We start from the raw sequence: 922,746 nt of genomic DNA on the forward strand, positions 1-922,746 counted from the left end.
TGCTGTTCACGCCCGGAGCCATGTAACCGATCAACTGCCAGCCACCGGCCTTGCTTGCTTCAGAGAAGTATGCCTGCTGCAACTTCACGTAGGTTGTGGCTAAAAAGAGAAATTCACCATTCAAAATGGGGCATTTTAATTACAGCGAAAAATAAGTATATTGTTGAAAAACAAACGAACTCCTTATCAGGCAGGCAAATATGAAAGATTTTCTCTACGCATATAGTGACGCTATTGATGAAAGCTATGAGAAAGGAGTAGAGAAAGAACGTGCTGATAGCAAAAAGAAAAGGGATGATGCTATAAAAGCTTTGCTTGCTCAAAAAGTCCCTCCTGATATTATTGCTAATGCATACGGAATACCTGTTGGAGATGTTCTTGGTATAAAAGAAAAGTAATCCGAAATTTTTTTGCGGCCTCAATTCAATATCACAAATGGAACCCAGCGTTTGTAGAATCGTTCTTGGAATTTTAAGGGCGAGAGAATGGGGTTGTGGTCACCTTGAACGATGAATCTTGTTTCGGGGTGTTTGCTTGCTAAATTAGCGATAGCCTTTAATGTTTGCGTTAATAGCTTTGTGTAGGCGGAATCTATTGCGTTTGCATCGCTATTGTATATGCTTGAAAATCCTGGCAATGGGAATCTTGTATCGCTTGTGGTCCATGCAATAAAGTGCTTTTGTGTTGTGTCTACTAGGATACGGTCTATTTTGTTTGCTATGACGTTGTCGCTTTGGTTGTTCCCGTAAAACACATCGCCAAAGCCTATGTTTGCTATGTATTTGTATCGCCTATGCATTAAACTGTCTTGGCCGGACAGGAATGTGGTTCTGTAGCCGATGTTGGCAAATATTTGGGGCAAAAATGTTGTGTCTTTGCGACCCGTGGAATCGCGAGAAAATGACTGCATTAGGTCTTCGCGCTCGGCGGTACGGGTGCGGCTGTACATGCGATTATGTACACCGGCTTTTGTGATGGTTTTTCCGAAAATATCCAATTGAGAATCGAAACGATTTACATCAAGAGGGGTACCCCAACTTTCGACAAGGATAACGACGTTGTTGCGAGTGGTGTCGACGAAATTTCTTGTAATTGTGACGGAGTCGGTGACAATGTATTTGTTTTTGAAATTTTCACTGATGTTTAAACGAGAAACAGGTTTTGGTGCAATCCGTTCGATATAGTCAATTGTTGGTATTTCAGCAATTGGCTGAGAAGGAAATTGGTTGCTTGCTGCTAAATGAATAAATAAAGCTATAAATAAAATAAAGCAGATTGTGTTGGATTTATAGGGTTTTATTTTCCAGACCATGGCAATAGAAAGTCCGCAGGTTGCAAAAGGAATAAATCCGTACCAACCTGTGCTCCAATTCTTGATAGCAAGCAGATTTTGCAAATCTATCCAAGCCACCGCAAACAATGCGAAAACGTTGATTGCGAGTGATAATATCAGAATGGATTGCTTCGCGTTTTTATAAAACGCTCGCAATGACGTAGTCTCATTTGCTAATTTATTCTTTATGTAAATAATGAATAACAGCAGCGCGAAATATTCAAAGCCGAATAGTCCGCGAACAATGTCTTGGCCTTTTTCGAAGGTGAGCAAAAAGGGAACAATTGTAATGAGTGCGCTTGCTATTAGCGGGTATAGGAGACGTTGCATTATTCGGCCTCCTTTGATTGTTTTTGTTCTGTGTGTACTAGGCGGTATTTGTAAAATGTCATTTCTCCAATGGCATTGATTGAGTCTATGGCTACGCTGTCGTAATAGTGGCGTTGTAAGAAGTCAACCAAATGAGGTTCGTTTAGAACAATGACGTTGTCGTGTACAACATCTTTGATGGGATTGGTTATTCCGTAATCTTTTAGAGTTGCTGTGATTTCTGGCAGGTATGGAGTCCAATAACCAAAAGAAATTGTATTGCGATAGGAACCTGTAGGCGAGGCTAGGTAGGGTGGGTTGCGGTGGTGGCTGAATCGCATAAATGCGTTCATGCTCAGTAGAAATATTTTGTCGGGTTGCGAGTCAATGTATTCAAAGACTTTGTTGTAATCGGTTGTGTCTTCGATGGCGAGGGTTTTTAGTTCGCCTGTTGATGGATTGCGAACAATTTCTCCTGAAGTCGCATATGTGTATATGTTGAATAATGCGATAATCGCCAATACTGCATAAATTATTTTAGGGGGCAACGTAAACTTGAACTGCCCCATTAGGGGAATGGCAAGTACCGCTGCATAAAGCCAAAATCCACTTTCGACGCGGTAAACCAAGCGCCCGATATACATGAGATACGCCATTAACGAAAGAATTGCACCAAAAGAGCACCATAGATAAAAAAGTTTTTTCCGGTTGGTGCAGTATGCGATGATGCAGAATGTAAACCATGCCCAAAACATGGGGGATCGCAAAGAGTTCGATAGTGAGTTTAATAAACTGCGGGGGATTCTCCAAGATTCAATTTTATCTTTGTAAGGTGTGATTATGTCTGTATAGCGTTTGATGCTGTCAACGGAAAATACTTGCGTATCGTAAAAGTTCCAGTCTGTGAGCATGTGAAAATCGTTGCCACTCAGTCCGAATTCCTCGGCATCTTCGTAAACGGCATTTTGGTTGTAACTTTTGTTGTCGGCTAATGCGACTCGTGGCCCTTGAAATTTGTTGAAGGCTTCGTATTCGGGCGCTTTGTATATGCTTTGATCGAATGTGTGTAAGGCAAATGCAGATACAAATAAAATTACTAATCCGGTGATTGTTTTTTGCTTGTTTGCCCAACATTGCTTGAACATAAAAAGTAGGCAAATGCAGAAGAATGGCATGCCCATAAGAAACGCCTGCCAACGCATTACGGAACCCCATAGCATTAGTATTATGCCCAAAATAAACGGGGCTGCAGTTTGAAGTTTTTTCCAAACATCATTGCGAGCCCCGTCAGGGGCGTGGCAATCCATTATTTTTTTCTCCGAAATAACTCCATATGCAAACAAGAGCATTCCTGCCGCGCTCAAAATAGAGGCGCATTGCGTAAATTGCACTACAAGATAAAAATCACTTGCGAATAATGCCGTAAACAGCGTCGCGAGAATCGTTCCCCATCGTTCTCCACAACGTTGCAACAGTACGTAACTGATGACTGTAAATGAGAGGAATACTGAAAACATCTCACCGATGTAGTACCATCCGATTTTGGGGAACAGGTGGTACAAAGGCAACAGTGCGTATCCGTAAATGGCGTTTACGAAAATCAAGTGCGGATTATATTCTGTGCCAAGGGCTCCGGTGAGCCGGGCTGCCATAAAGTAATCATCGATGGCCCCAAATTTAAGGTCACCGAAGATAAGGCAAAGTGCGAGAAAGAATAGATTAATAGCAACTGAAAAAATGAGAGCTCTTTTTATTGGCATGTGGAAAATATATATTATATAATTGAAGTATAGGTATTATTGTAATGTCAAATGTAATCTACACCTTGATAAACAGGGAAACGCCCCTTTGCGACTTCGTGATAGAAGGAGAGGGGGAACTTGAGCTTTGCAAGATTGTAAAGACGTATTCGCTGTTGCCTTTTTGGTGCGAAAATATCGATTCGTGGGTGGCTGAAAGAAGTGCTGCGAAACATCGTGCCCATGTGAACCGAATCTTGGAACTGTGTGGCGGAAAAACGAAGAGTGGTTTTATTGCGCTGACACATTGTCTTTCGCTGACCGACACGCTTTGGGTCAAGAGCGAACGAGAGAATGTTACGTGGAAAGATGTAAACTTGTACGAGAATAAATTTGATGAGGTTATCTCGAAACTCTCGTTCGATGGAAATGGTTTGTTTGGAATGCAGATGACGACCACTTCTCCGGAACTTACAACGGATGGTGCTTATGATAAATGTTGGCTGAATGAACAGGACGGAATTCATCTTATTAAAACAGGAAGTTCTGGAGCAAGGAATGCTGGGCTAGAGCCTTATGGTGAAGTGCTCGCGAGCCAGGTCTTTGAAAAAATTTGCGATTCTGTGAAATATATTTTTAGAAGATTTGATGGTAGGGTTGTTTCGGATTGCAAACTTTTCACATGCCAGGAATTTGGTTATCGTCCGATAGCGTTGTTTTATAAGGAACGTTTGACGCTTCCACGATTGCTTGAAATTTACCGTGAGATGAATTACGAAGATGCGTTTAGGCGTATGGTTGTGGCGGATTGTATTACGCTCAATTCTGACCGGCATTTCGGAAATTTTGGATTCTTAGTGAAAAACGAAACATTCGAGCGAACTGCAATTAATCCATGCTTTGATTTTAATATGGCCTTTGTGCCGTTGTCTGAAGAGGGTTTTGATTTTGGCAAACGAGCTGATGGCTCGGAGTGCAATTTTGACGAATACCTTTCAAAACGGGGGCCTGTAATTGGTAGCGACTACGTAGCTCCAGCTCGCGCGATCTTGACTCCTGAAATCAAGAAATGCGTAGAAGAAATCCGCGAAACATCGCTGACAGTCCCTTGCGATGAACGATTTACCGAAAAAAGGCTCTTGCAGATGAACATGATAAAGAATGTGCAATGTGAGAGAATTTTGGGCTTTGACTCAAAGTGGAAATTCTAATTTAGTATGTCTAATCCATTGGTTTCTATTGTAGTTCCTGTTTACAATGCTGCGCAAACCCTTGAAAAGTGCGTTGGTAGTTTGACTACGCAGACTTTTGGCAAAATAGAGATTTTGCTTGTTAATAATGGATCTACTGATAATAGCTTAGATGTTTGCAAGAATTTTGCTGCTAAAGATTCTCGTATAAAAGTTATAGACCACTATGAAAAAGGGGTGTCTACGGCTCGTAATCGAGGAATTGAAGTCTCTTCTGGCGATTATGTAATGTTTGTAGATGCCGATGACTGGATTGATACGAATGTCTGTGAAGTTTTTGCAAATTTGAATTCAAAGTACAATTATGACTTGTTCTGTTTTTCTGCCCTGTATCGTAAGGAGAATAAGTCTGTAGAGTCCTTCTTATATGCAGAGAATGTTGATTTACTCAGTCCTGAGCAAAAAGAATCTCTTCAAATTAAGGTTCTTTCGCCACAAGCGCCAAAGTTGGATTATAAGGTGAATACGCGTTTTGCTGGTAGCGCATGCGGTAAGTTCTATAAACGAGAAATCTTGCAAAAAAACAATCTTCGTTTTGCTACAGAAACGACTATAAGCGAGGATTGCCTTTTTAATACATTGGCGTTAGATTATTTCTGTCGTATTGGTTATACAAAAGATTATTTCTATTATTATGAACAGCATGACGACTCGGCTCAAAATAGTTATCGTCCGAATAGCGATAAATATTTTGGTTTTGTAATAAATCAAATGCAAAAATGGCTAATGGCAACGCATAAAAGCCAAAGATTTATAGACGCAGCAAATTGCCTTTTTATTCATTATTTGTTTGGGATAATGAAAGAGGATGTATTTCATAAAAACAACAAACTTTCTTTTATTATACGAAAAAATCGTTTGAAAGAAATTTTATCATATAAAGTCTTTTATTACATTATCAATAGCGTAAATACGTTATATTTTTCTGCATCCGAACGAATTGTATTGTATCTGATGAAGAAAAAATGCTACTCTTTGTTGTCTCTTTTATTTTGGTTGTATTGTCGCAATGATTTTTAAAAAGGTGTAATATGCATAATCCTCTTATTTCTGTTGTTGTTCCCGTATACAATGTCGAACAATATATAAGAGAATGCGTTGACAGCATTGTTTCTCAAACATATTGTCATTTGGAAATTGTTCTTATTGATGATGGGTCTCTGGATAATTGCCCTGTGATTTGTGATGAATATGCAAAAAAAGATAGTCGCATCAAAGTGATTCATCAAAAAAATGGGGGACTTGCGAAGGCGAGAAATGTTGGTATTGAAAATTCAAGTGGAGAATATATAACATTTATTGATAGCGATGACTATATTGCTTCAAATTACATTGAAATATTGTATAGGGGAATAATAGAAAACAATGCCGACGTATCAATAGCTTCGTTTCGATCGTTTGAAAAAAATAATACCGCTGTTATTGAAGATTCTTCTTGCCAGTTTGCAACAATATCGAAAAAAAGATGTTTTGAAAATTACACGTCTATTTTTACAAATCCTTTTGTCTCTGCTTGGAATAAATTATACAAAAGAAATTTATTTTCAAATATAAGATTTCCAGAAGGGAAATTGTATGAAGATGCTTTTACGACGTATAAAATATTTGATGTCTCACAAAAAATTGTCTTCACTTCTTCTGTTCTCTATTTTTATCGATTAAACCCTGATAGTATTATGGGACAATCTTTTAGAAAGAAACATTTAGAAATGATAGACGCTTTTCGAAGCGGTTTCGATTATTTTGAAAAAAAAAATGAAAAAGACATATCAGAATTGTTTATTGCGCCATTGTTGATGCGTGAAATTTATTGCTGGTGGGGGGTAAAAAAACTTTTAAAAGATGATAATTTGGCGAAGAAAATATTAGACGATTATAAAAAAGATTCTAAAAATTTAGAATATACAAAGGATATAGGATTTATTTGGTTTTTGATATTCAAAATAATTGCATTTTGTCCGTGGCTATATGTTTGCTATAGAAAAATAAGCCCTAGTTATATGGGGGATAGAAAATGATTCCTAAGGTTATTCATTATTGTTGGTTTGGACACAAGCCCCTTCCTCCATTAGCTTTAAAATGTATTGCTTCTTGGAAAAAATATTTACCAGATTATGAGATAAAAGAGTGGAATGAACAAAATTTTGATGTTGCTCAAATTCCGTATGTAGAACAGGCTTATAAAAATAAAAAATATGCGTTTGTAAGTGATTTTGCTCGGTTCAAAATTATGTATGAATATGGAGGGGTATATTTTGATACCGATGTTGAAGTTATTAAACCATTAGATGATATTATAGAAAAAGGTTCCTTTTTGGGGATGGAGGCTGGAGAATCGGATGGTGCTTTATACTGTAATGTTGGTTTGGGATTTGCATGTGTTCCTAGATTAGGTTTGTGTAAAGAAATGATTGACTTGTATGGTTGTCTGAATTTTTATGAGGATGGTCGTTGTAATTTAAAGACTGTGGTTCAGTATTTTTCAGAGATTCTTATGAAAAAGGGAATTAGACTTTCTTTGGATATTGTAAAATATGAAAATGTATATATATATCCGCCAGAATTTTTTTGCCCCAAATCATACGAAAGTGGAAAAATTCGACTGACAGAAAATACTCGCACTATACATCATTATGCCGCATCATGGCATGGACCTAAAGAAATCCTTATGCGAATTTTAACTCGTTTTTTTGGGACAGAAAGAATTGTTGCTTTTTGGAAACGGTATATGAGTCTGTTTGGTAAATGAGTAATGTTATGAATGAAAAACATAAAATAGGCTTGGTAACATTGTATAGAGAAAATTATGGCTCTATCCTCCAGTGCTACTCTCTTAAGTTTTTTTTGAACTCATTAAACAATGAATGTGATGTATTATATTTGAAAGATGATGAGAATTTATTTCATCTTGATGTAATAAAAAGAAAAATAAGAACCTTAATAAATATTATCTTTAATCCTTCGTTTTTACGCTTTCTTTTTTTCAGCAAACTTGGTTTGAATAAAAGAAATTTGACTAAGGGATCTGAATCTAAAATGGATGTTTTTGTGGACTTATTTTTGCAACCAAAATGTGTTTTGTCTACTGATTTGAAAAAGAAAGAGTGGCTGAATCAGTATGATAACTTTGTCGTGGGAAGTGATCAAATATGGAATGTTTGCCATATTGTCAAACCGTTTTATTTTCTCCAATTTGCTCCAAGAAAAAAAAGGATTGCTGTAGCGGTTAGCTTTGGAATATCAAAGATTCCTTGGATTAATCAGAAAAATTTGCGAACAGCTTTGAATGGGTTTGATTTTATTTCTGTTCGAGAAGAAACGGGTGTTGAAATTGTAAAAAAGTATTCAAAAGCAAATGTTTGTCGTGTTGCAGATCCAACTTTTTTATATGATGCCGATGAATGGCGTGACATTGCTAAAAATACGAAACCGATTCAGAAAAAGTATATTCTTTTTCATTTTTTAAATGAACCAGAACAGGTTGCTGTTGAATCTGTGAAGTGGCTTTCCGAACATCTAGATTTAGATGTGGTTGCTGTTGGCTATTGGCATAAAGTGTTAAACACGGTTGATAGAATAAATTTAAAAGAGGAGGGACCTTTGGGATATGCGTCTCTAATAGACAACGCTGAATATATTTTAACGGATTCTTTTCATACGTGTTTATTTTCCATTAACTTTGAAAAAAAATTTTTTGTATTTAGCCGACGGTATGTTATGTTATCTCAAAATAGCAGAATTTATGATATGCTCAATCGGTTCGCTTTACAGGATCGATTGATTTCTGATATAGAAAATCTAAAAAATAAGTATTTGGAGAATCTTCCGAAACATGTGAAAAATATTATTGAAAAAGAGAGAGCTGATATACGCAATTTTGTAAAGAAGTCGATTCTGAAAAACTCGTAATTTTTTAAAGAGGTGCGATTTGAACTGTAATGTGGTAGAAAAAGGTTGTGTTAGTATTATTGTTCCCATTTATAATGTAGAACGTTTTTTGGATAAGCTGATTTTATCACTTATTCAGCAAACATATAAAAATTTAGAAATTATTCTGATTGATGATGGGTCACAAGATAACAGTGGCTCTATTTGTGATTGTTATGCGAAACAGGATAATCGGATTAAGGTTGTTCATAAGGAAAATGGAGGCGTAAGTAGTGCTAGAAATTTTGGCTTGGATATCTGTTCCGGGGAGTACATTTCTTTTATAGATGGAGATGATTGGGTAGAACCGGATTATATAGAGTATTTACTTTCTGTGATGAATTTTGCCAATGCAGATCTTGCGTTCTCGGATAAAAACTTTACAACACGAGATAGAACGCAAAATACTAAAGATTTTTATGAAGTATGGGATAGAGAGAAAACAGTGGCTTTGTTTCTCTATCCGGGAATTGCGATTGGTTGTTGGAATAAAATTTATAGAAGGAAATTTTTATGCGATCATGATATCCGATTTAAAATGCAACGTTCTGGAGAGGGAATGCATTTTATTGTGACTGCGGCTCAATACGCAAAAAATATTGGTGTTGGCCATCGCAAAATATATAATTATCGCCTCAATAATGAGAATAGCGCTGTTACAAAGTATAATTTAGATATGGGTATATATGCGCAAAAAAGTATTAATGCCATTTCTCGAGAACTAATTTTAAAAACGCCTGTTGTTTTGAATGCTGTGAATTGGCATATATGGAAAAATTATGGTTATATCCAATTTCTTATTGTTGCTACAGATTCCTTGAAAAAAAATAGGAATTTGTTTGACAGATGCCGTAAATACATGCTGTTGAAATTACCTTCTGTTTTGATTAAAAGTAAAGTTAGTTTGAAAATAAAGTTATTTATGGTGTTACAAACTTTTTTCCCCATATCTTGGGTGAAATTTCAAATAAAAGCATCGCAGGATGCTTTGAAAAAAGATGTTATGTTGTAGATGTCTGTTGAAGGTTTTGTATGGACAATCGTTTAGTTATTGCAAAAAACACGTTGTTTCTGTATTTTAGAATGCTGTTGACGATGTTTGTGTCGTTGTATGCAAGTCGTGTTGTTTTGCAAGTTTTGGGAATTAATGATTTCGGAATATTTCAGACGGTTGTTGGTGTTGTTGGTCTGATTTCATTTGCGAATAATGCTCTTTCTGCCGGCTCTTCTCGTTATTTGACTTTTGCTCTTGGAAAAGGAAATTTAGATGAACTGAAGAAAACTTTTTCATCTATTTTTCTAATTCATTTGGCTTTGGCTTTATTAGTTGCTATTGCTGCGGAAACTGTTGGATTGTGGTTTGTTTGCCATAATGCTGAGATTTTACCGGAAAGAATCGATGCCGCTGCTTTTGCATACCATTTTATTGTTGCTTCTGTTTTTTTGTCAATTACTCAAATTCCTTATACGGCGTGTATTATTTCTCATGAAAAAATGGCCGTTTTTGCATATGTTAGTGTTATAGAGGCTTTTTTAAAATTGTTTGTTGTTTATTTGCTTCAAATAGGGGATTTTGACAAGTTAAAAATGTATGCTGTTTTATTATGTATTGTGCAGTTGGGAATAACTTTTTCTTATAGGTTGTATTGCTTGAAAAATCTTCCTGAATCAAGAAGTCGATTTATTGTGGATGAGATAATTATAAAGAATGTATTAAAATATACTGGCTGGAATCTTCTGACTAATACGGCATCGGCTGTTGTTTTACATGGATCAACAGTAATGACCAATGTATTTTTTAATCCAAGTATAGTTGCTGCAAGAGCTATTGCTAATCAAGTGAATGACTCTGCTAATCAAGTTGTTCACAATTTTAGAAATGCAAGTAATCCGCAGATTGTAAAAAAATTCGCTGCAGAAGATTTTGAAGGAAGTAAGCAACTTTTACTTAGTTCTACGAAAATATCTTTTTATCTTATGCTCTTTTTATGTGTTCCAGTCTTTCTCGAAACAGAAATGATTCTAAAAATATGGTTAGGATTTGTTCCCGATTATTCAGCGGCTTTTTTGCGTATTGCGATAGTGACCAGTTTAATCCAGGTATTCAGTCATTCTTTTTATGCCGCCCTTTATGCAAAGGGGACTATTCGTGAGAATGCAATTTTTACATCCATAGTAAATTTCTTGATGTTTTCTGTTGTATATTTGCTTTTTAAGTTAGGTTTTTCGCCATTAGCTCTTGCTTGGAGTATTTTTATTGCAGAGTTTTTCTTGGCTGTATGTGTTAAATCGGTGCTGGTTGTAAAAATAGTTGGTTATAGGTGGAATGATATATTCGCTGTTTATATTCCTTGTATAAAGGTGTTTCTCGTAGCTATTCCAATACCGTTGCTTATGCTTCTTTTGTTAAACTCTATAAATATGAATGAAATTTTGCGATTCATTGTAATGATATTTTTTTCTCTTGCTTCTGTATTTTTTTCTATTTGGTCAATTGGTCTTAATACTGAACAAAGAAATTTTTTACGACAAATGTTTTTACGTTTTCGCCAATAACAAGATTATTTAGCTTCTTTTCTAAGTAAATAGCTTTCGTGTACCAAGTGACTTGACATTTTCCCCAGTTTTACGTTGAGATTGTTTAATCCAATGCTTTCTACGAGTGTTTTCTTGTCGCTAAAAAGGTCTGTTCCGAATCCTAGCCGATTTCTCTCAATGTCAAAATTCATTGAACTTAGAATCGTCGGGAACATGTCGATGTCCGAGAATGCTCTGTTTTCTTCTGATGTTGGCTTTTTTGATGAATTTATAAATATGTCAATCCATTTGCGGTTGGGGAAGTCTTTTACTAAACGTGTTCCCATAAATAGGTGATCTCCGAAGATTACAATGGATGTGTTTTGGTAGAAGGGTTTTGACTTTAATGAGTCTAGGAATTTGTTCAGTTCCCTGGATACGCAGCGAGCTGATGCTTTGAGAAGTTCGTCTTTGTTGTTTTCGTCGTTGGCTTTTATGCAATCAGGGTCGTATAGTCCATGGGGGGAATGGGTGTCGATGGTAAAGAATGTTAGTGAGAATGGCTCAGATAGAGTGTCAAGAATTTGTGTTGCAAATTTAAAGGATTCTTTATCTTGAACATTTTTCCAGCCTTGTTTTACCATATAATCTTCAACATCTAAGTTCATTCGTTCTATCAAATCATCAGGGCCGTAGATTTCGTCCATCTTGTGATCTGTCACGAAATTTCGAAATTCTTTGTAACATCCAGGATTTCCTTGGAAGAATATTTGTCTATACCCGTTTTCGTTTAGAATTTTATAAATGCTTTTGTAATGGTGCAGTATGGGAGTTTTTTGGTAGTTGATGACGTATGGGATTCCCAAAGAACGTGTGTGCATTGCTGCAAAGGTCGCTCCTGAACCATACGATTCAATTCCGCCTCCAATGGAATTTTTATTTCTACCAAAGTTGATGTTTTGTTGTGCTAGTTGGGTAATTTCTGGAATGAGGTTCGTATCCTGATTACCCCCATGTTCTTTGTCGGAGAATGTTGTTTCCATGGATTCTAGATAAATTAGAATTAAGTTTCGCTTTTGTTCTGGGGGCGTAATTTTGACTGAATCAGGATTGACGTAGTTTTCAACAAAAAATTTTGAATATGATGCGCTTTTCTCGGGTTCGTTTTTTAGGATGTGTATGTAATCAGATACGGGAATATCGCTGATAAAAAGCGCAATGGTAGCGGCAAAATAAGCACCGATGAAAATTAGTCTTTTTTTAGTATTGCTAAAAAGGGCGTATAGGAAAATGGTTAGGACTGCAGTTATTATAAGTGCTTGGGGTATTGTTGTTGACAAGTACTGCTTAATCATTGAATAGGCGAAGTCATCGAATGGCTCTTGTAGGGTAAGCATCACTACATTTGCGTCTCTAAGCGGGAATGTGTTTAACGCCCAATAGATGCCAGCCCTAAAATGGATTGCAAAGAAGAGTAGAAGGACTATGAGGGGTATGTGTGATGGTTTGAAATAGTCTTTTTTTTGGAATTGTTTTGTTTTCCAGTTTATTGCGATGAGCCCTAAGATGGCTAATATGAATGTTGGCGATACAGAAAATGGTGTGATTTCAAAAAAATAGTGTTCTGCTATAAAAAAGAGACACGCAACTATTGCGACTGTTTTTACGGCAAAAATGATTATGTTCTTTATTCTGCAGTTTTGCATGTTTTGTAATATAGATTAAAAGCCGTTTTGTGGCGAACCTGTGGGTGTTGACAATGATTGTTTTCTGAATCATATTTGATAGTGAACGAATGTTCTAGTACTCTAAATTTCAAATGTGGCGGTTTTATGATTGTCTGCAGGGAGATGATGATGTTGAAATGGAAAATATTGACGAGTGTACTAACATCCTATATGTTTGTTAGTGTGGATGTCAAATTCTAAAACAACTTGTCGATGCAGGGCAAATCGTAAGGGTGGCGCGAGGTTTATATCAGCCTAACTGATATGGCAAAACACAAGAATGCTGAATGGACTCAGTTGTGCTGTTTTCATGTTCAAAATGCAATATTCCCGAACGGGAAAATTTTGCTTGCTTATACCGGTTAATTTTTGAAAATATTGCACCTCTTGCTTATATTAAAATTTTGAATTATATTATAGGTGTATTGAAATTTTTGAGGTGAAAATGCAAGTTGTGTACGCAGATAGGGAATTGGCTCGCTGTGCAGGTCAATGGGCTTGTGATTTGGACCATCCGTATCGTCTTATTTTCAAACCGGTTATGAATAGTGACGGAAATGTTATCGGATTGATTGTTGAACAAACTGTTTCTATTCTAGAAATTGTAGATTATCATGAGTAGGAGTATTTATGCAGGTTTATAGATGTGATGAATTAGCTGTAGTGACGCCGCCTGGGCGGCATCTTGCTGAAAAAATTGAAGAAATGGGCCTTGATGCCAATGATTTGGCAGCACGCATGGGCTACACGCCCAAGGCGGTGAATGACATTTTGCAGGGAAATTGCCGAATCACGCCCGAATCGGCCCTTTCTCTTGAAATGGTTACGGAAATACCTGCTGGGTTTTGGTTGCGTAGTCAGATGGCTTACGACGAATTTCTTTCGCGTGAGAAAATTAAGGCCTCGCTTATGGATCAGTCCCTTTGGAAAAAGTCGTTTCCGGAGGAGCTTGATGTTCGCAATTGGGTCCGCAAGGGTACTGATAAAGCGGATGATAAATCTTTAATGCCGCTTTTGAAATTCTTTGCGGTGGCATCCCCGAAGGCTTGGGATGGCTACTATAAGAAAGCTCAGTTGAAGGTGGCGTTCCGTATTTCGCTTGCGGAGGTCAAGGATCCGTATGCGACTTCGGCGTGGATTCGCCGTGGCGAGATTCTTTCGGACCAAGATCCGATGGAAAAGCTGGGGCAACCTGCGGTTCGTAAAAAACTTAAGGCGGCGCTTCCCGAAATTATTGCGTTTGCGGCTGCAAATAAGAAATTGCCAAAGCGCGAAAAGCGAATCACTTATTGGACGCCTGAGGCGGAAGTGGTTGACGATTGCATGACGGGTTTGCAGGAGCTTTGCCGCAAGATTGGTATTCGCGTGCTGTTTGTGCAGAATTTCAAGAGCTCGCCGATTCACGGCATGTATCGTTGGTACAAGGATGTTCCGCTAATCCAGTTGCATGACCGCTTTAAAAAGCGTGAAACGATGTGGTTCACGTTTTTCCATGAACTTGCGCATGTGCTTTACCATGGCAAGAAGGGAATCTGTTTGCAAAATATCGAAATTACGCACCACCACCCTGAAAAAGAGGATGAGGCCAACTGCTTCGCGCAGAAGTGCATGATGGAGGCGGGTTTCGAGGTGTAGAATGTAGTCTTGGGGACTCGCAGTTTTTGAATGCTGCGAATCTTGATGACTGCGTTTCTGATAAAGTTGTCCCTAGAACGTCCGCTTGCGTACAACGTATTGCGGCGACTGGTTGATGCTGATGTAGATGCGGCCTACATATTCACCGATGAGTCCGAGCAATAGCATAATCATGCCGCCTATGAAGAGGATGGTGGCGAGCATGCTGGTGTAGCCGAGGGGTACTGCAGGGAACATCAGTTTCTTGTAGATGACAAAGAGGCCTGCAGCAAAGCCGAGGATTGCGCAGAATAAACCGATGAAGGTTGCGGCGCGAAGCGGCTTTACGGAGAATGCGGTGAAGCCGTTAATCCAAAGTCCGAGAAGTCCTGCGATGGTGTAGCCGGATTCACCTTCGAGGCGGCGGCGGTGCTGGACTTCGACGTTGCCTAGATTTTTGGTTGCGCGGAATACAAGGCCGCTGATGTAGGCAAACGGGTGGGGGTAGCGCACGATTTCATCGACGATGAACTTGCGCATGATGAAAAAGCTTGTGGTGCGCAGTGTTTTGGGCTGCCCGATGATTGCTTCGGCCATTTTCTTGTTGACCCATGTTCCGAAGCGGCGGAATAAATGTTGTTTGGCGTGCTTGTAGTAACCGTAAACGACGTCATAGCCTTCTTCTAGCTTGTCTACAAGTTTGAAGGATTCGCTGGCGGGTGTTTGGCCGTCGTCGTCGAGGCTGATGATGTAATCGCCTGTTGCCTGGGCGTAGCCTGCCATGAGGGCGGAGTGCTGCCCGAAATTCTTGGCGAGGCAGATTCCTTTAATGCGCGAATCGGCTGCGGCAAGGCGTTCGATAACGCTCCAAACGTTGTCTGGGCTGCAATCGTTTACGAGAACAATTTCGTAGTTGGTGCCGGGGCGGGTTGCCACGGTGTCATAGATTTCTTTAACGACTGTTTCAATCGTATTTTCGCTACGGTAACAGGGGATTACAAAAGAGAGTTTCATCTAGAACCTTTGTTGAACGGATTCCCACTTGTTGCTTTGGGCTGACTTTGCGGCGGCTTGCATCATGGCGAGGCCTTCGAGCGATGTGCGGATGCCGCATACGTACTGGCTTGTAAAGCTGCCTTTGGCGAAATATTGCCCGAGGCAATCGGCGATGTCTTTGTAGTAGTTCGCGAATGCTTCGATGAATCCGGCGGGGTGGCCTGCCTTGAATCGGTTGTAGCGCTGTTGGTTTGCAATTTTTACATCACCGGTGCGGTCGCGGAGGCTTACGTTTCCGCGGAGGTCACATGTCTTGAGCGTTTCGGGTTCCAGTTGGAACCATTCGGCGCTGCCTTCGCTGCCGTAAACGCGGATGCGGAGGCCGTTACGGTTGCCGAGTGCGGTTTTGCTGAACCAAATTTGGGCGCGGACGTTGTTCGTGTACTGCGCCAGTGCTCCAACGTTATCTACAATTTGCGGGAAAAGTCCAAATGTGGCTTGGTCGGCGACGATGTGTTCGGGGCGTTCGCCGGTTAAAAAGTAAATCATGTTGTGCAGGTGACTCCCGAGGTCTAGGGAAATTTTCGGGATCACGGTGTCTTTGAGTCGCCAACTTTGCGGTTTGGGGGGCTCGTTGTTGGCACCCAGGCGCATAAAGCCTTCTTGCGGCATTTCGACTTGCACTTGCTGGATTTTTCCGAGTTTACCATCGGCGATGAATTGCTTGAGTTCGCGCACCATCGGGTAACCGGTGTAGTTGTATGTAGTGCAGAAGAAACCTTTGGTTTCGGCAACTGCTTTGGCGATTTCTTCGCCTTCGGCAACGCTAGTTGCAAGCGATTTTTCGCAAATGACAGGGAAGCCTGCCTTGAGGGCGTCGATGACAATGTCTTTGTGCAAATCGGTTGGGGCGAGGACCACGACAGCATCGAGTTTGCCTTTTTCGGCATTGAGCAAATCGCGGTAATTTGCATAGGTGCGCTCGGGGGCTACTCCCCAAGTTTTAGCCGTCTGCTGGTTTGTTTCTGTGTGGGTGCTGAAAGCACCTGCAACAAGTTCAAAATGTCCGTCCATTTGGCTTGCTGCCTTGTGGACTTCGCCAATGGCGGAATTTATGCCGCCCCCGATAAATGCAATTTGGTAAGGTTCCTTCTTCATATTATGGAATATAGGATATTTCTTTTTGATTAGATGGCGGATGTGGTCCGCCATGGTGTTTTTAGTTGTCATTCCGGGCTTGACCCGGAATCTCCTTTATTCTACTATGATTTTCGCTAGTTCGACCATTCTTGCTGTTTTGTCTTGCATTTCGGCTAGCGAATTGAACTTGAAGAATACAATACCTGCTTTGTATGTAAGCTTGTCTGTGATGATTTCGCCGGGCTTGTACCACAAGAATTTTTCGATGATGTTCCCTTGGATTTCTGGTGCAAAAGTGACGTCGCGAACTATTCCTTTAATGGTTGCTCCGCATTTCGAGCTGTCGCCGGCTTGGCAATCTGCCATGATGCAGTGGCGTAGCCAAAAGCCTTGTGTCGGAACATCAACGATGCTGGAAATGTCCATGCCGGTTTCGGCCATCACGATGAATTTCGGGTAGTCGACACCTGTCGAGTACTTTACGAATTTGATGTAAAGGTCGCCAGGCGAGCGGCGACAAATTTCAATGATGACAGGCGTGCCGTCAGCTTGTTCGATGTACTGTATGTGCAAAATACCATCGACGAGGTTGAGTTCGCGGGCGATGCGCTCGCTGTAATCGCGGAGTTTTGCGAGAGTTTCGCCGTTAGATGTGCTTGGCGAGTTTGCGCCCGAGACCATGTACTTGTTGATATAGTATTGTTCGTTGTCGGCAAATGCGAATGCAACTTTGCCTTTTACGAGCATGGCGGAAAATCCGTGGTTTGTGCCTTCGACAAATTCTTCGACCACGATGTGGTCTTGCCGAGTGCGGCTTGTGGCGTCGCGGTAGGCTTCATACGCTTCTTCGGGCGTGCATGCGCGGTGGATGCCTTTGCCTCCTGTGAGATCGACCGGCTTCACGATGATGGGGAAGGAGAGGGCGTTGTTGCCTGTAATGGCCGCTTCGAATTCGGCGGTATTTCGGATAACAACTGTGCGCGGCGTCGGGATGCCAAGGCGTGTTGCCAAGGCGCGGTATTTGTCCTTGTGGTGAATTTCAAGGCTTGTCGCGTAACTGTCGTGGCCTGGTAATCCTAGCTTTTCGCAAACGTAGACTGTAGAAAGTAACGCAAAATCATTGCATCCAGAACAAACTGCTTGTACCCCTTCGGACCGCGCGAGTTCGAGCATAGCTTCTTTATTGCTAAAATCTTCAAATACCGTCTTGTCGGCATGGGGGTGGCCAAGTCCTTCGCGGTTGTTGCCTGTAGTTATCACATACCAACCGAGTTCCTGAGCTGCTTTAATTAGCGGAATTTCGGCATGGCTGCCACCTAACAGCAAAAGTTTCTTTTGTTGATTGCTTTGCTCCATTTTATTTCGCTTGTAATGACGTGTGTGTTCTTTTTACTTCCCGAAAAATTCCTTGACCTTGCTGCATACAAATTCGAGATCTTCGGGTTTTAGACCATAGAACATGGGGAGGCGCAAAAGGCGGTCGCTTTCTTTAGTGGTGTAAATGTCTTCGCCATGGAATCGTCCAAAGCGTTTGCCTGCTGGGGCGTTATGCAGCGGCACGTAGTGGAATACAGCAAGGATTCCATTCTTGACTAAGTGCGCGATGAGTGCGGTGCGTGTTTTGAGGTCTGCGACCTTCAGGTAGAACATGTGCGCGTTGTGCGTGCATTCTGCCGGAATGTACGGCAGCTGCAAATCGCCTGCGTCTTCGAGCGGTTGCAAACGTTCACGGTAGGCGTTCCAGCTTGCCATGCGGTTGTCGTAAATCTTTTGTGCGTTTTCGAGTTCCGCGTAAAGGTAGGCGGCGTTCAGTTCGCTAGGCAAATAGCTGGAACCGAGTTCTACCCATGTGTACTTGTCGACTTCGCCACGGTGGAACTGCACGCGGTTCGTGCCCTTCTCGCGGATGATTTCGGCATGGTCGGCGTATTTTTTATCGGTAATGAGAATGGCTCCGCCTTCTCCCATGCTGTAGTTCTTGGTCTCGTGATAGCTGTAGCAGCCAAAGTCACCGAGCGCTCCGAGTGAACGTCCTTTGTATGTAGACATCATGCCTTGTGCGGCATCTTCGATGACGAATAAATTGTGGCGGCGGGCGATGGCGTTGATTGTATCCATTTCGCAGGCGACACCGGCGTAATGCACGGGAACAATGGCGCGGGTCTTTTCGGTAATCGCGTCTTCGATTTTCTTTTCGTCGATGTTCATCGTGTCAGGGCGGATGTCTACGAATACGCATTTGGCGCCACGCATGGCGAATGCATCTGCCGTGGAGACGAATGTGAACGAGGGCATAATGACTTCGTCGCCGGGCTGAATCCCGCACAAAAGTGCCGACATTTCGAGTGCGTGTGTGCAACTTGTGGTAAGCAGTGCTCGTGCGGCTCCAGTTTTCTGTTCTAGCCAAGCATGGCATTTCTGGTTGAATTGCCCGTCACCGCAAATTCGGCCGCTTTCGACGGCTTTACGGACATATTCAATTTCTGGGCCAACAAATGGTGGCTGATTAAATGGAATTTTCATAACTCTATATTTATAATTATTTACATGAGAAATGCATAATTTCTCAAAAAAAAATGCGAAATGCTGTTTTCGCGTTACGGTGCGAAAGGCTATTTGCTTTTATTCACCGGCTTTTGTGATTGGTGTTTCCGTTGTGCTCAATCTGCGGAAACTCGGAATCAAGGAGGCGAGACAGTTGGTTGCATCGTCTGTGGATGCCCAGTATTTCATGTCGTGTGGCGGGTTCAATTTATAGTTGACGAACCACTTTTTGCCTTTTTCGCAGTCGTTCAATGGAACGTTTGCTGCTGCGGTCCAGTTATGCACGGTTTGGTCTGCATCGTATTCGAAATTCGTGGTGCTCGCCTTGCCGGTGGAGTTGCCCGCGGGGGATTTGTAACCGATGTTGAACCAGGTCCCGCCTTGAGTGCGTTCATGGATGTAGGCTTCTTGCATTTTGATGTAAGTCCCTGCGGCCACGGTGATTTCGGAGGCTTTTGATTTTGCCATAAAACCGAACAGTTTTGGAACGGCGACCGCGGCGATGGTGCCCATGATTACGATTGTAACCATCAGTTCAATAAGGGAAAATCCTTGCTTTTTCATGGTACTCCCCTGCTAAGCATTGCCATAAAAATAAGATATTTTTTGACAAAAAAATAGCACTATCTTTTTAAGATAGCGCTATTAGTGGGGCCTCCCGGACTTGAACCGGGAACCAACGGGTTATGAGTCCGCTGCTCTGCCCTGTCCCGCGTAGATACTGGGTTTTCGATTAACGTCTCACAAAAAGCTCACAATTTAAAACCCTGTTTTTGCCTTAAAAAGCCCACTTTTTGTGACCTGGTTTTGAGCTTTTTGCTCATCCCCAGACGTCAAAAATTTACAAAAAATTAACAGGTTGAACCAGGGGGTAAAGACCGTCAAAAATTTTTTTTTACGGCCATTGACAAACCTAACTAAATTAGGTATATTAAGTAGTGAACAAAAGAGCACTAAAACTGTTTAAAAATGACCATAATGTTGACTAGAAATTTGATGATTCCAGACGGGAAAAAACGACTTTCGATTCAATCCATCGAGGCTCGCCAAACGGCGAGCCTCTCTTTTTTTGAGAGGTAAAACCATGAGCTACGACTACCATGAAAACATCAAGGACGACTGCGTGACGGCCATCAAGGAATACCTTGGGTATCACGACGTGAAGGGAATGTCCAAGGAAACGCTGAAAGAAAAATTCCGCGATGCGTTTTGGGTTGACGATTCTGTTACTGGCAACGCTTCGGGTTCCTATACGTTCTCCAGCTATGACGCTGAACAAAACATCGCGGGAAACTGGGACTTGCTTGGCGAGGCCATGACCGAGTTCTGCTGCGAGTGCAACGCCATCGAGAAAGGCGCTGAATGGGCGGACGTGACGATTCGCTGCTACCTGCTTGACGAGGGCATTGAAAAGGCGATGGAGGAACTGGAAGAAGAAATCGAAAAAGCGATTGAAGAAGAACCCGAAGATGAAAGCGCGGAGGCATAGCGATGGAAAGGGCGAATGTGAAAGAACAGCTTGAACGGATGATGAACGAGTTCAATCAGAAATCCGACGAACTTCAAAAGATGGCTGAGAAAAGCGTCAACGGAACCATGGAAAGGTACACGCTGGCGCAGGCCGACACCGCAGCTGCGAAGCTGCTCGCGCTCAAGGAAGTCGCCTTGAGGCTTGGCTTCGCTGTTGTTTACGATGCAATTCAAAACAAGTGGACTCTAACCTAAAGGAAAAAAACAATGAAGATAAAAGCATACCTCATCGACGTTATCAACGAGACCCATAAGGCGGTCGAAATTGAAAACAAGCTCGCGGACTATTACCGCGAATTGCAGTGTACCGTGATTGACATTCAGGAACGGAAAATCGGCAAGAAGGTCTTCGACATTATCTGCGACGATGAAGGTCTTTTCAAGGAGCCTGCGAAAATCAGTGCCATCGACAATCTCGGTTCGCCTATGTTTGTCGGCAATCTCCTGGTCGTAAAAAATAAGGACGGAGAGACTACCACATTGAGCGACGAAGATGTATATTACGTTTCCGAACATGTGGAAAACCTTTGTACCAAGCTGTTTCCGAAAGGCTACCCGATGCTGACGCAGGTCGAATATTGCTAGGAGGGCTGAACATGAATTTGAAAATCGGAGACAAGATTGAAATTCTCGAAATGGTAGGCGAACCCCAGTACACGGGAAAGGTCGGAGTCGTTGATTTTATTGACGACGCTGGTCAAGTGCATGGAAGCTGGGGAGGCTTGGCCGTCCAACCTGAACGCGACAAAGTTCGGCTGCTGGAGGGGTGACGATGGCGGAAGGACAGCTGGATTTCTTTTCCATCCTGGATTCCGCAAGCGAAGCGAACAACGCAAGGCCATGGTGTAAATCATGGCTTTGCGCCCGTAAGAACGATTGCGGAGTCTATGTGGAGAATGTGCAGACATTCAGGCAGGGAGAGGGCTACAGGCGCTATGTGGAGCTGAAATGCGCCCTCGACTATCCGAAAGTCTATTACGCTTGCAGCATCCAGGACAGAATTTCCGGGCGCGGCTCGCCGCTAGATGCCGATGGAGATTACTGCTTCGACGTGTTCGACGGAATCGCGGACGTGGAGAAGAAGGTACGCGGCTATCTGACGCGCTGTGCGTCGGGCTACGAGGTGAACCGTTCCTGGATAGATGGCGTGGTGAACATGCTCAAGAACAGCTTGCAGCAATAGTGCAAAAGCTATTTTTAAAGCGAGGCAAACAATGAATTACAGAACTCTGTGCAGCTTTTACAAGGGCGAGAAGGAATGTCCCTTTGAAGCTGGGAATGGAAACGCTGGGAAATTTTGGATGGCGGAACGGTTCGTCTGTGAGGAATACGCGCAGACCGTCGAGAAGCAGGTCAAGACGGATTTCTTCCGCATGGTTGCAGCCTACATTTCCAAATGGGCGCCCTACGATTATCCCGACCTGATACGCGACTACCTGTCGAAGTCCGATGCCGATGAAAAAATCAAGGCTCAAGTGAAAGCGATGTATCTCTAGTCTTAGGCGGCAGTAGGAGCCGCCTTCGGTCTCTTTTTTGCACAAAATATGATTTGTTCACTTGAAAAAATCCGATTTTTACTATCTTTGCGCTCGGAGCCTTAGCTCAATCGGTTAGAGCGTCGGACTCATAAAAATTGTGGCACCAGCTTGAAAGAGTTGGATGCGAATGGGAAGAAATCGGTGAAACCTAACCAGCGGCAACGCTGCACGGCAACGCCGAGCCGAGCCAGGGGTACACTCCTGGAAGGTGTAGAGACTAGCGGAGCAGTAGAGCCTGCTTAATGACCGCACAAGCCTCCCACGTCTAAACCCGCAAGGGCATGGCGAAGACATAGTCCACGGAGGTGCGAAAGCATCACAAACGTAAACCCGTTGGTTCCCGGTTCAAGTCCGGGAGGCTCCACGAAAGAGGATGAGTTGGAAAACTCACCCTCTTTTTGTTTATCTTTAGGGTTGACCGAATCGGTTATTGGTGTTATATTATAAATAACCGATTCGGTTATTTCGTTGAAAGGCAGGGATCAAAGTGGAAAAATTTTTGGCGCTGACGGAAGAAAAGAAAATGACGATCCTGAACGCAGCACTTCAGTGCTTCGGAAAATTTGGTTATGAAAAAGCATCCGTCAATGATATTGCAGTGGCTGCTCATATCTCCAAGGCATCCATGTTTCAGTATTTCGGAAGCAAAAAACAGCTCTATATTTATCTGCTGGAATACTGTAAAAAGGTCATTGAAGAAATATTTGAAAAAGCACATCTGGATTCCAAAACGGATTTGTTCGACAGGATCCTGGCATCCAGCCGCATGGAAATGGAGAGCTTCCAAAATCAGCCCTTCACCCTGCAGTTTATTACCAGCGTCTGGGAAGAAACTTCTCCCGAAGTAGCCGATGCGCTGGTGATTCTGACAGAGGAAGCCTGCAGCTTCAGAAACGATATGGTTCTTCGGGAGGAGGACGCTTTGAAATTCAAAAACCCGGAGGATGCCCGGCCGGTATTTCAGATGCTGCTTCTGATGGGCGAGGGATATGCGGCCCGGTACCGTGGGGCAAATGCTTTTGACTTTGAGACCGTCATGGATGATTTTGAGAAGAACATCGCAATTCTGCGGAAAAATTTTTATAAGGAGGAGTATCTGAAATGAGCGAGCCAATCATTGTTTTGGAAAAGCTGACCAAGCACTATGGGAAACATCGGGGAATTGACGGACTTAGCTTCTCTGTTGACCAGGGCGAGTTTTTCGGCTTCATTGGCCCAAACGGTGCGGGAAAATCCACCACCATCCGCACCCTGATGGGCCTGATCCATCCCAGCGGCGGCAGCGCATCTATTTTCGGCCTGGACTGCCAGACCAAGGCCAGTGTCATTGCCAGAGATGTGGGCTATCTTCCCAGCGAAAACAGCTATTATGAAAACATGAAGGTGCGGGAACTGCTGCAATACAGCGCAGACCTGTACGGCATGAATTGCGAAACGAAAATGTATGAGCTCTCCGAGCGCCTCAATCTGGATCTGACCCGGAAAATCGCAGACCTGTCTCTGGGCAACAAGAAGAAGGTGGGGATCGTGTCTGCCGTCATGACCTCGCCCAAGCTGCTGATCATGGACGAACCCACCAGCGGCTTAGACCCGTTGATCCAGCAGGCTTTCTACGATATTCTGAAGGAGGAGAACAGCCGGGGAACCACCATTTTCTTCTCCTCCCATGTCCTCAGTGAGGTGCAGAAGCTGTGTGACCGGGTGGCGATCTTAAAAGAGGGCAAGCTCGTGGGCATTCAGTCCATCCGAGAGCTGCGGGAAAGCGGCTATAAAAAGGTCAGCCTTACCGCTGAAACGGCCATCCCCCGTGAGTTCTGGGGCCTGCCCGGCATTGCCAACTACACCGAGAGTCCTGACAAGACCTCTGTTTCCTTTGTGTATAACGGCAATATCACGGCGATCATTGACAAGCTTCACCTGCTGCATTTGGACGATGTGCTTTTGGAAGAACCCTCTTTGGAGGAGATCTTCCTGCACTACTATGCGTAAGGAGGTGTCAGGCATGGTCATTTTGAAATATGAACTGAGAAGGCATCGAACCTATATCCTGGGCTGGGCCATCGCCTTGGCTGCGTGCATCTTTTTCATGACACCGACTTATTACAGCTTTCTGGATGCGGCCTCCGTGGAACTCTTTGAAACCATGGGCACCACGGACTTTTACAGGAGCGTCGGCGTATCGATGGAATACCTGACCTCTCCGCTGGGTATTTACGGGTTCCTGACCAGCTTTTTCATGATTGCCTCCGGCGTTTTCGGGATGCACTTCGGCATTTCCATTCACACCAGAGAATGTACGGAAGGAACCTCGGAATACCTGTTTACAAAGCCCTTTCCCCGGAAAGCAATTTATTGGGCAAAGGCATGGACGGTGTTTGTCGGCGTGGCGATCGTGGGTGCGGCGTATCTGCTGGCTTCCCTTTTCGCCATGGCAACATTCCGTTCCGGAACTCCTTGGGGAGAGTTTTTCCTGATTGCCCTGTCCCTGACCCTTGTGACGCTGTTCTTCGCTGCAATGGGGCTGATGGTGGGAGTTTTGTTTTCCCGCAACCGCAGTCCGCTGCTGACTGCCGGTTTGGTTGTGTTCGTTGAGTATTGCATTACCAGCTTCTCCAACATCGTCAGTAACCGGGCTATCAGTTTTCTGTCTCCCTACTCGTTCTTCGGAGCCGCCGAGATCTCCAAAGCCGGCTTCTATGACCTCCGGTATCTTGGGTGGTGCGTGCTGCTGTTTGCCTTGTTTTTGGTGCTTTCTTACGGTGTCTTTCTGAAAAAAGACATTCAGTTCCGCAGCTAAGGAGGTGTGAACATGAAAACATTGATTAAAAATGAATTCCGCCAAACCAGAAGACTTTTGCTGATCTGGCTGGGAATCATGCTGCTTCTGTGCGGTTTCTGCTATTTTGAGCTTCTGTCCCTACGGGACAGTCTGGATGAAATGGCAGCGATGGTCAGCCAATTTCCGAGACTGATCATGATCATGTTCGGAGTCAAAGGCGACTTGACGACATCCACCGGCTGGTATGTGTGCATCTATTTCTGGGAGGGACTGCTGGCGTTTCCTTATGCCATGTCTTTGGGACTGTCCTGTGTGGCAAGGGAAAAGAAATTCGGAACATCGGAATACCTGTTCACAAAGCCTGTGAAGCGGAAAACCATTGTTCTGGCGAAGGTGATCGTTTCGGCAGTGAACCTGCTGGTGTTCGCCCTGTTCAGCGGCGTGTGTAATTATTTCACGATCGTTCTTCCTTTGGGCGGTCTGGATCAGCCGGGAGCGGTGCTTTCCACAACGATGGGAATGTTCTTTACCCAGACTCTCTTTTTTGCCCTGGGTCTGCTGTTTTCCAGTGTGCTTCGATCCTATAAGGCTGCGGTGCGGACAGGAACAATTTCCATGCTGGCTGCCTATGGGTTGGCCTTTACTGCCGAGTACACAGGAAATCATTTCCTGGACTACCTGACCCCATTGCGTTATTTTGATGTGTACGAGGTAGCACTGCACGGTTTCCACCTTCCCTATCTCGTCTTAACGATCGTTGTGGCAGGTATTTGTGTCGCAGCTGCCCTGGATCAGTGGAAACGGCGGGAATTGTGATGTTACATGAATCGTGTATCTTGAAAACAGCAGCTAACGATATATGGAGGAAATATTTATGTTACGGCCAAAAGAAATAGTATGTAAATGGGTAGATGCCTTTAACAACCATGATGTAGAGGCAATTATGAGCTTGTACCATGATAACGCAACCAATCATCAGGTGACCAATGATCCCGTGATTGGGATAGATGCAATCCGTGAAATGTTTACAGCAGAATTTGCCACTGCCGATATGACTGCCATTGTAGAGAATATCTTTGAAGATGGACAGTGGGCGATTTTAGAATGGAAGGACCCTCTGGGACTGCGGGGATGCGGCTTCTTCCATGTTGTGAATGGTAAAATTCTGTTTCAGAGAGGATATTGGGATAAGCTGTCTTTTCTGAAGCAGCATAATTTGCCTATTGAATCGTTGTGAAAAGGTGAACAGAGCACGAAGTTGAAGGAAGGGCGAAAATGGAGCGAGGAAGAATTATTGTAATTACAGGCCCTCCGGGAACTGGAAAATCGACAGTATGGATGCCATGGAAGGAATATTCTTCTTCGTCGATGCGGGCGGCTTCCTGAAGCCAAACATACAGGTCGTTGCTCTCTGGGTTACAAGGAAGCTCTGAACCACGCCTCTGACGATACAATGCGTACAAGAGAAAAGAGGGAAAGACCGCTGACAGCATTAAAAAAGATGCAATTTTTTCACAGCATACTTTCCGAACCATGTGTGGTGTATGGCACCGCATTTCTCAGCAACACAATATACCAAGTTCGAGGCGGAGAGTCTATTGAAATAAAAAAATCCGAGGAAGAGAATATCTCTCTGCCTCGGATTTTTCGTTTCATCCCTCAATCGGCTGGTGTAGTACCTTCAATTTCAAGATGTCCCTGTGCGGACACGCCCTTCGGTTGTCGCTTTTGATTACAGCAAAAAAATGATAGAATTGGCTAAAAGACGGCAATCACAATATGCAAAACAAATTGAATTTTGTGTGGCGGATGCGACCGATAGAAAAAGTATATTAGAATTAAAAAGAAATCGAGCCTTTACGAAAGCAGTTTCTAATATGGCAATTATGGATATTACGGATATTGAACCACTTCTTATGGCTGTTTATGAACTGTTGCAGGAAAGCGGAATTTTTGTCTTTGCAACGCAACACCCTTGTTTTGTCACGTTGACTGAAAAATATATGACACCGCACAGTTACTATGATATAGCGATTGAAGGGCAACCGAAAGAGCAGATTTATTATCATCGTTCCATACAAGGTATATATGGATAAAGACTTGGAAAAGCTCATGGAAAAATATAACGTTCCATGCAAAGTCAAGAAAGTCAAAAAGCAAACTTTAGACTTGAATCCTCAAGATAAAGTCATTGACTGCGATTATGTTGACCCGGCTGGTTTTCCCCATTGGGACAAAGATTAAATCTTGAATGTCATAAAGGCCCTTTATGCTAAAGAAATTTCTTTCAGTGTATCTCCTTTTATCTGCTTGTCTTTATGCAACGGATTATGAGTGCATAGAGCTTTATGGAGATTATAGAGTTGTAATTGAAGGGACTAAAAATACAGCGAATCAAGTCAGTACAAAACGTTATTCAAGCTATAAATCCTGCAATCGTGATTTGGAAAATTACCTAAATGGTAAAAAGACTCCTATCGCATACGAGTGCATAGAACTTTATGGGGATTACAGAGTCGTGCTCGAAGGAACTAAAAATCCAGCAAATCAAGTTAGCTCAAAACGCTACTCAAGCTATAAATCCTGCAATCGCGATTTGGATAATTACCTAAATGGTAAAAAGACTCCCGTTGAATATGAGTGCATAGAACTTTACGGGGATTTTAGAGTTGTGCTTGCGGGAACTAAAAATCCGGCAAATCAAGTTAGTTCAAAACGTTATTCAAACTATAAATCCTGCAATCGCGATTTGGATAATTACTTAAATGGCAAAAAGACTCCCGTTGAATACGAGTGCATAGAACTTTATGGAGATTTTAGAGTCGTGCTTGCGGGAACTAAAAATCCGGCAAATCAAGTTAGCTCGAAACGCTACTCAAACTATAAATCCTGCAATCGCGATTTGGATAATTACTTAAATGGCAAAAAGACTCCTGTTGCATACGAGTGCATAGAACTTTATGGGGATTACAGAGTCGTGCTCGAAGGAACTAAAAATCCAGCAAATCAAGTTAGCTCATTGCGTTATACCAGCTATGGGTCTTGCAATAAAGCCTTGAATGAATACTTGTCTAAGCAAAGACAATAATCTGCAACTAGAGCTTCTCCAGCTTGCCGTTTTTTATGTAAAAAACCTCTGTTCCGATGGATTTCCACTTTTGGGCGAAGCCTAGATACTTGGACTTCGCCTTTTCTGTTAGGTCGTAAGGGAACGTCAGCGACTCCACGCAATCGACCGTCACATCGCCGTGAAATTGCAGTTCAAGATAGCTGCTGATGTTGTCGCTGCGGAATTTCGTCATGTCGTTCGTCTGCGTTCCCTTCACTGGCAGCTTGCTTTCATACATGTCGTCGTAGGAAACCGCTTTCGGGTCGGTGACGAGACTGGGCTGGTATCTTTCGCTTAGGCTGTCGCCAGCCGTCCATGTGCAGGTCACTTTGTCCTTCTTGAAACGTACCGCGACATTTCCGTATTGGGTGGCGCGGTTGTGCGTCGTCGCCTCACGTAGCTTGTCATGGTCGAGAAGGTTGCCGTACTTTTCGTACTGCGAGATATTGAGCTGGTTCGCCTTTTCCGTTGAACCCAGGTCAAAGAGCTTGTGTGCTGCGGATAGTCTCAAATGGCTCTGCTTGATTGAACCGTCCGCGTTTAGCGACGGGCCGCTATACCCGCCGGAGCTTCCTGTCTCGAAGGTGTTTTTGAAATGGCTGTTGAAAACCTTTTCAAGCAGGTCGTCTTCTATGTGCATCCCCAAGTCGTGCTTCTGGAACAGCTCGCGCATCGTCGCCTCGATTTCTGCGGCGTGTTTCTTTGTCGCCGAGCCGTAGTAATGTCCCTTCTTATATTTCTCGATGGCTGTATCAAGGTGTCCGAGCGTGGGAGGCAACTTGTCGCCCTTGAGGGCGCGAAGGTCGTCGATGCTGATGTTTGTCGAGAACGGGACGCTTGAGCCGGACTTGATGCCAGCCTTGATTTTCTTGAGGCGTTCGAGTCCTTCCTTGTATTCGATTTCCTTCCTTCTCGTTTCCGCTTTCTTGAGCAGTTCCTTGATTTCCGTTTTCGCGGCGTTGTCGCCCTTGGCGATAAGCGCGTCCATTTCGGTCGTGAGCTTCTTGAGGACTGCGGACTTGGGGTGGTTCTTGAGGAATATCTTGATGGAGTCCACGCGGCCAAGTTCCGTTTCCCAGTCGATGAGGCGTTCCACTTCGGCGAGAGCTTTCTTGTAAGCATCCTGTGCCACCTTCCAGCTTGCATACTTCTTGTGTTTTTCAACCCAGTCGATTTCAAATTCCAGGTCGTGCTTTTTGCCAGCGAGCGAGCTGCCCATGCCGTCGAGCTTCTTTCTTACGGATTCGTTGACGGTGATGGCGGTTGAATAGTCGAAGTCCCTTGCCGCCTGGAACGGGTCTGCAAGGTACGTGCAGCCCTTCAATGTGTCCAGACTCGTTTCGAGCTTTCGGGAGAGCTTTTTCATGTCGCTGTACGCCTGTTTGCCGCCCTTCTGCAAGGCTTTTTCCAGTTCGCCCATTTCGGGTAGGCCCTTGATGCCGTTCGCGTCCTGCAAAAGCCTGTGCGCTGTCTGTCGCGTATCGAGCCTTTCCTGCAATTCCTTGCGAATTGCTGCGATTTCCTGCGAAGTCCTGCGGGAATGTCGCTGTTCGGCGGCTTCCTTGAGCCTGCGCCTTGACTTGCGTTCGTCCCAGCGTTTCTGAATGTCCGCGATTTCCTCGGCGCTTCGGACATGGCGCTTTTCTGCCGCCTGTTCCAGCCTTTGACGGCTCAAAAGCTGCATTTGCTCGTTTTTGAGCTGTTGCAGCTGTTTTTCCTGCTCGGCGATAGATTGTTCCACCTTGTGAAGGTTTTCGCCCGTAGAAGCCTCTGTACGCTGTTCTGCGCCCTTTTCCTGTTCGGGACGTTCCTTGACCTCGTATTTTCCGTCGATTTCGGGGTCCCAGGCGACCATGGAGCAGCGGCACTGAAAATCCTCGCCCGGATTTCCGTGGAACATCGAGGCGGTTCTTTCCTTTTCGACCAGTCCGTCGGGCGTTTCCTCGTAATAGACATTCGGATTGTCCAGGCTACAGATGAGACCGTTCAGATGTGTGTGCGTTTCCCTGTCGCGACCATCCAAGGTCGTGAGCCATACATAGTAGCGGATGCCCAGCTGCTTGTACGTCGAAATGCTCGCGGCGGAATTGAGCTTGGCGGTCTCGGTTCTCGCGATGAGTTCTGCACGGTGTTTCGTTTCGGCGGGGAGCTTGGCACGGATGGCCGCTTCCAGTTCCCTCTTGTTCCAGCCCTTCATCTTCGCCTCGGTGGCGATGCGGGAAATGTCCGCCTTGGCGTCGCTCTCCGCACTGATGCAGAGTTGCTGGAAGTTCTTCTTCCAGGCTTCGAAAATCTCGTCTTTCGCTGGTGGCGGGAAATAGGGCTGTCCGACGGTCATTTTGGCGTACTCGCTGAAATTCCAGCCGTTCTTGACGCCGACTGCATCGGCAAGCGAGGAAACCTTCTTGACAAATTCGGGGGGCAGCTCCGCAGCGGCTTTCGTCAGGTCGTCAATGTCGTCCGTGAAGCCCCGGAGTGCAAGCTGGATATTTTCTTCCAGGGCGCGGAGAAATTCTTCCCGCGTTGCGCGTTCAAGGTCCGCCTCGATGGCGCTGGGATAGAACTGGTGCGCGTTGAACACGGGCCTGCGTCCGCGTTTCTTCTGTCCGAGCCGTTCCACGTTCTTGACGAAATTTACGAAGCTGCCAGCCATGTTCTAGTCCTTTACGGAAATGTCCCAGGAATGTCCGTTCTTGAAGATTCCCTCGCGGATGCTCTGCTCGTCTATCGCTCCCATCTGATAGTAGATGTTGAGCATTTCCGCCTGCATCTTCATCGCTTCGAGTTTTTCTTTTACGGACATTGTGGTAACGGCGCCCCATTCAAATTCCGAACAGACGATGCCGCAGTTCCTTTCAGAAAGGTCGGCAATGAGAGAACAGGCGGGGCGGTAGATGTAGCGGGAACGCCAGCTTTCCACAAGTTCCGCGTATGCCTTGGAGTCGCCCTCGTTCGTCTGGGCGAGTCCAGTCGCGCTTTGGCCGAAAAGGATGCTCACGGGGATTCTCGAATCTGCGCAGACGAGGTTCATCGCCTTTTGGAGAACTTCGGGCAGTCCCGAAAAGTTGTGGCTTAGGATTTGAAATTTGTCGTTCGCGCCGGAGAATACGCCACGGAATGAACTCATGGAAACCTTTACGAGGCTTATGAGCTGCTGTGCGTCCTGTATTCCGCAGTCGGGCTTTGAAAGCATTTCGTTGAAGCCCTCAAGCGAGAAAAGCATCACTCCCGTTTCCGTCGCCATGTTGACGATGGACGCGATGACGTTCGCGAGGTTCTTCAAGCTCTGTTCGCACGCTTTCAGCGCAGGCATACCGAAGAACCTTTCCCTTATGGGTGTTCCCTGGAGAATGTCGGGGACAATTTTTCCGTGAATGACCGTGCAGCGCGACGGGTGTATTTCGATGCGCTTGTTATCAAGAAGGACGACTCGGTAAACCTTGGGCGTGTCGCCTTGGAAATCCGTGGGCTGGAACTCCACCTTGCCAGCGCTGTAAACCCGGTATTGCGAAATCTTGCGATTTGAAGGTGCCGGGCGCTTGAGTTGTTCGATGTCGTACTCGTTTTCGTATTCCGAGACAATCAGGGCGCCTCCCGTGAGACGCTGGTATTCGCCAGCGAGCTGTAGCGCCTCGAAAAGCCCGACGGCGGAAGCCTCCTTGAATACCTTGCCCGAACTGTCGCCAGTGATGGTGACGGGTTCCTTGAAAGCCGTTTCGGGGACGCACTCGACAATTCGTGCGGCGATGCCGTCCTGCACCTTTATACGCGCAAGTTCGACAATATCCGTTCCCGCATAGGGATTGACGAAAGTGTTTTCCGTCTTGTCGGTGTCCCTGCGGCCCATTCCCGTTACGAAATTGCCGTAGGCGCCGTCCCTTATCTTTGCAGTTTCCATGATTCATTCTCCTTTTAGATGAAGCTGATAAGGCCCGTCCCCATACCAGTTGCCAAGTAGTTGAGAGCCTGCGTGGTGGAATCCACGCGGTCATCGTGCGGAGCGCTTGGAAAAGAAACCAGTTCGTCGATGTAGTCGCGAACCCAGGGATGTTCTGCATCCTGCTTGGGTATATAGACGTTTCCCGCCTCGAACAGCGGGCTTACCGCAAAGGCTCGCGCTTCCTTTGAACCTTGCGGCGTGAAGGGAACGATGCCGCTAATCTTGTTGCGCAACGCGCTTATGATTGCGGGGCCGTTCGCCTTGTCTTCAATGATTTTTCGGATTGCCTTGGGGTGCTTCTCGCTCATGCGCTGGAAAGCCCGGATGCTCGAAACAAAGTCCATCTTGGCACATACGCAGTCAATGAGGTAGAAACGCGCCCCGACCTTTCCCCAGACTGTTCCCGCTACGTTGTCGCTGGATGCGCTGTCCGTGAAGGTGAAGTCCCAGCTTTGTATAATCTTGTCGAAAACCTTGGGCAAGATTTCGTACTGTTGCAGCCATTCGCGCTTGATGATGCTTCCGCCGACTGGTGCGGGGTGCTGCTGGTAGAGTGCGTTCCAGTCGTAGCTTCCCACGTTGATGCGGATTTTTTCGAGCATTTCAAGCGGGTATCTTTCCGGGTGCAGCGCCTCGCCAATTTTGCGGTGTGGTTCGTCCTTCTCGGCAATCGCTGGATAGTTTATGACCGTCCACTGGTCGCCATCGCCCTGTTTCATTGCGTTGAGCAGGCGCCCCGCAAGGTCGTCTTCATGCCAGCGCGTAAGCGTGACGAGTACGCCTCCGCCCGGAGAAAGTCGCGTGTATGCGGTGGATGTGTACCAGTCCCAAATCCTGTCACGTATGGTGATGCTGTTCGCTTCCTGTCTGTCTTTCAGCGGGTCGTCGATGCCGAGGATTTCGCAGCCCATACCCGTGATACTTCCGCCGATACCCGTGCTTCTGAAACTGCCTTTCCTGTTGGGGATTTCGATTAGGTTTGTCGAGCGCGTGTACTTGCTTCCTCGCGGCGGCAAGGTCGTTCGCGGAAATATGCGGTGGTATTCGTTGCTTTCCATGATGCGCTGCACGTCCTTGTTTACGCGCCTGGAAAGTCCGTCGCTATAGCTGCACGCCATGAAGGAGATGTCGGGATTTACGCCGAAGCACCACGCCGGAAAATGCTTGCTTACAAGTTGGCTCTTGCCATGTCGCGGCGGCATGGTGAGAATGAGACGGGGACTCTTGCGTTCCATTACGTCGGTGTAGAAACGCATGAGGCGTGCGCAGATTTCACGGTGGACCCACCCGATGCTGTAATTCGGCATCGTCGCCTTTACAAAGGCAAGAAGGTTTGTCCTTGCAAGCTGTTCAATCTGTGGTGTCATTCTCGTAAATGCCAAGTTCCCGCGCCTGCCTCTTTATCTCGCTCAATTCGTCGGGCGTGGGGATTTCTCCGTTTGTGTCGATGTTTACTGCGTCGGGGTTGTCAACCATCCTGTCGAGCATCTTGCGCTTTGCGCGTGTCAGCTTGGAATCTTCCGTTTCCTCCGCTATGTCGAACACGAAACGCGCCGCCTTGATGTTGCCGGAAAGAGCCATGCCACTCATAACTGAAATGATTGCAGCGCGAAGCTCGATGGGCTTCTCCACCTGGATTCCGATGCTTCGGAGCGATTCCTTCAAGCGTCCTTCGGACAGACGAAACTTTGTCCCGAGAACATTTCTCGCGACTTCCCGCGCCTCCTTCGCTTTCAGCTTGCTCCTTGAAGACGCCAAGCCTCCGAGCTTGCCGATGGCCCTCATGTCCTGGGAATCTGCCATACATCAGTCGTTCCTCAACTCCTTCCACCAGCGCAGAAAATCGGGCCAGTAAACGGTCATGCGTCCGCGCTTGCAGCTTCTTCTCACGGGCATACCGCGGGTATGCACCCAGTCATAGACAGTGAAGTGGTTGAAGCCGATTTTGTCGGCCACCTCCTTTATCGTGAAGTAGCCCGGTTTAGGCGTGATTAGGTCTTTGTTTAAGATTTTGTTCCCCATACAAAGTTTTTCCTATGTTGTGGATATGGCTATCACGGATTTCGAGGGATTGAGAAAAAGGTTTGACGCTCTAAAGAAGCTGAACGAAAAGACCATTCTATCGGGCTGGATAGATGGAAACGGGACTGCACGGAAAGCGAAGGAAAATCTCGATTACAGAAAAAAGACGGGAAAGCTGACTCCCGCATTGAGGGAACCCGCTTCCAATTCGTTGATAGCGAGAACGCTGAATTACGGCCGTAAGGAAGGGACGACGCTTGAGGGCGTCCACTACCCGGAAATTCCGGCAAGGCCCTTCCTGCGTTTTGCCATGGAACGGTTTCGCGCCATCATGCCGAAACTTGAACGCAAGTATCTCCCGCAGATAATCAACGGCGAAATGACCGTCCAGACGATGTGCGAGGAACTGGGGATGCGCTTGAAGGACTGCATCACGCTCGCGATGCGCGACAGCGAAAAGTACGAGCCGCTGCGCGATGCTACCGTGCAGGCGAGAATCAGGCAAGGACGGCCCAGTGCTACTCCGCTTATCGACACGCATCAGCTTATAGACTCCGTGACATTTGAGGTCAAGTGAGTTTTGAAGGCGCCGCTTGAGAAAAGCGTACGCGTGACCATGTTGCAGTTCTTTGCGCCCCTTGCCGTGACGCAGGCGTGTTTCGCCTCGATGCGAACTTCTACGTCCTTGCTTCCAGTCGCGAGCATAATTACCTCGGCAATGTCGCTGCCGATTTTCTCCTGGAGCTGCAAACGCTTTCCCACCATTTCGGAAATCCTCGCGAACTTGGAGAGTCCGAGAACTTTCCCGTGCGGGATATAGCGGATTGAAACCTTCATGTCGTACATGAGGGCAAGATGGTGTTCGCAGTGGCTGAAAATCGTTATGTCGTCAACGGAAACGATTTGACCGTCCGCATCCTGCTTGAAACACTTGCCGAACTTCTTCGCGAGCTGTGCGTTCGTGTAGTTCTGGCCTTCGAACATTTCGGCGTAGTATTTCGCGACACGGCGCGGCGTGTCCCTTAAACCTTCGCGGTCGGGGTTGTCGTTCAGCGCCTCAAGAAGCTGCCGTACAAGCTGTTCAATCTTCTTCGTCTTTATCATATTGCGCCAGGTTCCCCTCGCTTTCCTGAATAACGACCTTGTGGCAGAACGGCACCTGGTCGCAAATCCATTTCGCCATGTTTTCGGCTGTCGGGTTAAAATCCACCACGTCGTTGATGTAGGCGTGGTCGAGCTTTTCCATGATTATCTTCTTGATGTGCGTGAAGTCGATAACCATTCCGTCATTGTCGAGAGTCTTGCTCTTGCAGAAAATGGTCACAAGCCAGTTATGGCCGTGAAGGTTGCTGCACTTGCTCGGATAAGGGAGTTCCAGACGGTGCGCTCCCGAAATTTCCAGTCTCTTGCATACTCGATACATTGCTTTCTCCTATGGGAATGGGCAGGAAGAAACCCGCCCTTGAAACGAAACAGGCTACTCGATACCGATGAACTTGTGCCATTGAAGCGAGAGAAGCCAGCTGGGATTTTCCTGCACCAGCTTTATGCAGTGATAGAGGTTTTCCTTGACGAGGTTGTCCCCGTCGAAGCATGGGCTAAGGCACATGCGTTTCGCTGTCTTACACGGAGTAGGCAGCGGGTCGCCAGCCTTTATGACGAAACGTAGTTCGTCGATATTGTCCGGCTCGATGCGCGAAGTCTTGGGACTACAGACGATGTAGTCGATGCCCTGCGGAACCTTGTGCGTTCCGTTTGTCTCGATGGACTTGTACCAGCCATCAAAAGCCTTTATGAGTTCGTCGTCCAGCTGCAAGGTGGGTTCACCTCCGCAGAAGGAAACGCTCCTGCAATTTCCCGCGATGGAAAGACAGGTCTGAATAATCTGTTCGGCGGTCATTTCGTCGAAGGGTTCATGGTTTGTGTCGCAGAAGGGACACTTCATGTTGCATCCGCTGAAACGCACGAATACCTGCGGCGTTCCCACGCGCTTTCCTTCGCCCTGGATGCTAAAGAATATCTTGTTTATTCTGTAGATTTTCTGCATGGCTATTTGCCTCCCTGTGCCAAGGCGCGTTCACGCTGCTTGCAGCTGTCGCACTTGCCACAATGTGTCGAGCCGTTCTTGTAGCAGCTCCATGTGTTCCGTTCGTAGTCTATTCCCAGCTTGCGGCCAATCTTGACGATTTCTGCTTTGCTTACTGTCGAGAACGGGGCGTGAATCCTTACCTTGAAATTCGGGGACGTACCGACGTTTGCAGCTTTCTCGAACGACTTGATGAATGCGAGTGTGTCGTCGTAATACTGGCCGCTTGCAAGCCCGTTGAAGCCACCGTAAATGTCGTTTATGCCGTTGACCTCCGCGAACATGACCGCGTAGGAAAGCAGGATGCCGTTTCTGAACTCCACATAGCTTGTGGGAGTCGCGGAATCAATCTGCTCGAAGCTGCGGTTTTCGCTTATCCTGGACTTGGAAATGAGAGAACACTTGCTTCCCGTAAATCCGAGGTCGATGGAAACGATTTTGTAGGGCTGTTTCAGCCGCTTCGCGTTGGATGCCGCCACCGCGATTTCCTTGTGCAGACTCTGCTTGTAGTCGAAGATAAGGCAGAAAACCTTCTTGCCCTGCTTCGTCAGCTGTTCCAGAACAGTCGTGCTGTCGATGCCGCCCGAAAGCAGCAGGATTGCATCACATCTTGATTTTTGCATATTGCATTGCCTTGAACCATTGTTGTTTGTTATGGAAGCCAAGAGTTTTCTTGTTCTTCTTGAATTTCTTGGGGAGCGAGACGACCTTCATTACGCCATCCTGGAACACGAAACACGTCCCGTATCTTTCGCCGAGGCTCCATGTGCTTGAGTCGCTGCTGTAGAAATGGAACTTGCGCAGAAGCCCCCAGTTCGTGCATCCGAGTGCGTGAACCTTGGAGCCGTTTTCTGCTGCCGTGTCGAGGAAGTAGTGAAGCGGTTTCCAGTCGTTCGCCTTGAGCCATTTGCTCGATGCTGTAAATCCGCTAAGCGAGAGCGCGACATAGGGGTAGTTCTTCACCATGTCAAGCCATCCTTCCTTCTTGCGGCCTAGATGCCAAACGGGGATGCTTTGCTTTCCCGTTGCGCGTTCTATGCGGGTTCGGATTTGCTTGACCTTGTCTATGCCGACAATTTCGTCAATGTCCATTTCGATGAAATGGTCGATGTGTGCGCCCTTTATCCATTCGATGTAGCTGTCGATATAGCTGTCGTCAATTTTCTTGCCGCTTGCCATCGCCGTGAAGGCGCCGCTGTCCGCGATGAAGTGGTTGAACTCGCGAACATCGTTTCCCATCAACGAGCTTTTATATTCAAAGGACGTAAGGATATTGAGTTCCTTCTTCGGGAACTTTGTGTAGAAATCTCCTACGAGTCCATCTGTCGCCATGTGTAGAAGCATTATTTCTCGAAGGTCTTTCCGCAGTGGGGGCAGGTGATGGTCTTGGGTTTCTTCTGTGGATTTTCTTCGTCCGTCAGGAAACTGTCGAAATCCACGTTTTCGTTCGGCAAGAACCCGAACTGTTCCAGGTCAAAGGCAGCTTCTCCGAGGAACGAAAGTTCCTCGTTGAGCTTCTGAAAATCCCAGCCGCTAAATTCCGAGACTTTGTTGTCTGCGAGGCGGAATGCCTTAATTTGATTCGGGGTCAGGTCGTCAGCGACGATGCAGGGGACTTTTTGAAGTTCCAGCTTCTGCGCGGCGAGATAGCGTGTGTGTCCCGCGACGATTACGTTTTCCCTGTCGATGATGATGGGAACCTTGAAACCGAACTCGGAAATGCTCGCGGCCACCTTGTCAACTGCCGCCTCGTTGTTGCGCGGGTTATTCTCGTATGGCTTCAAAAGCCCGATTTCGACTTCCCGAATTTCCATAAAATTGAATCCTATGCAAAAGAATTGAATAGAATTTAATACATTTTTGAATAAAATGCAATAAATTTTGCATACAATTCAATTTTTCTTTGATTGTACCTTTACAAAATCGGCAAATAAACCTATCTTGATTAGGTAAAACGGGAGAATCCTATGCCAGCAAGGTGTCCGCATTGCGGAAAAATTCTTACGGACGCGGAAGTGCGTTCAATCCATTCGCAGATGATTGGGAGCCGTCCCAAGCCCACCAGCGCCGAGAACGGCAAGAAGGGCGGAAGGCCCAAGGGTGCGAAAAACAAGCCCAAGGAAAAAGAATAAGAAGCTATTTCTGCGCTTCCATCTTTCCCCTGATAAACGAAACATCGCTCTTTATGTCGGAAAGAGTCCCCTTGAGGATTTCCGATTCCCGTTCCACTTTTGATGTTCGCTGCTCGATAAGCTCAATGCGCGTTTCCATCTTGGCCATGGAAACGGCGTTCCTTTCCGAACCTTCGTTTACTTCGCTGTGGCTCTTGACGTAGGCTGTAGTCGCCGAAGCAAGCGCGATGAGCGCAAGGATGAGGGGCTTCAACATTTCGCGCCATTTGGCGCTGTCCTTTCTAGTTGTCATGCCATTCTACCTAATTCAAGGAAGTCCACACGGGGTAATTGTTCGAGTCCTTACCCCTGTAGATAAACTGTTTGCTGTTTCCGGGCTCAATCGATGCGATATGATGCGACCGCGTTGTATCGCTTGCCTGATAGACGATGATAGGGTGGTTTACGGGTGTTCCGCCTCCGTACTTGCCTGTATTGGTGACAAGTACGACTTCGCCGACTTCATGGCTGGTTGAGTTTAGCGTGAAATCATCGTTTCCTTCGTAGCCGTATGTTCCAGGGCAAACGGCAGTATAGTATTCAGACGGTATGCCGGATGTGCAGTGGCTTTCGCAGTTTGTCATGGAACGATACTGTCCCTGGCTCGCATCCCCGTCAGACTGTTCCAGCGGCGTGAAATTGAGAATAAGCTGGTCTGTGGAGAGCTTCTTTATAGTTGCCTGTCCGCTTATGGACAAGACCTGGGCGGAGATATACTGCGTCGTAAGCGCAATCATCGTAATCTTCGTCGTTCCGCCCGGTCCCTTGATTTCGAGGCCACTTGGCCCAAGCTCCGATGTATAGAGATTGTGCGTTGCGGTGCTTCCACTTTTGGCGATAAATTTTCCGCTAGAGGTAATATCTCCATCAAGATTGATGGAATGGTCTATCACAAGCTCGTTCGTGGAAGCATTGACGGAAAGTGTGACTGTATGATTGGAGTTCCTAAGCGTGAGCGAATAGGCGGAAAGAAAGGTCGTTGTCACCGCCTGTTTCCCTATTTCTGTAGAGCCACCCATGCCGGAAACAGTCACGCCGGAGGGAGTAATGGTTGTAGTGTCGGGGTGGTTTCCTATGCCGACGACGGTGATGTTCTTGAAAACGCTTTGCAGAAAGTCGCGCAGCTTTTCAAGTGTCAGTTTCCTATCCCTGTCGGAGTTCAGACCCTGTATGATGTAGAGAAGGTCGTTGAGGGTGAGATTGTCCGCATCTTCAAGCAGCGGCACCGTGGTAATGTTTTCTTCCAGTTCCATGAAACGCTCCTTGAATTAGACAGTGCTTGCGCCGAACGAGACGAAAGGAATCTTGCTCGCTGTGTTGAAAATGCCGTTCAGCGGGTCAACGAAATAAATCTTGTTGCCGACTGTCGTTTCCAGGTTCTGACGCAGCGTGTAGTCATACTGGTAGTTGTAATTGGTTCTGTCCTTGGCGGCAAGCTGGACTCCTACAGACCAAACTTGAACGATGTAGCGCGTGTTCCGCTTTATCGTCAAGGCGCCCTGCCTCATTTCAATCATGTCGAAAGTGCAGAGCTCCGTCGAGCTGTCGAAATCGACGCCGTAGTGACGCAGCCCCGTGTGTCCGAGCAGGTTTCCTTCCGTGTCGAAAACGCCGATGCAGAGGCAGGCGTTATTCGAAGCAAGCGTTCCTGCAAGCGCGATGGTGCATTTTGAAATGGAACCCTGGGCGTCCGATATTCTCATGCTCTGGTATATCTTGGCGTTGCAGTAGTCGAAAGTTTCGCCCTCAACGTCGCCCCAGACAAGTTCTTCTACGCCCTGCTTGAGCTGGTATGAACCGTAGTTGCTCGTTTCGCTGTCTATGTCCGATTCCGGCAGCGTCGCAAGTTTCGGGTCGCTTTCTCCCGTCAGGTTCACGCCTATTCGTAGAGTGCCGTTTAGGGGCGTGAGCGTGATTGCGTCACCATCGGGAACTAGAACATTGGCGAGAAAACCCGCCTCGTCGCCCTGCTGGACGCAGACCTTGTGGTCGCTTGCTCCGACTCCTTCCAGTTCACTCAAGGCAACCTTGTAGGTATGGCCAAGGATGCTTACTGCAAAGTACCCGCCCTGTTTGAGGGCTTCGAACGTGCTTGTGTCCAGCTCTAGGATGGTGGTATTTTCTTCTGCCATGGATTCTCCTATAAGACGATGCACTTGCCGTCTTCGGTCATTATCCGTTGCCCAGTTTCTGTCGTGAGGTAGTTGTTCTCGATTACGCTTTCCTCAAGCGCGACTGTCACAATCTTCTTTTGCGGATGCTGCACCGTCGCGAGGAATCTGTTTGAACCAGCCAGTTTCAATCCAGCAGCGGGGAGTGCGAGAACGCCAGCAGGCGCCAGCATTTGTAGCACTCGGCGTCGTAGTTGCCTACCACGCGGCGTATAGACGAAAAAGATGGCGGGACATTCGTCAAGGAAATGCGGGTTCGGGTCGCCCGAAAGGTCACGGGCGTTTTCGATGATGTTGTTCGGCGTCCCTGCGGAGTTCTTCTTGAAGGAAATCTTGAGACGCGCCTTGTACATTTCGTCCGTCTCGCCGGGTTGTCGCGGAATGTTGCGGAACTTTCCGATAAGGTCGAGCCATTCACCTTCCGCCTCGTCGATGTTCGCGAAGTTGGAAAGCCTGAACGCACTATCCTCCAAATCCTGAAAGCTGGAAAAGACCTTCCTCAAGAGCGAGAGAAGGTTTGTAGAGTCCCTGTACTGCGTGATTACAAGGTGCTGGATATGCTGCCATAAGTCCGTGATGTGCTGCATGGCGGTTTCCTAGCTTACAAGCGTGACCGTGATGTTTTCTGCCGTGATGGAAACAATCTTGTCTTCGTCTATGGGGATGCGTTCGTCTGTCCAGTGGCGCGGATTGTCCACGCTTGCGACCGTGACCGTGATGGACTCGATGCCCGGAACATCGTTGTAGATGGGGGCGCTGATTCTTTGCGGTATCAAGTCCTTTCCCGAAGTGTATTCCTTCTTGGCCCATTCGCAGACGACATTCTTTATGACCTGTTCATAGTCTGATGGCAGGGTTTCTTCGTCATAGACAGTAAAGTCAATGCGAACGAGGTAGGAAACGCCCTGGATGAAGCTGAACTGGACCTGTTGCAGGAAGCCGCTTACATCGCGTGCCTCGCCGCTGTTGTTTCCGTAGCTCTGTATGCCTGCGGGCTTGCAGTTCCAAATCTTTTGCGCAATAAAGTTCTGGACGGTGTGGGCGCGTGTGCTGTCGTCGAGAATTGCTTGCCAGTCCTTATCGGACGTGTCAATATCCTCGGTGCTGAAAGTGACTGGGACGAATACCACGAAAGAATGGGCGGGGATTCCGCCGACAGTCTCGTTCTTCGTGTTTTCCTTGAAGGTGATGCCGTCCGTGATGTTCTCCTTCAAGTAAGTCGTCATTCCGTCGGGAGTCGCCAACCCGTCGAAGGTCGCCGTCTCTATGCGCTGTCTTAGAGATTCGTCCGTCTCTCCCTCGTTTCGTGCAAGCCCCGCGATAGAGGCGAGCATATCCAGGAAAGTCCCCGTCGCCGTCGAAACGTCGATGTTCGCGCCGACAGTCTGAATCACCTGCGCAAGCTCCGTGTACATGTATGCAAGCAGGTCAACGAACATCCCGTCAGGAGAGGACGGCTCAAGGTTTATGGACGCACCAAACACTTCCGTAAAGCTGGTGGCAATGGCTTGACGGATTTCGCGGTAGCTCTTGATGGAGATACCCGATATAGAGTCCACAATGACTGCGTTTATCGCCATCGCTAGAAATCCCCGTTGATGGTGCTGCCGTCAACGCTCTGGACGCTGAATTTTCCCGTGAGGTTTCTTCCGTCTGTCGCGAGGTCAATCGCAATTACGGATTTTACGCCCTTGACAGCCTCGATTTTCTCTCGGATGATGCGCTGGGCTACATCAAGGTGCGAAATGGGTAAACCGGCTATCTTTTCAAGCCATGGAACGCCATGTTCGATGTTGGTGAACGCTTCCCCTTCTTCCGTCTTTAACAGGCAGAGAACAGCCTGCCGCACCTTTTTGGCGATGTTGCCGATACGGCAGATGTGGTCGCCATCAAGGAAAATGTCGTGGGAATTGTCAAGGGCCATTTCATTCATCAGCCCGTAAACTAGATACGAAAAAGGCGTTGCAGCTTGCAACGCCTAATTATCACAAAAGACACCTAAAAAGTATTAACGCATCTCGTCGTCAACCCATTCAATCTCTTGCTCTATTTCGGGAAGTTTCTTTCCTTCGAAGATTGGTTGTTCGAGAAATTCCCTAGCACATTCGTGCAAAGAGTCCTTGTATGTTTTCCAAAGATAGCCGTCCTTCTCATCGTTTGCAGGACCTTTTACAATGAAACAACACATAAAGTACTTATTAGGTTCTTCGGATTCATGCCAACCTTCGACAAAGTAAATTCTACCCTTGTACTTGAGGTACATTTCTTCGCCGTAATCAAGATTGTCGAGAAATTCGGTGTAATTACCATTTATCATATTTGGGTACTCCTACAAAGTATTTTGAATACTTTTCATAAATTTCTTTTGTCATTGGCGATGCGTAGTCACGGTTAAAATTAGGTTTAAATCGGTGTATATGAAGAACTGGTTTTCTGCTTGGGTCTATGTTTGGCTCAATATGGTATGCAATATCTAATAGAGCTTCAAAAAGTTAATTTTCGGCCAAAATAAGTGTAAAATTTTTGATACAAAACTATGGGCTTGGAGGCGTATAAACGCTCGGCGGCGTGGGTGAGCCTGTTCCTGCGGTAAGGTGCGTATGGCCCAGGAACGAAAGTGTAGGTGTGGCAAAATCCGAACCTTTGACCTTGCCGCTGGCTTCGATTTCCCCATCGCTTGCGATGTTTCCCGCGCTTGAAATGTCCCCGTCCACGTCCAGCTTGCCCGTAATCTTGACATTCTCGGCGTCCAGAGTCACTTCGCTCGCCTTGACTGTCACATTTCCTTCGCGGTCTATGCTTATGACTGTTGCCGCACTTTCCTGGACGCGCCTGAACGGAATCGCGAGAAGGTTGAGCAGGTCGTTTCCCGAAAAGCTCACGGGGTCGTAAGCGGCTTCGTCCCATTTCTCCTTTTTCCAGTTGCGAATGTCCCTGCTTGAGCTGATGCAGAGAACGGTGTCGCCCTGGTCGAGTTCATATTCAATGTGGACGGTCTTTGTTCCAGCCCATAGCACGGGAACATTCTTGATTACCATGAGCTTTCCGTCCTTCATGTTCGGCTCCATTTGCATATTTCGCAGGCAGTTCCTCACGCTGGGACGTACATTGACTGTCCCGTCGTCGTTGACGCTCTCGATGGCGGCGGGAAAGGCCGTCTCGAAATCTTCCATCTTGTTGTCGAAGAAACTGTCCAGCAGTTTCGCGATGCTGTTGGCCATTACCAGTTCACCTCCCTTGCGTCACATTCGACGGTGAAGTCGCTGCCCATGTTTGAGCCTCTGAAAGTACATTCCGTGATGATGAAGTCGCCCTTTATCGCCATCGAACCTACGCTGTCGTAGGAGTCGCCCTTGCTTGAGTCCATGCGCACGAATACGTTCGGCGCATACTTGGGCGATATAAGCGCAGTAAAATGGATTTTGCGCGTGCGGTCTATTTCCTTGCTTGGCTTCTTCTGTTGGCTGGGTTCGTCCGCCTCGTTCTGCGAGAAAAGATAATAGGACGGGTCGTCCGCGAAGTTGACCTTGTTCAGGCTCTCGTCGCGTATTTCTTTTGCCTGGAGCAATCCGCTTTTGAAGTCCAGCGTGATTTCCTCCACCTCGATGCTCTTTTCGTCGCTGTTCACCACAATCATTTCGTTATTGTCGAAATAGAGGTGCAGCCCGAACTTGGGAATAAGTATGTTGTCGCGGAAAGAACAGACCGCCTGCTTGAACGTGCCGGAAATGCAGAACTCCGTCCCGATGGGCTGGGAAAGCTCCTTCTGGTTTCCCGCGCGTAATGCCGTTCCCGCATAGTCGCAAAGCTCCTGCAAGCATTTCTTGACGGTGGCGGAGCTGTCGAACTGGATTGCACAATTCAGCCTTGCAAGCTGGTAGAATGTCCCACGCGCCGAGACGCAGGTAATGACAAGTTCCACGTCGCTGCCGACGCGCCTGGGGACGGCCATGCCGATTTGCCCGACGAATATGTTGCCGACGGTTTCATCCTCGTAGCCAGCCTGGAGCAGTACGCTGTTTCCCTCGCTCATGATGAAGTTTATCGCTTCCGGGGAGGGGTTGTAGATGGTGATGGTCGCCTCGTTGTCGTACCACTCGATTGAGCGCGTCACCTCGAACTCTATGTCGAACTGGGAAAAGTCCTTCGAGTTTTGCGAGGTCAGATTTCCGACGGCGAACTTGCCGACATACAGGTGGATAACGCGTCCGAAAGCCATCAGAGCATCCCCGCCTCTATGAATACGTTTACGTCGTCCTTCGTCAGGTAATGGAGTATATACGCTTTCCCCAGGTTGTCGTGGTTCAGCGGCTCCGCGCAGGTCTTTTCGCGCTTGAAGATTGCAAGCTCGCCGTTTTCGAGTACGTTGTTGTGGGAACGCAGCAGTCGCGAATTGGGAACGAGCCTGATGCCGCAACGCTTGCCGTTGACCGTCTCGAAGTCGCCGTACCAGAAGCCGTCTCGCCAGTTCCACAAGAGACGGATATTGAGCATCGTCCCTTCGATATTCACCTTTTCAACAAGATATGAACAGTTGTTCGTATTCACGGGAATCTTAATCACTGGTAGTCCCTCCCGAGCGATTCGTCCATCTTCGCCGCCGCTTCCTGTGCAGTCTCGCTCGCGTCGCCCGACACGTTGCCAGCGTTCGCCTTCCTTGACATGGCCTGCTCTGCGGCTGTATTCTGTTGTGGCGGCTGCGGCGCGTCCCATTCGCCCGTGATGTTGTCGCTCGCGAAGGTGGCTGTGCGTATCTCGCGCAAGGTCATGGAGAACTTGATTGCCTCGCCGTCCTCTGCGCCCCTGTCCGCCTTGAGGTTCTCAATGACCATTTCCTCATAGACTTCCAGGCTGGTAATGACGCGAACCTTCTTGCGGCTCTTGGCGCATTTCGTCAGCACCTCCCACCTGGAAAGCGCCGTGTTCGTGATGGCGGGGGCGTTGTCGATTTCAACGCGGTTTTCTCGCCACGACTTGCCCGTAAGTTCTCCGTTGTCGTCAACGAATCCGGCGGATGCATTCAGCGGGTGGTTCGTGAACATTCCCGTAATCTTGACCGTGCGGAGCCGCTGCTGTACATGGTCGCTGATGGTGGACCCGTTTTCCACGGCATGGTCTGTAATGTCGAAATCCAGTTCGTGGCTTTCGTCGATGAGCAGGTCGAAGGGGATGTTCGTATAGATGTAGTTGCCGTCCCCGTCCTTCGTGGCAAGGCCAAATTCCTCGTTGCGCATGAACAGCGAGGCGGGAATGGCGCGTGGCGGGTGGCTGTAGCGTGAATACGCCTGTTGGGCGATGTTGAGTATTCCAATCATAGCGCAAGGGCCTTTACGCCCTCGGCGCGTGTCTTGAAGGTCAGCTGGGACTGGAGAAGCGTTCTCAGGTTCTCCTTTATGAGCTTGGCCATCATGTCGGAATCCGTGGTGATGTTGTTCGTGTAGTCGATGTTGGTGATGTTGGTGTCGCCCTTGGCGCTCTTTGCAGCGGCCTGCATTGCTTTCTGTATCTCCGCTTCCATATCGACGGGAGTGAAGTTCACTTCGGGAGCCGTGCCGTTTCCGTAGCCGTCGGCGCCAAGGTCTGCGCCCTTCATCATGTAGGCGTCGTTGAGCTGCTTCTGCGCGTACTTCTTCGCAGCATCCTTGTTCTCGTCGTAATACCGGGCGACATTGTACTTGCGTTGCAGCTCGTGTGCGGCAAGCGGTATTCCGAGCGTCGCGAAGTCGATGGGCTTTCCCTCGCTGTCGATGAAGTCGCCCTTCTCGTTGACGGACATTCTCTGCAATCCGTCCATCTCGACGGGCTGCGTTCCGAGAGCCTGAAAGTCGCGGCGGTATGTGCGCAGAAGGTCGGCGAAGTAGGTGCCGCTTTCCACCTGCTTCTTTACCTCGGAGGCCCCCTCGATTGCGTTCTGCCGTTCATGTTCCTTCCACGCCTGTTTTATGGCGTTTCCCAGCTTGAAAATCTGTTGCAGTCCCCAGATGGTGGCGGTAAACAGTCCCGCCTTGAGAAGGTTCTGCCAGTTCTTTCCGAGACCACCAAGGGCGCCCCCGAAGGCCATCGAGCCTTTCGTCGCTGCGTCGAGCATCGGGACGGCGTACTTTAGCGCACCGGCAAAGGCCATAGTCTTTATGGGCGCGACGGAAAACAGCTGTAGAAGCGACGCAAGCCCGTCCGCAAAGGCCGAAATCGTGCCTATGTTCTCCGATAGGGTCTTGACAAGCGACTTGAGCACGGACGCGAATCCCTCGAACAGCTTCCTGATGGAAGGGATGTTCGCCTTTACCTCGCGGGCGAGTTCCGCGAACACGGGCAGAAGCTCGCGCCCGATTTCCTCCTTCACGTCGCCGATTTCGTTCTGTAGCTGTGCAATCTTTCCTGCGTCGGTGTTCGCCATTTCCCTGGCGAAACCCTTGACGCTCGCGAGTGTCTTTTCCAGCGCCTCCACCTGCATCGTCTCGGTGACGGTTCCGCCCTTCTGCTTGAACTTCTGCAATTCCTTGATGGCGGTGGTGTCGAAACCCTGCTGTTCGAGCGTCATGGTGCCGCGCCCACTCAATGCGGACATGAGCGTCATTGTGTAGCTCTTGAGCTGGTCTGCTCCCACTTCCGCGCCGTTGGTCGTTCTGGCCGTGTAGTCAGCGACAAGCTGCATCATGCGCTTGTTATTGTCCACGTCCTTAATCTTGTTCGACCATACGGAAGCGGCATTGAGAAGCGCCTCGTCGCCGTACATGGAGTTCTTTTGCAGGTTCGCAGCGAATCGCTGCAATTCGCCAAATCTCGCATCCGTGCCGTTGCGCTGCATCTGGAACTTGAGCGCACGCTCGGCCCTGTCCTGCACCTTGAAAAGCTCGACTGTCTGCTTGCCGAACCCGACCATCTTGGAAAGGCCCTGAAACCCGGCGTAGGCGGCGACCGCTGCCGAAATTGTGCCCTTGAGCTTGGAAAAGGCGCCGTCAAGTGCGTCCGTCTGCTTCTTGGCCTCCCTGGATGCGCTCGAAATCTTCTGCGTTTCCTTGGCGGCGCTGGAAGCCTCCTTGCCGATGTTGGCGGTCTCTTTTGCGACCTCGTTGGCGCTGGATGCGGCTTTGGTGAGGCTCTCGTCTATTTCCCTGTTCGCCGTTTCGCCAGCCCTGCCGAGAGCAGCCTGGAAACGGTCAAGGGACGCGGATAGTTCCGTGTCCTCGACCTCGAACCGAACTTTCTGTACGAACTCGTTCTCGTCATTCATTCTTGTTCTTTTCCTTCTGCTTGTAGTACTGGCCCCATGCGCTCCTGTAGTCGTTCTCCATGTCGATGTAGGCGGCAAAGCTCATCATGCGCTCGAAAGTCCAGTTTTTCTCTATGTCGGAAAGCGGAACACGCGCCGTCTTGACGATTCGCCAGACGAGCGCGTAGTCGGCGGCGCCTCCCTTGAGCGTACCTATCTTTCCGAGGGCCTTAATGTCCTTCGCGTCCGCGTCGCTGAACGCATTGACGATTGGGTTGGAGCTGTTCAGGCTCCATTCTGCTCCGTCGCCGGAGCCGTCACGAAAGGGCTTAGCTTTTCCAGTTTCCACACCTGGAGCATGACCGCGTACATCTGCGAACGCTTCTGTTCGAAATGCGCGGCGATTGCGTCGAAGCTGTCGAGCGTGACGAACTTCTGCCCCTTGGTGACGACGGTGACTGCGGAAAGCGTCGTTTCCAGCAGCCACTTGAAATCGGGCGTGGAAAGCTCGGAGAGCGTATTGGCGAGAAGCGCGAAAGCCTCCACGTCGTCGTTTATGTCGAGACCCTGGCGAGCCATCTTGCCGATAAGCCCGAGAACTTTACGGTCGAGGTCTATGGCGTCGAAGCCCGTATGGGGAAGAAGCTGGTATTCGTCGGAGGCTACCTTGAAGTTTATCGCTTCCATCGTTTAGGCTCCTTCAAAAGCGGCTTCCGCCTTGACGCGGAGCGTGACGGTTCGCGTTCCGCCGGAGCGTCCCTTGGTGGCGTCGCCCATGGACTGAATCCAGCACTGGCCGAGAAGCACGTATGCGCCGTTGAGGTCGGTACAGGCGAAGGGATAGGGCCCGACTTTCGTCGTCTCGTCGGCGACGCGCAGCGCTTCCAGCTTGGAGAGCTGGGGGCTGGTCTGCATGAAGGGGAGCGTGACCGTGTAGAGCTTGCGCACCATCTTGGAACGCTGAACGCAGCCGTTGCTGCCTTCGGTAACGTCCCAGTCGTCGCCTTCCTTGGAAATGACGACATCGCCGTTGAAGTGCGTGAGCGCGATGCCCTGGACGGAAATGTTGACCATGGTGTGGTCGTATGTTCCAAGCATTTTCTAGCCTCCTAGAGAGTGACCGTCAGTTCGACGTTCTTTACGGTGTTGATGGAGTTCATGCGCGAGTAGCGACCCTTGACAAGCGGCAGGTTTCGGGCCTGCACGTCCGCGCTGTAGTTTGTCTTGAGGTAGTCGTAGGTCTGCACCTTGACCGTGTAGCCGTCCATGATGTACTGGTGGTCGGTATCTGCGGCCTTGGAGAATACCTGGAGGATTGAGGCGGCGACGGAGTTGATGCCGCTGTCGTCATAGTTGACGCCGAAGCCGTCGTTCGCCTCGCCGAGCAGCGAGTAGATTTTCGTCTGGACATTGAAGCGAATCCAGTCGTCCTTGGCGATGTTGTCGATGAAGCTCGCGGGGGACTGTTCTCCCGTGCTGTCGAGAAGGACTGTCTTTCCCGCAGTCGCTCCCATGAAAAGACGCGCCTCGCCAGCGGCGACCGTATAGACGTTGATGCAGTCCGAAACGAGCGCGTCGTACTGGGACTTGGTATAGGAATCGTATTCCACGCCCTTGACCTTCTTGTGGGCGAAGCTGCCACGCGCCGAGTCCAGTGCGCAGCGGTTCGAGACGAGAGCCGCAGCGAGGTTCCCTGCTCCCGCGTGCTGGTAGAGTGCCACGCGGTCGCTGGTGCTCGCGACAAGCGCCTGGGCGAGCGCCCTGATGGAGGCGAAATCCGTGGAGGTGTCGTTGAGTTCCAGGTGGACAATCTTGAAGTTCGCGCCGAGATAGCCGTTCCAGCCGCCGTTCCCCGTGAAGGCGGATGTTGCGGGGATTGAACCGTCACCGAACTTGGCGACGATGTGGTAGAAGTTGAGCTTGGCGGCTTCCGCAGCCTTTACCGCGTCGAGCGCGTCGGAGAAGGAATCCGCGTTGATGGCGACGATTTTCGCGGGGCAGGCGTCCTGTGCGAACGCGCTCTCGACCATGCCGTAGAGCAGGGAGTCGGTGCCGAAAACTTCCGCATCCTCGGCGGATGAACATTCGAGGAAGTCGGGCGGGTTTTCCGCCTCGCTGGAGGCGGGGCCTACCAGCGCAAGCGTGTTCACGCTTGTCGTCGAGACGGTTGAAATCGCCTCGTTTATGCTTATCTTGACGATTGAGTCGATTATCTGGGCCATTTTGCCTCCTAGATGGGTTGCAGTTCCAGCGGGTGGACGGTTTCAATCCGTTCAATGCCGGAGGGTGTCTTGTCGATGAAGTTGAGCGTTGCCGTGAAGCGCCATTGGCGCACGTAGAAGTCGCCGTCGTAGGTGTCGATTTTCTCGATATTGGTGAAGTCCCAGACCGTGAAGCCGTTGTTCCGGGCGTATTCGATAAATGCGGGGAGCTGCAATTCGTTGCGAATCGCCCTGAGCGTGTCCCCGTCGCCTTCAACCTCGACGAAATGGACTGTCGCGACCTGTGAAAAACGGTAGTGGTGGTTTCCGGGCGGGGGCGTGAACTTCTCGCCATATTGGCGGACGCCGTCAATGCCGACGGAAACGTATTTGCCGACGGGCGCGGGGCTGTTCGTCGGACTCTTGACAAACGGCGCGGAAAATTCCGCGCTGTCGTTGAAGTACTTGCAGATTGCGCCCTTGAGTTCGTCAACGGTCATTGCAGTCCTTTCGGGACTTGTGCCGCAGGAACCTTGCAAGCGATATACTTCCAATGAGTAATCTTAGGAAGGTTTCCAAAGACAAGTTCATCCGTAATTTCATACCAAAAGCCTCCTTGGTTCACGTAGCCGATTGCTTCCGTCCCTTCCTGCGTCCTGGCCGCGAGCCTTTCGCTGGAGTAGATTTTGACGACTCCCGTATTCCTTCCGCCCTCCTGGTAGGCAATCGCTTCTTCGCCCGTGACGGGCTGTATCGTGCCGCGCACCGTGCGCGTCGTGAAGGTCCCTTCGACCATGTTCCCGAAGCTGTCCAGCGTGGGCTTGGACATTTCGTGATAGGTGAATGTCCTAGCGAACAGGGTGGCCACCGCAGAACCCCCGTAGAGGAACGCCGCCCGTGACTTGCGGACGCGGCGAATACTGTTTCTTGAGAAGGAGGAACTGTTGTCCGAAGCTGGTAGAGGAAAGCCAGCCGTCGTCGCCCTCCGATTTCGTGGAACCGAAGGAAACGGAAATGTCGCCCTCGCGCTTGCTCGTTATGGCTCCAGCCTCGCCGTCGCTTCCACGCGCCTCCAGTGCCGCGATGTGCGCAACCATGAGCGAAAGCGCATAGACGTAGGCTTTCTTGAAGTAGCAGGCGCCTACGTGATGCGAAGCGCCGAGAATCCATGCGTCAAGGCGTGGGCTCTGCGCGTATTCCTGTGGCAGGTACGCCACCAGTTCAGCTTTCTGCTGGTCGTCTATGGGAAGCGGAATCATAGGGCCGTTGCCGCCTTTTGCTGTTCCTGCTGTTTCTTTTTCGCTTCTTCCCATTCGGCGTCGAACTCGTCCAGTTCAGTCCGTCTCGCGGCAGCAGCCTTCTTTACGGAGCTGTTGGGCTTCTTCTGCGTCCTTTCAATGTCGTCAACGACCTGTCGCGTGCTTGCCCTGGAAATGGCGTTCGCCGCGACGTTGGCCGTGACTTTATGCTCGAAAACGAGCTTGCCGGAATCGCGCAGCGCCCTAATGACAGGGTGGGTCTCGTCGATGCTGCCGTCCGCGACTATGTTGGAGCCGGGAAGAAGCAGGATAGAGCCGATGTGGACTGTTCGTTTCTGGTTGTTCATTACGAGCATGGTGAGAGCCTCGGAAGTGCGGAAAAAGGAAGCTCCACCGCCCCGCGCAGCAAAGCTACGGGCGTTGCGGGGTGATGGAGCCGTTTGGGGACGGATGGATTCTTACAGGCCGTCGGCGTATGCGACGGCGTTGATGTTCTTGAACGCGACACCGCCGATTCTCGCGTAGCAGGGAACCATGTAGTGCAGCGATTTCTTCTGCGGTTCATCCTGCTTGAACGGGATGGGGATGCAGCGCGTAAGGACGCTGGGACTGTACTTGTAGATAACGGCTCGCGTGGTGCCGCCCTCGCCAGCGTCGTCCAGCTTGGCGCACTCCTTCCAGTTGACGAGTCCCTGGCTCGCGAAAACCTTCTTGAGGTATTCGAGGATGGTGAGGTCGCCGCCAGTTTCGTCCTTGGGCGTGGTGGACAGATAGACGAAAGCGTCATGGGGCAGGAGAACCGTGTCCGCCTTGACTGTGCGCCTGGTGTTGTTGCGGACGGTGTCAATCATTGCCTGGAACGTGGCTATGATTTCGAGCAGCGTCTTGCCCCTAATGGCGGTTCCGCCGCCAGCTCCTGTAGGAACGACGACCATCGGCACGTTGGCGTTGTTGAGGAAGCCCGTGGTGTTCGCGTCCTTGTCGCCGACAAACAGTACCTCGTCCACCTTCTCGTCAATCTTGCGACGGGCCGTTTCCGCCTCGTCACGGGAAAGGTCGATGCCAGCGGTGAGCCACTGCATGAGTTCAAATTCGCTGTAGCCATAGGAAACGCCGTATTCGCGGATTTCGTTGGTCTTGAGTTCCAGTGCGCGGGAAACGGGCGGCAAGTCTTCCGCATAGTCCGAAATGAGCTTGGCAATGCCCATTTCCGAAAGAACCTTGTAGGTCCATGTGCGGAGCCACTGTCCTATTCCAGCCTGGGGCGGGATGAACGAAAGCGCGTCGAGCGATTCGCGTTCAAGCCCGTAGGTTTCGTTTATAATCTGGTTGAACAGACGGGAGAGTTTGTTCAGTTCGCTGTCTTGAAAAATCATGCCTGTTCTCCTTATGCGATTTCCAGTTCAGCGAGTCCGCCGTCGGCAGCGTCGCTCTTGAAGGTTCCGCCCACGATTTGCGTACCGCCCGTGGAAGTGGCCGTGAATGCGTTGTTCGTGTCGTTGACGTAGGCTGCATCGCCCGAAACGACTTCACCCAGGACGCGAACCCAGACGCGCCCCTTCTTGAGCACATTGACGGTCATTCCCGCCCTGTAGGAGTCATTGAACATCGTGCGCTGCGCTATGCCGAGGAACACGCCGTTTTCGGGCTTGTTGACATAGACCTTGCCAGCTTCGCCAGCTGTTCCCGTCTTTGCCCAGAGCGCAAATCCGCCCTCGCTGTCCTTATCCTCTTGGAGGATGCCGGTCTCGATGGAGTGCGTGACGAACGGGAACGCAAGACCGGGGGCTGCTATCGCCCCGAACGGGGTAGTTTCAAATGCCATGTGCTAGCCCTCCTTCTTGATGGAAGCGGAGTTGATTTTCTCGTTCATGGCGTTGAAAGCCGCGTCGGTATCGAGAGCGTCGTTGAGCTTTTCCATGCTGGGAGCGAATGGGGAGCTTTTCTGTGCGGAGTCGCCCAGTTTCTGCATGGCGGCTTCGTAGGCGCCCTGGAGGTAGTCGGCGCTCTTTCCGTCAAGCACCATTTCGGGGTAGGCTTTCTTGATGATGGCGCCCTTGATGGCTTCCACGGAATCCTGGGCCTTAATGTCGATGCCGAGCTTCTGCGCCTTGGCGATAAAGGCGACCTTCTCGTCAACGAGACGGGCGATTTCCTTTTCGTCCTTGAGCGATGCCTTGAGCTGGTCGCGCTCGGTGATGGCTGCATCCCTAGCTGCGGTCATGGCGTCAAGCTGGGATTTGAGGGCCTTGTTGGATTCGATTGCGCTGTCACGCGCCTTTTCAGTCTCGTGGAGCGTGTAGATGACCTTTTCATCGGCCTCGTATTCCGCACCGTCGATAATGAATTTTCTACCCATGGTGTTTTCTCCTGCCCGTTGGCGGGCGTTATCGTTTTCGCAAAAGATTCGGTCGAAGTCGGAGCTGTCGCCGATTCTGAAACGCACACCGTCCCCAGCGCGTCCCTCGCGTACAAGCGCGATATGGTTGCAGCGGATATTCTTCATCACCTCGTCGTAATCGACGCCCTGCCAGTTGCCACTGTCCTTGTAGAGTTCGGCATCGTAGCCGCATGAAACGGCGCGGACATGGCCATCAAGCATTTCCCTGATGGCGTCGGCATCCGTGATTGTCATTGTGACATAGGCGTTCAGCCCGTCCCAGCTCGCATCGTTGGCGGTGAATCCGACCTGGAGCTTCTTCGCGTTCTCCGGGGAAACATCCTCCATCGGGTGGAGCAGGGTGACGGGCTTGCAGTTGAGTGTTGAAATGCTGTCTTGAGCAGAAACTTCCGTGACCGGGCGCAGCCTGCGCTTCAATCCTTCGGCGGTTCTGTAGCTGAACACGCCAGCACCAGTGACGCGGATTTTGCCCGTGAGATACCCTTCGGGGGTACGGGTGAAAACCGTCTGGTCGAAGTCCTTATAGTCGCGGAACGATTCGTTCATGTCGCCAAAACTAGCGGCAGGAACGCTCTACAAGGCGTTTTCGCCTAAAGGCTTATAAACAGCCCCAAAAACACCAAAAAACGCGCTACAAGCGCGGTATGGAAGAAATCGGAGGCATAACAAAAAAGCCCCGCTTTTGAGGCGAGGCGATAGGAAACTTGCTCATTGTTATGCTGAATAAAAGTTCTCTTATTTGGCAATTTTTTTTCGCTAAGAATTTCTCGAAGTTTAGCGCATCAGTTCTCTGTACAGGGTCACACTAGCTTTCCACCAAGTTTGCCAACAAAAGAGAATGTCGTTGAAACCGTTTTCCTTTATGTGTTTATAGTTTCTGACAATAAAGAACACCGCAAAAACGATGCAGAGTTTGATGAAAAGAAGAATGCGAAGCATCCAAACCATAAGCCAAAGTTTGTATTCGTTCATAATGGAATGTAAGCTAGTAAAAAAATAGCTCTGAGCGTGCAAACAGTTGTTGCTTAATAAGTTATATTAACCTAACTTAATTAGGTTTTTATAACCCAAATAGCAATGTGTTACGACAAAGATGAGGGTGATGCGGCAGTGGCGGTGCGACGTCCAGTAAAAAATGAGAAGGGTAAAAAAATGACAAAAAACGGTTTATGCAAAAAGCTATATTGTCAGAAACAAGTATTCTATGTGGTGCAAAAACTGTAATATTGAAACTAAAATGACGAAATGCCCTGTGTGCGGTTCGTCAACTTCTGAAGAAGTTGCTTCTGAAGTTTATTGGTGTGATAAGTGTAAAGCTCCCGTTATTTATGATGCGATGCAGCTAAATAAGGGTGTATGTCCGATATGTCATGGAAAGACAAAATATATGGCTCAGGATGTACGACCTGTTTTTCCTGAAGAACGACTGTTGCTTGAATTACTTCTCGGTTTAACACCTCATTCGCTGCAAGAAAAGTCTATTTGGTGTGAAAACAGTCGGTATTTTATTGATGGAAATCCTAAACCGATTTCATCAAGTGTTTTTCAACATGCAGACACAGATATGCTCAGGGAAGGCATTGAATCGTCTTTGCCGCAACTGAGTTATGCTTATTTCGACAAATTTGTTGAAGCTTTTTGTCGAGCAAATAGAGCGAGACTCGATTTTTTGAAAAATGAGGCGTTTGAATTTGTAAGAAAAGAAGCGTCGAAGTATAAGGAAGAAAAAATAGTTCTTTCATTTTCTGGGGGAAAAGATTCTACTGTAACGGCAGATTTGGTTCAGAAAGCGCTAAGTAATCCTTCACTTGTGCATATATTTGGCAATACGACATTAGAGTTTGATTCTACTGTTGATTACGCAAAACGTTATCAGAAAGACCATCCCTACGCGATTTTTTTGACGGCAAAAAATACTGACCAAGTTTTTGAAGATGTGGTGGAAGATATTGGGCCTCCGGCAAGAATGATGCGCTGGTGCTGCTCTATGTTCAAAACAGGGCCTATAACAAGAATACTGAATAGTTTATACAAAAGCGACCAAATTCTCACCTTTTATGGCATTCGAAAGGTTGAATCTATTAGCCGCAGCAAATATAATCGTGTAGAAAAAGGTTCGGAGTCTGTTAAAATTCAGAAACAGACTGTTGCGTCACCGATTTTCTTTTGGACGGATGTCGATGTGTGGCTTTATATGCTTGCGGAAAAAGTTGATTTCAATGACGCATATAGAAAGGGATATGATAGAGTTGGTTGCTGGTGCTGTCCAAATAATAACCAGCGAGCACAATTCCTGTCTCGTATTTACATGCCCGATAAATCAAAAGCATGGCGGACAAAGCTAATATCGTTTGCAAAAAAAATTGGAAAACCTGACCCAGAAGAGTATGTGGATTCCGGAAAGTGGAAAGCACGCCAAGGAGGAAACGGCCTTGCAGCGGCTAATGATGTGAAAGTAAAATTCACAAACTGTACCGCTGAAGACCATGCAAAAATTTATAGTCTGAAAGAACCATGCTCAGATGCTTTTATCAATTTATTTGTTCCGTTTGGAAAGATTTCCAAGGAACTTGGCCGCAAATTACTGCATGAGGTTCTGGTCTTAGATATAAAGACGAATGTTCCCATTATATCTATACAGCCTTTTTCAAACGATGGCTTTGAATTTGCTGTAAAAATAAAAACCATGAACGTGGATAATCATGATTTTTTACAGACTCAAATATCTTACCAGGTAAAGAAATTCAATGCTTGCAGAAAGTGTCTGAAATGCGAGTCGATATGCAAGGCTAATGCGATTTCAATTACCGTTGACGGTTATCACATAGACCCGTTCAAATGCGTACACTGCAAAAAATGTGTGACAGCCAAGTATTTGGCAGGCGGTTGCCTGATGAACAAGTATTTAAAAACAAAACCAGGAAAGTGAAACGATGAAATTTCGAGCACATGAAACTTTTTTTATAAGAAAAGGCTGGCTTACAAAGGGTATGAAGTATGTGCTGAAGTACCCAAACCTTTTCACAAATAAAGACGAAAAACCCTCAGAAGTGCTTGGCATAGGCGCCAACATGGTTTTGGCTCTAAGATACTGGCTTCAAGCAGTTGGACTTACGGTAGAACGGAAAAACGGGAAAAGAGAACAGGTCCTAACAGATTTTGGAACGCTTGTTTATGACAATGACCGCTATTTTGAAGAATTGGGAACGTTGCATCTACTTCAATATAAGTTGTGCAGCAGCAAGGACGATGTTTCCTCATGGTATTTCTTCTTTAATGAGTTTAATCTGTCTGAGTTCACAAAAGAAGATTTCATTGAGGCTGTTCAAAAATTTGTTTCCATAAATGGTGAGGATGAAGTAGCCCTTCGTTCTCTATCTGATGATTTCGTCTGTATATTAAACACCTATATACCGAAGTATAAAGCGGATATGGACGATTTCTCGCCGGAAAACAATATCGCATGTCCTCTAGGGGAAATTGGACTTCTTGAAAGTGTTGACAAGAAAAAACATATTTACAAGAAAAAAATGCCGCCCTCATCTCTCATTAATCCGTGGGTTGCGTTGGCTATCATAATGGATAATGCGAACGGTGAAAAGGAAATCCCTATACAGGCAATATTAAATGGGCCGTGTAATTTGGGAAAAATTTTCAACTTAGACACTATTTCTCTAATAGATGTATTAAGGTCTATTGAACGAATTAATAAAATTAAAATTATTAGAACGGCAGGACTTGATGTGATTCGTTTGAACGATATTCTATCGTTTGAGGACTGCGTTCGCTCGTTCTATTCTAGTATTTAATTATTGTGGGTTTATCTATGCAAACAATGATTTCTGTGGCCTCTGAATTTCAGCATTCAATCAATATAGCGTATGATTTGAATGATGACAGCAAGTTAAATTCCTTCATCCCGACTTCGTCATTCTTTGAATTGTTAAGGGATATCCTGCTGAGCACGAATAAGAATTCGACTGAAAGAGCGCGGATTCTTATTGGTGCTTATGGAAAAGGAAAGTCTCACATTGTTCTTGCAATAATTACAATGTTAATGGGAAGAAACCTAAAAACATACACCAACGTTCTTCCAAAACTAAAAGAGGATAAAAAACTCTATCAGCAGGTACGAAATTTTTATGATGAAAAAAGAAAGTTTCTTCCTGTAATTATATCTGGAAATAATGGAAGCCTGACGCAAGCCTTCTTGTACAGTTTACAGGTGGCGCTGAAGGAAAATGGTTTGGAAAATGTAATGCCCAAGACGAACTTTGAAGCTGCTGTTAGGGCTATTTCTCGTTGGCAAGATTCCTATCCAGATACCTTAAAGAAATTTGAAAAGCTGCTGGATTGCTCATTGGACGATTATATCGATTCGTTAAAAGCATTTGATGTTGAATCATATAGATTCTTTGAAACAGTCTATCCTGATTTGACTTCGGGTAGTTCTTTTAATCCTTTCTTGGGGTTCGATGTTGTAGAACTCTATGCAAATGTTTCTGCTGAAATCAAGAAAAAAGGTTATAATGGCATTTATGTTGTTTACGACGAGTTTAGTAAATTTCTCGAAGCGAACATCGCCCAAACCAGCGTAAGCGATACAAAAATGCTGCAAGATTTTGCAGAGCGTTGCAATCGTAGTGGCGCAAACCAGTTACATTTGATGCTTATTTCCCATAAGGAAATATCCAATTATATTGACAAATTGCCTAAGGCAAAAGTAGATGGATGGAGGGGTATCTCAGAAAGATTTTCCCATATTCATCTGGATAATGATTCCAGTCAGACTTATGAAATCATTTCTACGGTCATTCAGAAAAAAGCGAAACTCTGGGAATCCTTCCTAAAAGCAAACAAAAGCCGATTTAAAAAGCTTGTTTCGCAATACGGAGAAGATGAAATATTTTCAGATTTAGACCGTTCGGCGATTGAAAGTGTGATAAGTTCTTGTTATCCTTTACATCCAGCGTCGATTTTCATTCTTCCGAGATTGTCCGAAAAGGTTGCTCAAAACGAAAGAACCCTTTTTACTTTCTTATCTGCAAAAGGCGGCGCCTGCCTTTCTTCTTGTCTTGACAAACAAAGGGATAATTCATTCTTCTTGGTAACTCCTGATGTTTTGTATGATTATTTTGAGCCGCTTTTCCAAAAGGAAATTTACGTCGCAGAGATACACGACCAGTATCGTCTCACAAAGCAGATTTTGAATAATCTAAACGCAAAGTCGCTGGAAACAAAGATAGTAAAGTCGATATCTTTGATTTATATGCTAGCACAGTTTGAAAAAATCAAACCATTGAAGGCTACCATAGAGTCAATTTATTCGTCTGAGTACAAACTTGATGAAATTGAAGCGGCGCTTTCAAATCTGATAGAAAAAAAATTCGTCTTGTATTTCAAAAGAAGCAATTCGTATTTGAAGTTAAAGGATTATTCTGGACTTGATACGAGACAGTTGCTGAAAGACGAAATGGAACGTTTAAAGAATGACGTTTCTATTAAGAATGTTCTCAATTCACTGAACTACGACAACTTCGTTTATCCTTCAAGATATAACGACGATAACGAAATGACTCGTTTCTTTTCTTTCATATTTATAAATGCATCCGAGATAAACGACGAATTTGAATATGAAGAAATCATACAGAAAAGAAACGCTGACGGCGCTGTATTCGCAATTTTACTCGATTCTGATGAAAGTATAAAACAGGTTCGACAGAATATATTGTTGTTTAGCAAGAAAATGCAACGATGTGTTTTCGTTTTGCCTAAACATAGAAGCGACTACTTTCCGCAAGTCCTGGAATATTACGCGGCTTCAGTCTTGAAAGACAAGTATGCGGATGACCCTATATTATTCGATGAATTTGACATCATATATGAAGATTTGAGAGATGTTCTCCTTTCTTTTGTTATGTCATATTCTCGTCCAGAGTTGATGAGGAATACAACCATTTATATGGGCGATGAATGGGAGGTCTCTCGTAAAACTGAACTAACCGCTCTATTGTCAGATATCTGCGATGATGTGTTCAAAAAAACGCCTATTATTAATAATGAGGTGATTAATAAAAATGAACCGTCAACAATGGCTTTAAACAGCCGTAATAAAGTGATTAAGGCTCTTCTTAGAAACGAACTTGAACCCAAGCTTGGTCTTACGGGCAATGGACAAGATGTTTCGATTATGAGAAGTTGTCTTATTCGCACAGGAATTCTTGACAATTCTGATTCGTATGCTCAATTATGTTTGACGCCTCCTGATAAAAATCTCAGCTTTGTTTTAGCCACAATTCAATCGTTTGTGGATGGCGCTAAGAAAAAGGGCGACTGTTCTTTTGATGCCCTTTACGCTAAGCTGATGAATCCCGCGGGAAAAATTGGACTTCGCAGGGGCTTAATACCTCTTTTTATAGCAGTGGTTTTCCATGAGTGCAAGAAAGAAATAATTCTTTCTGATAACGATGGAAATCAGCTGCCTATATCCATGGAGTCTCTGGTTTTAATTGATTCGGAGCCGTCAAATTATGTTTTGTCTGCGATGGAATGGGATTCTGAAAAAGAACGTTATGTCCAAGAGTTGACAAAGGTATATGAGGATTTCGTAATTGAGCAGGAAAAGGGCGCTAACAATTATGGCTACATTCTTTCTGCAATAAAAAGATGGTTTGTTTCTTTGCCGAAATACACTAAGACGATTGCGGCAAATGAAACAACCGCATCGAAATTTGTCAAAATCCTTTCATCCAACAAAAGTGATAGCGCGACAATTTTCGTTGAAATACCGGCTCTTTATGGGTTCAAGAAAAACTATTCAAAGGAGCTTATTTCCGCTATTGCAACAACTAAGGCTTTTTTTGATAACTGCCTAAATGAAAAAAAGAATGAATTGGCGGATAAGTTAAAGGAGAAACTTTTCTCGGGCGAGAAGTCTCTTCTAAAAAAGACTTCTTTGAAGTCCGTTTCTAAGGATTGGATAGAGTCCTTAGATGAACAAATTGGGAGGCAAGTTTTTGCTAATGGAACAGATAAGTTTGTTTCTCTTATGAAGAACGACAATCTGGATATATACTCTCTGCTAGACAGACTCGCGAAAATTGCAACAGACTTGCGCATTGAAGACTGGAATGAGTCTTGCGAAGAACTTTTCTTTGAGAGAATTGATGAATATAAAACTACTGCGGAAGAGTTCTCTTGGAAAAAATCAAATGCTTCTAGGGGCAAAAAAAGTGGTAGTTCTTACGAGCTGAACTTTGTTGATGAAAATGGAAAGCTCGTTACAAAGTGCTTTGACAGGGTCCCATTAAGCGGAAGAAGTCAGCTGCTGGCAAATACTGTCAAGTCTGCAATCGAGTCTTTTGGTCAATCTGTTTCTGAAAATGAAATTCGACAGGTTGTGGTTGACATTCTTCAAAAGATGTGCGATAGGTGATTACATGGCGTACTTTGATAATGCAGCAACTTCTTTTCCTAAGCCAGAGAGCGTATATTCGTTTATGGATTCTTTTTACAGAACCTGTGACGGAAGCTATGGTCGAGGAAAGAATGGATTAGGAGCGTTAGTAAAGGAAACAAGATTTCTTTTGCAAAAAATACTCCATTGCGATTCAAAGGCTGTTGTGTTCACTCCATCTGCCACTGTTGCTCTAAACATTGTTATTCATGGATTGATAAACAGAGTAAAGAATGTTTATGTAAGCCCATTTGAACATAATGCTGTCATGAGAAGTCTTTGGCATTTCCAAAAAAAAGGAATCGTTTCCATACGTCTGTTGGACGTAAACAAGGACTTTTCATACGACTTCAATAAGATAAAGAAACAGTTTAATAGCGTAAAGCCTGACCTAGTTGTCGTCTCTCATGCCAGCAATGTATTTGGCTTGATATCTCCGATAGAAGAAATTTTTTCACTGTCGAAAAAATATCAGAGCATAAATATTTTAGACATGTCTCAGAGTGCTGGTTTAGTTGAATGTAATGTGGGTTCGACGGACATAGACGTCGCTGTTTTTGCAGGACATAAGACTTTGTATGGTCCCACAGGCATATCTGGCTTTGTGATGTCTGAACAATTGGATATAGAACCTGTTTTTTTTGGAGGAACAGGCTTTGATTCTGCAAATGAAGATATGCCTAGCGATATACCCCAAAAATTCGAGTTTGGAACGATGAATGTTGCTGGCTTGGCTGGTTTAAATGCCTCTTTGAAGTGGATTCTTGATTATGGGGTGGAAAAACTTTATCAAGAAGAAAACTTGATGAGAACTCGTTTGGTTGAAATGCTCAAAAATTACAACGAGATAAAATTGGTCGGTGATTTCCAAGGTCAGAAATATGTGGGGATAGTTTCTTGCTTAATAAATGGAATAAGTAGTGATACAGCTGGCAGCATTTTTGCTGAACAGGGTGTTAAAATTCGTTCTGGGCTTCAATGTGCTCCTTTGGCGCATAAATTTGCAGGAACTTTCCCATCTGGTACAATAAGATTTTCTATAAATCATTTTACTAAAGATTGTGACTTTGTAGAATTGAAACATGCACTTGATTACATAAATAGCTGTTTGTAGGAGATTGTTCTATGAGTAACGAAATATTAAAAAAGCATCTAAGCGATTTAAAAATTGAGACCCTGAGGAAATTGCTTGGCGAAGATATTGTAGAATCATTACTCGAATGGGAACTAGGAACTATTACAAAAAGCAAGTACAGCGAAATACTTTGTTCTGTACATGGAGTTAAATTATTTAAAAACCCTGAATTTCGCTATCACATATTACTCACATTAAGAGGCAAACAAGCTGATACAGAGATTCCGATTCTAAAAAAACTGGCAAAATCAAAGAAAGACGATAAAAATGAGATAATAAAAGACGTTGCAAAGTGTAAATGGAATAAATCGGAATTATCAAAAGAAATTTTGGGTATTTTTGGCTACACATTGGAAGATGCTTTCCCACAAAAAGAAACTGATGAAAAAAGTATTGTTCAAGTAGATGCAAATGAAAGATTTTATGAATTACTTGATTATCAGTATGTTATAAAGCAAAGAGCTTTGACCAATTTGACAGATGGTGTGGAACTAAAGAGATTCCTGATTCATATGCCCACAGGAACTGGTAAAACCAAAACTGCGATGCATATTATTTGCCATCATATAAATTTCAATTTGCGAAAAAAAGGACTTGTTTTATGGATTGCTAATACCGTAGAACTGTTAAGGCAAGCTGAAAGTACGTTTGAAGCGGTTTGGAGAAATCTCGGTGACGGCTCAATAAATGTATATAAGCTTTGGGGAACAAACGAACCTTCGCTAGGCGATGAAACCTTAAATGGTTTTATGGTGTGCAGCATACAGAAGTTGTTGGCGCTAACAAAAAATTCCCATGGAAAGAATTTGTTTAACAGAATAGTGAATGATGTTCGTCTTGTTGTATTTGACGAGGCACACAAGGCTTTTGCAAAAGAATGGTCTGATATTGTTGACCAGTTAATGATAAAAAAGAGAGGAATGCAAGACCGAGCACTTATAGGCTTAACAGCGACTCCTGGACGCACAACATCGATAAGTGGCGAAAATTCGGCTTTTGTCAACCAGTTTGGTTCTAATATTATTTCGATAGATACTGAAATTATTAATAGGATTAATTTGTCGGAACAAGACGCTGATAATGCAACGGCGGAAATGGATATTATAAAATATTTCCAGCAGCGAGGAGTTTTGTCAAAGATAAAGAAAGAAGAACTTGAGTATCCTGAATGTTTGACAGAAGAAGAAATGAAAGGCATCAGATTAGTCGCCACAGAATATGGCTATGATGATTTTTCAAAGGATGCACTAGAAATAATTGGAAAGAATAGGTTTAGAAATATTCGTATAATTGAAAGAATTAAAGAACTGAATCGAGACGATTTTCCCACAATTGTCTTTGCTTGTTCCTTGAGCCACGCTCAACTTCTTTCTTCTGCTTTGACTTTAGCTGGAGTGCCGAACGCTCTTGTGACGGGAAACATGGATGCGACGGATAGAAAAAACGCCATTGCGTACTTTAAAGACCGTAGTAATCCACTTAATGTCCTTATTAATTATGAAGTTTTAACTACAGGGTTTGACGCGACAAATATTAAGTGTGTTTTTATTACTCGGCCGACCAATTCTGTTGTATTGTATAGTCAGATGTTGGGAAGAGGCTTGCGAGGTCCTCAAATGGGCGGCAACGAAGAATGCTTGCTTATAGATGTTAAGGATAATTTGAAAAAGTATGACGAACATCTAGCTTTTTCTCATTTTAACAATTACTGGAATTATTAATTAAGGAGATAGATAATCATGCCAAATGAAATTTTCGTTATAAGGTCTATGGCCGATGCGTTGCGCAACACTGGCTACAAGAATATTGAAAGCGCTATGGCTGAAATTGTGGATAATTCCATACAAGCAGAAGCGAAAAATGTTTTCATTGTCGTAAAGGAAACCGTCAATCCAAATTCAGGTCGAAAGAATGTAAGTGAAGTTGTTTTTATTGACAATGGAACTGGCATGACGGACTCCGAATTGGGGGGATGTTTGGCTTATGGTTATTCAAGTAGAACCGACCGAAGGGGAATGGGAAGATTTGGCGTGGGCTTGCCTCAGGCATCTATGCACGCCTGCCCCGCAGTGGATGTTTATTCATGGCAAAATGGGTATGAAAACTGTAAAAAAGTATTTCTTGATGTAGAAAAAGTACGTGAAGGCGAACAGAAAAATATTCAGGACCCTGTCTTAGAAAGCGTTCCGCGCGAATATGAACGCTATTTAGAATACACCATATCAAGTACGAAAGAAAAGGTGTCTTTTAAGTCGCATGGAACTGTTGTTATTTGGAAAAATTGTGATAAAGTCGTTCCCAAAACCGTTGGTACACTTTTTGATAAGCTTTTGTTCACTTTAGGACAGAAATTTAGATATTTCATTCTCGAAGAATGTTGCTCTATTGTGCTCATTGAGCACGACAATACAAGCAATTTAAAAAAGATTATGCCCAACGACCCGTTAATGTTGATGCCGAATAATCTTGTATTAGGAAATCCCGAAAAGCCGGGGACAATCGACACAAGTCACGCTAACAAGAAATATTGTGTTCCAGTTTTTGAGCCCTATCATAAGCCAGATACAAAAAATTTTGATGAATCGACAAATTCCATTAAATATCCAGTTAAATACATTGATGTAAAAACAGGAGAGGTTAAGGAATCATTTGTTTATATAAAATTCTCAATCGTAAAAGATGTTTTTTATGCGCAAGATGCGGTTGTTACGGACCCAGGAAGCACTGAAATTGGTAAACATGTAAAAAAACTCGAAGGAATTTCTGTTGTCAGAGCTAATCGTGAAATAGATTTTGGACAGTTTGATTTTTATGATAATGTTAATGAACCTACTCACCGTTGGTGGGGATGCGAAATAAGATTTAATCCAGAGCTAGACGAAGCGTTTGGCGTTGCAAACAACAAACAACATGTAGAACTTCATTATTTAGACCCTGATGATTATAAAGGAAAAGATAATGAAGTCAAACCTATGTGGCTACAACTTTATTCTATAATTCATAATACTATTCGAGCAATGTTTGACAAGAATAAGGTGACGAGAAAAAATTCAAGGGTTAAACCTTCGACTAATCCGCCAGCTTCGCCTACAGAGACGATTATAAATAATGTTGAACAGAATAATGATAATGATTCTCAATCAAAGCAAGCCGCAGAGACGAAGCCCCTTGAAGAGCGAATTGAAGGCGCCAAACAGGTTCTTGAAGAAAATGGCGTGAACAATCCAACAGATGAGGAAATTCGCTCTTATTTGAACAATTCCGTGAACATTTGTCATAAAGCAATGCGAAATGCTCCCTTGTTTGACATGTCTTACGAATTGGGAACATGTTCTGTGTATATAAACATGGACCATCCTTTTTATAAAAACTATCTGGAAAAACCACTTCAGGAAGACCCTGATTTTCTCACGGCTTTTGAACTGTTTATAGCGTCACTTGCTAAAGTAATCGATGAAACTAATGTTTCTTATAAAGATTCCAATGATGATTTGATTGCTCGATGGAATGAACGCTTGAGAGCGTATATTTTTGAACAAATGCACTCGAATTTGACGGGAAAGTAAATTGACTATACTTTTTAAAAATCAAATAAAAGAGCGAGTACTTGAAGAACTTGAACAATGCGAAGACTCTTTGCAATTGGTGTCTGCTTTTTGCAAAGAGTCCGTTGTGAAGTTCTTAGATGATAATTGTAGAATTGCTGTTCCCCAAAAGCGTTTGTTAGTTAGGTTTCGAAAAAGTGATTTGATTTCAAAGGCATCGGATTTGTCGTTGTATGATTATTGTATAGAGCACAATTGGGACTTGTATATCAATTTCAGTCTTCATGCGAAAATATTCATTTTCGATTCTCTTCGTTATGTCATAGGAAGCTCGAATTTAACGGGAAAGGGTTTTCTGTTTGATGAAGGTAATTATGAAGCAGCGACATTCGATTATTTAGATGATGATGACTGTCAGAGAATAAACAATTTGTTTGCTTCTTCGACACTTATGACGCCAGAACTATATGAAAAAATGAAACAAGAAATGAACAGTGTAGAACCGAGCACAAAAATTGAAGGTGCGGGCTGGTCTGACGATATAAAGGAGCTTGTTAAAGATGAATTGTCTGTTTTGTTTGCGGAAGATTTTCCACCAACAGAAGATGTTCGCTCTTTATATCATCAACCTATTTCTTTTTTAAATCTGCAAACTAATCAAAGTCCTGACGATATTAAACAAGCTTTTTTAAACTCCAAATGTTTTTCTTGGCTAAAGAAGATTCTAAAAGAAAACAACTCTGAGATGTATTTTGGTGCTATAACGGCATGCTTACATGATGCATTGATAAATGAACCAAAGCCATACCGTCGAGATGTTAAAATATTACTCCAAAATCTTCTGAGCTGGATAAATTGTTTAAATATCAATGAAGTTAAAATTGACCGTCCTGGTTATTCACAACGGGTACGATTGATGTAAGAATAAAGAAAAGCGAATTTGAACAATTCGCTTTTTCTTTATTGTCTTTTCTCAAGAATTACAACAGTCCAAAAATTCGTTCGAAATTCTGCATCTGTTCTCTCTTTTCGCCGTAAGAGATACAAAAATGGAGGCGCCTCACTTGACTGCCCCTGCAATTCGCAAGCACTCGCAGCCGTTCCCGTCGTTTCGCTTTTGTTCGCTGTGCAAAACGCTGCAAGCGCCTCCTTGCTTCGGGCCGTTAAAATGTCCGCCCGATGGCGCCGGAAAGCGTGCAGGACGCTGCACGTCCTTGCAGGGGGGGGGCTAAAGTTGCGAAAATCCGCATTTTTCGAAAGTGTCACGAATTGACAGAATAATTTTTTATTTTTTCCGCTGTTCAAGTCGGGACGGAAAAAATCCCCTTCGATATCTATATCGCCCTCAAGCTCATTTCCTTTTTTCGTCGCGCTGTTGCGTGAGTTGAGTATGAGGTTTTTATATATCAATATCTCCACAATTACGGAGTGAGTCCTACTCATACTCCTACTGTTAATCATTCTCCTATTACTACTACTGATATAATAGGGTTGCAAGTTTTTGTCGCGACTTGAACCCGTTTGTTATGCCTGGGTTCAAGCGTTTGCAAATCGTTGCGACTTGCAAAAGTTCCCACAAAAAAAGGCCCCGAACAGGGCCAAAGGACTGCTTATGCCTAAGCTAAAGGAACACGGGGAAATTACCCTTGTTGGTCTTCAGAACTTTCATCTTTTAGACGCAGACTGCGAAGCCCGTTGCGTACGATTAGAGCGCATTCCTCGGGAGTCAGCACAACCTCGCCCCGAAACTCCGCAGCGTGACGAGTCTTTATCGCCTCCCAAAGTTCAGGAGTGAAAAGCTCGTCGATTCCCATGCCGATTTCCAGTAGTTTCTGGCAAATGTCGTAGCTGGGAGTCGCCTTGCCTTTCTTCCAAGCGGTGACGCTTGAGGCGTTGAGTCCCAGTTCGTCGGCCAGGGTGCTGGCCGTTTTGTTTGTTCTGTCAAGGTATTTTTCAACGTTCATGCCATAAATTTAATCAAAAATTGCATAGTATTCAATAATTTTTAAAATTTTTTTAAAAAATCCCTTGATTTTTTGCCTAGAATTGAATAGATTTTGAATGTAAGGCAAAAGAAATTGAAAAGTATGCAAAAGAAAATAAACGGTACGCAAAAAATTTGGCAGGTCGGCATAACGGCACGGGCGAAGCAGGCCCTGGAGCAGCTGGCCAGCGAGAACAAGCGAAAGGGTTTCCCGGCGAGCCAGGGACTCATTGCCTCAACCTTGATACTTAGGGCTTTTGAACATGGCGAATCCATATTGGGCTAAGGTTTCGTTCAGTGACTTTATCAAGCACTTCCGAAAAATGACGGATGAACAGATTATCGCCGACGTGAGGGATTCGATGGATGCACTTGAGGATGTTGACGGGACTGGCGACAGTTTCGGGGCGTTCATGGTGAAATGTTCCAGCGAGAGAATCCAGCAGCGCAGCGAGGTCAACAGGGCGAACGCCCTGGCTGGACACGAAAAACACGGACATGAGATTAGGAAAGTACAGCCGCCGCGATTGCCGACGACCGAGGAACTTTACGACTTCTGCGCGGAAAAGCACCTCGACGACGCGCTGGGACGCGAATGGCTGGAGATTACGCTTTCCAGGGGAGGGAAAACCCGTGAGGGCATGACGATTATGAACTGGAAAGGGGCGGTCACGAACTACGTGGCGGCAAGGCTAAAAACCCTGTCGAAGGGACAACAAATGAACAACTACTAACAACAAAGGGAAACCAACAACTATGAATAACGCAATAGCTACACAATCCAATCCGCAGCAGGTCAACGACGCCCTGCTGCTTGACTACCTCACCGCGACGACGCCGGGTCTCAACGACCACCAGGTCAAGCAGTTCCTCGCGGTTTCCATGGCGTTCGGGCTGAACCCGTGGAAGAAAGAAGTTTATGCCGTCACGTACAACAATCGCGACGGCGGAAAGACGATGAGCATCGTCACGGGGTACGAAGTGTACCTCAAGCGTGCCGAAATGAACCCCAACTACGACGGCTACGAGACGGAATGGCGCGGCGAGTTCGTCAGGGGCAAGTCCACCAAGAGTGGCAAGAACGGCAACTACAGCGTGGATGCGCTGGTTCCCAAGGACGGGGACGTGAGCTGCATCTGCCGCGTTTTCCGCAAGGACAGGAAGGTTCCCGTCAAGTGCGAGGTGTTTTTCAGCGAGTACGACCAGGGCAATTCCATGTGGCAGAGCAAGCCCAGGGTCATGCTTGAGAAGGTCGCGATTGCGCGTGCGTTCCGCCTCGCTTTCCCCGTGGAGTTCGGCGGGATGCCCTATGAGAGCGCGGAGCTTTCGCCGGAACAGGGACTTGACCCTGAAAAGGAAATCAAGATTGAGGAAGCGGTGGAAAGGGCGGAAGCCCCGAAGCCGGAACAGCAGCCGCAGGAACACACGGGCGACCGCAAGGCGAAATTCATCGAGGTGTGCAACAAGATGATTCCCGCCGCGATTAAGGACACGCTCAAGGCGTACAACTGCCGCAGTCTTGAAGAACTGGGCCTTGACCAGATTGACGGATTCTACCGCGAGGCGAAGCGCGTGGAGGCCGGAATGATGCAGGAGGTGGAGTTCTAATGGAGGCGACGATGGAAACCGAAGAAGTGATGGAAGAAAAGAATCCCAACGCGCTCGTCCTTATCGACGAGGGAAAACAGTTCGCGGTCAAGACGGACTGCATGGACCCGGAGGCGCTTTTCCTGGACAAGAAGAACTTTGTCCCGATGCTCAACCAGGTCAAGAAGATTGCGCGTGGGCTGGTCGCGGACGTTCACACCGAGGAAGGGTTCAAGGCCCGCAAGGCGATGAACGCCAAGCTCGCGAAGCTCAAGACCGCCATCGAGGACAGGGGCGCACAGGTCGCCAAGGAACTCAAGGCGAAGCCCAAGCGCGTCGATGAAACGCGTCGGCTTGTGAAGGAAACGCTCGAAATGCTCCAGAAGGAGGTCATGGCGCCCATCAGGGAAATCGAGGCTAGACAGCAGGAAATCGTGGAGATTTCCAACATTCCCGCGACGGCCATCGGCTGCAATTCCGAAGGGTGCAGGCAGGTGCTTGAGGCCATCGAAGCACATGTTCACGACGCCAAGTATTGGGACGAAAGCTACCAGGAAGCGATGGACGCCATCAACGACGCGAGGCGCCAGGTCAACGGCATCCTCGCCAGCGCAGAGAAGCAGGAGGCGGAGAAAGCTGAACTGGAACGCTTGAGGGCGAGTCAGGCGGACTTTGAAAAGGCGGCGCGTGAAAAGGCGGAAGCCGAGAAACGCGAAACGGAAGAAAAACTGCGCAAGGCGCAAGAAGAAGCAGAAACGGCAAAACGCGAGGCGGAAGCGGCCAAGCGCGAAGCTGCGGAAGCACAGAAATTGACCAATGTCGATTTCGGGGAGGCTGATGCCAAGGCGACACGTGAGGCGATGCTTTTCCCGGACGACGAACGCCAATACCGACGCATGGCGAATCGGGAAGCACTCGAAGACCTGATGAACTACGGACTTGACGAAGCCGCCGCGAAGCAGCTCGTTACGGACATAGTGCACGGGAAAGTGCGCCATGTGCGGTTTGTTTACTAAGAAAACTCGCAGCTTTTTCTAACCCAAGCTGCGGCGCTGCTGGTGCGCGAATCGCCAGCGTTCTTTCTTTGACTAAAAACAGTTAAGAAAATCAACAACCAATAACCATAAAGGAAAAAACAAATGACATACGAAGCAAGAGGAAGGTTCGAGGAAACCTTCGCAAATGTACCGGGCGTAACCGTTTCGGAACTCAAGATTACCTGCGACGACCATGCACACGTTCTGCGCTGGATGGCGGCTGTCGTAAAGGAATGTACGGGCGTCGCACTTGAGGAACGGATAAAGTTCAGCGTCTATGAAAAGATTGACGACGAACGCGTGAACTCGAAGGAGTATTTCGTTTACGAGGGAGGCGAGAACGTCTCCTGGAACAAGGTGAAGATTTAGCCGACCGCTGCATGGTGCAGGCGGTGGCCTAGATGGATTGAATCGAAGATGGACAGACTGGAAAAGGAACTTGAACAGATAATCGTGATGGAAGATGCAGGGCTTAGCCTACGCTCGCTCTGTCGCATTTATAAGGAAACCGTGCTGGACGATGAGTCCATGAAGGACATTCCGCTTGAGGCGAAGCAGTTCGCCGTTGCGGAGAGCCTTACCAAGGGCTACTGCGGGATAGCACGGAAGTTCGGGTTTAATGATGAAAAGTTCATGTCTGGACTCATGTCAAACTTTATGCTGCCACTTGTGGCCGCGCTGCATTATATCGTCACCAGGAATGGTGAAAGGAGTACCGATGAAGATAATCGCTGATGAAGAATTTCTCGACCGTACCGAGGCTGGGAATTTTATCGGGATGGCGACATCCACTTTCGACAAGCTGTTGGCAAAAAGCCGTCACGGCAAGTTGGTCTATCCGCTGGAGGTTTACCAGCCGGGTGGACGCGGCACTCCGATGTGGTTTAGCAAGTCCAGGTTGAAGGAATGGCTCAATAATGTCATTTCCAGCGGCGGCATCGCCGTTTGTGCGAGAAAGACGCACTTCACGATGGACGAATTTTAGGAAGATACCTCCTTGACGCACGAAGGCCCTGGCTCATGCCGGGGCCTTTTCTATTTTTGGGTCATGGTCGAGATTGAACACGCATTGAGAAACTACCTGGTGAATCCGAACGACTTGGATTTGGGTTTCGCGATGGCTGCTTTGGCTCGAAAGACAAAAGCGCATTATCGCGAACTGGGAGGCAACCTAAAGAAGGAAGCTGTCACGCTCGGCAAGACCTTCGCAGTTGATTTGAAAATCGGCAAATGGCCCGATGTTCTTGACGGAAAGTTTGAAGATAACTTTAAAACCAAGACTGTTTCGTTCTTGAAAAAGATAAACGGCGATGTGCATAAGGCTGCGGAGCTGATGCTAAAACAGTGCTTCGACACCGTTGAAAAGAATGTCAAACGGTGATTTTTTGTAATTTATAAAGAAATGAAAACAAACATTCTTTTTCCCATCCTCTTTGCAATATCTTTAGAACTTCTTGTCGGATGCAGTGATTCCGCATCCAGTTCGTCGGAAGAAAAGAATCCTACGCTATATACTTCGGTGGTTCTTGGAAAGTGTGCGGACGCTTCCTCATCCAGTTCGTCGGATATTGAGAAGATGATTTCGTCGTTAATTGTTGGTTATGGTGAACATTCAGCTGTTTATTTAGGCGATTGCAGAGGTTGCTTTGACTTGACTCTTTACGCTTTAGATTATTGTGACGTTTCCGCTGATGTAGCTTTAGATTTTGTAGATGATACTCTGTTTATTTCTTATGTAAATGTGCAAGAGGCTTCCAAGTGCACCTGTTATTCCTCCCATGATTTCAAGGTTCCATCAGTGAATTATAGGTATGTCAAATTTAATGAACAAGTTTTTAATGTTGTTGCATCGAACATAAGGGTTGTCTGCTCAAATATAGGGGAATATAAAGAAGGTTATTGCGTCGAGAACGGACCGACGCATTTATAGCAAAATAAGCTCGCTTTCGCGAGCCTTTTTTATTTCTTGTTGAGAGCCTTTTCCAGGTCATCTTGCAGCAGGTGACTGTAGGTGTCCAAAGTCTGGCGCACGTCTTCATGGCGCATCAACTGCTGAACGATTTTCGGGCCAACGCCTGAACGGATTAGGTTGGATGCGAACGAGTGGCGCCACTTGTGGTTCGTCGCGTCGTCGCTCTTATATCCCGCGGCTTCCACTGCAATTCGCAGCGTTTCGTTGCACCTGTCCGCATGGTCGAAACGTGCTGTCGCGAACATGCCGTCTTTCAGCTTGCCGTAGCGTTTGATTTCCGCCTTGAGGCGGTCGCTAATAGGGAGGAACGCTTCCTTGTCGCCCTTGCCGACGACGCGCATCTTTCCGTCCTCTTGGATGCACGACGGCCCGAATCGGCAAGCCTCCGCATGACGTAGGCCAGCGAAGGCCATGACCGACCAGAACAGTCTAAATTCCGGGTCGGGCGCGTTGTCGAGAATCCTTTCAATCTGTTCGGGAGTCCAGAACGCCTTGGCGCGTTTCGGAACCTTGGGGAACGCCACGTCGCGGAACGGGTTGTAGTCGCCCAGGTCGTAAATCTTAGCCGCCCACTGGCAGAACTGGCTTGTGCAGCGAACCATTTCGTGCTGGGACTTGGGAGCGTACCTTTCGGACAGCCACACCGCCCAGTTCGTCGCCTGTTCGGCATCGAAGCGCATGAGCGTCTTGATGCCGTTTGCATCAAGCCATTCCTTGAATGTCTTGAGGCGGTACTTGTAAGCGAGGTGGGTCTTGGAGTCGTCGCCCTTGGACGCCGCGACGGAGTCCAGGAACTTCGGGAGCGCCTCGTCGAAGCCCCTGTCCTTCGGCATGAGCTTGCGGCGGATTTCCTCGGGCATGAACCTGGCCGCGTTCATCATGTTCAGCCATTCCTGTGCGTCGCTCTTGCGCTTGGTTTTAAGACTGATGTAGGAGAACTCGCCATCCTCCGCGATTCTCCCGTACCATGTAAGGTTGCCGCGGTACTTGTACCGCTGCGATATGCTGTAGCTTTTCATACAAACAAATCTACTAAAATTTGCCTAAAAGTCGGCTCACAAAAAGCTCACAAATGTCTCACATCATACCCGATTTTTGGCGGTTTCTCCCGTCTTTCGGGAAAAACCATTACAAGCGACGGAGAACCGCGACAGACAGTCCAAATCGCGCCGGAAGCCTTGATTTTACTGATGAAAAAGGCCCGGAGGCTTTTGCCTTCGGGCTTCCAATGGAGTACTTTCTGAAAATTTTTCGGGGCTGGGTTGATAGTCCGCTGCTCTAACCGATTGAGCTAAAGCCCCAACTCACCCAAAGTTAGTAAATATTTTGAAATTGTCTTCGCCCATTCGTAATGGAACCCGCTGTAGGCGTTCACTACGCATTTGTCCCAATCGGCGACTTCCGTGTTGTACACATTGATGGCGTCTTTTATACGACGTAACATCTGGTGCGGTGCGTTTGCGTCGTCAACGAGGAATGCGTTTGCTTCGCCGGCGGTCTCGAGGGTGTAGTCGGTGAGCATGCTTGCTATGCCAACGTTTATTCCGGTGAGCGGGAGCGTACCGGCGGCCATGGCCTTGAGGATAATCGAGGCGGACGGCTCCTGCAGGTTCGCTGCGAATAAAATGTCAGAAGCGGCGAGCGTGTCGCGCAATTTTTCTCTGTTGTTCGCTTCTTCGGAGTCGAACTGGAGGACGCGGACGTAGTTGCTGTACTGGTGCGAAACTTCTTGGTAGTAGTTCCATTCGGGGTGTTCCGGCGAAATGCCCACGATAATAAGGGCATTCTGCTTTGCGATGTCCGAAAGGATTGTCGCAAGCGTCTCGGAGGCATTGCCCGATTCCATGTCCATGTGGCTGTAGATAATCAGTTTGTTCGAAAGATCCATGCCGAACTGGCGCCCGAGGCTCGCTTTCGCTCTGCGCTTTGCTTCTTTGATGGGGAGCTTTGCTTCGTCGTTAAAGTCCCAGAACTTGTAGTTCACGCCGAACTGGATACCGAGGAGTTTGTCTTTGTTGCGGTTGAGGAACCCGCTGAGCCCACCGGGGAGGTTCGTGTTAAGCATGGCGTCGCGGTAGCCCGACGACGGGAACAGCACTTTGTTGGCGTACAGAACGCCAGCCTTGAGGAGACTGACCTTGCCCCAGAATTCGTAGCCGTCCATGTTGAAGTCCTTGCGCGGGAGACCGATTTTTTCGATTTCGCTGGGCTGCACATGGAAGTCGTAGGTAATGTTATGGATGTTGAAGAAAAACGGGATGTTGTGGAATGCCTCTTGATAGACGGTATGGCAGAGAGCGCCGACGAGTGCTCCGCCCCATTCGTGACCGAGGATGGCTTGGAACTGGATGTCGCTTTGTGCGCAGTACGTGAGCACTGCCGAGGCGAACATGGCAAATCTCAGGTGGTTGTCGCTGTAGGGGAGGGAGTGCGGCGGACCATAAACATAGGGGCGCCCGAAATATTCTTCATTATATATATAGGTATGGAGCGGGTCTTCGTCGGAACGCCATACTTCGAACGGCTTGTTCTGCAACGCCTCGACGCCTTTAAAAACACAATGATACTTGTCGGAGTCTATAATATGATCTTTGTAGAACGGCGAACAGGTGACAACTTGAGATCCGGCATTGGCGAATGCGGATGTCATGCAGTTCACTGCGGTCGCGAGTGGACTTGGTACCTTCCAGTTCCCCGCTTCTGGAGTTACGACGAGTATATTCATTGCTTTTTATACACTCCAAATAAAAATTTACCTATAAAAATAGGTATGTATAAATTTATTTATTTAAATTTCAACTGAAAGGGTGAATTTCATTTTTTAACCTGATAAAGAGTCCTTTTCAATATTTTCTGTTAAAAACTTCATCTGAAGGATACAAAATGAAGAAAATTTTCATTGCTGCTTTGGCTACCGCCGTCGCCTTGACGATGACTGGCTGTAAGGGTACGAACGAAAAGCGCGGCGACGAACACCTTAAGGAAGGCCGTTTCCGCAATGCAATCAACTCCTATCTTGAGGCTAAGAAGAAGGGCAAAATGTCCGATGAATTCTTTGACAATTTCACCCTCGCTCTCGTACGTGCCGGTGATATGGAAGCCAAGAAGGATTTGAGCAGCGACCTCATCAACAACTATTTTGAAAAGGCTGCATCGAATATCGGCAAGGTCAAGGAAGACGCTACTGTCGAAGAATATGTCAAGACGCTCGGTGAAATCGGTAAGCGCCAGGCTGCACAGGAAGGCGTAGACTACGCAACGATCATCAATGCATTTGCAAAGATCGACTCTGCAGAATCTGTCGCCAAGACCCGCCACATTGCAGAATCTGCCATCAAGAGCATCCGCGAAGAAACCGAAAAGCTTTATGTTGCTCGTAATTTGCAGGAAGCTACTTCTGAAGAAGATCCGGTCGTGAGCGAATACTTGCTCCTCCGCATGGCTGAAATGGCTCCGAATAACGAACAGGTCAAGGCTGCTTTGAACAAGAGCCGCAAGGCCACTCGTGGTTACTTCCTCATCTTCGGCGAAAACGTTCCGGACTTGAGCGGTAAGCAGCGCGTGGACAAGTGGGGCTACGTGATGGCCATGCCGACAATCAAGATTACCAAGAACTCCCTCTCTGGCGAACTCCAGTTCTGGGCTTCTACGGGTAACAACACGGAACTTGATCCGTCCCTCATCAAGCTTGTTTCTACCGAAGGCAAGGAAGTCTCTGCCAAGGGCAATACGGGCTGGTGCGAAGCTGAAGTTCTCGTGGGCAAGAAGGGTGACGAAAAGATTGAAAAGAAGCAGAAGAAGTTCAAAGGCAAGGGCAAGTTGATGAACGAATTCCAGTGCTCTGTGAACGTAAGCTTCTCCTTCCCGGGCGGCTTTGTTCCGGACTACATCGAATACAAGGACCAGTACGGCATTGGTCGTAAGTACCTCGGTCACTAATTCGTAACGGAATTAAAGAACTTTTAAGGGCTCGCCGCGGATGCGCGGCGGGTCTCTTTTTTTTGTGCAGTGATAGGTTGTTGGTTATCTGAGAAGGTGATGCCGGCACCCCGGAACATGTCCGGGGCAGGCTCCGGCCGGCATGACAGTTGCAAAAAAAACTGTTATGTCTTTCTTGTCATCCTCGACCGAAGGGAGGGGATCCATACAATAAAAAAATCCCCGGCCGCATTGCCGGGGTACTAATTACAATCGTCTAATAGCTATTGACCAATAACCAATGACTATTGACTAACCACTGATTAGAAATCGGCGTGTGCGCTCATACCGAGAGCAAACTTCGTCTTGCCGACGACCGGGTTCTTGTTCTTGCTGAAGTTGTAGCCGAACCAGAAGGTAACGTTCGTGTTTATCGTCGGGTAGAGGTAGAAGTTCATGCCGAGGAATTCGAATTCGTCCTTGCTGATTTCGGAATCCGGATCGTGGTATTCAAAGCTTACGCCCAAGGAGAACTTCTTCGTGATGTTGAAGCTCGGTTCGATGGCGAAGAGCATTTGATCTTCGGTAAAGATTTGCGGTGCAGCGGTGTAGCCTTCGCCTTTGTTAACGATAGCATAGAAGTAGTTGAGGCCCAAGTTGAAGATGCTGTAGTTCAAGCTCGGCTCCACAAGGAAGGAGTGAACGGCTTCGCCCTTGTACGGGTGGATGCCATAAGCGGCATAGACGCTATAGTTGAGGGTTTCGAGGCTCTTGGAGTAGTCGAGTTCTGTACCGAAGAAGTAGGTGTAGCCACGACCGACTTCGGAACCGAATACCCAGTCCACGCTCGGGGTGATGGTCAAGTGTTCGTCCGGGCGGTTCAAGAGCTTAAGGGCGTAGGTACCGAACACGGCAATTGCTGCCTTGCTGTCATCGGTGGCGCCAATGTAGAACTTACCGTCGCCAAACTTGTTGTTGCCGACTTCAACACCGAAACCGCGGAGGCTCTGGTCGCGAGAGATTGCTGCATAGCGGCTCGGGTCACGCCAGAAATAGTAATTGAATGTACCTGCGTTGTAGGTCAAGTCACCGAATACAAGGCTTACGTCTTGGAAAGGCTTCCAGCGGAGTTCGACTCCATCAAAGTTGAAAGCGGTGTAGCGATCATTGTCGCTTGTGATTGCCGTAGAGCGGGCGAGACCGTGACGGATTTCAGCAGCGCCTTCGCCGTTTGTGATATTGCTCTTGGTGTTTGTGAAAACGGTAACGGAAACGTTTTCGTCGAGGTTTGCCGTCACAGACAAGTCGATGTCCTGGTTTGCGGCGTTAGTGGGGTCAAAATCCCTGTTGAAGTAGCTAGCGAAGTCAAAATCGACATTACCGTGGATTTCGATGTCGGCGGCCATGGCAAAACCGGTAGCGGCAAGGGCAATCGGCAAAATGAGTTTACGCATACAATCCTTCCAAAAAAAGATTTGTTTGAATTTTACGTGCAAAAGATAGAAATATCTTTGATTTGAAACCAATGTTTTGTTCCTTGAAGCTCAAAAATACGGTTATGCTTCGTCTTAGTGGCTTCAGTTTTGTAAATTTAGTAGCGTCTTTAAAAGAGGTGGATATGAAATTCTCCCCCCGTTTTTTTGTTCTTTTGTCGCTTGCCTTAGTGCAAGGTGTTTTTGCGTTGACCGCGGACCAGGTTTTAGACAAGTCCAAGGCTTGGTTCAAGTCGGGCAAGGCCTGGAGCCTCAATTTTAGGGCGCAGATGTTTCAAGTGGATTCCCCGGATGTGAATACGCAATCGGGAACGCTTGTTGTCGCCGAAGGGGACAAGTTCAAGCTTGACCTTCTGGGAATCAAGTTTTACAGCGATGGCGAAAGCCTTTGGCAGTGGAATGTTGAACAAAAGCAAGTTCTTATAAAGGCTGTGGAAGACTTGTCGAGTTCGCTCCATCCGTCGGAACTGTTGTTCAAATATCTGAACTGCAAGGCGCTCGAAATGAGCGAAGGCGAATTTGCCGGAAAAAAGCTTTGGGTGCTAAAACTCGACCCTGCAAAGTATGCGGGGCAGTTTACCAAGATGGAAGTTTGGCTATCGAAAACGGATTATTCGCCGGTGAGACTTTTTACGGAAGACCCGTCGGGTAATGCCACGTGGTATGGCATTCTGGACATGAAGGTGGTCAAGAAAATTTCTAATGATGATTTCAAGTACAAGCCTGTTGCAGGTGTTGACGAAATCGATATGAGGTAATCGTGAAATTGGGCAAAATGAAATCAGTCGTCGCGAGTCTCTTTGTCGGGGGCGCCTTGTGCGGGAACGCCTTGGCGGGCGAAACGCTGTTCAGCAACTATGTGTATGCGGTTGCCCCGGCAGGCGAATATGGAAAGTTGTGGGCTTTTTCGCGTGACAATTCTTATAGCGGTGTAACGCTTTTGAATTTTACTGTTTCGGATAAAGGTTCTATTGTAACTGAAAAACCGCAGCAGGAAAAGGTCTCGGATACATTGACTGCCGTGCAGGATGGAATTTTCGAAGATGATCTTGCCGAGCGCAGGCGTATTCCTGCGGTGTATGCGGGCTCAAAGCTTGGTCTTTTGCTCCCGATGGTTGCGATGAACAATGAAGACCGCTACTTGCAACCGGCAGGTTATTTCTCTATACGCGACTTGAGAAATATTGTTGAATATCCGGTCGATGTCCCGTCTGCAGCGGATGCTCTGGAAAAGCCGATGCAGTACGCGATGAGTGGCTTTGCATACGATTCAACGAAGCAGCGTTTGTGGATTGCTCGTGGTGCCTTGGGCGTGATGGTTCACGACATGTCCGGAAAAAACGGTGCAAAAGATACGACGTTTGTCCTGAATGCAACGTCGGGTGAACTTGAGGAATTCAAGAAAGATTCTGAACTGGATTTGAAAAAGAATCCTGAAATTTTCGATGTGCGTCTGCACCCCAAGACGGGCGATCTTTGGCTTGCAACGGCTCAGGGCGTTTGGGTCAAGTCTTCGAGCGGTTTAAAGAACGTTTCGGAATCGTTGAAATCGTCCCGTGTGACGGGCCTTTGGATGGGTGGTGAACCGCTCCAGATTATTGCCGAGACAAACTTTAAAAAGGATGACAACATCAATGGCGGGCTTTGGCGCCTGTATGGCGAAAAGGCAAAAGATTTTTCAAAGGTGGATTTCTTGGATACCGCAGGCAAGGTGCAAAAGAAAGATATCTATGATGAATCGGATTACACCGTAGGCGATGTTGCGTTTATCGGAAAGACCGCTTTTGTGCTTGTCCGTGCCGTTGGCAGTAGAATGATTAGCGGGTTCCTCAAGCTGGATTCGCTTGGTGCGCATGCTTGGGAACAGGATGATGATGGCAAAAATCAATGGCTGTACGGATACGAAACGGGAGCGACCGACCGCAAGATGACGATTATGTCGATGTGTACGTTCCCGCTTTCGAAAAACCGCGTGGGGCTTGCGATTGCGACTGAAGGTAATGGTGTCTCGGTCTCGGCGGATTCTGGAAAAACTTGGAGTGTCATTTTGAATCGCGCAAAGCTGGACAATAACTTGGGCTCTGTTCGCATGGTGCCTTCGGTGATTGCTCCGGGTGACGGTGACAGCGATGTATCGCTGGTTTCGTACAAAGTAGGCCGCGAATCTAAAGTGACGATTGAAGTGTTCAGTTACGATATGCGCAAGGTGCGTACGATTGTGAAAGACGCGGTGCGCAATGCGGACCCTTCAAGAAGCTCGAACCCGAAAGAAGATTTTTGGGATGGTCGTGACGATCACGGCAAGGATTGTACGATGGGTGTTTACTACGTCAGGGTAAAGGATAACCATGGTCATATTGGCTGGGGCAAGGTGATGACGCTTGGAGGTAACTTCAGATGATTAAAATGAAGAATCTTGTAGTTGCTGCTTTGGCCGTTTGTTCGTTGGCGTCTTCTGCATTTGCTGGGCCATTTACAAAGAAGTCTGAACTTGGCGGTTTTGATGGTTTTGTCGAACGTATGGGCGCTGGCGTCCGTGAAATGGGTCGTGGTAACACGGGCTCTGCCGATACGGCATCGATGCCAGGTGCTTACTGGAACCCGGCATTGCTTGGCTTCCGTGAAAATCTTGGCTTTACGATAAATTTTGAAAAGCGTGACTTGGACCGCTTGGGCGGTTCCTTGGGTGTCGAAGGTAAGGTCGGAAAGCGCATGGGCGTGGGCTTTGCGATGCTTTATCGCGGCGATACGGATTTCAAGGTTATTGATAATGATGACCAGACTTTGGGCGAGGCAGAACCGTTCTTTACGATGTTCTACTTGGGCTTTGCTTTCCGTGCAACTCGTCAGGATGCATTTGGCCTTTCACTTTCGATGAGCTACGATAATTTGGATATTGCCGAATTTTACGATGGCGTTGAAGAATCGTTCCGCAGTCCGGTGACCATCAATTTGAGCTGGTTCCGCCAGTGGAATCGCAAGTGGTCTTCGTCCGTGGTAATCCGCAATTTAAGCTTCAGTAAGAATTTGTCTGCAAAATGGACGAAAAACCCGAGCAAGGACAATTCGCTTGCCTCGACAGAAGGCGTGCGCCCGAAGGTGTTGCAAATTGGGCTTGGTTATCGTTCGCAAATTATGGGCAAACCGGTTTATGCCTGGATGGAAGCAATCGATTATCAGGTGGCCGATACGCTTTTGGCGTTTGACCCGCAGCTCCATGTTTGGACGGGTCGCGTAGGCTTTGAATGTGAAATTATTCCAAATGCTACACTTCGCGTGGGTATGGATGATTTGGACTGGATGTTTGGTGCCGGTTACAAGTTCGATATCCACATTGGCCGCAAGAAATATCCGATTGAAGTGAACTATGCGTTCCTTTACGAAACTCGCGCGGGTATCTGGACTCCGTTTACCCTTGGTTTGAGGGGATACCTTCCTTGATTTCTAAGGTGTTCATTTCGAAGGTGCGCAGTCTGGAATCGATGGACTGCAACTTCGATGCTGGCATAAATGTAATTTGTGGGCCTAATGGTTGCGGCAAGACGACGATTTTGGAATCGATTCACTTGCTGGCTCAAGGCTTTTCGTTCCGGTCGCGAGACTTGCGCGAACTTATCACGTGGAAAAATAATGAACTGATTTTGCGTGGCGAGTTTGAAGATGAAGGTCGTTCGAGAACGCGCGCATTGCGTGTTCACTCGCGAGGGAGTGAAGTGCGTGAAAACGGCGAATCGCTAAAGTCTCCGACAGCGTTTTTTGGAACATGTCCGGCAGTGATTATGCAGCCTTCGGATATTGAACTTTTGCGCGGCGGGCCGGATGTGCGCAGGCATTGGCTCGATGAAATTCTCTGTTACCGTTCATCGGCAAATGCGCAAGTGTTGCGCCGCTATAAGCGCGTGTTGCAACAACGTAATAAGTGGCTCAAGGAGTTTAAGCAAAACGGTGCTGCTGTTGGTGGCGAGGATTTGTTCCGCGTTTTGACGCAACAACTGATTGATCTTGGCGCTAAACTTTGGGCGGCGCGCATTATGCTCTCCAAAGAAGTTTCCGAGATTATTACGCGGTATTACCGCAAACTTTCGGGCGGTGTGGATGAAATCACTTGTGCGTACAAGAGTTCGATTCTCAAGTCGCTAGATGCGCTTGATGTTGCGGATTCAATGACGGACGAGATGATGGATGAAATCCCGGCGGATGCGACGAGCGCTGATGCGGGATTGCAGAATGCTGCTGAAAGCGGTGTTGGAATTGCTTGCGGGGAATGCGCGGAATGTTCTGGAAATGTCGCCGAGGATGATGCCGATGGCTCAGATGATGCGCCTAGTGAAGAAATGCTGCGTAATGCGTTTTCGCGTAAGCTTGCGGACTTGGAATTCGTGGAACGCTTGCAGGGCATGACGATGGCTGGCCCGCATCGTGATGATTTGGCTCTTTGCGCTTCGGGTTACGAGATGCGTTCTGTCGGATCGCAAGGGCAGTGCCGCTCGGCTGCGGTTGCCATGCGCTTTGCCGCGGTAGATGTGGCTTCGCGCTACCTGACAAAACCGATTTTGCTGTTGGACGATATCTTTGCAGAGCTTGACGTAAACCGCCGTGATGCGGTGGCATCGCTCATTCGCGAAAAACAATGCCAGGTGGTGATTGCTACGCCGCAGGCGGAAGATCTGCCGTTTAAAGCGGATGCAATGTTTGAGTTGAAAATTTAAATCTTTATGTCATTCCCGCGAAAGCGGGAATCTCCTTTCAAGAAGGTGATGCCCGCTCGGAGGCGGGCATGACAATACAAAAAAACGCGCAACTGGGTTGCGCGTTTTTTGCATCGGGGCGTTACGGCCTTTGACCACTTAGTGCTTTAGCACTTATGTGGGCATGGCCACCTTTAGGTGGTGTGGCCCCGCTAGAGAGGATGATGGAAGACTTGCTCTGGACCCGTTCGACTTCGTGCTTTGCACTTCGCTCAGGGTGACACAAGAGCAAGGCTGCAATCAGGGGGCGACTGCCCCCTCAGTAAACAAAGACTTTTACGATTGCATTTCTGTCTTCTGTCTACTTCCTACCGCCTACTTATTCTTCAAGAGGTCGCGAATTTCGGTGAGGAGCTTTTCTTCGGCGCTCGGTGCCGGAGGTGCTGCCGGAGCTGCGGCTGCTTCTTCAGCTTTCTTCTTGCGCATGTTCTGCATAAAGCCGAGGAACTTCTTCATCATGAGGAACACGGCGAATGCGACAATGAGGAAGTTGAGGACTTCACCGATGAACGTGCCGTACGGAATGGCGATGCCTTCGGAGGTTGTGTAAACGAGGGTCTTGATTCCTTCGCCGGCGTTCTGGCCACCGCACTTTGCAATGACTGCTGTGACGAGCGGCATTACGATGTCGTTCACGAAAGAGTTGACGATTTTACCGAAGGCGGCACCGATGATGATACCGATGGCCATGTCGACGATGTTGCCTTTGAAAGCGAATGCTTTGAATTCTTCAATGAGTGAAGCTGCTTTGTTTTTCAGACCCATTTTAATTCTCCTTGTTGGGTTGTTTTATGTTTAAATAATTAGAAAAACCTTTGAAGTTTGGCATGCAATTTTTAAATTTGGCGCGCTATGTCATGGTTATTATTGGCTTTTGCCTCCGCTGTATTTCTCGGTTTTTACGATTTAGCCAAGAAAAAATCTGTTCAAGATAACGCTGTCCGACCGGTTCTGTTGCTTTGTAGCGTTTTTTATGCGCTGCTGATGCTGCCGGTGCTTTTGACGGGACATTGCGAGCCGCTGACTTTGCATGACCATCTGTTTTTGATGGTGAAGTCGGTGATTGTCGGCGGAAGTTGGCTTTTCACGTATAGCGCGATAGCCCACATGCCTCTCAGTATTTCGACGACGATTCGTGCGCTTGCTCCTTTGTTTACAATCATGATTGCGGTGGGATTCTTGGGCGAACGTCCGCAGGTGATGCAATGGGTTGGTATTGCTGTTTGCATTTGTTCGTATATCGGGCTTAGCCTTGCCGGGCGCAAGGAGATGGGGCACTTCTTTAGCAACGGCTGGGTGGTGGCGATGGTCCTCGGGACGATTCTTGCAGCTTGCAGTGGAATTTATGACAAGTTGATTTTGCAACGCATGAACTTTGAACCTTTGACGGTGCAGGTTTGGTTCAGCATTTACATGTGCGTAGTGCAGTTCTTGACGACAATGTTTACATGGTACCCGACTCGTAAGAAAACGACTCCGTTCCAGTTCCGTTGGTCTTTCTTGGCGGTGGCGGTCCTTTTGATTGTGGCGGATCGTTGTTATTTTTTAGCTGTAAGCGATTCGAGTGCGTTGATTTCTATCATTACAGTGCTGCGTCGTTCGAGTGTGTTCATCAGTTTCTTGGCGGGAATTCTTATATTCAAGGAACGCAAGAGCAAAACGAAGTTTTTTGCGATGTTGGGCGTGGTGATTGGACTTTGCCTGATTTCGCTAGGGCGTTAGCGCTGGTGCAAAAGGCGGGGGCGGTATGCTAAAGATTGGAATTACGGGTTCTATTGGTGCGGGCAAATCCTTTGTAGGGAATTTGCTACGTGCTCGTAATTTTCTGGTGCTTGATGCCGACCGCAAGGTTCATGAACTTTATAGGGATTGTGCGGAACTCCGTGCAGAAATGGCAGCGTTCTTTGGCGAAGCATGTTTAACGCCGACAGGTGTGAATAGTGCGCTGATTGCGGATCGCATTTTTGCGGATGCGTCTGCTCGCGAAAAATTAGAACAGATAGTTTATCCGTATTTGACTCGCTCGGTTGCAGAATTTTTCGCAGGGGATGCTGTGGGCGTTTCTAATGAGAATGCTGCGGACAAGTGCCGTTTTGTAGAGGCTGCGCTTTTTTCACGCGCTCCATCGCTTGTTGAAATGCTGGATGAAATCTGGATTGTCGATGCACCCGAAAGCGTTCGATTGCAACGCCTTGTCGCTCGTGGACTTAGCGAGAATGATGCTACTCGACGTATTGAAAATCAGCGTGGCGCCTGCGCACCGGAACTGTTCCCAGGCAAGCGGATTCGTGCAATTACGAACGATGGGGACCGTTTGCGCGTGGAATCGCAACTGGATAAGTTGATGGAGGTTTTATAATGATGCCTTATATTCACCAATTTGCAAGTTTTTTGCGTGTCCACCTGACCTCTATTTCTGTGGGGTTGGTGGCAACGCTTCTTATTCTTTACGGCTCTTACATTAACGATTATTTCAAACGGATTACAAAAAGCTTACCTTTTGTAGTTCGCTTTGCGTTATTTGTTGTTCTTTGCAGCGTGGGTTACGCTTTTGCGAGTTCGCAACTGGTTCGGCTTTTAAGGCTTGGCTTGCGCCAACTTTCGGATTTTCCGCTGATTTGCGTTGTTATCGGCAGTTTTGTGCTCTTGGCGTTCCTTGCAAAAAGAGAAAAAGATATTTAGGCTGCTTGTTTGTGTAGTGGTATGATTTATATCACTATGTAAAAAAGTATAAAATGATGTTTTTCTTACATCTGAGCGGTACCCTTTTTAAAAATCTATCTTAAGAATCAGAAAAACAGAAGGGTATTACTATGCAGAAAGAAGATATCATTGTATTAAGGCAAGTCGTGATCTTTTCTTTAATAGCCATTGTTCTTGGCTTTGTTTACGGCTAGTATAAAAAAATTGGTGTAATATGGTGTAAAGCTGGTGCGGTATTTACTGCGCCGGCTTTTTTTGTATGCAAAAGATGTTATATTGTTCTTTGCTTGTAAAAGTTTAAAAAGGGATTGAATAATGCCAGCCGAAATTAAAATTCTTGAAAGAGCTGAAATGTATCTGAGAAAGCTTTCTTGCGGAGTGAATCCTCTGACTGAGGAATCCTTGCCAGAAGGGGACGCATGCCGACAGGACCGTATTAGCAAGTGCCTGACTTATGTGGCCGATTATTTAAAGCAAAAAGTGATGCCTGTTATGGAACGTCAAGAAAAGGCTAAGGCTCCGAAACCGCCGAAAATCTTGAAACCGCGCATGGTTCGTGATGCGGCTGATAAAGAACTTGTCTTTACTCCTGAAATGTTGTCTAAGTTTGAAGTCTCGGAAGAACCGGTATCTGTTTCGGGCATTGTTCGTCGCTTGAATTTCTTAATTCCGCAGGAGAGCGGAATGATGCCGCTTGTTTATGCGGATGTTGCCGAAGTGCTTTCGAAAGAGGGCATCCTTTTGAAACAAGAAGGCGATAAGGGTAAAGATTTGAATTTGCCGACTCCGCATGGCGAAGAACTAGGATTTGCAAAGGTGGAAGCCGATATTCGTGGACATCATTCGATTTACACGAAATGTAATGTGGATGCACAGAAGTTTATTTTAAATAATATTGACAAATGTGTTGCTCAGGCAAATGAACGTTTGGCAAAGCGCAGGGAAAGTGCTGAACTTGGTGAAACGGGTCGCGTTGGCAAAGAAAAGTTCCATGTTACAGATGAACAAATCAAGAATTATCCAGCAGATGAAGCTCCGGTGCCGGTAAGCGAAATTGCAAGGCGCTTGAATGATTTGCTCCCGCAAGATTCCAACGTCGAAAAGATTTACTTCAAGACGATTCGCGATTGGTTTGTGTCGCAGAATTATCTCGAAGAAAAGAAGAATGCGCTTGGAAAGATTTTCTTTGTGCCGACAGAAACGGGCTCGCAGAATGGTATTGTGACGGAATCTCGCGTGGGCAAGAACGGTGAAAACTATGACGCGGTCTTGTACAATGGTGTCGCGCAGAAGCTCGTGCTCGACCACGTGAACGAACTCGCGTAATTAGTCATCCTGGAGCCGAAGGCGATAGGATCCATAATATGAAAAGCACCGTCCCTGCTTATTGCAAGGATGGCGTTTTTTTTGTCATGCCTGCCTTGTGCCGGCATCACCATTCACGTCTCGAAATACAGATATTTACCTGAGTCTGCGGAGCCCTCTGGGCATAGGAACTTCCTTACCATCCTCGCCGAGCAAGTAGATGTTGTCGAGGCTGATGAATCCTTTGCCGCTATGGCGGGCGCGGAATGCGAAGTTCTTGATTTTAGTCGGGTCGAGCTGCGGGATTGTCTTGCCCCAACCTTCTTGTTGCATGTTTTCCCAGATGAGTGTGTCGCGAGTCCAGTTGCCATGCGTGTTCTTGAGACGGATCATGAATTCATCATAGTCTTCGACTTGGCTTGACATGATTTGCAGTTCGATATAGCCTTGTGGATTGTTGTGTGTTGTTGCATAATCGAAAACGATGCCGACAGATTTTTTGACTTCTTCCGGAATGGCATAGTATGCACCGGAGTAGTTCGGCCAGCCAAGCTCAGGAGGCTGCTCCACGATAAAATCGTGACGGATATAACCACCGAGTGGCGGATTGCCGTTGATGATTTTTGCATCCATGGATGTGGCGTTGTCGCCATTGACGACCGGGAACCACGATACGTTGTCTAAACCGTTATCGAAGTTCTGCATTACGCTTGTGGTGCGGTAAGCGCCGCGGACGCGGAACGGAACTTTGAAGGTTGCTTTCTTTTTGTTCTTGCCGATAAGCGTAATCTTGAGTTCTTGAGCTTCCTTGATAACTTTATCTGTGACAGGAATTTTGACATGGAAACTTTCGATAGAAGAATTCCACTTGCCATCGTCCGGCGTAGCATGAATTGTGAGCGGTTTCTTTTCCCATTTGTCAATTTGAATGTCGGCTCCTGCGAGTTCCCCGCCATCTTGTACAGCAGTCACGAAGAGGTCGAGCGTATCGCCTGCGGTCATGACCTTCTTTTCGAGCGCTATGGCGAGCACTTCGGGGGCGTTGTTTGCCTGTGCAGGCGGGTTCATGCGGACGACAACTGTTCCGAACGGAGGAATTTCGATGTCGGTGTTTTTGCCTTCGAGACGGCGACCGCTCGGGCCCATTTTCGGATATGGGTATGCGTTTCTTTGATCGCCAATCCACTTGAATTGATCTTCGCCGAATACGTCAATTTCGGTGCGTACGCCGTTTGTTTTTTTCTTATCGCTCTTGCGATTGATTTGCACGACTTGCTTGCTGTCGGTCAAATTTATAAGGAGTGTGTTGCAGTTATTGCCTTTGCAAATGGCGTAAGGAACGACATCTGCGGTAGTGCTCTTGACAGGAACCACTGCGTAGCCGTTTTCGAGGAATCGTTTGAATGCCATGTAGACACCGAAATATTCTGCGGTTGGCTCAAGGCTTGCCCAGCGGTTCCATGAACCTTCTTTCAAAAGTGCGGTCATGCTGATGGTACCCCATGTGTGGTCAGGACCTTCAAATACGTTGCCGAAGGCGTCCCACGGGAGCGCTTGGAAGCGGTCGCCAAAGCGGACGGCGTACTGTGCGAAAATGTTTGCTATGCCGGCAGCTTGCGGGTAGTCCATCCAAATTTGAGAACCCTGTACGGAGGTGCTGAATTCCGAGAGAAACACGCGACGCTTACCTTCGAGGTAGCGGTTCATCCAGGCGTTGAGTGTGTCAGCGTTCCATGCGACATCAAGGCTCGCCTTGAGCATGTCCTTTGCGTTCAAGTTTTCGGGGGCCCAGTACGGATAAGTGTGCAAGTCGACAACATCGAGATAGCGTTTGCCATCGGCTTTTTCAGCATCGCCAACGATGCGTAAGAATTCCGCCATCCAGTATTTGCCATCGTTGAGGCCTGCGCCTTTCTGTAACATTTTATGTGTGCTGAATAGCGGACCATGCAAGATGATACTTGGATCAACAGCCTTCATGGCACGAGCGTATTCGATAAAGCGGGCTGCATATTGCCTTGCCGAAAGTGGACCGGATTCTTCCCATTCGCCGTCAAGTTCGTTACCGATTTGCCATTGCTTGATGTTGTATTTTTTGACTTTATTTGCGTACTTGACCCAAGCGGCTGCTTCTTTGGACGTGCCTGTGCCTGCGTTAACGCAAATCACAGCTTGTGCTTTTTGACCGTTCACCAATTTCGGAAGCTGGTTGATGTAGGTCATGAATTCTTCGAAATGCCACTTGATATTAGTCCAGTCGGTGCGCGGCTTATCGCCGTTGCGGGTGGACATGGCAAAGAACTTGTAATCATTCCCGGCGAGTAAATCGTCAGAACCGCTGTAGAGCTTCATTTCACGAATTTGCACGCCCTTAGACGGCAAGTCGGTTGTCTTGAACTTTACGGCAACGTAACGTGCTCGCGTTGTTGGAAATTTGTACTTGGTTTGGTTACCCGTAACCTTGACGGTGCCCCATCTCTTCAACTTGTTTTCTGCATGCTGATGAACGCCCGGATAATCGGCATAGTCTTCGGTCCAGTACGAGAAATCAAAAGATTTCGGGCGGAGATTGCCCCAGTCGATGACGATGGAATCGAGGTCTTTCTTTTCAGGGAACTCGATGACAATCCAAGGCGGATCTTTCGGGTCGAGGATTTCTCCCCACCACATGGTTTCCATGTTGTTGTCGGCAAGGTGGCTGCGACGAATGAATCCGTAGTTGTCCTTGGTAGTGCCACGGTAAATTGTTTCTCCTAAAAATCCCGGAGCCCAGCTTTCTTCGCTTGGCGTCCAAAGACCAGTGCTGTCGTATTTGCCGGCACCGTTCCAATGGTAGTCATTGCTCAAGCTCCCGTTCGGGAAACGGAAAATCGTGTAGCCGCCATCGACGAGGGCTGGGGTCATGTCGTAATAGCGGGAGGGCGGGTTCCAGATGGCAAGATCTGCGCCCATCATGTTCTGCTTGTTTATGACGATACCGGGATGGGTGTCGTCAATTTCGATGACGTTTTGAGCAGCAAGCGCAGAAGTCGCTGAAATCGCGAATGCCGTGCTGCACAAAAATTTTTTGAATTTCATAAGACCTCCTCGAATATGGGGTAGGGTTCGTCGTAAAAATTTACTGAATTTCTAGCTTGCTAAAAGTTTCGTAATGATCTGCGGTATAGTAAATAATACAGTCGCTTTGATAGACGAGACGCTTGGTGCCGCGATTTTTGGCGGAGTATTCAACATCGGCTTCGTGATAAGAGCCTTCTGGCAAGGTCGCATGATAGTTGCTTGCGTTTGAAGCGTAATTGCTGAATTTGTCGCCACCAATCATCACACCGATGGTTGTCCACGGGTTGAAATTCCACTTTTCGAAAGTCTTGCCTGTTTTCGATTCGTAAAGTTTTTGACCCTCGTTTTTGCCCACGTAATTGCTTGGCAGCTTGTCGAACTTGCACAAGTACGCGGCAACGGAATCACGTGTGGTGTATTTGCCGGATTCTTGAACGGCTTTAAGGATAGAAGTGAAATAGTCTGCTTGGTTAAACGCATCTTGTGCACAAATGATATTTCCGCACTCATCGTGTGAATATTTATAACACTGTATATTGTCGTAAGATACTTCTTTGCAGTTGTCCTCTGGTGCAGACGTTGTGCAGGCAGTTGCAAAGACAGAAATTGCAACTGTGATGTATAGCTTGAAAAATTTCTTTAGATTCATGTTTTAAAATGTAATAAAAGCGGTTTTGCAACACGGACTTCGTGCAACCTCGAATAGCGTCAAGGCCTGATTCTGATGTTGGTTCTTCTTGACAAGACTTTTTTATTGACAATGTACAGTAAGTATGCTGCAAAAAATGAAATGAGCATGGTGAGAATATTCGAAGAATCCTTGTCGAGAAAGTCTATAAAATTAAAAAATAATTTGTATATAAATATGTGGCACAAATACAATTCTAATGACATTAGCCCAAAGACCGTAAATATTTTATCAATAGTTTTGAATTTGTCGAAAAATTTTGCAAGGAGAATGCAAAAAACAGGCGTTATGATAATGTAGGGGAGGTAGGCGAGGGAACAAGTTTGCAATGCGTAGAAAAAATAGGTCTGAAATATAAATAAAATAATTGTTGCGATGAATGTTGCGGCCAATCCTATAGTTTTTAATTTTTTAGTGAGTCTTATATTACATCCGTCCTTTGCCCAGTGACCAAAAATAGCGCCTATGAAAAATATCGGGATTCTTGCGTAAGTCAATATAATGAATCCCCCGTAGTTCTTGTTGTTGTAGCAAAGAATACAAGTTAAGGCGTAGATTAACATTAAAGAAAATCCTGCTCCGATAAAATAGAACGATGCTTTGAACCCGTATTTTTTGAATAGCTTGAAGTAAACAGGGAATATTGCGTATAGGAACACTATGCAAGAAATAAACCACGATTCGTCACGATACCCAATCCAATAGCCCAGTGTCGTTGCCTTGCATATCAATTGGTAAATGGCCCTAGTGCTAAAATCCATTTGCGCCAAAAAGACAACGCCAATCACAACCCAAAATTCTGGAAGAATACGGAAAAACCTGCTCTTGTAATATTTCTTTAAATCAAAATTTTTTCTAGATAGGGAATAGTATAGACCGAAACCGGATAAAAATAAAAAAATGTCCACGCCGCCATAACCCACGGACCTGATAAAATCAATGACTGTTAAATCTGTGGGGACTCGCAAATGAAACAGCATAATCCATAATATGGCAAAGCCCATTATGGCACTTCTGTGTTTTGATATTAATTGAAGTATACTGTTCACTTTATTAATATACTCGTTTTTATGAAATAATGATATCAGTTCTTTTGTGAAAAGTGTAAATAATCTATATTCATGGTATGTTTAACGCTTGTCAAGCAGGTTCTCGGATGGAAGAAATTTTCAATACTAAAGGCACGTGTGCCACGACGATTCAATTTACGCGCGATGGCGATAAAATCCGCAATATCCGTTTTACGGGCGGTTGCAATGGAAACCTCAAGGCGATTGCAAAGCTTTGCGAAGGCATGACCGCCGAAGACATTGCTGCTAAATTGCTCGGTAATACATGCGGTGGCAAGCCTACATCTTGCGCCGACCAGCTTGCTAAAGCCGTTCTCGGTCGAGAACCATAATCTGCCAGTTGGTGGTTTTGCTCGCGTTGGCTCAATGAAACGATGTCGCCAAAAACGTACCCCTATGAACCGCTCGCAGATGATGCAGGCGGTTCATTCCGAAGATACAAAGCCGGAAATTTTGGTACGCCGCGCACTTTTCAAGGCTGGTTTTCGCTACAAATTGCATCGGCATGATTTGCCGGGTTCGCCAGATTTGTTTATTCTAAAATATGGTGTGGTTGTGTTTGTAAACGGGTGCTTTTGGCACCAGCATGGTTGCAAATTTACGAGCCGCCCTAAGAGCAATCCTGAATTTTGGAATGCAAAATTTGACAACAATATCGTTCGTGATATCAAGACGAATTGGGAACTTTCGTTACAGGGCTATCGCGTGGCGACTGTTTGGGAATGTTCTATCAAATACGATTTTGACCGTTCCATAGAGCGCCTCAAGGCGTTTATTGAAAGCGACGAAGAAACGATTGAGATTTAAAACGTCAAAAAAATGCATTTTTTTGACAAATTTTGGCGTTTAAAACAATACAACAAAAAAAACTTTGCATAGAACCAATTGGGATTAGTTGCCTATATCTTTGTTTATAACAAAGAGGAGTACTATGAGGAGTTCAAAGATCATTTCGTTCATGACCGTTTTCGGTCTAAGTGCATTCGTGTATGCAGCGAATGCCAACACCCCAACCCAATTCTTCGACAAGGATGGAGCCTATTATGGCCCGGATTGCGATGAGACCAATTACAAGGGCGCTTATTACACAGGCGATTACACAAGCCCTTTCAAGACGGTCCTAGGCAAAACCGATGAAGATATACAAAAGAAGTTGGACCAATTGTGGAATCACTACTTCGGGGGACAAGCGGATAAAACAGTTTATTACGAAGACCGCGACGGTGGCTACATCGTCGATATCAACAACAACGATATTCGTTCCGAAGGTATGTCGTACGGTATGATGATTGCGGTGCAGACAAACCATAAAGATGAATTCAAAAAACTTTGGAATTGGGCCAAAAGTCATTTGTGGCACGATCCCGCCAGAGGTGGCAACGGCTATTTCTCTTGGCAAGCGAATCGTGATGGTTCTACACGTGATCAGGGAAATGCGCCCGATGGCGAAATCTATTTTATGATGTCGCTTTTGTTTGCTGCAAACCGTTGGGACAATGCTGACTACATGAAGGACGCGCAAACAATTTTGAAAGCTTGTTGGAAAGGCAATGGCAATTCTTTGTATAGCGAACAGTCCTATATTGCTACGTTCCAGCCAACTGATGGCAACAACACTTGGGGCGATGCTTCTTACAGTTTGCCGGCATTCGTTGATTTGTTTAGCCGTTGGTCTGATACCAATAAGGATAAGTGGCTGAAGGCAACAAAGGCTACGCGAGACCACATTTACAATTCCGCAAACTCTAAATCGGGATTGTGCACCGATTACAGCAACTTTGACGGAACGCCGCATTATGCGTTTGGCAATAATTCGAAGCGATATTCGTTCGATGCCATTCGCTGCCCCATGAATTATGGCATGGATTACTATTTGTTCGGTGCGGATGCAGAACGTCAAACGAAAATTGCGAAGCTCATTACAGATTTCTTTGAAAAGGATGATTACAGACATGGCCATTTTGAATGGGACGGCTCTGATCCGACAGGTGCATTCACGATTGGGCAGGCTGGTGCAAATGCCGTGGCGACTTACGCCTTGCTCGACGTACCCGAATATAAGGATTTGGTCAAGAAGGTATTGCAGAAGGCATGGGATGCAAAGCCCATCGTAGGCAACGAACGTTACTATGACGGTTTGGTGCATTACCTGGCTATGCTCCATTTGACGGGAAACTTCAAGATTTGGAAACCCAAGCCAAAGAATGTCAAGGAAAAAACAGAACCCGCGGGTGAATACAATGGCGCTACGTATAAAGAAGGCGATACCATTGACGCATTCGAAGATTGTGAACTTTACAAGATTACGTTTGTCAAGGGCGCTGAAGAGAAAAAGGATTCTACGGATGCTTTGAAAAGCTTGGACTTGCGTGTGGGACAATTCAAGATGGAACGTAATTACAACCTCAAGGGTTGCAAGGTCAATAGTGAAAAGGCTGCTCGTGGTGCTTACTACGGAAGGATTGTTCCGGTAAAGTAAATGTATCGGTGAACTGCGCGCAAAGCAAAGGAAATGTGCGCTGTGCAAGGGAAATGCGCATAGAGCAGGTTTCTGACTGTCGCCCCGGCCCGAGTTTGCCTCGAACATTTTAATTAGTCATCCTCGCGTAGGCGAGGATCTTTTCTTTTATAAAAAGAACTATCTTTTTTAAAAAAGGAGATAGTTGTGCAAGTAAGTTACACTGAATGGGTATGTCCTGAATGTAAAACAAAGAATCGTGAATCCTGCAACACTTGGATGTACGGCAGTCCGATTCGCGAGTGCAAGGCCTGCCGTAGCGAATACCTGGACAGGCGATTCCGCGAAGTAGCGATAGACGGTTTCGATCCGCGCAGCAACAATGCTAAAATCTATGTGAAGGGAGCCCTTATTCTCTTGGCTATAGCCCTTGTTTGCGGCGTGCTGACTTATTTTCAGTATAACGGTGGATATTACTCCATGAAGGTCGTTGTCGCGGGAGCGGCGAGTGCTCTGGTTGCCATTGCCTGTGGAATCAACGCTTTGCGCATTAAGCTCGGATTCCAGAACAAGGACAATGACAAGTACATGGCGGAATCCAAGGCCCGCCTGAGTGACCCGCAGTATGTCGAAAAATTGCGGAAGTACGGGTACAGGGTTCAAAAATAGGTGTAGCGATGCGCTTTCTTGAAAAAATCAGTGAATTTGTGGGTAAGTGGATGGCCGTTGTTGTGCTTGTGATTGCGGCTCTTTCGCTGTTCATTCCGAAATCGACATTATGGATTGAGCTCTCGTGGGTGAATTACCTGCTGATGGTTGTGATGTTTGGCATGGGGCTTACACTCAAGTTGAGCGACTTTGCTCTGGTGTTTATGCGACCCAAAGAAATTACGATTGGATGTGCGGCGCAGTTTATCGTGATGCCGGTGCTCGCGTTTCTACTTTCCAAGATTTTTGGCCTTGATGCAGCGCTGATGGCGGGTGTGGTTCTCGTAGGCACGTGCCCGGGAGGCACTTCGAGTAACGTTATCACTTACCTTTCAAAAGGCGACGTGGCACTCTCTGTGGGTATGACAAGCGTGAATACGCTGCTCGCTCCCGTGCTGACTCCGGCAATTACCTATTTACTGCTCCGCACGACGGTGAACGTCGATGTGATGGCAATGTTCCTTTCCATCGTGAAGGTCGTCATCGTGCCGATTGCGTTAGGGTTTGTTATCAACAAATTCTTTGGCAAATGGACGGCGCGGGCGATTAAAGTTTTGCCGCTCGTTTCCGTGGTTGCCATCGCGATGATTGTTGCGGCCGTCGTTTCGCATAACGCTGCGAAGATTCTTTCGACCGGTTTTATCGTGTTCGCGGTGGTGATTTTGCACAACCTGCTCGGTTACGGCTGCGGCTTTGGCCTTGGAAAATTGCTGAAATTCTCGACGCCCAAGACAAAAGCGCTCTCCATTGAAATCGGCATGCAGAATTCAGGGCTTGCCACAAGCCTTGCGGCGACTGCGTTCTCGGGCCTTGCCATGGCTACAGTCCCCGGTGCCATATTCTCTGTATGGCACAATATCTCCGGCGCAATCCTCGCGAACGTTTATCGTAGAAAAGAATAAAAACTCGGTAGAGTTAAACGTTACGTCCCTCTGTCATGCCCGCCTTGAGCGGGCATCTCCCTTTTATGACTAAAAGTTAAAAAGTTTAAAATTACTTCTTCTTTGCAGATAACTTCTTGAATTCGGCTCGTGCCTTTTTCATATCGGCAAGGAAAGTCTCGTCGTTGTGCAAACTTGCAAACGCTCCTGAAACAAGAACCTTGGAGGCATCAACATCGCTTTGCCAGTGGAATCCAGCAATCACGCGGCTTTGTCCCCATTCATAAGCGTACTTCAACAACGCATCTTGTGCAGCGGGGTTCACCTCGATCAAGAGCAACGCCATTGACCAGGCGCGAACGGTATGTCCCGACGGGTAGGAGCCATTCGTTCTCAGCCGCTCTTCTTCGGCAGGGACAAGAGTCGATTCGTTGAAGCGGTCATAGGGGCGGCGCCTCATGTAATGCCTCTTGGGCAGGCTCCCCACCTGCTTAAGCGTCCGGATTCCGCGTTCGAGCATGTTCATGATGGCGGGCGTCTTCTTTGCCGAAATTTCCATGCCAAAAGGTTCGCTGAACATCTTGGCCATGTCCTCGATCGTTTCTACCGCCTGTGCCACGGCCAGGGCGGCACGTGCGGAATCCGCTCGCATCGCTTTGCCCCACATGTATTGCGAGATGTCGTACATGAACTGGACGGACGTTGTTTCGGGCGGTGCTGGGTAGAAGTTGAGTGCGTTCGGGAGCGCGTCTGCCTTGACGTATGGCTTTGCGTCTGCCGCAAAACTGCAAAGAGTTGCTCCGCAAATGGCAAGAGCGAAAACAGATTTTTGGAGAAGTGTAATCATATTTTAAAGATATATTTTTAAAACGCGTGCGGATTTTTTTTGCCGCTGGGAACGCTTGACTATCGGTCTCCGTAAAAAAGCTGCGTGTTGCGATGCCATGCTACTTTACGATAAGCAGGCTCCAACAGCGAATCGTTTTCGTTCATAAAGAACGTGTGCTTTTTCGTGCACATGGACACCAATTGCACGCAATAACGCGCAGTCGCTTCTGTGTGGTGCTTTCTGTGGAAGCACGAAAGCGTAAGCAAGTGGTCGTTTTCCATCGCTTTTTCAACAGCGCCACGATAAATGCGGGGGAGGCTGCACCCGCGAATCCAGACCGCAAACGCTCCGTTCGCAAGCGCGATATCTAAAATGCGACGCTCCGCATCCGAATGGAACGTGCCCACAAGACATTGATGATATCGTCCCATTTCTGTGGCCCATTGCTCCAGTCGATAATCATCTGCGTCAAAATCTCTCGACGCGAAAACACCGATTTTCGTTTCTGGCCCATACCACAAGCGTTTTGCCCCTGCTGTGTTGATGCCGATAAGTTTGATTCTGTTCATGTTTTTGCTCCCTTAAAAAATAAAGACCGCCCCGCTTGCGCGGACTGCGATCTAATAACATCACCTTTTCTGGTGCTAAACGTAATATACAATTAAAATTTGAGAAAAACAAGTGCTGCAATTTTTTGCAAAACTGTGTGCGAATTTGCGACGCCTCTTGCGCATGCTGTTTGACTTTTGTATGTTATGCCATATGAAGTTTAAGCTCGTTTTGAAAATTGCTATACCTATTTTGCTTATTTTGATTGCAGGAACACTTTTCTTTCTGTACTATAGCAATCGTATTCCTGAAAATGCTTTGGTGTATTATCGCATTAAAGATCACAAGGGCGAAATTTCAGTATGGCGTGCTTCTAACTGCAAGATAAAAGGGAATGAATTTCAGTGCCATGCAGAACTGTGTCCCGATGATAAATTTAAAGGTTATCCACTTTCGCGGAAATATAAACCGGACACAAATACGTATCAAGATACGGCCTACATAAATTTAAATTTTGGTCTGTTTAAGAAAACGAGTTATATCCCTCGTCCTGTATATGCAAAATTTGACACCGCTTATTTTAAAAAACAATTTGCCTCGGTAAAGGAAGCTTTCCCTTGTTCTCATTCAAAAAAGTTTTCGTCTCCTTATGAGTTGACTGCCATTGATTTGCCTAGAGGCGTGACTTTTTATGAACCGGGAAAGAAAAAAGACTCCAAAAAATCTGCAAAGTCAAAAGAAAAAATCGAACGCAAAGATTCCTTAAGCACGAATATCAAGACGGAGTCTGTAATACATTCTGTTTCTATTTCATGTCCTGTGATGCGTATGCATTCGTTTCCGCACTATACGTGTTATTGCGGCAATTATCCAACTTATTGCGGAAATCCTAAATACACGAATATGCCAGCACTTCCAGAATCTCATTTTTATGCGATGGACGTATTGTCTTTGAAGGATAGCTCTTTCACTTGGAAATTGATATACAAGACTCCGTACAGCAAAGCCGATACGCTAGTGGTTACAACGATAGTCAAAAGAGAGTGATGTTAAATTGTATGAAACAGTTTGTTTTTATTTGGCTATTTGTTTTGCTTTTGCCGTTCTATGTGGCTGCAAAAGAACTTACCGCAATTGGGTTTGTGGAAGATAAAAAGGCTTTTGATCTTGATGGAAATTATATCCGTTTGGCGTTTGTCCGGACTGATAAAGGGTGGTTTCCATCGTGTGATTTTTCTGAAGGCGATGATGCAGGTGGAATTTTTAAAAATATAAAGTCCTGTTCGCATAAAATCATGAAGCAATCATGGCAAGTGATAAATGCCGACGGAAACCGCGTAGAGGCGGGAACGTTGGAGTTTATGCGCCGCACATGGCGTGAAATTGGACTTGCAAAAAGTTCGCGTTCAATAGAAAATGAAATTCAATTTGATTCTTTAAATCGTTCCCTAGAAACATGGAAGGAAAATGGAAAAAGGATGCTCCCATTACTGGCGATCCCGCTTGGAACGAATGTTGAAAAAATAGAACCCATTGCAATGAACAGTTCTGCTGAACAAAAAATAAAGGATAAACTTGTAAAGCAGTACTTTAGAAAGAAACGGACTATTTGCAAATGTGATTATAACGAAAATCTTATCTCTGAAAGAGATGCCAAGTCAAGCGATGTCGTTATCAAACCGTTAGTAGGGTATAAGGATAACGTATCTTTTTATGAGGTACTTATCCCGGACACTTCTGGTTGCGGCATCTTGGATGACGGAATGGAATTGATGGCTGTAAAGAATGGCAAAGTTGTAAATCTTACGGAATCATCTGGAATGGCTGATGACCGCCCGACTACAACTGCAATGACCCTATTCAATAGATATGTCATTTCAACGAAAAAAATGCAAGATACCGTATATGTGTTCTTTGCTGGTGGCTATAATTTGGACGGCTACGTTCTGCTGGATTCTGAATTGAACGTGCGCGGAATTAGCACGTGGAATTATCATTAAGAGAAAAAATATGAGCATTACTTATAAAAACACTCACGAATTCACTGAACAGGATTTAAAAGACCTGTTCCTTTCCGTTGAATGGTCATCGGGACATTTCCCCGATAAGCTCGTGGTCGCGATGAAGAATTTCAAAACCGTCATTTCGGCTTGGGACGGCGAAACGCTCGTCGGCATGATTTGCGCTATGGACGACGGCATCATGAACGCCTACGTGCATTACCTGCTCGTGCGCCCCGAATACCAGGGCCAAAGCATCGGCAAGGAACTCGTGGAACGTGTCAAGGAAATCTACAAGAACTACCTGCGCGTAGTCGTGGTCGCCTACAACGAAGAACTCGCCTTCTATGAGCATTGCGGTTTCAAGAAAGCCGACGACGCAAGCCCTATGTTCATTACCAGCTTGTGGACGTAGGTGGAAAAACGTCATTGCGAGGAACCGTAGGTGACGCGGCGATCTATGGATTAAAAAAGGAGAAAATATGCCATTTGATTTTAAAAAAGAATTCAAGGAATTTTATCTGCCGAAGAACAAACCGGAAATCGTCACGGTGCCGAAAGCGAACTTTATTACTGTTCGCGGCAAGGGTGACCCGAATGAAGAAGGTGGTGCTTATCAGCGTGCTTTGAACGTACTTTATGCGGTTGCATACACTCTTAAAATGAGTTACAAGACGGACTATAAAATCGAAGGCTTCTTTGAATATGTCGTTCCGCCGCTGGAAGGTTTCTGGTGGCAAGACGGAGTCGATGGTGTTAATTACTCCGACAAGTCTTCGTTCAATTGGATTTCTGCAATTCGCCTGCCAGATTTTGTAACGCAAAAAGATTTTGATTGGGCTGTAGAAACAGCAGCGAAAAAGAAAAAACTTGATTGCTTGCTCGCAAAATTTGAAACTATAGACGAAGGTCTGTGTGTACAAATGATGCATCTCGGTTCTTATGATGATGAACCCGCTAGCGTAAAGCTCATGGATGATTTTATTGCGAAAAATGGCTACGTGAACGACATAAATGGCGACCGCCTTCATCATGAAATTTATCTTTCCGATCCGCGAAAAACTGCGCCAGAAAAGTGGAAAACTGTGATTCGTCACCCGATCAAGAAGGTGTAAAAATGGACGACAAAAAGATTCTGCTCGACAATATCGAAAAAGTCCACACGACCGAAATGGGCGTGGACCGCATCAAGCGTAATCTAAAGCTTGGTGATGTCGATGTTGTGGAATTTTGCAAAGGCAAAATTCTGGACAGCCGTTGCGATATCTACAAGCAGGGCAAAAACTGGTACTGCGAAATTGACGGTATCAAGATAACCGTAAACTCGTTCAGCTATACGATTATTACAGCCCATAAGGTGTAAAATGAAAAGATTCGCGTTGCTTGGAGTGATTGCTTTTGCAGCTGTTGGGATCGTTGCTTGTGGTGACGATGGAAATGGTGCTGCACCTGTGGGTGGCGAAAATAGTTCGTCATCTGTCGCGGAATCTTCGGCGGCAATGTCCTCATCGGTGGTTGCGAATTCGAGCAGTTCGGTAACGCTATATTCGTCCGCAGAAATCTCGTCGAGTACATCTGTCGATACGCTCAGAATCACATACGCTCTCAAACCTTTTGATGGGCCTCTTGCCAACCCACATAAGGGCTTCACAGTCCCGACGGAAGGTACATGGGTTTTTGTCCCTGAATTTGAATATGGCCCTTACGGTTCCTTGAACAATAGGGCTTGGGACTTGGTTACTTACGGATCCGGTTACCAAAAGTGGAATAAATTAAATCCAGCCAAAGGTGTTTACGATTGGACGGAACTAGACAAGTTGTTGGATGCGCTCGCGGAACATAATATGGGCTACGCCTTGCGTGTGCTTCCGTATTCGCCGTCCTTTGTCAAGGGCAATGACACGCCTGAAGAAGATTACGACTGGACTCCGAAATTTGTTTATGAATCGGGTGCGAAGAAAATTACCGCCACTGTGCAGTGGAACGGCTACCGCGCCACAGTTCCCGTTTGGGACGATCCGGTTTATTTGCAGGCAGCAAAAGATTTTGGAACTGCCTTGGCGAAAAAGTACGATGGCGATCCGCGAATCGAATACATCGACATCCGCTCCTTTGGCGAGTGGGGCGAATGGCACGCCTCGCACCTGAACGGCAGCGAAATGCCTTCGGAAGCGGTTCAAATAGAAATGCTGGACCATTATGCTTCCGTTTTCAAAAAGACCTTGCTGGTCTTGCCATCAAGTGGGATGGGGAATGTCTATACGCATGCGCTTTGCCTCGGCATCACCAAGCGCGATGATGGATTCATCAGCATTCTCGGTAGGCCCGATTCGTTGGTGCGTGCTTATGAGGCCAACTTGCCGACCATCGCCGAGAATCAAGCCGGTTACGCCACCATGCTCAACAACAATGACATCATTCCTGGTGGGTATCTCAAGTGGACGCCGCAGCGTTGGGTGGATGCCATCACGACGGCTCATTTGACCTATTATGTGCTAGATCAGGATAGCGACGAAGGCTACAAATTCTACAAGGAAAACAAGGCCCTCGCCGATTCCATGAGCAAAGTAATCGGGTATAATTTTAGGGTCGTGAGCGCAGAACTTGTGAATGTTACGGGGGCTGCAGGGATCGCCGCTGTAAATGCCGCGAATGCTTCTGTTGCAAGTACTGCCGCGACGAGCACGCTGAACATAACTGTAAAAAATACAGGCGTGGCTCCATGCTTCTTTGATGTGTACCTAGTTGCGGAATTTGTCGATAGTACAGGAACTGCATTGGCACAGCTCGGAAAAACGTTGCGCATTCCTAAGGGAACCTTTAAGGATGGAATGTCGCAGAAATTTTCGTTCTCCGGCAACCTCCCTGCTGATGGTACGGCGTCATCGGATGCGTCTGCGCAAACCACCATTCGCATCGCGCTTTCCCTCTACGAAAGTGAAGATGCCTTTAAGAACGGCAAGAATCCCACCGTTCGTTTCGACAACGACGGCCTTTTGCAGAATGCCAAATTGCTGCTGAAAGAGTGATGTTCAAGGTCACAATTTGTGACCTTAAAGTTTTAGGAAAGAACAACATTCATCATCTTAGATTTGCTAAAATCATGGGAATTAGCGTCTTGGGGGCATCCATCTTGCTAAAGGCAAAGCATTGTTTACCCAAGTCCTTCAGTGAAGCACCGATGAGATAAAGATCCTTGTTGTCGATAATCAAAAAGCGGTCGTGCATCTTTTGGGTATAGTCCATAGATGCTGTCGGATACTGCTTATTGAACTGTTCAACATCAGCCTGCCGTAATTCCGCTTTCGGGTGCGTATAAATCTTGACCGAGACATTCTTTTGCTTTACAGACAATCTCTCCAAAACAGATAAATCTACATATCCGTCAATAAGGACGATTTCTTTTTTTTGCCGTCTTGATGATGTTCTGGAAGAATGCGTAAGCATCGAAAATTTGTCCCTTGAAGAAAACGCCTTCCTTCGCCTTTTGAGGTGACGAATCCAACACATGGAATATCTTCGAAAAGTTTTCGTCAATCTTCCTGAATTTAGTTTCATGCTCCAAAAATTTCGCATCGACCTTATTTTCTACCGCATCCAGGCGACTTGCAATTGCGATGTTCCTATGCAAATAATGGCGCATCTGGACAAAGGCATTCATAATTTCAATGCTGACCTTAATCGCCTTTTCGCTACGAAGAACCGCCGAAAGCATGGCAACGCCCTGTTCCGTAAAGGCATAAGGGGCATAACGTAATCCTTTTTGGTCTGATTTGGAGGTCGCAAATTGCGACCTCCAATGCGCGAACTCCTCGTTATCCAATTGGAACATAAACATTTCAGGAAATCTTTCGCTATTTCGATTTACCTGTTCTTTCAAGCGCTTCGTTTCCACGCCATACAACTCCGCAATGTCTCGGTCAATCATTACTTGAACATCGCGAATAACCACAATTTTGCTCGCAATTTGCGAATTGGCCAATTTGGAGGTCGCAAATTGTGACCTCCAAACGGTTTCAGATTGGACAATATTCTTTTTCATTTTTTATCCTCTCGGATAGCGCAATTTCGTTCCACACTTAGGGCAACGCAGAACAAGTTCCTTAAGCCTTTTGATTTCGGCATCCTTTTCTTCCAGCACCTTGGCAAAATCTCCGATAGCGTTTTGCCCGCCCAAATTCGGCCCGCCATTAAATTTTCCGAAAACATCTTCAAACATGATTACTCCTTATAAATTTTGGTTAAACATCGCCATTGGGCGACATTTTGACAGGCCGTTGCGATTACGCTAAAAAACAGCGCACAACATGCCCTTGCTTATTTGTTATGTATTGAAAATTTCCACGCCCTGCGCGGAATGGGATGATCTTGCAATCCTGTTGGCGGGGGCTTTCCCCGGCGTTACCTGGCACCCGCCTTGGCGAGCGCTCTCGAGTAGGTCATGTTCCTACCAGCTATCCAACAGGACCATCAAGAAAGTTGATGGGCCCCGCCGCGAATGCACGTACGGACCCAAAGGTCTATGTCGACTGTCACGAGGATTATCGAATATCAGCTACAATATATACAAATAGATTGTCGAAGTCAAGGGCTTCTAATTTACTGAATCTCTAATGGTCTGCGGCTTTACCCTGAGCCAAATAGACCTAGTTGAACAAAGAACCTGTATTTGAAATCTTCGGCGAAGTTCTTTTCGAAACGGATTCCCGTGTCCAGAAAATATCCCGTTGTTCCTCTAGAGGGTTTCATTGAAAATCGTAAACTTAAATCGTTCGTGTAGGTGAAGCTTCGCATATGGAAACCTTCTTGAATCACATGCGTTGTAAAATGGTTTTGGTCGTTAATACCAAGCCATGAACCCGGTACAAGGGGGATGTAAACCATTCCGCACCAGATAAAGAGTGGTGCCAAAACCAAAATGCCAGGGCCTTCTGATTCTGAACCTGTTATTTTGTTTGCGATAGCGTCAATTCCATTGAAAAGAAACCATATACTCGCGGCAAACAAAGCGTCGTCGGATGCTCCGATATCGTCAACCCTTAAATGGAGCGGGTCATATCCAATATGGATTCTGTACCCATCCGTAATATTGATTGGTAAAACGTCAAGAAAAGTAAAAATGGAAAAGTCAAATACATCAGGTGTCGCGTAGCTGGCACTAAAGCCTAAGGCTCTAGGCATGTATTCTTCATTATGATGCTCAAGCATCCTATCCAATTGTTCTTCTTCTGACAGGCCTTTCTTTTCTTGGGCCATGACGTTGCTGCAAATACAAAGGACGATAATGCCTGCAATTCGCAGCAAAAATCGTTGAGTTTGTATGTGAAGTACTGCCATGCATTTAAATATAACAATGGAGTTGGAGTCTTAGGGGTGTCCCCTAGGCGAAGGGGTTGCGGAAAACGCCGAAGGCGGTTGAAGCGTGGGGACAACTGTCCAAGGCGAGAGTCGCGACAGGTTGCTTGCAAACTGGCATGACCGAGCCGAACAGTTGGGGATTGAGCGCAGCGAAAGACCAAGGCTTTCCCCTCCTTTTTTGTATGGATTGCTTCGTCATTTCATTCCTCGCAATGACGTTTTTCGGGTCAATTTTCGATTACATTTCCTAACCACTAATCACCAACCACTAGCCACACTTATAGTCTTTTTCTATCTTACGCCTCACCGCCAGATGTCGTATTTCTGGGGAACCGGGCGAGAACCGCCCATGAAAAAGGAAATTATTATGTCTCAAATCGAACTCACCTTCCCCGATGGCTCCGTACGTTCCGTAGCATCGGGCACCACCGGCCTCGAAATTGCAAAGGGCATTTCCGAAGGTCTTGCACGCAAGGCGCTTGGCGTCAAACTCGGCGATAAGGTCCTCGACCTCACGCGCCCGCTCACCGAGAGCGGCACCATCAAGATTATCACGCCGAGCAACGACGACCCGGATGCACTTTACCTGCTCCGCCACAGCTGCAGCCACGTGCTTGCCGAAGCCATCTGCGACCTGTTCCCGGGCACCAAGCTCGCCTACGGTCCGGCTATCGAAAAGGGTTTCTACTACGATTTGATGACACCGACCCCGATCCAGCAGTCGGATTTCGAGCGCATCGAAAAGCGCATGAAGGAAATCATCAAGGAAGACCGTCCGTTCGTGCGTTGCGAAGTCAGCGCAGAAGATGGCCTGAAGCGCACCGAAGGCGACAAGTACAAGACCGATAACGCCCAGCGCGCACTCGCCCGCGAAGGTAGCGATGGTACGCTCAGCTTCTATGTGACTGGCGAACCGGGCAAGAACTTTGAAGACCTCTGCGCCGGTCCTCATGTGCCTTCTACTGGCAAGCTCAAGAATTTCAAGGTGCTCTCCATGTCTGGTGCATACTGGCATGGCGACCAGAACAGCGACCAGCTGACCCGCGTGTACGGTACTTGCTTTGCTGACAAGGAAGGTCTCGAAACTTATTTGAAGTTCCTCGAAGAAGCCGAAAAGCGCGACCACCGCAAGATTGGTAAGGAAATGGACCTCTACCACATTGAAGACCATTCTCCGGGCATGGTGTTCTGGCACCCGAAGGGCACCAAGATGGTGAACGCCCTTAAGGACTACATCCGCGGAAAGATTGACCGTCGTGGCTACCTCGAAGTGATCACGCCGGAAATCGTGAACAAGACTTTGTGGATCAAGTCCGGCCACGCCGACAAGTACAACGAGAACATGTTCAAGACGCTCGCTGGCGACGTGGAAATGGCTGTGAAGCCGATGAACTGCCCCTGCCACATCCAGATTTTCAACACGGGTCTGCGCAGCTGGCGTGACCTGCCTATGCGCCTCGCCGAATTCGGTAAGTGCCACCGTTACGAACCTGCCGGTACCATGCACGGCCTGATGCGCGTGCGCGGCTTTGTGCAGGACGACGCCCACATCTTCTGTACCGAAGACCAGATTGCAAGCGAAGTGGCCGACTTCTGCGCCCTCGTCAAGGAAATCTACCACGACTTCGGTTTCGACGATATCGTGGTGAAGTTCTCCACCCGCCCGGAAAAGCGCGTGGGTTCTGACGAAATTTGGGACAAGGCTGAAGCCGCCCTCGCCGAAGCGACGAAGCTCGCTGGCCTCGACTATATTTTGAACCCGGGCGAAGGCGCCTTCTACGGCCCGAAGCTCGAATTCACGCTGAAGGACTCCCTCGGACGTGACTGGCAGTGCGGTACCATCCAGGTTGACTTCAACCTCCCGCAGCGTCTCGGTGCCGAGTATGTCGGCAAGGACAACCAGAAGCATATTCCGGTGATGTTGCACCGCGCCGCCGTGGGTTCCATCGAACGCTTCCTCGGCATTTTGATCGAAGAATTCATGGGTGATTTCCCGCTGTGGCTCGCTCCGGTTCAGGCCCGCGTGCTCCCGATTTCCGAGAAGTTCGTTGACTACGCGAAGCAGGTCGAGAAGGAACTCGTGAACGCCGGCGTCCGCGTGGAAGTGGATGAGTCGAATGAGAAACTCGGCTACAAGATCCGCCAGTGCGAACTCCAGAAGATTCCGTACAAGATTATTGTAGGTGAAAAGGAACAGGCAGAAGGTCTCATCGCTGTCAACAAGAGAAAGGAAGGTGACAAGGGTCAGATGACTGTCGCCCAGTTCCTCGAAATGACCGCAGATGACAGAAAAGTCGTTCGCTAGTCAATAACCGAAAAACATTCGCAAACGTAGGTTCCTTTGAGCCTACGTTTTTTTTATGCCGTTTTTCTGTAAAATTGACATGCGCCTGTACGAAGATAATTGACCGGCATTCCCTTATTTCAAATCAATTTTAAGCGCTTTTATGAGCGAATCTAAACGATTTGTGAGTTTTTTAGCTCCCGTGTCCGAAAGATGGTCGCAGTTGAGGGCGTCAATGTCTTCGTAATCGTGATTTCCCATCTTGTTTTCGTCCATCAATTTAAAGTTCGAGTATTTTTCTTCGTACTTTTGAATTTTTTCAATCATTTCCTTCGCGACTGAGCGACGGAGCCCATATCGCCCGAATGCCCCTGTTTCCTTGTAGCCGGGGGATTGCGGGAAGATGACTCCGATGATGAAAATATTATGTTCTTTGGCTTCTTGGATGAATGCTTCCACTTCTTCGAGCAACATGTCGGTGGGGTGCTTATTTGCAATGTCCATGTATGTGGAGTCCACGTAAATGGGGCTTCCTTGCCATCCTTCGCCGGGGCCTTCGACATGGCCAAGCATCTCTTGTTCCGTTTCTCTGATTTCGCTGTTTTCGCCGTAGGAATCGCGTGTGAGTTCGTATAAGCCTTTGGGGTATCCTTCGGGCCAGAATTTGTGAGATTCATCGTAAACGAATCCGGGAGAGTGAACAAAAATGAGATCCCAGAAACTGGGCATTTCGTAATGACGCCAAAATAAAATGTCTAGGTCAAGCGAGATAACCGCAACTTTGAATTTGGGTAAAAGGTTGGCTCCATATCCAAAGAAAATTCTTCTTGCAACGGACAAGTCTACTGCGGCATTGGACATGTTGATTGAGAAGATATTTTTGTTCTTGTTTAAAATGATCGGGTTGATGCCTGCCCATGGTCTAGAGGAACCCGAAATTAAAACATTGATGGAATCGCGGTGCTTGTAAAGTAATTCCAAATCGTAGCGGGTCATTGTTGTGCTCATGTCGCCTGAGTAGGGGCAGTTGAGCTCGTATTGCCCGGCACTGTCAACGTCCAATGATGTTTCGAAATTCTGGAGTTTGCCAATCCAAAAATCTGGATGCCACAGTTCCGTGCCGTTTGCAATTTCTGTAATGCTGGAATCGTTTGTATTTACCAGGACAATTTTAGGATGTTCGCCGTTTATGTTTGTGAGTGTTGCAACTGCAAGATTTTCGCTGTTGTGTACCCATTCTGTATGGTCGAATGTGTAGCCTTTCGGTGCAGGAATCATCTTTATAAGTTTGCCTGTGCTATCGGCAATCAATAACTGTTCGTGGGTAGTGTACTTGTGCCCCGAGAATTCCTTTCCGGTGTTTCCGCCAAAGTCCAAGAATAAAGTCTGCTTTGTCAATTCAGAGAAGGAGGCGTTGCACGCTTGTTCTTTGTTGTACCAAATTTCGTTCTTGTCGTTGATATGTGCACGGAGCAATCTTGCTCCCGAGACGGCGAACTTTTCGTCGGTGCTGATGCCTCCATTGAATGTTCCGTCAAGAATTTTTCTTGGCTTTCCGAATTTTCCGCCAGCAAAAGGAACACTCCATGTAGCTTCTTTTTTCCATGCCGTTTCATCGGAATTATTTTCGGTGCTTGACACATAAACGATTTCGGTGTCGGCTCCGACTACGCGCCAGCGCGGAATTGCAGCGCTTTCTACATCGAGCTTGATTTTGTCGGCTTCAATGGAATCGAGTCGTTGAACGTAAAGCGAGGAATTTCCAGAAATACCCTCGTACTTTGTTGAAAATGCAACAAGGTTCCCGTTGGGCGAAAGCGTGGGATGGTAGGCGTCAACCGAGTCTTCGATTTCTTTGACAGTGGGCGTTCCGTTTGCAAAATTGACAAAAGCAATGTTTCCTGTTTCGTCATTGCGGAAAACGAGTTTGTTCTGGTATGTTTTCGTCGATTTTTTCAGCAATGCAGATGTCGTGAGAACATTGATGGGTGATGCTGTGGCAATGCCCTTGGCGTTCATCCAAACTGCGTCAGGAATTTTTCCGAAGGCGAGTCTGAATCCAACATAGTTGGCCTTGGTTGATGAAGTGACTGTATAAACATCTCCGCGGTTGTCAAGTAACGTTGCCGCGGCTTCATTTCGGTAGCTGCCGCCTTTTACGACGCGCTCTCCGACATTTCCACCATCCGGTGCTCCTGCATAGTTTGTAATAGTTGTGTCGTGGAGAACACCCATCCAGTCGTTTACCCATTCCATTGCGTTCCCAGCAAGGTCGCAAAAATCGCTTTGGGATTCTGCTGTACAGGGTTTATGTAATTTGTAATCAGAATTATCTGCGTTCCAGCCTTTTTGCGGAACCCAATTTTTTGAGGCAACTAAAGTCCACTCGGCTTCGGTCGGAAGTCTGTAAGCGTCATTTTGGGCATTGAATGTATAACCCGCTAAATCGGTGCAATGTCCTTCAGAATCAAAAGTTGCCGCGGTGTAGCTGTAGGCTGTGTCCAGTTTATCGTTTTTGCTTTTTTCGTTGGCAAAAAGTACTGCGTCGAAAAATGTCACGTTGGTTACAGGCAATTCGGGATTGTCGCATTTTATTTTCTTGATGAACTTTGTGAAATCACCACAAGTGACTTCGTGCTTGTCAAGAGAAAAATCGTATGTGAATTTAACAGTCTGTTTTGGACCCATCTTGACCGATGCGTTCGTTGCGTTTACGCGCATCATTCCGGCGTGGTTGTTGTCGCTGCGTATGGAAAATTCGTTAGAATTGCTCGAAGATGTTCCACTGTCGGAACAGCAGACCAATAGACTTGCGACAAAAAACAACACAGACTGTTTTTTCATAAAACCGAATCCTGATCTAAAGGGTTATATAAAAATACAAATTTTGAACAGGTCAAAAAAGCCGGGAAGCTTTATGCACCCGGCGCATCAACAAGTGAAACTTTCAATTATCCTTCTTTTGCGAATTCTTCTTTGCCGACACCGCAAATGGGGCAAACCCAATCTTCCGGTAAATCTTCGAAGGCGGTACCTGGTGCTACTCCGTTATCGGGGTCACCAACTGCAGGGTCATAAACGTAACCGCAAGTTTCGCATTTGTATTTGGCCATGATTTTCTCCTTGCTTTATAGTGCTTTTTTTAAACTATATAAATAAAAGAGAGAACGTTAGATTTTTATATTTTTTTTGTGCTTGAAACGACTCGAATTTACATTGCCGATATTTCTGTATTGAAGGGTGCTTCCGTTTTTGAAAGTTTTTTGAAAAAAGTTCCTGAATATCGTCAAAAAAAGGCAATGTCCTTTAAATTTGAAAAAGGTAAAACGCAGTCGCTGGGCGTTGGAATTTTACTCAAAATGGCTTGTGAAGAATCTGGTTTTGCAGGTGCTGATGAGCATATTGTGTATGGCGAAAACGGAAAGCCTTTTTTCGCTGATTTCCCGGATGTGCATTTTAATTTGTCTCATTCAGGTGAACGCGTGATGTGCGTTATTTCGCCTTTTGAGGTGGGCTGCGATGTCGAAATTATAAAGGGCGACCGTGGCCGCCTTGCCGAACGCTTCTTTAAGCCTGAAGAATCAGCTTGGATCAAACATTTCGAGACGCTTGAGGCGCAATCCGGGGCGTTTTACAGGTTGTGGACTCTTAAAGAATGTTATATGAAAGTAACGGGACGAGGCATGTCCCTTATGCCGGACATGTTTGCATTGCGTATGGATGAAAACGAGAATGTTTCGCTATTTCACGATGGCGTGCGTCCGGAATATGCGTTCCGAGAAATCGACTTGCATGACGGCTACCGTTATGCTTGTTGCATAAAGAACAATGGCAAAGACGCTCCGCAAGAAGTGAAGCGTGTAGATTTGTTTTAAAACGATTTCTCTTGCTCAGTCATCCCGGACACCGTTCTCTTTGACTACTTGCAGCTTTGCTGCTTAGTAGTCATGATCCGCGAATGGGGACGGGATCGCCTTTTTCCTATTGTCTACTTTCTTCCGTTTACTGGCTAACTCTTATATAATCGACGAGCATTTCGTTCGGGAATTGTGAATCGTCTACTTCAAAGCCGGGCCAGTTGCCTGCTACGGCAACGTTCAGCAAAAAGAAAAATGGCTTGTGGAATTCTTCGGTGTCGCCCTCGTTGCCCTCGATTAGAATCTCATGGTACATGAAATCATCGACGAACATGCGAATGTATTTCTCGTCCCACGTGAATTTATATGTGTGGAACTGCGTAATGTCAAGTTCGAATTTCTGATCGCGGTAGTTGCCGGTGTTGTTTCCGTAGGTTGCGTATTCGGCACCGTTTGCCCAGTGGTTGGTGCCGTAGATTTTGTTTTCACGGTTGACCGCTTCAATGATGTCGATTTCACCGCAGGCGGGCCATCCGACGGTGTCGAAGTTTTCGCCGAGCATCCAAAATGCGGGCCAGATTCCCTTGCCGGTTGGGAGCGCAATGCGGGCTTCTACAGTACCATATTTGAATGCAAACTTGCCTTTGGTAAGCATGCGTGCGGAGGTGTATTTTTGACCTTCGTAGTCTTCTTTTTGCGCGCGGATGTGCAAGACACCGTCCTTGACATAGGCGTTTTCCTTGCGGTCGGTGTAGTATTCCCATTCATTATTGCCCCAGCCGCTTGCTCCCGTGCCGATGTCGAATGTCCATTTGGTGGGGTCAATGGATTCACCATCGAATTCATCGTTCCAGAGGTATTGTGCAGTGGGCTCCGCACTGCTTGAAGATACCGCTTCCGCGCTGCTTGAGGAACTCGTCATGGCGGGCTTTGCCCCGCCTTCTGTGCTGCTAGACGAAGCTGTTTCAATGCTACTTGATGATTGAATAGCTATGCTGCTTGAGGAAACCGTTTTGGAACTGCTGGAGGATTGGATTATCGTGCTGCTTGATGATGTTGCGGAACTTTCGATGGCGTTTTCACTAGAGCTTGTTTCTGCGGGAATCGGTGGTTCGCAGATTTTGTCCCCAGAACATGCGGACAAAGCGGCAATTCCTAATAGGGCGATTCCCGTTGCAATACTTTTGCGAATTACTTTGTACTTATATGCCATAAAACCAACCCCTTACTTTTTTACTTTGCGTCCGGATCTTCCGGGTGGACACGTGCGATTACGCCAACCGTTGCTCGCGTTGCCTTGACCAAGTCTGTCGGCGCTACTTTCAACTGCAGACCACGTTCGCCTGCGCTTACGTAAATGTACGGGAACTGCATCGCTGTTTCGTGAATGAAAATGGGGAAGTTCTTCTTGAGCCCGAGCGGGCTGCAGCCGCCACGAATGTAACCTGTCAACGGGGTCAAATCCTTGAGCGGAACGGTGTCGATTTTTTTGTTGCCGCTCACCTTGGCAGCCCCCTTCAAATCGACTTCGAGATTGCCCGGCACAACGCAAATAAGATAACCTATCTTGTCGCCATGCACAAGAATCGTTTTGAAAACCTGGTTGATATCTTCGCCCAAACTATCGGCCACATGCTGTGCTCCAAGGTCATTTTCGTCAACCTTGTATGGGATTAGTTCGTATTGAATCTTCTGTCTGTCCAAAATGCGTGCGGCGTTAGTCTTTTTGATTTCCATAAATTCCTCAATAGCGGGTATTTTACCCTTGAATATTCCATTTTCAAATATAAATCTTTGGAGTGACCGGTTGCAATAGTCCTTAGTGAAAGCTAAATTAAAATAGTATGGTTGTATAGTATTTGGTGTAGAAGGAGTATTCTATGGACGTGATGAAGATTGACTATGACTTGTTCAAGAAAATCTTGAAAGAGATTCCGTCGAATATTTTCTTCAAGGACACCGAATGCCGTTACGTTTTTTCGACGCATTACTGGCGCCACCTTCAAGGAGCCGAGGATCCGTCGTGGGATATTGCCGGTAAGACTGACCTGGAAATCCGTAAAGATAAAGAAAATGCGAAACTCGCGATGGAACAGGATCGCGAAATCCTTCGCACGGGCAAAGGTACGCAGTACGTCATTGAAATTAATCAAGATGGCGTGACGGAATTTTTGGAACTTATTAAGAATCCGGTTCGCGATGACGATGGCAATATTATTGGTATTGTCGGTCTTATCAACAACGTAACCGAAAAAGTTTTGCTTGAAAAAAAACTTGAGATGTATGCCCACACTGACATGCTCACGGGCTTGTACAATCGAAATTATTTCGAAGAATGGGTTTCAAATTCTGTCAAGCCTGAAATGTGCCCTATGTGCGTAATTTCAGCGGATTGCGATGGCTTAAAGAGTACGAACGATTCGTATGGTCACGTTATTGGTGATGAACTGATTCGTTTGACTGCATCGCTGTTCCGTGTGGTGCTCCCGGAAAAGGCAGTGATGTTCCGCGTGGGTGGTGACGAGTTTTTCCTTGTGCTTCCGAATACGACGCAAGAGGAATGTAAAAAGTATATCGATAACATGAATGAAGTTTCTCGTGCGCTGCTCTTGAAGGGTAAGCCAATTTGTGTTTCGTTTGGCTCTTGTGAAATCCAGTCACCATCGCTTAGCTTTATGCAAGCTATGGAAATTGCGGATAAGCGAATGTACATGGAAAAAAGTACGAAGAAAGCTGAACAGAAAGAGTAATTGACGTTTGAACGATAGAAATTCCATGAAAAAAGAATACAAGGCGGTGCTATTTGGTAATGGCACCATGGGCGAACGCCATCGCAAGTTTTTTGAATATTCCGGTGTACGTTTTTTAAGAATTTTTGATTTGGACGATTTGGATAGCGCCGGCAACGTGCGTACTTCGCTCGTTGATGAATTTATTTCGAATGAAAAAATTGATTTTGCCGTGATTGCGTCTCCGGCGACAACTCATTACCTGTATGCAAAGCTTTGCCTTGAGCGGAAAATTTCGGTGTTCGTGGAAAAACCGCTTGCAACGCTTGGCGAACAAGCGCAAGAGCTCGCGGATTTGGCTATCCGCAATAATGTGATTTTGTTTGTAGCGCAGTCGGAATGTTTTAATCCAGTGTTTTTGAACTTCCGAAAGCATTTTATGGCGGAACACGGTGACGTTAAGAATGCCACCCGCAATTTCCGAGATGAAGTACGCTTGAATGAATGCGCTGAATTGAATAAGTGCGCGAATTCGTCGTTCCGTTTGGAATTCCGCCGCGAACACAAGTATTCTGCGCGTTGCCGCGATGTGAACGTGGCGCTCGATTTGCTAGTGCATGACCTAAGCCTTTGCCTTTCGATGTTCCACTATGATGATTTGAAAGTGGAAAAGTTCACGATTTCAAAAAATGAAGACCGTGCGCAAATGCAAATAAGCATTGTAAATGGTGCGCATGCTGGGGCTGAACTCGACTTTATTGTAGACCGCAATAGCGATATTGATGTGCGGACGATCTCTGTGGAATTTGCAAGAGGAGATGGTGGCCCGGCTTGCGATTACTCGGTGAGTCTTGCGCCGCATAACGAAAATGGCGAAGTTATTCATATCTCGGATTCGCTCGAAAATGAGCACAAATTCTTTTTGAAACTGATGGCTGGAGCCTGCTCTGAATGGGGTAGGCGTGCCGCGCAAAGCGCTGCGAACGCCGTCAAGCTCGCGACAATTTCTACAGCGTCATCCTAAACGAAAAAAGTCCGCGACTTTCATCGCGGACTCCCTTATATCCTTAACTGGATCCAGATTACAGCTTAATGCTGCACGGCTTGGCATTCCAGATTTCTTCAGCGTACTGCTTGATGGTACGGTCTGAGCTGAACTTGCCCATGCGAGCGACGTTGAGGATTGCCATTTCTGCCCAGTGTTTCTTGTCCTGGTAAGCTTCAGCAACCTTCTTCTGCATATCCACATAGCTGCGGAAGTCTGCGCAGAGCATGTACGGGTCATGCGAGAGCAACTTTTCTGCAATGTGCTTGAAGGTTTCCGGATGATCCGGGCTGAAGAAGCCAGAAGCGATGAGGTCGATTACGCGGCGGAGATCGTCGTCATGTTCGTAGAAGTCGCGCGGACGGTAACCCTTAGCGAGGAGGTCCGTCACTTCTTCAACGGTGAGACCGAAGATGAAGATGTTGTCGTCACCGACTTCTTCCTTCATTTCCACGTTAGCGCCGTCGAGCGTACCGATGGTGAGAGCGCCGTTCAAAGCAAACTTCATGTTACCCGTACCCGAAGCTTCGGTACCGGCGGTAGAAATCTGTTCGGAGAGGTCTGCAGCCGGAATGATCTTTTCGGCGAAGGACACGCGGTAGTTTTCGAGGAACACCATCTTGAGCTTGCCCTTGCATGCCGGATCAGCGTCGATGATAGAAGCCACAGCGTTAGCAAGACGGATAATCTGCTTAGCCATCCAGTAACCTGGAGCGGACTTACCACCAATCATGATGGTACGCGGCATGATTTCCTTGCCGTCCTTCACCTGGATGTAAAGGTGGATGGCATGGAGAATGTTCAAGAGCTGGCGCTTGTATTCATGAATACGCTTGACCTGCACATCGAAGAACGTGTTCGTGTCGACATCGACATTCTGCGTTGCCTTGAGGTACTTGGCGAGGCGTTCCTTGTTCTGCTTCTTGACTTCCATGAATTTCTTCTGGAAATCGGCGTCCTTGGCGAACTTCTCGAGCTTCTTCAGATCGTCCAAATCCTTGACCCAGGATTCACCAATCTTAGAAGTGATGAGTTCGGACATAGCCGGGTTAGCCTTGCGGACCCAACGACGCGGCGTCACGCCGTTTGTCTTGTTGTTGAACTTTTCAGGCCACAGTTCGTAGAAGTCCTTGAAGAGCGTCGTCTTCAAAAGGTCGGAGTGGAGAGCTGCCACGCCGTTCACGGCAAACGAACCCACGATGGAGAGGTATGCCATGCGGACCATCTTGCAGCCGCCTTCTTCGATAAGGCTCATGCGAGCGAGACGGTTGTTGTCGCCAGGCCACTTCATGGAAACCATGCGGAGGAAACGAGCGTTGATTTCGTAAATGATCTGGAGATGACGCGGCAAGAGCTTTTCGAACAAGCTGACCGGCCACTTTTCAAGAGCTTCCGGCATGAGCGTGTGGTTCGTATAAGCGAACGTGTGCGTCACGATGTCCCAAGCTTCGTCCCATTCGAGGTTTTCGATGTCGAGGAGGATGCGCATCATTTCGGCGATAGAGATTGCCGGGTGCGTATCGTTCAACTGGATGGCGACCTTTTCCGGGAAGAGCTTCCAGTCGTTGTTGTGGAGCTTCTTGAAGCGCTTGATGATGTCCTGCAAAGAAGCAGAGCAGAGGAAGTACTGCTGCTTGAGGCGCAGTTCCTTACCGTTCATGGAGGAGTCGTTCGGGTACAGAACCTTCGAAATCGTTTCAGAAAGTTCCATGTCCTGCACAGCGGCGATGTAGTCGCCGTTGTTGAAATAGCTGAGGCCGAAATCGTCGGCGGACTTCGCGCTCCAGAGGCGGAGGTTGTTCACCGTATTGTTCTTGTAACCCGGAATCGGTGTGTCGTAGGGGAGGGCAAGCACGTAGTCCTTCGTTTCCCAGCGGTTGCGGAGACGACCGTTTTCGTCCATCCAGCTCACCACGTAACCGTAGAACGGAACCTTGATGGCGTTTGCCGGGCGGGCGATTTCCCACGGGTTCGGAAGGCGCAGCCAGTTGTCCGGCTGTTCTTCCTGTTCACCGTTCACAATCTTCTGGCTGAACATACCGTATTCGTAACGGATGCCCATACCCGTTGCCGGGAGTTCGAGCGTTGCCATTGAGTCGAGGAAGCAAGCAGCCAAGCGACCCAAGCCACCGTTGCCGAGACCCGCATCCACTTCCTGTTCGCGGAGTTCTTCGAGCGTCATGCCGATTTCGTCGAGGGCTTCCGTCACGGCGCTTTCGACGTCGAGGTTCAACACGGAGTTGCCGAGCGTACGGCCAATCAAAAATTCGAGAGAGAGGTAATAGACGCGCTTGACGTCTTTTTCGTAATAGGTGTTCTGCGTCTTGATCCAACGGTCAACAAGACGGTCACGCACGGCGTAAGCCACAGCGAGGAACTTTTCGTGGTCCGTCACCGTGTATTTGCTGCGGGCGAGCGTGTGGTGGATGTGGTCGGTAAATGCCTTGCGGAAGGCTTCCGCGTCGGTACCGAGCACTGTAATGTCACTTGCGTTCTTGGTAGTTTTAGCCATAAATCTAACCTGCCTGGTATTGTTTATTCAATCCAAGAAAAAGTTTAGAAATTTTTACGAGATTTGCAATACGTTAATTCTGTAAACCACAGTTGTAAGCCTTTTCAGGATATGTAAAGGATGTGGGCTATCTATGGTAATATGTGCTGTGGAGGAAGTATGAAAATTCGTTTAGGCGATTGCGGAGCGAAATTGGCTTGATGACTGTAGCACTGTCTGCATACGAAAGTACCCAGCGGTATAGTAATTCGTTCGCTTCGACCTTCATCGTGACACGTAATTGTCCGTTCTTCAGCTCCTCGACTTTCATGGAGCGGTGGAAAGGCTTTTCATCAAGGTAGAATTTGGCGCTTGGGTCGAAAATGATTTCGACATCTTCTGCTTTCGGGTCTTGTGTGCCTAAAATGGCGGAGCCGAGCGTGACACGCTTGCGGAGCGTTTCAATAACTTTTGGATTTTCCTGGAATGTTTCTTTGGTGAGTTCGATGCTCTTGATGCGACGGAACTTGAGAACGTACGTCTTACCCGGATTGCTTTGCGATTCGCAGCCGATGTAAATCTCGTTTTGATAAATGATAATCATCAGCGGAATGCGCACTTTCTTTTCCACTTTTTCAGGAGTGGCGTATTCCACCAGAATTTTACGGTGATCGTGAATGGCTCGCAAAATGGTCTTGAGTTTGTCGCTCGCGTCTTCCTCGAAATTTGGTGGCGTTCCCATAAAGAGAATTTTTGTATTCAGGGCGTCGGAAACTTGCTGGAGCGCCTTTCGTTCGCTTGCTGGCAGAGTCTTGTTGATCTTTTCAAGCAATGCAAAAATCAGTTCGCTTGTCGCGGGGTAGATGTTGGCAATGCGCTGCAAGAATACGAAATGCAGCATCGTGTTTTCAAAATTCGGGAACAGCAGGCGGTCAGCCGTCTTGATGGCGGACTGATAGGCGAATGAACGCCCTTTGCCGTGCGTTTGTATGTACGCTCCGTTGTTCATGGACACGAGAAAGCTCATATCGCGTTGCACATTGCGGCGTTCTCCCTCTGGAATCTGCAACACTTCCATCAAATTACTGATGGAATAGCTCTTGTCCGGATTCGAAATCAAGTGTGCAAAAAGTTGAACAGTGCGTTCCCCACGAGTTTTCTCTGCCATAATAAACCTCTAAATTTTGTTTGACAGCTTCTTCGTCTCTTGCAAGAACAGATCGAAATCGCTTTTCAAATTAGCCAATTCCTTTTGGCGGAAAAGCTTGTATTCATGTTCCGCCTTCACCATAGCTTCGTCGTGGCTTATTTTGCCTTTGCCTTCCAAAATTTTCCGCTGGCTCATGATGATTTGATTGTCGAGAGCTTTAACCCAGTCCTGCATTTTCATGGGCTTTTCATCCAAGGCTTGCAATTCGGCGAAATCAAGGAATTGCGATACCATCAGATTCAAACGCTGGAGTTCTTTTTCCGAAAGGTAGTTTTTTGCGATTTTTACATCGTCTTCTGTGATGTAGTCGCCCCTGAAATTTGTCATGCCAACGAATGGTTTCTCGCTGTCAACTCGCTCGTAGATAAGCTCTGCTGCGGTATGTTCGTGAACTGCGTAATGCAGTTTGTTTTGAACGGTAGCAAAGAATTCCTTCGTAATTTTTTTGCGGGGATCGTAGTCGATGGACGTTGCGTAGATGTCCGTGACTTGCTGATAGAAATTCCGTTCCGATGAACGAATATCGCGTATTCGCTGCAAAAGTTCCTTGAAATAGCGGTTCCGGCCATTTTTAAGCCTTTCATCGTCAAGGGAGAACCCCTTCTGGATGAATTCATGCAACCTTGCTGTGGCCCACCGTCTGAACCTTGTGGCGACAGGGGATTGGACACGATAGCCGATGGCGATGATGACATCGAGGTTGTAATGAGCGATCTTTCGATGAACCTGTCGTTTCCCCTCTTGTTGAACTAACAAGAAATCCTTGTGAGTTGCCTCCTTGGGCAGTTCCTCGTCCTTGTATATGTTGTCAATGTGCAGGCTTATATTTTGCTGAGAGGTTTCATACAGCTCGGCTAGCTGAACCTGTGTCACCCATACATCTTCGTCGGCAAAACGCACGGAAATATCTGTATTGCCGTCTTTGTCGTGGTAAAGCAGAAAAGTGTTTTCTAATTCGTTTTTCATACTGCACAAATATATACTGTAATGTTTGGCTCTGTCAAGTCGATCCGTGTAATTTTTATAAAACTGCGTAAACGTTAGGTCACAAAATCAATTAAGTCCAAATACATCATACGAGTTTTAAGAGATTGACATTCATCAATGTGGAAAGCTTCTTTTTCCCAAAAGTTGCTTGGAATAGAGATAGGCGTCATTCTTGAAAAATTCGTCTAAATCGCTATCGCCACATTGGAACGAAGAAAGGTCTGTTTTACTATCGATGGGGTAGATTGTGCAATCAGATGCTAAAAGGATTCTTTCCATTATGAGCCTCTTGATAAGAATGGGTACGAGCGACCATTTCGTCGATTTGGGCGAAATTCAAGAGCCATAACTCCTCCACAATTTAGATTTATTTAGAGTTATAGTCAACATCGGTTATTTCTCCTTCCCCCGCGGACACGCAAAAACAGCGAGGCTTTAAAAACTATAAAATGCTCGTATGAGCACTGGAAAATATAAATCCGTAAATAGCGGTTGTCAAGAGCCGCGAGAAAAAATTTCCCTATACTTAAATTACGACATTATTTGTCGCAGTAAAATAGTATTTTTAGCGAATAACAATTTTACGGGAAAAACATAAAAGAGGCTTTATGAGAGGGCATTACATCTATCAATTGGCGGCGACAATCCTGCCGAACGGCTTAGGGCACGATACTGTCGTTCACGACTTGGGTGTTTTTACATCACTTCGCACCGCTGAAAAAATTATGCGCGAGTATGTTACGGAAGGCGACTTCTATTGCCCCGTCTACAGTTTTTCCATTATGTTCCTCCCGGTGAACGATGATTTGGAATATGAGTCCGAACGCCAAATCAATATCTATTCGCCTGCGGGTGAATTACAAATTTCGGAATTCAACATGATTTCTTGCAATGGCGCTTGGAGTAACCGATTGAATATTGACATCAGAGCCATCATTGATATTGGACCGTTTAAAAAGCCGTATTTTGTTCTGTACAATCATTGGCGTCGTGGGCTTGCGACCAAGTGCGCCCGCATTTCTTTTTTGGAGCCTAAATACGAACTGGGTGCATCGTACAATAAATCGGTTTGGTTCCTGGATGAAAATGAGAAAAAGATGCTCGTCAAGTTTTTGAAATCGGGGAAACATTTTGGTTTTGAACCAAAACCATCAAATAATTGGCGGTGTGCCATTGGAGCTTTCAACAACGAAGTCCAATGCGATGACGAAAGTCGCTTTTTACCTTATGACCTCCCGATTCCCGACTACACAAAATTGGAGCCATGATGATTAGAATTTTATCGTGTCCCCCGCGGTGGGATATCCTCGAAAAATTTTATCGCGTTTTTGATAAAGGCCGCAAACGCGGCTGCGTAGAACAATGGCAAAAAGAAATGCCTAAAAGTCTGTTGGAACGGGAAATGTTCGAAACTAAAATCCACATCGAATTCCTGAACGACCGTCGAGAAAAATTGAATAAGGAATTCCGCTGGACATTCGCAAACATGAAAAAGCTAATCACGATTGATCAGCGCATTCGTGAACTCAATAACGAAATCAACCGCACCTTCAACGCCACGAAAAAGGACATCGCTGGGCTTGTCGCGCAAAAACACGAGTGGTATAAAGAATACGAACTCGAAGCCGAAATTTGTCCCGCAAACGATTGGAGCATCGCCGGTGAAAACGAATACATCAGCGATTTGCTTTTCTGGTATGTCAATTGGGATGCCATCAACATTCTTGCAAATACAAACGAAGACCATCACGAACGCCACAAAGCATACAACGTTCCTGCCTGGAAACAAATGATGCTTATAGACAAGTTTGTCGAAAGCGGTGTCACTTGGGAACTCGATGCTTTGCTCTATGATACCGATGCAAGCCTTTACAGTTTCAAGGACATCGTCCGATTCCGCCCAGAGCAATTTGAAGTGCGGTATAAGTTGAGTTTTTAACATTAAAATGGAGGCTGCTTCATTATGAAAAAGGCTAGAAGATTGCTTGATGAATTTTTGGAAAAAAACAAGAATTTATTTAAACAGCATGATTTGGAAATTGATGCTGATGAAATACATGATGGTCTGCCTCAAAATGCTTATGCATTTGTTGATGTCTATGAAAGGCACGATGAGGATAAAAATGGGTGGAAGGTGCGCCCTTTTCCAGAACCTATCGGTTTAAGATTTGGATGTTATGCGGCTGCAAATAATGGGCGGGGATGCTTTTTCCTTTCGTTCTTTATCCCGATGGCGCTTGTTGGGCGGATTCCCGAGAAAATGGTTGACTTGATTATCCCGCATAATCCGGACAGATGGATTGAGAAAAAATGGAATGGAACAGATTCTATTTTGATTAAACCAGAGCATTTTCGGCAATTGACTCTTGAAACGATTGGAGTTAGTTTTGAAGGATTGAACTATGATGAAAGCCAAGAAATTGAATCAGATGATGTTCAAAAAATGATTGTTGAGAAAACCGCTCAGTTAGAAAATGGAACATCGTGGTTTTATTCCTATTTCTTTGACAAGAACGATGCAGAATGTGTTTTTGAAGAGTTCTTTGATGACATTATGCCGATTTTCAAAAGTGAAAAAGTAGATTGGCTTGAATGTGTTGCCGAAATCCAGGCTCGTCGCGGTCAAGGACTTTTTCGCCGTCAGATGATGAAATATTGGGAAAATAAATGTGCGTTTACGGGATGCGATAATCCTGAATTGTTGGTGGCTTGCCATGCAAAGCCTTGTGCTGCGTGTGAAAATATCGAGCAACGAATGAGTCCATATAACGGATTCTTATTAAGGGCTGATATAGCTTATTTGTTTAATAAAGGACTCATTACTTTTCTTGATTGTGGTCTTATAATTATTTCTAAAAAGCTAAACGACGAGGACCAAAAAGCCTTTGGGCTTTATAGCGATATGTCTATTCGGAAACTTGATGAAAAACATCGTGAATTTTTGCATTACCATCAAAAGTATGTTTGGCAAGATCGTGATAGGGGAGAACTGATTTTGAAGATGAAAGCGTATCTGTGATTCTATGTTGGAATAAGAATTACTGAATTTTGGAGGGAAATGAGTATAGATTTATAAAGATAATGATTTCAAAAGGAAATGAACTATGAAAATAGATGATGCAAAAAAAATCCTATGGAGCTTTTATCATCGGAATATTGGAGATTCCTCTCCTGTGGTTACAGTATCCGGACGTGGATATCGATATTTTATAACATTAGCCAAATCAGAGGATAATGTTGCAATTGAATTGTGGTGCGAAAATGACTGCTTTGATGATAATAAAGGCATGTTCCTTTGCATTTCTCTTGGATATGAAAATGAAAAAATGTTCGAAACGGATTTTCCAGACAAGCGAAATTTTGAACGAACGCAAAATGATGTTTACACCCTACATAAAGTTCCTAATTATAATGATATCGCGTTGCAAAAAGCGGAACATCCCTATTATTATGCCTCTCTCTACATTGATCCTGATAATGAATTAGAATCATTACAAAAATTTTTTGAAAATAGCCGAATAAAAGCTATTATTGAAAAGCATAATATAATCTTCAGTGACGATTGTGGTAAAAGTGCTACGGAACGAATACAACAGATCTTAGCCCGTGTTGGACAAGGTGTGTATCGAGAAAATCTTGAAAAACTGTGGGATAGCGCCTGCGCGGTAACCGGTTGTCGTATTAGAGATGTCTTAAGAGCTAGCCATGCCAAACCATGGAAAGACTGTAAAGATAAAGATGAAGAACAACGCCTTGATGGACACAATGGCTTACTTCTTTCAGCCAATTACGACGCCTTGTTTGATAAAGGCTTGATTGCTTTTTCATCACTTCAAGATGGTTGGAAAATAATGATATCATCCAAAGTCGAAACAGCGCAACTTTTGAAGTTGGGAATTGATGCTGAGGTATGTTTAAATCCTCCAAAAGGATTAAAAGAAAAGGATAAAATTGAAATAGAAAGTTTTCTTCGGTATCATCGAGAGCGTGTTTATAAGAAATAGACTGTATTAGGTTGTTTTATTAAAAAGTTGCCTGTCAAATGGGTGACTGTTTTGTAAAATAGTCTTGTTTTTGCTAATTATAATTGATTTGTATATGAAAAATTAAGTTTATCCTAATAATTCCTTTAATTTTTTTATTCTCGATTTTTTAATATTTTTAAGTATTTTTTCTTTATCCTCTATTTTACCATGATGTAATAGTCGATGGCATGTAGGGCACAATGCGCAAGCATTTTCGAGCATGTCAAGTCCACCTTCGCTCAATGGCGTGATGTGATGCACCTCTAAAAAAATAGATTCGTCTGATCTCTTAAAGACTTTTGTTTCTTTTCCGTATTCTAAACATTCTGCACCACAACCTTGACAAACTCCATTTGCAAGCCATAGAGCGTCCGCAACAACTTGTGGATCGCGAACGAAATAAGATATTAACTTTGTAGGTTTAATTGATTGCTTTTCAATTTTCCCATAATTGCGTAAATCAATATGAGTTCGATTCTTGTTTAGAAGGACGACCTCTTGGTATAATTTATCTTCTTCTTGTTTTAATGTTGGAAATATGCTGATGTCTGTTTCCCAAAACTTATGCTCTTTATTATAAATTTCGCCAGTTGAACCAAATGATTTTTCAAAAAAATTGTGTAATCGATCTTCCATATGCTTGCTTACACAACATTCTAATTTCAATATTTTGGATATGGCATAATTTGTGGCGCCACCTTGTTTGTTGTTTGCTTTCTTATGCTTATCTGGAGTTGTATTCTTGTAGCCAATAAAACGACTTGGTATAAATCTATCTTTACCATCAAATTTGTAGAAAACATAGCTAGTTCCCCTAACAATTATATCACGGATATATTTGTCATGCATATCTAATAATAATTCGATTTTTTTTAAATTTATTATCAAATCTTCTTTAGACTCAATTAATTCAAGTCTATTCGTATTTTGCTTTGAAAAATCCATATTTGGATCCCCTTGAAAAAGGATATTCTTTTTTTGAAAAATATATTATTTATTTGCAAAAAATATTATTAGTTCCAATTAATACGATTATATCTGTCGCGTAGAGAATGTATTTTGAAGTGGTTCTTAGCCATCGACAACCTACTCTATGCAAAAAACATCCCCTAAATTCTCCAAATCAAAATTCGAAGCTTGCTGTAACTTCTGGCAGCCGCTTGTCAAGAAAATTTATGCCCAAAATGCTGATGTGATTTTTCTGCATAGAAGGGATGTTCTTGCTGCTTTAAAACGCTTGCAAAAGGCGAAGCCTGATTACGGCTTTGAAATTTCTTATAAGCAAGAATCAAAGGGGTATCGAGATTGCGATAAGTCGCAAGTTATTTGCTTGCGCAAGTCTTTGGGTGGTGCAGCTTCAATTGAATTCCTGGTAGATTGTGATGCTAAGTATTTGAGCATCCGATTTTGTCATATTGACGCAGGGAATTTTAATGTTCCGTATGAACGCTGCTGGTGTAATCTTGATGCGACTCTTGAAAACCTCGTAAAATTCGTTGATGAATTTCCGAACTATAACGAGCAATCGTCAAGAATCATAATGGAAATCGAAAAAGAGCAGAAACTGCAAGAAATCACCCAGAACACAATTCGAGCGACGGTTTCGAACATTATGAATTCAACAAAACATCAATGGAAATTGTTCGAAACGGAAAACTCTTTTTCGCTGGATGTCGCTTTCGATAAAGGTTATACCATTCAAATGTCATTTGATATTCAAAACTATCTTGAGAGAATTCCGGCGTTGCAAAATGTTCTGGAGCAAACGGAAAACTTCTTAAAAGAAATTCCGTTCCCAATATCTATTAAGGCTCTTGACAAGAGTCGTTTTTGAATTTATATTGTTGGTGAACAAATGTGTAATCCTGTCTTTTTTGCTTGTAGATGGGAAGGAGTAAATGATGAAAAATGATGTCCCGGCAGTTGCCAAGTCTGAATTTTCCCTGATAGACGAAAATATGCTTAAATCGCGAATCTACACGATTCGTGGGCTCAAAGTCATGCTTGATGCTGACTTGGCGGAGATTTATGGGTATAGTACGAAGGCTTTTAATCAACAGATTAAGAATAATATCGAAAAATTCGATGAAGATTTTCGCTTTCAGCTGGATTCTGAGGAAATTGAAGGCTTATCGAGGTCAAAATTTTTGACCTCGATGCAAATTAAAGGTGTAAAGGGAGGACGTTCTTACGCTCCCTACGCTTTTACCGAGCAAGGCATTTATATGCTTATGACTGTTCTCAAGGGCGAACGGGCTACGGCGCAAAGCAAGGCGCTTATCCGGCTTTTCAAGCAGATGAAGGACTATATCATTGCTGAAAATCGGAATTTGTTGAGTAACGAAGGCCTTGTACAAATAGCCATGCAAACGGAACGGAATACTAAGGATATTGCCGTCATTCAGTCCGACCTTCAGAAGGTCATGGAAAATTTCGTTGATCCTTCCACCTACAAGCATTTCTTGATTCTGAATGGAAAAAAGTTGGAAGCGGATGTTGCTTATACGCAAATTTATGGCATGGCAAAGAAATCCATCGCCATTATTGACGATTATGTTGGCGTGAAAACGCTCGATCTTTTGCGAGGAATTGCCAAGGGTGTTTCTGTGACAATTTATAGCGATGAACAAGGATTTGAATCGCTGACAGATCAAATTAAGAATGATTTCTCGGCGGCTCGCCCTGATGTAAAGCTCTTCACGGGTCGGACAAGGGGTAAAATCCATGACCGCTATATTTTTCTGGATTACGGTTTAAAAGGTGAAAAGCTTTTTCACTGTGGTGCTTCATCTAAAGATGCTGGTAACAAAATTACTACCATCATGCAGATTGAGAATACAGAAATTTACCACATATTGATGGATAAATTAAAAAGATAACATCACCCTCTTATCACAATAAAAGTTTTACCCATTTGTTTTATGCGCTTGAGGTTTTCGGCGGTGCCTTTGCTTTTCCCATCCCAAATCATAAGAGCTTGGTCACAATCTTTTGCCATTTGAATGTCTTTCACATAGTGAAAGTTGCTGTCGGAGAGTCCTTTGGCTGCTTCGATACAAGAGTGGATTTTGGCGGATGATGTGAAATTATTTCTTGGTGAGACTCCGCTACAATAAATGGTTACATTGCTGAAACCCTTGGATTCAATGTATTGCTGTACGACGGCATCAACGCCGTAGCAATCACCAATAAGAATTTCATCGTTATTCTCGATGAATTGATCGATGAATACTATTGCCAAGTCGGGCAACTTTGAAATGGACTTTGAACCGGATATAAATATTTTCATAGTGCCTCTTTATAGAATGGTTGATTTTATCAGCTCTAGCAGGTTAAATCCGTTTTTTGAAAAATAGTGGTCTTGCCCGTGGATTATGGCAATGCGGACATTTTCGCGTTCGTGCAATTTGATGAGGCCCGCTAAGTGTGCCGATGGATCGAGGCTCCCGAAAACGAATGTCATCATTTCGCCTGCAAAATTTTGAGCGTATCGACACATTTTTATCGTATTTATCATGAGGGGAGGATTGATTAGTAAAATACGGCTAATCTGCGGAAAAGATGCATGTTCTAAGCACCCGATTGACGCTCCTTTCGACATCCCCATGAAATAAATTTTGGTTGTATCGGTAATCTCAAATTCCGATTGAACCATTTCGGCGAATTGTGCCATTTGGTCAATATCAGACGACGGCGTGGATGCGCAAACGACAGAGAATCCGTACAAGTCTCGCAATTCGCAAGCGAGTTTCAGGTACTTGTTCTGGTAACCATAAATAGAGCCGTCTTGCCCTGTTTTTATCAGGAATATTTTTTGACGGTTACCGCCAAAGACGAAACCGTAATCTATGCTACAATTGGCGCATTTGCTGGATTTGACTAGATCAAAATTTTTCTGAGGCATATTAAGAAATAAAGAATAAGGTAAAATACAAATTGCTATTAGAAATCCTCTTCTATAATTTCGAAGGCTTTAGGCTCGCTTTGTTTTACATACCATGGTCCGTAATGTTTTGTGCCTAACGATATGTCGATTGGAACTGATAAATTTAATTCCTTAATGCAATTAATATTTTTTTCAACAATGTCGTTAACGCCATCCCAAGCCAAATATACTTTTTCATCTAAAATTGAAATTATTAGGTCGCAATCGTCTGACATCTGTTGTAGATAGACGGATTCGGCAACTTTATTTGGGAGTATTTTTGTTCTTTCTGCACAAGACTGAATTTTTGCCGAAGTCACGAAGTTGTTTTTTGGGGTATCTCCATTACAATAAAAGGTTATGTTGTTGTAAGCCTTTGATTCTAGGTATTTTTGTATGAGTATATCCGTGTCATCGCTATCGCCAACGAGAATTTCGTCTTTGTTTTTGATGATGTAGTCAAGAATCGTTTTGGCAAAATTGGGTAGTTCAGCAAAGGATTTTCCGTAAACAAAAATCTTTATGTATGATCTTTTTCGTAAAATTGTTGATTCCGCCAAGTCTTGCAACTGATAATAATTCCGCGAAAAGATGTAATCAATTTCAGGAATGATTGCTGCGTGGATGTTTTTGTGCTTGTATGATTTAAGGTGTCTTGCCAAAGGCGCTGATGGGTCGAATTTTCCGAAAACGAACGTCATCATTTCTCCTTCATAGTTTTGGACGCTTCGACATATTTTTCTCGTATAGTATGCGAGTTGAGGGTTGATTAGCAAAAAACGACTAATCTGAGGAAAGGATGCGTGCCCTAAGCATCCAACGGTAGCTCCTTGAGAGATGCCTATGAAATAAATCTTGGTCGCATCGATGATTCCGATTTCTGACGAGACGATACATGCGAGTTCAGCCATTTGATCACTGCATGATGATGATGGAGCCACATTGCTCGGAGATGGTGTCGATGCGCTCACTACCGTGAATCCGTATGAGTCTCGCAGTTCGTAGGCGAACTGTATGTATTCACTTTTGTAGCCATAAACGGAATCTTCTAGATCTGTTTTGATTATAAGAATTTTCTGATGATCACGACCAAAGATGATGCCGTAATCTATTTCGTTGTTAGATATGTGTGTAATTGTCAAATCAAAGGATAAATTTGATTTTTTCATGGGTTTTCCTTTTTGTTGTATCTCTAAAAATAGATTTTCACTGCGACAAATAATGTCGTGATTTAAAGAAAGTGAAAAATAGAATTTTAGGAATTTGCAAAATATGCAAATTGCTTTTTTACTTCTAAGGTGTAAAATTTGCGCCTTAGAAAAGAAATTTGATAATTGTTAATAATCAAGGTCGAAATTTTCGGCCTTGAACCCCAAAAAACAACTTGAAGTCAAAATTTTTGACTTCAAGTTGGGTGGAATACTTGTGTTGCAAAAAATCTTGATTTGCAAAAAAATGCACATCAAGATTTGTTTCTTGTTGGGCGTTTTCTATTACAACTGTCCGGGGAGTACTAGCTTTTCCTTAGGTGGGAAGCTTGCTTCGTACTTCTCGAATTCTTCGGGCATTCGTTCGGTCACAAAATAGCCCTCGGGGTCTTTGTACGAGCCCGTCACTCCGTCCAAGAATCCCTCGTCGAGTTCCTTGCACAAGAAATATGGCGCGTCGCTGTTCGGGTCGTCGGCGTAGCGGATGCCCTTGGTGTAAGCGGGGACGAATCCGCACTTGCCGTAGAATCTGATGTTCCCGACGATGAGCAGGCAACCTGCGCCCATCTTGCGGGCGAGTTCCATGGAATAGTCGAGGAGCGCCTTGCCGTATCCCTGTCGCTTGTAGTCGGGGTGGATGCTGATGGGCCCGAAGGTCATCATGCGAATTTTGCGTCCGTCGTCATCATCGATTTTCGACCACGCGTACATCACGTGTCCGATAATTTGTCCGTCAACTTCCATGACGAGCGAAAGTTCCGGGATAAAGCTTGGGTCGTTCCTGTAATGGTGGAGGACAAAATGCTCCACGCAGCCGGGACGGTAAACGTTCCAGAATGCTTCTCGGGTGAGATTTTCGACGATTTTAAAGTCGCGCGGTTGTTCCGTGCGGATATTGTATTTTTTCATTGTTTATCTCCAAAATTTTTGTGTGAATAGGCACAATCACCTTGGAAGACCGCCTTGAAAACATTTGTCTTCCAAGGCCCTAAACAATGAACCAATATTTACTAGATAACATCCAGCCTCTGATAAAAGTGATGCCCTAAATATACATAGTTTTGCCGTGTTTGGGGCGAAAATGCGCTTTTTTCAGACGAATCACGAATTTTAGGTGTTGTTGTGTCGTGTTTATGAAAGTTTTACGAGGAAATTTTTCGGAAAAATCTAAATTTCAATGTTAGTATATGAGGATTTTTGAATATGAAAAATATTTCCGCTAAGTATCTTGTGAGCGCCCTTTTTGTCGGGCTTTGTATGTTTGCCGGTTGTGGCGACGATTCGTCGAACTCTTTCCCGGCTGCTCCGAATACGGGGGCCGTTTCTTCGTCTAGTGTAGATCAGCCGCAAAGCCAAGCTGGCGATACCCAGTCCTCTTCTAGCGAAATTGATTCGAACCCCATTGCTAATGCTTCTAGTTCTTCGGAGACTGCTCCTGTTGTCACGACAAGCTCGTCCGATGTCGCTTTGTCGTCGAGCTCTGCCGGGACTGTTGTGAACGGTCCGTTTACTTTTGCAACGACTCCGGGTACACTTGCTTTGGCTCCGGATGCCGATGGCTTCTATGATATGGGCGATGTCTATAAGGCTGTGCCCAAGACTAGCAAGATTGCTTTTGTGATTCGCCATTCCAAGCGTCAAAAGAATAATTTGGGAACAGAATCGACGCTGACTCCCATTGGTATTACAATGGCTAAGACCCTCGGTGAAAAGCTGGTGGGCGATGAATCGTTCTATTATGCTTCGACAAACTTCTTGCGTACCCGCGCAACTTGCGAAAACATTGCCGCAGGCCGTGGCGAAACCGCTGAAGTCGTGACATGGGATGGCATTAATGGCGGTTATTTCTTGACCGTGCCTAGCGATTCGCTGGATGCGCTTGTCTCTAAGAAGGGCGGAAATCCGAAGTTCATTGCGCAATATTCTTATGGCGTTCCATTCTCTTATGCCGCTACGATTGGCGCAACTCTTTCAACTTATTTCTACGATTTGTATCCTCGCGGCAATCAGTTCGTGAACGAAGTTATTGTAGCGAACATGCCGAATTGGAAGCGCGTGAGTGTGCTTGTGAGCCATGACATGTTGGTTGAACCGCTGATTGTGTTTGTCTCGAATCGGACCATCAATTTGAAAGCTTATGAATCTCCGTTCCACTGGGTCAACTATTTGTCGGGCATTGCCGTGATTGTTGATGAAGCTGGCGCAGTGACGGCACTCCCGGTTCGCGGTGATGCGGTTGGCTGGATGATTCCGAGCCAAGAAGTCGACGAAGGTGTTTAATGAAAGTCGCTCTTCTTGGTTCAACAGGACTTATCGGGAAGAGCGTCGCTCAGTTGCTTTCCCGTTTAGATGACGTGGAATCTGTTTTTTGCCCGGTGCGTTCGGTCCCAGACTTGAATGCGCTGGGCATTTTTAATGGCGTATCGAAGTTCAATTTTGAGGCGGTGGATTTTAACGCACTTTTGAGTGCAAGGCCCGAAGAGCAATGGGCGTCTAGCGTTTGCAAGAACTTTACCGGCTGCGATGTGGTGATTTGCTGCCTAGGGACGACGCTCAAGCAGGCGGGGAGTAAGCCCGCTCAAGAAAAGGTCGATTTGCGTTTGCCGCTTACGCTTGCAGCCCTTGCGAAGCGCCAAGGCGTCAAGCATTTTCTGTGCGTGAGCGCCATGGGTGCAAATTCTCATTCGCCGTTCTTCTATAACCGCCTGAAGGGGCAACTCGAAGAAGGCCTCACGATGATGGGCTTTGATTCTCTTACGCTCGTGCGTCCGTCGTTGCTTTTGGGCAAACACAAGGATAAACGTTTTGGCGAAGAACTGATGCAAAAGCTTTTCGGGGCGCACCCAGAATGGGTACCGGCGCATTTTCGTCCGGTGCGTGCAGAAACCGTTGCCGCGCATCTCGTGGCAAACTTGCTCAAGCCTCCCGTAGACCATGTTTGTGCAACCGATGGTGTAAAAGGCAAGCGCATTATCTATAACCGCCAATTTTTTAATTTTTATAAAAACAATTCGGAGGTCTCATGACGTTAGTCGTCTTTATCCTTTATCTGCTAATGATGCTTGGCATCGGTGCATATTTCTCTCGCAAGGCGAACAGCCTGAACGCCTATTACCTCGGTAACCGCGGCATGAACAAGTGGGTGGTTGCCATGTCCGCCCAGGCCTCCGACATGAGCGGCTGGATGCTGATGGGCCTTCCGGGCGCCGTGTTCGTGAGCGGTTTTTCCGAAGCTTGGATCGGCATTGGCCTTGTCATCGGCACTTACTTCAACTGGAAAATCGTCGGTCGCAGGCTCCGCAAGTACAGCCATTTCTGTGGCGACTCGATTACGCTTCCGGACTTTTTCTCGAACCGTTTCCGCGACAATAAGGGCATCATCCGTGTGATTGCCTCGATTTTCATTCTCGCGTTCTTCCTCTTCTACACGGTCTCGGGCTTTGTCGCCTGCGCTAAGTTGTTCGGAACTATCTTTGGAATGAACTACACGACGGGCCTTATCCTTGGTGCGGTCGTGGTGGTGAGTTACACGTTTATGGGCGGGTTCTTTGCGGTGTGTTGGACTGACTTTATCCAGGCTTCGATGATGCTTATCGCAGTACTTGTGATTCCGATGATGATCATGAGCGGCTCGGGCGGTTTTGCCCCGACGATGGATGCGGTAAACGCCCAGAATCCCTACCTGATGAGCCTTTTCACGAATGCGACAACAGGCAAGTCCATTGGCCTTATTGCGCTGATTTCAAGTCTCTCGTGGGGACTTGGCTACTTTGGCATGCCGCACATCCTCGTGCGCTTTATGTCCATCAAGAACGCCGAAGAAATCAAGGATTCTCGCCGTATCGCCATGACTTGGGTGATTATCTGCCTTGCTGCAGTCGTGATGATTGCTCTCCTCGGTCGCTATTACGTGACGGCACACGGCATCACCGTTGATGACCCGGAACGCATTTTCATGATTCTCTGCCAAGCTCTTTGCCATCCGGCGATTGCAGCCATCCTTATGGCCGCCATTCTCGCAGCCATTATGAGTACTTCCGACTCCCAGCTCCTCGTGTCTGCATCTGCATTCAGTAACGACCTCTACAAGCACCTGTTCCGCAAGAACGCAAGCAACAAGGAAGTGATGTGGGTGAGCCGTGGCGTTGTCGTGGTGATTACGCTCATCGCGGTGATTGTCGCTATGCAGGGCGCTCCGAGTGCTGACGGCATGAAGCACGGCAAGAGCTTCCTTGATGTGGTGATGAGCCTCGTGAGCTTTGCTTGGGGCGGCTTCGGTGCGACCTTTGGCCCGATTATGTTGCTCGCACTCTTCTGGAAACGCACGACTCTCGCTGGCGCTGTCAGCGGTATGCTCGTGGGTGGCCTTACGACGTTTATCTGGAAGTTCTACCTTTCCGGATTCTCCGCCGAAATCTTCCAGATCTATGAACTCGTGCCGGGCTTTATCCTTTCCTTCGTTACAATCGTCGTCGTGAGCCTTTTGACCAAGGAACCCTCTGCCGAAATCCAGCTGGAATTTGACCGCGTGGAAAGCACTCGCCTGAGCGATATGAAACTGTAATTAGTCAATCAACTGCTATTTGAATATTTAGCCCGGTTCAAAAGGACCGGGTTTTTCTTATTTGAAAAAGTATAATGAATTACTTTTCTGTAATTTGTTTGTTTTGTATATTCCCTGATGAAAAAAAAATTAATTCGTTAGAAAAAAGGAGATTTTATATGTTGAAAAAGGCTTTCCTTGCTGCAACGCTTTGTGTGACTGCAAGCTTTGCAACTTGGGACAAGTTCCCTGTCCTTGAAGACCACAAGGGTGAAATCATAGTCGGTGCTGAATTTATCAAACAGGGTGAGCCGATGCAACTCACGCCTTATGTCGGCTCCCGTTATACGGTCATGCCGAATTTGGAATTGGGCGTGATTCTCCCGTATTATGTGAATTTGAACATGAACAACGAAAACGGCCTTGCGAATCCTATATTTATGGCTCGCTACCAGTTTTTGCCGATGATGAACGCATTCTTGGATGTTCGAGTCCCTATAAGTAATGACCCCTACAATAACAGTGAATGGTCCTTCAATTTTGGTGCTCAGTATTCCCAGAATCTTGGCGTTGTAGATTTCGGTGCGGAATTGAGCCTTAAAGTGAATACTAGAGGTGATGACAAGGTGTCTCCTCCGTTGAGGCTGAATTTTGGCGCTGAGGCCGATTTTAATTTGGGAATTCCATTGACCCCGTTCATCGGTGCTGATGGGCTTATGATGATTGGCAAGTTTACTCATGAAGGGGAAAATTTTGGCAGGAGCTATACAGGAGATATGGCTGTTCTCCCTTATGCCGGTTTGAAGTATGCGGTCAACTCCAATGTTTGTGTGCAGGCTTCTGCGAAGACGGTGTTTGGCAAAGAAGAAGTGGTTGGCTCGGATACCCCGATTATAGCTGACCTCAATCTCAAAATGTCTTTCTAGAAATAGGTGTGAGGGGGAGGCTTCCCCCTCGCTTCAGCCTCGGCTTACATTGTCACCCCGGCCTCTGTGCCGGGGTCGCCTATTTCTGTTGTGAAGATCGCGCCGAGTCTTTCGCTACCCCTTCTAACGGGCTTCAGACGCCAGCCCGTAACGCCTGGCTTAAATCGCGCCCCATGAGGTCTCGGGGCCTTGTCCAGCTTCTAGTTACAAAACAAAAAAAAGACGCTTAGTAGCGTCTTCTTTTGTTTTAGAGCGGGCGGCGGGAATGACGGCTTCGCCATATTCCGCTACGCGGATGGCTTGCCGCCCTACGGGTTTATCGCTGTGCGATAAATCCTAAATTCTTTCCACGGGCTTCGCCCACGAGTCAAATTATGCGGCCCCTCTTCTCGGGTCCTCGTCCAGATTACGATATAAAAAAGAAAACCACCTTTGTAGGTGGTTTTTCTTTTTTAGAGCGGGAAAAGGGACTCGGACCCTCGACCCCGACCTTGGCAAGGTCGTGCTCTACCAACTGAGCTATTCCCGCGAGGACAGCCCATATATAGAAATAAAATTTCTAGTTGTAAAGGGGAGTGGGCGAAAAAAGTGAAAATTTTTATGTGCGATAATTCTTTGGCCAAATGGATTGTTACGTGTTGTGATTTTTCTATTTTATAATGAAAATGGGTATATGGACGAGGTTTAGAATGAGAAATTTCAAGTACAGCATTATTGCATCCATTATGCTATCCATAGCCCTCATCGCTTGTGGCGGCGATAGCGGTACGTCACCCAATAGCGAAGAAAAAGATTCTTCCAGCAGTGTCCAAAAGGATGAATCTTCTTCCTCGGTCAAGAAGCAGTCTTCATCAAGTGTGACGAAGACATCTTCTTCCTCTTCAGCCATTCCCGCTTCAAGCGCGAATCGCCCTTCAAGTAGCAGTAAAAAAGGCGATGCCGGAACGGAGTCCGGCATGACAAGTAGCAGTTCCTCGAAGGTTTCCTCTTCGTCATCGGCGAAGGCTACTTCTTCCTCATCTTCTGTCAAGACTGTTTCTTCGTCTTCTTCCGTAGTCCTGAGCAGTAGCAGTAAGCAATCCTCTTCTAGCAAAAAAGTAGAATCCAGTTCTAGCCAAAAGATTGTCTCGTCATCTTCTGTTACTCCTGCATCGAGTTCGAGTAAAAAGGTTGAATCCTCCAGTAGTGAGTATGTTCCGTATGACCATTTTAAATGTCTTGCGGATAATTGGAATCTTAGGGATACAATCTACAAACAGTTTACTGACCCGCGTAATGGCCGTAATTATTACTACTATACCGCAGTTTCTTCAAAAACAGGAAGAAAAGTGACCGTTATGGCTGAAAATCTGAATATCGGTGAAATGGTTCTTGGTGAAAATGAACAAAATGACGATACGAAGATTGAACGCTATTGCTACAATAACGATACCACGAATTGTGACAAGTATGGTGGCTTGTATCAGTGGGCTGAAATGATGCAGTTGCCGAGCCGTTGCAATACTGAAAGTTGTTCTGATTATATAAGGCGTAAACATCAAGGTATTTGTCCGGATGGATGGCGCTTGTTTACTTGGGATGATTTCGAAATAATAAGAGATTATAATGATGAATATGGTGATGGAATAAAAGGTCTTCGTTCGCAATGCTTCCATGGTAACAATGCTAGTGGGTTCTCTTTAATCGGTGGTGGGGTTAGATTTGAAAATGGAACATTTAAAAATTTGACAGATGCTGTTTTTTGGACATATCCGCAGGAACAAGAATATGATGTCACTTTATTTGCATATTCTGCTTTTGTTTCTGTAAATAGCGATGATAATACAGGTATACAAAAGAATCGTCGTGGAGAAAAATTGAACGGATATTCTGTTCGCTGTGTTAAAATTGAGTAAACATTTTAACAAATTCTAAAAGATTAAAGAACTCCCATGGGTGGGAGTTCGTTTTCCACAAAAAGTTTCAAGAAACCCTTTCGCCTCAGCTATGTGAAAGTGAACTTTCACGCAGCATTCGGCTTGCAGGGTTTTTAATTAAAAGACTTGTAAGGCGGGAACGGGAATGACGTCTTCGCCCAAATTACGATAAAAAAAGAAAACCACCTTTGTAGGTGGTTTTCTTCTTTAGAGCGGGAAAAGGGATTGTTGGCAATCAGTCCCCGCTTCGCGGCTGCTTGCCAACCCTCCGGGCTTGCGCTCACTACGTTCGCGTCAAGCGCAAAATTCGTCTCCACGGGCTTCGCCCACGAGTCAAATTATGCGGCCCCTCTTCTTGGGTCCTCGTCTAATTCTGTGTATAAAACAAAAGAGCCTAGCTTGACGCTAGGCTTTTTGTTTTAGAGCGGGAAAAGGGACTCGGACCCTCGACCCCGACCTTGGCAAGGTCGTGCTCTACCAACTGAGCTATTCCCGCGGGGTGACCCAATTATAGAAATAAAAATTCCAATTGTAAAGGGGGTAGGGTGAAAAAAGTTATATTTTTTGCGTTTAACAAGGTTGTTCATGTTCGGTATTTATATTCACGTTCCATTTTGCGCGAAAATTTGCGATTATTGCGACTTTCGTGTGATGCCTGCGAATGCTCGGCTGTTCGAGGAATATGCGGGTTTGCTGGAACGTGAAATCCGTGCTTTTGCGGCGGCGCATCCTGTATCGCATTCTGGGTCTCCTCAAAACGTTCTTTCGCAAGCGCGAACGCTTTATCTCGGCGGTGGAACGCCCTCGATTTTGCCGAGCTCATGCTTAGAGCGGATTTTCGCGGTGCTTGAGGATTGTGGCGTTCGCGTGGATTCGCTTGACGAAGTCTCGATGGAATTCAATCCGGAATCGTGTACCGAAGAATCTGTGCAGACGGCGCTTGATTGCGGTGTGCGTCGCTTTAGCCTTGGACTCCAGACGTTTTCGCAAACGCTCTTGGACCGCATTGGCCGCAGGCACACGGTGGAGCGGGGCTTTGAAGCACTGCGCTTGTTGACCTCACTTCCGCAGGCGAAAGTCTCGGCTGACTTGATGTTTGATTTGCCAGGGCAATCGGTAGAATCTTTCTTGAGCGATGTGGACCGCTTGTCGGATTTTCCGCTTGGGCACTTGAGCTTTTACGGATTGAATGTGGGCGAGCGGACGCTTTTGGGCGGTCGCGTATCGCGTGGTGAAGAAAAAATTGACGAGAGTTTGTACGAGCCGATGTATCTTGGTGGCGTCGAGATTCTTGAGAAAAAAGGCTTCGCGCGTTACGAGGTTTCGAATTTTGCTCAGCCGGGCGATGAAAGCTTGCATAATATGAACTACTGGAATCGCGGCGAGTACATCGGCTTTGGGCCGGGCGCGCACAGCTATTTTGGCGGTCGCCGTTTCTGCGCTCCAGAAATGTATCCGCGTTGGCGCGATTACGTGAATGCAGGATCGCCAGATGTTTCGCTGACGTACGACGAACTAGACAAAGACGATATTTTGACGGAACGCGTTTGGCTCTCACTGCGCCAGCGCTCTGGCCTTGATCTGAATGCTCTTACTGCTGACGGAATTTCCGTTTCGCCGGAAGGCTATGAGCAATGGGTCAAGAAAGGTTTTGCAACACTCGATGGCGGAATCCTAAAACTTGTCGGTCGTGGCTGGATTTTCATGGACAGCATTGTGACTGACGTGCTGAACGCCTGCCGGTAGCGCTTTCTTCATAAAAAGGAGATGCCCTCCCCATACGCGGATCATGACTACTAAGCAGCATAGCTGCAAGTAGTCAAAGACGTTGGAGCGGGGCATGACAAGTTTAATTTTGGCTTTTAACTACTTATTAATCGCAGCCAAGAATGCGTCTTTCTTTTCTTGCAAGAAGTCCTTGCTGTTGTACTTGCGAATACGGCGGAGAGCTTGGTCGCGCAACTGACGCACGCGTTCGTGGGAGATGTTCATGGATTCGCCCACTTCGCGAAGTGTCTGCGGAGCTTCCTGGTTGATGCCGAAAATGCCGGTAATGACTCGGGCTTCGCGTTCCGGGAGCTGTTCCATGAGGTCGCGAGCCAAAGCTTCGACGCTCTGAATTTCGGAATCGGCTTCTGGGTTCGATGCGCCGCTGTCCGGGAGGACTTCGGCGTAAGTAGCCTTGGAGTCTGCCTTGAGCGGGCTGTCAAACGAAACACCGCGCTGACCGATCTGGATCAATTCACGGATTTCTTCGTTGATTTCCTTACCGCGGGACTGTTCGTGCAAAGCCTTGCGCACGCGGAGGTGCTGGTTTGCCGGCAAGCGGATGAGGTTGCCCTGTTCGTTAATAGCACGAGTGATATATGCCTTGATCCACCAAACGCCGTAACTGATGAATTTAAGACCACGGGTATGTTCGAACGATTCGATAGCGCGGACGAGGCCCATTGCGCCTTCGCTGACCAAGTCCGGAAGCGGAATCGGGCAGCCGCGGTACTGGATGGCGACCTTCAAAACAAAGCGCATGTTTGCAGAAATCAATTTTTTACGGGCGATTTTGTCGCCTTCTTTAGCTTTCTGGAAAAGAATCTGTTCTTCTTCGCGTGATAGGGGTGCGGTACGACGGATGTCTTCTAAGTATCTTTTGAGAGTGGTATCGGTAGAATCAATATGCATTTTAAAAACCTTGCCCTTATAATATCGCTTTTTTAAAGCAAGTTGCGTGCCAATTGTGTAAAATTTTCCAAAATTTTTACAAAAAGTCCTTTATTGAGCCGATTTGCGGTTTTGTAAGCTGCAAATGGGTGGTTTTGATGTCTTGTTTTTGTAAAATTGTCGTTAAAATATAACAAATTTTTCAAAACGTGACAATTTGGACGCGGCAATCTGCTCTAGCTGAATAGAAAATGTAAAGTCGTGTGTTTCATTTTGGAATACACCGTTGACCAATGACTACTGACTAATAACCCACATCTAACTTCCTATTTCCTACTTCCTACTCTCATTTTTTCATATATTATCCCCGTTATGTCTATTAAAGAGCCCGATCAATCCGTATGGAACCGTTTTTGGCAGCGCAAGAACGACATGGACAAGGTCTATCCGTCTTCGCCGTCTATTATAGAAGCTATTAAGAAGAATTTTAAGCTCGAGGGCTTGAAGGTGCTGGAGGTTGGCGCCGGAACCGGTCGCGATAGCGCCGAACTTGCTCGCCTTGGTGCCGATGTTTACGTTCTCGATTATGCTGAAAATAGCCTTAAAATTGTGAATTCGCTCCGTGAAAGCGAAGATCTCAAGAATTTGCACTTGGTTCGCGGCGATGCGTTCAAGTCCCCGTTCCCGGACAATACTTTTGACTTGGTTTTCCACCAGGGCCTTGCCGAACACTTCAAGGATTCACTCCCGCTGATTCAGGAAAATTACCGCATTGTCAAACATGGCGGTTGCTGCCTTTGCGACGTTCCGCAGACGGTACACCCGTACACGATTATCAAGCATATCTTGATTGCAATGGACAAGTGGTTTGCCGGTTGGGAAAAGCAATTCACGATGGGTCAGCTCAAGAAGCTCATGCGTGATGCTGGCTTTGAATGTATTTACGCTTATGGCGACTGGATGCGTCCGAACCTTTACTACCGAATCCTGCGAGAACTTTGCTTCAAGTTCGGTATTGAACTTCCGAAGTATCCGCTCGACGGAACGGCCTACCAGAAAATCAAGGACAAGATTTTAGATAGTCTCCAGTCTGTGCCGGTGATGCACTACACGCAATTGTGCATTGGCGTAATTGGTCGTAAACCTTAGGTGTTTGCTTGAAAATCCTCGTCGTAAATTATCGGGATCGCATGCATCCGGCTGCCGGTGGCGCCGAAAAGCATTTGCATCGCATCTTCTCTAAGATTGTAGAAATGGGCCACACCGTGGTCCTGTTTACGACGATGTTCCCGGGGGCAAAGGAACGCGAGATTGTCGATGGAATTCAGGTTGTCCGCAAGGGCGGCGATTTGATGTTCCAGCTCACGGTGGCACTGAATTTGAAAAAGCTTGACCGTGAATTCAACTTTGACGTTGTTGTTGAAGATTTGAACAAGTTACCGGTCTTTGCCCACTGGTTCGTCCGTAAGCCGCTCTTGGTGCAGATGCATCATTTGTGGCGAAAGTCGATTTTCTCCGAAGCGCTTTTCCCGATTGCGTTTGGCGTTTGGTTCTTTGAACGCATCATTCCGTTCTTTTACCGCACGCAACCATTTGTTGTTGTGAGCCCGAGTACCAAGAAAGAACTTGCAGAAATCGGCGTGGACGAAAGTCGAATTTCTGTGATTTATAACGGCTCGGAAATGCCTTCGGTGACTGCGCCGCTCGCGACAAGTGCCGCGGATTCTCGTGAAAATGCGGCTGGCGAAAGTGCGCGGAGCCCGTATTTCATTTGGCTTTCGCGCGTGCACCGTTACAAAGGTATTTGGACGGCGCTTGAAGCGTTTGAAATTTTTTCGAAGAAACATCCCGAAGTCCAGTTGAAAATTGTGGGCGGCGGTCCGCTTTTGAAAAAGCTCCCGGCTTGGATTCAATCGCACGGCCTGGATGGCAAGGTGGAACTGACTGGCTTTGTTCCTGTTGCTCGCAAGTATGAACTGCTTTCGTCTTCGCTCGCTCTGTTGCAGACGAGCTACAAGGAAGGCTGGGGGCTCACGGTGATGGAAGCGGCGCAGCTCTGCAAGACGACGATTGCGTCGGATGTGCCGGGACTGCGCGATAGCGTCCGTGACGGCGAGACGGGAATTCTGTTCCCGTCGGGAGATGCGCCCGCGTGCGCTTCTGCAATGGAAAAAATTTATGACGATGCTGAATTGCATGCAAATCTCGGTCGAAATGCCAAGCGTTATGCGCTCACGTTCAGCTGGGAAAAGTCTGCTCGCGAAACTTTAGAATTGTTGGAACGTACGGTTGAGGGTGGCGTACGAAAATGAAATTGAATCCGAAGCTCAAGTCGCTGATTATTTTTTGTTTAAAGTTGGTGGTTACTCTTGTCCCTGCTTACTTTGTTTATCGAAACATTGTGAGTGACCCAGAATGGAGTGTCGACGACATTTCCAACTTGTTCAAGAACAACAGTGTGTTCCCGCTTGTGCTTGCGCTCCTTTGCCTTGCGGTCTCTAACTTTACGGCTTGCTACCAGTGGAAGTTGCTGCTCGAAAAACAGGGCGTCCACATGAAGTATGGACAGCTACTCAAGCTTTATCATGTGGGGCTGTTCTTCAATAACTTTATGCCGGGAAACGTCGGTGGCGATGCCAAGAAGGTTTATGACATTCGCGTGCAGGGCGGTCAAGATACCGTTGGTGCAGGCTTTACTGCAACGGTGTTCGATAGGTTGTTCGGTCTTTTCTTTATTACGTTATTTGCGCTTGCAGTCGGTGTATTGTTCTTTGTGCATGACCCGGAACAACGTGCGTTCATGTGGCCCTCGGTTTGGATTTTCATGGGCTTCTGTGTGATGTTTGCGGGACTTTTAAGTCGTCGCATTGGTCGATTCTTTTGCCGCATGGCAGGGAAGGTCTTGCCCGAAAAAATTGAGACGCGTTTGTTGCGCATGTTTGAACGATTCCAGAAGTTCCGCTCCAAGAAACTTTGGATGAATATTGTTTGCCTTTCGATGGTTACGCAGTCGCTTCGCATTTTTGTCCATTTCTTCTGCGGAATTGCCGTTGGCGTGAATCTCTCGATGTCGTGGTATTTCTATTACATTCCGCTTGTTGCAATTGTGAGCGCGCTCCCGATTTCGATTGGCGGGTTTGGTCCGCGTGAATTTTTGGCACAGTCGCTTTTTGCGCGTGCTGGCGTGCCCGGTCTTGAATCGGTAGTGATTCAGTTGCTCGCTTATTTTGTAAGTTTGATATTGAGCTTGTTCGGAGCTGTCATATTCTTGATGGGGCAAAAACCTGTGTCGGCAGAATCCACAAATGGTCATCCTGGAGCAAGGCCGTAAGGCCGATGCGATAGGATCCATAATTTCTTATATCCGTTTTCTATATCATTTGCTATATGAATAGGCACTAAAAGGAGTGCCAACACTGAAAGGAAATGCCCGGTCGGTGCCGGGCATGACAATGCGCTTTTACGGGCATGACAAATTTCAGTATGTATTACTATGGATGTAGAAAATCTTTTGGTCGGGCTGAACTCCGACCAGCGTGCAGCGGTGTTGCACGATCATGAAAAGAATGGACAACTTTTAATTTTAGCAGGGGCGGGCTCGGGAAAAACTTCGGTTTTGACCAAGCGAATCCAGTATCGTATTTTGTGCGGTGTGCAACCGGAAAAAATCCTTGCGCTTACTTTTACGGCAAAGGCTGCTGCCGAAATGCGGGAACGCGTGCAAAAGTTGTTCCCGAATGCGGGCGTAAGACTTTGTACGTTCCATTCGCTCGCTCTGTTCATTCTCAAGTCGAAAGTACCTATTAAGTTCACTGAGCAACGCCGAAGTGAACTTGATTCTTGTGATTCTGTTATACGTGATGAAAAGGGGCGATCCCGGAATAAATCCGGGATGACAAGTGAAGAATGTTCTTGCCCTGCGTACGAGCTTGTTGGGTTCAAGAAAATGCCTGTGCCGACAGAGGCTGCCGACAAATCCTTTATGCAGGAACTTGCGAAAGTGGGCGGTCGAAAGTTCCGGTTCTCGCGTGAAGAACTTTTTTCAGACGCGTATCCTTCATCGCTTATTAAAAAACTTGAGCCATTGCGTAATCGTGTTTTGGAATCGGGTCAAGTTGTTTTTGAAGACCTTATTTATCAGGCGATAAACTTGCTCGAAAATCACGAGGAGGCGCGCGCGTATTTTCAAAATCAATGGTCCGAAATTCTTGTCGATGAATATCAAGATATCAATCCGTCGCAGTACAGGCTTGTCAAGGCTTTGCTCGGAAATCGCAAGTCTCTCTTTGTCGTGGGCGATGATGACCAAGCCATTTACGGATTCCGTGGGGCTGACATTGGAAACATAAACCGATTCCGCGATGATTTCAAGGAGAGCTCGCTTATCCGTTTGGAATGGAATTACCGCTCGGTCGCAAACATTTTACATTTTTCGAATAAGATTTTTGAAAACAAACCCATCCATTTGCGGAAAGTCTTGCGGGCGGGTAACATGTGTGGCTCTGGAGGTTCACCCATTTTCAAGGAAAACCGTGAGCCTGAAATTTGGGTGAGCGAAAATCCTGTCGAGGAAATGCAAAAAATTATCACGAGTATCAAATTGCTTCGCGAAAGCTATGACCTCCAATGGAAAAACTTTGCAATTCTAGTACGCTATAATAGGCAGCGCCTATACTACGAAGAAGCGCTTCGCGATGCTTGCCTTCCGATTGCTGGGGATATGGAACATTTGTCGGGGGAGGGATTGGATGGCGGCGAACCCGTCGAAGACGGAATCCATGTCGAAACGGTCCATGCGTCCAAGGGCCTCCAGTATGCCGTGGTCTATTATGCGGGAATGTCCGAGGGGCTTACGCCGGGAACATGCTCGGGATCGCGCGAACAACGCAAAAAACAGCTGGACGAGGAACGTCGATTGTTCTACGTCGGGGTGACTCGGGCTGAATCTTTCTTGGTTTTGCTATATTGCAAACGTAGGTATTGGAAAGGGCGCCTGACGAAACTCAAGCGGTCTCGTTTTTTGCCCAAGGAAAGTTCAAAAGCTGAGATTGATATGCCTGTTATTTTATTTAGAATATTTGCTGCCGCAAGAATACTCCTCTTTATGCTTGAGTATATTGTGAAAATTGCGTTCATGTATGTTTTCCGCCGCAAGGACTTGGATACTTGGCTTGAAGAGAAGGTCCAGAAATTCTCATGGTTCTGCATGCAGGCAATTCGTGTGGATTTGACAATCGAAGACCAGGCGCAGCTTGCCAAGGTGGATTGGACTCGCCCAGTGTTTGTGATGGGGAACCACCGCTCTTATCTGGATATCCCGATTGCTTTCCTTGCTTTGCAGCGTACGGTGGGTTTTATTGCGAAAACGCAGTTGCAGCGCATCCCGATTTTGAACTTCTGGATGCACAAGCTCGGTTGTGTCTTTATTAATAGAGAAAAAGGCGGCGGCGCCGAAATTATCCAGAAGGCGGTACAGTCGGGTAAAATGCCGAGACTGTTTATATTCCCAGAAGGCACTCGCAGCAAGCGCGAGGGAATGGTTGCTTTCAAGAGCGGTTGCTTTAGACTTGCCGTTGAAGCGAATGCCATTATATTGCCTATTGTGACGAGAGGTTCCGATGAAGCTTGGGAGCACCGCAAAGGGTGCAAGCACCGTCCGGTGAATGTGAAAATCCTTGAACCGATAGATACGGTTGAATTCAAGAAGACTCATGGCGGTGATGCAATGGACCCGCGTCATGAACTGCTCCCGTATGTCCGCAGCAAAATGGAAGAAGCTTATGATCGGCGTCTTTGATTCTGGATTTGGCGGATTGACCATTCTGCAGAAGCTCCGCCACACGCTACCGCAGTACGATTACCTGTACTTGGGGGATAATGCGCGTGCGCCGTATGGCTCCCGCAGTTTCGAGACGATTTACCGCTACACGCTCCAGTCCGTGCGTGAATTGTTCCATCGTGGGTGCCCGTTGGTGATTCTCGCGTGCAATACGGCATCGGCAAAGGCGCTCCGCAGCATCCAGCAGCAGGTGTTGCCGGTCGAGTTTCCGGACCGTCGCGTGTTGGGTATTGTCCGCCCGACCGCCGAAGAAATCGGCAAGTTCTCCAAAACGGGGCATATTGGCATTTTTGCAACGGCAGGGACGGTGTCTTCGAACAGCTACGTTCTTGAAATCAGCCACTTTTTCCCGGAACTGCATGTGACACAGCATGCTTGCCCGATGTGGGTGCCGCTGGTGGAATATGGCGAGCGAGGGACTGAAGGCTCCCGGTTCTTTGTGAAAAAGGACGTAGACCAGCTTTTGGCGGAAGACCCCGAAATCGATACGGTTTTGCTGGCTTGTACGCACTACCCGCTCCTCGAATCCGAAATTCGGGCCGCACTTCCACCGCACGTTCGCCTGGTTGTCCAGGGAGATATCGTCGCCGATAAGACTCTTGACTACCTGAAAAGACATGTGGACATGGAAAAACGCCTTTCAAAAGGTGGAAATGTTAAATATTTGACAACGGATACCGCAGAATTTTTCAAAAAAGGCGCTTTTCGCTTTGGAATGGAAGATATTTGTGCGGAGTCGTTGACTTTTTAATCCATAAATTATATTTTAATGGTTGTTACTGACGAACCGTACTCGGTCCGCTTGTATTCTTTTTAATTTTCGAACTTTAAACTGAGTGGATTTATAAAATGCCGAAAACACAGATCAATCTTGAGGGTTGGCAAGACTACCGTGGCAACATGGCCGGTAGCCTGCTTTATGTTGAAACTAGCCATCAGTCCGAAATGCCTGTACGCGACCAGCTGAATGAAAATGAAAAAGGTTTTCTCTATGAACCGAACTACGAAACCAGCACCTATGGTTTGATGAGCTGCTACAATGTGAAGGCGATTAACACGATTGTGAAGAGCAAGAGCCGTTACATTCTTTTCGGTACACGTTACGAAGGTTTGAGCGATTCCGAAATGCGCAACAAGTACCTCATCATGGGTTACATGCGTATCGATAAGATTAAGGATGTGCGTACCCGTCACGTGCAGCGCTACATGGCAAACCCGGAAATGGAAGAACCGGAATGCATGCAGATGGAACACAACTGGGCTGTCTATGGTCCGATGCGCTTTGTCTCTCTCGACGACTCTTTCGTGGTGACTGACGAAATCCTCAAGGAATGGGGCTACAAGGGTCATGCTTCTCGCCAGCTCAAGACCGTGTTCTCTAAGGACCACCTCGAAAAGATCTTGGCTCACTTGGATTCCAAGCAGGATATGATCGACGAATATATCGCTACCGTCGATGAATACAAGGAAGCTCTCGCTGAGGAATAATTCTTTTGCAGAATGTGAAATGGCCCGCGGATGCGCGGGCCTTTTTCGTATGCTTACAGGTCCTTGCTTTGTCTTCCCCGACGATTCTTTTCTTGTCATCCCCGACCTGAGCGGGGACTAGAACCTGACGGAAATTCCGAGATGCGTGGCAAAGCCGTTGCGGAACAGCAGGTCGGAGAGGCCTCCCTCCAGGGACCCGGCTTTGTCTTTGCCTGCTTGCGTTCCTGGTTGGCTGTTTCCGGATTGTCCCGACGGTGTTGTCGTTCCTGGTTCTGCGCTCTTGTTAGAGTTTTGGTCTTTGTAGTCGATGTAGAACGGGATGATTTGCGAGACTCCATAAACGAGTGCGAGACTTACGGGCCCTTCTTTACGAACTTCACATTCGAGGGTAAGGACTGTTCCGATGGCGCTCAATTCCCTGAATGTTTTTTCTTTATAGCTGTTGATGGTGGCAAGGCGCGTTGTTTCGATGGTCTTGTCGATGTCGAGGTCACCTTTGATCCCGAAGAAATCGAGCCCGACGTTTGGTGTGAATATGTAGCGCTTGCCGAGGTTCCAACGGTATGAGCCACCGCCGAGTAATGCGGTTGTGCTCAAGTCGGCATCAACGCGGAATGTCTTTTGCAAAAAGGCGAACGAGAGACCCTTGATGACTGAAGCGGGGAGCGCCCGGTTGGGCGCAAGCGTTTCGTAGAAACGATTGGGGTTGCTGCTCAACCTCCCCGCGAGGTGGAAGTATTCGAGGCGTGTGCGGATTTTTTCCCATTCCCATCTAGCGTTTAGCTTGTGGAGAGTCGCATCTAGCGGCATGTACATAAACCGCTTGCGGCTTTCTTCGTTGTGGTAAATCCCGTAAAGTGTTGCGTTCGCGTTTGCGAATGTGTAACTTGCATCAAGGCGCGAATTGTGGAAATCGTACCCGTAGTTTGCATTCATGATTAGAACGCCTGCGGAATCCCTCACGTAATAGTCTTTGTCCGGATTGTGGGGAATTGTTTTCAGGTAGCCACCTGATAAGTTTATATGGTGTGCCGCAATGTTATATTCGGCAGAAAGTCCTCCGTAAAGAACATGGCTTGTCCAGTTTGCAGAAATGGAATTGACGATTTGTGTTTTATCATCGGGAATCCAGCTGATGTTTCCGAGTTCGATGGCTCCGCCTGCTAAAGTTGCTTTGACTTTAAAAAGGGAATCTTTAGGGTGGTACGAGAGAGTTGCCATGGCTGCCGGGAAACTATTGATGTTCACATCGAAAGAGATGTACTTGTAGTTTCCTTCGAATCCAGCGGTAACGATGTTTTGTGTATTCTTGCCTTTAATGCTCCATTCGTCGGTGTATCGTCCTTGGACTGCCGAATGTTGGAACGAAGCATAGACACCGTAATTATCGATTTTGAGAGAATCCCTGATGTTACAGGACTGTGTTGAAAATTGCTTGTCGCTCAGGTGTAGCAAAAAAAGCCCGCCGCAATCGGCGAGCCCGGAATTGCTTACTGCAAATGATAAATTTGCAGCAAGCCCAATTACAAGGGAAATTTTTTTTGAGCTTCTCACTACCAGTCGATACCGCTACTGCGAGATTCTGTCTTGAAAATTTGCCAGAACTTTTCTTGTGTCATGCCCGGGAAAACACCGCCAACGGTGATGTCGGGGAAGAAGATGAAGTTCTGCATTTCATCAAGCGTGTAGTTATAGAATTTTGCCTTTCTGTTGGTTTCTATTGCATTGGCTATAATTTCGTCTGAAACTTTCCCGTTCAGCAAGCCTTGAATAGAGATTGTCTTGTTGCCTGCCGGGTCGGTAAAGTAGAATACGTTAGGAATATATTCGTCATAGGGGATTGCGAATACTTGAACTCCATCTTGAATTTTGCAAACGGAGGAATTCAGAGTTACCGGAGCAAGGGTCTTTAAGATGGAAATATCATCGTTGCCATGATAGTAGTTGTCTGTAGCTTCGAAAGTGACTGTGCAATTGGTTGCTTTGGCAAAGAAGCATTGATAGACATAATGATCGTTGAATTCAGCATCGGCGCAGTATTCCGCAGTGCCCGCTGAATATCCACGTGTATATAAGTCACCGTAGAAGTAATCGACTTTTGTACTTTTTTCTATTTGTGCTCTTACGGCTTTGTTGATTTCAAATTCGGCGTAAGTATCTCCGCCCCAAAGTTGCGGTGCCCAATAGAAACCTTCTGCAGGAATGTTCCAAACGGAGTAGTCATTGAACTTGTGGTAGGGGAGGTAATCTTGCCAGCCGTCAGTAATCTCGAAGAACTTGGCGATGTTTACCGTAATCTTGGAGCCTGCCGGGAGTGTGATTTCAACACCGGTATGGAGTGCCTTGCGGTAGTGTTCCAAAGAGTCGATTGCTTTCTGGAAATCGCGTGCGCTTACGTCGGACATTTCGTCATCACCGACAATGTACGGGTCGTTCAATTGTGTCTTGATGCCGTTCTTGGATTCGTCGATGCCGTACTGGAGGCCTACTTCTACAAACTGAATTGCGGAATCTAGCAAGTTCGGGATGTCCCTATAGCGCGGTTTCCAATTGTCGTAAACAGTTGTGAAGGAGCTACCCTTGTCCATGAGGGATATGACATAGTCTGCAAAGACCTTGGTGTCGCCGTTGTATTTGTCGGCATCGGTCATCCAGTCGTATTTGCCGTTTGAAGAAATGTCAATGTTAAGGCTTGCGCCGAATGTGAGTACTGCCTTGGCAACGAACATGGTGGCAAGTGCCGGAGCGAATTCACCGCGGTCGAGCTCGAGTTCTCTGTTGCCAATCTTGTAGTGGCAGACGAAGTTGTCATCGCCAACGATGTTTTTCAAGTAAATGATGGCGGAATCCAAGGACGGAATGGCCGATGCCATAGCTTCTTGGCCCATGGTTGTAAGGTGCTTTCCGTCGCCTGCGATAAGGAGCTGGTTAAAATCTTCAACGCCCATATCGGCGATGTTCACCTTGTTGGTAACCGTGTCGATAAAGGACTTGATCTTGGTGTTGTTCATCAAGTCGGTAATGATGCTCAATGCATAACCGAGTTGTGCTTCGCAGTTTGCAGGGTATTTGTCCAAAACAGACTTGAATGTGCTCTTGGTCTGGGCACTAATGGCTTGAGCGTTCTTGAGGTTGTTGTCACCCAATTCTTCCAAAACATCCTTGATGCTTGATTTTGCACTCTCTAATTGTGCTGCGACACTAGCGTCTGTGACTTCTTGGCAGCTAAAAGCACTGAATGTAGGGGTGGTAGGCGTGTCGGCCGGCTGTCCAATGGTAGGGTTGCTGTCGGTACATCCCATCAGGAATGAACATGCTCCAATAGCAAGTGCAACAAGTTTATTGGATTTCCTCATAGAAACTCTCCTTCTTTTTGCAGAATAATATACAAAATTATTGTTACAGAACTAGAGTTTTTTTGAGAGATTTTATTTTGATTATTGTAGACAGCTTATTTTTTACGGGCCAAAAGTACAATTGCACCTTGCGCAGCCTGGAATAGCAATGGAATATAACCTAATAGCCCTGCAGATAAAACGACAGGAGCCGGAATTCCAAGAATTCCTGTGAATAACGCAACTTGAGTGCCTTCGCGGACTCCGATTCCGTTTAAAGAAACCGGAAGCATCGATACGACCGTGGTGATGCTTGTGAAAACGACCAAAATACTGATGTCGATGTCGACTCCGACGGCACGGAAATAGGCATAGGCTATAAATAAAGTCAATAACTGTAGCCACAAGGAATCTAAAGAGGATAGCAAAACTTGCTTTTTACACTTTCTGTATAAAGACAGACTTTGCTGAAGCTTTGTAATGAATTTAAGCTTGTTTGTGATTACTTGCGGAATGGGAACCTTGTCCGAAAATAGGCAGAGCGAAATGAATATGATACATGCGAGGGTCGCGATGGTCATAGTCAAGGTGTAGCTGAACGGGATTTCTGCCTTGTTTAGCGCAAACGGGAGTGCTATAAAGAAGCAAAGGAACATTGCAAGCAGGCCTTGTATGCGGGCGAGCAATACTGCGGAAACGGATTGGCTCGTTTGATTGAACTTTTTCCCGAATGCAAGTGATTTTACGGCATCGCCGCCAAATCCGGTCGGGAGCAAGTTGTTGAAAAAGTACCCCATGGCGGTGTAGGCGTAGTATGTCTTGAACGGGATTTCTGGACCTTGCACGGAAAGCCCTTTCCAGCGGTTTGCCTGAATGGCCATGATAAGCGTGGCGGCAACCAGCATGGCTACTATCCACGGGGTCATGCCGATATTCCAGTTCTTTATGACTTCACTTATAGGAATTTTGTAGAATATATAGGCAAAACCACCAACACTTACAAGAAGTTGGATAATTCGCTTGACAAAGAGCTTTGTACCTGTCTTATCGGTTGCCATTGTCCACAAAAATAGCATTTTTGCCTATAAAAATTTATATTTAAGAAAAAAGGTTTTTATGTATCGCAATAAGATTCGTTATGATGTAGCTACGCTTGTTCCCCAAGATGCCAAGAGCGTCCTTGAAATTGGGGCTGGCGCCGGAATGAATTATGTTATCTATCCCAAGGATTCTTACAAGGTCGCCATTGAGCCCGAAGAACGTACCGATGCGCAGACCATTGACAAGGTTCCCGGTGGATTCAATGAATATCATCATGGATTCTACGAGCAGTACACCGAAGACCGCAAGTTTGACTTGGTTGTCATGTGCGATGTTCTGGAACATGTGAATGATCCGGTGGACTTGATTAATTTCTGCAAAAAGCACTTGAATCCGGATGGCCATATTCTTGTGTCGCTTCCGAACTTTATTTGCATCGAAAATCTCCTCAAGATTATTATTACAAGGGATTTCCGCTACTTCAAGCCGGATGAAGGCGAACATGCGCTTGGCGTTCTCGATATCAACCACAAGACGTTCTGGACCAAAAAAAGCTTTGTGCGCTTTGCTAAAGAAAACGGTCTTGAAGTGGAACGTATTGTGGGTATCCGTAAGCAGCTCAAATTCATGCCGAACTTGTTGAGCCATTCTTACTTTATCCCGTTCCAGTACGGATTCTTGACAAAACTCAAGAAATAGCGTTTTTGGAGCTATTTATGTGATTCGGCGAGTTCAGTGGCGACTCGCCTAATTTTTTCGGCACATTTTTCCCAAGTAAAATTGCTGACCCATTCCTTGATTTCAGCATCGTATTTGCCCTTGTCATCAATGGAATTTTCGAGGGCGCGGGCGATGCTTTCGGCAGATTTCGGGTCAAAATACTTGGCGACATTTCCGCCGACTTCGGGGAGCGACGATGTGTTGGAGCAGATGACGGGAGTTCCGCAGGCAAGCGCTTCTAGCACTGGGAGACCGAACCCTTCGTACAGCGAGGGCAATACAAAGAGGTCGGCGAGGTTATAAAAACTGACCAAGTCTTCTTGCGAAACCATTCCCGCATGGATTGTGAGGCTTTCGATTCCGAGTTCTTTTTCGCAAGTCTCTTTGGAGCGACCATCAAAAGCCTTCCCGACGAGCACTAGCCTGCAGTCTTCTTTGCCTTTCATTTGGGCAAAACCTTCCAAGAGCGTGTTCTGGTTCTTGTGCGGGAGCAGATTCCCGACGTAGAGCAAGATTTTCTTGTCGCGGGGAATATTGAATTTCTCGTACAGGTAGTCGATTTCGCTAGGCGTTTTTTTGACAAATTCCTTGCCAACGCCAAGGGGAATAACCGTTATCTTGGATTCATCCATCTTGTAGAACCGCAACAGGTCGCGTTTTGTGCTTTCTGAAACGGTAATTATCTTGTCGGCGCGTTTGCTTACAAACCAAAAGATGAACTTAAAGTAGAGATGGACTAGCTTGAAAGGCAAGAATTCGGGGTAGATTAAATGTGTGAGATCGTGGATGGTCACTAGCATCTTGCCGCGGTAGAATAACGGTATGTTGCAGTGCGGAACATGCAATATTTCGGGCTTTTCGCGGTAGAGTGCTCGGTAGGGAAATCTCAGCTGTTCCTTGTAGCCGTAAATGCTACTGATAAAGGGAATGTGCTTTGGAACGTTGTCGTAAAGTTCTAGTTCCTTGGGGTCGCCAAGGGCAATATTGTAGCCCACATCCTTGAGCCAATGCTGGATACATGTGCCAATACCGGACTTGTTGACCATGCGGGCGTCTATTGCAACCTTATGGGCAATTTTATGGGCGGTATCGTTGGCAGTATTGATCATTTTAAGGATTCTTGTCGGTCTGTAGAACTTATTTGTACGATGGCAAATTACATTATTTCGTTCATGATATACAATACAGGTGTATCATAATGTCATAAAATTTTGGCTTAGTGTATCATGATGATTAAAAAAGGCTTTTGTAAACTGAAATATACATAAATAGAGCGGATAAAAAATTGCCAATTGTAGAATTAATTGATAATTTCACTTTTGTAAAGAAAATGAAAAGCTTGTAGGAGCAAAAAAGGAGACAATATGAGCGGTAAAATGGTTAAATGGCTTTCAGGTTCCCTGATAGCGATGGGAGCATTCGTTGTTGGATGCTCCGAGTCCAATTCTTCGACCCCATTTGCGGAAACCACAAATGACGGTGTTTACATGAAGAATGATGTGAAGCAGATGTGGGCTCGAATCGATGAACGTGGCAGTATCGCCAGTTACTTCGATTCCCTTTCAAAGGAGGAAGGTGCCCCGGCTATTGGCGTTTCGACACGTTCTAACGTTCGTTGCGCAGCCCCTGCTCTCCAGATGGACGATAACACGCGTTATCTCGACGAACTTGAAACCCTCTTTGACGAAGGTGAACAGGTAGAAGGTGTTTGCGGTAAGGCTCTCAAGTTGAGCGACGGTCAGGTTGCTCCGCTTGGCGTGAATTTGATTGATTCTATGAGTGTTGGAACAGTCGAATTCTGGTTCCGCCCGAACGCAGATTTCTTTGACAAGAATGCAAGAACGCTTCTTGGCAACGATGGCGCCAGAATCCATTTCTTCTACAAGGGAGGGGAGCTATTCTTCCAGAAGAATCATCACAACCAGCATTACTATGTAAACGGTAAGGCTGCGTTGAAGGATGACTGGAACTTGATCGCTGGTCAGTGGGGAGACGGCTACATGAGCTTGTGGCTGAACGGCGAACTTGTCGGTTACTGGGAGCACGATAAGGGTTATGTGCCTGCCCAGCGCGCCATTCCGTTCGAAAACCTCGTGGTGATTGGTTACAAGTCCAGTTGCTGCATGGAAGGTCCGGGCCAATACGAATCTATGACGACATCGGGTTCTTTCGACCAGTTCCGTATTTCGAATATCGCTCGTTACGCCTTGCCGGATTCTTTGATTGCTAAGGATACTACGGAGGAAAAGAAGGAGACTCCGGAAGTAGTACCAGAGAAGAAGGAAGAAGAAAGAACCTGCAAGGCGTCAGCTCTTAAGATGGACGACAATACCCTCTATTTGGACGAACTTGAATCCGATTATGAATCAGGAACGTTGGTAGATGGTGTTTGCGGCAAGGCGGTTTCCTTGAAGGATGGCGAAAACATCCAGACGGGTATCAACTTGATTGATGAAATGGCTGCTGGTACCGTAGAATTCTGGTTCCGCCCGAGTGACGAATTCGACCTGAATACTGCACGTACTCTTCTCGGTAACGATGGTGCCCGTCTCCATTTCTTTGTGAAGAACGGCGAACTCATTTTCCAGAAGAATCATCCGGACATCCATTACTATGTTAAGGGTGCTGTTACGCTCAAGAAGGATTGGAACCTGATTGCCGGCCAGTGGGGCGATGGCTACATGAGCCTCTGGGTCAACGGCGAAATGGTTGCAAGTAAGGTTCATGCTGAAGGTTATGCTCCGTCTACCCGTTCGTATGAATTCGAAAATCTCATTGTGATCGGTTATAAGTCTTGGTGCTGCATGGAAGGCCCGGGTCAACATTCTTCGATGACGACTTCCGGTGATTTCGACCAACTCAGAATTTCTAACATCCCGCGATACGAAGTGAAGGTGGAAGAACAAAAGCAAGAAGAAAAGGACTCGGTTAAGATTCTTGTCCCTATCGATGTTGATACTACTGTTGTGAAGATTGACTCTATTGCTGGTAATGATACTACCATAGCAGTGGTTGACTCTCCTGTGGTTGATACTACGGAATCTAAGTAGTCTTTAAATAAATCTTGCAAAGGTCCCGGCTTTCGAGCCGGGATTTTTCATTTTACTAAATTGCTAGCATGGCGTTCGTTCATTTACAGACTCATTCTGAATTTTCGATTTTGCAGGCTTCGGCCCGACTTGATGATATTTTGGCGGCTGCCGCAGCAGAAAATGCACCTGCCGTTGCGTTGACGGACCATGGTGCCATGTTTGGAATTTTGGAAATCCAGACACGCGGAAAAGATTTGAACAAAAAGCGTAAGGAACAGGGACTTCCACCGGTCAAGACCGTTTATGGTTGCCATATTTACGTGGATACGCCGAGTGCAAGCCAGAAAGATCCTACGACTTTTGAACGATTGACGCTCCTTGTCGAAAACGAAAAGGGCTATTACAACCTGCTCCGCATCGTGAGTTACCGTTACGAAGATGGGGACCGCTGGGCAGAAATTCCGTCTGTGCCGCTGGATACGATTGAGCAGTTCAAGGAAGGTATTATCGCTATTGCAGGCGATTTCTTTAGCCGCTATGGGCAGAATGTAGCTTCGGGGCGCGATTCACTTGCGCTCGAATACATGGACCGCCTGAATCAGATTTTTGACCACGACCATCTGTACATTTCTGTTTGCGATAACGGGATTCCGCAGCAAAAGCGCGTGAATGAATTCAACGTGGAACTCGCAAAGAAGTATGGGCGAGAAGTGGTTGCGGTGGGCGATGTCCATTACATCAAGCCCGAAGATGCCACTGCGCACAAGATTTTGCGTTGCATTTCGCTCAAGGTCACGCTGAACGGTTTCGAGGACAAGCGCTTCCCCACCGAAAAGTTCTATTTCCGCTCTGAGAAAGAAATGGTGGAACTGTTCGGGCACATCCCGGGCGCTATCGAAAATACGGTCAAGATTGCCGAACGCTGTAACTTTACCGTGAAAACCGGTATCGGTGACGAGTTCTGGCCGCGTTTCAAGATTCCCGATGAGTTCCTTTCTTCGGACGAATACCAGAATATCAAATCCATCATGAAGGCGGAATACGATGCGGAATATCCGGTCGTTTACGAGCGTGAAATCAAGGGTGTCATCAAGGATCGCAAAAAGAAGGTCAAGGCAAATTACTGTACCGAGAAGGGTATTGCCGAAGATGCGCTGACCGATGCGGACAATGCCGAAATCGACCGCTTGTCGCAGCCGGAATTTTTTGATGAAGATGACCAGAAAGCTTTGAAGAAGAATGTGCATCGCTGGTGCAAACCGGGGGGCGATGCCGACATTTACATCACGCATCTTTGCAATGAACGCTTAAAGTGGCGATTCCCCGACGAAGATTTCAAGTTCCCGGCTCACGAAACGAACGTGGGCAAGCGCATGTACAAGGAACTCAACTGTATCCGCAACATGAACGTGGCGGGCTACTTGCTCATTGTGTGGGACTTCATCAACTGGTCTCGTGAACACGGCATTCCCGTGGGCCCGGGGCGTGGTTCTGCTGCTGGTTCCTTGGTCACTTACATCATCGGTATTACCGACATCGACCCGCTTACTTTTGACCTCCTTTTTGAACGATTCCTGAACCCGGAACGTGTGTCCATGCCGGATATCGATACGGACTTTGCGGACCGTGACCGCGGTCGCGTGATCCAGTACGTGACGGACAAGTATGGCAAGGAGTGCGTGGGCCAGATTATTACCTATGGTATGCTCAAGTCGAAGGCGGTGATTACGGACGTTGCGCGCGTGCTCGGGATTCCGCCTGCCGAAGCGAAGGGCATTACAAAGCTCTTCCCGCAGCGCACGTTGAACTTTAGCTTAAAGCAGGCCTGGACGGGTAAGGACAAGAAGGGCAATAACCTGGAAGACGGTTACAGCCCGGAACCGTTGCAGGCGATGATTGGCAGCCGTGCAAGCTACCAGAACCTTTGGGACGTTGCCAAAAGACTTGAAGATTTGCCGCGCCAGACGGGCGTGCATGCTTGCGGCGTGGTGATTACGCCGACTCCGATTTACAACCTTGCTCCTTTGTACCGTGCAGCTCCGGAAGATACGCCGGTGGTGATGTACGATAAGCACTACGCCGAAGACATCGGACTTTTGAAGATGGACTTCCTTGGGCTTATCAACTTGTCCATCATTCAAGATACGGTGAAGATGGTCGAACAGAACCGCAACATCAAGCTTGTGATGAACAAGATTCCGATTGATGACAAGGCTACGTTCGAACTTTTGGGCAAGGGCCTTACGACGACGGTGTTCCAGTTCGAATCTCCGGGTATGCAGAAGTACCTGCGCGAACTGAAGCCGACACGAATCTTTGACCTTATCGCTATGAACGCCCTGTACCGACCGGGGCCGATTGACCAGATTCCGCACTTCATTGCCCGTAAGAACGGCAAGGAAGAGATTGACTGCTATCATCCGGACTTGGAACAGGTGCTTGGCGAAACGTATGGCGTTATCGTGTACCAGGAACAGGTGATGAAGCTCGCTCAAATTTTGGGTGGCTACTCGCTGGGCGGCGCTGACAATATTCGCCGTATCATGGCTAAGAAGATGCCGGAAAAGATGGCAAAACTCGAACCGGAGTTCTTCCAGAAGTGCTTGGACAAGGGCTACGACAAGGCCATGATCCAGAAGGTCTGGGATGCCGTGCTTCCGTTCTGCGGATACGCATTTAACAAGAGCCATGCTGCTGCTTATGCTTACGTGGCTTACCAGACGGCGTACCTCAAGACGCATTACGGTCCGGAATACATGGCCGCATCCATGACTTCCAAGATGGGCAAGACCGAAGATACGGTGACCATCATTTTGGAATGTAAGCGCCTCGGCATCGAAGTCTTGTCGCCGAACATCAATACGTCTTTGGGCGTGTTCTCTGCCAATACGAAGGGCCAAATTCTTTACGGTCTCGCGGGTATCCGCAACGTGGGTATCGCTGTCGTCGAAGACGTTGTAGCGGAACGCGAACGCCGTGGCATTTACAAGGATATCTTTGATTTCTGCAAGCGCGTGACGGAATACCAGGCGGCGCAGCCGGAAAAACGTCCGCCGCTCAACAAGAAGGTCTTGGAATGTTTGATTATGGCGGGCGCCTTGGATGATTTGCCGGGGAGTCGTGCTGTGCAATGCGCTACGGTGGACCGCGCTTTGGAAGTTGCTATGCGCAGTCAGGAAGACAAGGTGAAGGGGCAGGTATCGCTCTTTGATTTGGGTGGTGCTGCAGCCATGCCGAATACGGCCGAAGTCTTGGAAGAAGCCGAAGAATGGACGGCCATGGAAATGCTCAACAAGGAACGCAGCGTGCTTGGGCTATTCCTTTCGGGCCATCCGCTTGATGAGTTCCGTCCCGAACTGATGGGCTTTACGAGTTGCTCGCTTTCGGAGGACGAAATCGTGCGCCATGTGGGCGAAACGGTCGTTGCTGGTGGCGTGGTTATCCGCATGCGTTCCATCGAAACAAAGCGCGGCGATACGATTGGCTCGGGCGCTATCCAGGACTTCCATGGTGAAGTTGAAATGTTCTTCAAGAAGGATGTGTGGGAACGTTTGCGCGATACGGTCTCGATTGATGACCGTGTGCTTGTGAAGGGCGTGCTTGAACAGCAGCGTGACCGCGATGGTTACCAAATTATCGTCGAAGAAGTTATCCAGCTTGACCGCGTCCGCTGCGATATGGTAAGCCATATTCACGTATCGCTTTACTCGGGAATGCTTACAGACGAGTTCTTGGACAAGCTTGAAGTCGAAATGAAGACCAATTTGGCCGATGAATACACCCGAGGATGCGAATTTGTGTTCCATTTGGAGACAGAATCGGGTTACGAGCATGTCGTTCTCTTAAAAAAATATAAAGTTGTATATACTCAGGAATTGTTGCAGTGGCTCAGGACCGATTTGGGTGCACTGAAGGTTTGGGTATCGAATCGTGCAAAACGTTAACGAAGATAATTCTCCTTATATCCTCTTCTGTGCAGGAGAGGATTCCGGCGACATGATTGGTGCCGAGATGGTCGCGACCGCGGTTGACCTTGGTTTTAAGGTTATTGGTGTCGGCGGACCGTTGATGCAGGAGAAAGGGCTTCTTCCCTTGTGGGATTACAACGATCTCCCTGTTTCGGGAATGGGCGATGTGGTTCCAAAGTATTTTTCGTTAAAGAATATTTTTGAAGTTTTGAGTGATGCCGCGGAATCGAAAAAGTGCTTGGGCATCATCGCTATCGATTATCCGGGTTTTAACATGCGACTTGCTTCCCTTGCTAAAAAGTGGGGGAAACCCATGCTTTATGTGGCGCCTCCGCAAGTGTGGGCATGGAAATCCAAGCGGGCTAGTGTGTTCAAGCAGGCAAGCAATATTCGTTTGGCTGTGTTCTTTGACATCGAAGCTCTTGCTTACAAGCGGATGGGGTGCGAAACGATTCGACTCAAGCATCCGATAACGAGTTGGAAGTTCGATTGTGTGGAACCTAAATCCGACATGTTACTTTTGCCGGGAAGCCGCCGTGCGAGTGCTTTGCGCAATTTGCCCTCGTTTATTACGGTTGCCGAAAAATACCGTAACGTGTGGGCTGAAAATAACATGGGCCCGATTCCAGATGTTGTCGTTGTGGCTTCAAGAGAACATTTGGAAGTTCCGCTATTGGTGGCGCTCGAAAAACTTTATGACGGACGTTTGCCGAGTTGGTTAAAAGTTGTGGTGGCTCCGAAACGTTTAAGTGACCGATTGAATTTTTATTCGGCATATTCGGCCGCGCTCACTTCATTTGGAACGAGTACGCTTGAAATGGCGTGTGCCGGAATTCCGTTTGCTGCATGCGTTGTGCCGGATTTCTTGACATATGCGATGGGAAAAATCTTGGTCAAGTCCGAATTCCTGTCGCTCCCGAATGCCATTTTCGGCTGCGGTGTGACTCCGGAATTTATCATTCGCCATAAGATGAACGATCGAATGGCTGAATCTATTGTTGATGCGTTGTTCCAGCAAGATATCGGAACCGTAGACGAAATTGCAATCCGTCTACGTAAAATTCTGGATGTCGGTAAGACCTCTAGCGAACTAGTGTCTGAATTTCTTGCTCAGTTCCTCAAGCGTTAAGCGCATCAGAGTGGGGCTTCCGAAGGGGGACTTGAGCGGGTCCTGCGTAATCATCAGCTGGCTTACGAGTGCCGTAATTTCTTCGGGCTTGAGCTTATCGCCTGCCTGGTATGCGTTTGTTTTTGCCCAAGATTTTGCAATTGCTTCCTGGAACTTGACCATATCATTCTTGGTATCGTTTTCGTCGACATCGTTCAAGAAATCGTGAACGGCTTTGGCGGCACGCGAAAGCGGAAGTGCACTTGGGATGGAACGAATCTGGAAGGTGTCACCGCCAAATGGCTCGACAAAGAAGCCTAGCTTGCGCAGTTGATCATCGACGTTTCGGAATATTTCTTTTTCTTGTTTAGAAAGGTCGATGAGCTCGGGGAACAAGAGTTCCTGACTGTCTTGAGCGATGTTGTTCTGGAGCGATTCCATAGCTTGTTCGAAGAGCACGCGTGTATGGGCTGCGTGCTGGTCGATAATCAAGAGACCGTTGGAATCTTCGCCAGCGATATACGTGTTTGCAATCTGGAAGAACGAAGGCGGGGCCCACGGCGTTTCACGCGGTGGTTCAGGCTTGGTGTGGTCCGGTTCCAGCGAAATAATCTTGCCGTATTCGGGGAGCGAAAACAGGTCTTGAACGTCATCGCTTACGTCGTATTTAGACTTCTTGTCCGAAAGCGTATTCGCGGCACTTGCGGACTTTGCGTATGGCTTATTAGCAGATGTGTTTGCAGGGGTAATGCCTGCATAATTTGTTTTCGCGAATGGATTTTCCCACGGCAAGTCGTTTTGTGGCTGTGTCGGTGCGGCTGGTGATGCAAACGAAGGCTGCGCGGGCGTTTCAGCCATTGTGGAGCGCATAGGCGTTGTTTGCGGGGCCGCTGCCGGGCCTCCCATAAGTTCGTCGCTCAAGTCGATAAATGGCGAATTTGCTTCCAAATCCCGAGTAAACGTATCGCGAATGGCATGCGTCACGACGAGGAATACCAAGTTTCCGTTCGCAAAACGGACTTCACGCTTTGCCGGGTGCACGTTGATATCGAATTCCATGTCCGGCATGTCGAGGAAGAGCACCGTCACAGGCTTGCACTGCGCTCCGTATGGCTCGTAGGCTTGAGAAACTGCCTTGCTTACCATCTTGTTTTCGATGGGACGGTTCCTCATGAAAAGGAATTGGTGGTTGCGCTTGCCGTTTGTCTCAGTGGTGGGGGAGATGTAGCCCGAAACATGGACGCCCGCTTCGGTGTAGTCGACGGGCAATAAACTTTTAGCCACTTTGGAACCAATGGCTTCGGCAATGCGGCTGCGGAGCTCTCCGGGAACGCCTGTAAAGACCGTCCTGTCGCCAACTTTATAGTCAAAACGGATTTCCGGGTGCGAAATGGCTGTTTTTAAGACAATGTCTAAAATGCGGGAGCACTCGGAAGTTTCACTGCCGAGGAATGTGCGGCGTACGGGCGTGTTGTAGAACAGGTCTTCGACAAGGAATGTCGTGCCTCGGCTTGTCTGGATATCTTCTCTTTCGATGACCTCGCCACCCTTTACGACGATACGGCCACTTTCGCCATCTTGTGTGGCGCTTGTAATCGTTAATTTGGATACAGCGGCAATAGAGGCGACTGCTTCACCGCGAAAACCATTTGTCTGGAGGTGAAATAAGTCGTCTGCATTTGTTAGTTTGGATGTAGTGTGGCGCAAAAAACAGAGTTCCAGGTCGGCACTACCCATGCCTTTACCGTTGTCTGTAACTTGGATTTTTTTCTTTCCACCTTGTTCAATTTGGACTTGAATTCGGGTTGCTCCGGCGTCAATTGCATTCTCAATAAGTTCCTTAACAGCCGATGCTGGACGTTCTATGACCTCGCCAGCAGCAATTTTATTGATGATTTCGTCGGATAAAAGGTGAATTTCAGCCATTTTCGCTTTTATATGTAGCTAATTACGTATGCTATTTGTTATTTGATTGCTATATTATAAATATAGCTAATGAATTTTTATGAACAAGTGAGGTGAGTGAAATGGTTTCAAATCTATTCCTTCAGCTAGCACACATTGAATTACTGATGTCTTACCCGGTCAAGGACATATTGACCTTGGTCAAACGAGATTCGCGATTCAACGTGAAACTTCTAAATGATTTGTACTTCGAAGATTCATACGTAGATGAAAGCGCTTACCGATTCATAATGGACAACATCGTCGCGTGGTTGTACGAACGCGGTGAAAATCCAGATGAATTCATCGAACGCATTGTTAAGCGTTGCGCTGCATTTGAAGCCGTTCCCGCTCGTAGCGTGCTTCGCTCCTACTTGCCGTTCGTCTCTTCGTTCTACTCTGCTGAAGATGCTCGTGAACTTTGCCTTGAAATCATTCCGAAACGTTATCCGTTCCTGACGAAGTCTAATATCCTTCGCAACGAAGTTATCGATGGAAACCGCAGGGTGGACTTCACGTTCCAGTTCGAGACTCCGGGTGTCCTTGCTGCAAACCCGATGCGCTGGATCCGCAGCATGATCAACATTGGACCTCTCCTCTTGAACACGCCTGCATACGAACACATTAGCTACCTCGCTACACAAACCTCGTTTATCGAAGCTCTTGAAAACAGAGTCCCCGCCGAAATGAAGGAAGACGGCGGTGTGTACATCAAGGGTGAACTTGTTGGCCGTCATGCAACGTTTAACGATTGCATCAAGGAACACAACCTCGAATGGAAGAACGACGTCGAAAAGAGCATTGGCTGCGTCCGTTCTTTGGTCGATATCCGCGACCCGAAGACCGGTGCCGTTCTTATCGAAAAGGATTGCTACTACGGCGCTCCGGCTTACGTTCTTGAGTTCAACTTCAAGGCTAACGTAAATGCTTCCGAACCGTTCCTCAAGCTCATGAGCTCTGTGGTGAAACAGGAATTTGCTGCTTGGGCTCCGATCCAGAAGGCTCACGAACAGTTGCTCGATGCCATGAACGATTCTGTCACGATCGTGTACTACAAGAGCGATGACTCAATCTCTGTGAACAGCAAGCACCTCATGCGTAACGTTCCGGCACGTATCCTCCGCAACCTCCTCCGTGAATACACTGTGACTGGTCGTGAAGAATACGAGAACCGCGAATTCAAACGTGACCCGGCTATTTGCATGGACCCGCTCCGCCCGAACTTCGAGAGCAGGTTGAACCGCGTTATTGCCCATATCAATGGCTCTGACGATCCGGAACATCCGAGCGAAGGCGTCAAGAAGTACTTCGAAATTGAACGTCATCGTCGCGGTGGCTTCCGTTTCGTTCCGAAGTGCAAGATTGTCTTCAGAGAAGAATGAGATTACTTTGTTCTAACTTTTGCAATGCTGATTTAAAGATTAAAAATTTAATATCAGGTGCAAAAGTTAAAAAGGTAAATTTTATTGAGTGAAGAAATAAGAAAAAGGAAAGAACCAGACCGCCTACGAATTGGTATATTTAGAGCGTTGAGAATGGTTAGAAAGGTAAATCCTGAAACGACTTTATCATTGCTCCCCTCCTGATAGGTTCAAGGTTCTGGAAACCGCTCAATATTTTCTCCTTCTTAGGAAAGGGCTCTTCTAGAGCCCTTTCTCTTTTTTTATGCATTGACATTCCGCATATTTTTCGCGTTGTCATCCCGCACTCTGATGCGGGATCGCCTTCTTGAGATTGCAAAAAAGCTCGCCGATGGGCGAGCTTTTGAAATGGAGATGCCCGCTCGGTGGCGGGCATGACAAGTGTCTATTAGCGGCGGCTTAGGGCCATTGACTAATGCTGGCGCATTAGCGACGGCGGGCGGCCATCTCTTTCTTCAAGATGTCCATGACAGCGCCGATTTCGGCAGGAGCCTTGAACACCGGGTTTGCGTACTTGCTTGCGATGTTTTCGAGCTTCTGTTCGTGGTAAGCAACCTTGAATTCCGTGAACTTGAGGCCGTGTGCCGTGCTGATGACGACGACGTTTTCGTCCTTCGCAATCTTGCCTTCGGCACAGAGCTTTTCGAGAGCGCCGAGAGCGACACCCGTGTGCGGGCAGCAGTAGAGACCGATACGGTCGCCGCGGTGGGCTGCATTTGCGAGTTCTTCTTCAGTGACGCTTACAACCATGCCGTTTGTCTTCTGGATGGCGCGAACAGCTTTCGGATAGCTAACAGGGTTACCGATCTGGATGGCGCTAGCAAGCGTCTTTTTGGCCTGAACCGGTTCGAGCTTGTCGAAGCCGCGGGTATAGGCGCGGTAGAACGGGTTTGCGTTTTCGGCCTGAGCAACGATGATACGAGGAATGCGGTCGATGAGACCCATAGCCTTGCAGTCTTCGAAACCCTTGGCAAGTGCGCTCACGTTACCGAGATTACCGCCCGGGATAATCACGGTGTCCGGAACGGTCCAACCGAGTTCCTGGCAGATTTCCGGAGAAATTGTCTTCTGGCCTTCGACGCGGAGGCTGTTCATGGAGTTGGCGAGGTAAATGCGGTTGTCCTTCGTGACTTCCTGAACAATCTTCATGCAACCGTCAAAGTCGGTGTCGAGAGCAAGCACGATGCTGCCGTTAGAAATCGGCTGGATGAGCTGTGCGGTGCTGGTCTTGCCGGCCGGGAGGAACACGATAGACGGAATGCCTGCCTTGGCGCAGTAGGCGCTGAGAGCTGCAGAAGTGTCGCCGGTAGAAGCGCAAGCGACGGCGTCGATCGGGTGAATGTTCTTTTTGATGATGTGGTTCACTTGGCTTACGAGAACCGTCATGCCGAGGTCCTTGAAAGAACCAGTGTGGGAGTTGCCGCAAAGCTTCACCTTGAGGCTTCCGATGCCCAAGTCCTTGGCGAGCGGAGCTGCATCAAAGAGCGGGCTCCAGCCTTCGCGCATGGTGACGATGTCTTCGACCGGAATATCCGGGAGAACCATTTCGCGCTTGCTCCAGATACCGCTCATGTCTTCGGGCTTAAAGCTCATGCGGCGTTCGGCAAAGAGCTTCTTCCATTCTTCCGGGCTGCGGCTTGCGAGCGCTGCGCGGTCGTGTTCGACTTCGAGCAGGCTACCGTCCACCTTGCTGCGGTAAATGACGTCGGTCAGCGGGTAGGTATCGTCGCCGTTGATGTTTCTAAAATGAGCGTTAAACTGAGACATAATTTCCTCTTTGTTTTTCGACCGCAAATATAGCATTTTGGATTGGAGTTCCAAGTTTTGAGTTCCTAGTTACTAGAGAATTTTAAATCGGGATTTTCTAATGACTATTAACTAGTATCTAGTAACTACGAACTAGCAACTTTAATTTCCCTACAGCGATTTTGCTATATTATGGGCGAAATTTATTACAAGTAAATACTCGGAGTTCTGAGTGAATAAGAAAAAATTTATCCTATTCCCGCTTTTGGCGTTCGTTTTGTCGTCCTGCTTGTTCGATTCGGATGACGATGGCTTGTCTAACTGGCTTTCTGACCAGGGAATGCCTAGCAGCTATAAAGTTCAGACAGTGACTGTTGGTGACTTGAATCCCTTGTCTGCCGAAGTTTATCGTGATACGCTCCCCAAGAGTGCTTGGAGACGTGGCGTGTTCGGTACCGCCAATGGCATTTCTTACGACGCTGTTTTTGATTTCGCATTGGACAGCGCATTCCTCGATACTCTGAATAGTGCTGATTCTGCGATTTCCTATTTGCATTTGAGACTTTGGGATTCGTATTACAATGACTATTATCTGCCCTCGAACTTTTTCCCCATCAAGGAAGACTTGAAGCTCAACGTGAGCTGGATTCTTTCGGAAAAGTTGAAAAAGAGTGAGTTCGATAAAATTGGCGATGCTGCCGATGACTCCGTTTGGTCTAAAGAACTAGAAACGTGGAAGGCAAAAAATTCTGCCGATACGACGCTTTCTATCTCGATTGTCAAAAAGGATTCCCTCTTGACGCTTGATATGCCGAAGGCTCTTGTAGATGACCTCCACAAAAATAAGGGCTATCGTCGTTTGCAGCTGCGCTTGTCTGCTCCGGAAGCAAAGCATATTTACCGATTCTATGGCGCAGGTTCTGTAAATTACTATCCGCAATTGATTTTGGTGGCCAAGAGCAAGAAAGACTCTCCGAAAAGCTTTGGACCGAAGCGTGCCGTGAATATTTACTCTAATCTCGAAGATTGCTCGGATTGCCTTGTGTTGCATGGCGGTGGTATCGATTCCCTGTTGGTCGAATTCCCGTCCAAGCCGATTTTGAAAGCCTTGGCTGATTTTTACGGTGATGAATTCCCTTATACCGTGGGCGACAGCAACGATGTGCGCCAGGCAGTCGTGATGGCTGTTGTGACGTTCTTTAGGGACGATTCCAAGGGTAGCCAAGAAATGAATTTGCCAATCTTGGTTCAGGCAGGTTCCTTCTTGGATAGTGCCGATACCTCTATCATCAACTGGGAAGAGTACAAGAAGAATAAGGCTAGAGTCGATTCTATTGGTCACCCCAACGTGGTGTTCTACCCTGGCGATTCCTTGTCGTTGCAAGTGACTTATGGCATGCGTGATTTCATCAACAGGGCTAGCGATGGCCGTACGTTCAAGATGCTGATGCGCTTTAGTAATACGCTTATCTTTGATAAGGACACGTATTTCTACGACCATACTACGGATAACGCGGGCACGATTCGATTGGCCAATGGGGATACAATCAAGGTTGCAAGTGGAGATACACTCCAGGTATTTACATCTGATAGAGATTATGCCCGTTACGATTTTAGCACTATCAAGAGCAAACCCGCTACGCTTAAGCTCTGGCTTGCTTCTAAGCGTGGGGAGGAATAATGAAAAAGTTTATTAGCGCATTGCTTTGTGTTTCTAGTTTTTCCTTTGCGTCAATGATTGGCCTTGAGGCTCTTGGTCAGGAACAGATTGCTGGCGGTTCTGCCGCTATGGCTGGTCGTGGCTTTGCGGGTAATGCAAAGACGGGTGATATCGAAGGTGTTTCTGTTGTGAACCCGGCTCGTCAGGCTTTTGATTCCAAGGTCACGTTTAACTTGAACTTCTTGCTCGATGTGACAACGGCGGATCGCTCTAATTCGCATTTCACAAAGACGAACCTCACGATGCCTTCGATGAACTTGACGTTCCCGATGAATGACTTTGGAACGCTTGGTTTCTCGTTGTGGCAACATTATTCTTCTACGATGCGCGAAGACATTGATAACGAAGAAGAAAACTGGAATGCACAAATCGAATACCAGAGCAGCGTTTATGAACTGGTGCCGACTTATGCCATTAGACTTCCGTTTTTCCGTGCGGTTTCGCTCGGTGCTTCGGCGCACTTTGTGATGGGTAGTTTTACTCGTGACCTTACGCTTGGACCGGACAATAGCGAAATTGACAGTACCGATGCTTGGGCGACCAGCAATTCCGAAGTGACGGACCATGTGAGTGGCGACTGGAAACTCAAGAATTCGGCTTACTTTACTGTTGCCGCCCAGTTCCGCGGTCGTATGGCTTCGTATTTCTTCTCGTTCACGACGCCCTATACGCTCAAGAATGAACTTGAATACAACTTAAGATTCAGCGAATTGGATACGCTTGCTCCAACACATTATACTCGCTCCATCAAGGTGCCTGCAATGCTTGCGACTGGCGTCAGTTATCGTTTGAACAAACGTCACAATGTGATGGCTGATGTTGCCTGGCGTGCATGGTCCCGCGATATAGACAATGTTGCAGGAAGTTGGAGCATGTCGCAGGTGACAAAAACGCAAAATGATTTTAATATATCCATTGGATATCAGCGCGATGGAAGTGATGTCTTTTATGATTCCTATTGGGATCGCATTGCTTATCGAGCTGGTCTCTGGTACAAAAGCTGGTATGTAGAAGATGTATCTGAAATAGGTGGATCTATTGGTGCTGGTTTCCCGCTTGGGAGAAAGGGCACAATGTTGGATCTCGCCATTCAAGGTGGGGTGCGCCTGACGGACGACGACCGCAACTGGAGTGAATCGTTTATTGGTATTCGCTTGGGCTTGGTGGGTGTCGGAAATTGGGGCAAGACCCGTGGTCAGTAAGATTCAACTAGAAGGAGATCGAGATGACTACTAAGAAAAAAGAAGAAATTGTAAAGGCTGCTGCTACGAAGGCAGCTCCTGCAAAGAAGGCAACGAAGACTACGGCAAAGACTGCCGCAAAGGCTGCTGAAACTTCAGCAAGTGATGCAACCGAAGTAAAGGCCGCAAAGAAGACTGCTGTAAAGGCCGAAAAGAAAACGGCTACAAAGGCCACCGAACAGAAGATTGTTGCAAAGGTCGCTAAGAAGCCTGCGACAACAGTTGAAAAGGTTGCTGCAAAGGCAGCTCCTGCAAAGAAAACCGTGAAGAAGGCCGACAAGGCTGCTGCGACAAGTTCCGCAGCCAAGACTACTGCAAAGACGACGAAGGTTTCTGAGAAGACTGCAAAGTCCGTTGCTGCTGCAAAGAAAGTAGTGAAGTCTGCTACAAAAGCAAAGAAGGTTGATGTAGAAGTTGTCGAAACTGCGGCTGCAAAGGCTGCTGCTCCAGAAGCTATTCCGCAAACATTCGATGCTGAATACTTGGTCCTCATGCAAAAGGACCCGAACTGGATGCAGGCCTTCTGGGAAGTTTCTGAAGAACGCATCAAGGCTGCTAAGAAAGGCAAGGGCAAGCTCGTTTTGCGCTTGTTCGATATTTCGAACGACCTCACGGTAAAGCGCAACAAGAAGCTCAAGTTCCACGATATTGAAGTTCCGGCAGACGCCCGTACTTGGTACGTGGAAAACAAGGCAACGCAGAACTGTGCTGCAGCTCTTGGCGTTGTTTCTGCTGGCAAGTTTGAACCGCTCGTAGAAGCTGGTCCGATGCAGACGTTTAAGTTCGAAGGCTCCGAAGTGAATACGGAAAACGTTTTTGTCCGTGCTTCGCTTGGTGGTGCTTCCATTGGCGGCTTTGGCAGCTCGGGACTTTCCTCGATGTCTGCAAAGAACTGGCTTGAATCGCTTTCGAGTTCTTCGGGCTCCATGTTCTCGGGCGCACTTTCCAGTGCCGCTCTCAAGAGCAACAAGCTTGAACTCCCGAAGGATTCCGTGAACTACGGCAAGGACTTCTTCTTGTGGGTAAAGACTCGCTTGATCGTTTACGGCGGCACGCGTCCGGATGCGCATTTGCAGGTGCGTGGCGAACCGTTCCCGCTCAACCCGGATGGCACCTTCAGCTTTGAAGAAGACCTCCCAGACGTGACGAAGATTATTCCGGTCTTTGCTACTGATAAGGACGGCGATTTCCCGACTACAATCGTTCCGATCGTTGTTAAGCGCACGGAATAATGCCGAAGCCCGGTAAAGTACACCTTTTGCTTCACGCACATTTACCTTTTGTGCGTGAACCCTCTTATGACCGGTTCTTGGAAGAGAACTGGTTTTTTGAGGCTATGGCGGAGACGTATTTGCCCATCATCCAGATGCTCAATCGTCTGGAAGAAAAGGGCGTGCCGGGCACTTTGAATTTTAGTGTATCGTCAGCGCTTTTGGCGATGCTTACCGATCGTTCGCTTTTGGACAAATTCTCGCGCCATTTGCATAAGCAACTTGAGTTGTTGGAGCGCGAAAAAGTCCGCTTGCAGAATGATTCCGAAAAAATGGAGGTAGTGAATTTTTACTACCGCCGTCAAATTGCTTTAATCAATACGTGGGAACACGATTGCGGCTGCGAAATTATCCCTTCTTTGAAACGCTTGGAGCAGATTGGTAAAATCAACTTGCTCACGTGTGTGGGAACGCATCCGTTTTTGCCTGCGTATCAAGGCGATGTCGAGGCCATTCATCTTCAGTTAAAAATTACCGTTCGTGCTTTCGAAGATGCTTTTGGTAAAAAGCCTCGTGGCTTGTGGCTCCCGGAATGTGGCTATTTTGAAGGCCTGGATGCAATCCTTGCTGAATACGGATTTAAGTATTTCTTCTTGGAAACGCATGGGGTGCTGCTTGCAAAACCGGCACCGAAGTATGGCGTGTTTGCACCGATTAAGACGCCTGCGGGGCTTTATTGCTTTGGACGCGAACAGAGCAGTTCCATGGAAGTATGGAGCCGCAAAACGGGGTATCCGGGGCATCCTGAATATCGCGAGTTTTTCAAGGATATTGCGCACGAACGCGAAGATGAATATTTAGGCGATTACTTCCTTGCTGCTGGAACGCACATCGAAACGGGCCTCAAGTATTATCGCATTACTGGTAGCGAAGACAAGAAAATTTATCGTCCGTGGAATGCGCTACGTCTCGTAGAAGACCATGCGCGTTTGTTTGTCGCAAACCGCGAAGAGACTGTTTCGAATTTGCTCCCGAATATGGATGGCAATAAGATTTCGATTCTTTGCCCGTACGATGCGGAACTTTTTGGACACTGGTGGTTCGAAGGTCCGCTGTTTATCGAAAAGATGTTTGAACGTGCGGCTAGTTCGAATGTTGTCGAAATGGCATCGCTCGAAGATTCTGTACCGTCATTGAATGTCACGGGAACTGTCGCAGATGCCGAAGTCCATGCGCCGATTTTCTCGTCGTGGGGCGAAGGCGGCTTTGGCGAAGTATGGATGAATGATGCTGTGGCGTTCCAGTATCCGCTGTTCTTTAGAATGCGCGGAATGATGAATGATTTGAAAAAACGTGGATCAAAGACAACCAAGCGATTCCTTGCGCAGATGGCGCGTGAACTTGTGTTGTTCCAGGCTTCGGACTGGGCGTTTATGATTCACAATAATTCGGCTGCGGATTATGCTCGCGCCCGTTTGAATGGACATTACGAAAATGTCCGTGCGCTTTATGCAGAGGCTGTTAAAGCAAAGCCGAATTTGCAGTTGCTCAAAACGTTAGAACAAAAGAATAATTTGTTCCCATGGATCGGAGAGTGTCTGTAATGGACGCGCTCGACTAATAAATAATTATAAAGCTTTTTGTTTTGCCTTTTTTGCCAACGCGGAATCGGTGGATTCCCGGAGCCATCATCGATTTAACTTGTTCTTCTTGCAGGCAATAAGACGAGCCTTCGTATTTTTCTTGTGAAATGAGGTCACCGCGCCTGTTGCGGATTTCGATGAATTTCTTGTCTTTGGGGAGTGGGGCAAAGCAGAGAGGCCCCTGTTTCCAAGGAACCGGGAATGCGTGCGGTTCAGCGGTACTGTTTGAAATCGGGATGCTTTCGGATTTTCCCAATCTGCTGAAAATCCATGCCGAAGAATCGCTTGTTGCTAATATCGTTGTTAGACTGTCAAGCGTCTTGTTGCTTGAAACTTTGTAAATGGATGCTTTGCCGTTATTGTATACGATTACTGATGCTTTACCGATAAAGTCTGTGAAATCTGTAGTGTAAGGAGCCGAGTAAAATTGCGGGATGGTGTAGAATTCGAATGCAAGGCTTTCGATATTCGGCTTGATGGAATCTTGATTGAAGAATGGAGCGTCAGGCCATTTGGGCTGATCTTCGATAATCCAATTTTTTTTGTTTATGTATTCGGTGTGGTTTCCTGAAAATGAAAGTTTAAGTGCATAGTCGTGGAAAATGCTATCAGCGTTAAGATTGCGTTTTTTTAGTGCGGATTCAAGTTGGTATTCGAAATCCTGTGTCGGATTTGCGTAGTAGTTTTCCCAAATAAGCCTGTCTAATTCTTTAGAAACGTTTAGATACAAATAAAGGAATAGCGTTGATGCTCCGTAGTTGCTTGTGTCTTCTGAGAGCGAATGACCCATATTTGCAAAAAGTTTGGGAATGTAACGGAGATAGTCATCAATTTCTGGGTTTGTGATTTCTTCAAATCCTGTGGCAGATGCTTCGAACCAGAATGAAAAATTTACGCTTGTGTTGAGATAAGTGAGCTGTATCGAGTGATAGAATTCGTGGAAGATGGTTACGCGGAGCCCTTTGACCCATTCGTCTGTATAACTGTAATTATAAGTGTTGTTAAGTAATGGATTTTTTGTTTTGGGATAAGTGCAAGTATCTCCATGAACAAAGATTGTATCATTGTCGTTATAGCGGTTGCATGTGGAGTAAAAATCGTTCTCCATGAAAATTTCGGAATTACCGTTTAAGCCAAATGGGTAGGTGACTGCGAAGTTTGCTGTACAGCCATTGCCTTCGATAATGTTGTCCCTAACTTGATTAACGTCGATGATTTCAACCGGATACAAACCATCTTTTATGGGTTTACGGAAATGATGGCTGATGGTTGGGCTCTTGGGAGCGTGCATTTTATGTTGGTTGATGTAAAAGTCCCACGCCCTTTCTAAAATGGCGGCGGTGCTATCGGCAAACTGTTTTGTGGTTGCATGCGGCCCTGTCAAAACATACATCACTTGAAAGTGCTGCGTTTCAATGGTGTAGACGGAGTCGTAATAATCCTCGGCCTTGCATTTTTCTTCGGCTTTGACGTTTGGCTCGTGCTTGATACTTGTTTGGTTTTGCGATTGCTTGTGTCTTTTGATAATATTTTCCCAAACATGCATCGAGCCACATTCATCTTCGTAGGCGTGCGTGTAAGAAACGGCAACGAAAAAATACAAAGCAACAAGAGCGATTACTTTTAAAAGCGAAAAAGAATGAGAATGTTCGTAATACATTGTTAGACTCCGGCGTCTTTCAGAATTTGTTTGGCTCTTGCTGTAATTTCGGCAGAAATCTCCAATTGCTTTTGGTGTTGCGGCTTGATGCGGGCATCGACAATCAATGGAGCCTTGCATTTCCAATGCTTGTTTTCGAAAACTTCATCGAGACCGTAAATGTCTTGTGCCGGGTCAGAGCGCGTAAATGTAAGCCACAGAAAATCGCTTAATATGTTGTTTGTGCTAGCGGTGTTGTTTGCATTAATGGCGCCTTCGTCGACAATAGAAATCCAAGGATAGTTCTCGCGGAATTCCCAGTGGGCGAGGGCTGCTATGAGTTCTCGGAAAGTCTCGGCTTTGTCGAGAGCCGCGGGCGTCTCGTTGAATACCGGGCCTTCGATTATGAGTACACCGGGCATCACGATGGTGGCGTTCTTGAATCCTTGCGGGAGTGCAAGCGTTTGTAAATCGCTTGGATTGTTACGGAGTTCGCGGCACTTGGCGCCTGCAGCTGCAATGACGATTTTTGAACCGTGGTTAAGGCTAGTGCTGGTGTAGTCGAGCGTGTCTATCGTTGTTGCAGTTTGGAAATGCAAATCGCGGTCGAAGTGGACACGTTCGAGAACGTGTCCGAAGAACGCAGGTACGTTGTTTACATCGAGGCGAGTATCATCTTCTTTTGCGGCGATTAGCAAATATTTGGTGAGGCTCGCCTGATTGAATCCGAGTAACGCATTCGCCGTCTTTAAAAGTTCCATCGGCTCGCGTTCTTCGGAGCTGGCGTACGGCCGGAACGCTTCTGAACCGAGCGCTAGGCAAAGCGGGTGTACGCCAGCGTCATCGACCGCGTGAATTCCGTAAACGCCAGGGAGCGAAGCGGGAACCATTGGCTTCGTGATTTCATGAATAAACTTGCCAAAGAGCGTATCTTCTTGAGGCGGGCGCCCGACGACCGTGAACGGGAAAATAGCATTCTTTTTGCAGAGGATTTTCTTGACTCTCATACATGGGAAATCGTGCTTGCCGGAGTAGTAGCCGATGTGGTCTCCAAATGGGCCTTCGGGCTTTAAACCGGGTTCGAGTTCTCCCAAAATACAAAAATCAGCATCGCTAGAGACAAGGTAACCATCATGTTCAAAGTAACGGAAACGGCGGTTGCCAAGCATGCCTGCAAAGAGCAATTCCGAAAGGTTTTCGGGCATGGGCATTACGGCTGCAAACGTGTGCGATGGGGGCCCGCCGATAAAAATGCTCACCTTGAGCGGTCGGCCTTCTTCAATTGCTTTCTGGTGGTGCCTTGCAATGTCGCGTTTGATTTGGTAATGCAGTCCGCACTCTTCGTTCGGAATGTATTCATTCCCTGAAATCTGGATGCGGTACATGCCCACATTCGTCTGCATGATGCTTGCATTTTCGCTCGGGCGTGTGGCGACTTGCGGGAGCGTGATAAACGCTCCGCCGTCTAGCGGCCAGCTGACCAGCTGTGGCAAGTCGCTCAGACTACATTCTTCAAAATCCTTGATGCTCCCGGAGCGCTTGGGCAAAGAATTTATCCCAGCAAATCCTGCCTTGAAAAGCGTTCCCGGATGTTTTAATGCGTTTTTGAAAAAATCTACAGGATTTGCTTTGAAATTGACAGCGGCTTTGGTCTGTTCAAAGCCGTTTCGGAACAGAAATTTGAATCGTTCGTCGCTTCCGAAAATGTTACATGCGGCGCGGAACTTGCTCCCTTTGACATGTTCGAAAAGCAGCGCAGGACCACCCTGCCTAAAATTCTCCCTCGCAATTTCGGCCATTTCTAAATGCGGATCGACCTCGGCGTGAATACGTTTGAGCATTCCCGCTTTTTCCAAATCCAGCAGGGCCTGTTCGAGGGTCTTGTACATGATTTTATCCGGCTGTTGCGGATTGATCCAAAGCTTCGAAAGCTTGCGTCTTCTTCTTTGCTTCTACAAATGCGATTTGTTCACGAGCCATTTCTCTTGCAGAAATAGCGTAAACCATGCTTGCGCTTGCCATGACTATCGAGAATGTGTCTTCGGCAAAGTCCTTGCATCCTTGGAATGAGAGGTCATCAAAGCAAGTGGTAATTCCCTTGACGGAATCGAACTTGTGCTTTGCTGTAAAACCGCGGAACGGGCCTTCTCCAAGGCGTGCTGCAATTTCAATGACGTTGTTGGTCTTGCCTGCGTTGACCGCTCCAATGATGCCGGTCCAACTTAATTTTCTAAAGCCGGCAACAATCGTGTAGCGGATAAATTCGCCCGGTTCAATGCTCTTTGGCAATGTGTAATAGAGAACGGCGTTTTTCCCAACGGACAAGGACATTGGCGCGTAGCGCATGATATCAAGCGTATCCGAGAGCGTACCGTATTGCCAAGAAGTTTGACTGAATTGAACCATGACGTATAATGTAGTAAATTTTTTTGTTTTTATTTGCATTTCTGTAAATTTTAGGGTTTAATCTATTTTACCATTTTTTTAAATTGCGTTGAGCATGAATGAGTTAGATGTTGACAAAAGTTTTTTGAAGAAAAGTACCCTCTTTAATATTTTGGGTACGGTCCTGAAAATATGTGGTCCTCTTTTGACCATTATGTTAGCCCGAATCTTTGGAACGGGCGAGTTTGGGATATTCGTTTCGACTCAGGGCTTGTTGCTTACGATTGCGCGTGCATCGACACTTGGCCTAGATATCGGGCTTCGTTGGTATTTGCCGCAAAATAAACTTCACAAAAGACCCGTTTATAATGGCATCATGGAATCGTTCTGGATTTCTGTTGCTGTATCGTTGTTTGTTACGGTTGTCATTATTCTTGGCTCGTTCACATCGCTTATTTCGGATGAACTCCCGTATTACGCGATTTCCTTGGTGTTCTATTCGGGCATGTATGTGCTGAGCAGTTCTTCGGAAGGGAACCGTAAGCCGTGGATTTCCATTTTTATCAACGATTTTGTGATTGCAGTGATGGCGCCGCTCGTGTCGATTGTGCTCCATTACTTTGATATTCCGCATGCGCTTCCGTTCGGTCTCTTGTTCGGACAGGTCATTGGTTTTACTTTACATGCAAAAGCGGTACGCAAGCAGTTTAAAAATATGCCGCTTGTTCCGCCGGGACTTGCTTCAAAAGAGCTGGTGTTGTACTCTGCGCCGCTTGGATTAACAGTCCTTGTCGGAAACTTGCTCCAGCGTTCGACTTTGTGGATGGTGCTGTTTTTCTTGGGCGCCGAGGCGTCTGGCGTTTATGCCTTGATGATGACTCTTGCAAATGGCTTGCAAACGATTCGAAACGGATTCAATCCGATTATCACGCCTGTTGTTTCGGGCATGGATGAATCCCGCTTAAAGACGGATTTGAAACCCGTTTATTCTTATTGCGTGTCGATGGCAACGATGATTCAGGTGATTATCGGATTTTTCATCGTGCTGTTCCCCGAAGAAATCATGTCTATTGCGGGTAAGAGTTATGTGGTGCAGCCGATGGCGCTTGGCATTTTGCTGTTTTTCCAACTTGTGGTGACGTTCTTTGGCATGGTGAATACGGTCATCGATGGCATCGGCAAGAGCGTTGTCAATTTGAAGGCGAGCATTATCCAGCTTGTGACTTCTGTGGTGGCAGGCTTCGTTTTGATTCCGCATTTGGGACTTTTGGGCGCAGCACTTTCGATGCTCCTTTATGGGATTGTGTCGTCTGTTTATTGCAACGTTTACTTGCTCAAGAGAAAACTCCAGCCGTATTCAAGCAAGCTGTGGGCCGAAATCGTTTGGATGGTTTTGTTGCTCGCGCTCTACGTCTTGATTAACGCGCAAGTTGTAACACTTACGATGGTCGGAAAGATTGTCGTTTATGTGTGCGTGCTGCTTGCACTTGGTGCGCAGTTCTTGTTCTACAAGAGAAAATTCTAATTACAGCGAAGCGGTGAACAAGTAACCGAGAACGGTTTTGAGCGTTCCGGTGAAGTTTCGCCCGTAAATCGTCTTGGATGTTCTCCACGCGTGGCACAAGTTCTTGATGCGGTAAGAAATTCTCGAATTTGTATGGAATTCGATTGCCTTGTGCAGAATTTCCTTGATGGTGGGATCTTTGCGGAGAATATCGTTGTGCGCCCACATGTACGATGCAAATTGTGCAAGACGATTCTTGCGGACTTCTCTCGAATGTCTTTTGTGCGTGACCTGAGAAGAGTGCTTGCGCCATTTTGTCACGACGGTATCGGTGTAGACAAATCGGTTTTCGCCAATGGCGTTTGCGGCAAGTGACCAGTCGTGGGCATATTCGTCGTTTTCGATGGGGAAGAATCGCTCGACTGCTTCACGGCTGATGAGTTGCGATGCGCCTTGATAAAGATTAAATGCGTAGCACTGGTAAATAAAACGGTCTTTTTGCGAAGTTAGTCCATTGGACTGGTACGGCGTCGGAGAAAATTCATTGAGTGTGGAACCATCTTCGCGGCAACGTACTGTGCGGCCTCCGCAAACGAGGTTGTTGCCGATAGCTTTGTGCAAAGTTTCGAGATGGTTCGGAAGCCACAAATCGTCTTGATCGCTGAATGCAACAAAATCGCCTTTGCAAAGCGATACGGCCTTATTGAAATTTTCGCGATAACCTAAGTTCTTCTCGTTCCTGTAAACGCGGATTCTAGAATCCTTGCGGGCGTATTCGTCAAGGATTTGGGGCGTAGAATCGGTCGATGCATCATCGCAAATTACGATTTCGAAATCTTGCTCAGTTTGAGCCAAGATGGAATCTAGCTGTTCACGGATAAAAGTCTTGCCGTTATATGTTGCCATTGCTATAGAAATCATGATATAAATATAGATATTTGGAGTGCCCGCTAAGTAGTATTTTTTCTACATTAATTGCATGATTCCTAAGAAGCTACACTATATTTGGCTTTCCAATGATCCGCTGCCGCAATTGCCGCAGTTGTGTATCGACAGCTGGAAACGTCATTGCCCTGACTACGAAATTGTCCATTGGGATATGGCTAAATGCCAAAAGATTATAGACGCGGTCCCGTTTGTGCGCGAGGCTGTTTCGCTTTCTAAGTGGGCGTTCGCGAGCGATTACATTCGCCTTTATGCCGTGTATAGCGAAGGTGGAATCTATTTGGATAGCGATGTTTACATGTACCAGAGCTTTGATCCGTTCCTGGACAATCGCTATTTCACGAATATTGAGTTTACATCGCACTTCAAGAAAAACAAGTCTTGGCAGTACTTGAACGAGGACGGAACCAAGAAGGACCCGAACCAGATTGCGCTCCCGGGGCTTGCTTTGCAAGCGGCTATTTTCGGTGGCGAGGCCGGGCACCCGTTCCTTAAAAAGTGCATGGAATACTACGAAAACCAGAAGTTCATTTTGCCGAACGGTGAAATGAATATCCAGAATATTTCTCCGTTTGTTTACGCGCATACGGCACAGCAATTTGGTTTTGTTTATAAAAATGAATTGCAGAAACTTTCTGAGGGAATGACGATTTATCCGGGTGACGTGTTCTTGCCGAGCTTGAACGAATCGAAGACGAAACCTTTTGCGATTCACGTGACGAACGGCAGCTGGCGCCCGCTTTGGCAACGCATCAAGAACTTCCTCCGAAATGCACCGCGTGGCACGATGGAAAGCCGCCTTGCCGCATACGAAAACAAGAAACCGATTGAGCTTTAAGGATGACTATGCCTTCTGTGAAATATCTTTTTGTGTTGACGAGTTCCCCGAAGGACTTTTTTTGCGAACAGACGCTTGTGGCGATTGCTTCGTTGCGTGTCCATAACCCGAATGCGTTTGTGACGCTTTTGACGGACGACAAGACAGCTGAAACTCTGACGGGCCCGCGTGCGGTCTTGAAGGATGCTGTCGATGAACTCAAAGTCTTGACGCTTGATGAAAAGTTCACGCCGATGCTTCGTTCTCGTTACCTCAAGACGGTGATGCGCAATGTGGTCGATGGCGATTTCTTGTACATGGATTCGGACATTGCGATTGTCGATGACCTCTCGATTCCGGACGAATGGCGCGGTGGCATTTATGCCGTGCTCGACTTCCACACGAATCTCTCGAAGGCGATTAACCGCAAGAAGGTCTTGAACAACGCGAAGATGATGGGCTTTTCGCCGATTTTGAACGACGAGATTTTCAATGGGGGCGTGATGTTTGCCGCCGATACGCCGGAAGCCCGCGAGTTCTTCAAGACTTGGCACGAACTTTGGCTTTATTGCGTTTCCAAGAATTTCCCGTATGACATGGCTTCGCTTGCTGAAACCAATTACAAGTTCGGATACGTGACGAAGAAAATGGATGGCGGCTGGAACTGCCAGCTGGCTTATGGCAACCGATTCTTGCCGACGGCGAAGGTGTTGCACTTCTTTGGTTCGCGTATTATCGATACGCGTGGCCGCAAGGTTCCGGAATCGATGAACATCTTTTTGCCGAAGATTTTGCGCAAGGACTTTTATACGAACTTGAAGAACCTCCCTGTGACGGTGAATGCGGACAAGTCCATTCACATCAACGAGTATTACGATGATGTGATTGCGCATGCGAAGGATGCGTTCATGTACCAGACGAACAAGGTTGGCGCTGCGGGAGCTTACATCATCCGCTCTTATGCGTTTGCAAAATCGCTTGCTTGGCTGTACAAGAAAATGCCATTCCTCGTAAAGCCTTTGGAAATCCTGGGCAAGCTTTTCTAGGGGACGTTTATGAATTTGCTTTTTAATCTCGTGGCGGTGCAGCCGATTCACAGTGCAAAGTTTCACGGTGGCGGCAGCTATGGCGAAGTGATTTTCTGGGCGCTTGTGAAACGTAGCGCAAAGTTCAGTTGCGTTTACGATAGCCGCAAATACTTGTCGCCGGATATTCTTGAAGCTTGCGAAAAGTGCGATATTCCGCTTTTTGACATTGCCGAAAAAACGCCGCAGCAGATTATCGACGAAAATGCGATTGATGCGTTCTACACGCCGCTTTATTCGCTCGAAGGCAAATGGCAAATTCAGGTGAAGCGTTTTGTGTTTACGTGGCATGGCGTGCGCGCTCTCGAAATGCAGTACAGCTGGCAAGGCGTTGGCTTTGCGAAAAAGCTTGCTCAAAAGCTCGAAGCGCTTGTGCGTTACCGTGACAGTTGGAAAAAGTATTTCTATGCGCCTAAGTACCGCGATTTGGCGGCCCGCATTGCTGACGGTCGTGCCGAATGCATTACGGTGAGCGAACATAGCCGCGCTTCTATCAAGTCGTTCTTTCCGGAACTTCTGGATAAAGAAATCCCCGTTTTCTATAGCCCGATGCTGGATTACGAACCCGAAGGATTCTTGCCGCCGGGCGTAAAATCGAAAAAATTCTTTTTGCTCACGAGCGGTGCCCGCTGGGAAAAGAACAATTTGCGTGCGGTCAAGGCGTTTGATGAACTTGTAACGATGATGCGTTCGACAAATCACTTGTTTGATATGAAGCTCGTGATTACGGGTGCAACGAATGTGAAAGTTTACCGCAAACATGTTCGCAACAAGGATGCGTTTGTGTTCCTCGGCTATGTAGAATCTAAGGAACTTGAATTCTTGCACAAGAACGCGTATGCGTTTATTTTCCCGAGCTTGAACGAAGGCTTTGGCTACCCGCCGGTGCAGTCGATGCGATATGGCGTGCCAGTTGCTGCAAGCGGTACAACGTCTGTGCCCGAAGTCTGCGAAAATGCGGCACTTTACTTTGACCCGTATTCCGTGAGTGAAATCAAGAATCGCATGATTCAATTGCTGGACTCGGAAATTTATACGATGTACGCGGCTCGCGGTGTTGTACGTTACGGCGAAGTGCATAAACGCCAACAAGAAGACCTCGAAAAAACCGTCGCGTTTGTCCTCGGCGAATAATTTTCGAGGATTGTTCCGCTTACATGTCATCCCGGATTAAGGTTGGTGAGCCTGTCGAACCATTCTGGGATTATCATATACGGTTTTGTCATGCCCGCCTTGTGCGGGCATCTCCTTTTTTTGTAATTTATTCATATGATAAAGAAAATCTGTTTCTTGGTTGTTGCGTTTGTTTTCGCGGTGCTTGCTAATGAAATTCCTGAGCGAGCAAACGCTGAAGGTGGAACGGACCATATTTATTTTAACGGGAAAGAGTGTGGTGTTTTAAATTTTCCACTTAATGAGTTTATTGCTAAACATTATGCGGAGTGGCCGTTTAGACCGTCGAGTGCTCGCCCTATGTACGGAAATCCTCCTTTGTACACGTATTATATTCCAAAAGATGGAGGTGGCTATTTAGCTTATTGGAGCATTCGAGATTCGTCGCTTTATTTGTATAGCGTGACCATAAATTCCAAGTCGCATACAGTGCCTCTTGTTCGCAATTTTTACTATTCAAAGAAAAAAGACAATAGAATTGTTTCGGTAAATATTCCTCCGCAAGAAATTGTATTGAATACATCAGCCGAAAAACGAACTGTAAAAATTCAAAAGAGTGAACCATTATTTGCGAATTTTGTCAGTGATACGATTGAATTTAATTGTGGATGGTCTCACATTTATAAAAGTGTTGTGAGAGAAGGTAAAGTTATTTCGTTGCCTAAAGAATTGTTATATGGAGAAAAACCTCATTCTAAAAAGAGTGATGAAAATCCTATTCCCAAGCCCTATCGCGAGTTTTCGTCTCCTTTTGAAAACTACTATAAAATTTTGGATAGCCTTCGTATCGCGTTAGATGTGAGGAATAGTGAAGAGAAACTTGAACAATTTCGTGTAGATCCGAGGTTTAAATGGTTTGAAAAATTATTTAATATAAATGCAGTAGATTTGGATCATGGTCATCCTTTATATGCTCGTGATGACGATCGTTCTTTCTATGTCTCGCCTAAAGGAAATACTCCTTTTAAAGAAATTCTTATGGGATTAAAACATGATGAAAATCCTATTGAATCGGTCAAATTATTTTTAAGAACGGTTATGGTCATGCAGAAAAATCCTGCGTTCGAGAAATGGTTGCGGTATAAAATACCTCTAATGAATTATTATCATGTTTACCTTGAAAAAAGTGATTCTGTATTAGTTCTTTGGGAACCAATTGATAAAGACATTATTTGGAAAGAAGTTGGCATGAAGGGCGAGTATGTTGGAACGTTAAGCTTTTTTAATTGGGGTACTCATCAGTATGAATTTATTTTAAGCGATAATGGGGACGCCCTTGTGACTTGGGCAGAAATCTCGAAGGATGTGTTGTTTTTTGATATCCCTATTGATGAAAATAATTTGCTTTATAAAAGATTTGGAAAATATGTTGTTGCTGGCATGAAACGGTGCCGTGATTCTCGTATTGATTTCAAGATAACGGAATCTAACAAGAATGCTTTGTTTTGCGACTACCTTATCATCCGTCACGACGGTACAATCGAATACGGCCCGAAATCAGGGGATATGTAAGTTTTGACGAGGATGGTTTTGATGATGAAAAGATTATTGCTTATTGTTGTGGCTCTTGCAAGTGCCGCTTGCGCTATATTTGGGACCATTCCGAAACGAGCTTATATTGAAGGCGGAACGGACCATTTCTATTTCAATGGTGTTCAATGCCGCATTTTGACGTATCCGCTTAATGAATATATCGCCAGGCATTACGCGGAATGGCCGTTTAGGCCTACGGTTAATGATGCTGGAATGTTCTTCGATGCTCCGATGTATATGTATTATAAACCAGAAAATGGTGGTGGTTATTCGGCTTTTTGGAGTATCCATGATTCTTTGCTTTACTTGGATAGTGTGCTTGTAAAATCGTATTCGCGTTCGATTGAAGTTCCGAAGGGGTTTCCTAAAAAAACAGGAGAAGACCCTAGAATTGTTTCGGTAAGTATTCCTCCGCAAGAAATTGTTTTGAATACGTCTGCTGAAAAACGTACCTTCAAACAGCAAAAAGGCGAACCGTTATTTGCTGATTTTGTCAGTGATACAATAGGTTTTGCGTGTGGAGAAAGCAAGCTTTATGAATTTGTTGTCGATAAAGGGCGTGTTTCGTTGATTCGAGATTCTTTGTTTTGGAAACGTTATTATGGCAATAATCTTCTTTATGGATATTTTGATTTTCAGGATTATGATAAAAAAACTCGATATGAAAAAATGCCTAAGCTTTATCGAGAAAACGCAACTCCATTTGCTGCTTATTACAAGGTTTTAGACAGCCTTCGCCAAGAGCTTGATGATGTTGGCAATGAGACGATTCTTGAAACATTCCGTGAGGATCCTAGATTTAAGCGTTTTGAAGATTTCTTTAATATTAAATCGGTAGCTAGCCTTTCGTTTGTCGATACAGCTTTTGCTGTTTCAGTTACAATGAAAGGGGAAACTCCTTTTAAGGAGCTCGTTTTCCATCTTGAGAAGTATGAAAAGTTTTATGATGATCCGATTGAATCGGTCAAGCTTTTCTTAAGAACTTTGATTGCGATTCGTAAAAATCCGTCTTTTGAAAAATGGCTGCGTTATAAAAATAATTTGATGAATTACACAGAGCTTACTTTGGTTAATCATGATTCTTTGGGCTTCTTCCATCCTATTCCAAGAGATTCTGCTTGGAAAGATGTGGGGATGAGGGGTGAATATGTGAGTTCGCTGCAATATGGAGACCGCTATTATGAATTTGCTTTGAGCGATAGTGGTGATGTCCTTGTGACTAATGCTTGGGTGTCGGAAGGTGAAAATTTTTTCAATATAGAAGATGATAGGCCTTTTGTTAGAGGCTACAAACGTCAGGCGGAAATGTCTCAATGGAAAAATCATTTCTTCAATTACATTATCATCCGCAACGATGGGACTGTAGAAATCGGGCCGAGATCGGAATGGTGGTAATATTTGACGTGGGTGGTTTTGATGATAAATAAAATTAGTTTTGTTGTTTGCTTATTACTTGTTTTGGATGTTTATGCTTGTAAAGTCCCTCAGCGTGGTCGTTCTTGTGCGGGTGTGAGGGTTAAGACTTGTTTAGGCATTCATGATAATATAGCTTGTGCTCGGCTTGATCCGAAATTTAAGGATTTTGAAAATTTTTTTGATATTGAAAAAGTAAGAACAGATAGACGGTTAGATGGTCTTTGTGAAGATATCGGGAAAAGTTTTACTTTTGATGTAACGCCTAAAGCTAAAATACCGCTTGAAAGTATAATTTTTAGATTCTATATGGCATTTGCGGATAGCTCGTTTAGGGAATCTCCAATAGATGTAGTAGAATCTTTTAAGAAAATGGTGGCTACGATCCATAAAAATCCATCTTTCGAAAAATGGTTGGAAAGAAATGCTAGGGAGCGTGCTGAGAAAAAAGAGCCTGGTCAATCATTAGTTTATGAAAATATTGCAGTGATAAACAATCAAAAAGATATATATGTTCAGGATTATGGTTGGGAACCTATCGAAAATATTTGGAATAAAATAGGAATGTCTAGTAAATATATTGGTGCGTTAGCATTTTGTAAAACTCCAGATTTTTGTTCTAGAGTTGTACGTTGTGGATTTCCTAAATTTTTGTTGGGGGATAATGGGGACGTTTTCTTTCCCAAAAAATGGAATTTAAAAAAAGAAAATATATTAGATGTTTCTCAAAATGAAATTGCCAGTTACGCTAGCTTGAAACAATACGAGGATCCAAAAACTTCTAAAGGAATTTTATCATATATTGAAGATTTTCTGTGCAATCATTCTCTAGTCTCAGAAGACCGTTGTAAAGAATGGCGCTCAAAATATTATAAGTATTGTAACTACCTCATCATCCGCCACGACGGTTCAATTGAATACGGCCCGAAATCGAGGGATTTGTAAAACCCACATTTTCGTAAGCAAAAAATATGGGCATTTATGGGGGTTGCCTGGCGGTTGAAATAAAAAATTTTCAGGTTTAGTCTTTGCATACGGCGCAAGATTTCTATTTTTGTGTGTGGAAAATCCTTTTCTATCCAGGAGTCTTATATGGGCGGCTTTTGTGGTGTTATTTCCAAAGAAGATTGCGTTTGCGATCTCTTTTACGGAACCGACTACCATTCTCACCTTGGCACTCACCGCGGCGGTATGGCTGTTTTGAAATCGGATGGTGTTTTCCATCGCTCGATTCACAACATCCAGAACACTCCGTTCCGCAGTAAGTTTGAACACGATTTAACACATTTTTCCGGCAAGGTTGGCTTAGGCGTCATCTCTGACACGGACCCGCAGCCGCTCGTCATGACCTCCAAGCTGGGAACATTCGCGATTGTGACTGTTGGCCTCATCACGAACATCGAAGATATTAAGAACGAACTTTTCCGCAACAACTGCATGCAGCTCCAGTTCTCAACGACGAGTGGCATGGTCGGTCCGACCGAAGTTGTTTCAGCGCTTATCGCTACGCAGGATTCAATTATTGACGGTCTCAAGTACGTTCAGGATAAGGTAAAGGGAAGTTGCTCCGTGCTGATTATGGATAGCGCGGGGCGTTTTTATGCGTGCCGCGACAAGTGGGGCCGTACAGCAATCATCCTTGGTAAGAAGGATGGCGCTATGATTGCCTTGCAAGAAAGCTGTGCACTCCCGAACCTTGGTTACGAATACGTTCGTGATCTTGGTCCGGGCGAAGTGGTTGAGCTCACGCCGGATGGCGAAACGGTGCTTGTTCCGCCGCGCAAGAAGATGGCAATTTGTTCGTTCCTCTGGGTGTATTACGGTTACCCGGCATCGAGCTACGAAGGACGTAATGTTGAAATGACTCGCTATCGTTGCGGTTCTGCTCTTGCGAAGCGCACCCCGACTGAAGCCGATGCCGCTTGCGGTATTCCGGATTCCGGCACGTCTCACGCTTTGGGCTATGCTCATGAAGCTGGTATCAAGTTTGCTCGCCCGTTCGTGAAGTACACTCCGACTTGGGCACGTTCCTTTATGCCGCAGGACCAGCGCCAGCGTGAACATGTCGCCTCGATGAAGCTCATCCCGATTCCGGGTCTCATCAAGGACCGTCGCCTCGTTTTCTGCGATGACTCCATCGTTCGCGGAACGCAGCTCGGTAAGCAAGCCCAGAAACTTTATTCGATGGGTTGCAAGGAAACGCACATGCGTATCGCTTGCCCGCCGCTCGTTTATCCGTGCAAGTTCATCAACTTCTCTCGCTCCAAGAATGAATACGACCTCATCACGCGCCGTTACATTCGCGACCAGGAAGGCGAAAATGCTGATTTGGACAAGTATACCGATCCGAATGGCCAGCCGTACAAGGACATGGTCGAATACATCCGCAAGAAGCTGAACCTCACGTCGCTTGCTTTCCAGCGCATTGACGACTTGATCCAGGCTATCGGCCTCCCGGAAGAAGACCTTTGCACTTACTGCTGGACTGGCAAGGACTACGCCGAAACGGGTGACTGCTATCATTGCCCGTGCCATTGCCACGACAAGGAAAAGGATAAGGAATAATCCGCGAATCGGGATGCCGCGGGTGTTCCCGCGCGTTTGATTGAAATTGAAAATCCGACCTCATGCGAGGCCGGATTTTTTTTTCTACATAAGGAGCTATCTATGAATTTTGTTACGGAAGAACATTAGCGTTTGGTGCGCATGTTCCGCCATTGAACGGACCGACGGCTTGGATGTTGAAGTCGTATTGACCCGGATGAGCCTGAATTCTGAATTTGATATTTGCAAGATGCTTGGCGGCTTGTTCACCGGTCAGTTGCAAATCACCCTTGTACCAAGACGGCTGCTTGAAGTTTGACCACGGAATAAACTTCGTAACGCCCGTGGTGCTCTTGGGGAGTGCTACCGCAGGTTGTGCGTAACCAATTGCTGCGTCCAAGGCTTCGCCAAGGCCCATTTCGAGAGTCGGGGCTGCGGTGGACGTGTAGGAGATGCAGATGCCGCCAATAGAAGATGCGTCGACGATATCGGCTTCACCGTTTTTGGTTTCACCGGCCAAGTTAAAGCCTACACCTACATACGGATTGTAAGTCAGGACGCCCTTGTCGAGAACAGCTGTTCCGCAAAGACCATTGCAATGCTCAATGATGGGATCCAGTGCGTCATCGCTGTATTCGTTACCCTGGGGAACTGGCCAAACGATGCGGGATTGTCCGCCATCAACGTCATCGCCATAGCTAAACCAATAACCCGAAGTCAATGAGCCATTGTCGTATCCGGTGTTTATTTGTGCGTAACCTTGATATCCGAACCATGTTTCAAAGTTGTTTTCCGGAGCAGGTCCCGGCGGAATTGTATCAGGTGGGTCGATGACAATTGGATCTACAGGGCCAATAATATCGAGATTGGCCGGAACGCCTGTGCAAGCTCCATTCTTGCCGATTTCCGTAATGTTGAATCGGTAATCGCCCATAGAAGCTTGAAGCTTGAAGCGGAGTGCAACGAGTCTCTTTGCGCCTTCTGTGCCAGAAATCTTATAGTCGCCTTTGTACCAGCTGGGCTGCTTGAAGTTTGACCAAGAGTAGGTCTTTGTCGTGCCTGCAAGACTCTTCGGTATTGTTACGGCCGGATTTGCATAGCCGATTCGACTGTTTGTTGCATCATCGAAAATCATTTCGATTGTCATGGTGGTTTCTGATGCGTACGATATGCAGACACCGTCCATGTCAGAAACATCTGCAGCGACGATATTGCCTCTGGAGTCTTCACCGGCTAAGTTGAAGGCTACACCGGCAAATGGATTGTATGTCATTGTTCCTTTGTTCAACGATGCTGTACCGCAAAGGCCCTTACAGTAATCGACAATGGGCTGCAATGAACCGGAATCGTATTCGTCTCCTTCAGGAACCGGCCAAACGACTCTGGACATTCCGCCATCGACATCGTCAGCGAATGAATACCAGTAACCGGCGGTTTCTGTGTCGGTGCTATGGCCTGTTTCGATTCTTTGATAACCATCTGGTCCGCGCCAGGTTTGGAATGCGGATGGCTGGTTGAAAGAAGATGTCGGCAAAATGGCGCTGGATGATGCCGGTACAAAATGACTGGATGAACTTATCTGTACGTGCGGATCGCCTGGATTGGGGTCTGCCGGAATGAGGTCGTTGATGAGATCGCATGCCGTGAACAGCGTTGAAACTGCGGCTACGCCCAAAATCGAAGCTTTAGGGAATTTTTTGGCTCTTTTCATCAGATTATCCTCCTGTTTGATCGTCTGATGCAAAGAATATATATAACCTAGAACATGAGTGTTATAGGCTGTTAGTTTGTATGATTATTTTGTATGAAATTTGCGCTTCTTTATTATACTACACTTTGTTTCATATAATACAAAATTTTGATAAAAGTGCTTTATAATACACATGTAGGGTGTATAAAATACGATTATTATATTTTTGTGTTAAAAATATTACAATACTAATGACGTGAGGTCTGTTTTTTGTACTTTTCGTAATCCGAAACGTTATCGTCGTTGGTGTAATTGCTTGGCTGTTGGCTGCTTGAACTAAATGTTTTCTTGCTGCTTGAGCTAGAGGCAAATGGCGAGATATCCCATCGTGCGGCGTTCTTTTTGCTTTGGATTCTCTTATCTCGTGCGCTAAGGTATTCGTTGATAGGCACAATTACATCGGCTTCTAAGAAGGATTCTGGACATTTCTTGTATTTTTCGTCGTTGTCTTTGTCAAGAACCGAAAGAATGAATGGAACTTCTCTATAGCCATATTCTTTTGAACCATAAATTACAGAATCTCGCCTTGCAGAGATGACCATCAAATTGCATCTGTGGTCCAGATTATGCTTGAATGTGCATTTATCCGTGAAAGAACATACAATGCCTTCGTTTACGTAAAAATCGTATTTTTCGCCATCGGATGCTTCAATCGTTATAGTTTGCTCGTGATCGGTAAGCATGATTGCAAGCATTGTTACGCAACCTGTTAAGGGTGCGGTCAACGCAATTACGAATAAAAGGCATAGTATTCTTTTGATGGAACTCATATCATCCGCAATATACTAAATCACTATTATGAAAAAATAAAACCGACCCCGTTTGCTGACGGGATCGGCTTTTTTTCAGATGAATGGTTGTATATTACGGATAGCAATAGCCTCTGTTGTACGGGCCGATAGACATGATGTTGAATTTGCCTGCAGAACCGGATTTGCCGTGTGCTAGAAAATGAACTGCGGCAAGTGATTTGGCTGCTTCGGTTCCAGAAATCTTTTTGTCTCCATCGTACCATGATGGCTGCTGGAATTGCGACCATTTCACGTACACCGTGTTGACTTCTTTGCTTGCAGGAACCGAAACGATTGGCAATGCGTAATTCAGTTCTTCGTCTTTTTTATCGCCGAGTCCCATTTGTATATACATGTCATTGTCGGATGTGTACGAAACGCAAACCCCGCCCATGTTTGTTGCATTTACTGTTGTCAGGTAAGCTTTGTTGCTTGCTGGGTCGGTTGCTTCTCCCGCTATAATGATGCCTATTCCTGCAAATGGGTCTTTTTCATCGGGGAATTGGAATTTATCAAGATTGTATTCCGCGCAAATACCCTTACATTCTTCTATAAGCTCCATTCTCCAACTGTCAAAGGAGTCCTCGCTGAAGTTGTCATAAGGCGGGTCTAACGGCCAGGTTATTGATGAGGCGCCATTTTGCTGGTCATCGAAAATGCTGAACCATATACCTGATGTTTTACTCCCGTTATCGTAACCGGTTTTGATTTCGAAATCTCTAGAACCGTGCCAAGTTTGGAATGGGTTTATAGATAGTTGTGCGACGGAATCTACATTTGGTAAAGTTCTGCAACTTCCGTAGCGACCGATAGACATGATGTTCAATTGGTTGGATTTGTCTTGGTTGCCCCTTAGCATAAACATTAGCGAGACGAGGTTCTTGGCCGCATCTACGCCGGTGATTTTCATATTGCCTGTGCCATCTTGTTTGAAATCTTTCCAAGTGAATTCTTTCATGACAGGGGAGGTTGCAGGCGGGAGCGTTACGCGAGGAAAATCGGGTTCGAGAAACGTGTTCGAATTTTCGTCAATGTGCATTTCGAGCGAAATGTCCGAATCGGATGTGTAAACGACACAAATGCCATCTATGTCGGAAACATCAGCGGAATAAAGCTTATCTAGGTCGTCAATGCCAGCAATGTTAAATCCGATGCCTGCGTATAAATTGCTGACATTGTCTCGCTTTTTGAGTGTTTGTGTAACGCTAATAGCGCCGTACTGGTTTATCATTCGCGTAAAGCATTCTTCTGACCAGTCGCAGTCTAGTCTGGTAAAGCCATTCCAAGTGATTGTGGAGCCGTCGCCTTGATATCCTTCGTCGGTTCTTTCAAACCAATAACCGGATGTCTCGAAACCTGCATCGAAACCGGTGTTGACTCGTGATTCTCTGTCTCTGCGTGCGCACCACATGTCGCCGCAAATTGCCTCTTTGGACTGTGTGGCGGGCGATTGCGCGCTAGAGCTCGATTGCGTAGAACATGATTGTGGAATCTGCGAACTAGAGAGAGATTCGCTGCTTGACGAAACCGTAATGTTGCTAGAAGAACCTGCTATAGCATCGGAACTGGAAGATGCAAAAATGTCGCTACTGGATGAACTTGATTCAAATGAGGGCGGTGGGGCGACCGTATCGGAGTCACTGCAAGCGACAAAAGTTACGGATGCAGCGATGACTGCTAATACATACAGTTTGAGAATTTTTTTCGTGTGATGCATAACTATCCTCCAACAACATTTAGATAATATATGTAATTTGGGGCGGAAAAGTGAAGTGTTTTTGCTTCAGGAAAATTATTTTGTCTATATAATACGTCCGGAGCTTTTATAATACGGAATGCATGGATGAAGGGGTGGAGGGGTGCAAAAAAAACAGGCGCTCCATGCGGAGTGCCTGCTTTGAAATGGATTGCCGCGGTTCCTTGCGGAACCACGCAACGACGTGAACTACTTCAGTTCCTTCAATGCCGCTTCGTTTTTGGCAATGATGGGCACTTTTGCTTCGCTCAAGTGCCAAATGCTGGCCTCGGTCATGTGCAAATGAATTTACACGCGACTCTCGGCCTACGCATTTGTCTTGCTGAGAAATTATCGCAGATCCTTCAGGGCTGCTTCGTCCTTGGCGATAATTTCTCTTTGCGTTGCGAGCTTGGTGCGTTCGGCGTTCACGACAGCTTCCGGAGCTCCATTGACGAACTTTTCATTCGACAACTTGCGTTCGATAGAAGCGGCGAATGCCTTGGCCTTTTCGATTTCCTTTTCGAGGCGTGCGATTTCTGCAGCCGGGTCAAGGATACCTTCGAGCGGAATGTAGAGCTCGCCACCCGGCACCACGGAGCTTGCGCTGAACTTCGGCTTTGCAGCCTTCACGGCCACAGAGAACGATTCAAGTCCACCGAGTTCGGTGATGATGGCCTGGCAGTCCTTCACGCTTGCTTCGGTTTCGGCGGTATCGACGCTCACGACAGCCTTGAGCTTGGTAGCCGGGCTTACGTTGTAGCGACCGCGCACGCCACGCACGCTTTCCACGACAGCGAATGCCTGGTTGAAAGCGGCTTCGATCTTGGCGTCGATGAGGCTTGCGTCGGCCTTCGGCCAAGCGCTGTTGATCACGCGTTCAGAACCCGGGAAGAGCGTTGCGTTCAGTTCTTCTGTGATGAACGGCATTACCGGATGCAACAGGTCAATCACGCCGCGGAGCACGTGGCTGAGGATTGCCATAGCGTTCTTCTTTTCGGCGGTGAGCGTTTCGCTGTTGATCACGGCCTTCTTGATTTCCAAGTAGCTAGAGCAGACATCGTCCCAGACAAAGCGGTAGAGGAAGCCGGCGAGTTCAGCAAAGTGGAACTCTTCGAGCATCTTCGTTGCGTCCTGGATGGTGGAGTTCAAGCGAGAGAGAATCCAGCGGTCTTCGAGAGCGAAGATCGAAGAATCCATCGGGAGCATATCCTTGGAAAGTGCGCCAGCCTGTTCCAAGTGCGGGAACAAGAAGCGGCAAGCGTTCCAGAGCTTGTTCGAGAAATTACGACCAATTTCGAACTTTTCGCTCGTGTTGATGACAGAACCATCTTCCTGCTTTTCCTTCTTCACCGGGAGACGAACGTCCTGGTTGTCGGTGCAGAGGCTTGCCATCACGAAACGGAGTGCGTCCGTGCCGTACTTCTTTTCGATATCCATCGGGTCCACGCCATTGCCCTTGGACTTGCTCATGGTCATGCCATTGCCGTCCAAAATCTTCGGGTGGATGTACACCGTGTGGAACGGAACCGTACCCATGTTTTCCTGGCTGAAGAGCACCATGCGGGCGACCCAGAGCGTAATGATGTCGCGGCTCGTCACAAGCACAGAAGTCGGATAGTACTTCTTGAGCGTGTCCGTCTGTTCCGGCCAGCCCATCGTGGAGTGCGGCCAGAGACCACTGGAGAACCACGTGTCGAGCACGTCTTCTTCCTGCACAATCTTGTGACCGGCAACTGCATCTTCGGAGAGGTTTTCTTCTTCGGAGCAGATGAGCCAGATGCCGTTCTGTGCCTTGTAATAGTAAATGTCGTTACGGCCTGCGAAAGCCTTGCTCAAGTCCTCTTCGGTCGTCGTTTCGTCGGCGTGCCAAATAGGAATGCGGTGGCCCCACCAGAGCTGACGGCTGATGCACCAGTCGCGCTTTTCCTTGAGCCAGTCGAGGTACTTGTTTGCATAGCGTTCCGGAATGATTTTGATTTCGCCGCTCGTGACAGCCTTCATCGCGTTGTCGGCGAGAACGTCCATCTTCACGAACCACTGGTCGCTCAAGTACGGTTCAATCACAGTCTTGGAACGGTCGGAGTGACCCACCTGCATTTCGTGGTCTTCGACCTTGATGAGGAGGCCGAGATCTTCGAGACCCTTCACCACGGCGTCGCGTGCGGCCTGACCCTTCATGCCCTGGAATGGACCGGCGTTTTCGTTGAGGCTGCCGTCGTCGTTCATGATGTTGATCATCGGGAGCTTGTGGCGGAGGCCCGTAGCGTAGTCGTTCGGGTCATGTGCCGGAGTCACCTTCACGGAACCCGTACCGAATTCCATGTCGACGAGGATAGCGTCTGCAATCACCGGAATTTCGCGGTTCACGAACGGAACCTTGAGCATCTTGCCGATGAACTGCTTGTAGCGTTCGTCGTTCGGGTGCACAGCGAGAGCCGTATCGCCCATGATCGTTTCCGGACGAGTCGTCGAAACCGGGATAAAGCCCGAACCGTCGGCGAGAGGATACTTGAATGTCCAGAAGTGACCCTTCACAGTTTCGTAATAAATTTCATCGTCTGCCACAGCCGTCTGGAGCTTGGTGTCCCAGTTCACGAGACGCTTGCCGCGGTAGATAAGACCCTTCTTGAAAAGGTTGAAGAATGCGTGGCGGACAGCCTTTGCGCAAACCGGGTCGAGCGTGAAGCGCTGACGGCTCCAGTCGCAGCTGACGCCGAGGCTCTTGAGCTGCTTCGTGATGCGGGCTTCGTATTCGTCCTTCCACTTCCAAATGCGTTCCACGAGGGCGTCGCGGCCAATGTCGTGGCGTGTCTTGTGTTCGTCCTGGAAAAGTCTCTTTTCGACGACAGCCTGCGTGGCAATGCCGGCGTGGTCCGTGCCCGGAATCCAGAGCGTGTCGCGGCCAGTCTTACGGCGATAGCGGACGAGAATGTCCTGCAGCGTGTCGTTCAGAGCGTGGCCGAGGTGCAAAGCACCCGTAACGTTCGGAGGCGGAATGACGACGGAGAACGGTTCACCCTTTCCGCTCGGGGCAAAATCATTATTCTTGTTCCATTGGTCGTGCCAACGGTCTTCTACAATTTTCGGGTTGTAACGTGTTTCCATTTCCATAATGCGCCAAATTTAGAAATTTTGCGTAGGGCGAGTGAAGTGGGTTTGCTTGCAAAACCATTTTTGAGCCCAGCCAAAAGCGCTCGAAGAGCGCCAAAGGCGAATGCCGCGGCAAAAGTGTGCAAGGCGAGAATGCGCAAAAACTTGTTTTTGCATTTGCGAGCCGTAGCCACTGACGTCGTAGACGTCAAAGCAACTTGTTGATTTGTCATGGCTGAGCCGTACTAAATGCGTGCAAATCGAGTGTTGCAAAATCAAGTTAACTTGATTTTGTGACCGAGATGCCGCCGCATGAGATCGAAGTTGTCCAAACCGCTCCAAAGGAGCTGCAATTTGGTAAAATACACTGATTGTCATTCCCGACTTGATCGGGAATCTCCTGTCATTTGCGATAAGTCGGAAAATTTCTAAAAAAGTTGAAAAATGGGCAAATGGGGATTTGAAGCATCTTCTAAGAAAAACCTTGTTCAGTGAATGCGTAGGGAGCGTAAACACGCCCGCCTTTTATACCCTTAACCTGTATCGTGGTCAAAAATTTTGATCTCGATAATTCTGCAAGTTTGTCATTGTTTAACTGAAAGCGAAAATCTTCGGCGAATTCTTCGATATTATTTTTGACTTGCTGATTGAATGCCTTGGTTGTGTCCCCATAAATCTCGGCCAAATCGGCATCGAGCATCACCTTGACTCCGCGAATGGTGTGAATTCGCGATTTGATCAAGGCTTCGTCTATCAAGGAAAAATAAGACTTTTCTGCAACGTAAGATACTTTTGTGGATGATGTTTTCTGCTTATTCATTTTACCTCCGACCACCTACATGCTGAAAAGGTGGACTAAAACGTTTTTGAATTATTTTAATAAATTGTAATGTCATATTGTGACATTTGATGAAATTATGTTAAGAAGTTGGAAAAATATGATTAAGTAGGATATGCGTGGAAGTAAAAAATGTTGCTTTGTTTATAGCCCTTGGCTAGAAAAATGGGTATATTTCGTGGTGTATGAAATTGCAGGAGTTTTAAATGGCTATTCCCGAATTATCTCGAGAAAATATTAATCAGGCGTTGCTGTATATTGATGAAAATGGAGTTCCGCCTGGCTACGGAAGCAAGGCGTATGACTTGATCGTCAATGGAAAAAAGTATCCGCCTAAATATGTTGTTGCTGTTGCCAGACATCTTAAGGATGGTGCTGCTATAGACACTAGTGATTATAATGGCGTTGAGGCGAAGAATTATTTTAAAGCGCGTGGGTATGAAATATTTGTAAAAAAAGAAATTTTGCCAGAAACAAATTATTGGCTGACGGGAACATTCTTTAATAAAAAAGACATGATTGACGATTTTGTTGCCGACTCCTATTGGGAAGGTGGACAGGTTAATAGTTCTGCTATCATGACTTCGATAAAATCTGTAAAAAAAGGGGATGTTCTAATTGCCAAATCAACGACTACAAAAGGACCAAATCATTCGATACCTCTTCTAAAGGTAAAGGCTGTTGGATTGGTTATGTCTGATATGTGGCAGACGGAAGAACCTAATTGGTATAAATGTGATGTTGAATGGATTAAATTGCCGGAGTATAAGGATTATGAGGGGACCGCATATGGAAAGTATCTAGGAACAATGCATCTTTGTAAGGAACAGAATTTGATTGGATTTGCTAAAAAAGTTTTAGGAATCACCGTTATAGATGATTGCTCTTCTTATGTAAATTTGTTAAAGGCGAATCACAACATCATTCTTCATGGTGCTCCAGGAACTGGTAAAACATATCTTGCAAAGAAAATTGCTAAGGCCATGGGATGTGGGGATGATGAAATTGGTTTTGTTCAGTTTCATCAATCGTATGATTATACCGATTTTGTGGAGGGCCTGAGACCTGCAAAAAATCATGAAGATAAAGTTAGTGGCTTTGAGTTAAAAAAAGGTGTGTTTAAAAATTTCTGTGAACAGGCTGAAAAAAATTGGGTTGATAGCAAAAAGACGTCTAATGAATTACAAAGAGAAAAAAGTGTAGATGAGAGAATAGAGACGTTTTTAAATGAAGCCGTTGATTCAAAAAAAGAATTTGAAATTGCGACAGGAAATAAATTTTATGTAGAAAATCTGACGGAGAATTTTATTGAAGTTTCTGTTCCCGCAAATGAAAAGTCAAATGAATTGAACCTAAAAATATCTGAACTAAAGCAGTTGTTGCTTTCTGACAAAGAAATCATCAAAGGGAAAGATGTTCGAGAATTCTTTTCTAGGAAAAGACGACTTCAAGAGGATTCATACATTTTTGCATTATATCAGCAGTTAAAGAGCCTAGATGATAAAAATAATCAAGATGAAAAAATAAAAGTTGATTTGAAAAAATATGTTTTCATTATTGATGAAATTAATCGAGGTGAAATATCTAAGATTTTTGGAGAATTGTTTTTCTCAATTGATCCCGGATATCGAGGTGAAAAAGGACGAATCAAAACACAGTATCAAAATTTAGTGGATGAAGATGAAGTCTTCGCAAAGGGTTTCTTTGTCCCCGAAAATGTCTATATCATTGGTACAATGAATGATATTGACCGTAGTGTAGAAAGTATGGATTTTGCCATGCATCGTAGATTTGCTTTTAAAGAGATAAAGGCTGATGATCGCATTGAAATGCTTACTGATACAGAAAAAGGTCTTGGGGAAAATGCGGAAGAAGCGATTAAACGCATGCAATCGCTGAATAAGGCGATTGAAACAACAGAAGGACTTTCTTCTGCTTATGATGTTGGACCGGCATATTTCTTGAAGTTGAAAAACTATGATGGTGATTTCCAACAGCTTTGGGATTATCATATTGAAGGTGTATTGCGTGAATATTTACGCGGTATAGATGATGATGGCAAAAAGTATGAAAAATTGAAAAATGCATATTTTATAGCGGAATTGAAAGAAGAAAAGGCTGGTAAAACAGAAGAGTAATCGTGAATTTCATTTCGTTAAAAGATAATACGCTAAATCAGGAATTTTCAGTAGGAAAGCCTTTCGATAGTGTTCGGAAGGCTTTGGATAGTGTTGCTGGCAAAAATCTAAAATCGTTGGCAGACAAGGATTTTAAATTCATTATTTATCCACCTTTTTTGAAAGAATTAGATGTGAAATGTAGTGATGTTATTTTTGATGTAGATTATTCAGATTTATCGAAGCCTAAAATTACAACCGGCAATATAATGGGCTTTGTTTGTCTTGATGACGATATTCGTGTCAATATAACATCACGATTTGATTCTGGTAACAAAAATTATTTTTTGCATTATATGTTGCAAAGAATATGCAATGTTGTTTATACGCCACAAACGGATGCTGGAGATGATTCTTTTTTTGATTTCTTGTATTATTTATTTCCCAATTTTTTAAATGAGGCTCTTAAACAAGGCGTCTTTCGTGCGTATGTAAATCGTGTGTATAATGATGCGAATGTTCGTGGTCCCATAGATGTTTCTCGGCATGTTCGCTATAATATTCCGTTCAATGGGAAAATTGCTTATCACACACGTGAATATACTACAGATAACTATGTAACGCAATTGGTACGTCATACGATAGAATACATTCGTTTGCTTTCGTGTGGAAAGTCTGTTTTGGATGGGAACGTTTCTTCTAAAACATCTGACAATATAAGGGCTATTGATTTTGCAACGCCGACTTATAATAGAAAAGATCGTCAGTATGTCATATCCAAAAATCTTCGCCCGATAACACATCCTTATTATACGGCATATGAACCTCTTCGTAGAATTTGCCTTGCTATTTTGATGCACAATAAATTGAGCTACGGAGAGAATTCAACTAGCCAAATAAACGGAATATTATTTGATGGCGCGTGTTTGTGGGAAGAATATTTGAATACAGTGCTTGTGAATAAATTTAAAGATAGCTTGATTCATCCTAATAATCGAACAGGATTTGGTGTTCAATATTTATTTAAGGATGATGGTTGTCAAAAAATCCGCAGGATTTATCCGGATTTCCTGATTGATGGTAATGTAAAAGACGGAATGATTGATTCTGCGACTGCTATAATTGATGCTAAGTACAAGCGTCTTGATGAAAAAATTGATCGAGATGATGTTTTTCAGATTCTTGCTTATTTATTTCGATTTAAATCGAAACAAGGGTTCTTGATTCATCCAGTTGAATGTTGCAAAGCATGTGAGCCTAAAAATATGACTCTCTATAATGATGATTCCGTCAAGCTTACGATAGTTCCCTTTGTTGTGCCAAAAACTTCAGGCTCGTTTGAAGAATTTTGTGTGGCGATGAAGAATGCTGAAGAAAAAATGCAAGAAAAATTGAAATTGATTTAGATTTTCTTTTTTGCTTTATTTTCTTTATGGTAATTCTTTATGGCGTCAGATAATAAGAAATTATCTATATCACGCGGAGATAAGGTAATCTGTAGATTTTCTTCAAGCAATGTTTTTAATTCTAGAACTCTGCAAACGAAATCCCCATATTCCTTATCAAATTTATCAGGTTGCAAATTGTTTAGGATGCTTTTGTCTGGTCGTTCAACAAATTTATGAATTCCATCCCTTGCTCGGCTGTCGTAAATAAAAACCTTTTCAGGACAATGAAAATGTAGGTATTTTGAAGCTAAAGACCTTTTTTCTAAATGAGAGATTTTGTTGAATGTCTTTGTTAAAAATTTGTGTGTGTATAATAAATTGGTAAAATTTTCTGATGCAGACAGGGACAACTCTTCTATTTTTTTATCGAGTTCTTTGCTTATCCTTTTCATTTCAGGAGCTACTATATCAAAATAAAAGTCTCCTGTCTTTCTTCCATCTTTTCGTCGTTCTATTGCAGCAGCGTAGCTTCGCCAATAAGCCAAATTTTTCCGACAACAATATTTGAATTGTTGTGTTTAGGATTTTCTTTGCACATTTTGTAGAGGATGCTGTTGCCAAATTCCCAATCTTTTTTCTTTGTGGCTACAAAATGTTTATACAAATCAAGAACTTTACTTTCATCTTTTATCATATTTCGAGCCTCTTTGGACAACGCTGAATGCTATATGAATATATATAATGTTTTTGACTTAATTCGTTATTTAAGTTAATTGGTCGTTGTATTTTAAGTAGTTTAGCTGTTTCGGGGTGATGTTAGAATATGCTTGTAATGGAATTGAAAACCACCCAATCGCTACCCAATCACTACCCAATAAAGTGAAAAAAATTTTAAGGGCTATCAAAAAAAACGCCAGCCACTTCAAGGTTATCTAATTATCTTCTAGTACATCGTCTTCCTGTTTTTTCAATTCCTCATCTAATTGTTTTTGATACCATTCAGCTTCCTTCGAATTTATGCATTTGATGTATTGAATGTAGTTGCGATAGTCTTCTTCGGCAAAGTCACCACCAAAACCAAAAATTCCGTCAAAGATAGTATCAGCGTAATGATCTAAAATATTTAGGTCTTTTTCATGGCGAAACATTAACCGATAAAGCATTGCTGCGGCTTGGTCGTGCTGCGTGGCAACAAGTTCATTTTGATTTTTGATAGACTCGATAAAGTCTTCAGGTAATTCCATAATTTGTGTCCTTTTTGCTTAAAATCTATATCCATGTATTTTATGCATCAAGGTCTTGAACTGCGGACGTTTTTTGTGGAAAGTTATATTCCTTGACGTCGCTATCCCGTTTATATATATTACTCCTGTAATTCGATAATCCCTGTGACAGTCGGCATAGACCTAATGGTCCGTACGTGCATCCGCGATGGGGCCCATCAACCTTCTTGTTGATGTTGTTGGATAGCTGGTAGGAACACGACCTACTCATGTGCACTCGCAAAAGTGCCTAGTAATGCCGAGGAAAACCCTCGCCAATAGCATTGCAAGATTATCCGATTTTCTACGCGGGAAGTAGAAAATTTCTCAAAAAAGTAATGTTGCAACAAATGGAACTGAGTCCTTTGTTGTATTGTAATATGTATTGACAATAGTATATACATTTTCTATAATAGTGAAGGTAATAAATGAATATTACAAGACACGCTTTTGAGCGGATGCTTGAAAGGAATTTTACCGTAGAAATGCTTGGAAAATTTTTACGGCAAAAAAGGTTAAGATGGAGTCCTACAGAAAAAGACGGTGTGTCAAAAATTACTGCTGAAGTTGATAATCAATTTTGGACATTAATTGTAACTGACGATTTGAAAACTTTAATCACCATAAGGAGAGCTCATGAAGACGAGGTGCAAGATGCAAAAGAAGGTTAAGTTGCCCAAGGGCTTTAAGCTGGTGAAGGATATTTATCCTAAGGCGGTTATTGAGGAACTGGAAAATGATACCAGTGTGAAAAATTCGATGACGATTACCGGAGGCCATGAGTCGGAAACTCTTGAAGAATCCATAGCGCGAGTTAAGCGTGCGATTGCAGAATCCAAGGAAGAAAAGAAAATGTATTCCATAAGGCTCAAGGTGAAAACTGTAGAGGCTATTAAGCGTAAGGCTGCCGAGGCAGGCATCCCGTATCAGACTTATGTGAATGTTTTATTGGACAATGCGGCTTTGGCCTAAAAATTCCCCATAAAAAATGCCCCGCTTAGGCGGGGCGCTTTTGCATAGGCTTCTCTTTAAATCTTAATCCTAATCTTTTTCTGCTTATAAATCGATTGCCCGCCGTTGCAGATATAGGCGACTGTGCAGACGATGAAAAATGCGGGGAGGCAATTGAATCCGAAGATTTCACCGGCGATGAGGATGGGCGCCCAGAGTGTGTTGCTTGCGCTTGCAAAAACGGCGGCAAAGCCGAGGGCTGCGGCGAGGGCGGCTGGCATTCCGAACATACTTGCAATGAATACGCCAAACGTAGCGCCGATGGCGAAAAGCGGGGTGACGACACCGCCGATAAATCCGGCGGAGAGCGTGAGGATTGTGAGTGCAAATTTCAGAATCCAGTCATATCCGGCAATCCCGGCGGCACTCCCCGTAGCATTCCCGGCGGCAGTTCCTACAACATTCGCGGCATCCCCAATCAAGTCTGCATTTCCGGCAATTCCAAAACACATGTCCAACAAGTTTGTTCCAAGTCCGGCGTAACGTCCCTGGAAGAATACGAGTAAAAGTGCACTTAAACCCACACCCATAATTGCAATTCTCTTAATGCTATTGGAAAATTTTTTCGCGAAGAAATCTTGCGAGAGTCCAAGCAGCTTTGCAAATCCGCCGCCGACAATTCCGAAGAGCACTCCCATCAGCGCGAGCTTCACAATGAACTTTCCGTCGAGCGTTCCTTCGTTTGTGAATACGCTTGCCGAGAATCCGCTTGCATCAAGGAGCGAATTCAAGTCAACGCTGAACTTGTGGAATCCGAGCATGCTCGAAACTTTGCATGCGGTAAATGCTGCGGCTGCAGCGGGCAACAAGGCCGTAAGTTCCATATGTCCGACGAGCAAGACTTCCAAGGCGAATGCGGTTGCTGCCATGGGTGTCTGGAAAATTCCGGCGAAGCCTGCGGCAAGTCCTGTGACGAGCATGATATGCGCTGAATTTTCAAATGGTAATTTCTTACTTATGTTGTACGAAAGTGCGGAGCCGATTTGCATAGCGGCCCCTTCACGACCTGCGCTTCCGCCGAAGAGTTGCGTAAGCCAAGTGCTCACTGCGGCCATCGGGATTGCTACCAATGGAAAGTCGGATTCTTTGTTGAGTCCAACGGCGAAAACTTGGTCCATGCCGCGTTCTGTCCAACGTCCCCATTTCTTGTACGCAAATGCAATTGCTGCTCCGCCGAGAGCGAGTGCGGGAATGAAGTACAGCGGGTTTGCATCGCGGATTGCAGAAAGCCTGTCGCTGATGTCTCCGAAGCATGCGGTGAGCGCACCGATGATTGCTCCGAGTGTGATTCCAATCACCACAAATGTCGGGGTCGCAAGCCACTTTGTAATTTTTTCTTTAATACGAGCCTTTGCCATCTTCATCATCTGTTCTTTCATCTCGGGACTGAACTGATTGAACTGTTGACTCGCCTTGCTGAAGTCGCTGAAATTCATGTAAAATCCTGCTTTTGTTAAAATTTTTTCACGACAAAAATAGTAAAATGGAACGTCTTGTCCCGCTTTTTTCTGTGTTGTCAAATGCTCAATTCTTTTACAACGCGTATCCAAAAAAAGAATGACTTGCTTTGCTCTTCAATGTATAATTAAGCAAAGGGTTGGCTTGTGGTGTATCGCTAAAAATATAAGGGAATCGAAATGAATCATTTTTCGAAAGCAGCGCTTTGTGGGATCGGTTTTGGTTTGATGTTCTCCGCTTGCGGTGACTCGAACGATACTAATTTTAGCCCGATGGGACCTGGCAATGGTGAAGTCAGCTCCGATTCTAATGTAGGCTATCAAGCAGGATTTTCTAGCTCGTCGGCTGGATATTTGCCGGGATTGTCTTCGGTGGTAATTCCAGGAAGTTCTGCAGGAATTCCTGTTGGTTCTTCGGGATCGTCTCCTGTGATTCCGACTTCTTCGGGCAACGTGATTGTTGGCTCTTCGAGCTCTTTTGCGCTTCCGCAGAGTTCTAGCGTTCAAGAGGTGATTCCTCAATACCAGGGCAACAGCCCAGTTTTTCTCTCTGAGATTTCACCGACGAATGCAAACTTCAAGGACAATGACGGTAACGATCCGGGATGGGTTGAATTTTACAACTCGTCAGATGCTCCTGTAAGTTTGAAGGGCTTTTCTCTTACGGATGATTTGACAAATTCGCGTCGCTGGGTTTTTGGAAACGTAACGGTCCCGGCCAAGAGTTACATGATTGTGTTCCTTTCGGGCAAGGATTATGCTGATTACGTTTTGCCGTCGGATTCACTTAACTTGATGGGGTCTGATTGCAGTTCTGAATCTGCTGCTGGTAGCACGGGTGGCTTCAACTTCCCGGGAATGGGCGGTGATTGGGGCGGTGGTATGCCTGGCATGGGAGGCAATCCTGGTGGAAATCCTGGTACTGGCGGAAATACTTCTGGCAACAATGTTCAAAATCTTCAAGGCAAGTCATCTCTTTGCTTTAGCGAAGGCGGAGCTCAGCAAATTGGTGCCGTAATGAAGGTGGCTCAGGGCGGTTCTTATTCCCGCGTTGTGGTCAAGTCTAATAATGCATCGAAACTCAGCAAGGCCAATCAGATTGTTGTTCGCGGATTCATCACCAAGAATCACAAGATTCGCGTGAACTTTAAAGAAGGCGAAGAACTCAGCAATTGGACTGGCAAGAATCTTCGCGGTACGGGCGATTTGTCGTCGGTGTATTACGTTCGTTTAGACGACAATGCAAAGGACTTGAATCGCAATAAAATATCGGCAATGACTTTTGCCACTGAAACCCAGGGCAGCGAATCAACAACTATTCAGATTACATCGGTGGTTGCTCGCAACCGTGGACACGAACCGCATGCGTCGTTCAAGATTGATAAGGATGGAGGCTCGTTGTACTTTGTGAATGCCGAAAATGCAATTCTTGATTCTGTGCGCTTTGGTGCTGTTCCGACGAATGCTTCTTGGTCTCGTGATGGCGCAGGTAAGTGGGGCTTTGCTTTGCCGTCGCCTTATGGCAATACGCTTGGCGAAGTTTATGCAGAACAAGTGCAAGTGGCCGAAGTAAATATTCCACCTTCTGGATTCTATTCTTCTGCAGTGACGGCTACGTTCCCAGCAGGCACGCGTTGCGAACAGGGCGGTGCAGAACCGACTGCAAATTCTCCGGTGGTACAGACAACGTTGTCGATTAACGCTACAACAGTTTTGCGTTGCCGTACTTATGCCACGGGCTCTTACCCGAGCGAAGAAATCAATCGTACGTATGTTTTTGAACAGCAACCGTCGCTTGCTACAATCTTTGTGACGACTGATCCGCTTTCGATGTTCAGCCCTGATTCTGGCCTTTACATGACGGGTAATGGTGCTGCAATGATGGACCCGAAGAAGGGTGCAAATTTCTGGAGCAACCGTGAACTCCCTGTGTATATCGAGATGTTTGAACCGGGTAAGCCGAAAACGCCTGCGTTTGGCATCAAGGGCGATTACAAGATTACAGGGCAGTATAGCCGTGCAAAAGAAAAGAAGTCGTTTGCAATTACCTTGCGCGAAGAATATGGCGACAAACGCCTGAAATACACCTTGTTCCCGGATTATCCGGAACTCAAGAAGTTCAAGGCTATCTCGTTCAGAAACTTCGGTAACAACAGCGGTGACGATTATTTGCGCGATCGCTTGGGCACTTCGATGACGGAAGGTCTCGGTGTGGATTACCAGCGTGGCCGTTATGTTATCGTGTATTACAATGGCAAGTATTATGGCATCCATGACATGCGCGAACGCAACAATGAATACTATTACGAAACCAAGTACGGCTATGACCCGAACGATATAGACCTTGTCGCTACCACGTCGAGTGGCACCAATGAAGCTGCTGCAGGTTCTGCCGCTGATTACAAGGCTATGATTGATTGGCTGCAAAGTAATAGCTTGACATCTGATGCGAACTATAAAAAGATTGCAGACCAGGTTGACGTTGATAACTTCATGAACTATATGCAGGCCGAAATGTTCCTGAATAACAGTGACTGGCCGCATAACAACTTGAAAAAGTGGCGTGTCGCAAGCCAGAAGACCAAGTGGAAATGGTTCATGTACGATGTGGACTTTGGCTTTGGCGTGTCTTACAATACCCAGAATGGCAACGTGTTCAGCTATGTGACAAACGCTAGCGGTACGCAGGGCATGGGTGGCATGAACTTCCCTGGTATGGGCGGCGATTTCCCGGGCATGGGTGGTGGCAACTGGGGCGGTGGCTTTGGTGGCCAGCAACCGCAAATGGCTGCAGCAAACGGCGGTATTTCGGAACATACAATTCTTATCAGTCGCTTGCTTGAAAATGCAAACTTCAAGAATGCATTTATCAACCGCTTTAGCGTGCTCCTCTCGATGAACTTCTCTGCTGAAAGACTCCTCAAGCGCATTAACGATTTGCAGTCTCAGGTGGAATCCGAAATGGCTCGTGATCAGCAATTCTGGAGCTATAACGCATCTTCGATGAGCAACAATTTGCAGACTATAAAGAGTTTCGCTCAGTCGCGTCAGGCTACGGTTCGTGAGCAGATGGTAACGTACTTCTCGCTGGGCTCGCCTGTCGAAATGACTCTTGCCTCGCAGGGCTCGGGAACAATTCTCGTGGACGGCCTCGCATTGGATCAGTCTTCGATGAAGTTGACGTTCTACACGGGCGTACCTGTAACGCTTACGGCTCAAGCATCTTCTGGTGGCGTGTTCACCGGCTGGAGCGATGGCGTGACCGATGTGACCCGCAAGGTGAACCCAGGCGAAGTGACATCGCTGAGCGCTGTGTTTAGATAAAATTGATTGACGATTGAATATGCCCGGCTTATCGCCGGGCATTTTGTCTGAAAACAAAAACGGCTAAACGGTTATTCCGTTTAGCTGTTTTTTGATTTACTGGATATTTCGTGGCGTAGCCACAAAGTATGACGTGTTGCGGGCAATCCTCCCGCGACGAAATCGCTTATCCGAGCATTTCTTGTGTGCTGAGAGTCTTGAAGTTCTTTTCTGCCAAGACCTTGAGCGCTTTTTCGGTATCGCTAAAGCGTAGAATCATGATGTTCGTTGCTGTTGCACATTCAGACGGATATGCATACATGTAGTCAATCTGCAAATCGCCAAGAACATCGAGAAGGTCGGCAAGGCCGCCTACCTTGTCTGCAACAGGGCATGCGACAACGTCGGTAACGGTTGCGCTGAGGCCTGCCTTGGCAAGAACATCAACAGCCTTTTCTGCTTCGTTCACAATCAGGCGGATAAGGCCGAATTCACCGGAGTCGGCGAGCGTGAGCGAGAGAAGGTTGATGCCTGCGTCGGCGAGCGAACGGCAAACTGCCTGGAGACGACCCGGACGGTTCTGGACAAAAACTGAAACCTGTGGTATCTTCATTTTTTTCTCCTTTCTTCTTCTTAAATCTTCTTTCTGTTATCGATAACGCGCTTGGCCTTGCCTTCGCTACGCGGCAAGGAATCCGGTTCGCAGAGCGTGACAATCACAGAAATGCCGAGAATCTGTTCGATGGAATGCTTGAACTTCTTGGAGAGCTGTTCCATATCGCTCATGGAGTCGCTCACCATGTCGCGAGAAACTTCGACCTTGACTTCGAGCGTATCCATGTTGTTCTTGGTATCGAGCACAATCTGGTAATGCGGCAAGGCCTTTTCGGCGCGGAGGAGGGCCGTTTCGATCTGGCTCGGGAACACGTTCACGCCACGCATGATGATCATGTCGTCGCTGCGGCGGCCGATGCGGCGGATACGGCGGATGGTACGGCCGCAGGCGCACTTGGTCTTTTCAATAGCTGTGATGTCGCGGGTGCGGTAGCGGAGGATCGGCATAGCGCGCTTGCTGAGCGTGCTGATGACGAGTTCGCCTTCCTCGCCGTCCGGAAGCGGTTCAAGCGTTTCCGGATCCACGATTTCGGGGTAGAAGTGGTCTTCGAAAATGTGGATGCCGTCGCGGCATTCGCATTCGCAACCCACACCCGGGCCGACAATTTCAGAAAGGCCGTAAATGTCGTAAGCCTTGATGCCCGTCTTTTCTTCGATGTAGTCGCGCATACCATCGCTCCACGGTTCTGCACCGAAGATGCCGCGCTTCACATTGAGCTTGGAAATGTCGACGCCCATCTTTTCGGCAACGTCGATGATGCGGACAAAATAACTCGGGGTGCCGCCCACGGCCGTAACGCCGAAGTCCTTCATGAGCATCACCTGGCGTTCGGTATTGCCGCCGCTAATCGGCACGACTGTTGCACCGAGGGCTTCGAAACCGCCGTGAATGCCAAGGCCGCCCGTAAAGAGGCCATAGCCGTAGAAGTTCTGTACAATGTCTGTACTGCGGAAACCACAAGCGAGGAGGCCGCGCTTCACGACCTGAGCCCAGACTTCCATGTCTTCCTTGGTGTAGCCGACGACAATCGGCTTACCGGTGGTGCCGGAGCTTGCATGCAGGCGCACGACTTCGCTCATGTCGACTGCGAAAAGGCCATACGGATAAGTGTCGCGAAGGTCCTTCTTCATGGAGAACGGAATCTTTACGATATCCTTCAATGTCTTGATGTCTTCGGGCTTGACTCCCTTTTCGACCATGCGTTCGTGGAACAGCGGAACCTTTTCGTAGGCGAGTTTCACGGTTGCGCGCAGACGCTGCAACTGCAATTCGCGCAATTTTTCTTCGGGCATAAAGTCAAGAGCCATTTCGGGCAAGACTTTGTTTTCTTCGTCGTTCCAAGCTGTAGATCGCATAGTATCCTTCAATAGAGGGTGTAGGTTAAAAATTTTCGCCTTAAATATATATAATGCTCATGCAGCGTGTTTCAATAAGGTGCGTTTCTTTTTCTTTGCATAAAATACACGGCTTGTTTTTATCCATATATATGGATGCTTATAGTCCATAACGTAACACTTTCAAAAAGTGTAAAAACCGGGACGAAATAACTCTTATTCCAACATTGTCGTTTAATCGTCGGTCGTTTGGCCCTTTTTAAAAATCTCGTGTGGGCGGGGGAGTGTAATTTTTGTATTTTTGGGCAGAAAATTTAAATAAACTGCTTTTATAGGTAGGTCTATTCTGCGTTCTCGTTCGCTTTTATTTGTTCTTGCTTTGGTCGGTATGTCGAATGCCCAATTGTTGGACATGTCGCAGATTTCCGACAAATATATGGTTGAGAATAAGATCAACAAGATTCATGTTGAAGGTACTCATCACATGGATGAACGCTCGGTTCTTGGGCGTATTGGAATCCGTACGGGGCAGAGTTTTTCTCCGTCTACGCTTTCTGAAAAGGTCCAGAACTCGGTGAGCACGCTTTATGCTTCCGGTTTGTTTGACGATGTGACTGCATGGGTGGACTACGTTAACGAAGACGATTCCTATGTGGACTTAGTGTTCAAGGTCAAGGAGCTCCCGGCTCTTGATACGGCTATTTTGGATGGTTGCGATGAAGTTTCCGAAGACGACCTCCGTCTGAAAATTCACATGATTCCGGGGCAGGTATACAGCAAGGCTCAATTGGAACGTACGCGCCAGGCTTTGCTTGAACATTACCGCTCGGAAGGATTCCTCCTTGCAGAAGTGGGTATCCGCGAAGAACCGATTGATGAATACCAGAACAAGGTGACTTTTGTCATTCGCGAAGGCTCCAAGGTACGTATCCGTGGTGTCGAAGTGAAGGGCAATGACCATGTGCCGGTCGAAGAAATCACGGAACACATGCTCTCGAAGGAAAACCAATGGTGGGGCGGTGGCGAATTTAAAGAAAACATCTTTGAAGCCGACCGCGATACCGTGCTGAACGTATTCCGCCATTTCGGTTTCTTGGATGCAGAACTGAACGATTACCATGCAGAGTACCTCCCGGATTCTACGTGCTTGTTCTACCTTGGACGCATGGTGCCGGTTGGGGAACGCCTCGCTCCGCTCTACTCGCAGTTGAACGAAGCCTTGGCTGATTCGTCGAGCGCGCTTTACAAGATTGCCGGCAAGCCGACGATGGAAGTAACGCACTATTATAGGAACATGCGCAAGGCTAGCGACAAGTATCCGCTTGCAAGGCGTTTGTCGCAGGTCAAGGACGAAGAAGGTGCCTGGAAGATTCTGAACGACATTATCCGCTACGAATCGGCGCGTAATGAATGGCTTGGCTTGGTGAAAAACCAGAAGTGGAATAACCCGAAGATTGATTCCCTCCTGAACATCAAGAAGCGTTCCGCTTACGAAAGCAAGCTCCTTGTGCGCTACATGCTCGAAGACATGATTCCGGCACTCAACAAGTACGATAACATCAAGACTTCTAGCGATATTCTTGTGCATATCGACGTGACCGAAGGTCGTCGCTATTACATGGGCGGTCTCCACTTTACAGGTAACGAAGTCCAGAGCGATGCTATGCTTGGCTACGTGTTCCGTTTGGATAGCGGTGCCGTGTTTGACCAGTACCTTTACGAAGCTTCCCGCAAGGCCTTGCTTGACTCCTACCGCGAAGACGGTTACCTCTTTGCTCAGTTCGACGAAGAAAGAACGTTCGAAAACGATTCTGTCGTGAACCTCACCTATAAGATGAATGAAGGTTTGCCGGCCCAGATCCATAAGGTTCATGTGCGTGGCAATACCAAGACAAACGAAAAGGTGATTCGCCGCGAAGTGCGTTTGTATCCGGGCGATACTTACCGCCAGTCGGCTTTGGAACGTAGCTTCCGCGATATCATGCAACTCAACTACTTTGACATGGTCGTTCCCGACATCAAGGTCGTTGGCGAACAGGAAGTGGATTTGGACTTTGCTGTTCAGGAAAAGCAGGCCGGTACGGGTCAGTTCAGCTTGGGCGTTTCTTATAGCGAAAGCGATGGCTTTGTCGGTACGGCAAGTATTTCCATCCCGAACTGCTGTATGGGCGATGGCCAGCAGGCAGCCCTTAACCTTGAATATGGTGCCGACAAAAAGAGCGCAACGCTTAGCTTTACGGAACCGTGGTTCCTCGACAAGCCGATTACGCTTGGTGCAAGCCTCAGCTATTCTTGGTGGAATATGGAAGACTATGACGACCATGACATTACTCGTTATGGTGGTAACATCTTCGTGGGTAAGCGCCTCAAGTGGCCGGATGACTACTTCTACGGCCAGATTGGTTACGGCTGGCTCATGAACGATCAGGGTCCGAATATCCCCAATAGCTATGTGGTCTATACGGGTAAGGAATCTGCGTTCAACTTCCGCATCCAGCGTGACGACAAGAACTTGCCGCAGTTCCCGACTGAAGGTTCTCGCTACGTGCTTGACGTGCAGTGGGCCAACAAGTACTTTGGTAGTGACTTTGAATTCATAAAGGCCGACCTCTCTATCAAGTGGTGGTTCCCGCTCTTCCGCGACCGCCTGTCGATTGCCCTTACAAACGAATACGGCGTAATCTTTGGCGACAAGCTGCAACATCGCACCTTGTATAGAATGGGTGGTGTGCTTGGCTACGACGGTATGCTCCGTGGTTATAGCTCAGGTTCTATCGGTAACAGCCGTTTGGGCCGCAGCTACCAGTACGTTGGTGCTGAACTTCAGCTTGCCCTTGTGCCGCAGACTTTCTACCTCTTGCCGTTCTTCTTTGATGCCGGTAACGTGTTCGGTGATCGCATTGATACGGACCAGAGAATCGATAAGCCGAAGAAGAACCCGCTCAGTGAATGGGATCCGACGAAACTCAAGAAGGATATTGGCTTTGGTTTCCGCGTTGTGGTGCCGATGCTCGGTATTATCGGTTTCGACTTTGCTTGGCCGCTTGACCCGGGTGAAATTTATAACACGGGTACGCAGTACGGCAAGGTGGGCGATATGGAATTCAACTTTGTCATTGGTCAGGCTTTCTAACCTGGCTGGAGGAGCGCTATGATTCGTAAGTTGATAGTTTTACTTTCGGTTGTGTTTGCATGTGCAAGCTTTGCCGAAGACGGTCTTCGCATTGCTCATGTGGATTCAAAGATTATCTTTGACGGATACAAGGGCACCAAGAAGGCTCAAGAAGAATACGACCGTCAAGTGGCAAAGTGGGAGCAGCAGGCCAACCTTTTGCAGAAGGAACTAGCTGCTATCAAGGAACGTTTGGACAAACAGGTCTTGATGCTTTCTGATGAAAAGAAGCGCGAACTTGAAGCCGAATACAACAAGAAGGATACGGAACTCAAGTCGTTCATCGACCGCGTCTACGGACGTAACGGCGAACTTATCACCGAAAACGAAAAGGTGAGCGCTCCGATTATCCAGCTTATCCGCAAGGCTGTGAACGAAATTGCACTCCAGGAAGGCTATGACATGGTTGTAGACCGCGCTACCGGTGCCGTGCTTTTCTGGAAAAAAGAAAACGATCTTACGAATAAAGTGCTGAACTATTTGAATAATAGATAGTTGTTGGAAACGTCGTTGCGTTCGCCTTTCACGTCATTGCGGGCCCCGGAACAAAGTCCGGGATAAACTCCGCGAAGCAATCTCTTAGTTTGGCTGCTTTTGCCTTGTCATCCTGAGCGGAGGCGCGATGCGCCGAAGTCGAAGGATCTAGTTAAGTTTTGAAAAAGAACATCCCGCAGTTAAGATGATGTGAACCCCGAAAGTTGAACACAACTTTCGGGGTTTTCATGTATAAGAAACACACAAAAGAAGAATGGGTAAGAGTCTTGGAAATGTTCCAAGAAGGGTATAGCACTATTGCCATCTCAAGAATGACGGGCATAGACAGGCGAGAACTTCAACATCGATGTAGGCAATACGAGATGACTGGTTTCTGGAACACGGAAAGGAAAACGAATATTCGCCCAAGTGCGGAATTAAAAAGGTCTGTCATATTAGCCGCTGAACAACAATCGCTATCTTTGGATGAAATCACTGTCAAATACGGAATAAGCCGCAGTTGTTTTCAAACCTGGCTGAAAAAATTCCGTCATGGCGGCTATGAAGAACTTCTTGCAACAAAGCCCAAAGGGAGGGCGCCGAAGATGTCGAAGCCAAAGAAACGCCGTAAGGAACCGAGCGAAGTTGAACGTTTAAGGGAAGAGGTCGCATACCTGAAGGCGGAGAACGCGTACTTAAAAAAATTGCAGGCCCTAGACCAGGAAGAAAATGCCGAGATGTTCGGTATAGGGCCAATGTCGTCAGAGAATTAAGCTGCGAGCACGCCCTAAAACATCTCCTGAAGGCAAGCGGTCTGCCCCGCTCCACATACTACTACAATCTCCGCAAAAAACCGGACCGCTATGCAATTGAACGTAAGCGGATCAAGGCCTTGCACGCAGAACATCGCGGCCGATACGGATGCAAGCGCATCAGTACGCAGGTGAGGAACGAAGGGTACTTAATCAACCACAAGACGGTTTACAGAATCATGAAGGAAGAAAACCTGAAGAACGTCCGCAGGCGCTGCAAGTATCGATCTTACAAGGGTGAAATCGGCAAGATCGCACCGAACATACTGAACCGCAACTTCACCACAACTGGGCCAAACCAGAAATGGACTACCGATGTGACACAGATAAACATAGGCGCTAGCAAGTGCTACCTCTCGCCGATACTCGATATGTACAATGGCGAAATCATCAGCTACACCATATCGGACCGTCCCGACTTGAAGATGGTCATGGACATGCTGACAAAGGCCTTCGCCAAGAGTCGTACAAAGAGCGGACTGGTACTGCACTCTGATCAGGGGTGGCACTACCAGCATGCAAGTTACCAGAAATCATTACGAGACCACGAAATCGTCCAAAGCATGAGTCACAAGGGCAACTGCCTAGACAACGCCGTTATGGAAAACTTTTTCGGGATAATGAAATCGGAACTGCTCTATCCAAATACATTCAATGATATGGATCACTTCAAACGGGAACTGAGAAAGTACATCGAGTATTATAACAACGACCGGATAAAACTGCGCCTAAAAGGAATGAGCCCAGTACAATACCGGACTCATAACGCAGTTTTATCCTAACTTTAAACTGTCCAACTTTTTGGGGTTAGTTCAAGAAAACTGCGGGAATTTTTTTATTGTCTCATGTAATCGCAGATGGCGTCTACAAATTGCTGCCCGAATTTTCGGATTTTCATTTCGCCAAAGCCAAATACATCTTGCAGTTCGTTTATGGAAATGGGCGCCTTGTAGGCGAGGTCTTTTAGCGTACGGTCGGAAAGTACAACGTAGGCGGGCCAGTTGTTTTCTTCGGCGATTTGCCTACGGACTTTTCGCAGAGCTTCGAACAGGGAATTGTTTTCGTCGGAGTCTGAGCTCGTAAATGTTGCGCGCTTGTTGCTGGCAGATGCGCGCGAAAATGCGCCGCGACTGCTTCTTGGTTTTGCGTCTTCTTTTGCTTCTGCTTTTGCTGCGATGGCAAGTTCCGCCGTCTTTTTCCCGAAGAGAACTTCGTTACCGCTTTCGGTAATTTTAAGGTGGTTGTTTTCGTTGTAGGCGATTTCGATGTAGCCGAGTTGCAACATCTGTAGCATGTAATCGTGCCAGTGCTTGAGCGTTGTCTTGGCCCCCACACCGAATGTCTTGAGCTTGTCGTAACCCTTTTGGACGATTTCGTCGCTGAGAGTACCCTTGAGAATGTCGGCGGTCATTGAAAAGCCGATATGCTCGCCGGTACGTTTGATGGCCGAGAGCGCTTTTTGCACGAGAATCGTGCCGTTGAAACGCTGTGGCGGGTGCTTGCAAATGTCGCAATTCCCGCAGTTGCTATTGTTGTTTTCGCCGAAGTAGTTTAGCAGAATGCGACGACGGCAAACTTGCGATTCGGCGTATTCCTGCATGCGGTCGAGCTTTTCGGAGTTGATATCTCGTTGGCCGCTTTCGTTTACAAATTTGCGGAGTGTGATGATGTCCTGGAAATTGTAGAACAGCACCGTCTCGGAGGGGAGGCCGTCACGGCCCGCGCGCCCGATTTCTTGATAAAAACTCTCGATGCTCTTGGGGAGATTGTAATGGATGACGTAACGGACGTTGCTCTTGTCGATGCCCATGCCGAATGCGATTGTCGCGCACACGACATCGACGTTGTCATTGATGAAATCCTCTTGCACGTTGTTGCGTTCTTCGGCGGTTAGCCCCGCATGGTATGCCTTTGCGTAAACGCCTGCGTTGATGAGCTCGTCGGCGACTTTCTCGGTGCTCTTACGCGAAAGGCAGTAGATGATTCCCGATTCGTGCTTGTGCTTTGAAATAATGGACAAAATCGCCTTCAGCTTTTCGGCTGAGGAATAACCGCGCCGTACATCGAGACTCAGATTCGGGCGGTCGAACGAACTCACGAAAAGTCTAAAATCTCGCAAGTTCAACTGCCGGACAATATCTTCTTTTGTGAGTTTGTCTGCTGTTGCCGTCAACGCCATGACTGTTGCGCTCGGGAACGCCTGGTGCAGCTCGCCGAGCTGCGTGTATTCCGGGCGGAAATCGTGCCCCCATTGCGAAATGCAATGCGCCTCGTCGATAGCGAACAGCGAAACATTCAAGTGCTGTTGCATCCACGGAATTTCTCGTTGCAAACGCTCCGGCGAGATGTAGAGAATCTTGGTCTGGCCCGCTTTACAACGCTGTCGGATGGCCGCATTTTCGCCTTCTTCGTTGTTGCTGTTGAGCGCATCTGCTCCGATGCCGTTCGCATTCAGCGCGTCCACCTGGTCTTTCATCAGTGAAATCAACGGCGAAATAACGACAGTAATTCCATCGAAAATCAATGCAGGAATCTGGTAGCAAATGGACTTTCCGCCACCAGTGGGCATTAAAACCAGAGCGTCGTTGCGTGCGACAACGTGGTTGATAATCTCTTCCTGCATGGGGCGGAAGGAATCGTAGCCAAAGACGGATTTTAGAATTTCGTGAGCGGTGGGCATTATTTTGAAATAGGCGAAGTGCTTCGGGCGATTTCTTTTTCTAATAGGCTTAACATTTCTTGGTTATGCTTTTGGGCCAAATCGATAGTCCATTCATTATTCTTTTTGGTCATTTGTTCCATTACCATTAATTTAGGACTTTGCTTAATAATACTGTTATAGCTCTTTATTTTTCCAATAGGATCGATATTTGAAAATCTAGAATTGCCTGATGTTGTTATTAAGGCCAGATTTCCAAAGGAATTCAAATCATTATCTTCCCATTTCGCCATTTCAGCGGGGTGCTGTGGGAAAAAATGTTCTATTGAGGTTCTGTACTGATATTGGTAATTGCTGGGAATATCAACTTTTTGACCATCTATCGAATAGCAATCTCGCCAAAGCAAGTAATCCAAAAAGGTAAATACGATTCGTTCAATTTGGAATCCTTTTGCAATTTGATAATTACTATCACGAACTTTTTCTCGACAATATTTTTCAAGAATATCTACTAAATTTGAATTCTCATTGTCCAATAAATTCCGCAATGTGATTGTTATCCAATGCATCATTTTCGGAGATGTGTATGTAATCCTTAAACACGCCTCTAAAGTGCGGATTTTTCGGGTTGCATCAGTGTCTGCTGTTTCTTTATCGGCGAAATCTCCATTATATGTGCCGTAATACTGCGGCTTTAAGGCGTTGTTTCGGGATTCGTCTTTATAAGACTTTATCCCTTGCAACATCCATCTTCCTTCTTCTTGATAGTCCTTGTAGTATTCTCGCTTAATAATGTATTTGTCGAATAAATAGCGACACTTCAACATCATAAAGATGAAATGCTTGGCCTCTTTTTCAGAAGCCCAATTGTGCTCAAGAATCTTAAGGAAGTGCTTGTCGTCTAGCCCTTCCTCGCCGCTATTAGAAATTGCAGAATTAACTTGCAATAAAAAGTTTGGGAATGAAATGATTGATTCAAATCGTTCTTGTTCTTCTCTTTCTGTCTTCTTTTTTTCGTCTTTAAGAGGAGCGTTGGCTTGCAAAAAATCACTTAAAATGAAAAAAGGTGGATCATTTTCTTCATTATCAATTTTTTTCGAATTATTCTGTATATTTTCTTTGGTGAGTAATTCTGTAGCGCTATCGAATGAGTCGCAAAGTAATTCTTTCCAATTTTCGCCAAAAAGATTCTTTCGGGATTCCGTATCAAAATTCATCTGTACATACGATTCCATTAGAGCGCATGCATCCCAAATTTTAGCAGCGATTTCTTTTTGATTCTTATTTATAACGCTGATGATTCTTGCTTTTGCAATTTCGTGAGGTTCTAGTTGCTCACCTCTAGTGTTCATTATTTCAAAATAGTGGTTTAAATCGATTCCTTTGGGAACTTGAACTCGGACTATTTTAACCTTTTTGAGCTTTTCTACAAAGTCTATGTAATCTTCGTTTTCCTTAAAATTTGATTTAAAGAAATCTTCAATGATTTTAAATCCGTTAATTAATTCTTCTGAAGACCATTCTTTTTCGTCTGATCCGTTTTTTATTCGTTTAAATGTATCATTTGATTTTTCACGAGCTTCAAATGTTAGGGTCCCTTCAGGAACTGATATTCGACAAGAAATATTTTTTTCTTTAAGTTGCTTGTCTAAATATAAAGACATCAAATAAAGTGTGGTTAATCGCTGTTGTCCGTCAATCACCTCATAGCGGTTTGGACCGGATTGATTCACGATAAGGCTTCCTAAATAGTATGATTCGGCATCCGGTAATACATCCCTGATATCTTGGATTAATCGATCTATTTGATCTTTTCCCCAAGCATAATTTCTTTGATAAATTGGAACCACATATTCAACATTGTTAAATACATCGTTAACGCTCATCATTTTGGGTTGTTCAATTGTATTTTCTTTTTCTCGACTAGACATTTTTAATCCCCATGCCAGAATATTTTTCCCAGTTTTCAATGTATCGTTTTGAACGATTCTCGTATGTCTTTTTCGATATTTTTTTCAATTTGGATGCATCTGGTTTTGATAGAGCATTTTCAAATAATTCCTTGGGTTGATTCATTTGATTTATTAAAGAAAATAGATTCAAACCATAGTTAATGTTATGATAGCCCAACGCGTATTTGTTAATGGATTCTTCATACACGCTATATAACGAAATACGGAGCATATAAACCCATGAGAATAAATACCGATATACGGCTTCTGATAATTCTTTCTCACCGAATCTATCTACAAAAAACAACAATACATTGATGAATAGGTTTCTTACGAGTTGATCTCCACGACCTCCATCTGTTAAATCGGGAAATTTTTTTTCAACCATTTTATCAAGCTTTTTATACAATTCGTAATAATGAAGTGTGTAGAAAAAGAATCTTTTTCCTGCAATAAGTGGCTGAGTCAATTGAAACTGACTAATCTTTTTCTCGGATAGAACTTCGTAGACATTATTTTGATTTATCTGTTCTATATATAGATTTGCCGACTTGTGATAGACGGAAAAATTGTAAACGTTGCTCTTTTTTATTCCTTTAAAGAAACTGATTTTTTTTGAAGAATAACCGAGACCGTCCTTACCCCTAAACCATCGTACAAGTGGATATAATACATCCTTGAAGAAAGATGCTAGTTCGTCTTGGTTAGTGTCTTCCCACCGATTTATAAGCGATGTTTTCTCAGCGACGCTATCATCGTTCATTTCTCTCAGGTGATAGGATTTTAATAAATCATGAGGAGCTAATTCTTTTCCTCTTGAATTTTGTGAATCAAAGAATTGGAATGCCTCCTGCTCGTTTTCAACGATTATCTTAACGATTGAACAATGATTTATTAGGTATTCTTTTAGGCCGGATTTCCTTTCGGTATCCAGGTTTTCGCACAATTGGGACAATGTGCTGAAATTTTGCGATACAGCCTTTTTTGACGCTTTGCCATATTTTTGTTTCAATAAGGCCGTCGATGAATTTTTATCCAAACAATAGAGCAGTAATGATATTGTTGTTAAACGTTGTTGACCATCGACAATATCATAAGATTTGGTTTTCCCGTTATAGCAAAGAATCACGGATCCGATGCGGTATTCGTCCAATGAATTACTATATGCTTCAAAAACATCCCAATATAAGGTAGATGCTGATTTGGCGTTCCATGTATAGGGACGTTGATAATCTGGAAGGCTCAAGGGAACTGTCAACAAGTCACCGATAGATACTATTTTGGGCTCAGTACTCATTATTAAAAATCCATTTTTTCCCAAATATACATCATGTTGCTGTCATAAAATTTCAAAATGCAAAAAATCTTCTATAGCCCTAGCGCTTTGGCTCTATCTCAGCCAGGTCCTCTTAGGGCAGCCTCATTTTCACAGTATATTGCAGTTTTTGTGTTAAAATGTATAATCTGGCGTGATTAATTAATGAAAATTTGCAAGATGTTGCGGATTTTTGCGCCTCCGTAAGCCCGTCTATGAGGGTTCCCCCCGCGAAACTGTAATACTTAAGGCAATCTGTTTGCAGATATTTCTATATTGAACACAACGAAAAAAAGGAAAAATAACAGGATCCTTCACATTCGTTCAGGATGACTTCGTCCTGAAAAACTTTTAACCTTATACCTCAATGGACCGAAGGTCCGCGCGTCCTCGAAGCGAAGAGAGTAAAATATGGCCGAACAAAACAAAGCAGAAAAATTCGTTTTCTACATGTACAAAATGACCAAGTCCTATCCGCCTAACAAAGAGGTGCTGAAGGACATTTCTTTGAGCTTCTACTATGGCGCAAAGATTGGTATTATCGGCCAGAACGGTGCCGGTAAGTCGACGCTCCTCCGCATCATGGCGGGTATCGACAAGGAATTCCAAGGCGAAGCTTGGATTGAACCGGGCCGCACTGCTGGTTACTTGCCGCAGGAACCGCAGCTGGACCCGAACTTGACTGTCAAGGAAAACGTGATGCAGGCCGTTGCGAAAAAGCAGGCCGTGCTCGACCGCTTCAACGAAATTTCCATGAAGTTTGCTGAACCGATGGAAGACGACGAGATGAACAAGCTCCTCGACGAACAGGCTAAGCTTCAGGACATCATCGACGCTCAGGACTTGTGGAGCCTTGACCGCAGCATTGAAATTGCAATGGACGCTCTCCGTTGCCCGCCGGGCGATTGGCCGGTGACGAACCTATCCGGCGGTGAAAAACGCCGTGTGGCTCTCTGCCGCTTGCTCCTTGAAGAACCGGATTTGTTGCTCTTGGACGAACCGACGAACCACTTGGATGCTGAAACGGTTGCATGGCTTGAACGCCACCTCCGCGAATACAAGGGCTCCGTGATTCTCGTGACGCATGACCGTTACTTCCTTGACAACGTAACGAACTGGATTTTGGAAATTGACCGCGGTCGCGGCATTCCTTGGGAAGGCAATTACGCCCAGTGGCTTGACCAGAAGCTTGAACGCATGAAGAACGAAGAGAAGGGTGAATCTGACCGTCAGAAGCGCCTCGCTCGTGAACAGGAATGGGTCAAGCAGAGTCCGAAGGCTCGCCAGGCAAAGAGTAAGGCTCGTCTCAAGGCATACGAAGAACTCTTGGCCGAAGATTCCAAGGAACAGATCAAGGTGGCTCAGATCCACATTGCAAACGGCAAGCGCTTGGGCGATGTCGTCATTCAGGCGGAACATTTGCAGAAGGCCTTTGGCGACAAGGTGCTCTTCGACGATTTGAACTTCAGCTTGCCGCGCTCGGGTATCGTGGGCATTATCGGTCCGAACGGTGCCGGTAAGACGACTTTGTTCAAGATGATCATGGGCCAGGAAAAGCCGGATGGCGGTACGCTTAAGATTGGCGAAACTGTCGAAATCATCAGCATGGAACAGGGCCGCGAAAGCCTGGACGATTCCAAGACGGTTTGGGAATCTATCACGGGCGGCATCGACGAAATCTTGGTGGGCGACCGCAAGATGAATGGCCGTGCTTACTGCGGTCTCTTTAACTTCACGGGTGCAGCTCAGCAGAAGAAGCTCTCGCAGCTCTCTGGTGGTGAACGCAACCGCGTGCTTATGGCAAAGAACTTGCAGAAACCGGGCAACCTCTTGTTCCTTGACGAACCGACGAACGACTTGGACATCGAAACATTGCAGGCTCTCGAACAGGCTATCCTTAAGTTCGCAGGTTGCGCCGTGATTATCTCGCATGACCGCTGGTTCCTCGACCGTATCGCAACCCACATCCTCGCTTACGAAGGCGATTCGAAGGTCGTGTGGTTCGAAGGCAACTGGAGCGAATACGAAGCCGATCGCCGCAAGCGCCTCGGCGAAGACGCTGACAATCCGAAGCCGATCAAGTACAAGACTCTCACGAGGCAATAAGGCTTTGCCTTATCGCCTCAGTAGGAAGTAGACAGTAGGCGGTAGAGTTGAACGGTTGTGCAAAAAAAGCAGGATTGAAGTCCTGCTTTTTGCTTTTTTTACGATGGGGTTGCTAAAAGATTTATCATGCTTGTCATTTGTTTTTGGGACTAGGTGGTGTATAAATCATATATACAACTAGGCAAACAACGATAAGTGTTAGTGCTAAAAGTATAAACAAGAATGCATGATTTGCAATGAATTCAAGAAACAAATTGATAGCACCCAAGACAAAGGCGATTGCGAAAAATCCTCCACAACCAAGGGCTGCTTTTTGTGGATTTTTCTGAACAAGAGTGAAAAATGTAGCGATGCCTATGGCTAGCAAAAAAAGAGGAACCATTTTTATCGTTTGGTCTGTTGCCGCATTTGCCATAGCTGTACCAAGATTTGCATTGTTTGCAAATGCAAATGTGGTTGTAAATAGAATAAATGGAAAAATAGTCTTATTCATAATTTTGTTAAAAATTTAATGAAAAACTATAAAGTTTATTTGCTGCTGCGGATGGAAATTATTTTTGGATTAAATGATGCCGTTCAAGGACTTGTCTTTTTGCGATGTTCTTTGCTACCTCATGCATTTTGTCTCCGGCAAGATCGAGTGCCGCGGCTTCTTTGAAGTCGAGCTTAACGTTTGCCTTGTTTGCATCGATGACTGTCTGAATAGTGTGGAGTACGTTGCCTCCGGCGAGGTAATGCGCTTCAAGAAGGTCTAATTCGATAGGGATGTCTTCACGGCGGCTGAGAACGTGAGCATCAATGATTTTCTGTATTGGAACTTTGTGTAACCGCATGCCTACAAGTTTAAAATAACTCACATTTACGTTGGAATGCAATGCCCTGACCCATTGGAAGAATACTTGTAAAAGACCCATGCTGATGATGGATATGATAATGGCGATTGCGATAAAAACGACTTTGTTGATGAATTGAACTTCCACAATTTTTTTCCGATATGAAGTTACTTCTTTAATATACTTTTTTATGTGGAATAGCAAACAAGAATCAGCTCAATGTTGGCTGTGGCGAACGAAATGGCTGAAGGTGACTCTCTCATCATTTATAATCATTTAGAAATTACGGGGAACTTCGTAGCCGTGTTTGCGTAACAGTGTTACGTAATCCTTGTTCTGCAAGCGTTCTTCAGACTTTTTGATAAAGTCAGGCTTTTTCTTCAGCAAACTCTCAATCGTTACTATTACGCTTGACACGAAAATCGTTGTTGTAAAACCAAGCAGGATGCAGAAAAAATTGCGAGATGAATATGGAATATTTAAAATCAGTATCAGCAACGCCACCGAAATAACAAACGAAACAACATTTACTTTCATAGAAATACGCCCTACATTCCAATTACCAAAACTTCGATTCAACGCGGGTTCCAAGCGTCCGTAAACAATCTGTTCCATTCCGCATTTGGGGCAGATGAATAACGGGCTGCCGTACATTGGCGAATTTCTTTCGTAAGGGTATTTATGGGGTGTTCCGCATTTTCTGCAGCGCCAGTCCTTCTCGATAATTTCTATGGCTTGCTCGCTAGGAGTGTTGAGAGTGCTTTCTCGTTGGTGAACATCTCGGACATACGATTTAATTGCGTTGCGTTTTAGGAATGCATAAGCCACTAGCCCTCCAAAAAAGGCCAGCGCACTCCATAAGGCATTGTTTCCGTGGTTGAGATCCTTAAAAAAGATTATTAGCAATAATGGGAACCATAATCCGCAAACCATTATCAGCCTCATCAGCAGATCACTTAAAAAATTGATTATAGCCCCAAACGGTAGAGATTTTGTGCTTTCAACCCATTTTTTTAGGATGTTGAATATCGGGAAGAACGCCAGTCCCCAAAGAAAATTTATAATACACAAAATTGCAATCATGCTTATCCTCGGTTCTTAAATGGCTGCGACATAACTTATTCTTTCTTCCTTTCGGCGATGAGTTCGTCAAAGGATTTTTTTCTTTCCCTTAAGCCCATGATTTCGTCGAACTCGTCCGTTCCGTCACCGTGGTTGTAATCTTCTGAAAAATAATCATCGATGGATTGCAGATTCCCGTTTAGGGGCTTTTTTTCCGGAAATACTCCAAATACAAAAATGCAGATTGCAGAAATAAGTGAATATGTAAGGAATGCGTAAAACGCTGTTTCAAATCCGAAAATAGGAATTAGAAAAGCTCCAAATATAAGCCCACCGGCACTATAAACCGCCCACACGTAGAGTTTATTTTTCAAATTATCGCTCATGACAAACCTGAAAATATAAAAGTATGCTACTAAAAATACGAAATTTTTAGTTTAGTAGCACAAAATGACTGAAATCGCATTTTGCGTACATTTAAATCGTCCTTGCTAGAGCTCTTTTTTACTAAGTTCTAGGCAGGATTGCCGCGTCCCCTTACAGGGAACTCGCAATGACGTTGTACAGCCGACTTCTAACTTCCTACTGATATGCTCCACGTTTTTAAACACGAACTTCGACTGATTTTCAGGGATCCTCGTTTTTGGATTCCGTTCATCATCCCGCCGGCGATTCTCGCGGCGAGCCAGGCGATTGCTGTGTCGCGTTATGGAACGCAGATTATGGATGGCATGGGAAGCTACATGATGCTGTTGCTCGGTTGCCTGATGGCCCCGATGGGCGCGCCTTTGGCGGGTGACAGTTTTGCTGGCGAGCGCGAGCGTAATTCGCTTGAACTTTTGCAGCTTTCTCCGATTGCTCCTGCGAAACTTTTCTGGGGAAAACTTTTGGCGATTATTCCGTTTCCGATTGTGTTTGCTCTTTTGGCGCAGCTTGGTTATTGGTTCTCGCATCCTGACATTACTGCGCTGGAGGCTTGTGCTTCTATGCTTGGTGCGCTTTCGGCAGTGCTGTTGACGACTGCATTTTCGTTGATGGTATCGCTTCGCGTTAAGACAGTCCGCGCGGCGACTCACATGACGTTGTTCTTTATCGTTCCGCTTCTTTTGCTTGTACAAATGGGGCATGAAGCCTTTTTGAGTAATTTGTTTATTCCGCTAGTGATTTTGGCTTTATCTGTAGTCATAAGCATTGCAGTCACTTTTGCCGGCATGAAAAAATTTGTAAGTTTATAAAGAAAATTTCAAAAAGGAGAAATGGAATGAAAAAGTTTTTGCTGGCTTTGGGCTCGGTTGCGCTTGCATTTACTCTTGCTGCATGTGATGATTCTGCTTCGGGTGGCTCCGGTTCTAATGAAACGAGCGAAGTAAAGGGAAGTTTCCCGCCGAATGGGGATGAAGGTTTCTATTGTGTCGTTACGGATGGTACAAATGAAGATGGTTCGTATTGGAAACAGATTAAGGTGAATATTCCGAAATACAAGGGACATGTGGAAAAGTTTACGTTTGACGAAAACGGTACCGGAACGCAGTACTATGAAGATTCCCATTTTTATATAACGCCTCATGAAAAGGCGGCCATGTGCTTGGAATTCGAAGATGGAATAAAAGAAAGTTCTCATAAGAGAAATTATACAGAAACCTATTGCAAAAACGGAGTTTCCTACTTTGTTATTAGTTTCCAAAACATGAGTTTGGGATCGCTTAATTCGGCAATTGTAGAATACGAAGAGGACTGCGAGGATTACAAACGAAAATGGAAAGACGGTGATTACGACGAAGCTATAAAAAGAAGACTTTCGAAATAAAAAAGAATAACTTCGAGGTGATTTAATAAGGAGAAAGCCTCCGCTGTTAGCGGAGGCTTTCATGTCGAGTAGTTATAAGCCGGGTTCTGTACTCCTTGCGGAGCGATGACCATCTCTCTGGACGAATCGTTACCGACCGCCTCAAGCGACCTACCCGGATATCCAGCTGGCACGGGCCGCACCAGGTTCTTGCGAACGGAATCCTGCTTGGTCTTGCACCGGATGAGGTTTACCATGCCACTCCTGTCACCAGTCGTGCGGTGAGCTCTTACCTCGCCGTTTCACCCTTACTCGCATTGCTGCGGGCGGTCTATTCTCTGCTGCACTTTCTGTCGCGTTACCGCGCCTGGACGTTATCCAGCATCTTGCCCTGCGGTGCCCGGACTTTCCTCCAGCCGTGAAGCCGGCGGCCATCCGCTACCCACCATGAAATTTAGAAAAAGCGGTGGAAACGTGCAAGATTCCAAACTCTAAATTTGTATATTATCTCCGTGAAAAATTTGATATTTAGTTTGTTGTGCTTTGCGTCTGCATCGTTTGCTGCTGCGGATGCTGATTCTATTGATTCTGTAAAATCTGTCGCGACTGAAATGGGGGCGGATTCTTCGATGTCCGAAGCGGTAGATTCCAATGCCGTATTCCGTGTCGATAAAATTCGCTACCACATTGGCGATGCTTTTGACGATTCGAAGGCCCACACGAAGTACGATCGCTGGGCGTATGATATTTTGAATTGGGTACATATCGAAACCCGCGAAATCACGGTCCGCAAGCTTTTGCTTTTTGATAAAGGCGACTTGGTCAACTTGAACTTGCTCCTTGAATCGGAACGTTTCTTGCGCAACCAGAAGTTCCTCTCGGATGCCAATATTACCGTTTCTAACGAAGATGGTAAAAACATTGTGGACGTTCAGACGAGCGATAACTGGACGTTGACGATTCCCATTGCTTTCGGTTTTTCGGGAAGCGAGTGGAGCTACGACAATCTCGTTTGGGGCGTGGGTATTCAGGAAAGCAATTTCCTTGGTTTGGGGCAAAAGCTCGGCTTTTACTTTGGCCATGACGAGTTCCGCGATATGTGGCAGGTGGAATATGGCGACCCGCATTTCCTTTTCCGCTACAACCATTTGGATTTCTTGTACAGCTACAATACGGATGGCTACCTTGCTAGTTGGAAAATGTATGTGCCGTTCCTCAGCCGTAGCGTGAACCAATGGGCATACACTCTCGAAGGTTTAAAGAATAAGCGTAATGCATTCTATTATGGTCGCGGAGAACTTCCGACGGGTGCAAAAATTTATGATTATACAAAAAATCAGTTTTTCCTCAAACAGTTAGAAATCGCCCATAAGGATCCGGATAACAAGAAAAAGAGCGAACGTGAAATTGATTCGATTGCAACGAATAAATACCTTAATACTTTATCGCGTTACAATGGGAAAAAATCAGTGAAGCTTATGGCAATTGAGGATTTTATTACCGATTCCTTGAGCTTCCGATTCAGCCGCTCGTTCGGTGGAACCCAGCGCAAACTTTACTTGGGTGCGACTTATGATTACTTGCGTGAAACAGCAAATGAAGGTCTAGTATTACGTTATCCGTTTATATATGGTGATAAAGTATATGCCATTGATTCTGCTAGTGCAGTAAATGATTGGACTCAGGAACGCAAGGATTCCCGCCTTGGCTTGTATATCATGTACTCGAACCTGCGTTATGAAAAAATCAAGAATTTCCATAACGTCAGATGGACTGAAGATATAGATAAAGGATTTTCAATTAAGGCTCAACTTTCGAAAAATTACGAACAACTTGGTGCAAATAATAACGATATCCGTTTAGATTTCTGGACAGACCTTTATCTCGGCCGTCAAAATCATCATTTGACTTTGAAGTCGTACATGTATTTTTATTTGGACCATGGGAAACGTCATGATTTTTATGGCCGTTTAAATGGCGAATACATTTTCCACCCGAGTACGCGTTTTTCTACGGCTTTGTCGGGACTTGTGGATTTGTATGATGATGCTAAACTGGGCTATCAGTTGACTCTTGGCGGTTCTGATGGCTTTGTCGGCTTCCCGACGGGGTTCTATGCAGGGCAAGCTCGCGTTTACGGCAATTTGGAACAGCGCTGGTTCCCGGATTTTGAAATTTTGACGCTGGCTCCCGTTGTTGTTGCTTTTGGTAGTGTTGGCGAAACTGCGGCTTCTATCAAGGATATCAGGCGTAAGAATTTGATTTATGTGGCTGGCTTTGGCATCCGCTTGGCTCAGACAAAGTCTATCACTCGTTTGATTAACAAGATTGACGTGAGCTTCCCGCTGAATGGTGCACGTAAAGGCGATGCCCATTACTCTGTGACAACCTCGTATTCTTTGTGATATTGTAGATAAATTTTTTAAGAAGAGAAAATATGGCAACGGACGAAGAAAAAAATCAAGACGAAAAGGCCCGCAGGAGAGAAAATGCGCGGGCGGTAAAATGCATTTTTATGCGTGTCGAAATTATTATCGGCATTATCGCCATGATTGCAGGTGCATGGCTTTCGATTCTCGTCTGGAATGAAGGCTATTTTGCTGGCGCCTTGATGCTTGTGATGACTGGGGGCATCAACGTGTTCCTGGCTGCAAAAGAACTGATCAATCCAACGGACCATATTTTCCATTGGCAGGCGATATTCTTCTTGATTGTGCGCCGTGCGATGTTTTTCTTGAACGTTGTCCTGATTGCGCTTGTTGTCGGGACGATGACGCGCTTGCTTTAAGCTAGTGGACTCCGTCCTCGTTTGCGGAGGGCTTCTCGTTATACCAAGCTTGGATTTTTTCACGGGCGGTTTCGCTGAATGCGGAACCGTCTTTTAATATGTGGTCGGCGCGTTCGAGCGTTTGCGAGATGAGCTCTTGGTCGTGAATCCAGTCGAACCAGCGGAATACCCAGGCCCCGCTTTGCTCGTTGCCTTCGAGGTTTCCGGCACCGCGAGTTTTCAGGTCGAGTTCTGCAATTTCAAAACCGTCTTCGGTGGCGGCAAATTGTGAAAGGCGTTCCATGCTCGTTTCGGCGGCTTCGCCTTCGGGAATCATCAAGAAGCACCAAGCTTCTTGATTGCCACGGCCTACGCGCCCGCGCAGCTGGTGAAGCTGCGCCAGACCGAATCGGTCTGGCTGGTCGATGACCATGAGGTTTGCTGCAGGAACGTTCACGCCGACTTCGATGACGGTCGTTGCAACTAGAATTTGGATTTCGCCGGCGGCAAATTGCTTGATGATTTCGTCTCTTTGCGTGTCGTCCATTTGTCCGTGGACGCCGGCGACTTTGAGCTTTGCTAGGTTCACATCAGTGTGGCCGAAGGCGGCTATAAAAGAACGCATTTCGTTCACGATGTCATCGACGCTGCGGGCGCTGCTTTCATCAGCGTTATCGGAACCATCCGCATTCACGCGGCTTGCAATCCAGTAGCAAAGATTTCCGCCTGCGGCTTCCTTGCAAATAAACTGCTTCATCGATTCGCGTTTTGCTGCGTTCACGAGACGTGTCTTGATGGGCTTGCGGCCTGCGGGCTTTTCCTTGATGCTGATGACTTTCAGGTCTCCGTATAGCGTCATCGCGAGACTTCGCGGAATAGGTGTTGCACTCATCACGAGCATGTCGGGGTAATCGCCTTTGGCGAGCAGCGCTTCGCGCTGGCTCACGCCGAAACGGTGCTGTTCGTCGATGATGACAAAACCGAGCTTTGCAAAGAATACGTCCTTGCTAAAGAGCGCATGCGTTCCGATGACGATGTTGCAAAGCCCCATTTGGAGTTCGCCGAGAATGACTTTTCTTTCGGCGGCGGGAGTTGCCCCGACAAGCAAATGCGCTCGGATTCCGGCTGCATCAAAGAACGGCTTGAGCGACTTGAAATGCTGACGTGCGAGAATGTCGGTCGGCACCATCAACGCGCATTGTTCACCAGCACCACAGACTGCCATCATGGCGAGCATGGCGACGACGGTCTTTCCGCAGCCCACGTCGCCCTGCAACAGTGCGTGGAATTGCTTTTTGCCATTGAGCCCGTCGATGATTGTAGAAAGCGCCGCGTCCTGACCTGCGGTCAGTTGGAACGGCAGGCGGGCCTTGGCCGCCATAACGTTCCCCAAATCAATCTGCCTTTCGTGACCGCGAATCTTTTGATTTTCGCGTCGCTTCACCATGCGCAGGCAGAACGGTAACAGCTCCAAAATCTTGAGTTCGCGCTTTGCCTTGTAAATTGTGTCGAAATCTTTCGGCATGTGGAGCGCACGGAGGTTGTCCATCACGGGTGCAAAGTGCAAATAGTCCGTGAGTTCGCGCGGGCAAGCGTTCGGGAGTGTGAGTCCCGGAAAGTTGAAAATCGTCTTGTAAAGATTGCGGAAAAACCTCTGCTCCATCTTTGCTTCACGGCAAATTTCGCTGATGGGGTAGACGGGGAGAATTTGTCCGTTAAAGGCTTCGCCTTCGTCGAACGGCTGCATGTCCGGGTGCACCAGCTGGAGCCCTCGGTATGAACCTACAACGCCAGAAACAAGCCAACGCGTTCCGGGCTTGACGCGGTTTGCGATGAATCGTGTGCCACGGAAAAATAAAAGCTGGATTTCGCTTGTACCATCCGTAAGAACAGCCATGAATCGCGACGTGCGCCCTTTGACAATTCCTGCCCGCGTGATAATCCCAATCACGACTGCGCGCTCGCCATCGTGCAAATCCGCAATCTTGGAAACCTTTGTCTGGTCTAAGTACGTACGCGGAATGTTGTATAAAAGATCGGCGACAGAACACAAGCCCGACTTGTTGAGTTTTTCAAGTCTCTTTGGGCCGAGTCCAGGCAGGTTGGCTAAATCCATTTACTTGCCTGCTTTGTTTTGTTCTTGTTGTGCTTTGGCTTCTTCCAATCGCTTGCGGGCTTTATCCCTAGCATTGTCGCCAATAATGTTCATGTTCTTCCACGTAATCAACTTGAGTTCGTTGCCGTTTTCGTCTTTGAACCCAAGATTCTTCGTGTCGATGGCCATGATGGCCTTGTTAATTCCGTTAATGAAACTGTTGATATTTTCGACAAGTTCCTTAGATTGTAAAAGCGTTTCGGAGTCAATACCTTTTTCGATATTCGTGATAATCTCGTTTGTCTTCTGAGCGTTTTCCTTAAGAGAATAAATGACAGAATCGACGAGTGAAATTTTTTCGTTTGCGGCTGCTGTAACAGTCTTGATGGCGGTATCTGCTTGGAGTGCTGTTTTAGAAAGCGCCTTGGTCGACGTGTTCATTTGCTTAAAGAGCTTGTTCAACTTAGGACTGAACGAGCCTACCGTTTTTTCGGTGTGCGCAAAAATATCTTCGATGGAATGCATTGCGTCTTCGTAGATTTCTGTGGCGGACTTGTGCGAAGAGTCTCCTTTGGAAATCAGCAAAACCGTTTTTTGTACTGCATCGAGCTGTTCGTTGACATTTTCGATAAGTCGGAGCGTTTCTGCAATGCCCGGTTCAAAGTGGCCTTTGAACACATGGTTCTCTGGCATGACTTCGCCTGTTTTGGAAGGTATGATTTCGAGGCGACGTTGCCCCATGAGGGCGTAGTTGACGTTATTGAATTGAGTGCCAGCACGGAGCGTGAGCGGTTCGGTGAAATGAATCTTTACGCGAGAACGGTCTTTAAGCCAAATGACCTGTCCGATTGTTCCGACGCGGTAACCACGCAACACAACTGGGTCTTCGGGTTGCAAAGAACCAAGTTCCTCAAAATCTACAATTGCTGTTTGGTGCACGTTTTGGTGTGCTTTCCACATACCAAAAGCAATGCCGCCAAAAATACAGGCAAAAACAAGAAGTGAAATGTAACCAAGCGCTCTGTCGGAAAGTTTCATGGCTTTGAAAATAGTAAAAAAAAGACGGTGTATCGCCAAACTCCTTTTGCACAATCGATAAATCAAGAAAGGATGTTTATATTTACAGAGTAATCGAAGGTTGCCGGATGAAATTGAAAATGAAAGTAATTTGGGGTTTGGTTTTATTTTCTGTAGTGTCTTTTGCCGAAGAGCCTACGGATGTTTTTGGATTTCAAAAATTTTTTGAAACAAAACCGGGTTCTGTTTCGTGGACATCGGAGCATTGGGCGAACGGGCATGCGCGTACTTTTGCAGACTGGTCGGATGACCCTGATGATCCGTTGCAGTGGTCGGATAGTCGTGGCGTCGATGGGGAAGGCTACAAAGTCGATGGCGAAGGCGTAATGCAGATGCTTGGTGTTGGGCCTCGCTTCCATATCAACGGACAACGCGAATGGGCTCCCCAAAAGCAGTTTTTCTTGAATACGGAATATACTGCTTATTTTATGCGAAATGAAATTGGTGGAAAAAATTATGGCGGTATGGTGGTCGGAGTCCGCAGTGGCGCTTTAGGGCATGGCTCTAGCGGTGGCAACAATTGCGATGCCAATACGTATTACGCAAGGTTCCGCAACGATGGCCGTTGGGATTTCGAAAAGGAATGGAAGCACCCGGCGAGCTATTACCGCAGTGGTTCGGGAATCGGCAAGCAAGACCCGCTTTGGGGTGGTGAACCCTTGCCATTGAACAAGTGGATTGGAATGAAGTACATTGTCTACAATAAGGATGAATCGACAGTCCGCTTGGAACTTTATATCGACTCTACAAGCAATGCGACCCCTCCTGGCAAATGGGAACTTGTGGGCTCTGCCGAAGATTCGGGCAAGGACTGGTCTGGTGCTGAAGCGGGAGCTGCTAAAATCGATGGCTGCAAGGATTATAATGGTCTTGAAAATGCTTTCGATGCAATCTTGAAGGGTGGGGGAGTCATCATCATGCGTACTGATGAGGATCATCCGTTTTACAAGTTCGTCTCGGTTCGCGAGATTGATCCCTCTTTGCCGATAAAGGCGGATTCTACGATTGCGATTCGGCCTGCGTCTCGCCACGCCGCAAAAAGCGTTCATGAGAAGTTGAACATCAAGTTCTTCGACCTCCTTGGCCGCCGTGCATCGAAACGCTAATTTTTTTGTTGTCTTTTCTAAAAAAATGCAATTACTAGTAATTAATAGCTAGTAACTAGTAATTCAAATGACTATATTTATCCCGTCTAAAAAATTTTCTCAAAGGACATTCAAAATGGCTAAAACAGAATCCAAGAAGAAAGTCGTCCTCGCTTACAGCGGTGGACTTGATACTTCCATCATCATTCCTTGGCTCAAGGAAACCTACGACGTCGAAGTGATTGCATTCGCAGCCGACCTCGGCCAGAATGACTTCCCGAACGCAAAGGCTCTCGAAGAAAAGGCTCTCAAGACCGGTGCTTCCAAGTGCTACGTTCTCGACCTCAAGAAGGAATTCCTTGAAGAATACGTTTGGCCGACCGTTCGCGCCGGTGCTAAGTACGAAGGTACTTACCTCCTCGGTACGTCTTTCGCTCGTCCGCTCATCGCTAAGTACCAGGTAAAGATCGCTGAAAAGGAAGGCGCTTACGCTGTTGCTCACGGTGCTACCGGTAAGGGTAACGACCAGGTTCGTTTCGAACTCACCTACGCTGCCTTGAACCCGAAGCTCGAAGTCATCGCTCCGTGGAAGGACCCGCGCTGGACATTCCACAGCCGCGAAGACGCTATCGACTACGCCGCTGCACACAAGATTCCGCTCAACGGCATCAGCAAGAAGAAGATTTACTCCGAAGACGGCAACCTCTGGCACCTCTCTCACGAAGGTGGCGTCTTGGAATTCCCGGAACAGGAACACAAGTACGAATTCCTCAAGCACACCAACACGTATGAAAAGGCTCCGAACAAGGCCGATCACGTGACGATTTCCTTCGAAAAGGGCAATCCGGTTGCTATCAACGGCAAGAAAATGGGCGCTGTTGAACTTCTCGAATTCTTGAACGAAATCGGTGGCAAGAACGCTTGCGGTCTTTTGGACATCGTTGAAAACCGCCTCGTCGGCCTCAAGAGCCGCGGTGTTTATGAAACTCCGGGTGGCACGCTCCTTTACAAGGCTCACGAATGCTTGCAACAGCTCGTGCTCGACAAGGAAACTTTGTTCGAAGCCCAGAAGATGTCTATGACCTATGCAAACCTTGTCTACAATGGCCAGTGGTTCACTCCGCTCCGCCAGGCTATGGACGCCTTCTTCAATGAAGTGAACAAGGTTGTTACTGGTGACGTTACCCTCAAGCTTTACAAGGGCAACATCATCCCGGCTGGCATCAAGAGCCCGTACAGCTTGTACGACATGGGCCTCGGTGGCTTCACGGACGTTGACATGTACGACCAGAAGGATGCTACTGGCTTCATCCGTTGCTATGGCCTCCCGCTCAAGACTCGCGCTCTCTTGCTCGGCAAGAAGACGAACGTCGACTTCGGTGGCGTTCCGAGCCTCAAGAAGTAATTAGTACTTCTAAAAGCATTCAAAAATCCCGACTCATCCGAGCCGGGATTTTTTTCATCAATTTGTTTTTCTTTAAAAAAATACGATAGAGCAACCAATATAAGAATCGTACACGGAACAACGAATAAAAGCTCATCTCTAGACATTGGCTTTTGGGGAATGTTGCCAATTCCATATTGATTGCAAAAAGTTATAATACCTACAATAAATGAAACAATAAATAACCGGCATAAAAAAGATTTCATATATCATTCCTAATCTCTTTATATATTCGACTTTTATTTAAAAATATTTTCGTAACAAATCACTCCAATTATGTAATATATAGTAACAAGAGTGAATGCACTGATAAAATGTTTTTTTGATCGAAAACCACATAGAATAAAATACCTAAAGAGATAGGCCACAAGTAAAAGAAACCATAAGAATATATACAGTAGAATACTATTGCTTGTCATTGGCAAACTCGGCTTGCTTTGAATGGCTTTCAGAAAATATAATTCTAAAATTTATAAATTTACATATAAAAAATATCCAATCATGACTAAATTGTTGTTTGTTTTTGTTTTGTTGTTCTTTTCCTCATGTGGATTGCTGTGGGGAACATTTCTGGGTATTGGATATATTCCTTTCTTTCAATTTTCTTCGAAAAACATGAAAACTACAATATGCAATATAGAGGGAAAAAGAATCTTCTTATTTGGTGAAGACACAAATGTTCCTTATTTTAGTTTTAAAGAAGAATATCGCGTTTATCATATTTTATCTGAAGACAGCACTAATAAAGAATATATTGCAACATATAAATTTCCTTTGACAACTGGGATTGGTGCTATAGTAGAAAATACAGATATCGCCATTGTCGAAACTCAAGAAGATATCACAATCTATTACAATCGCGAACCTGCAGGTGGATTTGTTATTGAACAAAATCCATTCTCAAAAAAATTAAGAGCAGAATTCCGCGATCGGTTATTTTATATAAAGAGTGTAGATGGAGCGTGCTATTATAAAAAATAGCACAAAGGAATAATATGTTTCATAAAAGAATTTTTCTACTCATGTTTTTTGTTTTTACCGCAACTTTTATTTTTGCGGCAAAACCAATGCCTTCTGAATCTGCATTTGTCAGAATAGAGTATGTAATTGATTCTTTTGACAATGAAGAAATTGATACGATTATGCCTCGCGCCACGTTAGAATCAATCCTTCAAGATGTTGACAGTGTGTATTTGGCCCCCTATGGGTCTTGTCTGTGCGATTGTGCTGGAGGAGACTTGTTCTTTTATCTTTTTGAAAAAGGTAAAAAGAAACTGAAATTTCACGCTAATAAAGGAATGCCTGAAATTTGTAATTATTTTACTGACAGCTTGGACCTAGTTTTTAAATTAAAGGACGCAAGCAAAATTAATGCGCTGGCAGATTCATTAATGAATAAATGGAAAACTCAACTTAAAAAGCGATGAAAAATAATTAGATTCAAAGAGGTGATTTGTCCAATGACTTATTTTATCCGTTGTTCCTTAATAACGGTACTCTTTAGTGGCGCTTTTTTTCTTGCTCATTCAGCTTCTTCTCAAAATGGAGTTTGTAAATGGGACGCACAGCTTAGTCAAGCAATGTTTAAATATGAAAAATACTTAAACGGACAATATGAAGCAGACGATGCAGACATTCTTCTTCCGTTAGGGTATCGAAAAATGAACTGCCTTCTTGATTCAATTATAAAAAAGGAAAAATATGACTTCAATCCATATACTTTGCTTTGGCTGACTGAAATTCCGGATTCTGTTTTTTATTTGTCTCCCGCTAGTGTGAAGTATTTGGTTGAAAATAAAAACAAACTTGTAAAAAATGCAGGTCGTTTGTTAGTCAATGAGAAAATGAAAAAGAATTACTCAATAGACAATAATGTTATAGAAAAAAACACAACGCTAAAGACTTTTGATTGGTATGTTTTTTTTAACCTTACCTAGAACCCGTACGCATAGCCGACTTGCCATATTACAGTCGGTTCATTGTGCTTCATAAAGCAGTGTACCGGAATGGCAATGTACGAAAATACTCCGTAGATGTTTGCACGAACTTCTGCCGAAATGTCGAGCGATTCTTTGTAGTTGTACGAACGTACGTATTTTACTTTGTTTGCTCTATTCAGTGCTTTGTGGTATCCGTTCGGGGCCTTTGCAAATGCGTATCCGCTGCCGAATCCAGCGTCAATTGAAAAAGGCAGTTCGCGGAAAAACTTCCATGCAAAACTTCCTCGGAAACCGACCCAGTATTCATCCGGTTGCAAATGGAGTCCGCCTCCCATTGCCCTGAAAAAGAAGTTGTTGTATCCAACGCCTGCGTTTAACATGATAGGTGTCGGTCTGCCGGCCGAAATGCCGGCCTCGAACTGCCAGGGCGAACCTTGCGTGCTTTGGGCGGCGAACGCAATTCCTGCGAAAAAAGTAAAAATGAGGGCGAGGACTAGGCTTCTAGGTAACATGTTTATAATAATAGTAATCGAAAATTGACATGAACCCTTTTTTTTCCTAAAAAAATGTTATCTTTAAAGCAAACAACAGGTCTATGGGAAAGAAGGACCATAAACAAGGAAGGAATATGAAAAAATCGTTATTCGCAATCGTGAGCGCTGCTCTCATTTCCGCATCGGCAGCTTTTGCAAATGGGGGTATGTTCGACAAGTGGCTTCCGGAAAACACGACCGCAGATGTGGTCGCTGCCATCAAGTTTACCCGTATGCAGTTCAGCAACTGGAAATTCGAAGACGGTACGTCCTCTTACACATGGCTCTTCACCTATGATGCTGACCTCAAGTCTCACTGGGCGGTCGCTGATTGGCGCAACAAGCTGAACCTTGCTCTTGGCTACACTTGGACGGACGGCCTTGGCAAGCGCAAGTCTTCAGATAAGATTTTCTACGAAACCATGGGTGACTTCAACGCTTCCGAAAAGATCAAGCCGTATGTCGGCGCTCGTTTCGAATCGCAGTTCACGAGAGGCTATGACTATAGCGAAGACGCTGATGGCAACGAAATCAAGACTACCGTTTCTCACTTCATGGCTCCGGGCTATGTGACGCAGATGGCCGGTGTGGGCTACTTCCCGAACGACAACTTCTCTACGCGTCTTGCTTTTGCAAACCGCATGACGATTACTGCCGATGGTTCCGATACTTATCTCTACTCTGACGATACGGATACGAGAAAGATTGAAAAGTTCAAAAACGAACCGGGTCTCGAAAGCATCACGGAATTCAAGTACGATTTTTCTGAAATCGTAACTTTCAAGAGCCGCTTGTGGGCTTTTATCAACTTCAAGGGTTTTGATGAAATCGATGGCAAGTGGGAAAACCTTCTCGCATTGTCGCTTTCTCCGCTCTTCGAATTCCAGGTCAGCTATGATATCGCTTACGACAAGGACTTGGACAAGGATTCTCAGCACAAGAACGTGATTCTCGTTGGCGTGACTTGGCGTTGGTTCTAATTTAGAATCAAATTCAAATTAATTATGAGAACCGCTTCGGCGGTTCTTTTTTCTATCTTTGCACGTGTAAAATTAAAGAGGTTTCTATGGCTATTACTGTTGTGGATTACAATGCGGGCAACTTGACTTCTGTGATGAATGCGCTCAAGTACATTGGTGTTGATGCCAAGGTGAGTCGCGATCCTGATGAAATCGCAAAGGCTACGCGTTTGATTTTCCCGGGTGTCGGTGCTGCCGCGTCTGCCATGGAAACGCTCACGAAGACTGGTATCGGCGAAGCTATTAAGGCTGTGGTGAAGGCTGGGAATCCGGTGCTTGGCATTTGCATCGGCTGTCAGATTATTCTTGAAGAAAGCGAAGAAGATGGTGGCGTAAAGACGCTTGGTCTTATTCCGGGTCGCGCCGTGCGTTTCAAGGATGAACCGGGTCTCAAGATTCCGCACATGGGCTGGAACCAGGTGAACTTCACTCGCGAACACCCGATTATGAAGGGTATCCGCAGCGGTTGCGATTTTTATTACGTGCATTCCTACTACCCGCAGGTGCCGGCTGAATACGCTTTTGCCGAAACGACTTACGGCACACAAACGTTCACCGGACTTATCGGTAAGGATAACTTAATTGCAAGCCAGTTCCATCAGGAAAAGAGCGGCGAGGTTGGACTTGCCATGCTCAAGAACTTCTGCGACTGGAACGTTTAAACAAATTCGCGGCAGTTCTGCAAGTTGCCGGTTTCGTTCTAAGTTGTTTCGAAAAAAATAGTATCATAAAAATACGATTTTTGTGAAATTTGCTAAAAATGGCGTTATTTTGCGTGTAAATGGCGCTAGAGTATCATGGCCTATTGTTTTTCGGAATGAATTAATATATATTTACGGCCATGAAGCCGGTTACGGAATACGAAGATTATCGCGTTTATATGCAGGATTATTATACTGAGCGAAAAAGAGTCTCGTCTTTTTCGTGGCGTGAATTTACTCGTGCTTCGGGCTTCACTTCTCCGACTTATCTAAAATTGGTGTGTGAATGTAAGACCCGCCTTTCGCCTCAAGGGGCCGAAAAGGTGGGGATGGCAATGGAACTGGCCGGTTTTGAACTTGAGTATTTCAAGTCGATGGTCACTTATTGCCATGCCAAGACCGATCAGGAACGCAAGAGCGCTTATGAAACAATGCTAGAGCTTGCTTCGAACAACAAAGTAAAAGTTGTCGATGGCGATGCGTTCAAGTATTTTGAATCGTGGGTGCATCCGGTTGTGCGTGAACTTGCGCCGGTGATGTCTGGGGCAACTCCTGGCGATATCGCCAAGCGCTGTTGTCAAGTTGTTTCTGCTGCCGAAATTCGTGAATCGCTTGATTTTATGGTCCGGATTGGGCTTTTGAAAAAGAATGGCGATAACTATGTGCAGGCGGACAAGCATTTGAAAGGTATGACTTCGGCCGTGTCTGTTGCTTTGCGCTATATGCACAGGGAAATGGCTCATTTCGCAGAAGAGGCAATTATCCGGTTTACGCCATCGGAACGAAACTTTACCGGGCTTACCATGGGAATTTCTGCAGAAGACTATAAAAAGATTTTGCAGGAACTCGATGTTTGCCGAAAGAAAGTCGCCCAAATTGCGCTGAACAGTCGTGGCACAGAAAGAGTTTATAGATTGAATTTACAGTTATTCCCATTGACGTGGAAAGAGGATAATTCCGATGTTAGGTAAAATTATTAATTTGTCTGCCTTTGCTCTTTTGCTAGGCGTCGTGGCGTGTGACAAAAAAACATCCGGAATTACCGAAGAAGGCAATTCTGTCACCGCGTATGACTTGTGGAACGGCGCCGATGGTGCTGGCGGTTTTAAGTATGCTAACGTAGCTGCTCGCTGGTATAGCGTTGACGATGAAAACGATGGCGGAACGTCGTCAATTGTATTCCCGACCATCGAGGGTAACAACCTTACGTCCGAAAATATGGAATCGCTGGTCTCGTATTGCGGCGGCCTCTGCGGAACGGTTGAACTGGGCGAATCGTCTGCCCCGAGTGCTGGCGTGGGTATCGCACTTACAGAAAATGATTCTGCTATCGATATTTCTGAATGGGATGGCCTTTGCGTATCTTATGAATCTGCTCTGCAAATGAAGGGCGTGCTCGGCTACAAGGATGGCGGTACGCTGTCTGCAAACGATATGCCGACTGTTGAATTTGACAAGACCGAGAATGGGGCTTATGCATCTCGTTGTGCAAAGTGGGCTGATTTCAAACAAAGTTCTTCGAACAATAATTCTGGTGTCGAAGCATCCAAGAAAGCAACGTCGCTTATTTTCAAGTTTGTCGGTAAAGCGAAGGAATCTGGGTTCTTCAATATCAAGGGAGTAAGCTCCTATAAGCATGGTGTTCAAAACTTGGATTCTATTGAATATGTAGAACCCATGAAAGTAGATACGAGTGCTTGCTTGTGGAACGGAACCTTAGATAATCCGGGTTCTATGGTGATGAACGATTTGGATGGAACTCGTGGCGGACTTTGGTATTCCTACAATGACCGTAACGATGGCGGTGCGTCTCTGTTGTATTGGTCTGCAGAAGCCCCGAATTACAAGAACGCATTTGAATGGTTGGCGGATGATGAACTCTTTAAAGGCGGGCTTTCGGCAAGTGTTTCTTTGGACAAAGGAAGCGCACCTCAAGCTTATGCCGGTATAGGTTTTAGAATGGCTGTTCGCGATTCTGCAAATGCTGATTATTCTGCTAAGGCTACTGATATTAGCGGCTGGGGTGGAATTTGTGTGTACTACATGGCCGAAAAAGATATGCGCATGGTGCTTGCCTCTGATTCTCTTGAAAAAGATTATACTCTGGCGGCTTCTACGACTCCTGTTGAAAAATGCATCACTTGGGATGAAATGTCTACTGCAGGTTTAGAAAAATCCGCTAGCGATATTAAGTTCGAAGTTCGTTCGAGTGAAAATGTATTTAATCAAATCCGGTTCAATATCATTGCTGTTGGAAAGTACAAAGAAGGCGGTGCGTGCATTGCCGATGAATCTAAAGTAAATCCCTTCTAGTAAGTTGTTGACTTCTTATTGTCTATAATTTATATTAAGCGGTAAAGTGTAGGAGGATACTTTCGTGTTCAGAAGGTTATTGAAGATTGCGGTGTTGCCCGCCGTATTGGGCATTTGTGCTTGTTCCGATGACAAAACAAGCGGAGTCTCTGTAGAAGATAACGTCATTACTGCAGGTGATGTTTATTCTTCTAGCGAAATGCTTTCTAGTTCAAGCATAGAAAGTTCTAGCCATGGTGTGCAATCGTCTTCGGACCAAGAAGTTGTCGAAGTTTGTAAAAACGACCTCTGGGATGGTGCTGCTGGAATTACCAAGGTAAAAACGGAAAGTGAAATTACCGGGTACTGGTACACTTGGGGGGATGATGGGGGCGCATCAAGGATTGTGTTCCCTGTTGAAATGGGGAATAGCTATTCGGATGATGCTTTAGATGCCGTTGTTGAACATTGCGGAGGCTTTTGCGGAACGATTAAGTTTGATTATTCCGATTCTTCGCCTGCAGTCGGTATTGGATTTTTAGTTGCGGAAGAAGGCAAAAGTACCGATATTTCGTCATGGGGTGGTATTTGCGTGACATACTCATCCGATGTGAGTTTCTGGCTTGGCATTGCATCGGAATATAGTGATGCGTCGAATGTTTTTTCGATGGTGGGAATTCGGTTCCCTAGTGTAGTGTCGGGTGATACTTCTTTGTGTGCCCGCTGGGAAAACTTCTCTCGTAATTCGCCTGCTGTAGCTCCTGAAGATCGACGTGGTGACGTGGATGCGAAAAAGGCTAAAGCAATTCTCTTTAGATTTTTAGGTGATGGTTCAGAATCAAGAAATTTCAATATCAAGGCCGTGGGCACATACGACGGAGATTTGCCACAGGTGGGCCTGCGGTCAGAAGATGTGCAAAACGGAGAAAATGAAGCGAATGAAGATTCGGCGACTTGCGTGTGGAAGGGCTCGGCACATTGGGAGTATGAATCTCAAAACGGCGCTGGAACTTGGTTTGTTTATGCTGATGACAATGCATCGAAGTTGTATTTTCCGATTGATAATGGGGTTAATTATTCTTTCTGGAAATATGATCCAACACTGGATTACTGTGGTGGCTTCTGCGGAACGATGGTGTTGGACCGTCAAGATGGCGGTGAATCGTTCGTAGGTATTGGCTTAGCCATTGCTGGGTATAATATGACTTCGGATGTCTGTGATAGTGATGTGTGTTTTTTTGATGGTATTAAAACGAAAGACATTGAAGATTGGGGCGGAATTTGTATAACGTATCAGTCGCAAAAAGATGCCTATTTAAAGTTGGGTATTGGCTCGGCCGATGAAGATTTGGAGTCTATGGATTTTCCAAATTTGCATCTCCCCAAATCGACGACAATAATCGAAAAATGTTATAAGTGGGATGAGTTTGACAAGTTGACTTCTGACCAATTAAAGAGTGTATCTGTGATTGCGTTTGAGGCTCGTAGCCAAACTCCACCGGAAAACGTAGAGTTCGGTGTGTATGCTGTTGGGAAATATTCTGCTCAGGGTGCATGTCGCCTAAAACCATACAATTAAGAAATTTGCTCCATTCATACTACGAATGGGGCTTCTTTTTTGCTTTGATTGTATCATGAAAATACATTGTATTTTTAAGATTTTAAATAAAAACTGCTTAAATTGCTAAAAATTGAATAAAAAGTATCATGAAATATTGCGGTTTTTAAAATAGAAGTGTATATTTGTTATTATGAAGCCGATTACGGAGTATCAGGATTATCGCTGCTACATGCAGGACTATTACGATGAACGGAAGCGTGTATCATCGTTTTCCTGGCGTGAATTTGCGCGTGCGGCCGGCTTTACATCGCCGACTTACCTGAAACTTGTCTGTGAAGGCAAAACGCGCCTTTCGTCTGTTGGGGCGGAAAAAGTCGGTGCCGCGATGCACTTGGCAGGTTACGAACTTGACTATTTCAAGTTGATGGTGGAATGTTGCCATGCCAAAACGGATGCGGACCGCAAAGTCATTTTTGAATCAATGCTGAAGATTGCGAAAGACAATGCTGTGAAAGTTGTCGATGGCGATGCGTATAAGTATTTTGAAACTTGGATACATCCGGTGGTAAGAGAGCTTGCTCCGGTGATGCCAGGAGCGACTCCGGGTGAAATTGCGAGGCGTTGTTGTTTGGAGGCCTCAGCGGGGGAGGTCCGCGAGTCGCTCGATTTTATGGTAGATGCAGGCCTGTTAAAGAAAAACGGGGATGCCTATGAGCAGGTTGGTAGGCATCTGACTGGTTCTCCTAAAATTATGTCCGTGGCGATGCGTTCTTTGCATCACGAAATGATTCATTTTGCGGATGAGGCTCTTGAAAAATTTTCTGCGACGGAACGTAATTATTCTGGACTTACCATGGGAATTTCGGACGAGGATTACGAGAAAATTGTGCAAGAGATTAATGCTTGCCGCAAGCGTATTGCTCAAATTGCTTTGAACGGCCGTGGCGTCGGTCGTGTCTACAGGTTGAATTTACAGTTGTTCCCGCTGACGTGGGAGGAGGGAAAAAATCATGCTTAAGAAACTTCTTAACATATCGGCGTGCATTTCTGCATGCTCGTTTGTGTTTGGCATTGTGGCGTGTTCGGATGACAATACAGCGGGAGTCACGGAAGATGGCAATCCGATTGCCTATGGTGAAAGTAGCTCGTCTGTTTATGGCGAAAGCAGTTCGTCTGTTGTGGGCAGCTCCTCTGCTATTGAAAGCTCTTCTGCCGTCCAGTCCTCTAGCAGTGTAGAGGCTGTTCCGAAGTTTGACTTGTGGAATGGTAAAACGGACAACAAGATCAATACGTATAACGAAAATACGGGGTATTGGTTCAGCTTTAGCGATGATTATTATTCTCGTATAACTTGGCCTGTGGAAATGGGTAATGAATATACTGCAGATTTCTTGGATCCTGTTTTTGAATATTGTGAAGGCGTGTGTGGTACAGTTGAGTTGCATGGCTCGGAGACGATGCCTTGGGCGGGTATTGGCTTTACGCTTGCCGAAGAAAATTCAACGGTGGATATCTCTGCATGGGGCGGCATCTGTGTAACGTATGTCTCTGAATATCCGGTGAGTGTCTATCTCAATGTGAATGTTGGTGGTTTAGATACGATTGACGTTGTGTCTCCGTTTGTGGCCTATCCGGGCATTACGCTCCCGAAATCGGTGACGGATGCACCAACGCTTGTGAATATGCTTGGTTCTGATGCTGCTATTACGCGTTGTGCCAAATGGAGCGACTTTATGGTGTCTAGCTGGGCGGTACACAATAGTTCGAAATTGAGCAAGATCTATTCTGGCGAAGAGGCTGTCAAAGAAATCAGGGCGATTAACTTTGTATTTATTGGTAACTCCGATGGCAAGGGTGAATTCAATATCGTTGGTATCAGTACTTACGATGAAAATCTTCCGCAGTGGAATCACAATGGCGGCACGAATGCACAGGATGTAGGCCTGGTTACTACAAATGATGATTCCTTGACTTGCCTGTGGAAAGGCTTGGATGGATCTGGAATAGTAAATACGGGTTATAATGACCGGGATGAATTTGTCGGAATGTTGTATGAATTCGATGCTTCTCCCGAGGGGGCGTATTCTAAAATAGAATTCCCCGCGTATAGGGAAATGGAGTATGAACCCTATATGTATGAGCCGATTATCGTTGAATGTAAAGGCTTTTGTGGAACGATGGAGTTTACTTTAGAAAAAGCGGATTATGCCGCGTCTGCTGTAGCCTTCAATATTGCTGAAGATACATTGACATCTTGTGAAGGCAATACTTGCTATGGAGAAGCTAAATTTGCCGATATCAAGGATTGGGGCGGCATTTGCATCACGTATTATTCCGAAAAGGATGCTTACTTAAATGTTGTTGTAAAAGGCGTTCCGTATGAAGAATCTCCGAAAGCATTTCTCCCTGCTACGGGGGCACTTGTAGAAAAATGCTTTACCTGGAATGACCTTGCCCCGAATGATCCTAATATGGGGTCTGCGGTAAGTACGGTTCAGTTTATTGTGAAGAGTTATGAAAACGGCGACAGAAACCAGTTTAATATAGCGGGGATCGGAAAGTATTCTGCTAATGGGGCTTGCTCTATTCCAAAAACCGCTTATGCGCCGATAAGTTCTTCGAGCCGAACCCCGCGCAGTTCCAGCAGTAGCAAGGTGTATAAAGATGAGTGCTCTTTCAAGAATCTTAGCCCAGTTTGGTATGGTCCGGATGGTTATTTGGGTGTAAAAACTGGGTATTCGACAGCGACAAGCGAAGGCGGCCATTGGTATGCATTCAAGGATAATGACGAAGTCAATATGACTTTTCCTGTACAAGTAAATGGCGAGTTGGGTCAGGATTCGTTGCAACCTGTTCTAAACTACTGTCAAGGACTTTGTGTAACGCATAAAGGCGCAGGGAATGCTGGCTTCGGATTTAACATTGCTGATAAAGATGGAAATGGCAAGTTGCTGGCGAAAAGTCTCAAATATTGGGGCGGCATGTGTGTTGTTTATGCATCGGAATATGATTTGCATATTGCTATAAATGATGCAGAGCAAAATGATTTTGCAAACGTATCTAAATTGCCGGGCGTGACGTTGCCACAGACTGATGGTTATGCCAAGATTGAATGTAAATCCTGGAATGAATTTGTTGACAGCGAAACAAGGGCACCTATCGATCCTTCCAAGATATCGTCAATTTTATTCTATGATTATGCCAAGAATAATGCCAGTAGTTCGTTCAATATCTTGGAAATTGCCCCGTATCAAGAACTGGATGGTACATCCTATTTAAAATGCCAGGAACCTGCCTACTTGAAATAATATATATTACTGGTTACAGATAAAATGAAGGATTGTTGTATGTTTAGGAGAATTCTTGGAGGCGTGATTTCTGCCTTGTTGCTTGGCGTTATCGCCTGTTCAGATGACAATCCTTCGGTTCCATTTGTTGAACCTATCGCAGGTGAAAACAGCTCCTCTGCAGGAACGCTTTCTAGTGATGACCGCGTAATAGGATCATCCTCGAGTGACGGCGGCGTAATAGAATCTTCTTCAAACGGAGCGTTGTCTTCAAGTGGTGCGGTAAAGGCCCGCCGCTATAATTTGTGGGACCCAGCTGTAGACTACAAGGTCAATACAGGAGACGATAGCACAGGCTTTTGGCGAACCTTTGGCGATGACTTGTTTGGCCAACAGGGTAAATCGAAGGTTGTTTTCCCTGTCGAACTTGAAAATTCATCGATTCCTTTGGCTTCTGTTTTTAAACATTGCGATGGTCTATGCGGATCGGTTGAATTCGATACTTCAATGTTTAAACCTTGGGCGGGTTTTGAAATCCAACTTGCCAGGGACGGCGCTACGGCGGATGTCTCGTCTTGGGATGGTATCTGTGTCACTTACGAATCTGATTATTGGATGTACGTCTATTTGAAGGTTAATATTGATGGAATTGATTCCAATAGCGAAATATTGCCGTTCGAAGCATATCCTGTGGGCATTCTAAATATAACGGCGAACGGAGGTTCTTTTGATCCAACACTTCGTGATTTGTATTGGATTAACGAGCCTAAAACTGTATGTGCAAAATGGAGCAATTTCGATATAACACATTGGAAATATTCCCAATATTCAATCAATCGCCAGGTATATACGGGAGAAGAGGCTGCAAAGGAAATCGTGTCGATCATGTTTAAGATTGATAGCCGTGGTGATGTTGATAAGAGAACTTTCAATATTAGGGGAATCAGTACTTATAAACCGGACGAATCTTCGTATGATTGGGGGTTTCATAATGATGGCGTCAATGTAGAATTTCCTTATGATGATTCCTTGACTTGCATGTGGAAAGGGGTTGACGGAACCCATGTGAAAACAGGCTATAATGATCGTAGCAGATACGCGGGATGGTTGGAACAATTTGATGAGTCTCCTGGTGACGCTTATGCTCATATTGAATATCCGGTGGAACTGTCGGGGGAGTTTGAATATGAAGTGTATGGAGGTCTTATTGAGACATGTCTCGGTTTTTGTGGAACGATGGATTTTACCCTGAAAGGGGCCGAATACGCTATTGGCGGAGTCTCGTTTAATATTGCGGGCTTTAATGATGGCGATTACGTTTTTGAAGATATCCAAGACTGGGGCGGTGTTTGCGTCACTTACTATTCCGAAAAGGATGCTTACCTGAACTTTGTTGTAAAAGATGTTCCTTACGAGAACTCTCCTAAGGTCGCTTTGCCAAAGTCCAAAGGTCTTGTCGAAAAATGCTTTACCTGGAATGAAATTGCGCCGAATGATCCTGATATGGGGCGTGCGGTGGGTGCAATCCAGTTTGCTATAAAGGGTACTGTAGATTATGAAAAATGCAGATTTAATTTGGCGGGTATAGGGAAGTATTCCGTTAATGGCGCGTGCTCTTTTGAAACTCCAGCCATTTCTGGAAACTAGAATTTATAATTAAAAAATAAAGGAGTGCGTTATGTTTAGGAGAATTTCTGGTATTGCGGCAAGTGCCTTGTTGCTAGGCTTTGTCGCCTGTTCAGATGACAATCCATCGGGTGGCTTTGATGTTCCCGCTTACGGCGATAGCAGTTCGTCAGTGGAACCTGCTCCCCAAAGTAGTGACGATGTTGGCGGGAGTGCTGCGAATGTCGCATCGAGCAGTAGTCAAAATGTTGCAGAGTCATCAAGTAGCGTGATTGCGAATTCTTCAAGTAGCGCAAAAACGCCGAAGAATACGGCTGCTTGTTTGTGGAATGCTAGCAAAGGTGACTATTTGGTGAATACGGGATTTGATCCTGATAGTACACGTGGTGCTGGACTTTGGTATAATATTAGCGATGATCCTGATGGCGGTGTTACTGAGGTTTATAGCCCGGATGTGTGCGGTTTTGAAGCTCCCGAGTATGAATGTGCGGAAGCGCTTGTAGAATATTGTGGTAGTTATTGCGCTGAATATCGTTTTAGAAAAGGAACCTCTGCTGAAATTTTTGGGGGAATGGGATTCAATGTTGCGGGCGTTGAAGATCCCCATGCCTCGCACGCCCTAAGGTATGGTGACATCAGCGATTGGGGGGGCATCTGTGTGACGTACGCTGCGGATAGGGATGTGCTCTTGAGGCTTTATACAGACGATACCTTTTATCAGGCTGAATTTGGCAAATCAACTGAATTTGTAGAAAAATGCGTTACATGGGATGCTTTGAATGCGGCCGAGGCTTCAAAACATGTGTCTAGCATTCGTTTCATTATGCCGGGTACCGATGGAACAAAGGGACACCTCTCTATTGCCGCTGTCGGTAAATACGATGCGAATGGAGCTTGCGATGTCGATGGCTATGCCTATGTTTTGCCAAAGAGTAGTGTTGACGAAGGGATTATTGTATTGCGCAGTTCAAGTTCTAAACAAAGTAGTTCTGAACAAAGTTCTTCTAGCGGTATCACTGGGCCTTGTACGACTCCTGAGAGTGTCAGTGATTTATGGTATGGTCCGAGAAACGCCCGTAATGGTAACGACTTTGTAAATACTGGGCTCGATAACGGTTCTGAAACATCCGGATATTGGTTCAGTTTCAGTGATGAAAAGGGCGATGCATTTGTCTCGTGGCCCGTAATGCAATATGAATATGAAAATGTAATGAATTTGCTTATAGAAGTATGTGAGGGTATTTGCGGGACGTTCAAGTATAGAAGTGAGGGCGTTGTGGGTATCGGTTTTAATGTTGCCGGGGAAGCTTTGTCTGGAAAAAATGGAGCCCCGGACATAGCCGATGTTTCTGCTTGGGGCGGTTTGTGTGTGACTTATACCTCGGAATCGGACATGGATGTGGTAATGTCTAACGATACGGCATTTACCTATATCGAGAAAATTGCGTTATTGCCTAAGGTTACGTTGCCCAAGAGTGTTGAGGTCAAGACAGTGTGCTCGAAGTGGAGTGATTTTGTCTCCTATGCAGAAACCCCTAGTGACCCGACTCATGTCGCGTCGATTTTATTTGTAGTCTACGGAAATGCGGGCTCTGAGAGCAAGTTCAATGTGATTGGCATTGGTAAGTATGCCGATGTGCAAAACATCTGCAAATAGGGTGCAGAACCGTTTGTTGCCGGTACAAAATAGCCCGCGATCTTTGAATCGCGAGCTTATCCTTTCAACTTGTCATCCCGGCCTTGTGCCGGGATCTAGAATGTAAAAGATGGCGGATCAAGTCCGCTATGACGTTGTCAAACGACAGTTGTGATGTTGTCATGCCCGACTTGATCTCTTTGACTACTTGCAGCTATGCTGCTTAGTAGTCATGATCCGCGTATGGGGAGGGCATCTCCTTTTTACGGCAGTTCGCCGCCAATCAATTCCATCTGCATCTTGTAGATTTCCTTGCAGGCATTTTCGCCGAGGTCGAGGAGCTTGTTGAGCATGGCGCGGTCAAAGCTGGCGTGTTCGCCCGTGCCCTGCACTTCAATGAAATTCTTGGCATCTTGCATGACGACGTTCATATCGACGTCAGCGGCAGAATCTTCGACATAGCAAAGGTCGCAAAGCGGATTGCCGTTCACAACGCCTACAGAAATAGCGGTGATGCCGTGTTTTAAAATCTGCTGCGTGATGCCAAGGCGTTCCTTGATTTTCTTGACTGCAATGGCAAGGGCCACGAAGCCGCCGATAATGCTTGCGGTACGTGTACCACCGTCGGCTTCGATCACGTCGCAGTCGACCACGATAGCGTTCTCGCCGAGGGCTGCAAGGTCGGCTGCGCCGCGCAGCGAGCGGCCTACCAAGCGCTGGATTTCTTGCGTACGGCCGCTCGCGCCCTTGCGCTCGCGTTCCACGCGCTTGCCCGTACTTTGCGGAAGCAAGCTGTATTCAGCCGTAATCCAGCCCGTGCCGCGACCGGCGAGCCAGTCCGGAACTTTCGGGAGGAGCGTTGCATTGCAGATGACGCGGGTGCGTCCCATTTCGATAAGGACGGAACCGTCGGCGCTAGAGATAAAGCCCGTGGTCATCTTGAGATTGCGATATTCTTCAGGTTTTCTATCAGTACGTTCGTATGCCATATAATCTCCTTGCGTTGTCACCCCGACCTCGTCATTCTGATCTTGTCATCCTGGAGCCGAAGGCGATAGGATCAATTAATTTTTGTAATCACGTTTTTCGCATGTGGTGACCCCGGCACAGCGGCCGGGGTGACAATTGTGCTTAATAACTTAATTTCTCCGTTGTTCCTTCGCGGAAACTTCCGAGACGGTAGATAAAGTCTGTGTATTGCTGTAGTTCCTTGAGCGCTTCGACGACGTTCGGGTCCTTCGGGTTCCCTTCGAACGAAAGGTGGAAAATGTATTCCCACGGACGGTCTGGATGCGGGCGGCTCTCGATGCGTGTGAGGTTCAACTTGCGCTTGGCAAAGCATCCGAGCGCTTCGTACAAAGCACCTGATTTGCTAGAATCGCTCAACATGAACAAAAGCGTTGTTTTGATGGGAGGCTTGCTTGCATCGTTTGCCGAAAAATCCGGCAATTCAATCGCTGTCTTTTGGATTGCGTAAAAGCGCGTGAAGTTCACGCCCGGCAAATTTTCGAGTCCTTGCTTTAGAATGTCAAGACCGTAGAACTTGGCGGCATATGCGCTTGCGATTGCACCGATGTGCTTGTCGCCGCGCTTTGCGATTTCTTCGGCGCTGCCTGCGGTATCATAGAATGCCGTGCTCTTGATGTTCGGATGCTGTCCGAAAAAGCGGCTGCATTGGGCGAGACCCTGCGGGTGGCTCAACACTTCGGTAAGGTCTTCGAGCTTTGTGCCCGGCAATGCGCAAAGCGTATGTTCAATCTGCAACTTGACTTCGGCGACAATCGGATGGCGCCACTTGTAAAGCAAGTCGTAGTTGTCGTAAATAGAACCTGCTGTCGAGTTTTCTATAGGGATGGCGCCTCCATCAACGACGCCTGTTTCAATGCCCTGGAAAATTTGTTCGAACGTGTCCATCGGCACGACTTCGATATCGTTTCCGAACAGGTGGTAGGCGGCACTTTCACTATAGGCCCCGCGACGGCCCTGGAATGCAATTTTCTTCATGATATGAAATATAAAAAGTAGGAAGTTAGAAGTAGGAAGTAGGAGGAAAAAAGAATATGGAATTTAGTAGTTGGTCATTAGTCAATAGTCATTGGTTGTTGGTTAATTGTTTCTAGTTATTGTAATCGCGCCATCGGCGCCTCATTTAAAACTAATGACTAAGAGCCATTGACTAAAAACTAACTCCTACTTAAATCGTCTTGCGCCTTTGTATTTGGACGACCAATAGTTATCGTCCATGGATGTAATCACCACACCCTTACTTGTACTGGCGTGGATAAAACGGTTCCCTTTTAGGTAAATACCGACGTGACTGATTTTCCAGAAGTTTCCGAAAAATACAAGGTCACCTTCTTGCAATTTTTTGCGCTTGATGGAGTAGCCGCGACCATCGTCATAAATGTGTTGAGCGCTGTGGTCGAGCGATATCCCGTAAAAACCTTTGTAGACTTGCATCACGTAGCCGGAGCAGTCTGTCTTCTTTTTGCTTGCCGCACCGTAAACGTATTTTGCGCCAAGCCATTCCTTTGCGTACTTTTCAAGATTTGTGGGCTTGGCGGCTGGCTTTGTCTGTTTCTTCGTTGCCTTATCTGTCTTTTTTGCGCTTGCTTTGTCTGTAGTTTTTTCGGTTTGTTTTTCTACCGTTTTTGTGGTGGCGTTAACGGCAACTTTTGTAGTATCGCTATTTCGAACTTGTGTGCTGTCTTGCTTTTGCTTTTTGGTGACAGTTCCTTTGTTTGCGCTGGAATCGCTCAAGGCCAAACTGTCTGTTTGCGGGGTTAAGTTTTTACCCGTAGAATCAAGCGTACTCGCGACAACGGAATCAGATGCATTCGCTTGATTGTTCCCGGTGTTTTTAGAGGCTGCCGCAAGAATTTCTTCTTGCACCAATTCTTCCTGCGAGTCTATTGTAGTGGTGTCAGCTTCTACGACTTCTTTTTTGGGGACTCTGTAGCGCTTGTAAGAACCGCTTTTTCGATCGTATCCGGGACGTACAGGAAAAGCGCAGTTTGATAGAACCAAACTGCACGCAATTGCAATTCCCATGATGAGGCGATTTCTAAAAGCCATCAAGTAAAATTTACATAATTACGGCTTTCAGGAAAAGTTTTAGTGGCTTTTAGCCGATAAATCCGTGCGGCTTGAATCCGAGACCTTTTACGAGCTCGAAATCCTTGCTGCTATTTGTGCCTGCCGTAGTGAGCATGTCGTCCGTGATGGCAGCATTTGCGCCACTCTTGAATGCACGCTTGCCGTCATCGCCCAAAACGCCACGGCCACCCGCGAGGCGGATAAATGCCTTTGGGTTGATGAATCGGTAAATCGCCACGATGCGGCAGAATTCGTCATTCGTGAGCTTCGGCAGGTTTTCGTACGGCGTTCCGGGAATCGCGTTCAGCACGTTCACCGGAGTCGACTTGACGCCGAGTTTGCGCAAATCCAAGCACATGTCGATGCGGTCTTCCATCGTTTCGCCAAGGCCCATGATTCCGCCGCTGCAAATTTCGAGGCCAGCGGCAAGAGCGTTCTGGAGCGCGCCAATCTTATCGTCGTAAGTGTGCGTCGTGCAAACGTCCGGGAAGTGGCGGCGGTATGTTTCCAAGTTGTTGTGGAAGCGGGTGAGGCCAGCTTCCTTGAGCTTGTCGAACTGTTCCTTGTTTAAGAGACCTGCCGAAAGGCAAATCGAAAGCTTTGTCTCTTTTTTCAGGCGGCGGAGCGCTTCGCTAATTTGTTCTACATCGCGGTTCGAAAGCGTACGACCCGATGTCACGATGGAGTAGCGCGGAATGCCTGCCGCTTCTTTCTTCTTTGCGTCTGCGACAATCTCGTCGGCGCTGAGCAACTTGTATTCCGGGGCGCCGGTGTGGTAGTAGCTGCTCTGGGCGCAGTACTTGCAGTTCTCGGAGCAGCGACCGCTGCGCGCGTTTACGATGGAACAAAAATCAAAGTCGTCGCCGTGGAACTTTTCGCGGATTTCGTTGGCGGCTTGCGCGAGTTCATCGAGGTCTTCGCTTAAAAGTTTGATAGCCTCTTCGCGTGTAATCTCATAACCTTCATTTAAAACTTTGTTTTTCAGTTCTTGAACGAAAGACATTTCTCACTCCAGGTTGGGCTTTTTCGCGCGCAAATATAGAAAATTACTTTTTTGCGCGGTAGGCTGCAATTTCTGCTTCAATCTCCGTTTCGCTCATGTTTGCTGTGCCGTTTTTTAGCAGCGTCTGCTTGCAATGCTCGAAGAATGTCTAATCCCATTTTTTTTGAAAAGCTCGTGAAATGTTTGACTCTTATCAAAATTTGGATGATGCTATTTGGAAATGGATTATGTTTCTGGTATTGTAAACGATAATGTACCGGGGATTTATTTTATTTATATTTGTTGCGCTTAGTTGGAGTGAATTTTATGACTTTGAAAAAATTTTTGATGGCTGGTTTTGTGGTTGCGGTGCTGGTGGCTTGCGGCGATGACGGCAGCAGCAATTCCGTAACTGATTCCGATGAGGATTCTTCTTCGTCTGTTTGCGTGGATTGCGACGGTTCGAGCAGTTCGTTGGTCGGAAGAACATCGTGCAATGTGAACATTGATGAAAATTGTATGAAAGACTCCCGCGATGGCCAGACCTACAAGACTGTTAAAATCGGTACCCAGATCTGGATGGCAGAAAACCTCAACTATGCTTATACGGATGTACCCTATAACATTACCATTAATGGACGCTACTACACCTCCGATTCCATTAGTTGGTGTTTTGATGACGATGCGTCCAACTGCGCCAAGTACGGCCGCCTATACACCTGGGCCGCCGTGATGGATAGCGTGGGGGCATGGACTATGAACGGCAAGGGCTGTGGCGATGATAAGACTTGCTCACCGACGTACCCTGTGCGTGGTATTTGTCCCGAGGGCTGGCACCTGCCTACGAAGGTTGAATTTGAAGCCCTTTTCATTGCGGTTGGCGGTACACAAGAAGCTGAGAAAGAATGGCTTTGGAACGATGTGGGCAAGATGCTCAAGTCTACTAGCGGCTGGTATAACAGCCGCAACGGAACGGACGCCTACGCCTTCTCGGCGTTGCCTGCTGGCAGCAGGAGCCATCGAGGTTTGTTCGACGACTTTGGCTACTATGCGAGCTTCTGGAGTTCTACTGAGTTCGATAGCGAATGCGTGTACCTCATGGACTTGTACTACTACGACGACTTTGCGAACCTGCATGCCATCAATAAGGACTACGCGTATTCAGTTCGTTGCGTTAAGGACGAATAAGGTGAGTGTTTTGCGTAAAGTGGTGGCTCTTGGAAATGTTCTGGGAGCTTGTTTTGTCTATATTTATCATGTTTAGTTGGAGTAAATTTTATGACTTTGAAAAAGTTTTTGATGGTTGCTTTTGTGGCTGCAGTGCTGGTGGCTTGTGGTGATGACAGCAGTTCTGCGACTGATTCCGACGAGGTTTCATCTTCGTCTGTTTGCGAGGACTGCGACGATTCGAGCAGTTCGAAGGCTAAGTCGAGTAGTTCTTCTGCAAAATCAAGCAGTAGTTCGGCGAAGTCTTCGTCATCTGCTGTGTATGTGGAACCATGCAGGACAGACAGTGTGGATACCTGCGAGTATGGCGACTTGGTGGATGAACGTGACGGGCAAACTTACAAGACTGTGAAAATCGGTATGCGGACTTGGATGGCCGAGAACTTGAACTACAAAACGGATTCCAGTTACTGCTATGATGACAAATCATCGAATTGTACCAAGTACGGTCGTCTTTACACATGGGATGTAGCAAAAACGGCTTGTCCTGCTGGCTGGCACTTGCCGACAGATGCTGAGTTTGGTGCTTTGTATATTAATGTTGGTGGTCAATTTACAGCAGCAACAAAACTCAAATCGACAAGTGGCTGGGGTAGTGCTTGTAACGGCTCGGATGATTACTCGTTCTCGGCGTTGCCTGCCGGCTATAGGCACCGCAATGAGGAATACTACAGTGAGATTAGCTCCGCGTTCTTTTGGACTTCTACAGAGTACGATAGCAACCGCGCATACAGCATAAACTTAAAGTCTGACGACTACACTGTGCAACGGAACTTCAGCTACAAGAACGTCGGGTATTCTGTTCGTTGCCTCAAAGACTTGCAAGCCGAGTGATGCGGTCGCCAAGCTTGCTTGTGCGACCATTTCCGAGGCGCAGCAGTCTGCACTACGAAGTAGTGCAACGACTAGCCGGGGTGTTGCTGGCTTATAGTCAATATTTCTTTAATTTTTCACGATAAAACGAGCCAAAAACGCGTTTATAATTGTATTTTTCACGTGGTACCGAATGATACCTTTAAAAATGCACAATTGCAAAAAAGGTTAATACTATGCAAGTTGATTTGAATACTGTCGATTGGAAGACGCTCCCCTTCGGTTATTATGACACCGATTACAATGTTCGCTGCTACTACCGCAATGGTCAGTGGGGCAAGATCGAACTTTCTTCTTCCAAGGACATTAGCATCCACATGGCCGCTACTTGCTTGCATTACGGCCAGGAAGGTTTTGAAGGCCTCAAGGCTTACACGGGCAAGGACGGCAAGGTCCGTATTTTCCGCGTCGACGAAAACGCCAAGCGCATGCAGAACACGGCTAACCGCGTACTCATGGCTGTTCCGCCTATTGAATTGTTCCGCGAAATGGTCCACACTGTGGTGAAGGCCAACGCCCGCTTTGTGCCGCCGTATGGTTACGGAGCAACGCTTTACATCCGTCCGCTCCTTATCGGTATGAGCCCGGAAGTGGGTGTGAAGCCTGCTGATGAATATTTGCTCATGATGTTTGTGACTCCGGTGGGTCCGTACTTCAAGGATGGGTTCAAGCCGGTGGACATGATGATCAGCCGCAACTACGACCGCGCTGCTCCGCAGGGTACGGGTACGGTGAAGGTCGGTGGCAACTATGCTGCTAGCCTCCAGTCTCTTGCTGAAGCCAAGAAGCTCGGTTACTCTAGCACGATTTATCTCGATGCTAAGGAAAAGAAGTATATCGACGAATGCGGTCCGGCAAACTTCTTCGGCATCAAGGGCAAGACCTACGTGACCCCGAAGTCCGAATCCATCTTGCCGTCCATTACGAACAAGAGCTTGCAGCAGTTGGCTGAATACCTCGGCTACACTGTGGAACGCCGCCAGGTTCCGTTCGAAGAACTTGCTGAATTCAGCGAAACGGCTGAATGCGGTACGGCTGCCGTGATTACCCCGATCAAGAAGATTGTGGATCCGGTCGCTGGCAAGGAATTCACTTACGGTGACGGCGTGAATCCGGGTCCGGTTTGCACGGAACTTTTCAACAAGTACACTGCAATCCAGTTCGGTGAAGCTGAAGATCCGTTCGGCTGGACTGAAGTTGTCGACGTGTAATTAGGCCCTATCGCATTCGCTCCAGGGTGACATTTAATTGTTGTCATTCTGGAGGCCGAAGGCCGATAGAATCCAAAGATTTTCCCGTGGCGTGCGCTGCGGGATTTTTTGTTTTGTTAAATTATATGCTCCATTTTTAAAGGAGAAAATTATGCGTTTGTTCAGGTCAAAGAATGTCTTGCTTCTGTTGCTTTCTGTTCTGTTGTTAGTATCTACTGCAAATGCCGGTAAGAAAGGTCTTGGTACTCTTATCGGTGCAGGCGTTGGTGCTGTTACGGGTGCTGTTGCCGAAAAGAAAATTAAAGAGGCTATGGAAAAGGATACCTATGCCGGAGAAGGTTTTGTTCTTACAGAACAGGGAATTCTTTTAAAGTATAAAGAAGGCGACGTTTTCTTGAATATAAAGAAAATGACGGATTTGGACATTCTGAAAGAAGTCATTAAAACAACAAACCGTGTTGACGTGACCAAAAAAGCCGAATGGGGCAATCTTAAAGGTCGTGTCCCTGTTTGTGCCGATGATACGTCTTGCGCAACGATTATAGTTGATATTACTAAAGAAAAGATTCTTTCTGTTCAATTGGCATTTAGCGATGATCCTTCTGATACGTTTGACTTGATTGCCTATCAGGCTACAGAGCCGGGCTTTGGAACTTATGCTTGGAACTTTATCATAAATAACCCGATTCTTATTGGTGTTATCTTGTTTGGCTTGATTGGCTTTATTTGGGATCATAGACCGAGTAAAAAGAAGAAAGCGGCTGAACAAAACGAAGCCGTTGCAGAAACTTCTGCTGAGGTGGAAAATAAGGACAATAACGAACAGGTCTAAAATCGTTTTTAGAATAACAACAAAGCCCGAGTTTATCTCGGGCTTTTTGCTTAGATGCTTGCGCGGACTACTTGAATTTCAAGAACTTGTAGAGCATTTTCGCGGAGGAAAGCGGTGTTTGCAAGAAGGCGCGCTTTTTGCAGCCGTGCTTTGCGAAGTTTTGGAGAACCTTGTAGAGCTCTGTCTGTTCGCTTTTGTTGACGTTCAGGAGGAACCTGCGGAACTTGTATTCAAAGTCGTGCATGCGACCAAAGTAATCGTAGCAGCGCTTTTCGTAAGTCTTGAGGAAAGCCTTGCTCAAGTTGCCACATTCGAGGCCCTCGTGGACGGTCTGTGCACAGAACCGTCCGGCGCGCATAGCGGCCGCGATGCCGCCTCCGGTAAGCGGGTTCGTATGATGCGCGGCATCGCCAACGAGGGCAAAACGGTCGAGCGTGTAATCTTTCAAAACGCTTGAAACCGGAATGGCTCCGCCCACAACGTGATTGATTTTTGCACCCGGGAACAGCTTGTAAAGCCATTCCATTGTGGTGTCCAAAACGTTTTGGCTGTGCTTGCCAGAAATCAGGAATCCTGCGCCGAAATTTGTGACGTTGGATTTGACTTTCGGGAAGCTCCAGATGTATCCGTCATTGATAAAGTCGTGGCCTTGCCAGAATGTAAGATAATCCGGCTTGGTCAGAAGTCCTTGAACCTGGATGTCGACGCCTGTGCAAGTGAATGCGGGCTTTTGTAAGCAATCGAGCCCGAGTTGCCTTCCGATGCGGCTTTCGACGCCATCTGCGGCGATGACCATCTTGGCGCGGACTTCTTCGGTCGTGGTACCGGCGCCTTCGCCGAGCTTTACGCGAACAAGGCGCATTCCATTTTCTACATCACCGACAAATTCTGCGCGGGCGAGCTTGACGAGTTCTACACCGTCGTTTTCGGCGAGGTGGGCTAGCCACGGGTCAAACTTTTCGCGGTTGAGCATGATGCCCGTGCCTTTTTGCGCGAGATCAATGTCCACACCGTTCGGACCGTAAATATAAAGTCCGTTGATAATAGTTTCGATACAGCTGTCGTCAATAGGGCCGTATGTCTGCAAGTCTGCAAGCTTGGTGCTCGCTTCTCCACAGCGCACCGGAATACCGACCTTCTCACGCTTTTCGAGGAGAAGAACCTTGTGCCCTGCGCGGGAAAGGTTCCTGGCTGCTACACTTCCGCCAGGGCCTGCGCCAATAACGACAACATCGTATTCTTTGTTACAGAACATCGTTCAACTCCTGGACCTTGAGGGCGCCTACGGGACATGCTTTTGCACAGAGTCCGCATTTGACACATTTATCCTGATCAATTTGCAAGTCGAGCCCATACATGTCGAGTGCCATCTTGGGGCACACGCCGACACAGCCGGCACATTCCAGGCATAAGCCTCTATTGTGAACGAGAACTTTCATGAACGAGAATATATAAAAATTGTTGTTAGTTATTAGTTACTAGTTACTAGAAAAAATCGTATTTCGATAAAAAAGGAGATGCCCGCGCGGAGGCGGGCATGACATAATGGGTCCTTCACGGCTTTCGCCGCTCAGGATGACGAAACACTAATTACTTCTGCAATAAGTAGTATGCGGAGAGCCAGGCTTGCAGGCGTTCCCAGCCTTCGTCGTCAGCTTGGGCAATCGCGGATTGCTTGAGCGAGAACACGGTCAAGTTTGTGAGCTTGTGGTTACCGATGGCGAAGCCTGGGAACATGATGAAGGCGTTTTTCATCTTGGTGTCTTCGACGGTCTTTCCGTCTATGGCGATAACAATATGGTTTGCCTTGATGTACATGACGTAGTGATGGCGGGTTCCATCCAAGACGTCATGGCAGTAAGAGTTTACGAGCACCGTGTCCGAATCCCGATACGTCGTGTCTTTTGAGACTCTTCTGTAGAAGTTGGCGCAGAGCTGTTCTGGGTTTTTGCCTGTTTCTAGACGGTATGTGACGTCGTTCTCCTTGGAATCAAGGATTGAAGAGTCTTTTTCGGCGATTTTGCTGCCGTCTTCTTCAATCCAGAAGCTGATGCCGAGGCTATTGCTTGTCGTATCCGTGATGAATGTATTCATGAAATCACCTTCGGTGACGGACAAACCTGATTTGGATTCGGCAAACACTCTGGAAATTTCCGAAGTCTTGTAAACGGATTCGCTTGATGTGACTGTGAATTTGTATGTGCCTGCGTCAATGCTTGGAATTGCCGTGAAGTAAAGCGACGAGTCCGCATCGTTTTCGGCTTTAAAGACTGCGAGCGAGTCTCCGTTGTTGTCAATGAGAACCGGGTTCTTGACCTTCGTGGGGATCGTTACCGGAACAATCATGGATTCAAGAGTCTTCTTGCCGTTCAGCTTCTTTGCTGCGCTCAAGGCTTCTTCCGGAACGGTGACCGTTACGAATTCTGAAGAGACTTCGAGCTTTTCGCCAGGGGTGAAGTCCCACTTGACGTTGCGCGTCGAGGTGTCGCGGCCGGCGCCTCGGATGAGGATGATGTTCGTGAATTCTGCAGGCGGAATTTCATCGAGCTTGACGGTTCCCGACTTGAGGTCGCTTTCGCTGACTGCGGTGCAGTTGAGCGTACCTGTGATGCAGAGCGTGTCGCCCTTGTCAAGATCGTACGTGCCGAGGTCAAGTTCGAGGCTTGCATTCTCTTCGAGCTTTGCTTCGGGGACGTTGAGCGTCTGCAGGTCGGTCTTGGAGTCTTTGACTGTGAGCGTCTGGTAAGCGGACTGCGTGTGTTCGGTATTGCTAATCTGCAATGCGTATTCGCCTGCAGAAATGCTATCGATAGAGTACTTGCCGTCCTCGTCTGTTGTGGCAGTCTTAATAGGTGCCATTCGGGCAGCAATGTGAGTTGCCGAGATAAGGTTCACCTTTGCGCTTGCGACGGGTTCACCTTGTTCGTCTCTGACGATACTTGCAATTGTGGTTCCAGATTCGGTTTCCGTGAGGACACCGGCATGGTTTTCTTCGGTGCAAGCCGTAAAGAGCGATGTCGCAATTGCTGCGATTCCCGCAAATTTTAAAGTCTTAAACTGCATCATGCTTTAACCTCCGGATCGAGGTTAGAGAACAAGTGAAGGTTCATCTGGTAAACTCCGTTTGCCTTTTCGTTGTCCTCGCTGATGATGCGCCTCGCCTTGGCTTTGAAGTCCTGGAGCTCGGATTCGAGTTTCTTGTAGGCGTTGTTCGAAATGCTGAACGTGAGCGTGCTCATGACGGTCGGCATCTTGGGGCGCGTGATAAGCGCCTGCTTGGAAAGTTCAAAACACTGCAACTGGTATTGCTTGATCAGTTCGGCATTGTTGTACGGACCACTGGAGATGGATTCCTTGGTCGGCTTCCAAAAACCCGCTTCGTTCTTGCGGGCAAGTCCGAGTTTTTCCAAAAGAGACAACGAGTCCTTAATCTTTCCGAGTGGAATTTTCGGGAAGATTCTCTTTTGCACGGGTGTCAAGTCGTCAGTAACGTCCATAGCATCAAGAATAGCAAACATTGCGCTATGGTACCAATGATTATAGTATTCGTAGGTGTTCGAATCGAGGATATGCTGCGGATTGGGGTGCAAGTGCAACAGCTCTTCCATGGCTGCGCTGCGGGCCGTCTCTGTTTTGGCCTGGTCGAGCTGGACCATGGTCTCGAAGTATTTTGCGGCTTTTTTGTTGAGACCCAGGACTTCGATGAATTTTGCCGTCATGCGGGGGCTAACTTTTTTTCCTCTGAGAACATCGGCAAAGTAACTGCGCGTCTTGGGCAGTCCGAGCATATTGCAAATCCCGGTACGTGTGAACTCAGGGTCGGACTGGACTCGTGCCGCCTGATATTCTTCCAGGTACTTGCGGAAGTGCGTAAATTGATAAATATCGATATAATTTTCCACGAACTTAATATAATATTTATGAGAACTATGGTGAGAACATTTTTTGAGAAAATACCCGAAATGTGATATTTGACAGAATCGTCCGGTGATTACATTTTTCTTACGCTGTTTTTGGCGTTGCGCATTGCCCATACCTTCACTGGATTCCCGCAGTCTTTCCGCTGCTTACTTTTTTATTGCATTTGAAAAATGGGCGTGGATTGGCGTTTTTCTTGCGTGTTGGCTTTGCGATTTTTGAGCGTCCGGTCACGAAAGTTTCTATCTTTTGGCCCGAAATTTATGAGGTAACTCCTATGGGTAATGAGGCAGAAAAGCCGAATATCATTACGTCCTCGCTTGACTTTTTGGTCAATTGGGGGCGATCTAACTCCTTGTGGCCGTTCCCTTACGGTACGGCTTGTTGTGCAATCGAATTCATGAGTACGGAAGTAGGTCGTTATGACCTTTCTCGTATCGGTTCTGAATACGTGCGTTTTACGCCGCGTCAGTCCGATGTGCTGCTTGTTGCAGGTACGATTACTTACAAACAGGCTCCGATTTTAAAGCGCATCTACGAACAGATGGCTGAACCCCGTTGGGTGATTGCTATGGGCGCATGCGCAAGCTCTGGCGGTTTCTATGACTGCTACTGCACGGTTCCCGGTATCGACCACATTATCCCGGTGGATGTCTATATCGGCGGATGCCCTCCGCGTCCGGAAGCCTTCTTCGATGCCATGTTTGACTTGCAGAAGAAGGTCAAGGATGAATCCTTCATGAAACAGCGTGCCGAAAGCGTCAAGGATCAGCTTGAAATGATCAAGGCTAAGACCGCCGAAGCCAAGCGTGAAGCTGCCGCTACTGTTCACGAAAAAGTCGTGGATATCAAGGACTTCATGAAAGAGAAAGAACAGAATCTTGTAAAGAAAGCCCAATTCTGGAAGGAGTAGAAGAATGACTGTTGAAGAAATCTTCGCCGTCCTTGAAGAAAGGTATGGCGCAACGCGCGAAAAACAGGACAAGTGGGGCGTGACTGCTGTTATTTCTGCCTCCTATCTGCACAATGCAGTCCAGTTCCTCAAGAGCGAAGCCGGCATCAAGTTCGAAATGCTCGTGGACATTGCCGGTATCGACTATCTGACTTACCCGAACCACGAAGGTCCGCGCTTTGCTGTCGCTTATGCATTCAAGAGCATGTCCAAGCCGGGTAGCCGCATCCGTCTGAAGGTGCTGGTTTCCGAAGAAGACTTGAATGTTCCGACAATTACCGACCTTTATGCTAACGCTAACTGGTACGAACGCGAAGTTTACGACCAGTTCGGTATTGTGTTCAAGGGCCATCCGGACCTCCGCCGCCTGTTGAACCACGTTGAATTTGTTGGCCATCCGCTCCGCAAGGATTACCCTGCCCAGAAGCGCCAGTGGCTTTCTACAAACGATTTCTTGCTTCCACAGTTGGAAAAGCGCCTCGAAGAACTTGGCTACAAGGTCGTGCAGCGCTCTAAGGAAGTGGAAACGAACGACAACGAATTTTTGGAAGGGAGTATCAAGGAATGATCGTACTTGATCCGAATGGCGAAAAGCTGAATTTGATGCCTCTGAACGTAGGTCCTAGCCACCCGGCGACTCACGGATGCTTGCGCTTCTTGGCTGCAATGGATGGCGAAACCATCGTCGCTTCTGTCGAAGAAATCGGCTACCTCCACCGCGGGTTCGAAAAGATGGTCGAACGCGGCACATGGCAGCAAGTGGTTCCTTATACCGACCGTCTCAACTACTGTTCCGCAATCATGAACAACATTGCGTTCTGCCGTACCGTTGAAAACATGTTCGGTGTCGAAATTCCGGAACGTACTAAGGTTCTCCGCGTGATTGTGAACGAACTTAGCCGTATCAACGACCACTTTGTGTGCGTTGCTGCTGCGTTCCAGGACTTGGGCGGTACGACTCCGTTCATGTACGCTTTTAACCCGCGTGAAGAAATCATGTGCATCTGGGAAAAGCTCACAGGTGCTCGCCTTACGAACAGCTTTGCTCGCATTGGCGGCCTCTACCGCGATAGCTACGAAGGTTTTGAACAGGACGTTCTTGCTGCCCTCAATTCTACCGAAAAGGCTTTGAAGGACTTGCACGCCTGCTTGGACAGAAACCGCATCTTCCTCGACCGTACGGTGGGCATCGGCAAGATTTCTGCAGAAAAGGCAATCAGCTACGGCTGGACCGGCCCGTGCCTCCGCGCCTCCGGTGTTGCCTCTGACCTCCGCAAGGACGAACCGTACTACGATTACGAAACCTACGACTGGGAAGTCGTGGTTGGCACTCAGGGCGACTGCAACGACCGTTTGCAGGTTCGCTTGGCCGAAATCGAAGAATCCGTGAAGATTGTGCGCCAGGCTTTGAAGCGCCTTGCACCGGGCCCGGTCGATATCGTCGACCCGCGCATCCGCGTGCCGGCTCACAAGCTCGCTTACCAGGATATGGAAGGCCTTATCGGTCGCTTCAAGAGCGTTTACGAAGGCATTCGCGTACCGGAAGGCGAATACTACTCTGGTTCTGAATGTGCTAACGGTGAACTTGGTTTCACGATTATTTCTGACGGCTCTGGCCATCCGTACCGCATCAAGGTGCGTCCGCCTTGCCTTACGCAGTTTGCTGCATTCCATGAACTCGTCGAAGGCGGTCTCTTGGCTGACTCCATGGCCGTGCTTTCGGGTCTCAACATTATTGCTGGAGAACTTGACCGATGAGAGAACATATTACTGGCGCTGTCCAATTTGTTTCGAACAATCATTTGAAGTTCGATCGTCCGGCACAGCCGATCGACGCTCTCCCGGATCCGGGTCAGACGTTTGGTTATGTGAACAAGCCTGTGCCGCAGCCTCCTACGGCTGAAGTGCTCGCCAAGCTCAATACGCCTGAAATCAAGGAACGTTGTGCAGACCTCCTCAGCCGTTATCCGGTGGGGCAGGGCGCTCTCCTCGAAGTGCTTTGGCTTGTGCAGGGCGTGTTCGGTTGGGTGCCGCGCGAAGGTATCCGCTGGGCAGCAGGCGTTTGCGGTTGCGCTCCGGCTCATGCTCTTGGCGTTGCTACGTTCTATACGATGTACAATCACGCTCCGAAGGGCAAGTTCCTTTTGCAGTTCTGCCGTAACATCAGCTGCACCATCAAGGGTGCACCGAGCCTTATCGCGTATGTGGAGCATGCTTTGAACATCAAGACCGGCGAAACGACTCCGGATGGTCTTTTTACGATCCTCCAGGTGGAATGCCTCGGTTCTTGCGGCAACGGCCCGATGATGCTCGTGAACGATGACTTTGCTACGGATGCCGATGGCGACGTGCTCACGATGAAACCGGGTACAAAGCTTACGACCGATAGCATCGACCGCATTCTCAAGTGGTGCTATGCTCATGAAGACAACATCCCGAAGCACGACGTGCTCGGTGGTGTCGTGAAGGGCCATTGCGGTCATCCGGGTGCTCCGGGTGCAGTTGCAAAGCCGCAGGTGGCTGACTATGCTCCTCCTTCTCCGGTCTTGAACGTCAAGGCTGAAGCTGACGAAACGGGTGTAACCCTCACTTGGAAGGGTGCTCCGGAATTCACGAAGCTTGTCGTTGAAAAGAAGAACGGTAACGACTGGGTCGCCGTGGGCGAGCCGGGCGTGAAGGACAAGAGCTTTGTTGATGCTAGTGGTAAGGTCGGCGACGAATACCGTATGATTGCGACCTCCGGTGAACGTGTTGCTAAACCCTCGGCTATTGCTGTTACGACGCAAAAGCCTGCACCGGAACAAAAGGCGGTTTAATTATGGCTGAATGTGTAAAAGTTTGTACGCAAAACTTTGGCAAGGGCGCCCAGGACATCGAAGTCTACAAGAAGCTGGGTGGCTACGCAAACATTTCTGAACGCTTGTTCAACATGAGCCAGTTTGAGCTCATCGATTACGTGCAACGTTCTAACCTCCGCGGACGCGGTGGTGCAGGCTTCCCGACGGGCATGAAGTGGAGCTTTGTGCCGCGTGGTACGGGCAAGCCGGTTTACATTGTCGTAAACGCTGACGAAGGCGAAGGCGGTACGTTCAAGGACCACTTCCTCATGCTCGAAGATCCGCACCGCTTGATCGAAGGCCTTATTATTGCAGCTTGGGCTTTGGGCTCTCGTGCGGCCTACATCTACTGTCGTGGCGAATTCCTCCCGTGCATCGAAGCCTTGAACAAGGCTTTGAACCAAGCTTATGCCGCAGGTTACCTCGGCGAAAACATTTGCGGCACGAAGTTCAGCTTTGATATCTTTGTGCATCGCGGTGCTGGCGCCTACATTTGCGGTGAAGAAACTGCTCTTATAAACTCTCTCGAAGGCCAGAAGGGCCAGCCGCGCCTTAAGCCGCCGTTCCCGGCTGTTTGCGGTGCTTGGAAGTCTCCGACCTGCGTGAACAACGTCGAAACGATCATGTCGCTTCCGTGGATCTTGCAGCACGAACCGAGCGAATACGCCAAGATGGGTACACCGCGCGCCGGTGGTACGAAGGTGTTCTGCATTTCCGGTGACGTGAAGAATCCGGGCGTGTACGAAGCTCCTCTCGGAACTCCGATGATGACTATGATTAACGATTATGCTGGTGGCGTTGTCGGTGGCAAGCTCAAGGCTGTGCTTCCGGGCGGTTCCTCTTGCGCTCCCTTGACTGCAGAAGAAGCCGCTGTCGCTACGATGGACTACGAATGCCTCGCCTCGATGAAGACGATGTTCGGTTCTGGCGCCATGATTATCATTAACGATACGCACAACATGGTTGACCTCTTGAATTGCCTAGGCAACTTCTACAGCCACGAATCTTGCGGCCAGTGCACTCCGTGCCGTGAAGGTACCGGTCTTTTGCACCGCATCTTGAACCAGATGGTGGCCGGCAATGGTCACGATGGCGATGTGGAACTGATGCAGAGCCTTTCTAGCGGATTTGGTGGCGTGACGATTTGCCCGCTCTCCATTTCTTTGGGTGGCCCGGTCTCGAGCTACACTGCAAAGTTCCGTGCGGACTTTGACGAATATATCGCTAAGAACCCCGAACACGCAAAACCGCGTATTCAAGAAACAAGTCGTCCTGGAATTTTCTGGTAATAATATGAGTAACTACTACAATATGCCGAAACTCCCGACCGAAGCAAGCCCGAAGGTAGAAATCTTCGTGGATGACAAGGCCGTGATGGTTCCTGGCGATACCAACCTCCTCGAAGCCCTGAAGGCTGTCGGGATTGAAACTCCTCACGTATGTTATCATCCGTATTTGCCGGTGTCGGGTAACTGCCGTCAGTGCCTGGTAGAGCAGGAAGGCCCGCGTGGTCGTATGCTCGTGATTTCGTGCTATACTCCTGTGACTCCGGGTATGAAGATTTATACTCCGGCATCTAGCGCCCGCGTGAAGAACGCCCGCAAGGCCACACAGGAATTCATGCTGGTGAACCACCCGCTCGATTGCCCGATTTGCGACAAGGCCGGTGAATGCACCTTGCAGGAAAACTACATGGAAGCAGGCCAGAACGAAGGCCGCCTCCGTCCGGAATACGGCAAGAATTACCACGGCAATCCGGAACATCAGTTCATTGATGCGAAGGGTCAGCTCCGTGGCGGTAAGCATGTGGACATCGGTCCGCGCATTTTGCTCGACGAAGAACGTTGCGTGCAGTGCGACCGTTGCGTACGCTTTATGCGTAGCATCGCGAAGGACGAACAGCTCCAGCTTGCTGGCCGTGCCGACCATACTTACATTACTACCTTCCCGGGCGAAAAGCTCGACCACGAATACGACCTCTGTGTGACGGACGTATGCCCGACGGGCGCCATGACGGCAAAGTACTTCCGTTTCCAGAAGCGCGTTTGGCTCTTGAGCCACACGCCGACGATTTCGATGGACGACTCTCTCGGTGCAAACATTTGGCTTGATCACGCCGATGGCCGCATCTATCGCGTGATGCCGCGTTGCAACCCGGAAGTGAACCGTAGCTGGCTCTCCAATACGAGCCGTCTCGCTTTCCAGCAGTTTGACAAGAACCGCTTGCCGGCAATTGACGCTTCCGCTATTCAGATTAGCGGTGGCAAGGTCGCTCTCGTTGCGGGGGGCGCTTGCACGAACGAAGACCTCGCCGCTCTCAAGATGCTCAAGGAAGCTCTCGGCGACCGCGCTGAACTCTTCGGTGGTTCCCTCCTCAAGGTTAACGCTCCGGATGGTATCGCCAAGAGCGGTGACCCGGTGGCAAACCGCGCAGGCTTGCAGCTCATGGGCTTTGCAGACGTTGCAGAACTCCTCAAGCGCGCAGGCGAATTCAGCAACCTCATCACGGTGAACGCTGACCTCTATGGCGAAGACGCTTCTGTTGCTAAGGCTCTCGACAAGATTTCGAACCGCATTGCTCTTTCCGCTTTCGATGACGCTACCGCCAAGAAGGCCAAGGTCGCATTCGGTATCCGCCACTGGAGTGAAGTCCAGGGCACGATGGTCAACAGCCTCAACATCTTGCAGAAACTCTCTGCTGCTCCGACTTGCCCGGATGAAAAACTTGCCCCGGCTTACGAAGTGATTTCTGCACTCGCCGGAAACAAGTTCAATTCGGCTTGCGAAGCTTTCAAGAAGGCTCGTGAATACGTGCCGGCTTTCGCCGACATTACCTATGATGCCATCAAGAGCACAGGAAAGCTCCTGGGAGGTAACGCATAATGGATATTATTGAATCCAAAACCTGGATTGAATGGGCAATTACGATTGCAAAGTTCGCTTTCTGCTTCGTGCCTGTCCTTTACATCCTTCTTTTAATCCCGATGGAACGTCGTGGCGCTGGCTTTATGCAAGACCGTCAGGGCCCGAACCGCTCCTACATCAAGATCCCGTACTTCGGAAAGCTCCGTGCGTTCGGCTATGTGCAGAACATGTGCGACGGTACAAAGCTCTTCTTCAAGGAAATGTTTGCACCGGCTGGCGTGAACAAGCTCCTTTACTATGTAGCTCCGGCAATTCCGTTCGCTATCGTGTTCCTCTCTCCGTGCGTGATCCCGTGGTTTGGACCGATGATCTTTGACTGGGGTGGCGAAACGGTCAGCATTGCTGGTTCCATCATCGATTCCGATGTGGGCGTGCTCTTGCTCTTCGGTTTCTCCTCCATCTCGGCTTACGGTGCCATGCTCGCTGGTTGGGCTTCCAAGTCCAAGTACAGCTTCTTGGGCGCTCTCCGTACGAGCTCCATGACCATCAGCTATGAAGTCTGCCTTGGTCTTTCGCTCATGGGCATTTTGCTCCTCGCCGGTTCCTTCAACCTCACGGACATCGTGCAGTGGCAGGAACATCACGTTTGGGGTATTGTTGCCCAGCCGGTGGCATTCTTCTGCTTCCTCATTGCAAGCATTGCTGAAACGGGCCGTGCTCCGTTCGACGTCGCTGAAGGTGAACCTGAACTCGTTGCCGGTTACCATACGGAATATGGTGCTATGCAGTTCGGTCTCTTCTACATGGGCGAATACTCGCACATCTGCATCAACAGCTTCCTTATTGCGACGCTGTTCCTCGGCGGTTATGCAGTTCCGTTCGTGACGACCGAAACGTTGCAGGAACACATGGGTGGCTCTCTTGCCATTCTCTGTGGCGTGCTCGCCTTTATCGCTCTTGCTTTCCTCCACATGATTTACCGCTATTCCCGCAAGCTCAAGGCGACAAACTTGACACACCGCTTTGAAGTTCTCCAGGAATACAAGCTTTACAAGATTGTGGCATGGGTTGCTGCCGCCGTGTTTATTGCTCTCGGTGTTGCTGCCTGGTTCTTCTATAATCCTGAAAACTTCGTGGTGAACGGCCTCGCTGTCGGTAGCTTTGCAACCGCAGTCGGTACGGCGCTCATCCACTTGCTCGTTCTTGTGGCAAAGAGCCTCATCTTCTGCTGGGTCTGGATTTGGGTCCGCTGGACGCTCCCGCGCTTCCGCTATGACCACGTGATGCATCTCGGCTGGAAGATTATCTTGAATATCGCCCTCATCAATCTCGTGGTGACTGCGGTCATTGCAAAACTCTTAGGGGGTAACTAATGCGCGTTATTAAGCAAAAACCGATGACCGTCATCGAACGCCTTTACATTTTCGAGGCGATTCGCGGTCTGTGGACAACTCTTAAGCATGCGGCTCGCGGTTTGTTCCGCTATGAAGAACTTCCGACGATTTCTTACCCGGAAGGTCAGCCCGAAGTTCGCAATACCTACCGTGCCAAGCATCGTTTGATGTTGCGCCCGGATGGTACGCCTCGCTGTGTCGCCTGCGGCATGTGCGCTGCGGCTTGCCCTGCTCACTGCATCTTCATCGAAGCAACGCAGAGTGATGACCCGCGTATCGAAAAGCGCGTGATGCGCTTTGACATCGACCACCTGACTTGCGTGTTCTGCGGCCTTTGCGCAGAAGCTTGCCCGGTCGATGCCCTCCGCATGGATACAAAGCAAATCATTTTCGAACACCGTTCCCGCGAAGATTTCGTGGCACATCTTTACGATCTCACCAACTGGGATCCGAAGGACTACCCGAATGACGAACAGAGCCAGATGGCTCCGGGCGGTACAAAGAATGCCGAGGCCCGCAAGGTCTGGGGCATGGAGGTCAAATAATGCTTGCATTGATTTATTTCATTGTCCTCGCAGTGATCGCAGTCGGCAGCGCCGTTTGCGTGCTCCTCTCTAGACACCCGCTTTATGGCGCCCTCTCGTTGGTCGCTTCGATGGTGTCGCTGGCTGGTATTTACGGCCTTCTCGGAAGCCCGTTCCTCGGCGTGGTTCAAATCATGGTCTATGCCGGTGCAATCATGATGCTCCTTACGTTCGTGATTATGGTGCTGAACGGTGCTCGCGACTCCCACACGCCGATGTTTGACAAGGTTTCGCTCTTTGTGATTCCTGCAGTCATCGTGCTTGCCGGTCTCGTGGGCTTTGCCCTTGTCCGCTCTCCGATTGCTTTCGATGCAGCAACGATTCGCGGTTCTGTGGCAATCACTTCCAAGACTCTTTTTGATGTAGCTCAGACGGGCCCGGGTTACTTCGTGCTTTTCGAAGTTCTCGGTGTTCTTCTGCTTTCTGCCATGGGTGCCGCAGTGCTTCTTGCCAAGAAGCGTCTGGGTTCTGTGGTTTCCGAAAAAAAGGAGGGTAATCACTAATGGAACTCCAAGCTATATATGTACAGATTTTGGCCTTGGTCATTTTTGCCATTGGCCTCATGGTCGCGGTTTCCCGCCGCAATGTGTTCTTTGTGCTGATGGGCGTTGAACTTGCCCTGAACGCCGTGAACCTTTCGTTCGTGGGCTTTGCTAAGACTCTGCCTGCGGATGCAAGCATTGTGGGCCAGATTGTTCCGCTGTTCTCCATCGCAGTCGCCGCTGCCGAAGCTTGTGTCGGCCTTGCAATGGTCATCCTCATTTTCCGCAACCGTGAAAGCATTGATGCCGACACGTATTCTAACATGAAGGGGTAATAAGCAATGATTTCTCTTGGTTTGATACCTCTTTTCCCGCTGTTGGGATGCATTATCCTCGGTGCTATTGCTGTTATTTCTTCGGGTAGCCGTAGGGGTCCTGCAGAAGGTTTCGTTGGAACGCTCGCAGTTCTTTTCCCGGCTCTCTCGTTTGCGGGTGTTGCTTTGCTCGCGCTCAACATGCCGGAAGCAGGCATTCGCGAAACGCTCTGCAACTGGATTGACATCCCGATGTTCCGCGTGGATATCGGATTCCTCTACGATGGTCTTTCCCGCATTATGCTCTTGTTCGTGACGGGCATCGGTACGCTCATCACGCTTTACTCGATTGGTTACATGCACGGCGACCGCGGCTTTGCCCGTTACTTCGCCTACATCAACCTCTTCTTGTTCAGCATGATCGTGCTTGTGCTTTCGGATAACTTGCTCCTTACGTTCCTCGGTTGGGAAGGCGTGGGCCTCTGCTCTTACCTCCTCATCGGTTTCTGGAACAAGGATATCAAGAACTGCAAGGCTGCAAACAAGGCTTTCATCGTGAACCGCGTGGGTGATATCGGATTCTTGCTTGGTATGCTCTGCCTCGTGACGATCGGTGGTTCTGCTATCCTCAACTACGATGTGCTTTCGAACTTCATTAGCATGGTCATCAGCGGTAACCACGTTGAATTGGTTATTCCGGCTCTTTCTATCGCTGGCATCCTGTTCTTCGTCGGTTGCACGGGTAAGTCCGCTCAGATTCCGCTCCTCACTTGGCTCCCGGATGCTATGGCGGGTCCGACTCCGGTTTCTGCTTTGATCCATGCCGCAACGATGGTGACTTCTGGCGTTTATTTGCTCGCTCGTCTCGGTAGCATGTTTGCCCTCCTCCCGGTGGTGCTCGACATTATCGTGGTGGTCGGTATGCTCACTGCTTTCTGGGCTGCTGTTGCTGGACTTTTCCAGAACGACATCAAGAAGGTGCTTGCTTATTCTACCATCAGCCAGCTTGGTTACATGTTCATGGCTTCTGGTGTTTGCGCCTTTGACGCTTCTATCTTCCACGTGTTTACGCATGCCTTCTTCAAGGCAGCGCTCTTCCTCGGTGCAGGTGCCGTGATTCACGCCCTCGCCGGTGAACAGGACATGCGCAAGATGGGTGGCCTCTTGAAGAAGACTCCGGTGACCGCTTGCGTGATGATTTTCGCGTTCCTTGCCATTGTCGGTTTCCCGGGCTTTGCCGGTTTCTGGTCCAAGGACTTGATTCTTGAACGCTTGTTCATGAACTGCTCGATGGTAATTCCGGGCTTTACGGTCTTCGGTCATGAAATCCCGACAATTCCGCTGAACGGTGTTGTTTATGCCATTGGCCTTGCAACCGCAGTGATTACTGCTGTGTACATGGGTCGCCTCATTATCCTTACGTTCTTCGGTAGCTACCGCGGTTCTAAGGAAAGTGAAGAGCACATTCACGAAGCTCCGGCTGTCATGCTTATTCCGATGGTGATTCTCGCTTTCGGTGCCGTATTTGCCGGTTACTTCTGGGCCGATTCTATTGGCATCAAGTTCTTTGCCGAAACGCTTGCTCCGGTTGTGGGTGCCGCTCAGGCTTACAACACTCCGGCTGTAATTGCTCATGTGAACCCGGTTATCTTTGCTGCTCTCGGTACGTTTGCGGCTCTTGCCGGTATGTTCATTGCATACAAGATTTATGCTAATGCTCGTATTCCGGCTGCCAAGGGCTCTTCTGCTCCGGAAGGTGGCAAGGCTACTTGGACGTTCCTGTTCGATTCCATTCACAAGTATGTTGGCATTATTCCGGTCAATGTGCTTGCATGGATTTGCGATGTGGTCGTCGACAAGATTCTTGCCGCAGCCCAGTGGACTGTCGGTGCGATTGCATCGATTATCGGTGACGGTGCTGCATCGTTCCAGGTTCGCAAGGTGCGTCTCCAGATTGCGCTTAGCATTTTGGGCTTGGCTGTGCTATTAATTGTAGTTCAAAGCGACGATCTTGCTCCTGTGCTTTCGAACTTGATTGAAAAGTACATAGAGCCTGTGTTCAATTTTGTGAAAAAAATTGTAGTGTTTATCGTAAAATATACTGTTTGGAGGGTAATCTAATGCTTTTACATCTCCTTGTCATCGCTCCTTTTGTTGCCGCCATCCTCATGGTGATGACATCCAAGGAAGATTCCAAGTCTTCTTCCCGCCTTGCAATTTTGATGGGAATCATCTTTGCTGCGATGTCTGTCGCTCTCGTTGCTAACGGTAGCATTACAACGGAACCTGTTGAATGGTTCCATATCCCTGGTTGCAAGGGACCTATTTACTACTACTTTACTAGTCACGGACTTGCCTCATGGATGGTTTTCCTTTCTTGTGGCCTTTCGCTCGTGGCTTTGATATCTGCACGCAAGATTACTTGCAGAAGTTATCGCAACTTTGCAATCGGCATCTTCTCGTTGATGGGCGCCATGAACGGCACCTTCCTTGCTGCAGATGCTGTGCTCTTCTTCTTCTTCTTTGAAGCCATGGTGATTCCGGCTGCAATTTTGATTGCCGGTTACGGTGGCAAGGACAGAATGAAGGCTGCGATGACGTTTGCAATTTACACGTTGGTGGGCTCTGCTCCGATGATGGTTGCTCTTTGGTACATCTTGACGGTTGCAGAAAACTCGACGCTTATTTCTCTTGCTGTTGCTGTCCAGGGACTTCCTGAAGGAACTCAGAACATACTTCTCGTATGCTTCCTCCTCGCTTTCCTCGTGAAGACTCCGATTTTCCCGTTCCACGGCTGGCAGGCGATTACATACGCTGAAGCTCCGGCTCCGCTTTCTGCAATCCTCACGGGTGCAATGAGTAAGGCTGGCGTGTTTGGCTTTATCGTCTGGATTCTCCCGATTTTCCCGCTTTCGATGGATAGGGTCGCATGCTTGATGTGGCTTGGCCTTTTCACGGCAGTTTATGGCGCTCTCATGGCTCTCCGCGCAACGGATGGCAAGAAACTCCTTGCTTTCAGCTCCATGGGGCACCTTGGCCTTGCTGTGGCTGGTGTGTTTAGCCTTTCCGAAGCAATGCTTCCGGCTGTGCTTGTGTTGCTCGTCGCTCACGGCATTTCTGCTGGCGCCCAGTTCTTCCTCATGGGAATTGCAGAACGCATGGCCGGTACGCGCGAACTCGACAAGCTCGGTGGCCTTTCTTCTACGAATCCGGTATTCGGTACGTTGTTTGGCTTTGCTGGTGTGATGGCTCTCGCTGTTCCTGGTACGGCTGGCTTCGTCGGTGAATTCTCCGTGCTCCTTGCCCTTTGGGACATGGGCCCGCTCCCGGCTCTCGTGGCAGGCTTCACGCTGATTCTTTCCGCTGCTTACATGCTCCGCTTTATCCAGAAGGTTATCTTCGGTAAGGCCTCTAGCGAATACGATAATGAACGTCGCACGACTCTTCTCGAAGGTACTTCGATTGGCGTTATGCTTTTGCTCCTCCTCGTGTTCGGTTTCCATCCGGCATTTGTGTCTGATTCTCTTAATGAAACTGAATCGACCGAAGATCCGGCTGCAGTACAGGTGCTTAACGATGCCGCTCTCAATAATGGCGAAGCTCCGATGACCGCCGAAGAAATCCATCAGCTAGATTCGACTCTTGCAGCCGCCGGCTTCAAGGACGATGAACGCGCATCTATCATCGCCCAGATGAAGGGTGAAAACGGCTCTGAAGCTGCTGCAAAATCTGAAAATTCTGTAAAGGAGGCTTCCGATGCTGAATAATCTTGTTTACCTCTTGCCGGTTATCTTTGTGGTTCTGGGCGGCATGGTTGCTCTCGCTGCCGAACCGTTCTTTGATGACGAAAACAAGCACAAGGTGCTTCCGTGGGTTTCTGCGTTCTTCATTGCTTTGGGCGTTGTCGCTTTGTATTACGCCAAGACTGAAACGCTCTTGAGCCTCTACGCTATGGACCCGGTCCGCCGCGTGCTTTGCATGGCAATTCTCCTTTGCGCTTTCCTCGGCATTTCCGGGCTCCAGTGGACGCTTGGCCGTGAAAAGTTCAAGGGTGGTGAAGCTTATGGCCTTATGTTGCTTGCCACAAGTGGAGCCTTGCTCATGACACAGGCAATTGACTTTGTCGCTCTCTTCATTGCTATGGAACTCACGAGCTTCCCGATTTACGCTCTCGTGGGCATTCGCCGCAAGGACATCAATGCAAATGAAGGTGTGTTCAAGTACTTTGTCTCGGGTGCTGTTTTCAGTGCAATTTTCCTCTACGGTGTTTCGCTGATTTACGGTGCAACCGGTTCTACGCATTTCTGCGGTCACGTGCTTAGCGGTCGTGAAGCTATCTATAGCGTGGGCATGCTCTTTGTGATTGCAGGCCTTCTTTTCAAGGCTGGCGCAGCTCCGCTCCACTTCTGGGTGGCTGACGTCTATACGGGCGCCTCTGTGGCTGTGACTGGCTTTATGGCCGCTGTCGTGAAGGTCGGTGCTCTTGCCGCTCTCGGTACAGTCTGGGTCAGCGTTCTCGTGACTCGCTCCGGTGCTGAAGCTGTTTGGAACCTCGCTGAAAAGGTGACTATCGCAAATCCGTCCAAGCCGCTTTTCTACGTGATTGTGGTTGTGGCGCTCCTTTCCATGGTGATTGGCGCCTTTAGCGGCCTTGCTCAAAAGTCTGTACGTCGCATCTTGGCATTCTCTGCTGTGATGAACGCTGGCTTTATCGTGATTGGTCTCTTGGTTCCGAATTACCTCGGCAAGGGCGAAATCCAGATGGGCCCGATGTTCTACTTCCTCATCACATATGCTATTGCTTCTGCAGGCGCATTGACAGGTATCGCATACATGTCCGGTAGGGAAGATCACAAGGAAAATCTTGATGAGCTCCAAGGTGCTGGTCGCCGCCGTCCGTTCGTGGCGCTTGGCGTTGCTGTGTGCTTGGCTTCTCTCGCTGGCCTTCCGCCGGTTGCTGGTTTCCTTGCCAAGTTCACGTTGTTCACCGAAGCATTCAATGCTGACCTCGGCTGGCTTGCCGCTATTGGCTTTGGCCTCTCCTTGGTGGCTGCGGTTTATTACCTCCGCATTGCCTATGTGCTCTTTGCTCCGAAGAAGGATGAAGGTGAATCGAAGTGCTGCTGCGGCGAAGGTAAGTGCTGTGGCCAGTTCGAAGCAACCTATGTTTATCTGCTCCGCTTTGCCGTGGCTGTTGCCGCAATCTCGCTCCTCGTGATTAGCGTCCGTCCGGCACTTGCTTTGATCGGATAGTGAAATTTGTCATTCCTCTTCGAGGTTTGATCACCTTTTGAAAAACGTCCCGGCTGAATAAGCTGGGATGTTTTTTGTATTTTGTTTTTGAAAGGGAACTAAAATGATTTGTCCGAAATGTGGTGAAAAGTTCGATTATTACGAGCCTTGTTGCCCGTGGTGCGGGGCTTCGAAACCGGTTGAAGAACAGAAACCGGCTGGCGATGATTCGCCCAAAGAGGAATCTCAGGAAAAAGAGGACGAATGCATCACGTTTGAGTCTAAGAGAGAACATGACGGTCGTTTTGAAATTGTACGCCAGCACGTTTGCTCGATTCTGAGTCTTTGTCTTGGTCTTTTCTTATTTCGCACAGATGATATGTACTTTTTGGTTGCTTCATTACTTTTTTTGATAGGAGCTCCTTATTTATTTTTTGATACGCTTCATTCAATAAAAATTGTCCGTAAAGTCAAATGCTATAAGGATAGGTTTGTGCTGTGCTCATGTTTTGATGAACGGGCTTTTTCTTTTGATAAGGCGAATCGACCTGAAATGAAACTTAGTGTATTTGAAGGTGGCTACACAATTATTTTTCGGAACAGTCAATATCGAAAAACATTCATTGTCTGCGAACGCGATTTCCCTGAAGTTGTGAAGGCGATGAAGAATGTTTACGGCATATCGGCTGAATAAAATTTTTATTATTTAGATGAAATGGAGATGCCCGCTTCCTTCGACTGACGCTCAGGACAGGCTCCGGCGGGCATGACAAAATAAAAAAGCTGATCTTATTAATGCCTGCGGGCATGAAAAAGGAATTATTATGGATAAAATTTATCGTTCTGGTATTGGTTTTGACGTTCACAAGTTGGTGGAAGGCCGCAAGTGCATTATCGGCGGCGTGGACATCCCGTACGAAAAGGGCTTGCTCGGCCACAGCGATGCCGACGTGCTTTTGCATGCGATTAGCGATGCTTTGCTCGGGGCCGCTGGCCTTGGCGACATCGGCACGTACTTCCCGGATACGGATCCGGCATTCAAGGGCGCGGACAGCTTGGAACTCTTGCGCAAGGTCGGAGAAGAAGTCAAGAAGGCTGGCTACGAAATCATCAACATCGATAGCGTCGTGATGTGCGAGCGCCCGAAGGTAAACCCGCACAAGGAACAAATGAAGGCAAATATTGCCCGCGTGCTTGGCCTTGACGTGAAACAGATTGGTATCAAGGGCACGACGACCGAAAAGCTCGGCTTTACGGGTCGCGGCGAGGGGATCGCCAGCCAAGCCGTTGCGATGGTTGCAACGAAGGCTTAATAGCAGTCCGCTTGAGCCAAATAAAAATTCCTACTAAAAATGTAAGCTCCCCCCCCTTTGACGAATCAGAGGGGGATTTCTATTTTTTACATAGTTCTAAAAAACAGAAACAACTACGTCTCGAATCCGGACTAGCTGAAAGGCAGCGACGATGACCCCGGTAAGAGGCGCTTTTATAGGATTGACCTATGACTCTTATGATTCTCAAGATGATCGGTTGCCTCGCTCTCCTTATGTTTGGCATGAAGACGATGAGTGAAGGCTTGCAGAAACTTACTGGTGGACACCTCCGTACGGTTCTTGGAACTATGACCAAGCATAGGCTTGGTGGACTTCTTACAGGTACTGCCGTTACTGCTGCTGTGCAGTCTTCGACTGCGACTACCGTCATGACTGTTAGTTTTGTGAACGCTGGCTTGCTTACTCTTAGGCAGGCCATTCCTGTTATTATGGGCGCAAATATCGGTACGACGGCAACGGCGTGGCTCATGTCCATCTTCGGATTCCAGTTCAACATGAGTAGCGTGGTGTGGCCGTTCTTTGCGCTTGGCATTGTGCTTACTTACGTCCGCAAGAACAGTGTCAAGAGCTTTGGCGAATTTGTTTTCGGGTTCTCGTTTATGTTCCTCGGGCTCACGACTCTCCGTGAAAACGCGGTGGCGATGGACCTTTCGCATAACCAGACGATTATTGATTTCTTTGCCTCGACGGGCGGCTACGGCATCTGGAGCACGCTTTTGTTCTTGCTCCTGGGCGGTATCCTTACGATGTGCGTGCAGTCTTCGGCTGCCATCATGGCGATTACGCTTATTCTTTGCTCTAGTGGCGTGCTCCCGATTTACCAGGGAATTGCGCTTGTGATGGGCGAAAACATCGGTACGACGGTGACCTCGAACCTCGCGGCGCTTTCGGCAAGTACGCAGGCTAGGCGCGCGGCTTTGGCGCACATGCTCTTCAACGTGTTCGGTGTGGTGTGGGTGCTGATTTTGTTCCACCCGTTCGTGAACATGGTTTGCCATTTTGTCGGCTTTGACCCGGCATTTGTGCCGCAGACACAAGAAGAAATCGCTCAGGCAGGCATTCGCGTGACATACGCACTTTCCGGATTCCATACCGCATTCAACCTTTGTAACGTGCTGCTCCTCATCTGGTTCATTAAGCCGATGGAGACGCTCATCTGCAAGATCATCAAGGAAAAGGAAGACGGCGAAGATTTCCGTATCAAGTTTATCAGTGGCGGCCTCATGAGTACGGCCGAACTTTCGCTCTTTGAAGCTCGCAAGGAAATCAACGTCTTTGCAGAACGCACTCTCAAGATGTACCGCTTTTTGCCGGACCTCCTCAAGATGAAAAATGAAGAGGACTTTGTAAAGCTGTTCGCCCGCATTGAAAAGTACGAAGGTATCAGCGACAGATTTGAAATTGAAATTGGTGAATACTTGAACAAGGTCAGCGGCGGTCGCTTGAGTATCGAAAGTAAGACGATGTTGCAGTGCATGCAGAAGGAAATTTCTGAAATCGAAAGTATCGGCGATGCTTGCTACAACATGGCTCGCGCCATCAACCGCAAGTTCCATCTTGAGGAAGATTTTACCGAGGAACAGTACAGCCGCATAGAAAACATGATGAAACTTTGCGACCAGGCGCTAGTGCAGATGGTGGATGTTATCGAGGACAAGCCGCATACGAAGGCTTCGAATACGATGGCGCTTGAATTTGAAATCAACGACTACCGCAAGATGCTCAAGGACTTGAATATCGAAGATATCAATGCGCAGCGCTACAGCTACCAGATTGGCGTGCATTACATGGATGTGGTGAACGACTGCGAAAAGCTGGGGGACTACGTGGTGAACGTCGTCGAAGCGCACGTGAACCACAGATTGCTCGGAAAGTAATCGGAATGGAGCCGCAGGGAATGCGGCTCTTTCAATATTTTTATATTTGCAATTTAGTAGGTGACCTTGGCCTTTTTTAGGGGCGAAAAATGGAGGGCTATATGAAAAAAATCATGGCGTTGGCTTTTGCCTTGTTCTTTGCGGTAGCAAATGCCGCTGAAACTTACGTAGCTTCGGAAAAGATCACGCAACAGGTTCTGTCAGGGGAACTTACCCAGACCGTGTATGCTGGCGATGAAATTAAGCCGATTACGATTCTATATGAAAATACTGGCCTTGGCGAAGATGCTGTACCAGAATATTCATCGACGAACTTTTTGGAAAATTTTGGATTGTCGAAAAGGTGGGTGGGCTCTAGATGTGAAATTGCGGGAGAGATGAGAGATGATATTCCCGCTGATACGTACAATGCTTTTATCGTCGTCCGGGACAATGAAGGCAAGTTCGCCAAGACTGAGTTCAAGTTCACTGTGCTGGAAAAAGAAGAAACGTTGTCTTTAAAATGGAATAAAAGTAGCGGTGACGTGAATCAGAAAGTCACTGCGGGTAAGTCTATTACACCTATCGTTTTCGATTACGAGGGATTAACAAGTTATAGCGTGAGTGGACTCCCGTCTGGACTTGTAAAGAATATTGATGAAAAAAAACATAAAATCATGATTGTCGGCTCTGTAAATAGCGATGTAATGTCTGGTGATTATGAATACAAAGTCACTGTTAAGAACGACCAAGGCGATGAAAAGAGCATGTCGGGAACGATTGTTGTGAAAAGTGGCAAGGCTCGCACATCAATAAAACTTGTTAGTGAAAAAGCAAGACAGGAAGTCCTGGCGGGCAATGAGATTGAGCCTGTCGTGTTCGAGTTTGCAAATGTTCATGTCGATGAAAGTTTATCTTCATTTAAGTTCGAAGGATCGTTAAAAGGATCGTTTGTGTATAGTGTAGAAGAAAATAAGCTCACGTGCAGTGGAACTGTCGATGAAAATTTGAAGGGTGGATTATACACGATAAGAATTATTGCAATTGGTGAAAATAACAATGATACCGCTTTTGCAAACGTTGATGTGATTCATAAGTCTGTAGAGACGAAGGTATATGTCATTGAAAATGAAACGCAGTCGCTGACTGCCGGCGATTCTATCAAGCCGATTGTTTTCAAGGTAGAACATGGCTCTAATCCTGAGCTTACGAATTTCCCGGGTGGTTACGAGCTTAAAAAAGATGGTAATACGGTGACTATTACAGGGCTGGTTGAAGAAAATGCTAAGGGCCCGTATACGGTCACGCTCACTGTAAAAGGTGCTGATAATGATGCTTCTGCTGAGGCTACTATTAATGTCACTCCTGTGGAACTGAAGTTTGAACTTGTCGAAGGTAGTGATGACCAAACGGTTGTTGCCGGTGAAGCGATTACCCCGATTGTCTATGCGTACGATCATGTGAAATCTATTAACGGTAAGGGTTTCCCTGCTGATTTGAAGGTGGAACAAGATAAAGAAAAAAAGCAAGTTAAGATTTATGGAACTGTGGATCCTAAAATGGCGGCCTATGAATACGTTTATTGGTTCGAACTGACGGATTATTATGGAGAAACAAAGACTGTAACGGGCAAGATTAATGTCGTTGCATCTATTGACGATATTTCGTCTTCGTCGAGTTCGGCAACGAGTAGTAGCTCTGCCGTGCAGTCCTGCTCTAGCGTTGTGGCATCTTCGAGCTCGGAGGTTGCTTCTTCAAGCTCTGCAGAGGTCCTGTCTTCTAGCTGTTCTGCACAGTCCAGCAGCTCTGCTGTGCAGTCCAGCTCTAGCGTTGTGGTATCTTCGAGCTCTGTGGTTTCCTCTTCAAGTTCTGAACCTTCTTCAAGTTCCGCAAAGTCCAGCTCTAGCGAAAAGGCCGAATCCTCTTCGAGCGAAAAGACTACTGGGATTGCGACGGTGGCGATGAACAGCGTGAAGTTTGGCTATGCAAACAATGTGCTGACGGTTGCTGTGCCCACATCTTCGATGGTGCATGTGCAAGTGTTCGACTTGACCGGTCATCTGGTCGAAACGTTTGCAGAATCTGTGAATGGCGCAAAGAGCATTAGTCTCGCTCATTTGAACCGTGGCAATTATCTTGTGCGAGTCGAAAGCAACAGCATGGTTCGTACCGCAAGAATTGCCGTGAAATAAAGACTTGGCAATGCAAAAAAGGCTCCGCCACCGCGGAGCCTTTTTAATATGCAAGATTTGACTGGATTCTTCGCGGCTATTCGCCCCTCAGAATGACGTAGAAGCCGAGAGTAGCGAGAATGCTTGCATTCTCATTACCGAGGCGCCCCAGTCAAGCATCGAGATGAATGACGTAGAAGCCGAGAGTTGCGAGAATGCTCGCTTTCTCATTACCGAGGCGACCGAGTCAAGCCTTGAAAAGGAATGACGTAGAAGCCGAACGTAGCGAGACTATGTGCGGGCAGCGAGTTCCTCGGGCGTTCTCGAGAGAATGTCCCAGTCGCCGCGCTTGATGATCTTGTAGGCGTAGCCCTGTTCCGTGAGGAACAGCTGACGGTTCATGGCAAATTCCTGTTCCTTGGAGTCCTGCGTCACGATGCTGTAGAAGTGGGCGGCGCCGCCGTCGCTCTTGGGGCGCAACACGCGGCCGAGGCGTTGTGCTTCTTCCTGGCGGCTTCCGAAGGTACCGGAAATCTGGATAAGCACGTTTGCATCTGGCAAGTCGATAGCGAAGTTACCGACTTTCGAAACCATGAGGTTCTTCTGCGCACCGGAACGGAAGGCTCCATAGAGCTTTTCGCGTTCCTTGTTCGGCGTCTTGCCGGTAATGAGCGGAATCTGCAAGTCTTCGGAGAGCGCTTCGAGCTGGTCAATGTACTGGCCGATGATGAGCACGCGGTCGTCCGGCTTGCTGAAATACTTGAGCAGGCGCTCGACGATGTCCGTCTTTTCGGGGTTCGTGCTTGCGAGCGTGATCTTGTCGCGCACCGGAGCAAGAGCGTACTTCATCTTGAGTTCCGGATCCATCGGGATGCGGATTTCGTTACAGTCGGCGGTGGCAATCCAGCCCTGGGCTTCCAAGATGCGCCAAGGAATGTCGAACTTTTTCGGTCCGATCAAGCTGAATACTTCAGTTTCCTTGTGGTCTTCACGGACGAGCGTTGCCGTAAGGCCCAAACGGCGCGTTGCCTGCATTTCGGTACTCAAGCGGAACACCGGAGCCGGGAGCAAGTGGACTTCGTCGTAAATCATGAGGCCCCACTTTTCCTGGCTGAAAAGCGGGAAGTTTGCAAGTTCCTTCTTGACCTCTTCTTCGGTCATTTCTGGTTCCTTGCCTTCCTTGTTTTCGTCACCCTTCTTAGCGCGCTTGCGCTGCGTCAAGATTTGGTAGGTGGCAACTGTCACCGGGCCGATTTCCTTCACTTCGCCGGAGTATTCCTTGACTTGGTCGAGCGTGAGGTTCGTCTTGTCGCAGATTTCGCGAATCCACTGGCGGGAAGACGAAATGTTCGGTGTCAAAATAAGAGTCTTAGTTTGTATTAAAGCCATGGTGGCAAGGCCGATAACAGTCTTACCGGAACCGCAGGGGAGAACGATCACGCCGGAACCGCCCTTTTCGCTACCGCTCGCATAGAACACCTGTGCGGCATCCTTCTGGTAATCGCGGAGGTTGAACGGCTTTCCAGAAACGGTTGTTTCGCGGAGCTTGATGGGGAGTGGGTCGCCAACAGTGTAACCGGCCAAGTCTTCGACTGGGAAGCCTGCGTTGGTGAGGACCATCTTCAAGTGGCCACGGCGTTCCGGGTCAACAACGACGTGCGTGTCATCGATGTATTCGATGATGAACGGTTCCACATCCCTCAACTTGCAAATTTCGAGGAACATGATTTTGTCATCGGATTCCATCATCAAACGGCCGTCTTCTTTCTTTAAACGAAGGAGGCCGTAGCGGGCCATGTAATCTTCAATTTCGGTAACGACAGTCGGCGGTATGGGGTAGCGGCTTTGGCTCTCGAGTCTTTCGAGGACTTCGGGTGCGCGCAGGCCTGTTGCGGCAGCGTTCCACAAGCTCAAATGAGAAATCTTATAAGTGTGCAGGTGCTCCGGGCTTTTGACAAGCTCTGTAAAGGGGGCGATTGCATCACGTGCGGTGGTATAATTAGGATTGTCGACCTCGACCATGATTTCGAGGTTACTTTGTACAATGATTGCGCCATTCGGATTCATAGAGCGACAAATTTAGTTATTTAGGGCGCGTTTCGCAAGTCGTACGTTTTTGCTGAAAATCTTACAAAAAGGCTTTGGTATAATAAATGGAGATTTCCTCCCCATACGCGGATCATGACTACTAAGCAGCAGAGCTGCAAGTAGTCAAAGAGCTCGGCGCCGGGGTGATATGCAAAAAAACTCCCCGGATTTAAGTCCGAGGAGTCTTTCGAGCCGCCCAGCAGATTTGAACTGCCGACCTGCTGATTACGAATCAGCTGCTCTACCAGCTGAGCTAGAGCGGCGAAGCGAGAACAAAGATAGTAAATCGATTAATTCTTGTCAAGATTTACTGACAACCTTTATTTTTTTTTCTATGATTGGTCTACGAGAAATTTTTTAACATGGAAGCTTAAAATATGGCTAACGAATCTAATAATAACCAATCTGAACTTAAAGCATTCTTTGTCCAGCACGGAACAAAGATCGCTGTGGCATTCGTCGTTCTCTTTGCTCTTATCGCAGGCATTGTGCAGTATAAGGAAGCACGTAAGGTTGCTGCTGCTGAACAGAGCGAACTCATTGGTATGGGTCTTACTTACCTCTATGCTGGCGAAAAGGACAGTGCTCTCGTAGAATTCGAAGGTAAGATTGCTTCTGGCAAGCTCGAAGGCCTTGCTCTTGCTAAGGCAGCTCTCCTCGCCGGTAACATCAAGTACGAAAAGAAGGACTATGATGGTGCTGCATTCCACTTCCAGACCTCTCTCGACAATGCAGGCTCTGTTGCTCTTGTGCGTTCGGCTGCCATGCACGGTCTTGCCGCTGTGAAGATGGAAAAGGGTGACTTCTCTGCTGCAGCAAACTTCCTCGAAAAGTACATTGCTGAATTTGGCAAGCGCACTGGCGACAAGGAAGACCGCTACCAGAAGGACGAACCGGCTGACGAGGTCCCGATGGTTGCTGACGCTATGTGGAAGCTCACGCTCGTGTACCAGCAGCTCGGTGCAACTGACAAGGCTAAGGCTACCGCTGAAAAGTTGCTCCATGTATATGGTGACAACCGCGGTCTCGCTGACAAGGCTCGCAAGTTCCTTGCTGCTATCTAATTGCTGATTTTTTGGAAATTTAGGCTCGTCTCCTTAGCGGGGACGGGCTTTTTTATATATTGATTTTATTGTACAACATAATGGAGAAAATTCATGAAAAAAAAACTGATTTGCATAGTTGCCGCAATGCTTTTTGCTTGTGCCGGTAGCAAAAGTTCGTTGGAAAAAATGGCAGATGATATTTTTTATGTGAGCTTCATCTGTACTTCTAACGGAAAAGCCGAAAATTTGAAAACAGCGTGCCAAGAGTGGACTGAAAAAAAGAACAAATTGACTGATGAGGAAAAGAAAGAAGTCACTAGAATTGGGTCTGAAAAATATCAGATAATGGTGGAGAAGGCGGGCAAGTTTGTAGAGCAAAGAAAAGAAGAAGATGACGCCGGCATAAAATTTTTGAGTGAAGCTCCAGCCGTTTTACCAGCAGATTGTAATGATTGTAGTGAATTGTTAAAAAAAGCGGTTGATACAGTTCATGTCTTTGTGACAAAGTGCGAAAATGACCAGCAATTGCCTGAAGAAGAGTGTTTAAAACTGGATAAACGCGTTAGTGAACTTAATGGCGAAATGAGTTTGGATGATGAGAAAAAAATTTTTGAAATTCAATATCAAAAACTCATGAAATATTAAAAGGGCTTTATAAAAATCAATTTACATCTACGTCAGTCTGTATAAGTTATATTGATAGCATACACAACCTAAAAATGGGAGGGTGGGGCCATGAAAAATATTTTCTTGGCACTTTTGGTGTCTATTCCAATTTCTCTGACCGCGTGTGGAGATTCCCCGGAAAAGTTTGTGAATGATGTCGTGGACAGCGGCATCAAGTGTGAAACGCATGAGTATGACCAGGCCAAGTGTAATCAGCTTGTTGCCGAATTCAAATCGCGTAATCGCAATTTTAGCGAAGAAGAACAAAATGAAATCCGTAAACAGGTTGTGGAAAGGTTCTATATAGAACTGAAAAAATTGGACAAAAAAGGTGTGAAAGTCGGGTCCGCGTTTTAATGGCGCGCTTAAAATGCTAACGCCCAGCCGATGGCGAACAACGCGTAATAGGCAATGACCCAGAAAATGTCTGCGATAGCAGTAGGCGCTCCCCAGCGGAGCGTTTTCTTTTTGGGAATGAATCCGCAAAGGAGGCCTGCAATAAAACCGTATAGGTGGCCGAGAATGTCGGCGTTTTCGCCAAGGCCTAAGAATACAGCGAGGGAGGCGGCGCCGCAGAGCGGCGCGAATCTGCGGAGCATGCCGTGCGTTTCGCGCGGCATGAGACGGAATTCAATGACGGCGAGGCAACCGATGGTTGCGAAAACGAAGCCGGAAAAGCCGAGCGAGCGGAAATTTGTCTGCACTGTAAGCGCCACAAAGAAATTTGCGACAGCGCTTGCGACCGCCAAGAATGGCACTAGTTTGGCGAGCGGGATGCGGTAATGGAGCAGGCTTAGCGCTAAGAATCCCGAGACTAGGTTTGATGCGAGGTGGCGGCTGTCGCTGTGGAGCGTCATGGCGGTAATTGTGCGCCACCATTCCCCGCGTAGAATCTTGGAGGCATCGGCGATGCCTGCGTTGTGCATTTGGACGAACATGTCGGAGAAGTCGAATAGCGTACAAACGATGGGAATAGCAAGGACCCATAGCGGCTGGAGCGTGAACTTTAGCGGGAGAGGCGGATTTTCATCGCGCGGGGGATTTTCGCGGTGGTAAAGGCGAATTTGGAATTGCGCGGCACGGCGTTTTTCGGGTTCCACGAAAATTTGGAAAGGGCCTTCTTCGGAACGATCGATGCGGTGCGAGATTCCCTGTGATAAGAGTACAAGGCTTTCGTCGCGGATTTGCCTAAAACCTCCCTCGCTGATGCGCACGTCGGGCGGAGTCTGCTGCTCTTCTGATTGTGCGGTTTGTGAAAAATCGATACTTTGTTCAATTGAGGATGGCGCGGATTCTCGAGAATGCGTATCTTCGGCGGAAGGCCTGCGGCGAATCATGGGCGATATAAAGTGTGGCATGGTTACCTTCCTTCTGCGTCATTAGTAAATCGGATATTTTATTCTTGTTTTTGTTTAAAAGCAAACCGCGTGCCAAAAAGTGAAATCCGCCTCAAACATTTTAAAAAGATAAAATCAGCTCAAATAGACTCCTTGCTTATTCAAAAAATAACATGCAAACGTTTCAAAAGCAAATGTTTAAGGAATTTTTTGAAACGTCGTTATAACAACTGAGCTGCCGAGGTGAGGGCGAATTTGCCTGTTGCAGTTTCACATTCGGCGCGCACGTAGGCAAAGCCGAAGGTCGCGACGGGAATGTCGGCGTGATCGGGGGCCGCGACAAGGCTTCCGAGCATGATTTCTTCTGTGGGTGCGAGTTTGCCGTTGGGGAGTTCTCTGCGCCCGAAAATGCGGATATAGCGGAAACCGCCGCCCATTTCTTTGTTGCTGCGGGCGTGGAATGTGATTTCTTTGCCGGTGCGTTCCCACCAGAGTGCAGGACCGTCTGTGATGTAGCAATTGTCGGCGGCGAAGGCTGCGTTTATGTCGACGAGGGTTGTCGAACCGCTCTTGTTTAATTTTACAACCGTGCGGACGTTTCCGAATGTATGGGCGCGGGTGTGCTTGAGCGAAAAGAGCGGTAGGCTTACAGCGGTCATGCCGTTCAAATCGCCATGGGCATCGTTTCCGCCGATAGGCAATAAATAATTACCCTTTCCTAATTCATTTATCCAAAATTCTCGGCCGAGCTTGAAACCTTCATCGCGGATACCGTTCCAGAATTGCAGCCCGCGAATGGGGTGCTTTCCTTTGATGTTCAAGTCTTCGGGTTTCCAATAACCGCGGCGGAATACAAATTTTTCCAAGAGTCCCATTTGCTGGAATGGGTGCGCTGCAAAGCAGTGCGCCTCGGTCATGTTTAAAATTTGTTTGATGCTGCGTGTGGGCCTGTTTTCGAGCCAGTAGCGGCCGCAATCGCCGAGGCCCGGGAGGTAACCTTCGGGGCCGAGGACGGTCATGTGCACGTTCTCGCCTTTGCTGTTGCCGGCAGAAACTTCTTCGCCAGCAATCATGAGCGGCATGTCGCCTCCGTTTTCATCTTTCTCTGGGAGCGCTGCGATTTCTTCGCTCAACTTTTGGAATCTCGGAACGGGCGAGACTGCTTCTTTCGTGTAGTCTTCTTGCGTGAAGGCGAAGTCGTAAGCGTGATCGGTACAGCTTACAAAATCGAGCCCGACTGCTTTTGCCGCTTGTTGCAAAACTTCGGGTGTAGCGCCATATTCCACATGGTCTGCGGAGTAATGCGTGTGGCAGTGCATTTCGCCCGCGGCGTAGCCGGGAGCGATGGGAGGCTTTTCGTTCAATACTTTGAAGCGGAGCGGAACGGGTTTTAAACGCGGTAAGTTCCAGCGCTCAAATGTTTGCGTTTTTCCGTCGCGTTCGACGGTCAGTTTGCAATGCGCTTCGTAAGAGCCCGCAGGAATTTTCCCGAGCGCAAGTGGAATGAATTTCATCTGCTCTCGGACTTCAATATTCAATTCTTTGCAGATGGTGATTCCGGGTTTGTGCGCATCTTGAAACTGCGTTTCATGAACCCGCACATTTTCAAAATACGTTCCGCAGCATTCGTCGACAGCGCTTTTTAAAACAATTTCTGCATTTTTTAGAGTTGTCGGGAAACGGTCGGCATCGCGTACCACAATCCATAATGTGGGTTCAACGCCCGGCACGAACTGGAACGGTGCATCGAAAATAATTTCGGGCCACGGCTTGTAAAGGAGCGACCAGGGTAGCTTGAACTTAAAATGCGTCTCGGCGTAACGCAATTTTTCCCCTGGTAAAAAGCTCATCAGTCACCTTTTGTTTTGATTTCTTCGGCGGGTACTGCCGGCGCTTTTTTTTCTGCCGGTGTTGCAGGTGTGACCGGATCTTTTGACTGCGCAGTTCCAACAGAGTCTTTTGCTGTAGCTGCTGTGACTTTTGCACTGTCTATGGTTGCTTTTGCAGAATCCGCAGCGACATCTAACGAGTCTGCGACCTTTGCCGTGTCGGCAGTGACTTTCACAGAATCTTGCACCGTTTTCAGCGAATCCGTAACGGAGGTGCTCGCGATTGTCGAATCCACTTTTGCGCTATCTGCAATTACATTTGTCGAATCCTTTTTCGTATCGTCGATAATCATGACTTTTGGCTTTGCGTTTTCGCCATCGTCGTCATCATCATCGTCGTCATCGTCTTTTGGCTTTGGCTTATTCCACAGTCCAAAAGAACCCCTGATTTGCAATTGTAACCCACCAAGGTTCCACTTTGCTTTTTCGTTCGGACCATTAGGCACAATGTCCGAGAACTTTTTGTTCGACTTCACGGAGATGGAATTGAATCCAATGTCGCCGTAAAGTTTAAAGCTTTTCCAAGTTGCAAAAAGATAACCCACGCTTACGCCAAAGCCTGCGCCAAGGAGTGGAGTTTCTGCTTCGAGTTTACCCCAGGTCGTGTAGATTTCGGTGCCCGGTAACGCCCAGTACCAACGTACGGCTAAACTGAAAAGTCCACCCGTGCTGAGTGTTATAAAATTCTTGGGCAAGGCAAATCGGTATTCCAAATACATTGGAATGCCTTGGAGCGTGTATTCGTAACTGTGAGTGCTGCTTTTGCGGTCGGTCAAGACAACTGATTCGTTATCGTAAATAAATCCGATGCCCGCACTCAAAAAATGGTCTTCGGCAAATTGCCATTGAATTCCCGCTGTAATCGGAAAGCAAAAATTGACTTTCTGGAAATCCTGTTTTGCTACGTTCAAGGATTCGGCACTATTGACTGCGTTTTCCTTGAATCCGTAATAGATGGTGTCGATGGCATTTTGGAAGTATTTGCGTTCTTCGAAGCTGATGAACGAAATTGATGGCTGCACAAAGACGGACAAAATGGAATTGTCGTGGTCCAGCTTTTCTTCGCTCGCGGCAAAGCCTGTTGCTGCAAGCAGCAATGTTGCAACGAACGAAAAAACGATATTTCTGGACTTAAACTTCATCCGTGCGCCTAGTTAGCCAAAGTCTTTTCTTCTTTCTGCATGCGCTTCTTTTCTGCTTCTTTCTTGAGGCGCTTTTCATAGGATTCTTCGGCCTTTGCAATCTTTTCTTCGGCCTTCTTCACGCGTTTTTGAATTTCCTTGTCTTCGCTAGATTCGTTCTGTGCAACAGCGAGGTATTCTCTTGCGGATTCGAACTGGTCAAGATCCGTATAGGCGTCTGCAATGAGGAAGAGCGTTTCTTGACGGCGCTTCGCCTTCGGGTATGTTTCCAAAAATTCCTTGAAGTAAATCACGGCGGCCTGCGGCTTTTCCATGCGCAAGTAAAGGCGGCCTGTCTGGAATTCCTTTTCGGCAACGCGGTCTACGAGCAAGTTATAGTAGTAATTGACCGAGTCGCGGAGCGGGGTATTCGGGTGGTTTGCTAGGTAACGTTCAAAGTCCTTCATGGCGGTTGTCGTGTTCGATTCGTCACGGTCAATTTTGTAATCCATGTTGAACGAAGAAACTGCCTTGCGGAATTCGGCGGTTTCTGCAAACGGAGAACCCGGGAAGTTCACGATAAAGCTTCCGTATTCGCCACGGGCTTCAATCCACTGCTCCAGGTTGAAATGGCTTTCGGCAAGCAAGAACTGAGCTTGTTCCATGTAGCCAGAACCTGCACAGGTAGAAAGAATTTCTTCGAGCTTTTCGACGGTGCGTCCGTACTTTTTAGCCTTGAAAAGTTCCTCTGCGTATTCATAGCGCTTTTTGCACCAGTCCGTGTGGGTGATTTTTTCATTTGTAGTAGAGGAACAACCCATCATGGTTGCCATATAAAGGAAAAGAGGAACGAACAGGGTACTCTTGAAAACTTTTTTCATTTTTTTTCTTTGGTTAATTCTAACTTTCATGCTGTAAAGTAGAAAAAAACGACTCTAGAGAAAAATGATTTTAGTCCGCTATGTCTTGAAAGAGCTGATAGGTCCTTTTTTGGCTTCGCTCTTTGGCATTACTTTTTTGTTTGTAGTTGACTTTTTGGTCAAAATCTTGGACAATGTGTTGTCCAAGGGCTTGCCTACATCTACAGTTCTTGAAATTTTTGCGCTCAACTTGGCTTGGATGCTTTCGCTTTCGATTCCGATGGCGGTTCTTGTAGCAAGTCTCATGACGTTTGGCCGTATGTCGGGCGACCAAGAGATTACGGCTGTCAAGGCAGCTGGCATTTCACCATTGTCGCTGATGCGTCCGGTGCTTCTTGTTGCCCTTTTGCTTTCGGTCTTGATGGTCGTGTTCAACAACTGGGTGCTCCCGGAGGCAAACCATCGTTCCGTGGAACTCATGAACGCCGTTTCTCGCAAAAAACCGCATGTGTTCATTGATGCCGGACGACTCATTACGCAGTTCCCGGGTGTGCAACTTTGGGTGAACCGCATTGACCCTGTTTCGGGCACGCTCTATGGAATCCAAATTTTTGAAATGGAAAAGAAGGGCGCTCCGCGAATTGTGTATGCCGACAGCGCCTCGATGGATTATGTGGATAACGGGGCTACGCTTATGCTCCGCCTCCGTAGTGGCGAAACGCATCTCGTCGATCCTGATGATGCGGATAACTATTTCCGTATCCGATTCTTCTCGCAAGATTTGGCCATGCAAAACGTAGATGACCGCCTGGAACGCCGTAGCAGGAGTTACAGGAGCGACCGTGAAATGCCTGTCGAAATGATGTGGGATGTGGTGACGGATGCACGAGCCAAGTACGATACGGCTGCAGTGCAGGCGAGAACTCGTCGTTTGCCGACTCTAGTCCGCATTCGCGATTTGGCCGTAGGTGATAGCATTCTCCCGGCAGATGCAAGTGGTGTGCCGATGAGCGATTCCTTGCAGTTTGTGCAGGGGCTTCGCAAAATCCGCGTGCAGGAAACTGCCTCGCTCCGCGCTACAGAACGTGTTTGGGGCCGCATGGAAGGTGAACTTAAACGTTCTGCGCAGTACATGGTCGAAATCCATAAAAAGTTCAGTACTGCTTTTGCATGCTTCATTTTCGTGTTGATTGGAGCTCCTTTGGGAATCATGGCGCGCAAGGGTGGTATTGGTACGGGTATTCTCTATAGCCTTGCTTTCTTTGTCATTTACTGGATTTGCCTTATTGGTGGCGAAAACTTGGCTGACCGTCTGATTGTCTCTCCGGAACTTGCCATGTGGGTTTCGAATATCATCATCGGTGTGTTCGGAATTCTCCTTACGCGAGCAATGATTCGCGACCGTTTCTCGGGCGAATCTAGATTAAAGCCTTCTGTAATCTTTAAGGCTATTGGTCGATTCTTCCTTAAAGTCGTGAGGCATGTCTGATGAAGTTCTCTCGATACCTTATCTGGAATTTCTTGAAGATGTTCCTCATCGTGGTGTGCGGAGCAATTCTCATCTTTGTTGTAATTGACTTTGTTGGTAACATCAAGACCTGGCTTGCTCGCGACATGAAAGCTGTCAGCGATTATTACTTGAGTTATCTCCCGTATATTTTGTACTTAATCACCCCGGTTGCTTTGTTTATTGCGGTTCTCGCCTCGGTAGGTAACATGGCTCGTCATCTCGAAATGAGTGCCATGCAGAGCTCCGGTCAAAGTCCGTTCAAGACGCTTCTCCCCATATTTTTCTTGGGCATTCTCATGTCGATTGGTTCGTACGAAATGAGCGAACACTGGCTCCCGGATGCAAACCACAAGCGCTTTGAAATCATGGAAACGAATGCGCAAAAACGCAAAAATCCGCGCATCAAGGAAAAACAGGACTTTACGTTTATCGATAGCGAAAAAAACAGTTGGTTCTTTAAACATTACTCCGGCAAAAACAGACAAGGGCGTGATGTGGTATTGCTTGTGCGCGATCGTGGGCGTTTGGTCGAACGTTACGACGTTCGTGCTATCCGCTGGATTGAAAAGGATTCGGTTACCAAGGCTGGGTTCTGGCGTTTTGAAAATGGATACCATCGTGTGTTCAAGAAAGACGGCTCTGTTGAGGTTTCCCAAGTCCGCGCCGAAAGCATGAAGGGCAAGGTGAATACGCACCCCAATGACCTTATCAACGAACGGCAACTCGCTGACGAAATGGATTCCAAGATGGTCAAGGAGCGCATCAATGTGCTAAGACGTTCAGGCGAAGATACCCGAGCTATGGAGACTGCTCTGCAGTTCAAGTATTCGGCGCACTGGATGAACTTGATTGTTCTTTTGATTGGGGCGGCGCTTTGCCACCGGTATAGCCGTTCTGGGGGCCTTTCCCAGAAATTCGGTGTTGGTCTGTTGCTCGTTTTTAGCTATTATATTCTAGAGAGAATAGGGCTTAAAATGGGTGAAAACGGGGCTCTGTCGCCGTTCTGGGCGGCGTGGAACAGTCACTTCATTTATGCTGGTCTCGCGTTTGTAATGTTATACCGATCATTCCGCTTGTAGAGGGTTTTAAATGTCCGTGTCTGAAATTTTATTTGTGGTCGCTGGAGCGTTGCTAGGTCTTGCTTTTCAGGGGGGGATGTTCCTGTTCCTTATCCCGTTTGCTGTTGTTGCGTTTTCGCTTGCCTGCATGAACCGCCCGAATGTTCCGCCGAACACGTCCGTGCTCCCGGTCATCAAGAGCAATAAGCGTTCGACGGCGCTTACGCCGGTTGTCTCTCCGGACCTCCGCAATGAATTCACGAACAATGTCAAGATGGATACGAACGAACCCAACTCTTCGCTCCGTGTCAATCAAGTTTGGGCCCGTGCAAATTCGGATGTGGACAAAGCTTTTGGCGATATGTTGCGTTGCCTCAAGGTTCTTATGCCGCAGGCAAATACGCTTACCATCTTTACGAATGGCGGTAGTGCAAATGAATTGCGCTTGAGAACGTTCCAGAGCGATATCCCGAATATCATCGATACCGGTGCAAAGATTACGGATAATATGGGTATCTTGAGCCAACTTTTGCGCCCGGAAGTGTCCCGCATTTTGGAAGGCGATTTGCTTGTCGGAAAGCGCCTCACGTATTACATCGAAAACCGCATGATCCGCTCGTTGGTGGGTGTTCCGCTGCTCGACCGCGATGAACGCCGCCTCGGTGTATTGCTTGTGGACTCCTTGCACCCGAATGCGTTTACGGCTGCCGAAGCGCAGGCTCTCTCGTTCATTGCTCATGCCATGTACATGGTGAGCTTCAAGAGCTATATCTCGGCGCAGAACTACATTGAACAGCAACAGTTCAGTACGCTTTACCATTACCAGCGCAAGTTCTTCCAGACCATGTCTGTGAAGGATATTTACAAGCAAATGTTCGAGTACGTCAAGGAAAACATGCCGTTTGACCGCTTGACGATTCTTTTGCTCGATAAACCCAAAGAAGGTGCTGGCCGCGTGATTTACTGCGTGGGTATGGATTCCGAACAGTTTGTCGATAAGCAATTTACCTTGTCTGATAAGGGTATTTTTGTTCTAGCCCTTATGAGAAACCGCCCGGTATTCCGTTCGTTCAATTCGGGCTATGCCGATTATGTGCCGCGTTTGAACGATTCCGAAAAGCGCAACATGGAACTTCGTCAGTTGTTCGTAATGCCTGTCTCGTCGGAACCGGATTCCAAGACTGCTGAACTTGCCATTTGCCTTGAAAGCCGCTATAACAACCGCTATCAGGATCACGAAAAGAAATTGCTCAAGGCTTTTGCTGGCGTTGCAGGCTTTGCTTACGCTCGTGCATGCCAGTTCGAAAAGGGCAAGGATCTTGCAACACGTGATGGCCTTACGGGCCTCATGAACCACCGCTCTTTGCAAGAAGCGCTCCGCACAGAGAAAGTTCGCGCTGACCGTAAAAAGTATAACATCGGCGTGTTGATGATGGACATTGACCACTTCAAGAGCGTGAACGATACGTACGGTCACCCGGTCGGTGACGAAGTGATTAAGGGAATTGCAACGGCTATTAGTGGTGAAATCCGCAAGGAAATAGACGTTGTGGCACGTTACGGCGGTGAAGAATTTGTCGTGGCGCTCATTGATACAACGTCCGAGGGCATGGTCGAAACTGCAGAACGCATCCGCAAGGCTGTAGGCAAGTTGGAATTCAACGTGCACAAGACGGATCCGCTCCGCGTGACGGTTAGCATTGGTGCTTTCCTTGTGGAACCGGAATTTTCGGACATGAAAAAGGCCGTGAACAATGCTGACCAGGCTCTCTACAAGGCGAAGGATGGTGGCCGCAACCAGGTCGTACGCTTTGAAACTATAGAAACTGAAGCGGTGGGAGATTAGAACTTAGATGAAATGTCATCCTGAGTCCCGGAACTGAGTCCGGGATAAACTCCGTCGAAGACAACTCAGAAGGTGAGTGTTGCGTCCATGCTAGCATGGACATAACCGAGCCAAGAAGTTGGGGCATTTGCCCAATCCAGTAAAATTGTTCGCTAGAAATAACTGGATTCTTCGTCCCAAAGGACTCAGAATGACGTTATTGTTAAAACCTACAACTTAATATCTAAAAATGTTCACAGCGCTTGATTGGATTGTCTTATTTGCCTACTTGCTCCTCTCGCTTGCCATTGGTTTGTGGGTTTCTCGCGGCAACAAAAATCTCAAGGAATATATGTTCGGCGGCGGCTCGATGCCGTGGGTGGCTGTGGGCATTAGCCTCATTGCGACTTCCGTGAGTGCAACGACTTTCCTTGGCGCGCCTGCCGATGTGTTCGGCGACGACATGACTTTTTTGATGTTCCAGATTGGCGCGTTGCTTAGCATCGTGGTCGTTGGCTTTGTGTTTATCCCGAGGTTTCGCACGTCGGGCATTTCGAGCGCTTATGAACTTTTCGAAGTGCGTTTTGGTAGCCGCTCGGTGCGCCGTTTGGCTGCTGTCTTTTACTGCTTGCATTTGCTCCTCCGCACGGGAATTTTACTTTATGCGCCTTCGCTAGTGCTTGCTCAGATTTTGCACATCGACTTGAAACTTGCGATTATTGTCTCGGCGGCGATTGCAATTTTCTACACGTGGTTTGGCGGAATCAAGGCGGTCATCTGGACTGACGTGATGCAGTTCTGCGTGTTCTTTGGCGGCGGTGTTCTCGTGCTTTTGATTATTGCAAATCAAGTGGGCGGCTTGGGCGAAATGGCGACTCTTGCAAACGAAGCGGGCAAGACGCGTTGGTGGAATCCGTCGATGGATGTTTCCGATGCGCGTACGCTTATTTCGGCAGGCTTTGCATACGCGATTCTTGAAATTGCCATTCGCGGTTGTGACCAACAGTTTGTACAGCGTTACCTCAGCTGCAAGGACGTGAAGGCGGCAAACCGTTCAAGCGTACTTTCGATGGTGCTTGGTTGCGCTGTTTCGATTCTCTTTTACTGGGTGGGTGCAGCACTCTTCGTGTTTTACAAGAAAGCTCAAGTGGCTACGCTTCCGGATGGCCTTGGGCAAAATGACGTGTTCCCGTACTTTATCGTGAATGCGCTCCCGTCTGGCGTGACGGGCTTGATTGTTGCTGCTATTTGTGCGGCGGCCATGAGCAGTCTTTCGGGCGCCATCAATTCGCTTAGCAATACGTCCGAACGCGATTTCCTCGGCTGGGATGAATCTGCGGGAATGGGCGGGCTCAAACGCGCAAAAATTTGGACGGCGGTCTGGGGCGTGCTCGGCGTGTTCTTTGCACTCTTTGCCGCAACGCAGCAGGGGAGCCTCCTTAAGAATGCTCTCTTCTTTACAGGTCTTTTCACGGGTCCGCTTCTTGGTATGTTCCTCCTCGCGTTCTTTGCAGACAAAATTTTTGGAACCGCAGAAAAAGCGTTACGCGCCTGGGTCGTGATTGTCGCCGTTATTTGCGGCATGATAAGCCTCGTACTTATCCAGGGAATCCCCGCCTTTGGCGTGCCCGCACTTCTCGGCAACACCTTTAGCTGGCCGTGGATGCCCTTCATCAGCATGACCACGACAATTGTGGTGGCGCTTGTCGTGAATTTTGTGGCGAATCTTGCTTTAATAAAACCTCGTTAATGTATTTTTTGTATTTTAAAAACAGAAATTTTTATGGAGGGTCATTTGATGATCTCAAAATTGCTTAACATCATCTATCTGGTGCTGCTGATTGTTTGCGTGTGCATCCTGATCCGCATCGTTAAAAGTGAACCGGCTGCTGTTCCGGTGGCTGCGTCCAATGGAACGGTGGCGTTCGAAGTCCCGAAAATCGAAGTTTCGGCATCTGAAACCAAGAAGTTTGCTGCCGACAAGTTCGAGATGGGCTTTAGCCTTGAAATCCGCGGCAAGGACAAGGAAGCGGTCTTTAAACGCATTGCCGAACGACGTTCCGTGATTCTGGAAAATGTCAAGCAGCTCGATATTCCGCAGTCCGATGTGGAGCAGAACAGCGTGGATATCCGCAAGGAATGGACTTACCGCAACAACAAACGCGAACTTGTCGGTTACGTGGCAACGCAGAGTTTTGTGATTACGGTGAACAGAAAGATTGATGCTGCTGCACTTGTGCAGGCGCTTTCTCCGGAACCGGATGTTGAAATCCATCGCACGTCGGCTGGGCTCAAGGATGAAAACGCCGTTCAGTCGAAGGTTGTCAAGGCTGTGGGCGAAAAAGCTAAGGCAAAAGCTAAAGATTACGCCGATGGCGTAGGCGCAACGCTTGGTCGCGTGTTGCAAATCAACGGTGAAGGTGGCGGTATTTACTACAGGCCGATTCGCCTCCGCACGAATGGTCTCATGATGGCAAAATCTGCTATGCTTGATGGCGCTGTCGCAGAATCGGCCCCCGACGAAAGTGCCATTGCAGATTCCGTCGAGGTGAGCGCTTCTGTCCGCGTCGTCTTTGAACTAAAGTAGTTCTAACAAACTTTCTTCATATTCCTGGGCCGCCTTATCAAGGGTGGCTTTTGTCGTATCCGGGCTGCAACCGTAGAATCCGAGCGGTTTAAACCACTTCATGCCGGCGGCGTTTGCTGTCATCTCGAACGGGATGAGCATTTCTTCGGCGGTGTAGCGGTTAAGCCCTTCGTGCGTGTAGTGTTCTGCGGCAGCGCCTGCGGTAAATACGACGCGTACGGGCATGCCCTTCAAGAAGTTGTCCGCGCTGTAGACTATCGGGCTCATGACTTGGTCTTGCCAGTCGCGCAAACTGGCGGGGGAGTTATACCAATATATAGGGAACTGCCAAACAATAGCCTTGGACTCCTTCAACAATTTTTTTTCGGCTTCCAGGTCGAAGTAGCCATTAACTCGATTTTTGTCAAGGTGGTGAAACACAAAATTGGGATTTTTTCTGTTGATATCCACTAAGTGTTTGTTGAACATGGAGTTAGAAATGTTCGGATGCGATAGAAGAATTGTGATTTGATTGTTCATTATTTTTTTTCTGTTGATAAGTTGAGGAAATATTATAAAAAAATTACATCTTACGTGCAAAAAATCTTCCAAAATGTTCTGTTATTTATTATACTTGTAGTGGGTTGACCTACATCTTGTGGGTGTGGTCCGAACTCCAACACAAGATATAGTAAAATTGAATGGATTTGACTATATTTGAGGAAACGGGATATTAAGGTTATTTTTAGATGATTTTTACTGTCAAAAAGCGCGACGGCCGCGAGATGCCGTTCAACATCGAAAAGATTGCAGACGCTGTAATCAAGGCGTTTAGAGCCTCTGGCGAATTGGATGAACAGATAAAGGCTTCCCAAGCTCAGATGAATTTGCTCGGAAGCGATGACCTTCTGACAAACGTTGCTCTTAAGGTTGCTGCCGAAGCCGTTGGCCATCTCGAATCCGAAAACAAGACCAAGCCGGACATCGAAGAAATCCAGGATGCTGTTGAAAAGGCTTTGACCGAAGGCGGTTACGCCGATACCGCCAAGAGCTATATCTTGTACCGTGCCGAACGTACCCGCGTACGTGAAGTCAACACCCGCCTCATGCAGACGCTTCATGACATTACGTTCAGCTCTGCCAAGGAATCCGACCTCAAGCGCGAAAACGCCAATATCGATGGCGATACCGCCATGGGCACCATGCTCAAGTACGGTTCCGAATCCGCTAAGCACTTCTACACGATGATGATGCTCAAGCCGGAACACAGCCGCGCCCACATGGATGGTGACATTCACATCCATGACCTCGACTTCTATTCTCTTACGATGACCTGCTGCCAGATTGACCTCATTAAGTTGTTCAAGAACGGCTTCAACACAGGTCACGGTCACTTGCGTGAACCGAAGGATATCCGCAGCTACGCCGCTTTGGCCGCTATCGCCATTCAGAGTAACCAGAACGACCAGCACGGTGGACAGTCCGTGCCGAACTTTGATTACGCCATGGCAAACGGTGTGCGCATCACGTACCGCAAGGCTTACCTTTCGAACATGGTCAAGGCTCTCATGCTCTTGACGGGCAAGACCGAAGAAGAAATCCAGCCGGTGGTGAAAAAGCTCCACGGCGAAATGGCTGAAATGGGCATGGTCGCAACGCTCGTGCCGAATGAAAAGTTCCAGACAACTGAAGCCCACGAACTTTCCAAAACTTATGACGCCGAAACGGTAAAGAACGCCCAGAAGTTTGCCGAAAAGATGGCTTACGAAGAAACCGACAAGGCAACGTTCCAGGCAATGGAAGCTTTTGTCCACAACTTGAACTCCATGCACAGCCGCGCTGGTGCCCAGACTCCGTTCTCTAGCATCAACTATGGTATGTGCACGGAACCGGAAGCCCGCATGGTCATGAAGAACTTGCTCCTCACGACCGAAGAAGGCCTCGGCGGTGGTGAAACGGCTATCTTCCCGATCCAGATTTTCCGCGTCAAGGACGGCATCAACCTCAATCCGGGCGAACCGAACTACGACTTGTTCAAGCTCGCCTGCCGCGTGAGTGCCAAGCGCCTGTTCCCGAACTTTAGCTTCCAGGACGCTCCGTACAACCTGCAGTACTACAAGCCGGGTCATCCGGAAACCGAAATTTCGTACATGGGCTGCCGTACCCGCGTGATTGGCAACCATTACGACCCGAGCCGTGAAATCTCTTACGGCCGTGGCAACTTGAGCTTTACCTCGATTAACCTCCCGCGTATTGCCATCAAGATGAAGTCCGTGGACCTGTTCTTCAAGGAACTCGACCGCATGCTTCAGCTCGTGAGCGACCAGCTCATGGAACGCTTTGCCGTGCAGAGCCGCCGCAAGGTTAAGAACTTCCCATTCCTCATGGGACAGGGTGTGTGGATTGATTCCGACAAGCTCGGCTGGGAAGATACCGTGGGCGAAGTCATCAAGCACGGTACGCTCTCCATTGGCTTTATCGGCCTTGCTGAAACATTGGTGATGCTCACGGGCAAGCACCATGGCGAATCCGAAGCTTCCCAGGAACTCGGCCTCAAGATTATCGGCCACATGCGCGAATTCTGCGACAAGGAATCCGAACGCCTTGGCCTCAACTTCAGCTTGCTTGCAACACCGGCTGAAGGCCTCTCGGGCCGTTTTGTGCGCATGGATAAGAAGAAGTTTGGCATTATCCCGGGCGTTACCGACCGCGATTACTACACGAACTCTTTCCACGTGCCGGTCTACTACAAGATTTCCGCATTCAAGAAGCTCTCGCTCGAAGCCCCGTACCACGCGCTCACGAACGCTGGTCACATCAGCTACATCGAACTTGATGGCGACCCGACGCAGAACCTGGACGCTTTTGAAAAGATCGTGAAGCACATGGCGAAGGTCGGTATCGGTTATGGTTCCATCAACCATCCGGTGGACCGCGACCCGGTTTGCGGATTTGTGGGTGTGATTGGCGATGTGTGCCCGCGCTGCGGACGTAGTGAAGGCCACGCTATCTCTTGCGAAAAGCTCGAAGAACTTAGAAAGAAATTCCCTGGAATGCCCGCATTCAGAGGGATCAGATGATTTTACAAGGAGTGCAAAAAATGTCTGAAAAAGAAATGTCTCAGTATGGTGAAGGTGTCGGATTCGAACGCATCCGCCGCATTACAGGTTACCTCGTCGGTACAGTCGACCGCTTCAACAATGCCAAGCGCGCTGAAGTCAACGATCGCGTAAAGCACGGCGTATAAGATGGATGAATATCCTCCACTGCGGATTGCAGGGATTGAGCCCGAATCATTCGTGGACGGTCCCGGAATCCGCTTGACTGTGTTTACTCAGGGCTGTCACCACAACTGCCCAGGTTGCCAGAATCCGCAGACTCATGATTTTGAGGGCGGACACTTTATCGAGCGCGAAGCGATCATCACGATGATCAAGGAAAATCCGTTGCTCGATGGCGTGACGTTTAGCGGAGGCGATCCGATGGACCAGGCGGCGGCACTTGTTCCGCTTGCACGCGAAATCAAGGAACGCGGTCTCAATCTCGTGATTTTCACGGGATACACGTACGAACAGCTGATGAAGCTTACGCCCGAAAAGCCGGAGCTCTTTGAATTGCTCTCGTTTGCGGACATCCTCATCGACGGTCCGTTTATCATGGCGAAAAAATCGCTGGACATTAAGTTCAGAGGTTCTTGGAACCAGCGCATTATCGATGTGCAAAAGAGCCTTGTCGAAGGCCACGTGGTCATCCACCAGATTCAATTGGACGAGATGGCGGAACACCCCGACAGGGAATACAATACGTAAGTTAATTCTAAGTTACTAGTTACTAGAATGTTGTTGGTTGTTGAGAGTGTCATCCTGAATATAGGGCGTTGCCTAAAGTCAAAAGATTAAGTGAACTGTAAGGGTGCCGTGGGCATCCTTTTTTTACATATTTAATAGAGCTTTTATTGGTTTTAGTATGTAATTTGGAATTTCGATTTTTTAACCTTACATACTAAAATTGATTTTTTGGGGTGTTAGTATGTAATTTTTAGTCGAAAAATGCTAATACAAGTGATTTTTTTTTGTGAATATTATGTTTTGGAGGCTGATTTCTGTTGTTTTTGTCCGTTTAGTTGGTTTCTTTTACATACTAATTTTAGAATTTTGACTTTTAGTATGTATATGAATAAATTATACACGCTGAAAGGCGTGAAAAATGTGTGTAAATGGTCGTTTTTTGGCCATGTTGGCCCTCACGATGACGTATAAGGCGGGAGCTGCAGATGTCGAAGCATGATCCGCCATCTAAAAGATTCCACCAAGCTGGTGGATCTTGTGCTTTTCATCGAATTTTTTGACACTATCCCATTCCCTACATTCCGTAGCATTGTTATATTAGGCTCTAAAATCCTAAAAATTCTATACGGGAGTGCGTTATGAGCGCAATAAGATATTCTTTCGTGGCTGGCGTTGTTGTTATCGCCATGCTTACAGCATGCGGTGACGATGTCCTCAATATAACCGAATTGAGCGAGAAAGCATCTCTCGACATTGTCGAAAAATACAAGGAACTGCCGAAGTGTGAAGAGTCCGTTTACGGTTCATTGAATTACGTTCAGGATTCTTCGCAAGTATTCGCCTGCACTTCGGATGGCTGGGTGTCGCTCAAGGGTGAAAAGGGTGCCAAGGGTGACGAAGGCAAGGCCGGTGAAAACGGCAAGAACGGCGAAGACGGCAAGAACGGGGAATCCTGCACGACAAAGGCCGTCGAGGGTGGGGTTGAGGTGAGCTGCCCGGGGTCTGAGCCGGTCGTAATCAAGAACGGCGACAAGGGCGCCGACGGCAAGAGCGCTTACGAACTTTCGGGAACGGACAAGACGCTGGAAGAATGGCTCGCCTCGCTGAAGGGCAAGGACGGCGAGTCCTGCACGACAAAGGCCGTCGAGGGTGGGGTTGAGGTGAGTTGCCCGGGGTCTGAGCCGGTCGTAATCAAGAACGGAACGAACGGCGAGAACGGGACGAGTTGCAATATTGTAAGCGACAAGGACGGCGTCGTTACGATTCAATGTGGCGAAGGTGAAAATGCCAAGACCACTGAACTCCATAAGACCGTGTGCGGCACAAAACCGTTTGACCCTGCAGACAAGTTCTGCTATGCGGAGGAATTGTATGACCTGTGCAATGGCGATAAGTACGACCCAGAGCGTCAGTTCTGTGCCAAGTTTAATGACGATGCGAAAATGGAACAGATCTACAAAATGGTGACTATCGCTCCGGAAGGAACGGTTTACAGCGAGACCTGGATGGCCGAGAACCTGAACTACAAAACAGAGAACAGCTGGTGTGGTGGCGGAAGTGGAACGACGGAAGGCGATTGTTCTGTTTACGGTCGCCTGTACACGTGGACTTCGGCGGTCGGGAAGACCGAAACGGAGTGCGGTTATGGACAAGAATGCAATCTGGGCACGGGCGATATCCGCGGAGTCTGCCCCGAAGGCTGGCACCTGCCAAGCCAAGAAGAATGGGAAGACCTGTTTGAGGCTGTTGGCGGTCAAGTTGTTGGCGGTGAATCGACGACGGCCGGAGCCAAGCTCAAGTCCACAAGCGGCTGGAATGATTATAGAGGAGAAAGCGGCAATGGCTCGGATGCTTTCGGCTTTTCCGCGTTGCCCGCCGGCGGCAGGAGCAACTATGGCAGTTACGACTACGGAGGCGACTTCGCGATCTTCTGGAGTTCTACTAAGTACGATGTCTACTACGCGTACCTCATGAACTTGCGCTACGACCACGAGTATGCGTCCATGATCCCCCTATACAAGTACTACGGGTTTTCAGTTCGTTGTCTCAAGGACTAGCCAGCCGAGTGATGCGGTCGCCAAGTTTACTTGAGCGGCCATTTCCGAGGCGCAGTAGTCTGCGCTACGCAGTAGCGCCATGACAAGCAGTGAGGGACTCCCTCTTTATAAAATAAAAAAAGGCTCCCCGCAGGGGGCCTTAAATGTTTTGGATTGCTTCGCCCCATGGGGCTCGCAATGACGTGCTAGGTTATTCAGCACGGATGCTTGCATACGTATTGAATAACCGACGCTGTCATGCACTCAGTGCAATGACGTAGGGGCCGAGCGCAACGCGGACTCGATTTTTTTTCGAGCACTCAATATTGCTAAAACGATTGTTTTTAGTGCTGTTTTAGTACTTTTTTGTAAAAAATGCAATTTTTAAAGTATGGAAAAGATTGTATTGGCAGCACCATATCAACACGCCCGAAATCAATACCTGGATGGGCCTGTCGTTTGAACGTATCTGCATGTCGCACATTCTGCAAATCAAAAAGGCTTTACGAATCGACGGCATTTCAACAATCAATTATGCTTGGCGCAGTAAAAAATCTACACCAGGAGCGCAAATCGACTTGGTGATTGAACGAGCCGACAGAATCGTCAACCTGTGTGAAATACGATAGGGTCCAAACAGAACCTAAAAAATACCATTTAGTATTATGCCAAATAATGTAATTCTTGTGTAATCCCTGAAGTGCGGTCACGTCCTCTTCGCGTTTTTTTTCGTACCCCTTGCAAACGGTTGTTGGCAAAATGCAGGGCCCGACAAGCGACCTCTTGTTTTTGAAAATTGAACATTTTATATTATAGACACCACCGTAGAAGTGTGTTGCCGGGTTTCACCTGTCTAGTGATGCTCCATAGTTAATATATCCGTTACTTATATGAAATAAACAAGGGACAAAGCTATGGCCAGACCTATTCGCGAAACTCCGATACTCTTTGGTGAAGATGCCCGCCGTTTTCTTGCTGCAATGCAGGAACGTCGCCCCGAACCTCCAGAAGTTCGTGCCCGCCGCTTGCGGAACTACGAATTTATGAAAAAGGCTTATGAACTGGGTATGGCCGAAAAGCGTGCTCGCGAAGAAGCCAATGGAGGTATTGATCCGTGGTTCAACAATACATAGAAAAGACCAAAGTAAGATTTATTCGGTTAAATCCTGAAAATTCCGTTAAAGACTTTCGCTGTGGCGACCCCGATTTAGATGACTTTATTCAAAATCGTGCGTCGGGATTCCAAAAGCATTTGCTAGCCGTGAGTTATGCCTGTGCTGAAGCCGAAACAGGGCGCATGCTGGCTTATTGTAGTTTGGCAAATGACAAAGTGGCCGTAGGAGATTTTAAGGATAAAACGGAGTTTAACCGTTTTCGCAAAAAGCAGGGATTCCCCAATGAAAAACGCTTGAAAAGCTATCCTGCGGTAAAGCTATGCCGTTTGGGCGTTGATGAATCTGCCAAAGGTCAACAAATTGGTACAACGGTCTTGGATTACATCAAGTCTATGTTTGTATTCGAGAACAAGACTGGATGCCGGTTCCTGACGGTTGACGCATATTTGGAGGCTATTCCCTTTTACGAGAAAAATGGATTCCGCTTCATGAACGTAGAAGACCATGACCCGCATACACGTCTTATGTATTATGACCTGATGAATCTGTGTGCGTAGGTGAGTTATGAGTTCTTAGGTTTTAGGGGTTAGGGATTTGTAGATTGAACTGCAGTGTATGAGGTCGCTTCGCTCTGGGCTCGCTTCGCACCCCACACCTCACACCCCACACTTCCTAACCACAAACCACTATTTACTAACCACTTTCAATAGTGTATATTTACACTATGGTTATGAGAAAGTTTGGGAAGATTGCTTGGGCTGCAGCGGCTGTGTCGTCTGCTATGGTTGTGTCGGCGTTTGCGGCGGGCAAGGTCGCTTGCGTTGGCAATAGCATCACGTATGGTTACGGGATTGAGTCCTGGCCGGACCAAACGAGCTACCCGCATCATTTGCAGGGGATGCTTCGCGAAAATGCGCCGAGCGATACGGTCGAAAATTTTGGTGTGAGCGGGCTTACGGTCCGCAAGGACGATCAGGCTTCGTATTGGAAGGGGTACCGCTTTGCGCCGGCGATTGAATTTGCGGCGGATACGGTTATCATCGAGTTGGGTACGAACGATTCCAAGGCGTACACGACTTGGAATACTCCGGCGCAGGATGCGGCTGTGGACTCTGCAATCACGGCTGATTTTGAGGCTTTGATTGACACGTTCCAGGTGAAGTCGAAACCGCATGTCTTTATTTGCTTGGCGCCTTATGTGAATAACGTAGAATGGAATATCCTTGATACGGCAGTCGTGAAGCGCGTGAATCCGGCGATTTTGCAGGCGGGGCTCGAAAAGGGCGTGAACGTGATTGACTTGCATTTTTATTTTAGTGCGCTTGAAAAGCCGAGCTGGTATCTGGAAGATATGGTGCATCCGTCTGTCGAGGGCGCAAAGCACTTGGCCGAAATTGTGTATGCCCATTTGCAAATGGATACGTTGCATGTAACGCAGGATGGCTCGACGCTCAAGGCTCCGAAGGGCTTCTATGGTTTCCAGTGGTACAAGGATGGGAAACTTCTTGAAGGTGAAACTCTTGAAACGCTTGTGGTTACGGGCGAGGGCGAGTACAAGGTCTCTGTGAGGTTGTCCGCGAATGCACATTCAAGGATTGTGACAGCTCCGTTGAAAGTCGAAAAGACGACCGCCTTGAAACCGGATGCTCGTGAAATCGCTCGCAAAAATTCGGCGGCAACTGCGAACATGGCTAAATCGGCGCTACGCTTTGATGCTCAAGGCCGTGTTCTGAAAGCTCGCGGACCTTCGCATCAGAAAATTTACACTAAACGCTAGAACTGAAAAGGGAACGACCGGAGTCGTTCCCTATGTGTTTGAGAGATGGACCTGTTCTCGTTGCACCGCTAGAGCTTGTTTTGGTGTGGGGCTTTTATAGCTCAATCCGATGCTAGAGCAAAATTCCTTTTTTTATAAAGATAGATGCGTGAGCCCTAAATGTCGAGGGAAAACAGGTGCCTCGGGAACAAAGCGTCCTCGGTAGACAACGATTTTGAGGCTGTTTTTAGGGCTTTTTTACCGAAAATCGGCTTTACAATATATTTTTAGAGTATGAAATCCAGTGCAGAAAAATCGCAGCCTGAAGAGCGTCTCGGTTCTATCCCTCCGAAGCGCATGTCGGTTTTTGAATTTGATGATTACCGCGCTTATTTGCGGCATTATTTTGAGTGTGCGCAAGCCTTGAACCGCCGTTATTCGCTGCGGAGTTTTTCGGACAAGCTTGGATTTTCGTCCAAGGATTTTATTTCGCGCGTGATGAAGGGCGAAAAGAGCCTCACTCCGGCGAGCATTGCAAAAATTGTCGGTGGTTTGCAATTCGATGAAAGCGAGGCCGCGTATTTCGAGGCGATGGTGCTGTTCTGTCAAGCGTCCAACGGCGATGAGCGTGAAAACTACAAGAAGCGCATGGAAGAAATCACGGCGACTTATCGTTTCACGCAGCAGATGCTTTTGACCCGCGCATACCAGTATGAAGTTTATTCGCACTGGTATTATTCTGCAATCCGTTCAATTATTGGGATGATTGGTTTTGATGGCGATTACGATGCTCTCGGGGCGCACTTGATGCCGCCGATTTCTGGAGAGCAGGCGCGGCAAGCGGTGGATTTGCTGGAACGAGTCGGGCTCATCAAGAAGGACGCCAAGGGCAACTGGATTTTGAACAATCCGGCGATTAGCACAGGCGACAAGGTCATCCAGCAGGCGTTTATCAATTACCACAAGGAATTTATTGATTTGGCGAAGGAGTCCATTACCAATGTTCCTTCGACCGAAAGGAACGTGAGCAGTGTGACTCTCGGCATTTCGGAGGGTTCTTACAAGAAAATTGTCAAGTGCATCAATGAATTCCGCAAAAAAATTTCTATGATTGCTAATGAGGACGAGGACGGTGGCCGCGTTTTCCAGATGAATATCCAGATTTTCCCGTTGTCCAAGTGAGGATGCAATGAAACGAAATACTCGATTGGCTAAATCGGCGGTTTCTGCATTGTACGTGTTGCAGGTGTTGCTTGCAATGGTTTTCCTCGTATCTTGCTCCGACAACAAGGTGGCGGGCGGAAACAGCTCTGAAGTCGGTTCCCCGGAATTGATGGGAACGCTTGCGTTTGTGGACGGAGCGCAAAGGCCGGATTTTTTTAGGCGCGCCTCTTATGCTCGTGTTTACTGCGTGCCGGCGGATTATGACCCTGCAAAAGAAGATAGCACATCGTACTATGCGACTACTGCGGATTCAGCGGGGCGTTTCTCATTTGATAACTTGCCTGAGGGCGTTTATAACTTGGAAGCGTTTTATGAAAAGTCGGATGGCGAGGTTTTTGTGCTTCGCGAATCGGGCTTGAAAATTGCGACTGATCAGGCTCAATCCGTAGATTTGGAATTGGGGCAAGGTCACGATATCAAGATTTATTTGCAAGATACCAAGGACTCGGTTGCTAGCCTTTCTATCGTGGGTTCAACGTACAAGTCAACCGCCAAGATTATAACAGATGGAATTGTTCGTTATGCGATTTTTACCGGTGTACTGGCATCGTACTATGATTCGGTGCAAGTGAGTACTTCGGAGGGCACTAATAGCATCAAGGCCGTTCTTGTTGAAAATACGGATGCAAAGCAGGCCTTTTACTATGATAGTTCTGCCCGCACTTTGGAAATCCCGCTCAATACATCGGCGACTGGCATAGACCTGCGCGATACTATTGAAGGGTTTCCGCTGTATGTCCGCTTGAACGATTTGAATGCGGATGACCGCAAGTCGCTTGTCAAGAATCTTTATTCGCTAAAAGTTTATTTAGAGCCAGCTTCGTTCTGGACAACATTCAAGGTCGTTTGTGGCAAGGACTCTATTCCGACGGGGCTGTGGGTTCGCTTGTCTACGCTTTACCCGCAACGGGAAACGCAAAAGCTCGTTTTCGCCTGGAATGAAACGGATTTTATTGAGGAACCTAGTGTGACGGAGGCTTGTGTCGTGAGAGACGATGCTTTCGGAAGTGCGCTTGCCTTGATTCGCGCCGCAGATCCGTTCACAATTTCGGATGGCTTTATGGCGGCGTGGAACTTTGACGAACGTGAAATTCCGGATTCGATAGTCAAGACTTCTGGCGATAATCCGTTCAAGGGGCGCGTCACTGACGTCACTGCAGGCGATGGGATTATTGGCGGAGCATTTGTTTTTAACGGGAAAACTTCCATTATTGAAATTCTGGAATCCGCAGACTATTGGGGCTTTGCGCTAAAGGATACGTCTAGCTTTACATCGTCGTTCTGGGTGAATATTGATGACACTTCGACGTCTCGATTCATCTGGGGCAAGTCCGAATCGGAATACCACTTCAAATATCAGGCTGGTGATAGCGATCGTTCGAGCTGGATGTTCAAGGAACTCGATGAATCGGATTTGGGTCATTGGTATGAGGCTAGCATCGCAATTGCGCCGGAAGTGGATTACAGACAGTGGGTGCATTTTACGGTCGTCAAGTCGGGCGATTCCACGGCGATTTACAGGAATGGCAAGCTTGAAGAAACCTTGATTGGCCACAACAATACGGATGATAAGCGAACATCGGATGGCCCGTTTGTCATTGGCGCTCGCAAGCAATCCAACGGTAAGGTGGACCGAGTTTTCAAGGGTTCGCTTGATGAACTTTACTTTATGGATGAAGCGAAAAGTTCTGAATGGGCGAGACTCATTTATTTGAACCAAAAGCCCACCGGCTACTGGCCGAAATAAATTTGGTCGTTAGTCATTAGTTATTAGTCAATAGTGATGAGAATCGTCGCATGCCTGTGCTGAAATGCTCGCGCATTTTGCGATTCGTCATCCTCTGAGCTAACCCAGCTTTTCAGTAAGTCTTGTATATCGTCTTGTGCTGCGGTTGTTGCGCACGGCTTGATAGAACGCTCCCGGTGCGGACAAAATCCAAACATGTCCTTTCGCACGCGTGATGGCGGTGTAGATGAGGTTCCTTTGCAGCATGATGCTGTGGCTTGAATCTAGCACGACGATGACGGCGGGGTATTCGCTACCCTGGCTCTTGTGGATGGTGCAGGCGTATGCAAGGATAAGTTCATCTGCTTCGTCGGGCTCGTAATCGACAGTCTTGTCGTCGTAAAAGACGGTGATTTTTTTCGTGTCTTTCCCGATTTTGTAGATGATGCCGACGTCTCCGTTAAACACGTTCTTGTCGTAGTTGTTGCGAATTTGCATCACGCGGTCGCCGGTACTCCAGTTGCCGCTCGCGATTTTGATGCGCTCCTTGCCGGGGTTCAGGAGGTCTTGCAAAAAGTTGTTTAGTTCGTAAATGCCAAGCGGTCCTTTGCGCATAGGCGTGAGGAGCTGCATCTCTTGCGTGTCGATGTCAATTTTTTCCTTGATGCCGCGCGTGACGAGGCGGGCGATGATGTCTTTAGCTTCATCGGCCGACTCGTAAGGCAAAAAGTGGAAGTTCGTGCCTTCGATGGGCGAGGGGCTAATGCCCTGATTGATTTTAGATGCTTTGTCGGCGATGTCGTTTCCGCCAGCCTGGCGGAAAATGTGCTGAAGCCGGGTGCTCGGAATCTTGGGGCAACGCAACAAGTCGTTCAGCACATTTCCAGCTCCCACGCTGGGGAGCTGGTCGGCATCGCCCACGAGAACGATTCTCGCGTTGAGTGGTGTCGCTTCGAGGAGCGAGGCGGCAAGCCACGTATCGACCATACTGAATTCATCGACGATGAGCAAATTGCATTGGAGCTTGTTGTCGCCATCGCGGTGGAACTTGCCCGAAATCGGGTCCACTTCGAGCAATCGGTGGATTGTGCGGGCTTTCTCGCCGCAGCATTCACCCATGCGCTTGGCGGCGCGCCCCGTCGGGGCCGTGAGGCTTACACATTCTTCCATTTGGCGGGCGAGGTACAAAATTCCCTTAAGGATTGTCGTCTTGCCTGTGCCGGGTCCACCCGTGATGATTGAAATCTTTCGCGAGAGCGCCATCTGGATGGCGCGTTTCTGGATGGGATCAAAGCTGAACTTATGTTCGCGTTCCCAGTCCGCAAGGGCGTCTTCGAAGCCTTCCGTTGAAAGCTCGTTGTAGCGCAAACGGAGCTTGATGTTGTCTGCGATGCGCTGCTCCGCGTTATACAGCGGCGGGAAATAGCAATCGTCGCCTTCGCGCTTGATACGCCCAATTTCGCTTGCTTTTTCGAATTCATCGAGGAGCGTGTTGATGGCGCATTCGTCGTCCTGCATTAAACGCAAGTTGCGGAACGTGCGTTCCAAGAGAACGTTCTTTGGCAAAAACACATGCCCGTCGCTTACAGATGCTTCTTGCAATGTGTAAAGCAATGCCGCTTGAAAACGCTCGGGGCTGTCTTTCGGGAATCCGACTTTCTGCGCGATTTCGTCAGCTTTCAAGAATCCGATGCCCCAGACTTCTTCACAGAGCATGTACGGATTCTGTGTGATGCGTTCAATCGTCGCTTGCCCGAACTTGTTCCAAAGGCGTTTCGCCACGCTGCCGACAATTTCGTGCTTGTACAAAAACAGCATTGTTTCGCGGCTGTGACGCGCTTCTTGCCAACGAGCCAAAAAAGCTTCCACCTTGCGGGCGGGGAAGCCTTTGATTTTCACTTCGCGGAACTTGTCCGGATTGTTGTCGAGAATGTCGGCGGTTGCATCGCCCAAAGCTTCCACGATGCGTTCGGCAATCTTTTGCCCCACACCCGGGAATTGACCGCTTGCCAAGTATTCAAGGATATCGTTATCGTTTGTGGCGAGGTATTCAAAAGAAGTCGCCTGGAACTGCTTTCCGTATTTCGGATGCGAACCCCAGTCGCCTTCTACAGCAATGGTTTCGCCTGGTTGCAAAGCGGGAAACGTTCCCGTGACGACAACGACTTTCTTGCTTTCTATATCGTTCAGACGCATCACGGTAAAGCCATTTTGCTGGCTATGGAACGTGATGGATTTTATGCTGCCTTTTATGACCACAACAGTTGTCATGCCCGATTTAATCGGGCATCTCCTTTATTTGTTGTGGATGGTTCTAGCATTGATTGAATTTGCTGGCAGCGCTTGTTTACTGAGCCTTCGGAATTTTACCTTCGTCCAGTTCCGGTCTCCAAACATCGGCATCGAAACCAGGCATCTTGGTAAGCTCCTTGCCGCGAACGCAGAGGAAGAATCCGAGAATTGCAGCGTCGTGGAGTGCAATCACAAGTGCAGTCTTGTAGTCGAGACCAAATCCGAGCGGAGCGCCCTTGAGGTTTTCCGGGCTCACCCAAAGGATGTAATCGGTTGTAATGAACGTCATGAACATGCACGGAATCAGCGCAATCCAGAAGTTTTTCTTTTTACTGCGGAGATAAACAGTTGCCACGCAGAGACTGCAAACGGCCATGAGCTGGTTGCTCCAGCTGAAGTAATTCCACAAGATGTTGAAACCTTCGGGGTTCAAGTTGCTCCAGAAGATAATCACGGCGCAGAGGGCGAACATCGGAACCGTGAGGATCAAACGGTTACGCACGGAGGTCTGTTCAAGGCCCGTAAGTTCAGCAATCGTAAGGCGGAGGCTGCGGAGGCTGGTGTCGCCACTTGTAATAGCAAGGATAATTACGCCCACGACCACGAGAATCGAAATCGGAGCCCAAGGAATCACTGTTGAAACGAGAACGCTCAAAACCTTCACGCCCGAAGCGCCTGTCAAAAGTTCCGGCATCTGGTGGTAAATGAACATGCCACCTGCAGCCCAAATCATACCAATCAAACCTTCAATAATCATCATGCCGTAGAATGTCTGGCGACCGGTCTTTTCGGTGACTTCAGTGCGTGCAACGAGCGGGCTTTGCGTGCTGTGGAAGCCGCTGATGATGCCGCAAGCAATCGTTACGAAGAGCATCGGGATGATCGGCTGGCCTGCCGGATGCTTGTGGAAGTTGCTCATGATGTCTGCAAAGCAGAATTCATCGAGGACGTTCAAGTTCGGGATGATGCCCACGAAAATAGCGAGGGAGGCGAGAATCAAGAGGGCGCCAAAAACCGGGTAGATGCGGCCGATAATCTTATCGATCGGGAAGAAGGTGCTGATGAAGTAGTAGGCAAAAATGACGGCGACGGCAATCCAGAAAAGAGTCGGCGAAACGTGGCTGCCTGCGAGAATCGGCGTATTCACGAGTGCTGCCGGAGTGTTGGTGAACACGGCGCCAACGAGAATGAGCGCGACCGAGATAAGTGTCATCACAAGCTTTGCCGGTCCCTTGCCCAAGAACTTGCGGGAGAGAGCCGGAACGTTGTAGCCGTTATTGCGCATGCTAATCATGCCACTGAAGTAGTCGTGCACTGCGCCGCCGAGGACGTTTCCGAGCGGGAGCAAGATGAACACGATGGCGCCAAACTTGATGCCGAGAATCACGCCGATCACAGGGCCAATGCCTGCAATGTTCAAAAGCTGAATGAGAACGTTTTTCCAGTGCGGCATCGGGACGCGGTCAACGCCATCCGGGTTTGCGAGCGCAGGAGTCTTGCGGTCATCGGGACCGAACACGCGTTCGACGAACTTGCCGTAGGTGAAATATCCAAGGATGAGGATTGCAACACCAATTAGGAATGTTATCATTTTTTGTGCCTTCTTTTTTTATTTAGAACTGTACCATTGCATTGATAGATACAGCTATGTATGTTTGCCAAATATAGTTTTTGATATCTACGGTACCACTGTTCTTTGTGTTGACCGCTTTATACCAGGTTTCGAAAACTCGTAATGATGGCATGAGTCCGAAATTTTCTGTCAGGTAGTAACGCATGTTTGTGACAATGGCAACTCCGGAACCCATGAAGTTCGTATCGAAAAATCCTTTGACGCTAGTGGTATTCTTTTCGATTTTAAGATTGGTATAGGAATATCCAAGACCTACGCCCACCTGGAACCTTTCAGGGTAGAAAAAGTTATAAGTGAATTCTGCACCGATACGCATGTAGCGCATATCCTGTTCTTTGGGAAGGTCCTTAATGGCAGTTTCTTCGGTCCAATATTGAAAAGACAAAGCAAGAGTAAATTCGCGGATGTTCACGCCGATGTTATAGTCGGGAGAAAGGAGAATTTTTGCGGTTGGCATATTGACGGTTTCTGTGTAATTGTCTTCGTCTTGAATTGTTATATGACGGTGGTGTAAACCGCCACGATTAGCAATGACGTTGAAACCGAGGCTTGCGTAATAAGAACGCTCCCATTGTGCGAAGTCGCTATCGCTAGGTTGTGCCCAAACAATCCCTGCCAAAAAAGCAATTGCCAATAGAAATTTTTTCATCTCAATCCTCCCTTTAAAAAAATTGCACCCTTAATTTAGAAATTTAAGGGTGCCTTGGTATAATTTGTAATGGGTTATGGTGCTTTATTCGGCGTATTTGAACATAGCGTCGATGCACTTCTTGGCCTTCACGCGCACGCCTTCGTCGAGCGAGATGTGTTCTGCCTTTTCGGGGTGGCGGAGTGCTTCCAAGATGTTTTCGAGCGAGTTCGACTTCATGTACTTGCACATGCAGCAGCTACCGATAAAGTTCATGTCCGGATGTTCGTAGTGCATACGGGCATTGAGACCGCATTCCGTGAGGAGCAAGATGCAGCTGTCTTTGGGCTGTTGATTGATGTAGCTCACCATCTGACCTGTGCTTCCGACGTAGTCACTGAGCATGGCAACGGACGGGTTGCATTCCGGGTGGCTAATCACTTTGAGATTCGGGTTTTGGCTACGGAAGAACTGGATCAAATCCGGGTCGTAGTTTTCGTGAACGTAGCAGCAGCCGTTATAGAGCTTGATGTCTTTCTTGACACCGCGACGCTTCATTTCATCGATGATGTTCTGGCCCATGAGAGCATCCGGAACAAAGAAAATCTTGTCAGATGGAATTGTTTCGACGATGTGCATCACGTTACCGCTGGTCACGCAGACGTCGCAGGCGGCCTTCACGTCGGCAGTCGTGTTGATGTAGCAGACAAACGTGTAGTCCGGATTCTGCTTGCGGAGTTCTTCGACGTCCTTGCCGGTAATGGAATCGGCGAGGCTGCAACCCGTGAGCGGGCCCGGGATAATCACGTCCTTCTGCGGGTTCAAAATCTTGGCGGTTTCGCCCATGAAACGCACGGCAGAGAAGAGAATCGTTTTTTGCTGGACGGTGGTAGCGTCCTTGCTGAGCTTAAAGCTATCGCCAGTGAAGTCGGCAACGCCCAAAAGAATTTCAGGAGCGCAGTAGCTGTGGGCGAGGATAACGGTATCCTGCTGCTTCTTGAGCTCGTTGATTTCGTTGATGAGCGGGAGCATCTTTTCCACCTTTTCCATGGTGTAGGTGCAAAGGGCTGCGCCCGGCTTGACGGACTTGAGACGATTGTAAAGTTCTTCTGCTGTCATTGTGTTACCTAGATTATTGCCTAGTTAAAAGATAGTAAATTAATACCCGGCCCATTCAGCGCTGATGGAGGGGCTAGCCTTGCGGATGTTCGATTCTTCGGGAGTCTCTTCCTTGCAGGCGATGTCGCCGCTTGCAATTCGTTCCTTGATTTCATCGAACGTCTTGGGCGGCACGGAATCGGGAGAGTTGTCGCCGAGCACTTTGCAGGGGGCTGCTTCGGATTCTTTTGCCTTGTCCTTGACGGGCGTGTATTCGCGGAGGGCGGGAACGCTATAGAACTTGTCTTCTTCGGGGCTCCAAGCGGTGAGTGCCTTGCCGTAGACGCATCCGGAATCGAGACCGATAAATCCAGGAATGTTCACAAAGCCCATCTTGGCCCAATGTCCAAAAATCACGCGCTTGTTCCACTTGACCTGTTCAAACCAGGGCTTGTCATTCCAATAGCGGATGGAAAGGAGCACTTCGGGGCTCATGTCTTCGAGGCGAGTTTTGCCCGGTTCAAGTCCAGCGTGCACGAGCAATGCGTGCGGCGTGTCGCGCCAGAGCGGCCAGTTCTTCACGGTATCGCGGATGTAAACCCATTCGTCAAGCGAGAGCGCCTTGAAACGCTTCTTCTGCTTTTCGGTCCAGTTGCTCTTGGGCGTTTCCATCATGCGGATGAGATGTTCTTCGTGGTTTCCGCGGACGGTTAGAATGCCGAGTTCCTCGACAATGCGCATGGCGCGCATCATGTCGGGACCTTTGTTGATGATATCGCCGGTCTGGTAAATGGTATCGCTACCGCGTACAAAGCCGAATTGGTCGATAATCGCAGAGAGTTCGTCTGCGCAACCATGAACATCACCGATATAGAGAGTACGTTTCATTGATCGCCTACAAATGCACGGCCTGACGCAATTTGTTCAATTCGTTGGGCGTGAGTTCGCGGAATTCGCCTGCGGGCAAGTCGCCGAGCTGAATTTGGCAGTAGCTTACGCGCTTGAGGTCGCGGATTTCGTAACCGATGGCACGCATCATGCGGCGGATTTCACGGTTCTTGCCTTCGATAAGCACAAGTTCTGCAAATCCGTTTTCGAGGTAGACGTCTGTGGCGAAAGCGATTTCTTCCTGGGCATCCGGATCTTCCGGGTCGCGGATGTCCACGCCATCGACCAAGCGCTGGGCGGCAGATTCGCTGAGCGGGCGAGTGGTCCACACGTAGTAGCTGCGCGGCACTTCAAAACTCGGGTGCGTGAGGCGGTAAAGCAATTCGCCGTCGTCGGTGAAAAGCAAGAGACCGCGGCTCTGCAAGTCGAGTCGTCCAACGTACTTGAAATTATGGTATCCCGGCGGCAAGTAATCGTAAACCGTGCGGCGGCCCTGCGGGTCGTCCTTGGTGCAGACGCAACCAGCCGGCTTGTGGAGCATGATGACTTTTGTTTTCTTGTTTGTCGGGAGCTTCAGCAACTTTCCGTCAACCGTCACCTGGTCCTTGGTTTCGTCCACTTGATGGCCGAGGTCAGAGATCGTTTCTCCGTTCACCTGTACGCGACCGTCAGCGACGAGTTCATCGGCCGCGCGACGGCTAGCAAAACCACTGAGAGAAATGTACTTGTTTATACGCATAATCTTTTTGCTCTGTCATCCTGGAGCCTCGTAGAGGCGATAGGATCCATCAAGCATCTCCTTTATTTGTCAATGGTCATTAGTCATTGGTCTATGGTCAATAGCTATCGCAAACAACAAACAACTAATAACTAATGACTAATGACTAACTACTAATAACTATCAACTAACTTTTCAAAAATGCCGGGCGCTTCTTTGGCTTGGGTTCCGGTTCTTTTTCTGGCGGGTAGAGGAGACCAAAGCGGAGTCCTGCCGTACTGATCTTGAACGTTTCGACGCGGAGTTTCTCGAGGAGCGAACGCAACCAGAAAAGTCCACAGATGATGACTTCGTGGCGACCGTTTCCAAGTCCCGGAAGCATTGCGCGGAGTTCCTTCGAGAGGTTTGTAATTCTTGTGGTGACTGCTTCGAGGTCCGAAAGACTCAATTCAAGCCCTTCGATTGCTTTGTAGTCAAATGCCTGGCTGTTCAAGAACACCATGGCAAGTGCAGTACCTGTTCCACCGATAAGGTAGACAGGCTTCTTGGTCATGCCCTTGAAAGACAAATCCTTGAACGTTTCCTTGATAAACTTCTTGTATTCCGGGCCGGGAATCGGACCCATGGCCTTGAACATCTTGAGGGCGCCAATAGGAATCGAGAATGTCGTTTCGCCATTGCTGAGTTCCGTGGAACCGCCACCGATGTCAATCGTGACAAAGCCTTCGCCATGCCATTCTTTTACGGAACGGTAGGTGAGCTTGCCTTCTTCTTCGCCGGTGATGACGCGCGGCTTGACCCACACTGCTTTTTCAACAGCTTCAATCACTTCGTCCGGATTTGTGGCCTTGCGCATGGCTTCGGTCATGGCGACGGCTTTAAGGTCTGCACCGAGGGCGTGCAAGTCCATGCGGAACTTGGTCATAATCTGCACAAGTTCCTGGATGCGTTCCGGCGTGATTTTTCCGTGCTCGTAGATGTCTTCGCCAAGGCGGCAGACTTCGACCTTTTGCAGTTTCGGAACGAGAATCTTGCGTGTGGCTACTGGCGCTTCGCTTGATGCGGCGGGAGTCTCGGAATTTGCGGGCGCCTCTGCTGGCGTCTCGACTTTTTCGAGATTCGCAGATTCAGCGGGAGCAGCGGCAGGTGCGTCTTCGAACGCTGCGATTAGCAAAATGCAGCTGTGACTCCCGATGTCGATTGTTGCCTGGAGTTTATTTTCCACTTTCGGCCTCGTCCTTTTTTTCTTCTTGCTGATTCATCTTCTTCAGCATGATGTTTTTCATCTTTTCGGCGAGGGCGCCTGGATTTGTGAGGAACTGCTTGGCGTGAGCGATTGCTTCTTCAACGACGGATTCCGGGTACTTGGAACTCCATGCGGCGACGATGTCGCCAGTCGTGCTGCCGAGCGGCTTCTTTTCGCGAATTTCCTGGCCCATCTTGAGAGCGAGCAAAAGTCCGAGTTCAAATGCTTTCGGTTCTGCTTCGGCTTCAATCATCTTTTCGATGCGGGCGATGCGTTCTTCAAAGGGAATGTTCTGCGAATTGGTCAAATCTTTTTCTGAAATCATGCTAACAAAAATAGTAAACGGAGGGCGGAGCGCCAAAGGATATTATTGTTACAAAGGGTTTTGCTTGAATAGATTTAAAAAGAACTTTATGCGGGCGGGGCCCCAGCTCGGAGTTGCGAAGGCCGCACGGGCCCCTCCCTGCACCCTCCCCATCCTTGGCCGACGCTTTTGTCTTCTGACGTTGAGGTGTTATCTAAATGAGAGCTTTGGGCTCGCTTTTGTTGTCGAGATGCTTGTAATTGTTGTTATGGAATTTTTTTGATAGACGAAGTAGTAAACGTGGGGCGGAGCGCCAATATAAAAAAAGACCCGCAGAGGTCTGCGGGTCAAAATCGTTGGGTCAAAAAGAAGATTACTTCTTGGCGGCCGGCTTCTTTGCGGCAGCCGGCTTCTTAGCAGCGGTCGGCTTCTTAGCAGCGGCTGGCTTCTTAGCAGCGGCCGGCTTCTTAGCAGCAGTCGGCTTCTTAGCGGCAGCGGGCTTCTTAGCAGCAGCGGGCTTCTTAGCAGCGGCCGGCTTCTTAGCAGCAGTCGGCTTCTTAGCGGCAGCGGGCTTCTTAGCAGCGGCCGGCTTCTTAGCGGCGGCGGGCTTCTTAGCAGCAGCGGGCTTCTTAGCAGCGGCCGGCTTCTTAGCAGCAGCGGGCTTCTTAGCAGCGGCGGGTTTCTTTGCAACAGTTTTTGTAGCCATTTTTTTTCTTCCTTTTTTGTTATTTATTTGTTGATACCTGAAAAATAACTTCTTTTTCACAAATAATCAACACATAATTTAAAAAAAAGTGATTTTTTTTTGAAAAAATTTTGTTATAGAAATCGCTTGATAGAAAAATGTTATCGTTAACTATTTTGAGTAAAATAAAATCGACCTCGCAAGAGATCGATTGTTGAAAAGAAAGTGTTTAATTTGTTTGAAATTTTGAATGTAACTAAGGCTCAACTACATTCTTGCCTTGACACTTTCGATGTATTTCTTAACTCCTTGAACACCAACGGAATACATGTCTGCGAACTTTGTCGCGAACGGTGGAATCTTGTTCGGGTGCATGCCAAGGGCATCGTGCATCACGAGAACATGACCGTCTGTGAACTTGCCACCACCAATGCCAATTGTCGGAATGCTGAGTTCGTCGGTGATTTTTTTGCCGAGTTCTTCGGGAATGTGCTCGAGAACGGTTTCGAAGCAAAGTCCTTCAACAAACTTGGCCGCTTCTTCAATGGCGCGAGCTTCTTCTTCGGTGCGGCCTTTCTGCTTGAAGTTTTCTGCGGTCTGCGGTAAAAGTCCAAGATGCCCGCAGACGGGAATTCCTTTTTCGTGCAAGAACTCGAGAACGCCAGCGGGTGTGCCTTCAATTTTTACGCTAGAGGCTCCCACATCCATGAGACGGCGGGCGTTGTCGTAAGCGGTTTGCGGATCTTTGTCGCTCAAGTAGGGCATGTCGGCGACTACGTGAGTGTTTGGGGCGCCACGGCAGACGGCTGCTGTGAAGATGAGCATTTCGGTCATGCCGATTTCACGCGTGCTCTTGTAACCGAGCATTGTGTTTGCAAGGCTATCGCCTACGAGAATCTGGTCAATTCCGGCGGCTTCTGCAATGTTTGCGAAAGCGAAGTCGTAGGCGGTGATCATGGAAATCATTTCGTGCTTGGATTTTTTTGCTTTGATATCTTCTGGTGTTAACATGATGACCTCTTCACATTTTTACATTTTCCGAAAATATAAAAAATGTGTTTGATTATGGCTTGCTTTTGTAAATGCTCTTTTTGAATTGTAAAAATACTTCATGCGGGCGGGGCCCCAGCTCGGAGTTGCGAAGGCCGCACGGGCCTCTCCCTGCACCCTCCCCATCCTTGGCCGACGCTTTTGTCTTATGACGATGTTGTTTTATCAAAATGAGGGCTTATGTCTCGCTTTTGTTGTCGAGATGCTTGTAATTGTTGTTGTAGAATTTTTTTGATAGACTGAATAGTAAACGGAGGGCGGACTGCCAAAGGATATTATTGTTACAAAGGGGTTTGCTGGAATAGAATAAAAAAGTACTTCATGCGGGCGGGGCCCCAGCTTAGAGTTGACGCCTACGGCGTCAGCGGCTTCACTCGGTTATGCAGGTCTGCAAGCAGCCCGTCGCAACACTCGTTTTGCACGCTACTGCGAAGCGTTGACGGAATTCAGTGCTTGAATCAATGATAATTAAACAATTTTCTTGTTTCGTTTAGGAATTTTATGGAGTGGATTTCTTTCAGAAATCCGATGTGGTGGCGCAGGTAGGTGAGGAGCGCATTTTCCGTAAATTCCGGATGCTCAATTTGTTGCCCGCGGTGAAGTGCCCAAAGACCGTTTAGCGTTTCCGCTTTTGCACGGGGCGTGTCGACACCGAGACAATGCTCGCAAACGAATCCGCCAGTTTCGGGGAAAAAGTCTGCGGCGGGCTTGTCGAGCGTTTTACCGCAACGACTGCAAGTTTCAAGATCGAGATTGTAGCCCCACATGTCGCAAGTGTCCAAGAGCCATTGCGCGAAAATATTTGATTTGTGGGCGGACGTCGCGGAATTTGTCGAAGGCGATTCAGCCGATGTCGCGGCAATGGATGCGCTTGCGGAACTGCCGCATGTTTCGTTGAATTCGCGGAGCGATTGTTCCAGCCGTTCGAATTCTTCTTGGAGGGGGACCCCTTGCGGGGCGTAGCGCAAAATCATCTCGGTGATGACCTGCGCTTTCGCGAGACTCAACAAATCGTTTCGCAAGTCCTTGTGCCAATCGAGAAGCGTCGCTTCCTTGATGAACTGCAATTCGGTATTCGGATTTTGCCGAAAGACAACTTCGCTCAACGAGAGCGGATCCAAAGCCCCGCGGAACGGGGATTCCTTTTTCTTGCCGCCCTTGACGATGAACGAAACAATCCCGCATTCTTCCGTCAGGACTTTAACGATAAAGCTAGAGTCGCTGTACGGAAAGCGATGCAGGACAATGGCACGAGTTTTGATCATAGGTTCGCGGCTTTTATGCCGTGATTATTTTGCCGGGAACGGAGGCCAACCCATTTCCTGTCCGCCGACGACGTGTAGGTGGATGTGGAACACGGTTTGACCGGCATCAGCCTTGCAGTTGAACACAAAGCGGGCCCCGCCTTCTTCGAGACCGAGGTCCTTCGCGATAAGCTGTGCGCGGTAGAGCATCTTGCCCACGAGTTCGCAATCTTCCGGTTTCATGTCCATGATGGTTGCAATGTGGCGCTTCGGCACGACCAAAAAGTGTACCGGTGCCTGCGGGGCGATGTCGTAGAAGGCGAACACATCGTCGTCTTCGTAGATTTTCTTGGAAGGGATTTCACCCTTGATGATTTTGCAGAAAAGGCAGTTTTCACTCATAGTATTATAATAGTAGTAAAAGAGGGTTAAGAATTTTCGCGTTGTTTTAAGATTTCTTCGACTTTGCGGTTCACTAAGTCATCGAATCGTTTGATTTGCAATAAGCGTCCGTTTTCTATGATGGCTTTCATGATTTTTATGTATAGGGCGCAAATCATAGAGGCCAATATAATTAGGACGATTCTTCCGGGGAGGTATATAACCGTTATAAAAGTGGACATTATGAGAAAAGAAAGGACCAGGGTGGCGGTGAATGTCCATTCCGGTAAAGCTGCTGGCTTAAGGCCGTGATTCTCGAGAATCGCGTTTTGCTTATGGAACAGGTCCTTGAAAATAAATGCATCAATGAAAGGCCCTATCACGCAACCGAGTAAAACTGCTTTTGTCGGAGTGAGCTCGGTGGAGGTGAATTGGTTCTGTTCTTTTACGGCGTAGTAAATCCATATACTGAACTTGTAGATGTATACAAGAAGGATTATGGAATAGACTGCTATAAAGAATAGAGATATGCAAAGAGCAATGGATTCCGTAGTTGTCATTGAGCCTTTTGTGTAGCTTGTGAATATCTGGATTAAAACTTCAATAGAAATCCAGGCAAGTATTGTGAACACCAGGGATACGAAAGTCCATATAATGGCGCTTTTGCCACGTAGGGCGTTCGCAGGCTCGTTTAGGAAGAATTCACTTTGCTGCGTGTTATTGTTGCAAATCATAAAAACCTCTCATGAACAATTTAGAAATAAAAGGTACATTCAGAGTACAACATTATCGTTATTGTTTGTTCGATTTTCGTATCTTTAAACTGAAATGTCTTTTATGGGTAAAATGTTGACGGTGGTTTTTGCGCGGGTGGCTTACTCTGTGCTTAAACTTGCTGGCTGGAAAAAGAAAACGGTGCTTGCAAATGTAAAGCACGTGACCGGTGCATTTCCGTCGGGTGCCCTAAATTACGATACCCTTTTAAAGAATTTGACTAAACATGTTGGCGAACTGTTGTTTTGCTTTGGAACGTTCAAAAAATTGCCGCATGATGTTTCTGCTTACCCGTGTCGCGTGGACGGCTGGAATTTTTCGCTTGACGAATCTGCCATTCCTGTGCTTGAAAAAATGCGCAATGGTGGAATTTTTTTGACCGCGCACTATGGCAACTACGAGGCGATGGGACCGTGGCTTTGCCGCCTTGGAATCCCGCTAGTGGCAAGCTACATTCCCGTGAAACCGAAGTGGCTCAACAACATTCTCGAACGGAAAATCCGTGCGGTAGATGGTCGGAGTTATTCTGTGGACGCTCGGACGCCTCGCGACTTTTTGCGGATTTTAAACGAAGGCAATCTTTTCTGCCTGCTTGATGATCAGGACTCTCGTATTCCGAGCGCCATTGAAGGAACTTTGCTGGGGCAACCGGTAAATGTGAATCCGCTGCCGGACTTTTTGCTAGAACATCGTCCGCAGACTCCTATATTTATTTGCTGGATGGATGAGGTCGGCGCATCTTCGGAAAAGGTCCGCGTACTTCATGCGATAGAGGTTGCATCTCCGGCGCATTCTTCACCGAGCGTTGTCAACGTGCAATTCAACAAGTGGCTTGAACAGCGCATCCTCGAAAATCCGAATCTTTGGTACAGTTTCACACACCGTCGCTTTTACAGCCGTTCGCCAGAAATCTACGGAGAGTAATATGACTTGGACTCCACATAAAAAGAAACCGTTGCTTGTCAGATTTTTAGATTCGCTGAACGAACCGGATGAATGGCCCGCTTGGGTACAGTTCTTTTTGCTGCCCAAGCCGCTTGGTCGCGAGAACTTTTTTGCGGTGCGTGTTGTTCTGCTTATTGCCATGGCGTTCTTTACGTTGCAGGCGTTTTTCGGCGGTTATGAATCCTGGATTGCGCAATTCCTGCACAACTTGAACTTGCCTGTTCACGAAACCGGTCACATTGTTTTTAGAATTTTCGGGAGTGAAGTGATTACATCTTTGGGCGGTTCTCTGTTCCAGACCATCATGCCGCTAGTATTCTGCCTTGCGCTGTGGATTAAACCGCGTGACTTGTTTGGTGCATCGATTGCGCTTTGGTGGGCGTTCGAAAACTTGATTGACGTGGCCCCTTACATCGAAGACGCTCTCCCCATGAAACTTACGCTCATCAGCGGTGGCACCGGCGCCGAAGCCCCTTACGGATTCCACGATTGGAATTTTATCTTGTCCGAAACGGGCTTGCTTTTAAAATGCGATGCCATTGCGTCTGTCGTTTATGCGATTGGTTATATAGGAATGTCGCTTTGCGTTTTGTGGGGCGCTTGGAACCTGCTCTATTACTTTATTTACCAGCGGAAAACAGATACGCTTATATAAGATTTGTTTCGACGAGGAATCGGTAAAAACAGAGGACTGCAACCCCTAAAATGAATACCGTCACAATCACGAATTGCACAGGGTGCTCGTGAAAATCGTAATCCGCCTTGCCATAAGAAAAATTGCCACGCACAATGGCACTGATGAAAAAAGCAAAGAATAAAATGGCAAGTAAAAGAGACATTGGTGAAAAAATAGAAAAATCACCGTAAATTGATGTTTTTTTTGACCCTTTTAAATGCGAAAATAAAAAAAATAAAGGTATATTGATTTATATCTATCAGGGGACATTTTGTCAAGGTATTCATTATGAACACATCTAATCTTGCAAGAGTTAGGAGCATTGCGGTTCTTGTACTGGCGGCGGTACTGCTTGAAGCGACTACTGCTTTCCAGTATATATCTACGCGACGTGCAATTACGGCTCAGATTAAGGAAATGGCCCAGCAAGATTTGACGTCTGCTAACCGTACTTTTGAAATCAAGGAAATTACGGAGGCTGTCATTGCGGGTGCGTTACCGGAGGTCGAACGATTAGCGACTCTTGGTCAAAATGATTCTTTGCACAAAGTCTTGCAGCATTTGATAGCGGTTACTCCGGAAATTGTTGGAATTGATTTTGCTTATCGCGTGGGGGATGATGGCGTTCGCAACGGGTACTTTACTTTTAGGGATGATAAAACAAATGAAATTAAAGATACGGTTATAGGATTCGATTATACAGAGCGCACTTGGTATCGCGAAGGGTTGCAGGGAAATGGCTTTTGGAGTGAACCCTACATGAGCCGTTATTATGTGGCGCTTATGTCGACTTTCTCGCGCCCGGTGCGTGACAACCACGGCAAGACAATTGCCGTTATTGGTGCTGATCTTCCGATGCGTAATCTTTCTGCGATGGCTGTGCAGTTGTACAACAACCAGCAGCGTTCTCTGTTTATGGTTATCGTTTTGCAAGTCCTTGGAATACTTGTTCTCGGTTTTATTATATATCGCAGTATTGTCAGTGTCCGTAAACTGAACAAGGTTAGCGCCGAAAAAGACCTGATGAATAGGGAACTTGGCATTGCTAATAGAATCCAGACTGCGATGTTACCGCCTCCGATGCCTGCAAACGATTTCGTGGATATCGTCGGCAGTCAGGTCCCCGCAAAGCAAGTGGGTGGCGATTTTTATGATTATTTTATCCGTGACGGAAAGCTATTCTTTAATATTGGCGATGTTTGCGGTAAGGGAATTCCAGCTGCACTTATTATGTCGATGACGCAGGCCGTGTTCCGTACGGTTGCTTCTAAGGAAGATAATCCTGCGCAAATTGTTCACGACATGAATGTGATGGCTAGTCGAGGGAATACGACCGGCATGTTTGCTACGCTGTTTGTTGGCGTGCTCGACTTGGCAACAGGGCGTTTACGTTATAGCAATGCGGGCCACGAAAAGCCTATTATCGTGACGGGGCGAAAAATGCGCTATCTCGATGTTGTTGCCAATATTCCCATAGGTGTTGACGAAGATAAAGAATTTAATTCGCAGGAATCGGACATTGACACCGATGATATCATTTTACTTTATACCGATGGCCTTACCGAGGCTATGAACGCGGGCGAGGAACTGTTTGGCTTGAAACGGGTTGAAAATACGGTAAGCGGAGAAGGTGATGGTGCCGAGAACCGCGATTTACCATCGTTCGATAAGTCACAACAATTACTTGATACGATGTCTCGGGCTGTGTCTGGGTTTGTGAATGGTGCCGAACAAAGCGACGACCTCACGATGCTGGTGATAAAGTTTGTAAAAAAGCAGATAAATTAATTAATTCGATTATAACATTCCTGCATAGATGTATTTATTTCTTTACGTTTCTGCGGGCACGAAATATAAAATCTGATGTTGTGCAAGGCTCAACGGATTTTTCGTGCAAACAGGCCTGTTAGAGGGAATAGAATCTATATTACAATAAAATACAGGAGTGTTCGATGCAAATCAAAAAGTTACCAGTGATAGCTGTTTCTGCAGTTTTGAGCTTTGTGGCTTGTTCTGATGTTTCCAATCCAATGGAGGCGGCCGGCAATGGATATGGTGGCGGCGTTTCCAGTTCTAGCAATGATTTTCTAGGCTTTGATTTATCAAGCTCTAGTGCATTATTTCCTGGTAATGAACTTTCTAGTTCAAGTCTCGTTATTCCGGGCAACGAATTTTCTAGTTCTAGCGCCGTGAATCCTGGTAATAGACTGTCGAGCTCTAGCGTTTTTATCCCCGGTAACCATTCAAGTTCCAGCGTGGTAATTCCAAGCTTTGGAAAGTCCAGTTCTAGCATTTCTAAGCCAAATAACGGAACTTCTAGTTCCAGTGCGTTCAATCCCGGCAATAGCGGTTCTGGCGATGACGAAAACGATAATGAAGATGCTCGTACCTTGAACGGCACGCAGATTCTTTTGAAAGTGTCGGGCACTACGGCAACAGTTGAAAACAACAATGGTTGCGTCGAAGTGGCTGACAAGAGTGCGACAATTACTTGCCCGGGCGCCTACTACGTGACCGGCGAATCCTCCGATTTCCAGGTTGTGGTGAATACTCCGGGTGCCGACAAAGAAGGCAATACCGGCATTTACCTCCACAATGCAACCTTGAAAAGCTCCAATTCCCCGATTCTTGTGAAGAATGCCGACAAGGCTGTTATTCATTTGGTCAAGGGTACGACTAACGTAATAGAAGATGGTAAGGGAAACCACGTATTTACTACAGTCAACGGTAAGCAAGATACCGCAAAGGCGGCCATCTATTCCAAGGATGACATGAATATCAAGGGTGCTGGCAAGTTGACGGTTACGGCAAACTTCAAGAACGGTATCCAATCCAGCAACGATCTTAAAATCAAGAACGGTGACATTACCGTGGTTGCAAGCGATGACGGTATCAAGGGCAAGGGCAGTCTCGAAATTTCGGGCGGTACCTTGAACATTACCGCCAAGGCAGGCGATGGTCTCGAAAGTGATGAATGCATCGAGAATAATGGCGCTTTCAAGGATACTGTTGCAGGCAAGGGCTATGTCGAGATTTCTGGTGGCAACATCACCATCAAGGGGCATAAGAGCGGCATCAAGGCGGCCAACTACATTCTCGTGAGCGATTCCACCGAAGCATCGACAATCAAGATTGAATCCCCAAACAAGGGCATCTCTGCCGAAAAGTACATCTATGTCAACGGTGGTACCATCGACGTGAAATCAGATTCTTCGGCGATTCGTACCAACTGGCAGGTTTACATGAACGGCGGTGACGTGACCATTTCGACAAAGAAGAAGGGCATTCACGCAGATTCCGCCCTGTACTTGAAAGGTTCCACGATTAACGTTGTTACATCTCTCGAAGCTATCGAGGCTTACCAAATTTTTGCCGAGGGCGGCGTGACCTCCGTTTTTGCAACTAACGACGGCTGGAATGGTGGTGGTGGCCCCAAGAACCAGAATAGTTCCATGGCCATGTTCAGCGAGAGCAGCGGCTATATCACCATCAGCGGCGGCTACCATTACATCAGCGTGAAGGGCAACATGGTCGATGGGCTAGATGCTAATGGTACTGGAAAAATGACCGGCGGTGTGGTGATTGTTGAAATTACCGGCCAGAGCTACGAAAATGGTGGCGGCATGGGCGGCGGTATGGGCGGTGGCTTCAATTTCGGCGGTGGCTGGGGCTTCCCGGGCATGGGTGGTCAGCAAGGTGGAAGTGATTGCGGCGCCTACAACTTTGCTGGGGGTCTCATTGATACCGATGACGGATTTACAGTTAGCGGAGGCGTTCTCCTCGCGTTTGGCAACTACACGATGGATGTTCCCGGATGCACCGCTTTGACCTACAATAGTAGCAGCTACTATGGTTCCGACAAGGCTGCATTTAAGCCGACTTATCAAGGCAATTATATTCTTTATGGAGGCGAAGTAAAGTCCGTGGCTCAGGTGCAAACTGGCGGCATGAAGGAAATCAAGTTCCCCAACGGCTTAAGCTACATGTACAAATAGAGTTGTTTAGATAAAATCGATTGAATGTTTAATACGGGCTGCATCGTGCGATGCGGCCTGTTTTTTTGCAAAAAAATGTCGTTTGACTATTTAAATTCCGAGAGCCTTGATCCAATCGACATCCGGAGTCACTGTAAGTGTTTGTAGTCCGCAATTAGCTGCAGCAGCGGTGTTGACGGGGCTGTCGTCGAGGAATATCGTTTCGGCAGGGGAGGCTCCGAGTTCGCGAATGGCGGTATTGAATATCTCGGAGTTGGGCTTTTGCAAATGGAGTTCTTGGCTCAAGAAAATCTTGTCGAAAAAGTCTTCGAGGCGGTTCCCGTTTGCGTTGATCCAGTTCTTGCAGCAACATTCCCAGTGCAATTCGTTGGTGTTGCTCAATAGCGAAACGCTAGCAACGCCATCGGTTTTGCGTAAACGACGGAGCGCTTCTAGTTTGCGTTCTGCGACGTCCAAGCAAATGGAATTCCATGCATGCTCAATATCGATGGGCTTTGTTCCTGCGGAACATTTAGCCGCGACTTGCTTGCAAAAATCCTGTGTGCTGACCCAGCCGAGTTGGTAATTCTCCATGAGCTTGTTGATTTCTGCGCCTTGCTCAAGTTCTGCTGGCGGTAATCCTAGTGCGACAAAGCGTTCGTAAGCGTTTTGGATACGGATGTCCAAAAGGACTCCGCCCAAATCAAAAATGTAATTCTGGAGCTTGGATTTTTGCGTCATGGCTATAAATATAGAAAGCAGCGCTAAGGCTGCTTTTCTGTATTATGCTTCAGTTGCTTCGATTACTTCTGGTTCGTTTGGTACTTGCTGTTCAGTTTTTTCCTTTAACTGCAAGTAGAATTCGCAGCAGGCTGTTGACATGTAGGGAACCACCCAAATTAAAGCAATGCCCAGAGTGATAAGCGATAAAAGGAGCCATGGAATAAATCTCAGTTCGAGGATGAATAATTCCATGCGGTGTCCGTACATCATTTCTTTACTCTTCTTGATGGCTTCCAAAGGTGAATATTCGGGATGGTCAATGAGAATGTATAAAGACATTGAATAAGAGAACGCTCTCATGATGCCGGGGATAATCAAGAGAAAAGCCCAGAGCACAACGAATATGCTCATTAAAAGCTGCGTGCAGAACGCATTGACGGCGTAAATGAAACCATGAGTAAAACCGCTAAATATGCGCTTGTAATATAAAGGTCTGTTACAGACAATGTCATAATAGAATGCGAGAATACCAATGTCCAAAACCCATGTTAAAGCCCATTCTATAGGTCCCCAAATGCCGTTGTATAAAGCTTGGCCTACGGTACCATCTTCGAAGAATAAAGACGGAAGATCAAGTGCGATTGAGATGATGAAGAATAATAGGAATCCGAGGCAAGCTTGTGTCCACTTGCCACTTAATTTCTTCCATGCGGTCTGTTTGATTTGTTCGGTATCAAGAGCGTTCATATTGTCTCCATCTTATAAAAAGTTTTTGTATGTATAAATATATAATTTAATTGGATTGTTCTTTTAGAGTAAGTTGCGAAATTGTTGCTGCAACGGTCGAAACGCCTCCGATGAACGCGGCGATAAACGCTCCGCAGAACAGGTAAAGCGGTAATGAATAGATTGCACCATTCGTAAAAGCAAAGAATTTTAGTTTGTGAGTTTCTTGACGGCTTTCTTTGGGTGATAAACGCCAACGTTCGTAGGTGTAGTCCATGAAACCGTATCCGAAATAGTACGCGTTGATAATGAAAATCAAGATAATAGAGGCTACGCTTCCGACAACGGGTATAAAATTCAGCAGAAGGCAAAGTACGGTGAGCAAAAGTTGCTTTGCTGTATTGCGAATGGCGATGCGGATGGCTCGCCAGATGTCGCGAATAGTTTGTTTCATGTCAAAGGGAAATTCTTTCCCGGTCAGAATCGTTTCGGTCTTTTCCGAAAGGAACGTGTAAATAGGCGACATCAATATGTTGACAATCGTTCCGCCGATAAAGATAAACAGCGCAAAGAAAATAATCGGTAGAATAATCTTGATGGCTATCATGCCTGCGTGAATCCAACCGTTCATGTTTTCAACGCTGCGCTCGATGATGCCGTTGATCCAGTCGCCAATGCCCATGCCCGAAAATACAAGAGCCACAACGACGATAATGTTCAAAAGAACCGGAATCAGCAAATATCTAACGAGATTGTTTGCCCAAATAAGGCGTAATGCCTTGGTGTAAGAGGTAAGGCCGAGCTTGAACTGGCTTGATTTTGAAAGAACTGTTTTTTGCATTGTGAAATAATAATAAAAAAGAAAAAGGCGGTATGCATGACCGCCTTTTGAAGTTTAGGTGTGGTTTATGATTGATATTGAAACTTTTTTAATTGATGACTACGCTTTTCATGGAGCTTCCTTGCTTGACCATGTAAACGCCTGCATTGTGAACCTTGTTCTTAATAGCTTTGCTTAAGTTCATGCTTTGCGTGGTACTGATGGTTCCAAGGAATTGACCCTGCATGTCGAATATTTTCAAATTTTGTTCGTTAAATGCTTTTAACTTCGGTGCATGCAATGCTGTGCTTGCTTCGCCGGTGTAGACTTTAGCGTAGGCGAAATCGATAGTGCCAGAAGCGTTCCCGTTTTCGGGATATTGGCCTGCTTCGCCAAGGACCTTCGCTTCGTACATGGAATTGCCGAGTTCAAGGCCTAAGCTCTTCCAACCGTCAAAGTGGGCTGTGATGTCGATGGTTCCGCAAGAACGCTTGCTCTTGCGCACACTGAAATATTGCGTGAACGGAGTGTTGTCGCCTTCGATGGAACCGCGTTGGACCTTGTCGACATAGACTTCATAGGTGGCTCCGTCTACGTTAATGGAACCGCGCAGACCACAATCGTCGCAACCTTCGGTGGATTTGCCAATCCAGTTCGGGCGATACGGACTCCAGTTGTCGACGATGTACCATTCGATGAGCGGGTCTTGCGACCAGCCGTAAACGCCGATGTAGGAGTAGGTCACGTTGGAATAACTTGAAAATTTGGGATCGGTCAGCTTGAAGTCAGCGTAAAGGTGTCCGAGGTCGGTGTACTTGAGCCCGCTGTTCATGCCGTAGCGGATGCCTTCGCGGCAGAGGTAATCGTTCACGTTGTTGAATTCGCAGGAGAAAGAGCCGTCGGTGTAGAACGTGGCGGAATTGTTTCCGATATCGGCCCAAAGCTCGTAACTGTAGTTGCCGATGTCGTTAATGTCGTTGGAGGTGACGACCGTGCTTTCACCGCTGTGAGTTGCTGTGTTGCAAAAATCCTGGGAATAGGCTTCTGTGGCAAACGCAACGGCAAGACTCAAAACGAAAAATCTTGAATTGAGCTTTTTCATAAAACATCCCTTTTTTATACTCCAAAGGTAACTTTTAATGGGGTGGTTGGGATACCATTAGTGAACTAGAATTTTAAAAGTGTTGCATGTGTTTTGATGCGTCTCGGCCGCTTTTCTGCTGTTTCCGGACGGCTTTTTTGAGCCTTGCCCCCATGTGTCGAAAATTTGACACTTTCTTTTGCTATATTCAACAGACCCCCGAACGGGGTGTCTGGCAGCGGTGGTTGCCAGGCGTGTATCACGAGGGCCGTGCGGGCTGTGCTATCCAATCAAGGGTGTATGGCTCGGTGGACCCCAAATCCGGAAACGGAATCTACAAGTAGGAATCTCAAATGGATTTTTCTGCGATTATTGCTGAAGAGCTGAATCTTGAAGTGTGGCGCGTATCTAAGGCGCTCGAACTTATGGACCAGGGGGGCACGATCCCCTTTATCGCCCGTTACCGTAAGGACCAGACGGGTACTTTGAACGAAATTGAACTCCGCGACATTAGCCACCGTCGCGACTACCTCCAGGAACTTGTGGACCGCAAGGAAACGATCCTCAAGAGCATCGAGGAACAGGGCAAGCTCACGCCGGAACTCAAGGCTCAGATCGAAGCTTGCAAGGACAAGACTCTTCTCGAAGATATTTACGCTCCGTTCAAGCCGAAGAAGCGTACTCGCGCAACTATCGCAAAGGAACTTGGCTTGGAACCGCTCGCTCGCTTGATGTGGGCTCAGGAAAATACCGGAAACACGGCCGAAGAAATCGCACGCATTTATTTGTCCGAAGAAAAGGGCCTTGCAGACCCGCGTGCAGCCCTCAAGGGTGCTGCAGACATCCTCGCCGAAGAAGTTGCAGACAACGCAGAATTCCGTCAGTATCTCCGCAATAAGGTCGAAAAGACTGGCGTCATGGTTTCCAAGGTCAAGAAGGATTTCGAAAAGCAAGAAACCAAGTTCAAGGATTACTACGACTTTAGCGAACCGGTCGGCAAGATTCCGAGCCATCGTATGCTCGCTCTCCGTCGTGGCGAAAAGGAAAAGGTGCTCCGCCTCTCCATCGAAGTCCCGAACGAAGAAATGATCGGTTATCTCCAGAATCAGGTCATCAAGCACGACTCTGTCTGGAAGCCGTACCTCGAAGATATGTGCAAGGACGCTTGGGAACGCTTGCTCCAGCCGAGCATGGAAAGCGAAGTGCGCCTCCTCCTCAAGGACGCCGCCGAAGAAGAAGCTTTCAAGGTGTTCTCCAAGAACCTCCAGGATGTTTTGCTCGCCGCTCCGGCAGGCCACAAGGCTGTGCTCGCTCTTGACCCGGGTTTCCGTACGGGTTGCAAGGTCGCTGTGCTCGACAAGAACGGCAAGTTCATGGATCATGGCATCATCAAGCCGCATGAACCGTGGAACGACAAGGCCGGTGCCGCAGTTTATCTGATGAGCCTCATCGACAAGTATCAGATTGACCTCATCGCTATCGGTAACGGTACGGCTAGCCGCGAAACGGACGCTTTCTGTGGTGAAATGGCTCTCAAGTTCAAGGGCAAGGTTCCGCCGCGCGTTATCGTCTCCGAAGCCGGTGCATCTGTCTATAGCGCAAGCATGATCGCTATCGCCGAATTCCCGAAGGAAGACGTGACGACTCGTGGCGCTATTTCCATTGGCCGCCGTTTGCAGGACCCGCTCGCTGAACTTGTCAAGGTTGATCCGCAGTCCATTGGCGTGGGTCAGTACCAGCATGACGTGAACCAGCGCGAACTCAAGAAGCGCTTGGACGAAGTTGTGGAAAGCTGCGTGAACATGGTCGGTGTCGACGTGAACAGCGCTTCTGCTCCGCTCCTCTCTCACGTGGCAGGCCTCAGCAACACGCTTTCTGAAGCTATTGTGAAGTACCGCGAAGAAAACGGTGCGTATGCAAGCCGTGAAGATTTGAAGAAGGTCAAGGGCTTTGGCCCGAAGGCTTTCGAACAGGCCGCAGGCTTTATGCGTATTCCGGGTGCCGAAAACCCGCTCGACGATTCCGCTGTGCATCCTGAAAACTACGCTCTCGTCGAAAAGATGGCTGAAAAGGTCGGCGTTCCGGTCAAGGAAATGGTCGGCAATGCTGAAGCAGTGAAGGGCATCAAGCTTGATGAATTCCTCTCCGACGAAGTCGGTCGTGCTACTTTGGAAGATATCCTCAAGGAACTCCAGAAGCCGAGCCGCGACCCGCGTAAGGAATTCCGTTATGCTAAGTTCGATGACCGCATCAAGACCATCAACGACCTCGTGACGGGCAGCTGGATGGAAGGTGTGGTGACCAACGTTGCTAACTTCGGTGCGTTTGTCGATATCGGCGTTCATCAGGATGGTCTCGTTCACATTTCCGAAATCAGCGACAAGTATGTGACGGACGCCAAGGACGTGCTCACGGTGGGTGACGTGGTGAAGGTTCGCGTGGTTGCAGTCGATGCCAACCAGAAGCGCATCAGCCTTTCCATGAAGCAGGAACAGACCGACGGTGTCGCCGGTGCTGGCGTGAGCGGTCCTCGCGGTCAGCGCGTAGGTGGCCCGCGTGGCGTTGGTCATCGTGACGACCGTGGTGCTCGCCCGCAGGGTGGCATCCAGGGTCATGCAACGATTGCCGACCTTAAGAACAAGATTGCCGGTAAGGAACGCCCGGGTTTTGCTCCGAAGAAGCCGCAAGCCGCTCAGCCCGCCAAGCTCAACTCCCTCCTCAAGAACCTGAAAAAAGGCTTCTAGCCGAGAGTCGCGGCAAATGTGCTTGCACAATTTGCCATGACCGAGGCGTACTTTTTGCGCTACGTAAGTAGCGCAACAAAGGTTTTTAAGATTTGACAGCGCAGGCGAGCTTGCACGTCTGCATTGGCAAATCGCCGAGCCTTGCACAACGAAGTTGTGCAACGGTTTCTAGCCGAGAGTCGCGGCAACCGGGCTTGCTCGAGTTGACATGACCGAGGCGCGCCTTTTGCGCTACATAAGTAGCGCAACAAAGGCTTCTAAGATTTGACAGCGCAGACGTGCTTGCACGTCTGCATTGGCAAATCGCCGAGCCTTGCACAACGAAGTTGTGCGACGGTTTCTAGCCGGTAAAGATGTCACCCCGGCCTTTGTGCCGGGGTCACCTTTTCGGCATCCCTTTTCAAAACAAACAAAAACAGCACTCGATAGAATCGAGTGCTGTTTTTGTGTTAAGTCTCACAAGATAAGCAAAGCTTCGTTACATCGCGAAAACCGCGACAACTTTGCCTAAATGCTCGAAATTACGAGAACTTGATGACGCCAGCCGGGCAGCTTTCTGCAGCGTCCTTGATTTCGTTTTCGTAAGCGGAGAAGTCTACGCCTTCCTTAACGACCATCTTTTCCGGAACGGAGAAGACTGCATCGCAAGTTGCTTCGCAAGCGCCGCAGGAGACGCATTCGTCGCTGGATTCATCGAGCCAAACTTTTGTAATTGCCATAAAATACCTCTTGTATTGGTTAGGTTTTCCCAAAAGATATAAAAAAATTACGCTCGCAGGGTGAAAAAAGTAAAGGAAAATGGAAAAAAATGGGGTTTGGCCATTAGTCAATGATCAATAGTCATTAGCAATAACCAACAACTAATAACTAGTATCTCCTAACTCCTAACCAACAACATGTTTTTATATATTCTCATTCAAATGCGTAAATTTGTCTGCCTTATAATCCTATTTTGCTCGTTCTCTTTTGCTTCACCTTCTGGTGGGTGGTCAGGCTGGATGCGTGATTTGGTCTCGTCAGAGGGGACTATTTTGCCGCTCAGTTTTAGTATCAATAAAGACGATTATAATTTGGGGTTGTGGGGCGGCGTAAAAATTGCCGACGGATTGTATTTGAATGGTCAGTCGTTTAATTTTCATTTGGTTAATGACACTAAAGATTCTGTCACAAGAATTGGTGCAGCCTTTCTCTTGCATACGATTGCTATACCGATTGCGATCTATGATTTCTTTGATCCATCTAGTCATGAACTCCGTGTATATTATGCTATGGCGGCGCTATTAAATCCCACATTGGAATTCTATGTCGTGCGTGAATATGTCCCTATTTCGGTCGGAATCGGTTATAATACAGATTGGTTTGCTTTTAAGCCTAATCAGAAATTTTATTTCCGTGTGCATGGTGATGTAAACATCGAAATTCCTTTTTTTTGTTAGAGTGACGGCTTCTTATTCCTATTCGTTTTTGGACACCTACGATTTGAAAAAAGGTTTCAGGCTTTATTTTGGAGTTGCCTTGTTCCATTTTCCTGTGTCAAAGCGTTGGTGGTAGAAATCATAGAAAATACAGAATAATCTCTACCCACTACCTACTGCCTTTTGCCAACTATTTTTAAATTTGGTTCAAGTTTTTCAAGCTAATCCGGGCAATGGTGCTCGCATTTTGCGTGAAAATTATGAGGACATCGTTAACGATGAAAAAAGTGGTTGTAAAAATTGGTGGCAGCTTGGCAATCGACGAAGCCAAGTTGGCCGATTTTGTGGCGGCAGTCAGCAAGCTTCCGGCTATGGGCTGCCAAGTGGCCGTGGTGCACGGCGGTGGCAAGGACATCAACGAGAACATCTCCTTGCTCCGAGAACAACCCACCTTTATCGACGGTCTCCGAGTCACGACGCCTTCTATCATGAAGATGGTCGAAATGACGCTCTCGGGACACGTCAACAAGAAGCTCGTGCGAATGCTCCTCGAAAACAATTGTAGCGCTGTCGGCCTCAGTGGTGTCGATGGCAAGTTGTTTGAAGTGGTCAAGAAGCAGGGCAAGGTGGATCTTGGCCTCGTGGGTGAAGTCAAGAAGGTCAATCCGAAGATTGTGGAAACGCTTTGGTCCGCTGGCTTTGTTCCTGTCGTAAGCCCGATTTCCATCGGTCCTGACGAAAACGGCAAGGCTGTGAGCTGGAACGTGAATGCCGATACCGCCGCAAGCGAACTGGCTGTGGCGCTCCATGCTGACCAGTTCGTGCTGGTGAGCGATGTTCCGGGCGTGATGGACGATACCAAGACCGTCATTCCGGAACTCACGGAAGAAGCAAGCGAATCCCTCATTGCTTCTGGCGTTATTAACGGCGGTATGATTCCGAAGGTCCGCGAAAGTTTCAAGAGCATTTCTCGCGGTCTCAAGAGCATTCACATTGTCGGCTGGAAGGATGCCGACCACTTTGTAAAACAAATTAATGGAGAACTGAACTATGGCACAATCCTTGGCTAATTCCATTTTTGAAGAAGACAAGCAGTTTATCGCCCCGCTTTATGGCAAGGCCAATATTGAATTTGTCCGTGGCGAAGGTTCTTACTTGTTCGATAAGAACGGCAAGAAGTATCTTGACTTTGTCGCTGGTATCGCGGTAAACGCACTCGGCCACCAGAATGCTGAAATCAAGAAGGCTGTCGAAGAACAGATGGACAGCTTCTTCCACATTTCGAACCTTTATCCGAACTACCCGCAGGTAAACCTCGCCAAGGCGCTCCTTGCCGCAACGGGTTTCGACAAGGCTTTCTTCTGCAACTCCGGTACCGAAGCGAACGAAGGCTGCATCAAGTTTGCACGTAAGTATTTCGATCGCAAGGGCGAAAAGAACCGCCAGAAGATCGTGACGTTCATCAACAGCTTCCACGGTCGTACGTTTGCAGCCCTTTCTGCAACGGGTCAGCCGGCCATCCGCGAAGGCTTCGGCTCCATGCCGGGTGATTTTGTTCACGTTCCTTGGAACGATGTGGCTGCCCTCAAGGCCGAAGTCAACAACGACACTTGCGCCATCATGCTCGAATCTCTCGCTGCCGAAGGTGGCGTGATGACCGTTTCCGATGAAATGGTCGCTGCCATCAACAGCTTGAAGAAAGAATTCGGCTGCCTCGTGATTGTCGACGAAGTCCAGGCAGGTATGGGCCGTCTCGGCACATTCCTTGGCCTCCAGAAGCATGGCATTGATGCTGACCTCGTGTCGCTTGCCAAGGCTCTTGGCGGTGGTCTCCCGCTCGGTGCAGTGCTCCTCCGCCAGAAGGTTGCTGACCAGCTCAAGGCAGGCGATCATGGCACGACGTTTGGCGGTAACCCGGTTGCTTGCGCAGTGGGTCTCGCTGTCGTGAACCAGATTGCAAAGCCGGAATTCCTCGCCAATGTCGAAGCTCGCTCCGCTCAGCTCAAGGCTGGCCTCGAAGCTATCGCGGCAAAGTTCTCGGCTGTGAAGGGCGTGCGTGGTGAAGGCCTTATTCTCGGCCTCGCTCTCGACGAATCGCTCCCGGTCGGCAATGTGATTGCTGCCGCTCGCGACGAGGGTATGATGGTTCTCAGCGCTAAGGGCAACGTGCTCCGTTTGCTCCCGCCGCTGAACGTGAGCGCCGCAGAATGCGACGAAGCTCTCGCCAAGCTCGAAAAGGCTTTCGCCAAAGTCGCGAAGTAAACTTGTCTTGCCCGCGAAGGCGGACATCTCCTTTTAAAAAACGCCTATGGACAAACTCCATAGGCTAATTTTTTTTGCCATCGGCGCATTAATTTATGTAGTTTATACTACGATGAAGTTATCCCCGAAATTCATAAGCGTTTTTGCCGCAATCCTTTTTGCTTTGCTCTTAGTTGCTTGTTCCAATTCGAACGAGGAACCTGTTGCCCGCTCTAAATCGAACGAAATTCCCATTGCTGCAAAGAACTATTATGTTACGAATGCTTTTCATTTAGTTTTGCCTAAAGGATATTCCGTGGACAGTTTTCCTGATTATGAGTTTTATCACATTAGAACTCCTTTAGGGGATACGCTCATGACTTTTACCCCATCGTGGTTTTGGCATGATTGGTATCCGGTAAAGTTTTCGCATCCTGAAAATCCGAATGAATTTAGTGAAATCGGAAGACATGATGCCATTAGGGTTATTGATGGCGTAAAAACTAAAGTTCGCTCTGTTTATATTTGGTCAAAAAGGGGTTGCAAGATAAGAGGCTCATGGTGCAGTCCTCGAACACTAGAATTTGTTTATTATCCCGATCAAGTAGATACCGCAATTTGCGAAAAAATAATCCGTTCTGCAAAGATTCATAGCTATAATAAAAATTATTTGTGTAGCATTTATATGCCTAAAAAAGATTCATTAGAAGGTGTAACTATGTCTAAATTGCGCAACTTCCCTATAAAAGATATTCAAACATTAACAAAAAATATCGAGTTGTTGCCCGTTGTTTCTGCGGATCAAGACATCTTTGAAAAGAATGGGAAATACCTGTTTCTTGCAGATTGCTTTATGGATGATGAATACAAAGGCTCGTTTCACATCGACGAATCTTGTGAAATCGGATGGAATGGAAAATATGCTGAAAAAACAGATGTCGTTGATTTGTTAATGGCTATGGACGATAATCAGTTTAAAGAAAAGTTGATGAAAAAATGTCAGGTGGAACCACCTCCAAGACCGCCTCATATTTGTTCGAAATCACACAAATTAAAATTAAATATTCATTACAGTAAAAACGATGTTCCGCAAGCGTTTGATTTTACTTATCATTCGCGTTCAAAATATCTAGAAGACGAATTTATGATTTCTCCAATCCAGGTTGCAATTGATTATGATGGATTTGTTCAATTGAGGGTTGATGGCAAAATTAGCGAGTTCCCCATTTCTTATGTGGCTCCTGGTGAAGAAAAAAAGTTGGATGAATCAAAAATAAAGTCTTTGAAATCGCTTTTGGGAAAAACCGAATCTACGACTGTCAGTAATTTGTGGGGTACAGGAAGCTTGTTTACGAGAAGCAATCTTTTCAAAGGAAAATGGCAGGAAATGCGCATTTTGACTCCTCTTTTAAGTGAATATGTAGTAACTAAATATCTAGGATTGCATGTTTCGGGTTATGCTTGCTCTGATTGGCAACCGTTGCGCGAAGTTACGGAACCCAAATGCAAAGGGCAAACGGCGAAACCCAAAGTCGCAAAATCAAAAACGTTGGAACAATTGCCTGCGGATAGCCTTATGAAACGCATTGAAGGCGATATTGATGCTGTGCTTGATTGTGCCGAGGAGGATTTTTAAACAATGAAAAATATTCTTCTCCTTTTGTTTGCATTGGCCGTCCTTTTAGTTTCTTGTTCAAAATCAAGCGAGGATCCTGTTGCTGATGGCAAGAATGTGTATCGAGCTTCTTATTACCAGCTCGAACTGCCCGAAGGCTATTCTGTCGATGATGAACCGTCTGAATCCAGTAGCGGATGGAACATTCGTTATATCAAGGATTCCTTTGACAATCGCATTATGTCGTTTTATGATGGCGAGTCCACAAATCACGGCAAACCGACCAATAAAAAATGCAAAGAGAAAGGCTTTATGACGTTCGCCCGCCTCGATTCTATGAGTATATTCCATGGTGCTATATCAGTTCATCGAACCGTTGTTATTCATGCTAACCGTTCTACTTCAATATTCAGCAAGCCTATTCCTTTGTTTGTAGAATTTAATTATCGCCCCGATTTAGTTGATTCTGCGGTTTGTGAAAAAATAATCCGTTCTGCGAAAGTTCGTCATTAAATATTCTTTGTTAATTTCTGCCTCCTGTTTTAAAATGGAGGCTTTATGCGTTTTATAGACTATGCATTGGATTATTTGAACAAAAGTTCCGATGAATTGGCGCCGCTCACGGTACGCACGTATTATTGGAATTTGAAGAAAATTGAATATTTTTGCCCTGGGCTGGAGTGCAAAGATTTAACGCCGGATTTTGTGCGGGACTTTAAACAACATCTGGAATCCTTGCGGAACAAGGAGGCTACTGTTGTCAAGGCGCTTTCGGTACTTCGCGTTTTTTGCAATAAGATGAAGGCGGATGGAATCATCGATTGCGACCCGTTTGAAAAAGTGAAAATTAAGCGTGCGTATTCGCATCGTGGATTCTTGACCTTGCGGGAGCTGAAACATCTTTATTTGAGTTACATGGAGTCGCATGTCGCTTTGACGCGGGCAGAAGATGACGTGATGCGCGTGTTCCTGTTTAGCTGTTTTACGGGACTACGTTACGGGGATTTGTGCACGCTTGATGCCTCGGAAATTTTCGACTGGAAAATTCGAAAGCAAATGCATAAGACAGGGGAGGCCGTGTACATCCCGATTCCTGTGCAGGCACGGTTATTGCTTCCGAATCCGCTAACGTCTGGGCGCATTTTCCATGTCATTGATAATGCGGCTTTTAATCGTACACTTCGCAAAGCTGCCAAAAAACTAGGGCATTACAAGTATGTCCATTGCCATCTGGCTCGGCATACATTTGCAACAACGTGCATTACCATTGGCATTCCGCTCCCGGCAACGAGCAAATTGCTGGGCCACCGCAATCTCGACACAACGCTCATTTATGCCAAGTACGTCGATACTTTTTTGGACAAAGAAATGAAAAAGTTCAATCGGCTGAAGTAAAGTGTGGGCGTTGTTTCGCTCTGCTTTGTGTAAAAAAATGGCCCGCTTTAGGGCGGGTCACTCTCGAATTTTAGAGAATCTTTTAAGTTTGCTCTGTGTTCTGCTGATTTACATCGCGCTGGGCAATGATCTCTTCAACTTTTTTGTTGATGCGATTGTTCTCCAGCTGGTCGTGTACGGCCTGCTCGTTTGCTGTCGCGACTCTGATGAGCTTGATGTATAAAATGGTAAGGATAAACCACAAAACCGTACTGATAAATAGGACGGGGGTATTGAAGTTCCTTAAACAGATATAATTAAAAATAGGTGTTGCGATGTTGAATAATAAAAACCACGTAAGCAATTTGTTTGGAACAGCTTGGGCTTTTATACCCATTGATTTCAGGGTGTCATATTGATTATCTATTAGTGTTTTAAAGATAAAGTAATTTGCAATGGGCAGGTAGTAGCAGATGGTTACTCCCCACGGAGAAAATTGTGTCTCTGAGAATTTGTTTTGTTCTTTATGAGCATGATAAATCCAAAGCAAATTTTTGCCGATGAAAACGCAAAAGGGAATTGCGCTGGCCATAAAAAATACGATTAAGGTCCATACAGCAAGATTGACTTCTCTTGGTATAGGGGCATTTTCTTTATAGCTTCCATAAAATGCCGCAATTGCGCCGAATGTCTTTACTTCTACGAAAAAGAAAATGACGTTTAGAACCATTTGGAACTTTGTCCACGAGATGGTGCTCTTTCCGCGTCGTACGTTGCCGTCGAAAGCTCGTTCAAGTTCTGGGTCGACGAGTTCTTTGAGCGATTCCTTGTAGGCTTCTTCTTGCGCTTCGGAATCTGCGGATGAGGTCTCACATTCGTCTTGTGAAGACAAGCTTTCGTTCGGGGTATCGCACCACAGGCATTGGGGCATGTCGTCTTCGTATTCTCTTCCGCATTTTTTGCAAATCATAAGGCCTCTGTTACGGGAAAATTTGTTTGTGAAAAAATAACAAAAATGTGTACAAGAATCTCGCAAAAAAACGACCCGCATTATTGCGAGTCGTTTTAAAATCGTCGGCAGTTCCTTTTACGTTTCGTCGGCGTTTTTTCGCATTCTAGTAACTGCGGCGACGCCGCGCTATTCCTTAATTGTCGGAGCTTGTCTCGCGACTGGGGCGAGTTCACCATGCTTGCGGAACAGGTGCTTCACGAGCGTGCCGAATCCACGGAGAACGCGGTAACGTTCACGCGGGTTCTTGATGGCCATGATGCCCTGACGGAAGATGTAGCTTGGACGCAGGTAGAATTCACGGCGGGCCTTGTCGCAGAAATCGACGAGAGCCTGACTTGTGAGTTCACCGCGCTGGATCGTGGTACGGTGGAAACCGTCCTTGTCGAGCCACTGGCTGTAATCCTTCGACTTGAGTGCACCGCTTTCAAGAGCTTCCTTATAGGCTTCGGTGCCGGGATACGCCATGATGGGATAGAACTGCGCCGTATTCGGGTTCAGCTTCTTGGCGTAGTCGAGCGTCATGCGGAGCGTTTCCGGCGTGTCGCCCGGGTTACCGACCATGAAGCATCCGTGAACGAGGAGTCCTGCCTTGCGGGCATTCTTCGTAAATTCAATAGCCTTGTCCGTGTTCTTCACACCCTTGTGGATCTTTTCGAGAACCTCGGGGGAGGCACTTTCAAAGCCCACGCACATTTCGCGGCCACCGGCCTTCTTCATGAGCTTGAGCAAATCGAGCGGTACATCGGCGCGGGCGTTGCAACTCCACGTAATCTTGAGACCACGTTCGAGAATCAAGTTGCAAATCTGGCGCACGTGTTCATGGCTTGCCGTAAACGTATCGTCTTCAAAGAACACTTCGCCTAAATCTTCAAAGTTTTCCTTGATGTACTGGAGTTCGTCGACAACATCCTTCGGATCGCGGCGGCGGAACTTGTGGCCGTTGAGCGTCTGAGGAATCACGCAGTAGCTGCAGTGGTTCGGGCAGCCACGGCCAGACAAAATCACGATAAGCGGGTTCAGGTTTGCACCATAGAAATACTTCTTGTAGCAGCTGTAAAGGTGCTTGCGGTAGACCTTCGAGACCCACGGAATTTCGTTCAGGTTTTCAATCTTCGGGCCTTCGGGCTGGAAGTCCACCTTGCCTTCGGCAGTGCGGTAAGCAAGACCAGCGAACTGACCGACAGGAGCGCCATCGCCACGGAGGGCACGGACAAGGTTCCTACAGGTGTAGTCGGCTTCACCAATCACCACATAGTCCAAAGACGGTTCCATTTCCATGGATTCGAGCGGCTCGGCGGTCGCGTGCGTACCCATGATGGCCACCTTCACGTTCGGCATTTCTTGCTTGATGGCGTGGACAACCTTGAGGTCATTCAAAATACTCGGGGTGCTAGTGCTGCAAATAACGAGTTCCGGGCCGAACTTCTTGATGCCCTCAAGCGTTTGCGCGAGGTCAAGTTCCATGGCGGGGCTGTCAATCAGCTGGATTTCGTTACCGTCGGCTTCGCAAACGCCGGCAGCATAGCTCAAAAACATTGGCCAGTAAAGCGTACTGGACTTCGTAACACACGGGGATCTAGATTCCCGACTGAACATCGGGTGGAAGGGGGGATTTAAAAAAGTAACGTTCATGACGCTCACAAAATACATAATCTGAATTGATAATGCTACATTATAATGTAATGAAAACGCTTTTTTTCGCTATTTTTACGAGTTTTGTGATATGTGGCACTGCAATGGCGGCGCCTCAAACTGCTACACCTGCTTTGGATACGGTCCGCACGACGTATGAGGATGGCCGTGTGTCGAGAATTTACACCGTTTTGAAGGGAACGGACGTGCGTGAGGGGGCTTCGCTCTCTTACCATCGCAATGGAAAATTGGCGATTGAAGTGCCCTATAGAAATGGCAAAATCGATGGCGTTATGCGCTCGTACGATGAAAATGGAAAACTCCATGAAACCATCGGGTACCTCGAAGGCGAAGAAGAAGGTTATAGCACCATCTATTACCCAAACGGAAAAAAGAAAAACCGCGAGTCGTATCGTCGCGGCATTTTGAATGGCGTTTCGGAAACATGGGACGAAAATGGAAAGCTCCGTCGCCAGATTCCTTACGAAAACGGGCAGATTCACGGTGTCTTTAAAGCGTTCGATGAAATGGGCTTGATTCAAGAGGACATGAGCTTTGTTCATGGCATCCGCAATGGAGCATACCGTCGCTACAGCTTTGGCAAACTTGTTTTTGAAGCTGAATTTAGAGACAACCGCTGCGTCAAAAATTGCAATTTTTAGTCATTGGTTATTGGTCGTTAGTCATTAGTTATATAGGTGCGCTGAAAGCGCCGAACTTAAAGCTGATGACTAATAACTAACTACTAAAGACTGCCCTCACTTTTTCTTTGGCTTCATGGCGTTCCAAACCATGTAACCGATGAAGAGCACTCCGAAACCGAGCAATGCGATAGCTAGTTCGGAGTTGTACTTTTCGATGATGTCTTTTTGTCCGTGGGCAAAATAGCCGAGCAGTGCTAAGACGCAGTTCCAGATGGCTGCACCGAGGAACGTATAAAGCGTGAACGGTGCAAGTTTCATCTTGGCAAGACCCGCCGGAATAGAAATCAGCTGGCGGATTACGGTAATGAGGCGTCCGACGAACGTCGAAATGGCGCCATGTTCACGGAAGTAGTTTTCTGCCTTTTCGACCTTTTCGACGTCGAGCAACAAGAAGTGTCCGAGACGGCTGTCGGCGAATTTGTAGATAATCGGGCGTCCGAGAATCTTGGCGAGATAGTAGTTGATATAAGCGCCAATCAATGCACCGAGAGTCGCAAAGAACACAATGAGTGCAATGTTGAGTTCAGAACCCGGTTGGAGTGCTTTATAAGCGGCTGGCGGCACAACAAGCTCTGACGGGAACGGAATAAAAGAACTTTCGATGGCCATCAAAAGCGTAATCGTTCCATAGTTCAGGTTGTCGTTATACCAGTCAATAATTTGGTTGTAGATACCTGTCGATTTCGCGGTGTCGGCTGCAACTGCTGCCGTGTCGGCGGAAACTACATCAGAAGCGAATGTAAAAGCGGTAAAAAGAAAAGCTAAAGCAATAGTTGTTTTAAGGACTGTGTTTTTCATTGGGGCAAATTTAGAAATTTAAAAAATAAATTTTTTGATTTTATTATAAAAGTCGTTTTTTTTAATATGAAAAAGTACGTCATGCGGGCGGGGCCCCAGCTCGGAGTTGCGAAGGCCGCACGGGCCCCTCCCTGCACCCTCCCCATCCTTGGCCGACGCTTTTTTAATAATAATTGCTGTTATTGATGTTAGAAATAGAAGTAAAGGCCGACGCCGAGGAGTGCGGCTGCTGTTCCTAGTAAAATTCCTCCTGCTATGGCTTTGTTGTCTCCTTGATCGACTAACTTCTTATTTTTCTTGACTTTGTTCTGGTAGTTTGTTCCCTTGACCGCTCCAGGAACCCTGAGTTCCTTCTTGATGTCATCAGCATCGTTGTAGTCCAAGTGAGCAAAGTACATGAGCAGGCCGCCAATAAGGGCTGTTCCTGCAGCTCCGCCAATAAATGCTTCACCGATGGTTTGCATTTTCTTTTCGTGCAGCCACTTGTTCTGTTTTTCGATTTCGTCAAAGTCTGTTAATTTCTCGAGATCAATGCTCAAGTCAATTTGCGAAACAGGAGCCGCAAAAAAGCTGACAAGCGTATCTCTGTAACCCGCTTTGCGGATAAAGAGACTGTCTATTCCCATGTTGTAAACGGGAATTTTTTCGGGTGTCTTGGCGATTGCCTTGGAACGCTTGGTTATGGGCGCGTTGGCCTTATAGACGGTTGCACCTTCGGGGAATGTCAAAATGCGAATTTCGGGAGCGACTCGCTTGAGCTTGAGTGAAACGTGGACAGTGTCACCTGGAAGTGGCGTGATATTTGTGTTAGCTCCCCAAAGGTGCCTGTCGACATCCCAATATGCGTAAATTGTGAATTTGCTTGTATCTGAAGTGACAAAAGTGCAAGGCGATTTGCAAATAGCATCTTTTTCAGAACGAGAAATTGTTGCTCCATCGGGATCGGTTTCGATATGAATGTACGAACGGTTCTTTTTCGTTTTAATCGTTTCTTTGCCCTGAGCGTCTAAAAGTTGGTTCTTTAATTTGTTGTTGGTGATGGCGTCGCTGAAGGCCGCTTTCCTTGAAATATTTACACTAGCCTTGTGCAACATCGGGAGCGAATCTTCGTAGAAAGCATGGGTGAGGTTTAGCGTTAAACTGTCCGTCTTGATATTTTGGACGATGTCGCCAAAGTATATAGACCTATAACCATAAGAAGATAGTTCGTTCTGGATGCAAATGTTATCGTCGCAGTTCTTGATGTCGCTCTTGCGGATGACTTGTGGATTTTCACCAGCTTCCATCAGCAATCGCGCGGTAAGGCCTGTGAATTGGTCAACGACGGATTGATTAATTCCTTCTCCGCTGTAGGCGACAAGAACTGTTTTTACGGGTTTTGGTGCAGATTTTGAACTCGAAGAACTAACACTTGAAGAACTTGCTACGGTTGCTTTTTCGCTAGAGTAATTGGATTTCTTTGTGCTGGAGGAACTTTCGCTTGGCTGTTTGGCGCTTGACGATACTGCAGTAGAAGAACTTGAAATGCTTACGGAACTTGATGAAACTGCGGAGCTCGACAACTTGGCAGAACTAACAGCAGATGAACTTACTGCAGCGGAACTTACGGCAATAGAACTTGAACTTGGTTCGGTTTTAGCAACGCTTGTTTTTACTTGCGTTGATTCATCCAAAAGATTGTTCCCTTTTTCGTCGACAATTCTCTTGAATTGCTTCTTCGCAATCTTTACAATTGTGAATTTGTTTTGGATGTAGCCGCCGAGACTTACGGTGTCGTTCTCGATGCCCATGAGTTTAGCACGCTGGCGAGTGCCCGATAAAAGCTCTACATCGACGAAGATACCTTCGGGGTCTGCGAATGTGGCGGTTAATGCCATTGCAATGAGTAAGAAAATCTTTTTCATATTCTACCTAAAATGAAAGAACGAATCCTGCGGCGAGGAATGCTATACCTGTTGCGAAGAAAACTCCTGAAACCGTTTTGGCTGTTTGGGCGCTACTTCGATGGTCATTAAAATCACGCATGTGCTTGTCGTACCGTTCGTTCACGAAACGCGTATTTTCCATAGCTTTTTTGTGATTGTTCGCTTTGCTGATATTGTAAAGCGAGACTATCGCCGAAATTCCACTAATGGCAAAGGGTGCTATGGAGGCCCACTTGAGTAATCCTCCGAACATGCGCCTGTTTCTATGCTTTAAAATATCCTGGTTCATTGCAATTTCTTCGTCATCGTTAGATTGACGGAGTGCAACGATAATGAATGAAGTATCTTTTGGTGAAAGAGCAATGTTGATTGTTGTGTCCGCGTAATTCGGATGGAAAAATGAAACGATGATGCTGTCTTGTCCATCGGGTACGGGGATAAACGCAGGGGATACGTAATCGGGTTTGTTTGCAAAATCGGGCTGGATCAAGCCGGTGTAAAGATCGACTGTAGATGGGTTTGTCGAAATTTGCAAATAGCGAGTCTTTGCAAAAACATTCCCGTAAAGAGCGAATAGTAAAACAAAAATGGCAATGGGGGCGATTCTGATATTAATCATTTGTCGTCCTCCGGTTTTGCAAATGGCCCGGAAATTTTAGTCTCTGAACCATTGACTTTAATTTTCCAATAGACATTAGGTACTTTATTGCGTGCGTAGTCTTCGGCATTTATAACAAGCGTACATTCCTTGTGGCAAGTGTTCGTAATCGATACGACGTTACTTTCGTATTTTGTTTGAACCGTGTCTGCGTTTATAGTTGCTAAAACCTTTGTGCCGTTAACGCCTGAGCCGTTGTCGAGAATTACGAACTTGATGGATGCCGTTGTCGGAAGGTCTGTGTAGACTGGTGTCAAGTTGGGCTTGACTTTGTCTCGCAAATATAGTGTATCTGTTATCGTCTTGGTATTGGGTGCCAAATTGATGGTCATGGAGTCGCAACCGTATTCTGTACGAATTGCATCGCAGATTACAATTTTAATGTTGGATTGGGGACTCAGTGTTTTTTGAATATTTGTGGTCGATTTGTCTTCTGCAATTTTTGAAAGTGTATCTCCGGCTGCCGAAAGAATGGCGCCTGTCAACTTTGATTTTTCCGGGAAGGGATTGAATTGACTTACGACAGGAATTTCTACAATGGCTGCTCCGTCATTTTTCAACTTTGTTGAAAAGTTGAAAACATCACTATACGTTTGTTCGAACAGCCCCGTTTCGTTTTTGATGGTTGCTCGTATGCCCCAATAAATGGTAGATGTTTCTATGCTGTGGTTGATGGTATCGCCTTTTTCAGTTACATCGGCGTTTAGTTCTCCAATCAGATTGACGCTGTTTGTACATTCAACGTTTCCGAGCGGGGAATCCCAAATTTTTTTCTCGTTGTAGCTTGCGTAAAGGGTGCAGTATGAGTTTTCCCAAGGGTCAATTCCAGAAATTCCCCATGAAAGTTCAATGCCGTCTTCATTATCGCCATCGGCTTGATTGTAATTGTTGGCGGGCGATTGTAATGTAATTGTTGTTGGCGTATTTACGTAAATAGTCGCTTTTGTTTGTAATGTGTCGCCAAGATGGTCTATGGTCTCAAAAGTCACTTCGTGAGCGCCTGCTTTGTCAAAGCTGTAATAAATCGAAGAGGCGCTAGCTTCGTTGTTGTCTATATTCCATTTGTGCGTGATGTAATAGGGAATAGCCTTGTCTGTCGAGACATATTCTCCGTTAATCGCATAAATTCCGCAAATACGGATTTTCTCATTGATGTTGACATAGAACTTATCCGAAGACGCGTAACGCATGTCATTGTAAGGGTCACCGTAATAGCCTTCGGGAACAACGAAAATCGATTGCGTAAGTTCGGGGACATCCGAAGCGTGAATTTCAGAATCGGAACAAGAAATGAGCGGGAGCGTAATCGCGGTACAAAACGCTATTGAAAGAGGAAAAATTTTGTAATTCATTAGAATCCCCCCTTCTTAACGTAGAGATTCCATTTCTTGCTTTGACGTAGACCATTCTTGTAAATGACAATGGATTTTAAGGTCTGCTGTTCTTCGAAAAGGGTGGCTTCGAGTTCTGCGGAGAATGAGTTTGTATTTACGTTAGGAACTGAAATAAGGAACTTGTTTTTCGTTACATTAAAGATTTGCATGGTGTCAACAGCAAAACCGAAAGGATTGCTTTCTCGGATGAACATGTTTATGAGTCCATTGCTCGAGATTGTCGTATCGTTGTTCGTCGTGAACCAAAGAATGCTTGGCATAATGTAGAAAGACTTGTTGAATACATTCTTGCTTCCATCAGTTGCTGAAATGGAAAGAATTCGGTATGCCCAGCTTTTATCGGTTTCTTTGAGCACGACCGTTAGAATACTGTCTTTGTAGAATCGGTCAAAGATTAATTCATTTTCGAGGTGCACACTGATGTTCTGGGCTGAAATTGCGCCGCTTCCGTCTTTGACAATGAACTGTAAAGTGTCTGCAAAGTCCAGTGAATCTTGCATTGTTGTAGAAACGATAGTCGGAGCGATAGAATCAACAAGTTTTAGATCTTTTGCAATTGTGACAAATCCTTCGTTTATCTTGACTTCTTTTTCGATAGTTCCAAAATCAGAATAATCAGAACGTAGAGTCAACTGGTATGTTCCTGCAGAAACGATGCCTAACGAAATTTCGTTATTTGTTGATGTAAGCCTGAAGTCGAAATCAAAATGCTTGTTGGAATCGTCTTTGTCTTGCAACAATAAATGCATGGGGACGGATATTGCCTGCCCGATATCTACCGTTGCTTGCAAAGAACCTTCGCCGGGGAATCCTTTGGTGTAAAAGGAACTTTCAATCTTTTGCGATGAAGCAAAATTGTATTCGTTGAAGGCTTGAACCGACCAGTTGTATTTCTTGAATTGATTTAACTTGTTGTGAAATGTAAAATTGGGCTCGTATAGAATAGTATCGATTTTTTCGAACTTAGAATCCGTGTTTGCAAAGTCTTGTTCGCTTAATGTAAAGCGGTAGTGATGGTTGAGCTTTATTCCTTCTGTTTTTGCACTCCAAGTAAAGTAAATCGCTTCGAACGGATCTATGGCTTGTGTACCGTTGGCAGGCGTGAATACGCTATCGTTCAAAATGGGATTGTCTGCGACCCATACATCAAGTGAATCGTAGTGCATGTCACCAAAGTGGTCTTTTAGAACAAACGTGAATTTGTGATGACCTGGTTCGGTGAGCTGTTTCTTGAAATTATATTCCGAAGAACAGTAATTACCGTCCATGAGCCAATGGTAATCTTGAACTTTGATGATTTTGTTTGGACTGATTGTCGTGATGAAATAGACAGTGTCATTGACCTGGAACGTATCAGCCTTGACACCCGATGTTACTTCCGTTATGTTTTTTGCAAGGGATGCGTCTATCTTTATATCGATAGCTTCGGCTTCATCAAAAATGTGGTCATCAGAATTAAAGCAAGACTGGAGTAAACTTGCAAATGTGGCAAATGCAAAAATTCTAAAAATTTTCATTTTGCCTCCAATGTATCGATAACATAGAACTTCTTAAGCGCCAGTGAGTCTGCATCGCCATATAGGTCACGAACGATAATGCGGAAACTGTGTTCGCCAGCCTTGAATCCAGACTGCTTGACTTGCGAAAGTGTACCGACATCGTATTGCGTTCCGTCAATTTCGAGAATATGGAACAGCGTGTCGTTGTTTGCTAAATCCATATCGCCACTATACCATTCAAACAAGAACGCGGAGTTGACGGATCCGTAAAGTGTATCACCGTTGGCGGGAATTGTAGTCTTTGCAATTTCAGGTGGAGTATTTATTACAATTGTGAATTCGTAAGTTTTTTTGTTTCCTTCTTTATCGGAGACTGTAAGCTTGTTGGGTAGGCCTTCGCCGGATCTGTTCGGGTAGAACGAGTAGGTTCTTCCGCTCATGAGCAGGCTGTCTTTGTTGTTGCTCGAATAGAACCAATTAAATGAAATATCGTCTTGGATTTTTTCTGGGGTTGCTTTTGCTGTGATTGCCGCGGAATCGGATGGGTGTACCTTAAGCACCGTCGAGAAAGAATCGTTGTTCTGCTTGACCATGATGCTAATCGATTCAACAATTTGCGGTTCACTAGGGGCGTTGGGTGCATCAAGACATCCGGCAAGAAAAGCACCGAACAATGTGAAAAACACTAAAATGGGTAATATGGAACGATAGGACAAATTCATTTGGTTTAAATCTAACTATATTCGTGGACATGAGTGAGCAAAATTTTGAATATAAAAACGCAATGGCGCGTTTAGAAGAAATTCTCTCGAAAATCGACAATTCCGAGATGGAAATTGATGAACTTGCTCTGGAGGTTCAAGAGGCTACGCAGCTTTTACGCAAGTGTCGTCAAATTTTGATTGCGACCGAAAAGAACGTTCAGGATGCTCTTGCCGAGTTGGACTCTTGATGAATATCGAAAAATTTGATAGTAATGTCCCTGCCATCGAGGTAAACGGGCTTACGGTACGGTTCCCGATTCGTGGTGGTGTTTTTAGCAAAGTCAAGGACTATTTTACCGCAGTTGACAATGTGTCTTTTATGCTTCCGCAGGGGAAAATTCTTTCTATTGTGGGGGAATCGGGCTGTGGAAAATCGACTCTCGTAAAATCTTTAGTAGGGTTGGTGCCCGTTGCTAAGGGTAGTGTTAATTTGTTCGGACTGCCGGTGAATGGCGGAAAAGTGGGCTCGGCTAAGGATGCTGTCCGAGTTTCGGACTTGGTGCAGATGATTTTTCAGGATCCGTTCAGTAGCTTGAACCCGCGTCAGACGGTAACGGAAATTTTGACCGCTCCCGTTATTGCTCGAGGAGTCTCGTTCGATGAAGCCTGCAAGCGTGCTCGGGAACTTTTGGAACGTGTTTCGCTCCCGGCTGGTGCAATGGACAAGTTCCCGCATGAGTTTTCGGGCGGCCAGCGCCAGCGCCTTTGCATTGCGCGTAGCTTGATGGTGCGCCCGAAGGTGTTGCTCTGTGACGAAGTGACGAGCGCATTGGACGTGTCCGTGCAGGCTCAAATTTTGCATTTGCTCGACGATTTGCGTAATGAACTAGGACTCTCCATCCTATTTATCAGTCACGATATGCAAGTGGTTCGCGCTTTGAGCGACGAAGTCTTGGTGATGTATTTTGGCCACGCCGTAGAACACGGCCCCGCCGATGAAGTCCTCACGAACCCGCAAAACGATTACACGAAAAAATTGCTAGCCAGCGTACCCACGATACATAGAGGGTAAGTCTGGAAAAATGGAAAATACAATGAAAACAAATAAAATAAGCGAATTCTTAATTCGAATAACTCTTGCTGTCTTTGTGGGGGTTACTCTGGGTATATGTGATCAAGGCAATGGAAAATTGTCGAATCTTGAAATAATGGCCGGTGGACTTAAATATGATGGCGATGGTTTTACGCTTTATCCGTCTCGGTTTGTTGTGCATTATCAGGATGGGGATTTTACTTATAAAATCCAAGCAGATGATAAAAACGTTGTTGAACAATTGATCAGGACTATAAAGAATGTTGAAAAAACGCAGTTGCCAGAATGGCCGACTATTCAGCGTAAAATAATGCTTTGTAATGGTGATGAATGTAATGATACTTTGATTTTGAACGTTCAGAAAGACGATACTCTTTCTGTAGTTGCTGCTATAGGTGGGGAACACTTTGATTTGGTTCAATATTTTGCAGATAATTCCATAACATTAACTCGGATTATACTAATTGTGGTTTCTACATGTTCTGTATGGGGCGGCATTTTAGTTGGATTGACTGGCTTTATAATGCAACGCAGAAAAAGAAAAAAGCAAAAGGATATTCCTGTCTATTCTGCATCTAGAAATAGTGAAGAGGGGGTGTAAAATGTCGTTTGATCTTGAAAAAGAAACCGCAAAGTATCGTGAGCAAAGAAAAAAGATTTTCACTAAAGAAAATAATGATGAAAATTCCATGACCGAAACAACACCGGTGGAACAGGAATCAAATGCTTACTATCCGTATTCTGATATGTTTATGTGGTCTGCGTTTTTTGGAGGACCGATTGTTTGTTATTTGGCTCATTTATCGGATTTAAAAAATACAAGTAAATCGTTCTTTTGGTATGTTTTTGGTGTCTGTTTTATACCTCGTGGAGCCTTTAAGTTTGTAGATAAACTTATTGAACAATCTATGGCAGGCTTTACAGTAAATGCTTCGTATATAGATTCTAGATTTTATTTGTATTGCCTTGCTGAATTGGCTCTTGTTCTCTTTTATAATCTTTTTGTCGCGTTGATTGCGGCAAGTCGATTTAAACAAGTATGCCCTTACTGTGATATTGATAAATATGATGAGCATGAAAAGAAAGGCGTCATTGCAGGATGTATTCTTTGGCTCCTCATGAATGTAATTATGATCTTTTTTATTAAGTAAAAACATTGCAAAAAAAATGGCGGGCAATGCCCGCCTTTTTCTATGACGTAAAAGTCACTTCACATTTGCAATATTCGAAAGAGCATCCTGCATGTACTTGGCGTAGAGCTTCGAGAGCGCTTCGGCGGCAGAATGCGCGTCGCGCTTGTTCATGCTTTGGCGTTCGTCGTAGCGCTTTTCCCACAGCGGAGCGTCTTCGCCGACCTTACGGAATGTGAGCTGCACAGCGAGGTGAGCGTCTTGCGAGCTGCCTTCGTCAATTTCTTCAATCGCATCGACGTTGCCGAGCAATTCAAAATCCGGCTTGCCCATCGGCTTTAAATCGACGGACTTGAAGAGATTGCTCTTGACCAAGTATTCGCCTGTCACTTGCGTGAGCATCTGTTCCGGGCGCGTTGCCCACAAATCCAAATCGTAGAACATAAAGTCATACGGTGATTCGCGGTAGACAATGTTGCTGCGCTGGTAGGCCGGGTCAATCGTAAATTTCTTGACGAGAACGCGCGCATCGCTTGCTGCACCCGATGTCGAAATGGATTCAGCAGAAATAGTGTAATAGCGGGAAGGTTCCGTCGATCCTCCGAGGCAACCCGTGAGCGTGAATGCCGAAAGGAGGGCGGCGACAGCCAACAAACGATTTGCTTTCATAATCAATTCTCCTTCTTAACGACCGCTTTTGCCTTCGGTGCGGATGAGTGCGGACGGGTTATTCTTAATCTTTTGGGTAAATTCTTCGAGGTTTTCAAGAATCGTATTGAGTTCTTCCACTGCGTTCCCGACCTGGTCTTCGTTCTTGTAAACCATGGCGTCAACACGCTGTGTGAGTTTGTTCATGGATTCTGCCGTCTGCATTAGGTTCTCGTTCAAGCCCTTGGTGTCGATGGCTTCGAGCTTTTCCCTAAGCACGGTGAGGTTTGTGTCGGCCTTGGCGGCGAGTTTTGCCTCTTCGATTTCGGCAAGAATCTTTTGCAAAGAAACGGCAGACTTGCTCATGGTGTTGAGCGGCTTTCTGATGTCGGCGGTCAAGTTACTCAAGTTCTCGGTCGTCTTTTCGAGGTTCTTGAGTGTGCGCGAAATGCTTTCTGCGTTTTCCGGATTCAGCACACGGGCAAGTCCGTCTACAATCGGATTCGCCTTGTTAAAAATGTCGCCCATCTGTCCTGTAATTTGGTCGAACATCGAAGCTGCTGCCGGAACGTAACCGCCTTCTGGAACGTTGGGTTCGCTGAATGTTCCGCCCGAAAGAATAACTTGCTTTTCACCGGTAAGGTTCATGCCTGCGGTGAGCCCTGCTCGAGTCCCTTTCTTGATAGGCGTTCCCTGTGTGACCTTGAATGCAACGACAACTTGATTCAAGTTTTGTTCGTTAATCGTGATGCTTGTGACGCTACCGACGGAGATACCGTTCAACTTCACCTTGGCGTCGACGAAAAGTCCATTTACGTCCGTGTCGAAAATGGTGTAGTAGTTGTCGAACTGCTCGCTCAGGTAACGCTTGAGCACATAGCCTAGGAATATGCAAATCAATACTCCGCAAAAGAGCATGAATGCGCCTAGTTTAATTCTTTCGGATCGGGTGGTTTCCATATATCTTCAACTCAATCAATAAATTCAAAGTTGTAAAAGTCCGTGGCATTGTTTTCTTTGGGACATTGCCTGTTAAAGAAATGCCTGAGAATCGGGTCGTCTGATTCCATGCCTTCTTTGAGCGTCGCATCCTTCAAGACGTATCCGTCCTTGAGGTAAACGAATCGGTCGCAGACGATTTTAATGCTTTCCAGTTCGTGGCTCACAATCACCATCGAAACGCCGAGCGTGTCGCGCAGTTCGAGGAGCAGTTCGTCGAGCGAACGGGCGGTCACCGGGTCGAGGCCTGTGGACGGTTCATCGCAGAACAGGAGTTCTGGCTTGAGAGCTATCGCGCGGGCAAGGGCTGCACGCTTCTTCATACCGCCAGAAATTTCGCCGGGGTACTTGTGGAACGCGTGGAGCAAGTGAACTTTTTCAAGACGGTCGGCGACAATAGCTTCCATCTGGCTCTTGGGCATGTAGGGCATGCTACGCTTGAGCGGGAGCATCGCGTTTTCGGCAACGGTCAAGTCCGCAAGGAGTGCGCCACTCTGGAACAAGACTCCAGTACGCATGCGGGTATCGCTGTCGAGACCATCCTTGGGACCAAATGACTTTCCGAAGTACGTAATCGTGCCTTCGTCCGACTTGATGAACTTCAACACGTTGTTTAAAAGTGTTGACTTACCGCAACCGGAGCTTCCGAGCACCATGCGAATTTCGCCCTTCTTGACGCCGAACGAAATATCCTTGAGGATTGTTTCGTTCCCGTAGCTCGCTTTCAAATGGTCAACTTTTAGAATTTCGTCCATATTGACCTCTAGTAGAAAATGAAGGCGAAAAGGGTGTCAGAAATCACGATGGTACAAATGGCTGCCACAACGCTTGACGTAGTCGCTTTACCGACTGCTTCTGCGCCGCCATGGGCGTTCAAGCCCTTGTTGCAAGCGATGAGCGTTACAATCCAGCCAAACACGAGTGCCTTGATGGTGCTCTTGAGGAAGGTCATCGGGTCGATGCCGTCGCGGAGCCCCATCATGTAATTCGAGAAGGAAATATCGCAGAAGAAATACGCAATGAGGAATCCGGCAAAACTACCGACGATGGATGCGCTAAATGAGAGGATCGGTGTCGTGACACTTAACGCAATGAATCGCGGGACAACAAGGTACTGCACCGGCGGGATAGCCATGGACTTTAACGCCTTGACTTCTTCGCAAACGCTCATGTTTGCAATTTCTGCCGCCATGGCACTGCCGGAACGCCCGGCCAAAATAATCGTTGTAAGGAGCGGGCCGATTTCTGCAAAAATAAGGAACCCAAGCCCTGAAGCGAGGTAAGAACCGCCGCCCACAGCATTCAACATCACTGAACTCTGCAAGGCCATCGTAAGGCAAATCAATCCCACGAACAAGAAGCAAATTCCCATGGCTTCGCTGCCCGACTTGAACATCTGCTTGGTAATCCCGCCAAAGTGGATTTTACCCTTGTCGAACGGACCGATAACCGTCCAATAAATGGACATGAACAGGAGCTTGAGAACTTCGAACGTTTCTCGGATGAGCATGAACCCGATGTTACCCATCATTTCGAGAACATTATTTGTCTCGCGTTGAGGTCTTTCGGGCGGCTCCATCTTGCGGAGGTTCTGCAAGTGTTGCTTGATTTCCGGGGAAAAGTGGGCGAGGACAAGCTTGTTGCCCGTCTTTTCGGAAAGTTCCGCTAAAAGTGCAAAAAAGGCATCGGCGCTGTAGTCCATAGAGGTCAGGCTTGATCCGTCAAGATAAAGCTCCCCTTTGGAGAGTGCACTCCTGCAATTAGAGAGCAGCCTTTTGCTGTTCGCCGCAGTCAGTGCGCTAGGCAAAACTATCGATGTCGTTTCCATTGGGCGACAATTTAGAAAATTTTAAAACATGGCTGTGCTAAATCACCCCGTTTTCTTTCAGGAATGTTGAAATTTCGGCTAAAAACGCAAAAATCGGAGATGAATGGATGTGCTCGTTAAACATTTTCTATTTTTACATTTATGGCAGATTTCCGCAGAAACAACCGCTTTAAGGGCAATGGTAGCTCGTTTAAAGGCCCGCGCTTGAACCGCAATAACGATCGTCGTGATGGTCGTCGCGAACTTGGCCGTCAGCAAGGTGGCGAATGCTTTACGCTCCGCATCGAAAAGATGGTGCAAGGGGGCGAGGGCATGGCTCGCTTGGAAGATGGTCGCGTGTGTTTTGTGGCGGGAGCGCTGCCGGGTGAACTTTGCAAGGTTCGCTTGACGTTCCAGAAAAAGGACTTTACCAAGGGCCGCGTTGTCGAAGTGATTGAACCGAGCCCGGATCGTGTGAAGCCGCGTTGTCCGCTGTACGGCAAGTGTGGCGGTTGTAGCCTGCAACATCTAGCCTCCGAAAAGCAAGCGGAGTATCTGGAAAAGGTCGAACGCGAAAATTTTAAGCGCCTCGCTCATGCGGAATTGCCCGAAGATTTTGTCATCCATACGGGGAACGCCTGGGGTTATAGGAACCGTGCTCGAGTTGTGTTCCGCGGCAATGTCGGTGGCGATGCTTATGCGAATCGTGAAGGTTCTGCGAATTGCGCGCGTTTTGGTTTCCGAGGCGAAGAAAGCAACAACATTGTCCCGTTCGAAAATTGCCCTGTGCTCACGGATGCGCTGAACGAATTTTTGCGTGGCCCGGCGGCAACGCTTATCAGCGATGGACTCGTGGGCGGTTCAAAAAATGCAGGTGGTCGTGGCGATTCTCGCAGGCTCCCTCGCGAACTTGACGTGAACATTTTCGATAACGGTGCGGGCGAGGTTTCGTTTTACTACCCAGGAATGCACAAGTCCGAATTCGACGCTCATGCCATAAGCATCGTTGAAATTGGTGGCCGCAAAATCGAAGCGGATGCCTCCGTATTTTTCCAAAGCAACTTGGGACTTTTGCCGAAGCTTGTCGATGCGGTGCGCAAGGCGGTCGATGAAGGTCTTGCAAGCGGTAAGGCAACGAACGATTGGCTAATTGACTTGTTTAGCGGTGTCGGATTCTTTGCTTGCATTTTGCAGGACAAGTTCAAAAAGATTACGACCGTCGAACGTGAAGATGGTTGCTTAAAACATGCAAAGGTTAATTTGTCTGTTTCGGTGGCAGTTTCTACTACAATCTCGTCGGCAACTCAAAACGCGTCGGAGATTCCCGCAACATCTTGCATTCCCGAAATCGAAAACATTTCTGCGCCTGCCGAAGATTGGCTCCTCGAAAACGTGGTAGACATGCCCGCCACCCTCATCGTGGACCCTCCGCGAACGGGCCTTCCCAAAGAAGCCCTTTCTGCCATCGTCAAAAGCTCTGTCAACCGCTTGATTTACGTTTCTTGCGACCCCGTGACCCTTGCTCGTGACTATGCCAAGTTCGCCGAGGCCGGTTTTACGCTTTCCCATGCCGAAGGCTTCGCTTTTTACCCTCAAACACCCCATCTTGAAATGATGTTTGTACTTGACAGATAGTTTTTTGCTATTTTAAAAAGTGCTGTTGGGAAAAAATAGAGGGATACAATGAAAAACTCAAAAAAAGTCATGATGCTTGCAACACTTGCATTGGGTGCGATGTTTGCGGGCTGCTCTAAACCAGATCCTGTTATCGCTTGCGGCCGTGAGTGGAATCCGGCTGTGAATATTGTTGCGGATACCGGTAGCGTGTTCCGCATGGCCGACGAGCTCATCGTTCAAGTTCGTTATGGTACAGGCTTTGACTTTAATGAACTGAAAATTGCGTTCTACGAAGGTACGCTCCAAAACAAGGGGCCGCAAATTTGGGAACACAAGGCTCGAGTTACAAGCAGGCTTGATTCCTACACGCTCGAAGGGCGTTCTCGTCGCGGCGGCTATGCAACGGCCCGCGAAATGACGAAACTCAAGGCTCCTGGAACAGTGGTGATTGAAGTCTCGTCTGAAAACGGCCTGATTGCTACAAAACAGCTTTCTATTGTCAATCAATAATTGGTTAATTTGATGAATAAAATAAAATTCTTGAGTGGAATGTTTGTTGCTGCAATGCTTATCGCTTGCGGTGAATCCGAAGTTACTGTTGATTATAAATTAAGCTCTCCAGTTACATTGGAACTGTATACCGAAAGTTATTATGCTACTTTGGATCTGAAGGGCGAAGAAAAAATGGGTACGATTACCGCGACGTATGCCGATGTGAATTACTCATCCAAGGGCGATACGATGCTTGTCAAGCGTAACTATGTAATCGACAAGTCTCGCGGATACCTTAAGAATTTTATGCCAACAGAACTTGCTTGGCGCATCAAGGAAGTAAATCTTTCGGCTGTTGACCGCAATGTGACGAATCTCACAGGGATTGATGATGGGTACGATACTTTGCTCGCTCATATTCCTATGCCGTCACGTTGGCGCGACCAGCTGTTGAATCCCGAGTACAAGCCGCATCTCAAGCGCTTGGAAAAGCACCGCTGGGAAATGGACCATTTGCTCAAGGGTGTGGTACCGGTCAAGGGTAATGTGACTGAACTCCTTAAGCAGCAGGGACGCCTCAATTTTGCCCTTATCAAGATTGATTCCGTGGTGACTAAAGGCTTTACAAACCGCGACCACCGTAAGTGCCTGGACTACGTTGTCTACTTGCAAGAAAGCGAAAGTTTCCCGTACTTCGTTTGGGAACAACATGTGGGTAGTAAGATTGTTCCTGAAAAGTTCAAGTCTTACACTGCAGGTCTCAAGGGCGATTACCGCACCGAGTTCGAAGTCATGATTGAACCTGAAACGGGACTTCCTTGTCAGGAACGTGAAGTCAAGGTCGGAACGCACACGATGATACATCCTGAAACAAAGGATTCTGTCACGTTTACGAGCCATGTGACGCACGAAAGACTTTACAACATCAAGCGTGAAGTGGCCGAACCCGCCGAGTAGAGCTTTGTGTCATCCTGAGCGTAACGCCGTATGGCGTGGAGTCGAAGGATCTAGTAACTATTAACTAAGCTCTAACGGCTAAAATTTTGTACTTTAATCTCATGCGTTTTAGATATCTCTTGCTTCTTCCCTTAGCCTGCAATTTCATTGGCTGCGCAACTCATGTGTCGTCCCAACAGACGATGGCCGATGACCGTAATCTTGTTTACGAGGATACGTACAAAGCGTATCGCGAGGCCGAAGAAAAATATTTGAACTTGTTGTTCAATATCGAACGCATGCCCGAAGAAGAAGAACTTTGGGTTCTCAAGCGTGAACGGATGCTGGAACTCATGCAACTTAAGGAATTGATGCTGAACGCTCGTGTAGAACTCGATGGTGCGATCCAAGAATGGGAGCGTCATTTGCTCGATGTTCAGGCCGAAGTCAAGTCGCGTGAAATCAAAAAACTCAATCCGAATTTCAAAGGTCGAGATGCCGAACGCACAAGCCCCGGCCAACTCCTCCCCGGCGAAGCCAAGAAAACCCCAAGCTTCAACTACTAAACATTAAAAAAGGCGGCCTCAGCCGCCTTTTTGTCATGCCTGCCACCGAGCAGGCTTCTCCTTTATTGCCATGAGTTCAAAAATCCCATCCCAATGGAAAACTTGATTCTTGTTGGGCGGAGCACCTTGGGCAAGAACGTCAAGTGAATCGGATCCAATTTCGTTCCTCCGTGCAAGTCACTGTCTTCGCCAATGCGGTCAAGCCCGCGGGCAAACGTGAGCGAAATATCCAAAGGAATACTTCCCCAAATTTTGTTGCTCATGCGGAAACTTAAACCCACAGAACGGTCCCAGAATCCGTGTTTTGTAAACTTGTCTGTAAAGAAGTCTCCGTTCCATGCTGCACCGATTTGCGAGAACAAGTCAACGTAAAGGCTATGCGTCGTGATTATCCAGAGGTTGTGTCTCCAGTCATCGTAGATGGGGTAGAGGTAATGGAGTTCTGCCATTGCTGTTTTGGTACCGGCGAGCGTGTAGTCTTCGTTACTGCGCAAGTAGGGGTAACCATCGAGGAATACCGGTGTGTAATAATAAGAATCCAATGTGTCGCTTACATCGTCTGTATTCCAGTTGATGATGCTAGAAATTTTTCCGCCGGCGGCAAGGCGTGCCCCTAAGAGCGGGGTCTGCAAACTTCCGTACAGGTTAAGTCCAACTTGGTGCAGCGTGAAGTTTCTGTAATGAGTTTTGATTTGACCTTCTGGGGTAACATAGAGTGCGCCTGGTCGGCTGAGGTCGCTGTTGGCGTATTGGTAATAAACGAGTAATCCGTTTCCTTGACCCGAAATTCCTGAGCCCCCTTCGCCTTCGTGGTCTCCGAAAAGTCCGAATCCGACTGTGGCGCTGAATCGTTTGTTGTATGTCCATTCAATGGTGTCGTCGTAAAAGTTTACGTTCGACCAATCGTAACTGATGGCGGCTTGCAGTGTGTCGATGCTCTTGAAAATGCTATAGCCTGCGGTTCCTGTAACGGCTTGCGTTGCAAAGGCATAATTGCTCGTTTTGATGCTGTCGCCTTTGTTTGCACCAACATCTTCGACACGGATTGTATCCTTGTTGGTGTAGTTTGCATAGCTGTAAGAAAGTCCAAGATCAATAGGTGTGCTGCGGTTGTCCCATGCAATAAAGAATTCCTTTTCTTGTCGGGGATTGAGCCCATCACCATTGATGTAGTCAAGACCTTTCCCGAGTTCGAGTAATAATCCCAATTGCACGGTGTTTTTCTTGAGTGCATCGCTAATGACAACGGCAAGCCCAATCTTTGCTTTGACTTCGCCATCGCCAAAAACGGTCAAACTTGGAGCATTTTCGCTAAAGCTTAATATCGGGACGAAAAGCGGAATGTTGGGGATTGGTTTGTAGTTGCGTTCGGCACCTGCAAATTCGCGGTCGACCAGCTCGAGTTCCTTGTGAATCTTTTGCGGGAGCGTTCCGTGCAATATGATTTCGCGTTGCGTTGTATCTATGACGGCAACTTTGATGGTATCGCGAACTTCAATCTGTTTCACGTCTTTGAGCAGAACAATTTTGGGAACGGTGCAACTTGCGGAATCTGATGTATTTGCTGTTGCTACGGTTTTTGTTGTATCTGCGATATTCGCCGTATCGGAACATGCGACTTGAACGGTGTCGATAGTTTGTATAACACTATCGCGAGTCGAGACAACTATACTATCGCGGTAAACAGGTTCAGGTTCTTTCTTGTAAGGTAACTTGTAAAGTGAAAAACCGTCCTTGTCGTACTGCGTAAAGAAAATGGTGTCGCCAGAGAGTGTCGGTGTGAATGCGCCACCAACGACGTTTGTCAAGGCGCGTTCCTTGCCTGTGTTCAAGTCTTTTTCGATCAGGTTGAAAATGCTGTTTCTGTTGCTTGCGAAAATGATTTTGTCATTATCGAGCCATGCCACATCACGTTCATCATAACCTGTGGTGCTTACGATTTTGTAGTTCGCACCGTTCGTGTCGATAACCGCAATTCCGCGCTGAGCGTCATCAAAGAAACTAAACGCAATGCGCTTTCCGTCTGGGCTGAATTTGGGACTATAAATGTTGTAGTAAAGGCGCGAAGAATCGGGCATGAAAATATCAATGGGTTCTTCGGAGGTGATGTTTTTCAAGTCGCTCTTAAACGGAACTTTGCTCAATACAAATCTTGTGCTGAAAGGTTCTCGTCTAACGAATACAATCTCCGTTCCTTGCTTGTTGAAAGACGGGTAGACAGCATCGACGAGATAGGTGAGCGTTGCTAGATTCTTGTTCGTGTCGCTTAACGCAATGTCAAAGTGGGCATGTCCATCCTTATCGCGATTCTGGTAGCTGATGTAGGCGAGGATGGGACCGTGTGTGCTGTCGTCAAAAACGTCGATGCCTTTGTCGAACCAAGGCTTTTTCGCCTTGAATCCCGATTTTGCAAAATCTCCGATGTTGATGAGGCTGCTGTCTGCACCTTCGACTTCGATATCGCCAATCTCGACTTTCGAGGAATCTTGAGTCTTGTTGACCTTCGTGGAATCCGCGACTTTCGCAGTATCCTCACTCGTCTTCAGCGTGTCTTCCAGCGGAATTTTAAAAACGCTTCCGTCAAACCACGGGCCGCCAAAATTCGATACACCATAAATGTTCTTGCCGCTCACGACAGGAAAATCTTGCCAGAATGCATCCTTTGTAATTTTGATACCTTCGACTAATGTACCAAGAGAATCTTTTTGTGCTTTGTAATGTTCTGTGATTTCCTTTTTCCAGGCGTTATAAAGTTGCTGTTCAGAAATGCCTAAAACCTTCTTGATTGCGCTATTGAGCGTGGCGCGGTACGGCTTTCCGAGTTCTTTCCAAATATTCGGGATGGCTTCGTCACCATAGTGCTTTGCGATGTAGAGCACGAGCGAAAAACCTTGCGTGTAGGGCCCAAGTTCGGCAAGGAGCGAGTTGTCCGAAAATTCGTGCATGTAGGGGAGCGTCAATAGGCTATCGTTCAGTGCTGCTGTGCGGAGGAGCATGTCACGGTGCGTATCCCAAGCATCAAATCCCATGCGGGATGATTCGTATTGTGCGGTTCCTTCTGCAAACCAAAGCGGCTGCAACGTGAACGGAATCATGGAAATAAAGTCTGTTCGCGTACGTTCGTTATAGTAGTCCGAAAAACCGAATTGAATGCCGTAAAGGTTCGGGAATGTTTTGCTTCCGCTTTCGATGCTCACGAGATGGCTAAATTCATGCGTGACCACATCCGAAATCCAGCCGTGGCTGCTGCGAATTTTAAAGTCCCAGTTGGTGAGCCAAAGATTGATGGCGTTTTCGCTCGGGATGGCACTGCCGTTGCTGTAAAGGGCGTTGTTCAAAACTGCGCTCACGCGGCCCGGAAGTGCTTTGTGGTAACGGCTTGTTACAGAATCGTAAACGGCTTCGGCGTAGGCAGAAACCTTTGCGGCGTGCGTGGAATATTCCATCGGGTAGATGAACTGGAAATGTTCCGTGCCGGCGGTTTTCCATTTAATATCGCTTTGATTGCCGTAAAATCCAGTTGCGTTTGCTGTTCCCGCTAAAAACAATGCGGAACAGACTGCCAAAATGCTCTTAATCTTAAACTTCATAATGGTAATTTAGAAAATGACGCATAAATAAAAAACCGCATGATTGCTCATGCGGCTTAATTTGGAGGAGATGAGGATTGTTATTGTTGTTCTATAAAAATACGTAATATAGTTCTCCCAACGATTTCGTAAAAACTGGGTTTGTGCGCATGACTGTATCAACCGTACTTATTTTGCATATGTTTTTGTTACAAAAAGTTATGCAGTCTACTTATAATTTTTTGCCTTGACCTTTAATTCAAAATTGTTAATTCTGAATTACAAAAAAAACTGCGCATTGCTGCGCAGCTTTGAGCTTGTTGGGGTTTAAGGAGGAAATTTATTTTCCGACGCCGAGAGCCTTGTCCAAACCTTCGATCAACTTGCCGTTTTCAATCACGGAGAAGTTGCCGGTGTAGCCCCAGTGAGTCCATGGAATCTGGAGTGTGTCGCAGATTTCGCGCATGGCGGTGAGGTAGTTCAGGCGGGATTCAGCGGTAGAACGGAGGTTCAATGCGCCGAATTCATTGATGATTACAGGCACGTTGTTGGTGGCTGCCCACTTTTTGGCCTTGAGAATCTGTTCCATGATGGCTTCCTTGCTGCCGGTCTTGTAGTAGTTCTTGATGTTCGTCTTCACGTAAGATTTTGTGCTCTTGTTGACGCCGAAGTCGCCAGAAACCGTAGACCACTTTGCCGGATCGTAGGGGAACGGAAGGTCGTGAATCGTGGCGTAGTCCGTCCAGGAACCGCCCTGATGCGTGAAGGCGAACGGTTCATAGGTGTGGATGACATAGATGATATTGTCGTCGGTGAACGGAGTGCGCTTGGCCAAGAGAGTAATGGAGTACCACTGAGCATCACCGAAGAGAATGGAATGCTTGGTATCAACCGTGCGGATGGCGTCAATCATGGCCTGGGCTGCAACGGTCCACTGGGCTGCGGTAACCTTTCCATTGCTCATGTCCGGTTCGTTCAAAAGTTCAAAGAACAAGTCTTCGCGAGTATTTTCAGCATAGTGGGCGGCCACATGCTTCCACGTTTCTGCCATCATCTTGATATAGTTCGTGTCCTTGGCGCTTGTGGTGTTGTAGCTATTGTCATATTCGTGATAATCAATTACGAAAGACATGTTGTGCTTGGCGGTCCATTCTACGAAGGAGTCGAGGACCATGAACAATGTGTCGTCATCGAATTTGAGTTCTGCATCGGTGCCTTTTACGAATGCATCGCGGTTCGTGGCGTACAGGTCGAGGTCAATCGGCAAGCGGAGGCTCTTGAAGCCGTTTTCGGCAAGAATCTGAACGTCCTTTTCGCCCAATTCAAAAGACTTGAACTTGCCATCGGCATTTTCGAGCCAGTTGGTAAAGTTGACACCCTTGTTGAGGTACTTCATAGCTTTGGCTTGGAGCGGGTTTGTCACCGTAATTTCAGCTTCTGTGAAGGTTACGTTCGGAATGACTGGATCCTTGATTTCCATATCCGGCTGATCTTTTTCAACTTCAGTAGAATCTTGCAAGTAAATGTTGTCTATAAAGAGAGAGTCTGTAACAACCTTGGTCTTGTTGCCTTTAGCCTGGAAGCTGATGGCGCTGATGTGCTTTGCGTCAAATGCCACTTCCTTGCCCCAGCCGCCTTGGACCAAGTCCTTGAAGCGGATGACGGCTTGTTTCCAAGTTCTAGAAGCAGCGACTTTAGCGAGATGCACGTCGTAGTCTTTAACATCGGTGACTTCGATATGTACTTCGTGGGCGCCGCCCTTGTACCAGTATGTAATCCCGCCAAAGCGTCCGTTGGCACTGTCCGGTGCGACCTGAACGCCCCAGCCCACATACGGCTCGTATTCGTATTCGCCCCTGTCAAGCGTGTAGTTGACTTGCAATGCGAAATTGGAACCGTTGTTGACACGGCCCGGGATGATATTTTCTTCGGCGTTGAGCGGGGTTGTAATGATGGATGCGCCGCCGTTGTCGTTATCGTTGTAAGTGTACCAGTAATCGAAAATACTCAGGTTGTCGCCGTCTTCAAAGTCATCGACCAAGACGCCGAGCCCTTGCGGGAGTGTGATGGGGCCTTCGGCAGGGAGTGTTGACGGATCAACCACCGTGGCAGAACTGGATGTCGGGTCAATTACGGCATCGCTAGAGGTTGGATCGATGGTGCTGCTGGAACCCGGAACCGGGTTTTCCGTGCCTGCGCCCGGGTTATTCGCAAACTGCATGTTGGAGTTTTCGTCGCTGCAGGCGGTTAGTGCCATTGCTGTTGCGATTCCGAGAACACTTAATGATGTGGAAAATTTCTTGAACTGCATAAAGCCTCTTGAGGGTTTTCATTTTCTTCATAAAAAAATATAAAGGACATATAACTATATAAAAGAGAAAAACGGAGATGGCGAAAATAACTGTATTAAGTGTTTTGCCTAAAATTCCTTTTTTTTGTACAAAATACGTTGGAAAAACTTTCATTTAACTGACATGGTTCGCTTGACATGTAATAAACTTTTTATCTTTTGGTCGGATGCGCTATTTCTCAGAAATTTATCACGAATCGACTCAGTACATTCCTCATGGAAGTGGGGATCCTGTCATTATGCACTGGGAAAAACAAGCGTATGCTGATAAACGTTATGATGGGTGTCAAAGGTTCCCGCTTACGGCTGGATTTATGCCTCTTTTGGCTCCGGTTTCGGCGGATTATTTGGACCCGGTTGGCGTTTATGCAGTGGTGCATAATACGGAAGTTCCCGATGGCGTCTATTATGTTGATCGCGACGATTCGAAACTTGTAAAACTGGGTGGTGAGGATGTTCGTAAGGCTATCCTTACGGCGTTCCCGGAACAAGAGTTTGTTAAAGAAGCGCAGACAATTTTTCTTTATACGGGAATTCTTGAACGGGCTGTTTGGCGGTTCCGCGAGGCTGCGTACCGACAAGTGCAAATGGATGTTGGCTCGGCATGTGCGAATACGATTCTTCTTGCAAAGTTGAGAGGGCAAAAGGTATTCACACTTGGTGGCTTTGTCGATGATTCTATAGCGGTTGCGCTCAAGCTTGGTGCTACGGAAATGCCGATGGCGGCTATTGCCATTTTCCCTGAAAAAAGCATGGTTGCTTTCAATTCCGTCGATGATGGTGTCGGTGAATTAGCTTATTCGAACCATGCCGAAATGAATGCTTACGTGGGTGAAGGCGAAAATAGTGTCGATATCTCGCGCTATCCGTCGCGATTCATGTTGCAGAATCATCTCGAAAATATTGATGATTTGAACCTTTGTATGAAGGTGCGTCGCTTGAATGCACAAGCGCTGCCCGGCGATGAATTTCCGCTTACGCCTTCGAAATTCACGAACGAATACTATTTGCGCGAACTTTGGTATTTGCGTGCTGACCGTAAAATAAAGGCCCCGTTTGCTCACGGAACACTTGATTTGGACGATTTTTCTTCGCTGTTACGTTGGTTGGAACTGGCTCAAATCAATGCTTTTGGCGCAGGGCTTATCAAAATTTGGGTTGTCGTTTTTGATGTGATGTTCGTGTATGCGGGCGTGTACCGCTATATTCCGGTACGCAAGTCCATTTATATGCAAAATGGTTCTGCAAATCCGAAAAGATTTGTCAAGTGTTTTGCTGTTCCCGAACAAGTTCAAAATGCGATGTTTGCGGTGGTGCTGACTTCTAACTTGAACGAGTCTTGCAATGTGCTTGGCAACCGAGGCTACCGCTACATGAACTTGAATGCTGGCGTACTTACGGAATCGCTATACGTTTCAGCGCGCTTGCTTAACAAGACTGCTCGTGAAGAACATTTCTTTTACCATGACGAATTGAAAAAGCTTCTAGATATTCCAGAAGCTGAAAGCATAATCTCGACTGTCCTAATCGGCAAAAATCAAGTGAAATAGCTGCTTTGAATCGCCCGCGCTTCGTCATCCTGAGGAGCGAAGCGACGATATAGAATTGTTGGCAATTTATTGCCTTACAATTCTTAGGTTCGAAGGAGCAGGATCCATTATTTCTCGCTTTTACATTGTCACCCCGGACAAGTGCCGGGGGCACCATCTTGTTTTACCCGAACACTTTAAGCAGTACAGGTGTCACGAATACGGTCATCACACCCGCCACACCAATTGATAAACTGCTCATTGCTCCTTGAACTTCTCCGATTTCCATTGCTTTGGTCGTTCCTAAAGCATGGCTTGCAGTTCCAATGGCAACGCCTTGTGCCACAGGATTTTTGATACGGAAAAATCTGCAAACGAGCGGTGCCGTGACGGCTCCTGTAATTCCTGTAATGACAATCGAAACAATCGTAATGGATGGAATGCCGCCAATTTGCTCGGATACAACGGAACCCATCGGAATGGTTATTGATTTTGGAATGAGCGAAAGCATCAACGTTTTGCTCAAGTTGAAAACCTTGGCGCAGGCAATAACGCAAACGATGCTCGTGATGCAACCCACGAAAATCCCCGCTAAAATCGGCAACCAATTGCTCTTTAGCGCCTGAATGTGTCTGTACAAAGGAACAGCAAGTAAAACCGTTACAGGTCCGAGGAAAAACGAAATATAATCACCACCAACTTTGTATGTATCATAGCTGATGCCCGTGATGGTCAAAAATCCGATAATGAGAATTGTTGCAATCAGAATGGGATTAAGGAGTGGGTTTCGCCATTTGTTGCGGATGGAAACCCCGATTTCATAAGCGATAATAGTAAGAATGATGCCGAACATAAACTAGTCTTTATTTTTTTGATTTTTTGTTCAACAGTTGTACAGTCCAGCCTGTTGCAGCCATAGTGATGACCGTAATGGCTATGCAGAGAAATAACAGCAACGGCCACTCACTTTTAACGTCGTCGCCAACGAGCATCAATCCAATTGCTGGCGGCAAAAAGAAGAATGCAAGCCGCTTTAAAAAGAAATCGCTAATCTCGCGAATTTGCTCCAATTTGACAATCTTTAGGCAAAGCAAAAGAAGTAGGATGAGCATCCCAAGAATGTTGCCGGGCACGGGAATTCCCGTGAAATCGTGAATTAAGTCGCCTGTGTAGCAAATCCCTAAAATCAGGGCGAGTTGTAAAAGAATTCGCATGCGCGCAAAGATAGAAAATAAGGGCTCACGCCAAAGGTGTTTTTTTTAATGCAAAAAGTAGATTATGCGGGCGGGGCCCCAGCTCGGAGTTGCGAAGGCCGCACGGGCCCCTCCCTGCACCCTCCCCATCCTTGGCCGACGCTTTTATTCTCTCAACGATTTGTTTCTGTTTCTATAGTTATTTAAACTTCTCGCTTATACTAGAGCAAGTGCTTTTTATATAAGACTTGAAATGCTTTCTAATAGTTATATTTTACGATATGAAAATTGTATTTATGGGAACGCCGGAATTTGCGGCTCATTTCTTGGAGCATTTGATTGCTTCCGATAACGAAGTTTTAGCGGTTGTCACACAACCGGATCGTCCTGCAGGCCGTGGCCGTGTGCTCACGCCTCCACCAGTCAAGGTAACTGCCTTGAACCATAATTTGCCGGTGTTACAGCCGACCGATTTGAAGTCCCCCGAATTTGAAGCGGATCTCCGCAAGTACGATGCCGACTTGTATGTTGTTGTTGCATATTCCATTTTGCCGAAGAACATCTTGGCTGTCACAAAATTTGGCGCCGTGAATGTTCATGGAAGTTTGCTCCCGAAATATCGCGGTGCGGCTCCGGTTCAGCGCGCCATTGCCGATGGCCTCAAAGAAACGGGTGTTACCGTTTTCCGCTTGGACGAAAAGATGGATCATGGTCCAATCCTTGCCCAACGCACTGTTGTAATTGACCATCAGGATACGACCGCGAGCTTGCTCGACAAGATGGTTGTTCCGGGCTGCGAAGCTTTGGACGATGCTATTAGCCAACTCAAGAATGGCTGCGAAAAGGATTTGACGCAAGATCATGCTCAGGCTAGTGGAGCTCCGAAAATCAAGAAAGAAGAAGGTTTGATTGACTTCAATCTTCCGGCTCTCACGATTCACAACCGCATTCGTGCGTTCAACCCGTGGCCGGGTGGATATGGAAAGCTCGGTGGCCGCATGGTGTATCTCCGCAAGACGGATACTCCTGAAAATGGTCCAACGCTTGCACCGGGTGTTGTTGAATTTAAGGATAATCGTCTCTTCGTTGGAACGGGCGATGGCGTTCTTGAAGTGCTTGAAATTCAGGCCGAAGGTAAAAAGCCTATGCCTGTAGCAGACTTTATGCGTGGAATCCAAAAGCGCGAGGGACTTCAATTTTGCTAACAGAACGTGAAGATGCCTTTCGAGTCCTTTTGCTTTGGCAAAAAGACGGCTCATTTATCAAGGAAAGTGGACTTTCTCCATTTGCGATGGAACTTGCTTTAGGCGTTTGCCGCAGGCATTTGTACCTCGAATATTTTGTAAAGTCGCTTACGAAGAAAATGCCGTCGCGTGAAGCCTGCGTGATTCTTGAAATGGGCCTCTTCCAGATGTTCTTTATGGATGTGCCGGATTATGCGGCCATCAATGCTAGTGTGGAACTGGCGAAGTTTGCAAATCTTGGCGAAAGCACGGCGCGACTCGTGAATGCTGTGCTTCGCACGGCTCGCCGTCAAGGCGAGCCCACGCTGCCTCCGCAGCGTGTCCGCCGCGTAAGCGTCGAAAATTCTGTTCCCGAATGGCTTGTACGTCGCTGGTTCGACGTTTACGGCGGCGACCATGCCGAAGCGTTGGCTAAAGCAACGCTTGAACGTCCGACCGAATGGATTCGTGTGAACTTGCAAAAGACGAGCGCTCCGGTGCTTGCCGAAAAACTCGGTATCACGGGTTCTTCGATTCTGTACGATCGCTACATCGAAGTTCCGCGAGATGTTGGCGTTAAACTGTTGCTTGCAACGCCTGAATTTGTGAACGGCCTTTTCTCGTTCCAGAATCCGTCTGCTTTTGAAGTCGTGAAACTCTTGGACTTGAAGCCGGGATTGAAGGTGTGGGATGCTTGTGCCGCTCCTGGCGGCAAGACCGCTCTCATGGCTGAAATGGATGGCTCGCTTGAAATTCTCGCGAGCGATTCGTCCGCTTCGCGTCTCGAAAAAATGCAAGACCTGATGACCCGCTTAGGCCTTACGAACATCAAGACCGAAACCATTGATCTCGCCGCAGTCCCGCAAGCCCCCGTGGCTTCTCGTCTCTCATCTGAGGCGAAGTTTGACCGCATTCTTCTCGATGTTCCTTGCAGCAACATGGGCGTTATCGCTCGTCGTCCGGAATCCGTTTATCGCATAACTCCTGAATCCATCAACGAAATTGCTGAATTGCAATTCAAGATTCTAGAAAATGCGTCTACCGCACTCGCACCTGGCGGTCGCCTTGTGTATGCTACGTGCAGCCCCGATCCGACGGAAACAACACGCGTTATCGCACGTTTCCTAAAAGCGCATCCTGAATTTGTAAAAGTGGGTGAACCTGTTTTGCCTGGTCTCAAAGATTCTCGTTTAGATGGCTTTTTTGCGCAAGCTTTGGAATACAAAAAATGAAAAAACTCATTACGATTCTAGCATTAGGACTGGCGTCGATTTTGCATGCAGGGGAGGATTCGTTCGCGTTTAGAAACGATTCTCTTGCAGTTGCAAACGATATCTCGTTTTCACATTTGTCCGTATTTCTCGAAGGCGGCGAAATTTACCCGATGGGCGATTTGATGGACGCCGTGAAGAATACGTTATATGGTGGAGTCGGAATTCACTACACTTATTGGGAAAACGTTGATGGAATTGTGATGTTCCAATACGCCTATTTCAAACCGAGAACGGATATTTATTATTATGGTGTTCATCAGTTTATGGGCCGCGTTGGTGCTGATTGGAAGTGGAAAACTATCCAGCCGGTAGTTCTTGGTGCAGGATTTTCTTGCAGTTGGACACGTGCCGATGCCGAAGAAACCTTTGCAAATAAGCGCGGAGGAACGTTGACGGACAATGAAACTGAGTTCGGTTGGTATGCAAGAATAAGTTTGCCTGTATTCAAGTATAAAGAATACAGCGCCGGTTTCCACGTTATGTGGGAACAGCTTTGGACTCTTCCCAAACGTTCTAATATGCTTTACGCTGGCCTCACTTTTGAAAGGAGTATTTGGTAATGAACTCCTTGTTGAATAAAATAATATCTGTTTTTGCCGTTTCTGCTGGTGTTGCTTTTGCTTCAATCGATCCAGAAATGGAAGGTATGGAAGTTGTCTCTCGTGACGATGGAACGTTTTTGGTTGGCTCTCCGACGTTCTATTTCGATCGCGCTCTTGGTGCTGGTGGCATTCATTCCGAAAGTGAAATTTGGACACCCCGTAAATTGCGCTATCGTCAACTTTTCAATCGTTTGTCTGTTTTGCCGAGTTGGGCCCCTATCGAAACGCCTTCGGTTTGGATGAAAACTGGCAATGAAATTGGTGATTTAATTTATCAGGATTTTTTAACGGAACCGAGTGAACGGCCTGGCAATAGAACTCCGATTTTGGAAGCTGGCGTGCGCACTCCGCTGTGGCATGGTCTTTGGGCTACATTCCGCTTGTTCCAAGATGATCATTACAGTACCAGAATGGTTGATTATCGAAGAAGTTCTGTCGATGGAACGTTCTCGTTCTTTGGTGAAAACTGGCCCATGTTCAGTTCTGCTTACGGTGGACTTGGGTTTACGAACGATTTTATAAATGCTTCTGTGCTTGCCGGAATGGAGTACATTTGGCTCTTTACAGAAAGTTCCAGATGGATTCCTGTGCATTACAAGCCGCGTGTCGAAACTCGTGCTGATTTCTGGAATTTCTCTACAACGTTTGTTTTTGAAAATGCAGAATATCAGGATAAACGCAAAAAGGAATCTGGTGAACGCCATGAGGTAAATGGCTCTATTCTTTACAATTGCGGTGAAAGTTGCAAACGTGGAATGCTCCAACTTTCTGCAGGCTTGGCTTTCCGTTTCCTTGATGATGATGGCGTTGTTTATACAGGATTGATGGATAATCGTGTCTTGTGGCCTTTCCTCGAAATGCGCGTTCGTCCGATGGATCAACTCAAGTTTGATGTGGTGTTCGGCGTCAATGATAGAGATTGGCTTGTGCAAGACAGCATCGAATATCGTGTTCCTGTTTTGGAAAAATTGAATGTTACTGTCGGTGGTAAAAATATCGCTGGTACTCGTCTAAATCCGCTTGCCGATACTTATGAGTATTTTGATGGCGATACAATTTCGCTTACTGCAAATGGCCGAATGAATTTGTTGCAGGCTTATGTTGGCGTTGAAGATTCTCTTACGGATTTCTTTGGCGTTGGATTCCGTGGCAGTTTTTGGGCTGAATATGGTGCGGAAACATTTGATACAAAGGAATATGTGGAAGACGGCCGTTATACGTTCCGCCATGGCGATGTTGCTCGAATCAATTCCTGGATTAAGGGCGTAACGGGTGAGTTTTGGCTGAAACTTTGGTACAAGGACTTGCTTAAGTTTACAACGCTTACGGGCTTTGAACGCATTGATGGTAAAGAAAAACGTTTCGAAGTGAATCCGTCTGAATTTTTTGTTTCATTTAATGCTGATTGGCTTATTAAAAAGACTTTCCGTATTTCCCATTCACTACGCTATAGGAGCGATGCCGAGTGGAACCTTCGTTCTGTAGACCCGTTTATTGTAAAAGGGGACTGGTATTGGGACGTTACGTTTGAACAGCGTTTCCCGAAATGGGGAATTACTTTAGCTGGCTCGATTATTCAGGCTATTGGTGATGAAGTTGTCGAAACACCTAATGGCGATTATAGCCGTGTTCGCTTCTTCTGCACTGCAAAGAAAGCATTCTAATTGTCGTCTCTGCTGTTTTGCATGTCATTCCCGGCGTAGACCGGGAATCGCCTTAAAACACTTTCTTCAAAGCTTTTAAGCTAAATGAATTCGCGAAGGTCTCAAAGGCTTTCGCTTTTTCTATCCATTCAAATGCAACTGGCTTGTTGCTATTCGCATTCAATTTCGGTAAATGCGCTGCTTTTGCTGTTGTTGAAAGTTGCACATGCAATACATCACATTCGATTTTGTGAACTGTGATGTTGTGGCGGAATGTTCCGCAATGTTTTAGCGATTTGACTTCATCGGCGTTGATGTATTCTTCTGCTTTGGCGGGGAGCGCAACAGTTGCGTGGCGAGCGCTTTCAAAATGGGGGAGTGCTAGTTGACCATCTAAGAACTTTTGGCCACCATTTACGGCGAGAATTTTTTCATCGGCGCTTTCTACGATGAGTACGGTCCCGTGCCAACTTTTTTCGGTGCGCTTTTTGGCGGGTGGAAATTCAGCTGTCCGGCCATCCAAGAACGCGCGACATTCACCACGGAGCGGGCAGGTTTTGCAGAGCGGAGACTTTGTCTTGCAAATGGTTCGCCCCAGTTCCATTAGCGCTTCGTTATGCATATACGCCTTTGGTGAATCTGCTACCTCCCGCGCATATTCCCAATAAATTTCGCTTGCACTTACGTCATTGCCCTTCGTGCCATGACTGCTGCGTTTCTCCAATGCGTGAACAAGCTCCCGCGCAGTCGAAACTTGCACGTCATTGCGAGCCTCCTGCAAGGAGGCGTGGCAATCTATAGAGGTTCTTTTATCAGTCGGCAAAAAATCAAGCTCATAAAGCCTGCTAAAAATCCTAACGAGATTCCCGTCTAAAATCGCTTCACGCTTGTGATATGCAAGGCTTAGAATAGCCCCTGCGGTGTACGCGCCAATGCCCGGCAACGCTTCAAGTTCCTTGCGAGTCTCCGGCAATTGAACGCTGAACTCGTTTTCTACGTCATTGCGAGACCCCTTACAGGGGGCGTGGCAATCTCTATGTGTGTTAACAACAATTTTTGCGGTTTTCAGTATATTCCTTGCACGACTGTAATATCCAAGTCCTTGCCAGTACTTGAATACCTCGGCTTCATCTGCTTTTGCAAGAGTTACTATATCCGGGAATCGTTTCATCCAGCGGATAAAATAATCCTTGACTGTCGAAACTTGCGTTTGCTGGAGCATCGTTTCGCTGATCCATACGGCATATGCATCACGCGGCGCATCCAAATCTGCAAGCCTCCACGGCAATTCTGCCGCGTTTGCCCTGAACCACTCGCGCAAACGTTTCAAAGAATCTGGAGTCATTTGTTGTTAGTCAATGGTCTTTAGTCAATAGTCAATAGTGGGTTTGTGCATTTCAAAAAATGAGTTAAGAGCTCTGAGTTATTAGAGAATTTTATATTAAGATATTCTAATAACTACTGACTATTAACTAGTAACTGCGCCTCCGGCGCTCAAATCCCGTACACTTCTTGCTTGAGCTTCCTGAAAAATTCGAACTGCGTTTTCGTCGAACTTTCAAGTGTGTACTGCTCGCTGCGCTTGTGACTGTCGATTCGCATCTGTTCGTAAACTTCAGGCTTTTCAAGCTTGATGTTGCGACATTCTTCCAATGTTTCAAGCCACTTCGTTTCGTCAATCGGCAAAATGCGTCCGCACTTGTTGTCGTCTTGCACAATGCTTCTCGGACCGCCGTAATTGCTTACGATAGCGGGTGTGCCTGTAGACATGGCTTCTACGACCACATTGCCGAAAGTATCCGTTGTGCTTGGGAACAAGAAAAAGTCTGCATCTGCATAAAGGCTTGCGAGCATCTCGCCGCCCTGTTCGCCTGCAAAGCAAACGCTCGGATTGTCCTTGAACTGTTCCTTGATTTCTTCAAGGTACCAGCCGTAACCCACGTACATGAGTTCGACGTCATCATACTTGGCAGAGAATTTTTTCCAAACGGAATTCAAAAATTCTAGATTCTTTTCTTTTGAAATTCTGCCGATGAAAGCAAAGCGCACCTTTCTCTGAGAACGGTCATTTCCGAATTTTTCCCAAGCGCCCTTGCCGCGTAAATCGGGCGAGAACTTTTCTAAGGGGAGCCCGCGGGGGAGAATTTGCACTTGATTTGCCGGAACCTTCAAGTCCTTTTTCAGAATGTCCGCATAGTCTTCGCATGGGCTAATGACTGGGCGTGCCATCCAGTAGAAAATGCGCATGAGCCAAAGCACGTAAGTGTGCATCCACTTTGCCTTCACAAGCGTCTTGGCGTATGTAGGCACATCGGTGCGGTAATGGCTGAACACTTTGATTCCTGCAATCCATGCGCATAGGCAAACGACCCAAGCGCCTGGGCTCGGCGTTTCCAGCTCAATCATGTCAATCGGGTAACGCTTGATTAAACGGAGTGCTGGCGAAATGCGCGGAATGGCAAGTTCGCTGTTGGCATATCCGAGCTGTTCCATGCTGAACAAGCGCGGCAACAAAACACAATAGCCGTTTTCAATAACACCGCACGGGCGAGTGTTGAATGCGCTTCCGGCGAGGTAAGCCTTCATGCCATGTGCGCGCATGTACGGAATCACGTTTCTCAAGTTATTGGCGATGCCATTTGTCTCGTCCAGATTGTCCGAGTAAAACAGAATACGTACATCGTTCGGATCTCTATGTTTGCGTTCTTTTTTCAAGTAAGAACGTAACTTCAAGAGCTTCGGTAAATTCAAAATCGGCGTCAGCGCCACCAGTGGTGGAATCCAGCAGGTACGAATATTTCCGGGAGGTCTGTGGTCAAACGAGAACATCTTGCGGAAGGTACTTGTGACCTTTCGACCAAAAATTGCCGGACGTGAATCGAGCTTGTCGCTAGCCTTGAGCTTTGTTGAATTTGACGCAGTCGTCATACTTCACTCCTTTGCCACCGAACAAGTCTAAAGCGCTACCAATGGTGAGGTCAATCTTTCCGTTAGAAATTTCCTTGCAGTGCATCAAGTCTTCGAGCGACTTTGCACCACCTGCGTAAGTCACAGGTATTGGGCTGTTTTCGGCAAGGAAACGAATCAGGTCATCGTCCATGCCCTGTTGCTTGCCTTCGACATCTGCCGCATGAACTAAAAATTCATCGCAGCTCTTGGCGAGGTCTTCGAGCGTTTCCTTTGTAATTTCGATATCGATAATCGTCTGCCAACGGTTCGTTGCAATCTTCCACTGGGGCTTGCCGTCTACGATTCCTGTACGCTTGCAGCTCAAGTCCAGAATCAAATGTTCCTTGCCGACCGTCTTTACAAGTTCGTCAAGGCGCGAACGATCAAGTTTGCCGTCCGGGAAAATCCAGCTCGTCACAATCACATGCGAAGCTCCCGCTTTGATGTACTCCATTGCGTTCTGGGCGTTAATTCCGCCGCCAACTTGGAGTCCCCCTGGATACGCCGAAAGCGCGTCCTTAGCCGCGCTCTCGTTTCCCTTCCCGAGCATAATCACATGCCCGCCTTTAATTCCGTCTTTCTTGTAGAGTTCTGCAAACCAGGCCGATGATCGGTCAGTTTCAAAATTCGTTTTGAGTCCCGCTCCGCTATCGGAAAGAGAACTTCCGACGATTTGCTTGACCTTGCCGTCGTGCAGGTCAATGCATGGCCTGAATTTCGTCATTAGTCCTTGACCCCTGTAATAGCCCAGTCGATATTCTTGCCGAGACCGTTCTTGCTTCTGCCGCGGTAGAACAACACTTCGCCGCCTGCGGCAATCTTCATGGCCTTCTTTGCAAACCAGCCATCAATCTTGTCCAAAAGCGATGCCTTCTGCAAAACCTTGTTCACGGGGAACACCATAGCCGGGACACCATTCTTCCATTCAAAGGACAGCGTTGTTTTCGGGAACTTCTTGCCGTTATAATCGGAACCGCCTTCCTTGATTTTTGTTGGGATGGCGACCTTCATGCCCTGCGGACCGTTGTACAAGGCGTAGCCCATGAGTTGGCCGTCCGTTGTGAGCGTAATGCGTCCGGCGTGCATCGGCGATTTGTCGCTTGTGCTAAAGTTGATGGTGCGCGATGCGATTTCGGTTGCCTGTGCGGTTTGCCATGTCTGGTCCATATAGGCGTAACCCTTGACCGTCAAGGTGTCTTCGTTGTAGGCAATCTTGCCTGTTACACGACCGTACGGAATATGAATATACTGGGCAAATTTCTCCTTGCCAAATGTCCAGGTGCCGTTACCCGGAACCATGCCTTGAACTGCACTTTCGAAAGTCACGTCCAGAAGGAACTTTCCACCCTTGTCTGCACTGTAAAGCACACGGTGGCCCTTGCCCGGCTTGTTCTGGAGCAAGTATTCGCCCTTGATGTCAATCGTTGCCTTTTCCTTGCTTGCGACAAGGCGTTCAGGCGGATACTGGCGACCGACAGAGTAAGTTTTTCCCTTGAAGTTCCAGAAACTCAAGTCGCAACCGATTTTGCGGCCCGATCCTGGCACGTGAAGCACGGAATAGTTCACAAAGGCGCGGGTGCCGTTGTCGAATACGAACTGGTAACTCCAAGTTTCGTTAAATTCCTTGGTGAGAGGATTGTGCGGCATAAAGTCAGAGACGGTAAGGGCTCGATCGGCTCCGGTCGGTCCCGTAACTTCTGCGGCGTGGGTTGTCGCAGAAATAGCAAGCAGGGTGCAAATCCCCAAAACAATATTTCTTATTTGTAATCTCATACTTGAAAAAATAAAAAAAAGCAGCCCTTGTGGAACCGCTTTATCGTAAATTTCTGCTGAACTGCGATTATTATGGATGAACCGCAAGTGGCTGGCTTAAATTACAGGCGCAAGTCGCGTCCCATGCCCATTTTCAGCTCTACACGGCGGCGGACAACCATCTCGTTGAACAAATCCGAGAGGCAGTCTTCCATGCAAATCATGGGCTTCCAGCCGAGTGCCATAATCTTTGTGGGGTCGCCAATCAATAGCGGAATGTCGTTACTGCGGTCGTAACCCGGATCAAATCTGAAGTCCACGCTCACACCGGAGATGTCCACGAGCATTTCCACAAGTTCGCGGAATGTGTAGGACTTTCCGCAGCAAATGTTGAATGCTTCACCGGATTCAGCTGTGTTCAAAATCTGGATAGCGGCGCGAGCAACGTCACGTACGTCAACAACATCGCGGCTTACATCGAGGCTTCCCGAATAAATGACCGGTTCAGCACCGTAATACTTTATCTTTACCAACTGGTATGCGATGGAAGGAATCACAAAACGGCGGCTGTGGTGTGGCCCTGTAAAGTGGAACGGACGAGCGAATACAACGTGGAGCCCGTTTGCATTGCGGAACTGGTTTCCCAAAATTTCCATGCAAGCCTTGGATGTGGCATACGGAGTTAGCGGATTTGGGGGGTCCGTTTCTTTGTGCAAATAGGTCAGTTGCTGTTCCGTACGGCCGTAGATTTCGCTACTGCTGAGGAGCAATACTTTTGCCTTCGGCACAACCTGTCGCACCGCTTCGAGGAGCGTCTGCGTACCCAACAGGTTAATGTTGAGCGTTTCATAAGGCTTCTTGTAGCTAAGCCCCACAGAGGACTGGCTTGCCAAATGGTAAATGTGCGTTGGGGAAACTTTCTGAATCATTTCCAGCACATTCCTGAAGTCCAGCAAATCACCGGTAAGGTACTGTACTCCTTCGACCTTTTGCCACGGTTGCGGAAGTTCATCACTGAAGCTATATAGCTCGTGATTGGTGCCGCTTAAGTTAGATAGAATACTGTACCCAAGTGATCCCGTACCCCCGGTAACCAATATACTCATCTAAACCTCACTCGCCTGGATGGCTTTCCAGGCTTCTGCAATAATACCCTTATCAATATTACAAACTTTTTCGACCTTTCCAATCTTTGTAGGTAAAATATAAACTCTAGTGCCCTTTTCGGCCTTCTTATCGACAGCCATTGCTGCCCATGCTGCTTCGACATCCGTGTTGTATGTTTTCGGGAATCCAAGAGCGTCAAGCAACTTGTTTTGGCGCAGTTCGTCTTCCTTCGAAAGTTTTCCGAGGAGCACTGCGGCGCGTGCAGCTACTCGCATGCCCAAAGAAACGGCAATCCCGTGGCTGAACAGTTCGTAATGCGTGAGCTTTTCAATCGCATGCCCGAACGTGTGACCGTAATTGAGGATGGCGCGGAGGCCTGCTTCCTTTTCGTCGATGCCCACGACTTCGGCCTTGATTTGGCAACTGCGGAAAATCATGTGCTTCAACACGTCAAAGTCATGTGCCTTGATTTTTTCAACGTTATTTTCAAGGTAGGTGAAAAATTCTTCATCGTAAATCACACCGTACTTGACGATTTCGGCAAGACCCGCAAGGTATTCGGTTGGGGGGAGTGTGTTCAGCACAGAAATGTCGCAGACAACCGCTTTCGGCTGGTAGAATGCGCCAATCATGTTCTTGCCTTCGGCATGGTTCACAGCGACCTTGCCGCCAACGGAACTATCGACCATTGACAAGAGTGTTGTCGGGAACTGCACAAACGGAATGCCGCGTTGGTAAGTGGCGGCACCAAAGCCTGCCATATCGCCAACAACGCCACCGCTGAATTGCAAAAGGCAGCTCTTGCGCGTGTAACCGCGGTGCAACATAAAGCTGTAAAGCTGGTTCAAGTTGTGGAGCGTCTTGTGGCCTTCGCCTGCCTGGAACTTGAAAATCGGGCAACGGCCTGCCTGACCGCGGAGTTCCGAAAGCTTCGTGTTCTGTTCCTTGGCAATCGTCGTGTCCGTGCAAATCAAGAATTCATAAGTCGGAGCAAGGCGTAAGCCTTCAAGCATAATTGCTGCATCCGGCACAATGTTTTTGCCGATGAAAATCGGGTAGCGGCCGCCTTCGCTCGGGTGCACGTCCAGCGCATGGCTTTCCCAGAACTTGAGCATGTGCATAATACGTTCTGTCACATGCGTTTCGGAATAGTCATTTGAACTTTCGACGCTAAAGTCCGCATTGGCGTAATTCTTTTCGCGTTCCTTGAGCATGACCTTGATTTTTTCAAGGCGTTCTTCGTCGGTAAGATTTGCAAGGAGCGGGCGCGTATTTTTGCGGCCAATGCGTTCCGAAAGCACTTCGGGCTTTGCCCACAGGCGGATGATAGTTCCGTTTTCGCGGATGACCTTCAAGTTTTCTGCTTGCGTGAGGGCGCCACCGCCAAGAGAAACGACTAGAGGCTTTTCGCTTTGTGCAATTTCGGCAATCACGTCGCGTTCCATCTTGCGGAATGCCGCTTCGCCGTCTTGTTCAAAAATTTCGTTGATGGATTTCCCGGCACGTTCTACAATGACGTTGTCTGTGTCGACAAACGGGCGTCCGAGGCGGTCTGCGAGGGCGCGACCCGTGCGGCTTTTGCCACTGGCCATAAATCCTGTAAAGTAGAGATGCTTCTTCATATTAGCCCTGCATTCCTTTGCGCATAATAGCGACAAGTTCTTCGTTTGTTTTGTTTTCGGTTTCCTTCGGGAACCATTTTTTAAAGCTTTCGAGCCCCTGGTGCACGAGCATGCCTTCGCCTGTTACAATCTTGCAACCGTTTGCTTCTGCCATTTGCAAGAGCTTGGTGCGAGGGGGAGTGTAGACAATGTCGCAGACGACCTGACCCTTGTGCAGACATTCGCTGGTAAGCGGAGAGTCGTTTACGTTTGGGCTCATGCCGACCGAAGTCGCATTGATGATAATGTCGAAATTTGCGGAAATATTCGCGAATTCACCAAATGTCGTGATCTGTACAGTCTTGAAATTCTTGTTGCCTGCATTGCCGGACTGGAAAAACTTGTTCAGTGAACCGGCGAGTGTTTCGCCTTTTTCCTTTGAGCGGCAAACAATTGTAAGCTCGTTTTCTTGTTCCACAAGCGTAAAAGCAATCGACTGGGCGGCGCCACCGTTTCCGAGTAGCGCAATTTTCTTGTTAGATGGACTCACGCCATTTTCTTCAAGATTTCTTACGCATCCGTACGGGTCTGTCGTCGTTCCGCAAAGAGTTCCTCCCACAATTCCGTCTTTCCAATACAGGGTGTTTGCGCTGCCGGTGAACTTCGAAATTTCAGAAAGTTCATCCACCAGGCGAGCCGATCCGTCTGCATTGAAAAATTCTGTCTTGTAAGGAATGGTGACGTTTGCGCCACGGAACTTCATTGCCTTAAAGCCTTTGATGGCTTCTGCAAAATTTTCGGGTTCGGGGGCGTAGGGGAGATAAGCCGCATTAATGCCGAGTGCTGCAAAAAGGGCGTTGTGCATGGCGGGCGATTTGCTATGTGCAACCGGATGCCCGAATATGCAAAGAGTTTCCGTCTTTCCGTTTATGGAAGCCAAAATAACCTCGCTATGTCCTTCCCACCAATGGGGAAAAACTCTAAATAAATACATTACAAAGATATATTATTCTTGCGAGAAAGAATGAAAAAAGATGTTTGTTATTGGTTGTTAGTCATTGGTCATTAGTCGCTGGTCTTTAGTCTAAACGCCCCCTAGACACAATTTCTATATTTGTGCCCGATGAAATTACCTATCGTTTGCATAATTGGACGTCCGAACGTCGGAAAGTCCTCCCTCTTCAACCGCATTCTTGGCCGCCGTGCTGCCGTGGTGAGCGACCGCGATGGTGTTACCCGCGACCGTCATTACCAGAATGCGATTTATAAGGGTCACGAATTTACAGTCGTCGATACGGGTGGATTCTTGCCCGATGATTCTATCGACGTTTTGGCGGACAGCGTCCGCACTCAGATTTTTAACGCTGTGAACGAGTCTGACCTCGTTCTCTTCATGGTCGATATCCGCGTGGGTATCACCAAGCTCGATCAGCAGTTTGCACGCCTCATCCGCAAGCTCGACAAAAAGGTCATCCTCGTTGCAAACAAGAGCGAATTGCAGGGCGATCGTCAGGAAAGCTACGAATTTTTGAAGCTTGGCTTTGGACAGCCGCGTACAATTAGTGCTTTGACCGGCTATGCTTGCCTCTCGCTTTTGGACGAAGTGGTCTCCGTGCTCCCGACTCCGGTTCGTGGCGAACGCCGCGAAGAACGTCCGGTGCGCTTTGCCATTCTTGGCCGCCCGAACGCAGGCAAGAGCACGCTCCTCAACCGCCTGTTGAACGAAGATCGCGCTGTTGTTTCGGACATCCCGGGTACGACCCGCGATTCCATTGACTGTGACTTTGTCGTTGACGGACAAAAGTTCGTCGTTACCGATACCGCAGGCCTCCGCAAAAAGGCTCGCGTCGAAGACGAAGTGGAAGTATTCAGCAACATGCGTACGCTCGAAAGCATCCGCCGTTCTGATTTGTCCGTGCTCGTCGTTGATTGCACGCGCGGCATGGAAATTCAGGACTACCGCATCATCACGGAAATCCGCAAGGCGGGCAAGGGTCTCGTCGTCGTGCTGAACAAGTGGGACATCCTCCCGAACAAGAACGACAAGTCCTTCGACCACATGGTCAAGGAACTCCTCGAACGCGAACCGATGCTTGAATTTGTTCCGATTCTTTCAATCAGTGCCAAGGAAGGCCAACGTGTGGGGCGCGTGATTCAGGCTATTCAGACCGTCTATGCCAACTGCCGTCGCGTGCTTGGCCGTGACCGCGTTGCCGAAAGTTTTGCGAACTTCTTGCAGGAGAAAGCTCCTCCGAGCCACAATGGTCGTGTCGTTATGCTTACCCGCGCCTGCCAAATCATGGTGGAACCGCCGGTCATTGACATCGAAACTCGCACGCCGGAACTTGTCGACGAATCGTACAAGCGTTACTTGCTCAAAAAGTTCTACGACGTGTTCCAATTGCAGGGCGCTCCGCTCCGCTTGAATTTTGATAGAAAGTTAACCCTTAGAAAGGATGAAGAACTTGAACAGTTTACTGAGTCTTCCAATAGCGTACTTGCTGGGGTCGATCCCCAGCGCCATATGGATCGCAAAACTCGCGAAAGGTAAGGACTTTGACATTCGTGACTACGGCTCCAAGAATGCGGGCCTCACGAATACATTCCGCGTGCTCGGCTGGAAGCCTGCTCTCCCGGTCGTGTTCATGGATTTGCTCAAGGGTTTCTTTGGACCGTTTATCGCCCAGAAAATGTGCGAAGCTCAGGTCGCCGCTGGCGGCGCCGATTACAGCGCATGGGTACCGCTCGTTGCTGGCCTCCTCGTGATTCTCGGCCACAGCTTCACTTGCTTTGCTGGTTTCCGCGGTGGTAAGGGCGTGCTCGCTGCCCTCGGCGTGTTCCTCGCGATTTCGCCCTTGACGGTTCTTTGCGCATTTGCTCTCTGGATTCTCCTCACGGTCACCACGAAGTACGTCTCCGTCGGTAGCATCTTTGGGTGCGGGCTTCTCGGCGCACTTTCCATCTTTGGCTATGTCTGCCCGGAATTCTACTTCGAAAGCATCAACCTTGGCCAGATGATTCTCGCCGTGATTGTCGCCGTGTTCGTCATCGTAAAGCACAAGTCGAATATCAAGCGCCTCCTCAACGGCACCGAGAACGGCTTCGGCTCCAAGCGCAAAACAAATGCGTAGGTTGAGTGTCGCGGCCAAGCTTGCTTGGACATGACCGAGACCAGCATTTGGGACTAGAGCGTAGCGATAGTCCCAGTAAGGATTTGTCATTCTCGCTGAATCTTGTCATTCCCCTAAAGGGGCCTGACATGTTCGCCTCGGATATAGAAACATGCAAGCATGTTTCTATATCGCTCGGCTCCATTGTCATTCCACTTCGTGGAATCTCCCTTACATTTTATGAATATTGATGGCTGCAAGTCCATAAAATATTGTAGATTATATGCGGCAATGATTTTTGGCAATGTTAACCATTGGCAAATGACTATAGACTATTAACTAGGAATCATATTATGAAAGTTACAGTTTTAGGTACCGGTGGCTGGGGTTTGACCCTCGGTCAAGTTGTTTACGAAAACAAGAACGAACTCACTTTTTGGACCAATTCCCAAGCAGAAGTAGACCTTCTCTCCACCGAACACCAGTACAAGGACAAGCTTCCTGGCGTTATTTTCCCGGCTGATTTTAAATATACAACGGATATGCATGCCGCATTGAACGGCTGCGATATGGTCTTGATTGTCGTGCCGTCGCAGTTTATGGCAAGCGTTGCCGCGAATCTTGGTTCTTGGACTCCTGAAAAGGGGAAGGAACCGATTGTTGTCTGCGCCACGAAGGGTATTCTCGAGGGCACGGACCAGCTCATGAGCGAAGTCATTCTCGAAAAGGTTCCCTGGTTGACCGAAGACAAGATGGTCGCTTTCAGTGGCCCGTCTCATGCCGAAGAAGTGAGCCGCCACGTGCTTACCGCTATTGTGGCCGCTTCTGTGAACGAAGATTCCGCAAAGATTGTGCAGCAGGCGATGAGTTGCTCTTATCTCCGCGTCTATACCTCGACCGACATCGTCGGTGTGGAACTTTGCGGTTCCGTGAAGAACGTGATTGCTATTGCTTCCGGTGTGCTTTACGGTCTCGAAGCGAGTGGCAAGTTCAAGATTGGCGACAATACACGCGCTGCAATCCTCACTCGCGGTCAGGCAGAAATGTGCCGCTTGGGCCGCGCTCTCGGTGCAAAGCCCGAAACGTTTGCCGGTCTTGCCGGCATGGGCGACCTCATTGTGACGTGCCTTTCGCAGCACAGCCGTAACCGCTACGTGGGTGAACACATTGGTAAGGGCGAAACGCTCGACCAGGTGCTTGCCGGCATGAAGATGATTGCCGAAGGTGTGCCGACTTGCCGCAGCACGCGCGCTCTCGCCAAAAAACTCGGCGTCGAAATGCCGATTGTCGAAGCAGTCTATCAGATGCTCTTCGAAAACCGCAAGGTCGAGGATGTGGTCAAGGAAATCTGGGGCCGCGAACTCAAGGCCGAAAACTGGGCTTAATTCCTCACGTAAACTTATCTTTAATTTTTAATACAAACTTTGCCCGCCTTGTGCGGGCCTTTTTTTATCCCGTTGTCCAGAGCGTTTTTCATTGTGTCATCCTGAGTGCAAAAACCTTATGGATTCAGTAAAATCACGAAAAAAAACAGGGTAAAAACAATAAAATTCCTCAAAAAAACATTTTGTAAACTTTATTTTACAACTATAGAGATGAATGATTCCATGCTATTTTGTTTGGATTTCCGTTTCCACCGAAATTGCCCAAATTGAATAAAAAACGCCAATTATTTAAAAATATTTACATTTTAAATTGTATTCTTTTTGTAATAAAAACGTGTTAAAAAGAAAACTTTATTCCAAGTTGGTATAATTTTTGTAAGCAGTTTTTAACATTTTGCGAAAAATTAATGTAAACTTTGATTTGTGAAAGTTTTTCACAAAGAATGGAGAAAATTAACAAGGGAGCATATTATGCAGTACACAAAACTTAGTGTTGCGGGTTGTGCCGCACTCATGTTTGGCCTCCTCGCTTGTTCTGGCGAAGATGGAAAAGATGGCATTAATGGTGTCAACGGCCTTAACGGTGCCGATGGCGCTAGCTGCGAAGTCAAGTCGTTGAAAGACGGATCTGGCTATAAAATCCTTTGCGGCGGTGACTCTGTTGGTGTCTTGCTGAATGGTAAGAATGGTGCTACCGGTAAGCAAGGTATTACAGGTGCCACTGGTGCCAAGGGTGATACTGGTAAAACAGGTGCTAAGGGCGATAAGGGTGACAAGGGTGATGGTTGCTCTGTTGCTGCTTTGTCCGATAACTCCGGTTACGATGTCTATTGTGGCGCTAACAAGGTTGGTGTCATCAAGAACGGAACCGATGGTAAGGATGGCGATGCTTGTACGACGCAAGCTGCTGATGACGGTATCGTAATTAACTGTGGTGGCACACTTACCAAACTTATGAATGGTATTGGCTGCTCTGGCACAACCGTTAACAAGGATGGCCGAACGGGTATCGAAGTTGCGTGCGGTGGCACCTTGGTCGATACGTTGTGGAATGGTTCCAATGGTAGCGATGGTTCATCTGCTACGGGTTCCTGCACAAGCGTAGATGATGGCAAGGGCGTTGTTACTGTGACTTGCGGATCTGATGCTCCGATGAAGATGTTCAAGGCCGTGTGCGGTGCTGAACCGTTTGATCCAGAAAAGAAATTCTGCGTTCTTGGCAAGACCTATGACCTGTGCGAAGGCAAGGCCTATGTCGTGAACAGAGAATTCTGTAACGATGGCGTTGTTGCTGAATTGTGTTCTGAATTCAAGTTCAACAAAACAAAGACAACTGCTCAATTTGTTACTTATCGTGCAACGACCAAGGATGAATTCTGCTGGAATGGTATCGTGACTCCGAAGTGCGGAGGCCAGGAATTCGACGAGAATGAGTACTGCGGCAAGGCTTACGATGGCGTAACAGACTCTATCTATAAATACTGTGACAAACCCTCCAAACTTGAGGATATTTATGATGTCATCGGTCTGGCCTCGGTTGTTGCTGAACCGGAAGAAGGCGCAGAAGAAGGTGATGCCGTTGCCCCGAGTTCTTCTAGTCAGAGCTTCTTTGGAAACCTGATTGGAAAGCCGCTTACTCACTATAATGAAGAAAAGTTGGTTGAATTCTTTACAAAACTTGGTAACATTCAGAGTGGTGTAACCGAGTGTGGTATCGAAACTCCGGAAAAGTGCGGTAGCAAGGTCTATAACGCGAAAAAGCAGTTCTGCGATATTCGTGATGAACGTCTCTATAAGTTCGTGACCATTGATGGTCGCAGATGGATGGCTGAAAACCTTGCGTTTGAATACAAGCTGCCTCAAATTGACTCTTCTGAAGGTAGTGATCCGGCGCTTTGGTCTGTTGTTCAAGTTGGTGGTAAGGTCCAATATGAAAAGGATGCCTTCGAAAGCTTCGAAAAGAATGGAACCCGTTACTATACTTGGAATGCTGCAATGGGCAATGGTGACGTGAGAAAGATAATGAGTGAAGACGCAATCGCTGCTCTTAAACTTAATCCTAAGGATGAAGTCGTTGGAGCCTGTCCGGATGGCTGGAGACTGCCGAATAGTGATGAACTCAACGCTCTCAGTCTTAAGGCCAACGCTGCAGAACACGGATTTGAGGATCTTGACGATGCAGAAGATGTAACGGTAAACTTCAATGTTGAATTCTTGGGATACTATAATGTCAATACTAAGGATGTTGTTGATGCTAATGAAGCCGCATACTTCTGGTCTGAAACTCCGGTTGAAGAAGATGAAAGACAAGCAGTTGACTTGCTCGTTACTGGAAAAGACCAAAGTGTTGTTAATACCTCTAACAAGGTGTTCGCATTCACAATCCGCTGCATTGAAAATCTTCCGAATGAAGATGAACCTGAAGGCGGTGAAGGCGGCCAGGGCGGCGAAGGCGGCCTAGAACCTTAACATTCACTAATAACTCTCACATAATACAGCTCCAAGGCACCTGGCTCTCCACCAGGTGCCTTTTTCCGTGTGTTGTCGTAAATGCTTGAAACAAAAGCGGCCCGCTTTCGCGAGCCGCTTTCTGCATAAAAGTCAATTGCGTTTAGCTTATAGAGACAGCTGAATGCATCTAGCGAATTGCTATCTGCACATTCAGCTGACTAGATTTCTACTTACTTCTTGAATACGCGCTGTGCGTTGTTCTTTGTCTTCAAGATGTAGGCGCCTTGGCGGATGCTCGGCTTGAGGGTACCGTTTTCGTTGAGTGCTTCGCTCTTGAGACCCTTCCACACGAGGTTTCCGTTCAAGTCGAAAATCATGGCTTGCGTCTTGCTGTCGTTGAAGGCAACTCTGCGGTTCATCTTGATGGAGCTGGAGCCTGTGCAGCCTGTGGCAACAATCTTTGCAATGTAGATGCCGGCAGATTCGCTGTTGAAGGTGAGTGCGGTAGAACCGTTTTCGCCTTCTTTCTTGAGGGAGACCTTGGTTTCGCTCCACTTGGAGCCGGCAGCGAGTTTGCCATATTCGTAATCGACCCAGCTGCCGCCTGCAGCACCGCCCACGTTCACGTAAGCATCAGAAGTGCCCTGGCTGCGCATGGTGATGACGAGGTTAGAGCAAGAGGCGAGTGCCTTGGCGCCTTCTTCGCTGATGTTCAAGAGCTGGTTCTGGTAGCCGCAGGTTTCTTCGGACTGGTCGCAGCCGGCGAGCGGAACGCTTGCGTAGCCAGCGATGCCATCGATTGCCGTTGTGCCGTAGGTGACAGCGGAGAGTTTGTCATCCATGGCCTGCCAGGTCGTAACGTCGGTTGTTGCTGTGTAATCGACAATGACAACGTCTGCTGTCGGAACGATAATCGGTTCGACGTAGCTGGAGTCGCTTGTTTCGTCCTTGCATGTTGCGACTGTGGAAGCGGCTGCGCCCTTCTTGTAAACGAGTGTCGTGATGGAACGGGCCGGGAGAACGGTGCATGCTGCAACAGAAATGTTCTTGCTCTTGAGGCCGTTTTCCTTGGACTGCACGGCGGTAATGAGGCCGTAGCCTGCAATTGCCGGATTGTCGAGCTGGATTGCGGTGCTACCCGTATTGATGATAACTGTAGAAATTGAGTCGCCGTTTGCGCTGAGGAAAGCTACCGTCTTGAGGTTTGCTTCTGCAGTTGCGGTGGCAATGACGCTTGCACCTGGATTCACGAACTTGGAGAAGTGGCGCATGGCGTGGTATTCCGGGAAAATCTTGAAACCGGCTTCGTCACAGACGTATCTGCCGCTGCCATCCAAGTCCCAACCTGCGCCCGGGCAAACACCGATCATCTGGGAGTGGTAACCCCAGAAAAGCTGCCAGGCGATATAGCCGGAAAGGCGGCCGTCGGTAAAGCCAATCTGCATGATTTGGGCGAGGCCGAGCATGTCCTTTTCGCGCGGTTCGTCGAGCATCGGGCAGAATTCCGTCATGATGATAGGCTTGTCGCCCTTGCCGTACACGTCTGCAATAGCCTTCATCGGCTTGCGGAAGTTTTCCGGATTGAGATAGTTGTTGCCGGAGTTGTCGTTTCCGTCACCGGCGTGGTAAAGGTGGTAAGCGTATCCGTCGAGCTTGTTTGCGTCGAGTTCCTTGGCGTACTTTTCGAAGTTGCTGTAGCCAATGCCGAGTGGTTCAGGTCCGAGGAGCTTGGTTTGTCCCTTCACGGCATCGTAGACGGCGTTTAAAGCTTCCTTGTAACCGGCGATTTCATTAGTTTCGGTCGGTTCGAAGAGGGTTTCTTCGTAATCGGCTTCCATGTCCGGTTCGTTTTGGAGAGAAATGTAATCCGGAGAGATTCCGGCAGCCTTGTAGGCTTCGAGGCTCTTTTTCCACCAGTTGGCGAAATCGCTGTAGACGTATTTGCCGTACGGGTCGCTGTTCGATGTCTTGAGCGTGTTTTGGCTCTTGATCTTTTGGCCGTTCACTTTACCGTTCAAGTCGCCACTCGGTTTGAGCTTTGCCGGAGCGGACCAGCTGGACATCTGGATTTTCATGTGGTCGCCGAGACGCGTCTTTGCAGCCTTGACGATGTCGATGTCGTCTTGCAATTTAGAAGCATCTTCGTCCTGATACCAGTTACCTACGCGGAGCAGGGAAATGTTGAGTCCTGTGAATGCGGTGTCAAAAAGGGCTTCCTGGTCTGCTGCCGGGAGATTCTTGATCCAGCTTTGGTAGTAAACGCTTGCGCCACCGAAGCCTGTCACTTTTTGGGCGGTTGTGCTCGGATCGACTGTAACGCTTGCTGCGAAAGCGCTAGCGGCGAGCAATGCCGTAGAAATCAAATGTTTTTTCATTTTTCACTCCTAAATTACACCGGATATATCCCTACACCGGTTCTACCATACACCGAGAGGGAAAGATACTAAATGTAGCTCGGAGTTCCAAGTTCCGAGTTACTAGAAATTGAACATGCCGCGGAATTATTCCTGTGGTATTCGGTCAATTTTATTACAAAAAATAACTGGATGCTTCGTTCTTCGAACTCAGCATGACGAATTAAAAATCCGAATTTCTAACTCCTAATCCCTAATTGACTAATACGCTCCGTCGCCTTTGAATACGACCTTGAACGTCTTGAGGATGAGTTTGATGTCTTCGCTAAGTTTTCCATCACGACGGATGTAGTCGTTATCGAGGCGCATCTGCCCTTCGAATGAAATGTTGCTACGGCCGCTGACTTGCCAAATGCAAGTGAGACCCGGCGTTACAGAAAGGCGCATACGGTGCCAAGGTTCGTATTCGGCCACTTCGGACGGAATAGGTGGGCGAGGGCCGACAATGGACATGTCGCCTTTAAGAATGTTGATGAGCTGCGGCAATTCGTCGAGGCTGAACTTGCGGAGAACATGGCCGAACGGATAAATACGCGGATCGTTCTTCATTTTGAACGTCTTTCCGCCCGTTTCGTTGAGAGCCATAAGTTCTTTTTTGCGTTCTTCTGCATCAACGTACATGCTGCGGAACTTGTACATTGTAAACAGAGCGCCGTTTTTACCTACGCGAGTCTGCTTGAATATAATGGGGCCTTTCGGGTCGCTAATTTTAACTGCTAGGGCGCAGAACAAGAGTAGCGGTGAAAGTGCAACAAGCGCAATAGATGTGCAGGTGACGTCGACCACTCTTTTGATGATGTGTCTAAAGCGGATTTTGTGCGGATGCACCCAAATATCCGAAAGGTTAAGCCTGTTGAGCGTGAAGAAGCTTCCGTTGGTGCTATTGAATTCCTTCAATTTAGCATCCATTTCGAGGTTGTCCTTTTCCTGGTATCCGGTGTAAAGGTAGGCCTGGAAAATCGGAGCCTTTGGCTTGTGGCGGAGAGCCTGGATGAGACCTGCATCGTTGAGCTTGTGGAGGATTTCCTTGCGGATTCCTTCGAGCGTGCTCATGTCCGAATTCAAAAGGATGATTCCGATACCGCTATTGTCGGAGAGGTAGCCTAGCACGTCGATAAAACGCAAGTGCGAAAACATCGTAAGAACGCTGATTTTCCACGTATTTTCGACAATTTTTGACGGGCGGCCCCAACCGAGCACATCGAACTGGTGGGAATAAATCTTTATAAACAGGAAGGGCTTGCGGGTACGGTTCGCGCGGAGAAATTCCTCGTTTAACCTAGCCTTGAAGAGTCGGGCTGGGTACACGATATTCTTTATCTTTTGCTTGTTAAGTATCGAACCAATAGCTGGGTTTACGGCTTCCTGTTCCATGTTGTTAAATATAGTAAACAATTGGAATTTAGAACTTAGGACTTAGTCGTTGGATATTGATCAATTGTCATTAATATTTTATGAATGTACCGGAGGTCACAAAAACCTAGTTCCTAGCTACTGACCACTAACTACTAATTACTATATTTACCGCGTAAAATTTAAAATGGAGACGCTATATGTTGCGTATTGGTTTAATTGGCACGGGTACCGTTGGTGGTGGTGTCATTCAGATTCTTGAACAGAAGATTGCAGAATACAAGGAAAAATTGGGTGTAGAACTCGAACTCTCCTGCATTTGCGCCAAGTCCGAAGAAGAAGTTGCCCCGTATAAGGCTAAGGGCTATAAGGTCTCGACCAACGCCGACGAAATGATCGCCGGTAACGATATCGACGTGCTCGTGGAACTCGCCGGTGGCTACAACATGCCGCGCAAGTGGATTCTCGCTGCTCTCGAAAGCGGTAAGCATGTGGTGACTGCAAACAAGGCTCTCCTCGCCAAGTATGGCCACGAAATTTTCCCGCTTGCTGCAAGCAAGGGTCTGCATGTGCTGTTCGAAGCTGCTGTTGGCGGTGGCATTCCTATCATCCGCAGCCTCCAGGAAGGCTTGCTCGGCTCTACGGTCGAAAGCTTGAGCTGCATTATCAACGGTACTTGCAACTACATCCTTAGCCGCATGGCCGAAGAAGGTCTCGACTTTGATGTCGTCTTGAAGGACGCCCAGAGACTCGGTTTTGCCGAAGCTGATCCGACCTTCGATATCGAAGGCATCGACTCCGCCCACAAGACGGCTCTCCTCGCTAGCCTCTGCAGCGGACACCGTGTGGACTTCGAAAAGATTTTCGTTTCCGGTATCTCCAAGATTACCGCTCAGGATATCGCTATTGCCAAGGAACTTGGCTGCTGCGTGAAGCTCCTCGGTATCTACCGTCGTGACGGTGAACGCGTGGACGCCCGTGTCCATCCGTGCTTTGTACCGCTCAATCACCAGCTCGCTAGCGTGAACCGCGTCTTGAACGCTGTTTACCTCCAGTGCGACAACCTCGGCGAAACGCTCCAGACCGGTGCCGGTGCTGGCCGTCTCCCGACTGCATCTGCTGTTGTGGCTGACCTCGTGTCCCTCGCTCGTTCTACCGATATGGGTTCCCGCAAGGCTCTCCCGATGGGCTGGTTCAACGTCGAAAATTCTGCAACGCTCGTTCCTATCTCTGAAACCAGCGCTCGCTACTACCTCCGCTTCACGTCCCGTGACGCTTGCGGTGTGCTCGCCAAGATTACGAAGATTCTCGCTGACAACAACATCTCTATCGAAACGATTATCCAGAAGGATGTCAACGATCCGGGCAAGGTCTCTATCGTTGTCATTACGGAAAAGACTCTCGATAGCAAGCTTACCAAGGCTGTTGATGCAGTGAACGCTCTTCCGGAAATCGTCGAGAAGAGCCAGGTCATCCGCTTCCTCGCTTAATTTAAAGGTCGTATATGATTCGCGCAACTACTATGGAACGAATACTCTTAATCCTTTCGGATTTTGTAGCTTTGTCGATTTGCTTCGCCCTAGCATTTTGGGTTCAGTTCCATAGTGGTTGGATTATAGACAAGTTTGATCCGACCAAGACGTTCGATAGCTACTGGCATTACGGACTTGTCTTGAATATCGGCTGGCTTGGCTTGTTTGCCTTTGCCGGATTGTATCGATCATGGCTGTTGCTTTCAAGAACACACCAGGTGTTGCGCGTCCTTCGGGCTGTCGTGATTGGTGTGGTCTTGATTATTGTTTGTCTTTTTGGTGCAGAATTCATGGGGAAGGTTTTTGCAAACCAACCTCTGAATGAAGGCTACCTCTATGGCTCCAGGTTCCCGTGGATATTTATCTATGGTGGCCTTGCTATTTTGCTTGTAGGCCTGTTCCGCATGTCCATTTATGTATTCTTGCGGGCTTTGCTCCGTAAGGGGTATGGGGCGAACAACATTCTTGTCCTCGGTGCTACGGATGCAGGTCGAAAGATTGCTGAAGATCTTGCTAAAACTCCGGCTCGTGGTCAACGGGTCGTTGGCTTTGTGGATGAACGTTATCAGGTTTTACCGAAAGAGTTTGCAAACGTTCCTGTTCTTGGAAAGTATTCCGACTTGCCTGCGCTTGTTAAGAAGTACAAGGTAAGTGGCATTATCATTGCACACGAGAGTACATCTCCGCAAGAGATTATGCGTGTGCTGGTGTGGGTTTGCGAACTCCCGATTCATATTTACATTGTTCCGGAACTTTACAGCGTCGTGAATGGTCGTTTCAAGGCTAACCTTGTTTATGGCTTTGAACTGCAGGAACTTTTTGCTTTTACCATGCCGCCTTGGCAGGTGCAAGTCAAGCGTATTATCGATATCGCTTTTGGCTTGTTCCTTGGGCTTATTTCTCTGCCGGTTTGCTTGTTTGCAGCCATCGCTATCAAACTTGATGACCATGGTCCAGTATTTTATTCGCAGGAACGCATTGGTCTTTATGGCAAGCCGTTTACGGTTTATAAGTTTCGCACCATGCGTACCGATGCCGAAAAGTATGGCGCTCAGTGGGCAACCAAGAAAGACCCGCGCATTACGCGAATTGGTCATTTCTTGCGTAAAACTCGCATTGATGAACTTCCGCAGATTCTTTGTGTTTTGAAAGGCGACATGAGCATGGTGGGCCCGCGTCCGGAACGCGCCGTGTTTATCGGAAAGCTCCGCGAACAGATCCCGTTCTACATCAGCCGCTTAAAGATGAAGCCTGGTCTTACGGGCTGGGCTCAGGTTTGCCACCACTACGATACGAGTATCGAAGATGTGCAAATCAAACTCCAGTATGATATGTATTACTATGAGAACATGAGCCTTCTATTGGATTTCCAGATTCTCGTACGAACAGTTTATGTTGTTTTAACCGGAAAAGGCGCACAGTAATGTACGGCGATAATTCTACTCCAGTATTCCCAACCGAAGATGCTTTGACCATGATCCGCCTCGCTTTGGCGGAAGACGTTCGCACAGGCGACGTGACGAGCGAATGGACTATCCCTGCGGACCAGAAACAGCATGCCCGCCTCATCGCCAAAGAAGATGGCGTGCTCGCCGGCCTCCCGATTATTGAACTCGTGTTTCAGGAACTCAAGGCAAACGCCAAGGTGACGCTCCACAAGAAAGATGGTGACGTGGTGAAGAAGGGCGACCTGATTGCCGAACTCGACGGAACAACGCACGAACTTTTGACGGGCGAACGTACGCTTTTGAACTTCATCCAGCAACTCTCTGGTGTGGCAACGGTTGCTCACACGTTCCAGGAAGCTTTGAAGGGCGGCAAGACCAAGGTTCTCGATACCCGAAAGACGATTCCGGGTTTCCGCACGTTGCAGAAGTACGCCGTTCGCGTCGGTGGTGGTTCCAACCACCGCATGGGTCTCTTTGATATGGTGCTTGTGAAGGACAATCACATTGCTGCTGCTGGCGGCGTGCTCGAAGCTCTTGAAGTCGTCAAGAAGAACAATAAGCAAGGCTTGATGGTCGAAATGGAAGTCGAAAACTTTGATCAGCTCCGTGCTCTCCTCAACAAAGGTGTCGATGTCATCATGCTCGACAACATGAGCAACGAAATGATGGCCGAAGCCTTGAAAATCATCAAGGACAGTGGTGACAAGGTGCTTGTGGAAGGTTCTGGCAACATGACGCTCGAACGCGCTAAGCAGATTGCAACGCTCGGTCTTGACTTCATCTCTGTCGGAGCACTCACGCATAGCGTCAAGGCTCTCGACATCTCGATGAGAATTTAATTCGAAGTTTATCATGGCGGGCGTTGCCCCGTCATTTAGCTGTCATGCCCGATGCTGAATTGTCATGCCCGCCACCGAGCGGGCATCCCCTATTTATAAGTCTACTAAGCTCTAACTTCTAACTGCGGCAAAGCCACTCCTTTACTATATTTCTTACATATTGACGTTTTATGGGAGTTTTTTATGCGTTGCTTAGTTACTGGTGGTGCTGGATTCTTAGGAAGTCACCTTTGCGAAAGACTTTTGAATGACGGTCACGAAGTCATTTGCTTGGACAATTACTTCACAGGCCGTATGGCTAACGTTGCCCACCTGCGCGACAACCGCAATTTTGAACTCATCCGTCACGATGTGACCGAGCCGATTCTTTTGGAAGTGGATCGCATTTTCAACTTGGCATGCCCGGCAAGCCCGATCCATTACCAGTTCAACCCGGTAAAGACCATCAAGACAAGCGTCATGGGTGCCATCAACATGCTCGGCCTTGCCAAACGCGTAAAGGCCCGCATCTTGCAGGCTTCTACAAGTGAAGTTTACGGTGACCCGGCTGTGCATCCGCAGACCGAAGACTACTGGGGAAACGTGAATCCCATCGGCATCCGCAGTTGCTATGACGAAGGCAAGCGCGTCGCCGAAACGCTTTTCATGGATTACCACCGCCAGAACAATGTCGACATCCGCATTGTCCGCATTTTCAATACATACGGTCCGCGCATGCTCCCGAACGATGGCCGCGTTGTTTCAAACTTCATCGTGCAGGCGCTCAATGGCGAAGACCTTACCATTTACGGTGACGGCAGCCAAACCCGCAGCTTCTGCTATGTGGACGATCTCATCGAAGGCTTTGTCCGCATGATGAATCAGGACAAGATTATCGGACCGGTCAATATCGGCAATCCTGGCGAATTTACGATGCTTGAACTTGCAAAGGAAGTTCTTGAACTCACGGGTTCCAAGAGCAAGATTGTCTACAAGCCGCTTCCGGGTGATGATCCCAAGATGCGCCGCCCGAATATCGATTTGGCCAAGAGCGCTCTCAATTGGGAACCGACAATTCCTTTACGTCAGGGCCTCGAAAAGACAATCGTTTATTTCGACAATTTGCTCAAGACGAAGTAACCATTCATCTTAAAAATTTGTCGTTCATTCTCTGTTTTAGGGGAGTCGTCGAGACTCCTCTTTAATTTTTTCAGTAAAGTTTTAGCTTTAAAAGAAAAGAGAGAAATATGATCCGCAAATTGTTGATGGTACTTTTGTTTTGTTCGTTCTGTACGTGGGGGGAGGAATTTCCGAACGTTCCGAATACCGAACTTGTAAATCCTGTGCCGCATGGCGTTGTTCCTTTGTTTACCATTGCCCCGCAGGAGACCCCTTACGATTCCGTCAATATCGGATACACTATTACCAACACTACTTTTGCAGATACTGTCGAAAATGATGCTTTGAACAAGCCCAAGGAAGTCTATCCGTTGATTGTCTTGGGTGAGGTGTTTGGCTTTAACGGATTTATTTGGGCTTGGGACCGTTATGTTCTCGATAAGGGGTACGCGCGTACGGGGCCAAAATACTGGAAACGCAATTTAAAGGAAGGGTGGCAATGGGATCATAACCATTGGGCGATTAACTTTTATGGCCATCCGTATCAAGGGGCGACTTACTACAATTTTGCTCGTGGTGCGGGTTACGGATTCTATGGAAGCCTTCTGTTTGCGGCTTTGGGGAGCTACACTTGGGAAATGTTTGCCGAGACGGAATACCCCTCCATTAATGATTTGATAGCCACCTCAATTGGCGGCGCTGTTTATGGGGAAGTTCTCTACAGACTTTCGCGTAAACTTTATGGAGTTGATGAATCTGCCTGGTACAATCAAGTTGGCGCTTTTGGTATTGCTCATTCCGCTTACTTACAAAGGAAAATTTTTGGTAATCGCGATGGCATTACGGGAAATACCCCGATGGATTTGTCCGTATTTTTAGGCTCTGGTTCGCATTTTGGAAATATTTATCGCTATGGTGGCCGCAATGAAGACGATTTGGACCAGCGTTGGGATGATAAGCATTTTATGTATGGTGCCGAGATTGAATATGGTAAACCCTTCAGGAAAGTCAAGCGTCCATTTGATTATTTTACTTTGTTAACGCATGGCGAAGTTGGCCCTGATGGAACGTTATTCCAACTCGATGTAACCGGAAAACTTTCGAATGCAGGCGTACATGGGCGAGGGCATTGGGTTGATTTTGCGACGTATCTCGACTATTGCACGTTCTACGGCGACTTCGCAACGGTCGGCACCATTTCTGTTGGCACGGGTATCGATTTTTCGCTTTGGCTTTTGCCGTCTCTCAGGTTCCGCATGTACCATCAGATTTACTTTATATTGCTTGGCACAACGGACATGGGTTATGATGATTTGATTCAGGCTGTGCATCCGGAGTATGAATCGGACATGGACAATTATCAGTACAATATGGGTGCAAAATATGTCTTGGGTGTTGAAGTTTCGATTGGGAAAAAGTTCCGCCTCAAGAATAAGATGGTTGTTGATGCGTTGCATACAATTCCGGGCTCGTTACCTCACTATGGCGCCGATGGCTGGGACGTGTTACTTATGAATTATACCTCTGCGGAATATGATTTGACGAATAAAATTGCTATGGGCGGGCGCCTTGATGCTTATGCCAAGATAGCTGCTTACTCTTCTGAATTCTTTGAACCCATGAGCCGCGGCATCTTTGCGTACACCCTGTACTTCAGCTATAAACTCTTCTAAAATCTTGCCTTATTGTCATTCCGGCCTCTTGTCACCCCGGACTTGTTCTCTTTGACCACTTAGAGCTTCAGCTCTTATGTGGTCATGATCCGCGAATGGGGACGGGGCGGAATCGCCTTCTTGTATTAAAAACTTACTTCCAATTTCATTAATTGACATTCATTAAACTTTTTACTAAGATGTTTATATAATGACTAACTTCCCATTGCATAAGAACGGAAATATTCGTACTGCGGATTTTTCGATGCTGAATTATCTGCAACAGGTAAATGTTCTGCCCGACAAGATTGCCATGTTTACCAATCTCAAGGAATTCGGGCTTGAAAACTACGTCAAGGTTCAGGCTGCGGTACTGCTCCTCGTGAGGCGCGGCTCTGTTGAAGTTGAACTGGACCTCAAAACCTATAAACTTGAAGCGGGGGCACTGTTCATTGTTTTCCCGGAACAGGTCTTGAAAGCAAAAAAGGCATCTGACGATTTTGATCCAATCTGTATTGCCTGCTCCAAGAATATGATTGAAGAATTAATCATCCGCTTTGATGACAATACGCGACTGATTTTGAAAACTCGCGAAAATCCGTTGCATCAATTGGATGAAAATAAGTTTGAACAGCTGAATGAAAGTTTTGAATTCTTGAAGAAAAAATTCGAAACTTCAGAAGCAAATACTTGCCGTTTGCAGGTTCTCAAGAACTTTTTGATTGGCCTCCTTTATGAATGTATTGGAATGGATGACGAACCGATGACAACGGATGTAGTCAAGAGCCGTGGCCAAGTTCTATTCTCGCAATTTATCGACCTTGTTGTTGAACATCATCGCGAACAACATTCCGTGAAATTCTACGCCGATGAACTCGGTATTACACCGAAGTATCTTTCTGCCGTTGCTGAAGAACAAACCGGCAAGAACGCCAAACGCTGGATTGACGAACATATCGCCCTCGATGCGAAGGTTCTTTTACGCTCGTCATCTAGAGACATCCAGAAAGTCTCCAAGATTTTGAACTTCCCGGACGTATCCTTCTTTGGAAAATTCTTCAAGCGCCTCGTCGGCGTCTCGCCCAAAGCATACCGCAAAACCGCTGAATAAGTTGGCTAAACCAATGTTGTCATGCCCGGCCTCGACCGGGCATCTCCTGTATTTACGATAATTTAACAGAAAGTCTGTAATCAATCTCCTTCGTATGTTGTAATTTGCAGGAAGAATAATTTTAAATTGCGATCTGATTATGAAATTCCGAAAAGTCATCTTATTCACATTGCTTTTTGCTTCACTTTTCTTCTTCGTCGCCTGCGACAAAGAAGTTTTCTCGCGTAAAGAATATTACGATAGTGGTGAAATAGAGTCTATTACAACATTAGATCAGAATGGCAAAGAGGATAAGTTTATCTCGTATTACAATAATGGGAAAATAAAACAAAAAGGACAATATAAAGCAGGTCGAAAAGAAGGCCTCTGGAAAACATGGCACGAAAACGGAAAATTAAAATTAGATGAATACTATAAAATTGGTCTTATAGAGGGACTATTGAAAAAATGGTTTGCAAATGGACAATTGCAATTAGAGTGTATGTATAAAAGCGGTATTTTGGATGGCATTTGGAATGAGTGGTATGATAGTGGCGTGAAGGCTATAGAAGGGACTTATGATGATGGAAAAAGGAAAGGAACCTGGAAAACGTGGTATGGCGATGGTACATTGAAGGATGAAAAGCTATATGAAGAAAAAGAAAGGTTAGGATTATGGAAATCTTGGTTTCCAAATGGCCAAATCATGTTTGAAAAATATTATGCAAATGGTCTGATGGATGGTGTTTGGAAAGAGTGGTTTGAAAATGGCCTGTTGAAAACAGAAAGACATTACAAGGATGGCGCTTTAGACGGTGCCAAGAGGGAATGGTTTGAAAATGGTCAGTTGAAAACGGCAGAGTATTATAAATCGGGTGAGCCTAATGGCGTGTGGAAAGTATGGTATAAAAATGGTCAATTGGCGTCTGAAATAAATTACAAATTCGGTAACATGGATGGCGTATGGAAATCTTGGTATGAAAACGGGAAAATGGAACTTGTCGAATATTATAAATCAGGTGAACCTAATGGCGTATGGCAATCTTGGTATCCAAATGGACGATTGAAATCTGAGGCATATTACAAGCACGGAAACAAGGAAGGTTCTTGGAAAGAATTGTATGAAAATGGACGATTAAAAGAGCTTACGTCGTATAAATCCGATATGAAAAATGGTGTATTCAAATCTTGGTCTAGAGATGGACAATTGGAATGGATCAAAAATTATAAAGCAGATATGCTTGATGGTGTTTCGAAACAGTTCCGTTCAAATGGAAAAGTGGCGTATGAAACTACTTATAAATTAGACAAACTCGATGGTCTCTGGAGAGAATTCTATGAAAGCGGAGAGTTGAAGAAAGAAGGTAACTATGAATTGGGATCGTTGGATGGCGCTTGGAAGGAATTTTATAAAAATGGACAAGTTTCGCTAATCGGACAATATTTATTTGGTAGAAAGGCTGGTTTATGGAAAGAATTTTATGAAAGCGGACAATTGAAAAGAGAAGGTAAATACGTAGCGGGTGAGTTAAGTGGCGTCTGGAAGGGATGGCGCCCAGATGGAAAAAATGCTTTTGAAGGATCTTATACTTCTGACGGTAAAGATGGTTTGTGGCGCGTATGGTATAAAAGCGGAGGAGTTGCTATCGAAGGGTTTTATAAATCGCACGCCAAAGATGGCCATTGGCAAGTCTATCATGAAAATGGCCAATTGGCGTTTGAAGGCTCTTACGAAAAAGGTAAACCCAAAGGAATTTGGAAAGAATGGCTTAAAAATGGACAACTGAAAAGAGAGTTTGATTATGATGCAGTAAAGAGAAATTTTGGAAACGAAAGATTTGCAAATAATCAATCGAAAACCGCAAAACATCAAATAGAAAATAATCAAATGGTGATGCCTTTATTTTATCGAAATGAAAAAATGATTAAGCCTCGTCCGATGCGGAGAAAAATAATGAGTAATAAACCATTGGGCTCAAAGGAATGTAGGACAAAAGATAAATTAATGAATGTTTTACCATGGAACTTTTACCCATCCACCTTATTCAAATTAGAAGAATGAGTGTCTTTAAATTACAGTCTAATTATGAAACTAAAACTATATCTCTCGATTGCAATCCTTATCGGCTACAGCTTATTCCTTGCTGCAACCTATAATAATGTACGTAAGGAATACGATGATGGCGAAATAAAATCTATAACAACGTATCGTTGGAATGCTAAAAATGGTAGGTTTATCAGCTACCACAGCAATGGTCTTGTCGAAGAAGAAGGTCAATATAAATATGATAGCCTTGACGGAATATGGAAAAAGTGGAGCTTTGAAGGAAGATTGCTAGAAGAAAAAAGTTATAAAGCCGGTCACCGCGATGGCGCATGGAAAATGTGGAATATATATGGAGATATGCGAAAGGAAGAGTATTATAAAGATGGCGAACTTGATGGCGTGTGGCGTTCGTGGAATGAAGAAAATGTCTTAGAAACCGAAGGCTTCTATAAATTAGGCAAAAAAGAAGGTCTATGGAAGATGAGGTACGGAAATGGAATATTGAAAGAAGAAGGACTTTATAAGGACGGTAAACGCGAAGGTCTATGGAAAGAATGGTTTTCGAATGGACTATTGGAGTCTGAAGGATACTATAAAGAAGGTCGTAGAGAAGGCGTTTGGAAAATGTGGCCTCAAAAAAACGTATTGGGGCTGCTAAGCGGAAAAACGAGGTGGAGAAAAATTGGTGCCTATAAATCTGGTGAGGAAGATGGCACTTGGAAATTATGGGATGATGATGATAAATTGATAAGAGAGATAAACTATAAGGATGGTATTCTTGACGGTGTATGGAAATCTTGGTATGAAAACGGACAATTAGAATCGGAAGGAATCTATAAACTTGATGAACCGGAAGGAATCTGGAAATCATGGTATAAAAATGGAAAGTTACAGGCTGAAGGTTGTTTTAAAAAGGGTTTACTGATTTCTTATAAAAGTTGGTTAAAAAATGGAAATCAAGAAATGGTGGAATATTTTAAGGGGAAAAAAAGCTATAAAGAATTTTATTTAGGATGCTTATATCGTGCAAAACTCGCTTTGAATCTTCCTATTTATTGTGATGATGAATTTATTCGTGATGGCGAGTATCAAGAATGGTATGAAAACGGTAAAATGAAAGAATTTGGAAACTATAAATCCGGTAAGCAAGATGGTCTCTGGAAATCATGGTATAAAAACGGAAAGTTGCAAGAAATGGGAACATATAAAGATGGTTACAAAGATGGCGTTTGGAAAACATGGAGTGAAAATGGAAAATTGGAATCGACTTGGCAATATGATGTGGAAGTGGAAAAAAGACCAAAGACATATTTGGGGGGCTTTCTAGGCCCCATAAGATAAAAATGTAGTCATTCCCGCGCCTGTCCTCGCTTGACGGGGAAAGGCGGGAATTTCCTAAAAGAATTTATAAACTTGCAATAAACGACTTTGCCTATGAACCACAAAACTTTTATTTCCTTTATAATTCTTTTCTTCCTCGTCGCCTGCGGTGTCGAAGAGCATAAAAAATATTACGATAACGGTGTATTAAAATTCGTTACAACTTTTTCTAAAAATGGCATGGATGGCAAATACATATCGTTTTATGAAAATGGAAATCAAAAAGAAGTTCGTCAATATAAGGATGGTGTGCCGAGTGGAACTTGGAAGTGGTGGTTTGAGAATGGACAACTAAAAGAAGAAAGATTGTATGGAAACGGTGTGCAAAATTTTGAGAGGAAAGAATGGAATGACGATGGAAAACTTGTTTTGGAAGAATACTATAAAAATGGTGCTAAAGATGGTGTTTGGAAGGAATGGTATGTAAACGGAAAAATAAAAGAGGAAGGTTTTTATAAAGCCGGAACAATGGATGGTGTGTGGAAATCGTGGCGCGAAAATGGGCTTTTGTGGGATGAAAAGAATTATAAGTCTGGTAGGCTTGATGGCTTTTGGAAAGTATGGTATGAAAATGGAAACTTGGAAAGAGAATTGAGCTATAAAGCTGGCGAACAAAATGGCTATACCAAATGGTGGCATCCAAATGGACAATTAAGAGTAGTTGAATTTTATAAAGATGATAGGAGTGTTGAGGAAGATTCATCAATATCATGGCATGCAAACGGGAATGTGGCTAGCAAAAAAATTTGTAAAGAAACAAATTGCGTGTATCAAGAATGGCATGAAAATGGAAAACTTGGCATAATAATGGCCAGCTTGCAGGCATACGAAAGTTTAAATCAGGTGAAACGGATGGACCTTACAGATTTTGGCATAAAAATGGAATGGTAGCATATGTAGGAACTTATAAGAACGGAATGAAAGTGGGAACATCGAAAGGATGGCATTCTAATGGTCGTCTGAAAGCAATAGGGTTTTATAAAAATGGAGATAAGGTGGGAACATGGAAAGAGTGGTATTCGAATGGCCGACTGAAATCAATAGATTTTTATAAAAAAGGCGAAAAAAGCGGAGTCCATAAAGAATGGTATGAGAATGGAAAATTGAAAGAACTTGGTTTTTATAAAAATGGTGAGAAAAATGGATGCTGGAAATCTTGGAACGAAAAAGGGCTTTTGATAGAAGAAGCAAATTATGAGTTTGATAAGTTGAATGGAACTTGGAAATGTTGGTATGAAAATGGCCAATTGAAGGAAGAAGGTTTTTACAGTTCAAACAAAAAAATGCAACGCTGGAAATATTGGCATGAAAATGGTATGTTAAAGGAGGAAGGACTGTATCATTTAAACAGAAAGAGTGGTTGCTGGAAGTCTTGGAATGCAAATGGAGAATTGGAATCAGAATGGTGTTATGATGGAGGGACGAAATTAAGTAAAAGCGAATATAAAAAACGAATTAAAAAGTATCAAAACATGTCCTTAATACCAATTCAGTAACCGATAGGTGATATTTATTGGTAGGTCTGGAACGAAACTCATGTCATGGCGCTTGTCACCCCGGCCTGTCATCCTGGAGCCGCAGGCGATAGGATCCATTATTTCTTGGATTCACTTTTATGCCGGGGACGGCATCTCCCTAAAGAAATTATTAACTTGCCCTAAACGATTATGAAACAGAAAATACATCTCCCATTCGCGCTATTCATCGCCTTCGCCATTCTTCTCACGGCCTGCGACAAAGACGTTGCCTGCGACAATGGCTCCGAGGAGCGCAAAGAATATTACGCAGACGGCTCTGTAAAATCCATCACAACATATCATGACAGTGTAAAAGATGGCAAATACGTCTCGTATTATGAAAATGGAAATAAGCTGCAAGAAGGTCAATATAAAAATGGTAAAAAAGATGGCGCTTGGAAGGAATGGTCAAAACATGGATCGTTGATAACGGAACAAAATTGCAAAGCTCTAGAAGATGAAACATGTTTTATAAAATCATGGTATGGAAAAGATCGATTGGAAGGAAAATACAAAGGGGGGCTGCGTGAAGGCGTATGGAAATGGTGGCATGAAAATGGCCAAATAAAAGAGGAAAAATTTTATAAAGGTGGAAAATTATTTTCCTATAAATACTTTGATGAAAAAGGTAATCTAATAGAAGAAAAAGAGTCCTCAGGTGGATGGGAGGAACGTTGTCGAACTGTGCTGGGGCGTGATAGATGGTCTTTGCGGAATAATTGTGATACTTTTTTTGTTGGAAACGGCTTTGAAAAAAAATGGTATGAAAATGGTCAATTGAAATCCGAAAGGTATTACAAAGAAAGCAAGAGAGATAGCGTATGGAAAACATGGTATGAAAACGGACAATTGCGTTCTGAGGATACTTATAAATCTGATAAATTGGATGGGACATATAAATTGTGGTATAGGGATGGATCGTTGAAAGTAGAAACTTTTTATAAGGAGGGAAAAGAAGATAGCACTTGGAGAGAATGGTTTTCCAATGGACAATTGAAATCAATCCGTTTTTATAAATCAGGCATGGAAAAAGGCTTTTGGAAAGAATGGTATGAAAGTGGCAAATTGAAATCGGTTCGTTTTTATAAAAATGGCTTGGAAGAAGGTTCATGGAAAGAATGGCAAGAAAATGGTAAATTGAAAAAATTGGAAAATTATAAGGCTGGTAAGTTGAATGGCGTTCAGAAAGAGTGGAATAATGATGGCTTGTTGATAGAAGAAAGAAATTATAAGAATGGAAAACTTGATGGCTATTCGAAATGGTGGAGTGAAAATGGAAAGTTGAAGGAATACGAAACTTTTAAAGATGATGAACCGGACGGCATTTATAAAAAATGGGATGATGAAGGTCGATTGTATGAAGAAGAAAATTATAAGGCCGGAGAACTTGATGGCCCCCGAAAAATATGGTATAAAAACGGAAAGTTAAAAGCTGTTGAATATTATAAAGCGGGCAACGAAGTTGGCGTTGGGAAACGTTGGTATGAAAGTGGTAAATTGGAAGAAATCAGAAAATGCAAAGATGAAGGTAATGTCTGTAATTGGAAATGGTTGGATGAAAATGGAAAATTGATTGCTGAGGAAGAATGCAAAGCGGGTATGGAAGGATGTGTACGGAAAGAATTTTTTGATAGTGGTAAATTGAAATGGAAAGGTCTTTTCGAATCTGATAAACGAGAAGGAATTTGGAAATTATGGCATGAAAGTGGACGATTGGCTGCTGAAGGGGATTATAAGGGCGGTCAGCGCGATGGCTTATGGAAATGGTGGCATGAAAATGGACGGTTGGCAAGTGAAGGAAATTATAAGGGCGGTAAGCGCGATGGTATTTGGAAATGGTGGCATGAAAATGGCCAATTGGCAGAAGAAGGTGCTTATAAACTCTACGATAAAAAGTACCGAAATTACGAATGGCATGAATGTCGTTTGGACCGCTTGAAGTGTAAAACAGACAAGAAAGATGGAAAATGGAATGGTTGGTATGCAAATGGACAATTACGATATGAAGGTTTTTACAAAAAAGGCTCTGAAGTTGGTGTATGGAAGGAATGGTATGAAAGTGGAGAATTGAAAATAGAAAAGCGATGGGTATTGCTTAATGTTTGGGAATGGAAAGCGTTGTATGAAAATGGTCAATTATGGTATGAAGGTTCTTATGATAAAGACAGAAAGAATGGTGTATGGAAAGTGTACCATAAAAATGGCAAGTTGGCGTTTGAAGGCGCATATACATTAGACGAACCCGTCGGCATTTGGAAAGAATGGGATGAAAATGGGAATCTGACAAGAGAAGGTCCTTACAAATCAAATGAACAAGCCTGGAAAAAATGGGAAGAAATCGGAATACCTAAACATCGTCATCCTGAGCCCATTCGACAAGCTCAGGATAAACTCCGTCGAAGGGATTGGGACCCTTATCGTATCAGAAAAGTCCTGAAGGATCTGATCCACCATATCTATAATGAATAATGTAATTTACAATAAATGATTATTTTTATGAACTTAAAGACCTTCATTCGCTTTACATTCCTCTTTTCCTTTATCCTTCTCTTCCTCGCCGCTTGCGACAAAGAAGAACGCAAAGAATATTACAATAGCGGACCGTTAAAATCCATTACGACATATCGTGATAGTGTAATAGATGGCCCGTACATCTCGTATTACGAGAATGGAAAAGTATGGGAAAAGGGGCAATATAAAAATGACGAGAAAGATGGGGCTTGGAATACATATCGCGAAAATGGAAAAATCGCAGAAGAAGTAAATTATAAATCGGGTCAAGTAGATGGAGAATGGAAAACTTGGTATGAAAAAGGAAAATTACGTAGTGTAAAATATTACAAAGAGAATTTGGAAGATGGCTCTTGGAAAGAATGGTTTGAAAACGGTCAACAGAAAACTGAGGTGAAATACGAAGCTGGTGTTTGTGACGCATGTTTTTGCAAATATAAAGCCGATTATGATAAAGTTTGTTTTGAAAAAGAATGGTATGAAAATGGACAATTGAAGGAATGGCGTTATAAAACTGAAAATGAGGAAAAATGCGTTGTGAAAATATGGTATATGAATGGACAATTAAAAGAGGTTCTGGATTATAAAGATGGTAAAATATTTACTTATAAATGTTGGTATGTAAATGGTAATCTGCAAGAAGAAATAGTATCATCTAAAGGGTTTGATGATGGAAAATGGCGCACTTGTGTTGAAGAATATGGATCTCGTAAGTTACTTGCAGAGTCTTTTAGTGAAGAAGGATTTTTTAAGGAATGGTTTGAAAACTGGAAATGGAAAAATATTGAGAACATCAAAAAAGGGTGGAAAAATGGTGCTACGTCTATTCGGAATGCTATTCGAAAAGAATGGTATGATGATGGAAAATTACGAAGAGAAAGATATTACAAAGATGGACGTGATAGTCTTTGGAAATCATGGCATGAAAATGGTCGTTTGCAATCGGAATGTTCATATAAATTAGGCAAACAAGACGGAAAATGCCAGGAATGGTATGAAAATGGGAAAATACGAAGTGTACAATATTACAAAGAGGGTTTGGAAGAAGGCTCTTGGAAGGAATGGTATGAAAACGGGAAATTGAAAAATATCGAGAGCTACAAGGATGGATGGAAAAATGGCGTTTGGAGAGAATGGCTTGAAAATGGTCGTTTACAATCGGAATGTTCATATAAATTAGGTAAGAAAACTGGAAAATGTAGGGAATGGTATGAAAACGGGAAAATACGAAGTGTAAAATATTACAAAGATGATTTTGAAGATGGTTTTTGGAAGGAATGGTTCGAAAACGGGAAATTGAAAAATATCGAGAGCTACAAAGAAGGGAATAAAAATGGCGTTTGGAAAACTTGGTACGAAAATGGTCAATTGAAAGTGGAAGAAAACTATAAAGCTGGGTTGCTTGATGGTGTTAGGAAGGAATGGTATGAAAATGGTAAAATATGGATAAAAGAATATTATAAAGAAGGTAAACTTGATGGAGTTTACAAAGAATGGTATGATAATGGAAGGCTGTCTGAAAAACAGGAATTTAAAAAAGGTTTGTTTACTGGCTTATGGCGTTCATGGTACAAAAATGGAATCGTAGCAACAGAAATAAACTACAATAATTGTCAAGAGGATTGTATTGAGAAGCGTTGGCTTGAAAATGGAGAGTTTTTTAGGGAATATCATATTCCTTCAAGTAATGTTTATTCTAAATAAATGATATTTTGCAATAAACGAGTTTGATTATGAAACTGAGAAATGTCGTCTTATTCACGCTGCTTTTTGCTTCTGTTTTGCTCCTTGCTGCTTGTGACAAAGAAGAACGCAAAGAATATCACGGTAATGGAGTATTAAAATCCGTTACAACATATTGCAAAAATATCAAAGAGGGCAAATACATCTCTTATTATTGGGGTGGAGAAGTAAATGAGATGGGTTTTTATAAAAATGACAAACCAGAAGGTGTTTGGAAAAAGTGGCACGAAAATGGACTACTAGCATTCGAAGGCTTTTATTATGATGGTATGCGGGATAGTGTTTGGAGATGGTGGCATAGCAATGGGCAATTGTCAAAAGAAGAATTTTATAAAGGTAAAATGTATAGTTACTGGATTCAGAATTGTCGTCGAATTTCGGATTGTAAAGATGAATTTATTCGAGATGGCGTAAGTAGAGAATGGTATGCGAATGGAAAAATAGAATCAGAAGAACATTATAAGAACGGAGTGCGAGATGGGTCTAGTAAACGTTGGTTTGATGATGGTCAATTGCGTTCTGAAAAGTTTTATAAGTCAGGAAAAATTGATGGCATCTGGAAGATTTGGCATAACACTGGGCGAGTGTTTGGGGAATATAGTTACAGATTGGGTCAACAAGAAGGTGTGTCAAGAAATTGGCATATAAATGGTCTTTTGTCACACGAAGGAATGTACAAGTCTGATAAAAAAGAAGGGACTTGGAAATCTTGGTATTGGAATGGACAATTGCAGGAAGAATCTTTTTATGTATCTGGTATAATAGATGGTGTCAGAAAAAAATGGTATCAAGATGGCAAATTGAAAGAAATGATTTCGTATAAGTTAGGGAAATTTGATGGCGCTTGGAAATCGTGGCACGAAAATGGACAATTGAAAGAAGAACGGTTCTATAAGAATGGCGAGTATGAAGGTACCTGGACAGAATGGCATAGAAATGGTCGCCTGAAATCGAAGGTCATTTACAAAGATGGTAAACGTTATGGAACTTGGAAATGGTGGTATGATAACGGCAAAATGCAATGGGAAGATAATTATGTATTAGACAGAGCTCATGGAGTATGGAAAAGATGGTATAAAAATGGCAAATTGAAATCCTTATTTTATTATAAAGATGGTCATTTAGAAGGCGCTCGGAAAAAGTGGTTTGAAGATGGAAAAATCGCTGAAGAAGAACATTATAACGATGGAAAGCTCGACGGCGTTAGAAAAACGTGGTTTGAAAATGGACGTTTAAAGGCTGAAGAATACTATGAGTTAGACAAGCCCATTGGTGTATGGAAAAAATGGAATGAAAACGGAGAACTGATAGAGGAAGAAACCTATAAAGACGGATTTAAGACATCCGTCCTTGATAAACCTGTTAGTCGCGATGATGGCCAATATAAAAAGAAAAGGAGACGAAAGTCTGTACCAACAATGAGTGTAATTGGGAGACTAAGAAGTTATAATATTGATGATTCTTTAAAAGCTCGGCAGTCTATTACTGACGAGCCCATTTGGAAACGGAAACTCGATTGATCAGCCTTCTCGTTAAACTTTCATTGCGTCGACTTGATTGACGATTGCAGTCACGGCTTCGATGTACTTGTTGATGTTTGACACAATCACGTTGTTGTCATTGGTCATATTAGGGATACGCACGCCCGGGAACATTTCGTAAACTTGTTCGTGATTTTCGGGATAATTGCCTGTTGCAAGGTAATAGACCCCGTAAAGCAAGGGAAGGAGCGTTATTGTTGAACGTACGTAAATCTCGTGCGGATTGCGGTATTCCTTGAGGTAAAGAAAAAATTGGCGTAAATGTACGAGCAATCCGCGCAGTTCGCGTTCACATTCGATTCGCAGTTCTGCAAGGTTCGGGCTGAAGTCTGCAAGCGGCGTCTCGCCACAAATCGTCACATTTCGGCTCTTGATATGCAAAAATTCCAGCGGGAACACGTCCTGCGAAGACTTGATTTCAAAACGGCTGAACACGTGGTTGAACACGATATTTTCGTGCTTTGCCTTCGCTGTGAGCTTCTGCAACGGAAGCAAGTCTTCGACGGAATTGGACTTTAGAATAAAGCTGACGGTCCACGTGGATTCCAGCGAGGAGAATCCTTCCATAAGGCAGTCGCCATGAACGAATACCGAAATGAGATTGTCGCCGAGCGCTTCTTCAAAGAGCTTCGGCCATTCTGAATTCTGTAATTCTGCAACGCTTAAAATCTTCTTCATAAAGGGAACCTCTAAATTACCATCCTCCGCCGGAGCCGCCACCGCCAAAGTGACCTCCACCGAATCCACCGCCGAAACCGCCACCAAAGCCGCCTCGGCCTCCGCCAAATCCACCGCCGAAACCGCCGCGGTGGTGGCCGCGACTGCTGTTGCCAAGCGCATTCCCGAGCAAGAACCAGAGGCATCCGTTGCCGCGTCCGCCGCCATTCTTCGAGGCGAGCAGGAACAGAATCACGAAAATCACGAGAACGAGTCCAAATGGGCTGCTTTCTTCTTCTTGCGGTAACTGGTCTGTGTCGACCTCAAGCGAAATGCCTTTTTCCTTGGCAACGACTTGCGCAATTTCCCATGCGAGCTGCATCACGCCTTGGCCGTATTTTTCGATTCTGAATGCAGGCACAATTGTCTTTTGCTGGAGCCGTTCTACGAGCACGTCGGGCAAGTAACCTTCGGCGCCATAGCCGACTTCAACGCTTCGCTTGTGTTGCTTCATCGCCGCAAAAATCAGGACACCTTCGTTTGATTTGCCGCCAACTCCCCAGCTTTCGGCAATGTTCAATGCGTAATCTCTAAAGTCCGCAAAGCCAATGTCATGAACAAGCGCGACCGCAAGTCCGACTCCAGCTTTTTTGTAAAGCTGTTCGGCAAGCTCGTTTACAAATTGCACTTCTTGCTTTGTGAGCAAACGGTCTTCATCAAGCACATAGCTATTCTGCGGGCGCTTGGGGAGCCCCGCCTTGTTCACCTTAAAACCTGCCGCAACCGGGATTGCGAGCAACAGAATGAACAGTATCGATAAAATTCTTTTTGGCATAGAAAAAAGCCGCCTCGTAGCGGCTTTGCAAAGATAACATTTATAAATTATCTAAAATTGCTTCTATTGGTTTTGTGACCACGTGAAAGAGTGCTTTGCCAACTCCTTCTACTGCAACTTCAGCAGCTTTATCAACTACTGCATCACCAACTTGTTCTAGCAAGCTACTTTCAGAAGATGTTTCTGTATTTGTGGTTTGCTGATTATTTTGTGCAGTTGGCATCGAGGATTCCATCAATTATTTGCAAAGCGGCTTCAGCTGCTTCTGGAGCGGTGCGAAGTCCGTCTTCTTGATGGCGCTGATTGTTGCTGCGGCTTCATTCTTTCCAACGCCTTTACCTGTCGTAAAGAAGTTGATCATGTCACCCTTGATGGCAATGGTGAAATCGAAGGACGAAATAAATCCGAGCCTGCCTCTGAATGTATTTTCAATTTCAACGCTAAGTTCTGGAGCGGTTGATTCTTCGTCATCCGTTACAAAGATCGACTTCTTGGAAAGTGCGTTTTCGAGAGCACTGCAAGCATTTGAGGCCAAATCGCATGCAAGTTTGATTTCGCAACGGGAAATTTTTACGCTGTAAGGAACTTCGAGAGCATTTCTCAAGCCCGTCTTTTTCAAGAGTTCAAGAGAAAGGTTCGGTTCGACGGTAATTACGTACGGACCTTTTTCGAAGTTCACGTTGCGCAGTTTGAAGGTGGCGATGCCGTTCTTCTGAGTGCGGCGTTCCGAAAGAGTCTTGCTCTGGCGTGCGATGAGCGGGAAGTTCGGCACTGGACCGATGGAATCCTTGACGATGACGTTCCAAGAGGGCATCTCGGCTTTGGTCAGTTCAAATTTCGGTTCGGTTGTCGTTGAAATAGTCAAGTTCGAAAGTCTTTCGACCAAAATCTTTTCGATTTCTGGGAGCGCATGCTCCAAGCGGTGGCTATCGTTGAGCGGGTAGACATCGGCGAGCTGCTGCAAATAGAAGTTATATTCGTTGACTTCGTCTTGGGCTTTTTCCAAGTCAGACGCTGCATTAGCGTAAGTGCGAGAATCGATTGCCTTGCGCGCAGACTTTTCGAGCTTGGTGATGTCTTGCTGCAAAGTCTTCAAGCGGAACTGGAGGCTTGCGGTGAACTCGTCCATGTCGAGAGTTGCTGTTGCCTTAAATCCCTTATCCACTTTTACAGGAACAACTTTGACCCCTTTGAGGACAACGTTGCTTTTCACATTGCTTTTGGACCTGTATGTTTCGCCAAGGACGCTCTTTCCATCATTGATATCTTCATATTTGGTAAGTGTTTGAGTGGCGGAAACTTGGGACTTGATCTGCTTTGCGACACCCGCCATAGCCGAGTTGTTTGCATCTTCTTGCGAAACAGTGGAGGTGGCGGTGTAGGTGACGATTTTCCCTGCCAAGGCTGGGACTACAGCAATACAGGCGCAAAGGATAAGGGTTTTGATATTCATTACTAGTTCAGCTCCATCAAAATCAGCTTACGAGTGATGTTGTTTTTCTTGGTTTCGGCAATCGGCTTGAAAATTTGGCGAATCTTCGCGTAAACTTCCTGAGAATCCCTGTACTTTAAGGGATTTGCGTAGATGACGAAGTCCAAGGTCTTTGCGGTCATGACATTGACTTTCACGGAGTTGAAGTTGCTCTTGAGGCCCTTCATGATGGCATCGTGCAAGTCTTCAGTCTGGCTGTCGGAATATTCACCTTTGATGTTCACAACGACCTTGTACTGGGTGCCTTTGGCGAGGTCCATCTTCCAGTAACCAAGAATCTTCTGTTCGAGCCCAGGCATTGCCTTACGGACTGCGGCGCCAATGTTAGAATTGATGTTGATCTTGGAGGTATGGCCGTTGTTGCGGACTACGGCGGACTGTGAACCGAGGAGGCGTGCGGTCGATGTTTCGTAAGCAGAAACTTCAACGGAGACTTCGTCATTCGTCACTTCCGGGGTGTACTTGATATAAATGTCTGCGTCCAAGGCAACGCTCGCAAGGTAAGACAAGTCATCTTCTGTATTAGCGATGTCGCTCTGCATCTGGAGGATGCTGCTCAAGTCAGCTTGCGCATCGACGGACTTGACTTCGTAGTTTTTCTTGGTGAGGTAACCATTGATTGCCTCTGACGTGGTACGGGAGTATGGGCTTTCGGAAGAAACGTCCGGAACTCCGTCCTTGAGTGTCAAGTTCGGGGAGACCATGATAACCGGTTGACCGATATCCTGCATGGCGCTTGCATTAGCGTAAGTCTCTGTCGCTTCATCCTTTGCGGCTGCAACTTTCGTTGTGGCGCTTGTATTGAATGCCGTAGCTGTGTTGTTAGCGGTTGATTGAACCGTTGTGGTAGCCGAGGTTCCGAACCCATCGAGTTCGTTGTAGGCGCTTTCGGCTCTTTGACGAGTGGCGGCGGCTTTTTGACGATTGTCGGAATCATTGCGCTTTGCGGCATGCGGCGCGGAACAGGCTGTTTCGGCCAGAAGAAGTGCTAAGCAGAGAGAAGGAATCAAGTGTCTCATATTACAAATATCTCTTTAAAGGTTTCATACATTTTTTATACAGATAATATACAATGTTTTGTGTTCAGAAGTAAACAAATAATACGAATTGTAAAATACTTTTTTTAAGAGTTGCTATCAAAGAGAAAATTGGATATATATATCCTTGAGGCTACATTTTTTTTTAAACAAAGAATTGTAGTTTGGAGTGTGTTAGGTTTAAACTTCTCATCAGGGAGGTTGAAAATGAGAGAAAAATGGATCTGGCTGCCTGATTGGGCCTCGAATCTTGGTATTTGGGAAGATGATCTTATGGACGTTGCTCCTTCTGCGAGCCACGTTTATGTGCCATATGGTCAACTGGCTGGATTTTTAGAGAATCCGGAGGATATTCCGGAGTTCAAGACTGCTTCTACCGTTGTTGCTTGGGGTCTTGGTGCTTTGTCGCTCCTTTGTTCGGGAGCGGGCCCGCAAAAAGACCAAAAGTGGATTTTGCTTTCGCCGTATGCCGATTTTTGTGATGAAATTGGCAATTGGACTGTGCCGAACTTGCATTTTATGGCACACCAGCTTGAAACGACTACGGAGCCTGCGCTCAAGGCATTCATGGAACTGTTCGAGGAAGATTTTGGCGACTGGCAAGACGACTGGTTTACCGAGGCTAAAAAGTACGATGCAGAGTCCTTGTCGAAAGGGCTGATGTACCTTGCTTCGCATCGCGTAGAGTCCGTGATTCCGAATAGCGAAAACATTCAAGTGGTTTACGGGCGACTGGATGCGACCGTTCAGCCTGAATGGACTTTGAAACTAAAGGAATTTTTGCCGAAAGCGGAATTCAAGGAACGTCCTAAAGCCGGCCACTGGCCTCCGATGCTATTGCTTTGAGAAGTCCTTAGTCATTGGTCAATGGTCACTGGTTTTATAATCGCACCAACGGTGCCAAGCTTTAAACTATTGACTGATGACCAACTACTAATAACTCATTTAATTTTTTTTCTGAATTCTTGATAATGCAAACAGCGCTACAAGGTAAATTGCAAAGAACCAGAGCAGTGCTTTTTCGAAAGTTTCTCCCACAGATGTATAGAATGTGCTCCTTGTCTTGAGGGGCATTTTTCTTTGTATGACGCGGGTTTCAAAAATATTGGTATTCTGGTCGTAATGGCCGTACTGATCTATAAATGCTGAAACTCCGCTGTTGGCAAGGCGTGCAACCGGATAACCGTAGGTGATGGCTTGATGGCGTACAATGTTCAAGTGTTGGAATGGAGCCGTGCTCCGGCCGAACCAGCCGTCGTTTGTGATATTCACCATGAGTCGTGACCCAGCACTGATTGCTTCGCGAATGAGGTCTCCGAAAATTGCATCGTAACAGATGTAGGGTGTCCAGTTGTAGGGACCGTAAACGGGAGTTTCTTTTCCCGGAACAAAATCGCCTTCGCCGAGATCCACGTAATTCAGGATGGGGAACACGTCATCGAAAGGAATGCGTTCGCTAAATGGAACGAGGTGCTTTTTGATATAACGTTGCGGGAACTGATTGTCGCCTGGCGTAAAGAGGAATGATGCGTTGTAGATGTCGAAACGGCGCGGGTTGTTGATGTCATCGGAAACTCGTTTGTAGTCAAGAGCACCAGTGAGAATGCTTGCGTTTCTCATGTCGGCCATTTGGTGCAAACGCCTGATGACTAGCGGTTGTCGACGGATGTGGTCCGGTACAGCGGTTTCGGCAAGGAGAATCATGTCCACATCGGAGGTGGTGCTGTCCATGGCCATGTTGAAAGTCTTGGTGACGATGGAGTCAAAGCGGGGCTTGCTCCATTTGGCTCCTTGGGCAATACTTGGCTGCACCATGGCAATGGACGGATTCTCTTGTGAATCTGCATTGTAGAACGGGGCTGCCTCTGGAGCTGAAAGTACGCAGCTTCCGTGAATCAGGAGCGCAAAGAAAATGATGAACGGCACTGCAAAGAGTGCAAAGCGTTTTTTGCTTTTCTGCATAAACGCGTAAGCGACAATTTGGTTTGATGCTACAATAAGAATGGTGTAACCGAAAATGCCGATAATCGACAAGGCTTGTAGCAATTCAAGATGATTTCCGAATGTGTATCCCAAGTGATTCCACGGGAAAGCGAAATCTCCGGTGGTGCGGTGCATTTCGATGGATGCGTAGAAAATAGGGAAGAGGATAAGCAGGTACGCTTTGCCTTTGATCTTTAAATTCTTGGCTGTAGAATAGACAAACGAAGCAAGAACGTTGAATAGGCTGAGGTAGGCAATGAGAAGGATGAGCCCGAGAAATATGAGTCCGGAGGGCGCTGTTTCGACGTTCATCACGTTGCGAATCCAGTAATAGTTAATGGTGTTATAAACCATGCTAGCCCAGAATGTCGCAAAGACTGCGGTCTCTCGATTGAATTTGTTCAAAACAATGAACCATGGCACAAGCAAGATGAGTATTGCTGGACCCAGCGGAAGAGGCGGAAATGCGAATGCGATAAAGCCCCAGGAAAGCGTTGCTAGAGCAAGCGCAATGCGTGCATCTTTTTGCTTAAATAGCTTTATGTTCCAACGCACGAAAAGAGCAAACCAGTAAAGAGCCATGGGAATGAATGTGGCTACAATTTGGAAAAGCCCGGCGTGACTGCGTGTGAGATAGTCTAATGCAAGGAATGCAAAAACAATAATGCCGTAAGTGTTCATGAACCGCGCAAACGGTTTGCGTGCGGTCTTTATGAATAAGAACGGGAGTGCCGCAACGATAGGTAAAAGTTGCGGAAGCTGCGTGTAAAGTCCCGGCGTATCCGGACGTAGCAAGAACAATACAAATTCTATGGCGACAAGAATTGCAACGTAAATCTTGTACGCTCGCGGAATGTTTTTGAGTTTATTTAGTAACTGCTCGGTAGTCATTAGTCGTTAGTCGGTAGTCGTTGGTGCATGTCATCCCGTGCTTGGCGCGGGATCGCCTTTCTCGAATTACAATCCACTTTTATCTTGGGGATTGAACACGAGTACGAATTCACCTTTGGGTGGATGAGCCTTGAAGTGTGCCGAAATTTCAGTCGGTGTTCCGATGAGGTGTTCCTCGAATTTCTTCGTAAGTTCACGCATGAGTGCGATCTTGATATCACCGAAAACAAGCTTGATTTCTTCGACGAACTTGTCGATGTTGTGCGGGCTCGCGTAGAAAATCTGCGTCGCTTCTTCGTCTTTCAATTTTTCGAGCAAGTGAATACGCTGGGCGCTTTTCTTGGGCGAAAAATACTGGAACGTAAAGTGGTCGGTCGGCATGCCGCAAGAAACGAGGGCGGTAATCATGGCGCACGGGCCGGGAATTGCACGTACGTCAATTCCTTCGCGCACACATTCACGAACAAGGTTGAATGCCGGGTCTGCAACTCCGGGCGTTCCTGCATCGCTTACGAGAGCGATGTCGCCAGTGTTCTTGAGATATTCGATATACTTTGGCGTGACTTTTTCTTTGTTGAAGTCGTGGTAGGCTTCCATGGGTGTCGTAATGCCGTAATTATCAAAGAGAATTCTTGAATGACGGGTGTCTTCGGCAAGGACGAGGGGAACTTCCTTAAGAATGCGCACGGCGCGGTAGGTGATATCTTCCATGTTCCCGATGGGAGTAGCTACGATGTATAAAGTGTATGACATACTAGATTAAGACGAAAGAACGGGCTTTGCCCTATTGACTATAGACGAAAGATAGTAATTAGAATTTGTCAATGGTCGTTAGTCATTAGTTATTAGTTTTATAATTGCATATGGGCTTCATTTTTTAAACTAGAGATTTATAACCAAAGACCAATGACTAATAACTAAGTGCTAATAGTCGCTTGCGCTATTCAAATCTGTGAGCCTGTTGGCGTTCAGTTCGAATGTCAGGCGTTGAACGAGTTTGCGGTGCATTTCTTGCGATGCCTTGTTCACAAGATCGGTGCGGAGTCGCCCATATAAAATAGCGTTAATGTCTTGCTGCTCAATGAATTCTACGTGGCGAACGAGAGTGCCGTTGCAGAAGATTCGAGCCGAAAGAGCGTACGTCCAGGATTCATCAACGGGAAGGATGGGCCATAGCGGAATTAACACGCCAAGATTCCATGCGGAATTCGGTTTATTTTGTTTGACCGTTGCTTTGATGGTTGCTTCTCCACGGCAGGATTCTCGTGGGAAATCGGTTTCACTGACGGCTTTTGTGTAGGCTCTCAATAAATCTTGTGAAAGCTCCAATGAATCATTACCGTACAAAAAAGGAATGTTACCGAAGAAGCTGAATTTTTCCTCGGTTAGCGGAATCCCTTCTAGGTCTCCTTGCGTGAGTTTCATGGAGCATCCAGAAAGAATTGCAGAAAAAATAAGTGCAAAACTCAAAAATTTGACGATGGAGCGCATGTGTTAAAGATATAAAAAAACGACTTGCTTTGATTTTATTTAGATTATTACTATGGAATTGCCTGCTTATTTTATTAGTGACGCGCATTTGGGAATCGAGCCACCGGGAGCAGTCCCAAACAGGGAACAAAAATTAATAGAGCTTCTTTCCTCGTGGAAAGGCAAGGCTAGTCACGTCGTTGTGGTTGGTGACCTTTTTGAATTCTGGTACGAGTACAATTATTATGTAGCGTCAGCGCATTTCAATTTGTATCGAGCTTTTGCCGAATTGGTTGAATCGGGTGTAGAAGTTCATTTGTTGCAGGGTAACCATGATTTTGCCTATGGTGATTTTTTCCCGAAGACTCTAGGGGTACAAGTCCATAAATCTGTTATTCTTGAAATTCAGGGCAAGCGAATTTTTGCAACTCATGGTGACGGAGTTCCCAAGTCCGATCGTGGCTATCGTTTTTTGCGCAATGTATTGGACTTCCCGTTCAATCGGTTCCTCTTTAAGCAAATCCATCCAGACTGGGGAATGGCTCTAGCTCGTTTTGTTGGGCGTAACAGCCGTAAATACGGTGAAAGCCGTTTGATAAAGATTGAAGAATACCTGGAATGGGGAGACCGCATGCTTAAAAAGGAACACTGCGATTTCTGTATTCATGGTCACCATCATATTTCGGGCATCTGGAACACGCCTAATGGTGTGGTGGCTTCTCCCGGAGACTTTATAAAAAAGCCCGCCATCCTCTGCTTGGAGAATGGCGGATTGAAATTGGTTTCGCTTTAAGCGGAGTGCTTAAGTTTATTCAACAGGACCGCTTGCTCGACTTTCGGTGGCTTTGACCAACTTTTTCTTGGATTTTTCGCCCCAAAGTTTTGCGATAATATCGGTGCTTGCGAATTCCTGCCAATATTCTTCTACCCAGCACCAGTGATGGACTTCGCCTTTTTCATCGGTGATTGTCCAGTCCTTCTTTGCCGAGAAAGTCATTTTTTGGACTTGCGGGGTGTAGTAAGGGTCGGACGATTTTTCCGGTTCAATGGTTATGGTCCATGATCTGTCGGCAGTTCGCTTGTAAATAGCGATGTTGAATGCCAACAGCAGGACTAGGGTAATAATACTCCATTTGAAGTTCTTCTTCGACAGCAGGTATATTAATAGGAGTACTAGTAATATACTGATTGCTGCGAAGTTGTAATGAGTCGGATAAAATACTTTGAAGACATCAATCATTTTATCGTACCTCTAGAACTTGTGAAGAATTACTTCTTCTTGGCTGCCTTCTGCTGAGCGACGAGAGCTGCGACGCTGAATGTGAGAACATTCTTGTCGACCTGGCTTTCAGTACGGAAGCTCTTGAGCGGAAGTGCGATACCATGAGAAGAAAGCGTGCCCATGAAGGATGCGTTTGCATGGCTTGCAATGGTACGGACGTTGATAAAGCCCTTGTTCTTGCTGAAGGTCAGCTTAAAGGTCTTCTTGGACGCATCGTATTCGGCGACCATGGTCTTGTTTTCCTTGGTATTCAGAGCATTCTTGGTGTTGTGGTCAAAAATGATGGTACCACGGGTATCAATGGAAAGCATGGTCTTGTTGCCCACAGCGTTACGGCATGCGAGAGTCGTCCATTCGCCTTTCTTCTTTGCACCCTTTGCAGTGAAGACATACTTGTTGCCTTCCTTGACGAGAGTGTATGCACCAGTTGCAACCGGAAGACCGATAGCATTGAATGCGCCCTTGAAGTAAAGGAATTTGGACTTGGAGCCGATGATTCCGTTAATGAAACGGAAAGAAGTTGACTTCGGGGTCTTGATCGGCGTGATTGCAACGCGCTTGCCGACCGGGTCGACTTCGACGTCTACATAAGGACCAACATCGACTGTACGGCCGTCATCCGTCTTAGTCTGAGTGGCGAGCTTGTCGAGCTTGAGAGCCTTGACTGCTTCTTCCGGGAATCTGATGAAACCACGGACATCCATTTTTACGATTACGTTTTCCATTTACACCTCTTTTGTTTGTTTGATTGACGATAAAATAACAATTTATTGTCCAAATGTCAAAGATTCTCACAAAAAAAGCATGTACAAAGGATAAAAATAGCTTTTTCGTAACCAATAACATTTGTTGTATAAAAAATAATAATAAAAATGTAAAATGTTGCAACAAATGAAAAAAAATTTTCTTTATTTGCGTAATATCACGTTTGAAATGCTTTCTGATAGGGTTTCCGTGGCGCGAACGGCCTCTTTGGCGCTTTTTAATAGGCTTTTGACTGTATTTGTTCGTTCTTTAAATCGGGCTCTATCCGAGAGAATTACTACGTTTTGTGCGTCAGAAATATCGTTTACATGGATTTCTACGTTAGCTCGGATGAGAAATTTAGGGTAAAGAATACGGTATTTATCAGAAATCGCAACGGCAATACTCAACACTGGGTCGATGAGAAGAGTTGTTTCGGTACTTTTGACGAATTTAGATGCCAAAATGGCGCCTGTGCCACGCCCTGCAACGACTTTGGGAGCTTTGCCGTTTATTTGAGAGGCGCATTCGTAAATCATTTGAGCGTCGGATTCAAAAGTCTCTTGTGACGGAGTGCCTTTGTTTTCACCGCTTCCGCGGTAGTTGAACGTGGCTGCTGCGAATCCCGGTAGGCTGTCGAGTTCGGCGAGGAACTGGGCGGCGTCTTCGTCGGCATCGGGGTAGTAGAGGAAAACGTTATTCTGTTCGTTTCCAACAACAAAACCTTCAAGAACCGTGCCGTCGTCAAGAGTGCAATTGATATTCTTTGCCTTATCTGCAATGGCGGTACGTGCTTCGTTATGTGTAATGGCGCGGGGGAAGGCGTTACGGCGCTCGGTTAGTGCAAGGTAAAATACCATGCTGATATATATAAGGAGAAGAATTCCTGCGTAACGTAAAATGCGGCTGAGTGTTCCCAATGCGAATTCTTTTATTTTCATGGATTAGTTAATAGTTGATAATTATTGTTTGAGTGTGAATTTAGAAAAGATTGTGGTAGAAGAATTAAGAAGTTGGAATTAGGAGTTGGGAATTTGTGATTGCCGTCATGTCTCGTTGCGCTCGACATGACGAAAATTGAGAACGCACAAACACGTAAAACAAAAACGCTCATAGACTTACAACGAGCAAACGAATAAGCCGAGAGAAGTGAAAGTGGAAGGAGTGGGCCAAAATACACAAACACGCAAGGCGAGAGATGCAGGGGTGCTTGCACCCCTATATCCGAGCCGAAGTGTTTGGCGTTATGGCCCGATGGGCCTATAATAGCACAAATGCGTAGGACGAGAGTCGCGGCCAAGCTTGCTTGGACATGACCGAGACCAGCATTTGGCGTTATACGGCCGTAGGCCTATAACGCAAAAGGACTTCCGGTGGAGTACAACCGGAAGTCCGAGGGATGGGATTGGGTGTTCCTTTAAATTAAGCAATTTTTTTTGAAAGCGTATCACTTCAAAAACAAAAAGTGTTCTCGAAGTGTTCTTTTTTGTCGAATTTAGAAAAGAATAGGGCTTTTTTACAGGATATTTTCAAAAACAGGTGTTCCCAAAAATCTCAAAAAAAATTAGATTTCCTTTTGATGAACGTATATGCCTACTACAATTATCGAAAGTACCTTCAGGACTACTACGAGTACCGTAAGTCCGTGCAGAGGTATTTCTCGTACCGGTCTTTTGCAAAGAAGGCTGGGTATTCCTCGTCCGGTCTTTACCTGGATTTGATTCGTGGTCGAAAGTCTCTCACACAACAAATGATCCCGAAGTTTATCGAAGCTCTCGGGCTTAACGAAAGAGAGGGACGTTACTTTGCTTTGATGGTGGACTTTACGCATGCTACGACGGCGTCTTCGAAGCAGCAGATCTTCGATCAGATGTCCGCGCTCTTGCCGCGTACCATCAAGAACTTGACCAAGAACCAGCAGGAATACTACAGTAAGTGGTATTATGTTGTAGCGCGCGAAGCTCTTGCCGTATTAAAGATTAACGACAAGAACATCCAGGAACTTGCGCTTTTCTTGAACCCGAAAATTTCTCTCCCGCAGGCAAAACAGACTATCCAGCTCCTTCTCAATTTGGGACTTATCGAGCTCGGCGAAGATGGATTCTACCATTCCGTAAACAAGGCAATTACGAATGGCAGTGAAATCGCCCCGCTTTTCGTTCATCAGTTCCAAAAGCAGATGATTGATTTGGGAAAAGATGCGCTAGATCACTACAGTACGGAACGTAGAAATGTATCTTGTATGACGATGAGTGTCTCGGCGCAGGGCTTGGAACGAATCATCAGCAAGATTGATTTGTTCCGCAAGGAGATTGTGGATATCGTTCGCTCTGATGAGGGCGAATCTATGGTCTGCGAATTGAACATCCAGTTCTTCCCGCTGAGCAAGGAAAAGGTGGCTCTGCCTCCGGAAGCGGACGTAGAGGAGGGTGTCGATGAAATTGATTAAGTCATACATTGGACTGCTTGCGGCGGTTTGTGCTGGCATGCTTGCTTGCACAAGCGATAACAGCGGTGTTGCTGGTACCGTAACGGATACGGGCAATACGATTGCACTTGGTGGTGTGGTAACTCGTACTGATGGTTCGCGCGCTGTTGCTGCCATGGTTCGCGTTGCTCGTGAACCTGCTGTTGGTGATTCTCTTGTAGAAGCGGAATATATTGAAACGGTTACGGACTCGCAGGGCGTGTTCTCGTTTGATTCTGTGTTCGCCGATACATTCCAGTTGGCTGTTGTTGATGCTGAATACAAGGAAATTTCGTATAAGCCTCGTGCAACGAAAAATTCTGGCAAGCCGGATAGCATTCAGCTTGAAAAGGCTGCTGTGTTCAGTAGTGTTCTCTACTACGAAGATATGGACGAACCGTCAATGGCGGTCGGGTCTCACTTTAAGGTCTATATGCCGGGAACACCGTTCTCGCAGAGCGTGTTTGCCGGGGATTCTTTCTCGATGCTCATTCCTGCTGGTGAATGGTGGCTTGGGTTCTGCCCGGGCGATCCGCAGATTGTAGCTCGCCTTGCTGATTCTGGTGTTGCCGATTCGTTAATTTATCGTACATGGAACATTGACGGCGAAGTCAAGTCTGGCGATACAATTTCGAAGGGGCCGTTTATCTGGAGTCCGACGATGGAAGTCGATTCCTTGATAAAACTTGAAGAACAGAAGAAGAAAGAAAAGAAGCCGGCCTACTTGTCGGGCGTCGTGATGTGCAAAAAAGATAGTCTGTGCTCGAATGTTCAGGTGCAGATGATTACAGACCTTTACGGCTTTGAATTTGTCGAAGGTGATTCCACTCGCTTTGTAATGCAGACTGTAACGGATGAATCTGGCCGTTGGTTCTTGCAGGTTCCGAAGTCTGTTCCGTATGACAGTCTCCGCATGGAATATCGTTTGCTTGATAACGAAGGCAAAGTAGCTTTGGCAGGGCTTAGCCGCTATGTGCATGCTTCAGAACTCAAGGATTTGGAGGATACTCTTTTGGTGGATACTGTCGAACTTACCAAGGCTTCTGTTTTGGTGAGCGGCGTGATGCTTGCTGTCAATGCTATGGTAGATTCGACTCAGTCCAAAGAAAATCAACCTGACCAGAATTCGATTCAGTCTGATAACTGCAAAGTGAATAGTGTGAATAGCGTGGTTGTGGGTCTTAAGGGCACGTCCCATTTTGTGAGAGATGTGACTTGCAATATGTTTAAGATCGATAATCTTCCGGCCGGTGGCCATGACTTGGTCCTTTACTCGGGTGATCCTAAGGTTGTCAAGACGCTTAGGGATGCAAAACTCGATTTGGATTCTATCGTGACGATTACACATGTGCAGTTGCCCAAGGGTGATACGCTTGATCAGCAATGGATGACGTTTGAGCCGCCTACTTTAAAAACTGAGAAATAATTTTCAAAAACCCCTTGCAAGATTGAAAATTATTTTCTAAAATTGGTGCGCACTGATGAGCTATGGTGTAACGGTAGCACAACAGATTCTGACTCTGTTTGTCTAGGTTCGAATCCTGGTAGCTCAACGAAAGACTCTTTGCTCTTACTCCTGAGCAGAGAGTTTTTTATTTTTTTAGGTTAATAGGTGTTAGGGTTTAGGTGTTAGGTTGGAATTTGCGGCTACGCCGTTTGTTATAGACGTGCGGAGCACGTGATATTATTCCTATATCCTGTAACCTATAACCTAATACCTATATTTGAGCTATGGAATTTTTTGACTACTTTGAACAGCTTTACGCCGATCGTTGGCCTGCGCTTTTGGAATCGTTGAAAGGCGAGGGGTGTGCTACGAAACTCCAGTTTGCAGATTCCTTGGAACCGTATTTTTTGGACGAGGCTTCGGTCTTTGCGGCTAATGCGCTTGGTGTTGAGCCTGGAATGGACGTGCTCGACATGTGTGCGGCGCCGGGTGGAAAATCGCTTGTGATTGCATCGATGCTTAAAGGTGAAGGCTCGCTCCAGTGCAACGACCGTTCGCCGGATAGGCGACTCCGCTTGCAGCATGTTTTGGAAAATTCCTTGCCGGAGTCGTGGCGTTCGATTATCAATGTCACGGGCTATGACGGCGTGAAATTTGGCATGCACAAGAAGGAGTGCTATGACCGCATTTTGCTCGATGCTCCGTGTTCATCGGACAGGCATGTGCTCAATTCTCCGTCGCATCTTGAAGTTTGGTCTGTGAAACGCGTAAAGCGTTTGTCCGTGGAGCAGGGGTCGCTTTTGGCGTCGGCAGTGGATGCGCTTCGACCGGGTGGTGAGCTTGTTTATGGAACTTGCGCTCTTTCGCCCCTCGAAAATGATGCCGTGGTTGCAAAGATATTGAAAAAACGCAAGATGATGGAATTTGTTCGTATTGAAGACCTGCCGGATGGTGCGGATCGTACTGAACTTGGGGTGCATATTTTGCCGGATAAGGCTCATGGTTGCGGCCCCATCTATTGTGCGAAGATGAGGAAAATAGTTTAATAATTGCTATATTTCCTACCGGTAAATAGGAGATTTTTTATGGCAGCTTTAAATCTTACTGCAGAATCTTTTGACAAGGTTATTTCTTCGGGTCAGCTTGTGCTCGTTGATTTTTGGGCTACTTGGTGCCGTCCGTGCATGATGATGGGCCCTGTGGTCGAGGAACTTTCTAACGAGTTTGACGGTCGCGCCATTATTGCAAAGATCAATGTCGATGACGAAGGTGTTTCTGACATTTGCGCTCGCTTTGGCATCACGAACATCCCGAACATGAAGTTGTTTAAAAACGGGGTCGAAGTGGGTAACGTCGTTGGCGCAGTACCGAAGGCTACTCTCAAGAACGCCATCGAAAAGAACCTTTAATCACTAGATCATGCTCACTAAACGTTTAATTGTTTGCTTGGATGTTCGTAACCGCAAGGTCACGAAGGGTGTAAAGTTTAAGGGTAATATCGACATTGGCGATCCCGTAGAAATGGGAGCTCGTTATAGTGACGATGGTGTTGATGAACTTGTCTTTTACGATATTACGGCAAGTGCAGAAAATCGCCCGTGCGACATGGAAATGATTCGCCAGATTGCAAAGCGTGTGTTTATCCCGTTTGCTGTGGGTGGCGGTATCCGTAACTTGGACGACATGCATGAGGCTCTTCTCGCTGGTGCAGAAAAGGTGAGCGTGAACAGTCTTGCTGTGTTGCATCCGGAAATTATAGCCGAAGGCGCAAAGGCCTTTGGACGCCAGTGCATTGTGCTTGGCATGGATGCGAAGTTCGTGGGCGTTTCGGACAAGATTCCGAGCGGTTACGAAGTGTTTATTCGCGGTGGCCGCCAAGCGATGGGCATTGACGCACTGCAGTGGGCAAAGCGAGCCGAGGAACTCGGTGTGGGTGAAATTTGTTTGAACTCCATTGATACCGATGGCGTCAAGAACGGTTACGAACTCACGATTACCGACATGATTGCAAAGGCGGTGCAGGTGCCCGTGATTGCAAGCGGTGGCGCCGGAACTCCGGACCACATTGTGGACTTGTTCCGCAAGACGAGTGCTGATGCGGCTCTCGTTGCATCGATGGTGCATTTTGGCGATTATACGGTGCCGGGAATCAAGAGTGAAATGCTTGCTGCTGGAATCCCTGTGCGCAAGAAGATGAACGGCGAGGTTTAACGTGAATCCAGAAGTTGCCGTAAAGATTTTTGAAGCTGGCAAAAGTGCCGGTGCAGACTTTGTCGAAATTTTCGAAGAAGAAACGCGAAGCTCGAGCCTCGGTTTGAAAGACCGTCAGATTGAAACGGCAACTGCGGGTACCGAATATGGTATCGGTGTTCGTCTTTTGTACGGGACGGAAGTCCTGTATGGCTTTACAAGCGATGATAGCGAAGAAGCTCTGATTAAGCTCGTGAAGACGCTTGCGTTCGGGCGTATCGCTGCCGCCGCTGGTGGCGTGGGTTCTGCGGCCAAGCCGTTTGAGTTTGCTCCTGAAAAGCGCATTTGCGATTATAACGTAGCTGCATACCAAGACCCGCGTGTGCTCGGCCAAGCTATAAAGCAAGACTTCTTGTTCCGTGCGGACAAGACCGCTCGTGCGCTATCACCGAAGATAGCGCAAGTGGGCGCGAGTGTGACTGATAGCTGTACATCGATTTCTCTCATGAACAGTGAAGGCTTGCATCTCGAAATGACGCGCGGTCGCTTGCGCGTGAACGTCAATGTGACGGCAACAGATGGAACGGAACGTTTGACAACGCATGAGGCTCCGGGCGCTCTTGGCGGTTATGAACTTTTAGCCAATTATTCCCCGGAAGCGTTGGCCACAGAATGTGGCGAGCGCGTGCTGCGCATGCTTGATGCTGGCTATATCACTGGCGGTCAGATGCCTGTTGTCATGGGCAATGGCTTTGGTGGTGTGATATTCCACGAAGCTTGCGGACATCCGCTGGAAACAGAATCAATCCGTCGCAGTGCAAGCCCGTTCTGCGGAAAGCTTGGTGAAGCCATTGGACAATCTTGCCTTACTGCAATTGATGATGGCACGATGGATGGTGTATGGGGTAGCCTCAAGTATGATGATGAAGGTACGCCTACACAACGCACGGTTCTGATTGAAAACGGTATTTTGAAAACGTACATGAGCGATCGCGTGGGGGCTGCCGAAGTAGGTGTTGCCCGTACGGGTAGTGCTCGCCGTGAAAGTTACAAGTATGCGCCTGTAAGCCGTATGCGCAATACGTTCATTGCTCCGGGCAAGGATTCGCTCGATTCTATGATTGCTAGCGTGGATAACGGACTTTATGCGGCCCGCATGGCTGGCGGTTCTGTGAACCCGGCAACAGGCGAGTTCAACTTTGCTGTTGACGAAGGCTATGTTATCCGTAATGGCAAAATCTGCGAACCGGTTCGTGGTGCTACACTTATTGGCAAAGGCCACGAAATCATGCCGCGTATAAGCATGGTCGGTACGGATTTTGAACAAGCTGCTGGCGTTTGTGGAGCCTCTTCAGGACATGTGCCGGTAACGGTGGGGCAGCCCTCCATCAAGGTTGACCAAATCCTAGTCGGTGGGCGGTAGCCGTTTACCGCATTTCCTATCCATGAAAATGGAAAAAGCCCTCGCAAAGAGGGCTTTTGAGTATTATGGGTTGTCATCGCGAATAAAGTACAAAACGATTTCGAATAAAACAAGAAAGTTGTGTAAAAAAGAAACAACGGCATCTCGTGAGAGGTGCCGTTGTTTTGGTGTATGGGATGTTTGGTTTTGTATTCATAAAATAGTTTAATTTGGAATATTATTCCTTATTTTTGGTACTTTTCCGATGTAAAGCTTTACAACGCTTTCTTTGTTTTTTAATGATGGTTTTGAGTCTCTAAAAGGCCTGTAAAATAGTTTTTTAAGAAAATAATTGACTTTTTTAGCTCAAAAAAGGCTTTTTTGTTAATAACCAGGATTTTTATTTTTTAATATTGATATATAATGAATCAATTAGAAAATGAAGCGTTGTATGAACTTTTGCGGATTGCCGTTGACAATAATGGCTCTCGTCGTAGTTTGTCGCATAATTTGAGTTCAGAGGCGTGGAAAAAATTACATATAGAATGTATTAAGAATCTTTTGGTGGGTGTTGTTTATCGAGCTATAAGTCTTTTGCCTCGCGAACAGCAACCTCCACTTGAAATTGCGTTTCAATGGGCTAGTGAAGCGGAAACCATAAAGGGGCAAAATAGGCTCTTGAATGCGGAAGCCGCCCGTCTTACCGAACTTTTTGCGGCGCAAGGTCGTAAAACGGCTGTGCTTAAGGGACCTGCCAATGCTTGTCTTTATCCTGATCCTTATATGCGGCAAGTTGGAGATATAGATTTGTGGGTTGATGGTGGCCGTAAAAGCGTTCTAGATTTGTTGAAGAACATGGGGTATGAAATTCCTGAAAAGGATCTAGTCGTACCGCATCATGTTCATTTACATCCAGTAGAAAACGATATTCCCGTTGAAATTCATTTCCGTCCGTCTTCTGGAATTTGGAATCCCTTTTCTGGGGCTCGTCTTTTGCGTTTTTTGGAAAAAGAAATCCAGAATGTTGAACGAGTCAGTGAAGGTTTTTGTGTCCCGACGATGAAATTTGCGCTTGTTATGCAATTGGCTCATATCCAGCGGCATTTTGTTTCTGGCGGTATTGGTTTTAAACAAATTATAGACTACTATATATTGCTAGTTCATTCAACTGAGGACGATCTGCGTGAAATTTCGAATAGACTTTCGGAATTTGGGCTTTTGCATGGCTGTCGTGCTCTCATGTGGGTTTTGGGCAATGTGTTTGGGCTTGATAAGTCCAAGATGCTCTGTAAACCGAATGAAAAGAGTGGACGAAAGATGTTGGCTGTAATTCTTGAAGGTGGAAATTTTGGCTTTTATGCAGCGGAGCGGTTGAAAGACTCTTCGATGAACGTTTTGCTGCGTTGGTTAAAACATCGATTGTTTTTTGTACGGAAAATGTGGTATTCCCCGTTTGAGGTCTTGTGCAGAGAACTTGATTATTGGTTTCACTTTATCAAGACGATTGGTTTAAGAATTAAGACTCGTCGATTCTCTCTATGGAGTATGTACCATAACAAAGCTAATTCTGATCGAAGAAAATCGCTCTGTGAAAAATAAAGATGTTCTGCCGGTGTTTCAAAAAAATGCTTTGAGCCTTTGCTTTTGAAACGTTTGCGTGTTATTTTTTGAATAGGTGGGGAGCTTTTTTGAGCTGATTTCGGCTCTTTGGGGATGTTTGATGCGAATTTCCTTTTTTGGCACGCGGTTTGCTTTTAAACTGGGGAAAAAAGAAAAAGCGAGGATAAAATGTCCGATTTTACTAATGATGCAGAAAAGGTTTTGGCAAAAGCGCAGAGTTTGCGCGACCGCTGTTCGCATTCCTACTTGGGTGCGGCTCATTTGGCGGTGGGCCTCGTTGAAGGTCCCGATGCAACCTTGAAGAAACTTTATAAATCTAAAGGCGTAAAGACCTCGGAACTCCGTGGCCGTTTGGAACCGTTTGTCCAGAAAATCCCGCGCATGGAAGGCGTGAACCCGGATGTAGAACCGGATTCTGACTTGAACCGCATTTTGCGTGCGGCTGTGCAGGCGGCGCGTCAGGTGAGCCGTATGGTGACGCCGGGCGATTTGCTCGTGGCTTTGATGAAGTTCTCGGGCGACCGCGGACTGGCGAAAGTTTTTGAAGATGCGCTTGGTTCGACCGAAGTGGTGGAAACTTGGCTTTCGGACCCGTTTGCGGGAGCCGCGAACGCCGAGGAACAGTCTCCGCTGAAACTCTACGGTCGTGAACTCGTGGAAATGGCGGCTGATGGAAAGCTCTCGCCGGTGATTGGCCGTGAAGAAGAAATCCGCCGTGTGATTTTGATTTTGAGCCGTAAGACAAAGAACAACCCTTGCTTGGTCGGTGAACCGGGTGTGGGTAAGACCGCTATTGTCGAAGGCCTTGCCGAACGTATTTACCGCGGCGACGTGCCAGATGCGTTGAAGGGCAAAAAGGTCTTTGCGCTTGATTTGTCCGCATTGATGGCGGGTGCAAAATACCGTGGCGACTTTGAAGAACGTCTCAAATCTGTGATTGACGCTATTGAAGAAGATGGCAATACGCTTATGTTCATCGATGAACTCCACAACATTGTGGGGGCGGGCAAGACCGAAGGATCCATGGACTTGGGCAATATGCTCAAGCCGAAGCTCGCTCGTGGTGAACTCCACTGCATTGGCGCAACGACAACGCAGGAATACCGCAAGTACATCGAAAAGGATTCCGCTTTGGAACGTCGTTTCCAGCCGGTGCAGGTCTCGGAACCGAGCGAAGACGAAGCTATTTCTATCTTGCGTGGCATTAAGGATGGCTTTGATGCGCACCACGGTGTGCGTCTGCACGACAACGCGCTCGTGGCAGCTGTGAAACTTTCGAACCGTTACATCAGTGATAGGTTCCTCCCGGATAAAGCAATCGACTTGATTGACGAGGCTGCAAGCCTTGTGAAAACGCAGATGGACACGGTCCCGGAAGCACTCGATACCTTGCAGCGTAAGGAACTCCAGATGAAAATCGAGGAGCAGGCCTTGGCTAAGGAAACGGACGAAGCAAGCGTCAAGCGCTTGAAAGAGCTCCGTGAAGACTTGGCTGTGACGGATGCTGCGGTCAAGCAGATGCAGGAACGCTGGCAAGACCGCCGCGCTGCATTTGCCGAAGTGCAGGACTTGAAGAAATCCTTGAAGGCTGCAAAGGACGAGATGGAACAGGCGGAAGCCCGTTACGACTTGAACCGAGCTGCAGAACTCAAGTACAACAAGATTGTGAACATCGAAAAGGAACTGGCTCAAAAGACTGAAGCGCTCCGCAAGAGTGCTGAAGAAGGCGGCTTGAGCGAAGAAGTGACCGAAGAGACGATTGCCCTTGTGGTGAGCCGTTGGACGGGCATTCCGGTGACAAAGCTTTGCGAAGGCGAAAAGGCAAAGTTGTTGCACTTGGACGAACGTTTGCATGCCCGTGTGATTGGTCAGGACGAAGCTGTCGAAGCCGTGTCCGAAGCCATTCTCCGTAACCGTAGCGGTCTTTCTCGTGAAAATGCGCCGATTGGAAGTTTCCTCTTCTTGGGCCCGACGGGCGTGGGTAAGACGGAACTTGCAAAGGCTTTGGCTGTGGAACTTTTCGATAGCGAAAACGCGCTTGTCCGTATCGACATGAGCGAATACATGGAAAAGCATAGCGTAAGCCGTTTGATCGGTGCTCCTCCGGGATACGTGGGTTACGAAGAAGGTGGCCAGCTGACTGAAGCTGTTCGTACACATCCGTATTGCGTGATTTTGCTCGACGAAATCGAGAAGGCGCACCCGGACGTGTTCAATACGCTGCTGCAGGTGCTTGATGACGGTCGTTTGACGGACGGCAAGGGCCGTACGGTGAACTTCAAGAACACCTTGATTTTGATGACCTCGAACTTGGGTGCCGAGAAGTTCCGCTTGAGTGCGGCTAGCGCCAAGAACGGTGAACCGCCGCAGGTTGCGCTTGCGGATGTCGAAGCCGACTTGCATGCATTCTTCCGCCCGGAATTCTTGAACCGTTTGGACGAAGTGCTTGTATTCCAGAGCCTCTCGAAGAAGCAGATTCGCGAAATCGTGAAACTCAAATTTGCGGATTTGGCGAACCGCGCTGCCCGTCAGGACTTGGTGCTTACGCTTTCGGATGCGGCACTTGATGCGATTGCGGAAGGTGCTTACCAGCCGGAATTCGGTGCACGCCCGATACAACGTTATATAGAACGTAACATTGAACGCCCGTTGAGCCACGCGATACTTTCGGGTACCGTGAGTGCGGCAAAGCCTGCTGTGGTGGACTACAAGGACGGAATGTTTGTAGTGAAATAATAGGCGTTAAAGCGCTGTCATAACGTAAAGAGCAATGGTTTTTATATCATTGTTCTTTTCTTGCATTACGCCCACGTCAAAGTCAATGCGAATGTGGGTTCCGCCGAATGTCAGCTCAAATTTCGGGATGATATCGACCATAAAGTCTTGGCGGAGATTGCCTATGCTGGCCGAAGAGTTGATTTCAAGGAAGATGCGGAACATTTGTCCGAAAACGAGAGTCGGTATCATTGCTCCAGAAAACTTGACATAGCCTTCTTCGCCGTTGTACTTTGTAGCCCCGTCGAGGAATCCTGCGCGAAGTTCATAGTAGTTGGCAAAGCATTTTGCAATGAACTGTTGTGTTCCTACGGTGAATACGATTGCGCTTGCACTGATGTCGCTCAAGTCCAAGTATCCATCAAAAGCAAGGAAAGAACTTGGTTTGTAACGGTAACGGACACCAAGGTCTAGGGCAGTCCTTGTTTCGTTTAATTGATTGTACGTGTTGATATCGAGCTTTGCGCCGACGTCAAATTGCTTGTTGAGTCGGGTCGTAAAGTTGATGGGGAAGAGTACGTTTGAGTTGAAGGGACTACGGATGCCGATGCCGAGCCCGATCTTTGGCGATGGGCGACTTTCGGGACCGAAGGTGTACCGCATGTCCCACATGTGGTCGAGTGCAAAAGCGTTTGTTGCTAAAAAGGCAAATAGTAGGCAAAGAAAGTGCTTCATGTTCATCAAAGTTAGATAAATCCGCTGGTAAAAGCTAAATTTACATGCGTTAAAATGGAGGTATTTGTGGTCGATCCGCGTCCAGAACTTTCTAAACTTTCCGATTATGTCCCTGGCAAGTCCATCGACGAAATTCGTGAACGTTATGGTCTTAAGAATGTTGTAAAACTCGCGTCTAACGAGAACCCGCTGGGCGCTTCTCCGAAGGCGGTGGAAGCGTTTCATGAAATTGCAAATTCCTTGCACTTGTACCCGCGTGGTGATGCTCCAAAGCTTATTGACGATATTGCCAAAAGATTTGGCGTGAACAAGAATCAGGTTGTTATTGGTAACGGTTCTGATGAAATCATCGACATGGTGGGTAAGGCTTTTATCCGTCAGGGTGATAATTGCGTAGGCATTACGCCGACGTTCTCCGTGTACAAGTTTACGACGCTTTCGAACGGAGCCGATTTTATTGGCGTGGGTGAAGGTGAAGAAAAAGCTAGCCTTGATAAGCTTGCTGCAGCTATCAATGAAAAGACGCGCGTGGCTTTCATTTGCAACCCGAACAACCCGACCGGTCACTATTACACCGAAGCTGAAATCCGCAGCTTCCTTGCGAAAGTGCCGTCGAACGTTCTCGTGTTCTTGGACGAAGCTTATGCTGAATTTGCAACGGCTGCTGATTATCCGAAGATGGCTCCGCTGCTTTCGGAATACCCGAACTTGTTCCTCAACCGCACTTTCAGTAAGATTTACGGTTTGGCTGGGCTCCGTGTGGGTTATGCCATTGCAAATGCTGAAGTTGTCCGTCACATGTGGAAAATCAAGCCGCCGTTTGACGTGAACCAAGCCGCTCAGGTGGCCGCTGTGGCAGCTCTTGCCGATACCGCTCACGTTGAAGCGACACGCAAGAACAACGCGGTTGGCTTTGAGTATTTGAACCGTGAACTTAGTGCGCTTGGTTTCAAGGTGCTTCCGACGCAGGCAAACTTTATTTGTGTAAATGTCGGCCCAAAGGCTCGCGACTTGGTCGCTTTCTTGGAACAGAACGGCATGATTGTTCGCGGTCTTACGAGTTTTGGCATGCCGGAACATATCCGTATCACGGTGGGCAAGCCTGAAGAAAACGAACTCCTTGTTTCGCTTGTCAAGAAGTGGGTTGGCTAGGAGCTTACTATGGAAAATCGCGAAATTGCAAAGGCCGGTGTCGCTCCCGAGAATCTGGAACTTTTGAAGATTGCGCTCAAGACGGCGGAACTTGCCGAAGAGAACATCCTTAAGTTTTACCAGAACGATGTGGGCGTCGAATGGAAGGCTGACAAGACTCCCGTGACGATTGCGGACAAGGGAACGGAAGAACTCGCCCGCAAATTCTGGGCGAAGGAAACGCCTGGCTTTGGCGTCATTGGCGAAGAATTCGGCATTGAAAGCCCGGATGCGGAATACCAGTGGGTGATTGACCCGATTGACGGCACTAAATCGTTTATCCACGGTGTGCCTTTGTTCGGAACGCTAATTGGTCTTTACCACAAGAACGTTCCGATTGCAAGCGTGATTCGCTTACCTGCAATGAAAAGCGCTGTGTGGGCGGTGAATGGCGGCGGCGCATTCTTGGATGGCCGTGAAGTTCGCGCTTCGAAGGTATCGCAGTTGAGTGATGCGCTTGTGCTTTCGGGAACGGTCAATACAATGGAAGACAAGGGCTTTGGCGAAGGCTTTACGAAACTCCGCCGCAGTGCTCGCTTGCATCGCGGTTGGGGCGATTGCTACGGCTATTACCTTGTGGTTGCAGGCCGTGCCGAAATTATGGTGGATCCGGTCGTTTCGCTGTGGGACATTGCTCCGTTCCCGCTCTTGATGAAGGAAGCGGGTGGCAAGTTCAGTACCATCGATGGCAAGACGGAACTCTTCGACGCAAACGGTAAGCCAACGGCTCCGATTTACGAAGGCTTCACAAGCATTGCGACGAACGGGCTCTTGCACAATGTTGCACTCGATTGCTTGAAAAAGTAGGCGATCACGAGAGGGTGGTGCCCGCTTTCGCGGGCATGACAAGCTGTTTACCACATTGTTGTATAGCTTATAGAATCAGGGACGAACGTGAACGTTATCGTCCCTTTTTTTGCTGTGTTGATGTAGGGAATGTTTAGCGAGTCGAGGCGGTCGGTGACTTGCTTGTGCGGGTGACGGAATTTGTTCTTGCGACCGCTTGGGATGATGGCATACGTGGGGGAGACGGCGTTCAAGAACGGTACGCTGCTAGACGTTTTGGAACCATGGTGTCCGAGTTTCAGCACATCGCTTTTCAGATAAGCGTCTGTCTTCATGATTTCTTTTTCGCCTTTGATGGTGAGGTCTCCGGTGAGGACTGCTGAATGCCCAAGCCCCTTGAGCCGAAGCGTGATGCTTCCTTCGTTCGCTTCGACGCAAACGTCGTTTCGCGGGTGGACTGTTCGCATTTCGAAGTAGTTTTCTTTCCACAGAATGCCGCGATGGATGTTGCGGATGGGGACGTTCCTTTTGCGGGCTTCACTGAGAACTTGTTGCCAGTCGGGTTTGCTCTCTTTCATGGAACAATCGCTTGTCCAAAGTTCTTTGACGGGGAACATTTTCAAAATAGATTTTGCGCCTCCGAAATGGTCTTTGTCGGGGTGGGTGATAATGAGTGCATCGAGTTCTCGTACACCGATATGGTGCAAAAATGGTACAATGATGTCTTTGCCGGAATCTTGGCGACTGTTGTCGCCAGCGTCAATGAGAAAATGTTTGCCAGATGGCGTCTTGACGAGATGGCTGTCGCCTTGCCCGACGTCAATTGTTGTGAGAGTCCATGATGGGTGTAAAACTTCGTGATAGCTGTTGTATGCAAAAATGGCTGAAGTGACGAGAATGTACAAAAAAACGTACTTGCGGGCGATATAGTTTTTGCGGCAAACAGGCAATAGTATAATTAATCCTCCAAGTGCAATGAGTGCGGCAGGCGAAAAAGGCCCGACTGTTGTTGAAGCGGCTGCGCCATCCGATAAAATTCTCGTGAGGAGTGAGGCTAATCGTAAAAAGAATCGTGCTGTTGCGCAAAATGTTCCGCTGATAAAGTCAACGGGTGAAAGTTGCGCGAAAAGGCCTGCCTGCATGCCGAGCGAAATGGCGGGAACGATGATGATGTTTCCAAACCATGCAAATGGCGAAAGTGTTTTAAAATGGTGAATGAGGAACGGAGCTGTCGCAAGAGTCGCGCAGAGTGTGACGTATGTTGGGTCGATAGCGAATGCTTGGAATTTTTGCCAAAGTTTATTTTGCTTGAGGCTGTCGGGCAACAGCTTTGTCGGGTTATGCGGTGTCCCTATGATGATTCCTGCTGTGGCTGCAAAAGAAAGCTGAAATCCTGGATTCCATATAACGTTTGGTTCCGGTAGAATGATAAGGAGTAATGCTATTCCTAGACTGTTTAGCGTATTTGCGGGCTTTCCAAATAAAGTGCCAATTTGCGGAATGGCAAACATCATGACGGCGCGACGAACGGCGGGTGAGCCGCCTGTTACGGGAACGTAAACCGCGAGGAGCGCCGTTGCAATGAAAATGACGATTTTGTGCGGTAGGCCTGTGGCTTTAAGAAATATCATGAGCATTCCCGCGAGCAAAACGACGTGGAAACCGCTAATTGCAAGTACATGTACAAGCCCGGAACGCTGAAAATCGCTTCGCAGCACTTCTGGAATTCCGGAGCGATCACCCGCCAATAACCCCATCAGGAGCCCTGTTTCAGCGGGGTCGAGAAACTTTGCAAATCGCCTTTGCAAAAATTGCCGGAATTCAAAAAAGCTCCGTTCGAACGTCCAATTGCCCTGATATGCAGTCCACCGTTTGAACTTGCCGTATGCAGCGAGTCCTTGTGAATTTAGCCACCCTTGCGTATCAAAAGCTCCAGGAACGCTCGGCGGCATTACTGGATACCATGAGGCCTCAAAACAAATGGAATCTCCCGGCAATGGAAGATCTGGCAAGTTTCGCTTTTCGGTCAGGCGTACTTTATAATACCTTCCGCGCGCATTTCCAATAGCGGTTTCCTCGGCAGAATTCGAAACACTGATTATAAACGCGGTTCCTTTGGGGCGCGGTAGCCTAGATTCGACTTTTCCGCACCCTGAATTGCCGATGGCATCATTTTTGCCTGTTACCTCACTAGTAAATTGCTCGCCTTGTGGCTCTAAAATTCTAGGAATTCCCTCATGAACAATAATTCCTATTGCCATGGTCACAAAAATCACCCATTGCAGGTGCCGACGGAAGGAATGAGTGAGCAAAAACACCATTCCAAGCAGAAAAATGGCGAAATTTGGCATGTCTAGGGCTGCCAAAGTCGCTGTTAAAACGATGGCGCTCACAAGAGCGGGTTTCCCGTCCAATGGTGCAATGAGCTCTTTAAACGCCATAAATATTTTTTCTTTAATATTTTTTTTCATTTTCTCAATTCTTTTGTATTTTAAGTGAGTCTGTATTTTATACACGCTTTTGAGGAGTGTTTGGATTAGGAGTTTATGAAAAATTTTTGTAAAAATTTGTGGATCTTGGGGATTCTTTGCACCTTGTGGGCGTGTTTTTTTACATCGTGTTCCGAATCCGTTGACGCTGATGGACATCCTATACTTCCACCTGATTCAAGTCGTCCCATAGTTCATAAACTTTATCCAAATGACTTGGCGAAGAATGATTCTGCTGCCGTTAACCTTGCCCGAGGAATTGCGCTTGTCGTTCATCCGGGGGCTTCTTACTCGCTTTCATTTGATATTGATACAACGCAACCTGCTCCGGAATTGCAATTGTTCCGTACTTATGATTTGAAAAATTCAAAAAATCAGGTGGGAACAGTAAGAGTTCGGACGTTGTCACCTACTATAGTCGGAAATCGATATGTTTATTCTTTTGTTTGTGAAGAAAATAAAATGTCGATATGGTTTACCACGCTTGGAGTTGACGGAGAATATTATAAAGGCAACGTAGAGAATATCAGTTTTCAGGGGCTTGGCTCTTATAGCGACCATTTCTCGATTAATTTGATTGTTGTTGGTTCTATGGTAAATACCCTAGACGGCAAGAATATTGATGAATTGTCGAGTTTTATGCTGAAACTTTTCCGTGAAAAATACTATGGTGTAACGATAGATACTCTCTATGTGCGTTATGCTCAGAATCATCCGACTTTGGGTGCGTATTATCCGGCCGATCAGCCTTGGGTGGCTGGTGTAAGTTCTGAAGATTTGTTTGTCAGTGAATTGACGGGTTGGCCCGAAGAAGGGCTTAGCAATGCGTTGAATATTGTACTTGTGCATAGCATTGGTGAAAATGATGTCATGGGCTTTTCCCGTTTGTTCTCTGGTGTGCTTGGGGCTGGCAATGAAAGTTCAGTCGTGATTGGGGAATACGTAAAAAAATCATCTAACGAATTTGAATTGCTTTCGTCGGACATCATTGCAATGACTGCAGTGCATGAAACGGGGCATTTTTTTGGACTTAGGCACACTTCTACAACGCGACGTGATCTAAACCAGACGATGACTTTGAGTGATGGCACCCCTGTCGTTGTTGGGGACTTTTCGAATATTGAAGATGGTTTGACAGATACCCCGTTTTGTGAATATATTTTAAAGAGTGGTCTTTATAAGCAGGGTGAAAATCCCGAAGGCCATGCTCGTGAACGAGGTACTTATTTGGCGAAGTCTAGCATTTATTCGTGCCCTGATCTTGATAATATCATGTTCCCGGTAACGGTTGACGAACTAGATGATGCTTCGTTTACAAAGCAACAAATGGAAATAATTCGTTCGTCATTGATGATATTCCCGCATTAAAAATGAAAGCTTCTCAATTTTCTGAAAACGCTCAGCTGATTGCGTTTGTATTGCAAAAGGGCTCCGAGTGGGACCCGAATGTTATTGAACTTCTAGAAAAGACTTGGGGTAAGATTCGCCATAAAGGGCGCCTCTTTGCGTTTGATAAGACGGATTACTACAAGCCCGAGATGGGCGAAAACTTGTATCGCGGGGTAGTTTCATTTGAAAAGGAAATTCCGCCAGAGACGATTGCCGAAGAAAAGGAACGTAGCAATGCGCTGGAGCTCACGACCGCATCGGCAGAGACTCCGGAACTGCGCCATGTAAATATCGACATCGGCTATATGGACATGGATAAGGTGGTGCTCCCAAGTTACAAGCGCGGACCGTTTAAGCTCTATGCGGGCAAGGGCGTGTGGCTTGATATGCTTTTGACGTATGCGAAGGGCGTTTTCCACCCGACTGCTTGGGCTTTTGACGATTTTATGAGGAACCCCTACCAGCACGATTTGCAGTTAATTCGCGAAAAATTCAAAAAAGCCCGAAAGGGTGGTTAGTTGTTAGTCGTTGTTCATTGGTAAATGGTCATTAGTTATTAACTAATAACTAGTAACTTAGAACTAGTAACTTGTAATTCCTAATTCCGACTTCCTAACTCCGAACTAATGAGTCAAAACCCATCTCTCAGCTCCCTGTTCTAACTTCTAAGTTCTTTTTCTTGTTATATTACAAGATGATGAATAAGAAGTCTTTACTCCTTGGTCTTTCGACCTTTGCGCTTTTGGCGTGCTATAGTCCGGATCCGTTTGTTGCGGATTATTCCGAAAATTCTGGTTCAGGCAGCGAAGAAACCGCAATCGGAAAATTATTTCCGGTAGATGGTGACGAAAATAATGCCCAGCAAACCTGCAATCCTTCGGTCTCGCAAGATACCGTGAATTTCCCGGCATCGATGCTTTGGCTCAACTTTACCAAACTTAAGGTGAATAAGCATGATGCAGGCTATTCTGTGACTGACGTAAGGCAGCATGACCGCTTGACGGTTTCGGATACCGCAAATAATGTAAAGTGGTATTTGATGATCGACGAAGATAAGGGAGAATGCCAGTTCCAGGATCCGGAATGGAGTACGCATGCGGACTACATCGTGGCTTTGCGTGGCAAGCGCTTCGATAGCAATCAGTCTTGCGGCGATGCTCTAGACTTTGGTATTTTTGCCGTGCGCACCTCGGATAAGAAAAAGTTCTGGTTCAAAGAAGAGGGGATTATCGAAGAGGCTACTCCGCATGTGTGGGTTGACCCTGCGGTAAAATCGGAAGGCGATGGCGATAATTCGTCTGTCGAGAGCTTCTTTGGAACGAAAAACGTACGCCTGACCTATATCGAGGGCGATAAGAATCCGCAAAGAAAAATCGTATTTGTGGACTATGCGAATGACGCTAAGTCTATTCGTCTGAAAAAGCCTGCGGGCCGTGAAGACTGGAATATTGACAGTCCTTTAATTTCGCCGAATGGAAATTTTGTCGTTTACAATATGAAAGACGGGGAATCGACTTGGGAAGCCTATATCCAGGAGTTGTCCGAAAATTCTAAGGCCATCAAGATTGAACGTACAAAAGACATGATGTCTGAACCGGCTCAACCGCATTGGTTTGCGTATAACGGTAGACTGTTTGTGCTGTGGACCGATTTCCCGGCCAATACATCCAAGATGCAGAACAAGGTTAAATTGCTTGAATCATCTGTTCAAGATGGTTCTGCTGGCCGTACATTGATGCGTGAAGTCCGCTTGACTGCGGGGGCCCCTTCGGATGTTGCTGTAGAATGGGTCGGTGATAATCGTGTGGTAACGACTGTGCCTATGATGGGAGGCCGTTCTCCTGATGGCAAGTTCTTGGCAACTGGTACTGACAATGCTTATTTGCTTAAGCTCCCGTGAGGTTCGACATGAAAAAGAATTTTTTGATTGAAGGTTGTTCTCTTGTCGCGCTTGCTGCGGTTGCTTTTTACGCCGGCTTTAATTCGCCTGTAACGCCAGCGACTCCGTGGGAATCTATTGGCGGTTGCGGTGCAGGCGGTTCCGGTGGCGGTTCTGGTGACGGCATCAAGTGGATTGGCCAGGGAGTTTCGGGAGGTTATCTCGAAACGGAAGTCTTTACGAAGTATAACGTGGGGCAGAATTTTTCTGCACTGACTGTGACTCCGCATTTCTCGATTAAGCCTACATGGGATACCAAAGTTGGCGTTTCGATTCCGTTCATGAGCCATCAGGGCGAAGTTCAGTATCGTAGCAATCAACCTCCGACGGATCGCACGACGGGCGGCTTCGGTGATATTTCGTTCGATTTCTCGAAGACGATTGGCAGTGGCGGTGCGGCTTCGCTTTCGGCATCTCTCACAATCCCGACGGGGCAGTACGATATCAAGCGCGGAACGGATGGCGGAAAGGAAATCTTGCCGAGCAGTTTCCAGAAAGGTAGTGGGCTTTATTCGCTTACGCTTGGATGGGACTACAGCCGCGATACGGACAAGGGAATTTGGCTTTACAGTTTGAGCTATACTCATCCGTTTGCAATGCACCTTTTCTCGGGCGAAAATGAATTTAACGACAGCTACTGGAGTGAACTCAATAAACATGGAGACCGCTTCAAGTACCGTTTCAAGCCGTATGGCGAGAACGACCTTGGTGCATTTACGCCTCCGTCCGTTGGCGGTTCTATCGCTTACGGGTATCGTGGACGTTCTGGCATTGTGCAGTCGTTTGGCGTGAACTTCTCTATTCCGCTTGGCGTGGCTTGGATTTCTTCGGAAAAGGAAGGCTCTTACGACCCGAAGCCGGATCCGGATCACCAGGCTTGGTCCATATCGCTTGTGTACGGTTTGGAATTCTCGAACCCGGATTTCCCGGTGTTCCTTGCGTTCTCGCTCCCGATTCACGACAAGGCGGGCGGTTCCGATCCTATGAACGAGTATAGCGAAAAGCCCATGAAAAAGTGGAACGCTCCGGACTGGGGTGACATTGGCCAGCAGTGGACCATCGCCGTCGGCGTTAAAGGAAGCTTCTTCTAGTAGTGTGCTAAGCGCGCGGGTGCGTTTTCTTGAATGCTTCGCGTAAGCGCTCGGCGTTCACGTGCGTGTAAATTTGCGTGGTCGAGATGTTCGAATGTCCGAGCATTTCCTTGACACTCATGATTTCGGCACCATTTTCGAGCAAGTGCGTGGCGAAACTGTGGCGCAGCACGTGCGGGCTCGCTTTACCTTCCCAGCCGATTTCTCGTAACAAATTATGGATGTCATTTCGGAGAGTGCGGACATCGTAAGGCTTTCCGTTTTCGTTTAAGAATACGGGACTTGTGATGTTTGGAGCGTGCCCAGCTTCAATTTCTGCGGCCTTGAATTGCTCCAACCAAGTGATTAACGTGTCTGTAATCGGGACGATGCGTTCCTTGTTGCCCTTACCAATCACTCGGACTAGTCTTTCTTTTATCTGTAATTGATTCCAGCAGAGGTTTTGACATTCCGAAATTCGCAGTCCAGAACCGTAAATGAGTTCGAGCAAAAGTCGTGCGCGGATTTGCTGTAATGACGGATTTTCGGGCAACTCCGGGAATTTTTCTTCGGCGAGGTCTTTCTGCCCGAGGAACGATACGAGCCGCTTGGGACGCTTGGGCATGGGAACCGCTTCGGCGGGATTCTTCTGCAAAATCTTGGAACGGACGAGGTATTTGCCAAAGCTTTTAAGAGCGGCGAGGTGTTCGCAGATGCTTGTAGGTGCGAGTTTCTGTTTGATTTTCAAATCCCACACAAAATTCTTGACGTTTGTTTCGGAAAAAGAGTCGAGCGTCACAACTTTTGAAGCCCCACTTTGGGCGGTGTGTCCATTGCTGGTAAGCATCGCGAGGTATTTTTCCAGCGATTTTCGGTATGTTTCGACAGTTCTTTCGGAATACCTGCGCTGAGTTTGCAGATATATCAAAAAATTTTGGATGTATTCGTCTAAAAGCATTGTCGTCTGTTGTTTCCACAAGAAAAAATAGTCTATATTAGTTGTCACCAAATGTCTTTTTTGAAAAAATTTATTTCTTTGCGGATTTGTTTCGCTGCCAGTGCGATTGTGTCGACCGCTTATGCTGCCGACCGCGTTGTGGGGGCGAACGCAACTCTTGATATAGAACCGGGTGCGCGTTCTGCGGCCTTGGGTTCAGCGACTTTAGCTGTTGAAGGTGATTATCTCGGACTTGGCACGAATGCGTACCAGCTTACGCAGGCGAAGTACATGTGGGCATCCTTCTCGCATACGGCCTATTACGAAGACACCAAGTATGATTACGCGTCGATGGTGATCCCGCTCCCTAAAAATCAGGGCTTGGGGGTTTCGTTCTCACGTTTTGGCGCCGATGACATTCCTTACATCCGTGAAGGCGATCCGCTGCCGGAAGGCTCGGACTACAACACGCTTTCTATTGCAGACTGGGTGTTTTCTGTCGCTTGGGGCCGTCGCATAATTGACCGATTGGACTTGGGCCTTGCGTTCCATGTGCTTTACCGCGATATGGACCAGAGCGGCTGGGGCTTCCGTGGCGATGCTAGTGCACGGTACCAGATTAAGGATGACTTTTACGTTGCTGGCCTTTTGAAAGGTTGGACTTCGTCGGCAACCTCCTGGGAGTCTGGCGAGTTTGAATATTCCTCTCCCGAATTTTACTTGGCCTTAAGCTATAGCTTGCCGGTACAATACCTCTATGGTAAGTTCAATTTCTACTGGCAGAGTGCAGGCTTTTTCCATCGTGAAGCTCGAGATTTGGATTTTGAAACCGATACTAACGGCAAACGTATTTGGGAAAATCCTCTGGATTGGCTGTCTGGCTGTCGTGGTGGTGTCGAATTTGCATTTGACTTTGGGCTTAAATTGCGTGCCGGTCTCAGCAGTTTTACGACTTTCAAGAGTGTAACGGCGGGTGCTGGTCTTACGATTGCTAAGTTCCTCGTTGTGGATTACGCATTTGAGTCGCATCCGGTGTTTTCTCCGGTGCATCGTGTGAGTGTTAGCTTTAGCCCGTACCTCTTTGGCCATAAGCCAAGAGAAGAAGGTCATTTGAGCAAAACTGCAGCTGCAAAGAAACTTGTAACCGAAGAAGAAGTACCTGCTGAAGATTTTGTGGAAGAACGTGTCCAGGAACCGGTTGCTCCGCAGGTAGAACCGGTTGTGGAAACTGTTGCTCCAGTAGATTCTGTTGTGCCTGCTGCGGATGTTCCTTTGGTGAATCCAGGTGTAAATGAGCCTAAAACATCGACGGAACCTACAACGTCGACTGTGCCACAAACGCCTGTTCAAGCGCCTGTAACTCCGGCATCCACAACTCCGATTATTGAAACGGACGACGAAATCTTGGAATAGGAGACTGCATGATGGCTGAAATAAGAAGTGTGGGTTTATTCCTTTTGCTTCCGGCTCCACTCAACCCGATTGGAGCTTTTGATGCAGAAGCGTTCAAGGCAAATTTCCGTTCCGTGCTGGAGGAAAATCCTCAAGCCAAGTTTATCGGAGTCAACCTCTCCGGGCTTGATTTTGTCTATAGCGATGCCTACAATGCCTTTATGCAGTTCCATCAGGAACTTTCTAAGCGAAAGGGAACGTTCGCTGTGCTTGCGGATAAAGAGTCTCTTGCGAAAAGTCTTAAGAAGGTGGGACTTGAACGCTTTATTCGTATCTTCATGAACGAAGCGGACATGTATTCCTATAAGCCGGTCGATAAGAAAACATCGAACGCGCCTGCTTCTATTAAACCGATTGTAATTCTTTCGCAGCCAATTCCGCAACCTGCGCCTCAACCGGTGCAAAAAACAGAGCAAAAACCAGAACCTACGCCTGAACCGAAAAAAGAGACTGTGGAAGTTCCCCAACCGCAACCGGTTGAACCGAAAATTATGGATAAGAATCCGTTGGTGGATGAAACCCCGTCGTCGAAGGGTTCTCTCGTTGCTGTATTTGTGCTCTTGCTGATTGTTGCTGCTGTTGTTTCTTATCTTGTCTTGTAATCGATGGCTGTAGAATTTTCAGAGTATCAAGGGAAAAAAAGAAGAAAGCGGGTCCGTCGCAAATTCCCGTTGATAAGGATCATTTTAGTTTTCTCCTTAATCATTGTGGCCTACACGAATGGCTGGTTCCACAAGTTGGTGGACAAACTTCCTCTGCCTGGAAATGAAGAACCGGTTCCTGTTGTTGTTGAAGAATGGATTGCCGGCTGCACGTCCTATGACGGGACCCCGTTTGAACTCCAGAAGGGCTATGCGCAGTGCTCGTGGATTGTGAACGATTCCCTCACTCTTCCAAATTCATTCTTGCGCTACGTGAAAAATTTAGCAAGTGATGGTGCTAAGATTCACTGGGTTGCATCCAAGAAAGATTTTGGCGACGCACTCCTTGTTGTTCTTGAAGATACTACCCGCAACGTTTTTTTGCACATGACGCGCGAGGATTCTTCGAAGGTTTGGATTTCGAGCAAGACCGGTTGCCTTTTCCCGGGACCGTGCCCGCATGTTCCGCTCGGATGGTCTGCACTTGCAATTGTAGACAACTTTGACTTTGAAGGCTTGGAACAATTGCTCTCGGCGGATCTCTTTAAAGGTCTTGGCGAAGCCCCGATTTACCCTGTGCTTCCGGGAATTGTGCTAGAAGCGGGCCGTGATTCGCTTGGCATGTTCGTAGAACTCAATCACGGGAATGGCATCACTTCGCGTATGTTTGGCATTGGCTCATGGAAAATGGCGCCTACAGTTGGCAAGACTCTTGGCTTTAATGATGCTGTCGGTCGCCTCTCGCCGCAGGACAGTTCCTCGTTCTTCTTGACGATTCGCCAAAATGGTTTGTTCGTGCGTTGGAAAGATTTCTACAAAGCGACCCATCCGGTAGATTCGGCCCAAATTGCTATATTCAAAAAGAATTTGCCTTTTTGAGTGAGTTTTTATGAAGCGTAAAATCGCCGCATTTTTTCGAATTTGTTTGCTTTCCTTATTGATGGCTTTGTTTGCCTCTTGCGCACAAGATGGCGATGGCCCGCTTGATGTGATGCCGAATGGGGAACGCGTTGAAGGGGACGGATATTTTTTAGCGGCAACGCTTGATTCTGGAAAAACGTTGCACTTGATATCGGATACGCTCTATGTAACGCTTTCTCAGATTTGGTCCTTTTCGAATTGTTCTCTTGCTTCGATTGACTTGAACGAAAGCGTGGAAGATTCGGTATTCGTTATTGCACCGAAAATTAGCATCAAGGTGAATACGGATGATTGCCCTGCTCCGATGTATCGCCCAGATACGACGTTCAAGATGGTAATCAAGGATTTGCCCTCGCAGGTGACAAATGTTATTGTCAAGAACGATGTGGATTCCTTGCTGGATTCAATCATGCTCCGACGTGGAGAATTGAAACGCGATACGTTCCGCATATTTATCGATTCCGCTTTTGCCGTGCCTGATTCACTCCCGCTAAGAACAAAAGAATCTCCCTCAATTGTGCGCGTGCTTGATTCCATTACTCCGCAAAAATTTTTCTGGCGAACTCTTCGTGCAAATTGCACGATGCGTGTAGACAAGTGTAATGACGTTGTTGCCGATACGATTTATCCTACAAGTTGGAGAGAAAGCGATACGGCACTTGTGCCAGTTCGTTATTCCTGTGCTTCGGCGGATTCCGTTTTCTGTTTGAATTCCAAGTGGGAATATGATTCGACTGCACTTGGAAAAGTCAATGAACGATTGGATACGATTTGGCACATGAGCACATATTATGTCGAGAATATTCCTTCTTGCGCCATGATGAATGGTTTTGTTTATGGCGGCTTTGCGTATAACAGCAAGGCGACCTTTGTGCGTGAACTTTTTGTACCTGACGAAAATGAACGTTCTTGTGGTCCATCGACAAAGAAAGATTGGATAGCCTATCGCTTGGAGAGTAATAACATCTTGACGGAAAGCGATGATGGCGAAAATAAGACGCAAATAGATAGTTTGTATAAGGTTTGGAAATCGGCTACGGTAGCTCTCGATACACTCCGCACCGATTCCACGGAGTCAAAATGATTGAATATACCTTTGCTGCTGAAATTCCTGAAGAAGACAAACAGATAATTCTCGAAAGTAAAATTTATAAGCAATGGCTTGAAGCTTCTGAAAAAAAGTTCAAGATTACAAAAGTTCATTTTGCTTCGGTTGATTACTTTAGCAAAAAGCATGTGCCGCTGTTCATCAAGCTGAATGCGACGGCATTTTTGCCGGATGGTAAGCCCGTACATGGAATTGTGCTTGTTCGTGGCCATGCCGTGGGCGTGCTTGTAGTTCTCCATTGCGAAGGCAAACGCTATTTGCTCTTGGTGCGCCAACCGCGATTTGCTATCTCGGAAACGGCATCACTCGAAATTCCCGCGGGAATTCTCGACTGGTCGGGCGACTTCCGCAAGGTGGCTCTTTCGGAACTTGAAGAAGAAGCTCAAATCAAAGCAGACGATTCTGAACTGATTGACTTGATGGACTTTTGGTACAAGGGTGCAAGTGATGGCTTTGCCGGAAGCTGTGGGCTTTTGGACGAGCGCATCCGCCTTTATGCGATTGAACGCAACGTGACGCGTGCTGAACTTGAAGCGATGGATGGCAAGAACCAGACTTATACTGACGAAAATGAATGGATACGCACGGAAGTCTTGCCTTACGAAGAGGCTGCACACAAGTTCATTGACGGAAAGAACTTTATTGCTCTGTTCTTGTACGAACGTTGGCTTCAAGCCCAGAAAGTGTACTATTAGTTTTTTTTAGTTACTAGTTCTAAGTTACTAGTTACTAGAGAAGAATTAGGACAACTGCGTCTTCTAACAACTACTGACTAACGACTATTGACCAACAACTAAAAAATCAAATTATTGATTGTCAGTCCTGCAAAGAACAGGATCAAGTATCCGTACCAGAGACCTGTCGGAACGTAGTTCCAGATACGCTTGTATTTTTTCGGCTCATCCTTATTTTTATCCTTGATGCGGATAATGTTTTTCTTGAGATAAAAACCGCAGAGTGCAAGACCTGCGATGCTGATAAGAATGAGAAGTACGTATACCATATTTTAAATATAGCATAATGCGAGAGTCGCGACAATTTTGCTTGCAAAAATTGTCATGACCAAGCAGTGCAGTATGCACTTTAGCGGAGTACCATATAGCATATTGGTAAAAAAATTATATATTAAGTACAAACTTTTATTCAGTGCTAGAGCGAGTTTTTTTTCGCTGTGGCTATAATAAGGAGGAACAATGAATAGGAATAAAAGAAATATGGCACTAATAGTGCCAATTATGGTGTTTTTGGCCGCTTGTGCAGAAGATGATCCTGCGCCAGATGGTTTTGTTAATGGACCTCAGCAAAAAACGACCTGCCCTACGGATGGTGCTAAACCTCTTGCGAAAGAGGGGGCTAATGTCGATGCGTCTTCGCTTAGTTTAGATGTCGTTATTCGCGATTTCCAGCAGAATCATCCAGATTTTGAAAACTTCTCGGAAGAAGCGGTAGATCATTTGGATGATATCTATAACTATGAGACTGCGACCGGTGCAGCCATGAAAGCATTTGGTTTTGATGAAGATTGGTATGCGGCAACGTCTTACCACAATACATGCGGTAACATGTACACTTTCGAAAAATTTGGGGCGGGGATTCAAATAGGTGTTGATGGCCTGCCGATGCAGGTGAATCCCTTTTTGCCATCGTATTTGCAGCAGGTTTCTACGGGCCCGGTCCTAGAATACGGGGAATGTGCTGAGACTGCGACTGCAATATCGGGGCCTAGGTTTTTGCGCGGCTACAAAAATGCTCTTGATAACGTGAATGGCACAAAGTGCCCTGGTGGGAAAAATAATTGGGCAAATCCGGTTGTTTACACACCTGGCATGGTGGATCCTTATTTGCTATTTACGAAGTTGGATAATAACGAGAGCCTTAATATGTATGAAGGGGTTGTCGTTCAAAAGTTGAATGAACGCTGTGACAACAGAAATTTTGATCAGTGGTTTGCTGATGTGCCTACTGTAAACAAGCGCATCAATATGGTCCTTGATCTTTCGAAGTCTTCAGACGAAAATAATGACTTTGTTTACAATTTTAATTCCAACAATGGAGGGTTCTTCCCGCTAGATAGTGTGAATCCGGTGAATCGAGAATGGGTGATGGCAAAACCTTGTAATCCGTCCATCCAGCCGACGGGTTCTTGTGAAATTTTTGAACCTCAATCGCTTTCCATATTCTGCCCACCTTACAAGTATCAGTATGCTCCAACTCAGCAGGATTTGTATGGTCAGAGTACCGCTAAGCTTTGTGCAGACTGGCTCAATGCGGGTGGTCCGCGTGCCGTAAATTCCGAAGGTACTGGACATAGTGCCGCTTTGCAGGCTGTTACAATGAACGGAGCTCTTGGCTTGCAACACTTCCGCAATTATGGCTTTACCATGATGGGGTATATGAATTTCCAGTACAAGGCATCAAACCAGTTGCCTGAACCGGAAGTGCTGAAGTTTATTAGTAGTGGTGACTTGTGGGTGTTTGTTGATGGCGTTTTGGTTGTTGACTTGGGCGGTACACACTTACCTGCTCCGGGTAGCGTGAACATTCAGACTCTTGCTCAAAATAATCATGGTTGCCATGTCGGAGAACCTTTGGCCGCGTATTCAAGTTGCAAAGGTGCATCCGATGTAACGGGCTGGGCAGATGGATCCTCTCACCATTTGCATTTCTTTGTCGCTAACCGTCAGACCGAAATTTCTGATTTCTCGATGTCGCTCCCCTCGTCTTTTGTTGCAAGTGCCAGTGAAATTTCATATTCCGGCGAAGCGGAGAAGAAGGGTGAGGAAAGCGATGGTTGCGCATATTAACTTTTAATGGTTATAGAAAATAGGGGCCCTTTCGGGGGCCTTTATTGTTTTTTTCTATTTTTTTAATTATGAAACAGTTATTTACTTTTTTGTCAATTTTGTTGATGCTTGCAACAAGTTCGTTTGCAACTTATGTCGCAGTGCTTGAAACGGCGGCCGATGGCAGTGCCAAGGATAGTGTGCCATTTTTGGACCGCCAGTACCTTACTAACGTATTGCGTGAGCAGGCTGTCAAGGAACTCCCTGCGGTGCAGAATTACACCATCATGACTCGCGAAAACATCCAGCAGATGTTGCCACCGAGTAAATCCATCGAGGACTGCGAAGGTAGCTGCCTTGTAGAAACGGGGAAGAATATTGCTGCCGATTATGTTTGCCAAGCTCGCGTGGGCCGCTTTGGAAATTCGCTTACGCTTTCGGCTGAACTTTACGAGACTGCGGGGAATAAGCTTATTGCAAGTTTCAACGGACGTGGTTCTGATGTGAATGAACTTCTGGCTGTTATTGAAGCGAAATCTCCTGAATTTTTCCATAGCGTTAAAGAATTGGAAATGTTCAAAAGAGGTAAGGTCGATAATTCTGTAGTTAAAGAAACGGCTACTGTAGATTCGGCTGTTGCTCCATTGCCGGATCCGACACCTGCTAAAGTTCCTGTTGTTGAAACTCCGCTTGTTGCAAAAGAAGCGGTGAGTGAAAATAAAGTTGGTGCAAGTATCCCCGCGAATGTTGGGGCGCAGGCTCCGGTGAAAGAACAGTCCGCAAAGAAAGGTATCCATTGGGTACCGCTAAGCATCAGCGCTGTTGCGACTGTAACAGGTGTTGTGCTTGCTGTGGTCGGAAACAGCAAGGCGAAGAATGCTTCCGAGAAAAAGTATTCTACAGAAACTGAATACAAGAAGAATCACGATGACGCTAAATCCGGGCAGACATTGCGTGGCGTGGGTATTGGTATTGCGATTGCCGGTGCTGTTGGTATTGGGCTTAGCTTTGCGTTCTAGGAGGGAATGATGTTAGACGAGAGACGAAAGACTAGAGACGAGAGAACGGGTGAAACTTTACAGATGAAATACGAGAGAAAAAACGTCATTGCGAGCGTAGCGAAGCAATCTATAATTATTTTATCCGTAGCGTTTTTCTTTTCTGCTTGTACGGATTACGTCTCGCAAATGGAAGATGATTTTGAGGGTTGGAAAAAGGCTCATTCAGAAATAGAATCGGATGAATCCTCGTCTAGCGTTGCTGAATCCAGTAGTAGTGAACCAGTTTCATCGTCTAGTGTAAAATCGAATGGCTCTGATGGAGACTACGATTGTTCTGTGTCTGATGGCGTGAAAGTTGTTTATCCTGCCGGTGGCGAAAAATTCAAGGTTGGGCAAACGATTGATGTTGTGTTTGGAACATCTGTAGAAGATAATGGCTACCGCATCATCTTCAAGAACGGAACTTCTGATCAGGGCTTTGATTTGCTCGATGTTACTTACGACGCTGTAATGGATGGCAAGACTTGTAACGAAGTGAAGGTCAAGCTCTCTGCCGACTTGGGTGTTGAACCGACTATGCACGGCATTATCCGCGTTGCTCCGTACAGTAGGCAGAACAAGGGCGCAAATTCGAAAGAATTTGTGGTTGAAAAAGGATTAAATGAAGAATCGTCATCGTCATCAATAGTGTCGTCTTCTTCTGCGGCTATTTCGTCGTCTTCAGTAAGTAGCTCTTCGATAATAACATTGGCATCTGGCGCAGTTGTCCAAAAAGATGTTTCGCTTTATTGGGATGATTATTCGGAATCATATGATATTGTAACGATTGGTTCTCAGACATGGATGGCAGAAAATCTTTATTCTCAATATATGTCTCCTTACTGTTTCCAGAACCGAACAGACTATTGCGAAATGTATGGTCGTCTTTATACGTTCAGTCTGACGGAGGATGCTTGCCCCGATGGATGGCATGTGCCGGATACGACGGACTGGAAAATTTTACTTGAAGTCGTTGGTAATAAATCTGCTAAAAAGCTCAAGTCTGAACAGTGGGCGGGTTCGGATGAATTCGGATTTGGAGTTCTTCCTGCTGGCTCTGGCAAAGTTAGTGATGATTGGAAACAGAGTTACGATGCCTCAGAATCATGTTTCTGGACTAGTAGCGAAACAGATGGAGAAAATGTGGCTGTTCTGTGTTTCTCTTCCGATGAAAACGAGGCTAAGTGGCAGAAAAGGTCAAAAACGTCCTTGTATTCTATTCGCTGCATTAAGGGCGAAAAAAAGACGGTTGCCAAGTCGTCAAGCAGCTCAGTGCAGTCCTCTTCGTCATTCTCTGTTTCGAAGCTGTCCGCAACGATTCTAGGCGATTCCTACTCGGTTGTTGATTTTAATGCCGAGGAAGGGAACATGAATCTTCATCAAAAATGGATGGCGGAAAACTTGCAGTATTGGGATGATAGCTTTACGTCAACAGAAAAAACGTGCTTTGATGATTATTATGCTTATGAACGAGATAATGGCGTTGATCTTTGCAAAAAATATGGGCGCTATTATAATACAGAGGAGGCTCTTTTCATCCATAGGCTGTCTACGGATCCGAATGATTGCTGGGTCTTGCCGGATTCGCAAGAAGTTAAGGAACTGATAGGTATCGTTGGTCATGATATAACAAAACTTTATTCTGAAGAAATGGGTGGGAACAACGAATCTAAGTTTAATCTTCTCCCAGCTGGTTACTACGATCGTGATGCTTTGTTTTTGAGTTTGACGGGCAATAAAAGACTTAAAACTTGTTTTTGGATACGGTTAAATAGTCCGAGTAATCCAAGTAAATTGGCCGCTTACTGCTTCTATGAAAATGGCGAATCTTCAAAGTCTGAGATGACGGACGATGTTCGAAAAGCTCGTCTCCCCATCCGCCTTATATACGATCGGAATTATTGCCTCACGCATTGATAAATTTTATACTCTTGTCACTAATTAGCCCCTATTTTTATAATAGCGGTTGCCTGAGTGCGAAAAAATTTCTCTATTTGTATCGGTTTTTAGACTGTTCGTGGATTTTTTCCGTTGAAACCCCGGATTTTGGTCCAAAAGGTTTCTGGAGAAGGTCCGTAAGCGAACGTCTATTTTAATATAAGAGGTTTATTTGGTCGCCCAAGAAAAACTGAATTCTCTCATTGCCGACGCCTGCAAGTCTGCATCTGTGACGCTTGTAGAAGCTGATGTATTCCGTGCCGGCAAGCGCAAGACATTGCGGATTTTTATCGACAAGCCCGAAGGTGTTACTATCGATGACTGCACGAACGTGAGTCATTTCCTTTCGGATGCGCTGGACCTGGATCCCGAGTTGATCGAAGGCGCTTATACGCTTGAGGTTTCTTCTCCGGGAATAGACCGCCCCCTCAAGTCTATGGCGGATTTTAACCGCAACAAGGGCCGTTTGCTCCGCGTGACCCGCTCGACGGGTAAGCCAGTGACGGGTGAACTTTTAGATGCCGACGAAGAAAATTTGAAGCTCAAGCTCAAGGGCAATGCCGGCGAAATCGTCATACCGAGGTCCGAGGTGCTTTCAGCCAAGGTCGAAGTAGAAATTAAATAGGAAGGTCAACTTATGAAGAACGAACCGAAAGTTAACTTGCTCGACGTGCTCAAGGACGTCGTTGAAGACAAGAGTGTCGATGATTCCGTGATTTTGGATGCCCTCAAGAAGGCTCTTATTTCTGCGGCTCGCAAGTATTTGCACATCGAAAAGAAAATCAACGTCGATATCGACATGGAAACAAACGAAGTCCATGTGTTCTTGAACGTTGAAGTTGTGGACGACTATCCGGACTACGACCCGAACATGACTGCCGAAGAAGTTGCTGAAATGGACGAAGGCTACATGCTCGTCGAAGAAGCTCGCGACTTTAACGAAGACGCTCAGGCAGGCGACAGCCTTTATATGGAACTCCCGACCTCCTCCTTCGGTCGTCAGGCAATCCAGACTGCAAAGCAGCTTTTGACCCAGCACATCCGTAGCGCTGAATGCCAGCGCATTATGGACATCTACCGCAGCCGCATCGGTACGATCATCAACGGTACGGTGCTTCGTTTAGAACAACGTAATGTTATCGTAGACCTTGGCAACAAGATTGAAGCAGAACTCCCGGCTCGCGAACAGATTCCGCACGAACGTTTGACTCAGGGCGCTTCTGTGAAGGCTGTGATTGCTCGCGTCGAAGAATCTACGAAGAGCGGTGCTCAGGTTATTTTGTCTAGATCTAATGCAGACTTCCTCAAGGCCTTGCTCCGTCAGGAAGTTCCGGAAATTTACGAAGGCACTGTCGAAATCAAGGCTGTGGCTCGTGATTCCAAGAATCGTCGTGCAAAGATCGCTGTTTACTCTCGCGATGAAAAGATTGACCCGGTTGGCGCTTGCGTCGGCATGAAGGGTGCTCGCGTACAGACGATTGTCCGCGAACTCGGCAACGAACGTATCGACATCGTTCACTGGGACGAAAACTTCGACGTGTTCGTTCAGCGTTCCTTGGCTCCGGCATCTGTCCTCAAGATGTTCCCGGTTCCAGATACGGACCGTATCGTGATCATCGTGGATGACGAAAACCTCGCACAGGCTATCGGTAAGGGTGGCCAGAACGTGGAACTCGCCGGTCGCTTGGTGGATCGCAAGCTCGATGTTCATGGAGAACAGGAATGGTCTCAGATGGACGAAGAAGCCAAGAACAACATCCTTGCTCCGAACTATGAGGATGAAAGAAGAATGAGAGCGAAGCGTATGGACGAAGACAGAAAGGCAAAGGCCGCTGCTGTCAAGAAGGACGTGAACGCTTAAAAACTTTTGCGCAGGGCAAATAGTTTAACGGAAGAATAAGAAAAGGAATTGAATAGGCTATTCATGACGAATGAATCTCAAATGAAACCTAAGGATTGGGCTGATGCTCATGGATTGAAGGTTGATGTGGTGATGAAGCTGCTCCGCGATGCAGGTGTTGCAGTTCGTACCCATATGTCCAAATTGGATATGGCAGACTTTGAAAAGATTGAGGAGGCTGCCGCTGCCGAAAAACAGAAGCAGGATGCCCGTAACAAGAATCTCAAGAGGCCGACCGCTTCTGAATCTGATTCTTCCGCTTCCGCTCCTGCAAAGAAGAAGGAAACGTCGGTTGCGACGAACAAGCTCGGTTTGAAGGTGAGCCTTAAGAAAGGCCCGGGTGCCCGCAAGGATGCTCCGAAGGCTGTCGCAAAACAGGATCCGAAGTCCCCGATAGCAAAGCCTGCTGCACCGGCTGCTGTAAAGCCCGCTGCTCCCGCTCCGGCTGCTGCTCCAGCCGCACCTGCTGTCGCTCCGAAGCCTGCTCCTGCACCGGTCGCAAAACCGGCTGCACCTGCAACACCGGCAACTGCCGCAGCTCCCGCTCCGGCAGCAAATCCGGCCCCGGCTCAATCCGCTCCGGCGCCGAAGCCTGCAGCTCCCGCGCCTGCTCAAACAGCCCCGGCAAAGCCTGCCGCACCGGTTGCTCCGAAGCCAGCTGCACCTGCTCCGGCCGCTGCAAAGCCCGCTGCTCCGCAGCCGACTATGATGTCTGCTTCTACAGAACTCAAGCAGCCGCCGATGAAGGCTCAGGTCTTCAAGCCCGATGCCGCAATCCTCGCTCGTATCGAAAAGTCTCGCCAGCAGGCTCAGGCCGCTCGCAACAACCATCGTCCGAATGGCGGCAACCGCAATGGCGGCAACGGTCAGGGTTACACGGGTACGTTTGGCCGTCTTTCTAACAACGGCAACGGCGGTAACGACAACCGCAACAATAACAACAATAATCGTCGCCCGAACGGCGGTAACGCTAGCAGCAGTAGCCGCGGCTATACCGGACGCAACGGCGGATTCTCCAGCGGTTCCATGCAGGAAGCTTTCAATGCTTCCAACAGCAATAACCAGGCTCTTGGCCAGAATCAGAACGGCAAGGGCAATGGCAAGGGCCAGAACGGCCGCCATGGCAACGACAAGAACCGTCGCAGCAATACTAAAGACCGTCAGGAAATGCAGAGAGAACAGCAGCAGGAAGCCGTACGTCAGAACGTTTCCCGCGTGATGGCCTCCCTCTCCAAGAACCCGGTCAAGAAAGTTTATCACAAGGATCACTCCGAAAACAATACGGGTGAAGAAAAGAAGATCCTCAAGACTTCTGACTTCATTACCGTGGGCGAACTCGCTGGTCTTATGGACCAGATGCCGGCACGCGTCATTGCAAAGTGCATGGAAATGGGCATGATGGTGACCATCAATGCTCGCCTTGATTTCGAAACGATCCAGATTTTGGCTGATGAATTCGGTTACGAAGCTCAGCTGATGGAAGAATACGAAGAAGAAGCTCTCGGCATCGAGGAAGAATCTCAGGAAAATCTCCAGCCGCGTCATCCGGTGGTTACTGTTATGGGCCACGTTGACCACGGTAAGACTTCTCTCCTCGACTGGATTCGTAAGACCCACGTGGTGTCCGGCGAATCGGGTGGCATTACGCAGCACATCGGTGCATACGAAGTCACCACCAAGCAGGGTAAGGTTACCTTCCTCGATACTCCGGGTCACGAAGCCTTCAGTGCTATGCGTGCTCGCGGTTCCCAGGTGACCGACGTTATCGTTCTCGTCGTGGCAGCTGACTCCATGGTCATGCCGCAGACGGTTGAATGTATTGAACTTGCAAAGCGCGAAAACGTCCCGATGGTCGTCGCCATTACAAAGATGGACCTCCCGACCGCAAACCCGGACAAGATTCGCGCCCAGCTCGCAGAACGCGGTGTGGAAGTCGAACAGTGGGGTGGTCAGACCAGCTGTATCGAAGTTTCTGCACGTACGGGTCAGGGCATGGATGTCCTCCTCGAAACGCTTGCTCTCGAAGCTGAAATTCTTGAACTTAAGGCCAATCCGGATACGCACGCCCGTGGCGCTGTCGTTGAATCCAAGCTTGACGTGGGTAAGGGTTCTATGGCAACGATCCTCGTGCAGAACGGTACACTCCATGTGGGTGACCCGTTTGTTTGCGGTATCTACGCTGGTCGTGTCCGTGCCATGTTCAATGAACGTGGTGTCCAGTTGAAGGAAGTTCCGCCTTCTGCTCCGTGCCAGGTGCTCGGCTTTGACGGTACTCCGCAGGCTGGTGACGAACTTGTCGTGGTGGAAGACGAAAAGACCGCACGTGAAATTGCTTCCAAGCGCCGTATGGCTGCTCGTGAACGCGATCTCCGCGCCCGTAAGACGGTCTCTCTCGAAAACTCCTTCAACGCAAAGAAGGAAGGTACGCTCTCCGAACTCAACCTCATCGTCAAGGCCGACGTGGGTGGTTCTGCAGAAGCTTTGGCCGCTTCCCTCGAAAAGCTTACCAACAAGGAAGTCCGCGTCAACATCATCCGCAAGGGTGTGGGTACGATTACGGAATCCGATATCCTGTTTGCAACGACCGCACAGGCAATCATTATTTCCTTCCACCTTATGCCGTCTCTCGCTGTCCGCGAAATGGCTCAGAAGGAAGGCATCGAAATCCGCAACTACCGCGTGATTTACGACTGCATTGAAGATATCAAGAACGCTGTGGAAGGCCTCCTCAAGCCGATTATGCGCGAAGAACTCGTTGGCGAAGCCGAAATCCGTCAGGTGTTCAAGGTCCCGAAGGTTGGTCTCATCGCTGGCTGTATGGTTACCGACGGCGAAGTCGACCGCACAAGCCATGTCCGCGTTTACCGCAATGGTATCGAACTCGGTACGACTGTGGTCCAGTCCTTGAAGCGCATGAAGGACGACGTCAAGTCTGTCGCTCGTGGCTTCGAGTGCGGTATCGGCCTCAAGGGTTACGACGATATCAAGGAAGGCGATAGCCTCATCTTCTTCAAGGAAGTCAAGGTCGCCCGTACGTTGGAAGACGTTGCCCGCGAAGAAGCTGAAGAAAAGCTCAAGGCTGCAGCAGCCACTGAAGCAAAGAAGGAAGACGCTTAATGACTCGTAGAACCGATAGATTGGGCGAGCAGTTCCGTGAAGAAATCTCCAAGCTCATTCAAAAGGGCTTGAAGGATCCGCGCGTGAGCACTCTCGCGAGCATTACCCGTGTGGACATTACCGAAGACTTGAGCTATGCAAAGGCCCTCGTTTCGGTGATGGGTTCCGATAAAGAAAAGCGTGATACGCTTGTCGGACTCAACAATTCCGCCGGCTTTATCCGTGGCGTCTTGGGCAAGGCTTTGAAGATTTTCAAGGTTCCGGAGCTCAAGTTCGTTCTTGACGAAAATCTCGAACATGCCATGCACATTGAAGAAATCCTTGCAGAACTGAAGCAGAAAGGGGAACTTTAATTGTCCTCTTCCGGCTTCGTCCTCTTGGACAAAATTGCAGGTGAAACATCTTTTAAGGCCCTTTTCCCTCTGAAAAGGGTCTTTTGTACTAAACGCGTGGGCCATGCAGGTACGCTCGATTTGCGTGCAAGCGGGCTCATTATTGCCGCTACGGGTCGTGCAACGCGCCTTTTGCCTTACATTGAGGCGAAGGACAAGTGCTATACGTTCAGGCTCCACCTTGGCTATGAAACCGACACCCTGGAATGGGACGGGGAAGTGGTTAAGGTAGACGACAAATGCGTGGGGCGAGAGTCGCAGCCATGCTTGCATGGATATGACCGAGCCCAGCATTTGGGACTTGAGCAAAGCGAAAGTCCAAAGACGAGAGACGAGAGTAGTTGTCATCCTGGAGCCGAAGGCGATAGGATCCAGTGCGGAGTGCCATCGGTGACGCGTGCGGACCTCGAAGCGGTTTTGCCGCAGTTCATTGGCGACATTGACCAGGTTCCGCCGAATTACAGTGCTGTGAAAATCGACGGCCATCGCGCAAGCGACTTGGCGAATCGCGGTCGTGAAATTGAACTTAAGCCTCGCCGCATCCATATCGAATCGCTCAAAGTTGTGGGCGAGGGCAAGGTTACGGAAGGCTGTACCGGTAAGAGCTTTGCCACGTTTGATTTGGAATGCAACTGTAGCAAGGGAACGTACATCCGCTCGCTCGGTCGTGATTTGGCTCGTGCGCTCGGAACGTGCGGCTGTGTCTCAATGATCCGCCGCCATCGCATTGGTAATGTGACTGTGGATCGCGCTGTTCGCGGGGACGCTCTTACGCCGGAACATTTGCTCCCTGTGGACCAGGTGCTTGATTTTCCGGTGGTCCGTTTGAATGACGACCAGGTGAAAGCGATTCGTTTAGGAAATTGGGTGCCGTGGCGCACTCCTGTTGAAAATTTAAGCACGACGCCTGGGTCGGAAAAGTTTGTCTTTACCGCCGATAAAGATGGCGCTGTGATTGGGCTTGGCGTTTATGACCCGGGCCGCATTTGCCCCAAGTTCTTTTTAGGTGATGATTAAATGAAACGCGCTGTGACAATGGGTAATTTTGACGGATGCCATTTGGGACACCAGGCGCTTTTCCGCACGCTGAAAGCGGTTGCGGAAGTGAACCATTTGCAGCCGACGGTCATCAGCTTTGAACCGCATTCCAATTACGTTTTGCGAGGACCGGGCGATCCGTTGCTCCTCACGACGACCGAAGAAAAACGCGAGTTCGTCGAGAGCCTTGGCATTGAATTTTTGGTATTGCCGTTCACGCATGAATTGGCAAAACTCCCGTTTGATAAATTTGTCCGCACGGAATTGATTGAAAAGCGCGAAGTTGTCTCGATGTTCTTTGGACATGACCATTGCTTTGGCGCAGGCGGCAAGGGCAATTATGAGACGATTACCGCTGCGTTCCCGGAACTCTCGACGCAGATGCTTTCGATGGTGTTGCACAAGGGCGAACGCGTGAGCTCTTCTGCCGTGCGCAATGCACTTTTGAATGGCGATGTGGACCGTGCGCAGACTTATCTTGGCCGCCCGTATCGCTTGTCTGGAACGGTCGTGGTCGGCAAACGCCTTGGTCATACGATCGGATTCCCGACAGCCAATGTGCAGATGGAACAGTACAAGTTTTTGCCGAAAGGTGGCGTATATGTCGCAAGCGCAAGGCTTTCGGACGGTCGCATTTTCCGCTCTGTCGTGAACATCGGAACGCAACCGACAACGCCCGGAACGCATAACCTTGCGGTCGAAGCGTATCTGCTTGACTTTAACGAAGACATTTACGGCCAGCACTTAGCGCTGGACTTGCTCGCCTTCTTGCGCCCTGAAAAGAAATTCGCAAGCATCGAAGATTTAGTGCGCCAGATTGGCATGGACGCGGACACCGCCAAGAATTACAACGGAAATCACTGGGCGGAGTAGAGAACTAGCACTTTTGTGCATGCTCGTTTTTTGCTTTCCCGGTGAAATTTGTGCTCGTTATCTTGAATACTGTTACGGTGGCGGCTTGTTCGGGAGTGAATTCGAACTTGTGCGGGATCGCGGATTGCGTGGAATGCGCGGAACTTGTGGATTGCGAATACTGCGCGGAATCTGGGTGGTGCGGCGCAGCGGCTTGCCGTTCCATCAGGAGTGAGAGGCCGCGGCATTTTTCGGCGATATCCTCGACGATTTCGGCTTTGCCTTGCCCGACAACGCTTGCGTAAAAGCGCCCGCTTTTGCAATAGGCTTCTTCGTGAATCTCGATGCGGTTTTCGACGCACATGCTGAATGCAACATTTGGATTTTTGCGAATGCAGTCGAGTTTTTTGCCGACATGCGCACAATGGAAATACAGTTCTAGAACGCCGCTGTTTAGATTATATCCGAACGACAGCGGAATCACGTAAGGCATGCTTGCATCTGCATCATCCGTCATTGCTACATGACAAGTCGTGCATTGCTCGATGATCTTTGCGATGTTTTCGTCGCCTAAAACTTCTCTGTCCTTGCGCCGCATTTTACCTCAACTTTTTTACGCTGTTTGTATTTTAAATATAATCATTCAAAGGTGTTATAATTCGTGAGGTCGCAATTTGCGACTTTACGGATTTTTAAAAGTCTAAAAAAATTACACAATTGTGTTGTCCAGGCAGAAGACTTCGGCGAGTTGCTTGTCGTCCATATCGGCGAGCCATGTTTCGCCGGCGTTCACGGTCAAGTTGGCGATGGCTTTTTTGGTTTCGAGGAGGGAGTTGATTTTCTCTTCGAAGGTGCCTTTGGTGATAAAACGATGAACTTGGACGTTGCGCTTTTGGCCGATACGGAAGGCGCGGTCGGTGGCTTGCGCTTCGATGGCGGGGTTCCACCACAAATCGTAATGGATAACTTGCGAGGCGGCGACGAGGTTGAGGCCGGTGCCTCCTGCCTTGAGCGAGAGAATGAGCACTTTGCAGTCCGGATTTTCCTGGAAATCCTGGATCATTTCGGAGCGCTGCGTTTGTGTGCAACCGCCGTGATAGAAATGTGTGCGGAGGCCGAGTTCGCTTTCGATGGTGGATTTTAGCAGGTGCCCCATTTCGGCAAATTGCGTGAAGATGAGCGTCTTTTCGCCTTGCTCTTGGATAGATGTGAGGAGATCCAGGAGCATTTGCATCTTGCCGGATTCGAGCTTGCTGGACTTTGGGGACGCGGCGTTGTCGTCTAACCCTTTCAGGAATGTGGCGGGGTGGTTGCAGATTTGCTTGAGGGCAAGAATCATCTGCAAGATTATGCCTTTGCGTTTGAACAAGGCGTGGGCATCGTTTGCCTTTTCGCTGAGGGCTTGCTCCATCTCGAGTTCTTGCATAAAGTGCTCAAGCGTTTTTTGATAAAGGGCTGCTTGTGAGCGAGTGAGTTCGGCGTATTCGTCTTGGATGATCTTATCGGGCAAGTCGCTGATGATGCTCTTGTCGGTCTTGAGACGGCGCAGCATGAATGGTGCTGTAATTTTGCGGAATGTTTCGGCGACGATTTGGTTGCCGTTCTTTTGAATCGGCGTTTCGAACTTTTCTCGGAATTCGCTTGCACTCGGGAAGAACCCGTGGTTCGCAAAATCCATGATGGTCCAGAATTCCATAAGGCGGTTTTCGACCGGGGTGCCACTCATCGCGATTTTCATTGGGGCGCGCATGCGACGGAGCAATTTACTCTGTTCGCTATCGGCGTTCTTGATATTTTGAGCTTCGTCGATGATAATCGTTTGCCATTCGTGCTTGTCGAGTTCAGCAAAGTCCTTGCGGAACGTAGCGTAAGTCGTGAGCAATACGTCGGCGCTGAACTTTTGCAAGTTGCGGCGGCCTCCGTGGTACGCAAAGAACGTGAGTTCCGGGGCGAACTTCTTGATTTCGACTTGCCAGTTGCAAAGGAGGCCGGCGGGCATCACGACAATGGCTTTTTTCTCCGCAAATTTGCCTTCCTGTTTCATCTTGAGGAGGAACGTAATGACTTGCAGCGTCTTGCCAAGGCCCATGTCATCGGCGAGAATGCAACCGAATCCGATTTCCAGATTCTTGTACATCCAGGAGTAGCCGCGCATTTGGTAAGGGCGGAGAGTTGCGTTCAGATTCTCGGGCAACGGAATGTCTGTTTCGGCACGCCAGGCGTCGAACTGTTGCTTGAAATCGCTCGCCATTTCAACCGGGATGTTGTCGCATTCGCCGGTGAAGCATGCTTGTACGAGTTTGGCTTGCGTGATTTCTGGAACGGAATCTTCTTCGAGGATTTCGTCGGCGTTTTCCGCGGCATTTTCAGAAGACTTTCCCGCATCATCCGCAGCAATTTTTTTGCCTTTGCCGTCTTTGACGTTCCCGCCAGACTTGCCTTCAATTTTATCGCGGATGGATTGCAAATCCTGTTCGGTAATTTGCACGTAACTAGACTTGTATTTTAAAAGTCCGTCCGCTTGTTCGGCGAGTTCCAAGAATTCTTTTGCTGAAATGTTTTCATCGCCGATGGCGATTTCCCAATCAAAGTCGAGCAGGTCTCCGGCAGTGAATGCACCAAAGCTCATGCTTCCTTGCAAGCGCATCTTGGGTTTCGGTTTTCCGATGTTCAAAAGGTTCTTTGGAATTTCTGTCTGGATGCCAAACAGTTGTAGTTTTTTGAGGCAATCCTGCAAAAATTCGAGGAGTTCGGCGCCTCGCATCAAAATCGGTTCGCTTGCACGGCGTTCCAAATAGGCGTCGAGCGGCTTGAATCCGTCGGCGATGCCGTTCAGAACACTCATGATCGAGAGTAGTCGCGAGTCGTTGTTTTCGAATAATTCCGAAAGCGGCGTGCGTCTTGCGGCATTTAGCATTCCCGCCGCATTCCCGGCAGCACTTGTTGCGGTTCCATCTTCGTCAAGTACAAAAACGTCCAGCGCTACATCTTCGTCCATTTCGCTACAGACAAAGAGAATCTGCGTGCGGCAACCGAGGCAAGAATACACCGAGAGCCATTGCTGGATTTTCCCAGGAATGGCGTGTGCATTGTTCGCGAGCTTTCCAGAAACGCTATCGAAAAAGAACGAGAGTAAATTGCCGTGATTCGTCTTGAGTGGTGTTTTGTACTTGCGCGCGAATTTCAGAAGCTGCGAGATGAACAGCGAAAGAATATGTTCGGCGGGTTCCGCGATTTCGAAGAAGGATTCTTCTTTGCTTGTCCACGCGAGTTCTCGCGGGGCGGTGACTTCGAGGTCTGCGACAATGTACAGAATCTCGGGGAGCATTTCGGCGGGGAGCCAGCGCATCTGCGCTACGTCTTTCCCGATCCAAAAAACTTGCGGATAAATCGCTCCGGTGCGCACAAGGTAAAACGCCACTTGCAACATCAAGTGCAAGTAACGCACGGAGTAATGGTGCCACGAAAAATTCCCAGCGCTCAGGCAGCAAAGTGCGCCCATCACGTTTGTGACTGTGAGATTGCTATTGATGACTTTGTCGGCCATGGACTGCTCGAAATTCCAATGCCATCCGGGCTTGTGGAACAGTCGCAGTTGCTCGTTTTCCATCAAGAACGTCTTTGCGTTATTCACGCGGAATTGTTCTGAGAAAGCGTCAAAATTTTCGAAGTCGGTAAAGAACTTGTGGCACGATTCTAGTTCGTCGGTAAAACTCTTGCGGAAATTCCCGGCGGGGCAGAACTTCGGGAAGTTTTGCAACATCGCGGGCAGAATATGTGAGTAGTCTTTCCAGCTCTTGAAATCGAATGTCGGCAGTTGCTTGGGCGGAATGCTGTTTTGCGATTCGCGGCCCGAGCCTTTATACCCACCAAATAAACTAGCGCTCGCATCTTCTGCGTGAGAAAGTTCGGCGGCGTTTTGTGCTTCGTGTTCGTCACTATCCCCGGCGGCAGTTTCGATAGCAGATGCGTTTTCGGCGCTTGAGCCTACAAGTCTTGTCGCCTTGCTGAACGACCTCACGAGATTAGTTTCGCTGGGCGCTTCCATTTCCATCGCATCCGGCTTGTAGTCCTTGATAAATTCCAGGTCGAGCCCGTGAATTTTGAAAAGGATGTTCGGTTCCTTGTCCGCCTGTTCTGCGATTTTCAAAAATGTGGCAACGAGGTATTTGCACGGGCGTTCATCGCGACAATCGCAACCCATGTTGACCTTGGCCGGATCGTCAAAAAGTTGGAGCCCGCTTTTGCTCATCAAAAGCTCGAGCGACGGGCTTAACGCCTTGTTGTTTAAAGCCAAAAGTTCCGCAGGCTGCTGCTTCAAAAAGCTCACGAAGATTTCGGAAGATTCTTTAGAAAATTTCGGGAAGACGATGTAGTTGTTATGGAGCCCGCCATTCGGGCCTTTCACCACGGAAATCACGCGGTTATCGACGATGTCGATGCTTGTGACCTGGCCACGTGCGGCAAACTTGAGCCCCTGCAAAACAGCCTGCTCGCTTGCGGTTGCGAGAATTGAACTCAACCACTTGTTTGCCCACCAAGTCTTTTCATAACTTCCAAAATCCATGGGCACAAATATAATAAAAGTGCTCAAATGAACAAATGAACGGCGAGCCTAGTCATGAGGATAAATAGAATATTAAGCATCATTTGTTTTTTATATTTGAAATATGAAAATGAATAAAATCGTACTGGCTCTTGTGGCAGGGATGCTTCTTGTTGAACCGACTTGCGCCAAGTCATCTTTTAAAGGACTTTTAAAATCATTAAGCAAGGGTAAACAAAAGCAAACTGAAAAGGAAGTTCCGGCCGCGGAAACCTCAAAGCAGGAAACTCGAACGACGGCGAATTTCCAAGCAAAGCCTGCAGCTCAAGCCCAAAATACGTTTGTGGATTCCAGAGATGGCGCTACATATAAATTCGTGAAAATTGGTGATTTGGTCTGGATGGCGCAAAACCTGAATTATGGCGATACCATTGCCGCTCCGGGATTAATTGGAAACTCCTGGTGCTATGATAATGATAAACGCAATTGCGCTCAGTATGGCCGTTTGTATTCATGGTCAGCCGCAATGGATAGTGCCGGAAATATTTCGAATAACGCAAAAGGCTGCGGCAAAGGGAAAAAATGTACTCCGACTTACCCCGTTCGTGGCGTTTGCCCGGAAGGTTGGCATTTCCCTGAATTGGCCGAGTGGCAGAACTTGGCAGATGCTGTAGATAGAAAAAAAGAAGCCTTGCTTGCAAATATCTATTATGGTGCTAAAGATGAATACGGCTTTGCGGGGCTTGCTGCGGGTAGCCATAGATTTGATGGTACTGATACCGTATTTTGGGGGCTTACTCACAACGGCGATTTTTGGACTTCCTCGGAATACGATGAAAATGAAGCTTTTGAATGGGGGCTAGCGTCTAATAAGTGGTCGTATGGGAAACCTGGGTATGGAAAGACTGCTGGGTATTCGGTCCGTTGTGTAAAGGATGATTGTCTTGCTGCGGCAAATGTTGTGTTCCATGACCCTCGCGATGCAAAGTCGTATAAGGTTGCAAATATAGGTGGCGTTGTGTGGTTTGCCCATAATTTGGATTTCAAGACAAAAGAAAGCTGGTGCTTCAATGACGGCTGGGCCAATTGTGAAAGATATGGCCGTCTTTACACTTGGAAGGCCGCTCAAAACGCTTGCCCCAATGGATGGCGCCTCCCTACGGATAGCGAGTTGCCTGCTATAGTTGATAACGTTGAACGACTTCAAATCGAAGCTTCTGGTAATCGCGACGCTAAGGGCAAATATGGATGGCCCCCTCGAGCAGAATTTTGGACGAGTGGCGCTACAGGTAGTAAAGGCAAGTTCTATTACTATGACCTAAACACTAAAACGGGCAACTTTGATACGCTCAACAAAAAGGCTGCCAAACCCGTCCGTTGCGTCAAAAAATAAGACTCTAGGAAAATTTAGGGATTTTTCTATCTTTGTCTCCGAAAAATCGGTCAGTTCGAAACCATCCTGACCTTAGGCACAGGCCTATAAACCAAAACTAGGAGACAACATGCGTTCAGAAGCTGAACTCGAAGGCGTTACGCTCTTGGGCAACAACAAGACCCAGTACAAGACCACCTACAGCCCCGAAGTGCTCGAAAAGTTCCCGAACAAGCATCCGGGTAACGATTACATGGTCACGTTCAACTGCCCGGAATTCACGAGCCTCTGCCCGAAAACCGGTCAGCCGGACTTTGCCGAAATCAAGATTAACTACATTCCGGACCAGTATTTGGTGGAATCCAAGTCGCTCAAGCTTTACATGTTCTCGTTCCGCAACCACGGGGATTTCCACGAAGACTGCGTGAACATCATCATGAAGGACTTGGTGAAGCTCTTGGACCCGAAGTATATCGAAGTTGAAGGCATATTTATGCCGCGCGGTGGTATTTCGTTGTATCCGTTCGCGAACTACGGCAAGCCGGGTACCGAATTCGAAGCTATCGCCAAGACGCGCCTCTTCGCCGCTATTGACAGGAGGAAGTAATCATGCAAAACGAACTCCTCATGATTGCCTCCATTTTCGTGTTTTTTGGAGGCCTCGTCGCTTTTTTCCGCTTTTTCGGTAAGCAGGGTATTTTCGCCTGGACCGTCATTTGCACCATCGCGGCAAACATCGAAGTGCTGATTCTTGTGCACGCCTTCGGCCTTGACACTACGCTCGGTAACGTCATTTTCGCATCGTCATTCTTGGCGACCGATATGATGAGCGAAATCTTTGGCAAAAAAGAGGCAAGCCGCTGCGTGAAAATCGGCATTCTCGCGAATGTGACGTTTATTCTCATTTCGCAGAGCTGGTTTTTATACATCCCGGCCGAAGGCGATTCCATGGCAGAACCGATCCGTACGGTTTTTTCGAATACGCCTCGCGTGATGCTTGCTAGTTTGTTTGCGTATGCAATTTGCGAAGCATACGACGTTTGGGCTTACCATGCTGTTTGGAAATGGTCCGAAAAGAAGTTCGGCGACAAGAAAGGATTTTTGTGGCTGCGCAACAACGGTTCTACGCTGGTGAGCCAGCTGATTAACGTGGTCGTGTTCAACCTGCTCGCGTTCGCGGGCGTGTTCCCGTGGAATACCATTGTCGAAATCCTGATTTTCGGCTACGGCATCTTTATCGTGACGTCGCTCATGGACACTCCGTTTGTGTACTTGGCTCGCCGCATCGCTGAAAAACACCCGGAACTGCTAAAAGAGTAAGGTTGCGCTTGAATGTCATTCTGGAGGGGCTATGCCCCGATAGAATCCATAGATTTTTGCCTTTAAAAAATAAGCCCGCTCGGAGTGAACTGAGCGGGCGTTTCTTTTGTTCTTCCGACTTTATTTGCCGAAATTAGTTTTTATAATTCGATTCCGAACTTCAAGCTTGCATCACCGTAAAATAACGTCTCATCTGGTTCCATGTCTCCGCGATAACGGGGCGTCACACCTGCTTGTAGAGAGAAATCAATTGAAAAAATGTTGTTGAAACGAAGCGTGTAGCCGCCTGTCAGGGCGAAAGTGTATTGAATGATTGATTCGTTTAGATATCCCTCAATTCGAGATGATCCACTTTCAAGATAAAGCCAATAATCGTCACTATGTTTTCCATCCATGGATGCTGATTCTACAAGAAAACCTACGTGAAAATTTCCGTTGGTTGTTGGAATAAATTTGCTAAATTCTAAACCGAGTCCAAAGCCGTATCCGCTGTGATCCATATATTTACTGAATATGGGGGCGAGTTTTGAGTAGAATTTCACGTGTGCCTTAACATCGAAATTACTCCCGACACGAATCGATACGCCGACCATCGGTCCCCATTGTGCAAAACCTAGCGGGTCCATCCAAAAACCGAGCTTAGTTTCCTTAGCTTTTGTCCACCAAACGGAGTTAGGATTCTTTTCGGGCGGAAGTTCTTGCGACTTTTGGTCAAAGTTTTCTTTGGTTCCGTTCTTGTATGTAATCTCGCTAACGGATTCTTTTTTTACGGAATAGGTAGGACCTTCTGGATTGTTGAATTTCTTGTAGCGAACCGTTGTTTCGTCAATTTCTAGGACGTTTGCTTCTTCGCGGGTTCCGTTTTTCATGGATATGATGTCTTGCGCGAAGGTGGGGATGGCAAAAATCGCTGCAATGGCGACTGAAAGTAATGATTTTCCCATAAAAAGATCCTCTTGAGGGGGCTTTTGAAATTGATTGAATTGTAAAAAAAGAAAAACTATTCGTAAACTACACTAATGTGCAATTTTGCGGCGGGTTTTGAGTGCTTGTGATATGGATTAATCTTCTTATGCGGGTAAATTTGTATATTATTGCCGTTCAACCCTAAAAAGGAGAAAAAGTTTATGAAGTTTTCTCACGCTTTGATTTTGGCTAGCTCCCTTGCTTTCTTTGCTTGCAGTGGCGACGATGATGATTCCCCGACGGGCGCAAAGGCCGGTTATGACTGCACCGTGTCTGATGGTGTCAAGGTTGCTTATCCGACTGTTAGCGAACAGTTTAAGATTGGTCAGACCATTGATGTTGTCTTTGGTACGACTATTGACGATGGCTACCGCATTGTGTTCAAGAAAAATGCTAGCGACGCCGGCTTGGATTTGCTTGATGAATCCTTCGATTTGACAGGTCCGGCTGATGGCAAGACTTGCCACACGGTAAAGGTCAAGCTCGATGCCGAAAAGGGTGTTGAACCGACTTTGACCGGTATTATCCGTGTTATTCCGTACAACAAGCAGAATAAGGGTAATAACTCCGAACTCTTCGTTGTTAAGGAATGATCCCTCAATTCAATGATCAAAGTATCACCGTAGCCATTGTCGGTTGCGGTGGTTTTATTGGTTGTCACCTTCTCGACGCTATTTTGACGCGCACCAAGTGGCGCGTTTTTGGCGTTGATTTGGATTTTTATAGAATCCAGCACCGGCTGAACGACGAACGCTGCGAGTTCATGGTGGCGGACCTTGCCGATAAAAGTGTCGTTGAACGAATTGCAAAGTATCCGGTCGTAGTGAACTTGGCTGCCATTTGCACGCCGAGCCGCTACATGGCCGAAGCTCCCGAAGTTATCCGCAGTAATTATGACCATCCGGCAGCGTTGGCCGATGCTTGTGCCAAGTCGGGTTCGTGGTTGATTCATTTTTCGACGTCCGAAATTTATGGGCGTACGTCTGCGGATTCCGGATTGCTGCTTGAAGACGAATCTGAACTTACTTTTGGCCCTGTGACCGCAAGCCGCTGGAGTTATGCGACAGCGAAGCTCCTCACGGAACGCTATATTGCGGGCCTCAAGAATTTAAAGTGGACCGTGGTGCGCCCGTTCAATTTTGTCGGACCGTACATGGACTTTATGCCTGGGGTCGATGGCTCGGGCATTCCGCGTGTGCTTGCGAATTTCTCGTCGGCGCTTGTTCGAGGCGAACCGCTAAAGCTTGTGAATGGCGGGGTTGCAAAGCGCAGTTTTACGAGTGTCTTTGATGCGGTCGATTTTATGTTCGCGCTTTTCGAAGCGGAAAAATCGCCGTTCTCGCAAGCGTTCAATATCGGAAATCCTGATAACGAACTCACGATTGCGGAACTTGCAAACAAAATGCGCAAGATTTTTGCAGACATCAAGGGCGTGTCTGTAGAATCTATCCCCGAACCGGAAGTTGTGTCGGGCGTAGAATATTACGGCGAAGGCTACGAAGATTCCATGCGCCGTTTGCCGTCGGTCGAAAAGGCGGAACGCTTGCTCGGCTTTAAGGCAAAGACTCCGATTGACGTCGTTCTGCGCGAATCGTTGACGTGGTTTGTAAATCACTATGGATCCGAATCGTCATCCTGAGCTGCGCGAAGGATCCTGTTATGTCTTGTTCTGCGATAGATTACTTTATCTTCGTTCCTGCGTACAACGTTGAAAATACGCTAGTCGAAGTCCTTTCGAAAATTGATGAATCTATTTTGTCGCGCGCTCGTGTGCTTGTGATTGATGATGGCTCTCGCGATGGGACCGCACAGGCTTTTGAAAATGCGCGCAATCTCTCGTCTCGTTTTGAATATTTAAAGTTTGAACAAAATAGCGGTTACGGCGCCGTTGTCAAAAAAGGCATTGCCGAAGGCTTGGTGTCGGGTGCGGCGTTTATCGCTTGCTTGCATGGCGATGGACAATACCCTGCTGAAAAGTTAGGCGAGTTCTTTGCAGAGATGGAAAATAACAATCTCGATTTGCTGCAAGGTTCTCGACATGCAATTGCGGGGGGGGCAAAACGCGGCGGCATGCCGTTACACAAGCGTATTGGCGGTGCGTTCTTGACGGCGTTAGAAAATATCGCTTTTCGCGTAAAGCTTACGGATCGTCATAGTGGATTTATCGTTTATTCCTCGCGATTCCTGAAAACCGTCGATTTGAATCGCTTGAGCCCGTCGTTTGATATTGATTTGGAACTGATTGCGATTGCCGATGCTCGCCGTTTTGCAATTGCGGAACTCCCAATCCCGACGCGGTATGCCGACGAAAAATCGAACCTCAATGTGGTCACGTATGGCTTGCGTGTTTTGCGCCAAATTTGGCGAAGATTGAAAGGAAAAACTAATAACTAACGACCATTGACCAATAACTATATATATTATAAGCATGGTTAAAGATTTAATTCATGCTTTAAATGGGGTGCTGCTCGGTAAATCCGAGGCGGTAGAACTTTTGGTTATGGCTCTCCTTGCCGATGGTCACGTGCTCATCGAGGATGTGCCGGGAACGGGCAAGACGACGATTGCGAAAGCGCTTGCGACTGCGGTTGGAGCGGATTTTGCACGTATCCAGTTTACTCCGGACTTGCTGCCTGCCGATGTAACGGGCGGTGCCGTGTTCAAGGCAAATACGGGCGAGTTCGAAATTCGCAAGGGACCGGTCTTTACGCAGGTGCTCTTGGCAGACGAAATCAATCGCGCGTCTCCGCGAACGCAGAGTGCACTCCTAGAGGCTATGGAAGAACGCCAGGTTTCGCTCGAAGGCGAACGTCATGCGCTTCCAAAACTCTTCATGGTGCTTGCAACAGAAAATCCTGTGGAATTTCATGGCGTGTTCCCGCTCCCGGAAGCGCAGATGGACAGATTCTTGGTGCGCCTTTCGCTTGGGTATCCGACGGCGGAAACGGAACTCGGTATTTTGCGTGCGCATCGCGATGGGCGGCCGCTTGACACGCTCAAGGCGGTGACGACTCCTGATGAAGTTATTGCTATGCGTAGCGATGTTCGCAAGATCCATATTGACGAATCTCTTGAAATGTATGTGGTTTCGCTGGTGCAGGCTACGCGTACGAATCCGGCGGTGCGTTTGGCGGCAAGCCCTCGTGCGGGAATCAATCTCATCAAGATGGCTCAAGCGTGTGCGTTTGTTGCGGGCCGCGACTTTGTGAATCCTGATGATATCCAGCATGTATTTTTCCCGGTGATGGAACATCGCGTGTTTGCAAAAGATTCGAATACGCCCGGTGCGTCTAGACAAATTCTCGAAAGCGTCTTGAAACAAGTGCGTGTGCCGAAATAATCTCACAATTCCTTTTTCTGGAAGATTGCTTCGTTTCACTCGCAATGACGTAAAATAACCACTAACTCCTAATTACGAATTCCGAACTCCGAATTGATTTAAAATGTCTCTCTTCCATTTCTTTATAAATGCAATTCCTAGAAGTCCCAAGCGCAAGGGACTCTTGATGCATTTGTATTACATTTGGCAAGAAGCTTTTACGCCGGTGGGACATGCCGCGGCAGCGCTCATGATGTTTTCGATGTTCGCGGGTGCGGTGCCTGGATTTTGGGCGGCATGGGTGTTTTGCGGTTTGGATTTCATGTACTTTTTGGCGCTTGTGCCAAGCCTTTTTATGACGGCTCGAAAGAGCAAGTTCAAGGCGGGCGATATTGCTGTGCGCAATGTTTATGAAGGTGAACTTTCGACGGTTCACTTGCAAATTTATGCTGAGGATAAATTAAACGCTGTATCGCTAGGTTGCTTTCGCATGGATTCTTCGCTTAAATGTGCTGAATCGGAACAGGTGCAAATTGTTGCCGGCGATTCTGCGGAATTGATTTGCCGAATCCAAACTAAAAAGCGGGGCGCTTTTGAAATTCCTAAAGTGGCGCTTATTTTGCCTGAAATTAATGGCGCTTTGCGTTATGCTGCAAAAGTGGGGAAGGCCGAGTTGCTTGTTTTACCGCGCCCGTTGCGCGTGAGCGCTTTCCCGTTTTTGATTTCGGGTGCAAGTGGCGCTGTTTTCGCGCCGCTTTTGATGCCGAGTCTTACTCGTGGAATGAATTTTGTCGGTGTGCGCGAATACCGCGAAGGTGATGCGTTGCGCGACTTGCACCATAAAGCGTTTGCTCGTTACGGGAAACCGTTTACGAAGGAGTTCGAAACGGAACGGGGCGCGGGTGCAATCCTTGTGCTTGACGTAACTGCCCGGAATCTGCGCGAGAAGTCTTCGGTAGAAATGCTCATCCGTTTGGCGGCAGGTATTGGCTTATGGCTCTTGGAACGGAATGCGCTAGGGCGCTTTTTCATTGGCGATGATGAAATTTCTTTAGTGCAAGCGGATGGTGGTGAAAGCCTTTTAGAAGCTCTTGCGCGTATCCCTACGGCATCCCTGTTGGAAATGCACGCATCTCGAAATGCTGTAAATTCTCGTAATTTGCAAAAACGCTGGTCGCCAGCGGCGCGCCCGCTTGGCCCAGTGCTTCGCGTGGGGCTTTTTGCAACTGATGATCCGCTTGTTCACAAACAAGTCATTCTAGAATCGCGCCCCTTGGCTGCTGACGAATTGAAGACAACTGTCTCGGATGATGTTTTGGCTGTTAATGCAAAACTTCTCGAACGTTCATTTGAAAAGTCGCGCGAAACGGAGGTGAGTCTATGATGAACTTCCGTGAAATTTGCAAGACGGTTTTCTTTTGCATTGTCTCTGTGAATTTGGGCGTTTCGAGTGGTCTAGAAATTCTTGGATTTCTTTTTGCTGCTTTGTTTGTGGCGATGCATATAAAGCAATATGTGCTTTTAAAGTCTACGACGAACCAAAGAAAAATCCCGCGATATAGAAAATTATTTGCTTATGGTGCAATCGTTCCGTTCGCTTTGTGGTGGCTGCTGACTCCTAGTGTCGAAAATGGGGTTTCACCTTATTTGGTCTTTATTCCAGCGTGGTATTTACTTTATCTAGCGTTGCTGCAAAAGCGCAGTTTGGGTAATGGCGGTTACGAAGTCTTTGTCGTATTCAATGGTGTCGCAGCCCTTTTTATGGGACTCTTTCAAGCGCCCCGCGCTGTTGTGGTGAGTGCGACTGTCGCGTTACTGCTTGCGGTGTATGCGTTTGGACGCCCCCGTGTTGCGCTTTATAAAAGACTTCTCTTTGTTTTAATGTATGCAAGTTTATGCGGCTCATCATATCTTGGTTTCAAGTATTGGAAAAGTAATCACTATTACAGTGGTCGCTGGGCCGAAGATTATTACTTGAAAAATCGTGTCATGGGATTTGATCCGGTGGCCGCGCTGGGTTCATTTTCGAGTAATTACAATTCGAAGTACAATAACGAAATTATCTTGAGAATTTGGGATACGCTTGCACCGCAATATTTGCGTGCCGCGGCTTATGAAAAGTATGTGGCGGGCATTTGGAAACTCCCGACTACAGCAGAAAAGAAACTTTATCCCGCCCGTTATCGCGTGGATTATGCAATCTTTGAAACAGAAGATTCTATAACGATGACGCCGAATGTCAAGACGGTTTGGGTTCAAGCGACTCTCGATAATTTTGGATTTATGTTTGCAGCACCCAATGCGGTGGGTGTTGCTAGTAAAAATGCGGACTCGCTCGATTACTATTCGACGAATGTCTTTGCAGGTGCAAACGGAATGCGTAGCGATTGGTTCTATTATGTACCTGATACAGCTGCAACGCTTGCTATAACCACGGCGCTCTCGGATGAGATTGATTCAGCATTCTTGCAAATTCCAGAAAAAGATTTGAATTTGTTGGATACCATCGCCTCGGCAATGGCTCTCCCTGTTCGGGACTCTGTAATAGCGGATTCTGCATCCTTGGATAAATCTGAATTAGAAACGCAATTCGCTGTCAAAAATCTAAAAGCTATTGAAAATTATTTTATTAAGAATTTTAAGTATTCGTATGTAGTGTCTTGGCGCAAAAGTTATGCAGGAATGTCGATGAACACTGGTGTGTCGAATATGAAGGACATGCTTGCGCTTTTCTGGAAAAATAAAGAAGGCTATTGCGAATATTATGCGACTCTGGCGACGCTCTTGCTCCGCCATCAAGGGATTCCTGCGCGTTATGTGACGGGATTTGCGCATCCGGAACATGTCGAGGGGCGCCCTTATGTGACGTTCCGACGTCGTCATAGTCACGCTTGGGTTGAAGTTTATATAGACCACAAATGGTATATTTTTGACCCGACCCCGCCGGTTCTTGTGAACGCATTTGCGGAATCATCTTGGTTTTCGAAAAAAATCGAAGGCTTGAAAGGCCGCGTTTCGTATGTGCTTCATTTGCTTAAAGATGGTGAGTGGCGCCGTGTCGTTGACAGTTGGCAGAATGTTTCGGAACGTTTCGTGGCAAACCCGGTACTCTATGGCGTTTTGATTTTGCTGGTGGTTGTTTTTGCGGGAATCAGGTTCCGTAAATATCGTCGCAATAGAATTTCACATTCGGTTTCGAAAGATGCCGAACGCTGGATTTCTTTGCTTGAATCCGCTGAAAAGCGTCTTGCACGAATGGGCTTTGTTCGTGCTTCTGGTGAAACGGTTTCTGCGTTTATGGTGCGCATAAAGCAAACTATGATGGCGCAGCAATCTGCTCGACAAACAATAAAAAAGGCGAGCCCTAAGGACTCGCGCTTTGAAAAAGATTGTCTTTCTTTGCTGAAACAGCTCGAAGATTACGAAAATAATCGTTGGCGTTAAACGCTTAGAGCGTTAGTTAGCCGTCACGAAGGTGTAAACTTCAGTAGCCGTGTTCTTTTCTACGGCGTCAGACTGCTTCATTTCCGGTTCCATGAAGAAAATCTGCTTTAGAGTCATGGTGACTTGTCCACCGACTACCGATATTTCGACCGGGATTGTGGCTTCGTTTACGGCCATGCAATCGTTTCCGGTTCTTGCACGAAGGTGAAGAGATGTTCCTACAACGTCCCAGAGACCATAGGTCTTGCCCGTGGCTGTCTTGCAATCGGCCTTGCCCAAAGGAGAGTTTGCAAATTCAAATGTATTCGTTTGATTTTCGTCAACATAGAATTTAAGCGTTGCCGGGCTTGCTTCTAAATTATGACTCGGATCGATAATGTATACGACATCTGTTCCAACGGTTCTCATAACGGTCGGGCCGCCGATGCTCCAGGTGCCTAAAACGCAGTCGTTAGAAAGACCGGCCGCGCATTGTTCGGCTTTGGAGGGCGGGGGAGTAGTTGCGTTGTCGCTGCAGGCGGAAAACAATGTTGCTGCCATAGCAAGGGAAGCCAAAATCTTGATTGTCATAAATGTCCTCTTTTAGTTGGAATATAAATAAAAATTTTGATGTTGCAGAACACTACAACGCGTTTTTCCAAAGATTTAACATAAGCTATTTAATTGGAAATATATTAAGAATAGTTGTTGGGGGGCATTTTCCATGCCCCAAGGAGTGTTAGATGAAAGTCTCGCGTTTCGTGGGCTTGTTTTTCGGTTTGGGTTTTGCGGCATCGGTTTTTGCAGCCCCAGACCCAAATTTCCACATATATCTTGCTTTTGGCCAATCCAATATGGAAGGCCAGGGGGACGTCGGTAGTCAGGATAAGACCGTTGACGAACGTTTCCAGGTGCTCTGGGCGGCAAATAATGGTTCTTGTTCAGGGAAAACCAAGGGAAAATGGGCTACGGCAGTGCCTCCGTTGGCGCATTGTCAGGGCGCAAAGCTTGGACCTACGGACTATTTTGGCCGCACGATGGTCGAAAAGACGGATTCTAAAATTAAGGTGGGTGTTATCGTCGTGGCTGTTGCCGGGTGCAGCATCCAGCTGTTCGACAAGGATGGCTATGCCAATTATGCTAGGTCCCAGCAGAGCTGGATGACGCAGCGCATTAATGAATATGGTGGAAATCCTTACGGTCGCTTGATTGAAATGGCTAAGAAGGCTCAAGAAGATGGTGTCATCAAGGGAATCATCTTCCACCAGGGTGAAACGGATGCTGGTGACGGTCAATGGCCCTCCAAGGTCAAAAAGGTTTACGATAACATTATTAAGGATTTGGGTCTTGGCAATGATGTGCCGTTCCTTGCGGGCGAAGTGTTGCGCAGCGGCTCTAGCAAGGGCGCGAACAACAATATCGCTAAACTCCCGCAACAGTCAAAAAACTTTTATGTAGTTTCATCCGAAGGATTTAATCAGGCTCTTGGCGATGGACAGAATGTCCACTTTACCTCGCAGGAATACCGCGATTTTGGCAAGCGCTATGCCGAAAAGATGATTGAAGTGCTTGGCGACAAGATTAAACCTGTTGCCGCCGAGGAATCCAGTAGCAGTGCTGCTCCGGAAAGTTCATCAGAGGCAGCGTCCAGTTCTTCTGCGGCTTCGAGTTCTTCGAGAAAAGTGAAATCCTCGAGTTCTACGACGGGTGTTATCATTATCGGAAATGCCACACCGTCATTGAGTGTGGGCAAGGTCTCATTCGATAATGGAAGCATCATGGTGCCGGTGACGCTGGCTCGCAATGGCAATGTGAAAGTTAGGCTTTATTCTGTGCTTGGAAGCGAGGTTGCGAGTGTTAGCGAGTTGATGAAACCGGGTACGAATAGCGTGCATTTTGTAAGGAAAAATGTTCCGCCGGGCGTTTACATGTTGAGTGTTCAGACAGCTTCTTCTCGCGTTACAAAGCGATTAGATTTGTCTAAATAAAAGTTCTCCTCACTGCTAAGGGCTCCGTGTTTTTACGCGGGGCTCTTTTTGTATGCGTGAACCCGCCATCTATTATGCAATGCTCACGATTTCCAGCTCGTCGCCAACAACTTTAAACTTGACTTCAAATTCGGCGAAGTTGAATCCGTAAACGCGTTCGGGATCGTTTTGGTAGGCGGGTCGCGGATCTTGCTCTAAGACTTCAATGAGCGCGCCGCGTTTTTCTGATGGCAATTTGTTCAATTGCTCGGATGGCTTTACATGCACTTTGATTTGGCGGACGGCCTCGGCGAAGCCGCCTGTGGCTTCGGGGTGGGCGTCCGTGTAAGGCAGGTACGGTTTGATATCGACGATGGGCGTTCCGTCCATCAAATCGGCGCCGGAGACGACGATTTCGGGCCCTTCCGGACCGTCGAGATTAATTTGCTCGATTTTTACGCAAGAAAGTGCGACCGGGTTCGGGCGGAAGCTCGAACGCGTGGCGAAAACGCCCAAGCGCTTGTTGCCGCCCAGTCTCGGCGGGCGCACGGTCGGGCTCCAGGTGCTACGGATGTTTTCCGAGAAAATCCACATAATCCACAAGTGGCTAAAACCCTCAAGACCGCGGAGTGCATCGGCATTGCGGAACTCCGGCTCAAATCGAATTGTGGAACGCAAATTCTGCACAATGCCACTCTGACGCGGAATCCCGAACTTTTCCGGAAAGTCGCTCTTGATTCGTGCGATGATTTTAAACGTCAGTTCTTGCATCGGAAATTGCCAAGCTTTAAATACTTTGTCATGCCCGCCACTGAGCGGGCATCTCCTTTATAACATAGCAAAAAAGAAAGGCTAGAGTTTGCAAGCATTCGCTTTGGACTCTAGCCTTTTGAAGTATGGGATTGATGATTATTGAAACTTTTGTTGTTGTCATGCCCGCCTTGAGCGGGCATCTCCTTTAATGCGTTTTATTTAATCGCAATCGCTTTTTTCAAGAGCAGCTTGCCGTTAGCACCGGTGACCTTTGCGATGTACTTTCCGGTTGGAATCTTCTTGAGGCTAATGCTCTTGTTGCCGTTCACGTCGGTGGAAAGGAGCGTTTTGCCGTTCAACGCAATAACATCAAGCTTGCTGTCGCTCGGGACGTTCACTTGCAAAGTGCGGTTCTGCTGGACAAGCGTTGCCTTGCCAATGTTGAGTGCTACCTTGTTGAGGCCGGTGGGCGGAACTTCGACAAACTTTGTGCCTTCCGGAGCGCCCACGATGGTGCCACGGCCCACGGTGCTCATGTAAACAACGCCGAAGGTGTTCATGTCGCCTTGTACAAAATTTCCGTTACCCGGACCGCCGAACTGGTGCATGTCGTCATTGACGCGTTCAAAAGTTTTGCACTTGTCGGTGCTGCGGTAAATGCCAATCGGATCGCCAGACTTTGCTGCTCCCCAGATAAAGATGGTTTCGTAGTCGCTGCCTTCTTTGGCCTTGCCGATGCCCACGGCGATTGCGGTTGAAGCGCCTTCACAGCGATTCCAGCTCTTGCCGCCGTCTTCAGTGTAGGCGAGGCCGTATTCCGTGAAGCCCTTGGGCTGCCAAACTTGAGCCTGGTCCATCGGAACCCAAAGATGTCCTTCTCTCTTGGGAACGGTGCGGATGAGGCCGCCACCGTTGTAGTATTCGCCAGCCTGTTCGTTCTGCAAACGGGCTTCGGATTCAGCAAAAGTCTTGCCTCCGTCGGTAGATCTGTAAAGCGAGCCCATGCCGCCCATGACGTAGAACGTTTTGGGGTCCACCGGGTCAGCAACAATGCGGGAATAGTTTGTCTGCGTGCCCGTTTCAACAGCGGTCCAAGAGGCGCCATTGTCGTCGGATCGGTAAACGGTGGCGCCCTGGTCTGGACGGTGCAACATGATTTTGCCGTCAGCAGAAAGTACCACCAAGCCCTTCGGGCCCTTGAGTGTGGTCTTTACGCTGTCCCATGTCTTGCCCATGTCATCGCTGCGGTACATCACGTTGAAATTCTGAGAATCGTACTTGCCGTAAACGGTAATCACACCTGTGCGAACCAAGCTTCCGGTGAGCGGGGCGTAACCCATGCTTTCGGTGGTGCCGATGGTTGGCTTGTGGCGCTGTGCGCTCTGCTTGATGTCTGTATAAACGGCGCCGTCGTAGTCGCCAATAGCGGTGACCAGCGGGCCTTCCGGAATGCTCACGATGTCGAGCGGCACTGTCTCTTCGATGCCTTTGGACATAAACTTCCAAAGGGGAACCTTTGCGGAGACGTCTTCGGTCATGAAGATGCCGTTACCGCTTGTGACCCAAGCTTCCTTGTTGTTGAACGGGTTAATTTCGAGGGAACCCGCCCAGTGGATGGCGTTGCCCGGGATCCAGTCGGTGCCGTTGGCGTCGATGTTCGGAATGTCGTTGTAATGCTGTCCGTGATTCCAGGTCTTGCCGCCGTCAGTGGTGGCGTAGATGCGGTCGCCGTAATTCTCTTTTTCGTCTTTGGTCACGTGGCGGCCGGTGTACTTGCCCAATGTCGAAATCACAATGTGGTTCTTGTCCTTGGGGTCAATGGCGACGCCGCCGTAAGAGCTCTTGTCCTTTTCGTAGCTCTTGGTGGTGCTGCCTTCGTGTTCCACAGAGTCACTCGGGGTAAGGTCGGTCCACGTGCCGCCAGCGATATTGTACTTGTAAAAACCACCACTTGCGATGTTATACGGACCGGGGCCGTCAGCAAATGTCACGTACATGTCGCCGTCGACAATCTTTGCACGGTGCGGCATGAGTCCAGTGGGGACGCCCTTGATGGCTTCCCAAGTAGCGCCGCCGTCGTGGCTGACCTGCAAATTATCCTTGGTTTCGGAAATGCCGATGTAGATGGTCTTGGTGGAACCGTCGGCGTTCTTGCCCTGCGATTCGTCGAACATCACAAAGCTGATGCCGTTCACGCCGTTCAGGCTGGATTCTGTGGCGGTAGAAAGGGCGACCTTGTAGGCGCTTGTCCAGGTCTTGCCGTAGTCGGTACTCTTGTAAAGTCCCTTGGTGCGGCTACCGCAGAAGATGATGTTTCCCTTGTTGGGGTCCACGGCGAGCTTTTCGCCGGTCTGGCGGCCCATGCCGTTACCGTGGGCGAGCATTTCCACATAGCTAGTGTCCCAGGTGGCGCCGAAGTCTTCACTGCGGAGCACGGCCGTGCGGCCCTTGCTGAAATAGCCGGTACCTGCGAGCACGTAAATGCGCTTGGGATCGTTGGGGTCGAGAGCAAAGGCTTCGGTACCGTAAAGGCCCTTGTCGTTTTCCGAGATGAAGTCCATCAGCGGAATCCAAGTCTTATTTTGAAAATCGAAGCGATAGATACCGCCCACGTCAGTGCGGGCGTAAAGCAAATTCTCGGCCTTGGGGTGGAACATCACGGCAGAAACGAATCCGCCACCATCGAAGCGGACGTTGCCCCATTCGTACTTTTCGGCGCTTGCGCTTGTGGCGAGGGCGAGTGCGGCGATGCCGATCATTGAAATTTTACCAAACATATCGTCTCCGTTGAGAATTTTGAGAACAATTAAAACCCTTACAACTATAGTTAATATATATAAATATTTGAAAAAGAGGTTCTTATATAAACCTTAATTTGAGAAAAATTTTGAGAACATTTGGAAGAGATTGTTTTAAAAACATTTTGACCATTTTTGCCGTGTTTAAATCATTTTACGCGAATTTCAAGAAAAAATTAGTCCGAACGCCTCTTAAAAGCGTGCAAAACGAGTGTCGCAGAAAAATGCTTGCATTTTTCTATGACCGAGTGCAGCCGCGGACGCCGTAGGCGTCAAAAGCGTGTTAATATAACGGTAGGGGATGTTCCTTACCGTTATAAGGACATGCTGATGGCAAATGAAAATAATACGACAAAACCGTATATTGTGAAAAATGCAGATGGCGTAGAATACTTGCTTCCGTATTATCCGGCGACGTTTCGAGCATTGCTGGATGACAAGGACACGATTCGTGACCTGCTGAACAGTATTCTTGAACTCGATACCGAACACGAAATAGTCGACCTCAGCTACGCATTTGAAAAATATATCGATGTGTTCATGCCGGGCGATGAGCCCATGCGGCTTGACGTGTGGGTGGCGACGCGTGACAACCGCTTCATGAATATTGAGTTGCAAAACCGCGAACATCCGTTCTTCTTGGACCGTATGCAGCTTTACAACGCTTATCTAACGATACGTGGCAAGCATGACTACAATCGTTCGGAACAGTTCCTTGCCATGTCCGAAAAGGAAAAGATGGCTCATTATTATGAGGTTCCTGAAACCGTTTCCATTTGGCTTTGCAGGTTCCCGATTTTGGAGCCGAGAGAAATCTATAAGGATACATGGACGCTGTATAGCAAACACGATGTAAAGACGGGGGAGGCCTTGCCTCTGTTTCCGAAAAATAAATATATTATAGTCGATTTGGTTAAGTTCCTAAAGCTTCGCAAGGGCGTAAACTCCCGTGAAGATTTTTGGCTTAGGCTTATTTCTAGAGGTCCGCTTGAAGTCCCTGAATCGGAAGATCCACTTCTTAAGAATGCTTTGGCCCGCTTGCGAGTAAGCAATGCAGATCCTGAACTTTTGAAAAAAATGGAGCAATTCATGTTCGATGAAATGCATGCATACGATGCCGTTATAGCCGAGAATTTCCTCAAGGGTAAGACTGAAGGTGAAGCTAAGGGTAAAGCCGAAGGCAAAACTGAAGGCCATGCCGATGCGATAAGCGTTATGCAGGCTATGGGCTTACCTCCTGAGCAAATCGCCGAGGCGAAGGCTCGGCTTGATGCTTTGAAAACGAAGTAATAGCTTCTTTGTTTGATTACAAAAAATCCCCGAAATCAGTCAATTTTCGGGGATTTTTTGCTAAAAACGTTAAATTGGGCGCTTTTATTGCAAAAAGTCGAGCGTTTGTTATTCCGCGCCGATGCCAAGACCTTTGAACGGCACGTATCTGATTTGGTTCTTGTCGTCGATAATCACGGCAACGCCGGTGAGGAAGTACGGCCAGTGTCTGGAAGCCGGGTCATGGAATCTGTAATTGACCTTTCCGTTTGAGGCAAAAACGGAGAGCGGGAGAATAAAGTCATCGTGGGAGCAAATCACACGGAACTTGTTCATGGAAGCGTAGTCCGGTGCAATGTGCGTCTTGACTATTTCTTCGGATTTTTCCTTGAGGTCGTAGAAGGCATCGGCATAAAGGTTGTCGTAGGCCCATCCGGAAATGACGAGACGGACGTTTCCAGTAGAGTCATCATAGAAACTATAACGTTCCTTGTCTTTCTTGTACCAACTGATGGAATAAATTTCAGATGAATCGTGCGGGAATGTGGTTTGACCGCGACCCACGGCGATGTTCAGACATGTCTGTTCTGTGCGAACATACTTGGTGTGCGTGAACACGAATTCGTCGGCGCTGATGAGTTTTTTGCCGACGGCTCTTGCCTGACGAACACCGTCTGCGGGTTCACCGTTGACCGTATCCGGTTCGTTTTCCCAATAGGTGAGCGGAGTTTCTTTACCGGTTTGTGCGTCGTCGCGTTCGCCGTGGCGGATTACGAAAACGGCCTTTTCATTGCAGCGCACGCTCTTGAAAACGTCTGCAATGTCGGCAAGACCGATAGAATCGAGTGCGATAACGGCAACAGGCGTTTCAACGCAGTTCGGGTCGGTCTGCTGTGCGACCGAAGAACTGGATGGCGGCGGCAACAATGTTTCGGAGGAACTGCTGGACTCACCGATTGGTGCAATTGCGGAGCTAGAGCTTGCAACGTCGGCAGAACTTGCCGGGAGCTGTTCCGTGGATGAACTTGAAAGTTGTCCTTGCTGTTGTGCCTGGTCGCTGGAACTTTGTGTTGCCGGACCATAATTGCTGAAAGTAGGCGAAACGTCATCGCCGCAGGCTGCCAAAAGGGCTGCCGACAGGAGTGCACCGCTAAAAGCTAGAGAAATACGTGAAATTTTGTGCATTTCGAAAAATTTCCTTGTTTTATCTCTCTAAATCTATTTATGTTGAGGGATTTCTTCAAGTAAATTTTTCCAAAACCCGTGAATTATACGTTTTTTAGGCTTTTGCTTCGGCAGGCATGTTGGAATTGTAGTTGATTTCGTTACGGTGCTTCAGTTCTTTGTTCAGTGGCCAATAAATGAGGGCAAAAACGATGTACCCGATGAACAGCACAATCCAGTGGTTGAGCCCGAAGCCGATTTCTACGTAGCGCATCGTTGCGAACATGAACGGCCCTGCAATAAGGAATAACGGAAGCTGCCTGCACTGGTCTCCAAGTGAAAAACGGCTCTCGTAGCTCACGATGGAATTCATCATCGGGAAACTGGTGCAAAAACCGCCCATTAGGCGCTTGATAAGCATAAGTCCCGAAACAACACCAGCAATGGCGGGGGCCTTGATGTAAATCGGGAGAGGAGTCTTGTAACGCACACCGGACTTGTATTTTTGCTTTTGGAAAAAGATGACTCCAATAACAAAGTCAAAAACGCAGGCTCCGATAAAGTAAGCTTCGCCTTGGGGGATACGTGAGTGCAGGAATGTTCCGAGCGCCACAAAAAAGGCAAGCCCTGCAATGATGGATGGAACGATAGGAACTTTGACTTTATAGTGTAAAATGCGTACGATATGTACATATAACATGCACATAAATCCGGAAACGGCGTTCTCTGTACCCATCGGGAGTCCTACGGCGATGTAGGCAAATCCGCAAGGAATGGGGATGGTGGCGGTAACGGCCTTAAGCTGCGGGTCCTTGAGGTAGGCGCTTAACGTCCCGAGGGCGGTCACCATAAAGACTAAAAGCCAGTCGTAGAGCGAAAAATGAAAATTTAACGATTCTAACATCGGGCAAAAAAATAGAAAAGTAAGACCCTTTTTGACATTTCCATTATAGATTTATTTTTGATACTACCCATGCCGATAGATATCTGAAAAGCGAGGTCCTTATGCTTTCGATTCCGTCTTATTGGTATTTTATCCCGGTTGCAGCCCTTGTTGCTCTGGGAATGGCCCTGTTCTTCTATCGCTTTATGAAGCGTGCCCCTGAGGGCAATGAGAAGATGAAGGAAATCGCCCATTATGTGCGAGTGGGGGCTTACGCTTACCTCAAAAAGCAATACCGGACGATATCGGTGGTGTTTATTGTTCTTTTCGTTATTTTTGTCGTTTTGGCGATTCTTAGAATCCAGAACCCATTTGTGCCAATTGCGTTTTTGACCGGCGGCTTTTTCAGTGGACTTTGCGGCTTTTTGGGCATGAAGACTGCAACGTATGCCAGTTCACGAACGGCAAATGGAGCTATTTCGAGTTTGAATCGCGGGTTGGTCATCGCTTTTAGAAGTGGTGCTGTGATGGGGCTTGTCGTGGTGGGCTTTGGTCTTTTGGACATCTCGGCCTGGTTCTTCTTGCTCAATTACATTTACGATAACAATGTTTGGGGATTTGGTGCCGATATTGCGTCTAAACTATCGCTTGGCGCTTGGAATGTGAATTTGGTCGGTAACGCCGAATGGGCTCATGCAAAAATGGTCGAAATTACGACGACCATGCTTACTTTTGGCATGGGTGCTTCGTTACAGGCGCTGTTTGCACGCGTGGGTGGCGGTATCTATACAAAGGCGGCTGATGTCGGTGCAGACCTTGTGGGTAAAGTCGAGGCGGGGATTCCTGAAGACGATCCGCGTAATCCGGCGACAATTGCAGATAATGTTGGCGACAACGTAGGCGATGTGGCTGGCATGGGTGCAGACCTTTATGAATCCTATTGCGGTTCCATTCTTTCGACCGCGGCACTCGGGGCGGCACTCCCGATGGGCGGACTGAAACTAGTGATTGCACCGATGGTGGTTGCTGCAATTGGAATTGTTCTTTCTATCGTGGGTATCTTTGCAGTGCGTACGCGCGAAGACGCTTCGACAAAGTCGTTGTTGCGTTCGCTCTTGACGGGAACGCTAGGCTCGTCGGTGCTTATTCTTATGGCGCTCCTAGTGCTTGTTAAAATGGATTTTATTTCGATGGGAATATTTGGATCCGTGCTCTCGGGTCTTGCGGCGGGGATTCTCATTGGGCAGTTTACCGAGTATTTTACATCTGATGCTTATGCGCCTACGCGCGGAATAGCAAACCAGGCGAGGCTTGGTGCTGCAACGACGATTATTGATGGAATTTCGGTTGGCATGTTTTCGACGGGACTTCCGGTGGTAACTATCGTGATTGGAATTGTTAGCGCGTTTGGTTGTGCTGGCGGTTTCAGCGATATGGCTATGGGGCTTTATGGTGTTGGCTTTGCTGCAGTGGGTATGCTAAGTACGCTTGGCATAACGCTTGCGACAGATGCTTTTGGGCCGATTGCCGATAATGCGGGTGGAAACGCCGAGATGGCGGGGCTTGCTCCCGAAGTGCGCGAACGCACCGATGAACTGGATATGCTCGGAAATACGACCGCTGCGACAGGCAAGGGCTTTGCCATTGGTTCTGCGGCTCTTACGGCAATGGCGCTTTTGGCATCGTATGTCGAAGAAGTGAAGTTTTGGCTTGGGCATTTGGCATCTTCTGCGGAAGGAATTTGGAAGGTGGGAACGGTTGTTTTTGCGAACAGCGTAAATGATCTTGCGAATGCTGTTTCAGGAGTGGCTGGTGTAAGGTTCCTTGATGGGGGTACTCGAGCCATTGCAGAAAATGGTGACCTTATCGGTATGGTTGCAAGTAAAGTAAACTATGCAGACTTTATGCAAATTTATAACTTGAATTTGATGAACCCGATGCTTTTGGGTGGGCTGTTTATCGGTGCAATGATGACGTTTGTGTTCTGTGCTTTGACTATCAAGGCTGTGGGACGTGCCGCAAGTGCTATGGTTGAAGAAGTGCGCCGCCAGTTCCGCGAAATTCCTGGAATCATGTTTGGAACGGGGAAACCGGATTATGCCCGTTGTGTTGAAATCTCGACGATGGGGGCACAACATGAGATGGTGCTTCCGTCGATTCTAGCTGTTGTCGTGCCTGTGATTGTTGGGCTTACGATGGGTGTTGCAGGTGTGTTTGGACTTTTGGCCGGTGGTCTTGCATGTGGCTTTGCGCTTGCGACAATGCTCAATAATGCTGGTGGCGCCTGGGATAATGCTAAAAAGTTTGTCGAAAAAGGCAATTATGGTGGTAAGGGGTCTGATACGCACAAGTCTGCCGTTGTGGGCGATACCGTAGGCGATCCGTTCAAGGATACTGCTGGTCCTTCGCTTAACATTCTCATTAAACTCATGACCATGGTGAGCGTCGTATTTGCTGGCGTTATCGTTGGATTTGGAAATATGTTTTAGCTTGGAATAACGAGCTAATTACTATATTCTCTCACAAGAGGTATTATCATGAAAGTTTTAGTGACGGGTGTTGGTGGCCAGTTAGGTCACGATGTAATGAATGAACTTGCAAAGCGTGGTTATGAAGGTGTCGGTAGTGATATTGCTCCTGCTTATTCTGGAGTTGCCGATGGAAGTGCTGTTACGACTATGCCGTATGTGTCGATGGATATTACGAATGCTGCCGCCGTTGCTGAAACCATCAAGAGCGTGAATCCGGATGTGATTGTTCACTGTGCCGCTTGGACTGCAGTGGACTTGGCTGAAGATGAAGACAAAAAGGCGAAGGTCTTTGCGATTAACGCCGAAGGTACCGAAAATATTGCTCTTGTCGCTAAAGAAATTGATGCGAAGATGGTCTACATCAGCACGGACTATGTGTTTAACGGTCGTGGTACTGCGCCGTGGAAACCGGATTGTAAGGATTACGAACCGCTCAACGTCTATGGTGAATCCAAGCTCAAGGGTGAACTTGCTGTAAGTGGAATTCTCGAAAAGTATTTCATTGTGCGTATCGCTTGGGTGTTCGGTCTCAATGGCAAGAACTTCATTAAGACGATGTTGAATGTGGGGCAGTCGCACGATACGGTCCGCGTCGTTTACGATCAGATTGGTACGCCGACTTACACGCTCGATTTGAGCCGCCTCCTCGTCGATATGGTCGAAACGGACAAGTACGGTTACTATCACGCTACGAATGAAGGCGGGTTCATCAGCTGGTACGAATTCACCAAGGAAATCTACAAGCAGGCTGGGCTCCCGACAAAAGTGTTGCCGGTGACAACTGCAGAATACGGACTTTCAAAAGCCGCACGTCCGTTCAATAGCCGTTTGGATAAGAGCAAACTTGTGGAAGCTGGCTTTAAGCCGCTCCCCACATGGCAAGATGCGCTTGGCCGTTACCTCAAGGAAATCGGCGTGATCGCTTAAGACTTAAGAAAATCTTTCGTACAAGGCGTCTCGTTCCACTGGAACGAGGCCTTCTTTTTTGATGAGGTCTTGCATGCGTTCCGGGCTCATGCCAACGGGGACTGTGGCGCCTGCGGCATGCGTAATCTTCTCTTCGATAATTGTGCCGTCCAAATCCGATGCACCGGCGTGTAGCGCCTTCATGGCGGTCTCGATTCCCATTTGAATCCAGTAAGCCTTGATGTGCGGGAAATTGTCTAAGAACAAACGAGAAACGGCGACTGTGCGCAAGATGTCTTCTTCACTTGTGATGTTTGGGACAATCTGGTGAAGCGCGTTGTGTTCCGGATGGTACACGAGCGGAATGAACGCAAAGAATCCCGGCGCCTCGTCTTGCAAGTCGCGGAGCATCTTCATGTGTGCGATGCGGTCTTCAATTTTTTCGATGTGCCCGAAAAGCATTGTCGCATTCGTCGGAATGCCGAGCTTGTGCGCTGCACGATGAACATCGAGCCATTCTTCGCCAGTCTCTTTGCCTGGACAAATCTTGTCGCGTACACTTTGTACTAAAATTTCGGCACCGCCACCCGGGAGCGCATCGAGGCCTGCATCCTTGAGCGTTGCCATAATCTGCTCGGGCGTCTGGCCAGAAATCTTTGCAAAGTGGCAAATTTCAACGGCGGTAAAAGCCTTCAGATTTGCAGACGGAAATTCCTTGCGGAGCTTGCGCAACATTTCGATGTAGTAATCGAATGGATGGTCGGGATGGAGTCCGCCAACAATGTGCAATTCACGGGCGCCTTTACTAATCGCTTCGGCGGCCTTGTCGCGGATGGTTTCGTAATTCCAGTCGTAAGCGGTCGGGCTATCTTTTTTGATGCGGCTAAAAGCGCAGAATTTGCAGTGTAGCACGCACACGTTCGTGTAGTTGATTTGGCGGTTGTTCACCCAGTAAACGGACTTGCCGTGGCGCGCTTCCTTTTCGGCATTGGCGCGTGCGCAAAGTTCATCGAGCGGTGCGTTCAAAAATAAATCGAGAGCTTCTTGTTCTGAAATGCGAGACATGTTGCAAATATAAAAAAGAAAAGACCTAGAGTGAATCTAGGTCTTTTTAGTAGCGGGGGCAGGACTTGAACGCTGCGACCTTCGGGTTATGAGCCCGACGAGCTACCAACTGCTCCACCCCGCGTCGAGGTTGTCCCATATATAGAAAATATTAATGAATTTGGCAAGAGTAAAGAGCGGTGCAAAAGGCAGAATAAGTTTTTTTTATGCTTTTTCCGCCATTTTTGCTCGATTTCTTGCTATACGAATTTTTTCAAAATGTGCTTGCTGGCGTAGAAATAATCAATTCCGCTGATGAGTGTAATGGCCGTTATGATACTCATCACAATAATGGGGAACTGATGCCAAATGCTTTCAAATCCAGGAATCAAAGCACGTACAGGTTCGATTGCTCCAAGGAGAATTGCGACAATGCCAATACCTTGCAATGCAGTTTTCCATTTGCCACTGCGGCGTGCCGGCATAATGAGACCTTCACTTGCGGCGAGTGTTCGGAGTGTTTCCACGCTCGATTCACGGAAGTAAATCAAGGCAACCATCCAAACAGAAGCGTAACCCGTTGCGATAAAGCACATGAAAATTGTCATGTTCGAAATCTTGTCGCTGAATGGATCGAGGTACTTGCCGAGCGTGCTCACTTCACCCATCGAGCGGGCGAGCTTGCCATCCAAAAAGTCCGTGAGCATAAATCCAAGCACCATCACAAGCGCAAGAACTTTAAAGACGATGTTGTTGTTACTGTAATCCAAATCGTTATCGTAGAAGAACACCCAAAGGAAAAATGGCGTGAGCACAATGCGGCTCATGGTGAGCTGGCTTGCAATTGAAAGTGGCTTGCGGTGTGCAGGGTCGCGGTAATACCAATAGGCGTAAGCAGCGGTGGAGGCTGCGATGAGCAATATGGAAACGACCATCATAATTTGTTGGAAATTTTCCAAGTTCAACAAATACACGCCCATCGTAATTGTGACAGAGAGATTTGCGAGCTTGCTCCAACGTCGTTTGCGGGGGAGTTGCTTACCCTCGCGTAACACACCAAGCGAGAACAGCGTGTGCGCTATAAGTCGAGCGAGCAAAACAGCGCAACCAACGCCCAAGATTTTTTCGGCACTTTCGTTTTGAATCAAGTCGCGAACAAAAATGCTAGTCATCACGATAAACTGTAAAAAACCGTCAATCGTGTTAAGCCAAAGTCTGTAATAGGGCTTTTCAATCTCCTGACTCTTGAGCTGGAATAGGTTCACCCATCCCATGATTAGTGCTATACCTACGAAAGAACACGCCATCGTAGTCCAACCTTCCCAAATGAAGATTATGACGCAGACAAACACGAGTGCGCGCAAGACACTCCATACGCGCGTGCGTAAACGAACATCAGACGTATTTTCTTGTTCTGTCATAGGTTATTCTCCAACAACTGCTTGGCGTGGGTACGGACTGTTTCCGACGAACCACCTAACATTCTAGCAATTTCTTCAATGCGACCGTTCTTGTCAAGATCAATAATGGACGTAAAAGTCCTTCCGTCAATCTCTTTCTTGCTTACGGCAAGCTGGTTTTGAGCTCGACTAGCCACCTGGTGCAGGTGGGTAATGGTAAGCACCTGGTGGTGCTTACCCAAGTTCCGCAAGGCTTCTCCAATGCTGTTGCCCGTTTCTCCCGAGATTCCAGAGTCCACTTCGTCGAATATCAATAGCGGAACTTTGTCGAGCTCGGCCATGACACTCTTGATGGCGAGCAGCACTCGGCTAAGTTCACCGCCAGAGACTGCTTTCTGCAAAGATTTTTCGCCTTCGCCCGGGTTCGGGGCGAGCAAAAATTCAATGCGGTCTGCACCGTTTGCGGTGGGAGCCTGTTCAGTAATGCTCGTAAAGAATTTTGCCTTGGGCATGCCGAGGCTGTGCAAAATTTCTTGCACGGCCGAGTCAAAGCGCAGGGCCGCTTCGCGGCGTTTTTCGGTGAGAATGCCAGCGAGGCGGCAAGTTTCTGCTTTGTGCGCATCGGCCTTACGTTTGAGTTCTTCAAGGTCAGCGTCAAGATTTTCGAGGCTGTCGAGTTCTTGCTTGCGCTGTTCCGTAAGCGCGATAAGCCCGGCAACATCGGTGCGATACTTGCGCTTGAGTTTTTGAATCGTTGCAATTCGAGAATTGGCCCGGTCGATTTCGACGGGGCTCATGGACTTTGCCGGGCGGAGTCTCTGCAAGTCCTTGCAAATTCCCTCGAACGGGTCTGCCACTTCGACGAGTGCATTCAAATCTTCTTCGTAATGCGGAATCTTTTGTGCGAGGGAACGCAACTTGTACTGAAGGTTCTGGACCTGTTCGAGAATGCCGTTATCGCAACCAATGAGCGCTTGGATTTCGTTCAACAGATTGTGTTCTGCTTCACTCTTGCTTGCAACGTTGACCTTTTCTTCAAGTTCTTCTTCTTCGCCATCGCGAAGCGCTGCCTTTGAAAGCTCATCGTACTGGAACTTCAAAAAGTCTTTTTGCTGGGCGAGATCTTTGGCTCGATTTTCTGTTTGCTGAATTTCGGCAAGGACGTTGTTCCAAGCGTTGTAACTCTTGGTGTAGTTTATTAGTAATTCGCTGTTGCCCGCATATTCGTCGAGCATCTTGGCGTGCGTGCGGATGTCGCGCAATAAAAGCTGTTCGCTTTGCCCATGCATCTGGATGAGCGATTCACCGAGTTCCTGCAAGTCCGAGAGGCTTACAACGGAACCGTTCACGCGGGCACGTCCTTTCCCGTTTTCTAGAATTTCACGGCGGATAATGAGCTCATCATCGTCATCGAGTTCGAGCTTTGCTAGAATTTGTTTGACTTCGGGTTCATTCTTGATGTCGAACGTTCCTTCGACAACAGCTTTTTCTTCGCCCGTGCGCACCATGGATGCTTGCGATTTGTCTCCGCAGACCATGCGGAGTGCTTTCATAAGGACGGACTTGCCTGCACCAGTTTCACCGGTAATAGCAGTAAATCCCTCGTGGAAAGGGACTTCTGCCTCCGCTATCAATGTGAAACCATTAATTGTCAGTTGCTTTAACATGATTATTTCTAGTTATTAGTCATTAGTTATTAGTTGCTAGTTGCTAGTTGCTGCTATTGACTACTGACTAATGACCATTGACTAATTCCTATTTTTCAAACTCTATAATACTTCTGTAAATCGGGCGGCCTTCTTTGCGGTACTTGCGTTCGAATCCTGTCGTAATTCCTTCGGTGGGTTCTGCCGTATTGCGGACAAGCACCTTGCAAGTCGGGTAGGCATCGAATGTTTCAAGAGCGATTTCGTTGTATTCCTTGTGGTCGGTGCCCCAGTAGAAAATGCGTTTGCCCGGCTTAAGGCAACGGGCGACTTCATCGAGAAAGTCGGGGCGCAACAAACGGTTCTTGTGGTGGCGTTCCTTTGGCCACGGATCCGGGAAATACATGTGGAATGCATCGACTGTGTTGTCCTTCACGGCGTCACGCAAGAAGTAGAACACGTCACCGCGCAACATGGCAGCATTGCCTTGAGCAACGATACCGCGCTTTTCCATACGTTCGTGAGCGAAGGCAGCCCAAGTGTAATCCCATTCACTACCCATGATAAAGTAGTCCGGATGTCTCTCGGCATAGTCCGTCATGAAGTTGCCCTTGCCACTTCCAATTTCAACTTCGATATGACCGTTTTCGTTCGGGAACATATCTTTCCAGTTGAAGTCGAGCTTGTGCGGTAATCCGTCCGGCGTCTTGATCGGCTTGCGGTCGCCATTCGTGCGGAATATGTAATGCCACAGCGCCTTCATTTGCGGATCTTGGTTCAAGTCGCGATAAAACTCCGGAATTACAACTTCCTTAGGAGCCTTTTCTTCTTCGTTCAATACTTCGTTGTTGTTTTCGTCTGCCATGATTCTTTCCTATAAAACTTTACTGGATCCTTCGTCCCTGCGGTCCTCAGGATGACGCTGTCCGCGCATTTCGCTCACTCTCGTCTTTGAACATTCGCTTCGCTTATGTCCCAAATGCTAGGCTCGGTCATATCCATGCAAGCATGTCTGCGACTCTCGCTTTATGCATTTGTCGTCTGTAGGCGCTTGCGCCGTTCTCTCGTCTAAATAAACGCTACAATTCTCTCCTTGAATTTTTCCGGGATGCTCTTGTCAAGCATTTCGCGAATATGCCTTTCGGAATACTTCATCGAAAAGTGGCTCAAGATTATTTTTTCACACTTGATTTCATCGTCGAGTTCGTTGAGTGCGTTGACGATATCTTTCAAGTGGCTATGCCCTTTTTTCTTGCTCATCGCTTCTTCGCCATCGTCGAGGAAGGTGCATTCCGTAATCAGCACCTTCGACTGGAAAACGCGACTGTTGTCGAGCAAACTTTCGCCAAGGCAATCGCCCATAAAGCTCACGAGCGGTTCGTAAACTTCGCGCGTGATTTCGACTCCGTTCTTGCGGAGCTCGATGATTTCTGTAGCGCTTTTCCCGAGGTATTCTTCCTTGAGTTTTTTCTTGTAGAAATACAGCGTAGCACCCATGGTCGGGATAGAATGTTTGACTTCGAATGCTTCGATTGCGAGGTCCTTGCGGTAGCGCAAAAATTGCAATTCGCCTGCGGTGACAGGTTCAATTTCCGGATAGCGGAATTTTGTTTCTCCGACACCTTCGAACAAAGCTTCGGCCTTGATCCATGTTTTTGCGTTTTCGCTGATAAAATCCGGCATGTAATAAACGCTGTCGCGTTCGACTCCCATCATTTTTCGCAGGCTGTGGTGACGCATCAAGCAACGGGCGTGGTCGCCATGAGCGTGCGTCAGGAATACGTGGTCGAGGGGAATCGCCGAAAGCGGACATTCGCCCATGTCGATGCAAAAATCCAGTTCAGGAATTTGAATATATGTAGCCAGTCCGGAAATTGAGAATCCGGATATGGGCGAGCAGGGCGTATCGACGTGGATTTGCCTTAGAGCGTTGTGTATGTACTTATTTTCGTTCACTTTTTTACCGCCCGATAATTTAGCAAAAAAGCAAATCAAAAAATTGACACTTTTCTGTCATGCCCGTCGCGGAACGGACATCTCCCTCTCGAAAAAAAAGCAGCTCGGTGAGAGCTGCTCTTTGAATAATAAAGTTTGTTACTTACCCGAAGTGATTCTGTCGAATTCGGTGCAGGACATGGTTTCGATGTTCACACCCATTGCCCTGCTGCGGGTCCTGTCGTTACCCTTTCTTTCGGGGATACGGAAACAGAAGTCATACTTGTGGCCTTTTTCGGTCGGAATGCCCATCTTGAAAATGCGGAGGCGTTCGGAACCGGGCTTTGTAATTTCGTGGTAGTCGTAAGTGTTCTTGACGCGTTCGAGGCGCTTTTCCTGGCTAAATTCAAGCTCGCTTGTGATTGGGCCTTCGAGATTAATCGGGAGCGAGTTCTGGAAGCGGAGCTCGAGCTTTCCGTTAGTCTTCACGATAGAAGTTTCGGAAGGCTTAATCAGGTAGCGCTGTTGAGGAATGTTCTTATAAGCAATATTGTGTCTGCTTGCCGTGCGCACTCCGCAAACCTCGCGCATGTCAGGGTTTGCGACAAAGTCGATATCGCGACAGATTGGTGGAAGGTCGGTAGGTATTTCGAGGTCTTCACCTTTTTGGGAAGATCCTCCACAGCCGGCCAGGAGTGAAATCGCAAGGATGCAAGATGACAACAAATATTTTTTATTCATGTCATCAAATATAAGATTATTATACATCAATGAGAATTTTTTTTTGAAAATCGATAAAAAAGGTGATTTTTTCTGCGCAAACATAAAGTTTTGTAAAGAAATGTTAACTTTTAAATGCCGTAGAAGGCTTTTACCCTTTGGAGTTTGAAAAAATATTCTATCTTTGGCGTGGAAAAAATGAGATTGGTGTAAAATGAAAATCTACAGCTGGAATGTCAACGGTATTCGTTCCGTCCTGAAAAAAGGCTTTGAAGATTGGTTCACTGCGACCGATCCCGATGTACTTTGTCTTCAGGAAGTCCGGGCCGAAAAAAGCCAGGTTTCCGAAATTGTAAACCGCGAAGGCTATTATACTTACTGGAATGCTTGCAAACGCAAGAAGGGGTATAGTGGTGTAGCTGTTTATTCCAAGATTGAACCCGATGCCGTCAATTATGGCTTTGACATCGAAGAATTTGATGAAGAAGGCCGCGTGCTCCAGCTGGTGTTCCCGGACTGGGTTCTCAATAGTATTTACTTCCCGAATGGCGGACAGGGTGATGACCGCCTGGACTATAAGCTCCGTTTTTACGATGCCTTCCTTGAAAACAGCAAGCAATGGTTGCGCGATGGCAAGCATGTGGTGACCGTAGGTGACTACAATACTTGCCACAAGGAAATCGATATCGCTCGCCCTAAAGAAAACGAGAACGTGAGCGGATTCTTGCCGATTGAACGTGCTTGGATGGACAAGTATGTGGAAGATGGCTTTGTCGACACGTTCCGCAAATTGCACCCCGATACACGTGATGCCTATTCTTGGTGGTCGAACCGCTTTGGCGCTCGTGAACGCAATGTGGGGTGGCGTTTGGACTATGGCTTTGTTGATGCTGCCTTGATGCCGAACGTGGTCAGTGCTGAAATCCATAACACTGTAATGGGTTCGGACCATTGCCCGATTTCTTTGGAACTGGAACCGCCGTTTGCTCCGCTCCCGATAAAGAAATCTGAAGAAATTTAAAATAAAAATACGATTTTCTGTTATTTTTATGCCGAAGTCCTGCGAGTCAGGACTTTTTTGTTGTTTGTGAAATTTAAAACATATTAAACTAACAAAAAGTTGAAAATTGTATGTAAAAAACTTGTTTTTAAAAATAATTTATGCTATATTGCCCTTAAATTCTAATAAGGAGATGATAATATGTTCAAAAAAATTATTCTTGCTGCAGCCCTCGTCGTTAGCGCAGCTTTCGCTCAATCCCCGGTCAATGTTGGTGGTCGCGCCGCTGTTGATATGGGTACCTTGTGGGGTGATAAGAACGATGCTGAATGGGGTGTAGGCTTTAATGCTGGCATCAATGCAAAAATCGGCATTAATGAAATGTTGGCTTTTGTTCCGGGTTTGGAAATTGATCTTCGCAGAATTACGGGTGAACAGACTGGTTACGATGGCTATCGTTCTGTAACGGTTGATGAAACTCTTACCATGTGGTATTTGGACATCCCGATGGTGCTTCGTATCAATGCTAATCCGCAGTTCTTTATTGACGCCGGTCTCTATTTGGGCTTCAACCTGAGCGCTGAAGCAAAGTTGGAAGCCGCAGGCGAATCTGTGACTCAGGATATCGGCGAAACGATGGAAACGCTTGACATCGGCCTTATCGCTGGCGTTGGCTACAATGTTATGCCGAACCTCGACGTGAACTTCCGCCTTGCTCTTGGCCTTACTGAAATGGGCAAGAATGGCAAGGGCAGCAAGAATATGCGCTTGCAGCTCGGTGCAACCTACTGGTTCATGTAATCTTTAGATTCTTGAAAAAAGCTCACGCTGAAAAGTGTGAGCTTTTTTTATAAGAACTCAATATATTTATAAAAAAGGAGATGAATATGTTCAAGAAAATTATTCTTGCAGCTCTTGTTGTAACGAGTGCTGTGTTTGCACAATCAAAGTCCCCCATAGATGTAAAGGTTGGCGCCCGTGCCGCATTTAACTATGGTACCGCTTGGGGTGAAAATTCTGATACGTTTGGCTTGGAATGGGGCCCCGGTTTTACTGGAGGTGTCGATGCCAAGTTTGCTGTTTCTCCGAATCTTTCTATCGTTGCGGGCTTGGAATTTGATTATCGCATGCTGGATTGGAATTTTGGAAAACTTGCTTCTGCTTATGAAAATGAATTGTCTAGTTCTGGTATGAGTTCATCGCAACGTGAACTTATTTCAGAAGTAAAATTCTCGTTTGGTATGGGTTATTTAAATATTCCTGTTTTGGCTCGCTATAATCCAGTACCCCAGTTCTTTATTGATGCTGGTGCCTATGTTGGATTTAACGTAAGTTCTTCTATAGAAGTTTCTTACAAAGGTCTGAGCAGGTCTATGGATACTCCCAAACAAATGCAAGAGGATATTGATTATGGTATCGTCGCCGGACTTGGTTATTCTATAATGCCTAAATTCGATGTGTTTTTCCGTTATACAATGGGCTTTGCCAAAATGGTTGATGTTACCAAAATTGCATCTTTGAGTGGCGAAGACGTTGATTATAGCGATGCTCCGAATGTTGGCTGCAAGAACATGCGTTTCCAGATTGGCGCTACGCTCTGGTTCAACTAAAACAAGTTTGAATGTATAAATAAACCCACACTTGATTGAGTGTGGGCTTTTTTTTGTATGTAATTTTTTTATTGGTTCTTCACGATCATCCAGGCTTCGTCATAAAGCTTTTCGGATTCGCCCAAATCGGTGAGAAATACCATGCGGTTGATTTCTTGCTTGTTGGGGTTGATTACTCGATTGTTCTTGAATTTTTCGTCGATGATTTCGAGGCTTGCCTTGTTGGGGGTTGCAAAGTTCATCGATGTTGCAAGTTCTGCACCGATTTTTGCATCCAAGATGTAGTTCATGAAGGCATAGGCACCTTCGACATTCGAAGCTTTTGAACTTAATAGCATGGCGTCGACCCACATGAAAGAACCTTCTTTGGGAATCACGAATTGTAGCGTGGAATCTTCGTTGATTGCCGTTTGTGCTTCGCCGTTAAAGACGATTGCGGCTCCGTTTATGCGTGAAAGAACTTTGTCGGTTCCTTCGACGGAGTTTTCGAAGCCGGCAAAGTGGTTGTCTTTCTTGGCCTGTATGATGTATTCTACGGCTTTGTTGATTTCGGATTGCTTCGTGGTGTTTGCGTTGTTGCCTGTGGCGAGGAGTGCCATACTGAGCATGGAACGGCTTTCGTCGAGCAGGCTAAAACTGCCTTTGGAAATTTGTTCGTTAAAGAGCATGGAATAGCTTACGCTATCCGGGTGGACTTTCTCACCGCGAAAGAGAATGCCTGTGGTTCCCCAAAGGTAGGGAAGGCTATAGGAATTTGTGGGGTCGTAGCTTTGACTTTGAAATTGCGGATCGACGTTTATGCGATTAGGAATTTTATCAGTGTCCAGTTTCGCGACAAGTTTTAGTTGGATCATCTGCTGGATGACAACGTCCGATGCAATGATGACGTCGTATTTGCCGGAGTCCGCGGTAATGAGCTTTGCAAGCATTTCTTCCTGGGCTTCGTAGAGCTCCAGTTTCACTTTATAACCTGTCTTTTTCTTGAAATCATCTAGCAATTTTGGAGTGATGTATTCGCTATAAAGCATCACGGTAATCGTCTTGGATGCTGCGTAATCCCCCTGCTTTTGTAAGCAGGCCGTTATCGCAAAAGCTGCGAAAATTGCAAGAACTAGAACAACCCTTTTCAATTTTTATCCCTTAACCCTGGAAAATTCCATATATAAAACATAAATAATATTCTTTGTATTGTTCGGAATTTTTTTCAGATATAAAAAAGAACCCGACATTCTTGTCGGGTTCATGCGTAAAATACTTGTTAGAAGTTGTAGAAGAGTGCTGCGCTAAGTCCGTACGGTTCGCCAAGGTCGTTCTTTGTGAATCGACTGCCTGAGCCAAGTTCGGCGCTGATATCCAAGGTCAGTTCGTCAGTCAAGTCAATCTTGAATCCAAGTGCAAAAATAAAACCGTTATCGCCGCCTACATCGCTACATTGATAACCGGAGCAGCCGCTGGAGTTTTCTTCACCGATGTATATGCGGAGTTCGCTATAAATGATAAAATGGTTCAGCAATATTTGAAGTTCGGTACCGAAGAAAATATATTGATTTGTCCATGGATCACCCAGCATGTAGCCGATGTACTTAGCCCATGTAACGTGTGTGAAAAGGTTAGAATGTTGCAAACCAAAATCGACTGCAAAATTGTCGTCCCCTAAATCGCTGCTTGCAGGCAAGAAACCGTCGATGAAGGCGCTGAAGCCTTTTGAAATTTGGAAACGTACCCCGAGTTGAGAGTTCATAAGGCCGCTTTCATCTAAATCGCCTTCTTTTGTTTCTAAGGTGTAAAATCCGAAAGGCACGATGGCAGAAAGTTCAAGCCAGCTAAGTACAGAATAACGAACTCCTGCGGCGATTTGTACGCCCGACAACGGATCTTGTGATGTATAGCCCAATTTACCTGCGACCTGGCCAGAACCTTCCTTGAGTATTGGTACGTTATCCCAGGCTGCAAAAGACATTGTTGCAAATAATGCAAAGCAAGTAATGAGTTTTTTGAACATGTCGTCCTTCTTTTGTTGGTTCAAACTAAAATATACAAAATAAAAGAAAGCCTCGCAATATCATGCGAGGCCCTTGAACTCTTGTAACTACAAGTTAATAAGACTAACTATGCAAGTATTCGATAATCGCATCGTGAATCGTGGTGAACACGCTGCGGAGTTCGTCTTCGTCTTCTTCCAAGAGCGTCACGCGGAAACCCTTGAGATCTGTGCAGAAACTTGTACTCGGCACGACGCAGATTCCCTTTGCGCCCAAGAGGTAGTACACAAAGCGGTAGTCAAGATTTGTTGTCTTGCTGCACCATTCTTCGACTTTCTTCTTGATAATCGGATTGTCAATCTTGAGCGTCTGGTGGTTGTTCAGCGTACCTTCGCGGAAGATGATTGTGTTATAGAATGCGCCGTAAGTTGGGTTGAAATACAGCTCTGGAATGTCGGAGAGAATTTCATTGATGATGGCGCTTCTGCGTCCAATCTTTTCGTTGAGCGCATCGCGGTGTTCCTTGAAACGCGGATCGCCAAGCACGCGCGGAATTGTCATCTGCGGGAGTGTGGTCGAGCAAACTTCCACCATCTTTGCGTTGTCGAGAGCGCGGCAGAATGCGTCGAACTGTTCGTCCTTGTCGCGGTTGTAGTATTCAGCCCAGCCGCAGCGTGCGCCCGGCCACGGGTATTCCTTAGAAATGCCCTTGAGCGCAATACCCGGGACATCGCCGATGTATTCGGCGAGCGCGTAAGCGTGGGCGCCGTTGTAGACGATCTTGTTGTAGATTTCGTCGCAGATGATGAACAGGTTGTAGCGCTTGGCGATATCGACCATCTTCTGGAGAATTTCAAGCGGGTAGACCATACCGGTCGGATTGTCCGGGTTCAAAATCAAGATGCCTGCAATGCTCGGATTGTACTTCACCTTGTTTTCGAGTTCTTCCAAGTCCGGGTACCAGTGGTTTTCCGGCTGCAAGCGGTAAGTAATCGGCGAAGTGTGAGCGTGAGCGGCTTCGGCAGAGCTGTGCGTGGAATAAGCCGGTGCAGGTCCGATAATGCGGGTGGTCATCGACAAAAGACCGTAAATCGTGGCGATGGCGTCACCGAGGCCGTTGAAGAATAGAATGTCGTCGACGTTAATCTGGGCACCGCCGAGCTTGTTGTTTTCCTTCACCAAGAATTCGCGGGTTTCGAGCATGCCCTTGGAAGGGCAATAACCGTAACTGCGGTTTGTCTTGACCAAATCAACGACAATGTCCTTGATCCATTCTGGAATCTGGCACTTCTTTTCAATCGGGTCACCGATGTTTTCCCAGTGAATGGGGAGGCCAAGCGCCTTGAGCTGATTTGCCTTTTTCACAATTTCACGGATTTCGTAAGAAAGTTCCTTGGCACCTTCGCTCAATAATCTTCTACGCATTTTAGACTCCTATAAAAGTATCGAAAATTCACAATTTTACTGCGTAATTATAGAATAATATTTTCGTGAATTTTCGGGTTTCCTTTTGTTTATGGTTAAAGTTTAGGGGAAATTTTTTAGAAAAAAATAAGGCAGCCTTTTACGGGGCTGCCCTTGAAACTTTTGATCTGAGTTTTTCGCGTTAAGCTTTACAGATTTTGGTTTCTTTGGACAGCCCCACAATAGCTCGGGCTGCTGCCGGGCTTGCTGCGATTGCTGCTTTCGCTGCGATGTTCTGTCCAAAGATTTTATTCATGTGTCAAAATATAGCTCAACAAAAGATATGTGTCAAGATAGAACGATTAGGTCAAAGAATCTCCTAGAATCTTCTTCGATGTCCCGGAAAACGCTCATAGTAACGATTCTTGTCTTCGTACATGAGTGTGTCTGCTTCGTGCAATGCCTTACGGATTTTGCCTCCGTTTTCATCGTAGCTTAAGCCGATGGCAAAACTGATATGTCCCGGAATCATGGAATCCTGGCGGATTTTTTCGACCTTGGCCTCAAGTTCCTCTTTAGGCTGATCAATTGCAATAACGAGGAATTCGTCACCACCGGCACGGTAACATTCGCTGTCTTTAAAGGTTGTTCTTAAAACTTGTGCAGCTTGTTTTAAAAGATTGTCACCGGCATCGTGACCTTGATTGTCGTTGACCGGCTTGAGCCCGTTCAAGTCAGCAAAAATAACGGCTAGGGATTTATATGAAATCTCTCCGTTCACGAACTGCGAAATTCTGTTGTTCATGGAATTGCGGTTCAAAAGACCTGTCAAAAGGTCCTGGTTGCTGAGAATTTCGAGCCTGTTCAAAAGCTGGTAATTTGCAATTTCGGATGCGACAAAGAATGCCGAAAGCTCAAGCGTTTCTCTGATGTAGACCGTATTGGATGTGTCAAAGTTTGTGACCCAAATAAATCCAATGTTGGTTCCGGAATACTGTAGTGGCAAAAGAACGAGGGATTCGACATTTGCATTGACGAGTGAATTGTACCAAGTAAGGTCTGCTTGGTGGATCAGTTCAAGGTCTGCATCATTTTTTATCATCAGGCAGAGACTTCCATCAAGGAACTTTAACCATGTTTTGGCGTATTCGGTAAAGTTTTGGTCTTTATATTCTCGAATAGAATGTTGATTTGAACCAGCTTTTACAGAATCGCTAAATACCGACCATGTGTTTTCGTTGAAGTCTGTGAGCAATACGCAGCAGTAGCTAGCATCGCAAATCTTGCGGATATCCTCGATAACTTCGTCCATGGTTTCTTGCAGATTTTTTGCTCCACGGAGTTTAATGCAGGTCTGCAATACAGTAGATGATGTTTTTGCCGAAATGTTCGACATAGCATCAAGGTCTTCTTCGAACGTTATTTCTTGAGAATATGTGCAATACGCCTTGTTCGGGTCTTTGATGTCTAAGGGCATCATTATCAAGTTGATGCTAAAATTATAGCGCTCTGGACGAATGTAGGCGTGAACGGGCTTTTTCTTGATGGCACATTCATAGCATAAATTTTCAAAATACAATTCCTTCTTCATGTAGCGTTCATAACTGCTACCGGGAACAAATTTTTGCTTGAAAACGACATTGCCGTCTTCATCAACTTTTTCCATGGAACGGATGTACAAGTCATTACCGACCTCGATGCGGATGGTGCCGATTTTATCATCGTTGCGTTTTTCGACCGATAGGATGCTTGTCATCGTATGGAACCTGTTGACAATATCTTGTAGATTCATCAGTTCCTCCGTCTATTATCTTTTTTTTAGTTCCGGATGCATGGCGTAGAATTGTTTTTTGTCTTCGTACATTTGAACGTCAGCTTCTTGCATCGCTTTTCGAATACTGCCGCCCTCTTCGTTATAGTAAAAACCCAATGAAAAACTCACGTTGTTCAAGTCCATGGATTTTTCATGGATTTTTTTGACCTTAGCTTCGATTATGTCTTTAGGCTGGTCTGTGATGATTACCAAAAATTCATCTCCGCCTGCACGGTACACTTCTCCTTCCGTAAATGTTTCGGTCAAAATGCAAGATGCTTTTTTCAACAGTTGGTCACCAGCATCATGCCCTTGAATATCGTTGACGGGCTTGAGTCCATTGAGGTCAGCGAATATAACAGCCAATGATTTGTATGTAATCTCTCCGTTCACGAACTGCGAAATCCTGTTGTTCATGGAATTGCGGTTCAAAAGACCTGTCAGCAAATCCGTGTTGCTGAGCTCTTCAAGCTTGTTCACTAACTGGTAGTTTGCAATTTCCGAAGCTATAAAGAACGTCGAAGTTTCGAGAATTTCTTTTATTTGTAGTGCTTTGGATGTGTCGAAATTGGCAACCCAGAAAAAGCCTATGATTCTGTTATTCGCTTCAATCGGTAACAAAATAAGGCTGTCAACATCATGCTGTTGAAGAGATGCGTACCATTTTGGATTCCGTTTTTTGACGATTTCAAAATCGTCTTCGTTCTCTAGCATTAAACAGTTGCTATTGGCGAGAATATCAATCCATGTTTTGGCAAAATCGATAAAATCATGGGTCAGGTCTTCTCTAAGAGAGCGTTGGTTTGAACTATTTTTAACCGAGTCGCTAAATACGGAACAAGTATGCTCGCTAAAGTCGGTTAGCAAAATGCAACAGTAGCTTGCGTTACAGATTTCACGAATGTCTTTAATGACTTCATCCATGGTCTTTTGCAGATTTTGTGCACCACGGAGCTTAATACATGTCTTGAGGACCGTCGATGATGTTTCTGCAGAAAGCTTAGACATGGCATCGTAGTCCACCTCGGGCGAAATACATTGTGAGTAAGAACAATATGCCTTTTTCGGGTCGTCAATATTCAGGGGCAGCATGACTAGGTTGATACAAAAGTCGAAGTGCTCCGGGCGGATGTAGGCATGAATAGGTTCTTTTTTGATGGCGCACTGGTAGCAGAAGTGTTCGAAGTTCAGTTCCTTCTTCATGTACCGTTCGTAACTGGAACCGGGTTTAAAGGGCTCGTTTGTTATGGCATACCCATCACGAACGGCTTGTTCTGTTGCTTCAATGAACGGTTTGTTGGCTACTTCATAAAGAATGCGACCAAGTCTACCGTCTTCTCGCTTTTCGACTGAAACAACACAAGTCATTGTGTTAAAGGAATCCACAAACTTTTGCAAGTCCATATTTAACGCTTCCTGTTTTCTGGATATTTTTCATAAAAGCGCTTTTTATCTTCGTACATGCGGGCGTCTGCTTCTCGCATGGCTACACGGATATCGCCTTGTTTGTCGTCGTAATAAAATCCAATTGCAAAACTGACGGGCTCTGGGGCTTCGGCCTTTTTACGCAAAGCTTCGATTTGAGCCTCGATAGTTTCTTTGGACGTGTTTGTGGAAATGACCACGAATTCGTCGCCACCGGCACGATAAATTTCACAATCTGCGAAACAGTCCATCAAAGCTTTTGCTGCGTTTTTCAGAAGGGTGTCGCCTGCATTATGGCCATCACCATCATTTACGGTCTTGAGACCGTTCAAGTCTGCAAAAACAATTCCGTATGTATCTGGTTTACGTTCACGACCGCTTACAACCTTGAGGACGCGGTTGTTCATGGCGTTACGATTCTTGACGCCTGTCAAAAGGTCTGTGGAACTCAACATTTCGAGCTTCTGTAACAATTGATAGTTTACAATTTCAGAAGCGATAAAAAATGTTGTCAGTTCAAGGGTTTCCTTGATGTGGTCCGTATTCTTGGTGTCGAAGTTTGTTGCCCAGATAAAGCCTATTGTTTCGTTATTGTACTGGAGCGGGAACAGCACTATGCTGCGGATGTCTGCTTCTTGCATGGATTTGTACCAACGAGGATTGCGTACCTTGATGGTATCCATATCGTTTTCGTCTTTAATGATAAGACAGTTGCTCCCGCCGATTGTATCAACCCATGTTTTGACTAGATCTATAAACGAATCGTTCAGGTAATCTAAAAGAGAATGGTGACCTATGTCTGGAGCGGTACTTTCGCTCAATAGCGAACAAGTGTTTTCCTTAAAATTAGTCAGCATGATGCAGCAGAAATTTGAACCGCAAATATTACGAATGTCACTAATGACTTCGTCCATTGTCTTTAGAAAATCTTTGGTGCTGCGGAGCTTGATACATGTTTTTAGAACGTCTGAAGTAGTTTTTGCCGAAAGATTGGCCATTTGTTCTGCACTAGCTTCGCTCGAAAGCTCTTGCGTGTAGGTGCAGTAGCATTTGTTGGGGTCATCGAAATCAAGAGGCAGACTGAATATGTTGAACCATACATCGAACCGGTCAGGGTGGATGTAGGCGTGCATAGGCTTTTTATTGACTGCACTGTTGAAAATGAAATGCTCGAAGTTCAGGTCTTTGGGAATATATGTGGTGTATTCCTGACCGGGCACGAACTTTTTGCCGAAGGGCATGTCAATCGGAATGTCGTTGTTTTTTTCATAAGTCGCAACATACGCCTTATTACCGACTTCTATGCGCATTTTGCCATAGCTCCCGTCGGCATTTTTTTCAACAGACATGATACAGGTCATCGAATCAAACTGGTCTACATATTCCTGTAAATCCATATTAACTCCTTCTTTGGCCTAAAAGCCTTTATAAAAATAATATGAATCGTGGAAATTGGGAGTTTGTAAAATCACTTTTTTTATAATTTGGGCTCAAAATTGGGTGATTTTCCTCACTTTTTCGCAGTTTTTTTATATTCATCGCTAATGATTCACGATACGATTTTTGACCCGATTCGCAAAAAAGAGGTTCCTGCGACCCCCGAAGAGCATGTTCGGCAGGCGACAGTGCGCTATTTGCTCGATGTGGTGAAGGTGCCAGAACACTTGATTGCGGTGGAATTCCCGCTTTCGTCGGTAGATGCTAAGACGGCGGATCGGGCGGATATTGTGGTGCACAATTTTAGGGCGGGGGCGCCTCTCTCAAAGCCGTGGCTTTTGGTGGAGTGCAAGGCTCCGGGCGAATACACGTGGCCCGTGCTGCAACAGCAACTGAACAAGTATTTGCAGATTTTGACGCCGAACTACGTGATGCTTGCACTAGGTGATGCGGTGCGCTATTTTGAGCTAGATCCTGTGACGCGCCGGTTCAAGAAAATCGAAAGTTTGCCGGTGTTTGGCTAGGGACTGTGCGGAGCTTGTCATCCTGAGCGGAGTGCGCAGCACGAAGTCGAAGGATCTAGTTATTGTACAACAGACAAAACATCCCCGTCGGCGAGTCGTGTCTTGATGGTGTCGCCGCTCTTGAGCTGGCTTGCCTTGCGGATAAATTTCCCATTTTCATCTAGTGTGAGCGAGTAGCCCTTGGCAAGTGTCGTCTTGGGATCTGCGTTTTTGACTTTCTCGGTTACGAGCTCGAATTGCGATTTTGCAAGGTCGAGAATTTTGCGGGACCCCTGCTTTAAACCTTCGTGGTTGCGGTCGAGGCGCTCGTGCTCAGACTTTATGTAAAAAGCGGTGTCCTTTTTGATGGATGCTGCTATGAGCACATGTTTCGATTTCTCGTTTTGGATGAGCCCGAAAACTTTTTGCTGGAGCTGGTTCCCCATCGTGCCGAGTTGCTTGTTGCTTTCGGTGAGAAGGTCGCGGGCGCCATCGGCAATGTTTGCCATTGCATCGGTTATGCGGTTCCAACTATCAGTGACGTGTTCTACGAGACGCTTGGCGCAGTCTGTGGGCGTGATGCATGAGAGGTAAGCGACTTCGTCCAAAAGGCAACGGTCGATTTCGTGGCCGATTCCCGTAAAGACGGGGGTGGGGTAGTTTGCTACTGCTCGGCAAAGCGCTTCGCTATCAAAGAAGTTCAAGTCTGTCTTGGCGCCGCCGCCGCGCACAATGCAGACAACATCTAAATTGGGGTCGCTTTGAAGTTGGTCCAGGGCGGCGATAATACTCCCTTCGGTTTCGTTCCCTTGCATCCGCGCATAGACCGTCGTGACTTCGAATGCAAATGGCGAAGCTTCAAGTCGCGTGGTGAAATCCTTGTACGCCGCCGTATTTTCGCCGGTGATAAGCCCCACGCGGAGCGGAACGTCGGCAAGTTCTAACTGCTTGTTCTTTTCGAGCAAGCCTTCCATCGCAAGGCGCTTCAAAATGGCGCTCTTCGTCAGTGCAAGTTCGCCAATCGTGTAAACCGGGTCGATGTCCAAGATTTGCGCTTGCAGCTTTCCGTACGGGATGTACAGTTCCGCACGCACGAGGAAATTGACCTTCAAGTCGTGCTTGAGTGTAAACGGCTGCGAAAGGCTGGAAATTTTTGCGAGAATCGCATCGTATTTGGCTGTGTAGCAATAAAGGGCAAGCGTTGCTTTCGGTTTCACGTCGCCATCGGCGAAGTCTGCAATGCTCAGGTAAACGCCCGACGGCTTTTCCGCAATTTGCGAAATCACCCCATGCACCCAAACCGCAGGTGTTGCCTCCACGGTGTTCTTGAGCGAACGCATGTACTGCGTGACCGAAAATGTACGAACTTCTTGATCCATTTGATTTTAATTGAGATGTCGTTTACGTTGTCATCCTGAGTGAAGAACCGTTGGGTTCGAAGTCGAAGGAACTAGAACGCATGAAATTGACGTTAATTATAATAATAATTAAATTGCTTAGTACAAAAAGGACTCCCCGTGTCGAAAGTAGTTTCTGCAATGGATATGCGTCAGAATTTTGGGACGCTCTTGAACCAGGTCGCTATCAAGGACGAAGAAATTGTCATTGAACGCGCTGGCAAGCCTTTGGCACGCCTCGTGAGCATGAATTCCGCCACAAGCGGCAAACTTGACTTTCGCGATATCGGAAAACTCCCGAACGACATCTGGAACGAACTTTAGTTTGTATTTATTTGCTGAAGGCTGTAAAAAAATCTTAACGAAAAACGCCCCCGATTAAATCGGGGGCGAAATTTTTGTCATTCTCCGTTAGGAGAATCCATAGTTCTCAGCTTGCTTAATTCGTGAATCCGGCAAAGATGTTGTTGCTCAAGAACGGCAGGAATCCGAGAACGATCACGGCTGCGCTCAAGAGAATGATAACTTCGCGTTGACGCTTGGTGAGGCGGAGCGGAGTGAGGTGGCCGTCCGGATCATCGACCCAGGCAGCTTTGATGAGCTGCAAGTAGTAGAAGAGCGCAATGACGTTGTTCAAGACGGCGAATGCGACGAGCGCGTAATGGCCTGTCGAAGCTCCGCTGAAGAACAGGTGGAATTTGCCAAAGAAGCCGGCGAGAGGCGGGATGCCTGCCAAGCTGAACATCGAAATCGCAAGGGCAATGGCGAGGCTCGGGTTCTGTTTTGAAAGTCCACGGAGCGATTGGAACGTTTCTTCGCGATGATGCCCGATGATGCCGAACACGAAGAATGCAAGGTAGTTCGAAACGGCATAGACAAAGAGGTAATAGATGATTGCCGTCTTTGCGGTTGTTGCAGGGCCAAGCAAGGCGACCATGATGTAGCCTGCCTGAGCGATAGAGCTGTAAGCCATGAAACGGCGGAGGCGGCTCTGCTTTAAAGCACCGAGGTTACCGACAAAGAGCGTGACGCCAGCGAGGAGAGCGATGAGCGGAGCAATCTTGTCTTGAATCGGAGCGAGCGGGCCGTAAACGAGCACGACGAGGAACGCAATGGCGGTTGCCTTCGATGTCACGGAAAGCACGGCGGTTACCGGCGTCGGAGCGCCTTCGTAAACGTCCGGAGCCCAGGTGTAGAACGGGAACAGCGTTAGCTTGAATCCGATTCCGCAGAAGAGGAACAGCACGGCAATCCACAAGAGCGGGCTAGAACCGCTTGCAACAGCGGCCTGGATTTCGTTGAAGTGGAGGCTTCCGGAGAAACCGTAGAGGTAGCTGAAGCCAAACAGTTCAAATGCTGTGGCGACAGATCCCATCAAGATGTACTTGGTAGCGGCTTCAGAGCCGTATTGGTCGCGCTTGTTCCAGGCGGCGAGTGCGTACATCGGGATGGTCGCAATTTCGAGGCCGAGGAAGAACGTGAGCAAGTCGCAAGCGCTCACGACCGTGAATCCACCGAACGTTGCAAATGCGATGGCACCGATGAATTCGGCAATCTGGTGCATGGGCGGTTTCTTGTCGGCGCCATGTTCAAAGTAGTCCTTGGAAAGCCACATGCCAAGCAGAGCACTCACTATGAGCACTTCGCGCATGAGCACGCCGAAGTCGTCCACTTTCCAGTTGCAGATAAATAATCTTCCGTTGCCACTCGCGAGCGGGATGAAGTTCAGCAAGAAGAAAATGGCGATAAAGCCGATGTTCGCCATGCGCCAAGGGACTTTGGATTGTGTAGTCACGAAAAGGCGTATCCCAATCACGACGAATGGGAAAATCAGCAGCAAAACGTCAGGTAGAATGAAGTTTGGAATTGCAAAATTTGTCATAATTAAACCTACTATAAACCTGCCGATGAAATCTTTTCAAAGATAGGTGCTATGCTCTGGTCCAGAAGTTCCGAAATCCAGCCGGGGCAAACACCGATAAACAATAAGCAGGCAACGAGAACGACGATGACCAACTTTTCGCGGAAGCATCCATCGGTGAGGCCTTCGTACTTTTGCGGGAGCGGGCCGTGAAGCATACGGTTCGCGGTTTGCAGAATGTAGACGGCAGTCGTTGTGATGGAGAGAATGGCGAGAATAGTCACGATGCGTGTGAGCGTAGAATCTTGCTGGAATGCGCCAATGAAGATGGTGCTTTCGGCAATGAATCCGCTAAAGCCCGGGAGACCAAGTCCTGCGAAACCGGCAAGTACAAAGCCTACGCCGAGGAACGGCATCTTGCGCATGATACCGCCCATTTCCGTGATGTCACGGGTGTGGGTGCGTTCGTAAATCATGCCGATAGTCGCGAAGAAGAGTCCGGTCAAGAATCCGTGAGAAATCATCTGGAGGCTAGCGCCACGAAGTCCAATCGGTGTGAGGGCTGCAAGTCCGAGGAAGATGAGGCCCAAGTGGCTGATGGAGCTGTAAGCGGTGATATACTTGAGGTCCTTGTGGCGGATGGCAATAAACGGGCCGAGAACCACGTTAAAGATGAGGAGCGCTACAACGTACGGGAGCCAAATCTTGGCGGCTTCGGGCATGAGGAACATGGCAACGCGCAAGCATCCGTAGGCACCCATTTTCATCATCACACCGGCAGCGAGCATCGAAACTGCAGTCGGTGCGGCGGAGTGACCGTCCGGGCTCCAGAAGTGGAACGGGAAGAGCGAACTCGAAACGGCGAATCCCATGAACATGAGCGGGAATGCCCACATCTGGAAATCCATCGGGAGTGTCGTCTTTGCAATTTCAATGAGGTTCCAGCTGGTAGCGCCACTTTCGAAGTAAAGTCCGAAGAGCGTTGCAAGAATCATCGAAGAGCCAAACGCAAGCGTCAACGTGAGCTTTTTACCACCGTAGTCGCGTTTGCCACTGCCGTAGCAGGCAATCATGAGGTACATGCAAAGTGCTTCCATTTCGTAGAACACGAAGAAAAGCACCAAGTCAAAGCTCATGTATACGCCGTAAACGCTTGTTGCTAAAAGCTGGATAAGCGCAAAGAAAATCTTCTGATTCCCTTTGATCTTGAGGCTTACAAGCACGCCTGCCCAGACGATAAATGCCGTGAGTGCAAGCAACAGCATGTTGAGACCGTCAGCGCCAACAATGTAGTGGGCGTTGAACATCGAAAGCCACGGGATGTCCGTGAAGAATCGGAGCGCAAGCGGTGCGGCTGCCGGATCCGTCGGAGTTCCCGAGAGGGCGTAGATGGCGTAAGTCAAGTAGCAGACAATTGCAAGGACAATTGTTGCCGACGTGACGTGGATGGTTCGGAGCGTCTTTTCGTACGTGGCGGGGATCAGTACGCAGGCGAGAACTGTTAAGAGGGGGATGACCCAAATGGAGTTAAAAAGTATTGTATTCATGGGTGCGCCTTACAGGGGAAGCTGGCCGAAGAATCGCCAAAGGAGAACGCCAACAATCAAAGTACCCAAGTAGAACGGCAAGTAGCCGGCTTGGGCAAAACGGACCAAGTCACCGAGCTTGTGGACAAACCAGACCGTAAAGGCGAGGAGTCCTTCAATCACGTAATCGTTGAATGCGCGGGCAACGCGGGCGATACCGCCAAAGATGAACTGGCGGACGACGGCGTAGTACATTTCATCGAAGTAGAACTTGTGGTAAATGACTTTGTAGATGCCGCTGCGGTTGGTTTCGTCGAGAGCGCGTTGGACTTTTGCCCACGGGCTTGCATAAAGCAACCAAGCAATTACAAGTGCGACAACCGCAATGCCCACAGCTACAAACGGAATCCATTCGGCATGATCGAATCTCACCAACTGCGGAACATGCAACGCACCCGGCTCAAAGAACTTCTCGAAAAGTCCCTTGCCTAAAACACCGCTCAAGAGAGCCGGAATCGCAAGGATTACAATCGGGAGCGTCATGGCGAAATCTTCATGAACATGGCCTGCCTTTACGCCTTCGTGGCGCGGAGCGCCGTGGAATGCGAGGAAGAACAGACGGAACATGTAGAATGTCGTGAGGCCGCTCGTGAGGAGTGCAAGTCCGAATACAACGTAATGATGTCCCTGGAATGCGGCGAGGATGATTTCATCCTTGGAGAAGAATCCGGAGAACGGCGGAATGCCCGAAATCGCGAGAATCGAAATGAGCGTGCAAACGTAGGTGAGCTTCATCTTCTTGCCGAGACCGCCCATCGCATCGAGATCGTTCGTACCGACCTGATGAATAAGGCTACCGGCGATGAGGAACAAGCTGCACTTGAAGAAGGCGTGCGTAAAAATGTGGAATGTCGAGGCTGTCCAACCGGTAACGGCGACAACCTGACCAATCTTGCAAGCGCCAAGCGCAAACATCATGTAACCGAGCTGCGAAAGCGTGGAGTAGGCGAGAATGCGCTTGATGTCTTTTTGCGTACAAGCGATGACTGCGGCAAAGACCATCGTGAATGCGCCCACCCACATGATGAGCGTGAGGGCGTTATCGCAAATGGCAAAGAATGGGAACAGACGAGCGACCAAATAAACGCCTGCGACGACCATCGTTGCACTGTGAATGATAGAGCTGACGGGTGTCGGACCTTCCATGGCGTTCGGGAGCCAAATATGCATCGGGAACATGGCGGACTTGCCCCAGCCACCGGTGAAAATCAAGATGGAACCGAGAACGAGCGCTTCGGACTTCGGGATTGTCACAAGACCTAGGTTGATGAACTGCTTCTGGAAATCGATGAGGCTGAGCGAATTGAGCGTCGAAAAGTCGAAACTGCCGACGACGTAGCTCACGAGCACAATGCCGAGCAAGAAGAAGCTATCGGCAAAGCGGGTGAGGATGAACGCTTGCTTGGAGGCGCTCACAGCACTTGGCTTGTGGTACCAGAAACCGATGAGCAAGTAACTCGAAACGCCGACGAGTTCCCAGAAAATGAACATCTGGAAAAGGTTTGTCGCAATGACGAGCCCGAGCATGCTAAAGCTGAACAGCGAGAGCAGTGCAAAGAAACGCCCAGCGGCACGGTCTTCGCGCATGTAGCCGATGCTGTAGATGTTCACCATGAAGCTGATGAACGTGACAACCACGAGCATCATTACGGAAAGTGGGTCTACGAGCATGCCGATTCTTGCGACCAAATCCCCGATGAAGGGGATGAATGTGTGGTCAAAGAGAATCGCCTTTTGCGGTGCAAAGTCCGAGCTGAAGTAATGGAAGGCGAGTGTGCCTGCGGCGGCAAATGCAAGGCCGTTGCAGATGACTGCTAAAATCGCAGCTGCTTTGGCGCACTTGTTTCCGAGGAAAAGCCCGTTCACGACGAACGTGAGGAGCGGGAGCAAAAGAATCAAATAACCGAGAGTGATATCATTAATCATGGAGATCCCTCAACTGGTCAACGTCAAGACTCTTGTGGCGGCGGTACATGGTCACGATAATCGCAAGGGCGATGGCCATTTCGCAAGCCGTCACGGCAATGACAAAGATACTGAACAGAGCGCCTGCGGTCGCGTCGTGTGCGGTGAAGTAGGCAAAACTGATAAAGTTGATGTTTGCTGCATTCAGCATGAGCTCAATGGAAATGAGCATGCCGATGAGATGACGGCGGCGCATCAGGCCCCAAACGCCAATCCCGAACAGCAAAAATGCGAGAATCAAGCAATTCAGAAGGTTCATTTGCTAGCCTCCTCTTCGATATCTTCCTTGGTGCGGCGGGCGACCGTGATAGCGCAAATAAGCGTCATCAAGAGGAGCACGCTCACGATTTCAAACGGGATGATGAATCCGTTCGGATCGTTACCGAGCAAGCGCAAGGCGAAGTTTTGGAGTGAAGAATAGTCGGCGGGGGAGTTCACGATGCCACTTGCCAAGTCCGGAGTCGGCAGCACGCATTTGACCATCACGAATACAAACGCGATGGAGAGCGCAAATGCGGTGAAAATTCGCGGCATCTTTGTCGTGAAAGCGTCTTCTCCCAAGTGGCTTGTGAGGAGAATCGTAAACACCACGAAGATCACGACACCGCCCACGTAAACCATCACCTGGGCAAGCGCAATGAATTCCGCGTGCATGAGCATGTAGAGGATGGCGGTCGTGACAAAGCTAAAGATGAGGAACACGGCACTCTGCAAAATGTTCTTGACGGCGACGCAGCAGACTGCGGTCAAGAGAATCACGAGTGCAACGACATAGAACGCAATGTCCATGCCTCCTATCGGGAATGATAAAGGCAAATCCGGGAACATTAACCTTGTCCCTCCTTCTTATTTAAAATCATTTCGAGATCGTTCGGGTCGGTTGTCGCGACTTCGAAAGCGGGGCTCATGCGGATGGCTCCAAACGGGCAGGCTTCCACGCAGAGGCCACACTGGGTGCAACTGGCGAAGTGGTACACGTAACGTCCGAGAACCTTCTTGCCCGCAATGTTCTTTGTGGCAAGCACGTTGATGGAGGCGTTCGGGCAGGCACGTTCGCACATGCCGCAAGCGGTGCAGTGGTTGTTGCCGTCTGCATCTTCGATCATCTCGAGGCGGCCGCGGTAGCGGTCGTGCATTTTGAGCGTTTTGCGGTTTTCGGGGTACTGTTCCGTAACGATGCGCTTAGGATTGAAAAAGTACTTGAGCGTCACGGATAATCCGCAAATAAGGCTCCACGGACCCGTAATGCAACGCTTTAGGTAGCGTTTAATATATTGGATTGTTGAAATTTTTTCGTTCATACTAACCACCGATGGCGATAAATGCTGCACCGGCCACTAGCAAAACCAGGTTGACGGGCAGTAAAAACTTCCATTCAAAGTCCATGAGTTGGTCAACACGCGGGCGCACGAACGTCCAACGGACCATCATGTAGCACCAGACCATAAAATAAATCTTTGCGAAGAACCATACAACGCCAGGCACCATGTTCAAAACGTTGTCCACAGCGGCGATGCCGATGCACGGCGGGAAGAATCCCCCGAGGAAGCATGTGGTTGCAAGTGCGGAGTTCGTGATGAGGGCGATGTATTCGGCGAGGTAGAACATGGCAAACGGGGTGCCATTGTATTCCGTGTGGTAACCACCCGTGAGTTCCTGTTCTGCTTCGGCAATGTCGAACGGAGCGCGGTTCATTTCGGCAGTACTGGAAATGAAGAACAAGATGAAGGCGATGAAACCGAGGACCGGGATCTTGAAAATCCACCAGTCAAAAATGGTTCCTTCCTGGCCCATTGTAATGTTCATGAGGTTTGTGGAACCCGAAATCATGACGACGAACAGGAGAATCATCGCAAACGAAATTTCGTAGCTGATCATCTGGGCGCCACTGCGGAGTGCACCGAGCAAGGAATACTTATTGTTACTGCTCCAGCCGCCAAGCAAAATGCCGAGCACGCCAAAGCCGTTCACTGCGATGATGAGCGGGATGCCCATTGAGACGTCGGCGACCACGAGATTCTTGTCGAATGGAATCAAGGCGCAGACGATAAACGGTGCAATCAAGACGATTAGCGGAGCCAAGTAGAACATGAGCTTGTCAGCGCCACTCGGAGCGTACACTTCCTTGAAGAGCATCTTGATCACGTCCGCGATGGTCTGGATTGTGCCATGCCAGCCAAGACGCATCGGGCCCAAGCGGCATTGCACGTGAGCGCACACCTTGCGTTCCATGTAAATGAGAATCGGGGCAGAGCCGATGTTCACCACGCAAACAGCGATAATGCAAATCACAGCGTTGATGAGGAAGGCGACGACGCTGTTGAGGTCTTCGGACTGGATGTTTGCGGGCAGATATTCTGCCAAGCGCGGAACCCATTCACGGACAAAGTCGCCAATAGGATGTGTTACTGAAGGTACAAACATATATTACCTGTCAATTTCCGGAATCACGGGGTCAAGAGTTGCCATGATGGTCACGAGGTCCGAAATCTTGTGACCTTGAGCCATCTTGTTAATCGCTCCAATATGCGGGAAGCTTGGACCGCGTGTGTGGATGCGGTACGGCTTTTCACCGGTCGTTGCGGCGACAACGTAAGTTGCGTAAAGACCTTTAGCTGTTTCAATTTCGCTGTAGTAGCGACCCACGGGGAGTCGCACCGGCTTTTCCTTGGAACGCCACGGACCTTCTGGGAACTTTTCGACGCACTGGCGCAGAATTTTCAGCGATTGATGGATTTCTGCAATGCGGATTTGGTAACGGTCATAGCAGTCGCCGTTATGGAATACGGGCACGTCAAAATCGAACTGGTCGTAAATGCTGTACGGGTTTGCACGGCGCACGTCAAAGTTCACGCCGCTAGCACGGAGCACAGGGCCAGAGCATCCGTAAGCAATCGCATCTTCTTTGCTCAAAACGCCAATGCCGATGCTACGTTCCAACACGATGATGTTTTTCGAAAGGAATCTTTCGTAGTCCTTCATCGTATCTTCCATGTGGTCGAGGAATGCTTTCACGCGCGGGATAAATGTATCCGGCACGTCATAGCGGCTTCCGCCTGGTCTAAAGAAGTTTGTCGTAAGGCGTGAACCAGTCACTTCTTCGAGCATGTCGTGAATCATTTCACGTTCTTTAAAGCCGAACAAGAGGCAAGTTTGTCCGCCAAGGTCACCGCCAAAGCAACCGTAGAACACCAAGTGCGAGGCAATGCGGCCAAGTTCCTGGAGCATCACGCGGATGTATTCGCCACGGAGCGGAACGCCCACGTTCATGCCCTTTTCAAGAGCGATGACAACGCCCAAGTTGTTTTGGATAGCTGTCAAATAGTCCTGACGGTCCGACATCGCGATGTATTGCAAGTAGCTCATCGATTCCGCTTGCTTTTCCATACCGCGGTGGATATAGCCAAAGTGCGGGACAACTTCTACAATGGTCTCACCGTCCATGCGGAGCGTGAGTCGCAAAGCACCGTGAGTACTCGGGTGCTGCGGGCCCATGTTGATAAAAAATTCTTCAGTATTCGATTTGCGTTCGAGGCGAAATCCCGGAGGTAACTGATGACTCATATAGGCCTCCTAATCATTTCCGGGTGAGTAAAGTCTTTACGGAGCGGGTAACCCACGAAGTCCTTGTCCAAGAAAATGCGACGAAGGTCGGGGTGATTTTCAAACTTGATGCCGAACATGTCGTAAACTTCGCGTTCCTTGATTTCTGCACCGGGGTAAAGGTGCGAAATGGTCGGGACACTGGCCAAAAGCGATGTTGGGCGCTTTTCTTCTTCAATGGAAAAGTCTTTTTTGACTTGCACACAAAGGAAAATCTTGTGGCCGATTTCAAGGCTTCTGAGCATTGTGACCATATCAAAGTGGTCATCGTAGTCAATCGCGGTCACGTCAATGAGGTAATCCATCTTGAATTCGGGATCGTTCTTGACAAATTCAACAACGTTCAAGTAGTCCTCTTTTTCGAGCATGACTTCGAGCGGGCAGTCAGCAGGCATCTTGGCGACGACATCTTCTGGAGTGTCTTCACCGCGCGTATGCACAGTCACGTTCGGGAATTTGGCGCGGAGCTTTGCAAAAAGTTCTTGCTGTGTAAGGCCCAAACGCTTGAACGGCACGCGTTCCACTTCCGGAAAATCCGGCTTCTTGACGCGAATTGGCTTGAAGGCGCTCTTGTAGTCCGGATTTTCTTCCTTGAATTTTGCGCGGGCTTCTGCCATTTGCTCGTCTTTCATTTCTTCGAGGGCTGCCCAGGTCTTTGCGGCTTCGCGATAGCGGTCCATCGTCGAAACGTCTTTCGGTTCGCCTTCGTGCCACGGATTGCGGCAAGTTTCTTTGAGAATCTTTTCGCGGAGCGTCAAAAGTCCATGGAACAATGCTTCGGGGCGCGGCGGGCAGCCGGGAACGAACACATCGACCGGAATCAAGTTCTGTGCACCACGGACAACAGAATAGTTGTCGTAGATGAACGGGCCACCGCTAATCGTGCAGGCACCCATAGCAATGACGTACTTGGGACCGGGAATTTGTTCCCAAAGCATCTGGATGGCGGGTGCCATGCGGCGGGTAATTGTACCTGCCAAAATAAACAAGTCCGCTTGTCGCGGGGACGAGCGGAACACTTCAGAACCAAAGCGGGCGATATCGTAGCGAGCCATGGAACTCGACATCATTTCGATAGCGCAGCAACTTGTACCGTATGTAAGCGGCCAAATAGAATTAGCACGAGCCCAGTTGACTACGTAGTCGATTGCATTGACAACGTATTTTCCACCGGGAATCGGGTCAAGAATCTTCGGAGCTAAATTAATTATTCCCATTTGAGAATTCCTTTCTTCCAGGCGTAGGCGAGACCTGAAACGAGAATTGCTATAAAGATGACGAGGTCGATAACGACGACTGATGGCGGGAGCGCCGTGTGGCCAGCCATGATTTCCCTGAAGTTCATCATGACGGGGAAGAGGAACAGCGCTTCGATATCAAACACGAGGAAGAGCAAGGCGAACAGATAGTAGCCCACCTTGAACTGAATTCTTGCGTTGCCGATGGTTTCCATACCGCATTCGTACGGTGCCATCTTGTTCTTTGTATTCTTGGTGCGGTAGCCTAGCAATAGGCCTGTGACGGTTGCCGCCGCCGCGATAAACGCGCCCAGAAAAAGGAAGATTGATAGAATGATGTATTCAGACATAGTCGTTAGTTTTTAGTCAATGGTCATTAGTAGAAATTCTGCAAGTCCTGAACGGTTCCGAACAGCGTATTGCCAATCTGGAAGCGGTCCAGAACGTGTTTCAGCAAGTCCTTAAATTCATCGATAGTGCCTGCATTCATGGTATTCAATTTACCTTGAATGTCACTCACGAAACCATAAACCACCGGGCTCGATTTCATGCCTTGCATTTCCCCACTCCATTGCTGCAACACTTTATCTGTATCAATCCTTGCAATCACGTAGCGCGTTGTCGAAAGCAGTTCCTGCAAAAAATGCACGAGGAAGATTTCTTCTTGCAAAATACCCCAGCGTTTGTCTTTAGAGTAAAGCGAAGAATTTTCTGCCTTGCCGTAGAAAATGGCAGCCTGCGCATATTCAAGACAAGTCATCAAGAGTCGTTCGTAACGCTTGATGTCCTTGCTCAAGTGCTGGTACCAGGCATTGTTCTCTTCGGGTGAGGAGTCCTTTGCTTCTGCGATTTCGTTCGGGAACAGCGCACGGAAAGCGTAATAAACTTCCTCGTAATAGCGGTTCCTCATACGGCAGTTGAACGCGCGATTTTTTTGTGTGTAGTCGCAATGGTGTAGGGACGATATCATGCTTTTTCAACCCCTCTGACGCCTTCGACTTGCCTTATCTTGGTCACAATGGCATCGACCTGGTCTTTACGGAACGCTTTGAATTCCATGCGGATGCGACCTGTGTATTGGGCGCTCGCAATGCTCAAGCGGTCAAGAGCCAAGTTTTCGTCTTTCAAGACCATCAAAATGCTGAGTGGCAAGTTCTTTCGGTTGTCTGTTTCAATCGTGAGGTGCGTTGTAAATGGCTTTGTAACGTCTGCGCTCCAATCGACCGGAATGAGCTGGCTTTCCGGAAAATCCTTGAGGCAAGGGCAGTCGCTCTTGTGCACTTCGATACCGATTTGCGGACGCATGACGCCGACAATTCTATCGCCTGGAACAGGGCCGCAGCAACTGGAGAAATGGATGAGGAGACTGGTTTCTTGGCCAATCATCAACGGCATTTCGTCGGTAAGAGGATTTCCTTTGTCTTTTCCGAATAACGGATAAAAGCGCAGTGCCGCCGTTTCTTTTGTAATGTCGTTTCCGCCATTCAAGAAACGGTGGATGTCCTGGAGTGGGAGTTCGCCCTGACCAATCTTTTCGAAAAATTCATTAAGGCTTGTCATGCCAAAGTGCTTGAGGATGTCCTCGTCTTTGGGACGTTTGTCTTTTTCGATTTTGAGGAGGCGAAGTTCGCGAGTCCAAATTTCTTTACCGAGGCTGCGCGATTGGATGATGATACTTGTCTTCATCCACTTGCGGAGTTCCTGCTTGGCCTTGATGGTCTTGACCATTTCTAGCCATTCTGGGCTCGGCTCTTGGTTCGGGCTCTTTAAAATCTGGATGGTGGCTCCATGCGGCACCGGTTCGTCAAGGCTTACGACCTTGTCGTTGATGCGGGCGCCAATGCAATGCAGGCCGAGTTCCGAGTGGACGGCGAACGCAAAGTCCAAAACGATGGCGCCTTCGGGGAGTTCAATAGATGCGCCCTTCGGGGTAAACACAGTCATGCCTTCGGGCTTCAAGTCCACCTTCAAGAAGTCGAGGTATTCCTTGGAGTCCGAAATTTCGGATTGCAACTTTACCATGTGGTCGAGCCAGGCGAGTTCTTCGCCTTCGTGTTGCGTTTCCATCTTGTACGCCCAGTGCGCGGCGAATCCCTTTTCGGCGGTTAAGTCCATGTCCTTTGTGCGGATCTGGACTTCGACCATCTTGTTTTCGGGACCGATGACTGTGGTGTGGATGCTCTGGTAAAGGTTCGGCTTCGGGGTGGCGATGTAGTCTTTGAAGCGGCTTTGAAGCGGCGTCCAAAGGTTGTGTACGTAACCTAGAGCGAGGTAGCATTCCGGAATTGTCTCGACGATAATGCGGATGGCGAAAATATCGAAGATGTCTTCGAATCCGCAACCGCGCGCAAGCATCTTGTTGTAAATGCTGTAAATGTTCTTGGTGCGCCCCTGAATGGTGCAGTCGAAATCTTCGAGAGCCATCTTGATTTGCAGAGGGCCAATCACGGATTGCACGTACTTTTCGCGTTTTTCCTTGTTCTCGATAAGCGCATCGACAAGCTTTTGGTATTCGTCCGGGTTTACGTACTTAAAGCTCAAATCTTCGAGTTCGGTTTTCAGCTTGTATAGACCGAACCTATGGGTGAGCGGCACGTAAATGTCGAGTGTTTCTTGTGCAATAATTTTTCGCTTTTCGGGCTTCATGTATCGCATGGTGCGCATGTTGTGGATGCGGTCTGCGATTTTAATCATGATGACGCGCGGGTCTTTAGCCATAGCCGTAATGAGCTTACGGTAGGTGCTTGCCTTTTGCGCTGTCTTACTCGCTTCCTGAACGGCGGTAATCTTTGTTACCGCATCGACCATGAAAGCTGTGTCTTCGCCAAAAAGTTCAGAAATTTCGTTGAGGGTATGCGGGGTGTCTTCCACCACGTCGTGCAATAAGCCTGCTAGTACCGTTGCCTGGTCTTGCTTTAAGTCGGCAAGAATCTTGGCCACTTCGTAAGGGTGTTCTGTGTAGGGCATGCCGCTCTTGCGGTATTGACCATCATGGGCATCGGCGATAAAGGCTATAGCTTTTCTAAGAATCCCTTCGTCTAGTTTTGGATTCTTCTTAAGGAGCACACTTACAATGTGCTCTTGGTTCGTTGTAAATTTAGCCTGATCCATCATTCTCAATTTATCTAATAATTTGATACTTATGCGGCTTTTTTTCGAAAATATGCCAAAAATAAGACGAAAAAAGCATCGACTTGACTAGAAAAAAGGAAAAATGGAAAATTTCCAGTTTGCGGGTAGATGCATCTGAATGAGTCTGTTGTAACTCTTACAACAAAAATATTATTACACCGAGTCTTGTTTTTTTTGAATAGATTAGTTTTAAGGACAACAATTTCGCCGAATTCACGGCTGTTGTTGGGGTTGGTATACAATGAATAAGTGGATAAAAGTAATGCCAGTGGCAGTTGCTGCCTTTGGGTTATGGGCGTGTGGCGATGAAGCTATGTCTTCTGCCGCGCAATGTACAACAAAAGAATGCTTGGAACAGGTCGGTCAGTCCGCTGGAATTATTTCTGGTGGAGAATCGAGTTCTAGTTCGTACGCCGAAAACAGCGTAGGATCCAGTTCAGATAAAGTGCCTGATTCTTCTGCAGATGTGCAATCTCCGACGAGTAGCTCTGATGCCGCGGTTTCTAGTGGTGCATCTAGTAGCAGTGTCGCGGGGCCTGTGCTATCATCGAGCAGTGAGGCTTTGCCAGAAAGCAGCAGCAATGCCGTCTCTAGTTCTAGCCGTGGGCATCAACATTCTAGTTCGTCTGCAACAAAGCCGGAAGTCTCTAGTTCCAGTGAAACGACGCCTCCGTCTCCGGTGAATGAATTTGTCGAAGACCATCGCAGTGAATGCCAGATTGGCAATATCCCTTCAAGCGTGAACAACGCAAAACTGCCGGACCCGTTTATGGGTCTTGATGGCAAGCGTATTTCTAGCAAGGCTGATTGGAAATGCCGTCGCGAAGAAATCGGTGCCATGTACGAAAAGCTCATGTTCGGTACAAAGCCGCGCAATCCAGAAAAGGTCGAAGGCAGCTACTCCGGTGGAAAGCTCACCATCAAGGTGACTGACAAGGGCAAATCCGGCAGTTTCTCCGTGAAAATCAGCAACGCCGGTACGAAGGACAAGCCGAAGCCTGCGATGATCGGTTTTGGCGGTGGCATGATGGGCGGTTGCGGAAGCCTCGGCAACGCAACGAACGGTCTTGACATCGCTCAGATTACGTTTAACCCGGATGACGTCGCTCCAGAAAGCGGTGGCGGTATGTTCTTCCAGCTTTATAACCAGGGACAGGGCACCATCATTGCATGGGCTTGGGGCGTAAGCCGCATTATCGACGCTCTCGAAAAGACTCCTGAAGCGGGTATCGATGTGAAGCACCTCGCTATGACGGGTTGCTCTCGCTGGGGTAAGGGTACTCTTGCCGTGGGTGCATTCGATGAACGTATTGCCCTCACGATTCCGCAGGAATCCGGTTCCGGTGGCGCATCGCTTTGGCGTGTGGGCGCTCAGGTGAACAAGCAGAAGGGTAAGCAGTTCGTTCAGGGCTTGAGCAGTGCCGGTACCGAAGGCAAGTGGATGATTTCTAGTTTCAAGAACTACGATGGCAAGGAAAATACGCTCCCGTTTGACCAGCACATGTTGGTGGCTATGGTGGCTCCGCGTGCGCTCCTCATTCTCGACAATGCAGGTCAGGAATGGTTGGGCGAAGTTCCGTCGAACTATTGCGGACAAGCTTCTAAGGAAGTTTATGACGCTCTCGGTGCAACGGAAAATTACACCTACAGCCAGGAAGGCGGTCATGGTCACTGCCAGCTTCCGAACGGGCAGTTTGACGAAGTCAAGGACTTTATGAACAAGTTCTTGCTCGGCAAGGATGCCAAGACGGGTAAGATTGACTACACCAAGAATACTCAAACCATCAACTTCAAAAAGTCTGAATGGATTGATTGGGAAACGCCTAGCTTGAAGTAGTTTTTTAGTCGTTAGTTGTTAGTCATTGGTTATTAGTTATTGGTTGTTTTTTCTAATGACTATTGACCATTGACTAATGACCGTTGACTGATTATAAAAAATAACCGCCGACATTGTGTCGACGGTTTTTGTATACGTTGTGCTTTTTTTACAGCGAATCCTGGAACTTGTGGAATTTGTCCAAAAGTTCTGCGTAGGTCTTTGTGGCTTCGAGCTGCGGGAACTGTGCCACGATGGAATCCGGAGCGCAGAAGAAACAGCCCTTGTCGGCCTGCTTGAGCATGCCCGTGTCGTTGAAGGAATCGCCCGAGGCAAACACTTTGAAGTTGAGTTCCTGCAAATGCTTTACGACCTTCGTCTTCTGGTCGCTCATGCGCAAGTGGTAACCCTTGATCATGTCGTTTTCGACTACGAGATTGTGGCAGAAAATCGTCGGGAATCCGAGATTCTTCATGATGGGATAGGCGAATTCCTGGAACGTATCCGAGAGGATGATTACCTGGGCTTCGTCACGGAGCGTGTCCATAAAGTCGCGGGCGCCGTCGAGGAGTCCGAGATTTGCAATCACGTTCTGGATGTCAGAGAGCTTGATGTTCTCGCGTTCGAGAATCTTGATGCGGCCCTTCATGAGCACATCGTAGTCGGGGATGTCGCGAGTGGTGAGGCGGAGGTCCTTGATGCCCGTCTTTTCGGCGACGGCAATCCAGATTTCTGGCGCAAGAACGCCTTCCAGGTCAAGAGTGACAACACATTGCTTAGTAAACATAGTGATTAGTTATTAGTTGATAGTTACTAGTTAATAGTTTTATTGTTTGTCAGAGAACTAGTTGCTGTGTCATCCTGAGCGAAGTCGAAGGATCTCTAGTAACTAGTAACTTCGGACTAGGAACTTTTTTTCCTCTCTGCAATAATTTCTTGCATGTCGGCAGGTGTAATCGTATAGTTTGTGCGGCAGAAGTCGCAGACAACGTTCAAATCCTTGTTTTCGCTGCTGAGTTCCTGCAAGTCCTTGAGTGGGAGCGTTGCAAGTGTAGCAAGCATGCGGTCCTTGCTGCACGGGCAGAACGGCTTTGGGTCAATTTCGCGCACCACTTCGATGTCGTACGGGCCGCGGAGCTGGTCTAAAAGTTCGTCAAGATCGAATCCCTTGTCTGCCTTGTACATGTCGCAGAACTTCGGGAGGTTTTGCACGATGACTTCGATAAGGTTGATATCCTTGTCTTCGAGGTCCGGGAACGCTTCGATGTAGAAGCCTGCTGCATAGTCGAGCTTGCTCGGGTCTTGCTTGTTGTATTGAGCTTCGATACCCACGGCAGAGCGGATTTGTTCGGACTGCAAGAGGTATGTGGCGAGGTTTTGGCCCATCGAAACGGAGGGCGCTTCGATAATACTTTCGTGAACTCGCTTGCCCAGTTCGTTCAACTTGACAACGCTTACATGTTGCGGAACAAGCGCAGGTTCGTTTGCTCCTATGGCTTGGAGTTCTGCCTGCGGAATCATGGCGCGGACAAGGCCCATTGGCGTGGAATCGGTCTGGATCTTTGTGATTTCTCCACCGAATGAGGTTATGTAAGAAACTGTTCCCGCGAATTTGAGGCCTGCGCTAAGGAAAATACTTGCAATGGAGTTTTCGGCAAGCAGCTTGAGGGCGAAACCTTTGGCGTCGTGATGACGGCCGATATCATTCATGGTCTCCGTTAAATCGACCACAATAAGGCGGAAAGGCGTTTTTTTGCCTGTGGCGCGGATGATTCTATCTTTGAAATTCATGTCGCAAATATAGAATTTAACTAGGGACTTGCCATAGGGGGTGGCTATAAACGTAATATTTTCAACAAAAAGCGATAATTATAGGTGAAAAAAGCTATAATAACTAAGTAATTAATTGGAGGTTATATGCAGATTCTTGTGTTGCTTGCAGATGGATTTGAAGAAACGGAATTCGTGGTTCCTGTAGATTTGTGGCGTCGTGCTGGCTTTAAGGTGACAATTGCATCCGTTTCGGGGGCTGACATCGTTGATGGTCTTCATGGACTTAAAATTCAGGCCGATGTGGCGTTGAGCAAACTTGAACCGACCGACTTTGATGCCGTTTTCTTGCCGGGTGGCGGTGTTGGCGTGCGGAATCTCAAGGCAAGTGCCGCTGTTGAAAATACCGTTTGCAGCTTAAATGACGATAACAAGTGGGTCCTTGCTATTTGTGCTGCTCCGACCATTTTGAGCAAAGCTCGAATCCTCGTAGACCGCAAGGCAACTTGCTATCCAGGATGTGAAGCTGAACTTGTATGTCGTGAATTCTCTGAGGAACGCGTGGTTGTTGACGGAAACATCATTACGAGCCGTGGCCCGGGTACGGCCGAAGAATTTGCTCTAAAGTGCATTGCTGTAATTGGTAGCACCGATTTGTACGAACAAATCAGAAAGCAAATTGTTGCTCGCTAGGTTGTTTGTACCATAATTATAGACTTTGTTGTTATTCGAAATCCCCTACAGTTCTGTGGGGGATTTTCATATATGGTTAATATTTTGTTTATTCGTTGAGGTGTTCGTCTGTTTATAAGGACAATGTTTGTTTGAGATAATATTTTTTTATTAAAAATAGGGTTCACATGACACTTTGTATTGTAAAAAATGCTATATATAAAGTACTCCATATACACCAATAAGGGTCGGAAACTAAAATTTCCGGCCCTTTCCTTTTTTTTGAATAAAAAGTCAACAGTTTTGAGGTGATTTAGGGGTAAGTTTTTCGATTTGATTGTTGAATTGGAACTAAAGGTTCCGGTCTACAATTCGATTTTCGCCAATAAACACAAAAAACGCGTTGCATTGGTTGTTGCAGCGCGCTTTTGATAGTTTCTATGCACTTTGGCTATAGTTTATAAAGGCTAATGGTCATTAGCCTACGCTATGTTCGAGTTTTAAAGTCAACAGTTGGCGGGCCTCTGTGGCGAACTCGCCAGGGAGTTCCTTGAACACATCTTTGCAGAATCCGCCCACCATCGCTTGGATGGCGTCTTCGCGCTTGATGCCGCGGCTCTCGAAGTAGAACAGCTGGTCTTCGCTGATGCGGCTGGTCGTAGCTTCGTGCTCGGTCTGGGCGCTTGCGTTTGCGACGGTGATGTAGGGGAACGTGTGGGCGGCGCTCTTGGTACCGACAAGCATGCTGTCGCACTGGGTGTAGTTGCGGGCGCCTGTAGCGGACTTGCGGATGCTCACTTCGCCGCGGTAGGCGTTGCTGGAGCAATCGGCGCTGATGCCCTTAGAAATAATCGTGCTCTTGGTGTTCTTGCCGATGTGGATCATCTTCGTGCCGGTGTCTGCCTGCATGTGGCCGTTCGTGAGGGCCACGCTGTAGAATTCACCGACGGAATTGTCGCCTTGCAAGATGCAGCTCGGGTACTTCCACGTGATGGCAGAACCCGTTTCGACTTGGGTCCAGCTGATGCGGCTGTTTTTGCCGGCACACTTGCCGCGCTTTGTAACAAAGTTATAGACACCGCCGGCTCCCGTCTCGCGGTCGCCCGCGTACCAGTTCTGCACGGTAGAATATTTGATTTTGGCGTTTTCTTTGGCCACGAGTTCCACAATGGCGCTATGGAGTTGCTTGCTCGAAAATTCCGGAGCGGTACAGCCTTCGAGGTAGCTCACGCTCGCGTCGTCATCGGCGATAATCAGCGTGCGTTCGAACTGGCCTGCTTCCTTGTTGTTGATGCGGAAGTAGGTGGAAAGGTCCATTGGGCACTTGACTCCAGGCGGAATGTAGACGAAGCTTCCGTCGCCAAAGACTGCGCTGTTGAGAGCTGCAAAGTAGTTGTCGCCAGCGGGGACCACGCTACCTAGATATTCCTCGATGAGTTCCGGGTATTCCTTGATGGCGTCGCTGATGGAGCAGAAGATGATGCCCATTTCCATGAGCTTCTTCTTGTGGCTTGTGTAAATGCTGACGGAATCGAACACGGCATCGACGGCAACGTTTGCAAGACGCTTCTGTTCGTCGAGCGGGATGCCGAGCTTTTCAAAAGTCGCCAAGAGTTCCGGATCGACATCTTCGATCTTTTCGTGGCTCTTCTTGGTCTTCGGTGCGGAGTAATAGACGATGTCCTGCAAATCGACAGGATTGAAGTGGAGCTCGCCCCAGTTGGGCTGTTCCATCGTCTTGAGCTTTTCGTAAGCCTTCAAGCGGAAATCGAGCATGAACTGCGGTTCGCCACGGAGCGCTGACGCCCTGCGGATGATATCCTCGTTAAGACCTTTTTCGAAGGCTTCGTTTTCAATATCAGTGACAAATCCGTATTTGTAATTTTCGCTCATCTTTAACCCGCTTTAAACGAGTGCAAAGATAGTAAAATGTGGGAGCAGTTCAAAATGTGATAACGCTATTTCCATATTAACCTATAAATAATGTAGGCTAGTCGTAGCGATTATATGTTGATTGAATCAATAGAATAAAAAACGGTATATAGCGAGAAGATTTGTTTTTATAAAGGATTGAAATTCAGTGTTGGAAGAATGGAAGCGTCGGCCAAGGATGGGGAGGGTGCAGGGAGGGGCCCGTGCGGCCTTCGCAACTCTGAGCTGGGGCCCCGCCCGCATAATGCGGGTCTAAGGGTTTACCCTTTCTTAATCACTTCTACGGTGAGCTTGTTGAACGCAATCTTGCCGCCTTCGCGGAGTTCTAGTGCTGCCCTGAACGTTGTGTCATTTTTCTTGAACGGTTCAAGGATGGGTGTGGATTTGTTCTTTAAAAGCGTTTCGACTTCTTCGTCTTTGAATTCACGCTGGAAGAACGTCTTGGGAATCCCGTAATTGCAGGCGGGGTTCATGCACACGTATGCCGCAAGCGTTTGCACTTCGCCGTTTGGCGTTTGCGTGGTCGTGCCGCTACGGAATCGCAGCTGGTCGCCGCAACAAGGGCAGGGGAGGTCTCTATGGACAAATTCAAAATTCGTGCGACCGTCTTCGCCGAGCTTTAAGTAGGCATCGAATTCAGTCCCTTTCTTGCTCTTGAATCCGGTTAAAAGTTCGGTCTTGCCGCCGGTGAGGAGAGCCTTGATGTCTGCTACGCGGAGCTTTTTGCCCGCAACGGATTTGAACAAGGTGAAGTTACAAGCGGGGCAGAAAATGGCGTTCTTGTTTTCTTCGAGTTTCTTTTTGCAGAGCGGACAGTTGAACTTAGTTTCGGTGCCGTGGAAATGTCCATCGTTTTCGAAAGCGAATGTCGTCTTGAAATCCTTGTCCCAGACGACTTTGGCGTTGAAAGTCGTGCCTTTCTTGGTCAAGAATCCGCTGATGATTTCGGTTGTACCATTGCTGAAAAGTTCTGCAATTTCCGTATCGCTCATGACGTGCCCGGCAATCGTTTTGTAGAAAACGAAGTCGCAAGTCGGGGCTGTGTCCGGCGTAAGCGTCGGGTCGCCATTTTCGTTATTCGATGTGGTGATGTCGCTCCCTTCGCAGATGAGGCGGTTCCCGGAATCCAAAAGCGTCTTGCCGCACTTGGGACACTTGTAATTGGTCGGCGTTTTGGCGCGGGCGTCATCGGAAAATTCAAAGCCGATGTTGCCGTCATCGCCTAATGTGAGCGTGGCGCTGAATGTTGTTCCTTTTTTGCTCTTGAATCCGCTGAGCAAATCGGACTTGCCTGTTTTGAGGAGTGTCGCCATTTCGGCGTGGCTCAGTGTGCGGCCTGCAATGGTGTGGCCCGCCTTGAAACCGCATTCTTCGTTTTTGCAGACATAGCCCCACGGCGCAATTTCGAGTGGGCTAGAACATTTCGGGCAGGGAATCGCATCAGTGACGGTTTCTCGTTCAAACTGGCTGCCGTATTTTTGACGCAGATGTTCGAAGAGTTCCTTGACGTAATTCACGATGCCGTCGCGGAATTCTATTGGCGTGAGTTTGCCTTTTTCGACTTGCGAAAGCTTGAATTCCCATTCGCCAGTCATTTCGGGCGATTTGACTTTCTCGTCCATAAGCGCGATGACTTCGCGTCCGCGCTGGGTGCTGACAAGGTAATTCTTTTGCGCTTCGATGAATCCGCGCTTTTTGAGCGTCTCGATGATGCCTGCTTGCGTGGCTGGCGTTCCGAGACCGCGTTCTTTCATGGCTTCGGCAAGTTCTTCGTTTTCGATTTGCTTGCCAGCCGTTTTCATTGCGGCGAGGAGTGTTGCTTCGGTGAAGTACTTGGGCTTGCTCTTCTTTTTCTTTTGCAGTTCCAAGCTGTCAAATGGCGCATGGTCCCCAAGATTCCATTCCGGGAATGTCTCGACGATATTCGTGATATCATCGCCATCGCCTTTGCCTTCGGCATCTGCTCCCTTCGCTTCACTTGTCATGCCGGACTCTGTTCCGGCATCGCCTTTTTTCTTTTTCGACGGTTTCTTCTTTTCTTCCTTGACCAGTGCGCGGAATCCCAAATCTTCATTCCGCTTGAGCTTTAAACGGAACAGTTCTGGCGAGACTCTCGCCTCAGCTGTCATTCCGGCCTCAGTGCCGGAATCGCCTTTCTCGTTGCCAGCCTCTAACAGCACCTCCATTTCACTCCAGACATACGGCTTGAGCCATGCCTGCACAAAGCGTTCCTTTGCGAGCTTGTAGATGTTCTCTTCCATTTCAGGGAGATTTTGCGGCTCTTCCCCCGTAGGGATGATGGCAAAGTGGTCCGTGACTTTACTAGAGTTGATGAAGACAAAGTTTTCGTTGCCGCTACGCATGACGGATTTTTCTTGCGGTGTGGCTAGTCTTTGTGCAAGAGCGTAAGCTTCTTGCTGCATCGTGTCTGGCAGATATTGCGAGTCTGTACGCGGGTAGGTGAGCAACTTCTTTTCGTACAAGTTTTGTGCGCAATCCAGAACTTGTTGGGCGCTGTATTTAAAACGCTTGTTGCCCTCTTTTTGCAGTTCCGTCAAGTCGAACGGTTTTTGCGGGAACTGCTTTTTCTGCTGGATGTCGATCTTTGCAATCGTCGCTTCTTCCGGTGGTGAGCATTTGTCTATAACTGCTTGCGCCGGCTCTTCTTTCTCGAAAATCGCAACTTTGAGATTGCTTTGCTTGTCCGATGGGGCTGATTTGTCATTGCGAGGGGGCGTGTCCCCCGAAGCAATCTCTTGCATTGTCATTCCGGCCTCCGAGCCGGAATCGCCTTTTACTTCTTTCTTTTCATATCTTACATACTGCGCCTGGAACCCTTTCCACGTTCCTACAACGCTGTAATAAAACAGTTCCTTGAACTGCTCGACAATCGCATCGCGTTCCACGACTAGGTTGAGCGTCGGTGTCTGCACGCGCCCCACAGAAATCATCTTTCCGCGCCCGGCAGTGAGCGTGTATGCACGAGTTGCATTCAGCCCGACCATCCAGTCGGCACGCTGGCGGAGCCTTGCCGCATAGCTCAAGTTCAAACGCTCTGTAGCGTCTTCCAGATTCTTCCAAGCCTTGTCCAAATCTTTCGCCACATAGCTGTTCACCCACAAGCGCTTGATCTGCTTTTTGCGAAAGTCCGGCGTGTAGTCGAGAATCAAGTCGAAAATCAAATTACCTTCACGGCCCGCGTCCGCGCCGTTCACAAGCACGTCTGCCTTCGACATCATGTCGCGCACCACAGCAAGCTGCTTTCGCGTGCTCTCGATTTCCATCAACTTGAATTTTTCGGGCAAAAGCGGCAAGTTCGAAAGTCGCCAACCGCCCTCGAAACCGGGATAGGCGTCCAGCGGAGCAAGCGTAATCAAGTGACCCACGCACCACGTGATGCAATGGTTCTTGCCGATCAGGCATCCGTCGCCTTGTGTAAACTTTTCACCCTCAATACGCTCCAACATTGGCTTGTAATGCTGATTGGCAACAGAAGGTTTTTCGGCGACGAGTAAAATCATAATTGCCGAAAAGATATAAAATTTTTGAGTTTTTAGGGATTTTAGTCTATTTACTTACTAGATGCTTTATATCACCATTTTCACGCCGTTTCTCAATAACCAATCCTTAGCCATTTCAAAATCTGGGATGATAAATCCTACTGTCTGCCAAAAATCGTTGTTGTGCCTATGGTATTTTAAGTGCACTAATTCATGCACCAAAATATAGTCGAATACAAATTGAGGCGCCATTACGCAGTTCCAATTAATATTGACATTACCACTCGGTGTGCAAGATCCCCATCTCGTAGACATTTGTCTTACTCCGATTTTTTGTGGCTGAACAGGAATCTTGTTTTTGTAAACTTCAAACCGCTCTGTTAAAAACTTTCTGCATTCGGATTTATAGAATTTCTCAAAAGCAGCGTGAGGGTCTTTTACACTTGAATTCATAAGAAACGAATCATCTACAAATTCAACTTCTGCAGAGGCTTTGTCTTTATAAATCAAAGCATAATTCTGCCCTTTAAACATAAATGTCTGTCCATTTACAAATGGATGGGTTTCTTTACCATCATTTGCAATATGCCAAAGTGTTTGATTCTTGATAATTGAATATTCTTTTGAATCAAGAATTTCAATTATCAAGTTTTCATTCATATTTTCGGGCACAAGAACGGAAATAGAACCATCTCGTTCTATCATTATTGAAGCAGTTTTTTTTCTTTTTGAGCGAACTACTGCTACTTGCTGGCCTTTCCAGTTCAATTTGCTACCTTGGTTTTAACAAATTTTAGAAGTTCATTGTAGTTACTCTTACAAAGATTCTGGAATTGTAATGAAATTTCTTTGTTTTGGTCTTTAAGTTCCTTAAATCCGCTCATACGCAGCTCCTTAGCCATTGCATCCTGCAATTTTTGGGTTTCTGCGGGCTTTTTCCATAGATGGTCGATTTTTATATACTCACATACTTTAGGCCAAATATTTTCTATAACAAGTTTTGCGAGTTTATCATCTATTTCTTTATTCTTTTCCGCTTCAGGAACAAAACTAGTCAGAATGTTATGGAATGCGGGTTGTACAGATTTAAAACGGGTGTCCTTTTTTTCTCCAGAAGCTAATTCTTTTTGGAGCTCTTCAAATTCAGAAATTTGGGCTTCCCAGTTGTCTTTGTATGTTTGAAGAATACTGTTAATACTCGTATTAAACTTTTGATAAAGTCCCGGATCCTTTGAACCGAGGATTACTTTAATATGATATCGTAAAGCGTATTCGATAGCTGAAGCTTGCGACTTTTGATTTTTGTAGTCACTCTTTATTTTAACAAAGTCGTCACTCATAATTTCCATCTGAGAAAATTTGGTGTCAACTCCTGTACTTTTCACGTATTTATCAATCAACTGACGAACTTTACGGCTTGCAAATTTCAAGTCCATTGTTTTATCATGGAAGAAATAGCCGATACGATAAACAAGGTATCCAAGGCGTTTTGCTCGAATCCAATGAGCCTGCTGAACATCAACTTCGGAGAACAATAAATCAATTTGACTTAAATATCTTCCCAAAAGTGTATCAAACTTTGCTCGATATTCCACCTTTTTCATGGCCTCAAGAACTTCATTCACGAATTTAGTATCGTCTTCTGAGGACAAAGTCTGGTCAAAATATCCAGTTGCATTTGCAATTTTTAAAGTATCAGAAAAAAACTGAATTAACGCATTGTAGCGAAGTTCAAGCTCTGGCTTTTCCTTTGCAATATTTGAGAAGTATTTATCAAAATCATCAAGTTCGAGTTTTGCTTCTTCCTTATCTTGGTCTGTATAAATTCCAAGTGCTTTTTGTAGGTTTTTAAGGACACCAAAGTAATCAACCACAATACCATGGTCTTTATGCTTTTTCGTTCTGTTTACACGGGCTATCGCTTGCATGAGATTCTGTTCTCGTAGATTTTTATCAAGATACATAACCTGCAAGATAGGTGCATCAAAACCTGTTAGCAAACGGTCACAAACACAGAGAATGCCAATGTTTGAGTCTTCTTTACCTATTTCGTCCGAATAATTTTTACAGAACGATTCCAAAACGCCCTTTGAACACCCTTCCTTGTATTCTTTAAGGATATAAGCTTCTGCATTATTTCCAGGACTTGAAATAACCGTTTTTACCTGAAGCTTGTTCAATCTGTTGATGACGTATTCATCCTGTTCGTCTATAGGTTTAGCCTGTTCAATTTCCAATTGCTTTGTGATAAGTTTACGAAGTTGAACACTGTAGCGACAGGCTGCGGTGATGCTTGAACTTACGACCATTGCCTTGAAGCCATTTGGAAGAACTTCTGTAACGTAATGCGCGAATAAATCTTCACTGATTCGTTTTACTCGATCGTTACTTTCAAGATAGGCTTCCATTCCACCATATCGTTTCATGATTTCAAGTCGTTCTTTTTCGGTACGAGCATTGAATATTTCTTCAAAAGCCTGAGCAAAGCCTTCGCTGTCATCAAGATCAGAAGTGACAACTTTGCCAATGTATTTGATATCTACTGTTTCATGATCGCTTACAGCGTCATTCATTTTGTAAGTGTCGATGTACCGTTCATCAGGTTGTCCAAAACGCTGACTTGTAGAAAGCCTGTCCGTTTTTTTCATTAACGGCGTGCCAGTAAAACCAATACGGCTAGCATTAGGGAATGCCTGGAACAAGGCTGCATTCATATCACCACCTTGCGTACGATGAGCCTCGTCGATGAGAATAAGTATCTTGTCACTTGAATTTATGAGTTCCAGTTTTTCATAAACGGGAACTAAATCGTGCTTTGCAAGGTACTCCGGTGTATATTGCTGATTGTCTCCAAATTTATGAATCATGACCAGATTTAGGTCTGGCGTGTTATCGGCCAAATCGGCAAGAATTGGATAATTATCGTTTGCACCTCTAGATTTTGTTGCAATCGGTTTTTCAGGAGCTTCGCCTGTAAGTTTGGCATTTGCTAAAAGTTGGCCTTCCAAATCAAGGCGGTCAACAACCATAAGAATTTTGAATCCTTTGAGTTCAAAGGTTGAGCGCATCTTTTTTACAAGGAAAACCATTGTAAGACTTTTTCCAGAACCCTGTGTATGCCAGATAACGCCACTTCGCTCTTGCCATGTCTTACCAGCTTTCAATCGTTCAATCATCTTTCCTGTTGCACGATATTGGTTGTAACGGGCAAGAACCTTTATCTTGTTCCCGGCTTTTAAAGTCATGAAGAGTGTAAAGTTCTGAAGCAAGTCAATTAAGATTTCCTTATTGAACATGCCACGGATTATTACTTCTTGGCGAACGCTTTGTTCGTCATCGCCGATATCTATGGTTCTGTATTCTTCTGGGAAAATGTCTCGCCAGTTATAGTAAAAATCGAAGTCAGAAGAGATAGTTCCAAATCGAGCTTCTTTACCATGTGTAATTACACTAAAAAGATTCGGATAGTAAAGCTGTTCTTTTCCCTCTACTTCAGCGTATTCATCTTCTTCGTCATTTCTAAGATTTGCATATCGCTGAATCTGGTCAAATGCTTCGCTCATTGGTTCCGCGACATCTTCGTCTTTACATTCAATTACGATCCAAGGGAGTCCATTGACAAAGCAGACGATGTCAGGAATAATGAACGGTTTTGCAGTTCCTGGTGTATTGATTCTAAATTGGTTGATTGCGGTAAAGTCATTCTTCTCATAGTCTTTACCAAAGGCGACTAGTTGAACTGTAGGATTTTCTTCTCCTGTTGCTTCGTTTTTCCCTTCAAGGGGTATACCTTTGCGAAGCATTGTGAAGGTAGATTCGTTGACTTCCAAAAGCTTTCCATGCTGGGTTATGATTTTGTCCCAACACTGTTCAACCTGTTCGTCAGTAATCCAATTATTCAGGTCTTTTACTTTTTCTGAGAAGACGGATTTTAAAGCCCAATCATTGAAATTAGTTCGGAGTGATACAGTGGGGTCTTGAGGAATGCCGTTATTGCCATGGTCAATAACTCTCCAGCCAATTTCTCTTAGTTTTTCTAAAAACGGTTTTTCGACGCTTAAATACTCTGACATACATTACTCCTCTGTTTCATCAATAATTACCGCATCTTTTGGCGGAGTCAAAAGACGTGCCATAAGTCCTGTTTTAATGTTTTTGTATTTTTCGAGAATAGCATCTTCCTTTTGGATTGCTAAATCTATGGATGATAGACGTTTTGCGATTTCGTCTTGTTCTAATTTATCCTTTGGAAAAGACACTTTTATTTTCTTAAAATTATCTGTATATAATCTCTTTATTGTTGAACCTTCTAGATTCCAAGTTATAGTTTTATAAAGATAATACAAATAATTATTTAAAATTCTTCTCTCATCGTGAGCCAACCACATTATATTCGAATCTTGAAAATAAGCAGGTTTACCGTCAAAAATAACAGTTCTGCCGATTGTCCCAGATGCAGAAATGAGAATATCTCCTTTATTTGGATAAGAAAAGAGATTCCTATATGATTCATATAATGTTTTAGAAATATATGCGTCAGGATTAGCTCCAAAAGTCCCAATTTTATAAAAAGGAATTTCTCCTTCATCTGTCGTTTCGTATTGAAAAACTCGTTTGCACATTGCCAATGAGCCGATATCTCCAAAGTCACTTATATCCCAATCTTTCGGAATAATTCCTAATTCACTTTCTTTATAAAGCTCTGGTGCTTCTTTGTAGGATGGGCGTAGTTTTCCGTCTTTTGTGAGACCGCGGGTAAACAAATCCAGCATCATGCCTTGCTTTATGGCTTTGTGTTTGTCAATCGTCTTTTGTGTGTTTTGAATTACAGTGTCGCAGGTTGAGAGAATGTCGGCGATGTGTTTTTGTTCTTCTATATCTTTGGGTGAAATAACTGGGAATTTTATTAAGACATTCTGATTAAGGTGTTTAATGGTACCACCTGTTGATTTTATTGTAGCATAATTCATTAATGCCGGTGATTTCAACAGATGAAATAAATATTTTTTTTCTGTTTGCTCATCTTTGACAACAACATTAAAAACACCCGCATTTAATGTTGCTGGCTTATTTAATTTATCAATGTATGCAACTTTACCTAAAGTTCCATCTTTAGTTATAAGAATGCTTCCTATTTGCAGTTGAATATTCGCATCCTGATTGAATCTCTTCTTTTCAACATAATGACATGTATCAAAATTTACATGTCCATCTTCAAAATCAGTTCCTGTTATTAAATAGTAATCACCTGAATCAAGAAATTCTGTTGTTCTAAGGTTTTGCCATCCAATACGTGCGTGCAATGAGGCTATTGTTCCTAATTTTCTTATTTTCCAAACACTAGCACTCATATCCCAATTCCTTCATAAATGAATCGAGCTCGGCAACAGCCTTGTCTCTTTTGCTAATCATTGTTCCGAGAGTAACGGTGTATTTGTCGTAAATACCTTCAATGAGGTGCTGAAGTTTGCGGATATGAGAATCAAGATATTCATTGATTGTGTCCGAAAGACGCTTATAACCAATAGAAAGAATCAGTTCTTTTGCGTTCTCTGCACTAATCTTTTCTCGGGCGTTTTGGGCGATTTCAGCAAGGTTCTTTTCTATTGCATTAATGTCTTTTGTAAGCTGCTTTTGTTCTGCATCAAGTTCATCATTATGCTTTAGCCTTGTATCAATAGCATCAATCTGGCTTTTTAATTCTATTATTTTATCATTGTTCGATGAAATAAGTTTTTTAATAGTTTCAATTTCTGACAGGACCTTTGTTGCTTCTGCTTCAGACTTAGTTATCTTTATTGCGTCTAAAGACAACGTTTCTCTTTTTTTATGCTCATCAATATCTGCGATAATTTTATTCAACTTATCAATTTCAATCTTACTTGAATCTGATTTGTCTTTTTTGAGTTGTTTAATCTTATTGTTCAGTTCTTTTTTGTATTCTTTATTATCGGAATCTACATTTTTCTTATAGGCTTTAAGAATTCCTTCTTTATTCTTAACTTCTTTAGAAAGAGAATCTAACTGCATTTTTAAATTACATTTAGAATCCTTGTATTCTTTGGCGATTTTCTTAGGGAATACATCATATGTATCTTCGTCAAATTCTTCGTCACACTCGTCGTCATCGAACTTGGCGACTTCTTCAAACTTTTCGATTATTTCGTCACGACGGGCCTTCTTTTCTTTTAATTGTTCAAGAATATCGCCTGCCTGGCTCTGAAGAATTACTTCATCTGGAATTAATGTTGCATTCCATCCGCTTGCCGCTATGGATTTAAAATCAGATTTTAAGTCTTCGATATACTGGGCAAATGCTCCTCGGCTCTGATATTCATCGAGTACAGGATTGTTTTTGGCAGATAGATATTCACTGAACAACGATGAGAGCGTTTTTTGCAAATCGTAAACGTCCTTTGTTTCAGGAAGTTTGCTGATTTCTTTGCAAGCAGATTTCCAAAAATTTTTAAGGATTGCATCGTATTCGGCTCTTGTGTTTTTATAGCCTATATAATTGAATAGTTTTGTTTTAATATCATCCCTAGTCGAAATGTCTCCTGCAAAATTCATATAGGACTCTTCGCCGTGCTCAGAATGATTTGCTTCGAAAATCACTTCCTCAATATTTCCATAGCAATTCGTAAGTGTGCCTAACTCTTCAATTTCTTTTGCTGGAACACCTCCATGCAAATGAGCATAAACATCCTGATTCTCTGCAGGAGGAGTATTATCTATATAACGGCGAATGTTGCAATTGTAGTTCTCTTTTTCAAGTTCTTCTTTTGAAACAAAGCGACTGTATTTTTCAATTTCGCACTTGTTCAAATAGACGTAACTGATTTTTTCTACATCTTCGGGACGAAGAACATTCTGATTTTTGCCTTCCTTATATTCTCGATCCGCATTTATGAAGAATACCCCATTACGTCCAGATGCACCCTTTTTATTGATAATAAGAATGCAAGCTGGAATTCCGGTTCCATAGAAAAGCCCTTCTGGAAGGCCGATAATACATTCAAGCAGGCCTTCGTTAATAAGGTGAGTGCGATAACGCATTTCTTCGCCACCACGGAATAAAACTCCATGAGGCATGACTACCGCCATCCGTCCATCGTCTTTAAGGATTGCAACCATGTGCTGGACAAACATAAAGTCCGCCTGCTTTTTGGTATTCATCCAAAAAGAAGAGAAACGTTCTGTGAATTCCATGTCCTTTTTGGTGTAGTTCTGGCTGAACGGCGGATTTGCTACAACGATATCAAACTTTTCAAGTTCACCATTTATAACGTGCTTTGGATGCAAAAGCGTATCGCCAAGCTGAATGTTGGCGTCAGTAATGCCATGGAATAGCATGTTCATCTTGCACATCTTGTATGTGCCATCGATTACTTCCTGTCCGCAAATATGAAGATTTTTGGCAGAGCCATAGCGCGCTTCCACAAAATTCTTCATATTGATAAGAAGTCCACCGGAACCAACCGTCGGGTCGCAAATAGAAGCGTTTTGGGCAGGCTGCAAAATCTTTCCCATCAGCTCCACGACAGGGGCCGGTGTATAAAACTCGCCGCCTTTTTTACCAGCACTTTCGGCAAAAAACTTCAAAAGGTATTCATAGGCCGCACCTAGCAAATCAGGAAACTCAAAATTATCCTCAGTAAACGTATACTTATTGAAGTCCTTAATCATGTTAGAAAGAAGTTCATCCGAAAGAATGCGTTCTCCCTTGCCATTAAGTTTGTTAAAGTTGATAGACTTTAATACACCGTCCAAAGTTTTAGTATTTGCCAATTCGAGTTGCCTTAAAGCACGCGTCAATGCTGCACCTATATTTTCTGTGCAGACAAGAAGACCTCTCCATTCAAGTAGATTCTCGCACTCGCGAATTTTCTCTTTCGCCTCTTTTATTTCTGCCGAATTTTTTGTTGGATCATTTACAATTTGTTGCGCTTTTTCACGTTCATTTAATACATTATTGGTGTATTGTACTGGCATTATTTCAATATTCCATCTAGCTTCTACAGGAACATAGAAACTATAAATGTCAGTATTGTTTTCTTCGATTTCCGAAGCAATTGAAATGTCGGGTAAGTCCTTGTAATCGGAACGCAGCTTTTCTGCATATGCCTTTTGTTGAATTGCAAAATTATCATTTGCCCATTTTATAAAAATCATCGCAATGATGTAGTCTTTATATTCTGCCGCATCCATACTTGTGCGGAGTGCGTCACATTGCTGTTTAAGAAAGGTCTCTAATGCAGAAAGTGAAAGTTTCAATTTTTGGTTCTCCAAAATTAATTTTAGGGCTGTCCTAAAGTATATAAAACTGCGCTGTTTGTGCCAACCAATACTCTACGGAAAGGCTTGAAAAAAATCCATAGTTTTTATGCTAGCTATAGTTTGCAATCTTTCAATTTTTGCAAACGGTAGATTGCAAAATTTGCAAACTTTCACTTTTTCAAAAATATTTGATGTATTTTGTTTGCCCTAAACCAAATAGGGGAATGATTATGAATCGCAATGAATTTTTCGCCATGGTAAAAGACGTCCATGAGCATCCTGAACATTTGGCAGAATATCGCAAAACGTATAGGAACGTTTATCCTTTTAGCGACGGCATTTTCAAAATGCTTATAGCGAACGAGGCAAAACCCGAACGTACAGTAAAATTTTTGAATGCTATGCTTGAACTTACAGGAGGAAACGCCATCAAATCGTTTACTTTAGGTGTTCAAGAAAATCCTGGTGTTCTAAACGATAAAACAGCCATTTTTGACATATACGGCACTACGGAAGCAGGCGCACCCATCCTTATCGAAGTTCAGCAGAATTACAATAAATTTTTCGTTGATCGTCTTATTTATTACACATCTCGGGTTTTTACCCGCACCGTTAAAAAATCGCAAACCTACAAATTGCCACACATTTATGTGCTCTCAATCTTGACCGAAAACCAATTTCCTCTAGAAAGAAACACCTATCTTCATCACTCACAACTCGTACGCAATCGGCGTCACTTTTATGACAAGTTGGATGTCTATTTGATAGAACTCGAAAAGTTTTTCGCAATAGAAGATAGAACACCCCTAGAAGTTCGAGAACAGTCTACCCGAGCTGATATGTTACGCATTTTCCGCGATGTCCTTGAAGAAAAAGATATTCCCGAAGAAAAGTTAAAAAGCCTACTTGACAAGGATTTCATCAAAGATGTATCTTTGACAGGGTACACCGACGAAATTCTTTTGAACGAGGTTGACGGTATGACAGACTTGCTTTACGAGAGACAAGGGGCCTATGCTCAAGGACATGACGATGCCCATAAAGAAGATGCTCAGTTAATGGTCGATGCCGGAATATTGACCCCAGAGAAAGCGGCTGAACTTTTCAAGGTTCCTAAAAAGGAAATCTTACCAAGAAATCGGTGATTGCTTTTCTTATTAAGTGAAAAATCTAGCCCGACTTAGTCGGGTTTTCTTTTTTTTGCATTCCAATAGAAAGACAAGCATAAAAAAGCAAGAATTTTATTCGAGGCTGCGAAAATGAGCTTTTGACTATGAAGACCAAGATTGCCTTTTGTATATATTGGTTAGATGATGTTATATTGCCATACAACTATTAGAACTGTAAGATAAAAATGAAAAGATTACGACTCGGAGCCGTGCTCCACTTCCTTATAGCCATTGGTCATATTACTTGGCTACAATGTATCTCGTCCCTCATTCCCGCCATTATCGCATTGTGCTACTGGCCTGGAGTTGTGAAAAATTTCTGGAAACTTTTGGCATAAAAAAAGAACTCTCAGAAAAGACTTTTTATTCGGAAATGGACGGCAGAAGCACGAAAAGAATATGGTAAAAGATACTGACAAATGAGAAATAATATATATTTCACTAAAAAGGATTTTGTCTTTAATGAAGTCTAGGGGGGCTTTCATGAAAAATACACTTAAATATTTTTGGGGGGTATTTCTCCTATTTTCTGTTTGTGCATGGAGTAGAGCATCTGACATCCTCATTGTCGTTGACGACGAAATGATAAAAGACAACGAAATCAGGAATGCCATAAACACCTATACAGATGACATTTGGAATACTTATCAAGTAAATGCCTCTGTCATATCTTTCAAATCCCAGAAGAACGGCGGGAAAGCGACCGACCTAAAAAAAATGCTCGTCAGCAAGAAGGATTCCATCACGGGAGCCCTTTTTGTTGGAGATATTCCGCGAGCTCAATTTGAATTTTACCAGAAAACAGAAGAAGGATTCCGATACCAACGTTGGGTAACAGACTTATACTTCATGGATCTTGACGGTGTTTGGAAAGACACGGCCGCCGGAGGCCCCGAAGCCTATGGCGGAAAGTTGTTTGATACCACCACGACAACATTAAACTTTAATGTACGCAACGGTTCTCCGATACCAGGGAAGGTGCCGGCGGATAGTTTTTCAATTGCCTATTCCGGATACCTCAAATCTCCAGTCACCGCACTTTGTTCCCTGCAACTTACTACGGACAACGACAGACGCCTTTGGATTAACGATTCCCTGCTCATTGACGCATGGTTCAACAACTGGGACATTCCCTATTACAGCGCTTTTCAATTCAAGAAAGACAGTCTCTACAAATTCAAACTAAACTATGCAGAAGAATTTGGCGACGCTTATCTTACCCTAAAATGGAAATGCGGGAATAATGCCTCCTATGAACCAATCCCTGATTCCGTTTGGCGTCAAAATGACAAGAGCACACGCGGTCTCAACCAAACCTATTACGGAAATATTTTCATGATAGATTCGCTCCCCGAAGAGGACATAAAGCACCTTTGGATTTCTGGAAAATCCAATGGAGTTTTTGACGGGCACTATTCCAAAAGTGGCGCAGTTTCTGATTCCTTTGAAATATGGGTCTCTCGAATTGACCCCAACACGGCTGGTTTCTACGGTAACCCCAAAATACTTTTATTGAGATATTTCGAGAAAATCCACAACTACTATCTCGGTTTGTTCAAGAAAGCTACGCGTAGTGCCATGTTCCTAACTGAGGAAGGAGGCTTAAACAATCCTCTAGACCAGAAATTCGTTGATGGTTTGAGCCTTCTTTATTCCCCAGACTCCCTTGATAAGTCTATCGCTGACGGGCAGGAATATCTAGACAACATAAAATCAGATAAGTATGATTGGGCCCTTTACGGTGGGCACGGAGGCCAAACTGGCCTTGGAAACGGGCTGGATATAACACAAGTGGAAAGAAACATGTGCGTCTCACCGAGATTTTTCCACTTTGCTTGCTGTGGTCCACTTACCTGCTATGATTTCTACGGCAACGCCAATAGTGCCTCTGTTGGAAGCGAGCATATCTTTAACACGATTAACGGCGGTTTTGTAAGTATCGGTTCGTCCAAAACCAGTGGAAGCGACCAAATGGATGGTTTCATGTATTACGCCTTTGAGCGCAAATTCATTGGCGAATCGTTCCGGGAATGGGTGAACGAAAGGGTGAAAAGAAACCAGTACGGCCATAAGGAAGACCTTTACGATTGGTTCTATGGAGAATCGATTATCGGAGATCCGATGCAAAAATTGGAAGTGCCAGAACAAAAAACGATTCGCATCCACAAAGTCAAAGCACAACAGAAACCACAAAAAAACGGCAAGCTGTACGACCTTTTGGGAAGAATCAAAGGCTTTTTCAACATCCAGTAATCAACGAACCGAAAACCCAAAGATTTTCGGCTCTGTCGGGCTTATCCGTACTTTTGGGGCGAAACAAACAGTTTTGGAGGGGCTTACGAAACGATTTTTTTGCTATGGCTCTGGAATCGCAAAAAAGGCTTGACAAATTTATAAAATAGTGTACATTTGTGTATGCTGTGAAAGAAGACTTTGCAATGAAATTAGAAGGCTTTGGACTTTTTGTCGATGACGTGGCGACTATGACTTTTCTGATGCGTGCAAGGTTGCCTCGGAAAAATTGAAAACCGTCATTCGCCACCCGATTCGTAAAAAGCAGTAGTTTCCAAAATGGAAACAACTACTCCGTGCCCCCTTGCCATTCCCCTCGAAACTTTGTATATTCATGCACATGAGAAAAATCTTGAACCTTCTACTTCTACTTAGCATCGCTACCGAAGCGAGGTTTTAGGGATTTTTCAAAGATTTTCAAACGAATTTCAACCTAAAAGCGCCCGCTTCGAGAACGAAGCGGGTTCTTTTTTATGGCGAAATTCTATTTTTGGAATTGAAAAATTAAAGGAACTTTGCGGTCTTGAAGCCGGCAAGGAGATAAAAATGACTGAAACGAGAAAACCATTCTTCTATGACGTAACACTGCGTGATGGTAACCAGGCTCTTCCGAAGCCCTGGAACAACGCCCAGAAAAAAGATGTTTATCTGTTGCTCTTGAAGCTCGGTGTGCAAGGTGCCGAAGTCGGTTTCCCTGCGTCTAGCGAAATGGATTTTGAATCGGTCATGGAACTTGCAAAGCTCACCGCACAGATGGCGGAAGAAGGCGACGAAACTGCAAAGAACGTCGTGGTTTCTGGCCTCGCTCGCTGCATCGAAAGCGATATCCAGCGCTGCTGGGAAGCTGTCCAGTACGCTCCGCATCCGCGTATCCATACGTTCCTCGCCACAAGCCCCTTGTCCATGGAAAACGTGCTGCACATGACGCCCGAACAGGTCAAGGAAAAGGCTGTGAAGTGCGTTAAGTTTGCAAAGTCGCTCGTCGGCGACAAGGGCGATGTGGAATTCAGCGCCGAACATTTTGGCGACTGCCTCGAAAACATGGATTTTGTGATTGACGTTCTGAAGGCTGTTGTCGAAGCCGGTGCGACAACGATTAACCTGCCGAATACGGTGGAACGCTATCGTCCGAAGCTCTATGTGGATCAGGTCAAGCAGGTTTACGAAGCTCTGCCCAAGAACATCACGATTTCTGTGCACTGCCATAACGACCTCGGCATGGCAACGGCTGCTACCGTTGAAAGTTTCTTTGTCGGTGCCACTCAGCTGGAAGTCGCTTTGAACGGCCTCGGCGAACGTTGCGGCAACACGAACTTCTACGAAGTGGCTATTGGCCTGCATAACTCCGGTGTCGAAACGGGACTGCATCTCGAACGCATTTACGAAACCGCAATTCTCGTGAGCCACTGGAGCGGCGTGCCTATATACATCCGCGCTCCGTTGATCGGTACTGAAGCTATCGTCCATCGCAGTGGCATCCACCAGGATGGCGCATCCAAGACGAAGGACATGAAGAAAGGCGCTTACCGTCCGATTGATTACTCTATCATCGGTCGTAACCAGAACGATACGCTCAGCTTTACAAGCCAGAGCGGTCGCACCGCCGTGTACGAAATCATCACGAAGTTCGGCTACAAGATGACCTTGCAGGAAGCTTCCAAGTTGCAGCCGGTGCTGAAGCGCTTGAGCGAAGCCGAAGGCGAACTCAGTGCCGAACGCGTGCTCGACGTGTTCCGCGAACAGTTCGTCAACGTGAACGGTCGCCTGGTGTTCAACAACATCGAAGTCATTCCGGACGAAAACCGCTTCATTTTCCACTTCAAGAAGGATGGCGAAGCGCTTGTGAAGTCCGTGACTGCCGAAGGTCCGATTGAGGCTGCTTTGATGCTCATGCGTGAAATCGGCATGCCGGTGGAACTCGTGAAGTACCGCCAACTCGTTGTTCCTGAAAAGGACAAGTTGTGGGCCGGTCGTGGCTTAAGCCGCATTGTCTTGAAGGCGAACAACGAAGAAGTCGAAGGTCGCGGTGTTTCGAGTGATACGCTCAAGGCCAACATGCGTGCTCTCTTCGGCGGCGTGAACCTGATTTACAAGAAAGCGTAAACGTCGTTGCACGTCATCGCGAGTGAAGCAGTCCATAGGAGAAAATAATGTTAGAACAACTTAAGACGCCATTCAAAAAAGTCTATGGTAAGGTTCGTTCGCGTGCGGACGGATTTGTGGGGCCTGTTAAGGAATCGGCGTCCAAGTTGTTGGCGCTTTTCCCGAACATCAGGGCTTTTGCCGGTTCCGAAGAGTTGGCGAACAATGGTGACGTTGATGGCGAAAATGTCGAAGGTTCCGAAGAAGTCGCAAAGCCTGGTCTGCGTGCTCGCTTCAAAAATTTCAAAAAATCGCTCAAGGGATTAAGCGACCTTCAAAAGCTTATTCTCTTGACGATTGCTGTCGTGCTCCCGGCAGGCATCTTGATTGCCGTTGCGCTTGCAAGTTTCTTGAAAAAACGTAAGAAGTAGTTTTAAGTTTTTATAGGAATAAAATAGATATGCAACGCATTTGGATAATACTTGCATTTGTTGCGGTGTTCCTTTCAATGGCGTATAACCTTACTTTCCAAAATCAAAAGAACGGAAAGAGATCGGCTGAAGATACTATGGAGCTTATCTTTAAAATTGAAGATAAGATTACGGCCTTTGGTAAAATAAGAGATAGAAAAGCTGCTGAAAAATTGTTGGAAAAAGTTGCGCCCTCAAAAATTATCGAGGAATTTTTTGAGGATAGCCGAGACAGCGTAAAGTACAAGGCCGTTAAAATTGGTGACCAGTGGTGGATGGCTGAAAATCTGAAGTATAAACAGGGGGAGGCCGCCTGCTATAAAAATGATTCTACCATTTGTAAAGAGTACGGTCGCCTCTACTCATGGGACGAGGCTGAAGAAGCGTGCCCTCCGGGTTGGCATTTGCCACAGGTGAGCGAGGTCGAAACGCTTTTGAAAAATGTTGGTGGCGTACAAGATGAAGAAAAAAAGTTTATATGGCATAATGCGGGTTATTTCTTGAAGTCCAAGACGGGATGGCAAGATTATGATGAGGGGGTGAGTGGAAATGGTTTTGATGCATTTGGTTTTTCGGCTCTAGCGGCAGGCAGGTTTGGTGATGATGTCCTTGGCTTCTATTATTTGAATGTTGGAGCCTGTTTTATTGTGTCGCGTAAAAATGCGCCAAATCGTTTCAATATGTTGTCGATGGGCTATGATTCGGGCAATGCGACTTTATTCAGTGATGACGGAAGTTCTAGAAATGGTGGTGGTGTTTTGGGCCATATGGACAAGGATCGATATTCCATCCGTTGCGTGAAAGATTAAACTAAGCTCTCTTTTATTCAAATATATTTTGTATATTATACAAAATAAAGAAGGAGGGTTTATGAATAAACGTATTGCATTCTTTTCACTCGTTTGTATTCTTTTGTCTAGTTTCATCGCTTGCGGTGACGATGCGTCAAATAATTCTGTTGTAACGGAGACTCCCATAGATTTGTCTTCGGTTCCGCAGGCGACACCGTGCAAAACGGATAGTACAGATACATGCGAATACGGAACGTTGACGGATGACCGAGATGGTCAAACCTATAAGACCGTGAAAATTGGTGACCAGTGGTGGATGGCTGAAAACTTGAATCTGGAAACGTCCAATAGTTTCTGTTGGGGCAATAATCCCGAGAAGTGTGAACAATATGGCCGCCTTTATCCATGGTCTGCTGTGATGGATAGTGCTGCCGTGTGGAGCGCCAATGGTGTGAATTGTGGCTATGGCCATGATTGCAATCCGGTATATCCTGTGTCTGGATTGTGCCCGGCGGGTTGGCATTTGCCTACGTTTAATGAATGGCGAACATTGTTTGGTGCGGTAGGTGGTACTCAAAATGCAACTTACTTGTACGATACCGATAATGCGGGAAAAAAGCTCAGGTCTAGTGGTAACTGGCTTTATTTTGCAGGAACGGATTCGTACGGATTTAATGTGGTTCCTGCAGGCTATAAAGGTGATCAGGGCGCTTATTATAATGAGGGCCGTGAAGCGTGTTTTTGGACATCTTCAGAAGAACGGTGGTATCATGCATTTTCTGTGAATTTGAGAGAATTTGAGGATGGTGTTGGTACGGGTCTCTGGAGTAAAGTTTATGGCTCATCCGTCCGCTGTGTGAAAGATTAATGTCATTGCACTACTTGGTGAACTGTTTTCTAAATTTGAGCTATCATGCTTTCTTCACGTTTGCCTAAAGATCTTTCTCCGTCTCCATTTTTTGCTGAATTGGAACGCGCAAAAGCCGATGTGCTTGCTGCGTGCGCGAATTCAGATGCACTTCCGTTTATCGACATGACGGTGAGCTCGCCTGTGAAGGCTGGCTTGCCGGTGGATTTAGATGATGCGGTTGATGAAGGTCGTAAAGCTTTTGGCAACTGGAGTCCAGATGCGGCGGGTTGGAAATCGGCACGCGAGGCGGTGGTGGAGTATTACCGCGAACGTGGTGGCAATTTTACTGCTGGGCAGATAATCCTAACCGCAAGCACGAGCGAAGCTTATTCCGTTTTGTTCAAGACGTTCTGCGATCCGGGCGATGTGATTTTGACGCCGATGCCAGGCTATCCGCTTTTGGATACGCTTGCGCAGCTCGAGCATTTGGAATGTGCTCCGTACTTTTTGAAACTTGTACGGCAACCGGTTAAGGCGAAAAAAAACGTCATTCTGAGCGAAGTGAAGAATCCAGTAAAATCCACCTTCCGTTTTGTCCTGGATTCCGACAGCCTCTTGGCGGCGCCGGAACATGCAAAAATCTTGTTGCTTGTCTCGCCACATAATCCGACTGGTCATTGCATCTCTCGTGAAGAATGGAACGCTGCGGTCAGTTTCTGCGAAGAGAACAACATGATTCTCGTCGTCGACGAAGTATTCGGCGATTATGCTTTCTCGGATAAAGTCTCGCGCACTTGGCAATATGTTTTCGCGCCTTGTCATCCTGAGCGAAACGAAGTGGAGTCGAAGGATCTCTGGGATGCGGGCGGGGGAGACTTTATTAACCTTCCCGAAAACGGTCCGAAGTGCCCGATTTTCTGGCTGAATGGTCTCAGCAAAGCTGTGGGCTCGCCGCAGCTAAAGCTCGGCTGGATGGCTTTCTACGCCCCGCGCGAAAATTTCGAAGAAATTCGCGCGGCTCTCGAGTTCGTCGAAGACGCATACTTGAGCGTTTCTGCACCTGCGCAGGCTCTCGGCATTTCGCTTTTACCCAAGGCTTCTGCTTATGAATCGCGTGTCCGCGAGCGACTCCTAACTAATTGGCAGATGCTTCGCGAAGCGTTCCCGTCCAAGTATTGTCCCGAAGTTCTCGGTGGCTGGTACGCTGTTGTGCGTCTTGGCGAAGATGACGAAGAACTCACGCTTCGCTTGCTTCGAGAAAAGCATGTGCTTGTACAGCCGGGCTTCTTCTTTGATTTTGACGAAGATGGCTGGGTGGTCATTAGCCTGCTGCAAGACCCTGCGGTTTTCAAAGAAGCGATTTCTCGCATTAAACTGTAAATAAAAAGTCCGCGAATTACATCGCGAACTTGATAAAATTGTTTGAGATTGCTTCGAGTGCTGCGCACTCTCGCAATGACGATTCCTAATTTCTAGTAATTATTCACCTTGAACGTCTTGGTTGCATTCTTGGAAGAAACCTTGATGATCTTCAGGCCCTTGTTCTGGATGCTGATATTCAGGCTGTGTCCATCACTGATAAGTTCTTGTTCGAGCTTGCCGGAGACTCCGAAGACCTGAACAGCGAATGGAGCATTGTTTGCGCTGTTTATTGTAATGGATGAGGTACTGCGAACGAGGCTGAATGTGTTTGTATTCAGGATGCGGCCTGCAACAATACCTTCTTCAGGTTTCTTTTCTTCTTCCGGTTCTTCAACATCGCTTGCGATCTTTTCGACTGGGGCTTTCTTGCTCAAGATGTAACCGAGTGCGCCAACGAGCGGAGCGTTCAAGTCGAGGCAGACTTCGTTCACCTGCCATTGGGCTGTGCTATTGCTGTGGCTTCCGCTTGTGAAGTCGCCTGCAATCATACCGCCCAAAAGTTTGTTCTTTTCAGGTGCGCCACCCATGCTGTTGACATCGCGACCTGCGTCTTCGTTGCCATAGTAGCCACGATGATGCGGATGCGTCGGAGCGTTGGCTCCGTTGCGGGTAAAGCCAACAACGTAAGATTTCTTATTGCTGTTGTCACCAAGAAGATAAGCGACGTTCTTTTCGATAGCTTCGTCGTAGGAATTGTCCTTTGCAAATTTGGAGTAAAGTGAATAGAGGAATGCGCCGCCTGCCGGAGTGCGGGTCGGGAACTTTCCTGCGCCACCAGTTTCTTTATTGTAAATACCCTTGCTGTCTACCTGATCGAGGTACATCTTGTCGAGGTAGTTTTGCACACCGGCGTAGTCGCCTAGCGGGTTGAAACCAAAGATGAATTCACCGAGGATGTAAGAGAGCGGGCTTGCGTCAGAATAGCTAAAGCGGGTGAAGCTGTTCTTGTCGAAGTCAATCTTGTCCCAGTATTTTTGTGCTTCGGATTTGTAGGATTCATCCTTGGTCGTACGGTAAAGTTCTGTTGCGGCAAGGAATGGACCATCTTCCCAAATGCCGTTCCACCAACTGGATTCATAGAAACCTTGGGAGTTCGTAACGCCTTTGTGCTTCTTGGCGTATGCAAATGCGGTCTTTGCTGCCTTCAAGTATTTTTCGCGAGCACTTTCATCGGGGTCGATACGAGCCATAACGGCAAGCATAGCGGCTGCCATGCCCGGTGTATAGGCGTCGTCCGCATTGCCTTTGATTTCGCGCGGTTCACCGCCATCGCCGGTTCCGAGCTTGGTCATGACACCTGCGGTAACCCATTTGTTATGGTCCTGATTGCCGTTACCCTTCACGGTCACAAAGTTGTTTTCGTCGATGGCTGCCTTAACCCAAAAGTCTGCTTCGTAGCGGAGTTCTTCCAAAAGGTCGCGCACGTCATTCGGTTTACCGCCTTTGCGGGTGTAATCCTTGCTTGCCTTGTAGTCGGTGTAGTCACCGGTATAAAGGTCGTAGTAACCCTTGGTGAATTCTGCAAAGCTGAGTGCCAAAACGTAAGAGGAATAGCCTTGGGTTTGACCGTACATCACGTGGTCACCGCAGTCGAACCAACCACCACTGACATCCTTGCCATTGTATTTTTCGTTCGTGAAACTGGTGGGGTTGTTTGTTCCGTCGAGAACCCAGTTCGGACCTTGGCCAGAACGCTGGGCGCCAAAGAATCGTGTGGTCATCCATGCGGCTTCGATGTAATCGTCGTCGCTCAATGCAGCCTGGGCGTCGGTGAATGCGAGGCCAAATACAGCAAGGCCTGCTAAAAAAGTCTTTTTTAACATACTCATCCTCTAAGGTTTCCCATCCACACTGTAGCGACCACAATATAATTGTTTTAATGTGATTTTTCACGAAAAATAAAATTCATATTTATGAAACCGCTCTAAATCGGGCTTCTTCATATGTAATTTTTTTATTGCATTTGCTTTGCGCTATTGCTAAAAATTGACAAAGGGGGTATATTGATTACCGGTGTGGGGCTAATTTTATTAGCCCATTTTTGGGTTGGGATGTTTTATGAAACAAATTGTTTCTATTTTCGCATGTGCTGGCTTTTTTGCTGTGGCCAACGCACAGGTTTCTCTTCAGATAGCCTCTGGTGCTTTAGAATCGGCCTATGCCGAATGGGCATCTGACGGTTCCGATAGCTACAACGTCTATTATTCGGGCGCTGGAGCTAGCGATGTCAAGGTAGATGCTCCGCTCATCCGCAAATACGGTTCCAAGTTCCGTGTCGACGTGGTCGGCCTCAAGGCGGGTAGTTACACGCTCAAGGTGGCGTCTGTAAAAGGCGGCAAAGAGACTGCTTCGACCACATCCAAATCGTTAGAAGTCAAGGCGCATGACCGTGCTGGATTCGCGTTTAGCAACGGACATGTTCCGGGCGCCTATAACGCAGACGGTACGCTCAAATCGGGAGCTGTCGTCCTCTACATTTCGGAATCGACGAAGAACACGGTCAAGCTGGATGTCGTCACGAGCAACAAGGGCGCCGTTACGGAAAGTGTGGGCCTCCAAAATATCTTAACTTCGTTCAAGAAGGGCTATGATAAGCGCCCGCTGGTGATTCGTCTCCTGGGAAATGTGACGGACCCCGAAGTGACCGACAAGGGCGACATCACCATCGATATGGGCAAAAAAGAGGGCCTTTCGATGACTGTTGAAGGCATCGGTAATGATGCGACTGCAAATGGCTGGGGTTTCCGCGTCAAAGGAACCCAGGATTTGGAAATCCGAAACATCGGCATTATGAATGTTGATTCCGACGAAGGCGACAACATCACGCTCCAGCAGGATAACCAGTATATCTGGGTCCACAACAATGACTTTTTCTACGGCCATGCGGGTAGCGACAAGGACCAGGTCAAGGGCGATGGCGCCTTGGATTGCAAGCTATCGACTTATGTGACCTTTAGCTACAACCATTTCTGGGATAATGGCAAGTCCAATTTGCTCGGCCTTAAGGAAGGTGCCAATGGGGGCTATTACATCACGTATCACCATAACTGGTACGATCACTCCGATAGCCGTCATCCGCGTGTGCGTTACTACAGCGCTCATGTGTACAACAACTATTACGATGGCAATGCCAAGTACGGCGCAGGCTCTACGCTGGGCTCTTCCGTGTTCATGGAAGCAAACTACTTCCGCAATTGCAAATATCCGATGATGACCTCGTTGCAGGGAACCGACGTCTATGCGAGCGGCACCAAGCGCGATCCGACCAATAACGGTACGTTCAGCAAGGAAGCGGGCGGTACAATCAAGGCTTACAATAACCACATGGAAGGCTCTTACACGTTTATTCCGTATGGCGCAAGCAAATACATTTTGAAGGGTAAAGAAACTGCAATTGGCGATATTGATTCTAAGGTCGATTTTGACGCTTATGTTGTAAGCAGTCGCGAAGCTCAGGTGCCGTCTAGCGTTAAGTCTTACGATGGCGCAAATACGTATAACAACTTCGATACGGACAAGTCTATCATGTACAGCTACACGGCTGATTCTCCGGAACAGGCTGTTGCGAATGTGCGTGCCTACGCTGGCCGTTTGCAGGGTGGCGATTTCAAGTGGACCTTTGACAATTCTGTTGACGATGCCTCTTCGGACGTGAACCAAGCGCTCAAAGATGCGCTCATGGCATACAAGGGTAGCAATGGGGAAGTGATGGAATATTCTTCCTCTTCTAGCGTCATACAGAGTTCATCCTCTTCTAACGTCATCCTGAGCTCATCGAGCGAAGGATCCAGTAACAGTTCTTCTTCCAACGTCATTCTGAGTTCCTCGAGCGAAGAATCCAGTGACAGTTCCAGCAACGAAAAGGTCGAAAGTTCGAGTTCAGAAGGGACGATGGGCTTTGCGAAAGTTATGATGACGAAGCCTCGCGAAATTTATTATGATGCCCGTTCTGCAAGCCTTGTTATAGGTGCCGCAGACATCACCCGTTTGGATATCATCGGTGTTGATGGCCGCCGAGTCAATATTACAGACATCAAGAGCGTAGGCGATGCCCGTGTGCTTGACATGAGCTCGCTCCGTGCAGGGGTCTACATCGTCCGATTCTTGACGCCTCTTGGATTGCAGACCATGAAGTTCGTGAAGAACTAGTTATTGGTCATTGGTTGTTAGTCATTAGTCTTTGGTTGAAGGATCTTTTGGGGGCTTTAAAAAAACTATTGACCATTGACTGATGACTACTGACTTTAGTAAACATTTTTAATCAAAATGCCGTTTTTTGAGCGTTTTTGAATGTTTCCAAATTAATTACAACTATAGTAACCCCATATTATATATCTTTCGCTTGGGATTTGTGATTGCGGAGATTGGGTGTAAACCAAAAGGATGTTTATGAAAAAAGTCTTCGCATTATTGACGTGCGCTGCCGTGACCTCTGCTATGGCAGTGACTGCAAGCCGTGTTGGCCCCGTAAGCACGTACGGTGAACTTAAGGCTAATGGTGGCAAGCTTTCGGGTTCCTGCCCTGAATACGCAAACAAGGCTGTCCAGGTGAAGGGCATGAGCCTCTTCTGGAGCTCGGGCAATACCTATTCTACCGACTTCTACTCTGAAAAGGGCATCAACCGCTTGGTTGACGACATGGGTATCGAAGTTGTGCGTTTTGCTCTTGGTGCCGCTGACGAAAAGTTCAACAGCTCGGGCCGTTCTTACACGACGGGTGGCGAAGGCTTCCAGAAGGCTTTGCTCAAGTCCGTAGTGAACGCTGCTGTCGATAAGGACATTTACGTCATCATTGACTGGCACATCGAATCTTCTGATGGCTTTACTAACGATGCTGTCAAGTTCTTCGAATATGCAGCCCAGGAATACGGCAAGTACAACAACGTGATTTTCGAAATTTGGAACGAACCGACCGGTAGCATGGATGCCGTGAAGCAGCATGCCGATCAGGTGATTCCGGTTATCCGTAAGTATTCCGACAACCTCATCCTCGTGGGTAGCCCGGGATGGTCTAGCCAGCCGGATAACTGCGCTAACGCAGGTATCAACGACAAGAACTATGGCTGCACGCTCCACTTCTACGCAGCAACGCACAGAATGGGCGATGGCGGCTATAACAAGGCTGCGGAATCTGCAATGGGTAAGGGCGTTCCCGTGTTCGCTACCGAATGGGGTACCGTCAATGCCAATGGTGATGGCCAGCCGGATGAAGGCTCCAGTAACCAGTGGGTAGAATGGATGGCTCAGAAGGGCGTGTCCTGGACGAACTGGAACGCTTCTGCTATGAACGAAACTTCTGCTGCATTTGCTAATGCCGTGTTCGAAAACGGTTTCACCTACACCAATTCTGGTAAGTACGTCAAGAGCAAGCTCGGTGGCGCATCTTATAAGGATTGCGGCCTCCAGAATGGTGATGCCGAAGAACAGTCTGGCTTCTCTACGGGTGTCGCAAACGGTGCTTCGACTTCTATCCTCGATGACTTGGAAGATGGCGACCGTTATGGTTACCTCGGTGGCGCTTGGGCTGCTGTTGAAGACCAGGAAAATGGCGGTGCAAGCTCCATTTCTAACGAAAAGATTGAAGATGACTTTGGCAACACGACCTATAAGGTTGTCTACCCGGTCAGCGGCGACAACAAGAATACGTCCAAGTATGTTGCAGCCCTTAAGGATGTAAAGATTGGTAAGGGTTCCCTTACTTACGGTCCGTACATCAAGATGTTCCTCACGCTTTTGAAGGAACCGGCAAAGGATTCTCCGAAGGCTTATGCAGACTTCTCCAAGTGCAAGACCATCAAGTACAAGTACAAGGGAGCAAGCCATAACTTCGCTATCGAAACGACCGATGTTACTGACTACAACTATCATCGCGTGAACAAGGACGCTTCTGAAGGTTGGAAGGAAGTCGAAATTACGACGGACATGTTGAAGCAGGAAACTTGGGGTGATGATTCTCGCTCTAAGCCGATCAAGATGGAAAATGCAACTCGTCTTTCTTGGGAAATCAAGGGCCTCGAAAAGGTTCCGGACGATATGAACCAACCCAAGTATCCGTACCTCTATGTGGATGACGTGAAGTGCGACGGTCTTTCCTTCACTGCCGTTAGCGGTGGTGCTAGCGAAAATCCGAAGTCCTCTTCTAGTGCTGCAGTTGGTCAGAGCTCTTCTTCTGTTGTTGCTGGTTCTTCTAGCAGCGCAAAGGCAACTTCTTCTTCTAGCGCAATCGTTCCGGGTTCTTCTGCTACGATTACCTACAAGACTGTTGTCGATATCGACGACGTCGAAGATCTTGATGAAGTTCTCAAGACAAAGGGTACCTGGTATGCTTACACGGATAAGGAACCGGGTGGAAAGTCCTCTATTTCTAACGTCTATGACCAACAGCTTGGCGGTTATGTGGTTGCCTTCCCGGGTACACAAGATCCGACGAATGGTACCAAGGGCTTTGTTGGCTTGAAGGACATCAGTTGGGATCAGGGAACCTACACGGAAGCTCCGTTCGTGGCTCTCGGCCTCAATACCAATGCTGATACCTCCAAGGGTATTGACTTGAGCAAGTGCGGTGCTATCAGCTACCGTTACAAGGGATCCGCTCATACCTTCAAGGTTCAGGATGGTTCTGTGACGGACTACGCTTACCACGAATATCCACTTGATGATTCCCAGGATTGGAAGACCATGGTCATCAATGTCGAAGACATTGCTCAGCCGAACTGGACTCAAGATCCGAAGGACCTCAATTGGGGTGCTATCAAGAAGATGGCTTGGGAAGTCATTGGCTACAAGGGCATTGTTTATCAGCCGACAATCAACTACCTCTATGTGGACGACCTCAAGTGCGTCGAAGTCCCGAAGGTCGGCTTCAAGACGGTTGCACGCGCTGCTAGCGGCATCAAGGTTGGCATCAAGGGCAACATGCTCAATGTGAACTTCAAGCAGGCTGGTGAAGCTCGTATCCAGGTGTTCGATATGATGGGTCATGTTGTCGAAAGCCATGTTGATTATATGAGCGCTGGCGTTCATCAGGTTTCTCTCAAGAACCTGAGCAACGGCAACTATGTCGTGCGTGTCATGATGAATGGCTCTGCAAAGACTGCTCGTATCTCTATCAAGTAAGACTGATTGCGCTCCCCGCGGAGCGCTTAAGTAACCATCAAAAACGCCCCGGACAAACTGTCCGAGGCGTTTTTGCAGTCTCGTCATCCTGACGCCGAAGGCGGAAGACACAGGCTGTCACCCCGGATTTATTCCGGGGTCGCCTTTTATTCAAGGTTTCTCTGTAGCACTTCGCATTTTGCCTTAGCCCACTCTTCAAAAGTATCGTCGGCGAGGTGGTCCTTCGCCTCTTGCATCAAGTGCAGGTAGAAGTGCAGATTGTGGATGCTGGCGAGCGTGTAGCCGAGGGATTCCCCGGCATGGTGCAGGTGGCGCAAGTAGGCGCGGCTGAAGTTTCGGCAACAGTAGCAGTCGCAATTGGGGTCGACCGGCTTGTCGTATTCTTCGGCATGGCGGGCGGCCTTGTAACGGAGCACGCCTTCGCTTGTGAAGAGCATGCCGTTGCGGGCGTTGCGCGTGGGCATCACGCAGTCGAACATGTCGACACCGCGACCGATCAATTCCAGCAAGTTCCACGGCGTTCCGACGCCCATCACATAGCGCGGGTGGTCTGTAGGCAAGTAGTCTGTGCAGAAGTCGGCAATTTCGTACATCGTTTCGGTCGGTTCACCGACGGAAAGTCCGCCCATGGCGTAGCCATCGGGGCCGAGTTCTGCGATGCGTTCAATCGCCTGCTTGCGCAAATGCGTGTGCATTCCGCCTTGGATAATGCCAAAGAACTGCTGATCGTAACCGTGAATCGGCGGGTGATCTTTGAGCCATTCCATCGCTTCGGCGGTCCAGCGGAGTGTGTAGTTTAAGCTGTGTTCCGCTTCCTTGACCGTGCTTGGGTACGGTGTGCATTCGTCAAGTGCCATGATGATGTCTGCGCCGATTTCGCGCTGGGCGTTCATCACGCTTGCCGGGCTAAAAAAGTGCTTGGAACCGTCCAGAATGCTTCTGAATTCAACACCTTCGGGCTTGATCTTGCGAAGTTCCTTCAAACTCCACACTTGGAATCCACCGCTATCCGTGAGCACCGGGCCATTCCAGCTCATGAACTTGTGGATGCCGCCTGCTGCAGCGATTTTTGGCGTTGTGGGGCGCAGGTACAAGTGGTACGTGTTTGCGAGGATAATCTGGGCCTTGATGTCTTCCTTGAGTTGAGCGGGTGTTACGGCCTTTACGGTCGCTTCGGTGCCCACCGGCATAAAAATTGGCGTTTGGATGTCGCCATGGTCAGTGTGCAAAACGCCCAGACGGGCCTTGGATTTCTTCGACGTCTTTTTCAGTTCAAAACGGTTCATGCATGCAAATGTAGAATTTTATGGGATGGTGGGAAAGGGCGCCAATGCAAATAAAAAAGACTCGATTTTCATCGAGTCTTTTTCTGCGGTCGGACAGACTTGAACTGTCATGAGATTGCTCCCACTAGCACCTCAAGCTAGCGTGTCTACCAATTCCACCACGACCGCGTGGTCCTTAGCGGAACGAACACAAAGATAGTATAATTTTTTGATTTTGGAAACTCTTGTTGAAAAATAATTGAATTTTTTTTTGACAATGTCTCCCCGGCCTCTGTGCCGGGGTCGGCATTTTATTTGTTATTCCCGCCTCCGAGCGGGAATCTCCCTTCGTGCAAAAATGAAAAAAGACTCGATTTACATCGAGTCTTTTTCTGCGGTCGGACAGACTTGAACTGTCATGAGATTGCTCCCACTAGCACCTCAAGCTAGCGTGTCTACCAATTCCACCACGACCGCGTGGTCCTTAGCGGAACGGCACAAATTTAGTATAAAACTTTTAGCTTGTAAAGGGGGTTGCGCGCTTTTTTATCAAAAATTTTTACACCTCCGCAACAAGCTTGTCGAAAACCTGTCCGCGGACTTTGTAGTTCTTGAACAGTCCAAAGCTTGCACAGGCGGGGCTCATGATGACCGTGCCGCCTTTGCCGATGTTGAGGCTATCTGCAAAAGCTTCTTCGAGCGTGGGGAAGATTGCTGTCTTGATTCCCGCTTCGTTGATACCGGCCTTCTTCAAGTCGGCGAGCATGCGTTCGGCGGTGGCGCCAATAAGTGCAATACGCTTCAAGTTCGGGCGTTCCTTCACCAAGATGTTCGAAAGTTCCGTGAAGTCGGCATTCTTTTCGGAACCACCCAAAATCAACGCAAACGGGCGCGTCATGCTTGCGGTGGCTGCGATCGTTGCGTCCGGGCGTGTTGCGTAACTATCGTTGTAAAATTCAATGCCGTTCTTTTCGCCTTTGAATTCCATGCGGAAGGGGAGCGTCTCGTAGCTCTTGAGGGCTTCGAATGCATCGGCGATGTTAACGCCTAATGCCTTGCATGCAAGTGTTGCTGCAGCCATGTTTTCGAGCTGATAAATACCACGAACCTTGCAATCAGCGAGGTACAAAGTTACACCATCAATTGTAAGTGTTGCTCCGTCAATTACGGCATCGCCGTCACCTGCACTTTCGCCATCCTTAAGGCTTACCGCATACTTTGTCTTGGCCGGGCTTTCCGATGCAATCTTTGCAGTCGGTTCTGCATCTTTCAGATAAACGCATGCTGCATCACGCTTTTGCCAACGCACTAAATTAGCCTTTGCATCGCGGTATTCTTCGACTGTCTTGTGCCAATCCAAGTGCTCCGTCGAAACGCGCAACACAACGCCTACATCCGGCGATACGGACAAAGTCATTAGCTGAAAACTTGAAAGTTCCAAAATGCTGATGCGGTCCGGAGTCTCGTCTTCAAGTAAGTCCAATGCCGGTACGCCAAAGTTTCCGCCAATAGCGTTCGCCTTGCCGCATTTGTCCAAAATGTGGCTAATCATGCTCACGGTTGAGCCCTTACCGAGTGTACCCGTGACGCCAACCACCTTTGCAGAACGAGTTTGTTCTAAGAACAGTTGAATTTGACTCGTCATGAGGCCGCCGTTCATCTGGAAATGGAACAGCTCCTTGCTCATCGGATAAACGCCCGCTGAACGCACAACGGTCACGCAGTCCTTGAGTCCGTCCAAATAGTTTTCGCCGCTGCTAACCTTGACGTTTACGCCTGCGGGCACATCCGGAAGTGTCACTGGGTTCTTGTCCATCACGACAATGTCCTTGATGCCTTCGCGGAAAAGATAACGCAACGTGCTCTGGCCTTCGACGCCAAAGCCTAAAATACCAACAGGAGAAACGAGTGAGTTTTGCATAAAAATCCTTGATGTAATTCCAATTAAAATTTAGCAACCCTTACCAGCAATGGGCTCTCTGACCAATCATTAAATGGGTATTGGGAGCTCGTACTTTTTTATACTAAAGTATGTTACTTTATTTATAAAAAATCCGCTCTCTTTCGAGAACGGACTTCTGAATGCGGTCGGACAGACTTGATTCAAGTCAATCTAATCTTTTACTTGGCTTTCTTCTTGCCTTTCTTGGCCTTCGGGGCTTCTGTCGGAGCAGCAGCTTCAGGAGCCGGAGCGGCTTCAGCCTTTACTTCGGCTGCAGGTGCGGCCGGAACTTCAGCCTTCACTTCAGCGGCAGCCGGTGCAGCAGGAGCTGCTTCAGCCGGAGCGTTGAACGTTGCCGGGAGAACCGGTATTTCCGGAGCCTGTTCGGCTGCGTTTTCACGAGTAGCCTTCTGCATGGTCGATTCTTCAACAGCCTGATCCTGCTTAGCCGTGATGAGGCTGAGTGCGAAAACCACGATGAAGAAAATCACAGCAACGACACGGGTCAACTTCTGGATGAAGGTCGCTGCGCCGGCGGTAGAAAATGCAGATTGCGAAGTCATGCCACCGAGACCTGCCAAACCGCCCATCTTGTCGTTCTGAACGAGAACGAGGAGAGCAAGGAAAAAGCAGAGAAACACGTGGAGGACGATCAATACCCAAAAGAGAGTTGTCATTTGTGACGATCCTTTCGTTAAAAGTTACTTGGCTTCAGCTGCGTCGATGATTTCCTTGAAGGTGTTGGCCTTGAGACCTGCACCACCAATCAAGCCACCGTCGATATCCTTCTGAGCGAGGAGGCCAGCAGCGTTTGCACCCTTCATGGAGCCACCGTACTGGATGCGCATGCCTTCAGCAACAGCTTCGCCGTAGATTTCCTTAACAACAGAGCGGACATAAGCCTGAGTTTCTTCAGCCTGTTCGTCGGTAGCGGTAACGCCAGTACCGATTGCCCAAACCGGTTCGTATGCGAGAACGCACTTTGCAGCGTCTTCAGCAGAAACGTCCTTGAATGCGCCCTTGACCTGGAGGCCGAGAACTTCCTTCAAGATGCCGCCGTTGCGCTGGTCGAGAGTTTCACCAATGCAGATGATCGGCTTGAGGCCTGCTTCGAGAGTCTTCTTGACCTTGAGGTTCACAGTTTCTTCCGTTTCGTGGAAGTACTGGCGCTGTTCGGAGTGACCGATAATCACGTATTCTGCACCGATTTCCTTGACCATGTCGATGGAAACCTTACCGGTGTATGCGCCCTGGTCCTTCCAGTGGATGTCCTGGATAGCGAGCTTCACGTTCGTGCCCTTCACGACGTCTGCAACCTTAGCAGCAGCGAGGTAGGTCGGAGCGATAACGACTTCAGTCTTCTTCACGTCCTTGACAGCTTCAACGATGTCCTTAGCGAGCTGAACGGATTCGCTAACGGTCTTGTTCATCTTCCAGTTACCAGCAATAATATACTGACGCATGATATAACTCCTTGAGAGGTTTAAAATTTAACGCGCGTAAATGTAGAAAAACCTCTTTCTGCTGTCACCCCGGACTCAGTTCCGGGGCCGCCTTTTTTATAAAAAAAGCCCCTCGGCGGTTAAACCAAGGGGTGCAGTTTTGTTTAAGTACTAGTGTTCGTAGTTGCTCGAACGGCTAGATGTTGGCGGAGGAGATCCACCATAGCGGTCGCCTTCGATCTTGTCGAGAACCTTTTCGCCTTCGTAGCCTTTCAGACGAGCCTGTTCCGGATATTTCCAGAACAAACGAGTGATAAGCTTACCTTCGCGTGTGAAATATTCCCAGACCATGCCATCTGCAGTTTCATGATCGGGAGGTCCCCACAGGAGGTTCACCATGTCGGTTGTCATGCCTTCTTCGATGTAGCCTTGCTTGAAGGTGTTCTGCAAGTGCTTGTCGATGCCCATGCTTTCCTTGGAAATGAAGTACTCGCGTTCGTATTCGTTCTGGCCTACGCCGCGTTCAATCAGCACAGGGGAGGAATACTTGTTGTTTGTACATCCAAAGAGCATGAGTGCACCGAAGGAAATAGCGCACAGATGTGAAAATTTCATTGGATCTCCTTGTAATAGATGACCACAAAATAAGAATTTATTGCGCAAGTAGCTAAATAATTTTTAGATTTTACACTGAAATGAATAAGATTAACGCTTTGTTTAAAATTATTTTACTTAATGTGGCTGTTTTAAGCTCCTTGAGCTTTGGCGCAATTGGGCGTGACCAGTCCAATTTAGTCGGGCTCCGTTACGGACCGAACCTTTCTTGGGGTGGAATGGTGAATACTCCGATTGTGTGGGGGCAGTGGGTTCCGCAAGCTGCGGTCGGGATGCGTTATACCTGGCTTGAGCCTTTGGCGCCTCTGAACTATGGAGACCCTATTGGCTTTGCTTCTGCTTATCTCAGAATGGACGCCTCTATTGAAGTGACTCCGTTCTATGGCGGGTATCGTGCCGGGCTTGGTCTTCGTCCTTTCAGAATCAACCCGCAGATTGAATTCAATTTTGTCTATGAAAGCTATTTCTATTTCAAGTCCAATTTGGAAATGGTCAATGCCGATGTGAAGGGCGGTGGCCATATTGCTGAAACATGGAACTCCGATTACATTTTGGACAATGTTGGCAAATCGAATTCTGACTTTGACTACGCCCAGCTTTTCGATATGAGTATCGATTTTAGCTATACATTCCCGCATGGTGGCATTATTGGCATTGGCGCCCATTATGTTCTATCCGATATCAGCACCGATTTCGAGGGCAAAAGCTACGACTATGAACGCAATATTCCTGTGTTCAGCCGTGATTACATCATTGAATTGCAATCATTCGGACGTTTCCCCGTCAATGATCTTGTATCCGTCGTTTACGATGGCATGTATATAAAAACAGGGCTTTTGCGCAGCGGTGGTAGCGTTAAAAAAGAATCCCTGAGCTATCGCATGATGCTTCTGGGAGCGCATTTCTCTTGGAAAGAGGGTCTTCGCAATGTTGTCGTTAAGGCCGGTATGTGGAGCCGTGACAAAAAAAGATTCTATAACGGATCATTCGCTCAGCAGCTTTTGGTTCAGCTTGAGTATGAGGGGTATTTTTCGTTCCCCTTCCACAGTAATTTTTCCAAATAACTTGGGAACAGGCAAGAGAATCTTGGGCTTGACCGGTTTTTGCAACGGATCGGCCTCAAGAGCTTTTTTAGGATAAGCGGACTGGATCCAGAGGCTTCCGCTGTAGTCTTCACTCGATATGCTTGCCAATGTTGGGAGCATTTCGCCAGCGTAGGCTTTCCAGTTAGCAAGGGAAAAGTAACGGGGCTTCTTGGTGACTCCGCGCATTACGACCTTTTCGGGGGTGGGGAGGGAATCTACGACTACGCTCCACCAGGTGTTTGATGCTGCTGTAGCAAGGACGTTGTTGTTGATTTCTTGCTTTGTGGAGTCCGGACACTTGAAGTAGCCGTTCGCCAAAAGTTCCAGGTCGTCTAGCTTTAAGGGTGTTTTGCCGATATTTTCTCTGAGGTGGTGGAGGCCGAGTTGCCTCTTTACTTTCCCCTCTTCGAATTCCATGTAGCGGAATTTGCCTGCGGTAATGTAGCTGAACGACGGGCTGTCGTTTAAGTTGACAAAGAACGTGTCTAAGGCGTCGCTATGATGGCGCCATTCGATGGAAACGCTCGTCCTGTTTCTTTCTTCGTTGACGAACTTTCCGTTGATGTTGACGATTATAGACGAATTGGTCAAAAGCCGCGGACAGACTGTTTGTTTGGCGTTTTGAGCCAAAATAGGGATGGTCGATATACAAATTGCAAGTATCGTCTGTTTTGCGCCTTTTATCATACAATTAATATAAGTAAATGTTATTGCATCCTGTTAAGCAAGAATGGTTAATAATACGTAAATTTAGTATAAAAGAAAACCCCAGCGCTTCCAAAATGGCTAAAAAAGGAAGAACCGGGGTTTGTTTTTTTTCAGGAAGAAATGTTATGCTTCGTCCGGCATGCTTTCGCCTTCGCCATCGTCACCGATGTCTACGGAATCGTTTTCGCCAAGCTTGAAGAGTTCCACGTCCTTCATGCTTTCACGAATCTTCTGTTCGATTTCGTTGCAGAGGTCGGTGTTGTCCTTCAAGAACAGGCGGGTGTTTTCGCGACCCTGGCCAATGCGTTCGTTGTTGTAGCTGAACCAGGAGCCGCTCTTCTGGATGATATCCAGTTCGCAGGCGAGGTCGAGGATGGAGGCTTCGCGAGAAATGCCAACGCCGTAAAGGATGTCGAATTCGCACTGGGTAAACGGAGCAGCGACCTTGTTCTTCACGATCTTCACGCGGGTGCGGTTCCCGATGACTTCTTCGCCGTTCTTGATGGCGGCGATGCGACGGATGTCGATACGCTGGGTGGCGTAGAACTTGAGTGCATTACCACCGGTAGTCGTTTCCGGGTTGCCGAACATCACGCCAATCTTCATACGGAGCTGGTTGATGAACAACATGCAGGTGTTCGACTTCGAGAGAATGCCGGTGAGCTTGCGGAGCGCCTGAGACATGAGGCGGGCCTGGAGGCCCACGTGGTTGTCGCCCATTTCACCATTGATTTCTGCTTGCGGGACGAGGGCAGCCACAGAGTCTACGACGATGATGTCGATGGCGCCAGAACGTACGAGCGTTTCGGCAATATCAAGAGCCTGCTCGCCGGTATCCGGCTGGGAAACGAGGAGCGATTCGATATCCACGCCGAGCTTGCGGGCATAGACCGCGTCAAAGGCGTGTTCAGCGTCGATGAATGCTGCAACGCCGCCGAGCTTTTGCGCTTCGGCAATGGCATGCAATGCAAGCGTTGTCTTACCGGAAGATTCCGGTCCATAAATTTCGATGATACGTCCGCGGGGGAATCCGCCTACGCCGAGAGCCATGTCCAACTGGATGCAGCCCGTCGGAATGACCGGGATGTCTTCGACCGGTTGCTGTCCGAGAGCCATGATAGAACCTTTACCGTAATTCTTTTCAATCTGGGCAATTGCTGCTTCGACTGCTTTTGCTTTTTCGCTGGAAAGGTTGCTGGTGGGTGTAGTAGTTTTCTTAGCCATTGTAGACTCCGTTTTTATCCTTGTTTTTTGTTAATATACTAATTAGTGAACTTTTGTGCAAGTGCTTTTTTGGCTATTCAGTAAAAAAAGAAGCTTGCTCATTATCTTATACACGCTTTTTTCACGGATTTGTCCACGATTTCCTGCAAAAATTTCGCAAAAGGCTTCATTTTGCAAACTATTGGCGACACACATCCATACTGTACCGACGGGTTTTCCCGGTTCTGCACCGGTTGGTCCCGCAATTCCCGAAGTGGCAACCGCCCATTCGCAATGGAATGTTTTGCGGGCGCCTTCGGCCATGGCTTTTACGGTCTGTTCGCTGACAGCGCCGTATTTCTCAAGAATTTCGTTGCTTACCCCAAGCATTTCGTGCTTGACTTCGTTCTGGTAGGCTACGATTCCACCCTTGAGAATCGCAGAGGAACCAGGCTCGTTGACGATGCTCGATGCGATAAGCCCGCCCGTGCAGGATTCCGCCGTTGCCATCATTTCTCCGCGCTTGATCAGTTCTTCCTTGATCTTCATGGCCAGTTCGTGAATTTCGTGTTCGATATTGATTGGTTCGTTCATCATTACACCCATAAGTTAAAAACATTAAGTGTCAAAAACAGACATTTTAATAAAATTTTTAAAAAATTGTCATTCCCGGCTCCGACCGGGAATCTCTAACGTGTGTTCTCATTTTGTCATTCCCGGCTCCGACCGGGAATCTCCATCATGTGACGCAAAAATTAAATAAATTCCAGCCTTTGCATCTCTTTGCTCTAGCGTTGCACGTATAAACTTTTTTCTATATTCGCCCTCAATGATAGCGAAAACCTTCATAATGGCGCTTTTGGTGCTTTGTTCGTCTCTTTTTGCAGAGGCGACTGCTCCGGTTGCTGTCTCCGACTCGGTTCAGCGGAGTGCGCCCGATTCTACCCGCAGCCCAGTGGAGGTTGCCGCAGAGGCCGATGACGAGTCCGACGATGAAGATGTCCCGGAAGCGCCCGCCGATGAAAGTTTCGAAGTCTCCACAACTCCTCTATTGAGGGGCAAAACAGGCATCGAAGCTATCGACACGCTTCCCGTGAACGAATGGGATATCCCGACCAAGCGCAATTCGCTTAAATACGCCATGCTTTTTAGCCTGCTTCCTGGTGGCGGTCAATATTATACGGAACATTATGTCCGTGGTGGATTCTTGACAGGAATTGAAGGCTTGCTAATCTACGATGTTTTTTTCAACAGGTCGTACCAGCGCGATAGACTTTTAGATCGTGCTCGTCCCTTCCAAGATTCTGTCCGTTACTTTACTTCGAAGATTATGGAAGGTCCTCGTGATAGTGTCGCTAAATTCCATGCAAAACGCCTTGAGTTCCTTGAACGCGTTCGTGCGCAGAGCGATAAAAAGATGGAACAGGAAGATGTCTGTAAAGCCGAAGTCGCATGGCTTATAGGCGTTCATCTTTACGGAATGTTCGATACGTTCGGCATTTGGTACAACAACAATTATCGAAGTACGGAATATCGCGATATGAAAACGGCGCTTCTTTGGGCAATCTTGCCGGGCGGTGGTCAAATTTTCAATCGTGATTTTGGCAAGGCCGGTCTAGTTTACATGGGTATCCTTGGTGCAATTGCAAGTGTTTCTACGTCCCAGAACATGGTCAATTATTACCTTGATCGTAAACACTTGGTCGAAAAAGAAAACCCGAAGTCTGAGGAATTCGATCGCATTAAGGAACGTGTAACGTACTACCGCAAAAACCGCAATACGTACATTTGGGGTGGTGTGTTAATTTACTTGTACTCTATCGCCGATGCCGCTGTAGATGCGCTTCTAAGCGATTTCGACAGCCCCTTGCACATGGCTCTTCTCCCGAATTTCGAAGGCGGCGCCCAAGCCATCATGACGCTCGATTTTTAACGTCTCGTTTTCACACTTTGTCACCCCGGACACGGTTCCGGGGTCGCCATACACAATCGTCTACGCTTTTTCCATATTGAGCGTTGGCATTGGTATGCCATCGTGAATCTTCGTAAACGTTCCGTGGTACTTCCCGTCCTCGTTACGAGTAAATTCAAAACGAGTGACCATGGCATAAGAGAACATTCCCTCAACAAAGACCTCATCTGGCAGTCCGCAACGGGAATGTTGTAATGCGGCGATTACGCCTGCATGCGTAATGCAAAGGAATTCTCCATCATCGGGGAGAGTATCCAAGAACTTTCCGGCGCGTTCGTCAATGTCGTAAAAGTTCTCGCCTTCAGGGAATCTGAATCCGCGAAGGTTGCTTGTCCAGGCATGCATCTCCGAACGGGGCACCGCGGTTAGCTTTTGCCCTTCCCATGTGCCAAAGTTGAGCTCTATAATAGCCGGTTCCTTTTCGACAGGCAAGCCCAGTAGCTTTGATGCTTTGTCTGCAAACTTGGTGCAGCGGATGAGCGGGCTCGAAAATAAGCGAGTCGGCTTGGCGTCCGCTTCGGTAAGAGCCTTGAGTGCTTTGTCGGATTCGTCATCAAATGTAGGGGAGACGTCGAAGTCCAGTCTTCCGTAGCAAACGTCATTGGGGTTGTAAGGCTTGGTATGTCGAATCGTCCAAAGAATCATGATATTAGTTGGTTATTAAATAAAAAACGCCCTTGGCGGGCGCAATATAAAAAAATCCTAGGCTACCTGAGCACATAAAGATCCGCAAGTCCGTTGCTGCTTTCGCCCTGGCGAGTTGCCCGCAAATAATCATTGCGCAGGGCCTAGGACCCGCAAATATAGAATCAAAGTATTCATTTTGCAAGGGCTTGGCGTTTTATGTGCAACAAATTATCCCATATAATACGTTCCTTTCAAGTCACTTCTCAAAAAGTGGTCAAAATTACCCCATTTTTCGTATTTTCTTCGTAACGAATGTTTTACTGTTAAAAAAATCTTACTATATTCAGTAATAGGTGTTTGAGGTAGTAGACTTTTTTGTTGGGGTCTGTTATGAAAAAAGGAAATATTTTTTTGAGAACAGTTTTGAGTACGGTTGCAGCTGCACTAGGGTTGGCAGTCTCCGCTTCGGCAGAAGAAGAACCGGCAATTGAACGCGATACCGTTTTGTTGGAACCGCTTTATTTTGTAAAGAATGGTTCTGTCATAACGGATGAAAATGAAAACCAGAGCCTTTGGAACGAGCTTATGAAGTATAAGCTCTGGGGAACCGAGTCTGTTATTTTTAACAAAGGCAATTTTAGGATTGCTGATCCTAGCGGCTATACAGGCTCAGCTACGGGTGACATTGTTTTCAATACCAATCATCATACTCTTGGTGGCCCGATTGTTTCTGGTCGAGATCTTGTTTTTGCGATGGGCGATGCGACAAGAGATTCCTTGATTGGAGGTTCGATTTATGCAAGAAACCTTAATCTACCAGGGTGGTATAAAGCTTCTGATGCTCGATATGATGGCAATATCTGCTTTGAAGGCCCGATTATTTTTAACTCGCCAGATAAAGACACTCAAACGGGTGACTATGTCTGGACGCTAAATCGCTTTATCGAAAATGCTCATAATGAAATTAAAGATGACGTAAATAGAAAAGAAGGAAAAGTTTATGCGGATTGGGCTTTAGATCTTCCTAGTAATTATCAAGCTGCTGTAAATCTCGATGGGACTTTTTCAACAACAGATCCAAATAAAAAAAATAATTGTCCTACAGATGTTCCTCGACCAGAAAAGGAGCTTTCCGTTCCTCTAATGCAAACCCCCTCGAATTGGGGACCCGCTATAGATGTTTCTGCTAATGTAGGGAACATTGTTTTTGTTCATGTCCCGCCCATAACAGAAACTGATTTGAAACAAAGTCCCAAAAAAGTTTGGTATGATCAGTATGTAGAAGATCTTAGAGCAAGTGGATCGACGGGGCTAATTATTTATATCGTGATGCCATCGAATAAGTGGAACGCCAATAAAAAAACAGGGCGCTTGACCCGTATTTTCTCTAGAGATGGCTTTAATGTCATGGGTTCTGCAAATGATTTGAGAATACAGGTTGCTATTGCGAATGAAAATGCTGTTTGGAATTCATCGACTCAAATGTGGGAAAACCTTAATGAGCCTGAATGGGATCCTTCAACTAGTCGTTGGAAAGTATCTGAAGATAAACCCTATTGGGAAAAAGAAACAGGATGGCATAATCTAGATAAACTTAACATAAATCCAGTAGCAGATTCGAATTATGCTGGTAATCTTTTGTTCTATACACCGGTTGATGTTAATTGGGATGCAATGGTTAATATTCATTATCAGGGTACGTTCATGACCGCTGGTAATTTTACCATCGAGGATCATATTAACATTGCAGGGCAGTTGATTGCAGGTAAGACCCTTAAGTTTGAATCTGATGTTAATGGCGAGTTCCACTATGTTCCGTTTAACGCCGCAGAAATCAAGTCCGATATCTTTTCTAGTGATGTGTTCAAGGAAAGCGAGACTGTTTGGTATGACATGAATTTCTACCTAACGGATACCGCACATACAGAGGTGAGTTTCGATTACTGCTTGGCGTTCTTCGGTCTTGATGTCGAAAAGCCTGCAAGCTGGGTTAATGCCGGTCGTGAATTTGCTGAGATTGCAGACCTTGATTTGGATGACAAAACGCATCCTATGCCGCTTTGCTCGAAAGGCGAAAGCGGACATGTCGTTATTGCCAAGAACACTCGTTATCCGACAGCAGCAACGATGCCCTATATTAAGGTCAAGTTGGATGGTGTTCTCGAATCCGATGAATGGATGTTGTTCAAAATTACGAATATGAACGGCGCTACGATTTCGGGTGGCCGATTCGATGGCGGTATTCCTGTGAAGTTGATCGACGATGATAACAAACCGCCTCACTTTATTGATGTGGACAAGATTAAGCTGACTGTTCCTGAAAACGCAACAAAGGCAAAGGCTGGTACCATCAAGGCTTCTGACGATGAAAACGATAGCTTTACTTTCGAAATCACCGGTGGTAATGCCAAGGATATGTTTGATATTGGGCTTACGTCGGGTGTTGTGACTCTGAAGAGCACTGTTGATCCGCTCGATTACGAAGAATGGGTGGAATCGAAAACATCGTACACTATTAAAGTTGAAGTCTGCGATACTAGGGCTGGCTCGTACAGTGTTCAGCTCTGCTCTCAGGCTACATTTAAGGTGAATGTTGGTGATGAAAATGAAAAGCCTTACTTCACCAATAAAACAGATGTAATCGAAATTGCCGAAAATGCTTCGTTCTCGTCTGATGATGTTCTTTATGATGATACAGACAAGTATAACACGAATGAGTTTATTAATAACGAACTGGCTATCGTCGGTGGTGATAGCGATATATTTGATATTACTACCGGTGGTCAGATTAAGCCGAAAAAAGGCGTTGTCCTTGATTACGAAGTAAAGCAAGAATATGAAATTGTTGTGAGAGTCCGCGATAAAAATAAGGATGGTGATGGCAACTTTGTTTATCCGGATCTCTATGAAGATAAGACATTCAAGGTTGTTGTAACCGATGTTGATGATGGTCCGAAGTTCGATTATGCTGCTTACAATGGAACCATTGACGAAAACTCCGTTGCAACTACGGCTGTTAAAATGGACCACGCTATCAATGCTATAACCACGCAGGTGGGCGCCGTCATTACTTACAGCTTGGTCGATGAAACGAATACGTTTGTAATCGATCCAACTACGGGCGTTATTACGGTGGCTGCTGGTGCCGTTCTTGATTATGAAACAAAGAGCTCCTATAGCTTGGAAGTTATAGCCTCGGATGAATCCGGTGTTGCAGGCCAGATTGTTCAAACCGATAAGGCTACTGTGACTATCACATTGAAGGATGTGAACGAAAAGCCTGTCTTTGTTGAACCGACCACGACGCTTGCGTTCGATGAACATGTGAAGGGTGCTATCGTTGGTACGCTTACTTTCGATGACCTCGATACGGCTTCGAAGTTCCGCAACAACAAGTTTGAATGCCTTGATTGCGATGACAAGGGCTTTGATCTCGATGAAGATACGGGTCTCCTTAAGACAACTCGCGCATTTGACTACGAAACGGAAGAACATACTTACGAACTCTCCATTGTAATCAAGGACGCTGGTGATAAGAACCTTACCGCAACGGGTACGATTACGGTTACGCTCCGTAACGTGAACGAACCTCCGTTCTTGAAAGAAACGGTATTCACTGTTTTGGAAAGCGATCCTGCTAAAACGGAACTCAAGAATAATCTTGATGGTTTCGATACGGATGGACCTGATATCACATTCAGCTATTACATTATGGATGGCGATAAAGAAGGTCATTCGACGAATGAATTCTACTTGGATCCGCTTACAGGTGTGTTCACCGTTACTTCAACTGCGAAACTCGATTACGAAAAGACAGAGTCTTATTCGTTCAAGGTTCGTATCAAGGATGAACATTGCCCGAATTCGACTACGGAAGAATCGTATGAAGAAAAATGGAAGGGTTGCCACTCTGATACTACGGTAACCATCAAGGTTGTTGATGTGAACGAAGCCCCGTCTATTAACGTAGATACGATTTATGTCAAGGAAAATCAGGAAATCAAGAAACCGTTTGAAACGGTCAAGACCGACAAGGACGATCCGGATGTCAAGAATGCTGATTTCCGCGATAATGTCTACGAAAATATCGACAATAGCGAAATATTCTCCGTGCAGCCAAATGGTGACGTCATTCTTCTCAAGCCGATTGATTACGAAGCTGACTCTATCTACGTGATTAAGGTTCGTGTAACAGACAAGAACGATAAGACGCTCACTTCGACCAAAAATGTTGTTATCAAGGTGAAGGACGTTTACGAAAAGTCCATTGTCGAAATTACGCGCGTTGAAAACAAAGATTCTGTGTATATCAAGCCGGATTCTGTTTTCGTGAATGATAAAATCGTGGATATTGAATGGACTGCAGACAATAAGTTGAAAAACAGCACTGATACGTTGAAGTTGGGCTGCAATACCGTTATCAAGACGTTCAAGGATCCGACCAAGAACGATCCGGGTGTCGATACGGTAGTCATTTGCTATAGCACGGCTGCTCCGATTGTGACCGTGACTGCAAATGGCGAAGATGTTACTGCAGACAACATTTACACTGTCGTTGAAAAGGCTACAAAGAACGATTCCGCCATTTACGTGAACGAAAAGAAGAACAACATCAAGGTGACGGTTAAGGATACTGCAGCCAAGGTCACGAAGTCGTTTAACGTGAATCTGGAACTGGATACGATTTCTGTTTCGTCGAAGGATTTCAAGAATGTTCAGACTCTTGCCGATACCAAGACATCTCGCAAGAGCAATCCGTCTTCGGGAATCACCACGACTCCTGAAAATGGTTCTTACAACAAGAACACCTATACCGAAACAATCAATGGCGTGAACGTGACGGTCTCTTACTACACCGATAGCAAGGGTAACGACGTCAAGCGCACTGTGGTAACCTCCGATGGCAAGACTAAGGAAATCGCCGTTATCGAAATCTCGTACACTGTGAAGATTAACGGCAAGGATGTGGTTATCTCGTACTTCGCGGATGCTTCTTCGGGTGAACGCGTAAATCTCAAGACGGGTCTTACCGATAGCGAATCTGTGCTTTCTGCCGATGGCGATGACGTTGTTGGTTCGTACAAAGTATCTTACACGTACACCGATAAGAACGGTAATACGGTTGATGTTTCGTACTACCTGGATGATAAGGGCAAGATTGCAAAGAATAGCGATGGCAACATCGGTTATAACGTTGGCTATACCTATGTGAACAAATTCGGTAACTCTTCTAAGAAAGAGGTGCTGATTGTGCTCGACCAGAAGGGACCTGTTGTAAAGATTGAGTCTCCGACGGATGGCGAAGTGCTTACGTCTAACTTTGCGGAAGTGATTTGGACTGTTGATGGCGTTGAACAGGATACCCTCCGCGTGCAGGGCCTTGATAATGGCGCACAAACGATTATCCGCGTGTTCCGTGACAAGGCTGGCAATGAATCTAGCGATTCCGTGTCTGTGATGGTTAAGGGCGCCAAGAATATTGATATTAGCGTTGAAAAGCCGGTAACGCTTGTGGATCGTGATTCTGTAATAAAGTATTACGAGACGAACAAGAAGACTCCGAAGAAAGACCAGACTTATTCTGTGACATTCTACAACCACAAGAAGAAGGCTGAAACTGAAGCGCTTATAGGAATCAAGGGCAAGGCCAACGAAGGATCCGGTGAAGAACCGTATCCGGGCTTTGAAGGTCACCTCGGACCGACACTCACGGTTGACGCTCGTGTTCCAGTTGCGACTGCAACGGGTGGACTGGCAACGCTGGACGACATTGTGAGTGCTGGAGGCATGGTCGCACTGGAAGGTGTGGACGCCGCTAACGGTAAGAAGATTTCTGTAAGCGAATACGTCGAAAAGTACTGCACGGATGAATTCAAGAAGTCGATGACTTCGGACTATAGCAAGATGAACCTGTACTGGACAACGATCAGGGTGAATATCTGGACCTATTCGAACACAGGCGTGTTCGCAGATCATTACAGCTTTGATTATGACCTTGACGATCCAGACTACGTGAACGAGGCCGGGCTCCTGAAGTTCTTCTTCGAAATGAAACCGGACAAGAATGGTGACGTAAGGACGAAAGAAGGACGTCTTTATGGCACAGGAGCTTACCTCTTCAAGACCGAAGTCAAGATGACGTCTAAACTCCGCTGCACGCTCCCGCCGGTTAGCGAGGACAAGGCAGAAAAGAAGAAGAACGCCATCATCAAGTCTAACGATGAAATGCTTAAGTCGTTCGGCTACAGAAGACCCGTGAATAAATAACGCATTAGTTGTTGATAACTTGTAAAGGTGGAATGGATATTCCGCCTTTTTCTATTTACTCAGCCCTGTTTAACTTGTTACCCCGGTCACGGTGCTGGGGCTTTTTTGTGTGAAAAATTCTTTTTTTGTAGTCAAAAAGTCTACCTCGACAAGCCGTTTGGGCTTTATTGATTCTATAAACTTTTCTATACAATACATTTGTTACAGAAAACTGCCAAAATGATACTCTTTTTTGTAATATTTCAAAAAATTAATGTTGCATTAATATGGAGCGTTACTATATTTCTAAAGAAAGTATTTGGATGCTTGGGGAAAACTGTGGCAAATTGGATGCATACGATTTGCCGTAGCAAAAGGAGCGTAGATAAAATATGTGGTTTAGCAAGTTAAGTCTTAAGGCTGCAGCCCTGGTTTTGACAGGTGTGGTTTCGTCGATGGCACAATCTGGTGTCGCTCCATTGACGTTTGGGGATCCTAAAACCGATGTTAACAACTGGAATTACCTGACCCAGTATAAGCTTTGGGGTACTAATGGTATTGAACTAGGTAACAGACCTGGTTTTTACGATCCAAAGTATTTCGATAAATCTACAATGAGTTATCCTGCAGACATCGATTTGTTGACGCTTGGTGCTGTAGGTACAGTGAAGAATCTCTCTTCAGTGGGTGATGGCGGATGGCTTGATGGCCCTATTGTTGTTGGTGGCAGCATTACCAATAGTGGTCAGAATTTTGAAATTTTGACAGGCCCTGTTCGTGTGGGCGGTTCAAATGGAGCTATAGTCCGTAATGGAGTCCATACTTGTAGCATGACTGAATCGACTGGTCTATGTGATCCTTCGATTATTCCGGACTATCGCTCGAACATTAAGGTTCCGACTTTGAGTGGCGTTACATGGGGTGGATCTCTCTCTGTAGGTAATAATTCTAACAAAAGAACGCTTCTTGATGTAAGTTCTGCATGCTCTGGTGGTACTTGTGACTTGTATTATAGCTCTATTGATTTCCAAAATGATAGTCGTCTCGCTATTTCAATCCCTGAAAAGCAAATTGCACGTATCTTTACTAAGAGCCTGAATTTGAAAACACATCCGGAAATTGTGGTCCGTGATCCTGTCGCTGGCAAGGATCTCGCTCCTTCGGAATATAAAGGCAACTTGGTGATATATGTCGATGGTGACATTACTTTCGAAAATATTGATAACGTTCAAATTATGGGTACCCTGGTTAGTAATGGTACGCTTACTATGAAATGCAATATGATTGTTTCTGGTCAATTTATTGCAAATAAAATTGTTATCGGTAATGAAATTGATGCCAAGAACTTTACTTTTACACCCGTTCATCCGACTCCAAAGCTTGTTGTCGATAATAACTCAAAGAAACTAAAGGAAAGCACATCTTGGTACACTCTTGACATCGTTTTGGATGGTGAATCTGAAAAGGAAGTAACCTTTGATTATTGCTTTGAATTCCAATCCGCAACTGGTGTCGAAGGTAAATACGCTGGATATCAGGATGTTGCTGAGACCGATGCTGATCATGATTTCCCTATATGCGGTAAGAAGGTTGGAAAAGGAAAAATTCCAGCAGGCGAAACAAAGGCTAAAGGAATCTATTTCAAGCCTTTGATTGATGGCCTTGTTGAAAATGATGAAGCTTTGTGGTTCCAGGTTAATAATATTGAAGGCGCTGAATTATCTAGTGATTATGAAAACGGTCTTGGATACAAAATTTACATTGTAAGTAACGATGAATTCCCAACGGTTAAGACTGCCCTTAAATTTGATGTTAATGAAGATGAAAAGCATACATTCACTAAAGCTGAATTCCAGTTCCAGCATGCTACACAAAATTTTGCTTCTGTTATTATAACCAGCCTTCCGAATAAGGGTTCCTTGGTTTTGAATGGTACAAAACTTACTTCTGCTGGTTCGGGTATAACTGTTGCTGTTGCTGACCTTGGCAAGCTTACATATCAGGCTGCTGCCAATGAATTTGGTAATAACTACACCACGTTTAAGTACAAAGTTGTTGGCGATGGCGCTGCTGGTGGTAACACATCTACGGAATACACGGCTACCGTGAACGTTATCCCGGTCAATGACAAGCCGACTGTTGCCGATGCAGTGTTCACCGTGAACGAATTGGATCATGTTGTCGCTGGCGGCCCGATTGTCGTTACAGATGTTTCTAATGAAAGAAACACAGATACTTATACCTATAAACTGGTTAATGTATCTGGCAGTGACTATGCTGCATTCAACAGCCTGTTTGAAATCAGCAAATTGAGCAATCAGAATGCAACAATCAAGGTCAAGAACAATGCGGTGATTAATTACAGCCAAAAGAACAAGTATGTTGTTTATGCAACTGTTACAGATGATGCTGCTACAGAAACAAAGGCTGTGAACGGTCCGCTGACTTCTGCACAATTTAAGATTACGGTTACGATTAAGAACGAAAATGATCCTCCGACTATCGGAAATCAAACATTCACGAAACCTGAAAAGCAGTCTAACGGAAAAATTTGGCCGGCAGGTACGAGCGTTGGTAAGGTCACCACGGCAAGTGATCCTGACGGTGATCCGTTGACCTATAGCATTATCACTACGGGTGTTCCGTTTAAGTTTAACAACGGCTCTAACGAACTTGTTATTACGGATGGTAGCGTCCTTGATTACGAAACTACGCCGACCTATACATTGAAGGTCCAGGTTTCTGATGGCGAACTTACAGCTACGGCTACTATTACCGTGAAAATTACAGATGTCAATGAAGGCCCTGAAAATCTGGTTCTGGTAAATGAATATTCTGTCGATGAAAATACGGCAACAGGAAAAACTGTTGGTACGTTTACGGTCTTTGACCCTGATGCTGGTGATGCATTGACTTATACTTTGACGGGTGCTTTGACTGGTGCCGTTGATGCTACGACTGCTACAAAGAACTTGTCTGCTATCTTTGTGCTTAAGGAAGCTAAAAATGCCAATGGTACAAGAACGGTGAATATCAATGTAAAGGATGGCGCTTTGCTTGATTACGAAAAGCTCTTCATTAAGAACAAGGGCAATGCAACGTATCAGGCTACGGTTACTGTCAAGGATGCTGCAGGTCTCTCTGTTTCCAAGACGACGAATATCGCCGTTAAGGATGTCAATGAAAAGGTTTCTGCAAAGGGTGGAACGTTCTACTTGAATGAACATTCTCCGATTGGAAGCCCTGTTTGTGCTGTTCAATATAAGGATGATGAAAATAATCCGTTGGATTGCAGTAAAGTGGCTCGTGTAGAAGGCTCGGATCTTGATATCTATGCCGATGACGACGTCTATTCCAATAATGATTCCTTTAACAATTTGACTTATCAGATTATTCCGGGCAAAAACACAGGAACCGATTATAAGAAGTTTACCGTAAACAAAAATACGGGAGCCTTGTCCACTAACGATGAATTTGACTATGAATCTGGCTCGCATCAGTATACGTTTGTGGTGACGGTTTCCGATGGTACGTTTACTGCCGATGCTGAGGTTGTTGTGAATATCGATAATATTGAAGAACCGAAGCTCTCGACAGAATACGAAGGCGATGTTACTGTTGAAGAAAATACCGGTGAAGGCGAAACAGTTGTAGACTTTGTGGAAATTCTTGAAAAGATAAAGGCTGAAAACGATGAAATCAGAGAAAAACTCGAAAAAATTGTTGGAAAGGTTAGCTTCAAGATAGACCAGGAAGCTTCAGCTAATGCGAACGGTATTTTTGCTATCACTACGACTGCTGGCAAAGCTATTGTTAAGGTAAAGGACCCGACAAAACTGGATTTCGAAGCCCTTTATTCGAAGGATAAAACAAAGGATAAAACGACATATAAAGTTGTTGTTGTTGCTTCTGGTGAAGATGCTAATGGTTTCGATGTAGAAGCCTTGATTACCATGGGAATTACCGTCACTGACGTTAATGAAAAACCGGAAATTACGACTGCCGCCCCGCTTACTGTACCTGAATCGTTCACAATTGATGATGGCGAATTTGGTAAAGTGACTGCAACGGACCAGGATAATGCTTATGGTTCTGTGCATCCTGCAGGCTTCAACAAGTTGACTTATAAGGTTGACGAAGTTCTTGAAGTCAATGGTAGTACGGACTTCCCGTTTGAACTCAATCCCAATACGGGCGTATTTACGGTTGCTGACGGTCAAAAGCTTGACTATACCAAGCAGAAGCAATATAAGTGCATTGTGAAGGTTGTTGACAATCCGAAGCTCTTTGATGATGAAGGAAAACTGATTTATCCGGCTCTGTCTGCAACAAAGACTATTGTTATTAATGTTACGGATGTCAATAGACCTTCCGAATTCAAGGTGCTGACGAACCCGTACGAAGTTGAAGAAAATGTAGATAAGGGTACTGCATTGCAAGGCAAGCAGATTGTCGTCTATGACGAAGATGATATTGACCTTGATGAATTGCAGATTACCATAACGGATAACAATGCTACTGCAACTCGTGATGCAGCAAAGCTTTTCGAAGTCGTTCAGGTGGGTAAAACCGACAAGACAACTCATTTGAGTACGTTTGTTATCAAGACAAAGGCTGGTATCAATTACGAAGACCTTTACGATAAAACAGCATCTGAAGCTGCGTTCGATATCACTTTGACTATTGTTGATACTGAAGTAAGAACGAAGTATCCTGAGCAAGATACTAGAATTCAGATTATTGACGTGAACGAGGAACCTGCGTTTACAAAGCCTGCTTATGATTTCGAGGTTGCAGAAAATGTTGCCAAGGAAGCTATCGTGGGTACTGCAGAAGCTACTGACCCGGATATTTATAACGCTAGGTTTGGAACGCTTTACTTCTCGCTCGAAGGTGACGAAGCCGCTCCGTTCGATATCAACGGTAGCACTGGTGAAATTTCTGTCTCCAAGTCTGCAAAGCTTGATTACGAACTCAAGAATATTTATGAATTCTATGCCGTTGTGACGGATAAGAAGTTCAAAAAGAAAGTTCCTGTTACGGTTAAAGTTACGAATGTTAAAGAAACTCCAGAATTCCCGGATGTTCCTGAATTGGCTGTCGATGAAAACTCTGCTACAGGAACTAAGGTTGGTGTTGTAACAGCCAATGATGACGATTGCAAGAATAGCAATACGTGCAAAAAGCCGACTTATTCGCTTGAGGCTACCGACGTTGCTGCCGATGATTACAAGTCGTTCTCTATCGACAAAACGACGGGAACCATCAAGGTGAATGGTGACTTGAACTATGAAAAGAAGGACGAATATTCTGTTCGCGTTGTTGCTACAGATGGTGATGATCCGACACTTACTTCTTATGTCGATGTCACGATTAAGATTAATGACGTGAACGATAAGCCGACCTACGCAGAAAGTGAATATGTATTCGAAGTCCATGAAAACGCTCCGATTGGCGAATTCATTGGCTCTGTTGTTGCCGATGATGAAGATACATGGAGCAAGCTCACGTATGCAATTGAGGATTATGTTGAAGACTCTAAGGATGCTGCTGCCTTCAAGATTGATGATGGTAAGATTTACTTGAATACAAGTTCTTTGAACTTCGAAAAGAAGAAACAGTACCAGATCGTGGCCAAGGCTACGGATAATGGTAAATCTTATGGTGCTTCAATCGGAAGAACGGACTTTGTAAATTACACGGCAACGACGCTTGTGACCATCAACTTGATTGATGATCCGGATGGTCCGGAAATTGTCGATGATGGTAAGAAGAGCTATGATGTTGAAGAAAATACTGTCGATAATAATACTCCGAACGGTAAGGAAATCAAGTGCTACTTGGTCAAGGATGAAGATAAGGGCCAGCTTGCAACTCTCGTCGCTTACGTGACGGATGTTGGCAATACGGATGCCGATCGCATCTTTGATGCCAAGATGAAGAGCGACAGCCTCTGCCTTATTGTGAAGGATGCTTCTAAGCTCAATTACGAAACCAATAAGCATGTCCACAAGATCACTGTCGAAGTGATGGATACTGATAATCTTACCGCTAAGGTGGAAAAGACCATCAATATTATTGACGTGAACGAAATGCCGATGATTTCGGGTAACAAGGTCTTCTCGCTCTATGAAAATAAGGGTGAGGGGTATGTCGTTGGCAAACTTTATCCGGATGATATCGATACTTCCAAGGCCTTTATCGATAACGTGTTCAGCGCTGTGGGTGGCGATACCGATTTGTTCACGATTACCGAAGATGGCAAGATCAAGGCTAAGCGTGACTTTGACTACGAAAAGGAAACGATTCGTACGTTCGAATTGGATGTCGCTTTGTCTGATAGAAATAAGACGAAGTATCCGAAGCTTACCACTAAGACTACGATTACGATTAACTTGAAGGATGAACCGGAAGTTCCTGAAATCACAACCAAGGAATTTAGCGTCTATGAAAATTCTCCTGCTGATTCTTTGATTGGTGTCATTAAGGCTACCGACCCGGATGGTGATTCTGAATTCCTCTTCTCGCTTACCGAAGAAAGCCCGTATGTGACTGTAAAGCCGAATGGCGAAATTCGAGTCAAGGAAGGTGCTAATATTGACTACGAAAAGATGCAGAAGTTCACCATCAAGGTGACTGTCAAGGATGTTGACGGTCTTGAATTTAGCGATGACATCGTTATCAAGGTCATTGACGTGAACGAACCGCCAAAGATTACTCCGCAGGAATTCACATTCCCGGAAGATTCCAAGCCTGGTACCAAGAAGGGACCGATCGAAGCCAAGGATCCGGATACAAAGAATCCGAAGTTCAACGATTTGAAGTTCTATCCTGTTGACGAAAATGAAAAGTTCGAAATCAAGACGAATGGCGACGTTGTCTTGAAGGGCGATCTCGATTACGAATCCGAAAAGAGCTATGTCATCAAGGTCTATGTGACGGATGGCGAATTCAAGGATACGACTGATATTACTATCAAGGTTGGTAACGTCATCGAAAAGTCTGTTGTCGAGATTACTCGCGTCGAAGCCGGTGACTCCGTCTATATCAAGCCGCCGAAGGACAAGCCGATTTACACGAATCAGCCTGTTATTACGGTGGAATGGACTCAGGATGGCAAGACCAAGTCTAGCCTCGATTCCTTGAAGGAAGGCTGCCAGTACATTATCAAGAAGTATAAGGCTCCGGATAAGGACGTCGAAGGTGCCGATACTATCGAAGTGTGCTACAGCACAGCCGCTCCGATTGTCGATATCGATGCCGATAAGATCAAGGTGATTGCCGAAAACATCTATACGATTGTTGAAAACGTAGACAAGAAGGACTCTTCTGTTTATGTGAACAACAAGACTAAGGATGTCGAAGTCTCTGTTATTGACACCGCTTATAAAGATGCTGGCTCTAAGTACAAAGACAAGTTCAAGGTGACTGTTGTCTTGGATACTGTGGCTGTGTCTGATAAGACCGTGAAGGAAATGGTGGAAATCTCCAAGTCCGAGATTACGCTTGAAAAGAATCCGAAGTCCGATGTCAAGACGAAGCCGATTGGCGACAAGACCAAGGTCTCTTATAATAAGGTTATTAACGGTGACTCTGTGACGGTTTCTTACTACACCGATGACAAGGGTGAAGTCATCAAGACGACTGTTATTGACGAAAACGGCGAAAAGAAGAAGATCGACGTGATTGAAGTCTCTAAGGTCGTGGATGTGAAGGGTCAGTCTGTGACGGTTTCTTACAAGGCCGATGCCGAAACGGGCAAGATCTTGTACGGTGACTCCGAAGGTAACTTGCTGGTCAACATCCCGAAGAGCTCTTCTAGCAGCAGCGACAAGGATGAAGACGCTGTTGATTTGAAGACTGGCGTGGGCGCCTTTACGGTGACTTACGATGCTAAGGGTAAAGATGGCAACAAGACTACGGTCTCTTACGCTATTGATGAAAAGGGTAAGATTCCTTCTAACGAAGAAGGTGACAAGGGTTACCTCGTGACTTACACCTACACCAACAAGTATGGCAACTCTGCCGACAAGTCGGTGTTCATGGTGCTCGACAAGCGTGCTCCGATTGTGAAGATCTTGACTCCGGCTGATGGTGATGTGGTCTATGCAAACTATGTTGATGTGGACTGGTGCATTGCTGTCGATGGTGACGAAAAGAACTGCGTAAAGCAGGATACTTTGAAGTTCCAGAGCCTCAACAAGGGCGTGAACCGCATCAAGCGTATCTATCGTGACAAGGCTGGTAACGAAACTATCGCTGAAATTCAGGTGATGATGAAGAAGGCGAAGGATGTCAATATCAACCTCGAAGAACCGATGGTTATCGTTTCGATAGACTCTGTGAGAAAGTATTACGATAACAATCCGCCTGAAGAAAATCAGAAGTATGCAGTATCTATCTTGAACCCGACGACTCAGACCGAAAAGGAAGTTATCAAGGGCTTTAAGAAAGACACTAAGAAGGGCTCTGGCGAAGAACCTTATCCGGGTTACGAAGGTCATATTGGCCCGACGGTTACGGTTGACATGAAGGTGCCTCTCGTAAGCGCTGTGGGTGGCCTTGCTACGTTGGACGATATTATCATCAACGGCAACATGATTCCGTTGGATGGTGTCGATGCTGACAATAGTGAAAAGGCTACTGTGGAAGAATACGTTGAAAAGTATTGCTCTGCCGAATTCAAGAAAGATTTGGGTAAGGACTACAGCAAGGCTTTGCTCTACTCCACAACGGCTCGCGTGACTCTCTGGTTCTACACGACTGGCGGTCAGTTCGTTGACAAGTATCGCTTCGACTACGATATCGAAGATCCGGAAATGGTCGACAAGGCTGGTCTCGTGAAGTTCTTCTTCGAAATGAAGCCGGATATCAACGGTGAATTGAGAGATAAGAACGGTCGTCTCTATGGTACGGGTCCGTACATCGTTAAGACCAAGGTCGATATCCGTTCTACACAGCGTTGCGTTGTGCCGCCGGTAGACAAGTCCAAGGTTGGCGATGTGCTGAAGTCTAGCGACGAAATGCTCAAGCGCTTCGGTTACAGACGCCCGGTGTTACGCGGCAACGAAAAGTCTTCTGAATCTTCTAAGAAGGAAGATAAGAAAGAAGACAAGAAGGACGACAAAAAGAAGTCCAACGAAAAGAAAAAGTAACGCTTAGCTTTAAGTGAGAAAATCCCGAGCACCGCTCGGGATTTTTTCGTATGAGAAATTTCTATTTTTGAACGAAAAAGAGGATTCTTATGGGTATCGAAGAACGTTCTACATTGGTGTTTGCTAGTGGTGTTGGCCGAATCAAAGAAGAAAAGCCTAAGGCTTCTCGTCCGCAGGGCGATGGCGTTGTCCGCATTATGTTAAAGCGCCTTGGTGGCGGAAAAATGGCTAGCGTAGTCTCTGGTATTCCGGTGGACGAAGACGAACTCAAGGAATTGGCTCGTGCTTTAAAGCAAAAATGCGGTGTGGGCGGTTCCGTCAAGGATTTTAATATCGAAATTCAGGGCGACAAGCGTAATGTGCTGAAGGCTGAACTCGAAAAGAAAGGCTATACTGTCAAGCTTGCTGGCGGGTAATGTGTTTATATTCACGTTCTGAATATTTCTTTCCCAAATCTCGACAAAAAAAAGTAAATTTATCGTAAGAAAATTAGTAGAGAGGTCTTATGTTTAAGCATCTGTCTTTATCATGTCTTTTACTTACGACAATTACTGCCTCAAGTGTTATTGCAGCCCCACTAGTTGGACAAGTTAGTAACGTTGTCCCGGATGCTTTTAAAAGTGACAAAGGCTGTGCTGATGATGCTGTGTGGAAACCAGCTAAATTCCCGCAAAAATTTAACCAGAAGAACTGCTTTAAAACTAATGATGGTGGTTCTGTCATTTTAACGTTGAAGAGCGATAACAGCACGCTCGTCATTGGTGAAAATTCAATTGTTCTTGTCGATTCGCTTCTTGAAAACGATGGTCAAGGGAATTTTATCATAAAGCCCAAGATTCAAAAAGGGTATATGGGCTTTAACGTCAAATCAAACGAAGGCCATAAGGTAGACTTCTCTACGGGGACGGCTGCGGCTTCGATTCGCGGTACGAAAGGTGTTATTGGTGGCGATGAAAAGTCTTTCTTTGTCGGTCTGAAAGATGGTCATTTGACTGTTTTTGATTCTGTGCGAGTTACTGATTCTATTCCTATAGCTAATGGCCAGACGGTTCTTGGCAGAGAAAAATTCCTCGTTCTCAATTTAAAGTCTTCGGGCGATACAGCTTTTGCAAAAACGTTGGTGACCCTTTTGGCGGATTCTACGCTTTCCTTAGAAGAATTGGAAGCGGCTGTTGTAAAGGCTGATTCTGCTTATCAGGAATCGCATGCCTCAAGTGCTGCTGCATCTCAGTCTCCGGCAGATGTTGCAAATAAGGAAGATCAAGCGACAGCATTGAAGGTCCCGAAAATCAAGTATTCTTCTTATGATTCCTTGCGTTGTGTGGCTAACGTTTCTGTGTCCGATGTGCAGGGGGATGATGTCCGCTTGTCCTCGTTGATGGATGGAACTCCTATTGCTGAAGTGGGCGTTAAACGTAATATGTCCAAGCGCCTTGATCTGCGTAGCGGTGTCCATGAATATGAATTTGTTGTTGAAAATAGTGCTGGCCGCAATAGCGTTAAAAAGACTCTGGGCTGCTATCCGATGAAGCCTTTCTCGATCAAGCTCTTTGGCAAAAAGTATGAGTCCCTCACAATCCCGCCTGAACCTCCGATTGCGAATTTCGATGGAACCATTATGCAAACTGTTCAATTCCAGATTCGTGTGCCTGAGAATGATCCGAGTTTCTTGAACAAGGTTACGGTTCGTCAGAACGGAAAAGTTATTTTGCAGGAACGTCTCTCGCAAATCCAGAACTTGGACTACCAGATTCCTGTGGAACTGAATCGCAATATGAAAAACCGCTTTGATATTGAAGTTATCCATAAGAGTGGCTATGTTGTCAAGACCTCCAAGGTTTACGGGGTTAGTAAATGATTTTTCGAAAACTCGCTTTAGCTTCTGTTTTTGCCATACCAACTTTTGCTCAGACTGCTGCGGATTCGGCTAATTCAACGTCTGAAAATTCATGGACTGTGAACGGTTCTGTGGGTGCAGAATTTGGCTACCATTCTGTTGTGACCGAAAAGAACAAAACAGATGAAGTTTATGACGACGGCATATCCATGATTATGCCGGGAAGCAAGTACAGAAACTATTTCCAGGTTCCTGGATTCTATGGTGCATGGAATGCGTTTGTCCAGATGCAATCGTCTACGGGGAAGAAAATTGAATTCACCATGGACGTTTCGCATGATCAATGGAATCACTTTGACTTGAAATATTTGCAGGCTTTGTACGAAGATCGCTTCCAGAAATTGATTTTGGGCGATTTCAATGTTTCGGGCGGTGAATTGTCTTTGTCTAGTGTCGATGTATTTGGTGCTAGCTACGATATTTATGTGAATCCGAAAAAATCGGAAAAACCTTTGCTTGTGCTGAGTGCTTTTGGTGGTGAATCGGTTGCGCCTAAGTTGCCTGGCGAAAGGGATCCGGACCAGTACAACATGTATATTGGTCTTGATGATGTCGAAGCTCAAAAGATGGTCGTTGGCGGCAAGATTCTTTTGAACGCCACTAAGAACTTTGATGCTTCGTTTGGCTTTATTGGAAGCAAGGATTATTTGGATGATCCGTTCTTACGCGATGGTACTTCTGATAACGTAAATCTTTCAAACCCGATGTTCTCTTCGAAAACGTTCTTTGGCGAAGTCAACGGAAAGGTGCTTGGCGGACGTGGAACGTATAATTTGCAAATCGGTTTCGGTGGGGCAGATACAGTTAATGTTGTTGCCCATCGTGCTGTTAACGCTGTCTTTGAAGAAGCTGGGCTTGATGTATCCCGCTTTGCGCAATTGCGCCGCCTGATGAATAATTCATCGCTTGTAAACCGCATGGACCGCGATGAATTGGAATTGATTTTTGGCGACAATACGGACATGACCGTAGACGAAATGCGTAGTGAATTGACTCGCCTTTTGAAAGTTGCTCAAGATGCTTTGAAAGCTCACCGAGACGAAAAGAGTGACGATCCGACGGAATGGACGGCTCAGAATCTTGCTTTGTCGGGATCTTACAATTGGAAAAACAACTCGACGATGATCGATGCTTATTTCCGCTTTGTGGGTCGCAATTATTATAGTGCGGGTTCTGCGGACTTGTTGCAGAATTCTCGTTTGTTAGGTGCAAAGCTAGACCAGAAGATTAAAGATTTCTGGAAGTTGAACTTTGGGTATGAATTGAATATCGAAAATGCGTCTGGTAGTGGTGATGCATACAACGTATTTGGCTTTGCCGAAGGTTCCAAGCTTGGACTTTTGCCGGGCGCTGATGACGATTGGCTTGAAAAGCATGAACAAGATGCTTCGAGAACGCTCTATGACCACAATTTCGATTTGATGAATACGTTTAAGGTTCGCGATTCAATTGATCTTAAAGTCCGTTACGCTTTGAACTACCGCACGCGTAGCACGCCGCAAAGACTTCATGGCAATTTCTTTGGTTCTTCGGGAATCTATTCGGACTCTTGGTTTGAAAAGCAGAAGGGCAAGCCGACTGTAGATGTAAAAACTGCAGACGGTACGATTCAAATTGACTCTGCTCGTTGGGCTAAATATGCCGCCTTGCAGAGCGAAGAATATTTGGCAACGCAGTTCGAGGAACGCTTGCTGAAGCACACGGTTGAACTTGAAGCAACGATTAAGTTCCCTAAGAATGTGTTAAAGATTGGTGGTGTCTGGACTTACCGTACTGATATGTCGAAGTTCAATGAAGATGACTTGCTGGATGGCTTTGATTTTTCTGATGAAACTTACGGTCTTTTGGGCTATTATTTCCATGGCGGCGATTATTTGGATGCTCGCTATCCGATTTCTCTCACGACAACGCTTGATCGTGTGCGCAATACAGTGGCCGTGACTCCGAGATTTAGAGTTTATAATCGCAATGATATGAGTGAATTTGAATGGAATCTCTTGGACAATGCGACTATCCAGTTGAAGCCGAATTTCCTTGATCTTTTGTTGCATGGCAACGTTCGTCAGAACTTTATGAGCCGCAAGGAAGATGGCAAGACGGTTGACGAGATGGAAATGGATTTGGATGTCTCGACAGGTCTGAAATTCCAGTTTACTGAAAAACTCGGCATGGAATGTGCTTTTGGCGCGTTCTTTAACTATCGTCCGGATAATGCTTCTGAAGATTACAGAGATCTTTACGGCATGATTTCGATGAATTACGATTTCTAATGCATATCGGATGTCATTTGTCCTCAACGGGCGGCTTTTTGGCGATGGGGGTGACTGCTCTTTCCATCGGGGCCGACACGTTCCAGTTTTTTACACGTAACCCGCGTGGTGGTGCTGCAAAACCGTTTGATAAGGCGGACGCTGAAGCTTTGAATGCGTTTATGGACGCGCATGGCTTTGCTCCGATTTTGGCTCATGCTCCTTATACGTTGAATGCTTGTGCTGCGGATCCTTCGCTTCGACAGTATGCGCAAGACGTGATGAAGGATGATTTGTTCCGTATGGACCATTTCCCGCATGCGATGTATAATTTTCACCCTGGCAGTCATGTGAAGCAAGGTGTCGAGGTGGGGATAGAGCTCATTTCGCAGCATTTGAACAATATTCTGCACAAGGATTTGAAAACGAAAGTGCTCCTGGAAACGATGGCTGGAAAAGGCTCTGAAGTGGGGCGTACATTCGAAGAACTGCGTGCAATTATAGACCGAGTGGAGCTTAACGAGAAGGTTGGCGTGTGTTTGGATACGTGCCACGTTTTCGATGGTGGCTACGATATCGTGAACCACTTGGATGATGTTCTTGAGAAATTTGACAAGGCTGTTGGACTTGAGCGTTTGTGTGCGATTCATTTGAACGATAGCAAGAATCCGATGGGTAGCCACAAGGATCGCCATGAGGTAATCGGAGGTGGATTCATTGGTCTGGAAGCCCTCGTAAATGTGGTTAATCACCCTTCTCTCAAGAAGTTGCCGTTCTATTTGGAGACGCCGAACGAATTGCCTGGTTATGCTGCAGAAATTGCGCTGATGCGTAGTCGGGAACGCTGACGAAAAAAGTTCAACTTTTTTATGCCTAAGCCTTGACAAAAGAGTGAAAATCATCTATATTTGAGCGCGTCAATGAATCTCTCCCAAAGAAAGTTGAATTGACGAATGATGCTTCATAGCTCAGTTGGTAGAGCCCGCGACTGTTAATCGCGTTGTCCTTGGTTCGAGTCCAAGTGAAGCAGCTGAAAAAGCCTCGGTCTTTGACCGGGGCTTTTTCGTTTTCAGGTTGTCATTCCATCGGGGCGAAGCCGCGATGGAATCCATTATTTTTAAACTTTATTCGTGGCGATGCCTTGACAGATGCTGAGGTTTATCTATATTTGAGCCCGTCAATTGGAATCCTTCAAAAGATTTTTGAATTGATAAATGATGCTTCATAGCTCAGTTGGTAGAGCCCGCGACTGTTAATCGCGTTGTCCTTGGTTCGAGTCCAAGTGAAGCAGCTGAAAAAGCCCCGGTCATTGACTGGGGCTTTTTCGTTTATCGGCGGGCTGGTGACCAGCGTCTCTTGAATCGGGGCTCGTCGATGATTTTGCCCCAGATGAATCCGCGTCGTACGCTTTCCCGGCTTATCGAGCGTACGGCGGTACGCTTGGTGAGCGGGTCGGCAATCTCGACGGCTTCGCTGGTGTAACCGTTTTCACGGTCGCTTTGGCGGGCCGCCGCTGCGGCTTCTTCGCGTGCCCTGCGGGCGCGCTCTTCAAGGATTTTGAGCTGGCTTTGCTTATCGCTAGATGTAGAGCTTTGTGCATCTACGGCAGGGGCGGCCGCGGATCTCTCTGCGGTCATGGGTGCTGCCTTGAGCTCGCGCGATAGCAGGTTGTTGAGTTCGTCTATGTCTTGTACGAGAACGTCGTATTCGCCGTCTCCCATATCGTGCCCGATAATGCGGTGCTGCTGGAGTTCGTTCAGTATTTCGATTGCGCAACCCTTGGACATTTCGAATTCTTCCATCAGGTACTCGATATCGACAACGTCTAGCTGTACGATGTCTTCTGCAACTTCACGCATGGTCACGTTATTGCCTATGCGATGCGTTCTCTCGGGTATCGGAGGCGGCATTGCTGGCTCAAGCGTTCCTTGGGAGGCTTCGCGTTGAGCTTCTTCGAATTGCTTGATGTACTCTTGCAATCTACGAGAAGCAGATGGCGAAGGCTTTGGGAAATCTTCTGAATTCTCGTCGTAATCATCATTTACATCATCTTCGGTTTCCTGCGTAGAATCATCCTCAGGAGCATACGGTGACGTTTGCTCCTGCTGAGATTGCTTCTTCTTCGCTTTCGCCCTTTTGATAACTTGGTCGACGATGATTGCGATAATGACAATGACTAGTTTGTCAAATGAATCCATGGGCTAAACCCTTTTGGTCAAATTACTTGTTTGCTTCCGGGGCAGAACCGATTTCCTTGCGCATTTGCGTGTCGGCTTCGATGTTCTTGAGGTTGTAGTAGTCCATCACGCCGAGCTTGCCGTCGCGGAGTGCAGAGGCCATGGCCATCGGAATCTGGGCTTCGGCTTCCACGAGCTTTGCCTTCATTTCCATCACCTTGGCCTTCATTTCCTGTTCGGCAGCGAATGCCATGGCGCGGCGTTCTTCTGCCTTGGCCTGTGCAATCTTCTTGTCGGCTTCGGCACGGTCGGTTTCGAGGATAGCACCGATGTTCTGGCCCACGTCCACATCTGCAATGTCGATAGAAAGGATTTCGAATGCGGTACCGGCATCGAGACCGGAAGCGAGCACCTTCTTGGAAATCATGTTCGGGTTTTCGAGCACTTCCTTGTGGCTCTGTGCAGAACCGATGGAAGACACGATGCCTTCGCCAACACGGGCGACAACTGTTTCTTCGCCTGCACCACCGACGAGCTTCTGGATGCTTGCGCGCACGGTGATACGGGTAATGGCGTGGAGCTGAATACCGTCGAGAGCCACGGCGGAGACCTTCGGGGTTTCGATGACTTTCGGGTTCACGGACATCTGCACTGCTTCGAGCACGTTACGGCCGGCAAGGTCAATTGCTGCAGCTTCCTTGAAGTCGAGCTTGATGTTTGCCTTGTTGGCGGCGATGAGAGCCTGGATCACGCGGAGCACGTTACCGCGGGAAAGGTAGTGGGCTTCGAGGAGGTTCGTGTCGACCGGAAGGCCTGCCTTGCAGCTCAAAATGCGAGCTTCGACAATCACCTGAGGCGGCACCTTACGCAAACGCATACCGATGAGCTGGAAAATGCTCACGTTTGCCTTGGAAAACAAGGCCTGAAGCCAAAGGCTAAAGAACTTGCCGATGAAGGCGAGTAGGATGATGACGACGATAGCGGCAATAATAATGCCAATGATGATGAGATTATCCATTTATCTTCTCCAGTTTATGTTTTTTGTTTTAAAATTTATGCTAGGCGCGGGTGACCCAGATGTGCCCTTCTTGCACGGCTTCGACTTTTATGCGTTGGCCGGCTTCGATGATTTCTCCATGAGTTTGTACGTCAAAGAGCTTGGTAGAACCATCTGGCATGGTAAAACTTGCTTGTCCAACGGGACGGAGGAATGTTTTGGCAATACCGGTGTCGCCAATGGAAACGACTTGCACGTTTTCGGTGGGGGCGACTGCTGTTTCCATGTCGGTCTTGAGCATGGGAGTCCAGCCTTCGGGGAGTAGCGGTATTAAATACTTGCTTGCCGCAATTGGAATGATTAACGCAATGGCTGCGCTTCCGAGAACGAAGAATAGCCCGAATAGCCAGGGGGTTGCATCAAATGTCGTTTCGACGGCTTCAGGGACGTATTCAGGAATGTTTGTGGTATCGACGCTCATGATGAGTGCTATGATCATACATGCGATACCGCCTATGCCAAATAGGAATGTCCCTGGCATGACGAATATCTCGACGAGGAACAAAATAACGCCTGCAATAAGGAGGATGACCGGGAAGTAGCCATCGAGCTGCGGAGCGAACTGTCCGAAGAAGACAATACCGATTAGGATGATGCCGATGATGCCGAACATTCCAAATCCGGGAGTCTTGAATTCGATATAGAGTGCTCCGAAGCCGAGAATCAAGAGAATGCCCGAGATGGCGGCAATGGCGCTTGCAATTTTTTCACCCGTATTTGTTTCGACTTCGCTTTTGCGTTCGATAGCGAGTTTCGTTTCAAAGTCTTCGCGGTTCTTGAACGTGCCCTTGGAAAATCCGAGTTCTTCGGCTTCCTTGTCGGTCATAGTCAAAAGTTCGCCTTCTTTCACGAGAATCTTGGGCGATCCCCAGAATTTCTTTTCGGTACTGTCGAGAACGGCAAATTTTTTCCCTTCGATAATGAGCGTCGTGTCGCGTTCTGTTGCCGTACCCTTGTCAAGTTTTGCCGTGAGTTCGAGAACTTCGAGTTCCGGAGTCACGAATGAAGAGGCCAAAAGTTCCGGGTAGCCGTTGCGCTGGGCGAGGTTCCTGAACTTGGCGCGGAGCGGGGATTGGATTTTTTCACCCACGATTTGCGGGGTGCCGTCGCCGCCTTGTACAATCGGAGCGCAGTCGCCAATGGTCGTGGCTTCGAGCATATAGAGCTTTTTGCAGGCAAGAGCAATGAGCGAACCCGCGCTGATGGCTTTCTTTTTCACGAGAGCGATGGTTTCTGGGCCCTTGACGGCCATGATGGTATCGACGAGGTCGAACGCGGCATCAAGACGCCCGCCGAACGTATTGATTTCAAAGACGATATAGTCTGGCTTTTTATCGAGAGCTTCGCCGATGGCGCGGGCGCAGAATTCGTACATGGCAGGGTCAACATCCCCTTCCAGCTTAATCCATACAGCTTGCTTTTTCGGTGTTGAAATTTGGGTAGCTTCAGTCACCTTGGGGGTGGTTGCAGAATCTTTTGTAACAGAATCGACTGTAACGCCTTCTGCAGCAAATGAAATTGAGACTAAAAGTGTAAAAAGAACGAGCAGTTTTGATAAAATTTTCATATCGTCAATGTATAAAGTTTTGTTTTGTACTGAACAAGTTTTTGTGAAAAAAAACACGATTTGGCGTAAAAGATGGTTAAAAACGCGTTTTTTTTTGAATTCTTAATCAGTTTGTCTCTGTAAAATGTATAATATATCTTGAATTCTTACAAAAAACTTATGAATCAGAATTTTTTTAAACGAAATCTAGTTGTATCGTTACTGTTAGTTGCGTTCCTGTTTATTGTTACAAACGTTTCCTTTTTGTACATAAACGGAAAGGCTATTGATGATAGTTGGGACTCCCTTGACGAAGTGGCTTATGCTTCTGAAGCGAAACTAGGCTTTTTGGGACGATCCCTTTTGAGTGCCTTGACCAATATTTCGACTGTGGTGGGGATGGAAGAAGACATGCTTTCAGAAAGCATGGTTAGAATGATTCGTGGTTCGCGAATTGGGCCTTTGGTATCTGCTGCACGTTTGTATTTGCCTGATGGACACATTATCGTTGATCAAGGTGTTGTTTTTGACTCTTCTTATATACAGCACTACAATTCGATTGTTTCGTCGAAACCGTATATTTCGAAGGTTGGCCGCGATGTGGTCCATTCCGAAAATATTGTGTTTGAACAGTTTGTTCCTGTCCGTCGTAGGGGGCAGGTGGTCGCTATGCTTTCGGCTGTATCCGATATTAGGCCGTTGTATGGTTTTGTAGCGACAAGTGCGTTTAAGGGAAAGACATCTTTGGTTGTTCTAGACCGTAGGGACGGTTCCTTTGTTGTCGAAAAGACAGGGAAGTGGAACAGTTTCAATGACTTTATAAGAACGATTACTCCAAAGAGCGGGTATTCGCTGGAAGAGTGGGCCGCAAACGTGATGAAAGGCGAGCTTGCCCATTTGGCTTATGAAGAACAATCTTCGGATGATGAGAAACTTTTGGTCTCGCTCCCCTTGTTTGGCGGCAGTTGGTCTTTGATTTTGTACGTCAACAAAAATATTGCCTTTGCGCGAGTGGATACAATCCGTAGGTTCTATATTGCGGTTTCGGCTATTGAACTTTTAGTGATTCTTTTGTATCTCCTGAGGATGGTGTGGAATGCCCGCCGTATGGCAGAAGCGGAATCTAGCGAATATTCTGAAATTGCGGATGCGTTGAGCGGAACATACGAGTGCATTTTCTACGTGAATGTCTTGGACGATACCTTTGATTCGTTCCATGCTGACACGCTTATGAATAAGTTGCACGAATCGGTAAATGGACGGGACTTTTTCTTTGAATCCATTTCGAGTTTGCGCAACAACCTTTACGAAGACGATCTTGAAATCGTCATGCACTTTATGGAAAAGGGTGCCTTCCTCAAGCGTCTTGAAGAAAATTCGAGTGCTTCTGTTGAATATAGGCTTGTGATAGACGGTGTTCCTCAGTACTATAGAATGAAGGTTATTCGGTCTCACAAGGATGAAAACCATGTTATTGTCGCTATAGAAAACATTGATTCTGAAGTCAATAAGGCTATTGCTCAGCGTCAAGAACTTGACCGTAACAACAGGGTGATTGAATCGCTTGCTTCTGACTTCGATTTTGTGAACTATGTAACGATTGGCGATGATGCTGCATCGGACTACGTGGTGACGTACCGCGCAAGTTCTGTGCTTTTGAAGGCTATTCCGGGATGGTCTTTGGAAAAGAGCTTTACGAAGAGAATGGAGCTGTTGCAAAAATACTTGGTTTGCGATTCGGATAAACTCCAGTTCCACGAACAGGCAAATCGTGACCGCCTTGTGACCGTATTGAAAGATGAATCTGTTGTCCATATTAACTTCAAGATTAATCTTGATGGTAAGGAAGTCTTTTACCAGATGAAGGTTATTGCCGATAAGGATGAAATCGGCAATCTTAAGGGTCTTGTTTTTGGATTGCATAGTGTTGATGACGAAATCAAGAAACAGATGCAAATCCAATCGAATTTGAAGCGCAACCTTGAAATTATCGATATTTTGTCAGAAGATTATTCTTCGCTCTTCTATTTTAACCTTGTGGACAACACAAGTGGCGTGCTTGCGGTTCGTGAGGATATTAGGGGTGCTTTGAAGGATTTGTTTGCAAATTGCGAAAGACTTGAAGATGTGTTTAAGGCGTTTGTCTTGGATATGGCTCATCCCGATGATCGCGACAAGCTTATAGGGCTTGCTTCTAGAGAAGTCGTGGCTGAAAAACTCGAACACCAGAAACGCTTGACGATTGTGTTTAGGCATCTTTATGGTTCTGAATACAAGTACACGCGCTTGGTGTTTGCCAAGGCTGAACCGACCGATGTTCCGGCTAAACTCATTGCAGTCGGTTTTGTGGAAGTAGACGATCAGTATCGTGCCGAAACGGAACATCAGGAAAATATTGACCGTATCATGAGCCTTTCGGACCAGTATGAAATTGTGTTCGATATCGACATCGATACGGGCATGTTTAGTACTTCGTTGAATGGCAGTAAGTTTAAAGATGCTATTGATGAAAAGACGGGCGAAGCCCTGATTTTCTTTAAGGATAAGGAAGGCGACTTGCAGAAGTCCGTGTACAAGGATGACTTGCCGCATGTGCTGAGATCAATTAATCGTGATGTTGTTTTGACTCGTTTGCAAAACGAGAATTCGTTTGTTCAGGATTATCGCCGCGTGACGACTAATGGTCTCAAGTGGTACCGCCTGAAGGTGACTAAAATGGGTGACTGGTCCAAATCGCATCGTGTGCTCGTTGGCCTTTTCAATAACGATATTGTTTACCGCAAGGAAATTGCGCAGCAGGCAGCTCTTGAACAGGCTCTTGAAATGGCGAAGTCCGCGTCTCGTGCAAAGACGATGTTCCTTAACAACATGAGCCATGATATCCGTACTCCGATGAATGCGATTATCGGTTATACGGAACTTGCGACTATGCATCTTGATAACAAGGACTTGGTTAAAAACTTCCTTGGAAAAATCGAACTTTCGTCGAATCATTTGCTCTCGCTTATCAACGATGTGCTTGATATGAGCCGCATCGAATCGGGCAAATTGAACTTGAATGAAAAGCCGGAACATATTCCGGAAATCATCCATACGTTAAAGGATATTGTTCAGGCCGATATTAACGCTCGCAAGTTGCAGTTCTTTGCAAATAGCATTGGCATTCGAAACGAAGATGTTGTTTGTGATAAGCTTCGCATGAATCAGGTGTTATTGAACGTGATTTCGAATGCTATCAAGTACACTCCGATTGGGGGTTCTATATGGTTCTCTGTGGAACAGAAAGCGTGCGATGAACCTGGCTTTGGCGCCTATGAGTTTAGAATTAGGGACTCGGGCATAGGCATGAGCGAAGAATTCTTGCCTAAAATTTTCGATGCATTTACTCGAGTGAATTCGTCGACTGTTTCAGGAATCCAGGGAACAGGGCTTGGCATGGCGATTACAAAGAATATCGTCGATATGATGGATGGTACCATCGATGTCAGCAGTAAAGTGGATGAAGGAACAGATGTTGTTCTTAACTTCCAGTTTAAACTTGCGCCTGCAAAACAAGAACTGACGAAGGTTAAGGAACTGGAAGGCAAGAAGATTCTTGTTGTAGATGATGATGTTGATTGTATAAGGAGTATCCCGCAAATCTTTAACGCGATGGGTGTTGAAGTTGATTGCTGTTATTCTGGTGCTGAAGCTTTGGAAAAGGTGCAAAAGGCAAAGGCTAGCGGCTTTGCGTATGATGCGTTCCTTGTGGATTGGCGAATGCCGGATATGGATGGCATCAACACGACTACTCGTCTGCGTGAGGAACTGGGTGATGATATCCTTGTGATTGTGATGTCGGCTTATGAATGGTCGGATATCGAAGATAAGGCTCTTGCTGTCGGTATTCGCAATTTTGTAAGCAAGCCCGTGTTCCCGTCGGATGCTAGGGAAACGCTGTTGCAGAGCTTTGGGCTATTGCAGACGGATGCTCCGGTAACGGATAAGAAGGTCTGTTTTAGCGGTAAAAAGGTGTTGCTTGTCGACGATAATGAATTGAACCGCGAAATTGCCGAGGAAATTTTGGAAGATTGCGGTATTGTGGTGACTACGGCTTGCGATGGAGAAAAGGCTGTGGAATACATGAGAACTGTCACGCCGGGGGCATGCGACTTGATTTTGATGGACGTTCAGATGCCGATTATGGATGGTTACGAGGCTACTCGCCAAATCCGTAAGCTAAACAAGGTTGCGGCTGAAATTCCGATTATCGCCATGACGGCGAATGCTTTTGCCGATGATCAGCAGGCGGCCTTGGATGCCGGTATGAACGAACATGTGGCAAAACCTGTGAATGTCAACAAACTGAAAGAGGTACTATCGAGGTTTTTGTAGGAGTTAGGTTACAGGTGGTAGGGGTTAGGATTAATTTCATGCGCTATGCGCATTTGTAAAGGGCGGCGAAGCCGCGATTATTCACCTAATCCCTAAGACCTAATACCTAAAACCCATAAAAAGACTTTAATTTCGATGTATTTTCTAAGTTCTAAGTTCTAAGTTCTAAGTTCTAATAACTATATTTGCTCTCAAATTGCATTTTTGCCTGGGTCCTGTGACCAGATTCGCCAATTCCACTGGTGCTAGAGCAGAGAAACTCGGACAAAAACATGTGATGAAACAACAAACAAAAAAGGAATGGCTACAATGGCTACTATTACTAAAGAAAAAGCTGCAGAACTCACCGCACAGTTTGGTGCTAACGAAAAGGACACTGGTAACGTCCGCGTTCAGATCGCAATCCTCACGGAAAAGATCAAGAACCTCACCGAACACATCAAGACCAACAAGAAGGACTTCCACTCCCTCCGCGGTCTTTCTGCGATGGTTGCAAAGCGCAAGAACCTTCTCAAGTACTACGGCGAAAAGGACATTATCGCTCAGCGTGCTTTGATCAAGGAACTCGGTCTCCGCGGCTAATTCTCGTATTGGAGATTTTTTATGTCAACAGAAGCTTATCAAGCTAAATACGGCAAGATGCTCGATCCGAAGGAAGTGTCGGTAAACCTTCCGGATGGTCGTGTCATTACGTTTGAAACTGGCCGTATCGCAAAGCAGGCACGTGGTTCTGCTGTCGCCAAGATGGGGGACGCGTTTGTCCTTTCTACCGTTTGCTACGGTGAAGAAAAGGATGGTGACTTCTTCCCTCTGACAGTTGAATACCGCGAAAAGTCTTATGCTGCCGGACGCCTGCCTGGTGGCTATAGCAAGCGCGAACCGGGTCGTCCGAGTGATGAAGAAATTCTTTCTGCTCGTATTATTGACCGCCCGATTCGTCCGATGTTCCCGGAAAACTTCACTCGTGAAGTCCAGGTCATTGTTCAGGTTCTTTCTTCCGACAAGAAGTTCGCTCCGGACGTCTTGGGCGTGAGCGCCGCATCTCTTTCCATCGGTCTTTCTGAACTCCCGTTCGAACAGCAGGTTGCTGCGGTTCGCGTGGCTGTCGTCGATGGTCAGAACGTTGTGATGCCGACTTACGACCAGGTTGCCGTGGCCGATCTAGACCTCGTGGTCGCCGGTACGGAAGACTCCGTGTGCATGGTCGAAGGTGGTGCTTACGAAGTGTCCGAAGACACGATGATTGGTGCTATCCTCGCTGGTCACGAAGTAATTAAGGAAATGTGCAAGGCCCAACAGCAACTGGTGGACCGCTGCTCCAAGCCGAAGATGGAACTCAAGCCGAAGTTTGTTGGTGAAGAACACGACAAGCTCGTTGCTACGGTTAAGGAAGTTGTCTGGGACGAACTGAACAAGGACGTCCACTCCAACATGGTGAAGACGGACTTCTATCCGGCTATGGCAGACCTCTGTGCCAAGATGCTCGAAGATCCGCGTATCCTCGCTATTATCGGTGAAGGCGAAGCTCAGAACGCTCAGCTTGCTGCCGATGCGAAGGGCATCTTCAGCGATCTCGAACGCACTGCAATGCGCGAAATGATTTTGAACGAAGGCGTTCGTCTTGACGGCCGTACCACGACCGAAGTCCGCCCGATCGAAATCGAAATGGGCGTGCTCCCGCGTGCTCACGGTTCTGCAATCTTCCAGCGTGGCGAAACCCAGGGTCTCGTCATTTGTACGCTTGGAACAAAGGCTGACGAACAACGTTTCGAAAGCTTGCAGGGCGAAGGCGCAAAGAGCTACATGCTCCATTACAACTTCCCGCCGTTCTCCGTCGGTGAATGCAAGAAGCTCGGTCTCTCTCGCCGTGAAATTGGTCACGGTCACTTGGCCGAACGCTCCCTCGCTGCAGTCCTTCCGCTCCCGGAAGACTTCCCGTACACAATCCGTGTGGTTTCCGAAATCATGGAATCCAACGGTTCTTCTTCCATGGCCTCTGTTTGCGGTGGCTGCCTCAGCTTGATGGACGCTGGCGTTCCTATCAAGGCTCCGGTTGCAGGTATCGCCATGGGCCTCATCTCCGAAAAGGGCTCCGTCAAGGAAGGCGGCAAGATCAAGATCTTGTCCGACATTACTGGTACGGAAGACCACCTCGGCGATATGGACTTCAAGGTGACGGGTACTGCAGAAGGTATCACTGCATTCCAGATGGACATCAAGATCCGCGGTATCACCCCGGAACTTATGCGCGAAGCTTTGGAACAGGCTCGTCAGGGTCGTATCCATATCCTCGGCAAGATGGCTGAACTCGGTCTCCCGGCACCGCGTCCGCACGTTTCTGAAAAGGCTCCGACGATGCTCAAGATGCGCATCCCGACCACGAAGATTCGTGACGTTATCGGTTCTGGTGGCTCTGTCATCAAGGGTATGCAGGCTCAGACTGGCTGCACCATCAACATTGACGACAACGGCAATATCGACATCGCCGCCCCGACGGGTAAGGCCGGTGAAGTTTGCCGCCGCATGATTGAAGAACTCACTGCAGAACCGGAACCGGGCCGCAAGTACAAGGGCAAGGTCAAGACGATTCAGCCGTTTGGCGCATTCGTCGAAATCCTCCCGGGTCGCGATGGCCTCGTCCACATCTCCGAACTTGCCGACCGCCGCGTCGAAAAGGTTGAAGATGTTGTTCATGTCGGTGACGAAGTCGAAGTGCTCTGCCTCGGTGTTGACCCGAAGGGCAAGGTGAAGCTTTCTATCAAGGCTTTGCTCCCGCCGAAACCGGCTGCCCCTGCAGAAGCTGCCCCGGAAGCACCCGCTGCCGAAGCTCCGGCTCCTGAAGCTTAGTCGTGGACTAGTCCAATTAGACTATTAAAGAGAACGCATGGCTTTGGCTGTGCGTTCTCTTTTTTTATATTTTTCCCGCTTTTTGTGTTAAATGGAGAAATTTGGGAGGGGGATAATGTTCTTTTTTGAAAAAAAAGATTAACTTTATAATTGTTGTATTCCAATAGCGGATATGGGTTATCTTTATTTAACATTGATGTTTGTGTTGTCAGCTGTCAATTTGGCAGTGCTTTCTCTGCGTTTCCAGAACCAGAGAAATAATTACGTTTATTATTCTTTTTACGCCATTCTTGTTGCAAATTTTGGCCATTGGCTGCTCGGTTTTTCGGAAACGGTTGAAGGGGCGATTATCGCCAATAAGGTGAACTACCTTGGTGGGTCGTTCCTTCCGATGTTCATGTTCTTTGCGCTTTTGAAAGTCTGCAAGATGACAATTCCGAAGTGGCTGCACCTGACTCTTATCCTCATGAGCTTTACGATTTGCGCACTGGCTATGACGGTCGGGTATTTCCCTGCTTATTACAAGACTGTGGAATATGTGGTTCATGCGGGTGTCGGTAATTATGTCGCGACGTACGGATGGGCTCACGGCCTGTTCAATGCGTTCTTGTTGAGCTATGTTATTTTGGATATTTGGGTTATCGTCCGTGCAATCATGCACCAGAAAATGGTCTCGCTCAAAAATATTGCGGCGATGATTATTGGCGAAATTGCAACGATTTTCTCGTTCTTCTTGGCTCGTTATTTAGGCAGCGACATGCTTGTCATGCCGGCTATCTATGTGATTGACCAAATCCTTTTGCTCTATATTTGTAACAACGTCAAGTGGTACGATATTACGGAATGTGTGATTGAATCCATCGAAACCGAAAGTTCTTGTGCGTATATGTCGTTCTCGGTTGATTGCGCTTACTTGGGTGCAAACCGGATTGCAATGGATTTCTTCCCGGAACTTGTAAAGATGAGGGTGGACGCTCACCTGAAGGGCGAAACGGAATTGCAACAGCACATCATGTCGTGCATTGAAAAATACCGTAGGTCCAAAATCTTGACGGATTACAGCCAAATGACGGAATTCAATTATTTGGGACGTCATTACAAGTGCGAAGTGAAGGTCTTGAGACAAGTTCATGGAAAGAATGTGTTCTTGTTTAGAATTGAAGACAATACGCAGGAACAGCAGTATATCGATGCACTCGGTCGTAGCAATTCCATGTTGCAAAAGAACATGGTAAAGACCGAAAACGAAAAACTCTCGGTGCAGGAAAAGTGGATTGTCGGTATGGCGCAGATGGCCGAAAGCCGTGCAGGTAATATGGAAGGTCATATCAAGCGCACTAGCGAAGTCGTGAAAATTTTAGTGTCGATGATGCGCAAGAAAGGCATAGACAATTTGTCTGATAAATTCCTTGATGTGTTGATTGCAGCTGCACCGATGTACGACTTGGGCAAGGTCGCCATTGACGATGCCGTATTGCGTAAGCCGGGCCGCTTTAATTTTGATGATTACGAAATCATGAAGACCCATGCGGCGAAGGGCGCTAATATCATTGAAAAGCTTCTCTCCGATGTCAAGGACAGTTATTTTGTCAGCGTCGCTAAGAACATGGCGCTTTATCATCATGAACGTTGGGATGGTACAGGGTATCCGGAACGTCGCTCTGGTGAGAATATTCCGATGGAAGCTCGTATCATGGCTCTTGCGGACGTGTACGATGCTTTGGTGAGCAAGCGTTGCTATAAGGAACGCATGTCTTTCCGTGAAGCTCGTGATGTGATTGTTGCGTCGATGGGTAAACAGTTTGACCCGCATTTGAAAGACTGCTTCTTGGAATGTCAAGACCAGTTGATGGATTATTATTGTTCTGTGGATCATTGATGAACTTGTCTTGAGAGAAGCGGTATGTTTGTTATTTATTACTTGATTGCGATGTGTGTCTTTTCGGGGGTGAACGCCTGCCTGCTTTCGTATTTTTACCGTAGGCCGCTAAACTCCTTTTTTACGGCATTCTTCTTTTCGATTGTTCTTGCTGATTTTGGCTACCTCTTTTTGGCGCTCTCGACGACGATTGAAGGGGCTATTGTTGCAAATAAGGTGTGCTATTTGGGTGCATGCTTTTTGCCGTTATTCCTGTTCCTTTTGATTTGCCGTTTGTGCTCGTTTAATATTCCACGTTGGTCGAAATTGTTGCTGTTCCTGTACAGCGCTTTAGTTTTTGCCCTTTCGTGTACGGTTGGCTTTAGCGATGTGTTCTATGAATCGGTTCGCTATGTTATCCTGAACGGTTTTGGCAGTTATATTCCGACGTATGGGCCTGGCCATATTTTGTGGGACTTGTTGCTTTATTTTTATGCTGTTGCCAATTTGGTGGTTATTGGTATTGCTGCAAAGAAAAAACGCAATGTTAGCTATAAGACTTTGATGGCGATTGCATCGCTTGCTTTTGTTTCGATTGCATCGTTTATTTTGACGCGCTATCTGGAAAATGACACCTTGCTCATGCCGCTTGTTTACTTGATTGATGAACTGGTGTTGCTTTATGTTTGCGCCCTGGTGAAAATGCACGATGTGATGAACAGTGTGCTTGAATCGCTTGAAGCTGAGAATACAGCGGCGTACGTGGCGTTCTCTCCGAAAGGGCTTTATCTTGGTTGCAACGATATTGCAATTAGGTATTTCCCGGATTTGTTGGATTGCCGTGTAGACCATGTCTTGCCGACGAATACTGAAATAGCTTCTTCCTTTAAAGAAGGCATGGAGCAACTGAAAAACTCCAGTGGTGACTGGGTTTATCGCTTTACATACAAGGAACGTTATTTCAAGGCGGTAATGAGGAATGTGCACCAAAATAAGAAGTTGCAGATATTACTGTTCCGTATTGAAGATGAAACAAATATCCAGCGCTACATTGAACGCTTGGATGCCAATAACACGGAATTAGCAGCTCTTATCAAGAATAACAAAGATCAAATTCGCCTTTTCCAGAACCAGATGCTTGTTGGCATGGCTGAAATGGTCAACAACAAAGATGGCTTTACTGGGGCACACCTCAAGCGTACAAAGGAAGTGGTAAGTATCCTTGTCGAAAAGATGCAGCGCGATCCGAATTTGAATTATTCGAAGGAATTCTATGATGACATGATTGCGGCCGCACCGATGCACGATATTGGTAAAATTGCAATAGATGACAAGGTGCTTTGCAAGCCGGGCAAGTTTACGGAAGAAGAATTCGCAGAGATGAAAACTCACGCCGAAAAGGGTGCAATCATTATCAAGAACTTGCTTTCGAATTTCCAGAGCGAACTTTTTGTTGAAATCGCAAAGAATATGGCTGGTGGCCACCATGAACGCTGGGATGGCAGTGGATATCCTTATGGCTTGAAGGGCGAGAGTATTCCGCTGGAAGCCCGCGTGATGGCCATTGCGGATGTGTACGATGCCTTGGTGAGTAAGAGATGCTATAAGGATGCGTTCTCTTTTGACGAGGCCTATAACATCATAGACAGTTCGATGGGCAAGCATTTCGATCCGAGCCTCAAAAAGTATTTTGATCAAAGCCGTGGTGAACTGGAAGCCTACTATAAAAAAGAATGTGAGGCCGAAAGAGCTGAAGCGGAAAAGGCTGCTGCTGAAAAATCCTAGAATTTGCGGGACTCAAAATCGAGTCTGCCTGTAAGTTTGGTTGCCGTAAAATTCTCTTTTTTTTATCTTTGCGGCATGCTAGATTTTACTACACTTCCGTATGTTGATGACCGTTTTAAAGCGGTTCGCAGGGAAACTGTTCAAGTCCGCGTAGGCGATGCTTTGATAGGGGGCAATGCCCCCATTTTAGTTCAATCCATGACGACAACCAAGCCGAAGGACGTCGAAAAGACGGTGGCTGAAACACTTGCTTTGGCCAAGGTCGGTTGCGGTTTGGTGCGTATTACGGCGCCTACATTTGCCGATGCTCAGGGACTCGAAGAAGTCATGAAGCGCGTGCGTGCTGCCGGTTGCACGGTCCCTGTTTCTGCCGATATCCATTTCCAGCCGAAGGCTGCTTTCGAAGCGCTCAAGTGGGTGGAAAAGGTTCGCATCAACCCGGGTAACTTTGTAGATACTGGAATTTTGACGCTTGACCAGCAGACGGACAAGTCTTTTGAAGAAGGCAAGGAAAAGGTTGCCGAAGCATTTACTCCGTTTGTGCAAGAAGCAAAGCGCCTTGGCCGTGCTATCCGCATTGGCGTGAACCACGGTTCCTTGAGTGCCCGTATGATTTATCGCTATGGCGACACCGTGGAAGGCATGGTGGAAAGCGCCATCGAATATTTGGCTGTTTGTGAAGCCGAACATTTTGACCAGGTGGTCTTGAGCCTCAAGTCGAGCAATCCGCGCGTGGCTATTTCGGCTTACCGCTTGCTCGCCGCTCGATTGAAGCAGGAACACTTTAAGCCGTATCCGTTCCATGTGGGCGTGACAGAAGCGGGTGCCGGTTCCGACGGACGTTTGAAGTCTGCGGCTGGCATTGGTGCGCTTTTGCTCGATGGTCTTGCCGATACGATTCGCGTGTCGCTGACTGAAGATCCGGTGGCTGAAGTCCCGGTGGCGCAGGAACTCATCAAGGCTTGCGAACTCAAGGCGGATGCACCGAAGTTTGCTGTGCCGGTTTTGGAAAAGGATCCGTACCACTACGAACGCAGGGAAACTGTTCCGGTGACGCTTGCTGGCGTAAAGATCGGTGGTTCGGAACCGGTGCGTGTCGGCATGAAGGCCGATGCCGTGAGCCTCACAGGCGAACGCCGCAATGCAGAATTTGCTTTGGCAGGTCTCGATGCAAAGCCGGTTGTGGAATTCAAGGATACGATGGATATTGCGGGCTTTGCTGCAAATCCGAACTCCGTGCCGGAAGTATCGCTCTTCTGCTATACGGGCCCTGAAATGGTGATGGGCGTACGCGCTCTCGCTTCGGCTTTGTATGCTGCAAACCGCAAGGATCCGATTCTCCTTTATGCAAAGATTACAGATAGTGAAAAGGATACACTCCGTGTATCTGCCGACATTGGAAGCCTTGTGACGGACGGTCTTGGCGATGCCGTTGTAATCGACGGTTACAAGAGCCCGAAGGATTCTGTAATTCTCGCATTCGATATTTTGCAGGCCGCTTATTGCCGCCGTAGCAAGACAAACTTTATCAGCTGCCCGAGCTGCGGTCGTACACTTTACGACATCCAGCAGGTGATGGGCAAGATTAAGGCCCGCTTTGGACATTTGCAGGACATTTCGATTGGCATCATGGGATGCATCGTGAATGGCCCAGGTGAAATGGCTGATGCTGACTTCGGTTACGTGGGCGGAGGCCCCGGCCGTATTACGCTTTTTGAAGGCAAGACTGCCGTGAAGAAGAACATCCCCGAAGAAGACGCTATCGAGGAATTGGTGAATTTGATTAAGGAGCGCGGTCGCTGGGTCGAACCGTAACGCGCCACACAAAAGTTTTAACTTAAACAAAGGAATGAAAAATGGCAACTATTAAGACGATGAACAACATTTCCAAGAAAGGCTTGAGCCTGTTTGGCTCGTTCTACCAGGTTTCCGATTCTATCGAAAATCCGGATGCTATCTTGGTGCGTTCTGCCCAGGTTGATACCGACAACTTTGATGGCCTTTTGGCTGTCGCTCGCGCTGGTGCTGGCGTGAACAACATCACGATTGACAAGGCTTCTGCAAAGGGCATTTGCGTGTTCAACACTCCGGGTGCAAACGCAAACGCTGTTGCCGAACTCGTGATGACCGTGCTCGGCATGGCTGTCCGTAACGCAGACAAGGCTGCTGCTTGGGTCAAGGGTCTCGATGTGAATGATCCGGATCTCGCAAAGACTGTCGAAAGCGGCAAGAAGAAGTTTGCTGGCATGGAACTTGCCGGCAAGACTCTCGGTGTTGTTGGTCTTGGCAAGATTGGCGTGCTCGTTGCTAACTACGCTCGTTGGAAAAACATGCGCGTGATCGCTTACGAACCGTATCCGAACGCAAACAACATGCATGAACTTTCTAACAAGGTCGAAATTGCTGATCTCGACACCGTGATTGCAAATTCTGACTTCCTCACGGTTCACGTTCCGTTCATCAAGGGCGTTACCGAAAACCTCCTCAACAAGAAGAACCTCGCTCAGTTCAAGGGTTCCTACATCATGAACTTTGCTCGTGGTGGCATTGTTGAAATGGATCCGGTGAACGAAATGCTCGCTTCTGGTTCCCTCCAGGGCTACCTCTGCGACTTCCCGACTGCAGAACTCATCAAGAACGACAAGGTCACTTGCTTCCCGCATCTCGGCGCTTCTACCGAAGAAGCTGAAGAAAACTGCGCAGTCATGGCTGTTGAAGAATTGAAGGACTACATCGAATTCGGTTGTGTCCGCAATTCCGTGAACTTCCCGGCTCTCGTCGATCATCCACATGCTGGCATCAAGAGTCGCGTTGTCGTGATCAACCAGGACGTTCCGAACATGATTTCTGAAATCACGAAGGTGTTCGGTGCAGAAGGCATCAACATTGCTTCTTTCAGCAACAAGAGCAATGGCAAGATCGGTTACAACCTCGTTGACGTCGAAAGCAAGGTCGATGATTCCATCGTCGAAAAGCTCTCCAAGCTCGACAAGGTCATCAAGGTCCGCGTGATCCACTTCTAGTCATTGGTCAATGGTCTTTGGTTATTCGATTTCAATCAGGCGGCGAAGCCGCGATTGTTAAACTAGTGACTAATGACTAACAACTAATAGCTAAGAATACATCTTTTCGATTTGTTCGGCGTACCGTTTTTCAGCAACGGTGCGCCGAATTTTTAATGTGGGGGTCAAGAGCCCTGATTCGATGGTGAGTTCATCACCGATTAAAGTCCATTTGCGAATTTGTTCCCAATGGTTCAACTTTTCGTTGATATGTTCGATATGGCGGTTGATAGCATCGCGGACAAGCGGTGATCTCAGTGCGTTTTCTACATCGTAATCTTCGTTTTGCGGCTTGAGCATACGACGTGCACCGACGGGGTTTAGCCAAATAATTGCCGATACAAATTTGCGATCATTTGCTATGACAAGAGCTTGCTCTACAAGCGGATGGCGGATGATTTCGAGCTCGATGGGGTTGGGGCTCACGTATTTCCCGGTGCTTGTTTTAAGAAGTTCCTTGATGCGTCCGGTAAAGTAAAGATACCCGTCATCGTCAAAATAGCCTTGGTCGCCGGAATGATAAAATCCGTCTTCGGTAAATGCTTTTTCATTCAAGTCTGGACGGTTGTGGTAGCCTTTAAAGACACTTTCGCCGCGAATTTGAATTTCGCTACATTCACCGATTCTTACTTCGAGGTGGGGGAGAGGTTTGCCTATGGAACCGGGTTTGATAGCTTGTTTGCAATTGGCCGAAACGACAGGTGAACATTCTGTCATGCCGTAGCCTTCGAAAACGGGGAGACCGATATTCAGCAAAAAACGTAGAATAGATTTGTTGAGAGAACTGCTGCCCGAAATGATCATGCGGAAGTTTCCACCGACTGCTTCGCGCATTTGTTTGTAAACAAGCAGATTGAGAATCCGTTGCATTATGCACGGACGCTTGGTGGGGTCTTTAATTTTGGCAATCTTGATAGCTTGTTTAATGGCGAATCGCTTAAGACCTTTTGCACGGTCTGCAGCAGTAGTCATGGCTTCGTAAAGACGTTCGAGAATGCGAGGCACGACAATCATGATGGTCGGGCGGACTTCGCGCAACATGTGCGAGAGATTCTTGGGATTGTCTCCAAAGTAAATGGAAACTCCGCTTAAGGTGTAAAAATACACGGCCATGCGTTCAAGAACATGGGCTACCGGGAGAATTGTGAGACACGAATCTTTTTGTGTGTCGAACCGGAACATAGGTGCTATGTTTTGAATTTGTACAAGCATGTTTCGGTGCGTGAGTTCGGCGCCTTTGGGACGTCCTGTAGAACCGCTTGTGTAGATGATGCTGAACTGGTCGTCAGGATTGATTGTTGCTAGCTGATTGTCAATCCATTTAGCTCGCATCTTGTCGGCAAGAGCGTCCGATCCTCTTTTGATAAGTTCGTTCCAGTATATACCATTGGGTGGACGCGATGAGCTGTTCTCCATGCATATAATGGTTTTGAAAAATGAGAGGTTCTCGAGGAGCGGTGCATCAAGTTCTTCGATTGAATTGACGATGAGAATTCTGACGTTCGCATCGTTAATTTGGAATAAAAAATTCTCGGATGAGATGTTTGGGAAAAGTGGAACGACACAGGCTTGGTTCAGTTGAATGGCTATATCTGCAATGAGCCAGTTTGGTGAACTTGGGGCAATGATGCCGACGCTTTCGTTTTTTGTCAATCCGAGGGAATTCAGTGCAAGCGCAAGAGCTTTTGTTTCGGTCTTCAGTTTTTGGGGAGAATAGTGAATCCACTCGCCGTTTTTACGGTGATACCATCCTTTGAAATCGGAGCGGTCACAGTTCGCGAAGAACATCGACGGTAGAGATGTAAACTGAAGCTCTTCCATATTTTTAAAATAACATTCTATTTTGCAATAGCTCAATTTTTTTTGAAAAAAATGGCTTTTGCATCTTTTGTAAAAGCGCGGATGGATCCCTTTTTGAAAAAGAATTCTTTATATTTAAAGTATGCTGAAAAAGTTGAATGACTACGAGAGTGAACTTTTACATTTAGTGTCGCAGGAGAGTCCGCTGACGGCTGAGCAATTATTGTCGGTGCGGACGCATATTGGATTTTTCCAGCACGAGCGATTGGTGCACGAACTTGTGATGATCTTGTTTGCGCTTTTGACGGTTGGCGGAATTTTATTTTTGGTGGTTGTGCCGGAAATTCCGGTGCTTGCTCTAGATGTGCTGTTCTTTGCGCTCTTGGTGCCGTATGTGAGGCATTACTACGGGCTTGAGAATGGGGTGCAGAGGTTGTACGACGTGTACGATAAATTGGAAAAGTTGTAAATGAAAAAAGCAAGTCCGTGGGACTTGCTTTTTGAAATTCGATGGATCCTGTCTTGCCATAACAAGAGGGAGGTGCCCGGTCAAGCCGGGCATGACAATTCATTACTTCTTCGGGGTGATGAATTCAAGCCCACCCCGATGAGCGGGCAAGGTTTCTTGCGAAACCTCGCACTCGGATTTTTCTTGCGAAAAATCCTCACTACATGGTTAGGCTTTCGGTTTGATAAACTCAAGCCCACCCATGTACGGACGGAGGACTTCAGGAATCTTGAGCGAGCCGTCTTTCTGCTGGTAGTTGTCGCAGATGCCGACCATCACGCGCGGAGTGGCGAGGCCAGAGCCATTAAGCGTGTGGAGGTAGACGTTCTTGCCGTTGACCTTCGTCTTGATGTTGGCGCGGCGTGCCTGGTAGTCTTCGAAGTTCGAGCAGGAGCTGACTTCGAGCCACTTCTTTTCGACCGGAGCGTAAACTTCGAGGTCGTAGCACTTGGCTGCTCCGAAACCGAGGTCGCCCTTGCAGAGTGCAAGGCGGTGGTACGGGAGGCCGAGCTTTTCGAGGAGTTTTTCACCGAAGCGGGTGAGTTCTTCGTGATCTTCGTAGCTGTGTTCCGGATGAGCGAAGTAAACCATTTCAACCTTGTTGAACTGGTGCAAGCGGAGAAGACCGCGGGTGTCCTTGCCGTAGCTACCTGCTTCGCGGCGGAAGCAAGCGGAGTAGGCGCAGATGCGTTTCGGAAGTTCAGATTCCGGAATCACTTCGCCAGAGTAGAGGTTGGTGAGCGGGACTTCTGCAGTCGGGATGAGGAACAGGTCATCATCCTTGTCGCAACGGTACATGTCTTCTTCGAACTTCGGGAGCTGACCCGTGCCGCGCATGGTGTTGCGGGTAACGAGGTACGGCGGAGTGAATTCTTCGAAGCCAGCCTTCTGGTGTTCGTCGAGGAAGAACTGGATGAGGGCGCGTTCGAGGCGGGAGCCGAGACCGCGGTAAACCGGGAAGCCGGAACCAGAAATCTTGGCGCCACGTTCAAAGTCAAAAATGCCAAGGCGTTCGCCGAGAGTCTTGTGGTCGACGCGGGCGAAGTCATCGTTCTTGGTGTAGTAGTCAAACGGAATCGGGCCGTCTTTTTCGACAACGTTGTCCGAACTGTCCTTGCCTTCCGGAGAACGCGGAGCGATGTTCGGAACGTGCATGAGCATTTCGGTCTGCTTGTAGTCGAGTTCCTTGAGCTTCTTGTCGAGTTCGTCAATCTTGTTGCCGAGTTCGCGTGTTGCGGCCTGGGCTTCGTCAGCGTTTTCGCCTTTCTTCTTGAGTTCGCCGATGCGCTTGGATTGGGCGTTGCGTTCACTCTTGAGGCGTTCGACTTCGGTGAGGAGCGGGCGGCGTTCGTTATCAACGGCGAGCACGTCACGAAGGCTTACGGTCGTATATTTCTTTTCGGTTTCAGCAATATAATATTCCGGATTTTCGCGGATTTTCTTAATGTCAAGCATTTTATGCCTCGGTTGAAAATTTTTACGCGGTAAAAGATAGAAAAGTAGGGCGTAGGAAGTAGGAAGTAAAACGTGAAAATTTAACGAAAACCAATGATTAATAACTTGCAATCATTCATTAATCGCAAGATTTTACTGGGTCTTTTTTTTATGCTGAATGCGCTCGGGATTGTTTATGGAAAATGCGCGGGGCGTTTTGGGCGAATGCTTTATGAAGTGCGCGTGGTCTCGTTTAGATTTTGTTAGGCGATAGGTTCTGCGAGCAGAGCGAAGGGTTCCGCATCGGTGATGCGGACGCGAAGCGTTGTTCCCGCAGGGAACGAACCCTGAAGCGCTACGGGGCGGTAAGCCATGTTGCGGGCGATTGTCGTGCCGCTGCGGTAGCCGGGTTTCTCAGTGACTACGGTACATTCGTCGCCAATCCAGTTGCTGTTGTTTTCGAGCGCGATTTTTTGGAATGCTTCGGCGAGAATCGCGGAACGCTCGTGCTTAACATTGTCGGGTACGGCAGCGGCACTTGCTTCGAGGCGTGCGGCAACAGTGTTCGGACGCGCAACGAATCGCGTGATATTGCAGACTGTCGGACGCGTTTCTTTCAAGATATTTAGCGTATCGTTGAAGTCTTCGGCGGATTCTCCGGGATAGCCCACGATCAAATCGGTGCTGAGTGTGAACTTGCTAAAGCGTTTGTTGAACTCGTTTGCAAGGGTTATGTAATCTTGTGCGGTATGGCGGCGGTTCATTGCCTTGAGCACGTTTTCGCTACCGCTTTGAACAGGAATGTGGATAAACTTGTAAATGCGTTCGTCCGTGAAGCAATCGAGCAATGCTTCTTGATAGCCGAGGACATGGCGCGGATTGCCCATGCCGAGTCGAATGCGGTAATTCCCGTTTACGTGCGTGAGGATTCTCTGCGTAAGTTCGGCGAGATTTGTGCCGATGTCAAAGCCGTAGCAGGCGCAGTCTTGGCCTGTAAGCTGAATTTCGAGGCATCCATCGTCGACGAGCGATTGAACTTGATCGACAATCGCGTTGGGCGCATAGCTGTGGAGACGTCCCTTGACGAGATGCGTGCTGCAAAAAGCGCAAGCATCGAGGCAGCCTTCTTCGATATTCACGATGCCGACGAATGGCGATTCGCGAAGGACGTTCCTATGGCGGGCAAAGTTCTCGTCGGATTTTTTATAGCGAGTGCGGTCTTGTATGGCATTACCCGAATCATACCCCAATTGCTGTTCTTTTTCGAGCTCCGAAAGAGTTGTAAATTGCACTTTTGGGACGGCTCGAATTGCTTCTTCGCGGAAGTCCTTGGGGGCGCAACCCGTGATGTAAATGGGAACGTTTGGATAAGTGCTTGCTGCTTTGCGTAATAGCTTGAGGGCGCCTGAATTTCCTTTGACCGTACAGACGTTCAAATAAAACGCTTCAGGCTTTTCTGTGTGACAGTCCGCGGGGGACGCGGCATTTTCAAAATTTGCGGCGTTTTTCGTCGCATTTGTGGGTTCTGGAAATGTGAAGGTGACTTCGGATTTTTTCGAGAGTAGGCGCGCTATTTTTTCACCGTCGCCGAAGTTTGCGGCGCAGCCTTGGCTTAAGACGACTATCATCTGGTGAATTTTTCCAGCGTGATGCCGGGATAATAGTGCGTTAAAATTTGAATGTAGCTTTGCCCTGCTTGTGCGCGTGCGCGTGCGCCCATTTGGCAGAGCCCGACACCATGGCCGAAACCCTTGCCTTTAAGAATCCATTGATTTCCGTTGCGATGGATGCGGAAAAAACAGGAGGGGAGGATGGTGCTGCTGCGTTTAAACAGCCAGCGGATTTTGTCTGCTTTTGCGGTGAACGTGCCGTTGTTCGTTTCTACGACGAGCGTGTGGATGCGGCCGCTCTTGAGCGTGTCTTGAATGTGCATTGACTTGATGCTCGAAAAACTCGGGACGTTCGCTTTGGCTTCTTTGGCGTTTATCTGGAATAAGTCTTGCAATTCGTCTTCGGTAAATTCACGAGTCCATTCGGTGTAGTTGGATTCTCTGCACCAAGGGGTTCCATCTGGGCGAAGATCGGGTTTGTTCTTGAGATAGGGATGGTCTGGGCGGCCCCAGGTGGCAACGCCTTCTGTTTCGCCACCGCAGGTAGAATGGTAGTAGGCGGTGATAAATTCACCGTTGTACGTCATCACGACACCTTCGGTTTCGCGGACTGCTTTGTCCGTGATTTCGGTCGCGCTGTGGAGGCCTTTGTAAACTTGGTCACGCGTGTCGGCGTAGACGTCGAAGCCTTGTGTTTTGCGACTCCCGAAGTGCTTGTAAGCGTATGTTCGGGCGGCAACGGCTTGAGCCTTGAGCGCTTCGAATTTGGATTCGTCGAGTTTGCCGATTTCGTAGGGGACTACGCCGCGCAAGTATTCTTCGATGTCGATGATGTTGATGGCGTTTACCTTGTTGCCATTGGCGGTGACCACGAATTCACCTTCGTAGCAGGCTTTGTTGAGGGATGCCTTGTCGGTTGCGATGGCAATACATTCGCCTGTTGTAGACCCAGTGGCTTTGAATACGCGGCGGTCTATAGTCTGTTGGCGTTTCGCCTTTGTCTTGATTTTGAGTTTGCCTTTAGAGGCTGTGATGTGGAACTCTTCGTTCTTTTGGCGGACGGTGATGCTTGGCACGCCTACAAAAACGCCCACTTGGATAGGGCGATTGAGTTCCTTTGCGATTTTTTGAGGAACGATGGTCTGCTCGGATACACTGCTTGCTTCAATCGGATCTAGCGGTATCGCCAAAGCTAATGGCGACATCGCTAGCGCTAAAACAGAAATTATCCGGCGCAGACTCATGAACGTTATTTCTTCTTGAGCTTCGCTTGAGTTTCTTTGGCCATCTTGCGGAGCTTGGACTGGTTCAGCGTGCGGTCCGATGTCGAAATCTTATCGACAAAGAGGTCGCCGTTCAGGTGGTCACATTCGTGCTGGATGCAGCGTGCGAACAGACCTTCACAGTTGTGAATTTCCTGAGCTTCACCGTTAATGTCGAAGAATCGCACCGTGACACGGTCCGGACGGACTACGTTGCAGAAAATATCCGGGAGCGAGAGGCAACCTTCGTCGTAGTCGGCTGGCTTTGCATCCGGTTCTGCTTCCCATTCGGGATTGAACATAATGTACGGGCGCGGTTCTTCTTCGTCGGGGATGGCGGTGTCGATAACCACGAGACGGATGTTCTTGCCTATCTGCGGTGCTGCAAGTCCACAGCCTGGTGCTTCGTACATGGTTTCGAGCATGTCTTTTGCGAGCTGGCGGAGTTCCGGCGTGATTTCGGTAATGGGTTCGCACTTTTTGCGAAGCACCGGATCACCGTAAATTCTGATGGGGAGAATAGCCATGATTACTTCTTTTCTTCGACCTTAGCGGAAAGGTCGTTGTTGAGGACGCGGAGGATAGCAGCCTTTTCGAATTCGATGGTGGAGGTGCCAGTGCGGAGCGTGATGATGTTTTCTTCCATGCTAGCGATGGTGCCGATGATGCCTGCTGCGGTCATGACCTTGTCACCCTTCTTGAGCTGCTTGCGCATTTCGTCCATCTGCTTCATTTCCTTCTGCTTCGGGCGGATGAAGAAGAGCCACATCACAACAAAGAGAAGAATGATGGGGAGGAAGCTGGCGAGTGCACCCGGCTGTTCCGGCTGGGCTGCTGCTGCATCCTGTGCGAAAGCGGCGATGGAGGAAAGAGTCACGAGAAGTGCAGAAAGTTTCATAATAAACCTTTTAGGGGGTTGAGTGTTTTGTTCAATGAAAAAATAGAAATTTTTGATGCACTGGATTCTTCGGCTACGCCTCAGAATGACGTTTTACGCTTTTGTCTTACGGACTATTGAACAGTAATTAATTTCTTGTCCAATAACGGGTAGATGCGGTTGAGCTCGACTAGGTTCAGCAATCTATCGAAATCGGCTGAAAATTTTTCGATGAATTCTAGCCCGGGCAAATCGTTGTTCTTTGTGGATGTTTGCGGTGCGGCTTGCAACAATCGCTTTTGCAGGAGCGATTCGAGGCTTCGCATCGTGAGTGTCATTCCGTGCATGGAATGTTTTGTTTGTGCGGCAAGATCAGTTGTCTTGACGGCTACAAGACCGTTTGGCTGTAGTTCACCTTTTTCGCTTGCTGTTTTGACGAAAGCTGAGAGCACGGCTTGCTCTGTGAGCGATAGAATGTAGTGCGAAGAATTCTTGTAGATTGCTCTGAGCCGGAGCGTGTCATAAAGGAGCTCGATGAGCTTTTCGTTTTCGATGGTAAGCGATTCTGCTTGCAAGCGGATCAACTTAAAATCTTGTAAAATGAGCAATAGTTTGTATGTCTCGAGTGAAGACAAATTTGAAAAATTCTTAAGCTCGTTCTTGATTGTTTTTAAGCTGATTAATTTGTCTTCGGATTTTGCAAGAATGAATAAAAGTGATGGAAACGATGTAATAAATTCTTTCTTGCGTTTGTTTTCTTTTGCTATGCGGTTGCGTTGCGTTAAAAACGAAATGATGGATTTCATCCAGATAGGCTGTTTTTCCATCGTCTCCTGGAATAAACTTTGCGGGATGACTTCGATTTCGCTGTCTTCTTCTGCGCGTACTGTATATTCCAGGGGTTCGCCTTCGACAAGACTCATTTCGCCGAATGTGGAACCCGGTCCTAAATTCTTTGTCTGGATTTCGTTTTGTTCGTCCTTGTATGTTGCGACAAGGGTTCCTTTTTTGACGATATAGAAGGAGTGGGGCGTGTCTCCTTGCATGCAAAGAATTTTATCAGCAGCGATTTCCATTAGACTGTCCCCTTGAGATTTTGTTCGTACTTTAAGGCTGTTTCGTAGTAGTTTATTTTTTTCAAATCAAGAGAAAGAAGATGATTCCCTTTTTCGATAAACCACTCGAATTGCTGTATTTGGAGCCAGTCGGCGACTGTTATGGGAATATTGCGTTCCTTGAAAAAAGCGATCCAGTCCGTTGCATCTTTCGATGTGCCATTTTCTAATGTCGAAAGCAACACAAGAATTCTTTTTTGCTGGAGCGTAAGGCAAAACGGGTTCCAAGGCTTGTCCAAATCCTTTGCCTTTTGGTAATCAGAGAATATACCGAGAAGGTATGGGTTTGGAATGGAAAGACAGGTTTTGTCACCATGGAAAACAATCAACTTGCGACGAATGAGAGCCTTTAAAGCTTCTGTTGCTGCTGGTAAGGGAGTCTTGGTAAGCCACGAAAATTCTTGCAGCAGTGCGTTTGTCTGCAAAAAATCTTCGCTTTTGTAGAATTTGCAAAATGACGCGAGACTTGCAAGCGTGTTGTCTGTCTTTGCCGAGCGGATGGAATCGTTGATTCTTCTTGTTCTAGCAGAAATAGCCTTGATAACTGCCAAAAGCCATACGGGGAGGCTCTTTAGCTCGGATTCCATACATTCGTCGTTGATAATCGTAATGGAGGAATCAACCGTAGCTTGGAATACGTAACGTACGGGCTCACGTTCAAGGAGCGCTCCGACGCCTACGAGATTTCCGGGAAGAATTTTAAAAACAACCTTGTTGTTTGCTTTGGGGTCAAGCGCAACAAGCTCACCCTCGTTCAAAAGGATGATTTTTTTGTCTTCGTCCTGTGGCGAAGATACAACAAAACCCGCCTTCACGCGGAGTTGCGTGGGCGGGATAAGTTTCTTTCGGGAATCCCCCGTAATCATCGGGAAATAACCGCCTTCGAAGTCGGGCTAATTAAGCCTGACGTTCTTCGATACGTGCAGCCTTACCACGGAGGTCGCGCATGTAGTAAATGCGAGCCTGGTGGACCTTACCGGAGCGTTCGACAACGATGGAGTCGATGCGCGGAGAGTTGACCGGGAAGATACGTTCGACAGCCACGGAACCAGACATCTTGCGAACCGTGATGGACTTGCCGATGCCAGAGTTCTTCTGCTGAATAACGACGCCCTTGAACGGCTGGATACGTTCCTTCGTACCTTCGATAACCTTGACGTTAACGGTAACGGTATCGCCGGCGCGGAATTCCGGAAGGTCGGTCTTCAAATTTTCATTCTGGATTGCTTCAATGTTCAGGGACATAATGTGTACCTCGTTATTATTTGTCGCCAAATGTAGTATTTATTTCAAGATTTTTAAAGATGTCGGGACGTCTTTCTTGCGTTCTTTTTAACGATTCTTGGCGTCTCCACTCTGAAATGTTCTTGTGATGACCGGAAAGTAGCACCTCAGGCACCTTTTTTCCTTCGAATTCTTCGGGGCGGGTGTAGACAGGCCAGCCCAAAACGCCTTGCGCGAAGGAGTCCGTTTCGCCGGATTCCTTGTGGCCCAGAGCTCCGTCCAGCAGTCGCACTACGGCGTCCGTGACGAGCATCGCCGGAAGTTCGCCTCCGCTCACGACAAAGTCCCCGATGGAAATCTCCATGTCGACCTCGGTCTGGCGGATGCGGTCATCGATTCCCTTGTAGTGTCCGCAGACAAGTACAAGGTGGTTTTCTTGAGAGAGTTCTTTGGCAATCTTATGTGTGAAGGGAACGCCGTCTGCCGTGAGATAGATGACTTTGCCGCCATCATCCTTGACACCCGTGCTGCGAATGGCCTTCGCAAGCGGTTCGGGACGGAGTACCATGCCCGGTTCACCACCGTACGGGACATCGTCTACTTGCCCGTAGGCGTTGATGGCGAAGTCGCGCAGATAGACTGTGTTGAACTCAAACAAGCCTTTTGCCTGTGCGCGGCCCATGATTGAACTTTTCATCGGCGCGAACATTTCGGGGAAGATGGTGATGCAGTCGATCTTCATCGTTCCTCCGGGCAAAGGGATTTTAGATAGTCGCTATCGCAAACTATGAACTTTCCGTCTTCGTTGATTTCCTTGACACAATCATCAATCCAGGGGGCGAGGATGGACTTGCTGCTGAATTCGGATTGCATGGCGAGGTCGAACTTGATATGGAACGCATCGACCGTCATCAGTTCTTGCACTTCGAGGACTTCGCCTATGTCGCGACCGTCTTCGGTGTGAACGCGGAAACCTTCTAAATCGTCAATGTAATATTCGCCTTCGGGGAGCGGGAGACGTTCGGATTCGGGAATCATGACGTCGCTATTGACGAGGACTGCTACGGCTTCGGGAGTATCAAAACCCTTGAATTTCAAGTGCCAAATCGTGTTGGCGACTTTAGCGTCTTCGAGGGTGAGTTCCACGATTTCGCCATTCCTCTTTTTGACGCGCACGTCTTTAAGGCTCTTGCAGCGAGTCAGGTCATGGGTCAGGGGCATTGCCTTGATGTAGCCTTTGACGCCATGCGCACGCATGAGTTGGCAGACGGTGATGTAGGATTCGTTTTGGTCCATTTTAGCGGATTGGCGAGTGTGGAAAACCGGGAGGGAAAGTTGTTGCTAAAGAAAAAAGTCCCGTGCAAGCGCACGAGACTCTTCTTTAAAGGCGTAATTAAGCCTGTGCTTCTTCAGCGGCCGGAGCTTCAGCAGCTGCCTTGGCAGCCTTTTCAGCTTCGAGACGAGCCTGAGCCTTCGGGCTCAACTTGCGCTGCTTGGACTTGATTTCGCGAGCCTTCGGTGCCTTGCCTTCGATGGAGCGGTTGGCCTTGAGGTCGTGGAACAAGTCAGAGATACCGGTCTTCTTGAGGAGGGACTTGACGGTGTCAGACGGCTGAGCACCAACAGAGAGCCACTTGAGAACCTTTTCCTGTTCGAAGCGGATTTCCGGCTGCTTGAGGTTCGGGTTGAAGAAGCCGACCTGTTCGATAAAGCTATCGTCGCGAGCCTTGCGGTTGTCGATGACGACGATGCGGTAGATCGGGTTGTGACGCTTGCCGAAGCGGGCGAGACGGATAACAGTTGCCATTTTATACCTCTTTATGGGGTTTTTCCCGAAATTTCGGGGTTTTAGTTCTTTTGATGCCAAATATAGCAAACTTGCTTTTGTGTGTAAAGGACGGCAATGAAAAAAAATCCGTCCTTTTCTTATAAAGTAATTTGTGAAATAGCCGAAAAATGCCAAAAAGTGTCGAAATTTTGATAGAAACGGCAATTTTAGTGCATGTGAAGAAAGCCCCGTGAATCCGGGGCTAGAATGATTTTTTGACTTGATTAATGCTGTTTGGGGATCAATATTGGGTTTAATCTGGATTTAGAATGTCGTTATGGGCTCGATTTGAGGGCGAATTCTGCATGCTTCGATGGTTTGCGAGGCAAATTCATTCCAGTATATGTCGAGGTAATTGTAAAAATAATGGGGCTTAAAGTATTTTCTCGAATCTCTCGAGGGATCGTCTTGAGACGGGCTTGGCTCTATTTTTACATTGCAGACGATTTTTGTTTCTGTTTCTTCCGTGATATCGCCGAATTCGGCTTTGCAAGATTCCTTGAATTGCAATTTGGATTGCGCGAACATTTCAGTGTTGAACCACGGGTTTGTCCATTTTTTCGTGATGGTGTTGCTGTGCAAGTAAACGGAATAAAAGATGGTGTCCTGGTATGTTTCGCACGCGATCACATCGGAATTGCCATTATAAAACTCGAATGCGGTTCCGTTTTCCAACTGGATTCGATTGGGCAAGCACCACAAGGGATTTTCGGGGTAGTCCGGATTTTCTGCACACCAATAATCTACGGTGATATCGTTGCTTATCGGGTTGCCGTTCAACCAGCTTTCAAGAGTCTCTTTGGTCTCGTCAGAAATTGCAAATATTGGTGGAGTGTATGTGGAGTCTTGTTGATGCTCGAGGCGTATCTGTTTGCTCGGCTCTTCTTTGATTTGCGCAACGGATGCTTCCGGTGCAACGGAATTGCTCGAGGAGCAGGCGGTGAACGCGAGTGCTACTGCGGCTCCAACGATTGTTTGTGAGATTGATTTGGTGATGTAGTTCATGGTGTCCTCCTTTAGATAGGTTATACTTCCTAACGGGTCAGAACATTGAAATTCTGACTCATTTGTTTGTCATCCTATCGGTGCAATTTCGTCCTAGAGCATCGCGATAGAATTCGTTAAATGATTCTGTTATTCTCTACAGACTTTTATAATCTGCGTTCCGTACTTTTTCCAGTTCGGATCGGTGTATTGCGTTGCTCCCGCGGATGTGGAATTTTCCTTGGTTGGTATTAGATTGCAACGGTAGCTTCGTTGCCCTTCTGTGACGCCTTCTGTTTTTTCGATGAATTCTCCGTTTTCGAGAATACAATCATCTTCGAAATCCTTTGCAATTGATGTTGCCGAGGAATCAGGGATGGTGAATGCTTTTTGTATAAGCGAACTTGAAACTTGGACGGAGTAAGCGAACCACGTTTCTTCTGTTTCGCAACTGATTGTGGCGACATAAGCAATTTCAAGGTGCCGCAATGTTCCATGCTCGGTCTTTACTCCTGTGAGTAAACTTGTATGTTGTGCAGAAGTGTCTAGATTAATGATTATATCGTGTATGGGCGTGGGGGTTAGGGGATTAAAGCTTGCCTTGGAATCGACGATAAATGTTTTTTCGCCTTGGAACCAGATGGCCGATGCGCTGTCGACAGCTGCGTTGATTTGCGCCGTGATGGCGTTCGGCTGTTCATCCGTGCCGGCTGAGTTTTCGTTTCCGCAGGCGGCGAGGGAGGCGATTGTGACCAACGAGAAAGCGACCGCTATAAGACTTACCAATATCGTGATCGGGAATGATAAAATTTTGTACAAGTGCTTCATAATTCATCCTCCTATACTTTGTCCGTCAGCGGGAAAAGTTGCAAGTTGAGGCGGTAAACTTGATCGATTTTCTTGCATTCGTTGGCGAGCGTGATGACGCGCTTGCGGCAGTTGTCGACCTCTTCGGAAATGCGCGCGAATGTTGCTGCGTCGATGCCCATGGTGACTCCCGAAATGTTCCTTTCGTTCACGTCGATTTTGTCGATGGCTTCTTTCGCGAGGTCGGTCATTTCGCGGTTCATGGCACGGAGAGCAAGCGGGATGGCCTCGGACGAACCGGTGATGGCCTTGTCCGTTTGCTGGTAAGTGTTTTCGTCTGTTTCTTCAAGGAACTTTGCCTTGGTGAGCATGGCTAGCGAATCTCGGACTTGTTGCGCCGTGAAGGCATGCTTGATTTTTTTTGCGATTTCAAGCGGGAGGGCGCCCGGCATCAAGGGTGCGAGTTCACGAACGATGGAATTTATGGCAGATTCGTAATAGGCGAATGTGTCGGCGTCAATGACACGTGCATGCTGTTCTTTTGCAATGCGGGTGAGGTCGGCAAATGCGGCCTTTTTCTTCTCGTCGTTTGTGGCGTTCCCGAATTCGACCATCTTTTCGAAGTACGAAAGTTCAAAGCCCGAAAGTTTCATCGCAGCAGCGACACGCGGTAGCCCAACGCGACTCAGCGAACTTTTCCCTTCGCAAACGAGCTTGAGATACGATGGCGAGGCGAATCCGGCGTCCTTCGAAAATTCACGCCAGGTAAAACCGGACTTCTTGTGTTCTTCGTAGAAGTCCTGCATGTAGCGGCGGTAATCTTGGTATTCGGTTATCGGTTTCATGAGGTTAGGTGTTAGGTAATAGGTATTAGGTGTTAAGGGTGTCACCCCGGATTTATTCCGGGAGCGCCTTTTAAAAATCGCGTTCTCCTGCTTGTTTATAATATAACTCTGAAAAACTCGAAAGTCAATAGTTTGTGATACAAAAACTTTGAATTTTCACGAAAAATCAAAGAAATTTTGATATTTATAAAATTTATTTTTGTTAATGAAACAAAATTCTTTGCTAATGATACAAGGGCGAAATTCGCGGCAGTAGACGGCAGAAAGTAGACGGTAGGAAGTAGGCTGTAGGAAGTATGAAAAAAGCCCGCTTGCTTTTGCAAACGGACTTTTGAAATTTTATGGACGAGATGCGCGGGATGCGCGGCGCTTATCTCTTTTTCTTCTTGTTCTTGTCTTTAGGCGGGGTGTAGTTCGAACCGATCGTACCGCCGTTGTTCTGGCGCTTGGCGAAATCGCCGACCTTCTTGAACATTTCCTTCATGCTTTCGTACTGCTTGAGCACGGCGTTCACGCGGGCGGCATCCGTGCCTGAACCCTTTGCGATACGGGCCTTGCGGCTACCGTCGATAATCTGCGGCTTCTTGCGTTCCTTCGGCGTCATGGAACTGAGGACTGCTTCCACATAGACCAACTGCTTTTCGTCAATCTGGTCGAGCGGGAGCTTGTTGAGTCCCGGGATGAGGCTCAAAATGTCCTTGATGCGTCCGAGCTTCTTGATCGTGCGGAGCTGCTTCAAGAAGTCGTTCAAGTCGAACGTGTTGTTGAGAATCTTTTTCTTGAGGTCCTTCGCGTCCTTTTCGTCGATGACCTGCTGTGCTTTTTCCACGAGGGATACCACGTCGCCCATGCCGAGGATTCGGCTTGCCATGCGGTCCGGGTGGAAAAGGTCGATTTCGTTCAGCTTTTCGCCAACACCGATAAAGCATATAGGCACGCCCGTCATCTTCTTGATGCTAAGCGCTGCACCGCCGCGGGTATCGCCATCCATCTTCGAGAGGCAGACGCCCGTGAAGTTCAGGCGGTTCCAGAACGTTTCGGCGACATTCACCGCTTCCTGACCGATCATAGCATCGGCAACGAACAAAATTTCGTCCGGATGAACCGCGTCACGGGCCTTTTCAAGTTCTTGCATCAACTCTTCGTCAATCTGCAAACGGCCTGCCGTATCGTAAATCACGAGGTCAAAACCGTTGTCCTTAGCATACTGGTAGCCGTGCTTGATGATTTCGACCGGATTGCCCTGGCCTTCGTCATAAACCGGAACGCCGATGGACTTGCCGAGCACCTGCAACTGCTTGATAGCGGCCGGACGGTAAACGTCAGCGGCAACGAGGAGCGGCTTCCTCTTCTTCTTGCTGCGCATCCAGAGTGCGATCTTGCCTGCGAAAGTTGTCTTACCCGAACCCTGCAGACCAACCATCATGATGCCCACGGGAGAAGGTGCGGAGAGGTTGATTTCCTTAGTTTCGCCACCCATGACGGCCACAAGCTCGTCGTGGATAATCTTCACAATCTGCTGACCCGGGGTCACGGAATTGAGCACTTCGGCGCCCATGGACTTTTCCTTGACAGACTTGACAAAGTCGCGGGTCACGTTGAAGTTCACGTCGGCAGCGAGGAACGCACGACGCACCTCACGCAGCGATTCCGCCACATTTTCTTCGGTAAGTTTGCCCTGCCCACGCAGGTTCTTGAGAGTATTTTCTAGAGAATCAGTCAGCTGTGAAAACATAGTGGGTCAAATTTAGTAAAGTCGGAAGTAGGAAGTAGGCGGTAGGAAGAAAATGTGAGTGAAAAAGCTTGTAACTGAGTCATTCTGAGCGGAGCCAGTAAGGCGAAGTCGAAGAATCTATAAAACTTAGGAATGTTGGTGAAAATGCTTGTAATGACGTCATCCTGAATGTGAAGCGTGAAGGATCCAGTAAATTTTATATGGGGAGGGAGAAGCCTCTCCCTCGCTTCAGCCCCGGCTTTCAAGTGCGAATGCTGTATGTCATGCCCGTCTCCGAACGGGCACCTCCATTTTTTTGCAAAAAATGAATCTGCGCTGGGGCTTCCGCTACCCTCTCTAGCGGGCTTCAGACGCCAGCCCGCAATGCCTGGCTTACGCCGCCTTCGATAGTTCCTTTAGAAACGTTTGATCCGATCTTATCCTTTCATGCGTCGGTAGTTGTCGCATTGCGGTCGTATATTTTCCTATAGAATTTAATGGAGACAACCATTTTTGCAAACTATAGGAAAAATGAGAAGTAAACATTTTAAAGAACGTGCCTTTGAGCAGGTGGAGTACAATTACTGGAAAAAACTGGTGGGCGAGATTCTTGTTCCCGGAGAGCCAGGGAGTTACCCTTCCGAAGGGGAAATCCTTAGCGCCTATAATGAGATGTCGGCTCGGCATCCGGAATGCAAGTGCAAAATATTGAAAGCGAAAAATCTAGGCCAACCTAAGCCGAGTTCGGAATGTTTGTTTCAAAGGGGGGATAAAATCAGTGGAATCTGGATAATTCGGCAGATGGGGTCTACAGATGACGTGCTTGAATTTTTTATGAGTTCTGCACAACTTTATGTGAGTCTTAAGCATAAGGGCTTACCATCGATTTTTGTGCGGTCTGCGACCTGTAACCTGCAGCAGACTATGAAAAATTTTGAGGACTTTATCGACAACTACTTACTTCATCTTGTGGGCCTTGAACAGGAGAAAATAGAATTTGAAAAGATGCTCAAAATCGAAAAAATGGCAAAATTAAGCATAAGAACGGGCGTTTCTCAGGTCTTGTCCTCATTGAGTTACGAATGGAATTTGGAGGACAAGGGGGAATGTTTTGCTCTACGGATTGGACTTGGAAAGAAAAAACTTGTTGAAATGTCGCTAAACGATAAAAATTTCACTAAGAGAATCCCTGCTATACCCGAAATGCTAAAAAACATTGAAGGACTGCTAAAAATAATGCCGTTTCCGGTGGACATTTCAATGACAAAGGAACTCTTAAAACTATAGAGGTATGTATGTCGGTAAGGATCAATGCGCGGGAATTGGAAAGTTTGTTGGCTGCGACTCCCGCATCGCAGAACATTATGCTCACGGGCAAACACGGAATCGGCAAGTCGCAGATTCTGGAGAAGTTCTTTACAGCCCGCGGCGAGCGTGTGGTGATTCTGTTCTTGGGGCAGATGAGTGATCCGGGTGACTTGATTGGGCTTCCGCGGCTTGACGAGACAACCGGAAAGACTCTGTTTATGCCGCCTTACTGGTTTCCGACCGATGGCAAGCCAGTGGTGCTGTTTTTGGATGAACTGAACCGCGCCCGCCCTGAGGTGTTGCAGACAATCATGGACTTGACGCTGAATCGTACACTTGCGGGCCGAAAGTTACCCGAAGGTTCTCGTGTGATTAGTGCGGTGAACGATGGTGAGGAATACCAGTTGACCGATTTGGATCCGGCGCTCGTGAGCCGTTTTAATATCTACGAATTCAAGCCCACTACGCAGGAATGGTTGCTGTGGGCGGCGAAGGCGGGGCTCGATTCTCGCGTAATAGACTTTATTTCGGAAAATCCAGAAATGCTCGATGGGGCCGCCTTTACTCGCGAAGATCAAGGACTTGAAAAATCACCTGACCGCCGCGGATGGGAACGAGTATCGAATGTGCTGCAGACGAACGAGGTGACGCCGCTTTTAAAGATTGTAATTGCGGGTATTGTCGGCATGCCTGCAGCAACCAAGTTCTTTGCGACAATCAACCAAAAACGTTTGCCTAGCGCAAAGGAAATTTTGCTCGGCGATTTCGCAAAGTTGCAAACAGCGCTCAAGAAATGCTCAACGCCGGAACTTGCCTCAGTGAACGAATCGATTCTTCGCTTTATCGAGACGAAGAGTTATGATGAGAAGGATGATGCGAAGGTATCGAAGAACGTTGCTGCATATTTTGAATTCCTTTCGGGTGAAAATTTTCGCGAGGCGCAGGCTCATTTTGCGAACCTGTATTCTTCTTCGCTGTACCCGTCGACGATGACATTTGTGATTATGCAGTGCCCGGATTTGTATAAGAAGATTACGGCATTTGTTAAGTCAATTTAAGACTGTCATCTTGGAGCGTAGCGATAGGATTCAGTTAAGATGAGTATAGAAGGACTGGGGTGAATGTTTTAAATATGGATTGTATAGATAGAATAAAGAAAATTGGTGAAAGGTGGTTCCTGACGGAGCCTCTGTTGTTTGCTGTATATTGCAGTCACGAGTTTTGTGAGAATGATTCGCTTGATGTGGCGATGCGAACCGGAAACAGAAAGGTCGAATTTTCTCCGAAGGTTTTGCTAAATGTGTCTGATATTGTGTTGGCGGAATTCCTAAAAGTCGAAATATTCCGCATTCTGCTCAAACACCCGTATCAGCGACAACCTCCGTTTGCCGAAAAATCGTTGCTTACGTGGGCGAGCAATATCACAATTGCCGATGTGTATGATTTACCGCAATCTGTCAAAAAACAGATGAGTGGCACGGAATTGAAATTGCCCCAAGGGTTGTGTTTCGAGGAATACTATAACCTGCTCAAACAAGTGGCAATGCCGGCGGGCGGGGTGGGGGACAAGTCGGACGATATGCCGGTTGGCGAATCGCAACAAATGGGTGGAGAATCAGGGCTGGGAGGCAGCGGTTCTAAAAGTAATGTTGGTGGCCCTCGCAATACACAAGAAAATGTCGATGCTCAAGAAAAACGGGATACGCAAATTTCGGAGCTTTGGGATGAAGATGAAGAAGCCTGTTGCGACATAAATGGATATATCGAAGTTGCCGAAGCGAGCAACAACTGGGGCTCTATTTCGGGCAAACTGCAAGGCATCATCAAGGCGAGCCTGAAAGTAGACATGGACTATCGCAAAATGTTGAGCCTGTTCAAAACCTCGATCATTTCGAGTAAGCGTCGCCTTACGCGTATGCGCCCGAATCGCCGTTTCGGTTTTGATGCCATGGGTAGTCGCTACGAACTTTCGACAAACTTGCTGATTGCAGTTGATGTTAGCGGCTCTGTAACCGACAAAAGTCTATCCTTTTTTTTCTCGGTGATTAATAGGCTCTTCAAATACGGCGTCGAAAAATTAGATGTATTGCAGTTCGATGCCAAAATTCAAGGTGAACCGGAACCGTTAAAAAATGCGCGCAAGACTGTCAAAATAATGGGCCGTGGTGGTACGAATTTTCAGCCTGCTGCTGACTATTTCTGCACACATCCCGAATATGACGGACTCATCTACTTTACCGATGGCTTCGCTCCGGTGCCAAAGTTCAACACCAAGCGCCCCATCGATGTACTGTGGGTTTTATGTGGAAAATCCGCCTACGACCAAAACGCAGAGCGAATTAAAAAATTGAAACGGAACCGTGTCACATACATTCCTAAAAGAGAATGATGACTGAAAAGAAATTGATTAAATCTCCATAAAATAGTAACGATATGTTGGATCGTTCGATATAAACTTCCACTTAATTTTTTGAGTTAGTTGTTGATTTAATGTTGTAATGTCATCCTTTTTCCCTGTAGGCTTTCCAATATCTTTAGCTGAAGGGATTATTTCTTCTGCTTGTATTTCGTCTTTTGAAGAAATGTTTGTTTCTTTACTTCTGAAATATTTGTAGATGTCTTTTTCTTCTTCACCTTTTTTCGGTTCTAATTTTGTGAAGAAATTTAGATCATCAACAATTGTTAAAACGAATGTCCTTGCATAATGTTTTTTTTCTTTCACTTGTTGCATAAATTTGATGTCCTTTATAAAGGAGTACATTTGTTCTGGATATTGTTTATTTCTAGGGAACTTTAATTCAATGGCGTAAATTTCATCTATATCCTTAACTTCTTTTTTATTATTTTTCTTATAGACAAAAATATCCATTTCTGTTTTTTTCCATTTTTCTTTTTCAAAAACTCCCCAAAGTTTCTTTGCGTTTCGTTCAAATTGAACTTTGTAGTTCTCTCCAAGTTTTTCTCGAATATATATTCCTAGTTCATGCTGCAAGGAAAATTCGTTATATATATCATAATCCTTATTATTGGGAGTTTCTAATTTTTTGAGCAATTCCTTGTCTAAGAAATCTTTAATTATTTCTTTTATATCCATTTTTATTTCCTTCTTGCCATAATCATGGTAATTAAACATTTTTCTCCATAAATATACTCCTAAAATGTCGAAATAGCCCATTTTTTAGAGAATTCGCATCTTTGGGCGGTTTTTAAGCGGACTCCATTTAAGTGTCTGTAGTTGTCGCATGTGAGCTGTATATTTATAAGCAAATAAAGGAGTTCTTTATGATCGAAGAAAAAATGGCCGAAGAAGAAATGAACAAGGCTTTCCGCTACTATAATTACGTGCGAGAGTTTTACGGTTATTTGTGCGATTCGCTGGACTTGGTTTTTGAAGATGATTGCTGTGAATTTGACCCAGCATATGCTCCCGCTGAAAAGGAATTCCCTCCTGCAGAGGGAATAGATGAAAATTCTACCGCCAAGGCGATTGCGCTTGATAAAATGGCGCGGGCTATTCGAGCCTACGAAACAATGCGGACTATTGTTGCGGTGCTTGACAAAGATGGCGTGGAGAAGTCCGCGAATAATCGCGGAATGATGCAGGATCCCCATAAGTTTGCGCTTACAAGTATTGGGGAGTATTTTCCTACGACAACGCTATGGCGCGAATTTGAAGAACCTGCGCAAAAACGGCTTGGAAAATATGCGGATGATGCTCAAAGTGCGATTATGTTGATGGAACCGCTATCACTTGAATCTGCAATTCACAATATTTTCGCAGAGCAGAAAGAATGCCTCGAAAAATTTTTACCGCAAAAAATTGAGGAATTGAAAAAGTTGCAGGCTGAGATGGAATCCTTCTTTGATGAAAAAAATGAAAATCCGCAGAATCTCCACAGGCGGCAATTTAAATACGAAGATCGCAGAAGCCAGGAATACATCAATAGTATAATGGAAAGCCTAATCAAGGATGATGGCTGGATTGGTGCGCGAAAGAAATGCAAACTTGAAGAAAAACTTCATCAAGATATGCAGCTGTTGGCACGGAAGGCCTTGGCCAATGCCCGCTTTGAACACCGCAAAGAAAATATTGATAAACTGTTGCTGCTGAACAAACGGCTCCATGAACTGCAAGATGAATGTGCAAAAGTCACCTTCGATATGTACAGGGACATGAGGGCTCTCATGGCGCAAGGCAAGTCGTATTACAAGACTTTTGGCATTGAGTCGTTTATTGTGTATGAATCAGAAGAGGACTGGGAGGGCGACGTTTCCGGTCTTTACGATTCCTACGATAGGGCGAATCGTTTTCAGGTAAATCTCAATGACGCTCCCGGCAAGGAACCCGCCGATTACAAGGATTTGAACGCCTGGCACGAGGAACTGAGCTGGAACATCGAGGGGCTTGACCTGCCTGAATTCAAGGACGAATATATCTGCTTTGCGATGCACAAGTTCTTTGCCGATGGCAGTTACTCCCTCGAAGATGCCATGCGCATGAAATTAGAGGAATTTTATGTCCACACCGAGATTCATATTTAGGGATTCGTGTTGATAGTGTCAGATGTATGGTTAAGACGATTTTTTTAATACGTCTGTATTTGTCGTGTGCTGGGGCTAGATTTAAATAAAAATATATAGGAGAAAAATGAGTAGAACAGAAAAAGTCCATACGCATAGATGCCCATGCGTGCGCTATATTGATGCTAGCTGTCAAGCTAAGGCTAAAGCAGTTAGATCTGCCGCCAAAAATGAAATCAGAAAGATGCAGGATCCCGATGATTTAGATTTTTTTCTCGAAAATAGCCGTCGAGGTCGTCTTGGGCGCACCTATAGCGCGGGGTATCTTGATCCCACCGTAAGTGAAGCGGATTATTTAAAGAAGGTCTTGTCCGTCAAACAATCTGTGGCGAATGGGACTGTGCCGTGGGACACTTGTCTGTTTGCTAGTAACGCTTTTCATAAAGATGTCCTAAATCGTGTAAAACAGAAGGACCCAACATTCAAAGGCGACAGAAATCAAGCGATGTTGTTGCTTTCTAACGAAGAATTGGCGGAATGTGTTCATCGTTTTTATGCGAGTAAAGGACTCAAGGGTCGTAAACGGTAATTATATTAAAAGAGGATGTTTGACAGGAACAGTATCTCGAAACCTCGTCCTTCCAAGTTGGAATATTCCCTTTCCCTTTGCAATTTGGTTCAAAAACGCCAATTTCGCTACAAAATCAAGCTCTTTTGTAAACTTCCTGTACGTTCAGTTTGCATTTAAGTTATTTTCAAATTGGACATATTAGAGAGTTTTGCAGAAACTCTAAACACTCGTTATGAGAGGTTGTTATGGCTAAAAGAAATCAAGAAGCGAAAAAGCAGAAAACTATAAAATATGGAACAGAAAAAGCTAAAGAATATCTTGATACGATTGATTGTCTTCGAAAGAATAGGCCTCGAATTGAAGAAAAAGAAAGACAATCAGACATTCTGTTTATAACAGGATGCACGAGCGATAAAGATGGTCGCGATGGTGAATTGCCTGCTTTTGAACGATATGTTGGAGGTGCTTCTGTTGGAATACTCAAATTTTTTTCCAAATTCGTTGAAGAAAAAAAACGCCCTTTTGACCTATACGTTCTATCTGCGGGCTATGGGTTTATTCCTGCCGAAGCTGATATTCAAAAATATGACATTTCGTTTAACAATGTTGATGCTAAATTGCGTAGCGAAATGGCTCAAAGCCGGCATTTGAACTTGAGTGCAGATTTTCGATCACTCCTTGAAAAAAAATACAAATTGATTATTTTGCGTTTGGGGCCTAAATACATTGATGCTCTTAATAAAGCCGTAAAAAATGATAATGTGAAATTTTACGAACTCCCTAACGAAACACATGTTTTTTACTTAAAACCCAAATCTACGGACCAGATTTTGTTTCAGGCGAAATCAACACAAACTCATTCCATTAAGCCATTAGAAATTTACGGCTCAGAAGTAAAAAAAATATCGGGTAGCAAACTCCTCAATGATGCTCAGGATTCATTATGGTGCAAATTCTTTGATAAAAACCAATGCATGTCTACGGATGAAATTATCCAAAAAATCAACGATGCAAAAAACGTGGAGGATCTATTGAAATGAATACAGAAAAGAAAGACACCAAGGAGCTTTGCTTGAAAATTCATGAGTTTTTTAGTAAGCTTCCAAAATACAAAATGGCGGACATAAAAATCGCCCAGCAAAATAACAGGGGTATTATTGGTGGAGTTTACGTTATGTTCGAGGAGGGGGAAGACTATCATGGCTATTCACGGATTACCCGCATTGGGACCCATCAAGCGGATAAAAAAACTGCTCCGGACATTCCTGATAAAAGCCAATCTGTATGGAAAAGAATGATGCAGCATTATGGCAATATGAAAAGTTTATTAGGAAGAAAGGATGGAAGCATCTTTAGAAAAAACATAGGCATTGCTATGTTGCAAAAAAGTAGGGATTCATACATTGAAGCGTGGCTGTTTGATCGCACTTCTCGTGCCAATAGAGAAAAATATGATTCCGACAAATCTAAAGTTCCTTACAATAAAGAAAAACAAGATAAAATTGAGGCGAAAGTAAGCGATTATATACGCAATAAAATCAGTTTTGTTGTTATTCCCATCAATAATCGAAAAAAGAGACATGATTTTGAATATGGGTTGATTTCGGCGATTTGCCAAGCTTCTGATTTTTATCCTAGCAAAAATTGGCTTGGAAACTTTAATGATAAGGAAAAGATAAAACAAAGTCATATGTGGGTCTCTGATGGAATAGATGATGAGCCTGTTACAGATGATGAATTTGAAGAAATTAAGCAATGCTGTAAATCCTTTAGGTAAAATATGAATTTTTAGCGACTGTATTTGTCGTATGTCTTTTATACATTTATCCGTAGAAACAAAAAGAGGTTTTCTATGGTATGTTATAGTGTTCCTAAAATTTCAGGGGATGAAATAATATGTTTGCCCGACATCGGTCAAATTCAATCAAGGGAATCTCTATGACACAAAAAGAACTAATTGACAAGGTCCATGCCGAAATAACCGGCAAGGAGACATTTAAAGAAATAATCCATCGACTTACCGATGCTATTATGCAAGATGGCGAGAACAATCTGAAAGTATTGTTTTTTCGTTTAGAACCAGCCTCATCGGCGTATGTTCACACGTATCCTGACGATATTTCGGACGGCCCTTGGAATGTTTAAAAAGGGGCTGAAATGCAAGAAGATAAAAAAAGCCGAAAAAGCGTCCGGAGAGTTTGATAAAGATACGCTGTCCGCTGGAACCTGCTCTGAACAAGCCGAATGGGCGGGGATGACAGATTATGGCTTGTGAGAAGTGCGCTGAACGACAATTATGGATTTGCGGGGATATTCACGGCGATTTGTCTGGGTTAGTTCGGAATGCTGTGAATTGCGGGATGTCGCACGCCGATATCCTGGTTGTCGGTGATTTTGGTGCAGGTTTTGGCCGCCCGAAATCGATGGATGTCGCTTACGGCAAAGTGTGTACCACGCTAGAGAAAAATGACATTTGCATATACACGATTCGCGGCAATCATGATAATCCTGCGTTTTTTGATGGTTTGCATGATTTTGAATGGCTGCATTTTTTGTCGGACCACCGCATAATTGAACTTTGCGGCAAGAGAATTTACCCTATCGGTGGGGCTGTTTCTGCCGACATAGATTTTGTTGATCCTCTAATCCGCAAATCACGGCGAATGATAAACGATACCCTAATCAGGATGGGCTCTTCTAAACGCATCTGGTGGCCTGATGAGGCTCCTGTGCCGATTGTTGAAAGTTTCTCCACTGCTGTAGATGTTGTTGCGTCGCACGAGGCTCCGCTTTCGTTTGCACCGCCCCTTGTGCGGGCCGATTATGTGCGAGATGTAACTTGGCAGAAGATTGTTGAGTCGCGCAAGTACTTGGATTATGTTTTGCAAACGGTCAAGCCGATCTTGTGGTTTTACGGGCATTATCATTGCTGTTATGAGGGAAATTATCAAAAAACACATTATCGCTGCCTCGATATTGCTGAAATGACGCGGATTGTTTGAAGTTGTAACATGCGTCAACATCTGTCGCATAGCGTGTATATATTTACGGATAACACTTAACAAGGAGTCGCTATGAATCGTAATATATACATGCTTGCAAGGCGTACGGACTGGAAGGTTCTTGAAAATTTTTACAAGGATCTCGGAGACGATGGCTTGAAAAAAGTCGAGAAAATGAAGCGATTTCGCGACGCTAAATACGACGAGAATGCCGATGAGCCTGGTTCCGCGCATGATATGCGTTATGCAGCTGTGAACTGGGAATTTCTAATCGATCGCTATGTAGTGCAGGGATTGAAATTTGTCTGGACAGATGAAAATCTTGACAAGTTGATTCGGCTCGATCAGCACATCCGCAAACTAGAATATGAAATGTACCAAAAATTCATCGAGATCAAGCAGAATCTGGACGGCCTCATTGCGCAGGGATTTGATGTTTACAAAGATTACCAGGTTACAGGCGAAATCCGTTACGATGCGCTTTATATCGATGACGATGAACACAAACAGAAATACGACTGGATTTGCGAGTTGCTACAGGGTTATGCGGATATGCGTGCACTCAATAGCTTCTCCTTTGGCGATGGGCAAGAACCAGAAGACCCGCGTAATAGCGAAAATTACATTTTCGAAGGAAAAAAGGGAAAATGTCAAAGAAGGAGTGAATGGCTAAATTACGATTATTTCGTAAAAAACGGAATGACTGCATTCCTTTATCACTTAATGGTTGATTTAAGTCATAGTCTCTATTCGTACAATGACATCGTGAATATGGACCTGAGGTGTTTTTACATCAACTATGATATTTCTTTTTAGGAGTAAACGATAGGAATAAAAACTATGCGACGCTATTTGTCATATTTTATATATATTTAATGGAAAATAAATCCAGGAGAAAATATGGCAGATATGACTCGCGGCGAAAGGACGGTGCAACTCTTTGCGAAGGTGATTTCAAACCCTGACAAGAAATTTACCGTTAGCGATTTGATGACTTCGTTTGAAATTCCCGAGGGCGAACGTCGCAATGTTCAGCGTGACATGAGGTTCCTTTCGGAAATGGATGGCGGTCGCTATATTGCTGTTGAAACGGTGGGGCGCACGGCTTATTATACTTCGGCACTCCGCAATGCAGAAAGGCTCCTGTTCCCGAACTTCGAAAACACGATGCTGCATTTCGTATTTCTGAAACGAATTGCGAACATTTATCCGGCTACTAGCGAAATCATCTCGCAACTTCTGGAACGCATCGAAAAAAGTTTGCCGCATAGTGAACAGAAGTCGCTCCAGTTGCTTGGTGATGCTCTAAACACCAAAATTCTTTTTATGGGTGCTCCGCCGGATTTTGAAGAGGATTCCAGTGAAAAAATCCGGATTATTTTGCAGGCCGTTCACGAACATCGCAAAATCGATGTGACCTACAAAACGGAAGATGGTGAAAGACAATCGACCCGAATCCCGCTAATGATCATCATCTACGAAGATGACCTCTATGTGGGTTGCCAACGACAGGACGGCGATACCTATACGCTCAAGTTCCGCCGAATCAAGAATGTCAAGCTGTCAAAAGAACCATTTGTCGAAGACCCAAAGGTCCTTGACAAACTCCGCAAACAGGTGATGTCTGGGGTGGTGTTGATGGGGAGCCAGGAGCCGAAACTTGAAGATATAGAGATTGAGTTCAAGAGCCGGACAATCCTTTATCTCGACGAAAATCCGTTTAACCGCTCCATGCGAATCGGCAAGCCGAAAAACGGAAAGGTTACGGTGAAACTGAAAGCCGAAATAAATAATCTCTTGTTCAACTGGATCGTTTCTTTTACGGATGCTGCTTGCGTTAAAAAGCCGGTCTCTTTACGTAATCGTCTCAGAAACTACGCTAAATTTTTAATGGAAAATTACGGGGAGTAATTTTTGCCGTTTTTGTAAAAAACACAGTATTTTATAACAAAAGGGGATTTCAATATGAATGTGTATTATAATCCAGCGTACAGTGGTTTTGTCTATACGGGATTGACGGATGGTCAGGTCTTTTTTAATTCAACAGTATGCAATACGAATTCGCTTGTTGACTTGATTGCCCTTCATGCGGGTGTGGATTTCCCGGTGGCATCAAATATTGACCGTATCCTTGATTACTACAAGGCGATGTTGGAATACAATAAAGTTAATCCAGGTAATCTTTTTGAAAAATCTTTTAAGGTTGATAGTTTTAATACGGCAAAGGAATGCTTAAAGTGGCGTGACGCGATGATACTTGCTGGGTGGCAACCTGGTAAAAATGATGTATCGGAGCGTATGAAGGTCTTTGCAGGGATCGAGAAGAACTTCCATTCCATTTCCAATGGCGAAAAATTGCTGCGTATAATAGAAACGGTTGAGAAAGGCTGCAATTTGCCTGAGAATTTGGAAATTATTACGCCGTTTGATTACGCTTGCTTTAAACCGGCTGAAGTTTATCTTTTGGAGGCGTTGAAAAAGAGAATTGGTGATGATAAAGTTCATTCCAACAATAATCTCCCGCAGAATTCCAACAATCTCCGCAAAGTCGCCAATATCTTAGTTGAAAACAAGCCTGATGCAATATCGCTTGACGGCGACAAATCCTTGGAACTTCTTTGTTTTGCTGAAAAGAAAGAGGCTCTTCAATATCTAAGTCAGCTTAATGCGGATGATTATTCTGTTTGGATAAACAGGGATAACCGCGCTTTTGACAACTATTTGATTCAAGTTCAGAAGCCGACATGTGGCTCCAGCGATAAAGGTGTCAGCCAAATTTCGGAATTGCCAATCATTGGACTTGCGCTTTTTACTAGACCTCTGAACTTGAACGCCATTATCAACTGGTTGACTGTTCCTAAGAGCCCTCTTAGCACAAAGTTTAGGAATGAACTTATTAATGCAATCGTTAGTAGCGGTGGATATTTCAATGATGCATGTCGTAAGTGCCTCCGCGAAGCTGAGGATAAAGATAAAGAACGGATTAAGTATTTCCTTCCAGATATTTCGAAACCAAAAGAAGCGATTAGTGACAATCCAATTAAAAAGTCGGTAATTCTCGATTATGTAAAACAGCTTTCTCAATGGATTAATGCTAATCTACACATGGAGATGAATGGTTTTGAAAAGAATCACTTGACGGGGGCTCAGTCGATATGTTCTGCAATGGCGCGAATATTGGAACTGATTGATGCCGATGAAGTTTCTTATGATGATTTGATTTTGAATTTTGATTCCATTTCGACAGAAATAGAATCTGAACTTTCTGAAAGTAAGGTTGGTTGCCAGAATCTCATTTCTTCGAGTTCCAATATTGCCTCGCTTGCCGACTCTACGATTTGGTGCGATTTTTACAATTCTGATGAAATGGCTCTGTCATACGACTTCCTTTTGCCTCAAGAAAAAGAGGCTCTGAAGGAAAATGTGTGGACGAGTGAAAACGAGCAGAAATTTAATCGTTTGAATAAGTTGTTGCCATTCTTGCTTACCCAAAACAAGCTGACCTTGGTTACTGTGAAAAAGGATGGCACAAAGGATGTTGTTAAAGATCCGATTTTGATTCGTCTTGAAAAGAATATGGACAAGGAATTGACAAAAGAATCGTTGTCATTAAAACAGACTTTGGGTATTTCAACGGAAGCGATTGAACAATTCAATAATCGTCATCAGAATGAAGATGGAACGATTCGTTTTGAACGAAAAGATTTGGTATCGTTTCCTCAAACAGAAAGTTTTAGTTCCATTTCAACCTTGATTGACAATCCGTTTGATTATGTTTTTAACAAAGTTATAAAATTGAGAAAGTTGGGAAGTGCTGCTATGTCAGCTGTGTTCACAACAAAGGGTACGGTTGCTCATGCTATTATTGCAAAATTATTTGACCCAGAAAAAGGAGGTTCTCCAGCTGCAATAAGGAATCGTATTGATTCTGATTTTGACAAGGTCTTTGATGAGACTGTTCTTGAATGTGGTGGAATTCTTTTGCAACCAGAAAATCTTTCCGAAAAAAATGTTTTTAAGAAAGATATGAATAGTTGCGTAATAAAGCTGTGCAATTTTATTGAAAAAAATGGCCTGAGTGTTGTTGCATGCGAAAAAGAATATAAAGATGTTCTGCTTCCGGAATTTGAATCTCAAGAAATTCTTTTTGACGGCTTCATAGACATGCTTTTGGAAGATCAATCTGGTAAAACGGTCATTTTTGACTTTAAGTATTCTCCCAAGAAGGACAAATACGAAAAATGGATAAAGAACAACAAGTCCATGCAACTTGCCCTCTATAAAGGCTTGGTGGAAAGGACTTCTGATAAAAATGTCAAGGCCAAAGCGTACGTACTTTTACCCGATATTAAAGTCATTACTGCTGCTGATTTGATTGGAGCCTCTTTTAAAACGAATGTTGAACGAGAGGGAGATTTGCTTGAAGAAATGAGCAATTCCTATGAATACCGCAAAGTGCAAATCAAAAACGGCATTGTTGAAGATGGTGAAGGTCTGATTTTCCCTCAGGATGATGTTAAAATATCTTATGCGCTTGATATGGGGAAAAAAACTCTTGTCCCTTTGGATGCTGAAGAAAAACTCAAAAATAAAACTTGGGAAAAAACTCCTAACACTTACAGCGATTACGCATTTTTTAAGGCAGGTAAATAATGAATCACGTTACGTATATTAGTGCAGGTGCTGGTAGTGGAAAAACATACACTTTGACATCCATTCTTGCTGATTTAATTGTTAAGGAAAAGTCTACTCCTGATCAGTTTATCCTGACAACTTTTACCGAAGCCGCTGCAAGTGAATTTAGGGAAAAAGCTAAAGCTAAAATTTATGAGCATACTGAGTATGGCAAATATGCCGAAGCTGCGGAAAAACTTGATCAATCTATGATTGGAACAGTTGATAGTATCGCCAATAAGTTTGTGCAAAAATATTGGTATTTGCTTGGAGTTAGTCCTGATCAGAAACTGATTGATGATGACCAGAAAAAAATCTTCATAAGCCAAGTCTTACAATCGGTCACTTCTATTAAGGATGAATCCGGTAATTCGCCTGAAGAAGATTTCTTTGTTGAATTCTGCAAAGAATTTAATATTGGTTATCCTTTTGGTAGTGACAAATTTGGGCTGAATTATGATTTCTGGAAAGATGATGTCCGTGAAATTTTTGAAAAAGTTCAAAGCTTCAATATTTCTGATTTAAAAGAGAGCCGAGGAAAATCCATCGCTTACGCCACCGAAATTACTGGTGAAAAAGATTTGGTTGGTGTTGAAGAAGAAGTTTCAGAGCTTCTAAAAGAAATTGAAGATGTTGATAGAACTGTTACGAGGCCATCGAAAGATAGAACTGAAAAAATAAAGAAATTCAAACATTTGCTTTCAAATGAACTAAAGCTTTGCGATTTAGCATGTTTTAAAACATTTATAGATAAATTACCGAAAGCTTTTAATAACTGTAATAAAAAGGATGAGGTTTCGGATTCCCTCGCTTATGTTTATTTATCAAAAAAAGTCCGTGATTTGGTTCTTAAGTACATTGATTTGATTTTTGACTATGTAGAAAAAGCTCAGGAAGAATTCAAAAAGTTTAAGGAAAAACGCCATCTTATCGACTTTGTTGATATGGAAACGCGATTCCTAGAGCTTTTAGAAAAGGAAGAAGTTCGGCAGGATATCCGTAACACCTACAAGTATGTATTCGTTGACGAGTTCCAGGATAGTAGCCCTCTTCAGGTCAAAATTTTTGACAAGCTTTCTGAAATAGTTGGGCGTGATGAATGTGACGATTTCGTTGTTACCATTGGATCTGACAAAGATGCCAATGAATTCCATATTCACAATAGCATTTGGGTTGGTGATTTTAAACAGGCTATTTATGGATTCCGCGGAGCCGATACCGACTTGACAAAAGCTGTTGCTGACATTATCGCACAAAAGCAATCGTCATCGCCAAAGCAATTTAAAATTCATACGTTAAAAAAGAGTTTCCGCTCTTTAGAAAATATCGTGAATTTCACGAATGAACTTTTTGTTCCCGCTTTTGAAGGAACTTTAAAGAAAGAAGAAGTTGAGCTTATAGCTCATCGTCCACAAGACAATGCGGTAAAAAGTCTCAAATGTTGGGAGATTGAAGGCAAAAATGCCGAAGATCAATCAAAAAATTTGGCTTTGCAAATTGCGAAACGTCTTAAAAATGGCGAAAAGCCCTCTGATTATGCAGTTTTGGCTCGAAGAGGGGCTCCGTTGGATAAGCTTTCCGATGCTTTGAAAGCGCTTAATATCCCTGTATGCAGAACTATTGAAATTGATGAAAATCGAGATGAACTTGCTTTGGTTTCTGCACTGATGAATCTTGTTGCGAATGATTTTGATAATTATTCTAGAGCTGTTGTTGCTTTTTTGACTCAAAAGGGATTTGATGCAGGATGTATAATTGATGCAAAACTTGAGTTTGATAAGTCCTATCAGGATAATAAGAACTGTCCTAAGTATTTGTCTGATAATCTGATTCTTGCAAAGTTTACGGAGCGTCGTGATTTCTACAAAACACTGACAATTCATAATTTGGTGGAAAGCTTAATTGTTGATCTCGACTTGTATTCTGTTGGTCGTAGTTGGGAAAATGCTGTTGGTACTGACGAATGCTTTGCGGCTTTGATCGAAGCTTCGTACGATTACGAGGAACGCTGTTCCCAAATAGGCGTTTCGCCGACTATTAGTGGCTATATCGATTACTGCAAAAACAATGCAAAATCGGCTGGCTCCAAGGACGGTGTGGTTCTATCGACATTCCATCATTCAAAAGGGCTTGAATGGAAAAAGGTGATTCTCCTTGAACTTGATGAAGACGTTGAAGACGAAAATAAAAGAATCAAGTATGATGTTTTGGGCGTCCAGAATTACCATGACGTTGCTCCATCTGAAAGTAGTCTTTATCCTCCGATGATTATCAATTTGATGCCGAATTTGTTTACGGGTAATACGAAAGTTGCTGTAGACATGGCTGAAAAGATTAAGACGTCGAAGTTTTTCGAATCGTCTCGCCAGAGATTCTTCTCCGAAACGATTCGCTTGCTTTATGTTGCAATCACTCGTGCTAAGGACGAATTGATTTTGACTTTAGACGAGAAAAATCCTTTGCAAGTATTCTCCTGCTTGAATTGCAAAGTTCTTGACGCTGCTAATTGCGAAAGTGGTAAAGATGTCAGCTTATTCGGCTTTAAAGACCAAGCGTTTGACGAAAAATTAAAATTCTTGTTTGAAAACGATAAATTGTCCGAGGGTGATTCTTATCAGGTCGAAAAACCTGAAAAATTAGTTTTCAAGAAAAACGAAAAAATCGAAACAGCCAATCGCGACCAACAGCCGAGTAAGGTAAAACCATGTCGAAAGGTAACCGCGAACATCGTGTTTGATTCTAGTAGTCGTATTAAAGCGAATCCGGATGAAATGGACAAGTTTGGTACGTGTATCCATAATATTTTCTGCGTGTTGGAAAAATCTCCGACCGTGGAAACGGTTGAACGAATTATCAAGAATCATCAGATGGAAACTGCGCTTCCGCAACCCGGTGATGTCCTAAACGCATGGCGAAATCTTGAAAAGTTCTTGGCTGATACATATGGTGCTAAGGTCGCAACTTATCATGAACTTCCGTTTAAGCATATGCACGATGGCCAGATTTTCAATGGAGAGATGGACCTTGTGTGGGAAACGGATAAAGGCGTAGTTCTTGTGGACTTTAAGTCGTATCCTGGAAACAAAAATGATGTCGTTACCGAAAATAACAAACACTATGCGGGAATGTATGCAGGGCAGTTTGAATGCTATGAACGTGCGTTAAAGGCTGCTGGCAAGAATGTCCTTGCAAGGCTGGTTTATTACCATGTCCTTGGCGTGGTTGTGGAATTAAAATTAGATGAAGAATAATCATGGAATCCGTAAGGTGCGCACGGGTAGCCTTGCAATATAGCCCGACTCGCATGTATGCGGGGAACGCCCAAAAGAAAAATATGAATATAGCAGGCCGCGTGAACGACCTGCTTTTTCTATTTATTCCGTTAAAATCTGCCAAAACTTCGGCCCCTTGCACGCAAAGTTTTGAAGTGGTATATTCATGGTATTGATAGCATTTCGTCCTGCTGACAGCGTATTCGATCCGGGCAGGTTGTTTCACTATCTGCTTGACGCCGACCTCCCTTTGTTTCGCTTGGCAGGCGAAAATATTCGAGGCAGCATACACCCTATGGGGAAACTGGCCCCCTGGCGATCAACGTAGAGCTCCGTCTGTCATAAGAAAAATATGGTAGACGTAAAGCCTTGTCGTTAAAGGTTTTGTTTAACCATTCAAAAAGGACATCTCGCTCGGCGGGATGAATCAAATATGGATTGTTCTCAGCACTATAAAATGCTCAAGGATATGGAAAAGGATCCGAAGAATCTTGCCAAGTATCAAAAAATGTACAAGTACGCTTATCTTTTAAGTGATGGCGTTTTCAAGATTGTATTCACGGAGGAAAAGTCGCATTCGCTTCTTATTTCGCTGTTGAATGCGATGCTTGACTTGCATGGTGGTGATGCCATCGGGGAAATTTCGCTGGAAATGCAGGAATTCCCGGGTATTTTCAATAAGAAAAATTGTATTGTCGATATCATTGGCACGACCAATGCTGGCGAAAAGGTTCTTGTTGAAATTCAACAGCAAAAGGACAAGTTTTTCAAGGATCGCGTAGAATACTATGTATCTCGTGTTATTGAAAATCAGGTTCATAAGAGCGAAAAATTTGAATTGCCACATATCTATTTTCTTGGACTTCTGGATTTTGAACTTTTCCCAGAAGAAGAACATGAATACATCCATCATGTCGATGAAATGTGTCATGGCAAGAAGTTCTTCCCGAAGGTTCAGAAGGTTTTCGTGGAAATCGAAAAGTTTTTCAAACTTGAGAAGTTGGGATTTACCAAGGATGACGAGTCTGATGCCGCTCAGTGGCTACGTGCTATCAGGGTTGTTATCAAGGAAGAACCTGCTCCTGAAAAAATTATGCAGAATGAAACGTTTAGGCGGTTGCTTGAATCGGTGAAATTGATTAATTTTGCAGAGGAGCTTTTCAACTGCGAGGTAAAGAAAATGACGGATGTGATGGCTGAACGCGAAAACGCTTTTGCCGAAGGCAGGGCGGAAGGCTTTGCTGAAGGGGCTTCTACCGAGCGTACAAAAGCGGATAAGGAAAAACGCGAAATGGCGAAAAGTCTCAAGGAACAGAATGTAGATGTTTCTATAATCGCTAAATCGACAGGTTTTTCTGAAGAAGAAATTCTCAGTTTATAGCTATTACAGTCTTTAAGAATGCAAAACAGCAGGCCGCATGAACGACCTGCTTTTTCTTGTATTGCTTTTTTACAGCTTTTGTCCTGGATTCCAGTAGTCGGTGGGTTGCTCGACGCCGCATTCTTTTGCGATGTAGATGGGTTCGAGGCCTTTCTTCTTTTGGTCGGTGTAGTTCTTGAGGGCCTTGATGGCGATTGGCGAGAGTATCAAGATGACGGGGATGTTCACGAGGACCATGAGGCCTTGGCAAAGGTCTGCGCTGTCCCAGGCAAACGATGCGCTGGAGGTGGCGCCTAAGAAGACGATGGCGGTTGCGATGGTCTTGAATACGTTGCGGATTTTCTTGGTGGGGCGTCTGTTCAAGATGAAACGGAGGCAGCCTTCGGTGTAGTAGTAGTTTCCAATGAGCGTGGTGTAGCCAAAGAGGCACATGGAGAATGTGATGAAGATGGCGCCGTTGCTGCCGAGAACGGAGGCGAGAGACTTTTGTACGTAAATGATTCCCGAGATGTCCTTGCTGGGCTCGATGTTGGTCGAGAGGCACATGAGGGCTGTGGCGGAGCAGATGAGGAGCGTGTCGATGAATACGGAAAGCGATTGTACGAGGCCTTGCTTGACGGGGTGCGAGACGCTTGCGCTTGCGCTCGCGTTCGGGGCGGAACCCATACCTGCTTCGTTGGAGTAGAGGCCGCGCTTGATGCCGTACATGATGCAGCTTCCGGCGAAGCCGCCAAATCCAGCGTCAAACGAAAATGCGTTTTGGAAAATTGTGCCGAGCATGGCGGGAATGTTCGAGATGTTGTATATGACGATGCCGAAGGCGACGATGACGTAGATGGTTCCCATGAAAGGAACGAGGTAGCTTGTGATGGTGGAAATTTTCTTGGCGCCTTCCCAGATGCAAAATGCGAAGAGGGCGGCTAAAATAAATCCGACGATGAACGGTGTCGATGCTTTGTCGTAGAATTTGTATCCGGTAAGGGAGTCTTGAATGTTGTACGAAGCGAGCAGGTTGTAGCCCACGATGTAGGTGAGGAGCACAAAGCCTGAGAAGAGAACGCCTAGCCAGCGCTTACCAAGTGCGGTCTGGATGTAGTAGGAAGGTCCGCCGTAAGAGTGTCCTGTGACATCGTCATGACGCTTGTAAATCTGGGCGAGGGTGGATTCTACGAATGCAGATGCTGCGCCGAGGATGGCAATGACCCACATCCAGAAAATGGCGCCCGGGCCGCCGAGGCAAATGGCCGAAGATACGCCGACGATGTTTCCGGTGCCGACGCGGGAGGCGGTCGAGACCATCAATGCCGCAAATGACGAAATCCCGTGTTCATGCAGGGGCCTTTCGCGGGTGACACGGAATGTTTCGATCAGATAGCGGACTTGCGGAAATCCCAAGCGGACAGAAAGGAATACCCCGGCAACAATCAAAAAGAGCGGGACGATGTAGAAATCGTAAAGGGCGGTGTTTAGCGCCGAAACAATGGGATGTAAGGGATTAACCATAGAATTCTCCTATTGGATAAATAGTAGAAAATTTTTTAAATTTCTCCGCCATGCAACCGTTAAGTCAACGCACCGAAACTTTTACCGATTCCGTTATCCGTCGAATGACTCGCATCGCAAATGCGTGCGGGGCAATTAATTTGTCACAGGGATTCCCTGATTTTGACCCGCCAGAGACGCTCACGAAGCGTCTTTCGGAGGTGGCTTTGACGGGCCCGCACCAATATGCGATTACTTTTGGCGCGCAGAATTTCCGTGAAGCGCTGAGCGAAAAGCAGTTCCATTTTAGCGGGTTGCGTTACGATCCGCAAAAAGAGATTGTGATTACTTGCGGCAGTACCGAAGCGATGATGGCTTCGATGATGTCGGTCTGCAATCCGGGCGATAAGGTGGTGTTGTTCTCGCCGTTTTACGAGAACTATTCTGCAGATACGATTTTGTGCGGGGCGACTCCGGTTTATGTGCCGCTTTCGCCGGTGGATTTGAGCTTTGATGCGAATGTGCTTGAAAGTGCGATGGCGCAGCCGGGCGTGAAGGCGCTTGTGTTATGCAATCCGGCAAACCCGAGCGGTAAAGTCTTTACGCACGAAGAACTTTCAATTATCGCCTCGCTTGCCATTAAGTACGATTTGTATGTGATTACGGACGAAGTTTACGAGCATATCGTTTTTGCTCCGCATCGCCATACTTACATCGCAACGCTCCCGGGAATGTTCGAACGCACGATTGAATGTAGCAGCTTGAGCAAGACATATTCGATTACGGGCTGGCGCTTGGGTTATGTGCTTGCTGCAGAACCCATCATGGAACGCATCAAGAAAGTTCACGACTTTTTGACGGTGGGTGCGGCGGCTCCGCTGATGGAAGCTGCTGTGACAGCGCTCCGTTTTGACGACTCATACTATACGGGTTTGCAGGCGCATTACACGCACATGAAGGATGTGTTTACGAATGGACTCCGCAATCTTGGTTTACGTTTTACCGAACCGCAAGGCGCTTACTTTGTACTCGTTGATGTTTCGGAATTCGGATACGGTCGCCGCGAATCTTGTAGCGCTTCGAAATGCGCGGCCGGCACATTGCCCGATGAACAATTCTGCATCGATATGGCGCAGAAGGTGGGCGTCGCGGCTGTTCCGGGCTCAAGCTTCTTCCGCGAACCGGTGGACCATCTTGTGCGTCTGCATTTCGCGAAGAAAGACGAAACGCTCTACGAAGCACTCAATCGCTTGGAAAATTTGAAAAAGTTGAAACGATAGCTTGTGTGAATTAATTTGTAATTGAAAGGTGTGGCGGAATGCTGCTCCTTTTTTAGTTATAAAAAAATTGTATCATCAGTAATGAAATAATGGTATTGGACAAAAGCCTTTATAGAATCTATCATTGTGCGTGCTAAAACAACACAATAATGGAGGATTCAATGTATATCTTTAAAAACCGTACGAAACTTTCGACTATTATTTTAGCTTCTATCCTTTCACTTTCTGCATGTTCTGATGACGATTCAAATTCTGTCGCTCCTTCAACCTCTGAAGAACATGAACATCATGCTACGGAAGAACACTCCAGTGCCGCCGATGAACATTCCCATCACGCAACGGAATCTGGTGACCATAAATCTGAATCAAGTGGCTTGACACTTGGCGATGAAAATATTAAAGATGGCATCATCTTCTTGCAGGATACGACTATTAATGGCGTTTTGACGGTAAATGCTTCAACGCCTGGCGCAACCGTTCTGAAAAATGTCAAGGTTACGGGCAACTTGTTAATCAAGCGCTCTGGCCGTGTCGATTTTTCGGGCAGTGCCGATGTAGTTCATGTGGGTAGCAGTAATACGGATGTCTATGCTTTTGAAGACAACGCAAAAGTGAATGGTCATCATTTTATGGGCAAGAACAATACCTTCACGACCAAGAGATTTTCGGATTACCAGAAAGTTGATTGGACCGAAAAGGCCGCGCATTTATCTACAGGAATCCACTTTGCTTATACGGTTACGGGTGATGAAAAGGGAGCTCCGGTTATCTTGATTCATGGCCTTGTCGATGGGCGTGTTTCCTGGTCGCAGGTGGCTCCACAGCTTGCCAAGAAGGGCTATCGTGTATATGTTCCTGAATTGCGAGGCAACGGAAAGACGGACAAGCCAATTGAAGAATCGGCGTATTCAATCAAGGAATTGGCAAAGGATATCGCAGCTTTTATCGATAAGCTTGAATTGAACAAACCGCATATTGTTGGACATTCTTTTGGTTCATTTGTGGCGCAGGAATTGTCTATTTCGTATGCGGATAAAATCGGTTCCATCACATTGATTGGCTCGGCGGCCTCTGTGGATAAGAAAAATGCTACGATTGATTGGCTCTTGAACGGAACGGATGATAAATTATTCGATGGCGTTTATGCTTATGATTCAACGCAAAAGCTTCCTGATACATTCTATGAAAAGTGGGGCAATAGCACGAATCCGGATAAGGATTTCCAGACCGCACACTTGGAACATTTGCATCAAGTCCCTTATTATGCTTGGAAATTCCTTGTCAAAAACTTTGTAGCTGTTGACAATGCAAAGCGCCTTTCTTCGATTTCTTCGAATGTGCAAATTATTTGGGGCTCAAAAGACGCTATATTCGATAAAAAGTCGCAGGAAACTTTGCAAAAGGGTCTCGATAAGGCAATAAGCATCGAATTTCATGAAATCAAGGACGCCGATCACAATACACATTTGGGTTCCAAAGCCGCTGTAGAAACGGTAACGGACTATATCGACAACTTTATCAAGGGCGTCAAGTAATTATTAATTATGGGGAGGAGTATCTGTAAAAAGATACTCCTTTGTGTTATGAATAAAATAATTTTATCATGCGTTTTATTGTTTGCGGGTGTCGCTTTTTCTGAAATTCGCCCGAAGTTGGACCTCTCTGGGATGGTGATGGTCCACGCTTATGCCGATTGGAATACGGATGAGCCTAAGGTTACGCACCGTTTTGAATCTATGCTAGATTTGGACTTTGACCTTCGTTTTAACGATCGCTGGTCTGCATGGCTTGAACTCGAAGCGATGGGGATGGCGATGAACGGAATGGAGGATATGGAAGGAATGGACATGGGTGATGAATCGTCTATGGATCCCGTAAATCCTGCTGTTGTCTTTAATGGCGCGTATATTCAATACACTCGTTCGGAACGCACTTTCTTTCGCGTTGGTGACTTGAAATTTTTTGAAGGTATTTTCAAGAATTATTATGATTTCGGGGATCCGCGCGATGACGCTGCAGGCATTTCGCAAAAGACGATTCGCGGTTTAGAATTCCAGTGGAACGGATTGCAATTTGATATAGGTTTTGGCACTGCGGGCAATGACCAAAGTTGCCATTACCATTTCATGTTTGGCGAGTACATGGGAATGGATTGTCTGGAAGGTTATACGTATGAAGTTCATGCGGCGTACGACTTAGAAATTGCAAATCAAGTTTTCCGTCCTTATTTTGATTACAAAAGCTATCAGCGTAAAGACTACAATGAACTTTATGCAGGCTTGGATGTATCGCTATCTTTGGGAAACTTTGCTTTCCACGGGTTGTACGGATTTCATTCGGTATTCCTCGCAAGTAACGATGCTGTCTCGAACCACGTCTTGCTTGTAGAACCGTCATTTGATATTTCGAGATTTTGCATAGTGGGCTCTTTGTTCTATGCGTTCATCGATGACCCTGTGCGCACAAGTCTAGAAATTACCTCGCGTCCGGAATACTTTTTTGCTTTCATTGAACCGAGTGTTGCCGTGAACGAGTTCTGGACCATCGGGCTTCCGCTGGAATTGCATACAAATACATTAGATAAAAAGGACGACTTAGGCTCTGTACGCGTGGGTGGGCGATTCTACTTCAATGTGCCTGATTTCAAAATTGATATCATCTCGATGGTGCTTGTCGATATCCCGTATGGCGATGATTGGCCGTCCGAAGGGAATAAGAATGATCCTTCCTTTATTTTTGGTGTAGAAGCGATGTTTGATTTCTAGGAATTCATATGAAAAAGATTGTATTACTTTGTATTTTGCTGAGTTCCCTTGCGATGGCTCGTTTTGATTGCTGTGCCCGCAAACGCGCAACTGTCAAAAAAGAGGAAACGTCATTGACGTTTTCTGTGGGTGTAGTTCGCGCAGAAGATGAGTCCCTGCTGAAGAAGGCTTCATCTTCGCTTGCCAAGGAATCTATCACGTTACAGATAAAAAAGTGGGATGCCAAAGAACACGCTAACGAGGCGCTTGCCAAGGGCTTTGTCGATGGCCTGTATATCGATAGCCTTTGGTTTAACTCGGATTCAGATAAGAAAGAAGTTTTCTTGAGGCTGAAAAAAGAAATAGGAAAGTAAAATCGGCTGTCGCGCGGTCTTTGATTGTTCTATCTTTGCGTGGCTATGGTTGATGCTATTTTTAATAGGTTCTATAAACCTTCGAAATTCAAGAAGAACGGGGACGTGAAGGATGTGCTTGTGGTAGCACTTCCGATGCTTCTGTCCATGTCGTTTGATACGTTCATGACGTTCATCGATCGCTTGTTCCTCTCGAAACTTGGCCCCGCTGAAATGAATGCGGCGCTTGGGGCGGGGGCGGTGCAGCTTGCGCTCACGATGTTTTTTACGGGGGCGATTAGCTATACGACGGCAATGGTGGCGCAGCGCCTGGGCGGTAAAAAACGCTGGGATTGCGCCCGCGTGTTCATGCAGTCGGTGTACCTGTCGCTGATTTCAGTGCCGCTTTTGTACCTCACGATTCCGCTGGGGCATTTTGCGTTTGGACTGGAGCATTTGCCGGCGGACCAGCTTGAATACCAGAAGACGTATTTTAACATTTTGATGTTCGGTGGTGTAATCAACTTGTTGCGTAATGCCGCGCCGTGCTTCTTTAGCGGTATTGGCGAAACCAAGGTCGTGATGAAGGCTGCTTTCGTTGGCATGATTGTGAACGTGGCCTGCAACTTTGTATTGATTTATGGCTACGGTCCGATTCCTGCGATGGGCGTTGCGGGCGCTGCTTATGGCACGCTCATTGGCAATGTGGTTTCTACGGTGATTCTGTTTGCGAAGTTCTTTAGCAATAGTTGCCACCGCCGTTTCCGCACGCGTTTTGCGTTTGCGTTTAGCTGGCCATTGACCCGTGAACTTTTACAAAAGGGCATTCCGTCTGGCGTCGAGATGTTCTTGAACATGGCAGCGTTCCAGTCGTTGATTTTGATGTTCCATGCGCTTGGGCCTGAGGCGGCGACCGCGTCTTCGATCATGTTCAACTGGGACTTGGTGGCGTATGTGCCGCTGATGGGGTTGGAAGTTGCGTCGACGAGTTTGGTGGGGCGCTATGTGGGTGCCAAGAATGCCGCTGCGGCGACGCGTTCGACTTATTCTGGGCTTAAACTCGGCTGGGGCTATTCCTTGGTGATGGGTATTTTCTTCATCTTCTTGCCGGGAGTGCTGACGGATATCTTTAAGCCGGATGTTGCCGAGGCTACGGAAAGTGCGCTTGCGATTTTTAATGCGGCTCGTCCGATGAGCATGTTCATGTTGCGAATAGCGACGTTCTACATCTTTGTTGAAGTCCTGCTTGTGATTTATGCAGGCGCGCTTCGCGGTGCAGGCGATACGGTTTGGGTGATGTTTGCGTGCGGTATCATGAACTGGTTCGTGGCGATTGCCTTGTACATCGTGGCTTACGTCTTCCATCTGCCGGCCCATTACGCTTGGATTGTCGTGGTTGCCGTTTATAGCACGGCTCCGGTGATTTTTTGGCGCCGTTGGAAGAGTGGCAAGTGGCGCAGACACGTGATGAACGCTAAGTAAAGCTCAAAAATCGTAGATTTGGGGCTTTTTTACAACTTTTAACTAGGCTTATCGAAGTGCTGTAGGTATATTTATAAGACCTGCGGCATTTTTGTTTTTGGTGTGGGCTATTTTTGCAGAGGTCGTGGGTGAGGATTGGAATTGGATATGAAAAAGAATCACGTCATTGCGAGTATCGTGGCGCTCGCCTCTATCGCTTTTGCTGCCCCGCCGTCTAATTTTAGCGGTTGGGATCTCGTTTTTGAAGACAATTTTGATGGAACTTCTTTGGATAAAAAGAAGTGGAATCCGACTTATAACTGGGGCCCTACGCACAACCACCGCGCCTATTGTGCCGAAGAAAACGTAATTGTATCCGATGGTACACTCAAGCTCAAGGGCGAAAAGAAGAAACATCCTAAGGCTACGGGGGACCGCTCTAAGGCGAAGTTCAACAACAAAGAAATCCCTGTTGATTACACTTCGGGTGCGATTGACACGAAGGGTAAATTTGAGGTCAAGTACGGCTATATCGAAGGCCGTTTCAAGGCCCCTTGGCAAAAGGGAACTTGGCCTGCGTTCTGGACGTTGCAAGACGGCTGGCCTCCAGAAATTGATATTCTTGAAATTCCTGCATCGCGCAAGCAGCACCATTACTACTTGCATTACACCGACCCGAGTTGGTACAACAGTCATGGTTCGGCGTGGGATCACGAAGCCTCTTTTGGCGGACATAAGGATGACAATGTGGACCGCTCGGCGGACTTCCACACGTATGCTGTGGAATGGGATGAGTCCACGCTTAGCTTCTATTTTGACGACAAAAAGTTTGCAAGTTACAATCGCCCGACCGAAATCAAGCAGCTTTCGGCTCAGTACATCATCGTGAATTTGGCGATTGGTGGCTGGGCAGGTGACGATATCGAAATTACGTCGGACAAACCTGCATATTTTGAAGCGGACTGGGTGCGTGTATGGCAGGCGAAACCCGCAAAGCCCGATACCGTGCGCATCATGTCGATGAATTTTGGTACATGCATGACGAGGACTGCTGAAGATAAACTTGCTCTTGGCGACTGCAGTGGTGATAATGCGATTGCGACGATAACTCCGCTTTCTTCGACGACTTACCGCATCAATTTTGGCGATATCTCGCTAGATACGCCGAATGAGTCAACCGATGCGGGTGTGACGATGGGGCTATACAAGTGGAACGGCGGCGGGCATCAAAAGGTGGTTATGGAAAAGCAATCCGGCTATGAGGGCTCCGTGGTGCGCATGAAAATGCAACACAGCAATATGTATCTGCGAGCAACGACGGATGGCGAACGCGTGGTGCAAAGTTGGGCTGATGACTGGGAATGGAACCAGATGTGGCGCTTGCTCAAGTCGGGTGATGAAATCCCGACGAAGGATCCTACGATTGGTTTGCGCGATGTCTCGCGAACACAAGCCCCTGCTTATGGCGCCAAAGTTTTCCGCAAGAATGGGATGCTTTACGTACAGTTCGGCGACGGGCTGCGGGGCGATAATTCCCGCGAAACCCGCACCTACGATTTCAAAGGTCGTTTGCAAAAGTAAGAACTATTCTTTTCTTTTGTATCCGCTGAGCCCGAGTAAAATCAGGGCCGGCGTATAGAAGTACCATACAAAGTTGTTGGCGACAGTCGCCACAATTTCTTGAACGCTGTGGTCATCGCCGGTTGCAAGTGAAATGCCCACGCAGGCGTCACAGCAGAAGAATAAAATCATGCCGCGCTTGATGTTTCTCGCGTTTTTGGCTGGGAAATAGCCCTTGCTCGGAACTTTGCAAGCAACAACTAGCGAGCAAATGAGGAATGCTGCGTAAGTTCCGATAATCGGGACTATCGGTCCTTCAAAAATGCGGAACAGGTGAAGTGCATTTAAAATGAACAAAACCGCGAATGGAATGCAAAGAATCCATGGTGAGCTGTTGTCAGTATCGCTCGTGCGCGTGTGACGGTAAATGAACAACGCCTGCACGACCATGAAAAAGCAGATGCCGAGTAACGTGTAATCGCTGCGGTGCTCAAGAATAGGGGCGTAATTGTGCATGATTTTCAAACAAAAATCTGCACAAAGCGCCATTGCAAAACCAGCCTGCAAAAAGCTGCGGTCGCGCTTGCAAAGACAATTCTCGCCGATGAAAAATACGACAATCGTCATGATTGCGGTAACGGCGAACTTGGCTATGTTCTGGTAGTTGCTGCTTTCGACGAGACATTGCTCGACGGCACCGCAGTTGTAAAATACAAGCCAATCCTTCACGAAGAAAGAAATCATGAGGATAGTAATGATAACTAAAAGTGATTTTATGAGTGTTTTCTTATTCATGGGGTGCAATATAATTAATTTGTTTTTTTTAGTTCCGGTGATAAAATTTTATTTGAGTTCAACGAGCTCAAAACGATATTTTTGCTTGACGTCCGGATATTTTTCATGATCGACTTCGCTTAGAAACATGGACTTTTCGCGGAGCCAAACCGTATTGTCGCCATAAAGAGCGCGGTAAATGACGTATTCATCTTCGGTCTCTGAATGTTTGGCGATACCTTCGACGATATAGAAACGATTTTTGAAGTGCCTGTAAACGGCGTGGATTTTGAGTTCTCTATTTTCCATAAATTTTATCCCAAATAATCAAGATTGATTTTTTTTCACGTTCTTGCGACTTGTTACAATTCGTGAAAATCTCTTTTACATCATGCGTAAATTTTTGAAATGCAAAAATTTATTTGTTTGGTAATTTACCTTATTTCGTGCGAATTCGCAAGAGCTTTTGTTATATTACTTTTTGTAAGCCATTCTAAATTGGCTTCGGGAGTAAAAATGATTTCTTTGAATGACTACTTGTTTTCTGGAAATACGGTGCTAAAAATTTTGCATCAATATTCGAATGATCTCAGAAACAGCGCGAAGGAAACTCATAATAGTATCGACCTTGCTCATTCAAATTTTCTGATACAGATTATTGAACTTTTGGAGCATAACGACTTCTTGACCTCGCAGTCTCAAAGAATAAAAGAGTTCTACAAGTACATGACGAGGGAGTATCCATTCCTTGCTTTTACGTTTAAAGGACGAATAAAGTCTTTAATCCGTGCCGAAGAAAAATTCAACGGATATATACTTGAATTTATCTATAATTACTACCAAAAGAACGGAACGTTCCCGTCTGAAGCCGAAATTAAAAGTAAGCTGAACTTCCGTGACTTGATTGCTTACCGTATTGTAATATCGATGCCCGCTTGCCATATCAAAAAGGGCGAGGACCGCACTGAAGTTGAACGGAAATATCTCTACGAAATCGCAAACGTCATGCCCGAGTTTTTGGAAGAACGTGGATTTACTCCGGAAATTTCTCGACATAAGGATGGCGGTCATTGCGATTTGCTAAAAGAAGCCGTTCAACCCTATTATCATGATTCGGTGGCGACTCCGCGAAGCTCCGGTTATCAATCGTTGCATATAACGATGTATGACAATCTTGCTCGTTGCTATACGGAAGTGCAACTTAGAACAAAGGATATGGATGACTTTGCAGAAATTGGTGAAGCAAACCACTTCGGTTACGAGAAAACGCAAGAAACAAGACGTTCCAAGCATGACCAAATCCCAAGTGGCGAATGTGTTTATTTTGACGAAGCGTACGAACGTTTGACAAAATTGCAGGAACTCGAACTTGCAAAACTTGATGTGAACATGTTCAAGGCTATCAACAACCAATTGATTAACGATGGTTGCGGACTTTTCAGAGGCAGACAGATTTTGCCGTTCGAACACTTGTCAAGATTCCAAAACGACTTGATAGATTAGAAACTTTTTGCGATATTTATGGATGCAAAAAGGAGAATGTCGGATTATGGATACTCAGTTGTGGAAACAAGTGACAAATTGCTTGACGAAGAAAAAAGTTATTGTAGTTGTTATTGTCTTCGTGCTCTTTGTGGGCTTGTTTTTTGCAACTAAATCCGTTGTGAAAATGTTGCTGCCTTCTGATTCTCGTAAAACTCAGATTACGAGTGAATTTGTATCGAGTCAAATTAACGGGATTTCGGAACTTGCGACACTCCATCACCATTACCGAAAAGTTGCCAATTATCAGGATGCGAAAAAGCTCTTGGTCTATATGCCCGATTGGCGGATTAATAAGTCTATCAAGGAATTTTCTTTAATATATCAAGGCGATGTCAAGATGGGTTACGACTTGACAAACGTTAAAATTGAAGTAGACTCTGTGACAAGGACTATTTTTATCCATCTCCCAGAACCGAAAATTTTGAGCCATAGTATTGACTTTGAAAGTATTCAAGTTCTATGGGAAAGACAAGGCTGGTTCAACGACATCAAGTTTGAAGACTTTAAGCAGTTCTTTATTTCAGAACAAAAGAAATACGAAAAAGAAAACTATGATGAGTTGAAGCGTTTGGCGAGTGAACGCGCTCAAAAAATTATTCGCTTAAATCTTGGCTCGAATATCAAGTTGGTTGAATCGCCTGAGAGTGACGAGAAATCGTTTATAGACAGATGGATTCGCCCCGAAGACGGATATCGGATAAAAATGCCGTAAAGTTTTATTGCTCTTGTTGCCGCTAAATTGACAATTCTTTTGATTTGTCAAATTTTGACATTTATAAAATGTATAATATTGTCAAAAAGGTGGTAAAAATGGAACAATTACTTTTTGGCTTGTTGATGTTTATCTATTTGTATTTGATTTTTGAAGTATCCTGTTATGTGGCGTCTGGCTTATGGAATTTGATACTGAAAACGTTATTCAGGGGCAGGCGCTTTTTGAAACTGTATGCTACGGATATTTCGCACCGGGAATGTCTTTGAGAATTTCTTTCCAAAAATCGCGGAATTCTTTGTCGGTGACGGTTCCACCTGCGGTGAGTAGACGGTAATGTTCGCCTTGCCAAACGTAATCGACGGGGACTGCTTCAAAGCCGTTGCGTTGGTAAAAGTTGCGGCGGCGGTTCCTGCGTTCGAGTTCCTCGGCATCTTTGGAATCTTCTTCGACTTCGATATCGACGACAATGCGAGAGTCCGGATGCTTTTCGCGGATGGCCTGCAAAATTTGAGAGCCGTACCCGCGACAGCGTAGTTCTGGTTTTACTGCAAAATAGACGATGTTCGTGATATCCCCATGCGAAATGGAATTTGAAAACCCGCAGAAAGAATCTTCATCGAAAAATGCCCAAAATTCTCGCTTGATTTTGTCATCGAGCAAATGCTTTATTGGAATGCGTTCGTTCGCCGGGAACGCCGATTCGTACAGCGCCTTGATCTGCGGAAACCAGGGGGCATCTCTTGTGACATCGAAAAACTGGAGCATTTGCAGAAAGAATAGGATAATGAGTCTTGTGTGTCAAGTTTGCAAATGTAATCCTGTGTCTTTTAGTATATATTTATTCTTATGAAACTGTTTGAAAATGAATTTATTCCTTTTGTCACGGCATTTGCTTTTGCGATTGCTGGCTGTAGCGACTCGAAAAATTCCACGAAGGATTCTGCGGAAAGTAAGTCTGCGGTAAATCTTGAGACTCCTGCAAAAATGACGACGCCTTCTGCTGCGGTGAACACGCCTGATGTCGAAGGAACCAAAACTATTACGCTTGCGAACGGTGCCTCGGTCACTTGGATTCAGGACAACGAGGGCAAAAAGCTGATGCCTCGTGAACTCTTCAGCGATACAAGCGACTCTCTTTACGAAAGTTTGAATATGCCTGCGGGTCTCCCTGCTTCAGTCAGCACGTTCTTGGTGAAGGTCGATGGCAAATACATCCTGTTTGACGCTGGTCTTGGTGCGTGGGGCGGACAGATGATGAAGCGTCTTGCTGCATTGAACGTGAATCCTGATTCCGTTGGGCTTGTCTATTTGACGCATTTCCATGCGGATCACATTGCGGGACTTGTGAAAAATGGCGATTCTGGGAAAATGGAGAAGGTCTTTAAGAATGCTGCTGTTTATGCGGGTAAGGTAGAATATGATGCTTGGATGAACGATATCCCGAAAAATGATTTGCAAAAGAACATTATGGCGCTATACAAGGATAGTCTTCATTTGTTTGCGTTCGGCGATAGCCTGCCGCATGGAGTGCTTGCGATGGATGCCGTGGGACATACGCCGGGACACGCTGCTTTCCAAATTTCAAATTTACTTGTAATTGGCGACTTGATGCACGGTTATGCTTTGCAAAAGAACCATCTCGAAATTAATTCCAATTACGATATGGATAAAGCTAAATCAGCCGAGAGCCGCAAACGCATTATGCAATACGCTCGCGATAACAAGCTCCTGATGGCGGGTATGCACTTGCCGCCTCCCGGATTCGCGGAGTAGCTGCTTTTTACAGAAAGACGGTTACCAAAACAGGTTCTTGTAGCTTGTCCCGAGTGCGTTGGCGAGTCGGTGGGCCATCTTACGGCCTATCGGTTCTTTGCCTCTTTCCATTGCGGATACTTGTTGCTTTGTAATACCTGCTTTGTCTGCCAGTTGTTGTTGTGTATAGCCGAAGGTCGTTCGCAAAAGCTTTAAGCTTTCTGCTGGAGTCGTTTGGGCTTCCATTTCTTTGAACCAGTCGGAATCCATAATATTTATGGATTTTTCATTGTTGTCACTTTTGACTTCCTCTACATTTGGAAAAGCTGACTTTAAGAATATGACGAGATAGTCGGGGATATTTTTCCCTTCAAAAGTAAAGACAGTCCCGTTCTTTGCCTTACTAGTAAGGCGCATTTTCACGGCTTCCAACATAAGTGACCTCCAGTTCAATTCCTTTAATCGTTTCAATCCAACATGCCGCCCAATGGTATGATAGGTGGCAATGGTGCGTATTTGTGTTCACTAGTTTTTTGTAGTTCGGCCAGTTGGGTAAGACAGACCCTTTCTCATGTAAGTCTCTTACCAATTTGGCGAAGAGAACTTGCTCTTTTTGGGGCATAAGCCTTACTGCTTTTAGAATTTTTGGTTTTGTTATTACATTCATAATATATGAAAAATCTTTCCTTGTGTCAAGAAATTTTCTTTACATCAATCTATGAAAAAGATGCCATGTAAAAACTTGGTGTCTTAATCTATAATCGAAAAATGTGAAAAAAGAAAATTCCCTAAATTTTGCAACCAACCGTTTGCAAAAGGCTTTATTTTGTCGCCAATGGTTGTCAGCGACTCAATTGAAAAGAACAGGAATGTATATTTATCCTTATGAAATTGTTTGAAGATAAAGTGGTTGTGGTGACGGGTGGGGCGCATGGAATCGGCGCTTCCATCGTGAGTGAATTTGAAAAAGAGGGAGCGAAGGTCGCGTATATCGACATCCGCGAAAATCCTTGTTTTGTTGGGGATCTTTCAAAGAAAGAGACTTTGGAAAAGTTTGCGCAGTTCGTTATCGAAAAATACGGGAGCGTAGATGTGCTGGTGAATAACGCGCTTCCGTTGATGAAGGGAATAGACGAATGTAGCTATGAGGAATTTAGCTATGCGCTTGCTGTCGGCGTTACGGCTCCGTTCTACCTCGCAAAACTTTTTGCACCGCATTTTGCAAAGGGGGCGAGCATTATAAATATCTCATCGTCTCGCGACCGCATGAGCCAACCGCAAACGGAAAGCTATACGGCGGCGAAGGGCGGGATTGCGGCCCTCACGCATGCGCTGGCCGTGAGTTTTGCGGGCCGTGTGCGAGTGAACTCGATTTCTCCGGGTTGGATTGATACGGATTTCAAAGTCTACGGTGGACCTGATGCCACCCAACAGCCCGCAGGCCGTGTCGGTAACCCGTTCGACATTGCGAACATGGTGCTTTACCTCGCAAGCGACAAGGCCGGATTCATCACCGGCGAAAACATTTGCATTGACGGCGGCATGACTCGCCAAATGATTTACCACAATGACTGCGGCTGGAAATTCGAAGGGTAAAGCCCCCTTTCAGGACAAGTGGGGTAGGAAAGGTTATATTTCAGTTGAATGACAGGCTGTCGAGGCGAAGGAGAATTTATGCGAAACGTCATTGCGAGGAGCCGTAAGGCGACGTGGCAATCTTTAGTTGTTTTTTTTGTTGCCCTTGATACTAGCGTTTTCGGCATGTGGCAACGACAATAGCAGCAGTGACAAAGCGAAGTATTCGTCAAGCGTCGTGGAATCGTCTTCTTCTGAAGTGACGCCGCAGTCTAGTAGCAGCTCTGCTGATGTGCAGTCTAGCTCTAGCGAAGCGGAGTCAAGTTCCAGTAGTAGCGAGGACAAGGTGAATTGTTCGGAACTTCTGGAAGGAGAATCGGGCTGGAACTGGAATGTGCCGAAGGAGTGCCGCTTCAACCCTGATATTGATTACGGCACCATGACCGATAGCCGCGATGGCAAAACATACAAGACGGTGAAAATCGGTGACCAGACTTGGATGGCAGAGAACCTGAACTTTGACCCCGGTCAAGGAGGTTCGGGCGAGAATAAATATGATTGGTCTTGGTGCTACGGCGATGAACCGAAGAATTGCGACGTAGCCGGTCGTCTTTATACCTGGGCTGCGGCAATCGACTCGGTGAAGTTGGTGAACGATGCGGACAACCCGCAGGACTGCGGCTATGGCAAGGAATGCGACCTCGCTTCAAGACCCGCGACCTTAGTTCAGGGTATTTGTGACAAGGGCTGGCACCTGCCGACTAAAGCCGAATGGAACGCCTTGTTCGCGGCGGTGGGAGATGAATCGACTGCGGGCAAGGTTCTCAAGTCGCAGACGGGTTGGTATAGCAATGGCAACGGGACGGACACCTTCGGTTTTTCCGCCTTGCCTGCTGGCAAGGAAGACGATGGCGACTTCAGCTACGACGGCAACTACGCGGTCTTCTGGAGTTCTACAGAGGACGATAGCTACGGCGCGTACTACGTGGCTTTGCTCTACGGCTACGACATTGCGTACCTGGACGACGGCTATAAGTACTACGGGTTCTCAGTTCGTTGCGTAAAGAACAATTAGCGAATGAAACCCCTTGTCATTTACGTGCACGGGAAGGGCGGGAACGCTGACTACGTGCGTGAAAATCCGATTGAATGGCGCATCCCGACAAAGATTCTGTACGGCTCGAACGACAACCTGTCCTCGCTCGAAACGATGCGCGAATTCGCCCAGAAAATCGGTGCTCCCTTGACCGTAATGGACGGCGGCGAACACTGGTTCCACACTGCCGAACAGATGGCCTTTCTGGACAAGTGGATCCTAAAATAAAATCTATAGGACTGGCGGAATTATAGGGCTTGTTTGACTTATGCGAACAAGTCCTTTATCGTGAAAACCTTATAGTTGCTTTGGTTATGAATTTTTTTCTTGACACCGGAAGAAACTCCTTTTCTTGAGAAAATCCAGAAAAAATTGTTTTTGCGTTTGATACAGGGTGCTGATGCCTGCAAATTCGAAAGCTCTTTCTCGTCAAAAGGTTTTTCCGTGTATTTGCATTCGCAGATGATGGCGCTTTCTTGATTCATGGCGACAATGTCGATTTCCTCTTGTCGTTTTTCGATGGGGTTGTTGCCCCACCAACGACCGATTTCTTCTGCGAAAAATGGAAGTTCTCCATTAAAGGCTTTTTCCTTTAAGAATTGTGAACAAATTTGTTCAAAGCGATGGCCTATGTAAGTGTTCAGGTTGTCGGTCGAGAATTCCTTGCTGTAATAGATTGCGGGGGAGATTAGCCCGTTCAGCATATTCAGGTGCTTGTAGATAAACCTGAAATAAAAAGCGAAGTAGTTGTCTTCGATGGAGTAAAGCGTGTTCCTCGCCTTGTTTTTTTCGCCTGCGGGAGTTTCGGTCTTGATAAAGCCCAGGTTTTCAAGTACGTTTATATATTTGGCTATCTTGGCGCCGTCCTCTCCAATTTTTGTCTTTATTTCGTTGAGTGTCGAAGCTCCTGAATTGATAGCGAGCAAAATGCTCTTGTAAAAGAATGTCTCCTTGAGTTCCATGCGGAGCAGAGTATCGATTTCGTTGAACAGGTACCCAGTGGTTGACAAGCAGTTTTTGATAATGTTTTCGCGGATGGAAAGTGAATCGTCAAAAAGGGAAAGATACAGGGGCATGCCGCCAAGGATGGAATAGACGGTAAGCACTTCTTCGTTGCTGTATTTCGGAAAAAATGCTTTGGCTTCTTTGTAGGTGAATGGCTGCAGTTTAAGGTCCGCTGTCTTGCGACCGTATAGCGGCTTGGTGGAATTGTCAAATAACTCCTCGATAACGGAGACTTCTGAACCGCACAAAATCAAGAATATATTTTTATTCTTTAAAATGCGGTCAATGGCGTTTTGTAGCTCGGAATCGTACGCGGGATTTGAATTGTACAAATAGGTAAATTCGTCAATAATGATGTTTATGCGCCTTGATATTTCTGTACTTTCGATAAATGAATAGACGCTTTTCCATGTTTCTAGCGAATCCAAAAAATCACCGGCTTTCAAGACGCGCTTCAGTTCAATGCAGAACCGTTTGACGTTGTCTTTTTCGCTCCCCTTGTCTGCTGTGAAAAAGACAGTATTTTGATTGTGGTGTGAGGCGAAATGTGCCAAAAGAAAACTCTTTCCGACTCGCCTGCGACCATGCATAATGAGCATCTCAAATCTTTTTGAAGTATAGAGATCTTCTAGAAATTTTAATTCTTTCTTTCGTCCGATAAACATTGTGTTTACTCTAAAGTTATTTACTTGTTAGTAAATATAAACAATGGAGTGGGCGAAGTCAATAGGAAAGGGTGGAATTTCGTTAAAAAGGCGTTTTTTTTGTCACTTTTTGGGGAAGAAAATAAATTACATTTTCTTTAGATAAACTTTATTTGGGGGCTTTTATGAAGAAGGTTCTTGTTGCGATGAGCTTGATGGCGATGTTCCTTTGCGGGTGCTCGCAGTCCAATGAAGATGAAGTGCGAAAAGCAAAACGCTTTGAGGCGTTAAAAGGACTGCCATTGGACACGGTCCTTACGCGTGCGTATAAATTCTACGAGCAGTTCGAGGCGACGGGTGATACGCTGCTGCGCGATTCCATGAACGATTACAGGGATCACTTTTTTGCGATATGGGAATTGTCTTCGGATTCTCTTTGCGGAACGGTTGCGCCGGATGATTCCTTGGCGGCGGAATTACGCGAAATCTATAATGTTGTATTGGAGTTTTATACTAAGCGTAAGTATAGTTATGTTCGTGATAGGGCAAAACGAGATTCTCTTCAGAAGAATGATAGTGCTCAGAAGAAGAATAAGCCGGTTGACATTATTGCTTTCATGAAAGCATGGAAAGAAAATCCGGACTCGATGCGAGCCATTCGAGATAAACAAGATAGTATCCGGTTTGCGGCAATTATGGATGTTCCGCTTGAAGAGGCTATATCCGGCTTGCAAGAAGATTCTAGTAGCGTGCATAATGTTGATTATTTCGTCCAAACTATGTCGGTGCTTTATACTGACACGTCTGCTTCTGATATGAATGAACTGGATAAAATCGATCGGCACAGGATAAAGCGAAATACCTGGAAAGAAACGAAATCAGCTTGCTTGGGCAAAACGCCGATGGGTCAAAAGGTTCTTATTCTGAACAAGGAATATGAATCTCTATTGAACAATTTTATGAAAGCGAATGTCCATGAGTCTCGCAGTGAGAGGTACACGATCTTGCCGGTAAAATATCCTTTCTGGCATCCGATGATTTCTGTTGTGCCGCATCATTCGGGCGATGATTTCCATTTTGAATCGTTCCCGGCCATGGGAGGAGCCTTATTCAACAAAAACCATGATATGGTGATATTGAGTGTAGAGGAGTCTTTCAATAGCGGGAGTTACTACTATTTGGCAAAGAAGAACGGGAAATGGAAATTGATAATGCATAAAGACGGCTGGGTCGCGTAAAGCCAGGCGTTGCGGGCTGGCGACTGAAGCCCGCAGAGGGGGTGGTGTAGGACTCGGCGAAAGCCTGGCCGCTAAGCGAACAATTCGCAGCCGAAGGCGAGGACCTGTTCGCGTGCGGAGCAGGCTGAGTCGGGGCCGAAAACAGGGGGATTTGTCCCCCTTTTGTGTAATTTGTGACTGGATTCTTCGTTTCGTGCTTCGCACTTCACTCAGAATGACGTTTTTGAGGCGATCATAACAATGTTTTTGCTTTTTTTCTAATAACTAATAACTAGTAACTAGTAACTAGTAACTTTTTTCACTTTACTTTGCTATCTTTCCGTTCGGAACATTTTATTTAACAGAGGTTCAAAAAAATGAATTATTTCAACTCAATCCCTATGCGTCGCCAACTCGAAGAAATTGGCCACTGCCGTTTCATGGAACATTCTGAATTCAGCCGTGGTGTTGAAGCCCTCAAGGGTAAGAAGATTGTGTTCGTCGGTTGCGGTGCTCAGGGTCTCCATCAGGGTCTCGACCTTCGCGATAGCGGTTTGGATGTTTCCTACACGCTCCGCAAGGAAGCCATCGAACAGAAGCGCCAGTCCTGGAAGAACGCTACTGAAAACGGCTTCAAGGTCGGTACTTATGAAGAAATGATTCCGGATGCAGACCTCGTTTGCAACCTCACACCGGATAAGCAGCACCACAACGTGATCCCGGCTATCATGAAGCTCATGAAGAAGGGCGCAGCTCTCTCTTACAGCCATGGCTTCAACATTGTCGAAGAAGGTCAGGAAATCCGCAAGGACATCACTGTGATCATGGTCGCTCCGAAGGGACCGGGTTCCGAAGTTCGTTCTGAATACCTCCGTGGTTTCGGCATGCCGTGCCTTATCGCTGTCCACCCGGAAAATGACCCTGAAGGCAAGGGCTGGGACTATGCTAAGGCTTACGCCGCTGGTCTCCATGCTGACCGTCCGGGCGTTCTCGAAAGCTCTTTCGTCGCCGAAGTGAAGTCTGACCTCATGGGCGAACAGACCATCCTTTGCGGTATGCTCCAGACCGGTACGATCCTTTGCTACGACAAGATGGTGAAGGAATTCGGTATCGACAAGGCTTACGCTGTGAAGCTCCTCCAGTACGGCTGGGAAACGATTTCCGAAGCTCTCAAGCATGGTGGCATCACGAACATGATGGACCGTCTCTCCAACCCGGCTAAGATCCGCGCAACGGAACTTGCTGAAAAGATGAAGAAAATCATGAAGCCGCTTTACTGCGAACATCAGGACAACATCATCTCTGGTAAGTTCTCCAGCACGATGATGGTCGACTGGGAAGCTGGCGACAAGGACCTCCTCAAGTGGCGTGGCGAAACCGGCGAACTCGAATTCGAAAAGGTTGCCGCAACTGACAAGCAGATCACCGAACAGGAATACTTCGACCGTGGCGTTCTCATGACCGCTATGATCAAGGCCGGTGTGGAACTCGCATTCGAAACCATGTGCTCCGTGGGCATCAAGCCGATGAGCGCTTACTACGAATCCCTCCACGAAACTCCGCTCATTGCAAACCTCATCGCTCGCAAGAAGCTGTTCGAAATGAACCGCGTCATCAGCGATACTGCAGAATACGGCTGCTACCTGTTTGCTAACAAGTGCGTTCCTCTCCTCGCTGACTTCATGAAGAACGAAGTCAAGAAGGGCGACATTGGCGATATCTTCAACGAAGGCAATACCAACGCTGTCGATAACGAAGAACTCATCAAGGTGAACAAGAACATCCGTAACCATCCGGTTGAAGAAGTCGGTGCTTGGCTCCGCGAACGCATGAGCGGCATGACGAAAGTTGTCTAATCGGCGCAATACGGCGTTGCTCGCCCCCTCACGTACGACATAGTACGCTACGGGGACTCGCGCCTTGTCTTGCTTGATTATACGACTTTCACGGATTTCCATACTCGCTTATACTTAGCGGGGACGGCGAATCCGCAGTTCATCGTTTTGAACGTTTTAAAATCTCGTCAGGTATTCCCTGGCGGGATTTTTTTTGTTATATTAAAGACAAGATAATAAGGAGGAAATGATGAAATTATTCTCAATGTTTGGGGTTTTGGCACTTGCTGTTGGCTGTTTTGCCGCAGATCAGGGAACAAAGGATGATCCGCTCACCATCAGTTCTGTTCAGGAACTACTTCAGTTCCGCAATGCCGTTTTGGATAGCGGCATGTACAAGGGTGTCAAGTTGGAAAATGGCGGCGAGGGCTTGCATTTCAAGCTGACTGCCGACTTGGACTTGAGCACGGTTTGCGGTCGCGATGTCGGTAACTGGAAGCCGATTGGTCCTTTCGAAGGTAGCTTCGATGGCGCTAACCACAAGATTTCGAACTTGTACATGGATGATTCGCTGGGTAGGGTCGGAAATCCGGGATTTTTTGGACCTGTATTCAACAACGGCGACGACACGCTCTATTTCAACAATGTCGTTTTCGAGAATGTCTACATCCGCACGTCGGGAATTGTTGGAACGTTTGTTTCGCAGGTGGTGACGGGCAAGGCTGTGTTGCGGAACAATAAGGTCGATTTAAAATTCGAATCCACTAAAGATGAAACAGCTGACCTGCAGTTGGGCGGCTTGATGGGTAACACCGTGGGTGATTGGGTCGGTTTCTACGACAACACGGTAAAGGGTTCTATCAAAGTTTCGTCACTGAAACAGGTGTCGATTGGTGGCATTATTGGAATTCTTGTTGATCCGGGGGCACTCGAAAGAAATGTGAACGAGGCGAGTATTACTGTTGATGGAAATAGTTATACTCAGGTGGGTGGCCTTATTGGTCAGCTGATTGCTCCTTATACAATGAAGGATAACGTGAACAAGGGGGATATTTCGGTCAATGTCCCTGCGCAATACGCTTTTGTCGGTGGCCTTGTGGGCGTGAACCCGTCGCTGCCTTCCGAAAAGAATGTAGTCGGAAACGTCAATTACGGGAAGATTGAAGTCGCTGCATCGTATGCGGGGGTTGGTGGGCTTTATGGGTTGATTTCGGGCAATACCAATTCGGTGCTCGACAGTTGCATCAATAATGGTGATGTCATTTATCATGGTGTCGAAATCCAACAGAATGTTCAAGTGGGCGGTATTGCTGGCATTTGGGAAGTCAAGCAGGCGAGCCGGATGGAAAACAATGGCAAGATTGTGATTGAAAATGCCTTGAGTCCCAATGTTGGCGGTATCGTTGGTTATGTACGTCCGGGAGCAAAGAGCATGGATTTGTTCAAATCTGTAAATGCGGGTGACATTTCGGTAAATAACCAAACCGTAAACAAGGGCTGGGTCTCGGGCCTTGTCGGATTCACCGATGAGATTGAATATGTGAATTTGGATAGTTGCGTTAATAAAGGCAATATTGTATTCGAGGGTGCGATAGATAGCACATCGCTCTTTGTAGTCGCCTTTGCTTCTGCTGCGCCTGGTACGAATATCAATTTCAAGACGAGCACAAACGACGGAACTGTCCCAGAAAATCTTGGTGGTCGTACGTCTCTGAAAGTGTTTGCCCGTGCGCCGAAAATGCATTTGCAGCGTTTAGGCTATGGTCGCGCAATCCTTGAAGTTCCTGATTTGGAAAGCACTGGTCGTGAACAGGTGGAATTGTTCTCTTACAATGGCAGACGCGTTCCGGTACAGCAGATGCAGTCGGGAAATCTTTTTTACCTCGAAGGCGTTCCCGCAGGGCGTTATGTTGTACGTGTCAAAACTTCTCGCGGTTTGCGTTCGTTGCGCGTTACGTTCTAAAAAACACTATCGTTGTCTATGAACAACGTAAAAATGAATCAAGGTCATTAAAAGACTTCCGGCAACGGAGGTCGTTTCGCTCCCGTCCGATGCTGCTTATGGTGGCGGCGATAAAGCGGGCTCGGAGTTGATTGCCGCGGCTTATAATGCGGGCGAAGGTCCGGGCATTTGGATTGTGGCCGATGGCGGCTACAGGCTTTATCACAATGGGGTGGCGCAACTGCGCTTGACTATGCAAGCTTCTTGTTCCCGAAGGAACTTATGACTTTAGGCAATTCCGAAATGCTGTTACTGAAGCAAAAAGCAAAAGTCGCACTTGGTGCAAAACATCATGTACCGAAAAGAACCGCGTGACGGGCAAGACCAATACGTTCTATCGCATTACATTCAAGGCGAACAGCTGCAGCGATTTGACGGAAGCGGGCGTGCAGATTGTGCAAGAAAGAGAAAACCTGCAACAATGGGACAACTGGATTACCTCCAAGGCAAACAAGAGCCTGGTGGGCATGGACCGTGGTGCTAACCTTCGCGGGGCTGCCATCGCTGTGCGTAGCAACGAAGGTTCCGGAAACCATATCTACCGCAACCTTGCGATTTACGATGTGAACCCGCACTTGATTGAAGGCGGTGATGGCCTTGAAACGGTCGGTACTGCTTCAAAGCATATTAACAAGTTCTGGGCAGATCATATCAGCTACAAGTGGATTAGCGATGGCATGGATATGGAATTTGTCGACAATGCGACAATCAGTTATCTCGATTTTGACGGCGCGAATGAATACAATTGCTGGGGCACGGACCCTTACATGGCGCTTGTCGAAGATGCTCACTTGACTTATGCGAACAACTATTGGCATAACACTTACGGACGCGTTCCCAAGGTGACGGGCGAAAATAACGGCTCGCAGGTGCATTTGTACAACCAGTATGTAGATTACAACCGATTCTTTGTAGCAGGGGCAAACGGCCATAGCGCTAGTGCCAAGGCTTATGTGCGCTACGAAAATAGCAACATCGATAATGGACAAGGTTATCTCGCTGAATGGGGCGATAATGGCTATGTGTATTTTAGCGGTGTTTCGTTCGGAAATGCTACTAAGCAACAGCACCGCTACAACGGTGACGTGAAAAGCGGAATCCCGCAGGCCGAAACATTCAATCCGAGTTATTCTTTTGAAAAACGTACGGTTGCAAATCTCCCCAAAGAAATCCCGAGCCTTTCGGGTGTTGGTGGTCGCTATGGCAAAATGCCCGAATACGACCAGCGCTTTGGTCAAAGCAACAAGACGGCTAGCGTGAGTTTGTCATCTCCAGCGGCTGGAGTAAACGCCGCTATATCCAATAGCGATGATGCAATAGAAGTCTAGATGGAATCCATGCCTTCAAATACGATGTCATCGATTTGAAGGTATGTGCCGCTGTTTGCGAATATGGTGAAAAATCCGATTTCGTTTGCGATTTCGTTAAAGCGGACTTGATAGCTTTCGCTTTTCAAAACTTCTTCACCGGGGCGGAAAACAATTTCGCGCCATTCTTCGCTTGCTTTTGATTTCCACAAAGCCTTGCGGAACATGTTGTCGCCAATTTCTTTGTAGTGTTCCAGTGCTACGGAAAAATCTCCATCTCCGCGAACCTTGATGCGGATTGCGCTGAGTTTTGAAATGTCGTAATAGCCTGTATCGCTACCGAGATGTGTGCCGACTAGAACAAAACCGGAGTCTGTATTGTTGTAGCGAATGGAAAGATATTTCCCGTTTTCGTTATCTTCAAGCGCTTCGCTAAAACCAGATGCAGAATCGGGGCGCGTGAATTGAGCGTCTCCGATGGTGGAGAAATACCACCCGTAGTTTGAATAAGTTTTTGCAATGTTGTTTAAGCTATCGCCATCGTCAAAGTCTTCGAATACGAACTCGCGTGTAACGCCTGGAACGCGGATAATCGTATCGGCTGAAGCTCCGTTTTCTAGTGCAACAGATGCAATGAGCGAATCGCCTGCAACGACGTCGAATAAGCCCGCAGGCACGTGGGTGAATGTGTATTCGCCATTTTTGAGGAATGCTGCATAAGGGGTCGCATCTAGTGAAATCGCTTCGTAAAGCTTGGCGTAGTCCGTTTCTGCGGTACCGGTGCGTATAGTAAGGCTTGCCGAAGGTAAAAGTGAAATTTCAGTTTTGCTTGTGTCTAATGGCGCCCATGCCATCAAAGACGAATCGTTACCGGCGATGCTTTCGACAAATGTGTTGGCGGTGAGAGAACTATCAAATGTTTCTGCGAACGAATCGAAACGCGCAATGCCTGCGGTATCAGATTCCGCTGTTCCCAATACGGACATGTTTTCTTTAGAGTAAAGTTTAACGCGAGCATTTGCAATGGGCGCGCGCGATGCATCTACGATTGTAAACGCGATCCCGTTTGTGGTTTCGCTTGTGGCTCCAGCTGTATTAGAGTCAGAACAAGCCCAGAAAAAGGCAACAGGGAAAATCGCGGTCAAAAAACGTTTCATCGTCAATCCTTTTTCTTCATCATGGGGAACAATTGAAAATTTAATTGATAAACGCTGTCGCAAATGGGCGAGGGCATAGAATTTGCCTCGTTTACGATGGATTTTCGCGCTTCGGAGAGTATGTCCCGGATTTTTTGGATTTGTGTGGAATCAAGTGCCATCGTGAGCGTGCTGATATCTCGCTCTTCTTTGGGAGTTTCTGCTATGGAACGGTGGGCGAGTTCGGCGATACTCTTTTGGTATTCGCTGATGGAGGCACTAAGCCAATGTTCTTTCGTTTTGATGTGAGCTTCTGTCGGGACGACGCGTCCGTCTTTTCGAGTGCTTGCAAGGCCAAGTTGCAGTAAAGCCTCGACTGCGCTTTCGACTTGATTTGCCGAGAGCTTCGGGATGCATGAATCCCCAAGTGCGGCGGCATGTTCCGGGCCGCGGTAGTCGAATACGTCAAGAGCAGAACGGATCATGGGGTAGAACCACTGCTGGAAATAGCGGTAGCGGGCTTCGTCTAGTTCTCGGCAGGCCGCGGGGCGCATTTTTTGGAGCGTCTCAAAGTGTTTGCGTACTTGCTCGTCGTTTTTTGCTTTCCCGTAGGCTACCATTTCACGGAAGTATTCCGCCTTGCCTTCTTTATAGCGAAAAAACTGTACGAATGATTCTATGCTTTTGCTTGAAATGTGTCGTTTGCCCTGCAAAATCTTGACCAGTAGACTTGCATCGATATCAACTGCGGATGCGAAAACTCTATAGCTAAAGGTGGGATCGAGGGATTTTTCCAATTCGTAAAAATCCTGCAAGAACTTGCGGTAATCGGAATATTCGTAAATGTTGATTTTGTTTCTTGCAAACATGAACTACCTATAATCAAAGATACATTTCTTTCTAAAGAAATATTTTTATAGGTGTTCGAGTATCGAATTTTTTACAGCTCTGTTGACATTTTTGTCCACACGTAGGGTTATGCCAACAGGTCTCATTCTGCGTTCGAAAATTATTTATGCACCATTTTCACTGTCTTTGAGGGATGTCCTTTCGATTCTGCGCGAATAATGTAGGTCCCCTTAGGAAATCTTTCGGGTACAGCAAAATTGTCAACAGCTCCCAGCTTGTTGCCGTTCATGTCGAATAATGTGAAATTTGTGTATTCACGTTCGAACTTTGGATTTTGGGCGATGGCTGTTGTGGAGTCTTGCGGATTCTTTTCGCCTTCTTTGGGCTTTCGTACCGTGAGTGCTTTTGCCATGAATTCGATAATGTAGGTGCCATCGCTTTCTTGTTTTAGGATTTTCCCGTCTTGCTCTACGATTGCTTTTTCGTCAACGGATTTGGTATCGATTTTTACGCGGAGCGGAACGCTTTCAGGCATGTGTTCGTTCGGAATCTCCCATTGGACGGTGTAGCCATTTTCGGTTTCATTTTTCTCGGCTTTGTCGACGATGAAATGTGCTCGGTGGTAGGCTCCGATAGTGCCAAAAGGAGCTGTCCACAAATCGTTTTCAAGTGCATGCTTGAAAAGTTTCTTGATGTCTTCTGGGTTGATGGCGTAATCATCGCCTTTGTCATCGGTCACGCCATGGTTCAAAACGACTAGCCAAGAGCCTCCCTTTACAGAAACTTCCCATGGTTTTGCTCCTTCGAAGTTCCCGATAAATGCGGCCGTGTCAAGTGATGAGAGCAGTTCCTCGACGCTTGCACCGGAACGGGTCCATACCTTGGCTTGGATGCTCAACCATTCGGGTTCTACATCCCATTCGTTTCTGCCGTGCCAGCCGCAATCGCGATTAATAAAGTGGCGCTTGTTTATGACAGATTTGATTTTGTCGTTGTTTTCGCAGAATGGCGTGGCTAGCGATGTGACGCGGACTTTCGCCCCATTTTCGGCCATGGTGCTTTCTATTTTATCCGCAAACTTGACAATTTCGTTTTCCAATTCGCTATTGTCGCTGATGCCGCTCAAGTGGGCGTGCGTATCGGTATGATTCCCGATTTCATGCCCTGCTTTTGCAAGGTTTGCAAAACCGGCTGCATTGTTCTGTATGCCGTTTCCCATGCTTGTAACGAAAAACGTGACATGGACGTCTTTCAATTCGTCAAGGATGGGGGTGAGGTTTTGCACCTGGTTTTCGAGTGCATCATCGAATGTGAAACTCACGGCTCCGACATGACCGTTCCAAGGTACTGTTTCAATGGGTGCCGCAGCACCACAAAATCCTGCAAGGCTCATTGTTAAACTCCATGCAGCAACAGCCGCTTTTACGGAAAAGACTGATTTTCGTGGCTTCATACAGCGAATTCAGATTACGATTTTGCTTGTGCTTTACGGTCCTTTACGACTACAAATGCGCCGAATGCGATAAGCAGTATGAGTGCAAATAAACTTACCTTGATGCAGGCATGGAATGGCTTACTGCGGTATTCCATGCGGACTTCAGATTTGCCTTTCGGAATTTCAACAGCGCGGAGTGTACCGAAAGCCTTGTAGACTTTGGCTTCCTTTCCATTGACTGTTGCATTCCAGTAGGGGTGGTAGTTTCCTGCGACAACCATAAAGCCTGCACGGTCGCTTTCGACTTGGAAAACCTGCGTATCCATCTTGGGACTTGCAACGAGCTTTGCCTTGCCCTGAGCAACTCCGCCTTCACCTTTGTTTTGCGGTTCTTCGGAGAGAATGACTTTTTCGCGGTATTCAAATCCGTTCTTCAAAGCATCGATGGCTTTGGCATCTTCCATCGTGGCAGATTCGCCATAGATGTAGGCTTCGCCCATGGTGGTTGTAATCGGCATGTAGGTGGTGCCTCGCTGCGTGTCGAAGATAATCGCTCCGATGTTCATGAGGTCGAGGAACGGATGTTGTGCCGTTGGATCGCCTACATTAATCAAGTAGTTGGCGTTGCCCTGTCCGCCACGGAATTCACGGTAGGTCGAAAGTTCGTTGTCGTGGAATCCGTCCGCATTGCGCATGTGGTATTGCGGGAAAATGTTTGCACCGAGCGCCTTGTTGCGCGAAAGCGAAAGCACGCGCGGTGTGTTGAGGGAATCGGTTTTATAAGGAGCCTTGATGGCTGCTACGACGCCGTTTTTCGGTTGCAAGTATTCGTTTGCGGCAACGTTCTGGATAAATGCGCCGTTGATGGTCATGAGTTCGATGCCTGCAACGAGGGCGAGTATACCGACTTTCGCGGGAGTACTTCCTTTCCACTTGAACACGGCAATGCTTACTCCAATCACGATGAGAATCAAGATGAAACTCGGGATAATCTTGGAGGCTGTTGCGTTCATTACGATCTCGTTCAGCGGCTTGAAGTACGGGGCTGTAATCGGATCGTTCAAGAGCTTTTGACCGCTCATGAGGAACATGCCGATAATGGCAAACCCAATAACGACTGCGGCTTGAATGCCTCTCGAAGTTCCCGGGAGCTTCGCCTTGAATGCTTCCACAAAATTCTTGGCGTTGATGGCTTTACCCTGATCGTCGAGGCTCATCACGCCGAGGCATGCGGCTGCGTAGGCGAGGCAAACGACAAAACCGAACGGGCTAATGAACGTGGTCCAGTTGAAACGAGCAATCACGACGAGCAAAAGTAAGACGACGAACATTGCGGTACCGTGCAAGAGTGCGCGGCGATTCTTGGCTGCATTTTCACCTTCGTCCGTAACTGCCTTAAGCACGGGGCCTGCCATCATCACGAGCAAGAGCGGGAGCCAGAAGAGTGCCATGCCCGGAGCGCGGAAGTTCTTGACGCCCGGCAAAATATTGTACCAGAGTTTGAAGAACGGAGAGTGATCGCCCATGCCATAGCTAAGAGCAACAACGGCGCCGAGTCCCCAAAAGCTAGCCCAGCGGCGTTTGCCGGGGAGGAACAAACAGAGGAATCCGAGGAACGTGAGAAGTGCGCCTGCATTGTTGTGGTCGAGCTTGAAGCTGTTGTGACCCCAGTAGAACGGGCTACCTTGGCTACCGGAGGCGGCTATCTTGCGGTATTCGTCCATGGAAACGTTCACCAAAGAACTGCCCTTCAGGTCGCCGCTCTTTTCGTCCTGTTCGTAAACGTCAACACCGATAAATCCCGGAATGAGCATTTGTGCCATTTCTTCCTGATGGAAAGACCAGCTTACGGCGTGACCATAGTTCGTATGTTCGCCTTCGCCGCGAACGGATTGCGTTGTCGTGTAAAGGTAAGGCGGAATAATCTGGAAGCAACTGATGGCGAGCCCGAATGCTAGTGCCGCTGCCGCAAGTCCAATGCGCTTACCGCGGGTGGCAAGTGTATTGCAATGGAAGGCTGCTTCGTAAAGCGTATAGAGTCCTGCACCCCACAGGAACAAGTAAGTGAGTTGTAGGTGGCTTCCGAGAATCATCCATACAATGCTCAGCGCAAAGACGATGAGGTAGGGAAGGCTTCCGTCACGGACAATCTTTCTAACAGCGAGGAGTGCCAACGGAGCGATGGCAAAAACCATCATCTTTCCGTCGTGGCCGCCGTAAATGTAAGTGAAATATTCTGGGGAAAAAGCGTAGAGGAATCCGAGAAGTGAACCCCACCATTTATTGCCGGTCAAGTTCCAGGCAAGGAGCATTGCGCTCATGAAGGCGACCCAGATGGTCAATATGAACTTGAAACCTACGGCGCGGGCAGGGTCCATCAGGAACTGCGTCCACACAAGCGGGTGGTAAGCGTCGGCAAACAAAGCATCCATCGTCGGGATGCCACCCAAACGGCTGTCGTCCCATTCCGTGAGAATCACGTTGAAGGTGCGCAAAATGCGGCTGCCAATGCCGTTCAGCTGGTCGCTGTTGAGCATGAGTTGGCTGGAATCGAATGCGAAATTACGGAATACAATCAGCAAAATCGCGAAGAAAAGTGCGGACATTGCCACGAAAAATGCAGGCTTCTTATTGAGAATATTCATATAAGGAAATATAAAAATACCGCAGCGGTTGCCCACTACGGTCTGTTAAATTGTTTGCCTTTGAACGAAATTACCGTTCGAACGTGGCTCGTTATTCGAGTGTGTTTTCGTCGGTCTTAGCGGTCTTGACGAGGCTGTAGATGCCGAATGCCGAAATAATGCAAACGGCGATGAATACGGTGTACTTGATCAGTTTTCCCATAAGGTTTCTCCTTGGCTTTTTTTATAAAGATATTTGATTTTCCCGAAACGGTCAAGTGAATTTTTAGTTATTGGTCGTTAGTCATTGGTTCTTAGACTGAATGACCTACTCCTTAGTAATAATCATGCAAATCACGGGGAGCTTTTTATCGACTTCGTTTTCACTCGGGATGATTTCGCTTTCGATGACCTTGCAGTTGAGTTCTTTCACGAAAAATTCAAGCTGGCTGCGTTCAAATCCAAGCCAAATGTGTCCGTGCGTTGTGCGGAAAGATTCTTCCTTGTGCTGTGCGAGGTCCAAAAGTGCAAGTTTTCCACCTGGTTTCAAAATGCGGGTGGCTTCCTTGAGGGCAAGTCTCGGATCTGTCGCGTGATGCAACACCTGGCTCATAAGAACTAGGTCTGCGTAATTGTCGGGGAGCCCCGTCTGTGTCATGTCGGCGACTTTCGGCGTTACGTTCTCGATGCCTTTCTGCTGCAGAACTTGCTGGAGCCCGCTGATGATTTTGGGGTCATAGTCGAGGGCCGTCACGTTCTTGCAACGGCTGGCTAACATAAGCGAAAGGTCTCCGCCTTCGCCGCATCCGATGTCGACCGCGTTTTCAAACGGCACCATGAGTTTGCTGAACAGACTGATTTGTGCCTTGAGGCTTCCGCCGGCTTGGTCGAGCTTGTGAATTTGTCCCTTGGTCTTGTCGGTTCGTTCTTCGAGCGCTTGTGCGGCGCGGCATTTCAAAATGTCTTTATCTTGAAGTTCGTCGTACGCTTCGCGGATAATCTGCAAAAGGCGACCGCTCATGTAGAGTTCTTCGCTCAGGCGGTAATAAGCCTTGATGCCATCGCGGCGGTCTTTCACGAGCCCGCATTGCGAGAGCCTTGCCAAGTGGCGGCTTGCGTTACTTTGGTGAATATCTAAAATATCCTTGATTTCGTTGACCGTAAATTCGGACTGGTCCAGCAAGAGCAAAATCTTGAGGCGCATTTCGTCGGAAATGGCTCCAAAAAGTTCCATGTTCGGGATGATTGGTTCTCGGTTCTGGTTAAAATTCGAATTTATCACTTTGTCCGCCAAATGCTTTTTTATGTTTGTCGTTGTGAATATAAATTTTTAGATGGACTTTGATGTTTAAAATGATGGTTAAATCCTTTTTTCGCGTGATTATTGCAGTGCTTTGCGCTAAAACGCTGGTGTTTTCTGCAGTTTTGCAAGAAATTGTAAAACCAGAGCATCACTACGAAGTATCTGTGCGGCTCGATGTACCGCTTGTGCTTGGAATTACCTTGACTTCGGCGCTTGGCGTTTATCGTTATTATGGCATGGAACGTATTTCGTTAAACGATTTAAAACCGAAGTCGGAATTTTTGCCGTGGGATCGTCCGTTCGTGGGGCATTACAGCGACTGGGCGACTACCGTAAGCCATTATTCGGGTGTGCTTGCTGTTGCACCGCTTGCGCTGGCAGGTTATTCTTGGTACAAAGGTGATGCTGATGGTCATGATTTTGGCGCTTTTACGCTCATGTTTGTGGAAGCGTTTGCGTTACAGAATGCGATAAACCAGATTGTCCGCTCTTCGCAACTTTGGCCACGTCCTTACGTATATGCAAAGCGCGGGGAAGGCAGCAAAAAAGCGGAGTCTGCTCGCGGTGAAGCTTTTGGCTCGTTTTATTCGGGACACTCATCTGCAGCATTTACCGTTGCAATTTTTACAGGCGAGTGGTTCTCTGAAATTTACCCGAACTCCAAGTACAAAAGTCTCGTGTGGGCATCATCGTTGACGCTTGCTGGGGGTGTCGCTGCCTTGCGTGTTATGGCAGGCAAGCATTATCCTACAGATGTTGTAGTTGGAGCGCTTGTCGGGACTGGAGTGAGCTTGGGTGTGCTTAAATTGCATGAAATTTGTAAAAATAATATTTCATTCTGGGTGATTCCGGGCAATATTGGCGCTGTTTTTTATTTTTGACAATTTTTTATAGCATTTTTCTTGAAAATGCGTATATATATTGTGTAGGCTTACTCGGTAAGTCATTTTGTTAGATGAGGTTTTAGATGTTGGATGAGGTTAGGCGTGTCTTGTGCGCCGTTGCTTTTTTGACCGTGTCTGTGGTCACCCAAAATTACGCTACTGAATTTAAGGATTATAGGGATGGGCGCGTTTATCGTGCTATTCCATCTGGAAATTTAAACTGGTTCAAACAGAGCCTCAGGTATAACAAAACCTCGTTCTATACGGATGAAAACGGAATTCCGTTTTACCGCGATGACAGTTGGGTAGCCTCTTGCCCGGAAGGTACGCAGGTTCCCGATGAAATGGACTGGGATCAATTGATTGAAGATCAGTTTTCCGGTGACGACAAGTTGGAAAATATGAAAAACTTTGTCGGTCATTCTTCGCTCGGCTTTTACAAGTTCGAAATGGACGAAGTCGTGAATGTGAAAAAAGGTTTCGCGTATTTTGCAGTGCGCAATCAGGGCAATCGCGCAATTAGGCTAGAAACCAAGCGTGGTACGGTAAAAATTGTCGATCTTGAAAATTCCGATGCTGTGCAAGTGCGCTGCGTGTATCCTCGCGATTTCCTTTCGGAAATGGGAATATCTAAAAGGGATATGATTTTTACGGATAGACGAGACAATAAAAAATATGTGGTCGGTGTCCGTGGCGGAAAAATCTGGATGATGAAAAACCTTGCTTTTAGCGTAACTTCCGAAAAGCAATGCTATGTAGAAGATAAGTCTTTCTGTGAAAAGTTCGGGCGCTATTACACCTACGAAGATGCTCTCAAGGCTTGCCCTTCGGGCTGGCACTTGCCAGACGATGCGGAATGGCGTGACTTCCAGAAAGACCGCAAGACGCTGGACTGGGATAACTTAGGGCAGGGCGGTTGCCAGGACTGGGACAATTATTGCGACGGAATGAATTCCGGACATTATTGGTCTCGCACGTCCATACAAGAAAATACGGCCCGTTCATGGGAGTTCAACCGAGCTGACCACGATATTGATCGAACAGACGCAAGTGTTCATAAGGGACTATATGTCCGTTGCGTTGCTGATATTTAAAAATTAATTTGTTTTAAATATAGCTATAGTTCGTCGTCACTTTCGGACACGTCTTCGAAGTGACTTCCATATTCGTCAAAATTGATTTCTTCGGCGATATCATCGTTGTCGGAGTCGTTTTCAAGACCAAAACCGAGGCGTGCGCAAATGCGGTCAAGAAGGATGAGATCCACATCTTCGGTGTCGCCGCCTTCACGTTCATAAGCTTCGATGATAAGCTCTTGTTCGTCCGGTTTGTATTTGTCGACAACTTCAGTGATTTTCATTTTATTTTCTCCTTTGCGGATGGTTTTAGAGAAAAATATCCGCATTCTCTGCTTGTAATATCGCCTATATAAGTTACATTGTCAATGGGTTTTACTATTTTTTTTGCTATGAACAAGAAATTGTCTTTTATTGCACTTGCGTTTTTGTTGGGTATGTCTCAATCTTGGGCTGTTGACCCCCGTATAGAACAGGGCGCCCGTTTTGAGGCTAAGGGCCAGTACGATAAGGCTCTTGGCGAATATCGTGCCATGTTGGCTGAAAATAAGAAGAATACCGAAGCTTACATGGCTGCCGGCAAAGTCCGCATGAAGATGAAGGACTATAAGGGTGCTGTGGCTAATTTCCGCCTCGCTTATGGTTACGATCCGAGTTTGACAGAGGCTTATGAAGGTGCTGCCAAGGCTTACGAAGCTATGGGCCAGCAGGCAAAGGCCGATGCGGAACGCGCAAAGATGAAGGGTGGCAAGGCTGCTGCAAAGACCGAAACGGCTAAGACTGAAACAAGTGCGCCGAAGGCTGAAGTGGCTAAGGCTGAGCCCGCAAAGACCCAGGCACCTGCAAAGGCAACCCAGCCTGCACAACAAGCTGCTCCTGCAAAGACGGAAACTCCGAAAGCTGCTCAACCTGCTCAAGTTTCCGCTACCGAAGACCCGTTTGAAAAAGGCAAGGCTTTGCTTGCTGAAGGCCGTTATGCGGAAGCCGCTCCACTTTGGAGAACTGTGCTTTCGAAGAAGCCCGGCGATGCCGGTGCATACTTCTATGCCGGCCTAACTCGTTATGAGATGGGAGAATACGACAAGGCCGAGTTCAACTTGAAGAAGGGACTTTCGTACAAGGAACGTGGTAACGATGCTAATTACTATTTGGCAAAGATTAACCAGAAAAGCAAGCATCTCGATTTAGAAAAGAAGTATTTGTCTGCTTATCTGAAAAAAGCCGCTCCGGATGCAAAGTTCCGCAAGGCTGCCGAAGACCGCATGGCCGAAATCAATGCTGTTGCTAATGCCGCAGCCGAAGAAAAGGCCATGAAGGAAGCCGAGGCTAAGGCTCTGAAAGAAGCTAAAAAGACAGGGAACGACAAGGCGAGGTCCGTTGAAACAGCTGTGAGCTCGCAGAATAATGAAGTGGCTCCGACGGCGACGAACTCCATTGCCAATGCCAATGCGCTTTATGCGGATGGCTACAATGAAGCGGCTCTCCAAATGTATAAGGCCTTGCTCGAAAACGAAATCACTCCGGATGAACGTTATTTCGCAATGCTCCAGATGGGCAATATCTATCGCGAAATGCGCGATTTCCACAGCGCTGTAACGCGCTATCGTGATGTTGTTCGTGAATTCCCGGATTCCGACTGGGCAACCGAAGCCGAACGCGCTCTGGAAGATGCTGTATGGCTTGAAAAGCATGCAAGTGAACTTCCGCGCAACAAACGATAATTGGCCATTAGTCAATGGTCTTTAGTTATTAGTTACAACTGAAAGATTTCGTATAAAATTATGCCGGGCTCGTCCCGGCATTAATTTTTAAGATGTCATGCCCGCTCAGGTCCCTGAGCTTGTCGAAGGGCGGGCATCTCTTTTTTTGAGGATTTATCCTTTCACAAGCTTTCGGTCGCTTTTGACTTTAGCAAGGAACTTCTTGTAGATTTTGTTGTAAATCTCGTGATTCTCGGGATTCGGCGTGTAGGTGTTCGTAATCTCGATGTAGTTGTGAATGTCTTCGAATTTCATTTGCCCAAGGCCGATTGCGGCAACGGCTGCAGCGCCAAGTGCGCCCACGTACTGCGGATGCTTGACCGTTTCAATGGTATGGCCTGTAATGTCTGCAAGAATCTGGTTCATGATGTTGATTCTTGCAAGCCCGCCTGCAAAGCGAATCGTGTCAGAAATCTTGCACTTCTTGGCCTGGCATTCAAGAAGCCAGCGGAAGTGGAAACAAATTCCTTCAATTACGGCACGGAGCAAATCTCCACGGCTTGTTTCAAGATCAATGCCCGAAAGCGAACTGCGGATTTCTCCATCTTCGAATGGTGTTTTGCAACCGTTCATGAACGGAGTGAACAAAAGTCCTCGTGCCCCAGGTTTTGCTTTTGTGACAAGCGAAGCACATTCTTCATAGCTGTATTCGGAATTGTCTAGTTTGCCGATTAATTCTCGTGCCCAAGCAAAGCACCTGCCTGCAGTTTCGAGTTCACCGTACAAATATTTTTGAGCGGGATTAGGACCTTTGACTGCAATCATCATGATGTCGGCAAACTGGATGATATGGTCGACCACGGTGCAGACTGAACCGGAAGTGCCGCAGTAAATACCGGTGAGGTTACTGTGAGTGTTTCCGCAGCCAATGGCGACCATGGCAACGTCTCCGCCACCAGCGATAACAGGCGTTCCTTTTTCCAAACCCATTTGTTCGGCAGCTTCTTCTGTAATCTGTCCGACGATGTCTGTGCTTTGCACGATTTCGGGCAAGTGATTTTCGTTGATTCCGTAAGCTTTGGCCATGGTGTGGCTCCACCCGGAATGCCCTTTGCGGCAATCATTGAGTGCAGCACAGAATGCGGAGTCTTCGGTGCGTACAAAACGGCCCGTGGTCTTGAACAAAAGATAATCGCCGACATCTAGGAACTTGTCTATTTTGGCGAAGTTTTCGGGCTCGTTGTTTTGCACCCACTTGTATTTCCAGATAGGGCTGTATGCTCCGACCGGAACCATGCTCGTGTGTCGCATGGCCTTGATGAGTTTCCAAATATTGAGCCCGTGGATCTTTAGGCCGTTGTTGAAATATTCTTTGAATTCTTGATCGGCGCGCCTATCAAGGAATGTCATGGGCGGGCGAACAGAATTTCCTTTTCCGTCTACTAGAACAGTTCCGTTCAATTGGGAGCAAAAGCTGATGCCCTTGATTTGGTCGCTTGTAACACTGTAATTTTTGAGAAGTTCTTTTGTGCTGCGGCAGATGGAATCCCACCATTGCTCTGTGCTTTGCTCCACACCTTTGCCACCCAAGGTGGTTGTCGTATGGGTCGTCGTGACCGTTGCACCGACGAATTCAATTGTATTGTTGATTTTTGTAAGTGCTGCTTTTATAAAGGAATTGCCAATATCGTATGTTACTAGGTACATTTCTTCATCCTTTAAAAACAGTCCAACCTTGTCAAGAAAACTATAAAAAAATACAGGCCTTGTCACCTGTATATAATCATTATGTAAGATTTTTGGATGTTCTAGTGGAACAGAACATCCCTTTTTGTGTTTTTTACACGACTTGAACGAGTAATCCCTTGAGATATTGCCCTTCGGGGAAGGCTGTATTCACGGGATGGTCGGCTGGTTGACCAAATCGTTCGATAATTTGCACGCGGCGGTGAGCGTCGGCTGCAGCATCGGCGATAATCTTTTGGAACAGGTCCATTTCCATGAGGCCTGAACAGCTGAATGTTGCAAGCATACCTCCTTCGGCAAGGAGCTTTAACGCAAGCATGTTGATGTCTTTATAACCGCGGGCGCCTTTTTGCAAATTGTCTTTGCTTTCGACAAACTTAGGCGGGTCAAGTACGATAAAGTCAAACGTTTCGGCCTTGTCGCGGCATTTGCGCAGGTACTGGAATACGTCGGCTTCGACATGTGTTGCGTGTGCTGTACTTAATTTGTTCCTCATGATGCCTTCCTTGGCGAGCTTGAGCGCGTCCTTGGAAACATCGACTTGATAAACTTTTTCGCACCCGCCACGAAGTGCGTAGAGACCGAAACCGCCAGTGTAGCAGAAGCAGTTGAGTACTTTTTTACCGGCCGTGAGTTCTCCTACGCGGCGTCTTGCATCGCGCTGGTCGAGGTAATAACCCGTCTTGTGACCGTTCTTCACATCGATGGGGAACAAAATGCCGTTTTCGTTGATGATAACCGGTTCATCGGGAACTTCACCAAAGACCGTGCCCGTGCGTAACGGCAATCCTTCTTTTTTGCGGACTTCGGAATCGCAGCGTTCGTAGATGCCGCGGCAGCCCGTCTTTTCGGCGAGCAGTTCGTAAATGATTTTGCGATTGACTTCGGCACCTGCTGCGAGAATTTCGACAGAGTAAATGTCGGCATATTTGTCTATGATGCAACCAGGAATGCCGTCATTTTCAGCGTTTACGAGGCGGAATGCGTTTTCCTTATCGGCAATGTCAAAACCGCGGCTCTTGCGGGCAGCGATAGCTCGGTCAAGGAGGTCGCTAAAGAACTCTCGATCGATTTTTGTATTCTTGCCTTCGTTCCCGAACGTCCAAAAACGTCCGCGGATCTGGGATTTTGGGGAGTATGCCGCGAGGCCTAGAAAATCACTGCGGTAGCTGTAAACTTCGACAACGTCACCAAGTTCAGGGTCCCCGACAACTTCGTCGATGGCGCCGCTAAAAATCCAGGGGTGGTAACGGAGGGCGGATTTATCACGCCCGGCTTTTAATGTAATCGCTTTCATGGGTAAAAATCTAGAAATTTTTGTTATATTTCTTTTAGTCCCGTGTTTTTCGAGTTTGTCAAAACATGTGATGGGGAACAATTTCTTGTTTTTTTTCTAGGGGGAAAAGTGATTTTAAATTTCATTTATGAAATTTTAATTACTAGATTGAAAAACATGGTAAGTTCGTTTCGAACCGATTTTTTGCAAGCGGGACTATTTGGTGTAGCCCTCGTTTTTGCGTTATCTCTGATTGCTTGTGATAAAGATGATCCTTCGAAAAAAAATGCAAATAAGGATTTGCCCCTAAAACATGAATTTAGTGCTGTAGTGCTTGATGTAACAGGTGATGCAAGGATAAAGGTTGATGGGGAAGCATCCAACTTGAGCTTGGGACAGAACATCTACGAAAAAACGCAACTGACGTCTGGAGTCGCTTCTTCAGTCGTGCTTTCGGTAGCCGATGGTTCGGCTTTAAAGATTGATGGAAAATCGGATGTCCAATTTGATGTTGCTATTGAGTCTTTAAAACGTTCTTTATCGGTTTCGCTCCTTCATGGTAGATTGCTGTTCGATGTACAAAAGCAAGCGGTCAAAGATGAGTTTGTTTTTCGGACTGAAAAGGTTTCGGCAATTGCTCGTGGTGCAGCAGGCTTTATTGAATATACCGACGGCCTGAATGTTTCCTCGCTCAAGGAAGGTTCCGTTGATGTTTCTGTGAATGGTGATTCTTTACAGCCTGTCAAGAACGGACAAACTATGATTTCCAATGTGAATGGTGTTAAAACTCTTTCGTTGGCTAGTTCGGGAACGCTCATTTTGGCGCGTGCTATAGATTCGATAGCGACTGAGGCCGCTTCAGAACTAGGAATTCGTGCTTCCAAATTGAATCTTGATAAACTGGAAACTTTGCTGCTTGCTTTTGATGAATCTTTTAACAAGAAGGCCGATAGTCTTATAAAGAAGACCCAGGTCGAATTTAAGCCGAAGGTCCTGAATGAATATATTGGAAAACCGAGTGTTACGCTAGAAGCTTTGTATGTGCCAGGAGGCTTGATCTCGGTGCAGGGACTTGTAGATACTATTTCTGAAAGTGGGCTGTACAAGCGGACTATTGAATGGGAAGACTCTACGGCTTTTGGTCCGAAGCGTTTTATTGTAAATTGTGGCAATGGCGAGGTGGAATACATCTGCCATACGTGGAATATGAATTTTGTTTCGGCTAAAATGGCTGAGGTTTTGACGAAGGCCGATGAACGTAAGGCCAACGTTGTAAAGGATTCCGCTCAACAACCTAAAATTCTAAAGCCGACCATTGTTATAGAAGGCTCGGGACGTGAACGAATTCATGTGTTGCCCGAAGAACGCGATATTCCGGCAACACTCCGTTTTAGCGTGGCTGGCTTGATGGGTGCTGATTTAAAACAAATTAAGAAGATTGTTGTCAAGCGTAAAGGCGTTGTGATTAAAACGTTTAGCGGTGATGAACTGACGACAAATTCTTTTAAGTTGCCGCTTCGATTGAAACAGAATAGAGTTGCTCATATTGAAATCTCCGTGTATTTTGTGAATGGCAAGCGCATCAAAGTCCGAAAAGTTTACGAAACGTATTGCTATTTTGAAAATTACGAAGGTGGCAAAAAGAGCAATCGAATCAACGATATGACGGCAGAAGAAGAGTACAAAAACGTGGTATCAAAGCACTTGCTCAAGGATGAATAGCTTTTTTAAAAAGCTAAATTTGCGTCCATGTTTGAATCGCTCTTTGACAAGTACCCGTTTTTCAGAAAAGTCCCAGCCATCCTCTGCATGGCGATAATCTTCAAAATTTCATCGATGACATCTTATGAACTCGAAGATTTCCCGCATGTGTGGGATAAACTGGCGCATACGTGCGAATATGCGACTTTGGCGGGTTGCTTTTGCATGTGGTGGGCACGTGGCCAGTGGTCTTTGAAACCGTGGCTCAAGGTGCTAATCGTGATGGCTATTGCGCTTGCTTACGGTTGCACGGACGAATATCACCAGAGTTTTGTGGAAGGGCGCGATTGCAGCGGTTATGATTTGATCGCCGATGCTCTTGGCGGCATGATTGGCGGCTCGGTGTACGTGTTGGTTGTGTGGATTCTCAATCGCTATGACCCGTTGCCGTCAACAGTGAATGAATAGCTGTCTTTGCTATGATGTCTAGGCTTGTTTGCAAACCGCAATAACGATAGAAGTTATAATAAACACGACAATTGCAATACCTATTGCAATTCTTTCCTTTTTACGGTACATTTTTACATCGTAGTCGGGGACATGTGTATTGACTATTTTTGCGCAAATAAATCCCTGTGCGGTGGCGTATCCGATGCATACTAAAAGTGGGATAAGCCCTTTGACGGATTGAGATATTTGAGGATGTTTGCTGGCAATATTTGCAATAGTGTTGGCGAATGGAAGGGTGAGGAAAAATAAAGCAAGATTGGCAACAAATATTTTGAAAAAGAAACTTAATGAAGATTTAGTCTCGCGCAAAACTTTATGATGAAGCAATGTTTGGATAATAGCTACATAAATATAACCGAATGCAGCTAGTCCAAAGATGAATGAACTCCACATGAATAAACCGGCCGGTTTGCGGTCATCTTCGACGCTGTTTTCTTGCGGGGCGGAAACGATGCTTGCTTCGTGCGTTTTTGTACTGTCATGATGTGGATTGTTTTTAAAGTTCGGATGCTCTTCGTTAGGAGCATCGCACCAAAGGCAACATGGCATGTCGTCTTCGTATTCCTTTCCGCATTTTTTGCAAATCATTGAGCGTTCCTTGAAATTTTTGCGTATAAAATATTAAAATTTCCCAAGCAATATAATTTCGCGTTTTAGTTGGATGCCGAATTTTTGGGCAACGGCATTTTGTACGTATTCGCTAAGCGTCTTGATGTCTGCTGCGGTTGCTCCGCCTACGTTTACGATGAAATTTGCATGGACGCGGCTTACTTCGGCGCCGCCTATGCGGTAGCCTTTTAAGCCAGCTTGTTCGATGTAGTAACCTGGTGCGATTTGTGTTGGCGTTTCGGCGGCGCCGGCATCGAGACGCTTGAAGGTGCTGCCTGCATTGGGCATGGAAAGCGGTTGCGAATTGCGGCGCTTTGTCATGCATTCTTGCATTTCGTTTTCGATATCCTTGACTGTTTTGCCGAGTTCTATGGCAGGCGTGAGCTGGAATGTGGCAGAAAGGATTGTTTCGGCGCTTTCTGCAGAAGTTACGGATGCCGCGAGTTCTTGAAAAATGCTGTGGCGGTAGGCAAATTTGCAATCTGCTGCGGCTCGCGTGTGCAAATTGCCGGCAGAATTGATGCTTTCGACTTCAACGCAAGTTTGCGAAACATCTTGTCCATAAGCGCCTGCGTTCATAAAAATCGCACCGCCGAGGCTCCCGGGGATGCCTGCGAGTTTGTGGATGCCGGCAAGCCCTTCGTTAATGGTATAGCGGGCGAGGCGAGCAAGTGGCGTGGCGCCTTTGACGCAAATTTTCCCGTTGCCGAGATTCGTGATTTCCGAGAAAAACTTACCGAGCTGGATGATGACGCCGTTGTAACCGCGGTCTGAAACGAGCAAGTTTGTGCCTTTGCCGAGTATGTAGCTCGGGAGCGTGTGCTCATTTGCAAATGCGATTGCTTCTTTGATATCGTCAACAGATTCTGTTTTGATAAAATATTTTGCGGGACCGCCTACTTTAAAGGACGTGTGCTCGCACATCGGTACATTTTCAAGAATAATCATGACGAAAATATATATATTCTTTGTGCAATGACAGAAGAGGAACTCAAACAATTTAAGGCGGCGCTCTCGATTACTGCAGTAGCGACTGCGCTAGGTGTGCCTGTGGTGCGTGGTCGTTGCCGTTGCTTTTTTCCGACTCGTCATTCACACGGCGATAGAACGCCTTCTGTTTCGTTCTCGGAAGAACGTGGAACTTTCCGATGCTGGGTCTGCGATGATGTCCGTGGCGATGTGATTTCGCTTGTCCAGATTGTCAAGAATTGTTCCTTTTTAGAAGCTTTGAACTGGCTCAAGGAAACGTATGGATTCTTGGTGCCTGGGGCAAAATCTCCGGTGCAAAATTATGCGGCTGCACCGAATATTTCGCCCGCAGTTGCTTCGGCGCAGGTTCATACGACAGCGCAAAACGCCTCGTTTGTGGCAAAAGTGGCGGTGCGCGAAGCGGCTCTTGAATATACCTCACCAGAGCCTGCAAAAGAACTTGTCTCAGAAGATGAACGCAAGAAGATTATTCTTTCGTTCCTTAAAATGTTGAGCCCGGTCGATAAGACTCCGGCTGCATCATACCTTGCTCGGCGCCGCATTTACAAGCCTATTTGGGACAAAATGCTTTTGCGTACGATAATGGATTATGGCGCACTCAACAACAAGCTCAAGGAAACTTACGATTTGGAAGTCCTCAAGTACGTGGGACTTTTTAGTGAAAAAGGTAACTTGAGGTATTACAAGCATCCGCTGTTTTTCCCGTATCTCGACGCCAAACGCCGTTCGTTTTATTTTCAGGCGCGAGCCATCGATAGCACGGTTGTTCCGAAGGAACTGAACTTGCGCGGAACGGTTCCGTTCCCCTACAACGTTTCGGCTCTTGATGGAAGGCCTGGGTGGGTTTACCTTTGCGAAGGCGTGGTCGATACGCTTACGTTTTTGGGTCAACGCATTGCTGCCATTGGAATTCCTGGAGTGCGTTCGTTCAAGACGGAATGGCTTCCGCTCTTTAAAAATAAGAGTGTTGTACTTTGTTTGGACAAGGATGAGGCGGGCCGTAGTGGCACGGAGTATTTGCAGACGGTTTTTGCAAACGCGAACATCCGCACGGTTGTGCTTGGCGATGGTGTCGATCAGTTCGGTAAATTGTCAATGAAAGAAGGCGAAGACATCAACGATTGGTTTGGTGGGAAGAAGTGATGAGCCTTCGGCTCATATCCCTAGCACTCTTGTTATTTCCTCCTCATCTGTAATTCCTTCTGCAACAAGTTTTTGCGCATATTCTTGCATGGTGCCGTCGGCGTAGGTGTTATTGGGTAAGAGTAATTCACAGACAACGGTTCTGCCTTTGTAATGATGGGTGGACTTGCAAGACTCGTTTTTGTCTAGCTTTCTTACGAGGCGTTGTGCGAAAACTCCGAGCAAGGTTTCGTTTAAAATACTTTGAGAAATGCCGAGATCAATTAAGCGAGATGTTGCGGATTTGGCGCTGTTCGTGTGCAACGTGCTCAAGACGAAATGCCCTGTTTGTGCGGCTCGAATTGCAATTTGTGCAGTTTCTGCATCGCGAATTTCTCCAACGAGAATCACGTCTGGGTCTTGGCGCAAAATGGAACGCAATGCGACCGCAAACGTGAATCCGCATTTCTCGTTTACGGGAACTTGATTGGCTCCGCGGAGTTCGTATTCTACCGGATCTTCGATGGTCGTGACGTTGATTTTTTGCTGGATGATTTCGCGGAGTCCTGCATAAAGCGTTGTTGTTTTGCCGCTCCCGGTGGGGCCTGTTACAAGGAATACCCCTTGCGGTGCGCTGAAAATGCATCGGAGTGCTTGGAGCGTTTTTTCGCTAAACTCGAGACTAGCGAGCGTTTGTGCGGAATCATTTGCGGGGAGCAGTCGCAAAACGCATTTTTCGCCATTGCTAATCGGGATTGTACTTAAGCGCACGTTCACTTTCTCGTGAAAATCCTCAAATGCAAAACTCCCGTCGTGCGGCAAACGGCGCTCTGTGATATCGACATTTGCCATGACCTTGAGGCGTATCAATACAGGCTCAGCGAGCCATTGCGGAAATGTGCGGTATTCAGTTAAAAGTCCGTCAATGCGGAAACGTACGCGGAGAGCATCAGCCATCGGTTCAAGGTGAATGTCGGTTGCTTTTTTCTGCAATGCCTTGACGATAAGGCTATCGACGAGATTTATAATGGGCGCTGATTCCCAGGATGTGTTGCGCGATGCATCAAGTTGCTTGATGTCTTTGAACAAATCTTCATCATCGATAGATTCTGCGTGGCTGTGCATTAGCCGAATTTCGGCAGGGGAATGTTCTTCGGGAATGATTTGTTGCTGCGTGATAAAACGGATTTTTTCAAGTAAAAGTTCGTCGCTTGCATTTGGAACTGCGACTTTCAGGGGCGCGGCGCTTTTTTCATCGCTTTCCATGACACATTCTCCGCAGCACTCGGCTTCCGCCATTACTGCAATCCCGTTTTTCTGGCACCATTTTTTGGATAAAATTTTTGTATTCATCCCCGTAAAATACAATCAAAAAATTCAAAAAATCACTTTCATGCAAATTTTGCAACCTATGGTTTGCAAAGTAGTCAATGGTCGATGGTCATTAGTTGTTTGTTAAAGTTTGGCGGCGAAGCCGCGATTATAAAAAACAATGGCTAAATACTATTGACTAATAGCCAATGGCTATAAATGCAAAAAAGTCCCCCGGGTGGGGGACTTTGCGGAGTTGTCTAATGAAACTCGATTAAGCCTTGCTCATTTTTGCCTTGACCTTGCTAGCGCCTTTCTTGGCCTTGCTAAAGAGGGCGTTCGGGAGCCAGAAGAATGTCGGCACAAGGAACATGGTAAGCACGGCTGACACGATCAAGCCACCCACAGAGGCGATACCCATCGGCTGCGTCATGGCGGCGACGTTACCACCGAGTGCGAATGCGAGCGGGAGCTGTGCAATCACGGAGGCAAGCGTTGCAAGCATAATCGGCTGGAACTTGGCTTTTGCGGCCGTAAGCACTGCCGAGCGGCGGCCCATGCTTCCACTACGCAACAGGCGGTTTGCTTCGTCCAGCAAAAGAATGGCGTTGTTCACCACCACACCAATCAACATAACGATAGCCATGAGGGCAATCATGGAGAGCGCCTTGCCGGTAAAGATAAGGGCGAGGAGCACACCGATAGCACCCATCGGGATGGTCGTCATGATAATGAACGGCTGGGCAAAGCTTTCGAGGAGTGCGATGAGCAAGATATAGGTAAGGATAATTGCCATCACGATTGCCGTCATGAATTCCTTCTGCATGTCGTTCTGCATGTCGGCGTTACCACCGAAGCTGAACGAGATTCCTTCTGGGAGTTCGTCCTTCATGCTGTTTGTAAGTTCCGTGAGTTTGCCCATGATTTCACCGGTCGTGTGGCCAGGGAGCAAGTTCATCGAAACGTCTACACGTCTCATCTTGCGCTTACGGTCAATACGCGTCGGACCAGCACCATCTTCGATGTGGAAGAGTTCACTTGCACTCACGTAACCTTTAGGAGTCTTGACTGGCAGGTCTTCGATGTCGGCATGGCTCTGTCTATCCTTTTCCATCAAGCGTACGTAAACGTCGTATTCTTCACCGTCTTCGGTGTACTGGCCTGCTTCGAAACCGTTCACTGCGATGTAGTTGTAGTTTGCGATGGTTTCTAGCGTTACACCGTAGTCGGCAAGTGCTGCACGATTCGGAATCAAGCGGATTTCCGGCTTACCAGCTTCGTAACTTGTCTTGATATCCACGATACCGTCAATCTTTTCCTTGACGCGGTCAAGGACGATTTGAGAAGCCTTAATCACGGAGTCTGCATGGAGACCGCTCACTTCGAGCACCACGTCACCGGCGGAGTTGTTCTGCATTTCAGAGGCGGAGGTGGATTTCACGGAAATGTAGGCGTCAGGAATGTTGGCGAGGTACGGGCGGATGGAGTCGACGATTTCGTCGGTGCTGCGGTGTCTGCCCTTCCAGTCTTTCATTTTCTTCTTTTCCCAGTCCTTCAAGAGCCTTACACGCATGGTAGCCTGGTTTACGGTCGTAAAGCCGTTGGAACCACCCACGTTCATGCTGTAGTGAACAATTTCAGGAATATCCTTGACGCGGGATTCGATAATATGAGCCACGCTGTCGGTCGTTTCGATATTCGTACCTACGGGCATTTCGAGCTTGATGCTCATCATGCCTTGGTCCTGTCTCGGGGTAAGTTCAACTGTCAAGTACTGCGTAGCCATAAGGTACACGATAGCACATGTTCCTATAAGAGCCAAAACCTGGACAATCACGCCTGGAATAGAAAGGCAGAATCCAAGCATCTTCAAGTAGACAAAACGAACACCGTTCAAGGCCTTGGGGAAAAGTCCCAACAAACTTCCGATAAAGCCCGGCTTTTCTTCGATGATGTTTCCGTTTTCGTCTTTCTTTTTACCCTTGAACAAGTAGGCGGCCATAAGCGGTGTAAGCGTAAATGTCACGAGGAGCGACACGAATGTTGCAAACACCATGGTCATACCGAATGTTCTAAAGAAGATACCTACGATGGACTTCATGAATGCGATAGGCACGAACACGCAGACGTTGGTGAGCGTCGAAGCCATGATGGCAATCATGATTTCAGAAGTGCCCTTGTAGGCGGCTTCCTTCGGGTCAAGGCCTTGGTTCAACTTGCTGTTGATGTTTTCAAGCACGACGATGGAGTTCGTCACCAGCAGACCCACGGAACTCGATAGAGCCATGAGGGACATCATGTTGATACCAAAACCTGCAAAGTACATGAGCGTGAAAGCGCCAATCACAGAAATCGGCATCGTGAGGGCTGCGATAATCATCGTAGAGAACTTGCCGAGGAACAAGAGCAAGAGGGCGGCGGTAAGCACGATGGCGATAATGATGTTTTGAATAACGTTATCGATAGATTCGTTCACAGCTTCGGACTTGTCGTAAATGAGCGTGAGCTTGAAGCCTTCCGGGAGAGTCTTGTTGACTTCTTCCAAACGCTTGAGCACGCCTCTGGAAACTTCCACGACGTTTGCGTCGGAGCGCTTCTTGATATCGAGTGCGACTGAGTTGATGCCGTTAAAGCGGGAAGTCGATGTAATTGTTTCGATGGTATCTTTCACGACGGCAATTTCAGAGAGCTTGACGACTCCCTTTTCCGTCGGAATTTCCATGTTGCGCATTTCATCGAGGTTCTTGAACTTACCTGCGGTACGCACAGACGTGTTCTTGTGCTTGCCGATAACTTCACCAATCGGGAGGTTAACGTTGGACATGCCGTAAAGGCCCATCATGGTGCCGATATCGACACCACGGTCCATCATCTTTTCCTTGTCGACTTCGATGGCGATCTGGCGGGTTGTACCACCGAAGATATCGACGCTTGCGACACCGGAAACAGAGGTGAAGAGCGGTTCAATTTCGTCTTCGACTTTCTGGCGGAGTTCCGTAGAGTTCAGAGGGCCGGTAAACGAAATTGCCATGATGGCGGCTCCGTTAATATCGACCTTTGAAATAATCGGAGCCTGCACGGCATCCGGGAAGTCCGCAGAGGCGAGGTCCACCTTGGAACGCACGTCATTTGCGGCAACGTCCACGTTCACGCCCATGTTGAACATGGCGACGATAATGCCGTAGTTTTCCAAGCAGATGGACTGCACGTAGTCGATACCGTCCACGAGTTCCACTTGTTCTTCAATCGGCTTGATAATTGTGGTTTCGATTTCTTCAGGGTTTGCGCCCTTGTAAATGATGGTGGCCGTAACCACGGGGACTTCGAATTTCGGCATCAAGTCCACCACCATCATAGAATAGGTATAAAGACCGAACACCACCACGGTCAAGATGACCATGAGCATGGTGATTGGTTTGTAAATACTGGCTTTAATCATTGACTATACTCCAGTGTCGATTATTCGACGATCAGCACCTTGTCGCCGTCGTTCATGCGGTTCTGGCCTTCGACCATCACGACATCGCCTTCGCTAAGGCCATCCTTAATCTGGATGTCTGTTTTGGTCTGCACACCGAGTTGCACAATTTTGCGCTTGGCCTTGCCTTCGTTATCGACAATCCAGACCGAGTTCACGCCATTGCTATAGACAATGGCTTCGACAGGGACGGTAACGCCTGTAACTTCACGGGCGTCAATCTTTGTGGTGAGGTACATGCCCGGGAGGAGCTTTTGACCCTTGTTCTTGAATGTGACTTCAACCGGGAAGAAACGTGTTGCCGGGTCTGCGGCGAGCGGAATGAGGCTCACTTCGCCCTGGAGCTTTTCGCCGTTGAGTTCGATTGTTGCCTTGGCGCCCTTCTTGAAGAATCCGATTTCGGAACTTGTGACGTTGAGCTTGAGGATTACTTTGTCGAGGTTTGCGATGGTGAACATGGCACCACCGACACCCGGAACTTCACCGACCTTGAACTTGACTTCGGTAATGGTGCCGGAGGACGGAGCGAGCACGAGCGTTGCACGGCGTGCGGTTTCCATCTTCATCTTGGCAACGTTAATTTCGGTTTCGAGCTTGTCTACGTCTTGCTGAGAAACGCCACCCTTGGCCTGTACTTCTTTCAAGCGGGTGAGGGTCTTTTCTTGCATTTCAATGCCTGCTTTAGCTTCTTGGTAGCCTGTGTTGTCGCCTGTAAAGACGAATTCAGCAAGGACTTGGTCTTTCTTGACCTTGGAACCGACGCGGACATTGACTTTGGAAATCGGGTCGCTGAGTTTTGCGGTTGCTTTTGTCTGCTGGCTACCTTCGATGGTGCCGCTAAAGGCGCGGACGTCGGTAAGCTTGACAACGCCTGCCTTCACAACGCGAGCGGGCTTGCCATTGACTTTCTGGATTTCTTCAATAGTTGTCGGCTTTTCAGCGGTCTTGTCAGCTTTCTTGGCGTCGCCGCATCCAGCGAGGAGGAGCGACATGGCAGAAATAGTAATGAGTGTTTTTGTAATGGTCTTCATGATTGTCTTCCTCTTAAATCTTAGTATTCACCAGTGGCCTTGAGCAATGCGTTGTAGGCATTGTTCCAGTCAAGAACAGCCTTCATGTAGCCAAGCTTGGCCAAGCGAAGCTTCTGGCTTACGTCAAGAAGGTTGATTTGTGTTTCCGCACCGATTTGGTAGGCTGCTTCGGAGATTTCGTATCCGCGATTTGCCAAGTCTACCTGGCGTTTTGAAATTTCGATTTGATTCTGTGCGTCTTCCAAGTTGTTGACGCACGCCTCTATTTGCAGGCGGAATCCGCGTTCTGCAGTTTCTTTCATGAGTTGTGTGCTGCGAAGTTCTGATTTTGCTTGAACTACGGCTTCCTTGGTCTGCATGCCGTTGAAAAGGTTCATCGACAAATTTAAAGAAACGTACTTGTTGAGTTTGTCCCACTTCGGGGCATCCCATTCGGTAATCTTGTTCTGGTTATTGGCGTATTTGAGACCTCCGAGCAAGGCGATTGTCGGCTTGTAGCCGCCTTCTTCGATTTCGATATTCTTTTCTCTCATTTTTTCGGTGGCTTCGAGCATCGCCAATTCCCTACGGCGCTTTTTCACGTTTGCCATAGCTGTATCCGGGTAAGGGAGGTTTGCTTCGGGCATGCGAAGTTCACCGACGAACTGCACTTCGGAATCCCAATCCAGTCCCATCTTGTTGAGAAGAGCGTTCTTGGCGAGGATACGCAATTTCTTTGTCTTTTCGAGATTGGAACGCTGGCTTTCCAACTCAAGTTGTGCGCGAATCACATCGATTTCTTTACCAGATCCGCTTTGGAATTTCTGCGTGGCGATATTCAGATTTTCTTCAGTCTGCTTGATGCCTTCTTCTGTGATGGCGATATTTGAATCCAGGAGGATCAAACTGTTGAAAAGGCTATCAACGGCGTAGCGGATGCTAGACTTCTTGTCTTCGAGATTGACTTCTTCCATGTGCTTGTAGGCCTTGGCGATATCGATGGCGGTACCGACCTTGCCTGCAGCGTAGAGAATCTGGGTTACAGTGAGGCCCACGCTGGACTGCCAACGGTAACCTTGAGATTTCATGCCGTAAATAAGCCCGTCCATGCCTGGACCAATAACGTTTTGGTCAAAAGCGTTTGCTTTGGGGTAGCCAGCATCGTCTTTTTTGCTAGCCATGTCTTTTGCGGCATCCGTAAAAACGGATGCTTTTTTTACATCGTCCAGTCCAAAAATACGGGTGACATTGGCGCTAAGGTCAATAGAGGGGTATGCGTTACCGTAGCCAGCATCAACTTGAGAAGATGCCTTGATGAGGTCTTCTTCAGCAGTTTTGACTTCCGGAGAGTTTTCAATGGCGGTCTGGACCGCTTCATCTCGGGTGTAGGTTTTTGCCGAGGCTGGTACAATCAGCCCTAGTGCGAGGGCAGAAAGGACTAAAAATTTCCTTGACATTCGTTCTCCTGAATATAATTAACGGGCCAAATGTAAAAAAAAAGCGCCCTATTTATAAGGGTGCTTTTTTTTGAATTTGATGAAGCGCAAATTTTGGGGATGAAATGCAGCAAAATTTGCGAAATTTGATGAAAATTACATCAAACCGGGGATTTTCATGCCACCAGTGATGTCGGAAATGCTAGACTGGGTGGCGTCATCTTTCTTCTTGACGGCGGAGTTGACTGCAGCCATGATGAGGTCTTCGAGAGCTTCGACATCGTCTTTATCGACTGCGTCCGGATTGATTTTCACCATCGTGAGCACGCCTTTCCCGTTCATGGCGACCTTCACCATTCCGCCTCCGGCTTCGGCATCAAAGCTCTGTGCCTTGAGGTCGTTTTGGGCCTTAAGCATCTTGCTCTGCATTTTCTGAAGGTCCTTAAGCATTTTGCTCATATCCATGAATATATCCTCGCTTTTTGAGTGTATTAAAGGTTGTTTTTGTGCTCCAGAGGAAACACTAAAGTCGTTTATCGTTCGTAATTATAGAATTTTTTGCAACGATGAGGTATGGGGGGTAGAATGTGTTTAGTATACAGTGGCAAATGAAAAATGAAGAATTAAAAATTAACTACCATTTTTCATTTTTAATTTTTTCATTCTTAATTTCTACGCGTCGCAATCCTCGTCATCGCATTGTGCAACCAAGGCAGCTTTCTTGATTTTCTTGGTAAAGACGAGTTCGGCGGCAAACATTTGCTTGAGCCTTGCTAGCCCCGGTTCCTTTTCCAAGTCGAGTTCGTAGGGGCTCATCTTGGCGGCGCGTTGTTCGGCAAGTTCTGTTTCGGTAAAGGCTCGAGTGCGGATCGAAAGCGCAATTTTTGTTTGCAGGCGGTCTTCCAAAATACGTGTGACGCGTTCGACGTAGTCTTGGCGTTCCATCATCTGGCGGTAGCCCCAGTTGTCTGCGTTTTCTGTGGTGCCCGCGTAAGTAAGCGCAATCGGGAACGGGTTCATTTCGGGGTCGCCCGTTTCGAGAGTCGTATTGGCGATGGCTGCTGAAAATACGTAGTCACCGTCATTGGCGATGTTCGAAAGTATGGACGGCCAAGCGGCAGAAATCTCGTAACGTGAAAACGCCTGAACGCCACCCTGATCGTATCCGGCGAACGGATCGTCATAAGACGCCTGGACTTCTTCCTGGGCGTCTATCATGGCGCTGACTTCAGTTACTTTTTTTTTTACCGCGTCGTTTTCGGCGCTTTTAGGATCGTTAATCGCTGCAAGAGCTTTTCGCAAATCGACCAGTCGGTCGAGCCAAGCCATTCGGGCGAAAGTCGTCTCGACGAGGAGGCGAGGGTTCGTGCTGTAGCGGAGCGTACCCTGCAAGTCGATAAGCATCTTGCTTATGCGGAGAATGTCGCCGTTCGTAAGACTTTGTGCGCAGCTCTTGTACTTGGTGTAAAGTTCTTCGGTGATGTTGAGTGCATCTGGCGTGAATGCATCGAGGCGGGCGTAAAGCAAATTGCGGAGGAACTTGCCAAAGCCGTCGAGCAGCGGGATGAACTCGATACCGATTTTCACAGCGTCATCCACCATGCGGAAGCAACCCTTGATGTCGTGGTTTTCGATAGACTGGATGAGCGAGAAGAAAAGTTCTACAGGCGGGATGCCAAGGACAGAGCGGACGGATTCCGCGGTCATCTCGTTCCCGGTAAATGCGTATGCCTGGTCAAAGTAGGTGAGACCGTCACGCATGGAACCGTCGGCCTTTTCGGCAAAGATGTCGAGGGCTTCGTCGGTGGCCTTGATGCCTTCCTGTTCGCAAATGTAGCGGAGGCGGCTGCGGATCTGGTCTACGGTCAGGCGCTTGAAGTCAAAACGCTGCACGCGGCTCAAAATCGTCTGCGGGACCTTGTTGACTTCGGTCGTTGCAAAAATGAAAATCACGTGGGCGGGCGGTTCTTCGAGCGTCTTGAGGAGAGCGTTGAAGGCGCCTGTCGAGAGCATGTGGACTTCGTCGATAATGAAAATTTTGTACTTGCCGATGACAGGCGGGTACTGCACTCGATCGATCACATCGCGGATGTTATCGACGCTGGTGTTGGAAGCCGCATCTATTTCATAGACGTCCATCGGGTTTCCGCCGGCGATATCCTTGCAGCTGTCGCACTCGCCACACGGGTGTAGCGGGTCTGAGCCCTTGCAGTTGAGCGTGCGGGCGAGGATGCGGGCGCTAGTCGTCTTGCCCACACCACGGGTGCCGGTAAAAAGGAATGCATGATGGAGACGACCGCCCTGAATGGCGTTCTCAAGAGTCTTTGCGATATGTTCCTGACCGACCATATCGCTGAATGATTGCGGGCGCCACTTACGCGCCATTGCGATGTATGCCATGGCTGGGAATATAGTATTTAGACGAGAGACGATAAATGCGTAAGGCGAATATTGCGGCAAAAAACTTGTTTTTTGACATAATTGAGCCTAGCATTTAGCACATGTGCAAAGACGAGAGAATGAGAAATGTTGCGTTTTGGGGGTATGGGGGATTATAGTAGAAAGTAGGCAGTAGACAGTAGGAAGGATCCATGCTCGAAATAATGGACCCTATCGGTCGTTGCACTCCCTCCAGGGCGACATCTAAACAATAACTATTGACTAATAGCCAAAGCGATTTTTTCTGCAATCCTGTTTACTAACCACTGTTTACTAATCACTTTTTTTCGTATTTTTAAAACGTAAATATTTAAAATTTGTCATATCGCTTTTTAAGCGGATGACTATGCAAACAGAGGTTCTTATGAATTTTGATATGGCACTTTTGATTTTGTGCTGGCAAACAGCCTGCCTTTCGCATAACCACGAGAATGAACAGCTTTTGCCGGGGGCGACTTCGGCAACGGAAGCGGAAAGTGCCGAACTCGACAAGATTCATGACGAAGTGACTCCGAACGCCAGTTGGGACGAATTCAACAACCTTTATGCAGGTTACAAGTCGGCAAGTGACCGCACTAAGGCTTGCGTCAAGGCGCTTCAGTCGGCTTCAAACGATTTTAAAATTCAGGTGACGAACTGCATGGTCCGTATTGCGAACGCATCTCGCGAAGATGACAATGAGAGCAACATGTCGCCCGAAGAATATGAATTTATCAAGAATGTACGTGAGCAGCTTGGACTGAATTAAGTCCAAACTGGGGGGAGTGTGTTTGTGGTTCATTCATTAAAAATCATCGTAGTTTCTGTGCTTGTTGGGAGCGTATATTGCGCTGCGCAACTTGCATTAAAACCTGCAGTTGAAACGGATAATGTCCCTACAATTGAAGATCAGTACTTGATTTTTAAACCTGCTGAAAATGAGTTCCGCGATGAAACTCCGGAACAGGCGAAAACAATTCCGGCAGGGTTCCATAATCCAACGTTAGTCGTTAGCCCAGAAAGCCGGAAGAACATTGATGACAAAATGGAAAAAGTCGGGAAGGGCCTTTGCTATGCCTCGATTGCCACTTTTATCTTGAGCGGGGGCGGTGATACTCGGCTTTGTGGGTATTAATTTTATTTATTTGTAACAAAAAGACCCGCGCTTAAACGCGGGCCTTTTACTTTTCTAGTAGCGAATAACTAGTTACTGCGGCTATGCCGCATTAGCGAAGCACGATGTCGCCGTTGGCAACGAGCTTGTCGCGAAGCTTGTTGTGAGCCTTGTTGACTTCGTCGTCCGTGAGCGTGCGGTCCATAGCCTGGTAGGTGAGGCTGTAAACCATGTTCTTCTTGCCGGCTTCAATCTTTTCACCTTCGTAGATGCTCTTGAGAGTAATCTTTGCGAGGTTCTTCGGGTTGAGAGCCTTGATGCGGGCGAGCACGTCTTCGTGAGTCATCGACTTTGCAACTTCGATAGAGATGTCGCGGGTCGAAGGCACCTGGCGGCTGAAGGCCTGGAACACAATCTTCTTGTGGCTTTCGTGTTCCATCTTGTCCATGTCGGCTTCCATCACGTAGGTCTCGTAGCTGATTTCGTTAGCCTTGAGGCAGTTCGGGTGGAGTTCGCCCATTGTGCCAAGCACCGTGCCGTTGCAGACGATTTCGGCCTGCTTGCCCGGGTGGAGGAAAAGTTCCGGCTTTGCTGCGGCGCGGAATTCCACGACGAGACCGAGACGCTTGAAGAAGCTCTGGACAAAGCCCTTGAAGGCGGCAAAGTCAATCTGCTTCGGCTTGTCGTTGAGCGGATCGGTATCAAAGTTACCGGCGATGGTGAGGGCGACGAGGTTGGATTCGTCAAAGCCCGGATCGCGTTCGTCCTTGCGAGCGCGCTTGAACTGGCCCTTGGCTACTTCGAACAGACGAACAGAACCCGGACGGTTCTTTTCGTTTTCGGCAACGGCCTTGAGCAAGTTCGGGAGGAGGCTCGTCGGCACAGCACCGAGTTCTTCGGAAAGCGGGTTCAAGAGGAGAGCCGGCTTGCTACGACGGTCGTCACTTTCGGGGCCAAAGAGGGCTTCGGTGCGGGCCTTGCTCGTGAAGCGGAGGCTCAAGCATTCGTGGAGGCCCATGGCAGAAAGCGTCTTGCGGATCTTGCGGTTCAAAACTTCGATAGCAGGGAGTTCGTTCGGCTGCATCGTGAACTTCGGCAAGCTGTACGGAATGTTGTCGAAGCCGATGAGGCGTGCAATTTCTTCGATGAGGTCGACTTCGCGTTCGAGGTCCGGGCGGAAGCTCGGGATCTTGAACGTGAGAGATTCGGCGTCCTTCTTCACGACTTCGAGAGCGATACCCGTGAGGAACTTTTCAATCTGTTCGGCGGAAACTTCCATGCCGATGACCTTGGCTGCGCGAGCGACGCGGAGCGTGACTTGGTTGTTTTCTTTCTTGTGGTCTTCGCCGGTGTATTCGACGGAACCCTTGAGGATGCGGCCACCAGCGACTTCCTGGATCATGGCGCAAGCGTACTTGCTGTATTCGTCCTGCGTAGCAAAGTCAATTTCGCGTTCGAAGCGGTAGCTGGAGTCCGTAGAAATGCAGAGGCGCTTGGCCTGCTTGCGGATAACGGTCGGGTTGAACCAGGCGCTTTCGAGGAACACGTTCGTCGTAGCGTCGACGATTTCGGATTCGACACCGCCCATAACGCCTGCGACGCAAGCCGGACGGTCACCGTCGCAAATCACGAGGTCGTTTTCGATGAGTTCGTGTGCGGTGTGGTCGATCGTTTCAATATGCTCGCCCTTGACGGCGCGACGGACCTTGATCTTGTTTCCGTGGAGCTGGTCCATATCAAAGCTGTGGAGCGGCTGACCGACGTCCATCAAGATGAAGTTCGTGATGTCGACGACGTTGTTGATGCTGTTCATGCCGACAGCGTGCAAGAGTTTAGCAAGCCATGCCGGAGACTTTTCAACCTTCACGTCCTTGATGACGCGACCCACATAGCGGGAGCAACCGCAGCCCGGAACGACTTCGAGGCTGATAGCGGCGCTTGCATCTTCGGAATCTTCCTTGAAGTTGTAAGCGAGCGGCTTGAGCGGGCGGTTGAACTTGGCAGCGAGTTCGCGGGCGACACCGCGGTGGCTGAGTGCATCCGGGCGGTTTGGAGTGACGTTCAATTCGTAGCAGACATCGTACATGCCGAGGCTTACGAACGGGGTACCTGCCGGGATGGAATCGTCGAGAACCATGATTCCACCGTGGTCGTCAGAAAGGCCGATTTCGTCTTCGGCGCAAATCATGCCGAAGCTTTCGACGCCGCGAATCTTGGATTTCTTCATCTTGAGCTTGGTGCCATCGGGGAGCGGGAGTTCTGCGCCAATCGGGGCGAGCACAACCGTCTGGCCTGCAGCGACGTTCGGGGCTCCGCAAACAACCTGGATGGTGTTCGTGCCGTCGTTCACGGTAGTGATGTGCAAGTGATCGCTATCCGGGTGCGGATCGCAAGTGAGAACCTTTGCAACGAGCAACTTGTCATAGACCTTGCCCGGTTCTTCCATGCCTTCAACTTCGAGACCGATGGAGGTGAGCGCCTTTGCGACATCTTCCGCAGATTCCGGAAGGTCAACGTGACGTCTAAGCCAATTCAAAGAAACTTTCATTTTATTACCCTTTGTGGCACGAAACTTGCGTAAGTCCCGGCGTTTTGCCTAGATGGTCCGCAAAATCCATGCCTGCTTAATTTTTCGGCGTAAATGTAGAAAATATTAGCTTGATAAATTGCTTAATATGTTTCGCAATAAGGAATATCGTCGAACTCAGCCGCTACTTCTTCTTTTTTGAATTGGTTGAATAGCAGGACTTCGTTTTTCGAGAACAATTCATCGTTATTGAGGAATGAAATGACGATTTTGCAGAAACCGTTTTGCGGAACGACAACGCCGTGTTTTTCAGCAAGGGTAAGTGTTGTTTCCGTAAAGCCACAAGAGTATCTATAAGACTCTAAATCTGCTTTTCCCGGTTGGATATATGCCGAAAAGAGATTGTCCTGTTCGCTAGTCCAAGTGGGCTTGACGATGATTTTTTCACCGCCGAGTTTGATTTGCTGCTGGTATCCGCCGCTACAGAAACCAACAGGTTGGCGGAACACGCCGATGACGCCTGATTTTTGCTCGAAAGTCTCTTTCTTGGATACAGAAAGGGATTGTGCGCATGAAGTCATAAGAACGCAGGCGCTTAGAATGCCAAGGAGTCTGAAATATTTCATTTTACCTCGTAAAAATTAAATGTGTTTTGCCCTGTTCGTGAAGATCTCGAAATCTTCGGGCGTGGTAAGTTTGTCGTTTGCAGATTCGCCTTTCACGATATAGACGGGCTCGCCAAAAAATTCGAGAATGCTGGCTTCGTCGGTCGGCGTAAAGTCGAGCGGTTCTTTTGCGATGCGCGTATAGAGCTGCTTGAGCAAATCGATGCGGGCTGCTTGCGGAGTCTGGGCGAGCCAGACCTTGTTGCGGTCAATCGTACTTTCGATGCGGCCATCGCTTGCAATCTTGATGGTATCGATTGCAGGCTTTGCAACGAGACAGCTCCCTTGATTGACGAGTGTTTCGCAGACATCGCGAATGATTTTTTCGCTTATAAACGGGCGTGCGACATCGTGTACGAGAACGTATTCGGCGCTACTGGTGAGCGCATTCACTCCGTTTTCTACGGACTGCCAGCGTTCTTTTCCGCCCAGAACGATTTTTAACTTTGTTCTAATATTCTCGGGAAAATTGCTTGTAGAAAACCAGGTCTCAATTTCTTTTTCGAAGAAATCTTTCCAGTCTGCAGGAACCGCCATGACGACTTCTGCAATCTCGTCCATCTTGAGGAATGTTTCGAGAGAATACTGGTAGACGGGTTTACTGCCCAGTTGCATCAACTGCTTGGGAATGTTGCCGCCCATGCGCTTGCCAAGCCCGCCAGCGGGGAGGACTGCTGCGAATTTACCGAAGTGTAATGTTTTTGCCATAATAAAAAAATAGAAAGATTTGTGATTGTAGTCACCATGCTAAAAAAGTAAGAACTATAAAATTTTTCAAAAGGGAGAATGTTTTTACTTTTGGCCTCGGTGTATATGGGAGATCAAAATGGATTTTGAAGAATTAAAGCCAAAGAATCGAACCAAGATGGCTATAGTGGCATGTCTGGGGGGCTTTGTGGGTGTCCATAATTTTATGCTCGCGAACAGTGTTTCGGGGAGCATTAAAATCTATTTGACTTTAGTAGCCCTTATTGCTCCATCCCATGTTGGCCTCTGTATTGCTCTGGTTAACTTTGCTTGGGTCTTGTTTGATCTTTGGCAGATTTGTTTTGTGAAAACCCTGCCAGAGATCCGTTTTGAAGGTAGCCGGAAAAAAGCCGCATTGTTTGTATTTGCGTACTTGTCTCTTGCTACCGTACTTGCTTTTTTTGTCGCCCGAAACTACGGCGTATTATTTTAGTTATTTCTTGAAGCGGACTGCAGTGCCGTAAACGATAATTTCAGAGGCACTTGCCATCAGGCTGCTTGTGGCGAAACGTACATTTACGATTGCATCTGCGCCTATCATTGTTGCCTCATTTATCATGCGCGCGGTAGCTTTTTGACGGGCCTCGTTCATCATTTCGCTGTATCCTGCGATTTCGCCACCGATGATGGTCTTGAGTCCTGCGAAAATGTCGTGCACGACATTCTTTGAAAAAACGATACTCCCTTTGACGAGCTGAATCGTTTCGAGTTCCTTGCCGCTAATGTAGTCTGTGTTGACGATTATCATTGTTACCCTCAAAATAGTTGTTTATTACAATATATAAAAAATTGCAAATAAGAGAATATCGCAAAAACCCCTGCACTTGATGTGCAGGGGCCTTGGGGGATTTGAGGAGGAGAGAATTGATGAATTAGAAAACGAAGAACATACCGATGTGTGGGGTAACGTTTACTCCAGTGAATAGGTAAGAAAGTCTGCTTGTTTTTGACAATCGGCCAGGATCATTGTAATAAGCACCGATTCCATAAGCGTTTGTAGTGATGTCAATACCGCCGATTACACCGATTGAATCGAATACGTGGTAGCCCACGACTAAATCGCCACCGATAACAGCGTCAACGTATATGGCACCTGGGTTGTATTTACGTGTATCTGTCCTGACGTCGCCTTCGATTAATTTCATGTCGAGCCCGCAAAGAAAATGCACTGCGACAATCAATTCGTTTGAAATCGGCGCCATGCCTATGCCTAGCTTTAAATTGAAGTCGAGTCCCTTTAAATCTGTTTTTTTACGGGTGATTTCATCTTTGAGGGAACCGTTCAAAAAGCCGATACCTAAACCGAATATGGACGAATAGCCATTTGCGTCTGTTCTATAGCGGGTCCAGCCGAATTGGTAGCTCACTGAACTCCAGTCGAAGTTTATGGCTTTTATCTTCCATGTTTCAGATTCGATGGGCAGATAAAAATTCATGCTTTGAAGGCTTTTGGTTGTCCTCATGGGCTTCTTTTCAGTAGCCTTGGTTGTTTGTGCGTCCAATGGTGTTGCGTCGATTTGCGCAAACAGCATTGAACTGCACATAATAATCGCGATAGCCACAATTTTGGAGAGCTTAGTAAGCATAATACACTCCTTGGCTGAAAATGTGGTTTTATCAATGCTCCGTCATTGAATATACCCAAAAGTTTTTAGAAATCTTAGAAAAATGTTACGAAAATACTCCAATTGAGAATGAACCCGTAAAAAATGCCGTTTTTTATGAAAAAAAGGCAATTGGGCTTTGGTAAAATTTTCTTGAGGAATAAAGTTTTGACTATGACAGTATTTGACATGAGGAAATTGTATATTGAATTTTGTAATTAATGCATGTATTTGTATATATGCATTAATTGGATGAAAAAAGGCATATTTGCTGTAAAAAGTCAAAAAAAAGGAGTTTCCTATGGCAATCATATTCGATGATTCGAAGTCCATTAACGATTATCTCAAGAAGCCGGAATCTCATCCAGAGTCGTTTGCTTCGCTATGCAAGCGTCAGGCGACCGGTCTAAAGCTTGTAAGCGACGAAATGGAACAGGACCGCAAAGAACAGGAGGAAATGGCGAAGCTAAGGAAAATGAGCTATGAGCGCAAGTACAAGTTGTTTTTCGAGAATATCGACCTGATTATGCGTCACAGGGATGAAATCCTCTCTACACCGCGTTATGCAAACATCGATGCGCATTACGCGCTTGGGGGAGGCGGTTGTTATATCGGGCCGATTTCCACATCAAGGCGCTACAGTTTTGCAGGGACGCTCGTCAACATTAATCTCAAGCTGGGGGCGCTTCTGGAACTTTGGGATACCGATACATTCAGGGTGGGCTGTAAGTGCGGCGGCACGGCTGTAATCCGTTACTTTTCGGGTTCTCCGCTTTCGGGGGCGTCTGTCGCGGCTGCGGCTTGTCCCAAGTGCAAAGAGGTTCTGCATGGTATACGGAGCCGTAGTTTTGGGGATTATATGGGGACCATGCTCACAAAACTTGCAGAAAACACCGAGAAGGTCATAAAGGATATCATTGCTAAGTGGACGCTTGCCGAGGCCGAATGTGTGAAAAAAAATGCTGAAGGGAAATTTTCGCGGTCGTGCCGCCCTGGTGGTGAAATTCGTGGCGAGGAGCCGGCGTGTAGCCTGGAAACAATGATCAATGAACTGAGGTTGAAGGAATTTGGGGCGGATTGAAATTTTACTTGACGGTTTATGTTTAAAAGACTACTTTTTGAGCAGTAAAACAAATGTTCACTATACTGCGAGGCGCGGATGGCTCTCTCCCAAGAAATTAATGCTCAGGTTATAGATTCCCTTGAGGGGGAACGCTCTCGCTTGGACAAGGAACAGCTTGATGCGGTAGAAACGACCGAGGGCTACGTGCGCGTTGTGGCGGGGGCTGGTTCGGGCAAGACGAAAACGCTTACGCATCGCTATTTGTATCTCGTGAAGGAAATGGGAATTTCGCCGTCGAACATTCTTTGCGTGACGTTCACGAATAAGGCTGCGAACGAAATGAAAAAGCGCATTCGCTCGATTCTAGGCGGTGACGATAGCGGTTATATTTCGACGTTCCATGGTTTCTGCGTGCGTTTCTTGCGTGAAGAAATCCACGTGTTGAAATACCCGAAAGAATTTATGATTCTGGACGAGGATGACCAAAAATCGCTGTTGCGCAAGGCGTATGCGGATCTCGGTTTTTCGCTCAAGGATTTGAAAATCAGCAGTGTCCTTGATTTTATCGGGGGCCGCAAGGCAAATGATTTGGATTACGTTTCACTCTTTGCAGAACTGCCTTCGGAAAATGATGTCGATGAAGTGTCCAAAGACCATTTGCTGGAGTTGTCGGATGAAGCTGATGACAAGTGGATGAAGGTTTATTACCGCTACCTATACGAGCAAAAGAAAAATTATGCTCTAGATTTTGACGATTTGATTTTGGTGACTTTGTACATTCTTCAAAGTTTTCCGGAACAGTTGGACAAGTGGCGCAAACGCATGATGTACGTGATGGTCGATGAGTATCAGGACATTGACGGTCAACAGTTCATGCTTGCGGACTTGCTTTCGAGCTATCACAAAAATTTATTTGTGGTAGGGGACCCGGACCAGACGATTTATGGATGGCGAGGTGCCGATATCAATCGTATTCTTGAATTTGACAAAACTCATCAGGGAACAAAAACGATTTTATTGCAGAATAATTATCGTTCTACGCCGAGCATTTTGAAGGTGCCAGATGCGGTTATCAAGAACAACAAGTTTAGAATTGAGAAGGTCTTGAGGCCTGTGCGTGTTGGCGGAAAAACGCCTGTCTTTTACCATGCAAAGAATACGCGCGAAGAGGCGAAATGGATTGTAGAACGTATCCAGAATGCAGTGCAGAACTCTGTGAAAAATGGCGCGGGCGGTATGCGCTACAAAGATATTGCGGTGCTTTATCGAATGCATTCGCAGTCGCGTTCTGTCGAAGAAGCTTTGATGGCCGAAAATATTCCGTACAAGGTTTATAGTGGTGTCGGATTTTATCAGCGCAAAGAAATTAAGGACGTGATTTGTTATTTGCGCATGCTCGTGTATGCCGATGATTTGTCTTTTTTGCGGACTGTGAATACGCCCAAGCGCCAGTTCGGACCGCGTAAGGTTTCCATATTGCAGGCTTTTGCAGATGCGCGAGGCGTTGGACTTTACGAGGCGCTTTTGGAAATTGTATCGGAAGCGGGAATGTTGAATGATGTGGCTTGTGATATTTCGTCGCAGGCGGAATTGTCATCTGTAGGCAATGAACGCAATAAGATTGATTTTGACTGCAAGGGATTTTTGGCGCGGAGCAATGTCGTTGAGTATGTGAAATTGATTGAAAAGTATCGTTCGTGCTATAGGGACATGAGCGTTTCTGAAATTTTAGCGAAGATTTTGCGAGAGACGAAGTACGAAGAAATGTTGCGCCTGGATGGCGACGAAGATCGCTTGGACAATCTCGCAGAACTCAAACAGGGAATTCTGGAATTCGAGAATTACTACGAAGAAGATGCTTCGCTAGATGAGTATTTGCAGAATATCGTGCTGTTCACGAATGTTGATGAAGATGCCGAAGAAAAAGACCGCGTACAACTCATGACGATTCATAACGCCAAAGGTTTGGAGTTCCCGTACGTTTTTGTGTGTGGCTTAAATGAAGGCTTTTTCCCAGTAAAGCGCGTGCAGAATAAGGTTCAGCTAGAAGAAGAACGCAGGCTTGCGTATGTGGCGTTTACGCGTGCTGAAAATGTGCTTTGTATAAGCGATGCCGAAGATGGTGTGGCGGGGGAGAGCGGAACGCGTTACCCGTCAAGGTTTTTGCTTGAAATGGATATGGGCGGGCTTGATATTGCTCGTGGATTTTCGGAAGATTTGCTCGAGGCCGCGAAGGCACACATATCAAATGTCGATCAGGAACGAGATTTCCTGAATGACGAGAGCTTGGGACTAGTCAAGAAAGCGCCTTCGGCAACTTTTGAAGTTGGCGATCGTGTTGTGCACAAGATTTTTGGCGTGGGTACAATTCGCGTTGTGGACGAAAAGAACTTCTGCTACGAGATTGCGTTTGACAAGTTTGCAACCCCGCGCAGCATACAGTTCGATTTTCCACTTCGTGGCTTGACTGCTGCACCTCGGTCATGACAGAACATAAATGTTCTGTCGCGACACTCGGTTTGCGTGTCATTCCGTTAGTACGGGCTTAACGTCTGCGACTTTTTTGAAAATTGTTCTCGGGGCGCTCGTAGTGAATCGGTTTTAACTGCTTGATGACGTCTCGAAGTTCTTTGGGCAGCGGACAATCGAATACTTTGTGCTCACCTTTCCAATCGAATTCCAAACGGCAACTATGCAAGAATAAACGGTTCAGACCGAATTGCTTTTTTACTTCGCGGTTGAGCGCAAAATCGCCGTAGCGCGTGTCGCCCAAAAGCGGATGTCCGATGCTTGCAAAGTGCGCACGGATTTGGTGCATGCGGCCTGTTTCGAGTTTGATTTTTACAAGATCGTAGCCTTCGTAATGTTGCTTGACACGGTAATGCGTGATTGCCTTTTGTGCGTTATCGTCATCTTGACCGACGAGCATCTTGCTGCCCTTGGCGCTATCGGTGCGCAAAAGCGATTCGTTGATGGTACCGCGGTCTTTCTTGAGGTTGCCTTTGACAAGCGCAAAGTAGAATTTGTCTACGACGTGTTCGCGAATCATGCGCGTGAAGTCGCGGAGTGTATCACCATGGAGGGCCGCAATAATCATACCCGAAGTTTCTTGGTCAAGGCGGTGGGCAATCGTTGGCTTAAAGTCGAGACCTTCGTTTTTGCCCCATTCCCAAAGATATTCTACAAGGCTTTCTCCAGGGCGCGTGCCGCTTCCTGGCTGGCTTGCGAGTCCCGAGGGCTTGTTGACTACAACGTAATCTTCGGTTTGCACGATAAGGTCGAGCTCGTGAGCGCCCCAATGCGCTTGTTTTTCTGCGCCAGTGCGTGCTTGACCCCAAGTGCTTTTTTTCTTGGCGAAACCTGTTGCGCTTTTTGCGTCGGGGTGTTGCTGGGTGTCCCCGTTCGAAGGGGTAGCGGGAGCCGCTTCGGCGGCGGAAGCGAGGGGAAGGCTTTCCCCCTTTTTATCGTCTTCACTAACGCTTTTGAAATTTTCGTAAATGTTCACCACGTCGCCTTCGACGAGCATCTGGTTTGCCTTGCCGACAACACCATTTACACGGACTTTCTTTTTGCGGATGACGGCGAAGAACACCGAGAGGGATTCTTCGGGGAATGCCTTGCGGAGAAAACGGTCAAGGCGCATGTTGGCAAAGTTGCGATCAATTGTTCGTGTAATCATTTTTTTTGTTACTAGTTAATAGTTAGTAGTTACTAGAATCGAAGCAATGTCTGTCATGCCCGATTTAGTCGGGCATCTCCCGTTATTAAGATTGGAGATTCCCGCTCGGAGGCGGGAACGACATAGTCCGTTTTTCATTACTTGCATCTCCTGGCGTAATGAGCAAGGCGCACACCGTCGGCGGCGCTAGTGACGATTCCGCCAGCGTATCCGGCTCCTTCGCCAAGGACGAATAAACCCTTGGTATTCACGCTTTCGAGTGTTTCGTTATTGCGCGGAATGCGGAGTGGTGAACTGGTGCGCGTTTCTGGTGCGACAATTAGCCCTTGATCTATAAATCCTGGAATTTTGCGGTCGAAGTTTTGGAATCCTTCGGCAAGGCTCTTGCAAATGGTCTTGTCCATCCAATCCCACAAATTGCTTTGGACAAGTCCGCAGGGGTATGTGGATTTCGGGAGTGATTTGTCTTCTTGGTGGGCGAGGAAACTCTTTATTGTTTGTGCAGGTGCTGCGTAATTTTTTCCGCCGACGTTGTATGCATCGCTCTCGATTTTGCGCTGCAAGTCGAGACCACCAAATAGTGAACCGCTTGATGGAATGTCAAAACCTTCGGCGCCTGCAGTAATCGGAACTGCGATGGCTCCGTTTGCGAACGCTCCGTTGCGGCGGCTGTAGCTCATGCCGTTTGTAGCGAGTGTTCCCGGTTCCGATGCGCATGGCACAAGAACTCCGCCGGGGCACATGCAAAAACTATAAGCGCTTGAGGTCTTGTTTAGTGTTGGCGTAGCGAGGAAATATTCGGCGGCACCGGTGATTTTTGTATCGACGTTTCCGAGTTGGCGCCTGTTGATGAGTGTCTGCGGATGTTCGACGCGAACGCCCATGGCGAAAGCTTTGCTTTCAAGCTGGACTCCGCGTGCATGGAGTAACTCATAAACGCCGCGTGCGGAATGCCCAACGGCGAGAACGAGTGCTTCGCAGGGCTGCCAATGAGAAATCGCGGTGCTTGCATTGGATTGCTTCGCGGAGTTTATCCCGGACATTGTTCCGGGGCTCGCAAAGACGTTCTTAAGCTTAATAGCTGTGATTCGCCCGTCATTAATTTCAATATCTTCAAGGGTTGTATTGAAATGGATGTGTCCACCGAGCTTGACGATTTCTGCACGAATTTTGCGCAACATCAAAACGAGTTTGTCTGTACCGATGTGCGGCTTTGCAAACGTGACGACGCTTTCGTCGACGCCAAATTGCACCATGTCCTTGAGAACTGTTTCACTGAACAAGTTGCGGCTTCGCGTGTTGAGCTTGCCGTCACTGAATGCGCCTGCACCGCCTTCGCCAAAAAGTACATTGCTGTAGGCGTTGAATTTACGGTCTACAAAGAATCGACGGATGTCGCGGAATCGTTCTTCGACTTGCTTCCCTTGTTCGTAAACGTCAACGGAAAAGCCTTTGCGCAATAGATGCAATGCTGCCCACAAGCCGCTTGGCCCTGCGCCGATGATATCAACGTGGCTTGCCATGGGAACCGTACTTTTGCCCGGTTCTGCATCAAGACTGCGAATTTCTCGTTCCGACTCGATGAGCCCGCGTGCGTTGTTGCCTGTGGCACGGATTTTCCGCTTCAAGTCAAAAATGACATTATATGACCAACGCAAATCCCCTTTACGTCTGGAGTCTAGCGAAAAACGCTCCACTTCGAGGTTGAAGATTTCTTCGGGGTTTACGCGGAGCGTTTTTGCGAGTGCAAGGCGAACTTCACCCTTTTTTTCGAGGGCTACGGCGAGTTCTCTGTAGCGATAAGTAAACATGTTCGTCGCTAAATTTAGAAATATGGCAAAAAAATATTTTTTTGGACTTGAGATGGTGGTTTACATTTTTTTATAATTGTCTAAAACACAAAAAATGGTATTTGATATATGTTTAAAGTTGGTTTTGATAACGAAGCTTATCTAAAAACTCAATCTGAAAAAATTCAAGAACGTATCTCTAAATTTGGCGGAAAACTCTATCTTGAATTTGGTGGAAAATTATTCGATGATCATCATGCAAGCCGAGTTTTGCCGGGTTTTGCTCCAGACTCCAAGATCCGCATGCTCGAAAAGCTCAAGGATAAGGCCGAAGTCATCATCGCCATTAATGCTGGCGACATCGAAAAGAACAAGGTTCGTGGCGACCTCGGGATTACTTACGATCAGGACGTTCTTCGCTTGATTGATGCTTTCCGCGGTTATGGCCTTTACGTGAGCAGCGTGGTATTGACTCGTTGGCAAGAACAGCCGAGTGCGGTCGCTTACCAGAAAAAGCTTGAAACGCTTGGCCTCAAGGTCTATCGTCATTACCCGATTGCCGGCTATCCGAGCAACATTCCGCTTGTCGTGAGCGATGATGGTTATGGCAAAAATGAATTTGTTGAGACTTCTCGCGAACTCGTTGTGGTGACTGCTCCGGGTCCGGGAAGTGGAAAGATGGCTGTCTGCCTTTCCCAAATTTATCATGAAAACAAGCGTGGCGTTAAGGCTGGTTACGCCAAGTTCGAAACGTTCCCGATTTGGAACATCCCGCTCAAGCACCCGGTCAACCTCGCATATGAAGCTGCAACGGCCGACTTGAACGACGTGAACATGATTGACCCGTTCCACTTGGAAGCTTACGGCAAGACGACCATCAACTACAATCGCGATGTCGAAATTTTCCCGGTGCTGAACGCTCTCTTTACGCGCATTCTCGGTGAATCTCCGTACAAGAGCCCGACGGATATGGGCGTGAACATGGCTGGCAACTGCATCGTTGATGATGCTGCTGTTTGCGAAGCCGCCAATGCCGAAATCATCCGCCGTTACTACAACACGCTTTGCCAGGTCCGCAAGGGCAATGCCGAAAAGGATCAGGTCTACAAGCTTGAACTCGTGATGGAACAGGCTCACATCAGCGCCAAGGATCGCAAGGTCGCTGTTGCTGCAGTCGCAAAGGCCGAAGAAACGAATGGTCCGGCTGTTGCAATCGAATTGAACGACGGTACCATCATTACGGGCAAGACCTCTTCGCTTTTGGGCGCATCCTCAGCTGCATTGCTCGATGCTCTCAAGCATTTGGCTGGCATCCCGGACGAAGTTCGTTTGCTCTCTCCGATGGTGATTGAGCCGATTCAGAACCTCAAGACAAAGCAGCTCGGTCACAAGAACCCGCGCTTGCACATGGATGAAGTTTTGGTCGCTCTCTCCGTTTGCGCTCTCACGGATTACAACGCGAAGATTGCTCTCGAAAAGCTCCCGGAACTCCGCCATTGCGAAGTCCACTCTAGCGTGATCCTCTCGCAGGTTGATGTTGGTGTGTTCCGCCGCCTCGGTGTGAATCTGACATCGGAACCGAATTATCAGACGAGCAAACTCTATCACGGGTAACAAAAATCGTCTAAGCTTCGCATAGCTGCGTTCTCGCCCCTCTCGTCGTACTATTTGTACGGCTTCGGGGTCTGCGGCCTGGCTCTGCTCGCTTATCCGATTTTTTTGCAGTCATCCCGGATTTATTCCGGGATCGGCATACACGGTTCAAATAGCAGATACTTTTAGAAAAAGATTATCGAGAAATCGGTAGTCTTTTTCTTTTTGTTTGTATATTTAAAAAGTGATTTGATTATAAGGATGGGCTTTGAATGGCTGATGATAAAGTTTATGATGATGTTGAAGTTCACGATATGAATGATTTGCATCGTGATAGACGGACTGTGAAACCGGGGGATGAACAGAATGGTTCTCCTGTTGTCTGGAAAGCACTTTCTGTAGTTATCGCAATGCTTGCTGTTCTTTACGACTTGTCTCCGGTTGATGCTGTGCCGGATGCTGTTCCTGTTTTTGGTTGGCTAGATGATGTCGGGTTTACGTTGATGGCTGCTCTCAATGCTTACCAGCATTTTTCAAAAGACCAGTCTTCAATGTGGGTTCGCATGGCTAAATACGTCAAGTGGATGATGGTGGCTTTAATTGTTCTTGCCGGAGTTGCTGTTGGCGGGCTTGTTGCAGCCATTATCGCTCTTGTGGTGCGTTAAGTTTACTGCTTTGCTGTTATTTTTGAGGGCCGTTCTTGGACCCTCTTTTTTTAACAAAAGAATAACTTATATTTAATTCAAATGTATGGGGAGGAGATGCTTATGAAAATGTTTGCAAAGTTTGTGCCGTTTATGCTTGTGACAGCTATGTCTGTCTTTACCGCCTGTGGTGGCGATTCTGGCAGCAATGCTGATTCAGAAGAACCGGTGTCCAGCAGCAGTAAAAAGGACAGCTCGAAATCTAGCAGTAGCACGGCGAAGTCCTCTTCAAGTGCAAAGTCCTCGTCTGCGGACGATTGGGATGATGACGAAGAAATGTGCTTGCCACCAACGATATTTGGCTTGGCGGGTGAAGAGGGGTGTTCCGATCCGAGTATTTTGAGTTCCGTAAAGCCCGCTAAGCAGTGCAAAACGGAAAAGGATGATAAGTGCGAATACGGCACGATGACCGACCCTCGTGATGGCAAAAAGTACAAGACGGTTGTCATTGGTGAACAGACTTGGATGGTGGATGACCTGAATTACGAAATGGAAGGTTACAAAAAGGGCCGTTATAAGCAAACCGCTGCGATGCATGCTTGCCCTTACGGTTGGCATTTGCCGAGTGAATGCGAATACATGATTTTGATGGAGGCCATTGGAGGGTCTGACGTTGCGAGTAAAATGCTAAAGTCTACGACTGGCTGGAAAGATGGCCATAATGGTGTTGATGCTTTCGGCTTTTCGGCTCAGCAACTTTCTGATTTGGATGATGCTTATTTCTGGACGAGCAATTTTTATACCGACCTAGCTATAACCATGTGGGTTAGGGGTGATGAAGATGCTCATACGACTTGGTGGATTCGCCCTACATGTGAAAAATATCCGGTTCGTTGCGTTAAGGGGTATGGCCCTTCGGATGTGGGTGTCGAACGTAGCTCCTTCAAGGATTCTCGTGATGGTCAAACGTACAAGACGGTAAAAATCAATGAGCAGTGGTGGATGGCCGAGAATTTGAATTACGAGTCGGAAAATAGTTTTTGCTTCTATGATAACCCAAGCAAATGCGAAGAGTATGGTCGTCATTACACATGGGCGGCTGCGAAGAACGCTTGCCCTTCTGGCTGGCACTTGCCGGATACAACGGAATGGAATACGTTGATAAACCTTATGGGCGGTAAAGATGAAGCTGGCAAAATCCTCAAATCCACAAGTGGTTGGGAGCCTTGCAATCGGTATCGGACTGCAAGAAAGGGTGACGAAATTGTTAGGGTTGATACTATCCCAGTTGTGAACTTGGATAAATACGGATTTACGATTCTTCCTGCGGGTAATGCCCATACAGTCTTCGGTCTGGAGGGCATTTTGACGGAGTTTTGGACTTCCGTAGAACAGGGCGATTCTTTGGCAATCGACATGATAACCGCATATACGGATGATTCATTTGTGACGGCTAAATCAGATAAAAATTGGAAACTCTCGGTCCGGTGTGTAAAAGACAAATAAAAAGATCTTTAATTTATTCCTTGGAGGTTGTAGATGAAAAAGTTATTCGCAATATGTGCCGTGTCTGTGTTCTTTCTTGTCGCTTGCGGTGGCGACAGTGGCAACAATGCCAATTCAGACGAACCTGAGTCCAGCAGTTCCGTCAAAAGCTCTAGTAGCAGTGCGAAATCAAGCAGTTCGGTGACTGTGGCGACTTCGTGCAAAACCGAAAAGAAAGACAATTGCGAATACGGTTCGCTGACCGACGACCGCGATGGTCAGACTTACAAGACCGTGAAAATCGGCGAACAGATCTGGATGGCTGAGAACCTCAACTACGAAGAACGAAATAGTTACTGCTATAATGATTCTGCAGAATACTGCGCCAAGTACGGTCGCCTTTACACCTGGGCTGCTGCGATGGATAGTGCGGAATCATGGAGCTCAAATGGCCGGTACTGTGGCTTCAATAAGACGTGCTCGTCGAAAAACCCAGTGCGCGGAATATGTCCTAAGGGCTGGCATCTGCCTTCCGATCAGGAATTCAAAACCCTGTTTGAGGCTGTTGGCGGCAAATCCACAGCTGGTACAGCTCTTAAGTCCACCAGTGGCTGGCATAATGAAGGTTCCGGCACCGATGCCTTCGGGTTCTCGGCACTCCCTGCCGGTGACAGGGAAACTTCTGGCAGGCGCGATGCTGATGTGGTTTTCAACAACGAGGGCAACGGCACGTACTTTTGGAGTTCTGCAGAGTTCGACAAGATCAATGCGCATGGCTTGTGCTTGAAAGACTATCATGGCGACGCGTATCTGGACTTGGTCCGCAAAAGTTACAGTTTTCCAGTCCGCTGCATCCAAGATTAGACGCGAAAACGCCTGCTTAGGTTGGTGTGGTTCGGCTGGCTCACCAACCTATTGTCGAAGCATGCGGGCTACAGACGAGAGACTGGATTTGCAAAAACGCAAAAAAGACCACGAGTTTATCGTGGTCTTTTTTCTGTGTGCTAATCGTCATGCTGAAGCCCGTAAGGGCTGATGCATCCAGTAAAGTCTTGCTGTTGGACAATAACTGGATCCTTCGACTTAGTTTATCCCGGACTTGTTCCGGGACTCAGGATGACATGAAACGCTTTCGCATTGTGTGTTACTTCACAGAAGCCGTCAGCAGCTTTGTAATCGCAGCGACGTATTCAGCGGGGTTCGGGAGCGGAGAACCTTCGGCGAGCAAAGCCTGACCGTAGAGAGCCTTCGGCCAATCGCCAAGATCTTCCTTCGCTTCGGCCTTCTTCTTGAGCATTTCGCAAATCGGGTGCGTCGGGTTGATTTCCAAGATGCGCTTGGACTTCGGCAAGTTCTTCTGGCCCATGGCCTTCATCATGCGTTCCATCTGGGCGCTCATGGCATCTTCGCTAGTCACGAGGCAGCACGGGCTGTCCTTGAGACGGCTAGAAACGCGGACTTCCTTGATGTTTTCGTCCAAGACCTTCTGCAAGTTTTCGCAGAGACCCTTGAAAATGCCCTTGTTTTCTTCTTCGGCCTTCTTTTCTTCTTCGGTCTTTTCGAAGTCCACATCGCCACGGGAAATGTCGTGGAACTTCTTGTCGCCGAATTCCGTGAGGCTAGACATCATGAATTCATCGATGCCGTCGCTCATGAGCAACACTTCGTAGCCCTTGGCCTTGAATGCTTCAAGCATCGGGTTCGACTTAATGGCGTTCTTGTCGCCCACGAGGTAGTAGATTTCCTTCTGGCCTTCCGGCATGCGCTTTACGTATTCGTCGAGGCTTACGAGAGCGTCGCCTTCAGTCTTGGTGCTTTCGAAACGGAGCAACTTCTTGAGTTCATCAAGATGTTCCCAGTTCATGTAGAAGCCTTCCTTAAGGACCATGCCGAGTTCACGCCACCAAGCGTTGTACTTAGCGACATCCTTGTCGGCCATGTTCTGCAAGGCGTCGAGCACCTTCTTGATCACGTGCTTGCGGATGTTCGTGATAATCTTGTTGTTCTGCAAGATTTCACGGGACACGTTCAGCGGCAAGTCTTCGGAATCGACTACACCGCGCACAAAGCGGAGCCACGGCGGCAGCAAGTCCTTGCAGTCGTCCATGATAAAGACTTTCTTCACATAGAGCTTCAGACCGTGCAATGCGTCGTTGTGCCAAATGTTGAACGGAGCCTTCGACGGAATGTAGACGAGGCTCCAGAATTCCTGGGAACCTTCAGCGTGGCTGTGGCTCCAGGCGGCCGGTTCGTCGGCTTCGTGGCTGATGACGTTGTAGAAATCCTTGTATTGTTCTTCGGTGACGTCCTTTTCGCTCTGGCGCCACAAAGCGGTCTTGTCGTTCAAACGTTCTTCCGGCTTTTCTTCGAGTTCGCCCTTGTCGTTCTTCGTTGCTTCCGGGTGGAAGTAAATGCCGTAGCTCACAAAGCCGCTGTACTTCTGCACGATGTCCTTGATTTTCCATTCGCTGGCGAAATCTTCGGCGTCTTCGTCGTCCTTCAGGTACAACGTAATCTTGGTGCCCACCTTGTCGAGCGGTGCTTCGGAGATTTCGAAATCGCCCGTGCCTTCGGATGCCCACAGGTAGCCCTGCTTTTCGCCGGCCTTGAGCGTAAGGACCTCGACCTTCTTCGCGACCATGAACACGGAGTAGAAACCCACACCGAACTGGCCAATCAAATCAACGCTGCCCTTGTCGCCTTCCTTCAAATTCTTGATAAAGTTCTTGGTGCCGCTACGGGCGATGGTACCCAGGCAGTTGATCAAGTCTTCCTTGTTCATGCCGATACCGTTGTCTTCCACAACGATGCGCTTGCCTTCCTTGTTCACCGAGATGTCGATGCGGAGCTGCGTGCCCATCGGGAGCAGGTCGGCGTTTGAAAGCGAGAGGAAACGGCGCTTGTCAAGTGCGTCCGCCGCGTTCGAGACGAGTTCGCGGAGGAAGATTTCCTTGTTGCTGTAAAGGGAGTTGATCATCAAGTTCAGCATGTCGCGAACTTCAGTTTGGAATTCCATCTTCTCAGTTGCCATGTTTTCTTGTCCTTTGTTAAATTTTGAAGCAGGAAACTTTTGAAAGTTTCAAAATGAAACGTTTTTGCGTGTTTCCGCTCTGTTTTCGCGGGAATATATGCAATAACCGTGCCAACACAAGACCGCTCGCGCTAATGCAAAATAACAACACCTTCAGAGCGTTCGCTCTCGCAAACACGCCTCGTTAATACGAGGCGCTTTTTGCTCACACAAGACCGCTAGTGCAATCTCGTTTGATAGTAATGATGTCTCGATTTTTAAGACGATATTCTATGAGAAATGTTTCTCCAGATGTCGAATAGTGCTCCTCGGCCGATTTTCAGGTATTGCGGCAGAGTTGAAATGCGGTCGTAAAGCATCTGGATGTATTCGTCCTTTTTGCCGTTAAAATCGAGAATTTCGACGGTATAGACGCTTGGAATGTGCGGATTATTAGAACGATGTTCTGCAACTACAGTTCCCTTGAGTTGCAGCGTGTAGCTCGTCGTTTGAATTTCAAAATTGATGGGTTCACCTAGGTACAAATCGTTCATGTTGTCTGTGTAAATGTCGACTCCGTGTTCAAGTAGTTTTGTGGTAATGCCACTTACGCGGCAGCCGTCTTCTTTAGTGACCTCAACCAATTCCGCGGCTCGAACTTTCACGTTTTCGCCATCTGCATCGCGTCCGAGAACAAGCATAATGCACATGATAAGGTAATACGAATTGATGAATAGCCAAAACAATATGGCGAGTACTCCGATGTATTCGTAAACAATGAACATGTAAGTCATTTGCGCAATTCCCAAAACGGTCAGTGTCAATAACACAATAAAGGGAATAAGGCTCTTTTTGTCGATAATTCTTTCGTTTGCTTTTTCTTTCTTGGTGACTTTGAATGTCGAAAGCGTGAGGCCAAGCGCTTCCTTAATGATGGGTATCAGCAAGAATGGCATGACGGATGTTTCGTAAATGCCGCTCCAACGAGTTGAAATCATGTTGCGGCTAAGAACGCGCAGCGAAATAATCTGCATAATATGCATCGGTAGCCAGAATAAAATCAAGTCTAGCAAGGTGCATTTGAAAATGGGAATGCAAAAAACGGCAAACATCAAGGGTGATAGCAAATAAACTAGATGCTTGATGGGGGAAAACCAATATAAAACGGAACTCAGGTAGCTTAATTTTTGCGCAAAGTTCAATTTGCGATTTCGTAAAAACTTGAGCTGCTTGGCTGTTGCGATGACTCCGCGCCCCCAGCGGGTGCGCTGCTGGATGTGCTCTTTGAACGAGTTGGGTGCAATTCCCGAGGCGAGCGCTTCCGAAAGCCCAAGGCTTGCAAATCCAGATGATTCGATCAGCATGCCGGTTGCAAAGTCTTCGGTGATGGTTTCCGTGTAAAAACCGCCGATTTTGTTTAGCGCCTTTCTTGAAAGAATTGTATTGGAGCCTCCGTAAATCACGCTGTTTGATGAAGTCTTTGCCGCTTCGATTACGCGGTAGAAAAAGTCTTGTTCGTTCGGAACAATTGTTTCTGCATACAAATTATGTTGGAAAACATCCGGTGTGTAAAAACTTTGCGGTGTTTGTACAATGCCGAGCGGAAATCGCTTTTCTTCGGGCAAAGTTTCGTTGATTTTTTCGGCATCGATAAAGTAGGGGATGGTCTTGAGTAAAAACTTGCGGCGCGGAATCATGTCTGCATCTAAAGTCACTATGTAAGGCGATGTTGTTCGCTTTAAGGCTTCGTTCAGGTTCCCGGCTTTGGCGCCTTTGTTATCGGGGCGGTCAAAGTAATTTACGCCCAGTTCTTCGGCAAGCTTACGCATTTCGGGGCGACGATTGTCGTCGCACAGATAAATGTGAACTTTATCCTTATCGGGATATTCCATGTACTTGCAACCGATAATGGTCTTGCGCAAAAGCTCAACAGGTTCATTGTAAGTGGATATGAAAATGTCGACATCCGGGAATTCTTCGGGCTTGATTTGCGGTAGCGGATATTTCCTCAAGTTGAGCATGTCGTTGTAATGAATCAATGATTCTATGAATCCGAGAATTTCTACAGCGAGCAAAATGACGCTTCCTATTACGGCGATGTTTCCGAATGCAAATGGGATGGAACATGTCATTCGCCAGCAAAGGTAAATCAAGGTACAAATAGTTCCTATAATCAGTACGGCGTTTCTCCAAAAACTTGGCTTGCGTACTTTATCTTCGGTGTGCCCGTATTTGTATAATTGCGTATAGGTCTTGATTTGGTTTCTTTTTAATTTTTTTAGAACGATTTTTGTTACTGTTAATAATAAAACGATAATGAGCGCCGGTGCAGCAAATATAAGCCAAAGCATGTAAGGCTGTGTTCGCGATATAATTTTGAATTTTGATGATATTCTGTTGTCTGGGGCGATGGAGTCGACATCTTCTTTGCGCATAATCGCTCGTGCGAGTTTCCCGTAATATGTCAAATCTTTTTCGGTCAGGTATTCTAATGCACGAGAATCCGAATTGACAATGGCGCAAGTTTCATCTTTGTTGGATAAACTCCAAATTGTATAATTTAGATGTAATGAATCGACAAGGCTGTACCATTTTTTGACACTTTCCAAGTCAATATGCCCATTGCCATCTTCTTCGCAGAGACCGCTTTCGGTAATGAAAATGGGCGTACCTGAGGCTACGACTTTTCTAAGCTTTTGGCGAAAATCATCTTTGTGCGAGGCCGCGTAAAAATGGAACACGTACATGACATTTTTAAATTCCAAAGGATCCTTGGCAGGGAATTGAATTTCTCGACTGTAGTTCGGTGTTCCGACAAGAATCAATGCATCGGGATTGTATCTGCGGATGACGGGAATTATCAGATTTGAATATTCCTTGATGTCGTCCCAAGTGGTATTGCCGTTGGGTTCGTTGCAGATTTCGAAAATGACATTGGGAATATTGGCGTATTTTTTTGCAATCTTGTTAAAAAAATCGATTGCTTCAGCAAGGTTTTCGTTGGGATTATTGTCTTGTAAAATGTGCCAGTCGATGATGACATACATGTCGTTTGCGATGGCGAATTCGACACCTTTTTCGAGAATTTTCAAATTTTTCTTTTTGTTACCGTTGCAGTAGTCGTAAGAATACATGGCGAGTCGAATCAAGTTGGTGTTCCACTCGGAACTGATTTGGCGGAAAAGACCTTGATTGACATATTTAGGGAACCAAGTGAGCCCGTGTGTGCTGAATCCCTTGAGAACGGCTAGATTGCCTTTGTGGTCGTAGAGGTTTGAACCTACAACGTGGAGCTTTCCATGTGTGGATGGTCGGGCAACATTGGCGTTCGCAAAAACAGCAAATACGAATAAAAACGCTAAAATAAATCTCGCCATAAAAATTCCCCTTCTTATAAAAATAAAGATAAGCAAAAAAAATAAAAATCGCACTCGCAAAGCGAGTGCTGCTGAAAAAAGGACTTTTTTTTATTTTTTACTTTATGAAAATCAGTCCCAAGATGCCGACTGCCCAGACGTACCAGGCGAAGTGCTGGAACTTGCCCTTCTGCAAGAAGGTCATGAGCCACTTGAGAGCGATGATGCCGAAGATGAAGGAAACGATCATGCCCACCAAAAGTTCCGGCGAGAAGTTGCCTGCGTCAACGCATTTCAAAGCCTTTTCAGGGTCGAGGAGTGCTTTTTCCGGGGTCATGCTCTGGCACTTGATCCACTTGATGCAGTCGAGAAGTGCTGCACCGCCAACTGCCGGGATGCTCATGAGGAAGCTGAATTCGCCAGCGTATTTGCGGTTCACGCCCATGAACATCATGGCGCTAATCGTCGAGCCGCTACGGCTGATGCCCGGAATGCAGGCGATGCCTTGAACAACGCCAGTCACGAGAGCGCGCCACCAGTTCATCTTGACGCCTTCGTTTTCAGGATGCTTGGCGCCAGTCGGTCCCCATTGCGATGTGAAAAGCAAAAGGCCGGTGAAAAGTTCTGCAACGCAAACAGCGCGCGGATTCACGAACAGCGATTCGAGAGCGTCTTTAAAGCCAAGGCCAATCATTGCCGTCGGGATGCTGGCAAGCACGATGAAGCCTGCTTCACGGAGCTGTTCCTTGTCGCGGCGGAGGCAACCGACGATGATGTCTACAATCTTTTTGCGGAACACGACGAATATGGAAAGGAGCGTTCCGGCATGGAGCATGATGTCAAAGAACATGCCCGCTTCGTTCATGTTTAAAAGTTCGTGCCCAATCACAAGGTGACCCGAGCTAGAGATGGGGAGAAATTCAGCGAGGCCCTGTAACAGACCGAGGATAATTGATTCAAACATGTGGGGAAATATAGATTTTTTACTATCTTCCTTCGCATGTCTCGCCAGTTTCTCCTTTGTTTTCATGATTTTTCGGTGTGGAATTTTCGCACGTCTCTTCCAATCCTTGAAGAACTCAAGGATCTTGCTGGAGCTCCTTTTAGTGTGCTGGTTATTCCTGATACGGAAAATGCTACGGACGAATCAATCGCTGAATTTCGTGAAACGCTTGCTCGTTTGAAATCCGAGGGCTTTGAACTTGCGTTGCATGGCTTTAAGCATAAAGCCGAATTCAGCCAGGGCCGCAGCTATGCGGGGCTTATTGGCATGAACATGACGTCTGGCGAAGCTGAATTTGCTGGGCTTTGCGAATATGAATCGAGCCGTCTTTTGCAGGCGGCGCTTGGTGCGTGGAAGAATTTATTCGCCGATGAAAACGGAAATGTTGAAAAGCCGGTTGCGTTTATTCCTCCGACTTGGTTTAGCAATAAGTTCTTGCCAAGACAAGTTCGTGCTGAAAAAATGTTGTATGAAGACCGCTTTTCGTTAACGACCGCTGATGGTGTCCGTTATTCGTCTCCCGTGGCTAGTTTTGCGGGTATTCCGAAAGCTACAGAAAAAGCGGCATTTGTCTATGCCGAAGGAATATTGAAGTTTCCGTTCGGTGTTCCGCGCATTGCCGTTCATCCGGTGGATTTCCCGCGGTTGAACGACAAAATTCGCGACCTCGTGCGCTTGGCTCTTGGTTGCAAACGAAAACTTTCGCTTTATTGTGATTTGTAATTTTTAGAATCCAGGAACGGTTATATCTTTTTTGGTCTTGCGCTTCGAATCGTCGGTGATTTCGATAGTGAGCGTTTCTCCAGCATCGGGTAGTGCTTCACCAAGAATGATGATTTCACGCGGTTCGGAGTCGTATTCTGCAGCAATCCACTTGTTGCCGTACTTGACTGTAATGGCGTTTCCGTCAGGGATTCCTGCATATCGAGAATAAAGCGGAATCTTGAGCGCTGCTTGGTAAGTGCCTCCGACGAGTGTTTCTGCCCAATAGGGGAATCCGAGCGAAATTCCGTCTTCGTCAGAAATGTTTGCCAAATCCCTAAGTTCATTTGTTGTTGCGCAACGGTTCTTGGAGCCTGTTTGCTTTTCGAAGTAGAACCATCTGCGTGTTGTTTCGCCGAGCCAGTAAAGCGGGGCCGGGTTGTCTTCGTTTTCTATGCAGACGTTCCACTTGCTGTAGAACTGCAGGCCCTTCGGATGGAATTCGTAAAAGTCAACGCTGTCGGTTTGGTTGCGCGTGATGGCGAGAACGCGTTGCGAAGTGTCTCCAACAACGGGGATTCCCGAAATCTTTTGTGAAATTTTCACGTTGCCGACTTTCGTATACCAGTTGATGCTGTTTTTGTATTTCCCGTAAGGGTAGACGGCGATAAGTTCATTTACGCTGCGACCTGTGCCGGTCGAGGCTGCATCGGCGCTATACCGGATGTATCTTGTTTCGGGGAATGTCTCGACGATTTTTCCGATGGGGAGGGGCTTGCTGTGATCGAAAATCTTGCAGAGGTCGTTGTTGATAATTTGTTCGTCCTTGTTCAAGGCGGCAAACTTGTATCCAGATTCGCAACGGAAAATGTCAAGCATGCTCTTGCTCAAGAACGTGTAAAGCGGAGTATTCTGATTCTTGGTTAATACAAACTTGCCGTTATTCTTGCAAGACTTATGGAAGTTGAATTCGCGTCTGACAACGTGACCGCTAAAGTCTTCGACTTCAAGTCTGTAGGTGGATATGGGGCCAATCTTAGCGTCAATGTAGTGCCAGTCACCTGCGGTATCTGCTTCCTCTGCCCAGAGCAGCTCGTTACGGATGTCAATCATCTTCTTGTAGCTGAGTTCATCCATGACTTTGCTGTAAATCTTGTCGTCGTAACGCCACAGTTCGACTCTGCGGACTGCCATCGGATTTTCTTTGGGTTCGCGGCTGTAGTCGGCAATCTTGATTGCTATGGACAAGTTAAATTCATTCTTGACGGGCGTTTCTGCGCATCCGTTGCGGAGGGCTTCGTCTGTCGTAAGTGCAAGTTCGTTACCTTGCCAAACTGCGATTCCAAAAATTTGCGGAGCAATTGTATCGAGGCATTTGACGCCCAATTGGCAAGGTGAAGTTACGTCATCCTTGTTCAAACGGACTTCGAGGTGCAGGTGCGGGTTGCCGATGCCTGTACTTCCCGAGAATGTAAGCGTATCGCCTTTGCGGAATCTTGTGTTTGGCTTAATCGAAACATCGTTACTCTTGGTAGCGTATTGTTTTTGACGAACTAAGTTGTCTACTTCAGGAGTAAAGCTGCTCTGGTGCGCGAACACCCATGTCTTTCCGCTTTGTCCTTCGTAGAACATCACTTTACCGTAACCGAACGGAGATACCTTGATTTCTTTGATGAATCCGTTTTCGGGTGCGTAGATCGGCCAACCTTCTTCCATTTGCGTGGAGTAGTCGATACCTGCATGGTAACGCGTACCGCGGTTCTCTCCGAATGACGATGTTAAGTAAGCGTCTCGTTGGAATGGATCGTAAGAGAATGGTTCAACGTAATTTTCGGAAATGAGCTCGGCGGGAGGAGCAGTCCTTTCGGAAAAATCGGTCTTGTCGAGTTTAGCGCCTCTTTGTTCGGCAATGCAATCTTCGTAAGCGAATGCGTCCATTTTTTTTGCATCGCATACAATGTTTGTATTTGCTCCGGCAAAGCATAAGGCACTAGCGGAGGAGAGTAAAACGAAAGAGAATTTTGTAAGCCTGGCCATAATGTTAAATAAAATACAAAAATGTTATTTTATAGTAACGATTCTTTTCTGTTTTAATGCGCGTTTTTGCGAGCAAGACGAGATCGCTATAAATTTATATTATGACTAGTGCGATAGGTTGTAAAATAAAAAAGACTCGCTTTGTGCGAGTCTTTTTAGTGGAGCTAAGGAGAGTCGAACTCCTGACCTCCTGCATGCCATGCAGGCGCTCTACCAACTGAGCTATAACCCCGAGGACGCGCACAAATATAGAATGAATAGATGTACGTGTCAAGGGCGTATGTCGAAAAAAATGAATTTTTTTCTAGGTATTAGGTTACAGGAGTTAGGGGTTAGGAAAAGTATCACGCGCTTCGCGCATCTATAATGTGCGGCTATGCCGCGATTATTATCCTATAACCTAACACCTAATACCTATTGCCTAATTAAGCCTTTTCGATTGTCACGGATTCGATGATGACGTCATCGTACGGACGGTCCATGCGGTCGGTCTGTACGCCGGCGATTTCGTCGAGAACTTCGAAACCTTCGTAGAGCTGGCCGAAAACGGAGTAGCCGTCAGCCGGGCCCGGGCCGCACTGGTCGTGGTCAAGGAAGTGCACGTTGTTGCCGTGAACGATGAAGAACTGGCTACCGATGCTGTGCGGCATGGCTGTCTTTGCCCAGCTGAGAGCGCCACGGACGTGGGTGAGGCGGCTGTCGTACTTGTCGCCGATGGTAGAACCCGGACCCTGTGCAGCGTGGCCGCCGGTGCCATTTTTACGGGTGAAGTCACCACCCTGGATCATGAAGTCCTTGATGATGCGGTGGAACGGAGCGCCGTCGTACTTGCCTTGCTTTGCAAGTTCGATGAAGTTCGTGGCGCATTCACCGACGATTTCTTCGAAAAGACGGAGTTTCATTGTGCCGTGGTTGGTCTTCATGATGGCGATGGTTTCGCCTGCCTGCGGTTTGTCTAACTGATTAAATGCCATTTGGGGCTCCTGTAACTAGTGTTTTTGCCTATATATATAAAATTAAGGGGATGTTTTACAGCTCGCTGAGGCAAATAGTCCCTAAAAAAACTACATTCACCTAAAAATACGGCTTTGTCGTACATGAAGACGTGATTCGTCATTCTGAGCGGAGCATCCGCGAAGTCGGGATGGCGCCATAGCATCATGTCCAAATAACATGGCCAGGAAATTATAGACTGAAGACTAACGACTAATAACTAACGACTGTTTTATGAACGATAACTGCAAAAAAGTAAGCGAGCTTCTTTCTGCCCAGACGATGGAATTCGCCCTGGACGAGATGGCGGCTAAAATCGCTAAGATGCATCCGTCTGCCGACAACATGATTGTCCTTGGCATGGCTAGCCGCGGTATTCCGCTGGCAAAAAAACTCACTGAACGCCTGACACAGAAATTTGGTAAGCCTATCGAAATGGGTAGCCTTGATGCTACTTATTATCGTGACGACTTCCACTACCGCAAAAAGGTCGCCACTGAAATGCGCTTTACAGAGATGCCTGCATCGGTAGAAGGCAAGACTGTTATTCTCGTGGATGACGTGCTTTATACGGGCCGTTCGGCACTTGCTGCCATGCGTTCCATCTTGGATCTTGGGCGCCCAGCTGCTATCCGTCTTTGCGTGCTCGTTGATCGCGGTCACCGCGAACTCCCGATTGCGCCTGACTGTGTTGGGCTGACGGTCGAGACTGCTAAAAATCAGGAAGTCCGTGTGGCTATCGATCCCATTGATAAAGAAAATTCCGTTTATCTCGTAGAAGTGGAGGCGTAACGTGAGCGCTTTGGAAATTAAACATCTGTTTGGACTCCGTGGAGTGTCCAAGCACGATATCCGCCTGATTCTGGACCATGCAAAACAGTTCCGCGAAATCCTCGAACGCCCGGTCAAGAAGGTTCCGAGCCTCCGGGGCATGACTGTCGTGAACTTGTTCTTCGAAAACAGCACCCGTACGCGTACAAGCTTTGAACTTGCTGAAAAGCGCCTCTCTGCGGATACGGTGAACTTCGCAAGTTCCAATTCCAGCGTCAAGAAGGGCGAAACGCTCGTCGATACGCTTCGCAACATCGAAGCGATGAAGATTGACATCGTGGTTGTTCGTCACAAGGGTACTGGCGTACCGAAGTTCCTCGCCGAACACAGCAATGCGATTATCGTGAATGCTGGCGATGGTGCGCATGAACACCCGACGCAGGCTCTCCTCGACATGTTGACCATCGAAGAAAAGTTGGGCACGCTCGAAGGCAAGAATGTGACAATTATCGGTGATATCCGCCATAGCCGTGTGGCTCGCAGTAACCTCTGGGGCATGTCCACGATGGGTGCTCATGTAACGCTCTGCGGACCTTCGACCTTGGTGCCGCGTAACACGGACCTCATGAACCACGTAACGTGGGAACCGGACGTGAAGAAGGCTGTTGCAAATGCCGACGCCATTATCGCTCTCCGTTTGCAGAAAGAACGCATGGACGATGCTCTCCTCCCGAGTATGCGTGAATACCGCAATACGTTTGGCATTACGGATGAACTTTTGGAATGTGCCAAGGACAAGGTCATCATCATGCATCCGGGTCCAATCAACCGTGGTGTGGAACTCGATTCCGATATTGCCGATGGCGAACATTCTGTTATTCTTGATCAGGTGACCAACGGCGTTGCAGTCCGTATGGCCGTTCTCTTCCTTTTGGCTGGAGGTCGCAACAATGAAAATGCGTAAGCCTTGTAATGGTCGTCTTTCGAATGTTGTTCTGAAAAATGCAAAGTTCTGGAACGGCAAGTCCTTTGAATTGCGCGATAGCGTTAGCCTGAATGTCTGCGAAGGTGCTGCAACAAGTGAATTTGATTGCAAGGGCGCCCTTGTGATACCGGCTCTCTTTGGGCTCGGTATTGATTTTATGGAACCGCTCCGCGACGATGTCTATACGTTTGCCGATGGCTTTGATGCCTTGCGCAAGGGCGGTTTTTACGGTGGCCTTTATGAAAGTGCCGCAAACCCGATTGACGATGCTGACAAGTTCACTGCAATGGTGAACCGCTTCAAGTCCGAAGAACGCGGCGAAGAAGCATTTGATATCAAGTTCCTTGGCGCCTATAGCAAGGGCTTTGGTACCGATAGTTTGGCCGAAATGGTCGAACTTGCCGAAGCCGGTGTTGCTGGCTTTGGCGATGGCAACGGTGTGATTCCTCATTCCCGCTTCCTTCGCTTGGCAATGGAATACGGCAAGATGACGGGCAAGCGTTTCTTCTTCCAGCCGATGGACAAGACGCTCCGTCACAGCGGCTGCGTTCACGAAGGTGCTTATTCCGACATGCTCGGCATGAAGGGTATTCCTCGCATTGCCGAAACGATTGCTGTTTACACGGTTCTCGAAACGGCTCGATTCTTGCAGGTGCCGGTTCACTTTAAGCAAGTCACTTGCGGTGAAACTTTAGACCTTATTCGTAATGCTCGCAAGATGGGTATTGATGTTACCTGCGATGTTGGTCTTTACCACTTGCTGTTCGATGATTCTTGTCTCGAAACGCTCGATTCCGCTTACCACATCTTGCCGCCAATCCGTTCGGCTGCCGATCGCGATGCTCTGTGGCAGGGAATTGTCGACGGAACGGTCAATGCCGTTAGCGTAAATCATACTCCGGTACTCCGTCAAGACAAAGTAGTGAACTTCGAAGATTCCGTGCCGGGCGCACTTTCTCTGGAAGTTGCTCTTCCTGCAATTTGGAATAAACTTGTTGCGAAGGTGGGCGAGGCTCGCGCTATTGAACTTCTTTCAACGGCACCGGCTAGCTTGGTTGGCTCTGCCTCTAATGCTAACAACGTTGTTGTGCTTGCTCCGAACGAACCGCATGTGGTCGTCGAAAGCGATTTTGCCGGTCACGTTTGCAATTCACCGTTGTTGGGCAAGGAATTGCCGTCGTCGATTCTTGCAACCTACATCAACGGTGTCTTGACTGAGCTGTAATATGGTATAATCCGATGGCTAGTGTTCTTCAAGAAGCCTGGGCAATTTTTCAGAGCTATATCCTTCCGGCTCTTCCGTTTGTCGCGCTTGTGCTGATTGAAATTCATCTCATGTATAACCGTCGTGAAAATGAGGTGATGTTTGGCACAGACTCGTTCAACGAGAAGATCAAGGCGTTCGAGTTTACGCCCAAGGAAGTGCGTACTTTGGAAAAATTGGTGCGTTCATCTAAGTTCGAAAACAAGGATGCCGTGCTGAATTCCTCAGGACTTTTTGAAACCGCAGTCTCGGAGTTTTACCGTATCCGCAATGTTTTTTCTGTTCGCGATGAAACGCTTGATGCTATTTCTTGCTTACGGCGAAAGATGGACTTTACTGGAGCGAATCCTTTGTCCATAGTTTGCTCGTCAAGACAGTTCAATGTAGGGGATCGCGTGGACCTGGAATTCGAGAACGGTTTGTTGGTTAAGCGTTCTCAGATTCTAGAGCGTTCAGAAAAGACATGGAGCGTGTCGATTGAAGGCTCCGTGTCGCTTGCGAAATCGATTTCCGGCTCGCGTGCGCTTGTCCGCTGGACTCGTATGAATGACGCTGTTTATTCAGTAAGGCTTTCCGTTTTTTCTGCCTCTCCAAATAAGGTTGTTTTTCTCCATAGCGATAAGCTTGAAAAAGAACAGTTGCGTAAATGGGTTCGTCAAGTTGTCGATTTCCCGGTGACGGCAACGTTCCCGAACGGAGAGGTGCACTCGGGCGTGCTTTATGACTTGTCTGCTGGTGGTATTTTGCTTGGACTTACCGAAGATTGCAAGCCGGACCAGCAGTTTTCGATTTCGTTCGAGCTTCCGACGTTTGGTGTACAGAATGTGGATGTTAAGGTTTTGAACAATTTGGGGCATCGAAATCCTGATTTTCCACTATATAATTCCATTTCGGCGGTGTTTACTGGATCGTATGCTTGGACCCAAGAACACGTCTTGCAGTACATTTTTGAGGCTACTCGCAAATCAAAAGCGAAAAAAATGGGCCAAAATGATGTTTTAACTTAAATTAATGTGATTTAGAGTTGATTTTTCGCTTGACATTCGCTGTTTATGAAAGTAAAATTTACATAGGTAATGTTTCCTATCGGAGTTTATTTTGGCTTTAGGGTTGATTGCTAGAATTCGCGGTGAACGCGAAACTGTTGGCATTGATGTTGGCCACTACAGCATCAAGTACGTTAAGGTCTATCATGATGCTAACGGTAAAAGGATTGTGCGTGAAGTGGATTTGGAACCCGTTCCGGCGGGCTCCATCATCAATGGTCTTATCCAAAGACGTGATTCCGACGATCTGGCCGCAGATAATGGCGGAAAGAAGGAGAAGGACGGCTTCGACAAGTTGGGCGAGGCTTTTTCCAGATTGATGCTTCGCCACCAGATTGATGAAAATGTGGATGTTGTGGCTTCGGTGAACTGTGGTGCCGGTGAAGGTGGCGTCCTTGTGGACCGTCTCACGATCAAGGTTCCGAAAAACGGCAACGAAGATGCAATTATCGTTCAGACTGCACAGTCCCGTCCGCCGTTCGATGACCAAGAAAACGTTCTGGACTACGAGGTTGTGTCTCGCGAAGGCGATGAAGTCAAGGTGAACGTGGTTGCTGCAAAGAGCGCCATGCTTGATTCCTGGGCGCAGTTCTTTACCCGCAAGGGCATTAAGCTTTCTGCTTTGGATGTCGATATCTTTGGCTTGCTGAATGCGTTTGTCATGACTGCATCTGACGAAGACCGCAAAAAGACTACGGCAATCTTCAATATTGGCGATAGCAAGATGAGTGTGGGCTTTATTCAAGATGGCGCCTTCCACTCCGTGCGATCCATGAATGGTGGTTCGCTGAATGTTATTATTAACAAACTATCTTCCAGCCTCGATATTTCTGCGGAAAAGTGCCATGAAATGTTCGAGAAGAACGACTTGAAGGTTATTGACGACGTTGCAATCTCGGTTCTTGAAGATGCTATGGATGTTGCGTTCGAAGAACTCATGTCGCAAATTACATTTGGTATCCGCTACCATTCTTCTGCCGAAGATGCTCGTCCGCTCGAAAGAATCTTGATTGGTGGCGGTGGTGCTACTGTTCCTGGCTTGTTGGAATACATTGCAGAAAAGACCGGAATTGAAACAGGCTCTGTCAACCCCTTCCGTTCTGTGGAATGTGATTCTAGCGTGGTCGATAAGGACGGCATGTCGATTGCCTTGTCTAACATTTACGCCCCGGCTTTGGGACTTGCAATGAGGAAGTTCTAATGGCTACTAAGAAGAATAAAGGTGCCAATAAGGCGCTAGCGATTACGATCAACCTTTTGCCGGGCGAACACCGCAAAACGCAAAAGGATTTGACTTGGCTTACCGACCGCCGTATTGTGTGGCCTACCATTATATTTATTGTTTTTATTTTTGCTGCGTTGTTCACTTATGCATACACGTTGCAGGAAATGGCAAGCATAGAAGCGGAACTCCAATCCGTACGTGCTGCTGTTGAACGTGAACGTCCGTTGCTCAAGAAAATCAGCGTTCTCGAAAAGAACCAGTCTATTATTAATACCAAGATTAATGCTCTCAAGTCAATCCAGATTAGCAAAAAGCGCTGGGTGGTACTGTTTGAGAATATTTCCTCGGTGTTACCCCCGAACATGTGGCTTTTGAGTTTGTCCCAAGTGGGCGAATTCAACCTCGAAATGAGGGGCACGACGTTTGACTTCTCCGAAGTGGCTGAATACATGGTCAAGCTCGAGAAACAAGTCAGCATAAACAAAGTCTCGCTTGTATCTATCTCTACAACAAAAGTAGATGGCGACGAGGCCTACAACTTTACACTCAAGGTCGAACTCAAGAAAGACCTTGGAGAGGAGGGTTGATATGGGCAACTTTAATATTGACTTTAAAGACAAGAAAAATGTATACTGCATTGCGTTGATTGTCGCTATTCTGTTGTTGGTTTATTCTGTCTATACGTATATATGGGATCCGTTCACGATTGAATATGCAAGTCTTGAAGATCAGAGAAATTCTGCACAAACAGAATTGAACAAGATTAACGCTAAGAGACATCGCGTCGCAGAACTCGAAATGCAGCTTGCTCAGGCCGAGAAAGATTTCCAGAAATTAAAGGAAATGTTCCCGGAAGAAGAAAAAGTTCCTCTGCGTTTGCAGGATCTTTATTCTGTGCTGCGTAGCTCTGGTGTGCAGATCCAGAAGTTCAATCCGGAAGGCCGTTCCGAAAGAGAACACTACATTGAAAACCGCTATTCGATTGCGGTTAATTCCGGTTATCATATGCTCGGTTACTTGTTTGCTGAAATTGCAAACTTCAACTATCCGACTGCAATTACGAACCTGAAACTTTCTCGCTACTCTGGCATTGCTGCCGAAGTGCAGAAGGCTGAAACTCACGGTTGGACTCCGATTACCATGTCGGTGAACTTCAACTTGACCACTTATACATCCAAGAAGGTTGGCAAATAATGAAATGCAAGTTCCTTCTTATGCTGTTATCGAGTGCCGTAGCCTTGCAGGCTGCGCTCATTAAGGATGTCCGCTTTAATTGCACAAAGACTTGCCAGATGGAATTCCAGTTCGCATCTGACAAGAATTTGCCGACATTCTTCCAAAAGTACGATAATGCTTCAAAAACTTTGACCGTCGGCTTCTCCGAATCGGATTTTGCCCTTGGTATCGGTAATTACGATATCGATGCTTCATCGCCGTTTGTTCATTCCATGAGCGTTTCCAAGGAAGTCTATCGTGGCATGAACTTCTTGATGATTCGCATGCCAGTGGGTGCATCCATCAATTCGGACAAGAATGCGATTTCTTTGGATAAGTCTAGCTTCTTCTTGAAGTTCGCTTCGAAGAATGGCAAACCTTGGACGCTTTCGAAGCTCTTTGCAAGCAAGAAGGCTGCCGCAGCAAAGGCCGCCCGTGAAGAAGAAAAGCGCTTGGCTGCCGAACGCAAGGCTGCTGAAAAACAAGCTGCTCTCGATCGCAAGGCCGCCGAAAAGCAAGCCGAACTCGACCGTAAGGCCGCTCGTGAAGAAGAAAAACGCATGGCCGCTGAACGTAAAGCCGCAGAAAAGGCCGCTCGCGAAAATCTTGCTCAGGCTGCCGCTCCGGCAAGTGCATCTGCTTTGCTCCCGGGACTTAAGGAAATGACGGTCCTTATCGGTTCTGGCATGGAACAGTTTCGCTTGGTGGCAAGTAATCCTTTGGAGATTGCTCAAGTCTCTAATCCGAATGGCGCCTTTGTAATAACTGTTGCTACAAAGGGACCGGATAAGTCTCCTGTGTTCAAGGTGAGTACTGGTGCTCTTGTGAGGTCTGTATTTTGGGATGCTAATGGCTTGAATATCCAGCTCTCGCCGGGTGCTCGCCCTGTTATCTTGGTGCAGGATGGCGCTTTGATTTTGCAGACTTCCGAAAATGCAATCCGTCGCGATGGCTTTGTGTTCTGGAGTGCACGTCCAAATGGCATTTACGTTCGTGACTGGATGAAGTCTCCGGATCCGGTTCCGGAATTCTCGGATTTCGTTAAGTCTTACGAAAAGGATAGCAAGAAGGTTGTTGCCAGTGCACAGACATTCCATTTGCGCCCTGTTGTCCGCGAATTGATTGTCGTTGCCGATGAAACGGAATTCTATGCAGCACCGAGCGAAAAGTCTCAGGTTATGCAGCGTGTCGTATTTGGCGATCGCCTTGTGAACATGGATTTGACGGGTCTTTACCGCAAAGTTCAATTGGGCAACAAGATTGGATACGTGAATCGCCGTGCCGTAAGCTTTACGGATGAACTTTCTGCCGTGCAGATGGAACGCTTAAGGAAGGTGGACCAAGAACGCGGTGAAACACTCACGCAGGGAATGAAACCTGTCGGAAGTGCTCTTGATGAACTTTATGAAGACCGTGTGACTTACAGTTCTTTTGGTCGTCGCGATCCGTTTGTTGAAATCAAGGGCTTGGTCGAAGAAGGTATCAATATCGACCAGGTTGAATTGGTGGGTATTATTTGGGAAGCCGAGGAGCCGGTGGCCATTCTCGTCGAAACCAAGAATCCGGGCGTGTCTTATACGATTAAGGAAGGCGATAAGATCATGAACGGAAAAGTTCTTAAAATTACACAAACTGATGTGCTCTTCTTGATTCAAGAATTCGGGGTGAGCCGTCGCTACTCTATGGGTCTTCCCGATAAATTTGGGGGTCAAAAGTGAAAAAGCTGACTAAAATTCTGACGATTCTTATCATGGTAGCAAGTTTTGCTACCGCGTGGGCGGCTCCTGCTGAGGGCTCGGTTGCTCCGAATAAGAAGTTATATGACTTTAACTTCGTCAACATGGATTACGAAGCGATTTTCCGCTCTGTTTCCGTGATTGCTGGCGTGGATATTTTGATCGCTCCCGATGTCAAGGGAAAGATTAGCTTGCGCGTGACCAAAAAGACCTGGCAAGAAACTTTGGACATTATTTGTAGCATGAATGACCTCACGTGGGTGATTCAGGACAAGTACATTTCAATTCAGCGCCAGAGTACTTATCAGGCAAAGCAGAAAAAAATTGCTGACGAAGAAGCTCAGGCCGAACAGACCGCTCCTCTTATTCGTAAGAATTTCCAGGTGCATCACGCCAAGGCTGATGAACTCGTCAAGGTTCTTGAAAACATGAAGTCTAACCGTGGTAAGATTTCTGTTGTGGAACGTACGAACTCCATCATCGTTTACGATACCGAAAGCAAAATCGAGCAGATGGGTAACGCTTTGACCGAACTTGACGTCGAAACGCTCCAGATCATGATTACTGCAAAGCTCGTGGTCGTGAACAGCGAACTTGCTCGCGAACTCGGTGTTGACTGGACCGCTACGATGGGTTCTGGTTCGCTTACGCCGGGGACTGCCGCTGCTGCAACGGGTGCTACCGCCGGTTCTAGCCGAATCAGTGGTGCTATCCAGTCTTTCCCGAACAGAGCATCGCCGGCTGTGGGTAATCCGAGTACCGCCATTACGGCAAGCCTCTTGGACAACAATCTCCAGATTGCAATTTCGAACTTGATGGGTGATGCTTCTACGGAAGTGCTTGCTTCTCCGCAGGTTTCTACGCTCGATAACACTGAAGCTCTCGTGTTTATGGGTGACAAGGTTTCCATCCGCGTGATTGACGATAGCGGTGAATCTTCGACTAAGATGGTTGAAACGGGTATCAAACTTACCGTTACTCCGCACGTCTCTGGCGACAATCGCATTTTGCTCGACCTCCATCCGGAAAACAACTCCTATGGTTATGACGAAAAGGGCGAAGTCGTGATTTCGACCCAGGAAGCAAAGACCAAGGTTGTTGTGGCTGATGGTGAAACGGTCGTGATTGGTGGCCTTACCCGTAACGAAAACACTGAAAGCGAAAGCGGTATCCCGTTCCTCAAGGATATTCCGCTGCTTGGTAACCTCTTCAAGTATAGCCGCAAGTCTATTACGAAGAAGGACCTCGTGATCTTTGTGACGCCGAGAATCATTCGCAATTACATCGGCAATGTCGATATTTCCGAAAAGTCTGAAATGACTTCTAGCGTTGCTGCTCCGGAACTTAAGCCGGTCGAACAGGCTGAAGAAGCTCCGATTGCAACAGGTGAAACCCCGGACGCTCCGGTTCCGGAAAATTCACACGATGACAGCTGGAATCAGTAATTAGCATGCGCCGGACTTACGTCCGGCCTTTCTTTTTATAAGTGAGAAAACCCTGGCTATGCCAGGGCTTTTTTTATGCTTGATTGAAAAAAAACAACAGAACTTCAAATTATTCACTTTACAAAAAAATGGCTTTTTTTTACCTTTTCGTAAGATTTTTATAAACTTTAGGGCAGCTTTTGCCTTTGGAAGGAGTTGAAATGAATAAGGTTATGGGTCGTTCCTTGGCGCTATTGCTTTGCGCTGGGTCGCTTGCAAATATAGCAGCTAAGAATGATTATACTGTTATAAATGAAGAAGATCGATGGAATTATATCTACAATAATCTTGATCGAAAAAAAATGCCTTTAGATACGATTGAACCGATTTCTGTGAAAATTACAGGTTCAAAAGATGTTTATGGTTATCCTACTGGCGAAATCTATTACAATGACAACTTCAGGTGCGGTACCGAATTGTATCGTAACTTTCCGTCGTTTGTTTCGGGTGTAATTGGACAAGGTTATGGAACTCCTACTGGAACGTTTGCTTCGAATACGTTTACTTATTTGATAGCGAAAAACAGTTCCGGTGACTTTGATTACGGTTGGTATGCTGGTGATAGCAAATTTACCACTTCATGGGCTTCAAAAGCTAGTACTAGCAATTATAATGGATCGTATAATATTGCATTTTTGGGCGATTGTGGCTCGCACAAGATTGACCCTACAATCAAGGATGTCATAAAGGCTGCTGAAGCTACGGGATATTCTCGCGCGCGCCTAACCATTGACCTTTTGAACTATATTACTAGAGATGAATCGTTGGACCAACTAAAGTCCATGTGGGTTTCCAATAATGAAGATTGGAATAATTACCATTTAGGTAGAGCTTTCTATTATCTGTATCTTTCTAAAGCTACAACGTATGGCGGATTTGATTGCGTCAGCACAAATTGTCCGGCCTCAAAAACGGATGTTTATGATTTGTATGGTAATAGTTCCAATACCACTCATAGGTCGTATGAGTTTAATTTTAGATCTAATGAACCCCAATTTACATATGTTGATGTAGCTTATGAAACTAGACGATATACCTATTCCAAGGAACAAGGAAAGTATGTGCCTGGAAAATGGGAAAGTTATAATCAAACTTTTTGTAGAGAGTATATTGGCTATGATTTAGGATCGGGACCAGAGACTTCTTCTTCTTGTGATAAATATGACGATGTTACTATCAAAGTGACTGGAAGTAATTTTGGTAAAACTGCAGAACAGAAATTTTTCGAGCATGATTCTTTGGATGAATTCCGAGTACGTTGGAGAACTTTGATTGCTGAGGGACAAACGAATAAGGGTGCCCATGATATGCAGGTGTGGGATACCACATATTCGGACATTTTGAAGTTTGTACGTAAATATTATGTCTCGATAGGCGGTAATCAGGCTGAAGGTAGTGTAGATTTTAATGGCGGTTTTTATAACGCTGGAACCAAGTTTGATAAAATTGTGGCCGTTCCTAAAGCAGGGTATGTTTTTGATAGATGGAATATATCTGCGGATAATGGAGGTGGTGTTCTCAGTTACAATAGAGCGCTGACCGATTTTGTTGTTCGCGGTGATTCTACGTTGTATGCTATATTTGCCAAGAAAACAGACGAAAATACGCACGTTGTGACATTTACTGATTTTGATGGCATTGTTTTAGGACGAGATACCGTCTTAACAGGTCACCCTGCTATTGCTCCAAACGCACCTTCTCGTAAGGGACTTACTTTTAAAGGATGGGATAAGGCTTTTAATAAAGTGACAGAAGATATTACGGTGAAGGCTGTTTACGAGTCAATGAAACTTACGCATAGATTTAGTTTAGCTGGCTTTAAAACAGCTGAAAGTGCAGATGATGTCACGCTTAATACGCCGAATAATTGCTTTGTTGTTTCTAATGGTCATTTCAATGAAAGTGGGATGCCCCTTGACTATAGAGTTGATGTGACTGTTAAAAATACTGGTGCCTGTGCTCAAAATGAACAGGTCAATGTATGGTTTAATGCTGGTGATTTGAAAAAGCTTGATATTGTTGTTGGTGGAGTGGAAAAATTTGACGTTTCTGCTTTGAGTTTAGGAAATTCCATTAGCAAGGTTGAATTCTGGTTCAAGAGATTTGAAGTCCAGTTCATGGTGGTCAATTTGAATGGTAATCTTGGCTATAGCACGATGAAAAAAGAATATGTGCCCGAAGGAATGTCTGCAACTCCGCCTCCACCAGACGAAGTTCCTGCGCAAAGAGGTTTTGTATTCTCAGAATGGGGTACCGATTATTCTAAAATTGTGAAAAATACGACTGTCGCGGCTCAGTATAGGGAACTTAAATCTTTCTGGGTGCACTTTAGAGATTATGATGAATCGGTTATATTGGATTCCTTGTATTATCAAGGAGATAAAGTTGTCATTCCGGAGAAGCCTGAACACAGTGGCTTGACATTCAAGGGCTGGGATAATATGCCCGATGTCTTTGAATATGACAAAGTAACTGAGATTACGGCAACTTACGAAGCCAAGAGTAATCCTGAGTTCGATTTCACTGTAGCTGATTACAAGACTGCAAAGACTGTTTCTGACCTCGATGTGCAGGGGCCAAACAAGTGCTTTGTCTTGCAAGAAAAGTCATTTATGCAATATGATAAGGAAAAAGATTATGCCGAAGGCAAAGAAGATGCCTTGCAGTATCATTTGGCTGTAAACTTCAAAATCGAAGATTCTGATGAGTGTTCTAATGATAGCTTAGTTAATATTTGGAAGTTTAATATCCAAAATAAAGTAGCGTCTACGGTAAAGGTGAATGGCGTGGAAGATGTTATTTGGAATGCAGGCAGTAGTATGGGCTATTTGCACTTCAACTATACCTGGTTCCGTATACGGTTCCTTGGTGATGATAGAGTTGTTTCGAGTGATGGAACTGTAATAAAGGAAAATACGATTTTGAAAACGGAACTTGTCGGACAGGGATTATCGGCAACGCCTCCAGAAGATACAAAGCTTAGATGTAAAATCTTCAAGCAATGGGATCGTAAATATACTGAAATCAAAAGTAGTTACAATGTTTATGGGGAGTATGAGAATACTCCTTCTAAGAAGGTTACTTTTAAGGATTTCGATGGATCTGTATTACAGGATTCTGTGTATTGCGATGATGAAATCGTTGTTGCCCCCAAAGATCCTGTGCATAAAGGCTTAATTTTCAAGGGCTGGGATCAAAAGGTCGAAGAAATCGAAAGCTCGACTTCTGTTACGGCTACTTACGAAGTCGAGAAAGCTCCTGAATACAGTTTTACTGTGACAAATTACGAAAAGGCCGTAAAGGCGACTGATGCCAATGTCAAGACTCCGAACAATTGCTTTGTTGTTGCAACACAAGCGTTTAAGGATTTGTCGGATGGCTATGATTACACTGAAGGTAATAAAGACCCTTGGCGTTATATATTGGAAGTTGAAGTTGATGTTGCTGATACAGGTTCTTGTGCTAATGATAGTCTTGCCAATATCTGGAGATTCTATAGTAAGACGGATCACAACCTTGACGTGATGGTAAATACGCTGAAGGCTAAAGATTTGTTCATTCAGATTCTTACTATAGAAAAAATTGGAGTGAAGTTCCAGTATTTATGGTATCCGGTGGTGTTTGCTGACTATGATGGGAAAGTCCTGAAAACGGAAATTGTCGGCGAAAAACAGGCTGCAACTCCGCCGAAAGACCCTACACGTTCGCTTTACAAGTTCAAGGGCTGGAAGTTTATTGATGAGGGCGTTGGGTATGAATGTATTTCGTCTAACATGTTGGGCCGAGGAGCTTCAATAAATAATCAGATTACGTTTGTAGCGGATTACGAAAAACTCCCGACGGTTGTAGTGACGTTCTTGGATTTCAATGGCACCCTCGTTGGCAAAGAGGAAATTTTGAAGGGCGCTTCTGAGACTTCTGTAAAGCCTCCTGTGCATGCTGGTCTCACATTCGTTGGCTGGAGCAAAGATTTGAATCTGATTACTAAAAATGATTCTGTTTATGCAGTTTACAAGGTTGCTGCAACTCCGGACTTTGTTTATACCATTTCGGGTTTAGAGGTGGGCAAGTCTTCGAAAGATCTTAAGATAAAAACGCCGAACAGTTGCTTTAAGGCTTCTGTCAAGGAACTTTATTTGGATAACAAAAAATATGAAGGAAAGTTGGAGGCTGGCAAGTATGTTATGTATATGAATCTTGCTGTCTCTGATACTGACAAATGCGCTGATGATAGTTTGGTGAATATATGGAAAACGCTTTCACAGAAAAATATCAATGATATACTTGTCATTAATGGAAATCCGGCATATTTCTCTGGAGAAAAACTTAATGGCGAGATTGTCTATAGCTTTGAATTGAAAAAATCGGATAAGGAATCTATTCCTGGTGTGAAAATGGCTCCTCAGTTCAAGCTGGCAACCATCGGTCGCAATATCCAGGTGATGAATGCCCGCAAGGGGAGTGCTTACGCAGTGCTCGATATGCAAGGAAACGTTATTACGTCAGGAACGGTTGATTCTGCCAACTTCAATGTGACTATGTCTCGCTCTGGAGCGTATGTCGTGCGTGTTGGAAGTGTTGCTCAGCTTGTTCGTGTGAAGTAAGATAATGGCGGGCGTGCTTTTTAAGCACGTTCGCAAATTTTAAAAACGTGAAAATTAAAAATGCGAAAACCCTGGCTCTGCCAGGGCTTTTACGTTTTTGTGGCCTCGGAATTGAGTCCGGGAGGAGCGCTAAATTTGAGGGAATAAAGAACCTATCGCACGACGAGAGCGGCGAGGGCGAGTTCCTGGCTCATGCGGGTCGGGCACTTGCCACTTTTCATTTCGTAATTAAGGTCGGCGAGGCGACGGAGTACGCGGATCAGGAGTGGCTTGCGCCAACGACGGCAGCACTCTGCGGCTTGACCTTTCTTGACGAACATGTAGTAGTTCTTTCCGATTTTCTTGGCAGCCTCTTCGGGCGAAATGCCCTTGGCCGTAAGCGAGGCATAGTTCAAGAGCGAGAGCGCGTAGCTGTAAAGCGTGTTCGAAATGCGGATGGCGTCAACGCCGCTGTTCAAAAGTTCGTTCAGCTTCTGAACGTACGCTTTTGCATCTTGCATCCCGAAGAAACCTTCAATTTCGTAGGTGGGGATATCACGCTGCGAAACGACCATCGTTTTCACGAGGTCGATGGTTATCTTTTTGCAGTCGGGGGCGTAAAGCAGAATCTTTTCGACTTCTTCACTGACGAGCTTGGTGTCGTTGCCGAGCGCTTCGGCGAGGTACTGCGATGCTGCAGGCTCGATTGCCTTGTTGAAATGCGTCGGGACAACAGCCGAAATCCAGTCTGCCATTTCGTATTGCTTCGGCACGTCGTACTTTTCGACTTTGCAGACCTTCGAAAGCGCCTTGTAAAGTTCGCTACTGGCGAGGAGCGTTTCGAAGTCAAAGAGCACTTTGCCGCTTGCCGCATGGGGGAGCCATTTGGCGATTGCTTTGCAATCGTCGGCCTTCATGGCTTCTGCCTTACGCACGACGATGACCTGTTCCGGCGAGAACATCGACACGGAATCGCACGCTTCGATGATGACATCGGAGATGGAGGCGATGTTTGTATCGGTGGCGTAAAGCACCTGCTTGGCCATCGGATCAGAGATCCGGTCGCCAAGAGTTTCGGACAGGAATTTATCGATTCGCTTGTCCTTGCTGAACTGGTCTTTGCCGATGAGCGTTACGAACATGGTTTACTTGAAATCGATGATTTCGAACTGGTTCTTGCCCTTCGGGGTCACAACTTCGACGACATCGCCGCGCTTTTTGCCCATGAGGGCTGCGCCAATCGGGCTCTTGAAGCTGATTTTGCCATTGAGGGCATCGGCTTCTTCTGGAGAGACGAGCTGATAGACGATATCACGCTTGGTCTTCAAGTTCTTGGCGGTAACGGTTGCGCCGAACTTGATGGTATCGGAATTCGTATCAAAAGCAATCACCTGGGCACGGGCGAGCTGGTCCTGAAGCTTCGGCATTTCGATGTTGTCGATAGCGGCGAGGCGCTCCTTGGCGGCATGATATTCTGCGTTTTCACTCAAATCGCCTTGTGCACGGGCATCAACTAATTCTTGAAGTACGCGGGGACGTTCAACATTTTTTAAATTTTCAAGGTCCTTAACGAGCTTGTCGTAAGCCTCTTGTGTAAACATGATCTTTTCCATGCTCTACAAGGTAAAAATTTTAACGGGCGTTGCGAGCCCAGAATCGCAAAGAAAGCTTCTTTTTAGGAGATACTATGTACACTGTGTTGGAAAAAGGCGGCGTTTGCTCCCCCAAGGGCTTTACCGCATCTGGAATTTGCGCCGGAATCAAGGCCAGCGGCAATGCCGATATGGCTCTTCTCAAGAGCGAAAAGGCTGCCCGCTGCTTCGCCGTTTTTACCACCAATAAGGTGAAGGCCGCTCCGGTCCTTTATGACAAGGCCGCTTTGGAACATGCCCATTTTGCATCTGCTGTGATCGTGAACAGCGGTAACGCTAACGCTTGCACGGGCGAAAAGGGTTATGCCGATGCTGAACGCATGGCTGTGCTTACCGAAGAAGCTCTCAAGCTCACGCCGAAGAGCGTGCTTGTTTGCAGCACGGGCGTGATTGGCCACTTGATGCCGATGGACAAGATCGAAGCCGGTATCCCGAAGCTCGTGGAAAAGCTCCATGCTGATGCATCCGAAGAATTTGGAAAAGCAATCCTCACGACCGACCTTGCCCTCAAATCCCACGCCGTGGAAATCAAGACCGAAAAGGGTGTTGTGACAATCGGTGGCGCTTGCAAGGGTTCTGGCATGATCCACCCGAACATGGCTACGATGCTCGCTTTCATCACGACTGACCTTGCTTTGCCGATTGACTTCTTTGCTGAATTCCGTGCCAACATTGCAGACTCCTTCAACGCAATTACGGTTGATGGTGACACCAGCACGAACGACACTTGCATCATGCTCGCTAACGGCATGAGCGGCATCAAGTACGAAGACCTCTCCCTCAGCGAACAGGGCGAATTCCGTGCTGCTTTGACGCTCGTGATGCAGAGCCTCGCCAAGGATATTGTCCGCGACGGTGAAGGTGCAACGAAGCTCATCGAACTCCGCATTGAAAAGGCTGAAAGCCACGAAGAAGCTCTCCGCATGGCTCGCTTCATTGGTACGTCGAACCTCGCCAAGTGCGCTATGTTCGGTGAAGACCCGAACTGGGGTCGTATCCTTAGCAGTGCTGGTTCTAGCGGCTGCAACATGGTCGCAGAACACACGGACCTCTACTTCGGTGAAGTGAAGGTTCTCGAAGGTGGCCGTCCGGTACAGCTGGATGAAAAGCAGACGGCTGCACTACATGCCGTGGTTCGTCAGCGTGAATACAAAGTAACGCTCGTGTTGAACATCGGCCAGGCTTCTGCAAGCGCATTCACTTGCGACTTGAGCTACGGCTATGTGAAAATCAACGCCGAATATACCACGTAATTAGTTACTAGTTAATAGTTACTAGTTAATAGAGTTGTCATTCCCGACTTGATCGGGAATCTCCTTTTTTAGAACTTCTCGGATATGCTCCGGGAAGTTTTTTGTTTTATATTTAATGTATATGGTTAGGAACGTGTTTCTTGTAATTCTTTGTTTTTGCATGTTTGTTCTTGCTCAGGGGGCTGATTATGAGCAGGACGTTTTTTTAAGTGTTAAAATTGATCCTGTCGATATGTTTGATGAATGGAAGGCTCGTGACAATCTTTTGCATGCTTTGAAAGAAGGTGATGTTGCTAAAGCTGATGCGGCCCTTGAATTTTTGTCTCAAGCAAAGGTTCCGGAATCGGCAATTGATAGCCTTGAACTTCTTCAAGTCAATTTTATATTGGGACGTTATGACTTGGCTGTACCGCAGTTTGCGAATATGCTTAAGAAGGCTGGGAAACGTGTCCGCTATTCTTTTGCCGATGATGATTTGAAGACCTACTTGAAAAAGGAAACTCGTTTTGCGGCTCATTATAACGATCGTCCTGGAGACCGAGATCATCGGCAACGAGTAGATAAGGCTGAATCCTATTTGAAAAGTGCGATGCAGGCCGATATAAAACAGGAATACAAAGACCTCGCACAGATCCTTATAGAAACGCTTCCTTTTTGGATGATTTATGATAAGGATTACTTTACGTATTCTTGGGATCATTCTTTAAAAGGATATGGAATCTCCAAGGATGTTGATTTAGCGAATGTGATAAAAGTTCGTGCAAGTTCATACAGGGATTATCGTGGCGTAGACGTAGATACGACTAGGATTGAACGTGCTTTGGAAAAAATGAATGAGTTCTGTGAAAAGTATCCGGATTCAGAATATTTTAGTTGGATAAAAAAGAATGTTAAGGATTTTGATGAGTACTTGAAAGGCTATAAAAAATTCAGAAATTATCATGAGGAAAAGTTATATACAGGTGGCCTTGGTTTTGAAGTCTTTGGTGATGCGCTGAATTGGACCTTTATGTTAGGTGTTCCGATACAGTATTCTAGATACATCATTACCCCGTATTATTACAGAAATAAGGATTTGAGAGGTGGGTTCGTTTCTATGGGGTATGATGCTTATGAAAACAAACGATTTAAATTTCAGCCGTATTTTAGTCTAGGAACTTCGATTGGGCCGGGCGTTCAGGCTGATTATCGTTTTTGGTTGGAATCTGCTCCTGATTCAAAATTTCATATAGCGAGTTATTTGTCATTGAAACTTCGGTATATGTTGGGCTATACGTTTGACTATAGAAACGATAGCCGTAAGGATTGGGTCTTGTACAACTTTATTTTTGTGGGTTTAGGTTTCCACTTCTGGTAAGGTGGTTCTTGCTGTGAACGGCTTTTTTGAGAAAATCCTGCTTATGGCGGGATTTTCTTGTATTTTTATTCGAAACACAAGGATGGAATATGGATAATTTCAATTTTTATAGCCCCACGGAATTTGTATTTGGTAAAGACCGCGAAAACGAATGCGGTGAACTCGTTAAGAAGTATGGCGGCACGAAGGTGCTGATTCATTACGGTGGGGGCTCTGCGGTGCGTTCCGGTTTAATTGACCGCGTTAAGGCGTCGCTCAATGCTGCGGGCGTTTCATTTGTGGAGCTCGGTGGCGTGAAGCCGAATCCGCGTGATACCTTGATTTACAAGGGCATCGAAATGGTGCGTGCAAACGATGTTGATTTCATCCTTGCTGTGGGCGGTGGCTCCGTCATTGATAGCTCGAAGGGCATTGCCGTAGGAGCTCTTTACGATGGCGATTTTTGGGACTTTTATGCGAAAAAGTTGCCGGTCACGAAGGCTCTCCCGATTGGCGTGGTGCAGACGATTGCTGCCGCCGGTTCCGAAGGCAGTGGCGATTCCGTCGTGACCAAGGAAGAGGGAATGCTTAAGCGTGATATCGGTGCTGATGTGATTCGCCCGAGATTTGCGGTGCAGAATCCGGCTTTGCTCTGCACGTTGCCTGCTTACCAGACGGCTTGCGGCATTACCGACATCATGGCTCATGTGTTTGAACGCTACTTCACGAATACTTTGGAAGTCGAGACGACAGACCGCCTTTGCGAAGCGTTGCTCATCACGATGCTTAAGGAAGGCCCGCGCGCCATGGCCGAACCCGACAATTACGAGGTTCGTGCGAACATCATGTGGGCGGGTACGGTAGCCCACAATGGCCTTGTGGGCTGCGGGCGCAGTCAAGATTGGAATAGCCACGCGATTGAACATGAACTCTCGGGACTCTATGACTGCGCCCATGGCGCGGGGCTAGCAGTTATTATGCCGGCGTGGATGGAGTACGTGGTTGACCATAACGTGATGCGTTTTGCGCAAATGGCAACACGTGTATTTGGCTGCCAGATGAATTTTGAAAATCCGAAAGCGACTGCGCTCGAAGGCATTAAGGCATTCCGTCGATTCTTGCATTCCATCGGCATGCCGATTAACTTTGCCGAACTTGGCGCAAAAGAAGAAGATATCCCGACGCTTGTCGAAAAGCTGAATCCAGGTGATGGCTGGGGCTTTGTGCCGCTCAAGGCAAAGGACGTGACTGCTATTTATACGATTGCTGCTCACGCTACATTATAGTTTTTCGATCCGATAAACTCCAGATAAGCTCTAAAATCAGAAAATGTGCTACTAAATGACGAAAAATCGTAATTTAGTAGCATGATTTTTAGATAAACTAATTTAAAATAGCCGAAATATGAGTTTGTCTGTTTGTTTTATGCTTCCAAAAATGTGAAATCAGCTAATTTAGTAGCATGAAAAATGGACTTATAGTCAAATTTTATTTGGATAAAGTAAAAATGCTACTAAAACGAGAAAAATCTGATTTTAGTAGCATGAAATTGAAAAAAATAGCATCATGAACAGTTTGCTCTTGTTCTTGTGCTGCTTATTTTGCTCTTTTTTGCAATCTGTTCTAGGATAGTTTATATTTAGGACAAGTATGATATCTAGAACGTTTGTAAAGTTATTTGCTTTTTTGTTGGGTGCATTTTCGCTTTCGTACTCTTGCGATGGCCGCTCTGCGTGCGAAGGCGGTTGTGCCATTTTCCTCAATGTCCTCGATTTGAGAAATAATCCGCAGATGGAGGAATTGTTTGCTTCCATTGACGATTCCCTATATGCGAGAAAAATCAATAACGGGTTTCAAAAGTTAGAACTGGCTGGGTTGTGCGGGTGCGATCCCGGTGGAATTTTTCTGGAGTCCCGTCATAAGGATTTGATGGATTCCGGTTGGGCCCTAAACTGGTGCGGAAATCCTGATTCTATTGTTATTTTCAACGATTATAGTGAGGGAATGTATAAATCTGTGGTGCGGAGTAATTCGGTCTTGTCGCATAATATAAGCGCGCTGAAAAAGTTCATCAAGGATAACGGTTGCCCTGCTGATTCCGTCTATGAAATTTTGCCGGACGATTTGAAAACTGAAAATGCGAAAAAAGGTATTTATGTTACCGATTTGAATATTCGTGATAGAGATATTGTTGTTCCCGCTTACGTACAGGTCTTGAAATCGTATCATTCAAACGGTAAACTTGCGAATAAAATTCATTTTAAGAAAGGTAAACGTGATGGTGCCGATATTTGGTATTATCCAATTGGAAAGAAATTTAAGGTGACGAACTATAAAGATGGTTTGCGTCATGGAAATGAAATACAATACGATGAGTTCGGTCGCAAAAAATACGAGGAACCCTATAGGAATGGGAATTTACACGGCATAAAAAAGTATTACGATGAAAAAGGGCGAATTCGGACTAAACAGAAATATGAGGATGGAGAGGAAATATCTTTGGAGAGGATAAAATAAAAACTCCTCGGATGTGAGGAGCTTTGCGTTGTATGAATTGTTACTGGATCCTTCGAGTTCGCCTAACGGCTTCGCTCAGGATGACACGTTGACAAACTAGTTTTTCAAGCAGCGGAGACTTGCGCCGAATTCAGGATTGAACTTCTCGAACTTGGCGATATCCTTGTCGTGGAAGAACACGAGAACTTCGCCTTCGCTTGTCCAGAAGTATGCCTTCTTGCCGGCTTCGTCAAACTTGCGATCCTTTATAGGTACGTCGCTCTTGGCAAAATGAGCACCGCCTGCCTTGGCACCGAATCCGAGTTCATCTTTACCGTTTCCGAAAATCGGAGATTCCGGCTTGATGGGATCCCAGCCGTAGCCTGCCTTGAGAGCGACTCCTGGCTTTTTGCCTGCTACCTTCAGCAGCTTTAACCATTCAGCCTTGCTCGGCATGTGGAATCCTTCGAGACATGCTTTTTGAGCGTTCTGAAAATCATAGAGACGTCCCCAGTGATTGCATTGCGCACAAATTGCACCGGATGCCGTGGCGAAGTTCATGTTCTCTGCTGTCCAAAGTTGGTCGCCAATGACAATCCATTCGTAGGAGATTCCATCGCGCGGATCCTTATAGCTGCCGCTTGTGGCGGGGGAGCCGTCTTCATTGTAAGTCTCGCCGAATGAAATTTGTTTATTTTGCTTGTATTCGGACTTGGAGGCTACTTTCCCGTTCTTGTGGTAGCGGATAACGGTTCCTTCGATGTAACCGTTTGCGTATGGAAGTTCCGTCTGGAGAGTGCCGTCCTTGTAGTATTCCTTGGTGACTCCTTCGCGGCGGTCATTTACGTAGTTGGATTCTCGCTTGAGTGTTCCATCGTCGTAGTATTCTTTTTCGAGGCCTTCCTTCTTGTCGTTCACGTAGGTGGCTTCGAATCGCGTGTTCCCGTTCGGGTATTTTTCAATACGAACGTCGTCGCAGGCGGTGAACGCTATCGAACTTGCAGCGATGAAGAGAATGAATGGTAGGTGTTTCATGCGTACTCCTTATAGTGTGATTTTTCCCGCCGTAGCGAGAAGCCCAATCATGTATAACATCCCATCATAATAGCGCCAAAAACGGTAGGGCACAGAGAGCGCGGCCAGTCGTCTTACGAATGGCGTGATGCGCGGGTCATCAAATGGTAATACTTGCGTTGCTGCTGCATTCATGGCGATTAGGCCTGGTGTCGCATTTCGTCCTTGGTGCGGGTAAGGCCCTCCGTCGACAGCGTAGTCCGAAAGGTACGGATTGCAGTTCTGGAAGAAATGCAAAATGCGTTCGCAAATTTCTTTTTCGCTTTCGTGCCCACGGAAAATGGAATAGTCCAGACTTAAGTTGAGGGCAACGCGCCAAGCATCACCGCTAAAGTTGTTGCTTTCGGGGAACCAGGGCATCGCTTTAGGGGTTCCGTCGTATTCGGCGTAATCTGGGCAAAGTCCTGTGGTGGGGTGTGCTGCCTTTTGCAAAAATTCAATGCTTGCCTGTGCGACTTCGAGCCAAGATTCATCGCCTGTTGCTTCGGCAAACATGCGGTAGAACGCCATCGTGTGGTAGCTCGGGTCGGTAAAGTCGTTTCCGAGAACGGGAGAAAACTTGATTATTTTTCGTTCGGGATCGATAATTGGGCCGACGAGCTCGTTGACCGGTTTGTACTTGATGTCGGTGATGAGCTCTTTGGCGTCGTTGAGTAGATCTTCGCGATTAAAGCGCTTTGCGGCAATAAGGAGTGCTGCTGCAAAATATTCTTCGCTATCTGGAGCTGCACCGGGGTCCATCATGGAAAAGTCGGTCGTGTTGACCTGCCATGAAAAATATCCTTTGTGCGGACCATCGTTGTTACGGACAAATCTCTTTGAAAAGTTCCAAAGTTTGTCGAACGTGGATTCGTGGTCTGTCAGTGCCGCGATGAACATGCCGTAGCTCATGCCTTCCGAGCGGATGTCATCGTGTCCGATGTCGATGATGTATGCCATGTCGTCGGAAGCTTCAAAATAGATTCGCTCGTCTATCGGGTCGCCCTCAAATAGCTTGCTATAGGCATTCTGAATAAGCTGGTCCGCGAAATTGGGACCATATCCGGCTTCGACAAATAAATCACGCGTAGGGTAGCGTTGCAACATCATTCTCAGTTCCAAAAAATTCTAAATCAGTTATATATTTTAAAATAAATAAATTCGTATCTTAATTGTGGAGGTACACATGGCAGATATATTGATTTTGGGTTATGGTCCGGCTGGAATTTCGGCGGCTCTTTATGGTCTTCGCGCTGGCCTTCAGGTTCAACTGGTTGGAAAGGATGTGGGCGCTCTTGCAAAGGCTCATAAAATTGAAAATTATTTTGGTTTGGAAAAATCTCTGACGGGTGAAGAACTTGCCGAAGTTGGCAAAAAGCAGGCTGTTGCGCTTGGAGCCGAAATTGTGAATGATGAGGTGACCGACCTCATGTTTGATGGCTTTGGATTTGTGGCTACGGGCTTGAACGGGACGTATCGTGGCAAGGTTTGCGTGATGGCTACGGGTGCTGCCCGCAAAAAGACTCCGATTCCGGGTATGGCTGAAATGGAAGGTCACGGTGTCAGCTATTGCGCTGTGTGCGATGCGTTCTTTTATCGTAAAAAAGATGTGGCTGTGCTTGGCTCGGGCGAGTATGCTTTGCACGAAGCGACTGAACTTTTGTCTGTAGTCAACAGCGTGACGCTTTTGACGAATGGTGCTGAACTTACGGCAACGTTCCCCGAAAGTGTGAAGATTGAAACCCGCAAGATTTCTAGTCTCAAGGGCGCTGGACAATTTGAAGGCGTAAAGTTTGATGATGGCCTTGAAGCTGATTTTGACGGTATGTTCGTGGCCATGGGCAGTGCTAATGCAACGGATCTAGCTTTGAAGGCTGGCGCTGCGTTCGATGCCGGAAAGCTCGTGCTCGATAAGGATTTCCAGACAACAGTTCCGGGACTCTTTGCTGCGGGTGACTGCACGGGTGGCACGCTCCAGGTGGCTGTAGCCGTTGGCGAAGGTGCGATTGCGGGCCTTGCTGCAATTAAATATTTGAGAGAACATAGAGAATAGTTAGTGTGCGGAAAATGCGCCGCGTTACTTTACTCACAAATCCTGACGTTTGCAATTTGCATTGTCCGCTGTGTTTTTTGAACCAGCGGGCTTTGCTTAATTGTGACGCGCGGAGTGCTGAGAATGGTAACGGAGGGCGATCTTTTAATTGTAATAAGGAACGCCGCGCGTTTGGCCTAGGCGAGATGACTTTCGAGATTGCTCAGGCATCGATAGAAAAGTATGCCGCAGAACGTGATGCTTCAGGAAAGCGCTTGCTGCGAGAAGTAATCCCTTCGACGATGGGGGAACCTCTACTTTATTCGCATTTTGACGAACTGCTAGAGTTGTGTAGGGCGCTTGAGATTCCGCTGAACCTCACGACGAATGGGACTTTCCCTGGAAAGTGGGGAAGTGACGCTGCGATGGAATTGCTGTTGCGTTCGTGCAGCGACATCAAGGTAAGCTATTTGGCGTCGGAACAGTTCGATGGTTGGAAAGCGAACGTTGAAAAGCTGGTGAAAGTGCGCGATGGACTGCGAGAAAATACGAGATGCGCGACGGTCTCGTTGCAAGTGACTCTGCACAAGAAGAATTTGCAGGACGTGCCGGAGTTGGTGTCGTGGGCTTCTGCGATTGGAATTGACCGAATCAAGTGGAATAAAGTGGTGGTTTTGAGTACCGCTTCGCAAGAACTCCGTGAAATGTATATGCCAGACGATGCGTTGCTGGAATCGTTGCGTAAAGAGTTACGGTCAGGTGCGCTTTCGGCTTCGAATGTGAAGCATGAGGGGAGTCTTTTTTTTAATAATAGCGCAGACATTTGTGCTGTTGGCGGCAAGTGCGAATCATGTCCGTTTGCAGATGAAGTGTGGGTTTGGCCTGATGGCCATGAGGACCATTGCCCAAATCCGGAACGGAGATATGTCATTCCCGGCTTGACCGGGAATCTCCCTCTTGGTAATGAGATGTAGGAATAGCGAGATAAGACAAAACCCTCACTTTGTTTCGCATTTTGCCCTTCGGGTTTTGGCTTGCGCCAAAATCTCAAATTTGTTCATTGTTCACTTCGTTCACGGAACAAATTTGTCGAACTCACTTCGTGAGTTCTTCATCTCGCAGAATTTCAGATATAAAAAGAAAACCACCCTTGTGGGTAGTTCTCTTTTTATCGGAATAGCGAGATAAGATAAAATCCTCACTTGCGTTTCGGATTTTACCCTTCGGGTTACGCCTTGCGGCGTAATCTCTAAATCGCCCGTAGTTCGCTTCGCTCTCTGGGCGATTTAGTCGAACTCACTTCGTGAGTTCTCATTAGCGTATTTCAAATATAAAAAGAAAACCACCCTAGCGGGTGGTTTTTCTTTTTATCGGAATAGCGAGATAAGACAAAACCCTCACTTCGTTTCGCATTTTGCCCTTCGGGTTACGCCTTGCGGCGTAATCTCTAAATCGCCTGTAGTTCGCTTCGCTCTCGGGGCGATTTAGTCGAACTCACTTCGTGAGTTCTCATTAGCGTATTTCAGATATAAAAAGAAAACCACCCTAGCGGGTGGTTTTTCTTTTTATCGGAATAGCGAGATTCGAACTCACGACCTCTTGCTCCCGAAGCAAGCGCTCTACCAGGCTGAGCTATATTCCGTTTTGTTTTTGTCTTGGCGATTCGTCGTTGACGCGCACAATTATAGTTAATTTCGATTGAGTTTTAAAGGGGTGAGTGCGAAAAAAGTGAAATTTTTTTGATTATTTCTTCTTTTTTGCAGGTTGTGGGTGGGGCTTGCCGATTTTCATAATGCTGGAGCCCGCGTTGTCGGGTTCAACTTTGTAAAATACAACGCGATTTTTCCATTCAGAGCGCACTTTACGGTCTATGATGCGCTTGACGTTGCCGTATTCCGGATTGCCGCCCCCGTGAATCACGCGCAGAACGCTCAGGCCTGCGATGAGGAGGTCGTCGATGCGACGTTCAACGGCTTCGGCTGCTTCTTCGGAGGTAAGTCCATGAAGGTCAATTTCGTCTTCGGGGTTCGGGAGTTCCCAAGCTGCAGGATTGCGGCGCATTTTCTTGCCGCGTGTGGCTCGCTGCGGTCTAGATTCGGCTTCTGTTTCGGCCTGAATTTCGGCAAGTTCGTCCTTGTCTTGCATGGGGTGGTTCTTGATCCACTCTAATTGGAATTCTTCTTCGGCGTTTAAAGGCATTGTAAATCTCTTTTTGTGCTAAATATAAAAAAGCTTCATGCAAACTGTGTAAGGCGATCCCGTCCCCATTCGCGGATCATGACTACTAAGCAGCAAAGCTGCAAGTAGTCAAAGAGAACGGAGTCCGGGATGACAGATCGGGGTGACATTGCGTTTGGCATTGTTTTTAGAGTGTTGCTGTGAAATTCCCGTGGTAATTCCAGCTCCATTGTTCGGGGTGCTCGGCAATCCATGTTTCGACTTCGCGTGCGATTCCCGTGACGAGCGCGCTTTCTGATGGCGCGGCATTTTCTGCAATCCCGATGTTTTCATCATACTTTGGCGGGTAGTAGCTTTCAAAGCGGATTACGATGCGCTTCTTTTCGCTCCATGTGCGGAATGTGACGATTCCTGCTCCCATTTCGTTTATTTTTTGCGGGAGGCGCAAATAGAGCGTGCTGGGGCGGCCGAATAACGAGACCGTGTTCCCTTTGGTGTGCTTGCCTTGGTCGATGACCATCGCGAGAATTCCTTTTGTGTGGAATAGCTCGCGGATAAGGCGTCCTGTTTCGTCGGGATGGTATTCGGTCAAGTGCGGATCGCTGCGGAGTTCTTTGAGGACTTCGCGAAATGCTGGGTCGCCGACGGAATCTGTGATGAGGTGAACGTGTTTGCTGTAGCGGCAAAGTGCGCGGTGCATCAGTTCGAATGCACCTTGGTGGATGCTGATACCTGCGATGGGGGCGTTTTGTTTGGCGCAATCTGCGATGGCGTTGCGGATGATATGCTCGTTCTCGTACACGATTCGGTTTTCAATGCTTTTGAAACGTGCGAGTCCGCGGTAGGATTCTAGTGCATTCCAGAAGATGCCTCGGAATGTGTCGCGTGCATTTATCTTTGCAATCGCATTGGGGGGCGGGCTTTTTTTATTGTGCGGCATCTTGTTTGTGTTGTTGCTTTCTCTTGCCTCGTATTCCTTTGCGGCTGCCAAGTGCTTTTCAACGCGCCCGTAGGCGCGCTTCTTGTGCAATGCTTTGTAGACGGGGAATGTAATCGCAAAAAGTGCCGAATAGAATATGTTCGGCAACCATAATAAGTCGTATAGAAAAGTTTTATATAAAGTTTTTCTCACTAATGTCATGCCCGATTTAGTCGGGCATCTCCTTTGCAGAAATGGAGATTCCCGCTTTCGCGGGAATGACAGGCTGACGCCTGGTTATTCTTCTTCAAATTCCAGGATGTTTCTGCCGAGTTCGCGGTCAAAGACGCTCTGCTTGAGGCCTTCGCCTGCGTAGCTAATGGTCGGCGAAATCTCGTACAACTTCTTTTCGTCGATTTTCACATGTGCCTTGCGGAGCCAATCACGGTGGAGCTTGCCAATCATGATGCGGGCTGTCTTCGGAGAATCGTTTCCTTCGGCATTCTTGACGGGGCTGAATTCTTCTTCGCGCACAACGCCGAACGGGAGCATAGAACCGAGCTGCGGGAATGCATCAAAGAGGAATTGTTCGAACTTGAAGCACTTTTCGATGCCACAAACGGTTTTGCGGGCGGTGTGCCACGGGAGTTTACTCGTCTGCAACTTGCGAAGTCCGCTGATTTTAAACAAGTGAATAGCGATGTTGCCGCCATCGAACGTGAGACTGCCATCTGTATTCGTCATGTCGCGGTAGTTTTCTGGAAGGTCGCTGTATTCGACAACGCCCGGCTTCTTGTTCTGGAATGCAAAAATGCCGACTTTTTCGTTCGGGCCAGCTTTGTGCACAACCTTCGAGGCGCTGAGAATGGTGCCTTTTTCGGCGAGTGCGCCAATGAATGCCGGGTCGCAAATGCGGCAGAGGGCGTTATCGACGCTGTAGAGGAATACGTATTGCACGCCACGTTCCACAAGCCAAGCGAGAGTCCCGCTCTGGGCAAGTGCGCGGAAACAACCGCCGTTTCCATCAGGCACGAGTGCCAAATGGTCTTCCCCGTCGCGGACAGCCTTGCCGTCAGCGGTGAGGGCACAAATCGTTCCTTGCTGGAAGAATCGGATGTCTTCGCGGTTCAGGCCAAAGAAATTGTTTTCGCTGAAAAAGTTGACGGTCGCTTCGTGGTTGAGCGGGCTCGTCATGATGCACCACGGAATGGCGTGGCCAACACGGGCACCCAAGTTGCGCAAACGTTCGGCCTGCAACTGGAACAAACTCTTGTGGCTCGGAAGGCCAATGTCGAACATGCCCTTCGGACCATCGAAACCGAGGCGGGAGCCTTGTCCGCCGGCAACGAGGAATGCTGCTACTTTGCCCTTGCTCAAAAGAATTTCGCCGGTCTCTTTCCAGAAATCGTAACGGAGATCGTCTGTTGCGAGTTTCCACGGCATTGGAGTGAGGTCTGCAGAAACGTTGTCACTCAAATTTGCGGTTGATTTTTCGGCATGCAAGGCTTTCAATTCTTGCCAATCCTGGCTTATAATATCGCGTTCGAGATTGGCACGGGCTTCACCCGTCAATGTTTCAAGATGGGCCGCTAATTCTTGCTGACCCGCTGCATTCAAAGTTTCGATGATATTCATGCGGTGAAATATAGAATGTTGCTTGGACTTATTATGATGGCTTGTCGTTTTTTGAATCCGCATACAGATACTTTTTATGCTAAATTTTATATGTAAAAAAGGAGAATTCCGTGAAAAAAATAATTGGTCTTTGTGCATCGCTTGTTTCTTTCATGAACTTGACCGCCTGTGATAATGTGTTATTGGATCCTCGTGACAATCATGTGTACCGGACGGTAACCATTGGGAACCAAACTTGGATGGCTCAGAACCTGAATTACAGGTTTGTGACGCCTGAGGGAGATTCTGCTAGCTATTGCTACCATGGCATTCCTGACAGCTGCACCAAGTATGGACGTTTTTATACGCGAGACGCTGCCATGGACTTAATGGGGCTGCTTCCTGGTAATACGCCCTTCAAATGCAATGGTTCTGGTGCTTGTGGCGTGTCGGGAAGAGTTCGTGGTGTATGTCCGGAAGGCTGGCATTTACCTAGCAAGGCAGAGTGGGATACTCTGATAGCCAATGTGGGTGGACCGGAAATGGCCGCGAAAAAGCTTCGGTCTACAAGTGGATGGAATGACAATAGTAAAGAGGCTTGTGGCAACGGCACGGACGATTATTTGTTTACTGTTGTGCCTGCCGGCCTTGGGTTTATTAATCATTGGGATGATGTTTATGATGGAACGGTAAGATCCCAATATTCCACGGCTCAAGGGATGTATGCCTTCTTCTGGAGTTCAACGGATAACGATGAGGAATACAAAACGTATTTTTGGGGAGCGAGCGCGTGCGAAAAAGATAATCTTACGTCTCCGGAGTCCATTGGCGGAATGCAACAGAGTGCCTTCCGTTTCTCATTGGCATTCTCGGTCCGCTGCATAAAGGATTATTAAGACCCGAATTGTTTTCAACGCAAAAAAAATGGCCCCGACGAGTGCGGGGCTTTCTTTGTAACTATTGATTGATAACGAGTAACTGCAGCTCTGCCGCAAATTACCTTATTCCGAAGAATACGACCATGCTGAAGATGAGCGCGAAAATGCTCACCAAGTGCATGCGCCACACAATCTTGGAATTCATGAGCGGCTTACTCGGGAAGCGTCCGTCCCATTTCTTTTGGTAGTGGTGGTGGAGCGGTGCGCAAAGGAATATGCGCTTACCAGTGCCCGTTGCTTTCTTGGTAATCTTGAACCAGGTAATCTGCATCAACACGGAGCAAGCTTCGGCGATGATGATAATGCAAACGATGGGGAGGAAAAGCCCTGCTTGCACGAGAATGAACATGATGCCGATGGCGGCTCCGAAACCCACGGAACCGGCGTCACCCATGTAGATTTCTGCCGGAGGGCTGTTGAACCACAGATAAGCTAGCAATGCGCCTGCAATGGAGGTCGCCAGCGGGAAGAGTTCGTCGCAACCGGGGAGATACGGGACGCTCAGGTACTGACTGAAGATAAAGTTCCCGCTCACGTAGGCCACAAGTCCGACGAATACCATGCTTGTGAGAATGGGGACGGAAACGAGGCTGTCGAGGCCGTCCGTGAAGTTCGTTCCGTTGGCGGATGCCGCGATGACGAACGTCATGAAGGCAACGAAAATCCAGTTGGGAAGGTGAATCTGGAATACATCAATCGGGCAGAACGGAATGGTCAAATCGCCTTTGAGTTCGGGGATGAACTTGTAGCAGAAAACGGCAACGACAAAACTGAACAAAAAGTAAAGGAAGAGTCTGAGCGAACTGGAAATGCCATCGGCCTTGTCCATGTATTCGGCTGCTTTGAGCTTTCCCTGGTTCACGAGGCGCTTGGCACGGACCTTGGCCATGTCGTCAGTAGCGCCCACGGCACTGAACAATGCTAAAATGACAAGCGTTGAAATGGTGTAGCCATTCATCTGGCATACAAGCAGCGATACGATTTCTACAACAATAACGAGAAGGAGACCGCCCATGATGGGAGGGGATTTTGTCTTGCCGTCTTTATCGAAGTCGCTAGTGGCATCGAGTCTTTGCAGAAAGCGGATATACTTGGGCATAAAGAATAGCACCAAGATAATGGAGAGCATGGCGGCGGCACCCGCACGGAACAGACGACCATCGAAAAGGTCAATGTGTGTTGTTTGATAGAGCCAATGACAAAGCATTTTTTTAGAGCTTAGAACCTAGATTTTAGAACTTAGAAGTGTCATCCTGAGTGTCCCTGGCCCTGTAGGGGGACTGGGGATAGTCGAAGGATCTAAAAAATGAGAAAAACATGAATAGGGGCACAAAGCAAGATGGACTGCGTAAAAATAAAATATTGTAGTTATATTGGCTAGGAATTGTAAAAAATTCTACATTTAGTTATATGAGTGAAATGGATATCGAATGTCCGCATTGCGGAACGAAATTTAAGGTCCAGATAGACGGGGACTTCTCGAACATGATGGTGTTCCCGTGCGCTAGGTGCCAAACTCCCTTGATGTGCTATCATGGGGAGGTTTCTGAGCTTGACCGCGAAGAGTTTACGAAGTTGCGCCAAAGACTTTCGAAGGTCTTGGATGTCGTAATGCGTCAGGACGGTACTGTGGGCGAGGTGGCAAATACACTCAAGAAACTCGTGGAAGTTTCGAATAATCGTGCTGCGGATCGTGAACATCCGGCGATTACGGATGATGAGCTTGACGCCCTGCAAAAAGACCTTGCGGACCTTGATGTGGATGCTTTCTTGAGTAAACTGTAAAACATGCTTGAATTTTTCATCGCTGCGCTTGTTATCGGTATCGCTCCGGGACCAGATAATTTATTTGTACTAGCGCAAAGCGCTACTTATGGAGCGCGTCTCGGTATATGTATTATTCTTGGACTTTGCACGGGAATTGCAATACATACTTGCCTTTTAGTGGCTGGCGTATCGGCTCTTATTGCAGCGAGCCCAACGGCGTTTTTTGTAATCCAGTGCCTTGGGGCTGCTTATTTGCTCTATCTCGCGTACAAGAGTTTTGGTGTGAGAGTCGGTGTTGTTCAGATGAGTGGAGATTCCCGGTCGGAGCCGGGAATGACAAATGCAGATTCGAAGGATGCGGTAAAGTCTAGCAATGGCGGCGTTCCTTCTGCACGTAGCCTTTACTTGCGCGGTGTGATAATGAATCTCACGAACCCGAAGGTGATTCTTTTTGTACTTTCGCTGATTCCGCCGGCAGTACGCTTGGAACGCCCGATCCACCCGAGCTTGCAAATGGCAATCTTTGGTGCGGAATTTATCGTAGCGACGATGATTGTGTTCGGAAGTATCGCTCTTTTGGCCGGTTCGGTCAAAAAGTATCTTTTGACATCGCCAAAGGCGAACCGCAATCTGAACTGGTTCAGCGGTTGCGTGTTTGTTTTCTTGGCTATCGCACTTTTTGCGCTATAAAAAAACGCGCGAAATGAAATTCGCGCGCTTTTCAAAGATTTTATTGCTTACTTTTCTGTAACGTTGTTTTGAAGCTGTTCCTGAATGAGCTTCAAGAGTTTTGTAATCGTCTCTTCGGGGCTTTCTTTGGAATTTCCGCCTGCGGCGCGAACGTGACCGCCTCCGCCAAAGGCTCCTGCAACTTTGTTGACATCGACAACATAATTGCTTCGTAGGCTAATCTTGTATTCGCCGTTGACGGGGTATATGAATATGGCTACTTCAGTACCGCTGACTTCGCGAAGTGTGTCGATCACGTTACTCAGTTCGACCGGCGTCACGGAATAGCGGACCATGTCTTCGGGGGTAAGGTAACTGTAAACGACTTTCCCATCGAGAGCCAGCTTGCAGTTCATCATTACGTATCCGGTGACAACGGTTTGGATGTACGTTCTTGTGTAGTACGTTTCGTTGATGATACGTGTGAAGTCGATTCCTTTTTCGAGCAAGTTGGCGATAGCTTCCATCGTTTTTTGCCCGGTACTGCTGAACTTGAACGCTCCCGTATCGTGCACAATGCCCAAATAGAGACATTCGGCTGTATCTTTAGAAATTTTGTCCGGATTCAGCAAAAAGTACAGGACTTCGCATGCTGAACTGGCCTTGGCATCGACGACGTTTACAGTACAGAGATTCAGCGGATTGCTGATGTGGTGGTCGATGTTGCAGGTCTTGCGGGCTGCCTTGATGCAAGGTTCGCCGTTGGCGCCGACACGTTCAAACGAAGGCGTGTCTATGAGAAAAACCAGGTCGTATGTTCCGAACTCATCGCTATAGTCTTCGTTTGTATTATTGGCGTTGGGGAGAAGCTTGTAATTTTCTGGGAAGCGTTCCAAGAAAATATGGACTTTGATGGATGGGTAATTGTCCTTGATGTAGTTGAAAAGGCCGAGCGTGGAACCCACGCAGTCTCCGTCGGGGCGGACATGTCCAAAAATGGCAACGCTTTTTGCTTCTATGAGTAATTCATCAATTTGCATAAGGTTTCCTTCTTTTAAGAAAAATGTAAATAAAAATTTTTGGTGAAATTGGTGGACTTTCTATATTTGGCTCGATGAAACTTCTTTTTACTGATTTGGACGGAACGCTTCTTGATGATGCTAAGAACATCAGCGAAGCGGACATGGCTGCAATACACGCGATGATAGACGCGGGGCATAAGTTCGTGATGACGACTGGCCGCCCGCTTACAAGCGTGAAGCGAATTGCAAAAAAGTACGGCTTTTTGCAGCCGGGATATTTTTTGGTGAGCTTCAATGGCGGTTTGATTTACGATTGCGGAACCGGCGAATCAATTTTGACACGGCGTATTTCTGTCGATCAGGTGAAGTTCATCATGGACGAGGCGCACAAGCGCGGAATGCATGCGCACACGTATGCGGGCGATTTGGTTGTGAGCGAATACGAAACGGAACAACTCAAAACGTATTGCCGCTTGATGCAAATGGATTATGTTGTTGTTGACGATATCCGTACATATTACAATGGACTGGTCAATGCGAACGGCCCGATAAATGTTGTGATCAAGCCACCGATCAAGGTGAACGTCATTACGCCGTTTGAACATTCGAGTCTCGTGGATTTCCGTGCCGACATGCGGACTGTGACCGCAGGTAAGCTGTTTGATGTGTTCAGCAAGCCTGAAATGCTGGAATTCTCGCACATGCTTTCGAACAAAGGTGCTGCAGTGCGCTACATGGCGGATTTTTATCATGAGCCGATTGAAAATACGATAGCTGTGGGCGATGAAGAAAACGATTGTCCGATGATCGAAGCGGCTGGTGTTGGGGTGGCTATGGCGAATGCGTCACAGGCGGCAAAGGCTGTCGCCAATTACGTGACCGAGCACGACAACAATCATTCAGGAATTACCGAAGTTATCGAGAAATTTGTTTTGTAGTCGTTAGTCAATGGTCGTTGGTCGCTAGTTGGAAAGGTCGCGACGAAGTCACCAGATTTAAACTAATAATTATTGACTAATAACTAGTAACTAGCTATTTCGCTTTTACATTTCTTTCTTAAGTCTCGCGATAATCTCATCCACGTCTGTGAAGGCGCACATGGGAAGGCTCACGACTTTTTTGCTTGCTTCGACAGCGTTTGTATTGACTTTATCTTGAACAAGTTCTTTAAAGCAAGGCTGTTCGTGCAATGGAGCGGGGTAGTGGATGCAGTGCGGAATACCTGCATTGTCGAGTTGCTTGATAAATGATTCGCTGTTGTCTGCCAGCACGGTGTATTGCGCGTAGGTGCTCGTGTTGCCACTTGCGATTTTTTGTGGTACAATTTTTGCACCGTTGTCGTTAGCATCGTTGGCTCCTTTAGCTGCGTTGTTACGCTCTGCGAAAAACACGTCATATTTGCGGGCGTTTTCGCGGCGCGTGTTCAGCTCATCCTTGAAATGACGGAGTTTGACTCGCAGGACTGCTGCTTGGATAGCATCAAGTCGGCTGTTCAAACCGCAGATTTCGTGGACATAACGTGTATTGCTGCCGTGATTTGCAATGAGGCGGATTTTTTTTGCGAGTTCATCGTTTTGCGTGAAAAGTGCTCCGCCGTCACCGTAGCAGCCGAGCGGCTTTGCCGGGTAAAAACTCGTGATGGAAATGTCCCCGAATGTGCAGGCGTGAGCTCCATTTTGTGTGGCGCCGAACGCCTGTGCTGAGTCTTCGATAAGCCAAAGTCCGTGCCTGTGGGCTGTTTCCTTGATAATCTTATAATCTGGGCACTGGCCAAATAAGTTGACTGCGATAATCCCGCGCGTTTTTTCTCCGACTAATGCTTCAATTTCCTCGGGCGAAATCTGCAGTGTTTCGGAATCGATGTCTGCAAATTTCGGAATGCCGCCAAGCCTCATGACGCATTCGGCGGGTGCAATGAAGGTGAAATCTGGGACGATGACTTCGTCTCCCGGTTCAATTCCGAGAGCCATAAGAGCGATGGTCAATGCGTCGGTTCCGCTTCCGCAGGTGACAATGTGCTTTGTTCCAGTAAATGCTGCAAGTTCAGCTTCGAGCCCCTGAACGACCGGACCACCGATATAGCATCCGCTGTCCAGGACGTCTTGTTCTGCTTTTAAAAATTCAGATTTGTAGGCTTCGCGTTGCGCACGTACATTGATAAACGGAATCATGGTGTGCAATTTAGCATTTTCCCGCCCCTTGACAACTTCCAAACTTTTACTATCTTTGTGCTAACATTTTTTAAGTAGGTTTTCACCCGGAGATTTTAAGGTGCCTCAACACAAGTCTTGCAAAAAGCGTTTGCTCCAGGCCGAAAAGGCCAACGCAATGAACCGTTCCACTCGTAGCGCTATCCGTGCTAGCCTCAAGGTTATCCGCACTGCTGCTACTAAAGCTGCTGCCCTCGAAGAAATGCCGAAGCTCTTCAGCATGCTCGACAAGGCTGCCGTTTCTCACCGCGCTGGTTTCTGCGCCAACCGTGCTGCCAACTACAAGGCCAAGGTTGCTAAGGTCATCAACGGCCTCGCTTAATTAGAGTCTTTTTACAGATTTTAAGCAAAATGAACCGATGTACAAAAGTATGTCGGTCTGTTTTGTTATTTAAAAATTGTGACGAAAATGTCGCGAAACATGGCGAGGGTAAAATTTTTTCGATTTTTAGACGAAAAATTGTGATTTTGGTTAAAAAAAGCCAAAAAATGAAAATTTTATTTTGATTACGAAACTTTTTTACTAGATTAAGTACTGGGTTTCAAGGAATTATAATGTCGTCTATTAATTTTGCTACAAGAGAAATTAGTTGTAAGGTCGTTTACTATGGTCCTGGTCTGAGTGGTAAAACCACGAATCTTCAGGTGATTCATCAGAAAATGCCTCAAGACAAGCGTACTGACATGGTCTCGCTTGCGACTGAAGGTGATCGTACCTTGTTCTTTGACTTTTTGCCTCTGAATTTGGGCGATATTAAAGGGTTTAAGACTCGCTTCCAACTTTATACCGTTCCTGGTCAGGTCTATTATAATAGCACTCGTAAGCTTGTGCTTCGCGGTGTTGATGGAATCGTCTTTGTTGCTGATTCCCAGCGTTCTCGTCAGGCCGAAAACTTGGAAAGCCTCCAGAACTTGCGCCAGAATTTGCAGGACTACGGCATGAACTTGGATGATATCCCGTTTGTTTTACAGTATAACAAGCGCGATATGGAAAACGTTTTTACTCTGGACGAGATGAACGAACAGCTCAATCCGGATAAAAAAATCCAGTTTTTCCCGGCAACCGCCCATAATGGTAAGGGCGTTGTAACAACGTTAAAGACAATCGCCATGTTGGTGATTGAAAAGTTTAATGTGAAGCAGGGGTTTTTGCGTAAGGCCGCAGGCAATGCAAACAACGCCGCAGGTCAGACTGCGACCGAAGCTCCGGCCGAAAATGCCGATGCTGGTAAATCGCAGAATGAAGCTGCCCCTGCAGCTCCGCAACAGCCGACATCCCCGTTCCGCATGCCCTCGTTTGCCGCAAAGCCGCAGGCGAATGCAGCGAACTCCGGCGGTGCTGGTTCAGGATTATTCCAGAAGGGTGCGATGTCTTCGCCGTTTGCTCGTCCACGTGTAGCGACTGCAGTTCCTAGAATGCCAACGTTTGGTCGTCCTGTAGAAAAACAGGCTCAGTCGGATGATGATGATGAAATTGTCTTGCGTCCATACAAGCCGAAAGACAAGTAAGTTTTATTGTTTGTGGTTTAAATTATGAGCGATTATACAATTTATTCTGATGATGCTAACAAAGTGCGTCGCTTGATGACTGCCTATCAAGCAAGTGTCAAGTGCGAATATGTTGTTCTTTGCCATCGCGATGGAAATATCATTGCAGAGGTAGGGTCTTTAGGTTCTGATTTAGATGCAACGCCTCTTGCCGTTTTGAGTATTGCTGCATTTGACTCTTCACGTCAGATTGGAGTTATGCTGGGTGGTGAAAAATTCCAGTCCGTTTCTTTTGCGGGCGAGAATCGTTCCGTTTATATTTCCCCAGTGGACCAATCGCTTTTGCTCGTCCAGGTATTCAAGGGCGGCAAGCTCCCGAATCGTATCGATGACTTTAACCGCTTGCTAGTGGAAAAGTTGGAGGACGCCGTTCCTGCGTTTACGCAGAATACGAGCAGTCTTGTCCGCTAGGAGGTGCTTGTGGCAGGCCGGTTTCCGCCACTGAGAAATATAAGAAAGACTACTGTTATTGCAATAGCCTTTTTTTTAGGTTTCTTTATTCACCGAGTTGTCACGATTTTTATTGATGACGAAGTCAGTTTTACAGACAATTCCGATATTGAACTTTCTCCGGCGAATAGCGTTGTTTGCCGCCATATCGTGAACGGTGAACCTTTCGGTGCCGATAGCGTTTTTGAAGAAAATACAAGACTTTACGTTTTTTCGTCTATAACAAATTCTGCACGTTATCAGGAAGATACTCTGTTCCACATTTGGTTCTTGGGAATAGATACGATTTTTGTAGAACCATGTAACCTTACGGGTGATGTCTGCAGTTCGATGCTTGCTTCTGATTTAGTTGAGCTTGGCGAATGGAGTGTCGATTTGGTGGCGGGCCGCAAGTTGCTTGCTAGCCGGCAGTTCCGCGTGGTGACTCCTTCCCGGTAGTTTTGTATGCGGTCTATTCCTTTAGGCCTGCTATTTGTCAGTCTAGCCTTTGCGTTGGATGTGGATTCGCTCCCGGTTTGGGACCCTTCTATTCTTGAAAAAAATGCTTTAGAAAATGCGTCGGAAACGGCAGATTTTGTCGCAACAACGGATGCGTCTGATTCATCTCATGCCGAAATCGAAACTCACGGTTATAAAACGATGCAAGTGACTGTGGGCGATGGCGGAACCCAAGTCGACCAAGAATTGCGTCTTTCGATACAAGGGCGCCTTTCGGACAGCGTTTACATTGATGCTCTTTTGTCGGATGTAGACCGCAAGGCGGGTGACCAGACGACGGCAACACTACAGGAAGTAGACCAGATTTATTTCAGGGTTGAATCTCCGTTTGCTGTGCTTCATTTGGGCGATTTTACGTGGAATGATAATTCCATGGGGCTTTCTTCATTTAGCCGTTCTTCGCTTGGTGCTATGGCGACATTGCGTTACCGTGGTTCCAAGGTTAGCGGCGAGGCCAGTGGTGCTTGGGGTACGGACGAGGTGACGCGTTATTCGCGTTCGTTTAGCGGTGTTCAAGGGCAACGTGAGGGGTATTATTTGGATGAATCGGCTGGGTTCATTTCGGTGGTGCCAAATTCCGAAAAAGTTTGGCTGAACGGTGTAGAACTTGTCCGTAACCGCGATTACGAAGTGAATTATGCTGGCGGTCTTTTGAATTTTAAGAATGGAATTATTCCTGGAAGCGATGATGTTATTTCGGTGGAATACGACGCTTATTTGAACGATGATATTTATACGATGTATGCTGTTCGTGGTAGTCTGCGAATGGAAAATTTGTTCTTTGATGTGTCCGGATTCCATTTGGAAAATGACGTGGAACGCATGCGAAAAAGCACGCTTGACAGTGCTGATTACGAGCTTTTGAAAAATGACCGTGGCGAAAATTTAGGGGCAGGTTCGTCGCTCCAAGAATTGCACCGCCCGAAAATGTCGGAACGCTTGGGCGCAAGGCTTCGCCTGCAGGCGGAGCACCGCTTTTATGCAGATGTTGAACTTGGGCTTAACCGCATGGATTCCAATACGGTTTCTGATGATGTGGGCGGGCCGAGCGGTCGTGCTTTTAGGTGGTTCGTGACATCGGACTCGACACAGAATTTGCAGGCGTTCCCGGTTGCTCTTTCGGTTTATGGAAACTTTGTTCAGGAGGGCTTTGCTATTTCTGAATTTAGCGGGAGCGATAGAGATTGGGATGCGTATGCGCTTAGAAACGAGTGGGACTTGGATAGTGCGCTTTTGAAAGGCGACTTGCGCCATGATGAACTTGCGCTTCGATTCCGCTTGGGCAAGGATTGGTTCGGAACGGCAAAGTGGGGGTACCGTCGTGGCGATGATGAAAAGTGGAATTCTTCGCGGTCGCAATTGTCGCTTGTTCATCGTAATTTAGATGCCATGAGCGAGTTTACGGCATCGTATGTTTCTTGCGTGCAAAACGTGGAGCAGAAACGGTATCAGGGAACGTTCTCGTCGGAGTTTTTGCGCGGATTCTTTAGACCTTTTGGCAATGGCGATGTGCGCTATTCCGTGGTGGATTCGCTTGGAAACAAATCAGAACGCGGTTATGCAAAAACAGCCGTTGGTGCATCGTTGAATGAGGACTTGTGGAATGTGAAGGAATCGGTCGGGACGCTTACGGTGCGCAAACATGATATGAAAAAAGGCGAGGGGTGGCGCGATTCCGTGAATTCTGTAACTTGGACGCAATCGGCAGAAGCGAATTTCCGCAAATTCAATTTGTCGCATTTGTTGCAGTATTCACATGCTGTATCGGATTCCTTGGGCGCTTCGGATTCATGGGTGGGTGATTTGAATACAAATTTTGGCGATGATGACATGGGGCTGCAAGGTTCTGTCGCTTACCGATTTGGAATGACGTCAGAACAAACTTACACGGCAATTTATAAGGCTGTGGCGAAGGGAACGGGTGATGTTCGCTATGATAGCCTTACGGGAGCTTTTATTGAAGGTGTAGACAATGGTGACTTTGTCTATGAAGGGATGGGCCGCAATGATTCGGTCGGTGCCGTTCTTTCGTCGAATGCAACTTTTGAAGCGAATCTATCTTGGAATCCGGGAGTGTCGCTCGGAATTAATCAGGGACTTTTGCGCGACATAACGCTTAGCGCATCGTACCATTCTGAAGCTGAAGATACGACGGGTAAGAAGATTTATTTCCCTCCGGTTGTGCCAGCGGGGTTAAAATCGGTGACTGCGGGAACGGTCTCATGGGAAGCGACTCTTGCTTGGGACCATCCGTCAGGAGTGATGGCGCAGTATAATCCAAGTGCTTTATACGAAAAGAAAATGTCTTCGATCGGATATTATCAGGATATTTTCGATCATAAGATTTCGGCGGGTTTGAAAATAAACGAAGATCATTACATTGGTATAGATAATGTTTTTGAATCGGTCAATTTGACCGCTCTTCAAAAATTGAATTGGAATATTTGGGATATTTCAGGAAAATACACGTGGAAATTGCCTGCTGGATTCCGTTTAGAACCGCGTATCCGTTATCGTGAAGGCTCTGGTGAAGATGATTTGAAATCTTCATTTGGTGCATATCTTTGGGAAGAAGAAATCCGCGTGGGTTATGAAAAAGAAGGAATTGTCGATGGCCATGTTTCTTTTGCGTCCATACAAATGAATGAACGCGATGGCGATATTCCTTACCAGATGATGTCCGGTTTTAGCGATGGTGTTACTTACAGGCTCGAAACCATGGTTTCGGTCGAGGTGAATAATTTCTTGTCTCTTTCCCTCCGTTATATTTTGCGTTTTGGCGATGCCGAAGAAAATGTGTTCCAAAAATTGTCGAGCGAGGCTAAGGCGTATTTCTAGTATGTTACAGTGGATTCGAAATACTTTGCTTTGCTCCTTTATTTGGATGCTTGTTATGACGCTCGGCATTGGTGAGAGCTTTGCTTCGACATGCCGTATTGAGCGTATTGAGTGGGATGGAAAACACAGCGATTTTGATGAACTGTCGATGGAAACTGCTGTCGGTATGCCTTGCGATTCTTGGCGGGAAACTCGACAAAAGTTGTTGCGCTACTATGAGGACCATGGGTTTCTTGGTGCAAAGCTAGATGTGAATGTCGATAGCGCGGGCGTGATGCATTGCAAGTTTGATCGAGGTAGTGCTTGGGTGTGGGCCGGACCTGAAAATTTGGATTCTGGCGCTACAGATGTTGATGTTTTTAGATTGTTGACCGGGCTTGAAGTAGGTGGTTCTGTTTCGCTGACGGATTTGGAACGCTCTGAAAATAGGCTTTCCCGGTTGGGCTATTACGAACAGACTGCAAATGTTCGCTTGTTCCGTGATCCTGTGCGCCATCGTGTGATTCCGGCGTATTCCATGCGTGCGCTTCCGATTTCTGCGGCAGAAGGTTACCTCACATACTCAAGCGATGAGAACGTTTGGGAAGGCAAGGTGAATCTCGCTTTGTTCAATATCTTGGGTACAGGGCGTGATTTGCAAATGGAAGGTTATTCGCAAAAAGAGTCCCGCCGTATAGATGGCTCGTATCGAGAACGCTTTATCTTCGGGTCGGCGTGGGATGTCGTTGTTCGCGGATTTTTTGAGGACGATTCGCTGTCGCGCAATTCACGGCTAGAGGTTGGCGTATCGCGGAACATTGGCTTTAGCATTGATGTTGCTGCGTTTGTGGGCATAGGCAATGATGAAAAGAGCTCGACTTTTGAACTTTCATATGTTTCGTTTGACCGCCTCATGCTGCCCCGTCGCGGAACTTCTTTTGATGTGTCGTTGGCGTGGATGATGGATCGCCCGGACTCGCTTGATAGCTATTTGCGGTTGGAATCTTCGTTCACGCATTATGTGCCCTTGTACAAGAATTTCATTATGCGGTATTCTGCCGCGGCTGGAACGTTGCTTCCATCGGGAGGTTCTTTTGCCCGTGAAGACTTGTTTGCTTTGGGGGGAATCAACTCATTCAAGGGAATGATGTATGGCTTTGTGCGGACTCGCGCGTATGGATTTTCTCAGGCTGCTTTGCTTTGGCAGGACGGCTATGATTTGTCGATTGAGCTCTTTTATCAGCCGGGGCTATATAGGCGGATGAAGCCTTTCCATGGGTGGGCGGGCGAGCATGACTACGGCGTTGGGTTTACGCAGTACCGCAAATCGTGGAGCTTTAGCATTTATTATGCACTCCGCAATGGGTGCGATTATTTGGACGGTGTGCTAGGGTTCGGTGTAAAAACGCTTTTTTAGAAAAAAGCTTTTGAAAAAAGCAAAAAAAGTACGTCATGCGGGCGGGGCCCCAGCTCGGAGTTGCGAAGGCCGCACGGGCCCCTCCCTGCACCCTCCCCATCCTTGGCCGACGCTATGTTCTCACTCTGTTAATCATTCGGTTCTTTTTTATAGAACATCTCACTAACAGCAATAATAATTGCATCCAATATGTGCGATTACCTAGACGGTGTGCTAGGTTTCGGCGTGAAGACGCTTTTTTAGAGTCTCGGGACGCGGACTTTGTCGCCGGCATTGAGGTGCTCGAGCATGACGCCTGCGTTCACAGATTGGAGTGCCGAGAGCACATAGAAGCGGGGGAGGTTCTGTGTGCCTGCGCCATAAGTTCTACGGAGGAGCTTGAACAAGTCTTCGCCGTCGTTTGCAGTAACGACTTTATACAGGCTCTTGTTGGACGGGTCGGACTGGAGTGCCGAGAGCGCGTTCGAGAACTTGGCGACGAAATTTTCGGCGTTGTTGCTTGGCTTGGAGGCCTCTGCGGCTTGCTTGACCTGTTTTGGTGGCTTGCTCAGCCCAGACTTTTTAGATGAGCTCTTTCCGGTGACGGACGGCGGGAGCTTGAAAGTCGGCGCCTTGAACGCGTTCATCTTGAGGCTTACGTCGGCGGAATCTTTCCCCTTTTTGACCGGTTCGAGTCGTAAAATGGAGTCTAGCGAGGCAATATAGTTGCTATCCGGCCATTCTTCGAGGACCATTTTCTTGTTCATTTCGATGATTTTAATGGTCGGATGGTCGTTTTCGCATGCGAGTAAAAGCAATAAACTGAGCAACAATAAAGATTTCATGCTATAAAAATACTAAAAATGAGGCTTCCGCTTGCCAAAATCGCGAAATTCAACTAAATTTTAGCTCTCAACAATTACTTCACAGGAAGTTTTATAATGAAAGAAGGTATCCACCCTAATTATCAACCGGTCGTGTTCGTCGATGCGAATACGGGTAAAGAATACATCACCCGCTCCACGAAGTCTTCTGCCGAAAAGAAGACTATCGATGGTGTTGAATATAGCGTAATTTCCTTGGAAATTACGGCTGATACCCATCCGTTCTGGACGGGCAAGCAGCATCGCGTGGATACGGCTGGCCGTATCGACAGCTTCAACAAGCGCTATGGCGGCGGTGCTAACATCACCTCTGCAAAGCGTAAGACTCGCAAGGCTGTTCCGGTCAAGACTGAAGAAGAAGCTTAATCTTCTTAAAGTTTGGGGCCTCCCTAATTTAGGGAGGCTTTTGTCTTATTAACCCTAGAGGACGCAAAATGAAAAATAAACTTAGCATTTGTGCCGCAGCCCTTATTGCTCTCGCTATGACGGCTTGCGATAACGGTAAGACTGGTACTATCGAAGGTGAAGTCCGTGATGCTTTCACCAACAAACCGTTGGAAATGCCGACTGTTGGTATGGACTCCACGATTTACACCACTCTTTCCAAGAAGTATGAATTCAACCAGGAACTCCGCAAGGGCAAGTTCAAGTTTGTCAAGGTCCCGGTTGGCGCCTATAGAGTTTATGCAGGTCGTTCTAAGTATGTGAAGACCCGTATGAAGATTGAAACGACGGAACAGAATCCGAACGCTTCTCTCATTCTTTATATCTACAGCGCACAGGTTGATCCGGGTCTGTACCAGGGTACTCCGGAAGGCCCGCTCAAGATTGATAACAAGTGGGTTGTTTACTCCACGAACTGCGATGAATCTATCGCTGGTTACCGCTTGACTATGCCGCAGCAGCAGGCTGGTGATGCAAAAGCAAGCCTTGCTGAAAAGATTGGTGTCAAGAAGAAAGGCAAGAAGGGCAAGAAGGCTAAGAAGGCCGCCGCTCCGGCTGCTGTTACTTCTGCCGTAACGAACCTCCCGGATCCGCGAGTCATCGAAGGCAAACTCGAAGTGTTCTACCACAACTCTTCTTCTGTGTCTACCGCAATCACGGCTAAGACCTATCCGGCTGTCGTCGCTCCGATCGCTTCTCACAAGGACTGCAAGGGCTTTGGCGCAGGCGAAACGAAGGGCGTGTTCCCGGTCAAGGATAAGGCAACCGATCTCAAGGTCGAATACGTTGCTGAAAACCTCTTCAAGATCACTGGCAACCTCCCGAAGGGCAAGCAGATTATTCAGCTTTCCCAGGACGGAAAGACTCTCCAGACCTACTATTTCGAAGCTAAGTAATTCGGAATACGTTTGAAATTAAAGACGCTCGGTTCATTGGAACCGGGCGTTTTTTAGTTTTTCTTATAATGTTTTTTGCGTCGGAACAAGTCCGGGAGCATTTATGTCATCACGCACCAGCGGCTTCAAGTCTCGCTACATGACAGTAAGCCAACTCTTTCGTTTTTTCGTCACGGAGATGCAGGCTGGAACCTTCGCAGTAGCGCCAGTATTTGCAGGTCTTGCAATCGCCAATTTTAGCCCAACTGCGGTCGCGCATCACTTGGTAGCGGTTCTGCCATACGTCCCAAATATCATCCTTGTAGATGTTGCCTTGGATGTAGTCGCCGCGCAAGCTCGGGCAAGCCGAGATACTTCCGTCGCAGAGCACGGAAGAGACGTTTACGCCGGCGCGGCAGAAGAACGGGTAGTTGCGGGCGTCTTTCTCGTAACTGCCGAGGAAGCCTTCGCAGCCGTAGTTCACGCTGATGACGTTCAGTTTTTTCACTTCGCGGATAAAGTCGAACACCTGGCGGAATTCCTGATTCGTGAGCTGGAACAGTGGATTGTCCTTGGCGCGGCCTTTCGGGAACACCGTTGCCACGCGCCAGCGCTTCACACCGATTTTCAAAAGCATGTCCAAGATTTTCGGGAGTTCCTTGAGGTTTTCGCGGTTCACACAGGTCATCACATCGAAGGTGAGGCCTTCGGTGTGGGCGGCCATGTCTATGGCACGCAGCGCTCGCTCAAAGCTATGCGGATCGCCACGGAAATGGTTGTGGCTTGCTTCGAGACCGTCAAGGCTGATGGTGAGCGAGCGGAGACCTGCGTTCAAGAGCTTGGTGTAGCGTTCCGGAGTCATTGCAAGACCGTTCGTGACCATGCCCCAGGGGTAGCCGCGCTTCTTGATTTCTTGACCACATTCTTCGAGGTCCGGACGCATCAAGGGTTCGCCGCCGGTAATCACCACGATAAAGTGTTTCGGATCGATGTGTGGGGCGAGCTTGTCGAGCACAGCCATAAAATCTTCGCGGGGCATGTCGGGGATGGCGTCCTTGACGCAGTCGCTACCGCAGTGCAAACAATGCAAATTGCAGCGGAGCGTACATTCCCAGAAAAAGTACGTGAGCGGGTGAGCCTTGATTTCGTTGTGACGATAAAGGCGATAAGCTTCGAGAGCGAGTTTCTTTTTAAGAGAGAGTTGCATAGGCTTTAGAATTTAGTTTTTTTTATTTATCTGGATCAATATAATACTTGGTAAAAAATTCGGTATCCTGAATCGAAAAATCTTTGTCTTGTTTGTCCTTGCATTTTAGAACATGACCTCCTTCGTCAACCAGACAAGAAACTCCATCATCACAATTGTAGAATATGGAGCATGTAGGTCCTGGTACATATGTACAGTTTTGACCGTTATCGTCCGGGGAAATACCATCTTCACAATAATAGCCGGCGACGCCATATTCGGGGCATTCTCCTGTAAAAGAACATGCGACCTGTTCTTTGCTGGATGTTGAATTATCGTTGCAACCGCCCCAGAAAAAGGCGGTCAGGGCGAGAGCTATTTTTTTCCAGTGTTTGTAGAACATGTTTAAGCTATATGTATTATGTTTTAGGGATTAGGAAAAATTTAATTTAATAATTGCGTTTTCCGTAATATTTTGCCTTAAATTCTTCTTCGGTGTATGTGACTTCATTCCCGTTTCCATCGGTACATCTAACAGTTTTGTTTGTGCTGTCCCAACATTCAGCGCCGTCTTCACAATTGTAGTTGTTAGAACATGTTGAATTTGTTCCATATACGGGACACATGGCTTCAATTTCACAAGCAATTTTTTTAGTGGTGTCAGAATTGCTCAGACATTTTTTGATTTTCTGCTGGATGACTTCTAGCTTTTCGTCGTAAATCTTTTGGCATTCTGCATCTAGAGCGGGCTTATTAGCTTCCCATTCTTCTTTCATTTGCAGATATTCTTGGTATTCTTTTGTCGGGCGTGTTGTGCCATCGCTGCAAACAGAATCTTTGGGAAAATTGACGGGGGCTCCGTACAGGGCAACGAAATCGTTAAGTTGCTGACGTAAATCCGCGAGACACTGAGGCGGCGTTAGCAATTCATTATGGATACTGTCCACTTTATTAAAGCCGGTGCGTTTAGCCCTTTCTTCAGCATTCATTTTGGCAATATCAGCTGAATAAGAGGGGGCATAATAGCTAATAGTTGAATCGCCTGGTACGCATGTTACTTTGGCAGAACTTGAACTTGCTGTTTGGGAACTAGAACTCAGAGCTTCGACGCTGGAACTTGATTCCTGTATGTTGCTGGAACTTAGCGCGTTGAATTCGGACGAACTGCTTCCCACTTCCGAGCTAGATTCGGGCGTAGCTTCGGATGAACTGCTTAATTCGGGGTCGCCACAGCCTTCTGGCGGGCAATATACGCCATACAGGGGTTGTGCGTCGTCTTCGTAGTGACACCCCGCCCATAAAAAGGCGGTAATCGTGAGTAGAAGTTTTTTCCAGTGCTTGTAGAACATTATTTCTTCTCCGGACAATTGATGGTGGGGTAGCATCCACCGACGGGTTGTTCGTTTCCATGTTCGTCTAAAACGAATCCGTCCACGCAAAGATCTTGTTCGCTGTATGTGCAGTTTGTAACACCGCACCCTATTGCGCCCGGCTTCTGCTGTGGAGCGAAAACTTCAACACCTGGGGGTAAATCGTTTGGCGCTAAATAGCTCTCGTAAATTCCCGGATGCCTTAAGTATTTATCTCCGTTTTCGCATTCAATGATGTCGAATGCTTTGCCTGCGTCGTTTACCGCAGTTGTGTTGTAGCATTGGGTCGAGATGCAACCATAACCGGCTACAGCATGGTCCTTGTTTTCACAACCACCCCACACAAAAGTGAGTGCCGAAAGAAATAGAAATTTTAAGAATTTGTATAACATGACGGTTATTTGTTAATCATCGCTTTGTTCGGAATTCAAGCAATCTTCGATTTCCTTATCGAGTTTCTCGGTTTCTTCCTTGTAAACTTCATTGTATTTTTCATCGTATTGGGGCTTTTTCTTTGCCTGTTCTTCGTCAAATTTTTGTTGTTCAAGGTATGATTCAGTTGGGTATGTTGTGCCGTCACTGCACTTGTATTGTCTTGGGATGGGGTTCCCTGGAGCTCCGTACAAAGCGACAAAACTTTCTTCTAGAGATTCCTGTATGTCTTCAAGGCATTTGGGAACGTCTTTGTCTTTGAATTGTTCCCTGATAATTTCACCGATTTTCCCAGAACCTTCCCATTTAGCTCGGTCGGTGGCGTTAGATATGGCTTGGCGTTCCGTGTATTTTTCTGAACGATTGTAGTAAAAAAACGAGGTTGGATCTAGACTGCATGTAACTTGACTGCTAGAACTTTGTTCGGTGCTGCTGGAACTTGCGGGCTTTGTGGTGTATTTCCTATCGTAGCGTGTGCGGAATTCGGCCTCGTTATATTTGACTCCATCACAGTCGTAAGTCTTTTCGGAGACATAAACAATGCCATAATCGGGGCAAGCTACGGCTCCCTTGAGGTCGCCGTCGTCGATTGGTGTACATGGTAAGGGTTCACCGGCTTTAAGCACTTCGTGTTCCTTGCAGTTGACACCGTCATCGCAAATGAGTTTTGTTACGTTGACTTCGCCGTTTGTTTTGACGCCCTTACCGTCTTCGTAACAAGTGACTCGGCTGTAAACACCATATGCTGGCATAATCTGCTCGAAGCTGCTGCTTGATTCGGCTATGCTAGACATAACCCCGTATAACGGAACACTGCTAGAAGCTGGTGCCACCACTGAAGAGCTGGATTGATTGTTGTCCGTAGAAGAACTGGATTGAGAGTCTGTAGAAGAACTTGACAGGTTGGCTCCGCTGCTGTCGACTGATGTTGGCGCATTATCGCAACTGTTCCAAAAGAAACTGGTCAGCGCTAGAGCGATTTTCTTCCAATGTTTGTAAAACATTTTTAACTCCTTTAAAATTCTCTATAAATCCTCTTTAAGAATATAAACAAAATAGATTTGATTTTCCACTGTTTTAGCGGTGATATGATTCAAATTTTTTTGAATTTTATGAAAAAAAGAGAGTTTTTGGGGCGAGGTGTATTATATAGAACATTCGGACTAAAATGCTGAAGATTTATTCGTTGTGCTCGCCAAAACCCTTAAAATCTTGTGCAAAAAATAATGTTATATTTAATGCACTATGAAAAAAGAACAGTTAGGAAGGGATGGTGTGAAGCAGAAATCTTTGCGTCAGTCCTTTATGGAATGGAAAAATTCCCTTCAATGGGATAAGCCTCAAAATGTCATGTTGGTGGTTACAGTAGCTGTACTTGTATCCGCTTTCCTTATATTCAATAACTTATCCGTGTCGTATGCACGCCATTGGGATATCGAGTGGGGTTATTACTCCATTCTTGTCACGTTCCTTTTGCTTGTGGCGGGGATTGTCGTCAATGCTCCGTTTGTTGCAAAAAATGTGAAGGCGTTCTTGCCGAGCGGCAAAAGTTTTTGTGGACTTGCTCTTTTGCTCATCGTCTTCTCGGTGTTCACCTTCGGAAACATCGGCAATACGCATCGAGTCTTGAGCGACGAGACAAGCTGGGAATCGATGGGACTCCAGATGTATTTCCAGCATACAGGCGGTGTCTGTAACGAAGGCATTTGGACCGATGGCGTTTTGGATTGCAAGACGGAAGTGAACAACTTCAAGGGAAAGGCTCTTGGATTTGTCTATTCGCTTGTGTTCAATTTCATGGAACCGAATCGCGATTCCGCCTTGATGGTGAACTATCCGTTCTATATCTTGAGCTTAATCGCTTTCTTCCTAGCGCTTTGCAAATGGTTTAAGAGCGATAAACTTGCGCTTGCGGCAACGGCGTTTTTAGGCGGTATGCCGATTTACTTGTTGCAGTCGCGTTCCGCATCGACCGAAGTCCTGTATATTCTTTTGCTTGCGGTTCTGATGGCATGGTATGCTTTTGTGCCGACGAACAAGGTCACGTGGAAGCATTTCCTTTTGACGGTTCCGCTGCTTGGATTTTTTGCACAGACCCGCCAAGAAACGGTGTTTGCGTTTATCCCGTTCGCGCTTTACTATTACCGCTATTTCCTTGAAAAGTCTTACCGCTTGCCGGCATTTGTTGCATCGGTCATTATTGTAAGCTGGCCTTCGATCAATACGATGGCTGCGTATCGCGGCTATGATTTCCAGGGTGGCACGCATGCGGCTCATTCGCTTGAAAATTTCTGGTTCAACTTGAAGACAAACATCGAAGTCATGATGAACCTCAAGACGGATGCTTCGTTTGGCGGTATCATGGAAAATCCGTTCTACACGACGTTTACCGTGATTTTGCTTGCTTCGACGGTGTGGCTCCTGTTCCGCATGATTTACTCTCGCCGTTACGTGCGCGGTTTTATTCTTGGCATCACGTTCTGCGTGCAGATTTTCGTGATTCTCTTGAATGTGTCCGGTACGTTTACGATTGACATTAACCAGCGTTATGTGCTTGTGGCGCTCCCGCTGTTTGCGCTTTTGATGGCGCTTGGCCTTTATGATGCGCTCACGTTTACGACTAAGATGAAAAATGACGCTGCGGCAAAAATTGTTGCCGGTGCGGCATGCATTTTGTCGATTGGGCTCATGGTTTACCATGCCCCGAGCTACAGATCGAACATGCTTTATTACAAGAACAAGCTTTTGGCCGAAGAAGACTTCTTGAATACGGAACTTGCGAAGTATCCTAAAAATTCCGTGTTTATTTATGCAAGACCTTGGCAGATGCTTGCTTCTGGACATACTTCGTTTAGCGAAAGTTCGTTCAAGAGCTGGAGTACTGAAACATTTGCGGAATGGTTGCAGAAATCGGGCGGAAATATTTATCTCGTTCGTGGTCAGGATGGCTATGGCAAGGTGAATCGCGCAAGCCGCGTCGTTGGTTTCAAGACGACTGACCAGATTGACGATATCCTCAATGATTTCAAGAACGAACGTGTGTTGATGAACGCCAAAGATTTCGGCTACGGACTTGCTATTTACAAGATCCTTTCGAAGAAGGGCGTGTCGCATTATGCTCAAAACTTCATGGTGACCGAAGAATCGAACGGAATGATTGTCGTGAACAAACGCTTCCCGGAATCGATTGCTTGCGATTACAAGGTGAACGATAAGGATCAAGGCGAAATGCTTGTCTCGAACAACGCCGATACGTTGCTTCTTGATTCTGCAAAAATTCGCCCGGGTATGAATCGAGTTGTTTTGAGCTGCTCCATGCCAGATGAAGATACGCTTGTAACGTACAGGGATTTCTTTATCGAAGGTGAAAAAGTGGCGCTTCTCTCCAGACTTAAAATGCAGACTTTTGTCCAGGAATGGGGTGAACCGCAGATGGATGCAACGGTGGAACATCACAAGTTGACTCTTGATGGAGAACCGTTCCGTTATGGCGTTGGTAGCCATGCAAATTCGTCTCTGATGTATTCGCTCTCTCGCAATTACGATTGGTTCTACGCTGTTATTGGTGTTGATGATGAAAGTGCTTGCGGCGATGGCGCCTACTTTGCTGTGGAAGCGGATGGCCGTGAAATCTATCGTTCCAAGAAACTTTATACAACGGACAAGGAACGTCTGAAACTCAATATCAAGGGCGCAAAATCGCTTAATTTGCGTGTGTTGATGGGCGATAACAAGGATTGCGACCATGGCGATTGGGCGCACGCCTGGCTTGAGGCTGAAAATTGAAAGTCCTTGTAGCACCGCTAGATTGGGGTCTTGGGCATGCAACGCGTTGTGTGCCCGTTATCCGCGAGTTCTTGCGGGCGGGAGCTGAGGTTGAACTCGCTGTAGTCAAGGCGAACGCGAATTTCTTCCGTGAAGTATTTCCGGAACTTCGACAGCGCTTGGCTCCAAGTTATAACATCGTATATCCGAAACACGGCTACAACATGGCGCTTTGGCTGCTCAAGAACAGCATGCACTTGAATTCAGTCATGCGTTATGAACACCATTTTGCCGAAGAAATGGTCGACCGTCATGGTTACGATGTGCTATTTTCGGACAATCGTTTTGCGTTCTATTCCAAGAGGGCTTATAGCATTTACATGACGCACCAGCGTCGAATTGCGTTCCCGCGTTCTTTTGCCGCGTTTGAACGAGTCGGTGTGATGTGGCATGCCAATATTATGCGTAAGTTCGATGAAGTCTGGGTTCCCGACATGGAAATTTTCCCGGGCTACGCGGGTTCGCTTTCTCATTCGGGGGCGACTCCGGGCGACAAGCCCCTTCGTTACGTGGGGCCGCTTTCGAGATTTTCAGAGAAAACTTTGCCTGCAGTGCAGAGAAAATCGCCGATTCCAGAAAATGTCGATCTCGAAAAAGATGTCGACTTGATGAGCGTGTCTGAGTTTATGGCGCGTTCTGCGAACGTGGAATGGAATGTCTCTGATGCATCGATGGATGCTAAAAAATCTGCGCGGTACAAGGTCGTGGCTGTTGTGTCGGGCGTGGAACCTGCACGCACGCAGTTTGAATTGCAGTTGCGCGAAGCGCTTTTGAAAATTCCTGGCCGCCACATGATGATTCTAGGGAAGCCCTCTGCGGGTTATAAGACGTGGACCGAAGGAAATATCGAGTTCCATACGCATTTGGCAACGCCAGAATTTGCAGATGCCGTGCGAAGTGCCGATTATGTGGTGAGCAGAGGCGGGTACAGCACGGTGATGGACATGGCAGAACTTGGTGCAAAATGTATTTTTGTTCCGACTCCAGGGCAGTTTGAACAGATTGTCCTTGCGCATGATTTGTCGAAGGCTGGCTATGCTGTAGAAATCAAGGCGGACCAGTTGAACGCCGATACGCTTGTCAAGTCTTTTGAATCTTGTGTCAAAATGCCGAAGCTTGGAAATTCAAATTTGCTTCGCTCGGCTGTCGAAAATATTGCTCGAATTATTTAAAGAGAGATGTCTATGAACCAGTTTGTCCTTGCGTTCCCGATTCCTGTAGCTGTTGATGAAATTTTTGCGATTACCGAAAATGTCAAGGTTGCCGCTGATGCAAAAACGGTGATGATTCCCGGATGCAGCGTGCTTTTTAATGTTGTGCGCCAGCCGGCTTCGGCTGATGTTCTGGACATCTTCAAGGAACACTGCGAATTGACCGCCGAAGAAGAACAATCGCTCTCTGCTCATAAATCGCTGTTGTTCTTGCTCGGAAACGTAAAGAGCATGAACGATGTCGAAATGGTGAATGTTGCCGTTTTGAAGATGTTTACTGCAGGTGCCGTAGGCGTTTATATGCAACAGTCGGGAACCGCTTGGACTGCAAATGAATTCCGAGATACGTTAGGTTCTGGCGAATATCCGATGGATGCGTGGATTAACATTATCGAAGGCGAGGATGATAAGACCCTCTATACGCTTGGACTTGCTACGTTCTCGCTTCCGGATTTGTGTATCTCGACTACAATCGAAGACCCGGAAGAAGCGCTGTTGATGGCTGCGGATAGCTTGTTCGGTGACGGGATCCCGGCAAAGTCGGGGAGTGTCATTGATTGGGGCGAGGGTGAAAAGTATGTGCTTCGCCAAGAACTCAAGGGCCTGTTCTCTAAAGACGCTCCTGAATACAATAAGCAAGGTTTGCTTAGAATTTTGAAAAAATAATAATGCTTATAACCCAAATGGGCTATGGGAGTATTATAGATTTTTGTCTAAATTTGCGTTTGTATGTTAAAAAACGCAACATTTTATATTTCTGAACAGTTGTTTTTCACACAACTGCTTAGCTTTTCTTACAAGTGTTGTAAAAATTGTCCTGTCGGTATTCCGTCGGGCTTATTTGTTTTTTAACGATAAAGAAGGAATGCAAAAAATGAATAATTTAAATGTATTTAAAAAGGTGCGAATAGGTTTAATCCTACTCGTGATGTTTTTAATCTCTTCAACCGCATGGGCCGTGCCTACCCCTTCTCCTGTCAAGTACATTGACGAGAATGGCGATGTACAGGAAATTTCGAAGTATACCGAAGTGGCTGTTAATGATGACGGGGCCCTTAATATTAAGGGTAGTGGTTGGTATGTGGTCAAAGGCTCGATTTATGCAACGAAGGCCGTCAATATCTTCACCGATGTAAACCTAGTTCTTACCGATGGCTCGGAACTTACCATTGATATTTCTGCTGATGGTACAGAAGACCAAACTGTTTTCAATGTTGGTCGATTGGCTATTTATAGTCAAGAGGATCAATCGGGTACATTGACTTTAGAAAGTAGTGCTAATGTTGAAACTTCCTATGGTATTGCTGCTTTTGGGGATGTGATTATTGCGGGTGGTTATGTAAAATCAACCGCAAGATATGCAATATATACTGTAGGAAATACAACAATTAGAATTATTCGTGGTACTGTTTCTGTGGACGCACCAGCAAAAGTAATTGGCTCTAAAGGCCTTGATAGTAAAAACATAATCATTGATGGGGGTAGAATATTTGCTAACAGTACTGCTGGCTCTGGTTTTTTCGCTGAAAATAATCTTTCTATTAATGGTGGCTATATAGATATTACGGGCAAGGACAATGGTTGCTTTGCTAGAAATGATTTCTTTATGACGGATGGTTCAATTAAAATACAAGCGGCAAATAATGGCATTGATTCCTATAATGGCAATATCTATATTTCTGGAGGCTCTATAGATGCGACCGTTTCACATTATCAAGGCACGGGTCTTTTTGCGAATAAAGGAAAAATCGTTGTTTCCGGTGGCTCTATAGACTTATCTGTACGGCAGTATATTAATGGAATTTCTGCAAAAGATTCTCTAGTTCTCGGATGGACGAATACCTACGATTATATCAAATCTTCGGGTTTCTCTAGTGGCAAGGCTGTTGTTGTTGGTGCTTATGACAAGGATGGAGCGCTCGTGCTTAATAGCATATCGTTCAAGGACGAAGAAGGCAATGGGTACACCGGCGATATTACTGGAAATCTTAAAGAAATCCAAAACAAGAAGCTTACACCGGCTTTTAAGATTGCTTTTGAAACTGGCGATGAAAATGTGGTTGTCGATCCGCTGTTTGTTGGTGTCTACGGAACATCGACAAAACCTGCAGACCCAAAACGCAATGGCTATAAGTTTGTAGGCTGGTACACCGATAAAGATTTTAAGACGGAATTTGACTGGAATGAAAAAATTTCACAGGATATTACGGTGTATGCCAAATGGAAAAAAGAGTTGCCTCCTGTCAAGTATCTTGATGAAAATGGCGAGACGAAGACTATTACAGATTACATCGAGCTTGTCGGTGACGAATCTCCGGACGATCCGATGTTCAAGAATGGCGGCTGGTTTGTGGTCAAGGGCGAAGTGACGTATGATGAAGCCCAGGGGCATTATTTGCCGTTCGAGTTGCAAATTGACAAAAATTGGAACCGTTTGGGACCGGATGTCAACCTGATTCTTGCAGATGGTGCCAAGCTGACTGCGAAGAATGAGGATTACGATATGTCGTTTAGGAATCTGGCCGTCTATGCCCAGAGCACTGGCGAAAATATGGGAAAGTTCGAGGTCTATGCGAAAAATAGCACCGCTATAGATGTATTTAATGCATTTACCGTTTATGGAGGCTCTGTCAAGGCTCATTCATTTGAAGAATATGAGTATGGTATTTGGGCTGGTTCAGTCACGGTTAACGGTGGTATAGTCGATGCTGCTGGTATTACTTATGGTATTTATGCTGGCGATAGGAAAGTTATCGTCAATGGCGGTTCTGTTACCGCAGCTGGTTTCAGTGGAATTTTTGGTTATGAAGGAATCGAAATTAACGGAGGCGATGTCGATGCGACCGCGACAGGAGTTTCCGATGAAAACAATTTCAGTTATGCTATTGGTTCTTGGTATGATGTTAATGTAAATGGAGGCTCTCTTACTGTACATGCCAAAGACAAAAGCAGTTATGGCGTGTTTGTGAGTGGCTCTGTAGCACATTTAAATGCTGGTGAGGTCATTGCCGATGGTGAAGGTAGTGGCATTGCTGCACGACCCTCATGTTCGTCTTCTGGTGTTGAACTTGCTGGGGCTACCGTCACGACTAACCGCTATACTTATATTGATGATTTGAGGTCTAAAAGTGGTTTCTTTGTTAAAGTTGCGAATGACGTTCTCTATACCGATGGCGAAGGCAATGTCTTTGAAGGTTCCATTTTTAAATGGGATGATTTGGTTGGTGAGTTTATTGACAAGCTTGACGTTGTCGCTGGCAAAACCCTCACTCCAGTTTATAAGATTTCTTTTGAAACAGGCGATGAAAATATTTCTATTGAGTCTCAAAAACTTGCTGCTGGTACAACCCCGACCAAACCTGCAGACCCAAAACGCAATGGCTATAAGTTTGTAGGCTGGTACACCGATAAAGATTTTAAGACGGAATTTGACTGGAATGAAAAGATTTCACAGGATATTACGGTGTATGCCAAATGGAAAAAAGAGTTGCCTCCTGTCGAGTATCTTGACGAAAATGGCGAGACGAAGACTATTACAGATTACATCGAGCTTACCGGTGACGAATCTCCGGACGATCCGATGTTCAAGAATGGCGGCTGGTTTGTGGTCAAGGGCGAAGTGACGTATGATGAAGCCCAGGGGAATTATTTGCCGTTCGAGTTGCAAATTGACAAAAATTGGAACCGTTTGGGACCGGATGTCAACCTGATTCTTGCAGATGGTGCCAAGCTGACTGCGAAGAATGAGGATTACTATATGTCGTTTAGGAATCTGGCCGTCTATGCCCAGAGCACTGGCGAAAATATGGGAAAGTTCGAGGTCTATGCGGAAAATAGCACCGCTATAGATGTATTTAATGCATTTACCGTTTATGGCGGCTCTGTCAAGGCTGTTTCGGAAAACAGTGATGGTATTAGTGCTGGTTCAGTCACGGTTCACGGTGGTATAGTCGATGCTGCTGGTACTTCTTCAGCTGAATATTCAGGTTTTGGTATTTATGCTAGCGATGAGAACGTTATCGTCAATGGCGGTTCTGTTACCGCAGCTGGTTTCAGAGGAATTTTGGGTTCTAGAGGAATCGAAATTAACGGAGGCGATGTCGATGCGACCGCGACAGGAGTTTCCGATGAATACAATTTCAGTTATGCTATTGGTTCTTGGTATGATGTTAATGTAAATGGAGGCTCTCTTACTGTACATGCCAAAGACAAAAGCAGTTATGGCGTGTATGTGAGTGGCTCTGTAGCACATTTAAATGCTGGTGAGGTCTTTGCCGATGGTGAAGGTAGTGGCTTTGCTGCACGACCCTCATGTTCGTCTTCTGGTGTTGAACTTGCTGGGGCTACCGTCACGACTAACCGCTATACTTATATTGATGATTTGGGGCCTAAAAGTGATTTCTTTGTTAAAGTAGCCGTAAATGTTCTCTACACCGATGGCGAAGGCAATGTTTTTGAAGGTTCCATTTTTAAATGGGATGATTTGGTTGGTGAGTTTATTGACAAGCTTGACGTTGTCGCTGGCAAAACGTTGCGTCCGGTCAAGCCGAATATCGTCGTTACACAAGATGGTGAGGGTAAGATCCATGCCGAAATCAACGGAAACTACATCGGGGAAGATGATTTCATAATAACGGATAGAATTGAAGTTGACGAAGTGAAGTTTGAACGCGATTTTACGACCGAAGGCTATTCTACCATAGTGCTTCCGTTCAACATAAAGACTAGCCTTTTAGTTGGTGTTGATTCTGTTCTTTCGTTTAATGGCATTGTCTTGGATGAAAATAAAAAGAAGGCCGTGGCCATGCAGGTTGTATGGGAAAAATCAATGGAAGAAGTTGAATTGCGAGCTTACACTCCGTATATGATCAAGATGAGCGACAAGTCTCTTGAAATTCTTGGCTCTGTAGTCTTGGAAACGACTCGCGATGCCGTTACCGAAAAGGATGGCTGGGAATTCCGTGGAACATATTCTTTCATGAAGTGGACCGAGGACAGTCCGGATTTGGGCCGAGTCTATGGCTTTGCCGCTTCTTCTGAAGGTGACGTGTCTGTAGGTCAGTTTGTTAAAGTCGCTGCTGGGGCCAGTATCCGTCCGCTGCGTGCTTACTTGATTCACAATGTGCCGAGCATGGTTCGCGCTAATGGCTACTATGCGAACCGCAACGTGGCTTCTATAAAGGATGAACTTCCGGAACAGATGAATTTGGTCATTGTGGGTAAAGACAAGAACGGCGAAGAACACACGACTGTCATTGGCCAGTTCAATACCCGCAGTGGAGAATTCCGTGCGAATAGCGTAAAGCGCGTGTACGACCTCAAGGGGCGTTCTGTGAACAAGGATGCTCGAAAGGTACGTGGTGCCTATTATGGAAAAAATTTACTACATTAACCCCCAAACCTTAAACAATTGAATACAAAAGAATATGAAAAAAGAACAAGAACAGAAAAAAGAATACACATCTCCCGAGATGAAAATTGTTGAATTGCGTCATGAACTCAACTTGATGCAAGGAAGCGGTTCTGAACCACCTCCTTGGAGTGACCAGCTCGGCTAGTCTATTGTAAGGACTGTGTAAACCCCGAAAGTTTTTAAGACTTTCGGGGTTTTTACGTATATGGATTTTGAAAATGGAATCGATTTCATTATATTAGTATCGTAAAAGGGGATTTTATGGCAAATATTTTGAAGTTTGAATGTATCGATAACGCTAGACAACTTGGAGGCATCTTGGCGGGGGGCCGTTGTGTCAAGCATAATAAACTTTTTCGCAGTAGCAACTTGTCTAAGGCGACTGAACATGATTTGCACCGTCTGCGCGACGAGTTTGGCGTTCATCAGGTGATTGATTTCCGTTCTGATTTTGAGTATATGCGCAAGCCGGATAAACTGCTTGATGGAATGCAGTCCATTTTGATTCCCGTTCTTGACGAATCCATGCATGGCGATGCGTTTAACAAGGATCAGGTGGTGCCTGCAACGGGTGTTGACTTTATGGAGTTCCTTTTTGGAATTGCTCGCCATCCGATTGCAAAGACGTTGAAAGACAAACTTTATAATTATTTTGTCGAAAGCAATTATGCACATCGGCAGTACAGAACGTTCTTCGAAACTGTGCTTGCGCAAAAAGGGGCGCCTGTTCTGTGGCATTGCACGTCGGGCAAGGATCGCTGCGGCTTTGGTGCGGTATTGATGCTTGCTGCTCTCGGGGCCGACGATAACGCTATTCTAGACGATTACGCGGAATCCGAAAACTCGTACCGCAAGCCGCTTGAAGCGATGACCGCCAAAGGTCGTGCATCGGGAATGACGGATGAACAGCTCGATATTCTACACTTCTTGGTGAGTGTCAAACGCGAGTATATGGAAACCCCGGTAAAGCGAATTAATCAGGAATATGGATCGCTACTGAACTTTATACAGAAAAAAATCGGGGTGACACAGGCTCAGATTGAATCCCTGCGGAAATACTATTTGGAGTAAACGAAAAAACGCAAGCAAGGTGCTTGCGTTTTTTAATGCCGTTTTCGTAACTAGAACGATTACAGTTCCGGTTGCTTGCCGGTGAGGCGCACGAAGATTTCTTCGTACTTGGCGAGCGTGTTCTTCACGACATCTGCCGGAATTTCCGGACCCGGGTAGGTCTTGCCCCAGTCGAGAGTTTCGAGCCAGTCACGAACGTACTGCTTGTCGAAGCTTTCCTGGTTCTTGCCGACCTGGTACTTGTCTGCCGGCCAGTAACGGCTGGAGTCCGGAGTGAGCACTTCGTCGATGAGGATGGTTTCGCCATCGATTTCACCGAATTCGAACTTGGTGTCAGCGAGGATGATGCCCTTGGAGGCAGCGTAGTCGCGAGCCTTCGTGTAGATGTCGAGGGACATGTCGCGGAGCGTCGTTGCGACCTTTTCGCCAACGATATCGAAAGTCTGTTCGAAGCTGATGTTTTCGTCGTGACCAACGTCGGGCTTGGTGCTCGGCGTGTAGAGCGGCTTTTCGAGTTTCTGGCAGAGCTGCAGGCCTTCGGGGAGAACGTGACCGCAGATCTTACCGGTCTTCTGGTAGTCCTTCCAGCCAGAACCCACGATATAACCGCGCACGATGCATTCGACGGAGTGGCGGTGAGCCTTCTTCACGATCATGGAGCGACCGCGGAGGTAGTCGGCGTGCTTCTTGAGCACAGCCGGGTATTCGTTCACGTCGGCGGTAATGAGGTGGTTCTTCATGCCTAGGTGCTGGAACCAGAACAGCGAAAGCTGGTTGAGGATTTTGCCCTTACCAGGAATCGGGGTGGGGAGCACCACGTCAAAAGCGGAAAGACGGTCGCTAGCGACCATCAGGAAGCTGTCGCCGAGGTCGTACATGTCACGTACTTTACCTTGGTGGAACAGCGGAACTTCGGTAATGGGAGTATCAAATTTTAAGCTCATAGTGCAAGCAAATGTAGAAAAAGTAGCTGTTTGTAGCTAGTCTAAATCTTTCCAAAATCAATTTTATCATCGACTTTGATGTCTTCTTTTTCTTCGTAATGAAGCTTGGCCTCGGGCATTTCTCCCATATAGGTGCTTTCGGCGTTTTGTGGCGTGGGCATTTTGGTATTCATGTATGTCTGTGTATCGCGACCTTCGCGGACGAGCTGCTTTTCGTTGGCCGTGTTCCCGATTTCTATAGGTTGATAGCCACGTGGATCGGAGCTGGCGCATGCTTCAAAAATCAAAGATGTTGCAATAGTTGCTAAAAGTAATGCAATCTGTTTCATGATCCCTCCAAAAGTTTTTATACAAAATACGAAAAATTAAGGATGCATGAACAATGTGTGTGACTTTTTTTCCATATACAACACGATGTTGCATATAGAATATTTTTGTATAAAAATCTGTAAAAATCTGTATTTTTAATCAAAAATCTAAATTTTTGTTGCATAAAGTATTGACTTTGCAAAAAATAATGGTTATATTGGAAGTGTGAAAAGATAAAGGAGGTTCTTATGAAAAAGCTTTCGTTTTTTACTTGCTCTGCGTTTGCTGCGTTTATGTTTGCTGCTTGTAGCGATGATCCGGTGACGGGTGCTATTCCGCCAGCAGGGGGGAGCGGCCAAGGTGGCGGAACCGTGTTGGATTCCACGCGCAACATGTCTCTCAATTTAAAGGGCTGTTACGGTCATCCGTATGATGCCTTGATGAAAACTGCAGCGGATAATCCGAAGGCTTATCTGGTTGTCGATGAAGCTGGATATCATGTGGTGATTCTAAATATTACGGATGCTTGCGGCTATGCAAGTGTTGTGTTCAATAACCAGCGTGTGCTCGATACGCTTAAAGTCCAATTTGATGGTAGTCCGACAGATTGCATGTGCCTTACTGATGAATGGTTCGATATTGATCCGCTTGACGCCGACATCAAGTATTTTGTGTATCAACGCACTGTTTATGAAGTCGTGACTGAACCGCTCCCTGTAAGGAGTTCTTCGAGTGCAACAGTAGTCTCGTCTTCAAGCGAAATTGCGTTGTCGAGCGCGGTTGTGGAATCTTCTTCGTCCTCGACGCCCGCTTATTCTTCGTTTGTCGTTCCGGTTTTCTCGTCATCCTCGGTTCATGTTGAAAGTTCGTCTTCTGTTGCGCCGCCGGGCCCGACTCACCATATAATTACAGATGCTACTGCTCAGTGCAGTGCCAAAAGCCGCGTTGTTGATGATCCCTGGCTAGATGGCGCGACTCCAGTCCAAGCAATTAGGCCCAAAGATGAAGATTATGCACTTCCGCCGGTTGCCTTGCGTTATGCAGGTACGGAACGCACAAGCTTTAGCATAGAAAATATTTCATTTGCTTGTGATGTCACCATCGACACCTTGGATGTTTATGTGATTGGCGAAACTGTTTATGTGAATGCCAAAATGAATTATGATAATGCGAAACGTTGTCTCTGTGAGTCGAAGGTGAGTTTTGCTGTAGATAACGATCCAGGGTTTTGGCATGCTCGTTGGCTCGTTTTGGATGATGGTTCCAGTATAAATTTACAGAACAAAATGGATATTTACGACATGGATGTGATTACGATTGATGAAACCAAACCACGTCAAGAAGCGAAGAATGTTGTTGTTGTTTGCAAAAATGATAGACGTACTGCTGATTTATTGGGTTCGTCCAATGCTGTATTGTCCGATGTTCAAGACGTGGCTATGGATACGGCCTCGAATCGGTCAACAGCCTATATGGTTGATGATGGTGACGGCTTTGTTACTCTTCGTCTTGAAAATATTCAGTTGGGATGTGGTGTGAAAAATGCTGAATTTGAAGTTGTTGCGTACGAAGGTGTTTTGTATGTAAATTCGAAAAATACAGGAAGCTTGTATGCGACCAATTGTATTTGTCCGTCTCGCATTTCACTTCAGATAGAAAAGGATTCTCGTTTTACTGATGTTGATTATGTTGTCTTTGATAACGGGGGCTCTATTCCGTTGTATAAAACAAAATAAAAAATGATAGCAACTCCTTGGAAAAAAGGCTCTGTCCATCGGACAGGGCCTTTTCTATAAAGTCTGGATTTTCTACTTGCTAACTGCTGCTAGTTATTTCTCGATGCAACGGACGGAGAAAGCGTTGTTCTCTTCGATGGCGCGTTCCGCATAACGTTCGTTGTAACCGCCGATGGTCACGAAGTTTGCAATGTAAGTCGTTTCTTCGGTTGCGGTCCAGAAGAATGCGGATTTTTCCATGTCTTCGTAAGCGAAATGCGTGTCGCTTTTGCCAGACGCGTTGAATGATGATTTGGTTTCTTCGCAGTAAGGACTCCACATATCGTTGTTGCCGAAGCAGATGCGCTGGCCCGCTTGCTTGACTCTGAATCCGTTCTTCTTGCTAGAACCGAGATACTTGCTCAGGAAATTCCAGTCTTTGCGGTCGGGGAGTCTCCAGCCGGTAGGGCAGGCTTTCATTGCTGCCTTCCACGTGTAAAGTCGTCCGTACTTGTGGCAGTTCGTTTTGTCGTCGTTATAGCAGTAGCTGCCTTTTGTTGTCTTGTACGTGAGGTTCTCGGCTAGCCAGTTGTGGTTACCGATTTTGACAATCTTGTAAGTGTGTCCGTCACGCGGATCCTTGAACTTTTTCGCGGAAGCCTTTTTTGCGGGGGCGGCGACGGTGATGCATGCCGCCAAAAGCATAAATACTAAACCAATTCTCATAGAGGGAAATTTACAAATTTTATTTTCAGGAAATTTTTTTATTTTATAAAATGACGAGGTTTTGAAAGTTGCTGATTGAAGACGTAAAAAAATCTATTGTAAATGCTGGTTTTCAAGACGGTGAAAAAATGCCTTCTGTGCGTAAAATGGCAGAAAGGCTTGGACTTTCCGTCAATACGGTTCATAGGGCATACAAACTTTTATCTGCCGATGGCCGTATCCAGCTAGTTCACGGTAAGGGTTGCTTTTGGGGTTCTGCACCATCGTTTGAGGTGAAACCCGAAGAAAGTGTCTATTCTGTCGTTGAACGTCTATTTCAGAATGATTTGGATAGCGGAGTCCTCAATGCTTTTGATGAACTTCCTTCGTGCAAGGAACTTTCGAACCGTTATGGTGTTTCTCCGTACATTGTAAAAAAGTTCTTGATGCAGAAAAGTTCGCAGGGAATTTTGCGCCATGTTGGGCACAGGTTCTTTTTCAGCGAAGAACGTACGGTCGGAAAATCAAATTACGTTTTGTTTGTGCACCGTTCAGATGAATTTGGTCGTTTAAAAATCGAATCGGAACGCGAATCCGATGTTTTTCGCACGTTTGCACAAATTGCCGCAGAACAGAAAATTGCTGTAAAGTTTATCGGATATCACGAAGCGTCGAACCAATTCTTTTTATCGGATGGTAGCTCGTATACGATAAAAAACGATACCCATTGCTTGGGCGTGTTCCTTTCGACATGGCTTGTCGAGGATGCTTCTAAGTTGTTTGCTCATTTTGCCATGTTCAAAAATCCGATTTCGGTCTGGTGGGAATACGCGCCGGACATGGTGCCGGTCAGTGCCCGAAACCGCAAAAAATGGGCGTTCTACAACGTGGCATTTGGCAAAGAAGCAGGCGTGATTGTCGGGCGTTACCTCAAGAATAAAAATATGGGGGAGGTTCATTACTTGTCTCCGTACCATGCGAGTTTCTGGTCCAAGGCTAGGTTGCAAGGGCTTATCGAAGCGGGGGCAGAAGTCGTGCCACTTGTGGACGAACGTTTTGCGTCTCCGTTCGACTTGATGGATGTGGCGAAAAATTCAGGCATCGATAGTCAGAAATTTTTGGATAACGTTCTTGGCGAACTTTTGAAGTCGGCAACACTAGATAAGTTTGTCTGTTCAAACGATTGGGTGGCGGCTTCGTTGATTGATTATTTCAAGGCGAAAAAATTGCCTGCGCCGTATGTGGTAGGGTTTGATGATACGATTGAAAGTTACCGCTATGTCTTTGACTCGTTTGCTTTCAACGTCGGAACGATGGTGAAAGAAGCGATTTATCACATTGTGGCGCCGACTATATATGCAGAACAGCGGCGCCAAATGCAGACACCGCTGGGTAGAGTGGTCGAGAAACACTAGGTTTTAAACGTTAAATTTCCCGGAGCAGGCGAGGAGCCCGAGCATATACAGGAGTCCGTCGTAGTAGCGCCAGAGTCCGGTCGGGATTTCCATATTCCAGAGGTCTTCGGCGAACGGCTTAATAAGCGGATCGCCAGCGGGGAGTGCTACTGTCGATGCTGCGTTCATGGCAATCAGGCCGCCCGTAGCAGGCCTTGCCTCGCGCGGGAACGCGCTCCCGTCGACACGCATGTCGGCGAGATACGGGCGCCGGCTGTTGAGGTAGCCGAGAATTTTCTTGACCGCAGAAACTTCCCATTCGCTCACGTCTGCGCGTTCGCCTTTGTCTTGCAATGTGGCTGCATCAAGTCCGATGTTCCACACAACTCGCCAAGCGTCTCCGCAGAAGCAATCGCTTTCCGGATGCCATGGCGTTTTCTTCGGCGTTCCGTCAAATTCGCTGTAGTCGGCGGCAAGTCCCGTGACCGGGTGGCAAGCCTTTTTCAAGTAGGCAACACTTTTGTCTGCAATCTTGTTCCAAATTGCATCGCCGCTTGCTTCGCCGTACATTCTGTAGAATGCGACCGTGTTGTAGCTTGGGTCGGTGTAATCGTTACCCTTCATGGGGGAAAATCGCACGAGACCTGCGTTCACATCCATCATCGTGTACACATCGCCAGCTTGCGGCTTGTGCGCCATATCGTTGATGAGCTCGATGGCGTCACGTTTGTATTCTTCGCTATTGAAAACCTTGGCGGCATAAAGGAGAGCTGCGGCAAAATATTCTTCGCCATCCGGGGCTGCACCCGGGTCCATCATCGTGAAATCGGCGGTTGAAACTTGCCAGGAGTAATAACCGGCGAGGTCGCCTTCGGTATTCTTCATATGCGTCTTGGCGAATTTCCAGAGCTTGTTAAAAAGGTCTTGCTTGCCGAGAAGTGCGGCAACAGTCATGCCGTAGCTCATGCCTTCGGAACGGATATCGTTGTGGCCGATATCCACGATGTAGGCCATGTCGTTGCCTTTGTCAAAGCAAATGCGTTCGTTGTCGTGGTCGCCTTCGAACAGTTGCGTGAAAGCCTTGTTGAGTTTCGCCTCGATTTCGGCGGGAGTCTTACCAATTTCTTCAAAAATGTTTCTCATGACAAGTAAAATAGAAATGTATTGGACTGCGAGATTACTTTGCGTGTGGAAAATGCAAAAACTGTTTGATGTGTTTTGAACTGCTTTAAGAAAAATGATGTTTTTTTCGAAAAAAAATGATAAATGCCAGATTATGACATTTAAAGTAGTTATGTTAATCTCGTGAAACTTTTAAAGTCGTTTTTTTTTTGTTTGTAACGATTGGAGAAAAAATGAATAGAATAATAAAAGGCTGTGTTGATATATGGCTTGATGAAATGGTTCCTTGCCTCAAGAATCTAGAAACAGGAACGATTGAATAAACTGCATTGGGCAAGTACAGCTCCCCAAAATAATGTCCATTTGTATGGAAAAAAGAAATATAATGGGGTTGGGGGACATCTTTTTGCGATTGCCGTAGATATGTCTTTTTAATGGGGGTATGATGGATTTGTTTATGGCTTCGCCCTTAACAAAGACCTTTTAAATCATTATATTAATGCTCTAGGGTGTTTCTTTGTGGGAATCCTTCATCCGTATCATTTTTTGATTGAAACTAATACTGCTCAAAGGCTTTTGGAGAATTATACATATGAGTGGAACTGATAAAAAGACTATGAATTTATCAGATGTTCAGTGCGAGTATTTGGGATTTCCTGATCCATACCGCAATCCGCCTGCTTGTAAATACGATCATCGGGCTCTTGTGGAGTATGCAAAAAAAGTGGGGAAGTCTATCAACGATTTGTCTTTTGAAGAAAAAGCGCATTTTATTGTAAATCGTTAGTTTCTTTATGAACGAAAGGCTATGTCCACCCCAAATGTTGCTGATTGACCATAACCCCCAGAAGAACAACTAATGGATATTGAAATGATACCACATTTGCGCGACTGCATTGATTTGTACAATCCATACGCCAATAAGTACATCGAACTTATATCCACAGCAGATGCCGGAAATGATCTGGAAGGACACCACATTGTTCCGGCTGCATTTTACAAATATGTATTAGGTTGTGAAAAGACAAGGCTTGTATCATCGCTAGATATGATACCGGAAAACATCGTTCGCCTTTCTAAACGCAATCATATACTAGCCCACTATTATTTGGCCCGTTGCATCAAGCACCCGAACAATATTTTTACCGACTCTCAACTATACGCTTTTGTAAACATGTTCTCCAAGCGTATTATGAAGAGTCATCCTTTATTTAATGAAATGCTCGGCTTTGCCGAGGAGAATAAAGGGGTTAAGCGTAGATACAAGCAATATGAGTTATGCCCACCGACAATACCGAGCGGGTGTTCTTTCTATCAAGATGCGATTATCCATACTGATCGTACTGGGGCCTGGATAACCCAAATCCGAGACCATGGGAAGGAACATTATACTTATGACCATTTCGGTAATTGTTTGGATATTCAGATAGAGGGACATCCTAGCATTTGGGTAGTTCGTTCATTGACTAATGGTCGCGTTATGTCTATCGCTACTAATGCAGACGACCAAAGCACCTATGCCGGTTTTTCCGATACTGGTATATGTCATTTGTGCTATGATTGGCAAGGAAGAATCGAGTCAAAATTTCCATATCGTGCAACAGAAAAAACATATATTTTTGCTGATGCTATGTATAGCATGTCTAACTACATTTCGCGGATATTGCCGGAAAAAGAATTTGCTGAATTTATGCAGCTAATCAAGAAATATATCGGTAAGCGGGCGCATGGTATTGTCGAGCCGTACTCCTACTATGATATTCCTGCTGCTCCTAAACGCATATTTAGCAAAAGTCATTGCGACGAAATGGTTAAACAATGCGAAGCTAATGCAGAAAGCTGGATGAAACTATATAACGATGGAGTAAGACGTGATGGTGTGTATGCCGCAAACTACTTCAAAAAACTTGCCGATATGTGGCGTGTAATGGATGCGACCGCAATGGGCAAACAACCTACTGCCGTTGAGCAAAAATAAGTTGACCCCGTTGCAGTACCAGTCCCCGAAGTGCAAGAATCCGTTCCCATTGAACAACCGTCTACCGATTGCCAATCTCGTCATGAACCTCAAAAAATCGGGTTTTTGCGTAGATTGTGGACAAAGCTCGTCTAGCAACACTTTGTGAGGATGTAGCCTAAACAAATAAAAACGCCCGCATTTCTGCGAGCGTCTTTAAAAGCTTGAGTCTTTGCAACTCTAAGCGGTTTACTACCTGGAGTAGTATTCCACGACGAGCTGTTCTTCGAGCTTGACCGGGATCTGGTCGCGGAGCGGAAGCTTCACGAGAGTACCCTGCATCTTGCCGAGATCGACAGACAAGTATTCCGGAGCGGCAGCTGCAGAAGCGATTGCTTCCTTGATCTGCACGTGTTCCTTAGACTGTTCACGAACGGCAACCACGTCGCCAGCCTTGATGAGGCGGCTCGGAGAGAAGCTACGAACACCGTTCACAGTGAAGTGACCGTGTGCAACGTACTGACGAGCAGCGAAGATCGTACGGGCAAAACCCATGCGGTAGACGACTGCGTCAAGACGAGTTTCGAGCAAGATCATCAGGTTATCACCTGCAGAACCTTCACGACGGTTAGCTTCCTTGTATGCCTTGGCAAGCTGAGCTTCGGAAATGTTGTAGGTGAAACGAAGACGCTGCTTTTCGACCAACTGCTGCTTGTAAACGGAAGCAGACTTCTTGCGGGTCTGACCATGCTGGCCAGGTGCGAAGTTGCGGCGGTCGAGAGCCTTTTGAGTCTTCTGAGAAACGGCAACGCCGAGAGAGCGTGCTACTTTACCTTTAGGTCCGCGGAAGGAGGACATATTTACCTCTTTGAGGAAGCTCTTTGGTTACGCTCGCATGTTGGCAGAGCTTGGCACGACATGCGAGATTTGGAGTCCCAAATTTAGTTATTTGCTTTTAGGCTGTCAACAGGCTCGACCGGTGCGGCTGGTTCTTGGCATTTTTCGAAGACAAACGGGTTGTGGTCGCCCTGGACCTTGAAAATGCGGCGGTCGCGCTCGCATTCGCGTTCCGTGACGGGGTATGCCCTGTCCCAAGCTTCGAAAAGTTTGCGGTCTTGCTTGGAAAGGTTGATGTTGTAGGTCTTTTCCATGTAGAAGTGTACGCGGGCAATCAGGCCTCGGACTTCTTTGCGGGGTTGGACCTTCTTGTCCTTGAAATCGACGATGGTTTCGCACTCGCCGTACATGGGCTCTGGGGTGTTGGTCCACTGGCTGAACATGAAGTTGCTGCGGTCTCCGTTGACTTCACCGATGGCGGGATAGAGGTTGTGAAGGTCACCTTCCATAATCTTGAATGTGGTGTCGTTCGCGCTGCAGTTCTTGCGACCGCCGTCGCGCCAGCAGGGGAGGTGTTGGCCCATGTTATGGGCGGTGACGATGTGTTCCCATTCGATGCGTTCTGTGCGCTTGTAGCTCTTGCGGTTCGGGTTTTCACGCGGCTTGTAATTGCAGGTGCTGAAATCGACTTTCTTTTTGTCGAGATAGCGGCATCCGCAGTAGAGCGTTTCCTGGAGTTCACCATAGTAGATGCGTCGCATCTGCTTGCCTGCATCGCGGTAATTGTAATGTTGTGGTGCAGCCAAAGGATTGACCTTGGCGAATGATGTTGCTGCAAAAACGCAGAAAAGCAAAGCGACAGCTTTTGCTGAAACTTTCATATAAATAAAACCTCTTGTTGTGTGTGATAGAAATGTAATCATTTTGGCCATTGGTCGTTGGTCTAACTTTCTATATTGTATACCATGCTTCAAGACGGATTGGAATATTTGAATTCCCGGCTCATTTTCGGGATGATGCCTGGGCTTGCTTCTACACGTAAACTTTGTGAAGTCCTTGGGAATCCTCAGAAAAAGTTCAAGACGATTCATGTTGTTGGTACGAACGGTAAGGGTTCTTCGAGCTATTATCTTTCTGGAATTTTGCAGGCGCATGGCCTCAAGACGGGACTTTATACGAGTCCGCACTTGGTGAACTTGCGCGAGCGCATCCGCGTAAACGATTTGCCGATTGATGAAGAATCTCTTGGACGTTTGCTTTTGAAAGTCAAGGCGGCTGCCGAAGAAGCTCAAGTCGAACCGACGTTCTTTGAAGTGTTGACTATTGTCGCGTTCCTCTATTATGCAGAACAAAATATCGATGTTGCCGTTCTTGAAGCTGGCATGGGCGGTCGCTTGGATAGCACTGCTGTTGCCGATGGCGAATTGATTGTGCTCACGAGTATCGGGCTGGAGCACACTGAAGTTCTTGGAAGCACGGAAAGCGCAATTCTCAAAGAAAAAATGGGCGTTGCCGGTTCTGCACAAAATATTCTTTCTAATGGCCATAGCAAGGTGTTTGTGCTTGGTGGCCTGAGTGATTCGCTGATTGCAGAAGCCAAAATTTATGCGGCTTCGCACGGATGTTCGTGTGTCGTTCCTACAATTCGTAATGATATTGAACTTCCGAATTTAGGACAACATTATATTGAAAATGCAAGCCTTTCGCTCAAGGCGGCGGAACTGTTCTTGAAGAATTTTGATGAAGCGCTTGCGCTCAAGACTCTTACGACACGCTCTTGGGCGGGCCGCATGCAAAAGCTAATCGATGCAAACGGCGTAACGAAGTTTGTTCTAGATGGCGCTCATAATTCTCATGCGGTTCGTCGCTTGGTCGAAGCGTTGGACAAGTATTACCCGAGTCAAAAGTTCCATTGCGTATTTGGAGCACTCCGCGATAAGGATGTGGGAGAGATGCTCAAGCTCATGGCTCCGCATGTAAGTCATTGGCATATTACGCGAACACCGTATCCGCGATTCCGTGAACTGGAAGACTTGCAGGGCGAACTTGAAAAACTTGGATTGAACGTTGCTAGTGCGGGCGAGTTTTCTCGCGAATATCTCAATGAAGTCTGCGCTAATGTTACGGATGGCTCGCCGGTTCTTATTACCGGTAGCCTTTATATGATTGGTGCGACTGTGCAGGCGCTCAAGGATGATTTTGACGGGCTTGCGTTCTTCCGTGGCATGGAGCCCACGACGAACGAACACCGTTAATTGGCGCGTGTGTGCGATTATATAAAAAAAAGACATTGGCTAAGCCAATGTCTTTTTGCTTGAAACTTAAGTTGGATTAGTCGTCCATTTCGTCAAGTTCTGCGTAAGCCTTTTCAGCAGCGGCGCGAATCTTTTCAGCTTCTTCCTTCTTTTCCTGCTGTTCGAGCATCTTGATGTATTCGGAGACGAGGTCAGAGTCGAGCGTCATAACGCCATAAACCTTGAACTTGCCATCGGCAGTCGTTTCGACCTTGACGTCAGAAAGCGTTGCACCGTTGAGGCGCTGGCTAACAGAAGTCTTGGACGTGCTCTGGAAGTGTTCGGCAATTTCATCGCTCACGTCTTCCTTGAAGTTCTTGATCAAAGCCTTGGTCTGAGCGTCGATAGACTTGGCGAGGTCTACGCGGGCATTCTGGTCGGCCTTTTCGTAAGCAATCTGTTCGTCAGCAGATTCGCCGATACCGATGCCGGCCGGGATGTGCTGCTTGAGGTAGCTCTTCTTCTGCATCTGCATTTCGATGAGAAGGCTTGCTTGCTTTTCTTGCGGTGTCTGCGGAGGATTGCTAGAGCAACCTACAAACATAGCTGCGACGGCGAGACATGCGATGAGTTTTTTCATTGTTTTCTCCTTGGAATAAAAATCCAGATATATTGTTTTGTGATTTTAATATACAAAAAATATCATGTAAAAATGTAGTTTCGCTGCATTTGTCAAAAAAAGTGTTGATTATTGCTTTGTGTTTTCTTTTTTAAGTGCTTTTTTGTATTATAATATAGCATGTATATTTTTGTAAATATTTTTTGGAGGTTGTCTTGAACAATACTGTACCAGTTTGGCAAATGATTACGCAGTCCGATATTGTGACGATGATTATTCTCGGGATTCTTGCCTTTATGTCGCTTGGTTCCTGGGGTATCATCATCGTGAAGTTCTTTAAGCACAAGTCGAATTTGCGTGCCAATGCAAAGTTCTTTAAAGAGTTCGGCAAGCTGAGACATTTTTCGGAACTGCAAAAGCTTTGTACAGTTTCTAACGATAGCGCATTGCGTTTGCTGAGCGTTGAAGTCTTGAACGAAGTATCCAAGTTCAAGGGAAAAGTGAGTTACGAATCCCTTCAGCATCGAGCCTCTTTGCTTGAAGATGCTATCCAGCGTTCTATTGAAGGTATTCGCATGGACGAAGACCGTTACCTGACTTTCTTGGCGACAAGTTCTAACTTGGCTCCGTTCTTTGGCTTGCTTGGTACCGTTTGGGGAATCATGATTGCGTTCTTCCAGATTGGTCATCATGGCTCTGCTGACTTGACTGTTGTTGCTCCGGGTATTGCCATGGCGCTTATTACTACGGTCGCTGGCCTTGTGGTTGCAATCCCTGCTTCTGCCGGGTACAATTACTTTACCTCGAAAAATGGAAGCAACGAAACTTCGTACTATAACTTTGGCTCTCAAGTTTTAAGTTTGTTCAAAAGAGGGGACATGCTTGCTGTTGAAGGAGTTGCCGAGGAGGAAGCGTGAAACGCAGCCGCCGTAAGGACTTAAAGCAAGAACTGAACCTCACGAACATGATCGATATCGTGTTCGCTATCTTGATTGTGTTTATTTTGTGTGCGCCATTGATGAGTCAGGGAGTCAAGGTAAATCTCCCGCAGGTAAAGGCTCCGACGATGGAACAGCAAAAACTTTTAAAGGTTTCTATCACCAAGAATCTTGAAATATTCATTGCCGATATGCAGGTGGATATGGAAAGTTTCGAAAGCATTTTCAAGTCGCTGTGGAATGGCGAAATGGCGGTGGTCATCAACTCGGACGAAGCGGTAAGCTATGGCTTTGTGATGAAGGTTGTGACTCAAGTGCAAAAACTTGGTGTGACGAAACTCGGTTTTTTGACGATGACCCCAAAAGACGAATTGGTAAATGAAAAGAAATAGGGACCATATCCAATATTTCGAGACGGAAAACGATGGATCTTTGTTCAAGATCATCGTGTGTGCTGTCGTGTTTCATTTGGCGGTTGTCGGGACTTTGATTGGCCTCAATAATATTGATTTGAGCAAGCCTGCCGAAGAAATTCCCGTGTTCGAAATGGTGCAGGTCGATGAGCCTGTTCAGCAACCTGTGGCTAAGGCGGCTTTGCCGGAACCTGAACCGCAGCAAGCTCCGAAGGAAGAACCTCCGCCACCGGCTCCTCCAGAACCTGTGCCCGAAACGACTCCTGAACCGGAGCCTGTTCCGGAACCGACTCCAGAAAAGACGCTCGAGCCGGAGGCTCCGCAGGTGCCCGAAGAACCCGCTCCCGAAGTGAAGCCGGATACGCCGGAACCCGTGCCTGTGCCGGAACCCAAGGCCGAAGAAAAGAAACCGGAAGAAAAGGTCGAAAAGCCGAAGCCCGTCGAGAAGCCTGTTGAAAAGCCGGTGGAAAAGATTGCAAAGAAAACTGTCGAAAAGAAAAAAGTCGAGAAAAAGCCTGCGAAAAAGCCGAAGGATGACGATGACTTCAATATCGACGATTTGAATTTGCAGAAGTCGTTTGAAATGCCTAGCCTCAAGGCGGTGAACCCGATTGATATGGACCCGCTGATGCAGGTGTTCCTGGAACGCGCTAAGGCAAAAATCATGAGCAATTTCAATCCGCCGAACGGGCTTACGATTGATCGAGATGCAAAGACTACGGTGCAGTTTACGGTGGAACGTTCGGGCATGATTACGAGCGTATTCCTCAAGCGTTCTTCTTCGAATACTGCTTGGGACCACTTGTCAATGCGTGCCGTGAAAATCTCGAAGTTGCCGGAACTTCCGCCGACGTACAAAGGCGCAAGTCTTGTGTTGCAGTTTAACTTTACGCCGAACTAGAAAATAACTATGAAAAAAATAAAATTGCTTTTTGTGTTTGTTGCGATGGCGCTTGCGCTGCCTTCGTTTGCGGCGATTGATACGATTGCTGTGGATGTGGGTATTTCTGTTTTCCAGACGATGCCGATAGGTGTTGTGCCTTTTGAAGAAAATGGACAAATTAAGTGGACGAGCGAAGCTCCGCATAAGATTCTGACGCGTGATGCGAATCTCTCCGGGCGTTTTGAAGCCGTTCCTTCGGATAAGTTTGACTTGGTGCTTTTTAGCAAGAAGCGTGCACGCCAGTATGTGACCGGTAACGCCACGAAACTTTCTGACGGAAAAATCAAGCTCGATTGTTATTTGTATGCCGCTGAAACAAAGGATGTCTTGCTCGGCGAAAGCTATACCGTGAAGCCTTATGACGTGCGTCAGGCGGTTCATTCGTTCTTTGACAAGGTCGTTTATCGCTTGTTCGGTGAACGTGGTATCGCTTCGACAAAGCTTGCTTATGTCTCGAAAATCGATGGTATGAAGCAGGTGGTTATTTCCGATTATGATGGGTTTTCCCGCCGCCAGATTACGCGTGATTCTTCGATTAATACGATGCCCGTTTGGCAAAAAGGCAATAAGGGCTTAGTTTATGTGAACTTCCGCAAACAGCACCCGAACCTCTATGCCATCACGTTTGGCGGTAAAGAAACTCCGCTCTTTACGCAGTACAAGCAGACGTTTAGCCCTGCAGTGAACCCAAAGACCGGTGAACTCCTTTTCGCGGTGATGGATGGGGCAAAAACAGAGATTTATCGCGGTGATATGAAGACTGGCTCTGCTCAGAAATTCTTGCATTTGCAATCGAATCAGGTGAGCCCTTCTTGGAGCCCGTTTGCAAGTGAAGTGCTTTTTACAAGTGACCGCGGCGGTTCTCCGCAGGTTTATGCTGTTGGTAAAGATGGCTCGGATGTAAGGCGCATTACATATATGGGCCATTACAATGAACGTGCGAGCTGGTCTCCGGATGGTGACCGCATTGTCTATACATCGATGGACGATGGCAAAATGAATATTTATACGTGCGCTTTGGATGGAACGGATATTATCCAGCTCACATCGAACGCAGGGAACAATGAACACCCGACTTGGTCGCCGGATGGCAAGCTGATTGCGTTTGCCAGTGACCGTGGCGGCAATTATCAAATTTATATTATGCGTAAAGATGGTAGCGGCGTGACTCGCATTACGAATGGTGCCGAAAATATGTCGCCCACATGGTCTTGGTTTTTTGACGAGAAAAAATAAATAGAGGAGCGTAAAATATGGGTAAGATATTTAAACTCACGTTGATGGGAATGGCTGTAGCCTTGTTTGCTTGGGGCTGCAGCAAGGAAAAACCGGAGACGGATCCTCAACCGCAAACTGCGCCGGAAGCATCTGCGGATTCCTCGCTCAATCTCGATGCTCTTATTGCGGACACGTTGAGTGCCGATTCCTTGGCTCGCTTGGAAGCAGAACGCCTTGAAGCCGATCGTGCTCGTTTGGAAGAAATGATCAACCGCATTATGCTCGAAGATGTTTACTTCGATTATGACCGTTCCGAACTGACTGAAAATGCAAAGCGTCTGCTTGCACAAGTGGCAGAAATTTTGGTAAATGAGACCCGCTTCCTCGTGACGGTTGAAGGGCATACGGATGCTCGCGGTACCGAAGATTATAATCTTTCTTTAGGAGCTCGTCGTTCGAGTGTCGTGAGGGATTTCTTGATTGCGTATGGTGTGGATGGAAACAGGTTGATGTCTGTAAGTTACGGAAAGGAACGCCCGAAGGTTCAGGGGTCTGACGAAAGCGCATATTCCAAGAACCGCAGAGCCCATTTCCGCGTATCCATTGCAAATAACGAGTAGGGGGTGAATTGTGAATTTTAAAGCGATTTCTTTAGGTGTTGTTTTGGCATCGTTTATGCTTTCGGGATGCTGTAGCATTACTATACTGCGTACAAAAGAAATGAAGGCTGTAGGCGATGAAATTATGGTAAAAAATGATTCTGCCTATAAGGCTCTTTCGGCTGAAAATAATGCGCTTAAGGTTGAACTCGATAGCATTAAAGCTCAGCTCGATGCTGCTGCCGTGGCGCAGAAGCGCTTGCAGGCCGAAGTGTCTCTTCTTACAAAACGCATGAGTGAAGAATCGGTGCGCCGTGATACGCGCCAAGAAGAAATTAAATATCGTTTGGATATGCTCATCGGAAAGTCCGACAAGATTTTAGCCAAAAAGGTTGTGGTAAGCAATGGCGCGGCAAGCGCTGTGATGGAAGCGGATGCTAACGCCGAAAAAATGGTGGAAGCGGAGACTATGTTCAATGCGGCTCACTCGGATTATCATCGTGGCGAGTACAAGCTTGCGTACAATGGTTTTAAGCAGGTCTATGAGCTTGTGAAAAAGGGCGAAATGGCTGAAGGTGCTCTTTACTGGATGTCACTTTGCTTGATTGAAGTGAATCAGGTGGCGAAGGCCAAGACGATTTTGACAAATCTCGTGGAAACATACCCGCAAGGATTGAAGGCTTGTGCTAGCATGTTCAAACTTGCATCGCTTTTCGGCAAGGAATGTGATTTGGAACGTCAAAAGCAGTACTTGCAGAAGATTCTTTCAAACAATACTTGTGCTTCGACAACGGAACAGGAACAGGCTGCCTTGCAATTACAGTCTATGCTAGAATTTAAGTCTACGGACGGGCGCTCGGCAGAACAAGTTTGCCGCGAACAGATGAGGTAAGAAACGCTTTTTAGGAAAAGCAAAAGCTCCGAGTTTCTCGGAGCTTTTTGTGTTATGAGATTTCCGCTTGAAGGCCGGAGTGGCTGATTTTATTCGTCGCGGGCGTCGGGGTTGAAACGCTTGACGGTGGCGCCAATCTTAGCCATCTTGGCTTCGAAATCTTCGTAGCCACGGTCAAGGTGGTAAATACGGCTGATGGTCGTTTCGCCTTCTGCAATGAGGCCTGCGAGCACGAGAGCTGCACTTGCGCGGAGGTCGGAACCCATGATGTCGGCACCTTCGAGCGGGAGGCCGCCCTTGATTGTTGCTGTGTTGCCGTTCAGCTGGATGGAGGCTCCCAAACGTTCGAGTTCAGCGACATGCTTAAAACGGTCGTTATAGACGGTATCTTGCACAAGGCTGTTGCCCGGAATCGAGAGGAGTGTTGCCATGAACGGGGCCTGCATATCGGTCGGGAATCCCGGGAACGGGAGAGTCACAAGGCTCATAGGCTTGAGTTCCTGCTGACGTGCATCAACTTCGGCCCAGTCGGCGCCTACGTTCACCTTGCAGCCAATTTCGCGGAATGCGTCGAGCGTAGAGGCGATGTGTTCCGGGATGATTCGCGTGACCTTGACGCGGCCGCGCGTGATGGCGGCGGCACAGAGGAACGTGCCTGCTTCAATGCGGTCCGGGATGGTGACGCCTGTACCCGGGCGGAGGGATTCCACACCTTGGACGGTGAGGGTGCGCGTTCCGCGGCCCTGGATTTTTGCGCCCATGCTGGTGAGGAAGTCGATGAGGTTATCAATTTCGGGTTCGAGAGCGGCGTTTTGCAGGACGCTTACGCCCTTGGCGAGTGTCGCCGCCATCAATACGTTGACCGTTGCTCCGACGCTAGAAATCGGGAAGTTGAAGTTTCCGCCGGGGAGGCGGCCTTCGCATGTCGCTTCGACGTAGCCGTGCGTAACGGTAATCTTTGCACCGAGAGCTTCGAGACCTTTGAGGTGCAGGTCAACGGGACGCGGGCCCCAGGCGCATCCGCCGGGGAGCGATACGCGACAGCGACCGAATCTTGCGACGAGTGGGCCGAGCACGTAGAAACTGGCACGCATGGTTTTCACGAGTTCGTATGGGGCTTCCAAGTGGTCTACGCCATGAGTGTCGATTCTCAAAACATGGCTTCCGCCGTTGATGTGGCAACCGATAACGCGGAGCACATCGGACATGGTCTTCATGTCTTTCAAGTGCGGAACGTTCGTGATTTCGGAAACGCCATCGGCGAGGAGGGCTGCGGCCATGACGGCAAGTACCGCGTTCTTTGCACCAGAAATTTCAACTTCACCATTGACTGGTGCTTTTACTTGAGGAACGATAAACTGATCCATATAAATTAAACCTCTTTATTAAACTTTTGTTCTATCGGATCATGGACTACTCGTGTTCTTGCGATAAAGTCGTGCAAAGCCCTTTTTTGCGGGTCGATGAGGACGATAAGGTAGCCTAGACCATAAAAGATAATAGTCGCTTGCGTTACGATGCTTGCGATAAAGCGGAAAATCGAGAATGCCCACGAGAGCTTTTCACCGCCAGCCATTTCTACGTGAATGTGGAATAGCTTTTTGCCGGGGGTTGCTCCCCAAATGGCATGGAATACGATAAAGTAAGCCGCTTGGACAATGCTCCAAATGGTAAAGAATGTAGACATTCCGGGAAGTTCGAGTGCCTTAGTGACAATGTCGGAAGAAGTCGGGTCTTCAATATATTGCCTTGCTACTTCGGTAACGGCATTCAAATCGATAAAACCCGTGAGACTCAACAAATAAAGGAAAATTGCACCGACAACAGAAAGAATTATGTTGTCTATAATAAAGGCGTTGGCGCGTACAAAAAATCCTGCAAAACGTTTGCGACTCAGTTTGCTTTGGAGAAGCGTCTCGATAGTCTGTTTCAGGAGTTCTTCTTCTGTAGGTTCCGGTGCCTCGGTTGCTTCGGGATAGTCCTTCCAAGCTTTCCAATTGGGTTCACCGCTATGCCAAACAAGAGTTTCATCTTTTATTTTGCCTTCGTTGACAAAATTCCTGATTTCGTCGATAGAGAAAGGGCCTTGGCGCCTGTCCCCGTCGGTGATTGAAGTGTCAATGTAAAACCATTTCATGTTGTGGAATAATTTAGTAAAAAGTTCGCAAGCCGAATTTTTGAAAAAATTGTAAATTTAGGGGTTATGATGATGTTTAAAATTGGTCAGCGTTACGTTAGCCAAGCCGAGCCCACCCTGGGACTTGGTATTGTTTCCGAAGTCCAGGGACGTACTGTCAAGATTTTGTTCCCTTCAATCGGTCAAGCTCGAATTTACAGAACCGAAGAAGCTCCTATTGAACGTTTTGTGTTGCAAGTGGGTGAGACTGTCAAGAGCGAAAAGGGTGTCTCTTTTGTGGTGGACTCTGTTCGCGAAGATTCGGGTATCATGGTTTATGTCGGACGAAACGGCAAGGAGATGAAGGAATCCGAGCTGAGTTCGAAACTTTCGACGGCTCGACCGGCTGTGCTGTTTAGGGCTTTGGCCGATGACGAAGTTTGCTCGTCACGCGATTTTTTACGTCATGAAGATGCGATGGAAATGTTTTACAAGTGGACGTCTTCGCCGGTTCGTGGCATGATTGGTCCGCGCGTGAACATGATTCCGCACCAGTATTACCTTTGCTACCGTGCATGCTCAAGCTCGACGCTCCCGAGGCTTATGCTTTCGGACGAAGTGGGCTTGGGTAAGACGATTGAAGCGGGTATGATTTGGCATGCGCTTAAGTCGAGGGGCCGCATCCAGCGTACGCTCGTGATTGTCCCGGAAACGCTGAAGCACCAGTGGATGATTGAAATGAAGCGTCGTTTTAACCAGCTCTTTACGCTGGTGGACGAAGGCTATATCCGCGGGCTTTTTGTGGGGGTTGCGAAAGACGAAACGAAGCCGAACCCGTTCATGCAGAGTAACGACATCATCGTGTCCATTGACTTTTTGATGGCGCAGCCTGCATTGATCGAAGACCTCTTGAAGACAAGCTGGGACATGACCATCATCGACGAAGCCCACCATCTGGTGTGCGAGGATGGTTTCACGAGCCACGAGTACATGCTTGCAAACAGAGTGATTGCACGTTCGAAGGGTGTGTTGCTTTTGACGGGTACTCCGCTCCAGCTCCATCCGGAATCGCAGTTCAACCGACTCAAGATGCTCGATCCGGTGCGTTTTGCAGACTATAACGATTTTATCAAAGACCAGGAAGCATACCTCAAGCTTGTGCGAGATTTGAATAAGCTTCCGACCGATCCGAACCACCACATGAGCTGGGATGACTTGTACGAATGTGTCCCGAAGAACTCGCAAATTCGTCCGTGGCTTGAACAGGAAAATTCAAAATCCATGACGGCGGGTGAATGGATGCGCCGCATTGTCGATGGCATGGGCACGGGTTCTGTGGTGTTCCGCAATACGCGTAAGGGCGTGGGCGGTTTCCCGAAGCGTGTGCTCGATGAAATTCCGCTCGAACCGAATCCGGCTTACCGCGAAATGGTTGAAGTGGCTGCCGACCGTGACCTCGAAGCATCGACCGACATTCAAGAGAATGGTCTCCTTTGCACAAGGTTTTCGGATGCATGGCATTTGGATGAACGCTTTGAATGGCTTAAGGGATTCCTCAAGGAATACAAGAACGAAAAGGTCTTGTTGATTTGCGAATCGATTCAGGTGGTGCAGGCGCTTGAAACTTTGCTCCTCGAATTCTTGGGAGAAGGTGCGTTTGTGATGTTCCACGAAGACATGAGCATCATGGCGCGTGACAAGGCTGCGGCAAACTTCAGTAAGCCGGATGGTGCAAATTTGCTTATTGCATCAGAAATCGGTTCCGAAGGTCGTAACTTCCAGTTCTCTCATCACTTGGTCTTGTTCGACTTGCCGCTTGATGCCGCTCTTGTGGAACAGCGTATTGGCCGCTTGGACCGCATTGGTCAGGACAAGGACATCATCATCCACGTGCCGTATGTGAAGGGCTCTGGCCAGGAAGTGATGTTCCGCTGGTATAACGAAGGTTTGAATTCGTTTGGCGCTCCGCTCATGAGCGGTGGTGAACTCTTCCTCAAGTACACGGAATCCTTGATTGAAGCTTTGGCAACGCCGCGCGCTAGCCTTGAAAACTTTGTGAAGAACGTCATCCCGCAGGTCAAGAAAGACTGCGAGCAGATGCGTAAGCATATCGAAAACGGCCGTGACCGCTTGCTGGAATTCAACTCTCGCAATCCTGAGAAGGCTAAGGAAATCACGGACGAAATTAGAGAGCTCGATGCGGAACCGGAACTCAAGAATCTCGTGTTTGATTCTTTGACGAACCGCGGACTCGATGTCGAAAAGAGCTCTGTGTCGGGGTGTTTCCTTATCACGATGGGACCGCAAGTCGAAGCGGGCTCCGTGCCAGGCATGCCGGAACTTGCTTCTGGCGTGTATAGCGCTGGAGGAGGCCGCGTGAACAGCCAGACGGATTTGTGTGGCGAAGGTGGCGGCGATTCGGAAGGCGATGGCCGTACGAATGGCGGCACCTGCATGACTGTCACGTTCGATCGCGATGTCGCGATGACGCACGACGATATTGAATTTATCAGCTTGGATCATCCGCTTGCTCAAGGCGTGTTCGATTACGAAACGGGCATGGGTCGCGGAACGGTGTCTTGCGCGATTTGGCCGAACTCTGGTTTGCGCGGACTCATGATGCAGTACAACTTTGCTGTGGAACTTCCGGTGTCCGAAGAATGGGGCTGTGCCGATATCGCAGGGCCGAAGTATTTCAAGGTGCTCGTGAATGCGAAGGGCGAAAACATGTCTGGACATTTTGATGCACTTTCGAATGCTGCGCTCAAGGACGTTGGCGTTCCGCAGGGCAATGCCGCTGTCGATATGACGCTCCGTTACTTTGCTAAGGATGGCTTGGCAAAGGCTCGCTTGATTGTTTCTGAACAGGCGAAGAAGTATGCTGAAGAAGCTGCAAATGCTGTGGAAGCGCGTTCGGAACAGGAATACCAGCGCATGAACCATTTGCTCTCGATGCGTGGCAAGGCGGGTACGAGCGAAGCTTTGAAACAGCTCCGCAAGAACGTGCAGGAACGCAAGAAGATTGTGGCTAACCCGCAACTCCGCCTCGATGCAATTCGCTTGGTGGTGTGCAAATAAACTATTGACTAATAACTAACGACTGAAAAATGAGTGAATTAAGAAAGAACATTTTAGATGAAGCTCGCCGCGTGGTGGTGAAGATTGGTTCTCGCATTCTCGTGGATTCCGAGCGTGGTGGCGTTCGTACGCGATACATCCAGAAGCTCGCGGATTCCGTGGCTCGCTTGATGGATGCCGGCAAGGAAGTCGTCATTGTCACGAGTGGCGCTGTGGGTACGGGCATGGCTGAACTGGGTTACGCTCAAAAGCCGACCGTGCTTGCCGAAAAGCAGGCTTGCGCTGCCGTGGGTCAGATTGACCTCATGTACGCTTATCGCGAAATGTTCCGCTGGGTGCAACTCTCCGTCGGTCAGATTCTTTTGTCTGCAGAAGACTTCCGTGACCGTGCTCGTTACAAAAATTTGCAGAACACCATCAAGGCAATGCTTGCCAAAAAGATTGTTCCGATTATTAACGAGAACGACTCTTTGGCCGTTGCCGAAATCAAGGTGGGCGATAACGACAAGCTCTCAAGCGATGTGGCGCTCTTCCTTGATGCTGACTTGCTCCTCATCTTTACGGATGAAGACGGCTTGTTTGATGACAATCCGAAGAAGAATCCGAACGCCCGCTTGTTGAACTTTGTTCCTGAAATCACGCCTGCGATTTTGGCTTTGGCCGGAAAGCCCGGCGAGGCCGGATCCGCCGTCAGTACCGGCGGCATGAGGAGCAAACTCGAAGCCATTCGCAATGTGACGAAGAGCGGCGCGAATGCATTCCTCGCTAGCGGTATGAAGGTGCTCCCGCATCAGGTGTTCTTTGAAAATGCAACAGGTACGTTGTTTGCAGGTTCCAAGAAAAAGCTCAATAGCCGTCAGCGCTGGCTGAGCTTTATCACAACTCCGCGTGGAAGCGTGATTGTCGATGAAGGCGGCGTGAAGGCTTTGCGTGAAAATCATTCGAGCTTGTTGCCGGTGGGCGTGATTGCGGTACAGAAGCATTTCGACAAGGGTGACTTGATTGAAGTCCAGGACGAAAAGAAGAATCCTGTGGCTCGCGGTGTCGCTGGTTTTGATAGCGAAACGCTTAAGCTTGTGCTCCGCAAGAAGACTGCTCAGGTGCACGAAATCTTGGGCAAGAATGTTCCGGATGAACTTATCCACAAGAACGACTTGGTTGTATTCTAATTAGGTGACTTTAGACCGCTTTAGACAAAAGGATCAAACGTATGGCTGAAGATCAGAATGTCGAAGAACTGGCCGAAGAATCGGCGGAACTCCCGAAAGTTGAAAGTAGGGAAGACCTGGCTCGTATTATACAGGCGCTCGTCTTTGCATCCCCAGATGTTGTGACGCTCAAGAAGCTTCGCGAAATTCTCGGCGATTTTTTGGATGCTCGTTCTGTGGCGGATGCGCTCATTACAGCGAACGATTCTTTGAACAAGATTCAGTCTCCGTTTGAAATTGTGGAACAGGCGGGCGGTTACCGCTTTAGAACACGTGCAAAGTATTATCCGTGGGTGCGCAAGCTCTTCCCGGAAGCAAATGCAAGACGCCTTTCGCAGGCAGCTCTTGAAACGCTTGCCGTGATTGCGTACCAGCAGCCGATTACCAAAGCCGCCATTGAACAGGTGCGTGGTGTTTCGTCTGCAGATGGTCCGATCCGTAACTTGCTTGACAAGGGCTTTATTACTTTGGGCGCAAGAGCGGAAACGGTCGGTAACCCCTATACTTACGTGACTACGCAAGAATTTTTGAAATACTTTGGTATCAATCGCATTCCGGAAGACTTGCCGCGTTTGCGCGAATTCAGTGAACTTTTGGAAGCTGGCGCTTTGGTGCCGCAGTACTCCAAGCCTGATAACGCTCCAGAAGAACCGACTCCGCTCGAAGAATCGACTGACCAAATTGAATTGTCTATGGGAGATGCTTAATGGCCGTTACTCCGTTGATGCAGCAATATTACGAAATCAAGAAAGAAAATCCTGGCTGCATTTTGTTTTTCCGCATGGGCGACTTCTTTGAACTTTTTGAAGATGACGCTGTAATCGCCTCGAAAATTTTAGGTTTAACGCTCACGAGCCGCAATAACGGCGCTTCCGGTGCAACGCCTTTGTGCGGGTTCCCGCACCATGCTGCCGAACGCTATGTGCCAAAGATGGTGGCTGCCGGCTACCGCATCGCCATTTGCGAACAGGTCGAAGACCCGAAACTGGCGAAAGGCATTGTCAAGCGCGACATTGTTGAAATCATCAGCGCCGGCACGGCGATGAACGAAGAAAACCTCAACGCAAAAGAGGCGAATTATCTTTGCGCTTATGTGCCTGCGACAAGCGATGATGGCAAGGGCGGAAACGGGGACGTAGCTGCGTTTGCGATTGCCGATGTGACAACAGGTTACTTGGCCACGTGCCGTAGCAGTGTGCAGGCTTTTGAATGTGAATTCAGCCGCCGCATGCCCAAGGAAATTGTGATTCCCGAAGGGACGACAATCCCATCGGCGATTATGGACTTAATCAAGGCGGAAAACGTCTTGGTCACCGAACTTCCGGCGATTTTGTTTGCAGAAGACCAGGCAAAGGATGTGCTGTTTACGCACTTCAAGGTCGAAGCGCTCGATGGCCTTGGCTTGGATGGTCGCGTTTTTGAAACGTCCGTGACGGGCGCATTGCTCCAGTATTTGATCAACCAGAAAAAGTCCGAACTGTCGCACTTTACGACGCTCGAGATCTTGAATCTGGACGATTACATGACGCTCGACCCGAGTACGCTCCGCAACTTGGAACTCGTGCGTCCGCTGAATGCTGACGATTATTCCAGCACGCTTTGCTCGGTGCTCGATTTTACGGTGACGGCGATGGGTGGGCGTACGCTCAAGGACTGGGTGAGCCATCCGTTGATTGCTGTGGACCGCATCCGCGAACGCGAAGAAGCGGTGGGCGAGCTTGTCCAGAATCCTGTGGCGCTTGACGAACTCAAGGAATCGCTCACGTCGATTCTCGATATGGAACGCTTGATGGGCCGCGTCGGTAGCGGTCGTGCAAATGCGCGTGACCTCGCGGGAATGGGACGTTCTCTTTCGCAGGCATCAAAGGTCGCTGACGTTTTGGAAGGCTTGCATGCGCCGCTTTTTGAAGGGCTGCGTGAAACGCTGAATGCGGCAAAGGGCCGTGGCGAAGACTTGCTCAAGTACTTCAATGATGACTTGCCGATGACGGTGCGCGAAGGCGGAATGATCCACCCGGGTGCAAGTGCAGAACTTGATGCAATGAACGAGGACATCAAGGAACGTCGTGAATGGATTGCTTCGTTGGAAGGCCGTGAACGCGAACGTCTTGGAATCCCGTCTCTCAAAGTCGGTTACAACCGCGTGTTCGGTTATTACATCGAAATCACGAAGGCGCAGATGGCAAAGGCCACGCAGCCGATTCCGGATGAGTATATCCGCAAGCAGACAACGGTGAACGGCGAACGCTATATCACGCCGGAAATGAAGGAATGCGAATCCGTCATCAGCAATGCCGAAGTCAACATCCATGCGCTGGAATACAAGATTTTCTGCGAACTTCGCGAACGCGTGAACAGCTGGCGCGCCGAGCTCCAGGGCATTGCCGATGCGATTGCCCGAGTCGATAGCTTGTACAGCTTTGCTCGTGCGGCCCGCAAGTACAATTACGTTTGCCCTGAAGTTTTTGAAGGGACGGGTATTGAAATTCGCGGCGGTTTCCATCCGGTGATTGTCGCGGTGAATCCTGATTTGAACTTTGTCCCGAACGATGTGACGCTCTCGCCGGACGGTACGCGACTGATGCTCATCACCGGCCCGAACATGGCCGGCAAATCGACGTACTTGCGCCAGACGGGGCTCATTGTGCTCATGGCGCAGATTGGCTGCTTTGTGCCTGCCGAAAGTGCGCGCATTGGTGTGGTGGACCGCATCTTTACGCGTGTGGGCGCAAGCGACCGCTTGAGCCGAGGTCTCAGTACGTTCATGGTCGAGATGATCGAAACGGCGAACATTTTGCGCAATGCAACGCCGCATAGCCTTGTGCTGCTCGATGAAATCGGTCGCGGTACGAGTACGTTTGACGGTCTCTCAATTGCGTGGGCGATTGTCGAGACTCTCCACAGCGAGCCTGCCCGCATGGCGCTTACGCTGTTTGCAACGCACTATCACGAATTGACGGGGCTTGTAGAATCGTTGGAACATGCCGGAAACTTCCAGGTCGCTGTACAGGAAAAGGGCGACAAGCTTACGTTTTTGCACAAGATTCTCGAAGGCGCTTGCGATTCGAGCTATGGTATTCACGTGGCCGAGATGGCGGGGCTCCCACCTAACGTGGTGCGCCGAGCTCGCAAGATTTTGCTCCGTTTGGAAAAGCAGAAGATTGACCCGAGCGACGAGGCGCAAAACAAGAAAATCAAGGCGCAGCCGCAGATGGACTTGTTTGCACCGCCAGACGAGAACACGCTTTTGCTCAAGGATGAAATTCGCAGGCTCAAGCCCGAGGAAATGACTCCGATGCAAGCGCTGCAACGCCTCATGGACCTGAAGGAAAATTACGGGAAATAGCAATTAGTCAATAGTCAATGGTCTTTAGATAAATGCGGCGAAACTGCAATAATAAAACTACTGACTAATGACTAAGAACTAACAACTAAAATATGATAGATTTCGCGGCTTTAATGAACTTTGCTTTTGAGAATCGGCTCTACGAGTCCGAGGTTCATGGCATTGAGCATTGGCATCAGGTGGAGTACAATGGGCTCCTCTTGGCGAAAAAGACTGGCGCCGACATTGATGTGGTGCGCCTGTTTGCTATTTTCCATGATTCGCAGCGTTTGGATGATGCGTACGACCGTGAACATGGCGCACGTGGTGCAGAATTCGCAAAGCTCTGCCGTGAAGAAAAACGCTTTGAGCTGGACGATGAACGCTTTGGCTGGCTGTATGATGCGTGCCGCCTCCATACGATTCAACCGCGTACGGGAAACATTACGATAGACACTTGCTTTGATGCTGATCGCTTGGATTTGGGCCGTGTCGGGTTTCCGCTGGATCCCAAGAAAATGGCGACGGAATGGGGTGCAAAAATAGCCCAGAAGTCTCTCACTTCGGGCTATTCCGTATTCCACATGCGCGAATGGATCCGCAAATTGGTGCTTTAATCCGTCATCCTGGAGCGTAGCGACGGGATCCATTATTTCTTGTACTTACTCTGCGATCGCCTGGAACGTGCAGCTGATTTCGACAGCGACGTTCTTCGGGAGCGTCGAAACGCCGACTGCCGTACGGGCGTGCTTCCCGTTTTCACCGAGAATCTGTACGGCAAGTTCGCTAGCGCCATTCAGCACAATCGGCTGGTCGTGGAAATCGTTTGCGGACTGCACAAATCCCTGAATCTGCACTAGTCGGAGCGTTTCTCCATTTTTGAGTTGCGTGAGGGCGGCTGCAATGTTGTTCAAGAAGCAAATCTGTGCGGCTTCCTTGGCCTTTTCCACAGAAATCTGGTTCGGAACAACGCCGGTAAAAGCGGAAAAGTCGCCTTTCACGGACGGCAACTGTCCAGAAACAATAATCGTATCGCCAAAGCGCGTTGCCGGAACATAAGCGGCAACCGGTGCGGGGCAGGCGGGGAGCGTCAGCCCCAATTCTTGGAATTTAGAGACAATTTGACTCATGTAATCTCCTTGTTTTTTCGCCATTAATATACAATAATTGAGATGCATTGGGGGCGTTTATGGCCCGCAATTTAAAATGCCCGCACGTTTTTGCGTGCGGGTATATTTTAAGGCTATTGTTGGCGATTACTTCTTCTCTACTAATTCCGTGGCGAGTTTCTTCATTCCGTTGAAGTCCCACTTGCCGCTGCCGAGCTTCGGGATGGCTTCGACGCAGAACACAGAACCCGGCTGCATAAGCGGTGGGATGCCCGATTTACGCAAACTTCTCGAGATTTCTTCCGTATCGAGCGTTTCGTCGCCCTTGACGAGGAGCACGATGCGTTCGCCCTTGACTGAATCCGGAACAGCGGTAATGGCGAATTCGTGTTCGCCCATGATGTCTGTTTCTGCAATGCGGAGTTCCACGGCGGTAAGGGAAATCATTTCGCCGCCGAGCTTTGCGAAGCGGCTGTAGCGACCGAGAATCTTGACAAAGCCGTCTTCTGTGATGGTGCACTTGTCTCCGGTCTTGTACCAGCGGCGTCCTTCGGCTTCAAAAATGACGGCGTCTGTTTTTGCTTCGTCGCGGAGGTAACCCTTCATGACTTGCGGGCCTGTGATGACTAGCATGCCTTCTTCACCCGGAGCCAAGAATTCGTTTGTCTCGGGGTTAATAATGGCACCTGTAGAACCCGGGACGACCATGCCGATGCTCGTGTGGTCGCAGCACTTTTCCATCGTCAAGAAGTCGTCGAGCAATACGTTCGGGGCGTTGAGCGTGGCAAGCGGCGTGAGTTCCGTGCAACCGTAACCTTCGTAAATGTCCTTGCCGAACTTGAGCTTGAAGGTCTCGCGCATTTCGGGGCGGAGCTTTTCGGCACCGGCAATCACGTAGCGCAAAGAGTCGAGGCACATGGGGTGTACCCAGCGGTTGATGGCGATGGCGCGGAGGAACGTCGGGGTGCCCATGAGGATGGTTGCCTTGTATTCGGCGCATACGCGGGCAAGCGTCTTGATGTCGGTCGGGTCGGGGCAGAGCACCATTGGCACGCCGTCGAGGAGCGGCATCATGAACGTCATCGTAAAGCCAAACGAATGGAACAGCGGGAGGAGCGATGTCATCACGTCGGTGCGGCAAAGCCTGATGACGTGGTCTCCTTGCTGGGCGTTGGAAATCACGTTCTTGTGCGTGAGTTCTACACCCTTCGGCGTTCCTTCAGAACCGGAACTGAACAAGATAACGGCATCGTCGGTTAATTTAGACGTGGTGAACCAGAAATCTCTCAAAAGCTTCTTGGGGAATGTAAGGACGATGAACGATTCGAGCAGGCGGCAGAAGGTACTGATTTTCTTTTCTTCTTCGTCGATGTAGAACATCTGGCATTTTTCGGCGAGCTGCTTGAAGTCCGGGTTCTTGCCGCAGAGCTTGTCGAAGAAGGCGCGGGACGTGACGATTGTTGAAAGTTCAGCCTTGTCGATGCAGCCGATGAGCGTGTCCACAGGCGAGGTGTAGTTCAGGTTGACGGTCGTCCTTCCGCAGCCGAGGATAGACATAATGCCGAGGGCGGCATCGCGGCTTGTGGGGAGCATGAAGCCTACATTCTGGTCGTTCTTGGTGAGCGACTTGATCTTTTTGCCGAAGTGGTGGCAGAGGCGGATCATCTCGTAACCATTCACGTGGCGGCCGGCAGGGTCAATCAAGATCGGGCGGGAGCGGCGCTTGCGCATGGCGCGGTACCAAAGCGGAATGATGCTTGCGGAATGGTCCATCGCCATGTTCCAGATATCCGTGCCCAAGTTCTGCAAGTCCTTGCGGATAACATCTTCGGGGGTGGAGGCGGGAAGTGCCTTGCCAAAGCCCACGCTGATGACGCGGTTGAAGTACTGCGGGCGGTTTACGCATTCGGAGGCGTGGCTGTAACGGCTGCCCCAGAGACCCTGGATGTAGAACGGGACGATTTGCGCTTCTGTGCCTTCGATAGCCTTGCTGTAATCAAGCGAGAACTTCGAGACGAACGGGCTCTTGGAAACTTCGCCTTCGGGGAAGATGACGACCGCTTCGCCCTTCAATAGCGCTTCGTGGATTTTTTCCATGGCTTCGCTGGGGTCGCGGCGGTTGATGTTGATGACGGACTTGCCGTGAGAGAACCAGCGCAAGTACCAATCTGCAAACGTGTTCCTGTTGCTTGCGATGAGGAGCGTGCGCGGAGATGCCATCTGGAGCACGGCCCAGTCGATGAAGCTAAAGTGCGGACCGACCAAAAGGAGCGGACCAGATTCGGGCATATTCTGGATGCCGTGGACCTTGACCTTGTAGCGGAACACGTATGAGAATGCAAAGCGGAGCCCAGCGCGGAGGAGCGTCATCGGGGTGCGTTTGAGCGTGAACACGAACGTGAGGGCGAGGATCACAGCGAGGAAGAATAGCTGTTTGTGGAGGCTGAGTTCGGTCATGAGGAAGAGGATGACCTGGAAGCCAAGTAAGATGAACAAGAAGCTCATCTGGATCATGAACGAAACGGCGTGGATGCGGCCAGATGTGTCTGGGCGTGTGACGTTTTGGATGACCGTGCGGAGGATGACGAATGCGGAGCCTGCCCAGAAGGCGATGAATGCGTAGAGGAACGCAAGGACGTACTGGTTATTGATGAATGGCGTTATAATCATCGTGATGGAAGACGCAATGGCGGCAAGCGGGATAAGGCCTGTTTCCACGAAGTTCTTGGAAGACTTTGCGGCACTGATGGCGCCAATGATGTAGCCGATTCCGGTGAAGATGAACGTCCACTGGAAAAGCGTTGTGCTTTGCGTACCCGTCATGTTCTGCGAAATCATGATGAGGAACTGCGTTACGCTCCAGAAGGCTGCAATGCCGAGCATCGAGAGCTTGAGCATCGGGTTTGACCAGGTCGAAGAGAAATTGCGCATGGGGGAGCGGAGCTTGACGAACTTATTCTGTTTGCTGATGCGGATGCAGAATGACGAAATCGCGGCGACGAGGCCTACAGCCGAGAGGATGAACGGGAGGAGCGTGTAGCTAATGGTCGAGCTGTCGTTCGGGCTATAGTCAAACGTGAGGAAGGATATAATCGTGATGCCGAGCGCCATGAAAATCAAGTGCTTGGCGTTGATCTTCACCAGGTCGTTCCCGTCGGTGATTTCTTTCATGAGACCGATTTTAGCGGGGCTGAAAATCGCGAGGAAAATGCCGTACAAGAAGAGCAATGCAAACGCGCCGAAGTCGAGCCTGTCGCCAAAGAAAAATGCGATGAGCAACACGGATAAGGCCATGCCAGCGGAACTCCAACCCATGACTTTGCTTTTGGGGAAACGTCCGGCAAAATAGCTTGCCACATGCATCATGATAATGCTCGGCGAGAACATGGCGAACTGGAGCAGTAGGCTTAACCAGAAGAATCGTGTGCCTTCGGAGTTGAAGGTTATCCAGCGTTGAAAATGGATGAATAACCCCAGTTGCATGAATGAACTAAAAAATACAGCAATGTAATAGGGAACTTCGCCAGGACAGGTTGTGCGTTTCATATAATCGTTGTTAGGTATGAAAAATTGTTTAAAAATGTGAGGTAAATATAGTAATGATTGGTGGGGATAAAAAAGGAAATGCCCGCGCGGTGGCGGGCATGACGTTAATGAATAGATTGCTTCGCTACGCTCGCAATGACGTGGAAGTTGAGCGATGCAGAAATAGCGATTACTTCTTGAATACTTTATAGAAGCAGAATGCGCAGAGGCCCGTAATGGCGCTCCAAGAGCAAATCATGAATACGAGTCCGCCTGTAGTGAATTCAGCGTTCATTTTTAGCCCTCCATGTTTTCGTCAGAGTTACCGATTTCCATCTTCTTGATTTTCTTGCTGCGGCCTTTTTCAGCAGGGCCTCCTTTGCGCCAAGCATAGGCAATGGCAAGGTTCAAGAGCAAGAACAGAACCAATAAGAATCCGCGGAATGCCCATGTGAATCCGATTTTTGGGAATGTGTGGCCGAGGAATTCGACTGTTGCGCTCGGGTCCACATTGCTAAGCGTAATGAATGGGAGGCCGTCCGTTGCCGTGAACGAAATCAGAAGCACTATCAGGTAAATCGGGCACACGTAAAGAATTATCGGGCGGAGGAAGCGCGGGAGCTTGAGGAGTGAGCCATCGTTCATGGTGGCGAAGGCTTCGTTTTCACCCGGTTCCACAACAACTTCAGCAGGGAGGTCTCCATTTGCCTGGGCTTCCTTGGCATTGCGGCGTCCGAGCACGAGGCTAAAGAGTACGGCCTGGATCATGCCCACGAACACGATGAGGTACATACCGCCCCAGAAGTCGAGTTCATCAACCGTGCCTGCGGCGAGGCCGAAAATAGCGGTGAGGCTACCGATAAAGGTAATCGTGCTGACCGTCGTGACAGACTTTTTACGCGTAAACTTGAGGTCGTCTTCGCAGAAACTGATGAGCGGCTGGATGATGGAAATAGCGCTTGTAATGCCTGCAAAGAAGAGCATCGTGAACCAAACCGTTTGAAGCACGCCACCAAACGGGAGCGTTCCGAAAACGTAAGGCATGGTCTGGAATCCAAGACCGAACGTACCGAGCTTGGCACATTCTTCGATGTTTGCGCCTGCGATAAGCACGGCCATCGGAATCACAACCGTACCACCAATAATCACCTCGGCGAAGCCGTTCGTTGCACTTGCCGTGAGCGAAGAAAGCACGAGGTCCTCTTTCGGCTTGAGGTAGCTTGCGTAGCAGAAAATGATGGCCATACCGAGGCTCATCGTGAAGAACACCTGGCCTGCAGCGGCCATCCAGACCTTCGGGCTAGCGAGCTCCGAGAAATCTGGGTTCCACATGAATGCGAGACCCTTGCCGATGCCTGGGAGCGTGAGCACGCGGACCACAAGCACAAGGCCTAAAATCAAGAGAATTGGCATGCAAATCTTGTTGGCGCGTTCAATGCCTTTGCGCACACCGAACGAAAGCACAATCATGTTCGCGATGAACGTAATGAGGAAGAAGATGATGGCGACCGGGATGCCACCGACGCAAGTCTTGAGCATAATGTAGTTGCTAAAGAATTCCGTCATCTTTTCGGGCCCCTGGGCGACCACTTCCATCAATGTGCCCGTTGCGGAGTAGAACGCGAATGCCAAAATCCACGACTGGATGAATCCGTAATAGAAAATGATGAAAATCGGCGGGAGAAGTCCGAGCGAGCCCAGGTACTTTGCCCACTTCTTCTTTTTCTGGAAAATGATGTGGTAGGTACTTGGGGAGGTGCCGTAATTGTGGTAGCCTGCGTAACGGCCAAGCGTCCATTCAATCCAGGCGAGCGGAATTCCGAGGAACACAAACGCAATGAGGTAAGGGATGATGAATGCGCCGCCGCCGTTTGTAGCTGCTTGCACGGGGAATCGAAGGAAATTGCCAAGACCGACTGCAGAACCAGCGACTGCGAGGATAACCCCGAGTTTGGAACCCCAGTTTTCACGATTGTTTGCCATTTCTATTTTCCTAGAATTTAAATGAATCCGTTTTTTATTGTTATCGCATTAAATTTAGTTATTACTCGAAATATGGCAACTTTGAAAAATGTTACGCTAGGGGCTTTTACTTTTGTCCTTTTTTTATTTTCGCTTTCTTTTCGTACATGGATTCGTCGGCGCGCTTGAAAACATCTTCAACGCTATCTCCGCTTTGATATTCGGACATGCCGACGGCGGCTGAATAGCGTTCCCAAGGCAGGCCTTCTGTGTTGCTCATGCTTTTCTTGAATTCTTTTTCGGTTTCTTTGAGTAACTTGTTTCTGTTTTCGTAATCGGTGTTGCGCAATATGACTACGAATTCATCGCCTCCGATTCTGTAAACGGGGGAATGTTTGTATGTTGTACAAATGATATTGCATGATCTGGAAATGTACTTGTCCCCGCAATCATGACCATAAGTGTCGTTCACATTCTTGAGGTCGTTGATGTCGATCATTACGATAGCGAATGTGGCTGAACCGCTGTTGATTTGTTCTTGAAGTGTATCCTTCATCTTGTCGTAAGCGATTTTACTATTGACATGAGTCAAGGCGTCTTTGAAAGCGAGAATTGTCATGCCTTGAGCCTGTTCCTGGGCAGAACGGGCTTTGGCTTCGGCTGTTAAAAGTCCCCGGACATAGTTGCGCATGTCTTGTGACATTTGTGAAATCGCATTTGCCAAAGATTCGACTTCGTTGTTCGTATGGATATCGGGATCATCGAAAACGAGTTCTTCGGGGGTCTTGTTTTCGCGGCTTTTTTCTGCGAAATGGCGTGCGCTTCTTTCGAGTGCAAGGATGGGGCCTGTAACGTTATGACGTAGCCAAATAATCAGGATAAGGCCAAAAAGGATTCCCAAGCACAGCGTTAAAAGAACGTTATAAATAACATAGTGATTGACAGTCTTGTGCAGTTCTGCAATAGAAATGTCGGCGCAAATGACACCGAAATGGACTCCGACCGAATTCACGTAAGGTTTGCATGCGGTGTAGGCTGCTCCCCAGTCGGAATCTTCTTCAAAGTAAGAAGTTTTTTCTTCTTTAATGGCTCTAGCGAATTTTTGAATTTCAGCTGGTTGGTAGGCATCGGTTGTTTCTAGGAGCTTCATATCCTCTTCGCCACGGGCGCGTTCCTCGTTGCTCGTGGCAGAGCAAATGTTGTACATGGAATCGTTGCGGACGAATAAAGAGTACAGGTAGAACAACTCGAAATCATCGACCATGCCGTTGAGCAATGTTTGGACTTTTTCGTATTTTTCGCTTTTTTGCCCAGTGAGGGTACACTGGTAAAGGTCGTCCATGTCAATCTGGTTTGTAATGTAATTCAGAATATTGTCAAGTTTGTCGTCATAACGTTTGTAGAGTGACTTGGAGTAAGTAAGATAGGATTGGATTGAAAGTATAAAACACAAAAATGCGACAAAGACAGCGCTTCCGACAATAAGGCTTTTATGAATAGGCTTCTTGCGATTCTTCATACATTGCTCCTTATGAGGAAAATATAGACTTTTTTTGAAAAAAAGCAAAAAAAGCCATCACTCACGTGAGGACTTTTTTGAGAAATTCGCCTTGCCTAGCGCAAGTTGCGGACTTGTCGAGTGTATGTTATTTGTTGTTCGCGCGGATAAGGTTGAGGGCGGAACCGGCCTTGAACCATGCCCACTGCTGTTCGTTGTAAGTGTGGCTTAAGGCGATGTTATCGACGGAGCCATCCTTGTGGTGGGCGACGAGCGTGAACTCGGAGCCCGGAGCGAACTTGGTGAGACCTGTGATATCGAACACATCCTGTTCCTGGATCTTGTCGTAGTCGGCGGCGTTCTTGAAGGTGAGGGCGAGCATGCCCTGCTTCTTGAGGTTCGTTTCGTGGATGCGGGCGAAGCTCTTCACGATCACGGCCTTCACGCCGAGGAAGCGCGGTTCCATAGCGGCGTGTTCGCGGCTGGAGCCTTCACCGTAGTTTTCGTCACCGATGACGATGGAGCCCGAGCCCTTGGCCTTGTAAATCTTGGCAAGTTCGGGGACTTCCTTGTATTCACCGCACTGGCAGAGGACCTTGTTGGTTTCGCCGTTGAAAGCGTTCACGGCACCGATGAGCATGTTGTTCGAAATGTTTTCGAGGTGACCGCGGTAGTTGAGCCACGGACCAGCCATAGAAATGTGGTCGGTGGTGCACTTGCCCTTGGCCTTGATGAGGAGCGGGGCTCCGGCGATGTCCTTGCCGTCCCAGGCGGCGAACGGGGCGAGAGCCTGCAAGCGCTTGCTGGTCGGGTTGATGGAAACGGTAATGTTGGAACCGTCTGCTGCCGGAGCCTGGTAGCCAGCATCCTTCACGTCGAAGCCCTTCGGCGGGAGTTCGCACTGTTCCGGCGGGTCGAGCTTCACGGCCTTGCCTTCGTTATTGACGAGGGTGTCGGTCATCGGGTTGAAGCGGATGTCACCGCTGAGGGCTGCAATCACGGCCATGAGCGGGGAGGCTACGAAGGCGTGCGTATTCGGGTTACCGTCAGCGCGCTTTGCGAAGTTGCGGTTGAAGCTGTGAACGATGGTGTTAAGTTCTTTCTTGTCGGCGCCGGCACGGTCCCAGCGGCCAATGCAAGGACCGCAGGCGTTCGTCATAATCGTTGCACCGAACTGCTTGAACAAGTCGATGAGGCCGTCGCGTTCGGCGGTGTAGCGAACTTGTTCGGAACCCGGGTTGATGAGGAGCGGGCACTTCGGGGAAAGACCCTTGGCGAGAGCCTGCTTGATCATGTTAGCGGCCATGTAGAGGTCTTCGTAGCTGGAGTTCGTGCAAGAACCGATGAGGGCGGCACTCACGACCGGAGTGGATTCCGGCTTGGTTTCGGTAGCCTTGAGAGATTCTGCCATGTCGGTCACGGCGAATGCGCGGTCCGGGCTGAACGGGCCGTTGTAATGCGGGATGAGCGTGTTGAGGTCGATTTCCACAACGCGGTCAAAATACTTTTCCGGTTCTGCTTCAACTTCCGGGTCTGCCTTGAGGTCGGCAGCAATCTTGTCGGCGGCGTCAGCGACATCGGCACGGCCAGTAGCGCGGAGGTAACGGCTCATGGAATCGTCGTAGCTGAAGGTGGAGCAGGTGGCGCCCACTTCGGCACCCATGTTGGCAATCGTTGCCTTGCCAGTAGCGGAGAGGCTGCGTGCGCCTTCGCCAAAGTATTCGATAATAGCGTTCGTGCCACCCTTAACCGTAAGGATGCCGGCGAGCTTGAGGATGATGTCCTTAGCCGTTGCAAAGCCCTGGAGTTTGCCAGTGAGCTTCACACCGATCATCTTCGGGTACTTGAGTTCCCACGGGAGACCGACCATGGCGTCCACAGCGTCTGCACCGCCCACGCCAATCGCGAGCATGCCGAGGCCGCCGGCGTTCACGGTGTGGGAGTCGGTACCGATCATCATTCCGCCCGGGAAGGCGTAGTTTTCGAGCACCACCTGGTGGATGATGCCTGCACCCGGGAGCCAGCAGTCAATGCCGTACTTGGCAGAGACGGACTGCAAGAAGTCGTACACTTCCTTGCTTTCTTCCTTGGCGCGGGGGAGGTCCTTTTCGACACCTTCGCGAGCGATAATCAAGTGGTCGCAGTGCACGGAACTCGGCACAGCCACGCGGGACTTGCCTGCAGTCGTGAACTGGAGGAGGGCCATTTGGGCGGTTGCGTCTTGCATGGCCACGCGGTCCGGGTGGAATTCGGCAAAATCAGCGCCGCGCTTGTAGGTTCTGTTTTCTGCGCCATCGATCAGGTGGCTGTAGAGAATCTTCTCGGCGAGAGTGAGCGGGCGGCCAAGCTGCTTGCGGGCAACAGCGACGCGTGCAGGAATGCGAGCGTATGTGGCCTGGATCATGTCGAAATTAAAAAGCATAGTTACCTCATGTAATTTTCGAGCGTAAAGATAGAAATTTTAGCATAAAAAGGGGGGAGGGATCCCCCTCGCTCCAGCCTTGGCTTACACTACCCCCACTGCGGGGGACACCCCCGCAACGCCCCCGGAATGCTGGCGTCTAGATATGAAATTTGAGCCTTACTAAAGGGTGTATGTTAATTTGACTTCTTTTTCAAAGCCATTTCTTAAAATAGTCATGGTCCAAATATCTCCAAAATTTGTTTTTTTCATGACATCATAGTAGTCTTCGGTTGAATAGATTCTTTTCCCGTTGATTTTTGTAATTATATCACCATGGGATAAATTGGCGTAGTAAGCTTCTGTATTTTTATAAATAATATTAATCAACGCTCCTGTATTTTGTTTGTAAATTTCGCGATCGTGACGGGTTAATTCAGATACTGCAATTCCTGGTGTATATGCGGCTCTTTTGTTTTTAGGAATTCGAATGAATAAATATGCAGAATAATCGTATCGTTGAATTGAGTACGAATAATTTGTATATGAAGTTGTTGCATAAGAACTTGTTGCCCCATATGCATTTGTGTAATAATGATAATTTGTGTATGGTACGGAATAGCTTCCATTTCTTGTGTCAGTATAATTTTCAGACCATATGGCTCTAGTTGCTTTTTCTTTTTTACAGAGTTTTTTTATTGCAGTATAGACTTCTTCATCACTAATTGCAGGTCCGTTAAATCCTGAATATCCTATACACCAATACCAATATGATGCAATTTCTCTAAATTCCTCATCTATATTATTTACTTTGAAAATTTTAATCTCTTCTCCTTCTTTAAGATATGCTTCTTTAGGAAAAAAGCCTTCGTCATGCCAAGGTTTATAGAAATCATCAAATCCTGTTGTGACACATCCTGTAAGAATGAATAAGCTGAAAGTGTATAGAATCAAAAATTTTTTCATGCCGTAAATATATTTTATGTGTGATTATTTTTCAAATGAGGACTATTAGCTGAAGGCTAACCTTGAATAAGGTTCGTGCAAAAAAAAGAGGCCGGTTGAATCCGACCTCTTTTTGCGAAATGCGCACGGAATGTACGCGAAAATGCGCGCGGGCTTTACTTCCCGGCGATTTCCTTGGCCTTGGCTTCGATTTCGGCGATTGCCTTTGCGCGACCTTCGGCGGTGTCTGCGTTGCTGAGCACAATATTCACGAACACGGAACCTGCGACTACGGCGTACACATGCTTAGAGAGCACCTTGGATTGTTCGCCATTGCGGATGCCAAAGCCGCCAAGAACCTTAGCGCCACCCTTACCGACGGTGTCGATAAAGTCGAGCGTCGCCTGGTCAATTGTGGTTTCGCTGCCGGTCGTGCCTGCGCGTAGGGCGGCGTAGATGTACTTGAAGCCCTTGGAAGCCATCGTTTCGAGGCGTTCCTTGGTCATGCTCGGTGCGGCAACCGGAATGTTTTCGAGACCGTGCTTCTTGCAAGCTTCGGTGAGGCCTTCGTCATGGTCGAACGGAAGGTCCGGAATGATGCAAGCAGAAACGCCTGCGTCCTTGCACATCTTGACAAAGTTTTCGACGCCCGGCGTAAAGGCGAGGGAACCGTAAGTCATGATGTAAATCGGCGTTTCAGGGTGGCGTTCGTGAATCTGCTTCACGATGGCGAGGCCCTGCTTGGTAGAATAGCCCTTTTCGAGAGCGATGGTGGAGGCCGTCTGGATGGCCGGACCGTCTGCGCTCGGGTCGCTGAAGGCGAGCTGGATTTCAAGAATGTTCGCGCCACCCTTCACAAGTGCGTCGGCAATGGCGATAGAAGTTTCAGCGTCAGGAAAACCCGCAATAAGATGAGACATTAAATTCATGGTGATTACTTCCTTGTCATAATTTCGGCGTCGTGGATGTCTTCGTTGTTTTCGAGGCGAACAAGTTCGGCCTTGAGGAATTCCTTCCACTTTTCGGGGCGGAACACCGGGCTTGTGATGAAGATGTCCTTGTCACCGCGGCCACTCATGTTGATGACGAGCGCCTTGTCTTTCGGGAGTTCCTTCGCAATCTTCATGGCGGCAGCACCGGCGTGTGCGCTTTCGAGTGCGAACAAAATGCCTTCGTTCCTAGCGAAGAACTTGACGGCTTCAAGAGCTTCCTTGTCGAGAATTGCCGTGAATTCCACGCGGCCCGATTCTCCGAGGGCAGCGAGCTGCGGACCAATGCCCATGTAGTCGAGACCTGCCGAAATGGAGCGCGTCGGCATGGATTGACCGTCTTCGTCAATGAGGAAGCGGCTCTTGTAACCCTGCACAATGCCTTCGCGGCTGGCGTTACCCGTCATGCGGGCTGCATTTTCACCGACGTTCGGGCCTATGCCACCGGCTTCGGCACCAATCAGGCGCACATTCTTGTCTTCGATAAACGGAGTGAACACGCCGATAGAGTTGCTACCGCCACCCACGCAGGCGACAACGGCTGCGATGTCAATGTTGCGTTCAGCGGCCTGGCGCTTGACTTCTTCACCGATAATCGACTGGAAGGTACGAACGATATCCGGGAACGGAGCCGGACCGAGAGCAGAACCCAGCACATAGTGGGTGTTCTTGAAATTCGTAGCCCAGTCGCGCATGGCTTCGTTCACGGCATCCTTGAGTGTGCGGCTACCGCTTGTGACCGGCACAACCTTGGCTCCGTACATTTCCATCGTTGCCACGTTCGGCTGCTGACGACGGACGTCCACTTCACCCATGTACACCACGCATTCGAGGCCGAGCTTTGCGCAAGCGGCGGCAGTGGCGAGCCCGTGCTGACCGGCGCCTGTTTCGGCGATGATGCGGGTCTTGCCCATCTTCTTGGCCAAAAGGCACTGACCGATAGCGTTGTTAATCTTGTGGGCGCCCGTGTTGGCAAGGCCTTCGAGCTTGATGTAAATCTGCGCACCGCCCAAGAGCTTGGTTGCCGTCGGGGCAAAGTACAGCGGAGTTTCGCGGCCAATATAGTCGCGCTGGATGATGCGGAGCTCTTCGAGAAATTCCGGATCGTGGATGTACTTGTTGAATGCCGCTTCGAGGTCGTCGAGCGGGCGGCGGATGATTTCGGCAACGTACTTGCCGCCGAACTTGTCAAAGAAACCGTTGTTAGAAGTTGTAGAGGTCATTGTTGTTCTGTCATCCTGAGCGATGGGCGGAGCCCGAAGTCGAAGGATCTAGTTAAGGGTTAAAGTCTCTATGCTTGTTGAAAAACCTTCGAGTCCAGAAACCAAAAAAAATCGGCTTCCGGAGAGTCCCGAAAGCCTTTTACAAACACTTGATGAAATCAGCAAACCGGACTCTATTTCGTAGAGCCCCACCACCAACGGTTGAAACGGATTACTGCATTCATCTTCATGTCATAAAATTTAGGAAGCCACGATAAATTTGGCAAGGGAATAGGAAAAAATTTGATATAAAAAATAGGCTTCCGATAACGCTCGGAAGCCATTTTATCAAACACTTGATGAAACCAGCAGATCCGTTCCGTTTTACGGGAACCCCTCCCGCAAGCGGTCTGAGTGGATTACCGATTTCACCTTTACGTATATCAATATACACTGTAATTCGTTGATTGTCAATAGGTTACGATAACTTTTTTGTAAATTTTTGGTACGATTTTGGTGCTGTATAGAAAAAGCCTATCTTTGTGGATAGGCGTTTTGTTTTAATCGCATTTTTTTTGAATGTTATTTTGCGGCGATTGCTGCAAACAGCGCTTTCATCTTGTCGTGATTCTTGATGCCGGGGGCGTCTTCGATGCCGCTTGAAACGTCGATAAGTTCGGGGTTGAACTTTTCGCAGATGGTGGCTACGTTTTCAGGGGTGATGCCGCCGGCGAGCCAGAGTGGGGAACCGCTTGCTTTTTCGCGGAGGAGCGATTCGGGGATGGTCTTGCCGGTGCCGCCTGGGATGCCTTCGACTTTGGCGTCCAGCAAAATGCGGGGTTCGCCGTTCTTGCGGATGCCTGCGACGTAATCGAAGTCTTCGGGGGCGCCTACGCGTGCTGCGCTGTAGTAGGGGAGGGCGTTACCGGATGCATCGTCGATGGATTTGTGCGGATCAACGCCGTGGAACTGTACGGCGTCGAGCACGCCTTCTTGGGCGAGCTTGATGGCTGTTTTGCCTTCGACGGAATTGGGGTCGGTAATCACGCCAACGAGAAGTGGAGCTACGTCATTGCAAGCGGAGCGAAGCAATCTAGTCTTGAAACTGCGCACGAATTCTTCGGTGGTAAGTCTCTTGGTGGTGCTGAACACGAAACCGAGCATGTCTGCGCCGAGTTCGGCGGCGAGGAGGCCGTCTTCTTCGCGGGTGATGCCGCAAATTTTCACGAGCGGGCGGCGCGCATCTTGTGATGAGGCTGCGCGAGTCTCGTTATTGGCAAACTTGCGTTCAGCGAACTTTTTCCAGAACTGTCCGCGGGCGTTTTCGCATCCGCTTTCGAATGCGCTGACCACGTCTTTGGCGAGCGGCGGATTCTTGGCGACTGCTTCACCGACGAGAATTCCCGTGAATCCGAGATTGCGGGCGTATGTCGCATCGGCGGCACTCAAAATGCCTGATTCAAAAACGGCTTTGGCGGGGAGCTTGCTGCGGACACTTGCGGGAATCAGCGGGTCCGTATGGAACGTGGCGAGGTCGCGCGAATTCACTCCTGCGACAATCGTCTTGGCGGCTGCAACACCGAGAGCGTCCGTCACAACGGAGAGCTTGCGGAAATCGTCAGCTTCACGGACTTCAACGAATGCCTGAATGCCGAACTGCTGTGCGCGCTCGGCCATTTTTACGAGCTGGGCGTCGTCGAGGATGCGGGCGATGAGCAAAACCGCATCGGCACCGCAGCGATAAGCGATGTCAATTTCGTCTTCAAATAAAAGGAAATCTTTGCGGAGAACAGCGCAAGTATGCAAGCCCTGCTGACGGCGGCGTTCCATCAAGTCCGCTACGGCAATCAGGTCTCGGAGCGAACCCTTGAAAAAGTTCATTTCGGTCAGCACGGAGACCGCTTGAGCGTGAGCTTCGGCATAAGTCGTGGCGAGTTCCACCGGATTCAGGTCCGGAGCAATGTCTCCCTTGGATGGCGAAGCCCTCTTGACCTCAAGGATTGCTCCTGCGTTTCCAAGAAATTCTGTATGACCAACGCGACGAGCCTCGGGAATATCAATATTGAAATTCAATCCGAGTCTGTCGATGTCCTCGCGGCGCATGCGCACGATTTTTTGCAAAATATCTTCGCTCATAATTCCTCTACGCCAATTGTAGAAAAATTTAAGGCGCGTTCCAATAAAATACTGTTTTAGTAGGAGTTTTGGAGTTGTCTATAGAGGACACTTTGAGTTGTGTGGGGCTCTTTTTTGATGTTTTCCCTTGTCTTTCGGCATAAATTTAAGGAAAAAAAGGGATGTTTTATGAATTATTTGTTCTCTAAATCGATTGGTGCTGTAGCAACATTTGCGGCTATGGCTGTGACAACGGCTGCGATTCCTGCGTTTGCTGTGACATCGCCGGACTTTCCGATGGCGGGTTTTGCCACGCAGAATGGTGGCACCACGGGCGGCAAGGGCTATTCTGAGGTCACGGTTGATAATGTGAGTGACCTCAAGAGTTATGCCAAGGCGGGCAACAAGATTATTTACGTGAAGCCGGGCACGTACATGGGGCCGGTGGAAGTCGGTAGCAACGTGACGATTTACGGTTACCAGGGCGCCATTATCGCGCAGCCTACTTCGGGCAGTGCCATGAAACTGAGCGGTTCGAAGAACGTCATCATCCGCAACCTGAAATTCAAGGGTGTGGGTGCGCACGATGACGATGATGAAGATTGCCTCCAAGTGAATCACGAATCCAAGAACGTGTGGATTGACCACGTGGATGTCTACGACGGTCACGACGGCAACTTGGATATTACCAACGCCTCGGACTTTGTTACGATTTCGTGGACCAAGTTCAGCTACACTTCGGCATCGAGTGGTCATCAGTTCAGCAACCTGATTGGTAACAGCAAGACAAAGACGAGCGACCGCGGACACCTGAATGTGACGATTCACCATACGTGGTGGGCTGACGGCGTGGTCGAACGCATGCCGCGTGTGCGTTTTGGCAAGGTACATGTGGCGAACAACCTCTTCGATAGCAAGAATGCGAGCTATTGCGTGCGAGCCGCTATCGAGGCGGACATCCGCATTGAGAAAAATGTGTTTATCGGTGTGCAGAAGGCGCTTGACTTGTACACGAGCGATGGAGCCATTACGGCGGCGCAAATGATTAGCAACTACGAAGAAAATGTGAAAAAGCAACAGGCGGGTACGGGAACCGCATTTACGCCACCTTATTCTATGAGCTTGACTGATGTGAGTACACAGGCAAAGGCTTATGCCCTTCGCGATTCTATTAAGTTGTATGCTGGCGCAACACTCCCTGATCCGGGAAAAACTCAGACGGTAACGCCCGCATCATCTTCTAGCGAAGCAGCGTCTAGTTCCAGCGTGGCTGTGTCTAGTTCAAGTGTTGCGAAATCCAGCAGCAGTGTCGCACAGTCCAGCTCCTCGCAGGCTGTATCTAGTTCCTCGCAGGGGGAGGTTGTTTCTGGAACGGCAACGCTTACTAAGCACGGCTCGGGTAGCGCCAAGCAAGAAGTCAAGCAAGGTGAATCTATCGAAGAATTTTACTTTACCGTTGCTGGCGCCACGGGTGCGACTGTTACGGGACTCCCCGATGGTATTGTGGGGACAATGAAGGGTAGTGATTTTTATATCTCAGGCACGGTCGCTCAAAATGCTGAAGTGGGGGCGTACAACTTTACCGTGACGACAACCGGAGCTACGACAAATGCAACCAAGAGCGGAACGATTACGGTTGTTGGTGAAAATATGGAGCAGGGCACGACTTCGTTGGATGTCGCTACGGTTGCTCCGCATTTCAATGTCTCTGTCGACGGTCGAGTGCTTACCGTACAAGGTGCTACGCAGGCGGCGTATCTCCTGGATGCTCAGGGAAGGCTGATTACAAAAGTTCAGTCTTTGGGTAGCGAAAACTCGATTACAGTTCCTCGTGCGGGCATGTACCTCTTGCGAGTTGGTAACGAAGCGCGTCGCGTTATCGTGCGGTAGTTTTCTCGTAAATCTGGTCAAAAATGGCGCCGTCGGCATGATGCCGATGCCATCCTTGACGAGATCGTTCCAGTCCCTGATTTTCTTGGGATTCCCCTTGCGCACGAGAAACACAATCGTCGAAGTGTAAGGAGCGCTGTTGCGCGGAAATTCCTTGACCTAGCCGTTTTCAATAAGCCCTGCGTCACGGACAATGTTCACATCGTATTCCAGCGCGAGCGTGACCACATCCGCCTCAAGCCCGTTCACCACCTCAAGCGCCTGCTTGCCCGAACCGCCATGAAACTGCGTAATCTTCACATCTTTGCCGGTTGTCTCTTTCCAATGCTTCATGAAAATATGATTGTAATTGGAATAGAATTCACGCGTTGGATCGTAAGACACGTTGACAAGCGTGTTGTTCTCAACCTCGGGAGCCCTCTTCGAAGAGCAACCGAAAAAAACAACCCGCGCCCGCCACCAACGCCACCGTAAAAACTGTCTTGAAAAATGCAGATTCATAGTGAAATTCCTTCTTGCTGAGAATGATAGTAGTATTTTATTGTCAATAATTTGTTACTTCAAAAAGAAAATGCTATATCAGACTACTATTTCACAATCCCAATGGCGCAATACAGTAGCGAGAATCCCATAAGCGTGTAGAAAATTCTGTGGTGCTTTTTGAAAAGCCCTTGCAATAGAACGCCTGCGAAAAGCCATGCCAAATTGCAAATGGGGCCTGTAAGCGGCAAAAGTAAGCCGAGAAAGAATAAATGCGGGAAATCCTGGTGGTAGGGGAGCATGTAGGTCGTGATTGCCGTGAGGCAGAACACCATGATTTTGACGTTTGTGAGTTGCACAAAGAGCCCGGTGCGGAAACTGCCGGTTATGCTGTTGTTACGGATTTCTTTAAGGGGCTTGAACGCTTGAATTATAAGGCTGATTGCCAAATATGCAATGTAGGTTGCGCCAACGAATGAGAATACCTTGATGAAATTTTCAAAGGCGCTACTGATAAAATAAACGATAAAAACGGATACTAGCGAGACTATTGTGTAACCTGTAAAAATGCCGTACCATTGCTTTATCGCTACGCTTTTCCCGCTCCCCATCGCTACCGAGAGAGAACAGAGATTCGCGGGCCCTGGGGTAATCCCCGAGACGAATGCGTAAAGTAAAAATGAAAGTGCAATATTACACATATTTTGAAAGCGTTTTGACGTCTTTGCCGCTCCAGGTGTAAAGGGCAAGCATGGGTTCGTTCTCGGTTTGCATGGAATGGATGTGGTTTGATGGATGCAGAATGAAATCCCCTGGGCCTCGTATTTGGGAATGTCCGTCGAGAGTCCAAATGGCGTGCCCAGAAAGTACAACGTAAAGCTCTGTAGCGGGGTGCTGGTGTGATGGGTAAAAGGTATTTTTCCCAAGGAGCGTAAATCCAAAACAAAATTGCTCGTCACGATACGGCGCTTCTGGGCCGAGAATTTCTCCCCATCCCAGTTGATTTTCGATACCGGCCATATCGGGGCGAGGCTCGTAATTGTATTTCCAAGGCAAATAGGGAAGTGCCGGCTCAATTGCTTTTAAAAAGTCGTTCGTTTCGGAGTTGCCATGCTTGACTGCATCCTTAATCCAGTGGATTAAGGGTGATTTGCTTTTTTCGAATTTGCCCAAAGGTTTGGGAATATCGTGTACGGCAAACTTGGCGGCTTCCAGTCCGATTTTGTCGTCTATCTTGGCCCTTTTGAAAAGAAAATTTTGGGATTCTTCGATTAAATTGTTTATAACGATTTGTTCCATAAATTATTTATCTTGTACTTGATTTTAATACAGCAACGGTGTGGCCTATGGTTTCGCCTTGTTTGAATGCTTCGTATGCGGCGTTAGCGGAAAGTTTTACGGAGTCCAGTGACTTTTCGATTTCGAAAGCGCGGCTTCCGGATTCCTTGACCGTGACGGATGCGAATGCTTTTTGCAAGTCGCTTGCGCGGTAGAAACGGAATGGTCCGAGTCCGGCCTTTTCTTGTGCGGCGTATCCCGAAATCACGTCTTCTGGTTCTGCCTGAACTTTCCAGGAGTATGTGAAAATTTCGGAATTGAGCCCTGCAAATTCGCCAAGCTTGATAAATGCGTTTAATGGAACGCGCCCGCCGAGCGTAGAATAGACCGCCCCGTCTTCTGCCAAGAATTCTTTGGCTTGCTTGAGTGCGAGGTAATGCAAGTCTAGCATTTGCTCGTGTACGAATTCGGGAATTGGCTCTATGCGTTTTTCCAAGTAATGGCCGCTGTTGCGTTTGTCTTCAATCTTTGTATCGCTTGCAAGAGGAACGTTGGGGAGGTTCTCGTAAATGACATCGAATTTTCGTTTGCCGTTTTGGAGCGGCTGTAGAAGATCTCCATTGCCAAATTCAAACTCAATGGATTTGAAGTCTTTTACATTGTTCCTAACGTTTTGTGCGGCTGCTGCAACGACACTTTTTTGCAGATCCGTGAAACCGACTCGCTTTGCTCCCAAAAGTTCGATGCCTGTCAAAACATCAATTCCAGAACCGGTGCCAATAGAGGCGAAGGCTTCGATGTCTTTGCCTAATTTTTCGCGGATGAGCTTGAATGCTGGGGCTGCAATATAGGCGACCCAGTCGCTTTTGATGTCTTCTGTTTTAGGCAGGTAAGCGTGATCAGCGACTTCAATAGACAGGTAATCCTTGATGTGTTTTGGAGCGCTATCTAAGGAAAGGTATTTATTAACATCAACAATGATACTCAATTACTTACCGCCTTTGATACTTGTATTAATAGCTTGTTCGAAGTCTGCAATAATATCGCGTGGATCTTCGATACCGACGGATACACGAATCATATCGTCGGGGATGCCTGCGGCGAGCCTATCTTTAGGAGAAAGCTGCGAATGTGTACTTGTTGCCGGATGCAAAACGCTTGTACGTGCATCACCTACATGTACCACGAGGGCTGCGACTTTCAAGGCTTTGACAAATGAACGAATAGCTGTTTTGCCGCCCTTGAGACCGAATGTGAGCACACCGCTACCGCCTTGATAGTCGAAGTATTTGCGGATGCGCTTGAAATTTGGGCTAGATTTGAGTCCCGGATAGCTAACCCAGTTGACAGCTGGATTTTTGGAAAGGAATTCAGCTAATGCTAAAGCGTTGTTGCTGTGTTGCGGCATGCGCAAGTGGAGCGTTTCGAGACCGAGATTCAAAAGGAATGCGTTGAACGGGCTTAATGCTGCGCCGAAATCACGCAAATATTGAGCCCGTGCCTTTGCGATAAATGCGGCTCGTCCAAATTTTTTAGTATAGGAAGTGTTGGCGTATTGAGCATCGGGTTCTACGAGGTCTGGAAATTTTCCGTTTTCCCAATTATAGTTGCCGCCGTCAATCACGACACCGCCAAGAGCAATTGCGTGGCCGTCGATATACTTTGTTGCGGAATGAATGACCACGTTTGCGCCATGCTGTAAGGGCTTTACAAGGAATGGTGTGGCGAGCGTGTTGTCGACAAGGAAGGGAACGTCAAATTCTTTGGCGAGTTTCGAAAATTTATCGAAATCCAGAATACCCAAGGCAGGATTTCCGATCGTTTCTCCGAAAATGAGCTTGGTGTTCGGGCGGAAAGCCTTGCGAAGTTCTGCAATGGAATCTTCGGGATTGATGAATGTGGTCTCAATGCCGAGTTTTGAAAGTCTTACGCTAAGCAGCGTGTAACTGCCGCCATAAATGTGTTTGCTTGCAACAATGTGGTCGCCTGCTTTTACGAGATTCGAAATGGCCAACAACACAGCGGATTGCCCTGATGCTGTGGCTACTGCGCCTACGCCGCCTTCGAGTTCCGTAATTTTGCTTTCGAACGCAGCAACGGTTGGGTTTCCGGTGCGGGTGTATTTATTGCCGGATTGCTTCAGTGCGAAAAGTCTTTCGACTTCGTCTACATCTTCGTACTTGTAAGTAGTTGATTGGAAAATTGGGAGAACGCGCGGCTCACCAATCTTGGGCTTCCAGCCGGCTTGTAGACATTTTGTTGCAAAATTCCAATTGTTTGAATCAGCGATATTTGCTGTATTGATATCTTTTTTTGAATTTAGTTTGGACATTTAAAAGCCTCCATGTGGCTATATTTTTTTGAAAATATAGAACGCAGTTATAGCTTTGTCCAATACTAAATTAATATCGTGTATTATAGATTTAATTTATTGGTAACTACTGAATATTTTATTTGAGAATAGGTCGGCTTAAAGGCTTTCTTCAAATGCAGCAAGAAATGCTCGGCCTTGTTCCCATTCACGTAAGTCTGTTGCAGAATTGATATGCCCGAGTTTACCGGCGTTGAATAACTTTACGCCCCAAGCGGATGCGAAAAATTCAGCACGTTCCATAGAGACGAACGGATCGTTTTCGCTGGCGACAACGCATGCGGGAACAGGTAATTTTTCTAATGGCATTGGTGCAAAAGATTTGATGACTTCGATGTTGTCCACATCGCTCGGAGAAACTAGGAAAGCTCCTTTGATGTGTGCCGGAATTTTACCTTGATTTTGCGTGAGGTACATGACTGTTGTTGCCACGCCAAGACTATGCGCTACGATAATTGTATCCTGATTCAATTTTTGAATTGTATCGCCGAGAGTTGCAATCCAATCGTTTTTTTGCGGATTGTCCCAACTATGTTGTTGCACGCGAAGCGTATTGGGCAAGCTCTTTTCCCAAAAAGTTTGCCAATGTTTTTCGTCTGAATTATTTAAACCAGGTACAATCAGGTAGTTCATAAAATCTCCGTATATTTCCTAGTGTAATTGTAGTAAAATGACTGACTTGATATTTGACTTTAAAAAGGAGATGCCCCGTCGAGCGGGGCATGACACTTCTTGCCGTCTACAGCCTACTATCCACTGTTTACTAATCACTAAATAATGTAGTACCAATCGTCACTTTGCGTGATTTCTGTGGTTTTGTGTTTTTTGCTATCGGTTGTGGTGTAGTCGAGTTCCAAATTCTTGATGCTGACGCGGGTGTTGGCATCGATGGAACGTGTAATGAATGCGTTGCCGCCGATGACCGCATTTTCACCTACGACCGTATCGCCGCCGAGAATGGATGCGCCTGCATAAATAGTGACGTTATCCTGAATTGTCGGGTGGCGCTTTTTGCCGGAGAGTCTTTGGCCGCCTCGTGTGGAAAGTGCTCCCAGCGTAACGCCTTGATAAATCTTCACATTCTTGCCGATGACTGCTGTTTCGCCAATTACAATGCCGGTACCGTGATCGATAAAGAAGTATTTGCCGATGGTTGCACCCGGGTGAATATCGATACCCGTTTTAGAGTGTGCGTATTCGGTCATGAGTCGCGGGAGAACCGGAACGTGCAAAAGGTAGAGCTCATGGGCAATGCGGTAGATTGTCGTTGCCATGAGGCCGGGGTAGGCGAGGATGATTTCGTCAAGGCAGCCGGCAGCCGGGTCGCCGTCATAGGCTGCGTGCAAGTCCGTTTCTAGGAATTCACGGATTTGCGGAATCTTGGCGAAAAATTCCTTACAAATTCTGTAACTTTCGATTTTGCGTTCATCGGAAGTCATAGTGCCACGAAGCTTACAGTAATCCAAAGCAATTGCCACCTGTTTGTGGAGATGGTAGAAGATATCTTCGATAAGAACTGCAAAGCTGTTTTTCGGATTGTAAATCTTATGCGTACGATCTCTGAAGTGTCCAGGATAAACGACTCGAATCAAATTCTGCAAAATCGTCTGGATCTCGGCCTGGTCGGGTCGATTGTAAATATCGATATTGTCGATATGCTTGCCGCGATTGTAATCGTCGAAAATAATTTGTACGGCTTTTTCAACTTCAGATTCTTGGATAAGTTCGTGCATAGTTTGAGTAGGAAGTAAAAAATTAAAGTGATAAGCTTTAGGCGTCATACTGAGTCTGAAAGGCGAAGTATCCAGTTAAAATGCCCTGAATCCTGCTCCTTCGAACCTAACTCTACTAAGGCAACAAGTTGCCAAGTATCGTATATCGACTTCGTGCTAGGCACTCTGCTCAGGATGACTCTCCTAAAACCAATCACCTGTTATCTAACTTACGCGAACGTCTTCAGCGCTCTTACGAGTGCATCGATGTCATCGGGCGAGTTGTAGAGTGCGAGAGTGGGTCGCACGGTACTTTCGTATCCGAAATGGCGTAAGACAGGCTGTGCGCAGTGATGACCGGTGCGAACGGCAACGCCGTAAGCATCGAGTCTCTTGCCAACTTCTTCGTCGGAATAACCGTCGAGCTTGAAGGCAAGCGCAGATGCCTTGTTGAGTGCGGTTCCTACAAGGTGAATTCCCTTGACGGTCTTCAATTCCTTGAGGCCATACTGCAACAGTTCATGTTCCCAACGGAATACGCAGGGCATTCCGATTTCGGAGAGGTACTGGAGTGCAGCACCAAGGCCAACAGCGTCGGCGATGCTTCCCGTTCCTGCTTCGAACTTGTTCGGAATTCCGTTGTAAATGGTGCGTTCGAACGTCACGTCCGCAATCATGTTACCGCCGCCATGGTAAGGTCTTGCTGCTTCGAGCAATTCCTTTTTGCCATAGATAACGCCGATGCCGGTCGGAGCAAACACCTTGTGTCCAGAGAACACGAAGAAGTCTGCGTCGAGGGCTGCGACATTCACCGGAATGTGAGCGATAGACTGTGCACCGTCAATGAGGATTCTCACGCCGTGTCTATGAGCGATGGCGATGAGTTCTTCAATCGGGGTCACAGTGCCGAGCACGTTCGAAACATGCGTCACGGAAACGAACTTGGTGCGCTTCGTGAACAATGCTTCGTAATCGTGGAGCTTGAGCTGACCGGTAGAATCGCACGGAATTACCTTAATCACGGCACCTGTTTCTTCGGCAATGAGCTGCCAAGGAACGATGTTGGCGTGATGTTCCAGGATGGAAACGATGATCTCGTCACCCGGCTGGAGCGTCGGCTTTACGTAAGCGTTTGCAACCAAGTTAATAGCTTCGGTCGTACCGCGAACAAAAACGACTTCCTGAGAAGACGGAGCACCGATAAAGTCACGAACAATGTTGCGTGCGTTTTCGTATGCGTCTGTCGATGCTGCCGCGAGCGTGTGTGCGCCACGGTGAACGTTGGAGTTTTCGTTTTCGTAGTAGTACTTGAGGCGGTCAATGACTACCTGCGGGCGCTGCGTCGTTGCACCGTTATCGAGCCAAACGAGTGGATGACCGTTGATCTGCTTCGAAAGAATCGGGAAGTCAGAACGGATCTGGGCAAGCGTCTTGGAACCGATGCGGATGGAATCGTTGCGAGAATTTGCGCCGCTGTTTGCAGAACCTGTCTTCACGGAGTCACCACCGAGAGATGTCGGAGCGTCGATCTGGCGATTAGCTTCGGCAGCCTGCGTCTTGGACACGACTTTCGGGGAGTAACCCTGAGCCGGTGCGGGGGCTGTCGGAATATCGCTCAGCTGCGATGCAAACTGCGATTCGGGAACCGCAGGGGCTTCGACCGTGTTGAGCCAGGTGTCTGTAGAACTTCCGCCGTAGGCAAACGGAGCCGAAGATGTCGGCTGGTCGCCATAAGTCGCAAAGGGATGTTCCCAGTCGAAAGCTGGAGTTTGGCTAATGGCTGCGGCACCCTGTGCTGCACTGACACCCTGTGCTGCAGATGCATTCTGCGCTTCGGGAGCAGCGGGGGTTGCTGCGTATGCGCTATCCGTCAAATCCGGAAAATACGCATTTGCCAATTGCTCCAGTTCAGCCGCATTGGGAACTCCGGCGAGTTCTTCCAGCGATCTGGTTTCTGGATTATTCGTAGTCATAGTATTCGCCAACCTCTACGTCTTCAAGGACTGCGATAGCGTCGTCGGAAAGGATTGCTGCAGAGCAGTAGAGCGACAGGAGGTAAGATGCGACACCCTTGTTGTCGATACCGCGGAAACGCACGGAGAGGCCGCGAGAGTGTTCGTTCTTGAGGCCAGCCTGGAAGAGACCGATAACACCGCGCTTTGCTTCGCCAGTACGGACGAGCAAGATGTTGGTCTTGCCACCCTTGGACTTCGGATTCTTCACGCCATCGACAAGGAGCTTGTCGGTCGGGACGAGAGGAATGCCGCGCCAGGTGAGGAACTTGCCACCGGCGATGTCAACGACGACAGGCGGCACGCCACGGCGGGTGCATTCGCGTTCGAAAGCTGCAATAGCACGCGGGTGGGCGAGGAAGAAGGACGGTTCCTTCCAAACCTTGGAGATGAGTTCATCGAGATCGTCCGGAGTCGGACGGCCATCGTCGCGGAGCGGCTGGATGCGCTGGGTGTCAGCGATGTTCTTCAAGAGACCGTAGTCGTCATTGTTGATGAGCTGGCTTTCCTGACGTTCGCGGAGAGATTCGATAGCGAGACCGAGCTGTTCCTGAACCTGATCATACGGAGAGCTGTAAACGTCTTCGATAGCGGTGTTGACGTTGATGATCGTGGAAATGGAGTTGAGCTTGTATTCACGCGGTTCGGTTTCGTATTCGACGTAGCCTTCCGGGATAATGTCAGACTTCTTGGTTGCGCTGCAGAGAATGTCGAGCGGTGTCTGGCCTTCGACGACCTTGTTCACGCGGAAAAGACCTGTTTCGAGACCCTTGAATTCAAGGAACTTGGTGAGCCACTTGGGCGTGAGCGCGCCAAATTGCGGCTTGGTCTTGGTGACGTTCGCCAGGTTGTATGCGGCCTTGGCGCCGAGGGCGTTAAGGCCCGTGTTCTTTTCTGCTTCATTTGCCATAATGGTTTACCTCTTATTGTTAGTTGTGTTTAAAACTATTTTCCTAGTATTTAAGTGCGAATATTAGAAAATAATAAGCTTATCTTGTTGTTACGAGAATCTGCCCTTGTCGAAAAATTTTTTTGACATAGCTTTTCCCTATTCAAAACCCTCTGTTATAACCAAGCGCCTTCGTGCGAGAACATGATGTCCTTCATTGCGTCGATACCGCCCTTCAAGTTGTACAGAGGACCGGTGTAACCCGCTTCGCGCAAGGTGTTGATGGCGAGTTCGCTGCGTTTGCCCTGCTTGCAGACGAAAATGGTATCCTTGTTCGGGTCGAGTTCCTTTTGCCTGCGGACGAGCTGTCCAATCGGAATCACGATGGCGTTCGGGAATCGCAGAATTGCGCGTTCGTGCGGTTCGCGGACATCCACGATGGTCATGTCGTCGCCGTTGTCGATGCGCTTGGCAAGTTCTTCGGGCGTGAATCCTTCTACAGGCGTTTCGTTTGTGGTCTTCAATCCGCAAAGTTCTTCGTAGTCGATTTCTTCAACGCTCGTGATTGTCGGGTTGTTCCCGCAAATCGGGCAATGGCAATTGCGTTCGACTTTGAGAATTCTCGATGACAAGTACAAGCTATCGACATGGAGAATTTTGCCGTTCAGGTGTTCGCCGATTCCCAAGATGAGCTTGAGCGCTTCATTCGCTTGGATGCTACCGATGATGCCTGGGAGCGGACTGATGGCACCACCTTCTGCGCAAGAGGGGATGAGCCCTGCCGGCGGAGGAGATGGGTATTGGCAACGCAAGCACGGACCGCCATCCAGATTGAATACGCCGACTTGGCCTTCGAACTGGTAAATGGCGCCGAATACAACCGGAATGCCGTGCAGTGCGCAAGCATCGTTGATCAAGTAGCGAGCCTTGTAGTTGTCTGTGCAATCGACGACTAAATCGTAGCCTTCAATTTCAGCTTCGATGTTCGATGCGTCGAGCTGTTCCTTGACGGCTTCGAAGACTATTGTCTTGTTGATGTTTTTTACTTTGTCCCTTGCGGAGGCGACTTTTGGACGCTTGACATCGCGTGTGCCGTGAATGACTTGGCTCTGCAAATTTTCAAGCGAGACTTCGTCAAAATCGATGACCTTGATGGTGCCAACGCCTGCAGCGGCGAGGTATTGGATGACTGGGGAACCGAGGGCTCCTGCGCCTACGACGACCACTTTTGCGGCCTTGATGCGCTTTTGACCCTTGACGCCGATATCGCGGAGCATCAGGTGCTTGCCGAAACGTTCGATTTCAGAATCATCAAATGAAACGGCTTTGCGCCTTTCGTCCGAAATTAGGCTCTCTACGGGAGCGTCGGTCGGTGCACCGCCAGCGATGGCGGGCAAAAGTAGAATTTCGGTATCTTCTGGAAGAGTGGCGTCCCAAATCGTTTCAACGGTCAATTTTTTGTTGTTGACGTAAATCTGGATGAAGTCCCTGACCTTTTTATTGTCGTCGTAAAGAACCTTTTCTCCTTCTGGGTAAGTCGTCGTTAAAAATGCGAGAGCCTTTCTGACCGTATCGGCAGGGGCTTCTACTTGGGAGTTCTTCCCAAAGAAATTCCTGAGTGTTGCTGATATGTATATTTTCACTTTTTTCTCCGTACATTGGGCCGCTCAAGTAGAGGTTCCCTAAAAAGTGTTGTTTCCGTACAAATTTTCCCACAATACTTGTAGGATTTTTCAAGCCGAAATATAGAACGTAAAAATCCGTTTGTCCAATACTTAATTTTTATGCTGAGATATTGATTTTATTTATAGCCAAACTCGTTTTGAAACGTTAGGCTATAACTCATTGCAAATCCCGCTGATAGCTTTTCACATCTACGACTTCGCCGTTTTTTACAGACATGATGACGTATTCGAGGCCGGGGACCATGTAATTCTCGTCTTCTTTGGAGAGGATGGCGGGACAGTCGGGGTGTGAGTGGTAAACGCCGACAATCTCAAGACCGCTGGCTTCGATTTCTTGTTCCAAGTGGTAGATAAATAGCGGGTCTATTTGAAAATGGACAGATTTTTGCCCATGAAACAGGTTTGGGGCTTCGCGAATATCGGTGACTTCGATTTCGCCCTTTTCAGACTTTTTTCCAACCAAAATGCCGCAGCATTCACTTGGGTATGCTTTTTTTGCGGCTAAAGCCATTTGCTCTGAAACTATTTTACTAAATTTGGTTGTCAAAATTTTCTCCTAAAGAGAAGTGCCCCCGGAATCGGAATTTCACAAGGATCCCGGGGACACCATTGTACGGAGATTCAAAAAGAGCGCCTTCGCTATTGAGCGGAGCGCTTTTTAATTACTCAATCACCAAGCCTTCGTTTGTGGCGTTGTCGCCTTCGATATGGAACGAATTGAGTACCGGATTTGCGCGGTCCATCAGCGAAAGAATCAAGTAGCTAGCCTTGCTGTCGAAAGCGAGGCGCTTGTCTTCTTGCGACGGGCGCGACGGGGATTCAGGGTGAGAATGCCAGTTGCCAAGCGGGGATAGGCCATTTTGGCGCATATCCTTGATGGCGGCTAAGTGTTCCTTGGGGTCAAGCGAAAAGTGCTCATTGGAATGGTCTATGTTCGTGAGCAGGTAAACCTTTTCAATATGCTTGTCGTTCCCCTCAATTTTCCCGGCAATCAGCCCGCAAGCCTCTTCGGGGAGGTTCTTCTGGGCATGCTCCAGGATTTTTTGATAATTATCTTTTGAAATTGTAATCATTGAAATTCCTTAGTGCTTCATCTCACAGACGGCTTGTTCGTAGTCGATCAGATGGTCAATCGTCGGATGGTCACCGCAGACTGCGCAATCCTTCGTGTTCGTCGGGAGCTTGATCTTGCGGAATTCCATCGTGAGCGCATTGTAGGTGAGCAAGTATCCCGTGAGCAAATTGCCGACACCGAGAATGTACTTGACGGCTTCCATCGCCTGGAGGCTTCCGATAACACCGCCCATAGCGCCGATTACGCCTGCCTGCTTGCAAGTCGGCACGGCATCTTTCGGAGGGGGTTCCTTGAAGACGCAGCGGTAGCACGGACCTTGACCCGGAACGTACGTCATGAGCTGCCCCTGGAAGCGGATAATGCCCGCGTGAGAGAACGGCTTCTTGGCCATGACGCATGCGTCGTTGATGAGGAACTTTGCCGGGAAGTTGTCGGTTCCATCAATGATAAAATCGTAATCCTTGATGAGGTCCATGATGTTTTCGCTGGTGACGAACGTGTGGTACGTAATCACCTTGACATCCGGGTTCATCGCTTCCATCGTTTCCTTGGCGGACTGCACCTTGGGCTTGCCCACGTCCTTTGTAGCGTGTATTATCTGGCGCTGCAAATTGGAAAGGTCAACGACGTCTGCATCGGCAATGCCGATGGTGCCAACGCCTGCGGCGGCGAGGTACATAGCGACAGGAGCACCGAGGCCACCTGCGCCAATGACGAGCACCTTGGCGTTCAAAAGCTTCTTCTGGCCCTTTGCGCCCACTTCCTTGAGGATGATGTGGCGGGAATAGCGTTCAAGTTGTTCGTTAGTAAAAGCCATTACTGACCACCTCCCATGAAGTAGAGGAATTCGACGTTGTCGCCGTCCTTGAGAGCGGTCGTTGCGAAATTGCCGTTTTCGACAAATTCATCGTTGAGGGAAACGGTCACATACTGCGGCGTTTCGACCTTTTCTTGTTCAATGAGTTCTGCGACGGTGAGGCCGTCTTTAACTTCTTTCTTGTTTCCTGCAACAGTAATAAACATGTTTGAAATTCCTTTTTTTGTTAAATGTTTTTGCTGTCATCCCGGACGTGTTCCGGGATCGCCTTTTTTACTTAGTCCCCGACCTTTTTTACAAACAGCGTAAAGGTTCCGTCTTGGTTGTCGTTGAGCTTGAGGATTTCGTGGCCTTCTTCCTTGAGGCTGCGCGGCACATTCTGCACCGGTTCGCCGTCATTCAGGCGCACAGCGAGAATCTGACCTTCGTCAAGTTCTTCGATGGCGACTTTTGCCTTGACAAATGTAGTGGGGCATTTGACGTCGGTGACGTCGACGGTGTCGTCTATTTTAAATTCTTCTGACATTTTTATCTCCGTACTTTAATTTTGATGCTAAATATAGAACGCATTTTTTACTTTGTCCAATACTTAATTTTTATGCTGAGTTATCGAAATTTTTTATATGGTCGTTAGTTATTAGTCAATGGTCATTGGTTAATAGCTACGAAATCTGCTTTATAGCTTGTTCGAAATCTTCCTTGAGGTCATCAATATCTTCGATGCCTACGCTAATGCGGATAGAGCCTTCGAACACGCCGGCGTTTTCTTTTTGCTCTTGGGTGGCATGCGTGAAAATCGTACTTTCCGGGTGGATGACGAGCGTGCGCAAGTCGCCAATGTTCGTGGCAATCGTAGCGTATTTCAAGTTGTTGATGAGCTTGAACGCTTTTTCCTTGGTGCCTGCGTCAATTGAAATGATGGCGCCGCCCTTGCCGTTAAACTGCTTTTGAACAAGATCGTAGTAAGGGCTGTTTTTTAAGCCGGGATAGTTGACGGTGATGCCTTCGAAACCCTGCAAAAATTCAGCGAGTTGCAAGGCGTTATCACAAAGGCGTTCCATGCGGAGCCCGAGAGTTTCAAGCCCGAGCGAGTTGAGGAATGCGGTAGCGGGGGCGATACAACAACCGATATTGCGCCATACACCATTGCGGAGTTTCGCGAGATAAGCGAACTTGCTAAAGCGTTTGTATTCTTCCAAGCCCTTGTATTTGGTGTAATCCCACTTGAATTTTCCGCTATCGACGATGATGCCGCTGATGGCACTGCCGTTTCCGTTGATGTACTTGGAAGAGGAGTGGACAACGATATCTGCGCCAAAGTCAAAAGGATGAACAAGGTAAGGAGTTGCTGTCGTGCTGTCGACAATCAGCGGGACGCCTGCTTCGTGTGCGACATCTGCAACGCTTTGAATATCAACGACATTGAGTTTCGGGTTGCCGATAAGTTCTGTAAAAACTGCCTTGGTCTTATCGCTCAATTGCGAACGAACGCTCTCAGCGGTAACTTCTGTGACGTAACGGGTTTTAATGCCGAATGCTTCCAAATCGTGGAACAAGTCGATCGTGCCGCCAAACAATGCCGTACTTGCAATAACTTCGTCGCCGGACTGCAAAATGTTCAAGAGCGACATCGTCACGGCAGCCATGCCCGACGAGCAGGCTATGGCGCCAATGCCCTTTTCAAGAGATGCAATGCGCCTTTCGAAAGAATCTGTCGTGGGGTTTCCAATGCGCGTATATGCAAAACCCGGAGCCCTATTGTTAAAAACAGCTTCGAGTTTCTCTGCGGATTCTTGCGAAAATGCACTGACTTGGTAAATAGGGGTAAGCGTAGAGCCGGTACTTCGTTCACTTCCAAAATTATGATGCAATAAAGTAGTATTAAAATCCATTAGGTTCTCCGTACATATTCCTATAATTTTCGTAGGCAAATATAGAACGAGGTTTAGTAATTGTCCAATACTAAATTTATATGGCGTTTTATAGTCAAATCCTATAATAAATATAGGGTTAAGCCTAGTCAAATTAAGGGTTTATGGTTTGGTATTTAGTAAAGAACTAATTTTGCTTCTTATAGGAAATTTTTATAAAAATGCACTAAAAAAGCCCGTCTAGAACAAACGGGCTCCTTGTGTGTTTAAGGTTTTACGCTTAAGGAGCGCTGTTGTAGGCGTCCTTGATTTTTTGAGCAAAGACATCATGACCAATGCGGTCGATGGTGAATTTGAATCGTTCGCCCGGATTTGCGTTTTCGGCAAAGAACGAAATGGCTGCATCACAAATTTCAAGCAGCTTTTGCTTGTCTTCTACGAACGGAATGATTGTTTCACCCTTGTTGATGGAATTGCCAAAAAGACCGCCGAAAGAAACAATGTAGCCGTGTGTTGCTTCCCAGGCATCTGTGGGGCAGGACTTGTAGCAACGTCCGCAGAAGTTGCACTGGGATTCATCAAAGATGACTTTTTTGTTTTCGATGCGGATGGCGTTTCTGCGGCAAGCTTTGGCGCAAACGCCACAGCCGATGCAGGCGCTTTCGAGCCATTTTACCTTGATGGCGCCCTTGATGCCCACGTCATTTTCTTCGGCCTTGAGACAGTTGTTCTGACAACCGGTCACGCCAAATTTGAACTTATGCGGAAGTTCTCGAGCGAAGTAGCGATCGTCCAGTTCTTTTGCGATGGCGTAAGTGTCGATACAGCCGCTAGGGCAAACCGCTTCGCCCTGGCATGCGGTAATCGTTCTCACGCGAGGGCCACAAACACCAGGTTCTACGCCGCCTTCGGCAAGGGCTGCCTTTACGTCGTCAACATTTTCGAGTTTAATGAACGGAATTTCGACACTCTGTCTCGAGGTCAAATGTGCGTAGCCTTCGCCATATTTTTCGGCGACTTCGGCTATTTTTGCAAGTTGTGTTGCGGTCAGGTTGCCGCCAACGACTCGTACGCGCAGCGAGAAGTTGTTCTTCTGCTTTTGGCGCATCCAGCCGCCTTTTTTAAGTGTTGCGTAATCTGCTGCCATGTTTTAGACTCTCCATAGGTTTAAGGGCAAATATAGAACGCGCTTTTACATTCGTCCAATACTTAATTTTTATCGTGGTTGATAGTAAAACTTTATACGAAATTGCTAAATCACGATAACAGGATCTCGGAACGACTTGTTCTCAAGTAAATAGGCGTTGTCGCCTGCGGTTACGAAAATGCGGTAGACGAATACATCGACTTTTTCACCGACAGAAACGCTTGGCTCGTCAAAGCTGCGTCTTGCCGTAAGTGTTTCTCCGTTTACCAAAACGGTCAATTCGATGCCGCTTCCGCGGAAAGCTACGTCGGTTACGACACCTTCTTGAGCGGATTTTCCGTATTTTTGCGTTTCGTCTTTTTTGGTGACCTTGACAAATTCGGGACGCACGATGGCTTGTTCTGCGCCATCAATTGCTTCAAAGCTATTGAACTTGCTGTAATCCTTGAAAATGGAAGGCTGGCCGAAGAAGGAAGCTACAAAAGAAGTTTTGGGCGTGCTATACACATCAAGCGGTTTGCCGATTTGATCGATGCGGCCCTTGTTCATGATGATGATTTCGTCGGCGACTTCGATGGCTTCGTCTTGGTCGTGGGTGACGAAAATGCTTGTGACGCCGAGCTTTGCAATCATTTCTTTGAGCCAGTGACGGAGTTCTTGACGCACCTTTGCGTCAATGGCGGCAAATGGTTCATCGAGCAAAAGCAACTGCGGATTAGGTGCAAGCGCACGTGCAAAGGCCACTCGCTGCCTCTGGCCACCCGAAAGCTGGCTCGGGTAGCGTTTTTCGAGACCTTCTAGCCCAATCAACTTGACGAGTTCCGCGACGCGTTCCTTGATTTCGTTTTCGGGTTTCTTCAGAACGCGGAGTCCGAAAGCGATATTCTCGAAAACAGTCATGTAGCGGAACAGAGCGTAACTCTGGAACACAAATCCGATGCCGCGCTTGCTGGCGGGCACATTGTTGATGATTTTTCCGTCAATGATGATGTCGCCGTTGTCGGGTGTTTCGAGCCCTGCAATCATGCGGAGAATCGTTGTCTTTCCCGAACCGCTCGGGCCCAGAAGGCCAATGAGCTTACCCTTTTCGATACCGAAGGAAACATCGTCGGAGGCCTTGAAATTTCCAAAATGTTTGTTGATGTGTTTTAGTTCTACGTACATAAAATCTCCTACGGCTCAACTTTGTGTTTCTTCTTTCCGTTGTATTCGATTAAACTTCTTGCAATCAAGATGATGATGGCGAGCATCACGAGGATCGACGCTACGGCAAATGCGGGCACATACTGGAATTCGTTAAATAGAATTTCTACATGCAACGGAAGCGTGTTCGTCTTTCCGCGCAAATGACCCGAAATCACCGAAACTGCGCCGAATTCACCCATCGCACGGGCTGCGCAAAGCACCACGCCGTACAAAAAAGCCCATTTGATATGCGGAAATGTGATTTTGCTGAATATCGTCCAGCCTTTTGCGCCCATCAGCGCTGCCGCTTCTTCTTCGTCGTTACCGCGTGCTTCCAAGACGGGAATCAGTTCGCGCGAAATGAACGGGAAAGTCACGAAAATTGTAGCAAGAACAATGCCAGGAACTGCAAATACGATTTTGATGTCCCAATCTTGCAATAGCGGGTATAACGGGCTTTGGCGTCCGAATGTGAGTAAGAAAATGAGGCCTGCGATAATCGGTGAAACGGTCACCGGCAAGTCAATCAGCGTCGTGAGAATCTTTTTCCCTTTGAATTGGAATTTGGTAAGGGACCAAGCGGCACTCAATCCGAAAACGGTATTGATGAGCACGGCAAGTAGCGTTGCTTCTAGCGTGAGCCAAATGGCCTTGACGGTGTAATTGTCGGTCACAGCTTTTTCGTACACGGCAAAACCTTGCTTGAATGCTTCTGTAATCACCGTAATCAGCGGGAGCAAAAGCATTAGCACCACGAAAATGATGCTGATACTGATTAAAGTCCACTTGACGACTTTTGAGGAAGTTGTCTCTTTGTTCATTAATTTCCTCCCTTCAAAATTTTGGTGTTTCTCGTCTGGATTAAGTTCACGAGGAAGAGTGTCACGAATGAGGCGATGAGCATTACGAGCGCAATTGTTGTGGCGCTTGCGTAATCGTATTCCTGCAATTCCGACATGATGATGAGCGGGGCGATTTCTGTTTCGAACGGCTTGTTGCCGGCAATGAACACGACGCTGCCATATTCGCCTAGGCAACGCCCGAATGCGAGCCCGAATCCTGTCAACGCGGCCGGAATGATTTCGGGGAAAATAATCTTCCAGAAAATGCGGCTGCGTGAAGCACCCAAGACGCCTGCGGCTTCTTCGTAAGCGGGGTCCAGTTTTTCAAGCACCGGTTGTACTGCGCGGACGACAAACGGGATGCCGATAAACACAAGCGCAACGGTAATGCCGATTTGCGTAAAGGCTATCTTCACGCCGAACTTGGCGAAAAAGCCGCCGATTAGTCCCGTGTCTGCGGTAAGTGCGGTCAATGCGATGCCTGCCACAGCCGTTGGCAAAGCGAACGGGAGTTCGATCATTCCGTCAACCAAGCGCTTTAGCGGGAATGTGTACTTCACGAGAACCCACGCAAGGATGATGCCCATTACGGCGTTAATAAGCGAGGCGACGAACGCCGTCACGAAACTCACTCTAAAACTCGACAAGACTCTGTCGCGTGTAATCGTTTCGATGATTTCACTGAAACTCATTTGCGCCGAAAACACCACGAGCGACGCAAGCGGAATTAGCACCACGACACTTAAGATGGTGAGCGTGATGCCGGTAGTAAGGCCGAAGCCAGGAATGACACTTCTATTTGTTCTCTTCATAAGTGAAGGCAAATATAGAACGCGTCATTCGTTATGTCCAATACTAAATAAGTATCACATTTTATAGGATTTTTGTATTAGAATAAAGTAATTGTTAATGATGGTGGTGGTGATGGTGCATTTCTATTGTTGTTGCCGCCTTCGGAGAGTACCCGGCAATGCCTGGATCCACCATACCAAAGATCATCGCAATGTGCGAGAGAACGAGGAATGCGGCAAGCAAAAGAATGGCGCAATTCGAACGTTTATCTTCGCCTGCTTTACGGAGTAAAAGTTTCAAGTTCAACAAAGCAAGCAAAATCATCGGAATGCCTGCAAGGATGTAAGAGCCAATCGCCACAACATCAATCCATGTTCTGAATTCTCCTGTAGAAGCAAGCGGAATAACGACATTCGGAATGAAGTAGGCTATAATCCCGACGAATGAAAACCCTGCAAGGATTCCGGCGATGCGGTTGATTTTTGAAAGTGTCGGATGTGCATTTGGTGCTCGCAACAGGAATAAATCCGTAATGGCAATCGTTTCGGCAAGAATGACAGGAATTGCCATAAAGATAATGAGGTTCCAAGGAGAGTTTTGCATTAGCAAATCCATGTAATGGGTAGAGTACATACAGTATCCTTTTATTGTTGTGTTTGACGGACTCTTCTTTTTGATAACGAATCTACAAAAATGATTCTGCAAAACAGTTATTGAAAATTCTGATAGCGAACGATTAGAAAAATATATTGGACGCTCGTAAAAAGCAGTTTTATATTTGCGACAAATTATTTTTAGAACTTAAAAAGTAAGGTGTTTTAATGTCCGAAGTCAAGAACTTTTCCGCAAAAGATTTCCATAAGATTGATGTAAATAATTCGACGTTTCTTGATGTTCGCGAACCCGGCGAAGTCATCGTTCATCCTGTGGACGGTGCGATTCAGATTCCTTTCTTTGAACTTTCGAAAAAGATTGATTACATCCCCAAGGACAAACCTGTTTATGTTTTTTGCTCTACGGGTGATCGCTCTGAACAAGTCGCAGAAATTCTTGCGGATAGGGATTTTGATGTGTATAACATCGAGGGCGGTCTTGACGCGGCTCCGAAAGCGCTTTATGTCGATGCCAAGGGATTGAAATGCCCTGGTCCAATCGTAAAGGTTGATGAAACCGTCAAAAAGGCTTTTGTTGGTGACGAAATCCAAGTCGAAGCGGATGAAAAAGCGTTTCTCTCGGATGTCGAGGTATGGTGCCAGCGTACCGGAAATCAATTGAAATCACTCACCGAAAATGACGGCGTCATTTACGCAACCATCGTGAAAAAAGAATCACCTGTACCCGAAAAAAAAGAATTTGAACACGGCAAAACTTTTGTCGTGTTCAGTGGCGATTTGGATAAGGCGATTGCTTCGTTCATCATGGCGAATGGTGCTGCCGCTATGGGGCGCCCGGTGACGATGTTCTTTACTTTTTGGGGCGTAAGCCTTTTGCGCAGACCCGAAAAAGTCCGTGTGAAAAAATCGCTCATCGGAAAAATGTTCAGCTTGATGCTGCCGCGAGGCTCTAAAAAGCTAGGCCTTTCTCGTATGAACTTTGGCGGTATTGGCGCCAAGATGATCCGTGCCGTCATGAAAAAGAATGGCGTGTCTTCGCTGGAAGAATTAATCCAAAGCGCACAACAAAAAGGTGTCAAGTTTGTCGCGTGCCAAATGTCGATGGAACTCATGGGAATCTCCCATGAGGAATTGATCGATGGGGTAGAACTGGGCGGCGTTGCAACGATGCTCGGCTCCACCGAAAAATCTGACTTGACGTATTTTATTTAAGCGCTTTCCACTTGCCACGTAAAGCCCGCTTCTTCAATTGTGCGGAATGTGGCTTCGAGACTTTGGCCGCCCTCGGTCAAGTAACCGGATGCAAAAATGGAATCTGCAATTTTAAACAAAGTCTTTTCGTGACCCTTGAAATAGACTTCTCGGCCGGCTGCGCAACGGATGTCCGATTTTGGTAGCATCAAACGCGCGAGGCAAAGAACCTTGATGCAGTATTCCGGAGTCAGTGCCGAAATGTCGCGTTCGGCAAGTCGCGTTCCCTTGACTGGAAGTAAAAAATTTATGGGGACGGATTCGGGATTGATTTCTTTCAATTCAAAAAGCATGTCCACAACGTCTTCTTTTATTTCGCCCATACCGATAATGCCGCCAGAGCAGATTTCAAAGCCGATGCGCTTCAACATCTTTAAGTTGTCGATTCGTTCTTGGTATGTGTGCGTGGTGCAAATGCTTGGATAAAAACGACGGCTGCTATTCAAGTTGTGATTGATTCTGTTTAATCCCGCGTCTTTAAGAATTTGAGCTTGATGTTCGGTCAAGAATCCGATGGAACAGCAAATTTGCGTATCGTTCTTTTTCATTTTGCGGATGCGCTCGGCAAGGCTTTCGATATCGCTATCGACAAAGTGAATCCCGCTAAGCCCAATGCAATGTCTAGAAAGATGAAACTCATCGACGAGGTCGTTGTCACCGTAAAGTTTTTTATCTTCGACATAACGGTATTTTTCGATTGGCGCTTCGGAATCTCTTGATTGAGCGCAATAAGCGCAGTTTTGCGTGCAGTTGCCGCTACGGACATTTGTGAGCAACTGGATGTTTACCCGATTGCCTTTGTATTTTGTTCTTAACTTGTATGCGGCCTCGATGAGTTCGCTGAGTGCATCGTTTTGTAAATCTAGTATGGCGAGGGCTTCACTTTTCGTTATTGAAATATTGTCGGCAAGTGGAAAAATCATAACATACCTATAAAAATAGTAGGTTTTGAAACGCAAAGATAGTATGATTATGTCAAATTGTCAAAAAAACGGAAACGCCCCCAACCATTGCTTTCGCGAAAGTTGGGAACGCTCGGTTTATACAAGAAGATTTGTTTAGACCGGATTACTTCTTTTCATAAATCTGGTCGAAAATTCCGCCGTTAGAGAAGTGGGTGTTCTGAGCCTTATCCCAACCGCCAAAGCGATCGATGCTGAACAGGTTCACGTTCGGGTCGAATTCCTTGTACTGGGCGAGGATTTCCTTGTTGGACGGACGATAGTGATTCTTGGCGGCAATGTGCTGGCCTTCGTCGGAGTAGAGGTAGCTCAGGTATTCGGTAGCAAGTTCGCGTGTGCCGCGCTTGTCAACTACCTTGTCCACGATAGCAACGGAAGGTTCTGCCAAAATGCTGATGCTCGGAATCACGATTTCGTAGTCATTCGGATAGTCTTTAAGAGCAAGGAATGCTTCGTTTTCCCAAGAGAGCAACACATCGCCCTGGCCGTTTTCGATGAATGTTGTCGTTGAGCCACGTGCGCCCGAGGCGAGAACGAGAACGTTTGCGTAGAGTTTTTTCACGAAATCCTTAGCTTTTTCCTGATCACCGTTATACTGGTTTTCTGCCCATGCCCAAGCGGCGAGGTAGTTCCAGCGTGCGCCACCAGAAGTTTTCGGGTTCGGCGTAATGATGCCAATACCGGGCTTCACGAGGTCGCCCCAGTCCTTGAGATTTTTCGGGTTGCCCTTGCGAACCAAGAACACGATGGTGGAGGTGTAGGGAGAGCTGTTGAGCGGGAATTCCTTGACCCAACCCGGTTCAATGAGCCCAGCATCACGAACGGCGTTCACGTCGAATTCGAGAGCGAGCGTGACAACATCGGCTTCGAGACCGTTTGCAACTTCCAAGGCCTGCTTGCCAGAACCGCCATGGGACTGCGTGATTTCAACGTCCTTGCCGGTCTTTTCCTTCCAATGCTTGGCGAAAGCCACATTGTAGTTGGCGTAGAGTTCACGAGTCGGGTCGTACGACACGTTGGTGAGAGTCTGCTTGCCGTGTTCGTGTTTTTCTTCAGAAGAAGAGCAGGCTGTGAAGGCAAGGGAGAGAAGGGCGATGGATGCAATGGTAATTTTTTTGAAATTCATGTTATAAACCTCTTTTTATTTTAAATGTTGTGATTTGTTTTTTTAGAGAAACGCCCTCAGCGAAATGGATCAAAGAAGCTGTTATGCTGCGCTGAGGGCGCTCGGGGATGTGCTAAGTGTTATTTGAGAGATGCTGTGAATCTTGCTGCAAGAGCGACGTCGGATGCTTTCTTTTCACTATAGACGTTCACCTGGATTTTAGAGAAATCATTGATTTTCTTGATGAAACTTATTGTCCATGCGATTCCGTCGGCACCAGCCTGCAATTCGTCTCGGTTAGAGAGATATTCCAATTCGGCATACAGATTGCTCAAGAATCCTGCGGTCGGAATTTCCAAACCGACGAAGAACGGAATGTATCGTGAATCTTGTGCGTATTCTGGCTTGATGGCATTTGCAACCTTAAGATTTTCGCTATCGCCGGTCGCGATTAAAGCGACTTCACCATAAAGGCCGAAGTTCTTTTGGAAGTAGTAACTTGCGCGACCTGCAACACGGTGTGTCACCTGAGCTGTATGCTGGATCGGGTCAAGTGCGTTCACGCGATATGCGGCGCTCACTTTGGCATCGCCAAATTTGAGTGTTTCTTCAAAACGGATATAACCCGTGTTGAATTTGGCGTCATAAGTACCGAGCAAGGCGTTGAATGTTGAAATCCCGTTTTCATAACCGAATGCGACTGCATCATGTTGGTAATCGCGGGAGAGGAATCCACGCTTGTTGAGGGCTACGTCGACATAAGTACCGAAGTTGCCGCCAACGCTCCAGTCAGTACGGAAACGACCGAATTGAAGATTGAACTTGCCGTATTCGGTATCCCACTTGTAGTTGGCATAGTAGGTATCTGCGGAAATCTTGTCGTAGTTCTTTCCATCAATCGTGTTGCCGAAAGCCGGACTGAAAATGCGCAAGTTAATCACTGCGCTGAGACGGTCGGAGTCGTACTTTGCACCAATGTTTGCTCGCAAGAAAGAATTGTCGAGCGTGTTGTCTGCATCGTTGTCATAAAGTGATTTGATGGTTTGTGCCTGAACGTTTCCTGTCAGCTTAAATGTACTTTCCTTAGCAGCTTCTTCAGCAGAGCAAATGGATGATACCAGTGCTGTAGTAATCAAGATTTTGGATATTGTCTGGTTCATTCGTGACTCCTTGTTATTGTTTTTGTTGTTGTATGGTTCGTTGTTGTTGTTGTTGTTTTTGTGCGGCAAAATATAGAACGCGTTTTTCTGTTTGTCCAATACTAAATTTTTATGCGGAGTTATTGATTTTTGTTATTATTGTAAATTAATTAGAATTTATTTGTTAAAATAAATATAAAGTAAATTACGTGCACGAAAAAGAAACGCCATTCTGAGGAGTGTAACCAAAGAATGACGTTAGGTACTATATGCAAAAATGTTAATGCAATACGACTTTGCGATAAGTGTCGAATGAAGCCCACTTGCGGAAGAATTCTTCACGACCTGCGATACCTGCTTTTTCGTATTCGTTGAGCAACTGCTTCACGTCTTCATCGGAATGGACCTTGATTTCAAAGCCGCGTCCATTGATGACGGGAACGTTTCCGTAGTGGTATTCCTCTGCCGTGGTGATTTCCGCGATGCGCTTGCCACGAACCTTGACGGCGATACTGTCTCGCAAAATGATGATATCAAAATCATCGGGGTAGTGGTAGCTTTCGCCTGTGGTGGGAATTTCGTCACCAACCGTGTAGTGTTGCTTTACGGGTTGCTGTTTTACGACAGAGAGCGTTGCTGTATCGTAGAAAAATTCTTCAAAAATTTCTCCTCGACCATGGCGCTCGCCTTGCACAAAGGCTGCCTTTTCGTTGGATTGAAGTTGCTTTTCGTAGAGCCCTTCAACAACGCCGCAAGCGGCTGTTGCATGCGTTACGATGTCAATGAGAATGAGCTCGCCAAGCGTTTTGTGCTTTTCAAAAAGATCAACGACAATGGCTTCGGCGAAAACAAGTTCGCAGACGGCAATCCCGTTTTTGGAAATGCTTTCTGTTTCTAAGTGTGCGCCTGTGTTCACGTCAATGGCATAGTCGATTTTCGTGAGTGTTCCAGGAATAATCTTTGTCCCGATTTTGACGAGGTAGTCTTTGCCTAGCGAAAGCGGCTCGTCATCCATCCACAAAAGTGACGCCTTGATTTTCTTGTAGCTACCGATGCTTGCATCTCTAGCGAGCACGCAACCTCTCGATACGTCAACTTCACGGTCTAGCGTAATCGTGACCGGTTCGCCAGCGTGGGCTTCTTCGACATTCCTGTTTGTGTAGAGAATGCTTTTGACGGATGCTTTCTCGTAACTCGGGAGGGATTTGATGACGTCTCCGACGCGAATCGTTCCAGATTCAATTTGTCCTTGGAATCCGCGGAATGTACGGTCGGGGCGGCTCACGCGCTGCACGGGCATGTAAAATCCCTTTTCTAGTGCAGAGCTTGATGTATCGACATTTTCAAGGTATTCAAGTAATGCAGGACCTTGATACCATGCAATGTTTTTCGATTTGATGGTAACGTTGTCGCCTTCTGTTGCCGAAAGCGGAATAACTTGTATGTTGCTCAGGGAATGAGTCTGTGCAAGTTCTGCGATTTGTACCTTGATTTTGTTGAATACATCTTCGCTGTAGCCCACAAGATCCATCTTGTTCACGGCAAAGACAAAGTGGCGAATACCCATCAGCCTGCAAATGCGGGCGTGTCTACGCGTCTGTACGAGAACGCCTTGCGATGCATCTACGAGAATCACTGCGAGGTCGGCAAAAGATGCGCCCACGGCCATGTTGCGCGTGTATTCTTCATGCCCCGGAGTGTCGGCAACGATAAAGCTGCGGTGATCTGTAGTGAAATAGCGGTATGCAACATCGATGGTAATGCCCTGTTCGCGTTCGGCCATAAGACCGTCGAGCAAAAGTGAATAGTCGATTTTACCGCTGCGGCTGCCGACTTTGCTGTCCAATTCCAAGGCCTTTTCCTGGTCGGTGTAAAGCAATTTGGAATCGTAAAGAATGTGACCGATAAGGGTTGATTTTCCGTCGTCAACGCTACCGCAAGTAATAAACTTCAATAAACCTTTCATTAGAAATAGCCCTCCCTCTTGCGGCGTTCCATGCTGCCGGCAGCTTCGTTGTCAATCACACGTGAAGTTCTTTCCGAAGAGACTGCGCTTAATGTTTCGTCAATGATTTCGTCAAGCGTCGTGGCTGTTGATTCAACGCCACCCGTGAGCGGATAGCAACCGAGCGTACGGAAACGCACCGACTTGATTTCGGGTGTTTCGCCTTCACGCAATGGGAATCGTTCGTCATCGACCATGATGATGTTCCCGTCGCGCACCACGACCGGGCGCGGGGCTGCAAAGTAAAGCGGAACGATGTCGATGTTTTCGCGCTTGATGTACTGCCAAATATCTTTTTCGGTCCAGTTCGAAATTGGGAAAACGCGGATGCTTTCACCTTTATTGATTTTTGTGTTGTAGAGTTTCCACATTTCCGGGCGTTGGTTCTTGGGGTCCCAAGCGTGGGCCGAATTGCGGAACGAGAATATGCGTTCCTTGGCGCGAGACTTTTCTTCATCGCGGCGTCCACCGCCAAATGCAGCTGTAAAGCCGTACTTGTTCAGCGCTTGCTTCAAGGCTTGCGTCTTCATGATGTCGGTGTAAGCCGAACCATGATCGAACGGGTTGATGCCTTGCTTGACACCATCTTGGTTGATGTATTCCAGCATTTCGATGCCGAGCTTTTTTGCAATGTTGTCGCGGAACTCAATCATTTCGCGGAACTTCCACGTGGTATTCACGTGCAAGAACGGGAAGGGTGGCTTCTCGGGGTAGAATGCCTTGAGAGCCAAATGTAGCATGACGGAACTGTCCTTGCCAATCGAATACAGCATCACCGGCTTTTCGCATTCAGCGGCGACTTCGCGGATGATGTAGATGGCTTCGGCTTCCAGCTCGTCGAGGTGTGAAAATTCGCTCACTGTGAAACTCCTAGTATTTGTTGGATTCTTTTGGGTCAATGACAATGTGCTTTACGCTCCCGTCGGGAAATTCCACAATCCAGCGGATAAGCCCATTGACTTTTTCGGTATGTACTTTGCTGCCCTTGCCGCCAATGTCTTCGCCGAGGAAGAATCGGATGGCGTGAACGGGGCACTCCTTGATACACGAAGTGCAACCCCAGCAATCTTTGGGGTACTTGATATAGGCTTTTTTCAGTTCGTTAATCTTGATCAGCGTGCCGGGACAAACGTCGTGACATCTCCCGCAGCCGATGCAAATGTTTGGATCAATGTTGATGCTCATAATTCTTTTGCCCTTCTGCGGTAAGTTCGCGTGTGAAAGTCTTGATTTCGCCGTTGACTAAGCGGGAATTCACATACTTTCGCCAGTGAATGTTGTCTTTTTCGGGATAGTCCCAGTTTTCTGCAAAACTGTGCCAGCGTGTTTCGTGGCGTGTGGCGAGATGCGCGATGACGCTCTTGCAAACGGTGAGGCGTTCCTTTAGCTCGTAGATGTACATGACTTCTTGCAAGTCGATGGCGCTAAGCTTGCCCGTAAGGCTTTCGATTTCGTCAATTTTTTCTTTGGCGATATTGAGCTGCTTTTCGGTATAGCCGTAGCCTGTCGTGATTCCGCCTGCATATTCGTCCATGGCGATTTGCATGGCTTCTTCAAGTTGCTCTGTCGTGTACAGCGAATTTTTCTGTGATAGATATGTTTCGATTTCTGCGACGTGGCTTGCGATTTCGGCTTCTTTGATGGTTGCTTCGGTTTCTACGTCATTGCGAGACCCCTGTAAGGGGGCGTGGCGATCCACCGTTGCGTTAATGTATTTCACAGCCGACTTTGCTGCTATTTCGCCTTCGGCAAGTGCGCCCGTCACATATTTTTGCGGGCAACCTCCGGCCACATCGCCCGCGGCGTAAAGCCCTTCGATGGTTGTGGCGCGCTTGGTGTCGACCCAGTAACCGCTTGCTGTGTGGCCGCCTACAATGTAAGGCTCCGTACCTTCGATTTCCACATTTGCTTTGGAGGGCGTTTCGTTTTCAAGCCAACGAATTGTTTGCGAAGGAGCCATGTTCAGGTACGCCTTCAAAAGCGATTCTTCTTGTTCTGCCGAAATCCCTTCAGTTCTCAAGTAGCATGGCCCACGACCTTCCAGATTTTCGGCGACGGTTCCGTAAACGCGTTCCGAAGTAGAAATGCCGTATTTCGTTTCGTAAACTTCTCCGAGCGAATTGACCTGCTTGGCGCCCACGCCTTGCGCGAGCGTTCCTGTCGGTGCGATTGTATCCTTGCAACGGAGTGCAATGAATCGCATTTCGAATGTTGTCATTTCGGCGCCGTGGCGAATTCCCATGGCGTATCCGGCTCCCGTGTTGAATGGCGGGTACCACATTTTATGCCTTGAAAATCCTGGATTATTCGGGCGGTAAAGCCCGGCTGCTCCGCCTGTTGCGATAATGACGACTTTGGCTTCAATCGCGTAAAATGTATCGTTCTCGATTCCAAAACCGTATGCGCCATCGATTTTATTGTCGTGAACTGAAAAGTCGAAAATGTTGACATGATTTAAAACGGTCACATTGGGGAGCTTCTTGACAGCATTGGCTAAAATCGGCTTGATGTTTTCGCCATTAATTTTGATGTTGCGATTTCCGCGTGTAACGTATTTCCCGTCTTTATCCTTTAAGATGACAAGTCCGAGTTTTTCCAAGTGCGCTGTGATTTCGTTAAATCTTTCTGATATAGAATAAAGTAAATCTTCGCGGACGATCCCGTCGGCGTCTTTCTTTGCGTATTCTACATAATCTTTGGGTTCACGGCCTTCGGTGATGTAGGCGTTTAAAGCGTTTACGCCAGCTGCAAGGCAGCCACTGCGTTTGATATTTGCTTTTTCGACGATAAGAATTTTGAGGTCAGCAGCGTTGCTTGATTCTTTCGCTGTAATTGCGGCGTAGCAGCCTGCTGTCCCACCGCCAATAATCAATAAGTCTGTATTTATTCGTTCTATCTTCACAGCGCCTCCGCATTTTCAAGTGCAGCAAATATAGAACGCGACTTTTCAAGTGTCCAATACTTAATTCATATCGCCATTGATAAAAAAAATGTATTAGAAAATCGTGCTCATCGCAAATAGGAAAATGTTATATTTTGGCACATGGCATTATCAGCAAATATTACACGCGAAGGAGCCCTGGAACTCCTCAAAAAGTACAATTCGGATCCCTTCCACCTCGAACATGGCGAAATCGTCGAGAATACCATGCGCTATTTTGCACGCGAACTCGGTTACGGCGAGGACGAGGAATTCTGGGGAATTGTCGGCCTTTTGCACGACCTTGATTTTGAACAGTGGCCCGAACAGCACTGCATCAAGGAACGTGAACTCATGCAAGAAGCGGGTCTTTCCGAAGAAATCATTCACGCTACGACAAGTCACGGCTGGTCTATAACTGTTGACGTGAAGCCCGAACACGAAATGGAAAAAGTCCTTTACGCAGTCGATGAATTGACTGGATTGATTGGCGCTGTCGTGTTGATGCGCCCGTCAAAAAGCGTACAAGATTTGGAACTAAAATCGGTGCTGAAAAAGTATAAGTCCCCGAAATTTGCCGCCGGTTGCTCTCGCGAAGTCATTGAACGCGGTGCAAACTTGTTGGGCTGGGAACTGAACGATTTGATTTCCCGCACGATTGCAGCGTTGAAAACATTTAGACCGTAATACGGTAGAATCCGTTACTTCTTTTCGTAAATCTGGTCAAAAATGGCGCCGTCGGCAAAGTGCTTGGCTTGCGCCTTGTCCCAACCACCAAAATGTTCAATTGCAATTAGGTTGACATTTTGGTCAAATTCCTTGTACTCGTCAAGAATAGCTTTGTTCGTCGGGCGGTAATGATGCTTTGCCGCAACACGCTGCGCTTCGTCGGAGTAGAGATAATTCAGGTATTCCGTTGCGAGTTTGCGCGTATTGCGCTTGTCTACAATTTTATCTACAATTGCGACAGAGGGTTCTGCCAAAACACTCACGCTAGGCATCACGATTTCGTATTCTTTAGGGTAATCCTTGAGCGAAAGGAATGCCTCGTTTTCCCAAGAAAGCAGCACATCGCCCTTGCGATCTTCAATGAACGTGTTCGTAGAACTACGAGCTCCCGAAGCGAGATCAAGAACGTTGTGATAGAGCTTCTTCATGAAATCCTTAATTTGTCCCTCATCGCCGTTGTACAGCTTTTCTGCGTACGCCCAAGCCGCGAGATAGTTCCAGCGTGCACCACCCGAAAACTTCGGGTTCGGCGTGATGATACCGACGCCGTCTTTTGCGAGATCGCCCCAATCCTTGATTTTCTTGGGATTGCCCTTGCGGACGAGGAACACGATAGTCGAAGTGTAAGGAGCGCTGTTGTGCGGAAATTCCTTGATCCAGCCGTCTTCAATGAGACCCGCGTTGCGAACAATGTTAACGTCGAATTCCAGCGCGAGCGTCACCACGTCGGCTTCGAGCCCGTTCACCACCTCAAGCGCCTGCTTGCCCGAACCGCCATGGAACTGCGTAATCTTCACATCTTTGCCGGTCGCCTCTTTCCAATGCTTCATGAAAATATGATTGTAATTGGAATAGAACTCACGCGTCGGATCATAAGACACATTGACAAGCGTGTTGTTCTCGACCTCGGGAGTTTTCTCCGAAGAGCAACCGTAAAAACAACTTGAGCCCGCCACTAGCGCCACCGCAAAAACCGTCTTGAAAAAATGCAGATTCATAGTGAAATTCCTTCTTAATAAAAATGATAGTAATATTTTTGCAATGTCACCCCGGACTTGTTCTATCAATAAACTAAAAACGCTCCGAATCCTCGGAGCGATTTTGCGTTATGTCATCCTGAACCCGTCAGGGTGAAGGATCCAGGTCTGGATTTTTCGTCCCCCTGCAGTGTTCTCAGAATAACGTTAGGAGTTGGTTGCGACCTTCACTTCTTCGATCTTCTTCAAGACGGAGCCGTCTTCCATGGCCTTAATCGCCTTGTCGAAGCCTTCCTTGATGCTAGCTGCCTTATTGCTGATGTAGAGCGCAGCACCTGCGTTCAGGGCGCAGGCATACTTGATGCCCGGACGGCCCTTGCCGTTCAGCACGTCGAGAGCGAGGTTGAAATTGTCCACGCCCGTACCGCCTGCGAGATCTTCCGGGTCCACAGCCGGGACGCCGAATTCCTTCGGGTCGATGCGGTATTCGCGATACTCGCCGTCTTCCAAGATTTCGGCAATGGTCGTCGGGACGCATGGAGAAATTTCATCGTAGCCGTCATCAGAGATAGCGACCATCACGCGCTTGGCACCGAGGGACTTTGCAGCCTTGGTGAACGGTTCGAGAATCGACTTGCTGTAAACGCCGAGCATCAGGTACTTGGCTTCAGCCGGGTTCGTGAGAGGTCCGAGCAAGTTCATGATGGTTTTGACGCCGAGGGCACCGCGAACCGGGCCGGCAAAGCGCATGGCGCTGTGGTAGACCGGAGCCATGAGGAACACGAAGTTCGTCTTGTCGATGACGCTTGCTGCCTTTTCCGGAGTCATGTCGAGCTTGAAACCTGCAGCCGTGTAGAAGTCAGCGGCACCGGACTTGCTCGAAACCGCGCGGTTGCCGTGCTTGGCAATCTTGGCGCCACAGCTTGCTGCGATAAGGCCGGAGAGAGAGCTCACGTTGAAGCTACCCTTGCCGTCGCCACCGGTACCCACGATATCGGTGAGTTCGTCACCGCTGTACGGGAACTTGCGCTTCTTGCTGCTGAGCACCTTGGCGCAGCCTGCAATTTCTTCGGTCACGGGGCCCTTGCTGGATAGTGCGGTAAGGATTGCAGCCATCTGGCGTTCGTCCATGATACCATCCGTCAAGTCTTCCATGAACATTTCGGCGGTTTCGCGAGTCAAATCCTTGCCTGCAGTAAGCGTGTTCAAGATTCCGCGGATGTCAAGCGGTTCGCGACGGTAGTTGAGGAATGCCTTGAAGAATTCGTCGGCGCGGCCGCTAGCGATGGATTCCGGGTGGAACTGCACGCCTTCAATCGGGAGCGTCTTGTGGCGAATGCCCATGATGTCGCCGTCTGTTGCGCGGGCGGTCACTTCGAAATCGGCTGGGAGCGTAGATTCGTCGATGACCAAGCTGTGGTAACGTGTAAAGATGTTCTTCTTGCCGATGGTGCGGAAGAGACCCTTACCATCGAGGTCAATTTCTTCGGCGATGCCGTGCTTGATGAACTTGGCCTGCACAATCTTCGCGCCGAATGCGTAACCGATAGCCTGGTGGCCGAGGCACACGCCCAAAATCGGGAGCTTGCCTGCGAAATACTTGATGGCTTCGACGGAAATACCGGCATCTTCCGGACGGCCCGGGCCCGGGCTCACAATGAGGCGACTCGGGTTCAACTTTTCGATGTCTGCAATGGTGCATTCGCGGCTACGGAGCACGCAGATTTCTTCGGTGGTAATCTTGGCCAAAGCCTGATAAACGTTGTAAGTAAAAGAATCGTAGTTGTCGATAATGATAATCATGGTTGTAATCTCTTTTTTAAAGTTTTGGGGTGTTTCGTCATTGCTAGGCTGAAAGCCGAAGCAATCTAGTTGTCACCCTCCAGTACAGCCCTGATTGCTCCGAGCTTTTCGTTCGTTTCTTCAAATTCGCGGTCAGCATTCGAGGCCGCGACAATGCCACCACCGGCCTGGAGGCTGATGGTCTTGCCCTGCTTTAAGCAGCAACGGATGGCGATGCAGAAATCCAAGTCACCGTCCGATTCAATGTAACCCACGGCGCCAGCGTAGAAGCGACGCTTGATTTTTTCGAGACCAGAAAGAATTTCAATGGCGCTGATTTTCGGAGCGCCGCTCACCGTACCTGCCGGGAAGCTGGAACGCAGCACTTCAATTGCCTTCTTGTTCTTGGAAACGCGGCCTTGCACGTCAGAGACCAAATGGATCACGTGGCTGAACTTTTCGCATTCCATGTACTTGGTCGTTTCGACCGTACCGGCATCGCAAACGCGGCCGAGGTCATTGCGGGCGAGGTCTACGAGCATCAAGTGTTCTGCGCGTTCCTTCGGATCGCCCTTCAAATTCTTCATCAATGCTTCGTCTTCCATATCATCTTTACCACGGCGGCGGGTACCTGCAATCGGGTGGATGGTGGCGATGCCTTCACGCACGCGGATCAAGCTTTCCGGAGATGCGCCGATGAACTGGTGCGTTCCGTAATCGAGGAAGAACATGTACGGAGACGGGTTCACCGTACGGAGGCGGCGGTAAATGTCGAGGGCTTCGATATCGCTTGCGAACTGGATGCGGCGGGATGGCACAGCCTGAACAATGTTGCCTGCCACGATGTGCTTCTGCAAAGCGGCGACCTTTTCCACGTATTCCTTGCGGGACTGTTCGAGGTCGGTCATCGTGATGCCCTTGCCGTACTGCTTTTCCGGAGCGAGGTAGCTGAAGTCAAGGTCTGCAAGGCGTGCCTTCACCTTTTCAATTGCAGCCTTCAAATCAATCTGGTGTTCTTCGTAGTTCAGGGCGAACAAATGCAATTTTTCGGTGAAGTGGTCAAACACAATGTAAATGTGGCCGACCAAAAATTCGGCTTCGGGAATGTTGAGCTCATCCACCTGCGGGGCCAAGCGAATCGTATCGCAGCGGGCGCAGAATTCGTAGCCGAGGTAGCCCACGCCCGAAGACGGAATAGGAATCTGGTTGGGCGGCACCGTATTTTCGGCAGAAATCTTGAGTAAGGCGTCGAGAATATCACCATCACCTTCAGCCAAGAATTCGCTTTCCTTGCCATCCACGACAATGCTCACGTTCTTGTCGTTCTGGCGCAGGCGGAAACCTTCGTCCACCATCAAGGTCGAATAGCGGCTGCGACCGTGGTCAAAGCTTGCCGATTCGAAGATGGCCTTTGCGCCGAGCTTCTTGGCGAGTGAAAACGGGGTGTAACGTTCGCCGGGGAGTGCAACGTAAATGCTGTCAGTACGCGGAGCGTAACCCGGGCGTTCGGTGATGTGAGTAATCTTAGTCATTTTAATCCTCTAGTTTTAAAACTTGTTTGCCTTTTCGTTTAAGGTTCACAAAGGCTTTAAGTCCCGGAGGATTTCGTCAATTTTCGGTAAAAAGGAAGGCCTCCGTGAGTCCGGAAGCCTTTGCCTAAAAATCTTGGGTGATTTGTAACAAATACCGGGCTCTATGTTAGAGTCCGCGCCACCAACGACGGTTGAGAGTTGCACTTGTTACGAAATTCATCATGCCACAAAAATATCAATCATTTTTTCACATGGCAAGGGGTAAGTTCAAAATTTTTGAAAAAAATCCCCGCGACCATTCGCGGGGATTCTCGTCTTACATTCTAATAACTAATGACCAATGACTATTGACCAATAATTAGTCGTCCAGGCAGTCGTTCATGACCTGGATGATCTTCTTTTTGTCCATGTGCTGGCCAATGAACACCAAACGGATGATGCGGTCGCCGTACTTTTCGTCCCAGATTTTTTGGAGTTGCGGATTTTCGGCGAGGATACGCTTCTGTTCGGCTTCGCTTTCGGCGGCAAACCAGCGACCAAAATTCTGGGCGGAGGCCTGCTTGCCTGCCTGCTCGAACAAGTAGCTTTCGCTGCGTTCGTCGCTGAACCAGAGGAGACCCTTCGTGCGGATGATGCTCGTCGGATAGTCGTCGAGGAATGCTTCGAACTTTTCTCGATTCAGCGGACGGTGGTCTTCGAACACGAACGTGCTGATGCCGTATTCGTCACCATGCGGATGGTCCTTGTCGTGGTGGTGGCCGCAGTGGCAAACACCATGTTCATGGTCGCAATGACTGTGGTCTTCATCGTCGTGGTCATGGTGATGCTCGTGTTCATCATGATCGTGATGATGGTGTTCGTGCTCATCGTGGTCATCGTCATGGTCGTGGTGGTGATGTTCATGTTCGTCATGATCGTCATCATCATCGTCATCGTTGTCGTGACCTTCTTCGTTGAGCTTGATCGCCCAAGTGCTCGATTCGGCAACCTTGTTGAAGTCGAACTGCTTCGTGTCGAGAATGTCCTTCATGTCGACCTTGCCGTAGTTCGTCTCGATCATCTTGGCTGTCGGCTGCAAAGCCTTCACGACGGCCTTCACGTGCTCCAAGTCGTGCTTGCTGAGAGCGTCGACCTTGTTCATGATAATCGTGTTGCAGAATTCAATCTGCTGGATGAGCAAGTTTGCGATATCTTCTTCTTCGAGGTCTTCTTCGAGGAGCTTTTCGCCACCGGCAAATTCGTCGGCAAGGCGGAGCACGTCAACGACTGCCACGATGTTGTCCAAATGGCAGGGGAGAGGTCTGCCGTCTTTGCTGCGGAGCTGGCTACCTGCAAAGCTAATGGTCTGGGCTATAGGAATCGGCTCGCAGATACCGCTAGCTTCGATGAGAATGTAGTCGAACTTGCCCATTTCCAAAAGTTCGGCGATTTGTTCGATCAAGTCGGTCTTGAGCGAGCAGCAGATGCAACCGTTCGAAAGCGGGACAACCTTGCCCGAATCTTCCTTCGTGATATTTCCGCCCTTTTCAATTAAAGTTTGGTCGATGTTCACTTCGCCAATGTCATTTACGATGACGGCGACGTGGTAACCCTGCTGATTGTTGAGAACGTAGTTGAGGAGAGTTGTTTTGCCGGCTCCCAGGTAACCGGTCAGGAGCGTTATAGGTACTGATTTCATGTGCTAAAATTTACTAAAAAAAGCGGTTTTAGGCAATTAGGCTTGGAATAGGCGTTAAAACCATTCCAATTTGTACTATTAAATATCTTGCCGCTTTCTTAAATTTTTATTACATTTCTTTTTAGGATTGAAGCGAGGGCTTTTGAGCCGAGTTTTGTTCCGAAACGAATTGTGTTGATGACCGTCCTTCCTTGAGGATGGAAGATTGTAGCTTCGCTGTGCTAAATCTTTTAGTCTATGCAATTCTGGGCGCCCGTTGTGGGGCGCCTTTTTTGTTTTATAGCCTTTCAAAAAGCTGAAATTCCTTAAAAAAAATCGCAAAATATGGAAACTATAGTTTGCACTATTTTTTAGACATATTCATAAAATTGGAAAATGCGATATGACATTGATGTCATCCAAAAAGCTGAAAAAGAACTTTTAGCACAGATGCAGGGAGCGACTTCTTTAACCAAGAAGAGGTTGTCTTTAGATAGTGGTATTAGCCGCCAGCATCTTGGACTTATCGCCAAAGGCAAACGCAATTTTTCCCTTAAATCTTTCTGTGACCTAGCCGATGCTTTCGGGTGTACTGCAACAGAACTCATGGCAAAACTCGAAGCAATCATGATGGAATTGGTAAAGCTACAAGTATCTATGGCTGCAGACAAAACCAAAGGTATAAATTATGTCAAGAGTACCTCTGGCAAAAATGCTCAAAAGCCTTCCAAAGAATTGAAAGACGGGAAAAAACTGTAAATTCCTTAAATTTTTTTGAAAATTTCATGATATGTAAAGAAGCTCGCCCTGCGGCGAGCTTCTTTTAATAACTGACGATTAATGACTAGTGACTAACGTTCACCTTATTTGCTCGTTCGAGTTCGCGAGCGTTGATGATGAGCATCTGCAAGCGGTTTTCGATGTTGGCAAAGCTGGTATCCGGATCGTAGTCCAAGCTCAGGATTTGCACGTGCGGGCAACGTTCCTTCACAGCCTTCGTGAGGCCACGGCCACTGATGTGGTTCGCGAGGCAGGCAAACGGCTGCACAATGATGAAGCTGTTGATGCCGTGCTTAGAGTTGTAAAGGATTTCAGCCGGGATGAGCCAACCTTCACCTGTGTTGTACGTTGGGTCGATAATACCGTCGATGTAGTTCACGAGTTCGAAGCAGTCTGCATGGTGTTCGTAGAGCTTGAACGATTGCATGACCTTCTTGGCGGTTTCTGCAGCGTGTGCAAAGAGCTTTGCGGTGACACCACCTTCGAGGCGGTCTGCAATCGGGTTGGCCGAGAATCCGCGCTTGATCTTTTCGGCACGGACCACTTCGTCCACGCGGAAAAAGTCCATCATGCCCGGGAGGTAAACTTCCATGCCGTTGTCCATGAGGTAGTCTTCGACATGTCCGTTTGCGCTCGGGTGGTAGTTCATGAGGATTTCGCCGAGCACGGCAACGCGCGGCTTGCGGATGCCCTTCTGGCGAGCTTCCGTGATTTCGACCTTGTTGAATTCGTCGATGCACTGGCGAAGCATTTCGACAAGGCGCTTGGCAGAGCCGAGTTCCGTCTTCTTGAGTGTAGCGGCGGTCTTCATCAATTCCGGCATCCACTTGCTGTAAATTTTCTTGGAATCACCCTTGTGGATTTCGTAGGGGCGGAGTGCGCGGTAAGCCGTTTCGATGGCGTCCATGAAGGCGAGGCCCCAGAGCGTATGGAGGCGGAAGTCGAGCCCGAGCTGGAATCCCGGATGCATGCCTTTATAGTCGATGCCGGTCGTGATGATGGAAACGTCCTTGTAGCCCGCTTCGTCAAGAGCTTTACGGCCAAGCACGGAGTACTGCACAGCGCGGCAGTTTTCGCAGTTCTTGGCAAGGCACATTGAAACTTCGGTCTGCGGAACGTTCGGGTGTTCTTCGAGCCACTTGAGGCATTCGCCGATGTTGATTTGGCAGGGGAAGCAAATGTCGTTATGCACGTACTTCTTGCCGAGTTCAATAGCGCGCTTGTCTGCAACCGGGAGGTAATCCGAGAGGTAACCCTTGCCCTGGATGTAGCTACTGGCGAGGATTGCAAATGCAGGGGAGAGGTTCGGCGTCAAGATGATACGCTTGGTCTTGTCGCTTGCCAGGTACGGCGTGTGGAACTGCGGTTCGTTCGAAATCGGCTTTTCCGGGAGGTTTGCCGCACGGCGGGCCTTCACGGTTTCGATAAAGCTCTTGATACGGATGCCGACCGGGCCGCGGGCGTCACCTTCGTCGAGCTTGAGCATGAGCATTTCCTTGTTGGAATCGCGGTGCATCATGCGCATCATTTCGTCGGTCAACACGGAGTCGTGTCCGCAACCGAAGCTCACGATCTGGGCAAGTTCAACATGCGGGTCTCTCGAAGCAATCATCGTTGCACCGAGCATGCGCAAATGGAACGTGTTCTTGATTTCCACGCGGGTGTGGCTCGGAACGTCCTGATCGTAAACGCCCGGGAGCGATTCGGTGGTAAGCACCGGAATGCCCATGGCGGTAAAGTGGCTTGCAATGTTGTGGTTGATGAGCAAGTCGGCATGATAGGGGCGGCCTGCAATCACCACGGCAAAGCTGTCGTTTGCCTTCACGTCGTCGAGAATCTTCTGGCCTTCTTCGAGGAGCGTGGTGCGGTAGTTGTTGAGAGCCTTTTCGCCTTCCGTGACGGCTTTGTCCAAAATCTTGCGGTCAATGTTCCAGTTGTCGTGGAACCAGTCGATCGTCTGGCTTCTGCGGAGCTTGGTGTTTGCCCAGTGGAAAATCGGCTGGTCCATCGGGATGCCATAATTCTTTTCGGGTTCGTCCGTGTTCTGGCAGATGTTCGGGTAACCTTGCACGACCGGGCAGACCGTCGTGGCGTTAAACTTGGTGTGGTCGCTGGGGAGCGAAATCATCATCGGGAAGAAGATGCGGTCGACCTTCTTTTCGATGAGGCTGAGCACATGACCGTGAACGAGCTTGGCCGGGAAGCAGACCGTGTCGCTGGGCACGCTGTGGAGGCCCGCTTCGAACATCTTGTAGTCGCTCTGACGGCTTACGACAACGGTGTAACCGAGGGCCGTGAAGAATGCTTTCCAGTAGGGGAGGCTGTTCCAGAATTCGAGCACGCGCGGGATACCGATGGTCTTTCCGTTCTGCGGCAAGAGAATCTGCGGAGCGTAGTCCTTGACCAAGAGCTGGTTCGTGCGCTTGATCATGTCCGGCACAGCCTGCATCTTCTTGTTGATTTCGGCAATGAGCTTCTTCGTTGCCGGATCGTTCGGATCGGCGGTGACTTCGCCGCGTTCGCAGCGGTTGCCCGTCACAAAGCTCTGGCCATCGCTAAAGGTCACGATAGTGCGGGAGCAGTGGTTGGTGCAGTACTGGCAGAGCTGACCTGGCTGGTTGTGCCAGCTAAAGGTGCGCATGGCTTCAAGCCCGATAAACTTACTTTGCACGTTCGGGTCGGCGGCACGCTTTTCTTCCATGAACTTCTTCGTGAGGAGTGCGATACCGATAGCGCCCATTTCGCCCGGGCGTTCCGGACGGATGGCCTTGAGGCCCGTGTACTGTTCGAAGGCGCGGAGAACGGCGTTGTTCTTGAATGTACCGCCCTGCACCACAACCTTCTTGCCGAGCGTGTTGAGGTTACGAATACGGATGACCTTCGTAAAGACGTTGTTGATGATGGAACGGCAGATACCCGCGATAATGTCTTCTGGCTGCTTGCCGTCGCGCTGTTCCGTGATGATGGAACTGTTCATGAACACGGTGCAGCGGCTGCCGAGCTGAGACGGACTCTTGGAGTTGAAAGCCATGTCGGCAATCTTTTCCATTGGGATACCGAGGCTGCGTGCGTACGTTTCGATGAATGAACCGCAACCCGAGGAGCAAGCTTCGTTGAGGATGATACCCGTGACGACACCGTCTTGCACGGAGATGGCCTTCATGTCCTGACCGCCGATGTCCAAGATGAACGAGACGTCGGGGCAGAGGCGCTGGGCTGCGTTTGCGTGGGCGACTGTTTCCACAGTGTGATAGTCCGCGTGGACGGCCTTTGCAAAGAGCTGTTCGCCGTATCCGGTTGTACCCACGCCCAAGATGTTGAGCTTCACGCCGTATTCTTCGTAGCGGTCGGCGAGGTCTACCATGGCGCGCTTCAAGACGGCGAGCGGTTCACCGTCGTTACTCGCGTAGAAGCCGTCGATGACCTTTTCGTTTTCGTCGATGAGCACGAACTTTGTGGTGGTAGAGCCTGCGTCAATGCCCAAGTAGGCGTTGATGGTCGAGCCGGAAGGCGGCTGCGGGTAATGGTTGTCCGCCATCTTGTGTTCTTCGAGGAACAGCTTGTATTCCGCTTCGCTCTGGAAGAAGAGGTCGGAGGCAGCCTTGGCCTTGTTTTCGGCCTGGCGGATTTCGTTAAAGTGAACGAGCGCGTCGAGAGAACCCTCTTCGCGGTACATGCATTCCTGGTTTGCGAACATGGAACCGTTAGCGAGAGCGGCACCCATGGCAACGAGCACTTCGGAATGTTCCGGGACAATAGCCTGTTCGTTAGAAATGCCCAAGCGTTCCTTGAATGCCTTCACGAGAGTCGGGTTAAATGTGAGCGGGCCACCTTCAAAAATGACAGGCGGCTTGATTTCCATGCCCTGGGCTAAGCCACCGATGGTCTGCTTCGCGATAGCGTGGAAACTTGAAAGGGCGATATCTTCCTTCGCGATGCCGTTGTTGAGCATCGGCTGGATGTCCGTCTTGGCGAACACGCCGCAACGGCCCGAGATTTCATAGACTTTTTGGCCACGCTTGGCGTAGCTTTCGAATACTTCTGTCTTGATGCGGAGGAGTTCCGCGACCTGGTCGATAAATGCACCCGTACCGCCGGCGCACACACCGTTCATGCGCATGTCGGAGGCGATGAGCTTGCCCGTGGTCTTGTCCTTTTCGAAGAAGACGACCTTGGCATCCTGACCGCCGAGTTCGATGGCGACCCTGGAATCGGGGTAGGTGGCACGCACCGCAAGTGCGTTTGCGACTACTTCTTGCACAAAGAAGGCGTGAGTGGCCTCGGCGAACGGCTGACCGCCGCTACCGCAGAACGTGACCCTGAAGTTCTTGCCCGGGAAAAGGGCATGGGCTTCGCGCAGGACCTCGTAGACCTTTTTCGCCTGCATGGCGTTATGACGCTGATATGTATAGTGTAAAAGCTTAGATGTCTCGGGATCGACTACAGCAATTTTCACAGTGGTGGAGCCTACGTCGACACCCACCCATAAATCGTTCATAGAAGTATTCATAGTGAAGCCAAATTTAGTTTTTTTTCATTATTTGAAAATGTTTTTTGGCGTTTATGGCGATAAAACGAGCGATTTGAGGGGTAGAATGCAGTTGTTCACGTGTGCAGTGTGTGCGGGCGGCGCAACTGCGTCATCCTCAATCTTGTCATTCTGACGCGAAGCGGAAGGATCCAGCGGAGTTCTTTAAAACGACTGAATTTTGTATATTCGGTTGTATGAAAAAGAAACGACTTTTAGTAGCCATTTGCGTTGGATTTGCAATTGCAAGTATCGCTTTAATGTGCCAAACTGACGATGCTAATGGAATCGACAATGTAATGCATTTCCAAAGAACATTTGATTTGAATCGAGATTCTTTAGGCTCTGAAATGTGGCTTGAAGTCGAAAAGAACGAGGTCGTCAAGATTTGCATGGACTCAAAAGTCCGTGTTTGGGACAACGCACCGAATACGGAAGTTCTTAATGATTCTTGTTTGAAATACCGAATGCCAACTCTTGTTGGTGTTCATTCTATCAATGTGAAGTTTCTTGATTCTGACAGTTCCCATAAAATCAACTTAGCCATCGGCATGAAGTATCTTGATTTCAAAAATGAAGAAACTTTATACGGAAATGATTCTTATCAAATGAACCCATTCTCAAAGAAAATCGTACAAGTTTCGGGTTCTTATTTAGTTGACAAATATCCCGTGACCAATTGTGAATTTTTACAACTGTTATGGAATGAGATTCCCCAAAAATCCTCAAAAATTGATAGCATGAAAAATGATTTTATAAATTTTTGGGTAAATCGAAAAGAATCGGGAACACGTAATGAAAAATGTATTGCCCATGATTCCGCAGCAAGTTCTATTCCTTTATATTTGGCGATGAAATACGCCAACATTCGCAGTGTTCGAGAAGGTCTAAAGCCGTATTATATATTTTCAAACACTCATAGTGAATCTGTACGAATTGACAGAATGAAACAAGTCAATCAGAATGGGAAAAAAGAAGTGCCAAATCATCATTATTTTATCGCTTACAAGGATTTCATAGAACATGAAAACAAACTGATTGAAGTCTCTGTAGATTCTTCTTCTGATGGTTATCGGCTTCCTTATTACGACGAATGGGTTATGCTTGCTCGTGCAGGAGATAAAAAGAATAATGCGCCCTGGGGTAATTCAACTTCTTTTAACGAAATTTCTAAATACGCAAAATTCGAAGATAAAGTAAATTGTTTTGATTTAAAGGATTTAGGTCTTTTACAAAAGATAATATCATTTTTTCATTGGTGCAAAAATGATTATGAATCAGGACCTGTTGGTGAATTGCTACCTAATGGATTTGGCCTATATGATATGTTTGGATTAGTTGAAGAACAAGTTCTATTTGAAAAGCATAATGTCTTAAGAGATAATGCAATATTGATGGTAGATCCTCGCAGTATCGCAGAAAGAGAGCGAAACCCATTCAGATGTATAGATGATTGCCCAGCATGTTTAAAAGGTGGAATTCATCGTTCTGACTTAGAAAGAATTAATTATGGTTATATTTCGAACGATTATTTTCCTAAATACGCTGGCGGTTTCCGCCTAATCCGCAACATCGGCAACAACGCCAAATGGACTGAAGTCAAGTCTGACAAGGAATAATTTTTTCCTGAAAATGTAGAACCGAGCAATTTCCTTTTTTTTGTATATTCTGTTGTATGAAAATAAAGATTCTTTTACTATGTGTATCTTTTTTTGTTCTTGTTTTGAATGCGTGCTCGAATAGCGTTAAAAAACAGGATATTTCAGCGGAAATAATAAAGCAGTTTAGCCCGATAGAAAGAATCTTTGATGTAATCCGAGATTCTCTGGGCGAAGAAAACTGGCTTGAAGTCGAAAAAAATGAAAACGTTAAAATTTGTGTTGACCAGAAAGTTTTTGCTTGGAAGACGGTATTAAAATCAAGTGTTCTCAATGATTCCTGCTTAGTTTTCCAAGCTCCGACTCTTGTTGGAGTCGAAACTGTTGATGTGTCTTTTTCGGAAGCGGATAGTTCGCATCAAATCAATTTAGCCATCGGAATGAAATACTTAAATTTCAAGAATGAAGAAGTTCTGTTAGGATTTAACACATGTCGAGAAAACCAACTTGTCGGTCGATGCAAAAACGAAGATCCAGAAAGACTATTTTCTGTAACGGGCACTTACTTAGTCGATAAATATCCTGTTACCAACTGCGAGTTTACGCAACTGATGTGGGATAGCATTCCAGCAACATCCTTGTATAGAAACGAATCGTTAAGAAAGGATTATTATGAAGATTGGCTAAACAGAAAAAGTGCTTCTAAACGTAATGAAAACTGCATAACACAAGACACGGCTGCCAATACTGTATCTTTATTTCAGGCGATGAAATATGCAAATGCACGCAGTATTCGTGAAGGTCTAAAGCCTTATTATATATTTACTCCTGTAGAAGAATATGCAGAAAGAGAAAGTATTTTATCGACTACACAACGTATAGTAACTCGTAGGGATTTTACTATACATGATATCAAATATATTCAAGTTTCTGACGACAGTACCTCAAACGGTTATAGACTTCCATATTACAATGAATGGATGATGTTTGCTCGTGGTGGCGACAAAAAGAATATGGCCCCCTGGGGAGACTCTTCGGGCACTTTCGAAAAAACAAAAAAATACGCTAGATTTAAAACAAAAATGGTTTCTTTTGAAACAGAACCCGTTGGCCAGCTGACACCCAATGGATACGGATTATACGATATGTTTGGTCTCGTTCAAGAGCATGTACTCTTAAAATCAAGTTTGTTTAGAGGAGACCTTGGTTTTGCGTCTTGTTTGAAGGGCGGAGATTATCACGTTTCTCTAGAAGACGGATCCGACGACACCTTAAGTCCTTATTGGAAATGGATAAGCTACGGATATTACGAACCAGGTCATCAAGGTTATGGAGCTGGTTTCCGTCTCATCCGCAACATCGGCAATAATGCTAAGTGGACCTATCTCAAGTCCAAATGACAACTTTTGTATATTCAATTGTATGAAAAAGATTTTGTGTTTGGTTGCAAGTTATGGGGCCGTAATTGCCGGCTTGTTATTTTGTACAGCCTGCTCAGATAGGGAAAAATATATCGCTTTAAATCGAGGTTCTTTAAAAAACGAAACTTGGCTTGAAGTTGAAAAGAATGAAACGGTAAAAATCTGCATAGATTCCAAAGTACAAGTATGGAACACTGCACTGGATTCTGAAATTCTTGGTGAATCCTGTTTAAAAGTTCGAGTTCCAACGCTTATTGGTGTCAGCAAAATCAATGTAAAATTTTCCGATACAGAAAGTGCCCTCAAAATCAATTTAGCGGTTGGGATGAAGTACCTTGACTTTAAAAATGAAGAAGTTCTATTGGGATTTGATTATATGCATGAATATATAGATAATGAAAGACTAGCAAAAATCACAGGAATGTTTTTAGTTGATAAATATCCTGTTACTAACTGCGAATTTTTACAGTTAATGTGGGATGAAATTCCTTCAGAACTACATGATGAAAAAGAAAAAAATTGGATTAAAAGAAAGAAGTTAAGCGTACGTAAAGAAGGTTGCGACACACACGACTCTGCGACAAATATTGTTTATTTATATCAAGCCTTAAAATATGCAAATAAGCGCAGTATTCGAGAAGGATTAAAACCGTATTATACATTTTCAGAAGAAACATTCTCGAAAAATGAATTTGAATATGATAAAACTATATCTGAAGGTCAATATATTATAAGCTATCGTGATTTCACCCACCATGATGAAACGCGAATCAAAGTTTCAGTTGATTCATCTTCGGATGGTTATCGACTACCCTATTACGATGAATGGATGATGTTAGCTCGAGGCGGAGATAAGAAGCACAAAGCACCTTGGGGGGATTCAGCGACGTTTAAAGATGTACAAAAATACGCAAAATTCAATGATAAAACTGAATATTATGAAAAAATAAATAGTTCTATAACAGGACCTGTAGGCCAGTTACAGCCTAATGGATATGGTTTGTATGATATTTTCGGTCTAGTTAATGAACTGGTTTTATTAGAGAAACCCCAAAAATTCAGAAAGTACCAAATATTATCAAGACCTAACCCCAATAGACCTCGTTACGCTAATACAAACTGTAAAAGGAAAAACAATTGTCCTTCTTATTTAAAGGGAGGAGGCGCTGATGATAATTGGCAAAATATTAGCTATGGGTATTATTCATATGGTAGTATTGGCGGTTTCCGTCTCATCCGCAACATCGGCAACAACGCCAAGTGGACCGAAGTCAAGTCTGACAAGGAATAACCTGTTCCTAAAATGAGATTATCAAAATGAGACCCCATATGAGGCCTCTTTTTTTTCGTATACACATACTCTGCTACAGAAGATTCCCGCCTTCGCGGGAATGACGAAATGCAGATTTCGCCATTGCGGAGTTTATCCCGAACTTGTTTCGGGACGGAAATGACGGTAAAATCCCGGCATAAAGCCGGGAAATCCGGTTGTTACTTGCGCGTTTCCTTCGCCAGTGACTGTTTCAGTTCAAGAATTTTATCCTCGGAAAGACGGGAGTACTTGACGATTTTTTCAACAGGCTCGTCATCAGCAAGCATGTCAAGAGCCATTTCAACATTTCGGTTATCACGCCCCTGTTTTCGACCTTGTTCACGTCCTTTGAGCCAAATTTCGGCTTCGATAGCTTCATCAGCGTGTTTATCGAACATATGTTCCTCCAAGGCTTTAAGCAGTTCAGGGCTTATGCGGCTTACGCGCAAACGGTTGAGCGCGTCCCTAAAGATCGGGTCCTTCGATTCGGGAACTTCAAGTGGCCCTTGAGACAAGAGTTTCAGCCAGTAGTCCTCGCGTGAACTGATGCTCTTGCGAATCCTCTTAAAGTTCGGTAAATCAATTACAATATATCTATTTTTACTGAAAATGGGAAGAGCCCGATGTGTTGAGTCGCTGTGGTGAACTTCGTCCTCGCTATAGACCGCCCAAGTGTCCTTAAAAATATCCTTTGACTTGAGAATTTGGAAATTACAAAGCCAAATGGATACTGTTTCAGGAAGTTCATAAAAATGAACCTTACGCTCCTTTTCGTCCATCAATTTGAAATACGTTGACCTGTTATATTCGTATTTGCCACGCAATGTTTGGTAGGAATTGTAGAGTTGGAGACGGTCAAGAAAGAATGGATGGCTCCTATTCTGCATCTCTATGTTGAAATAACGGTGATCCTTTGTAGTTACCCACACGTCAAGTCGCGCGGAATCATCTTCCGGCATGAAAACGTCAATGGGCTTTTCGAACTCGTAGTCGAGATCAATGATTTCATGGTCATGGTCAAGCCCAAGCAAACAATTGAGCATATCGCGGATGGTGTCCTTGTCATCCATCAGCACACGGAACGTTTCGCTGTAATATGGAAGCAAAAATTCCTCACCCTGCGCGTTCGTGACGATGTAGTAGGCCTTCTTTTCTGAAGTTGTGTTATTTTCGGTCATTTACAATTCCTTTAGAGGGTTGGTTATGATTTGCCCCCTATACTATTAACACGCTTCAGCAAGCCGTTTGGCTCATGAAAACTTTGTAAAATATTTTTAGGCAGGAGCGGGGCATGCGCTGACAATTGCAAATGACGCTACTTTTGTATATTCTGTTGTATGAGAAAGATTTTGTTGTTTCTGACGATATGCGTTGCGTTTGCGAATGCTCAATTCTATTACGACAAGCATGGAGAAAGTCGCGGTGCGTATAAGGACAGCTTGGAGTATTCAAAGCTTGTTGAACTTGCAAAAAGATTTCGTGGTCCGATATTGGTGAAAAAGCCGGTTGATGGCGTCAAACCAAGAAAAAATTTGGAAAAGATTCCTGAAAATAAAATTCAAAGAACATTTAATGTAAATTGCGATACTTTGAACAAAGAAAAGTGGCTCGAAGTCGAAAAGAACGAAATCGTTAAAATTTGTGTTGATGCGCCTGTTGTTGCGTGGGAAACATCGTTAAAGGCGATTATATCTAGCGATTCGTGCCTTGCATTTCAAACGCCGACGCTTATTGGTGTTGAAACACTTAGGGTGCATTTCCCTGACTCGGATAGTTCGAAGAAAATCAATTTAGCTGTCGGTATGAAGTATCTTGATTTCAAAAACGAAGAAGTTCTGTTAGGATTTAATCGATACTCCGAAAAAGAATTAAAGATGCAAGGGTTTTGCAATACAGAGGAAAACGGAACAATAGCTTGTGGTCCCAAAAATGAGGATCCAGAAAGGCTTGTTTCCATTACTGGTACATACTTAGTCGATAAATATCCTGTTACAAACTGCGAATTTACACAACTGATGTGGGATGATAGTCTTCTTGATTATAAGTGGCAAAACAGAAAGAGAGCTTCTATACGTAATGGAAACTGCATAACACAAGACACGGCCGCAAATACTGTATCTCTATTTGGGGCTATGGAATATGCCAACGCACGCAGTATTCGTGAAGGTCTAAAGCCTTATTATATATTTTCTCCTGTAGAATATGCAGAAAGAGAAAGTATTTTATCGGCTCGACAACGTATTATTAAACAATATGTTTTCGGATATATTCAAGTTTCTGACGACAGTACCTCGAACGGTTATAGACTTCCATATTACAATGAATGGATGATGCTTGCTCGTGGTGGCGACAAAAAGAATAGGGCCCCTTGGGGAGATTCTTCGGGCTTTTTTGAAAAAACAAAAAAATACGCTAGATTTAAAACAAAAATGGTTTCCTTTGAAACAGAACCCGTTGGCCAACTGATGCCTAATGGATACGGATTATACGATATGTTTGGTCTCGCTCAAGAGCATGTTCTTTTTGAATACGATTTGTTTGAAGGAAACTTGGGGTTCGCATCCTGTCTAAAAGGTGGCGATTATCATGTTTCTCTAGAAGATGGGTTCGACGATACCGTAAGTCCTTATTGGAAATGGATAAACTACGGATATTACGAACCTGGTCATCCAGGTAATGGAGCGGGTTTTCGCCTAATCCGCAACATCGGCAATAACGCCAAATGGAGCGAAGTCAAGTCTGATTCCCAAGAATAGTGCTTTTCTTTATTGAACTTGCGCAATTTCCTATTCACCATGTGATATTCACTAGTAACTACTAACTATTAACTAGTAACTATTTTACAAAATACTATCTTATTTCTCGTGAATAAGAAATATTTAATATCCGTTATTGTATTTTCAGTCCTTTTGCTGGTCCCGTTTGGCGTGCAGGCGGTTGCCGACTTGCGTGGCGAAAAGCGTTTCCAGCCGTTTGACATTTTCAAGGACGTGGTTTACACTCCGATTGTGCGCGAGAAAAAGGTCGCTGCGGCTGCGGACTCGCTCGATGCAAAATGGCGTGCGGCGCGCGAGGCTATTGCTGCGGGTGCTGAGGTTGCTGAAGCGTTGGAGCCTGTGACGTCTTCGCTTTCGGACTTGGAAGCGGCTGTGCTTTCGGTGAATACGTATGCCGAACTCGATACATCTGAAGCTCGATACAAGAGCCTCAAGTTGGCGGATACGCTCATTTCGAAGTTGGAGGATGAACCGGAATCTTTTCCGCAGGCGGATTCTTGCATCAAGTCGCTCGTGGCTGACCTTGGGCATGTGTCGCTGTGGCGTGCGTTCTTGGATGTGAAACATTACGGCGTGTGGACGAGTCGCTATTTGCGTGCTTTTGAAAATAAGATTGATGACGAAAGCGCTATTGTGTTGGCGTTGCGCCCCAAGTACCAACTTGCGGTGTGGAACCTCTTTAGCGATCCGGGCGAGAAGGTCGTTCTAGGCGCTGCTGGCGATTGTATCGGCAAGTCGTGCGGCAGGGAAGAGGCCAAGCCCGAAGACAAGTGGCTTTTCTACCGCCAGGATGTGGAATTCCTGGTGCAGCCGTCTCCGCTGGATGTGCGCAGTGCAAAGCTCGACAATCCGGTGAAGGCGATTGAACGGTTCCGCGACCAGCTCAAGGCGAAGGGCGTGGAACTCTTGGTGGTGATTACTCCGGGCAAGCCGAGCATCTATACCGAACGTTTGACAGGGCGCGATGAAAATGTCGCCGGGCTCCAGTCGCACGGCAAGAATATTTTGGATTCGCTCACGCGTGCTGGCTTTAACACTGTAGATTTGTATACGCCGCTTTTGGCTGCGAAGGCTGACGATGACAAGCTGGGGGCACTCTACCTGAACGACGATACGCACTGGACCCCGCGCGGGGCGGAACTTGCGGCGGGTGAAATTGCGGCTGCCGTAAATCGTTTGGAATCCGAGGGTAAAATTAAGTTGAAAAAACTCCAGAAGCATGAGGATGGTAGTTATCCTTTGAGTTTTGTAACAAAGGATTCCGTTGCAGACCGTATGGGCGACGTGGGCGAGATGAGTGGGCTTAACAAGTTCAATGTGTTCAAGGTACAGAAGGTAATCGGGCATGTCGTGATGCAGCAGAATATAGAAGAAAGAATTGATATGGCTCAGAGTAGTGCTAATTGTTTGGATTCGTTAAAGAGAGAATGCCCTAAAGGAGATGATTCTTGTTTTAGAGTAAAAAGAAATCCGTGTGATGAAGAAGATATGGCTTGTGTACGGGCTTTGACGAAAAGTTGTCCTAAGGGGAGTGCTTTTGATTCTTGCTATTATACTAGATTGAATCCATGCGAGGAAAATGATTCGCTTTATTACGACACCACAATCACTCCATTCAAAGACGATTTCCGCAAGTCCGAAATCTTGATTCTAGGTGACAGCTTCAGCCGCATTTACCAGACCGATTCGCCGGTGAACGCCGGATGGATTGCGCATTTCGCGAAGAACATGAACCGCCCGGTTGCATCCATCGTGAGTGACGGTGGCGCCTCGACGCTCGTCCGTGAAAAGCTCGCCCGCAAATCTAGCGTGCTCAAGGGCAAGAAACTCCTCATCTGGGAATTCGTGGAACGCGACCTCCGCTTCGGCGCCGAAGGCTGGAAAAGTGTGGAATTTTAAAAATCGGAATTAGGAATAAATTATGCCAAGACATGGAACACCGACGCCGGGACAGGCGATTCTCGAAGGTATTGAATGGCTTAAGATCGATAAGCCGGAATTTGCCCGTAGGGTGGGCGTTTCGGTTGAAATTTTGGACCAACTGATTGCGGGTGAAATCAGCATTTCGACCGAAATGGCGAATGCGCTTGAATCGGTAACGGGAAGCCCCGCTGCCTACTGGAAAATGCTCGAACGCAAAAGCCACGCTTCTCGATAAGCCGCACTTCTCGATAAAGCGAATGTCATTCCCGGCTTGACCGGGAATCTCCTTCTTGAATTTAATTATACTTGCGATATGAATATTAAAGATGCCGTTTCTTTTATGTGTGACCTCGCCAAGGGCGAAGCCGACCAGTTTGATGTGATTGCTTCTAACTCCCATTCCGAAGGCCTTTCGGTTTTTCAGGGACAAGTGCAGAATACGGAAATTTCTGATTCCGTTGGACTTGGCGTTCGTGTCATTAAGGATGGCCGTCCAGGGTATGCTCACACGGAACGCTTGACGGACGAAGCTCTCCGCCAAACGCTCAAGGACGCTCTTTGCCACACGCAGTGGACCGAAAAAATCGATATTACGCTCCCTCAGGCGGTAGAACTCCCGAAGGGCGAACCGAACTACAATCCCGCGCTTGAATCGCTTGACCTTGCGACCATGAAGGATTTTTGCATTAAACTCGAAAAAGAGACGTTTGCAAAGTCCAAGGAAATCGAAAACATCCCGTACCTCGGCGGTGATATCGAACATGATTATTCCATTGTTGCAAATAATACGGGTCTTTTTTATGAAGCCCGCTCGAACTGTGCTTCTGCGGGTGCAGGCGCGGTTGCAAGTCGCGATGGCATCAAGAAGCTTGGAAATTTTGTGAAAAATGGCCGTGACTGGAACGAATTTTCAGTCGAAGAAATCGCAAGCAAGACTGCCGAATACGCTACAGAACTCTTTGGCGCCCAGAAAATTGAAAGCGGCAAGATTCCGGTAATCCTTTCGGAACGCATCTCGGCGCGGTTCCTTGGCATGTACAACCAACCGTTCTTTGCCGAAACCATGCAGAAAGGGCAGTCTCGCCTTGACGGCAAGGAAGGTGAAAAAATTGCAAGCGACGTGTTCTCTCTGTGGAACGATCCGGTCGGTGAAATGTTTGAACACAAGTTCTACTTTGACTCCGAAGGTTGTGTGACCAAGCGTGTCAAGGTTGTCGAAAATGGCGTTTTCAATTCTGCTCTTTATAACCTTGAAACAGCATCCAAGGCAAAGTGCGAAACGACAGGAAGTGGTGCGCGTAGCTTTGGTAGCAAAATGTCCACCAGCTTCTATAATTTGCTTGTACCGCCAGGAACGATGACAACTGCAGAACTCCTCAAACTTTTCCCGAAGTGCTTGCTTGTGGTACGCCTGGAAGGCAATTCCGGCTGCAATCCTATAAGCGGCGAACTGAGTATTGGTGCTCACGGCTTCTGGTGCGAAAACGGGGCTATCCAGCATCCGGTCGATGGCGTTACGCTCAGCGGGAACTTCTTTGACATCATCAAGAACATTGTGGCGGTCGGTAATGAATACCGCGACCCGTTTGCAAGCTACAAGGTGCCTGCTCTCGCCATTAGCGAACTCAGCGTTAGCGCTTAGCCGCTCGTGCGCATCTTGAAATGCGCACATCTCGCCTTTACATGTCATCCCGTGCTTGTCACGGGATCGCCATCTTGTCTTGCGTAAACATGGTCTTTTCGACTCTTGTTATACAATAAGAAATGCTGCAAGAACTTTTGGGACGTCCGTCAGCTCTTGCAGCATTATGTTTGAGGTGTAATGTTAGTGTAAAATTCCCAAAGCCGCGCAAATTTTCGGTGGAAAATGCAAGTTGTTCGGAATGACGAACTGGGCTTGTTTTCTTTTCGCATTTTCTATCAAATCTTTGATGTCCTTGATTGCAATTCCGCAGGCGTTCAAAAGATTTCTCAAAAAACGTTCAATAGCATTGCTCAAAGCGTTGCTTTTTAACAAATGAATATGCTTTTCGTTTTCTGTGTCGATTAGATTATCTATAATTTTTTGAACAGATTCATGAACGGAATCTTCTGATTCCGTCGCAAAACTTTTGGTGCAGTTGTATTCGGCGGCGTGCTCGGCGTAAAGATCGAGGAGCGTTGTTGTTTTGCCCGCCGTTATGTTGGATGCTGCATCGCTGCTAGGAATATCAATTTTTAGATTTGGATTGTTTTTTAGCTCTGTTGCGGCTGTAAGTAGCAAGCTGATTACTTCAGCTTGCTTGAGGCTAACGTGCGAAACGTCCTTGAATACAAGTATCATCGCGAGCGATACAATGTCTAAAGAAGGACTTGCCCCCTCAGCTACGATGTTGTTCCGTTGAGCCATGCTACATTCCATCTCCGTCTAGATGGAAATAAAAATAGCTTGAACAACACCTGTTTTGCAATAACCCATTTGGGTTATTTTTCATTAAAAAATGAGTGGAAACGCCTATTTGTTGGCAAAAATGCTCTGAACACATTGCAAGAAGTAGTTCTTCTTGGATTCGGTCACGCCTTTTAAAAGTTGCTCTACGTCGCCTTTTGTCAAGTTCGGATAGTATTCCAAAAGCTTTTTTGCATGGCTCTTGCTTTCGTCGGTTTCTCCCAAAATGTTGCAACAGGCGATAATAATCAAACGGATAGCCATCGCTTTGGGCGTAAAAAGCAAAACTTGGTTAGCGAGGTTCTTGCATTCTTCGATTTTGCCTTGCAATAGCAAAAGGAATGTCTTTGCTTGGTGCGTATGCTGAAGGGCCGATTCCGGAACATGCTTTATGCAGTCGTCAATAAGTTCTGTGGCGAGCTTTTCTTGTCCGGTCAGCAGGTAAATCTGGGAAAGAATTGTTCGAGGCATAATCGCTTGCGGATTTGCTTCGATAACTTGTTTGAGATATGCAATGGCTTCGGCTTTGTTTCCGATGGTGATGTTGTAGAACGCCATAATCATTTGTGAATAAATGGAATAAGGCGCGTTGTACATGGCCTTGCGTGCTAAGTCTCCCAGCGTTTTGGCGTTCTCGATTGCGTTACCCCAGTTTTCCAGCGTAGCGAAATAATAAGCTGAGGCGAGAATGTAGAGGGCAAAATCATTGAAGGACTCGTCCTTGACAAGCGGACCGAGCTTCTTTTTGCAGATTTCGAAGGATTCTTGGCTGCGGTTTTCGAGCTTGGCGTAACAGTAGGTCGCCGCGTACCACCAGTAAGGAATGGGGCTATTATCGGTGTGCTTTAACTTGGCCGAAGCGAGTACGATGCTTCTGAACAACAGAATCGTAGACTTCTGAGCGAGCGTCTGTAAAGTGTCTGAATTGATTTTAATTGAGGTTGTCCAAAGAATTTCGTGAGAATTGCCGATTTTTACGGATATGTACAAAATTTCTTCGCCGCTCTCGGATGCAGAAACTTCAATCAGAAAACTGGGATTGAAGTTTGTTTCGGACTCATCGATAATCCGGAAAAGGTGGTATTGGTGTAAAGCTTCGACAATTGACAGATAAAGGCTATAGGCGTTGCTATGTTCGGGAAAAGTACCCTTTGTTTGGAATGTTATGACTAGATCTTTAGGACTGCTTTCTTTTTCGTCGTTGTCTTTGACCTCTAGTCCTGCGGAAACGGCTTCGGTTCTGTTGGTGACTTCGAGTATTTTGTATATGTTGGCGAGGTGTACTTTGACTGTATTTGCTGAAATGTTTAATGTCTTGCAAATTTCGTTATTCGTAAGCCCTTTACGAAGTAAAGTCAAAATCTCTCTTTGCCGCGGAGTCAACTCTTGCATTTTTTTATTCTCAAACATGAGCCAAATTTAATTTTTTAACCTATAGGAATTATTCTGTAAAAGGTCTAAAAGTGTTTGTTTTACGCTAAAAAACGGAATTTTGACCCAAAAACAGGGGGAAATGCTTGCTGTTGAACGCTTGATTGGCTGCTTGTATAGCCTATATATAGAATAACATATATATAGATACGTTAGTTTGATAAATAATGTAATGCTCTTTTGTTCTATATATATAGATAAAATTGCGTAAATCTATACAAACTCCTAATTTTACGAACAAGAAAACATGAGTTTATTGAAAAATAAATTTTACGATTCCCAAAACTAAGAATAATTGATTATATTGCGCCTTGTAGCAAATAATTGCTATAAATAAAGAAAATTATAAGAATAAAATAAACATGTGTGAGAGATTGTTTGAAGTATGATAGGGGCTTCTATACAATTTCTAGCAATGCAACTGAATCTTCACTTAAGACAGATAATGTCAGTTCGTGAAGATGTTGTTGCTATATCTAGAAAAGCTGGAAATGACGAAAAAGAGTTCAAAGACTCTTTCAGTGGCGACCGAGCGGTTGTGCCATCTAAAGTTGTATTTTCGAATCTGTATTTTTTACTTGCTGATAAATTTAAAAGTGAAGTTTGTTTGGGCTCATTGCGCTCTTTTTTACGCGTGATAGGATTTTATTTGTGGGGGACGGTTGGCGCTAAATATGTACCTTCGGTACTTTATCGCCAAAAAACGGTTGCGCTTGGAGGCAACTACTCGTATTATCAACCTTATGTTGTCCGATTTTTGGGAAAAACGGAATTGGGGGTCCTCTAATGGAATATACAAAATTCGTAGATGTGGCGCTTTGCCATGAGTACTACAACGGTAGCTCTTGTGGTTTTAAAGTTATACCGTCGATAGAAACGGCTGAAATCTTGAAAAGGGAAGATGCTCTTTGCCGTATCTACGATGGAAAAGTGCGCCTTATGGCACCTATGACAGCTTTTGCAAAAGAGACTACGCTCTTTTTTTATGTAAAGGCTTCTATTGCCGAAATTTGGAATGTGACGAATTTCGATGGAATTGTCCATGACGAATTTCCGGTAGCAGTTGTGTCAAATGATAAAGGAGCTCATTTTGAAGGACGGCAAAAAAATACTCTCCCTGAACTGCAGCGAATGTTCGGCGTAATTTTTGCGCTGGAACTTCACTTGACACCGAATGTGCCGCTTGTGTGTACTGTAAAAGTACCGACAAAAAAATTGAGGTGGTGTTATTGCGTTTCTGGCGTTTATGCCGAACGCGATTTGCGAATAAATGACTCGTTGGACGCTGATAATCCAGTGCAGTTTGACTGCGTGGAAAAAACGCCAAGGTTCTCGCTTTATGTTTCTCGGAGTGAACTCCCGATTGTGAGCGGGGCGCCTTCACGTTTTCAGCTGATGGATTCTGCAACATCGAAGGTCGTGGTGAAAAACCTTCCGAATGCAAACGCAAAGTCCATTGCCAAGGCTAGCCTCGACGATGGCTCGCGAGCAATTGTCGCGGAATGTTTTGTTAATCCGTAGTGAGCTAAAAAATCGTTATAAATTATTTGGAACATCTATTTCTGTTGGGAATAGATGCTTTTCTATATAAAAAATCCTATATTGCACCAAAAGCATAAAATAGGAAGGTGTAAATGCTGAGCTTGAAATCGATTCTGATGGCTATTAAGAACAAGATTAATCCGCCCAAGGAAAATGAACGTAATTCCATTACTGTAACCGATGTCTCGTTGGATTTCCCGCTTGTCTTCGAAGGTAACGGCAAAATGTATTTCTTCAAGCTGGACCGTTACGTGTATGTCAAGGGCTCGCGTTACACCAAGCTCGATAAAAAGAGCCGTCCGTTTTTGCTGACCTGCCTTTTCAAGAGGGGCTTTATGTCCGATGGCGCGTCTGCTCCGGAATTTGCAAAATCGTTCGTGCCCGATGTCAAGAAGGGTGATGATGTCTACAATGCAGCCCCGTTCATTCATGATGGACTTTATATGCATCAGGGCAATATCGATGGCATCAACATGACCCGCGAAGAGTGCGACGATATCCTCCGCGGAATTTGGAGACTCGCTGGCATGAACCGCGCTGTAGCCGGCGCTGCCGATCTTGGCGTCCACGTGTTTGCGGGCTCGTTGAGCCATTGGGGTAACGACACCAACAACTGCAAGCATCTGTTCCAAGCAAAGTTCGAATACCGCTAAACTGTATTTGCATCAATTGCTTTTTCGTCCTCGCGTTTATATGCGGGGATTTTTTGTTTATCAGTTCCAGTAGGGGTGGTTTGTCGTCTTTTTGGTGTGCAAAAATTTAAAAATATGAATACAATTTGCATTTAATTTACTTATTATTGTAAGTGAGAAGGATTTTGGTATGAGAAAATTTGATTTTGGTAAAAAGTCCAGCTTCAGGAGCGTCTTGTTGTTGCTTGTGGGCGGGCTTCTTTTGAATGTTATCCCCGCAAAGCTTGCAATTGCCTTTGGCTTGCCGTTGTTCCTGGATTGTACGGGAACCGTACTTACGGCGATGCTTGGCGGTTATTTGCCGGCTATTATTGTCGGGTTCTTGTTGAATGCCATTAACGGGGTTTCGGACCCTGTCACCACGTACTATGGTGTCTTGAGTATTTTGATTGCTATCGGTGCTGCGCTCTTTTATCAAAAAGGATTTTTCAAGAGCGCGTTTCGTTTGCTTGTTGTCATTTTTACGTTTGCGATTATTGGTGGCGGTCTTGGTTCTGTTTTTACTTATTTCCTGTTCGGTTTTAATTTTGGCGAGGGAATCTCTGCTCCAGTTGCAATCGCGTTCCACGATGTTATGGGATTTAGCTTGTTCAAGGCACAGTTCCTTGCCGATATTGTCATTGATGTATTTGACAAAACGATAGTTGTTGTTTTGGCCGTTTTCTTGTTCCGCTTTGTACCCGAGTCTTATCGCGATAAACTGAACAAAATCTTTATGCGCAAGACGCCTTCTAGCCGTGGCCTTGGAAACGCGATGGTTAGCAATTCCTTGCTGCGAAAAGTGGTTATCGTGATGATTATTACCGAGGTGCTTTTAGGCACTTTGGCAAGCGCTATCGGCTTTTATCTGTATCACGAAAAATCAATCCGTAACTTTACCGATATTGCGTCTGGCGCGGCGCAGGCGGCGACCGTAGCTGTTGATGCCGAGAAAATTGATGATTTTATAGAACATGGCTATTCGGCCGAAGGCTATGAGAGAACAAAGTGGGTGCTCGAACGTATCCGTGAAAGTTTCTCGCAGACAAAGTTTCTTTATGTGTACAAGTTCCTGGAAGATAGCGTCATGGTCGTATTTGACCTGGATGCCGAAGGTATCCCTGGTGTAGAGCCCGGAAAGAAGATTAAGTTCGATCCGTCGTATGAACCATATTTGCCCCAACTGTGGGCAGGCGAAGAAATCGAGCCGATTATATCGAATGATATCTATGGTTGGCTCTTTATGGTCTACAAGCCGATTCGAAATAGGGCAGGGAAGACCGTTGCGTATGTCGGTGTAGATATTGCAATGGCGACCATCAAGACGGATGAGGCTATATTCTTTATCAAACTTTTGTCGTTGTTCTTTGGACTTTCAATTTTGATTATATGCGTCGTGATAGAACTTGTGAAGCGCCGGGTCGTGGCTCCCTTGAACGACATGTCTTTAGCCGTATTCCGAATTGCGACAAATACGATGCTTGCAAGCGAACTTGACGACGAAAACATGAATCTTGACAAAATTAAGACTTCTGTTGACAAACTGGTGAACCTGAAAATTTGCAATCACGATGAAATTGGAAAGTTGTACGAAGACGTGAGCACCATGTCTCGCGATACGTATAACTTTATGTGGAAAGTGCAGGTGCAGAGCCAACGCATCCAGCGCATGCAAGAAATCATCATTATGGAATTTGCTGAGATGGTCGAAGCACGCGACAAGAGCACTGGCGACCATATCAAGAAAACCGCGGAATACGTCGAAGCCATTGCGCTACAGCTCCGTGCCGATGGAAAGTTCAAGCGAGTTCTTACGAATGCCTATATCCATAAGCTTAAACGCGCAGCCCCGCTCCATGATATCGGTAAAATTGCGGTTTCGGATTTGATTTTGAACAAGAGCGGTAAACTCACCGACGAAGAATTCGCCATCATGAAGAACCACACTGTTGAAGGTGGCAAAATCCTCAAGAAAATCGTTGAAGATGCGGAAGGCGCGTTTGATGCCGACTACTTGAACGAATCCATCGAAATGGCCTGCTACCATCACGAAAAGTGGGACGGTTCAGGCTATCCGAACCACCTCAAGGGCGAAGAAATCCCGCTCTCCGCACGAATCATGGCCGTTGCCGACGTGTTCGACGCGCTAATCGCAGAACGCATTTACAAGAAAGGCTTCAGCTACGAAAAAGCCATGGCGATTATCACCGAAGGTGCCGGTAAACATTTTGACCCCGAAATCGTTGAATCTTTCACGCACATTTCGAAAAAACTTTACGACGAACGAACCGTAATCGATGCTGCTCAAAATGCAGGGAATGCGAAGATAGCGTGAAAACGTAAAAACTGGGGTTTTGCTCGCGCAGAACTTTTTACTGCGTGAATACCATTGTGTAAAATGAAAGGCTGGCATTCGCCAGCCTTTGCTATATCTAATAGATTTGTGTTGCAAAATTTATTTTAACTGTTGTAAAATAACATTTGCAAGTTGCTTTTTTATTGAATGTAATTTAAATTAATTAATTTATTTATTTTATTTTGTTTGGTGAATGTTGTGTAATAATTTGTCATAAGTGTAAAATTTGCAAAAGAAATTATATCAATACACAATTTGAACTATATTACGTTATGCTTCGGCAATGTTGTTGAAGCTTTTATTTGGTAATAATTTCAAAAAAAATAAGAGGAAATAATTTATGGAGAAATACAAAGTAATTATTAGAACAGGAACTCAAAAAGACGCTGGTACTGATGCTGGCTTGAAGATTGTTGTTGAGGGCTCAAAAAATAAAATTACTTGGGACGATTTTGATGATGTTAATGACAGCGACGATCTTGAAAGGGGTGATATAAATGAATATGATAAGAAAAGTGCTTTTTTGGGGATTATTCCTCGAGATTTAGGCGATATAAAGCAATTAACTGTTACTTATAGCGCGAAGAAAAACGATTCATGGTATTTGTGCTCGGTTTCGATTATAAATACTTCAACGCATAAACAGTGGGATTTTATCGCTAATCGTTGGTTGACTAATAAAATGCCTAGCGTGACGTTGACTCCGAGTAGCGTGCCTATATACACGTATTACAAGGTTTTTATTTATACAGGCGAAGCGGATAATGCTGGTACGGATGCAAAAGTTCATTTGAATATTGTGGGGAACAAGAACTCTTATTATTTGTCTGATGTAAATGATCCGAATGATAGTGATGATTTTGAAGCTGGTGATATAAATCAGTTGATTATTGCTTCTGAAAAAGATCTTGGCGATTTAAAGCAAATTACGATTGGACATAATAATAAAGGAGGCTGGTATTTAGATGGTGTAAAAATTATAAATATGAAAACGAATCAGGAATGGAACTTCCCTGTATACCGTTGGCTCTCTGAGAGTGATGATGATGGAAAAATTGAAAGAACGGTTCCTGTAGGCAAAGAAATGACTCATTATAAGTATATAGGTGAGTATCCCCCAGGAGATAGAGAGCCGGGGTGGAGCAATGAACTGAATGGCATATGCCATGATGATTCTAATTGGTATATAATTCAAGATGGCAATATTTGGAAGTTCCCGGTATCTCACGATTTGAATACGACTGTAAAAAAAGAGGATTTGTCCAAACAAATCTATAAGTATCATTATGGACATCATCTTGGTGATAGTGATTGTTACAATAAATATTTATTTGTTCCGGTCACTAAAGATGGTGCTCCTTATGTAGTTGTTTTTTCAACGGATGATATTCATAAAGTTGTCGCTAGGAACGTTATGGTTCTTCCTAATGGAAAGGCATTTTCTGATATGGCTTGGCTTGCTATTAATCCAAATAATGGTTTGCTATTCACATCAAATGGAGCTATTACGAAAAATGATCCAATTTATGTTTATTCAATTGATTTTGATAAAATTCGAGCAGGTGAAAGTAATTTTTTAAAACTTTATGCGCAAGTTAACCTTAAAGATGAAGAATTTGATGATTATGTAGAACGTGATTGCATGCAGGGTGGTTGCTTTGATGGCAGCAACAATTTACATCTTAGCAATGGTTATTACAAAAATAAACATAGTAATAAGAAAGGCGGAATAACGGTATTTGAAATCCCAAATCTTTCTTATAATCCTAATAAAATTGTGCTTGTCAAAATAAAGGCGCGATCAAATCAAAACCATGCTTTTAGATTCCAATTTAATTCTTATGGTCAGGAGCCGGAAGGATTGACGTATTGGGATTTAGATAATGGTATGGCTCCAGGGATTAAAGGACAACTTCATGCGATTATGATTGAAAATAACGCGGCTTCTAATTTCTTTAATGGGGGAGATGATGACCTTTATTTCAAGCATTTCAAGAAAATTTAAATTTTTTTTTCTTGACATTAAAAAGTTGCTTGAATGTTAATGATGGCTATAGTCTATCGTGATCTTTTATTAAAGAAAGTCCCAAGAATGAATTCTTGGGACTTTTTATCGAGCAAATAAAAGGCAGGCATTCGCAAGCCTTTGCTGTATTTAATTGATTGTGAAAATGAATTTGCGAGTTTTAGCAAATTCAAAAAATGAAAACTTTGTGTATGCTAGATTTGTTGTAAAATATCATTTGCAAGTTGTTTTTTTATTGGTTTAAATCTAAAATAAATAATTTATTCAATCTGCTTTTTTATAATAATTTTATGTAATAATTTGTCATTAATGTAAAATTTATTCACTAATTTTAAATTTTAAATTTATTTATTTTATTTGTGTTGATAAGCTGTGGATGGTACGGATTTTGTGAGTAAAGAAATGAAAGCTTTTGGTGTGTTTTTCTTGGAAAACCTTGAATTATCCCTTCTAAAAAATGAGTACGGAAATAGAGCCTCTTTTCTGAAATGTAAAAAATAACGAGTAAATTACTTTTTTCAGTTTGTTTTTTGCAGAAGTAAAAATATATTTGGCTTCCTTATTTGATGCTTTTTGTTTGTGATTTAAAATTGTTGAATTTGTTTTTTCTCCTTGAACTGTATGAATCTGATAATGGTTGTCTTTTGTTAATAAAAATACTTGTTATTTTATTTATTGTGATAAAGTAATTTGCTGAATTATGGATTGCTGAAATAAAATTGGTTGTTTTGTGTGCTTGGTATGAGCCTGGAAAATTTACAAGGTTGAAAATCTATCAACACATTTTTTGACGTATGTTTGTAGTGTTTTGGTAATGATGCTGAAACAATTGATAGACACGAATGTGCTTGAGATTAAAACAAAACAATAAAAAGGAATAAAATATGGTTAATTATAAAATTCAAATTGTGACGGGTTCAATGAAAGATGCTGGTACAAATGCTAATGTGTATTTGACTGCAGAAGGTACTAATGGCTCTATGACTTGGGCTAATCTTGATAATCCAAAAAAAGATGATTTTGAACAGGGTAATGTAGATACCTTTACGGTTTCTAGTGCTCGTGATCTTGGTGATATAAATAAAATTACTATTGGTCATGATAATTCTGGAAAACATGCTGGCTGGTTTGTTTCTTCTGTTCAAATCAAAAACGTCTCAACGGGTAAAACATGGACGTTTTTTACCAATCGTTGGCTAGCTAGGGATGAAGCAGACCATAAACTTAGTGCTACGTTTACGCTGAATAATGGTACTCCGGCTGCGAATTATAAAATTATCATTTTTACAGGTGAAGCGAAAGATTCTGGAACTAATGCTAATGTTTACCTTAAGGCTTATGGATCAAATGGTTCCTTTAGCTTAAATAACATTAATGATCCTAATGATGATAATGACTTTGAAGCAGGAAATGTTAACACTGTGGTTTATTCGGCAAGTAAAGATATTGGTGATATTTCCCAAATTACTATTGGTCATGATAATTCCGGAAAGCACCCAGGTTGGTATTTGGATGGTGTGAAAATTCAAAATCTGAGAACGGGAAAGGTGTGGAACTTCCCTGTTTATCGTTGGCTTGCGAAGGATGAAGATGATAAAAAAATTGAAAGAACCGTTTATGCAGGTAAAGATATGCCTCATTATGATTATCTCGGTATGTATCCTAAGAAGGATAGAGAACCTGGATGGAGTAATGAGTTGAATGGTATTTGTCACGATGCATCTAATTGGTACATGACTCAAGATGGAAATATTTGGAAATTCCCGGTATCCTTCGACTTGAATACAACAATAAAAAACGAAGACAAAACGAGAAAAGTATACAAATATCATTATGGTCATCATCTTGGTGATTGTGATTGCTTTAATAATTACTTATTTGTTCCTGTCACAGATGATGGGGCTCCTTATGTGGTTGTTTTTTCTACGAATGATATTCATAAGGTTATCGCTAGGAATGTTATGTTGCTTCCTGATGGAAGGTCTTTCTCTGATATGGCTTGGGTTGCAATTAATCCTAAAAATGGTTTGTTGTTTACGTCTGATGGTTATATTACCAAGAATAAGCCGATTTATGTTTATTCAATAGATTTTGAAATGATCCGGCTTGGAAAAAATAATTTTTTAAAACTTCATGCACAAGTTAATCTTAAAGATGAAGAATTTGATGATTATGTGGAAAGATCCTGTATGCAAGGGGGATGCTTTGACGATAGTAACAATTTGCATCTATGTAATGGGTATTATAAGAATGAACATAGCAATAAGAAAGGTGGAATCACCGTATTTGAAATTCCAAATCTTCCCTATAAACCCAATGATGAGGTTCTTGTCAAAATAAAGGCTCGTTCTAATCAGTCTCATGACTTTAGATTCCAATTTAATTCTTATGGTCAGGAACCTGAAGGTTTGACCTATTGGGACTTGGATGATGGTAAAGCTCCGGGAATTCGCGGTCAACTTCATGCGATTATGATTGAAAATAACGCTGTTTCCGATGCTTTTAATGGGGGCGGAGATGACCTTTACTTCAAACATTATCGCAAAATCTAATCACCAATAAAACGGGGGAGGAGATCCTGCTTTTGGTGGGACCTCCTTTTTTATTTATAAACTTTAAAAAAGGAAAAGAAAAATGACTACATATACAATTAGAATTGTTACAGGAACAAAAAGGGGTGCAGGAACTAATGCGAATGTTTTTGTAAAAGCTGTTGGCTCAAAAGCGTCTAAAACGTGGAAAAATTTAAAAGATCCTAATGATTTTGATGCGTTTGAAAGTGGAGATGTAAATATTATAAAGGTTACATCTTCTACGGATCTTGGCGATATTAAAAAAGCTGAAATCGGTCATGATGACAGTGGACTTGGTTCAGGATGGTATTTGAAAAATTTTCAAATTACAAATGATAATACAGGAAAAAAATGGTTTTTTGAAGTTAATCGTTGGTTGGCTAGTGATGAAGGTGATAAAAAAATAAAAGTTACGCTTACTCCTACTAGCGTAATATCGCCGACACCTTCGGATCCAAATTCAAAAGAGAATCTTTTAAAAAAAATAAACGATTGGAATAGTTCTAGAACTAATTGTGCTTGGCCGGGAATTCCCAAAAAGAATGTTAAGGCTGGTTTGGAAAAAATTGTAGAATTATATTTTGGTGAAACGGAAGAATACACTGTTTTTCGTGATTGTGGTGGCTCGAATAAAAAAAATTACAAAACAGGGATTGATCAAGGAAATGGTTTTTCGATTTGTGGTCCTGTTGCGGTGATGTTTTATTTGGCGAAATTGAATATGGTTCGTCTTATTGATATTGTAACAACACTTTATGAATATGGATATTTGTTGACGTACCATGTTTCCGAAAGCTTGAGAACTCTTAAGGATAATGACAAAATCGGTACTCTTTATAAATGTAATTTTAAAGAAGTTGCTGATGTTTGTTGGATGATCCAATCCTCATTGGCGGACAAAGAAGCTGTTGGATCAGTTGATTTTGATTCTAGCTTTTTGACTTTGCATACTCGGTTGGAAGAATTGGTCGATGACGTTGAATTTATATTTAATGCAAAAAAAATAAAAAAGCAAAGTTCGTGGAGCATTGTTCGTGATGCGAATAAAAATTTTGAAGAGTGGATGAAATATTTAAAAGACGGTGGTGCTGTTTTTTGGTGTATGCATTCAACAGCTTTGAAAAATGAAATAGATGGAAAAAATAATGATTATGGCCATTTGGAGTTGTCTGATTTACATTGGGTTGTTGTGCTTGGTGCGAAAAAGTTTACAAATGGTGTGCATATTTCCTTGCATTCATGGGGAAAACTTTATAAGATATCCGTTACTGTTGCTCAATTCCAAAAAATGTCGTATGATGCACTGCTTTTTAAAGCTTCGTGAATATAATTAAAAACGAGTGTTGTTTTTTATAAGCTCTATTTTGAATTGTAAATAGAGCTTTTTAACTTTTATTTGTAGTAAATAAAAGTTATGTAAAATTTTATACACAAAATGTTATTTTGGTAAAATAAGCATATTGTTTTATTGCAGATTAATTACAGCAATACTAGGAGTATAATATGTCTTGTGTAAGATTGTTTGGAAACAGGATTGTCTATAAAGATTATGTTGTTTACAGGTAATCTTGCGATAACGTCTAGTATGTCTGTTTTTTTATAACGTTTTTAATTTTTTTGTTTGCTTTTGTTATTGACTGTTTAGGATAACGGTAAAACAAAATTATACATCAATAATTATTTCAAGAGGTTATTAGTATGAATGGACCACATCATAGAAAAACTACCTATAGTGCTTTGAAACTACTTGCAGAATTGAATAACGGAAGTTTTTCAATTAACGGCGTAACTTTGGTAAAAAATTCAAAAAACTGTATAGAAGAACAAAGCGAAAGACAAGCTGATCTTGATAGTACAGGAACTAGTTTACTTGAAGAGGTTTAAATAAGGAGTTTTTATGAGTGAAATTTCTCGTTTTCAATTTCTTGCTGAGACTGGCGTAGGTTACGCTTATTATGCAAAAATAGAGTATAAGAATCCAGGTTCAACTAGTTGGAAAAGAACAGGATCTCAATGTTCTGTGTCGCTTGGACTCACAAAAGATGTGAATCTTTATGACATCTCCGACATAAAGGAAGGCGCAGAAGTGCGTTTTTTCATGGATGTAAAGGCTAGCTCCAAAGATAGAACTGCTTCTGAAATTTTTATCTACAAGAAAGGTTCTGTGAATTATGCCAAATATAACGCAAAAGGAAACCTTATATCAGGTCCAAAAATTCAATACAAGGGCCTTTACACCTATGAAAATCCGTATGCAACAGTCGTCGAAAATGATGAAGGGCGTGAAGATGTTTCGTGTTTCAGATTTTTCGCAAAAGCTGGTATCGGTTACGCCTATAGAGTCATGATTGATTATCGAAACAAGACTGGTGTAACTTCCGATGGAAAATCTATTCGACCGGTAAAATGGCAGAGGACAAGTAGTCAGGGAACGCTTGCTCTTGGACAAATCATGGAATTGGACTTGAATAAAGTTCCCGAAATTAAAGATGGCGCCGTAGTCCGTTTTCATTTAGATGTTGTTTGGGGAACCTCTGCAACTGCAAGTCAAACATTTATTTATTATAAAAATTCAAAATACCGAGCAGATTATAACGGAAAGGGTGCTGTACGTTCTCCTACAATCCAATATTTAGGAAGAATCTTGGGTGTAAACCGAATAGGGGAAATCTCTCGTTTCAGATTTTTTGCAGAGACAGGCATTGGTTTTGCTTATTCTGTAAAAATTCAATACAGAAGTTCTGTGTATGATACGTGGAAAACATCTAGTAAATTATGTGACATGGCCTTAGGGCAGAGCAAGGATGTTTATTTAAGTAATGTTAGTGGATTAAAAGATGGTTATGAAGTCCGATTTTACATGGACATAAATGCGGCTGACGACATATCTGCAAATGAGACTTTTATTTATAAGAATAAATCTACTTATTTAGCACAATACAATGCTAAGGGGACAACTGGCGATCCGGTTACCGTTTTTCAGGGAAGAAAAGAATGTGTTGATGCAAACGATCCAAATGCAAGGGTTAATAGTTTTAAGTCCAATGCTGTCGTAGGAATTGGTTTTGCTTACGGTATGCAAATCGAATACAGAAATCCTATTAGCGGTACTTCTTGGGAAAATTCTTGGCACACTTATACTGAAGATGGTACGGTATGTTTGAGCGAGTCTAAAAGCATCAAATTGGAAAAAATATCCAGCCTAATGGAAGGTGCTCTTGTACGATTAAAAATTGCTATCAAGGTGGGGTCTACGAAATCCGCTTCAGAAACGTTGCGGTATTCAAAAAATGGTAAGTATTTGGCGAATTATGATATTTCTGGACCTATAAATAGTTCAAAAATCATCTTCAAAGGGCTAGAAAACAATGTGGGAACTATTGGAATTGCGCATTGGAACAGCCAAACGGACAAGTTTGAAAATGACTTGGAATTTGTAAATGTGGAAGGCGGGAGGGACGATCCTCATACGGATTCTGCTGCTGACAATGATGACGAAGCTCGTTATAGTGATTTTGGAGAGAGCTTCACTGCTTATCAGCATTTTATTGATATTCGTGCGGGAAAGAATAGTTCCAATGATTATAATGGCTATTCTTTTGGTATCAATGGGGTTTCTAAAGGCGAATACTATGACGGAAATAGTATTACCGACATGGCGAAAAAAAGGGGCAAAGATCACTTAGGTGAGTTCTGGTCTACAGATGGTTGGGCGGGTGCTATAACAGATTCCGTTTTTGGAGGTAGGCACACAACGGATTCTCAACTCAACTACTGGTTCAATGATGAATATATACATACTCCTGGCAAGGATTGGTATAGACATTGTTCCCCTTCTGTGTGGAATTACTGTTATAATACAACTGATAAGTACGGTCTCATTGCTCAAAATTATCCCCTTGCTGAAGATTGTGGAAAAGATAATCAGGGCGTTCCCTATTCTGTATTCCCCTCAGTGGACAATTTAGGACGTTTCTGGTATGAAAAATTCCTGCTTTCTGGAGATTGCAATGATTTAGGCCCTGTTTTGCACGCTGTGCAGGATGCCAGCATTCCTCACCATACTGCAGGGTTCATGGGAAATCATCATAGTCAGTATGAATCTGCTATCGAGAAATACTATAACGATATTTTGTATGGTAAAGATTCTAGTCGAAAGAATATATTCAACGATAAGGCGATTGCGTATTTCAAGAAATGGAGAAGTTCTGCGACAACAGCTAGTGATGTAACATATTCAACGGATTTGAACAAGGTGCCTTCTAAATCTTGGAGAATCGATCATCTTATCACATGGATGGCTTTTCAGGCTTATGAAAATTACAAGAAGTACTATGACATTTCCGTAAAGGGTAAGGCAAATCGATTCTCAAATGGTCAATTTGATGATAGCAAATGCGACTCTGCATATAAATATGCTTTAGATGATCTTTTGTCTAAGGCTCTCGCCATGACCATGCTTGTCTTGGAAAAGGCAAAAGAGGAATTTGAATCTAAGTCCATTCCGAGCAGTCGTAAGGTCAAAAAAATCATCTTTAAGGTAACTCTGTCTGCAACTGAAACTAGCATATTTGACGATATGCCATATTACTTGCACGTCAAGCACGACTATTGTGGCGGTAGTCTAGAATATAGAATGAACATTCTTAACTGTGGCTCAAATGTCAAGTTGAGCAACACTGAGGAATCTGTTAATGGATTATCGTACCAGAGAACTATTGACACATCTGCATGTAAGATTGACAGTAGCAAACTCATTCTCGAATTGGAAAAGGGATCGACTAAAGCGAAACTTTCTCCATCTGATTTTGAAGTTTCTTATGTGACCGAAGACAATGTAGAACATAGTTACTCCGGTAGAGGCGAAAGTTATTTCCCGAAATTTGAAGATAGTAAGAAAGTCTATGAATCTATATCAAAAAAAGTTGTTAGAAAGCCTAGACCGTCAAGGAGGCCTGCTACAAGTTCTCGCGTAAGTGCGAGAAAACCAACGGCTCGGTAAGTTTGCTTAGTTATCTAAATCTTTGAATTCGTCGCACAAAGATTTATGGTATACAAAATTTTTTTGCGGCGAAAAGGTTATAAAATATGAGTGAAATCTCTCGTTTTCAATTTGTTGCCGAAGCTGGCGTTGGTTATGCCTACTACGCAAAAATTGAGTATAAAAATCCGGGTTCATCTAGTTGGAATAGAACTGGATCCCAATGTTCTGTGTCGCTTGGTCTCACAAGAGATGTGAATCTCTACGACATCTCCGAAATAAAGGAAGGCGCTGAAGTTCGTTTTTTCATGGATGTAAAGGCTAGCTCCAAAGACAGAACTGCTTCTGAGGTTTTTACATACAAGAAAAGTTCTGTGAATTATGCTAAATACAACGCAAAAGGAAACCTTATAACAGGTCCTAAGATTCAATACAAAGGCTTGTTTACCTATCAAAATCCATTTGCTTCTCAAGTCGAAAATGACAAGGACTATAGCGGAGACATTTCATATCTTCAATTTATAGCTTTGTTTGGAATCGGATATGCATATCGTGTTCGACTTGAATACCGTAATATGACAGGAACGGCATCTAATGGACAACCAATTCGAGAGGTGATGTGGCATAGAACAAATTCTCTCGGAAACGTTTCTTTAGGTGTTACGAAGGATGTTCATCTTTGTGACCTTTCGGAAATTAAGGAAGGTGCTGTTGTTCGTTTTGTTATGGATATTATTGGTGGTGTAACTACAACTGCTAAGGAAGTTTTCGTTTACCATAAAAAGGCTAATTACTTCGCTCAATATAATGGCAAGGGGACTACTCTTAATCCGAAGATTGAGTTTAAGGGCCGATTAGAATGCATCAATCCAAACGATTTGGAAAAAATTAACAGTTTTAAAGGGGCAGCAACAGTTGGTGTTGGTTTTGCTTATCGATTGAAGGCGGAATACAGAAATCCAGTTGGAAGTTCATGGGATAGCGAATGGAAGACTACTAAGTCCTTTGGCAACGTAGCTCTCGGCCAAGTAAAGTTCTTGAAACTGGTGGATGCTACAGAAGTAAAGGAAGGTGCGCTAGTACGTTTTTGTCTAGATGTTGTTGCTGGCACGACAAAATCTGCCAAGGAAATGTTTATCTATTCCAAGGAAGCTTCTTATATGGCTTCCTACGATGCGAAGGGTACAACTTTAAGTCCGACTATTATTTTCCGCGGTCTGCAAATCAGTCAATATCCAGAACTCAAAGATGATGCTCAGGCTTTCGCAATTCCTGTATCAGATAAGGTTTTGGGTCTTGATAAAATGGATCATACCTATGTTGTTATGGGTGGCAGAGCCTTTGGTTGCTTTGGTCGTAGTGCCGACGGACGTGCTATTACACCGGTATCCAAGGGAAATAAGCAGGTTGCTGAAGAAACGGAAACATCTAGTTACAATGCAAACATGACTTACGGTGTTCACGGTGTTTGTCATCAGATGGCAAATCGAATTCTGTGGACTGCTCAGCTTCTTGTTGATGAAGCTCAGGCATTTAATGTTTCTGTAAGCTTGTTTGGTCCATATGGTAAGGGGCAGTGGAATATCGTAAAGCTTAAAAAATATAAGAGCAAGTTTTTTGAGACCATTTACGCGCTTTATCAGAAGGGGCTTTCAGAATCTCAATTCCGTGAGCAGTCTACAGAAGCCTTCTATAACATCTATTTGAAGGAAAAATATGGTAAGATTCCTTCAAATATGTTGCCTTTGGCTATTAAGGCTCAGAGAAAAATTGAAAAAATTGATTCCAGCCTCACAGAAACTCAACGCCTCAAGTTGGTAAATGAAATTGCTGCGGATTTCCAAAACAGTTGCAAGCAGATTCTGACCAAGGTTGAGTGTAAGAAACTCTTGGGACAGGAATTAGAGGCAAAACCGTTTGCTTTCAACAAGTCTGACTTGAAGGGTGTGAAGATGGCTAAGCCCGCCGTCAAAAAAACAAAGTAGTCGTGTTTACTTGAAATACTCCAAAATTCTAGCGAGACGGGCCCCGCAATAGCGGAGCCTGTTTAAAGGGAATTATTTATTTGTTGATACCGCATCCGCCATCGTGAAAACGGTGACGGATGTTTTTTTTGTGTGGAAACGTAACTTTTTAGTCTAGTTGGTAAAGATGTCATTTGCAAGATGGAATGAATTGCTAAAATTTGATTGCTTATAGCTATAATAATCAAAACGACGGCTTCCAGAAACGGAAGCCGCCGTATTTGTTGGAAATTCAGACTGAATTAAGAATTTTTGCCGGATTCTAATAATTTATTGTAAATTATATTCGCCTTCATAAATAATTTTTACGTTGCAGGAAGTACCGCCGGTCTTGTACTTTGTTACGCGATGTGATTCTGGATGGTATCTAAACACTGTTGATGATCTTGCGTTGTTTTTTGATCCGATACCACCTAATGCTTTAGTTTTTACCGTAACCCAATAACCTTTGGGAATGCCCGCTTTTTGTAGGTCGTAAACCTTATTCGGATAATCCTTTTGATTATTGCATTTGTCGGTTCCTCTTCCAGCGTTGAAGTAATCAATTTTTTTATCAATCCAGTTATCTGATTCCTTTTCTTTGTATGAAATAATAAAATCGGCTTGGTAGGGGCTGCCATTGTGAAACCACACATAACGAAGATGATTTGTAAAATCAGGTTCATCGCATTCATGATTTTCTTTACTGTCAGGCTCACTGAACTCAGCTGCTTTGGGATTGTTTATTTTTACTAAACAAGATGTTCCACTACATTTATATTGCGCAACTCGATTTGATTCGGGGTGATATACGAAAACAGCAGACGATCTTGCGTTATCTTTTGAACCAATACCGCCTTTTGCAGAAACTTTCACCGTAACTAAATATCCTGCAGGAATACCCGCTTTTTGCAGATCATAAACTTTATTTGGATAATCTTTTTGATTTGTACATTTATCGGTTCCTCTTCCAGCATTGAAGTAATCGATTTTTTTGTCAATCCAGTTATCTGATTCCTTTTCTTTGTATGAGATGATAAAATCAGCCGCGTAGACACCACTGTTATGAAAACCAACATAGCGTAAATGCTTATCAAAGAAATCTAATTCTTTGTTTTGAATGACTTCGGTTTCTTGCAAAGAGTCGATATCGGATACTTTTACAAGAGCGTGTGCTTTAGAAAATTTTGAATAGATGAAATTTAATATGAACCGATATCTTTTTTTTATGGTTTTAAATTTCTTTGAATCTCCGGTTCTTTTTTTTGTTTTTACGGTTTTTTCAATACATACAGAGTATTCTTCTCCCTCTGCTAAATTCTTGAGAGTGTATGTTTTGGTTCCTTTACTTTTCACTTCAACGGCGTTTTTGCTTGATTGGGGTTGTATTGAAACAAATGATGTTGTATTATTTATTAATTTGAATTTGTATATGTGAGTTTCTTTAAAATTGTATGTTTTTGTTATGACCTTTGTTGTTGAAATTTCTGTTGGCATTTTTTCTCCTTGTGAAAAATATAACGTAAACTATAAGCTTGCTTGTTATGAAAATAATTCCGGCGTAATTAAAAGAAGTTTATTACAAATTGTATTCTCCCTTATAGTAGATTTTTACGTTGCAGGAAGTACCGCCGGCCTCGTACTTTGCTACACGACGTGACTCTGGATGATACCTAAATACTGTTGATGATCTTGCGTTATCATTTGAACCTATACCGCCTTTTGCAGAAACTTTCACCGTAACCCAATAACCTTTGGGAATGCCCGCTTTTTGTAGGTCATAAACCTTATTCGGATAATCCTTTTGATTGCTGCATTTGTCGGTTCCTCTTCCAGCGTTGAAGTAATCAATTTTTTTATCAGTCCAGCTATCAGATTCCTTTCTTTTGTATGAAATAATAAAATTGGCTTGGTAGGGTGCTCCGTTGTGAAACCATAAATAACGAAGGTTATTTGAATATAGGTCTGTATCTTGATACTGTATTTCAGGATTATTTTGATTGGTTTTTATACGGACTTCTGCATCAGAAAACTTCGAATAGCAAAAAGAGTAAGATTTTGCAAAATAAGAGGTCTTTGTTAATTCTCCAGGGAAAATTTCTGATATAGTTATTACGAAAGATTGATTTTCATAGACATTAAAATAATCAGTTATTGCAAAAGAGAACTTTTCTCCTGGAAGAAGTCCAAGTCCCTTGTATTCTTTTTCTTTAATAAATCCATGATGATGAAGCCCATTCGAGGGTAAACTGCAATCAACGGAGATTAGTACATTTGTGTTGTTTTCTATTTCAATACGTTTAACATGAGGCTCCGAGTATGCACAAGCAAAAGTGTTAGGTGTCATTTCTAAGTTCCTTCTACAATAAAGAATATATTCGCATTTAAGATAACGATGTTGTGAGAAAAAAGAAATTTGTAAAAAATAATTTGTATAGTTGTAAGTTGTTGTAACAGAATGCTTTTGAATGAACGTGAATATAATTTTACATTATTCTAATGTTATTTTTTTATTCTAATATTGAATTTGAAAACGTATAAAATATTGCAAATAAAGATTGTTCAAAAAAATGGAAGGTTAACAGTGAGTGAACCATCAAGTGTAGCTATGGATATTCTTGTCAAGTTGGGTCAAGTCTTTACTCGTATTGGAGACGCCGCTTTCAAGGATTTTACGGAATTCTGTCTTGGAAAAGATGCTACTTGGGATGACTTCAAGAAGCAGTTAGATGATAAAGGGATTGACGCCTTCGAAAAATTTGTCAACCAAATTTTCCAAAATATTGGCTACGATATATCCAACTGTACCTCTAGCGAACTGTATAAACAAATTGAATCCCTCATAACCAAGTCAATGGAACTGGGAAACTATATAAAAGACCTTGTTGATAATGGTGACGTAAAATCCATTATTGGCGGTCTTGTTGTCAGTGCGGACGATAAGAGCGACTCTAACGACATTGTATCGCTAGATGATTACTTAAAGAAGATGGAGTGTTCCTCCTATTTGCAAAAGATTGGATTGCCTGAAAATACTGGTGTTAAAATTGGCGGTCCGATTAAAGAGCTACTTGATATCGTTATGGGTATCGTAGAGGCAATCAAGGAAATAGCAGATTTTGAGTGGAATAAACTTGCTGATGATTGTAACGAGTTTGGCGAATTCTTAAAGAACAAATATTATAACGAGGATTTTGGTCGTCGTATTTTAGATTATATCCTCATCTTATTGTTGAAGAATGCAAGGGATGTCTTTGCAGATGATGTGAAGTATTTGATTAAAAAGCATAGTGATATGCTTAGAGGCTTTATTGCCGATAAATTTGGCGATGACACAGCCAATAGTGTGATGGATGAAATTGATGGATATATAAATTCCATCACGATTATTGAAGATACTATAAAAGATCTTGAAAAAGATTCTGCAGATAGAGCTGAAAAGGCAAAGAATAAAGAGGCTGAATCTAGCAAGGCTGCTGTGGCTAAAAGGGCTTTGAGAAAGGCGGCTAAGAGCGCTCCTGTTTTGGAAAACTCTGCATCCGATACGGCTGAAGAAGTAAGTCCGAATTCGGATGAATCGACTTCATCGGAGGAATCTGCCAAAGAGCCATCTGTACAGTTGCAATCAGCTCTTAATGTTTGCAAGGATAAGTTGAATACGCTTCTTGAAAAGTATGTGCCATCTTATAACATGGTGGCCAAAATATTCGATAGAACGTATGCCATTCTCAACCTTTGTGGAATTATCACCGAAGAAACCGTCAATTTGATAGAAGTTGACGAGGTGAAGGACGCTAACAGCGCAATCAAAGATAAGGTATCTGTTGACTTAATCGATCTGGCTTCGGATAAAGTCGGTACTTCAATCCAAATTCCGGTATTCCACTGGGATCGTTTGGAAAAAATGTTCACGGCTCCAAAGGATTATCTTAAGGAAGCTTTCCCATTAGATAGTACCGAGGATGTCGAAAAATTAGCGGCTAAGATTGCAACGGTAATTCGCTCATTTGACAGTGATTTCCCTGAATTCAAGAATATTAAACAGTTTGTATTAGATCTCATCAATAGAATTGATGCTCGTCTTGAGGGCAAAATTGATGAATTAAAGAATGAAATAAAGGAAAAGCTTACAAAATTTAAGGAATTCCTTGTTGAACTTGTTAAAATTCTTGAACGATATGCTTATGAAGTTAAAAATGCGTTAGAAATTGCTTTTAATAATTTTAAGAATGGGAGAGATTCTCTTATTTCCGAATTGGAGACTAATGCAAAAAAACTAATTGAAAAGGCCAAAATATTCAAATTTAGTGATCAAGTCCCATCAAAGTATGCAGATGGTGTTTCTGTTCTTGAATCAATTTTCCTTGATACGTTCAAAGATGCTGCAGAAACTGCCGTTCTCAAGAAATATTCCGGAGTCAGCGTAGAAGAAGCTCTTCATGCTGATTTTAATGCGTTGACAGCTCCATTTGGTGCTTGTAAGGGAAATCTTGAAAAACTAGCCGAAAAGATTCGGGATGATTTCAAAGAAACTTTCAATGGCGAAAAATGGAAGACCCTTTTTGGAGAATTGGTCAGCGATCTTGAAAAAGAATTCAACAAGCAGACAAAGGATGTTCCCAAGACCCTTGATGAACTTAAAAAATTTGCATGCGAATCTTTAGTTGATATAGTAAATAATGAAGGTATAAAAAATCCTCTTTCCAATTTTGATCCTTCGGCATATTTCAAAATTATCGGTGATTATTTCTCTGAGAAATTTAAAGACGCTATCAAACTTGACCCAGAAACATATATTGCTGATTTTAAGAAATATGTTAGGGAATTCTTTAACGGATTCTTTGAAGGACTCAAGAAAAATATTGAAGGGATTTCTGAACTTGGTGATGATATCCAAATTCTGGCAACAGATATTTGGACTGCCTGGTTGGAAAATATCAAGCAAAAGATATACGAACTTATTGTTCGTCCTTACATTCAACAAGCAAAGAAGGCTGTCAAGAATTGGGGCAAGAGTGTTATTACTACGGCGATTAACGATGCTAAGAAAACAAATGCCCTTGTTTTGGATTCAGCGACTAAGAATGGCTATAAGGAATTCTTTAAGTCTGAGGACAACGAAGCAAAATCTGAGGCTGCTGCTGCAAATTCGAATTCTGCAAATCAGATCGCTGACGTTGTTGCCGAATCTGCAACATTTGCTTTGGATTTGCTGGATTTGATTGAAGAGGCTAAAGATATCGACTCTTGGACCGATGGAATCAAATTTGCGGTCAACCTCTATAAGGCGATTCCGCACTCCGTCAAAAAATATGTTACCGAGCTTATCGATTTGCCAAATATCGATTTCTCGAACATTCATTTGCCTGAATATACTCTTGATACCGAAAATAAATTCTTTGCTGTTACCTTATGGCAATACAATTATGATGATAAGGGGAGAGTCAAGCAAAATGCAGATGTGTCGATTCGCCTAGCCTTCTTTGTAAGCGAAGATAAGAATGGTGTTGAGGGTTTGTATATTTGCCCAATTTTGAAGGGAAAGTACGATGCCGCTTTCAATATCGGCAAAAACCACCACATGAAAATAGGAGTTTCTGCTAGTGTTGGCCGGGATTCCGACGCTCTTGATGAAAAGGATGAAGAACGTCAATGCAACCTTGCTAATGGCAATATAGGATTCTTTATTCACAAACCTTCGGGAAAAAGAGGAATCGAGATAACTCCTGTTGGCGATAAGTCTGCATTGGAGGCTTATCTTGAGTTATGGTTCAAACGAGGAGCTGTTGATGAAGATCATCCTAATCCTGCAGAACTTATTAAATCTAAAGTAGTCGATTTGACGATTGGTAATTATCCTCAGAAGATTTTTGCCGGGTATAAGAACGGAGCCTTTGATGTTGGATTTGTAAGCCGTCTAGAAGACTTGCAGCTTATGTTAAAGTTGAAGGAACTTAATGGTTTCTTTGATGCGGTCCTTAGTGACAATGTCAAAATAACATTGGATAAACTTGCTGTGGGGTATAGCCTTCAAGATGGTTTAAAAATAGAAGAAGGATTGCATGTCAAAATCCCGTTTAACAGCAATATTGATTTAAAGGTTGTCAAGTTCAAAAATCTTTCTTTGGATTTAGGTCTTGAAGATGGTGATTTTGAAGCCAACTTGCTTACAACCTTTGTGGCCGATTTGAAGTGCGTCGCATTTACATTTACGGACCTTGGTTTTGGTATTAAATGTAACCTCTTTACTACGGATGGAAAGGCGGGAACTCTTAAGCTTAATCCTAGTATTAAGTATCCGACTGGTATCGGGATCAATATTGATGCTAGCGCTGTTAAAGGAGGGGGCTTAATCCAATGGGATGAGAAAAAGCAACGTTTTGCAGGGGCTCTCGAATTAGATGTCCTTGAAAAGTTTGGCGTCAACGCCATGCTTATCTTTACAACAGGTAAGGGAACGGATCCTTTCTCGTTTATGGGGGCTATTAGCGTTAAATTCAACCCAGGAATTCAGGTTGGCATGGGCTTTTCTATCACTGCGGTAGGGGGGTCTCTGGGATTGAACAGAGCGCTTGATGTTGATAATTTGCGCAATGCGGTTTATGATGGAAGTTTATCTTCGGTCCTGTTTGTTAAAGATGTCATGAAGGATTTCGACAAGGTCCTTGCAAATGTTGACAAATATTACCCTATTACCGAAGAACAGATGTATTTTGGCTTGTTGGCTCAAATTACATGGGGAACAATTCTTTCTGCTGATTTCGGCTTGTTTATTCAAGCTCCAAGCCCTGTAACTGTTATTGTTGCCGGCCTTATAAAAGTTCGCCTTGCAGATTCTGCAGAAAAATTGCTTGCTATAAACGCGAATTTCTTGGGTGGTATTCAGTTTGATAAAGGGATTTTCTTTGATGCCTCATTGTTCGATTCTAAAATCGTCGGTATTAGTATTTATGGCGACATGGCCTTACGAATTTACTGGGGCGGAGCAACCAAGGGATTCATTCTTTCTATTGGCGGCTTCCATCCTCAGTATAAACCGGAATCGGGCTTTAATTTAGTGGATATGAAGCGTGTTGGCATGAAGTTGGACTTTGGTCCTGTCAACATGTCCCTCGAGGCCTACTTTGCTATAACGTCTAATACGGTGCAGTTTGGTTCTGCCTTCAATATGAAGATTGGGTGGGACAACTTTGGATTGACTGGCCACGCAATATTTAATATTTTGTTCCAATTCAATCCATTCTATTTTATGGCCGATCTGTCTATCGGTATCGCAGTGAAGTTGTTTTCGGCAACACTTTGCAGTATATCGCTTGACTTCGATCTTTCTGGACCGGCAAAGTGGCATGCAAAGGGCGAAGCAAAAATCTGTGTATTGCTCTTTGATGTTAAAGTTCACTTTGATTGTACTTGGGGTAAGGACCAAAATACTATCGAGCTTGCTCCAATCGACGTATTCCCAATCTTTGAAAAAGAGTATCTTGAAAAAAATAATTGGAAAATCATATCGACTGATTTGACAGACAATTTAGTGACTTTGATTCCTTGTGAGATGGGAGCTCTTGTTGCTCAGCCAAATGATGTGATTTCGTTCAGCCAGTCTAAAGTTCCTCTTGGGAAATGGATGGACTGTTATGGTGAAAATCGTGTCAATGACTGCACGAAAATAGATCTTGTAGAAATCCAAATTGATTCGGATAAAATTATATTCCATTCAGATGAATCAAGATGCGTTTTTGAAAATGATTCGTTTGCACCAAGTCTTACTCATAAGATGACTGATGATGAAAAACTTGATGCCGAGTCTTATCGCAACGAAATAAGTGGCTTCAGATTAAGCGCTGACTTTGGTTATGACGATAGTAAAATAAAAAAACGAGATGTAGCTGAAGGTGAATTCATTGATGCGTCTTTTGATTCTAAGGAAAAAGAAGATAAGAAAAATGTAGATTCTTATATTGAATTGTGGGGTAACTATTCGAAAGCCTCTGAATCAGCCGGGAAACAAACTCTGGTAAAAAAGACGATTGCTACAAAATCCCTTAAGCCAAAGGCTGAATCTGCAGAAGTTCTTAGTGGTTTGAAACGTCGTAGCAGAAAACCGGCTATTGGGAATGCGGATTGCTTTAATATTGCAAATCGAATGACTGTCGCGCAGAATTCTGAGCAAAAACAAAAGAAATTGATGTCAAGAAGCTCTCTCAGAAGGTCTGCTACAGGTCTCAAGCGATATGTTAAACAAATTGATGAACTTATTGCCGCTAATGCTTTGACAATTCCTGAGAATGTTTCTAACAATATAACCTCTACAGGAAATGCAAATGAAAATAATTCAATAGAATTTAATCCTGTTCAATATAAATATGTTGTTGATAGTATTGTGTTGAATGCTCCGAAACTTAGTATTGATGAAAAGCTTAATTTTGATTATACCGTCAAGAATGGAGCTGCTACAGTTGAATGGGTTACATACGTTCGTTTAAGTGATAATAAGTATTTTATCAATAATCAGAACACAACTTCTACGTCATTCGGTGAAAAATATCGTGTACATGTGTACTTATATCCAAGAAATAATTATGCCTTTAAGATGGAAAATGGAAATGCGGATTGTAATGTGAAATTATCTGATGGAACTGTTTTGAAATCGGATGGACTTATGACCGCCAATGGAAAATACTGTTGCCATTTCTACTATGATGTAGAACTTCCGTCTCAAGATCATATTCGCTTTTTGAGTCTTACTAATAAAGCCTCGTGTAGCGCTAAATTGAAAGTTTTCTATAAAAAGACAACTTCTAGTACTTGGGAAACATATGAATCTGGTAATATTTCGAAGGATAAGGCAGTAACCTGTGATTTGGTGTCTGAACTCAAATTGCCTTTGAATACTTTGGTTCAACCAGCTGTTGTTACTAAATCATTGCTGTTGTTTACGAGAACAAAAAAAGCAAATAATGTTTTTAGAGTACACCCTGAAGTGAATAGAAAGGCTGAATTTACTTGTGAAGGGTCTTCTGTAACACCAAAAATTCAGTTAAAATCAATTTCTTAAGTTTAACCTCAATTTATAGTAGATATAATATGCAGAATATAAGTTTTTATTCTTGGGTAAGAAAAGGTCTTGGAAGCCAGATTACTGAGGTCGATGACCTTGGTGAAGAAACAAGTAAAGTAAAAAAACGTCCAGAAGTTCAATTGACGGCTAAACTGGAAACAGTTGATTGTTCCGTTGAGAATGTTGGTCCGGATACGCCTGAAGAAAAAATCACGAAATCGGTTCGATATGAGACGAAAACAATAAATCTTTCAGGACCGGGTGATGTTGTATCGCTGAATGCGAATTCTATAGCTCGTGTCTTTCCTGCCCCAAATTTTTCAGGTTTCCCCGTAAATGATTTTCCCTATATTGAATTTTGGGAACCTGATTTTGCATGGCGCTTTACGCCGGCTCAAGCTACAGGTAAAAAAGGCGAAGAAAATCGAAAATTGCGTCCATGGCTTACTCTTGTTGTATGCAAATCTTCAGAATGTTCTATACAGAAGTCTTCTTGGGGGACTGATATTGTCACGTTTAATGTGGATGATTCTGGTTATAAAAAGATTTTCCCGTTACCTGCGGATGATGTTTTGAAGTCTGCCCATGTTCAAGTTGGTGATAGCGGAGATGAAATTTGCCGAATTCTTGGAATAAAAAGTCTTGAAAAAGAACTAAAGCTTGAAGAAAACTACATGGATTGCGGTACTGAATATAGGGTTTTTTTGATACCTGTATTTGAAGTTGGGCGTTTGAGAGGTATTTTTGGCCCTGATTACGATGAAAAGAAGCTTGATGACATTATTGTTCAAAAATCTGCTTGGGAAGCAACTCTTAAAGAGCAAATAAAAAAACATCTGCAAAGTCCTTTAACGTTTCCTTCTTATTATTCGTGGGCATTTACAACAGGGACGTTAAGTTTTGCAGAAAAAGTGAGATCGCTTAAGAGAAATGAATCTACGTCAAATGGAATTGATGTTGACGTCACTTCTTTGGGTGAAGGTCTTGATTATGCAGTGTTGGGGAAAAAAGAGGGGCGAAGAAATGAAATTAATGTCCCTGCAGCAATGAAGTCGGTTAAAAACTTAACAAAAGAAGTTTTCCCGAATCCCAGTAATGATGAAAAAGATGTCTATGACAATTTGAATAAGTTGCTCTCTAAAAGTCCTGTTTTTGAAGAGAATGCAAGGATTATTAATGGTAATGATAAATCCCCTAATGTCGATGAAGATGATCCTGTAATTACTCCTCCTATTTATGGAGGAAAACATATACTTGCAACGTCTTTAAATGATTCAGAAGCTCCCTGGATGAATCAGGTTAATTTGGACCTTCATTACAGAGCTGCTGCAGGTCTTGGTAAAAAGGCGGTGCAGAGAAATCAGGAAGAACTTGTAAATCGAGCTTGGCAACAAATAGATGCTGTCAAAGCTATGAATGCTGAATTATGTCGAAAAATGCTTGGCGCGAATGTAAATGATTCCGTCAAATACTTGAATTACAAATGGGCTGGTTCGACGAGTAAAAAAATATCCACGAAAAATGAAGAATCAGAACTTATTTCTCAAATGATGATGAATTTATCATCGATGAAAAATACGAGCTTTGGAAAAAATAATTCGGGTAATGATGTTTCGCTAGCTTCTATTCTTAAGAAAAAAGGTATTCCTGAAGTTTTTGTATCAGATTCTTTCCGTAGAACTGCTGAAAAAACTCTTGAAAATGTTTCCTATCCTACTTTGGTGCAGGGTATTGCTGAACAGCAAATTTATATGATGTCTGGTATATCTATGAAAAATACTCTTAAAAAAGAGGATTTGGAAAATTATGCCAATAAACAAATTATCCCATATTTAGGGAAAAAACTGATTGAAACAACCGAGTTGGCTAATTTATTTTCTTGGATTGGACCTCAAAGTAATCTGAATGTTTTAGGATTTTCAGGATGGTCTTTGTCAACTTTTTCGATAAGAAGTTCAAGAATAAAAACATTTTGGAAAAGCTCTTGTTATACAGATATCAAAGACAGCATCTTACGAAGTAGAGGTAAAACGGAGAAAGATGTAATCGATTTTTTTGTGACAAATCGTTTGTGGGAAATTAGCACTGTTGGCTATACGGATTACTCGGCTCCTGATGTAGCTGAACAAAGTAGAGATACGAATATCTATGCTTTGGATAGCGTTGTTTTTAGGTCATTGTTCTTTTTGAATGAAAGCGACAATATCACTGTTGTTCGTGTAAAAACAGAAAATAAATGGATTTACATCATTGATCGCGATAAAATTGCTTGTGATAAGGTTTGCTTCTATAGGACTGCATTAAATGGTTCGTGTAGCAAAATGGAACATCCATCTAAATTGCTTAGTGACAACGACTATTTCTTGAAGTTGAAAAAAAATGAGAATGTTCCTTGGATAGACAGAACAAAATGGGAAATATGTGCTTATACATTCCTTTATACACCTGAACGAGTTGTTGCAACAACGACAGATCTAGATTCAATTGTTGATTCTCAAAATCAAGAAGGTGAAAAATATTCATTTGAAAATGCAAGTGATCTTTATAAAAGATTGATTGTAAATTATGATGCCTTTGTAAAAGATAAAAAAGGTGTAATAGACCAAAATAAACGTTTGTATAAAGCTTGGAATAATTTAATTAATTGTATTGATGGAATCGAACTTACTCAAGAACCTCAAATGCCTGAATACAAGGGTTGTATCGAAGATGTAACTACATTGAGGAACGGCCTTAGAGACGATTCTCTTTATGCTCGATTGAAAGAATGTGCTGCAACTTATTATTCTACATTCTTCTCTTCGGATAAACTTATTGGGGATTATCTTGAAGATTGCTTGGCTTCTAAGTATCCGATTAAGGCCTATCCGATTTTCCCTGAACCGGCTTATTACTATCTTAAGGATATTGCTGACGAATTTATTTTGCCAGGAATTGAAACTCTCCCTGATGATAGTATTTCGATGTTCAAGGGCAATGCTGCCTTTGTTGAATCGTATTTATGCGGTATGAATACAGAAATGGGCAGAGAACTGCTTTGGCGTGAGTATCCAACGGATCAACGTGGGTCTTATTTCAAAAAATTCTGGGATTCGGCAACAACCGAAGAAGACATTAAGAAGAGTAACTTCTTTGATGTTAAATCACTCCATAGATGGGCTGGCAATCTTGGAGAAAACCATATGGTTTCTGAAAATGGTCAATCAAAGGGGGATTTACTATTCTTTGCCATCAAGAGCGATCTTATGAAACTTTATCCTGATACAAAGATAACGCTTAGAAAGGCCTCTTGTACATATATTAAAAACCAACCGCTTCAATTCCAAATAGACACGTCTTCAAGTAAAGAAACAATATATCCTGTTGCAGAAGGCTTTGTTCGTGAAGGAATTTATACAGTTGGTTTCCCCATTACGTTTGAAAAAGCTCTTGGGACACCACCCGAAGTTGATAAAACTTCTAGTTGCGGTTACATGCTAGTCTTTGAAAGGGCTAAAGAAAATATTGAATTTGTTTTACGAGATAAGAATGTAAATGATTCAGCTTCATTTGCAATAGAATGTCTTGATACGACTTCTCTTGTTGGCAAACATGTTTTAACCTTAATTGGACAAAATTAATATGAGTGAACTTGAAAATATAAAAAAAATTTCTCAATCTGATAATATCTGCTTTTTCCCGTTAAGGCTGGAAACGCATTTTAAATATAAGGGAAGTAAAAAATATCTTAGTGTACGTGTTATTCCCGATGAAATTCTTTTGGATTACCATAAGAATGGTCTAAATTCTGAAGAAATTGAAGACGGAAAAAAATTTTGGATGCAATGGTATATTGCTAGCGGTTCAGAACGTAGGGAATATGATGCTTGGTTGAATCTATGCGCTAAGTATCCAACGTCTCGTGCAGCATGGATTTGCAGAAATACGAAATTAGTCGAATTTGATGCTTATAAAACTCTGGGAAGTAAGTTCGAAAACCGTCCTTATCCGAAAATCTCTGAAATAGAAGCCAAGTGTGATAACATTTACAAAATATTAGGTTTCTTTTCTATTGATGAAGATGGTATTTCTGCTAGTACAGATGCTTTTGAAAAAAGTGTAGAGAAACTGTTTTACAGTATTAGAGATGACTTAAACACTATCGATGCCAATCTTATGATAGGATCGGAGATTGTCGATTATCTTTACGATACTATTTTTGGAATGGTTGATTATTTAGGGCACCGAATAGAAGTCTTTAATGGTATATATGAGAAATTTTCAAATTTAAGTAACCATGCCGCATTTGATCAGGTTTTCAAAAAAGATATTCAAGCTTTAAATGATTTGACTTTCAGATGGAGTAATTTTGTTGATAAATTCAAGGATTCTCGTATTTCTTTATCAGTTCTTGTAGATAAGTTAAAAGAAAGTATGGATAAAGCGGGTGCATTCCCTAAGTGTAATGTCCTTCCGAAGAAATACTTTGAAATTCCAGAACCGACAATGTTGCCGGAGAGGTTTGTCTTTGTTGGTGAAGCTATAAATGCTAATAAAAAAATCGAAAATAAAATCGTAAAAGAATTTGAGAAAATTGTTGATCGTACTATAAAATTAACCATTGATCCCAATAGCGGTTCTAAATATGTTGGTGACTCTAGTACAGGTAAGTTAACCATTGATCCGTCTGTTGAATGGTTGTTTGATTACGATGCCGCTTGCAAAGCCGGCATGGCGATGGATGTAGAAATTCCCAATACGGTAACAGGTTTCAACTACATTTATGTTTTTGGTGTTAAAAATAATGAAACGAATTACGATTATTTGTCGGATTTGTTTAATGGCCATAATTATTTAGGTTCTTCGCTTCATTTGTTGAATTCGAGAACTTCGACAAATATTGTTAGCGGAGATGTTCCTGTTGGTGATGAAGATGCCGAAAAACGTAGTCGATATAAAATCGAAGTAGATGATGGTGTAAGAATTAATTTGCTTATTAATTTGCCGAAATCAAATAACGATGCTAAAAATATCGCTGAACTTCTTAATTCGAATTATTCTGCGTGCTGGAGTCATATTGTTAACTTTGATTCTTCTACAGAAGCCAAAACAAAAAGCATTTATACAAAATTATTTGATGAACTTCGAAAAGAAATCAAAACAGAAGATGATGCTTTTATAAGAAATTTCTTTATAAATTATGTTCGAGCATCGGGAAGGTATTCTGCAATTAAAGTTGGTAATTTGCCATATGGAATTCTTCCTGTTTCTGATTTTGTAAAACTTCGTGATGCCTTGAAAAAAACAAAAGGAGCGAATGATAAACTTTGTTTGCTTTTGGATGATTTGCTATGGCTAAAAGAAAAATGGGATAAATTGAGTGAAACCATTCCAAGCCCATCAACTTTAAAAGGTGTTGGCTCTGAAAAAAAATATTTGGAAATGGCAGGTCAAACACCGTATTCAATTTCTTTTATTAAACGAACAGAAATTGATTCGGCTTTAATTGAAAAAAATGTACCGGAGGTTGGGGTTTCCTCCAGCATTCTTAATAAAGTGTTTAAAAATAACGCTCGTGCGGGACAACTTATTGAAAATACGGATGTTCTTTTTGATATAAAGACTTCTAAGTTTGTGGCTGCTTTAGTAAAGAGTGGCATTTGTGATGAAGCTGATGCAGTCAATTATGTAACGGAATTTATTGATCTATTTACATACAGGCTTGATGCTTGGTTCAGCGGAGTTTTGAACTATGTTCTAGATTCCCAAAATGCCATAAAGACACCTGCTAAAACACAAATTGGAGCTTATGGTTGGCTCTTTGATTTGAGTGAAAAACCGAGTAGTTCTTCTAATGAAGGTGATGACCATTTTGTCGTTGCTCCTTCTATTCAGCATGCTCTTTCTGCAGCTGTTTTGCGTAGTGCTTATATTAAGTCCAAGTCTTCTGAAACAGATTCCCATGTTTGTGTAAATTTGTCATCAATGAGAGCTAGACAGGCACTGAGACTTGTTGATGGTATCCGCTCTGGAATGTCTATGAGTGTTGTACTTGGATGTGATCTTGAACGGTATTTGCACGATGCTGCCTTGCATGGAGATAAAGAAAATCCTGCTGAAATGGATCGATTCATCTATCCGTTGCGTAAATTATTCCCACAATTAATTGATTTTGACGCAGAGGATTCTAGGGCAGAAAGCTATGTTATGCAAGTAATTAATGGCGAGGCTTTGCTAGAAACCATCATCAATCATGAAGAATGGACATGGAGTTGCCCTGTTCATGAATGGTTGGAAGAGCATTTCTTTGATGCTAAAATGGCTTGGTTGCGTGATGACGAATTGAAAATGGATGATAATCAAAAAAACGTCTTTTTCAATATTGTAGAACGCTTAATGGATTCTTATGATGCGTTGAATGACTTGTTGCTTTCTGAAGGTGTTCATCGTCTTATTATGGGAGATCAGGCTTCGTTCACTGCTATAGGACAATTCTTGGCAGAAGGTGAAGGCGGACTTCCGGATCCTGAAATTTTAAAAACCCCTAGTGAACATGTGGTAATTTCACATAAGGCAGGAATGATTCTTCCACAACCCAAAGAACCATCTGAAAAAGAAGTTGAAAAAACGAAAGCCTTTAAGCTTGCTGATTCTGGCGTAGATGCTTGGGTAGAATCACTTATTGGAGGAATGGATAAAATCTGTTTCTTTGTGAAATTTGCTGATAGTTCTTCTAGGGAATGCTCTCTTGATGACGTAGGTGTTTCAGCTTCGGAGTATTTGTATTTATCTGCATATCCTGCAACATTTGTGAATTATCTTGAGACACGTTGGTGTTTAAAACATAAAAGTGAGTATTCAGGGAAAATCTCCATTTTGGAAAGTGCGGAACTTGCAGGAATATCGTGCCCAGAAGGTTGTTTGAGCCTTGAAGAAGATTCTCTTAGAATTCAGACGATTAGAAATCTGTTGAAGAATGGGCATGGTATGCAATCTTCAGATTGGAATACATGTGTCCAAGAAGATAAGGCTGATGAAGATGCTGTTGATAAGGAAAACTTGGCTAAACGTTGTGCTAATTTAATTGCTAAGGCTAAAAAAATTGCATCGTCAATGGATGATTGGATTAATCATAATTCTATAGTTGAATGTAATACAAATGATAGTGATGAAGAAAAGTTATCATTTAAGGGTCAATTTGATAATGACCAGGTAGATGAAGCCTACGGCTGTTTGTGTGATTGTATTGAATTTGGTTTGATTAATTGCTTTACTGCTTTCAATCCAAATGCATACATGGATCAACTTGATAAGGTTTTACAGTTTAAGGAATGTGAACAGTCGTTGATTATTCAAGAAAATCTTTATGATATGGTCGTGTCAGCAAAGGAAGATCTTGAAAATAGAATTAATGAATGTGAAATTATTGGATTAACTAAAGATGAAATTAAAACATCAAGTTCTGAAAGAATTATTGAAACCATTCAAAATTTAACTTTGAAGAATATCAAGATTTTCCCAAAGATTAAATTGATGTATGATAATTTGGAAATAGGAACTTTTGAAAAGAATAATAAAGAGAACACATTCTCCTTCAAAAAAAGCAATGTAGAATTTGATAGCTTTATTAAAGCCGGTCTAGCAAATTATAAGAAAAATATAGATGATGATTCTTTTGATCAATGGCAAGATGAAGTTGCTGAAGTCAGAGAAGGAATGAAGAATGTTCATAATCTTTCGATATTGCAAACCGCTTTAGATGGAAAGACTTTAGGGGCTTCTATTTTGCAGACAACAACTATAATTGTTCAAAATAGTCAAAAGGAACAGACTGCTGAGTTGAAAGGCTTGAATGGGTATTGGCTTGGAATGCCTGTCGATGATGAGGGCTTGCTTAGAGACGCCGATTCTTTGGTCTTGTATAATGCAGAAGACTATCAAACGAAAAATTCTATTGCAGGCTTTATTTTTGATGGCTGGCTGGAATATATTCCTTATAAGAAGCATAATGCTGGCTTGGTCTTCCAGTGTGATAAACCTGATGCAGAAGCACCTCAGTCTTTGCTTGTTGCTGTAAATCCCAATGTTGATGCAAAGAATTCTAAATGGAGCCTTGATAGTATAATGAGTATTTTCAAAACTACTCGTGAAATGATGAAGGATCGTGCCGTAGATCCTGATCGTATTTATGATGATGATGTATTGTCTCGGATGTTCCCCCTATTTAACGATTGTAGTTTGAACTAAAGAGCGAGGTGAAAAATGTCTAATAATATCGCTGTTGATTTTTGTACTCAGACTGATTCTATTTCTGATAAGGTATATACCTTTTTAGGAAAGGTTTCTGGTGATAAGTCTGAAATTCATACTAGGATTTTGCCAAGAACAAAAAGTGACCCAAGGAAACAAGACTACAAAGAACGCAATGCTGATTATGATAAAGCCTTGTCAATGCAGACGTTTGATCCTTTATGGATGTTAGCTCGCCAATGGCAGTATGGTCGTTTTCAAGGTGAAGATTGTGGAACTCCTGTTACGGCGACTGTTTATACTGTGAGAAAGTCTATTGATGGCAATGTTTCTGATACTCCGTTAGAATATGAAGTTGAAAAGATTAATTATGAAATGACTCCATATGTTCGTGTAGAATCGGCTATGTTCTTGAAAAAAATGCTGGTTCGAGCAAAACTTCAAAATCTTGTTTCTACACTTGAAAAAAAGTATCCTTTATCAAAATATATTGATAAATTAAAAAATGCAGAAAGTTTTGATTCTGAATCAAAGGCTTTAGAAAAACTTAAAGTCAAAAAAAATAAAGCACTAAATAAATTTTCTGTATTTTATGCTAAACGCTCGTTTGATGGTTATGAAGTCTATTTGAATATTCTTTCAAATAGTCTTGGCCTATCTTTGCCAGATTCTATTCGGAAAAAGTATGTCGAGTGGTTCGAAAAGAAGTTTTTGCCGAACCATTCTGGTAAAGGTGCCTGGAATTCACAGAAGCTTGCGTATGAAGCTTCTATGAAGCAAGGCAATACGACTTATACAACCGATCAATATGCTTCTGGAACGCTGTCATGGTATTCATTTGACGCCAAAACAGAATCTGTAAACTCTGAGGCTGAAAAGAAATCTCACCCTGTTTTGACTTATTTCCCGACTCCAGCAACGTTTGCAGGTGCTCCAGCTCGAAGACTTTGGGAGTTTGAAAATCGAAAAGTTGTTATGGGAAATGGCAATATGGCTCCAGAATATATTGCTACGTCACTTATTATGCAGTATATTAGTACGTATAATAATGACTGGATGATTACTCCACTTGAAACTGAAACAGGAACTGTTTTAGATGTTGAGTATATCCAAGTTAAAGACTCATTTAATCAAGTTCGAACAATTAGGAAAAATGCAGAACTAATTGATAGAAAGAAAGCCTCTGTAGGTCCGACCGATCGATGGTGTCTTTTTGGCTCAAGTCGTTCTGATGCCTATTATAATAGGGATTTCTCGTGCAATGAAGGGTTACTTTTCCCTCCAACAGTCCTTCGTTGTGAAGAAGGTCAACCAATTGAAGAAGTTCAGTTTTTGCGAGATGAAATGGCGAATATGCTATGGGGCGTAGAAACAAAGATTAACGATGGTTGTGGCGGATTTATGGATGGTAAGACGTTGTCTGATGCCGTTTTTCAGGAAGTTGACAAGCAGCGAAAAGAAGACAAGAATGCTTCAGAAAATAAAGCAAAGTATTCTCTTTTAATTCAGAATAGGGTCCCGTTGAACTGGATTCCTTTCATTCCGCAACAGCTAGACAATGGCCGTGATATCATTTTCCGTCGTGGTCGAATGCCTATTTATTATAAGTGTGTAGACGATAAGGATGATGATGGTTATAAGTCTGTTCGTCCATCTACAAATCTTTTAGCTATAGAAAGAGATGGTAAAAGGGTTAAACCGTTCTATATCAATGAAGAAGAAGTTGGCGGCTATGGTATTAAAGTTACCAAGACTCCTCAGCGAACAAGGTGGTTTATGGGTAAATCCTATAACTGGATTGGCAATCGAAAAATTGTTAGCGAATATCAGGCTAATAGCGGCTTGATGTTTGATGAATTACTGAGAAATGAAGGCCGAGTTGTTGAAACGAAACGAAAAACATTACCTAATGAAAAAGATGAGGCAAAATAAAGAAAGGAAATGATTTATGCGTAGATATGAAAATATTGGATTTTGTCCCAAAAATGTAAGCAATGACTTCAGCAATGGTATTCGTGGAATTTGCCATGATGAAAATTATTGGTATATAGCTCAAGGCCCATCTATAAAAGCTGTTCCGGTAAATAGTTTGGACAAGAATTTAAATTATGTCGAAAAATTTGATAAATTTGTAGTTTGTCCTATTTTCCGCGATAATAATCAAAAACTTATTTCTTTTTATAAATATGGTAGGGCGAATTCATCAACTCCGTTAGGAATAAAGGTTGAAGGAGTTTGTTTTGGTGATATTGATTGCTACAAAGGTTATATATTCGCCCCTATTACCTCAGTAAATAATTATAATACACAAATCCTGATTATTTCGACAAAGACTTTTGATTGTGTATCATGCGAGATTTTGTACAAAAAAGATTCTACTCCGTTCCAAAAATTGAATTGGTGTGCTGTAAACCCTTTGGATGAGTGTCTATACGTAAGTGATGCTTATGTATCCACTTCTTTTGATGGACCGAGTTCGCCTGTTTTGGCTTTTAAAATAAATTTCAATAATATAGAGAGACGGTCTGGTACAGTTTTTTCTTGTGTTAATAGAAATGGGATAAAACTTGAACGGAAAGTTAAACTCAATTCAGAAGAAAGAGTGCCTTACATTTTAGATGCTGAAGTACGAGGCGGGTGTTTTGATCCGTTTGATACCTTGTATTTGAGTACGAATTCTAATCAGGATGATTATATTCGAAATAAGGCTTATTATTTATGGCTTGAAAAAGGTCGTCCGATTCAATCTATAGCTGCAAGTAAAAAAGATTGGCTTGATGCAAATTCTCAAATTGAAGATGCTACGGAAGCAGGCCGGCCTGAACGTGAAGGGATAACAGCTTTTGAGTTAGATAGGGTTGACATTTCTACGAATGAACAGCATATTCGTGAAACAGCCTATTATATATGGGTTGCGAAGGGACGTCCTTATCAATCTGAAGAGGAAAGAAAAAAAGATTGGACGAAAGCTATAAGACAGGTAAAAGATACAGTTCGATCGGGGATTTCTAAATCAGATGGTGCTGCCTTTTCTGCCGTTGCTTTTGTGAAAGCGGGCATGACTAAGTATACGGATGATAGTATAATAGACTTTTCTTTTGATGATAGTAATTTGGAAGAACCTGCTGGAATCACTTATTGGGATTTGAGGCGTTATTCGAAAGAAAATGAGTTTGGTAATACTTGGAATGATGGATGCCTGCATGCATTGAAACTGAAAAATAAAAACACTACATCAACTTCATTCTCTTTGCAAAATTATGTTTTGAGGAATCTAGAAACAACATCTGTAGTTTTAAATTATAAACCAAATCTTTTGACCATTGAAAGAAATATAGCTTCAAATCGTTATTTTATCATGTGCCAATCTGAGCCTATCAAAGAATTTGCAACTTACGATGAAGCAAGTACGGCTTTGCAAATTTTGAAAAAATATAAAAGCATTATTTTGATGGGACGTTGTGCTTCAAATGAAGAAGAATATGATTTGTGCTATGATGTTCTTTATGAACGTGTTGCAGGACAATCGGAAATAAAGAATGTGAAATTCGAAAGTGTCCATTTTGATAGTTTCCATGTTGATAATTTGCATAACGTAGTTGAAAATAAATGGAAAAGTGATTATGAAGTTGTCTTGGAATTGAATGATTATGCAAAATTTAAGGAGTCGTACCAAAGGATTGCTCTGCCGGTACATAACACTTCGGTCGGTTCTTTGATTGAAGATATTATTGCAAATCATTCGAATTATACGATTGAAAATGGTGGTCGACTTAATTATATCAAGTCCTCATCAAAACGGCAAAGAGATACTCTTTACTGGTTTGATTAAGCATTCGAAAGTCGCCTGCGAAAAATTCGTAGGCGTTTCTTTTTATAAAGGCTAATTTTCTCCTCCCGCTTGATGAATCGTGAAATTTTTTCTATATTCGCATGCGCTAATTAGCCTGGTTAGTTCAGATGGATAGAACGAGTCCCTCCTAAGGATTAAACTCGCGTTCGACTCGCGAACCGGGTATAGCAGAAGAGCCCCCTTTCTAGGGAGCTCTTTTCTTTTTTTCTTTCTCTAGATCCGGCGTATTACCGCGTTATTCCTTTGGTGCCATCGGTTTCCGCATTCCTGTCGCGCCTTTCGGCATCACAAACTTGATGATAATCGGCACAAAAATAAATATCAGCACCTGCGCAACGATAAAGCAAACGACTTGTGAATGGATGAACATCGGCAAGAACGGCGGTTTGTGTCCTGCGGGCATGAGCGCAAAGTAAACGAACGTGACCATTGCGGTCGTGATGAGCGGCGTGTAGATTAAGTTCGAGGCGATTGATTCTATGATGTGCGCCTTTGGCGTGCGTGGTTGCAATTTAAATTTGCGGGCGAGGGCTGCATTCACCTTGGGCATCGGCACTAAAAGCCCGATCGCAAAACTTATCACGAAACTCAATGCAAAACAAGCGAGAAATCCGAAGACCGATGCCATTAGCGGCATCTCGGGTGGGCGTTCTGCCATTAGGTTCCCGGTGAGTGAAAGTCCAAGGCTCATCAAAAGCGCCATGATGAACGCTATCTTGATGCCAGTCTTTCTCATTTGCTTTTCGAAATCCGCCGGACGGATGTTTTGCTGTTCCATATACGTCTCCATACACTAAAAGTTGATTTTTAAAAAAGGATATTCAATAATATATCATATTTTGGGGCAAAACTGTAAACAAAAACAAACGTAATTTGTCGAAATTCCAATAAAAATTGTAATTTATTATGGTCCGTCATCCAGGAGTATTTTTATGGACAACGAACTTAAACAGTTAATTGGCGAAGACGAGCAAATCATATACGCTGGTAAGCCCAACAAAAAGTGCTTCATCTTCGAAAGCATTTTTAATCCGTTGCTTCCGTTTGCATTGATTTGGGGCATTATTGATTTTGGTTTTATTGGTGCTTCGCTTTCTTCCAAAGATGAACATATCGGATTTTTCTTGGTCCCGTTCATGTTGCTCCACTTGATGCCGGTCTGGATTTACCTCGGCGGGGCGCTCTTGTCGTTTAGGCGTTACCAGAATACGAACTATATCGTTACGGACAAGGCTATATATGCGTCTGGAGGTGTTTTCAGCAAACACTACAATTCAAAACCGTTTGCGGAACTTTCGCACGTGGATTTGCACCGCGGCATTTTTGACCAGTGGTTTGGCGTGGGGGATGTTATCACGACTTCGGCTCAGGCGAATCCTGTAACGCGGAACGGAAGGACGACTTCTACGAACGCGGGTATTTCTATCGATAGTATTTCCAATTACATCGAAGTCTACAACATCGTGAAAAAGCTCCAGCAAGATGTGTATGCCGATGTGATGTACCCGAATGATTTGCGCCCCAAGGCAAATCACGGATACAATACAAAGTATCGAGGATAGTAAAAATCTGAATAATTAAGGAATGGGTAGATGAATTTACGATATTTAATTTGTTGTTTGTTTCTTTTGACGGTCTCATTTTCTTTTGCTAATGATGACGAAAATCGTGAGATAAGAACGTATGAATTTCAATCTTCTCAAGAGGCTTTCTTGGATTTTGATCATCCTGTGAAAACGGCTTCTTTTATGTTTGACGCTGAACAAGCGGAAAATGCGCCTATAGCGACTATCTTGAATTTTTACTGGTGTTGGTCACAACGCGATGATTCTCCTCGTTGCAAAATTGAATTTTTAGATGAAGCGGGGAAGCCTATTCTTACGGGGAATGTGGTTCGCAAAAATGAAACGAATTGTTTTGGAAATCAGACGGAAAATTGTGAAGAATCTAGAGTCAGAATTACTCCGATGGACAAATGGATTCCCCTTAAAAAAGAGGAACTTAAAAATTCCCTTGGTGATAAAATCGAACAAGTTAAATCAGTCCACATGTATCAAGATACCGAAACGAGCCTAGGCTGGGGAATTTTTGCGGGACTTTATGGTGCGATATTTGTGGCTCTTACATCGATGGTTGTAGAAATCCCCGTGTCGTATGCATTGGATGAAGACTATAACTGGAAACATGTGGGCTTGGCGTCACTGGTAGGATTTGTTGGCTTTTCTACTTGGGGTGTGATTCGTATAGCGAAAAATCCTGATGCCACGCGAGTCGATGTGACAATTAAGTTCTAGAGAACTTTTTTCATGCGCATGCATTCAAAAACGCCGCTGAGAATGGGCTTCTCGTCAATGAGTTTGTACCCAAGTTTCTCGTAAAAGCCTGTGGCTTCAGTGCGGCTGTCGATGATAATCTGTTTGTAACCACATTCAGTAATCCATTTTTCGGCTTCGCGGACCGCCATAGCACCGAGCTTTTGACCGCGGTATTCCGGCATGACGACTACGCGCCCAATCGTTGCCGTATCTGCGTCAATTTCGTAGAATCTGCATGTCGCTACAGGGTATTCGTCGTCCAGCAATACGATAAACTTTGTACCGTCGCAATCGTGCTCGTCGAATTCGTCTCGGAGCGAAATGTGATATGCTCTATTCATCGCCTGGATGCGCACGCTGTACGCACCTGCGCGTTGCCTTTCTTCTGTTGCTCGGAGAACTTTAATATCCATTTGGTTGCCTTTGTGATTGCCGCAAAAATAGCTTAATCAAGCTTGTCGAAGAATATTGCTCCGTCTTGATTAACGGTCGTGATGGTGTGTGTGCCTTTGTTGCCCATGTCGTTGTAATGGACAAGGTATTTGCCATCGCCAAGAGGTTCGATTTTCTCGACTTCCTGGATGTCTGAGCCATCCTGAGCGTTGCTGCGGAACTTCCAAACGGCGTAGCCGCCACCATCGCTGAACTCGTTGTCGTACGCTTTTGAAAGCTCTTGGGCGAGACTCTTTGTGCAATACTTCGCAATGACGGAATCGTTCGCGAACTCGTTCCCGAAAATATGTTTGCTGTAGAACGTTTGGATTTTTTCTATGGCCTTGGAGTCTGCGCTGTTGCTTGTGCTCTTTTTTGATTCTTCTGGCAAAAAGCCGTGATCCTTGAATATTTTGAAAATCTTGATGTAGCGCTCGTCTTTATGTTTGCCGGGTACGATGGAAAAACGATTTAGGCGCTTGTCGTCAGAAACTTCAACAGAAATGCTGACAATGGAGAAAACCATAGAAGAATATATTCCCAGTCGAACGCCTAAGTGTTCACCTAAAGGTCGAGATTCGACAGATTTTAAGTTGAAAACATCCAAAGCGATAAATTCATCGTAGATGGTTTTTGCTTCGTGAGGGGCTATCGGCTTGACTGATTCTTGTATATCGTCGCCAAGGCTGTTTTTGTTGGAAACTGTTTTATAGCATTTTGAAAAATCTGGTGTTTCGCAAGTAAAGTCGAGAGCATATCCTCCCATATCGTCTGCATTAAGCGAATACCTTATGGAGAAAAATTTCCCTGCGGACATGGGCCAAAGTTTAAGTTCTCCTAAATTTATACCCAAGCTATGTTCGTCATCGTCATTAAATTCATGAAACGAGTCGAATATAATTCCAGTGTCATCTAGTTTGTGTAAAATTTTTTCGTGAAAGACTATTAAAGCTAAGAGGCCTAGTGCAAGGGTGCTAGAGACAGTAATCCAAATAAACTTTTTCTTTGACATAATTCTAAGGCTTGATGGTTATCGGTGTTCCGTCTTTGACGGCGTCATAGATTTCTTCGATTTCGTCGTTTGTGACCGCGATGCAGCCGGCTGTCCAATCTTTCCATTTATGCCAGAATTTAAAGAGAAATGCGGGAATCTTGTTCGGATAGCCGTGGATCATGATGTCTCCGCCTGGCTCGTAGTTACCTTCTTTCGCGGCCTTGATTTGCTCTGCGTTCGGGTACGAAACCTTCAGCGATAAATGAAAAATGCTTTTGGGGTTGTGCTTCTCGATTGTGTAATTGCCTTCGGGCGTTTTGTTGTCTCCGGATTTGACCTTCGCTCCCACGGGATTCTTGCCAAGCGAAATCCTGTACGTCTTGACGATGTTCTCGCCGCTTCGCAAGTGCATTTGGCGTTTCGCCTTTTCTACGAGAATGTTGTCGATAGGTGAGGAGAGCATGGGTTTGGGGGATTCCTTATCCGATGAACAAGATAACAAAAGAAATGTTAGTAAAAGTAGGAGAGGTGTTCGTGATATTTTCATCAGAAGCTTTTGAAATGTTTATTGGGGGCGATGAAAGAGAAATAGTTAATTGGTTGGTAGATTAGTTCATTGCGGATAATGGGTCTCTAAATTTCATTTTGAATTTTATGGAGCGCATATCCTTATTGCAATAATCGCAAATATAATCCCAATCATCTGTAATACGATTATCAATTCTGTTTGCTTTGGGCGTGGGTTTGATTGAAGAATGCGAGACAAACTGGTTGTTGACTTTTATTTCTATTTCGTAATCTATGTCTAAATGGATTTTTTGTTGAACACTGAATTGTGCATAATAAAGCAAATATTTCTTTTTTATTTTTTCCGTAAATTCATGATAAACAGAATCGGATAATGATTGCCCTGTGGAGTCTTTTAGTTGCATATCTGTTATTTCTATGGAACGGCAGTGAATACCGCAGTCCTCTTTGGGCCAGTGCGTTAGCCGACATCCTCCTGGAACTCTTGGAATTTTACGAGACTTAAAAAAGTCTTCTATTTTAGATGTGTCTGCAAAATAGTAGTTATATCCGTTTTTGTTATACCCTTGTCTAGAATATGTGGCGTAAATACGGGTTGTGTCAATTGGAGTTCCGTTACGATAAAGTTCTACATAATATGAAACCCATTGCTTGTCCCAACATATACCACGACATTCTTGTTTTTCTTTGAAGGCCATCGCTTCGGTAAATTCGTCAAAGTCTTTTTTTAAGTGGGATGCGAAAGATGGTTCTGATTCGCAAGAAAAAACAGCCATTGAATCGGCGGCTGCAATATAGTCAGCAAGGAGTAAGTCCTTAGACGGAGTAAAACTTTTGCTAGCTTCTTTCTGTTGGTTCGGATTGTCGCAAGCCACCAAGATGATGAAAAATATTGCAATTAAAAGTTTCTTAATCATTCAATTTCATCTCGTTTTAATGAATAAGTGTTCTGCGTGCACATAATATAATACAAAAAAAACGCCAGGTTTTTAACCTGGACGTTTTTGAAAGGGGGGTGCCCGCTCAGAGGCGGGCATGACATCTTGCAATTACTTGAGGAACTGCATGTACGGCAACTTTTTGGCGAGTTCCTGCACCTTGTCGGCGTTGGCCATGAGGGCGGAACGTGCGTGCCAGGAGCCGTCGAGGAACTGGCCGCGGGGACCGTCGGCGAGCGTGAGCTCAATGGTTTCGTCACCCATCTTGAGCGTACGGCTTTCGGTGCTCGTCACGAGTTCTTCGCTCGGGTGTGCTTCAATCCAGGCGAGAATCTTGTCTGCAACTTCGTGGCTCACCTTGTAGCAAGGCACGCCAATGGCCACACAGTTACCGAAGAAGATTTCGGAGTAGCTTTCGGCGATGATGGCGCGGATGCCCCAGCGCTTGAGAGCCTGCGGAGCGTGTTCACGGCTGGAACCGCAACCGAAGTTCTGGTTCGAAACGAGGATGGAACCGTTCTTGTAGGCTGGATCGCGGAACGGGTGGACCTTGCCCTGAGCGGCGAGGCCAGCGATATCGTCGGCAAAGGCGTTTGCGCCGAGGCCTTCGAAAGTCACGCACTTGAGGAAGCGTGCCGGGATGATACGGTCAGTGTCGATGTCGTTACCGCGTACAGGAACGCCGGAACCTTTAACAATGTCGATAGAATTCATTTTTTAAATCTCCTTGCGTTACTTGATGTACTTGCGGACGTCGGTGATCTTGCCTTCGATGGCGGCAGCAGCCACCATGGCGGGGCTCATGAGGATGGTGCGGCCCGTCGGGCTGCCCTGGCGGCCCTTGAAGTTACGGTTGCTGGAGCTTGCGCTGACCTGGCGACCCTTGAGCTTATCCGGGTTCATGGCGAGGCAGAGCGAGCAGCCTGCTTCGCGCCATTCGGCACCGGCTTCCTTAAAGATCTTGTCGAGACCGAGCTGTTCGGCTTCCACCTTGATCTTCATGGAGCCCGGAACAACCCACATCTTGACAGTCGGGGCGACCTTGTGGCCCTTGATGATTTCGGCGGCGGCCTGCAAGTCGGAGAGGCGGCCGTTGGTGCAGCTACCCACGAACGCGATATCGATGGGGCGGCCAATCATCTTGGAACCTTCTTCCCAGCCCATGTATTCATAAGCTTCGGAAATGACCTTCTTTTCGCTGCCTTCGAATTCGTCGATCTTCGGCATGTTGCCGTTGAGCGGGATGGCCTGAGCCGGAGTGATACCCCAGGTGACCATCGGTTCGAGGTTGTCGCAGTTGATTTCGACTTCGTCGTCAAACTGGGCGTCGGCGTCGGTAGCCACAGACTTCCAGTAAGCAACGGCTTCGTCCCACTTGTCGGCCTTCGGGGCGTACGGACGGCCCTTGAGGTATTCAAAAGTCTTTTCGTCGGGGTTGCAGTAACCGACGCGGGCGCCGCCTTCGATAGCCATGTTGCAGACCGTCATACGGCCTTCCATGCCCATTTCTTCGATGACCGGACCTGCAAATTCGTAAGCGTAGCCAACGCCACCATTCACGCCGAGCTTAGCGATGTAAGCAAGGGCAACGTCCTTGGCGGTTACACCCGGCTTGAGCTTGCCGGTGAACTTGATGCGGCGAGTTTTGAGCGGGCTCATGGCGAGCGTCTGGGTGGCGAGAACGTCTGCCACCTGGCTTGTACCGATACCGAATGCGATAGCACCGAATGCACCATGCGTTGCCGTGTGAGAGTCACCGCAAGCAACGGTCATACCCGGCTGCGTCACGCCTTCTTCCGGGCCAACGATGTGAATCACGCCCTGTTCAGCGGTAGCGGGGCCAAAGAACTTGATGCCGTTATTCTTGGTGTTGTTTTCAATATGGGAGAACATCTCTTCGGAAATGCCGTCCTGGAGCGGGCGGTTGCGTTCCGGGAATGTGGTCGGAATAATGTGGTCGACCGTTGCAAACGTGCGTTCCGGGAACAGCACCTTTTGACCTTCTTCGCGGAGCTGGGCGAAGGCCTGCGGACTCGTCACTTCGTGGCAGAGGTGAAGCCCGATAAAGAGCTGGCACTGGCCGCTCGGGAGCTTAGCTACCGTGTGGCTTTCGAAAATTTTCTGATAGAGTGATTTTCCCATAGATTTGTCTCTTTTAGGTTTGTTTTATTGCGGGCGTAAATATAGAATTTTAGACGAAAGACGAAAGACGAAAGAATAAAGAATAAACAAAAAACACGACCTTGAGAGCCGTGTTCAATGTAGTCTTAACAAGAAAAACTTGAATTAGAACTGTTCAATCTGAGTATTGAACTTATACTTGTCCTTGTAGTAGGCAAGCATTTCTTCGTTGTTGTTGAATGCCTTGCGCAGCGGATCACGAAGGGCTGGTTCTCTTTTGACCTTCTTCTGAATTTCCGGAACAACGTCCTTGAAGAAGAGTTCGTTGCTAGCTGCAGCGACGTGGTTCTGGTTGTATTCCATGTGGTAACGGCGTTCAACCATTTGGAACAAGTCGGACTGGCAGGAATTTTCAGGCGGCATGTGGCTTGCAACAGGCATATAGCATTGCTTGATGTAGTCTTGCTTCATGCTGACGATGAGGCTGTCAATGGCGGGAATGTTGTGAACCGAGTCGTGGTGGTAGGCGAGTTCGGCTTTGGGGGTAACGACGCTGGAGCAACCGGTGAAGAGTGCTACTGCGATGGCGAGGGATACCCCAATGATGGAATTTTTCATGTCCTAATCCTTTTGTTTGACATTGCTTTTTTTACTACATCAATCCCGTGTTCCAAAGTTACTTAATTGTGGATAGATTTGCGATAGTAAGGGTGTAAATTTGCGGTTACAAAAGGCCTTTTTTAGTGCTTTTTGTAGTAAAATGTGATATACAACACCGCTTTTTGGTAGAAAAGTCCTATTTCGAGGTCGGCTTGAATTTGTAAAACCATTTAATGGGGTCGATTACGTCGTAGCGGACGTTCCCAATTCGCTTTTTGCCCTTCTTGCTGACGAGTCCTGTAACTATATGGGCGTGGGGTCCTGTCGTATGTCCTGTGGTGCCGACGGTGGCGATGGGGTCGCCTGGCATGACCTCTTGTCCGTTCAAATAAAGTAGCTTGTCGCAGTGCATGAATAAAATAACATCCTCTTTGCGAACAAGTGCTATGATGACACCGCCACGTTCATCGCGGCTGGTCCAAGCCTTTGCGCCAAATGGTGCTAGAATGCGGGCTCCCTGGCGGCTTGCAACATCAATACCGTTGTGTTTACGTTGTGTGGAAGTTGCCGTTTCATGATAAAATTCTGTAAGGTACGCAATGCTGTCCGAAATGACGGATGTCCAGTATTTCCATGCGGCGCCGATTGTGTCTGCTGCGGCGGGGCGCTTTATTTCGTCTGGGCGTGAAAAACGGATTGTTGTACCCTTGGGAGGAATGTTCAAATTGCCCTTTTCCCACGACGTTACGCCGAAACCATTTTCTTCTAGCGTTTTGGCCACGTAGTTCTTGATCATCTTTTCATTGGTGATGATGGCGTCAAAACGACCGATGGCGTAGCGTGCAATACGTTGCATGTTTTCATTGCCGTCGAACGTGTACTCGAACGAAGGCGCTACGGAAAGTTGGTTTCTTTCCTGGATGCGGTCGCGGAGATTGGAATCGCTCCTGTCTATGTCTGTGACAAAGAGGAATGGCGCGATAATGACCGCAAGGAGTAAAAGCGGGAACAGGTTGCGGATAATTCTCGGGAATCCGTCGAGCGGGTTCTTTGTGAGAATTGAAACTTTATGGAGCTTTTTGATGACTTTTGCGAGCTTTTCCGGCTGTTTTTCGAAATCTATGGCTAGCGCTTCTTTTGTGGCGCTGGCGTTTCGGCGGATGGCCTTGCGAGCCTTGGGGTAAGCGCGCCTTTTGGGACGTTCCTTCGAAAGCCACAAAATTTCAGTTTTTTGAGCTTCTTTGACGTCTTCGATGAACGCTGCTGCCGAATTTACAGATCTTCCGGTCACGTGTACCATCAAAAGACGGGCTATCGAAACCAGTTTGCCTACGTCTTCTACCTGTTCGGTCGAAATGATGCCGATGACTTGCGGGGCAATCTTTTCGAGGCTTCGAATGTTGTGGTAGAGGGTGCGGAATTCTGTATCCGACGTAGGAATTGCCTTTTTCCCTGCCAAAAAGATGTTTTCGGCAGATGTCGCAATTTGGTCGATGTCATCGACCATGAGGTTTCTTTGAGATAGGTCTACGGCTTGGAAGGGGGTGTTCCCTGCAAAGCGGTGTTTCCCAGAAAAGTCAATTACAACAAAACGCGCACCGGCGTTAAGTGCCAGTGCGAATTTTTGCAAGGCTTCTAAGGGCAATTCGTCTTCGTCAGAAATGGCGAAAAGTGTAAGCCCGCCTTGGTTGTAAAGGCTTTCTAGGACCTTTCTCTGCATGCCTTACTTAGCGGCACCGCGCGGGTAAGAGTAGCCAGAAGGAGGTGCTGCGACGAACTTGTCGACCTGGAGGTAAAGTTCTTCTGCAGATGCTGCCGGGTTGAAGAAAATTTCCTGGTTTCTGTTCTGGCTGCGGCCCTTGATCGGCTCGTTGCGGCGGCCACGGCTAACAATGCCGAGCGGGAGCACTTCAAGGAGCGGGAGGAGGCCGAAGTAGCGGAAAAGGCTGAAGTTCTTCTGCCAAGTGGTGCGTTCTGCCAAAATTGCAAACGTCCCTTCAATGATGGACTTGCTCTGGAGAAGGTCTTCAGAGGTCATCGTCACGAGTTCGTGATTGGTGGGGAAGTTATTCTGGAAGTTTACCATGTCGCCTTTGAGATAGTTGGCGTCGCAAAGGAATACGAATTTCATTGTTTTTCCTGGTTAGATTTAATGGGTTATTTTACAAAATTAGCTTTTTTTGGCCGATTTTGTCATATTTTGAGGGGCTTTGACGGGGGTGAATTCCTAAAAATCACCTAGTTTTACAAAATTTTTACATTTTAAGGTGCGTTTTGGGTGCTTTAGAGTGTTTAAATCTGTATTTGGCTTCAAAATTGCCTTTATTGGAAGAAAATCGGAATTTTGGGCTTTTTTAAAGTCCTTGTTGTGTAACTCGTTGATAGTCCAATAGTTACGAAAAATCGAAGGGTGGGGTAGACGAAAGTCTCATTTTTTGTTAAGAGAAAACATTTGGGCCATTTGGAAAAATATTTACGAAAAGCGTTATATTTATAGACGTTTTTAAGGACGTCATGAGAAATTTCGCTGTGAAATTTTGATTGCGTGTATGGTATCGGAGAATGAAAATGAAAAAATTGAAGAGGTCCATGACGACCTTGCTTGCTTCTGCTAGTGTGATTGCAACGGCTTCGTTCGCTCAAAATCCGGCACCTGCGGCTCCAGCTCCTCAGCCGGCCCCTGCAGCTGCTCCTGTAAGTGAACCTGCCCCCGAACCCGCACCGGCGGTTGCAAATGAAGCACCGCAAATTGGCGGTATTCCTGGTGAATCCATTTTGGAAGGCGGAGCTTTTTCGAAGATTAAACTCGATAATTTTGTAACGGATGACACGGACCAACCCTCGCAGATCCGTTGGAAAGTCAGTGGCAACAAGAACCTCAAGGTAACGATTACTCCGGACCATACGGTTGAGATTGTAACTCCAAGCCCTCTTTGGAATGGTTCCGAAGATATCACCTTTACAGCAACAGACTCCAAGGGCGCTTCAGCTTCTGAAACGGTGAACTTTACTGTTGAATCCGTGAACAATCCGCCGGTAGTTAGCCAAATTCCGAGCCAGGTTGTTGAAGAAGGCAAGCAGTTTGCAAAGATTCGCTTGGATGACTTTGTTAATGACCCGGACCACAAGAAAGACCAAATTACGTGGGATACTGAAGTTGTTCCGGCTGGAGGCCCACAAGCTGATGGTGATTTGTCTGTAACGATTGACGGAAACCGCGTAGCTACGATTGTTATTCCGGATGCTCACTGGTATGGTGCCGCTCGAATCAAGTTTATTGCAAATGACCCGGATTATGGTAGCGATAACAAGACTGCTGCATTTACGGTCTCGCCGATTAATGACCCTCCGGTATTTGCTAAGAAGATTCCTGATCAGGTTATCGAAGAAAAGAATCAGTTTGACATGATTTCTCTTGTCGATTACGTTACGGATCCCGATGACGATGTCATGAAACTCAAGTGGTCTGTGACTGGCAACAAGGACTTGAAGATTGAACTCGATAAGTACGGTTCTGCGATTGTCACGATTCCGAACGAATATTGGAATGGTCAGGAACGTGTGACATTTACCGTGACTGACGCTGCTGGTGCATCTGCCAAGCAGGACGTTTTGTTCAAAGTAAAATCTATCAATGACCCTCCTGAGTTTGTTCAGAACATTCCGGACCAAACGATTGATGAAAAGCAGGAATTTGCTCCGATTCAGCTTGGCCAGTATGTGAAGGACCCGGACCACCGCATTGAAATGCTCAAGTGGGCTGTCTCTGGTGCAAAGGACCTGAAGGTTTCTGTTTCTGGTGGTGTGGCTACAATCCGCATTCCGAACAAAATGTGGAACGGTTCTGAATCCATCAAGTTCAAAGCTTGCGACCCTGATGGCGCTTGTGCTGAATCAGAAGCCATGTTTACGGTCAACTCTGTAAACGACTTGCCGAAGATTATCCGCCCGATTCCGAACCAGAACATCAACGAAAAGCAACAGTTCACCAAAATCAAACTTGATGACTTTGTTAAGGATGAAGACCACAAGAATTCTGAACTTTCCTGGGATGTCGAAGTCAAGCATCAGGGGCAAATGCCGGAAACGGGTACGCTCAATGTGTCTATCGACGAACAGCATGTGGCAACCGTTGAAATCCCGGACCCGAGCTGGTTTGGTAACACGATTGCGACCTTTACTGTGATGGACCCGGAAGGTGGTTCTGCAAAGCAGGATGTTGCTTTGAATGTTCGCTCTGTGAACGATCCGCCGATCTTCAAGAAGATTGCTGACCAGACGATTGACGAAAAGAACGAATTTTCTTCGTTTATCCTGGACGATTACTTGAGCGATGCTGACCATGATTTCTCTAAGCTCAAGATCGAAGTGACTGGCAATCGTGATCTTAAGGTCAATATCGATAACAGATCTCACGAAGTTTCCGTGAAGATTCCGCACGAACAGTGGAATGGTTCTGAAACCTTGACCTTTACGGCAACCGACCCGGAAGGCGCTCGTGCAACGACTTCTGCAAAGTTTACTGTAAAAGCTATTAACGATCCTCCGGTCATGAAGGATATCCGCGAACAGACCATCAAGGAACAGGGTGAATTCAATGTTGTTGAACTTGACAAGCACGTCGAAGACCCTGACCACGCCAAGAATCGCCTCAAGTGGACCATTTCTGGCAACAAGGAACTCAAGGTTGCTCTCGATGCTGGCCATAATGCTCGCATTACTCCGCCGTCTCCGCAGTGGCATGGTGCCGAAGCAATTACATTCAAGGTCTGTGACCCGGATAATGCTTGCGACGAACGTACTGTCAACTTTACGGTTGAATCCGTGAACGACGTGCCGATGTTTATTAGACAGGTAACTCCGCAGTCCATTCGCGAAAAGGGCCAGTTCCAGCCGATCAAGCTTGGCGACATGGTGAAGGACATGGATAACAAGCTCTCGGAACTTACTTTTGCTACAACATGTAGGCCGGCTGCAGGTTCCAAGAAAAGAGAATGTGAACTCAAGGTCAATATCGATGCAAACAAGGTTGCAACGATTGTTATTCCGAACAAGTACTGGAATGGTGCCGAAGAAATTACGTTTACTGTAACGGACCCGGAAGGTGCTAAGGCTACTTCGACCGCACTCTTTACTGTAGAATCTGTGAATGACCTTCCGGAAATTAAGCCGGTTGCGGACCAGACCATTCAAGAAAAGGGTGAATTTAAGCCGTTCAATGTTTCTGAACTCATTTCTGACCCAGATGACCGTTTTGAAGATTTGAAGGTTGACTTTACCGGCAATAAGGACCTTAAGGTTGAAATGACCAAGACTGGCTTGGTGACGGTGAAGACTCCGAACAAGATGTGGAACGGTTCTGAAAAGGTGACGTTCACGGTAACGGATGCTGCTGGTGCCAAGGCTCGCACGACTGCTACGTTTACTGTAGTTTCTGTGAATGACCCGCCGGTTATGAAGGAAATTGCAAGCCAGACTGTCAAGGAAAAAGAATCGTTCAAGCCGATTGAACTTGACAATTTTGTTGAAGACCTTGACCATGCCAAGAATCGCCTCAAGTGGAAGATCGAAGGCAACAAGGAACTCCGCGTTTCTATGGATCCGACGCACAAGGTAACTGTTACGCCTCCGTCTGCAAGCTGGAATGGCTCCGAAAAGGTTCGCTTTACTGTGACGGACCCGGATGGCGCTTCGGATAGCAAGGAAGTTACGTTTACGGTTCTTTCTGTGAACGATGCTCCAGAATTTGTCCGTGATTTGCGTGACCAGTCCATTGATGAAAAGAAACAGTTTCAGCCGATTAAGCTTGCTGACTTTGTCAAGGATCCGGACCATAAGATTACCGATCTCAAGTGGTCGTTCAAGGTTAGCCCGATTAGCCAGGGCTCTAAGAAGAAGGGCGGTGATGAAGAATCTTCCGCTTCTGGCCTTCGCGTGACGGTGGATCCGACTGGTGTTGCTACGGTCAATATCCCTAACAAGTACTGGCATGGCGCTGCAAACATTACGTTTACGGCAACTGACCCGGAAGGTGCTTCTGCAAGCAAGACCGCTCGCTTTGAAGTGCGCTCCGTGAACGATGCTCCGGTAATTGCTGCAAACGCTCCTACTGGTGAAACGATTCTCGAAGGTGGCCGTTTCAAGACTATCGACCTTTCTACTCTCGCCGAAGACCCGGATCATCCGGCTTCTTCCTTGAAGTGGGAAGTGACTGGCAATAGAGACCTCAAGGTGGATATTCGCAAGGACAACACTGTGATTGTTTCTGTTCCGGATAAGCAGTGGAGCGGTAAGGAATCCTTGACGTTTGCCGTGACGGACCCGGAAGGCGCCTATGCTCGCCACAAGATGGTCTTCGAAGTGACTCGTGTGAACGATCCTCCGACATTTGTAAAGCGTATTCCTGACCAGAAGATCAAGGAAAAGGAAACCTTCAAGCAAATCAAGCTTGATGAATTCGTGAAGGACCCGGATAACAAGCCGAACGAACTCCGCTGGAGAATCACTGGTGCAAAGCAGCTCAAGGCTGAAATTTCCCCGAGCCGCGTGCTTACCGTTACTGCTCCGAACAAGGATTTCTGGTGCGCTCCTGAAATGATGATGCTTGAAGTCAGCGACCCGGATGGTGCAAAGACTTCGCAGACGATTACGTTCGAAATTACCTCTGTGAACGATCCTCCGGTCTTGAGGGATATTCCTCCGCAGCGTATTCGTGAAAAGGGCCAGTTCAAGGATATTGACTTGAGCAAGCTTGTCCGTGACCCGGATAATACTATGGAACAGCTTTCTTGGTCTGTCAAGGTTATCAAGCCTGAAGCAGAACATGCCAAGAAGAGCAAGAAGGGTAAGAAGGGCAAGAAGGATGACGACGATGATGACGAACCGGTTGTAAAGGATCCGTTCAGTGTTGTCATTTACAAGGGTGGCCTCGCTCATATTGAAATTGCCGACAAGTACTGGCATGGCGAACGCAATGTTGTGTTCACGGTGAAGGACCCGGATGGTGCAACGGATTCCAAGACTGTTAACTTTGTTGTGGAATCTGTGAACGATGCTCCGGTGATTAGACCGATTCTTGCTCAGACTATCAAGGAAAAGGAACAGTTTGAACCGATTGACTTGACGAAGTTTATCTCTGACCCGGATCATCCGATGAGCTCTCTCAAGTTCGAAATTGCTCCGACTCGCGCTCTCAAGGCATCGATTAATAGCAAGAAACAGCTCGTTGTTTCGACTCCGGACAAGTACTGGAACGGTGCGGAAAAGATTCGTCTTGACGTGACGGACCCGGAAGGAGCAAGAGCTTCTCAGCAGATTGAATTCAGTGTGACTCCGGTGAACGATCCGCCTGTGATTGTGAAGGATATTCCTGGCCAGAAGATCAAGGAAAAGGAAAGATTCACGATGGTTGACTTGACCCAGATCGTTAAGGATCCGGATAACAAGCCGAATGAACTCAAGTGGTCTGTTTCTGGAAATAACGAACTCACTGTGGATATCAAGAATGGACGTGCTACTGTGACTACGCCGAATCCGAACTGGTTTGGCAAGGAAACGATCACGTTTACGGTCATGGACCCGGCTGGCGATAAGCAGTCTTCCAAGGCTACGTTCGAAGTTATTCCGGTGAACGATCCGCCGAAGTTTAAGCCGATTCCGCCGCAGGTTATTGACGAAAAGAAGACCTTCCCGGCTATCGACTTGACCAAGTTCGTGACGGACCCGGACAACTCCCTCTCTGAACTCAAGTGGTCCATTGATGGTGAAAATCCGTTTGCTTCTGCTGCTC

At 46.6% G+C, this 922,746-nt stretch carries 768 protein-coding genes, 13 tRNA genes, 2 other RNA genes and 5 pseudogenes (1 of these 788 only partly in view); 414 read left to right on the plus strand and 374 right to left on the minus strand.

Annotation, left to right across the window (positions count from 1 at the left end):
* Positions 1-200: 200 nt before the first annotated feature.
* Entirely contained in the window at positions 201-398 is a 198-nt protein-coding gene (locus BUQ91_RS00005; RefSeq protein WP_074207678.1) for a hypothetical protein, read from the plus strand.
* A gap of 20 nt (positions 399-418) precedes the next feature.
* Here the strand turns inward: BUQ91_RS00005 and BUQ91_RS00010 are convergent, their stop codons facing one another.
* A complete protein-coding gene (locus BUQ91_RS00010; protein WP_074207679.1) occupies positions 419-1,663 on the minus strand; it encodes an alkaline phosphatase family protein in 1,245 nt (414 codons plus the stop codon).
* Entirely contained in the window at positions 1,663-3,402 is a 1,740-nt protein-coding gene (locus BUQ91_RS00015) for a hypothetical protein (RefSeq protein WP_074207680.1), read from the minus strand. The genes BUQ91_RS00010 and BUQ91_RS00015 overlap by 1 nt, the downstream gene beginning before the upstream one ends.
* A gap of 44 nt (positions 3,403-3,446) precedes the next feature.
* Here BUQ91_RS00015 and BUQ91_RS00020 point away from each other — a divergent pair, with 44 nt between their 5' ends.
* The 7 genes from BUQ91_RS00020 to BUQ91_RS00050 are packed head-to-tail and all read left to right on the plus strand — an operon-like array spanning position 3,447 to position 11,114.
* Positions 3,447-4,592 (plus strand): HipA domain-containing protein, encoded by a 1,146-nt coding sequence (locus tag BUQ91_RS00020; protein ID WP_074207681.1) that lies wholly within the window; start codon positions 3,447-3,449, stop codon positions 4,590-4,592.
* Positions 4,593-4,598: 6 nt separating this feature from the next.
* On the plus strand, positions 4,599-5,651 hold the full coding sequence (locus BUQ91_RS00025; protein ID WP_074207682.1) for a glycosyltransferase family 2 protein: 1,053 nt from the start codon (positions 4,599-4,601) through the stop codon (positions 5,649-5,651).
* Between the two features lie 11 nt (positions 5,652-5,662).
* A complete protein-coding gene (locus tag BUQ91_RS00030) occupies positions 5,663-6,649 on the plus strand; it encodes a glycosyltransferase family 2 protein (protein WP_074207683.1) in 987 nt (328 codons plus the stop codon).
* The gene (locus BUQ91_RS00035; RefSeq protein WP_074207684.1) at positions 6,646-7,380 is read left to right on the plus strand and encodes a glycosyltransferase family 32 protein; all 735 of its coding nucleotides are present in this window, start codon (positions 6,646-6,648) and stop codon (positions 7,378-7,380) included. The genes BUQ91_RS00030 and BUQ91_RS00035 overlap by 4 nt, the downstream gene beginning before the upstream one ends.
* A gap of 8 nt (positions 7,381-7,388) precedes the next feature.
* The gene (locus BUQ91_RS00040; RefSeq protein WP_175566576.1) at positions 7,389-8,540 is read left to right on the plus strand and encodes a polysaccharide pyruvyl transferase family protein; all 1,152 of its coding nucleotides are present in this window, start codon (positions 7,389-7,391) and stop codon (positions 8,538-8,540) included.
* A gap of 19 nt (positions 8,541-8,559) precedes the next feature.
* The gene (locus BUQ91_RS00045; protein WP_083601095.1) at positions 8,560-9,570 is read left to right on the plus strand and encodes a glycosyltransferase family 2 protein; all 1,011 of its coding nucleotides are present in this window, start codon (positions 8,560-8,562) and stop codon (positions 9,568-9,570) included.
* Positions 9,571-9,590: 20 nt separating this feature from the next.
* On the plus strand, positions 9,591-11,114 hold the full coding sequence (locus BUQ91_RS00050) for a lipopolysaccharide biosynthesis protein (RefSeq protein ID WP_074207687.1): 1,524 nt from the start codon (positions 9,591-9,593) through the stop codon (positions 11,112-11,114).
* A 5-nt stretch (positions 11,115-11,119) separates the two neighbouring features.
* Here BUQ91_RS00050 and BUQ91_RS00055 read toward each other — a convergent pair whose 3' ends face one another.
* Positions 11,120-12,781: a sulfatase-like hydrolase/transferase gene (locus BUQ91_RS00055; RefSeq protein ID WP_074207688.1), complete on the minus strand. Its 1,662-nt coding sequence runs from the start codon at positions 12,779-12,781 to the stop codon at positions 11,120-11,122.
* Positions 12,782-13,432: 651 nt separating this feature from the next.
* Between BUQ91_RS00055 and BUQ91_RS00060 the strand changes: the two genes are divergently transcribed.
* The gene (locus BUQ91_RS00060) at positions 13,433-14,437 is read left to right on the plus strand and encodes a HigA family addiction module antitoxin (RefSeq protein WP_074207689.1); all 1,005 of its coding nucleotides are present in this window, start codon (positions 13,433-13,435) and stop codon (positions 14,435-14,437) included.
* Positions 14,438-14,509: 72 nt separating this feature from the next.
* On the opposite strand, the gene BUQ91_RS00065 is transcribed toward BUQ91_RS00060, so the two are convergent.
* The 6 genes from BUQ91_RS00065 to BUQ91_RS15610 form a co-directional block, all read right to left on the minus strand.
* The gene (locus BUQ91_RS00065) at positions 14,510-15,430 is read right to left on the minus strand and encodes a glycosyltransferase family 2 protein (protein WP_074207690.1); all 921 of its coding nucleotides are present in this window, start codon (positions 15,428-15,430) and stop codon (positions 14,510-14,512) included.
* Complete coding sequence (locus BUQ91_RS00070) at positions 15,431-16,570, minus strand: Gfo/Idh/MocA family protein (protein WP_139299651.1); 1,140 nt, start codon at positions 16,568-16,570, stop codon at positions 15,431-15,433.
* A 96-nt stretch (positions 16,571-16,666) separates the two neighbouring features.
* Entirely contained in the window at positions 16,667-17,908 is a 1,242-nt protein-coding gene (locus BUQ91_RS00075; RefSeq protein WP_074207691.1) for an ATP-grasp domain-containing protein, read from the minus strand.
* A 33-nt stretch (positions 17,909-17,941) separates the two neighbouring features.
* On the minus strand, positions 17,942-19,075 hold the full coding sequence (rffA, locus tag BUQ91_RS00080; protein WP_074207692.1) for a dTDP-4-amino-4,6-dideoxygalactose transaminase: 1,134 nt from the start codon (positions 19,073-19,075) through the stop codon (positions 17,942-17,944).
* A gap of 99 nt (positions 19,076-19,174) precedes the next feature.
* On the minus strand, positions 19,175-19,660 hold the full coding sequence (locus tag BUQ91_RS00085) for a type IV pilin protein (protein ID WP_074207693.1): 486 nt from the start codon (positions 19,658-19,660) through the stop codon (positions 19,175-19,177).
* A gap of 85 nt (positions 19,661-19,745) precedes the next feature.
* A tRNA-Met gene (locus BUQ91_RS15610) sits at positions 19,746-19,808 on the minus strand.
* Between the two features lie 372 nt (positions 19,809-20,180).
* On the opposite strand from BUQ91_RS15610, the gene BUQ91_RS00090 reads away from it, so the two are divergent.
* The 14 genes and pseudogenes from BUQ91_RS00090 (at position 20,181) to BUQ91_RS00150 (ending at position 28,031) form a co-directional block, all read left to right on the plus strand.
* Positions 20,181-20,585, plus strand: a complete 405-nt coding sequence (locus BUQ91_RS00090) for a hypothetical protein (RefSeq protein WP_073053496.1) — start codon at positions 20,181-20,183, stop codon at positions 20,583-20,585.
* Positions 20,586-20,602: 17 nt separating this feature from the next.
* Positions 20,603-20,821, plus strand: coding sequence for a hypothetical protein (locus BUQ91_RS00095; RefSeq protein WP_139299652.1), 219 nt, complete (start codon positions 20,603-20,605; stop codon positions 20,819-20,821).
* 12 nt (positions 20,822-20,833) lie between these two features.
* A complete protein-coding gene (locus BUQ91_RS00100; protein ID WP_073053492.1) occupies positions 20,834-21,211 on the plus strand; it encodes a DUF3846 domain-containing protein in 378 nt (125 codons plus the stop codon).
* Between the two features lie 11 nt (positions 21,212-21,222).
* Positions 21,223-21,396 carry a DUF4314 domain-containing protein gene (locus BUQ91_RS00105; RefSeq protein ID WP_083532161.1) on the plus strand — a complete coding sequence of 58 codons (174 nt, stop codon included), beginning with the start codon at positions 21,223-21,225 and terminating at the stop codon, positions 21,394-21,396.
* Positions 21,397-21,398: 2 nt separating this feature from the next.
* Positions 21,399-21,809 (plus strand): hypothetical protein, encoded by a 411-nt coding sequence (locus BUQ91_RS00110; protein WP_073053491.1) that lies wholly within the window; start codon positions 21,399-21,401, stop codon positions 21,807-21,809.
* 31 nt (positions 21,810-21,840) lie between these two features.
* Positions 21,841-22,122, plus strand: coding sequence for a hypothetical protein (locus BUQ91_RS00115; protein ID WP_073053489.1), 282 nt, complete (start codon positions 21,841-21,843; stop codon positions 22,120-22,122).
* A gap of 529 nt (positions 22,123-22,651) precedes the next feature.
* A complete protein-coding gene (locus BUQ91_RS00120) occupies positions 22,652-23,269 on the plus strand; it encodes a TetR/AcrR family transcriptional regulator (RefSeq protein ID WP_073053488.1) in 618 nt (205 codons plus the stop codon).
* Positions 23,266-24,153 (plus strand): ABC transporter ATP-binding protein, encoded by an 888-nt coding sequence (locus BUQ91_RS00125; RefSeq protein WP_073053486.1) that lies wholly within the window; start codon positions 23,266-23,268, stop codon positions 24,151-24,153. Before BUQ91_RS00120 ends, BUQ91_RS00125 begins: the two co-directional genes overlap by 4 nt.
* 13 nt (positions 24,154-24,166) lie before the next feature.
* Positions 24,167-24,961 (plus strand): ABC transporter permease subunit, encoded by a 795-nt coding sequence (locus BUQ91_RS00130; protein WP_035769273.1) that lies wholly within the window; start codon positions 24,167-24,169, stop codon positions 24,959-24,961.
* Positions 24,962-24,973: 12 nt separating this feature from the next.
* Entirely contained in the window at positions 24,974-25,759 is a 786-nt protein-coding gene (locus BUQ91_RS00135) for an ABC transporter permease subunit (RefSeq protein WP_026667057.1), read from the plus strand.
* A 58-nt stretch (positions 25,760-25,817) separates the two neighbouring features.
* Complete coding sequence (locus tag BUQ91_RS00140) at positions 25,818-26,180, plus strand: nuclear transport factor 2 family protein (RefSeq protein WP_072831146.1); 363 nt, start codon at positions 25,818-25,820, stop codon at positions 26,178-26,180.
* A 478-nt stretch (positions 26,181-26,658) separates the two neighbouring features.
* A pseudogene (locus tag BUQ91_RS00145) lies at positions 26,659-27,033 on the plus strand (class I SAM-dependent methyltransferase); the annotation flags it as partial.
* Positions 27,032-27,187 (plus strand): hypothetical protein, encoded by a 156-nt coding sequence (locus BUQ91_RS15615; protein WP_170861496.1) that lies wholly within the window; start codon positions 27,032-27,034, stop codon positions 27,185-27,187. The pseudogene BUQ91_RS00145 and the gene BUQ91_RS15615, both read left to right, overlap by 2 nt.
* A 25-nt stretch (positions 27,188-27,212) precedes the next feature.
* A complete protein-coding gene (locus BUQ91_RS00150; protein WP_073053485.1) occupies positions 27,213-28,031 on the plus strand; it encodes a hypothetical protein in 819 nt (272 codons plus the stop codon).
* A 7-nt stretch (positions 28,032-28,038) separates the two neighbouring features.
* On the opposite strand, the gene BUQ91_RS00155 is transcribed toward BUQ91_RS00150, so the two are convergent.
* From BUQ91_RS00155 to BUQ91_RS15455, 4 genes are read right to left on the minus strand one after another with little or no spacing between them, the layout of a single operon-like run.
* Entirely contained in the window at positions 28,039-30,705 is a 2,667-nt protein-coding gene (locus tag BUQ91_RS00155) for a phage head morphogenesis protein (RefSeq protein ID WP_074207694.1), read from the minus strand.
* A 3-nt stretch (positions 30,706-30,708) separates the two neighbouring features.
* Positions 30,709-31,950 carry an anti-CBASS protein Acb1 family protein gene (locus tag BUQ91_RS00160; RefSeq protein ID WP_074207695.1) on the minus strand — a complete coding sequence of 414 codons (1,242 nt, stop codon included), beginning with the start codon at positions 31,948-31,950 and terminating at the stop codon, positions 30,709-30,711.
* Between the two features lie 14 nt (positions 31,951-31,964).
* The gene (gene terL / locus BUQ91_RS00165; RefSeq protein WP_073321119.1) at positions 31,965-33,359 is read right to left on the minus strand and encodes a phage terminase large subunit; all 1,395 of its coding nucleotides are present in this window, start codon (positions 33,357-33,359) and stop codon (positions 31,965-31,967) included.
* Positions 33,343-33,573: a hypothetical protein gene (locus BUQ91_RS15455; protein WP_175566577.1), complete on the minus strand. Its 231-nt coding sequence runs from the start codon at positions 33,571-33,573 to the stop codon at positions 33,343-33,345. Before BUQ91_RS15455 ends, terL begins: the two co-directional genes overlap by 17 nt.
* On the opposite strand from BUQ91_RS15455, the gene BUQ91_RS15460 reads away from it, so the two are divergent.
* Together BUQ91_RS15460 and BUQ91_RS00180 are read left to right on the plus strand one after the other, a co-directional pair.
* Positions 33,572-33,847 (plus strand): hypothetical protein, encoded by a 276-nt coding sequence (locus BUQ91_RS15460; RefSeq protein ID WP_139299654.1) that lies wholly within the window; start codon positions 33,572-33,574, stop codon positions 33,845-33,847. The two genes, BUQ91_RS15455 and BUQ91_RS15460, sit on opposite strands and share 2 nt — an antisense overlap.
* Positions 33,848-34,039: 192 nt before the next feature.
* Positions 34,040-34,591 carry a hypothetical protein gene (locus BUQ91_RS00180; RefSeq protein ID WP_073321128.1) on the plus strand — a complete coding sequence of 184 codons (552 nt, stop codon included), beginning with the start codon at positions 34,040-34,042 and terminating at the stop codon, positions 34,589-34,591.
* Here BUQ91_RS00180 and folE read toward each other — a convergent pair.
* The 6 genes from folE to BUQ91_RS00210 are packed head-to-tail and all read right to left on the minus strand — an operon-like array spanning position 34,555 to position 37,914.
* A complete protein-coding gene (gene folE, locus BUQ91_RS00185) occupies positions 34,555-35,115 on the minus strand; it encodes a GTP cyclohydrolase I FolE (RefSeq protein ID WP_170930520.1) in 561 nt (186 codons plus the stop codon). The two genes, BUQ91_RS00180 and folE, sit on opposite strands and share 37 nt — an antisense overlap.
* Entirely contained in the window at positions 35,096-35,437 is a 342-nt protein-coding gene (queD, locus tag BUQ91_RS00190) for a 6-carboxytetrahydropterin synthase QueD (protein WP_074207697.1), read from the minus strand. The genes folE and queD overlap by 20 nt, the downstream gene beginning before the upstream one ends.
* 54 nt (positions 35,438-35,491) lie before the next feature.
* Entirely contained in the window at positions 35,492-36,061 is a 570-nt protein-coding gene (locus BUQ91_RS00195; RefSeq protein ID WP_073321135.1) for a 7-carboxy-7-deazaguanine synthase QueE, read from the minus strand.
* A gap of 2 nt (positions 36,062-36,063) precedes the next feature.
* Positions 36,064-36,723 (minus strand): 7-cyano-7-deazaguanine synthase QueC, encoded by a 660-nt coding sequence (gene queC, locus BUQ91_RS00200; protein WP_074207698.1) that lies wholly within the window; start codon positions 36,721-36,723, stop codon positions 36,064-36,066.
* Positions 36,704-37,444: a hypothetical protein gene (locus BUQ91_RS00205; protein WP_139299655.1), complete on the minus strand. Its 741-nt coding sequence runs from the start codon at positions 37,442-37,444 to the stop codon at positions 36,704-36,706. Before BUQ91_RS00205 ends, queC begins: the two co-directional genes overlap by 20 nt.
* A complete protein-coding gene (locus BUQ91_RS00210) occupies positions 37,444-37,914 on the minus strand; it encodes a ParB N-terminal domain-containing protein (protein WP_073321141.1) in 471 nt (156 codons plus the stop codon). The genes BUQ91_RS00205 and BUQ91_RS00210 overlap by 1 nt, the downstream gene beginning before the upstream one ends.
* 153 nt (positions 37,915-38,067) lie before the next feature.
* On the opposite strand from BUQ91_RS00210, the gene BUQ91_RS15620 reads away from it, so the two are divergent.
* Complete coding sequence (locus BUQ91_RS15620; RefSeq protein ID WP_158212868.1) at positions 38,068-38,232, plus strand: hypothetical protein; 165 nt, start codon at positions 38,068-38,070, stop codon at positions 38,230-38,232.
* Between the two features lie 4 nt (positions 38,233-38,236).
* Here the strand turns inward: BUQ91_RS15620 and BUQ91_RS00215 are convergent, their stop codons facing one another.
* The 24 genes from BUQ91_RS00215 to BUQ91_RS00330 all read right to left on the minus strand — a co-directional run bounded on the left by BUQ91_RS00215 (position 38,237) and on the right by BUQ91_RS00330 (position 54,488).
* Complete coding sequence (locus BUQ91_RS00215) at positions 38,237-38,524, minus strand: hypothetical protein (RefSeq protein WP_074207700.1); 288 nt, start codon at positions 38,522-38,524, stop codon at positions 38,237-38,239.
* Between the two features lie 10 nt (positions 38,525-38,534).
* Positions 38,535-39,524: a hypothetical protein gene (locus BUQ91_RS00220; protein ID WP_074207701.1), complete on the minus strand. Its 990-nt coding sequence runs from the start codon at positions 39,522-39,524 to the stop codon at positions 38,535-38,537.
* Between the two features lie 15 nt (positions 39,525-39,539).
* Positions 39,540-40,403, minus strand: coding sequence for a hypothetical protein (locus BUQ91_RS00225; RefSeq protein ID WP_074207702.1), 864 nt, complete (start codon positions 40,401-40,403; stop codon positions 39,540-39,542).
* A gap of 8 nt (positions 40,404-40,411) precedes the next feature.
* The gene (locus tag BUQ91_RS00230; RefSeq protein WP_074207703.1) at positions 40,412-41,029 is read right to left on the minus strand and encodes a baseplate wedge 1 family protein; all 618 of its coding nucleotides are present in this window, start codon (positions 41,027-41,029) and stop codon (positions 40,412-40,414) included.
* Between the two features lie 9 nt (positions 41,030-41,038).
* The gene (locus BUQ91_RS00235) at positions 41,039-42,022 is read right to left on the minus strand and encodes a hypothetical protein (RefSeq protein WP_074207704.1); all 984 of its coding nucleotides are present in this window, start codon (positions 42,020-42,022) and stop codon (positions 41,039-41,041) included.
* A 2-nt stretch (positions 42,023-42,024) separates the two neighbouring features.
* Complete coding sequence (locus BUQ91_RS00240) at positions 42,025-42,375, minus strand: contractile injection system sheath initiator (protein WP_074207705.1); 351 nt, start codon at positions 42,373-42,375, stop codon at positions 42,025-42,027.
* Between the two features lie 75 nt (positions 42,376-42,450).
* Positions 42,451-42,759, minus strand: a complete 309-nt coding sequence (locus tag BUQ91_RS00245) for a hypothetical protein (protein ID WP_074207706.1) — start codon at positions 42,757-42,759, stop codon at positions 42,451-42,453.
* A gap of 217 nt (positions 42,760-42,976) precedes the next feature.
* Positions 42,977-43,663 carry a Gp138 family membrane-puncturing spike protein gene (locus tag BUQ91_RS00250; RefSeq protein ID WP_074207707.1) on the minus strand — a complete coding sequence of 229 codons (687 nt, stop codon included), beginning with the start codon at positions 43,661-43,663 and terminating at the stop codon, positions 42,977-42,979.
* Complete coding sequence (locus tag BUQ91_RS00255) at positions 43,663-44,661, minus strand: hypothetical protein (RefSeq protein ID WP_074207708.1); 999 nt, start codon at positions 44,659-44,661, stop codon at positions 43,663-43,665. Before BUQ91_RS00255 ends, BUQ91_RS00250 begins: the two co-directional genes overlap by 1 nt.
* Complete coding sequence (locus tag BUQ91_RS00260) at positions 44,661-45,005, minus strand: phage baseplate plug family protein (protein ID WP_074207709.1); 345 nt, start codon at positions 45,003-45,005, stop codon at positions 44,661-44,663. Before BUQ91_RS00260 ends, BUQ91_RS00255 begins: the two co-directional genes overlap by 1 nt.
* Positions 45,002-45,757 (minus strand): phage baseplate protein, encoded by a 756-nt coding sequence (locus BUQ91_RS00265; RefSeq protein WP_074207710.1) that lies wholly within the window; start codon positions 45,755-45,757, stop codon positions 45,002-45,004. Before BUQ91_RS00265 ends, BUQ91_RS00260 begins: the two co-directional genes overlap by 4 nt.
* Positions 45,754-47,676: a hypothetical protein gene (locus BUQ91_RS00270; RefSeq protein ID WP_074207711.1), complete on the minus strand. Its 1,923-nt coding sequence runs from the start codon at positions 47,674-47,676 to the stop codon at positions 45,754-45,756. The genes BUQ91_RS00265 and BUQ91_RS00270 overlap by 4 nt, the downstream gene beginning before the upstream one ends.
* Positions 47,669-48,004 carry a hypothetical protein gene (locus BUQ91_RS00275; RefSeq protein ID WP_074207712.1) on the minus strand — a complete coding sequence of 112 codons (336 nt, stop codon included), beginning with the start codon at positions 48,002-48,004 and terminating at the stop codon, positions 47,669-47,671. The genes BUQ91_RS00270 and BUQ91_RS00275 overlap by 8 nt, the downstream gene beginning before the upstream one ends.
* Positions 47,941-48,342: a phage tail assembly chaperone gene (locus tag BUQ91_RS00280; RefSeq protein ID WP_074207713.1), complete on the minus strand. Its 402-nt coding sequence runs from the start codon at positions 48,340-48,342 to the stop codon at positions 47,941-47,943. Before BUQ91_RS00280 ends, BUQ91_RS00275 begins: the two co-directional genes overlap by 64 nt.
* Before the next feature lie 3 nt (positions 48,343-48,345).
* Positions 48,346-48,753 (minus strand): hypothetical protein, encoded by a 408-nt coding sequence (locus BUQ91_RS00285; protein ID WP_074207714.1) that lies wholly within the window; start codon positions 48,751-48,753, stop codon positions 48,346-48,348.
* An 11-nt stretch (positions 48,754-48,764) separates the two neighbouring features.
* Positions 48,765-49,877, minus strand: a complete 1,113-nt coding sequence (locus BUQ91_RS00290) for a DUF3383 family protein (RefSeq protein WP_074207715.1) — start codon at positions 49,875-49,877, stop codon at positions 48,765-48,767.
* An 8-nt stretch (positions 49,878-49,885) separates the two neighbouring features.
* Positions 49,886-50,356 carry a phage neck terminator protein gene (locus BUQ91_RS00295; protein ID WP_074207716.1) on the minus strand — a complete coding sequence of 157 codons (471 nt, stop codon included), beginning with the start codon at positions 50,354-50,356 and terminating at the stop codon, positions 49,886-49,888.
* A complete protein-coding gene (locus BUQ91_RS00300) occupies positions 50,353-50,724 on the minus strand; it encodes a hypothetical protein (protein ID WP_139299656.1) in 372 nt (123 codons plus the stop codon). Before BUQ91_RS00300 ends, BUQ91_RS00295 begins: the two co-directional genes overlap by 4 nt.
* The gene (locus BUQ91_RS00305) at positions 50,705-51,115 is read right to left on the minus strand and encodes a DUF4054 domain-containing protein (RefSeq protein WP_074207718.1); all 411 of its coding nucleotides are present in this window, start codon (positions 51,113-51,115) and stop codon (positions 50,705-50,707) included. The genes BUQ91_RS00300 and BUQ91_RS00305 overlap by 20 nt, the downstream gene beginning before the upstream one ends.
* A complete protein-coding gene (locus BUQ91_RS00310) occupies positions 51,112-51,471 on the minus strand; it encodes a hypothetical protein (RefSeq protein ID WP_074207719.1) in 360 nt (119 codons plus the stop codon). Before BUQ91_RS00310 ends, BUQ91_RS00305 begins: the two co-directional genes overlap by 4 nt.
* A gap of 102 nt (positions 51,472-51,573) precedes the next feature.
* Positions 51,574-52,491, minus strand: a complete 918-nt coding sequence (locus BUQ91_RS00315) for a major capsid family protein (RefSeq protein ID WP_074207720.1) — start codon at positions 52,489-52,491, stop codon at positions 51,574-51,576.
* Positions 52,492-52,502: 11 nt separating this feature from the next.
* On the minus strand, positions 52,503-52,940 hold the full coding sequence (locus BUQ91_RS00320; protein WP_074207721.1) for a structural cement protein Gp24: 438 nt from the start codon (positions 52,938-52,940) through the stop codon (positions 52,503-52,505).
* Positions 52,941-52,943: 3 nt separating this feature from the next.
* Positions 52,944-54,062, minus strand: a complete 1,119-nt coding sequence (locus BUQ91_RS00325; protein WP_074207722.1) for a DUF2213 domain-containing protein — start codon at positions 54,060-54,062, stop codon at positions 52,944-52,946.
* Positions 54,063-54,290: 228 nt separating this feature from the next.
* On the minus strand, positions 54,291-54,488 hold the full coding sequence (locus tag BUQ91_RS00330) for a hypothetical protein (protein WP_074207723.1): 198 nt from the start codon (positions 54,486-54,488) through the stop codon (positions 54,291-54,293).
* 232 nt (positions 54,489-54,720) lie between these two features.
* On the opposite strand from BUQ91_RS00330, the gene BUQ91_RS00335 reads away from it, so the two are divergent.
* From BUQ91_RS00335 to BUQ91_RS00365, 7 genes are read left to right on the plus strand one after another with little or no spacing between them, the layout of a single operon-like run.
* Complete coding sequence (locus tag BUQ91_RS00335) at positions 54,721-56,445, plus strand: phosphoadenosine phosphosulfate reductase domain-containing protein (RefSeq protein ID WP_074207724.1); 1,725 nt, start codon at positions 54,721-54,723, stop codon at positions 56,443-56,445.
* A 4-nt stretch (positions 56,446-56,449) separates the two neighbouring features.
* Positions 56,450-57,325 carry a DUF4007 family protein gene (locus tag BUQ91_RS00340; protein ID WP_074207725.1) on the plus strand — a complete coding sequence of 292 codons (876 nt, stop codon included), beginning with the start codon at positions 56,450-56,452 and terminating at the stop codon, positions 57,323-57,325.
* Between the two features lie 17 nt (positions 57,326-57,342).
* Entirely contained in the window at positions 57,343-60,951 is a 3,609-nt protein-coding gene (locus BUQ91_RS00345) for a hypothetical protein (protein ID WP_074207726.1), read from the plus strand.
* 4 nt (positions 60,952-60,955) lie between these two features.
* Positions 60,956-62,086, plus strand: a complete 1,131-nt coding sequence (locus tag BUQ91_RS00350) for an aminotransferase class V-fold PLP-dependent enzyme (RefSeq protein ID WP_074207727.1) — start codon at positions 60,956-60,958, stop codon at positions 62,084-62,086.
* A gap of 11 nt (positions 62,087-62,097) precedes the next feature.
* Entirely contained in the window at positions 62,098-63,828 is a 1,731-nt protein-coding gene (locus BUQ91_RS00355; protein WP_074207728.1) for a DEAD/DEAH box helicase, read from the plus strand.
* 18 nt (positions 63,829-63,846) lie between these two features.
* The gene (locus BUQ91_RS00360) at positions 63,847-65,673 is read left to right on the plus strand and encodes an ATP-binding protein (protein WP_074207729.1); all 1,827 of its coding nucleotides are present in this window, start codon (positions 63,847-63,849) and stop codon (positions 65,671-65,673) included.
* Position 65,674: 1 nt separating this feature from the next.
* Positions 65,675-66,574 (plus strand): phospholipase D-like domain-containing protein, encoded by a 900-nt coding sequence (locus BUQ91_RS00365; protein WP_074207730.1) that lies wholly within the window; start codon positions 65,675-65,677, stop codon positions 66,572-66,574.
* Between the two features lie 38 nt (positions 66,575-66,612).
* Here BUQ91_RS00365 and BUQ91_RS00370 read toward each other — a convergent pair whose 3' ends face one another.
* A complete protein-coding gene (locus tag BUQ91_RS00370) occupies positions 66,613-67,095 on the minus strand; it encodes a hypothetical protein (RefSeq protein WP_074207731.1) in 483 nt (160 codons plus the stop codon).
* A gap of 197 nt (positions 67,096-67,292) precedes the next feature.
* Complete coding sequence (locus BUQ91_RS00375; protein ID WP_073324052.1) at positions 67,293-67,616, minus strand: helix-turn-helix transcriptional regulator; 324 nt, start codon at positions 67,614-67,616, stop codon at positions 67,293-67,295.
* A gap of 123 nt (positions 67,617-67,739) precedes the next feature.
* Between BUQ91_RS00375 and BUQ91_RS00380 the strand changes: the two genes are divergently transcribed.
* The 9 genes from BUQ91_RS00380 (at position 67,740) to BUQ91_RS15465 (ending at position 72,190) form a co-directional block, all read left to right on the plus strand.
* A complete protein-coding gene (locus BUQ91_RS00380) occupies positions 67,740-67,922 on the plus strand; it encodes a hypothetical protein (protein ID WP_073324054.1) in 183 nt (60 codons plus the stop codon).
* 37 nt (positions 67,923-67,959) lie between these two features.
* Positions 67,960-68,370: a hypothetical protein gene (locus BUQ91_RS00385; RefSeq protein WP_073324055.1), complete on the plus strand. Its 411-nt coding sequence runs from the start codon at positions 67,960-67,962 to the stop codon at positions 68,368-68,370.
* Positions 68,371-68,392: 22 nt separating this feature from the next.
* Positions 68,393-69,244, plus strand: coding sequence for a phage recombination protein Bet (bet, locus tag BUQ91_RS00390; protein ID WP_073324057.1), 852 nt, complete (start codon positions 68,393-68,395; stop codon positions 69,242-69,244).
* Between the two features lie 11 nt (positions 69,245-69,255).
* Entirely contained in the window at positions 69,256-70,239 is a 984-nt protein-coding gene (locus tag BUQ91_RS00395) for a coiled-coil domain-containing protein (protein ID WP_139299657.1), read from the plus strand.
* Positions 70,240-70,362: 123 nt separating this feature from the next.
* On the plus strand, positions 70,363-70,629 hold the full coding sequence (locus BUQ91_RS00400; RefSeq protein WP_073324061.1) for a hypothetical protein: 267 nt from the start codon (positions 70,363-70,365) through the stop codon (positions 70,627-70,629).
* A gap of 48 nt (positions 70,630-70,677) precedes the next feature.
* A complete protein-coding gene (locus BUQ91_RS00405; protein ID WP_073324063.1) occupies positions 70,678-70,995 on the plus strand; it encodes a hypothetical protein in 318 nt (105 codons plus the stop codon).
* Entirely contained in the window at positions 70,979-71,245 is a 267-nt protein-coding gene (locus tag BUQ91_RS00410; RefSeq protein ID WP_073324065.1) for a hypothetical protein, read from the plus strand. Before BUQ91_RS00405 ends, BUQ91_RS00410 begins: the two co-directional genes overlap by 17 nt.
* Before the next feature lie 63 nt (positions 71,246-71,308).
* On the plus strand, positions 71,309-71,641 hold the full coding sequence (locus BUQ91_RS00415; RefSeq protein WP_073053478.1) for a hypothetical protein: 333 nt from the start codon (positions 71,309-71,311) through the stop codon (positions 71,639-71,641).
* Positions 71,642-71,662: 21 nt separating this feature from the next.
* Positions 71,663-72,190, plus strand: coding sequence for a hypothetical protein (locus BUQ91_RS15465; RefSeq protein WP_139299658.1), 528 nt, complete (start codon positions 71,663-71,665; stop codon positions 72,188-72,190).
* Positions 72,191-72,219: 29 nt separating this feature from the next.
* On the opposite strand, the gene BUQ91_RS00420 is transcribed toward BUQ91_RS15465, so the two are convergent.
* Positions 72,220-73,110: a tyrosine-type recombinase/integrase gene (locus BUQ91_RS00420; RefSeq protein WP_175566578.1), complete on the minus strand. Its 891-nt coding sequence runs from the start codon at positions 73,108-73,110 to the stop codon at positions 72,220-72,222.
* Positions 73,111-73,523: 413 nt separating this feature from the next.
* Entirely contained in the window at positions 73,524-74,957 is a 1,434-nt protein-coding gene (locus BUQ91_RS00430; RefSeq protein ID WP_074207736.1) for a glycogen synthase, read from the minus strand.
* 158 nt (positions 74,958-75,115) lie between these two features.
* Between BUQ91_RS00430 and BUQ91_RS00435 the strand changes: the two genes are divergently transcribed.
* On the plus strand, positions 75,116-76,171 hold the full coding sequence (locus BUQ91_RS00435; protein ID WP_074207737.1) for a hypothetical protein: 1,056 nt from the start codon (positions 75,116-75,118) through the stop codon (positions 76,169-76,171).
* A 302-nt stretch (positions 76,172-76,473) separates the two neighbouring features.
* Here the strand turns inward: BUQ91_RS00435 and BUQ91_RS00440 are convergent, their stop codons facing one another.
* Positions 76,474-77,604: a hypothetical protein gene (locus tag BUQ91_RS00440; RefSeq protein ID WP_072830254.1), complete on the minus strand. Its 1,131-nt coding sequence runs from the start codon at positions 77,602-77,604 to the stop codon at positions 76,474-76,476.
* Positions 77,605-77,768: 164 nt separating this feature from the next.
* On the opposite strand from BUQ91_RS00440, the gene BUQ91_RS00445 reads away from it, so the two are divergent.
* From BUQ91_RS00445 to BUQ91_RS00460, 4 genes are read left to right on the plus strand one after another with little or no spacing between them, the layout of a single operon-like run.
* Complete coding sequence (locus BUQ91_RS00445) at positions 77,769-78,401, plus strand: LolA family protein (RefSeq protein WP_074207738.1); 633 nt, start codon at positions 77,769-77,771, stop codon at positions 78,399-78,401.
* A gap of 17 nt (positions 78,402-78,418) precedes the next feature.
* The gene (locus tag BUQ91_RS00450) at positions 78,419-80,044 is read left to right on the plus strand and encodes a hypothetical protein (RefSeq protein ID WP_254842184.1); all 1,626 of its coding nucleotides are present in this window, start codon (positions 78,419-78,421) and stop codon (positions 80,042-80,044) included.
* Entirely contained in the window at positions 80,041-81,084 is a 1,044-nt protein-coding gene (locus BUQ91_RS00455; protein WP_074207740.1) for a PorV/PorQ family protein, read from the plus strand. Before BUQ91_RS00450 ends, BUQ91_RS00455 begins: the two co-directional genes overlap by 4 nt.
* Complete coding sequence (locus BUQ91_RS00460) at positions 81,081-82,352, plus strand: DNA replication/repair protein RecF (RefSeq protein WP_074207741.1); 1,272 nt, start codon at positions 81,081-81,083, stop codon at positions 82,350-82,352. The genes BUQ91_RS00455 and BUQ91_RS00460 overlap by 4 nt, the downstream gene beginning before the upstream one ends.
* Positions 82,353-82,706: 354 nt before the next feature.
* On the opposite strand, the gene mscL is transcribed toward BUQ91_RS00460, so the two are convergent.
* Complete coding sequence (gene mscL / locus BUQ91_RS00465; RefSeq protein ID WP_074207742.1) at positions 82,707-83,156, minus strand: large-conductance mechanosensitive channel protein MscL; 450 nt, start codon at positions 83,154-83,156, stop codon at positions 82,707-82,709.
* 87 nt (positions 83,157-83,243) lie between these two features.
* Between mscL and BUQ91_RS00470 the strand changes: the two genes are divergently transcribed.
* The 4 genes from BUQ91_RS00470 (at position 83,244) to BUQ91_RS00485 (ending at position 86,420) form a co-directional block, all read left to right on the plus strand.
* The gene (locus BUQ91_RS00470; protein ID WP_074207743.1) at positions 83,244-84,113 is read left to right on the plus strand and encodes a DMT family transporter; all 870 of its coding nucleotides are present in this window, start codon (positions 83,244-83,246) and stop codon (positions 84,111-84,113) included.
* Between the two features lie 25 nt (positions 84,114-84,138).
* Positions 84,139-84,750, plus strand: coding sequence for a dephospho-CoA kinase (gene coaE / locus BUQ91_RS00475; protein WP_074207744.1), 612 nt, complete (start codon positions 84,139-84,141; stop codon positions 84,748-84,750).
* Positions 84,750-85,073 carry a DUF3392 family protein gene (locus BUQ91_RS00480; RefSeq protein ID WP_074207745.1) on the plus strand — a complete coding sequence of 108 codons (324 nt, stop codon included), beginning with the start codon at positions 84,750-84,752 and terminating at the stop codon, positions 85,071-85,073. Before coaE ends, BUQ91_RS00480 begins: the two co-directional genes overlap by 1 nt.
* A gap of 372 nt (positions 85,074-85,445) precedes the next feature.
* Complete coding sequence (locus BUQ91_RS00485; protein WP_254842185.1) at positions 85,446-86,420, plus strand: hypothetical protein; 975 nt, start codon at positions 85,446-85,448, stop codon at positions 86,418-86,420.
* Between the two features lie 135 nt (positions 86,421-86,555).
* On the opposite strand, the gene BUQ91_RS00490 is transcribed toward BUQ91_RS00485, so the two are convergent.
* From BUQ91_RS00490 to BUQ91_RS00500, 3 genes are read right to left on the minus strand one after another with little or no spacing between them, the layout of a single operon-like run.
* Positions 86,556-89,477, minus strand: a complete 2,922-nt coding sequence (locus BUQ91_RS00490) for a glycoside hydrolase family 44 protein (RefSeq protein WP_074207746.1) — start codon at positions 89,475-89,477, stop codon at positions 86,556-86,558.
* Positions 89,478-89,517: 40 nt separating this feature from the next.
* A complete protein-coding gene (locus tag BUQ91_RS00495) occupies positions 89,518-90,108 on the minus strand; it encodes a ribonuclease domain-containing protein (RefSeq protein WP_074207747.1) in 591 nt (196 codons plus the stop codon).
* 59 nt (positions 90,109-90,167) lie between these two features.
* Positions 90,168-91,196 carry an acyltransferase family protein gene (locus BUQ91_RS00500; protein WP_254842186.1) on the minus strand — a complete coding sequence of 343 codons (1,029 nt, stop codon included), beginning with the start codon at positions 91,194-91,196 and terminating at the stop codon, positions 90,168-90,170.
* A gap of 107 nt (positions 91,197-91,303) precedes the next feature.
* Here BUQ91_RS00500 and BUQ91_RS00505 point away from each other — a divergent pair, with 107 nt between their 5' ends.
* The 5 genes from BUQ91_RS00505 to BUQ91_RS00525 all read left to right on the plus strand — a co-directional run bounded on the left by BUQ91_RS00505 (position 91,304) and on the right by BUQ91_RS00525 (position 95,285).
* Entirely contained in the window at positions 91,304-91,549 is a 246-nt protein-coding gene (locus BUQ91_RS00505; protein ID WP_072830277.1) for a TIGR03905 family TSCPD domain-containing protein, read from the plus strand.
* A 34-nt stretch (positions 91,550-91,583) separates the two neighbouring features.
* Positions 91,584-92,024, plus strand: a complete 441-nt coding sequence (locus tag BUQ91_RS00510) for a very short patch repair endonuclease (RefSeq protein WP_074207749.1) — start codon at positions 91,584-91,586, stop codon at positions 92,022-92,024.
* A gap of 124 nt (positions 92,025-92,148) precedes the next feature.
* The gene (locus tag BUQ91_RS00515) at positions 92,149-93,696 is read left to right on the plus strand and encodes a glycosyl hydrolase family 8 (RefSeq protein ID WP_074207750.1); all 1,548 of its coding nucleotides are present in this window, start codon (positions 92,149-92,151) and stop codon (positions 93,694-93,696) included.
* Between the two features lie 186 nt (positions 93,697-93,882).
* Entirely contained in the window at positions 93,883-94,344 is a 462-nt protein-coding gene (locus BUQ91_RS00520) for a hypothetical protein (protein WP_139299659.1), read from the plus strand.
* Between the two features lie 8 nt (positions 94,345-94,352).
* A complete protein-coding gene (locus BUQ91_RS00525) occupies positions 94,353-95,285 on the plus strand; it encodes a bile acid:sodium symporter family protein (protein WP_074207752.1) in 933 nt (310 codons plus the stop codon).
* A gap of 91 nt (positions 95,286-95,376) precedes the next feature.
* On the opposite strand, the gene BUQ91_RS00530 is transcribed toward BUQ91_RS00525, so the two are convergent.
* Both BUQ91_RS00530 and BUQ91_RS00535 read right to left on the minus strand, forming a co-directional pair.
* Positions 95,377-96,111, minus strand: a complete 735-nt coding sequence (locus BUQ91_RS00530) for an acid phosphatase (protein ID WP_074207753.1) — start codon at positions 96,109-96,111, stop codon at positions 95,377-95,379.
* 59 nt (positions 96,112-96,170) lie between these two features.
* The gene (locus BUQ91_RS00535) at positions 96,171-96,662 is read right to left on the minus strand and encodes a hypothetical protein (RefSeq protein ID WP_074207754.1); all 492 of its coding nucleotides are present in this window, start codon (positions 96,660-96,662) and stop codon (positions 96,171-96,173) included.
* A 193-nt stretch (positions 96,663-96,855) separates the two neighbouring features.
* Here BUQ91_RS00535 and BUQ91_RS00540 point away from each other — a divergent pair, with 193 nt between their 5' ends.
* The 6 genes from BUQ91_RS00540 to BUQ91_RS00565 all read left to right on the plus strand — a co-directional run bounded on the left by BUQ91_RS00540 (position 96,856) and on the right by BUQ91_RS00565 (position 101,671).
* Positions 96,856-97,689 (plus strand): hypothetical protein, encoded by an 834-nt coding sequence (locus tag BUQ91_RS00540; RefSeq protein ID WP_254842187.1) that lies wholly within the window; start codon positions 96,856-96,858, stop codon positions 97,687-97,689.
* Between the two features lie 11 nt (positions 97,690-97,700).
* The gene (locus BUQ91_RS00545) at positions 97,701-98,642 is read left to right on the plus strand and encodes a hypothetical protein (RefSeq protein ID WP_139299660.1); all 942 of its coding nucleotides are present in this window, start codon (positions 97,701-97,703) and stop codon (positions 98,640-98,642) included.
* Positions 98,643-98,652: 10 nt separating this feature from the next.
* Positions 98,653-99,057 carry a GNAT family N-acetyltransferase gene (locus BUQ91_RS00550; RefSeq protein ID WP_074207756.1) on the plus strand — a complete coding sequence of 135 codons (405 nt, stop codon included), beginning with the start codon at positions 98,653-98,655 and terminating at the stop codon, positions 99,055-99,057.
* Positions 99,058-99,124: 67 nt separating this feature from the next.
* Positions 99,125-99,757, plus strand: coding sequence for a GyrI-like domain-containing protein (locus BUQ91_RS00555; protein WP_074207757.1), 633 nt, complete (start codon positions 99,125-99,127; stop codon positions 99,755-99,757).
* A 2-nt stretch (positions 99,758-99,759) separates the two neighbouring features.
* Complete coding sequence (locus BUQ91_RS00560) at positions 99,760-100,005, plus strand: DUF3781 domain-containing protein (protein ID WP_074207758.1); 246 nt, start codon at positions 99,760-99,762, stop codon at positions 100,003-100,005.
* A gap of 1 nt (position 100,006) precedes the next feature.
* Entirely contained in the window at positions 100,007-101,671 is a 1,665-nt protein-coding gene (locus BUQ91_RS00565; RefSeq protein ID WP_074207759.1) for a beta-galactosidase, read from the plus strand.
* 52 nt (positions 101,672-101,723) lie between these two features.
* Here the strand turns inward: BUQ91_RS00565 and BUQ91_RS15800 are convergent, their stop codons facing one another.
* From BUQ91_RS15800 to BUQ91_RS00575, 4 genes are all read right to left on the minus strand, one after another.
* Positions 101,724-101,996, minus strand: a complete 273-nt coding sequence (locus BUQ91_RS15800; protein ID WP_217693433.1) for a hypothetical protein — start codon at positions 101,994-101,996, stop codon at positions 101,724-101,726.
* A 31-nt stretch (positions 101,997-102,027) separates the two neighbouring features.
* Positions 102,028-102,684: an ORF6N domain-containing protein gene (locus tag BUQ91_RS00570; protein WP_217693434.1), complete on the minus strand. Its 657-nt coding sequence runs from the start codon at positions 102,682-102,684 to the stop codon at positions 102,028-102,030.
* A 3-nt stretch (positions 102,685-102,687) separates the two neighbouring features.
* On the minus strand, positions 102,688-102,861 hold the full coding sequence (locus BUQ91_RS15625) for a hypothetical protein (RefSeq protein WP_175566579.1): 174 nt from the start codon (positions 102,859-102,861) through the stop codon (positions 102,688-102,690).
* 407 nt (positions 102,862-103,268) lie between these two features.
* Positions 103,269-103,898, minus strand: a complete 630-nt coding sequence (locus tag BUQ91_RS00575) for a hypothetical protein (RefSeq protein ID WP_074207760.1) — start codon at positions 103,896-103,898, stop codon at positions 103,269-103,271.
* Between the two features lie 469 nt (positions 103,899-104,367).
* Here BUQ91_RS00575 and thrS point away from each other — a divergent pair, with 469 nt between their 5' ends.
* The gene (thrS, locus tag BUQ91_RS00585; protein WP_074208894.1) at positions 104,368-106,305 is read left to right on the plus strand and encodes a threonine--tRNA ligase; all 1,938 of its coding nucleotides are present in this window, start codon (positions 104,368-104,370) and stop codon (positions 106,303-106,305) included.
* Between the two features lie 114 nt (positions 106,306-106,419).
* Here thrS and BUQ91_RS00590 read toward each other — a convergent pair whose 3' ends face one another.
* Complete coding sequence (locus BUQ91_RS00590) at positions 106,420-109,128, minus strand: TIGR02171 family lipoprotein (RefSeq protein WP_074207762.1); 2,709 nt, start codon at positions 109,126-109,128, stop codon at positions 106,420-106,422.
* Between the two features lie 107 nt (positions 109,129-109,235).
* Entirely contained in the window at positions 109,236-109,397 is a 162-nt protein-coding gene (gene rd, locus BUQ91_RS00595; protein ID WP_072830309.1) for a rubredoxin, read from the minus strand.
* Between the two features lie 78 nt (positions 109,398-109,475).
* Between rd and BUQ91_RS00600 the strand changes: the two genes are divergently transcribed.
* Entirely contained in the window at positions 109,476-110,159 is a 684-nt protein-coding gene (locus BUQ91_RS00600; RefSeq protein ID WP_254842188.1) for a 4'-phosphopantetheinyl transferase family protein, read from the plus strand.
* Between the two features lie 127 nt (positions 110,160-110,286).
* Here the strand turns inward: BUQ91_RS00600 and BUQ91_RS00605 are convergent, their stop codons facing one another.
* Together BUQ91_RS00605 and ybaK are read right to left on the minus strand one after the other, a co-directional pair.
* Positions 110,287-111,354 (minus strand): glycoside hydrolase family 16 protein, encoded by a 1,068-nt coding sequence (locus tag BUQ91_RS00605; protein WP_254842189.1) that lies wholly within the window; start codon positions 111,352-111,354, stop codon positions 110,287-110,289.
* Between the two features lie 20 nt (positions 111,355-111,374).
* Entirely contained in the window at positions 111,375-111,878 is a 504-nt protein-coding gene (ybaK, locus tag BUQ91_RS00610) for a Cys-tRNA(Pro) deacylase (RefSeq protein WP_074207763.1), read from the minus strand.
* 143 nt (positions 111,879-112,021) lie between these two features.
* Here ybaK and BUQ91_RS00615 point away from each other — a divergent pair, with 143 nt between their 5' ends.
* Positions 112,022-112,891 (plus strand): sensor domain-containing diguanylate cyclase, encoded by an 870-nt coding sequence (locus tag BUQ91_RS00615; protein ID WP_072830313.1) that lies wholly within the window; start codon positions 112,022-112,024, stop codon positions 112,889-112,891.
* A gap of 25 nt (positions 112,892-112,916) precedes the next feature.
* Positions 112,917-113,894: a Gfo/Idh/MocA family protein gene (locus tag BUQ91_RS00620; RefSeq protein WP_074207764.1), complete on the plus strand. Its 978-nt coding sequence runs from the start codon at positions 112,917-112,919 to the stop codon at positions 113,892-113,894.
* Positions 113,895-113,952: 58 nt separating this feature from the next.
* Here the strand turns inward: BUQ91_RS00620 and BUQ91_RS00625 are convergent, their stop codons facing one another.
* From BUQ91_RS00625 to BUQ91_RS15630, 4 genes are all read right to left on the minus strand, one after another.
* Positions 113,953-116,427, minus strand: a complete 2,475-nt coding sequence (locus BUQ91_RS00625; protein WP_074207765.1) for a glycogen/starch/alpha-glucan phosphorylase — start codon at positions 116,425-116,427, stop codon at positions 113,953-113,955.
* 127 nt (positions 116,428-116,554) lie between these two features.
* Positions 116,555-117,574 (minus strand): helix-turn-helix transcriptional regulator, encoded by a 1,020-nt coding sequence (locus BUQ91_RS00630; protein WP_074207766.1) that lies wholly within the window; start codon positions 117,572-117,574, stop codon positions 116,555-116,557.
* 9 nt (positions 117,575-117,583) lie between these two features.
* Entirely contained in the window at positions 117,584-118,582 is a 999-nt protein-coding gene (locus BUQ91_RS00635; RefSeq protein WP_074207767.1) for a virulence RhuM family protein, read from the minus strand.
* Between the two features lie 135 nt (positions 118,583-118,717).
* Positions 118,718-118,882, minus strand: a complete 165-nt coding sequence (locus tag BUQ91_RS15630; protein ID WP_175566580.1) for a hypothetical protein — start codon at positions 118,880-118,882, stop codon at positions 118,718-118,720.
* A gap of 329 nt (positions 118,883-119,211) precedes the next feature.
* On the opposite strand from BUQ91_RS15630, the gene BUQ91_RS00640 reads away from it, so the two are divergent.
* From BUQ91_RS00640 to BUQ91_RS00655, 4 genes are all read left to right on the plus strand, one after another.
* A complete protein-coding gene (locus tag BUQ91_RS00640) occupies positions 119,212-119,871 on the plus strand; it encodes a hypothetical protein (protein WP_074207768.1) in 660 nt (219 codons plus the stop codon).
* Between the two features lie 134 nt (positions 119,872-120,005).
* Positions 120,006-120,542 carry a hypothetical protein gene (locus BUQ91_RS00645; RefSeq protein WP_254842190.1) on the plus strand — a complete coding sequence of 179 codons (537 nt, stop codon included), beginning with the start codon at positions 120,006-120,008 and terminating at the stop codon, positions 120,540-120,542.
* A gap of 24 nt (positions 120,543-120,566) precedes the next feature.
* A complete protein-coding gene (locus BUQ91_RS00650) occupies positions 120,567-121,622 on the plus strand; it encodes an HNH endonuclease (protein WP_074207770.1) in 1,056 nt (351 codons plus the stop codon).
* An 85-nt stretch (positions 121,623-121,707) separates the two neighbouring features.
* A complete protein-coding gene (locus tag BUQ91_RS00655) occupies positions 121,708-122,607 on the plus strand; it encodes an HNH endonuclease (RefSeq protein ID WP_074207771.1) in 900 nt (299 codons plus the stop codon).
* 108 nt (positions 122,608-122,715) lie between these two features.
* Here the strand turns inward: BUQ91_RS00655 and BUQ91_RS00660 are convergent, their stop codons facing one another.
* Positions 122,716-123,573, minus strand: a complete 858-nt coding sequence (locus tag BUQ91_RS00660; protein WP_074207772.1) for an HNH endonuclease — start codon at positions 123,571-123,573, stop codon at positions 122,716-122,718.
* A gap of 148 nt (positions 123,574-123,721) precedes the next feature.
* Here BUQ91_RS00660 and BUQ91_RS15825 point away from each other — a divergent pair, with 148 nt between their 5' ends.
* On the plus strand, positions 123,722-124,462 hold the full coding sequence (locus BUQ91_RS15825; RefSeq protein ID WP_254842191.1) for a hypothetical protein: 741 nt from the start codon (positions 123,722-123,724) through the stop codon (positions 124,460-124,462).
* A 64-nt stretch (positions 124,463-124,526) separates the two neighbouring features.
* Positions 124,527-125,507, plus strand: a complete 981-nt coding sequence (locus tag BUQ91_RS00670) for an ORF6N domain-containing protein (protein WP_074207773.1) — start codon at positions 124,527-124,529, stop codon at positions 125,505-125,507.
* 2 nt (positions 125,508-125,509) lie between these two features.
* Here BUQ91_RS00670 and BUQ91_RS00675 read toward each other — a convergent pair whose 3' ends face one another.
* The 4 genes from BUQ91_RS00675 to BUQ91_RS00690 form a co-directional block, all read right to left on the minus strand.
* Complete coding sequence (locus BUQ91_RS00675) at positions 125,510-125,917, minus strand: hypothetical protein (protein ID WP_074207774.1); 408 nt, start codon at positions 125,915-125,917, stop codon at positions 125,510-125,512.
* A gap of 9 nt (positions 125,918-125,926) precedes the next feature.
* Positions 125,927-126,532, minus strand: coding sequence for a hypothetical protein (locus BUQ91_RS00680; protein WP_074207775.1), 606 nt, complete (start codon positions 126,530-126,532; stop codon positions 125,927-125,929).
* 38 nt (positions 126,533-126,570) lie between these two features.
* The gene (locus BUQ91_RS00685) at positions 126,571-127,722 is read right to left on the minus strand and encodes a hypothetical protein (protein WP_074207776.1); all 1,152 of its coding nucleotides are present in this window, start codon (positions 127,720-127,722) and stop codon (positions 126,571-126,573) included.
* A 324-nt stretch (positions 127,723-128,046) separates the two neighbouring features.
* Positions 128,047-128,670 carry a GNAT family N-acetyltransferase gene (locus BUQ91_RS00690; protein ID WP_074207777.1) on the minus strand — a complete coding sequence of 208 codons (624 nt, stop codon included), beginning with the start codon at positions 128,668-128,670 and terminating at the stop codon, positions 128,047-128,049.
* A 294-nt stretch (positions 128,671-128,964) separates the two neighbouring features.
* Between BUQ91_RS00690 and BUQ91_RS00695 the strand changes: the two genes are divergently transcribed.
* The 4 genes from BUQ91_RS00695 to BUQ91_RS00710 all read left to right on the plus strand — a co-directional run bounded on the left by BUQ91_RS00695 (position 128,965) and on the right by BUQ91_RS00710 (position 133,230).
* Entirely contained in the window at positions 128,965-130,041 is a 1,077-nt protein-coding gene (locus tag BUQ91_RS00695; protein WP_072830335.1) for a histidine phosphatase family protein, read from the plus strand.
* Entirely contained in the window at positions 130,041-130,787 is a 747-nt protein-coding gene (locus tag BUQ91_RS00700) for an NAD(P)H-binding protein (RefSeq protein WP_074207778.1), read from the plus strand. The genes BUQ91_RS00695 and BUQ91_RS00700 overlap by 1 nt, the downstream gene beginning before the upstream one ends.
* The gene (gene putP, locus BUQ91_RS00705; RefSeq protein ID WP_074207779.1) at positions 130,784-132,325 is read left to right on the plus strand and encodes a sodium/proline symporter PutP; all 1,542 of its coding nucleotides are present in this window, start codon (positions 130,784-130,786) and stop codon (positions 132,323-132,325) included. Before BUQ91_RS00700 ends, putP begins: the two co-directional genes overlap by 4 nt.
* Positions 132,326-132,483: 158 nt before the next feature.
* On the plus strand, positions 132,484-133,230 hold the full coding sequence (locus BUQ91_RS00710; RefSeq protein ID WP_074207780.1) for a hypothetical protein: 747 nt from the start codon (positions 132,484-132,486) through the stop codon (positions 133,228-133,230).
* A gap of 456 nt (positions 133,231-133,686) precedes the next feature.
* On the opposite strand, the gene BUQ91_RS00715 is transcribed toward BUQ91_RS00710, so the two are convergent.
* A tRNA-Gly gene (locus BUQ91_RS00715) sits at positions 133,687-133,759 on the minus strand.
* Between the two features lie 160 nt (positions 133,760-133,919).
* Between BUQ91_RS00715 and BUQ91_RS00725 the strand changes: the two genes are divergently transcribed.
* Entirely contained in the window at positions 133,920-135,125 is a 1,206-nt protein-coding gene (locus BUQ91_RS00725) for an FISUMP domain-containing protein (RefSeq protein WP_175566581.1), read from the plus strand.
* Between the two features lie 444 nt (positions 135,126-135,569).
* On the opposite strand, the gene BUQ91_RS00735 is transcribed toward BUQ91_RS00725, so the two are convergent.
* A tRNA-Gly gene (locus BUQ91_RS00735) sits at positions 135,570-135,642 on the minus strand.
* 89 nt (positions 135,643-135,731) lie between these two features.
* Between BUQ91_RS00735 and BUQ91_RS00740 the strand changes: the two genes are divergently transcribed.
* A complete protein-coding gene (locus BUQ91_RS00740) occupies positions 135,732-136,892 on the plus strand; it encodes a coproporphyrinogen-III oxidase family protein (protein WP_074207784.1) in 1,161 nt (386 codons plus the stop codon).
* A gap of 120 nt (positions 136,893-137,012) precedes the next feature.
* Here BUQ91_RS00740 and BUQ91_RS00745 read toward each other — a convergent pair whose 3' ends face one another.
* Entirely contained in the window at positions 137,013-137,825 is an 813-nt protein-coding gene (locus tag BUQ91_RS00745; protein WP_014545470.1) for a sigma-70 family RNA polymerase sigma factor, read from the minus strand.
* A 351-nt stretch (positions 137,826-138,176) separates the two neighbouring features.
* Here BUQ91_RS00745 and BUQ91_RS00750 point away from each other — a divergent pair, with 351 nt between their 5' ends.
* The 6 genes from BUQ91_RS00750 to BUQ91_RS00775 all read left to right on the plus strand — a co-directional run bounded on the left by BUQ91_RS00750 (position 138,177) and on the right by BUQ91_RS00775 (position 145,131).
* Positions 138,177-138,953, plus strand: a complete 777-nt coding sequence (locus BUQ91_RS00750; RefSeq protein WP_072827628.1) for a class I SAM-dependent methyltransferase — start codon at positions 138,177-138,179, stop codon at positions 138,951-138,953.
* 8 nt (positions 138,954-138,961) lie between these two features.
* Positions 138,962-140,116, plus strand: coding sequence for a glycosyltransferase family 4 protein (locus tag BUQ91_RS00755; RefSeq protein WP_074207785.1), 1,155 nt, complete (start codon positions 138,962-138,964; stop codon positions 140,114-140,116).
* Complete coding sequence (locus BUQ91_RS00760) at positions 140,113-141,135, plus strand: lysylphosphatidylglycerol synthase transmembrane domain-containing protein (RefSeq protein ID WP_074207786.1); 1,023 nt, start codon at positions 140,113-140,115, stop codon at positions 141,133-141,135. The genes BUQ91_RS00755 and BUQ91_RS00760 overlap by 4 nt, the downstream gene beginning before the upstream one ends.
* A 162-nt stretch (positions 141,136-141,297) precedes the next feature.
* Complete coding sequence (locus BUQ91_RS00765; RefSeq protein ID WP_074207787.1) at positions 141,298-143,601, plus strand: UvrD-helicase domain-containing protein; 2,304 nt, start codon at positions 141,298-141,300, stop codon at positions 143,599-143,601.
* Positions 143,585-144,394, plus strand: coding sequence for a glutamate racemase (murI, locus tag BUQ91_RS00770; protein WP_072827624.1), 810 nt, complete (start codon positions 143,585-143,587; stop codon positions 144,392-144,394). The genes BUQ91_RS00765 and murI overlap by 17 nt, the downstream gene beginning before the upstream one ends.
* A gap of 98 nt (positions 144,395-144,492) precedes the next feature.
* On the plus strand, positions 144,493-145,131 hold the full coding sequence (locus BUQ91_RS00775) for a hypothetical protein (RefSeq protein WP_072827623.1): 639 nt from the start codon (positions 144,493-144,495) through the stop codon (positions 145,129-145,131).
* A gap of 117 nt (positions 145,132-145,248) precedes the next feature.
* On the opposite strand, the gene BUQ91_RS00780 is transcribed toward BUQ91_RS00775, so the two are convergent.
* The 3 genes from BUQ91_RS00780 to BUQ91_RS00790 all read right to left on the minus strand — a co-directional run bounded on the left by BUQ91_RS00780 (position 145,249) and on the right by BUQ91_RS00790 (position 149,524).
* Positions 145,249-146,685 carry a hypothetical protein gene (locus tag BUQ91_RS00780; protein ID WP_074207788.1) on the minus strand — a complete coding sequence of 479 codons (1,437 nt, stop codon included), beginning with the start codon at positions 146,683-146,685 and terminating at the stop codon, positions 145,249-145,251.
* On the minus strand, positions 146,685-148,487 hold the full coding sequence (locus BUQ91_RS00785) for a hypothetical protein (protein WP_074207789.1): 1,803 nt from the start codon (positions 148,485-148,487) through the stop codon (positions 146,685-146,687). The genes BUQ91_RS00780 and BUQ91_RS00785 overlap by 1 nt, the downstream gene beginning before the upstream one ends.
* Before the next feature lie 95 nt (positions 148,488-148,582).
* Positions 148,583-149,524 (minus strand): lysylphosphatidylglycerol synthase transmembrane domain-containing protein, encoded by a 942-nt coding sequence (locus tag BUQ91_RS00790; RefSeq protein WP_074207790.1) that lies wholly within the window; start codon positions 149,522-149,524, stop codon positions 148,583-148,585.
* Between the two features lie 58 nt (positions 149,525-149,582).
* Between BUQ91_RS00790 and BUQ91_RS00795 the strand changes: the two genes are divergently transcribed.
* On the plus strand, positions 149,583-150,206 hold the full coding sequence (locus BUQ91_RS00795) for a class I SAM-dependent methyltransferase (RefSeq protein ID WP_072827619.1): 624 nt from the start codon (positions 149,583-149,585) through the stop codon (positions 150,204-150,206).
* An 11-nt stretch (positions 150,207-150,217) separates the two neighbouring features.
* Here BUQ91_RS00795 and BUQ91_RS00800 read toward each other — a convergent pair whose 3' ends face one another.
* A complete protein-coding gene (locus tag BUQ91_RS00800) occupies positions 150,218-151,336 on the minus strand; it encodes a glycosyltransferase family 4 protein (RefSeq protein ID WP_074207791.1) in 1,119 nt (372 codons plus the stop codon).
* A 255-nt stretch (positions 151,337-151,591) separates the two neighbouring features.
* On the opposite strand from BUQ91_RS00800, the gene BUQ91_RS00805 reads away from it, so the two are divergent.
* From BUQ91_RS00805 to BUQ91_RS00815, 3 genes are all read left to right on the plus strand, one after another.
* Entirely contained in the window at positions 151,592-153,277 is a 1,686-nt protein-coding gene (locus tag BUQ91_RS00805; RefSeq protein ID WP_074207792.1) for a LamG-like jellyroll fold domain-containing protein, read from the plus strand.
* A 68-nt stretch (positions 153,278-153,345) separates the two neighbouring features.
* Entirely contained in the window at positions 153,346-157,203 is a 3,858-nt protein-coding gene (dnaE, locus tag BUQ91_RS00810; RefSeq protein ID WP_074207793.1) for a DNA polymerase III subunit alpha, read from the plus strand.
* The gene (locus BUQ91_RS00815; protein ID WP_074207794.1) at positions 157,190-158,356 is read left to right on the plus strand and encodes a glycosyltransferase family protein; all 1,167 of its coding nucleotides are present in this window, start codon (positions 157,190-157,192) and stop codon (positions 158,354-158,356) included. Before dnaE ends, BUQ91_RS00815 begins: the two co-directional genes overlap by 14 nt.
* Here BUQ91_RS00815 and mutL read toward each other — a convergent pair.
* On the minus strand, positions 158,318-160,261 hold the full coding sequence (mutL, locus tag BUQ91_RS00820; protein ID WP_074207795.1) for a DNA mismatch repair endonuclease MutL: 1,944 nt from the start codon (positions 160,259-160,261) through the stop codon (positions 158,318-158,320). The genes BUQ91_RS00815 and mutL overlap by 39 nt on opposite strands.
* A 101-nt stretch (positions 160,262-160,362) precedes the next feature.
* Here mutL and BUQ91_RS00825 point away from each other — a divergent pair, with 101 nt between their 5' ends.
* Positions 160,363-161,661 carry a hypothetical protein gene (locus tag BUQ91_RS00825; RefSeq protein WP_072827613.1) on the plus strand — a complete coding sequence of 433 codons (1,299 nt, stop codon included), beginning with the start codon at positions 160,363-160,365 and terminating at the stop codon, positions 161,659-161,661.
* Between the two features lie 465 nt (positions 161,662-162,126).
* Here the strand turns inward: BUQ91_RS00825 and thrC are convergent, their stop codons facing one another.
* Positions 162,127-163,467, minus strand: a complete 1,341-nt coding sequence (gene thrC / locus BUQ91_RS00835) for a threonine synthase (protein WP_074207796.1) — start codon at positions 163,465-163,467, stop codon at positions 162,127-162,129.
* 211 nt (positions 163,468-163,678) lie between these two features.
* On the opposite strand from thrC, the gene BUQ91_RS00840 reads away from it, so the two are divergent.
* The 4 genes from BUQ91_RS00840 to BUQ91_RS00855 are packed head-to-tail and all read left to right on the plus strand — an operon-like array spanning position 163,679 to position 169,222.
* The gene (locus BUQ91_RS00840; RefSeq protein WP_074207797.1) at positions 163,679-165,127 is read left to right on the plus strand and encodes a hypothetical protein; all 1,449 of its coding nucleotides are present in this window, start codon (positions 163,679-163,681) and stop codon (positions 165,125-165,127) included.
* A complete protein-coding gene (locus tag BUQ91_RS00845) occupies positions 165,127-166,368 on the plus strand; it encodes an OmpP1/FadL family transporter (RefSeq protein WP_074207798.1) in 1,242 nt (413 codons plus the stop codon). Before BUQ91_RS00840 ends, BUQ91_RS00845 begins: the two co-directional genes overlap by 1 nt.
* Before the next feature lie 23 nt (positions 166,369-166,391).
* On the plus strand, positions 166,392-167,639 hold the full coding sequence (locus tag BUQ91_RS00850; protein ID WP_074207799.1) for a DUF4912 domain-containing protein: 1,248 nt from the start codon (positions 166,392-166,394) through the stop codon (positions 167,637-167,639).
* On the plus strand, positions 167,639-169,222 hold the full coding sequence (locus tag BUQ91_RS00855; RefSeq protein ID WP_074207800.1) for a glycoside hydrolase family 57 protein: 1,584 nt from the start codon (positions 167,639-167,641) through the stop codon (positions 169,220-169,222). The genes BUQ91_RS00850 and BUQ91_RS00855 overlap by 1 nt, the downstream gene beginning before the upstream one ends.
* A gap of 13 nt (positions 169,223-169,235) precedes the next feature.
* Here BUQ91_RS00855 and BUQ91_RS00860 read toward each other — a convergent pair whose 3' ends face one another.
* The 3 genes from BUQ91_RS00860 to BUQ91_RS00870 are packed head-to-tail and all read right to left on the minus strand — an operon-like array spanning position 169,236 to position 173,306.
* Positions 169,236-170,921, minus strand: coding sequence for a hypothetical protein (locus BUQ91_RS00860; RefSeq protein WP_254842192.1), 1,686 nt, complete (start codon positions 170,919-170,921; stop codon positions 169,236-169,238).
* A 2-nt stretch (positions 170,922-170,923) separates the two neighbouring features.
* The gene (locus BUQ91_RS00865; protein WP_074207801.1) at positions 170,924-172,789 is read right to left on the minus strand and encodes a UbiD family decarboxylase; all 1,866 of its coding nucleotides are present in this window, start codon (positions 172,787-172,789) and stop codon (positions 170,924-170,926) included.
* A 4-nt stretch (positions 172,790-172,793) separates the two neighbouring features.
* Positions 172,794-173,306 (minus strand): hypothetical protein, encoded by a 513-nt coding sequence (locus BUQ91_RS00870; protein WP_072827605.1) that lies wholly within the window; start codon positions 173,304-173,306, stop codon positions 172,794-172,796.
* Between the two features lie 193 nt (positions 173,307-173,499).
* Between BUQ91_RS00870 and BUQ91_RS00875 the strand changes: the two genes are divergently transcribed.
* Entirely contained in the window at positions 173,500-174,810 is a 1,311-nt protein-coding gene (locus BUQ91_RS00875; RefSeq protein WP_254842193.1) for an oligosaccharide flippase family protein, read from the plus strand.
* Here BUQ91_RS00875 and BUQ91_RS00880 read toward each other — a convergent pair whose 3' ends face one another.
* A complete protein-coding gene (locus BUQ91_RS00880) occupies positions 174,811-175,695 on the minus strand; it encodes a glycosyltransferase (RefSeq protein WP_254842194.1) in 885 nt (294 codons plus the stop codon).
* Positions 175,696-175,768: 73 nt separating this feature from the next.
* On the opposite strand from BUQ91_RS00880, the gene BUQ91_RS00885 reads away from it, so the two are divergent.
* The 7 genes from BUQ91_RS00885 (at position 175,769) to BUQ91_RS00915 (ending at position 184,320) form a co-directional block, all read left to right on the plus strand.
* Positions 175,769-176,572, plus strand: coding sequence for a glycosyltransferase family 32 protein (locus BUQ91_RS00885; RefSeq protein ID WP_074207804.1), 804 nt, complete (start codon positions 175,769-175,771; stop codon positions 176,570-176,572).
* An 8-nt stretch (positions 176,573-176,580) separates the two neighbouring features.
* Positions 176,581-177,597, plus strand: coding sequence for a glycosyltransferase family protein (locus tag BUQ91_RS00890; RefSeq protein WP_254842195.1), 1,017 nt, complete (start codon positions 176,581-176,583; stop codon positions 177,595-177,597).
* A 9-nt stretch (positions 177,598-177,606) separates the two neighbouring features.
* Positions 177,607-178,770 (plus strand): glycosyltransferase, encoded by a 1,164-nt coding sequence (locus BUQ91_RS00895; protein ID WP_074207806.1) that lies wholly within the window; start codon positions 177,607-177,609, stop codon positions 178,768-178,770.
* A 135-nt stretch (positions 178,771-178,905) separates the two neighbouring features.
* Positions 178,906-180,321: a hypothetical protein gene (locus BUQ91_RS00900; RefSeq protein ID WP_074207807.1), complete on the plus strand. Its 1,416-nt coding sequence runs from the start codon at positions 178,906-178,908 to the stop codon at positions 180,319-180,321.
* Between the two features lie 21 nt (positions 180,322-180,342).
* Positions 180,343-181,737 (plus strand): hypothetical protein, encoded by a 1,395-nt coding sequence (locus BUQ91_RS00905; protein WP_139299662.1) that lies wholly within the window; start codon positions 180,343-180,345, stop codon positions 181,735-181,737.
* Between the two features lie 21 nt (positions 181,738-181,758).
* A complete protein-coding gene (locus tag BUQ91_RS00910; RefSeq protein WP_074207809.1) occupies positions 181,759-182,700 on the plus strand; it encodes a hypothetical protein in 942 nt (313 codons plus the stop codon).
* A 147-nt stretch (positions 182,701-182,847) separates the two neighbouring features.
* Positions 182,848-184,320: an amidophosphoribosyltransferase gene (locus BUQ91_RS00915; RefSeq protein WP_074207810.1), complete on the plus strand. Its 1,473-nt coding sequence runs from the start codon at positions 182,848-182,850 to the stop codon at positions 184,318-184,320.
* Between the two features lie 112 nt (positions 184,321-184,432).
* On the opposite strand, the gene BUQ91_RS00920 is transcribed toward BUQ91_RS00915, so the two are convergent.
* The 5 genes and pseudogenes from BUQ91_RS00920 to BUQ91_RS00945 all read right to left on the minus strand — a co-directional run.
* On the minus strand, positions 184,433-186,010 hold the full coding sequence (locus tag BUQ91_RS00920) for a hypothetical protein (protein ID WP_074207811.1): 1,578 nt from the start codon (positions 186,008-186,010) through the stop codon (positions 184,433-184,435).
* Between the two features lie 227 nt (positions 186,011-186,237).
* Complete coding sequence (locus BUQ91_RS00925) at positions 186,238-186,744, minus strand: hypothetical protein (RefSeq protein ID WP_074207812.1); 507 nt, start codon at positions 186,742-186,744, stop codon at positions 186,238-186,240.
* A 169-nt stretch (positions 186,745-186,913) separates the two neighbouring features.
* Positions 186,914-188,557, minus strand: coding sequence for a hypothetical protein (locus BUQ91_RS00930; protein WP_074207813.1), 1,644 nt, complete (start codon positions 188,555-188,557; stop codon positions 186,914-186,916).
* 369 nt (positions 188,558-188,926) lie between these two features.
* Entirely contained in the window at positions 188,927-191,689 is a 2,763-nt protein-coding gene (locus tag BUQ91_RS00935; RefSeq protein ID WP_074207814.1) for a valine--tRNA ligase, read from the minus strand.
* Between the two features lie 460 nt (positions 191,690-192,149).
* Positions 192,150-192,488, minus strand: a pseudogene (locus tag BUQ91_RS00945) (ORF6N domain-containing protein); the annotation flags it as partial.
* 224 nt (positions 192,489-192,712) lie between these two features.
* Between BUQ91_RS00945 and BUQ91_RS00950 the strand changes: the two are divergent.
* Entirely contained in the window at positions 192,713-194,644 is a 1,932-nt protein-coding gene (locus BUQ91_RS00950) for an McrB family protein (RefSeq protein WP_074207817.1), read from the plus strand.
* A 2-nt stretch (positions 194,645-194,646) separates the two neighbouring features.
* Entirely contained in the window at positions 194,647-196,029 is a 1,383-nt protein-coding gene (locus BUQ91_RS00955; RefSeq protein ID WP_074207818.1) for an McrC family protein, read from the plus strand.
* On the opposite strand, the gene BUQ91_RS00960 is transcribed toward BUQ91_RS00955, so the two are convergent.
* The 3 genes from BUQ91_RS00960 to BUQ91_RS00970 form a co-directional block, all read right to left on the minus strand.
* Positions 196,026-196,556: a hypothetical protein gene (locus BUQ91_RS00960; RefSeq protein WP_139299663.1), complete on the minus strand. Its 531-nt coding sequence runs from the start codon at positions 196,554-196,556 to the stop codon at positions 196,026-196,028. The two genes, BUQ91_RS00955 and BUQ91_RS00960, sit on opposite strands and share 4 nt — an antisense overlap.
* On the minus strand, positions 196,523-196,705 hold the full coding sequence (locus BUQ91_RS00965; RefSeq protein ID WP_074207820.1) for a hypothetical protein: 183 nt from the start codon (positions 196,703-196,705) through the stop codon (positions 196,523-196,525). The genes BUQ91_RS00960 and BUQ91_RS00965 overlap by 34 nt, the downstream gene beginning before the upstream one ends.
* Before the next feature lie 238 nt (positions 196,706-196,943).
* Positions 196,944-197,255 carry a YjeF N-terminal domain-containing protein gene (locus BUQ91_RS00970; RefSeq protein WP_074207821.1) on the minus strand — a complete coding sequence of 104 codons (312 nt, stop codon included), beginning with the start codon at positions 197,253-197,255 and terminating at the stop codon, positions 196,944-196,946.
* 446 nt (positions 197,256-197,701) lie between these two features.
* Here BUQ91_RS00970 and BUQ91_RS00975 point away from each other — a divergent pair, with 446 nt between their 5' ends.
* Both BUQ91_RS00975 and BUQ91_RS00980 read left to right on the plus strand, forming a co-directional pair.
* Entirely contained in the window at positions 197,702-197,944 is a 243-nt protein-coding gene (locus BUQ91_RS00975; protein ID WP_074207822.1) for a hypothetical protein, read from the plus strand.
* Positions 197,910-198,245 (plus strand): CopG family antitoxin, encoded by a 336-nt coding sequence (locus BUQ91_RS00980; protein ID WP_074207823.1) that lies wholly within the window; start codon positions 197,910-197,912, stop codon positions 198,243-198,245. Before BUQ91_RS00975 ends, BUQ91_RS00980 begins: the two co-directional genes overlap by 35 nt.
* Before the next feature lie 56 nt (positions 198,246-198,301).
* Here BUQ91_RS00980 and BUQ91_RS00985 read toward each other — a convergent pair whose 3' ends face one another.
* Positions 198,302-199,720: a chloride channel protein gene (locus BUQ91_RS00985; protein WP_083601103.1), complete on the minus strand. Its 1,419-nt coding sequence runs from the start codon at positions 199,718-199,720 to the stop codon at positions 198,302-198,304.
* Positions 199,721-199,921: 201 nt separating this feature from the next.
* Here BUQ91_RS00985 and BUQ91_RS00990 point away from each other — a divergent pair, with 201 nt between their 5' ends.
* Positions 199,922-203,065, plus strand: a complete 3,144-nt coding sequence (locus BUQ91_RS00990; RefSeq protein ID WP_254842196.1) for a CotH kinase family protein — start codon at positions 199,922-199,924, stop codon at positions 203,063-203,065.
* A 166-nt stretch (positions 203,066-203,231) separates the two neighbouring features.
* Here BUQ91_RS00990 and BUQ91_RS00995 read toward each other — a convergent pair whose 3' ends face one another.
* Positions 203,232-203,657, minus strand: a complete 426-nt coding sequence (locus tag BUQ91_RS00995) for an ACT domain-containing protein (protein WP_072827586.1) — start codon at positions 203,655-203,657, stop codon at positions 203,232-203,234.
* Between the two features lie 20 nt (positions 203,658-203,677).
* The gene (locus BUQ91_RS01000; protein ID WP_072827585.1) at positions 203,678-205,015 is read right to left on the minus strand and encodes a phenylacetate--CoA ligase family protein; all 1,338 of its coding nucleotides are present in this window, start codon (positions 205,013-205,015) and stop codon (positions 203,678-203,680) included.
* Between the two features lie 415 nt (positions 205,016-205,430).
* On the opposite strand from BUQ91_RS01000, the gene BUQ91_RS01005 reads away from it, so the two are divergent.
* The 4 genes from BUQ91_RS01005 (at position 205,431) to BUQ91_RS01020 (ending at position 210,234) form a co-directional block, all read left to right on the plus strand.
* Positions 205,431-208,127, plus strand: coding sequence for a BamA/OMP85 family outer membrane protein (locus BUQ91_RS01005; protein WP_254794327.1), 2,697 nt, complete (start codon positions 205,431-205,433; stop codon positions 208,125-208,127).
* An 18-nt stretch (positions 208,128-208,145) separates the two neighbouring features.
* Positions 208,146-208,661, plus strand: coding sequence for an OmpH/Skp family outer membrane protein (locus BUQ91_RS01010; RefSeq protein WP_072827583.1), 516 nt, complete (start codon positions 208,146-208,148; stop codon positions 208,659-208,661).
* Between the two features lie 227 nt (positions 208,662-208,888).
* A complete protein-coding gene (locus BUQ91_RS01015; protein WP_074207824.1) occupies positions 208,889-209,413 on the plus strand; it encodes a helix-turn-helix domain-containing protein in 525 nt (174 codons plus the stop codon).
* The gene (locus BUQ91_RS01020) at positions 209,344-210,234 is read left to right on the plus strand and encodes an IS3 family transposase (RefSeq protein WP_254842298.1); all 891 of its coding nucleotides are present in this window, start codon (positions 209,344-209,346) and stop codon (positions 210,232-210,234) included. Before BUQ91_RS01015 ends, BUQ91_RS01020 begins: the two co-directional genes overlap by 70 nt.
* 53 nt (positions 210,235-210,287) lie before the next feature.
* Here the strand turns inward: BUQ91_RS01020 and recQ are convergent, their stop codons facing one another.
* The 3 genes from recQ to BUQ91_RS01035 are packed head-to-tail and all read right to left on the minus strand — an operon-like array spanning position 210,288 to position 215,360.
* A complete protein-coding gene (gene recQ, locus BUQ91_RS01025; protein WP_074207826.1) occupies positions 210,288-212,132 on the minus strand; it encodes a DNA helicase RecQ in 1,845 nt (614 codons plus the stop codon).
* On the minus strand, positions 212,132-214,042 hold the full coding sequence (locus tag BUQ91_RS01030; RefSeq protein WP_074207827.1) for a DUF262 domain-containing protein: 1,911 nt from the start codon (positions 214,040-214,042) through the stop codon (positions 212,132-212,134). The genes recQ and BUQ91_RS01030 overlap by 1 nt, the downstream gene beginning before the upstream one ends.
* Positions 214,035-215,360 (minus strand): DUF262 domain-containing protein, encoded by a 1,326-nt coding sequence (locus BUQ91_RS01035; protein WP_074207828.1) that lies wholly within the window; start codon positions 215,358-215,360, stop codon positions 214,035-214,037. Before BUQ91_RS01035 ends, BUQ91_RS01030 begins: the two co-directional genes overlap by 8 nt.
* 429 nt (positions 215,361-215,789) lie before the next feature.
* Here BUQ91_RS01035 and ettA point away from each other — a divergent pair, with 429 nt between their 5' ends.
* Entirely contained in the window at positions 215,790-217,484 is a 1,695-nt protein-coding gene (gene ettA / locus BUQ91_RS01040; protein ID WP_074207829.1) for an energy-dependent translational throttle protein EttA, read from the plus strand.
* 133 nt (positions 217,485-217,617) lie between these two features.
* On the opposite strand, the gene BUQ91_RS01045 is transcribed toward ettA, so the two are convergent.
* The 4 genes from BUQ91_RS01045 to BUQ91_RS01060 form a co-directional block, all read right to left on the minus strand.
* On the minus strand, positions 217,618-217,977 hold the full coding sequence (locus BUQ91_RS01045; protein ID WP_074207830.1) for a hypothetical protein: 360 nt from the start codon (positions 217,975-217,977) through the stop codon (positions 217,618-217,620).
* A 58-nt stretch (positions 217,978-218,035) separates the two neighbouring features.
* Entirely contained in the window at positions 218,036-218,464 is a 429-nt protein-coding gene (locus BUQ91_RS01050; protein ID WP_139299665.1) for a flotillin-like FloA family protein, read from the minus strand.
* Between the two features lie 129 nt (positions 218,465-218,593).
* A complete protein-coding gene (locus BUQ91_RS01055; RefSeq protein ID WP_074207832.1) occupies positions 218,594-219,400 on the minus strand; it encodes a hypothetical protein in 807 nt (268 codons plus the stop codon).
* Between the two features lie 35 nt (positions 219,401-219,435).
* Positions 219,436-219,753, minus strand: a complete 318-nt coding sequence (locus BUQ91_RS01060) for a VIT1/CCC1 transporter family protein (protein ID WP_254842197.1) — start codon at positions 219,751-219,753, stop codon at positions 219,436-219,438.
* 216 nt (positions 219,754-219,969) lie between these two features.
* Here BUQ91_RS01060 and BUQ91_RS01065 point away from each other — a divergent pair, with 216 nt between their 5' ends.
* A complete protein-coding gene (locus tag BUQ91_RS01065) occupies positions 219,970-220,614 on the plus strand; it encodes an ABC transporter permease (protein WP_074207834.1) in 645 nt (214 codons plus the stop codon).
* Between the two features lie 26 nt (positions 220,615-220,640).
* Entirely contained in the window at positions 220,641-221,186 is a 546-nt protein-coding gene (locus BUQ91_RS01070; protein ID WP_074207835.1) for a hypothetical protein, read from the plus strand.
* Between the two features lie 59 nt (positions 221,187-221,245).
* Here BUQ91_RS01070 and rnpB read toward each other — a convergent pair.
* Positions 221,246-221,612: RNase P RNA component class A (rnpB, locus tag BUQ91_RS01075), an RNA gene on the minus strand.
* A gap of 65 nt (positions 221,613-221,677) precedes the next feature.
* Here rnpB and BUQ91_RS01080 point away from each other — a divergent pair.
* Positions 221,678-223,570, plus strand: coding sequence for a hypothetical protein (locus BUQ91_RS01080; protein WP_254842198.1), 1,893 nt, complete (start codon positions 221,678-221,680; stop codon positions 223,568-223,570).
* A gap of 32 nt (positions 223,571-223,602) precedes the next feature.
* On the plus strand, positions 223,603-223,953 hold the full coding sequence (locus BUQ91_RS01085) for a hypothetical protein (protein WP_072827573.1): 351 nt from the start codon (positions 223,603-223,605) through the stop codon (positions 223,951-223,953).
* A gap of 1 nt (position 223,954) precedes the next feature.
* On the opposite strand, the gene BUQ91_RS01090 is transcribed toward BUQ91_RS01085, so the two are convergent.
* Positions 223,955-226,048, minus strand: a complete 2,094-nt coding sequence (locus tag BUQ91_RS01090) for an ATP-dependent DNA helicase RecG (protein ID WP_074207837.1) — start codon at positions 226,046-226,048, stop codon at positions 223,955-223,957.
* Positions 226,049-227,065 carry an MlaD family protein gene (locus BUQ91_RS01095; protein ID WP_074207838.1) on the minus strand — a complete coding sequence of 339 codons (1,017 nt, stop codon included), beginning with the start codon at positions 227,063-227,065 and terminating at the stop codon, positions 226,049-226,051.
* Between the two features lie 119 nt (positions 227,066-227,184).
* Between BUQ91_RS01095 and BUQ91_RS01100 the strand changes: the two genes are divergently transcribed.
* From BUQ91_RS01100 to BUQ91_RS01120, 5 genes are all read left to right on the plus strand, one after another.
* On the plus strand, positions 227,185-228,210 hold the full coding sequence (locus tag BUQ91_RS01100) for a hypothetical protein (protein WP_139299666.1): 1,026 nt from the start codon (positions 227,185-227,187) through the stop codon (positions 228,208-228,210).
* 115 nt (positions 228,211-228,325) lie between these two features.
* Positions 228,326-229,594 carry an argininosuccinate synthase gene (locus tag BUQ91_RS01105; RefSeq protein ID WP_072827569.1) on the plus strand — a complete coding sequence of 423 codons (1,269 nt, stop codon included), beginning with the start codon at positions 228,326-228,328 and terminating at the stop codon, positions 229,592-229,594.
* Between the two features lie 540 nt (positions 229,595-230,134).
* Positions 230,135-230,614: a hypothetical protein gene (locus BUQ91_RS01110; protein WP_139255872.1), complete on the plus strand. Its 480-nt coding sequence runs from the start codon at positions 230,135-230,137 to the stop codon at positions 230,612-230,614.
* A gap of 14 nt (positions 230,615-230,628) precedes the next feature.
* Entirely contained in the window at positions 230,629-231,060 is a 432-nt protein-coding gene (locus BUQ91_RS01115) for a hypothetical protein (RefSeq protein WP_072827568.1), read from the plus strand.
* Positions 231,061-231,093: 33 nt separating this feature from the next.
* On the plus strand, positions 231,094-231,570 hold the full coding sequence (locus tag BUQ91_RS01120; protein WP_139255871.1) for a hypothetical protein: 477 nt from the start codon (positions 231,094-231,096) through the stop codon (positions 231,568-231,570).
* Here the strand turns inward: BUQ91_RS01120 and BUQ91_RS01125 are convergent.
* Positions 231,567-232,085 (minus strand): hypothetical protein, encoded by a 519-nt coding sequence (locus tag BUQ91_RS01125; protein ID WP_072827566.1) that lies wholly within the window; start codon positions 232,083-232,085, stop codon positions 231,567-231,569. The genes BUQ91_RS01120 and BUQ91_RS01125 overlap by 4 nt on opposite strands.
* A 116-nt stretch (positions 232,086-232,201) precedes the next feature.
* On the opposite strand from BUQ91_RS01125, the gene BUQ91_RS01130 reads away from it, so the two are divergent.
* The 9 genes from BUQ91_RS01130 (at position 232,202) to BUQ91_RS01170 (ending at position 244,249) form a co-directional block, all read left to right on the plus strand.
* A complete protein-coding gene (locus BUQ91_RS01130) occupies positions 232,202-233,086 on the plus strand; it encodes a DUF3078 domain-containing protein (RefSeq protein ID WP_074207840.1) in 885 nt (294 codons plus the stop codon).
* Positions 233,087-233,172: 86 nt separating this feature from the next.
* Positions 233,173-233,787, plus strand: a complete 615-nt coding sequence (gene hisH, locus BUQ91_RS01135) for an imidazole glycerol phosphate synthase subunit HisH (protein WP_072827564.1) — start codon at positions 233,173-233,175, stop codon at positions 233,785-233,787.
* A gap of 179 nt (positions 233,788-233,966) precedes the next feature.
* Positions 233,967-234,797: a TIGR02147 family protein gene (locus BUQ91_RS01140; RefSeq protein WP_072827563.1), complete on the plus strand. Its 831-nt coding sequence runs from the start codon at positions 233,967-233,969 to the stop codon at positions 234,795-234,797.
* Positions 234,787-236,139 (plus strand): hypothetical protein, encoded by a 1,353-nt coding sequence (locus BUQ91_RS01145; protein ID WP_074207841.1) that lies wholly within the window; start codon positions 234,787-234,789, stop codon positions 236,137-236,139. The genes BUQ91_RS01140 and BUQ91_RS01145 overlap by 11 nt, the downstream gene beginning before the upstream one ends.
* A 64-nt stretch (positions 236,140-236,203) precedes the next feature.
* Positions 236,204-237,697, plus strand: a complete 1,494-nt coding sequence (locus BUQ91_RS01150) for a hypothetical protein (RefSeq protein WP_139299667.1) — start codon at positions 236,204-236,206, stop codon at positions 237,695-237,697.
* Positions 237,698-237,869: 172 nt separating this feature from the next.
* Entirely contained in the window at positions 237,870-238,697 is an 828-nt protein-coding gene (locus BUQ91_RS01155) for a TIGR02147 family protein (protein WP_074207843.1), read from the plus strand.
* Positions 238,690-240,987 carry a hypothetical protein gene (locus tag BUQ91_RS01160; RefSeq protein WP_074207844.1) on the plus strand — a complete coding sequence of 766 codons (2,298 nt, stop codon included), beginning with the start codon at positions 238,690-238,692 and terminating at the stop codon, positions 240,985-240,987. Before BUQ91_RS01155 ends, BUQ91_RS01160 begins: the two co-directional genes overlap by 8 nt.
* 39 nt (positions 240,988-241,026) lie before the next feature.
* On the plus strand, positions 241,027-242,613 hold the full coding sequence (locus tag BUQ91_RS01165) for a hypothetical protein (RefSeq protein ID WP_074207845.1): 1,587 nt from the start codon (positions 241,027-241,029) through the stop codon (positions 242,611-242,613).
* A 31-nt stretch (positions 242,614-242,644) separates the two neighbouring features.
* Entirely contained in the window at positions 242,645-244,249 is a 1,605-nt protein-coding gene (locus BUQ91_RS01170) for a hypothetical protein (RefSeq protein ID WP_074207846.1), read from the plus strand.
* 242 nt (positions 244,250-244,491) lie between these two features.
* Here the strand turns inward: BUQ91_RS01170 and rph are convergent, their stop codons facing one another.
* The 4 genes from rph to bioB (BUQ91_RS01190) form a co-directional block, all read right to left on the minus strand.
* Positions 244,492-245,217, minus strand: a complete 726-nt coding sequence (rph, locus tag BUQ91_RS01175; protein ID WP_074207847.1) for a ribonuclease PH — start codon at positions 245,215-245,217, stop codon at positions 244,492-244,494.
* A 142-nt stretch (positions 245,218-245,359) separates the two neighbouring features.
* A complete protein-coding gene (locus BUQ91_RS01180) occupies positions 245,360-246,232 on the minus strand; it encodes a prephenate dehydratase (protein ID WP_072827555.1) in 873 nt (290 codons plus the stop codon).
* A gap of 186 nt (positions 246,233-246,418) precedes the next feature.
* A complete protein-coding gene (locus BUQ91_RS01185) occupies positions 246,419-247,303 on the minus strand; it encodes a C40 family peptidase (RefSeq protein ID WP_074207848.1) in 885 nt (294 codons plus the stop codon).
* 49 nt (positions 247,304-247,352) lie between these two features.
* Positions 247,353-248,327 carry a biotin synthase BioB gene (bioB, locus tag BUQ91_RS01190; protein WP_074207849.1) on the minus strand — a complete coding sequence of 325 codons (975 nt, stop codon included), beginning with the start codon at positions 248,325-248,327 and terminating at the stop codon, positions 247,353-247,355.
* A 306-nt stretch (positions 248,328-248,633) separates the two neighbouring features.
* On the opposite strand from bioB (BUQ91_RS01190), the gene BUQ91_RS01195 reads away from it, so the two are divergent.
* The 4 genes from BUQ91_RS01195 (at position 248,634) to BUQ91_RS01210 (ending at position 252,449) form a co-directional block, all read left to right on the plus strand.
* On the plus strand, positions 248,634-249,494 hold the full coding sequence (locus BUQ91_RS01195; protein WP_074207850.1) for a fibrobacter succinogenes major paralogous domain-containing protein: 861 nt from the start codon (positions 248,634-248,636) through the stop codon (positions 249,492-249,494).
* Between the two features lie 90 nt (positions 249,495-249,584).
* Positions 249,585-250,367: a fibrobacter succinogenes major paralogous domain-containing protein gene (locus tag BUQ91_RS01200; protein WP_074207851.1), complete on the plus strand. Its 783-nt coding sequence runs from the start codon at positions 249,585-249,587 to the stop codon at positions 250,365-250,367.
* Between the two features lie 194 nt (positions 250,368-250,561).
* Entirely contained in the window at positions 250,562-251,617 is a 1,056-nt protein-coding gene (locus BUQ91_RS01205) for a branched-chain amino acid aminotransferase (RefSeq protein ID WP_256382315.1), read from the plus strand.
* A gap of 151 nt (positions 251,618-251,768) precedes the next feature.
* Positions 251,769-252,449, plus strand: coding sequence for a glycine zipper family protein (locus tag BUQ91_RS01210; protein ID WP_074207853.1), 681 nt, complete (start codon positions 251,769-251,771; stop codon positions 252,447-252,449).
* Between the two features lie 67 nt (positions 252,450-252,516).
* Here the strand turns inward: BUQ91_RS01210 and BUQ91_RS01215 are convergent, their stop codons facing one another.
* From BUQ91_RS01215 to BUQ91_RS01230, 4 genes are all read right to left on the minus strand, one after another.
* On the minus strand, positions 252,517-253,704 hold the full coding sequence (locus BUQ91_RS01215) for an NAD(P)/FAD-dependent oxidoreductase (RefSeq protein ID WP_072827549.1): 1,188 nt from the start codon (positions 253,702-253,704) through the stop codon (positions 252,517-252,519).
* The gene (locus BUQ91_RS01220) at positions 253,694-253,888 is read right to left on the minus strand and encodes a 4Fe-4S binding protein (protein ID WP_072827548.1); all 195 of its coding nucleotides are present in this window, start codon (positions 253,886-253,888) and stop codon (positions 253,694-253,696) included. The genes BUQ91_RS01215 and BUQ91_RS01220 overlap by 11 nt, the downstream gene beginning before the upstream one ends.
* 151 nt (positions 253,889-254,039) lie before the next feature.
* Positions 254,040-255,515, minus strand: a complete 1,476-nt coding sequence (locus BUQ91_RS01225; protein WP_074207854.1) for a carboxypeptidase-like regulatory domain-containing protein — start codon at positions 255,513-255,515, stop codon at positions 254,040-254,042.
* Positions 255,512-256,351, minus strand: coding sequence for a TIGR02147 family protein (locus BUQ91_RS01230; RefSeq protein ID WP_074207855.1), 840 nt, complete (start codon positions 256,349-256,351; stop codon positions 255,512-255,514). The genes BUQ91_RS01225 and BUQ91_RS01230 overlap by 4 nt, the downstream gene beginning before the upstream one ends.
* 293 nt (positions 256,352-256,644) lie before the next feature.
* Between BUQ91_RS01230 and BUQ91_RS01235 the strand changes: the two genes are divergently transcribed.
* From BUQ91_RS01235 to BUQ91_RS01315, 17 genes are all read left to right on the plus strand, one after another.
* Positions 256,645-257,280 (plus strand): NADH-quinone oxidoreductase subunit B, encoded by a 636-nt coding sequence (locus BUQ91_RS01235; protein ID WP_074208899.1) that lies wholly within the window; start codon positions 256,645-256,647, stop codon positions 257,278-257,280.
* A gap of 4 nt (positions 257,281-257,284) precedes the next feature.
* On the plus strand, positions 257,285-257,887 hold the full coding sequence (locus BUQ91_RS15805; RefSeq protein WP_074207856.1) for an NADH-quinone oxidoreductase subunit C: 603 nt from the start codon (positions 257,285-257,287) through the stop codon (positions 257,885-257,887).
* Positions 257,884-259,077: an NADH-quinone oxidoreductase subunit D gene (locus BUQ91_RS01245; protein ID WP_074207857.1), complete on the plus strand. Its 1,194-nt coding sequence runs from the start codon at positions 257,884-257,886 to the stop codon at positions 259,075-259,077. Before BUQ91_RS15805 ends, BUQ91_RS01245 begins: the two co-directional genes overlap by 4 nt.
* Positions 259,074-260,135, plus strand: a complete 1,062-nt coding sequence (locus BUQ91_RS01250) for an NADH-quinone oxidoreductase subunit NuoE family protein (RefSeq protein ID WP_074207858.1) — start codon at positions 259,074-259,076, stop codon at positions 260,133-260,135. Before BUQ91_RS01245 ends, BUQ91_RS01250 begins: the two co-directional genes overlap by 4 nt.
* 2 nt (positions 260,136-260,137) lie before the next feature.
* Positions 260,138-261,445 (plus strand): NADH-quinone oxidoreductase subunit NuoF, encoded by a 1,308-nt coding sequence (nuoF, locus tag BUQ91_RS01255; RefSeq protein WP_074207859.1) that lies wholly within the window; start codon positions 260,138-260,140, stop codon positions 261,443-261,445.
* Between the two features lie 4 nt (positions 261,446-261,449).
* Complete coding sequence (locus tag BUQ91_RS01260; RefSeq protein WP_074207860.1) at positions 261,450-263,039, plus strand: NADH-quinone oxidoreductase subunit G; 1,590 nt, start codon at positions 261,450-261,452, stop codon at positions 263,037-263,039.
* Positions 263,039-264,394, plus strand: a complete 1,356-nt coding sequence (locus tag BUQ91_RS01265; RefSeq protein WP_074207861.1) for a complex I subunit 1/NuoH family protein — start codon at positions 263,039-263,041, stop codon at positions 264,392-264,394. The genes BUQ91_RS01260 and BUQ91_RS01265 overlap by 1 nt, the downstream gene beginning before the upstream one ends.
* Positions 264,394-264,960, plus strand: a complete 567-nt coding sequence (locus BUQ91_RS01270) for a NuoI/complex I 23 kDa subunit family protein (protein WP_072827540.1) — start codon at positions 264,394-264,396, stop codon at positions 264,958-264,960. The genes BUQ91_RS01265 and BUQ91_RS01270 overlap by 1 nt, the downstream gene beginning before the upstream one ends.
* Positions 264,960-265,502 (plus strand): NADH-quinone oxidoreductase subunit J family protein, encoded by a 543-nt coding sequence (locus BUQ91_RS01275; protein WP_072827539.1) that lies wholly within the window; start codon positions 264,960-264,962, stop codon positions 265,500-265,502. The genes BUQ91_RS01270 and BUQ91_RS01275 overlap by 1 nt, the downstream gene beginning before the upstream one ends.
* Positions 265,502-265,816, plus strand: a complete 315-nt coding sequence (gene nuoK, locus BUQ91_RS01280) for an NADH-quinone oxidoreductase subunit NuoK (protein ID WP_072827538.1) — start codon at positions 265,502-265,504, stop codon at positions 265,814-265,816. Before BUQ91_RS01275 ends, nuoK (BUQ91_RS01280) begins: the two co-directional genes overlap by 1 nt.
* A 6-nt stretch (positions 265,817-265,822) precedes the next feature.
* On the plus strand, positions 265,823-267,916 hold the full coding sequence (gene nuoL / locus BUQ91_RS01285) for an NADH-quinone oxidoreductase subunit L (RefSeq protein ID WP_254794325.1): 2,094 nt from the start codon (positions 265,823-265,825) through the stop codon (positions 267,914-267,916).
* Positions 267,916-269,562 carry a complex I subunit 4 family protein gene (locus BUQ91_RS01290; RefSeq protein WP_074207862.1) on the plus strand — a complete coding sequence of 549 codons (1,647 nt, stop codon included), beginning with the start codon at positions 267,916-267,918 and terminating at the stop codon, positions 269,560-269,562. The genes nuoL (BUQ91_RS01285) and BUQ91_RS01290 overlap by 1 nt, the downstream gene beginning before the upstream one ends.
* A complete protein-coding gene (locus BUQ91_RS01295) occupies positions 269,552-271,048 on the plus strand; it encodes an NADH-quinone oxidoreductase subunit N (protein ID WP_074207863.1) in 1,497 nt (498 codons plus the stop codon). The genes BUQ91_RS01290 and BUQ91_RS01295 overlap by 11 nt, the downstream gene beginning before the upstream one ends.
* 103 nt (positions 271,049-271,151) lie before the next feature.
* Positions 271,152-271,721 carry a hypothetical protein gene (locus BUQ91_RS01300; protein WP_074207864.1) on the plus strand — a complete coding sequence of 190 codons (570 nt, stop codon included), beginning with the start codon at positions 271,152-271,154 and terminating at the stop codon, positions 271,719-271,721.
* A gap of 130 nt (positions 271,722-271,851) precedes the next feature.
* The gene (gene ispF / locus BUQ91_RS01305; protein WP_074207865.1) at positions 271,852-272,340 is read left to right on the plus strand and encodes a 2-C-methyl-D-erythritol 2,4-cyclodiphosphate synthase; all 489 of its coding nucleotides are present in this window, start codon (positions 271,852-271,854) and stop codon (positions 272,338-272,340) included.
* A 188-nt stretch (positions 272,341-272,528) separates the two neighbouring features.
* Positions 272,529-274,238, plus strand: coding sequence for a Na/Pi cotransporter family protein (locus BUQ91_RS01310; RefSeq protein WP_074207866.1), 1,710 nt, complete (start codon positions 272,529-272,531; stop codon positions 274,236-274,238).
* A 101-nt stretch (positions 274,239-274,339) separates the two neighbouring features.
* Positions 274,340-276,409, plus strand: coding sequence for a T9SS type A sorting domain-containing protein (locus BUQ91_RS01315; protein ID WP_083601105.1), 2,070 nt, complete (start codon positions 274,340-274,342; stop codon positions 276,407-276,409).
* A 270-nt stretch (positions 276,410-276,679) separates the two neighbouring features.
* Here BUQ91_RS01315 and BUQ91_RS01320 read toward each other — a convergent pair whose 3' ends face one another.
* Positions 276,680-278,455, minus strand: coding sequence for a DNA repair helicase XPB (locus BUQ91_RS01320; RefSeq protein ID WP_074207868.1), 1,776 nt, complete (start codon positions 278,453-278,455; stop codon positions 276,680-276,682).
* 211 nt (positions 278,456-278,666) lie between these two features.
* A tRNA-Thr gene (locus BUQ91_RS01325) sits at positions 278,667-278,739 on the minus strand.
* Positions 278,740-278,853: 114 nt separating this feature from the next.
* Here BUQ91_RS01325 and BUQ91_RS01330 point away from each other — a divergent pair.
* The 3 genes from BUQ91_RS01330 to BUQ91_RS01340 all read left to right on the plus strand — a co-directional run bounded on the left by BUQ91_RS01330 (position 278,854) and on the right by BUQ91_RS01340 (position 280,545).
* Positions 278,854-279,540, plus strand: a complete 687-nt coding sequence (locus tag BUQ91_RS01330; protein ID WP_072827528.1) for a tetratricopeptide repeat protein — start codon at positions 278,854-278,856, stop codon at positions 279,538-279,540.
* 93 nt (positions 279,541-279,633) lie between these two features.
* Positions 279,634-280,167, plus strand: coding sequence for a hypothetical protein (locus BUQ91_RS01335; RefSeq protein WP_074207869.1), 534 nt, complete (start codon positions 279,634-279,636; stop codon positions 280,165-280,167).
* Positions 280,168-280,257: 90 nt separating this feature from the next.
* Entirely contained in the window at positions 280,258-280,545 is a 288-nt protein-coding gene (locus BUQ91_RS01340; protein WP_072827526.1) for a hypothetical protein, read from the plus strand.
* An 8-nt stretch (positions 280,546-280,553) separates the two neighbouring features.
* On the opposite strand, the gene BUQ91_RS01345 is transcribed toward BUQ91_RS01340, so the two are convergent.
* The 4 genes from BUQ91_RS01345 to BUQ91_RS01360 all read right to left on the minus strand — a co-directional run bounded on the left by BUQ91_RS01345 (position 280,554) and on the right by BUQ91_RS01360 (position 285,416).
* Complete coding sequence (locus tag BUQ91_RS01345; RefSeq protein ID WP_074207870.1) at positions 280,554-281,546, minus strand: rhomboid family intramembrane serine protease; 993 nt, start codon at positions 281,544-281,546, stop codon at positions 280,554-280,556.
* Positions 281,547-281,746: 200 nt separating this feature from the next.
* Positions 281,747-283,375 (minus strand): CehA/McbA family metallohydrolase domain-containing protein, encoded by a 1,629-nt coding sequence (locus tag BUQ91_RS01350; RefSeq protein ID WP_074207871.1) that lies wholly within the window; start codon positions 283,373-283,375, stop codon positions 281,747-281,749.
* A complete protein-coding gene (locus BUQ91_RS01355) occupies positions 283,375-284,556 on the minus strand; it encodes a hypothetical protein (RefSeq protein WP_254842199.1) in 1,182 nt (393 codons plus the stop codon). Before BUQ91_RS01355 ends, BUQ91_RS01350 begins: the two co-directional genes overlap by 1 nt.
* Positions 284,557-284,564: 8 nt before the next feature.
* Positions 284,565-285,416: an outer membrane protein assembly factor BamD gene (locus tag BUQ91_RS01360; RefSeq protein WP_072827523.1), complete on the minus strand. Its 852-nt coding sequence runs from the start codon at positions 285,414-285,416 to the stop codon at positions 284,565-284,567.
* A 64-nt stretch (positions 285,417-285,480) separates the two neighbouring features.
* Between BUQ91_RS01360 and BUQ91_RS01365 the strand changes: the two genes are divergently transcribed.
* The 5 genes from BUQ91_RS01365 (at position 285,481) to BUQ91_RS01385 (ending at position 292,375) form a co-directional block, all read left to right on the plus strand.
* Positions 285,481-286,884 (plus strand): LptF/LptG family permease, encoded by a 1,404-nt coding sequence (locus BUQ91_RS01365; protein ID WP_074207872.1) that lies wholly within the window; start codon positions 285,481-285,483, stop codon positions 286,882-286,884.
* Complete coding sequence (locus BUQ91_RS01370) at positions 286,884-287,984, plus strand: LptF/LptG family permease (RefSeq protein ID WP_072827521.1); 1,101 nt, start codon at positions 286,884-286,886, stop codon at positions 287,982-287,984. Before BUQ91_RS01365 ends, BUQ91_RS01370 begins: the two co-directional genes overlap by 1 nt.
* Before the next feature lie 10 nt (positions 287,985-287,994).
* Complete coding sequence (locus BUQ91_RS01375) at positions 287,995-289,809, plus strand: sensor domain-containing diguanylate cyclase (RefSeq protein WP_072827520.1); 1,815 nt, start codon at positions 287,995-287,997, stop codon at positions 289,807-289,809.
* 229 nt (positions 289,810-290,038) lie between these two features.
* Positions 290,039-291,538: a sodium:solute symporter gene (locus tag BUQ91_RS01380; protein ID WP_074207873.1), complete on the plus strand. Its 1,500-nt coding sequence runs from the start codon at positions 290,039-290,041 to the stop codon at positions 291,536-291,538.
* A gap of 48 nt (positions 291,539-291,586) precedes the next feature.
* Positions 291,587-292,375: an SIMPL domain-containing protein gene (locus tag BUQ91_RS01385; RefSeq protein WP_074207874.1), complete on the plus strand. Its 789-nt coding sequence runs from the start codon at positions 291,587-291,589 to the stop codon at positions 292,373-292,375.
* Here BUQ91_RS01385 and BUQ91_RS01390 read toward each other — a convergent pair.
* A complete protein-coding gene (locus tag BUQ91_RS01390; protein ID WP_072827515.1) occupies positions 292,367-292,894 on the minus strand; it encodes an NAD(P)H-dependent oxidoreductase in 528 nt (175 codons plus the stop codon). The genes BUQ91_RS01385 and BUQ91_RS01390 overlap by 9 nt on opposite strands.
* Before the next feature lie 209 nt (positions 292,895-293,103).
* Here BUQ91_RS01390 and BUQ91_RS01395 point away from each other — a divergent pair, with 209 nt between their 5' ends.
* From BUQ91_RS01395 to BUQ91_RS01435, 9 genes are all read left to right on the plus strand, one after another.
* Entirely contained in the window at positions 293,104-295,434 is a 2,331-nt protein-coding gene (locus tag BUQ91_RS01395) for an anaerobic ribonucleoside triphosphate reductase (protein ID WP_074207875.1), read from the plus strand.
* Positions 295,431-295,601, plus strand: coding sequence for an anaerobic ribonucleoside-triphosphate reductase (nrdD, locus tag BUQ91_RS15470; RefSeq protein WP_073423359.1), 171 nt, complete (start codon positions 295,431-295,433; stop codon positions 295,599-295,601). Before BUQ91_RS01395 ends, nrdD begins: the two co-directional genes overlap by 4 nt.
* A gap of 1 nt (position 295,602) precedes the next feature.
* The gene (nrdG, locus tag BUQ91_RS01405; protein ID WP_072827512.1) at positions 295,603-296,163 is read left to right on the plus strand and encodes an anaerobic ribonucleoside-triphosphate reductase activating protein; all 561 of its coding nucleotides are present in this window, start codon (positions 295,603-295,605) and stop codon (positions 296,161-296,163) included.
* A gap of 617 nt (positions 296,164-296,780) precedes the next feature.
* A complete protein-coding gene (locus tag BUQ91_RS01410) occupies positions 296,781-298,199 on the plus strand; it encodes a fibrobacter succinogenes major paralogous domain-containing protein (RefSeq protein WP_074207876.1) in 1,419 nt (472 codons plus the stop codon).
* 893 nt (positions 298,200-299,092) lie between these two features.
* Positions 299,093-299,311 carry a hypothetical protein gene (locus BUQ91_RS01415; RefSeq protein ID WP_074207877.1) on the plus strand — a complete coding sequence of 73 codons (219 nt, stop codon included), beginning with the start codon at positions 299,093-299,095 and terminating at the stop codon, positions 299,309-299,311.
* Positions 299,293-299,850, plus strand: coding sequence for a GNAT family N-acetyltransferase (locus tag BUQ91_RS01420; protein WP_074207878.1), 558 nt, complete (start codon positions 299,293-299,295; stop codon positions 299,848-299,850). Before BUQ91_RS01415 ends, BUQ91_RS01420 begins: the two co-directional genes overlap by 19 nt.
* A 173-nt stretch (positions 299,851-300,023) precedes the next feature.
* Positions 300,024-301,070 carry a GDSL-type esterase/lipase family protein gene (locus tag BUQ91_RS01425; protein ID WP_254842200.1) on the plus strand — a complete coding sequence of 349 codons (1,047 nt, stop codon included), beginning with the start codon at positions 300,024-300,026 and terminating at the stop codon, positions 301,068-301,070.
* Positions 301,071-301,343: 273 nt separating this feature from the next.
* On the plus strand, positions 301,344-302,231 hold the full coding sequence (locus BUQ91_RS01430; RefSeq protein WP_083601106.1) for a TIGR02147 family protein: 888 nt from the start codon (positions 301,344-301,346) through the stop codon (positions 302,229-302,231).
* Between the two features lie 7 nt (positions 302,232-302,238).
* Positions 302,239-304,020 carry a LamG domain-containing protein gene (locus BUQ91_RS01435; RefSeq protein WP_074207880.1) on the plus strand — a complete coding sequence of 594 codons (1,782 nt, stop codon included), beginning with the start codon at positions 302,239-302,241 and terminating at the stop codon, positions 304,018-304,020.
* 99 nt (positions 304,021-304,119) lie between these two features.
* Here the strand turns inward: BUQ91_RS01435 and BUQ91_RS01440 are convergent, their stop codons facing one another.
* From BUQ91_RS01440 to BUQ91_RS01505, 13 genes are all read right to left on the minus strand, one after another.
* On the minus strand, positions 304,120-306,270 hold the full coding sequence (locus BUQ91_RS01440; RefSeq protein WP_074207881.1) for an SF1B family DNA helicase RecD2: 2,151 nt from the start codon (positions 306,268-306,270) through the stop codon (positions 304,120-304,122).
* A gap of 76 nt (positions 306,271-306,346) precedes the next feature.
* A complete protein-coding gene (locus BUQ91_RS01445; protein ID WP_072827505.1) occupies positions 306,347-307,882 on the minus strand; it encodes a carbon starvation CstA family protein in 1,536 nt (511 codons plus the stop codon).
* Positions 307,883-307,904: 22 nt separating this feature from the next.
* Positions 307,905-308,573 (minus strand): outer membrane beta-barrel protein, encoded by a 669-nt coding sequence (locus tag BUQ91_RS01450; RefSeq protein ID WP_072827504.1) that lies wholly within the window; start codon positions 308,571-308,573, stop codon positions 307,905-307,907.
* Between the two features lie 84 nt (positions 308,574-308,657).
* A complete protein-coding gene (gene nadA, locus BUQ91_RS01455) occupies positions 308,658-309,671 on the minus strand; it encodes a quinolinate synthase NadA (protein WP_015732223.1) in 1,014 nt (337 codons plus the stop codon).
* A gap of 39 nt (positions 309,672-309,710) precedes the next feature.
* The gene (locus tag BUQ91_RS01460; protein WP_074207882.1) at positions 309,711-310,538 is read right to left on the minus strand and encodes a metallophosphoesterase; all 828 of its coding nucleotides are present in this window, start codon (positions 310,536-310,538) and stop codon (positions 309,711-309,713) included.
* Between the two features lie 7 nt (positions 310,539-310,545).
* Positions 310,546-311,277, minus strand: a complete 732-nt coding sequence (locus BUQ91_RS01465; RefSeq protein ID WP_074207883.1) for a pseudouridine synthase — start codon at positions 311,275-311,277, stop codon at positions 310,546-310,548.
* Positions 311,278-311,443: 166 nt separating this feature from the next.
* Positions 311,444-312,481: a Ppx/GppA phosphatase family protein gene (locus BUQ91_RS01470; protein ID WP_074207884.1), complete on the minus strand. Its 1,038-nt coding sequence runs from the start codon at positions 312,479-312,481 to the stop codon at positions 311,444-311,446.
* Positions 312,471-312,827, minus strand: a complete 357-nt coding sequence (locus BUQ91_RS01475; protein WP_074207885.1) for a hypothetical protein — start codon at positions 312,825-312,827, stop codon at positions 312,471-312,473. The genes BUQ91_RS01470 and BUQ91_RS01475 overlap by 11 nt, the downstream gene beginning before the upstream one ends.
* 352 nt (positions 312,828-313,179) lie before the next feature.
* Entirely contained in the window at positions 313,180-313,512 is a 333-nt protein-coding gene (locus tag BUQ91_RS01485) for a histone H1 (RefSeq protein ID WP_074207887.1), read from the minus strand.
* Positions 313,513-313,758: 246 nt separating this feature from the next.
* Entirely contained in the window at positions 313,759-314,502 is a 744-nt protein-coding gene (panB, locus tag BUQ91_RS01490) for a 3-methyl-2-oxobutanoate hydroxymethyltransferase (protein WP_072827498.1), read from the minus strand.
* Between the two features lie 497 nt (positions 314,503-314,999).
* Entirely contained in the window at positions 315,000-315,806 is an 807-nt protein-coding gene (gene recO / locus BUQ91_RS01495) for a DNA repair protein RecO (RefSeq protein ID WP_074207888.1), read from the minus strand.
* A 24-nt stretch (positions 315,807-315,830) separates the two neighbouring features.
* Positions 315,831-316,187 carry a histidine triad nucleotide-binding protein gene (locus BUQ91_RS01500; protein WP_072827496.1) on the minus strand — a complete coding sequence of 119 codons (357 nt, stop codon included), beginning with the start codon at positions 316,185-316,187 and terminating at the stop codon, positions 315,831-315,833.
* Between the two features lie 26 nt (positions 316,188-316,213).
* The gene (locus tag BUQ91_RS01505) at positions 316,214-316,900 is read right to left on the minus strand and encodes a hypothetical protein (RefSeq protein WP_074207889.1); all 687 of its coding nucleotides are present in this window, start codon (positions 316,898-316,900) and stop codon (positions 316,214-316,216) included.
* Between the two features lie 103 nt (positions 316,901-317,003).
* Here BUQ91_RS01505 and BUQ91_RS01510 point away from each other — a divergent pair, with 103 nt between their 5' ends.
* The gene (locus BUQ91_RS01510; RefSeq protein ID WP_254842201.1) at positions 317,004-317,864 is read left to right on the plus strand and encodes a lysophospholipid acyltransferase family protein; all 861 of its coding nucleotides are present in this window, start codon (positions 317,004-317,006) and stop codon (positions 317,862-317,864) included.
* Between the two features lies 1 nt (position 317,865).
* Positions 317,866-318,540: a hypothetical protein gene (locus BUQ91_RS01515; protein WP_074207891.1), complete on the plus strand. Its 675-nt coding sequence runs from the start codon at positions 317,866-317,868 to the stop codon at positions 318,538-318,540.
* On the opposite strand, the gene BUQ91_RS01520 is transcribed toward BUQ91_RS01515, so the two are convergent.
* Positions 318,533-318,724: a hypothetical protein gene (locus tag BUQ91_RS01520; protein WP_072827492.1), complete on the minus strand. Its 192-nt coding sequence runs from the start codon at positions 318,722-318,724 to the stop codon at positions 318,533-318,535. The two genes, BUQ91_RS01515 and BUQ91_RS01520, sit on opposite strands and share 8 nt — an antisense overlap.
* A 125-nt stretch (positions 318,725-318,849) precedes the next feature.
* On the opposite strand from BUQ91_RS01520, the gene BUQ91_RS01525 reads away from it, so the two are divergent.
* Together BUQ91_RS01525 and BUQ91_RS15935 are read left to right on the plus strand one after the other, a co-directional pair.
* Positions 318,850-320,349, plus strand: a complete 1,500-nt coding sequence (locus BUQ91_RS01525) for a SpoIIE family protein phosphatase (RefSeq protein ID WP_074207892.1) — start codon at positions 318,850-318,852, stop codon at positions 320,347-320,349.
* 164 nt (positions 320,350-320,513) lie between these two features.
* Positions 320,514-322,556 (plus strand): carbohydrate-binding domain-containing protein, encoded by a 2,043-nt coding sequence (locus BUQ91_RS15935; RefSeq protein ID WP_074207893.1) that lies wholly within the window; start codon positions 320,514-320,516, stop codon positions 322,554-322,556.
* Between the two features lie 90 nt (positions 322,557-322,646).
* Here the strand turns inward: BUQ91_RS15935 and BUQ91_RS01535 are convergent, their stop codons facing one another.
* From BUQ91_RS01535 to BUQ91_RS01550, 4 genes are all read right to left on the minus strand, one after another.
* A complete protein-coding gene (locus tag BUQ91_RS01535; protein ID WP_074207894.1) occupies positions 322,647-323,276 on the minus strand; it encodes an HAD family hydrolase in 630 nt (209 codons plus the stop codon).
* Between the two features lie 42 nt (positions 323,277-323,318).
* Entirely contained in the window at positions 323,319-324,005 is a 687-nt protein-coding gene (locus tag BUQ91_RS01540; protein WP_074207895.1) for a DUF975 family protein, read from the minus strand.
* A 46-nt stretch (positions 324,006-324,051) separates the two neighbouring features.
* Positions 324,052-324,825: an EI24 domain-containing protein gene (locus tag BUQ91_RS01545; RefSeq protein ID WP_074207896.1), complete on the minus strand. Its 774-nt coding sequence runs from the start codon at positions 324,823-324,825 to the stop codon at positions 324,052-324,054.
* An 88-nt stretch (positions 324,826-324,913) separates the two neighbouring features.
* Entirely contained in the window at positions 324,914-325,906 is a 993-nt protein-coding gene (locus BUQ91_RS01550) for a glycoside hydrolase family 11 protein (protein ID WP_074207897.1), read from the minus strand.
* 332 nt (positions 325,907-326,238) lie between these two features.
* Between BUQ91_RS01550 and BUQ91_RS01555 the strand changes: the two genes are divergently transcribed.
* A complete protein-coding gene (locus tag BUQ91_RS01555) occupies positions 326,239-328,629 on the plus strand; it encodes a Tex family protein (protein ID WP_074207898.1) in 2,391 nt (796 codons plus the stop codon).
* 521 nt (positions 328,630-329,150) lie between these two features.
* Here BUQ91_RS01555 and BUQ91_RS01560 read toward each other — a convergent pair.
* Positions 329,151-329,348: a ferredoxin gene (locus BUQ91_RS01560; RefSeq protein WP_072827484.1), complete on the minus strand. Its 198-nt coding sequence runs from the start codon at positions 329,346-329,348 to the stop codon at positions 329,151-329,153.
* A gap of 279 nt (positions 329,349-329,627) precedes the next feature.
* Between BUQ91_RS01560 and BUQ91_RS01565 the strand changes: the two genes are divergently transcribed.
* The 6 genes from BUQ91_RS01565 to BUQ91_RS01590 all read left to right on the plus strand — a co-directional run bounded on the left by BUQ91_RS01565 (position 329,628) and on the right by BUQ91_RS01590 (position 335,295).
* Positions 329,628-330,065, plus strand: a complete 438-nt coding sequence (locus BUQ91_RS01565; RefSeq protein WP_175566582.1) for a hypothetical protein — start codon at positions 329,628-329,630, stop codon at positions 330,063-330,065.
* A 257-nt stretch (positions 330,066-330,322) separates the two neighbouring features.
* Positions 330,323-331,114, plus strand: coding sequence for an acetylglutamate kinase (gene argB / locus BUQ91_RS01570; protein WP_072827482.1), 792 nt, complete (start codon positions 330,323-330,325; stop codon positions 331,112-331,114).
* Positions 331,095-332,306 carry an aspartate aminotransferase family protein gene (locus BUQ91_RS01575; RefSeq protein WP_074207900.1) on the plus strand — a complete coding sequence of 404 codons (1,212 nt, stop codon included), beginning with the start codon at positions 331,095-331,097 and terminating at the stop codon, positions 332,304-332,306. Before argB ends, BUQ91_RS01575 begins: the two co-directional genes overlap by 20 nt.
* 46 nt (positions 332,307-332,352) lie before the next feature.
* On the plus strand, positions 332,353-333,921 hold the full coding sequence (locus BUQ91_RS01580) for a hypothetical protein (protein ID WP_074207901.1): 1,569 nt from the start codon (positions 332,353-332,355) through the stop codon (positions 333,919-333,921).
* 3 nt (positions 333,922-333,924) lie between these two features.
* Positions 333,925-334,413: a hypothetical protein gene (locus BUQ91_RS01585; RefSeq protein WP_074207902.1), complete on the plus strand. Its 489-nt coding sequence runs from the start codon at positions 333,925-333,927 to the stop codon at positions 334,411-334,413.
* A gap of 45 nt (positions 334,414-334,458) precedes the next feature.
* Positions 334,459-335,295, plus strand: coding sequence for a site-specific integrase (locus tag BUQ91_RS01590; RefSeq protein ID WP_074207903.1), 837 nt, complete (start codon positions 334,459-334,461; stop codon positions 335,293-335,295).
* A gap of 82 nt (positions 335,296-335,377) precedes the next feature.
* Here the strand turns inward: BUQ91_RS01590 and BUQ91_RS01595 are convergent, their stop codons facing one another.
* Positions 335,378-336,244, minus strand: coding sequence for a hypothetical protein (locus BUQ91_RS01595; protein WP_074207904.1), 867 nt, complete (start codon positions 336,242-336,244; stop codon positions 335,378-335,380).
* 168 nt (positions 336,245-336,412) lie between these two features.
* Positions 336,413-337,918, minus strand: a complete 1,506-nt coding sequence (locus BUQ91_RS01600) for a B12-binding domain-containing radical SAM protein (protein ID WP_074208901.1) — start codon at positions 337,916-337,918, stop codon at positions 336,413-336,415.
* Positions 337,919-338,022: 104 nt separating this feature from the next.
* On the opposite strand from BUQ91_RS01600, the gene BUQ91_RS01605 reads away from it, so the two are divergent.
* Positions 338,023-338,580 carry a toxin-antitoxin system YwqK family antitoxin gene (locus tag BUQ91_RS01605; RefSeq protein ID WP_254842202.1) on the plus strand — a complete coding sequence of 186 codons (558 nt, stop codon included), beginning with the start codon at positions 338,023-338,025 and terminating at the stop codon, positions 338,578-338,580.
* A gap of 96 nt (positions 338,581-338,676) precedes the next feature.
* On the opposite strand, the gene BUQ91_RS01610 is transcribed toward BUQ91_RS01605, so the two are convergent.
* The 6 genes from BUQ91_RS01610 to BUQ91_RS01635 form a co-directional block, all read right to left on the minus strand.
* Complete coding sequence (locus tag BUQ91_RS01610; RefSeq protein ID WP_072827475.1) at positions 338,677-339,420, minus strand: DedA family protein; 744 nt, start codon at positions 339,418-339,420, stop codon at positions 338,677-338,679.
* Positions 339,421-339,608: 188 nt separating this feature from the next.
* Positions 339,609-341,324, minus strand: coding sequence for a hypothetical protein (locus BUQ91_RS01615; protein WP_074207906.1), 1,716 nt, complete (start codon positions 341,322-341,324; stop codon positions 339,609-339,611).
* 7 nt (positions 341,325-341,331) lie between these two features.
* Positions 341,332-341,964, minus strand: coding sequence for a hypothetical protein (locus tag BUQ91_RS01620; RefSeq protein WP_072827473.1), 633 nt, complete (start codon positions 341,962-341,964; stop codon positions 341,332-341,334).
* Positions 341,961-343,355 carry a hypothetical protein gene (locus BUQ91_RS01625; RefSeq protein ID WP_074207907.1) on the minus strand — a complete coding sequence of 465 codons (1,395 nt, stop codon included), beginning with the start codon at positions 343,353-343,355 and terminating at the stop codon, positions 341,961-341,963. Before BUQ91_RS01625 ends, BUQ91_RS01620 begins: the two co-directional genes overlap by 4 nt.
* Positions 343,355-344,914: a hypothetical protein gene (locus tag BUQ91_RS01630; protein WP_074207908.1), complete on the minus strand. Its 1,560-nt coding sequence runs from the start codon at positions 344,912-344,914 to the stop codon at positions 343,355-343,357. The genes BUQ91_RS01625 and BUQ91_RS01630 overlap by 1 nt, the downstream gene beginning before the upstream one ends.
* Positions 344,911-345,618 (minus strand): hypothetical protein, encoded by a 708-nt coding sequence (locus BUQ91_RS01635; RefSeq protein ID WP_074207909.1) that lies wholly within the window; start codon positions 345,616-345,618, stop codon positions 344,911-344,913. Before BUQ91_RS01635 ends, BUQ91_RS01630 begins: the two co-directional genes overlap by 4 nt.
* Before the next feature lie 29 nt (positions 345,619-345,647).
* On the opposite strand from BUQ91_RS01635, the gene xseB reads away from it, so the two are divergent.
* The 4 genes from xseB to BUQ91_RS01655 are packed head-to-tail and all read left to right on the plus strand — an operon-like array spanning position 345,648 to position 347,844.
* A complete protein-coding gene (gene xseB / locus BUQ91_RS01640) occupies positions 345,648-345,848 on the plus strand; it encodes an exodeoxyribonuclease VII small subunit (RefSeq protein WP_072827469.1) in 201 nt (66 codons plus the stop codon).
* On the plus strand, positions 345,848-346,672 hold the full coding sequence (locus BUQ91_RS01645; RefSeq protein WP_072827468.1) for an ABC transporter ATP-binding protein: 825 nt from the start codon (positions 345,848-345,850) through the stop codon (positions 346,670-346,672). Before xseB ends, BUQ91_RS01645 begins: the two co-directional genes overlap by 1 nt.
* Positions 346,673-346,682: 10 nt before the next feature.
* The gene (locus tag BUQ91_RS01650) at positions 346,683-347,294 is read left to right on the plus strand and encodes a hypothetical protein (protein ID WP_175566583.1); all 612 of its coding nucleotides are present in this window, start codon (positions 346,683-346,685) and stop codon (positions 347,292-347,294) included.
* Position 347,295: 1 nt separating this feature from the next.
* Positions 347,296-347,844, plus strand: a complete 549-nt coding sequence (locus BUQ91_RS01655; protein ID WP_074207911.1) for a hypothetical protein — start codon at positions 347,296-347,298, stop codon at positions 347,842-347,844.
* Positions 347,845-347,898: 54 nt separating this feature from the next.
* Here BUQ91_RS01655 and BUQ91_RS01660 read toward each other — a convergent pair whose 3' ends face one another.
* From BUQ91_RS01660 to BUQ91_RS01675, 4 genes are read right to left on the minus strand one after another with little or no spacing between them, the layout of a single operon-like run.
* On the minus strand, positions 347,899-348,492 hold the full coding sequence (locus tag BUQ91_RS01660; protein WP_254842203.1) for an ABC-type transport auxiliary lipoprotein family protein: 594 nt from the start codon (positions 348,490-348,492) through the stop codon (positions 347,899-347,901).
* A gap of 15 nt (positions 348,493-348,507) precedes the next feature.
* Positions 348,508-349,431: an MlaD family protein gene (locus BUQ91_RS01665; protein ID WP_072827465.1), complete on the minus strand. Its 924-nt coding sequence runs from the start codon at positions 349,429-349,431 to the stop codon at positions 348,508-348,510.
* 11 nt (positions 349,432-349,442) lie between these two features.
* Complete coding sequence (locus tag BUQ91_RS01670) at positions 349,443-350,225, minus strand: ABC transporter ATP-binding protein (protein ID WP_072827464.1); 783 nt, start codon at positions 350,223-350,225, stop codon at positions 349,443-349,445.
* Between the two features lie 8 nt (positions 350,226-350,233).
* The gene (locus tag BUQ91_RS01675; RefSeq protein WP_072827463.1) at positions 350,234-351,298 is read right to left on the minus strand and encodes an ABC transporter permease; all 1,065 of its coding nucleotides are present in this window, start codon (positions 351,296-351,298) and stop codon (positions 350,234-350,236) included.
* Between the two features lie 141 nt (positions 351,299-351,439).
* Between BUQ91_RS01675 and BUQ91_RS01680 the strand changes: the two genes are divergently transcribed.
* The 4 genes from BUQ91_RS01680 to BUQ91_RS01695 all read left to right on the plus strand — a co-directional run bounded on the left by BUQ91_RS01680 (position 351,440) and on the right by BUQ91_RS01695 (position 354,888).
* Positions 351,440-352,912: a class I SAM-dependent RNA methyltransferase gene (locus BUQ91_RS01680; protein WP_074207912.1), complete on the plus strand. Its 1,473-nt coding sequence runs from the start codon at positions 351,440-351,442 to the stop codon at positions 352,910-352,912.
* Positions 352,913-352,960: 48 nt separating this feature from the next.
* Positions 352,961-353,404, plus strand: a complete 444-nt coding sequence (locus tag BUQ91_RS01685) for a hypothetical protein (RefSeq protein WP_074207913.1) — start codon at positions 352,961-352,963, stop codon at positions 353,402-353,404.
* Between the two features lie 12 nt (positions 353,405-353,416).
* The gene (locus tag BUQ91_RS01690) at positions 353,417-354,343 is read left to right on the plus strand and encodes a hypothetical protein (protein WP_074207914.1); all 927 of its coding nucleotides are present in this window, start codon (positions 353,417-353,419) and stop codon (positions 354,341-354,343) included.
* Between the two features lie 101 nt (positions 354,344-354,444).
* Positions 354,445-354,888, plus strand: a complete 444-nt coding sequence (locus BUQ91_RS01695) for a hypothetical protein (RefSeq protein WP_139299670.1) — start codon at positions 354,445-354,447, stop codon at positions 354,886-354,888.
* A 62-nt stretch (positions 354,889-354,950) separates the two neighbouring features.
* On the opposite strand, the gene BUQ91_RS01700 is transcribed toward BUQ91_RS01695, so the two are convergent.
* Together BUQ91_RS01700 and BUQ91_RS01705 are read right to left on the minus strand one after the other, a co-directional pair.
* The gene (locus BUQ91_RS01700; RefSeq protein ID WP_074207915.1) at positions 354,951-358,478 is read right to left on the minus strand and encodes a TolB-like translocation protein; all 3,528 of its coding nucleotides are present in this window, start codon (positions 358,476-358,478) and stop codon (positions 354,951-354,953) included.
* Positions 358,479-358,797: 319 nt separating this feature from the next.
* Positions 358,798-360,768, minus strand: a complete 1,971-nt coding sequence (locus tag BUQ91_RS01705) for a cellulase family glycosylhydrolase (RefSeq protein WP_074207916.1) — start codon at positions 360,766-360,768, stop codon at positions 358,798-358,800.
* 206 nt (positions 360,769-360,974) lie between these two features.
* Between BUQ91_RS01705 and BUQ91_RS01710 the strand changes: the two genes are divergently transcribed.
* Entirely contained in the window at positions 360,975-362,357 is a 1,383-nt protein-coding gene (locus BUQ91_RS01710) for a nitroreductase family protein (RefSeq protein ID WP_074207917.1), read from the plus strand.
* Between the two features lie 163 nt (positions 362,358-362,520).
* Here BUQ91_RS01710 and BUQ91_RS01715 read toward each other — a convergent pair whose 3' ends face one another.
* Together BUQ91_RS01715 and BUQ91_RS01720 are read right to left on the minus strand one after the other, a co-directional pair.
* Positions 362,521-363,189 carry an LrgB family protein gene (locus BUQ91_RS01715; protein ID WP_072827455.1) on the minus strand — a complete coding sequence of 223 codons (669 nt, stop codon included), beginning with the start codon at positions 363,187-363,189 and terminating at the stop codon, positions 362,521-362,523.
* A 10-nt stretch (positions 363,190-363,199) separates the two neighbouring features.
* Entirely contained in the window at positions 363,200-363,550 is a 351-nt protein-coding gene (locus tag BUQ91_RS01720; RefSeq protein WP_074207918.1) for a CidA/LrgA family protein, read from the minus strand.
* Positions 363,551-363,810: 260 nt separating this feature from the next.
* On the opposite strand from BUQ91_RS01720, the gene fmt reads away from it, so the two are divergent.
* From fmt to BUQ91_RS01740, 4 genes are read left to right on the plus strand one after another with little or no spacing between them, the layout of a single operon-like run.
* Positions 363,811-364,734: a methionyl-tRNA formyltransferase gene (fmt, locus tag BUQ91_RS01725; protein WP_074207919.1), complete on the plus strand. Its 924-nt coding sequence runs from the start codon at positions 363,811-363,813 to the stop codon at positions 364,732-364,734.
* On the plus strand, positions 364,728-365,984 hold the full coding sequence (locus BUQ91_RS01730; protein ID WP_074207920.1) for a transcription antitermination factor NusB: 1,257 nt from the start codon (positions 364,728-364,730) through the stop codon (positions 365,982-365,984). Before fmt ends, BUQ91_RS01730 begins: the two co-directional genes overlap by 7 nt.
* Positions 365,981-366,586 (plus strand): hypothetical protein, encoded by a 606-nt coding sequence (locus tag BUQ91_RS01735; RefSeq protein WP_074207921.1) that lies wholly within the window; start codon positions 365,981-365,983, stop codon positions 366,584-366,586. The genes BUQ91_RS01730 and BUQ91_RS01735 overlap by 4 nt, the downstream gene beginning before the upstream one ends.
* Positions 366,586-368,292 carry a hypothetical protein gene (locus BUQ91_RS01740; RefSeq protein WP_074207922.1) on the plus strand — a complete coding sequence of 569 codons (1,707 nt, stop codon included), beginning with the start codon at positions 366,586-366,588 and terminating at the stop codon, positions 368,290-368,292. Before BUQ91_RS01735 ends, BUQ91_RS01740 begins: the two co-directional genes overlap by 1 nt.
* A 52-nt stretch (positions 368,293-368,344) precedes the next feature.
* Here BUQ91_RS01740 and BUQ91_RS01745 read toward each other — a convergent pair whose 3' ends face one another.
* From BUQ91_RS01745 to aroE, 7 genes are all read right to left on the minus strand, one after another.
* Positions 368,345-369,616: an A/G-specific adenine glycosylase gene (locus tag BUQ91_RS01745; protein ID WP_074207923.1), complete on the minus strand. Its 1,272-nt coding sequence runs from the start codon at positions 369,614-369,616 to the stop codon at positions 368,345-368,347.
* Positions 369,617-369,765: 149 nt separating this feature from the next.
* Positions 369,766-371,199, minus strand: coding sequence for a glycosyltransferase (locus BUQ91_RS01750; protein WP_074207924.1), 1,434 nt, complete (start codon positions 371,197-371,199; stop codon positions 369,766-369,768).
* Entirely contained in the window at positions 371,162-371,944 is a 783-nt protein-coding gene (gene hisA / locus BUQ91_RS01755; RefSeq protein WP_074207925.1) for a phosphoribosylformimino-5-aminoimidazole carboxamide ribotide isomerase, read from the minus strand. The genes BUQ91_RS01750 and hisA overlap by 38 nt, the downstream gene beginning before the upstream one ends.
* The gene (locus BUQ91_RS01760; protein WP_074207926.1) at positions 371,944-372,993 is read right to left on the minus strand and encodes a hypothetical protein; all 1,050 of its coding nucleotides are present in this window, start codon (positions 372,991-372,993) and stop codon (positions 371,944-371,946) included. Before BUQ91_RS01760 ends, hisA begins: the two co-directional genes overlap by 1 nt.
* A 101-nt stretch (positions 372,994-373,094) precedes the next feature.
* Positions 373,095-374,078, minus strand: coding sequence for a GDP-mannose 4,6-dehydratase (locus BUQ91_RS01765; RefSeq protein WP_072827445.1), 984 nt, complete (start codon positions 374,076-374,078; stop codon positions 373,095-373,097).
* Positions 374,079-375,701: a 3-dehydroquinate synthase gene (gene aroB, locus BUQ91_RS01770; protein WP_074207927.1), complete on the minus strand. Its 1,623-nt coding sequence runs from the start codon at positions 375,699-375,701 to the stop codon at positions 374,079-374,081.
* Between the two features lies 1 nt (position 375,702).
* On the minus strand, positions 375,703-376,620 hold the full coding sequence (aroE, locus tag BUQ91_RS01775) for a shikimate dehydrogenase (protein WP_074207928.1): 918 nt from the start codon (positions 376,618-376,620) through the stop codon (positions 375,703-375,705).
* 183 nt (positions 376,621-376,803) lie between these two features.
* On the opposite strand from aroE, the gene der reads away from it, so the two are divergent.
* From der to BUQ91_RS01795, 4 genes are all read left to right on the plus strand, one after another.
* Positions 376,804-378,231, plus strand: coding sequence for a ribosome biogenesis GTPase Der (gene der, locus BUQ91_RS01780; RefSeq protein WP_074207929.1), 1,428 nt, complete (start codon positions 376,804-376,806; stop codon positions 378,229-378,231).
* Positions 378,179-378,811 (plus strand): glycerol-3-phosphate 1-O-acyltransferase PlsY, encoded by a 633-nt coding sequence (gene plsY / locus BUQ91_RS01785; RefSeq protein ID WP_175566584.1) that lies wholly within the window; start codon positions 378,179-378,181, stop codon positions 378,809-378,811. The genes der and plsY overlap by 53 nt, the downstream gene beginning before the upstream one ends.
* 332 nt (positions 378,812-379,143) lie before the next feature.
* Entirely contained in the window at positions 379,144-380,175 is a 1,032-nt protein-coding gene (locus BUQ91_RS01790; RefSeq protein ID WP_074207931.1) for an NAD(P)H-dependent glycerol-3-phosphate dehydrogenase, read from the plus strand.
* Between the two features lie 471 nt (positions 380,176-380,646).
* Positions 380,647-382,644 (plus strand): fibrobacter succinogenes major paralogous domain-containing protein, encoded by a 1,998-nt coding sequence (locus BUQ91_RS01795; protein ID WP_074207932.1) that lies wholly within the window; start codon positions 380,647-380,649, stop codon positions 382,642-382,644.
* Positions 382,645-382,856: 212 nt separating this feature from the next.
* Here BUQ91_RS01795 and BUQ91_RS01800 read toward each other — a convergent pair whose 3' ends face one another.
* The gene (locus BUQ91_RS01800) at positions 382,857-385,001 is read right to left on the minus strand and encodes a glycoside hydrolase (RefSeq protein ID WP_074207933.1); all 2,145 of its coding nucleotides are present in this window, start codon (positions 384,999-385,001) and stop codon (positions 382,857-382,859) included.
* Between the two features lie 240 nt (positions 385,002-385,241).
* Complete coding sequence (locus BUQ91_RS01805) at positions 385,242-386,435, minus strand: sugar transferase (RefSeq protein WP_254794316.1); 1,194 nt, start codon at positions 386,433-386,435, stop codon at positions 385,242-385,244.
* 158 nt (positions 386,436-386,593) lie between these two features.
* On the opposite strand from BUQ91_RS01805, the gene BUQ91_RS01810 reads away from it, so the two are divergent.
* The 13 genes from BUQ91_RS01810 to BUQ91_RS01870 all read left to right on the plus strand — a co-directional run bounded on the left by BUQ91_RS01810 (position 386,594) and on the right by BUQ91_RS01870 (position 404,770).
* On the plus strand, positions 386,594-387,883 hold the full coding sequence (locus BUQ91_RS01810; RefSeq protein WP_072827436.1) for a homoserine dehydrogenase: 1,290 nt from the start codon (positions 386,594-386,596) through the stop codon (positions 387,881-387,883).
* A 32-nt stretch (positions 387,884-387,915) separates the two neighbouring features.
* Positions 387,916-389,349, plus strand: coding sequence for a sugar transferase (locus BUQ91_RS01815; protein WP_254794315.1), 1,434 nt, complete (start codon positions 387,916-387,918; stop codon positions 389,347-389,349).
* A complete protein-coding gene (gene nadC, locus BUQ91_RS01820) occupies positions 389,349-390,212 on the plus strand; it encodes a carboxylating nicotinate-nucleotide diphosphorylase (RefSeq protein ID WP_072827434.1) in 864 nt (287 codons plus the stop codon). Before BUQ91_RS01815 ends, nadC begins: the two co-directional genes overlap by 1 nt.
* A 183-nt stretch (positions 390,213-390,395) precedes the next feature.
* Positions 390,396-391,331, plus strand: a complete 936-nt coding sequence (locus tag BUQ91_RS01825) for a UDP-glucuronic acid decarboxylase family protein (RefSeq protein WP_074207934.1) — start codon at positions 390,396-390,398, stop codon at positions 391,329-391,331.
* A 107-nt stretch (positions 391,332-391,438) separates the two neighbouring features.
* Positions 391,439-392,983, plus strand: coding sequence for a DUF3943 domain-containing protein (locus BUQ91_RS01830; protein ID WP_254842204.1), 1,545 nt, complete (start codon positions 391,439-391,441; stop codon positions 392,981-392,983).
* A 190-nt stretch (positions 392,984-393,173) separates the two neighbouring features.
* A complete protein-coding gene (locus tag BUQ91_RS01835; RefSeq protein ID WP_074207935.1) occupies positions 393,174-394,073 on the plus strand; it encodes a helix-turn-helix domain-containing protein in 900 nt (299 codons plus the stop codon).
* Positions 394,074-394,212: 139 nt separating this feature from the next.
* Complete coding sequence (locus BUQ91_RS01840; RefSeq protein WP_074207936.1) at positions 394,213-396,114, plus strand: toxin-antitoxin system YwqK family antitoxin; 1,902 nt, start codon at positions 394,213-394,215, stop codon at positions 396,112-396,114.
* Positions 396,115-396,138: 24 nt separating this feature from the next.
* Positions 396,139-397,440, plus strand: a complete 1,302-nt coding sequence (locus BUQ91_RS01845; protein WP_074207937.1) for a toxin-antitoxin system YwqK family antitoxin — start codon at positions 396,139-396,141, stop codon at positions 397,438-397,440.
* Positions 397,441-397,533: 93 nt separating this feature from the next.
* Positions 397,534-398,370, plus strand: coding sequence for a toxin-antitoxin system YwqK family antitoxin (locus BUQ91_RS01850; RefSeq protein WP_074207938.1), 837 nt, complete (start codon positions 397,534-397,536; stop codon positions 398,368-398,370).
* Entirely contained in the window at positions 398,304-398,975 is a 672-nt protein-coding gene (locus BUQ91_RS01855; RefSeq protein WP_371590735.1) for a toxin-antitoxin system YwqK family antitoxin, read from the plus strand. The genes BUQ91_RS01850 and BUQ91_RS01855 overlap by 67 nt, the downstream gene beginning before the upstream one ends.
* A gap of 171 nt (positions 398,976-399,146) precedes the next feature.
* Positions 399,147-401,465 (plus strand): toxin-antitoxin system YwqK family antitoxin, encoded by a 2,319-nt coding sequence (locus BUQ91_RS01860; protein ID WP_074207940.1) that lies wholly within the window; start codon positions 399,147-399,149, stop codon positions 401,463-401,465.
* A 27-nt stretch (positions 401,466-401,492) separates the two neighbouring features.
* On the plus strand, positions 401,493-403,211 hold the full coding sequence (locus BUQ91_RS01865) for a toxin-antitoxin system YwqK family antitoxin (RefSeq protein WP_175566585.1): 1,719 nt from the start codon (positions 401,493-401,495) through the stop codon (positions 403,209-403,211).
* A gap of 29 nt (positions 403,212-403,240) precedes the next feature.
* Positions 403,241-404,770 (plus strand): toxin-antitoxin system YwqK family antitoxin, encoded by a 1,530-nt coding sequence (locus BUQ91_RS01870; RefSeq protein ID WP_074207942.1) that lies wholly within the window; start codon positions 403,241-403,243, stop codon positions 404,768-404,770.
* Positions 404,771-404,782: 12 nt separating this feature from the next.
* Here BUQ91_RS01870 and BUQ91_RS01875 read toward each other — a convergent pair whose 3' ends face one another.
* The 5 genes from BUQ91_RS01875 to BUQ91_RS01895 are packed head-to-tail and all read right to left on the minus strand — an operon-like array spanning position 404,783 to position 408,794.
* On the minus strand, positions 404,783-405,469 hold the full coding sequence (locus tag BUQ91_RS01875; protein ID WP_074207943.1) for a hypothetical protein: 687 nt from the start codon (positions 405,467-405,469) through the stop codon (positions 404,783-404,785).
* Between the two features lie 16 nt (positions 405,470-405,485).
* The gene (locus BUQ91_RS01880) at positions 405,486-406,283 is read right to left on the minus strand and encodes a TPM domain-containing protein (protein WP_074207944.1); all 798 of its coding nucleotides are present in this window, start codon (positions 406,281-406,283) and stop codon (positions 405,486-405,488) included.
* Positions 406,284-406,323: 40 nt separating this feature from the next.
* Positions 406,324-406,506, minus strand: coding sequence for a hypothetical protein (locus tag BUQ91_RS01885; protein WP_074207945.1), 183 nt, complete (start codon positions 406,504-406,506; stop codon positions 406,324-406,326).
* Between the two features lie 15 nt (positions 406,507-406,521).
* Complete coding sequence (locus BUQ91_RS01890; protein ID WP_074207946.1) at positions 406,522-407,736, minus strand: hypothetical protein; 1,215 nt, start codon at positions 407,734-407,736, stop codon at positions 406,522-406,524.
* A 2-nt stretch (positions 407,737-407,738) separates the two neighbouring features.
* Positions 407,739-408,794 (minus strand): hypothetical protein, encoded by a 1,056-nt coding sequence (locus BUQ91_RS01895; RefSeq protein WP_074207947.1) that lies wholly within the window; start codon positions 408,792-408,794, stop codon positions 407,739-407,741.
* Positions 408,795-409,019: 225 nt separating this feature from the next.
* On the opposite strand from BUQ91_RS01895, the gene BUQ91_RS01900 reads away from it, so the two are divergent.
* Positions 409,020-409,658 carry an alpha/beta fold hydrolase gene (locus tag BUQ91_RS01900; RefSeq protein WP_074207948.1) on the plus strand — a complete coding sequence of 213 codons (639 nt, stop codon included), beginning with the start codon at positions 409,020-409,022 and terminating at the stop codon, positions 409,656-409,658.
* A gap of 99 nt (positions 409,659-409,757) precedes the next feature.
* On the opposite strand, the gene lnt is transcribed toward BUQ91_RS01900, so the two are convergent.
* From lnt to BUQ91_RS01915, 3 genes are all read right to left on the minus strand, one after another.
* The gene (lnt, locus tag BUQ91_RS01905; RefSeq protein ID WP_254842205.1) at positions 409,758-411,686 is read right to left on the minus strand and encodes an apolipoprotein N-acyltransferase; all 1,929 of its coding nucleotides are present in this window, start codon (positions 411,684-411,686) and stop codon (positions 409,758-409,760) included.
* Positions 411,687-411,752: 66 nt separating this feature from the next.
* On the minus strand, positions 411,753-412,439 hold the full coding sequence (gene rsmI, locus BUQ91_RS01910) for a 16S rRNA (cytidine(1402)-2'-O)-methyltransferase (protein ID WP_072827421.1): 687 nt from the start codon (positions 412,437-412,439) through the stop codon (positions 411,753-411,755).
* A 171-nt stretch (positions 412,440-412,610) separates the two neighbouring features.
* The gene (locus BUQ91_RS01915) at positions 412,611-413,111 is read right to left on the minus strand and encodes a hypothetical protein (protein WP_254794312.1); all 501 of its coding nucleotides are present in this window, start codon (positions 413,109-413,111) and stop codon (positions 412,611-412,613) included.
* 118 nt (positions 413,112-413,229) lie between these two features.
* Between BUQ91_RS01915 and BUQ91_RS01920 the strand changes: the two genes are divergently transcribed.
* A complete protein-coding gene (locus BUQ91_RS01920) occupies positions 413,230-413,949 on the plus strand; it encodes a UDP-2,3-diacylglucosamine diphosphatase (RefSeq protein WP_074207949.1) in 720 nt (239 codons plus the stop codon).
* A 15-nt stretch (positions 413,950-413,964) separates the two neighbouring features.
* Here BUQ91_RS01920 and BUQ91_RS01925 read toward each other — a convergent pair whose 3' ends face one another.
* The 3 genes from BUQ91_RS01925 to BUQ91_RS01935 form a co-directional block, all read right to left on the minus strand.
* Entirely contained in the window at positions 413,965-414,396 is a 432-nt protein-coding gene (locus BUQ91_RS01925) for a hypothetical protein (protein WP_072827418.1), read from the minus strand.
* Positions 414,397-414,425: 29 nt separating this feature from the next.
* Positions 414,426-415,163: a hypothetical protein gene (locus tag BUQ91_RS01930; RefSeq protein WP_072827417.1), complete on the minus strand. Its 738-nt coding sequence runs from the start codon at positions 415,161-415,163 to the stop codon at positions 414,426-414,428.
* A 183-nt stretch (positions 415,164-415,346) separates the two neighbouring features.
* Complete coding sequence (locus BUQ91_RS01935; protein WP_074207950.1) at positions 415,347-416,123, minus strand: alpha/beta hydrolase; 777 nt, start codon at positions 416,121-416,123, stop codon at positions 415,347-415,349.
* 638 nt (positions 416,124-416,761) lie between these two features.
* Here BUQ91_RS01935 and BUQ91_RS01940 point away from each other — a divergent pair.
* From BUQ91_RS01940 to BUQ91_RS01980, 9 genes are all read left to right on the plus strand, one after another.
* Positions 416,762-417,631 (plus strand): TIGR02147 family protein, encoded by an 870-nt coding sequence (locus BUQ91_RS01940; protein ID WP_072827415.1) that lies wholly within the window; start codon positions 416,762-416,764, stop codon positions 417,629-417,631.
* Positions 417,618-419,075 (plus strand): hypothetical protein, encoded by a 1,458-nt coding sequence (locus tag BUQ91_RS01945; RefSeq protein WP_074207951.1) that lies wholly within the window; start codon positions 417,618-417,620, stop codon positions 419,073-419,075. The genes BUQ91_RS01940 and BUQ91_RS01945 overlap by 14 nt, the downstream gene beginning before the upstream one ends.
* 56 nt (positions 419,076-419,131) lie before the next feature.
* A tRNA-Gln gene (locus tag BUQ91_RS01950) sits at positions 419,132-419,202 on the plus strand.
* Positions 419,203-419,380: 178 nt separating this feature from the next.
* Positions 419,381-420,142, plus strand: coding sequence for an RsmB/NOP family class I SAM-dependent RNA methyltransferase (locus BUQ91_RS01955; RefSeq protein WP_074207952.1), 762 nt, complete (start codon positions 419,381-419,383; stop codon positions 420,140-420,142).
* Positions 420,143-420,181: 39 nt separating this feature from the next.
* Positions 420,182-420,505 (plus strand): thioredoxin, encoded by a 324-nt coding sequence (trxA, locus tag BUQ91_RS01960; protein ID WP_072827412.1) that lies wholly within the window; start codon positions 420,182-420,184, stop codon positions 420,503-420,505.
* 10 nt (positions 420,506-420,515) lie between these two features.
* The gene (hisF, locus tag BUQ91_RS01965) at positions 420,516-421,307 is read left to right on the plus strand and encodes an imidazole glycerol phosphate synthase subunit HisF (protein ID WP_074207953.1); all 792 of its coding nucleotides are present in this window, start codon (positions 420,516-420,518) and stop codon (positions 421,305-421,307) included.
* Between the two features lies 1 nt (position 421,308).
* On the plus strand, positions 421,309-422,709 hold the full coding sequence (locus BUQ91_RS01970) for a TldD/PmbA family protein (RefSeq protein WP_072827410.1): 1,401 nt from the start codon (positions 421,309-421,311) through the stop codon (positions 422,707-422,709).
* A gap of 402 nt (positions 422,710-423,111) precedes the next feature.
* A complete protein-coding gene (locus tag BUQ91_RS01975) occupies positions 423,112-424,287 on the plus strand; it encodes a nucleotidyltransferase domain-containing protein (RefSeq protein ID WP_072827409.1) in 1,176 nt (391 codons plus the stop codon).
* Positions 424,288-424,476: 189 nt separating this feature from the next.
* Positions 424,477-427,044, plus strand: coding sequence for an ATP-dependent Clp protease ATP-binding subunit (locus BUQ91_RS01980; protein WP_074207954.1), 2,568 nt, complete (start codon positions 424,477-424,479; stop codon positions 427,042-427,044).
* A gap of 6 nt (positions 427,045-427,050) precedes the next feature.
* On the opposite strand, the gene BUQ91_RS01985 is transcribed toward BUQ91_RS01980, so the two are convergent.
* Entirely contained in the window at positions 427,051-427,758 is a 708-nt protein-coding gene (locus BUQ91_RS01985) for a hypothetical protein (RefSeq protein ID WP_139255866.1), read from the minus strand.
* Positions 427,759-427,812: 54 nt separating this feature from the next.
* Here BUQ91_RS01985 and hisC point away from each other — a divergent pair, with 54 nt between their 5' ends.
* Positions 427,813-428,910 carry a histidinol-phosphate transaminase gene (hisC, locus tag BUQ91_RS01990; RefSeq protein WP_254842206.1) on the plus strand — a complete coding sequence of 366 codons (1,098 nt, stop codon included), beginning with the start codon at positions 427,813-427,815 and terminating at the stop codon, positions 428,908-428,910.
* A gap of 9 nt (positions 428,911-428,919) precedes the next feature.
* Positions 428,920-429,756 carry a histidinol-phosphatase gene (hisN, locus tag BUQ91_RS01995; protein ID WP_074207957.1) on the plus strand — a complete coding sequence of 279 codons (837 nt, stop codon included), beginning with the start codon at positions 428,920-428,922 and terminating at the stop codon, positions 429,754-429,756.
* 47 nt (positions 429,757-429,803) lie between these two features.
* Here hisN and BUQ91_RS02000 read toward each other — a convergent pair whose 3' ends face one another.
* Positions 429,804-432,176, minus strand: a complete 2,373-nt coding sequence (locus BUQ91_RS02000; protein ID WP_254842207.1) for a DNA internalization-related competence protein ComEC/Rec2 — start codon at positions 432,174-432,176, stop codon at positions 429,804-429,806.
* 105 nt (positions 432,177-432,281) lie between these two features.
* On the opposite strand from BUQ91_RS02000, the gene BUQ91_RS02005 reads away from it, so the two are divergent.
* The 4 genes from BUQ91_RS02005 to BUQ91_RS02020 all read left to right on the plus strand — a co-directional run bounded on the left by BUQ91_RS02005 (position 432,282) and on the right by BUQ91_RS02020 (position 436,643).
* On the plus strand, positions 432,282-433,592 hold the full coding sequence (locus tag BUQ91_RS02005) for a hypothetical protein (RefSeq protein WP_074207959.1): 1,311 nt from the start codon (positions 432,282-432,284) through the stop codon (positions 433,590-433,592).
* A gap of 2 nt (positions 433,593-433,594) precedes the next feature.
* Positions 433,595-434,131 carry a DUF4416 family protein gene (locus BUQ91_RS02010; protein WP_074207960.1) on the plus strand — a complete coding sequence of 179 codons (537 nt, stop codon included), beginning with the start codon at positions 433,595-433,597 and terminating at the stop codon, positions 434,129-434,131.
* Between the two features lie 176 nt (positions 434,132-434,307).
* The gene (locus tag BUQ91_RS02015; RefSeq protein ID WP_074207961.1) at positions 434,308-435,513 is read left to right on the plus strand and encodes a hypothetical protein; all 1,206 of its coding nucleotides are present in this window, start codon (positions 434,308-434,310) and stop codon (positions 435,511-435,513) included.
* Positions 435,514-435,521: 8 nt separating this feature from the next.
* A complete protein-coding gene (locus BUQ91_RS02020; RefSeq protein WP_072827400.1) occupies positions 435,522-436,643 on the plus strand; it encodes a hypothetical protein in 1,122 nt (373 codons plus the stop codon).
* 7 nt (positions 436,644-436,650) lie between these two features.
* On the opposite strand, the gene BUQ91_RS02025 is transcribed toward BUQ91_RS02020, so the two are convergent.
* Positions 436,651-437,580: a tyrosine-type recombinase/integrase gene (locus tag BUQ91_RS02025; RefSeq protein WP_074207962.1), complete on the minus strand. Its 930-nt coding sequence runs from the start codon at positions 437,578-437,580 to the stop codon at positions 436,651-436,653.
* Between the two features lie 51 nt (positions 437,581-437,631).
* Here BUQ91_RS02025 and BUQ91_RS02030 point away from each other — a divergent pair, with 51 nt between their 5' ends.
* The 5 genes from BUQ91_RS02030 (at position 437,632) to BUQ91_RS02050 (ending at position 442,376) form a co-directional block, all read left to right on the plus strand.
* Positions 437,632-438,972 (plus strand): PorV/PorQ family protein, encoded by a 1,341-nt coding sequence (locus tag BUQ91_RS02030; RefSeq protein WP_074207963.1) that lies wholly within the window; start codon positions 437,632-437,634, stop codon positions 438,970-438,972.
* Positions 438,973-438,980: 8 nt separating this feature from the next.
* A complete protein-coding gene (locus BUQ91_RS02035) occupies positions 438,981-439,613 on the plus strand; it encodes an STAS domain-containing protein (protein ID WP_254794310.1) in 633 nt (210 codons plus the stop codon).
* A gap of 105 nt (positions 439,614-439,718) precedes the next feature.
* Positions 439,719-440,531: a M23 family metallopeptidase gene (locus BUQ91_RS02040; protein ID WP_254794309.1), complete on the plus strand. Its 813-nt coding sequence runs from the start codon at positions 439,719-439,721 to the stop codon at positions 440,529-440,531.
* 10 nt (positions 440,532-440,541) lie between these two features.
* Positions 440,542-441,657, plus strand: coding sequence for a hypothetical protein (locus BUQ91_RS02045; protein ID WP_074207964.1), 1,116 nt, complete (start codon positions 440,542-440,544; stop codon positions 441,655-441,657).
* Positions 441,654-442,376: an NUDIX domain-containing protein gene (locus BUQ91_RS02050; protein ID WP_074207965.1), complete on the plus strand. Its 723-nt coding sequence runs from the start codon at positions 441,654-441,656 to the stop codon at positions 442,374-442,376. Before BUQ91_RS02045 ends, BUQ91_RS02050 begins: the two co-directional genes overlap by 4 nt.
* 98 nt (positions 442,377-442,474) lie before the next feature.
* Here BUQ91_RS02050 and BUQ91_RS02055 read toward each other — a convergent pair whose 3' ends face one another.
* Entirely contained in the window at positions 442,475-442,684 is a 210-nt protein-coding gene (locus tag BUQ91_RS02055; protein ID WP_072827395.1) for a hypothetical protein, read from the minus strand.
* Positions 442,685-442,895: 211 nt separating this feature from the next.
* On the opposite strand from BUQ91_RS02055, the gene BUQ91_RS02060 reads away from it, so the two are divergent.
* From BUQ91_RS02060 to ribF, 9 genes are all read left to right on the plus strand, one after another.
* Positions 442,896-444,485: a fibro-slime domain-containing protein gene (locus tag BUQ91_RS02060; protein WP_254842208.1), complete on the plus strand. Its 1,590-nt coding sequence runs from the start codon at positions 442,896-442,898 to the stop codon at positions 444,483-444,485.
* A 68-nt stretch (positions 444,486-444,553) separates the two neighbouring features.
* On the plus strand, positions 444,554-445,483 hold the full coding sequence (locus BUQ91_RS02065) for a hypothetical protein (protein WP_074207966.1): 930 nt from the start codon (positions 444,554-444,556) through the stop codon (positions 445,481-445,483).
* 168 nt (positions 445,484-445,651) lie between these two features.
* Entirely contained in the window at positions 445,652-447,421 is a 1,770-nt protein-coding gene (locus BUQ91_RS02070) for an FISUMP domain-containing protein (protein ID WP_175566586.1), read from the plus strand.
* A gap of 193 nt (positions 447,422-447,614) precedes the next feature.
* On the plus strand, positions 447,615-448,067 hold the full coding sequence (rimP, locus tag BUQ91_RS02075; RefSeq protein ID WP_074207968.1) for a ribosome maturation factor RimP: 453 nt from the start codon (positions 447,615-447,617) through the stop codon (positions 448,065-448,067).
* Positions 448,068-448,079: 12 nt separating this feature from the next.
* Entirely contained in the window at positions 448,080-449,303 is a 1,224-nt protein-coding gene (gene nusA, locus BUQ91_RS02080; protein ID WP_072827391.1) for a transcription termination factor NusA, read from the plus strand.
* 81 nt (positions 449,304-449,384) lie between these two features.
* Entirely contained in the window at positions 449,385-452,459 is a 3,075-nt protein-coding gene (gene infB / locus BUQ91_RS02085; RefSeq protein ID WP_254842209.1) for a translation initiation factor IF-2, read from the plus strand.
* Positions 452,459-452,812, plus strand: coding sequence for a 30S ribosome-binding factor RbfA (rbfA, locus tag BUQ91_RS02090; protein WP_014546935.1), 354 nt, complete (start codon positions 452,459-452,461; stop codon positions 452,810-452,812). The genes infB and rbfA overlap by 1 nt, the downstream gene beginning before the upstream one ends.
* Positions 452,813-452,908: 96 nt before the next feature.
* Entirely contained in the window at positions 452,909-453,868 is a 960-nt protein-coding gene (locus tag BUQ91_RS02095) for a tRNA pseudouridine synthase B (protein ID WP_254842210.1), read from the plus strand.
* Entirely contained in the window at positions 453,869-454,762 is an 894-nt protein-coding gene (gene ribF / locus BUQ91_RS02100; RefSeq protein WP_074207971.1) for a riboflavin biosynthesis protein RibF, read from the plus strand.
* Positions 454,763-454,766: 4 nt separating this feature from the next.
* Here ribF and BUQ91_RS02105 read toward each other — a convergent pair whose 3' ends face one another.
* Complete coding sequence (locus BUQ91_RS02105; RefSeq protein WP_074207972.1) at positions 454,767-455,339, minus strand: pyridoxamine 5'-phosphate oxidase family protein; 573 nt, start codon at positions 455,337-455,339, stop codon at positions 454,767-454,769.
* A gap of 111 nt (positions 455,340-455,450) precedes the next feature.
* Positions 455,451-459,308, minus strand: coding sequence for an SNF2-related protein (locus tag BUQ91_RS02110; RefSeq protein WP_074207973.1), 3,858 nt, complete (start codon positions 459,306-459,308; stop codon positions 455,451-455,453).
* 109 nt (positions 459,309-459,417) lie between these two features.
* Here BUQ91_RS02110 and BUQ91_RS02115 point away from each other — a divergent pair, with 109 nt between their 5' ends.
* From BUQ91_RS02115 to BUQ91_RS02125, 3 genes are all read left to right on the plus strand, one after another.
* Positions 459,418-460,680: an FISUMP domain-containing protein gene (locus tag BUQ91_RS02115; protein WP_254842211.1), complete on the plus strand. Its 1,263-nt coding sequence runs from the start codon at positions 459,418-459,420 to the stop codon at positions 460,678-460,680.
* A 109-nt stretch (positions 460,681-460,789) separates the two neighbouring features.
* The gene (gene queF, locus BUQ91_RS02120) at positions 460,790-461,266 is read left to right on the plus strand and encodes a preQ(1) synthase (protein WP_072827383.1); all 477 of its coding nucleotides are present in this window, start codon (positions 460,790-460,792) and stop codon (positions 461,264-461,266) included.
* Positions 461,267-461,268: 2 nt separating this feature from the next.
* A complete protein-coding gene (locus tag BUQ91_RS02125; RefSeq protein WP_074207975.1) occupies positions 461,269-461,979 on the plus strand; it encodes a queuosine precursor transporter in 711 nt (236 codons plus the stop codon).
* Between the two features lie 140 nt (positions 461,980-462,119).
* Here BUQ91_RS02125 and BUQ91_RS02130 read toward each other — a convergent pair whose 3' ends face one another.
* Positions 462,120-462,923 (minus strand): hypothetical protein, encoded by an 804-nt coding sequence (locus BUQ91_RS02130; RefSeq protein ID WP_074207976.1) that lies wholly within the window; start codon positions 462,921-462,923, stop codon positions 462,120-462,122.
* A gap of 183 nt (positions 462,924-463,106) precedes the next feature.
* Here BUQ91_RS02130 and BUQ91_RS02135 point away from each other — a divergent pair, with 183 nt between their 5' ends.
* The 6 genes from BUQ91_RS02135 to BUQ91_RS02160 all read left to right on the plus strand — a co-directional run bounded on the left by BUQ91_RS02135 (position 463,107) and on the right by BUQ91_RS02160 (position 469,708).
* Positions 463,107-463,538 (plus strand): hypothetical protein, encoded by a 432-nt coding sequence (locus BUQ91_RS02135; RefSeq protein ID WP_074207977.1) that lies wholly within the window; start codon positions 463,107-463,109, stop codon positions 463,536-463,538.
* Positions 463,535-464,584, plus strand: coding sequence for an NAD-dependent epimerase/dehydratase family protein (locus BUQ91_RS02140; protein ID WP_074207978.1), 1,050 nt, complete (start codon positions 463,535-463,537; stop codon positions 464,582-464,584). Before BUQ91_RS02135 ends, BUQ91_RS02140 begins: the two co-directional genes overlap by 4 nt.
* A 20-nt stretch (positions 464,585-464,604) precedes the next feature.
* Positions 464,605-465,339 carry a glycosyltransferase family 2 protein gene (locus BUQ91_RS02145; RefSeq protein WP_074207979.1) on the plus strand — a complete coding sequence of 245 codons (735 nt, stop codon included), beginning with the start codon at positions 464,605-464,607 and terminating at the stop codon, positions 465,337-465,339.
* Between the two features lie 34 nt (positions 465,340-465,373).
* Positions 465,374-466,285, plus strand: a complete 912-nt coding sequence (locus tag BUQ91_RS02150) for an AAA family ATPase (RefSeq protein ID WP_072827377.1) — start codon at positions 465,374-465,376, stop codon at positions 466,283-466,285.
* 103 nt (positions 466,286-466,388) lie between these two features.
* The gene (locus tag BUQ91_RS02155; protein ID WP_074207980.1) at positions 466,389-467,648 is read left to right on the plus strand and encodes a DUF58 domain-containing protein; all 1,260 of its coding nucleotides are present in this window, start codon (positions 466,389-466,391) and stop codon (positions 467,646-467,648) included.
* Positions 467,645-469,708: a transglutaminase domain-containing protein gene (locus BUQ91_RS02160; RefSeq protein ID WP_074207981.1), complete on the plus strand. Its 2,064-nt coding sequence runs from the start codon at positions 467,645-467,647 to the stop codon at positions 469,706-469,708. Before BUQ91_RS02155 ends, BUQ91_RS02160 begins: the two co-directional genes overlap by 4 nt.
* Positions 469,709-469,720: 12 nt before the next feature.
* Here BUQ91_RS02160 and BUQ91_RS02165 read toward each other — a convergent pair whose 3' ends face one another.
* Complete coding sequence (locus BUQ91_RS02165; protein WP_074207982.1) at positions 469,721-470,278, minus strand: hypothetical protein; 558 nt, start codon at positions 470,276-470,278, stop codon at positions 469,721-469,723.
* A gap of 152 nt (positions 470,279-470,430) precedes the next feature.
* Between BUQ91_RS02165 and BUQ91_RS02170 the strand changes: the two genes are divergently transcribed.
* Positions 470,431-471,675 carry a sialate O-acetylesterase gene (locus tag BUQ91_RS02170; protein ID WP_074207983.1) on the plus strand — a complete coding sequence of 415 codons (1,245 nt, stop codon included), beginning with the start codon at positions 470,431-470,433 and terminating at the stop codon, positions 471,673-471,675.
* A gap of 72 nt (positions 471,676-471,747) precedes the next feature.
* Here BUQ91_RS02170 and tsaA read toward each other — a convergent pair whose 3' ends face one another.
* Positions 471,748-472,425 carry a tRNA (N6-threonylcarbamoyladenosine(37)-N6)-methyltransferase TrmO gene (gene tsaA / locus BUQ91_RS02175; RefSeq protein ID WP_074207984.1) on the minus strand — a complete coding sequence of 226 codons (678 nt, stop codon included), beginning with the start codon at positions 472,423-472,425 and terminating at the stop codon, positions 471,748-471,750.
* A 197-nt stretch (positions 472,426-472,622) separates the two neighbouring features.
* On the minus strand, positions 472,623-475,184 hold the full coding sequence (locus BUQ91_RS02180) for a VPS10 domain-containing protein (RefSeq protein WP_074207985.1): 2,562 nt from the start codon (positions 475,182-475,184) through the stop codon (positions 472,623-472,625).
* A 351-nt stretch (positions 475,185-475,535) separates the two neighbouring features.
* Between BUQ91_RS02180 and BUQ91_RS02185 the strand changes: the two genes are divergently transcribed.
* Entirely contained in the window at positions 475,536-476,495 is a 960-nt protein-coding gene (locus tag BUQ91_RS02185; protein WP_254794306.1) for an Rpn family recombination-promoting nuclease/putative transposase, read from the plus strand.
* Between the two features lie 108 nt (positions 476,496-476,603).
* Here BUQ91_RS02185 and BUQ91_RS02190 read toward each other — a convergent pair whose 3' ends face one another.
* Together BUQ91_RS02190 and BUQ91_RS02195 are read right to left on the minus strand one after the other, a co-directional pair.
* The gene (locus BUQ91_RS02190) at positions 476,604-477,659 is read right to left on the minus strand and encodes a histidine phosphatase family protein (RefSeq protein ID WP_074207986.1); all 1,056 of its coding nucleotides are present in this window, start codon (positions 477,657-477,659) and stop codon (positions 476,604-476,606) included.
* A gap of 94 nt (positions 477,660-477,753) precedes the next feature.
* The gene (locus BUQ91_RS02195; protein WP_074207987.1) at positions 477,754-478,542 is read right to left on the minus strand and encodes a hypothetical protein; all 789 of its coding nucleotides are present in this window, start codon (positions 478,540-478,542) and stop codon (positions 477,754-477,756) included.
* Positions 478,543-478,643: 101 nt separating this feature from the next.
* Here BUQ91_RS02195 and BUQ91_RS02200 point away from each other — a divergent pair, with 101 nt between their 5' ends.
* Together BUQ91_RS02200 and rfbD are read left to right on the plus strand one after the other, a co-directional pair.
* Entirely contained in the window at positions 478,644-481,010 is a 2,367-nt protein-coding gene (locus BUQ91_RS02200; RefSeq protein ID WP_074207988.1) for a sodium-translocating pyrophosphatase, read from the plus strand.
* A 48-nt stretch (positions 481,011-481,058) separates the two neighbouring features.
* Positions 481,059-481,979, plus strand: a complete 921-nt coding sequence (gene rfbD, locus BUQ91_RS02205; RefSeq protein WP_074207989.1) for a dTDP-4-dehydrorhamnose reductase — start codon at positions 481,059-481,061, stop codon at positions 481,977-481,979.
* A 3-nt stretch (positions 481,980-481,982) separates the two neighbouring features.
* Here the strand turns inward: rfbD and mqnE are convergent, their stop codons facing one another.
* From mqnE to BUQ91_RS02240, 7 genes are all read right to left on the minus strand, one after another.
* A complete protein-coding gene (gene mqnE, locus BUQ91_RS02210) occupies positions 481,983-483,023 on the minus strand; it encodes an aminofutalosine synthase MqnE (protein WP_014546954.1) in 1,041 nt (346 codons plus the stop codon).
* 50 nt (positions 483,024-483,073) lie between these two features.
* Positions 483,074-483,147, minus strand: a tRNA-Met gene (locus BUQ91_RS02215).
* Between the two features lie 115 nt (positions 483,148-483,262).
* Positions 483,263-484,423: a CDP-diacylglycerol--glycerol-3-phosphate 3-phosphatidyltransferase gene (gene pgsA, locus BUQ91_RS02220; protein ID WP_074207990.1), complete on the minus strand. Its 1,161-nt coding sequence runs from the start codon at positions 484,421-484,423 to the stop codon at positions 483,263-483,265.
* Positions 484,420-486,069, minus strand: coding sequence for a DNA repair protein RecN (recN, locus tag BUQ91_RS02225; protein WP_074207991.1), 1,650 nt, complete (start codon positions 486,067-486,069; stop codon positions 484,420-484,422). The genes pgsA and recN overlap by 4 nt, the downstream gene beginning before the upstream one ends.
* Positions 486,070-486,157: 88 nt before the next feature.
* A complete protein-coding gene (locus BUQ91_RS02230) occupies positions 486,158-486,913 on the minus strand; it encodes a tRNA (guanine(46)-N(7))-methyltransferase TrmB (RefSeq protein ID WP_072827362.1) in 756 nt (251 codons plus the stop codon).
* Between the two features lie 203 nt (positions 486,914-487,116).
* A complete protein-coding gene (locus tag BUQ91_RS02235; RefSeq protein WP_074208905.1) occupies positions 487,117-488,004 on the minus strand; it encodes an MBL fold metallo-hydrolase in 888 nt (295 codons plus the stop codon).
* A 138-nt stretch (positions 488,005-488,142) separates the two neighbouring features.
* Positions 488,143-488,724 carry a hypothetical protein gene (locus tag BUQ91_RS02240; RefSeq protein ID WP_254794305.1) on the minus strand — a complete coding sequence of 194 codons (582 nt, stop codon included), beginning with the start codon at positions 488,722-488,724 and terminating at the stop codon, positions 488,143-488,145.
* Positions 488,725-488,917: 193 nt separating this feature from the next.
* On the opposite strand from BUQ91_RS02240, the gene BUQ91_RS02245 reads away from it, so the two are divergent.
* The 3 genes from BUQ91_RS02245 (at position 488,918) to BUQ91_RS02255 (ending at position 491,313) form a co-directional block, all read left to right on the plus strand.
* On the plus strand, positions 488,918-489,724 hold the full coding sequence (locus tag BUQ91_RS02245) for an exodeoxyribonuclease III (RefSeq protein WP_072827361.1): 807 nt from the start codon (positions 488,918-488,920) through the stop codon (positions 489,722-489,724).
* A gap of 180 nt (positions 489,725-489,904) precedes the next feature.
* Entirely contained in the window at positions 489,905-490,504 is a 600-nt protein-coding gene (locus BUQ91_RS02250; RefSeq protein WP_074207992.1) for a porin family protein, read from the plus strand.
* An 86-nt stretch (positions 490,505-490,590) separates the two neighbouring features.
* Positions 490,591-491,313 (plus strand): porin family protein, encoded by a 723-nt coding sequence (locus BUQ91_RS02255; RefSeq protein ID WP_072827359.1) that lies wholly within the window; start codon positions 490,591-490,593, stop codon positions 491,311-491,313.
* A 68-nt stretch (positions 491,314-491,381) separates the two neighbouring features.
* On the opposite strand, the gene BUQ91_RS02260 is transcribed toward BUQ91_RS02255, so the two are convergent.
* From BUQ91_RS02260 to BUQ91_RS02285, 6 genes are all read right to left on the minus strand, one after another.
* Positions 491,382-492,443: a polyamine ABC transporter substrate-binding protein gene (locus BUQ91_RS02260; protein ID WP_074207993.1), complete on the minus strand. Its 1,062-nt coding sequence runs from the start codon at positions 492,441-492,443 to the stop codon at positions 491,382-491,384.
* A gap of 128 nt (positions 492,444-492,571) precedes the next feature.
* Positions 492,572-493,315, minus strand: a complete 744-nt coding sequence (locus BUQ91_RS02265) for a hypothetical protein (RefSeq protein ID WP_072827357.1) — start codon at positions 493,313-493,315, stop codon at positions 492,572-492,574.
* 103 nt (positions 493,316-493,418) lie between these two features.
* Entirely contained in the window at positions 493,419-494,720 is a 1,302-nt protein-coding gene (locus BUQ91_RS02270) for a pyridoxal phosphate-dependent aminotransferase (RefSeq protein WP_074207994.1), read from the minus strand.
* A 358-nt stretch (positions 494,721-495,078) separates the two neighbouring features.
* A complete protein-coding gene (locus BUQ91_RS02275; protein WP_074207995.1) occupies positions 495,079-496,491 on the minus strand; it encodes a GGDEF domain-containing protein in 1,413 nt (470 codons plus the stop codon).
* 15 nt (positions 496,492-496,506) lie between these two features.
* Entirely contained in the window at positions 496,507-497,916 is a 1,410-nt protein-coding gene (locus tag BUQ91_RS02280; RefSeq protein WP_074207996.1) for a GGDEF domain-containing protein, read from the minus strand.
* 2 nt (positions 497,917-497,918) lie between these two features.
* Positions 497,919-499,334: a sensor domain-containing diguanylate cyclase gene (locus BUQ91_RS02285; RefSeq protein ID WP_074207997.1), complete on the minus strand. Its 1,416-nt coding sequence runs from the start codon at positions 499,332-499,334 to the stop codon at positions 497,919-497,921.
* A gap of 147 nt (positions 499,335-499,481) precedes the next feature.
* On the opposite strand from BUQ91_RS02285, the gene BUQ91_RS02290 reads away from it, so the two are divergent.
* Positions 499,482-499,898, plus strand: a complete 417-nt coding sequence (locus BUQ91_RS02290) for a type I restriction enzyme HsdR N-terminal domain-containing protein (RefSeq protein ID WP_074207998.1) — start codon at positions 499,482-499,484, stop codon at positions 499,896-499,898.
* Between the two features lie 59 nt (positions 499,899-499,957).
* On the opposite strand, the gene xseA is transcribed toward BUQ91_RS02290, so the two are convergent.
* Entirely contained in the window at positions 499,958-501,256 is a 1,299-nt protein-coding gene (xseA, locus tag BUQ91_RS02295; RefSeq protein WP_074207999.1) for an exodeoxyribonuclease VII large subunit, read from the minus strand.
* Positions 501,257-501,394: 138 nt separating this feature from the next.
* Here xseA and BUQ91_RS02300 point away from each other — a divergent pair, with 138 nt between their 5' ends.
* Positions 501,395-501,598: a type II toxin-antitoxin system Phd/YefM family antitoxin gene (locus BUQ91_RS02300; protein WP_014546967.1), complete on the plus strand. Its 204-nt coding sequence runs from the start codon at positions 501,395-501,397 to the stop codon at positions 501,596-501,598.
* Between the two features lie 115 nt (positions 501,599-501,713).
* On the opposite strand, the gene BUQ91_RS02305 is transcribed toward BUQ91_RS02300, so the two are convergent.
* Genes BUQ91_RS02305 through BUQ91_RS02360 form a run of 12 tightly spaced genes read right to left on the minus strand, consistent with a single transcriptional unit; the run spans position 501,714 to position 514,641 of the window.
* Positions 501,714-503,156, minus strand: a complete 1,443-nt coding sequence (locus BUQ91_RS02305; protein WP_074208000.1) for an NADH-quinone oxidoreductase subunit N — start codon at positions 503,154-503,156, stop codon at positions 501,714-501,716.
* 11 nt (positions 503,157-503,167) lie between these two features.
* A complete protein-coding gene (locus BUQ91_RS02310; RefSeq protein ID WP_074208001.1) occupies positions 503,168-504,682 on the minus strand; it encodes a complex I subunit 4 family protein in 1,515 nt (504 codons plus the stop codon).
* 9 nt (positions 504,683-504,691) lie between these two features.
* The gene (gene nuoL / locus BUQ91_RS02315) at positions 504,692-506,647 is read right to left on the minus strand and encodes an NADH-quinone oxidoreductase subunit L (RefSeq protein ID WP_074208002.1); all 1,956 of its coding nucleotides are present in this window, start codon (positions 506,645-506,647) and stop codon (positions 504,692-504,694) included.
* A complete protein-coding gene (gene nuoK, locus BUQ91_RS02320) occupies positions 506,640-506,945 on the minus strand; it encodes an NADH-quinone oxidoreductase subunit NuoK (protein ID WP_014546971.1) in 306 nt (101 codons plus the stop codon). Before nuoK (BUQ91_RS02320) ends, nuoL (BUQ91_RS02315) begins: the two co-directional genes overlap by 8 nt.
* Positions 506,942-507,475 (minus strand): NADH-quinone oxidoreductase subunit J family protein, encoded by a 534-nt coding sequence (locus tag BUQ91_RS02325; RefSeq protein WP_254842212.1) that lies wholly within the window; start codon positions 507,473-507,475, stop codon positions 506,942-506,944. The genes nuoK (BUQ91_RS02320) and BUQ91_RS02325 overlap by 4 nt, the downstream gene beginning before the upstream one ends.
* Before the next feature lie 38 nt (positions 507,476-507,513).
* Positions 507,514-507,987: a NuoI/complex I 23 kDa subunit family protein gene (locus BUQ91_RS02330; protein ID WP_074208004.1), complete on the minus strand. Its 474-nt coding sequence runs from the start codon at positions 507,985-507,987 to the stop codon at positions 507,514-507,516.
* Between the two features lies 1 nt (position 507,988).
* The gene (locus tag BUQ91_RS02335) at positions 507,989-509,110 is read right to left on the minus strand and encodes a complex I subunit 1/NuoH family protein (protein ID WP_083601112.1); all 1,122 of its coding nucleotides are present in this window, start codon (positions 509,108-509,110) and stop codon (positions 507,989-507,991) included.
* 3 nt (positions 509,111-509,113) lie between these two features.
* On the minus strand, positions 509,114-510,250 hold the full coding sequence (locus BUQ91_RS02340; RefSeq protein ID WP_074208005.1) for an NADH-quinone oxidoreductase subunit D: 1,137 nt from the start codon (positions 510,248-510,250) through the stop codon (positions 509,114-509,116).
* On the minus strand, positions 510,247-511,506 hold the full coding sequence (nuoB, locus tag BUQ91_RS02345) for an NADH-quinone oxidoreductase subunit NuoB (protein ID WP_074208006.1): 1,260 nt from the start codon (positions 511,504-511,506) through the stop codon (positions 510,247-510,249). The genes BUQ91_RS02340 and nuoB overlap by 4 nt, the downstream gene beginning before the upstream one ends.
* Positions 511,497-511,877 carry an NADH-quinone oxidoreductase subunit A gene (locus BUQ91_RS02350; protein ID WP_074208007.1) on the minus strand — a complete coding sequence of 127 codons (381 nt, stop codon included), beginning with the start codon at positions 511,875-511,877 and terminating at the stop codon, positions 511,497-511,499. Before BUQ91_RS02350 ends, nuoB begins: the two co-directional genes overlap by 10 nt.
* A 26-nt stretch (positions 511,878-511,903) precedes the next feature.
* The gene (locus tag BUQ91_RS02355; RefSeq protein ID WP_074208008.1) at positions 511,904-512,497 is read right to left on the minus strand and encodes a hypothetical protein; all 594 of its coding nucleotides are present in this window, start codon (positions 512,495-512,497) and stop codon (positions 511,904-511,906) included.
* Positions 512,494-514,641, minus strand: a complete 2,148-nt coding sequence (locus tag BUQ91_RS02360; RefSeq protein ID WP_074208009.1) for a RelA/SpoT family protein — start codon at positions 514,639-514,641, stop codon at positions 512,494-512,496. Before BUQ91_RS02360 ends, BUQ91_RS02355 begins: the two co-directional genes overlap by 4 nt.
* Before the next feature lie 259 nt (positions 514,642-514,900).
* Between BUQ91_RS02360 and BUQ91_RS02365 the strand changes: the two genes are divergently transcribed.
* The gene (locus BUQ91_RS02365; RefSeq protein WP_074208010.1) at positions 514,901-516,496 is read left to right on the plus strand and encodes a glucuronyl esterase domain-containing protein; all 1,596 of its coding nucleotides are present in this window, start codon (positions 514,901-514,903) and stop codon (positions 516,494-516,496) included.
* Between the two features lie 148 nt (positions 516,497-516,644).
* Here BUQ91_RS02365 and thrH read toward each other — a convergent pair whose 3' ends face one another.
* Together thrH and BUQ91_RS02375 are read right to left on the minus strand one after the other, a co-directional pair.
* Entirely contained in the window at positions 516,645-517,262 is a 618-nt protein-coding gene (gene thrH, locus BUQ91_RS02370; protein WP_014546980.1) for a bifunctional phosphoserine phosphatase/homoserine phosphotransferase ThrH, read from the minus strand.
* A gap of 116 nt (positions 517,263-517,378) precedes the next feature.
* Positions 517,379-518,266 carry an Hsp33 family molecular chaperone HslO gene (locus BUQ91_RS02375; RefSeq protein WP_074208011.1) on the minus strand — a complete coding sequence of 296 codons (888 nt, stop codon included), beginning with the start codon at positions 518,264-518,266 and terminating at the stop codon, positions 517,379-517,381.
* Between the two features lie 126 nt (positions 518,267-518,392).
* Between BUQ91_RS02375 and BUQ91_RS02380 the strand changes: the two genes are divergently transcribed.
* Complete coding sequence (locus BUQ91_RS02380; protein ID WP_072827339.1) at positions 518,393-518,938, plus strand: DJ-1 family glyoxalase III; 546 nt, start codon at positions 518,393-518,395, stop codon at positions 518,936-518,938.
* Positions 518,939-519,394: 456 nt separating this feature from the next.
* On the opposite strand, the gene sufB is transcribed toward BUQ91_RS02380, so the two are convergent.
* From sufB to BUQ91_RS02410, 6 genes are all read right to left on the minus strand, one after another.
* Positions 519,395-520,810, minus strand: a complete 1,416-nt coding sequence (sufB, locus tag BUQ91_RS02385; RefSeq protein WP_074208012.1) for a Fe-S cluster assembly protein SufB — start codon at positions 520,808-520,810, stop codon at positions 519,395-519,397.
* Positions 520,811-521,109: 299 nt separating this feature from the next.
* The gene (locus BUQ91_RS02390; RefSeq protein WP_074208013.1) at positions 521,110-524,370 is read right to left on the minus strand and encodes a type IA DNA topoisomerase; all 3,261 of its coding nucleotides are present in this window, start codon (positions 524,368-524,370) and stop codon (positions 521,110-521,112) included.
* A gap of 66 nt (positions 524,371-524,436) precedes the next feature.
* Positions 524,437-525,117, minus strand: coding sequence for a M48 family metallopeptidase (locus BUQ91_RS02395; protein WP_074208014.1), 681 nt, complete (start codon positions 525,115-525,117; stop codon positions 524,437-524,439).
* Positions 525,114-528,422, minus strand: a complete 3,309-nt coding sequence (locus tag BUQ91_RS02400; protein WP_074208015.1) for a type I restriction endonuclease subunit R — start codon at positions 528,420-528,422, stop codon at positions 525,114-525,116. The genes BUQ91_RS02395 and BUQ91_RS02400 overlap by 4 nt, the downstream gene beginning before the upstream one ends.
* 3 nt (positions 528,423-528,425) lie before the next feature.
* Positions 528,426-529,700 (minus strand): restriction endonuclease subunit S, encoded by a 1,275-nt coding sequence (locus BUQ91_RS02405; RefSeq protein ID WP_074208016.1) that lies wholly within the window; start codon positions 529,698-529,700, stop codon positions 528,426-528,428.
* Positions 529,690-532,623, minus strand: a complete 2,934-nt coding sequence (locus BUQ91_RS02410) for an N-6 DNA methylase (RefSeq protein WP_074208017.1) — start codon at positions 532,621-532,623, stop codon at positions 529,690-529,692. Before BUQ91_RS02410 ends, BUQ91_RS02405 begins: the two co-directional genes overlap by 11 nt.
* Positions 532,624-532,856: 233 nt before the next feature.
* On the opposite strand from BUQ91_RS02410, the gene BUQ91_RS02415 reads away from it, so the two are divergent.
* From BUQ91_RS02415 to BUQ91_RS02445, 7 genes are all read left to right on the plus strand, one after another.
* Complete coding sequence (locus BUQ91_RS02415) at positions 532,857-533,771, plus strand: PD-(D/E)XK nuclease family transposase (RefSeq protein ID WP_074208018.1); 915 nt, start codon at positions 532,857-532,859, stop codon at positions 533,769-533,771.
* Positions 533,772-534,377: 606 nt separating this feature from the next.
* Positions 534,378-536,048: a PA14 domain-containing protein gene (locus tag BUQ91_RS02420; RefSeq protein WP_175566587.1), complete on the plus strand. Its 1,671-nt coding sequence runs from the start codon at positions 534,378-534,380 to the stop codon at positions 536,046-536,048.
* Between the two features lie 585 nt (positions 536,049-536,633).
* Entirely contained in the window at positions 536,634-538,190 is a 1,557-nt protein-coding gene (gene leuA2 / locus BUQ91_RS02425) for a 2-isopropylmalate synthase LeuA2 (RefSeq protein ID WP_074208020.1), read from the plus strand.
* Positions 538,191-538,237: 47 nt separating this feature from the next.
* A complete protein-coding gene (locus BUQ91_RS02430; protein WP_074208021.1) occupies positions 538,238-538,600 on the plus strand; it encodes a hypothetical protein in 363 nt (120 codons plus the stop codon).
* Between the two features lie 29 nt (positions 538,601-538,629).
* A complete protein-coding gene (locus BUQ91_RS02435) occupies positions 538,630-539,448 on the plus strand; it encodes an FISUMP domain-containing protein (RefSeq protein WP_074208022.1) in 819 nt (272 codons plus the stop codon).
* A gap of 61 nt (positions 539,449-539,509) precedes the next feature.
* Complete coding sequence (locus BUQ91_RS02440; protein ID WP_074208023.1) at positions 539,510-540,298, plus strand: fibrobacter succinogenes major paralogous domain-containing protein; 789 nt, start codon at positions 539,510-539,512, stop codon at positions 540,296-540,298.
* 45 nt (positions 540,299-540,343) lie between these two features.
* Positions 540,344-541,660 carry a pyridoxal phosphate-dependent aminotransferase gene (locus BUQ91_RS02445; RefSeq protein ID WP_074208024.1) on the plus strand — a complete coding sequence of 439 codons (1,317 nt, stop codon included), beginning with the start codon at positions 540,344-540,346 and terminating at the stop codon, positions 541,658-541,660.
* Between the two features lie 92 nt (positions 541,661-541,752).
* On the opposite strand, the gene BUQ91_RS02450 is transcribed toward BUQ91_RS02445, so the two are convergent.
* Positions 541,753-543,525, minus strand: coding sequence for a glycoside hydrolase family 9 protein (locus BUQ91_RS02450; RefSeq protein ID WP_074208025.1), 1,773 nt, complete (start codon positions 543,523-543,525; stop codon positions 541,753-541,755).
* Positions 543,526-543,760: 235 nt separating this feature from the next.
* Between BUQ91_RS02450 and BUQ91_RS02455 the strand changes: the two genes are divergently transcribed.
* Both BUQ91_RS02455 and BUQ91_RS02460 read left to right on the plus strand, forming a co-directional pair.
* A complete protein-coding gene (locus BUQ91_RS02455; RefSeq protein WP_072827330.1) occupies positions 543,761-545,851 on the plus strand; it encodes a pectate lyase family protein in 2,091 nt (696 codons plus the stop codon).
* A 240-nt stretch (positions 545,852-546,091) separates the two neighbouring features.
* A complete protein-coding gene (locus tag BUQ91_RS02460; RefSeq protein ID WP_254842213.1) occupies positions 546,092-548,818 on the plus strand; it encodes a cellulase family glycosylhydrolase in 2,727 nt (908 codons plus the stop codon).
* 146 nt (positions 548,819-548,964) lie between these two features.
* Here BUQ91_RS02460 and tgt read toward each other — a convergent pair whose 3' ends face one another.
* The 7 genes from tgt to BUQ91_RS02495 form a co-directional block, all read right to left on the minus strand.
* Positions 548,965-550,104, minus strand: a complete 1,140-nt coding sequence (tgt, locus tag BUQ91_RS02465; protein WP_072827328.1) for a tRNA guanosine(34) transglycosylase Tgt — start codon at positions 550,102-550,104, stop codon at positions 548,965-548,967.
* Between the two features lie 84 nt (positions 550,105-550,188).
* Positions 550,189-550,272 (minus strand) — tRNA-Leu (locus tag BUQ91_RS02470).
* A 204-nt stretch (positions 550,273-550,476) separates the two neighbouring features.
* Positions 550,477-550,560 (minus strand) — tRNA-Leu (locus BUQ91_RS02475).
* 82 nt (positions 550,561-550,642) lie between these two features.
* Positions 550,643-552,004 carry a UDP-N-acetylmuramoyl-L-alanine--D-glutamate ligase gene (gene murD / locus BUQ91_RS02480; RefSeq protein ID WP_074208027.1) on the minus strand — a complete coding sequence of 454 codons (1,362 nt, stop codon included), beginning with the start codon at positions 552,002-552,004 and terminating at the stop codon, positions 550,643-550,645.
* Between the two features lie 200 nt (positions 552,005-552,204).
* A complete protein-coding gene (gene secG, locus BUQ91_RS02485) occupies positions 552,205-552,702 on the minus strand; it encodes a preprotein translocase subunit SecG (RefSeq protein ID WP_074208028.1) in 498 nt (165 codons plus the stop codon).
* A 24-nt stretch (positions 552,703-552,726) separates the two neighbouring features.
* Positions 552,727-553,488 (minus strand): triose-phosphate isomerase, encoded by a 762-nt coding sequence (tpiA, locus tag BUQ91_RS02490; protein WP_072827325.1) that lies wholly within the window; start codon positions 553,486-553,488, stop codon positions 552,727-552,729.
* Between the two features lie 150 nt (positions 553,489-553,638).
* Positions 553,639-554,082, minus strand: a complete 444-nt coding sequence (locus BUQ91_RS02495; RefSeq protein ID WP_072827324.1) for a hypothetical protein — start codon at positions 554,080-554,082, stop codon at positions 553,639-553,641.
* Between the two features lie 80 nt (positions 554,083-554,162).
* On the opposite strand from BUQ91_RS02495, the gene BUQ91_RS02500 reads away from it, so the two are divergent.
* Positions 554,163-555,146, plus strand: coding sequence for a hypothetical protein (locus tag BUQ91_RS02500; protein ID WP_072827323.1), 984 nt, complete (start codon positions 554,163-554,165; stop codon positions 555,144-555,146).
* On the opposite strand, the gene BUQ91_RS15485 is transcribed toward BUQ91_RS02500, so the two are convergent.
* The 3 genes from BUQ91_RS15485 to BUQ91_RS02510 all read right to left on the minus strand — a co-directional run bounded on the left by BUQ91_RS15485 (position 555,066) and on the right by BUQ91_RS02510 (position 557,675).
* Positions 555,066-555,758: a hypothetical protein gene (locus BUQ91_RS15485; RefSeq protein WP_175566588.1), complete on the minus strand. Its 693-nt coding sequence runs from the start codon at positions 555,756-555,758 to the stop codon at positions 555,066-555,068. The two genes, BUQ91_RS02500 and BUQ91_RS15485, sit on opposite strands and share 81 nt — an antisense overlap.
* Positions 555,759-555,998: 240 nt before the next feature.
* Entirely contained in the window at positions 555,999-557,099 is a 1,101-nt protein-coding gene (gene recA, locus BUQ91_RS02505; RefSeq protein WP_074208029.1) for a recombinase RecA, read from the minus strand.
* Positions 557,100-557,141: 42 nt separating this feature from the next.
* Positions 557,142-557,675, minus strand: a complete 534-nt coding sequence (locus BUQ91_RS02510; RefSeq protein WP_175545415.1) for a CinA family protein — start codon at positions 557,673-557,675, stop codon at positions 557,142-557,144.
* 232 nt (positions 557,676-557,907) lie between these two features.
* Here BUQ91_RS02510 and BUQ91_RS02515 point away from each other — a divergent pair, with 232 nt between their 5' ends.
* Positions 557,908-559,011: a DUF5683 domain-containing protein gene (locus tag BUQ91_RS02515; RefSeq protein ID WP_139299674.1), complete on the plus strand. Its 1,104-nt coding sequence runs from the start codon at positions 557,908-557,910 to the stop codon at positions 559,009-559,011.
* A 60-nt stretch (positions 559,012-559,071) separates the two neighbouring features.
* Here BUQ91_RS02515 and BUQ91_RS02520 read toward each other — a convergent pair whose 3' ends face one another.
* Both BUQ91_RS02520 and ffs read right to left on the minus strand, forming a co-directional pair.
* Complete coding sequence (locus BUQ91_RS02520; protein ID WP_074208031.1) at positions 559,072-559,695, minus strand: histidine phosphatase family protein; 624 nt, start codon at positions 559,693-559,695, stop codon at positions 559,072-559,074.
* A gap of 52 nt (positions 559,696-559,747) precedes the next feature.
* Positions 559,748-559,844: signal recognition particle sRNA small type (ffs, locus tag BUQ91_RS02525), an RNA gene on the minus strand.
* Between the two features lie 223 nt (positions 559,845-560,067).
* Between ffs and BUQ91_RS02530 the strand changes: the two genes are divergently transcribed.
* From BUQ91_RS02530 to BUQ91_RS02565, 9 genes are all read left to right on the plus strand, one after another.
* Entirely contained in the window at positions 560,068-565,944 is a 5,877-nt protein-coding gene (locus BUQ91_RS02530; RefSeq protein WP_074208032.1) for a cadherin domain-containing protein, read from the plus strand.
* A gap of 371 nt (positions 565,945-566,315) precedes the next feature.
* A complete protein-coding gene (locus BUQ91_RS02535; RefSeq protein ID WP_074208033.1) occupies positions 566,316-575,078 on the plus strand; it encodes a cadherin repeat domain-containing protein in 8,763 nt (2,920 codons plus the stop codon).
* Positions 575,079-575,167: 89 nt separating this feature from the next.
* Positions 575,168-575,494, plus strand: a complete 327-nt coding sequence (locus BUQ91_RS02540; protein ID WP_074208034.1) for an SUI1 family translation initiation factor — start codon at positions 575,168-575,170, stop codon at positions 575,492-575,494.
* Positions 575,495-575,583: 89 nt separating this feature from the next.
* Complete coding sequence (locus tag BUQ91_RS02545) at positions 575,584-576,936, plus strand: FecR family protein (RefSeq protein ID WP_074208035.1); 1,353 nt, start codon at positions 575,584-575,586, stop codon at positions 576,934-576,936.
* Positions 576,933-579,245, plus strand: coding sequence for a hypothetical protein (locus BUQ91_RS02550; protein WP_072827314.1), 2,313 nt, complete (start codon positions 576,933-576,935; stop codon positions 579,243-579,245). The genes BUQ91_RS02545 and BUQ91_RS02550 overlap by 4 nt, the downstream gene beginning before the upstream one ends.
* On the plus strand, positions 579,245-580,072 hold the full coding sequence (locus tag BUQ91_RS02555) for a deoxyribonuclease IV (protein ID WP_074208036.1): 828 nt from the start codon (positions 579,245-579,247) through the stop codon (positions 580,070-580,072). Before BUQ91_RS02550 ends, BUQ91_RS02555 begins: the two co-directional genes overlap by 1 nt.
* Before the next feature lie 109 nt (positions 580,073-580,181).
* Positions 580,182-580,254 (plus strand) — tRNA-Asn (locus BUQ91_RS02560).
* Positions 580,246-580,452, plus strand: a complete 207-nt coding sequence (locus BUQ91_RS15635) for a hypothetical protein (protein WP_175566589.1) — start codon at positions 580,246-580,248, stop codon at positions 580,450-580,452. Before BUQ91_RS02560 ends, BUQ91_RS15635 begins: the two co-directional genes overlap by 9 nt.
* Positions 580,443-580,515: transfer RNA gene (locus tag BUQ91_RS02565), tRNA-Asn, on the plus strand. Before BUQ91_RS15635 ends, BUQ91_RS02565 begins: the two co-directional genes overlap by 10 nt.
* 37 nt (positions 580,516-580,552) lie before the next feature.
* On the opposite strand, the gene BUQ91_RS02570 is transcribed toward BUQ91_RS02565, so the two are convergent.
* The 3 genes from BUQ91_RS02570 to BUQ91_RS02580 are packed head-to-tail and all read right to left on the minus strand — an operon-like array spanning position 580,553 to position 584,025.
* Complete coding sequence (locus BUQ91_RS02570) at positions 580,553-581,422, minus strand: hypothetical protein (protein WP_074208037.1); 870 nt, start codon at positions 581,420-581,422, stop codon at positions 580,553-580,555.
* A 22-nt stretch (positions 581,423-581,444) separates the two neighbouring features.
* Positions 581,445-582,419: a flotillin-like protein FloA gene (gene floA / locus BUQ91_RS02575; protein ID WP_072827311.1), complete on the minus strand. Its 975-nt coding sequence runs from the start codon at positions 582,417-582,419 to the stop codon at positions 581,445-581,447.
* A gap of 40 nt (positions 582,420-582,459) precedes the next feature.
* Positions 582,460-584,025, minus strand: coding sequence for an NfeD family protein (locus BUQ91_RS02580; protein ID WP_074208038.1), 1,566 nt, complete (start codon positions 584,023-584,025; stop codon positions 582,460-582,462).
* Between the two features lie 159 nt (positions 584,026-584,184).
* On the opposite strand from BUQ91_RS02580, the gene BUQ91_RS02585 reads away from it, so the two are divergent.
* From BUQ91_RS02585 to BUQ91_RS02615, 7 genes are all read left to right on the plus strand, one after another.
* Complete coding sequence (locus BUQ91_RS02585) at positions 584,185-588,378, plus strand: hybrid sensor histidine kinase/response regulator (protein ID WP_074208039.1); 4,194 nt, start codon at positions 584,185-584,187, stop codon at positions 588,376-588,378.
* 309 nt (positions 588,379-588,687) lie between these two features.
* On the plus strand, positions 588,688-588,960 hold the full coding sequence (gene rpsO / locus BUQ91_RS02590) for a 30S ribosomal protein S15 (RefSeq protein WP_072827308.1): 273 nt from the start codon (positions 588,688-588,690) through the stop codon (positions 588,958-588,960).
* A gap of 57 nt (positions 588,961-589,017) precedes the next feature.
* Positions 589,018-591,225 (plus strand): polyribonucleotide nucleotidyltransferase, encoded by a 2,208-nt coding sequence (gene pnp / locus BUQ91_RS02595; RefSeq protein WP_371555380.1) that lies wholly within the window; start codon positions 589,018-589,020, stop codon positions 591,223-591,225.
* 172 nt (positions 591,226-591,397) lie between these two features.
* On the plus strand, positions 591,398-593,104 hold the full coding sequence (locus tag BUQ91_RS02600) for an HD domain-containing phosphohydrolase (RefSeq protein ID WP_083601122.1): 1,707 nt from the start codon (positions 591,398-591,400) through the stop codon (positions 593,102-593,104).
* Between the two features lie 24 nt (positions 593,105-593,128).
* Positions 593,129-594,868, plus strand: coding sequence for an HD domain-containing phosphohydrolase (locus tag BUQ91_RS02605; RefSeq protein WP_074208041.1), 1,740 nt, complete (start codon positions 593,129-593,131; stop codon positions 594,866-594,868).
* Positions 594,869-594,943: 75 nt separating this feature from the next.
* On the plus strand, positions 594,944-596,683 hold the full coding sequence (ispG, locus tag BUQ91_RS02610; RefSeq protein ID WP_074208907.1) for a (E)-4-hydroxy-3-methylbut-2-enyl-diphosphate synthase: 1,740 nt from the start codon (positions 594,944-594,946) through the stop codon (positions 596,681-596,683).
* A 41-nt stretch (positions 596,684-596,724) separates the two neighbouring features.
* A complete protein-coding gene (locus BUQ91_RS02615; RefSeq protein WP_072827304.1) occupies positions 596,725-597,891 on the plus strand; it encodes a phosphoglycerate dehydrogenase in 1,167 nt (388 codons plus the stop codon).
* Between the two features lie 90 nt (positions 597,892-597,981).
* Here the strand turns inward: BUQ91_RS02615 and BUQ91_RS02620 are convergent, their stop codons facing one another.
* On the minus strand, positions 597,982-599,751 hold the full coding sequence (locus tag BUQ91_RS02620; protein ID WP_254842214.1) for an AMP-dependent synthetase/ligase: 1,770 nt from the start codon (positions 599,749-599,751) through the stop codon (positions 597,982-597,984).
* 121 nt (positions 599,752-599,872) lie between these two features.
* On the opposite strand from BUQ91_RS02620, the gene BUQ91_RS02625 reads away from it, so the two are divergent.
* Positions 599,873-600,199: a hypothetical protein gene (locus tag BUQ91_RS02625; protein ID WP_074208043.1), complete on the plus strand. Its 327-nt coding sequence runs from the start codon at positions 599,873-599,875 to the stop codon at positions 600,197-600,199.
* Positions 600,200-600,406: 207 nt separating this feature from the next.
* Here the strand turns inward: BUQ91_RS02625 and serS are convergent, their stop codons facing one another.
* The 15 genes from serS to ffh form a co-directional block, all read right to left on the minus strand.
* On the minus strand, positions 600,407-601,693 hold the full coding sequence (gene serS, locus BUQ91_RS02630; protein WP_072827301.1) for a serine--tRNA ligase: 1,287 nt from the start codon (positions 601,691-601,693) through the stop codon (positions 600,407-600,409).
* 242 nt (positions 601,694-601,935) lie between these two features.
* Entirely contained in the window at positions 601,936-603,300 is a 1,365-nt protein-coding gene (locus BUQ91_RS02635; protein WP_074208044.1) for a MiaB/RimO family radical SAM methylthiotransferase, read from the minus strand.
* Entirely contained in the window at positions 603,297-604,487 is a 1,191-nt protein-coding gene (locus tag BUQ91_RS02640; protein WP_254842215.1) for a SpoIID/LytB domain-containing protein, read from the minus strand. The genes BUQ91_RS02635 and BUQ91_RS02640 overlap by 4 nt, the downstream gene beginning before the upstream one ends.
* A gap of 44 nt (positions 604,488-604,531) precedes the next feature.
* Positions 604,532-605,071 (minus strand): peptide deformylase, encoded by a 540-nt coding sequence (gene def, locus BUQ91_RS02645; RefSeq protein WP_072827298.1) that lies wholly within the window; start codon positions 605,069-605,071, stop codon positions 604,532-604,534.
* Positions 605,072-605,073: 2 nt separating this feature from the next.
* The gene (yajC, locus tag BUQ91_RS02650) at positions 605,074-605,442 is read right to left on the minus strand and encodes a preprotein translocase subunit YajC (protein ID WP_072827297.1); all 369 of its coding nucleotides are present in this window, start codon (positions 605,440-605,442) and stop codon (positions 605,074-605,076) included.
* A 113-nt stretch (positions 605,443-605,555) separates the two neighbouring features.
* Complete coding sequence (locus BUQ91_RS02655; protein ID WP_074208046.1) at positions 605,556-606,497, minus strand: Crp/Fnr family transcriptional regulator; 942 nt, start codon at positions 606,495-606,497, stop codon at positions 605,556-605,558.
* Complete coding sequence (locus BUQ91_RS02660; protein WP_074208047.1) at positions 606,497-607,402, minus strand: cyclic nucleotide-binding domain-containing protein; 906 nt, start codon at positions 607,400-607,402, stop codon at positions 606,497-606,499. The genes BUQ91_RS02655 and BUQ91_RS02660 overlap by 1 nt, the downstream gene beginning before the upstream one ends.
* A 31-nt stretch (positions 607,403-607,433) precedes the next feature.
* The gene (rplS, locus tag BUQ91_RS02665) at positions 607,434-607,781 is read right to left on the minus strand and encodes a 50S ribosomal protein L19 (RefSeq protein ID WP_072827294.1); all 348 of its coding nucleotides are present in this window, start codon (positions 607,779-607,781) and stop codon (positions 607,434-607,436) included.
* A 16-nt stretch (positions 607,782-607,797) separates the two neighbouring features.
* Positions 607,798-608,502: a tRNA (guanosine(37)-N1)-methyltransferase TrmD gene (gene trmD / locus BUQ91_RS02670; protein WP_074208048.1), complete on the minus strand. Its 705-nt coding sequence runs from the start codon at positions 608,500-608,502 to the stop codon at positions 607,798-607,800.
* Positions 608,499-609,056: a ribosome maturation factor RimM gene (gene rimM / locus BUQ91_RS02675; RefSeq protein ID WP_074208049.1), complete on the minus strand. Its 558-nt coding sequence runs from the start codon at positions 609,054-609,056 to the stop codon at positions 608,499-608,501. Before rimM ends, trmD begins: the two co-directional genes overlap by 4 nt.
* Positions 609,057-609,153: 97 nt before the next feature.
* Complete coding sequence (gene rpsP, locus BUQ91_RS15995) at positions 609,154-609,567, minus strand: 30S ribosomal protein S16 (protein WP_072827292.1); 414 nt, start codon at positions 609,565-609,567, stop codon at positions 609,154-609,156.
* A 285-nt stretch (positions 609,568-609,852) separates the two neighbouring features.
* Entirely contained in the window at positions 609,853-610,593 is a 741-nt protein-coding gene (locus tag BUQ91_RS02685; RefSeq protein ID WP_074208050.1) for a hypothetical protein, read from the minus strand.
* Between the two features lie 129 nt (positions 610,594-610,722).
* Entirely contained in the window at positions 610,723-611,400 is a 678-nt protein-coding gene (locus BUQ91_RS02690; RefSeq protein WP_074208051.1) for a hypothetical protein, read from the minus strand.
* An 11-nt stretch (positions 611,401-611,411) separates the two neighbouring features.
* Positions 611,412-612,224 carry a TIGR02147 family protein gene (locus BUQ91_RS02695; protein WP_074208052.1) on the minus strand — a complete coding sequence of 271 codons (813 nt, stop codon included), beginning with the start codon at positions 612,222-612,224 and terminating at the stop codon, positions 611,412-611,414.
* Between the two features lie 370 nt (positions 612,225-612,594).
* The gene (ffh, locus tag BUQ91_RS02700; protein ID WP_014547033.1) at positions 612,595-613,959 is read right to left on the minus strand and encodes a signal recognition particle protein; all 1,365 of its coding nucleotides are present in this window, start codon (positions 613,957-613,959) and stop codon (positions 612,595-612,597) included.
* Positions 613,960-614,469: 510 nt separating this feature from the next.
* Here ffh and BUQ91_RS02705 point away from each other — a divergent pair.
* The 3 genes from BUQ91_RS02705 to BUQ91_RS02715 all read left to right on the plus strand — a co-directional run bounded on the left by BUQ91_RS02705 (position 614,470) and on the right by BUQ91_RS02715 (position 617,635).
* A complete protein-coding gene (locus BUQ91_RS02705; protein WP_074208053.1) occupies positions 614,470-615,225 on the plus strand; it encodes a hypothetical protein in 756 nt (251 codons plus the stop codon).
* An 8-nt stretch (positions 615,226-615,233) separates the two neighbouring features.
* A complete protein-coding gene (locus tag BUQ91_RS02710) occupies positions 615,234-616,304 on the plus strand; it encodes an AAA family ATPase (protein WP_074208054.1) in 1,071 nt (356 codons plus the stop codon).
* Between the two features lie 74 nt (positions 616,305-616,378).
* Positions 616,379-617,635 (plus strand): VWA-like domain-containing protein, encoded by a 1,257-nt coding sequence (locus BUQ91_RS02715; protein ID WP_074208055.1) that lies wholly within the window; start codon positions 616,379-616,381, stop codon positions 617,633-617,635.
* Between the two features lie 18 nt (positions 617,636-617,653).
* Here BUQ91_RS02715 and BUQ91_RS02720 read toward each other — a convergent pair whose 3' ends face one another.
* The gene (locus BUQ91_RS02720) at positions 617,654-618,340 is read right to left on the minus strand and encodes a hypothetical protein (RefSeq protein WP_139255858.1); all 687 of its coding nucleotides are present in this window, start codon (positions 618,338-618,340) and stop codon (positions 617,654-617,656) included.
* Positions 618,341-618,528: 188 nt separating this feature from the next.
* Here BUQ91_RS02720 and BUQ91_RS15840 point away from each other — a divergent pair, with 188 nt between their 5' ends.
* From BUQ91_RS15840 to BUQ91_RS02775, 11 genes are all read left to right on the plus strand, one after another.
* Positions 618,529-619,788: a hypothetical protein gene (locus BUQ91_RS15840; protein WP_254842216.1), complete on the plus strand. Its 1,260-nt coding sequence runs from the start codon at positions 618,529-618,531 to the stop codon at positions 619,786-619,788.
* Between the two features lie 106 nt (positions 619,789-619,894).
* The gene (locus BUQ91_RS02730; protein WP_074208056.1) at positions 619,895-620,356 is read left to right on the plus strand and encodes a hypothetical protein; all 462 of its coding nucleotides are present in this window, start codon (positions 619,895-619,897) and stop codon (positions 620,354-620,356) included.
* A gap of 227 nt (positions 620,357-620,583) precedes the next feature.
* The gene (locus tag BUQ91_RS02735; protein ID WP_074208057.1) at positions 620,584-621,378 is read left to right on the plus strand and encodes a C48 family peptidase; all 795 of its coding nucleotides are present in this window, start codon (positions 620,584-620,586) and stop codon (positions 621,376-621,378) included.
* Positions 621,375-622,115, plus strand: coding sequence for a GIY-YIG domain-containing protein (locus BUQ91_RS02740; RefSeq protein WP_074208058.1), 741 nt, complete (start codon positions 621,375-621,377; stop codon positions 622,113-622,115). Before BUQ91_RS02735 ends, BUQ91_RS02740 begins: the two co-directional genes overlap by 4 nt.
* 318 nt (positions 622,116-622,433) lie before the next feature.
* Entirely contained in the window at positions 622,434-622,613 is a 180-nt protein-coding gene (locus BUQ91_RS15490; protein ID WP_139299675.1) for a hypothetical protein, read from the plus strand.
* The gene (locus BUQ91_RS02750) at positions 622,603-623,340 is read left to right on the plus strand and encodes a metallophosphoesterase family protein (RefSeq protein WP_074208060.1); all 738 of its coding nucleotides are present in this window, start codon (positions 622,603-622,605) and stop codon (positions 623,338-623,340) included. The genes BUQ91_RS15490 and BUQ91_RS02750 overlap by 11 nt, the downstream gene beginning before the upstream one ends.
* Positions 623,341-623,412: 72 nt before the next feature.
* Complete coding sequence (locus BUQ91_RS02755; RefSeq protein WP_139299676.1) at positions 623,413-624,156, plus strand: hypothetical protein; 744 nt, start codon at positions 623,413-623,415, stop codon at positions 624,154-624,156.
* 84 nt (positions 624,157-624,240) lie between these two features.
* Complete coding sequence (locus BUQ91_RS02760; protein ID WP_074208062.1) at positions 624,241-625,251, plus strand: helix-turn-helix transcriptional regulator; 1,011 nt, start codon at positions 624,241-624,243, stop codon at positions 625,249-625,251.
* A gap of 54 nt (positions 625,252-625,305) precedes the next feature.
* The gene (locus BUQ91_RS02765; RefSeq protein ID WP_074208063.1) at positions 625,306-627,993 is read left to right on the plus strand and encodes a PD-(D/E)XK nuclease family protein; all 2,688 of its coding nucleotides are present in this window, start codon (positions 625,306-625,308) and stop codon (positions 627,991-627,993) included.
* Positions 627,993-631,265, plus strand: coding sequence for a UvrD-helicase domain-containing protein (locus BUQ91_RS02770; RefSeq protein ID WP_074208064.1), 3,273 nt, complete (start codon positions 627,993-627,995; stop codon positions 631,263-631,265). Before BUQ91_RS02765 ends, BUQ91_RS02770 begins: the two co-directional genes overlap by 1 nt.
* Before the next feature lie 454 nt (positions 631,266-631,719).
* Entirely contained in the window at positions 631,720-632,667 is a 948-nt protein-coding gene (locus BUQ91_RS02775; RefSeq protein WP_074208065.1) for an Rpn family recombination-promoting nuclease/putative transposase, read from the plus strand.
* 69 nt (positions 632,668-632,736) lie between these two features.
* Here the strand turns inward: BUQ91_RS02775 and BUQ91_RS02780 are convergent, their stop codons facing one another.
* On the minus strand, positions 632,737-634,170 hold the full coding sequence (locus BUQ91_RS02780) for an alanine/glycine:cation symporter family protein (protein WP_074208066.1): 1,434 nt from the start codon (positions 634,168-634,170) through the stop codon (positions 632,737-632,739).
* 50 nt (positions 634,171-634,220) lie between these two features.
* Here BUQ91_RS02780 and BUQ91_RS02785 point away from each other — a divergent pair, with 50 nt between their 5' ends.
* The 6 genes from BUQ91_RS02785 (at position 634,221) to BUQ91_RS02810 (ending at position 641,568) form a co-directional block, all read left to right on the plus strand.
* Positions 634,221-635,429 carry a pyridoxal phosphate-dependent aminotransferase gene (locus BUQ91_RS02785; RefSeq protein WP_074208067.1) on the plus strand — a complete coding sequence of 403 codons (1,209 nt, stop codon included), beginning with the start codon at positions 634,221-634,223 and terminating at the stop codon, positions 635,427-635,429.
* Positions 635,430-635,590: 161 nt separating this feature from the next.
* Positions 635,591-636,964 (plus strand): alpha/beta fold hydrolase, encoded by a 1,374-nt coding sequence (locus BUQ91_RS02790; RefSeq protein ID WP_074208068.1) that lies wholly within the window; start codon positions 635,591-635,593, stop codon positions 636,962-636,964.
* A 48-nt stretch (positions 636,965-637,012) separates the two neighbouring features.
* On the plus strand, positions 637,013-638,194 hold the full coding sequence (locus BUQ91_RS02795) for a hypothetical protein (RefSeq protein WP_254794297.1): 1,182 nt from the start codon (positions 637,013-637,015) through the stop codon (positions 638,192-638,194).
* An 8-nt stretch (positions 638,195-638,202) separates the two neighbouring features.
* Complete coding sequence (locus tag BUQ91_RS02800; protein WP_074208069.1) at positions 638,203-638,547, plus strand: MetQ/NlpA family ABC transporter substrate-binding protein; 345 nt, start codon at positions 638,203-638,205, stop codon at positions 638,545-638,547.
* Between the two features lie 45 nt (positions 638,548-638,592).
* A complete protein-coding gene (locus BUQ91_RS02805) occupies positions 638,593-640,008 on the plus strand; it encodes an MATE family efflux transporter (RefSeq protein ID WP_074208070.1) in 1,416 nt (471 codons plus the stop codon).
* Positions 640,009-640,155: 147 nt separating this feature from the next.
* On the plus strand, positions 640,156-641,568 hold the full coding sequence (locus tag BUQ91_RS02810; RefSeq protein ID WP_074208071.1) for a glycoside hydrolase family 16 protein: 1,413 nt from the start codon (positions 640,156-640,158) through the stop codon (positions 641,566-641,568).
* Positions 641,569-641,571: 3 nt separating this feature from the next.
* Here the strand turns inward: BUQ91_RS02810 and BUQ91_RS02815 are convergent, their stop codons facing one another.
* Positions 641,572-642,342, minus strand: a complete 771-nt coding sequence (locus tag BUQ91_RS02815; RefSeq protein ID WP_074208072.1) for a lysoplasmalogenase family protein — start codon at positions 642,340-642,342, stop codon at positions 641,572-641,574.
* Positions 642,343-642,390: 48 nt separating this feature from the next.
* Positions 642,391-642,630: a DUF1653 domain-containing protein gene (locus BUQ91_RS02820; protein WP_072827269.1), complete on the minus strand. Its 240-nt coding sequence runs from the start codon at positions 642,628-642,630 to the stop codon at positions 642,391-642,393.
* 207 nt (positions 642,631-642,837) lie between these two features.
* Here BUQ91_RS02820 and BUQ91_RS02825 point away from each other — a divergent pair, with 207 nt between their 5' ends.
* Complete coding sequence (locus BUQ91_RS02825; RefSeq protein WP_074208073.1) at positions 642,838-643,824, plus strand: nucleotidyltransferase family protein; 987 nt, start codon at positions 642,838-642,840, stop codon at positions 643,822-643,824.
* A gap of 46 nt (positions 643,825-643,870) precedes the next feature.
* Positions 643,871-644,578, plus strand: a complete 708-nt coding sequence (locus BUQ91_RS02830; protein WP_083601125.1) for a DUF4230 domain-containing protein — start codon at positions 643,871-643,873, stop codon at positions 644,576-644,578.
* Positions 644,579-644,815: 237 nt separating this feature from the next.
* Here the strand turns inward: BUQ91_RS02830 and BUQ91_RS02835 are convergent, their stop codons facing one another.
* Positions 644,816-645,346 carry a GNAT family N-acetyltransferase gene (locus BUQ91_RS02835; protein WP_074208074.1) on the minus strand — a complete coding sequence of 177 codons (531 nt, stop codon included), beginning with the start codon at positions 645,344-645,346 and terminating at the stop codon, positions 644,816-644,818.
* Positions 645,347-645,427: 81 nt separating this feature from the next.
* On the opposite strand from BUQ91_RS02835, the gene BUQ91_RS02840 reads away from it, so the two are divergent.
* Positions 645,428-646,354 carry an MBL fold metallo-hydrolase gene (locus BUQ91_RS02840; protein WP_074208075.1) on the plus strand — a complete coding sequence of 309 codons (927 nt, stop codon included), beginning with the start codon at positions 645,428-645,430 and terminating at the stop codon, positions 646,352-646,354.
* 21 nt (positions 646,355-646,375) lie between these two features.
* Here the strand turns inward: BUQ91_RS02840 and BUQ91_RS15845 are convergent, their stop codons facing one another.
* Positions 646,376-646,768, minus strand: a complete 393-nt coding sequence (locus BUQ91_RS15845) for a helix-turn-helix transcriptional regulator (RefSeq protein WP_254794296.1) — start codon at positions 646,766-646,768, stop codon at positions 646,376-646,378.
* 450 nt (positions 646,769-647,218) lie between these two features.
* Here BUQ91_RS15845 and BUQ91_RS02855 point away from each other — a divergent pair, with 450 nt between their 5' ends.
* The 3 genes and pseudogenes from BUQ91_RS02855 to BUQ91_RS02865 form a co-directional block, all read left to right on the plus strand.
* Positions 647,219-647,929 (plus strand): SDR family NAD(P)-dependent oxidoreductase, encoded by a 711-nt coding sequence (locus BUQ91_RS02855; RefSeq protein ID WP_074208077.1) that lies wholly within the window; start codon positions 647,219-647,221, stop codon positions 647,927-647,929.
* A gap of 139 nt (positions 647,930-648,068) precedes the next feature.
* A complete protein-coding gene (locus BUQ91_RS02860; RefSeq protein ID WP_254842217.1) occupies positions 648,069-648,983 on the plus strand; it encodes a fibrobacter succinogenes major paralogous domain-containing protein in 915 nt (304 codons plus the stop codon).
* A gap of 51 nt (positions 648,984-649,034) precedes the next feature.
* A pseudogene (locus BUQ91_RS02865) lies at positions 649,035-649,232 on the plus strand (alpha/beta hydrolase); the annotation flags it as partial.
* A gap of 38 nt (positions 649,233-649,270) precedes the next feature.
* On the opposite strand, the gene BUQ91_RS02870 reads toward BUQ91_RS02865, so the two are convergent.
* On the minus strand, positions 649,271-650,674 hold the full coding sequence (locus BUQ91_RS02870; protein WP_074208079.1) for an ATP-binding protein: 1,404 nt from the start codon (positions 650,672-650,674) through the stop codon (positions 649,271-649,273).
* 164 nt (positions 650,675-650,838) lie between these two features.
* Here BUQ91_RS02870 and BUQ91_RS02875 point away from each other — a divergent pair, with 164 nt between their 5' ends.
* From BUQ91_RS02875 to BUQ91_RS02890, 4 genes are all read left to right on the plus strand, one after another.
* Positions 650,839-651,891: a hypothetical protein gene (locus BUQ91_RS02875; RefSeq protein ID WP_074208080.1), complete on the plus strand. Its 1,053-nt coding sequence runs from the start codon at positions 650,839-650,841 to the stop codon at positions 651,889-651,891.
* Positions 651,892-652,247: 356 nt separating this feature from the next.
* The gene (ilvC, locus tag BUQ91_RS02880) at positions 652,248-653,726 is read left to right on the plus strand and encodes a ketol-acid reductoisomerase (RefSeq protein WP_074208081.1); all 1,479 of its coding nucleotides are present in this window, start codon (positions 652,248-652,250) and stop codon (positions 653,724-653,726) included.
* 226 nt (positions 653,727-653,952) lie between these two features.
* Positions 653,953-655,668: a hypothetical protein gene (locus tag BUQ91_RS02885; protein WP_175566590.1), complete on the plus strand. Its 1,716-nt coding sequence runs from the start codon at positions 653,953-653,955 to the stop codon at positions 655,666-655,668.
* A 350-nt stretch (positions 655,669-656,018) separates the two neighbouring features.
* Positions 656,019-657,035 carry a hypothetical protein gene (locus BUQ91_RS02890; RefSeq protein ID WP_074208083.1) on the plus strand — a complete coding sequence of 339 codons (1,017 nt, stop codon included), beginning with the start codon at positions 656,019-656,021 and terminating at the stop codon, positions 657,033-657,035.
* Here BUQ91_RS02890 and BUQ91_RS02895 read toward each other — a convergent pair.
* From BUQ91_RS02895 to BUQ91_RS02915, 5 genes are all read right to left on the minus strand, one after another.
* Positions 657,032-658,171: a hypothetical protein gene (locus tag BUQ91_RS02895; RefSeq protein WP_074208084.1), complete on the minus strand. Its 1,140-nt coding sequence runs from the start codon at positions 658,169-658,171 to the stop codon at positions 657,032-657,034. The two genes, BUQ91_RS02890 and BUQ91_RS02895, sit on opposite strands and share 4 nt — an antisense overlap.
* A gap of 2 nt (positions 658,172-658,173) precedes the next feature.
* Positions 658,174-659,019: a TIGR02147 family protein gene (locus BUQ91_RS02900; protein WP_074208085.1), complete on the minus strand. Its 846-nt coding sequence runs from the start codon at positions 659,017-659,019 to the stop codon at positions 658,174-658,176.
* A gap of 140 nt (positions 659,020-659,159) precedes the next feature.
* Entirely contained in the window at positions 659,160-660,452 is a 1,293-nt protein-coding gene (locus tag BUQ91_RS02905; RefSeq protein WP_074208086.1) for a polysaccharide deacetylase family protein, read from the minus strand.
* 14 nt (positions 660,453-660,466) lie between these two features.
* Positions 660,467-663,079 carry a YfhO family protein gene (locus tag BUQ91_RS02910; RefSeq protein ID WP_074208908.1) on the minus strand — a complete coding sequence of 871 codons (2,613 nt, stop codon included), beginning with the start codon at positions 663,077-663,079 and terminating at the stop codon, positions 660,467-660,469.
* Between the two features lie 307 nt (positions 663,080-663,386).
* Positions 663,387-664,340, minus strand: coding sequence for an ArsR/SmtB family transcription factor (locus tag BUQ91_RS02915; RefSeq protein WP_254842219.1), 954 nt, complete (start codon positions 664,338-664,340; stop codon positions 663,387-663,389).
* Between the two features lie 71 nt (positions 664,341-664,411).
* On the opposite strand from BUQ91_RS02915, the gene BUQ91_RS02920 reads away from it, so the two are divergent.
* Both BUQ91_RS02920 and BUQ91_RS02925 read left to right on the plus strand, forming a co-directional pair.
* Positions 664,412-665,242: a phosphatase PAP2 family protein gene (locus tag BUQ91_RS02920; protein WP_175566591.1), complete on the plus strand. Its 831-nt coding sequence runs from the start codon at positions 664,412-664,414 to the stop codon at positions 665,240-665,242.
* Between the two features lie 86 nt (positions 665,243-665,328).
* On the plus strand, positions 665,329-666,339 hold the full coding sequence (locus BUQ91_RS02925; protein ID WP_074208088.1) for an FISUMP domain-containing protein: 1,011 nt from the start codon (positions 665,329-665,331) through the stop codon (positions 666,337-666,339).
* Positions 666,340-666,362: 23 nt separating this feature from the next.
* Here BUQ91_RS02925 and BUQ91_RS02930 read toward each other — a convergent pair whose 3' ends face one another.
* Positions 666,363-666,605, minus strand: coding sequence for a hypothetical protein (locus BUQ91_RS02930; RefSeq protein ID WP_072827254.1), 243 nt, complete (start codon positions 666,603-666,605; stop codon positions 666,363-666,365).
* Positions 666,606-666,758: 153 nt separating this feature from the next.
* Between BUQ91_RS02930 and BUQ91_RS02935 the strand changes: the two genes are divergently transcribed.
* Positions 666,759-668,042 carry a tetratricopeptide repeat protein gene (locus BUQ91_RS02935; protein ID WP_254842220.1) on the plus strand — a complete coding sequence of 428 codons (1,284 nt, stop codon included), beginning with the start codon at positions 666,759-666,761 and terminating at the stop codon, positions 668,040-668,042.
* 153 nt (positions 668,043-668,195) lie between these two features.
* Here BUQ91_RS02935 and BUQ91_RS02940 read toward each other — a convergent pair whose 3' ends face one another.
* A complete protein-coding gene (locus BUQ91_RS02940; protein ID WP_074208090.1) occupies positions 668,196-669,728 on the minus strand; it encodes a xylulokinase in 1,533 nt (510 codons plus the stop codon).
* Positions 669,729-669,861: 133 nt separating this feature from the next.
* Positions 669,862-671,064: a class I SAM-dependent rRNA methyltransferase gene (locus tag BUQ91_RS02945; protein ID WP_072827251.1), complete on the minus strand. Its 1,203-nt coding sequence runs from the start codon at positions 671,062-671,064 to the stop codon at positions 669,862-669,864.
* Positions 671,065-671,220: 156 nt separating this feature from the next.
* On the opposite strand from BUQ91_RS02945, the gene BUQ91_RS02950 reads away from it, so the two are divergent.
* Both BUQ91_RS02950 and BUQ91_RS02955 read left to right on the plus strand, forming a co-directional pair.
* Complete coding sequence (locus tag BUQ91_RS02950; protein WP_254794292.1) at positions 671,221-672,765, plus strand: FecR domain-containing protein; 1,545 nt, start codon at positions 671,221-671,223, stop codon at positions 672,763-672,765.
* A gap of 27 nt (positions 672,766-672,792) precedes the next feature.
* Positions 672,793-673,212 (plus strand): VanZ family protein, encoded by a 420-nt coding sequence (locus tag BUQ91_RS02955; RefSeq protein WP_072827249.1) that lies wholly within the window; start codon positions 672,793-672,795, stop codon positions 673,210-673,212.
* A gap of 18 nt (positions 673,213-673,230) precedes the next feature.
* Here the strand turns inward: BUQ91_RS02955 and BUQ91_RS02960 are convergent, their stop codons facing one another.
* Complete coding sequence (locus BUQ91_RS02960; protein ID WP_074208091.1) at positions 673,231-673,842, minus strand: hypothetical protein; 612 nt, start codon at positions 673,840-673,842, stop codon at positions 673,231-673,233.
* Positions 673,843-673,875: 33 nt separating this feature from the next.
* Complete coding sequence (gene murB / locus BUQ91_RS02965) at positions 673,876-674,811, minus strand: UDP-N-acetylmuramate dehydrogenase (protein WP_074208092.1); 936 nt, start codon at positions 674,809-674,811, stop codon at positions 673,876-673,878.
* Between the two features lie 27 nt (positions 674,812-674,838).
* Here murB and BUQ91_RS02970 point away from each other — a divergent pair, with 27 nt between their 5' ends.
* The gene (locus tag BUQ91_RS02970; protein ID WP_074208093.1) at positions 674,839-675,996 is read left to right on the plus strand and encodes a CHC2 zinc finger domain-containing protein; all 1,158 of its coding nucleotides are present in this window, start codon (positions 674,839-674,841) and stop codon (positions 675,994-675,996) included.
* Positions 675,997-676,008: 12 nt separating this feature from the next.
* On the opposite strand, the gene BUQ91_RS02975 is transcribed toward BUQ91_RS02970, so the two are convergent.
* The 6 genes from BUQ91_RS02975 to dnaX all read right to left on the minus strand — a co-directional run bounded on the left by BUQ91_RS02975 (position 676,009) and on the right by dnaX (position 685,610).
* Entirely contained in the window at positions 676,009-677,274 is a 1,266-nt protein-coding gene (locus BUQ91_RS02975; RefSeq protein WP_254842221.1) for a GspE/PulE family protein, read from the minus strand.
* A gap of 286 nt (positions 677,275-677,560) precedes the next feature.
* On the minus strand, positions 677,561-680,725 hold the full coding sequence (locus tag BUQ91_RS02980; protein WP_074208095.1) for an efflux RND transporter permease subunit: 3,165 nt from the start codon (positions 680,723-680,725) through the stop codon (positions 677,561-677,563).
* A gap of 20 nt (positions 680,726-680,745) precedes the next feature.
* Positions 680,746-681,795 carry an efflux RND transporter periplasmic adaptor subunit gene (locus tag BUQ91_RS02985; RefSeq protein WP_074208096.1) on the minus strand — a complete coding sequence of 350 codons (1,050 nt, stop codon included), beginning with the start codon at positions 681,793-681,795 and terminating at the stop codon, positions 680,746-680,748.
* Positions 681,796-681,815: 20 nt separating this feature from the next.
* Entirely contained in the window at positions 681,816-683,231 is a 1,416-nt protein-coding gene (locus BUQ91_RS02990) for a TolC family protein (protein ID WP_074208097.1), read from the minus strand.
* A 135-nt stretch (positions 683,232-683,366) separates the two neighbouring features.
* Entirely contained in the window at positions 683,367-683,675 is a 309-nt protein-coding gene (locus tag BUQ91_RS02995; protein WP_072827240.1) for a YbaB/EbfC family nucleoid-associated protein, read from the minus strand.
* Between the two features lie 207 nt (positions 683,676-683,882).
* The gene (gene dnaX, locus BUQ91_RS03000; protein ID WP_074208098.1) at positions 683,883-685,610 is read right to left on the minus strand and encodes a DNA polymerase III subunit gamma/tau; all 1,728 of its coding nucleotides are present in this window, start codon (positions 685,608-685,610) and stop codon (positions 683,883-683,885) included.
* A 403-nt stretch (positions 685,611-686,013) separates the two neighbouring features.
* Here dnaX and BUQ91_RS03005 point away from each other — a divergent pair, with 403 nt between their 5' ends.
* Both BUQ91_RS03005 and BUQ91_RS03010 read left to right on the plus strand, forming a co-directional pair.
* Positions 686,014-686,397 (plus strand): hypothetical protein, encoded by a 384-nt coding sequence (locus tag BUQ91_RS03005; RefSeq protein WP_072827238.1) that lies wholly within the window; start codon positions 686,014-686,016, stop codon positions 686,395-686,397.
* Positions 686,398-686,421: 24 nt separating this feature from the next.
* On the plus strand, positions 686,422-686,763 hold the full coding sequence (locus BUQ91_RS03010) for a hypothetical protein (RefSeq protein WP_254842222.1): 342 nt from the start codon (positions 686,422-686,424) through the stop codon (positions 686,761-686,763).
* 91 nt (positions 686,764-686,854) lie between these two features.
* On the opposite strand, the gene pheT is transcribed toward BUQ91_RS03010, so the two are convergent.
* The 3 genes from pheT to ispD all read right to left on the minus strand — a co-directional run bounded on the left by pheT (position 686,855) and on the right by ispD (position 690,642).
* On the minus strand, positions 686,855-689,290 hold the full coding sequence (gene pheT, locus BUQ91_RS03015; RefSeq protein WP_074208100.1) for a phenylalanine--tRNA ligase subunit beta: 2,436 nt from the start codon (positions 689,288-689,290) through the stop codon (positions 686,855-686,857).
* Between the two features lie 122 nt (positions 689,291-689,412).
* Entirely contained in the window at positions 689,413-689,895 is a 483-nt protein-coding gene (locus BUQ91_RS03020; protein ID WP_072827234.1) for a hypothetical protein, read from the minus strand.
* A gap of 15 nt (positions 689,896-689,910) precedes the next feature.
* Entirely contained in the window at positions 689,911-690,642 is a 732-nt protein-coding gene (gene ispD / locus BUQ91_RS03025) for a 2-C-methyl-D-erythritol 4-phosphate cytidylyltransferase (protein WP_074208101.1), read from the minus strand.
* Positions 690,643-690,760: 118 nt separating this feature from the next.
* Between ispD and BUQ91_RS03030 the strand changes: the two genes are divergently transcribed.
* Complete coding sequence (locus tag BUQ91_RS03030) at positions 690,761-691,114, plus strand: hypothetical protein (RefSeq protein ID WP_072827232.1); 354 nt, start codon at positions 690,761-690,763, stop codon at positions 691,112-691,114.
* Here BUQ91_RS03030 and BUQ91_RS03035 read toward each other — a convergent pair whose 3' ends face one another.
* Together BUQ91_RS03035 and BUQ91_RS03040 are read right to left on the minus strand one after the other, a co-directional pair.
* Positions 691,115-691,429 (minus strand): YbjQ family protein, encoded by a 315-nt coding sequence (locus BUQ91_RS03035; RefSeq protein WP_072827231.1) that lies wholly within the window; start codon positions 691,427-691,429, stop codon positions 691,115-691,117.
* A 124-nt stretch (positions 691,430-691,553) separates the two neighbouring features.
* A complete protein-coding gene (locus BUQ91_RS03040) occupies positions 691,554-692,267 on the minus strand; it encodes a hypothetical protein (protein ID WP_072827230.1) in 714 nt (237 codons plus the stop codon).
* 319 nt (positions 692,268-692,586) lie between these two features.
* On the opposite strand from BUQ91_RS03040, the gene BUQ91_RS03045 reads away from it, so the two are divergent.
* Positions 692,587-693,366: a hypothetical protein gene (locus BUQ91_RS03045; RefSeq protein WP_074208102.1), complete on the plus strand. Its 780-nt coding sequence runs from the start codon at positions 692,587-692,589 to the stop codon at positions 693,364-693,366.
* 78 nt (positions 693,367-693,444) lie between these two features.
* Positions 693,445-695,835, plus strand: a complete 2,391-nt coding sequence (locus BUQ91_RS03050; protein ID WP_074208103.1) for an ATP-dependent helicase — start codon at positions 693,445-693,447, stop codon at positions 695,833-695,835.
* 58 nt (positions 695,836-695,893) lie between these two features.
* Here BUQ91_RS03050 and BUQ91_RS03055 read toward each other — a convergent pair whose 3' ends face one another.
* Positions 695,894-697,027, minus strand: coding sequence for an RluA family pseudouridine synthase (locus BUQ91_RS03055; RefSeq protein WP_074208104.1), 1,134 nt, complete (start codon positions 697,025-697,027; stop codon positions 695,894-695,896).
* Between the two features lie 137 nt (positions 697,028-697,164).
* Entirely contained in the window at positions 697,165-698,838 is a 1,674-nt protein-coding gene (locus tag BUQ91_RS03060) for an NAD(P)/FAD-dependent oxidoreductase (protein WP_074208105.1), read from the minus strand.
* A 108-nt stretch (positions 698,839-698,946) separates the two neighbouring features.
* Between BUQ91_RS03060 and BUQ91_RS03065 the strand changes: the two genes are divergently transcribed.
* The 4 genes from BUQ91_RS03065 (at position 698,947) to BUQ91_RS03080 (ending at position 703,403) form a co-directional block, all read left to right on the plus strand.
* Positions 698,947-700,431: a DUF1846 domain-containing protein gene (locus BUQ91_RS03065; protein WP_072827224.1), complete on the plus strand. Its 1,485-nt coding sequence runs from the start codon at positions 698,947-698,949 to the stop codon at positions 700,429-700,431.
* Between the two features lie 251 nt (positions 700,432-700,682).
* On the plus strand, positions 700,683-701,075 hold the full coding sequence (locus tag BUQ91_RS03070; RefSeq protein WP_074208106.1) for a DUF1232 domain-containing protein: 393 nt from the start codon (positions 700,683-700,685) through the stop codon (positions 701,073-701,075).
* A gap of 102 nt (positions 701,076-701,177) precedes the next feature.
* Positions 701,178-702,560 carry an FISUMP domain-containing protein gene (locus BUQ91_RS03075; RefSeq protein WP_074208107.1) on the plus strand — a complete coding sequence of 461 codons (1,383 nt, stop codon included), beginning with the start codon at positions 701,178-701,180 and terminating at the stop codon, positions 702,558-702,560.
* A 33-nt stretch (positions 702,561-702,593) separates the two neighbouring features.
* Entirely contained in the window at positions 702,594-703,403 is an 810-nt protein-coding gene (locus tag BUQ91_RS03080; RefSeq protein WP_074208108.1) for a fibrobacter succinogenes major paralogous domain-containing protein, read from the plus strand.
* A 40-nt stretch (positions 703,404-703,443) separates the two neighbouring features.
* On the opposite strand, the gene BUQ91_RS15640 is transcribed toward BUQ91_RS03080, so the two are convergent.
* From BUQ91_RS15640 to BUQ91_RS03095, 4 genes are all read right to left on the minus strand, one after another.
* Positions 703,444-703,605: a hypothetical protein gene (locus BUQ91_RS15640; RefSeq protein ID WP_175566592.1), complete on the minus strand. Its 162-nt coding sequence runs from the start codon at positions 703,603-703,605 to the stop codon at positions 703,444-703,446.
* 78 nt (positions 703,606-703,683) lie between these two features.
* Complete coding sequence (gene htpG, locus BUQ91_RS03085) at positions 703,684-705,570, minus strand: molecular chaperone HtpG (RefSeq protein ID WP_074208109.1); 1,887 nt, start codon at positions 705,568-705,570, stop codon at positions 703,684-703,686.
* 257 nt (positions 705,571-705,827) lie between these two features.
* The gene (locus BUQ91_RS03090; protein ID WP_083601127.1) at positions 705,828-708,926 is read right to left on the minus strand and encodes a cellulase family glycosylhydrolase; all 3,099 of its coding nucleotides are present in this window, start codon (positions 708,924-708,926) and stop codon (positions 705,828-705,830) included.
* A gap of 97 nt (positions 708,927-709,023) precedes the next feature.
* A complete protein-coding gene (locus BUQ91_RS03095; RefSeq protein ID WP_074208110.1) occupies positions 709,024-709,869 on the minus strand; it encodes an undecaprenyl-diphosphate phosphatase in 846 nt (281 codons plus the stop codon).
* 36 nt (positions 709,870-709,905) lie between these two features.
* Between BUQ91_RS03095 and BUQ91_RS03100 the strand changes: the two genes are divergently transcribed.
* Positions 709,906-710,631, plus strand: coding sequence for a polysaccharide deacetylase family protein (locus BUQ91_RS03100; protein WP_072827218.1), 726 nt, complete (start codon positions 709,906-709,908; stop codon positions 710,629-710,631).
* Positions 710,632-710,634: 3 nt separating this feature from the next.
* Here the strand turns inward: BUQ91_RS03100 and BUQ91_RS03105 are convergent, their stop codons facing one another.
* The 3 genes from BUQ91_RS03105 to BUQ91_RS03115 all read right to left on the minus strand — a co-directional run bounded on the left by BUQ91_RS03105 (position 710,635) and on the right by BUQ91_RS03115 (position 713,621).
* A complete protein-coding gene (locus tag BUQ91_RS03105) occupies positions 710,635-712,548 on the minus strand; it encodes a M23 family metallopeptidase (protein ID WP_254842224.1) in 1,914 nt (637 codons plus the stop codon).
* Positions 712,549-712,806: 258 nt separating this feature from the next.
* A tRNA-Ala gene (locus BUQ91_RS03110) sits at positions 712,807-712,879 on the minus strand.
* A gap of 193 nt (positions 712,880-713,072) precedes the next feature.
* Entirely contained in the window at positions 713,073-713,621 is a 549-nt protein-coding gene (locus BUQ91_RS03115; protein ID WP_072827216.1) for a peptidylprolyl isomerase, read from the minus strand.
* A 253-nt stretch (positions 713,622-713,874) separates the two neighbouring features.
* Between BUQ91_RS03115 and pyrR the strand changes: the two genes are divergently transcribed.
* The 10 genes from pyrR (at position 713,875) to BUQ91_RS03165 (ending at position 727,970) form a co-directional block, all read left to right on the plus strand.
* Positions 713,875-714,432, plus strand: a complete 558-nt coding sequence (gene pyrR / locus BUQ91_RS03120) for a bifunctional pyr operon transcriptional regulator/uracil phosphoribosyltransferase PyrR (protein ID WP_072827215.1) — start codon at positions 713,875-713,877, stop codon at positions 714,430-714,432.
* Position 714,433: 1 nt separating this feature from the next.
* A complete protein-coding gene (locus tag BUQ91_RS03125; protein WP_072827214.1) occupies positions 714,434-715,375 on the plus strand; it encodes an aspartate carbamoyltransferase catalytic subunit in 942 nt (313 codons plus the stop codon).
* The gene (locus BUQ91_RS03130; RefSeq protein ID WP_074208112.1) at positions 715,362-716,621 is read left to right on the plus strand and encodes an amidohydrolase family protein; all 1,260 of its coding nucleotides are present in this window, start codon (positions 715,362-715,364) and stop codon (positions 716,619-716,621) included. The genes BUQ91_RS03125 and BUQ91_RS03130 overlap by 14 nt, the downstream gene beginning before the upstream one ends.
* Positions 716,622-716,635: 14 nt before the next feature.
* Positions 716,636-717,667, plus strand: a complete 1,032-nt coding sequence (locus BUQ91_RS03135; protein ID WP_074208113.1) for a PilZ domain-containing protein — start codon at positions 716,636-716,638, stop codon at positions 717,665-717,667.
* A gap of 91 nt (positions 717,668-717,758) precedes the next feature.
* A complete protein-coding gene (pilM, locus tag BUQ91_RS03140; protein WP_074208114.1) occupies positions 717,759-718,907 on the plus strand; it encodes a pilus assembly protein PilM in 1,149 nt (382 codons plus the stop codon).
* Positions 718,907-719,518, plus strand: a complete 612-nt coding sequence (locus tag BUQ91_RS03145) for a PilN domain-containing protein (RefSeq protein ID WP_072827210.1) — start codon at positions 718,907-718,909, stop codon at positions 719,516-719,518. Before pilM ends, BUQ91_RS03145 begins: the two co-directional genes overlap by 1 nt.
* A 1-nt stretch (position 719,519) precedes the next feature.
* A complete protein-coding gene (locus tag BUQ91_RS03150) occupies positions 719,520-720,125 on the plus strand; it encodes a type IV pilus inner membrane component PilO (RefSeq protein WP_072827209.1) in 606 nt (201 codons plus the stop codon).
* Entirely contained in the window at positions 720,125-721,864 is a 1,740-nt protein-coding gene (locus BUQ91_RS03155) for a hypothetical protein (protein ID WP_074208115.1), read from the plus strand. Before BUQ91_RS03150 ends, BUQ91_RS03155 begins: the two co-directional genes overlap by 1 nt.
* A complete protein-coding gene (gene pilQ, locus BUQ91_RS03160) occupies positions 721,861-723,327 on the plus strand; it encodes a type IV pilus secretin PilQ (RefSeq protein ID WP_074208116.1) in 1,467 nt (488 codons plus the stop codon). The genes BUQ91_RS03155 and pilQ overlap by 4 nt, the downstream gene beginning before the upstream one ends.
* A gap of 200 nt (positions 723,328-723,527) precedes the next feature.
* Positions 723,528-727,970, plus strand: a complete 4,443-nt coding sequence (locus tag BUQ91_RS03165) for an InlB B-repeat-containing protein (protein WP_074208117.1) — start codon at positions 723,528-723,530, stop codon at positions 727,968-727,970.
* Positions 727,971-728,122: 152 nt separating this feature from the next.
* Here the strand turns inward: BUQ91_RS03165 and holA are convergent, their stop codons facing one another.
* Together holA and greA are read right to left on the minus strand one after the other, a co-directional pair.
* Positions 728,123-729,091, minus strand: coding sequence for a DNA polymerase III subunit delta (gene holA, locus BUQ91_RS03170; RefSeq protein WP_074208118.1), 969 nt, complete (start codon positions 729,089-729,091; stop codon positions 728,123-728,125).
* Between the two features lie 3 nt (positions 729,092-729,094).
* Complete coding sequence (gene greA, locus BUQ91_RS03175) at positions 729,095-729,562, minus strand: transcription elongation factor GreA (RefSeq protein WP_074208119.1); 468 nt, start codon at positions 729,560-729,562, stop codon at positions 729,095-729,097.
* 74 nt (positions 729,563-729,636) lie between these two features.
* Here greA and argJ point away from each other — a divergent pair, with 74 nt between their 5' ends.
* The 4 genes from argJ (at position 729,637) to BUQ91_RS03200 (ending at position 734,707) form a co-directional block, all read left to right on the plus strand.
* Complete coding sequence (gene argJ, locus BUQ91_RS03180; RefSeq protein ID WP_074208120.1) at positions 729,637-730,854, plus strand: bifunctional glutamate N-acetyltransferase/amino-acid acetyltransferase ArgJ; 1,218 nt, start codon at positions 729,637-729,639, stop codon at positions 730,852-730,854.
* 160 nt (positions 730,855-731,014) lie between these two features.
* Positions 731,015-732,211, plus strand: coding sequence for a hypothetical protein (locus tag BUQ91_RS03185; RefSeq protein ID WP_074208121.1), 1,197 nt, complete (start codon positions 731,015-731,017; stop codon positions 732,209-732,211).
* Positions 732,212-732,300: 89 nt separating this feature from the next.
* The gene (locus BUQ91_RS03190) at positions 732,301-733,476 is read left to right on the plus strand and encodes an iron-containing alcohol dehydrogenase (protein WP_074208122.1); all 1,176 of its coding nucleotides are present in this window, start codon (positions 732,301-732,303) and stop codon (positions 733,474-733,476) included.
* Positions 733,477-733,879: 403 nt separating this feature from the next.
* Complete coding sequence (locus BUQ91_RS03200; RefSeq protein WP_175566593.1) at positions 733,880-734,707, plus strand: toxin-antitoxin system YwqK family antitoxin; 828 nt, start codon at positions 733,880-733,882, stop codon at positions 734,705-734,707.
* A gap of 96 nt (positions 734,708-734,803) precedes the next feature.
* Here the strand turns inward: BUQ91_RS03200 and BUQ91_RS03205 are convergent, their stop codons facing one another.
* Together BUQ91_RS03205 and BUQ91_RS03210 are read right to left on the minus strand one after the other, a co-directional pair.
* Entirely contained in the window at positions 734,804-735,721 is a 918-nt protein-coding gene (locus BUQ91_RS03205) for an FISUMP domain-containing protein (protein WP_074208125.1), read from the minus strand.
* Positions 735,722-735,730: 9 nt separating this feature from the next.
* Positions 735,731-736,849, minus strand: coding sequence for a glycosyl hydrolase family 8 (locus BUQ91_RS03210; protein WP_254794288.1), 1,119 nt, complete (start codon positions 736,847-736,849; stop codon positions 735,731-735,733).
* Between the two features lie 76 nt (positions 736,850-736,925).
* Here BUQ91_RS03210 and BUQ91_RS03215 point away from each other — a divergent pair, with 76 nt between their 5' ends.
* Entirely contained in the window at positions 736,926-737,792 is an 867-nt protein-coding gene (locus BUQ91_RS03215) for an NAD(P)/FAD-dependent oxidoreductase (protein ID WP_074208126.1), read from the plus strand.
* A 185-nt stretch (positions 737,793-737,977) separates the two neighbouring features.
* Positions 737,978-738,745 (plus strand): radical SAM protein, encoded by a 768-nt coding sequence (locus tag BUQ91_RS03220; protein WP_074208127.1) that lies wholly within the window; start codon positions 737,978-737,980, stop codon positions 738,743-738,745.
* A gap of 594 nt (positions 738,746-739,339) precedes the next feature.
* On the opposite strand, the gene BUQ91_RS03225 is transcribed toward BUQ91_RS03220, so the two are convergent.
* The 4 genes from BUQ91_RS03225 to BUQ91_RS03240 form a co-directional block, all read right to left on the minus strand.
* A tRNA-Pro gene (locus BUQ91_RS03225) sits at positions 739,340-739,413 on the minus strand.
* 101 nt (positions 739,414-739,514) lie between these two features.
* The gene (locus tag BUQ91_RS03230; RefSeq protein ID WP_074208128.1) at positions 739,515-739,970 is read right to left on the minus strand and encodes a Smr/MutS family protein; all 456 of its coding nucleotides are present in this window, start codon (positions 739,968-739,970) and stop codon (positions 739,515-739,517) included.
* Positions 739,971-740,136: 166 nt separating this feature from the next.
* Entirely contained in the window at positions 740,137-741,036 is a 900-nt protein-coding gene (locus tag BUQ91_RS03235; protein ID WP_254842225.1) for an LpxL/LpxP family acyltransferase, read from the minus strand.
* Positions 741,037-741,165: 129 nt separating this feature from the next.
* On the minus strand, positions 741,166-742,566 hold the full coding sequence (locus tag BUQ91_RS03240; protein WP_254842226.1) for a UTP--glucose-1-phosphate uridylyltransferase: 1,401 nt from the start codon (positions 742,564-742,566) through the stop codon (positions 741,166-741,168).
* Between the two features lie 47 nt (positions 742,567-742,613).
* Between BUQ91_RS03240 and BUQ91_RS03245 the strand changes: the two genes are divergently transcribed.
* Entirely contained in the window at positions 742,614-743,378 is a 765-nt protein-coding gene (locus BUQ91_RS03245; RefSeq protein WP_074208131.1) for a fibrobacter succinogenes major paralogous domain-containing protein, read from the plus strand.
* Positions 743,379-743,478: 100 nt separating this feature from the next.
* Here the strand turns inward: BUQ91_RS03245 and BUQ91_RS03250 are convergent, their stop codons facing one another.
* Positions 743,479-744,627 carry an MraY family glycosyltransferase gene (locus tag BUQ91_RS03250; RefSeq protein ID WP_072828281.1) on the minus strand — a complete coding sequence of 383 codons (1,149 nt, stop codon included), beginning with the start codon at positions 744,625-744,627 and terminating at the stop codon, positions 743,479-743,481.
* 212 nt (positions 744,628-744,839) lie between these two features.
* On the opposite strand from BUQ91_RS03250, the gene BUQ91_RS03255 reads away from it, so the two are divergent.
* On the plus strand, positions 744,840-745,205 hold the full coding sequence (locus BUQ91_RS03255; RefSeq protein WP_254842227.1) for a hypothetical protein: 366 nt from the start codon (positions 744,840-744,842) through the stop codon (positions 745,203-745,205).
* Between the two features lie 3 nt (positions 745,206-745,208).
* The gene (locus tag BUQ91_RS03260) at positions 745,209-745,877 is read left to right on the plus strand and encodes a LysE family translocator (RefSeq protein ID WP_074208133.1); all 669 of its coding nucleotides are present in this window, start codon (positions 745,209-745,211) and stop codon (positions 745,875-745,877) included.
* Between the two features lie 47 nt (positions 745,878-745,924).
* Here BUQ91_RS03260 and BUQ91_RS03265 read toward each other — a convergent pair whose 3' ends face one another.
* Positions 745,925-746,896, minus strand: a complete 972-nt coding sequence (locus tag BUQ91_RS03265; protein WP_074208134.1) for a DHH family phosphoesterase — start codon at positions 746,894-746,896, stop codon at positions 745,925-745,927.
* 74 nt (positions 746,897-746,970) lie between these two features.
* Between BUQ91_RS03265 and BUQ91_RS03270 the strand changes: the two genes are divergently transcribed.
* Positions 746,971-747,816 (plus strand): Cof-type HAD-IIB family hydrolase, encoded by an 846-nt coding sequence (locus BUQ91_RS03270; protein ID WP_074208135.1) that lies wholly within the window; start codon positions 746,971-746,973, stop codon positions 747,814-747,816.
* Positions 747,817-747,921: 105 nt separating this feature from the next.
* Here the strand turns inward: BUQ91_RS03270 and BUQ91_RS03275 are convergent, their stop codons facing one another.
* Entirely contained in the window at positions 747,922-749,049 is a 1,128-nt protein-coding gene (locus BUQ91_RS03275) for a DegT/DnrJ/EryC1/StrS family aminotransferase (RefSeq protein ID WP_074208136.1), read from the minus strand.
* A gap of 100 nt (positions 749,050-749,149) precedes the next feature.
* On the opposite strand from BUQ91_RS03275, the gene rpsT reads away from it, so the two are divergent.
* The 6 genes and pseudogenes from rpsT to BUQ91_RS03305 all read left to right on the plus strand — a co-directional run bounded on the left by rpsT (position 749,150) and on the right by BUQ91_RS03305 (position 755,818).
* A complete protein-coding gene (gene rpsT, locus BUQ91_RS03280; protein ID WP_012820070.1) occupies positions 749,150-749,410 on the plus strand; it encodes a 30S ribosomal protein S20 in 261 nt (86 codons plus the stop codon).
* A gap of 233 nt (positions 749,411-749,643) precedes the next feature.
* A pseudogene (locus BUQ91_RS16010) lies at positions 749,644-750,210 on the plus strand (ATP/GTP-binding protein); the annotation flags it as partial.
* Between the two features lie 411 nt (positions 750,211-750,621).
* Positions 750,622-751,047: a roadblock/LC7 domain-containing protein gene (locus tag BUQ91_RS03290; protein ID WP_072828274.1), complete on the plus strand. Its 426-nt coding sequence runs from the start codon at positions 750,622-750,624 to the stop codon at positions 751,045-751,047.
* A 9-nt stretch (positions 751,048-751,056) separates the two neighbouring features.
* Positions 751,057-751,524: a hypothetical protein gene (locus BUQ91_RS03295; protein ID WP_072828273.1), complete on the plus strand. Its 468-nt coding sequence runs from the start codon at positions 751,057-751,059 to the stop codon at positions 751,522-751,524.
* Between the two features lie 6 nt (positions 751,525-751,530).
* Positions 751,531-754,422: a hypothetical protein gene (locus tag BUQ91_RS03300; RefSeq protein WP_074208138.1), complete on the plus strand. Its 2,892-nt coding sequence runs from the start codon at positions 751,531-751,533 to the stop codon at positions 754,420-754,422.
* 1 nt (position 754,423) lies between these two features.
* Entirely contained in the window at positions 754,424-755,818 is a 1,395-nt protein-coding gene (locus BUQ91_RS03305) for a BamA/TamA family outer membrane protein (RefSeq protein WP_074208139.1), read from the plus strand.
* A gap of 239 nt (positions 755,819-756,057) precedes the next feature.
* Here BUQ91_RS03305 and BUQ91_RS03310 read toward each other — a convergent pair whose 3' ends face one another.
* Entirely contained in the window at positions 756,058-756,642 is a 585-nt protein-coding gene (locus BUQ91_RS03310; protein ID WP_074208140.1) for a hypothetical protein, read from the minus strand.
* A 96-nt stretch (positions 756,643-756,738) separates the two neighbouring features.
* On the opposite strand from BUQ91_RS03310, the gene BUQ91_RS03315 reads away from it, so the two are divergent.
* The gene (locus BUQ91_RS03315; RefSeq protein ID WP_072828269.1) at positions 756,739-757,047 is read left to right on the plus strand and encodes a type B 50S ribosomal protein L31; all 309 of its coding nucleotides are present in this window, start codon (positions 756,739-756,741) and stop codon (positions 757,045-757,047) included.
* 68 nt (positions 757,048-757,115) lie between these two features.
* Positions 757,116-758,021 (plus strand): hypothetical protein, encoded by a 906-nt coding sequence (locus tag BUQ91_RS03320; protein ID WP_072828268.1) that lies wholly within the window; start codon positions 757,116-757,118, stop codon positions 758,019-758,021.
* Between the two features lie 109 nt (positions 758,022-758,130).
* On the opposite strand, the gene BUQ91_RS03325 is transcribed toward BUQ91_RS03320, so the two are convergent.
* The 5 genes from BUQ91_RS03325 to BUQ91_RS03340 are packed head-to-tail and all read right to left on the minus strand — an operon-like array spanning position 758,131 to position 761,992.
* Positions 758,131-759,207 (minus strand): TIGR04133 family radical SAM/SPASM protein, encoded by a 1,077-nt coding sequence (locus BUQ91_RS03325; RefSeq protein ID WP_074208141.1) that lies wholly within the window; start codon positions 759,205-759,207, stop codon positions 758,131-758,133.
* A gap of 22 nt (positions 759,208-759,229) precedes the next feature.
* Positions 759,230-759,589, minus strand: a complete 360-nt coding sequence (locus BUQ91_RS15495; protein ID WP_139299680.1) for a hypothetical protein — start codon at positions 759,587-759,589, stop codon at positions 759,230-759,232.
* Between the two features lie 46 nt (positions 759,590-759,635).
* The gene (locus tag BUQ91_RS03330; RefSeq protein ID WP_074208142.1) at positions 759,636-760,535 is read right to left on the minus strand and encodes a hypothetical protein; all 900 of its coding nucleotides are present in this window, start codon (positions 760,533-760,535) and stop codon (positions 759,636-759,638) included.
* On the minus strand, positions 760,535-760,948 hold the full coding sequence (locus tag BUQ91_RS03335) for a hypothetical protein (RefSeq protein ID WP_074208143.1): 414 nt from the start codon (positions 760,946-760,948) through the stop codon (positions 760,535-760,537). Before BUQ91_RS03335 ends, BUQ91_RS03330 begins: the two co-directional genes overlap by 1 nt.
* 12 nt (positions 760,949-760,960) lie before the next feature.
* Entirely contained in the window at positions 760,961-761,992 is a 1,032-nt protein-coding gene (locus tag BUQ91_RS03340) for a hypothetical protein (protein ID WP_139299681.1), read from the minus strand.
* 241 nt (positions 761,993-762,233) lie between these two features.
* On the opposite strand from BUQ91_RS03340, the gene BUQ91_RS03345 reads away from it, so the two are divergent.
* The 6 genes from BUQ91_RS03345 (at position 762,234) to BUQ91_RS03365 (ending at position 772,508) form a co-directional block, all read left to right on the plus strand.
* Positions 762,234-764,774, plus strand: coding sequence for an NPCBM/NEW2 domain-containing protein (locus BUQ91_RS03345; RefSeq protein ID WP_072828261.1), 2,541 nt, complete (start codon positions 762,234-762,236; stop codon positions 764,772-764,774).
* The gene (locus BUQ91_RS03350) at positions 764,771-765,985 is read left to right on the plus strand and encodes a glycosyltransferase (RefSeq protein ID WP_074208145.1); all 1,215 of its coding nucleotides are present in this window, start codon (positions 764,771-764,773) and stop codon (positions 765,983-765,985) included. Before BUQ91_RS03345 ends, BUQ91_RS03350 begins: the two co-directional genes overlap by 4 nt.
* A 12-nt stretch (positions 765,986-765,997) precedes the next feature.
* The gene (locus tag BUQ91_RS03355; RefSeq protein ID WP_074208146.1) at positions 765,998-766,690 is read left to right on the plus strand and encodes a hypothetical protein; all 693 of its coding nucleotides are present in this window, start codon (positions 765,998-766,000) and stop codon (positions 766,688-766,690) included.
* Between the two features lie 292 nt (positions 766,691-766,982).
* Positions 766,983-771,416: an InlB B-repeat-containing protein gene (locus BUQ91_RS03360; protein ID WP_175566594.1), complete on the plus strand. Its 4,434-nt coding sequence runs from the start codon at positions 766,983-766,985 to the stop codon at positions 771,414-771,416.
* A gap of 34 nt (positions 771,417-771,450) precedes the next feature.
* On the plus strand, positions 771,451-771,582 hold the full coding sequence (locus BUQ91_RS15940) for a hypothetical protein (RefSeq protein ID WP_256375019.1): 132 nt from the start codon (positions 771,451-771,453) through the stop codon (positions 771,580-771,582).
* A gap of 116 nt (positions 771,583-771,698) precedes the next feature.
* Positions 771,699-772,508, plus strand: a complete 810-nt coding sequence (locus tag BUQ91_RS03365) for a tyrosine-protein phosphatase (RefSeq protein WP_074208148.1) — start codon at positions 771,699-771,701, stop codon at positions 772,506-772,508.
* A 59-nt stretch (positions 772,509-772,567) separates the two neighbouring features.
* Here BUQ91_RS03365 and BUQ91_RS03370 read toward each other — a convergent pair whose 3' ends face one another.
* Together BUQ91_RS03370 and BUQ91_RS03375 are read right to left on the minus strand one after the other, a co-directional pair.
* Positions 772,568-773,452 (minus strand): phosphoribosylaminoimidazolesuccinocarboxamide synthase, encoded by an 885-nt coding sequence (locus BUQ91_RS03370; protein ID WP_072828256.1) that lies wholly within the window; start codon positions 773,450-773,452, stop codon positions 772,568-772,570.
* A gap of 41 nt (positions 773,453-773,493) precedes the next feature.
* Positions 773,494-773,781, minus strand: coding sequence for a hypothetical protein (locus BUQ91_RS03375; RefSeq protein WP_072828255.1), 288 nt, complete (start codon positions 773,779-773,781; stop codon positions 773,494-773,496).
* Between the two features lie 228 nt (positions 773,782-774,009).
* Here BUQ91_RS03375 and BUQ91_RS03380 point away from each other — a divergent pair, with 228 nt between their 5' ends.
* Complete coding sequence (locus BUQ91_RS03380; protein WP_074208149.1) at positions 774,010-775,497, plus strand: hypothetical protein; 1,488 nt, start codon at positions 774,010-774,012, stop codon at positions 775,495-775,497.
* Positions 775,498-775,590: 93 nt separating this feature from the next.
* Here BUQ91_RS03380 and BUQ91_RS03385 read toward each other — a convergent pair whose 3' ends face one another.
* On the minus strand, positions 775,591-776,202 hold the full coding sequence (locus BUQ91_RS03385; RefSeq protein WP_083579756.1) for an FISUMP domain-containing protein: 612 nt from the start codon (positions 776,200-776,202) through the stop codon (positions 775,591-775,593).
* A 68-nt stretch (positions 776,203-776,270) separates the two neighbouring features.
* Here BUQ91_RS03385 and BUQ91_RS03390 point away from each other — a divergent pair, with 68 nt between their 5' ends.
* Entirely contained in the window at positions 776,271-777,596 is a 1,326-nt protein-coding gene (locus BUQ91_RS03390; protein ID WP_074208150.1) for a GntR family transcriptional regulator, read from the plus strand.
* A 3-nt stretch (positions 777,597-777,599) separates the two neighbouring features.
* On the opposite strand, the gene BUQ91_RS03395 is transcribed toward BUQ91_RS03390, so the two are convergent.
* Positions 777,600-778,718: a glycosyl hydrolase family 8 gene (locus BUQ91_RS03395; RefSeq protein ID WP_074208151.1), complete on the minus strand. Its 1,119-nt coding sequence runs from the start codon at positions 778,716-778,718 to the stop codon at positions 777,600-777,602.
* Between the two features lie 571 nt (positions 778,719-779,289).
* Between BUQ91_RS03395 and BUQ91_RS03405 the strand changes: the two genes are divergently transcribed.
* Entirely contained in the window at positions 779,290-779,484 is a 195-nt protein-coding gene (locus tag BUQ91_RS03405) for a hypothetical protein (RefSeq protein ID WP_072828250.1), read from the plus strand.
* Positions 779,485-779,556: 72 nt separating this feature from the next.
* On the plus strand, positions 779,557-780,675 hold the full coding sequence (locus tag BUQ91_RS03410; protein WP_072828249.1) for a hypothetical protein: 1,119 nt from the start codon (positions 779,557-779,559) through the stop codon (positions 780,673-780,675).
* A 231-nt stretch (positions 780,676-780,906) separates the two neighbouring features.
* Here BUQ91_RS03410 and rpsD read toward each other — a convergent pair whose 3' ends face one another.
* Complete coding sequence (rpsD, locus tag BUQ91_RS03415; RefSeq protein ID WP_072828248.1) at positions 780,907-781,512, minus strand: 30S ribosomal protein S4; 606 nt, start codon at positions 781,510-781,512, stop codon at positions 780,907-780,909.
* An 83-nt stretch (positions 781,513-781,595) separates the two neighbouring features.
* Positions 781,596-782,372, minus strand: a complete 777-nt coding sequence (locus tag BUQ91_RS03420) for an endonuclease (RefSeq protein WP_074208152.1) — start codon at positions 782,370-782,372, stop codon at positions 781,596-781,598.
* 84 nt (positions 782,373-782,456) lie between these two features.
* On the opposite strand from BUQ91_RS03420, the gene BUQ91_RS03425 reads away from it, so the two are divergent.
* Positions 782,457-783,746, plus strand: a complete 1,290-nt coding sequence (locus tag BUQ91_RS03425; protein ID WP_074208153.1) for a bifunctional folylpolyglutamate synthase/dihydrofolate synthase — start codon at positions 782,457-782,459, stop codon at positions 783,744-783,746.
* A gap of 76 nt (positions 783,747-783,822) precedes the next feature.
* Here the strand turns inward: BUQ91_RS03425 and BUQ91_RS03430 are convergent, their stop codons facing one another.
* Complete coding sequence (locus tag BUQ91_RS03430; protein ID WP_074208154.1) at positions 783,823-784,365, minus strand: putative periplasmic lipoprotein; 543 nt, start codon at positions 784,363-784,365, stop codon at positions 783,823-783,825.
* Between the two features lie 194 nt (positions 784,366-784,559).
* Between BUQ91_RS03430 and BUQ91_RS03435 the strand changes: the two genes are divergently transcribed.
* The 6 genes from BUQ91_RS03435 to BUQ91_RS03460 are packed head-to-tail and all read left to right on the plus strand — an operon-like array spanning position 784,560 to position 789,347.
* Positions 784,560-785,261: a MotA/TolQ/ExbB proton channel family protein gene (locus BUQ91_RS03435; RefSeq protein ID WP_139255903.1), complete on the plus strand. Its 702-nt coding sequence runs from the start codon at positions 784,560-784,562 to the stop codon at positions 785,259-785,261.
* Positions 785,258-785,674, plus strand: a complete 417-nt coding sequence (locus tag BUQ91_RS03440; protein ID WP_072828243.1) for an ExbD/TolR family protein — start codon at positions 785,258-785,260, stop codon at positions 785,672-785,674. Before BUQ91_RS03435 ends, BUQ91_RS03440 begins: the two co-directional genes overlap by 4 nt.
* Positions 785,661-786,596, plus strand: coding sequence for an energy transducer TonB (locus BUQ91_RS03445; protein WP_074208155.1), 936 nt, complete (start codon positions 785,661-785,663; stop codon positions 786,594-786,596). The genes BUQ91_RS03440 and BUQ91_RS03445 overlap by 14 nt, the downstream gene beginning before the upstream one ends.
* 9 nt (positions 786,597-786,605) lie before the next feature.
* Positions 786,606-787,874, plus strand: coding sequence for a PD40 domain-containing protein (locus tag BUQ91_RS03450; protein ID WP_074208156.1), 1,269 nt, complete (start codon positions 786,606-786,608; stop codon positions 787,872-787,874).
* Positions 787,875-787,891: 17 nt separating this feature from the next.
* Positions 787,892-788,476: an OmpA family protein gene (locus BUQ91_RS03455; protein ID WP_074208157.1), complete on the plus strand. Its 585-nt coding sequence runs from the start codon at positions 787,892-787,894 to the stop codon at positions 788,474-788,476.
* Positions 788,477-788,486: 10 nt separating this feature from the next.
* Complete coding sequence (locus tag BUQ91_RS03460; protein WP_254842228.1) at positions 788,487-789,347, plus strand: tetratricopeptide repeat protein; 861 nt, start codon at positions 788,487-788,489, stop codon at positions 789,345-789,347.
* A gap of 89 nt (positions 789,348-789,436) precedes the next feature.
* Here the strand turns inward: BUQ91_RS03460 and murA are convergent, their stop codons facing one another.
* Together murA and BUQ91_RS03470 are read right to left on the minus strand one after the other, a co-directional pair.
* A complete protein-coding gene (gene murA / locus BUQ91_RS03465; protein WP_074208158.1) occupies positions 789,437-790,714 on the minus strand; it encodes a UDP-N-acetylglucosamine 1-carboxyvinyltransferase in 1,278 nt (425 codons plus the stop codon).
* A gap of 5 nt (positions 790,715-790,719) precedes the next feature.
* On the minus strand, positions 790,720-791,484 hold the full coding sequence (locus BUQ91_RS03470) for an RDD family protein (protein ID WP_074208159.1): 765 nt from the start codon (positions 791,482-791,484) through the stop codon (positions 790,720-790,722).
* Positions 791,485-791,550: 66 nt separating this feature from the next.
* Here BUQ91_RS03470 and rapA point away from each other — a divergent pair, with 66 nt between their 5' ends.
* From rapA to BUQ91_RS03495, 5 genes are all read left to right on the plus strand, one after another.
* Positions 791,551-794,541 carry an RNA polymerase-associated protein RapA gene (rapA, locus tag BUQ91_RS03475; RefSeq protein WP_072828236.1) on the plus strand — a complete coding sequence of 997 codons (2,991 nt, stop codon included), beginning with the start codon at positions 791,551-791,553 and terminating at the stop codon, positions 794,539-794,541.
* Between the two features lie 29 nt (positions 794,542-794,570).
* Entirely contained in the window at positions 794,571-795,710 is a 1,140-nt protein-coding gene (proB, locus tag BUQ91_RS03480) for a glutamate 5-kinase (protein ID WP_073424466.1), read from the plus strand.
* A 41-nt stretch (positions 795,711-795,751) separates the two neighbouring features.
* The gene (gene scpB, locus BUQ91_RS03485) at positions 795,752-796,456 is read left to right on the plus strand and encodes an SMC-Scp complex subunit ScpB (RefSeq protein WP_012820032.1); all 705 of its coding nucleotides are present in this window, start codon (positions 795,752-795,754) and stop codon (positions 796,454-796,456) included.
* The gene (gene mutS / locus BUQ91_RS03490) at positions 796,456-799,095 is read left to right on the plus strand and encodes a DNA mismatch repair protein MutS (protein WP_074208160.1); all 2,640 of its coding nucleotides are present in this window, start codon (positions 796,456-796,458) and stop codon (positions 799,093-799,095) included. The genes scpB and mutS overlap by 1 nt, the downstream gene beginning before the upstream one ends.
* A gap of 113 nt (positions 799,096-799,208) precedes the next feature.
* Positions 799,209-799,691 carry an HD domain-containing protein gene (locus BUQ91_RS03495; RefSeq protein ID WP_254842229.1) on the plus strand — a complete coding sequence of 161 codons (483 nt, stop codon included), beginning with the start codon at positions 799,209-799,211 and terminating at the stop codon, positions 799,689-799,691.
* Between the two features lie 45 nt (positions 799,692-799,736).
* On the opposite strand, the gene BUQ91_RS03500 is transcribed toward BUQ91_RS03495, so the two are convergent.
* The 9 genes from BUQ91_RS03500 to BUQ91_RS03540 all read right to left on the minus strand — a co-directional run bounded on the left by BUQ91_RS03500 (position 799,737) and on the right by BUQ91_RS03540 (position 814,841).
* Positions 799,737-800,204 carry a RidA family protein gene (locus BUQ91_RS03500; protein WP_074208162.1) on the minus strand — a complete coding sequence of 156 codons (468 nt, stop codon included), beginning with the start codon at positions 800,202-800,204 and terminating at the stop codon, positions 799,737-799,739.
* 126 nt (positions 800,205-800,330) lie between these two features.
* Positions 800,331-803,729, minus strand: a complete 3,399-nt coding sequence (locus tag BUQ91_RS03505) for an MFS transporter (RefSeq protein WP_074208163.1) — start codon at positions 803,727-803,729, stop codon at positions 800,331-800,333.
* Positions 803,730-804,005: 276 nt separating this feature from the next.
* Positions 804,006-805,691 (minus strand): sodium-dependent transporter, encoded by a 1,686-nt coding sequence (locus tag BUQ91_RS03510; protein WP_074208164.1) that lies wholly within the window; start codon positions 805,689-805,691, stop codon positions 804,006-804,008.
* A 106-nt stretch (positions 805,692-805,797) separates the two neighbouring features.
* Complete coding sequence (locus BUQ91_RS03515; RefSeq protein ID WP_074208165.1) at positions 805,798-807,189, minus strand: GGDEF domain-containing protein; 1,392 nt, start codon at positions 807,187-807,189, stop codon at positions 805,798-805,800.
* 127 nt (positions 807,190-807,316) lie between these two features.
* Positions 807,317-809,590, minus strand: coding sequence for an aconitate hydratase (locus tag BUQ91_RS03520; protein ID WP_074208166.1), 2,274 nt, complete (start codon positions 809,588-809,590; stop codon positions 807,317-807,319).
* A gap of 162 nt (positions 809,591-809,752) precedes the next feature.
* The gene (locus tag BUQ91_RS03525; protein ID WP_074208167.1) at positions 809,753-810,535 is read right to left on the minus strand and encodes a PDZ domain-containing protein; all 783 of its coding nucleotides are present in this window, start codon (positions 810,533-810,535) and stop codon (positions 809,753-809,755) included.
* 155 nt (positions 810,536-810,690) lie between these two features.
* Positions 810,691-811,443: a tryptophan synthase subunit alpha gene (gene trpA, locus BUQ91_RS03530; RefSeq protein ID WP_074208168.1), complete on the minus strand. Its 753-nt coding sequence runs from the start codon at positions 811,441-811,443 to the stop codon at positions 810,691-810,693.
* A gap of 5 nt (positions 811,444-811,448) precedes the next feature.
* A complete protein-coding gene (gene trpB / locus BUQ91_RS03535; RefSeq protein WP_074208169.1) occupies positions 811,449-812,726 on the minus strand; it encodes a tryptophan synthase subunit beta in 1,278 nt (425 codons plus the stop codon).
* 561 nt (positions 812,727-813,287) lie between these two features.
* Positions 813,288-814,841, minus strand: coding sequence for a bifunctional indole-3-glycerol phosphate synthase/phosphoribosylanthranilate isomerase (locus tag BUQ91_RS03540; RefSeq protein ID WP_074208170.1), 1,554 nt, complete (start codon positions 814,839-814,841; stop codon positions 813,288-813,290).
* A 168-nt stretch (positions 814,842-815,009) separates the two neighbouring features.
* Here BUQ91_RS03540 and BUQ91_RS03545 point away from each other — a divergent pair, with 168 nt between their 5' ends.
* A complete protein-coding gene (locus tag BUQ91_RS03545) occupies positions 815,010-816,710 on the plus strand; it encodes a pectate lyase family protein (protein WP_074208171.1) in 1,701 nt (566 codons plus the stop codon).
* Positions 816,711-816,734: 24 nt separating this feature from the next.
* On the opposite strand, the pseudogene BUQ91_RS03550 reads toward BUQ91_RS03545, so the two are convergent.
* The 21 genes and pseudogenes from BUQ91_RS03550 to BUQ91_RS03650 all read right to left on the minus strand — a co-directional run.
* Positions 816,735-817,211 (minus strand): annotated as a pseudogene (locus tag BUQ91_RS03550) (sulfate ABC transporter substrate-binding protein); the annotation flags it as partial.
* Between the two features lie 86 nt (positions 817,212-817,297).
* Positions 817,298-817,891 carry a LysE family transporter gene (locus tag BUQ91_RS03555; protein WP_074208172.1) on the minus strand — a complete coding sequence of 198 codons (594 nt, stop codon included), beginning with the start codon at positions 817,889-817,891 and terminating at the stop codon, positions 817,298-817,300.
* Positions 817,884-818,489, minus strand: coding sequence for a dimethylsulfonioproprionate lyase family protein (locus BUQ91_RS03560; protein ID WP_072828224.1), 606 nt, complete (start codon positions 818,487-818,489; stop codon positions 817,884-817,886). Before BUQ91_RS03560 ends, BUQ91_RS03555 begins: the two co-directional genes overlap by 8 nt.
* Before the next feature lie 7 nt (positions 818,490-818,496).
* Positions 818,497-819,456, minus strand: coding sequence for a 50S ribosomal protein L11 methyltransferase (locus BUQ91_RS03565; RefSeq protein WP_074208173.1), 960 nt, complete (start codon positions 819,454-819,456; stop codon positions 818,497-818,499).
* A complete protein-coding gene (locus BUQ91_RS03570) occupies positions 819,457-820,800 on the minus strand; it encodes an O-acetylhomoserine aminocarboxypropyltransferase/cysteine synthase family protein (RefSeq protein ID WP_074208174.1) in 1,344 nt (447 codons plus the stop codon).
* Positions 820,801-820,938: 138 nt separating this feature from the next.
* On the minus strand, positions 820,939-821,472 hold the full coding sequence (locus tag BUQ91_RS03575) for an RBBP9/YdeN family alpha/beta hydrolase (RefSeq protein ID WP_072828221.1): 534 nt from the start codon (positions 821,470-821,472) through the stop codon (positions 820,939-820,941).
* Positions 821,473-821,609: 137 nt separating this feature from the next.
* A complete protein-coding gene (gene epsC / locus BUQ91_RS03580; protein WP_072828220.1) occupies positions 821,610-822,572 on the minus strand; it encodes a serine O-acetyltransferase EpsC in 963 nt (320 codons plus the stop codon).
* A gap of 209 nt (positions 822,573-822,781) precedes the next feature.
* A complete protein-coding gene (locus BUQ91_RS03585; RefSeq protein WP_074208175.1) occupies positions 822,782-824,524 on the minus strand; it encodes a cysteine desulfurase in 1,743 nt (580 codons plus the stop codon).
* A complete protein-coding gene (locus tag BUQ91_RS03590) occupies positions 824,511-825,473 on the minus strand; it encodes a family 2A encapsulin nanocompartment shell protein (RefSeq protein WP_074208176.1) in 963 nt (320 codons plus the stop codon). The genes BUQ91_RS03585 and BUQ91_RS03590 overlap by 14 nt, the downstream gene beginning before the upstream one ends.
* 155 nt (positions 825,474-825,628) lie before the next feature.
* Positions 825,629-827,095 carry a thiazole biosynthesis adenylyltransferase ThiF gene (thiF, locus tag BUQ91_RS03595; protein WP_074208177.1) on the minus strand — a complete coding sequence of 489 codons (1,467 nt, stop codon included), beginning with the start codon at positions 827,093-827,095 and terminating at the stop codon, positions 825,629-825,631.
* A 199-nt stretch (positions 827,096-827,294) separates the two neighbouring features.
* Positions 827,295-827,684 carry a M67 family metallopeptidase gene (locus BUQ91_RS03600; protein ID WP_139299682.1) on the minus strand — a complete coding sequence of 130 codons (390 nt, stop codon included), beginning with the start codon at positions 827,682-827,684 and terminating at the stop codon, positions 827,295-827,297.
* Positions 827,685-827,799: 115 nt separating this feature from the next.
* Positions 827,800-828,210 carry a M67 family metallopeptidase gene (locus tag BUQ91_RS03605; RefSeq protein WP_074208179.1) on the minus strand — a complete coding sequence of 137 codons (411 nt, stop codon included), beginning with the start codon at positions 828,208-828,210 and terminating at the stop codon, positions 827,800-827,802.
* A gap of 9 nt (positions 828,211-828,219) precedes the next feature.
* Positions 828,220-829,029, minus strand: coding sequence for a thiazole biosynthesis adenylyltransferase ThiF (thiF, locus tag BUQ91_RS03610; RefSeq protein WP_073424443.1), 810 nt, complete (start codon positions 829,027-829,029; stop codon positions 828,220-828,222).
* Positions 829,029-829,235: a sulfur carrier protein ThiS gene (gene thiS, locus BUQ91_RS03615; RefSeq protein WP_072828213.1), complete on the minus strand. Its 207-nt coding sequence runs from the start codon at positions 829,233-829,235 to the stop codon at positions 829,029-829,031. The genes thiF (BUQ91_RS03610) and thiS overlap by 1 nt, the downstream gene beginning before the upstream one ends.
* A 71-nt stretch (positions 829,236-829,306) precedes the next feature.
* Complete coding sequence (locus tag BUQ91_RS03620; RefSeq protein WP_074208180.1) at positions 829,307-829,555, minus strand: sulfurtransferase TusA family protein; 249 nt, start codon at positions 829,553-829,555, stop codon at positions 829,307-829,309.
* Positions 829,556-829,691: 136 nt separating this feature from the next.
* Positions 829,692-830,921: an O-acetylhomoserine aminocarboxypropyltransferase/cysteine synthase family protein gene (locus BUQ91_RS03625; protein WP_074208181.1), complete on the minus strand. Its 1,230-nt coding sequence runs from the start codon at positions 830,919-830,921 to the stop codon at positions 829,692-829,694.
* 259 nt (positions 830,922-831,180) lie between these two features.
* Positions 831,181-832,047: a 4Fe-4S binding protein gene (locus tag BUQ91_RS03630; RefSeq protein ID WP_074208182.1), complete on the minus strand. Its 867-nt coding sequence runs from the start codon at positions 832,045-832,047 to the stop codon at positions 831,181-831,183.
* 105 nt (positions 832,048-832,152) lie between these two features.
* Complete coding sequence (locus BUQ91_RS03635; RefSeq protein WP_074208183.1) at positions 832,153-833,211, minus strand: sulfate/molybdate ABC transporter ATP-binding protein; 1,059 nt, start codon at positions 833,209-833,211, stop codon at positions 832,153-832,155.
* Positions 833,212-833,219: 8 nt separating this feature from the next.
* A complete protein-coding gene (gene cysW, locus BUQ91_RS03640; protein WP_074208184.1) occupies positions 833,220-834,053 on the minus strand; it encodes a sulfate ABC transporter permease subunit CysW in 834 nt (277 codons plus the stop codon).
* Positions 834,053-834,886: a sulfate ABC transporter permease subunit CysT gene (gene cysT, locus BUQ91_RS03645; protein WP_074208185.1), complete on the minus strand. Its 834-nt coding sequence runs from the start codon at positions 834,884-834,886 to the stop codon at positions 834,053-834,055. Before cysT ends, cysW begins: the two co-directional genes overlap by 1 nt.
* A gap of 94 nt (positions 834,887-834,980) precedes the next feature.
* Entirely contained in the window at positions 834,981-835,499 is a 519-nt protein-coding gene (locus BUQ91_RS03650) for a DUF6803 family protein (RefSeq protein WP_074208186.1), read from the minus strand.
* A 188-nt stretch (positions 835,500-835,687) separates the two neighbouring features.
* Here BUQ91_RS03650 and BUQ91_RS03655 point away from each other — a divergent pair, with 188 nt between their 5' ends.
* The gene (locus tag BUQ91_RS03655) at positions 835,688-836,692 is read left to right on the plus strand and encodes a DsrE/DsrF/DrsH-like family protein (RefSeq protein ID WP_074208187.1); all 1,005 of its coding nucleotides are present in this window, start codon (positions 835,688-835,690) and stop codon (positions 836,690-836,692) included.
* Here the strand turns inward: BUQ91_RS03655 and bioB (BUQ91_RS03660) are convergent.
* The 7 genes from bioB (BUQ91_RS03660) to BUQ91_RS03690 all read right to left on the minus strand — a co-directional run bounded on the left by bioB (BUQ91_RS03660) (position 836,689) and on the right by BUQ91_RS03690 (position 844,844).
* Entirely contained in the window at positions 836,689-837,654 is a 966-nt protein-coding gene (gene bioB, locus BUQ91_RS03660; protein ID WP_074208188.1) for a biotin synthase BioB, read from the minus strand. The two genes, BUQ91_RS03655 and bioB (BUQ91_RS03660), sit on opposite strands and share 4 nt — an antisense overlap.
* 145 nt (positions 837,655-837,799) lie before the next feature.
* The gene (locus BUQ91_RS03665; RefSeq protein ID WP_074208189.1) at positions 837,800-838,819 is read right to left on the minus strand and encodes a sulfate ABC transporter substrate-binding protein; all 1,020 of its coding nucleotides are present in this window, start codon (positions 838,817-838,819) and stop codon (positions 837,800-837,802) included.
* Positions 838,820-838,938: 119 nt separating this feature from the next.
* On the minus strand, positions 838,939-839,958 hold the full coding sequence (locus BUQ91_RS03670) for a hypothetical protein (RefSeq protein ID WP_074208912.1): 1,020 nt from the start codon (positions 839,956-839,958) through the stop codon (positions 838,939-838,941).
* A 259-nt stretch (positions 839,959-840,217) separates the two neighbouring features.
* A complete protein-coding gene (locus tag BUQ91_RS03675; protein WP_074208190.1) occupies positions 840,218-841,903 on the minus strand; it encodes a sulfate adenylyltransferase subunit 1 in 1,686 nt (561 codons plus the stop codon).
* Entirely contained in the window at positions 841,903-842,802 is a 900-nt protein-coding gene (cysD, locus tag BUQ91_RS03680; RefSeq protein WP_254794383.1) for a sulfate adenylyltransferase subunit CysD, read from the minus strand. Before cysD ends, BUQ91_RS03675 begins: the two co-directional genes overlap by 1 nt.
* 10 nt (positions 842,803-842,812) lie before the next feature.
* Positions 842,813-843,127: a 4Fe-4S dicluster domain-containing protein gene (locus BUQ91_RS03685; protein WP_074208191.1), complete on the minus strand. Its 315-nt coding sequence runs from the start codon at positions 843,125-843,127 to the stop codon at positions 842,813-842,815.
* Positions 843,111-844,844, minus strand: coding sequence for an adenylyl-sulfate reductase subunit alpha (locus BUQ91_RS03690; RefSeq protein WP_074208192.1), 1,734 nt, complete (start codon positions 844,842-844,844; stop codon positions 843,111-843,113). The genes BUQ91_RS03685 and BUQ91_RS03690 overlap by 17 nt, the downstream gene beginning before the upstream one ends.
* A 141-nt stretch (positions 844,845-844,985) precedes the next feature.
* Between BUQ91_RS03690 and BUQ91_RS03695 the strand changes: the two genes are divergently transcribed.
* Complete coding sequence (locus BUQ91_RS03695; protein ID WP_074208193.1) at positions 844,986-845,549, plus strand: hydrolase; 564 nt, start codon at positions 844,986-844,988, stop codon at positions 845,547-845,549.
* Positions 845,550-845,563: 14 nt separating this feature from the next.
* Here the strand turns inward: BUQ91_RS03695 and BUQ91_RS03700 are convergent, their stop codons facing one another.
* From BUQ91_RS03700 to BUQ91_RS03715, 4 genes are all read right to left on the minus strand, one after another.
* Complete coding sequence (locus tag BUQ91_RS03700) at positions 845,564-846,589, minus strand: sulfate ABC transporter substrate-binding protein (protein WP_074208194.1); 1,026 nt, start codon at positions 846,587-846,589, stop codon at positions 845,564-845,566.
* Between the two features lie 186 nt (positions 846,590-846,775).
* Positions 846,776-848,371: a bifunctional anthranilate synthase component II/anthranilate phosphoribosyltransferase gene (locus BUQ91_RS03705; protein ID WP_074208195.1), complete on the minus strand. Its 1,596-nt coding sequence runs from the start codon at positions 848,369-848,371 to the stop codon at positions 846,776-846,778.
* A gap of 65 nt (positions 848,372-848,436) precedes the next feature.
* Complete coding sequence (locus tag BUQ91_RS03710) at positions 848,437-849,882, minus strand: anthranilate synthase component I family protein (RefSeq protein ID WP_074208196.1); 1,446 nt, start codon at positions 849,880-849,882, stop codon at positions 848,437-848,439.
* A gap of 358 nt (positions 849,883-850,240) precedes the next feature.
* Complete coding sequence (locus tag BUQ91_RS03715; protein WP_074208197.1) at positions 850,241-851,560, minus strand: CobW family GTP-binding protein; 1,320 nt, start codon at positions 851,558-851,560, stop codon at positions 850,241-850,243.
* Between the two features lie 375 nt (positions 851,561-851,935).
* Between BUQ91_RS03715 and BUQ91_RS03720 the strand changes: the two genes are divergently transcribed.
* Positions 851,936-852,298: a helix-turn-helix domain-containing protein gene (locus BUQ91_RS03720; RefSeq protein WP_072828193.1), complete on the plus strand. Its 363-nt coding sequence runs from the start codon at positions 851,936-851,938 to the stop codon at positions 852,296-852,298.
* An 85-nt stretch (positions 852,299-852,383) separates the two neighbouring features.
* On the opposite strand, the gene BUQ91_RS03725 is transcribed toward BUQ91_RS03720, so the two are convergent.
* A complete protein-coding gene (locus BUQ91_RS03725; protein ID WP_074208198.1) occupies positions 852,384-856,829 on the minus strand; it encodes an acyl-CoA dehydratase activase in 4,446 nt (1,481 codons plus the stop codon).
* Positions 856,830-857,044: 215 nt separating this feature from the next.
* On the opposite strand from BUQ91_RS03725, the gene BUQ91_RS03730 reads away from it, so the two are divergent.
* Genes BUQ91_RS03730 through BUQ91_RS03740 form a run of 3 tightly spaced genes read left to right on the plus strand, consistent with a single transcriptional unit; the run spans position 857,045 to position 861,157 of the window.
* Positions 857,045-858,466 carry an SUMF1/EgtB/PvdO family nonheme iron enzyme gene (locus BUQ91_RS03730; protein WP_074208913.1) on the plus strand — a complete coding sequence of 474 codons (1,422 nt, stop codon included), beginning with the start codon at positions 857,045-857,047 and terminating at the stop codon, positions 858,464-858,466.
* A gap of 56 nt (positions 858,467-858,522) precedes the next feature.
* Positions 858,523-859,845, plus strand: a complete 1,323-nt coding sequence (locus tag BUQ91_RS03735) for a formylglycine-generating enzyme family protein (protein ID WP_074208199.1) — start codon at positions 858,523-858,525, stop codon at positions 859,843-859,845.
* 22 nt (positions 859,846-859,867) lie between these two features.
* Positions 859,868-861,157 carry a formylglycine-generating enzyme family protein gene (locus BUQ91_RS03740; RefSeq protein WP_074208200.1) on the plus strand — a complete coding sequence of 430 codons (1,290 nt, stop codon included), beginning with the start codon at positions 859,868-859,870 and terminating at the stop codon, positions 861,155-861,157.
* Between the two features lie 200 nt (positions 861,158-861,357).
* On the opposite strand, the gene BUQ91_RS03745 is transcribed toward BUQ91_RS03740, so the two are convergent.
* Positions 861,358-862,356: a PD-(D/E)XK nuclease family transposase gene (locus BUQ91_RS03745; protein WP_074208201.1), complete on the minus strand. Its 999-nt coding sequence runs from the start codon at positions 862,354-862,356 to the stop codon at positions 861,358-861,360.
* A 159-nt stretch (positions 862,357-862,515) separates the two neighbouring features.
* Between BUQ91_RS03745 and BUQ91_RS03750 the strand changes: the two genes are divergently transcribed.
* From BUQ91_RS03750 to BUQ91_RS03765, 4 genes are all read left to right on the plus strand, one after another.
* A complete protein-coding gene (locus tag BUQ91_RS03750) occupies positions 862,516-863,934 on the plus strand; it encodes a formylglycine-generating enzyme family protein (protein ID WP_139299683.1) in 1,419 nt (472 codons plus the stop codon).
* A gap of 108 nt (positions 863,935-864,042) precedes the next feature.
* Positions 864,043-865,854: an alginate O-acetyltransferase AlgX-related protein gene (locus tag BUQ91_RS03755; RefSeq protein WP_074208202.1), complete on the plus strand. Its 1,812-nt coding sequence runs from the start codon at positions 864,043-864,045 to the stop codon at positions 865,852-865,854.
* Positions 865,855-865,876: 22 nt separating this feature from the next.
* Positions 865,877-866,113 carry a helix-turn-helix transcriptional regulator gene (locus BUQ91_RS03760; protein ID WP_074208203.1) on the plus strand — a complete coding sequence of 79 codons (237 nt, stop codon included), beginning with the start codon at positions 865,877-865,879 and terminating at the stop codon, positions 866,111-866,113.
* Positions 866,114-866,191: 78 nt separating this feature from the next.
* Positions 866,192-867,520 carry a TldD/PmbA family protein gene (locus BUQ91_RS03765; protein WP_074208204.1) on the plus strand — a complete coding sequence of 443 codons (1,329 nt, stop codon included), beginning with the start codon at positions 866,192-866,194 and terminating at the stop codon, positions 867,518-867,520.
* Positions 867,521-867,703: 183 nt separating this feature from the next.
* On the opposite strand, the gene BUQ91_RS03770 is transcribed toward BUQ91_RS03765, so the two are convergent.
* Together BUQ91_RS03770 and BUQ91_RS03775 are read right to left on the minus strand one after the other, a co-directional pair.
* Positions 867,704-868,267, minus strand: coding sequence for a hypothetical protein (locus BUQ91_RS03770; protein ID WP_175566595.1), 564 nt, complete (start codon positions 868,265-868,267; stop codon positions 867,704-867,706).
* A gap of 105 nt (positions 868,268-868,372) precedes the next feature.
* Positions 868,373-869,716, minus strand: coding sequence for a LuxR C-terminal-related transcriptional regulator (locus tag BUQ91_RS03775; protein ID WP_074208206.1), 1,344 nt, complete (start codon positions 869,714-869,716; stop codon positions 868,373-868,375).
* 466 nt (positions 869,717-870,182) lie between these two features.
* On the opposite strand from BUQ91_RS03775, the gene BUQ91_RS03780 reads away from it, so the two are divergent.
* From BUQ91_RS03780 to BUQ91_RS03820, 10 genes are all read left to right on the plus strand, one after another.
* Positions 870,183-870,524, plus strand: a complete 342-nt coding sequence (locus tag BUQ91_RS03780; RefSeq protein WP_175566596.1) for a hypothetical protein — start codon at positions 870,183-870,185, stop codon at positions 870,522-870,524.
* Positions 870,524-871,258 carry a hypothetical protein gene (locus BUQ91_RS03785; RefSeq protein WP_074208208.1) on the plus strand — a complete coding sequence of 245 codons (735 nt, stop codon included), beginning with the start codon at positions 870,524-870,526 and terminating at the stop codon, positions 871,256-871,258. The genes BUQ91_RS03780 and BUQ91_RS03785 overlap by 1 nt, the downstream gene beginning before the upstream one ends.
* Positions 871,259-871,371: 113 nt before the next feature.
* Complete coding sequence (locus tag BUQ91_RS03790; protein ID WP_074208209.1) at positions 871,372-871,932, plus strand: DUF1353 domain-containing protein; 561 nt, start codon at positions 871,372-871,374, stop codon at positions 871,930-871,932.
* A 169-nt stretch (positions 871,933-872,101) separates the two neighbouring features.
* Complete coding sequence (locus BUQ91_RS03795) at positions 872,102-874,285, plus strand: HD-GYP domain-containing protein (RefSeq protein WP_074208210.1); 2,184 nt, start codon at positions 872,102-872,104, stop codon at positions 874,283-874,285.
* Positions 874,286-874,646: 361 nt separating this feature from the next.
* Entirely contained in the window at positions 874,647-876,311 is a 1,665-nt protein-coding gene (locus BUQ91_RS03800) for a PLAT/LH2 domain-containing protein (protein WP_074208211.1), read from the plus strand.
* A 905-nt stretch (positions 876,312-877,216) separates the two neighbouring features.
* The gene (locus tag BUQ91_RS03805) at positions 877,217-878,884 is read left to right on the plus strand and encodes a PLAT/LH2 domain-containing protein (protein WP_074208212.1); all 1,668 of its coding nucleotides are present in this window, start codon (positions 877,217-877,219) and stop codon (positions 878,882-878,884) included.
* Positions 878,885-878,966: 82 nt separating this feature from the next.
* Positions 878,967-880,229, plus strand: coding sequence for a PLAT/LH2 domain-containing protein (locus tag BUQ91_RS03810; protein ID WP_074208213.1), 1,263 nt, complete (start codon positions 878,967-878,969; stop codon positions 880,227-880,229).
* A gap of 374 nt (positions 880,230-880,603) precedes the next feature.
* On the plus strand, positions 880,604-880,789 hold the full coding sequence (locus BUQ91_RS15500) for a hypothetical protein (RefSeq protein ID WP_139299685.1): 186 nt from the start codon (positions 880,604-880,606) through the stop codon (positions 880,787-880,789).
* 13 nt (positions 880,790-880,802) lie between these two features.
* Positions 880,803-883,907 (plus strand): phospholipase C/P1 nuclease family protein, encoded by a 3,105-nt coding sequence (locus BUQ91_RS03815; RefSeq protein ID WP_074208214.1) that lies wholly within the window; start codon positions 880,803-880,805, stop codon positions 883,905-883,907.
* An 86-nt stretch (positions 883,908-883,993) separates the two neighbouring features.
* Complete coding sequence (locus BUQ91_RS03820) at positions 883,994-885,871, plus strand: hypothetical protein (protein ID WP_074208215.1); 1,878 nt, start codon at positions 883,994-883,996, stop codon at positions 885,869-885,871.
* A 309-nt stretch (positions 885,872-886,180) separates the two neighbouring features.
* Here BUQ91_RS03820 and BUQ91_RS03825 read toward each other — a convergent pair whose 3' ends face one another.
* Both BUQ91_RS03825 and BUQ91_RS03830 read right to left on the minus strand, forming a co-directional pair.
* The gene (locus tag BUQ91_RS03825; RefSeq protein WP_074208216.1) at positions 886,181-887,386 is read right to left on the minus strand and encodes a hypothetical protein; all 1,206 of its coding nucleotides are present in this window, start codon (positions 887,384-887,386) and stop codon (positions 886,181-886,183) included.
* An 82-nt stretch (positions 887,387-887,468) separates the two neighbouring features.
* Positions 887,469-888,236 (minus strand): hypothetical protein, encoded by a 768-nt coding sequence (locus BUQ91_RS03830; protein ID WP_074208217.1) that lies wholly within the window; start codon positions 888,234-888,236, stop codon positions 887,469-887,471.
* Between the two features lie 261 nt (positions 888,237-888,497).
* Here BUQ91_RS03830 and BUQ91_RS03835 point away from each other — a divergent pair, with 261 nt between their 5' ends.
* The 6 genes from BUQ91_RS03835 (at position 888,498) to BUQ91_RS03860 (ending at position 907,194) form a co-directional block, all read left to right on the plus strand.
* Positions 888,498-894,944, plus strand: a complete 6,447-nt coding sequence (locus BUQ91_RS03835) for a DUF6603 domain-containing protein (protein WP_074208218.1) — start codon at positions 888,498-888,500, stop codon at positions 894,942-894,944.
* 29 nt (positions 894,945-894,973) lie between these two features.
* Positions 894,974-898,567 carry a hypothetical protein gene (locus BUQ91_RS03840; protein ID WP_074208219.1) on the plus strand — a complete coding sequence of 1,198 codons (3,594 nt, stop codon included), beginning with the start codon at positions 894,974-894,976 and terminating at the stop codon, positions 898,565-898,567.
* A gap of 1 nt (position 898,568) precedes the next feature.
* Positions 898,569-903,173 (plus strand): hypothetical protein, encoded by a 4,605-nt coding sequence (locus BUQ91_RS03845; RefSeq protein ID WP_074208220.1) that lies wholly within the window; start codon positions 898,569-898,571, stop codon positions 903,171-903,173.
* 15 nt (positions 903,174-903,188) lie between these two features.
* Complete coding sequence (locus BUQ91_RS03850) at positions 903,189-905,108, plus strand: hypothetical protein (RefSeq protein ID WP_254842232.1); 1,920 nt, start codon at positions 903,189-903,191, stop codon at positions 905,106-905,108.
* Between the two features lie 16 nt (positions 905,109-905,124).
* A complete protein-coding gene (locus BUQ91_RS03855) occupies positions 905,125-907,008 on the plus strand; it encodes a DUF2934 domain-containing protein (protein WP_074208221.1) in 1,884 nt (627 codons plus the stop codon).
* A gap of 113 nt (positions 907,009-907,121) precedes the next feature.
* Positions 907,122-907,194 (plus strand) — tRNA-Arg (locus tag BUQ91_RS03860).
* A 70-nt stretch (positions 907,195-907,264) separates the two neighbouring features.
* Here BUQ91_RS03860 and BUQ91_RS03865 read toward each other — a convergent pair.
* Entirely contained in the window at positions 907,265-907,807 is a 543-nt protein-coding gene (locus BUQ91_RS03865) for a hypothetical protein (protein WP_074208222.1), read from the minus strand.
* A gap of 154 nt (positions 907,808-907,961) precedes the next feature.
* Between BUQ91_RS03865 and BUQ91_RS03870 the strand changes: the two genes are divergently transcribed.
* Positions 907,962-908,591: a PH domain-containing protein gene (locus BUQ91_RS03870; RefSeq protein WP_074208223.1), complete on the plus strand. Its 630-nt coding sequence runs from the start codon at positions 907,962-907,964 to the stop codon at positions 908,589-908,591.
* A 30-nt stretch (positions 908,592-908,621) separates the two neighbouring features.
* A complete protein-coding gene (locus BUQ91_RS03875) occupies positions 908,622-909,323 on the plus strand; it encodes a hypothetical protein (protein ID WP_074208224.1) in 702 nt (233 codons plus the stop codon).
* Here BUQ91_RS03875 and BUQ91_RS03880 read toward each other — a convergent pair.
* The 9 genes from BUQ91_RS03880 to BUQ91_RS03920 form a co-directional block, all read right to left on the minus strand.
* Positions 909,320-909,757: a GNAT family N-acetyltransferase gene (locus tag BUQ91_RS03880; RefSeq protein WP_074208225.1), complete on the minus strand. Its 438-nt coding sequence runs from the start codon at positions 909,755-909,757 to the stop codon at positions 909,320-909,322. The two genes, BUQ91_RS03875 and BUQ91_RS03880, sit on opposite strands and share 4 nt — an antisense overlap.
* Positions 909,758-909,789: 32 nt before the next feature.
* Positions 909,790-910,542, minus strand: a complete 753-nt coding sequence (locus tag BUQ91_RS15850; RefSeq protein ID WP_254842233.1) for a hypothetical protein — start codon at positions 910,540-910,542, stop codon at positions 909,790-909,792.
* Positions 910,543-910,792: 250 nt separating this feature from the next.
* Positions 910,793-911,233: a L,D-transpeptidase family protein gene (locus BUQ91_RS03890; RefSeq protein WP_256382298.1), complete on the minus strand. Its 441-nt coding sequence runs from the start codon at positions 911,231-911,233 to the stop codon at positions 910,793-910,795.
* A gap of 145 nt (positions 911,234-911,378) precedes the next feature.
* On the minus strand, positions 911,379-912,215 hold the full coding sequence (locus BUQ91_RS03895; RefSeq protein WP_074208227.1) for a hypothetical protein: 837 nt from the start codon (positions 912,213-912,215) through the stop codon (positions 911,379-911,381).
* Between the two features lie 132 nt (positions 912,216-912,347).
* Positions 912,348-912,950: a 3-isopropylmalate dehydratase small subunit gene (locus tag BUQ91_RS03900; protein WP_072828150.1), complete on the minus strand. Its 603-nt coding sequence runs from the start codon at positions 912,948-912,950 to the stop codon at positions 912,348-912,350.
* Positions 912,951-912,968: 18 nt separating this feature from the next.
* Complete coding sequence (gene leuC, locus BUQ91_RS03905) at positions 912,969-914,378, minus strand: 3-isopropylmalate dehydratase large subunit (protein WP_072828149.1); 1,410 nt, start codon at positions 914,376-914,378, stop codon at positions 912,969-912,971.
* A 144-nt stretch (positions 914,379-914,522) separates the two neighbouring features.
* On the minus strand, positions 914,523-914,975 hold the full coding sequence (locus BUQ91_RS03910) for a hypothetical protein (protein WP_072828148.1): 453 nt from the start codon (positions 914,973-914,975) through the stop codon (positions 914,523-914,525).
* Positions 914,976-915,153: 178 nt separating this feature from the next.
* Positions 915,154-916,677, minus strand: a complete 1,524-nt coding sequence (locus BUQ91_RS03915) for a M23 family metallopeptidase (RefSeq protein WP_074208228.1) — start codon at positions 916,675-916,677, stop codon at positions 915,154-915,156.
* A gap of 3 nt (positions 916,678-916,680) precedes the next feature.
* Positions 916,681-917,088: a hypothetical protein gene (locus tag BUQ91_RS03920; protein ID WP_072828146.1), complete on the minus strand. Its 408-nt coding sequence runs from the start codon at positions 917,086-917,088 to the stop codon at positions 916,681-916,683.
* Positions 917,089-917,525: 437 nt separating this feature from the next.
* On the opposite strand from BUQ91_RS03920, the gene BUQ91_RS03925 reads away from it, so the two are divergent.
* Positions 917,526-922,746, plus strand: partial view of an Ig-like domain-containing protein gene (locus BUQ91_RS03925; protein ID WP_074208229.1) — the 5' portion only. Its footprint extends 1,184 nt past the window's final position; the window shows 5,221 of its 6,405 coding nt (coding positions 1-5,221); the start codon lies at positions 917,526-917,528; the stop codon falls past the right edge of the window.

This window comes from Fibrobacter sp. UWB11 (assembly GCF_900143015.1).
Classification (GTDB): Bacteria; Fibrobacterota; Fibrobacteria; order Fibrobacterales; family Fibrobacteraceae; genus Fibrobacter.

Excerpts from the sequence above, each read along its gene's own strand:
- BUQ91_RS01120 (WP_139255871.1), top strand. The coding sequence starts at position 231,094 with ATGACTTATTTTATCCGTTGTTCCTTAATAACGGTACTCTTTAGTGGC.
- BUQ91_RS00760 (WP_074207786.1), top strand. The coding sequence starts at position 140,113 with ATGAAATTGAATCCGAAGCTCAAGTCGCTGATTATTTTTTGTTTAAAG.
- trpA (WP_074208168.1), bottom strand. The coding sequence starts at position 811,443 with ATGAATTTAATGTCTCATCTTATTGCGGGTTTTCCTGACGCTGAAACT.
- BUQ91_RS02740 (WP_074208058.1), top strand. The coding sequence starts at position 621,375 with ATGAATACAGAAAAGAAAGACACCAAGGAGCTTTGCTTGAAAATTCAT.
- BUQ91_RS00515 (WP_074207750.1), top strand. The coding sequence starts at position 92,149 with ATGAGGAGTTCAAAGATCATTTCGTTCATGACCGTTTTCGGTCTAAGT.
- BUQ91_RS03825 (WP_074208216.1), bottom strand. The coding sequence starts at position 887,386 with ATGCCAACAGAAATTTCAACAACAAAGGTCATAACAAAAACATACAAT.
- BUQ91_RS00085 (WP_074207693.1), bottom strand. The coding sequence starts at position 19,660 with ATGAAAAAGCAAGGATTTTCCCTTATTGAACTGATGGTTACAATCGTA.
- BUQ91_RS00635 (WP_074207767.1), bottom strand. The coding sequence starts at position 118,582 with ATGAAAAACGAATTAGAAAACACTTTTCTGCTTTACCACGACAAAGAC.
- BUQ91_RS00985 (WP_083601103.1), bottom strand. The coding sequence starts at position 199,720 with ATGAATTTCAGCGACTTCAGCAAGGCGAGTCAACAGTTCAATCAGTTC.
- BUQ91_RS01790 (WP_074207931.1), top strand. The coding sequence starts at position 379,144 with ATGAAAGTTACAGTTTTAGGTACCGGTGGCTGGGGTTTGACCCTCGGT.
- BUQ91_RS01125 (WP_072827566.1), bottom strand. The coding sequence starts at position 232,085 with ATGTTACCTAGAAGCCTAGTCCTCGCCCTCATTTTTACTTTTTTCGCA.
- BUQ91_RS00160 (WP_074207695.1), bottom strand. The coding sequence starts at position 31,950 with ATGGAAACTGCAAAGATAAGGGACGGCGCCTACGGCAATTTCGTAACG.
- BUQ91_RS02895 (WP_074208084.1), bottom strand. The coding sequence starts at position 658,171 with ATGAAACGTTTTTTGACCGCGATTTTCCCTGTTGCCTTTTTCTGGGCT.
- BUQ91_RS00905 (WP_139299662.1), top strand. The coding sequence starts at position 180,343 with ATGATGAAAAGATTATTGCTTATTGTTGTGGCTCTTGCAAGTGCCGCT.
- BUQ91_RS01485 (WP_074207887.1), bottom strand. The coding sequence starts at position 313,512 with ATGGCTACAAAAACTGTTGCAAAGAAACCCGCCGCTGCTAAGAAGCCC.
- xseB (WP_072827469.1), top strand. The coding sequence starts at position 345,648 with ATGAGTGAGCAAAATTTTGAATATAAAAACGCAATGGCGCGTTTAGAA.
- BUQ91_RS02640 (WP_254842215.1), bottom strand. The coding sequence starts at position 604,487 with ATGTCGCCATTAGCTTTGGCGATACCGCTAGATCCGATTGAAGCAAGC.
- mqnE (WP_014546954.1), bottom strand. The coding sequence starts at position 483,023 with ATGTCTCGCATTTCAGAACAAGAAGCTCTCGATTTATTTTTGAACGCA.
- BUQ91_RS00180 (WP_073321128.1), top strand. The coding sequence starts at position 34,040 with ATGGCTATCACGGATTTCGAGGGATTGAGAAAAAGGTTTGACGCTCTA.
- ettA (WP_074207829.1), top strand. The coding sequence starts at position 215,790 with ATGGCCGAACAAAACAAAGCAGAAAAATTCGTTTTCTACATGTACAAA.
- BUQ91_RS02355 (WP_074208008.1), bottom strand. The coding sequence starts at position 512,497 with ATGATATCGTCCCTACACCATTGCGACTACACACAAAAAAATCGCGCG.
- ybaK (WP_074207763.1), bottom strand. The coding sequence starts at position 111,878 with ATGGAAATCAAAAAGACTAACGCCGCACGCATTTTGGACAGACAGAAG.
- BUQ91_RS15465 (WP_139299658.1), top strand. The coding sequence starts at position 71,663 with ATGAAAACAAACATTCTTTTTCCCATCCTCTTTGCAATATCTTTAGAA.
- BUQ91_RS02190 (WP_074207986.1), bottom strand. The coding sequence starts at position 477,659 with ATGCACAAAATTTCACGTATTTCTCTAGCTTTTAGCGGTGCACTCCTG.
- BUQ91_RS02500 (WP_072827323.1), top strand. The coding sequence starts at position 554,163 with ATGAATAAGATTAACGCTTTGTTTAAAATTATTTTACTTAATGTGGCT.
- BUQ91_RS02365 (WP_074208010.1), top strand. The coding sequence starts at position 514,901 with ATGAATAAGTGGATAAAAGTAATGCCAGTGGCAGTTGCTGCCTTTGGG.
- BUQ91_RS02400 (WP_074208015.1), bottom strand. The coding sequence starts at position 528,422 with ATGTCAGAGTATTTAAGCGTCGAAAAACCGTTTTTAGAAAAACTAAGA.
- BUQ91_RS02875 (WP_074208080.1), top strand. The coding sequence starts at position 650,839 with ATGAAGAAGGTTCTTGTTGCGATGAGCTTGATGGCGATGTTCCTTTGC.
- BUQ91_RS02820 (WP_072827269.1), bottom strand. The coding sequence starts at position 642,630 with ATGGAAAATAGAGAACTCAAAATCCACGCCGTTTACAGGCACTTCAAA.
- BUQ91_RS01735 (WP_074207921.1), top strand. The coding sequence starts at position 365,981 with ATGAAAAAACTCATTACGATTCTAGCATTAGGACTGGCGTCGATTTTG.
- BUQ91_RS03130 (WP_074208112.1), top strand. The coding sequence starts at position 715,362 with ATGAAAATGCGTAAGCCTTGTAATGGTCGTCTTTCGAATGTTGTTCTG.
- BUQ91_RS03585 (WP_074208175.1), bottom strand. The coding sequence starts at position 824,524 with ATGACTACGAATAATCCAGAAACCAGATCGCTGGAAGAACTCGCCGGA.
- trpB (WP_074208169.1), bottom strand. The coding sequence starts at position 812,726 with ATGACCTCTACAACTTCTAACAACGGTTTCTTTGACAAGTTCGGCGGC.
- pgsA (WP_074207990.1), bottom strand. The coding sequence starts at position 484,423 with ATGACAGAACAAGAAAATACGTCTGATGTTCGTTTACGCACGCGCGTA.
- BUQ91_RS03720 (WP_072828193.1), top strand. The coding sequence starts at position 851,936 with ATGCGATATGACATTGATGTCATCCAAAAAGCTGAAAAAGAACTTTTA.
- BUQ91_RS00970 (WP_074207821.1), bottom strand. The coding sequence starts at position 197,255 with ATGGAATTACCTGAAGACTTTATCGAGTCTATCAAAAATCAAAATGAA.
- BUQ91_RS00240 (WP_074207705.1), bottom strand. The coding sequence starts at position 42,375 with ATGAATGAAATGGCCCTTGACAATTCCCACGACATTTTCCTTGATGGC.
- BUQ91_RS03760 (WP_074208203.1), top strand. The coding sequence starts at position 865,877 with ATGCCAAGACATGGAACACCGACGCCGGGACAGGCGATTCTCGAAGGT.
- BUQ91_RS00530 (WP_074207753.1), bottom strand. The coding sequence starts at position 96,111 with ATGATTACACTTCTCCAAAAATCTGTTTTCGCTCTTGCCATTTGCGGA.
- BUQ91_RS02935 (WP_254842220.1), top strand. The coding sequence starts at position 666,759 with ATGTCTCAATCTTGGGCTGTTGACCCCCGTATAGAACAGGGCGCCCGT.
- BUQ91_RS03270 (WP_074208135.1), top strand. The coding sequence starts at position 746,971 with ATGAAACTTCTTTTTACTGATTTGGACGGAACGCTTCTTGATGATGCT.
- coaE (WP_074207744.1), top strand. The coding sequence starts at position 84,139 with ATGCTAAAGATTGGAATTACGGGTTCTATTGGTGCGGGCAAATCCTTT.
- panB (WP_072827498.1), bottom strand. The coding sequence starts at position 314,502 with ATGTTAACACCAGAAGATATCAAAGCAAAAAAATCCAAGCACGAAATG.
- BUQ91_RS15825 (WP_254842191.1), top strand. The coding sequence starts at position 123,722 with ATGCAAAAAACATCCCCTAAATTCTCCAAATCAAAATTCGAAGCTTGC.
- thrH (WP_014546980.1), bottom strand. The coding sequence starts at position 517,262 with ATGTTTACTAAGCAATGTGTTGTCACTCTTGACCTGGAAGGCGTTCTT.
- BUQ91_RS01375 (WP_072827520.1), top strand. The coding sequence starts at position 287,995 with ATGTCCGTGTCTGAAATTTTATTTGTGGTCGCTGGAGCGTTGCTAGGT.
- BUQ91_RS02275 (WP_074207995.1), bottom strand. The coding sequence starts at position 496,491 with ATGAATCTACAAGATATTGTCAACAGGTTCCATACGATGACAAGCATC.
- BUQ91_RS03675 (WP_074208190.1), bottom strand. The coding sequence starts at position 841,903 with ATGAAAGGTTTATTGAAGTTTATTACTTGCGGTAGCGTTGACGACGGA.
- BUQ91_RS03450 (WP_074208156.1), top strand. The coding sequence starts at position 786,606 with ATGAAAAAAATAAAATTGCTTTTTGTGTTTGTTGCGATGGCGCTTGCG.
- BUQ91_RS01525 (WP_074207892.1), top strand. The coding sequence starts at position 318,850 with ATGAACACATCTAATCTTGCAAGAGTTAGGAGCATTGCGGTTCTTGTA.
- BUQ91_RS03340 (WP_139299681.1), bottom strand. The coding sequence starts at position 761,992 with ATGTTTTACAAACATTGGAAGAAAATCGCTCTAGCGCTGACCAGTTTC.
- BUQ91_RS02720 (WP_139255858.1), bottom strand. The coding sequence starts at position 618,340 with ATGGATATAAAAGAAATAATTAAAGATTTCTTAGACAAGGAATTGCTC.
- BUQ91_RS00745 (WP_014545470.1), bottom strand. The coding sequence starts at position 137,825 with ATGCATATTGATTCTACCGATACCACTCTCAAAAGATACTTAGAAGAC.
- BUQ91_RS02980 (WP_074208095.1), bottom strand. The coding sequence starts at position 680,725 with ATGATTAAAGCCAGTATTTACAAACCAATCACCATGCTCATGGTCATC.
- BUQ91_RS00250 (WP_074207707.1), bottom strand. The coding sequence starts at position 43,663 with ATGGCCAACAGCATCGCGAAACTGCTGGACAGTTTCTTCGACAACAAG.
- BUQ91_RS01895 (WP_074207947.1), bottom strand. The coding sequence starts at position 408,794 with ATGAGACACTTGATTCCTTCTCTCTGCTTAGCACTTCTTCTGGCCGAA.
- BUQ91_RS02825 (WP_074208073.1), top strand. The coding sequence starts at position 642,838 with ATGATTTCTTTGAATGACTACTTGTTTTCTGGAAATACGGTGCTAAAA.
- BUQ91_RS01715 (WP_072827455.1), bottom strand. The coding sequence starts at position 363,189 with ATGTTCGGCATCATTCTTACTATTATCGCTTATGAAATCGGGGTTTCC.
- dnaX (WP_074208098.1), bottom strand. The coding sequence starts at position 685,610 with ATGGCATACATCGCAATGGCGCGTAAGTGGCGCCCGCAATCATTCAGC.
- BUQ91_RS03740 (WP_074208200.1), top strand. The coding sequence starts at position 859,868 with ATGAAAAAGATTTTGTGTTTGGTTGCAAGTTATGGGGCCGTAATTGCC.
- BUQ91_RS00130 (WP_035769273.1), top strand. The coding sequence starts at position 24,167 with ATGGTCATTTTGAAATATGAACTGAGAAGGCATCGAACCTATATCCTG.
- BUQ91_RS03605 (WP_074208179.1), bottom strand. The coding sequence starts at position 828,210 with ATGATTACAATTTCAAAAGATAATTATCAAAAAATCCTGGAGCATGCC.
- BUQ91_RS02380 (WP_072827339.1), top strand. The coding sequence starts at position 518,393 with ATGCAGATTCTTGTGTTGCTTGCAGATGGATTTGAAGAAACGGAATTC.
- BUQ91_RS02130 (WP_074207976.1), bottom strand. The coding sequence starts at position 462,923 with ATGGGAAAATCATTACTTTCAGTCGCCATTGCAGCGATTTTTGCCATC.
- BUQ91_RS02855 (WP_074208077.1), top strand. The coding sequence starts at position 647,219 with ATGAAATTGTTTGAAGATAAAGTGGTTGTGGTGACGGGTGGGGCGCAT.
- rffA (WP_074207692.1), bottom strand. The coding sequence starts at position 19,075 with ATGAAAATTCCATTTAATCAGCCACCATTTGTTGGCCCAGAAATTGAA.
- BUQ91_RS01955 (WP_074207952.1), top strand. The coding sequence starts at position 419,381 with ATGGAATTTTTTGACTACTTTGAACAGCTTTACGCCGATCGTTGGCCT.
- BUQ91_RS02005 (WP_074207959.1), top strand. The coding sequence starts at position 432,282 with ATGAAAAATTTTTGTAAAAATTTGTGGATCTTGGGGATTCTTTGCACC.
- nuoB (WP_074208006.1), bottom strand. The coding sequence starts at position 511,506 with ATGGGAATAATTAATTTAGCTCCGAAGATTCTTGACCCGATTCCCGGT.
- BUQ91_RS02230 (WP_072827362.1), bottom strand. The coding sequence starts at position 486,913 with ATGGCAGACGAAAACAACAACGAAGTATTGAACGAAGAAGAAAAGGCT.
- BUQ91_RS02025 (WP_074207962.1), bottom strand. The coding sequence starts at position 437,580 with ATGCTTTTAGACGAATACATCCAAAATTTTTTGATATATCTGCAAACT.
- BUQ91_RS01395 (WP_074207875.1), top strand. The coding sequence starts at position 293,104 with ATGATTTTTACTGTCAAAAAGCGCGACGGCCGCGAGATGCCGTTCAAC.
- BUQ91_RS00295 (WP_074207716.1), bottom strand. The coding sequence starts at position 50,356 with ATGACCGTTGACGAACTCAAGGGCGCAATCTGCAAGTACTTCAACGAC.
- thrC (WP_074207796.1), bottom strand. The coding sequence starts at position 163,467 with ATGTCTCAGTTTAACGCTCATTTTAGAAACATCAACGGCGACGATACC.
- BUQ91_RS02430 (WP_074208021.1), top strand. The coding sequence starts at position 538,238 with ATGTTAGAACAACTTAAGACGCCATTCAAAAAAGTCTATGGTAAGGTT.
- BUQ91_RS03020 (WP_072827234.1), bottom strand. The coding sequence starts at position 689,895 with ATGAAATATTTCAGACTCCTTGGCATTCTAAGCGCCTGCGTTCTTATG.
- BUQ91_RS01245 (WP_074207857.1), top strand. The coding sequence starts at position 257,884 with ATGATCGTACTTGATCCGAATGGCGAAAAGCTGAATTTGATGCCTCTG.
- BUQ91_RS00725 (WP_175566581.1), top strand. The coding sequence starts at position 133,920 with ATGAGAAATTTCAAGTACAGCATTATTGCATCCATTATGCTATCCATA.
- BUQ91_RS01345 (WP_074207870.1), bottom strand. The coding sequence starts at position 281,546 with ATGCCACACTTTATATCGCCCATGATTCGCCGCAGGCCTTCCGCCGAA.
- BUQ91_RS01760 (WP_074207926.1), bottom strand. The coding sequence starts at position 372,993 with ATGAGATTACAAATAAGAAATATTGTTTTGGGGATTTGCACCCTGCTT.
- BUQ91_RS02020 (WP_072827400.1), top strand. The coding sequence starts at position 435,522 with ATGAAAAAGAATTTTTTGATTGAAGGTTGTTCTCTTGTCGCGCTTGCT.
- BUQ91_RS01370 (WP_072827521.1), top strand. The coding sequence starts at position 286,884 with ATGAAGTTCTCTCGATACCTTATCTGGAATTTCTTGAAGATGTTCCTC.
- BUQ91_RS01460 (WP_074207882.1), bottom strand. The coding sequence starts at position 310,538 with ATGAAACGTACTCTCTATATCGGTGATGTTCATGGTTGCGCAGACGAA.
- BUQ91_RS02750 (WP_074208060.1), top strand. The coding sequence starts at position 622,603 with ATGGCTTGTGAGAAGTGCGCTGAACGACAATTATGGATTTGCGGGGAT.
- BUQ91_RS02535 (WP_074208033.1), top strand. The coding sequence starts at position 566,316 with ATGTGGTTTAGCAAGTTAAGTCTTAAGGCTGCAGCCCTGGTTTTGACA.
- BUQ91_RS00790 (WP_074207790.1), bottom strand. The coding sequence starts at position 149,524 with ATGGCAACCGATAAGACAGGTACAAAGCTCTTTGTCAAGCGAATTATC.
- BUQ91_RS02620 (WP_254842214.1), bottom strand. The coding sequence starts at position 599,751 with ATGGAAGAGCTTCAGTTTACATCTCTACCGTCGATGTTCTTCGCGAAC.
- BUQ91_RS02060 (WP_254842208.1), top strand. The coding sequence starts at position 442,896 with ATGGCACTAATAGTGCCAATTATGGTGTTTTTGGCCGCTTGTGCAGAA.
- BUQ91_RS00410 (WP_073324065.1), top strand. The coding sequence starts at position 70,979 with ATGAAGATAATCGCTGATGAAGAATTTCTCGACCGTACCGAGGCTGGG.
- BUQ91_RS00355 (WP_074207728.1), top strand. The coding sequence starts at position 62,098 with ATGAGTAACGAAATATTAAAAAAGCATCTAAGCGATTTAAAAATTGAG.
- BUQ91_RS02580 (WP_074208038.1), bottom strand. The coding sequence starts at position 584,025 with ATGAAAATTTTATCAAAACTGCTCGTTCTTTTTACACTTTTAGTCTCA.
- BUQ91_RS03655 (WP_074208187.1), top strand. The coding sequence starts at position 835,688 with ATGTCCGAAGTCAAGAACTTTTCCGCAAAAGATTTCCATAAGATTGAT.
- BUQ91_RS02735 (WP_074208057.1), top strand. The coding sequence starts at position 620,584 with ATGGCTAAAAGAAATCAAGAAGCGAAAAAGCAGAAAACTATAAAATAT.
- BUQ91_RS02285 (WP_074207997.1), bottom strand. The coding sequence starts at position 499,334 with ATGGATTTACAGGAATATGTAGACCAGTTTGATTCGATGACCTGTATC.
- BUQ91_RS00125 (WP_073053486.1), top strand. The coding sequence starts at position 23,266 with ATGAGCGAGCCAATCATTGTTTTGGAAAAGCTGACCAAGCACTATGGG.
- BUQ91_RS00310 (WP_074207719.1), bottom strand. The coding sequence starts at position 51,471 with ATGCTCGTAATGAACAACCAGAAACGAACAGTCCACATCGGCTCTATC.
- BUQ91_RS03900 (WP_072828150.1), bottom strand. The coding sequence starts at position 912,950 with ATGAATTCTATCGACATTGTTAAAGGTTCCGGCGTTCCTGTACGCGGT.
- nuoK (WP_014546971.1), bottom strand. The coding sequence starts at position 506,945 with ATGAACCTTCTGAATTGCTTGATTCTCGCATTTTTGCTGTTCGGGATT.
- BUQ91_RS03335 (WP_074208143.1), bottom strand. The coding sequence starts at position 760,948 with ATGTTATACAAATTCTTAAAATTTCTATTTCTTTCGGCACTCACTTTT.
- BUQ91_RS00040 (WP_175566576.1), top strand. The coding sequence starts at position 7,389 with ATGAATGAAAAACATAAAATAGGCTTGGTAACATTGTATAGAGAAAAT.
- BUQ91_RS02305 (WP_074208000.1), bottom strand. The coding sequence starts at position 503,156 with ATGACAAATTTTGCAATTCCAAACTTCATTCTACCTGACGTTTTGCTG.
- BUQ91_RS02730 (WP_074208056.1), top strand. The coding sequence starts at position 619,895 with ATGAGTAGAACAGAAAAAGTCCATACGCATAGATGCCCATGCGTGCGC.
- mscL (WP_074207742.1), bottom strand. The coding sequence starts at position 83,156 with ATGGGTCTGAAAAACAAAGCAGCTTCACTCATTGAAGAATTCAAAGCA.
- BUQ91_RS01590 (WP_074207903.1), top strand. The coding sequence starts at position 334,459 with ATGCGTTTTATAGACTATGCATTGGATTATTTGAACAAAAGTTCCGAT.
- BUQ91_RS02800 (WP_074208069.1), top strand. The coding sequence starts at position 638,203 with ATGAAAAAGATTGTATTACTTTGTATTTTGCTGAGTTCCCTTGCGATG.
- BUQ91_RS00375 (WP_073324052.1), bottom strand. The coding sequence starts at position 67,616 with ATGAACGTTGAAAAATACCTTGACAGAACAAACAAAACGGCCAGCACC.
- BUQ91_RS02460 (WP_254842213.1), top strand. The coding sequence starts at position 546,092 with ATGAAAAAAGTCTTCGCATTATTGACGTGCGCTGCCGTGACCTCTGCT.
- nuoF (WP_074207859.1), top strand. The coding sequence starts at position 260,138 with ATGGCTGAATGTGTAAAAGTTTGTACGCAAAACTTTGGCAAGGGCGCC.
- BUQ91_RS01585 (WP_074207902.1), top strand. The coding sequence starts at position 333,925 with ATGAAAAATATTCTTCTCCTTTTGTTTGCATTGGCCGTCCTTTTAGTT.
- pyrR (WP_072827215.1), top strand. The coding sequence starts at position 713,875 with ATGAACGATAACTGCAAAAAAGTAAGCGAGCTTCTTTCTGCCCAGACG.
- BUQ91_RS01215 (WP_072827549.1), bottom strand. The coding sequence starts at position 253,704 with ATGTTCTGTAACAAAGAATACGATGTTGTCGTTATTGGCGCAGGCCCT.
- BUQ91_RS02045 (WP_074207964.1), top strand. The coding sequence starts at position 440,542 with ATGAAGCGTAAAATCGCCGCATTTTTTCGAATTTGTTTGCTTTCCTTA.
- BUQ91_RS01035 (WP_074207828.1), bottom strand. The coding sequence starts at position 215,360 with ATGAGTACTGAGCCCAAAATAGTATCTATCGGTGACTTGTTGACAGTT.
- BUQ91_RS02920 (WP_175566591.1), top strand. The coding sequence starts at position 664,412 with ATGATGGTTAAATCCTTTTTTCGCGTGATTATTGCAGTGCTTTGCGCT.
- BUQ91_RS01235 (WP_074208899.1), top strand. The coding sequence starts at position 256,645 with ATGGGTAATGAGGCAGAAAAGCCGAATATCATTACGTCCTCGCTTGAC.
- nuoL (WP_074208002.1), bottom strand. The coding sequence starts at position 506,647 with ATGATTAATGATATCACTCTCGGTTATTTGATTCTTTTGCTCCCGCTC.
- floA (WP_072827311.1), bottom strand. The coding sequence starts at position 582,419 with ATGGATAATCTCATCATCATTGGCATTATTATTGCCGCTATCGTCGTC.
- BUQ91_RS03745 (WP_074208201.1), bottom strand. The coding sequence starts at position 862,356 with ATGACCGAAAATAACACAACTTCAGAAAAGAAGGCCTACTACATCGTC.
- BUQ91_RS02070 (WP_175566586.1), top strand. The coding sequence starts at position 445,652 with ATGGAAGATGATTTTGAGGGTTGGAAAAAGGCTCATTCAGAAATAGAA.
- nuoK (WP_072827538.1), top strand. The coding sequence starts at position 265,502 with ATGGAACTCCAAGCTATATATGTACAGATTTTGGCCTTGGTCATTTTT.
- BUQ91_RS02240 (WP_254794305.1), bottom strand. The coding sequence starts at position 488,724 with ATGAATAAAAAATATTTGTTGTCATCTTGCATCCTTGCGATTTCACTC.
- murI (WP_072827624.1), top strand. The coding sequence starts at position 143,585 with ATGATCGGCGTCTTTGATTCTGGATTTGGCGGATTGACCATTCTGCAG.
- BUQ91_RS01440 (WP_074207881.1), bottom strand. The coding sequence starts at position 306,270 with ATGACAACTGTTGTGGTCATAAAAGGCAGCATAAAATCCATCACGTTC.
- BUQ91_RS02615 (WP_072827304.1), top strand. The coding sequence starts at position 596,725 with ATGGCAACTATTAAGACGATGAACAACATTTCCAAGAAAGGCTTGAGC.
- BUQ91_RS15495 (WP_139299680.1), bottom strand. The coding sequence starts at position 759,589 with ATGTTCTACAAACACTGGAAAAAAATAGCTCTCGCCCTGACCGCCTTT.
- rpsO (WP_072827308.1), top strand. The coding sequence starts at position 588,688 with ATGGCTACTATTACTAAAGAAAAAGCTGCAGAACTCACCGCACAGTTT.
- BUQ91_RS00535 (WP_074207754.1), bottom strand. The coding sequence starts at position 96,662 with ATGAACAGAATCAAACTTATCGGCATCAACACAGCAGGGGCAAAACGC.
- murB (WP_074208092.1), bottom strand. The coding sequence starts at position 674,811 with ATGATTATTCTTGAAAATGTACCGATGTGCGAGCACACGTCCTTTAAA.
- BUQ91_RS02655 (WP_074208046.1), bottom strand. The coding sequence starts at position 606,497 with ATGGAAATCGCTGCTGATAAAATTCTTTGCATGCAAGGAGACACGCCC.
- BUQ91_RS01940 (WP_072827415.1), top strand. The coding sequence starts at position 416,762 with ATGAACGTATATGCCTACTACAATTATCGAAAGTACCTTCAGGACTAC.
- BUQ91_RS00740 (WP_074207784.1), top strand. The coding sequence starts at position 135,732 with ATGTTCGGTATTTATATTCACGTTCCATTTTGCGCGAAAATTTGCGAT.
- BUQ91_RS00330 (WP_074207723.1), bottom strand. The coding sequence starts at position 54,488 with ATGAACGAATACAAACTTTGGCTTATGGTTTGGATGCTTCGCATTCTT.
- BUQ91_RS02695 (WP_074208052.1), bottom strand. The coding sequence starts at position 612,224 with ATGAAACCGATAACCGAATACCAAGATTACCGCCGCTACATGCAGGAC.
- BUQ91_RS01830 (WP_254842204.1), top strand. The coding sequence starts at position 391,439 with ATGATCCGCAAATTGTTGATGGTACTTTTGTTTTGTTCGTTCTGTACG.
- BUQ91_RS00565 (WP_074207759.1), top strand. The coding sequence starts at position 100,007 with ATGAAAAGATTCGCGTTGCTTGGAGTGATTGCTTTTGCAGCTGTTGGG.
- pheT (WP_074208100.1), bottom strand. The coding sequence starts at position 689,290 with ATGAAAGTTTCTTTGAATTGGCTTAGACGTCACGTTGACCTTCCGGAA.
- BUQ91_RS00925 (WP_074207812.1), bottom strand. The coding sequence starts at position 186,744 with ATGCTTGCAATCATGCTTACCGATCACGAGCAAACTATAACGATTGAA.
- BUQ91_RS03205 (WP_074208125.1), bottom strand. The coding sequence starts at position 735,721 with ATGAAACACCTACCATTCATTCTCTTCATCGCTGCAAGTTCGATAGCG.
- BUQ91_RS02605 (WP_074208041.1), top strand. The coding sequence starts at position 593,129 with ATGTTTGTTATTTATTACTTGATTGCGATGTGTGTCTTTTCGGGGGTG.
- BUQ91_RS00370 (WP_074207731.1), bottom strand. The coding sequence starts at position 67,095 with ATGAGTAGGACTCACTCCGTAATTGTGGAGATATTGATATATAAAAAC.
- BUQ91_RS02325 (WP_254842212.1), bottom strand. The coding sequence starts at position 507,475 with ATGGACATTGCGTTCTATGTCGTTGCACTCGTGATTCTCTTGACCGCA.
- BUQ91_RS02115 (WP_254842211.1), top strand. The coding sequence starts at position 459,418 with ATGAATAAAATCGTACTGGCTCTTGTGGCAGGGATGCTTCTTGTTGAA.
- BUQ91_RS01610 (WP_072827475.1), bottom strand. The coding sequence starts at position 339,420 with ATGAAAAACACAGTCCTTAAAACAACTATTGCTTTAGCTTTTCTTTTT.
- BUQ91_RS03265 (WP_074208134.1), bottom strand. The coding sequence starts at position 746,896 with ATGCAAATTGATGAATTACTCATAGAAGCAAAAAGCGTTGCCATTTTT.
- BUQ91_RS01335 (WP_074207869.1), top strand. The coding sequence starts at position 279,634 with ATGAAAAAAAAACTGATTTGCATAGTTGCCGCAATGCTTTTTGCTTGT.
- BUQ91_RS00345 (WP_074207726.1), top strand. The coding sequence starts at position 57,343 with ATGCAAACAATGATTTCTGTGGCCTCTGAATTTCAGCATTCAATCAAT.
- BUQ91_RS03445 (WP_074208155.1), top strand. The coding sequence starts at position 785,661 with ATGAAAAGAAATAGGGACCATATCCAATATTTCGAGACGGAAAACGAT.
- BUQ91_RS02780 (WP_074208066.1), bottom strand. The coding sequence starts at position 634,170 with ATGGTTAATCCCTTACATCCCATTGTTTCGGCGCTAAACACCGCCCTT.
- BUQ91_RS02520 (WP_074208031.1), bottom strand. The coding sequence starts at position 559,695 with ATGATTCTTTGGACGATTCGACATACCAAGCCTTACAACCCCAATGAC.
- BUQ91_RS02710 (WP_074208054.1), top strand. The coding sequence starts at position 615,234 with ATGTCGGTAAGGATCAATGCGCGGGAATTGGAAAGTTTGTTGGCTGCG.
- BUQ91_RS00975 (WP_074207822.1), top strand. The coding sequence starts at position 197,702 with ATGAATATTACAAGACACGCTTTTGAGCGGATGCTTGAAAGGAATTTT.
- BUQ91_RS03190 (WP_074208122.1), top strand. The coding sequence starts at position 732,301 with ATGGATAATTTCAATTTTTATAGCCCCACGGAATTTGTATTTGGTAAA.
- BUQ91_RS02985 (WP_074208096.1), bottom strand. The coding sequence starts at position 681,795 with ATGAAGACCATTACAAAAACACTCATTACTATTTCTGCCATGTCGCTC.
- BUQ91_RS02960 (WP_074208091.1), bottom strand. The coding sequence starts at position 673,842 with ATGATTTGCAAAAAATGCGGAAAGGAATACGAAGACGACATGCCATGT.
- BUQ91_RS00455 (WP_074207740.1), top strand. The coding sequence starts at position 80,041 with ATGATTAAAATGAAGAATCTTGTAGTTGCTGCTTTGGCCGTTTGTTCG.
- BUQ91_RS03765 (WP_074208204.1), top strand. The coding sequence starts at position 866,192 with ATGAATATTAAAGATGCCGTTTCTTTTATGTGTGACCTCGCCAAGGGC.
- BUQ91_RS02840 (WP_074208075.1), top strand. The coding sequence starts at position 645,428 with ATGAAACTGTTTGAAAATGAATTTATTCCTTTTGTCACGGCATTTGCT.
- BUQ91_RS03780 (WP_175566596.1), top strand. The coding sequence starts at position 870,183 with ATGTCAGTTCGTGAAGATGTTGTTGCTATATCTAGAAAAGCTGGAAAT.
- BUQ91_RS00860 (WP_254842192.1), bottom strand. The coding sequence starts at position 170,921 with ATGTATTACGAACATTCTCATTCTTTTTCGCTTTTAAAAGTAATCGCT.
- BUQ91_RS02885 (WP_175566590.1), top strand. The coding sequence starts at position 653,953 with ATGATGAAATTATTCTCAATGTTTGGGGTTTTGGCACTTGCTGTTGGC.
- BUQ91_RS00110 (WP_073053491.1), top strand. The coding sequence starts at position 21,399 with ATGGCGGAAGGACAGCTGGATTTCTTTTCCATCCTGGATTCCGCAAGC.
- BUQ91_RS03095 (WP_074208110.1), bottom strand. The coding sequence starts at position 709,869 with ATGTTTGAATCAATTATCCTCGGTCTGTTACAGGGCCTCGCTGAATTT.
- BUQ91_RS03255 (WP_254842227.1), top strand. The coding sequence starts at position 744,840 with ATGGATATCGAATGTCCGCATTGCGGAACGAAATTTAAGGTCCAGATA.
- rbfA (WP_014546935.1), top strand. The coding sequence starts at position 452,459 with ATGACTCGTAGAACCGATAGATTGGGCGAGCAGTTCCGTGAAGAAATC.
- BUQ91_RS02415 (WP_074208018.1), top strand. The coding sequence starts at position 532,857 with ATGAATCGCAATGAATTTTTCGCCATGGTAAAAGACGTCCATGAGCAT.
- BUQ91_RS15935 (WP_074207893.1), top strand. The coding sequence starts at position 320,514 with ATGCAAATCAAAAAGTTACCAGTGATAGCTGTTTCTGCAGTTTTGAGC.
- BUQ91_RS15460 (WP_139299654.1), top strand. The coding sequence starts at position 33,572 with ATGCCACTCATAACTGAAATGATTGCAGCGCGAAGCTCGATGGGCTTC.
- BUQ91_RS01005 (WP_254794327.1), top strand. The coding sequence starts at position 205,431 with ATGGTTGAGAATAAGATCAACAAGATTCATGTTGAAGGTACTCATCAC.
- BUQ91_RS00850 (WP_074207799.1), top strand. The coding sequence starts at position 166,392 with ATGACTACTAAGAAAAAAGAAGAAATTGTAAAGGCTGCTGCTACGAAG.
- BUQ91_RS03845 (WP_074208220.1), top strand. The coding sequence starts at position 898,569 with ATGAGTGAACTTGAAAATATAAAAAAAATTTCTCAATCTGATAATATC.
- BUQ91_RS03395 (WP_074208151.1), bottom strand. The coding sequence starts at position 778,718 with ATGAGAAACATTTTTGAAGAAATTGGTAAGACTCCCGCCGAAATCGAG.
- recN (WP_074207991.1), bottom strand. The coding sequence starts at position 486,069 with ATGTTAAAGCAACTGACAATTAATGGTTTCACATTGATAGCGGAGGCA.
- BUQ91_RS02990 (WP_074208097.1), bottom strand. The coding sequence starts at position 683,231 with ATGTCAAGGAAATTTTTAGTCCTTTCTGCCCTCGCACTAGGGCTGATT.
- BUQ91_RS00750 (WP_072827628.1), top strand. The coding sequence starts at position 138,177 with ATGTCTATTAAAGAGCCCGATCAATCCGTATGGAACCGTTTTTGGCAG.
- BUQ91_RS00400 (WP_073324061.1), top strand. The coding sequence starts at position 70,363 with ATGACATACGAAGCAAGAGGAAGGTTCGAGGAAACCTTCGCAAATGTA.
- BUQ91_RS03515 (WP_074208165.1), bottom strand. The coding sequence starts at position 807,189 with ATGAAGAATCGCAAGAAGCCTATTCATAAAAGCCTTATTGTCGGAAGC.
- BUQ91_RS00115 (WP_073053489.1), top strand. The coding sequence starts at position 21,841 with ATGAATTACAGAACTCTGTGCAGCTTTTACAAGGGCGAGAAGGAATGT.
- BUQ91_RS00050 (WP_074207687.1), top strand. The coding sequence starts at position 9,591 with ATGGACAATCGTTTAGTTATTGCAAAAAACACGTTGTTTCTGTATTTT.
- BUQ91_RS02390 (WP_074208013.1), bottom strand. The coding sequence starts at position 524,370 with ATGATTTTACTCGTCGCCGAAAAACCTTCTGTTGCCAATCAGCATTAC.
- BUQ91_RS02030 (WP_074207963.1), top strand. The coding sequence starts at position 437,632 with ATGTCTTTTTTGAAAAAATTTATTTCTTTGCGGATTTGTTTCGCTGCC.
- BUQ91_RS00990 (WP_254842196.1), top strand. The coding sequence starts at position 199,922 with ATGAATCATTTTTCGAAAGCAGCGCTTTGTGGGATCGGTTTTGGTTTG.
- BUQ91_RS01360 (WP_072827523.1), bottom strand. The coding sequence starts at position 285,416 with ATGAAAAAAGTTTTCAAGAGTACCCTGTTCGTTCCTCTTTTCCTTTAT.
- BUQ91_RS01605 (WP_254842202.1), top strand. The coding sequence starts at position 338,023 with ATGGCGGCGCCTCAAACTGCTACACCTGCTTTGGATACGGTCCGCACG.
- BUQ91_RS02900 (WP_074208085.1), bottom strand. The coding sequence starts at position 659,019 with ATGTTTGCAAGAAACAAAATCAACATTTACGAATATTCCGATTACCGC.
- BUQ91_RS00255 (WP_074207708.1), bottom strand. The coding sequence starts at position 44,661 with ATGGCTTTCGGACGCGTTATCCACCTGTATGTCGGCAAGTTCGCCGTC.
- BUQ91_RS00510 (WP_074207749.1), top strand. The coding sequence starts at position 91,584 with ATGAAACGATGTCGCCAAAAACGTACCCCTATGAACCGCTCGCAGATG.
- BUQ91_RS03540 (WP_074208170.1), bottom strand. The coding sequence starts at position 814,841 with ATGAGCGAAGATATTTTGCAAAAAATCGTGCGCATGCGCCGCGAGGAC.
- BUQ91_RS01105 (WP_072827569.1), top strand. The coding sequence starts at position 228,326 with ATGGCTAAAACAGAATCCAAGAAGAAAGTCGTCCTCGCTTACAGCGGT.
- BUQ91_RS02195 (WP_074207987.1), bottom strand. The coding sequence starts at position 478,542 with ATGTTAGAATCGTTAAATTTTCATTTTTCGCTCTACGACTGGCTTTTA.
- tpiA (WP_072827325.1), bottom strand. The coding sequence starts at position 553,488 with ATGCGTCAGTATATTATTGCTGGTAACTGGAAGATGAACAAGACCGTT.
- leuC (WP_072828149.1), bottom strand. The coding sequence starts at position 914,378 with ATGGGAAAATCACTCTATCAGAAAATTTTCGAAAGCCACACGGTAGCT.
- BUQ91_RS01030 (WP_074207827.1), bottom strand. The coding sequence starts at position 214,042 with ATGTCTAGTCGAGAAAAAGAAAATACAATTGAACAACCCAAAATGATG.
- BUQ91_RS00685 (WP_074207776.1), bottom strand. The coding sequence starts at position 127,722 with ATGAAAAAATCAAATTTATCCTTTGATTTGACAATTACACACATATCT.
- ispF (WP_074207865.1), top strand. The coding sequence starts at position 271,852 with ATGGATAAAATTTATCGTTCTGGTATTGGTTTTGACGTTCACAAGTTG.
- BUQ91_RS02150 (WP_072827377.1), top strand. The coding sequence starts at position 465,374 with ATGGTTAAAGATTTAATTCATGCTTTAAATGGGGTGCTGCTCGGTAAA.
- BUQ91_RS02970 (WP_074208093.1), top strand. The coding sequence starts at position 674,839 with ATGACAGAAGAGGAACTCAAACAATTTAAGGCGGCGCTCTCGATTACT.
- sufB (WP_074208012.1), bottom strand. The coding sequence starts at position 520,810 with ATGAGCGAAAATTACAAATACGGATTTGTCACTGATATTGAAAACGAA.
- BUQ91_RS03385 (WP_083579756.1), bottom strand. The coding sequence starts at position 776,202 with ATGAGAATTGGTTTAGTATTTATGCTTTTGGCGGCATGCATCACCGTC.
- BUQ91_RS02110 (WP_074207973.1), bottom strand. The coding sequence starts at position 459,308 with ATGGATTTTGGAAGTTATGAAAAGACTTGGTGGGCAAACAAGTGGTTG.
- BUQ91_RS01315 (WP_083601105.1), top strand. The coding sequence starts at position 274,340 with ATGAAAAAAATCATGGCGTTGGCTTTTGCCTTGTTCTTTGCGGTAGCA.
- BUQ91_RS02835 (WP_074208074.1), bottom strand. The coding sequence starts at position 645,346 with ATGCTCCAGTTTTTCGATGTCACAAGAGATGCCCCCTGGTTTCCGCAG.
- BUQ91_RS00895 (WP_074207806.1), top strand. The coding sequence starts at position 177,607 with ATGAATTTGCTTTTTAATCTCGTGGCGGTGCAGCCGATTCACAGTGCA.
- BUQ91_RS00010 (WP_074207679.1), bottom strand. The coding sequence starts at position 1,663 with ATGCAACGTCTCCTATACCCGCTAATAGCAAGCGCACTCATTACAATT.
- BUQ91_RS02950 (WP_254794292.1), top strand. The coding sequence starts at position 671,221 with ATGGTAAGTTCGTTTCGAACCGATTTTTTGCAAGCGGGACTATTTGGT.
- BUQ91_RS01195 (WP_074207850.1), top strand. The coding sequence starts at position 248,634 with ATGACTTTGAAAAAATTTTTGATGGCTGGTTTTGTGGTTGCGGTGCTG.
- BUQ91_RS01055 (WP_074207832.1), bottom strand. The coding sequence starts at position 219,400 with ATGATTGCAATTTTGTGTATTATAAATTTTCTTTGGGGACTGGCGTTC.
- BUQ91_RS01070 (WP_074207835.1), top strand. The coding sequence starts at position 220,641 with ATGAAAAAGTTTTTGCTGGCTTTGGGCTCGGTTGCGCTTGCATTTACT.
- BUQ91_RS15940 (WP_256375019.1), top strand. The coding sequence starts at position 771,451 with ATGAAAAAAGAACAAGAACAGAAAAAAGAATACACATCTCCCGAGATG.
- rpsP (WP_072827292.1), bottom strand. The coding sequence starts at position 609,567 with ATGGCAACTGTTATCCGTCTCGCCCGCTTCGGCAAGCGTCACAACCCG.
- BUQ91_RS02360 (WP_074208009.1), bottom strand. The coding sequence starts at position 514,641 with ATGATGGATCAGGCTAAATTTACAACGAACCAAGAGCACATTGTAAGT.
- BUQ91_RS02330 (WP_074208004.1), bottom strand. The coding sequence starts at position 507,987 with ATGAACGAAAAAATTTCAACAATCCAATATATTAAACGCTACCTAAAG.
- BUQ91_RS03750 (WP_139299683.1), top strand. The coding sequence starts at position 862,516 with ATGAGAAAGATTTTGTTGTTTCTGACGATATGCGTTGCGTTTGCGAAT.
- BUQ91_RS03685 (WP_074208191.1), bottom strand. The coding sequence starts at position 843,127 with ATGAGCATCAACATTGATCCAAACATTTGCATCGGCTGCGGGAGATGT.
- BUQ91_RS00865 (WP_074207801.1), bottom strand. The coding sequence starts at position 172,789 with ATGTACAAGACCCTCGAACAGGCCCTGCTGGATTTGGAAAAAGCGGGA.
- BUQ91_RS00415 (WP_073053478.1), top strand. The coding sequence starts at position 71,309 with ATGGTCGAGATTGAACACGCATTGAGAAACTACCTGGTGAATCCGAAC.
- BUQ91_RS01765 (WP_072827445.1), bottom strand. The coding sequence starts at position 374,078 with ATGAGTATATTGGTTACCGGGGGTACGGGATCACTTGGGTACAGTATT.
- BUQ91_RS01435 (WP_074207880.1), top strand. The coding sequence starts at position 302,239 with ATGAAACGAAATACTCGATTGGCTAAATCGGCGGTTTCTGCATTGTAC.
- BUQ91_RS01380 (WP_074207873.1), top strand. The coding sequence starts at position 290,039 with ATGTTCACAGCGCTTGATTGGATTGTCTTATTTGCCTACTTGCTCCTC.
- BUQ91_RS03290 (WP_072828274.1), top strand. The coding sequence starts at position 750,622 with ATGAGCGATTATACAATTTATTCTGATGATGCTAACAAAGTGCGTCGC.
- BUQ91_RS01920 (WP_074207949.1), top strand. The coding sequence starts at position 413,230 with ATGGAATTGCCTGCTTATTTTATTAGTGACGCGCATTTGGGAATCGAG.
- BUQ91_RS03805 (WP_074208212.1), top strand. The coding sequence starts at position 877,217 with ATGGTTAATTATAAAATTCAAATTGTGACGGGTTCAATGAAAGATGCT.
- rimM (WP_074208049.1), bottom strand. The coding sequence starts at position 609,056 with ATGGACCAAAACGAATCCTACATCACCGTCTGCCAACTCATGCGTGCG.
- rsmI (WP_072827421.1), bottom strand. The coding sequence starts at position 412,439 with ATGTCATACACTTTATACATCGTAGCTACTCCCATCGGGAACATGGAA.
- BUQ91_RS01115 (WP_072827568.1), top strand. The coding sequence starts at position 230,629 with ATGTTTCATAAAAGAATTTTTCTACTCATGTTTTTTGTTTTTACCGCA.
- BUQ91_RS01740 (WP_074207922.1), top strand. The coding sequence starts at position 366,586 with ATGAACTCCTTGTTGAATAAAATAATATCTGTTTTTGCCGTTTCTGCT.
- BUQ91_RS15500 (WP_139299685.1), top strand. The coding sequence starts at position 880,604 with ATGAATGGACCACATCATAGAAAAACTACCTATAGTGCTTTGAAACTA.
- BUQ91_RS03045 (WP_074208102.1), top strand. The coding sequence starts at position 692,587 with ATGGCAATCATATTCGATGATTCGAAGTCCATTAACGATTATCTCAAG.
- BUQ91_RS02690 (WP_074208051.1), bottom strand. The coding sequence starts at position 611,400 with ATGAAGCACTTGTACAAAATTTTATCATTCCCGATCACGATATTGGTA.
- BUQ91_RS01045 (WP_074207830.1), bottom strand. The coding sequence starts at position 217,977 with ATGAATAAGACTATTTTTCCATTTATTCTATTTACAACCACATTTGCA.
- BUQ91_RS03520 (WP_074208166.1), bottom strand. The coding sequence starts at position 809,590 with ATGCTTTTTAATTTCGACATGATCCAGGCCACATACGCTCGCATTCCT.
- BUQ91_RS01685 (WP_074207913.1), top strand. The coding sequence starts at position 352,961 with ATGAAAAACTCAAAAAAAGTCATGATGCTTGCAACACTTGCATTGGGT.
- BUQ91_RS03590 (WP_074208176.1), bottom strand. The coding sequence starts at position 825,473 with ATGGCAAATGAAGCAGAAAAGAACACGGGCCTTAACGCCCTCGGCGCC.
- BUQ91_RS00395 (WP_139299657.1), top strand. The coding sequence starts at position 69,256 with ATGGAAACCGAAGAAGTGATGGAAGAAAAGAATCCCAACGCGCTCGTC.
- BUQ91_RS00935 (WP_074207814.1), bottom strand. The coding sequence starts at position 191,689 with ATGGAAATGGAAACACGTTACAACCCGAAAATTGTAGAAGACCGTTGG.
- BUQ91_RS03715 (WP_074208197.1), bottom strand. The coding sequence starts at position 851,560 with ATGAAATCAGTACCTATAACGCTCCTGACCGGTTACCTGGGAGCCGGC.
- BUQ91_RS03320 (WP_072828268.1), top strand. The coding sequence starts at position 757,116 with ATGAAAAATAAACTTAGCATTTGTGCCGCAGCCCTTATTGCTCTCGCT.
- BUQ91_RS01110 (WP_139255872.1), top strand. The coding sequence starts at position 230,135 with ATGACTAAATTGTTGTTTGTTTTTGTTTTGTTGTTCTTTTCCTCATGT.
- BUQ91_RS00420 (WP_175566578.1), bottom strand. The coding sequence starts at position 73,110 with ATGAACGCGGCCAGGTTCATGCCCGAGGAAATCCGCCGCAAGCTCATG.
- BUQ91_RS02245 (WP_072827361.1), top strand. The coding sequence starts at position 488,918 with ATGAAAATCTACAGCTGGAATGTCAACGGTATTCGTTCCGTCCTGAAA.
- cysW (WP_074208184.1), bottom strand. The coding sequence starts at position 834,053 with ATGAACAAAGAGACAACTTCCTCAAAAGTCGTCAAGTGGACTTTAATC.
- BUQ91_RS01000 (WP_072827585.1), bottom strand. The coding sequence starts at position 205,015 with ATGCGATCTACAGCTTGGAACGACGAAGAAAACAAAGTCTTGCCCGAA.
- BUQ91_RS01515 (WP_074207891.1), top strand. The coding sequence starts at position 317,866 with ATGACTTGGACTCCACATAAAAAGAAACCGTTGCTTGTCAGATTTTTA.
- rpsD (WP_072828248.1), bottom strand. The coding sequence starts at position 781,512 with ATGTCCTCCTTCCGCGGACCTAAAGGTAAAGTAGCACGCTCTCTCGGC.
- BUQ91_RS02930 (WP_072827254.1), bottom strand. The coding sequence starts at position 666,605 with ATGAAAATCACTGAAGTTGTCGACAAATACAAACCGGACGAACAAGAG.
- BUQ91_RS02975 (WP_254842221.1), bottom strand. The coding sequence starts at position 677,274 with ATGGCGGAAGCCGAGTGCTGCGGAGAATGTGTCATGGAAAGCGATGAA.
- BUQ91_RS00105 (WP_083532161.1), top strand. The coding sequence starts at position 21,223 with ATGAATTTGAAAATCGGAGACAAGATTGAAATTCTCGAAATGGTAGGC.
- queD (WP_074207697.1), bottom strand. The coding sequence starts at position 35,437 with ATGTATCGAGTATGCAAGAGACTGGAAATTTCGGGAGCGCACCGTCTG.
- BUQ91_RS03365 (WP_074208148.1), top strand. The coding sequence starts at position 771,699 with ATGGCAAATATTTTGAAGTTTGAATGTATCGATAACGCTAGACAACTT.
- BUQ91_RS02440 (WP_074208023.1), top strand. The coding sequence starts at position 539,510 with ATGAATAAACGTATTGCATTCTTTTCACTCGTTTGTATTCTTTTGTCT.
- BUQ91_RS01700 (WP_074207915.1), bottom strand. The coding sequence starts at position 358,478 with ATGAAGTTTAAGATTAAGAGCATTTTGGCAGTCTGTTCCGCATTGTTT.
- BUQ91_RS00965 (WP_074207820.1), bottom strand. The coding sequence starts at position 196,705 with ATGATAAAAGATGAAAGTAAAGTTCTTGATTTGTATAAACATTTTGTA.
- BUQ91_RS01165 (WP_074207845.1), top strand. The coding sequence starts at position 241,027 with ATGTTTAGGAGAATTCTTGGAGGCGTGATTTCTGCCTTGTTGCTTGGC.
- BUQ91_RS00015 (WP_074207680.1), bottom strand. The coding sequence starts at position 3,402 with ATGCCAATAAAAAGAGCTCTCATTTTTTCAGTTGCTATTAATCTATTC.
- BUQ91_RS00440 (WP_072830254.1), bottom strand. The coding sequence starts at position 77,604 with ATGCGTAAACTCATTTTGCCGATTGCCCTTGCCGCTACCGGTTTTGCC.
- BUQ91_RS00545 (WP_139299660.1), top strand. The coding sequence starts at position 97,701 with ATGAAACAGTTTGTTTTTATTTGGCTATTTGTTTTGCTTTTGCCGTTC.
- BUQ91_RS03570 (WP_074208174.1), bottom strand. The coding sequence starts at position 820,800 with ATGTCCAAACTAAATTCAAAAAAAGATATCAATACAGCAAATATCGCT.
- BUQ91_RS01010 (WP_072827583.1), top strand. The coding sequence starts at position 208,146 with ATGATTCGTAAGTTGATAGTTTTACTTTCGGTTGTGTTTGCATGTGCA.
- BUQ91_RS00700 (WP_074207778.1), top strand. The coding sequence starts at position 130,041 with ATGAAAGTCGCTCTTCTTGGTTCAACAGGACTTATCGGGAAGAGCGTC.
- BUQ91_RS03785 (WP_074208208.1), top strand. The coding sequence starts at position 870,524 with ATGGAATATACAAAATTCGTAGATGTGGCGCTTTGCCATGAGTACTAC.
- BUQ91_RS02125 (WP_074207975.1), top strand. The coding sequence starts at position 461,269 with ATGCAAAACGAACTCCTCATGATTGCCTCCATTTTCGTGTTTTTTGGA.
- BUQ91_RS02830 (WP_083601125.1), top strand. The coding sequence starts at position 643,871 with ATGGATACTCAGTTGTGGAAACAAGTGACAAATTGCTTGACGAAGAAA.
- BUQ91_RS00555 (WP_074207757.1), top strand. The coding sequence starts at position 99,125 with ATGCCATTTGATTTTAAAAAAGAATTCAAGGAATTTTATCTGCCGAAG.
- argJ (WP_074208120.1), top strand. The coding sequence starts at position 729,637 with ATGTACACTGTGTTGGAAAAAGGCGGCGTTTGCTCCCCCAAGGGCTTT.
- scpB (WP_012820032.1), top strand. The coding sequence starts at position 795,752 with ATGGCTGAAGATCAGAATGTCGAAGAACTGGCCGAAGAATCGGCGGAA.
- BUQ91_RS00340 (WP_074207725.1), top strand. The coding sequence starts at position 56,450 with ATGAAATTTCGAGCACATGAAACTTTTTTTATAAGAAAAGGCTGGCTT.
- BUQ91_RS03620 (WP_074208180.1), bottom strand. The coding sequence starts at position 829,555 with ATGTCAGAAGAATTTAAAATAGACGACACCGTCGACGTCACCGACGTC.
- rapA (WP_072828236.1), top strand. The coding sequence starts at position 791,551 with ATGATGATGTTTAAAATTGGTCAGCGTTACGTTAGCCAAGCCGAGCCC.
- BUQ91_RS03770 (WP_175566595.1), bottom strand. The coding sequence starts at position 868,267 with ATGGCTCAACGGAACAACATCGTAGCTGAGGGGGCAAGTCCTTCTTTA.
- thiS (WP_072828213.1), bottom strand. The coding sequence starts at position 829,235 with ATGTTTATTACTGTTGCAGGAAACAAGAAAGAAGTTAAAGACGGCCTC.
- BUQ91_RS02925 (WP_074208088.1), top strand. The coding sequence starts at position 665,329 with ATGTTGGATGAGGTTAGGCGTGTCTTGTGCGCCGTTGCTTTTTTGACC.
- BUQ91_RS03090 (WP_083601127.1), bottom strand. The coding sequence starts at position 708,926 with ATGGCGAGATTTATTTTAGCGTTTTTATTCGTATTTGCTGTTTTTGCG.
- BUQ91_RS01645 (WP_072827468.1), top strand. The coding sequence starts at position 345,848 with ATGAATATCGAAAAATTTGATAGTAATGTCCCTGCCATCGAGGTAAAC.
- BUQ91_RS02755 (WP_139299676.1), top strand. The coding sequence starts at position 623,413 with ATGAATCGTAATATATACATGCTTGCAAGGCGTACGGACTGGAAGGTT.
- BUQ91_RS00035 (WP_074207684.1), top strand. The coding sequence starts at position 6,646 with ATGATTCCTAAGGTTATTCATTATTGTTGGTTTGGACACAAGCCCCTT.
- BUQ91_RS01270 (WP_072827540.1), top strand. The coding sequence starts at position 264,394 with ATGCGCGTTATTAAGCAAAAACCGATGACCGTCATCGAACGCCTTTAC.
- BUQ91_RS00620 (WP_074207764.1), top strand. The coding sequence starts at position 112,917 with ATGAAAAAAGAATACAAGGCGGTGCTATTTGGTAATGGCACCATGGGC.
- BUQ91_RS01900 (WP_074207948.1), top strand. The coding sequence starts at position 409,020 with ATGAGAGAAAAATGGATCTGGCTGCCTGATTGGGCCTCGAATCTTGGT.
- BUQ91_RS01980 (WP_074207954.1), top strand. The coding sequence starts at position 424,477 with ATGTCCGATTTTACTAATGATGCAGAAAAGGTTTTGGCAAAAGCGCAG.
- BUQ91_RS01945 (WP_074207951.1), top strand. The coding sequence starts at position 417,618 with ATGAAATTGATTAAGTCATACATTGGACTGCTTGCGGCGGTTTGTGCT.
- BUQ91_RS02270 (WP_074207994.1), bottom strand. The coding sequence starts at position 494,720 with ATGCGTAGAAGATTATTGAGCGAAGGTGCCAAGGAACTTTCTTACGAA.
- BUQ91_RS00915 (WP_074207810.1), top strand. The coding sequence starts at position 182,848 with ATGGGCGGCTTTTGTGGTGTTATTTCCAAAGAAGATTGCGTTTGCGAT.
- BUQ91_RS00450 (WP_254842184.1), top strand. The coding sequence starts at position 78,419 with ATGAAATCAGTCGTCGCGAGTCTCTTTGTCGGGGGCGCCTTGTGCGGG.
- BUQ91_RS01815 (WP_254794315.1), top strand. The coding sequence starts at position 387,916 with ATGGAACGAATACTCTTAATCCTTTCGGATTTTGTAGCTTTGTCGATT.
- BUQ91_RS00480 (WP_074207745.1), top strand. The coding sequence starts at position 84,750 with ATGATGCCTTATATTCACCAATTTGCAAGTTTTTTGCGTGTCCACCTG.
- BUQ91_RS02435 (WP_074208022.1), top strand. The coding sequence starts at position 538,630 with ATGCAACGCATTTGGATAATACTTGCATTTGTTGCGGTGTTCCTTTCA.
- putP (WP_074207779.1), top strand. The coding sequence starts at position 130,784 with ATGACGTTAGTCGTCTTTATCCTTTATCTGCTAATGATGCTTGGCATC.
- BUQ91_RS01445 (WP_072827505.1), bottom strand. The coding sequence starts at position 307,882 with ATGATAACATTCCTAATTGGTGTTGCAATCCTCATCCTTGGATATTTC.
- BUQ91_RS02180 (WP_074207985.1), bottom strand. The coding sequence starts at position 475,184 with ATGTTTGGTAAAATTTCAATGATCGGCATCGCCGCACTCGCCCTCGCC.
- BUQ91_RS01935 (WP_074207950.1), bottom strand. The coding sequence starts at position 416,123 with ATGAAAATAAAAGAATTCGCATTGGGAACACTCAGCCGCATTTTACGT.
- BUQ91_RS00655 (WP_074207771.1), top strand. The coding sequence starts at position 121,708 with ATGAAAATAGATGATGCAAAAAAAATCCTATGGAGCTTTTATCATCGG.
- BUQ91_RS01635 (WP_074207909.1), bottom strand. The coding sequence starts at position 345,618 with ATGAATTTGTCCTATCGTTCCATATTACCCATTTTAGTGTTTTTCACA.
- BUQ91_RS03695 (WP_074208193.1), top strand. The coding sequence starts at position 844,986 with ATGGCATTATCAGCAAATATTACACGCGAAGGAGCCCTGGAACTCCTC.
- recO (WP_074207888.1), bottom strand. The coding sequence starts at position 315,806 with ATGATCAAAACTCGTGCCATTGTCCTGCATCGCTTTCCGTACAGCGAC.
- BUQ91_RS03315 (WP_072828269.1), top strand. The coding sequence starts at position 756,739 with ATGAAAGAAGGTATCCACCCTAATTATCAACCGGTCGTGTTCGTCGAT.
- BUQ91_RS02000 (WP_254842207.1), bottom strand. The coding sequence starts at position 432,176 with ATGGCGTTTAAAGAGCTCATTGCACCATTGGACGGGAAACCCGCTCTT.
- BUQ91_RS03895 (WP_074208227.1), bottom strand. The coding sequence starts at position 912,215 with ATGATTAAGAAACTTTTAATTGCAATATTTTTCATCATCTTGGTGGCT.
- BUQ91_RS00605 (WP_254842189.1), bottom strand. The coding sequence starts at position 111,354 with ATGGCATATAAGTACAAAGTAATTCGCAAAAGTATTGCAACGGGAATC.
- BUQ91_RS00315 (WP_074207720.1), bottom strand. The coding sequence starts at position 52,491 with ATGATTTTTCAAGACAGCGAACTGAACAAACTCTCCCGTCTGTTCAAC.
- BUQ91_RS00490 (WP_074207746.1), bottom strand. The coding sequence starts at position 89,477 with ATGAAATTCAAAAAATTTTTGTGCAGCACGGCATTCGCGATTTCAGCG.
- BUQ91_RS02660 (WP_074208047.1), bottom strand. The coding sequence starts at position 607,402 with ATGATTACGGGGGATTCCCGAAAGAAACTTATCCCGCCCACGCAACTC.
- BUQ91_RS02310 (WP_074208001.1), bottom strand. The coding sequence starts at position 504,682 with ATGAATACAATACTTTTTAACTCCATTTGGGTCATCCCCCTCTTAACA.
- BUQ91_RS00220 (WP_074207701.1), bottom strand. The coding sequence starts at position 39,524 with ATGGAACTGGAAGAAAACATTACCACGGTGCCGCTGCTTGAAGATGCG.
- BUQ91_RS00855 (WP_074207800.1), top strand. The coding sequence starts at position 167,639 with ATGCCGAAGCCCGGTAAAGTACACCTTTTGCTTCACGCACATTTACCT.
- BUQ91_RS03700 (WP_074208194.1), bottom strand. The coding sequence starts at position 846,589 with ATGAATCTGCATTTTTTCAAGACGGTTTTTGCGGTGGCGCTAGTGGCG.
- BUQ91_RS01185 (WP_074207848.1), bottom strand. The coding sequence starts at position 247,303 with ATGGCTTTTAGAAATCGCCTCATCATGGGAATTGCAATTGCGTGCAGT.
- BUQ91_RS02955 (WP_072827249.1), top strand. The coding sequence starts at position 672,793 with ATGTTTGAATCGCTCTTTGACAAGTACCCGTTTTTCAGAAAAGTCCCA.
- BUQ91_RS03165 (WP_074208117.1), top strand. The coding sequence starts at position 723,528 with ATGAATAAGGTTATGGGTCGTTCCTTGGCGCTATTGCTTTGCGCTGGG.
- BUQ91_RS02280 (WP_074207996.1), bottom strand. The coding sequence starts at position 497,916 with ATGGACTTGCAAAAGTTTGTGGATTCCTTTAACACAATGACTTGTGTT.
- BUQ91_RS02450 (WP_074208025.1), bottom strand. The coding sequence starts at position 543,525 with ATGTTAAAAAAGACTTTTTTAGCAGGCCTTGCTGTATTTGGCCTCGCA.
- BUQ91_RS01575 (WP_074207900.1), top strand. The coding sequence starts at position 331,095 with ATGGCACAATCCTTGGCTAATTCCATTTTTGAAGAAGACAAGCAGTTT.
- BUQ91_RS03560 (WP_072828224.1), bottom strand. The coding sequence starts at position 818,489 with ATGGAACAAATCGTTATAAACAATTTAATCGAAGAATCCCAAAATTTT.
- recA (WP_074208029.1), bottom strand. The coding sequence starts at position 557,099 with ATGGCTAAGAAAACTACTACACCCACCAGCAACCTTTCCAGCGAAAAA.
- BUQ91_RS00675 (WP_074207774.1), bottom strand. The coding sequence starts at position 125,917 with ATGAAAATATTTATATCCGGTTCAAAGTCCATTTCAAAGTTGCCCGAC.
- BUQ91_RS03305 (WP_074208139.1), top strand. The coding sequence starts at position 754,424 with ATGTTACAGTGGATTCGAAATACTTTGCTTTGCTCCTTTATTTGGATG.
- tgt (WP_072827328.1), bottom strand. The coding sequence starts at position 550,104 with ATGAACCGTTTTGAACTGAAAAAGACGTCGAAGAAATCCAAGGCCCGT.
- BUQ91_RS03875 (WP_074208224.1), top strand. The coding sequence starts at position 908,622 with ATGAATTTACGATATTTAATTTGTTGTTTGTTTCTTTTGACGGTCTCA.
- BUQ91_RS02805 (WP_074208070.1), top strand. The coding sequence starts at position 638,593 with ATGGTTGATGCTATTTTTAATAGGTTCTATAAACCTTCGAAATTCAAG.
- BUQ91_RS03665 (WP_074208189.1), bottom strand. The coding sequence starts at position 838,819 with ATGAATTTCAAAAAAATTACCATTGCATCCATCGCCCTTCTCTCCCTT.
- BUQ91_RS02870 (WP_074208079.1), bottom strand. The coding sequence starts at position 650,674 with ATGTTTATCGGACGAAAGAAAGAATTAAAATTTCTAGAAGATCTCTAT.
- BUQ91_RS00495 (WP_074207747.1), bottom strand. The coding sequence starts at position 90,108 with ATGAATCTAAAGAAATTTTTCAAGCTATACATCACAGTTGCAATTTCT.
- BUQ91_RS02705 (WP_074208053.1), top strand. The coding sequence starts at position 614,470 with ATGAGAAGTAAACATTTTAAAGAACGTGCCTTTGAGCAGGTGGAGTAC.
- BUQ91_RS00560 (WP_074207758.1), top strand. The coding sequence starts at position 99,760 with ATGGACGACAAAAAGATTCTGCTCGACAATATCGAAAAAGTCCACACG.
- tsaA (WP_074207984.1), bottom strand. The coding sequence starts at position 472,425 with ATGCAAGAACTGACGTTTAAAATCATCGCACGAATCAAGAGCGACTTT.
- rplS (WP_072827294.1), bottom strand. The coding sequence starts at position 607,781 with ATGTCCCTGAACATTGAAGCAATCCAGAATGAAAATTTGAAGACCGAC.
- BUQ91_RS02600 (WP_083601122.1), top strand. The coding sequence starts at position 591,398 with ATGGGTTATCTTTATTTAACATTGATGTTTGTGTTGTCAGCTGTCAAT.
- BUQ91_RS02810 (WP_074208071.1), top strand. The coding sequence starts at position 640,156 with ATGAAAAAGAATCACGTCATTGCGAGTATCGTGGCGCTCGCCTCTATC.
- BUQ91_RS02445 (WP_074208024.1), top strand. The coding sequence starts at position 540,344 with ATGCTTTCTTCACGTTTGCCTAAAGATCTTTCTCCGTCTCCATTTTTT.
- BUQ91_RS01750 (WP_074207924.1), bottom strand. The coding sequence starts at position 371,199 with ATGACGACTGCGTCAAATTCAACAAAGCTCAAGGCTAGCGACAAGCTC.
- BUQ91_RS03230 (WP_074208128.1), bottom strand. The coding sequence starts at position 739,970 with ATGCCTTTAAACGCCGAAGAAGAATTCCAATTAGAGTGGATCAAGAAC.
- BUQ91_RS00230 (WP_074207703.1), bottom strand. The coding sequence starts at position 41,029 with ATGCAGCACATCACGGACTTATGGCAGCATATCCAGCACCTTGTAATC.
- BUQ91_RS02715 (WP_074208055.1), top strand. The coding sequence starts at position 616,379 with ATGGATTGTATAGATAGAATAAAGAAAATTGGTGAAAGGTGGTTCCTG.
- BUQ91_RS01155 (WP_074207843.1), top strand. The coding sequence starts at position 237,870 with ATGAAGCCGATTACGGAGTATCAGGATTATCGCTGCTACATGCAGGAC.
- pnp (WP_371555380.1), top strand. The coding sequence starts at position 589,018 with ATGCTCGATCCGAAGGAAGTGTCGGTAAACCTTCCGGATGGTCGTGTC.
- BUQ91_RS02540 (WP_074208034.1), top strand. The coding sequence starts at position 575,168 with ATGGGTATCGAAGAACGTTCTACATTGGTGTTTGCTAGTGGTGTTGGC.
- BUQ91_RS00590 (WP_074207762.1), bottom strand. The coding sequence starts at position 109,128 with ATGAAAAAACAGTCTGTGTTGTTTTTTGTCGCAAGTCTATTGGTCTGC.
- trmD (WP_074208048.1), bottom strand. The coding sequence starts at position 608,502 with ATGAAGATCGACTGCATCACCATCTTCCCCGAAATGTTCGCGCCGATG.
- BUQ91_RS01170 (WP_074207846.1), top strand. The coding sequence starts at position 242,645 with ATGTTTAGGAGAATTTCTGGTATTGCGGCAAGTGCCTTGTTGCTAGGC.
- BUQ91_RS00205 (WP_139299655.1), bottom strand. The coding sequence starts at position 37,444 with ATGCTTCTACACATGGCGACAGATGGACTCGTAGGAGATTTCTACACA.
- BUQ91_RS01225 (WP_074207854.1), bottom strand. The coding sequence starts at position 255,515 with ATGATGCAGTTTAAGACTTTAAAATTTGCGGGAATCGCAGCAATTGCG.
- ffh (WP_014547033.1), bottom strand. The coding sequence starts at position 613,959 with ATGTTTTCACAGCTGACTGATTCTCTAGAAAATACTCTCAAGAACCTG.
- BUQ91_RS03630 (WP_074208182.1), bottom strand. The coding sequence starts at position 832,047 with ATGGCAGCAGATTACGCAACACTTAAAAAAGGCGGCTGGATGCGCCAA.
- BUQ91_RS01500 (WP_072827496.1), bottom strand. The coding sequence starts at position 316,187 with ATGAGTGAAAACTGCCTTTTCTGCAAAATCATCAAGGGTGAAATCCCT.
- BUQ91_RS02035 (WP_254794310.1), top strand. The coding sequence starts at position 438,981 with ATGATGGCTGAAATAAGAAGTGTGGGTTTATTCCTTTTGCTTCCGGCT.
- BUQ91_RS03405 (WP_072828250.1), top strand. The coding sequence starts at position 779,290 with ATGAGTGGAACTGATAAAAAGACTATGAATTTATCAGATGTTCAGTGC.
- epsC (WP_072828220.1), bottom strand. The coding sequence starts at position 822,572 with ATGCACGAACTTATCCAAGAATCTGAAGTTGAAAAAGCCGTACAAATT.
- BUQ91_RS03525 (WP_074208167.1), bottom strand. The coding sequence starts at position 810,535 with ATGAAAAAATTTTTGATTCTATACACTTTCAGCTTATTCATTCTTACA.
- fmt (WP_074207919.1), top strand. The coding sequence starts at position 363,811 with ATGAAAATTGTATTTATGGGAACGCCGGAATTTGCGGCTCATTTCTTG.
- BUQ91_RS00645 (WP_254842190.1), top strand. The coding sequence starts at position 120,006 with ATGTTCGAAACTAAAATCCACATCGAATTCCTGAACGACCGTCGAGAA.
- BUQ91_RS03470 (WP_074208159.1), bottom strand. The coding sequence starts at position 791,484 with ATGAAATGGTTTTACATTGACACTTCAATCACCGACGGGGACAGGCGC.
- BUQ91_RS03635 (WP_074208183.1), bottom strand. The coding sequence starts at position 833,211 with ATGTACGTAGAACTAAAACACATCAACAAACATTTTGGAAATTTCAAG.
- BUQ91_RS00710 (WP_074207780.1), top strand. The coding sequence starts at position 132,484 with ATGTTGAAAAAGGCTTTCCTTGCTGCAACGCTTTGTGTGACTGCAAGC.
- BUQ91_RS01355 (WP_254842199.1), bottom strand. The coding sequence starts at position 284,556 with ATGAAGTTTAAGTCCAGAAATATCGTTTTTTCGTTCGTTGCAACATTG.
- BUQ91_RS02405 (WP_074208016.1), bottom strand. The coding sequence starts at position 529,700 with ATGAGTGCTAGTGTTTGGAAAATAAGAAAATTAGGAACAATAGCCTCA.
- BUQ91_RS00900 (WP_074207807.1), top strand. The coding sequence starts at position 178,906 with ATGATAAAGAAAATCTGTTTCTTGGTTGTTGCGTTTGTTTTCGCGGTG.
- BUQ91_RS00270 (WP_074207711.1), bottom strand. The coding sequence starts at position 47,676 with ATGAATGACGAGAACGAGTTCGTACAGAAAGTTCGGTTCGAGGTCGAG.
- BUQ91_RS01620 (WP_072827473.1), bottom strand. The coding sequence starts at position 341,964 with ATGATTAATATCAGAATCGCCCCCATTGCCATTTTTGTTTTACTATTC.
- thrS (WP_074208894.1), top strand. The coding sequence starts at position 104,368 with ATGTCTCAAATCGAACTCACCTTCCCCGATGGCTCCGTACGTTCCGTA.
- queF (WP_072827383.1), top strand. The coding sequence starts at position 460,790 with ATGCGTTCAGAAGCTGAACTCGAAGGCGTTACGCTCTTGGGCAACAAC.
- BUQ91_RS00575 (WP_074207760.1), bottom strand. The coding sequence starts at position 103,898 with ATGGCCCAAGAAAAGAAAGGCCTGTCAGAAGAAGAACAATTGGATAGG.
- BUQ91_RS02685 (WP_074208050.1), bottom strand. The coding sequence starts at position 610,593 with ATGAACTACATCACCAAATCAATCTCACAAACAATCGTTGGAGCCGCA.
- BUQ91_RS01300 (WP_074207864.1), top strand. The coding sequence starts at position 271,152 with ATGATTTGTCCGAAATGTGGTGAAAAGTTCGATTATTACGAGCCTTGT.
- ilvC (WP_074208081.1), top strand. The coding sequence starts at position 652,248 with ATGAATTATTTCAACTCAATCCCTATGCGTCGCCAACTCGAAGAAATT.
- BUQ91_RS01390 (WP_072827515.1), bottom strand. The coding sequence starts at position 292,894 with ATGAACAATCAAATCACAATTCTTCTATCGCATCCGAACATTTCTAAC.
- BUQ91_RS01810 (WP_072827436.1), top strand. The coding sequence starts at position 386,594 with ATGTTGCGTATTGGTTTAATTGGCACGGGTACCGTTGGTGGTGGTGTC.
- BUQ91_RS01580 (WP_074207901.1), top strand. The coding sequence starts at position 332,353 with ATGGACAAACTCCATAGGCTAATTTTTTTTGCCATCGGCGCATTAATT.
- nuoL (WP_254794325.1), top strand. The coding sequence starts at position 265,823 with ATGATTTCTCTTGGTTTGATACCTCTTTTCCCGCTGTTGGGATGCATT.
- BUQ91_RS15455 (WP_175566577.1), bottom strand. The coding sequence starts at position 33,573 with ATGGCTCTTTCCGGCAACATCAAGGCGGCGCGTTTCGTGTTCGACATA.
- BUQ91_RS02135 (WP_074207977.1), top strand. The coding sequence starts at position 463,107 with ATGAAGTTTTCTCACGCTTTGATTTTGGCTAGCTCCCTTGCTTTCTTT.
- BUQ91_RS01430 (WP_083601106.1), top strand. The coding sequence starts at position 301,344 with ATGAAATCCAGTGCAGAAAAATCGCAGCCTGAAGAGCGTCTCGGTTCT.
- BUQ91_RS03500 (WP_074208162.1), bottom strand. The coding sequence starts at position 800,204 with ATGAGTCAAATTGTCTCTAAATTCCAAGAATTGGGGCTGACGCTCCCC.
- BUQ91_RS00215 (WP_074207700.1), bottom strand. The coding sequence starts at position 38,524 with ATGACAACTAGAAAGGACAGCGCCAAATGGCGCGAAATGTTGAAGCCC.
- BUQ91_RS00980 (WP_074207823.1), top strand. The coding sequence starts at position 197,910 with ATGAAGACGAGGTGCAAGATGCAAAAGAAGGTTAAGTTGCCCAAGGGC.
- BUQ91_RS00430 (WP_074207736.1), bottom strand. The coding sequence starts at position 74,957 with ATGAATATACTCGTCGTAACTCCAGAAGCGGGGAACTGGAAGGTACCA.
- BUQ91_RS03725 (WP_074208198.1), bottom strand. The coding sequence starts at position 856,829 with ATGAATACTTCTATGAACGATTTATGGGTGGGTGTCGACGTAGGCTCC.
- BUQ91_RS01655 (WP_074207911.1), top strand. The coding sequence starts at position 347,296 with ATGTCGTTTGATCTTGAAAAAGAAACCGCAAAGTATCGTGAGCAAAGA.
- hisF (WP_074207953.1), top strand. The coding sequence starts at position 420,516 with ATGCTCACTAAACGTTTAATTGTTTGCTTGGATGTTCGTAACCGCAAG.
- aroB (WP_074207927.1), bottom strand. The coding sequence starts at position 375,701 with ATGAAGAAGCATCTCTACTTTACAGGATTTATGGCCAGTGGCAAAAGC.
- BUQ91_RS00135 (WP_026667057.1), top strand. The coding sequence starts at position 24,974 with ATGAAAACATTGATTAAAAATGAATTCCGCCAAACCAGAAGACTTTTG.
- BUQ91_RS03100 (WP_072827218.1), top strand. The coding sequence starts at position 709,906 with ATGTCTCGCCAGTTTCTCCTTTGTTTTCATGATTTTTCGGTGTGGAAT.
- BUQ91_RS02570 (WP_074208037.1), bottom strand. The coding sequence starts at position 581,422 with ATGGATTCATTTGACAAACTAGTCATTGTCATTATCGCAATCATCGTC.
- BUQ91_RS03820 (WP_074208215.1), top strand. The coding sequence starts at position 883,994 with ATGAGTGAAATCTCTCGTTTTCAATTTGTTGCCGAAGCTGGCGTTGGT.
- BUQ91_RS00150 (WP_073053485.1), top strand. The coding sequence starts at position 27,213 with ATGCTAAAGAAATTTCTTTCAGTGTATCTCCTTTTATCTGCTTGTCTT.
- BUQ91_RS01680 (WP_074207912.1), top strand. The coding sequence starts at position 351,440 with ATGGCAGATTTCCGCAGAAACAACCGCTTTAAGGGCAATGGTAGCTCG.
- BUQ91_RS03155 (WP_074208115.1), top strand. The coding sequence starts at position 720,125 with ATGAAATGCAAGTTCCTTCTTATGCTGTTATCGAGTGCCGTAGCCTTG.
- BUQ91_RS00210 (WP_073321141.1), bottom strand. The coding sequence starts at position 37,914 with ATGGAAATTCGGGAAGTCGAAATCGGGCTTTTGAAGCCATACGAGAAT.
- BUQ91_RS01800 (WP_074207933.1), bottom strand. The coding sequence starts at position 385,001 with ATGAAAAAACATTTGATTTCTACGGCATTGCTCGCCGCTAGCGCTTTC.
- BUQ91_RS03075 (WP_074208107.1), top strand. The coding sequence starts at position 701,178 with ATGAAAATGTTTGCAAAGTTTGTGCCGTTTATGCTTGTGACAGCTATG.
- BUQ91_RS00950 (WP_074207817.1), top strand. The coding sequence starts at position 192,713 with ATGGCTATTCCCGAATTATCTCGAGAAAATATTAATCAGGCGTTGCTG.
- BUQ91_RS01550 (WP_074207897.1), bottom strand. The coding sequence starts at position 325,906 with ATGAAAAAGCTCAATTCAAGATTTTTCGTTTTGAGTCTTGCCGTTGCG.
- BUQ91_RS03410 (WP_072828249.1), top strand. The coding sequence starts at position 779,557 with ATGGATATTGAAATGATACCACATTTGCGCGACTGCATTGATTTGTAC.
- BUQ91_RS01350 (WP_074207871.1), bottom strand. The coding sequence starts at position 283,375 with ATGAGCTTTTTACCAGGGGAAAAATTGCGTTACGCCGAGACGCATTTT.
- BUQ91_RS00920 (WP_074207811.1), bottom strand. The coding sequence starts at position 186,010 with ATGAAAAGAGCCAAAAAATTCCCTAAAGCTTCGATTTTGGGCGTAGCC.
- BUQ91_RS01720 (WP_074207918.1), bottom strand. The coding sequence starts at position 363,550 with ATGCGAATTCTTTTACAACTCGCCCTGATTTTAGGGATTTGCTACACA.
- BUQ91_RS01520 (WP_072827492.1), bottom strand. The coding sequence starts at position 318,724 with ATGTCTCTTTTACTTGCCATTTTATTCTTTGCTTTTTTCATCAGTGCC.
- BUQ91_RS02290 (WP_074207998.1), top strand. The coding sequence starts at position 499,482 with ATGATTCACGATACGATTTTTGACCCGATTCGCAAAAAAGAGGTTCCT.
- BUQ91_RS01665 (WP_072827465.1), bottom strand. The coding sequence starts at position 349,431 with ATGGAAACCACCCGATCCGAAAGAATTAAACTAGGCGCATTCATGCTC.
- BUQ91_RS00060 (WP_074207689.1), top strand. The coding sequence starts at position 13,433 with ATGCAGGTTTATAGATGTGATGAATTAGCTGTAGTGACGCCGCCTGGG.
- BUQ91_RS15840 (WP_254842216.1), top strand. The coding sequence starts at position 618,529 with ATGATCGAAGAAAAAATGGCCGAAGAAGAAATGAACAAGGCTTTCCGC.
- BUQ91_RS01845 (WP_074207937.1), top strand. The coding sequence starts at position 396,139 with ATGAAACTAAAACTATATCTCTCGATTGCAATCCTTATCGGCTACAGC.
- BUQ91_RS00030 (WP_074207683.1), top strand. The coding sequence starts at position 5,663 with ATGCATAATCCTCTTATTTCTGTTGTTGTTCCCGTATACAATGTCGAA.
- BUQ91_RS00680 (WP_074207775.1), bottom strand. The coding sequence starts at position 126,532 with ATGCCTCAGAAAAATTTTGATCTAGTCAAATCCAGCAAATGCGCCAAT.
- cysT (WP_074208185.1), bottom strand. The coding sequence starts at position 834,886 with ATGAAGAGAACAAATAGAAGTGTCATTCCTGGCTTCGGCCTTACTACC.
- BUQ91_RS03355 (WP_074208146.1), top strand. The coding sequence starts at position 765,998 with ATGAACCAGTTTGTCCTTGCGTTCCCGATTCCTGTAGCTGTTGATGAA.
- nusA (WP_072827391.1), top strand. The coding sequence starts at position 448,080 with ATGAAGAACGAACCGAAAGTTAACTTGCTCGACGTGCTCAAGGACGTC.
- BUQ91_RS03325 (WP_074208141.1), bottom strand. The coding sequence starts at position 759,207 with ATGCAACTCTCTCTTAAAAAGAAACTCGCTCTCGAAGCTTATCGCCTT.
- BUQ91_RS02545 (WP_074208035.1), top strand. The coding sequence starts at position 575,584 with ATGTTTAAGCATCTGTCTTTATCATGTCTTTTACTTACGACAATTACT.
- BUQ91_RS03505 (WP_074208163.1), bottom strand. The coding sequence starts at position 803,729 with ATGAAACGCACAACCTGTCCTGGCGAAGTTCCCTATTACATTGCTGTA.
- BUQ91_RS01015 (WP_074207824.1), top strand. The coding sequence starts at position 208,889 with ATGTATAAGAAACACACAAAAGAAGAATGGGTAAGAGTCTTGGAAATG.
- BUQ91_RS02905 (WP_074208086.1), bottom strand. The coding sequence starts at position 660,452 with ATGAAGCCACGAAAATCAGTCTTTTCCGTAAAAGCGGCTGTTGCTGCA.
- BUQ91_RS03040 (WP_072827230.1), bottom strand. The coding sequence starts at position 692,267 with ATGCTTACTAAGCTCTCCAAAATTGTGGCTATCGCGATTATTATGTGC.
- BUQ91_RS03625 (WP_074208181.1), bottom strand. The coding sequence starts at position 830,921 with ATGGATTTTAATACTACTTTATTGCATCATAATTTTGGAAGTGAACGA.
- BUQ91_RS01615 (WP_074207906.1), bottom strand. The coding sequence starts at position 341,324 with ATGAAAAAGATTTTCTTACTCATTGCAATGGCATTAACCGCCACATTC.
- BUQ91_RS01310 (WP_074207866.1), top strand. The coding sequence starts at position 272,529 with ATGACTCTTATGATTCTCAAGATGATCGGTTGCCTCGCTCTCCTTATG.
- BUQ91_RS00640 (WP_074207768.1), top strand. The coding sequence starts at position 119,212 with ATGAGAGGGCATTACATCTATCAATTGGCGGCGACAATCCTGCCGAAC.
- BUQ91_RS01595 (WP_074207904.1), bottom strand. The coding sequence starts at position 336,244 with ATGATTTGCAAAAAATGCGGAAGAGAATACGAAGACGACATGCCCCAA.
- BUQ91_RS15850 (WP_254842233.1), bottom strand. The coding sequence starts at position 910,542 with ATGGGAGGATATGCTCTCGACTTTACTTGCGAAACACCAGATTTTTCA.
- BUQ91_RS01890 (WP_074207946.1), bottom strand. The coding sequence starts at position 407,736 with ATGAATATCAAAACCCTTATCCTTTGCGCCTGTATTGCTGTAGTCCCA.
- BUQ91_RS00885 (WP_074207804.1), top strand. The coding sequence starts at position 175,769 with ATGATTCCTAAGAAGCTACACTATATTTGGCTTTCCAATGATCCGCTG.
- hisA (WP_074207925.1), bottom strand. The coding sequence starts at position 371,944 with ATGACGAAATTCAGGCCATGCATTGACCTGCACGACGGCAAGGTCAAG.
- BUQ91_RS01860 (WP_074207940.1), top strand. The coding sequence starts at position 399,147 with ATGAAACAGAAAATACATCTCCCATTCGCGCTATTCATCGCCTTCGCC.
- BUQ91_RS01695 (WP_139299670.1), top strand. The coding sequence starts at position 354,445 with ATGCGTTTTAGATATCTCTTGCTTCTTCCCTTAGCCTGCAATTTCATT.
- BUQ91_RS01565 (WP_175566582.1), top strand. The coding sequence starts at position 329,628 with ATGCGTGATTTGGTCTCGTCAGAGGGGACTATTTTGCCGCTCAGTTTT.
- BUQ91_RS01330 (WP_072827528.1), top strand. The coding sequence starts at position 278,854 with ATGGCTAACGAATCTAATAATAACCAATCTGAACTTAAAGCATTCTTT.
- BUQ91_RS15620 (WP_158212868.1), top strand. The coding sequence starts at position 38,068 with ATGCCAGCAAGGTGTCCGCATTGCGGAAAAATTCTTACGGACGCGGAA.
- BUQ91_RS00550 (WP_074207756.1), top strand. The coding sequence starts at position 98,653 with ATGAGCATTACTTATAAAAACACTCACGAATTCACTGAACAGGATTTA.
- BUQ91_RS15630 (WP_175566580.1), bottom strand. The coding sequence starts at position 118,882 with ATGGAAAGAATCCTTTTAGCATCTGATTGCACAATCTACCCCATCGAT.
- BUQ91_RS03855 (WP_074208221.1), top strand. The coding sequence starts at position 905,125 with ATGCGTAGATATGAAAATATTGGATTTTGTCCCAAAAATGTAAGCAAT.
- hisC (WP_254842206.1), top strand. The coding sequence starts at position 427,813 with ATGGAGGTATTTGTGGTCGATCCGCGTCCAGAACTTTCTAAACTTTCC.
- BUQ91_RS00615 (WP_072830313.1), top strand. The coding sequence starts at position 112,022 with ATGGACGTGATGAAGATTGACTATGACTTGTTCAAGAAAATCTTGAAA.
- BUQ91_RS02530 (WP_074208032.1), top strand. The coding sequence starts at position 560,068 with ATGAAAAAAGGAAATATTTTTTTGAGAACAGTTTTGAGTACGGTTGCA.
- BUQ91_RS03880 (WP_074208225.1), bottom strand. The coding sequence starts at position 909,757 with ATGGATATTAAAGTTCTCCGAGCAACAGAAGAAAGGCAACGCGCAGGT.
- secG (WP_074208028.1), bottom strand. The coding sequence starts at position 552,702 with ATGACAACTCTCTTTTGGGTATTGATCGTCCTCCACGTGTTTCTCTGC.
- infB (WP_254842209.1), top strand. The coding sequence starts at position 449,385 with ATGAAACCTAAGGATTGGGCTGATGCTCATGGATTGAAGGTTGATGTG.
- BUQ91_RS03145 (WP_072827210.1), top strand. The coding sequence starts at position 718,907 with ATGGCTACTAAGAAGAATAAAGGTGCCAATAAGGCGCTAGCGATTACG.
- BUQ91_RS00540 (WP_254842187.1), top strand. The coding sequence starts at position 96,856 with ATGAAGTTTAAGCTCGTTTTGAAAATTGCTATACCTATTTTGCTTATT.
- BUQ91_RS03375 (WP_072828255.1), bottom strand. The coding sequence starts at position 773,781 with ATGAAACAGATTGCATTACTTTTAGCAACTATTGCAACATCTTTGATT.
- BUQ91_RS02510 (WP_175545415.1), bottom strand. The coding sequence starts at position 557,675 with ATGATGAACGAACCAATCAATATCGAACACGAAATTCACGAACTGGCC.
- mutL (WP_074207795.1), bottom strand. The coding sequence starts at position 160,261 with ATGGCTGAAATTCACCTTTTATCCGACGAAATCATCAATAAAATTGCT.
- BUQ91_RS00100 (WP_073053492.1), top strand. The coding sequence starts at position 20,834 with ATGAAGATAAAAGCATACCTCATCGACGTTATCAACGAGACCCATAAG.
- BUQ91_RS00805 (WP_074207792.1), top strand. The coding sequence starts at position 151,592 with ATGAGCGGTAAAATGGTTAAATGGCTTTCAGGTTCCCTGATAGCGATG.
- BUQ91_RS03055 (WP_074208104.1), bottom strand. The coding sequence starts at position 697,027 with ATGATTACACGAACAATTGATCGCAACTTTGCCAACATGCGCCTTGAC.
- BUQ91_RS01625 (WP_074207907.1), bottom strand. The coding sequence starts at position 343,355 with ATGAATTACAAAATTTTTCCTCTTTCAATAGCGTTTTGTACCGCGATT.
- BUQ91_RS03330 (WP_074208142.1), bottom strand. The coding sequence starts at position 760,535 with ATGTTCTACAAGCACTGGAAAAAACTTCTACTCACGATTACCGCCTTT.
- BUQ91_RS01505 (WP_074207889.1), bottom strand. The coding sequence starts at position 316,900 with ATGATTTGCAACAATAACACGCAGCAAAGTGAATTCTTCCTAAACGAG.
- BUQ91_RS01065 (WP_074207834.1), top strand. The coding sequence starts at position 219,970 with ATGCTCCACGTTTTTAAACACGAACTTCGACTGATTTTCAGGGATCCT.
- BUQ91_RS02140 (WP_074207978.1), top strand. The coding sequence starts at position 463,535 with ATGATCCCTCAATTCAATGATCAAAGTATCACCGTAGCCATTGTCGGT.
- BUQ91_RS03240 (WP_254842226.1), bottom strand. The coding sequence starts at position 742,566 with ATGCGGATTCAAAAAACGACAAGCCATCATAATAAGTCCAAGCAACAT.
- BUQ91_RS02625 (WP_074208043.1), top strand. The coding sequence starts at position 599,873 with ATGCTGAAAAAGTTGAATGACTACGAGAGTGAACTTTTACATTTAGTG.
- BUQ91_RS03545 (WP_074208171.1), top strand. The coding sequence starts at position 815,010 with ATGAATTATTTGTTCTCTAAATCGATTGGTGCTGTAGCAACATTTGCG.
- BUQ91_RS00625 (WP_074207765.1), bottom strand. The coding sequence starts at position 116,427 with ATGGCTAAAACTACCAAGAACGCAAGTGACATTACAGTGCTCGGTACC.
- BUQ91_RS02050 (WP_074207965.1), top strand. The coding sequence starts at position 441,654 with ATGATTGAATATACCTTTGCTGCTGAAATTCCTGAAGAAGACAAACAG.
- BUQ91_RS03135 (WP_074208113.1), top strand. The coding sequence starts at position 716,636 with ATGGCTAGTGTTCTTCAAGAAGCCTGGGCAATTTTTCAGAGCTATATC.
- BUQ91_RS00225 (WP_074207702.1), bottom strand. The coding sequence starts at position 40,403 with ATGGCAGAAGAAAATACCACCATCCTAGAGCTGGACACAAGCACGTTC.
- nrdG (WP_072827512.1), top strand. The coding sequence starts at position 295,603 with ATGGATGAATATCCTCCACTGCGGATTGCAGGGATTGAGCCCGAATCA.
- BUQ91_RS01880 (WP_074207944.1), bottom strand. The coding sequence starts at position 406,283 with ATGCCAAAAAGAATTTTATCGATACTGTTCATTCTGTTGCTCGCAATC.
- bioB (WP_074207849.1), bottom strand. The coding sequence starts at position 248,327 with ATGTCTTTCGTTCAAGAACTGAAAAACAAAGTTTTAAATGAAGGTTAT.
- BUQ91_RS01475 (WP_074207885.1), bottom strand. The coding sequence starts at position 312,827 with ATGATTTCAGAAAAAGATTTGACCAATTCGCAGAACATTCCCTTTGAA.
- BUQ91_RS00485 (WP_254842185.1), top strand. The coding sequence starts at position 85,446 with ATGTATCTGAGAAAGCTTTCTTGCGGAGTGAATCCTCTGACTGAGGAA.
- bioB (WP_074208188.1), bottom strand. The coding sequence starts at position 837,654 with ATGATTTTTCCACTTGCCGACAATATTTCAATAACGAAAAGTGAAGCC.
- BUQ91_RS03250 (WP_072828281.1), bottom strand. The coding sequence starts at position 744,627 with ATGCTTTGTCATTGGCTCTATCAAACAACACACATTGACCTTTTCGAT.
- BUQ91_RS01745 (WP_074207923.1), bottom strand. The coding sequence starts at position 369,616 with ATGACTCCAGATTCTTTGAAACGTTTGCGCGAGTGGTTCAGGGCAAAC.
- trxA (WP_072827412.1), top strand. The coding sequence starts at position 420,182 with ATGGCAGCTTTAAATCTTACTGCAGAATCTTTTGACAAGGTTATTTCT.
- BUQ91_RS01365 (WP_074207872.1), top strand. The coding sequence starts at position 285,481 with ATGATTTTAGTCCGCTATGTCTTGAAAGAGCTGATAGGTCCTTTTTTG.
- BUQ91_RS02635 (WP_074208044.1), bottom strand. The coding sequence starts at position 603,300 with ATGATAGTCGTCTTAAGCCAAGGCTGCGCCGCAAACTTCGGCGACGGT.
- mutS (WP_074208160.1), top strand. The coding sequence starts at position 796,456 with ATGGCCGTTACTCCGTTGATGCAGCAATATTACGAAATCAAGAAAGAA.
- BUQ91_RS03070 (WP_074208106.1), top strand. The coding sequence starts at position 700,683 with ATGGCTGATGATAAAGTTTATGATGATGTTGAAGTTCACGATATGAAT.
- BUQ91_RS00650 (WP_074207770.1), top strand. The coding sequence starts at position 120,567 with ATGAAAAAGGCTAGAAGATTGCTTGATGAATTTTTGGAAAAAAACAAG.
- BUQ91_RS02550 (WP_072827314.1), top strand. The coding sequence starts at position 576,933 with ATGATTTTTCGAAAACTCGCTTTAGCTTCTGTTTTTGCCATACCAACT.
- BUQ91_RS02055 (WP_072827395.1), bottom strand. The coding sequence starts at position 442,684 with ATGGTATACGTACTTCTCATTCTTATCAGCATCGCAGGTCTTGCACTC.
- BUQ91_RS01250 (WP_074207858.1), top strand. The coding sequence starts at position 259,074 with ATGAGAGAACATATTACTGGCGCTGTCCAATTTGTTTCGAACAATCAT.
- BUQ91_RS03035 (WP_072827231.1), bottom strand. The coding sequence starts at position 691,429 with ATGATAATCGTCAACACAGACTACATTAGCGGCAAGGAACTCGAAACG.
- BUQ91_RS02065 (WP_074207966.1), top strand. The coding sequence starts at position 444,554 with ATGAAACAGTTATTTACTTTTTTGTCAATTTTGTTGATGCTTGCAACA.
- BUQ91_RS03300 (WP_074208138.1), top strand. The coding sequence starts at position 751,531 with ATGCGGTCTATTCCTTTAGGCCTGCTATTTGTCAGTCTAGCCTTTGCG.
- BUQ91_RS01290 (WP_074207862.1), top strand. The coding sequence starts at position 267,916 with ATGCTTTTACATCTCCTTGTCATCGCTCCTTTTGTTGCCGCCATCCTC.
- BUQ91_RS00800 (WP_074207791.1), bottom strand. The coding sequence starts at position 151,336 with ATGATCAATACTGCCAACGATACCGCCCATAAAATTGCCCATAAGGTT.
- hisH (WP_072827564.1), top strand. The coding sequence starts at position 233,173 with ATGGCTATTACTGTTGTGGATTACAATGCGGGCAACTTGACTTCTGTG.
- BUQ91_RS03890 (WP_256382298.1), bottom strand. The coding sequence starts at position 911,233 with ATGCTCTCCTCACCTATCGACAACATTCTCGTAGAAAAGGCGAAACGC.
- thiF (WP_073424443.1), bottom strand. The coding sequence starts at position 829,029 with ATGGCTTTTACTAACGAACAACTTGAACGCTATTCCCGCCACATCATC.
- queC (WP_074207698.1), bottom strand. The coding sequence starts at position 36,723 with ATGCAAAAATCAAGATGTGATGCAATCCTGCTGCTTTCGGGCGGCATC.
- BUQ91_RS01535 (WP_074207894.1), bottom strand. The coding sequence starts at position 323,276 with ATGACGCAAAAATCCAAGCTCCAGAATTACATTTTTGATTTGGGCGGA.
- BUQ91_RS01850 (WP_074207938.1), top strand. The coding sequence starts at position 397,534 with ATGAACCACAAAACTTTTATTTCCTTTATAATTCTTTTCTTCCTCGTC.
- BUQ91_RS02555 (WP_074208036.1), top strand. The coding sequence starts at position 579,245 with ATGCATATCGGATGTCATTTGTCCTCAACGGGCGGCTTTTTGGCGATG.
- BUQ91_RS02200 (WP_074207988.1), top strand. The coding sequence starts at position 478,644 with ATGCTTTCGATTCCGTCTTATTGGTATTTTATCCCGGTTGCAGCCCTT.
- BUQ91_RS02265 (WP_072827357.1), bottom strand. The coding sequence starts at position 493,315 with ATGTTCAAAAAACTCATTACTTGCTTTGCATTATTTGCAACAATGTCT.
- BUQ91_RS00335 (WP_074207724.1), top strand. The coding sequence starts at position 54,721 with ATGTGGTGCAAAAACTGTAATATTGAAACTAAAATGACGAAATGCCCT.
- BUQ91_RS00350 (WP_074207727.1), top strand. The coding sequence starts at position 60,956 with ATGGCGTACTTTGATAATGCAGCAACTTCTTTTCCTAAGCCAGAGAGC.
- BUQ91_RS03835 (WP_074208218.1), top strand. The coding sequence starts at position 888,498 with ATGGATATTCTTGTCAAGTTGGGTCAAGTCTTTACTCGTATTGGAGAC.
- BUQ91_RS00245 (WP_074207706.1), bottom strand. The coding sequence starts at position 42,759 with ATGATAAATGGTAATTACACCGAATTTCTCGACAATCTTGATTACGGC.
- BUQ91_RS00660 (WP_074207772.1), bottom strand. The coding sequence starts at position 123,573 with ATGGATTTTTCAAAGCAAAATACGAATAGACTTGAATTAATTGAGTCT.
- BUQ91_RS01670 (WP_072827464.1), bottom strand. The coding sequence starts at position 350,225 with ATGGACGAAATTCTAAAAGTTGACCATTTGAAAGCGAGCTACGGGAAC.
- BUQ91_RS00670 (WP_074207773.1), top strand. The coding sequence starts at position 124,527 with ATGATGAAAAATGATGTCCCGGCAGTTGCCAAGTCTGAATTTTCCCTG.
- BUQ91_RS03425 (WP_074208153.1), top strand. The coding sequence starts at position 782,457 with ATGCTTCAAGACGGATTGGAATATTTGAATTCCCGGCTCATTTTCGGG.
- recQ (WP_074207826.1), bottom strand. The coding sequence starts at position 212,132 with ATGCCCACCGCTCACGAAATTCTAAAATCCGTCTTTGGCTACGATTCC.
- nrdD (WP_073423359.1), top strand. The coding sequence starts at position 295,431 with ATGATTTTACAAGGAGTGCAAAAAATGTCTGAAAAAGAAATGTCTCAG.
- BUQ91_RS00360 (WP_074207729.1), top strand. The coding sequence starts at position 63,847 with ATGCCAAATGAAATTTTCGTTATAAGGTCTATGGCCGATGCGTTGCGC.
- BUQ91_RS01875 (WP_074207943.1), bottom strand. The coding sequence starts at position 405,469 with ATGAAGAAGATTTTAAGCGTTGCAGAATTACAGAATTCAGAATGGCCG.
- murD (WP_074208027.1), bottom strand. The coding sequence starts at position 552,004 with ATGCAAAACTCACTCGTTTCTCCTGTTGGTATTTTAGGCTTTGGCGTC.
- BUQ91_RS03380 (WP_074208149.1), top strand. The coding sequence starts at position 774,010 with ATGAAAAAGCTTTCGTTTTTTACTTGCTCTGCGTTTGCTGCGTTTATG.
- BUQ91_RS01925 (WP_072827418.1), bottom strand. The coding sequence starts at position 414,396 with ATGATTGATGTCTTCAAAGTATTTTATCCGACTCATTACAACTTCGCA.
- BUQ91_RS00290 (WP_074207715.1), bottom strand. The coding sequence starts at position 49,877 with ATGGCCCAGATAATCGACTCAATCGTCAAGATAAGCATAAACGAGGCG.
- BUQ91_RS02940 (WP_074208090.1), bottom strand. The coding sequence starts at position 669,728 with ATGTACCTAGTAACATACGATATTGGCAATTCCTTTATAAAAGCAGCA.
- BUQ91_RS03060 (WP_074208105.1), bottom strand. The coding sequence starts at position 698,838 with ATGTTTACTTATCGCTACAGAGAACTCGCCGTAGCCCTCGAAAAAAAG.
- BUQ91_RS02585 (WP_074208039.1), top strand. The coding sequence starts at position 584,185 with ATGAATCAGAATTTTTTTAAACGAAATCTAGTTGTATCGTTACTGTTA.
- BUQ91_RS02145 (WP_074207979.1), top strand. The coding sequence starts at position 464,605 with ATGTCTTGTTCTGCGATAGATTACTTTATCTTCGTTCCTGCGTACAAC.
- BUQ91_RS00995 (WP_072827586.1), bottom strand. The coding sequence starts at position 203,657 with ATGAAGATACCACAGGTTTCAGTTTTTGTCCAGAACCGTCCGGGTCGT.
- BUQ91_RS02455 (WP_072827330.1), top strand. The coding sequence starts at position 543,761 with ATGAAACAAATTGTTTCTATTTTCGCATGTGCTGGCTTTTTTGCTGTG.
- BUQ91_RS02515 (WP_139299674.1), top strand. The coding sequence starts at position 557,908 with ATGATAGCGAAAACCTTCATAATGGCGCTTTTGGTGCTTTGTTCGTCT.
- leuA2 (WP_074208020.1), top strand. The coding sequence starts at position 536,634 with ATGACTGAAACGAGAAAACCATTCTTCTATGACGTAACACTGCGTGAT.
- rfbD (WP_074207989.1), top strand. The coding sequence starts at position 481,059 with ATGAAAGTTTTAGTGACGGGTGTTGGTGGCCAGTTAGGTCACGATGTA.
- BUQ91_RS03005 (WP_072827238.1), top strand. The coding sequence starts at position 686,014 with ATGAATTTTGATATGGCACTTTTGATTTTGTGCTGGCAAACAGCCTGC.
- BUQ91_RS01160 (WP_074207844.1), top strand. The coding sequence starts at position 238,690 with ATGCTTAAGAAACTTCTTAACATATCGGCGTGCATTTCTGCATGCTCG.
- BUQ91_RS02420 (WP_175566587.1), top strand. The coding sequence starts at position 534,378 with ATGATAAAAGACAACGAAATCAGGAATGCCATAAACACCTATACAGAT.
- BUQ91_RS01545 (WP_074207896.1), bottom strand. The coding sequence starts at position 324,825 with ATGCAAAAAACAGTTCTTTCAAAATCAAGCCAGTTCAAGCTCGGCCTT.
- BUQ91_RS01260 (WP_074207860.1), top strand. The coding sequence starts at position 261,450 with ATGAGTAACTACTACAATATGCCGAAACTCCCGACCGAAGCAAGCCCG.
- BUQ91_RS03115 (WP_072827216.1), bottom strand. The coding sequence starts at position 713,621 with ATGGCATTTAATCAGTTAGACAAACCGCAGGCAGGCGAAACCATCGCC.
- BUQ91_RS03915 (WP_074208228.1), bottom strand. The coding sequence starts at position 916,677 with ATGCAGAGAAAGGTCCTAGAAAGCCTTTACAACCAAGGCGGGCTTACA.
- BUQ91_RS00090 (WP_073053496.1), top strand. The coding sequence starts at position 20,181 with ATGAGCTACGACTACCATGAAAACATCAAGGACGACTGCGTGACGGCC.
- BUQ91_RS03105 (WP_254842224.1), bottom strand. The coding sequence starts at position 712,548 with ATGGACGCATTCGCTTACGAAGATTGCATTGCCGAACAAAGAGGCGCT.
- BUQ91_RS03670 (WP_074208912.1), bottom strand. The coding sequence starts at position 839,958 with ATGAACCAGACAATATCCAAAATCTTGATTACTACAGCACTGGTATCA.
- BUQ91_RS03910 (WP_072828148.1), bottom strand. The coding sequence starts at position 914,975 with ATGAAAAATTCCATCATTGGGGTATCCCTCGCCATCGCAGTAGCACTC.
- BUQ91_RS01130 (WP_074207840.1), top strand. The coding sequence starts at position 232,202 with ATGAAAAAATCGTTATTCGCAATCGTGAGCGCTGCTCTCATTTCCGCA.
- BUQ91_RS01660 (WP_254842203.1), bottom strand. The coding sequence starts at position 348,492 with ATGAAAGCAAATCGTTTGTTGGCTGTCGCCGCCCTCCTTTCGGCATTC.
- BUQ91_RS03815 (WP_074208214.1), top strand. The coding sequence starts at position 880,803 with ATGAGTGAAATTTCTCGTTTTCAATTTCTTGCTGAGACTGGCGTAGGT.
- BUQ91_RS03705 (WP_074208195.1), bottom strand. The coding sequence starts at position 848,371 with ATGATTATCATTATCGACAACTACGATTCTTTTACTTACAACGTTTAT.
- BUQ91_RS00285 (WP_074207714.1), bottom strand. The coding sequence starts at position 48,753 with ATGCTTGGAACATACGACCACACCATGGTCAACATTTCCGTCCAGGGC.
- BUQ91_RS01795 (WP_074207932.1), top strand. The coding sequence starts at position 380,647 with ATGCAGTACACAAAACTTAGTGTTGCGGGTTGTGCCGCACTCATGTTT.
- BUQ91_RS03775 (WP_074208206.1), bottom strand. The coding sequence starts at position 869,716 with ATGTTTGAGAATAAAAAAATGCAAGAGTTGACTCCGCGGCAAAGAGAG.
- BUQ91_RS00280 (WP_074207713.1), bottom strand. The coding sequence starts at position 48,342 with ATGGAAGCGATAAACTTCAAGGTAGCCTCCGACGAATACCAGCTTCTT.
- BUQ91_RS01690 (WP_074207914.1), top strand. The coding sequence starts at position 353,417 with ATGAATAAAATAAAATTCTTGAGTGGAATGTTTGTTGCTGCAATGCTT.
- BUQ91_RS03800 (WP_074208211.1), top strand. The coding sequence starts at position 874,647 with ATGGAGAAATACAAAGTAATTATTAGAACAGGAACTCAAAAAGACGCT.
- BUQ91_RS03080 (WP_074208108.1), top strand. The coding sequence starts at position 702,594 with ATGAAAAAGTTATTCGCAATATGTGCCGTGTCTGTGTTCTTTCTTGTC.
- proB (WP_073424466.1), top strand. The coding sequence starts at position 794,571 with ATGAGTGAATTAAGAAAGAACATTTTAGATGAAGCTCGCCGCGTGGTG.
- BUQ91_RS01650 (WP_175566583.1), top strand. The coding sequence starts at position 346,683 with ATGGAAAATACAATGAAAACAAATAAAATAAGCGAATTCTTAATTCGA.
- BUQ91_RS03510 (WP_074208164.1), bottom strand. The coding sequence starts at position 805,691 with ATGGCAAACAATCGTGAAAACTGGGGTTCCAAACTCGGGGTTATCCTC.
- BUQ91_RS00140 (WP_072831146.1), top strand. The coding sequence starts at position 25,818 with ATGTTACGGCCAAAAGAAATAGTATGTAAATGGGTAGATGCCTTTAAC.
- BUQ91_RS03310 (WP_074208140.1), bottom strand. The coding sequence starts at position 756,642 with ATGAAATCTTTATTGTTGCTCAGTTTATTGCTTTTACTCGCATGCGAA.
- BUQ91_RS00845 (WP_074207798.1), top strand. The coding sequence starts at position 165,127 with ATGAAAAAGTTTATTAGCGCATTGCTTTGTGTTTCTAGTTTTTCCTTT.
- BUQ91_RS03850 (WP_254842232.1), top strand. The coding sequence starts at position 903,189 with ATGTCTAATAATATCGCTGTTGATTTTTGTACTCAGACTGATTCTATT.
- BUQ91_RS03795 (WP_074208210.1), top strand. The coding sequence starts at position 872,102 with ATGAGAAAATTTGATTTTGGTAAAAAGTCCAGCTTCAGGAGCGTCTTG.
- BUQ91_RS02770 (WP_074208064.1), top strand. The coding sequence starts at position 627,993 with ATGAATCACGTTACGTATATTAGTGCAGGTGCTGGTAGTGGAAAAACA.
- BUQ91_RS01450 (WP_072827504.1), bottom strand. The coding sequence starts at position 308,573 with ATGAAAAAATTTCTATTGGCAATTGCTTTTTTGGCAGGGATTGTTTGG.
- def (WP_072827298.1), bottom strand. The coding sequence starts at position 605,071 with ATGGCTATTCTCCCCATCAGAATTTACGGTGATCCGGTGCTTCGCAAA.
- BUQ91_RS02015 (WP_074207961.1), top strand. The coding sequence starts at position 434,308 with ATGATGAATAAGAAGTCTTTACTCCTTGGTCTTTCGACCTTTGCGCTT.
- BUQ91_RS01100 (WP_139299666.1), top strand. The coding sequence starts at position 227,185 with ATGAAAGTAATTTGGGGTTTGGTTTTATTTTCTGTAGTGTCTTTTGCC.
- BUQ91_RS00875 (WP_254842193.1), top strand. The coding sequence starts at position 173,500 with ATGTTAGCCCGAATCTTTGGAACGGGCGAGTTTGGGATATTCGTTTCG.
- BUQ91_RS15490 (WP_139299675.1), top strand. The coding sequence starts at position 622,434 with ATGTTCACACGTATCCTGACGATATTTCGGACGGCCCTTGGAATGTTT.
- BUQ91_RS02340 (WP_074208005.1), bottom strand. The coding sequence starts at position 510,250 with ATGAGTCATCAGTTACCTCCGGGATTTCGCCTCGAACGCAAATCGAAT.
- BUQ91_RS00630 (WP_074207766.1), bottom strand. The coding sequence starts at position 117,574 with ATGGCAGAGAAAACTCGTGGGGAACGCACTGTTCAACTTTTTGCACAC.
- BUQ91_RS01985 (WP_139255866.1), bottom strand. The coding sequence starts at position 427,758 with ATGAAGCACTTTCTTTGCCTACTATTTGCCTTTTTAGCAACAAACGCT.
- BUQ91_RS02185 (WP_254794306.1), top strand. The coding sequence starts at position 475,536 with ATGGCAAATGAAAATAATACGACAAAACCGTATATTGTGAAAAATGCA.
- BUQ91_RS00435 (WP_074207737.1), top strand. The coding sequence starts at position 75,116 with ATGAAGAAAATTTTCATTGCTGCTTTGGCTACCGCCGTCGCCTTGACG.
- ribF (WP_074207971.1), top strand. The coding sequence starts at position 453,869 with ATGAAACGCGCTGTGACAATGGGTAATTTTGACGGATGCCATTTGGGA.
- BUQ91_RS00070 (WP_139299651.1), bottom strand. The coding sequence starts at position 16,570 with ATGAAGAAGGAACCTTACCAAATTGCATTTATCGGGGGCGGCATAAAT.
- ispG (WP_074208907.1), top strand. The coding sequence starts at position 594,944 with ATGCTAGATTTTACTACACTTCCGTATGTTGATGACCGTTTTAAAGCG.
- BUQ91_RS02795 (WP_254794297.1), top strand. The coding sequence starts at position 637,013 with ATGAATAAAATAATTTTATCATGCGTTTTATTGTTTGCGGGTGTCGCT.
- BUQ91_RS02910 (WP_074208908.1), bottom strand. The coding sequence starts at position 663,079 with ATGAATATTCTCAATAAGAAGCCTGCATTTTTCGTGGCAATGTCCGCA.
- BUQ91_RS01200 (WP_074207851.1), top strand. The coding sequence starts at position 249,585 with ATGACTTTGAAAAAGTTTTTGATGGTTGCTTTTGTGGCTGCAGTGCTG.
- BUQ91_RS15805 (WP_074207856.1), top strand. The coding sequence starts at position 257,285 with ATGACTGTTGAAGAAATCTTCGCCGTCCTTGAAGAAAGGTATGGCGCA.
- BUQ91_RS00020 (WP_074207681.1), top strand. The coding sequence starts at position 3,447 with ATGTCAAATGTAATCTACACCTTGATAAACAGGGAAACGCCCCTTTGC.
- BUQ91_RS03260 (WP_074208133.1), top strand. The coding sequence starts at position 745,209 with ATGCTTGAATTTTTCATCGCTGCGCTTGTTATCGGTATCGCTCCGGGA.
- BUQ91_RS01630 (WP_074207908.1), bottom strand. The coding sequence starts at position 344,914 with ATGAAAATTTTTAGAATTTTTGCATTTGCCACATTTGCAAGTTTACTC.
- BUQ91_RS01265 (WP_074207861.1), top strand. The coding sequence starts at position 263,039 with ATGGATATTATTGAATCCAAAACCTGGATTGAATGGGCAATTACGATT.
- BUQ91_RS02010 (WP_074207960.1), top strand. The coding sequence starts at position 433,595 with ATGAAAGCTTCTCAATTTTCTGAAAACGCTCAGCTGATTGCGTTTGTA.
- BUQ91_RS03790 (WP_074208209.1), top strand. The coding sequence starts at position 871,372 with ATGCTGAGCTTGAAATCGATTCTGATGGCTATTAAGAACAAGATTAAT.
- BUQ91_RS02760 (WP_074208062.1), top strand. The coding sequence starts at position 624,241 with ATGGCAGATATGACTCGCGGCGAAAGGACGGTGCAACTCTTTGCGAAG.
- BUQ91_RS01385 (WP_074207874.1), top strand. The coding sequence starts at position 291,587 with ATGATCTCAAAATTGCTTAACATCATCTATCTGGTGCTGCTGATTGTT.
- BUQ91_RS00265 (WP_074207710.1), bottom strand. The coding sequence starts at position 45,757 with ATGATTGGAATACTCAACATCGCCCAACAGGCGTATTCACGCTACAGC.
- BUQ91_RS00690 (WP_074207777.1), bottom strand. The coding sequence starts at position 128,670 with ATGAAAAAATACAATATCCGCACGGAACAACCGCGCGACTTTAAAATC.
- BUQ91_RS02815 (WP_074208072.1), bottom strand. The coding sequence starts at position 642,342 with ATGAATAAGAAAACACTCATAAAATCACTTTTAGTTATCATTACTATC.
- BUQ91_RS03030 (WP_072827232.1), top strand. The coding sequence starts at position 690,761 with ATGGATTTTGAAGAATTAAAGCCAAAGAATCGAACCAAGATGGCTATA.
- holA (WP_074208118.1), bottom strand. The coding sequence starts at position 729,091 with ATGTTCGTAACGCTCATCGGCAAAGACCAGTTCAGCAAGGACAAGCGA.
- BUQ91_RS01865 (WP_175566585.1), top strand. The coding sequence starts at position 401,493 with ATGAACTTAAAGACCTTCATTCGCTTTACATTCCTCTTTTCCTTTATC.
- BUQ91_RS00380 (WP_073324054.1), top strand. The coding sequence starts at position 67,740 with ATGCAAAAGAAAATAAACGGTACGCAAAAAATTTGGCAGGTCGGCATA.
- BUQ91_RS03345 (WP_072828261.1), top strand. The coding sequence starts at position 762,234 with ATGAAAAAAGAACAGTTAGGAAGGGATGGTGTGAAGCAGAAATCTTTG.
- BUQ91_RS00795 (WP_072827619.1), top strand. The coding sequence starts at position 149,583 with ATGTATCGCAATAAGATTCGTTATGATGTAGCTACGCTTGTTCCCCAA.
- rd (WP_072830309.1), bottom strand. The coding sequence starts at position 109,397 with ATGGCCAAATACAAATGCGAAACTTGCGGTTACGTTTATGACCCTGCA.
- BUQ91_RS00910 (WP_074207809.1), top strand. The coding sequence starts at position 181,759 with ATGATAAATAAAATTAGTTTTGTTGTTTGCTTATTACTTGTTTTGGAT.
- BUQ91_RS03370 (WP_072828256.1), bottom strand. The coding sequence starts at position 773,452 with ATGAGCTTAAAATTTGATACTCCCATTACCGAAGTTCCGCTGTTCCAC.
- BUQ91_RS02105 (WP_074207972.1), bottom strand. The coding sequence starts at position 455,339 with ATGCGGCGCAAGGACAGAGAAGTTTTAGGCGACGAAAACATCGCAAAG.
- BUQ91_RS02790 (WP_074208068.1), top strand. The coding sequence starts at position 635,591 with ATGTATATCTTTAAAAACCGTACGAAACTTTCGACTATTATTTTAGCT.
- BUQ91_RS03710 (WP_074208196.1), bottom strand. The coding sequence starts at position 849,882 with ATGACTAAGATTACTCACATCACCGAACGCCCGGGTTACGCTCCGCGT.
- BUQ91_RS03650 (WP_074208186.1), bottom strand. The coding sequence starts at position 835,499 with ATGTACTCTACCCATTACATGGATTTGCTAATGCAAAACTCTCCTTGG.
- BUQ91_RS01095 (WP_074207838.1), bottom strand. The coding sequence starts at position 227,065 with ATGAAACTTTCCGACAGAGCGCTTGGTTACATTTCACTTCTTGTTTTT.
- BUQ91_RS03065 (WP_072827224.1), top strand. The coding sequence starts at position 698,947 with ATGTTTAAAGTTGGTTTTGATAACGAAGCTTATCTAAAAACTCAATCT.
- BUQ91_RS02785 (WP_074208067.1), top strand. The coding sequence starts at position 634,221 with ATGCAACCGTTAAGTCAACGCACCGAAACTTTTACCGATTCCGTTATC.
- BUQ91_RS01085 (WP_072827573.1), top strand. The coding sequence starts at position 223,603 with ATGGCAACGGACGAAGAAAAAAATCAAGACGAAAAGGCCCGCAGGAGA.
- greA (WP_074208119.1), bottom strand. The coding sequence starts at position 729,562 with ATGGAAAAGATCATGTTTACACAAGAGGCTTACGACAAGCTCGTTAAG.
- BUQ91_RS03735 (WP_074208199.1), top strand. The coding sequence starts at position 858,523 with ATGAAAATAAAGATTCTTTTACTATGTGTATCTTTTTTTGTTCTTGTT.
- BUQ91_RS02255 (WP_072827359.1), top strand. The coding sequence starts at position 490,591 with ATGTTCAAGAAAATTATTCTTGCAGCTCTTGTTGTAACGAGTGCTGTG.
- BUQ91_RS15615 (WP_170861496.1), top strand. The coding sequence starts at position 27,032 with ATGGATAAAGACTTGGAAAAGCTCATGGAAAAATATAACGTTCCATGC.
- BUQ91_RS00785 (WP_074207789.1), bottom strand. The coding sequence starts at position 148,487 with ATGAGGAAATCCAATAAACTTGTTGCACTTGCTATTGGAGCATGTTCA.
- BUQ91_RS01320 (WP_074207868.1), bottom strand. The coding sequence starts at position 278,455 with ATGAATCCGAATGGCGCAATCATTGTACAAAGTAACCTCGAAATCATG.
- BUQ91_RS00305 (WP_074207718.1), bottom strand. The coding sequence starts at position 51,115 with ATGATTCCGCTTCCCATAGACGACCAGCAGAAAGCTGAACTGGTGGCG.
- BUQ91_RS03220 (WP_074208127.1), top strand. The coding sequence starts at position 737,978 with ATGACTTTCGAGATTGCTCAGGCATCGATAGAAAAGTATGCCGCAGAA.
- BUQ91_RS01415 (WP_074207877.1), top strand. The coding sequence starts at position 299,093 with ATGGCCAGACCTATTCGCGAAACTCCGATACTCTTTGGTGAAGATGCC.
- BUQ91_RS00025 (WP_074207682.1), top strand. The coding sequence starts at position 4,599 with ATGTCTAATCCATTGGTTTCTATTGTAGTTCCTGTTTACAATGCTGCG.
- BUQ91_RS00825 (WP_072827613.1), top strand. The coding sequence starts at position 160,363 with ATGGTTTCAAATCTATTCCTTCAGCTAGCACACATTGAATTACTGATG.
- BUQ91_RS03810 (WP_074208213.1), top strand. The coding sequence starts at position 878,967 with ATGACTACATATACAATTAGAATTGTTACAGGAACAAAAAGGGGTGCA.
- terL (WP_073321119.1), bottom strand. The coding sequence starts at position 33,359 with ATGACACCACAGATTGAACAGCTTGCAAGGACAAACCTTCTTGCCTTT.
- nadC (WP_072827434.1), top strand. The coding sequence starts at position 389,349 with ATGTACGGCGATAATTCTACTCCAGTATTCCCAACCGAAGATGCTTTG.
- BUQ91_RS00325 (WP_074207722.1), bottom strand. The coding sequence starts at position 54,062 with ATGAACGAATCGTTCCGCGACTATAAGGACTTCGACCAGACGGTTTTC.
- BUQ91_RS00385 (WP_073324055.1), top strand. The coding sequence starts at position 67,960 with ATGACGGATGAACAGATTATCGCCGACGTGAGGGATTCGATGGATGCA.
- BUQ91_RS01275 (WP_072827539.1), top strand. The coding sequence starts at position 264,960 with ATGCTTGCATTGATTTATTTCATTGTCCTCGCAGTGATCGCAGTCGGC.
- htpG (WP_074208109.1), bottom strand. The coding sequence starts at position 705,570 with ATGGCAACTGAGAAGATGGAATTCCAAACTGAAGTTCGCGACATGCTG.
- BUQ91_RS02170 (WP_074207983.1), top strand. The coding sequence starts at position 470,431 with ATGAAAGTCTCGCGTTTCGTGGGCTTGTTTTTCGGTTTGGGTTTTGCG.
- BUQ91_RS00890 (WP_254842195.1), top strand. The coding sequence starts at position 176,581 with ATGCCTTCTGTGAAATATCTTTTTGTGTTGACGAGTTCCCCGAAGGAC.
- lnt (WP_254842205.1), bottom strand. The coding sequence starts at position 411,686 with ATGACTACCGAGCAGTTACTAAATAAACTCAAAAACATTCCGCGAGCG.
- BUQ91_RS00695 (WP_072830335.1), top strand. The coding sequence starts at position 128,965 with ATGAAAAATATTTCCGCTAAGTATCTTGTGAGCGCCCTTTTTGTCGGG.
- BUQ91_RS03555 (WP_074208172.1), bottom strand. The coding sequence starts at position 817,891 with ATGTGTAATATTGCACTTTCATTTTTACTTTACGCATTCGTCTCGGGG.
- BUQ91_RS01210 (WP_074207853.1), top strand. The coding sequence starts at position 251,769 with ATGCGTTTGTTCAGGTCAAAGAATGTCTTGCTTCTGTTGCTTTCTGTT.
- BUQ91_RS01975 (WP_072827409.1), top strand. The coding sequence starts at position 423,112 with ATGAATCAATTAGAAAATGAAGCGTTGTATGAACTTTTGCGGATTGCC.
- BUQ91_RS02350 (WP_074208007.1), bottom strand. The coding sequence starts at position 511,877 with ATGTCTGAATACATCATTCTATCAATCTTCCTTTTTCTGGGCGCGTTT.
- BUQ91_RS00155 (WP_074207694.1), bottom strand. The coding sequence starts at position 30,705 with ATGGCTGGCAGCTTCGTAAATTTCGTCAAGAACGTGGAACGGCTCGGA.
- BUQ91_RS00320 (WP_074207721.1), bottom strand. The coding sequence starts at position 52,940 with ATGGCATTTGAAACTACCCCGTTCGGGGCGATAGCAGCCCCCGGTCTT.
- BUQ91_RS03730 (WP_074208913.1), top strand. The coding sequence starts at position 857,045 with ATGAAAAAGAAACGACTTTTAGTAGCCATTTGCGTTGGATTTGCAATT.
- BUQ91_RS01540 (WP_074207895.1), bottom strand. The coding sequence starts at position 324,005 with ATGAACGCTCTTGATACCGAACAAATCAAACAGACCGCATGGAAGAAA.
- BUQ91_RS02775 (WP_074208065.1), top strand. The coding sequence starts at position 631,720 with ATGGATTGTTCTCAGCACTATAAAATGCTCAAGGATATGGAAAAGGAT.
- BUQ91_RS00195 (WP_073321135.1), bottom strand. The coding sequence starts at position 36,061 with ATGCAGAAAATCTACAGAATAAACAAGATATTCTTTAGCATCCAGGGC.
- BUQ91_RS03185 (WP_074208121.1), top strand. The coding sequence starts at position 731,015 with ATGTTTGTTCTTGCTCAGGGGGCTGATTATGAGCAGGACGTTTTTTTA.
- BUQ91_RS01825 (WP_074207934.1), top strand. The coding sequence starts at position 390,396 with ATGCGTTGCTTAGTTACTGGTGGTGCTGGATTCTTAGGAAGTCACCTT.
- BUQ91_RS01835 (WP_074207935.1), top strand. The coding sequence starts at position 393,174 with ATGACTAACTTCCCATTGCATAAGAACGGAAATATTCGTACTGCGGAT.
- BUQ91_RS02995 (WP_072827240.1), bottom strand. The coding sequence starts at position 683,675 with ATGGATATGAGCAAAATGCTTAAGGACCTTCAGAAAATGCAGAGCAAG.
- BUQ91_RS01705 (WP_074207916.1), bottom strand. The coding sequence starts at position 360,768 with ATGCAGTTCAAGAAATTTTCCACATCATTAAGTGTTCTCGGAATCGCA.
- hisN (WP_074207957.1), top strand. The coding sequence starts at position 428,920 with ATGGAAAATCGCGAAATTGCAAAGGCCGGTGTCGCTCCCGAGAATCTG.
- BUQ91_RS02165 (WP_074207982.1), bottom strand. The coding sequence starts at position 470,278 with ATGACAATCAAGATTTTGGCTTCCCTTGCTATGGCAGCAACATTGTTT.
- BUQ91_RS00880 (WP_254842194.1), bottom strand. The coding sequence starts at position 175,695 with ATGGCAACATATAACGGCAAGACTTTTATCCGTGAACAGCTAGATTCC.
- xseA (WP_074207999.1), bottom strand. The coding sequence starts at position 501,256 with ATGGATCAAGAAGTTCGTACATTTTCGGTCACGCAGTACATGCGTTCG.
- BUQ91_RS01145 (WP_074207841.1), top strand. The coding sequence starts at position 234,787 with ATGTTAGGTAAAATTATTAATTTGTCTGCCTTTGCTCTTTTGCTAGGC.
- BUQ91_RS00405 (WP_073324063.1), top strand. The coding sequence starts at position 70,678 with ATGGACAGACTGGAAAAGGAACTTGAACAGATAATCGTGATGGAAGAT.
- BUQ91_RS01295 (WP_074207863.1), top strand. The coding sequence starts at position 269,552 with ATGCTGAATAATCTTGTTTACCTCTTGCCGGTTATCTTTGTGGTTCTG.
- BUQ91_RS01870 (WP_074207942.1), top strand. The coding sequence starts at position 403,241 with ATGAAACTGAGAAATGTCGTCTTATTCACGCTGCTTTTTGCTTCTGTT.
- dnaE (WP_074207793.1), top strand. The coding sequence starts at position 153,346 with ATGGCGTTCGTTCATTTACAGACTCATTCTGAATTTTCGATTTTGCAG.
- BUQ91_RS03920 (WP_072828146.1), bottom strand. The coding sequence starts at position 917,088 with ATGAAATTCGTATTCCTTTGCGACGCCAACTATCTCAAAGGCGACATG.
- der (WP_074207929.1), top strand. The coding sequence starts at position 376,804 with ATGAAATTACCTATCGTTTGCATAATTGGACGTCCGAACGTCGGAAAG.
- murA (WP_074208158.1), bottom strand. The coding sequence starts at position 790,714 with ATGGATCAGTTTATCGTTCCTCAAGTAAAAGCACCAGTCAATGGTGAA.
- BUQ91_RS01930 (WP_072827417.1), bottom strand. The coding sequence starts at position 415,163 with ATGGAAAACGTAATCGTAAAAATGGATGTCCGTGGTTTCATCAGATTC.
- BUQ91_RS01560 (WP_072827484.1), bottom strand. The coding sequence starts at position 329,348 with ATGGCAATTACAAAAGTTTGGCTCGATGAATCCAGCGACGAATGCGTC.
- BUQ91_RS01410 (WP_074207876.1), top strand. The coding sequence starts at position 296,781 with ATGAGCGCAATAAGATATTCTTTCGTGGCTGGCGTTGTTGTTATCGCC.
- yajC (WP_072827297.1), bottom strand. The coding sequence starts at position 605,442 with ATGAAACTTTCTGCACTTCTCGTGACTCTTTCCTCCATCGCCGCTTTC.
- BUQ91_RS00930 (WP_074207813.1), bottom strand. The coding sequence starts at position 188,557 with ATGCATCACACGAAAAAAATTCTCAAACTGTATGTATTAGCAGTCATC.
- bet (WP_073324057.1), top strand. The coding sequence starts at position 68,393 with ATGAATAACGCAATAGCTACACAATCCAATCCGCAGCAGGTCAACGAC.
- BUQ91_RS00445 (WP_074207738.1), top strand. The coding sequence starts at position 77,769 with ATGAAATTCTCCCCCCGTTTTTTTGTTCTTTTGTCGCTTGCCTTAGTG.
- BUQ91_RS02250 (WP_074207992.1), top strand. The coding sequence starts at position 489,905 with ATGTTCAAAAAAATTATTCTTGCTGCAGCCCTCGTCGTTAGCGCAGCT.
- BUQ91_RS01140 (WP_072827563.1), top strand. The coding sequence starts at position 233,967 with ATGAAGCCGGTTACGGAATACGAAGATTATCGCGTTTATATGCAGGAT.
- BUQ91_RS15625 (WP_175566579.1), bottom strand. The coding sequence starts at position 102,861 with ATGTTTGAAGATGTTTTCGGAAAATTTAATGGCGGGCCGAATTTGGGC.
- BUQ91_RS03840 (WP_074208219.1), top strand. The coding sequence starts at position 894,974 with ATGCAGAATATAAGTTTTTATTCTTGGGTAAGAAAAGGTCTTGGAAGC.
- BUQ91_RS01555 (WP_074207898.1), top strand. The coding sequence starts at position 326,239 with ATGGATTTTTCTGCGATTATTGCTGAAGAGCTGAATCTTGAAGTGTGG.
- BUQ91_RS01340 (WP_072827526.1), top strand. The coding sequence starts at position 280,258 with ATGAAAAATATTTTCTTGGCACTTTTGGTGTCTATTCCAATTTCTCTG.
- BUQ91_RS02155 (WP_074207980.1), top strand. The coding sequence starts at position 466,389 with ATGTCTCTCTTCCATTTCTTTATAAATGCAATTCCTAGAAGTCCCAAG.
- BUQ91_RS03150 (WP_072827209.1), top strand. The coding sequence starts at position 719,520 with ATGGGCAACTTTAATATTGACTTTAAAGACAAGAAAAATGTATACTGC.
- BUQ91_RS00470 (WP_074207743.1), top strand. The coding sequence starts at position 83,244 with ATGTCATGGTTATTATTGGCTTTTGCCTCCGCTGTATTTCTCGGTTTT.
- BUQ91_RS01465 (WP_074207883.1), bottom strand. The coding sequence starts at position 311,277 with ATGCGTATAAACAAGTACATTTCTCTCAGTGGTTTTGCTAGCCGTCGC.
- argB (WP_072827482.1), top strand. The coding sequence starts at position 330,323 with ATGAAAAAAGTGGTTGTAAAAATTGGTGGCAGCTTGGCAATCGACGAA.
- BUQ91_RS00505 (WP_072830277.1), top strand. The coding sequence starts at position 91,304 with ATGGAAGAAATTTTCAATACTAAAGGCACGTGTGCCACGACGATTCAA.
- ispD (WP_074208101.1), bottom strand. The coding sequence starts at position 690,642 with ATGGCAAAAACATTACACTTCGGTAAATTCGCAGCAGTCCTCCCCGCT.
- BUQ91_RS01885 (WP_074207945.1), bottom strand. The coding sequence starts at position 406,506 with ATGCCAACTGCACAAAATAATCAGCAAACCACAAATACAGAAACATCT.
- BUQ91_RS03420 (WP_074208152.1), bottom strand. The coding sequence starts at position 782,372 with ATGAAAGTTTCAGCAAAAGCTGTCGCTTTGCTTTTCTGCGTTTTTGCA.
- BUQ91_RS03495 (WP_254842229.1), top strand. The coding sequence starts at position 799,209 with ATGAACTTTGCTTTTGAGAATCGGCTCTACGAGTCCGAGGTTCATGGC.
- BUQ91_RS01180 (WP_072827555.1), bottom strand. The coding sequence starts at position 246,232 with ATGAAGAAAATTGCATTCCAGGGCCGTCGCGGGGCCTATAGTGAAAGT.
- BUQ91_RS02375 (WP_074208011.1), bottom strand. The coding sequence starts at position 518,266 with ATGAATTTCAAAGATAGAATCATCCGCGCCACAGGCAAAAAAACGCCT.
- serS (WP_072827301.1), bottom strand. The coding sequence starts at position 601,693 with ATGCTTGACATTAAGAAAATCCGCGAAAATCCGGAATATTATATTGCT.
- BUQ91_RS00765 (WP_074207787.1), top strand. The coding sequence starts at position 141,298 with ATGGATGTAGAAAATCTTTTGGTCGGGCTGAACTCCGACCAGCGTGCA.
- BUQ91_RS03050 (WP_074208103.1), top strand. The coding sequence starts at position 693,445 with ATGGCTCTCTCCCAAGAAATTAATGCTCAGGTTATAGATTCCCTTGAG.
- BUQ91_RS00870 (WP_072827605.1), bottom strand. The coding sequence starts at position 173,306 with ATGGTTCAATTCAGTCAAACTTCTTGGCAATACGGTACGCTCTCGGAT.
- BUQ91_RS03865 (WP_074208222.1), bottom strand. The coding sequence starts at position 907,807 with ATGGAACAGCAAAACATCCGTCCGGCGGATTTCGAAAAGCAAATGAGA.
- BUQ91_RS01220 (WP_072827548.1), bottom strand. The coding sequence starts at position 253,888 with ATGAAAGTTCTCGTTCACAATAGAGGCTTATGCCTGGAATGTGCCGGC.
- BUQ91_RS02160 (WP_074207981.1), top strand. The coding sequence starts at position 467,645 with ATGATGAACTTCCGTGAAATTTGCAAGACGGTTTTCTTTTGCATTGTC.
- BUQ91_RS00525 (WP_074207752.1), top strand. The coding sequence starts at position 94,353 with ATGCGCTTTCTTGAAAAAATCAGTGAATTTGTGGGTAAGTGGATGGCC.
- BUQ91_RS00075 (WP_074207691.1), bottom strand. The coding sequence starts at position 17,908 with ATGGAGCAAAGCAATCAACAAAAGAAACTTTTGCTGTTAGGTGGCAGC.
- BUQ91_RS03210 (WP_254794288.1), bottom strand. The coding sequence starts at position 736,849 with ATGATGTTGCAACGCTACCCTACGCGTGATTTATTTGTCGAAGCCGGA.
- BUQ91_RS00775 (WP_072827623.1), top strand. The coding sequence starts at position 144,493 with ATGCCGAAAACACAGATCAATCTTGAGGGTTGGCAAGACTACCGTGGC.
- BUQ91_RS01915 (WP_254794312.1), bottom strand. The coding sequence starts at position 413,111 with ATGAAACTCACGCAAGGAGACCTAGAAGGGATTCCGCTAACCGAGGAA.
- BUQ91_RS02495 (WP_072827324.1), bottom strand. The coding sequence starts at position 554,082 with ATGAAATTTTCACATCTGTGCGCTATTTCCTTCGGTGCACTCATGCTC.
- nadA (WP_015732223.1), bottom strand. The coding sequence starts at position 309,671 with ATGACAGCAGAAGAACTTTACAATCGTCTCAAGTCCGTCAAGCCGGGC.
- BUQ91_RS00235 (WP_074207704.1), bottom strand. The coding sequence starts at position 42,022 with ATGGCGATAAACGCAGTCATTGTGGACTCTATATCGGGTATCTCCATC.
- rph (WP_074207847.1), bottom strand. The coding sequence starts at position 245,217 with ATGGCATACGAACGTACTGATAGAAAACCTGAAGAATATCGCAATCTC.
- BUQ91_RS01840 (WP_074207936.1), top strand. The coding sequence starts at position 394,213 with ATGAAATTCCGAAAAGTCATCTTATTCACATTGCTTTTTGCTTCACTT.
- BUQ91_RS01425 (WP_254842200.1), top strand. The coding sequence starts at position 300,024 with ATGAGAAAGTTTGGGAAGATTGCTTGGGCTGCAGCGGCTGTGTCGTCT.
- BUQ91_RS03215 (WP_074208126.1), top strand. The coding sequence starts at position 736,926 with ATGGCAGATATATTGATTTTGGGTTATGGTCCGGCTGGAATTTCGGCG.
- BUQ91_RS01600 (WP_074208901.1), bottom strand. The coding sequence starts at position 337,918 with ATGAACGTTACTTTTTTAAATCCCCCCTTCCACCCGATGTTCAGTCGG.
- BUQ91_RS03830 (WP_074208217.1), bottom strand. The coding sequence starts at position 888,236 with ATGACACCTAACACTTTTGCTTGTGCATACTCGGAGCCTCATGTTAAA.
- BUQ91_RS02945 (WP_072827251.1), bottom strand. The coding sequence starts at position 671,064 with ATGAAAGCGATTACATTAAAAGCCGGGCGTGATAAATCCGCCCTCCGT.
- BUQ91_RS03870 (WP_074208223.1), top strand. The coding sequence starts at position 907,962 with ATGGACAACGAACTTAAACAGTTAATTGGCGAAGACGAGCAAATCATA.
- BUQ91_RS00570 (WP_217693434.1), bottom strand. The coding sequence starts at position 102,684 with ATGAAAAAGAATATTGTCCAATCTGAAACCGTTTGGAGGTCACAATTT.
- BUQ91_RS02335 (WP_083601112.1), bottom strand. The coding sequence starts at position 509,110 with ATGTTTGTACCTTCAGTAACACATCCTATTGGCGACTTTGTCCGTGAA.
- BUQ91_RS01510 (WP_254842201.1), top strand. The coding sequence starts at position 317,004 with ATGGGTAAAATGTTGACGGTGGTTTTTGCGCGGGTGGCTTACTCTGTG.
- BUQ91_RS01710 (WP_074207917.1), top strand. The coding sequence starts at position 360,975 with ATGCGCTATTTCTCAGAAATTTATCACGAATCGACTCAGTACATTCCT.
- BUQ91_RS00055 (WP_074207688.1), bottom strand. The coding sequence starts at position 12,781 with ATGCAAAACTGCAGAATAAAGAACATAATCATTTTTGCCGTAAAAACA.
- BUQ91_RS15845 (WP_254794296.1), bottom strand. The coding sequence starts at position 646,768 with ATGTTGGAAGCCGTGAAAATGCGCCTTACTAGTAAGGCAAAGAACGGG.
- BUQ91_RS01090 (WP_074207837.1), bottom strand. The coding sequence starts at position 226,048 with ATGGATTTAGCCAACCTGCCTGGACTCGGCCCAAAGAGACTTGAAAAA.
- BUQ91_RS00065 (WP_074207690.1), bottom strand. The coding sequence starts at position 15,430 with ATGAAACTCTCTTTTGTAATCCCCTGTTACCGTAGCGAAAATACGATT.
- BUQ91_RS00005 (WP_074207678.1), top strand. The coding sequence starts at position 201 with ATGAAAGATTTTCTCTACGCATATAGTGACGCTATTGATGAAAGCTAT.
- BUQ91_RS02765 (WP_074208063.1), top strand. The coding sequence starts at position 625,306 with ATGAATGTGTATTATAATCCAGCGTACAGTGGTTTTGTCTATACGGGA.
- BUQ91_RS03455 (WP_074208157.1), top strand. The coding sequence starts at position 787,892 with ATGGGTAAGATATTTAAACTCACGTTGATGGGAATGGCTGTAGCCTTG.
- BUQ91_RS03575 (WP_072828221.1), bottom strand. The coding sequence starts at position 821,472 with ATGAACTACCTGATTGTACCTGGTTTAAATAATTCAGACGAAAAACAT.
- BUQ91_RS01675 (WP_072827463.1), bottom strand. The coding sequence starts at position 351,298 with ATGGAAACGACATCGATAGTTTTGCCTAGCGCACTGACTGCGGCGAAC.
- BUQ91_RS03430 (WP_074208154.1), bottom strand. The coding sequence starts at position 784,365 with ATGAAAAAACTCATCGCATGTCTCGCCGTCGCAGCTATGTTTGTAGGT.
- BUQ91_RS03275 (WP_074208136.1), bottom strand. The coding sequence starts at position 749,049 with ATGATTCCGTTTATCAATGTACGTGCGCAACGCGAAGCCTACAAATCT.